The organism is Pseudomonas sp. B21-012, assembly GCF_024749305.1.
Classification (GTDB): Bacteria; Pseudomonadota; Gammaproteobacteria; order Pseudomonadales; family Pseudomonadaceae; genus Aquipseudomonas.
The window spans coordinates 1,950,848-2,873,593 of record NZ_CP087197.1 but is presented as its reverse complement, the minus strand read 5'-3'; the positions used below and the strand labels follow the sequence as shown (position 1 = coordinate 2,873,593).

Sequence of the window (922,746 nt, the reverse complement as noted above, 5' to 3'; positions counted from 1 at the left end):
GCGCTGGCGAGGGCGTACTAATACCTGTAAGAGGAAATCAGACTGCAAATATACAAGTTAAGTCAATTTTGTCACTACCCAAAATTGCAGGACGAACAGCGCCAGGACCTTTTTCTGGCTCCACCATTCTTAAGATTATTCAGCCTTGATAATTGCAATTATAAACATCCCGCTTCCTCATGGCGCTCTCCGCATACGTAGAGCCCTATCGGTCACGTCCTCTCGTCCGCGTCAGGCAGAAAAAGCTAAATGGCCATTGGATCAGGCAGATGACGGAGCACTATAAGTGCTACTGTAGTGGTCAACTAATCCCGGACACTGCGTTAAGTTTTTCCTCGGCCACAGCGGGCGCCAGCCCGCTGTTAAATTGATGTGGCCGTTGCCAATTGTAGTGCTGCATCAAAAACCGGCCGATATACTGATCACGGGAACGCGCCTTGGAATACGTCGCGTGCGTTACGCGCGAATGAAGAAAAATTGTAGAGAAACCAGAACTGAAGCTTTTCTTTGCTAAGTGAAGAAAATCATTCACGTTGAGGCAATCGTAACAAAAAAACACGACCTCGACTTCACGATCCTGGAGCTCTCAAGCTCTGCGCCCGACACGGCAGTAGGCTGCCTGACAGTGTTTGGTATGGAGACCATGATTCATCCAGATTTGGAACCAGGGCCGGTGTTGAAATTGACATCTGCTCCACTTCTAACCTAGCGCTCGAGTAGCGCCAGGCTCAGCCGTTCAGACTTCAGTGCACAGTGCTGGCTCGTTTGAGCACGGATCAATCCAGAATTGAGCTCATTGGGTGGAGACGAACGGGAAATATCTTCTTCGCTTGGTGATGAAGATAATGAATGCTTCCCCTCACCTACGTGTCCGCCTCCGCATAGCCGGCCTGCCATCGCTAGGCGCCCACCCCGCGATGTATTCGCCAGCCCCAAGGCGAACTCCTCGTCGCCATGACGGTCCGCCAGGTTCGTTTGCTGGGATTTTGCTACCGGGAGCATGGCTGTACACCCGTGAAAAAATATCTGCAATAAAATGTGCAGAAACCTGTCAGGACACGCCTGCGAAAAAGCTATGAAAGGCCTGCCCCCGTTGAGGTACAGCGGCTAGAAATCTGCGAGAAGAAATGTGCACACTGCAGAGCAAATCATGCAGCTAACAGCATCAACTGCAACTTGATCGATTTTCCGTTGTCCATCTTGCACTGCCTTGTTGATTGAGTTCTGCCGGGTCTGCTCTTTTTCACCCTCGGCCTCCTCGGAGCTTTTCGAGGTAACGCTGATAAAGGCTCAACTGATCGGTGTAGTCAATCCCGTTGGTATCTAGATGCTTCGTAAACGGCGCCCTGGTCTTGTTCTCGATAATGAAGAAAATACCCGGGCCACGCCTAACCAGATCTAGCCCCTTGTTGGTAGCACTGTCATGGCCCTACCCAATCACGTACTGCGTTTGCCAGCTCACAGCACGCAGGTCTTCCGCGGGTGCATTGGCGAACTTGTCCAGCTTGAACAAGCCGTGCGGTATCCGCCCCAACTCGCCTGCCAAGGTGGCCTGACGTAGCCATTCAGCGAAGGCCTCTGTGAGGTAATCGTCGAGCAGACTGCACTATTCGCGTTGACGGTAGCGGTATAGCTGAGAGAGGAAACTCATTGCCTGCAGTCGTCACCCCGCAACTCGACCAGTGCCTGCTCGAACACCAACCGATCCTCCTGCACAACCTGATCTCCCTTTTCAAGCGCCTCACTTTGCCCAGAATTCCACCCATCCATAGGCGCAAACACTTGCTCCACCACCAAAAAAATTTGCTGCTGATAAGGCTGACGCAAGTCATGCACAAACGTACTGGCACAGTCATCAATCGCTTTCGTACGCCGCTCCTGCGCGGCCTTCTCGGCGTTCTCGGCGTTCTCCGTGCTCACCGCACGGTAATGAACCAAGTAGCCGATACTGGATTAATGAAGTGGGCGCACCGAGCCGCCAAGCGCTCGCAGTTGGTACTCGGTGACAGCCTGGAAAAGCGACTCGGCCTCCAGCCGTAACCGCTCGATTTCCTTTTCAGGCCGACCGGCGTCCTGGGCTGCATGGTAGCGGCGCACCGCATCGATGGCCTGTTGAATCAGTGGCTCGCCAGCCTCGACAACTCCCTCCAGGGTCTTCTTCACGCTCTGTCGCTCGAGTCATTTGGTCAAAGCAGTATAGGTCAGCGGTCATTCGGGCTTTGCTGCAGGGCGGCCAGATCGATTAAGATTACCAATGCTCCGCTTCCGGCCAAAAGCGAACTTTCAATTCGCTCTAATTTCCGCCCTAAGGAACATGTCACGCACTGGATGGATACAGGGGCGGTAATTCCCGCCATCAGCAGTTAAGTACGCATTCAATGCAGCAACCCCATGCCGCGAGTACCGAGATAACCGGCTGATTAAAATGGCGGGTGCATTAAGGTTGAGCGGAGACGCCAACCGATTGAACTATCGTAGGTAGGATAGTCGCGTCCGGTTGAGCGTTTTTGATTTACGCGCATGAACTTGGATCAAAGATGTTCGATTATGTACCTGGTACAACAGGCCAATGTGCTGATCACCAATCCAAAAATAACCATGTTCTTGGCTGTAACCACTATCGCCTCTTTCGCTATAGCTCGCATTTCCTTTTCTTCGGGCATAGTGGGGTTAACGCCAACTAGAACCATGTTCTGAGATAGAATCAGAGCTCTGCTTAATATCCAAGAAACTACAACCCGCTCAAAGCGCTCAATGATGTTTAGCCCAAAGTAGCAAAATAATCCTAGCCCTATAGTTAATGACGCCAACGTAGCTTCGTATTCTAAGGGTTGGGCAGTGAGTACAGACTTTATTTTTAGCAATTTTTCTGACGTATCAATGTGGTATGCCACGAATAAAGGAAAAAGCAGCGAAAATGGCAATAAAATATATTTTTTCGCCTCTGCAGTTCTTTTTTTATCTTGAAGAGCATTTCCGATAGCAGCAAAAAAACCCAATGAAAGAAAGATTGCCGGAGCTGCAGGTGATAAGAAATCGGAAAAGAGGAACTGGAGCAATAGGAGAACAACAAACAAAATATTAACCACTTTATAAGCCACTCTCGACACACCTGAAAGCTTGGCGCGCTTGACTCTGGGCCAAATTTTTTCCAGAAATTTGTTGGCTTTTATCTGAAGCGAGTAATTTTTAAGGAATTTGTCGTTGTCAATGATCTTGGGCTGATTGTCCAATATTACGCTAATCAATTTTAGCTGGTATACCGCATAAGCGATAGCACCCACTAATGCCGTATAACCGGTAGCCATTACCCAAACAATTAATTCCATGCGCACGATTGCTACGCCTTTTAATGTCAGAAGTTCAATTGACCAGAGGTGTCTAATTGCCATTAGACGCTATGCTCAAAAAAAACACAATACAAACGGATCATTGATCGCCCGTTGATCTCCAGTAATACCGGTGCCAGCCTGTAGGCCTCCCAAACGGACTGAAAGCCTGTACGGACAACTCAAGAATCTACACCAAAAGCCTTGGCTAGGATCAGGTGCTGCGGCCATAAACGAAATTAATGGCTAGCGCATCACAGATCCGATCGCCGTTTGCCTTTTCAGGGCGAACGTAGTCTGTCGTCAATTTCAGCTTTGGGTCGATAGCGGTCGGTCGCGAATGACCTTTATCACCCCATAGTCGACCGTCAGCTACTAGGCCTTAGCCCCGTGCGGCCTGGGTTAGCGAGCAGCGTTCCTGGTTGAAGTCGCCGCCCCACAGCAGCTCGGTGGTGCCGGCGCTGCCGATCGGGGTGCGCAGGGTCACGCGGCTGCCGAACACTTCGCTGTTCTGCATCACCTGGTCGACATTGCGCCCGCGGGTGGCCACCGCCCGCGCATCAAACGGCGTGAAGCGGGTGAAGTAATCGCGGTAGTACAGCTGCGCATTGAGCGTGCCGCCGAGGATGTCGGTGTGGGCGTATTCAAGGTTGAGCAAGGTGTTCTTGATCTGGTTCTGCTCGTCCAGCGACAGCCCCGACAGCGGCCGGGCCGCTACCGTGCCTGGCGGCAGGCGGGCAACCGAAGGGTCGGAGGTGTAGTCGGAGTTCTGCTCGGCGTTGTAGTGGCTGGCCGACAGCTGAATGCGCTGCACATCGTCGATGCGCAAGCCCAGCTTGCCGCCGATGTTGTAGGTGTTGGAGTCAAACAGGTCGCCCTGGCTCGGCTCGGGTGCTATACGGTGGCCTTTGGCGTCATAGGAGGCGCCAATGTGCCGGGCGCCAAAATCCAGGGCGTAATCGACCTGGCCCTGAGCGCCCGACAGGTGATGCTGCAACTGCCCGCCGAGGCCGTCGCTGTCCAGTTGGCTCAGTGGCGATACAGCGCTGAGGGTGGTTTGCGCACGCGGCTCGCCACCGGCCGGGCGGGTGGTGATGGAGATGATCCCGCCGGTTGCCCCCGCGCCATAAATGGCGCTGCTGCCACGAATCACTTCGATGCGCTCGATCAGCGCCGGGTCGATGTTGGCCAGGTTACGTGAGGAATCGCGGTTGGTGTTCAGCGGTACGCCGTCGACCAGCACCAGCATCGTTCGCCCGCGCAGCGTCTGCCCGTAGTCGGTGATAGTGCGGCTGGAGTCCGCCATGCCGGGGATGCTTTTCGCCAGCAGGGTGGCCAGGCCATCAGAGCCCTGGCGCAACTGCTCCAGCTGTTCGCGCTCGATGACATTGACCTGCCGGGCTTGCGGCACCAGGTCGCTGTTCAGGCGCGACGAGCTGATCTCCAGGCTGGCCAGTTCCACTGCAGCCGAATCGCTGGCGGCCGCTTCTTTAACAGCCGAAGTGGCGGCCGGCAGCACCAGGTAGGTATGTTCGTCGCGCTCCTGGGCGGTCAGCCCGCTCTTGCCCAGCAGCCGCTGCAGCGCTTGCTGCAAGGTATAGCGCCCGCGCAGCGCAGGTGCACGCTTGCCGGCAGTGATGTCGCTGGCAAAGAGGATCTGCGCCGAGGATTGGCGGGCAACGGCGTTCAGGGATGTTTCTAGCGAGCTGGCGGGCACATCGAAATCGACCGGTGCCGATTGCGCCAGCGACCACTGGCTGAGCAGCAGGCTGCTGGCCAGCAAAGACAGGCGCACAGGCGCACGCAGGAAGGGCTGACTCACGTTTTTAGGCTCCACAAAGTAAGGTTGCAGAGAGATAGCCGTCAGCACCGGCGCGCAACCCTACCTCTGGCGCAGATTATTTTTTCGTGTCGCGGGATTTGATCAGCACCGCGCCATCGGCTGCGGTTGCAACGCTGACCGGCAGGATCGCCGGCAACAGCGCCAGCAGGCGCTCGACATGCTCGCTGTCGAACACCCCGGATACCGGCAAGCGGGCCGTGCCCGGATCGATCAGCCTGATTGGCTGGCGGTGATAGCGCTGCAGCGTGGCGATGACCTCGACCAGCGGCGTGCTGGCAAACACCAGGCGGTTGTCTTTCCAGGCCGTGACATCATCGGCGCTGACCCGTGTCACCTGGCCCGCGATGCCATCGCGCACGCGCAGTTGCTGGCCAGGTTCGAGCAACGTCACCGCCTCGGTGGCACGCCCGCGCACCGCGACCTTGCCTTCGGCCACGGTCACCTGCACGTCTTGCCCGTTGCGGTTGACGTTGAAGCGGGTGCCGACCACCCGCACCCCTGCGCCGCCGGCATCGACCAGAAACGGCCGGTAGACCCTCGGCGACACCTGGAACAGCGCCTGGCCCCGTTGCAGCTCGACCTGGCGGGTGCGCAGGTGCCAGCTGATGGTCAGCGCGCTGTCGCTGTCGAGCAGTACCTGGCTGCCGTCGGCCAGTTGCAGGGCCTGGCGCTGGCCGACCTGGCTGGCGATATGTTGAGTTTGATACGCAGGGTCCAGCCACAGCGCGCCCGCCGCCAGGGCCAGCACAACCAGCCCCAGGGTTTTGCCGGTGGCGCGCTTGCGCTTGGCGGGTGTTGGCGCCGGCAGCGGGAATCGCTGCTTGAGCTCTTCGCGAAAGCGCGCCAGGGCTTCGTCTTCTTCGCGGTAGTCCTGGGGCTTGCGGCTCATGGCAGCAGCTCCGTGGACAGGTGTTTGCGACACGCGTTCATGCCCAGGCGCAGGTGTTTTTCTACGGTTTTGAGCGAAATGCCCAGGCGTTCGGCCACTTGCGCTTGCGGCAGTTCGTGCAGTTTGTGCATGACGAACACCGCCTGGCAGCGCGCCGGCAAGCTGGCAATCGCATCGGTCAGCAGCGCCAGGGTGCGTTCCGCGTCAAGATGGCGCTCGAGGCTTGGGGCACCGCTGGCCACTTCAGGCAAGGCATCAACGCCGATTATCCAGCCCTGGCGGCGGCGCTCGCTACGGTAGCGGCTAACCGCAATGTCGTGGGCGATCTTGCGCAACAACGCCACCGGCGTGCGCACGTCCTGTTTTTCGTCCTTTTCCAGCAACTGCAGGCACAGGTCATGCACCACCTCACGGGCGAACACCCGCTCGCCAAAACGCCGGCGCACATGGTCGACCAGCTCGTCATAATGACGGACCAAGGTTGCCAGGAGTGTGGGTTTGCTGGGCTCGACCTGCACGATGACCTGCGCGAAGGGAATGCCAAGGGAGGCGTGGCCGCGCAGTATAAATGCGAATACTTTACATTTAAAGCAAATACCGCATTCACGCCTCCAGGCCCTTGACTAGCCCTCTACCCGCGAATGAGCGCTGAAGCAGGTCTCGATCAACTTCCACTGCCCGTCGATGCGCCGGTAGCGATCCTGGTAAATGCCACCCAGTTGCCGCGTGGCGCCGCTCTCGCCATCCAGGTTGAAGTAGTACAGGGCCCAGCGGCCCTGGGCCTGGTCGTCACCGGTCAGGTGTATTTCCGGGTTGGCGCCGTGATGCAGGTCGATCACCCGCGCGTTGCATGCCAGTTGCTGATAGAGCGCGACGAAACTGTCGCGATCGCGAAACGTCCCCACCGGGCCGTAGTCGATGAGGATCTCGCCTTCGGCAAAGCAGTCGCGGATGACCTCCACCTGCTTGAGGTCGCAGGCGTTGAAATAGCGGTGCTTGAGCTGGCGAATGGCGTCAAGCGCCTCCAGGCGGGCAATGCGGTGTTCCAGGCTCATTCGGCTGACCTCACAAGTGGGTGTGGCTTGAGTCTATCGAGCCGCAGGCGGGTGCTGATCGTCCGTTGGGACTAGCTGTGGCAAAGCGTTTGAACAGGGGCCAGCGCTAGTCTGTTCGGAGGATTCCGTGGTTTCGCGTTGCCCCCAGCATGGCTTTGGGTCGATTCCCCGCCCGTTCATTGACCAACTGCGAAGGACCTTGATCGCCATGGAAAAAGTCATCTACCTGCTCTGGCGCGACACCCAGACCCCGCGCGAAACCTTTGCCCGGCAACTGCGCTGCGAAGTTGCCGCGCAACTGCAGGCGCTGGGTGCGCAAAGGCTGCAACTCAACCTGGCCGACAGCGACGTCGACGCTGCGGCAGGCCTGCGCCAGGAGAACAACCGGCCGCTGCCGCACGCCTGCCTGTCGCTGTGGCTGGACAGCGCCAACGCCAGTGCCAGGCAGCCGTTCGACAGGCTCGTCACGGCGGCAACCGCGCGTATGGCGGCCTATCTGGTGTGTGAGTCGGAAGCCATTGGCAACACACGCTTTGCTTGCGCGCCGGGCGAGCGAACCTACGGTTTTGCGCAAGTCGCCCTGCTGACCCGCCCTCCTCGCCTGACCCCGCAGGCCTGGCTGGACATCTGGCGCAACCACCACACGGCAGTGGCCATCGACACCCAGGACAACTTTCAGTACGTGCAGAACCTGGTGGTGCAGGTGCTGACCCACGGCGCCCCGCCGATCGACGCCATCGTCGAAGAGTGCTTCCCGCCGGCGGCGATGACCGACCCTCAAGCCTTCTTCGACGCGGTCGGCGACGAGGCGAAGTTCCAGCGCAACCTGGCAATCATGATGGACAGCTGCGCGCGCTTTATCGATTTCGACAAGATCGACGTGCTGCCCACCAGTCAATATCGCCTCTAGGGCCGGTCAAACAGGTTGGCCGTGACCTTAAGCTGTGCAGGTATCGGTGAGGTCACGGTTTCAAACAGGCGCTGGTAGCCTGTGGCAACGATCAACCAGCGCCCGTCACGCTTGACGTAGTCATCCTGGTACAGCGCCGTGCCGTGCAGCATCCAGTCGCCCTCAAGGTCGATGGCGTGATCTTCCAGGTACCAGCTGCCACGCGCGGTGTCGGCCGAGAGCATTTCGATCTGCGGATGGTGCCCGTGGTGTTTGCACAGGAACGTCGGCCGGTCGAGTATCGCCTTGAGCCCTTCAATAAAGGCTGCCCGGCTGTCGAAGCTGTATTTGCCGCCGTCCAGGGCGGTGGTCAGGTCTTCGGCCAGGCACGCCTCCAGTGCCGTCCAGTCATGGCAATCAACCGCAAGAAAGTAACGGTACTTGAGCTGCTTGATGTGCTCGATCTCGACAAGGTCGTCCAAAGTAAGGGCCATCAGTGGTACTCCTGGGGGTGGGGAGGCATCGGCACAGGATAGGTCGATGCCCACTGACGTCATCGTCCGGCTAGACTACAGGGCTACACGTTTTCGGAAGCCACCATGCTGCAGATCTTTGAACGCCGCCTCGACCCCTTCCCGCCCGACGAAGTACCACCGCCACCGGTAGGCCTGTTGCGCTTTCTGTGGGCCTGCACCCGTGGTGCGCGCGGCTATGTGCTTGCGCTCGCGCTGCTCAGTGCCAGTGTGTCGATCTACGAAGCCTGGTTGTTCGCCTTTCTCGGCCAGGTGGTCGACCTGCTCTCGACCTGGCAGGCCGGTGGCGCCACCGACGGCGAGGAACGGCGCGTGCTGTGGGGCATCGGTATCGTGCTGTTGACCAGCATCGGCCTGGTGGCGCTGCGCACCATGGTCCAGCACCAGGTACTGGCGATCAACCTGCCGCTGCGCCTGCGCTGGGACTTCCACCGGCTGATGTTGCGCCAGAGCCTGTCGTTCTTTTCCGATGAGTTCTCCGGGCGGGTGACCACCAAGGTGATGCAGACCGCCCTCGCCGTGCGCGAAGTGCTGTTCACCCTGATCGAGATCATCCCCGGCATCGGCGTGTACTTCATCGCCATCATCGCCCTGGCCGGTGGCTTCGCCCTCAAGCTGATGCTGCCTTTTATTGCCTGGGTGGCGTTGTTCGGGCTGGCCATGCTGTACTTCGTGCCGCGCCTGGGCAAGGTCGGGCAGGAGCAGGCCCATGCCCGCTCTTCGATGACCGGGCGAATCTCCGACGCTTACACCAACATCACCACGGTCAAGCTGTTTTCCCACTCCAAGCGTGAAGCGCACTTCGCCCGCGCGGCGATGGAAGATTTCAAGCAGACCGGCTTTCGCCAGATGCGCCTGGTCAGCCAGTTCGAAATCGTCAACCAGGCGCTGGTGGTGGCCTTGATCATCGGCGCCGGCGGCTACGCCCTGTGGTTGTGGCACCAGGGTGACGTCGGCACCGGCGCGGTGGCGGCGATTACCGCCATGGCCCTGCGCATCAATGGCATGTCGCACTGGATCATGTGGCAAATGACCGCGCTGTTCGAGAACATCGGCACCGTGCAGGACGGCATGGCCACCCTCACCCGCGGCCCCAAGGTGCAGGATGCGCCGAACGCCGGCGTGCTGCAGACCCGCGGCGGCGCGGTGAATTTTGACAACGTCAGCTTCAACTACAACGGCGAGCGCCAGGTGCTCGACGGCCTCAACCTGAACATCCGCGCCGGTGAAAAGGTCGGCCTGGTGGGCCGCTCCGGCGCCGGCAAGTCGACGCTGATCAACCTGCTGTTGCGCTTCTACGACGTCGACAAGGGGGTGATTCGCATCGACGGCCAGAACATCGCCGAGGTCACCCAGGACAGCCTGCGCAGCGCCATCGGCATGGTCACCCAGGATACTTCCCTGCTGCACCGCTCCATCCGCGACAACATCGCCTATGGCCGCCCGGATGCCACTGATGCGCAAATCCGCGCGGCGGCCTACCACGCCCAGGCCGATGGCTTTATCAGCCAGCTGAGCGACAAGCAGGGCCATAGCGGCTACGACACCCTGGTCGGCGAGCGCGGTATCAAGCTCTCGGGCGGCCAGCGCCAACGCATTGCCATCGCCCGGGTGATGCTCAAGAACGCGCCGATCCTGCTGCTCGACGAAGCCACCAGCGCGCTGGACTCGGAAGTGGAAGTAGCAATCCAGGAAAGCCTTGGCGAAATGATGCAAGGCAAGACCGTCATCGCCATCGCCCACCGGCTCTCGACCATCGCGGCCATGGACCGGCTGATCGTCATGGATGAGGGCCGTATCATCGAGCAAGGTACCCACGCCGAACTGCTCGGGCGCAACGGCACCTATGCACGGCTGTGGCAGCACCAGAGTGGCGGCTTTCTGGGTGAGGACCAGGGGCTGGCGCTGGCCGAGGAACAGTAGCCGTTGCTAGTGCAGGACTGCATAGATCGACGAAACCACCTGGCGGGTGGCTTCCTCGATCGTGCCTTCATTGCGGCACAGCACCCAGCCGTTATCGGCAACCGCCTGCTCGAACGCCTCGGTACTCGCCACGTGCTCTTCGAGCCGGTGCATCACCGTGCTGTTCAGCCCGCGGTTGCGTGCCGCGGCCCTCGCCCACGACACTTCAGGGTCGGTGACCACCCCGACATGCAGGTCCGGCACCCGTACGTTGCGCTCCAGGTTCAACTGCAGAATCTCGGCAAACGGCACTAAACGGCGAAACGCCGCATCGGACGGGTACCAGCGATCGATGAGGATGATGCTGTCGGCGGGCTGTTTGCTCAGCACATGCGCGGATATCCAGGTGCGGCTATCGGCCAGACGCTTGCACACGGCCAGTTCCAGATCCCGGCAGGGATTACGCACCAACTGGTTGACCAGGGCCATGGTTGCACCGCGAAAGGGGTCGCTTTTTTTCTCGCACAGGCGGATCACCTTGTGCTTGTCGGCGCGCAAGGCTTTGGTCACGGCCTCCAGGAGCGTGGTCTTGCCGGTGCCCTTGGGCCCATCGAGGGAAACAAACAGCGGACGGTTCATGCTTCAAGCAACAATTGAGGGAGTGATGCGCACTCTACTGGTTTCTGCCGATCATTGGGCTTGCTCCCACAGTAAACAGCGACAAATCGCGACGCTGTAGGTGTTTTCTGTAAGACCGTTCTGAATCATACTTCCGCCGCCGTTGCGCTATTGTGCCGAGCCTTTTATGGCCCTAGGCTGCTGCCGTCGTTGGAAAATCCAATGACCGGATTTAGCAGTCCGAACATGCATCTAGAGTTCAACGGAAACCGCTATATGGCGGCTGTACGTGGGGCACCTTCGGGTGCGCCGGTTTTGCTCTAGGTGCCCGGTCTGCTAACCCGCGTACAGCTGCCACCCTTCGTTTAGCAGCGAAGCGTGGCCGCTCCACCGCACCTCGGAGCACGACATGAAAAAGCCAGTCCCCGATCCCCCCAGCCTCGACCTTTCCACCGCAACCACCGCCAGCACCCCGTTTGGCAGCAATCACATGTTCACTGTTCGCGCCGGCATTCCCGCCGAAGAAGCGCTGCTGCATGCCTGCCAGTTGCTGGAATGCGCCGAGGCCACGGTCAGCGACGCGCTCGACCACCTGACGCTCAACGACCACTCCCTGGTGTACGGCGCCGGCCAGCACATCGAGACGGCGCGGGCGCTGATTGACGCCGTGCTTGATGGTGGGGGCGTGAACCGGGTCTTTAGCCCCCGCTAGACGGTGGGATCAGGGGCGAGTGGAGCAAGGGCAGCTATTGGCTCAATACCCCAGGAGCCAATCATTGGCTATGATGCCTGCCCGTCAGACAACCGGAAGTCCGATCCTCATGCTCAAGCCCCTGGCCCTGCTGACTCTCGCTGGTGCGTGTGGCTACGCCAGTGCCGCATCCAGCGACCTTGCCGGCGTCTGGCAAGGCACTCTGGGCAAGGCGGCGATCAGCGCCTGTTTCAACGCCGCCCCCGAGCGCAACGGTAGCTACTACTACCAGCGCTTTCTCACGCCGATCCCGCTAGCCCAGGAAACCCCCGGCGAACCCTGGGCCGAACACGGCAATACGGGTTTCTGGCACCTGGACGCACCCCAGGGCGATCACCTGAGCGGAACCTGGCGCAAGGCCCCGGGCGCCACGCCGCTACCTCTGGCGCTGACACGCACCAGCGCCGAAGGCTGTGGTGGCGACGCCTTCAACCAGCCGATGGAGGCAGCCCCGCTGCCGGTCAAGGTCGAGAAGAAAACCTTCGGCGAGCACGCCTATCAAGTACGCACCCAAGGCGCCCAGGTCACCTTGAAGCTCAACGGCGACAGCCCGGCCATCCATAAAATCAATCAACACCTGGCCCGCCTGGCCGCAAGCCCCGAGGGCCAGAAAACGTTCTTCAGCGAGCGCCGCGAGTTCCTCGGCCGCAACGGCTCCGCCGCAACCAGCGAGATCAGCGTCGAACCCACCTATTGGTCATCGCAGTGGATCACCGTCAGGTTCTACCGCTGGAGCGCAGGCTATGGTCGCGGCGGCATCAGTTGGGGCCTGCACAGCTGGAACCTGCAAACCGGTGAAAGCGTCGACCCCTGGACCTGGATCGGTACGCGCTTTGCGTGGGACAGCCCCTACACCGGGCATGTCGAGCTGCCGAAAAAATTCGCCAGCTGGTTGCAGACCCAGGCCAGCGCAGACAGCGACTGCCCGGATGTCGCCAGCTACAGCAGCTACGACCTGAGTTTCGACACCCAGGGCCTGCGCCTGGCCAACCAGCCCAGCGGCGATGGCTGTGATGTCGACCTGAGCTTCACCTGGCAACAACTGCAGCCGCTGCTCTCGGCGCAGGGTCGGGCCGCGCTGCCGAGCTTGCAGGTGCCGTGACAGGTTCGCCAAACATAGACAACTCCCCGAGGTAGCCAGTCAATGGACCCGACCGACACCCAGGCCCTGCAGCAACTGCGCAGCGCCATCCCCATCGGCCTGCGCCATGCCCTGGCCTTGCTGGAGCGCTGCGCAGGCGACCCGCAGCAGGCCGCCGAGTGTTACAAGGCCGAGCTGCTGCAGGTGCTGGTGGACAAGTCCGGGCTGCCCGCCGATCAGGCCCGGGCGCACCTGCATGGCGCAGGCTATGAGCTGAGCCGCGCCTTGAGCGCCATCGAGCAAATGCGCTACAGCCTGACCGAGCGCATCTTGCGCCAGCATCATCACGACAAGGGCCGCGCCCTGGACCTGATTGCCCAGGCGCTGGAAACCGCCGAGCAACTGCCGCGCCCGTACTGGCTGGACTTCGCACGGCTGGAGCAATTGCCCCCGGCTACCCGCTGCTTCATGGTGCTGCACGAATGGCTGGCCTTCGAGGACTGGGAAGGCTTTGACTGTGCCCTGCACTTTCATCTGCCGCAGGCCGTCGCCCAGCTTCGGCACCTGCAGCGGGATGCGCTGGCCGTTACCCTGGAACAGGCCGAGCAACGCCAGCAACAACTGCGGGCAGCCCATGCCGGGGGCGAAAGCGCCGCAGAGCTTGCCGTTCGGGTCAACCAGGATGCGCTGTTCAACACCTGCCAGCAGCGCTTCAGTGAGCAGCGCGCGCACCTCGATGAGTGCCTGTACGCGTGGGTAGAGCGCCATATCGAGCAGTTCCCCGCCTGAAACGGGGTCGTCAGGCTGCAAAAGCCGGTAGACTGCCGCCCCCACCGAACACGGACCTCGGATCAACGCCGCCATGGAACTGCACTTCAGCATCACCGCCGCCCATCTTCACACCTGGATGGCCGAACGGCTCGAGCAGGAATTGCTCAAGCAGGATCAGCAGCAAGCGCGGGCCATGGCCACCTTTGCCCGTTGGCAAAGCCGCCTGGTCGGCCCGCTGATGTTCACCCTGTGCCTGGTCGGCGGCCTGCTGGCGATCTATTTCCCCGAACGACGCTTCACCCCGCAAAAGGTCATCACCCTGGGGCTGTTCGTGCTGCTGTTCATCCCGCTCTGGTGGCGTTTTTCCGGACGCTGGATCAAGCACCTGCAAGCACGCATCGCCGCCAACCACGCCAAGCCCCGGGCACCGTTGCGCGGGCTCAATCAGCGGCTGATCGAAGCCCGCTTGCGGGCGCCACTGAAATCGCTTGAAAGCACCTATTGCCTGCGCTTCGACGAGCAGGGCTTTAGCCTCGACAAAGCCGGTGCCGGCACCAGCAGCCTGGCCTGGGAGCAGATCGCGCAGGTGCTGGAAACGCCTTACTGCTACCTCGTGGCCAGCGCGCCGATGGTTAGCCAGGGCCAGTCCCTGGTGATTGTCAAAGACAGCGAGCTGATGCCGCCTGAGCAATACCAGCAAGGCTTGCGTGCGTTCCTCGGCCACTGCCCGGTGGCGCCCTCGACAATCGTTGAGGCCACCGGGCACACCGATCAGGGTACGGCCATCACTGATAGCGAGCCGGCCAGCAGGAACATCGGCACGAACGACAGCACCGTGGACACCGCCACGACGAACGCCATCAGCCGATGATCGCCACCATACTGGGTTGCCAGCACATATGAATTGCTCGCACAGGGCGCCACCGAGTACAGCAGCACCAGCGTGGCGACCAAGGGCGGCACGGGCCAGGCGCTGATCAGCGCATAGGCCAGCAGCGGGAACAGCCCCAGGCGGATGCTGGCGGTGAGCAAGCCGGTCTTGCACAAGCGGGCAAACTCGCCACTGGGTATCTGCAAGGCCGCCCCGACGCAGATCAGGCTCAACGGCAAGGCCGGTGCACCCAGTGCGCTCAGCGGCTGGGCAAGCGCTTGCGGCAGCAGCACGCCGCTCAGGTTGAGGGCAAGCCCCGCGCCACTGGCGAGGATCAGCGGGTTGAGGCAAACCTTCAGGACAATCCCCCACACCGAGCCGTCCCTGCTGCCGAACGCCAGCAATACCACGGTATTGGAAATCGCCACCATGTAGGCAACCACCACCGCTGCAACGCCGTAGTCCTCGGGCGTGAGCAACTGCGAGGCCACCGACAGGAAGATGAAACTGTTGAAGCGCACCGAGCCCTGCATGATCGAGGTGAAGGTTGCATGCACCACGCGCAGGTAGCGACAGCCCAGCAATACGCCCAAGGTAATCACCAGGGTGACCGCACCGAGGATCAGCACCGTCGATTTGGCCGTGCTGCCCATGGTGCCGGCGGTGGCGATGGTATGCACCAGGTACGCCGGAAAGAACAGCCAGTGGGTGAGCTTCTCGGCGCCCTTCCAGAAGCCGCTGTCCAGCCACTCGCCACGCCTGAGCACGACACCGATCAGGATCAATATGAATGACGGCGCAATGGCCGCCAGCGCTGTTGCTGCATGCATGATGCTCAGGTTTCCTTGCAATGATTGATAAAGCCCGGGGCGCTGGCATCGGCCAGCAGCCCGACCGCCACCAGCGCTTCGTTTGCCAGCGCCGGGGCAAAACGCACCCCCGAGCCGGAAGCACCGACCAACGCACAGGCGCCAGGCCCCCCGGGCAGGCACACGACCCTGGGTTCGCCATCGGCGCAGTAGCTGTCAAATGCCGCGCGCGCGCGCAGCGAACGGATGGGCAGGCCGGGCAGTTCTTGTTGGAGAATGCTCTGCGCTTCGCGCGCTTCGTCGGGCAAGGCGTCGACGCGACCGTCAGCGACAGCGCGCCAGTCGGCAGAGGTGATGCTTAACAGCCAGCCATCGCGGCGCTGGTTGGGCATCACAAAGGCCTTGCGCGCTGGCATGTAGATGACCCCTTGCGTTGGGTCCGGTAGCTGTGCAGCTTGCAGGTCGAACGCCACGATCTTCTTGATCAGGCTGCCCGGGATTGCCCCCAGCAACGCGTTGCTGCGGGCACCGCTGGCGAAGATCACGCGCCGCGCCGTCACCGCGCCGGCGCTGGTCTGCAGGCACCAGGCACGGCCATCGCCGTCCAGGCGCTCAACCCGGGCGGCAAGCCGGGTCAGGCGACCCTCGCCAGGTGCCAGGTAAGCGCTCACCAGGCCCGGGACATCGATGACAAAGGCATGCCCGGCCTGGAACAAGGCCGGCTTGGCCGAGGCGCCGCGGTACTGGTGCATGAGCGCTGCCAGGCGGCCTTCGAGTGGCTTGGCGTCGAACAACAGCGGCCTTTGCCCCTCGCTGGCGACAAAGCTGAACGCAACCTTGGCGACCCCCGGCCAGCGCTGGCTCAGTGCCTGGTAATGGGCGAAGGCCAGCTCCGAGCGCCGGCGCCGGCTGCCCGCGCCGCAAAACGGCGTCACCAGGCCCGCCGACAGCGCCGAGGCACTGGCGCGCTGGCCGTCATCGACCAGCATCAGTGACAAACCGGGCAAGCACTGGCGTACCCGGGCCACCAGGGTCGCGCCGACAATGCCAGCGCCGACCACCACCAGGTCAGCCTGCATGGACATTCCACCAAACGGTGCTGATGACCAGCGGTTGCACACCATCATTGTGAATCTGGTGCTGATGATGCGGCTCGAACAGCAGCACATCGCCCTGCTCGACCCGCAGCGTGCTGCCCTGGTATTCCAGCACCCCACCGCCGTTGGCGATCATCCAGCATTCGCGTACTGCGTGCTTGTCCGGGCGCGAGGTGCACTGGGGCGCCACGGTAAACAGCCCGCCCCTGAACGGCGTGACCCCTGCGCCCAGTCCGGCGAAGTCCGCCTGGCACAGCACCACGCCCGGTACATGCGACTCGGCGGGCAGTGGCTTGACCTTGGGATTGGCAGTGCCGTTCATGCTTTTACCTCCCGAATGGAGCGTGACAGTTGCTTGAGGATCGCCTCGCGATCCTGGTCCAGTGCCGGTGCGGCGCGACGCTGGCGTGGGTCAGGCGCGTCAGAAATCTTGATCGGCGAACCCACCAGGCGGTAGCGCCCCACTTGCGGGTCATCGACGTCGATGAGCATGTTGCGCTCGGCCACCTGCGGATGGGCGACGGCCTGGTCGACGCGGTTGATCGGGCCGGCGGGCAGCCCGGCCGCAGCGAAGTGCTCGGTCCAGGCGCTGACCGGTTTTGCCGCCAGGGCGGCATTGAGCGTCTGTGCCAGCAGTGCCTCGTTGTCCTTGCGTGCTTCGGCGCTCGAGAAGCGCGGATCGAGCAGCATGTCCGGGCGCTCAATGGCTTCGCACAGCACGGCAAACAGCTTGTCGTTGCCGGCCGCGATGATCAGCCCGCCATCGAGCGCCTGGTACACGCCAAACGGTGGGGCGATCGCCGGCCGGTAGCTGCCCACCGGCCCGGTCACCTCGCCAGTGGCGAAATAGCGCCCGATGAAGTATTCCATCAGGGCCAGCTGGCAATCGAACATGGCGATATCGACCTTCGCGCCATGCCCGCTGTGCTGGCGCTTGAGCAAGGCCATCAGCAGCCCGCAGGTAAGAAACAGGCCAGCGCTGATATCGCCGATCGACACCCCGACGCGCACCGGGGTGCGTCCTGGTTCACCGGTGACGCTCATGATCCCGCCCATGCCCTGGACGATCATGTCGTAGGCGCGCCGCTGGGATGACGAACCGGTGTGCCCGAACCCCGAGGCGGCGCCGTAGATCAGCCGCGGGTAGCGCGCATGCAGGGTATCCCAGCCATAACCGAGCTTTTCCATGGTGCCTGGGCGAAAGTTCTCGGTCAGCACATCGGCGTGCTCCAGCAGGTCTTCGAAGATCTGCCGGTCTTCGGCCTTCTTCAGGTCCAGGGCGATGCTTTGCTTGCCGCGATTGAGCGACGAGAAATAGGCAGACTTATTGCCAAACCACGGGCCATAGGCGCGGGCGTCGTCGCCCTTGCCCGGCTGCTCGACCTTGATGACCCGCGCCCCATGGTCGGCCAGCAGCATGGTACAGAACGGGCCCGCCAGTACCCGGGTCAGGTCGACGATGAGCAATCCTTCAAGGGCAGGTTTCATGAGCTGGCCTCCAGTTGGCCGTTGGCGACGGCTCGGGTTGCAGCGCGGCGTTGCTGCTTGAACGCCTGCACGCTGACCTCACCCGGCTGCCCTAGCCTGTGCCAGATCGACTGCGCCAGCGTCGGCAGCAACGGACAGGCCAGCACCGCCAGGCCCTTGAGCCACCAGTACCGACTGTTGTCGTCAGCCAGGCTGGCGAACAGCGCCTCCCAGCCGGCGATGCTGCGGCTCACCGCCTGCGGATCGAAGCTGGCGAAGGTCAGGGCCTGGGCCTGCTCGGCGTAGGCTGCATCGAATGCAGCCATCACCGGCGCATCGACCGCCGCAGCCTTGGCGGCACCGCCGAGTGCCGTGTTCACCCGCTCGATCAGGCCCGCGTAGCGGCCATTGAGGAACTGCTCGAAGTCTTGCCGGGTGAAATCCGTGCGCTGGTGAATCGGGCTGGTGCTGGCCAGGAAGTACCTTAAGGCATCGCAAGGTACCCGCCCTTCGCGGGCCATGTCCTCGACCCACACCGCCCAGCCGAGGCTGGTGGAAAACTTGCGCCCCTCCAGCGTGTAGAAGTGGTTGATGAGAAAGTGCTCGAACGGCTTGGAAAGGCCGTCGGCCATGGCCATCGCCTGGATGCTGACCAGGTGCGAAACACTGTTGTCGATGCCAAAACCATTGACCGTGATGACCGGCGAGTCGCGATCGAACGGGTTTTGCGCCAGGCCCGTCGCCCGGGCAAAGCAGTCGCCGACAAAACGCACCGCGCCAAACAGCAGGCCATGGCCAAACAGCGTCCGCGCCTGACCGTCCAGCTGATAGGGCAAGCCCCATCCGGCGTGGTTGGTGACCCGTACCCGGGCTGGCAGCCGGCTTAGATGGCGCCGGGCGATGTCGATGAATGGGTCTGGGGTCTGGGTGGCCTGCAACTGCGCGAGCAGCGCCTGCGGCTCGCGGATCTGGAAGAACAGGTTGTCCAGTGCCCGCGCGGGCACCTCTTCGCCCCAGCGTGCACGTGGCGCGCGCACCTGGTCCGGCTCGAAATGTGCGCCGCAGTCTTCACAGAAGAACCCGGAAATGGCCTGATCGCACTGCGGGCAGTGCCCGGTCAGAAAGCTGCCACTGACAAACGTCTGCCTGGCGGTGGACCACGGCATTTGCTCTTCGACGCAGCTCACCTGGCCCTGGGCGCTCAAGCGATCGACCAGGTCGACATGCGCGGCCAGGTATTGCTCGCGGTGCTCGGGGTCGAGCGGATCGACGAACAGGTCGACCTGGATGTTCATGTAGGCCAGGTCGTTGATGATCCCTGCGCAGCTTTCCTGGGCCAGCGACGCGGGATCGACGTCCGCCTGCTGGGCGCGCAGCGGAATGTAGGAGTCGAAGGGGTCGCTGGCGCAGACGATGCTGGCCCGGTGGCCTTCGCGGCGCAGGTGGCGCGCCAGTATGTCCAGGTTCAGGTACGGGCCGGCGACGTGGCCAAGGTGCAGCCGGCCGTTCGGCGCCGGCATCGCCGGTACCAGCAGGTATTGTTTTGCCGTGATCTCAGACATGCGACGCCTCCCGTTGCTGAGCAATGTCCACCTTGACTTCGCTGGCCAACTGCCCGAGCACCGCGTGGATATCGTCCTCCAAGGCGCACTGGGCAATCAGATAGGCAATTTCGTAGGCCTTGAAGCGCTCGGCGGGCAAGGCCATTTGCGCGCCCTCGCCGGCCACCACCTGAAGAAAGCGCATCTCGCTGCGTTTCCACAGGCGTTCGTAGCCTTCGACCCGGGTCACCTGGCCGGTGCGCGGCGGCATGATCACCCGTTGCCCGGCGCGGGTAGCGGCGCTGGCGATGCGATCCACGCAGCCGTCCGGGATCACCCCGCACGCCAGTTGCAGCACGGCCTGATACGGGGAGTAGCCCAGCAGGCTGTTGGGCAGCAGGTGCGAGTTGATGAACTCGCCGCCCAGGCGACCGCCGATCTCGAGGATCTTCGGCCCTTGGGCGGTGACCATCAGGTCGACATGAAAGCCGCACCAGTCAATGCCGGTGGCCGCGACCGCCGCGCGAACCATGGCGCAGATACGTTCCTGCAGCGCGCCGTCGAGCTGCGAAGGTGTGGTGTTTTCGTACTGGATCGGGATCGAGCGGTCGAATGTCTTGTCGATGATTGCGTTGATCACCACCCGGCCGTCGGCGACCAGCCCCGACACCGAGTGCTCGCTGCCGACCAGTTGTTCCTCAAGCAGCGCATGCTCGCCATACAGCGCGTACATCTCGCCTTTGTCCGCAGTGTTGTAGGCACGGAAGGCGCGGTACACCTGCAGCGCATCGCAGCCTTGGTCGAGCACAAAGATGCCGCGGCTGCCCGAGTTGCCGGCAGGCTTGAGCAAGGCTGGCAGGCCGACGCTTTGCAGGCCGTCAAGCAACGCCTGTTCGTCGCTGACCACGGCGTAACGGGGGTTGGCGTTGGCCACCGCGTCCAGGCAGCGGCGCGTGCGCGCCTTGTCACGCACATTGGCAGCGGCCTCGGCCGAGCTCCCCACCAGGCCCAGGCGCTGGCTCAGGCGGCTGGCCAGTTCGACCTCCAGGTCCTTCCAGGCAACGATGCCTGAGAGCGTGATGCGCTGCTCGTCGAGGTAGCCAAGAATCGCCTCCTGAGCGGCGTCATAGTCGCCCAGGCGAGTGGCGATCAGCCCTGCGCAACCCATGGACTTGAACACCTCTGGCGTGGGCGTGGCGACCAGCACTTTGAAGCCAAGCGCATGGCCCGCGGCGATTTCGGCGATCCTTTCGCCGGCCAGGGCACGGGTGTCGAGGTAGAGGATGTAAGGTGCTTCAGACATGATGTGGTCCTTCATTCAGTCAGTTGTTGGTCTTGCATCAGGAACGTCGGCGGCGCCGCTTCTGCGCCCCACTCGACCAGCCCCGGCGGCGTGCCGACGTCGTAGTGCGGCTTGCCGAGCACGGCATTGGCGATCTTGGCGCTGCGCCAGGCGGCCAGGCTCAGGTTCGGGTCGGCGATGCCGCGCAGGTGACGCGCGGCGTTCTGGAAGAACAGCCGTGGGTGGTCGGCCCGCGACCATTTCACCGAATAGTCTGCGCTGAGCTCGGGCAGGCCATTTTTCGTCGCCATCTCGAAACGCAGCGGCTGCAGCGCTGCCGGCATCTGAAACTCGGAACCGGTCGCCAGCAGCACCAGGTCGGCACCCAGGTTGCGCGTGCCGGTGGCATTGCCGATACGCAGCGCCAGCCCGTCGTCTACCGCGCGCAGCGACTCCAGGGTGGACCCGGGCAGCAGCCGGCAGAATTGATTGCGCCCCTCGATGTAGGTCACCTCGTAAAGGCGCCGGTAGATGCTCTCGAGCAAGGCCTGGACCACCCCGTCACTGGCCATGTGCTGCTGGGCGAGTGCGCCTTGCCGTTGCTCGGCGGGCAAGCCGAAAAAGTGATCGCTGTAGCCGGGGACAAACCACTCGTTGACAAAGGGCGAGTCGTCCATCGGCAAAAAGTTGCTGCGCCGGCTGACCCACACCAGCGACGCCGGTGCGCTGGCTTCTGGCAGGTTGAGCATCATCTGCATCAGTTCCGCCCCGCTCTGGCCGCCACCGATGACCACCACGCGCTTGCCGCTCACCTGCGGGGCCTTGACCACGAACTGTGAGGAATGCATCACCGCCGGCCCCAGGCAGGCTTGCGCACACTTGGGAATGAACGGCCGCTGGCCGGCACCGACCACCAGGTTGGCGGTCCTCGCCGTGCCCTTGGCGTGGTTGATCACCCACTCGTTGCCATCCCTGGACACCCGCAGCACCTCGCTGTCGAACGTCAGGTTGTGCAGCGACCGGCAGACCCAGACCATGTACTGCTCGAACTCCTTGCGGCGCACCGTGGGAAAGCGCGCGTTGAGGAACGAGTAGAACCGCTCGGTGTTCTTCAGGAACGCGATGAACGAATACGGGCTGCAAGGATCAGCCGGGGTTACCAGGTCCTTGAGAAAGCTGGTGGTCAGCGAAGAGTTCACATGCATCATGCCTTCGTGCCAGCGAAAGTCGGCACGGCGCTCGAAGAACATGCTCTTGAAGCCTTTGCAAGGCTCCAGCAACGCCGCCAGGCTCAGGTTGGCCGGGCCGATGCCCAGGCCGATGACGTCGAAGCGCTCGCCGTGACGCGACACGCCCTTGGCGCCTACCGACGGGATTTCATAGGTATTCATGGATAACACACTCCCTGCATGCTTCAGGAAACCGCAGCGCGCCCGGGCGGGCTCAGCGCTGGCGTGATTGCATCGGTTGCGAGCCCGTGGTGACACCGGCCTCGGTCGCCATCCTTGCCAACTGCCGCCCGCACTGCACGGCCGTGGCAATGCCGCTGCCGCAGTAACCACCGCCCCAGGACACCGGGCCGCTGGCCCCCAGGCGCGGCAGGCCGTTGTCGGTAAAGCCGAGGCTGCCCGACCACACCCTGGCCACCGGGATTGCCGCCAGTGACGGAAAATAGCCCGCCAGCCGCGCCTGCAAGGCGGCGACCACGGCCTGCGGGCTGGCATCCAGCGGTACCAGGCCCAGGCGACTGCCGAACAACAAGCGGCCGTGGTGCACGCGAAAGTAATCCTTGTCGGCGGTGGCGGTGCCATAGACGCGGGCACGCCGGGATATCAGCTGCAAATCCCGCGCGCCGAGCACCTGGCTTTCGCACAGGTGGGTCTGGAACATCGTCAGCGGTTGCAACGCAGCCTCTGTGCAGAGGCCCCAGGCTTCCTCGCTGGCGATCAGTACCCGCGCCGCGTTGACCCGCGCCGCAGGCAACTGCAGGTTGACCGAGTCTGCCTGCGGATCGAGCGCAAGCACCGGGCTTGAGTAGTCGATGCGCACGCCAAGGGCCTGGGCGTGATTGCGCATGGCAAGCAGCAGCCCGGCGGGATCAATCAAGGCAAAGTGCTCATTGAGCAGCCCCGCCACCACCCCTTGCGCAGCGGTTTGTGCACTGACCTGACGGGCGTCCAGCCAATGCACACCGCCGCCAAACAGCGTGCTCGCCTCGGCATGACGCTGCTTGAGCGTGCGCGCCGCATCATCATCCATTGCCAGGGTAATGTGCCCGGGCTGACGCCACTGGCAGTCGTATTCGAAGGTGTCGATCTGGCGCTTGAGTTCGCTGATCGGCTCCAGCACCGCGCGCAGGCGCTGCTGCGCATCGGCGCCTTGGGAGCCTTGCGCGTCGCGATTGGGCAAGGCCGGGGGCATGGCCGCCACCGAGCCGAAATTGAAGGCGCTGGCATTGCCCGCCCATTCGCCGCGTTCGAAGACGCGTACGCCAAAACCCCGGCCAGCCAGCTCGATTGCCGCACTCAAGCCACAGTAGCCGGCGCCGATGATGGCCATTTCGCAGGCCAGCGCCTTCATGCCTCACCCCGTACGAGCGCTTGCGTAGCTTGTTGTGCTCCTTGCTCGACGAACCGGCGGTATTGGGCCTCGAAGAAAAACTCCGACTGCCCCTGCGGCGGTTGCAGTTGATCGAGCCAGCAGGCGGTCTCGCTGTACCTGGCCAGGAACGGCTTGCCCAGCCAGCGGGTATCGCGCGCCTGAATGAACTTCAGCAGGAAATAGCGTTGCCCTTGCAGGTCGAGGGTTCCGCTGACCTCGACCTTGCCCGGCCCGGCGCTCATCGAGGGGCCCCGCGCGGTTTTCGCCAGGCCCGAGACGGATTCGATGGCCTCGTTGTAAATCGACAGGGCCCGCGCCAGGGGCACCTGGAAGTAGTCCTGCGGGCCGGTATCGCGCTCCACGAACATGTAGTAGGGCACGATGCCCAGGCGCACTTGCTGCTCCCAGTTGCGCTTCCAGGTGCTGGCACTGTCGTTGATGTGCCGGAGTACCGGCCCCTGGGCACGGATCACGATGCCCAGTTGCTGCAGGGCAGACACTGCTTGCTCGGCGACTGGCGTGGTCAGTTCCCGCCAATGGTTCAAATGGGCCATGAGCGCGACGTTCTTGCCGCTGTCCACCAGGCGGCGCAACAGCGCCATCAACTGCGGCGTATCGGTGTCGCTGACGAAACGGTACGGCCAGTAGCTCAGTGCCTTGGTGCCGATCCTGATGGTGGTGACATGGCTCAGCGCCGGTTGCAGAAACGGTTCCAGGTAGCGCGTCAGGTGCGCGGCCGTCATCACCATGGGGTCGCCGCCGGTGAACAGCACGTCGGTCACCTCAGGGTGGCGCGCCAGATAGCGGTGCAACTGTTCGCCATCGTTCGAAGCAAACTTCAGCGACTTGTCGCCAATGAACTGCGGCCAGCGAAAACAGAAAGTGCAGTAACTGTGACAGGTCTGACCGTGGCTGGGAAAGAACAGCACCGTTTGCGCGTACTTGTGCTGCACCCCTTGCAGCAGTTGCCCATCCAGGGAAGGCGCGTTCAACTGCTGGTGCGCCGGGTGCGGGTTCATGCCGTCGCGCACGCGCTGGATGAGCGCGTTAAGTTGCTGTTCACCGACCTCGTTGCGTACGCAATACGCCAGTTGTTCGAGGTCTTCGGCGTCAAGCATTTGCGCCTGGGGAAAGGTCAGGCGAAAGATCGGATCGTTTGGCACATCCGTCCAGTCGATCAGTTTGTTGACCACGTAATCGTTGACTTTGAACGGCAGTACACGTGCCACCAGGCTGATGGATTCCATCAGGTGGGGCGCATGCCTGACCAGTTGCGGGATCTGCCCGAGGCGCTGGTGGCTGAATACACGCATGGGCGGCGACGCCAACTGCGTTCGACGTGCACTAGTGCTCACGTTACAGGTGTTACTTGCTGAAACTTTCGTAATCAGGTTATCCATAACCACTTCCGACCTCAGATTATTAAATATTGTATTGAGTCAGTTTTCAGACGAAGGAAACCGCCACCGAAACTTCAGGGTCTCGGTGTTTCACACGTTGTTGTTCAGATGCACGCAAGGACGTTGATACGCGGCAGGCGCCGCAGTTCAATTACCTGTCAGGCGCAGCGTAGTGACGCTCAAGTTGATCAAACATCGTCTTGTTCACCAGGCGCTGGCGCTCGGCGAACGGCACCACCAGCGACGGATCTTCGTCCAGGCGGCCGTCGCGCAGCAGCGTAGCCAAGGCGCGTTGCATGCCCAGTGAGGCGCTCTGCAGGCCGGCATTGGCGTAGAGCACGATGCCGTAGCCGAGCGCTGCCAGCTCATCGCGGCTCAAGGTCGGGGTCTTGCCACCGATGACGATGTTGATCAGGTTCGGCGTGCTGAACAGCGCCGGCAGGCGCCTGATGTCCTCGAGGCTTTCGGTGGCCTCGATGAACAGGATATCGGCACCCGCCTGCACATAACGATGGGCGCGCTCGATGGCCGCCTCCATGCCTTCTACCGCGCAGGCATCGGTGCGGGCGATGATCAGCAGGTTCGGGTCCTGGCGGGCATCGACCGCCGCCTTGAGCTTGCCGACCATCTCGGCGCAACTGATCACTTCCTTGCCATTGAAATGCCCGCACTTCTTCGGCAGCACCTGGTCCTCGAACTGGATGGCATCTGCCCCGCTGCGCTCCAGCACCCGTACCGAGTGGCGCACGTTCAGGGCATTGCCGAAGCCGGTGTCGGCATCGACGATCAGCGCCAAGTCGGTGGTATCGCGAACCCGGGCGGCATGGGCAGCCATCTCGTCCAGCCCGACGAAACCAAGGTCCGGCAGGCCGAGCGCCATGTTGGTCACCCCTGCGCCGCTCAGGTACAAGGCCTGAAAACCGATATCGGCAGCGATCCGTGCGCTCAGGGCATTGAATACACCGGCGACCAGCAGCCCCTTGCGGGCTTCGACCTGGCGACGAAAAGCGGCTCTGCGCTGCAAGCTTGAAAGGCTCATGGAAACTCCTTATGGATTGAACTTGAACAGTTTCTTCGGGGTTTGGCACACCACGTCGTGGCGCTCGAGCGGGTCAGGTACCCAGTCGGCCAGCGCCGACTTCGCCGCGGCGTAATCGACCCATTGGCGGTGCTGGGTATGAGGCCAGTCACTGCCCCAGAGCAGCCGCTCACTGGTAAAGGCCTGCATCAAAAGCCGCGTGGCCCGTTGCCCAAAGGCCCGGCCGCCGGGGTCGGCAGCCGGCTGTGCACAGCGATAGGCAGCGGACAACTTGACCCACAGCCGGGCGCTGTCGCCCTGGCGCAGCAAATACTCAAAGCCTGGGTCGGCCTCGGCCTGGCGTGGGTCCGGGCGGCCAAAGTGGTCGACCACTACCTTGCAGCCGCTGGCCAGCAGTACGCTGAGCAGGCCAGGCAGGTCCTGGGCCTGGCACTGCACCTCGACATGCCAGTCCAGGGCCTTGATGCGTGCCAGAAAACCTTGCCACAGCAGGCTGCGCAGCGCCGGCAGGGGGACACCGATCAGGTTCAGCCGGACGCCGACCACACCCTGCAGCGCCAGCGCTTGCAACTGTGGCTCGTCGATATCCGGCGCGACCACCACCACGCCACGAAAGCGCGACGGATAGCGTTCAAGCGCCGCCAGCAGGAAGGTATTGTCGGTGCCAAGAAAACTCGGCTGTACCAGCACGCCATGGGAAATCCGGTTGGCGGCCAGGTGGCGGGCGTAATCATCCACGCTGGCGTTGTAGTCCGGCGTGTGCCGCCGCTCTGGAGCCAGGCGCAAGCCCTGGACGAAAACGTGAGCGTGGCTGTCTATCGCGCTGATCACCGCTGCGCCTTGTGCGCACCAACGATCGGCAAACCCTTCGGCGGTGTGTTCCTGGCTGATCGTCCTTTCGCCATCCTGGGTCATTGCGCTTCCTTGTTATTGCCTGCCAGTCTGCAAGGCTTTATTGGATCCGATCCTTGGTGCCATCCTATGAAAATCTTGGATTGATATCTATTATGTCAACGATCAATATTCATACCGTGGGCTTATGGAAAACCGTCACCTGCGTTACTTCCTGGCAATCGCCGACACCGGCAGCATCACCCGCGCCGCAGAACACCTGGGGATTGCCCAGCCGGCGTTGAGCCAGGCCCTGGTGCGGATGGAAAACGAGCTGGGGGTCAAGCTGTTCGAGCGGTCGCGGCGCGGCGCCGTACTGACCCCTGCGGCTACCGCGATCATCGATGACATCCGCGTCAGCCTGGCCAGGATTGACGCCGCCACCCAGCGTGCCCGCGCCATCGGCGCCAAGCGGGCCGGCCGGCTGATCATCGGCTTCGTCTCCACGGCATTGTTTGGCGCCCTGCCCCGGGCACTGGACCGCATGCAGGCAAACTACCCGGGTGTAGAAGTGGTGCTGCGCGAGATGAGCAACGCCGAGCAGGGCCTGGCCCTGCAACGGGGCGAAATCGATATCGGCCTGCTGCACACGCCGGTGTCGATCCAGGGCAACATGCGCGAGAAGCTCATCAGCCAGGACCCGCTGATTGCCGTGCTACCCAGTGGCTACGCGCTGGGCGAAGACGGCAAGGTGGGCATGGAGCAACTGGCCGCCACCGGGCTGGTATGGTTTCCCGAACAGCAGTTGCCGTTGATTCGCAATGCCATTGTCGGCACGTTTCGCCGCCTCGGGCACCCGATCGAGATTATCCAGGAGGCCAACCGCACCCTGACGGTCGTCGCCTACGTTGCCGCCGGCCGGGGGGTTTCGCTGTTGCCGGCAACGGTGCAGGCCCTGCAATTCGAAGGCATGAAGTACAGCGAGATCCGCGATGGCGCCGACTTGCCGCACTTCGAGCTCAGTGCCATCTGGCCTGCCCAGTCCAAGCCGACCATGGCCGACCGCTTCGCCGAGCTGTTGTTTGCCCGCTAAGCGCTGGCAGGTGAAACCAGGTTCCCCCCCTTCACTGCGCTTTACGAATCGTGGCCAGGGCTTTTTCCAGCAGTTTCATGTCCGGCGGATTCTTTTGCCCGCCTTTGGAGCCCAGCCAGCGCTGTACCGGATTGTTGCGGCCATGGGTAAGCAGCTTGCCCTCCCCGCTTATCTCGCTGGCCATGAGCGCGCGCTTGAACAGCTTGCCTTGCGCATCGGTTACCCGACAGGTCAGAAGCTGATGCTTTTCGAGAAAAACCAGCAACGCTGTCAGGCCGGCTTCGACACCCGCCCTGAGTTCAGGCTCATGGCTGTAAGCCTCAAGAATCTGATCGATATCCCATACTGCGTAGTCTTCGCTCATTCAGTCCCTCACCATCGCCTTGAGCAGCGCATCATTCAAATACGCCACGTTTAACCGCGTCCATGGGTTCACCCGGGCCTGCTCGGGCGAAAAGATATGCCCCGGGGCAATCATGAAGCCCTTGGGCAATAGCTGGCGGGTCAGCTCTTTGGCATCCTCGACCCCAGGAAACCGCGCCCACAGGTACAGGCTCTGCTCTGGCCGCACGAACACCTCGGCACCGATCTCGTCGAGCATCTGCAGGCCCGCCGTGGTGGCGGCTTTCAGGCGCTCCTGCAGGCGGATCAGGTGGCGCAGAAAATGCCCTTCGGTGAGGATCACGTCAACGGTGCGCTCGCACAGCTCCGAGCTGCTGGTGTGCAGGAGCATCTTCAGGTCACCCAGCTCGTCGATGACCTCCTTGCTGCCGGCAATGAAGCCGACCCGCAGCGCCGCCGACACCGACTTGGAGAAACTGCCGACGTACAGCGAGCGCTGCAACTGGTCGAGCGCCGAGACCTTGATCGCCGAGGCCGGTTTGAAATCGGCCAGGGCGTCGTCGTCCACCAGGATGAACTGATGTTCTGCGGCCAGTTGCACCAACCGATGGGCCTTGCTTGGGGAAATGTCCGAGCCGGTCGGGTTGTGGCCCACCGACTGAATGAAAAACAGCTTGGGCCTGTGCTCGCGCAGGTGCTGCTCCAGCACCTCGATGTCCGGGCCATCCGCTAAACGCGGCACCGCGAGCATCCGCGCACCTTGCAGTTGCAGCTTGCCGAATAGCGGGTAATAGCCCGGGTCTTCGACCAGCACGCTGTCGCCCGGGGCGACGAAGCGGCGGATGATCAGGTCCAGGGCATGGTTGGCGCCATGGGTGGTGACGATTTGCCGGGGGCTGGCGCTGATTGCATAGCTGGCGAGCTTCTGCACCAGGTGCTGGCGCAGGCTGGCGTTGCCCAGGCGGTTGCCATAGCGGAACAGCGTGGTCACCCCGGTGCGCATGATCTGCCGGGTGAACTTGTCCAGGCGCATGTCCATTAGCCACTCGACCGGCGGGAAGCCCTCGCCCAGCGGTGAGTGGCCGGGCTCGCGGACGAACTGCTGGCGCATCAGCCAGATGGTGTCCATCGCCCGCTCGTAGGGCATCGGTTCTTCGGCTTCGTGGCCGTTGGGTGCGCCTTGCTTGACGAAAAAGCCCTGCCCGTGGCGAGCCTCGACCAGCCCCTGGGCAGCCAGCGCTTCATAGGCGTTGATCACGGTGTTTTTCGAATGGCCGAACAGGCGCATGCACTCGCGCAGCGACGGCAGGCGCTCGCCGACCCGGTAGGTGCCATTGCCGATCTGCCCGGCCAGGGATGCCGCCAGTTGTTCTGCGAGTGTCAGCCGCGCCATCGTCAGGTGTCCTGAATGCCTTTTGTCCACTGAGGGTACAGCTTGGGTACTGTCTGTCCAAACTGTACCTTCTTTAGCACAACAGTTCGGACTAGGGTGGCGCCATCTCACAACAATAACTGCAAGAGAGCCCTCCCCATGAGCATCGACTCCCGCCTGCCCATGTTCCGCGCCATGTCGCCTGCCGAACGCTTGAGCCACTTGCAAGCAGTGCTCGAACTGCCCGAGCAGGACCTCGCCCTGCTTCGCGACGCCGGCGCCCTGCCGCTGGAAATCGCCGACGGCATGATCGAGAACGTCCTCGGCACCTTCGAATTGCCCTACGCCGTGGCCAGCAACTTCCAGATCAACGGCCGCGACGTCATCGTGCCGCTGGTGGTCGAAGAGCCTTCGGTGGTCGCCGCCGCCTCGTTCATGGCCAAGCTGGCCCGCGAGGCCGGCGGCTTCCAGACCTCCAGTTCGCTGCCGCTGATGCGTGCCCAGGTGCAGATCGTCGAGATCGACGACCCCTACAATGCCCGCCTGAGCCTGATGCGCCGCAAGGACGAAATCATCGAGCTGGCCAACCGCAAGGACCAGTTGCTCAACAGCCTCGGTGGCGGCTGCCGCGACATCGAAGTGCACACTTTCGCCCAGAGCCCGCGCGGGCCGATGCTGGTCGCCCACCTGATCGTCGACGTGCGCGACGCCATGGGCGCCAACACCGTCAACACCATGGCCGAGGCGGTGGCGCCGCTGCTGGAGGAAATCACCGGCGGCAAGGTGCGCCTGCGCATCCTTTCCAACCTCGCCGACCTGCGCCTGGCCAGGGCTCAGCTGCGCATCGCTCCCGAACACCTGGGCACGGGCGCCTACAGCGGTGAAGAGGTCATCGAGGGCATCCTCGATGCGTACAATTTTGCCGTGGTCGATCCCTACCGGGCCGCCACCCACAACAAGGGCATCATGAACGGCATCGACCCCTTGATCGTCGCCACCGGCAACGACTGGCGCGCAGTGGAAGCCGGCGCCCATGCCTATGCCTGCCGCAACGGCCACTACGGCTCGCTGACCACCTGGGAAAAAGACCGCCAGGGCCATCTGGTCGGGACTCTGGAGATGCCGATGCCGGTCGGCCTGGTCGGCGGCGCCACGAAGACCCACCCGCTGGCGCAACTGTCGCTGCGCATCCTCGGGGTGAAAACTGCCCAGGAACTGGCCGAAATCGCCGTCGCCGTGGGCCTGGCGCAAAACCTCGGGGCGCTGCGGGCACTGTCGACCGAAGGCATTCAGCGCGGGCACATGGCCTTGCACGCACGCAACATTGCCCTGGCGGCCGGGGCCCGCGGCGATGAGCTCAACTGGCTGGTCAAGCAGATGGTCGAGGCCCGCGATGTGCGCGCCGACAAGGCGGCAGAACTGCTCAAGCACAAGCGGGCGCAGTAATGGACGCGGTACGGCTGGTCGAAGTCGGCGCCAGGGATGGCCTGCAAAATGAAAAGCTGACGCTGTCGCCGCAGATTCGCGTGCAATTGCTCCAGCGCCTGGCCGACGCCGGGTTGCAAACCCTGGAAGCCGGGGCGTTTGTCTCGCCGCGCTGGGTGCCGCAGATGGCCGGGTCCGATGAGGTGTTCAAGGCGTTGCCTGTGCGCCCGGGGGTAACCTGGACGGCGCTTGTGCCCAACCTCAAAGGGCTGCAGGCGGCAATCGCCGCGGGTTGCCAGGAGGTCGCGGTGTTCGCCGCCGCCTCCGAGGCATTCTCGCAAAAAAACCTCAACTGCTCGATCGAACAAAGCCTGCGCCAGTACCAGCAGGTCATGGTCCGCGCCCGTGACGCCGGCATCCGCGTGCGCGGCTACGTGTCGTGCGTCATGGGTTGCCCGTTCACCGGTGCAGTAAAGCCTGAAGCCGTGGCTGCGGTCAGCGCTGCATTGTTTGGCATGGGCTGCTATGAAATCAGCCTTGGCGACACCCTCGGCACCGGTACGCCGGCGGCGACCCGGGCGCTGCTCGCGGCCTGTCGCCAGGTGGTGCCGGTCAGCGCGCTGGCCGGGCATTTCCACGATACTTACGGTATGGCCATCGCCAATATCCATGCGGCGCTGGAAGCCGATGTACGGGTGTTCGACAGTTCGGTCGCAGGCCTGGGTGGCTGCCCGTATTCGCCCGGCGCCACTGGCAATGTCGCCAGCGAAGAGCTGGTGTACCTGCTCGACGGCCTGGGCGTGAACCATGGCGTCGATCTTGGCGCCCTGATCGATGCCGGTGAGTTTATCAGTGCCGAACTCGGCCGGCCGACCGGCTCCAGGGTCGCCCGTGCCCTGCTCGCCCAACGCCGCCTGTGTGCAATGCAATAAGCGTTATCTCTTCACCTTCATAACAATAAAAGCCCGCAAGGGCAGTGGGAGAATCCCGATGAAAGCCGAACTGTTCGAAGTCTGGGGCGACACCGTCGACGGTCGTCACCTTATCTGTTCCATCGCCATTGGCGCCAGCGTCAGCCTCGGCGCGTTTTTCACCGCCCAGCACCTGCTGACCGACTGGGTGGAGTCGCTGCAAATGGCCCGCGCCTACGCCATGCTGGTCGGTATTGTCGGCTGCCTGGCCGGCGGCGCCATCAGCGCAGCGCTGTTCAAGCCCAAGCGCAACGTTGTCGAGCACCTGGCAGACCCGGCCTGGCGGGCGAAAATCCTTGTCGAGCTGCAAAACGAATTCGGCCCTCTCGGCAGCTTGAGCGACCTGCCTGCGGCGACGATTGCCGAACTGCGCGAGATGGACCTGTATGACCTGTTCGCCGACTACGAAAAAGGCCTGCGCTCACCCCCGGACAACCCTGACGTGACACCTGCCGTGGTGGTCCGCGCCGCCAGCGCCGCCGGAGGCCGGTCATGATTGCCCTGTTGATGGATCAGTTTCTGATCGCCCTGGGCATGGGGGTTCTTGGCGCGGTGATCTTTGCCGGTATCGGCCTGATCTCCGGCAGCGATGAAACCACCACCCTCGCGCCGCTGACGCTGTTGGTGGTACTGCTGGGTGTACCCGCCCCCGGCGTGCTGACCTTCTTTCTGGCCGGCGCCGTGGCCAAGCACATGACCCATGCGGTGCCGACCGCCTTGCTCGGCATCCCGGGCGACACCATGGCCACGCCATTGATGCGCGAAGCGAACTTTTTGCGCAACCTCGGGGTTCCGCACATTGCCCTGCGCAAGATGATTTCCGGCGCGGTGATTGCCGCCCTGATCGCCGTGCCCATGGCGGTGTTGTTCGCGGTAATGCTGGCGCCGTTCGGCGACATGATCAAGCATGCCGCGCCGTGGGTATTCCTGTTGGCGGCGGTGGCCATCGCCTGGTTCTCCAAAGGCCGCCTGGCAGCGGTGCTGACCCTGATCCCGTTCGTCATGGTGATTATCGGCCTGCAGACCCTGACCGCGCAGCATGGGGTCAAGCTCAGCGTCAGCTACTTCCTCGGCATTGCCATCGGCCCGTTGATCGCCGCGCTGTTCTCTCTGCTGGCGCCGGCCGAGCGCGCCAGCATGCGTCGCCAGCAACCGCGCACCTTCTCGTTGTCGCCTGACGTAAAAAGCTGGGGCAGTTTCTTTCCCAACCCACTGCGCGTGCTCGACAGCAAGCAAAGCCTGTGGACGGCCGTTACTGCGGTGGTCTCCAGCGCCACCTTCGTGTTCAGCCCGGTGGCCATGACCGTGATTCTCGGCGAGGCGGTCGGTTCGCGGGTCAAGCACGTCTACCATCGCCTGACCACAGTGATCACTGCGCGCAACGGCGTCACCGAGTCCACCTACATCGCCGAAGCGCTGATTCCGCTGATCGCTTTCGGCCTGCCGCTGAGCCCGGTCGCCGCCGGCCCGGCTGCGCCGCTGTTCAATGCACCACCGCGCTTTAGCGTCGATGCCGCCAGCGGCCAGGTCAACAACCTGCACTCGCTGCTCAGCACCTGGGAGTTTCTCGGCTACGGCATGCTGGCGGTGATCGTCGCCATCCTGATCGCCTACCCCTTCACCATGAACTACGCGCACCGGGCAGCCTCCTACGTGTCGCGCAAAATCAGCCATGAAGCGGTGATCGCGACCTTTGTCGGCCTGATCCTGGTGATCGGCATCTGGGAAGGCGGCCTGCTCGGTTTGCTGGTGATCGTCACCATTGGCCTGCTGGGCGGATTTCTCTCGCGCTTTCTGGGCTTCAACATCGGCGTGCAGTTCATGGGCTACTACACCGCCGTGCTCACCGTGCCCGCCCTGGTTGCCCTGATCGGCGCCTGACCCCCACTCCCTCCTGTAACCGCCATTTTTCGCAGCCTTTGCGCTGCGAGGGCTTGCTGCGCTCACTAGAAAGGAAATAACAATAATGAAGATCCTTGCACGCACCAAAACCGCCAACCTTGCGTCACTGTTGATCTGCTCGACAGCCTCGCTTGGCGCCTCGGCAGCCGGCCTGGTCGACGACACCACGGCGTCGCTGAACCTGCGCAACTTCTACCACAACCGCAACTTCGTAAACCCGGCCTACCCCCAGGGCAAGGCCGAGGAATGGACGCAAAGCTTCATCTTCGACCTGCGTTCGGGCTTCACCCAGGGTACGCTAGGCTTTGGCGTCGACCTGCTGGGGCTGTACTCGGTCAAGCTCGATGGCGGTCGCGGCACGGCCGGTACGCAACTGCTGCCAGTGCACGATGATGGCCGCCCGGCCGACGACTTTGGCCGCCTGGGGGTTGCGCTCAAGGCCCGCTATTCGAAGACGGAACTGAAAGTCGGTGAATGGGTTTCGCTGTTGCCGATCTTGCGCTCGGACGATGGCCGCTCGCTGCCACAGACCTTTCGCGGCGCCCAGCTGACTTCACGGGAAATCGACAACCTGACCCTTTATACCGGCCAGTTTCGCGGCAACAGCCCGCGCAACGACGCCAGCATGGAGCGCATGTTCATGACCGGCCGGCCCGACGCCACCTCGGACCGTTTCAACTTTGCCGGCGGCGAGTACCTGTTCAACGACAAGGCCACCCAGGTGGGCCTGTGGTATGCCCAGCTCGAGGACATCTACCAACAGCAGTACCTGAACCTGATCCACAGCCAGGCTGTGGGCAGCTGGAAGCTGGGCGCCAACCTTGGCCTGTTTCTGGGCGATGAAGACGGCGCGGCCAAGGCAGGCCAGCTGGACAACAAAACCGCAACGCTGATGCTGTCTGCGAAAACCGGCGCACACACCTTCTCCCTCGGCCTGCAACGGGTGTACGGCGAGACCGGCTGGATGCGGGTCAACGGCACCGCCGGCTACCCGCTGGCCAACGACACCTACAACTCAAGCTACGACAGCGCCCGCGAACGCTCCTGGCAGTTGCGTCACGACTATGACTTCGTTGCCCTCGGCGTGCCGGGCCTGACCCTGATGAACCGCTACCTGTCCGGTGCTCATGTGCACACCAGCGCCACCCGCAACGGCAAGGAATGGGGCCGCGAGACGGAGCTGGGCTACGTGTTCCAGAGCGGCCCGCTCAAGGACCTGTCGCTGCGCTGGCGCAATTCGACCCTGCGCCGGGATTTCAGCAGCTACGACATCGATGAGAACCGCCTGATCGTCAATTACCCGATCAAGTTTCTTTAATCCCTGGCGCCCTCAACAATCTGCCGCCGCTGCCGATAAACTGTGTGCCAGGCCGTATATTCGGCCTGGCATCTATTTTCAGGGGCAGACAGGATTCGATATGAACGAGATGGGTATGGCGTTGGCCAACAAGTATTGCCAGGGTTCCGGCCTGGAGATTGGCGCTGCCAGCCATAACGCTTTCTATTTGCCCGACTGCCTCAATCTGGGCCCTTGCGACGGTGAGTCGTTTCTCTACCCGCTGGATCTGAAAGACTTCAACCTCTACAAGAACGAACAGGCCAACTATCAAGTCCCGCCTGCCCGGATCGATGCGTTGGGCGATTTCACCGATATCCCCTTCGCCGATGAAACCTTCGACTACCTGATCAGCTCCCACGTCATCGAACACGTGCCCAACCTGTTTGCCGCCTATGTCGAGGCCGCGCGGGTGATCAAGGACGATGGCGTGTTCTTTTGCATCTTCCCGAAAAGGAACGCCGACCCCAATGACCGGGTACGCGCCCTGACCACCCTGGAGTCGATGATCGATGCGTTCGAAAAACGCGTCGACATGAGCGTGATGCCTGAATACAACTGGCGCGGGCACTACCATGTGTTCTCGCTACAGAGCATGCTGCGGGCGATCAACATGATCAACTCGGTAGGCCTGGGGCACTGGCTGATCGAAACCATCGAAGAGACCGATTCGAAAGTCGGCAATGGCCACACCGTGGTGTTGCGCAAGCAACCCGGGCTGTCGGCCTTGAGCGCCAGCGACGCCAGTCAGTTCAACCAGGAGTTCAACGCACGCTTTCAGGCCCAGGACCTGAACGGTGCACTGCACCTGGTGAAGGTCGCGCTGTCGTACGATTTCTTCAATGCCCAGAACCTGTACCTGGCCTTCGCCCTCAATTGCCAGCTGGACAATGCCCGCGAGGGCGTGGAGTTCCTGCGTCAGGCACTGATCCTTACCCCTGAGAACGAAGAGTTTCGCAAGCTGTTCGTCCAGGTCACCGGTGGGCCGTTCATCAACCCGGTGCAGTAACAGTCGCAGGGCGGCGTGATCAATCATCGCCCCCTGCACCCTGCCCCTTATTGCGTCACGCCCACCACCCGCTCAGGCGCGGCTTGTGCGTTGCCAATCGGCGCCTTGAGCAACAGGAAATACGCCAGCGCCGAACACAGCGCGACGATCGCACTGATCCCCCAGGTACTGCGGTGCCTGAACAGGTCGAGCCAGCCGGCAAAGTACGAAGCCTTGGGCTCTGCCGTTGCCTGTGGCGCCTGGTACTCACCTGGCAACGGCTTGCCTTGCACGGCTAGTTCGGCCAGGTACTGCGCCTTGCTCTTGAGAAGCCGGTAGGCGTGCCGCGCTCGTTGGCATCGAACCACTCCGACAGCGCCTTGGCCGCCGAGGGGAACATCGGCGCCTCGCCAATCCCCAGCAGCACGCGCAAGCCCATGAAGCCGGCAAAACTGTTGACCATGCCGAACGCCGATTGCGCCACCGACCAGGCCAGCAACAAGGCGCCAAGGGCGATCTTGCTGCCCAGGCGGTCGATGATCAGGCCCATGGGCAACTGGGCGAAGGCATAGGCGATGGAAAACGCCGAGAGCAGGATGCCCATCTGCGACGGGCTGATCATCATGTCCTTCTGGATCGAGGTGTTGGCGATCGACACCGCGCTACGGTCCAGGTAGTTGACGATGCCGATCAACAGCAGGAAGACAACGGTGATGCGTTGGTACTTCTTCAGCGCGCTCATCTCGGTTTTATCGCCGGGGCGATCCTTCAGGCCGTCACACACTCATCCCTGGAACGTCTTTCAATCAACTCTGCCGGGCGCTCACAGCGGCATCAAGCAGGCCGCGCCGGGCAAGGCTGTCGATCAGCGCGCGCACGCCGAAGTCCCACTGCGGCGCCAGGTCGCTGGTGGTCACCCGGTTGCACAGGCTGCCCAGCTGCCCGTTGCTGATGGTCACCACGTCGCCGGGTTTGTGGGTGAAGCCGTTGCCCGGCTGGTCGCGGTCCTGTTTGGGTGCGAACAGGGTGCCGAGAAACAGCACCAGGCCGTCAGGGTACTGGTGGTTTTCATTCAGGGTCTGCTGCACCAGGTCGAGCGGGTCGCGGCTGATCTGGCGCATCGAGCTGCGGCCCTGGAGCACAAAGCCGTCCAGGCCTTCGACCCGCAAGTCGACCTCGGCGCTGCGCACATCCTCAAGGCTGAAGGTCTCGTCGAACAGCCGCAGCAGCGGCCCCAGTGCGGTCGAGGCGTTGTTGTCCTTGGCCTTGGACAGCAGCAAGGCGCTGCGCCCTTCGAAGTCGCGCAGGTTGACGTCGTTGCCGAGGGTGGCGCCCTGCACCGTGCCGTTGCTCGACACCGCCAGCACCACTTCCGGCTCGGGGTTGTTCCAGCTCGACTTCGGGTGAATGCCGATATCGGCGCCATGGCCGACCGCCGACAACGGCTGGGCCTTGGTGAAGACCTCGGCGTCCGGGCCGATGCCCACTTCCAGGTACTGCGACCACAGCCCCTGCTCTACCAGGACCTTGCGCAAGGCTTCAGCCTGCGCCGAGCCCGGAACGATCTGCGACAGATCGGCGCCGATGCGGCTGGCTAGCGTCGCCCTGATCGCGTCGGCCTTGGCCGGATCGCCCTTGGCCTGCTCCTCGACCACCCGCTCCAGCAGGCTGGCGGCGAAGGTCACGCCGGCGGCCTTGACCGCCTGCAGGTCGATCGGCGCCAGCAGCCAGGGCAAGGCCGGATCGCGATGATTCGGGTCGCTGTTGGCCAGCAGCGCCGGCAACTCGATCAGCGCCTCGCCCAACGGCAGCGAACGCAGGTAGGCCACCGGCTCAGCTACTTCGAGCAAGGCCGAGACGGTCGCCACTTGGGCGCTGATATCGTGCACGGCGCCGGCTTTGACCAGCACCACGGCCGGGCCCTGCTGCGCCAGCCAGACGCGGCCGATCCAGGTACCGGTGTTGAATAGCGCAGCGTCTTTGCTCAGGTGTAGCGGTGTTTGGGTGTTCGCGTGCTCTGTCATGTCAGCGCTCTTGTTGTCGGTTAATGCGAAAGTGTCGGGCACTGCAGTTGTCCGGCGAGCAATAGTTGCTCCGTGATCAGTTCAGGGCCGCGTTGCTTGGCTTGCCATCGACCAGGCGCTGGATACCCAGCGGGTTGGCATCGCGTAGCGCTTCGGGGAGCAAGGCATCGGGCACGTTCTGGTAGCACACCGGGCGCAGAAAGCGATCGATCGCCAGGGTGCCGACCGAGGTGCCGCGGGCATCGGAGGTGGCCGGGTACGGGCCGCCATGGACCATCGCATCGCAGACCTCGACGCCGGTCGGGTAGCCATTGAGCAGCACCCGCCCGACCTTGACTTCGAGCACCTCGAACAGTTGGCCAAAGTTGGCCAGGTCGTCGCTGTCGGCCAGCAAGGTGGCGGTCAGCTGGCCATGCAGGGCGTTGACCGCGCGCAACAGCTGGGCCTGATCATTGACCTCGACCACCACCGTGCACGGGCCGAAGACTTCTTCCTGCAACAGCTCGTCCTGCTCCAGCAGCAGGCTGACATCGGCCTTGAACAGCTGCGGCTGCGCCTGGTTGCCGGATTGCGCCAGGCCGCTGAGTTTTTCTACCCCCGGGTGGGCCAGCAGCGCCTGGATACCCTTGCCGTAGCTTGCCAGGGTGCCGGCATTGAGCATGGTCTGCGGCGCCTGTTCGGCCATATGGCCGCGCAGCTGCTCGATAAAGGCACAGAAGGCCGGCGAGCGGATGCCCAGCACCAGGCCCGGGTTGGTGCAGAACTGGCCACAGCCCTGCACCACCGAGGCGCTCAAGTCCTTGGCCAGCTGCGCACTGCGGCTGGCCAGGGCCTGGGGCAAAACCAGCACCGGGTTGATGCTCGACATCTCGGCGAATACCGGGATCGGTTGCGCCCGCGCGGCGGCCATGTCGCACAGGGCGCGGCCGCCCTTGAGCGAGCCGGTAAAGCCCACGGCCTGGATGCCCGGGTGCTTGACCAGCGCCTCGCCGACACCGCCACCAAAGATCATGTTGAACACACCCGCCGGCATGGCCGTGCGCTCGGCAGCGCGCAGCAGCGCCTCGGCGACCCGCTCGGCCGTGGCCATGTGGCCGCTGTGGGCCTTGAACACCACCGGGCAACCGGCAGCCAGGGCGGCGGCGGTATCACCGCCGGCGGTGGAGAACGCCAGGGGGAAGTTGCTGGCACCGAACACCGCCACCGGGCCGACACCAATACGGTACTGGCGCAGGTCCGGGCGCGGCAATGGCGTGCGCGCTGGCAAGGCGCGGTCGATGCGCGCGCCATAAAAATCGCCCCGGCGCAGCACCTGGGCAAACAGGCGCATCTGGCCGCTGGTGCGTGCGCGCTCACCGACAATGCGCGCACTGGGCAGCGCGGTTTCCTGGCAGGTCACGGCGATAAAGTCCTCGCCCAGGCCGTCGAGCTCGTCGGCGATGGCCTCGAGAAACTGCGCCCGGCGCTCGGCCGAGAGTTTGCGATAGGCCGGGAACGCGGCGCTGGCCGCATCCACGGCATTGTCGACTTCGTCCAGGCTGGCCTGGTGAAAGGCGCCCGGCAGGCGCTCGCCGGTGTGGGCATCGACGCTGTAGACCAAGGTGTCGCCCAGGGCACTGCGCTGGCCGCCAATGAAGTTGTATCCGCTAAAGCTCATGTGCATGTCGCCTCATCAAGAAGGTTGCAGGGCTGTCAATCAGGTCACGGCACCGATCTGCCAGGGCACGAATTCGTTCTGCCCGTAGCCGTGCTGTTCACTCTTGCTGCGCTCACCGGAGGCGATGCGCAGCATCTGCTCGAAGATGTAGGCGCCGCGTTCTTCGATGCTGGTGCTGCCGTCGGCGATGCCGCCGCAGTTCACATCCATGTCTTCAAGCTGGTGCTCGAACACCCGGTTGTTGGTGGCCAGCTTGATCGACGGCGCCGGCGCGCAGCCGTAGGCCGAACCGCGGCCGGTGGTAAAGGCAATCAGGTTGGCGCCGCCGGCGACCTGGCCGGTGGCCGAAACCGGGTCGTAGCCCGGGGTGTCCATGAACACCAGGCCTTTGGCGCGCACCGCTTCGGCGTAGTGGTAGACGTCCACCAGGTTGCTGGAGCCGGCCTTGGCCACTGCACCGAGGGATTTCTCCAGGATGGTGGTCAGGCCGCCGGCCTTGTTGCCGGCCGAGGGGTTATTGTTCAGCGCGGCGTTCATGCGCTGGCAGTAGTCTTCCCACCAATGGATGCGGGCGATGAGTTTCTCACCCACTTCACGGCTGACCGCGCGGCGCGTGAGCAAGTGCTCGGCGCCGTAGATCTCCGGGGTTTCCGAGAGGATTGCGGTGCCGCCAGCTGCCACCAGACGGTCAACGGCATTACCCAGGGCCGGGTTGGCGGTGATCCCCGAGTAGCCGTCGGAGCCGCCGCATTGCAGGCCGACTACCAGATGGCGGGCGCTGACCGGCTCACGCTTGACCCGGTTGGCCTCGGCCAGCAGCGCCTCGACCTGCGCGATGCCGGCAGCGATGGTCTTCGAGGTACCGCCAATGCCCTGGATGGTAAAGGCGCGCAGCTGATCACCGGTTTGCAGCTGCTGGGTTTGCAGCAGGCTTTCGATCTGGTTGGTCTCGCAGCCCAGGCCGATGATCAGCACGGCGGCAAAGTTGGGGTGGATAGCGTAGCCGCCCAGGGTCCGGCGCAGCAGGCCCAGGGCTTCGCCGCTGGGGTCTACCGCGCAACCGGCGCCGTGGGTCAAAGCGACCACGCCGTCGATGTTCGGGTAGGCGGCGAGCGCCTCGGGGTGGATGTCGCGGCGAAAGTGGTCGGCCACGGCGCGGGCGACGGTGGCCGAGCAGTTCACCGACGTCAGAATGCCGATGTAGTTGCGGGTCGCGACCCGGCCGTCGGCACGCACGATGCCCTGGAACTGCGCCTCGCTGGCAGGCGTTGGCCTGGCATCGACGCCGAAGGCATAGTCGCGGGCAAAATCGCCCATCTCGACGTTGTGCACGTGCACATGCTCGCCGGCCTCGATCACTTGCGAGGCAAAACCGATGATCTGCCCGTAGCGGCGCAGCGGCTGGCCTTGCTCCACGCGCTCGGTGGCGACTTTATGCCCGGACGGGACCGCCTGGCGCACGGTGATGGCTTCGGCGTCCAGGTGCTGGCCTTCAACCAGGGCCTGGCGGGCAATCAGTACATTGTCCAGGGGGTTCAAGCGGATAACGGCAGGGTCGCCGCTGCGGGTGCTGGCAATCAGTTGCATGGGACCTCTCAGGGCGGATGCGGCCGGCTTCTTGTTATGGCGCCGCCCGTGCTGTGCCGGGCGAATCTGCGATAACTCTAAGGAGCCGGGCGCAACATTCCCAATGAGATGATCCGATCAAGCGATAACCCAGGGTTATCGCAAGCTGTCAGTCAGCCGTTTTTATCAATCGCCAGCACTGCCCTGCTCTGCCCGTCGCTGGCGGGCGAACGCCAGCAACAGCTCGACAAACGCCTGCGCCGAGGCGCTCAAGGGTTCGTCCTTGCGGGTGATCACCCCGTACTCCAGCGGCGCCAGTTGCAACGGCGACTGCAGCTCGCAGAACTGGCCACTGCTCAACTGCGCAGCGACCATCGAGCGCGGCAACATGGCGATCATCGGCCCGGACTCGAGCAAATGCAGGAACATCGGCATCGAGATGGTATCGACGCTGTCTGCCGGGGTGGCGATGCCGACCGCCCTGAAGGCCTGCTCCAGGCGCTCGCGCAGCGGTGTGCCGACCGGGTACAGCACCCACGGCCAGTCGCCCAGTGCCTGCAGCGAGGCACTGCCCGGCTGGTTGAGCGGGTGATCCTTGTTGACCACCAGGCTGAAGGGTTCCGGCTCCAGGGCCTGGAAGTCAAACAGTTGGCTGAAGCGCTCCTCGGTGAAGCGGCCGATCATCAGGTCGAGCTTGTTCTGCTCAAGCATGGCCAGCAGATGGTCGCTGGATTGCTCGACCACTTCGATCGACAGCAGCGGGCTGCGCGCCTTGATCGCGGCAATCGCCTGGGGCAGCACCAGGGGCGTTGCGGCAAAAATCCCGCCGACGCGAATAAAGCCATGGCCGCCCTTGCGCAGGCGGTTGACCTGGTCGACGAACTGCTGCGACTCGGCCAGCGCCCCTTGCGCATAACGCACCACGTACTCACCGAGTTCGGTGGGCGGCATGCTGCGCGGCAGGCGCTCGAACAGGGCAAAGCCGAACTGCTCTTCAAGGTCGCGCAGCATCTTGCTCAAGGCCGGCTGGCTGAGGTTCATGCGCGTGGCGGTGGCGTGCATGTTGCGCGTGCGCGCCAGGGTGTCGATCAGCACCAGGTGTTTGAAGCGGATCCAGTTGCAGAAACTGGCGTGGGTAATGTCTGAAGCCATCAACGAACTGCCTCTTGCCGATGAATACGCGGGGCTACTGCGCCCGCAGGTAGTGCAACAGGGTTTCCAGGGCCACCGAGCGCGGCCGCGAACGCAAGGTCAGCAGCCCCAGGTTGACCATCGAGATCGGCAGTTCCACCGGCAGGATGGCAACCATGGCGTAACGGGCATAATGCTCGGCGACGTCGTTGGGCACCACTGCAATCATGTCCGAGGCCTCAAGCATCGCCGTGGTGGCGAGGATCGAGGCGGTCTCGACGATGTCCAGCGACTGCACCATGCCGGCTGCCTGCAGAGCGTTCTCGACCCGCCGGCGCATGGGGCTGCCGATCGGGTGGAGGATCCAGGTCAGCTCGGCGAGGTCGGCCAGCGCAAGGCGTGCGGTGCTGGCCAGTGGATGCCCGGCACGGGCGACCACGCGCATCTGCTCGTCGCTGTCGAACAGTTCGATGTTCAGCTCGTGACTGTCGCTCTGATCCGGCAGGCGTCCGACCACCAGGTCGAAATCGCCGCGCAGCAGCGACGGCAGCAAGGTGTCGCTGGTACCGACCTCCAGCGAAATACGCACCTTGGGATGCTCGCGTTTGTAGGCCAGCACCGCCTGGGTCAGCAGCCCCGGCACCGGGCCCATGACACTACCGACCCGCACCAGGCCGCAGGCGCCGCGGGCCAGTTCAGCGATCTGCGCCTGGGCGTGCTCGAATTCGTGCAGGGCGCCCTGGGCGTAGCGGATCATCACCTCGCCATACAGGGTCGGCTGCATGCCCCGGGGCAAACGTTCGAACAGGCGCACGCCGAGGCGCTCTTCCAGTTGCTGCAGCAAAAGGCTGGCCGCAGGTTGCGTGGTGTGCATCGCCGCCGCGGCGCGGCGCAAATTGCCGAACTCGCCCAGGGCGTTGAGCAAGGTGATTTGCCGGCTGGAGATCTTCAGCGCCCCCAGGCTGGCAGGGGCCGGTAACGTGTGGTCGGGCTTAGGAGGCATATCAAATCCGGTATCCCTACTTAGGAATTGGCGATTATGCCTGTATCGCTCGACAACCTACAGTCAGGCCTCCCTGTGCCACCCCAGAACAAGAGCCCGCCATGAGCATACGCATTACCCACTTGAGTGTTCGCGACATCCGCTTTCCTACTTCGCTGTCGCTGGACGGCTCCGACGCGATGAACAGCGCCCCGGACTACTCGGCCTCCTATGTCGTGCTGCACACCGATGCCGACAGCCTCGAAGGCCATGGCCTGACCTTCACTATCGGGCGCGGCAACGAGATCTGCGCCGCCGCCGTGCAATCGCTGGCGCCGCTGATTGTCGGCCTGACCCTTGAAGACATCACCGCCGACATGGGCGGCTTCTGGCACCGCTTTACCGCAGGCGACAGCCAGTTGCGCTGGCTGGGCCCGGAAAAAGGCGTGATCCACCTGGCCACCGCCGCCATCGTCAATGCGGTCTGGGACCTGTGGGCCAAGCACGAAGGCAAGCCGGTGTGGAAGCTGCTCGCCGACATGAGCCCCGAACAGCTGGTGGGCTGCCTGGACTTCAGCTACGTCACCGACGTGCTCACCCCCGAAGAAGCCATCGCCCTGCTGCGCCGTCAGGTGCCAGGCAAGGCCGAGCGCGAGGCGCAGATGCTGCGCGAAGGCTACCCCGGCTACACCACCGCACCCGGCTGGCTCGGCTACAGCGAAGAGAAAATGCGCCAGCTGACCCGCGAGGCTATCGCTGACGGCTGGACCCACATCAAGCAGAAAATCGGCGCCAACCTTGAAGACGACATGCGCCGCGCCAGCATCCTGCGCGACGAAATGGGCTGGGAGCGCACGCTGATGATGGACGCCAACCAGGTCTGGAGCGTCGATGAGTCGGTGGCCAACATGCGCCGCCTGGCAGTCTTCGAGCCGCTGTGGATCGAAGAGCCAACCAGCCCCGACGATATTCTCGGCCACGCCGCGATCCGCCAGCGCATCGCGCCGATCGGCGTCGCCACCGGCGAGCACTGCCACAACCGGGTGATGTTCAAGCAGATGTTCCAGGCCGGCGCGCTGGATTTCTGCCAGCTCGATGCCGCACGCCTGGGTGGCCTCAACGAGGTGCTGATCGTGCTGCTGATGGCGGCCAAGTACGATGTGCCGGTGTGCCCCCATGGCGGCGGCGTCGGCCTGTGCGAATATGTGCAGAACATCGCCCTGTTCGACTACATCGCCGTCTCGGCCTCGTTGCACAACCGCGTGCTGGAGTACGTCGACCACCTGCACGAACACTTCATCGACCCGGTGGTGATCCGCCGCGGTCGCTACATGCCGCCGCAACGCCCTGGCTACAGCATCGAAATGCACGCGCAAACCCTGGAGCGCTACCAGTATCCCGATGGCGCCGTGTGGCTGGACATCAACCGTGGCTGACTGACCTGAGCCTGCGCGCCGCAACACGTGCGGCGCGCAGTACGCACATTTGAACGGGGAAAAAACAATGACAATCCTCACTAACGCGACAGCGGCCGCCGCGCCTGCCGTCGCCGACGACCAGCGCCTGAACCGTCTGCTGCTGCGCAAGCTGATGCCGCTGCTGATCGTGGTCTATGTAATGAGTTTTCTGGACCGCACCAACATTGCCCTGGCCAAGGCCAGCATGGGCATCGACCTGGGCCTTTCGGCCGCAGCCTATGGCCTGGGTGCCGGGCTGTTCTTCCTGACCTACGCGCTGGCCGAAGTGCCGAGCAACCTGATCATGCACCGGGTCGGCGCGCGTTTCTGGATCACCCGCATCATGATCACCTGGGGCCTGCTGTCGGCGGGCATGGCCTTCGTCCAGGGCGAAACCTCGTTCTACATCATGCGCCTGCTGCTGGGCGTGGCCGAGGCCGGGTTGTTCCCCGGGGTGATGCTCTACCTGACCTACTGGTTCGACCGCGAGCAACGGGCGCGGGCCACCGGCTATTTTCTGCTCGGGGTGTGCCTGGCGAATATTCTCAGCGGTCCGCTGGGCGGCGCCTTGCTCGAACTCGACGGCCTGCTGGGCTGGCATGGCTGGCAGTGGCTGTTCGTCATCGAAGGCCTGCCGGCGGTGGCCCTGGCCTATGTGGTGTGGAAGAAACTGCCGGACGGCCCGGCCTCCGCGCCCTGGCTGTCGGCGGCCGATGCCCGCGACATCGAGCAGCGCCTGAACGCCGAAAAAGCCTTGGCGCCGCAACAGAGCCGGCTCAGCCAGATGTTCGCCGACAAACAGATCTGGCTGGCGATCGCGGTGTACTTCGTGCACCAGATCACCATCTATACAGTGATCTTCTTCCTGCCGGGCATCATTGGCACCTACGCCGCCCTGACCCCGTTGCAGATCGGCCTGCTGACCTCGGTGCCGTGGATTGCCGCCGCCATCGGCGCCGCCACCCTGCCGCGCCTGGCCACCTCACCGGGGCGCTGCCGCACCCTGCTGTTCTTCGGTTTGCTGACCATGGCCGCCGGCTTGCTGCTGGCGTCGTTGTCGAACTCGTTCATCGGCCTGATCGGTTTCTCGCTGACCGCGCTGATGCTGTTCGTGGTGCAGTCGATCATCTTCGTCTTCCCCTCCAGCCGCCTCAGCGGCAATGCCCTGGCGGCGGGCCTGGCCTTCGTCACCACCTGCGGGTTGCTCGGCGGTTTTGTCGGGCCGTCGGTGATGGGCCTGATCGAACAGACCACCGGCAATACCCGCAACGGCCTGTGGCTGATCGCCGCGCTGCTGGTGCTGGCGGCGCTGATCAGCACGCGCTTGCGCCAGGGTCAGGAGCCCTAGCACAGCCCGAGGTGACTCCGTCCATCGCAAACCGGCCAGGCCTGTCCATTTTTTGACAAGGCTTGGCCTGCGGATTGCAGAGGCTGGCAATCACCGTCGGGCAGTGACGTAATACTGACGCGACGGCCAGCCCCCCAACGCTTATGGACGCCAGCAATCGCCTTGCTCGGTTACCGGAGAAGTCACGTGTCTACCCTCACTGAAATTGCAGCCAACCACGCCAGAATGATCAACGCCGTGGCCGCCGGCACGAGCGAACCGAGCGAGCGCCCGGCGCTGCTGGTGGTGGGCTTGCAGGCCCCCGCCGGCCTTGACGGGGTAGTCCCGGTACCGCTGGAGCTGATGCTTGCAGCCCAGGAACCCAGCCACTTCACTTGCCTGTCATAAAGGCTGGATAGTCGCTGTAGCCCAGCTCATCTCCGCCAAACAAGCGGCTGCCATCGAACTGCGCCATCGGCCAGCCGTTTGCTAGCCGCGCCGGCAAGTCCGGGTTGGCGACAAAGGGCCGGCCGAAGGCAATCAGGTCGACCAGCCCGGCCTCGAGCAAGGCCTGCGCACGATCCTCGTCGTAGCGCCCGGCAACGATGATGGCGCCGGCAAACACCTGGCGCAGCTCATGGCGGAACGGCTCGGGGATCTGCGGGGCATCGTCCCAGTCGGCTTCGGCCAGGTGCAGGTAGGCAATGCCTTGGGCGCCCAGGGCCTTGGCGGCCTGGAGGATGGTCGGGATGACGTCCGTGCAGTCCATGCCGCGGGCGGTGATGTAGGGCGCCAGGCGCACGCCGGTGCGCTGCGCACCGATTTCGTCGGCCACCGCCGCGGCCACTTCCAGCAGAAAGCGGATACGGTTTTCGCGGCTGCCGCCGTAGGCGTCATTGCGCAGGTTGGAGGTGGTGCGCAAGAACTGGTCGATCAGGTAACCGTTGCCCGCGTGAATCTCGACGCCATCAAAACCCGCCTCGCGGGCATGCCGGGCGGCAAGCCGATAATCCTCGATCACCGCTTGAATGTCTGCCTGGCTCAGGGCCCGTGGCGGGCTGACCTCGACCATGCGCCCGACGCCATCATCGCCCACCACCCACACCTGGGCATCGGCACGCAGCGCTGACGGCGCAACCGGCTGGCCATCGGCATGGAAGCTCGCATGGGACATGCGCCCGACATGCCACAGCTGCAGGAAAATCCGCCCGCCTTGGCCATGCACGGCGTCGGTCACCTGACGCCAGCCGGCTACTTGCCCGGCACTGTAGATGCCGGGGGTAAAGCTGTAACCCTTGCCCTGCGGGCTGATCTGCGTGGCTTCACTGATGATCAGGCCGGCACTGGCGCGCTGGGCGTAATAGGCCGCCATCATGGCGTTGGGCACATCACCGGGCTGGCTGCTGCGCGAGCGGGTCATCGGCGCCATGACGATACGGTTGGGCAACTGCAGTGGGCCCAGTTCAAAGGGTGTAAACAACGAAGCTGAAGTAGACATGCGTGTGGCTCTCCTGAAGTCAGACAGGTGCGTGGTCGCACTGCTGGTAGTCGTGGGTAATGCCGAGGTCGTCACGATCGAGCGGGCAGTCCAGTTCCAGGACCAGGCCGCCGGGCAGGCTGACAAACAGTTGGCAGATGCGTTGCTCCGGTACCAGCGCGACCTGGTAGGCCAGGCCACTGGCGCGGACGCGTTCGAGCACTGCCGACGCCGGCTGCCGGGTACGCAAGGCCAGATGGCTGAGCTCGGTGTGCGGCCCCTGGATCAGATGCACCAGGGCCTGGTCGCCCTGGTACAGCCATTGCCCGGGAAATGGAAACGCCGGCCTCGGCCCGGGCTCGACGCCCAGCAGGGTTTGCAGCGCGGCCTGAAGCTCGCCGTCGGCGGCGGTGGTGAAGGCCAGGTGATCGAACTGCAGGTCAAGGGTCATGCTGAGCACCTCTGTGTGGGGTGTCAGCATGATGTTTGATTGAAAGTCGCTGATAAACAGGGCTGGACTGCAATGACTTGTTAGCAATTTTTATAGATCAGTCGAAACCCGCCACTAGGTGCCGGCTGAGGCCAGGTGCAATTTGCGGCTGAGCGTCGCAGGCAGGCGTTCAAATGGTGAGGATATGCTCATAAAAATACTTAATCGCAATAATTCACCAATATTTTCAACTTTAAGGCGATCAGCAAAGGCTTCTTCACCCGTCACTGGCAAAATTAGCAATTATTTCTAGATGTAACAGCGCTAGAATTGGATCCCATCTGCGATTGGCATCGGTTGCTTGCGGGCAACCGGCGCTGCGCAAAACCGTAGGCACAGGAGAACGCCGCCATGATGTTGAAGGATCCTTCTACCAAGTACCGTCACTTCACCACCGTCGACCTGCCGGACCGCCAGTGGCCGAACCGGGTCCAGCAGGTCGCCCCGACCTGGTGCAGTGTGGACATGCGCGACGGTAACCAGGCGCTGATCGAACCGATGAACGCCGAGCGCAAGCGGCGCTTCTTCGACCTGCTGGTCAAGGTCGGCTTCAAGCAGATCGAGGTGGGTTTCCCGGCGGCCTCGCAAACCGACTTCGATTACGTGCGCGAGCTGGTCGAGAGCGGCGCGATCCCTGACGACGTCACCATCCAGGTGATGACCCAGGCCCGCAGCCACCTGATCGAGCGCACCTTCGAAGCCCTCAAGGGCGTGCCCCGGGCGATTGTCCACGTCTACAACGCCACCGCGCCGGTGTTTCGCGAGGTGGTGTTCGGGGTCGACCGCGCCGGCTGCATCGAGATCGCCACCCAGGCCACCCGCGAGATCAAGGCCCACATGCAGGCCAACCCGCACACCCAGTGGACCTACCAGTACTCGCCCGAGACCTTCTGCTTTACCGAGCTGGATTTCGCCCTGGAGATCTGCGAGGCGGTGACCGAGGTGTTCCAGCCCTCGCCAAGCAACAAGATGATCCTCAACCTGCCGACCACCGTCGAGGTCTCGACCGCCAACGTCTTCGCCGACCAGATCGAGTGGTTCTGCCGCCACTTGAGCTGCCGCGACAGCGTGGTCATCAGCGTGCACCCGCACAACGACCGCGGTACCGGCGTGTCGACCGCCGAGCAGGCCTGCCTGGCGGGCGCCGAGCGGGTCGAGGGCACCTTGTTCGGCAACGGTGAGCGCACCGGCAACGTCGATATCCTGACCCTGGCGATGAACCTCTACACCAGCGGTATCAGCCCGCAGCTGGACTTCTCGGACATCATCCACGTGCAGCGCGAAGTCGAGTTCTGCAACCAGTTGCCGACCCACCCGCGCCACCCGTATGCCGGCGAACTGGTGTTCACGGCGTTTTCCGGCTCGCACCAGGACGCCATCAAGAAAGGCTTCGCCCACCGGCGCAACAACCCCGAGGGCTACTGGCAGATCCCTTACCTGCCGATCGATCCGGCCGACATGGGCCGCAGCTACGAGGCAGTGATCCGGGTCAACAGCCAGTCCGGCAAAGGCGGTGTTGCCTATCTGCTCGAGCAACACGGCATCGTCTTGCCGCGACGCCTGCAGATGGAGTTCAGTGGCCTGGTGCAACAAGTGGCCGACGAGGCCGGCCAGGAGATCACCAGCGACATGATCCTGTCGTGCTTCACCGACAACTACCTTGAGCAAGGCAAGCCCTACACCCTGCAGCAACCTCGGCTTGCCAGCGAAGACAGCTGCACCTACCTCGATGCCCAGTTGGACATCGCCGGCGCGCGCCTGGCGCTCAGCGGCGAAGGCAACGGGCCGTTGGCGGCGCTGGTCAATGCCTTCGCCCAGCAGGGCCTGAACTTCGATATCGCCGACTATCACGAGCACGCCATTCGTGACGGTGCCCAGGCCGAAGCCATCGCCTATGTCGAAATCCGCGTCAACAGCCAGCTGCTGTTCGGCGTCGGCAAAGACAACAGCATCCTCCAGGCATCGCTCAAGGCCGTGGTCGGTGCCGTGTCGCGGGCCACCCGCCAGGGCTTGCTCAAACCCCTGCACGCCGCCAGCGTTTCTGCCTGAGGAGAAAGGCATGGAACCATTAGCGATGGACTATGAACATGGCGAGGTCGTGGGCAGCCACTGCCATGCCGAGGACCAGTTGATCTACGCCACCAGCGGGGTCATGCGCGTGTGCAGCGACGAAGGCAACTGGGTGATCCCCTGCGGGCACGCCCTCTGGGTGCCGGCAGGGGTCAGCCACGAGGTGCGCATGAGCGGCGAAGTGAGCATGCGCACCTTGTTGCTCAGCGCCCACGTCGACCGCTGTCAGGTGATCGTGGTCTCGGGGCTGCTGCGCGAGCTGATCCTGGCCTCATCACGCATGCAGGAGCAGCGCGACGAGTCGTTGGGCGAGCATGTGCGCGCGCTGATTCACCGCGAGCTGGAGGCGGCTGAACGCATCGAGGCGCATGTGCCGGTGCCGCAGCATCCACGCCTGCGGGCCTGGTGCGAGCGCTTTCTCGAAGACCCTGCGCAAGACCTCACCCTGGAGCAATGCGGCGCGCAGTTGAACATGAGTGCGCGCACCGTGGCGCGATTGTTCCAGCGCGAGGTGGGGATGTCCTACGGTGAATGGCGCACCCGCACGCGCATGATTCTCAGCCAGCAGCGCCTGGCCGGTGGCATGCCGATCCTGCACGTGGCGCTCGAACACGGCTACCAGAGTGCCAGCGCCTTTGCCGCGATGTTCAAGCGCATCCTCGGCTACACCCCACGCGACTGGCAGGTCAGCGCCCTGGAAGGCAGCGCCACGCGCAGCCACTGAGACCCGCAGCGAGGATGGCGGCCACGCCCTCCTCGCTGCCGGGCCAGGTTGTCCCGGTCACGGCCATGGTTGTCCCGCTCGCGGCAGAAGCGCTGCCCTCCCCTCGTTAATCTGGCATCACGACCCTAGATGTGACTTTCGTGATGCGTGCACTTCGATCCCCGCCGTTCCCCGCCCGGCTTCTCGCCGCCACCAGCCTCCTGGCTGTGCTCTGCGCTTGCACCAGCCAATCCGTAACGACCCCGGCGCCATTGGCACTGCAAGCCGATCCACTGGCCAGCCTGCCCGCCGGCGTCAGCCAGCAGGCCTTGCCCGAGCGCTGGTGGGAGCTGTACCAGGACCCGCAGCTCAACACCTGGGTCCAGCATGCCCTGGCGCATAACCAGGACCTGGCCCAGGCCGAGGCCAACGTGCAGGCCATGCTCGCCGGTATCGGCGAGTACGACGCCAGACGCTGGCCCTCGACCAGCGTCGAGTTCGGTGCCAGCTACGGCAAAAGTGCCGACGACCAGACCCTGGCCCAGGCCACCGACAGCCATGCGCCGTCGCAATGGGAATTCAACCCGGGCATCGAGCTGGCCTATCAGGTCGATGTCTGGGGCCAGGTGCGGGCTGCCATCGAGCGCGCCCGGGCCCAGGCCGACGCCTCCCGCGAGGCCATGGAGCTGGTGCGTTTGCAGGTGGTGACCCAGACCAGCCGCGCTTACATCGACCAGTGCGTTTACGGCGCGCGCCTGCAGGAAACCGAACAATCCCTGCAGACCCTGGAGCGCAGCGTGCAGCTCAGTGACCGCCAGCGCCAGGCCGGGATCGCCACCGAACTCGATGCGGTGCGCCTGCGCGGGCTGCGCGAGCAGGTCCGCGCGCAACTGCCGATGCTTGAAGCGCGGCGGCAAATGGCGCTGTTCGAACTCAGCATGCTCAGTGGCCAGCCGCCTGCGGCAATCAGCGCCGGTGCCGCCAGTTGCCGAAGCATCCCGACCCTGAAAGCAGCGTTGCCTGGCGGCGATGGCTGGCAACTGCTGGCCCGCCGCCCGGATGTGCGCAAGGCCGAGCGCGACCTGCGCGCCGCCGACCTTGAAGTCGACATCGTCAAGGCCGACCTGTACCCGAAGGTCAGCTTCGGCGCCTCGCTGACGTCCTCGGACCATCACCTGTCCAACCTCGGTGACAGCCAGGCGGTGATGTTCGCCGTCGGCCCGCTGATCAGCTGGGAGTTCCCCAACATCAAGGCCAACCGCGCCCGGGTCAGCAAGGCCCGGGCCCTGCAGCAAGCGCAGATCGCCCACTACCGCGGCGTGGCCCTGGGCGCGCTCAAGGATGTGCGCCAGGCCCTGGCCGGCTACGACGGCGAACGCCAGCGGGCGCAAGCCCTGGGTGCGGCCCTGGCGCACAGCCAGCGCGGCTTTGCCCTGGCCCAGGACAACTACCGCGCCGGCACCGTCGATGCCCTCGAGGTGCTCGACAGCGAGCGCGACCTGATCAGCGTCCGCGCTCGCCACGTCGAGGCCCAGGGACGCCTGGCGCGGGCACAAATCAATCTGTTCCGGGCCCTGGGCGGCAGCTGGCAAACGCCACCGGCCGCGGCCGCGACCCTGGTGCAGAGCGCACCTACCGACACTGGAATCCAACCATGAATATTGCCGTTGAAAAACCACCGCTGGCTGCCGATCAGCAGCAGCGCAAAGCCCCTTTGCCCACCCTCACCCGCCGGCGCCTGGCGCTGTACGCCACAGGCGGCCTGAGCGTGGTGGCGGTGCTGGTGTTCGGCGGCTACTGGTTTAGCACCGGGCGCTTTCTGGAGACCACCGATGACGCCTACGTGCGCGCCGACTGGGTGGCCTTGAGCCCGCGCGTGGCCGGCTATGTCGCCCAGGTTGAAGTCGATGACGACCAGGCGGTAAAAGCTGGCGACGTGCTGGTACGCCTGCAAAACCGCGACTACCAGGCCCGCCGCGACCAGGCCGAAGCCGGGGTGGCCGAGGCCCAGGCTGCGCTGACCGCCGCCCAGGCCAGCCAGCAGGTGGCAGTGGAGCGCATCAACCAGCAGCAGCAAGCCATCCTCCAGGCCGAATCGGCCGTGCACAGCGCCGAGGCCGAGCGGCGCCGCAGCGAACTGGACATGCAGCGCTACCAGGGCCTGGTGCGCGACAACGCCGCCACCGTGCAGCGCCTGGAATCGGCCAACGCCAATGCCATCCAGGCCCGCGCCGCCTTGCAGAGCGCCCAGGCCCGCCAGCGCGAGCAGCAGTCGCAACTGGCAATGGCCAAGGCCCAGGCGCTGCTGGCCGAGGCGCAGATCAAACAACGTTCGGCAGCCCTGGCCAGCGCCAAGGCCCGCCACGCCCTGGCCGACCAGGACACCCAGGACACGGTGATCCGCGCCCCTATCGATGGCGTGGTTGGCCAGCGCCGGGTGCGCGCCGGGCAATACGTGGTGCCCGGCCAGCCATTGCTGGCGGTGGTGCCGCTGCACCAGACCTACGTGGTTGCCAACTACAAAGAAACCCAGCTGGCCCACATGCACCAGGGGCAGCCGGTGGAAATCAGCATCGACAGTTTTTCCAGCCAGCACCTGCGCGGCCGGGTGGCCAGCTTCTCGCCGGCTTCGGGCAACGTCTTTGCCCTGCTGCCCTCGGACAACGCCACCGGCAACTTCACCAAGATCGTCCAGCGCTTTCCCGTGCGCATCCTGCTCGACCAGGCCGAGGGCGGCGTGCAGGTGCTGCCGGGGATGTCGGTGGTGACCACCGTCGACACCCGTGGGGAGCCTGCCGATGAGCAGTGAACAGCCGGTCTCGTTGCGGGCCTGGGTGGCGGTGATCGGCGGCTTGTTCGGCTGTTTCATGGCCGGCATGAACGTCCACGTCACCAGCGCTGCGCTGCCGGAAATCCGCGGTTCGCTGGGCGCCAGTTTCGAGGAAGGCTCGTGGATCTCCACCGCCTACCTGGTGGCGGAGATCGTCATGATTCCGCTCACGGCCTGGCTGGTCGAAGTGTTCTCCATGCGCCGGGTGATGTGGACCGGCTCGTTCATCTTCCTGCTGGCCTCGATCGCCTGCTCCTGGGCGCCCAACCTTGAGGCGATGATCATCATCCGGGTGATCCAGGGCGCCGCCGGCGCGGTGCTGATCCCGCTGTCGTTCCAGCTGATCATCACCGAACTGCCGGCCAGCAAGATGGCCATGGGCATGGCCCTGTTCAGCCTCGCCAACAGTGTTGCCCAGGCCGCGGGGCCGTCGATTGGCGGCTGGTTGACCGATGCCTATTCCTGGCGCTGGATTTTCTACCTGCAGCTGTTCCCCGGGGTAGCGCTATTGATTGCCATCGCCTGGTCGATCGAGGCCAAGCCGATGAAGCTTGAGTTACTGCGCCGCGGCGACTGGCTGGGGATCTTCGCCATGGTCGTGGGCCTGGGCGGCCTGCAGATCGTGCTCGAGGAAGGTGGGCGCCTGGACTGGTTCGGCTCGGGCTATATCCTCGGCATGTCGGTGGCCGCCGGCATCGCCCTGGTGGTGTTTGTGGTCACCCAGCTGTACGGCAGCCGCGCCTTCATCAACCTGCGCCTGCTCGGGCGCTACAACTTTGGCGTGGCCAGCGTGGCCATGTTCATCTTTGGCGGCGCCACCTTCGGCCTGGTGTTCCTGGTGCCCAACTACCTCTCGCAGTTGCAGGGTTTCAGCGCCCGCGATGTCGGCGTCAGCCTGATCGCCTATGGCCTGGTGCAATTGCTGCTGGCGCCGCTGATGCCGCGGTTGATGGCCTGGACCAGCGCCAAGTTCATGGTTGCCAGCGGCTTTCTGATCATGGCCCTGGGCTGCTGGCTGGGCGCCAGCCTCAACGTCGACAGCGCCGACAACGTGATCATCCCTTCCACCGTGGTTCGCGGCATCGGCCAGCCGTTCATCATGGTCGCGCTGTCGGTGCTGGCGGTGGCGGGCCTGGATAAGCGCGAAGCGGGCTCGGCATCGGCGGTGTTTTCCATGCTGCGCAACCTCGGTGGCGCCATCGGTACCGCCGGGCTGACGCAGATCGTCGCCACCCGCGAGCGCTACCACAGCGAGCGTATTCACGAACATGTCACAGTGTTTTCGCCAGGTTTGCAGGAGCGCCTCAACCAGGCGGTGCACACCTGGCTGCCGCAACAGCAGCAGATACTGGAGGGTCTGGCTGCAACCATACGCCGCGAGGCGTACCTGATGGCCTACAGCGATGCGTTTTATGTCGCCTGCCTGGCCCTGATTGGCTGCGCAGTAGCAGCGTTGGTGCTGCGCACCCAGCGGGCGGCCTGAAGTTTACATGTAATTAATAGTTATAACGGTATTAGCGAACAGGGAGTTCAGTGGTATGGCATGCACTAAATCTAATTAAATAGCGATAAAAAACGCTATTAACAGCCTCTTGCCGCTTGGCAACTTCAGTAATGAAGTTGCCTTTTTCGCGTGCCTACAAGTTATTAATCCGCCCCTAAATTTTATGTTTTCGAAGTCTTGATTTGTAACTTCTTATGTCTTAGCTTTCCGTTGCCTGGCGCCATAACGGTTCCGGCCACTGCATGACGCAAACGCGCCAACAGGCCAGTTTCTGGCCACCTGTGCGGCTGCCCTAAAAACGATAACGCTGTTTTATATCCCGACAAAAAACCTGATAACCGAGGAAAACATGCACAATCAAAAAGCCGTTCTTGAACACAACAAAACCGAACTTGGCAACCACCCGATCTTCGCTGAAATCGGTTCTTTGCAGGTATTGCGCACGTTCATGGAGACCCATGTTTTTGCGGTCTGGGACTTCATGTCGCTGACCAAGCGCCTGCAGCAGGAACTGACCTGCACCCGCCTGCCGTGGCTACCACCGCTGGACCCCGCCGCCGCCCACCTGATCAACGAAATCGTCCTCGGTGAAGAGTCCGACCAGAACCTGCAAGGCGGCCACTACAGCCACTTCGAACTGTACCTGCACGCCATGCGCGAGATTGGCGCGAGCACCGACCGTATCGAGCATTTTGTCCGTCTGCTGCGCAGCGGCGTCGAGCTTGACGAAGCCCTGCAGCACTGCCATGCCTCGCCGGCAGCGGTGCGGTTTGTCAGCAACACCCTCGACACCGCCATCAACGCCAAGCCTCATGAAGTTGCCGCAGCCTTTCTGCACGGGCGTGAAAGCGTGATCCCACGGATGTTCCAGACCATTCTCGATGACTGGGACATCGGTACCGACCAGGCCCCGACCTTCCGCTACTACCTGCAGCGCCATATCGACGTCGACTCCGACGACCATGGCCCGGCCGCCGAAAAACTGCTCGATCGCCTGGTCCAGGGCGACCCGCAGCGCCAGCAGGAAGTCTACGCCGCCGCCATTGCCGCAGTCGAAAGCCGCCGCGTGCTGTGGGACGAACTGCGCGCCGAAATGGCCGTGCAGATCGCCGAGTGTGTCGCATGAAGTTCGAAGTCATCGAGCACGACCAGGCCACCTGGCAAGCGGTCAGCAGCGAGCGCGGCATCACCCTCACGGTGTTCAAGGACACCCTCGATGCCAACACCCGTACCGGTATCCGCACACGCTTGGTGCGCTTTAACCCCGGCGGCGGCACGCGTGAAATCTATACCCATGATTATCACGAAGAAGTGTATCTGATCGAAGGTGATCAAACCGAACAGGCCGCGCCGGGGCGTGCACAAAAGACCTACGGGCAAGGCAGTTACTTCTTTCGCGCGGCGCACACGGAACATGGTCCGTTTCATTCGGAGCAGGGCTGCCTGTTATTTGAAGTTCATTACTATTGAACGGTGGGCAAGGTTAAATGAACGCACATGAGTATCAGTCTTTCGCCGACTCCTGGGAGCGGCGAGCGACCATTCGCACGCGTCCGCGGCGCACTGTGGAAGATGACGGCAAGTTGATTTACCCGACCAGCCGTCAACCCTTGGTGACCAGCGCCGTCTTTATGGAACAGTGCCCGCACTTGACAGACTTTGCCCTGGTGCAAAGTCTCTACAAGTTCATTAATGACGTGGTGATCTTCGAAACCGAGATTGTCGACAAAACCGCACGCAGCATTGCCAAGGACAGCTTTGCGATCCGCTTTCCGTTTGCCTGCCGCTACGACGCCATGACCGTGGTGGTGGATGAGGACTACCACGCCCTGGTGGCCATGGACTACCTGCAGCAGACCATCGAGCTGACCGGTATCGAGCCCATCGCCCTGCCGCGGGAAATCGAGCTCAGCCGCTCGATCCCCAAAGCCATGGAGATGGCCCCCGAACACCTGAAAGCGGCGGTCGAGCTGATTTGCGTGGCGGTTGCCGAGAACACCCTGACCAATGATGTCGCCGCCTTCGCCCGCGACGACACGGTCAAGGAATCGGTCAAGGGCCTGATGGCCGACCACCTGGCCGACGAAGGCCGGCATTCGAGCTTCTGGGCGCGGCTGACGCGCATCTACTGGAGTGCGGCGCCGGCTGAAGACCGGCAGATCCTCGCTTCGATCATGCCGGTGTTCCTCAGCCACTACCTGACCAACGACATCCAGAAAGCCTTCGACCTGGCGCTGATTGCCCACCTGGACACCAGTGAGCAGGTCAAGGCAGCGCTGCGCCTGGAAGTTGAAGCCATGGACTTCCCGATCACCCCGGGGCATCCCCTGGTGGGCAACATCATGCGGTTTTTCCGCGCCAGCGCAATGCTCGAAGATCCGGCCGTGCAGTCTTCCCTGGCCGCCTACCTGATCTGACATCAAAGGAATCAATGCCGATGAGACGTCTTGAAATTCTGCTGTGCGGGAGCAGCCGCGGGCTGGCCTGCCTGGCGGACGAGTTGCGGCGAATGGGCCATGGTGCCCATTTGCTCGACACGCCGGCCAGTTACGATCACTGGCAACTCCACGCCTCGGACCTGGTCATCGACGACGCGACCCTGGCGCCGTGGCCGGAAACGGGCAACACCTGGCAAGTCTCGTTGCAGGTCAGCGGCAGCGACCTCTGCGACCCGCTGCAAGACCTGCAACTGCACCTGCTGGGCCGCCAGGGCAGCCAGCCCTGGCAATGCCTGGAACGCCAGGATGTACCTGCAGAGGCCTCGGGCAACGGCGCCGACCTGGTGAACAGGGCCTTGCAGGAACTGGTCGAGGCGGCAGCGGCGCATGTCAGCGGCTACTCGCGCCATGACGACTACTTCAGCCAGTACCGCTTCCAGGCCCTGGGCCAGGTGCCAAGCGCCGGGCTGGGCGTGCTCGACACCCTGGCCTTCGCCCACCGTTGCAACCGCACGGCAGAACCGGCCATTAGCGAGGCGGCCAGCGTACCGTTCATCCAGCGCCTGGCCGCCAGCCTGCGCCAGCACCAAGACGCCCCGGCCTTGCTGGTCGAAGGCCGCAGCGTCAGCTATGGCGAGCTGCATGCCCTGAGCGTGGCGATCCAGGAGCGCCTGGTGCCGCTGCTGGGTGAAGACCGGCAGCAGCCGGTGGTGGCCATCGCCCTGGGCAAGGGCGTGGCCCTCTACGCCTCGATCCTCGCCGTGCTCGGCTGCGGCGCCCTGTACCTGCCGCTGGACCCCAGCCACCCTGCCGAACGCCGGGCGCTGATCGTCGAACATGCCCGGGCGCGGATCGTCATCCACGACGATAACCTGGCCATCCCTGCCGGCTGCATCGGCCTGGATGTCAGCCACCTGAGCGCCGTGCACCAGGGCGCCGATGGCCACCAGGGCATTGCCCTGGCCCAGCATCAGTCGCTGCTGCGCGGCACCTGGGAAGGTGCGCGGCCGTGCGTGGCGATCTACACCTCGGGCACCACCGGAACGCCCAAAGGCGTGCAGTTGACCGTTGCCAACCTCAGCCACTTCTGTGCCTGGTACGCCGAGCATGTCGAGGTCGGGCCCAAGACCCGCGCCTTGCAGTTCTCGACCATCAACTTCGATGCTTCGCTGCTGGACATCTTCCCGACCCTGCTCGAAGGCGGTTGCCTGGTGGTGCCCAACGAGGACCAGCGCCGCGACCCGCTGGCCCTGGCGCAACTGGTGGTCCAGGCCGAAGTCAGCCATGCCTTCTTGCCACCGGCGCTGCTGAGCATCCTGCCGCTGCACAGCCTGCGCGGCATGACCCACCTGATCACCGGCGGCGATGTGTGCGAGCCTCACGTGATCGACGCCCTGGCCGAGCACTGCCACCTGCACAACATCTACGGCCCCACCGAAACCACGGTGCTGGCCACCAGCCGGGTGATGCGCGCCGGCGACTCGAACCGCCTGCTCGGCCTGCCGATCGCCAATACCCGCCTGTACCTGCTCGACGAGCAAGGCCTGCCGGTGTCCGAAGGCCAGAGCGGCGAGATCTACATCGCCGGGCCCGGCGTCGGTGCCGGCTACCTGCACAACCCCGCCGCCAGCGCCGAGCGCTACCTGAACGGCAGCGGCGGCCTGCACGGCGAGCGCCTGTACCGCACCGGCGACCTGGCGCGCTGGGGCCGCGCCGGCGTGGAAATCATCGGCCGCCTGGACAATCAGGTGAAGATCCGCGGCTTTCGGGTCGAGCCCGAAGAGATCGAGCACGTGCTGCGCAGCAGCAACCTGTTCGGCCAGCAGGCCGTGGTGATCGATGAACAGCGGCGCATCCTGGCGTTCTTCGCCGAACCGCGCAACGGTGATGCGCACAGCGCCACCGAAGCCTTGAAGGCCCATGCCCAGCAGCACTTGCCGGACTACATGCGCCCTGCCCGCTGGCGCCTGCTCGAGACCCTGCCCGCGACCACCAACGGCAAGATCGATCGCAAGGCCCTGCGCCTGATGCCCGACGACAGCCGTCAGCGCCAGGTGCGCGCCCAGCCGCTGAGCGCGGCCACGCAAAGCCTGCTGGCGATCTGGGCCAAGCTGCTGGAAATCGACGCCGACGACATCGGCCTGGACGAGAGCTTCTTCAACCTCGGCGGCCATTCGATCCTGCTCTCGCGCATGCTCATGGACATTCGCGAGACCTTCGCCAAGGGCGTGTCGATCAACCGCTTCATCGAGCAGCCAACCCTGACCAACTTGGCGCGCCTGCTCGAGCAGGACGACGCCGGCGATGCGGTGGTCAGCGCCCGGGCCCTGGCCGACGCCAACCTCAGTGTCGACCTTCAGGTGCTGCCGCTCAGCCGCCAGGGTGACGTGCACAAGGTCATCGTCACCGGCGCCAATGGCTTTCTTGGTGTGCACCTGGTCGAGGCTCTGCTCGAACTGGGCTCCAGCGAAGTCGCCTGCCTGGTACGCGCATCCCCCGGGCAATCGGCGCAGCAGCGTTTTGCCCAGGCCCTGGTCGACAACCGCCTCGAACACCTGGACATGAGCCGTGTGCGGGTGCTGGCCGCCGACATCAGCCAGCCGCTGCTGGGCCTGAGCGCCGAAGAGTACGAACACCTGGACCGCGACTACGGCGCGCTGATCTACAACGCGGCCAACGTCAACCACGTGCTCGACTACGAGTCGCTGATCAAGGACAACGTGGCGCCGCTGCTTGAATGCCTGAAACTGTGCGAGGGGCGCAGCAAGAAGATCTTCAACTTCATCTCCACCCTGTCGGCCTCCAGCAGCATCGATGCCCAGGGCCGGGTGCTGGAAACCCCGCCCGCGGCGACGCCGCCGATCTACATCCGCAATGGCTACAACCTGTCCAAGTGGGTCGGCGAGCGGATTCTCTGGAACGCCTGCGAGCGTGGCGTGCGAGTCAATATCTATCGCCCCGGGAACATTGCCTTCAATACCCGCACCGGCGTCTGCCAACCGCACCAGAACCGCCTGATGCTGATGCTCAAGGGCTCGCTGCAACTGAAGGAAGTGCCGCAACTGTCGCTGAACTTCGACCTGATGCCGGTGGATTTCCTCGCGCGCTTCATCGGTTTTCATGCCAGCCGCCACACCATCAACCGCGCGGTGTTCAACCTGCACAACCCGACGCCGCTGAGCTGGGACAACTACGTCGAGGCGTTCCGCCACATGGGCCACGACTTCCAACTGGTGCCGGTCAGCCGCTGGCAGCAGCGGCTGTCGACCATCGGCAGCGACAACGCCCTGTTCGGTGTAGTCGGTTTCTACCTCAACGGTTTTGAGGAAGACATCGGCGACATCTCGATGATCGAGCACGGCAATGCCCGCCACGGCATCGACAACATGGGCGAGGAGTACCCCGCCAAAAGCCCGACCCTGCTGCGCCGGGGTTGTGAATTCCTCAAAGAAATCGACTTCATCTAACCCGTCAAAGGAGCTCGACATGTCACATCTGGAACCCGATACCCTGATCAAAAACCCTGTTGGCGAGCCCGTGGTTGCCACGGTGGCCGTCAATGCCGACGCCCGCAGCGTGTGGAACATCGTCGGCAACTTCGCCGGTTTTCCGGTGTTTATCCCGGCGCTGTCGCACATTGAAATGACCGGCAGCGGCGTGCGCTCGGTGCGCAAGAAGCTGTTCAAGGATGGCAACGTGGTGATGGAGCAACTCAATAGCCATGATGACCAGCAGATGGTCATGACCTGGTCGTTGATCTACACCTCGCTGAACATCGGCAACCTCTGGGCGCGCATGGAGGTCAAGGCCCAGGGCGCCAATCAGTCACTGGCCACCTGGACCATCATTGGCGAGCCGCAGACCGGCGGCGCGCAAGACCTGCCGGCGTTCCAGGCGTTCCTCCAGGGCTTTGCCGATGGTGCCATGAACAACGTCAAGCAGATGTTCGCTTAAGCCGCAGCGCAAGCCCGCTCCCACCGCCCGGTAGGCGCGGGCTTTGCCTCGCGGTTCACTACACAACGCACAAGCGCAGCCGGGCAAATGCCCGCCGATGTCCTACCCTCATAAGCTGGGAGATCAATAACCGAACCGGGCATAACCATGCGCAGTGCTTTGCAGATCATCGGCTTCATTGCCCTCACCCTGCTGCTGTCCAGCCCTCCCGGGCAGGCCGCACAACCCCCTGCGCCAGCACCCGCCAGTGCTGCCGCGCCTGTGGTCAAGGTCACCCAGCAAGACCTGCAAGCCCTGCAACTGCGCCTGGACAGCCTCAAGCAGCAGATTTCCCAGGCCAACAACTACAACCAGCTCGAAGGCCCGCAAGACCGCTTGCAGGCGCTGATCGTCGATATCGACCGGCTGAGCGCGGCGCTGTTGCCCGAACAGGCGCAGTTGCGCGCGCAACTGGAAGTGCTCGGCCCGGCGCCGGTCGAAGCCCTGGTGCCGGGCACCTCGGACATCGCCGCGCAACGCACGGCGCTTACCGAGCAAAAAAACAGCCTCGACACCACCCTCAAAGCCCTGGCGGCGCTCAAGGAAAACGCCAGCAACCTGCTGACGCAGATTTCCGCCATTCGCCGCACCATGCTCGAAAGCGAGCTGACCCTGAGCACCCACAGCTTGCTCAACCCGGCATTCTGGTCGCCGGTGCTCACCCCTTCGGCAGACGACCGCCAGCGCTTGCAGGCGTTCTTCGACGAGGTCAACGATACCGCCAACGCGGTCTGGCAGCCCGGCCAGCGCTTCGCCACCCTGCTGCTGGTGCTGCTTGCCCTACTGGCCTGGACCCTCGGCCGCCGGCTGCTGGAGCGCTGGCTGGCCTGGTTATGCATGAACCGCGTGCCTGAAGGCCGCCTGCGCCGCAGCTCGCTGGCTCTGGCCTCGGTAATGGCCACCCTGCTGGCCACCGGGGTAGCCCTGGAGCTGCTGTTTTACGCCTGCACCCACCACCTGCCGTTGCCGTCGATGCTGGCGACGTTTTCTGAAGAGTTCGAAAAGCTTGCCTATACCTGCGTGCTGATCACCGGCTTGAGCCGCGCACTGCTGTCGACCTCGCATCCGTCCTGGCGGCTGCCGGACATCGCCGACCCGGTGGCGCTGGCCTTGCAGCCCTTCGCCCGCTGGCTGGCCAGTACCTTGCTGGTACTGGTGGCCCTGGTGCAGATCTCCAACGCCGCCGGCATGAGCAGCCAGCTGGTGATCGCCGGGCGGGGAATCGCCGCGCTGGTGATCAGTGCCCTGATCATCGCCCTGCTGGTGCGCACCAGCCGCGCGCGCCGGGTCATGGCCGCCGCCGGCGATGCACCGGAAGCCGCCTCGACCATGGCCGGGCTGATCTACAGCATCGCCAGCATGGCCATGGTCATCTCGGTGATTGCCCTGCTGACCGGCTACGTGTCGCTGGCGCGCTTTGTGACCTACGAGGTGGTCTGGGTGTTCATCCTGCTGGCCGGCTTCTATGTGCTCATCCAGGTGTTCAAGGACGGCTGCGAATATGTCTTCTCACCGCGTCAGGCCAGCGGCAAGGCGCTCAAGGAACTGCTGGGCATCGGCGACCGGCGCCTGGACCAGATCGAGACCCTGGTCTCCGGCTTCGGCCGTGCCGCGCTGTTGCTGCTGGCGGTAATCACCCTGTTCGTTGGCGGCATCGGCACCACCCTGGGGCAGTTGATCAGCAACATCGTCGCGTTTCTGGGCGGCGCCGGCTTGCGCCAGTTCAACATCATCCCCGGGCACCTGTTCAATGCCGTGCTGGCCCTGGTGCTGGGCATCTACCTGATCCGCACGCTGCGCCGCTGGCTGGACAACGAGTTCCTGCCCAAGACCGACATGGACCCGGGCATGTGCGCCTCGCTCAGCACCCTGTTCGCCAACATCGGCTATGCCCTGGTGATCCTCCTGACCCTGTCGTCGCTAGGGGTGAAGTGGACCAACCTGGCCTGGATCGTCAGTGCGCTGTCGGTGGGTATCGGCTTCGGCCTGCAGGAAATCGTCAAGAACTTCGTCTCCGGGCTGATCCTGCTCACCGAGCGCCCGGTCAAGGTCGGCGACCTGATCAGCATCAGCGGGGTCGAGGGTGATATCCGCCGCATCAATGTGCGCGCCACCGAGATCCAGCTCAGCGACCGCTCGATCGTCATCGTGCCCAACTCGCAACTGATCTCGCAGAACCTGCGCAACGTCACCCTCGGTGGCAGCGCCCAGGGCGTGGCGAGCCTGGAGCTGGTGTTCCCGCTGGATATCGACCCCGAGCAGGTGCAAACCTTGCTTTACGATACCTACTGCGAGCACGAAACCATCCTCGACAAACCGGCGCCGTTCGTGCGCTTCAGCAAGCTCACGGCCGACGGCATCACCCTGACCGTGACCGGTTACGTCAGCAGCCCGCGGATTGTCGGCACCACCAAGAGCGACCTGCTGTTCGAGATCCTCAAGCGCCTGGGCGCGGCGGGTATCGAACTGGCCAAGCCGGCCGCGCCGGCAAGCTGAACATTGTGGGAGCAACTGCCTTGGAAGGCTTACAAGTGTTGGGGCGGCCAGGTTGTGTTTGAGTTGATCCATTTGATGATGAGGCGCTGCCGGCGCCTTCCGCCCTTACGGCGGGTCACTTTTGCTTGGCGGCAAAAGTAACCAAAAACGCCCTGTCCCTTCATCGGCCCTGCGCTGCGCTCCGGGTTCCCTCCTTCCACCCTTGCTCCCGTGGGGGCGCGCCGAAGGGCCGTCCCTGGCCCTGCGGCGCTCGCCGGCCATCCATGGCCGTCGCCCCACTACGCAAGGGTTCCACTCGGCCTTCTGCAAGGGACGATAGGTAGCGCCTGCGATTACGTACATCTAGAAGCAAAGCGCTTCTTTGCTTTAGCTTTTCGTGCATCGCCGGTCCATTCACCACCACTCGTAGCCCGCCACAAAAGCGTAAAAGTGAAGTGTGAGCAGCGTCGCCAATGGATCCGCTCACGCCTCTCAAGGCCTACGCCACCTGTGGGAACCGGCTTGCCGGCGATGAAACCTGCTAGCGCGCAAGCTGCAGCCTTGACTGCGAACGGTAGCCCAGCGGGCTGGTGCCCAGTTGCCGCTGAAAACTGCGGCGCATGCGTTCTTCGTTACCGAAGCCGGTGGTTTCGGCGATGCGCTTGATCGGTTCCTGGCTGGTTTCGAGCAAGCGGCAGGCAGCTTCAAGCCTCAGGGTTTCGACGGTTTGCGCCGGGGTGCCGCCCGTAGCCGCGGCATAGGCGCGGGCAAAGTGCCGGGGGCTCATGCCGAGTTTTTCGGCCAGGCGTTCAACCCGCAGGTCGCCATTAAGGTTTGCCGCGATCCAGGCATGCAGGCGCACCAGGCGCTGGTCACGGTCGCGGTGCAGCGCTTGGCTCTGCGCCTTGAGTGGCGCGCTGAGCTGGGCCTGCTCGGCCGAGCGTTGCAAAAACACTGTGAAGTAACGCGCCAGGGCCAATGCCGCCTGGGCACCCAGGTCCTGTTCGAGCAGGGCCAGGCCCAGGTCGATGCCGGCCGCGGCGCCGCCGCAGGTCCATAAGCGCTCATCATGCAGGTACAACGCCTGGTGTTCCACGCGCAGCGCCGGGTAGCTGTGTTGCAGAGCCTGGGCAAACTGCCAGTGGGTGACCACCCGGCGTCCGTCCAGCAGCCCGGCGGCGGCCAGGGCGAAGGCGCCGGTGCCGATCGAACACAGGCGCCGCGCCGTCGGCGCCCGGCGTTGCAGCCAGGCGATTGCCTGCTGGTCACGCTCAAGCTCGGCAACCCCCGGCCCACCGATGACGATCAGGGTGTCGATTGCAAGCGCGCTGTCGACCTCGGCCAACGAACGGGTCATCACGCCAATCCCGGAGATCGTCTCGATCTCGCCGCCCTGGGCCGACGCCAGTATCACCCGGTAAGGCGGGTTATCGGCCAGTTCGCCGCCGAGCACCCGCGACGCCGCGGCAAATACTTCAAGGGGCCCGGCGGCGTTGAGCAGCAGCGCGCCGGGAAATGCCAGTACCAGCACCGTCCGGGCGCTGTGCATGGCAGAAAAGGTGGGGTGTTTGGCATGGTGGCTGGCAGGTTGCGTCGACATACTCAAGGCACACGTGATTCGAGAGCCCAGACGATGCCGAGAAAGTCCTTCACTGCCAAGCACCTTGTGTTGCTGACCAGCCTGCTGGCCACCTTGCAGGTCTGGGCCGCGCCCGCGCCGGAACTTGAAGTCGGCGACCAGAGCGGCCTGACCCAGGCGCTGCTGGTGGCCGCCGGCCAAGACCAGGGGCTTGCCTACCGCCTCGACTGGCACCCGTTCGGCGCCGGCACCGCGCTGATGGAAGCGCTCAATGCCGCTGCCATCGACGTGGGTGTAGTCGGTAACGCGCCACCGGTGTTTGCCCAAGCCGGCGGCTTTGCGGTGCGCGTGGTCGCCGCGGCCGAAGGTGCACAGAACAACAACGCGCTGCTGGTGCAGGCGGACTCGCCGATTCGCCAGGCGGCCGACCTCAAGGGCAAGCGCATCGCCGTGGCCAAAGGCAGCAGCGGCCACTACCTGCTGCTGGCCACCCTCGCCCGCGCCGGGCTGCAGCTCAGTGACGTCAACGTGGTCTATGCAAGCCCGGTGGATGCGCAGAACGCCTTTGCCAGCGGCAAGCTCGATGCCTGGGCGGTGTGGTACCCCTTTGTCGGCCAGGCCACCGCGCGCGGTGCGCAAAAACTGCTGGACGGCAGCCAGTGGCCGGAAACCGGGCTGAACTTTACCGTGGCAAGCCTCGCCGCCCTCGACGATCCGCACAAAGCCGAGGCGCTGGGTGATTTCGTCCAGCGCCTGGCCCGCGCCCAGGCCTGGGCCACGGCCAACCCCGAAGCCTGGGCGCAACAATTGGCCAGGGTTACCCGCCTGCCCCTGGGGCTGGTGCGCGACATGCTTGCCCAGCAGCACTTGCAGTACGTGGCCCTGGACGCCCGGGTCATCGGCCTGCAGCAACGCCTGGCCGACAGCTTTGCCCAGGCCCGCGTGATTGCGCGCCCGCTCAAGGTCGCCGAGGCTTTCGACGACCGCTACAACCCCCTGCTGCCCTAACCCCCCTGCCCTTGTCGCCATGCCGCAAGCGCCGGCAGGGCGGCGTTCATCTGGAGAAATGTGATGCCCACCCTCGATAGCACCACCTTGCGCCGCCAGGCCACCGGCCTGCTCGCCGTCGACGCCGAGCGTTCGGCCGGCGGCTACACCCTGTTTGCCCCGCAAACCGCCGGCGGCAAGGTGTTTTTGATCGACCTGCACGGCGAAGAAGTGCACCGCTGGCAGTTGCCCCAGCGCCCCGGGCGCGACGCGGTGATCCTCGCCAACGGCAACCTTGGCTACAACGGCAATCACCCGGATTCGCCCGAGCTGTTCCCCGGCTGGTCGGTGTGGCACGGCGGCGCCTTCAGCGAGGTAACGCCCGAGGGCGAAGTGCTCTGGCAGCACACCGACCTCGGCCATCATCACGACGCCCAGTGGCTGGCCAACGGCAACCTGCTGTACACCACCGCCGAGCCGTTGCCGCTGGACATCGCCCGCCGCGTGCAAGGCGGCATCCCCGGCAGCGAAGCGCCTGGCGGGGTGATCTACGGTGATGTGGTCAAGGAAGTCGATCGCGCCGGCAACCTGCTCTGGCAATGGCGCAGCTGGGAACACCTGGCCCCGGAAGACTACCCTCTGCACGCCTGTTTCGAGCGCTATCACTGGCCGATGACCAACAGCGTGACGCCGGGGCGCGACGGCAAGGTCATCCTCAGCCTGCGCAGCGTATCCTCGGTAATCGCCGTCGACAAAGCCAGCGACCGCGTACTCTGGCGCCTGGGCCATGACCTGGTGGCGCAGCAGCATTGCCCCAGCGAGCTGGCGGACGGCCGTATCCTGGTGTTCGACAACGGCATCTCGCGCCCGCAGGTGTCGATGCCGCATTCGCGGGTGATCGAGATCGACCCCGTGCGCCAGCGCATCGAATGGCAATATGCCGATACCCCAGGCTACGCCTTCTTCACCCCGTTCATGGGCGGCGCCCAGCGTTTGCACAACGGCAACACGCTGATCACCGAGGCCAACTTCGGCCGCCTGTTCGAAGTCACCCGCGCCGGCGAGGTGGTCTGGGAATACATCAACCCGCACTTTGCCGCCTACCCGGACGCCGCCTCACAGGCTTACCTGCCGGGTGAAAACAATGCGATCTTCCGTGCGCACCGTTACCAGGCGCAGGATATCGCCTGGCTGCAACGCGACTAGCGTTTTAAATCCGCCAGCCGCCGGCGCCGATCACCGGGTCCTGGCAAGGTAACGGCACCTGGGCGATGCGCGCCTGGCACGCCTCATGGGTCTTGGCGCTGGGGCGCTGGATATCGTAGCCCTGCTGGCCCAGCGGGTAAGCGCCGACCACCAGAAAGTCCTCGCTGCTGTCGATGCAGCAGTGCCCGGTACCGGCCGGCAGCACCAGCACATCGCCGCGCTTGAGCCCCAGGAGCTGGCCCTGCGCACCGCCGAGCATCACCTGGGCGTGCCCGCTGGCAACGCCCAGGGCTTCGTGGGCGTCGGAGTGATAATGCTGGTAGGCAAAGATGCCCGCGCGCCACAAGGGTGGCCATTGATGGGCGCGGAACAAGGCTTCGAAGCCCGCCGCGGCGTCGCTCTGCGGCGCGAGCCGAAGATGATAGAGCAGCACCGGCAAGCGGCTGTTGGGGGTCGCGCCGTCATCCTCGAAATACAACAGCCGGCGATTGCCGAGCATGGTTTGCGGGTCGATCTCACTGAGGTGCGGGTTCATCACGGTTGTCCATCTGACCTGCGCTGCTGGCACCCTTAGCGCTGATTGTCGCGCTCGTGCTCGCGGGCGATGCGCTCTTCGCGCCGTCGGCGCCGGGCCAACGCCGCGCCCCAGGCCAGTACCCCGACCGAGGCGATCAGCATCGCCGCCAACAGCAAGTAGCCCCAGTGAACTTCCATCATGCTGCGACACCTGGGGCCCGAATCAAGCCCTCACTGATCGATACACCTGGGTCCGCGCGACTTCGACCGGTGAGCCAGTACCTGAAGCTCAAGTATAGTCAATGATGGTAATGAGTTTGATCAGCAACAGATGCAGCGGATAGAACCAGTAGCCCCAGCGCCCGACGCGCCATACCTGACGTTGCAGCTGCAGGCGCAACAGCCCGAGGCCGAGCGGGGCCGACAGCAGTGCGGCGCCCAGGGCCATGACTGAAATGGCCTGCAGCGGATGGGCGCGCAGCCAGAGGTTGCTCAGGTTGGCCGCCACCGCCAGGCCTGCAGGCAGCAGCCACGCTAGCGGGCCCAGGCGCAGGGCCAGCAGGAATGCCGCCGGCAGCAGCACCCCGGCCAGCCCGTACATCAACCCGTCGGCTGCCAGCGTCGCCACCACAGCTGTTGCCAGGGCAACCCACACACTGCTGCGCCGACCGTGATGGTGCAGGCCCCAGGCAATCAACAGGCCCAGCGCCAGGGTCGGCATGATGTTGAGCGTCGGCGACGGGCCGTTGAGCCAGCGATACGGCCACTGCGACAGCACGGCAAAAATCACCAGCCCTTGCAGGTAGCGCGCCGTGCCCGCGGTAAAGGCCTGCCCGGGTGGGGCGCGGGCCACGTTGGCGGCAATCGCCAGGCAAAACCAGGGGAACGCCAGGCGGCCGACGACAAACAGCCAGTGCTCGGCCGGCCAGATAAAACGCAGGTGATCGGCGATCATGCTGATGATCGCCAGCCACTTGAGCAGGTCCAGGCTGATGTGCCGCTGGGCGCCACGCTGCTCGCTCATGTCCGTCCCGCTCGGAAAAAAGGTTAGCGAACAATGCCACAGGCACCTGCAGTTTGTCGGCTGGACTGGAAAAAGGTTGTAAACATAAATTACTGTATATGCATACAGCAACAACGAGTAACCATGATGACCGACTACGAAGAAGACTTCGCCGCACCGGATTCACCGACCCTGGTGGAAATGTGGAAGCATCAGGTGGTGCTGATGACCAACGAAGCCGAGTACCTCAACAGCGAACTGCTCAAGGCCCGGCAGAACATTGCCAAGCTGGTGGCGATCAATGCCGAGCTTGCCGCGCAGTTGCGCGGGGTGCGCAGCAGTTAAACATGGCCCGGCTGATCCTCGCGCCGGCGCTGCTGACGCCCCAGCCACCAGCCGCTGCCTGCCCAGCCCAGGGCAATCCCCGCGCCGATGAGCATCGCCAGCTGCGGGTGGTCGCCCATCACATCCAGGCCGCGCTTGAGCCAGCCACTCACGGCATCGGCACCGCGATAAACCACGGTGTCGGTAAAGTTCTTGGCCTTGTACTTGTGCCCGGGCTCAACCACGGTGTAGAGCATTTCGCGTCCCGGCCGCACCAGCGCGTACTCGCCCACCCGGCGCACCACCATGACCAGCACGAACACGGCAAACAGCGGCGCCAGGGCCAGCCAGATGAACCCCAGCACCATCACCAGCGGCACCGCCACCAGCAACACCCCGACCCCGAGCTTGCGGGCGACATGCCCGGTGACAAACAGCTGGGTGAGGATCGCCAGGGCCTGCACGGCGCTGTCGATCAGGCCGAACACCTGGGTCTGTTCGGTACGGCTGGTGAAGTGCGCGGCCACCAGCCGCGCCTGCTCGAAATACAAGAAGGTGCTGACGCTGGCCAGCAGCACAACGAACAGCGCTATACCCAGCAGGTAGGGCGAACGCAACACCTCGCTGGCACCGGCAAAGGGGTTGCCGCCCAACGCCTGTGAACGCGGATGCTCGGTTTGCGCCGGCAGCGGGTACAGGTCGCGCCAGTGCTGCAGGTACATGGCCGCCACCACACTGGCGAGCAGGCACACCGTGGCCAGCAGCACCAGCCCGGCATGGCCGATCAGGCCCACCAGCAACGTCCCAAGCAATGGCCCGAGCAAGCCACCGCCGCTCGCCCCCGCCGCCAGCAGGCCGAACAGGCGCTTGGCCTGCTCGCTGGAGAACAGGTCGGCGAGCACGCTCCAGGCCAGGGAGATGGTCAACAGGTTGAACATCGACAACCAGATATAGAACGCCCGCGCGCCCCAGAGGTTATCGGGTTGCACGGCGAACAAGGCCGCAAACAGCAACAGGTTGCTGGCCATGAACGCGTAGGTCCAGGGCAGGATGCGCCGGCGCTGTACTTTCGAGGCCAGCCAGCCGAACAGCGGCAAGGCGATCAGGGTGACGACAAAGGTCCCGGTGAACAGCCACTGCAGGTTGTCCACGCCACCGGCCACGCCCATGGTTTCGCGCACCGGGCGCAGCATGAAGTAACCGGCGAACAGCAAAAAGAACAGCGCCAAACCGGCAACCACCGCCGGCGCCTCGCCAGGCCTGACGTTGAACACGCGGGTGCCCAGGCGTTTCATGGCTTCAGGCGAACTGCTTGATCAGGTCTTGTTGCTGCGCGCTGGTGAGCAGTGGCCCGCTACCGGCCTTGAGCTGGTCAAGCTGGCGGTCTGGGCGGCTGGTGGCCGGGATCACCGTGGTCACCGCCGGGTGGCTGATGGCGAACTTGAGAAACAACTGCGCCCAGCTACCGATCCCCGCCTCGGTCGCCCAGCCGGGCAGCGCCTGGCCCTTGACCTTGGCAAACAGCCGGCCATCGTCGAAGGCACGGTTGATCAACACCGCCACGCCTTTGTCCTGGGCCAGGGGCAGCACGGTGCGCGCAGCCTGGGGCGAATTGACCGAGTAGTGGATCTGGATGAAGTCCAGGGCTTCACTGCGCAGAATTTGCTCAAGCGCTTCCAGGCCACTGTCAATGTAGTGGGTCACGCCGACATAGCGGGTCAGGCCCTGGGCTTTGAGCTCGCGGGCATAGGGCAACTGGCGTTGCCAGTCGCGCAGGTTGTGAATTTGCAGCAGGTCGACCTTGTCGGTGCGCAGCTTTTGCAGGGTCCCGGCCCACTGCGATTCGGCGTCGACGCGGCTGTCGGCGGCGATCTTGGTGGCGATAAAGGTTTTGTCCCGCCAGCCGCCCTCCTCCAGCAACTGGCCAAGGATGGCGTCGGCGCCGCCGTAGTTGGGCGAGGTGTCGATAACCCGGCCGCCGCCATTGAAAAACACCTTGAGCACTTGCTTGAGCTGCTGGTACTCAGGCGAACCCGCCTCGACCTCGAAACTGCCAGACGTACCGGCACCGATCACTGGCAGCGCCTCACCCGTGGACGGGATCTTGCGGGTGAGCATTGCGCTGCTGGCCTGGGCCAAGGGCAAGCCAGTGAGGGCCAGCCCGGCGGCCAGGGTGGCACTGGCGGCAAGAAAGTGGCGACGGGTGGGCATGGCACACCTCCTGATAAAGCCTGCACTCAAGGGCTAAAAGCTTAGTGCGCGAGAGCGCTTTGCACCGCAGTATTCGTAACTGCATATGTAGTCGCTAGCTGCATTCAAGCCCGAGGGCCGTTGTACGCAGGCTCACGCCGGGGCCTTGAGCTCGATCCACACCGGCGCATGATCGCTGGCGTGCGCTTCGTTGCGCACCCAGGCATCGACCCCGGCGTTTTTCAGCTGCGTGGCCAGGGCCGGGTTGAGCAGCAGGTGATCGATACGCAGGCCGGCGTTTTTCTGCCAGTGCTGGCGAAAGTAGTCCCAGAAGGTGTAGACCCGCTCATCCGGGTACAGGTGGCGGATGGCATCGGTCCAGCCCTGGGCCAGCAGGCGCTGGTAGCAGTCGCGGCTCTCGGGCTGGAGCAAGGCGTCCTTGAGCCAGGAGCGGGTGTTGTAGATGTCGAAATCGGTGGGCACGACATTGAAGTCGCCGGCCAGCAACACCGGGTGATCGTTGCCGACCAGGGTCTTGGCATGGTCGATCAGCCGCTCGAACCAGGCCAGCTTGTAGGCGAACTTCGGCCCCGGTTGCGGGTTGCCGTTGGGCAGGTACAGGCAGGCGATATGAATGCCCTGTACGGCGGCCTCCAGGTAGCGGCTCTGGCTGTCGTCCTCAAGGCCCGGCAGGCCGCGGCGGATCTCCAGCGGCTGGGCCTCGCGGGCAAGAATCGCCACGCCATTCCACGAGGCCTGGCCGTGGTGCAGCGAGCCATAGCCAAGGGCCTCGAAATCGGCGGCCGGAAACGCAGCATCGGCGGCCTTGAGTTCCTGCAGGCAGACCACATCGGGCTGTTCGCGCTGCAGCCAGTCGAGCAGGCTGGGCAGCCGCGCGCGAATGCCGTTGATGTTGAAGGTGGCGATCTTCAAGGGGCTCTTCCTCTGGCTTGCCAGCGATGGGCTGCAGCGCAGCCCTCAAAGCCTCAGACCGCCACCGTCAGCATTTGATCAACGAGATTTTCGTCCCTTCGCTACGCACCCCGGCCTGCAAGCCCCAGGAGCCGGTGACCGAGTTGTACACCTCAGCCTAAGTGCAATGGACCAAGCGCTCTGTTCGCTAGCGTACAGACCCGCCACCGCCACCGCGGCACACTGCAGCTGTCAGCCTCAGCCCATACAAGGACATCATGGACAAGCCCTGGCCCCGTGCCCTGATGCTGCTCAAGCGCCTTTCATGGCGATCCGCACCGCGTACTTTCGGCTACGAGGCGCTGTTGCGCGCGGAGCTGCTGAGCGCCGAACAAATGGCCAGCCATGGCACCCTGCTCGCCCGCCAGCACCGGCTGGACCCGACGCCCCGTGCCGATGGCCTTTTAGCACGCCTGGCCGACAATGAACGGGTCCTGGCCAGCAGTTGTGCACGCTTCATCGACGCCCAGCCCAGCAGCCGGCGAGTGACCCCCGCCGCCGAATGGCTACTGGACAACTACTACCTGGTCGAAGCCCATATCCGCCTGGCCAAGACCCACTTGCCCAAAGGCTACAGCCGCCAGTTGCCGCGCCTGGGCAACGGCCCGTCGACCGGCTTGCCGAGGGTCTACGACATCGCCCTGGAAACCATCAGCCACGGCGATGGGCGGGTCGACGACGAAAGCCTGAGCCGCTTCGTCGAGGCCTACCAGAGCGTCACCGCGCTGACCCTGGGTGAGTTGTGGGCGATTGCGATCATGCTGCGCCTGGCCCTGATCGAGAACCTGCGGCGCATCGCTGCGCGGGTCATGGCCAGCTGGGCTGACCGCAACCTGGCCAATGACTGGGCCGACCGTCTCAGCGAAACCGCCGAGCGCGACGCCAAAAGCGTGGTGCTGGTGGTGGCCGACATGGCCCGCTCCGAACCGCCGATGACCGCCGCCTTCGTTGCCGAACTTACCCGCAGGCTGCAGGGCCAGAGCGCAACCCTGATCCAGCCGTTGACCTGGATCGAGCAACTGCTGGCCGAATCCGGCCTGACCATCGAGCGCCTGGTGCACCTGGATGCCCAGCAACAGGCCGCCGACCAGGTGTCGATCAGCAACAGCATTGCCAGCCTGCGGTTGCTCTCGACCAGCGACTGGCGGGCCTTCGTCGAGCGCCTGAGCCACGTCGAGCGCCAGCTGCGCAACGACCCCGCAGGCGCCTACGCGCACATGGACTTCGCCAGCCGCGATCACTACCGCCACGTCATCGAGCGCCTGGCGCGGCACTGCCCGCACAGCGAGGAACAGGTCGCGCAACAGGCCATCGCGCTCGCCCAGCAGCGCGGCCAACCGCCGCCGGCAGCGGATTTCGCCGGGCATGTCGGCTTCTACCTGATCGGCCCGGGCCTTGAGCAACTGGAGCGCCACCTGGGCGCCGGTGTGCCGCTGGCCCAACGCTGGCAACGGCTGTTGCACCGCGCGCCGCTGGCGTTTTTTTTAACCCCGGTAGCGCTGCTGTCACTGGGCTTTGCCTGGCCCTTTCTGCTCGACGGCCATCGGGCCGGTTGGCCCGGTTGGGGCCTGGCACTGCTGGCCGTGGCGCTGCTGCTGATGACCAGCCGCCTGGCCATCGGCCTGATCAACTGGCTGGTGACCCTCACTGTTGCGCCGTGCCAGCTACCGCGCCTGGACTACCGCGAAGGCCTGCCGGCCGAGGCCCGCACCCTGGTGGTGGTGCCGACGCTGATGGCCAGCAGTGCCGATGTCGAGGAACTGGTCGAAGGGCTTGAGGTGCGTTTTCTCGCCAACCGCGACGAGCAGCTGTACTTCGCCCTGCTCACCGACTTCATGGATAGCCCGGTCGAGGTGCAGGAGCAGGACGCCGGCCTGCTGACCGAGGCCAGCGAGCGCATTGGCGCCTTGAACCGCAAGTACCCGGCGTTGCTTGGCGAGCGGTTTTTGCTGTTGCACCGGCCGCGGCGCTGGAACCCCGCCGAACGCGCCTGGATGGGTTACGAGCGCAAGCGCGGCAAGCTGGCCGAGCTCAATGCGCTGCTGCGCGGGCACGGCGTTGAGCGCTTTGCGCTGATCGTCGGCGATATCGCGGCGTTGCCAGGAGTGCGCTATGTCATCACCCTGGACACCGACACTCAGTTGCCCCGCGATGCTGCCCGCCAGTTCATCGGCGCCATGCAGCACCCGCTCAATCAGCCGCACTTCGACGCCCAGGGGCGGATCCATCGCGGCTACGCCATATTGCAACCGCGGGTCGGCATCAGCCTGCCCAGCGCCGCCCGTTCGCGCTATGCGCGGCTGTTCGGCAGCGATGCCGGGGTCGACCCGTACACCCGCGCGGTGTCCGATGTGTATCAGGACCTGTTCCTGCATGGCTCGTTCATCGGCAAAGGCATTTACGCGGTCGATGCCTTCGAACAGGCACTGGACGGCCGCTTTGCCGAGAACCGCATCCTCAGCCATGACCTGATCGAAGGCTGTTACGCCCATTCCGGGCTACTCAGCGACGTGCAACTGTTCGAGGAATACCCGGCCCGCTTCAGCGCCGACGTCAAGCGCCGGCACCGCTGGATTCGCGGCGACTGGCAACTGCTGCCGTGGCTGCTGCCCTGGGCGCCGTGCTGTAGCGGCTTGCAAAGCAACCACCTCAGCGCCCTGGCGCGCTGGAAGCTGTTCGACAACCTGCGCCGCAGCCTGGAGCCGGCGGCGTTCCTCGGTGTGCTGCTGTGCGCCTGGTTGATTGCCCCGCAACCGGGGCTGTGGACCCTGGCCGTGGTCGCCCTGCTGCTGACTCAGCCGCTGCTGGACAGCTTGCTCGCGCTGCTGGGCAAAACCACCGACGTGCCGCTGGCCGAGCACCTGCTGGCGGTGCTGCACGGCGCCGCCCAGCACGGCATACGCGCCACTTTCAACCTGGCCTGGTTGCCGTTCGAGGCCCATTACAGCCTGGATGCGATTGCCCGCACGCTGTGGCGCATGCTGGTGAGCAAACGGCGCTTGTTGCAATGGAGCCCGTCGCGGGAGGTCGAGCGCACCAGCGTCAACAGCCTGGCGGGGCTGTATCGCACCCTGTGGGTCGCGCCGGCACTTACCCTGGCGCTGATCGCCGTGCTGGCGCCAACGCCGGGCCTGCTCGCCCTCGCCGCACCGTTTTTGCTGCTGTGGCTGGCTAGCCCGGCCCTGGCCTGGTGGGTCAGCCGCGCCGACAGCGGCGCCAGCCAGGCCATCTCGCCCCAGGGCGTGCAGTTTCTGCGCTTGCTGGCCCGGCGCAACTGGGCTTTTTTCAACCAGTACGTCAATGCCGAAGATCGCTGGCTGCCACCGGACAACATCCAGCAAGCGCCTTACGCCAACGTCGCCCACCGCACCTCGCCGACCAACATGGGCATGGCCCTGCTTGCCCACCTGGCCGCCCATGACTTCGGCTACCTGGGCAGCGCGCACCTGCTGCAGCGCCTGGCAGCGATGCTACAGAGCATGCACAGCCTGGAGCGTCACCAGCAGCACTTCTACAACTGGTACGACACCCGCAGCGGCTTGGCGCTGCACCCCCTGTATGTATCGACGGTGGACAGCGGCAACCTCGCCGGCCTGCTGCTGACCTTGCGCCCCGGCTTGCTGGCCCTGGGCGATGCGCCGCTGCTCGATGGGCGCCTGCGCCAGGGGCTGCTGGACAGCCTCGATGTGCTGCTGCAAGCCTACAAGGCGGCGGGCATTGCCGATGAGCAATGGCAGGTGCTGCGCGCCGAGCTCGAGATCAACCAAGCACCGCAGCAACTGCCGGCGCTGCTGCAACAGCTGCTCGACTGCCCGCTGTCGCCAGCCGAGCCCAGCGGCGATTGCGCCTTCTGGCGCGCTGCGCTGCAGGAGCACTGCCAGGACCTGCTCGATGAATTGCGCGCCTTCGCGCTGCCTGCTGGCGACGACCCGGCAGCGCAGCTACCGCTAAGCTGGCGGCAACTGGCGCAGCTCGACGCCCAGCGCTGGCCGGCAGCCGAGCGCGCGCGGGTTAATGCCGTGCGCAACCTCGCTCGCGAGCGTATCGCCAGCGCCGCGCACCTGGCCGAACAGGCTGGTGCCCTGGCCAACATGGATTTCCGCTTTCTCTACGATCTGCAGCGCGACCTTTTCGTGATCGGCTACAACGTCGACGAACAACGCCTGGACAGCGCCTTCTACGACCTGCTGGCCTCGGAAATGCGCCTGACCAACTTCGTCGTCATTGCCCAGGGCCAGGTGCCTCAGGACAGCTGGTTCGCCCTTGGCCGCCTGCTCACCAGCAATGCCGGTGAGCCGGTATTGTTGTCGTGGTCGGGGTCGATGTTCGAGTACTTGATGCCGATGCTGGTGATGCCCTCCTACCCGGGCACGCTGCTGGAGCAGTCCTGCCGTGCGGCGGTCAACCGGCAGATCGCCTACGGCAACCAGCTGGGCATCCCCTGGGGGGTTTCGGAGTCGGCCTACAACAGCCTCGACACTCACTTCAACTACCAGTACCGGGCCTTCGGCGTGCCCGGCCTGGGTCTGAAGCGCGGCTTGGGCGAAGACCGGGTGGTGGCGCCCTATGCCAGTGCCCTGGCGCTGCTGGTGGCGCCCGCAGCGGCCTGCGCCAACCTCCAGCGCCTGGCCGCACAGGGGGTTGCCGGGCGCTTCGGGCTTTATGAGGCGGTGGACTACAGCGAAGCACGGCTGCCGCCCGGGCAGGAGGCGGTGGTGATCAAGTCGTTCATGGCCCACCACCAGGGCATGAGCCTGCTTGCCCTGACCTCAGTGCTGCTCGATCGCCCGATGCAGCAGCGCTTCGAGTCCGCCCCGCAGTTCCAGGCCAGCGCTCTGCTGCTGCAGGAGCGCGTGCCGAAGACTGCCGCCGCCTACCTGCACGCCGCCCAGGCCCCGGTCAGCGAAGACGCCAGCGCAGGCGAGCAACAGTTGCGGGTGTTCACCGAGCCCAACCGGCGCTGCCCGGCCGTGCAACTGCTGTCCAACGGCCGTTACCATGTGATGGTCAACAACGCCGGCGCCGGTTACAGCCGTTGCAACGACCTGGCCGTGACCCGCTGGCACGAGGATATCGCCAGCGATAGCCTGGGCATCTTCTGCTACCTGCGCGATGTTGCCAGCGGTGCGTTCTGGTCCACGGCGCACCAGCCGACCCTGTACCGGCCACAAAGCCAGGAGGCGATCTTCAGTGACGCGCGGGCCGAATTTCGCCTGCGCGAACGCGACATCGATTGCCACACTGAAATCATCGTCTCGCCCGAGGACGATGTCGAACTGCGCCGCCTGCACCTGACCAACCATGGCCGCCAGCGCCGCCAACTGGAGCTGACCAGCTACGCCGAGGTGGTGCTGGCCCCGGCGATCAGCGATGCCCTGCACCCGGCGTTCAGCAAGCTGTTCGTGCAGACCGAGCTGCTGCGCCCGCTGCAGGCCATTGTCTGTAGCCGCCGGCCACGTTCGCAGCAAGAACCGGTGCCATGGCTGTGCCACCTGCTGGCCGCCCATGGTGTGGACATCGAAGCGCTCTCGTACGAAACCGACCGTGCCCGCTTCATCGGCCGTGGCCGCACGCTCAAGGCCCCGGCGGCGTTGCTGCCTGAGGTTGAGCGGTTGTCCGACAGCGCCGGGGCGGTGCTCGATCCGATCGTCGCCATTCGCTGCCGGATCAGCCTTGATCCCGGGCAGAGTGCGACCATCGACCTGGTCACCGGCATCGCCCCAAGCCGCGAAAGCTGCCTGCAGCAGATCCACAAGTACCGCGACCGGCACCTGGCAGACCGGGTCTTTGACCTGGCCTGGACCCACAGCCAGGTGCTGCTGCGCCAGCTCAACGCGTCCCTGGCCGATGCGCGGCTGTTCGAGCAGATGGCCGCCTCGGTGATCTATGCCAACCCGTCGCTGCGCAGCGAAAGCGCAGTGCTGACAAGCAATCGGCGTAACCAGTCCGGGCTCTGGGGCCAGGCGATTTCCGGCGACCTGCCGATCGTGCTGGTGCAGATCAGCGACCCGGCCAACATTGAACTTGTGCGCCAGATGGTCCAGGCCCATGCCTACTGGCGGCAGAAAGGCCTGAGCCTTGACCTGATGATCTGGAACGAAGACCAGGCCGGCTACCGCCAGCAACTGCAGGAGCTGATCATGGGCCTGGTGACCTCGGGCAGCGAAGCGGCGCTGCTCGACCGCCCGGGCGGGATCTTCGTGCGCCCGGCCCAGCAGTTGTCCAGCGAAGACCGCACGCTGATGCTCAGCGTCGCCCGCCTGGTGCTCAGCGACAGCCGTGGCAGCCTCGCCGAACAGGTACAGCAACGGCGCAGCGAGCACGCCTTGGCGCGCTTCGAAGCCAACCCCGGCAGCCTGGCGCAGGCGCCGGTACGGCCGGGGCCTAGCGTGCGGCCAGGGCTGCTGATGGAAAACCCCTACGGCGGTTTCAGCGCCGATGGCAGCGAGTACATCATCAATCACCGCCCGGGGCAGCCGACGCCGGCGCCCTGGGTCAACGTGCTGGCCAACCCGCAGTTCGGCTCGGTGATCAGCGAAAGCGGTGGCGCCTACACCTTTGGCGACAATGCCCATGAGTTTCGCCTGACGCCCTGGCACAACGACCCGGTCAGCGACCCCAGCGGCGAGGCCCTGTACCTGCGCGACGAAGACAGCGGCCGCTACTGGTCGCCAACCCCGCAGCCGTGCCCTGGCCAGGGCAGCTACCGCACCCGCCACGGCTTTGGCTACAGCGTCTTCGAGCATGACGAGGACGGCCTGCACAGCGAGCTGTGGGTGTTCGTCGCCCTCGATGCGCCGGTAAAGTTCTCGCGCCTGAAGCTGCGCAACACCTCGGGCCGGCCGCGCCGGTTGTCGGTAACCAGCTATGTGGAATGGGTGCTGGGCGACCTGCGCAGCAAGACGGCCATGCACGTGGTCAGCGAGGCCGATCCGTTCAGTGGCGCGCTGTTTGCGCGCAATGCCTACTCCATCGAGTTTTCCGCGCGGGTGGCGTTCCTCGACAGCGACCTGGCCGACCGCAGCCTCAGTTGCGACCGCCTGGAGTTCATTGGCCGCAACGGCAATCTTGGCGCACCGGCAGCCATGGGCCGGGCGCGGCTTTCCGGGCGCAGCGGCGGTGGCCTGGACCCTTGCGCAGCGCTGCAGGTGGCGCTGGAACTGGCCGACGGTGAAAGCCAGGAAGTGGTGTTCCGCCTCGGCGCCGAGCACGACGCCACCGCCGCCACCCGCCGGGTGCAGCAGTACCGTGGGCTGCGCGCGGCAGCGATCGAGCTGGAACGGGTGCGCGCGCACTGGCGCGAAGTACTCGGCGCCATCCGCATCGAAACCCCGGAGCCGGCCCTGAATGTACTGGTCAATGGCTGGTTGATGTACCAGGTGATTGCCTGCCGCTTCTGGGCGCGCAGTGGTTTTTACCAGTCCGGTGGCGCCTTCGGGTTCCGCGACCAGTTGCAGGACAGCATGGCGATGATCCACGCCGACCCGGGCGCGGCGCGCCAGCACCTGCTGCTGTGTGCCAGCCATCAGTACCACGAAGGCGACGTCCAGCATTGGTGGCACCCGCCGCTGCAGCGCGGCGTGCGCACCCGTTGCGCCGACGACATGCTCTGGCTGCCCCTGGCCACCAGCCGCTATGTGCAGGTGACCGGCGACCTCGGCGTGCTCGATGAACAGGTCGGCTATATCGAAGGCCGCGCGCTGAACCCTGGCGAGGAGTCCTACTACGACCTGCCGAACCGTTCGGCACTCACCGAGAACCTCTACCAGCATTGCCAGCGGGCGCTGCAACACGGCCTGCAGTGCGGCGTGCATGGCCTGCCGCTGATGGGCAGCGGCGACTGGAACGACGGCATGAACCGCGTCGGCGAACAGGGCCTGGGCGAAAGTGTGTGGCTGGGCTTTTTCGGCGTCGAGGTGCTGCAGCAGTTCGCCCGCACCGCCCAGCGCCAGGGTGACGGCCCGTTCGCCGAGGACTGCAACAGGCGCGCCGCCACCCTGCGCGGCAATCTCCAAGCCCATGGCTGGGACGGCGGTTGGTACCGCCGCGCCTATTTCGATGACGGCCAGGTGCTGGGTTCGGCGAGCAATGAAGAATGCCGCATCGACTCCATCGCCCAGAGCTGGGCAGTGCTCTCGGGCGCCGCCGCCCCTGAACGGGGCCGCCTGGCCATGGAGGCGCTGGACCGTTACCTGGTGCGCCGCGACATCGGTATCGTCAAGCTGCTTGATCCACCCTTTGACCAGGGCAGCCTGGACCCTGGCTACATCAAGGGCTACGTGCCCGGCGTGCGTGAGAACGGCGGCCAGTACAGCCATGCCGCCGTCTGGGCGAGCATGGCCTTTGCCCGCCTGGGCGACGGCGCCAGGGCCTGGGAACTGCTGCGCCTGATCAACCCGTTGCGCCAGGGCAGCGCCGAGCGTATCGACACCTACAAGGTCGAGCCGTACGTGATGGCCGCCGATGTCTATGGCGCGCCGCCCCATGCCGGGCGCGGCGGCTGGAGCTGGTACAGCGGCGCCGCCGGCTGGATGTACCGGCTGATCGTCGAGTCACTGCTGGGCTTGCAGCGCAGCGGCGAGACCTTGAGCCTGCAACCGCTGCTGCCGGCCGAATGGCCGGGCTACGTGCTGCACTATCGCTATGGCGCCAGCCGCTACCGCATCGAGGTGCACCATGCGGGCGCCGGCGCGTTGAGCCTGAGCCTGGATGGCCAGCCCCTGGCCGACGGCGTGGTCAGGCTCGTGGATGACGGTCAAACCCACCAGATCAGCGCGCATTGCCTGCCGGCCACTGCCAGCCTCCCCTAGCCTGCGCGGATAGGAGTACCCTGAGGCCAGACAGCTCTCGTCTGCCATCGGTGGCTCCGTATGCCCGCATCACCCAAGCCACAGGTCAGGCCACAGGACAATCACCTGCTGGCGGCCCTGCCGACAACCGCGCTGGAGCGCCTGCTGGTGCACCTGGAACTGATCGCCCTGCCGCTGGGCAAGGTGCTTTATGAGTCTGGCGATGCCTTGCGTCACGTCTACTTCCCGACCAACGCCATCGTCTCGCTGCTGTACGTGATGGAAAACGGCGCCTCGGCGGAGATCTCCGTGGTCGGTAACGAAGGCCTGATCGGCGTTGCCGTATTCATGGGCGGCGAAAGCACCCCGAGCCGCGCCATCGTGCAGAGTGCCGGCCACGCCTACCGCCTGCCCGGCCAGCGCCTGAAAGACGAATTCAATCGCCACGGCGAGCTGCTGGTGCTGATGCTGCGCTACACCCAGGCGCTGATCACGCAGATGGCGCAGACCGCAGTGTGCAATCGTCATCACTCGATTGACCAGCAACTGTGCCGCTGGCTGCTGTTGTCGCTGGATCGGCTCAAAGGCAACCAGCTGACCATGACCCAGGAGCTGATCGCCAACATGCTCGGGGTGCGCCGCGAAGGCGTCACCGATGCCGCCGGCAAGCTGCAGCGCCTGGGCGTGATCGAGTACAGCCGCGGGCATATCAAGGTCCTTGATCGGGCGCGCCTGGAGCAGTTGAGCTGCGAGTGCTATGCGGTGGTCAGAAAGGAAACCGAGCGCCTGCTGCCGTATCTACCGACCCGGCCGCAGGCGTGAACCCGGCGCGGAGTACATTTGTACTCCACTAGTGGAACGGGAAGATATAGTTCATCCACGCCGCCATGCGCAGGAGGATCTTGCGCATGGTGGCGATGTGCGGAAAGTGCTTGCTGTACAGCGCCGCCTGGCCATAGGCGCCGCCGGGCATCTGCGCGCTGTACTGGGCGTACGCCGGGTCGTCGATTTCTATGATGACCGGCACCCGCCCGGGTGGCGGCGAACCGGTGTAGCCGATCAGGGTGCCGGACGGCTGCACCTGGCCCTCGGCGATCACCGCGATGACGTTCTTGACCTTGCCATGAAAGACCTTGCCCGGAATGCCGTCGAAGGCTACTTCCGCCTCATCCCCGGGCACCAGGCGCAGCAGGCTGTTCTGGCGCATCCAGGCAGCAAAGTACTGGCCTTCCTGGGGAATGAACACCATCGATGGGCGCAGCGGCAAGGCGCTCGCGCGCATCCCGGTGCGCAGCGACACATGGGTGACATAACCCTTGCTCGGCGCCCGCACCACGGTGCTATCGAGTTCGAACTGGGCGTTGTCCAGTTGCGCCTGCAGGTCATCGACCTGGGCGATGGCCGCTTCCTGCTCGCGGCGGGTACCGAAGTTGCGCTTGATCAGTTCGTTGATGCGGTACAGGTCGCCCCGGGCCGCAACGATCTGCGCCTTGAGCGAGCGCACCCGGTACTCGAACGGCGCCGGATCGATACGAAACAGCACATCGCCCTTCTCCAGCGGCTGGTTGCCTTTGACCGGCACCTCGATCACCTGGCCGGTAACCGCCGGGATCACCGGCACCGAGACGAAGTAGGAACGCGCCACTTCCGAATACGGGTGGTTGTAGTTCATGGTGAAGATCAGCGCGCCGATCATCACGATGCCACCCAGCACCGCCGTGGGCACTGTCCACTTGTTCAGGGGGATGCGAAACAGCTTGAAGATCGCCACGCAAATGGCCGCGTAAGTGAGGATCAGCAGCAAGTCCATGCTCAGTGCCCTCCGTTGCCATCGTCGTGGCCGGGCGCAGGCTCGGCGGGCGCTACGCCTTCGAGGCGGGCGATGCGTTGCTGCAGCTCGGCGACCTGTTGTTCAAGGCGCACCACGTGGTTTTGCGGCGACTTGCCATCGCGAAAGCCCCAACCGCGATCTTCGCGGTAGAGCATTGCCCAGATCCACAGGAACGGCCACAGCGCGTGCAGGGTGAACAAGCTGACCCAGCCGGTGGCGTGGATCGCATCCTGGTGCGGGTGGTTGCGGTGTACGGCGATTTCATAGGGAATGTCGTGCAAGACGATGATCCCGTAGAACAGCACCAGGCCGACAAAAATCAAAATACCCAACGCGAAGTAATCAAGCATGTTCGCTTTCCACCGCAGCCAGGGGATCCGTGCCAGCAGTGTAGTTCACCTGTAGTGTTTTCAAGGCCGTGTTGACCGTTGGTCGCGCCAGCCGGCGTGGGCAGAGCACGCTGATCTAGGCTCAGTTCACGCTCGACAGGAGGCCGCTCCATGTCATTGGCTGAAGAACAGAAAATCGCCCGCAGAAGAGAAACGCTGCTGTTCCTGTTTTTGATCGTCTGCCTGTTCCCCTTGATGTCGGTCGCCATCGTTGGCGGCTACGGTTTTCTCGTCTGGTTTTTCCAGTTGCTGTATGGCCCACCCGGCCCTCCCAACGGCTAGCCGAGACTGCCGGAGCCCGCCCATGGACGACGTTCTGCACATTGCCAGCCTGGTGGTACATGCCCGCCCCGAACTGTTCGAGGCGGTAAAGGCGAACCTGCTGCTGCTCGACAACCTCGAACTGCATCAGCACAGCCCCGCCGGCAAGCTGGTGGTGGTGCTCGAAGCCCACCATGAACAGCAGATCCTGCAGCGCATCGAGCAGATCAACACCCTGCCCGGGGTGCTCAATGCCGCGCTGATTTACCACGAACTCCTCGCCCCAGAAGGAGACTCACCATGAGCATGACCCGCCGTGAATTTGCCAAGGCCCAGGCCGCCGCCATTGCCGCCGCCGCGGCGGGCCTGCCGATCTTCACCAGCGCCAGCAACCTGGTGACCGAAGCCGACCTGGTGACCCTGAACTGGAACAAGGCGCCCTGCCGCTTTTGCGGCACCGGTTGCAGCGTCATGGTGGCGACGCGCGACAATCGCGTGGTGGCCACCCACGGCGACGTCAAAGCCGAGGTCAATCGCGGCCTGAACTGCGTCAAAGGCTATTTTCTGTCGAAAATCATGTACGGCAATGACCGCCTGACCCAACCGCTGCTGCGCATGCGCAACGGTCAGTACCACAAGCAGGGCGAATTCCAGCCGATCAGCTGGGAAAAAGCCTTCGACATCATGGCCGAAAAGTACAAGCAAGCGCTGCACAACAAAGGCCCGGAATCGATCGGCATGTTTGGCTCCGGGCAATGGACGGTGTGGGAAGGCTACGCCGCCAACAAACTGATGAAGGCCGGCTTTCGCAGCAACAACATCGACCCCAATGCCCGCCACTGCATGGCTTCGGCGGTGATGGGCTTCATGCGCACCTTCGGCATGGATGAACCCATGGGCTGTTACGACGACATCGAGGCCACCGATGCCTTTGTGCTGTGGGGCTCGAACATGGCCGAAATGCACCCGATCCTCTGGAGCCGGGTCACCGACCGGCGCCTGAGCCAGCCGCAGGTCAAGGTCGCGGTGCTGTCGACCTTCGAACACCGCAGCTTCGACCTGGCCGACATTCCCATGGTGTTCAAGCCGCAAACCGACCTGCTGATCCTCAACTACATCGCCAACCACATCATCGAAAGCGGCGCGGTGAACAAGGACTTCATCAGCAAGCACACACGCTTCGCCCTCGGCGCCGACGACATCGGCTACGGCCTGCGCGCCGACGATCCACGCGAAGCCAAGGCCAGAAACGCCGACAAGGCCAACACCTGGAGCGACATCGATTTCGAGCAGTTCGCCGCCTTTGTGCGGCCCTACACCCTTGAGCGCGCAGCCACCGAATCGGGCGTGCCGCAAGAGCGCCTCAAGGCGCTGGCCGAGCTGTATGCCGACCCCAAGCGCAAGGTGGTGTCGTTCTGGACCATGGGCTTCAACCAGCACACCCGCGGGGTGTGGGCCAACAACCTGATCTACAACATCCACCTGCTCACCGGCAAGATCAGCGAGCCGGGCAACAGCCCCTTCTCGCTCACCGGCCAGCCCTCGGCCTGTGGCACCGCCCGCGAGGTCGGGACCTTCTCGCACCGCTTGCCGGCCGACTTGGTGGTGACCAACCCCAAGCACCGCGCCAGCGCCGAAAAAATCTGGAAGCTGCCCGCCGGCACTATCCAGGAGAAAGTCGGCTTTCATGCCGTGCAACAGAGCCGCATGCTCAAGGACGGGGTGCTCAACGTCTACTGGACCCAGGCCAGCAATAACATGCACGCCGGGCCCAATATCATGCAGGAAGTGCTGCCGGGCTGGCGCAAGCCGGACAATTTCGTGATTGTCTCGGACGTTTACCCCACGGTGTCGGCCCAGGCTGCCGACCTGATCCTGCCCAGCGCCATGTGGGTAGAAAAGGAAGGCGCCTATGGCAATGCCGAGCGCCGCACCCAGTTCTGGCATCAGTTGGTGACCGCCCCGGGCGAAGCACGTTCAGACCTGTGGCAACTGATGGAGTTTTCCAAGCGCTTCACCACCGACGAGGTCTGGCCTGCCGAGTTGCTGGCCAAGGCCCCCGAGTACAAAGGCAAGACCCTGTTCGAAGTGCTGTACAAAAATGGTCAGGTCGACCAGTTCCCGGTCGAGCAGCTGCAAGCCGGTTACCACAACGATGAAGCCAAGGCCTTTGGCTTCTACCCGCAAAAGGGCTTGTTCGAAGAGTACGCACAGTTCGGACGGGGCCATGGTCACGACCTGGCCGCGTTTGATCGCTACCACAGCGAGCGCGGCCTGCGCTGGCCGGTGGTCGACGGCCAGGAAACCCGCTGGCGCTACCGCGAAGGCCTCGACCCGTACGTGGAGAAAGGCAGTGAAGTGCAGTTTTACGGTTACCCGGACAAGAAGGCGATCATCTTCGCCCTGCCCTACGAGCCGCCGGCCGAAGCACCGGATGCCGACTACCCGTTCTGGCTGAGTACCGGCCGGGTGCTGGAGCATTGGCACACCGGGAGCATGACCCAGCGCGTTGAAGAATTGTACAAAGCAGTGCCCGATGCCCTGGTGTACATGCACCCTGACGATGCCAAGGCCCTGAATGCACGGCGCGGCAGCGAAGTGAAACTGATCAGCCGGCGCGGCGAGATTCGCGCGCGCATCGAAACCCGCGGGCGCAACAAGCCACCGCGCGGCCTGGTGTTCGTACCGTTTTTCGATGCCAACAAGCTGATCAACAAAGTCACCCTGGACGCCACCGACCCGATCTCCAAGCAAACCGATTACAAGAAATGCGCCATACGCATCGAGCTGATCAGCGCGGCCTGAGGAGAACCGTCATGCCCATTCGCAGCCTGCCCTTGCTGCTGTTCGCGGTCATCGGCCTGGTGGTCGCCGCCGAAGTCGACTACCCCCTCGATGCCCCCGGCCCCGATGGCCGGCGCCCGGGCGGCACGCTGACCCAGAGTTTGCCGGCGCCACCGCTGGCCAACGACGAGAACAAGGACCTCAAGCGCGAACGCAATTACCCCGACCAGCCGCCGACCATCCCCCACACGATTCGCGGCTATCAGGTCGACCTCAACGGCAACAAGTGCCTGTCCTGCCACAGCCGCGCCAACAGTGCGCGCAGCCAGGCGACCATGATCAGCATCACCCACTACATGGACCGCGACGGCCAGGCGTTGGCAGCGGTATCGCCACGGCGCTACTTCTGCACCCAGTGCCATGTGCCGCAAAAAGAGGTGCAGCCACTGGTGGGCAACAGCTTCGAAACCATCGACAAGCTGCTGCAAGACGACGCCAACGCCGCGCAAAAACCCTGAGGAGGCGCCATGCGAGCACTGTTCGGGCTACTCAAGCAATACTGGGGCATTCTCTGGCGGCCCAGTGTCTACTACAGCCTGGGCTTTCTGACCCTCGGCGGGTTCGTCGCCGGGATCATCTTCTGGGGCGGCTTCAACACCGCCCTGGAGGTGACCAACACCGAGAAGTTCTGCACCTCCTGCCATGAGATGCGCGACAACGTCTTTGTCGAACTCAAGGAGACCATTCACTACAGCAACCGCTCCGGGGTACGCGCCAGTTGCCCGGATTGCCATGTACCGCACGAATGGACACACAAGATCGCGCGCAAGATGCAGGCGTCCAAGGAAGTCTGGGGCAAGATTTTCGGCACCATCGACACCCGCGACAAATTCCTCGCGCACCGCCGTGAACTGGCCGAGCACGAATGGGCGCGGCTCAAGGCCAACGACTCGCGCGAATGTCGCAACTGCCACAACTTCGAGTTCATGGATTTCACCCGCCAGAGCAAGCGCGCCGCAGCCATGCACTCGACCTCGCTGGCCAGCGGGCAGGCGACCTGTATCGATTGCCACAAGGGCATCGCCCACAAACTGCCGGACATGCGCGGGGTGCCGGGTTGGTAGCCGCTGCCTCATCGCGGGTCAAGTCGGGTCGCCGCACCGCCGCTCTCACAGGTCCGGTGTGTAGGAGCGGCGGTGCGACGACTCGACTTGACCCGCGATGAGGCCGGTGCAGCCAGCTCCCGCAGTGGGTAAAAAATCCGCAGCCCCGCGCCAGCGCCGACTATATTGAGCTAGTCCCCGCCCGCAGCCAGAGCGCGCGCCATGCTGGATACCCATCAGTTGATCATCTGCGAACATTGCGACTGCGTGTACCAGAAAGTCAGCCTCGGCAAACATCAGAAGGCCCTGTGTCAGTGCTGTGGCGCGGTGCTGCAGCGCTATAACGGCCTGAGCGTGCAGCAACGCCTGGCCCTGAGCGTCACCGCGCTGATCCTCTGGGTGTTCGCCAATTTCTACCCGATCATGAGCATCAGCCTCAAAGGCCTGCACAACAGCGCCACCCTGTGGGACTCGGTGCGGGCCCTGGCCAATGGGCCGATCACCTTTATCGCCCTGGTGGCGGCGATTTCGATCATCATCGCCCCGGTGTTCCAGTTGCTGCTGTTGATCTGGGTGCTCGGCTTTGCCCTGGCCGGCGGCCGCGCCCCGGGCTTCAGCCTGTGCATGCGCTGGCTGGAAACCCTGCGCCCGTGGAGCATGCTCGAAGTCTGCCTGCTCGGCGCCATGGTCGCGGTGTTCAAGCTGGCCGGCATGCTCGATGTGCTGCCGGGCATCGGCCTGCTGGCACTGGCGGCCCTGAGCCTGTTGATTCTGCGCATCGCCGGGCGCGACATCCGCGAGCTCTGGGACCTGCTGCCATGAGCCGCCCACCGCGCGCCGCCGAGCTCAACCTGGTGCTCTGCCATGCCTGCGGCATGGCCTGCGACAACACTCATCAGCCGCACGAATGCGAACGCTGCGGCGCGCCGCTGCATGCGCACAAGCCCGATTCGCTGACCCGCACCTGGGCCTACCTGGTCGCCTCGCTGGTGCTCTATATCCCCGCCAACCTGCTGCCGGTGATGAACACCACGCTGTTCGGCAGCGGCGCCGACAGCACCATCATGAGCGGCGTCATGGAGTTCTGGGAGCACGGCGCCTGGGACATCGCCCTGATCATCTTCATCGCCAGCATCGCTGTACCGGCGACCAAATTCGTTGCCCTGGCCCTGCTGCTGATCACCGTGCAGCGCCGCAGCACCTGGGCGCAGACGCAACGGGCGCGCCTGTACCGCTTCGTCGAGCTGATCGGCTACTGGTCGATGCTCGATGTGCTGGTGGTCGCCCTGGTGGCGGCGCTGGTCAAGTTTCAGGCCCTGGGCGACATCGAACCGCGCCCGGGCATTCTGTTCTTCGGCATGGTGGTGGTGCTGACCATGCTTGCGGCAATGAGCTTCGACCCTAGACTGATCTGGCAGCACGACAAGGAGCAGGCCGATGACTGATACCCGCCAAGACAGCCCCCTACCCGGCCAGCCCGGGGTCAAGACCCGGCGCTTCAGCATCTCGCTGGTGTGGATCGTGCCGCTGGTGGCGGTGCTGGTGGGCTTGTCGCTGGTGGTCCATAACGTCATGCAGCAAGGCCCGACCATCGAGATCACCTTCAAGACCGGCCAGGGCCTGGAGGCCAACAAGACCGCGGTCAAGTACCGCAACGTGGTGATCGGCCAGGTCACCGCAGTGGAGTTGAGCAAGGACCAGAAGAGCGTCACCGCCACGGTCAAGCTGGTCAAGCAGGCCGACAATTTTACCCGCGAGGACTCCAAATTCTGGGTGGTGCGCGCGCGCATCGGCGCCGGCGGCGTGTCGGGCATCGACACCCTGCTGTCCGGCGACTTTATCGGCGCCGATTCCGGCGAATCTCACACCCGCGCCAAGGCCTTCGTCGGCCTCGAATCGCCGCCGCCGATCACCTACGGCGAGCCCGGCAAGCGCTTCTTCCTGCACGCCAGCGACCTCGGCTCGCTGGGGGTCGGTTCGCCGGTCTACTACCGCAAGATCCCGGTCGGCCAGGTGGTCGCCTATAACCTCGACGAGAACGGCAAAGGGGTGAGTATCGAGGTGTTCATCAACTCGCCCAACGATGCCTTCGTCACCGACAACACGCGCTTCTGGAACGCCAGCGGCGTCGATGTCGAGGTCGGCGCCAACGGCTTTGCCTTTCGTACCGAATCGCTGTCGTCGGTGATTGTCGGCGGCATTGCCTTTCGCGCCCCCGACTACAGCCCCGATGACCAGGTGGCCGCCGAAGACCGCCAGTTCGAACTGTTCGACGATCGCGCCCGGGCCCTGTCGCCGCCGCATGGCAAGGCGCAGTACCTGAGCCTGCGTTTCGACCAGGCGCTGCGCGGCCTCAAGGTCGGAGCGCCGGTGGAGTTCCTCGGCGTCGAGATCGGCTCGGTGGTGTCGGTCAACCTCGATTTCGACGTCGACAAGCGCACCTTCCCGGTCAATGTCGGCATCGTCATCTACCCGCAACGCCTGGGCCGCGCCCACACCAAGCTGCTCAAGGCGCTGAACCACGACCCCGACGACGAAAAAGCCGCCGCGCAGTTGCTCGGCACCTTCGTCGACAACGGCCTGCGTGCCCAGGCGCGCAGCGGCAACCTGCTCACCGGGCAGTTGTACATCGCCCTGGATTTCGACCCCAAGGCGCCAAAAGTGGTGTTCGACCCGAGCGCCCGGCCGATTACCATCCCCACCGTACCGGGTAGCCTGGAGCAACTGCAGGAGCAGTTCCAGGCCATGGTCGAGAAGCTCAACCGCCTGCCGATCGAGCGCATCGCCAACAACCTCGACGCCAACCTGGTGGAACTGCGCAAGGGCCTGCAGCAGTTCAACAGCCGTACCTTGCCGGGCGTCCAGGGCACCTTGCAGGAGGTCAGCAAGACCCTGCAGTCGGCCAACTCGACCCTGGCCGAGGATTCGCCGCAACGCGAGCAACTGACCCAGACCCTCGACGAGCTGGGGCGCATGTCGCGCTCGCTCCGGGAGCTGGCCGACTACCTGGGGCGCAACCCCGAGTCGCTGCTGCGCGGCCGGCCCAAAGATGCACCCGCTGACGCATTGAAACCTTCGTCGCGCAACTGACCGCAGGAGCACACCCATGGCGCATGCCTTCAAGATTGCCGTGTTGAGCCTGGCCTTGCTGCTGGCCGCTTGCCGCAGCGACCCGATCCACTACCACACGCTGATCCCGCAACAGCCGGCTGCGGCCAGCAGTGCCGATGTGCTGCTGGAACAGGTCAGCGTGCCGCCGCAAGTCGATCGCCCGCAGGTGGTGATTCGCCAGAGCAACAGCAGCCTGGCGATCCTTGAGACCGAATGGTGGGGCGCAAGCCTCGCCGACGAGCTGCGCAACGCCCTGGTCAACCAGTTCGCCAACAGCAGCGCCCAGCCACGCCTGGGCCTGCGCGTGGAAGTCCAGCGCTTTGACTCGGTGCCTGGGCAATACGCCCTGTTCGATGCCCGCTGGCGCCTTCGGGCCGGCAACGGCGGCGCGGCGCTCAACTGTCGCAGCGTGATCCAGACCCCGGCAGGCGCCAGCATCGACGCGCTGGTGCTGGCCCACCAGCAGAACCTCAAGCGCTTCACCGAACTGGTCAGCCAGGCGGCCAGCGGCGGCGCCAGTCGCTGCCCGGCGCTGCGCTAAAGCGCCGATTGCCGGCCCAAGGAGACGCCGATGGCCAACAACCGCCCCCTGCACCTGGGCACCGCCCGCGAACTGCTGGATGTGCTGATCCGCGCTGGCCTGATCGCGGTGCTGGTGATGTTCTGCTTCGAGATCTTCCGGCCGTTTTTGAGCCTGATGCTCTGGGCGGTGATCCTGGCGATCACCCTCTACCCGCTCAACCAGCGCCTGGGCAGCTGGCTGGGTGGCCGCCCTGGCTGGGCCGCCGGGGTGCTGGTGATTATCGGCCTGGCCTGCCTGATCGGGCCGCTGAGCCTGCTCGGCACCTCGGTGGCCGACACCGTGCAGCAAGGCATCCACGGCTTCGAGGACCAGCGCATCGAAATCCCGCCGCCACCGGACAACGTGCGTGACTGGCCGCTGATCGGCGCACCGCTGTACGGTATCTGGGCCCATGCCAGCAGCGACCTGAGCTGGGCGTTGTCGCAGGTGGCCCCGCACCTCAAGGGCGTGAGCAAGACCTTGCTGACGCAACTGGCCGGGATCGGCTCGGGCATCCTGGTGTTCGTGGTTGCCCTGGTGGTCGCCGGGGTGATCATGGCCAAGGGCGATAATGGTCAGCGCACCGCCGAGGCCATTGCCATGCGCATTTCCGGGCCACAGCGCGGCGAGCAACTGGCCGCGCTGTGCACCGCGACCATTCGCGCCGTGGCCCAGGGCGTGGTTGGCATCGCCTTCGTGCAGATGCTGCTGGTGGGCATCGGCCTGGTGGTCATGGGCGTGCCCGCGGCCGGGGTGCTGGCGCTACTGGTGTTGCTGCTGGGCATCACCCAGCTGCCGGTGCTGCTGGTGACCTTGCCGGTGGTGATCTACGTGTTTGCCCATGACGGAGTCAGTGCCAGCACGGTGATCTTCGCCATCTGGACCCTGCTCGCCGGGCTTTGCGACAACGTCCTCAAGCCGCTGCTGCTGGGCCGCGGGGTTGCCGTGCCGATGCCGGTTGTGCTGATTGGCGCGCTCGGCGGCATGTTGACCAACGGCATCATCGGCCTGTTCATCGGCCCGGTGGTGCTGGCCGTGGGTTACGAGCTGTTCATGAGCTGGGTGGCGCAGCCGTTGGCCGCCGACAGCCCGGCCGAAGAGCCCTGAGTTCAGGGCGCCCCGGGCGGCTGCGCCGGGGCGCTGTACCACTGCGCCGGGGGCACCGACTTGGGCTGTTGCGGGTCGCCCAGGTAATGCGGCGACATGATCTGCACGCCGTACTCGTTGAACACGTCCTGGATATGCCCGTGCAGTTCGCTGAGCAGCACCGCCCGCGGCCGGGGCTGGCTGGGAATGGCCTGGGCCACCAGGCGGTACTCGGGATAGAAGTCCGACAAGGCGGTCTGGAACACCTGCGGCAACGGTTGCGCGAGGATGCCATTGGTACGCCGCGCCGCCTCCAGCAGCATCGCCTCGACTTGTCGCCAGGGCGTGTCGTAGCCAATGGTCACGGTGGTGTCGACCACATAGCCCTCGCCCTCGACGATCCGCGAGTAGTTCTTGGTCACGCTGGCAGTGATCAACGAATTGGGCAGCGTCAGCACTTCACCCAGGCCAGTGCGGATGCGCGTGGTGAACATGCCAAGCTCGGTGACCGTGCCCTCGTACTCGCCGATGCGCACGAATTCGCCAGGACGCAAAGTGCGCGTGTAGGTCAGGATCAGCCCGGCAGCGGCCTGGCCGACGACGCTGGTGGCGCCCAGGGAAATCATCAGGCCGATCAATACCGACAAGCCCTTGAACGCGTCGGTACCCGCACCAGGCAAGTATGGGTAGGCCATGGCCAGGGCGAACAACCAGATCGCCAGGGCGGTCAGGCGTGTGGTCGGGGCCAGAGTCTCCTGGTTGAGCCAGCTCAGGGTCCCCGGCACCGCCAGGCGGCGCAGCAAGCGGCGGCTGAAAGCGACCGCGCCACGGGCAATGAAAAAAATCGCCAGGGCCACCACCAGCCCCGGCACCGCGCTGATCATGCCTTCGAGCAGATAGCGCAGCAGCTCGAGCAAGTATTCATTGAGGCGCTCGCCCCATGGCCGGGTGTAGGGAAAGCGCGACAGGACAAAACCCAGCCATTCATAACTGAGCAAGGCGATCAGCAACCAGCGCACGCTCTCCAGCACCCGGCGTATCAAGGTGTAGAAGAAATTCGCCTCGATCACCGGCGTCTGCCCCACGCTCAGGGTCCGCGCGTGACGGCGCATCAGCCGCGGCAGGCGCGCTTGCAGCTTGCCTCTGGTAAACGCGATAGCCCACAACAGCGCCAGGTACAGCGCGGTGGCCAGCGCTGCTGCCAGCCCCGCGCGTGCCAGCCGTTGCAGGTTACGCGCCTCGCGCTGCTCGCCCACGGCCTGGCGCAGGTTGGCTGCGGCCTGCTCGGCGGCCTCGCGCACCGTGCCCTGGCTCAGCGGGTCAATGTCGCGGCTGGAGACAATGAACGCACGTTTGTCGCCCAGCAGCACCAAATAGCTGGACTGCACCGGGTCGAGGCTGACCTGCGGGTCGGGGCTGTCGTCCAGGGTTTCGCCGATCACCGTGCGGGCGCGCTTGACCCGCAACTGCGGGGTTTCGCCCAGCACCGTCGCGCGAAACAGCATGATGCTGCGGTTGAACACCTTCAGCTCCACCGGCTCGGCGCTGGCCGACACTGCGCCTGGCTCCTGGGCCCAGGTCAGGGCGCCCAGCAGCAACCCGCCCATCAGCAGCCACGCCTTGAGTACCGCATTGCTCATGCCCTCACCCTCGCCCGCCCGGTCCTGTAGCGCAGCCTAGACCAGCGCGGACCGCTTGTCAGATAGCCCGCCCCGGAGCCTGCGGGCGCCCCGCTGCGATGGACTAGACTTCAAGCACCGGGGGGCTGGCAACACAACGCTACCGGAGGTACCCCATGAGCCAGTACCAACGCCTGTTCCTGATGGTCGGATCGGACCTGCGCCACACCCCGGCGCTGGAGCGCGCCGCTGCCCTGGCCCACGCCACCGGCGCCACCTTGCATATCTGCGCCTTTGTCGACGAAATCGATACCCTCGGGCTCATGAGCGGTGACGAACACCGCCTCGATACCCTGCTGCAGAACAACCGCCAGTGGCTGGCCGATGAAGCGACCTTGCTGCACGAAAACGGTATTCGCGTCAGTACCGAGGTGATCCTCGCCCGCGACGTACTGCAAGCGGCCCTGGCGCAAGTGGCCGAAATCACCCCCGACCTGCTGATCAAGGACGTACAGCACGAGCCGCTGCTCAAGCGCCTGGTGGTCGCGCCGCTGGACTGGCAACTGCTGCGCGAATGCCCGTGCCCGGTGCACCTGGTCAGCGAGGTGCACTGCCCGCTGCCGCGCATCGTGATTGCCGCCGTCGACCCGACCCACCCCGAACACCCCCACGACGATCTTAACGAAAGTGTTATCGACGCCGCCGCCGACCTGGCCCGCCAGTGCAACGCCGAGCTGCACCTGTTGCACGTATGCGACAGCGCCCACACTCACATGGCCGACTTCGGCGCCGGCACCGTGACCATGCCGGGCTTTGGCAGTGACGTGCGCAAGTCGATCCACAAGGCTTTCGAGCAGATGGCCGCGCGCCATGGGGTACCGGTTGAGCGCCAGCACTTTTTGTCGGCGCCGATCACCCGCAGCATCGCCGAGTTCATCGCCCACAGCCGCGCCGACGTGCTGGTGATGGGCAACCACCCGCGCAAACTGCTCGAGCGCCTGACCGGTAGCACCACCGAGCATGTGCTGGAACAGCGCTTGTGCAATGTGCTGGCGATCAGGGGAACAGCGTGAGATAGCCTCAGCCTAGGCGCAGCCAGTCGATAAAACGCGCAAACAGTTCGGACTGGGAGTTGATCTCAAGCTTAAGGTAGAGGTTCTTGCGGTGCATGCGCACGGTTTCTGGCGAAATGCCCATTTCGCCGGCGGTGGACTTCACCGAGTGGCCGCGCAGGATCATCTGCGCCACCTGCCGTTCACGCTCGGTCAGTTTGTTGCAGCCGAAGCTGTCGAAGGCGGCCTGGACGCTGCCCTGGCTGGCCGCTTCACTGCCGGGCTCAAGGCCATGCTGGGCAAAGCGGCGGATCAGTTCGCGGACCATCGGCTCGACCGCCTGCAACACGTGCAGTTGTTCGACGCTCAGGCTGCTGCCACCACAGCCCTGGAACAGGCTCAGGGATATTTTGCTGTGCGGGTCGATGTCGACGATGTAGTAGCTGTCTTCGCTGCAGCCGGTGCCCAGGTAGTAGGTCTTGTAGTAGTCGCTGTCGAAGAAGTGGTCCGGGGCGATGTCCTGCAGGTGGTAAAAACCCTGGGCCAGGCCTTTTTCTACCGCCAGGCAGAACGGGTCGAGCAGGTAGCCGGCGGTAAAGTAACGGTTGAGGATGGCGTCGCGATGACGCTCGGGGATGCCCTGCTGGTACAACAGTTGCGGTGGCTGGCCCTGGCGCTCGAGGCTGATCATCATCGACTCGACCGCCACCAGTTGGCTCAGGGCGGCGGCGAGGTTTGCCAGGGCGTCGGCCTCGCCGCTGCGGGCAATGGCATGCTGCAGCGCCGCATGCCATTGCTGCAGGGCTGAGAACGACAGGCAGATCGGGGTGTCGGCAGTGGCTCGGGTCATGCCCGGCAGTCTAACCCGCCGGGGGGCTGCGATGCAGCCCATCGCCGGCAAGGCCGGCTCCCGCAAGCGCTTGTCATGCACCCGCGTACAACCCTTCGCGGCGCAGTTCTTCAGCGGTTTCGATGATGCACTGGCGCAGGGTTTCAACGATCTCGTCGACCTGCGCGCGGGTGATGATCAGCGGCGGCGACATCACGTTCAGGTGCATGATCGGCCGCACCAGCAAGCCTTTGGCCTGGGCCCGGCGGTGGATGCGCTCGCCGATGTTCACTTCATCGGCAAACAGCGCCTTGCTGCGCTTGTCGGCGACGAACTCGACGCAGGCCATCAGCTTCATGCAGCGCACCTCGCCGACCAGCGGCAGCCCGGCCAGGCTCTGCAGACGCTGTTCCAGATAACCACCCACCTCATCGACATGGGCCAGAAGCTGCTCGCGCTCGATGATTTCGATGTTCTTCAGCGCCGCCGTGCAGCACACCGGATGGCCGCTGTAGGTAAAGCCATGGGTGAAGCAGCGGCCCTTGCCCGGCTCGGCGATGACCTTCCAGATGCGCGCCGAGAAGATGCACGCGCCCAGCGGCAGGTACGCCGAAGTCAGGCCCTTGGCGGTGGTGATGATGTCCGGCTGCACGCCGAACAGCGCCTCGCTGGCGAAGAATTTGCCCAGGCGGCCAAATGAGGTCACCACCTCGTCGGCCACGAAGAGGATGTCGTAGGTCTGGCACACCTGCCACATGCGTAGGAAGTAGTCCTTGGGCGGGATGATCACCCCGCCCGAGCCCATGATCGGCTCGGCAAAGAACGCCGCGACGTTGTCGGCGCCGAGCGAGAGGATCTTGTCTTCGAACTCGGCCACCAGAAAGTCGAGAAACTCTGCTTCGTCCATGTCATCCGGCGCCCGGTAGGGGTTGGGGTTGGAGACGTGATGGATCAGCTCGTTGGCATAGTCGAACTCGGGCACGCGGTCGGCGGCCTTGTTGCCGATCGACATGGTCAGGCAGGTCGAGCCGTGGTAGGCGTTGTAGCGGGCGATCACGTGCTTTTTATCCGGCTTGCCACGGCAGTTCTGGTAGTACTGGATCAGCCGGTAGGCGGTATCGACCGCAGTCGAGCCGCCAGTGGTGAGAAACACGTGATCGAGATCGCCCGGGGCCAGGCTGGCCAGTTTTGCGCAAAGCTCGATGGCGACGTTGTTGGCCATGTCCGAAAACGGGTTGGAATAGGCCAGCTGGCGTACCTGGTCGGCGATGGCCAGGGCCATCTCTTCGCGGCCCAGGCCGATGTTGGTGCACCACATGCCGCCGACAGCGTCGAGAAAGCGGTTGCCCTCGGTGTCGTAGATATAGGCGCCCTCGCCTTCGACGATGTTCAGCGCGCCTTGCTCGGCATGCTCGTCGAACACGTGGTATCCGTGCATGTAGTGGGCTTTGTCGGCGGCCACCAGGGCATCGTTGGCAGCATTTGTTGGCAAGGCTTGGTTTGGCGTGGCCATGGCAGTGTCCTTGGCGAAGGGAAATTGAAATGTCAGCTACCGGTCTTGACCGTGCTCCAGACCCGGGTGATGGCGCGCATGTCCTTGCCGCTCTGGGTTTTCTGCGCGAACAGGCGCTGGCGGGTGGCGGCGTCCGGGTAGATCGCCGGGTCGTCGCGAATCTCGGCCTGCACCCAGGGCGTGGCAGCGGCGTTGCTGTTGGCGTAGTGAATGTAGTTGCTGACCTTGGCGATGTTCTGCGGCTGCAGGAGGAATTCGATGAAACGGTGGGCGTTGGCCGGGTGCGGCGCGTCGCTGGGCAGGTAAAGGTTGTCGAACCAGATCAGCGAGCCCTCCTCCGGGATGAAGAACGACAGCTTGATGTTCTTCTTCGCCTCCTCGGCCCGCGCCTGGGCGGTGGCGTAGTCGCCGGACCAGGTCAATGCCAGGCAGGTATCACCGTTGGGCAGGCTGGTCAGGTAGTTGACCGAGTCGAATTTGTTGATGAACGGCCGCACGCCGAGCAGCAACTGCTGGGCCGCCTTGAGGTCATCGGCGCTGGCGCTGTTGGGGTCGCGCCCCAGGTACTTGAGGGCCAGCGGGATGACTTCGCTGGGTGCATCCATCAAGGTCACGCCGCAGTCGGCGAAGCGCGAGACGATCTTCGGGTCGAACAGCATGGCCAGCGAGCCGATGGGCGCATCGGGCATGCGTGCCTTGATCTTGTCGACGTTGTAGGTCACCCCCGAGCTGCCCCAGGTGTAGGGCGCCGAATACGCAAGGCCCGGGTCGTAGCCTTGCAGGGTGCTGAGCACCTGCGGGTCGAGGTTGTTCCAGCTGGGCAGCTGCTTTTTGTCCAGCGGCTGGAATACCCGGGCCTTGATCAGCGGCGGCACCAGGGAGGCGTTGAGCACCACCAGGTCGTAGCCCGAGCGCCCGGTCAGCAGTTTGGTCTGCACCGTTTCGTAGCCGTCGAAGGTGTCGTAGATGACCTTGATGCCGGTGGCGTGTTCAAAGTCGGCGAGGGTCGTTTCGCCGATGTAGTCCGTCCAGTTGTACAGCCTGAGTGTGTTGCCCGCCCCGTCGTCGGCGGCAAGGGCCGCCGCTGCCAGGGGCGCGAGCAACAGACTGGAAATCACCTTCAGTGTCTTTCGCATAGCCACTCCGTCGTGTCACCAGATCTGCTCGGTGTGAGCCGACGGAGTTACTATCGCGGGAGCCGGTGATGGCGACCATACCCCGAATGGGTAGGTGTCGTTTTTATCGCGGGGCAAGCCCGCGATGAGGCCCTCAAGCCAACGGATACAACGCCTCATCAAACTGCGCCAGGCGCGGAAACACCAGCGGCTGGTCATCGGGCAGATGCTCCAGGCGTTGCTGATAGCTGCGCAAAAAGTCCTTGCGCGCCTCGTCACTGATATACGGCACGTGCCAGGCCACGAACGGCTCCAGCACCTCGAAGCCGACGTAGGCCAGGGTGCCGCGCAGGATCGGTCGCAGCATGTCCTCCAGCGGCCCGTGAATCGCCCCTTCGCCGAACATGTGCTCGCGCCCGCCGAGGGTCACGGTGACCAGCGCCTTCTTGCCCGCCAGCCCGCCCTGGTCATAAAAGCGCTTGCCGCCGTAGCACACCCCGGACACCAGCACGCGGTCGATCCAGCCCTTGAGCATGGCCGGTGCCGAGAACCAGAAGATCGGGAAGTTCAGCACCACAAGGTCCGCCCACAGCAGCTTGTCGAGCTCCTGCTGGATGTCGGCGGCAATCGACTGACTTTTGACTCCCAGGCGCTGCTCCAGGGCATACACCAGGTAATCGGGGTTCTCGCGGCTGATGAAGTCAGCGGCGCTGGCCACCGGGTTCCAGTTCATCGCATACAGGTCGCTGACCTGCACCTGGTGACCCTGGGCGGTGAAGGTTGCAACGGCCTGGTCGCGCAGGGCGGCAGTGAAGGATTGCGGCTCGGGGTGAGCGTGAACGATCAGTACATTCATGAGGGGTCCTTAAACGGTTTGCACAGGGGAAATCAGCGCCCGCTTGGCCAGCAGGCGGTCGAGCCAGTCCGGGTCCATTTCCGGCTCGCTGGAGAACAGCAAGCCGGTGTAGTCGCGGTGCGGTGGGGTAAAGATCGCCTCGCGGCTGCCGTGATCGACCACCTGCCCGCGCTGCATCACGAGCACCTCGTCGGCGATGGCGCGCACGGTGGCGACGTCGTGGGTGATGAACAGATAAGCCACGCCCAGTTGCTGCTGGATGCGGGTGAGCAGCTTCAGAACGCCTTCGGCCACCAGTTGATCGAGGGCCGAGGTAACTTCGTCGCAGATGATCAACTGCGGCTCGGCCGCCAGCGCCCGAGCGATGCAGATGCGCTGCTTCTGCCCGCCGGACAACTCGCGGGGCTGGCGGTCCATGTAGCGCGCCGGATCGAGTTCGATCATCTCCAGCAGTTCGGCGACCCGCTGGCGCAGGGCCTGGCCTTTGAGGCCGAGGTAGAAGCTCAGCGGCCGGCCGATGATGTCGACGATGCGCTGGCGCGGGTTGAGGGCGGTGTCGGGGATCTGGTAGATCATCTGCACCCGGCGCAGTTGCTCCTTGCTGCGCTGGCGATAATCGGCCGGCAGCGCTTCACCGTCATACAACACCTGGCCTGAAGTCGGCGGCAACAGGCCGGTGATCAGCCGCGCGGTTGAGCTCTTGCCGCTGCCCGACTCACCGATCACCGCCAGGGTCTGGCCGCGATGGAGCGTGAGCGAGACCTCATGCAGCACCGGCTGGTGGCCATAACTGGCACTGGCCTTGCGCACCTCCAGCAGCGGCGTCGCCTGCGCCGGGTACGGCTTGGGTTCGGTACGAAAGCTGCGTACCGCCCACAGCGACTTGGTGTAATCCTGCTGCGGGGTGTCGAGCATGGTCCGGGTGTCGGCCTCTTCCACCAGCTTGCCGTGGCGCAGGACCATGATGCGGTCGGCCATCTGCGCCACCACCGCCAGGTCGTGGCTGATGTACAAGGCGGCGCTGTCGTAGGTTTTCAGCGCCTCGCGAATCGCCGCCAGCACTTCGATCTGGGTGGTGACGTCCAGCGCCGTGGTCGGTTCGTCGAAGATGATCAAGTCCGGGTGGCAGGCCATGGCCATGGCGGTCATGACCCGTTGCAACTGGCCGCCGGAGACCTGGTGGGGGTAACGCTGGCCGATCTGTTCGGGGTTGGGCAGGCGCAGCACGCGGTACAGCTCGACCGCTTCGGCTTGCGCCTTGGCACGGTCGATACCGCCGTTCTTCACCGCGGTCTCGACATGCTGGTCGATCAGCCGGTGTGCCGGGTTGAACGAGGCCGCCGCGCTTTGCGCAACATAGGCGATACGCAGGCCGCGCAACTTGCGCAGGGCTTCGGGCTTGGCGCCGACCAGCTCCCGGCCGTCGAAGCGCACCGAGCCACCGGTGATGCGGCAACCGTCGCGCACATAGCCCATGGCGGCCAGCCCCAGGGTCGACTTGCCCGCCCCCGATTCACCAATCAGACCCAGTACTTCGCCGCGTTGCAGGCTTAGGTCGATGCCCTTGATCAGTGGGTGCCAGGTGTCCTGGTAATGGCCTTCGATGCGCAGGTCGCGGATGTCCAGCAGCGGCTTGTCAGTTGAATGTACGCTCATGCTCAGCACTCCTTCAGGCCACTGGATTGATGCAGCACCCAGTCCACGACAAAGTTGACGCTGACGGTGATCAGCGCCACCGCCAGGGCCGGCAGCAACGGGCTGATATCGCCGAAAGTAATCAGCACGGCGTTGTCGCGGACCATGCTGCCCCAGTCGGCGGTTGGCGGCTGGATGCCCAGGCCCAGGAACGACAGCGCACTGATGAACAAAAACACAAAGCAAAAGCGCAGGCCGAACTCGGCAATCAGCGGCGCAGCGGCATTGGGCAGCACCTCGCGGCTGACCAGCCACCACAGCCCCTCGCCACGAAGCCGGGCGGCCTCGACGAAGTCCTGGACCACCACGGTCATCGCCACCGCCCGCGACAGGCGAAACACCTGGGTAGCATCGAGCAGCGCGATCACCAGCACCAACGAGGTGGCATTGGTGCCAACCACGCTGAGGATCAGCAAGGCGAAGATCAGCTGCGGGATGGCCATGAGGATATCCACCAGGCGCGACAGGCCCTGGTCGATCCAGCCGCCCCTGATCGCCGCCACCAGGCCGCAGAAACCGCCGACGGCAAAGGCCAGCAAGGTGGTCAGGAAGGCGATCCCCAGGGTGTTGCGCGCGCCATACACCAGGCGGCTGAACATGTCGCGGCCAAGGTTATCGGTGCCCAGCAGGAACTGCCCGCCCCAGGGTGCGAAGCCCTCGCCAACCACTTCGGTCTCGCCAAACGGCGCCAGCACCGGCGCGAACAACGCCACCAGAATGTAGGCAACAATCACCAACAGGCCGAACTGGGCGCTCAACGGCACCCGCAACAACGCTTTGATCAGGCTCATGGCTTACCCCTTCGGATGCATCAGGCGTGGGTTGCTGGCAATCGACAGCACGTCGGCCGTGGTATTGAGCAGAATGTAGGTGGCGGCGAAGATCAGGCTGCAGGCCTGCACCACCGGGATGTCGCGCTTGGACACCGAATCGACCAGCAACTGGCCGAGCCCCGGGTAGACGAACACCACCTCGACCACCACCACGCCAACCACCAGGTAGGCCAGGTTCAGCGCCACCACGTTGATGATCGGTGCCAGGGCATTGGGCAAGGCGTGGTGGAAGATGATCCGCGCCTGGCTGATGCCCTTGAGCCGGGCCATCTCGATATACGGGCTGGCCAGCAGGTTGATCAAGGCCGCGCGGGTCATGCGCATCATCTGTGCGATCACCACCAGGCTCAGGGTCAGCACCGGCAGCAGCGAACGCTCCAGCACCTCGGCGAAGGACGCACCCGGGGCCAGGTTGGAGATGCTCGGCAACCAGTTGAGCTTGACCGCGAACACCAGGATCAGGATGTAGGCGACGAAAAACTCCGGGAACGACACCGCACTCAGGGCGCTGGTGTTGAGCAGCCGGTCGAACCAGCTGTTGCGGTACAGCGCCGCGAGCATGCCCAGCAGCAAAGCCACCGGCACCGACACCAGCGCCGCCAGCAAGGCCAGGGTAAAGGTGTTGCCCAGGCGCGTGCCGATCAGCTCGGCAATCGGCCGCTGGTTGGCCAGCGACAGGCCAAGGTCACCGTGCAGCAGTTGCCAGGCCCAGTGGCCGAAGCGGGTCAGCGGCGGCAGGTCCAGGCCCAGTTGGGCGCGAAAGGCGGCGACGGTCTCGGGGGTTGCCGCCTGGCCGAGCATGGCTTGGGCGACGTCGCCCGGGAGCATACCAACGGCCAGGAAGATGATCACCGATACCGCCAACAGCGCCAGCAGGCCCAGGGCCAGGCGCTGGAGCAGCAGTTTGCAAAGACTATTCACCGTACAGCTCCTCGAACAGGCTCAACGAAAGAAGGTGCAAGCAACGTGTCGGGCTTACGCCTGCCACCAGCGCTCGATCAGCCGCAGGCCGTCGAGCTCGCCGTAAGGCGCGGTCAGCCCACCGTGGGCCACCCGTTTGGAGCGCGCGGCCACGGAGTTTGCGAACAGCGGCACGATCGCCCCGCCCTCGTCGCGGCACAGGGCCTGCATTTCGTTGTACATCTCCTGGCGCAGCGGCGCGTTCATCTCGCCGCGGGCGGCGTTGAGCAACTGGTTGAAGCGGGCGTTGTCCCAGTGCGTCTCGTTCCAGGCCGCGCCCTTGGCGTAGCCGATGCTGAACATGCGGTCGGCGGTCAGGCTGCTGTACCAGAACGAGGTGGTGAACGGCTGCTTCATCCACACATTGGAGAAAAAGCCGTCGGCAGGTTCGCGCACCACGTCGATGTCGATGCCAGCCTGGCGCGCCTGTTCCTTGAACAGCACCGAGGCGTCGACCGCGCCGGTGTAGGCGGCGTCGGAGGCCTGCAGGCGCACCTTGAGCGAATCGACCCCAGCCTGGCGCAGATAGAACCGCGCCTTGTCCGGGTCATAGCCGCGCTGCTCCAGGGCGCTATTGATAAAGCGGCTGCCGGGCTGGATCGGGTGGTCGTTGCCGATCTGGCCGTAGCCGTAGAGCACCGAGGCCAGCAGGGTTTCACGGTTGATCGCATGCTTGAGCGCCAGGCGGATGTTGTTGTCCTGGAACTGCTGGCTGTCGGTGAGCATCGGGAAGGTGTAATGCTGGGCGCCCTTGGTCTCTTCGATGACCAGGTTGGGATTACGCTTGAGCAGAGCGACGGTCTTCAGGTCGACCTTGTTGATCACATCGACTTGCCCTGTGACCAGGGCGTTGACCCGCGCCGCGCCATCGGCGATGGCCAGCAGTTCGGCGCTGGCGAAATGCGCGCGGCCGGCTTTCCAGTAATCCGGGCTGCGTTCAAGGTCCATGCGTACGCCGGGCTCGAAGCCCTTGAGGCGATAGCCGCCGGTGCCGACCCCGGCCTGCCAGTCGGCGGCGCCGTCCTTGGCCGGCATGATCACCAGATGATAGTCGGCCACCACGTAGGCGAAGTCGGCATTGCCCGAGTGCAGCTCGAACACCACGGTGTCGGTGCCCTGGGCGCTGACCTTGGCGACATCGCCGAGCACGGTCTTGGCCGCCGAGGTGGACTTGTCGCCCAGGTGGTGCTGGATCGAGGCGACCACGTCGCCGGCATCGAGGGTCTTGCCGTTATGGAAGGTCACGCCCTGGCGCAGGGTGAAGGTCCAGACACGCGCGTCGGGGGTGGACTCCCAGCGCTCGGCAAGCTCGGGAATCGCCGTGCCGTCGACGCTGATTTCGCTCAAGGTGTTGTAGACCGCAGAGAAACCGACAAAGGTGAAGGTGTCGCTCCATGAGCCCGGGTCGCGGGAGTCGGTGGTGCTGCCACCGGCCAGGCCCATGCGCAGTACGCCACCGGCTTTCGGGGCGGCCTCCTCGGCCCGGCCGTGCAGCGGCAAACCCAGGGAAAGCACCCCGGCCACGGCCGCCGCAGCGGCGCTGTACTTGAGAAAATCCCGACGCGGCAGGCCGCTGTCGTGCATCGCTTGAGTAATCTTGTTGTTGTTATCGCTCATGGCATTGCCCCTGTAGAACTGCAGAGAAAAGGATTCAGCCAACCTCGCACGCATCGATGCAAATATTTGTAATTGTCATCGTAACAAATACATTAAACTCAAAAACACGTCGCTGCCAATCCCCTTCCTCTGTAGGAGCGGGCTTGCCCCGCGATAGGTTTTTTTCAGTCACATCGATTCGCGGGGCAAGCCCGCTCCCACAGACAAGGGACTTCGCCAGATGAGCCAGTCGACCCGCCTGATCACCGCCTCGTACATCCTCTCGTTCGTGGCCGCCAATGCGCCGCAAAAGCTGCGCACCGAGACCATCGCCAAGTGGGTCAAGACCCACCCCACGCGGGTGCGCAGCCTGGTCTCGCTGATGGTCAAGGCCAATATCCTCAAGTCCTGGCGTGGCGCCCATGGCGGCCTGACCCTGGCCCGCCCGGCCAGCGAGATCACCCTGCGCGAGGTCTATGACGCGGTGCAGGAGAGCTCGCTGATCGCCGAGAAAATCGACAACCCGTTTTCCGGCATGGAAGATCATTGCAAAGTGTTCGAGGTGTTCACCCGCCTGTTCGCCATGCTCGAAGCCAACATGCGTCTGGACCTGGGGGCCATCACCGCCGACCAGTTGTTCGTCGCCTTCGACAAGCCGCAGGACAACATCGGGCAGGCCTGAGCCTGCCCGACACTTCAGAGCTGAATGGCCTTGGTCTCGACGAACTCGGCCAGGCCCTCCTCGCCCCATTCGCGGCCATTGCCCGAGGTCTTGTAGCCGCCGAACGGCGCCTGGTAGTTGAACGCCGCGCCATTGATAAAGCACTGCCCGGCGCGCAGTTGCCGGCCCAGGTGCAGGGCCCGCTCGCGGTCGGCCGCCCACACTGCGCTGGACAAACCAAAGGGCGAATCGTTGGCGATGGCCAGCGCTTGCGCCTCATCGGCATAGGGGATCAGGCACAGCACCGGGCCGAAGATCTCTTCCTGGGCGATACGCATGCGGTTGTCGACGTCAGCGAACAGCGTTGGCGCCACGTAGAAGCCACGCTCGAAACCCGGCGCTGTGTCGCCGCCACACAACAGCCGTGCGCCCTCCTCCTGGCCGATGCGGATGTAGTCGAGCACGGTGCGCCGCTGCGCTGCCGAACACATCGGGCCGAGGAAGCTGCCGGGGTCTTGCGGGTCGCCCATGACCAGGCTGCGGGTTTCATCCACGGCGATTGCCAGGGCCTCTTCATAACGGCTGGCCGGCAACAGCATGCGCGTCAGTGCGGTGCAGGTCTGCCCGGAATTGATCATTACGTCCTGCACGCCATAGCGCACCGCGGCTTCCAGGTCGGCGTCGGCGGTGATCAACAACGGCGACTTGCCGCCCAGTTCCAGGCACACGCGCTTGACCGACGGCGCCGCGGCCTGGGCCACGCGCACACCGGCGCCGGTAGAGCCGGTGAACGAGACCATGTCGACTTGCGGGTGGCGGGCCAGCGCCTCGCCGACCTTGGCGCCGGGGCCGCTGACCAGGTTGAAGACCCCGGCCGGCAAGCCGATGGCATCGATCATCTCGGCCAGCAAAAAGGCATGCAGCGGGGTTTCCTGGCTCGGCTTGAGCACCACCGTGCAACCGGCGGCCAGGGCCGGGGCGAGCTTGCCGATCAACTGGTGCAGCGGGTAGTTCCAGGGGTTGATGAAGGCGCACACACCGACGGCCTCGCGCACCACCAGCGAGTTGCCGACCTCGCGCACCTCATCCATCAGCCCGGCCAGTTCGATGTACTGCTCAAGGCCGACAATCGGCCCGTCGACCTGCACCGCCCGGCACCATTGCACCGGCATGCCCAGCTCGCGGGTGATCACGGCGGCCATCTCATCGGCGCGGGCCTTGAGCTGCTCGGCCAGGGCGCGGATGAAACCTGCGCGCACGCGGGACGGGGTTTGCGACCAACTGCCAAAGGCATGGCGCGCAGCTGCCACCGCGCGGTTGACGTCGTGCTCGTCGCCCAGCGGCACCCTGCCGGCCACGGCTTCGGTGGCCGGGTTGATCACCTCGGCCAGGCCCTGCCCCGACGGCAGTTGCCAGCTGCCATCGATGAACAGCCGCGAATAGTCAGCCATGGGCCTTGCCCTCCATCAGTTCGGCGGCGCAGCGGGCAATACGCTGGCAGGCCTCGCGCAGCGGTTCGGCGCCGAGCACCAGGCCCAGGCGGATATGCCCGGCGGCGCTGGGGCCGAAGGCTTCGCCGGCAAGTACCGAGACGCCATGGTGATCGAGCAGGCGATAGGAGAACGCCTGGGCGCTAAGGCCGGTCTGGCGGATATCGACCATCACGAACATGCCGCCATCAGGCTTGAGCGCACGCAGGCCCGGGCAATCGGCCAGGCACTCGCAGACCAGGTCGCGGCGCTGGCGGTACGCTTCGCGCATGGCCGCAAGCTCCGGCAATTGTTGCTCCAGGGCCACCACGGCGGCGTCCTGGATGAAGTCCGGCGAGCCGTAGAGCATGCACAGTGCGAGGTTTTCCAGGTGCGTGGCCAAAGCCTGCGAGCCGACCACCCAGCCCACCCGCCAGCCGGTCATGGCATGGGACTTGGACAGGCTGTTCAAGGTCGCGGTGCGCTCGGCCATGCCCGGCAGGCTGCCGGGGCTGATGTGCTCGCCGTCGTACAGCAGCTCGCTGTAGACCTCATCGGAAATCAGCCACAGGTCATGGGCAATGCACAACTCGGCCAGCGCCTCCCAGGTGCTGCGCGGCAGGCTGGCGCCGGAGGGGTTGTGCGGGCTGTTGAGGGCCAGGGCGCGGGTCTTGGGGGTGATGCGCGCGGCGACATCTTCAGCCTGGACCCGAAAGCCGTTCTCCGGGCGCACCGGCACCGGGATCACCGTGGCGCCACAGGCCCCGAACACCGCTTCGTAGGTGACATACATCGGCTCGGCGACAATCACCTCATCACCGGGGTTGAGCAGGCACTGGGCCACGCAGAACAGCGCGCATTGAGCGCCGGCCAGCACGGTTACCTGATCGGCGCCGGTCGGCTGGCCGCTGCGTTGCTGATGGCGGCGGGCAATGGCCTGACGCAGGGCCAGTTTGCCGCGCACGTCGGAGTAATGGGTGTGGCCGTTGCGCAGGCTGTCGATGGCAGCCTCAACGATCGGCGCCGGGGTGTCGAAATCCGGGTCGCCGACCGACAGCAGCAACACGTCCTGGCCTTTTTCCAGCAGCTCAAGGGCGCGGTAGTGAATCTCCCAGGCAGCGGCGCCGTCACCGGCGATACGTTGGGTCAGAGCGGAAAAACGCATGGCAGTCTCCCAAAAATACGGTTTAGGCTCAGCGCGCGCAGGCGTGCTTGAGCTCGATCAGGGTCACGCCATTGCGGGCAAAGCCGCTGCGCAGTTCCCGTTGCAGGTCATCCAGGCTGTGTGGCTGCGCCACGTTGCAGCCAAAGGCCCGGGCCAGGCCGATGAAGTCCGGGTTGCGCGGCAGCACGCCGATCGGCTCGATATCCAGGCCGAGCATGTCGTCGCGAATCTGCCCCAGGGCATCGTTGTTCCACAGCAGGACCACCAGTGGGCGCTCCAGTTCTTCGACCGCAGTGGCCAGTTCCTGGGCGGTGTAGAGGAACCCGCCATCACCGACCAGCACCAGGCCCGGGCGGTCAGCCGTGGCGAACATGGCGCCGATACCGGCAGGCAAGCCGTAACCGAGGGTGCCGTAGCCGGTGGGGTGCAGCCAGCTACGGGGCGCGCGGCTGGCATAGACATAGTTGCCGGTGTAGGCCAGCTGGGTCATGTCGGTGCTGATAAAGGCGTTGGCAGGAAGCTCGGCCGCGACACGGTCAAGGATCGCCTGGTGGATCGCCTGCAGCGGGCCGTGGCTGGCCTTGACCGCCTGGCGCAGGCTGGCGACCGCATCACTGGCGGCAGCGGCATCACGCGGTGCTGGCGGCAAACGTTCGAGCAACGCCGCGACGGTCTGCCGGGCATCGCCCTGCAAGGCCACGGCACAGGGGTAGAAGTCGTTGAACTTGCGCGGATCGATATCCACCCGCAGCAGCTCGCCATTGAGCTGCAACCGTTCGCGCCAGAAGTCGGTGTCGGCCATTTCGGTGCCGACCGCAAGGATCACATCGGCCTCGGCGATCAGTTGCCAGCCTGGCTCCACGCACAACGATGAGCCGGCATTGAGCGGCGCATCGGGTGGCAGCAGGCCTTTGCCGGCAACGCTGGTGAACAGCGGCGCGGCCAGGCGGGTGCTCAATCGTTGCAGCTCCTGGGCCGCGGCCAGGGCACCGCCACCGGCGATGATCATCGGCCGTTTGGCGCCGGCCAATTTACCTGCGGCCTGATCCAGCGCGCTGCTGGCCGGCACGCCCCGCCCCGGGCGGCGCACCACTTCATTGCTCCAGTCGCGGGCGACCGGTGCGGCCAGCACATCCAGCGGCACCGAAATATGCACCGGGCGCGGGCGTTCGCTGTCGAACACTGCGTAAGCTCGGGCGATCAGCTCGGGCAGGTCCTCGGCGCTCAGGGCCACCGCAGAAAACGCTGTGATCGGCGCGGTCATGGCGCGCTGGTCCTGGGTTTCGTGCAGGCAGCCCCAGCCTTTGCCCAGGCTCGCGGTATGGTTGACGCTGGAAATCACCAGCATCGGGATCGAGTCGGCATAGGCCTGGCCGATGGCGGTGGCGGCGTTGGTAACGCCGGGGCCGGTGATGACGAAACACACCCCCGGCTTGTCGCTGACTCGCGCATAACCGTCGGCCATGAAACCCGCGCCCTGCTCGTGGCGGGTCAGCACGTGGCGGATACCGCTGCCGGGCAGGCCGCGGTAGAGCTCCAGGGTGTGCACCCCGGGAATGCCGAACACGGTATCGACGCCGTAGTTGGCCAACAGACGCACCAGGGCCTGGCCACCGGTCAATGGGCTGTTGTGCATGTTCATCTCCTTACACCTGGCCGAGGCGAATCAACGCATCGACCGCGGTGGTGCCCTGGGCACCGACCATTAATGGGTTGACATCCAGTTCCAGCAATTGCGCAGCGTTTTCGCAGGCGTAGTCGGCCACCGCACGAATCGCCGCCACCAGCGCCTCGAGGTCCGCCGCTTCACGGCCACGAAAGCCCTGGAGCAAGGCGGCGCTGCGCAGGCCGAGCACGGCCTTGCGGATGGCGCCGTCGGTGGTCGGCAGCAGCAGGCTGGTGCTGTCCTTGAGCAACTCGACAAGGATGCCACCTGCGCCTATCACCAGCGCCAGGCCGAAGTCGTTCTCGCGCTTGATGCCGACGATCAGCTCGGCCAGCGGCGCGCTGGCCATGGGTTCGAGCAGCACCTGGTCGAACACTACACCCGGCGCATAGGCCGCGATCCGCGTACGCATCTGTTCCAGGGCCGCGCCCAGGGCCTGCGGGTCACGCAGGTTGAGAGCAACGGCACCGGCTTCGGTCTTGTGCGGCAGTTGCGCACTGACCGCTTTGAGCACCAAGGGATAGCCGACCGTTTCAGCATCCTTGAGGGCTTGCTCAGGGCTGCTCAACACGCCCTTGGGCACCGCCAGGCCGAACGCCTGCAAGGCTTGCTTGGACTGCCACTCGGTGAGCAGCTCGCCCTCGCCATGCAGCGGCTGTGGGCACAACGGCGCCAATGCCGACTCGCCCAGATCAAGCAGCGCCTGGCGCCTGGCCTGGTACGCGGCAATTCGCCCCCAGGCCGCCAGGCCATCCTCGACGCCCTGCAGCGCAGCAATGCCGTGGCCATGCAGGCGCTCGCGGGCAACGGCCGGCAACAGCTCGGGCAAGGCCGAGGTGACAAAACCGCTCTTGCCATGACGTTTGAGCGCCGCGCAGTACAGCTCCAGCAGCAGGTCGCACTCCTTGCGCTCGCCGGTGAACTCGGCCGGGTAGTCGAGCACCAGCATGGCGGCATCGGCCTCGGTGCGCAGGGCACTGTCGAGCATGCGTTCAAGCGCGCAGGCGTCGCCCCAGATCGCCGTGGTGAAGTCCAGCGGGTTGACCAGGTTGGCATAGCTTGGCAACACCTGGGCCAGCTCGCCGACCTGGCCGTCATCCAGTTTCGGCAGGCTCAGCGCGTTACGCTCGGCATAGTCGGCGATCAGCCCGGCGTCGCCCCCGGAGCAGGCCAGGGCAATCAGCCTGCCGCCCTTGGGCAGCTGGCCGCAGGCGGCGGCCTTGAGGGTTTCGACAAAGCTCACCGGGCCGCTGACGCGGATCACCCCGAGGCGCTCGAACAGGCTGTCATACAGCGCATCGGAGCCGGACAGCGAGCTGGTGTGGCTCAGCGCCAGTTGCGCGCCGATCTGCGACACCCCGGTTTTCAGGGCGATGATCGGGATGCCCTTTTCCAGTGCCTTGTGCGCGGCGCGGGCAAAGCCCGGCACGTTCTTCAAGCCTTCCAGGTGCAGGCCGATGGCGGTCACCCGCGGCTCATCGAGCAGCGCGTCCATCAGTTCGGCGATACCGATCTGCGCCTGGTTGCCCACCGAGGCCATGTAGGCCACCGGCAGCGAGCGGTCGCTCATCGACAGGTTGTAGGCAAAGTTGCCGCTCTGGGTCAGCACCGCCACGCCCTTCTCCACCGCCTTGCCGCCATGGGCCACCGGCCACAGCGCCGAGCTGTGCAGGTAGTCGAGCAGGCCATAGCAGTTGGGGCCCAGCAGCGCCATGTCACCGGCGGCCTTGAGCAGTTGCTGTTGCAGGGCCAGGCCTTCGGCGCCGGTTTCGGCAAAGCCCGAGGCGTAGCAAATCGCCCCGCCGGCGCCCTTGGCGGCCAGCTCGGCCACGCAGGTCAGGGTCAGTTCGCGGTTGGTGGCGATGAACACCGCATCCGGCGCACAGGGCAACTCGGCGACGCTGCGCACGCACGGCACGCCATCGAGGCTGTCGTGCTGCGGGTTGACCAGCCACATCTGCCCTGGGTAGCCGCCTTCGGCGCAGCGCTTGAAGGCCCGGGCCATGCTGCGCCCGCCGACGAAGGCCAGGTGGCGCGGAGCGAGCAGGCGTTTGAGGTTGTCTCGTAACATGAGCAGGCTCCTGGTCAGCGCAGCAGCGGGCGCAGCAGTTCACGGGAAATGATGTGCCGCTGGATCTCCGAGGTGCCCTCCCAGACCCGCTCGATGCGCGCATTGCGCCAGATCCGCTCGACCGGCCCTTCGTCCATCAGGCCCATGCCGCCATAGATCTGCACCGCCTCATCGGCGACCTTGCCGAGCACTTCACTGGCAAACAGCTTGGCCATGCCCGCCTCGCCGTCGGTCATCGTGCCCTGGTCCATCTTCCAGGCGGTGTGCAGGGTCAATAGCTCAGCGGCGCGGATTTGCGTGGCCATGTCGGCGAGCTTGAACGAAATGCCCTGGTAGGTGCCGATCGGCTGACCGAACTGCTTGCGGTCGGCCGCCCATTGCAGCGACACATCCAGGGCACGCTGGGCCTGGCCAACACAGTTGGCGGCAACCATCACCCGCCCGGCGGTGAGCCAGGCGTTGGCCACTTCCCAGCCCTTGCCGACCTCACCGAGCACCTTGCTGGCCGGCACCTTGCAGTCATCGAAGAACAGCTCGAAGGTGTGATAGCCGCGATTGCTCACGCATTTAGGCCCGCGGCGGATGGTCATGCCCGGGGTGCCGCGGTCGACCAGGAAGGCGGTCACCGCATTGCGCGTCTTGCCGTTGTGCTGGTAGGTGTCGGTGACGGCAAAGACAATGGCGAAATCGGCATGCCCGGCATGGCTGATAAAGTGCTTGCTGCCGTTGAGCACAAAGTTGTCGCCCTCGCGCACGGCGCGGGTCTTGATCGCATTGGCATCGGAGCCGGCGCCAGGCTCGGTGAGGGCAAAGCAGTCGGTCTTCTCGCCCTGGATGCACGGCAGCAGGTAATCGTTGATCTGTTCGTCCTTGCAAGCCATGAGGATCTTCGACGGCCGCGCGACAAACACGTGCAGGGCCCACGACACCTTCGACAGCTCGCGTTCGATCAGCGCCTGGGACAGGTAGTCGAGGCCGCCACCGCCGACTTCCTCGGGCATGTTGAAGGCATAGAAGCCGGCGGCGATGGCCTTGCCGCGAATCTGCGCGGCAAGCTCTGGCGAGACCTCGTCGGCGCGGTCGACGGCCTCTTCATGGGGCAGTAACTCCTTGGCGACAAAACTGCGTACCGCTTCCACCAACATTTGTTGTTCTTGGGTCAGTTGGAAATTCATGAGTCGATCCTGAAGAAGTGCTTGTAAGTGTTTATTTGCCAACGAAATTAGCAGTGCGCTTCTCGACGGCGGCGCGCAACGCTTCGGCGCCGTCTGCGCTGCGCCCGCACAGCAGCCCGGCGGCAAGCTCAGCCTGTAGCTGCTCGCCCAGGGTGCGCTGGGCGCCGTCGCGGATCAGCTGCTTGGTCTGGGCGAAGGCGAAGGTCGGGCCCTTGGCCAGGCGCCCGGCAAGGTCTGCGGTCACCGCCAGCAACTGCTCATCGGCGCACACCTCGCCGACCAGCCCGGCCGCCAGGGCCCGCTCGGCGCCCCACAGCTCATCGAGAAACAGCAGGCGCTTGGCCTGTTCGCTGCCGATCAGCCGTGGCAGGTGCCAGCTGGCGCCGGCATCCGGGCTGTAGGCCATGCTGGTGTAGCCAGCCTTGAACCGCGCCGAGGCCGCTGCTACGCGCAGGTCGCAGCACAGGGTCAGGTCCATGCCGGCGCCGACGGCGGTGCCGTTGATGGCGGCAATGGTTGGCTTGTCGAGGCTGTGCAGGCGCTGCATCAGGGCATGGGCGGTTTCGGTCCAGCCGTAGCTTTCCAGCGCGCCGCGGGATTCGGCCTCGGCCCATTCGGCAAGGTCGGCGCCGGCGCAGAAGCTGCGGCCCGTGCCGGTCAGCACCACCACACGCACGGCCGGGTCGGCGTTATGGGCGTCGAGCAAGGCATGCAGGTTTTTCAGGCTGGGGATGTCCAGCGCGTTGCGCTGATCCGGACGGTTGAGGGTGATCCAGGCAATGCCGGCTTCGACCTGGCTGAGCAGCGACGCAGGAGGGGTCATGGGTGGCCTCGAATTATTGTGGTTGGCGTTAGAGGTATGACGTGAGGCCATACTAAACGAGTGTTCAACAAGGAGACAATCGGTTGCACTACTTGCTGTAACAGGTGAAGTAACACAGCTATCTTTTTGTTTTTAAAAGATTTAAATATTTACATGAAGAAGTAATGTCCGCGCCTGTTACAACTTTGTACAACCTATCGCGGGGCAAGCCCGCTCCTACATTTACAGGTAGGAGCGGGCTTGCCCCGCGATGGGTTTACACCGACGGTGCCAACACCGCCTGGCGCTTGCGGTGGATGATGAAGTACGCCGCGTAACACACGGCGATGAAACCAAAACCCCAGTACAGCGACGGCCGCTGGGTTTCGTCCAGGGCCAGGAACACGAACAGCGAACTGCACAGGGTGATGCACAGCAGCGGCACCAGCGGGAACAGCGGCGCGCGGTACTTGAGGTCGGCCAGCTTGCCGCCATCGCGCAGGTACGCACGGCGGAATTTGTACTGGGCCAGGGCAATGACGATCCAGGTCACGGTGCCGGACATGCCGCTCACCGCCATCAGCACCATGAACAAGGTGTCGGCGGCAACGAAGCTGGTCATCAGCGACACCAGGGCAAAGCACAGGGTGATGCTCAGGGCCCGCAGCGGCACGCCGCGCTTGCTCAAGGGCGACAGGCTCTTGGGCGCCATGCCGGTCTTGGACATGGCCCAGAGGATGCGCGTCGAGGCATACAGGCCGGAGTTGCCCACCGACAGGATCGCGGTAAGGATGACGAAGTTCATCAGGTCGGCGGCGTAGGGAATGCCGACCATGTCGAAGACCTGCACGAACGGGCTCTCCATCAGCCCGGCCTGCTGCCACGGCACGATGGCCGAAAGCACGACGATGGCCAGCACGTAGAAGATCAGTACGCGGAACACCACGTTGCGCACCGCCCGCGGGATGCTCTTTTCTGGCTGGTCGGTTTCACCGGCGGCCACGCCCATGATTTCGCAGCCCTGGAAGGCATAGACCACGGTCATCATCACCGCGAACACCGCCGACAGGCCGTTGGGGAACATCGAGTCGCCAATCAGGTTGTTCATCATCGGCGCTGGCTCGCCGCTGGTCAGCGGGATCGCGCCGAAGATCACCAGCACGCCGACGATGATAAACCCGAGGATCGCCGCCACCTTGATCCCCGAGAACCAGTACTCGGCTTCGCCAAAGGCGCGGGTGGCCAGGGCATTGAGGCCGAACAGCACCACCACGAACAGCGCCGACCAGTACCAGATCGGCACCTCGGGGAACCAGCGCACCATCAGCATGCCGGCGGCGGTGAACTCAAGGCCCACGGTGGTGGCCCAGCTCATCCAGTACACCCAGCCGATCATGAAGCCGGTGGCCGGGCCGATGAACTTGGTCGCGTGGGTCTGGAACGAGCCGGACACCGGCATCTGCACCGACAGCTCGCCCAGGCAGACCATCACCAGGTACATCAGGAAACCCGCCACCAGGTAGGCAAGGATCGCGCCCATGGGCCCGCCCTGGTTGATGGTCACCCCCGAGCCCATGAACAGCCCGGTACCGATCACCCCGCCCAGCGACAGCATGAAGATGTGCCGGCTTTTCAGCGCGCGGGTCAGGTGGATGCCTTTACGGTCAGTAGAGTCAGTCATGTCGGCACCTCAACAGTGGTTGAAGCGCGGGAGGGACAGACGATGGTGCGGGGACGGCTGAGCTTTACGGCAGTTCATTATTATTATCTCCAATAAGCTTCGAAGACCGCGTGCAGCGGTTGCCGTCGATTATTGGAAAGCGATGTAAGCTGGCGTTGTACCTGAAGATCGAAGATGTAAAAAGTCGTAAGGTTTTTGTACGTCAGCTCTGGATCAACTGTTTGAGGGTCTGTGCGGCCAGGCGCAACTGCTCGGTCAAGGGTGCTTGCAGTGCATTCAGGGCCGCCTGGTGCTTGCCCAGTGCTGCTGTTTCCAGCTCGCGCAGTACCGTCGCCAGGCCGCTAAAACCCAGGGAGTCGCTGCTGCCGGCGAGGCGATGGGCCAGGTGTGCGACCTCGGTGCAGTCACCGGCCTTGAGCGCCTCGGCCAGCGCGCCTTGGTGCTGTTCGAGGGCATCGCGCAGCACCGTCAGCAAACCCTGGACTTTCTGTTCGCCGAGCAGGCTGCGATGGGTGTCGAGCAGCGCCCAGTCCATGCCCTGCCCGGCCGTCGCCGCCTCGACCACCACCCCCTGTTGCGCCAGCGCCTGGCGCAGGCTGTCGAGCTTCAGCGGCTTGGCGAGGATGCCCTGCATGCCCGCCGCAAGAAATCCGCGCACCAGCGCCGGTTGCACGCTGGCGGTCAGCGCCAGGATCCGGCACGCGCGGTTCGGCCCGGGAATGCGGCGGATCTGCCGGCACAGCTCGACGCCACTGATACCCGGCAGGTGCACATCGAGCAGGATCAGTTCGAAGCGCCGCTGGGCGCAGAGCTCCAGCGCCTGTTCACCGTCTTCGGCCATCCACAAGCGGTGGCCGTCACGCTGCAGCAGGCCGCGCACCACCTCGCGGTTGAGCTCGACGTCTTCGACCACAAGAATATCCAGGGCCTGCACCGCTGCCGCCGGCAGCAGCGCCGGGGCCTCGGCGGCCGCCGCTGGCAGCTGCAGCTCGAACCAGAAACAACTGCCCTGGCCCTCGACGCTTTCAAGGCCGATGCGCCCGCCGAGCAGCTCGACCAGGTGCTTGCAGATCGCCAGGCCCAGGCCGGTGCCGCCGTAACGCCGGGCCACGGCGTCGCTGGCCTGGACGAAGCGATCGAAAATCCGCCCCTGCACCGGCGCAGCGATGCCGATGCCGTTGTCGCGCACGCTGACCCGCAACTGTTGGCGGCCTTGCGCCTGGTCCAGCACCTGGACATCGACACTCACCTCGCCGGCCTCGGTGAACTTGATGGCGTTGGCCAGCAAGTTGCTAAGCACCTGACGCAAAAACTGCTCGGCGCCGTGCTGGCGAGGCGCCAACTGGCTATCGATGCGACAGCGCAGCACCGTATCGTTGTTCAGCGCTCGCGGCTCGAGCAGGGTCATGACCTCGTCGCATAATTGGCGCAAGGAGAAATCCACCGGCTCCGGGTGGCTTTCGCCCTCTTCCAGGCGGGCGAAATACAGCACTTCGTTAAGGATGGTCAGCAAACCTTCGCCGGCTTTGTACAGGGCATCCAGGCGCTTGCGGTCACGGGCGTCGAGGTGCGCTTCGCGCAGCAGTTCGGCCATGCCGAGGATGCCGTTGAGCGGGGTGCGCAGTTCATGGCTCATGGTTGCCAGGAAGCGCGACTTGGCCAGGTTCGCCGCCTCGGCCTCCTCCTTGGCATGCATCAGGCTGGCGGTGCGGCGCTCGACCATCTTCTGCAGTTCGTCGCGTTTGTCCTGCAGGGCCAGGCGGTCGATTTCACGGCGATCGATATCGCTGAGAATATTGCGCCGCATGTCGTCCAGGGCGTGGGCCACGGTATCGATTTCGTCTTCGCGGCTGGAACGGCGCTTGTCCAGGCGCAGCGGCTCCTGCAAATCGCCGGCGCCTATACGGCGGGCAAACTCGGCCATCACCTGCAGGTGGCGGGTGACCAGGCGGTAGAACAACCCCGACAGGGCCACGGCCAGGCCGCAGAGGAACACGCTCATCCACAACAGGCTGGTCAGCCCGGTGGCGAACAGGCGTCGGTGCACCGCGCCCAGGTCGATGCTGACTTCCAGCTCGCCCAGATGGCGTGGCGGCCCTGACGGCGGCTGGTAGTCGAGGGCGAAGCGCTCGATGCGCAGCGGCCCTTGCGGCATGGCCTCGCCCTGCAGCAAGTCGAAATCGGCGCTGCTCAGGCGTACCCGCGCCACATCGGAGAAGTCCACCAGGCCGCGCAATTGCACGTTCAGTTGCTCCTGGTTGAGGTCCCAGAGGCTGCGCTCAAGGCTTGCCAGGTAGCCGGCGCGAATCAGCGCCATGCGCGAATCGATGTCGCGCATTTCGCGGCGGTACTCGAAATACAACTGCACGGTGCTGGCCAGCACGGTAAAGCACAGGCTGAACAACAGGATGAACAGCAGCAGGCGCCGCAGCAGGCCACCGGGTTGCAGGCGCATCAACGGGCGTCCGCCGGCAGGTTGACCATGTCGCGGTAGGTGACTTCGCTTTGTTCCAGCCAGCGCAGGATCTCACCGTTGTCGGTCATGCGCTGCAACTGCTCATCGATTTGCGCCATGTGCTGGCTCAAGGGTGAATGACGCGACACCGCCACCCGCAGGTAGTCGACGCTCAGCGCGGTGGGCAAGGCCTGGATGTCCTGGGCGCCAGGCAGGTGCTCGACAAACAATTGGCCGGTACGCCGCTCCTGGATGACGAAATCGATGCGCCCGCGAATCAGCTTGCCGAAGTTCTGCTGGCTGTCGGAGACCCACTCGATGTTCTGGTGGCGGGCGACGAAGCGGTCGAAGTCAGGGCCGTAGCTTTCGCCGAACAACAGCCCGCCGCGGTAGCTGGCAAGGTCTTCAAGGCGCTCGAATTTCACCGGCCGCTGGCGGTTGAAAAACACCGCCACCTCTTCGCGCAGCACTGGCACCGTGGAAAAACGCATGCCCTGGTCGCGCTGGTCGCTGTTGTAGGCCAACACCACGTCGACCCGGCCTTCGGCGGCATCGAGCAGGCAGCGCTTCCAGTTGCCGAGCACGACGATCTCCACCTCATAGCCCAGGCGCGCGAACAACTGGCGTACCACGGTCGGCGCCAGGCCGCGCACCTGCTTGCCGTCACTCCAGGAGACCGGCGGGTACACCGGGTAGTCGCAATAGCGGATGCGCTCGGCGCCCTGGGCCTGGGCGCCGAGCACTAGCAGGGCGAGCCAGAACAGCCGCCACATGCGCTCAGGCCGCCACGCTGGCGGTAAACAGGTAACCGGCGCCGTGAATGGTGATGATCAGCTGCGGTTCGGCCGGGTCATCGTGCAGCTTGCGCCGCAAGCGGCCGACCAGCACATCGATGGAACGGTCGTTGGGCACCCATTCGCGGTTGCGGATCTGGTCCATCAACTGGTCGCGGCTCAGGGTATGGCCGCTGTTGCGCAGGAACACGCTGAGCAGCTGGAACTCGCCATGGGTCAGCAGGGTTTCGCCGCCCTGGGGGTCGATCAGGCGCCGGCGGTCGGTGTCCAGGGCCCAGTCGGCAAACTGCTTGAGCGGATGATTGGCGCCACTGGGCGGCTTGCCGGCCTGGGCATGGCGCACCCGGCGCACCAGGTTCTTGGCCCGCGACACCAGCTCGCGCGGGTTCAGCGGTTTGATCACGTAGTCGTCGGCGCCGCATTCCAGGCCAACGATGCGGTCGATGTCGTCGTTGCGGCCAGTGATGAGGATGATGCCGACTTCCGAGCGCACCCGCAGTTCGCGGGTCAGGGTCAGGCCATCCTTGCCCGGCAGACGGATGTCGAGCATGACCAGGTCGACGGCCTGCTCGCCAAGAAAATGCTCGGCCTGCTCCGCCGTGGCGGCGCAGTGCACGTCGTAGCCTTCCTGGGACAGGTAGGCGTGCAGCAAGTCGCGAATCAGCGGATCGTCATCGACGACCAGTACCCGAGGCGTCATTGCGTGTTGTCTCTTATAAAAATTGTTGTATGACTCACGACAGCAGCGTACCCATTACTGAACGACCGATCAACAGCCCTCGATCAGGGTGAAGCGCCGGCGCCCACCGGCTTGCAAACCATCGACCCAGGCCTCGCAGATCTGCACGCCCTGCTCGGGGGTGAAGGTCCCGGGGTTGAGCCCCGATTCCAGCCACAGGCCGTCAAGCAAGGCACTCAGGCTGATGGCCGCAAGGTCGGCGTTGAATGCCTGCCAGCCCTCCTCTGTGGCCAGGTCCGCCAGCAGCCGGCCCAGTTCGTTGCGGTACTCGCCGTAGGAATGATCGTGCACCTGGTTGATCGCCTCGGCGGTTTTCACCGCGCCCCAGAACGCCAGCCAGGCATCGAGCAGTTGCGGGTCGAGCAATTCGGCGCAGAATGAGGCGCGAAAGAACGCCGACAGCCGTTCGCGGGCATTGGGTGCGGCCTGGGCCATGGCTTCGCGGATCAGCCCCATGACCCGGCCGGTGACCGCCATGTAGGCCTCGGCGACCAGTTCGTCCTTGCCCGAATAGTGATGGCTGATCAACCCCACCGAGACGCCGGCCTCGGCGGAGATCTTGCGGATCGAGGCGCCCTGGAAGCCGTGGCGTTTCAGGCACACCAGGGTCGCTTCGACCAGGTTGGCCTTGCGCAACTCCGGGACCATACGGCTGTAACGGGCTTCCTGGCTCATTGGCGGTTCTCTTCGGGTGGGAGACTTTTCGCGGTGCGGCGACCCGACTTGCCCCGCGATGCTGTTGAACAACTGTACAACAACTGCTGATCAGTCGCGATAGCCCGGCGCCACCCGATCGAGCAGACGCAGCAACGCCGACCAGGCCAGTTGCATGCCGTCCGGATCGCTCAGCTCGCCTTCCTTCAGCGGCCGCGCCGGTTCGTTGAACTGGCGTTCGGTGTGGGCACAGACTTCTTCCGATGGCAGCAGCAGCTCGCCGGCCGCCATCGCCGTGAGCTGGATCTCGCAGGCTTTTTCCAGGTAGTACATGCGCAGGAACGCCTCGCTGACACTGCGCCCGACACTGAGCAAGCCATGGTTGCGCAAAATCAGCACCGCCTTGTCACCCAGGTCATCGACCAGGCGCGCTTGTTCGGCCATGTCCAGGGCGATGCCTTCGTAGTCGTGGTAGGCAACCTTGCCGTGGAATTCCATGGAAATCTGGTTGACCGCCAGCAACCCGCACTTGAGCGCCGCCAGCGTGCAGCCGGCCTTGGTGTGAGTGTGCAGCACGCACTGGGCGTCTTCGCGGGCACCGTGGATGGCACTGTGAATGACAAAACCGGCCGGGTTCACCGGGTACGGCGAAGCCTCCACCGCCCTGCCCGCAAGGTCGATCTTGACCAGGTTAGAGGCGCTGATTTCATCGAACATCAAACCATAGGGGTTGATCAGAAAATGATGCTCGGGGCCGGGAATGCGCACCGAGATATGGGTGAAGATCAGATCGGTCATGCGAAAGTGCGCGATCAATCGATAGCAGGCGGCCAGTTCCTGGCGCAGGCGGATTTCGGTCTCGGTCATTATTGTTGTCCTCAGGCGAAAAACTGGCCAGACAATAGGGCTGGACACCGTACGATGTCCAGCCACAGGGGTTAGCGACTGGCCCAGGCGTTGAAGCGCTCTTCCAGCTCATCGCCGTGATCGACCCAAAATTCGACGTTCATCGACAGTGCGCCCTCAAGGTTCTGCCTGGACGTCGGCACCCAGCTCGCCAGCTTCGGATCAAGCTCGGCGGCAGCCTGGGTGTTGGTCGGCCCGTAGGGGATTTGCTTGACGTAGCGCACCTGGGTGTCGGGCTGGTTGGCGAAGGCGATCAAGCGCTTGGCCTGGTCGACATGCCTGGAGCCCTTGATGATCGCCCAGTAGTCCATGCCGTACAGGCTGCCCGGCCACACCAGGGCCAGCGAGCTGCCCTCCTGGGCGGCGACGGCGACCCGACCGCTGTAGGTCGAGGTCATGACCACGTCGCCGGCGCTCAGCCACTGCGCCGGTTGCGCGCCGGCTTCCCACCACTGGATATAGGGCTTGAGCTCGCTGAGCTTGTTGAAGGCGCGGTCGACACCCTCGGGGGTGGCCAGGACCTTGTAGACGTCCTCGACCTTGACCCCGTCGGCCATCAGCGCGAACTCCAGGTTGTACACCGCACGCTTGCGCAGGCCGCGCTTGCCGGGGATTTTCTTGACGTCCCAGAAGTCCGCCCACGAGGCCGGCGCCTGGGCCAGCCTGTTGCGGTCGTAGGCAATCGCCACGCTCCACACCAGCACCGCCGAGCCGCACGCCTGGGCGGCGTCGGGTATCAGTTGCTCGGCACGCCCGAGCTGGGTCCAGTCGAGGCGCTCGTACATGCCCTCGTCGCAGCCGCGCATCAGGTCCGGGCCTTCGATCTGCACCAGGTCCCAGTCGACGTTGCCGGTATCGACCATGACCTTGATCCGGGCCATTTCGCCGTTGTATTCACTCTGGATCAACGTGCTGCCGTCCTGGGCACTGAAAGGCTTGAAGATCGCCGCATCCTGGGCTTTCTGGCCGGCGCCGCCATAGGCGACCACGACCATGTCCGGTGCTGCCTGGGCGCCGCCGACCGCAAAGGCAAGCAACCAGGGAGAGAGCTTGAGCAGGTTCGATTTCATCAATGCTTCCTCTTGCCGGTACCACGTGATGCGTGGCCCGTTTTCTTGTTGTTGTGAGGTGTGCCCCAGGACCCGGGGTGATTTGCAAACTAGTCAAAGGCCAGTAAAAAAACAAGTTGATTTTTTACTGGCGGTACACTTCTATAGAAAAATAACAACAACACCCCGCTGGAGCCTGACCCGCATGTCGACCTTCGCGCACCTGTTCGAACCGCTGCACATCCGTGGCAAACGCCTGAAGAACCGCATCATGTCCAGCGGCCACGACACCTCGATGCCCACCGACAACCTGGTCAACGAGCGCCTGATTGCCTACCACCAGGCCCGTGCCGCCGGCGGCGTCGGCCTGATCGTGCTGCAGGTGGCCGGGGTGCACGACAGTGCGCGCTACACCTCGCACGTGCTGATGGCCACCGACGATGCCTGCATCGACGGCTACCGCCAACTGGCCGAGACCTGCCATGCCCACGACACCGTGGTGCTGTCGCAGATCTTCCACCCCGGGCGGGAAATCATGGAGTCCAGCGACGGCTTGCTGGCCGTGGCCTACTCGGCCTCGGCGGTGCCCAACGAGCGTTTTCGGGTGATGCCACGGGCGCTGGACCAGGCCATGATCGACGAGATCGTTGCTGGCTATGCCGCTGCGGCCCGGCGCCTGCACCAGGCCGGCATCGATGGCGTCGAGGTGGTGGCCAGCCACGGCTACCTGCCGGCGCAGTTCATCAACCCACGGGTCAACCGCCGCAGCGATGGCTACAACGGTGAGTTGCAGCAACGCCTGCGCTTTGTCCGTGAAGTAATCGCCGCAGTGCGGGCGGCGACGGCAGACGACTTCATCATCGGCCTGCGCATCAGCGCCGATGAGCGCGACGCCGAGGGCCTGACCGAGGATGAATCGCTGGCGGCGGTGAAGCTGCTTCAAGCAGAACTGGACTACGTGCATATCGTCGCCGGCACCTCGGCCTCGCTCGGCGGCGCCGTGCACATCGTCCCGCCAATGGCTATCGAGGCGGCTTACCTGGCGCGCGAGGCCGGGACCTTCAAGGCGCAACTGAGCATTCCGCTGTTCGTCACCGGGCGCATCAACCAGCCCCAGGAAGCCGAACTGATCCTCGCCCGTGGCCAGGCCGATGTCTGCGGCATGACCCGCGCGCTGATCTGCGACCCGCAAATGCCCAACAAGACCCGCACTGAGCGCGTCGAAGATGTACGCGCCTGCATCGCCTGCAACCAGGCCTGCATCGGCCACTTTCACAAGGGCCTGCCGATCTCGTGCATCCAGCATCCGGAAACCGGGCGTGAGCAGCAGTTCGGCAGCTTGCAGCCGGCAGTTGTGCGCAAGCGCATCATGATCGCCGGTGGCGGCCCGGCCGGCATGAAGGCGGCGGCAGTGGCGGCAGCGCGCGGCCACGACGTCACCTTGTACGAAGCCAGCACACAGCTCGGCGGCCAGGTGCTGCTCGCGCAATTGCTGCCGCGCCGGGCCGAATTCGGCGGCGCCAGCACCAACCTGCAACGGGAGATGCAGCTGGCCGGGGTCAAGGTGGTGCGTAATACCCGGGTGGATCGCGCCCTCGTCGAACGCGAACAGCCCGACCTGGTGATCGTCGCCACCGGCGCCGAACCCTACTGGCCGGCCTTCGAGCGCGGTGGCGAACTGCAGGTGCTCGATGCCTGGCAGATCCTGCGCGGCGAGGCCCGGCCCGGGCGCTCGGTGCTGGTGGTCGACTGGCGCTGCGACTGGATCGGCCCGGGCATCGCCGAACGCCTGGTGCGTGAAGGCCACCAGGTGCAACTGGCGGTCAATGGCACCCACTGCGGCGAAAGCCTGCCGCTGTACGTGCGCGACCAGATGGCCGGCGAGCTGCACAAGCTGGGTATCCCGATCACCCCCTATGCGCGCCTGTACGGCTGCGACGACACCACCGTGTACCTGCAACACACCGCCAGCGGCGAGCCGATGATCTTCGAAGACATCGACACCCTGGTGCTGTGCCAGGGCCATCAGCCGGTCGATACCCTGGCCGCTGAACTGCACGGCCTGGTCGAAGTAAAACGCATCGGCGACTGCCTGGCCCCGCGCACGGTGGAAGAAGCCGTCTACGACGGTTTGAAAGTCGCCTGGAGCCTGTAAGCCTGTTTATACTCCGGGGCTTTGACAGTGCGGTTCGGAGCACGCCATGAGCAACAGCAGCAAGACGCCGCCCGCCGCCAGCCAGGAAGGCACCAGCACCGCGCATTTTCTCGGCACGCGCATCCGCGGCCTGCGCAAGCGCCGCGGCATGACCCTGGCCGAGCTTGCCGAGCAGAGCGAGCTGACCGCCGGCTACATCAGCCAGCTGGAGCGCAACCTCTCCTACCCGTCGATCCCGGCGCTGTTCAACATCGCCCGCAGCCTGGGCGTGACCATCCAGTGGTTTTTCGCCAGCGAAGCCAGTACTGCCCCGGAAGACAACGGCTACGTGGTGCGCAAGCACAGCCGCCTGAGCGTGCACTACGAAGACGGCATCGTCGACCAGTTGCTGACCCCGCAACCCAACCGCCAGCTGGAAATCCTCCACTCGCGCTTCCCGCCGGGCACCTACAGCCAGCAAAGCTACAGCCATGACGGCGAAGAAGCCGGCTACCTGCTGTCCGGCAGTTTCGAGCTGTGGGTTGGCGAGCGCTATTTTCAGCTCGGCGAAGGCGACAGCTTCAGTTTTTCCAGCCAGGAGCCGCACCGTTACGGCAACCCCGGCGAAGTGGATGCGGTGGTGATCTGGGTGATCACCCCGCCGACGTTCTGATACCTACAACAACACAGGCACGCCATGAACGAATTGATCACCCGCGAACTGCATCAGGGCCTGCTGACCCTGACCTTCAACCGCCCGGACAAGCTCAATGCGCTGAACAACGCCATGTACAGCCAGCTGGGCGAGCTATTGCTGGCGGCCCAGGAGGACGCCCAGGTCGAGGTCATCCTCCTGACCGGCGGCGCGCAGTGCTTCAGCGCCGGCAACGACCTCAAGGACTTTCTCGACAACCCGCCCGGCGACCTGGACAGCCCGGTGTTCCGCCTGATGCGCGTGGTGCTGGCACTGGACAAGCCGCTGATCGCAGCGGTTGCCGGCGCCGCCATCGGCATCGGCGCCACCTTGCTGCTGCACTGCGACCAGATACTGGTCAGCCGTTGCACTAAACTGCGCATGCCGTTCGTGCCGCTGGGGGTGTGCCCGGAGTTTGGCTCCAGCCTGCTATTGCCACGCCTGCTCGGCCATGCCCGGGCGGCGCGCTTGTTGCTGTGCAATGAACTGCTCACAGGCGAACAGGCCGTTGAATGGGGCCTGGCCAATGAGCTGCATGAAGATGGCGAACAGTGCCTGGCGGCGGCGCGCAAGCTGGCGGCACGGCTACAGGCCCTGCCCCAGGATGCACTGCGCATCAGCAAGCGCCTGCTCAAGGATGCCCACCGCCAGGAACTGGAAGCGACGGTTCAACGTGAAGGCCTGCTGTTTATCGAACGGCTGCAAACGCCTGAGGCGAAGGCGGCGTTGCGGGCGTTGGTCAAGGATTGACGCTGGCGGCCTCATCGCGGGTCAAGCCCGCTCCCACAGGTTCAACGCCACCGGCGTGGGAGCGGGCTTGCCCCGCGATCCAGGCAACGCCGAATCAGTCTTTGACCACCCTCAACTCAATCCCATCCAACAACGCATCCACCAGCGCCCTGGCCAGCTCCACCGACTGCTGGGCCGACCAGACAAACTCTCGTCCTTCCTCACTGCAGTGCTGCACCGCCTGGCCAATAGTGGCGCTGGCACATTTGAGGTACAGCAAGGCATGCACCAGCGCGTCTTCGGCGCTGACACCTGCACACACGCTGAATAGCGGCGGATGCTCCGGGCAACTTCTGACAGGGGTTTCAACGGTTTCAGCGAGGTGCAGGCTTGGGGGATCGGGGACGAGCTTTTTCATGGTCAACTCCTAACTTGTGGAGCCGCCACGCTTTCGTCGCCAAACAAAATGGGTGGCAGCTGTACGCGGGTTGGCGAACCGGTAAGTTAGGAACCCGGCAGGGCCAAAGCCCTCCCGCGCACAGCCACCATAGAGAGTCATGGTGATGTCTTAACTTGTCCGGGTCGCCAAACCCGGTCACCGAACATTCAGTGACCGAGCGAGCCTAGTGTGCAGACCTTCCCCGGGCAAGCTTGTGAGATCGACAGACTGCGTAGGATAGGTCCTAGGACCTGAAATTGGCTAGCGCTTTGCCGGCCTAATCGCTGGCAAGCCCGCTCCCACAGAGGCACCATCGATCCTGTGGGAGCGGCGGTGCGACGCCTCGACTTGACCCGCGATTGAGCACCGAACTTGAATCAACCCTTCAACTCATACCGCAACCGCGCATTCGCCCCAGCCGCCGACGCCACCCGCCTGAACCCCAGCCCCTCCACCAGGCGCTGGCACGCAACATTGGCCGGCGACGTGGTCAGCCACAACAGCGAGCCTTCGAGCAGTGGTAGCAGGGTTTCCAGCGCCTCGGTCATCAAGCCCTGCCGAGCATGGGCCTCGGCGATCCAGTAACCCAGGCCGACCTTGCCCTGGGCATCCGGGCGCACACCGAGGCAACCGATCAGCTCACCACTGGCCAGGAACAGGTAGTAGCGTTTTTCATCCTGGGGCGCCGCCCAGTTCTGCCGGGCCTGGAGCAGGCTTTGGCGAGCCTGCTCCAGGGTCCAGTCGTCACGGGCCCAGGGCAGAAACTCACGGTGAAAGTCGAAGTTGGCGTTGAGCACCGCCTGCAGTTGCGCAGCGAAGGTCAGTTCCGGGGCGTGGAGTTTCAGCTGTTTGCTGCGCAGGCGGCGGGGCAGGTCCATTGCGGGGTCCAGAGGTGGGTAAGGATTGACCAGTATTGCATAGTCAAAATCATTGCGAGCGCTTTGCGCTCGACACACTCACGGGGTAATCGCCACCTTCATCACCCCGTCCCGCTGATGGGCAAACAACTCATACGCCGCCTCAATGTCATCGAGCTTGAAGTGATGGGTCACCAGCGGCTTGAGGTCCACCTGGCCGCTGCCTACCACTTCCATCAGCCGGCGCATGCGCTCCTTGCCGCCGGGGCACAGGGTGCTGACGATGCGGTAGTCGCCAAGCCCTGCGGCAAAGGCGTCCAGCGGCAAGCGCAAGTCGCTGGAGTACACCCCAAGACTCGACAAGGTGCCACCGGGGCGCAGCACCCGCAACGCTGATTCGAAGGTCGATTGCGTGCCCAGCGCCTCGATGGCGACGTCAACCCCACGGCCATCGGTGAGCTGCATGATCTGCTGGACCACATCGCCCTGGTTGAAATCCACTACATGGGTTGCACCGAGCTTGTGCGCCACTCCAATCCGCGCCGCGACGGTATCGACGCCAATGATCGTGGTCGCGCCCTTGAGCCGCGCGCCGGCGACGGCACACAGGCCAATCGGGCCGAGGGCAAAGACCACGACCGTGTCGCCTATCTGCACCTCGCCACGCTCGGCGCCAGAAAACCCGGTAGACATGATGTCCGGGCACATCAGCACCTGCTCGTCGCTCAGGTGATCGGGAATGGCGCAGAGGTTGGCGGTGGCATCGGGCACCAGCAGGTACTCGGCCTGGCTGCCGTCGATGCTGTTGCCGAATTTCCAGCCGCCCGCCGCACGAAAGCCGTGGCGGGTATCCGGGCCGTCCTGGGCGCCGCAGCCGCACAGGCAGGCAAAGCTATGGCCGCTTGGGGTGATGGCGCCGGCGATCACCCGCTGGCCTTCGACAAAACCCTGCACCTGGGAGCCGAGCTTTTCGATCACCCCCACCGGCTCGTGGCCGATGGTCAAGCCCTTGGCCACCGGGTACTCACCGCGCAGGATGTGCACGTCGGTGCCGCACAAGGTTGTGGTGGTGATGCGGATCAGCGCATCCAGCGGGCCCACTTCGGGGATCGGCTTTTCGTCCAGCACGATGCGGTTCCTTTCAACGAAAATCGCAGCTTTCATCTTGGCCATGGCGGTGTCCTCGACGGGGCGGTAGTGATTGTCCACCCTGCGCCCGACAGGCCAGGGTACGCTTGACCGGGGTCAATGAACTGGCGGCCAGGCCAAGAGCTGCTAGCGTTGTTCAGGCGATCAATTCCCCGTCCCGTGCGGTCATTGCCAAGGATACGAACGTCGATGAAACCCACCTTGCGCTCCACCCTGCTCTGCTCTGCCCTTATCGTCCTTGCCGGTTGCTCCAGCAGCCAGGTCGACCCCAGCCAGTACTCCGGGTTTCTCAAGGACTATAGCCGCCTCAAGCCCGCCGAAAGCAGCTCCGGCAAGCCGGTGATGCGCTGGATCGACCCACAAGTGAAGGCCGCGCGCTTTACCCAGGTGTTTATCGAGCCCAGCCAGTTCTACCCCAAGCCCCAGCCTACCGCGGCGATTTCGCCGCAAATCCTCAGCCAGATCACCCAGTACTACAACACCGCGCTCAAGCGTGAACTGGGCGCCGAATTGCCTTTGGCCCAGGGCCCGGGCCCCGGCGTGCTGGTGGTGCGCCCGGCGATCACCGCGGTATCGACCAAGACCGAAGGCCTCAAGCCCTACGAAGTGATCCCCATCGCCCTGGTGGCGGCTGCGGTCAATACCGCCGCCGGCGGCCGCGACCAGGAAGTCGACATCGCCACCGAGGCGGCCTTCCTCGACGGCGGCAATAACAAGGTGATTGCCCAGGTGGTGCGCAAAGGCACCGGCGAGGCCCTGGAAAACGACACCTCCAAGCTGGCCCTGGAGAACGTCAAGCCGGTGCTGGACGGTTGGGCCAGTGACCTGCGCAAAAGCTTCGCCAAGCTCAAGAGCGAGTCGCGCTAGCTACTGACACTGGAGCGCACCGGGTTCACTGCGTTGATCCCGGTGTGCGCTGCAGGGCTTTTCGGCGTGCGAACTGATAGGGAAATCGACCATGTCCCAGCTCCTGGACCCCACCTCCAACGAAAGCAAGTACGCCAAGCTCGCCAGCACCGCGATCATCGGCGCGATCACCCCCACCAGCGTGCGCTTGTGGTTTCGCGTGTACCTGCCCGGCGAGTGGGTGCTGGTGGTCACTACTGCGCCGCTGAGCGGCGACCTGCAGCGCCTCGATGAGCTGCCGGTGGCCGATTTCCTGAAAAAGTACAAGATCAAGCCGGTGTTCACCCAGGCGCAAACCTTCAGCTTCGACAGCGACCTCACCGGTGTCTTTGCGGTGACTGGCCTGAAGGCGCAAAGCACCTACTACTACGCCCTGATCAGCAACATCAGCGACCGCGACATCATTCGCCGGCGTACCGAAATCGGTGGCGACAGCCCGAAAAGCCTGATTACCCCGGCGGCCAACCCGCAGACCCTGACCTTCGGCTTCTACAGCTGCCACGACCCGATCAGCGCCGACGGCAGTGCCGGCGCCTGGCCGCTGCTGCACCAGCAACTGGTCGACCAGCGCGCGCAATTCGTCATCGGCGGTGGCGATCAGATGTACGTCGACACCAACAAGAAAAACGGCTTCCTGGATATCTGGGAATGGCTCAAGGACAACAAGCAGGCGCTGCTGGCCCAGTTCAAGCAAGGCAGCAGCTACGACAAGGCCGGCATCGAGAAGTACCTGCTGAACATCTACCGCTGGTACTACCGGGTGTACTGGAACATCCCGACCCTTCGCGAGGTGTACGAGCAGTTCCCCCAGTACATGATCTGGGACGATCACGAAATCATGGACGGCTGGGGCTCGCTGACCAACAAGGAGCGGCAAAAGCGTATCTCGCTGTTGTTCGAAAGCTCCAGCAACGGCGCCACCAATCAAATGCTCGTCGACCTGATGTGGCGTGCCGCCTGCCGTGCCTACTACGAATATGAGCACAGCCACAACCCGGTTACCTCGATCAACCTCGACAAGCCCGACGACTGTCATTGGGACTACGCCTTCGAGCAAGGCGGCTCGGCCTTTTACGTGCTGGACATGCGCGGCCACCACGATGTCGAGGCCAAGGACCCGCACAAGATTCTTGGCAGCGCACAGATGAAGCGCTTCAAGGACTGGTTGAACAGTGCCGTGGTGCAAAGCGCCAAGGCGGTGTTCATCGTCTCGCCGGTGCCGGTCATGCACTGGAAGAACGTGGTCACCAACGGCGCCGATTTCGGCTCGCTGAAGGATGACTGCATGGATGAGTGGGACCACAAGAGCAACCAGGCCGAACGCAAGGTGCTGCTCGATCAGGTCTACGCGGCGCTGGGCAAGAGCGCCAGGCCGGTGGTGTTTCTCAGTGGCGACGTGCACTGCGCGGCGGTGTTTCGCCTGTTGCACAAGCAATACCCGGCGGCCAAGGTGTTCCAGGTCACCTCCAGTGCCATCTCGCGCGTACCAGCGCCAGGCATGCTCAAGCTGGCCATCAGCGGCGGCGGCGAGATGCCGGGCATTGCCAACATGGTCTGCGAGCGTTGGTACGCCATGGCCGGTTCGAAGAACTTCGCCATGCTCAGCGTGCGCCCGTCGCTGGACGGCCAGCAGACTGAAGTGCTGGTGGAACTGCATTGGCCCAGTGGCGAGGACGGCGAACTGACCAAGCGCCGGGTGTTGCTCAAGTAGCGCTACACTGACTGGGTGTCACCGTTGCCCATGAGGGCTGAGTCATGCGTCCGGTCACCAAGCAGCCACGCCATGCGAAATACTCGCCGCCGCAGAAGCTCTTGTTAGGCGGCACCGTGGCGGCCCTTTTTCAGAAAATCGCCGGCGTCACGTCTGCGACGCCAACCTACCAGATACCCCTGACTCTGGCCTTGCAAGTACTGTTGGACCACGTTACAGGCCTGCGTATCCGGCGCATTACGCCTGCCGAGCAAACCGTGCTGGCAAGTGGGCTGATGCAACGGATCAGTAAAATCTACAAAACGGCTGCATTGCCTCTGACTGACGAACTGGGCGCCTTCTGCTCTTATTGCGGTACTGCCTTGCCTGGCCTGATCGAAGTCGAACACGCCCTACCCAAGAGCCATTTCCCTTACTACGCCGTGGAGTGGAGGAATTTCCTTCTGGCCTGCAGCCCATGCAACACGTGCAAAGCCGATGACCCGGATCGAAAAACCGCAACAAGCTGGGCACAGGCTTTTTCCCCGACCGAACAACAATTGCATAACAGTATCCGCCAGCAACACTACATCTGGCCGGACCTGAACGCTGGCTGCTGGCAGGCATTGCCCAACCAACTGCAGTACCTGGACCCTAAAGTGCAGACATGGACTGTGTTGAATGCAGCAGAATCGGTCAGTGCGGGAATCAGGCTCACTGCTTATGACGTGATACAGCACAAGGTCCTGGCCAACCTCGATGCCAGTATCGGCGGCGGCCCCTTCGGCGACGTGGAGGTTGCCGTGGTTGTCAGTGACGCCAACGGCCGGGCGACAGAGATGATCGACTTGCTGGGCTTGAATGCCGACTCTTCCAGCGTCTTCGATCGACGGCTGATGAATCGCACCAGGGCCTGGTTCGATGCCTTGGAGGAGTGCCGATTGCTCAGCCGCGTCGACCCCGACCCCAAACACAACTGGCTGTGGCCGATCACTCTGCGACGCGCAGCAAGTTCCGGATTCTATTCAGTCTGGCTGACGGTCATGCAGGCGTTCGACAACTCGCACGGCACCCACTATGCAAAAGCTTTCGTCAATGACTCCGCCAGCAAGTTGTATTACCCCAGCACCAACATCAGCCAGCTCCCCTGCTGAGTGAGGCGCCATGAGACCCTTAGTACGCCCATTGCTGCCGAATCGGCTACGCCAGGCTCCCGCAGCACGACTGTTGTTGAGCGCTTTCGGCAACTTCTGTTCATTCTGCGAGCGCCCGCTGCTCGATGACGTTTGGGTGTGGAATGCCCGGACAGGCGCATGCGTTGAAGGGGACAACTGCAGTGCCCAGGACTGGGAGCACCTCTATCTGCTTGATCATAATTGCCACCAAGCGCAACAACAGGCCGATCAACAGGAGCTGCCGTTGCTGATGCTGCCGACCGAATCGCTCGTGTCTTACCCTCATGGCGCCAACTATCCGTTGAGCTACTCATTCCAGTCGATACAGAGGGTTTTGCTTGACGAAGACAACAGCGAGTATGAACGCGAGCCAATCGGCGCTGTGCTGATCTCAACAACCCACTACCGGGCCCAAGCCACCCTGCGTTACTTCGCGCTCAATACGTCATACATCAATGCAGATGCCAACGAGTTGAGGATCCCTGGCCTGGACTATCTGTCGTTGCTTGACCGGCGCCTGGATCAACGTACCGATGCCTGGAATTTTACCCAGGAAGCAGCCATGAGGATCAATGAAAGCCAGACGCAAGCGGTCAGAGAAGCTGGGCTCCAGCAGTTGCGGCTGCTTGTCGGCACAGTGGGCTTCTGGTCCACCTGCCGGACAGCCGCAGGAACCATCCTGCCCTATGAACAGTTGCAACAGGTGTTTGATCCGATCCCCTTGGGCCAGCTGGCCATTACCGTCCAGCCCCTGGAACACCACGCAGGCTTTCTCGGCAACGGCCCGCACCAGCCCTTCCCTGGTACAGCTCGGATCTAGGCAAAAAACGAGAACAGAATCGCCGACAGGGTAATCAGGCCAATCAGCACCACAAACACGTTCGAGGCCTTGCCCGAGTATTTGCGCAGCGCCGGCACCTTGTGGATGGCGTACATCGGCATCAGGAACAGCAAGCAGGCGATGATCGGCCCGCCGAGGTTCTCGATCATGCCGAGGATGCTCGGGTTGAGGGTCGCCACGGCCCAGCAGGTGATGACCATGAACAACGCGGTCATCTGTTCCAGGCGCTTGCTTGAGACCTGTTTGCCGCGGCTGCGCAGGCTTTTCACGATCATGCCCTGGAAGCCTTCGCTGGCACCGATGTAGTGGCCGAGGAACGACTTGGTGATTGCCACCAGCGCGATCAGCGGCGCGACAAAGGCGATCACCGGGGTCTGGAAGTGGTTGGCCAGGTACGACAGGATCGAGATGTTCTGCTGCTTGGCGGCGGCCAGGTCGGCCGGGCTCAGGGCCAGCACGCAGCTGAAGCAGAAGAACATTACCGTCAGCACCATCATCACATGGGCGCTGGCGAGGATCTTGCCGCTCCTGGCATCGGCCTGCTCGCCGTAGCGGTGCTTCTGGTCAACGGCAAAGGCGGAGATGATCGGCGAGTGGTTGAAGGAGAACACCATCACCGGGATGGCCAGCCACAAGGTTTTGAAGAACAGCTCCAGGGGCATGCCTGCGCTGGCCTGGGCGAAGAAGGCGCCGTTCCAGTTGGGGATCAGGCTCACCGCCAGCAGCAACAGCGCGGCCACGAACGGGTAGACCAGCAGGCTCATGACCTTGACGATAATGCCCTGGCCGCTGCGCACCACGATCATCAGCCCGCAAATCAGCAGCAAGGCCAGCAGCGCCCGCGGCGGCGGGGTCATGTGCAGCTGGTGCTCCATGAAATTGCCCAGGGTGTTGGTCAGGGCGACGCTGTACACCAGCAGGATCGGGAAGATGGCAAAGAAGTACAGCAAGGTGATGAGCTTGCCGGCGCCGACGCCGAAGTGCTCTTCGACCACTTCGGTGATGTCTTCGCTGGCGCCGCGCTTGCCCGAAAGCACGAAGCGGGTCAGGCCGCGGTGGGCGTAGAACGTCATCGGGAAGGCCAGTACCGCCAGGACCAGCAGCGGCCAGAAGCCCCCTACCCCGGCGTTGATCGGCAGGAACAGGGTACCGGCGCCGATGGCGGTGCCATACAGGCCCAGGACCCAGGTGGTGTCGTGACGGCTCCAGGCACGGCTTTGCGCAGGCGCGGCCGAATCCACACGAACGGTCGTGGTGCTATTTACATCAGTCATCGATATTGCCTTGTAGTTGTTTTTGTTGCTTATGAATAACTTTGGAACAGCGGTGCAGCTATCGCGGGTCAAGCCCGCTCCCACATGTAGGAGCGGGCTTGACCCGCGATGGGATCAACACTCGACGAAGGCGACCGCCAGGCCGCCGCGTGACGTCTCCTTGTAGTTGGCATGCATGTCGGCGCCGGTGTCGCGCATGGTGCGGATCACCCGGTCGAGGGAGATGAAGTGCTCGCCATCGCCACGCAAGGCCATCTGCACGGCGTTGATGGCCTTGACTGCAGCAATCGCGTTGCGCTCGATGCACGGCACCTGGACCAGGCCGCCGACCGGGTCGCAGGTCAGCCCGAGGTTGTGCTCAAGGGCGATTTCGGCGGCGTTTTCCACTTGCATGGGCGTTGCCCCCAGCACGTCGGCAAGGCCGGCCGCGGCCATCGCGCAGGCCGAACCGACCTCGCCCTGGCAGCCGACTTCGGCGCCGGAGATCGAGGCGTTCTTCTTGCACAGGATGCCCACCGCAGCGGCGCTGAGGAGGAAGTCGACGACGTCGTTGTCGCAGGCCTCGGGGTTGAATTTCATGTAGTAGTGCAGCACCGCCGGGATGATGCCGGCGGCGCCATTGGTCGGTGCGGTGACCATGCGCCCGCCGGCGGCGTTTTCTTCGTTGACCGCCAGGGCGAACAGGTTGACCCACTCCATGGCGCTCAGGGTCGAGCCGATGACGTTGGGCTTGCCCAGCTCCTGCAGGCTGCGGTGCAGCTTGGCGGCGCGGCGCTTGACCTTGAGCCCGCCCGGCAGTATGCCCTCGTTGCGCAGGCCGTTGTCGACGCACTCGCGCATCGCCGCCCAGAGTTTCAGCAGGCCGCTGCGCACCTGGGCTTCCTCGCGCCAGGCCAGCTCGTTGGCCATCATCACCTGGCTGACCCGCAGCTTGTGCTGCTTGCACAGCGCCAGCAACTGGGCGGCGCTGTCGAAGTCATAGGGCAGTTGCACCTGCTCGGCGCTGTTGCCGGCCGTGCCCACTTGCGCGGCCTCGACGATAAAACCGCCGCCGACCGAATAGTAGGTTTGCTGCAGCAACGAGCCCGATGCGCTGCTGGCCTCCAGGGTCATGGCGTTGGGGTGGTACGGCAGGCTTTCATCGAGCAGCAGCAAGTCGCTGGCGCAGTCGAATGCAATCGCCTGCGTGCCGTCGAGCATCAGTACCTGGCTTTGCTGCAGTTGCGCGATCAGCGGCTCGATGCTTTGCGGGTCGATCTGGTCCGGCCATTCGCCCATCAGCCCGAGCAGGCAGGCGCGGTCGGTGGCGTGGCCGACGCCGGTGGCCGACAACGAGCCGTACAGGCGCACCTCGACCCGGCTGACCTGCTCCAGCAGGCCTTGCTCACGCAGGGCCTGGGCAAAGGTTGCCGCCGCACGCATAGGGCCTACGGTGTGGGAGCTGGAGGGGCCGATGCCAATCTTGAAAAGGTCGAAAACACTGATAGCCATGCTAATGCCTGACCGAGGCAACAATCCATGTCACGCAACGGCACTGTTAAAAAATTGATGGGTGTCGCGAAGTTGCGCGATACTGCCCGGTCACTTGCGTGTTGACCAACGAAACTTTCTAAGCAAGCCTTTAGCAGAGCTAAACGATGAAGCGACAAATGAATGGCCAGATGTACGTCTGGCTGCATGTGTTTGCCTGTGCGGCGCGGCACCTGTCGTTCACCCGCTGCGCCGAAGAACTGCACATCACCCCCGGCGCAGTCAGCCAGCAGATCCGCCAACTGGAAGAGCGCCTGGGCTTTCGCCTGTTCCTGCGCCGCGCCCGCGGTGTGGAGCTGACCGCCGAAGGCCAGCGCCTGGCGCAGACCGTCGGCGAAGCCTATGGCAGCATCGATGCCGAGTTGCGCCGCCTGGACGCTGGCGAAATCCGCGGCACCCTGCGCCTGCGCTCGATCCCGTCGTTTCTGGCCAAGTGGCTGACCCCGCGCCTGCCGCGCCTGCAGCAACGCTACCCGGACATCCAGCTGCGCCTGGTGGCCGAAGACAGCAGCCAGGCCTTGCACGAAGGCGACTTCGACCTGGCCATCGACCTCAACGACGGCAGCTACCCGGGCATGCATTCCACACCGCTGCTCGACGAACAGATCTTCCCGGTCTGCGCCCCTTCCCTGCTGCGCGGCCGCCCGCCGCTGCACGGCCCGGCGGACCTGGCGCATTACCCGCTGCTGCACGACATCACCGCCTGGCGCGGCAGTTCGGAATACGCCGAATGGGAGTTCTACCTCGAGGGCATTGGCGCCAGCGGCCTGGACGTGCGCCGTGGGCACACCTTCAACCGCAACCACCTGACCATCGAGGCGGCGATTGCCGGCATCGGCGTGGCCATTGCCCGGCGTACCCTGCTCAATGACGAGCTGGAGCGCGGCGCGCTGATCGTGCCGTTCGGCCTGCCGATCGCCAACCACAAGCGTTATGTGTTGCTGTACCCGCCCGGTGGCCTGGCGCACCCGGGGGCGCGGGCGGTGCATGACTGGCTGGTGGAAGAAGCCGAAGGCTTTCGCGCGTTGCATGCCCAGGACGCCAGTGCGCTTGCCTTGCGCCGATAGTGCAGCGACGCAAGGCAAGGCCGTTCAGGCCGCTTAGCTTTCGCTGCTGCGGGTCAGTTCGAGGATGAGGCCGTGCTCGGCCGCAGTGCTGACTTCTTTCAACTGCTGCTCAGCGGTAAAGTAGCGCCCTTCCGACAGTGCCAGACGCTGCAGGTGCCCCTGCCCGTCCACGGGTGCATCGGGCAGGATCTGCTGCAGCGCACTGCGCACCTCGGGCGCCAGCGGCCCGTCGAACTCATGCCAGTCGTACAGGCAGCTCAACAGGTAGTCGGCGGCATCGCGCCATTGCTGTTCGAAGGTCGCAAAGCGCTGCCCGTGCAGTTTGCGCAAGTAGCGCTTCCAGCCATGTTGCAGCACCATCCATTGCTGCCTGGCCTCCACCTGGCTGCTCAGGCGCTGGACTTCACGCTCGACATTCTTGACCACACGCGCGTCAACACCGGCCCGGTGCGCATAGAGCATGCCGCTGGACGGCTCGGGGAAGTCGAGCCGGGTGGCCAGTTCCTGACGCAACTTCAGGCGAATTTCCACCGGGTCGGACTCATGCTCCAGGTCCTGGTCGGTAAGGTTATCCAGCGGGTCGAAGGCCGGCAACGGGCGGCTGCCGGCACGCATGGCATCGCGGCGCAGATCGCGGGCAAGGCCGATACGCTGGGCCAGGGAGTTGACCAACTCGCGGCGGTAGAGCTGCTTGTACAAGCCGACCACTGCCGCCGTGCGCTGCAGCGGGTCAAGCGCCTCCTGGCTTTGGCGATAGGCGAGAAACTCGACTTCCAGGGCACTGAAGCCGTCGGCCCCGGCGTCGCCACAGGTTGGTGGGTAAGCGTCGGCAACCGCCTGCAAATCACTGAACAGCTGGTCAGAACCTTGTGCGGCGCGCAGCAGCTCCCAGACCCTGGCGGACATGTTGTTGAAATCGAACCGGGCCTCGCTGGACTCCAGCGCCCGGTCGAGCACCAGCAACAGCGGGCGATGGGTGTCTTCATCGGGGAACAAGGTGTCCCACAGTTGCTGCTGTTCGGCGCTCGCCTCACGTAACCAGCCGGCGGCCAGGCCGCTGGCACGGCGACTGAACGGCATCCCCAGGCCGCGCAAGTGGGTGGCAGCGGCCTCGCTGAGCGGGTTCTGGTTGAGCAGCAGCCAGCGGCTGCGCTGGCCATCGGCACGCAACGCACCGCCGAAGGCCGTGGCCGCAAGGTCGGGAAGCTCGCTCAGCTCGTTGCTGCTCAGGTCCACCGTGCGCAGCGGATGCTCTGGCGGCTGCATCAGCTCCAGCAATCCTTCAGGCCAGTCTTCGAGCTGGCAGCCACGCAGGCTCAGGTGCTCAAGCATCCGCAGGCCGGCCAGCTGCGGCGCCCGGCCCAGGGGGTTGTCGGCCAGGTTGAGCTTGCGCAACCGCACAAGGCCGGCAAAGGCTGTGGCCCCGTCTTCGTCCAGCTGGATGTTATTGCGGGCAAGGTCCAGCTCCTGCAAGGGGATTGCCGCCAGGGCTTGCAACTGCTCGGCATCGAGGGTCGCGCCATTGGCCCGAAAGCCCAGCGTGGTCAGGCTATCGAGCTTGCCCAGGGCATTGATCGCTTCAACCGGCAGCGTGGCCATCTGGTTACCGGTGAGGCCCAGCCCACGCAAGGCCCGCAAGCTTTGCAGCGGGTCGAACATGCGCGCATTGACCGCGATCTGGTTGCCCTCGAGGCTGAGCAACCGCAGCTTGGTCCGGGTGCCAAGCGCAGCGGGTATCTCGGTCAGGCGGTTGTGGTCCAGGTTCAGTTCCCTGAGTTCGGTAAACGACGAAAGGAATTGCTCCGGCACTGCGCTCAGCTCCATCCGATGCAGGAACAAGCGGGTGACATGGCGAAAGCGCACATTGATCGCTGGCAATCCGCCAGGCCTCCAGGAGGACAGGTCCAGTTCATGTTTATGATCGCCACCCACACGGCGCCAGGCGGCTTTTAGCCGGTCACGAAGCATTTCCCGGTCCACCCGCTCGCCAGCGCTGGGTCGCTGCGCCACCCAGTTGTCGAGGGTTTGCCCGAGCTGGCGATATTCATCCTCCAGGCCCTGGATCGCAGCACCAAGGTCTTCATTGGCGAGTCTCAGCTGGTTCTTGATCTCGGAAATTTCATTGGCGCGCAACTCGGGGTACAAGGCACTCAAACGGCGATATTCGCTGGAACGCAAGGTCCCCACCGCGCCGCCCAGCGGGTAGCCACGGCGCCCGTCGGCCAGGCGCAACGGCGATTGCAACCAGGGCCGCGAGGGTTGCTGGCCGATCAGGGTCGAACAGCGGGCGCGATTGCCCAGGGCTTGCTGGGTCAGACGCTGGCGCAGTTGCGCGGGCTCGTAGATCTCTACCCCAAGCGACTGGCGCAGGGTGTCGGGCAGTGCGCGTAACAGCGCAGCAAAAAAGTCATCGCTCAGCCCCAGTTCATTACCGCGGGCATCGAAAACGCGATAGCCACCCTCGTACTTGAGTATCGAGCGCAGCTCTGCCTCGGTGTCACCGACGCTGGCCAGCACCGCGCTAGCCAGCGTCTGTTGGTGTAGCTCAAGGCGAATACCGCTGTTCCAGCCGGGCAAATCGGCGAGCAGTTGCAGCGCCAGGCGCTCGCTGTCCAGGGCCATTCGTGCAGGGAACACCAACCCTTCAAGGGCACGATTGAGGCGCAACTGGCGCTGATAGGCCCGGGCTTCTTCGGCCAAGCGTCCAGGTACGCGCGCTTGCTCGCCAATCAGTTGCCCACGCTCCTGGGCAGTGGCGTGCCGCACAATTTCCTCGGCAAGCGAATCAGGCAGCGAGGCGAAGTCACGCTGCAAGGTCTTGGCGCCCAGGCCGGGGGCGCTTTCGATACTGGCGTACAGACTGTCGAACACCGCGCTGCGCTTGCGCTCTGCCAGATCGGCCAATTGCTCGCGCAAGGCCGGCAAGCGTGCCTGCTCGGGCAAATGCTCACCCAGCAGCTCGCTGCGTTGCGCCTCACTCAAGGCCTGCAACAGCACCTGGGCGAGCTTGCCGCTGCGCACATCGGCGGCCAGTACCTTGAAGGCGTGACCCTGGGGCCAGCGTTCCAGGCCATAGGTCTGCGATTCACCCCACAGCTCCGGCCCCCTGAACACCTGCAATACCCGGTTGGCCGGCCATTTGGGCAACTCGACCAGCAACGCCAGCGGATAGGTCATGCCCGCCTCCAGCGCCGCGCCACTGCGGATATCGGCGACCATCCGGGTAATGCGCCGGTCCAGTTGCAGGCGCTGCAAGGTATCGGCCAGCAGCGGTGCAAGCGGCCCCTGCTCGACATGCATGTGGCGCAGCACGTCGTCGTCGACCCCGCTGATCTCGGCAGCCTGTGCCAGGCTGGCATCGTTCAGGCCCTCGGCCAGAACGCCGATGCGCCGCAGCAACTGGCCACGCTCCCAGTGCAGCGGCTGTTCACCCTGGAACTGCCAGGTGCCGTTACCGTAGTGCTTGAGTGGCGGCTCGAAGGCGTCGTTGTTGTCCGGGTGCCTGATTCGCCATTGTTGAAGGTCGGCATCATAGCGTTGCTGGTACAGCTTGCCATCCAGGCGGATGTACAACTGATCGTTCAGCGCGTACTGCCCCAGGGCATTGGGCGCCAGGCGCTCGGGTAGTTGCACCGGGCTTGCATAACCGCTCAGGTCGGGCTTCCACAGACGCACTTGGCCATTGGCCAATTCGACACGCTCCAGACCATCGACAAACAGCGACGGTTCGGCGGCGCTGCCGGCTACCCCCAGCCCTGCGATCAAACCCAGGTTGACCACCAGCGACTCGACCTGCGCCAGGGCTTCGGCGGTTTCCCCGGCTTCCCAGGCCTCGACGCCATGGAACACATTGCCCATCAGTTGCGCGCCGGTCACCGCCAGCATCAGCGGATTGAGCGCCGGGACTACAAACGCCGCAGCGTTGAGCACATTCAGGCCGATATCCAGCCAATGCTGCAAACGCGCCAGGCGCGCGGCGCGGTCTTCATCGGCGGTCGGCACCGCCAGTACCCGGGCATTGGCCTTGAGCCTGCGCACCTGCAGGCGCTGCAAGCGGCTCCACAGCTCGCCGTCGAGCGCATGTTCCTCGACCTGCAGGCGCGGATTGCGGATCGGTTGGCGGATCTTTTCCTCGCCCTCAAAGCGTTCGACGTACAGCGCCTGATTCAAGGCGCGCACAAATGCCGGGCGCTCGGCCTGGGGCACGCATTTGAGTATTGCCTGGCGGTAATCGTCAGCTTGCAGGCTGGTAGCCAGGTCGTGGGCAAAGGCGCTGATCGAGGAATACTCCTTGATCGGGTACAGCGGCGCGCCGGCGATCCAGGCCACACAGCGTTCAGTGACAGTGCTCGCCGCCGGATCCGGGCCGATCAACAGCGCTCCGTCCAGCACGCTGCCCAACACGCTGATCTGCCGACAGACCACGGCTTTGCCATCGAGCCGGGGCGCAGCGCCATTGGCCAGCAGCAACAACGCGGCCTGTACTGCGTCGGTGATTTCACCGTAGCTTCGCGCCCGCTGCACTTGCGCGACGAAGTCGGCCCGGGTCGCTGCTGTCATGCTGGCGGCCCTGACGGGGCCCTGCAGCACCTCGGCCAGGTGCTGCTGATACTGCCGACCCAGGTCGAGTTCGCGGCACAGGGCGACGAAACGCTCACAGCTCAGGCTCATGGTTTGACCTTGCGCGTCAGCCAGGTAGCTGAAAGGGCCCAGGTCTTCATTGGCGCTGAAATTCTGCAGCGCCGCCTCAAGCAGGCTGCTGCTGTGGGTCGCGCCCTTGGGCAAGGTACGCCCGCCAAGGGTTTCAAAACCGACCTGGTGCAGTTGCGCCTTGAGCACATCCACTTCCACCCCATGGGCCTCACGTAATGAACGGGCCAACAGTGGCGCACAGAACTGGCTGATACCCTTGAGCGCGGCAAGCTGCACTGCCAGCGCCTGGCGTGCAGCCCTCGAAGCCTTGAGCGCAGCCTGTAGCTGCGGCTCTATCGCCGACGGCAGTTGCTGGCTCTGCAGCAGGGTTTGAAAGTCCTTGGCCGCCAGATGGCTGACCCAGGCAGGAATCGCCGCGCCGATCAAGGTGCGGTGGAAAATCAACGCAGGGTTTGGCTTTGCAGGTGTCATTGGAAAAGTTCCTGACAGTGGGGGGCTGTCAGGAGAGCAGCACCGCCGTTGACGGCGGTGCTAGATAAATAGTGCCTTCACCCGCTCAATCAGCCTGGCCCACCGGCATCTGCGCATTCGGCAAGGCCGCCCCCGGGGTCACCACTTCGCTCAGGTCAATATGCTTGAACACCGGCTTGGCCCCCAGCCGCGCATTGAAGCGGGTATTGAAGCTGAACGGGTCGTCGCTCGGCACTACCAGCGAGCGCCCGTACACCGCGGCGATGCCGGCCGGGTCGTAGCCGAGCAGCTGCAGCAAGGTGGGAAAGATGTTGTAGTGGCTGGAACGGTCCTTGTTGGTTGCCAGTTGCGCCTGCCAGTCGAGGGTTTGCAGGCCCTGGCCCTGGATCACCACCAGCGGCACCAGGCCCTCCTCTTCCACCGGGTTGCTGTCGCAGTGGGTATTCAGCCCCGGGTTGCCGCGCTCGTGCAGGTCCTGGCCGTGGTCGGAGGTGTAGATGAGCACCGCCTGGCTGAGGTCGGCCTTGGCAAACAGGCGGTTGAAGAACTCGCCGACGTTCCACAGCAGGCTGTTCATGTACGAATTGCGGTACAGCACCCAGTCTTCGGGCTGGCCATTGAATCCGTCGCGTCGGCCGGTGTCGGTGATGTCGGTGTACTGCCCGCGTGGCAAGGCCGGGCGGTAGGCCATGAAGTCGTCGGGGTATTTGTCGTGCACCGGGAAATGCACGCCGACCTTGTTGATCACGATCAGTTGCGCTTTGCCGTCGGCCAGCAGCTCGGTGAGCTTGGCCACAGCGGCCATGTCACGGTCACGCACCGGGGTGCTGTCGAACTGGATGAACTGGTCGATGTCGCGTTTTTCTGCGGCGTTCATCAGGTTCTGCAGGTTGCCGCCGGTGCGCTGGGCGTCGATGTACACGGTGCCCAGGCCGGCAGCCTTGGCGTACTGCCAGATCGACGGCAGGGTCGAGTTGATGCGCAGGTAGTCGTCGCGGGTGCCGCCATAACGCAGGGTGACGTTGGTGTCGGAGCTGCAGTTGGCGATCGAGGCGGCGTAGCCATAATTGAAAATGCTCACCCCGGGCCGGGCCTGGTTGAGCTGGCTGCGCACGCCATGGGCGGTGTTCAGGTCCAGGTAATTGCCCGAGACGCTTTCGTCGATGATCAGCACGATGTCGCGGGCCAGGGCCGGGCCGCTGCGTGCCAGGGTCACCGGCTCACGGGGGCCGACGCTGTCGTGCAGCGACTCGTAGAGCATCAGGTTGGCATAGGCCAGCGGCGTGTACATGATCGGCAGGCCGCGCGCGCCTTCACCGGCGCGCACGAACAGAATCGCCGTGAGCAAGGCAATGCCCAGCAGCGGCGCCGCCCACGGCAGCGCCCCGGGCCCGGGCACAGGGTGGCGTGGCTTGAGCCCCAGGCCCAGCAGCAACAGCAGCGAACTGCCCAGTACCCGGAGGATCACGCTGTGGTACTGCTCGATGGCCTCGCCGATAAAACCACCGGAATACACCATTGAGATAAAACCGCTGTAGGTCAGGTAGTCGGCGGTAATGCGCGTATAGGCATCGAAGAACACCGCGCTGGCGCTGAACACCAGGGCAAAGCCCCAGCGCAGCCAGGCCTGGCGAATGTTGGCGCACAGCAGCAAGGCCAGCACCAGCAGCACCAGTACGCCGAGGTACAACAGCAACGCCGGGCTCAGGCCGATGGCCTGCAAGCGCTCCAGGTAATAGGGGTAATTGCTCAGCAGGTACAGCGCCAGCAGCAGTTCCTTGACGTATTTGAACATCTTCCCCTCACCCAATTTTGACCTTGCAAGCACCCGGACATTGACACGTTAGCAGTCGCCACCCAAAGCGCAAACCGGAACAACGTCAGTTTTTTGACCCAACTTGGCGGCGCCAATTCTGACAGTTCAAAAACGCGAAAGCGTTGCATTCGTGAAACATCCACATCCATAAACGCCTTGTTTATCGCGGGCTTCGACCGTTCATCGTTTTACGATGCGGCAATTGGCCAGTGCTCACCAATGCTAACCCCCGGATTTAGAACGGCTTGATAGCAAAAAGCCCAAATCACAGCGAGTGTAAATCCGACGAAACATGCCATTTGATTGACACGACTTCCCACGGGTGGGCTATACCGAAATCACACCACTGTTTCATCCTCATTACTCCATACGAGGCACGCCGACATGGACGTGAGCGTATTTGGCACCGGCTATGTCGGTCTTGTGCAAGCTGCGGCCCTCGCAGACGTAGGACACCGGGTTTTGTGCGTCGATGTCGATGCGCACAAGATCAGTCAACTGCGTCAGGGCGTACCGCCGATCAGCGAGCCGGGGCTTTCGGCCATGCTCGAAGAAAACATCAAGGAAGGCCGCCTGCTGTTCAGCACCCAGGCCAGTGATGCGGTCAGTCACGCCGAACTGATCTTCATCGCCGTCGGTACGCCGCCGGATGAAGACGGCTCGGCCGACCTCTCCCATGTCCTGGGGGTGACCCGGCAGATCGCCGGGCTGATGGAGGCCGATCGCACCCTGATCATCAAGTCCACCGTCCCGGTCGGCACCGCTGACAAGGTCGCCGCCCTGGCCGGCGAAGAACTGCAGCGCCTGGGCAAGGGCGCGCTCAAGGTGCGGGTGGTGTCCAACCCCGAATTCCTTAAAGAAGGCAGCGCCCTGGCCGACTGCATGCGTCCGGACCGGATCATCGTTGGCACCGCCGATGACCAGGCCCACGACCAGCTCGCCGAGCTCTACGCGCCCTTCTGCCGCAACCATGAAAAGCTCATGTTCATGGACAACCGCAGCGCCGAGCTGACCAAGTACGCGGCCAACGCCATGCTCGCCACGCGCATCAGTTTCATGAACGAGCTGGCCAACCTCACCGAGCACCTGGGCGCCGACATCGAAGCGGTGCGCAAAGGCATCGGCTCCGACCCGCGCATCGGCTACCACTTCATCTACCCCGGCTGCGGCTTTGGCGGCTCGTGCTTTCCCAAGGACCTGCGCGCCCTGCTGCACACCGCCGAACGCAGCGGCATGCCGCTGCGCCTGCTGCAAAGCGTCAGTGAAGTCAACGACAGCCAGCGTCAGATCCTCTTCGCCAAGCTCAAGCAGCGCTTTCCTGGCAGCCTGGCCGGCAAGTCGATTGCGGTCTGGGGCCTGGCCTTCAAACCCAACACCGACGACATGCGCGAAGCCCCCAGCCGCTACCTGATGGAAGCGCTGTGGGCCGAAGGCGCTACCGTGTGCGCCTTTGACCCTGAGGCGATGTCCGAATGCCGGCGCATCTACGGCTACCGCAAAGACCTGCAGCTGTGCGCCACCCGCGACGACACCCTGGAAGACGCCGACGCCCTGGTGATCTGCACCGAGTGGAAGAACTTTCGCGTGGTCGACTTCGCCCTGCTGGCGAAAAAACTGCGCAGCCGCCTGATCATTGACGGGCGCAACCTGTACAACCCCGACCAGGTCGCCACCTACGGCCTGAGCTACAGTGGCATCGGCCTGCGCCAGGTGCAGCCGGAGGTACCGGCGCCATGAAGATCCTGGTCACCGGCGCCGCCGGTTTCATTGGTGCCCATTGCAGCCTGCGGCTGTTGCGCGACGGCCACCAGGTGATCGGCCTGGACAACTTCAACGACTACTACGACCCGGCGCTCAAGCATGCGCGGGTGCGCTGGGTTGAAGCTGAGGCCAGAGCCTTTACCCTCTACCGCCTCGACCTCAACGATGCCGCCGGCATGGCCGAGCTGTTTGCCAGCGAGCAACCCGAGGTAGTGATTCACCTGGCGGCGCAAGCCGGGGTGCGCTACTCGCTGGAAAACCCGCGGGCCTACATCGACAGCAACCTCAGCGGCTTTCTGAACATTCTCGAAGGCTGCCGCCGCCATCCGGTGCAGCACCTGCTGTATGCCTCGTCGAGCTCGGTGTACGGCGCCAACCAGCACACCCCGTACCGGGTCGAGGATGCCGTCGACCATCCGCTGTCGCTGTACGCGGCGACCAAAAAAGCCAACGAGGCCATGGCCCACAGCTACAGCCACCTGTTCGGCATACCCGCCAGCGGCCTGCGCTTTTTTACCGTGTACGGCCCCTGGGGCCGCCCGGACATGTCGCCGATCCAGTTCGCCCGGGCGATTGCCGAAGGCCGGCCGATCCAGCTGTTCAACTACGGCCAGCACCAGCGCGACTTCACCTACATCGACGACATCGTCGAAAGCCTGGTACGCCTGATCCCGCTGGCGCCAACCGCCAATCCGGCCTGGGACCGCGAGCATCCGGACCCGGCCAGCAGCCACGCGCCGTGGCGCCTGTTCAACATCGGCGGCCAGCGCCCGGTGGAACTCACCGACTACGTGGCCTTGCTGGAAAAACACTTGCAACGCAGCGCCAGCATCGAGCTGCTGCCCTTGCAACCGGGTGATGTGCTGGCCACCTGTGCCGATGCCAGCGCCCTGGAACAGGTCACCGGCTTCACCCCCCAGGTTTCGCTGGATGAAGGGCTCGGGCGTTTTATTGCCTGGTTTCATCAGTACTACCCGCAACTTGACCGGGACGCGGTGCGGGTCAACGGGCAATTGCCCGCGCAGCAACGGAGAACGGTATGACAGGACAACCTAAAAGTGCGCAACTGCAGGCACTGTATCAAGACAAGCGCATGGACCCCGCGCACCGCCAGCGCATCGACGCGGCGATTCACATGCAAGGCCGAGGCTGGCTGACCGGCCGTGCCGGCGGGCGCCCCTGGACCCTGTCGCGCACCAACCGGGTGGTCGCCTGCTTTGGTGCCTTGTGCATTCTGGCGATCATTTCGCCACTGCTGCTGGGCCTGGCCGTGCTGGTCAAGCTCAGCAGCCCCGGCCCGGTGTTCTTCGTGCAAAAGCGCACCGGCTATCGCGGCCGCGCCTTCGGCATGTACAAGTTCCGCACCATGGTCGCCAACGCCGAGGCCTTGAAGGACTCGGTGCGCCACCTCAACAAGCACGGCGCCGATGCCATCGATTTCAAGATCGACAAAGACCCGCGCGTCACCCCGATCGGCCAATGGCTGCGGCGCAGCAGCCTGGACGAGTTGCCCAACCTGTTCAACGTGGTGCTCGGTGACATGCGCCTGGTCGGCCCGCGCCCCACCTCGTTCAACGCCTATCGCTACAAAGACAACCACCTCGCGCGCCTGAGCATCTACCCCGGCATGACCGGCTTGTGGCAGATCTCCGGACGCAGCGACATAGACTTCGACCAGCGAGTCGAACTGGACCTGAGCTACATCAACGAACAGAGCTTGATGCTGGATCTGAAGATCCTCTTCAAGACTCCCTTCAAAGTCTTCAGCGGCCACGGAGCAAGTTGAATGGACGGTTCTACTTCAAGAAGTCTGACGATCGCCACCCCGAGCGAAACCAACCTGACCTCCACGGTGCTCGATGAAGACCAGCGCATCCTGCTGCTGACCGCTGCCAACACCGGCAGCGGCACCAGTACCAGCGCCCTGGCCTTTGCCAGCCAGTTGGCATTGATGAGCGGCGGCCCGGTCTTGCTGGTCGACAGCAGCCCCAGCGGCAACAACCTCAGCCAGCAGTTGAGCCTGCACAAGTTGCGCGGTTTCAACGACCTGATGTTCGACCAGGACACCCCGCCGTTGATGCAGGACTGCATCGTGCGCCTGTCCGACCAGCCGTTCGACGTGCTGCCGGCCGGCACCTACAAGCGCGGCAAGGAGCGTCTGAACCCCGATCTGCTGCGGGTGCTGCTCAAGCACATGGGCGAGCACTACCGCTTCGTGGTGATCGACGGCGAGGCGGTGTACGCCAGCGCCGACAGCCTGATCATCGGCACCCTGGTCGATGGCGTGATTCTCGTCGTGTGCGCCGAGGAAACCCGCTGGGAGGTGGCCCAGGCCGCCGCCCAGCGCCTGACCCAGGCCGGCGCCAGGCTGATCGGCAGCGTCTTCAACCGACGCAAGTACTACATGCCCAAGTGGCTGTACAACAACCTTTAGGCCAGCAGACCAGGAGCCTCACATGAAATACACGACGTTCGCGCTGTGCCTGCTGACCCTGGCCGGCTGCGCCAATCAGGACACCCGGCAGATGCCGGTACAGATCATGACCGCCAATGCCGCCAACGCCCAGGACGCCGAACTGCCGCGCAGCGAACAGGTGCTGCGCCCGCAGGACGTGCTCGATGTGATCTTCCACATCAGCACCAGCGGCTCGGCGTCGTACCGTATCCAGTCCGGCGACACCGTCGGCCTGGCCTTCCCGGCAGCCAGCTCGCTCAACGGCAACCAGCTGGTGCTGCCCGACGGCACCATCGAACTGCCGCGGGCCAACACCTCGGTCAACGTTGCCGGGCAAACCCCGGACCAAGCCCGGCGCACCATCCAGCAGGCCTACCGCAACAAGCGTCTGTTCCAGCCCGGGCGCGACAACGTCACCGTGCAGGTGATCAGCCCGCTGACCAACGAGCAGAACCTCAAGAGCGCCCTCAACCACCCGGCCACCGGCATGAGCCGCGAAATCACCGTCGGCAGCGACGGCCAGGCGAGCTTCCCGGAAATCGGTTCGGTGCCGCTGCAGGGCATGACCGTCACCCAGCTGCAGACCTACCTGAACAAGCGCTACGCCGACCTGCCGGGGCGCATGACCGTGGACGTGATGCTCAAGTCCACCGCCGTCAACGAGATCTACGTACTGGGTGAAGTCGGCCAGCCCGGCGCCTACCCGATCCGCCGCCCGGTGTCGGTGCTTGAAGCCCTGACCCTGGCCCGTGGCCCGAACGTCAAGGCGCGGCTCGACTCGGTGGTGATCATGCGCCGCAACGGCAACCAGGTGCAGGCCGTGCCCTACAACGTCGACAAGGCCCTGGATGCCAGCGCCGCGCAAGTCGCCTACCTGCAGCCGGACGACATGCTCTACGTGCCCAAGACCAAGCTCGCCAGCGCCGGCGACCTGGCCCGGCAACTGGCTGACGTGGTGCTGTTCCAGGGGGTCGGCTTCAGCTTCGGTTATCGCGTTGACAACAAAGACAGCGACAACAACTAATTCCAGGCGGGTATCCGAGCATGAATACAAAAGAAAACTACCTGCATGAATTCTTCAGGATCTTCTTTGCCAACCGCCAGTTGGTCAAACGGGTGTTCCTGGTCTTCGCAGTGATCGCCTTGCTGTTGCCGCTGGTGCTCAAGCAGAGCTTCGACATTACCGCCGAAGTGATCGTGCAGTCGAAAAAACTGTCCCAGAGCGACACCAACACCACCCTCGCCCAGGAGACCGACAAGTTCATCCCGCCGTCGCTGGCCGACATGGAGACCGAGAGCAATATCCTGCGTTCGCCGACCCTGATCCGCGAAACCATCAGCCAGCTGCGCGCCGAGGGCAAGTACGAGATCCCGCCCAGCTTCATGCAGCGGGTGGTGTTCGGGCCGATCCGCAGCGGCATCATCAACCCGCTGCGCGAGTATGTGGTCAACCCGGTGCGCTCGCTGTTCGGCCTCGAGGTCGACCCGGTGCGCGACACCCAGCTCGACACCCTCACCGACGACGCCATCAAGGACCTCAAGGTCGAAACCCTGCCCGGCTCCAACGTGGTCTCGGTGACGTATAGCTTTCCCGACCCGAAACTGGGCACGCTGTTCGTCAGCCGCCTGCTCGACAACTACCTGCGCAACCGCCAGAACCTGCAGTCCAACGAGCTGCCCGAGCAGTTCTACGAGCAGAAGAAACTGCAGTACCAGGTGCGCATGGATGACCTCGAAGGCAAGCGCCTGGGCATGCTCGAAAGCATCGGCTCCTCGGACCCCAAAGAAGAGATCACCTTCCGCCTCAACGCCATCAACACCGAAGAACAGGCACTGAACCAGTACCGCGACCGCCTGCTGCAAAGCCAGCAGTGGCTGGACTACCTGAAAACCAGCCTGGCCGCGGCCAGCAACGCCAACATGCGCGATTTCGCCTTCCCCTACACCTTCACCACCACGGTCGACAACGTGGCCTTTGAAGACCGCGAAATCAAGCAGCTCGGTGAACAGCTGACCACCCTGGTGCTGACCTACGTCAGCGACCTGGCGGTGTTCCAGCCCGGCAGCGAGCAGATGCTGCTGCAACGCGAACAGATCGCCAAGACCCGCCAGCAGTTCTTGAAGATCGTCGCCAACCGCATCAAGGAGCGCGAGAAGGACCTGGCCGTGGTCCAGGACGTGATCGCCCAGAAGACCGCGCGCATCGCCGACTTCAAAGGCCGCGTGCACCAGTTGCAAGAAACCCAGAGCAAGGCGCGCCAGCTCGACACCGAGATCGACGCCCTGCACAAGGCCTACTTCACCTACACCCAGCGCTACGAAGAATCGCGCGGCGCCGACCTGCTCAACGGCCTGTCCAACGCGCGCATCCTCAGCGCCCCGTACGAGCCTGCGGAGCCGGCGTTTCCCAAGCCGCTGCTGATCGTGCCGTTCGGCATGCTCACCGGCCTGCTGCTGGCGATTGCCCTGGTGTACGTCAAAGAGTTCTTTGACCGGCGCTTCAAGCACCCGGCGCAAATCAGCCATCAACTGGACCTGCCGGTACTGCTGGTGATCAACGACCAGACCCCGGAAACCCCCAACCCTTACAAGGGCTGGTCGCTGCCGCGGCTGGTGCACTGGGTGCGCAATTGAACGCAGCCCTGAGTCCACAGCGCCCGATCCTGCACCTGCTCAGCAGTGGCGGCTTCTACGGCGCCGAGCGGATGCTGCTGGACCACTGCCAGGCCACCCCGGGGCAGCACCAGGTGCTGTTTCTCGGGGCCCCGGAGCAACTGGTGGCGCGTTTTCGCGCCGCCGGCGTGGCCTGCCAGACCTGCGACGGGGTCGGCGAGCTGCTGGCTGAACTGCGTCGGCGCCACGACCAGCAGCCGCTGATCAACAGCCACAACTTCAAGGGCCTGCTGTTCGGCTGGCTGGGCGCGCAGTTGTGGCGCCTGCCGATGGTCGCCACCCAGCACGGCTTTACCCCCAGCAGCCGCAAGCAGCGCCTGTATACCTGGATCAGCCTGCAGCTGTGCCGCACCGCCACCATCGAGCGGGTGGTTTGCGTGGCCGAGAGCATCAAGCGCATCCATCGCCAGGCCGGGGTCGCCGAGCACAAGCTGCAGGTGATCCCCAACGGCTTGCCCGAGGCCGACGCTCTGCCCGCACGCCACCCTGGCGCTGGCCGCTGGCTGGCCGGCTATGTTGGCCGCTTGAGCTGCGAGAAAGGCCCGGACCTGTTTCTCGATACGCTGATCCCGCTGTGCCAGCGCCACCCGCAGCTCGATGCGGTGATGCTCGGCGATGGCCCGGAGCAAGAGGCGCTGCAAGCGCGCATCGACGCCGCCGGCCTGACCCAGCGCATCCGCCTGCCCGGCTTTCAGGCCGACATGCGCCAGTGGATGGGGCGCCTGGATGCCCTGGTGATCAGCTCGCGCACCGAAGGCACGCCAATGATCCTGCTCGAAGCCATGCAGGATGGCGTGCCGGTGGTGGCCTTTGCGGTCGGCGGTATCCCCGATGTGATCGAGCACGGGCGCAGCGGCCTGCTGGCCCGGCCCCTGGCGGTGCAAGAGCTGGCCGCCCAGCTTGAGGCGCTGATGCTCGACCCGGCCCAGGCCGGCGAGCTGATCGCCCAGGCGCGGCGCACCCAACGCGAACGTTATCACCTGCCGACGCTGGCGCAACGCTGGGCCCGGGTTTACCTGGGCGCGGCCACGGAGACCTGCGCATGATCATTCCCCTGTCCCTGATCGGCCTGCTGGCCATCGCCTGCGTGGCATTGCTGGCCAGCCCCTACCCGTTTCTCGCCCCCGGCGCGGTAATCGGCCTGGCCGGCCTGCTGGCGCTGTACAAACGCCCGGCCTGGGGACTGCTGGCAATTATCACCCTGGTGCCGCTGGAAGGCCTGTTCAAGGACAGCGAGCTGACCGCCTCGAAAATGATCGGCGCGGCCCTGGCCCTGGTGCTGGTGCTGCAACTGGCGGTCAAGCAACTGCCCGCTGAGCGCCTGCGCAGCAGCATGTGGCGGCTGCTGCTGGGGTTTATGGCGCTGTACCTGCTGAGTTTCTGGGCCAGCGACAGCAGCGAGATGTCCCTTGGGCACTTTCGCGAGCTGGCGGTGGGCCTGCTGCTGTTCGGCATCACCCTGCTGGTTGGCCGCGACCTCGACCTGGCGATGATGTACCGGCTGGTGACCCTCAGCGTCAGCCTGACCTGCATCATGGCCATGGCCTCGGCCAAGTACCAGGACGAGGGCCGCGCCGCCGGCCTGCTGGAAGACCCCAACGTGTTCGCCATGCTCATCGCCATCGCCGTGCCCATGGCCTTGTGGCTGGTGTTCAACAGCCCGCGGCGGCTGCACAAACTGTTCTGGATCGCCTGCTGCATCCTGCTGCTGGCGGGCATGACCAAGACCAACTCGCGCTCGGGCCTGGTGGTGCTGCTGATCAGCCTGGGCATCGTGCTGGTGCACTACCGCACCCAGGTCGCCCACCTGCGCCCGCGGCACCTGGGCTTTGCCATGCTTGGCCTGGCGATTCTGCTGCCGACCATGGTGGCGCTGATGCCGGCCAGCTACGTGGCGCGCATCCAGTCGCTGGCGCTGCTCAAGTCCGGGGTCAATGCCTTCCAGGACGATTCCCTGGGCCGGCGCTCGTCGTACATCGTGGTCGGCAGCAAGATGATCCGCGAACACCCGGTGCTCGGCACCGGCCCCGGCACCTTCCCCCTGCACTACGCCACCACCGGCTACGCCAAGGCGTTTTCGGCCAACCGCAAGGTCGGCGACCTGTACCGCCGCGCGCACAACACCTACCTGGAGATCTTCAGCGAGGTCGGCATACCGGCCGGCATCCTCTTTGTCAGCATGGTCTTGCTGGCCCTGTACAACGTCTGGTACGCCCGGCGCCTGTGGCTGCGCCAGGGTGAGCAGGGCCAGGCCGACCTGCTCACCCACCTGTGCATGAGCATGCTCGCCATCAGCCTGTTCCTGATGTTCCTCAGCGCGCCCAACCACAAGTACCTGTGGATCATACTGGCGTTGTCCAGTGTGCTGCGGCTCCAGGCCGAACAGGCGCAACCGGCGCAGGTGAAGGCATGAAGGTCAGTGTCGTGGTGCCGATGTTCAACGAAGCCCGGCACATCGCCCGGACCCTGCAGTCGGCGTTGAACGCCGCCGCCGATGCCGGCCTTGACTGCGAGCTGGTGGTGGTCGACAACGGCTCCAGTGACGACGGCCCGCAGATCGCCCGCAGCCTCGGCGCCCAGGTGCTGAGCCTGCCCGGGCTGACCATCGGCGCCTTGCGCAACCGTGGCGTACAGGCCAGCAGCGGTGAGTGGCTGGCGTTTCTCGATGCCGACATCGAAGTGCCCGAGCACTGGTTGAGCCTGCTGCTCAAGCTGCATGGCGAAGGCCGTGGCGACGTCTTCGCGCTGGACTGCGACACCCCGCGCCAGGCGCCCTGGTTCGCCCGCGCCTGGCAACGCCGGACCCTGCGTGCAGGCTTGCCGGCACTGCACCCGATGCAGTGGCTGCCGACCCCCAACCTGCTGATGCAGCGCCACTGGTTCGATCAGGTGGGCGGCTTCAACGAAACCCTGCGCACCGGCGAAGACAAGGACTTTACCTGGCACCTGAACAAGGCCGGCGCGCGGCTTTTGGCCCTGCGCGAGCCGGTGGTGCTGCACTGGGGTTTTGAGGGCAGCTGGCGCGAGTGGCTGGGCAAGGAGCTGTGGCGCCAGGGCAGCAACCTGCAACTGCTGCGCAGCAACGGCCCGAGCCTGCGCCTGCTGCGCTTTCCGCTGCTGTCGCTGGGCGCCTGGCTGCTCGACTTCATGGCTTTGTCGGCGCTGCTCGACGGTTACCCGCACCTGGCGCTGTTGTTGCTGCTGGTCACCAGCTTGCCCGCGCTGGCCCTGAGCCTGCGCCAGAGCCTGAAACACCGCGACCTGCTGTTCGCCCTTCAGCTTTGGGGCCTGCACTGGATTCGCCTGCACCTGGCCGGCGCGGCCTTCGTGCTCAGCCTGTTCAACTGGAACGCAAGGAGGCCCGCCCGTGGCTGAGTTCATCTTTTGGTTGTGCTTGTTGCTACCGTTCTATGCCTGGCTGGGCTACCCGCTGCTGCTGACCCTGGTGGGGCCGCTGTTCCCCCGTCACCGCCCCGCGCCGCTGGCGCCGCAGCGGGTCAGCGTGGTGGTGGCCGCGCACAACGAAGCGCGCAATATCGACAACAAGCTGCGCAACCTGCTGGCCCAGGATTACCAGGCCCAGAGCCTGCAGATCGTGGTGGCCAGCGATGGCTCCACGGATAGCACCGTGGCCCTGGCGCGCAATTTCGACGACCCGCGCATCCAGGTCCTCGACCTGCCACGCATGGGCAAGAACAGCGTGCTCAACGTCGCCGTCACCCAGTGTACGGGCGACATCGTGGTGTTCACCGACGCCGATGTGCACTGGATCGACGGCACCCTCGGCGCCTTGCTGGCACCCTTTGCCGACCCTGAAGTGGGCGGCACGGTGGGCAAGATGATCATCCCCGAGGCCGGCAAGGGCCTGAGCCTGGGCGAAAGCCTGTACCGCCACTACGAAGCCTGGCTGCGCCGGGTGGAGAGCCGCACCGGTTGCACGGTGTCGGCCGATGGCGCCCTGCAGGCGCTGCGCCGCGAGCTGTACCAGCCGATTCCGGCGCGGGTCAACGACGACTTCTACATCAACACCTGCGCACCGGTGGCCGGCAAACGGGTGGTCTACGTTGACGAAGCCCAGGTGCTCGACCAGGGCGTGGACGAGGCCGACCGCCAGTTCAGCCGCCGCCAGCGCGTCACCGTCGGCGGCCTGATCAGCCTGGCCGCCCGCCGCGAACTGCTCAACCCGTTGCGCCACGGCCTGTACGCCATTGCCCTGATCAGCCACAAACTGATCCGCCGCCTGGCGCCGGTGCTGCTGTTGCCCCTGCTGCTGGCCAACCTGTGGTTGCTCGACGGCCACGGCTTTTACCAACTGACCCTGGCCGCGCAACTGCTCGGCTATGCCATCGCCATCGCCGGCCTGCTGGACGTGCGCCAGCGCCTGCCCAAACCGTTTCGCCTGGCGGCCTTCGTGCTGGTGACCCTGGCCGGCATGAGCGTCGGCCTGTGGCAGTTTTTACGCGGGCACAGCTACAACCAATGGAACCCCGACCAGACTCGATGAGCACCTGACATGCCGATAAAAACCAGTATCAAGCGTGCCAGCGGTTGGCTGTACCTCAACTCCCCCAAGGGCCGCAGCCAGTTGCGCGGCGCCGGGGTGATCCTCATGCTGCACCGGGTGCTGGCCGACGACGACAGTGCCGCCCTGCCGCACCGCAATGAACTGTGCGTCGGCCCCCAGGCCTTCGAACGCCTGCTGCGCTGGTTGCAACGCCACTTTGACTGCGTACACTTGATGGACCTGCTCAAGGCCCACGAACACCCGCGCAGCGGCAACCGGCCGAAAGTGGCCCTGACCTTCGACGACGGCTGGCGCGACAACGCCCTCAATGCCTTCCCGCTGCTGCAGCAATACCAGGTGCCGGCGAGCATCTTTTTGTCCACCGACTACATCGGCAGCCGCCAGCGCTTCTGGTGGGAAAGCCTCGGCGAAACCCTGTGGGGCACCCACGGCGAAATCTCCCGCCGGGCGCTGATCGAGCAACTGCGCAAGATCGGCCGGCCGCTGCCGGCCGCCTACTTCATGAACGAGCGCCCGCACGCGCGCAGCCAGGCCCTGGGCAAATACCTGCAAAGCCTGAAAAGCCTCAGCCCGATGGCCCTGCATCACCTCACCGACGCCTGCCCGGCTGAATCCCTGCCCCAGGCCCTGGACTGGAACCAGGTACGCCACCTGGAAAACTCCGGGTTGATCAGCTTCGGCCCCCACGGCGCCAGCCACGCGCTGCTGCCGGGCCTGGACGACCAGCGCCTGGAAGAAGAACTGAGCCGCAGCCACTACGCCCTGCAACAAGGCTGTAAACAGCCGCTGCCGGTGTACTGCTATCCCAACGGCGACCACGACGCGCGGGTGCGCGAGCGCCTGGCCGCGCACCGCTACCCCTTTGCCCTGAGCACCCGCGCCGGGATCTGCCAGGGCCATGACGACCCCCTGGCCCTGCCGCGCATCAGTGTCAGCCAGCGCAGCGCCAGCCGCCCTTCGCTGTTGGCCTGGCGCATCAGCCGCGGAGGCCGCCCATGAGCCGCAGCCACTACGTGCGCCACCTGCTGCTGAGCATGGGCACGCGCCTGGCGATGATCGCCCTGCGGCTGATGCGCAACGTGCTGCTGGCGCGCATTCTTGGCCCCAGCGAGCGCGGCCTGTTCGCCCTGCTCAGCACCCTGCCCGACCTGATCAGCGCCGCCACCAGCGGCGGGCTCAACACCGCCGTCGGTTACCAGGCGGCCAAGCAGCGCAACATGGGCCTGCTGCTCAGCCAGGTGCTGATCTACGGCTGCCTGGTGGCCGGCGCCTTGACCCTGGTCTGCGTGGCCCTGGCCCGGGAGTTCGGCACAGAACTGGAAGTGACCACCCAGCTGGGCCTGCTGGCCTGGCTGTTGCTGCTGGCGGTGCCGTTGACGGTGCTTAAAAGCGGCCTGCTGACCCTGCACAACGCCACCGGCGGCGTCGGCGCCTTCAACGCCCTGCGCCTGACCGAGTCGCTGGTGCCGCTGCTGCTGTTTGTCGGCCTGTTCTGGATGTGGCAGCACGCGGCCCTGGAAGCGGCGCTGATCAGCTGGCTGCTGGGCCTGAGCCTGGTGGTCATGCTCGGTTTGTACTGGCTCGGCCGGCAGCACTCGATCCGCCTGTGCTGGGACCGCAGCGGCCAGCGCGAGCTGCTCTCCTATAGCGCCAAGAGCCACCCGGACTTATTGTTCCAGCAGGTGATTCTGCGCTCCGACTACCTGTTCATCAGCGCCATGCTCGGCAGCGCCGCGCTGGGCCATTACGCCATGGCCAGCGCCGCCGCCGAACTGCTGCTGATCGTCCCTGAGGCGGTGACCACACCGCTGATGAAACGCCTGCTGCAGCAGGACGCCGGCATGGACAAGCTCACCCCGCTGGCCCTGCGTCTGACCGCCACGGTGATGCTCGGCGCCTGCCTGAGCATGGCGCTGATTGGCGAGTGGCTGATCGTCACCCTGTTCGGCGCCGAGTACCAACCGGCCTATCCGGCGCTGCTGGCTTTGCTGCCGGGGCTGTTCGGCCTGTGCTATGCGAGCATCCTGCGCCTCGACCTGCTGGGCAAGAACCGCCCCGGCACGGTATCGCTGATGATGGGCCTGGGCGCGGCGCTGAACCTGCTGCTCAACGTGCTGTTGATCCCCACCTATGGCATCGTCGGCGCTGCGGCGGCCTCATCCATCGCCTACCTGGCGGTGACCCTGGCGATGCTGCTGGTGTACTGCAAGCTCAGCGGCGTGCCGTTCTGGCAAACCCTGCTGGTACTGCCCAGCGACCTCGCGCCGCTTCGGCAGATGCTGCAACGGCGGCCGGCATGAAAGCCCTGGCCCTGGTGGTGAGCGGCGTGCTGGTGAGCGCCACGCTACAGGCTGCGCCCCTGCAATGGGGCGACTTGCGCGATGGCAGCCTGTACCTGCAAGTGAGCAAGGCCGACACCGTCACGGTCAGCTGGCAACCGGCCTGGCAGGCCGAAGCCAACCCCGAGCGTATCTTTTTGCTCGACGGCCAGGGCCACTTGCAGGCCGAGCGCGCGATCGAGGCCAATGAAAGCCGAGGCCGGGTGCAATGGCCGCTGGCGGCGAGCGCCAGCGACTACCAGGTGGAAATCCCCGGCTACAGCTTTCGCCGTTACCGCATCGAGCATGCCGACAGTACCCGGGCGCTGTTCGCCCCGGCCAAGGTGCACTTCAGCGCCGAAGTCGGGCCCAATGTCGAGCTGTACTTCAAAGTGCCCGCGGGCGAGAAAGCCACCCTGGCCGGCAAATATCATGGCGGCGTACGCAGCCTGCAGGTGCAGCGCCTGGGCGACAGCCAGCAACTGAGCCTGGCGCTCAAGCCCTACCCCGCCTATTGGCAGTTCGATCGCCTGGCGCTGCCGCAGTCGAGCAAAGAGCAGACCTTCCGCCTGCAACTGCAAGGCCGTGGCAAGGTGGCGTTCTGGCTCGACGGCAGCGCCAACCTGTTCGCCCAACAGCCCGGGCAACTACGCCCGCTACACAACAGCGACGGCAAGGTCGCGCTCAGCCTTGGCCACACCGTACTGGGCCGCACCCCGGACCTGGGCGTCAACCTGCCCTATGTGCTGCCGCCGCCATCGAGCTACGCCGTGCTCGATACCCTGCAACCGCAAGCAGCCGGCTACTACAGCTTCGCCGACCTGCTGGCACGCAAGCCCGGCTATGAAACTGCCTTTCGCAGCTTTTACCAGCAACGCTACAACATCAAACAGGACATCACCCTGCTGGCCGGCACCGGCCGCGAATCGGTACTGGCCGCCGACCGCATCCGCAACGACGGCCTCGACGACTGGCTGAACACCACCCGCACGCTGGGCGGCAACAGCCTGCACTACCTGGCCTTCGCCGACGAACCGAACCTCAACTACAGCGACTACCCCACCTTCAGCCGCTACTTCCAGGCCATGGCCGAGCGCGTACAACGCAGCCCCGGCGCCCGCGAAGCCGGGGTGCGCATCGCCATGCCGGCAAGCTCGCGACTGGTCAACGGCCCGCTGCACAGCGACAGCGAAAAGCGCATCGGCCTTGACTGGGCACAGCGCCTGCTCAAGGAGCACGGTGCGCAGATCGACGCCCTGGCCTGGCACGAATGGATGGTCCGCGACCTGCTGGCCACCCGCAGCTACCGCGACTCGGTGCGCCAGGCGGCCAGGCTGGTCGGCCTCGATGCCCGGGGCCGGCCGAACAAGGCGCTGCTGCTGGACCAGACCAACCTCTCCAGCGGCTCGAGCCTGAGCCCCTACGACCAGGAAACCCACTTCACCGCCCTGTGGTGGGCCTCGGTGGTGATCAACGCCTCCCAGGACGGCCTGCTCGACATGCTCAACTGGTTCCACGTCGCCGACGAGCCCGAATGGCCCAAGGGCATGGTCCGGGTGCTGGGCGAAAACCGTTTTGAACTAAAGCCCGTGGGCCTGGCCCAGCAGTTCATCCAGCAGCACTGGCTCGACCAGGTGCTGGCGCTGGACAACGACGCCTTCGAAGTCGACGCCCTGGCCATGGCCCGTGGCAAGCAGCGCAGCCTGTTGGGGGTGAACAAGGGCGAGCGCCTGCAACAGGTGACCCTGGCCACCGAACAACGCTGCGCCGCAGGCGCCCTGAGCTTTTTCGGCCCCGACAACAGCACACGCCGCGCGCAGTTTGTCTGCGAGCAAGGCCGTATCCATTTTCAATTGCCAGGGCAAACCTTGTTCGCCCTGACCTGGAGCGCGTCATGAGCGCGCACCTCACCTGCCAGAAACAGGAGGCACCATGAGTGCTTTGAGCAAGATCCAGGATCGCATCCAGCGCAAAGGACTGCGTAATACCATCAACGCTGGGGTCAAGCGCTACCTGTTCTACCATTGGGAATTGCTGTGGATGGAGCGCGACCTGGTCAGCCCCGTGCCGCCGCACAAACTCAAACCCTACCCGCCGCTGCGGGTCGAGCCGATCACCGTGCACAACGTACGGGCCTTCGCCAAACACTTTGGCGACCGCATCGAGACCATGCGCGAGCTGGCCGCCGAGGGCCACACCGGGCTGATGTTCCTCGATGACGCCGGTGACGTGGTGGCGTTCATCTGGGGCAGCCTGCGCCACTACCACGACCGCCACTTCTACGGCTGCTGGTTCCCGGTCGAGCCCGGGCAGTTCTTTGAATTTGGCGGCGAGCTGGCGCGCAAGTACTGGGGCACCGAGCTTTCGGTCGACCTGCAGCTGGAGCTGTGGAAAGCCATGGCCGCCCAGGGCTGCGACACCGTGGTGGACGTGTGCGAAAGCCACAACATCCCGGCGCTCAAGCTGCACCTGCGCATGGGCTATAAGGAACAAGGACGGGTTATGAATGTGTACTGCCTGTTCGGCCGCTGGAAGTTCTACCGCGAAACCCGCTACAGCGAATCGCGCCTGGAGCCCCTGCGCAAACCTGAAGCAAGCCCCGCCCCGGCCACGGTGACCTGAACCCATGAGCCTTGAACTGCAGTGGTATCCGTCGCTGGCGGCGGCGGACTTCCCCGCCGCCGACTACGAGCAACTGCGTCAGCAACTGGCCGACAGCACGCCGTTCAACCACCTGGGCTGGCTGCTGGCGGCCGAAGCGGCCCTGACGGCCGGGCAACAACTGCAGGTGCTGGTGGGCCGCGACCAGGGCCGGTTGTGCCTGTGCCTGCCGCTGGTACGCGGCACTGAGCGCTTTGGCCCATTGACCGCGCAGGTGGTGCGCCACCTGGGCTACCCGCTCAGTGACCGCATCGCCCTGCTCTGCGACCTGCCGGCCAAAGCGGCCGCGCAGGTGTTACGGGCGATCCGCAAGCAACTGCCCCATGCCCTGCTGCAACTGGACGAAGTGCCCGACGACGCGGCAACCCACAGCCTGCTCAGCCGCTGGGCAAGGCGCAGCTCTACCCATGAGCAGCGCCTGAACTGCCGGGTGCCGGTGCACCGCATCGTGCCCGAAGACCGTCAGGAAATCAGCGGCGACCCGCGCTACAAACTGCGCCGCGCGCGTAAGCGCATTGCCGCCTGCGGCGCCCAGGTACGCCGGGTTACTCCGGATGCAAACACCATCACGCCACTGCTCGATGCCATCAGCGCCGTCGAAGAGCTCAGCTGGAAAGGCGACGACGAGGTCGGCATCTTCTCTGGCCGCCTGCGCCGCCAATGGATGTACCAGGCTTTCACCGCCCTGGCGGCCCAGGGCCTGGTGCGCATGGTACTGCTGGAGCTCGATGGCCGCTGCATCAGCTACCGCCTGGGGGTGTTCGAGCGCGGCCGGGTGTACGACTACAACCTGGCCTTCGTGCCCGCCTATGCCGAGCTTGGCAGCGGCCGGGTGCTGCTCGAAGAATGGATTCACTGGGGCCTGGACGACGGCTGGGAGTGGGTCGACGCCTCGCGGGTGAGCCTGCACAACTCCAGCCACCAACTGCACGAACGCATGAGCGGCGCCGTTGAACACCAGCGGCAAAGCTTCTACAGCTGGCGCCCCAGCGGCCTGGCCCTGGGCCTGGCCTTGCGCCTGTGGCAACGCTTCAAGCCACAGTTGCAACGCCTGCGCCAAAAAACCTCGGCCACAGCCGCCGAGCCCGACTCGCCACAGGAGAACCCGGATGCCCTCACAGGTCATAGTCAACGCTGACGACTTCGGCCTCAGCGCCCACACCAACGCGGTCATCCTGCACGCCTTCCAGGCCGGGCTGATCAGCTCGGCCACGGCCATGGCCAATATGCCGGCCTTCAGCGCCGCCTGCAGCCTGGCGCAACTGCCGGCCTTGCGCGGGCGTATCGGCCTGCACTTCAACCTCACCTACGGCCGGCCGCTGAGCCAAGCCATTCGCCAGCAGCCACGCTTCTGCGCGCCCAACGGCGAATTCGACCTGCGCCTGAAACAACGCACCCTGCGCCTGAGCCGCGCCGAGCGCGAGGCAGTCGAGCAGGAACTGCAGGCGCAGTGGCAACACTGCCTGAACCAGGGCCTGATGCCCAGCCACCTGGACTCGCACCAGCATGTGCACAACATCTGGCCCATTGGCGTAATCGTCGCCCGCTTTGCGGCGCGCGAAGGCGTAGCGGTGAGGTTGGCGCGTAATCTTGGGCATAACATCGGGCCGCTGAAGCGGGTGTTCAAGACGTTGCTAAATAGGCGCTTGAAGCAGTTAGCGGGGGCGACGGCGGATTATGTGTGTACGCCGGCGGATTTACGCGCGGGGTTGGCGCCGGCGGATGGGTTGCTGGAGGTGGTGGCGCACCCGAGTGCGTTGGGGGGGCATGATTTTGGCGATGCGTATTTGGGAAGTGGGGAGTCGTTGAAGGCGTTGGTGGACTTGCGGTTGGGGGGGGTGCCTAGGGTGGGGTATGGGATCTTGAGTGAAATAAGTCAAGGAACCGTAACGCAATAAAATCCAGAAAATAAAACAGGGCTTCTCTCGAAGCCCCAAAAAAGAACAATTAACTACAGCTTGCAATTAATCTAAGGGGCATAACTTGGCACTGGCAACAGATTATAGACACTCAAAAAGCGCTCGTCATTACGACCGTAGCAGAAAGCCATAATATGATGCCCTGGCTGCCTTTCCCAGGCGTCCAATACAGCCAAAGGAGTTTGACTGTTCAATTCATGAATGGCGATCGCCCTCTTGTTTGGAAATGGATTATTCATTGATAGTTTTCTCAAGTCCTCCTTGAAAAAAGCAGCTTCATCCAATTTAGAGTTTCTAATCGCCGACGGCCTCCCCCCTAATGGTTTGTCCACCCAATTATTACCTGATCGCTCTCCATGGGCCCCAGAGTAAAAATGGACATCGCTGTGCGATCCACGACGTATTATCTGTTGCACCGGGTCCTGCAAATCACCACCATTGATTGTAGTATTAGCACCCCAAAAGTGCCGATCACCGTACCTTGGATCGATTATTGACTCTTGATACCATCGAAGAAACTGCTTGGGCTTCGGAACAACTGTTACGAGGGTGTTCTTATGGAGGTTGCCGAAATAAACTGCCCGCTCTGCTCCAGTTTCATTACGAACAGCACTGTGTATTGCTGCAGTTCTAGCCCCTCGTGTGGTCGCAAGCTTTGCTGCCGTTACTCCTGACACAGCACTAGCCATCCCAAACCCTAATCCAACATAAGCCAACGTCGATGACAAACCAGGGTCACTTTCTTCCAACAGGGCCGAAGCAATCTCGAACCCCGCCGCAACAATCGCGAGGCCGGTCGCAGCTACTGCCAATGCCATTGAAGCCCCCCCCCCCGAAAAAGGAGCCGTCAGTACCCCCAAGACTGCAGTAGCAATGCGAAATTCCTTAGTATACATGAAAGGTTGACTCTCCATGCGACTGTACTGCGCAACTGCCACATGGCCACTAGGATCATGATAGTTCACTGGGTCGCCACCACAGTATACATAGGTAGCTGCGCCTCCGGCACCGAATGGACTCCAACTGTCAGGGCTCTGGAAATGCTGAAGTATTGGGTGATACACCCGATAGCCGTTGCCTAGATAATAAATTCCTAATTCATGCAACGGTTCTCCTTTGAAGCCAAGCCAAGTTGTTGACTTGGGATCTACAGGCCGATAACCATAGGGCAGATAATGAAAATAGTTAACGACGTCATCTGCCGCATTGAAACTTGCAAACACACTACCTGCCGCATCACGCAACTCGAAAGTCGTCGCTTTCAAGCTTTCGCTTTTCTCTTCGGCACGACTAATAACCTGCTGTAAAAAACAACCGCCACTTTCATTGAGCAAAGTAATGCTGCGCTCGTATTTACCATAGTAGCGGCTACCCTTGGTATTTATTTGATGCAGCGCGTATATCTTATCTCCACGATAGTGATATGTTTCGGTGCGAGAACCAAGGGTAGTACCGCGATAGCGGCCCCGATCATCATAATTAAATGTATAAGGAGTGGGATCGTCAGCAAAAGTAACACCATAAGTATTAACCTGACCATTTTCATGATAAGTTATATGTCGCCCCATGGAATTGGTAGTCCGCCCCAATGTATCAACCGTTAGAGACTGACCGCTGTACTCAGTCAGTGCTCCCGGTTGCTTACTGGCGTAACTGAACGTCGAGTGCGTGTTCTCAGGGGCATGAGTACTTACTTGAGACGTTGAGTTACCGAGAGCATCATAGCTGAACGTTTGGGTAACTACTTTCTTACCGTTTTCATTTAAAGGAAATTTCCCGCCAGTCCGCCCCCAGTACCCAACTCTATTCTTCCCGTCGTATGTATAATTATCAGTGTAGCCGGCATCATCATCTATCTGGAGCGCACTCGACTTCAAGCGCCCGTCTCCAAAGTACGTGCGCACAAGTGTGTGCGCAGCCAACCCATCGCAACTAAATTTACGCGAAGTCTCATTACCACTTACATCATAGGTGTAATCCACAATCATAGCTTTACCGCTTGCCACATCCTGGATAACTTCCGTTGTTAGTTGGCCATTATCTGCATAGGTTAGCGTAGTGATACATGCGCTACTTGTCGATCCTGTTCGACGACCGAGGGCGTCATACTGGTAAGCTGTGACATTCCCCACCACATCAGTAAATTTAAGAATCTTCCCACAAAGACTAAATTCTGTCTTCGAAACACGACTTACGGACTCACCGGCCTTCACGAGCTGCGGGAAACTCTCAGTATAGGTTAACGTTTTACTATCGTAGTTACTGGAGCATCCATCCACCGCTGGAGGAGCACCAGCGCTACTTTCTTTGGCCCATCCGCTAGCGCCGTCATAACTGAATGTAGTGACCGCACCGCTAACAGTTCGAGTAGCGACACGACCTAGCACATCTATGGTCTGCTTGCCAAGGGAAGTCTCAGTACTGTCGGCTTTCACGCTGGAGGAAATCGCTACACTGGTTAGGCTTGCGTTGGAATAATTGTTAACTAATGTTACACCATCTAGAGTTTCCGCGGTTTGCCGACCAAACAGGTCATATGCATACGTGGTTGTCTTACGATCTTTAGGGGTAACGAAATCAATCTCCCCTGCATCATTATAGCTAAACTTTATACTGTCGAACTCGCTAGCTACTCCATCCGCCGTTACGACCTTATACCGCTTGGCTTCCTTCAACTGGCCGCTTTCCGAATAATTGCTTACTTGCTTAAGATATTCTTTGCCTGCCACTGCACCAAAAGTCTCGACCAGCGAGTGCTGAGTAAAATTATATTGCATCTCCGCAAAAAACTTCCCCATAGTAACTTTTTTTGATTTTGCTGAAACCTCAACAACTTGGACCTTTGTATCGATCACCTCCTCTGCAGCGTTTTTTAGCTCTATTGTAACAGTACAGGTCTTACCGTCTCCCGCATACGCCCAGCTAGTAATGTGAGTGCTCTGCTTTGCACCCGAACCATCGTAGTCATAGGTACTAACAGCGACAACCCTCCCTCGACTATCGTATTGGGTATAGGTGGCTTCTAGCCAATCATTTCCCTTAAGGCATATCCAAGTGTGTGTTTCCCGACCAAGTTTATCGGTGACCGTACGCTTTTTTCCATGTTCAGTGCTGCGTTCATATTGGTACCCCCCGTCTACGACGGTTACAGCATAGTCTGTATTGCGAACAAGCGATTCGCCACGGGACACCTTTTCTTTGGTCAAAACACCGCCTTCACCGTAACTCAGTGTGGTCGTTATCCCTTGACTATCGAGGCTTTCTTCCAGACGACCTCCGAACCCGACACGGGTCTGGCTAGAAGTACCACATGATTTCCCATCCACGCTTACAGTCGTTGTTGTCTTGACCTTACGCGCACTTGCATTCTCGATTTTATATTCAAACTTTGTTTCTGTTTCAGAGCCCGCAACAACATTACCCTTACCATCCAGAAAATGAGTAACAACCGAACTAACGCGACCACATTGAAAGGTATCCTTGGTATCTTTGTGGTAACCAATCTTCTCGACCTGCATGGAACCCTCTGCCATGCTCTTCAATTTAAAGCCCTGGCTGTATATTTTACTTTGCTTTAGAAGGCTATCCTTTAACTCATCAATTTTTCTCTGCAACTTTTTCTTTTCCTCTGCCCCGACCGTATTTTTCTGTGCTTCCAGGCTATCCAGCAGCGGTTTGGCCGCAAAGTTGGCAACAGCAAGTTGTTGGGCGGAGATGTCTACACGTTCGATATCTGGCTTAAGGACCGTGAGCTTTATCGCTGGCAGGACCGAATGTTGCCTGCCAAGGGCCTCGTGAGCAGGCGACTGCGCCGCCTCGTAACCATAGTATGTCACACGTTGTGGAACCTCTCCCCCCTCCTTGATAAGGTAGACATATTCCGACTCGACATGCGAAGTGCAATTGCTTACATCGCCCGGATAGTTGATATCCAGCGGCAGATTGAATGAACTTTTTGCATAATTATTCGCACTGACAGACATGTCGACAGCTGAGTCAATGCGCGTCCCCCAGGTCAACCCTGAACTGCCAAACGCGAGGAACCCCCAGCCAACCGGGTTGGCGTAATCTAGCGGCTTGAGCAATGCATTGAAGAAACCACTAGCATGGGTCGTTACTTTATCCTCTTTTACCCGATACTGGCGATAGTTATTGAAATAAGTCCACTCGGTTACTTCCTCACCCTTAATCAGCTTGATTATATTACCACGCGGATCGAGTTCATAAGTCACTTGTTCAACTGTGGCACCATCCACTTGCTGCCTGGAGGTCACCACCAGCACATGACGCTTATCATCAACCTGCATGCTCTGTTCGCTGGATATGCTCACACCGGCAACCATCCGTGTTTCCTTGGTTTGGCGGCCGTGCTCAAACGTCAATACTCTTTTTCCGACATTTAACCAACCCTGAGAGCAGCTGATGGTGACCTGATTAGGCGTATCATAATTATAGGTTTCGGTTAGCGCATCGATCCCACCGCCCGGTGCGATGGTATAGGTTGAAACTTTATCGCCCAAGTACGTCAGAGATTCCGTTTGCACGTGGCTCGGTGCGGCTGCGCCTGCTACGGTGGTGGAAACTTTCAGTTCCTTTAGCTGGTTACCATCGGTTCGAATGTCGTATCTGCGCCCACCCAGTAATCCTTTGCCTGCTGCGGTTATCGTGTGTGCAGTTGATGACGCGTTGGCAATGTCATAATTTACTTCTTCGCCCGAACCAGGAAACAATGATAGTTTATTCAAGCTTGTATCAGCATGTGTAAATTTAACCAACACCCCTGCGTCATCAGCAATGGATTCAATTAGTTTAAAATCGAACGATAGTTCACTTGACGACATGAGCCAAGAAAATTTCAGCTGCCGCCCACTAGGAGATATCAAGTGATCTAAGTACATGTTGACGATGCCACTAATATTCAAGTTATCGCTAAGTTCAATGCGATATACCTCAATCACTCCATTTTTTCTAACCACATCCAGCCTATTAAAAGCGGCATGCAGGGTATAGTCTTCCCCTTCGTAACTTTGCCCTTCGAGTATATCAACCGCTATCAGCCTACCGTCCGATAGCCGAAGCTTCTTGCTTAGCTTGATCGTGAATGCATCATTTATTAGCTCCCGCTCGCACGTATAGACGTCTAACGACTGAACCCTAACTTTAGCACCATCAACAACAAGCCCAAGATCAAACATCGGCCCAAGCCCATCATTCCCAACCAAGCGCGCAACAGGAATATTCCAGTTACTCTTGCCGGCACTAGGATCAATCGAGACATAACGTTCCCCGCTATAGCCAACATTCGCCAATGCTTCGGCAGCGGCAGGGATTTTATCTGCCGTATTACCCAGCACCGCACCATGCAGGTTAATCTGCGTAACGGCTTTATCTTTGCTTGTGATAAGTTGATAAATTTCGGCTGCGGTGGTTCTTTCTGTATCGACAATGATCGTATATTGCAGGGGGAAAGTTGCAGGGTCCTGTGCCGTCATCCCCACTTGAGCCTCTTTTCCCTCCGCAGAGACGGAGACGGTCCACACTTCAATTCCTTCTTTATCGGGCCGATGTTTACTACCGTCGTACAAGCCTGGCAGCAGGTAAATATCTTTTGCTGTAGCGTCGCCACTACGCAGCGCACCTCCACTTGCCCTGGCGTTACCTGATGAGGTGGACTGCACATCTTGCAAACGGAAAATCACATTTCCTGCACAGGAGTAACCGAAGGTCGAGTCCAGCGGATCGAACGATGCCAAGTCCTTGCCAACCCGCATGTTTGCAAAGCGGTCATCGTAGGCATTGAACACCATGTCCGGATTGGTTTGCAGCAAGTGCAACAACTGCTCATACTGGTGACGAGGGAGCTTCGACTGCAAGCGATCCAGCGTTTCAGGATTCTGCCAGAAGTATTCGCCCCACTCACTTTGCCCTTGCAGTTTTTTGTGAAGCAATTGGTCTTCCACCGGGTATCCATAATGGTCCTGGATAAACTGCGCGACGGCCAAATCGTCGCGTATGTAGGGGTCGCCATACATCTCGCCGCCCATGCCGGGAAACTCAGGAAAGTTTCCATTTTCAAGCATCTCAAATAGATAATCTGCTCGATCCAGAAAATCGGGATGCGCCAGTCGGTAGTTTTGACGATCATCACCGTGTACGACTTTATAATTATCTATGGTCCCACGAATCCATACAGCTGGTTCTCGCCATTCGGGCTCTACATACACCGACTCACCATTAGGGCGACTTACCGGCCAGTCATTAAGCAGCATCGGTGCACCGTTCAGGTAGACCTGGACATCGGGGTAACCTGCCAGCCCCTGAATCAGTTGATGCACTTCTTTGCCGCTATTGCGCTCGGTGTCCACCACGATCTTGTGATAAGTCCAGCCCACTTCCATTGGTGATGGCTGTACTCCCACCTGAGCGAGCTGGTGGTCGGGGCTGAGCAATACCCACCAGGTTTCGATACCGTCCAGCACCGGCAGCTCGGTGTACTCATCCGCCAGACCCGGTACCAACCAGATGCTATCCGCCCGCTGCTGGCCGCCTTGATCGGACAACTTGAATACTGCATCCCCTGCACTGCCAAAGCCTAGGGTCGAATCGGCCGCGTTCAATGCAGCGTAGTGCTGCCCCACCACCAGGTTGGCGAAGCGCTTATCAAATGCCTCCAGCACTCTACGTGGTTTGCGCCGGAAGTTCTCAAGACGGTTATTGAAAAGCGTATCGCTCAGGGGAGAACGAGGCCGCAGTTCGCTGTCTTTTTGTGGGTCAAAACGCGAAATAAGTCCCTGAGGACCGAACTGGGCATCTTTGTAGGTTTCAATCGAATATTCGGTCGCGAATGTCTCATTGAAGTAGGCGACCAACGCAGCATCATTACCCAATGGCGGTTCTGCCTGATCCGCTGGAACGGGCTCATTGAAGGTGGCGGGAAGCTCACCGCGCAGGTAGTCCCGCAAGAACAAGTCGAAGCGTCGAGTGAACTCCGGATAGACCAGGGGATGCCGCTGGCCTTGCATATCAGTGACTTGCTTATGGTCATGAACAGTGCCGCGGACCCAACTGAAGTTACTGGTCTGGGTGCCGGGGATGCTCGGGATCAGGCTATCGTCATCGGCAATGTCTTTGCCGCCGGCCGTCACGCCCAATACCGCTCCGGTGCCGCCGAAGATAGTCGCAAACGCACGCAGGAAGTTGTGCAGCGTCTTGCCCGTATTCCTGCGGGTGTCGACGATAAAGTGATAACGCACCTTGAACTCGCTGCCGGCCGCAAAGGTGGTACCGATCTCGACCCGTGACATGTCACTGGTGAAGGAGGCCAACCACACTTCAACGCCTTCAAGTACTGGCATGTAGGCACCGCGATAGAACACACCGGGCAACAGCCAGACATCATCGGCCTGGATATCCCGGTTGGCTTCTACAGGACGGAAAGCGACTGATGATCCGGAGCACGAGTGACCGAAGCTGGATTCGCGGGCATCAAACGCACAGTTGAAGGTACTGTTACGCATGTTTTCGAAGCGGTCGTCGTACGCTCTGATCACGGCCTGCGGGTTTTTCTTCAACACTGCCAGGCGCCTGGCCATCTCATCGGTATTGACCATCGGCTGCGGGTACGTTTGCTGGATTCGGTTGATATCGTTCTTCAAGTAGAAATCGAGGAGCGCGGCGCCGAACAGTGGCTCTGCTGCCTGGGCAGCGTCGAAGTCCTTGAGGTCACTGGCAAACGTATCATTGAAAAAGCTGACCATCGCTGCCGGAGAACTTAATGTCTCCAGTGGCTCGGGCGTTTCATGTTTACGGTACTGCAAGGCAAACTCATGACTCAACAGACGCTTCAGATAGTCTCCACTATGAAGGAAGTATGGATAGACCAGATCATAGTGAAACCCGTCATCGCCAATAACTTGTTTGTGATCAAACACTGTACCGCGGAGCCAAAGTGCAGAATTACTCATGACCGCTTCCTCACATTCGACACAACTTTATTGATAGTTACGAACTAGTTTGCAGCCACGCGCCTGGCTCTGGTTAACCAGACCCAGGGCTACCGGCAATTAAACAAGCAATGAACTTTGTTCTTTAAGCTTGAGATGCTGGAACCGTCTCAGCTTACCTTGACCCAGGGGCTTTCCGTGGTACCGCCAACACTAATCAGGCCACCTACAATATCCGACAGTGCGACGATCCCTGATAACGACTGGAATTGTCGGTCGCGCCCGGCCATCGCCCCGACGATATAGCCGTGCGCAGGATTCAGCCCGATGAATGCAATTGCACACTCGCTACCGGCTGGATCTTTGTAGTGAAAGTTTCCCGTCATTTGATATACGCGGCTGGCCGTTTCTACGGTTCCAAAAAAAGTACCGGCTTCGTCATCAATTGATTCAGATGGAATGATTAATGTTGCACCCGCGAGGTCATCACGATAACGTCCAGCCAACAGGCTGCTAGACGCTAGTTTAATACCTGTACCCTCTCCCTTGCGCGGGCCGGTATCAATAGGCGCTCCGGTATCAGGATCAATTTCGGGATCGGTTCCGGTTCCGGTTCCTGTATCGCTGTGTGCGGTGCAGCCCCCTTTGTAAGGTGGCTTCTCACAGTTGATAAACCACTTACCAAACCAGAACTCATTGTAAATGTGCCCGGACGCGGGGTCTTTGAACCATCCTTCAGGGGTCAACGGTTCAGTTGGCTTGGTTGGGTCCGTTGGTTTGGTTGGGTCGGTCGGGTCGGTGGGCTTGGGCAGCTCGGGTTGGCGGGGGCTGTCTGGAATTACGATCCATTGAAAGAAGGGCATTCGACTAACTCCTAAACCTGTTCGGGAATACAGCAGTTTTCATCGATGTCGCCAAAATAGATTGCCCTTCCTGTCGCCCCTTCGCTACTGACAAAAATGATAGTTTTATCATGCAACCAGATGTAAAGAGGGCCCGTCAGACGGCGCGAAGCAGGGCACTTTTCCACGTCAACGCTGTCGTTGATTGCTCGCCCGAGTAGGCTATAGTTGCGTCGACCACACCAAGCCCTTCCCCGCCTCGCTGCTGTACTGCACAGCTTCAGCAATGGTCGAACTGGCACAAGGCAAATACAGCAACGCATGCACCAGCGGGCGGATCGGGAACAGACTTTTTCATGGTCAACTCCGAGTGTATTTGGGACCGGAACACTCGGAGAACCCGGCAGAGCCGAAGCACTCCCACGCACAGCTGCCATAAAACAGACGGCCACCTCTGGCGACGACGCCAGCCAGCACTGGAAGTCTCGACCCTTCACTGGCCAGCGCAGTCAGCAATAACTACCACCCTCCCCCAATCCCCCCGTCGTCTCCTGTCGGCCTTCAACCCCACAGGACCATCCCCATGCCCCCGCTCGACCAACACTCACCACACCAACGCCTGATCCAGCAAAACCTCCCCACCTGGACCCGCCACACCCCCGCCGAGCACTGGCAACGCTTGCGCCAAACCCAGCAACCACCCCAGGGCCATGCCGGTTTCGAGGCCGACTGGTTTGCCAACGCCGCGCCCGATCTGCGCGAGGCGGTGCTCGCCGCCCAGGCCCGCAGCCGCGCTTCGGCAGCGGCGCTGGCGGGCAGGTTGCAGGGGCTGCAGAGCCTGAGCCAGTTTGCCGAGCCCCTGCTCGCCGCACAGTTGCAGGCGGACTTCGGCCTGCAACTTGAGGTGCGCAAGGCGCAATTGGTGGATTATGAAGAGGTGCTGTTTTCGCCCCGCCAGCCGCCCAGGGCGGTGGCCAAGGCGCCGATCAGCCTGTTGCAGGCGGCGCTGCATAATTTCTATGCCGGCCAGGGCTTTCTGTCGCCAAGTTTCTTGCGCAACGGCGCCCATGCCCGGCTGGCCATCACCCCACAGGCCTTCGCTGCGTCCTGCCGCGCCCTGGACCTCGGTGTGCAGTACCAGGCTCACTTGCTCGGGCAGTACCGGGCGCCCTTCGTTGCCCACCTGTGGATCAACGCCAGCCACGACCGCGTGCGCGCCGCCGTGCAGCTGGCACGCTTGCGCCTGGATATCCGTGGCACAAGCCAAGACCGCCTGCTGGCGCTGCTGGACGGTAACGCGCAATTGATGCCGGTGCAGCAGCTAAGCCTGTTTGCCGTGGCCCTGCGCGAGGTGCTGCTGTTCTACCCCGAGGGCCTGGGCGATGAACAACCGGTGGTGCTGTGGTTGCCGGGTGCTATGGCGGGTGAATTGAAGGAATACAGCTCGCTCGCCGCCTGTATCGCCGACTTGCAAACCCACCTGTGCCAGGCAAGCTTTCGCGGGTTCTTCGCACGCTTTGTGGCCAACGAGCAACAGGCGCATTTTTTCAGTGTGCTCCAGCGCAACCTCGATGCCGGCAACAGCAGCGCCGAGCAGGACTGGCCGCTGCACAGCGGCGCAGACCTGCACCTGGTCGGGCAAAAACTGGCCAACCCGCACTTTCACAATTTGTTCGAGCAGCACCTGCAGCAGGCCCTGGCCGATGCTCGGCAGTTGGCGGTGCCCTCTGCCGATGCCGATGCGGCGCGCCATGCGCAGGTCAAGGCGTTCTGGGAAAACACCACGCTGAATTTCTTGAATGTAGCGGCGTTTTTTGTTCCGGGCCTGGGCGAGGTAATGATGGCGGTGGTGGCCTATCAGTTGGCAAAGGAAGTGATTGAAGGGGTGGAGGACTGGCAGGTCGGCGATGTCGATGCCGCCCTCGGCCACTTGCAGTCGGTGGCGTTGAATGTGGCCTTTATCGGTGGCCTGGCCCTGGCCGGCAAAGCTGCCGCACAGCTGTCGCAGTTGGCCGAAGTGCGCCTGCCCGATGGCCGGCTGCGCTTATGGAAGCCGGACCTTGGCCGCTACCGCGTGGATATCGAGCTGCCCGCGCAAACCACGGCCAATGAGTTGGGCCAGTTCCAGGTGGGCAACAAGACCTACGTACGCATCGACGGCCAGTTGCACCAGCAGCGCTTCGATGCGGCGCTGGGCCGCTGGCGCCTGGTCCATCCCAGCGAGCCGAACGCCTATGAACCGGAGCTTAGCCACAATGGCCATGGCGCCTGGCGCTCAATCCATGAGCGGCCATTGACCTGGTCGAGGCAACAGCTGCTGCGCCGCCTCGGCCCGGTGACCGAGGGCCTGAGCGATGCCGAACTGGAGCAGGCCCTGCACATCAGCGGCGTTGACTACGGGCAACTGCGCCAGGCCCATGTGCGCAACCAGCCGCCAGCGCCCTTGCTGGCCGACACCCTGGCCCGGCTGCAGGCCGCGCGCCGGGCAGGTCTGGGCGCCGAGGGCCGGCAGCGCTTTGCGCAGCTGTACACACCGCCCTCACCCGCCCCGACCGCTGCCGAGCTGCCCCTGGCCCGCGCTCTTGAAGGGCTGTATTGGCCGCTGCTGGCAAGCACTGAGAGTGACCACCTGCTGCTCACCTGCCTGGCGCGCCTGCGCGGCTGGCCCGAAGGTTTTACCCTGGAGTTGCGCGGTGCCAGTGCCGACGGGCCGTTGCTCGCGCGGGTCGGTGCGCGGGCAGCGGCTGAGCGGCGGGTGTTGTTCAAGCGCGAGCATGGCTACCAGCTGGCCAGCGAGCCGGCAGCGGTGAGCGATGATCTGTTCGAAAGCGTCTTCAATGCGCTGCCGGCGAAGGCGCGCCAGGCCATGGAGCTGCCCGACAGCAACGCGCTCAGGCACAAGCTGCAGCAACTGACGCAGCAGCATCGCGACCAGCTCAGCCAATGGCTATGGGCTTACCCGCGCTTGGGCTGGGCCGAAGGTGGCGGCCTGCGCGGCGGCAGCGGTCGCGGCTACCCGCCGAGCCGGCATGCCCTGGCTTCACTGGTGGCGCGTTATCGCCAGCTGTACCCGGCGTTGAGCGATGCCCAGGCGCAGGCGGCGCTCGACAGCTGGGCCGGGGTCAATCTCGATGCCGCCGAACAGATCGGCCGCCTGGAGGCGCAGTTCAACCGCCTTGAGCACGACTTGTTGCGCTGGTCGCAAGGCAACGAAGCCCGCGAAACCCTGCGGGAAGAGCTGATCAGCGTCTGGCAGCAAGAGCGCTTTCGCCAATTGCCCGATGGCTCGCGGGTGTTCCAGCTGAACATGGACGAAACCGGGCTCAACACCGACGACCTGCGCAGTTTCCCGGCCATCCAGGCGTCGTTCGCCCATGTGCGTGAACTGTCGCTGGACGACAACCCGCTGGATGAACTGCCCACCGCCTTCAGCCGGCACTTTCCCAACCTGCGGCGTCTGTCGTTGAGCAGTACCCAGCTCGCCAGCGTGCCCACTGGCCTGGGTGCGCAATTGCAGGTGATGGACCTCTCCGACAGCGCACTGATCTGGACACCGGCCGACCAGCGGGCCTTGCAGCAATACCCCAACCTGGAGGAATTGCAGCTGTCGGCCAACCCCCTGGCCACGCCACCGGACCTCAGCGCCCTGACCCAGCTGCGCATGCTTGACTTGTCGCACACGCAAATCAGCGCGCTGCCACCCGGCCTGCCAGGCTTGCAACAGGCGCAGTTGATCGACCTCAGCGATAACCTGCTGCAGCGCCTGCCGGTCGGTTTCGTGCTGCCCGAGCCCATCGCGCGAGCCCTGCGCCTGGAGAACAACCCCTTCGACGCGGTGACCCTGGAGCGCATCGAGCAGTACTTTACGGCCCACCAGGTCGACCTGATGGTCTCCGATGTCAACTACGACGGCCTGCTGTTCACCGCCACCCCCGAGCAACGGGCGCTGTGGCAGCGCCTGCAGGTGCACGCCCCGCGCCCGTTCGTGCGCCACCTGCGCGGGTTGTATGGCCGCCTGGACTACCAGACCGCCCCCCACGCCACCTTGCGGCGCTGGTGGCGGGTACTAAGCTGGCTCGAACACGCCCCGGCCAATCAGACATTGATGGTGCCTGAGGTCGCCCGCAACCTGCTGGTTCTCGAGCCCCAGGCGCAAAGCGCCTTCGCCCTGTCGGCGCCGAGCACAGCCTTACAGGCCGAACGGCTGCTGCGCCAGGTGCTTGAGCGCGTGCGTTTGCAGGCGGTGCAGAGCGCCGCCGAACAAACCAGTACGGCGTTGATTCTGGGTGATGCCGCCGCAGCGGTGAACCGCGAGCCGATTCAGCAAGCGTTTTTCTATTGGTTCTTGCAACAACTGGGCGAGGACCCGACCCTGGTCATGGCGCCTACGCCCCTGGCTGGCGAGCCGCTGTCCAGCGAGTTGATCGAACCCTATCTGCAGCAACAACCGGGTGGCTGGCTGGAGCCGTTGCGCGAGCACATTGAACAGCTCAACCCGGGCACCGAGGCGGGCCTGAACGCGATTTTGCAGCGCTACCAGGGCACGCGACTTTTTGTCCAGGCCGATTGGGCCGCCCTGCTGCGCCAACGCTTTGGCGCAGATTTCGTCGAGTTGGAAAGCCAATATGCACGCACCCTGGAACTGGCCGAGGGGATGATTGAAGATCCGCAGTACCTGCAGGTGTATCGCCAAGACCTCGAGCAGCAGTTTTTGCAGCATCTCGATGCCCTGGTACGGCGCCTGACCCGCAATATCGAGGTCGAACCCCACGAAGAGTAATAACTACCACCCGCTGACAAGCGTGCGGGAGCTTGCTGACGGCTTCATGCCACAGGAGCCTCCCGCATGCCTTCCAACAACCCGCACCACGCCTTCCTCAGCCAGCAATTGCCCGGCTGGGCCTTGCATGCCAGCCAGGAAAACTGGCAGCACCTGCGCCAGAGCCTGCTTACAACAGGCGCCGACGCGCTACTCAGTCCCCAGGCAAGGCAGTATCAACTGCAGTTACGTCGCTCGCGCAATGCCCTGCACGCCTTGCTCAAGCCTTTGCAAGGCGTCATGGCCTTCACTCAGCCCCTGCTCACCGCACGCCTGAAAGATGCCTTTGGCCTGGAGGTAGATGTCAGCCGTTGCACCCTGACGCCCGTCAGCACGAACATTGGTGGCTTGCTGACGGGGCGGGACGTTACCGGATTGACTGCCAGCCTGCTGCAATACGCACTGCACAACTTCAGCGGTATTTACTTCGACCCACCCAGCGCCATTCGTGACGCCCAAGGCCAGCCCCTGGCGATCAGTGCCACGGCGTTTGCCGCCGAGTGTCGCAGGCTCGACCTCGGCCGGCGCTATCAGGATCATCTCGACGGGCTGCTGGTGTATGGCGACCAAGCCAGGCAGGTGCGCGACGCCTTCGAGCAGGTACACAAGGACCAACTGCGCCTTGACCTGCACCTTGCCCATGGACAAAAACGCCTGGGTGACAACGGCATGAGCGCCCTCAGCGACCTGCTCGCCGGCCGAACAACCGTGAAAATCGGTAGCCGGCCCGTGCGCTGCTGGTCGCTGAGCCTGTTCGGCATCGATCTGCACGATGCCTGGATGCTAGCCCCCGCCGAATCCGAGGCTGAACGTATCGCCCAGGTGTCGGAGCTACTGTCCACGCCGCTGGCGCTGTTCAACCCGCTGTCGATCTTTTCGCCGCGCCAGGGCGTGCTCGACCGCAACCGGCTGAAGTCTGTCGGCCCGGTGTTGCTGTACCTGCCGGGAACCACGCCCGCCGTGCAGCAGTATCCCTCGTTGCAGGCGCTGCACCATGATCTCAAGGGCAAGCTGTGCAAGGCGCAGTTTCGCGCGCTGTTCATGCGCTTCGTACCCCTTGAACAACGCGCGCACTTTGCCAGCGTGCTCAGGCACAACCTGGCTGCCAAGGCGGCGGCCGATGCCGACTGGCCGCTGCCCGGTTTTGCCAAGCTGCACCTCAAGCGCCAACTGATCGAAGGCGAACTGTTCAATTACCTACAAAGCGCCCAGCTGCGCCGCCTGCGCAACGAAGCCCGGACCCTGGCGGTGCCTACCGCCGATGTCGACGAACAGGCCCGCCAGGCGCTGCTGCAGGGCCTGGAAGACCTGGGGCTGAATTTTCTCAATCTGGCAGCGTTCTTTGTCCCGGGCCTGGGCCAGGTGATGATGGGGGTGTTTGCCGCGCAGTTGCTGTACAGCGCCTTCGAGGGCGTCGAAGCCTGGCACGAGGGCGATGTCGACACGGCGCTGGCACACCTGCAGTCCATCGCCCTGAATGTGGCGGTGGCCGGCGGCCTGGCGGTCGGTGCCGGGGTGGCCGGCAAGCTGTTCAACGCCACGCTGATGGACTCACTGGTCAGCGTTGAACGCGCCGATGGCAGCCCGCGCCTGTGGCAGCCGTCACTGGCCGGGTACCGCAGCGAGGTGCGCCTGGCCGACGGGCTCGAGGCCAATGCGTTGGGCCAGTATGTGATCGACGGCAAGCATTACATTCGCCTGCAGGGCGAGCTGTTCGAACAGCGTCTGGACGCAGGCACTGGGCAATGGCAAATCGTCCACCCGCACGACCCCGAGGCCTACCAGCCTGCCCTGCTGCATGACGGACAGGGCGCCTGGCGCCATGTGCACGAACGGCCGCTGCAATGGTCGCGGGCCACCCTGCTGCGCCGCCTCGGGCAGCGCGTCGAGGGCTACAGCGACCAGCACCTGAGCCAGGCGGCGTGGGTCAGCGGCGTTAGCGAAGACGCCCTGCGCAGCCTGCATATGCATCATCAACAGCCCCCTGAACTGTTTTTCGATAGTCTGCGGCGTTTGCACGCGGCAAGTGCCAGCAGTGCGCTCAGCGAACGCCTGGGGGATATCAGCTTTGCACAAGTGTTTGCCGATTACTACCAAGGCCCGGCAGATGGCCTCACGCCCCTGCAACTGGCCTTGCCACGTGCCATCGAAGGCCTGTACCAACCCTGGCTTGCCAACGATGACTGCGAGCGCCTGGTATTCGCCTGCCTCAAGCGCTTGCCAGGCTGGCCCGAGGCGCTGCGCCTGGAACTGCGCCGGGGCAACCTGGACGGCCCGCTGATTGCCCAGATCGGTGCCAGGCAGGCCGCCGAGCACCGGGTGCTGGTAAAAAGAGGCCACTCCTGGCGTGCTTATCGAGCCGGCGAGCCGCTGGCTATGCCTAGCGCCAATCGCTACAAGGCGATCCTCGATGCCCTGCCCGTCAGCGATCGCCAGGCCCTGGCGCTGCAAGCCGACGATGGCTACCAGCTCGGTAGCCGTATCCGTGACCTGAGCCAGGCCAACCGCGACACCCTTGGCCAATGGTTGTGGGCGTACGAGCCGGGCTGGTCGCAGGCTATCGGCTTGCGTGGCGGCGCGCCGACTGGCTATGAACCGACGCCGCCGACCTCATCACTGCTGGCACGTTATCGCGAGCTCTACCCGCGAAGCAGCGAGGTGCAGGCGCAGGCGGCGCTGGATGACTGGCGCGCCGCCAACGTCGACCCCACTGCCGCCGTGCAACAGCTTGAAACGCAGTTGCAGCGCCTGCGCAGCGACCTGCAGGGCTGGGCCGCTGCCAGCGAGCAGCGCCAGCAGGCGATCCCCGGCCTGCTCGATGCCTGGAGGCGAGTTCATTCGTTACGAACACTCAATGGCCAACCGATCTTCGCCCTGTACCTGGATGAACTGGGGCTGCTCGCGCAAGACCTGGACAGCTTCCCGCAGTTGCAACCCGGCACTTACACCCACATCCAGGAGCTGTCGCTCGACAGTAACGCGCTGGGCCACCTGCCCAGGCATTTCACCCGCCACTTTCCGTACCTGCGCAGCCTGTCGGCCCGCGAGTGCGAGCTGACCAGCGTTCCCGAAGGCCTTGGCGAGCAACTGGTGTCGCTCGACCTGGCGCAGAACCGGCTGAGCTGGATGGCCAGCGACCAGGCCAGGCTGGCAACCTACCCGGGCCTGCAGAACCTGTTTCTGGATGGCAACCCGATAACCACCGCACCCGAGCTGGGCGGGCATCGTCATTTGCGCCACCTGTCGCTGAACGGCTGCGGCCTGGTTGAACTGCCCGGCGGCCTGGACGAGCTGCGGGCCCCGGCTCTGATCGACCTGTCGGATAATCAACTGACGCACCTGCCAGAGAACTTTGACCCGCCGCGGGTGGTCGGCCACGCTCTGCAACTGGAACTCAACCCCTTCACGCCAATGACCCAGGCGCACATTGAGCGCTACTTCGCCGACTACCGGGTCGATTTGCTGGTGTCCCGTGACGCCTACAGCGACCTGCTCACCCAGGCGTCGGACGATCAGCTGCAACTGTGGGAGCGCCTGCAGGTGCCGGCACGCCTGGACTTCGTGCAGCGCCTGCGCGAGCTGTACGAAAGCTTCAGCTACCTGGTGGCGCCAGACACCACGCGCCGGCGCTTGTGGCGGGTACTTGAGGTCATCGAGGCGCAGCCGCAGGGTGATGAGTTGCTGGCCCAGCATGCCGGCGGCGCACGCATCCTGCAGTTGGAGGATACCGTCGACAGCTACCTGGCCCTGGCCGAGGACCACCCCCGGCAACGCGGCCAAAACCTGTTGCAGGTCATGCAGCGCCGTACCTGGCGCGAAGCCATCCAGGCGCATGTCGACCGCCAGATACCCTTGGCTGCCGAGCTGGGTGCACCGCGCTACCTGCGCGCCCAGGCCCTGTATCATTGGGCTTTGCGCCAACTGGCCTATGACCCGGCAATGATCTCCACGCACACGCCGCTACCCGCAGAAGCGCTGGTGACCGGCTCGATCGAGACGACCTTGCAACAGCTGCCCGCCGACTGGGTGGAGCAGTTGCACGGGCAGTTGCTGGCGCTCAGCCCCGACAGCGATGCCGGGCTCAATGCCATGCTGCGCCGCGACGAGCACCACCAGTACCTTAACCAGGACTGGGTGCATTACCTGCGCTTGAGCTATGCCGAGCGTTTTGAGGAACTGCGCGGCGAGCTGAGTCAACGCTTGCACGCCGCCCAGGAGGAGATCCCCAACCCCGACGAGCGCGAGCTGACCGAGCAACTGATACGCCGCAACCATGAAGCCGAGGAGCAACAGTTGCTGGGCGAATTGACCCAGAACGCTTATCGCGACTCGCTCAACGAAGAGTAGAGGCAAGACTGGCTGGCCGTGCGCGCGGCCAACCAGCTATCAAACTCGGCCACCGGCATCGGCCGGCCCATCCAGAAGCCCTGGCCCTGATCGCACCCGGCATTGCGCAAAAACGCATACTGCTCGGCGGTTTCGATGCCTTCGGCGGTAATCTTGAAGCCCAGGGCGTGGCCCAGGTCGATGATCGCCCGGGTAATGGCGGCGCCGTCGTCGTCTTCGGGCAGGTCCTTGATAAAGGCGCGGTCGATCTTCAGGTGGTCGATCGGCAGCATCTTCAGGTACGCCAGCGACGAATATCCGGTGCCGAAGTCGTCCACTGCGGTGGTCACGCCCAGTTCCTGCAACTGCGCCAGGACTGCGCAGGCGTGCTGCTGGCTTTCCATCAGCAGGCTTTCGGTGATCTCGACTTCCAGCAGGGTCGGCCCCAGGTCATAGCGTTTGAGGCTGCGCCTGAGGCTGGCGACATAGTCGCTGCGCTCGATCTGCAGGGCCGCGACGTTGATTGCCACCGGCCCCGGCAGGCGGTCGGCGGCTCGCCAGGCGGCGATCTGCGCGCAGGCAAGATCCAGCACTTTCTCGCCCAGGGGGATGATCAGCCCGGTGCGCTCGGCCAGCGGGATGAACTGCGCCGGCGACACCAGGCCGTGCTCGGGGTCACGCCAGCGCAGCAGCGCCTCGGCGCCTTCGACGCGGCCGCTGAACAGGTCGATCTTGGGCTGGTACCAGAGCTCGAATTCATTGTGCTTGAGCGCCCGGCGCAGGTTGTGCTCCAGGTCCAGGCGCTGCTGCAGGCGCTGGGTCATTTCCGGCTGGTACAGGCGGTAGGCATTACGCCCGCTCTCCTTGGCCGCGTACATCGCGGTGTCGGCGTGGCGCAGCAGGCGGTCGGCGCTCTGCCCATGTTCCGGGCACCAGGCCAGGCCGATGCTGCCGGTCACCAGCGCGGCGTTGCCCTTGAGGTCAAACGGCAATTGCAGGGTTTGCAGCAGGGCCTGGATACGCTCGATGCAACGGTCATCCGGCCCTTTGAGAACAAAGGCAAATTCGTCGCCACCCAGGCGGCACAGGCAATCCTCAGGCTCGATGATCTGCATGAAGCGCGCCGTGGCCTGCTGCAGCAACAGGTCGCCCATGGCGTGGCCGAGGCTGTCGTTGATCTGCTTGAAGCCGTCGATGTCGAGCACCAGCACGGCCAGGCGCTGGCCCTGGCTGATGGCGTCGAGCAACTGCTGCTGAAAGCGCAGGCGGTTGGGCAGCCCGGTAATGGCATCGAAATGCGCCAGGCGCTCCAGTTGCGCCTGGGACTGCTTGAGTTCCAGGTTGCGCAGGTTGATCAGGTGGTTGCTGCGGTTGAGCTGGGCGACGAACACGCTGAACAGCCCGGTGCAGGTCAGGGCAAACAAAAACAGCGGCGAGGCGAACAGGCTCATCGACGGCCAGCCGCCCAGGGGGCTGGCCGCCAGTTGCCAGAGCCCGCCGGGCACATCGACATTGACCGTCACCGGGTGCTGTTCGAACAACTGCGGGTCACCCCAGATCACCGCGCCCGCCGGGCCCTGGCCATCGGCGCCGCGCAGGGCCAGCTCGAAGCCCGGGTCCAGATCGAGCCCGGCGGTGCTGAGCAAGCGGTCGATATCGGCAACAATCGAGACATTGCCCCAGTACAGGTTGACGCCTTTGTGGCCCTTGAGGAACACCGGGCGCCGGTAGATCAGCCCGCGCCCGCCCTGCAGCAACTGCACGGGGCCGGCCAGCACCGGGCTGTAGTTGTCGCGGGCACGCTGCAGCAGCGGGTACTGGTCGGGCAGCCGACGGTAGTCCATGCCCAGCACGCCCTGATTGCCATTGAGCGGGTAGACATCGGCGATCACATCGTTGGGCGCCAGGGAAACATGGCGGATATGCGGCACCGAGGCGATGGCCTGGCGGGCCATGTCGTGAAAATGCTCGGGGCTGATTTCGCCATCGGCACTCAGCAGTTGGGCAATGCCTTCGGTCTCGCCGAACGCCGAGCGCAACTGCGCCTCGATGCTGGCGCGCACGCCCGACAGGCGCGCGCTGGCATTGGCGATCACCTCGGCTTCCTGACGCTGCACGTCCAGGCGCCCGAGCACCACCGACAGGCCGATGCCGATCAGGGCAAAACCTACGGGCAGCAGGCGATTGAGGGTGGTGCGCAGGTTCTTCGACAGGACCGGATTGTCATCAAGGGCGAGGATTCTTGTGCTCATAGGTCCGTAATTCGCATCGCATTACTGCTTTATCGGCGCCGGCGGCGCATTGTTTAGCCAGGCTGGCTTTTTTTAGCGCGCTGGCGTTATGCTCAAACTGAAACGTTTCACCCATTACCGAAAAAGAGGTGCTGCGCCCATGGACCGTCTGCTCGATTCGCTGTTTCCCACCGCCAACGAGATCCCTGAGGCGTACCGCCTGGGTGAGCCGCTGGTGCAACGCGAGTACCTGGTCAACGGCCAGTTGCAGCAATGGGACGGGCCGCTGGCCACGGTGCGCAGCCCGGTGTGGCTCAAGGAGGGCAATGAAGAACGCCAGGTGACCCTCGGCAACACGCCACTGCTGGACGCCGACACCGCCCTCACCGCCCTGGACGCCGCCGTGCAGGCCTACGACAAGGGCCGTGGTGCCTGGCCCAACATGCGCGTGGCCGAGCGTATCCAGCATGTCGAAACCTTCCTGGCCAAGATGCGCGAACAGCGCGCGGCGGTGGTCAAGCTGCTGATGTGGGAAATCGGCAAGAACCTCAAGGACTCGGAAAAAGAGTTCGACCGCACCTGCGACTACATCGTCGACACCATCGGCGCCCTCAAAGAGCTGGACCGCCGCTCCAGCCGCTTCGAACTGGAGCAGGACACCCTCGGGCAGATCCGCCGTGCGCCGCTGGGCGTGGCTTTGTGCATGGGCCCCTACAACTATCCGCTGAACGAGACCTTCACCACCCTGATCCCGGCGCTGATCATGGGCAACACCGTGGTGTTCAAGCCGGCCAAGTTCGGCGTACTGTTGATCCGTCCGCTGCTTGAGGCCTTCCGCGACAGTTTCCCGGCCGGGGTCATCAACGTTATCTACGGCCGTGGCCGCGAGACCGTCAGCGCGCTGATGGCCAGCGGCAAGATCGACGTGTTCGCCTTCATCGGCACCAACAAGGCCGCCAGCGACCTGAAAAAACTCCACCCGCGCCCGCATCGCCTGCGCGCAGCCCTGGGCCTGGATGCCAAGAACCCGGGCATCGTGCTGCCCGAGGTTGACCTGGACAACGCGGTGAACGAGGCGGTCACCGGCGCGCTGTCGTTCAACGGCCAGCGCTGCACGGCGCTGAAAATCCTCTTCGTCCATGAAGACGTGGTCGATGAATTCCTCGATAAATTCCAGCGCAAGCTGGCCGCGCTCAAGCCAGGCATGCCATGGGAGCCGGGCGTGGCCCTGACGCCGCTGCCCGAGGCCGGCAAGATCGATTACCTCAATGGCCTGGTGGCCGATGCCATCGACAAAGGCGCCAGGGTCATCAACGAAGGCGGTGGCGCCAGCCGTGGCTCGTTCTTCTACCCCGCCCTGCTATACCCGGTGAATGCGCAGATGCGCGTGTACCAGGAGGAGCAATTCGGCCCGGTGGTGCCGGTGGTGCCTTATCGCGACCTGCAGACGGTGATCGACTACGTGCTCGATTCCGATTTCGGCCAGCAACTGAGCATCTTTGGCACTCATTCGGCCGAGGTCGGCAGGCTGGTCGATACCTTCGCCAACCAGGTCGGGCGCATCAACCTCAACGCCCAGTGCCAGCGCGGCCCCGACACCTATCCGTTCAACGGGCGCAAGAACTCGGCCGAGGGCACCCTCTCGGTACACGACGCCCTGCGGGTGTTCTCGATCCGTACGCTGGTGGCGACCAAGTTCCAGGACAGCAACAAGCAGTTGATCAGCGACATCATCCGTAACCGCGAGTCGAGCTTCCTGACCACCGATTACATTTTCTGACTGCCGCTCGTCCAGCGCCGCGACTTTTGATTTGCCCAATCGCCGAAACTGTATAAATATACAGTTTCGCGCCATTCACCCTGCGGCGCCTTAAAGGAGGATCAATAAAATGGCAGTCAAACCAATCCCCGAAGGACAGCACAGCATTACCCCCTACCTGGGCATCAAGGATGCCGCCAAGGCCATCGAGTTCTACAAGAAGGCCTTCGGCGCGCTCGAGATGTTCCGCCTCGACGGCCCCGACGGGCGCGTCGGCCATGCCGAGCTGAAAATCGGCGATTCCTCGCTGATGCTTGGCGACCCGTGCGATCAGTCCGGCGGGCTGGTCAGCAGCCAGTCGCTCAATGGCACGGCCGTTGGCCTGCACCTGTATGTCGAGGACGCCGATGCCACCTATGCCCAGGCCCTCGCCGCCGGTGCCAGCCAGGTTAGCGAGGTCAAAGACCAGTTCTACGGCGACCGTAGCGGCACCCTGAAAGACCCGTTCGGCAACCTCTGGTTCGTCTCCACCCACAAGGAAGACCTGAGCGTGGAAGAGATCCGCGAGCGCGCCGCCAAGCTGTTTGGCGGCCAGTAGGGCCAGGTTCGGCTGGCGGGCATGTTCGCCAGCCGGGCTTTGCATTAAGGTGGCAGGCACAGGAAGGCAGGCCAGGATTGTCCATGCGAATCATCGAAAAGAACGCCGCGCTGGTGCGCACCCTCACCCCTGCTGAAGACGAGCTGTTGCGTGGGTTTGTCCAGGGCAACCTCGAAGGCCCGCGCTTGCTGCAGGCCAACCAGTTGCTGATCAAGGTGCGCGCTGCCGGCCATTGGCTGGCCTGTGATTGCCAGCCCAAGGCGATGCCGGTGCTCAACGTCAACCTCAACGGCAACACCGGCACCCTGTTCCTCAAGAACAACCCGGGCACCGCCGAGCACGCGCCAGACTGTGCGTTCATCAAGGACGAGCGTGAAAGCGCCAGCCGCGACAGCGACACTGATGCACCACCGGCCGCGTGGCTGGCGCCCGATGCGCCGCTGCGGCTGATTGGCGATTTCAAGCGCGCCAGTGAAGCCAGCAGCGAATCCGCAGGTAGTGGCGACAAACGCGAACAGCACCGATTGCTGTCGTTGCTGCTGACCCTGATCGAGGCCAGTGGCCTGAACGTCTACGCCACTCACCTGAAAAAAGACCTCACCGGGCAGTTTGCCGAGTTGCGCGGCGTGGCCAGCCGTTATCCGCTGATCGAGCGGGTGCCGGCCAGCAACTACCTGGAAACCCGCCTGGACATGAAGCACATGATGATGCTCAAGGCGCGCTTGCGCGAGTCTACGGCCTTTGGCAACCATCGCCGGCATGGCTTGCTGCTCGACTGCGTCAGCCAGATCAAGGCGCGCAAGGTGTTCAACGAGCGCAGCGAGGACGGCTTCGACTTCCAGGGCCATCACCTGCTCTGGGGTGGCAGCAAGACCCCGGGGCCGTTGCTGGCCCTGGCGATCTACTCGCCGGCCAGTGCCGGCAGTCATTTCTATGAGCTGATCCATGTCGCCAGTGTGCCGGTGCTTTCGCGCGGGCAGCTGTTTGCGGTGTACCGCGATGAAGAGCGCGAGCCGCTGAAAATGCTCATCTCGCTGATCGACTGGATGGCCAGCAAGGGCGTCAAGGTGATCATGCGCCGGCCGGTGCTCGGTGGCCAGGGCATGGACGCGCTGGTGCTCAGCTCCGACCAGGACCGGGTGCTGTCGGTGTCGCTGACCGAGCAGCCACTGGGGCCGGAGCCAGAGGGCGAGGCCTTCAAGCGCTATGCCGACTTCAAGAGCCTGGATACCTTCCGCAAGTACGTGGCAGGTTTTTTCATGCGCGGGCGCGAGTAGCGCCGTTGGTCGCGTGCGTCGCACCTTCCCTTCGCGGCTGGGCCTAACCTCTGGCACCTGCCCTGAAAAGGAGTTTGACCATGACCCGTAGCGCCCTCGCTGCCTTATTGTTTGCCGCATTGCTCGGCACCCAAGCGGTTGCCGCCGGCACCGGCCCGACCAACCCCAACCCGGACACCACCCCGACCACGCCGTTGCCGGGCATCAACACCGGCACCAACCCCACCGACACCCCACTGCCCAGCGGCACCGACCCGCGCACCCAGGGCAATGACGCCGGGCGCCAAGGTGGTAGCGAGACCGATGGCAGCCGGCGCGAGCCGAAGAAAGACGGCAGCGGCTCGGAGAATGGCGGCGACGCTGGGGGCAGTGCCGGTAGCTACTAGGGTTTGTACGAGAAGTTGCCGAGCGGCGATCAGGCAAGGCGAAAACAGGCGAGGAACGGCCGGGGTCGCGCACGACTTTACGAGTTGTAAATGAGCATTCCGAGCCTGTTTTCAACGCAGCATGATCGTCGCGCAGGCACTTTTCGTACAAAGCCTAGGGCTGACCTCCAATGTGGATCTGATTACGACCGCTGCGCGCTCGATCGCGGGTCAAGCCCGCTCCCACAGGTTTGGCATTATGTACGCCTACCACTGGCGCTTGTCCGGCCGGGTCAGGCCGAGCTTTTCGATCCGGTAGCGCAACATGTCCCGGCTCAGGCCCAGCAGCCGCGCCGATTTGGTGACGTTCCAGTCGGTGCGGTCGAGCATCTTGCGCACCATGTCGCGCTCCACTTCCGGCAAGCTCGCCGAGGCCATGGCCTCAGCATTGCCGAACGCTTCATGCACGGCAGGCGCCGGCATTTCCAGCGGCTCGTCGACCAGGCTCATGCACACGTTGAGCTGGTGCGGAGCGATCAGCTCCTGGGGCGCCAGCAATACCGTCTGTTCAAGCATGTTGCGCAACTCGCGCACGTTGCCCGGCCAGCTGTAGTTGAGCATCAGCTCCTCGGCCTCGTCGCAAAAGCGCAGGTTGGGCTTGCCATAGCGTTTGCCGTGCAGGGCAAGAAAATGCCGGGCCAGCAGCAGGATGTCTTCACCCCGGGCATACAGCCTGGGCACCTTGATCGAGATAATACGCAGGCGGAAGAACAGGTCACGGCGAAACTTGCCCTGCTGGACCATCTGCTCCAGGTTGCAGTTGGTGGCGCTGATGATGCGCAAGTCGACCTTGCGCTCCTTCACCGCGCCAATCCGGCGAATGGTGCGGTCTTCCAGTAGCTTGAGCAGCTTGGCCTGCAGCAGCAGGTCCATTTCGCCAATCTCGTCGAGGAACAAGGTGCCGCCGTCGGCCGCCTCGACCAAGCCCACCCGGCGATCCTTGGCATCGGTAAACGCGCCCTTCTCATGGCCGAACAGTTCAGCCTCCAGCAGGTTGGCCGGGATCGATGCGCAGTTGAACTCGATAAACGGCCCCTTGCTGCGCACTCCGTCAAAATGCAGGGCGCGGGCTACCAGTTCCTTGCCGGTACCGGTCTCGCCTTCTACCAGCACCGGCGGCAGGTCACCGCTGGCCATGCGCTGCTCGGCATCGAGCAACTGGCGGATGGTGTGCTTGAGGCCGAGCATGGCCGGTGATTCGCCTATCAGCGCCTGGCCACCTGATTTTTGCGCCTCGCGTTCCTGGTAGAACGACAGGGTACGCTCCATGCGCTCGGTGGCCAGGGCCTTCTCCAGCATCAGTTTGAGCTCGGCCAGCACCACCGGTTTGGTCAGGTAGTGGAAAGCGCCCTCCTTCATCGCCAGCACGGCGTCTTCGACGTTGCCGTAGCCGGTCATCATGATCACCTTGAGCTCCGGCGCGCGCTGGGCCAGGGCCTTGAGCAGCTCGTGGCCGTTCATGCCCGGCAGCGAGTTGTCGGTCAGCACCGCATCGGGCTGACAGCGCGGCAGCTGCTCCAGGGCCTCTTCGGCGCTGTGGCAAACCGTGACCTCGAAGCCTTTGCGCTCAAGGTAGGTCTGGATGTTCTCGGCGAGGATTTGATCGTCCTCAACCACCAGGATGCTCTGCTCCATGGTCCCCTCCCGCTGCAATATTGAAGATCAGGCACACGCGGGTTCCTTCCTCTTCGCGGCTGGCCAGGCTCACCGAGCCACCAAAACGTTCCATGATCCGCTTGACCAGTACCAGGCCGACCCCGAGGCCGCCCTGTTTGGTAGTAAAAAACGGCTTGAAGACCATCCGCTCCTGCTGCTGGGTCATGCCCTTGCCGGTGTCGCTCAAGGTCAGTTGCAGCTGTTTGCCGTCTTCCAGCGCCTGCACCACCACGCTCAGGCGCCCGCCCGTGGGCATGGCTTCAAGGGCATTGGCGAACAGACTGTTGAGAATCTGCGTCAGCAGCACCGGCTGGCTGATCACCCAGGCCGCCTCGGGCGTGTCGATCTGCACCTGGACCTTGTGCCGCTCCAGTTGCTGGGCAAAGGCATGGCGGGTGTCGTCGATCGCCGCCACCAGCTCGACCGCTTCGGCATCGTCGTTGACCGGGCGCAGCGACACCAGCAAGTCGCGCACCCAGCGCGACATGCGGTCGACCTGGCTGATGATGTCGCCAATGTTCTTCTGCGCCGGGGCACTGGCGATGTCCTGGGCAAGTTCGGCGCTGGAGCGGATATTGGCCAGCGGGTTGCGCAGGCTGTGGGCCACCGCCGAGGACATTTCACCAAGGGCGACGAAGGTTTCGCTGGCCACCAGCTGGGTTTGCTGGGTCTGCAGCATGCTCGCGGCGCGGCGCACGATCCAGAACAGGCCGAAGTAGATCAGCGCCCCGCCGACCAGGGTCGAGGCCCAGATCAGCACGTAGCCGCGCTGGATGCGCCGCACCAGGTCCTGGGGTTCCTTGTACACCTCGACCATCGACAGCACCTTTTGCCCGTCGCTGTCGAACATCGGGATGTAGTTCTCGATGAACAAGTACTGCGGCGCGCGCTGGAACTTTTGTTCATCGCGGTCTTCATTGGCCTTGTGGTAGCTGGCCGAGACCGGCACTTTCGAGGCGAACGATTCATCCAGGTCGTCGTCGCCGACGATTTTCTCCCCGATCAGCTGCGGGTTGGTCGACCAGACGATGGTCCGGTCCAGGGCATAGACGTTGGCCAGCAAGGTGTCGGGCAGGTGTTCGACATGGTCGAGAAACTCCACCCGGGTGGACTCGGCCAGGGTCGGGCTGACCCCCGGGTGGTGCTGGTCCAGGCGCGGGTCGAGCAGCTCGCCCATGGTGGTGCCCGGCGGAATGCGCGAATGGCGCACTTCGGCCTGGGCCATGGCCTGGATGAACTGGGCGGTGAGCATGGCATCGCGCTCGACGCTGTCGGTGACCACGAAGCGGGTCGAGACATAGCCCAGCCCGCCTGCCACCGAAGCGATGATCAACAGGCTGACCAACGAGAACCAGCGCAACAGGTTGAACTGGCGCAAGGGTCGGTCGGCTGCCTGGCTGTCGAGGCCCTCATCGGCCAGTTTTCCGTTGAGCATCTGCATCGGGTCTGGTCCTGCCGTGGATGCTTCTTTTCTTAGAACTTATAGCCCAGCGTGCACACAGGCGTGGCACATCAAAACTAATGGCCACGGCGCCAGTGATAGTATTTTGCCTTTATGGCTGTTGGCGTTCGGCCTCCTGCTCGAGAAAGGCTAGCAAGGCCTGGGCATCGGCCTCGTTCAGGCGCAGGTTGGGCATGGCCACGCCGTTGTATTGCCGGTACAGCGCCATGACCTGCGGGTCTTGCTCGGCGAGCATGCGATCCGGCTCGCGGATCCAGCGGCTCAGCCAGCGCTGCTCGCGGCGCCGGGTAACGCCGAGCAAGTCCGGGCCGACCGCGCGCAGGCCGGTAGCCTGGCCATCTTCCGGGCCGAGGCTGTGACAGGCGGCGCAACGGGTGCGAAACAGCTCTTCGCCGCTGCTCGGCGGGCGAATCTGCGGGGCATCGGCGTAGCTCTGCTCGCTGCTGGGTTGCTTCCAGTTCTGCAGGCTGTTGGCCAGTTGATCGGCGAGAATCCACGGGTTTTCGAAGGGTGAGGCCTTCATCCAGCGCCCGGTGGCCTGGTTGCCGACGATCAGGCTGAGGTTATGGTCGCGGCTGCGGCCGTTGTCGACGCCTTCGATAAACAGGCCCAGGCTGCGGCGCAAGGCATCGATCTGGCCTTTGTCGCCGGTCAGAAAGCGCCAGCCGGGCGCCACCTTGAACTTTGCCGCATAGGCCTTGAGCACCTCGGGGGTATCGCTGAGCGGGTCGATGCTGATCGAGTAGAAGAACACCTCGCGCCCGACCCGCTCGCCCAGCAGTTGCTGGACCTGGCGCAGGCGCGCGGTCTCCAGCGGGCAGGAATCGCCACAACCGGTGAAGATGAAGTTGATCACCACCACCTTGTCCTTGATCAGGTCGTCGAAAAAGCGCAGGTGCTCACCGTTGTGGTCGATCAGCTCGGTATTGGGGAAGTACTGCGCCCCCCAGGGCGTGGCCTCCTCGGCCAGCCCCGGCAGGCTGCTGCACAGCCAGCAGAGCAACAGGCAACGTGCGATAACGCCCATGGCAACCTCCCCCGGCTATTTGCCGACCTTGACCTGCGGGCCCTTGCCATCGCCGTTGCGCCAGGTCGGCAGCGCCGCCGAGTTGACGTACTTGACCCCGTCCCAGCTGGGCAAGGGCGTGGGCATCAACTGCAACTGGCCGGGGTGCTCGATGTCCCAGCGCAGCAGCATCGAGTTGTCCTCGTGCTGGGTGTTGTGGCAGTGCTCCATGTAGGTGCCGGCGAATTCGCGAAAATTGATCGCCACCTCGACGTTGTCCAGGCCGTCGGCTTCGCTGCCGATCCGGTAGACGTCCTTGCGCGCCCACTTTTCCCATTCCGGCGGCGCCTTGCCGCCGCGGCTGAGGATGATGCCCTCCTCGAAGTGCACGTGCACCGGGTGGCTCCAGCCGTTGCCACCGTTCTGGATCTTCCAGATTTCCAGGGTGCCGAAGCCGCTGGCGCCGGCGTCGGTGGGGCCAGTGGCCAGCTGAGGCGCGGCGTTGAGCCGGCGCGGGTCCATGTGATAGCCAAAGCCGCCGTCGGTCTTGACCGTCCACGGCGCCTGGTCGGTGCCATCGGAGCGGCCGAAGATGAAGGTGCGATGGCGGGCCTGGGCCAGGCGGGCGATGTCTGCCGGGTTGTCGCGGTGCAGCTTGAGCGGGATCATCACCTTGCCCTCGGCCTTGCCGGGTTTGGCCGGCTCGTAGGCGGCCGGGTCCATGGCCAGGTCCTGGCCGCTGTAGGGCTTGACGTTGAACTGCAGGATCTTGTTGACGGTGGGGTCGCCTTTATCCCATTGCGGGCCCTTGCTGGTCTGCTTGATCACCGCCTGATACTTCTCCGACAGCACGTCGGCCAGGGCAATGGCCTCTTTGGGGCCCTTGCCGGTGTCATGGGCCTGGAGGTTGAGCAGGAACAGCTTGTCGCCGGGCTTGATCCCGTTCTTGGCGAAGTTAACGACAATGTCGAAGCGCTCGGCGATGCCCTGGGTCGGCAGGATGGCGTTGTGGTCCTGTTTGTCGCCGTTGGCGTCCAGGTCCATGCTGCCGTCGAACGGCACCGCGTGCTCCATGATGTTGCCGTCGTTGGCAATCATGTGGAATGGCACCCGCGCATAAGAAAGCCCCGAACCCTTGGGCCCGGCGAACTCGCCGCCGCTGCCCTTGATTTCACGCACCAGCGCCAGTTTCAGGTAGCGCGACACCGAACCGTTGAGGATGCGCAGGCGGTAGCTGCGGGCGCGCACGTCGAGGTATGGCTTGTATTGCCAGTTGACCAGGATCTGGTCGCCGAGAAAGCCGTCGGTGTTGAACGGGTTGAACCACAGCTGGCCGTTCTGGCCCCAGGCCTTGTCGGCGATCAGCAGGTTGAGGTCATAGTCGCGATTGCCCCACGACAGCGCCGAGCCGCTGGGCAGGCGCAGGTTGACGCCATCGTCGAAGGCCTCGTTGCCGCGGTCCAGGGCGCTGTAGTAGTTCATCATCGCAGCGTTGCCCTTGTAGACGTTCTGCGCGGTGAAATCGAGCATGTGGTCATGAAACCAGTGGGTGCTCATGGTTTCGCGCCAGTCGCCGCGAATACGGATACTGCCGTTCTCGCAGGTTTTCAGCCCCGGGTTGGCGTCGTTGACCCACAGGGTTTCGCCCGGGGTGCAGGGGAACGCCGCGCGCGGGTCTTCGGCGCGGGTGTTGATGCTGTCGTAGCCGGCCAGCTGGATCGGCCAGCGGTAGTCGTAGTACTGGCCCGGGAAGAAGAACGCGTTGGCGTAGCCGTCGCTTTCGGCCGGGGCGTGGCCGTTGTGTTCATGGGTGCTGATGGTGTGCAGGCCAAAGCCGTGGTTGGCGGCGGGGTCGATCGGCAAGGCGTTGTAATGGCGCATCAGCAGCGGCTGGCCGTATCGCACCATCAACAGCTTGGCCGGCAAGGTGCCGTCGAAGGTCCATAGCGACTTGTGATCCTGCAGCGGCATGTTGGGGTGGAAGCGGGTATCGACGCCCTTGGTGGTGCCCAGGGTGTTGGCCTGGCCGGCGGTGTTGTAGTACAGGCCGCCGGGGCCGAACTCGCCGACGCTGTAGTGGTGCATCTGCATGGCGTCACGCAGGCCGCTGTTGATCCGCGCCCCGGCTTGCGCGGTTTTGTAGGCGGCCTGGGGGTAGAACTCGTTCCAGCGCTGGTGCGACCAGCCCTTTCCTGGTGGCCGGCCTTCGGCGGCAGAGCCGATGTGGCGGTTGAGGAACAGCTCGATCTGCTGCTGCCAGGGGTTGCGGTCGACAACGTTGGCAAACTGGCCGGGGAACGGAGTCAGGCCCGGCTGCTTGAGAAAGGCATCGAGCAACGGCCCGGACGGCGCACTGCGCGCGACGTTGAGCGGGTCTTGCTGCGGCGCCGGGCCGGTGCTGGGCGCCGGGAACACCAGTAGCCCGGCGGGGGTGGTCGGGTCGAGGCGGGTCGGGCCGAATTCTTCGAACAGCAGCAGTTGCTGGCTGAACGGCTGGGCGCCGAACATCGGGCTGGGGGCGCCGTTGGTGGGGTAGTTGAAGCTGGTTTGCAGGGCGGGCGGGCGCTCGTTCTCCTGGCGCGGGGTGGTGCGGTCGCCCTCACCCTCGGGCAGGTCGAAGGCGCCGAGGTTGGCCTCGGGCAGCGACAGCAGGTTGTTCAACGCTGCGGCGCTGTCGGCGGGTGGATCGCTAAAGGCCGAGGGGTCGCCAGGCTCTGGCGGCTCGACATCATCCAGGCGGCTGGCGTTGGCATCAGCCAGCAAGGCAATGGCCAGGGCGATGCTCAGGACAAGAGGCGTGGGGGTTGGGGTTTTCATCATCTTCACCCAGATTCAGGGACCGGTAATGTCGTTTTGCAATTACCTGGCCACATCTGTATCAGGATGTGTATTCGTTAATTATCAATAGGTTATGCCTACAACCTAATATTATTTACGAAGAGTGATGTTGGAAAACCACCCCCAGTTCTGGGTCTTTACCCTGCGGAAGCTAAAAAACAGTAATGTGTTTAAATTCATATAGTTATCAGTATTTATTAAAGTGCTTTATCCGTTACTTCCCCACCACCCTGAACGTCAGCAACACACACGTACCCTGCCCCTCCTCGCTACTGAGCTTCACCGTTCCGCCAAAGCGCTCCATGATCCGCCGCACCAGCACCAGGCCAACCCCCAGTCCGCCTTGCTTGGTGCTGAAGAACGGCTTGAAGGCCATGCGTTGCTGCTCCTCGGTCATGCCCTTGCCGCTGTCGCACAACTGCAGGGTCAGGCCCTGGCGCGTTTGCCGGCGCCGCTCGACACGCAGTTCACCGCCTTCGGGCATGGCCTCCAGGGCGTTGGCGACCAGGCTGTTGAAGATCTGCCCGAGCAGTACCGGCTGGCACAACACCAGGGCCTGGGGCAACTCGCCCATCTGCAGGCGCACGCCCTGGCGCAGCAGTTGCGGGGCAAAGCCTTGCAGGCTGTCCTGCAGCACCCGCAGCAGGTCTACCGGCTCCGGGGTATCGTTCAAGGGCCGCAGCGACTGCAACAGCTCGCGCACCCAGTGGGACATGCGGTCGACCTGGCTGATGATGTCGCCGATGTTCTTCTGCGCCGGCCCCTCTTCGATCTCCTGGGCCAGTTCGGCGCTGGAGCGAATGCTCGCCAGGGGGTTGCGCAGGCTGTGGGCCACCGCCGACGACATCTCGCCCAGGGCCACATAGGTTTCGTTGTTGATCAGGCACTTTTGCTGCACCGCCAACTGCCGGGCGGCGCGGCGCATGATGCCGTACAGGCCGATGTACACAAGCCCCGCGCCGATCGCCGTGGCCAGCCAGATCAGCAACAGGCCGCGTTCGATACGCAAAATCAGGTCGCGGGGCTCCTTGTAGATCTCGACCATGGCAGTGACGTTGCCGCCCTCGGCATCGAACAGCGGGATGTAGTTCTCGATGAACAACTGCTCGGGCGGGGTAATGAACTTCTGCTCGCTGCGCGCCTGGTCGACGTCGTGGTAGCTGGCCGAGACGCGCATCTTCTGGTCGAAGGCATGGTCAAGGTCGTCATCGGCGTCGATCATCTTGCCCACCAGCGCCGGGTTGCTCGACCAGATGACCATGCGGTCCGGGGCGTAGATATTGGCCAGCAACACGTCGGGCAGGTGGGCGATATGGTCGAGGAACTCGCCCCGGGCGCTGCGCCGGGCCTCGGGGTCGACATCCGGGAAGGCCTGGTCCAGGCGCGGGTCGAGCAATTCGCCCATGGTCCGCACGTTGGGGATCGACACGTGGCGCACTTCGGCCAGGGCGATGGCCTGGATGAACTGGGCGGTGAGCAAGGCGTCGCGCTCGACGCTTTCGTTGATCACGAAGCGGCTGGAGATCAAGCCCAGGCCCACGGCCACTGAAAGGATGATCGCCAGGCTGACGAAGGCGTACCAGCGCAGCAGGTTGAACGGCTTGCGCGCGGCGGCCGGGGCCGGGCTTGCGAGCTGCAGGGACGACGAATCGAGGCGTGGCTGGCTGCTCATCACTGACTCCCGAATGAACGCTCCTTAGGTTATAGCCCAGCCCGCGCAATTCCCCCGCCCGCTTGCCCCACTTGCCCCCAACCCTGGGGCCAGCGCCCCGAGTCGAGTGGCTCTGCCGACACCCTGTAACCGCACCCCAGGCCTTGTGCAGCAAGGCCTGCAGCGCCTTGAGAATAAATTGGTACGGATGTTGCCGATGCCTGTGCAGACGACCCAAGTCCATGGGCCCGATTGCAAGAGGGAAGACTCATGCACCGTCCAACGCCCCACCCACTGGCTCTGCTGATCCTGGCGAGCATTATCCAGGCACCGGCCCAGGCCGCCCTGTTCGAAGTAGACCCCGGCCCTTACCTGCCCGCTACCGGCGGCTTTGCTGCCTGGTACCAGGACACCCATGGCCGGGTGCTCGACCTGTGCCTGTCCAAGGCGGTCAGTTCGCGGGTGCCCGGTGCACCCGGGGCGCCGTCGTACATGTGCGTGCTCAACCCCGCCCCCGGGGTGTTCGATGACACCCGGCCGATCAGCTTCCCGAGCAACTACCCCGACGAAACCTTCTGGTTCACCGCCGATGCCGCCATCACCGACGCCGCCAGCGGCATCGACCTGACCTACGGCACCGCCATCGAGGCCGCCTTCGCTGCCGAAGACGTGGTCGACGGTGACCAGGTCAGCTTTGCCCGGGTGCGTATCCGCGTCGACGTGCCCACGCCAGGCACTTACATCGTCACCCACCCCTACGGCGTCGAAGTGTTCGATGTGCCGGCGGCCGGGCGGCGGGCAATCAACATGACCCGCGACATCGGCATCGGCTCGCCGAAAACCTACACCGGGGCGCTCAAGGGCGATGTCGGCCCGTTCCTGCGCGGTGCCGGTGGCCCCTACAGCGAAACCAACCCGGCCACCGGCGCCAGCGAACGCTTCATCGGCGACCCGAACCTGCAGGAAGCGGTGACCGGCAGCCCGTTCAACACCAACTTCGTGCGCATCGAGGGCCCCAACGGCCTGGATTTGCGTACCGAACTGTTCTCGGTCTCGGGCAAGCTCTCCACCGTCGCCCGCCCGACCCCGGTGATCGCCCAGCGCAGCACCTATTCGCGGCATAGCGAAAACGGCGACCTGCGTGCCCAGCAGGACCTGTTCGTACAAGCCCCGCCGCCACCGGCGACCGCCACCCTGGTCAGCCAGACCCCCAACCTCAACCTCAGCGAGGCCAACACCACTGGCGCCTGGTACGCCCAGTCGGTGCTCAACCCGTCGCTGCCGCTGAACCTGCAGGTGACCGCCGACAACAGCCTGGCGATCCCCTCCAGTACCCCGACCACCCTGACCCTGGCGCTGACCGACCTGGTGGTGATTGAGCGCGCCGAGTACAGCCTGGCCTCCGGGCAACTGACCCTGGTCGCCAGCACCAGCGACGAAACCAGCCCGCCCGTGCTCAGCGCCCGCACCGGCAACGGCGCCACGATCGGCACCCTGAGCGGCAATGGCGCGGTCAAGACCCTCACCACCGGCCTGTCGCCGATTCCGCCCGCCAAGGTCACGGTGACCAGCGCCAACGGCGGTAGCGACAGCGAAGAAGTGGTGCTCGTGCCATGAACACTCTTACGCCACGTCCCGTAGCAGGAGGCAGCATGAACAACTGGCCACGCCTGGCGCTCTGCGCAGCCGGGCTTTCCCTCTCGCTGGCCGGCACTGCCTGGGCCGGCCTCAAGGCGGTCGATCCCGGCCCCTACACCCTGGCCACCGGGCGTTACCCGATGTGGTACCAGGACCACGGCAACCTGTCGCTGGAGCTGTGCCAGTCGCGGGCGGCAAGCTCGCGGGTAGCGGTTTCGGTGCCGCCGGCCTACATGTGTACCTTGCTGCCGGAGCCCGGGGTGTACGACGACGCCCTGCCGCTGGTGTTCCCCGACAACTGGCCGCCGGAGATGTTCTGGTTTCTGGCCGAGACCGAAATCCCTGAAGTAGGCAACAGCGGTTACGAGCTGGAAGTCTATGTCGCCGGCATCGAGGCGGCGTTTGCCGCCGAAAACCCGGTGGACGGCGACCAGCAAAGCTTCGCCCGTATCCGTATCCGCGCCTCGGTGCCGCGCACCGGCACCTACGTGATCACCCACCCGTACGGGGTCGAGACGGTCAACGTCACCACCGCCGGGCGCCGCGCCATCAACATTACCCGCGACATCGGCATCGGCGCCCCGGGCAACTTCAGCGGCGTGCTCAACGGCGCGATCGGGCCGTTCCTGCGCGGCGTCGGCGGCCCCTACACCGAGATCAACCCGGACACCGGCGCCAGCGAAACCTACGTCGGCGACCCGAACATCACCGAAGCGGTCACCGGCAGCCCCAACAACACCAACTTCGTGCGCATCCAGGGCCCGGCCGGGACCATCCAGACCAACCTGTTCACGGTCTCCGGCAAGGTCCTCGACCCACGCAAGCAAACCCCTGCCGAACTGCAGCGGGCCAGCTACCGGCGCACCTCGGACGGCACCCGCGTCGAGGTGTTCGCCAAGGCGCCGAACAACGCCACGCTGTGCATGCGCGAGACCCTTGCGCTGGTGCCGGGCACCCCGCCCTCGCCCTGCCAGTTCAACCTGCTGGCCGACAACAATGGCCTGTTCTTCGCCCAGCACCTGAGCAGCGCCGCACCGCCGCCAGTCATCGTCGTCACCGCCAGCGACCCGACCGGCGCCACCCGCCCCACCGCGCTGTCGAGCAAGCTCAGCGACGTAGTCAAGGTCACCACCGCCCGCTATGACTGGGCCAACAAGCGCCTGCGCATCGAGGCCAGCTCCAGTGATGAAGTGCAGGTGCCCGACCTGGTCGCCCAGGGTTACGGGCGGTTGTCGAAGTCCGGCACCCTGCAGACCCTGACGGTCAACGAGCTGAGCCAGCCGCCTGCGATCGTGACGGTGAAATCCGCCGCCGGCGGCAGCGACAGCGAGCCGGTGGTGGTAATCGGCAATGCCCCGGTCGACGCCGCCAACCAGCCGCCAGTGGCCCAGGCCGACGTCGGCAGCACCCGCGTTGGCGTGCCGCTGAGCCTGAACTTGCTGGCCAACGACAGCGACCCTGACGAAAACGTGCCGCTGAGCATCAGCGACCTCACCCAGCCGGCCACCGGCCAGGGCACGGTGGTGCTCAACGGCACCACGGCCGTCACCTACACCCCACCGGCAGTAGTCAATGCGCCGCTGGTGGTCACCTTCACTTACCGTGCCCAGGACAGCAAAGGGCTGAAATCACCCGTCACTAACGTCACGGTCAATGTCGCCGCCAACCAGCCGCCGCTGGCTGTCAACGACACCGCCAGCACCCTCGGCGTGGCCTTGCCGATCAACGTGCTGGGCAACGACAGCGATCCGGATGGCAACGTACCACTGACGGTCGCCAGCGTTACCCAGCCGGCGCTGGGCCGCGGCACGGTCAGCACCGACGGCAACCAGGTCACCTACACCCCGCCGGCAGTGATCCTGGCCGCGTTCAGCACCACCTTCACCTACATCGCCCGCGACAGCGCAGGTGCCCTGTCGGCACCGGCCACGGTCACGGTGCAGGTGTCGCCACGGCCACCGGCAGAGAACTTCACCGTCACCGCCGCAACGGTCACGGCGCGGGCTGGCGGTCGCTTTACCTGGGACATCTCCGGCACCACCTCGGCGATCCTGCTCAACGCCGTCACCGTGCAGGTCAGCACCCCGACCGGCCTGGTCAGCCTGGGCACCACCCCGGTACCGCTGACCGGACGCTGGCGGCTGAGCGTCACCAACAGCGTCGCGCCGAGCACACCGGCACCGACGGCAACCGTCACCACCAGCCTGGGCACCGTGCGCACTGTGCCGGTCACCGTGCAGTAACCACAGGAGAACGACCATGGCGCGCCTGACCACCTTGCTGCTGTGCCTGAGCCTGAGCGCTCAGGGCGCCCTGGCCGACGACCTGATGGACAACGCTGACCTGGCCATGGGCAGCGACCTGGGCGAGCTGTCGATGCAGCCACTGGCGCCCTCAAGTGGCCAGCAGGCGTTGGTCGAGCAGAACGGCCAGAGCAACCGCGCAGCGATTGGCCAGGACGGCCAGGCGCTGCTCGGGCGCATCGTCCAGCAAGGTGGCGCGCAGGAGGCGTACATCCTGCAACAAGGCAACGACCTGATGGCCTCGATCAGCCAGCAGGGCTACGGCAACAGCGCCTCGATCAGCCAGAGCGGCAGCAACAACCGCGCGCAGATCGAGCAATACGGCAACAGCAACAGCGCCAGCATCGAGCAGGCCGGCAGCGGGCTTTCCAGCTCGGTGATCCAGGCCGGCAACGGTCAGCGCGTGCAGGTCAACCAATACCGTTAAACCTGGAGGCACCACCATGTTCAAGCTCGCTCCTTTAAGCGCCGCCATTGTCCTGGCCCTTGCCGGCCAGGCCATGGCTGACGACAGCCAGTCGACCCAGAGCCAGTTCGGCACCGAGAACATCGCCGAGGTCAAGCAGACCGCCGCGCCGCTCAGTACCACCACCCAGAACCAGCTGGGCCTGGGCAACAACCACGCCGCCAAGCAGGACGGCGGCAACAGCCAGATCCAGCAAAGCGGCGCCGGCGACTACAACGCCGGCTACGCCGAGCAGTTGTACGAGTTCGGCAGCCAGATCAACCAGCAAAACGCCGGGGCCCTGAACAACACCCACGCCAGCCAGTCGCTGGGGGTCGAGAACAGCGCCCAGCAGACCCAGCAAGGCACCGGCAACTTCTCGTTCATCTACCAGGACACCCAGGCCGGCAGCCAGGGCACCACCGTGCAATTCGGCGATAACAACCGCGCCTTTGTCGAGCAGCAGTACGGAGGCGGCGGCAACAACGCCCTGAGTATCCAGGCCGGTAGCGGCAACTACAGCGCCGCCGAGCACCTGAACTACAACAATGGCCAGATCGGCATCTACCAGGCCGGCGATGACAACTGGGCCTATGGCGATCAGCGCGAAGGCCAGGACGGCAGCGTCACCATCAGCCAGACCGGCAGCGCCAACTCCAGCGAAGTCTGGCAAGACACCCAACTGGGCAGCCAGGCCACGGTGACCCAGTACGGGCAAACCAACGAAAGCGTGCTCGACCAGAGCTTCGGCGAGGGCAACGTGGCCAGCATCACCCAGGCCGGCAGCCTCAACGCCAGCTATGCCGACCAGTTCGGATCGCAGCAGTCGACCACCACGGTGTTCCAGAACGGCCAGGGCAACGTCCACTACACCTACCAGAATGGCGACAACCACGTGCTCACGGTGAGCTCCACCGGCACCGGCAACAAGATCCTCGCCAGCAACTGGAAGGGCGACAAGTCCGGCGGCCAGTTCGGCAGCGCCCAGCGCGCCGAGGTCAACCAGAACGGCAGCGGCAACAGTGCCAACTTCACCCAGGACGGCAGCACCCAGCTCGCCCGCCTGAACCAGAACGGCAGCGGCAACAGCGCCGAACTTGCCCAGGTCGACAACAACAACGAGCTGTATTTTGAACAGAACGGCAGCGACAACCTGCTGATCGCCGACCAGCGCGGCACCGCCAACTACGCCACCGGCGTCAGCAGCGGCGCCGGCAACAGCGTCAAGGTCGAGCAATCGGGCAGCGGCAACCAGAGCTACACCTGGCAGCTGTACGGCGACAACAACCAGGCCAACATCAAGCAGACCGACGGCGTCAACGTCGCCTACGTGACCCAGGGCGGCTCGGCCAACCAGGCGATGGTCGACCAGAGCGGCGCAAACATGGCCGCGACCATCCAGCAGTTTGGTGCGGGTAACCAGGCGACGGTGTTGCAGCAGTAATTAATTCGGGGCCGCTTCGCGCCCCATCGCCGGCAATCTGATTCTCCCCCCCCCCTTGACCGTGACTCGCCGACAGGCTGGTCACGGTTCTTTTTTTGCCCTTATAATGCGAACAATTCGCAACTGCATCTTTCATGTTTCAGGATCTCCGGGTGTCCCCTACCTCCCCCGCTCCCCAGCAACAGCTCCATGGCCTCTATCGCGATCACCACGGCTGGCTGCAGGCCTGGCTGCGCAAGCGCCTGGGCGACCGTGAGCGTGCTGCCGACATCGCCCACGACACCTTCCTGCGCCTGCTGGTCAGCGGCCGTTTGCCCGGCCACGACGAGGGCCGCAGCTACCTGGTGCAACTGGCGCGCAACCTGGTCATCGACCAGTGGCGCCGGCAACGCATCGAGCAGGCGTACCTGGCCAGCATCGCCCACCTGGACGAACCGCAAACGCCGTCGCTGGAGACCCGCGCGATGATCCTGCAGACCCTGCAACAGATCGACCAGATGCTCGACAGCATGCCGGCCAAGGTGCGCAGCGCCTTTTTGCTGTCGCGCTTCGAAGGCCTGGGCTATGCCGAGATCGCCGAGCGCCTGGGGGTCACCGTAAGCTCGGTGCAAAAGTACATGATCCGCGCCATCCAGGCCTGCTACCAGGTGCTCTACAGCGAATGAGCGCGGTAAACGATGCACCGATCGACGCGGCGATTGTCGAGCAGGCCAGCCACTGGCTGATGCTGCACTGGGACGGCCCGCTGGATGCCGGGCAACGCCTGGCGTTTGCCGATTGGCAAGCGGCCGATGCCGAGCACCGGCGCGCCTGGCAGCGCCTGCAAACCCTGCAGCAGACCCTCGCCGCCGTGCCTGCGCAAACTGCCCGCAGCGTGCTCGAAGAGCGCCAGAGCCGGCGTTCGCTGCTGCGCCAGCTGTGCGTCGTGCTACTGCTGGGCGGCAGCGCTTACCTGGGGCAGCGCCACCTGCCGTGGCGCGAGGCGATGGCCGACCAGCGCAGCGCCCCCGGCGAAGTGCGCCGCCTGCAACTGGCCGATGGCAGCCAGCTGCTGCTCAACAGCCGCAGCAGCGTCAACATCCAGTTCAGCCCACAAGAGCGGCGCATCCACCTGCTCGAAGGCGAGCTGCTGCTGACCAGCGGCAAAGACCCAAGGCCGCTCAAGGTCCAGACCCTGGCTGGTGAAGTGCAGGCCCTCGGTACCCGCTTTGCCGTGCGCGAGCTGCAGGGTGGCAGCCGCGTCGAGCTGTTCGAAGGCGCCTTGATGATTCGCCCCGGGGCGGGCACCGAGCAGTTGCTCACGGCCGGCCATGGCCTGTGGTTCAACCGCCAGGGCTGCGGGCCACAGCATCCGGCCGACAGCAACAGCATTGCCTGGGAGCACGGCCGGCTGATTGCCGAGCGCCAGCCGCTGGGGCGTTTTCTCGAGGAACTGGGCCGCCATCGGCGCGGGGTCATCCGCTGCGAGCCGGCCATCGCCGAACTGCCAATCACCGGCGTATTTGCCCTCGCCGACAGCGAGCGCACCCTCACCGCCCTGCAAGACAGCCTGCCGATCCGGGTGCACTACCTGAGCCGCTACTGGGTGACCGTCACCGCGCGTTGACCGCCCGTGCTTGCACTTTCGCAAAAATAACTGCGCAAGCCGTTGTCGGTTTGCGCCGCTCGTTCGGGTTAGTCATCAAAGCTAACCAATACGCATTCTCAAAGGAGTCTTCGGGATGCCGAACCTGCCGCCCCCCTGCCCGTCCCCCCTGAGCTTGGCAATCCGCAGCGGATTGCTCGCCGGCCTGCTCGGCAGCGCCTGCTGCAGCCTGGCCATGCCCGCCCAGGCCGAAGCTGCCCGCCAGGAACAACGCTTGTACCAGATTCCCGCTGGCACCCTCGACCAGGCCCTGACCCAGTTCGCCGCCAGTGCCGGCCTGCTGCTGTCGGTGGATGCGCGCCTGACCGCCGGCAAGCCGTCGCTGGGCCTGCAGGGCCATTACGCGCCGGCCCAGGCCTTGAGCAAACTGCTGGCCGGTAGCGGCCTGAGCGCCTACTTCAGTGACGACGGCCGGGTGCTGATCGAAAAGGCCGCGCACGCCAGTGATGCCCTGGAGCTCGGCGCCACCCGGGTCAAGGGCCAGGCCGCGGACGACGGGCTCAAGGACTACGGCGTGCCGCGCTCGGTGGAAACCCGCAATCTGGAGCAACTGGAGCGTTTTCGCGGTCGCTCCAATGCCGACCTGCTCGCCGGCATCGCTGGCGTGCAGACCTCCGACGGGCGCAACGGCGGCGGCATCGAAGTCAACATCCGCGGCATCCAGGGCCAGGGCCGGGTGCCGGTCAAGGTCGATGGCAGCCAGCAGTCGCTGGATGTTTACCGCGGCTACGCCGGCACTGCACAGCGTGCCTACATCGACCCGGATCTGATCAGCAGCGTCACCGTCAACAAGGGCCCGAGCCTGGACGCCGGTGCTTCCGGCGCCATCGGCGGCTCGGTCGAGATGCAGACACTGACCGTCGATGACATCCTCAAGCCCGGCGAGACCACCGGCTGGCGCCTGCGCGGCTCGCTGGCGGACAACAGCAGCGCCGACGTCCCCAGCGACTATCGGGTGCGCCCACGCACCGAGCGCAATGACCTGCTGCACGCGCACGACTGGTCGCGCAGCCTGGCCTTCGCCCACAAGGACGAAGCCTTCGATGTGGTCGCCGCCTACGCCGAGCGACGTAACAACAACTACTTTGCCGGCAAGCACGGTTATTCGCGCTACGACACCTCGGTAATCAGTGGCGGCGCCCTGGTCGATGCCAACACCGTGGCACGCAACTACTGGCCCGGCGAAGAGGTGCTCAACTCCAGCACCCACAACAAATCCTTCATGCTCAAGGGCACCCTGTACCGCGACAACGGCCTGGAGCTGGGCCTGGGCTACCGCTACATGGATTCGAGCTTTGGCGAAATCATGCCCTCGCAGATTGGCCGCTCAGGCCCGTCGATGACCCAACCACTGGGCGACTTCAAAAAAGACATCGACCGCTACGACGAAGCCTTCTGGATGAGCGCCGCCCCCGAGTATTACCAGCAATGCTCGGCCATCGCGGCCCCGGTGCCGGACGGCGACAATATGTGGGACAGCACCGGCTGCTTTGTGCGCGAGACCCTCGACCCGGTCTACGACTACAGCGGCGCCAACCAGATGATCCAGTTCAAGCCCGGCAACATGAAGCTGCACACCCTCACCAGCGAGTTCAAATGGCGCCCCGAGGACGACAGCCTGGCCCGCTACATCGACCTCAACGGTCATGCCTGGGCAACCTTCGGGCGCAGCATCATGTACAACAACGTCGGCTTTACCGCGCCGCAACGCGGCCAGGGCTATCAGGACGAGCAAAGCGAGCACTACCGCCAATCGCTCAAGTCCGACCTGAGCAACCTCAAGGTCGGCACCGACATCAGCAACACCAGCCGCCTGGTGACCGGCAGCGGCGACTACGCCCTGACCTATGGCGCCTCGTACCAGTACGAAACCATCGACCCGAGCCGCAAGCCGTGGCAGGACGACCTGGAAAACAACCGCATCGAACGCAATGGCTATCGCCACGAATACAGCCTCAGCACCGCCCTGGAATACAAACCGGTCCCGCAGCTGACGTTCACCGCTGGCGGGCGCTACAGCGGTTACCGCATCTATGACCGCAACCGCCAGGCGCTGTATGCCGCGCCGGCCGGGGCCGGCCCCGACGAGCCGTGGTGGAACGCCGAATTTGCCGGCTTCGCCGACAATGCCGAACTGTCTGGCCACGGCTTCGCCCCGGCCTACAGCGTCAGCTATGCCTTTACCCCCAATGTCATGGCCTATGCCCTGTACAACCAGGGCATGCGCATGCCGTCGCTGTTCGAGACCACCCTGGGCAGCTGGTCGGCAGAACCCAACTACGACCTGCGCCCGGAGCGGATGAAAACCTTCGAGGTCGGCGCATCGTTCAAGGGCAGCAACCTGCTGCTGGACAACGACCAGGCCGGGTTCAAGCTGGCCTACTTTCACAACACCATCGATGACATGGTCACCCGCAACTATCGCTACAACCCCAAGGGCCGCCCCGGTTTCAACGGCGAGTTGAAGATCCGCAACGTCGACAGCTTCACCACCCAGGGCATCGAGCTGCAGAGCCACTACGACAGCGCCTGGTGGTTCGCCGACGCCTCATACGTCTACAACATCAAGGCCGAAACCTGCGACCGCGCCTTTGCCCAGGCCCTGCGCGACGGCGGCAAGAGCGAAACGCCGGACTGCACCACCGGCGGTTTCCAGGGTTCCTACACCAACACCCAGAACCCGCCGCGCTACAGCGTCAACCTGGTGCTGGGGGCCAAGGCCTTCGAGCAGAAACTGGCCAGTGGCATACGCATGCGCTACACCAGCGGGCCGATGTACGTGCTGGATAAAAGCTGGCACGTGGGCACCACCACCCCACAGCAGCACTACCTGGAAGCGCGCATCTATGATTTTTTCGCCGACTACCAGGTCAGCGATGAACTCAAGGTCAGTTTCAATGTTTACAACTTTACCGACCAGTACTACCTCGACCCCATGTCGCAAAGCATGATGCCAGCACCCGGCCGCACCTCAAGCCTGGCAGCATCCCTACAGTTCTAAAGGCCTTTTGCCATTAATCTGTCGGAATCGCCGTAGCAGGGTTTTACCGCCCTGCTTCGTTAATATTTTATTTTTCTCCTTAAGGGTTTACACGCGAATGGTAATTCTTATCATTCTCGACTTCCCGAACGGCCCGGCCCTTCCGTCCAGGCCGTTCACCCTTTGTTTCAGGAGAGATCTGACATGGTGTCGCGCTTCAACCTCAGCCGCTTGAGCATTGCCTTGCTGGCCACCCTGGGTTCCACGGCACTGGCCGCAGCGCCCCTGGAGCTGCAACCGGACGAAGTCCAGGTGCAGCCCACCGACCTGCCAGTGGACGGCAGCCGGCAGGCGATCGAGCTGGAGAACACCCGGGTGCTGGGCACCGCCGAAGAGGAGCTCAAGCAAGCGCCAGGCGTGTCGATCATCACCGCTGAAGACATCAAGAAGCGTCCGCCGGTCAACGATCTTTCCGACATCATCCGCCGCGAGCCGGGGGTCAACCTCACCGGCAACAGCAGCAGCGGCGCGCGTGGCAACAACCGCCAGATCGACCTGCGCGGCATGGGCCCGGAAAACACCCTGATCCTCATCGATGGCAAGCCGTCGACCTCGCGCAACGCCGTGCGCTACGGCTGGAGCGGCGACCGCGACACCCGCGGCGAAACCAACTGGGTGCCGGCCGAAGAAGTCGAACGCATCGAGATCCTCCGCGGCCCGGCTGCCGCACGCTACGGCTCGGGTGCCATGGGTGGTGTGGTCAACATCATCACCAAGCGCCCGACCCAGGACCTGCGCGGCTCGATGACCCTCTACACCATGCTCCCCGAGGACGACTCCGAAGGTACCGGCAAGCGGGTCAACTTCAGCCTCAGCGGGCCGCTCACCGACAGCCTGATCTTTCGCGTGTACGGCAACCTGAACAAGACCGACGCCGACGACATGAAGATCAACTCGGCGCACCAGGCCTATGAAGAATCGCTGATGGCCGGCCGCGAAGGTGTGCGCAACAAGGACATCAACGGCCTGCTGAGCTGGAAGATCGACCCGGCCAACACCGTCGACCTGGAGTCCAGCTACAGCCGCCAGGGCAACATCTTTGCCGGCGACACCATGCTCAACGCCGGCGGCGAGTTCGTCGAGAGCCAGGTGGGCAAGGAAACCAACGTCATGCAGCGCTCAAGCTTTGCCCTGACCCACCGTGGCGACTACGACTGGGGCACCTCCACCGCCTCGCTGTCCTACGACCTGACCCGCAACGAGCGTCTCAACGAAGGCCTGGCCGGCTGGGGCGAAGGCGCGCCATCGGGCGGTGCCGGGCGCTTCGAGTCGCGCCTGCGCAACACCCGCGCCACCGGCGAGGTCAACCTGCCGCTGAGCATGGGCCTGGAGCAGGTGCTGACACTGGGCGGCGAGTACCTCTACGAGTCGCTCAACGACCCAGGTTCGCTGCGCCCGCAAAGCTATGACCCGGGTGCCGAGCTGCCGGGCTTTGACCGCACCCAGACCAAATCCACCGCGCGCAGCTTTGCCCTGTACGCCGAGGACAATATCGAAGTCGGTGAAAACACCATCGTCACCCCCGGCCTGCGCCTGGACCACCACGAAGACTACGGCGACAACTGGAGCCCGAGCCTGAACGCCTCGCACCAGATCACCGAGGCTCTGAGCATCAAGGGCGGCATCGCCCGCGCCTACAAGACCCCGAACCTGTACCAGGCCAACCCCAACTACCTGCTGTACAGCCGTGGCGGCGGCTGCAACTCCGGCGAGCTCAACGAAGGCGGCTGCTACCTGCTGGGCAACGCCAACCTCGACCCGGAAACCAGCGTCAACAAGGAGCTGGGCCTGGCCTACGACAAGGGCACCTGGCGCACCAGCGCTACCTACTTCCGTAACGACTACAAGAACAAGATCGAGGCCGGCAACCAGACCTTGTTCCGCCTGCCCAACGGCCGGCGCATCCTGCGCTGGGAAAACACCGGCAAAGCCGTGGTGCAAGGGGTCGAGGGCAACCTGTTCGTCGAGCTGACTCCGGCGCTGGACTGGAACACCAATTTCACCTACATGATCGAGTCCAAGGACAAGAAAACCGACGAGCCACTGAGCATCATCCCCGAGTACACGGTCAACTCGACCCTGGACTGGAATGTCACCGACAAGCTGTCGTTCCAGCTCAACGGCACCTACTACGGCAAGCAGGAAGCGCCAACCTACAACGCCCGGGCCAATGAAACCCTGGACAAGAAGGTGCAGAAGGACGTCGATCCCTATGGCATTGTCGGCATCAGCAGCGGTTACGAGTTCACCAAGAACCTGAGCATGCGCGTGGGCGTCAACAACCTGTTCGACAAGCGCCTGTACCGCGAGGGCAACTCCGATGAAGCCGGGGCGCTGACCTATAACGAAGCAGGCCGGGCGTACTTCGCCTCGTTTACCACCTCGTTCTGAATCAGCGGGCAGCTTTGCAGCCATCGCCGGCAAGGCCGGCGATAGGCCGCGCAGCGGCCTTTATCTAACTGACGCGTAGGAATTTTCTACAATTCCTACCACAATTTTCAACGCCTCTATACTTCCCATACTCTTGCAACCTGATTCGACGTATCGTTGGCGGCTCGCCGGCTCCGGCCCGACTCGTCTTCCTGAATGATTCAGGAAACGGCCTACCCTCTTCGTCAAGGAGTTGTGCCAATGCCTTCGGTACTGATCGTCGATGATCACCCCACGATTCGCCTTGCGGTGCGCATGCTGCTCGAGCGTGAACGCTACGAAATCGTCGGTGAAACCGGTGACGGCGTGGCTGCCGTGCAGATGGCCCGCGAACTGCGCCCCGATGTGGTCATCCTGGATATCGGCCTGCCCGGGCTCGATGGCCTGAGCGTGATCAAGCGCCTGCACCTGCTGGAAAAAACCCCGAAAATCATGGTCCTCACCGGGCAACCGGCCAGTTTGTTCGCCCGTCGCTGCCTGGATGCCGGCAGCTCCGCCTTCGTGCACAAAGACGAGGACCTGGAAGCGCTGGTATTCGCCTTGAAAGCCATGGTCAAAGGCTACTCGACCTTCCCCGACATGTCGGCCAACCGTGGCCCGCTGGGTTCTGAAGAAGAACGCCTGGGCAGCCTGTCGCACCGCGAGATGGAAGTGCTGCGCATGCTCGCGGCCGGGCTGTCGAACAACGACATCGGCGAACGCATGCTGCTGAGCCCGAAAACCATCAGCACCTACAAAAGCCGGATCATGGAGAAACTTCAGGTAGGATCTTTCGTCGAGTTAATGGCTCTGGCCACTCGTAACCAGGTGATCTGAGCCCGTCATGAACATCCGCCCTGCTCTGCTGGCCCTGGTGCTGGGCTGCCTGCCGCTGTTGCTGCTCGACAGCAGCCTGGCCGATGAGCCCGGCGAGCCACGTACATTACTGGCGCGTTCGGTGGTCGGCGGCGAAGGCGTCGCCCTGTCAGCAGATGACCGGCGCTGGCTGAAGGAAAAAGCCGTGCTGCGCCTGGGAACCTCGAGCCCGGACTACCCGCCTTTCGATATCAATGTCAGCCAGAACGAATACGAAGGCCTGACCGCCGACTACGCCGGGCTGATCAGCGAGCTGCTGGGCATCGCTGTCGAGGTTCGCCGCTACAACAGCCGTCAACAGGCAATCACTGCCCTGCACACCGGGGCCATCGACCTGCTCGGCAGTTCCAATGGCTTTGAGGCTGCCGATGCGCAACTGGTGCTCAGCCAACCCTATGCCGACGACTTGCCAGTCATCGTCACGCCCCAGGGCAAGACCCGCGCCGTCGATGACGAGCTGGACGGGCTGCGTCTGGCGATGGTCGATCACTACCTGCCGGATGAAGAGGTCCAGCACCTGTTTCCCAAGGCCCACCTGCAGCTGTACTCCTCGACCATGGCCGGCTTGTCGGCGGTATCGCTGGGCCAGGCCGATGCCTTTCTCGGCGATGCCATCAGCAGTGACTACCTGATCGGCAAGAGCTTTCAGGAAAGTGTGCAGATCTCGCACTTCGTCAGGCACGAGCGCGAAACCTTCGCCTTTGCCCTGGCCCTGGGCAACGACCGATTGCTGCGCTTGCTCAACCAGTCGCTGGCCGTCACCAGTGAAACCGAGCGTCTGAACATCCTGCGCCGCTGGAGCAGTGGCAGCACCAGCATGCTGCTCAACCGCGGGGCCCTGCCGCTAAGTCGTCAGGAGCAAGCGTGGATCGAGCAGCACCCGGTGGCCAGGGTAGTATTCAACAAGTACTACGCGCCGTTGACCTTTTATGACGACCAACAGCAACTGCGCGGCATCAGCGCCGACGTGCTGGAACAAATCAGCTTGCGTACTGGCCTTAAGTTCGAGTTCATCGAAGCCGATCCTGGTGCCGCAACCATCGCCTTGCTTGAACAGGGAGATGCCGACATTGCCAGTACCTTGGTCCCCAGCAAACAGCGCGAGGCCCGCCTGCGCTTTACCCGGCCATACATGCTCAGCCCGCGGGTACTGGTCACTCGCGCCGAACCTGACGCCGTGCAAGGTATCGAACAACTGAACGGCAAGCGCCTGGCGATCATCCGCGACTATCCGTTGAAGCCGCTGTTACAGGCGAACTTCCCCGGAGTCCGCTTGATCGAGGTCGATAATCCCCTGTCACTGATGGAGCATGTCGCCCAGGGCCAGGCCGATGCCGCCATCAGTTCGCAGATCAACGCCGCCTACTTCATCAGCCGGCTGTTCAAGGATCGCCTGCGCATCGCTTCGCTGTTCGGCGATCAACCGGTGATCGGTGCCTTCTCCACCTCACGCTCGGCGCCCGAGCTGCATGGAATTCTCGACAAGGCGCTGCTGAGTATCGAGCCGGACGAGCTGGCGCAACTGACCAACCGCTGGCGCACCAACGCGCTGATCAGCGACAGCCCCTGGTACAACTACCGCTCGCTGATGCTGCAGATCGTTATCGTCGCCAGCCTGCTGATCGCCTGCGTGGTGTTCTGGAACCGCTACCTGCGCAACCTGATCCGCCAGCGCAGCGAAGCCCAGCAGGCATTGCAACATGAGCTGGGCTTCAGCAAACGCCTGCTCGAAGAGCTGCGCCTGGCCAAGGACCAGGCCGACGATGCCAGCCGCGCCAAAAGCACCTTCCTGGCGACCATGAGCCATGAAATCCGCACGCCGATGAACGCGGTGATCGGCTTGCTCGAGCTTGCGGTCAAGGACGCCGAACAGGGCCGCGCCGATCGTGCGTCGTTGCAGGTCGCCTTCGACTCGGCCAACGGCCTGCTGGCGCTGATCGGCGACATTCTCGACATCGCCCGCATCGAGTCCGGGCACATGCAACTGAACGCCGAAGCCACCGACCTGACCGCCCTGGTCGCCGCCACCGTGCGCGTGTTCGAGGGCAATGCGCGACTCAAGGGCCTGGCCTTGGTCACCGACCTGCAGGCCCTCGACGAAGGCCTCATGGTCGACCCGCTGCGGCTCAAGCAAGTGCTGTCGAACCTGCTGGGCAATGCCCTGAAGTTCACCGAGCAGGGCCAGGTGCAAGTCACCCTGCGCTACGGCCCGGCGCAACCCGGGCAACTGCGTCGGGTGCTGCTGAGCGTGCAAGACAGCGGCATCGGCATCAGCGCTGCAGACCAGGCGCGCTTGTTCCACAACTTTGCCCAGGTGGGCGAGCAACCCGCGCGCCAGGGCACCGGCCTGGGCCTGGTGATCAGCCGCACCCTGTGCGAGCTGATGGGCGGCCGCCTGAGCCTGAGCAGCAGCCCGGGCCGCGGCACCCGCGTCGATATCGAGTTGCAACTGGCGCTGGCGACGGTGGTGCACGCCCCGGTGGCGCCGATCGAGCAAGCGCCAGCCACGCAGGCCTTGAACATCCTGGTGGTGGACGACTACCCGGCCAACCTGATGCTGCTCGAGCGCCAGTTGAGCGTGCTCGGCCATCAGGTCAGCCAGGCCGGCGATGGCCAGGCGGCGCTGGGGTTGTGGCTGCAGGGGCAGTTCGAGGTGGTCATCACTGATTGCCACATGCCCGGCATGGACGGCCATCAACTGGCACGGCGTCTGCGCAATGAGGAGCAGCAACAGCAACGCCAGCCCTGCCTGATCCTCGGCCTGACCGCCAACGCCCAGGCCGAAGAGCGCGAGCGTTGCCTGGCCAGCGGCATGAACGATTGCCTGTTCAAGCCGATCGGCCTCAATGAACTGCGCCGTCACCTGACCGGCATCGACAGCCCGGCTGCGCCGGTAGTGGCAAGCGATAACCTTGAAGCACATGCCAGCGGCTTCGAGGTCGACAACCTCAGGTACCTGACCCTGGGCGACCCGCAACTGGTCGAACGCCTGCTACGGGAACTGGCCCAGAGCAACGGCGATGACCTCAAGGCCCTGCGCGCCCTCGGCCCGACGCCCAGCCGCGATGCCTTGCGCAGCCTGGCTCACCGGATCAAGGGCGGCGCCAAGATGCTCAAGGCCCGGGGCGTGGTGCAGCGCTGCGAAGCGCTTGAGCAAGCCTGTGTCGGCGACGCCGGTATCGAGCACCTCCAGGCCCTGGCCAGGGCCCTGGAACTGAGCCTGCAGACCCTCGAGACCGAGCTCAATCAGCGCGTCAGTGCAACTGCAAGGTCGAGTTGATCTGGCTGATCGCATCGACCACATGCTGCGAGCCCTGCTGGATTTCCAGAATCACCTCACCGGCTTCGTTGGCCAGCTCCACGCCAAGGCCCGTGCGGCTCAGGCTCGACTGCATGCTGGCCACGGCAGTCAACGACAGGTCGTGGTTCTGGCGCACCACTTCGACGATCTCCAGGGTCGCCTTGCTGGTGCGCGCCGCCAGGTTGCGAACCTCATCGGCGACCACCGCAAAACCGCGTCCGTGCTCGCCGGCGCGGGCCGCTTCGATGGCCGCGTTGAGGGCCAGCAGGTTGGTCTGGTCGGCGATGCTGCGGATGGTCTGGACGATCTGCCCGATCAGTTCCGACTGTTTGCTCACCGCATCGATACTGCGCGCGGCGGCGTTGAGGTCCTGGGAGATTTCCTCGATCACCTGTACGGTTTGCTGCACCACCTGCGAGCCTTTGCGCGCGCAGGCGTCGTTCTGCACCGAAGTGGCATGGGCCGACTCGGCGGCGGTCTGCTGGGTGCTGACCTGGCGGGTGATGTCGCTGGCGAACTTGACCACCTTGTACAGGCGCCCACGGGTGTCGAAGATCGGGTTGTAGGAGGCTTCGAGGTAAACCATCTGCCCGAGCTTGTTGACCCGCTCGAATCGGTGGGAATGGTACTCGCCACGGTTGAGCGAGGCCCAGAAGGCCTTGTAGGCCGCCGACTCGCTTTCGCTTTTGTGGCAGAACAGGCTGTGGTGCTTGCCCACCACCTCGTCGAGGCGGTAGTGCATGGTATTGAGGAAGTTCTGGTTGGCGTCGATGACCTTGCCATCCGGGGTGAACTCGATCATTGCCATCGAGCGGCTGATGGCGTTGATCAGGCTCTCGGTCTCGTGCTCGTGCTGCACCCGCTGGGTGATATCGGAAGCGACCTTGATGACGCTGGTGACCTGCTGCTGGGCGCCAAGCACCGGCATGTAGCTGGCTTCGAGCCAGACTTCGCGGCCGCGCTTGTCGATCCGGGCGAAGGTGCCGCTGCGTGGCTCGCCACGGTTCAGGTCACGCCACAGTTGGCGGTATTCCTCGCTTTTGCCGAAGGCTTCGTCGCAGAACAGGCGGTGATGCTTGCCACGGATCTCTTCGACGCCGTAGCCCATGGTCTTGCAGAAGTTTTCGTTGGCGTCGAGGATGACCCCGTCGGGGCTGAACTCGATCATCGCCATCGAGCGGCTGATTGCCGCCAACTTGGCAGTCATCTGGCCCAGGGCCTGGGTGCAACGCTCGATTTCAGCCAGATCGGACTTACGATGCAAATCAAACATTTTGTAACACTCCATGCTCGGGATTTGCTGAGCATAGATGGCGATTGGCACCGTGCAAGCACTCTGACATCACCTTGCAGCGCCCGCCGACTGGCGGTTTCAGCTGCTTTCGCGAACCATCAGTTCGAAGCCCAGATCCTGGCACTGCAACTGACTGCGCTTGCCATCAAGCAGGCCCAACAGCGCCTGCGCGGCGCAACGGCCAATGTCCGCGCGCGGGGTGCGGATCGAGGTCAGGCGCGGCACCATGTACGCCGAAGCCGGCAGGTCGTTGAAACCGACCATGGCCACCTGCTGCGGCACCTTGATGCCCTGGCGCAAGGCTTCAAGAATCGCCCCCTGGGCCAGGTCGTCGTTACAGAAGAAAATGCCATCGACATCGGCATGGCGCTGCAGCAGCTGGGCAAACAGCTCGCCGCCCAGGCCGATCGATGAAGGTTGCGCCGCCAGCAGCTCGCGGCCGTGGGCATCCAGGCCGGCTTCGGCCAGGGCCTGGCGAAAGCCTTCGGCGCGCTGCATCACCCGTGGGTCAAGTTGCGCGGCAATAAAGCCCGGGCGTTTGCAACCGCGCTCGAGCAGATGGCGCGCCGCCGCCCTGCCCGCTTCCTGTTGGGAAAACCCTACCGACATGGCCTGGCCTTCGCCGCCCAGCTCCATCATGTGCACGCACGGCACGCCGCTGGCGGCGAGCATCTGCTTGGCGGCGTCGCTGCGGTCAAAACCGGTGAGCAGGATGCCGCGCGGCTGATAAGCCAGGTAGTTGCGGATCAGGTTTTCTTCTTCGGCGATATCGTAGTGATAGTTGCCGATCAGCACTTCAAGACCGCGAGGGCGCATAACCTCGTGAATGGCTTCGAGGGTGTCGATGAACAGGTGGTTGGACAGCGACGGGATCAACACCACGATCGACTGGCTCTGCTTGGAGGCCAGTGCCCGCGCAGCCGGGTTGGCCACATAGCCGAGGCTGGCGGCGGCGACCTGGACCTTTTCCACCAGCTCAGGGGCAACCGTGCTGACCCCGCGCAGTGCCCGCGAAGCGGTGATCGGGGAAACCCCGGAAAGCCTGGCAACTTCCGCCAGGGTGGGACGACCGGTAGTACGAGAGCCAATGCGGGTCATGAGGGGTTTTATTTTCGACTTGCAAAGAATGGGGAACGGGCACTAAGGTAGCGCTGTCTCAGACCACAGGCAATGCAAAACTGCATGAGGCCAGGAATGAGCATCCAGACTGCTTTTACAAAATCAATAACATCTGGGTGGGAAGCGCCCGAGACGTTAGCCGTCTCGCTTCAAGATAGCGCTATCTTACCCTGCAGGAGGTACCGATGAACCCACCCCTCTCCGCGATTGTGGTCATGGGCGTCGCTGGCTGTGGCAAGAGCTACGTCGGTGCTGCCATTGCAGGCCTTAGCGGCGGTCGCCTGATCGAAGGCGACGACTTCCACCCCGCTGCCAATATCCAGAAAATGAGTGCCGGCATCCCCCTGGACGACGACGACCGTGCCGGTTGGCTGATTCGCCTGGGCGAGGAACTGCAAGCGTGCCTGAAGGCCGGCGAGCGTCCGATCCTCACCTGCTCGGCGCTGAAGAAGCGCTACCGCGATGCCCTGCGCCATGCCGTGCCGGACCTGGGCTTCGTGTTTCTCGATCTCACCCCCGCTGAAGCCAGCCGCCGCGTGCTCGCCCGCCCCGGCCACTTCATGCCCGCCAGCCTGATCGACAGCCAGTTCGCCGCCCTCGAACGGCCCAACAGCGAGCCGCTGACCCTGGCGCTGGACGCCACCCTGGCGGTAGACAAGCTGGCCATCGAGGTAGACCAGTGGCTAAAGCCCTGCGGTGAACCGCTGCTGGCGCGAACGGCCTGACCCTGGCTGTTTTTTCGGCTCACCCAAGATAGCGCTGTCTCGACCCGTAAACGCTGTAATAGTTCCGCCCACAACAATGACAATACGAGGCACTGAACCATGTTTGGTTTGGCAACTGATACCTACCTGCTGCTCGATGCGGTGGTCACCATCATCGGCCTGGTGCTGCTGATTACCCACTTCAAGGTCCACCCCTTTGTCGCCCTGACCCTGGCGGCCGGTTTTCTCGGCCTGACCTCGGGGATGCCGGTGGCCAAGGTGATGAAATCATTCCAGGACGGCTTCGGTGGCGTGCTGGGTTTTGTCGGCATCGTCCTGGCCCTGGGCACCATGCTCGGCAAGCTGATGGCCGACTCCGGCGGCGCCGACCAGATCGCCCAGACCCTGATCCGCGCCTTCGGCAAGCAGAAGGTGCACTGGGCGATGATGTTCGCCGCTTTCCTGGTGGGCATTCCGCTGTTCTTCGAGATCGGCTTCGTGCTGTTGATCCCGCTGGTGTTCATCGTCGCCCGGCGCTCCGGGGTGTCGTTGATCAAGATCGGCATTCCGCTGCTGGCCGGCTTGTCGGTGGTCCACGGCCTGGTGCCGCCGCACCCCGGGCCGCTGCTGGCGATCGGCATCTTCAATGCCGACATCGGCAAGACCATTTTCTACGGGCTGATCGTCGCCCTGCCCACGGCGATCATTGCCGGTCCCCTGTACGGCAACTTCATCTCCAAATACATCCCGGGCAACCCCAACAAGGAGCTGATGGAGCAGATCGCCCGCGAGTCCGACCAGCAGAACCTGCCCAGCTTCAGCATCACCCTGATCACCGTGCTGCTGCCAGTGTTCCTGATGCTGCTGAAAACCTTCGCCGACGTGGTGCTGCCGGCCGAGCACATCGTGCGCCAATGGATGGACCTGATCGGCCACCCGATCAGCGCCCTGCTTGCCGCCTTGCTGCTGGCGTTCTACACCTTTGGCGCGGCGCGCGGGTTTTCCCGCCAGCAGATCATGAAGCTGCTTGACCAGAGCCTGGCGCCCACGGCGGCGATCATCCTGATCGTCGGTGCCGGCGGTGGCTTCAAGCAGATGCTGGTGGACACCGGGGTCGGCAACGTGATTGGGCAGATGGCCGTGCAGGCACAGATTTCGCCAATCATGCTGGCCTGGCTGGTGGCGGCGGTGATTCGTATCGCCACCGGTTCCGCGACGGTGGCGACCATTACCGGCGCGGGCATCGTTGCGCCGGTGATCGGCATGATGCCGGGGGTCAACCGCGAGCTGCTGGTACTGGCGACCGGCGCCGGCTCGTTGATTTTGTCGCACGTCAACGATGCCGGCTTCTGGCTGGTGAAACAGTACTTCAACATGACCGTGGCCGAGACCTTCAAGACCTGGAGCATGATGGAGACCATCCTCTCGGTGGTCGGCATCATCTTTATCATGCTGTTGTCGCTGGTGGTTTGAGGGCCTCATCGCGGGGCAAGCCCGCTCCTACACTGTAGGAGCGGGCTTGCCCCGCGATGCTGTTAAAAGGCTGCTTTAAAGATCGCCTCGATCTCTGCCTGGCTGGCCACCCGCGGGTTGGTCAGACCGCAGGCATCCTTCAGGGCATTGGCCGCCAGGGTCGGAATATCCGCCTCCTTGGCCCCCAGTACCGCCAGCCCCGGCGGGATATCAATGGCCCGCGACAGCTGCTCGATCGCCGCCAGGGCGGCATCGCTGCCCTGCCCGGCATTCATGGCGCTGACATCCACGCCCATGGCCTTGGCCACATCGCGCAGGCGCGCAGCGCTGACGCTGGCGTTGAAGCGCTGCACATGGGGCAACAGCACCGCGTTGCACACGCCATGGGGCAAGTCATAAAAACCACCGAGCTGGTGGGCCATGGCATGCACGTAACCCAGCGAGGCGTTGTTGAACGCCATGCCGGCGAGGAACTGGGCGTAGGCCATGTTTTCCCGGGCCTTGAGGTCGCTGCCGTCGGCCACGGCCTGGCGCAGGTTGTCGCTGATCAGCTCGATGGCCTTGATCGCGCAGGCGTCGGTGATCGGCGTGGCGGCAGTGGAAACGTAGGCCTCGATGGCGTGGGTCAGGGCATCCATGCCGGTGGCCGCGGTCAGGCCCTTGGGCATGCCGACCATCAGTGCCGGGTCGTTGACCGACAGCAGCGGTGTGACGTTGCGGTCGACAATGGCCATTTTCACGTGGCGCGCTTCGTCGGTGATGATGCAGAAGCGGGTCATCTCACTGGCGGTGCCGGCGGTGGTGTTGATGGCAATCAGCGGCAGTTGCGGCTTGGCCGACTGGTCCACCCCTTCGTAATCACGGATATGCCCGCCGTTGGTGGCGCACAGGGCAATGCCCTTGGCGCAGTCATGGGGCGAGCCGCCGCCCAGGGAAATCACGCAGTCGCAGCGTTCACGCTGCAACAGCGCCAGGCCCTGCTCGACGTTGGCAATGCTCGGGTTGGGCTTGGCGCCATCGAAGATCGCCGAGTCGATGTCGCGCATCGCCAGCATTTCGGCAATGCGCTCGGCAATCCCGGCCTTGGCCAGGCCCGCGTCGGTGACGATCAGGGCCTTGCGCAGGCCGTATCCGGCAATGGCAGCCATCGCCTCTTCGAGGCAATCGATGCCCATGATGTTGACGGCGGGGATGAAAAACGTGCTGCTCATGGCGAAATCCTCATGCAATGTTCCTTTGCCATGAGGATCCGCCTGTCTGCCCTGCCCCGTGTTGATCTGAGTCAGCCGAGGAACAGCCGGTAGGCCGGGTTGTCGCTTTCGTCCCAGTAGCGGTAGCCCATGGCGTCCAGCGCTGCGGGCAGGCCGGGCTGTTCGTCCTGGGGCACTTCCAGGGCGGCAAACACCCGTGCTTCGGCGGCGCCGTGGTTGCGGTAGTGGAACAGGCTGATGTTCCAGCGCTTGCCCAGGCGCTCGAGAAAGCCCAGCAAGGCCCCCGGACGCTCGGGGAATTCAAAGCGCAGCACGCGCTCGTCCGCCCCAGGCCCGGCATGCCCGCCCACGGTGTGGCGCACATGGGCCTTGGCCAGTTCGTTGTCGGTCAGGTCGAGCACGCTGTAACCCTGTTCGCGCAGGCTGGCCAGCAACTGGTCGCGCGGGTCGGTCTGCGGATGGGTCTGCACGCCAACGAACAGTCGCGCCTCCTTGCCGGGGTAGTAGCGGTAGTTGAACTCGGTGATCTGGCGCTTGCCCAGGGCCTGGCAAAAGGCGCGGAAACTGCCCGGCTGCTCGGGGATGGTCACGGCGATGATCGCTTCGCGCTGCTCGCCCAGTTCGGCGCGCTCGGCAACATGGCGCAGGCGGTCGAAATTGACGTTGGCACCGGAGTCGATCGCCACCAGGGTCTGACCCTGGGCGCCTTCGCGGGCCACGTACTTCTTGATCCCGGCCACGGCCAAAGCGCCGGAAGGTTCGGTGATCGAGCGGGTGTCGTCGTAGATGTCCTTGATCGCCGCGCACAGCTCGTCGCTGCTGACGGTGATGACCTCATCGACATAGTGGCGGCACAACTCGAAGCAATGGGCGCCGATCTGCGCCACCGCCACGCCTTCGGCAAAGCTGCCGACCTGGGCCAGCACCACCCGCTCGCCGGCGGCCATGGCCGCTTGCAGGCAGTTCGAGTCCTGCGGCTCGACGCCGATCACCTTGACCTCGGGGCGCAGGTACTTGACGTAGGCGGCGATGCCGGCGATCAGGCCGCCGCCACCGACCGGAACGAAGATCGCATCCAGCGCGCCGGGTTGCTGACGGAGGATCTCCATGGCCACCGTACCCTGGCCGGCGATCACGTCGGGGTCGTCGAACGGCGGCACGAAGGTCGCGCCTTCGCTGTCAGCCAGTTTCAGTGCATGGGCCAGGGCGTGGGGGAAGCTTTCGCCGTGCAGCACCACCTGGCCACCGCGCGAACGCACGCCTTCGACCTTGAGCTCCGGGGTGGTGGTCGGCATCACGATAGTGGCGCGCATGCCCAGTTCGCGGGCGGCCAACGCCACGCCCTGGGCGTGGTTGCCGGCGGACGCGGTGATCACCCCGCGCTGGCGCTGGGCCGGGCTCAGGCGGCTGAGACGGGTGTAGGCGCCGCGGATCTTGAAGGAAAAGGTCGGCTGCAGGTCTTCGCGCTTGAGCAACACCTGGTTGCCAAGGCTGCGCGACAGCGCCGGCGCCGCTTGCAGGGGCGTTTCGATCGCCAGGTCGTACACCGGCGCCGCAAGAATGCGCCGCACGTAGTCAGACAGCAGGTTCAGCGGCGCGGCAGGTGTGCGGGGGCTAACGGCAAGGCTGGTCATCGGTGACTCCTGGTTTTTTTAAAGTGCCCAGGAGAGAGAGAAAGAACCCGCCTCCAGGGCGGGTTCGGTGCAAGTGCCAGCTAGCCCGCCAAAACGATAATGGCGGTAATAATGCTGTGCTGAGGCGACTGCAGGAATGTGTTCATGCCAGCGAAACTAGCGCAGCCGCCCAGGCAAAGTCAAGCAGGCTCGCGGGCAGAATCGGGCACATCGAACACCCGGTCGAAGGCCCACTGGAACACGAAGGCATAGACAAAGAAGAATGCGAACAGCGCAAGGTTGGTCAGCAGCGCCTGCCACAGGCTGATCTGCAGCCAGCCGGCGACCACCGGCAAGAGGATCAGCACCAGCCCGCCTTCAAAGCCCAGGGCGTGGAGGAAGCGTCGCCACAGGGTGCGCTGGCGCTGGGCCTGGCGGGCTTCCCAGTGCTCGAACGCCCAGTTGTAGAACATGTTCCAGGCCAGGGCCACCGCCGACAGAATCAGCGACAGCACCGTGGAGTGGGCCATGCCGGCATCGAAGGCCCAGGACAGCGCCGGCGCCACGCACAGCACGGCGATGGTTTCGTAGAGAATGGCCTGGACGACCTTGCGCGACTTGCCTTGCATATCTGCCACCCTGAACGTCAATGAAGCCCCACCCTAGCGGCGTTGAGGCGATGCTTCAATTGAGCTAAATTGAGCCTCCCTCAATTGGCTTGAGCACCGTGTTCGGCAAACTGCCCCTGACTGCCCTGCGCACCTTTGAATCGGCGGCCCGCCTGGGCGGCTTCAAGGCTGCCAGCGACGAACTGGCAGTCACGCCTGCGGCGGTTTCGCACCAGATCAAACGCCTGGAATCGCAGCTGGGCCTGCTGCTGTTCGAGCGCAGCCGCCAGGGTGTCAGGCTCAGCGACGCCGGCGAGCGCCTGTACCTGCAGGTGCACCAGGGCCTGGCCAACCTGCAGCAAAGTCTTGACGACCTGCAACCGCCCTGTGATCGCCAGCAACTGACCCTGACCACCACCGCGGCCTTCGCCAGTGCATGGCTGATCCCGCGGCTGGGCGATTTCCATCGCCGCCATGCCGACATCCAGGTGCGGGTGCTGACCGGCAACGAGATGGTCGACCTGCAGCGCGAGCACCGTTTCGACCTGGCCTTGCGTGCCGAATTCAATCCTGATCCGGCGTTGCAGCGGTTGCCATTGCTGGCCGAGCATTTCTCGGTATACACCCCGCCCGGTTGGCAGCCGCCGCCTGCCAATCTGCCGCTGTCGATGCTTGAAGTGCCGTGGACTTCGGTCAGTGGCGTAGTCATCGACTGGGCCCGCTGGTGCGCCCTGGCCGGGTGTGAAGACTGGCTGCAACGGGCGCGTTTTCATCACTATGACGATGAGCACCATGCCCTGCAGGCAGCCGCGGCCGGCTATGGGCTGGTGCTGGCCAGCAACGTGCTGGTGGCCGACAGTGTGCGCCAGGGTGTGCTGCAGCCGTGGCACCCTGAGGTGCGCTTGCCGGCCGCGCAGTACAGCGCCGTGTGGTTGCCGGGGCGCGAGCGCGAACCTGCGCTGCGGGCGTTTCTCGACTGGCTGGCAGTCTCGCTGGGGCCTTGAGCAATCGCTGAGCCGCCCATTGGACAACCCCGCCTTCTACTGCTTGTATCTAAACCTTACAAGAGCGGCAGAACGTACAACTTCTCAGAAAAGGACGGACGAGGAGCGGGACAATGGCGTACACAGTCATGATGGTGTTTGGCACACGCCCGGAAGCGATCAAAATGGCCCCGCTGGCCCAGGTGTTGCGCCAGTGGCCGGATATCGAGCTGAACATCTGCTCCACCGGCCAGCACCGGGAAATGCTCCAGCAAGTGCTGCACGATTTTGGCCTGAGCGTCGATGAAGACCTCAAGGTGATGACCCAGAACCAGACCCTCAACGGCCTGTCCCAGCAATTGCTCAAACAGCTCGACGACACCTACGCACGCATCCAGCCCGACATCGTCCTGGTGCACGGCGACACCACCACCAGTTTCATCGCCGCGCTGGCGGCGTTCAACCGGCAGATCCCCATCGGCCACGTCGAGGCAGGGCTGCGCACCGGCAACCTCAAGGCGCCGTGGCCCGAGGAAGCCAACCGGCGCCTGACCGGGGTGATCGCCGACCTGCATTTCCCGCCCACCACCAAGGCCCGCGACAACCTGCTGCGCGAAGGCGTGGTGCTCGAGCACATCGAAGTCACCGGCAACACCGTGATCGACGCGCTGCTGTGGATGCGCGAGCACCTGAACAAGAGCCAGTGGAAACCTGCGCCCGAGTCGCCGCTGGCGCAACTGCGCGACGACCAGCGCCTGGTACTGATTACCGGCCATCGCCGGGAAAACTTCGGCCAGGGTTTCGAACGCATCTGCCTGGCCCTGGCCGAACTTGCCTTGCGTTACCCGCACGTGCAGTTCGTCTACCCGGTGCACCTCAACCCGCAGGTGCAAAAAGCCGTGTACGCGCTGCTCTCGCATCAGCCGAACATCCTCCTGGTGGCGCCCCAGGACTATCAGCATTTCGTCTGGCTGATGGACCGCGCCTACCTGATCCTCACCGATTCGGGCGGCGTCCAGGAAGAAGCGCCGGCACTCGGCAAGCCCCTGCTGGTGCTGCGCAAGGTCACCGAGCGGCCGTCAGTGCTCGAAGGCGGCACGGTGATGCTGGTGGGCACCCAGACCGAACGCATCGTCAAGGAAACCAGCCGCCTGCTCGATGACAGCGAGGCCTACCAACGCATGAGCCGGGTGTTCAGCCCTTACGGCGACGGCCATGCCAGCGAACGCATCGCCGAACGCCTGAGCCGCTGGCTCGAGGAAAACGCCGCTGAGCGAGACGAGGCATGAGCCTGGCCTGGGTCGATTTCTTCACCTATGTATTGTTCGGCCTCAAGCTGCTGGCCATCGTCCTTGCCAGTTTGATGTTCCTGCTCGGCCTGGATGACCTGTTCATCGACATCGTCTATTGGGGCCGCAAGCTGATTCGCCGCTTTCGCATCTACGACAAGTACGAAAAGGCCGACGAGAAACGTCTGTTCGAGGTCGCGGAAAAGCCCCTGGCGATCATGGTCCCGGCCTGGAACGAGGTCGGCGTGGTCGGCGAGATGGCGCGCCTGGCGGCCTCGACCATCGACTACGAAAACTACCAGATCTTCGTCGGCACCTACCCCAACGACCCGCAGACCCAGGCCGACGTCGACGCCGTGTGCCTGCACTACCCCAACGTGCACAAGGTGGTGTGCGCGCGGCCCGGGCCGACCAGCAAGGCCGACTGCCTGAACAACATCATCGATGCGATCCTGCGCTTTGAGCAGGACGCGCGCATCGAGTTCGCCGGCTTCATCCTGCACGACGCCGAAGACGTGATCTCGCCCATGGAACTGCGGCTGTACAACTACCTGCTGCCGAACAAGGACATGATCCAGATCCCGGTCTACCCCTTCGCCCCCGAGTGGCGCGGTTTTACCGCCGGGCACTACGTCGACGAGTTCGCCGAGAACCACGGCAAGGACGTGATCGTGCGCGAAGCGCTGACCGGCCAGGTGCCCAGCGCCGGGGTCGGCACCTGCTTCAGCCGCAAGGCGATCAGCGCCCTGCTCGAAGACGGCGACGGCATTGCCTTCGACGTGCAGAGCCTGACCGAAGACTACGACATCGGCTTTCGCCTCAAGCAAAAGGGCATGAAGTGCATCTTCGCCCGCTACTCGATGAGCGACCCGCAACTGGCGCTCAAGCGCGACTGGCGCTGGGGCATGAGCCGAGAATTTGCCCAGGTCATCTGCGTGCGCGAGCACTTTCCGCGCGACTGGCAACATGCGATCCGGCAAAAGTCGCGGTGGATCGTCGGCATTGTCTTCCAGGGCACCAGCAACCTGGGCTGGAGCCGCACCGGCGCACTCAACTATTTTCTCTGGCGCGACCGCCGCGGCTTGTTCGCCTACCTGCTGAGCTTTCTGGTCAACCTGCTGTTCCTGGTGCTGATCGCCATGTGGCTGGTGACAATGCTGGCGCCCAACGCCTGGCGCTTCCAGTCGATCCTGAGCGACAGCCCGCTGCTGATGACCCTGCTCTGGCTCAACGGCCTGTTGCTGATCAACCGCCTGTTCCAGCGCGGCTTCTTCGTCACCCGTTACTACGGCATCTTCGAGGGGCTGCTGTCGGCGCCGCGGATGATGTGGAGCAACTTCGTCAACTTCTTCGCCAACCTGCGGGCGCTGCGCCAGGTCATGGAAATGGGCGACTCGCGCCGCGTGGCCTGGGACAAGACCACCCACGAGTTCCCCGCCCTCGGCACGCCGGCGCGTACACCGCTGGGCCAGCGCCTGGTGGCCAAGGGGCTGATCAGCGAGGAGCAGCTACAGGCAGCAATCACCAGCCCGGTGCGCCGGCGCCTGGGCCGCGAACTGCTGCTGCGCGGGCTGTTGACCAGCGAGCAACTGGTGCAAACTCTGGCCGAACAACTGGATTTACCCTGGGCGCCATTAAATCCATTCAAACTTGAGCGCAAATTGATTACCCTGCTGCCCCGCCGCCTGGCAGTGCACTACGGGGTGCTGCCGGTAGCGCAAGACGGCGATACATTGATCCTGGCCAGCGAAGGCCCGGTCAGCCAGGTGTCCCTCGGGGTCATCAGCCGCCAACTCAAGCGCCCGGTGCAATATCGCCTGGCGCCCCAGGGCCGGGTCACCCTCGGCCTGCGTTACCACTACCCCAGCCCCTGGCAGAAGGAGGAGACCCGGCACATGCTCGCGGTTCTCGAAAAGCATCAGGACGATGCCGCGTTGCTTGAGCGGGTCAGTCACCACCAAATCATGCTCGGCACCCTGTTGCAGGTGCGCGGCATGGTCCCCCCCACGTTGTTCAACCAGGCCTTGATCGATTTCAACCCGGAGCACATGTCCCTGGGCGAGCACCTGATTGCCCGCGGCATCATCAGCGAAGCGGTACTGCAAGACGCCCTCGCCGAGCAGCTCGAAGAACAGCAAGCCGCTTATGACCTGACCCGGGAGGTGGCATGAGTGTGCGCCCGCCGCTGACGCTGGCCAGTTTGTTGTTGTCGTTCTACACCGTGCACGGCCTGGCCGCGCCGCTTAGCGACTTCGAACGCTTTCGCAGCTACCCCTTCCTTGAACGCAGCTACCGCGAGGCCAAGGCCGACAACTGGAAAGAAGTCGAACGCCTGACCCGCCACCTGCTCGAGCGGGTACCCAACAACAGCGAAGCCCGCGCCTTGCTGATCCAGGCCCTGGCCCATCAGCGCCGCTACCGCGAAGCCGAGCAACTGGCCGAAGCCGCCAGCAGCAGCGACGCCGACGCCCTGCTGGAGCTGCGCCTGACCTGGATCGAGCAGGCCCCACCCGCCGCAAGCCGGGTCGAGGGCTGGATCGCCACCAGCAGCCTCAACCAGCGTATCCGCCTGTGGCAGGCCTACAGCCTGAGCCTGGCCAAGTTCGGTGGCGCGGCCAAGGCCCTGGAGTGGCTCAACCACCTGCCGGCCCATGGCGACGACAACATCCTGCGCCTGGCCCGGGCCAACTGGGCCGAGCAACTGCGCAACTGGAGCCAGACCATCGCCGCCCTGGCGCCGCTGGCCGAGCGCGGCGAGCTGCCGGCGCAAGACTGGCAGCGCCTGGCCAACGCCTACGTGCAACGCCTGGACGAGGCGCCACTGCAACAACTGCTCAAGCAGGCGCCCACCCCCGAGATCGCCCGCCAGACCCGCCTGGCCATGGCCAACCGGGCAATTGCCATGGGCCACACCGAGCTGGCCCAGCGCTGGCTGCAGTCGCTGCCCGAGCAAGACCTGCACGACCCGGCCAATCGCCGGCAGCTGTGGGAACTGGCGCGCCAGGGCGATGATGCCGCGCTGGTACGGCGGCTCAGCAACGAGCTGAACCGGCCATGCCTGGAAACCACCGAATGGCTGTCGCGCCACGACCGGCAGGCCGCCCGCGAGCAGCTCAAAGGCTGCCGCGCCGATGACAACCCCAAAGCCTGGCTGGTACTCAACCAGCGCCTGCAGGGCCCGGGTGGCGAGGCGCGTTCCGCACAGATGTGGGAGCGCCTGTACCGCCAGAGCGGCGACCTGCAGGCCCTCGAACAGGCGAGCTTCCTGCAGCTCAAGGAGGGCCGCAAGGAGCATGTGCGCCAACTGCTCGAACAGGCCTACGACCGCCGCCAGGGCCGCTTGCCACAACCCTTGCTGCAGCGCCTGGCCGGGCTTTACAGTGCCGACGATGCGCCGCTCGACAGCCGGCGAATGGCCGCCTTGATCCCGCGGGTCGATGCCGCCAACCGCGCCCTGCTGCTCGCCCGCCTGGCCGAGCGCGGGCAGTGCGACACGGTCCGCCAGGCGATCCCCGCCACACCCAGCGAAGTCGGCCAGTTGCGTGCCCTGGGCCGCTGCGCCATGCCCGAGCGCCCTGGCGAAGCGGTGGTCTATTACCAGGCCGCCGCAGACCTGGGCGATACCGGCAGCCGCCTGCCGCTGGCCTACGCCCTGGAAGCCGCCGGCGATTCCTACGCGGCGCAACCGATCTGGAAATCTCTGGCCGACAGCGAGTGGACCGCCAACGCCCGGCTTACCGCCGCGCGCAGTGCGCTGAACGCCGACAATCCTCACCTGGCATACACCTATTGGAAACAGGCAACGCCGGTAACGGCCGATGACTGGGCGCTGGGCGCGGCCATCGCCCAGCGCGACTACCAGGTCCACGACGCCATGGACTACCAGCGCCAGGCCCTCGCGCAGCAACCGCGCCCCGACCATTACTATGGCGCTGCGGTGACCGCCGCGCAGAACGGCGACCTGGCGCAGAGCACCGCCTGGCTTGCCGAGGCCGTGCGCCTGGCGCCAGAGCAGCCGCGCTACAGCGCCGACTACGGCATGCGCCTGGCGGGCTCGGAACAACAAGTAACCCGCGACCGCTCGATCCCCTACCTTGAGCGCGCCGCCAAGGCCTTCCCCGAGGATTACCGGATCGGCGAAACCCTGGCCTGGCGCTACGACGAAGTCGAGAACAGCGCGGCGGCCCGCAAAGAGCTGCGCCGGGTACTGGATGTCGAACACGACCTGGTCGATGGCGACGACCAGTTCGGCAGCCTGGACGCGCGCAAGTACCGTCAGCGCCGCGCCCACGAGGCGCTGTCGCGGCGCGACAGCTTCACCCTGGCCAGCACCTGGTCACCGGCCGGCGTCTCGACCAACGACAACTTTCGTGATGACCGCCAGGACCGCCGCGCCAGTTCGCAGAACGTGCAACTGGCGATGTGGGACCACGCCCTGGGCGAAGAGCCGAGCCGCAACGGCAGCACCTTCTCGGTCTATGGCCGGGTGCTGTTCGGCGGCAGCGGGCGCAACGACTATGCGCAGAGCATGGGCACCGGCGTCGGCCTGCGCTACAAGCCGTTGGGCACCAGCAACCTGAACCTGTACACCGAGCTATACCACCAGCGCCAGATCGACGACGCCCGTTACGGCGGCCTGAGCCTTGGCCAGTTGCTCAGCCCGAGCAAGGTCGGCGACAACTATGGCGACCTGCGCGGCCATGCCGAGTCGAGCAACGACCTGCTGCTGCGCGCCACCGCTTCGTACCTCGACCAGGGCAAATGGCGCAACGACTGGCGGGTCGACGAGGACGAGTGGGACGAGCGCTTCCTCTACCTCGATGCCGCCTGGTGGACCCGCGCCGGCGACCATCAATGGCTGTCGCGCTACCAGCGCGGGCACACCTGGAAGCTGCCCAGCGCCTCGCCACAAACCCTGATGCCCTATGGTTTTCTCGAGTTCTCAAGCCAGGACCCGAGCAACGACTGGCGCCAGGACCTACGCACCGGCCTGGGCCTGCGCTGGCAATGGTGGTTCGACGACGACCGCTACAACGCCTATCGCGGTTCGCTGAAAGTACGCGCCGAATACCAGCAGTCGCTGGGCGGCAATCTTTATGAACACGCCAACGGCGTGTTGCTGGGTGCGGAGTTGACCTTTTGATGCGCCGCTTGATCGCTGTGATGCTGTTCGTCCTGAGCCTGCAGGCAACTGCCGACGAGCGCCTGTTCTACCAACCGCTGAACCGCGACGCGCAGTTGAGCGAGGCGCAGTGGCGCGCGCTGTGGCAAGCCACTGCGGCCCAGGGCGGCAAGACCCTGATCGTGCAGTGGAGCGCCTATGGCGACAGCGACTTCGGCGGTGCCCGGGGCTGGCTGGCCAACAGCCTGCGCCTGGCCCACGAACAGGGCCTGCAACTGGTGCTGGGACTGTACATGGACGCCGCCTATTACCAGCGCATCGACGAACTCGATGGCGCCGGCCTGGCCGCCTATTGGCGCGCGCAACTGGGCAATTCCCTGGCCCAGCAGCGCAAGATCCGCCAGGACTGGCAGTTGCCGGTGGCCGGCTGGTACCTGCCGATGGAGCTGGACGACCTGCACTTTCACAGTGCCGACCGCCGCCAGGCGCTGTACACCCAGCTACAGGCCTTCAATCGCCGCCTGGATGCGCCGCTGCACATCAGCGCTTTCAGCGCCGCGCGCCTGAGCCCGCAAGTCAATGCCCGCTGGCTCGAGCAGCTGGCCAGCCTCAAGCTTCAGGTCTGGTGGCAGGACGGCGCCGGCACCGGGCGCCTGGCGCCGCTGGTGCGCCAGCACTACGAGGATGCCCTGCCCTGCAGCATCGGCATCGTCAACGAAGCCTTTCGCCAGACCAGCGCCGCCGGCCAGCCCTTCACTGCCGTGGCAGCGCCACCGCAGTTGCGCAGCGACTGTCATCCGCGGGCAGTGTTCTCGTTGCGCTACCGGCCCTGGACCCAGGGGGTACTGCCCTTGGCCGGGCACTGAAACCGTCTTCTTCGAGCATTCAGGGCTGCCATGTACAAGACCATCGAACAGCAAGTGCGCAGGAACGTCGCACCGCCGCAACTGCGCGAAGAATTCCGCCAGCACGACTTCGAAAGCCTGAAGTCGTTCAGCTTGCTGGTGTTCGTGCTGAGCCTGGGGATCTGGATTCTGTTCGACCTGATCGTCAGCTACCAGGGCCATCAGGGCCTGACCTGGCTGTCGGCGCTGTTCATCGCGGTGATGGGCATGCTCACCATCATCCTCGGCTTCGTCCGCAAGGCGGCGCATTTCGATGTGCTCAACCTGGTGTTCATCGCCGTGATCACCCTGGCGGTGCGCCTGGTGATCGACGGCCTGCCGCAAGCGCTGCGCCCGGCCTGGATGGTGCTCGGCGCCTCGAGTGTGCTGTACAGCGTGTCGGTGCTGCCGGTGCGGCGCTGGTCGTTCCTGGCGACGATGCTGGTGACCTGGGTCAACCTCAACCCGTTCCAGGTCCCGGACATGCACCTGTTCGAGCTGCGTGGCAGCATGTTCGTCTGCTATGCGGTGTTTCTCAACGGCCTGACCCTGTACAGCTACCTGAAGATGCGCCGGGCCAAGCTGTACAACTTCTACATGGCCAAGCTGCTGCTCGAGCAAGCCTACGTCGATGCCCTGACCGAGATCCCCAACCGCCGTTCGTTCATGGCCAAGGCCGAAAAACACCTGCAGCAGGACGCGGCCCCCACGCGCTACCTGGCGATGATCGACATCGACAACTTCAAGAAGGTCAACGACCAGTTCGGCCACGACATCGGCGACGTGGTGCTCAAGCGCATCGCCGCCAGCATCAAGGCCTCGATGAGCGAATTCGAGTACGCACGGCTGGGCGGTGAAGAGTTCGTGATCTACGTCTGGGGGCTCAACCAGGCCGACGCCGAACGGCGCATCGACGCCCTGTGTCGGCGGGTCCGTGACGAAGTCGCCGAGCATCCGGTGACCATCAGTATCGGCCTGGCGCAAATCCTCGCCGAAGACACCCTGAGCAACGCCCTGGTCAAGGCCGACCAGGCGTTGTACGAGGCCAAGCGCAGTGGCAAGGACCGCTACGTGCTGTGGCGCGAGCCTCTCGGATTGTAAGCCTTCAGCCCTTCGCGGCGGCCGCCAATGGCGCCGCGCCTTCGCCGAGATGCTCCCGCCACCCCTGCCGAGCCGCCTGGCAGCGAGTGCAAGCCTGCGGCCAACCGCGACCATCCTGCCGGTAAAGGCTGCAATCGTGCCGTCACAGCGGCTGTAGTAGTGCTCTGCCGGTCATCGCCAAGCCCCCTTGCGCTGCCTCTCAAAGCCCCCGTCCGCGTGCACTTGCAGATCATTTGCGCCGCTCTACGCTGCAATTTCGCGCAAACCCGGACAGAGGAACACTCGAATGGATTCGAAGATCACCAGCGAAACCGGCCACCCCTTGACCGCAGGCCAACTGTGCATGTGGTTCAACGCCCAGCTTGCCCCACCCCAGACCAACATGAACCTGGCGGAGTCCGTCGACATATTTGGCGCGGTGGACGTCGAGCGCTTCATGACCGCCCTGCGCCGAGTGGCTGATGAGGCCGAAGCGGTGCGGCTGAACTTCGTTGACAGCGCCGAAGGCCCGCGGCAACTGCTGGCCCCGCGATTCAGGGGGGAACTGCCGTTTCTCGACTTCAGCACGGCGGATGATCCACGGGCCAGTGCCGATGCCTGGATGCATGACGACATCCAGCGCCGCGTCGACCTGGGCTGCGACCCGCTGTGGATGTCGGCGCTGCTCAAGCTGGGCCCGGCACATTTTGTCTGGTACCAGCGCCCGCACCACATCATCCTCGACGGCTTTGGCGCCGGGTTGCTGGTGCGGCGCCTGGCCGACACCTACCAGGCCCTCGGCGAAGGCCAGCCGGTGTCCGCCGCCAGCGCCTTGCTGCCGATCAGCGAACTGGCCGAACAAGACAGCGAGTATCGCCAGTCGGAGCGCTTTCAGCGTGACCGCGAGTACTGGATGCAGCGCTTCGCCGACCTGCCGGCGCCGATGAGCCTGGCGCGCCAGCGCACCCTCAACCACGACGGCCTGCTGCGCCGCACCGCCCACCTGCCCGCGGCCAGGGTCGACGCCCTGCGCCAGCGCGCCAGCGAACTGGGCAGCACCTTGCCGCAGATCCTCACCGCCGCCACCGCCGCCTACCTCTATCGGGCCACCGGCAACCAGGACATGGTCATCGGTGTGCCGCTCAGCGCCCGGCGCAACGCACGCATGCGCCAGGTGCCGGGCATGGTCGCCAACGCCATGCCGATGCGCCTGAGCATGCGCCCGGACATGAACCTGGCCGAGCTGGTCCAGGAGGTATCGCGGCAAATGCGCCAGTTGCTGCGCCACCAGTCATACCGCTACGAGCACCTGCGCAACGACCTGGGCCTGCACGGGGCTCATCAGCAGCTGTTCACCACCCTGGTCAATATCGAGCCCTTCGACTACGCCATTGCCTTCGACGGCCACCCTACCCGCGCACGCAACCTGTCCAACGGCACCACCGACGATTTGGGCATCTTCTTCTATGAGCGCGGCCTGGGCCAGGACCTGCAGTTCGATTTCGACGCCAACCCCGGGCTTTACAGCGCCCAGGCACTGGCCGAACACCAGCAGCGCCTGCTCAAGGTGTTCGACGCGCTGATCGAACAGCCCCAACAGATGGTTGCCCGCATCGAACTGCTGAGCGACGAACAGCACCAGCAGTTGCACGCCTGGAACCGCACCGCGGTGGACTACTCGCCGTGGCAGCCGGTCAGCCAACTGATCGAACAGCAGGCCCGGCGCACACCCGATGCCTGCGCGCTGCTGTTCGCCAACCAGCAGCTCAGCTACGGGCGCCTGAACCAGCAGGCCAATCGCCTGGCCAATCGTCTGCAACAGCACGGCATCGGCGCCGACAGCCTGGTCGCCATCGCCATGCCGCGCTCGCTGGAACTGGTGATCGGCCTGCTGGCCATCCTCAAGGCCGGCGCCGCTTATGTGCCGCTGGACCTGGAGCTGCCGCGCGAGCGACTGCGCTTCATGATCGAGGACAGCGCAGTCCAGTTGTTGCTGACAGCGCAGGCGTACAGCGGCCTTGGCGCCAATCTTGCCCCTGAACTGATGCTCGATGACCTGCTGGACGATGAGCACGGCAACGACGATCCCCCCCTCAGCCACGTGCAAGGCAGCAACCTCGCCTACCTGATCTACACCTCCGGCTCCACCGGCCAGCCCAAGGGTGCCGGCAACAGCCATGAAGCCTTGTACAACCGGTTGATGTGGATGCAGGCGGCCTACCCGTTGACGAGCGCCGACACTGTGCTGCAGAAGACCCCTTGTGGCTTTGACGTGTCGGTCTGGGAGTTCTTCTGGCCGTTGATGAGCGGTGCCCGCCTGGCCATCGCCGAGCCCGGGGCCCACCGCGACCCGCAACAGTTGCTGGCGCTGATCGAGCGCTACCAGGTCACCACCCTGCACTTCGTGCCGTCGATGCTGCAGGTGTTTGTGCCCGAGCTCCAACCCGGCCAGGGCCAAAGCCTGCGGCACATCATCTGCAGCGGCGAAGCGCTGCCCGCCGAGCTGCAGCACCAGGTGCTGCAGGCGCTGCCCAACACCGCCCTGCACAACCTCTATGGCCCCACCGAAGCGGCCATCGATGTCAGCCACTGGACTTGTCGCGACGATGGTAGCCACAGCGTGCCGATCGGCCAACCGATCGCCAACCTGCAGGCCTATGTACTCGACAGCAGCCTGCACCAGCAGGCAATCGGCAGCCCTGGCGAGCTGTACCTGGGCGGCATCGGCCTGGCCCGGGGTTATCACCGCCGCCCGGGGCTGACCGCCGAGCGCTTTGTCGCCAACCCGTTCGGGCCGCCCGGCAGCCGCCTGTACCGTACCGGCGACCTGGCACTGTGGCGCGCCGACGGCCAGCTTGAATACCTCGGGCGGGTTGATCAGCAGGTCAAGCTGCGCGGCCTGCGCATCGAGCTCGGCGAGATCGAGCACCTGCTGGCCAGCCATCCGCAGATTGCCCGCTGTACGGTGCAGGTGCGCGAAGACTGCCCCGGCCAGCAACAACTGGTGGCCTACCTGGTGCTGGCCGGTGAACAGGCGCTGGACCTGGGCCAGCTTGGCTATTACCTGGGCGAGCGCCTGCCCGAGTACATGGTGCCCAAGGTATTTGTGGTGCTGGCGCAACTGCCGTGCACCGCCAATGGCAAGCTCGACCGCCGGGCGCTGCCGGTGCCGGCGCAGCACCTGCAGGCACAACGCCCCGCCGAGCCTGCGCAAGGCCCGCTCGAACAGGCCTTGGTGCAGATCTGGAGTGAACTGCTGCAGCGCCAGGGCATCGACCGCAACAGTCACTTCTTCGAACTGGGCGGCCATTCGATCCTGGCAGTGCAAGTCGCCGCACGCTTGCGCCAGCAACTGGGCATAGAAGTGATGCCCACCGATCTGTTCACCCGCCCGGTGCTGCACCAGTTTGCCGAGCAGCTCCAGCGCAGCGCGGACCTGGCCCGCCCTGGCGACCCGTTCACGGTGCTGCTGGAGCTGCGCAGCGAGGGCAGCCAGGCGCCGCTGTTCTGCCTGCCGCCGGGCGGCGGCCTGGGCTGGCCTTACGCGGCGCTCAGTGGTTACCTGCCCGACCGCCCGCTGTATGCCCTGCAGGCTCGCGGCCTGCGCAACCCGGGGCTGCGCCCGCAGAGCGTCGAAGCCTGCGCCAGCGACTACCTGGCGCAGATCCGCAAGGTCCAGCCGGTTGGCCCGTACCATTTGCTCGGCTGGTCATTCGGCTGCCATGTCGCCCACGCCGTGGCGACCTTGCTGCAGCGCGAGGGCGAGTCTGTGGCACTGCTGGCGCTGCTCGACGGCTACCCGCTGCAACCTCACAGCCAGGTCCCGCAACTGAGCGACCAACAGCTGCTGGCCCTACTGATCGGCACCCTGACCAACAGCCCGGCAGACTTCAGCCAGCCCTTGCAACCGATCGCCGAGCAGCGCCGTTACCTGGCCGAAGTGCTCAATCTGGAAGGCGCGATCGTCCAGGCCTTCTGCGATGAAGTGCGCCAGACCGTGCCGTTGATGGAGCGTTTCAAACCGCAGGTGTTTGCCGGCGAGGTGTTGTTCCTGCGCGCTACCGAAGGGCTGCGTGACGCCCTGTGGCAAGACCCCGAGCACTGGCGCGCCCACGTCGATGGCCGGTTGCAGGTCCACGATATTGCCTGCATGCACGAAAACATGCTGCGTGCCGACGCCGTGGCGCAGATCGCACCGCTGCTGGCCAGGGCCCTGCAGGCCAGCGAAACCGCCCGCCGTGCCCAGGAGGTGAACCCATGAACGGCCCATTCGACAACCCGCAAGGGCAATTCCAGGTGCTGCGCAATCACTTGCACCAGCACAGCCTGTGGCCCGCCTACCTGCCCTGCCCGCCCGGCTGGCAGGCGGTGTTCGGCCCGCAGCGCAAAGCGCTGTGCCTGGACTACGTCGAGCAGCACTGGCGCGACTTGCGCCCGCGCCGCTAGCCGCGCGGCAGCCTGATCTTGAACTGCGCACCGCCCAGCGCCGACTGCCCGACCGTCAGGGTGCCGCCTTGGCCTTCGATGGCCCGGCGGCTGATCGCCAGGCCCAGGCCGAAGCCGCCGGTGGTACGGTCGCGGCTGCGGTCCAGGCGGTAGAACGGCTGGAAGATCAGCTCGCGCTGGTCGTGGGGGATGCCGATGCCGTTGTCCTCCACGGTCAGCAGGCAATGGCCCTGGGGGTCGAGGCTCAGGCGCAGGAGGATCTGCCCGTCGCAGTAGCGCATAGCGTTGCGCACCAGGTTCTGCAAGGCACGGGCGGTCAGCCGTGGGTCGAGGATGAAGCGCGGCAGGTTGTCGTCGGCGCGCACCTGCCATTCGATGCCACGGCCATCGAGCTCTTCGGCAAAGCTGCCGAGGATGCTGTCGACCAGCTCCAGCAGCGACACCTCGACCCGTTCACGGGCCTGGTCGGCGTTCTGCAGGCGGCTGTAGGACAGCAGCTCGAGCACCAGTTCATCCAGCTCGCGCACATGCCCGACCAGCTCCAGCAGGCGCTTGCGGCAGTTGGGCGGGACTTCGTCAAACAGCAGCACCAGGCCAAAATCCAGGCGCGTCAGCGGCGTGCGCAGCTCATGGGACACGGCATTGAGCAGTTCGCGCTGCTGGGTCAGCAGGCGTTCGACGTCCTGGGCCATGGTGTCGAACACCTGGGCCAGTTCGCCGATGTTCGAGCGCGGCGGAATATGCGTGCGCTGCGACAGCTCGCCCTGGCCCAGGCGCCGGGCGGTTTCCTTGAGCCGTTCAAGGTCGCGCCAGTGCGGCCAGACCCAGAACAGCAGGCAGCCGAGCAAGGCGGCGCCGATCAGCACGGTCACCACCCAGGACAGCAGGCTGATGTCCAGAGGATCGGGCGGATTGCTCAGTTCCACCAGCCAGGTGTCGTCCAGTGGCGCCAGGGCGGTCTCGTAGTAGCCCCAGTCGCCCAGGCGCACCACGTTCAGGCCGGCCTTGAGGCGATCACGCTCCGCATAGCTGAGGCCAATCTGGTCCTGGCGGCGCAATTGGATTTCCAGCGGGGCGAAATCCGCCGCCAGTTCCTTGGCCTTGGCCGGCCACTCACTGCTCGGCAACTGTTCGAACTGCTTGACGATCAAGCGTTGCACGCCACGGGCCTGGTCAAGGTTGTAGGCAATGAAACGCTGGTGAAAGGCGCCAACGATGGCATCGGGAATCAAAAAGATCGCCCCGGCATAGGCGACGATGGTGATCAGGTACAGGCGGATAAGGATTTTCAGCATGAGCCGCTAGAACTCCCACTCGACCCGGCTGAACAGATACCCCTTGCCCCACACGGTCTTGATCTTGCGCGCCTCGCCCGCGCTGTCGTCGAACTTGCGCCGCAGCTTGGAAATCGCCACGTCCACCGAGCGGTCGGTGCCGTTGAACTCGATGCCGCGCAGTTGCTGGAGGATGCGGTCGCGGCTGAGCACCACCCCGGCATTGCGCGCCAGCACCACCAGCAGGTTGAACTCGCCGCTGGACAGCTCCACCGGCTGCTCGCGCCAGAACACATTGCGCTCGGCCAGGTCGATGCGCAGGCCGCCGACCACGATCAGGTCGCTCTCAAGGCGTGGCTCGTTGATGCTGCTGCGGCGCAGCAAGGTGCGTATCCGCGCCAGCAGCACCCGTGGCTCGCACGGTTTGGTCACGTAGTCGTCGGCGCCCATTTCCAGGCCCAGCACCTGGTCGTGGCTATCGTCGCGGGCGGTCAGCATGAGGATCGGCAGGGCCTGGGACTCGGCGCGCAACAGCCGGCACACCTGCAGGCCGTCGAGGCCCGGCAGCATCAGGTCGAGGATCACCAGGTCCGGTTTGTTGCGCCGCGCCTCGGCCAGCACGTGATCGCCACGGGCAATCACGCTGACGCTGAAGTCGTTGCGCTGCAAGTAGCTGGCGATCAGTTCGGACAAGGCGCAGTCGTCTTCGACCAGGAGAATATTGGGCATGGGCAGTTTGACAGGCTGGGAAAGTCAGGCAGGATATAAGAGCTCACGCGCTCGCAGGATAAAGCTTCACACTTTTTTACACATGGCCTACACAGCTTAACTGTTGCCCGTCGGTCGCCTGCCTTAGCATTGCCGGGTCATTTTCGGAAGATCCGCATGTCCAGTTCAAGTCCCGCCCGTCTGCGCGCCCTGGCGCCGCTGTTGTTGATCACTTTCGCCCTGAGCGCCTGCGACGACAAATCGCCTGCCGAAGAAAAGGCCCCGCCCAGCGCAGTGCGGGTCGAGACCGTGCAGGTGCAGCCGCTGGCAATCACCACCGAGCTCAATGGCCGCATCCTCGCCCCGCGCACTGCCGAAGTGCGCGCGCGGGTGGCCGGCGTGGTGCTCAAGCGCGTGTACCGCGAAGGCAGCGACGTCAAACAGGGCGATGTGCTGTTTCGCATCGACCCGGCGCCGTTCCAGGCCGACTTCGACAGTGCCCGCGCCGCCCTGGCCCGCGCCGAGGCCACGCGCTACCAGGCGCGCCTGCAGGATCAGCGTTACCGCGAACTGATCGCCATCAATGCCATCAGCCGCCAGCAGCACGACGATGCCCGCGCCGCCTTCCTGCAGGCCGATGCCGACGTCGCCGCGGCCAAGGCGGCGCTTGAGCGAGCCAGGCTCAACCTCGGTTACGCCACCGTCACCGCGCCGATTTCCGGACGCATCGGCCGCGCCCTGGTGACCGAAGGGGCATTGGTCGGGCAGAACGAAACCACACCGCTGGCGACCATCCAGCAGCTCGACCCGATCCATGCCGACGTCACCCAGTCGACCCGCGAACTCAATGCCCTGCGCCGCGCCCTGCGTGCCGGCGAACTGCAGCAGGTGGGCCAGGACCAGGCCAGCGCGACGCTGATCCAGGACGACGGCACGCCCTACCCGCTGCCGGGCAAACTGCTGTTCTCGGACATCAGCGTCGACCCGAGCACCGGCCAGATCACCCTGCGCAGCGAGTTCCCCAACCCCGACCTCGACCTGCTGCCGGGCAGCTTCATCCGCGTGCGCCTGGAGCAGGCGGTCAAGCAGCAAGGCATCAGCGTGCCGCAGCGGGCCATCCTGCGCGACAGCGCCGGCAAGCCGAAGGTCATGCTGGTCGATGGCGAACAGCGCGTCAGCGAACGCCCGGTGGTGCTGGGCAGTGTGCAGAACGACCGCTGGATCGTCAGCGAAGGCCTGGCCCCCGGTGACCGGGTGGTGGTCGAAGGCCTGCAGCACATCAGCCCCGGCGACCAGGTAGAGGTCGACAACGCGGGCAAGGACGCCCTCCCCATCGTTCAGTCCAACGGCCAGTGAGGGCCTGATTCATGCCGCAGTTTTTCATTGACCGCCCGGTGTTCGCCTGGGTGGTCGCCTTGTTCATCCTGCTTGCCGGCGCCCTGGCCATCCCGCAATTGCCGGTGGCCCAGTACCCCGACGTGGCGCCGCCGCAGGTGGAAATCTACGCCGTGTACCCGGGTGCCTCGGCGCAGACCATCGACGACAGCGTGGTCAGCCTGATCGAGGAAGAGCTCAACGGTGCCGACAACCTGCTCTATTTCAGCTCGCAAAGCAGCCTGGGCAGCGCCACCATCACCGCCACCTTCGAACCGGGCACCAACCCGGACCTGGCCCAGGTCGATGTGCAGAACCGCCTTAAAGTGGTCGAGTCGCGCTTGCCGCGCCCGGTCACCCAGCAAGGCCTGCAGGTCGAGAAAGTCTCCACCGGCTTCCTGCTGATGGTGACCCTCACGGCCATGGACGGCAGCCTTGACGAAGTCACCCTGAGCGATTTTCTCGCCCGCAACGTGATGAACGAGATCCGCCGCCTCAAGGGTGTCGGCAAGGCCCAGCTGTATGGTTCGGAGCGGGCCATGCGCATCTGGATCGACCCGGCCAGGCTGATCGGCTTCAACCTCACCCCCGATGACGTCAACGAGGCCATTGCCGCGCAGAACGCCCAGGTGGCGCCGGGCAGCATCGGCGACCTGCCGGGCACCGGCACCCAGGAAATCACTGCCAACGTGGTGATCAAGGGCCAGCTCAGCACCGTCCAGGAGTTCCAGGACATCGTCCTGCGCGCCAACCCCGATGGCTCGACCGTGACCATTGGCGATGTCGCCCGGGTCGAGATCGGCAGCCAGGAGTACCAGTACGGCACCCGCCTCAACGGCAAGCCGACCAGTGCCTTCAGCGTGCAGCTGTCGCCCGGCGCCAACGCCATGGAAACCGCGACCCTGGTGCAAGCCAAGCTCAGCGAGCTGTCGCGCTACCTGCCGCCGGGGGCCAAGTTCGACATCCCCTACGACACCTCGCCGTTCGTCAAGGTCTCGATCCAGCAGGTGATCACCACCCTGCTCGAAGCCATGGCCCTGGTGTTCGCGGTGATGTTCCTGTTCCTGCAGAACATCCGCTACACGCTGATCCCGACCCTGGTGGTACCGGTGGCGCTGATGGGCACCTTTGCGGTGATGCTGTCGCTGGGCTTCTCGGTCAACGTCCTGACCCTGTTCGGCATGGTATTGGCCATCGGTATCCTGGTGGACGACGCCATCGTCGTGGTCGAGAACGTCGAGCGGATCATGAGCGAGGAAGGCCTGGCGCCGCGCGAGGCGACCAAAAAGGCCATGAGCCAGATCAGCGGCGCCATCGTCGGCATCACCCTGGTACTGGTGGCGGTATTCCTGCCGATGGCCTTCATGAAAGGCTCGGTGGGGGTCATCTATCAGCAGTTCTCGGTGTCGATGGCAGTGTCGATCCTGTTCTCGGCGTTCCTCGCCCTGAGCCTGACCCCGGCCCTGTGCGCGACCTTGCTCAAGCCGATTGCCAAGGGTTCGCACCACGAAAAAACCGGCTTCTTCGGCTGGTTCAACCGCCGCTTCGAGAGCATGACCAACGGCTACCAGCGCTGGGTGATCCAGGCCCTCAAGCGCAGCGGTCGCTACCTGCTGGTCTACGCGGTGCTGGTGGCCGGGCTGGTGTACGGCTTCAGCCAGTTGCCCTCCTCGTTCCTGCCCACCGAAGACCAGGGCTACACCATCACCGACATCCAGCTGCCGCCGGGGGCCAGCCGCGCCCGCACCGAACAGGTGGCGGCGCAAATCGAGGCGCACAACGCCACCGAACCTGGCGTGGGCAACAGCACGCTGATTCTCGGTTTCAGCTTCTCTGGCAACGGCCAGAACGCGGCGCTGGCATTCACTACCCTCAAGGACTGGTCCGAACGCGGCAGCGACGACAGCGCGCAATCGATCGCCGACCGCGCCAACGCCGCCTTCAGCCAGCTCAAGGACGCCATCGCCTATTCGGTGCTGCCACCGCCGGTGGACGGCCTGGGCACTTCCAGCGGATTCGAGTTCCGCCTGCAGGACCGCGGTGGCCTCGGCCATGCCGGCCTGATGGCGGCGCGTGACCAGTTGCTCGCCGCCGCCGAGAAGAGCCCGGTGCTGGTCAACGTGCGCGAAAGCGCCCTGGCCGAAAGCCCGCAGGTGCAGCTGGAAGTCGACCGCAAGCAGGCCAACGCCCTGGGCGTATCGTTTGCCGATATCGGCAACGTGCTCAACACTGCGGTGGGTTCCAACTACGTCAACGACTTCCCCAACCAGGGGCGCATGCAGCGCGTGGTGGTGCAGGCCGAAGGCGACCAGCGCAGCCAGGTCGATGACCTGCTGAAAATTCACGTGCGCAACAGCAGCGGCAAGATGGTGCCCCTGTCGGCGTTCGTCCAGGCCAAGTGGATCACCGGCCCCGTGCAGCTGACCCGCTACAACGGCTACCCGGCGATTGCCGTGTCGGGCGAGCCGGCACCGGGCTACAGCTCCGGCGAGGCGATGAACGAGATCCAGCGCCTGGTCGACCAACTGCCCTTGGGCATGGGCCTGGAATGGACCGGGCTGTCGCTGCAGGAGCGCTTGTCCGGCTCCCAGGCGCCGATCCTCATGGCCTTGTCGCTGCTGGTGGTGTTCCTGTGCCTGGCGGCCTTGTACGAGAGCTGGTCGATCCCGACCTCGGTGCTGCTGGTGGTACCGCTGGGGGTGCTCGGCGCGGTGATTGCGGTGAGCCTGCGCGGCATGCCCAACGATGTGTTCTTCAAGGTCGGCCTGATCACCCTGATCGGCCTGTCGGCGAAGAACGCCATCCTCATCATCGAGTTCGCCAAGAGCCTGGTCGATGAAGGCCACGACCTGGTCGATGCCACCGTGCAGGCGGCGCGCCTGCGCCTGCGGCCGATCGTCATGACCTCGCTGGCATTCATCCTCGGCGTGGTGCCCCTGGCAATTGCCAGCGGCGCAAGCTCCGCCAGCCAGCAGGCGATCGGTACCGGGGTGATCGGCGGCATGCTCAGCGCCACCCTGGCGGTGGTGTTCGTGCCGGTGTTCTTTGTTGTGGTGATGCGCCTGACCGGCAAACGCCGGGCCAAGGCTCAAGCCCCTGCGCCAGAAGCCAGCGACAGCTGATCTGGACAGACCGCGGCGTGCATGGGAAGGTGAGCGGCTGATACTGCCAGGAACCCTGACCATGCCCGCCGCCCCGCCTCCCTGCTCCATCCTCATTCTTGCCGGTGGCCGTGGCCAGCGCATGGGCGGCCAGGACAAAGGCCTGCTCGACTGGCAGGGCCAGCCGCTGATCGCCCACATCCACGCCGTGGTGCGGCCGCTGACCGACGACCTGATCATCTCCTGCAACCGCAACCAGGACCGCTACCGGGCCTATGCCGATCAACTGGTCGGCGACGCCGAGGCGGACTTCCCCGGGCCGCTGGCCGGAGTACTGGCCGGGCTTGCAGTGGCGCGCCACGACTGGATACTGGTGCTGGCCTGCGATGCGCCACTGATTGACCAGGCACTGATCCTTGAGCTGATGAACCTGGCCAATGACCAGCAGCAACCGGCGATGATTCGCCAGGGTGGTTACTGGCAGCCGATGTTCAGCCTGATCCCCTGCGCCTTGCGCAGCGACTTGCAGCAAGCCTGGGACGCCGGCGACCGGGGGGTGCAGCGAACCTTGCGCCAGCATCCGCTGCGGGCGCTGGAGTGCGCCGAGGGAGACCCGCGCCTGAGCAATTTCAATACCCCGGATTTTTTGCGCGGCTGATCGCGGGGTAAACTCAGTAGTCCTGCCCCGCCACCACCGTCGCCTGTTTACCCGGCTGTACGACGCGCTGGAATGCCGCTTTTACTTGCGCAGGCGTCACCGTCTCAAGCTGCTCGCGCCAGGTCACCAGGGTGTCGTCCGGCAGCTGGTTCAAGGCGACCTGCGCCACGTGTTCAAGCAGACGCTGGCGGCTGGTACCGTCAAAATGGGCAAGCAAACGCGCCTTGGCCTCGTCCAGTTCCTCCGGGCTCGGGCCTTCGCTGACAAAGCGTGCCAACGCTTGATGAACCGCCTGCTCGGCCTGCTGCTGGTACCCGGCGCTCACTTCCACAGAGATCACAAACGCCCCGGCTTGCTGGCCCATGGCGAAATAGCTGGCCGACTGCCAACTGACATCACCGCCAAGCGCCTGGCCGATGGCCCGATTGAGCCGCGTCGGCCAGTGCTCGCCACCGAGAATGTCGCTGCCCAGCAGCAACGGGAAAAAGTCCGGGTCGCTACGCGGCACCGCCGGCTGGCCGATCTGTATCCAGATTGTGCCTTTCTGTGGCTCGATCTGCTGGTGGCTGGCCTGGCTCAGGGCCTGCACCTTGGGCAGCGCCGGCAATGCCGTGCACTGACCGCTCGGCAAGCGCCCCAGTACCGCGCTGGCCACGGCATCGGCCTGGGCCCGGTCAAGCTTGCCGACCAGGCTGACCGTGGCCCGGCACGGCAGCATCATTGCCGTGTAATGGCTGCGCAGATCTTCCATGCGGGTACGTTCGAGCATGGCCGGGGTCAGGGCATAGCCGAACGGCAGCGCGTATTCGTACAGGTCGATCTGCTTGTTGCGCTGCAGCCCCGGGCGCGTCAGCTCGCGGGCATAAGGGTGGTCGCCGTACAGCGCCTGGGCAAAGCGATGCCCTACCCCGGGAAAACGCTTGGTGGTTTCACCGTTGACCTGGCGAATGTAATAGGGCTTGGCGCGAAACCAGATACTGCCGGCAAAGGCCGGCTCGGCAATCTGCCGGCCGAGCAAGGCGCTGGCCTCGGCCTGGCGCTGGGGGTTGGTGTCGGTAATGGTCAGGATGTAGCTGAAACGGTCGGCATCGACCTGGGTATTGAGTTGGCTGTCCAGGCGCATCCAGTCCATGCGCAGCGCGTTGCCGTTCAGTTCCGGGGCGTCGCCCTGGGCGTGCACACCTTCCACCGCGAGGACCGCGCCAAGCACTGCCAGGCCCGGTTGGTCCTGTGGGTCGCGGCGGCTGCCGGCATCGAAGTCGACCTGGATCTGCAGGTCGCTGGCCTGGCTTTGCGCCAACAGGTAGACCCGCGCGCCACTGGGCTGGGTCCAGTGTTCAATGGCCAGGCTGTCGGCGGCCAAGGCCGGGGCGATTGCGCTCAATCCCAACGCGCAGGTGAAGAGTCGTTCCATCAGGGTCATAGCAATTTCTCAAAGGACCAGGGCGCGGACGCTACGCACTTGGCTCGCGCAGATCAAGCCCGGGCAACGGCTGACACTGGCGCCGGCAGGCTTTATGCTCAGCCCCCCGCTTTTGAGAATGAAACAGATGCCAGCCCTGAGTGCCCGCGAGGTTTGCCAGCAACTGCGTGACGCCGCCCTCGGCCTTCGACCGTTGCGCCGTGTCGGGGTTGAGATCGACATCGACGGCTGGCGCCTGCGCCTGGATTTCGACGGCAGCCACTTGCACCATTGCCTCGCGTGTCGCAGCAGCGATGGCCGTGAAGGCACGCTGGACAGCTGGCAATGGGGCACAGATCCGGTGAGCTTGCTCAGTACCTGGGAGCTGGCGCAGGTCGAGCGATTGCTGCGCCTACAAACAACAAATTCAACACAGTGTTGATATTTAAAATTTACGTTGATAGCCTACCTTCACCGTCCAACGCCCACGAAGGCTGCGATGAAGGTTTGCCCAGCAAAAAACCACGAACAGCAACTTATCCTCGGCGTACTGCACAGCACCCTGAAAATGCTCAGCCAGGTCGTCGGTAACCATACCGAGATTGTCCTGCACGACCTGCTTAACCCCGAGCGCTCGATCCTCGCCATCGCCAACGGCCATGTCACCGGGCGCCGCGTCGGTGATTCGCTGCTCGGCAGCCCGCGTCATGATCTGGGCTTTGCCGCGGTGCGCCGGGCCATGGACGATCGCAGCAGCTGCGAGCCGATCGTGGTCGACAACTACGCCACCCTCGCCCCTGACGGCCGTACCTTGCGCAGCGCTACCGTGGTCTATCGCGACAGCAGCGGGCAGCCGTTTGCCAGCCTGTGCGTGAATGCCGATCTGAGCGCCGTCGAAGCTGCGCACCAGTTGCTCGGCGGGCTGCTGGGCCTGGCCAGTGCGGCCGCGCCGGTGGCGGACGAGACCAGGGACCTGCAACAGCTGATGGCCGAGATCATTCACGACGCCTGCCCCGGCGGTGTGCTCGGCATGAAGACGGCGCAAAAGCGCGAAGCGGTGCGGCTGATGCAGGAACGCGGCCTGTTCCTGGTCAAGGGCGGCATCGAAAAGGCCGCTGCCTCGCTCGGGGTGACCCGCTACACCATCTACAACTACCTGGAGCAGCTCCGGGCAACAGACAACGGACAGCAATGACTCATGCAACTTGAAATGTTCCAGGTAGACGCGTTCTCAGCCACGGCGTTTGGCGGCAATCCGGCGGCGGTGTGCCCGCTTGAAGCCTGGCTGGCCGACGCGACGCTGCAGCAGATTGCTGCCGAAAACAACCTGTCGGAAACCGCGTTCGTGGTCGCCAATGGCGAGCTGTTCGAGCTGCGCTGGTTTACCCCGACGGTAGAAGTCGACCTGTGCGGCCACGCCACCCTGGCGGCGGCCTGGGTGCTGTTCGAGCAATTGGGCGAACAACGCGACACCCTGCGCTTTGCCACCCGCAGCGGCGAGTTGCGCGTTCGGCGTGACGGCGCTCGCCTGGCCATGGACTTCCCGGCCCGCCAGCCACAGGCGCTGGCCGTGCCCGAGGGTTTGTTGCAGGCCCTGGGGCTTGAGCGGATCGAGGCGCTGTATCGCACCGATGACTACCTGGTGGTGGTCGACGACCCGGCGCTGGTCGCAGCGCTTGCCCCCGACTTCGCCGCCCTGGCCGCCTTTGACGTGCGCGGCATCGCCGTCACCGCCCCGGGCCGCGAGGTTGACTTCGTCTCGCGCTGGTTCGGCCCGCGGGTAGGCGTCAATGAAGACCCGGTCACCGGCTCTGCCCATACTTCGCTGGCGCCCTACTGGGCCGCGCGCCTGGGCAAGCACAGCCTCAGCGCCGAGCAAGGCGGCCTGCGCAAAGGCCAGTTGCATTGCCAAGTGCTCGACAACGGCCGGGTGATCATCAGCGGCCAGGCGGCGCTGTACCTGCGCGGCACGATTTTTATCTGAGCAGGCTCAAGCACTGCCCGCCCAGGCCACAGGCGATCACCACCAGCCAGGGCGGCAGCTTGAAGGCCATCAGTGCGACCAGCGCCAGCAACACCAGGACAACATCCAGCGGCTGGCCAATGGCGCTGGTCCACAGCGGCTGATACAACGCCGCCAGCAACAGCCCCACCACCGCCGCATTGACGCCCAGCATCGCCGCCTGCAGGCGCGGGTGGCGGCGCAGGCGTTCCCAGAACGGCAACGCCGCGAACACCAGCAAAAACGCCGGGGTGAAGATCGCCAGCAGGCACAGCACCGCCCCCAGCCAGCCGGACTGCGGCCCGTGCATCGAGGCGCCAAGAAAGGCGGCAAAGGTGAACAAGGGGCCGGGCACTGCCTGGGCAGCGCCGTAACCTGCCACAAACGTCTCGTTGCCGACCCAGCCGGTGGGCACCACTTCAGCCTGCAGCAGTGGCAGCATCACGTGTCCGCCACCGAACACCAGCGCGCCGGTGCGGTAGAAGGCATCGATCATGCTCAAGGTCGGATCGGGCCAGAGCCCGGCCAGCAGCGGCAAACCGAGCAACAGGGCAAAGAACAGCAACCACCACCAGCCGCCAGCGCGCTGGCTGACCCCGATCGGCAAAGGCTCGTGGACAACGCTGCTGCCCGGTTTCAGCAGCATCAACCCCGCGCCAGCCGCTGCAACCATCACCGCCACCTGCGCCCCGGCACCGGGCAGCAACAGCACCAGGCCGGCAGATGCCAGCATCAGCACAATCCGCGGCGCATCCGCGCATAACGTGCGGGCCATGCCCCACACCGCCTGGGCGACAATCGCGACCGCCACCACCTTAAGGCCATGGAGGATGCCGGCCGGCACCGCCTCGGCATAACCGCCCAGCCCCAGGGCCAGCAGGGTCAGGGCCAGCGCCGAAGGCAGGGTGAATCCCAGCCAGGCCGCTAGCGCCCCGGCGTAACCTGCGCGCGACAGGCCCAGGGCGATGCCGACCTGGCTGCTGGCAGGGCCCGGCAGAAACTGGCAAAGCGTCACCAGGTCGGCATAGCTGCGCTCGCTCAGCCAGCGCCGACGGCTGACGAACTCCTGGCGAAAAAAGCCAAGGTGGGCGACGGGGCCACCGAACGACGTCAGGCCCAGGCGCAGGAAGATCAGGAAAACCTGCCATGGCGTGTGATCGTTGGCGTGGGGCATACAACGCTCGTTCTACCGGACTGCGCCCATCTTGCCAGCGATGGGCTTTGTGCAGCCAGAAAATTACCAGCGCTGCGCACTCGATCGCCGGCAAGGCCGACTCCCACAGGGTGTGCAGGTCACCAGTCGTAAGTCATTTCAAGCGACGCCACCCGCTCCTGCCCGTAGTAGCAGCCAAAGGAATAGTTGCAGTCCGAGACATACTCGCGGTCAAACAGGTTCTGCACGTTCAGGCTGGTCTGCAGCCCGCGCAGGCTTGGGTCGAGTTTGCCCAGGTCGTAGCGGATAGTGGTGTCGTAAACGACGAACGCCGGCACGTCGAAGGCGTTGGCCGAATCCCCCGGCTTGCGCCCGGTGTAGCGCGCGCCGGCACCGACGGTCAGGCCGTTGAGCGCAGCCTGGGTGAAGTGGTAGTCGGCCCACAGGGTAGCCGACACCGGCGCTTGCGCCTCGGAACGGTTGCCCTTATCGCCATAGTTGCTCTTGGTGTAGAACGAGTCGATGTAGGTGGCCGCCGCCAGCACGTCGAGGTTGTCGAGGCGGGTCTTGAGCTCGAGCTCGACACCGCGCGAGCGCACTTCGCCGTCCTGGCTTTCGTACTCAGGGTAGAGCTTGTCGCCGGTCTTGACGTTCTTCTGGGTCAGCTCGAACAGCGAGGCGGTGATCAGGGTCTTGTCCAGCGGCTGGTACTTGACGCCGATTTCATACTGCTCGCCCTCGGTCGGCTCAAAGGCCTTGGCGCCGCGCTGCGGGGCGCTGGTGCCGATGGTCGGCAGGAACGACTGCGAATAGCTGATGTAAGGCGCCAGGCCGAACTCGGTGACGTAGGTCAGCCCTACCCGGCCGGTGAATTTCTGGTCGTTCTGCTCGGTGATGGTCCGCGCCAGCAGGTCCTTGTTTTCGACCTTGGCCCAGTCCTGACGCCCGCCGACGGTAAGGATCCACTGGTCGAGCCTGATCTGGTCCTGCACATACAGGCCGGTCTGGCCGATGGTGTTGTCCCATTGGGTGGTCAGCTGCGGCACCACGTCGTCGGTGGGGTAGTTGCTCGGGTTGTACAGGTCGACCGGGGCCACGCCATAGGCATTGTAGCCGGTGTACTTGCGGTTGAAGCGGCGGTAGTCGAGGCCCACCAGGGTGGTGTGCTGCAGGCGGCCGGTGGCGAACCTGTACTCCAGGTTGTTATCGATGGTGTAGGCGGTGTTGTGCTGGCGCCAGTCGAGCTTGGTGCGGGTGGCGTGGGTCTGGTCGAGCACGCCGGTGTCGGCATCGCTGACGAAGCCGCGCAGGTAGAAGCCCTTGTAGCGGTCGCGGATGTCGATGTAGCGCGCGGTCTGGCGGTACTTCAAGTCGTCGCTGAAGGCATGGCTGAAGTCGTAGCCGAGCACGAACTGGTCGCGGCGGTAGTCGTTGTAATGGGAGTCGCCGAGAAACGCATCGCGGTCGATGCGCTGGCCATCGGGGCCGCGGTCGAGCGAGCCGATTTTCGGCAAGGCCTGGTAATCGGCCAGGCCGTCATCGCGCTGCAGCTGGGCATACAGGGTCAGCGCGGTGTCTTCGTTGGGCGCCCAGGTCAGGCTCGGCGCCAGCAGCATGCGCTGGCTGTTGGTGTGGTCGAGCTGGTCGTTGCCCTTTTTCGCCACGCCCACCAGGCGGTAGCTGAGGGTCCCGGCTTCATCCATCGGGCCGCTCAGATCAATCGCGCCATTGACCCGGCTGTAGCTGCCCAGGCCGAACTTGACCTGGTTGCGCTGTTCGCGGGTCGGGCGCTTGGAGACCATGTTGACGATACCGCCCGGCTGGTTCTGGCCATACAGCACCGACGACGGGCCCTTGAGCACTTCGATGCGTTCGAGGGTGTAGGGGTCGATCTGCGGCGCGCCGCCCAGGCTTCCGGCGTATGGCAGGTAGGCGCCGTCCAGGTACAGCGGGGTCGGGGCGAAGCCGCGGCTGGTGATCTCGTCGGCAATGTTGTTGCGGTCGGTAAAGCCGTTGACGCTCAGGCCCGGGGTGTAGCGCAGGGCCTGGGTGAGGTTGCGCGCGCCCTGGGTTTCGACCTGGGCGGCGGTGACCACGTTGACCGCCTGGGGGATTTCCAGGATCGGCGTGTCGGTCTTGGTGCCGGTGGCGCTGCGGGTGGCGACATAACCATCGACCGGCCCGTAGGCCGACTCGACCGCCTTGCCGTTGATGGCGGTGGCGTCCAGCTGCACGCTGGCGTCATCGCCCGCCCCTGGCAGCAGCGAGTAGCTACCGCTGTCCTGGCGCAGCAGTTGCAGGTTGCTGCCGGCCAGCAGTTGGCGCAAGCCGGCCTCGACGCTGTAGCGGCCATGCAAACCTGGCGATTGCAGGCCACGGGTATCGGCCGGCTGGAACGACACGGTGACCCCGGCGCTGGCGGCAAAGCGGGTCAGCGCCGACTCCAGGGAGCCGGCGGGAATGTCGAACTGGCTTTCGACGCGGGTCTCGGCCCAGGCCGGCGCAGCGGCCATCAGGCTGGCGCCGGCGCCTGCCAGGGCCGAGCCGAACAGCGCGGCCTGAATGGCACGGCGCAAAGGGGTGAGTGTGCGCAGGTTGCGCGTGGAGTGTGGATTACAAAGGGACATGCAGTTTCCTTTCGCCCGTTGGCAGTGGTGGTGGCGTCTGAGGCGCCTCTACCTACAAGTCGAATGAGAATCTGAATCAACACCCCCCTTGTGAAAATAATTTTCTGCTGCGTTTCAGGCCGCTTCGACCCTGACCCAGTAGCGGCTGAACTGGCGAATACGCACCGGCAAGGTGCTGCTCAGGTTGGCGAGAATAGGGTCGCTGTTGGCCAACTGGAAGGCCCCGGAAATTCTCAGGCCGGCCACCGCCGGGTGGCACCCCAGGTGCCCGGGGCGGTAGCGCTGCAATTCGTTGATAAAGTCGTCCAGGCGCCAGTCGTGCACCACCAGCAGGTCGCGCAGCCAGGCGTCGGCCTCGGGGTTGGCGGGCTGCAACGGGCTGATGCTGGCGCGCTCAAAGCTCAGTTGCTGGCCGGCCTCGACCCGCACGGGGGTGAGCAGATCAGCGCTGCAACGCACTTGCACGGCATGCTCCTGCACGCTCACCCGGGTGCGCCCGGCGTCGCGGCGAACGATAAAACGCGTGCCCAGCGCGCGAATGCTGCCTTCGCCGGTATGCACGATGAAGGGCCGGGCCAGGGCATCTTTTGCCGTTTCGATGAGGATCTCGCCGCTGAGCAGGCGCAGTTCGCGCAACTGCCCGCTGTAGTGGATATCCACCGCCGTAGCGGTGTTCAGGTGCAACTGGCTGCCCTCCTGCAGGCGCAGGCTGCGCCGCTCGCCGGTGCCGGTGCGCTGGTCGGCGATCAAGGCCGGCAACGGCGTGGTCTGCCAGGCCAGGGTCCCTGCCCCGCCCGCGGCCAGCAGCAGCGACAGCACCTTGAGCACTTCGCGGCGCTTGGCCTGGGCGCTGGCCAGCAGCGGCCGGGCAACGCCAGCACTGACCTGAGCAAAGGTGCCTTGTACCCGCTGCAAGCGCTCCCAGGCCTGGCGGTGGCGCGGATCACCGGCCAGCCACTGCTGGTGGGCAAGGCGGGTAGCCGGGTCTGGCGCTTCGCAGCGCAGTTCGACGAACCAGTGGGCAGCCGCTTCGAGGGTGGCGCGATCCAGGCGCTGGGCGCTCACCGCTCAGTCCTCGGCCAGCAGCAGGCAATGGGTCAGGGCGCGCACGGCGTGTTTCTTCACCGTGTTGACCGCGAGGTTCTGGCGCCGGGCGATTTCCACGTAGCTCAGGCCGTCGAGCTGGGCCATGAGAAAGATCTCGCGGGTCTTGCGCCCCAGACCGTCAAGCATGGCGTCGATTTCCATCAGCGTCTCGATCACCAGGGCGCGGGTTTCCGGCGAGATGTCGAGCAGCTCCGGGCGTGCGGCGAGGGTTTCGAGGTAGGCCTGCTCCAGTGCGCGGCGGCGGAACAGGTCGATCATCAGGCTGCGCGCGACGGTGCTCAGGTAGGCCCGTGGCTCACGCAGTTCCGGGGCCTTGCGCTGGGTCATGACGCGGATGAAGGTGTCCTGGGCGAGGTCCGCGGCATGCTCGCGGCAGCCCAGGCGCTTGCGCAGCCAGCCGCACAGCCACGGGTGATGCGCCTCATACAGCGTGTGAACAGCGAGTTGCAGCGAAGGGTCAGCGCTGGACATGGAGGCGGCCTGGGCAAAGTTATCTGGTAATGAATCTCATTCATTATAGTTAGATCCAAATTTGCCAGGCAAGCCGCAATGCAGTTGCCGCTCCACCCACCAGGACAGCGGCAGGGTCAGCAGCAGGAGTGCCGCCAGGCTGATCACCGCCGTGGTGATGCCGGCGCTATCACCAACAGCGCCAAACACCACCGGTGCCAGGGCGCCGCCGCCGATGGTGCCGGTGTAGAACAGGGCAAAGGCCTGGTCGCGCCTGCCCGCCCCCGCCAGCTCCGGCACCACGCCGTAGAGCACCGACGAGGTGCCATTGAGCACCAGGCCCAACAGCGGCAACAGCACCAGCATCGGCGTCAGCGGCAGGTACAGCATCGACACGATCAGCAGCGCAGTGAGCGACTCGGTGCACCACACGGTTTTCATCATGCCGATACGTGCGCCCAGGTAGCCGCACAGCAGCTTGCCGAAGGCGCCGCCGACGAACAGCAGCATCAGCGCCAGGCCGATACCGGCGGAGCCTACGCCCTTGGCTTGCAGCAGAAACGGCAGAAAGGTGAGAAAGCCCATGCGTACCGCACTGTCGAGGGTGCCGGTGAGCAGCAAGGCGGCCAGGCCGCTGCCGGAGTCGCTGCCAACAGCAGTCACTGCTTTGCCCACGCCCGGCGCCGCCGACGGCTGCGGCGCGATCAGCCACCAGAGCAGCGCAGCGGCCGCAAGGCCAAGGATGCCCAGCACGGTGACGCTGGTTTGCCAGCTGGTCACCACCAGCAACAGGCCGACTCCGGCGGGCACCAGCATCTTGCCGATATCACCGGCAAAGTTGTAGTGCGCCAGCGCCTCCTTGACCTCGCCGCCGGCCTCATGGCTATCGCTGACCAACGACGATGCCAGCGGGTGCTGGGTACTGGCACCGAGGCCGCCCAGCAACAAGGCGAACAGCAGCATACCCAGGCCCCCGGCCTGGCCAGCCACCAGGTAGGCCAGCCCGGCCAGGGCGGTGCCGCCGACCAGCAGACGCTCACGGCCCCAGCGTTTTGCCGCGCGGCTGGCCAGCAATTGCAGGCCAGCCATCATCCCGGCGTAGGCGCCACGCAGCAGGCCGACCTGGGCGAAGCTCAGGGCAAACTGCGCCTGCCACAGCGGCAGCAAGACGTAGATGACATCGGTGAGGCCGTCGTGCACGGCGTGGGCCATGCTGGCGGCAATCAGTGAACGACGGCGGGTGTTCATGCATAAAGGCTCGGGCGGGAAGACCAGAGCCTTTATAGATCACGGTTTTTGCGTATGACCAATACCGTTTTCAGACCGATCGATACCGGTTCAGTACACCGCCCCCACCGGATAGACAAAGGCATTGACGTCATAGAACGGCGTACGCTGGTAGAACCAGTGCAAGCGTGCGCTGGGGCTGGCGGCGAAGGCCTTGTCACCCTTGAGCTTGCTGTCGAACTCGGCCTTGAGCTCGGGGCTTTCGGCGAGCATCTTGCGCGCCATCGGCTCCATCACGTATTCCTCAGGTTCTTCCGCCGCCACCAGGGTCGCGTTGAAAAAGCCCCAGGCCCAGAACGAGTCGGGGCTTTCGGGGTACAGCAGGTTGACCGCCAGCACGCCCAGCGGCTGGTCGGTATCGATCACCACCGAGCCGGCCGGGAAGGTCTGCAAGCGCTCCAGCGGCTTGGCCACGCCACTGACCAGCAAGCGCCCTTCGTAGCCCGGGATCTGGTTGACCTGGGTGCGATCGGGCTCGAAGCCCCCCGCCACTTTTACCTGGTCCATGCGATACAGGGTGACGGCAATCGGCGTCGGCTTGTCGAGGGTGGTCATGTGGATGCCATGGGCCTTGAGCCGGGCAATCACCTCGCGCCACTGGCCCGGCACCACATACTGTTTAGGCCGTTTGACCACCAGGTCGGGCTCGGTGTTGCCCGTCACCGGCACGCTGAGTTTTTTCGGCGTGTTGCTCCAGACGAGGGTCCTGGCACCGGTGATCGGCGACTGCTCATAGCGGTAGTCACCGACAGTAAAGGCGGTGCTCTGGGCCTTGCCCGGTTTCCAGGTGAGGGTCACCTGCTCCTGGGCTTCGAGGCGTTCGCGGTCCTGGCGGATGGCTTCGCCAAGCGACGTGGCTTGGTCGCCGATCACCTGGAACATGCTCTTGAGCATCACGTAGTTGCCCAGCACCTGGGTTTGATACGGGTGCAAGGCGTGCTGCTCGATGAGGATCGACGGCACGTTGCGGATGTCGCCGTACTGGTTGGAAAAGCGCGCGTAGTCGGTGCGGTACGGGTAGTAACCCTGGGTCGGGTCCTGGTTGCTGTTGAGGCTGATGCATTCATGCACCACATGGCCGTCGGCCTCCAGCGCCTGGTACACCGGTGCGCGCATGACCTTGTCGATCCAGGCGCTGCTGGCCGGCGACCAGCCGTTGCCGTTGTGGCAATAGGAGCTGTCGTAGGGGTACATGGCGCCGTCGGTGGAATGGGTGTCGGCAAAAAAGCTCAGCTGGTAGGTGTTGAACACCCAGGCGACGTTGCGGATCTCGGCGCTGTCGAGCTTGGTGAAATCGCGGTTGAGGTTGTAGTTCAGGCCGTTGACCCGCCAGCCGGTTTCATCCGGACCGTTCTGGTTGATGCGCCCGTAGGCGCTGCGGCGCAGGTCGCCGTCGACATTGACGGTGGGAATGAAAAGGATGTTGACCTTCTCCAGTAACGCAGCCAGCGGTTTGTCGCCAGTGGTCATGTCGCGCAGGAGCATGAACATCGCGTCCTTGCCATTGGCTTCGCCGGGGTGAATCTGGGCTTCGACGAAAATCGTCGGCTTGCCCGACTCGTTGAGCCCGGCCGGCGACTTGTCGACCTCAAGGGAAGCGATGGCCATCAGCATCGGGTGGCCTTCGGCGCTTTTCTCCGGCAGGTCGTTGAGCACGATGCTGCCCCCGGAGGCGGCGGCCAGGCGGGTCATGTAGGCACGGGTTTCGTCGTAGTTGCTGGTCTGGCGAAATTCGCTCGCCTCGGCCTGGGTGATCAGCGGGTTGTCCGGCCTGGCCAGGTAACGGGTGCTGGCCAGGGTCTGGGCGAACATCGGTGGCAGGATGCGCTGCTTGGCAGCCGGGGAATACAGGCTATCGTCGATATACGACGGCGCGCTGGGCAACGCCGCCGGGGCTTGCACGGCAGCGCCCAGCAACAGCGCGACAACGAGGGGCTGCAAAAGCGGGTGTTTCATGATCGATCCCTGTCATGAGAGGCAGGTGCCCACCTTAAACCACAATGTGTAAGCAGACGAGAGCCAGGCCGGGTCACAGATACGTCTGTTCTTCCCCCGGGCTGCGCTGGAAATGGCGCTTGTACTCGCGGCTGAACTGCGAGGTGCTCTGGTAGCCCACCCGGTGCGCCGCCTGGGCCACCCCTGCGCCCTCGCCGATCAGCATCTGCTGGGCCTTGAGCAAGCGCAGGCGCTTGAGGTACTGCATCGGCGACAGCAAGGTGCTGCGCTTGAAGTGCTCGTGAAAGGTCGAGGCGCTCATGTTCGCGCACGCCGCCAGCGCTTCGACGCTCAGCGGTTCGGCATAGTGCTCGCGCAAGTAGCTGAGCGCCGCCGCGATGCGGGCAAAGTGGCCCTGCTGCTCGACCAGTGCCCGCAACACCCCGGCCTGCGGCCCGCGCAAGGCCACATACAGCACCTCCCGCACCCGCGCCTGGCCCATTACCTGGCAGTCCAGCGGGTCGAGCAGGCAGCGCAGCAAACGCTCGACGCTGTCGCGCATGGCCTCATCCAGCGCCGCCGAGGTCATCGACTCCGGGGTTTGCGCCGTGATCGCCCGGTCTGGCGCCAGGCCCATGCTCTGCACCAGCTCCCCGAGCACGCCGCGGTCGATGGCCACCGACACCCCCAGCAGCGGCTCCTGCTCGGTGGCGAAGGTCTCGCACATGAACGGCACCGACAGCGCCTGCACCAGGTAATGCCCGGCGCCGTATTCCAGGGTACGCGGCCCAAGGCGCGCCAGCTTGCTGCCCTGGGCGAGGATCATCAGGCTCGGTTCGTAAATCTGCGGGCTGCTGGCCACGTAGTGACTGGCCGACAGCACCTGCACCTGGGCAAGTGGCGTGTCGACAAAACCCGGGCGCAGCGCCAGGGAGCGGATCAGGGTACAGAGGGTGGCGTTGGCATCGGAGTGGCGAGTGAGCTGCATGAAAAACCGCACGGAGGATTGGACACTGACATGATCGCAGCTTCGCGGCCAGGCGCCAGCACCCGGCGACCAAGTACGGAGTTTTAGGCATGACTGGCGGAGGAATGGCGATAGGCGAGCCGACGCTGGATGCGCAGAATGCGCAGCCTTCACCGATCACCGTTTATTGAGGCCCTATGTACACAGCCATCGGTTACGCCGCCCAGTCCGCCACCACGCCCCTGGCGCCCATGACCTTCCAGCGCCGCAGCCCGCGCGCCGACGATGTGGCGATCGAGATCCTCTACTGTGGCGTGTGCCACTCCGACATCCACCAGGCCCGCAACGAGTGGGGCATCGCCGTGTATCCGCTGATGCCCGGCCACGAGATCGTCGGCAAGGTCACCGCCGTCGGCGCCAAGGTCAGCCGCTATCAGGTCGGTGACCTGGTGGGCGTGGGCTGCATGGTCGACTCCTGCCGCCACTGCGAAGCCTGCCAGGCGGACCTGGAGCAATACTGCCTGCAAGGCCCGACCATGACCTACGCCACCCCCGACCGGGTCGACGGCAGCAACACCATGGGCGGTTACTCCAGCAGCATCGTCGTCAGCGAGCACTTTGTCGTGCGCATTCCACAAGGCCTGGACTTGCCCAGCGCGGCGCCGATCCTCTGCGCCGGCATCACCACCTACTCACCGCTCAAGCATTACGGGGTCAAGCCCGGTGACCGCGTGGGCATTCTCGGCATGGGCGGCCTGGGCCATATGGGCATCAAATTCGCCAAGGCCATGGGCGCTGAAGTCACCCTCTTCACCCGCTCGCCGGCCAAGGCCGAAGAAGCCAGGCGCCAGGGGGCTGACCACGTGATCGTGTCCACCGATGAGGCGCAGATGCGCGCCGCGGCCGAGCGTTTCGATTTTCTTCTCGACACCATTCCGGTCCAGCACGACCTCAACCCCTACCTGCAGACCTTGAAGTTCGACGGCGTACACATTCTCGTCGGCCTGATCGAGCCGGTCGACCCGGCGCTGCACGCCGCCAACCTGGTAATGAAGCGCCGGGTGCTGGCCGGCTCGCTGATCGGCGGCATCGCCGAAACCCAGGAAGTGCTGGAGTTCTGCGCCGAGCACGGCATCAGCTGCGACATCGAGATGCTCGATATCGGTAACATCAACGAAGCCTTCAGCCGCATGATCGCCGGCGATGTGAAGTACCGCTTCGTCATCGACATGGCCACGCTCAAGGCCTGAGCCTGTCAGGCAAACACCTGGCTGTACTCGTGGACGCGGTGCAGGGAAATGCCCTTGGCCTGCTCCACCGCCAATGGGTGGCTGCTGGCGGCCAGGGTCACGCTGGGGCGCGAAGTCGGGCCGCTCAACTGCAACCGGCCTTCAAGCCCCAGGGTTTCTGCCAGGGTCGGAATACTGTTGGCCAGGCGCACGGCAAAAGGCGGCTCGGCGGCCTGGTGCTCATCGCGCCAGAGCTCACAGACGCGCTCGAAATCCGTCGGCTGCAGTTCGACCCAGATACCGATGCAGTAGCTGTCGTTGATTTGCGCCACGGCCAGCGGCAACAGCGCCCGCAAAAAAAACCGCTCGCCGGCAATCACGCACCAGTCGTTGCTTTCCCTGACCTTGCTCTGGCGTTCCTCGGCGGCAAGCGCGAACAGCGCATCCGGGCGCCGAAACGCAAGTTCGCCTAGTTCATCGCCGTGGTCGTTACCGCACTGACTGCACATCATCAAAGCTGCCTCCTGCACCGGACTGATTGGTTAAGGGGCGCGACTCTAGCAGGCTCGCCGGGCAAAGTTGAGCTGCGGCTGATTGCCCCACCGGGTCTGGCAGCCGTTGTACTGGTCTAGGGTTAAGGGTTCAGCCGTTGCACCCCACCTGAGCAGGACGTTCAGGTGCTGACTCAAAGGAGCCCCTCATGGACGAGATCCCCCTGCTGCGCAAATGCCTCGGCTTGCTCTATAGCCTGGTCTGTTACCTGTTCTCCATGCTGGTGCTGGCGTACTTCGTGGGCTTTATTGGCCCCCCGGAAGTTCCCAAGGACATCAACTCCGGCCCGCCGACCGCCTGGTACTTCGCGGTGCCGATCAATGTGCTGCTGATCAGCCTGTTCGCCCTGCAGCACAGCGGCATGGCGCGCAAGGGCTTCAAGCAGTTCTGGCTGCAATGGGTACCGGCGCCCATCGAGCGGGCCACCTATGTGCTATTCAGCAGCCTGGCGCTGAGCCTGCTGTTCGTGCTCTGGCAGCCGATTCCCCTGACCCTGTGGGATGTCCAGGCGCAACCGGCCCGCGGGCTGATCGAGGCGCTCTACTGGCTGGGCTGGATCATCGTGGTGCTGGCTACCTTCCTGCTCAGCCACTTCGAACTGTTCGGCCTCAAGCAGGCGTTCGACGCCTTTCGCCCACACCCCGGCAAAGCCAGCGCCTTCAAGACCCCCTGGCTGTACCGGCTGGTGCGCCACCCGTTGTACCTGGGCTTTGTCATGAGCTTCTGGGCGACGCCGCAGATGACGGTTGGCCACTTGCTGTTTGCCGGGGTGAGTACCTTGTACATCCTGATGGGCACACTGCTGGAGGAGAAGGACCTGGTGCAGTTGTTTGGCGAGCAGTATCGGCAGTATCAGCGCAAGGTCGGGATGTTGTTGCCTTTTGTCGGGCGCAGATAGATTGATCGCGGGGCAAGTCGAGGCGTCGCACCGCCGCTTGTGTCTTGAGGTTGGAATAGAATCAGAAGTGAGAGCGGTGAATGGCAAGCTGTACGCCGGTAGTGCTTAAAGCACGTGTGGGAGCAAAGCTGCCATTCACCTCTCCACTCTGGCCCGAGCCCGAACAGTTGATTGAGCGCCTCTCGAATCACAAGCGTGGGCCAAGCCAGAGCGCTCTCACAACTGAGTGTAAGAGGGTTCAGCCATGTTGTCTTCTGTTGGAATCGACACTGCCAAAGCCACGTTGGAAATCTGCATCAAACCTCAGAAAATCCGCTTCGAAGTAATCAATGAGCGCCCAGGCTTTGATGTGCTGATCGGGCGACTGAAGGACTTCAAGATCAGCAGAGTGTTGATTGAAGCGACCGGCGGCTACGAGAAAGACGTGCTGATTGCATTGCGCTCGGCCGGTTTCGAAACCATCTGCATCAACCCAGCCCGTGCCCGGAAATTCGCCGAGGCGATGGGTAAAAAAGCCAAAACCGATAAGATCGACGCCGAGGTCCTTGCGGACTTCGCTGCACACCTCAGCGCTCCTCAAGACCAACTAATCAGCCCGGAACGCGAAGAGCTGCGCGAGTTGGTGAAGCAGCGCGCCCAATTTGTGCAGAGCCGTGATGACTACAAACGGCGCCGCCTGCAATGCCGCTCGGCAATGGTGATGGCTCACTTTGATGAGCACATAGAGCAGCTGAAAGTGCTGATCAAACGCCTTGACGAAGAAATTGACCAGGCGATGGTGCAACTGGACGACACCAGGGCGCGTCAGTTGTTGGCGGTGAGCGGAATTGGTCGGGTAACCGCCGCAAATCTGCTCGCCTCACTGCCAGAGCTGGGGCAATTGGACCGCCGTCAGATCGCCGCGCTAGTGGGCGTAGCGCCTTACAACAACGATAGCGGTAGCCATCAAGGGCACCGCCAGATATGGGGTGGCCGGGCGCATGTAAGGCGAGTCCTGTACATGTCGAGCTGGATCATCATCCGTCACAACACGGAATTTAAAGCACGCTACGAAGCACTTCGGGAGCGTGGCAAGTGCGCCAAAGTCGCCCTCGTAGCCTGTATGCGGGTGCTGATCGTCAGGCTGAATGCAATGCTGCGGGACAATACCCCTTGGCGAGTGCAAACAGCCTGATCAAGACAGTTGCTCCCACAGGATTGCGCGGCCCCGCGATGCTTTTGGCTACACCGACACTTTCAACATCCCCCGCTCGACAATGAAATCAATCACCCGCTGCAACCCCTGCCCGGTCTTGAGGTTAGTGAAGGCCCAGGGTCGTTCCGGACGCATGCGCCAGGTGTCCTTTTCCATCACCTCCAGCGAAGCGCCGACATAAGGCGCCAGGTCGATCTTGTTGATCACCAGGAAATCCGACTTGGTGATCCCCGGCCCGCCCTTGCGCGGGATCTTCTCGCCTTCGGCAACATCGATCACGTACACAGTGAGGTCGGCCAGCTCTGGGCTGAAGGTGGCGCTGAGGTTGTCGCCGCCGCTCTCGACGAAGATCACTTCGAGGTTGCCGAACGTGCGCGCCAGCTCTTCCACCGCCGCCAGGTTCATCGAGGCATCTTCGCGGATCGCGGTGTGCGGGCAGCCGCCGGTTTCCACTCCGACGATGCGCTCGGGGGCCAGGGCGCCGGCCTCGGTGAGGATGCGCTGGTCTTCCTTGGTGTAGATGTCGTTGGTTACCACGGCGATTTCATAGTGGTCGCGCATGGCCTTGCACAGCGCTTCAAGCAGCGCGGTCTTGCCGGAACCGACCGGGCCGCCGACACCAACGCGCAGGGGTTGCTGATAACTTTGCATGGGGCTTTCCTCAGGAGCGGAACAATCGGGTGTATTGGGTTTCGTGGCGCGCCGAGGCAATCGCCAGCAACGGCAGGCCGCCGCCAAGCTGGTCATCGTCCAGGGCCAGGGCAGTTACCAGCGCAGCGGGCAAGGTTTCGCTCAGGTCACGCAACAGGGTCTGCGCTGCTTGCTGGCCGAACGGCACCAGCTTGACCCCGGCCATCACCGCGCCTTCGAGCCAGGCATAGCCGTGAGCCAGGGCCAGGTCAGCCAAGGGGATATCCCAGTGCACGCCCAGCCAGGCCATGCCGCCGAGTTGGCTGAGCTCAAGCGAACTGCGCCATTGGGGTGCCTGGCCCAGTTGCCAGCCGTCGAGCAAACGGGTCAGGGCCTTGCCGCGCTGGCGTTCTTCCAGGCGCAGTTCGGCGGTTTCGCGGTTGGCCAGCAAAAACCGGCTCCAGCGCGCGAAGGCTTCGGCGTCATCCGCCAGGCAAGCCTGGTACAAGCGCGCCAGCAGCGGCCAGTCGAGGTGGCACAGGGTGTCTTCGATCTGCTGGCGTTGCCAGGCGCGAAAACCATCGGCGCCCTGCACCCAGCCGGCCTCCACCGCCCACTCCAGGCCTTGCGAGTAGGTAAAGCCGCCTACCGGCAGGCTCGGGCTTGCCAGCTGCAACAGGCGCAGCAGCTTCAGCTTGCTGCTCATCAGCCGGCCAGCACCAGCGCGGCACCGGCCAGCAAGCCGCCACCGAAGACTTTCTGCAGGCCGGTGTGCCGACGCAGCAGGCAACCCCCGGCAAAGCCTGCCAGCAGCAACAGGCCACTGACCGTGACGAAACCTGCGCTGAACACCCAGAACGCACCCGGGCTGGCTTCAACGCCGTGGGCCCAGCCGTGGAACAGGGCAAACAGCGGCATGGCCAGGGCCAGCAGCACCTGGCGGCTGGGCAGCAGCAGCGCGGCAGCGGCCACCAGCAGCGAGCCGATGATCATCTGCTCCATGCCGATCACACCGCCGAACACATGGCCCATCAGCGCCCCGCCGAACATCGCCCCGAGGGTCAGCAACGGTAGCGCCAGGGTACGCCCGGTCAGCGCCGCGAGCACCCCGGTGCCAAGCAGCATGAGCAAGTGATCGAGGCCGGTCAGCGGGTGCAGCAAACCATCCTGCAGCGGATTGGCATCATGGCCGGGGTGGGCAAAGGCCGGAAGCGCAACCAGCAGCAACGCGAGGGTGACGAGTTTTTTCATGGGACAATCTCCTTATCGACAATCAGTGGTGAGCGACGCGAACGAACAGGTGGTCACTGTGGGCATGGCTGTGCGGGGCACTCTGGTAGGCCCCGGCTTCGGGCTCGAACGGTGCTTGCTCGACCGTTACGTCAAGGCCCAGGCCACGGACCATTTCATCCAGCACATGGTCGTGCTGATAGCGCAGCAGGCCGGCCTCGATCTGCAGCGGCACATGGCGGTTGCCCAGGTGATAGGCGGCGCGGGTCAGCAACAGTGGATCGGCGCAGCGCACGCTGGACACCTGCTCGGCCGCCGCCAGCACGCGAATCACCTCGCCGCCCTGCGCTTCGCCAAGCAGCTCGCCACCGCGCAGCAACTGCCCGCGTTCGAGCATCAGGCCGGCCTCGCGGCCATCGTCGAGGGTGACGCGCACGCGGCTCTTGATCCGCGTATCGACAGTGAGGGTGACGGTGCCGCTTACCGTGGCGGCGTCGCTCAGGCGACGGGTCAACAGGATCATCTTCGCTCCTTAAAACAGAAAATAACGCTGGGCCATCGGCAACACCGTGGCCGGTTCGCACACCAGCAGTTCACCGTCGGCGCGCACCTCGTAGGTTTGCGAGTCGACCTCGATCATCGGCAACAGGCCGTTATGGACCATGTCGCCCTTGCGCACTGTGCGACAGCCCCGGGCCTCGCCGATCAGGCTGTGCAGCCCCAGTTGCCGGTGCACGCCACGCGCAATCGCCGCCTGCGACAGGAAGGTCATGCGCGTGGCGTGGCGCGCGGCACCGAGGGCGCCGAACATCGGCCGGTAGTGCACCGGTTGCGGGGTCGGGATCGAGCCGTTGATATCACCCATCGGCGCCATGGCGATCATCCCGCCCTTGATCACCAGCGCAGGCTTGACGCCGAAGAACGCCGGCGCCCAGAGCACCAGGTCGGCGAGTTTGCCGGCCTCCACCGAACCCACTTCGTGGGCGATGCCATGGGTCAGCGCCGGGTTGATGGTGTACTTGGCGATGTAGCGCTTGACCCGGAAGTTGTCGCTGCGCGCGGTATCCGGCGCCAAGGGGCCACGGCGTAGTTTCATCTGGTGCGCCACCTGCCAGGTGCGCAGCACCACTTCGCCGACCCGGCCCATGGCCTGGGAGTCGGACGAAGTCATCGAGAACGCGCCCAGGTCATGGAGGATGTCTTCGGCGGCAATCGTCTCGCGGCGGATACGCGACTCGGCAAACGCCACGTCCTCGGCAATGCTCGGGTCCAGGTGATGGCAGACCATGAGCATGTCCAGGTGCTCGTCGACAGTGTTCTGGGTGTAGGGCAAGGTCGGGTTGGTCGAGGACGGCAGCACATTGGCAAAGGCCGCCGCGCGGATGATGTCCGGCGCATGGCCACCGCCGGCGCCTTCGGTGTGGAAGGTATGGATGGTGCGATCGCCAATCGCCGCCAGAGTGTCCTCGATACAGCCCGACTCGTTGAGGGTGTCGGTATGGATCGCCACCTGCACGTCGTGCTCTTCAGCCACGCCCAGGCAGCAGTCGATGGCTGCCGGGGTCGAACCCCAGTCTTCGTGCAGCTTGAGGCCCACGGCGCCGGCTTCGATCTGCTCGCGCAAGGCTTCGGGCCGCGAGGCGTTGCCTTTGCCCAGCAGGCCGATATTGATCGGCAACTGGTCGGCGGCCTGGAGCATGCGCGCCAGGTACCAGGGCCCGGAGGTGCAGGTGGTGGCATTGGTGCCGGTGGCAGGCCCGGTGCCGCCGCCAATGAAGGTGGTAATGCCCGAGGTCAGCGCCTCTTCGACCTGCTGCGGGCAGATGAAGTGGATGTGCGAGTCGATGCCGCCAGCGGTGACGATCTTGCCTTCGGCGGCGATGACTTCGGTGCCCGGCCCGACTGGCAAGGTCACTCCCGGTTGCACATCGGGGTTGCCAGCCTTGCCGACACCGACGATGCGCCCGTCCTTGATGCCGATGTCGGCCTTGACGATGCCCCAGTGGTCGATGATCAGCGCGTTGGTCAGCACCAGGTCCAGCGCCTGCGCGGCAAGCATCTGGCCCTGGCCCATGCCGTCGCGGATGACCTTGCCGCCGCCGAACTTGACCTCCTCGCCATAGATCGTGAAGTCCTTCTCGACCTCGACCCACAGCTCAGTGTCGGCCAGGCGTACGCGATCGCCCAACGTCGGGCCGAACATGTCGGCATAGGCCCTGCGCGATATGCGGCTCATGCCTGATTCTCCAGCTTGCCCATGACCTTGCCCTGAAAGCCGTAGACCTCGCGCTTGCCGCGGTACGGCACCAGCGGGACGGTCCGCGCCTGGCCCGGTTCGAAACGCACGGCGGTGCCAGCGGCGATGTCCAGGCGGTAACCTCGGGTCGGCTCGCGCTCGAACACCAGGGCGTTGTTGACCTCGAAAAAGTGATAGTGCGAGCCGACCTGCACCGGCCGGTCGCCGTGGTTGGCGACGGTGACGCTGATTGCCTCAAGGCCGGCATTGAGTTCGATGTCGCCGTCGGCAACCTGTATTTCTCCGGGAATCATCCTGCGCTCCTAGACGATCGGGTCATGGACGGTGACCAGCTTGGTGCCGTCGGGAAAGGTCGCTTCCACCTGCACATCGGCGATCATCTCGCTGACCCCGGCCATCACCTGGTCACGGCGCAGCACCTCGCGGCCGAGGTTCATCAGCTCGGCAACGGTGCGCCCGTCGCGGGCGCCTTCCATCACCGTGGCGCTGATCAAGGCCACCGCCTCCGGGTAGTTGAGCTGCAGGCCACGGGCCAGGCGCCGTTCGGCCAGCAGTGCGGCGGTGAACAGCAGCAGTTTGTCTTTCTCTCGCGGGGTCAGCTCCATGGCGTTCTCTCAGGTGGCCCAGATCCGCGGCGGGCATGGCGCCAGGCCGACCACGACGGGTCGCAAGGCGTGCCAGAGCCGCTGCAGGGTAAGTTGCAGGCGTTGGTTGTCGTGATCGAGCAGGCGTACCACCAGCAACGGGCCAAGCAGGGTCGCGCCGGCCGGGGCGCCCAGGTCTTCAAGCAAGGCGCGGCTCTGTTCAAGCAGTTCGCTGCTGGCCGGATAGGCGCAAAAGGTTGCTTGCAGCGGCAAGCCGGCGACTTTGTCGAGCTGCCCGCCGTCGATGCGCAGGCGCTCGTGCAGGCCCGGGTCGTCGGCCAGCTCGATGTGCAGGCGACTGTCGACGGCGCCGTGACTGAAGGTCTCGGCCATCACCGGGCGGCCCAGGCACAGGGTTTCCCAGGCCAGCAGGCGCGCGCCGGGCGCCAGGGTAAAGCGGTTTTCCAGACGCACGCGGGCGCCGGCAAAACAGATGTTGCCCTGGGGCAGCCATTCGAGCGTGCTGTTTTCGGCCAGGTAAAAATGCTGCTGGAGGATCGAGGTCGGGCCGCCGCTGCGGTAGAATTTGGTCGCCCCGGGCATGGTCAGCAGCGCATGGCTGCCGGGCTCCAGGTGCACATCGAGCAGCAGTTTGTCGCCGCCGACCACGCCACCCGGTGGGTGCAGCACGTAGACGTGGCACGGTGCGCCTTCGGGATAAAACGGCCGCTGCACCAAAAGAGGACCGAAATGGCGCCGCGCACCAATACAGGTCTTGCTCTCGCCCCGAACGAAACGCAGCCGCAGCTCGGCGCGCCAGCCGGCATCTACGGTGTCCAGGTCGGGGGTTGCGGGGAGCGACATGCCTCAGGTTCCAGTAAACGCTGCCCCAACTCGGCGACAGACGCATTTGCAAGAAACAACCTACGCGCTCAAGCGAATCCAGCGACTTGCAGGTTTGACCAATCGATCAGTAATCGATAGCTGAGGCAAAGCACATAGCGGGCCAAGATGGCGCGCTGGAGGGGTTTGTTTAAACAGCCGGCATGCACCGGTTTAGCGCTGTGTGCTTGCCGCGTGTTTAAACCCGGGCATCAGACCATGCCTACAACGGTGTGGTGCGATAGGGTGAAAACCCATGCCTGAGGTGCAGGAATGATCTGCAATCAACCAGATTGCTGCGCCATGACCCGATCAATACCCTCGACCACACTCACACTGTGCTCGAGGAGCCCGCCCCATGGTCATGCAAATCCGCCTTACGCAAACCGGCGCCCCCGCCGTCCTGCAGCTCGTACAAAGCACCGCGCAAGCCCCCGGCCCCGGCGAGGTCTGGCTTGAACAGGCGGCGATCGGCGTCAACCCGCTGGACGTCAGCCAGCGCAAGGGCGATGTGCCCATCGCCCTGCCCTGCGGGCTGGGCCTTGAGGGCGCCGGAACGGTAGCGGCAATCGGCGCCGGCGTCAGCGGCTTGGCTGTCGGCGAGCGCGTCGGCTACGCCACCGGCCCCTTGGGCGCCTATGCCAGCGCCCGGCTGTACCCCGCCGAGCGGCTGGTGAAACTGCCCGATGATCTTGGCCTGGAACAGGCCGCCGCCGTGCTGTTCAAGGGCATCACCGCCCATTACCTGCTGCACAGCACGTACCCGGTCGGGCCCGGCACGCGGCTGATGATCTACGGCGCCGCCGGGGCCCTGGGGCAATTGCTGGTGCCCTGGGCCAAGCACCTGGGCGCATTTGTGATTGGCGTGGTCTCCAAGCCGGAAAGTGTCGCCCGCGCCCGTGCCGCCGGCTGTGACCAGGTGCTGGTGTTCGACGCCGCGACCCTCGCTGCGCAGGTGCTGGATATCACTCAAGGGCGCAAACTCGACGTGGTCTACGACCCGATTGGCCGGCTGTCGTTCGAGGCCTCACTGGACAGCCTGCGCCCGCGCGGCTTGCTGGTGTCCTGCGGCATGGCCTCGGGAGCGCCGCCAGCCATCGAGCTGAGCACCCTCAATGCCAAGGGCTCGTTGTTCATCACCCGGCCGTCGCTGGCGGCGCACACGGCAAGCGCTGGCGAGTACCAGCAGCGCGCCGGGGAGGTGCTGGCAGCGCTGGCGGCAGGTATCATTCGCGCGCAGATCTGGCAGCGTTATGCCCTGGCCGACGCCGCACTGGCCCATGACGACCTGCAACAAGGACGCTCACAGGGCGCAATCATCCTCACGCCCTGACCTACCGAGGTAACCGCGATGGACCCGTTCGACAGTCGCCAGGCCGATGAGCTTGCCACCCTCCTGGCGCTGTTCGAGCACGGCTCGTTTGCCGCTGCCGGGCGCACGCTGCAGCGCCACCCGTCGGTGCTGTCCAAACGCCTGGGGGCCCTGGAACAGCGCTTGGGCATTCGCCTGGTCGAGCGCACCACCCGCCAGTTGCGCTTCACCGACGAAGGCGCACGCCTGGTCGAGCGCCTGCGCCAGGCCGCCAGCCTGATCAGCGAGGCCGAGCGCGAAGCCGCCGAAGGTGCGACCCAGGTGCGCGGGCGCCTGCGCATCGCCCTGCCCTCGTCCATGGGCCGGCTGTGGCTGAGCCCGATGCTTGCCGAGTTTGCCCTGGCGTTTCCCCAGGTGCAGCTTGAGACCGAATACGCCGAACGTTTTGTCGATATCGTCGCCGAAGGCTTCGATGCGGCGATCCGCATTGGCGAGCTGGCCGACAGCCGCCTGGTGGCGCGCAAGCTCTGTGAGCACCGGCGTATCCTCTGCGCAGCGCCAGCCTACCTGCAACAGCACGGTCAGCCGCAAACCCCGGCCGACCTCGCCGGGCATAACTGCCTGGGTTTTACCGGCCTGCGTTCGTACCCGGAGTGGCGCCTGGCCGGTCTGGGCCAGCAACACACGGTTAAAGTGCGCGGCTCGCTGCTCAGCAACGACAACGAAGCGCTGCTGGCCGCCGCCCGGGCCGGGGTTGGCATCCTTGCCGGCGGCGACTGGCTGATGCAGCACGACCTCGACAGCGGCCGCCTGCTGCGGGTGCTGCCCGACTGGCAGCTGGATGCCGACGCCGGCATTTACCTGGTACGCCCCGGCGCCCGCTACAACAGCGCCGCGACCCTCGCCTTCAAGCAGTGGATCGAGGCGCGCTTTGCCCACGGCGCGCCCTGGCGCAGCCGCTAGACCGCCGCCAGGCGTGGCGTATGGGCCAGCAGGCTCTGCGTGTAGCGGTCTGCCGGCCGGTCCAGCACCTGATCCACCGGGCCCTGCTCAACGATGCGCCCCTGCTGGATCACCACCACCCGATCGGCAATCGCCCGCACCACCCCCAGGTCGTGGGTGACGAACACCAGGGTCATGCCCTCGCCTTGCAGTTGCTTGAGCAACGCCAGAATCGCCGCCTGCACCGAAACATCCAGCGCCGAGGTCACTTCATCGCAGATCAGCACACTCGGCTCGCACACCAGCGCGCGGGCAATCGCCACCCGCTGGCGCTCGCCACCGGAGAGGTGATGGGGATACTTGTCGGCCACCGAAACCGGCAAGGCCACCCGCTGCAGCGCCGCCGCGATACGCGCCCGGCAGGCCTGGCCCTTGAGCTTGAAGAAGTGCTCCAGCGGCGCCTGCAGGCACTGGGCCACGGTCTGCCGGGGGTTCAATGCCCGGTACGGGTTCTGGAAAATGTACTGGATGCGATGACGACTGGCGCTGGGCCGCTGCCGGGCCAGCAGGCTCAGCGGCTGGCCGTCGAAACGCAGCTCACCGCTGGCGTTGTCGCCAAGGCCTGCCAGGGTGCGGGCCAGGCTGGTCTTGCCCGAGCCGGACTCACCGACCACCGCCAGGCATTCGCCTGCCTGTACCTCGAGGGCCAGGTCGAACAGCACCTGGCGGTCGTAGCTGAGGTTCAGATTACTGATCGCCAGCAACGGTGCCTGATCGGCGCGAATCGCCCGCACCTGCAGCGCCGCGATCGGTGCCGGTGTCTCAAGCTGCGGATGCAGGCAAGCGACCTGTTGCTGCGCCTCGAGGGTTTGCAAGCCCGGCTCGGCCTGTTCGCAGGCAGCCGTTCGCCGTGGGCAGCGCGGTGCAAACGCACAGCCATGGGCACGCTGGCCCGGCGCCGGGGCATGCCCGGGAATTGCTTGCAGCGAATGCTGGCGGGCAACGTCTGGAATCGCCGCCAGCAAGCCCAGGGTATAAGGGTGGCTGGGGCGGGCGAACAGCCGTTCGCGGCTGGCGACTTCGACGATGCGCCCGGCGTACATGACCATCACCCGGTCGACCAGGTCCTTGATCACCGCCAGGTCGTGGGACACGTACACTGCCGCCACGCCCTGCTCCTTGCACAGCCGGCGCAGGGTTTGCAGGATGTGCGCCTGGGTGCTGACGTCCAGCGCCGTGGTCGGCTCGTCGAGGACGATCAGCCGCGGGCGCAACACGAACGCCAGGGCGAGCATCACCCGCTGCTGCTGGCCGCCAGACAATTGATGAGGGAAGCGCCGCAAGAACTCGGCGTCGCCCGGCAGGCCGACATCGCTCAGGGTTTGCTGCAGGCGTTGTTGCTGCGCCTCCTTTGCCAGCTGCGGTTCATGGGCGTGCAGGGTTTCCAGCAACAAGCGGCCGATGCGCAGCGCCGGGTTGAGGGCTTGCGCCGGGTCCTGGGCGACGTAGCCGATCAGCCCGCCACGGGCCTGGCGCAGGGCTTCGCCGCGCAGCTCAAGGAGGCTGACGTCGGCGACCACGATCTGCCCGGTGGCAATCCGTGCACCGCGCCGGGCGTGGGCCAGCAAGGCGGTGGCCAGGGTGGTCTTGCCCGAGCCGGACTCACCGACCAGGCCGAGGATTTCACCGGGGGCCAGGCTGAAGTTGATATGGTCGATGATGTCGGCGCTTGTGTTGAGTTCAACCCGCAGTTTTTGCACCCGCAGGGCCGGCTTTTCGCGGGTCAAGCCCGCTCGTGCCACTGTGGGAGCGGGCTTGACCCGCGATGGCGCATAGGAATTCATCGGCGCTCTCCCGCGCTGTGCCGGGCAATGCCTTCGGCGAAGATGTTGGTGCCGTAGGCGAACACCCCGATCAGCAGCGCCGGGGCCAATACCGCCCAGGGCTGAACCAGCAGGCCAGCCTGGTTTTCATTGATCATCAGGCCCCAGTCGGCAGCCGGCGGCGCCACGCCGTACCCCAGGTAACTGAGGCCCGAGAGCATGCCGATGCCCCAGGTGAGCATGTTGCCAAAGTGCACCAGCAACGGCGTGAGCACGTTGGGCAGGATCTCGCGCACAAGGATGCGCGTGCGCGAAAAGCCCATCATCTGCGCCGCCTCGACGAACTCCTGGCTGGCCACCGCTACCGCGCTACCCCGGGCCAGGCGGATCACCCCGGGGGTAAAGGCAATGGCCACGGTGAGCACGATCAGCCACGGCGCGCGGCCGAGCATCGAGACGATCAACAGCACCAGGATCAGGTCGGGAAACGCCAGCCAGACATCCGCGAGCCAAGTGATCGCCTGATCCAGGCGCTGGCGCGACAGGCCGGCCAGCAGCCCCAGTACGGTGCCGACAATCAAGGCAATCGCCGCGGCTGCCAGCGACATCCACAAAATCGACAGGCCGCCGTTGAGCAACCGCGACAGCACGTCATGGCCGAGAAAATCGTGGCCCAGCGGCGCATCCGTTGCCGGCGCGCCGTACACCCCGCCGACCATGTCGGTGGGCGCATGGGGCGCCAGCCACGGCCCGAGCAGCGCCAGGAGGACAATGGCCAGGGTCACCAGGGCGCCGCGGCGAATCTGCGGCTCACGCCACCAGCGTGAATTGAACATGGGCTATTCCTCTCAAGGGGCTTTGGCTGCCGGGCGCCGCCACCAGCTCTGGATACCGCGGCGGTTGCGCTGGATCAGGGTGGCACGGCGGGCGGTGCGCAGTTTTGGGGTGAGCAGCACGGTGAGCAGGTCGGCCACCAGATTGATCAGCACCACCCCGAGGGTGATCACCAGCACCACGCCCTGCACCAGCGGCAGGTCGCGCATCTGGATCGCGCTGTTGAGCTGGGTGCCGATGCCCGGGTAGCTGAAGATCACCTCGGCGAGCAAGGCACCGCCGATCAGGGTGCGCAAGGTCAGGGCCACGCCCTGGATCGCCGGCACCAGGGCATTGGGCAAGGTGTGGCGCCAGACGATGCGCCATTCGGCGATGCCGCGCAGGCGCGCCGCGCTGACGTAGTCCGACTCCAGCGCTTCGATCATCGAGGCGCGGACCATGCGCGCCAGGTACGGCAGCGACGACAGGCTCAGGGCCAGGATCGGCAGCAACAGGTACTCAAGCTGCTGCCACAGGGCCTTGTCCGGATCGAGGATCGATACCGCCGGCAGCAGATTGACCCGGGGCATGGAGAACAGCAGCACCAGGCCGATGGCCAGCAAAAAACCCGGCGTGGCTTTGAGGAAGATCAGCGCCGACAGGCCAAAGCGGTCCAGGCGGCTGTCGCGGCGCAAAGCCAGGCTGACGCCGATGCTCAAGGCCAGCGGTACCACCAGCACCAGCACGCCGGCCAGCAGCGCCAGGGTATTGCCGAAGCGGCTGAAAATGATCGAGGCCACCGGCTGGCTGGAGTCCAGCGAGATGCCCAGGTCGCCGCGCAGCACCTGGCCAAGCCAGCTGCAATACTGCACCAGGATCGGCCGGTTCAGGCCCAGTTGCTCGCGCAGGGTCAGCACGCTTTGCAGCGGCGCCTCGGGGCCGAGGATGACCCGCGCCGGGTCCGACGGCAACGCCTGGGTGGCGATGAACACCACCAGGCTGATAACCCAGGCGGTAAGCAGGCCGTAGCCCAGGCGGCCGATGAACCAGGGCAGCCAGGCAGGCAGTCGGGAAGTTCGTGCGCACGGTTCAGGCATGGTTCAACCACAGGCTGTCAAAGCGCCAGGAGGCGAAGGTGGTCTGTTCGCCGTGCAGCCCGCCGACCTTGCTGGAGGCGGCATCGAGCACGTCGGTAAAGCCCCAGATCAGCAAGCCGCCGCGCTGGTGCTGGATGCTCTGGGCCTCGTGCACCAGTTGCTTGCGCCGCTCAAGGTCGGGCTGGCCGAGGGCCTGGGTGAACAGCTCGGAGAAACGCTCATCGCGAAAATTGCTGCGGTTGTAGATCGCCAGCGGCGCGTCGTTGTGCAGGCCGGTGGCCAGAAAGCCACGGGCGGGCGTGGAGCCTGGCGACATCAGCCACTGCTCTTTTTGCGGGCCGTTGAACACCGAACTGTCCACGGGTGTGACCTTGACCTGGACCCCGGCCTTCTTCGCCTGTTGAGCGAACACCAGCGCGGCGTTGACTTCGTTGGCGGTGGTGGTCAGCTCGACGCGCAGGTCGGTGGCACCGGCCTGGCGCAGCAGCGAGCGGGCCTGGTCGAGATCGTAGCCGCGCTGGGCGATGGCGTGGTTATAGGTCGGGTCTTGCGGCGAGTACAGGTCGTTGGCGATGCGCCCGAAACCATTGAGGCCACGGCCGGTCAGCTCCTGTCGATCGGCCAGCAGGCGAAAGGCCTGACGCACCCGTTCGTCCTGAAACGGCGCCTTGGCGGTGTTGAGGTTGAAGCCGCTGAACGAGGTGGTGGGCGATACCACCAGTTGCAAGCGTGGGTCGGCCTTGATCAGGGCGCTGTGCTCGGCCTGCACACCGCTGGCGACGTCGATCTGCCCGGCGCGCAGGGCGGCGACCCGCGACACCTGGTCCTTGAATTCGATGATCTCCAGCTCGTCGGCGTAGGGCTGGTTGGGTTTGTAGTAATTCTCGAAGCGGGTAAACAGCGCGCGTTGGCCTGGCACGAAGCTTTTCAGCCGGTATGGCCCCGCCCCCACCGGGTTGCTTAGCGGATCGTAATCGGTCGGCACGATAGCGCCGAAGGCAATCAGGGTTTCGTCCAGCGGGAAGAAGCTGCGACCCTGCTTGAAGCGGATCTCGATGGTACGCTCATCGAGCTTGCGCAAGGCCTGGCGGTCGATGGCTCCAACCAGCCCGGCAAACGGCGAGGCCAGTTTCGGGTCGGTCAGGCGCAGGATCGAAAACAGCATGTCGTCGGCAGTGATGCTCTTGCCATGGTGGAACTCCAGGCCCGGCTTGATGCGGATGGTCCAGGCGCTGGCATCGGCGTTGGGCTCGGCGAACTCGGCCAGGCCCAGGCGCGTACTGACGTCGTCGTTCCACTCCCAGAACTTGCTGTACAGCGCCCAGCCGCGAATGATCCCGCCGCCAGACGGCTTGTGGGCATCAAGATTGCCGGCCTGGTCGCCGTCGATGATGCCAACCCGCAAGCGCCCGCCACGCACCGGCTGGGTGGGCCGGCTGATGGCGCCGACCACCGCCGGCTCGCCGGCGCCGCAACCTGTGAGCAAACTGGAGCCGAGCAACAGGCCGCCACCGACGGCCAGGCTGTTGCCGAGAAACACCCGGCGGGAAAATTCGTTTGGCATGGGCAACTCCTTAAGCCGGTTCGGCAACCGTGCGCGCACTCAGGTGCGCAATGTCGAAACCGTGGTCCAGGTCGAGCAAGGGGAACAGCAGGTCGGCGACCCGGTGGGCTTCATCAATCAGCGGGAAGCCCGAGAGGATGAACGCCGAGGTGCCCTGGGCCTCGTACTCGCGAATCCGTTCGGCCACCTGCTCGGCGCTGCCGACCAGGTAGGTACCGGCCGCCGGGCCGAGAATGTTGAAGCCGAACAGGCTCGGGCCGGTCCAGACGTTGGGATAGATCTCAAGCTCCCGCGCGGTGGGCAGGCGGCCGTCGCGAATGCTCTGCACATTGCGCTGGATCTGCGGGTTGTCACTGCTGAAGGTCTCCAGGCTCTGCCCGGGCGGCAACTGGCGTTCGATGGCGGCGCGGGCGGTGGCCAGCGAAGTCTGCTGCAGCAGTTTTTCGGCGTGGGCCCAGGCCTCTTCCTCGGTTTCGCGCACGATGATCTGCAGGCGCGTGCCAAAGCTCAGTTCGCGGCCGATCTTCGCCGCCTCCGCCGCCACCCGGCGGAACTTGTCGCCGAGCTTCGGCGGGGTGTCGGCAAAACTCAAGTAAACGTCCAGCAGTTGCACCGAATGAGCCACGCCCGGGCCCGAGGTGCCGGCGCCCCACAGCGGCACGCTGGCGCGTTCTGGCGGGTGCCAGCCGCCCAGCGGGTGACGTGCCGCCGCAGCCGGGCGCGGCGCCAGCTTGACGTACTGACCGTCAAAGCCTGCGGTTTCGCCGGCATAAATACTCTGGAACGCGCGCCAGTATTCCAGGCTGAACTGGTAGCGCTCGTCGTGCGGGTAATGCACGCCGAGAGTGGCCAGGCCGGCGTCGCTGCCGTTGACCACGTTGAACAACAGGCGACCGTTGGAGAACTCGTCAAAAGTCAGCGCCCACTTGGCCAGCACCGCCGGCGACAGCTCGCCCGGATGCTGGGCCACCAGAAAACGCAGGCGCTCGGTGGCGTCGATCAGCGCGGCGGCCACTGCCAGGCTTTCGTTGGGGCTTGAACCCAGCAGCGAGCCGTAGTAACCCAGGCGATCGCTGGCCACCGCCAGTTGCTTGAGGTGGGCGAAATCGGTTTTCCAGCGCCCCTGGGCTTCCCACGGATAGGGGCCATCGGGGCTGGTCAGGTACCAGAGAATTTTCACTGCCATGGTCTTTCCTCAAGCGCGAATGCGGTCGGTGGCGGGAATCAGGCCCAGCTCGCTGGCCTTGTCGATCAGCCTGCTCATCTTCCATTGCTGGGTGAGCACGCCCGGGCCGAAGGGCCGCGAGCCGCCGATGGCTTCGGCCAGCAGTTGCAGTTGCGCGCCCTCCTCCAGCAGCACGATGAACTCGGCAGTGGCGCGCAGGCCCTGCTGGCCCCACACCGTGGCGCCACCGTTGGCTTCAAGGATGGCCGGGGTGAAAGGGTTCTCGGCCAGGCGTTCGAGGATGAAATCGACCTCGTCCTGGCGCCGGTCGATGTAGGTCGGCAGCTCGCGGGCTAGCTGGAAGCGCTGCACCGGCACGTAGTTGAACGGCAAGGTGCGCTGGGTCTGGGCCCAGGCGCCGAGGTACGGCGAGTGCACATGTGACACCGTGGTGATCTGCGCCTGCTCGCGGAACAGTTTGGCGTAACGGCCCAGGCCGCCCTTGCCCTGGCCATGCACCAGGTTGCCGGCCAGGTCGCTGACCGTGGCCTGCAGCGGTTTGCGGTACTCCCACGGCCCCGGGTAGTTGACCGACACCAGCAGCTCGCGCCCCGGTACCCGTTCGATAAAGCCGACGGTGCCGTTGGCGGTGATGGTGTTGGTTTCGCGGAACACGGTGAAGGCCTGCCCGGCCTCGTCGAGCACCTGCTCGATGAAGGTTTGCAGCTCGGCGTCGATCAGGTGCTCGGTGGTCAGTACGGTCATGGCAATGCTCCTTTAAGCGCGGGCGCGGCGTTCAGCCAGCAGTTGCTGGGCGGCTTGCAGTGGACGCGGGTCGACCCAGTCGGCCAGGGCAAAATCGGCTTCGAGAAAGCCGTGCAGGTTGAGGAAGGTTTTCTGGATGTCGAGGTACGCCAGGCGTTCGGCCGAAAGGTCCGGGGCCAGGGTGGTATGAAAGTCGCCGCGGTAGGCTTGATCGACGCCTTCGGCACCGGCGCGGGTTTCGTCCTGGAGGATGCGCAGCAGGCCGTCGCGGTTGTCGCGGGCCCAGTCGGCGGCGCGCAGGGTCTGGGCAAGAAAGCGCACCACCAGCTCGAAGTGATCGTCGAGCAGGCTCTGGTGCACGGTGATCGGCCGCGGCGTGCCGTTGTTGATGCGATAGCGTGGGTCTGTGATCTGGTCCAGGTCAATGCCAACCACCAGGCCCAGGCGCCGGGCGGCATCGGCGGCGGCAGCGCCCTTGACGTAGACCGCATCGACCTCGCCGCGTACCAGGTAATCCAGGCCCGACCACAGGCGTTGCAGGCCCTGCTGCGGGGTCGGTGCATCGTCCTGGGACTGCAGCGCCACCTCCACCAGCTGGACATCATCGAAGCTCAGCCCGGCCAGGCTCAGCGCGCCCTTGTAGCCGTGCAGGCTCATGGCCCGGGCGATGCTGCCGGGGCGGTTGGCGCCCCAGGCCGGCAGCGCCAGGCGCTTGCCCTTGAGGTCGGCGGCGCTGCGAATGCCCGAATCCGGGCGCACCAGGATGGTCTGCCATTCCTCGATCCAGGTCAGGCCGATCAGCCGGCTCGGTGCACCGGCGGCGCGGGCGGCCAATGCCGGCACGTTACCGCCCTCGCGAAACAGCCCGGGCAGTTGGTGATCGTAGTGGTGATGACCCAGTTGCCGGGCTTCCTGCAGGGTTTCTACCGGCAGGCCGTCGGCGGCGAATTCTTCGGTGAGCCAGCCCAGGGTGTAGGCGATGCCGGAAGCGGTCGGCACCGGGCAGCGGGTGAACCAGAGTTGCTCAAGCGTGGTTGCGCTGGGCAGTGGCAAGGTGGCGGCGATTGTCATGGGCATGCTCCATCAAGCGGATCGAATCGGCCAGGTGGCCTTTGCCTGAGCTATTGCAGCGCCCGTGCCAACTCGGCAAAGCCCTGATTTCATTGGGCTTTACCCCTTGCCGCAAGGCCCGACTGCTGATCTGCCAGCAGTCGGGCCGCAAGCCTGCTGCTGCCAGAGCAACAATCACCGGCTTACTGCTGCCCCAGCAACACCCGGCACCGGCAAAAACGCCGCGAGCCCTGCCCCACGGGGGTTTGCCGCCACTGGCACAGAACCTGCTCAAGGCCCTGGGTACCTGTTCATTCAAGGAAGCCCTATCGTGAGTACCCTGCCCCGTCGCCTGCACAGCCCCGCCCAGGCCATCGCCGCGGCCCATGAAATTGCCGAGCAAATCGCCGCCCTCGCTGCCGACCCGTTGCTCAACCGCGAACTGCCCCGGCGCCAGGCGCAGTTGCTGTCCGACAGCGGCATCACCGCCATCGGCGTACCGACAGCGCTCGGCGGCCTGGGCGCGTCGGTCGAGACCATCGTCGAGACCGTGCGGATCATCTCCCGCGCCGACGGCGGCGTCGGCCAGTTGCTGCAGATTCACAACGTGATGCTGCGCGGCGTGCTCAGCGGCTACCCGGATGCCGTGCGCGACCGGCTGATCGCCGATGTACTGGCCGGCAAGCGCCTGGGCAATGCCCTGGCCGAGGTCGGCGGCAAGAACAAGTTCGCCCTCAAGACCCGGGTCGAGCGCCGCGCCGATGGCAAGCTGATCCTCAACGGCAGCAAGTTCTACTCCACCGGCGCCTACCTGGCCGAGTGGATCTCGCTGACCGCCGCCAGCGATGATGGCGGCGCCGGCGTGCTGCTGCAGCGCGACACGCCCGGCCTGACCCTGGTCGATGACTGGGACGCCTTCGGCCAGAACAACTCGGTCAGCGGCACGGTAATCTTCGACAACATCGAGCTGGACGAGCGCTACGTGCTGCACCGCCAGGGCCCGATGAAGCGCACCGGCCTGACCTTCCCGCAGATCCTCCACGCCGCCATCGACACCGGTATCGCCGCCGGCGCCCTGCAGGCCGGCATCGACTACCTCAACCAGCACGCCCGGCCGTGGGTCGAGAGCGAGGTGGAACGGGCCAGCGACGAGCCGCACATCATTCGCCAGATCGGCGAGTACGCGGTGGCCCTGCGCGCCGCCGAATCACTGCTGCGCGACGCCGCGCGAACCTTCGACGCCCACGAGCAGGACCCGGACAACAAGGCCCTGCAAGACGAGCTGATCCTTTCGGTGGCCAGCGCCCGCGCCCATTCCGATGGCGCTGCGCTGAAGATCTCCAGCGACATCTTCTCGCTGCTCGGCGCCAGCTCATCCTTGAGCAAGTGGAACCTCGACCGCTTCTGGCGCAACGCCCGGGTGCACACCACCCACGACCCGATCCGCTGGCGCCTGCACCACGTCGGCAACTACTACCTCAACGGCATCGACCCCGGCGAATACACCGCCATCCTCACTGCCAAGCAAAAGGCCGGCGCCAGCCGCTGAGCACACACTTTCCTCCTGCCGCGAGTCCTTCATGAGCCCTCGACACCCGCTGCTGCGCAGCCTGGCGATCTACGGTGAAATGCCCTGGCGTTTCGCCCTGGTCGCCGGGCTGTTCGTTTCCATCAACCTTGGCCTGGTCTGGCAACAATGGCTGATCGGCCACGCCCTCAACGAGGTCAGCGCCGGCACGGCGGTGCAGCGCCTGGCCGATGGCAGCCTCGACGGTCAGCGCGCCTGGGGCTGGTTCTGGCTGATCCTCGGCGTGGCCCTGGGCCGCGCGCTGCTGCAGTACGCCGCCGCCATCGGCTCGCTGATCCTTGGCCAGGCGCTGCTCACGCGCCTGCGCGAGCGCCTGCTGGAGCAGGTGCTGCGCCTGCACCTGGGTTATCACTGGCAGCACGGCATGGGCGAGATGGTCACCCGCACCACCCGCGATGCCGACAAGGTCCGCGATGCACTGGTGAGCTTCTGGCGCCAGCTGGTCGAAACGCCACTGGTGATACTCGCCACCGTCGGCCTGCTGGCCTGGTACCACCCGTGGCTGGCGCTCGGGCCGCTGCTGCTGACGGTGATCGGCGTGTGGATATTCGTAGTGCAGACCGAGCGCCTGGTCAGCCTCGACCGCGCGGTCGGCGCCGCCTACGACCGGGTCAACCAGGACCTCGCCGAGGGCATTGGCGCGGTGCGGGTGATCAAGTCGTTCGGCCTGCAGGCCCAGCGCATCGACGGCTTCGAGCGTCAGGTCCTGCAGTTCAGCAGCCTGGCACGCCAGGCCCTGGCCTACGCCAGTTCGCGGATTCCACTGCCGCAGGCGGTGGTGGCGCTGGGGCATGTGTGGATACTGGTGGTGGGCGCGCAATTGGTCGCCGCCGGCCGGATCGGCATTGGCGAACTGGTGACGTCGCTGCTGATCGCCACCACCCTGGTGTTTCGCATTGAAGGCATCGGCCGGGTGATGCAGACCTTCGCCGACGCCCGCGCCTCGGCCGGGCGTATCTGGCAGTTGCTGGATGCGCCGGCGGCGATTGTCGGCGGCAGTCAGCGCCTGCCCGAGGGGCCGCTGGGGCTGAGGCTTGAAGACGTCAGCGTAGCCGCCCCTGGCGGTGGCCAGGCGATTCTGCATCACTGCTCGTTCGAACTGGCCCCCGGTGAAACCGTCGCCCTGGTCGGCGCCACCGGCACCGGCAAGAGCCTGCTGGCCAGCCTGTTGCCACGCCTGAGCGATGTTGCCCAGGGCCGTGTGCTGCTCGGCAACGCGCAGTCCGGTTGGCAGGACATTCGCGACCTGGAGCTGCGCGACCTGCGCAGGCGCGTGCATGTGCTGCCTCAGGAGAGTTTTCTGTTTGCCGACAGCCTGGCCGCCAACCTGCGCCTGAGTGCGCCCGACGCCAGCGACCCGCAACTGCTCCAGGCCCTGCACCAGGCCGCCGCCGACGATATCCTAGAACGCCTGCCCGCAGGCCTCGACAGCCCGCTCGGCGATCGCGGCGTAACCCTCTCGGGCGGCCAGCGCCAGCGCTTGTGCCTGGCCCGGGCCTTGCTCGCGGCGCCGGCCATTCTCTGCCTGGACGATGCCACCAGCGCCCTGGATGCGCTGAGCGAAGGCCGGGTGCTGGACAACCTGCGCCAGCAGGCAAGCGCCACCACCCTGCTGCTGATCGCCAGCAAAGTTTCCACCGTGCAACGCGCCGACCGCGTGCTGCTGCTCGACCACGGCGCCATCGCCGACAGCGGCACCCACGCGCAACTGCTGCAGCGCAACCCGACTTACCGTGACCTGCTGGGGATCGACCATGGCTAAGCCACTGCCGGGCAACGCCCTGAGCGATATCGAGATCGAAGAGCTGCTGGCAAAAAAAGCCCTCGACCGCAGCATGTTCCAGCGACTGCTGCCGTTGTTGCGGCCGGTGCGCAAACAAATCGCCTGGGTCATCGGCCTGGAGCTGCTGCTGGTGTTTACCGTGTTCCTGCGACCCTGGTTCGTTCGTGAACTGCTCGACCGCGGTCTGATCCACGACGGCAATCGCTGGCTGCTCGACCAGCCGCTGGTGCTGTGGCTGGGGCTGGGCCTGGCGGCCAGTTGGCTGGGGCGCTTTGTGCTGGCCGGGGTATCGCAGTATATCGCCGGCAGCGCGGCGATCCAGGTGCTCAACCAATTGCGGGTGCGGGTGTTTGCCCACGTCCAGGCCTTGAGCGTCGGTTACTTCGACCGCACCCGCGCCGGGCGTATCATTTCCCGCGCCGACCGCGATGTCGATGCCCTGGAGCCGCTGCTGATCCAGGGCCCGCCGGAACTGCTCGGCGCCCTGCTGCGCTGCAGCCTGGCGGCGGTGATGCTGTGGCTGATCGAGCCGCTGTTCTTCTTCAGCCTGATCGGCAGCGTGCCGCTGCTGCTGGCGGCGACCTGGGCGTTCAAGCGCATCGCCCAGCGCAACTGGGCCAAGGTCGCCGAACAGCGCAGCCGCTTCACCGCGCACCTGGTCGAGAGCGTCAGCGGCGTGCGCCTGCTACAGCAGACCGGCCAGCAGGCGCCGAACCTTAAGCGTTACACACAACTGCTGCACGACTTCAACGAAGCGCTGATCATCGGCAGCCTGCGCTCGGGCTGGTTCGCGCCCTTTACCGCGCTGCTCAGCGCCGCCGGCATGGCGGTGCTGGTGCTGGTCGGCGGCTACAGCCTGGCCAAGGGCACGGTCACGGTCGGCCAGGTCGGCGAAAGCCTGTTCTACGTGATGCTGTTCCTTGGGCCATTGCAAGAACTGACCGACCTGTTCGAACGCTATGCCACCGGTTCCGCCTCGGCCCAGCGGATCTTCCTGTTGCTCGACACCGCGCCGCAGATTGTCGACCCGGTGGCGCCGCTGGACTTGCCCGCGGCGCGCGGCGAGGTGCATTTTCAGCAGGTGCGCTTTGCCTATTTGCCGCAACCCACCCGGCCGGTGATCGACGGCCTCGACCTGCGCATCAATGCCGGTGAAGTGCTGGCGATTGTCGGCCCGTCCGGGCATGGCAAGAGCACCCTGGTGCAGTTGCTCACACGCTTCTACGAAGTTGATCACGGCGCGGTGACCCTCGATGGCGTCGATATTCGCCAGCTCAGCCAGCAACAGCTGCGCCGCCACGTTGGCGTGGTACTGCAGGACAACGTGCTGTTCAACGGCAGCATCCTCGACAACCTGCGCCTGGCCGCGCCGCATGCCGATGACGACACGCTGATTGACGCGGTGCGCGAGCTGGGGGCAGACGAGGTGCTGGAGCGCCTGGCGCATCGCTATGACACCCAGGTCGGGCCGCTGGGCAGCCACCTCAGCCAGGGCCAGCGCCAGCTGGTGTGCCTGGTGCGCGCCTACCTGGCGGACCCGGCGGTGCTGGTGCTCGACGAGGCCACCTCGGCGGTCGATGTGCACACCGAGCGGCGCATCCAGCGGGCGCTGCGGCGGCTGTGCGAGGGGCGCACGGCGATCATCATCGCCCACCGCCTGGCGACCATTCGCGATGCCGACCGCATCGTGCTGATTCGCGAGGGCAAGCTGGTCGAGCAAGGGCCGCATCAGCAGTTGCTGGCCAAGGGTGGCGATTATGCGGCGTTGTATCGGCGGTATCAGCAGGGTGCCGAGCTGCAAGCGTGTTGAGGCATTTCGCGGGTCAATGCAGGACCTGTGGGGCGGTGCGACGACTCGACTTGACCCGCGATGCTTTGTGCTGCAACCGCCGCAGCCACTGCTGACCGGTTGCTGACCTGGCAACACCCCTGCCGCCAACCCCCAATGATTACGGGCCCGCGCGGCGTGGCATGGGCGTTGCACCGCTGTCTCTACCTTCATCGAGGAACAGCCATGAGCACCGAATTCTTCTGGCGTCTGCCCCTGGGCACCGACGGCCCGCAACTGAGCACCGACAAGCACAACCGCGGCAGTTTCAGCCGCAGCCCCGGGCATATCGCTCCCGGCCTGTTGCAGGACGGCAGCGCCGATGGTTTCACCTACATCGACTACATCGCCCAGGTGGCCAAGGCCGCAGAACTTGCAGGCTTTGAAGGCGCGCTGCTGCCCACCGGCCCCGAGCCGTGGATCGCCGCCGCGGCCCTGGCCCGGGAAACCCGCCGCCTGCGCTTTCTGATCGCTTTCCAGGCCACCTGGACCCTGCCCGCCTACGCCGCGCAGCAGGCGGCAATCCTCCAGCACCTGAGCCACGGGCGCCTGGACTGGAACATCATCACCGGCGGCAACCCGGCCAGCCAGCGCGCCCAGGGCGACTTTCTCGACCACGACCAGCGCTACAAGCGTACCGGCGAGTTCCTCGACATCATCCAGGGTTTGTGGAGCAACGAGCGCTTCTCTTACGACGGCGACATCTACCGCCTGGAAAACGGCGCACTGCCGCCGCACCTGGGTAACGAACGCAAGCCGGGGGTGTACTTCTCCGGCTTCTCCGAGCCGGCGCTGGAAGTCGCCGCCCGCCACGCCGACGTGTACCTGAACTGGGCCGAGCCGGTTGAGCAGCTCAAGCCGCACATCGAGCGGGTACGCGAGCTTGCCGACAAGCAAGGGCGCACGGTGCGCTTCGGCCTGCGCGTCGACCTGTTCGCGCGTGAAACCGAAGAAGCCGCCTGGCGCGACCTGCGCCGCCAGTTCGACAAGCTCGAAGGCAAGCCCAGCGCCGTCTCCAAGGCCTTCACCAGCGCCAGCGACTCGGTGGGCGGCGCGCGGCAAACCGCCTATCACCAGAACATCCAGCGCTTCGACGACCTGATCATCGGCGCCAACCTCTGGGCCGGTTTTGCCAAGGCCAAGCCTGGGCCGACCGTGGGCCTGGTGGGCAGCCACGAGAACATCGCCGAACGCCTGGCCGAATACCGCGACGCCGGTTTCTCGACCTTTATCCTGGCCGGCAATCCGCACCTGGAAGAAGCCTTGCGCATCGGCCAGGAGGTGCTGCCGCTGGTGCGCCAGGCGCCGCTGGCCAGCCTGTCGCTGACCGCCAGCGCCTGACCGGAGCCCGATATGAGCACACCCCTCGATACCCTCTGGTACACCCGCTGCCCGGTGCCCACGGGCCTGGGCATTGCCGTTCAGCAAGGCTGGCTGCAGGACAGCCTGCACACGCTTGGCACCCAGGTGCAGTCAATTCGCGAGGCCGACGATGCTGCGGTGCGCGAGTCGCACTTCGATCACAGCCTGCGCCATTCGGTGCGTCATGGCGGCAGCATTCCAGCAATCTGGGCCCGCGCCCAGGGCCGCGAGACGCGCCTGATAGGGCTGTCCTGGGCCGATGAGGCGCAGTTGATCCTGACCCGCGCCGACAGCGCCATTCACAGCATCAGGCAACTGGCCGGCAAGCGCTTCGGCCTGCCCGACCGTGCCCACGCGCAAATCGACTTCACCCGTGCGCAAGCCCTGCGCGGGCTGGAGAACGCGCTGAAACTCGAGGGCTTGCAGGTCGGCGACCTGCAGCTGGTCAACTACCGCTACGACAGCGGTTTCAGTGACAGCCCGCTGCGCGTTGTTGCCGGCAGCAGCGTGGCCAGCAGTGACGAGGCGCGCAACCTGGAGCTGATCGGCCTGCTGCGCGGTGAAGTCGATGCGATCTTTCTCAAGGGCGCCAGCGCCGTGCAGCAGGCCCATGATTTCGGTCTGCGCACATTACTGGACATCGGCGCCCACCCCGATCCGCTGATGCGCAGCAACAACGGCACGCCGCGCACCCTGACGGTCGACCAGGCGCTGCTCGACCAGCACCTGCCGGTGGCCACCCAGGTGCTCGACAGCGTCCTGCGCGCCGAAGCCTGGGCCCATCAGCACCCAGAGCAGACCCGCCGCTACCTGGCGCTGGAAACCAACAGCAGCGAGTACTGGGTCAGCCGCGCCTACGGCGAAGACGCGCACCTGCGCTTGCGCACCGCCCTCGACGAACAGGCCATCGCCGCCCTGCAGGACTTCGTGACCTTCCTGCAGCGCTGGCGCTTTATCCGCACGGCGTTCGATGTACGCCAATGGATCGACCGCCGCCCCATGGACGGGCTGCATACCGCACTGGCCGGCTAACCGGCCACCTGACAAGGACTAGAACCGACAATGAGCACACCCCTCGATACCCTCTGGTACACCCACAGCCCGGTGCCCACCGGCCTTGGCATCGCCGTGCAAAGCGGGCGCCTGGCCGAAGCCTTTCAGCCGCTGGGCACCTCGATCCAGTCGCTGCGCGAATCGAGCGAGCGCGAAGTGCGCGAAGCCCATTACGACCATCACCTGCGCAACTCGGTGCGCCACGGCGGCAACATCCCGGCGATCTGGGCCTACGCCAGCGGCGTGCAGACCCGCGTGCTGGGCCTGAGCTGGGCCGATGAAGTGCAGTTGATCCTGACCACCGAAGACAGCGGCGTACGCACCGTGCGCGACCTCAAGAACCGCCGCTTCGGCCTGCCGAAATGGGCCAACGTGCAGATCGACTTCACCCGCGCCCAGGCCCTGCGCGGGCTGGAGAACGCGCTGAAGCTCGAAGGCCTGAACGTCGCCGATGTCGAGCTGGTCGACTACCCCTACGGCGGCACCCACAGCGATGAACAGGTCACTCATGTGCATGGCGCGGCGGTGACCCTCGGCGTCAACCGCGTCAGCCGCCGCAACAACGAGCTGATCGGCCTGCTGCGCGGCGATATCGACGCGATCTTTTTAAAGGGCGCCACGGCCCTGCAACTGGCCCACGAATTCGGCCTGCGGGTAGTGATCGACACCGGCTCCCACCCCGATCCGCTGATTCGCGCCAACAACGGCACGCCGCGGACCCTGACCGTGGACATCAACCTGCTGGAGCAGCACTTCGGTGCCTGCAAGCGCATCGTTGATGTGCTGCTGCGTACCGAGCAGTGGGCCTGGGCCAATGCCGATGAAACCCGGCGCTATCTTGCCCGCGAGCTGAACACCAGCGAGTACTGGGTGGCAGCGGCCTATGGCGAGGACGCCCACCGGCGACTGCGCACCACCCTCGATGGTCGCTCGATCGAGGCGTTGCAGGACTTCACCGATTTTCTCCATCGCTGGGACTTTATACCGAGGCGTTTCGATGTGCGTGAGTGGATTGATTTCAGTGTGCTGGAGGCAGTGATCGGCTCGACTTCGCGGGTCGCTACCTGATCGCGGGGCAAGTCGGGTCGCCGCGATTGCTGCCCCAGCAACAGGCATTCCACACCCCCCTGCTGAATAACTAGCAGCCACCGCTAAAAAACCCAATAAAATCCTTTAAATACAACAAGATACAAACATGGCACAAACCCTGCTCTATCCCCTTCAACTGCACATCCGGGGAGACCAGCAGCATGCACACACTTAACCCAATCGCCCAAGGCATCGGCCTGAGCATCCTGCTGGCCAGCCAGTCGGAGCTGCTCAGGGCCGAAGACAACACCAGCACTACACCGGCGCTGAAAACCGTTACGGTCACCGCCCAGCACCGCGAAGAAACCCTGCAGGAAGTGCCAGTGGCGGTCACTGCGGTGCAAGGCAGCAGCATCACCGCCGACGGCGTGCGCGCCATGGGCGATATCACCACCTTCATCCCCAACGCCTCGGCCAAGAACCCCGACGGCGATGGCCGCCCGCGCTGGTACATTCGCGGCCTGGGCACCGGCGACACCGGCGCCGCCACCGTCTACCCGGTGGGTATCTACGCCGACGACGTCTACCTCAATGCCCCGGTGGCCGGCGGCGGCCCGTTGTTCGACCTTGAGCGCATCGAGATCCTGCGCGGCCCGCAAGGCACCCTGTATGGCAAGAACACCACCGCAGGCGCGGTGAACATCATCTCCAAGAAGCCGGGCTTCGACACCGACGGCTTCGGCACCCTCGGCTTTGGCAGCAAGAACGAGCGAATCCTCAGTGGCGCCATCGGCGGCGCCCTGGTCGATGAGCGCCTGGCAGCAAGGGTGTCGCTGTACTCCGAAGAGCGCGATGGCTTCACCCACAACCTGAGCAACGACCAGACCTACGGCGACGTCAACAAGAAGGCCGTGCGTGTGCAGTTCCTGGCCAGGCTCAACCCTGACCTTCAAGCACTGTGGAAGGTCCACGGCCGCCAGTTCAAGGGCGATGGCAGCAGCGGTTCGCTGACGCTGGGGCGCTACTACAACGTCGGCTACCAGCGCCCGGAAGGCCGGCGCATCGAGCTGAACGTCGATGAAGATGCCAAGCTCGACCACAACGGCACCTCGCTGACCCTGAACTGGGACATCGGCGACTACAAGCTGACCTCGATCACCGCCTACGACTACATCCGCAACCAGCAACTCAGCGACGCCGACTACACCCCCTATGAAGTCAACGGCGCCGCCGACAGCGACAACCGTTACGACCAGTACTCCCAGGAATTTCGCCTGGCCTCGCCGCAACAGGAAACCCTGCGCTGGATGCTTGGCGCCCACTACTTCCACGAAACCCTCGACAGCAGCGCCTTGCGCACCGTCACCCCGGGGCCTACGCCCAACGGCACCGGCTCCAACCAGACCGGCGGCACGGTGGATTTTCGTGACCTGAGCTACACCCACAAAACCGACAGCTACGCGCTGTTCGGCAACCTCGCCTACGACCTGAGCGACAACCTGACCGTTACCGGTGGCCTGCGCTGGACCACCGAGAAAAAGGACATCGACCTGGACCTGGTGCAATTGACCCGCGCCACTGCCAACGGCCCGCTGATCCCGCTGACCGCCAGCGGCAGCAACGGCTCCCAGGAAGAGGCCAAGCGCTGGGATGCCTGGACCTACGACCTGACCCCCGAGTACCGCATCAACGACAACCTGCGGGTGTTCTTCCGTTATGCCCATGGTTTTCGGTCCGGCGGTTTCAACACCGGTCTATCCACCAGCCTTGCGCAGTTGACCACGGTCGATCCGGAAGAGCTGGATGCCTACGAGCTGGGCCTGAAGTCTGAATGGCTTGACCATCGCCTGACGGTCAATGCCAACCTGTTCTACTACGACTACCAGGACATCCAGGTCAACCTGCTGACGGTCAACAACGGCATCCTCACCACGGCGCTGACCAACGGCGCCAAGGGCAAGGTCAAGGGCGCCGAGCTTGAGCTCGAAGGCCAGCCGACCGACTACCTGCACCTGCGCGCGGCGCTGTCGTTCCTCGACACCGAGTACACCGACTTCAAGAACACCAACCCCACCACCGGCGCGGTGACCGCCGACTACAGCGGCAACAGCTTCGTGCGCTCGCCGCGTTACGTGGTGTCGCTGGGCGGCGACTACACCATCCCGCTGGAAGTCGGCGGCAAGCTGGTGGCCGGTGCCGATGTCAGCTTCCGTGACCGCGAGTACTTTCTGGCCGACCGCCAGAGCAGCGCCGACCAGCCGCTCAACCAGCCGCACTACACCCTGGCCAACAGCCGCCTGACCTGGTTCAGCCCGGATGAAAAGCTCAGCGTCACCGGTTTCGTCAATAACCTCACCGACCGCCGCTACCAGGTTCACGGCCGCCCCAACGGCACCGCCGGCCAGTACGTGATCACCTATGGCGACCCGCGCACCGTGGGTCTGAGTGTCACCAGCCGGTTCTGATCGCTGCATCCTTTCTGCCTTACAGGAGTCTGTTCCCATGTTCCGACCTACCCCCTTGGCTGGCGCCATCGCGCTGGTCATCGGCGGCTTCGGCGCGCCCGGCGTTTACGCCCAGGCGCCGGGCGCCAGCGACAGCAAGCTCGACACCGTGGTGGTGGTCGGCACCCGCCGCAGTGATGTCACCGCCCTGCAGAGCGCCGCCCCGGTGGATGTGCTCAGCGCCGAGCAGTTGCAGGAAACCGGCGCCCAGGATTTGTCCGGGGCACTCACCGCGCTGTCGCCTTCGTTCAGCTTCCCGCAGTCGCCGCAAGGCGCCTTTGCCGGCTCCATCGCCCAGGGCGCCTCGTTGCGCGGCCTGGCCTCCGACCAGGTCTTGGTGCTGGTCAACGGCAAGCGCCGCCACAGCAGCGCCAACGTCACCCGCCAGGGCCTGGCCAACGGTCGCGGCGCGGCGGCGGTGGACTTGAGCCTGATCCCGTTGAGCGCCATCTCGCGGGTGGAGGTCCTGCGTGACGGCGCCGCCGCCCAGTACGGCTCGGATGCCATCGCCGGGGTGATCAACATCGTGCTCAAAGAGAACGACGCCGGTGGCAACCTCGGCTATCGCTTCGGCGGCTACGCCAAGGGCGACGGCCTGCAGCGCAAGCTCAGCGGCTGGAAAGGCCTGGCGCTGCCCAACGATGGCTTTCTCAACCTGAGTTTCGATGCCGGCAGCCAGGACCCGGCCAGCGACACCCGCGCGGACAACCGGATCTTTTACCCAGGCTCGACCAACATCAACAGCGAGCGCGAACAGAACAACCGCTACCGCACCTGGAACTGGGGCTCGGGCAATGTCTCGGACCAGTACAACCTGGTGGCCAACAGCGAGCTGGGCATCGGCGACGGCCTGAGCGCCTACGGCTTTGCCACCTACGCGCACAAGAACACCGACGCCGAAGGCTTCTTCGACCCGCCGACCACCCTGCGCAACAACTACGCAAGCGTGGCCCTGCAGCGCTATCCGGACGGGCGCCTGCCGATCACCCGCTACAACCTCGAAGACTACGCCGTGACGGGTGGCCTGCGTTACGAAGACGAACACCTGGGCAAGTTCGACCTGGCGGCCAACTACGGCAACGACACGCTCAAGTCCACCGATCGCAATGCCATCAACCCCAGCTGGGGCAACGCCAGCCCGGATAAAATCTACACCGGCGAGCGCGAGAACGAGCAGACCAACCTGACCCTGGACTGGGTCCGCGACTTCCCCACCGACCTGCTGGCCAGGCCGCTGACCCTGTCGGCGGGCCTGGCCTGGCGCAAGGAGCACTACAGCCTGAGTGCCGGCGAAGCGGCCGGCTGGCAGAACGGGCCGCTGTTCAACACCCTCGACCCGCTCACTGGCCGGCGCATTCCCGGTTACTACGCCGGCATCACCCAGGTCGATGCCGCCTCGCTTGAGCGCAAGGTGCTCGGTGCCTATGTCGATGTCGAAGGGCAGATCACCGACAAGTTCCAGGCCGGGGTGGCGGTGCGTTCCGAGCACTATTCGGACTTTGGCGACACCACCAACGGCAAGCTGTCGCTGCGCTACGACTTCACCCCGCAGATTGCCGCGCGCGGCAGCATCAGCTCCGGCTACCGCGCGCCGTCGCTGGTGCAGAGCGGCCTTTCGTCGTTTAGTGTGCAGGTAGTCGAGCAGCCTTCGGGCAGCGGCAACTGGGTCGAGGTGCAGCAGCGCACCCTGCGCGCCGACAGCCCGGAAGCGGCCTTGCTGGGTGGCCGGGCGTTGAAGCCGGAGGAGTCCACCAACCTGTCGCTGGGGCTGGTCTGGCGGCCACTGAGCAATGCCTCAGTGACCCTCGACGCTTACCGCATCGATATCGACAACCGCATCACCCTCTCTGACCAGCTGCCGGGCAACGTGGTCGGGCCGATCTTTGCCGGCACGCCCTACGCCAACATCCAGAGCGCGGCGTTCTACACCAACATCGCCGACACCCGCACCGACGGCGTCGAGCTGGCCGGGCAGTACCAGTGGGACTTGCAGCAGTTTGGCCGGCTCAACCTCAACGCAGGCTTTGCCAAGACCCGCACGCGGATCACCGAGCTGCGCGATGTCGGCGGTATCAGCGGCGAGCAGATCGTCGGCCGCGCCACCCAGGGCCTGATCGAACACGGCACGCCGGAAGACAAACTGACCTTGAGCGCCAACTGGCTGTACGAGAACTGGGGCGTGACCCTGACCCAGCGCCGCTATGGCGAGTGGCAGAGCCTGAACAGCAGCAACCCGGACCTGGACCAGACCTTCAGCGCGCAGTGGATCACCGACCTGGACCTGAGCTACAGCTTCGACCAGGGGCTGAAATTATCGGTGGGCGCGATCAACCTGTTCGACAGCCATCCGGACAAGCTCGATGGGCCGCAGTTGTATGGGGTGCCGAAGTATTCGATTACCTCGCCCGAGGGGGCGCAGGGGGCGTTTTACTATGCGAGTGTCAGTTATGACTTTTGAGGCTTGAAAACCATCGCGGGTCAAGCCCGCTCCCACAAGAAGCGTGCTTGACCCGTGATCAGACTTTAGTAGTAAGCGTTTTCTTTCTGACTGTGGTCAGTCACATCACGCACACCCTTGAGCTCGGGAATGCGCTCGAGCAAGGTCCGCTCGATGCCTTCCTTCAAGGTCACGTCGGCCTGGCCGCAGCCCTGGCAACCACCACCGAACTGCAGCACGGCGATGCCGTCCTCGACCACTTCGATCAGGCTGACCTGGCCGCCGTGGCTGGCCAGCCCCGGGTTGATCTCGGTTTGCAGGTAGTAGTTGATGCGCTCGTTGACCGGGCTGTCTTCGTTGACCATCGGCACCTTGGCGTTCGGCGCCTTGATGGTCAGCTGGCCGCCCATGCGGTCGGTAGCGTAGTCGACCACGGCATCCTCAAGAAACGGAATGCTGACCGCGTCAAGGTAGGCAGTGAAGGTCTTCAGACCTACCGCCTCGTCTTCCGGCTTCTCCTCGCCCGGCTTGCAGTAGGCAATGCAGGTTTCTGCGTAGGTGGTGCCCGGTTGGGTAATGAAAATGCGAATGCCAATACCCGGGGTGTTCTGCTTTTCCAGCAGATCGGCCAGGTAATCATGCGCGGCGTCGGTAATAGTTATGGCGCTCATGGAAGTTCCTCACAGACTTGCCGGCAGTTTACGCCAACCTGGCCGCCGAACAAAGTCCTAGTAATTCTGTCAGGAAAGGGTTACCGCCACTGGCGTGCCGCGCCGGGCCTCGAACCAGGCGCTCATGCGCCGGTACAAACGCTTTTCCAGCAGCAGATAACTGGCCCACGACAGCCCGGCGATCAACGGTACGCACAGGGCAAATACCGCATACGGGCTGAGGTTCAGGCGCTGGCTTGCAAACCAGCCGGCATACAGCACCAGCACGTGGATCAGGTACACCGAGTACGAGCAATCGCCCAGCGCCTTGAGCAGGCGGTTGCCCTTGAAGTACGGCTCCAGGGCAATGCAGGCGAAAACAATCAACGCGCTCGGCACGCCCCAGTGCAGCAAGCGCATCGAGGCATCCAGGTGATAGATCGCCAGCCCCGCCGCCGCCAGGATCGCCAGCGGCAGCCACAGGCCCTGGGCGATCCAGCCGCGCCGGTAGAGCACGCCGATGCCGATACCGAGCAAAAATTCATAGACGATATTGTTACGGTAGAAGTGATTGAGCAGCCCGGCGCGGGTTAGCACCTCGCTGACCAGCAGCAATGCTAACGCCACCAGCAATAGCCGGTGTTGCTGGCGGACCACGAACACCAGCGAGAACAGCAGGTAGAAGAACATCTCGTAGTTCAGGGTCCAGCCGACATTGAGGGTCGGGTACTGGCCGTAACCGCCGGGATTCTCGGCCGGAATGAACAGCAACGACAAAAGAAAATGCTCAAGGTCGATGGCCTGGTGCGGCATCCACTGGCTGGCGGCGACCAGCAGCAAGGCCATCAGTGCGGTGTAGAACCAGTAGGCCGGCACGATGCGCAGCGCCCGGTTGAGCAGAAAGCGCCGGGCCGGCATGGCCTTGTCGCGGGTCGAGAGGTAGATCACCAGACCGCTGATCACAAAAAACACATCCACGCCCACGGCGCCGCGGTCAGTCAAGAACTGCCCAATCGGGCCACTGGCATGGAAGTCGAAGAAAATCTGCATGAAGTGATGGCAAACCACCACCCAGGCGGCAAGCGCCCTTAAAGCCTGAAGCGAATACAGCATCCGGTTACCTGCGTCTCAAGTCCCACTCAAGCCCCGGCCGGAACCGGGGCCGCATGAGAGCTCGGACCACAGGTTGCCGGGAAAGGTCAGGCGACCTTCCCGGCGGTCATGTTTACAGGTTCTCGTAGCGGTTCATGTCGAGCACCCCCGACTCCACCGCGTCGGTCTCCTTGATGTAGCTGTCAAGGTCGTGGAAGTACTGCCAGAACTGCGGATGGCTGCGGCGCACACCCCAGCGCATGACGATGCGCTCGAACCTGGCGGTGTCGTCGCGAGCCGCTTCCAGGTCTTCGACGAACTCCGGCACATCGCTGGCCGGAACGTTGAACATGAAGTTGGGGTAGCTGCTGAGCACGCCCGGCACCAGGGTCAGGGTGTCCAGGCCCGGCTGGTAGCGGTAGGCCTCGCCGAGCATGAAGGCGACGTTGCTGTGCGCGCGGTTGCGCAGCAGGCTGTAGACCTGGCGCTGGCCGCCCTGCCCTTCGATGCGCAGCATGGTCGCTTCAGGCAACTGATTGATCACCTTAAGGCCCGCCGCCGGGCGCGAGACCAGGCGGCTCAGCGACTGCTCGACATCACGGAACTCCTCGCTCATTTGCGGCCGCGAGCAATAGGCGCCCTGGCAGCGGTTGATCGGGTCGGGCGCGGCGTTGAGGCTGCCGGTGCGCTGGATCAGCTTGAGACCGAAGTCACGCTTGGGGTCGCGCTTGTCGAGTTTCAGTGCGCTCGGGGTGTCGGTGTCGATGTCCTCATAGTCCATCCACATCTTCACCTTGCCGCCGTTCTGGTACCAGTCGCTGAGGATCGCGCCACGGGCATCGGCCGGCATCAGGCGCAGGAAGTTGACCTCAGCGCCATTGCGGATCAGGTCGAAGTACAGCCGCGTCTGCGCCTGGTGCGAGACGTTGCCATAGACATCGAAGTTGACCGCCAACTGGTAGTAGGTGCGTTCGAACAGCGGGTAATCGAACAGCCAGATGGTTTTTGGCACGTCACCGATCAGGCCCTTGCTCACCGAGGCGCTGTCAAAGTGACGGAAGATGGTCAACAGCGCGTTGTCGTTGCCGGCCCAGAGGGTCGACCAGCTCGGCGGCGGCACTTCGGCATAGGCCTCGCGGCGCAGCTTTTCGTACTCGTTGCGCTTGTCGCGGTAGGCATGCCAGAGGGTCAGGATGCTGCCGACATCGTCGATCTGCCCGGGCATCGCCAGCAGCGGCGTGGCCTGGCCGCGGTACTCGGCATCGGTCAGGTAGCGGTCGTGGGCCGGCTCCTGGAACAGCGTCCAGAAGTTGTCGCGGATCACGTCGGTGGCAATCTGGCCTCGGCACACCGGGCCGCGGATGAAGGTGCGCACGAAGTACTCGGCGTTATCCAGCATGAACTGGTAACGGGCCACCGCCGGGATCGCTTCGAAGGTCTCGAACGGGTTGGCGCGGTGACGCGGGCCGTAGCCAGGCAGCGCATTGGCGTGCCAGTCGCCGCTGTAGAACAGCTGCTTGACGCGCTTGAGCTTCTGCGGGCCCATCGGGTAGGTGATGTGGGTTTTATGCACGATCACGCCCTGCACCGGCATCAGCCGGTAATAGAAGTCGGTGCCCGGCGGGTCGTTGGGCCGGCGCGTGGCGATCAGGTCGATCGGCTGGCCGCTTGGCGTGCGCGAACGTACCCACTGGAAGAAATGCCCCTGCTCGCCGCCAACAAAGTGGATGTGGGCAAGGAACAGGTGCTCGTACAGCCAGCGCCCGACCAGCGCTTCGGTCGAACCGGGGCGGTTGAGCAACGCTTCCCAGTCGGCAATTTGCGCGGCCTCCCTGGCGCTCGGCTGGATCGGCTCGTGCTCCACCGGCGCACCGGCCGCCAGCCAGCGCTGCAGGGTCTGGTACTGGGCATCGGTGAGGCCGGTAACTGCCAGCGGCATGCCCTCTTTCGGGTGCGCGCCGGCATAGGCGTCGAACTCCCCGGGCAATGGGCACATGTTGTTGCGGTTCAGGCCCAGGACAATCTCCTCGGGCAACTTGGCGTTGGGCGTCAGCGGGGTCTTGTGCCCAAGCTCGAGCATGCGCGCCATCAGCGCGGCCTGGCTGCCCTGGTTGTCGAGCACCGAGTAAAAGCCCTTGCGCTGCCAGCCTTCGGTGCTGGTGGCATCGTAGAACAAGCGCGTCGGCGCGACCGCCTTGCTGCGCTCGCCCTGGTACACCGGCACCTTGGAGGCACCGCGCGAGGCGCCCTCGGCACTGCCCAGGTTGAGCTGGCAGGCCGCGTCGTTGCAGGCGTGGCAGGCCACGCATTTCTCGGTGAAGATCGGTTGGATGTCCCGGGTATACGAAATAGCCGAGCTTGATTGAGGGGCTTGCCCCAACGCCACGCCGCTGATGAACAGAGCGAAAGCGCCGGCAAGAAAGCGATGCACCATGTGCCGAATGTCCTGGGTATTGATAGCTTCACGATTCTACCGGTGCTGGCGGCGTGCCAACATGAATGAAATTCATGTAAATCTTCAACACGTCTAAAAACCGCGCAGCTTTGTTATTATTCCGCAACTTTTGTTTTTGCCCGACCAGGTAGTCCTATGTCTGACCGCAGCGCTCGTTTCCAAGCACTTCAGCAAGCACTCAAAGAGCGCATCCTGATTCTCGATGGCGGCATGGGTACTATGATCCAAAGCTACCGCCTCGAGGAACACGACTATCGTGGCACGCGCTTCGCCGATTGGCCAAGCGATGTCAAAGGCAACAACGACCTGTTGCTGCTGTCGCGCCCCGACGTCATCGCCGCCATCGAGAAGGCCTACCTGGACGCCGGCGCCGACATTCTCGAAACCAACACCTTCAACGCCACGCAGATTTCCCAGGCCGACTACGGCATGGAGTCGCTGGCCTATGAGCTTAACCTCGAAGGCGCACGCATCGCCCGTCAGGTCGCCGATGCCAAGACCCTCGAAACCCCGGACAAACCGCGCTTCGTTGCCGGCGTGCTCGGCCCCACCAGCCGCACCTGCTCGATTTCCCCCGACGTCAACGACCCGGGCTATCGCAACGTCACTTTCGACCTGCTGGTAGAAAACTACCTTGAGGCGACCCGTGGCCTGATCGCAGGCGGCGCCGACCTGATCCTGATCGAGACCATCTTCGACACCCTCAACGCCAAGGCGGCGATCTTCGCCGTGCAGCAGGTGTTCGAGGAAGACCGCGTCCAATTGCCGATCATGATCTCCGGGACCATCACCGACGCTTCCGGCCGCACCCTGTCGGGGCAGACCACCGAAGCGTTCTGGAACTCGGTGCGCCATGCCAACCCGATCTCGGTGGGCCTGAACTGCGCCCTCGGTGCCAAGGACCTGCGCCCCTACCTCGAAGAGCTGTCGAGCAAAGCCGGCACCCATGTTTCGGCGCACCCCAACGCCGGCCTGCCGAACGCCTTCGGTGAGTACGACGAAACCCCGGCCGAAATGGCCGTGGTGGTCGAAGAGTTCGCCGCCAGCGGCTTCTTGAACATCATCGGCGGCTGCTGCGGTACCACCCCGGGGCATATCCAGGCGATTGCCGAAGCGGTCGCCAAGTACCCGCCACGGGCCATTCCGGACATCCCCAAGGCCTGCCGGCTGTCGGGCCTTGAGCCGTTCACCATCGACCGCAACTCGTTGTTCGTCAACGTCGGTGAGCGCACCAACATCACCGGTTCCGCCAAGTTCGCCCGCCTGATCCGCGAAGAGAACTACACCGAAGCGCTGGAAGTCGCCCTGCAGCAGGTCGAGGCCGGCGCCCAGGTGATCGACATCAACATGGACGAAGGGATGCTCGACTCCCAGGCGGCCATGGTCAAGTTCCTCAACCTGATCGCCGGTGAGCCGGACATTTCCCGCGTACCGATCATGATCGACTCCTCCAAGTGGGAAGTGATCGAAGCCGGCCTCAAGTGCATCCAGGGCAAGGGCATCGTCAACTCGATCTCGATGAAGGAAGGCGTCGAGGCCTTCAAGCATCACGCCAAGCTGTGCAAGCGCTACGGCGCCGCCGTGGTGGTGATGGCCTTCGACGAGGTCGGCCAGGCCGACACCGCCGCGCGCAAGCGCGAGATCTGCCAGCGCAGCTACGACATCCTGGTCAATGAAGTGGGCTTTCCGGCCGAAGACATCATCTTCGACCCGAACATCTTCGCCGTTGCCACCGGCATCGAGGAGCACAACAACTACGCCGTCGACTTCATCGAAGCCTGCGCCTATATCCGCGACCACCTGCCCTACGCCCTGAGCTCGGGCGGTGTTTCCAACGTGTCGTTCTCGTTCCGTGGCAACAACCCGGTGCGCGAGGCGATCCACTCGGTGTTCCTCTACCACGCGATCCAGAACGGCCTGACCATGGGTATCGTCAACGCCGGCCAGCTGGAGATCTACGACGAGATCCCGCCGGCGCTGCGCGAGCGGGTCGAGGACGTGGTGCTCAACCGCACCCCGGAAGGCACCGACGCCCTGCTGGCGATCGCCGACGACTACAAGGGCGGCGGCGCGGTCAAGGAAGTCGAGAACGAGGAATGGCGCTCGCTGCCGGTTGGCAAGCGCCTGGAACATGCGCTGGTCAAGGGCATCACCGCCTTTATCGTCGAAGACACCGAAGAGTGCCGCCAGCAGTGCGCGCGCCCGATCGAGGTGATCGAAGGCCCACTGATGAGCGGCATGAACGTGGTCGGCGACCTGTTCGGCGCCGGCAAGATGTTCCTGCCCCAGGTGGTCAAGTCGGCGCGGGTGATGAAGCAGGCGGTAGCGCACCTGATTCCCTTCATTGAACTGGAAAAAGGCGACAAGCCCGAAGCCAAGGGCAAGATCCTCATGGCCACGGTCAAGGGCGACGTGCACGACATCGGCAAGAACATCGTCGGCGTGGTGCTCGGTTGCAACGGCTATGACATCGTCGACCTCGGCGTCATGGTCCCGGCCGAGAAGATCCTGCAAACCGCCCGCGAGCAAAAATGCGACATCATCGGCCTGTCCGGTTTGATCACCCCGTCGCTGGACGAGATGGTCCATGTTGCCCGCGAAATGCAGCGCCAGGACTTCCACCTGCCGCTGATGATCGGCGGCGCGACCACCTCGAAGGCCCACACGGCGGTGAAGATCGAGCCCAAGTACAGCAACGACGCGGTGATCTACGTCACCGACGCCTCACGCGCGGTGGGCGTCGCCACCCAGTTGCTGTCCAAGGAACTCAAGCCAGGCTTCGTCGAGAAGACCCGCCTGGACTACATCGAAGTGCGCGAGCGTACCGCCAACCGCAGCGCCCGCACCGAGCGCCTGAGCTACGAGCAGTCGATCGCCGCCAAGCCCAAGTATGACTGGGCCGGTTACCAGCCGGTGGTGCCGAGCTTCACCGGCGTCAAGGTACTGGAGAACATCGACCTCAAGGTACTGGCCGAGTACATCGACTGGACGCCGTTCTTCATCTCCTGGGACCTGGCCGGCAAGTACCCGCGCATCCTCACCGACGAAGTGGTCGGCGAAGCCGCGACCGCGCTGTTCAAGGATGCCCAGGAAATGCTCGCCAAGCTGATCGACGAAAAGCTGATCAGCGCCCGCGCGGTGTTCGGCTTCTGGCCGGCCAACCAGGTCAACCATGACGACATCGAAGTCTATGGCGCCGATGGCCAGCCACTGGCGCACCTGCACCACCTCCGCCAGCAGACCATCAAGCCGGACAACAAGCCGAACTTCTCCCTGGCCGACTTCGTCGCGCCGAAGGACACCGGCATCACCGATTATGTCGGCGGTTTCATCACCACCGCCGGCATAGGCGCCGAGGAAGTGGCCAAGGCGTACCAGGACAAGGGCGACGACTACAACTCGATCATGGTCAAGGCCCTCGCCGACCGCCTGGCCGAGGCCTGCGCCGAATGGCTGCACGAACAGGTGCGCAAAGACTACTGGGGTTACGCCAAGGACGAGCACCTGGACAACGAGGCGCTGATCAAGGAGCAGTACTCGGGTATCCGCCCTGCCCCGGGCTACCCGGCCTGCCCGGACCACACCGAGAAGGAAACCCTGTTCCGCCTGCTCGACGGCACCGCCATCGGCGAAACCGGGCCCAGCGGCGTGTTCCTCACCGAGCACTTCGCCATGTTCCCGGCGGCGGCGGTCAGCGGCTGGTATTTCGCCCACCCGCAAGCGCAGTACTTTGCCGTCGGCAAGGTCGACAAGGACCAGGTGCAGAGCTACACCGCGCGCAAAGGCCAGGAGCTGAGCGTGAGCGAGCGCTGGTTGGCGCCTAACCTTGGCTATGACAACTGAAGCTGCAAGCTGCAAGCCACAAGCTGCAAGAGGGCGCATCAGCTTCTTGTAGCTTGTAGCTTGCAGCTACCGTCTACACTGAGGGGGATGCCTTTTAACCAGGAGCCCCTCATGGACGAACCCGCCCAAGGCAAACCCCCGACCTTCTGGCAGATGCTGCAAAGCATCCTGGCAGCGGCCTTCGGGGTGCAAAGCGGCAAGAACCGCGCCCGCGACTTCAACCACGGCAAGGCCAGCCACTTCATCGCGCTGGGCACCGTGTTCACCTTGCTGTTCATTCTGGTATTGATCGGGCTGGTGCAACTGGCCATGCACCTGACCGCCCGCTGAAAAGCAGTCCGCCCGCAGATGTCCATTCTGCGGGCGGTTCACTGTTACCCATCGGGTGATGTCACTGGTGGCTGACCCAGTACACGGCGGTCACTACCACGAGGATGATCAGACAGAGTATCGCCCAGGCATCGACACTGCTGTCAGGCTTACCCGCTTTGGTCGAATTTCCCATTGCATCGCCTCTTGTAGTGTTTATGGGAATGCATGTCACCCGTAGCAGTTAAGTTCAGCAATGGCCATTGCTCAAGCAGGGGTATTTCAATATTCGACCGGGGCGTTGAGAAACGGGTAGCGGTAATCCGGCGCATGGCCCTGAGCGCTGAAACGGTTGAAATCCAGGCCGTAGTCGGCTTGATCCTGCAGGTTCAGCCAGCGCCGGGCCCGTTGCGGGTCGATCATCTGCAGCACCGGCACCTGGTAATCGCGCCGGCCATCTCGGTCGATTGGCAGTTTCAGCGCATCATCGTGCAGTAACACCATGGCCCAGCCGCCGAGGGAAAAGTGCCCGCCCATGAGCACGCTCAGGCGCCCGTCGATGCGCGCCTGCAACGCCGCCGGCGAGCTGTTGACGGCGCTCAGCAGCACATCCTTGCCCGGCACGCGCCCAGCTTCCTCCAGCGCCTGCATGGCGCCAAAGGCCATTTCGTCGTTGGCCGACCACACCAGCTCGACCTTCGGGTAGCGCTGTAACAGCTGGCGGGCCTGTTCGTAGGCACGCTCGCGGCCCCAGCCGCCATACACCACCTGGCGCAGGCGCACCTCGGGGTGCTCGGCCAGGGCGCGGCGCATGCCCTGCTCGCGCAACTGCGAGGCCGGGGTGGTCTTGAGCCCGGAAAACGCCAGCAGTTCCAACGGCCGGGTCACCCCCGGGCGGGCACGCAGGGCAATCAGGGTTTTGAGCATCTGGTAGCCGGCCTGCTCGTCATTGCCCACCAGGGTGGCGAGCAAGGGCGGGTATTTGTCCGGGTGGCTGGCAATCAGCTCGACCTGATTCGGTGTCAGGCCGTTATTGACCAGGAACAGTTTTACCCCGCTGTCGCGGGACAGGCGGATGATCTCCGGAGCAATGTACTGCTCGTTCACCAGCACCAGGTAATCGGGGCGCTGGCGGCCTTCGAGCACTTCACGGGCCTGGGTCAGCGCCAGCTCCGGCCGGCGCTCGCTGTACTGGATACGCAACTGCAGGCCAAGATCGTCGGCGGCAGCCTGCATGAAACGCGAATAACTGACCCAGAAAGTCTCGTTGGAATAGCCCGGATTGAGAAACACCACTGAAGCCGCCTGCGCGCCGGCCACCAGTGGCAGGCTCAGGCAAAGGCTTTGGCACAAGGCCTTGAGCATGCGTTGACGCTCCCGCTATTCAAACCGGCAATTATAACCGCCCGTAGTGGCACATTGGACAAATGCCAGTCAGTCTCACTTAGTCCAAATGGTTCTTTTCATATGCAAAAACTTCACTTTTGCGCATAAACGCAAACTGCTATCTTTCCTCGGCTCCGCACCGGAGTGCGCGGCCGTGCGCGCGATTAGCTGCAAGCAGCTTGAGAACAGGACCCCTATGTACGTATACGACGAGTACGATCAGCGGATCATCGAGGACCGCGTCAAGCAGTTCCGGGATCAGACCAGCCGCTACCTGGCCGGTGAACTGAGCGAAGAAGAGTTCCGCCCCCTGCGCCTGCAAAATGGCCTCTATATCCAACGTTTTGCCCCGATGTTGCGGGTCGCCGTGCCTTATGGCCAGCTGACCTCGCGCCAGACACGGATGCTGGCGAAGATCGCGCGCGACTACGACAAGGGCTACGCCCACATCAGCACCCGGCAGAACGTGCAGTACAACTGGCCAGCCCTGGAAGACATCCCCGAGATTCTGGCCGAGCTTGCCACCGTGCAGATGCACGCGATCCAGACCAGCGGCAACTGCCTGCGCAACGTCACCACCGACCAGTTCGCCGGTGTCGCTGCCGATGAAGTGATCGACCCGCGCCCCTGGTGCGAGATCGTCCGCCAGTGGACCACCTTCCACCCAGAATTCGCCTACCTGCCGCGCAAGTTCAAGATCGCCATCAACGGCTCGAGCAGCGACCGCGCGGCCATCGAAGTGCACGATATCGGCCTGGAGCCTGTGTACAACGCAGCCGGCGAGCTGGGCTTTCGCGTACTGGTCGGTGGCGGCCTGGGCCGTACCCCGGTGGTCGGCGCCTTCATCAACGAGTTCCTGCCCTGGCAGGACCTGCTCAGTTACCTGGACGCGATCCTGCGGGTGTACAACCGCTACGGCCGTCGCGACAACAAGTACAAGGCGCGGATCAAGATCCTGGTCAAGGCGCTCACCCCTGAAGTGTTTGCCGAGAAGGTCGAGGCCGAAATGGCCCACCTGCGCGGCGGCAGCACCACCCTGACCGAAGCCGAAGTGCACCGCGTGGCCAAGCACTTCGTCGACCCGGACTACAAGGCGCTGGACAACCTCGACTTCAGCGAGCTCGAACAGCAGCACCCGGGCTTTGCCCGCTGGCGCACGCGCAACGTGCTGGCGCACAAGCGCCCTGGCTACGTCGCCGTGACCCTGTCGCTCAAGCCTACCGGCGTCGCCCCCGGCGACCTCACCGACAAGCAACTGGATGCGGTGGCCGACCTTGCCGAGCGCTACAGCTTCGGCCAGCTGCGCACCTCCCACGAGCAGAACATCATTCTTGCCGACGTCGAGCAGAGCCAGTTGCACGCCCTGTGGCTGGAACTGCGTGAAAACGGCTTTGCCACGCCGAACATCGGCCTGCTGACCGACATCATCTGCTGCCCGGGCGGTGACTTCTGCTCGCTGGCCAACGCCAAGTCGATCCCGATCGCCGAGTCCATCCAGCGCCGTTTCGACGACCTCGACTACCTGTTCGACATCGGTGAGCTGGACCTGAACATCTCCGGTTGCATGAACGCCTGCGGTCACCACCACGTCGGCCATATCGGCATCCTCGGGGTCGACAAGAAAGGCGAAGAGTTCTATCAGGTCTCCCTGGGGGGCAGCGCCAGCCGCGACGCCAGCCTGGGCAAGATCCTCGGCCCTTCCTTTGCCCAGGACGACATGCCGGATGTGATCGAGAAGCTGATCGACGTCTACGTTGAAAAACGCACCGAAGACGAGCGCTTCATCGACACCTACCAACGTATTGGCATCGACCCATTCAAGGAACGCGTCTATGCAGCGAATCATTAAGAACAACCAGATCGTCGACGAAACCTGGCACCTGCTGCCCAAGGATTTCAACATCGACGAGGTGACCAACTGCGACGACTACATCGTGCCGCTGCAGCTGTGGCGTGAACACGGCCATATGCTCAAGGCCCGCGACGGCGGCCTGGGCGTCTGGCTGGACGCTGACGAAGAAGCCGAAGAAATCGGCGAAGTCGCCAACCAGTTCCAGGTCATTGCCCTGAACTTCCCGGCCTTCACCGACGGGCGCAACTACTCCAACGCGCGCCTGCTGCGTGACCGCTACAAGTTCACTGGCGAGCTGCGCGCCATTGGCGACGTGCTGCGCGACCAGTTGTTCTACATGAAGCGTTGCGGCTTCGATGCCTTCGCCCTGCGTGCCGACAAGGACCCGGTCGAAGCGCTGAAGAGCCTGCAGGACTTCTCGGTGACCTACCAGGCCGCCACTGACGAACCGCAACCGCTGTTCCGTCGTCGCTGAATGTAAACAGGCGCCCGTGCCTGGCTTGGCACGGGCGCCAGGGTTACAGATGGGTAACCTGGTCCGGCACGCTGTTCCAGATATCCGTGGTCAGCGTCTCGATCAAGCGTTGCTCGTCCTCCTTGCGCCTGTTGCCAATGGTTTCCGAGCGTGAGCGGTAAGCCTGATCGCTCATCGACAGCTTGTCGGCGTCCAGCGCTTCCAGCCGGGCAAAGTAAGGCTTGTTGACCTCTTCGAAACGCGTTGCGTAACGCGCCCTGAGAAACTCGATCCAGAAGTCCCGCCCCGCAATACCCGCCTTCAAGGACTCCGGCGTCTCTCCCGCCAGCACCTCGGTAGCAGCGCTGTCCAGTTGCGCGGCGGTGACATTGGCTATGCGTTCGAACAGCATGCATTGCGGCTGCCCCGGCAGGTCCAGGCGTTCAGCCAGCCCGATGCGATACGCCAAACGCACTTCCACATCGTCAACCCGAAGCCGTGCCGCGCGCCGCTCAGCGATATCACCCAAGGCAATCCGCTCCACCGCATCCAGGCGGCTCAAGCCACGGGCCAGGTCGATCAGTGCGTACTCGGCGCCGACCACTGTCCCGGCGCGCTTGGCTTGCTCCACCAGCACCAGCACCTCCAACTGGCTGAACACCAGAATGATGCCATCGCCGCAGGTATCCACGTGATTGGCAAACTCGAACAACGCGGTACGCACATCCTCATAGTCGTTGGCGGCAGCGAGCATGTTCCATACCCGTGCGCGCAGCCCGGGGTAGTCGCGGCGAAAATCGGCGGTATTGCGCAAATCATTGAGCAGGCGGAAGAACTCGCCACTTTGCGGATTTTCAGCCAGCGCACTCCAATACCCATTGATCTTCGCCACCCTGGCCGCATCGGCGCCGGTCAGCCAGTGCGCTGCCGGTGATGCCGGCGCTTGCAGGTGCGGCCCGCGCACGTCCGGCACCAGCTGGAAACTCACGCCGGTACGCTGGCGGTAGGTTTCAAGCCGCGCAAGGCTGGGTGCGTCGACAGGATTGCCATGCAGACTGGTGATGCCGTTGGTCCTCAGCACCTGCGGCGTGTCCTGCAGTACCGCGTCGGGAATATGGCGAATCCGGTTGATACGCAAATCCAGCACAACCAGCCGCTCAAGCTCGAACACCCCGTCAGGCCAGGTGCTGATCTGGGTGCTTCGCAAAGACAGGTTGATCAACTGCGGCATTGTCCCGACAGCAGGTGGCTGGTTCAGCGGATTGTCATCCAGATACAACAGTTTCAGTTGCGTGAGCCGCCCCAGCACAACCTGGGTCGCCTCGGTCATCTCCAGGTTGTTATGGCGTACTTGTAGCCGGGTCAGGCCCTGCAGCTCGCCGATTGCCTCGTCCAACCCGGTCAGGCGGTTGCCGTTGAGATCGAGCCAGCGCAGCCTGCTGAAAGCCCGCAGAAAGCTTGCCGGCACTGATCGCAAGCCCATTGCCGAGAGAACCAGGTCGCCAATGTGACTGAAATCCGCCGTCAACGCTGGCAGCGCTCCCAGGCGCATATTGCCCAGATCCAGACGGTAGCCGATAAAGCGTCCGTCGCCGGCGTGGACACGGGCAGTTTCCCGGCGCCAGGCCTTTTTGATTTGTTCAACTACCCGAATCAGCGCCGGCGAGTTTGCCGGGGCTACCATCGCACCAAACCCTAAATCCTGCTCCTGGCCGGCCCATTGCTTCAACGTTTCACTCAACTGCCGGTACTCTTCTCGACGCTGCTCCAGCGCCTGGGCCTGCTCAACCTCGGTCGCGCCCAGATCCTGAAGCAAACGCTGCGCCTCTTCCGGCTCCAGAATCGGATACAGGCTGCGGACCTGGCTCAACAGGCTGTTGTCGAATCGATTGCCAACCGCGCCACGGCCACTGAGCGGATAGCCGGTACGTCCATCGGCCAAACGCAACGGCGAGCGCAACCAGGGACGTACCGGCTGCTGGCCGAGCAAGCGTGAAGCGCGAAGTCGGTCTGCCGAGGCCAACGCCGCCAGCGTCGCCTGCAAGCGATCCCGCTCGCCAATCTGCAGCCCCAGTGACTGGCGTTCACTGTCCGGCAGTGCCCGCAACAGCGCCCCGGCCATGTCGTCGTTGACGGTCAGTTGGTTGCCTTGCGCATCGAAGGCGCTGTAACGCTGGTCTTTGCGCAGCAGGGTCTTGAGTTCGCCGCTCGGCTCGCCAACCGACGCCAGTAGCTCGCCATCGAACGTTTCGGCACGCACTTGCAGGTGAACCCGGGCAGTCCAGCCCGGCAATTGATCAAGCAGCCGCAGCATCAGCAGGTCACTGTCCAGGCTGGCCAAACGCGGTTGGTAGATCCCCTCGAACGCACGGTTCAAGCGCACCTGGCGCTGGTACAGCCGGGCTTCCTCGGCCAGGCGCAGGGGGATGCGGGCAGACGCACCCTGCATCCGCTCAAGCTCAGCCGGGGTGACGTGACCGACCAGTTCTTCACAGGCTCGCAGCGGGAGCAAGGGAAAGCTTCGTTGCAGCAGTTGCACTTGTGCGTTCACCTGCTCGCCAGAGGTGGCATAAACGCTCCAGAATATCGCCGAGCGCCTCCATTCGGCACGCCCAGCCAACTTGTTACGCAAGATCTGCAGGCGCTCAGTCGGCTGCACATGGACACCGAGCATGCGGTTGATGGTTTGCTCGTCAACGCGCTGCAATATGGCTTCGGGCAACTGGTTGGCATAAAGCTCACTCACCAACACTTTGAAAGTGTTTGCATCAGGCCAGCGATCGAGGCCATAAACCCTCGAATCGCCCCATAACTCAGGGCCCTGGAACACCTCGATCGGCAGATTCAGCCAGTTGGGCAGTTCGGTGGCCAGTACCACGGCAAAGTCCCGGCCCACGCCGCCCGGCGAGCCGCTGCGCAGGTTGCCGATCCAGGTTTCGAGCTGGCGGTCCAGGCGTAAACGCTGCAAGGTATCGGCCAGCACCGGTGGCAGTGGTTGCTGCGTGGCATAGATGGCGCGCAGGACATCATCGCTGACCCCGCTGATATCGGCCGCCTGCAGCCGCTCGGCGTCGCTGAGCCCCTCAGCGGCATGCCCCAGTCGTTGCAACAACTGCAGGCGGCTCCAGCCCAGTGGCTGCTCGCCGATCACCCGCCAGTTGCCCTGGCCATTGTGTTCAAGCACAGGCCGGTATGCCGATGGGTCTGCCGGATGGAGGATGCTCCACTGCCCGGTTTCGTTTGTCGCCACGGCGAAAGTGCCGTCGCCCAGGCGGATGTAGCGCTCGCCCTCGACCAGGTAGTGACCGTTGCTGTCGGGCTCGATCCCTTGCAGGTCGATGTCCTGGGTGTAGTCGCCCAGCGCAGGCTGCCACAAGCGCAATTGACCATCGGGCAGCCTGACCTTGACCAGGCCATTGATCGCTTCGCTGGCCGCAACCGGCTCGAGGGCCCTGCCGGCAAGGCCCAGCCCGGCGATGAAGGCCACATTGAGGCCGACCGATTCAAGGTGCGTCCAGGCCTCGGCCAGCTCGCCAGCCTCCCAGGCGTGGGCACCTTCGACCACCTCGCCGATCAGTTGCGCCGCCGCCACGGCGGCCATCACCGCCCCGAGCGAGGGGACAAAAAACGCTGCGGCATTGAGCAGGTTGAAACCGATCGACTCCCAATAAGCCAGGCGCTCGCGCCAGGCCTGGTCATCGGCGTCGGCGCTGGGCACGGCCAGGGCCCGCGCCTCATCCTTGATCTTCTGCAGGTGACGGTCCTGCAGGTAGCCAAACAGTTCCTGGTCGATGAAGGTCTCGCGCACATGCAGGTTGGCGTCCGGGTTCGGCCGCCGCCAGTGCAGGCCGTCGCCATCATTGACCAGGTGATACAGCGCCTCCTCCAGCCGTTTCAATACATGCTGCTGCGATTGGTGGGCAACATAACCGCGCAACAGCGACTGGTACGCGGGTTTGCGCAGCAGGACCTTCAGATCGTCGCTGGCGGCCTTGACCGACGGGTACTCCTTGAGCGCCGCGCCCGGCGCCCCCGGCAGGTAGAGGATCACCGGCTCGACGCGATTGTCGTTGCGCTCAGGCCCGATCACCAGCACATCGGACAGCGGCGCTTCGAACATGCTCAGCTGGCTGCAACGCACGGGCTTGCCATTCCAGCGCGGCGCCCGCACGCCACTCAACAGATCGAGCAAGGCCTGACGTCCCCGCTCGCTGATCTGTTTTTTCATGAAGGCGACCTGCAGGTTCACCCTTAACTGATCCTTGTACAGCTCGATTGCCAGGCTACGACGCAGGGCGCTGCTGGCCGGTGTCTCGAACACTTCGCTCAGGTGCCGCTGGTATTGCCCGCCCAGGTCCAGGTCATGGCATACGCGGGCAAACGCCTGGGGTTCGATATCGAGCTTTTGCGTGTAGCGATAGCGAAAACGCGGGTAGCCCTGCTCGGTCCCCGGTATCAGTTCAAGAAAGAAAGCGTCCTTGGGCGCCAGCGCAGTGCCGGCTTCAAACTCGCTGCCGGCGGCAAAGTTCTGCAATGCCGCCTGCATCAGGCTCTGGCGGCGCGGGACAGTCCTGAGCATTGACCCCAGCAGCACCGATTCACGCTCGATGTGCACGAACTCATCGAAGTCGACATCAGGCTCGGCCCCGAGCTCGGCTTTGAGCCGGGCCTTGAGCAAGGGCTCGCAAAACGCGCCGATGCCTTTGAGGTCTTTCAGCTCACGGGCCAGGCGCTGGCCGGAGCGGCGGCTGCTCTGCTGGTAATCGACCAGTAGCGTTTGTTCCGCTGCGCTGGCAGTCGCAAACCAGTCTTGCTGCTCGCGGCCATGCTGCTGCGCCAGCAACTGCGCGCCCATGCGCTCGAAGTCTTCGGGCCTGGCATGGCGAAGCCAGGCCGGCAGGCGTTGCGAAATGAACGGGCCATGCGGGCCGGGAACGGATAGTGAAGCGGGGGTGGTCATGGCAAGTCTCCTGTTGGCTTGAATGCCTAGGAGACCTGCCGCAAGCACCGCCAGGGTGCTAATTAATGCTTGGGCCGGTTACCACAGCCGGCCACTGAGACGGCTCCAGAGCTTGACCGCCAGGTGCTCGAGCGAACCGCTGGCCGCCAGGCCCACACGCTCTTGCAGGCTTTTGCGCTCGGCAAAGTGCAGCTGATAGAGGTTGGCCTCGCGGGCGCGCTGGCTCAGGTACTCGTCGCTGGTCATCAACTGGTCGACCAGTTGCTTGTTCAGCGCGGCAACGCCGAGCCAGACCTCACCGGTGGCAACATCATCGATGTGCAACTGCGGGCGGTAGCGCGAGACGAAGTCCTTGAACAACTGGTGGGTGATGTCCAGGTCTTCCTGGAACTTCTCCCGGCCTTTTTCGGTGTTCTCGCCGAACACGGTCACGGTGCGTTTGTATTCACCGGCGGTGAACACTTCGAAGTCGACGTCGTGTTTTTTCAGCAGGCGGTTGACGTTGGGCAACTGCGCCACCACGCCGATCGAACCAAGGATGGCAAAGGGTGCGCTGACGATCTTGTCGCCGATGCAGGCCATCATGTAGCCACCACTGGCGGCGACCTTGTCGATGCACACGGTCAATGGCACGCCAGCCTGGCGAATACGCGCCAGTTGCGAGGCCGCCAGGCCATAGCTATGGACCATCCCACCGCCGCTTTCAAGGCGCAGCACCACCTCGTCCTGGGCCGTGGCCAGGCTCAGCACCGCGCTGATTTCATGGCGCAGGCTCTCGGTGGCCGAGGCCTTGATGTCGCCGTCAAAGTCGAGGACGAACACCCGGCTTTTTTCTTCGGGCTTTTTCTTCAGTTGTTTTTCGGCCTTGGCCTGCTGCTTGCGCAGGGCTTTTAACTGGGCCTTGTCCAGCAAGCTGCTTTCCAGGCGCTCACGCAAGTCCTTGTAGAACTCATTGAGCTTGTTGACCTGCAACTGCCCGCCGCCCTTGCGCCGGCCCTTGCCACGCAGACCGGCAATCGCCGAGAGGACAATCAGAATCGCGATCACCAGGGTCGCGGTCTTGGCGAGAAAGCTTGCGTACTCTGCAAGAAACTCCACAGTAACTCCTTAACATGCCTGCGCCCGTGCGGCGCGAACCGATAGTCAAGCATACCGAGGCCGCCCTGCCCCTGCCAGTGCAGGAAATCTTCGGCAATGCAGTTCAAACGCTCTTTTCAAACGCTTGTATGTTTTTTCGTTGACAGCCTGACAGCGGCAACCTAACCTCGGCTCATCCTTAGCGCAGGCGGACGACGTGGGCAGTATCTACCTGATTCGACATGGCCAGGCTTCATTTGGTGCAGACGACTACGACGTCCTCTCGCCCGTGGGCATGCGCCAGAGCGAGGCCCTGGGCGAGCACCTGGCGCAACTGGGCTTGCGCCTGGACCGCTGCCTGGCCGGCGACCTGCGCCGCCAGCAGGACACCGCGCGCCTGGCCATGGCTGTGATGCACAACGCCGGTTGCGAAGTGCCCACGCTGGAGACCGACAATGCCTTCAACGAATTCGATGCCGACGGCGTGATCCGCGGCCTGCTGCCTGGCCTGTTGCCGGACGAGCCCGAAGCCTTGCACGTGCTGCGCAACGGCACTCAGAACCGCAGCGAGTTCCAGCGCCTGTTCGCCTTGCTGGTGCAGCGCTGGCACGTCGGCGAACACGCCTGCGAAGGCGCCGAGAGCTGGCAGGGCTTTGTCCAGCGGGTCGATGGCGGCCTGCAGCGGGTGCTGCAACAGGCCGGCAACGGCGACAACATTGCCATTTTCACCTCGGGCGGCACCATTGCCGCCCTGCTCCACCTGGTAACCCGTATCACTGCCGGCCAGGCTTTCGAGCTGAACTGGCAGATCATCAACACCTCGCTCAGCCAACTGAAGTTTCGCGGCCGCGAGGTGGCCCTGGCTTCCTTCAACAGCCAGGCCCATGTGCAGCTGTTGAAGGCGCCGGAGCTCATCACCTACCGATGAACCCCGGCTCGTTGTGACCTCACCCGTCACGCAAATCACTTAATAAGGAACACACCATGAGCGATGTAGCAAAAGCCGTCGAAGCGATGAAAGCCAAGTTCAACCCAGACGCCGCCGCCGGCCTGGACCTGGTATTCGGTTTCAACATCACTGACGAAGACAAGCACTACGCCCTCATCGTCAAGGATGGCACCTGCGAAATCCAGGAAGGCGAAAACGCCGACGCCAACTGCACCCTGGTGCTGGACAGCGACACCCTCAAGGGTATCGTCAGCGGCGAAACCGACGGCATGCAGGCCTTCATGGGCGGCAAACTGCGCGTTGAAGGCGACATGATGCTGTCGATGAAACTGAGCGAGCTGTTCCCGGCCTGACCGGCTGGCAGCGAAAAAAAACCGAAGCCTGGGCTTCGGTTTTTTTTGCCGCAAATCGCTGTGTCAGGCCGGCGGCACCGGCGCGATGACTTCCTCGGTCAATGTCTCGGTCAGCGCTGCACGCTGCTGACTGACAAGAGACTCCAGTCTGCCACGCCATTGCGGCATGCGCTCAGAATCCTGGGCCACCGTCGCAACCGACGCTGGCTGGACCTCCATGGCCATGGCCAACAGGTTTCTTACCTCATCGTCCAGTGTCTCTGGCTGCTGGCTCCCTTGAGCCAAGGCATTGAGGTAGTCCCTGGCCATTCGCGCACGCTCATTGAGCAGCCCATGACGCGCCGGGAATACTGCACGCAGATAGCCGGCCCAGTAGCCTTCACTGCGAAGCCAACGATTCAGATCAGTGGCTTCGCTGCGCGACACCGCATCCAGCGCCGCTTGCAGATGGTTTTCAGTGATCCAATCGTGGGTGGTGCGGATCGTGCGCCCCAGCAATGGCAGGGTCATCGACAAACGCTGGACCAACCTGAAGTGGAAGTCCTCGAACACCTGGTACAGGTCAATCGCCCGCCCTGGCTGGCGCCACTCATGAAAATGCGTCTCGATGTGACGAAGCAAGGCGCGAGAGCGGCCGCGCAAACGCCCTTGGGCAATCAATACACTACGTGCGTCCCCCCTATTGTGGATCGCTCGTTGCGCCAGTGCGTACTCCAGCACCTGGTCAAGGATGTAAAAGTCATCACGCGCCTCATTGGTGTAGCGCACCACGGCCCTGCAAATCGCGTCGCGCAAGACCTGCTGTTCATACATCAGATCAAATAGCGACTGCACCTGTTGCAAGAATGCATCACGGCTGAGCCTGGCGGATTCGGTACGACCCATGCGCTCAAGCACATCGAAAAGCAGGCCCATGCCGAAGCTCTGGCTGAGGCGCACAATCTGCCAGCGGGCTCTTTGCAAAGCATCGCCACCTTCGAACAGGTTCATGAGCGGTTCACGCTGTGCCGACTCCACCGCCCGATGGGGATTACCGACAGCAGCCATTTCCGCCTCTACCCTCACGCGTTCAGTTTGGGGCAGGTACGACAGCGTCAGCCTTAATCCCGGTACACGTCCAGCCCCTTCCGGAACTTGGGTGAAGTGGTTCTCCAGCAGCGAAGCCAGGGTCAAAGCAGGCAAGGTTTCAAGGCCCTGCGGCCACTCGGTGATTCCGGTCTGGTCGAGGCGCAATCGCTGTAGCCCCGTCAGGTTGCCCAGATGAGGCGCCATCCCCAGGGGGTTGCCGGAGAGGTCAAGATGCTGCAAGCGGGTCAGTCCCTGCCACTGCTCTACGGTGTCGGCGTCGAGGGTGATGTGGTTGTCGATCAGCAATAGCCACTGCAGCTGCGTCAACTGCGCCAATGCCCCGGCTTCGAACAGGGCCTGGCTATCAAAGATGGACAATACCCTGAGGGTTTCGATGGCCGCCAGTGCCGCCAGATGCTCCGCGCTCCAGCGTATCGGGACAGGTGTGGCAAACTCGATGTACAAGGCTGTCAGACTCGTCGAGTGACGCAGCGGCGCCAACGCTTCGGGGCCCATGCCCGGACAGGCAAGGCGCAGATATTCCAGCACCGGCAACTGGCCGATGTCGGCAGGCAAGGATTGCAGCACGATCCCTTCGATCTGCAGGTCGCGCAGATTGGGGAATGCGCGCAGAAAACCTTCGGGAATACTGGTGATATCCAGGACACTGAGCACCAGAACCTCTACCCCTGCCAGCTCACCGTTCAATACTGGCAGGCTGTCGAGCGCCAGCCCGCTCAGGCGCAACTCAATGCCACCCGACGGTAGCCTGATGACCCGGTCCTCGACCGTGCGAAAGCGCCACGCAGCGCTGAGCAATTGGGCGACCCGCTGGCGTTGCTCGCGCCCCGACCAGTAACGCTGGTCATGCCCGTGCAGCACGATTTCGAAAGCACCGCCCTCCACCCAGTTGTCCAGCGAAACGCTAAATGCAATCGAAGCGCGCTCAAGCGCTGCCACCGCTTGTTCACTCTGTTGCGCGCTGCCGGTCAGGCGTTCGAGCCGCACAGCAATCTGTTCAGGCGTGTCATCGACGAACATGGCCTCCAGGCGCTGTTGCGGTGTACGCGAGCCGAACAACCGGTTGATCGCGCTACTGCCCGGGTACGCCCGACGCCCCGCCACCGCAGGCAAACTGGCGCTCAACCAGACAGGCGGCGCGGCGATCCCCAGCAGCCCGCGCGCACGGTCCGGCTGCTCGGTCGCCAAGTCACGCAGCCTGCGGCGCAACGCTTCGGCACTGGCCATGGAGGTTGGCAAGGCGTTTCTCGTGAGTGCCGGCAAGGCGGCGAACAGGCAGGCAAAAAAGCCATAGCTTGCGCTGGCGAAACTACCCAGGTTCAGGCCCCCTGCATCGTACAGTTCCCAGCGCTGCTCCATGCGCACCAGTACACGGCTGTTGGTTGCGCTGAGCTCTCCGATGCTCGATACCAGTGCCCCTGTGCGGGTCGATTCACGCAGCTCCAGGCGCAATCGCCCAGGCCAGCCGGGCAGATGCTCCAGCAAGTTCAACGCCAGTACCTGAGTATCATTGTTTTGTAGATAGCCAAGCTCGAAGTCGGTGAACGCCCGACTGAGCCGAACCCGGCGCGAGACTTCCACCACACGCTCGGTCAACGCCAGGGAGGGCTCTTGTCCGGCCTGCCAACGTGCCCGTTCGCGAACATCGACATCGCGCAAAACTTGCGCAGCAACGGCCCGGGTCAAGCCAGGGAACAGGCGCTGCAAGGTGGCCAGCGCCTGCTCGTCATCCACCGCGACATCCAACAGGGAAGGCGTAGGATTCTGGTAGAACTGGTCGAAAAGAGCCCGACGCACTCGTTCCAGACCGTTTGCCAGGTCCGCGCACACCGAGGCTCGCCGGGATGCACTGTCATCTTCGCGCTCATCTTCGTCGTCGCTCAGGTCGCGCCGGCGCCGTGGCGCGTCTTCCAGCACCTGGACCACCTTGTCGATCAAGCGATTATGCTGCAGGTCGGCCCGCGCCACTTTCAAGGGCTCTACCCCCTCTTGCGCGCTGCCGTGGACCTGCAGCGGTTCCCCCCAGAACTCGACGCTGTCATACAGCTCGATCGTTTTGCCCTGTGGCCAGTTCGGCAACTGCACCAGTATTTGCGCTACCTGCGCGTAGTCCTCAGCCAGCAGATTGCCTTTGCGGGCGCGATTGACCAAGCCCAGTACCTGGCGGTCAACGGCAAGGCGGATCAGGGTTTCATGCAGTACACCGGGTATCGGCTGGTCGTCACGGAAAACCTGCTGCAGTTCCTCGGTGGTCACGCCACTGATTTCGCCAAGCAAATGCAGCTCGGCGGCAGCAAAGCGCTCGACCAGATGCCCCAGGCGCCGCAGCAAGGTTGCCTTGCTCCAGCGCTGGGGCTGCTCCATCACATGGTGCCAGGCACCCTGGCCGTTATGCTCCAGCGCCGGACGAAACAGCGACGAATCCCTGGGGGAGACAATTCGCCACTTGTCCAGCGCGGTGTCTTTCTCGATCTGGTAGATATCGCTGTCGATCCGCACCCACTGTTTGCCGTCGACGTCATAGATGCCGTTGGAGCGGTTGGGCGCCAGTTGGTTCTTCCAGCGAACGTTGCGCGCATAGGGCAGCAGATCGGGATGCCACAGTTGCTCGCGGCCATCGTCCAGGCGCACGAGGACCAGGCCGGCCATGGCCGAGGGCACCGACAGCTCGTCCTCCTCTTCACCGTCTGCAATCGCAGCATTGAGCAGGATCGCCCGCAAGAACGCTTGACCGCTTTCCTGCACCCTTACACTCCAGTGATCGGCACCATGGAAGAAGTGCGTCAGCAGCTTTGCCGCCAACACGGCGATAAACGCAATGCCCAGGACCGGCATGAACAGCGTCGCCCCGCCCAGGACCGCCAAACTGGTGTTGTAGCCTTTGTCCAAGTCGCCTCGGGAGATGTCGTCAGTGTCCTGAGTGCTCACCACCAGCGCCGCCGATTCGTCGCGGATGAACTGGACGCATTCACTGTAGAGCACATCGAACAGCTCCCGGCGCACATCCACTTGCTGCCAATGCTGAGCGCGGTGCAGGCTGATCGGATCGACCAGCAGGTCAAGGAACGCTGGCCGCTCCTTGATCGTGACAAAACGCGCCAGGAACAGCCGAAACTCCCGGTCGGCCAGGCGGCCGATCAGGTCGCTCTTGAACGCTTCCAGCGAGGCATACTGTTTGAGCGGATGCAGCGGGTCTGCGGGGATGTGGACGATGCAGGGGACGGTCGCGGTGGCGTCGGTAACGGAGGGCGCAATGATCACAATCTGCGTCAATGCCACACCGAACAGAGCCAGACGGCTGCACTGGCTGGCGTTGAAAGGATTGGTCCGGGCCAGACCGACCTTCAGTGGCGAATCGACCCGCGCGTCAGCGGACTGCCTCAACAAGGCCAACACGGCGGCATAACCCTGTTCGTCGATGTCGCCCTTGATGCGTGCGATATTGGCTTCTACCTCCATGAGATCGCGCATCGCTGTCTTCTTCTTGTTGCGCAGCACCTCCTTGTCGCTTGCGTTGCTCAACACGCTTTCCAGGTGTGCCTGGTAGCGCTTGCCCAGGTCCAGCTCGCGGCACCCTGCGGCGAAATCGGCGGCGGAGATCGGCAACAGGTCAGGATAAGGCGGCGCACTGTCGGTTGCAGTCAGCACGCTGGTCTTGTCGCTTTTCAAGGCAGCCAGCTCATCACTGCTGAAGTTCTTCAACACCGCCTCGAACAGCGAAACACTGGAGATCTTGAAGCCAGCCGTACGCAGCACGAAACGAGCCTCAAGGATATCTGCAGACGCCTGGAAGCGTGTCTGCAGCCACTGTTCAAGCACTGGCTTGCAAAATTCATAGGCGCTTTGCAGGTTGGCAAATGCTTTGGCAGCTTCGTGGCGCGAAGCATGGCTGCGGGCCTGGCTGGCATGCAGGGCGTTACGCATGGGTCGCGAAGCGCCAGTCAACCATTGCGGCTGGCTGGTAGTGGCGCTGTCGGGCAGCATGGCGGCCAGTTCGGTGCGTTTGAGCTGCGCAATCCAGGAGGGGACGCGTGCCTGCATGAAGGCCACGTTGGGGTGAGAAGATGGCATGGTGTACGTCACTCTGGCGGTTGGGGAAACGCCAGTTGAATTCAACCCGCACGCTTCGGGGCGTTAGATATATGTAGCGCTTGCCGGTCACGGCGGCGCAGACACATCAGGCTCAGTGATCGCAGCGCAACACAGTGGTCTATAACAGCGGGACAACGCTTGTTAGGGGATGGGCAAGCCATTAGATTGCCAATGATCCTCCCCTCCGATCATAAGGGAAACGCATGACGCTCACCGACCAGTCCACCCAGGTCCGCCCCGGCGAAGAACTTGATGCCGCAGTGATCGACCCTTATCTGAAAGCGCATATCCAGGGCCTGGCCGGTGCGCCGACCATCAGCCAGTTCCCCGGTGGTGCCTCGAACCTGACCTACCTGGTGCAATACCCCGGGCGCGAGTTTGTGTTGCGTCGCCCGCCGTTTGGTCACAAGGCCAAATCCGCCCATGACATGGGCCGCGAGTTTCGCATCCTCAACCAGCTCAACAGCGGCTTCCCCTACTGCCCCAAGGCCTACGTGCATTGCACCGACGAGTCGCTGATCGGTGGCGAGTTTTATGTCATGGACCGGGTCAAGGGCATCATCCTGCGCTCGGACCTGCCGCCGGAGCTGGGCCTGGATGCCCAACGCACCGAGGCCCTGTGCAAGAGCTTCATCGAGCGCATGGTCGAGCTGCACCAGGTCGACTACAACGCCTGCGGCCTGGGCGACCTGGGCAAGCCCGAAGGCTACGTGCAACGCCAGATCGAGGGCTGGGCCAGCCGCTACGAAAAAGCCCTGACCGCCGATGCGCCACGCTGGGAAAAGGTCATCGCCTGGCTGCGCGAGAAAATGCCGGCCGATCACCCCAAGCCTGCCATCGTGCACAACGACTACCGCTTCGACAACGTCATCCTCGATGCCGACAACCCCATGCGCATCATCGGCGTGCTCGACTGGGAAATGACTACCCTGGGCGATCCGCTGATGGACCTGGGCAACACCCTGGCCTACTGGATTCAAGCCGACGATCCGGCACCGGTGCAACTGATGCGCCGCCAGCCAAGCAACGCCCCGGGCATGCTGAGCCGCCAGCAGTTTGTCGACTACTACGGCGAACGCGCCGGGATCAAAATCGACAACTACGACTTCTACTACACCTACGGCCTGTTCCGCCTGGCCGGCATCGTTCAGCAGATCTACTACCGGTTCTTCCACGGCCAGACCCAGGACAAGCGCTTCGCCCAGTTCATCCACATGAACACGCTGCTGGAGCACATGAGCCTGCAGGTCATCGGCAAGTCCCCACTCTGACGACTCCAACAAGGAAAAGACCATGTCCAAGACCCAACTGTTCGACCTCGACGGCAAAGTCGCCTTCGTCTCCGGCGCCAGCCGCGGTATCGGCGAGGCCATCGCCCATCTGCTGGCCCAGCAAGGCGCCCATGTGATCGTTTCGAGCCGTAAACTCGACGGCTGCCAGCAGGTCGCCGAGGCGATCATCGCCGCCGGCGGCAAGGCCACCGCGGTTGCCTGCCACATCGGCGAGATGGAGCAGATCAGCCAGGTCTTCGCCGGCATTCGCGAACAGTTCGGGCGCCTGGACATCCTGGTCAACAACGCCGCCACCAACCCGCAGTTCTGCAACGTGCTGGACACTGACCTTGGCGCCTTCCAGAAGACCGTCGACGTCAACATCCGCGGTTACTTCTTCATGTCGGTGGAAGCCGGCAAGCTGATGCGCGACAACGGTGGCGGTAGCATCATCAACGTCGCCTCGATCAACGGCGTTTCGCCGGGGATCTTCCAGGGCATCTACTCGGTGACCAAGGCGGCGGTGATCAACATGACCAAGGTCTTCGCCAAGGAATGCGCGCCGTTCGGTATCCGCTGCAACGCCCTGCTGCCAGGCCTGACCGATACCAAATTCGCCTCGGCGCTGGTCAAGAACGATGCGATCCTCAACACCGCGCTGCAACAGATCCCGCTCAAGCGCGTGGCCGACCCGAAAGAGATGGCCGGCGCGGTGCTGTACCTGGCCAGCGACGCGTCGAGCTACACCACTGGCGTGGCGTTGAATGTCGACGGCGGCTTTTTGTCCTGATGAAAGCATCGCGGGGCAGGCCCGCCCCTACAGTAGGAGCGGGCTAGCCCCGCGATGAGGCCCTGACAGACAGCCCCGATCTCCATTACCATATCGACCCTTCGGCGCAGCCCTTCTGCGCCCAGTCGATTAAGCCCACGCCATGCCTTTCGAACTCAGCGTAGACCCCACCACCCTGGCGATTCTTGCCGCCGTCGCTTTCGTTGCCGGTTTCATCGATGCCATTGCCGGCGGTGGCGGCCTGCTCACCACCCCGGCGCTGCTCACCGCCGGCATGCCACCGCACCTGGTGCTGGGCACCAATAAACTCAGCTCGACCTTCGGCTCGGCCACCGCCGGCTTCACCTACTACCGGCGCAAACTGTTCCACCCGGCGCAGTGGCGTCATGCCCTGGTCGGTACTTTTATCGGTGCCCTGATCGGTGCGGTGGTGGCCCACTACCTGCCGGCCGAATGGCTGAACAAGATGCTACCGGTGATCGTCTTTCTCTGTGGCGTGTACCTGCTGTTCGGCGGCACGCCCAAGGCGCCGCTGGATGCCGATGCGCCGGTGAAAAAGAAGTGGCAGATCCCCCAGGGCTTCACCCTGGGCTTCTACGACGGCGTGGCCGGCCCAGGCACCGGCGCGTTCTGGACCGTCAGCACGCTGCTGCTCTACCCCATCGACCTGGTCAAGGCCAGCGGCGTGGCGCGCAGCATGAACTTCGTCAGCAACGCCGCGGCCTTGTCGGTGTTTATCTTCTCCGGCCAGGTCGACTGGCTGGTGGGCCTGTCGATGGGCTCGGCGCTGATGGTCGGCGCGTTCTTCGGCGCGCGCACCGCCATCAGCGGCGGCAGCAAGTTCATCCGCCCGGTGTTCATCACCGTGGTGCTGGCACTGACCGTGCGCCTAGCGTGGCAGCACTGGTTCGGCCAGGCCTAGGCGGCGAGCCACGTACAGGTCGATCAGATAGCGCGCAATCGAACGCCCCGCCGGCAACGGCGGTAGCGCATCGACGCGAAACCACTGGGCGTCCTCGATCTCGTCCGGCTGCATGACGATCTCGCCGCCGGCGTACTCGGCATGAAAACCGAGCATCATCGAATGGGGGAACGGCCAGCACTGGCTGCCGACGTACTGAATGTTCTGCACCTCGATCGCGACCTCTTCGCGCACTTCGCGCACCAGGCAGTCTTCGGCCGATTCGCCAGGCTCGGCGAAGCCTGCCAGGGTGCTGTACACGCCGCTGACAAAGCGCGGTGAACGGGCCAGGAGGATTTCGTCGCCACGGCTGATCAGCACGATCATGCTCGGCGAGATGCGCGGGTAGCTGCGTAAATCACACGGCGCGCAGTACATCGCCCGCTCCCAGTGGATTTGCTCCATGGCCTGGCCGCAACTGCCACAGAAGCGGTGCTCGCGGGCCCAGGTGCCGATCTGCGCGGCATAGCCAAGAATCTTGTAGGTCTCGAAGTCGCCTTCGAGCATGAACTGACGCAAGCCGCGCCAGCTGCAGCCGGCTACCGCCTGCGGGCTGCGCAACTCCAGAAGGAACACCGGCTGGCCATCGAAATGGCCGATGCCGTGCTCGCAAAGCACGTCCAGCGCCTGGCGCTTGAGCCAGTCGCGCGGGAACAGCGCGCCGTTGTCATCGACCAGAAAACCCTCGCGGCTGCGGGCAACCGCCCAGCCGCCGGTGAGGTTTGTGTCCAGTACTGCGGTGGTCCAACGCGCTGACATGTGCCGGTTCCTTGCGGGGTTCGCCGCCGGGGGTCAGTCGGCGAACTCGGGTTTCTGTTTGCTCATGTGGGCGGCAACCGCCACCCGCAGATCGGTGGATTGCAGCATGGCGGCGTTCCAGGTGGCGATGTACTCCAGGCCATCGTCGATGCGGTGATCGCGCATGTAGCTGATCATGTGCTTGGTGCCGGCCACGGCAATGGGAGATTTTCCCGCAATTTCAGCGGCAATGGCAAAGACTCCGTCAAGCAGTGCCTCATGGCTGTCAAACACACGGTTGACCAGGCCGATGCGCTGGGCTTCGTCGGCGGCGACATTGCGCCCGGTGTAGGCCAGTTCGCGCATGATGCCGTCGCCGATGATCCGTGGCAGACGCTGCAGGGTGCCAACGTCGGCGGCCATGCCCATGTCGACTTCCTTGATCGAGAACTGCGCGTCGCTGCTGCAGTAACGCATGTCGCAGGCCGAGACCAGGTCGATGGCGCCGCCGATGCAGTAACCCTGGATCGCCGCCAGCACCGGCTTGCGGCAGTTGTCCACGGCATTGAACGAGGCCTGCATGCGCAGGATGGTGCGGCGCAGCAGGCGCGCATTGCGGCCGACGTCCTTGCCCAGTTCGTTGGCCACCGAGGCCAGCAGCATCAGGTCGATGCCGGAAGAAAAATGCTTGCCGGCACCGCTGATGACCACCGCGCGCACTTCGTCGGTTTCATCGATCCAGCGGAAGATCTCGACGATTTCGCTCCAGAACGCCGCGTTCATGGCGTTGTACTTTTCCGGGCGGTTGATCTGCACGTGGGCGATGCGGTTGTTCAGTTCGACCTTGAACGCTTGGTAGTCAGTCACGGTGCTCTCCTTGAAGGCGGCGAGGTTGATCGCAGGACTATAACAAGGTGCCCGTCGGCGCCAAGGCCGCGCTTGTGCCAAAACCGGGACTTTTACCTTGATCTCCGTTCGCACATGCGGCACTTTGCCCAGCTGTTGAATCATAAGGATACATTTTCATGTCCCGCTCCCTGGCCGGCGCCCTGGCCCACAATTTTCTTGGCCAGTCGCCGCGCTGGTACAAGGCTACCTTGTGCCTGTTCCTGCTGCTCAATCCCCTGCTGCTGTTCACCCTCGGCCCGGTGGTGGCCGGCTGGGTGCTGGTGATCGAATTCATCTTCACCCTCGGCATGGCGCTCAAGTGCTACCCGCTGATGCCCGGCGGCCTGCTGATGGTCGAAGCCCTGCTGCTGGGCATGACCACGCCGCAAGCGCTGTACGAAGAGCTGCAGCACAACTTTCCGGTGATCCTGCTGCTGATGTTCATGGTCGCCGGCATCTACTTCATGAAGGACCTGCTGCTGTTCGTGTTTTCGCGGATTCTTCTCGGCGTGCGCTCCAAGGCCCTGCTGGCCTTGCTGTTCTGTTTTCTCTCGGCCTTTCTTTCGGCGTTTCTCGATGCGCTGACGGTGACCGCGGTGATCATCAGCGCCGCGGTAGGTTTTTACTCGGTTTATCACCGCGTCGCTTCCGGCGCCAACCCACGGGAAGACTCGGACCTGGACAGCGACCAGCACGTCGCCCACCTGCACCGCGAAGACCTGCAGCAATTTCGCGCATTCTTACGCAGCCTGCTGATGCACGGCGCCGTCGGTACCGCCCTGGGCGGCGTGTGCACCCTGGTCGGCGAGCCGCAGAACCTGCTGATCGGCCACGAAATGGGCTGGCACTTTGCCGAGTTCTTCCTCAAGGTGGCGCCGGTGTCGCTGCCAGTACTGGCCGCCGGGCTGGTCACCTGCGTGCTGCTGGAGAAACTGCGCTGGTTCGGCTACGGCACCCTGCTGCCGGACAACGTGCGCCAGGTGCTGGCCGCCTATGCCGCCGAAGACGACGCCCAGCGCACCACCCAGCAACGTGCCGCACTGGTGGTGCAAGGCCTGGCGGCGCTGATCCTGATCATCGGCCTGGGCCTGCATGTGGCCGAAGTCGGCCTGATCGGCCTGCTGGTGATCGTGCTGATTACCGCCTTTACCGGCATCACCGACGAACACCGCCTGGGCCGCGCGTTCCAGGACGCCATGCCGTTCACCTCGTTGTTGGTGGTGTTCTTTGCCGTGGTTGCGGTGATCCACCAGCAGCAGCTGTTTACCCCGCTGATCCAGTGGGTACTGGCGCTGCCGGCCGATCAGCAGCCGGGCATGCTGTTTATCGCCAACGGCCTGTTGTCGGCGATCAGCGACAACGTGTTCGTCGCCACTATCTATATCACCGAGGTCAAGCAGGCGTTTGTCAACGGCGGCATGAGCCGCGAGCACTTCGAGACCCTGGCGGTGGCGATCAACACCGGCACCAACCTGCCGAGCGTGGCCACGCCCAACGGCCAGGCGGCATTCCTGTTCCTGCTGACCTCGGCGATTGCGCCGCTGATTCGCCTGTCGTATGGGCGCATGGTGTGGATGGCGCTGCCCTATACCGTGGTCATGGGCGGGCTGGGGTGGTGGGCGGTGACCTACTGGTTGTAACGCTGACTGCACGGGCCTGTGGGAGCAACTGTCTTAAGCAGCTTGCAAGTATTGGGGCAGCCAGGCTGTGTTTGAGCTGATCCATTTGATGATGAGGCGCTGCCGGCGCCTTCCGCCCTTACGGCGGGTCACTTTTGCTTGGCGGCAAAAGTAACCAAAAACGCCCTGTCCCTTCATCGGCCCTGCGCTGCGCTCCGGGTTCCCTCCTTCCACCCTTGCTCCCGTGAGGGCGCGCCGAAGGGCCGTCCCTGGCCCTGCGGCGCTCGCCGGCCATCCATGGCCGTCGCCCCACTACGCAAGGGTTCCACTCGGCCTTCTGCAAGGGACGATCGGTGGCGTCTGCAATTACGTACATCTAGAAGCAGAGCGCTTTTTTGCTTTCGCTTCTCGTGCATCGCCGGTCCATTCGCCGACAAGGCGCAAAGGTGAAGTGTGAGCAGCATCGCCAATGGATCAGCTCGCGCCTCTAAAGGCCTACGCTACCTGTGGGAGCGGCGGTGCGGCGATCCGACTTGACCCGCGATGCCTTTAACCACATTGCGCCCGGTCGCGCACCGGGCACTGGGCGCGGTGCAGGTTCAGCGCGGTGTTGATGATGCCGATATGGCTGAAAGCCTGGGGGAAATTGCCGAGCATGCGCCGGCCCAGCGGGTCGTACTGCTCGGCCAGCAGGCCGACGTCGTTGCACAGGGCCGCAAGACGTTCGAACAAGGTCCTGGCCTCCTCCTCCCGCCCCAGCAGCACATAGACATCCGCCAGCCAGAACGAACAGACCAGGAAGGTCCCCTCACCCGGCGTCAGCCCATCGCAACCGCTGTCGCTGTCATAGCGCAGCAACAGGCCATTGCGTAGCAGACGCTGCTCGATGCGCGCAAGGGTGGCGAGAAAGCGCGGATCATCCGCCGGCAGGAAGCCGGTCAGGGCAATCTGCAGCAGGCTGGCATCCATTTCGGTCGAACCATAAGCCTGGACGAAACAGCCCAGCTGCCCATCGAAGCCCTGTTCACACACCTGCCGGTGAATCCTGGCCGCCACCTGACGGTAATGCCCGGCGCGCGCCTGACCTTCTTCGGTGGTATCGCTCAAGCCGGCAGCGCGGTCGAAGGCCACCCAGGCCATGACTTTGGAATGGGTGAAGTGCTGCTGCCCGCCACGCACCTCCCAGATGCCCTCGTCCGGCTGCTGCCAGGTTTTTTCCAGGTACGGCATGATCAACCGGGCAATCGCCGCGCTGCGCGGGTGGCGCGGCAGGCCACCACGAATTGCCTGGCTCATGGCATCGGCGACCTCGCCATAAATATCCAGTTGGTGCTGCAACGCTGCGGCATTACCGATACGCACCGGTTGTGCACCTTCATAACCGGCCAGCCACGGCACTTCATACTCCGCCAGCCGCCGCTCGCCGGCCAGGCCGTACATGATCTGCATCTGCTCGGGGTTGCCGGCCACCGAGCGCAGCAGCCATTCGCGCCAGGCCTGGGCCTCTTCGAAGTAACCAAGGTTCATGAACGCCAGCAAGGTCATGGTCGCATCACGCAGCCAGCAATAGCGGTAGTCCCAGTTGCGCTCACCGCCCAGGCGCTCGGGCAACGAGGTGGTCACCGCCGCGACAATGCCGCCGGTGGGCGCGTAGGTCATGGCCTTGAGGGTAAGCAGTGAGCGCTTGACCAGCGCCGTCCAGGGGCCGACGTCCGGGCAGCGCGACGTAAACTGCTGCCACTGCTCCCGGGTCCGTTGCAAAGCTTGCTCGGCATCGAACGCTGCAGGCAATGGCAGGTGTGACGCCTGGTGGCTCAGGCTGAAGGCCAGGCGCTGGCCGGCCTTGACGGTAAAGCGGCTGCCGGTGTGGTGATCCAGGGCCTGGGTGGCGGCGCCGCTGCGTAGTATCAGCCGGTCGGGGCCAACCACCGCCGAGAGCACCAGCGGCTCGGCCTTTTCGACCCAAGGCACACTGTTGCCATAGTCAAAGCGCATCACCAGGTCCATCTCGAACGGCACTTCGCCTTCCAGGCCCTCGACAATGCGCAGCACGCTGTTGTGTTCAGCCAGGGGCATGCAGTCGATCAGGCGCGCGCGGCCGCTGGCGGTGGTGAAGGTGGTGTGCAGGATCAGGGTGCCGTCCAGGTATTCACGGCTGACCTGCACCAAAGGCTCGCTCGGCGCCAGGCGCCAGCGGCCGTTTTCTTCATTGCCGAGCAAGGCGGCAAACACCGCCGGGGAGTCGAACCTGGGCAGGCACAGCCAGTCCAGGGAGCCGTCGCGGCCTACCAGCGCGGCGCTGCGACAGTTACCCAGCAGGGCGTAGTCTTCGATCAAACCCGGCATTCATCCCCCTTGTGCGTGAACCCTCAACCAATCGGGTGCCAGACCCGCCGATCGCGGGTCAGCAGTTCGTCCGCCGCAGTCGGGCCGTTGTCACCGGCGGCATAGAGCTGCACCTCGCCGCCCTCCTGCCAGGCATCGAGGAACGGCTGCACCGCGCGCCAGCCATTCTCGATATTGTCGGCACGCTGGAACAAGGTCTGGTCACCGGTCAGGCAGTCGTAGATCAGCGTCTCGTAGCCGGTGGACGGCTGCATCTTGAAAAAGTCCTTGTAGGCAAAACCCAGCTCGACGTTCTCCATGGCCAGGGCCGGGCCCGGGCGCTTGGCTTGCAGGTCGAACCACATGCCTTCGTTGGGCTGGATCTGGATCTTCAGATAGTTGGGCTTGAGCCGCTCGACTTCGGTGTCGCGAAACTGGGCATAGGGCGCTGGCTTGAAGCAGATGGCAATCTCGGTGTCGCGTACGCTCATGCGCTTGCCGGTACGCAGGTAGAACGGCACGCCGACCCAGCGCCAATTGTCGATCATTACCTTGAGGGCGACGAAGGTTTCGGTGTTGCTGTCGGGCGCGACCCGAGGTTCTTCGCGGTAACCGGGGACCTTCTTGCGCCCGTGTTTGCCAGCGCTGTACTGGCCGCGTACCGAGTTTTTCAGGGCCATGTTCTTCGACCAGGGCCGGATCGCGCCGATGACCTTGGCCTTCTCGCTACGCACCGCATCGGCGCCAAAGGCCGCCGGCGGCTCCATGGCGACCATCGCCAGCAACTGGAACAGGTGGTTGGGGACCATGTCGCGCAAGGCGCCGGTACTGTCGTAGAAGGCGCCGCGGCTTTCGACACCGACGGTTTCGGCAGCGGTGATCTGCACGTGATCGATGTAGTGGTTGTTCCAGAACGCTTCGAACAGGCCGTTGGAAAAACGGCTGACGAGGATGTTCTGCACCGTCTCTTTGCCCAGGTAATGGTCGATGCGGTAGATCTGCTTTTCGCTCATGACCTTGAGCAGGCAGGCATTGAGCGCTTCGGCGCTGGCCAGGTCCGAGCCGAAGGGTTTTTCCACCACCACCCGGCGAAAGCCGGCGCTTTCGTCGAGCAGGCCAGCGGCGCCCAGGCGCTGCACCACTTCGCTGAAAAAGCGCGGTGAGGTGGCCAGGTAGAACACCGCGTTGGCGCTGGGGTTGCTGCGGATGCGTTCGGCGATGGCCTGGTAGGTGCCCTCGTCGAGAAAATCGCCGGTGAGGTAGCCGATGCGTTTGGCCAGGCGCGCCCAGAGTTTGTCATCCAGGCACTTGCTGGCGCCTTCGCTAGCCCTGTCGCGTTCGCGCATGAAGGCTTGCAGGCGCGCGGCGAATTCGTTGTCGGTGGCGGCGTTGTGGTCGACGCCAATAATGCGCAGCCCCTTGTCGAGCAGGCCATCACGGCTCAAGTTATACAAGGCCGGCATCAACAGGCGCTTGACCAGGTCGCCGTTGGCACCAAACAGGAACAGGTTGCAAGGCGGTGCCGCTTCGATCTGTGTTTTGCTCATTCGGCTTTCTTCTCGACGTGGCCACCAAAGCCAAAACGCATGGCCGACAGCATGCGGTCGGCGTAGGTGCCCTGCTGCTGGCGCGAACGGAAGCGGGCGAACAGCGCACTGGACAGCACCGGCACCGGCACCGCCTGTTCCACCGCCGCATCGATGGTCCAGCGCCCTTCGCCGCTGTCGGCCACCGAGCCGCTGTAGCCGCCCAGTTGCGGGTCGGCCACCAGGGCGTCGGCGGTAAGATCCAGCAGCCAGGAGGTGACCACACTGCCACGGCGCCACACTTCGGCGATTTCCGCCAGGTTCAGGTCAAAGCGCTGCTCGGCCGGCACGGCATCGCTGCCCTTGCTCTTGAGCAGGTCGAACCCTTCGGCATAGGCCTGCATCAGGCCGTATTCGATGCCGTTGTGGATCATCTTCACATAGTGCCCGGCACCTGCGGGCCCGGCATGAATGTAACCCTGCTCGGCACGCCCGGCCGGGCCCTGGCGGCCGCGGGTGCGGGGGATGTCGCCAACCCCGGGGGCGAGGGTGGCGAACAGCGGGTCGAGGCGGTCGACCACCGCCTGCTCGCCACCAATCATCATGCAGTAGCCGCGCTCCAGGCCCCAGACGCCGCCCGAGGTGCCGACATCGATATAGTGCAGGTTGCGCTTGCCCAGCTCGGCGGCGCGGCGCATGTCGTCCTTGTAGAAGGTATTGCCGCCGTCGATGATCACGTCGTCGGCGTCGAGCAGGTCAGCAAGCTGGGCGATGGTCTGCTCGGTCGGCTCACCGGCCGGCAGCATCACCCACACCGCCCGGGGTTTCTCCAGCTTGCCTACCAGCGCGCCAAGGTCATGGGCGCCGTTGGCGCCTTCCTTGACCAGGGTTTCCACTGCCTGACGATCGCGGTCATGCACCACCATGCGGTGCCCGCCACGCATCAAGCGCCGTGCAATATTGCCGCCCATGCGGCCCAGCCCCACGATTCCCAATTGCATGTGCGATGCTCCCCTGGAATGAAAAATAGCGCCTCAGGCCTTCAAGGTTAGTCCAGCCCTGGCGCGCTTGGTTCAGCGACGAACGGCAAGACAGCCAGAAACAAAAAAGTTCCCAAGGCCTGCAAAAGAATTCAGAATCGCCGCCGATCCAGCAGCTACGCTGTTAGAAAAACGAACCACCCTATGCGAGGTGTGCAATGGGAACCCTTCTGCCAAAAATGCCTGCCCAGACCCTCTACGTGACGGTACACCGCGACGAGCTGCGTCGCCTTAAAGAAGAGCGCGAGCAGTTGCAACAACAGGTCGCCCAACTCAGTCTGCTTCTGCAGCAAGCCCAGGACGGCCAGTTGCCAGCGCGCAGCTGAGCAACACAGTGACCTGCCGGGGAAACCCCGCCTCTGTCTTTGCCTGACGGCGCCTTTTTAGACTGCGCCGTCTGACGCACCAAGCGTCTTCACATCGCAAGGACTGCCATGAAGTCACTGACGCTGCTCGCGCCCCTGCTGGGGCTGTTGTCTTTACCCGCCTACGCCACCCCTGCCACTTGCGCCGCCACCAGCGAAGCACAGATCGTCGCCCAGTTCGAGCGCTGGAACCACAGCCTGCTCAGCGGTGATCCGCGCCAGGTTGCTGCGTTGTATGCCGATGACGCCATCTTGCTGCCTACCCTGTCGCAACGCCCGCGGCTGACCACTGCCGAGCGCATTCATTATTTCGAGTATTTCCTCGGCAAGCAGCCCAGCGGGCGCCTGGACAGCCAGCATGTCGAGCTTGGCTGCAACAACGCCTCGCTGTCCGGCCTGTACACCTTCACCTTCGCCAAGGGTGGAGAACGCGTGGCTGCGCGCTATACCTTCAATTACCGCTGGGATGGCCAGCAGTGGCTGATCAGCAGCCATCACTCCTCGCTGCTGCCACGCGGCTGAATCGCCACCGCAACCTGCAGCGAAATGACTGCAGGTTTTTCTCCGAGCAAAAGTGACCAGCGGGTCACATTCTTCACGAATTCTCTCCTACACTCGGTATTCGGCCAGACATCGCCCGGAAAACTCGACTGAAAATAGTCGAAACTTCTGCAATCGCGGTAGGTCAGGAACTAAGTAGGCCATCGATTCCGCTTCAACGGACGCGGCCCAGCCACCCCATATCGTCACCACGCCGTCGGCAGGACGCCGGCTTGCGTAGCGCTTGTGCGCTTGGCTGCGGGGCATGGAAGGCAAGGCAATACCACTCACAGAGAACAGTATCGGTAGACAAACAACAACGGGCGCCCACGCCCGCACAACATAGGGACGGAGAGAAGTATGATCAGTGCCGCTGTCGAACCTCATGTAGAGCAATTCACCCCGGATTCGCGTGAACCGCTTGCAGCGGATTTCACGCCGACAGCCAAGGCACTGGGTGCTGACCCCAGACATTCTTCACATAAACGCAAAGTGTTGTTCGTCACCTCGGAAATCGCCGACCTGGTCAAGACCGGCGGCCTGGGCGATGTCTCGGCGGCACTGCCACGGGCCATGCGTCACCTGCACGATGTGCGGGTGCTGATCCCCGGTTACCCGCAGGTACTGGAAAGCGACAACCCGATCCACCTGGTCGGCGAGCTGGGCGGCCACGCGGCCTTGCCGCCCTGCAAGATCGGGCGCATGGACCTGGCCGATGGCCTGGTCATCTATGTGTTGATCTGTCCCGAGCTGTACCAGCGCGAGGGCACGCCCTACGGTGCCAACAACGGTCGCGACTGGCCCGACAATCACATCCGCTTTGCCCGCCTGGGCCTGGCCGCGGCAGAAATCGCCGCTGGTGAAGGCATGGTCCACTGGAAGCCCGACCTGGTCCACGCCCACGACTGGCCGGCCGGCCTGGCCCCAGCCTACATGCACTGGCGCGGCCTGCAGACGCCGACCCTGTTCACCATCCACAACCTGGCCTACCAGGGCGTGGTCAGCCGTGCCTGCTGCCCGGAACTGGCGATCCCCGACCATGCCCTGCAGCAGGAAGGCATGGAGTTTTACGGCAAGCTGTCGTTCCTCAAGGCCGGCCTTGCCTACTCCAGCCACATCACCACGGTCAGCGCCACCTATGCCCGGGAAATCACTACGCCCTCGTTCGGTTGCGGGCTGGATGGCTTTCTCGCCAGCAAGGCCCAGCAAGGCCTGCTCAGCGGTATTCCCAACGGCATCGACGAGAGCTGGGACTCGGCCAGCGACCCGCACCTGGATCACCCCTTCAGCCTCAACGACTGGCACGGCAAGGCCGCCAACAGCCGCCAGGTGCGTGAGCTGTTCGGCCTGCAACCTTCGAACGGGCCACTGTTCGCAGTGGTTTCGCGCCTGGTCTACCAGAAAGGCCTGGACCTGACCCTGGGGGTGGCCGAATACATCGTCCGCCAGGGCGGCCAGATCGCGATCATCGGCCGTGGCGAACCGGAAGAAGAACAGGCCATGCGCGAACTTGCCCTGCGCCATCCCGGGCAGATCGGCGTGCGCATCGGCTTCAACGAAACCGATGCCCGGCGCATGTTCGCCGGCAGCGACTTCCTGCTCATGCCGTCGCGCTACGAGCCCTGCGGCCTGAGCCAGATGTACGCCCAGCGCTTTGGCTCGCTGCCGGTGGCGCGCAACACCGGGGGCCTGGCCGACACCATCGAGAATGGCGTCACCGGTTTTCTGTTCGATGAATCGACCGTCGACAGCTACCGCGAAGCGCTGGGCCGGGCGTTCTACGTGTACAGCAAGAAGAACCTGCTCAATGCCATGCGCTGCCTGGCCATGACCCAACCGTTCAACTGGTGCCAGGCCGTCGAGCCTTATGCCCGTCTTTATCAGGAGCTGGTCGAAAACGCCCGAGCAACCCCACGCTGAAGCGGAGATGGCAGGTATGCCCTTGAGGTCACAGGAACACGCGACCCACGGGGCCGTGATGCTGGACAGCAACAGCGCCCGGTTTGCCCTGTGGGCACCGGACGCACAGCAGGTGGAGGTTGAATTCGACGCCGGTGCGCGCCAGCCCTTGCAGGCCCAGGCCGACGGTTGGTTCGTCGGCCAGCTGCCGTGCAAGGCCGGTGACCGCTACCGCTACCGGATCGACGCCACGCTCACGGTGGCCGACCCGGCGTCGCGCTACCAACCCGACGGCGTGCACGGCCCCAGCCAGTTGCTGAACCCCGCAGCCTACCGCTGGCAGTACCCCGACTGGCGCGGGCGCCCCTGGCCTGAGGCGGTCATCTACGAGCTGCATGTCGGCCTGTGCGGCGGCTATGCCGGGGTGATCGAGCGCTTGCCGGCCCTGGCCGAGCTGGGCATTACCGCCATCGAGCTGATGCCGCTCGGGCAATTCCCCGGCGAGCGTAACTGGGGCTACGACGGCGTCCTGCCGTTCGCTCCACAGCACAGCTATGGCAGCCCCGAGCAACTGCGCGAACTGATCGACCAGGCCCACGGCCATGGCCTGATGGTGCTGATGGATGTGGTCTACAACCACTTCGGCCCGGACGGCAATTACCTCGGCCAGTACGCCAGTGGCTTTTTTCGCCAGGATCGCCAGACCCCGTGGGGCGCGGCAATTGATTTTCGCCGCCGCCAGGTGCGCGACTTTTTTATCGAGAACGCGCTGATGTGGCTGCAGGAGTACCGCGTCGACGGTCTGCGCCTGGACGCCGTGCACGCCATCGACGACCCGGATTTTCTTGCCGAACTGGCGCGCCGGGTGCGCAGCGAGATTACCCCGGGGCGTCAGGTATGGCTGACCCTTGAGAACGAACACAACCAGGCGCACCTGCTTGAACAGGGCTTCGATGCGCAGTGGAACGACGACGGTCACAACGCCCTGCACGTGCTGCTCACCGGCGAGCAGGAGGCGTACTACGCCGACTACAGCGAGTCGACCATCGAAAAACTCGCGCGCTGCCTGAGCCAGGGCTTCGTCTTCCAGGGCCAGCCCGACCGCAACGGCCGTCCCCGCGGCGAGCCCAGCGGGCATTTGCCCCCCACGGCCTTCGTGCTGTTCCTGCAGAACCACGACCAGATCGGCAACCGCGCGTTCGGCGAGCGCCTGAACCAACTGTGCCCGCCCCAGGCCTTGCGCGCAGCCACCACCCTGTTGCTGCTGGCGCCGATGATTCCGCTGCTGTTCATGGGCGATGAATGGGGCTGCGAGCAACCTTTTGTGTTTTTCACCGATCACCACGATGAACTGGCCGATGCCGTACGCGAAGGCCGGCGCGCCGAGTTTGCCGGTTTTGCCGACTTCGCCGATGCCGTCACCCGCTCGCGGATTCCCGACCCCAATGCCCTCGATACCTTCGACGCTTCGCGGCCGCGGCCAACACACTCAAGCCAACAGCCATGGTTGCAGTTGTACCGGCAATTACTGGCCCTGCGCGCCCGCCACATCGTCCCCAACCTGCCCGGCATCCATGCCCTCGGCGCCCGGGTGCTGGGGCCGCAGGCCTTGACGGTGCGCTGGCAGCTCGAACGCGGCGGCGAGCTGCGTATTGACCTCAACCTTGGCCCTACCGCGCAAGTGGCCGACCTGCCGGCCAACGCTGCACGCCTGTTCAGCTGTAGCGAAAGCTGCATCGGCAACACGCAATTGCCGCCCTACACCACCCTGGTCAGCCTGCTGCCGACCACTCCAGCGGAGCCTGCCCATGACTGACCCACGCTTGCAGCAACTGGCCGAACTGGCGGGCCTGGCGGTGGACTGGATCGACGCCAACGGCCGCGCCCAGCGGGTCAGTGACCCGGCGCTGCAGCGGGTGCTGGCCGGCCTTGGCCACCCGGCCGACAGCGTTGAGGCGATCGAAGCCAGTATCCAGGCCCTGCTGCGCGCCCACGATGCCCGCCACCTGCCGCCGCTGTTGACGGTTGACCACGGCCTCCCCCTGCAGCTGTCCGGCTATTTTCCGCCAGCGATGGACTGCCAGGTGCTGCTTGAAGATGGCAGCGAACAACCGTTGCAACTGGATGATCAGGCCAGGCTCCCCGCCGGCTTGCCGATCGGCTATCACCAGGTGCAGATCGACCGCCAGCAGTTCACCTTGGCCGTGGCGCCAGCCCGCTGCTACAGCATCGCCGATGCGCTGGGCACGCCGACGCCGCGTTGCTGGGGCCTGAGCGCCCAGTTGTACAGCCTGCGTCGCCCCGACGACGGCGGCTATGGTGATTGCCTGGCCCTCGAGGCGCTGGTGCGCAGCGCCGCCGAACGCGGCGCCGATGCCCTGGCGATCAGCCCGCTGCACGCCATGTTCGCCAGCGACAGCCAGCGCTACAGCCCGTACTCGCCCTCCAGCCGGGTGTTTCTCAACAGCCTGTATGCAAGCCCGGCGGCGCTGCTCGGGGACCGTGCGGTGCGCATGGCCATTGAAGCCTGCCAGTTGCACGGGCCGCTGGAGCAGCTTGAACAACTGCCGCTGATCGACTGGCCGCAGGCCGCATCGTTTCGCCAGCGTTTGCTGCGTGCGCTGTACCGCGACTTTATCGCCACCGAGCACCCGTTGTTCGCCGACTTCGACAGCTATCGCCAGCACGCCGGCCCCGCCCTGGAACGCCACTGCCGCTTCGAGGTACTGCTGGAGCACGCGCTCAAGCGCGACATCGGCCAGGACTGGCGCGACTGGCCCGCTGCCTGGCACGACCCGCACAGCCCCGAGGTGAGCGCCTTCGCCCGCCAGCACAGCGAGGAGGTGGCGTTTCACGCCTTCTGTCAGTGGTTGATCGAACGCAGCCTGCAACGTGCCCAGGATGCGGCGCGCAGCCATGGCATGGGCATCGGCCTGATCGCCGACCTGGCGGTGGGTGCCGACGGCGCCGGCAGCCAGGCCTGGAGCCGCCAGGACGAGCTGCTGGCCGGCCTCAATGTCGGCGCGCCGCCGGATATTCTCAACCGCGCCGGGCAGAACTGGGGCATCTGCGCCTTCTCGCCCGAAGGCCTGCGACGCAACGGCTACCGGGCGTTCATCGAGATGCTGCGGGCCAACTTTGCCCATGCCGGGGGCCTGCGCATCGACCATGTCATGGGTTTGCAACGGCTGTGGCTGATCCCCCAGGGTGCCACCCCGGCCGAAGGAGCCTACCTGCATTACCCGCTCGATGATCTGCTGCGCCTGCTCAGCCTTGAGTCAGTGCGCCACCAGGCCATCGTGCTGGGTGAAGACCTCGGCACCGTGCCCGAGGGGCTGCGCGAAAAGCTCGCCGCGCGGGCCATCCTCGGCATGCGCGTACTGCTGTTCGAGCAAGACCCGCCCGGCCATTTCAAGCCCATCCTCGACTGGCCCGACAACGCCTTGGCCACCACCAGCACCCATGACCTGCCGCCGCTGGCCGGCTGGCTGCAGGCCCGTGATATCGACTGGAACCAGCGCCTGAGCCTGATCGACGGCATCACCGAGCGGCACTGGCGCGACAGCCGCCAACACGAGCGCCAGGGCCTGCGGCGCACTCTTGAACAGAACTACGGCCAGGCCCTGGCCGAGAGCGACGCGCTGATCGATGCCAGCATCCGCTACCTTGGCCATACCCGCGCGCCGCTGGTGCTGGTACCGCTGGAAGATCTGCTGGGTGTCGATGAGCAACCCAACCTGCCCGGCACCATCGACAGCCACCCCAACTGGCGCCGGCGCTTTGCCCTGGCGGCCAGCGCGCTGCTTGACGACGCGGATGCGGCGCGGCGCCTGGAGCTGCTGGCGCAGGCCCGCGAACAAGCCTGGGAGCGTGACCGATGAAAGCCCTGACCGCGACCCTGCGCCTGCAGTTTCATGCCGACTTCGGCCTCGACCAGGCGGCGGCGCTGGTGCCCTACTTCGCCCGCTTAGGCATCAGCCACCTGTACGCCTCGCCGCTGCTGCGCGCGCGCCCCGGCTCGCGCCATGGCTACGATGTGGTCGACCCCGGGCAGGTCAGCCCGCATCTGGGCGGCGAAGCTGCGCTAGAGCGCCTGGTGGCAGCGCTGCGCCTGCACGGTATGGGCCTGATCCTCGACATGGTTTCCAACCATATGGCGGTCGGCAGCGACAACCCCTGGTGGCAGGACCTGCTGGCCTGGGGCCGGCGCAGCCGCTATGCCGAGTTCTTCGACATCCAGTGGCACTCGCCCGACCCGCTGCTTGAAGGTCAGTTGCTGCTGCCGTTTCTGGCCGGTGACTACGGCGCGATGCTGCAAGGCGGCGACATCCCGCTGCGCTTCGACGCTGCAACCGGCCAGTTGCATATCCAGCACCACGAGCACCGCTTTCCGATCTGCCCGGCCGACTATGGCCTGGTGCTCGCCGAAGGTGGCGCAGCCCTGCAGACACTGGCCAGCCGCTTCAATGCCTTGCGCAGCGCTGACGATGCGCCGGCGCAGGCCAGGCCGCTGCTGGCCGAACTGGCGGCGCTGGCCCGCCAACAGCCCCTGGACGATGTGCTCGGCGCCTTCGACAGCCGCAGCCCCGAAGGTTTCAAGCGCCTGCACGCGCTGCTAGAACGTCAGTCCTACCGCCTGGCCAGCTGGCGCACCGCTGGCGACGATATCAACTGGCGGCGCTTTTTCGACGTCAACGAGCTGGGCGGCCTGCGGGTCGAACGCGCGGCGGTGTTCGAGGCCACCCACAGCAAGGTCTTCGAGCTGATCGGCCGCGGCCTGGTCGACGGCCTGCGCATCGACCACATCGACGGCCTGGCCGATCCGCGAGGCTACTGCCGCAAGCTGCGCCGGCGGGTCGACGGGCTCTTGGCCCAGCGCCCACTGGAGGCAGCGCTGGAGCACTTTCCGATCTATGTCGAGAAGATCCTCGGCGCCGACGAGCAGCTGCACCGCGACTGGCAGGTCGACGGCAGCACCGGCTACGAGTTCATGAACCAGGTATCGCTGCTGCAGCATGATCCAGACGGCGAAGCAGAGTTGGCGGCGCTATGGAGCGCGCTAAGCGAACGCCCGGACTTCAGCGAGGAAGTGCGCCTGGCCCGCCAGCAAATCCTCAATGGCAGCCTGGCCGGCGATTTCGAGTCGGTGGCCCAGGCGCTGTTGCAAGTGGCCCGCGACGACCTGATGAGCCGCGACCTGACCTTGGGCGCCATTCGCCGGGCGTTGCAGGCGCTGATCGAGCACTACCCGGTGTACCGCACCTACATCAATGCCTGCGGGCGCCCGGCAGAAGATGAAGCGTACTTCCAGCAAGCCATGCGCGGTGCCCGCCAGTGCCTGAGCGAGGCTGACTGGCCGGTGCTCGACTACCTGCAGCGCTGGCTCGGTGGCGAACCCTGGCGGCGCTTGCCGCCCGGCCGGCCGCGCAAGCACCTGCGCCACGCCTGCGTGCGCTTTCAGCAACTGACCTCGCCCACCGCCGCCAAGGCCGTGGAAGACACGGCCTTCTACCGCTCGGCACTGTTGCTGTCGCGTAACGATGTAGGTTTTGATGCCGAACGTTTCAGCGCCCCGGTCGAGGACTTTCACCAACATTGCCTCACGCGCCTTGAGCAGTTCCCGGACAACCTGCTGGCCACCGCCACCCACGACCACAAGCGCGGCGAAGACAGCCGTGCGCTCCTGGCAGTGCTCAGCGAACGCAGCAGCTGGTTTGCCAGCCGGGTCGAACACTGGCGCGAGCTGGCCAGCCCCTTGCGCAGCACCCTGGCCGACGGCGAGGCGCCGGGTGCAGGCGATGAGCTGCTGCTGTACCAGACCCTGCTCGGCAGCTGGCCGCTGGACCTTGATGAGAACAATCCGCTGGCGCTTGAGGCCTATGCCGAGCGCCTGCGCCAATGGCAGCGCAAAGCCCTGCGTGAAGCCAAGTTGCGCAGCAGCTGGAGCGCCCCGAACGAGGCCTATGAACAGGCCTGCCTGGATTTCATCGACACCCTGCTGCTGGAGCGCGCCAGCCAGCAGTTGCGTCATTCCCTGGCCGAGGCGGCGCAGGCCATCGCCTGCCCAGGCGCCCTCAACGGCCTGGTGCAGTGCCTGCTGCGCATGACCGTGCCCGGGGTGCCCGATCTGTACCAGGGCAACGAGTTCTGGGATTTCAGCCTGGTCGACCCGGACAACCGCCGCGCGGTGGACTTTGCCGGTCGGCGCCAGGCCCTGGCGGATGGCACCACAACGGCGCAGTTGCTCCAGGACTGGCGCAGCGGCCGGGTCAAACAGGCGCTGATCAACCAGGTGCTGGAGTGGCGCCAGCAGTCCCCGCAGCTGTTCCTGCGCGGTCAGTACCTGCCGATCGAAGTGCGCGGCAGACACGCCGGGCGGGTCCTGGCGTTTGCCCGGGTGAGCGCCGAACAGCGCGCCGTGGTGGTGGTGCCGCGCCTGGCCTGCAGCTTGCTTGGCCAATCACCGCTACCGCTGATCCCGGCACAGAACTGGGACGATACCCGGCTGGTTTTGCCGTTTGCCTTGTCGCCTGGCAATTGCTCGGGACTTTTTGCCACAGGCGCAGTCACAGCCTCAAAGGAGCTGTGGCTGAGCACTGCACTCAAGGAGTTTCCGGTCAATCTGTTCGTTGAACATCGTTAAGTCCTCAGGAGCGTAGAGATGAGTGTCGAAGAAAAACGTATCCGTGAATTCGCCTATCAGATCTGGGAGTCGGAAGGTAAGCCCGAAGGCCAGGAAGAGCGGCACTGGGCGATGGCGCGCAAGCTTGCCGAAGCCGAAGCGCTGGCGCCCAAGGTAACGCCGCGCAAACCGGCCAAGGCGCCGCCGGCCAGTAGCGCCAAGGCCAAGCCGGCAAGCACTGCGCCAGCGCCGAAAAAGCCCAGGACGACCAAGAAGCCACCGACTGCATGAACCTGATCGCCGGGCAAGTCGAGGCGTCGCACCGCCGCTCCTGCACAGCCTGTGGGAGCGGCGGTGCGACGCCTCGACTTGCCCCGCGATAACCCCTGTGCCAACCCCCGGTCTGATCAAGGATTTCCATGAGCAAGCCAAAGCCTACCGCCGAAGTTCACCTCGAACCCTCGCGCATCCGCGAGGGCCTGCCCTTCCCGCTGGGCGCCAGCTGGGATGGCCTGGGGGTTAATTTTGCCCTGTTCTCGGCCAACGCCACCAAGGTTGAACTGTGCCTGTTCGATGCCAGCGGCGAGGTCGAGCTCGAACGCATCGAGCTACCGGAGTACACCGACGAGATCTTCCACGGCTACCTGCCCGATGCCCATCCCGGGCAGATCTACGGCTACCGCGTACACGGCCCGTACGATCCGCAAAACGGCCACCGTTTCAACCCCAACAAACTGCTCATCGACCCCTACGCCAAGCAACTGGTCGGCAGCCTGAAATGGTCCGAGGCGCTGTTCGGCTACACCATCGGCCACCCCGACGGCGACCTTAGCTTTGATGAGCGCGACAGTGCGCCGTTCGTGCCCAAGTGCAAGGTCATCGACCCGGCCTACACCTGGGGCCGCGACCAGCGCGTGGGCATTCCCTGGGAGCGCACCATCCTCTATGAGGCCCACGTGCGCGGTATCAGCATGCGCCACCCGGCGGTGCCAGAGGCCAATCGCGGCACCTTTGCCGGGCTGATGTGCGACGAACTGCTGGGGCATATCAAGCAGCTTGGGGTGAGCTCGATCGAGTTGCTGCCGATCCATGCCTTCGTCAACGACCAGCATCTGCTGCAAAAGGGCCTGAACAACTATTGGGGCTACAACAGCATCGCCTTTTTTGCCCCGCACCCGCGCTACCTGGCCAACGGCAAGATCGCCGAGTTCAAGGAGATGGTCGCGCACCTGCATGACGCCGGCCTGGAGGTGATTCTCGACGTGGTCTACAACCACACCGCCGAAGGCAACGAGCTGGGCCCGACCCTGTCGATGCGCGGCATCGACAATTCCTCCTACTACCGGCTGATGCCCGATGACAAGCGCTTCTATATCAACGATTCGGGCACCGGCAACACCCTCGACCTCAGCCACCCCTGTGTTTTGCAACTGGTCACCGACTCGTTGCGTTACTGGGCCGGCGAGATGCACGTCGACGGTTTTCGCTTCGACCTGGCGACCATTCTCGGCCGCTACCACGAGGGCTTCGACGAGCGTCACAGCTTTCTCGTTGCCTGCCGCCAGGACCCGCTGCTCAGCCAGGTCAAGCTGATTGCCGAGCCCTGGGACTGCGGCCCCGGTGGCTACCAGGTGGGCAATTTCGCCCCCGGCTGGGCAGAATGGAACGACCGTTTTCGCGATACCGTGCGGGCTTTCTGGAAAGGCGACGAAGGCCAGCTGGCCGACTTTGCCGCGCGCATGACCGCCTCCGGCGAGCTGTTCAACCGCCGCGGGCGCAGGCCCTACGCCTCGGTCAACTTCATCACCGCCCATGACGGCTTCACCCTGCGCGACCTGGTGTCGTACAACGACAAGCACAACGAGGACAACGACGAAGGCAACCAGGACGGCAGCAACAACAACCTGTCATGGAACCACGGCGTCGAAGGTCCCACCGACGACCCCGAGATCAAGGCCCTGCGCCTGCGCCAGATGCGCAATTTCTTCGCCACCCTGCTGCTGGCCCAGGGTACGCCGATGATCGTCGCCGGCGACGAGTTCAGCCGCACCCAGCACGGCAACAACAATGCCTACTGCCAGGACAGCGAGATCGGCTGGATCAACTGGGAGCTGGACGAGGATGGCGCGGCGCTGCTCAAGTTCGTCAAGCGCCTGACCAAGCTGCGCCTGGCCTACCCGGTGCTGCGCCGTTCGCGTTTTCTGGTCGGTGACTACAATGAGGCGATCGGGGTCAAGGACGTCACCTGGCTGGCGCCGGACGCCAGCGAGATGAGCGTCGAGCAATGGCAGGACGCCCACGGGCGCTGCCTGGGCATGCTGATGGATGGCCGCGCCCAGGTCAGCGGTATTCTGCGCCCCGGCGCCGATGCCACCTTGCTGCTGATCGTCAACGCCCACCACGATACCGTGGCCTTTACCTTGCCCGAGGTGCCGGAAGGCGAATACTGGAACTGCCTGATCGACACCGACCGGCCGCAACTGCGCAAAGGCGAGCATCATGACTTTGGCAGCGAGTTCCAGGTCAGTGGCCGCTCGTTGCTGTTGCTGGAGCTGTTCCGTGACGATGATGTCTGAAAACCAGGCGGCCGCGGTCAAGCGCCTGCGGGTGCTGACCGTCAATACCCACAAGGGCTTTACCGCCTTCAACCGGCGCTTCATCCTCCCCGAACTGCGTGAAGCGGTGCGCAGCACCCGCGCTGATATCGTCTTTCTCCAGGAGGTGCTCGGCTCCCACGACCGCCATGCCGCCCGTTACGCCGGCTGGCCGCAGACCTCGCAGTACGAGTTTCTCGCCGACAGCATGTGGAGCGATTTCGCCTACGGGCGCAATGCCGTGTACCCGGACGGCCATCACGGCAACGCGCTGTTGTCCAAGTACCCGATCATCGAACACCGCAACCTGGATGTCTCGATCACCGGCCCCGAGCGCCGCGGCCTGCTGCACTGCGTGCTGGATGTGCCCGGGCAGCGCGAGGTGCATGCCATTTGCGTGCACCTGTCACTGCTCGAAAGCCACCGGCAACAGCAGCTGCAACTGCTGCGCAAGCTGCTCGACTCACTGCCTGGCGATGCCCCGGTGATCATCGCCGGCGACTTCAACGACTGGAAACTGCGCGGCAACCGCACCCTCAACCTGCACCGCGACCTGCACGAAGCCTTCGAGCGTCATCACGGTCTGCTTGCCCGCACCTATCCGGCGCGCTTGCCGCTGCTGCGCCTGGACCGCATCTACCTGCGCAACGCCCACAGCCATGCCCCGCAAATTCTCGGCAACAAGCCCTGGAGCCACCTCTCCGATCACCTGCCATTGGCCGTGGAAGTGCAGCTTTAGCAATCATTCGGCATAGCCGCACCGCTGGAAAGAGCGGTTGCGGCTATAGGATGTAAATTTTTGTTTAATTTCAGCTAATTGCCACTACCAATAGCTTGACAACGGTTATTTCACGCTTTCTTGACGCCCGCCCCGTCCTCTCCTTAGCTACAAGTAATGCAGCAACTGCAGATTCCATTCCGAGCCTCTAGCGCGCGCTTTTCAGCGCGCGACAGGGACCGGTTTGCTGGTTTGGGTCGCCCTCTGGTTTTGCTTTACAGCCCGTGACATCAGGCCAGAACCCTGGCTTATAAAAACAGAGGAGAACCGCCATGAAAAAAACTCCGAATCCTGCGGGCTTTGAGTATGTTTTCTATGCGGTTTCCACGTCGCTGCTACTGGCAACCCCGTTGGAAACCCATGCATTGGGCCTGGAGGATAACGACCCGTTCAACAACCTGGTGCAGGCCCAACCTGTACTTTCGCTCAACCCGGTCAGCGCCAGCGGCCTGGGCCTGAGCACCCTCGGTGCGTTTTCCGAACGCCTGGCCGAACGCCATGCGCCAGCACCGAACGACAGCATCGCCAGCCAGTGGGCGCAGTTTTTCCCGACTGCGGTGCGCACCTCGAGCCCGGAGGCCGACAACCTCGCCACGCCGAACCAGAGCCTGCAGATCAGCCCGGACCTGTTTATTCGTGAAACCGCTGGCGGCAATACTCACCGCGCCGGTTTCTTTGTCGGCCACAGCAACCTGCAAAGCGGTTTCGACGGCCTGCGCAAACCCCAGGTCGCCAACAAAGAGAGCGTGCTCAACCTCGACGGGCAAAGCCTGGGTGTGTACTGGAGCATGACCCACGACCAGGGCTGGCACCTGGATGCGGTGGCCATGGGCACGCGCTTTGATATCAATGGCCGCAGCGAGAGCGGCCAGCGCCTGGATGGCAACGGCCACGCCCTGACCCTCTCGGTCGAGGGCGGCTACCCGATCAGCCTGGGCAACAACTGGACCCTGGAACCGCAAGCACAGTTGATCAACCAGCAGTACTTTCCCGGCAGTCAGACCCAGACCGACACCCAGCAAGCCTTTGACCAGCAGCCCAACTGGACCGGCCGGGTCGGTGCCAAATTGTCGGCGCGCTACAACGTGCGCGGCATGCCGATCGAGCCGTTCGTGCGCACCAACGTCTGGTACGACTTCTCCAATGCCGACACCGTGAGCCTGGACAAGGTCGACAAGATCAGCAGCGGGCGCAACTCCGCCACCGTCGAACTGGGCTTGGGCCTGGTGGCGCGGGTCACGCCGAAAGTGGCGCTGTTTGTCAGCGCCGACTACAGCAGCGATGTCGATGACAATGACCTCAACGGCCTGATCGGCAACCTCGGTGTCAGGGTGCGCTGGTGATGCGAGCGCTGGCCATCACTGCGGCCGCAGGATCAACACCCCCAGCGGCGGCAGGTTGAGCCGCAACGACAGCGGCTGGCCATGGCTGGGCTGGGCCTGGCTGGCCACCTCGCCAAGGTTGCCGTAGTTGGAGCCGGCATAGCCCTCGGCATCGCTGTTGAACACCTCGGCCCAGCGCTCGCCAAACGGCACGCCGATGCGATAGCCCTCGCGCGGCACCGGGGTGAAGTTGGCCACCACCAGCAACGGCTCGCCGTTCACGCTCCAGCGCAGCCAGGCATACACACTGTTGTGCGCGTCATCGCCGATCAACCATTGAAAGCCTTGCGGCACGCAGTCCTGTTCATGCAGCGCACGCTCGTCGCGGTACAAACGGTTGAGGTCGCTGACCAGCCGTTGCACACCCAGATGCTCGGGGTACTTGAGCAGGTACCAGTCCAGTTCGCTGTCGTGGTTCCACTCGCGCCACTGGCCAAACTCACAGCCCATGAACAACAGTTTTTTGCCCGGATGGGTCCACATGAAGGTCAGGTAGGCGCGCAGGTTGGCGAATTTCTGCCAGCGGTCGCCGGGCATCTTGTCGATCAGCGAATGTTTGCCGTGCACCACCTCGTCGTGGGAGATCGGCAGGATGAAATGCTCGGAGTAGGCATAGATCAGGCCAAAGCTCATTTCGTTGTGGTGATAGGTGCGGTGGATCGGGTCGTTCTGGATGTAATGCAGGGTGTCGTGCATCCAGCCCATGTTCCACTTGTAGGCAAAGCCCAAACCGCCCTGCTGGGTCGGCTGGCTGACCCCAGGCCAGGCCGTGGACTCTTCGGCAATCACCAGGGCGCCGGGGGCCTCCAGGGCCACCACGTCGTTGAGGTGACGCAAAAAGTCGATGGCTTCGAGGTTCTCGCGCCCGCCATGGCGGTTGGGCACCCACTCGCCGGCCTTGCGCGAATAGTCGCGGTAGAGCATCGAGGCCACGGCATCGACGCGCAGGCCGTCGATATGAAAATGCTTGAGCCAGTGCAGCGCCGAGGCCAGCATGAAGCCGTGCACTTCGGTGCGCCCAAGGTTGTAGATCAGCGTGTCCCAGTCCTGGTGGAAGCCCTCCAGCGGGTTGTCGTACTCGTACAGCGCGGTGCCGTCGAAGCGCGCCAGGCCGTGGGTGTCGGTGGGGAAATGCGCCGGCACCCAGTCGAGGATCACGCCGATCTGCGCCTGGTGGCAGGCGTCGATGAAGGCGGCAAAGTCTTCGGCACTGCCGTAGCGCGCGGTCGGCGCGAACATCGACAGTGGCTGGTAACCCCAGGAGCCGCCAAACGGATGCTCCATGATCGGCATCAGCTCGATATGGGTAAAGCCCAGCTGCTGGATATAGGGCACCAGGCGCTCGGCCAGCTCGCGCCAGTTGTAAAAGCGCGCCACTTCGCCATTGTCATCCAGCTCACATTGCCAGGAGCCGGCGTGCAATTCGTAGATCGACAGCGGCGCGCTGCTGGCCTGGCGTTCACCGCGCAGCTGCATCCAGTCCTGGTCTTGCCACTCATGGGCCAGGGGGCCGGCGACCCTTGAGGCGGTGCTCGGCGGCAACTCGGTGGCGCGGGCCAGCGGGTCGGCCTTGAGCGGCAGGATGCCGTCGCGCCCGAGCACTTCGTATTTGTACGCTTCGCCGGCCCGCAGGCGCGGCACAAACAGTTCCCAGACCCCGGACGGATGGCGCAGGCGCATGGGGTGACGGCGGCCGTCCCAGTTGTTGAAATCACCCACCACCGAGACCCGCCGGGCGTTCGGTGCCCACACCGAAAAGCGCACGCCATCGACGCCTTCGACATTCAGCGGTTGCGCGCTCATCGCCCCCGCAAGATCACGGTGGTTGCCCTCGGCAAACAGGTACAGGTCCATGTCGCCGAGCAACGGCCCAAAGCTGTAAGGGTCTTCGGTGATCTGCTCGCCGCCGGCCCAGTTGATCTGCAACAGGTACGGCTGCGATTCGCGCAGATGTGTGATGAACAACCCCGGTACCGGGCCCTGCTCCAGCTCTGCCAGCACGCGACTGTCGTCACGGGCCAGCACCCGTACGTTCAGAGCGTTGGGCAGGTAGGCGCGGACAAACTGGCCACCGGCACCATCCGGGTGCGGACCGAGCACCGCGAACGGGTCGGTATGTTCGGCTCTTACCAGGGCATCGATATCGCGCTGCCCCAGTCCTCCTTCCTCGCGCTTGCGTTGCGTCATTTACTGCTCTCCCCAGGTACTGATCAGACCATGCAGGCCATGCAAAGGCACGGCCAGCCAATGCGGACGGTTCTCGGCTTCGTAGAGGATTTCGTAGGCGACTTTCTCGAGACTGAACAACGCCAGCGCCGCCTGCTCGCCGTCAGCCTGCTGCCAGGCATGGGGCATGGCCGCGGTGGCCAGCCCATAGGCCTCGACAAAAGCATGCCGGGCCTGGTGCAGGTAACGGCGGGCGACGCGCTGACGCGCCTGACGGGCAGCCTCGCAAAGGTCGACAGCAGAAGCACTGCGCAGCACCATCGCTGCAGCATAGTCGAAGGAACGCAGTACGCCGCTGACATCCTTGTACGGGCTGTGCCTGGCCCGCCGCTCATCCAGCGGTCGCGCCGGTTCGCCTTCGAAATCGATCAGGTAGGCATCGCCCTGCACCACCAGCACCTGGCCCAGGTGCAAGTCGCCATGGACGCGCATCAACAGCCCGCCGACCGCCTGTTTGCTCAGTTCGGCTATGTGCTTGAGCAGGCTCTTGCGTTGCTGTTGCAGGTCGTCGACCAGGGCCTGGCTGGCGCTGTCGAGGCTGGCGCGATGTGCTTGCAGCAGGTCCAGGGCGCGGCTCAGCTGGGCGCTGATGTGCGTGTTCCAGGCCTGGCTGTCGCGGCTGCTGCTGGCCCGCGGCTGGAACGCCGGATCGGCGCTGGGCGCCGCCAGCAGCAGGTGCATCTCGCCCAGGCGCTGGCCGAGCAAGGCGGCAAAATCGGCAAGGTCCTGCAGGGCATCGGTGTGCACGTCCTGATCGTTGCTCGAAGGCTCCATCTCGTCGCGAATGGCCCGTTCGAGGTTGTTCTGGGTCCAGTCCCAGGCGTCGCCCTGGTTGCTCAGGTAGCCCTGGGCGATCATCAGCAGGTGCGGTTGCGCCTTAGCGTCGACGCGGCTGACCCAGGCCAGCAGCGGCGAGATATTGGCAAAGCCTGCGGCCGTCAGGTAGGCGCTCATCTCCAGCTCGGGGTGCACCCCGGGGTTGACCCGGCGGATCAGCTTGAGCACCAGGCTGCCACCGACCACCACCGAACTGTTGGACTGCTCGGCGCTCAGGTATCGCACTTGCGCGTCGTCGCCCAGGTTCAATGCCGCCAGTTGTTCTGTGGCGGTAAAACGCAGCTCGCCCTCGCTGCACGGCAAGCGCAAGCCGTCCTTGCAGCCGGCCAATACCGCGCGCACGAAGCTCTCAAGCACGAAGCCATCGGTGATCAGCCCCACCTGGCGGCCGCGGCGCACCCGCGCCAGGGCCAGTTGCTGCGGCGCCGGGCTGTTGATGTTTTCTTCGCCGATCAGGCCGAACGGCAGTTGATAGCGGCTGCTCTGGCCGCCGCCCTGCACGTCGATCTCGCTGAGCAGCACCGGGCTGGTGGCGTCGCCAAAACGCACGCCGTAGGCGATCTGCACCTGTTCGATGCGGCTTTCCTTGCCGGCAAACCAGCGGCGCTTGGGCAGGTACTGGGGCAGGATGCTGTCTTGCAGGGTGGCCCGCGACGGCGCTTCAAGCAGCTCCTCCATGCGCTTTTTCAGCACCAGGGTGGTGAACTCCGGCAGGCTCTGGGCCGGTTCCATGTGCCAGCTGGGCATCTGGTCCTTGTCAGCGAGCAGGAACCAGTAAAAGCCGTAAGGCGGCAAGGTCAGCAGAAACGGCAACTGGCCGATCGGCGGGAAGGCACTGCCGCCGAGCATCTCCACCGGCACCTTGTCGGCGTACTGCTGCAGCTCAAGCTCAGCCGCCTGTGCGGCGCGCGAGACGTTGGCCACGCAGAGGATGATCTCGGTCTTGCCGTCGCTGCCGGTGTACTCGCGGATGTAGGCGAGAATCCGCCGGTTGCTCGGCGTGAGCATATTCAGTGCGCCGCGGCCGAAGGCTTTTTGCTGCTTGCGCACCGCCAGCAGGCGGCGGTTCCAGTTCAATAGCGAATGCGGGTCGTGGGCCTGGGCCTCGACGTTGACCGACTGGAAACCGTACAGCGGGTCCATGATCGGCGGCAGCACCAGGCGCGCCGGGTCGGCGCGCGAAAACCCGCCATTGCGGTCGATCGACCACTGCATCGGCGTGCGCACGCCATCGCGGTCGCCCAGGTAGATGTTGTCGCCCATGCCGATTTCGTCGCCGTAGTACAGGGTCGGCGTGCCGGGCATCGACAGCAGCAGGCTGCACAAAAGCTCGACCCGGCGCCGGTCGCGCTGCAGCAATGGCGCCAGGCGCCGGCGAATGCCGAGGTTGATCCGCGCCCGGCGATCCTCGGCGTAGTAGTTCCACAAGTAGTCGCGCTCGCGGTCGGTGACCATCTCCAGGGTCAGCTCATCGTGGTTGCGCAAGAAGATCGCCCATTGGCAGTTGGCCGGGATCTCCGGGGTCTGACGCAGGATGTCGGTGATCGGAAAGCGGTCTTCCTGGGCCACGGCCATGTACATGCGCGGCATCAGCGGGAAGTGAAAAGCCATGTGGCATTCATCGCCCTGCCCTTCGCCAAAGTACAACTGGGTGTCTTCCGGCCACTGGTTGGCCTCGGCCAGGAGCATGCGGTCGGGGTAGTTGGCATCGATCTCGGCACGGATCTTTTTCAGCACCTGGTGGGTTTCAGGCAGGTTCTCGTTGTTGCTGCCGTCGCGCTCGATCAGGTAAGGGATGGCGTCCAGGCGCAGGCCGTCGACGCCCAGGTCGAGCCAGTAGCGCATGACCCCGAGCACCGCCTTGAGCACCTGCGGGTTGTCGAAATTGAGGTCCGGCTGGTGCGAGTAGAAGCGGTGCCAGAAGTATTGGCCGGCCACCGGGTCCCAGGTCCAGTTGGATTTCTCGGTGTCGAGGAAGATGATCCGCGTGCCGTCGTACTTCTGGTCGCTGTCGGACCACACGTAAAAGTCCCGGGCCTTGCTCCCCGGCTTGGCGCGCCGGGCTTTCTGGAACCACGGATGCTGGTCGGAGGTGTGGTTGATGACAAGTTCGGTTATCACCCGCAGGCCGCGCTTGTGCGCCTCGGCAATGAAGTGCTTGACGTCAGCCAGGGTGCCGTAGTCGGGGTGCACTGCCTTGTACTCGGCGATGTCGTAGCCATCATCGCGCCGTGGCGAAGGGTAGAACGGCAGCAGCCACAGGGTGTTGACCCCAAGCTCGGCGATGTAGTCGAGCTTGGCGATCAGGCCGGGGAAGTCACCGATGCCGTCGTTGTTGGAATCAAAGAAGGATTTGACGTGTACCTGGTAGATGATCGCGTCCTTGTACCACAACGGATCATCGATAAAGGCGGCTGGGCGGGCGCGCTTGGCCATGCTCGACTCCTTTCTAGTGGGCTTTTTCGATACGCCAGACAGCGAACGGCAGGTGCCAGGGCTCGATGCGCATCCATTGGGTCTTGCCATGCCAGGTCCAGCGATGGCCGCTCATCAGGTCTTCGCCGAAGGTGTCGGCATGGTCGTCCAGGCCCAGCTCCCACAACGGCAGCTCGAAGTGCGCCTCCTGGGCGTTGTGCGGGTCGAGGCTGACGGCGATGAGGATGAAGTTGTCGCGCTCGGCAGTGCGTTTGCCGAAGTACAGGATGTTGTCATTCCAGGCGTTATAGAAGGCCACGCCCAGGTGGGTGTGCAAGGCCGGATTCTGCCGGCGGATGCGGTTGAGCTGGGCGATTTCGGCGATGATGTTGCCTGGCTGGCTGAAGTCGCGCGGGCGGATCTGGTACTTCTCCGAATCCAGGTATTCCTCCTTGCCTGGCACCGGCGTCGCCTCGCACAGCTCGAACCCTGAGTACATGCCCCACAGGCCTGAGCCCATGGCCGCCAGCGCGGCGCGAATAAGGAAGCCGGCGCGCCCCGATTCATGCAGAAAGTACGGGTTGATGTCCGGGGTATTGACGAAGAAGTTCGGCCGGTAGCAGTAGCACCACGGCGGCTGGTTGAGCTCCTCGAAGTAGCTTTGCAGCTCGGCCTTGGTGTTGCGCCAGGTGAAGTAGCTGTAGCTCTGGGAGTAACCGACCTTGCCCAGGCGCGCCATCATCGCAGGCTTGGTGAAGGCCTCGGCGAGGAAGATAACGTCCGGGTACTGGCTGCGCACATTGGCGATCAGCCAATGCCAGAACGGCAAGGGCTTGGTGTGCGGGTTGTCGACGCGAAAGGTCTTGACCCCCTCCTTGACCCAGCCCACCACCACATCGCGCAGCGCCAGCCACAGGGCCGGTACCGAATCGGCGGCATAGAAGTCGACGTTGACGATGTCCTGGTACTTTTTCGGTGGGTTCTCGGCGTAGCGGATGCTGCCGTCCGGGCGCCAGGAGAACCAGCCCGGGTGCTCCTTGAGCCAGGGGTGGTCCTGGGAACACTGGATGGCAAAATCCAGGGCGATTTCCAGGCCATGCCCGGCGGCGGCGGCCACCAGCCGGCGAAAATCCTCGCGGCTGCCCAGTTGTGGGTGAATCGCCTCGTGCCCGCCCTCGGCGCCGCCAATCGCATAAGGGCTGCCGGGGTCACCGGGCTCGGCCTGCAAGGCATTGTTGCGGCCCTTGCGGTGGCGCACACCGATCGGGTGGATGGGCGGGAAGTACAGCACGTCAAAGCCCATGTCGCGGATCATCGGCAAGCGTTGGTGCACGTCATTGAAGGTACCGTGCCGCTCGGGGTCGTCGGTGACCGAGCGCGGAAACAGCTCGTACCAACTGGCGAACCGGGCCTGGATGCGTTCGACATCCAGCGGGTATTCAGGGCTGCGGCTGAGGTAGGTACGGTGCTCGGCCTCGGCCATCAGAACGGCGGTGTCCGGGTGCAGCAGCAAGGCCACCTGCTCGTCGACGGGCAAACCGGGCAGGTGCTGGTACAGGGCCTGCAGCTGGTCACGCAGGGGCCCGTTGCTGCGAGCGATATTGTGCTCGATCTGCAGCAGCCCTTCCTGCAGCTCCAGGGGCACCGCGACGCCTGCGTTGAATTTCTTCTCCAGGTCGTGGCAATAGGTGGCGAACGGGTCGATCCAGGCCTCGATGCTGAACAGGTGGCGGCCCTGCTCGCTGACGGTGAACTCGGCCTGCCACAGGTCATTGCCGGCAAACTGCATCGGCACACAGTGCCAGCGCCGGCTGTGGGCCTGGCGCCAGTTGAGCATCACCGCCAGGGCGTCATGACCGTCGGCGTAAACCTTGCTGCTGACCTGCACCGGCTCAGCGACCACCGCCTTGACCGCAAACAGCCCGCCATCAAGCACCGGCACGGTGTTCTCGATCACGATCCGCGGTTCGAGCAAGGCCTGGGACAGGCTCAGGGCCTGGTCCGGGTGGTCGCTAGCCGCAGTCATACGGTCGGTTTCGAAGGGCTCATCGCGGGTCATCGAACGTTGCTCCGTTATGAAGTGGCGGTAAAGGTTCAGAGCGGGGGCGCGGCCCGGGGTTCAAAAAAAATGAGCGATTGGCCGGGCCCGGGGTCGAAACCCTGAGCATGCCATCCACAACCCCGTTGCGAGGTCAGGCCATGAACATTCCCATCCCGGCTGAAACGCCCGATCCGAATATAGACGACCCGACACTGCCACCGCCGGTGCCAGAGCAGGACCCTGATGAGGTGCCGGTGCAACCGACGGTGCCGCCCACCGTGGGCGACCCGCCGAGTAACGAGCCGCCGGTGAAAGCGTAGACATCGCGGGGCAAGCCCGCTCCTACAATATCTAGGAGCGGGCTTGCCCCGCGAAAAATCAGCGTTTGATCAGCTCTTCAATGCTGATCTCGCGCATCCTGAACTTCTGCACCTTGCCGGTCACCGTCATCGGAAACTCATCGACAAAGCGGAAGTAGCGCGGGGCCTTGAAGTGGGCAATGCGGCTCTTGCACCACTGCTGCAGTTCGATCTCGCTGGCGCTGTGGCCGGGGTGAAACTTGATCCAGGCGACGATCTCTTCGCCATAACGCTCATCGGGTATGCCGATCACCTGCACATCCGCCACCGCCGGGTGGGTAAAGAAGAACTCTTCCAGCTCGCGCGGATAGATGTTCTCACCGCCGCGAATGATCATGTCCTTGTTGCGCCCGGCGATGCACACATAGCCGGCCTCGTTCATGCTCGCGAGGTCCCCGGTGCGCATCCAGCCGGCCGGATCGATGGCTTCGCTGGAGGCCGCCGGGTTGCCCCAGTAACCGAGCATCACGCTGTAACCGCGGGTGCACAGCTCGCCGATCTGCCCGCGCGGCACAATGCAGCCCTGCTCATCGATGATCTTGCTTTCCAGCTGCGGCTGGGTCCGCCCTACCGTGGTCACGCGAAGTTCAAGGTCGTCATCGGCGCCGGTCTGCAACGACACCGGGCTGGTTTCGGTCATGCCGTAGGCGATCTGCACCTCGCTCATGTGCATCTCGCCGATCACCCGGCGCATCACCTCGATCGGGCAGGTGGCGCCGGCCATGATCCCGGTGCGCAGGGTCGACAGGTCCATCTCGCTACGCTGCGGGTGATCGAGCATGGCGATGAACATGGTCGGCACGCCATACAGGGCGGTGGCCCTCTCCTCGATGACGCAGTTCAACGTCAGCAGCGGATCGAAGGCGTCGTTGGGGTAGATCATGGTGCTGCCATGGGTGACACAGCCGAGGTTGCCCATGACCATGCCGAAGCAGTGGTACAGCGGCACCGGGATCACCATGCGGTCGTGCTCGCTCAGGCCCAGGCTCTCGCCGACCATGTAGCCGTTGTTGAGGATGTTGTAGTGGCTGAGGGTCGCGCCCTTGGGGAAGCCGGTGGTGCCGGAGGTGTACTGGATGTTCACTGGTTGGTCGAACTGCAGGCTGTGCTGACGGGCCTGGAAGTCGGCCGGGTCGGTTTCGCTGGCCAGCCAGGCCAGGCGCTCCCAGGGCAGAAAGCCTGCTGGCGGCTGGGCATCAAGGCTGATCAACCCGCGCAGCTCCGGCAGGCGTTCGCTGCGTAGCTGCCCTGGCGCTTGCTGGGCGAGGTTGGGCAGCAGCTCGCCAAGCATGGCGTGGTAATCGGAAGTTTTGAAGGCACCGGCGCTGATCAGCCACTGGCAGCCCGACTGCTTGAGCACGTATTCAAGCTCGCTGGTGCGATACGCCGGGTTGATGTTGACCAGGATCACGCCGATCTTGGCGCTGGCGAACTGGGCAATGCACCACTGCGCGCAATTGGGCGCCCAGATGCCTAAGCGATCGCCGGTTTTCAGCCCCAGCGCCATCAGCGCGCGGGCATGCAGGTCGACGCTGGCGGCCAGCGTCTGCCAGGTGTAGCGCTGCTGCTGATGTCGCACCACCAGCGCCTCGCGCTGGGCAAAGCGGGCGACCGTCTGGTCGAATGCCTGGCCGATGGTCATGGCCAGCAACGGCTTGTCCTGACGGCCCTGGGTATAGCTCGGTTGATTCATGGCGGTCCCTTTTTGTGGTTGTTCTGGGAGCTGATTCAAGCGCGACTTACTCTGGCGCATATTTACGTTAACGTAAAGGTCATGGCGAGATTGACAGCTAACGATGGCAGGTTTACGTTAACGTAAAGGTTACTGACAAACAGGGTTTGTGTTGTGAGGCTATCGCGGGGCAAGCCCGCTCCCACCAAGAACTGTAGGAGCGGGCATAACCTGCGATGAGGCCAGCACAAGCACCCTTAATCCAAGAACAATCAACAATAGGTGCCCGCATGCGTTATCCGACCCTGAACTTCGCCCTGGGCGAAACCATCGACATGCTTCGCGACCAGGTGCAGTCCTTCGTCGCCGCAGAGCTGGCGCCGCGCGCCGCGCAGATCGACCAGGACAACCTGTTCCCCGCCGACATGTGGCGCAAGTTCGGTGACATGGGCCTGCTGGGCATCACCGTCAGTGAAGAATACGGCGGCGCCGGCCTGGGCTACCTGGCCCACGTGGTGGCCATGGAAGAAATCAGCCGCGGCTCGGCCTCGGTCGCCCTCTCCTACGGCGCCCATTCCAACCTCTGCGTCAACCAGATCAACCGCAACGGCAACGCCGAGCAGAAAGCCAAGTACCTGCCCAAGCTGATCAGTGGCGAGCACATCGGCGCCCTGGCCATGAGCGAGCCGAATGCCGGTTCCGACGTGGTATCGATGAAACTGCGCGCCGAACAGCGCGGCGACCACTTCGTCCTCAACGGCAGCAAGACCTGGATCACCAACGGCCCGGACGCCAACACCTACGTGATCTACGCCAAGACCGACCTCGACAAAGGCGCCCACGGCATCACCGCCTTTATTGTCGAACGCGACTGGAAAGGCTTCAGCCGCAGCAACAAGTTCGACAAGCTGGGCATGCGCGGCTCGAACACCTGCGAGCTGTTCTTCGACAACGTCGAAGTACCCAAAGAGAACATCCTCGGCGTGCTCAACGGCGGCGTCAAAGTACTGATGAGCGGCCTGGACTACGAGCGTGTGGTGCTCTCCGGCGGCCCGACCGGGATCATGCAGGCCTGCATGGACCTGGTGGTGCCCTACATCCATGACCGCAAGCAGTTCGGCCAGAGCATCGGCGAGTTCCAGCTGATCCAGGGCAAAATCGCCGACATGTACACCCAGCTCAACGCCAGCCGCGCCTACCTGTACGCCGTGGCCCAGGCCTGCGACCGCGCCGAAACCACGCGCAAGGACGCCGCCGGGGTCATCCTCTACACCGCCGAGCGCGCCACCCAGATGGCCCTTGAGGCGATCCAGATTCTGGGAGGCAACGGCTACATCAACGAATTCCCGGCCGGCCGCCTGCTGCGCGATGCCAAGCTCTACGAGATCGGCGCCGGCACCAGTGAGATCCGCCGGATGCTGATCGGCCGCGAACTCTTCCAAGAGACGCGCTGAAGCGCTTAGCAGCAAGCTACAAGCGGCAAGTCGATGCAGCCCGCGCAGTGCTGACGGCTCGCGACTGCCGCCATAACACAGATCAGTCTTGCAGCTTGAAGCTTGTCGCTTGATTCTGCGTGAGGAACCACAATGATCATCAAGTCTCACATCAATCCGAAGTCAGCAGAGTTCGCGCAGAGCTACGCCGCCATGGCGAACCAGGTCGACGCCTTGCGCAGCCTGATCGCCCAGGTGCACCAGGGCGGTGGGCCCAAGGCCCAGGAGCGGCACACCTCGCGGGGCAAACTGCTGCCACGCGAACGTATCGACCGCCTGCTCGACGCAGGTTCGCCGTTCCTTGAAATCGGCCAGCTGGCCGCCCATGAGGTGTACGGCGAAGACGTCCCGGCCGCAGGCGTGATCGCCGGCATTGGCCGGGTCGAAGGCGTCGAATGCATGATCGTCGCCAACGACGCCACGGTCAAAGGCGGCTCCTACTACCCGCTAACGGTGAAAAAACACCTGCGCGCCCAGGCCATCGCCCTGCAGAACCGCCTGCCGTGCCTGTACCTGGTGGACTCCGGTGGCGCCAACCTGCCGCGCCAGGATGAAGTGTTCCCTGACCGCGAGCACTTCGGGCGGATCTTCTTCAACCAGGCCAACATGAGCGCCCTCGGCATTCCCCAGATCGCCGTGGTCATGGGCTCGTGCACCGCCGGCGGGGCCTATGTGCCGGCCATGGCCGACGAAGCGATCATGGTCCGCCAGCAGGCGACGATCTTTCTTGCCGGCCCCCCGCTGGTCAAGGCTGCCACCGGCGAAGTGGTCAGCGCCGAAGACCTCGGCGGCGCCGACGTACACTGCAAAACCAGCGGCGTCGCCGACCACTATGCCGACAACGACGAACACGCCCTGGCCATCGCCCGGCGCTGCGTGGCCAACCTCAACTGGCACAAGCTCGGCGAGTTGCAGCAGCGCGCGCCGGTGGCGCCGCTGTACAGCAGTGAAGAGCTGTACGGCGTGGTGCCGGCCGATGCCAAGCAGCCGTTCGATGTGCGCGAGGTAATTGCGCGGCTGGTCGACGGCTCGGTATTCGATGAGTTCAAGGCGTTGTTCGGCACCACTCTGGTGTGCGGCTTTGCCCACCTGCACGGGTATCCGGTAGCGATCCTGGCCAACAACGGCATCCTCTTCGCAGAAGCTGCGCAAAAAGGCGCGCACTTCATCGAGCTGGCCTGCCAGCGCGGCATCCCGCTGCTGTTCTTGCAGAACATTACCGGCTTCATGGTCGGCCAGAAGTACGAGGCCGGTGGCATCGCCAAGCATGGCGCCAAGCTGGTCACCGCGGTGGCCTGCGCCCAGGTGCCGAAGTTCACCGTGATCATCGGCGGCAGCTTTGGCGCCGGCAACTACGGCATGTGCGGCCGCGCCTACGACCCGCGCTTCTTGTGGATGTGGCCAAACGCACGGATCGGCGTGATGGGCGCCGAACAGGCCGCCGGCGTGCTCGCCCAGGTCAAGCGCGAGCAGAGCGAGCGCAGCGGCCAGGCCTTCAGCGCCGAAGACGAAGCGCGTCTGAAGCAGCCGATCCTCGACCAGTACGAGCACCAGGGTCACCCTTACTACTCCAGCGCCCGGCTGTGGGACGACGGCGTCATCGACCCGGCGCAAACCCGCGAGATCCTTGGCCTGGCGTTGTCCGCGGCCCTCAACGCACCGATCGAACAGAGCCGTTTCGGCATTTTCCGGATGTGACCATGAGCGACTTCACTACCCTTGAACTGATCAAGGACCCCCGTGGTTTCGCCACCCTGTGGCTGAGCCGGGAAGACAAGAACAACGCCTTCAACGCGCAGATGATCCGCGAGCTGATCATCGCCATCGACCATATCGGCGCCGACAGCAGCCTGCGTTTCGTGCTGCTGCGCGGCCGTGGCCGGCACTTCAGCGCCGGTGCCGACCTGGCCTGGATGCAGCAGTCGGCGCAACTGGATTACAACACCAACCTTGACGACGCCCGCGAGCTGGCCGAGCTGATGTACAACCTGGCGCGGCTCAAGGTGCCGACCCTGGCGGTGGTGCAAGGCGCAGCCTTTGGTGGCGCCCTGGGCCTGATCAGCTGCTGCGACATGGCCATTGGCGCCAGTGACGCGCAGCTGTGCCTGTCGGAAGTGCGCATCGGTCTGGCGCCAGCGGTGATCAGCCCGTTCGTGGTCCAGGCCATGGGCGAGCGCGCCGCACGCCGCTACGCCCTCACCGCCGAACGCTTCAGCGGTGAGCGCGCCCGTGAGCTGGGCCTGCTGGCCGAAGCCTACCCGGCCGCCGAGCTGGAACAGCAGGTCGACAACTGGATCGACAACCTGCTGCTCAACAGCCCGCAGGCCATGCGTGCCAGCAAGGAGCTGCTGCGTGAAGTCGGCCCCGGCGAGCTGACCCCGGCCATCCGCCGCTACTGCGAAAACGCCATCGCCCGCATTCGCGTCAGCCCTGAAGGCCAGGAAGGCCTGCGCGCCTTCCTGGAAAAACGCAGCCCGGCCTGGCAGGGCCAACCGTCGCACAAGGAGCCGCGCCCATGAGCCGCACCCCGTTGACCACCCTGCTGGTCGCCAACCGCGGCGAGATCGCCTGCCGGGTGATGCGCACCGCCAAGGCCCTGGGCCTGACCACTGTGGCCGTGCACAGCGCCATCGACCGTGAAGCGCGGCACAGCCGCGAAGCTGACATTCGCGTCGACCTCGGCGGCGCCAAGGCCGCTGACAGCTACCTGGACATCGACAAGCTGCTGGCCGCGGCCAAAGCCAGCGGCGCCCAGGCGATCCACCCCGGCTACGGCTTTTTGTCCGAGAACACAGGCTTTGCCCGCGCCGTCGAGCAGGCCGGGCTGATTTTCCTCGGCCCACCGGCCAGCGCCATCGATGCCATGGGCAGCAAGTCGGCGGCCAAGGCCCTGATGGAACAGGCCGGCGTGCCGCTGGTGCCGGGTTATCACGGCGAAGCCCAGGACCTGGAAACCTTCCGCGCCGCCGCCGAGAAAATCGGCTACCCGGTGCTGCTCAAGGCTACCGCTGGCGGCGGCGGCAAAGGCATGAAGGTGGTCGAGCACGAAAGCCAGCTCGGCGAAGCCCTGGCCTCGGCCCAGCGTGAAGCGCAGTCGTCGTTCGGCGATGCGCGCATGCTGGTGGAAAAATACGTGCTCAAGCCGCGCCACGTAGAGATCCAGGTGTTCGCCGACCAGCACGGCAACTGCCTGTACCTCAACGAGCGCGACTGCTCGATCCAGCGCCGGCACCAGAAGGTCGTCGAAGAAGCCCCTGCCCCGGGCCTGAGCAGCGCCCAGCGCCAGGCCATGGGCGAAGCGGCGGTCAAGGCGGCCCAGGCCATCGGCTATGTCGGTGCCGGTACTGTGGAGTTTCTGCTCGATGCCCGCGGCGAGTTCTTCTTCATGGAGATGAACACCCGCCTACAGGTCGAACACCCGGTCACCGAAGCGATCACCGGCCTGGACCTGGTCGCCTGGCAGATCCGCGTCGCCTGTGGCGAGCCATTGCCAATCACCCAGGCGCAGGTGCCGCTCAACGGCCATGCCATCGAAGTGCGCCTGTATGCCGAAGACCCGGCCAATGACTTTCTCCCGGCCACCGGCCACCTGGCGCTGTACCGCGAGTCGGCGCCGGGCGAAGGCCGACGGGTGGACAGCGGCGTCAGCGAAGGCGACGACGTCTCGCCGTTCTATGACCCGATGCTCGGCAAACTGATCGCCTGGGGCGAAACCCGCGAGCAGGCGCGCTTGCGCTTGCTGGCGATGCTCGACGAGTTTGCCATCGGCGGGCTGAAAACCAATATCGCCTTTCTGCGGCGCATCCTCGCCCACCCGGCATTTGCCGAGGCCGAGCTGGATACCGGGTTCATCCCGCGTTATCAGGAACAATTGCTACCGGCAGCGCAAGCCTTGCCGGCGGCGTTCTGGCAGGCGGCGGCCGAAGCCTTCATCCAGAGCCAGCCGCTGCGACCGCGTGACGATGACCGTCACTCGCCGTGGGCCGCCAACAACGGCTTTCGTGCCGGCGTGCCGGCGCAGGTCAGCCTGCACCTGACCTGCAACGGTGAAGCTCGGGTCATCAACCTGACTCAGACGGATGCATCGAAGCTGACCCTGGACGGCGAGCAGCTACTGATCGACGAAGACGGCCTGCGCCGCCGGCACCTGGCAATCCGCCGTGGCCAGACCCTGTACCTGCAATGGGACGGCGAGCTGCACAGCGTCAACCGCTACGACCCGATTGCCGAGGCCGATGCCAGCCACAGCCATCAGGGCGGCCTTGGCGCGCCAATGAACGGCAGCATCGTACGGGTGCTGGTGGAGGTTGGCCAGGCGGTGGAAGCTGGCACGCAGCTGGTGGTGCTGGAAGCCATGAAGATGGAACACAGCATCCGCGCGCCCCATGCCGGGACAGTCAAGGCGCTGTTCTGCCAGGAAGGCGAGATGGTCAGTGAAGGGGCTGTGCTGGTGGAGCTGGACGAGGCTTGAGGGCCTCATCGCGGGGCAAGTCGGGTCGCCTGCCCCGCGATGAGATTCAGCTCAAAACTTGACCAATGCCTGCACCACCACCCCCAGCAACTCACACTGCTCGCTGCACAAGGCCTTGGGATAGGTCGGGTTGAGCGGGCGCAAGTAGCGCTGGCCGCCCTCCTCGCTCAACTGGCGAAAACTCGTTGCCGTGCTGCCTGGCGAACGCGCGATCACCAGTTTGCCGGGTTCGGCCGCAAGCCCGGTATCGACCAGGATCAGCATGCCCTCGGGCACGCTCAAGCCCAACGGCGCGGTCATCGCGTCGCCTTCGACCCTGAGCCAGAACGCCCGCCCCTGCGCTTTATAGTCGGTTGACTGCAACGGCGTGTCATCGGCCACCTCAACCGGGTCAAGATTGCCCCAGGCCAGAATCGGGTAGCGAAAATACAGTTCGTGCTGTAGGCCATCGGCGCCAGCCACAGTAGTCGGGTTGCCCGATACCGTGTAGGAACCGTTGCTTTCCGACACCTGATTGGGGAAAACCATCTGCAGCGGCGGCAGCCCCACTTCCACCAGAATCTGGTTGAGCACCCGCAGTTTCGGCTCGCGCTCCTCGCGCAGCCAATGGCCCACGGCGCCCTGGGTGACCCCGATGCGTTCGGCGAGATTTTCCTGCGTGACTTTCAGTTCACGCATCCTGGCTTTAACCAGGTCAGTCCATTTATCCATCGCTGGCACGATACGGACTGCCTTCTGGCGCTCAATACACATATTGTAGTATTTAAACAATAGTCATAACTACAGAGCGTATTAATATCTGCCAACACCTTTCATCGCTTACCCAAACAGCAGGCAGACGCATGAAACCGATATCCCCTGAAACGGACCTCAGCCTTGATTCCGAAGCATTAAGTAACAGTGATGCCGCCCGGCGCGCGCTGGATTACTACCTCAACCCGGCACCGGTGACCTTTGGCCCCGACGAGCCGCTGCTGGTCGCCCGTGAGGGCCTCAGCAGCGCCCAGGCCACCGCCCATGCCAGCAATATATTGCGCTGCGCTGCCGCCACCGCCTACGAATCGGCTGACGGCATGCAAGGCGTACCGCGCGACCTGGCGCTGGCGTCGATGCACATGATCAACATGGCCAGGGCCATGCTCGAGCGCACGGCAGCCAATCAGGAGCATTCCTGAGCCTGTTGCAGAACGTTACGTGGGAGTCGACCTAAGGCGGGTGCTGGTGTCCGCCGGTCAGGAGGGAGCGCACTGCGTAAAAGTTTTTACGCAATGACAGAAAATTCATTTGACTTGCAAATGATAACGATTATTATTGCTCACAACTGGTCGCGAGACTGGTTGGATAAACTGAAAGCCCTTAGGTCGGACTCTCAGATTATCTCCTCATCAGGCTAATCACGGTTTTTGACCCGGCTTTTTGCCGGGTCTTTTTTTGGTCTTCAGGCTAATGAAGATGGGTGTTGCTTGAATGGCCGCGATGATAGCAAATGAATGTCGCACAGTGAATGGTTGTAACAGCGCTTTACGGAATTAGCACTTGAGAATCAATCTCGTTACGAATAAGCTGTTGCAGCGTCAAGGAAGACGCCCCCACTCCACCGACCAGCAAGGAGCTTGTACATGACCCGTCTGTTGCTGCCCCTTGAACACAATCCCCTTTCCCACCATCTGGCGGACGATGCCCTGCTTCAGCGCCTGAAAAAGCTGCCGCGCCGCGTTCAGCAGGTATTCCTCCTCAGCCGCCTCGATCAACTGTCGTTCGCCAGCATTGCCGAGCGCCTCGACCTGCCGGCCATCACTGTCGAGCGCCACATGAACCAGGCGCTGCAGATTGCCCGCGAAGAGCGCGACGCCCTGGCGAGCATCGCCGGCCAGTGGTACGTACGCCTGCAAAGCCCGGACGTGACGGCCAGCGAACGCATCGATTTTCGCCGCTGGCTAGACAGCGCCCCGACACACCGCGAGGCGTTCCACGCCACCGAGCTGCGCTGGCGCTCGCTGCTGGCTCCGGCGCGCCAACTGGGCGAGGACGGCTGGTACCGGCAACCACGCGCCGCGCTGTCGCTGGGCGGTTGCTCGGTGGCCATCGGCCTGGGCCTGGCGGCATTGGCAGCGATCGGTTTCTGGTCCTGAGCCAGGCGTGTAGAGTAGTTGCCACAACAACTCTACATGGAGCCTGGTGATGACCGTGACGCTGTCCCCCCTGCACATCGACTGCGATTTCGATTCCGGCAACATCCTCGTCAAGGATGCCAGTGACCCTGCACGGGTGCGCCTGGAGATCCGCCCCGACACCCGCAGCGAGCACTTCCAGTGGTTCCACTTCAAGGCTGCGGGGCTGACCCCGGGCCAGACCCATGGTTTTGTCCTGGAAAACGCCGGTGCCTCGTCCTACCACGAGGCCTGGAGCGGTTACCAGGCCGTGGCCTCCTACGACCAGCAACAGTGGTTCCGGGTGCCCACCACTTTCGACCGCAAGGCCCTCGAATTCAGCCTCAAGGCCGAACAGCCCCAGGCCTGGTTTGCCTATTTCGAGCCCTACCCGCGCGCGCGCCACAATCAGTTGATTGAACGCGCCACCAGCCTGCCTGGCGTTGAACTGCTGGCCACCGGCCGCAGCGTCGAAGGCCGTGACATCCAGTTGCTGCGCGCCGGCGACGGCGCCGCAACCAAGCGCAAACTGTGGATCATCGCCCAGCAGCACCCGGGTGAGCACATGGCCGAGTGGTTCATGGAGGGGGTGATCGACCGCCTGCAAGACAATGACCCGACGATCCAGGCCTTGCTGCAGGAAGCCGACCTGTACCTGATCGCGAACATGAACCCCGACGGCGCCATCCACGGCCACCTGCGCACCAACGCCAAGGGCCAGGACCTGAACCGCGCCTGGCAGGATGCGAGCATCGACAAGAGCCCGGAGGTATTCTTCGCCCAGCAGCAGATGAAGCTGCACGGCGTCGACCTGTTCCTCGACGTGCACGGCGACGAAGAAATCCCCCACGTGTTCACCGCCGGCTGCGAAGGCAACCCCGGCTACAACGCGCGTATCGCTGCCCTGGAAACCACCTTCCGCGACAGGCTGTGCAAGCGCACCGTGGACTTCCAGCAGGTCCATGGCTACCCGCGCTCCGCCCCTGGCCAGGCCAATATGACCCTGGCCTGCAACAGCGTCGGCCAGGCCCATGACTGCCTGTCGCTGACCCTTGAGATGCCGTTCAAAGACCACGACGACGCGCCCAACGCCGAAACCGGCTGGAACGGCCAACGCAGCAAGGACCTGGCCAGCGCCGTGCTCGACGTGTTCGCGAAGATGGCCGCTACCCTGCGCTAAACCTGCTGGCGAGCAGGATCAACCGCCCTGGCAGGCAAAGCAAAGACCTGCCGGGGCCTTCGAACCCTAAATGGCGGCCACCAACGCCTCCTTTAGGGAACCTGCGCCATGACCACCCGCCTCCCCCATTTGCTCAAGGGCACCAGCCTCAGTCTGCTGCTGGCCCTGCCCCCGGCTCAGGCACTTGAGCTGTATGCCGATGACGACACCCACCTGAACGCCAACTTCCTCGCCGTGTACGGCCTGTTCAACAGCCGCAAGAATTACGACGGCACCCCAGGCGGCTCGACCTGGCGCGAAGGCTTTATCAAATATGGCTTGAGCGCCGACCAGCGCCTGGGCGAACTGGGCACGGTTTACGGCACCGCCAACCTGGTCAGCTCGGCGACCTGGGGCGACGGCGATGCTGCCGGCATCAGCGATGGCAGCGAACGCACGACTAAATTCGACGAAGCCTTCGCCGGCTGGCGCTCGGGCAAACTGATCCCGGCACTGGGCGAGGATGGCCTGGACCTGTCGTTCGGTCGCCAGGTCATCACCCTCGGCGATGGCTTCATCATCAACGACGACGGCCTGAACTTCGGCAAGGGCCCGGCCGACGGCGAGCTCAATCGCGGCGGCGCCTATTATCTGGCCGCCCGCCATGCTTTCGACAAGACCGCAGTACTGCGCCTGGGCGCCAAGGATGGCCTGCATGGCAGCCTGTTGTGGATGAAGTCGGACAACCGCGCCCAGGCCAACAGCGAACTGGCCGCCGGCACCCTGGCCTACAGCGCTGCCCCCGGCACCCTGGAACTGACTTACATTCGCGGCCTGAATGTCGATGATCGCTATGCCAGCGAGTTCCAGAAACAACGTGAAGGCATGGACATCTACAGCCTGCGCGGCGCCGGTGATGCCGGGGTCGAGAACGCGCATTTCGCCTTCGAATATGCCTGGCAAAACAAGCACGCAGGGCCGGAGAAAGCCTGGTACGCCGAAGCCGGCTACACCTTTGCCGAGGTGCCCTGGCGCCCGGACCTGACCTACCGCTACAGCCGCTATTCCGAAGGCTGGGACTCGATGTTCAACGGCATGAACCGCGGCTACGGCACCTGGTTCCAGGGCGAGGTCACGGGCAACTATTCAGGCCCGTTCAACAGCAACAACGACGTGCACTTTGTCGGCCTCAAGGCCACGCCTGTGGAGGCCCTGACCCTGGGCGTGCTGCTGTTCAACTACAAGACCCTGCACGAGCGCGGCACGCTGAACCTCGACGGCCGCGAGCTGGACCTGTACGCCGAATGGGCGGTCAGCGAGCACCTGATCATCAGCCCGCTGCTGGGCCTGTACCAGCCGCGCAAGAGCAGCGATGACGGCGGCAACCAGGTTGGCGGCAATGGCACCAACGTCTACAGCCAGTTGACCATTGCCGTGCCGTTTTAAGCGGTGCCGTGGGCCTTGTGCTTGAGCTTTTCGGTGTCGACCCGGACGAACACCGAGTCAGCGCTGACGGTCAGCACGTCGTCGGCCCAGACTTCGCAGATCACCCGGCTCTTGCGCCCCACTTCACCCTCGACCCGGGCCTTGAGCAGCAGCTCGACGCCCATCGGCGTGGGTTTCAGGTAGGTCAGGCTGAGCTGGCCGGTGACGCAGTCGATACGTGGCAGGCCGCCCGGCTCGCGGCCTTCGGCGCGGTAGTGGTAGGCCATGGCGGTCCAGTTCGAATGGCAGTCGACCAGCATCGCCAGCAAACCGCCATAGACCAGCCCCGGCCAGCCGAGGAAGGTGCTGTCGGGCGAGTGGCGGCACAGCAGGTGGATACCGTCGGCGTCCCAGTGGCTCTTCAGGTGCAGGCCGCTGGGGTGGGAACAGCCGCAGCCGTAGCAGACGCCTTCGGGGGCGGCCAGTTCCTGCAGGGATAAGGCTTGGGTACTCATAGGCTTCCTGATTGTCGGTTTTTTAAAGGGAAAGCAACGCCGATAGTAACGCCGGACAACGAAAAAGCCCATGAACCGGTCATGGGCTTTTGCCGTGCCAAGCGCCGCGCTAGAGGCCTTTGGCCGATACCGCCGGGCTGCTGGCCGGCTCGCTGGCCGGTGTTTTACGGCGGGTCAGCGAGATCAGCAGGATGGCCAGGGTCACCCCCGCGGTCATCAGGGTTTCATAGCGGTAGGCCGGGCTGATCAGCATGTAGCCGAGCACCAGGGTAATCAGGCCGATGACCAGCCAGGTCAGCCACGGGAACAGCCACATCTTGAACGCAAGCTCGGTGCCCTGGCGATCAGTGATGGCGCGCATGCGCAGTTGCGACACGGCGATCACCAGGTAGACCAACAAGGCGATGGCGCCAGTGGTCGAGAGCAAAAAGCCGAAGACCTTGCCGGGGAACACATAGTTGACCAGGCAACCGGCAAAGCCTGCGAAGGTCGAGAGAATCACCGCCACGGTCGGCACGCCATTGCCGGAGATACGCTTGGTCATCTTCAGCGCCTCGCCCCGCGAGCCCAGCGAGTAGAGCATGCGCGAGGCGGTATAAAGCCCCGAGTTCATGCAACTGGTCACCGCCACCAGCACCACCAGGTCGACCATCAGCTTGGCGCCCGGCACGTTGAGCACTTCCAGCACGCGCTGGAACGAGCCAACGGCCTTGAGGCCCGGGTCGTTCCAGGCCACCAGCGAAACGATGAAGAAGATCGAGACGATGTAGAAGATCGCGATGCGGTACACCACCAGGTTGGTGGCCCTGCGGATCTTGTCCTTGGGGTTGGACGTTTCGTCGGCGGCGATGGTGACGATCTCGGCGCCGAAGAACGAGAAAATGGTCACCAGCACACCGCCGAGCACCGCGCCAAAGCCGTTGGGCATGAAGCCGCCAGTGGCCCACAGTTGCTGCACGCCGGAGACTTCGGCCAGTGGCCAGAAGCCGAACACCGCCAGGGTGCAGACGCCAATAAAGGCAAGAATGGCAATGACCTTGATCAGCGCGAACCAGTACTCGAACTCGCCGAAGTTCTTCACGCTGATCAGGTTGGTGCCCGACAGCACGATCATGATCAGAAAGGCGAACAGCCACGACGGCACGCCGGGGAAGTAGGCATGCAGGATATCGGCACCGGCAATCGCCTCGACCGGAATGATCAGCACCCAGAACCACCAGTACAGCCAGCCGATGGTAAACCCTGCCCAGGGCCCGATGGCCTGGCTGGCGTAGGTGGAGAACGAGCCGCTGTTGGGGTTGGCGATAGCCATCTCCCCGAGCATACGCATCACCAATAGCACCAGCAGGCCGGTCATGGTGTAGGAGATCAGAATGGCCGGCCCGGCGGTGGCGATGGCCGTGGACGAGCCAATGAACAGCCCGGCGCCGATGATCCCGGCAATGGAGATCATCGACACCTGGCGCGAGGTCAGACCGTGTTGCAGCGAACGCTGTTTCTTTTGTTGTAGCGATGCCATGGGTAACCCTCTACTGCTTGTTCTTGTACGGTGGTGTTCTGATCGCGGGTCAAGCCCGCTCCCACAGAGATCACCTCCCCTGTGGGAGCGGGCTTGTCCCGCGATAGGGCCCGTCAGTCGAAGACAATCCCCTGCGCCAACGGCAGCTCGCGGGAATAGTTCACGGTATTGGTCTGCCGGCGCATGTAGGCCTTCCACGAATCCGAGCCCGACTCACGGCCGCCACCGGTTTCCTTCTCACCGCCAAACGCCCCGCCAATCTCCGCACCGCTGGTGCCGATGTTGACGTTGGCAATCCCGCAGTCACTGCCCGCGGCACTCTGGAAGCGTTCAGCTTCGCGCAAGTCGGTGGTGAAGATGCACGACGACAGGCCTTGCGGCACTTCGTTGTTCAGGCGCAGGGCTTCTTCGAATTCGTCGTAGGCCAGCACGTAGAGGATCGGTGCGAAGGTTTCATGACGAACCACGGCGCTCTGGCCAGGCATCTCGACGATCGCCGGGGCCACGTAGTAGGCGTTCGGGTACTGGCCCTGCAACTGGCGCTCGCCGCCAAACACCTGGCCGCCTTCATCGCGGGCCTGGGTCAGGGCATTGTGCATGGCGCTGTAGGACTGCTTGTCGATCAGCGGACCGACCAGGTTGTCTTTACGCGGGTCGCCGATACGAACCTTGGCATAGGCGGCTTTGACCCGGGCGACCACTTCGTCCTTGATCGAGCGATGGACGATCAGCCGGCGCAAGGTGGTGCAGCGCTGGCCAGCAGTACCGACGGCGCTGAAGAGGATGCCGCGCACGGCCAGATCCAGGTCGGCACTCGGTGCAAGAATCATCGCGTTGTTGCCACCGAGTTCGAGGATGCTGCGGCCGAAACGTGCAGCCACCCGCGGGCCGACTTCACGGCCCATGCGGGTGCTGCCGGTGGCGCTGACCAGCGGCACGCGCGGATCATCGACCAGCGCTTCGCCGGCCTCACGATCACCGATGATCAACTGGCTCAGGCCTTCTGGCGCATCACCAAAGGCTTTCAGGGCTTTTTCGAACAGCGCCTGGCAGGCCAGCGCGGTCAGCGGGGTTTTCTCCGACGGCTTCCAGACCACGGCGTTGCCGCACACCAATGCCAGGGTGGTGTTCCAGGCCCAGACCGCGACGGGGAAGTTGAAGGCGCTGATCACTCCAACCACGCCCAACGGGTGCCAGGTTTCACGCATATGGTGGCCCGGGCGCTCGGAGGCGATAGTCAGGCCATAGAGCTGACGCGACAGGCCGACGGCGAAGTCGCAGATGTCGATCATTTCCTGCACTTCGCCCAGGCCTTCCTGGGTGATCTTGCCGGCTTCGATCGACACCAGCTCGCCGAGCTCGGCCTTGTGCTTGCGCAGCACTTCGCCGAACAGCCGCACCAGTTCGCCACGCCGTGGCGCCGGCACATCACGCCAGCGCAAGAAGGCCCCATGGGCGGCGTCGATACGACGGGTTACCGCCGCTTTGTCTTCCAGGATAAGCGCTGCGATCTGGCTGCCGTCGATGGGCGTAAAAACAGCATGAGTGCCGCCGTTATATAAACTTTCAGGCACGCCCAAACGGGTAAGTAGTTCAGCAACCATCTTATTATTCTCCTACAGCGGATACGGGTTGAAATCGTTGATGCAGGTCAGTATTAATCTATAGGGCCGCTGCTCACAAACGACCTTTTAGAAGCACATGATTCCGTAACGGAATGACCTCATCTCTTTTTCGCCAGGTTGACCCCGCCCATGTCCAAACGCCTGATGCCCTCCACCACCGCCCTGCAGTGCTTCGAAGCCGCCGCCCGGCACCTGAGTTTTACCCGTGCAGCCCAAGAGCTGCACCTGACCCAGAGCGCGGTGAGCAAGCAGGTCGCGCAGCTTGAAGAGATGCTCTCGCACCCGCTGTTCCAGCGCATCCGCCGGCGCCTGCACCTGACCCCGGCCGGCGCCCTGTACCTGGCCGAGGTGAACAAGATCCTGGTGCAACTGGACATGTCCAGCCGCTACATCCTCAGTTATGGCGGTGAGACCGAAGTGCTGCGCATCGCCACCCAGCCGACCTTCGGCGAGCGTTGGCTGGTGCCCAACCTCAAGGGCTTCGGCGAGCGCCATCCGCGTATTCACCTGGACATCCGCAACGAACTGGAACCCTTCGACCTGGTTCAGGCCAAGGCCGACATCGCCTTCTTTTTCGGCCAGGGCACCTGGCCCGGGGCAACCTGCATCGAGCTGTTCAAGGAGCAGGTGGTGCCGGTGTGCGCCCCGGACCTGCTGGCCCGGCAGCACTTCGACAGTGCCGAATCACTCACCGAACACCGCCTGCTGCAGTGCACCTCGCGGCCCGAGGCCTGGCATGAGTGGTTTCTCGGCCAGGGCCTGCACAGCCAGAACAGCTACCACGGCCCACGCTTCGACACCTTCTACATGTGCATCCGCGCCGCCCAGGCCGGCTGCGGCATCGCCCTTGTCCCGCGTTATCTGGTGGCCGAGGAGCTGGCCGAAGGCAAATTGGCGATCCCCTGGAACCACCCGAAAACCAGCGAGGGCTCGCATTTTATCGCCCACGCCGAGCATGCCGCCGAGGTACCCAAGGTTCGCGCCTTTGTCGAGTGGATCGTTGAGCGCGTGGGCAGTGGCGGGCAAGTTCCGGAATTGAAGGAATGATTGCAATCCTTTATTTCGTTTGCACTGAATAACCGCGGCTCGCTTAGATAATAAGAAACTGCAGCGAGGCCGCGGGCAAATGAGTCACGAAACTATTAGCCAGTCTATTTCCGTAGTTCACCCTATTACACTGTCACACGGTAAAAACGCGGAAGTCTGGGACACCGACGGCAAACGCTATATTGATTTTGTTGGCGGTATTGGCGTGTTGAACCTGGGCCACTGCCACCCGCGAATTGTTGCCGCCATCCAGACGCAGGCCACGCGCCTGACCCACTACGCCTTCAACGCCGCCGGGCATGAGCCCTACATCGAGCTGATGCACCGGCTGGCGCAGTTCGTGCCAGTGTCTTACCCGCTCAGTGGCATGCTCACCAACAGCGGTGCGGAAGCTGCAGAAAACGCCCTGAAGATCGCTCGCGGTGCCACCGGCAAGACCGCGATCATCGCCTTTGACGGCGGCTTTCATGGCCGCACCCTGGCGACCCTCAACCTCAACGGCAAGGTCGCGCCCTACAAGCAACGCGTCGGCGTGCTGCCGGGGCCGGTGTATCACCTGCCCTTCCCCAGCCAGGACACCGGGGTGAGCACCGAGCAGGCGCTCGAGGCCATGCAGCGCCTGTTCAGCGTCGAGATCGACGTCAATGACGTGGCCGCCTTCATCTTTGAACCGGTGCAGGGCGAGGCCGGCTTCCTGGCCATGGAACCTGCGTTCGCCCAGGCCCTGCGCAGCTTCTGCGACCAGCACGGGATCCTGCTCATCATCGATGAAATCCAGTCGGGTTTTGGCCGCACCGGCCAGCGCTTCGCCTTCCCGCGCCTGGGCATCGAGCCGGACCTGCTGTTGCTGGCCAAGAGTATTGCCGGCGGCATGCCGCTGGGCGCGGTGGTCGGGCGCAAGGCGCTGGTCGACAACCTGCCCAAAGGCGGCCTGGGCGGTACCTACTCCGGCAACCCTATAGCCTGCGCCGCCGCGCTGGCCACCCTGGATGAAATGAGCGATGCCAACCTGGCAACCTGGGGCGAGCAGCAGGAAGCGGCGCTGCTCAGGCGCTTCGAACGCTGGCAGGCCAACAAACTTTCACCTTACCTGGGCCGCCTGACCGGCACCGGCGCGATGCGTGGCATCGAGCTGGTCAACGCCAATGGCAGTCCGGCCACGGCGCAGCTGGCACACCTGCTGGCAGCGGCCAGGAGCGCCGGCCTGCTGCTGATGCCCAGCGGCAAGGCGCGGCACATCATCCGCTTGCTGGCACCGCTGACCATCGAGCCTGAGGTGCTGGAAGAAGGCCTTGATATCCTCGAACGCTGCCTTGGCGAGCTGGCTTAACCCTGCAGCGGCCCGGGCCACTGCTCAACGCCCGCAAGGTAATGACGCGCCTTGAAGCCCCCGGCTTTCAGGGCCGTCACCGCATCGCGGGAAAACACGCACCAGGGCCCACGGCAATAGGCGACCACTTCCTGGCTGGCCGGCAGCTCACCCAGGCGCTGCTGCAATTCGCTGAATGGAATATTGATCGCCCCCGGCAAGTGCCCCTGGGCAAATTCCTCGGCCGGGCGCACATCGAGCAGGGTCACGCTGTGCTCCTGCAAACGCTCAAGCAGCTCTTCCCTGCTGATCCCTTCCAGCTGTTCAGGCGCACTCAGGCTATCGCTCATCAGCTCGCGGATCGCCGCACGGTTGAACGCGGCCAATTGCCCGAGCGCCGCCAGCACCTCGGTGATCGGCCCGGCGCTGAGCCGGTAGAGCACGCGCTTGCCATCACGGCGGGTCTGCACGAAGCCGGCGCGGCGCAAGTGCTGCAGGTGCTGGGAGGCGTTGGCCACCGACAGCTCGCACTGCTGGGCCAGTTGCTCGACGGCCCGCTCACCGCCCGCCATCTGTTCGAGCAGGTTCAGACGATGGGCGTGGCCAAGAGTCCGCGCCAGCTCGGCAATCTGCTGGTGTTGCTGGGTTTTCATATCAGTCATTGACAGCAAGGTAGCATTGGCCAATCATTCAATCAATCTATTGAATGTTATTAAAAGGAGTACGCCATGCTTGAAGGATTGACCCTTGCGATACTGATTGGCGTGACGGCCACCGCCATTGCCGATCTCTGGTCACTGTTCCAGCTGCGCGTGCTGGGCATGGCCGGGCCGAACTGGGGTTTGGTCGGTCGCTGGATCGGCCATATGCCGCGCGGGCAGTTCGCCCACCAGAGCATCGCCAAGGCGCCTGCACTGGCCAACGAGCGGCTGATTGGCTGGAGTGCGCATTACCTTATCGGGGTGATATTCGCCGCTTTGCTGCTCGCCCTCTGCGGGCTGGAGTGGGCGCAACAGCCACGGTTTGTGCCAGCATTTGTGCTTGGCCTGGCGACCGTGGCGGCGCCCTACCTGATCATGCAGCCCGGCATGGGCGCCGGTGTCTTTGCCTCGAAAACCCCCAAGCCGAATCTGGCGCGGGCACGCAGCCTGCTGGCCCATGGGGTGTTCGGCGTGGCCTTGTACCTGGCCGGGTTGCTCTGGGCCGGGCTGTTGTAGCCCAACTGATTACAGGCCCAGTTCTTCGGGCGTGAGCATGTCGCTCTCGAACGCAATCCAGCCGCCTTCCAGCTCGGCGTGGCCGTTGACGATCGGACCGTAGTAGGTCAGGCCGTTATCGAGGGTCACGCAGATGTGCGTCGCCTTGTCCGGAGCGGCCAGGGCACCGACAAAGTGGACCTTCTTCAGCGTCTCGGTAACGGCTTCAAGACCCACCCGAATTGCAACGTTTTCCACCGCTTCAACGTCTGCATGCAGGTCGTCGCTGACGGTTACGGTGGCTGTGTAGTTGTACATGGTCGAACTCCAACGACAATTCTATCGGCGTCTGCTGACGCTCACGGGCGCATAGGGTAATGGAGCGGCCCGGAAAAAGCCCGCGCCTATCGACGAGGCGACGCACGAAGGTACCCTCGGCCCGCCCCGGCTGGTATTGTGCCCCCCGGTAAAACCTGTCAGAGGAATGACATTGAGTGCTGAACAGAACCTGACCTCGGACATGTTCGAGGTCGACAAGCGCCTGGGGCTCAAGCCCGTGGTGGATTTCAACAACTACCTGCAAAAAGCCTTCGGCGACGGGCCTTGCACCTGTATCCGCTGCCGCACCAGCGGCGGTGACGAAACAGGCTACGAGTACCAGCACACCTTCGTGCTCGACGGCCAGACGCTCAACCGGCGCTTTGCCAACACCGCGGGCAGCGATGTGCTCAATGCACTGAAGAAGGCCTGGCTTTCGTACACCAAGGCCGATCTGCCGGCGCTGGGTGCGCTGGACCTGAGCGCAGTGAAAGGTTTTGTTGAACCGCAGCTGCACAAGCGCCTGCTGCCGTTGTTCCTGGCCAGCGGCCTGGTGCGTGAAATCGACGGGCAGTGGATGCTGCAGGTGCAAGCCGGCGATTGAGTGCTTGGGGCTGCTTGTGCAGCCCATCGCCGGCAAGGCCGACTCCCACAGGTAGCGTAGGCTTTTAGAGGCGCGAGCTGATCCATTGGCGATGCTGCTCACACCTCACCTTTGCTTCTAGATGTACGTAATTGCAGACGCCACCTATCGTCCCTTGCAGAAGGCCGAGTGGAACCCTTGCGTAGTGGGGCGACGGCCATGGATGGCCGGCGAGCGCCGTAGGGCCAGGGACGGCCCTTCGGCGCGCCCCCACGGGAGCAAGGGTGGAAGGAGGGAACCCGGAGCGCAGCGCAGGGCCGATGAAGGGACAGGGCGTTTTTGGTTACTTTTGCCGCCAAGCAAAAGTGACCCGCCGTAAGGGCGGAAGGCGCCGGCAGCGCCTCATCATCAAATGGATCAGCTCAAACACAGCCTGGCTGCCCCAATACTTGCAAGCTTCTTAAGACAGTTACTACCACACTTCCAGGCCTGTACAGCACCTGTGGGATCGGCGATGCGGCGACGGCCTGCCCCGCGATGCCCCCTCAGCCACCCACCGCCAGCGCAAACGGCCCCTGCGCCAGTTGCTCACGCAAGAACGCCACGCAACTGCGGACCTTCGCCGAGCTACCCGAACGCGCCGCCGTCACCGCCCAGACATCCGCCGGCTGGTGATAGGCCGGCAACACCCTGACCAGCGACCCCTCCTGCAAGCTGGCGGCCACGTCCCAGTACGAAGCCATGATGATGCCGTGCCCGCCCATCGCCCATTGGCGGACGATATCGCTGTGGTTGGCGGCCATGGGCCCGGTGACCTTGACGGTTTCCGGCCCGCCCGGGCCGACCAGTCGCCACACGCCAAAGCGGTCGTCGCGGCTGCGAAACAGCAGGCAATCGTGCTGGGCCAGTTCCGCCGGTACCCGCACCGGCCCGCGCCGCGCCAGGTAATCCGGCGATGCCGCCAGCACCCGCTTGTTCTCGGCGATGCGGTGAGCGATCAGGTGTTTTTCCTGCACCTCGCCGACGCGGATGTCGATATCGAAGTTCTCGCCAATCAGGTCGACCCGGCGGTCGAGCAGTTCCAGCCAGATATCCAGGGTCGGGTGACGCTTGCGCAACAGCGACAAGATCGGCGCGATGTGCTCGCGGCCCAGGCGCAGGCTGGTGCTGATACGCAGGGTGCCGCGCGGCTCGCTGTGGGCAGCGGACAACGACTCGAGCATCGACTCGACGTTCTCGAGAATCTTCTGCGCCCAGATGAACGCCGCCTCGCCGTCGCTGGTGATATTCACCCGCCGCGTGGTGCGGTTGAACAGCTTGACCCCCAGCAAGGTCTCGAGGGTGGCAATGCGCTTGCTGACATGCGCCGGCGACAGGCCGATCTCGGTGGCGGCGGCGATGAAGCTTGAGCGGCGCGCCACTTCGCAGAACAACTGCAGGTCGCGCAACAGCGGTTCATTATTCGCTAATAGCGCATTCTGATTCTTCATCTGGCCCAATTATCTCCTGGGAGTTTTTTATTAGCCTCTCACAAAACCGCTGCCGCGGTCCGCATAACAATAACGAGAGCGCCATGAACAAACTTCGCATTGCCGTTGCCGGTGCCGGCCTGATTGGCCGCAGGCATATCGAACTGATCAAGGCCAGCGCCGAGTGCGAACTGGCCGCCCTGATCGACCCGGCCCCGGCCGCCGCCGAGCTGGCAGCCAGCCACGGCGTTGCCCTCTACCCTTCACTTGAGCAACTGTTTGCCGAGCAGCGCCCGGACGGGGTGATCCTCGCTACGCCCAATCACCTGCATGTCGAAGGCGCCCTGGCCTGCGTCGACCACAGTGTTGCCGCGCTGATCGAAAAACCCGTGGCCCACACCCTGGAGGAAGGCAAGCGCCTGCTGGCGGTCGCCGAGCAAACGGGTGCGCGGCTGCTGGTCGGCCATCACCGTGCCCACAGCGCAATCCTCGCCAAGGCCCGCGAGGTAATCGCCGAAGGCTTGCTCGGCAAACTGGTGGCGGTGATGGGCAGCGCGCTGTTCTACAAGCCCGACGACTATTTCGACGCCGCGCCCTGGCGCCGGCAGCTCGGCGGCGGGCCGGTGCTGATCAACATGATCCACGAGATCGGCAACCTGCGTTCGCTGTGCGGCGAGATCGTCGCCGTGCAGGCCCAGGCTTCCAGCGCCACCCGTGGCTTTGCCGTGGAAGACAGCGTCGCCATCAGCCTGCGCTTTGCCAACGGCGCCCTCGGCACCTTCATGCTCTGCGACACCGCCGCCTGCGCCCGCAGCTGGGAGCAGACCGCGCGGGAGAACCCCGATTACCCCAGCTACGCCGACGAAGACTGCTACGTGATCTGCGGCACCCAGGGCACGCTGTCGATCCCGACCATGCGCCTGAAGTACTACGAGCAATCTGCCGAGCGCTCATGGTGGAAACCCTTCAGCACCGCCGTGGCGCCGCTGCAAAGCGCCGACCCGCTGGCCCGCCAGCTGGCGCACTTCTGCCAGGTGGTTCGTGGCGAACAAGCGCCGCTGGTGAGCGTGCGCGACGGCCTGCGCAACCTGCAGATCGTCGAAGCCATCAGCAGCGCCGCACGCAGCGGGCAGATCGTCGACACCGACAGCCTCTGAAGCCTTTTATCCAGTCCTACCGCTCCATAACAACAACAAACGGAGACAGACAGATGGCCAACCATCCCCAAGGGCTGCATGCAGCCCGGCAAACCAAGAAAGCCACGGCCAGCGGCTGGGTCGGCTCGGCGCTCGAGTACTACGACTTCTTCATTTATGCCCAGGCTGCGGCGCTGATTTTCCCGCAGATCTTCTTCCCTTCCAGCGACCCGAAACTGGCCATCGTCGCCTCCCTGGCCACCTACGGCGTCGGCTACCTGGCGCGCCCGGTCGGCGCCTTCGTGCTCGGCCACTGGGGCGATACCCGCGGGCGCAAGCATGTGTTGCTGCTGTGCATGCTGCTGATGGGCCTGGCCACCTTTGCCGTCGGCCTGCTGCCGACCTACAACCAGATCGGCTACTGGGCGCCAGTGCTATTGGTGGTGCTGCGCCTGGTCCAGGGCTTTGCCGTGGCCGGGGAAATCGCCGGTGCCAGCTCGATGATCCTCGAACATGCGCCGCCCGGTCGTCGTGGCTTTTACGCAAGCTTCACCCTGCAGGGCGTGCAGGCCGGCCAGGTGCTGGCGGCGGCAATCTTCCTGCCGCTGGCCTATTTCATGCCCGAAGAGGCCTTCAACAGCTGGGGCTGGCGCATCCCCTTCCTGCTCAGTGCCGCCGTGCTGCTGGCAGCATTCATCATCCGCCGCGAGGTCGAGGAGCCGGCGGCGTTCACCCAGAAAGTCGCCAAGGTGGTGCGCCAGCGCTCGCCCATCGGTGAAGCCTTCAAGCACAGCTGGCGCGGCATGCTGGTAGTACTCGGGGTGTCGCTGATGAACGTGATCCCGGTGGTGACCACCGTGTTCGGCGCCGCCTATGCGGTACAGCCGGCCTACGGCGTGGGTTTTGACAAGAGCGTGTACCTGTGGATCCCGGTGGTCGGCAACATCGTCGCGGTGCTGGTGATCCCCTTTGTCGGCAACCTCTCCGACCGCATCGGCCGCCGCCCGCTGATCATCGGCAGCGCCATCGGCTGCGGGTTGATGTCGTTCCTTTACCTCTATGCCATCAGCCTGCACAACCTGCCGCTGGCGTTTGCCGCCTCGCTGCTGATGTGGGGGATGATCTACCAGGGCTACAACGCCATCTTCCCAAGCTTCTTCCCCGAACAGTTCCAGACCCATTACCGGGTCTCGGCCATGGCCGTGGCGCAGAACATCGGCTACATGATCACCGCCTTGCTGCCGGCGCTGTTCGCCGCCGTGGCGCCGCCGGGCTCCGACAACGTGCCACTGCTGATCGGCGCCATCACCTGCCTGGTCACCGCGCTGTCGGCCATCGCCGCCTGGAGCGCCCCGGAAACCTACCGCACGCCCATCGACCAACTCGGCAAGGCCGACGCGGTGAGCCTGGACAAACCCACCTACGACGCCCTGCGCGCCAACGCCCTGACTGGAAGCCAGCCATGAATACCCTGCTCGTGCTCAACGGCCCCAACCTGAACATGCTCGGCCTGCGCCAACCCGAAGTCTACGGCCGCGAAACCCTGGCCGATGTCGAAAGCCTCTGCCAGCAGGCGGCCAGGCGCCTGGAGCTGAAGCTTGAGTTCCAGCAGACCAACCACGAAGGCCAACTGATCGACTGGATTCACCAGGCCCGTGGCCGGGTCGCCGGAGTCGTCATCAACCCCGGCGCCTGGACCCACACCTCGGTGGCAATTCACGACGCTTTGATTGCCGCCGAAGTGCCGGTGATCGAGGTGCATATCTCCAACGTCCACCGCCGCGAAGCCTTCCGCCACCACTCCTATGTATCGCTGGTGGCCAAGGCGGTGCTGGCCGGTTTCGGCACTCACGGCTACGTGCTGGCGATCGAACATTTTGCCCGCGAACTCAAGCACGCCAACGGAGGCGCCCAATGAAAACCATGGCCAACCCACAACAACGACTGCGCCTGGGCTTTGTCGGCGGCGGCCTGGAGTCGTCGATCGGTTCGACTCACCGCTACGCAGCGTCCCTGGACGGCCATTACCAGCTGGTCGCCGGGGTCTTCGCCCGCGACCCCGAGCGCAACCTGGCCGCGGCCCAGGCCTATGGCGTGGCGCCAGAGCGCGCCTATGCCGATTTTGAAGCCATGGCCAGGGCCGAAGCCGCCCGCGCAGACGGCATCCAGGTGGTGGCGATCATGGCGCCCAATGCCGTGCACGTACCGGCGAGCCTTGCGTTTCTCAAGCACGGTATCGATGTCATCTGCGACAAGCCGCTGGCGGCGAACCTTGCCCAGGCCAATGCCCTGCTCGATCAGGTTCGCCAAGGCCCTGCCCTGCACCTGCTGACCCACAACTACAGCGGCTACCCGTTGATTCGCGAAGCCCGCGAACTGATCGCCCAGGGTGCGATCGGCGAGGTGCGCCTGGTACAGGTCGAGCACGCCAGCGCCTTCGGCACCCACCCGCTGGAGCAGCAAGGGGTCAAGGCCCTGGCCTGGCGCACCGACCCCAGCCAGGCCGGCGCTTCGTCGGTACTGGCCGATGTCGGCGTGCATGCCCACCAACTGCTGCGCTTTGTAACAGGCCAGGAGGTCAGCCAGGTCTCGGCCGAGCTCAGCACCCTGGTGCCGGGCCGCGCCTCGGACGACAACGCCCACGTCAAACTGCGCCTGAGCGGCGGCGGCCGAGGCCTGCTATGGGCAAGCTTCGTCGCTGCCGGCCAGCGCCATGGCTTGCAGATCCGGATCTTTGGCTCGAGCGGCTCGCTGTACTGGCACCAGGAACAACCCGAGCGCCTCGAACTGCGCCACCAGGACCAGCCGCACCAGGTGCTGCGCCGGGGTGAAAGCTGGCTCAGCGATGCCGCCAGGCAAGCCACGCGAATCAAGGCCGGCCAGCCCGAAGGCCTGCTCGAAGCCTTCGCCAACATCTACAGCGACGCCGCCGAACTGATCAGGGCCCGCCGCGAACAGCGCGCCCCGGCGCCCTTGGCACGCCTGTGCCCGACCGCTGAAGACGGCCTGCGCGGCATGGCATTTATCGAGGCGTGTGTGCAGTCGGATCGCCAGGAGGGGCGCTGGATCGAAGTGCAGTAGTCTCCCAGCGTCAGAAAAGCAGTCCCAATTACACTCACAGAAGTTTCCCACATAACTTTGGGACTGCCGGGCCAAGACACGCTGCAGCATTTCCCCTTAAGGTCTGCGCCTTGTGACAAGGACGCTTCACTGCGAGCAGGCAAGCCTGCTTCAGCGACTTACTTAAGGAGGCTTGATGCTGACCCGGGAAATACTGGACGACATCGCACGCAGAAGTTACAGCGACCCGCTCGACCGCGAGCCGGTAGTTCATTGCACCCGTACCTTCACCGTATTACCGCTGCGCTATGCCGTGGTCGGCGGCAGCGCTTCACGACGCAAAGCATTGCCAGAGCTGCCCGACCACCTTCGCCACCCACACAACGCGGTAGACCTGAGCCAGGCCAGCTACGCCATCCGGCCACTGCGCGAAGGCTTTCTCTACCTCATGGAAAAACGTCGGAGCACGGGTCGCTATACTTTGCGCTTGCCTTGGCGCATTGCCGCCAATGGCTCCCTCACCGTGATGGATCCGGAGCAACCCTGGGCCCCTCCACCGCCAGCGTTCGATCCACAGGCCGTGCTGCGCGGCATCGTCTGGACGCTCACCATACATGAGCTCGACGACCTCCTGGAACTGCGCCTGTTCTACAGTCCCGACCCGTTGACAGCGGCCGCCCAGCAAGCCCTGCTGCGCCAGCGCAATGCCCCACTGGCCCTCGACATCGGCAGGTTCGTCGGGCCCTCCTGCACGATTCCCGAGCCCCATGTGCTGACCTACGGCCAGCTCGACCTGGTCGCCGATTTTGCCGCTGAACGCGACCCGGCACTGCGCAACCTGCTTGACGCACAGTTGTTCGCAACCGAACAGGTGGTCAGGTTTACCGCATCGCGCAGCCTGCTCATGCCCGCACCCGGTAAGCCCAGGCCACGCGGGGTGGCGATTGTGGTCGAAGATGCCATCGGCATTACCCAAACGCTCAATGCCTGGCGCAATGGCGCGCTGGAGCACCTCAAGGACTGGCTCGAACACAGCCAGCGTGACGCCGAAGGCAAACCCGGGCCCAGCAATGAGCGCAAAGTACTGGTGGCGCAAGCGTTTACCGAACTGCAAAAGAACTTCAGTGAGCGCAAGGTTGCCGCCCTGACAAAGCACCACAGTGACGCCATGCGCGAGCAGCTCCAGGGCGCTGACAATGCGCTGTTGCCCGGCATGGACCGTGACTGGTGGGAGGGTGTCAAGCAAGGCGCACTTGATTACCAGACCCGAACCAAGCGCAGTGAACTGGAGGCACGGGCGCAGCGCGGCGAGTTCAGCAAGCTGTTCGAGGAGCGCTACCTGCCGCGGGTCAACGTCGACGCCATGCGAGTGCAATTGGGCTGGTTCGAGACCGAAAGCCGCGAAGCCCAGCGCCTGGCGGACGCGCGCGCCGCTGATCACCTGGCCTGGCTGCAGCACCCACACTTGCTTGATGCCCTGGCCCACTACGATCAGGACGACCTCAACAGTGGGCTGTGCTTCGCTCACCAGACCGGCCTATGCGTAGTCGGCATGGAAGGCGTATCCGCCGGCGCTCAGCTACTGGGCCAGTGGTGGCGCGCCGAGACGATCGAGCCAGGCAATCTGGCCCTGCGTTCGTTTGTCTACAACCAGCGGAGTATCGAGCAAGTGCTCCAGCAAACCCGAATCCAGCTTTCCCGTTCGCCGGAAGGCGACGATTGGCAGCAACTGGAATCCGGACTCAAACTCAGCAAGGAACTGGCCGCCCAGTTCAGTCGGGTCGACGGCCACCTTGAACTGATCGCCCAGCATGGTCATATCAACAGCGCTGGAGCCCTGGCCTGGCTAGGACAACTGGGCCGCGAAACATTGCGCGCGGGGACGCCCAGCCACCTCGACAGAGCCTTGCACCGCCGCTTGAGCAGTTACCTGGTCGCCTCGCTTGGCGAGCAGGCGCTGAACCTGCGGATGGCCGAACATGCCGCTGCCGGCCACTCTCCATCACCCGGCCGAGTCGCCGCACCTATCACCCGGCGCCTAGATCAGGCCTATGTACGCAACCTCACCGAAGCCCACAGCAATGCCTTCTACCGATTGCGCATCAGCAGCGGCTTGTTGTTGCTCGAAGCCAGCCTGTTGCTGCTGCAAGGTCGTCGCCACGACAAGGACCAACGCTTCTGGAGCGAAGTCTCGGCCGCCGGCCTGACCAGCGCAGCGGCGGGCCTGGAACTGCTGGCCGTGGGCACCGAGCAGGCACTGGCGAGTGTCGGGCAAAACAGTGTGACTGCGCGTGGGGCGCAGATTAGTTTGGGGCGGTATCGATTGTGGGGAGCGGGGTTGGCGACGGTGGGTGGGTTGGTGAGTATTGGTCTGGATGTAGGCGATGCGATTGGAGCTCATAGCAAGAATTCAAATTCGCCTGTCAGGCATCACATTCTCCTTACTGCTTACTTTACCCGAGTAAACGCCACTCTTGCCCTATTGATCGGCCAAGGCGGCATGGCATTTGCTCAGGGGGGAGCATATTTTAGTTGGCTCGCGCTGAGGACACGAAACGTAAGCACCCAAGTAGCGCTTCGAGCTTTATCTGGGTGGTCCGCCGATTTGGCCGCCAGTAGGGCCGCCATGCTATTGCTTGGTCGCATGACTTGGGTAGGTGGCGTGGTTGTTATCTTTGCGACGTCAGCTCTTTTTATTCTCGATGGAAATGCACTAGAGAAATGGAGTGATCATTGCTGCTTCAGACTCAGTAATGATTTAAAAGGTTACAACAGCACCAAGGAGGAACTTAACGAATTTTTCAATGCCATTAGCGAGGTGCTTTGATGTACTTCTTCGAGTGGGGTTTTTGGCAAGTATGCGTGGAGGCAAAACGAAAAAAGGGGCATGAGACAAACAGACACAACCATCTGAAAAAAATAGATGTATATGAATCAGACGCGCACGACTCGCAAGCCGCAGCGCAAGAGAGTGTCAGCCAAACCCCGAAAGCCAGAGGCCCCGTTTATGTTTTCGATGATGTCGCACTAGAAATGCGCTGTGGCACCTCAGAGGCCAAACGTGGACTCGTGACCATACTCACACTCGCAGTGATGACAGTAGTGCTGATCGAGTTCTTGCTAGCAGGATCTTTAATAGTTTCAGCCATAGAAATTCTATTAACCAAGTCAAACGCCGTCTATGGGCACGACCTGCTACTTGCTATGTTTCTGGGTAGTTTGGCGTCAGCGGCTTCCTGGTTTTATCTGAAATACGGCTTGCGCTTCACCCGGCTAGAGATGTTCACCTCCCGCCATTTGCTGATCCGTTTCAACCACAAGACCCAGCAGGTTTACCTGCATCGCCCCAGTTATTGCGGCGGCATCATGACCCTACCGTGGAAAGGCGTCACCTCCTCCGGCGCTGGCGAACGCTATTCGATAGCCGGTGGTGTGGGTGTACCGCTGTTTCTCTACTGGTCGGCACGGGTGACCGACACCCTGCACCCAGTAAGTGTCTGGGTCGGCAAGGCCGGTAACAACCAGGCAGAACTGCGCGATGAGTGGGAGTTTATCCGCCGCTTCATGGATGAAGGTCCGCAGAGCCTGCCACGCCCGCGCATCACCTCACATTTCCCCTGGCCCTGGCAGGCTTTTACGCCGCAATTCGAAGGGTTGACCCAGTACTTTCGGCATGCGTCGCGGGGCATCAAAATCGGGCTGCTGCTGATCTGGCCAGCATTCGTGATTATCGGCATGGGCCACTGGGCAAGCCTGCTGCTGTGCTGGAAACCGCGCTGGCCAAAACTGATCCGCCAGGCCGGCCTGCCCGGCAAGCCGGTCCCGCCGCAAACCACCTTGGCCAGCTATCCGGCGCACATCCAGGAACGTCTGCGTGCCAATGCGCATCTGTGGGCGGTACGCCCGGGCAAGCGTCCGGAAAAGAAGCCGAAAACAGCCGCCCGAAAGCACACGTGAAACCTATGCCTGTAGCGTCGATGCGACTTGAAACAGCTCAGCCGTCACCCACTTGCACCTGCAACCACCCAATCATCACCCGCAAACGCAGCGGTAACCTCTCCCGCGGCGGATGCACCAGGTAGTAACCCTGCCCCGCCGTCTGGCTGAAGCCCCCCAGGGGCAGGATCAACGCGCCCTGGTCGAGCAAGGGTTGCACCAGGCGCTGGCGACCGATGGCCACGCCAGCATGGTGGCTGGCGGCAGCGCTGCACAGGTCGGAGCGGTCGAAGGTCAGGTGGCGGGCGGGCAGGTGCTGTTGTACGCCCTGCTCGCCGGCCCAGCGTTGCCACTCGGCGTCGAAGGCGGCGTGCTCCCAGGCCAGGGCATCGTGCAGCAAGGTGCACTGGGCCAGGCGCCCGGGGTGGTCGATCAGGCCGTGGCGCTCGGCATACTGCGGGCTGCACACCGGGGCGACGCGCTCATCCATCAACAACTGGCTGGCCAGCCCGGGAAACTCGCCATGGCCATACAACAAGGCCAGGTCCACCGGGCGGGTGCGAAAATCCACCGGCTCGTTGCCGGTGCGGATGTCCAGGCTGACCTGCCGATAGCGCTGCTGGAAATCCGCCAGGCGCGGCACCAGCCAGTGCTGGGCCAGCGACGGCCGCACATACAGGCTCAGGGCACCGCTGACTTCTTCAGTCGACGGTTGCAGGGCTTCTTGCAGTTGCGCTTCCAAGCCTTGCAGCACTTGATAGAGGCGCTCGCCTTCAGCGGTCAGGCGAATGCGCCGGGTCAGGCGTTCGAACAGGCGCAACGCCAGGGCTTGCTCCAGGCGGGCGATGCGATGGCTGACGGCGCTGGCAGTCAGGCACAGCTCTTGCGCTGCCTGGCTAAAACTCAGGTGCCGGGCAACCGCGACAAAGGTGTGCAGGTTAGCGAACTGGGCACCGCTCAAGCGGCTGCCAAGGCGATCGGGCAGGTTGAGCATGGTCAGTTACCGGCAAGTTCTGCGCGGCCCCTGGCCAGGTAGCGGTCCATCTCCTCGCGCGGCACCATGCTGCCGCCGGTGCCCCACACCAGGTGGGTGGCGCGGGCCATGCGCGCCTCACTCAAGCCCAGGCGCTGACGGTAGCCCTGCTGCTCCTGCAGCACAGTGCACATGCCCGCGAGCCCGGCCAGCGCCGACGGCTCGAGTTCGATGCCCTCACACGCCTGCATCTGCGCCAGCTGGCGGTACAGGGTGGCGTCGCTGACGGTGTAGTAGCCATCGACCAGGCGCTGCAACGAACGGCCGACAAAGCCCGAGGGCCGGCCCACCGCCAGGCCGTCGGCGGCGGTCTGGTTGTCGATGCCGAAGTCGTACACCGACACCGCGTCGTGCAGGCCGGTGTACACGCCTAGGAACATGCACGGCGAGTGGGTCGGTTCGGCGAACAGGCAATGCACCGCGTCGCCAAAGATCTGCTTGAGGCCGAAGGCCACGCCACCAGGCCCCCCGCCGACGCCGCAAGGCAGGTAGACGAACAGCGGGTGCTCGGCATCCACCACGATGCCCTGTTCCGCCAACTGGCGCTGCAGGCGCTCGGCGGCCACGGCGTAACCGAGGAACAGGTTCAGCGAATTTTCATCATCGACAAAGTGACAGTGCGCATCGCCCACGGCCTCCTTACGCCCCTGCTCCACCGCCACGCTGTAGTCGGCGCTGTACTCGCGCACCTCGACGCCGCAGGCGCGCAGGCGCTCCTTTTTCCACTGGCGAGCATCGGCAGACATATGCACGGTGGCCTTGAAACCCAGGCGCGCGCTGATGATGCCGATCGACAAGCCCAGGTTGCCGGTGGAGCCGACCGCCACGCTGTACTGGCCGAAGAACGCCCGGGCGGCATCGCTGTCGAGCCTGGCGTAGCTGTCGCCCGGTTGCAGCAGGCCGCCTTTGAGGGCCAGGTCTTCGGCATGCTTGAGCACTTCATAGATGCCGCCACGGGCCTTGATCGAACCGGAAATCGGCAGCAGGTTGTCGGCCTTGAGCCACAGCGCGCCGTTCACTGGCAGTTGCTGCTCGGCGCACAGCACCGCCTGCAACGCGTGCAGCGCCACCAACGGCGATTCAATGATGCCGGCGCTGGCCGAGGTTTCGGGGAACGCCGAGGCGATGAACGGGGCAAAGCGTTCGAGCCGCGCGCTGGCCTCACGGATATCCGCGGCGGTCAGCGCCACGTCACCCAGGGCTTCGGCGCACGGCGCCAGGGCCGGGTTGAACCAGCAGGTCGGGCGCAGCGCCACAAGACCTGCGATCAACGGATGACTTTGGCACCAGGCAGTAACGGATTTTTCCAGCGGCATCGGGCAGCTCCATGAGGCGAATGCAACGATTAAGCGACAGCCCCGGTCGCTTTACAACCGATGCCTGCTCAGCCCATGGATGAACCTGCTTCAGCCATGGCCCGCCGTGCAAGGCGCTGCACTTCTGCTACCTTGGGAGTACCCTCTTCTTGTGCATCACACACAGGTGACCCCTCATGGCGCGCACCACCCCTATCGAGCTGTACCGCAACATCGGTATCGTCGCCCATGTTGACGCCGGCAAGACCACCACCACCGAACGCATCCTGTTCTACACCGGGGTCAACCACAAGATGGGCGAGGTGCACGACGGCGCCGCGACCATGGACTGGATGGCCCAGGAGCAAGAGCGCGGCATCACCATCACTTCGGCGGCGACCACGGCGTTCTGGCAGGGCTCGACCAAGCAGTTCCCCGACAAGTACCGCTTCAACATCATCGACACCCCCGGCCACGTCGATTTCACCATCGAGGTCGAGCGCTCGCTGCGCGTGCTCGACGGCGCGGTGGTGGTGTTCAGCGGCGCCGACGGCGTCGAGCCGCAATCGGAAACAGTCTGGCGCCAGGCCAACAAGTACCATGTACCGCGCCTGGCCTACGTCAACAAAATGGACCGCCAGGGCGCGGACTTTCTGCGCGTGGTCAAGCAGATCGACCAGCGCCTGGGCCACCACCCGGTGCCGATCCAGCTGTCGATCGGCGCCGAGGAACATTTCGCCGGGCAGATCGACCTGGTGAAGATGAAGGCCATCTACTGGAACGACGACGACCAGGGCACCAGCTACCGTGAAGAAGAGATTCCCGCCGACATGCTCGCGCTTGCCAACGAATGGCGCGCGCACATGGTCGAGGCCGCCGCCGAGGCCAACGACGAGTTCATGGAGCTGTACCTCAACGGCCAGGAGCTGAGCAACGAGCAGATCAAGGCCGGCCTGCGCCAGCGCACCCTGGCCAACCAGATCGTCCCGGCGATCTGCGGCTCGTCGTTCAAGAACAAGGGCGTGCCGCTGATGCTCGACGCGGTCATCGACTACCTGCCGGCGCCCTCGGAAATCCCGGCGATCAACGGCACCGACCCGGACCACGAAGACAAGCACCTGGAACGCCATGCCGACGACAACGAACCGTTCTCGGCGCTGGCGTTCAAGATCGCCACCGACCCCTTCGTCGGCACCCTGACCTTCGCCCGGGTCTACTCCGGCGTGCTCAGCTCCGGCAATGCCGTGCTCAATTCGGTCAAGGGCAAGAAGGAGCGGATCGGGCGCATGGTGCAGATGCACGCCAACCAGCGCGCCGAGATCAAGGACGTGTGCGCCGGCGACATCGCCGCGCTGATCGGCATGAAGGACGTCACCACCGGCGACACCCTCTGTGACATCAACCAGCCGATCATCCTCGAGCGCATGGACTTCCCCGACCCGGTAATCTCGGTGGCGGTCGAGCCGAAAACCAAGGCCGACCAGGAGAAAATGGGCATCGCCCTGAGCAAGCTGGCCCAGGAAGACCCGTCGTTTCGCGTGCGTACCGACGAAGAGACGGCGCAGACGATCATCTCCGGCATGGGCGAGTTGCACCTGGACATCATCGTCGACCGCATGCGCCGCGAGTTCGGCGTCGAGGCCAATATCGGCAAGCCGCAGGTGGCCTACCGCGAGAAGATCCGCAACACCTGCGAGATCGAAGGCAAGTTCGTTCGCCAGTCCGGCGGTCGCGGCCAGTACGGCCACTGCTGGATCCGCTTCGCCCCGGGCGATGAAGGCAAAGAGGGCCTGGAGTTCGTCAACGAAGTGGTCGGCGGCGTGGTGCCGCGTGAATACATCCCGGCGATCCAGAAAGGTATCGAAGAACAAATGCAAAACGGCGTGCTCGCCGGTTATCCGCTGATCGGCCTCAAGGCTACGGTGTTCGACGGCTCGTACCACGACGTCGACTCCAATGAGATGGCCTTCAAGGTCGCCGCCTCCATGGCCACCAAGCAACTGGCGCAAAAAGGCGGCGCGGTGCTGCTGGAACCGGTGATGAAAGTCGAAGTGGTGACCCCCGAAGAATACCAGGGCGACATCATGGGTGACCTCAGCCGGCGCCGCGGGATGATCCAGGAAGGCGGCGAGACCCCGGCGGGCAAGGTAGTGCGCGCGCAAGTGCCGCTGGGCGAGATGTTCGGCTACTCCACACAGATGCGCTCGATGACCCAGGGCCGCGCCAGCTACACCATGGAGTTCACCAAGTACGCCGAGGCGCCGGCGAGCATCAGTGAGGCGATCATCAAGAAACAAGGCTGATACACCGACCGCTCGCACCCTGTGGCAGCCGGCCTTGCCGGCGATGGGGTGCGCAGCGGCCCCACCTCGAACAAAAGCCGATTGAACTCCCACCCCTGCCGCCCTATCCCAATGCTTAGGACCCGCCCAAAAGCCGCAGGACACCGCCATGGCCAAGCCGTTGCAGGAGTACGCGCGCAAGCGCAATTTCGACGCTACCCCGGAGCCCGCAGGCCATCAGCGCAGCGGCAAAAAAACCGCCCACGCCCTGCAGTACTGCATCCAGAAACACGACGCCAGCCACCTGCACTATGACTTTCGCCTGGAGCTGGACGGCACCCTGAAAAGCTGGGCCATCCCCAAGGGCCCGTCGCTGGACCCCAAGGTCCGGCGCCTGGCCGTGCACGTCGAAGACCACCCGCTGGACTACGCCAGTTTCGAAGGCACCATCCCCGAAGGTCATTACGGTGCCGGTGATGTGATCGTCTGGGACCGTGGGGTATGGATTCCCGAAGAAGATCCACACAAGGCCTATGCCAAGGGCAAGCTGCGCTTTCGCCTGCAGGGCGAGAAACTCTCGGGCATCTGGAACCTGTTTCGCACTCACCTGGCCGGCAAGAAGGAGCAGTGGCTGCTGATCAAGTCCGACGATGCCCAGGCGCGCCCGCAGGCCGACTACGACATTCTCGAAGCCGAGCCGGACAGCGTGGTCAGCGAACGCACGCTGCCCACGCGCACACCCAAGGCAGACGGCAACAGCGAACTCGGCGGCGCGAAAAAAGCTGCCCTGCCCGCCTCGCTCAAGCCGCAACTGGCCACCCTGGTAGAGACGCCGCCCGAAGGCGACTGGCGCTACGAAGTCAAGTTCGACGGCTACCGCATTCTCGCCCGCATCGAAGGTGACGAGGTGCGCCTGTTCACCCGCAACGGCCATGACTGGACCGCCAGGCTGCCCCGGCAAGCCAAGGCCCTGGCCAGGCTCGGCCTGCACTCGGCCTGGCTCGATGGCGAGATGGTGGTGGCCAATGAGCACGGCGTCGCGGATTTCCAGGCCCTGCAGAATGCCTTCGACCAGCAACGCGACGAGCAGATCCTCTATTACCTGTTCGATGTGCCCTACCTCAACGGCATGGACCTGCGCCAATGCCCGCTGGAGCAACGACGTGCGGCGTTGGCGAAGGTGCTGGAAAAGGCCGATGAAAAACGCCTGCGCTTTTCCGCCGACTTTGAGCAAAGCGTCGAGTCGTTGCTCGACAGCGCCTGCAAACTGCGGATGGAAGGCCTGATCGGCAAGCGCCTGGGCAGCAGCTACCTGAACCGGCGCAGCAGCGACTGGATCAAACTCAAGTGCAAGCAGCGCCAGGAGTTCGTCATCGTCGGCTTTACCGAGCCCAAGGGCTCGCGCGAGGCCTTCGGCGCGCTGTTGCTGGCCCTGCATGATGACAACGGCGAGCTGCGCTATGCCGGCAAGGTCGGCACCGGGTTCAACAGCGCGACCCTGGCCCATATTCACCAGCGCCTCAAACCCCTCGAAGTGGCCAGGCCGCAGTTTGCCAAGCCGCCCAGGGGCGCCGAGGCCAAAGGTGTGCACTGGCTCAAGCCAAGGCTACTGGCCGAGGTCGCCTATGCGCAGATGACCCGCGACGGCGTGGTCCGCCATTCGGTGTTCCATGGCCTGCGCGACGACAAACCGGCCAAGGCCATTGGCCTGGAGCAACCCGTGAAAACCCCGGCAAGCAAAACGTCCAACCTGCACCTGACCCACCCCGACCGCGTCATCGACGCCAGCACCGGCATCAGCAAGCGCCAGGTCGCCGAGTACTACGCCCAGGTCGCCGAGTGGATCCTGCCGCACCTCAAGCGCCGCCCGGTGGCGCTGGTGCGCGCACCCGATGGCCTGGCCGGCGAGCTGTTCTTCCAGAAGAACGCCGCGCAATTGAACATCCCGGGCCTTGAAAGCCACGCCAAGGCCGAAGCCGGCCAGGCGCTGATGATCATCGACCAGGCCCGGACCCTGCTCGGCGCCGTGCAGATGAACACCCTCGAGCTGCACACCTGGAACGCCACCGCCAAGGATTTCGACAGGCCCGACCGCTTGATCCTCGACCTCGACCCGGATCCGGCGCTGCCGTGGAAGGCCATGCTCGAAGCCACCCAGCTGACCCTTGCATTGCTCGATGAACTGGGCTTGCAAGCGTTCCTCAAGACCAGCGGCGGCAAGGGCATGCACATTGTCGTGCCGCTGACCCGGCGCGCCGGCTGGGACGAGGTCAAAGGCTTCAGCCAGGCCATGGTCCAGCACCTGGCCGGGCTGTTCCCCGAGCGTCTGTCGGCGGTGTCCGGGCCGAAGAACCGGGTCGGGCGGATCTTTATCGACTACCTGCGCAACGGTAAAGGTGCGACCACGGTTTGTGCCTATTCGATTCGCGCCCGCGAAGGGCTGCCGGTGTCGGTGCCAATTCGCCGTGAAGAGCTGACCGAGCTTAAAGGCGCGAACCAGTGGAACCTGCTCAACCTCGGCGAACGCCTGGCCGCAGGCGATGACCCTTGGGCCGGGTATGGCCAGGTACGCCAGTCGATCAGCAAGGAACTGCGCCGGCGCATGGGGGTTGAGTCATGAACCACCTGGAGCTGTTACAGACCTTCGCCCGTCGCCCGCAGGCGCTGACCCTCGACCGCCAGTTGCAACGCTGCCTGGAACAATGCCGGGAGACCGGTCTCGATCAACTGCCGCTGCCCGGCCATGGCCGCACCCTGCAGCGTTGGCAGGTACTGGCCGAGGTCGCCGGGGCTGATCTGGCCCTGGCCAAGCTGTTCGAGGGCCACACCGACGCCCTGGCGATCATCCATGAGTGCGGCGCCAGCCATCTGGACCCGGCGGGCAGTTGGGGGGTATGGGCAGCCGAGCCGCCGAATGCGCGGGTGCGTATCGTCCGTCGCACCGGCAACGACGTGCACCTGCAAGGCCGCAAGGCCTGGTGCTCCGGCGCCCTGCAGATCGACCGGGCGCTGCTCACCGCCTGGGACGAACAAGACCGTCCGCAACTGGTGGCGGTGGCCTTGAACCAACCGGCGCTGCGCATCTTCAATGACGGCTGGCAGGCGGTCGGCATGGCCATTACCGCCAGCGTCGATGTCGAGTTCAACGACTGCCCGGCGCACCTGGTCGGCAGCAGCGGCCAGTACCTGTCGCGACCGGGCTTCTGGCACGGTGGCGCTGGCATCGCCGCCTGCTGGTACGGCGCGGCGCAAACCCTGGGCGAGTTTTTGCTCGAACATTGCCGCAGCCATGAAGACGCCCACGCCCAGGCCCATCTGGGTGCAGTCGACGCTGCGCTTGCCGGTGCCCGGGCGGCCTTGCATGAAACCGCGGCGTGGATCGACGGCCACCCTGGCAGCGATGCCGAACTGAGCGTCCGGCGCCTGCGCGCGCAGGTCGAGAGCGCCGCGCTGTGTGTGCTCGATCACGTCGGCCGGGCCCTGGGCGCGACGCCGTTCTGTCGCGACAGCCAGTTTGCCCGGCTCAGCGCCGACCTGCCGGTGTTCCTGCGCCAGAGCCATGCCGAGCGCGACCTGGCCGAGCTGGGCCGGCAAGTGCGTGCAACCCCCGAGGGAGGCTGGCGGCTATGACCCTGCAACCACCGCAGAACCCGATCCAGGCGCCGGGCACACCGCTGGCGCACTGGCAAGCGTCGGCGATCCTGCAGTCGGTGCCGGCAATTACCCATGACCAGTTGGTGCCTGTTGGCAGGCGCCTGGTGGTGGTCGCCCCGCACCCGGACGACGAAGTGCTCGGCTGCGGCGGGGTGCTGGCTGGCATGCGTGGCCGTGAACACGAGTTGCTGCTGGTCTCGGTCAGCGACGGTGAGGCCAGTCACCCCGATTCGCGCCACTGGACCAGCGAACGCCTGCGCCAGCAACGCCCACGGGAAAGCGCCGATGCCCTGCGCCGCCTCGGGCTGGACCTGAGCCGCCTGAGCTGGCTGCGCCTGGGCCTGGCCGACAGCGCCGTGGCCAACCATGAACGCTGGCTGGCCGAACGCCTGGTGCAGCTACTGCGCGCCAGCGACCGGGTGCTGACCACCTGGCGCCTGGACGGCCACTGCGACCATGAAGCAGTAGGCCGCGCTTGCGCCCGCGCCTGCGACACTGTCGGTGCGCGCTTGATCGAAGTGCCGATCTGGGCCTGGCACTGGGCCCGCCCCAGCGACCCGCGGCTGCCCTGGCAGCGCGCCCACAAGCTGTTTCTCGACCGCGCGGTGCTGGCCCTCAAGCAACAGGCCATCGCCGCCCATACCAGCCAGTTGCAGGCCGACGAACAGACCCCGCCGGTGCTTGACCGCGAGGCCCTGGCCCGCCTGCAGCAACCTTTCGAACTGGTGTTCACATGAGCGTCTCGGCCAGCTACTTCGAGCACCTGTTCGCGCACAGCGACGACCCTTGGGCGTTTCGCACCCGCTGGTACGAAAAACGCAAGCGCGAGCTGCTGCTGGCCAGCCTGCCGCGTCAGTACTACGGCCGCGTATTCGAGCCGGCCTGCGCCAATGGCGAACTCAGCGCCGCCCTCGCCGAGCGCTGCGAAAGCCTTTTGTGCCAGGACCTCAACGCCACCGCCGTGCAACTGGCCGCTGAACGCCTGCGGCCATGGCCCAACGCCGAGGTCATGCAAGGCTGCCTGCCTGGCGACTGGCCGGCCGGCGAGTTCGAGCTGATCGTGCTCAGCGAGATCGGCTACTACCTGGACCCCGGCCAGTGGCTGGAAGTGCTGGAGCGCGCCACGGCCAGCCTGACCTCTGACGGCGCCCTGCTGCTGTGCCATTGGCTGCACCCGATCGACGGCTGCCCGCAGACCGGCCACCAGGTCCATGAACTGCTGGCCGAGCGCTTGCCGTTGTACCGCAGCCTGCGCCACGAAGAGGCCGACTTTGTTCTTGAATACTGGTGCGTCCAGCCTTATGCCATCGACCTTGACGAGCCCTGCCAATGATTGCCGTGATTGTCCCCGCGCATAACGAAGAACAACTGCTCGGCCGCTGCCTGCGCGCCCTTGGCCGTGCCGCCCGGGCGCTAACGGCGCGGGGCGAAGAGGTGCAGACGGTGGTGGTACTGGACGCCTGCAGCGATGCCAGCGAGGCCGTCGCCCGCGCCCATGGCGTGGAGCTGCTCAAGGTCCAGGCGCGCAATGTCGGCCAGGCGCGCCGCGCCGGTGCGGCGTTGATGCTCGAGCGTGGCGCACGCTGGCTGGCCTTCACCGATGCCGACAGCTGCGTCCCGGCCGACTGGCTGTTGTGCCAGTTGGCCTTTGCCGCCGATGCGGTGTGCGGCACCGTGCATGTCGAGACCTGGCAAGCCCACCAGGATGCGGCGCTGCGCGAACGCTACCTGGCCCATTACCAGGCCCGCGAAGGCCACCGGCACATACACGGCGCCAACCTCGGCATCTGCGCCCGCGCCTACGAAAAGGTCGGGGGGTTCCAGCCATTGCCGCTGCACGAGGATGTGCAACTGGTCAACGACCTGCAGCAAAGCGGCGCACATATCGTCTGGACCGCGCGCAACAGCGTGTCGACCAGCAGCCGCAAGGACTGCCGGGTGCGCGGCGGCTTCGGGGATTTTCTCAACAACCTGAACGGCCTGGCCTGAACAGAGAAACCTGTTAACCGTCCGCCGCACTTTTTCACAAATGCCCTCAAGTTAATCATCAGCGCGGTTCTTATGATCAGGCCTGCTTGATCAACCACGAGGGAGAACACCATGGATGTCAGTTGGCAGTATCTGAGTACCCCGGCCGCCGAGTACTTCAGCGAGGTACTGCAGACCACACCTGCCCAGGTCAAGAATGACATGAAGCAGATTTTCAAGCGCCTCACCGCACAGGCTGGCCCCGGCTGTGTCTTCAGTGTGGAAAAACAGCAGGCCTTTGTGCTCGAAGGCGCTACCGGCTATGCCGACATCGAGCAGCGCAGCCCTTTGACTGCCGACTCGGTGTTCAACCTTGCCTCGGTTTCCAAACAATTCACCGCCTTCGCCATTCACTTGCTGGCCCGCGAAGGCAAGTTGTCGCTGGATGACTCTATCCGCCGCTACGTACCTGAGCTGGGCAGTTACGCCGATCCGGTGACCTTGCGCCACCTGCTGCATCACAGCGGTGGCCTGCCCAGCTACGAGGATGCCGCCCAGGCTCAAGGCATCGCCGATACCCAGCCCCTGACCCAGGCCCAGGCACTCGCCTTGCTGGCAGCACAGAAACAGGCGGAGTTTGCCCCCGGCACAGAGTTTTCCTACAGCAACAGCGGGTACTTCATGCTCTCGCTGGTGGTCGAGCGCGTCAGCGGCAAGAGCATCCGGCGGTTTTCCCAGCAGGCGATCTTCACACCGTTGCAGATGACCCATACCCGGATTGTCGACCAGTACCCGCTTGATTTCGCTGTAGTGCGGGGTTATACGCGTGCGCTGTGGGGCCCGGTCAAACGGTATGAGAGCCCGTGGGAGGTGACCGGCGACGGCCAGGTGCATTCCAGCGTACGCGACCTGATGAAATGGGGAGCCAATCTGCACAGCGGCAAAGTGGGCGGCCCCGACCTGCTGGCGGTGATGTCCAGAAGTGGCCCGCGGGTGGCAAGGCACCATGAGGACTACGCCATGGGTTTGTCGCCGCGCCTGTACAAAGGCACGCGCCTGCTTGAACACTCCGGCGGCTGGGCCGGCTATGCGACGCAGTTCATGTACTTTCCGGATGCGCAGACCACCGTTGCGGTGTTGTGCAACGAAGAAAACATCGACGCCACTGAATACGCCACGAAAATCGCCGACGCGTTGGCCCTCGAAAAGTGGACCCATCCCCTCTAGGCAAGCCTGCACCTCAAGCCGGTGGCGTGAGAACCGCCTCGATGTGGTGCGCTTGGGCAAGGTGAGCCTTGATGAAGTCGATCCAGGCGCTGACCTTGCGCGGTACGTGGCGGCTGGACGGATATAGGGCATAGACGCTTTGCGGCGCAAAACCATAGCCGGGCAGCCCATCGAGCAACTGCCCGCTGGCCAGCTCATCGGCCACCAGCCAGTCCGGCAACAGCGCCACGCCTGCGCCCTGCACGGCAAAGGCACGCAGGATCGAGGCGTTGTCGGCGATCAGCAATGGCGTGCCCTGAGGGACATACTCCGAACTGCGCGCCTTGCTGTCGACCAGCGCCCAGCGGTTGTTCTGCTCGAAACGGCTGTGCACCAGTTGCGGCAGCTGAGCCAGGCGCGCGGGTGAGTTGATCAACTGCTCGCCGTGGGCAGCCAGCAGGCTGGGCGCCAGCACCAGGCGCACCTGGTAGCTCGCCAGGCATACGCCACGGTAATCGGAGTCGTGTGCCTGGCCCAGGCGGATGGCGACATCGAAGCGTTCGCGCACCAGGTCGACCTGAGCGGTGTGGGTTTCCAGACGCACGCTCAGCTCAGGGTGCAAACGGCAGAACGCTTGCAGTGCCGGGGCGAGCACCTTCAGCCCGTACTCGACCGTGGTGGTAATCCGCAGGCTGCCCTGCAAGCCGGCGTGCTCGGCGCGCACTTCATCGATGGCGATGCGGGCATCTTCGACCAACAGCAGGCAACGCTGGTAAAAGCGCTCGCCGGCATCGGTCAGGGCGATGCGCCGGGTGGTGCGGGTCAGCAGGGTGACGCCCAATTCAGCTTCCAGTTGCTTGATGCTGAAGCTGACCGCAGCGCGGGTTTGCTGCAAGCGCTCGGCGGCGCCGGTGAAGGAGCCTGCCTGCACCACGGCGCAAAACAGTTCGAAACGGTCGAGGCTGACCATGCGTGTGGGTTCGCCATTGTCAAAATAATTCGACCAATCTGCCGGGTTTACGCACCTTATTCAAGCGCCAACAAGCCACTAGACTGCGCCTTTCTCCAGCCCTTCGAAGCACTCATGCCCTATCGCACGAAAGTCACCCTGGTCTATCTGCTGGGTTTCACCCTCGACCTGCTCAACATGTTTGCCCTCAACGCCGCTTATCCGGCCCTGGGCCAGGAACTGCACGCCTCGGTGGCGCAACTGAGCTGGAGCAGCAACCTGTACATGCTCGGCCTGACCCTGGTGATCCCGCTGGGCACCTGGCTGGCCACGCGGCTGGGTGAACGGCAAACGCTAATGCTGTCGCTGGCGCTGTTCGGCCTGGGCTCGGCGCTGGCAGGCGGCGCCGGTTCGATCGACAGCCTGCTGGTCTGGCGCCTGCTGCAAGGCCTGGGTGGCGGCCTGCTGATTCCGGTGGGCCAGGCCATGGCTTATCGCCTGTATGCGCCCGAGCAGCGCCACCACCTGACCTCACTGGTGATGATGGTCGCCTTGCTGGTCCCGGCGTTGTCGCCGGCACTGGGCGGGGTGGTAGTCGATCAGGGCTCGTGGCGCTGGATCTTCTTCGCCATGCTGCCGCTGAGCCTGATCACCATTGCCCTGGTGCTGGCCTGGCTGCCGGCAAACCCGCCGTTGCCTGCGCCGCAGCCAATGCTGGAGTTGCGCCTGCTCGGCCAACCGCTGCTGCGCACGGCGATGCTTATCTACCTGTGCGTGCCAGGCGTGTTCATCGGCGCCAACCTGGTGGCCGCCCTGTACCTGCAGCAGCGCCTTGGGCTCAGCGCCACGGCCACCGGCGCCCTGATGCTGCCCTGGTCAGCGGGCGCCCTGGCGGCGATCGCCTGGGTGCGCTGGCGCTTCAACCTGAGCGGCCCCAAGCGCCTGCTGATTGCCGGGATGCTGATCCAGTGCGCCGCCCTGCTGTGGCTGGCCCTGCCCTCGGTTGCCGGGCACCAGGCCTGGCTGGCGCTGATCTTCGCCCTGTTCGGCATGGGCAGCAGCCTGTGCAGCAGCAGCGCGCAAAGCCTGGCGTTCCTGGCCATCGCGCCTGCGCAAATGGGCCAGGCCAGCGCCTTGTGGAACCTCAACCGCCAGCTGAGCTTCTGCCTCGGCGTCGCCGTGCTCGGCGCCGTGCTTAACCGGTTGCAGCCCGGTGACCAGGCGTTCCGGCACACCTTCATCCTCGCCGCGCTGCTGACCCTGATTCCGCTACCGATGGTGCTGAAACTGCCCGGGGCTCGCGGCCTGGGGCTTACTACCACTACTACTTGAGATGTGCCCATGACCCATCCCGCTTTCAAGGAAGTTCTCGACGCCCACGTAGCCATCGAACAATGGCTGTCCGGCGCAGCCCACGCCACAGAGCTGGACGCATTGATGGCGCGCTTCAGCGCGCAGTTCTCGATGATCAACCTGCCCGGCCAAATCGTCGATTATCAGGGCTTGCAGCAACTGTTCGCCCACGCCCACGGCCAGCGCGCCGGGCTGCAAATCAGCATCGATGAGCTGCAAGTGATTGGCGAAGGGCCGAGCCTTTGCGTGGTCAGTTATCGCGAATGGCAGGTCGATAACGCCGGCAATCGCTCGGTGCGCCGCTCGACCGCGGTGTTCGAGCGCCACGATGGCGCCCTGCGCTGGCGCCATCTGCATGAAACCACCGTGGCCGGCTGATCAGGCCTTCTTGCGCGGCTTGCTGCCGGCAGGCTTTTTCGCCGCTGGCGCGGCTTTCTTCGCCGCCGGTTTGCGCCCGCCCAGGCTGCGTTTGAGCAGCTCGGTAAGGTCGATGATATCGGCGCTTTTCTGCTCGCCTTCGCCTTCCAGCGGCTCGACCGTGGCGATCTTGCCCTGGCTGGCCTTCTCTTCAACCAGGCTGATGATGGTGTCCTTGAAGTCGTTGCGGTAGTCCTCGGGCGTCCAGTGCCCGCTCATGTCCTCGACCAGGCGCCTGGCCATTTGCAGCTCACGCTTGTCGATGCTCGAATCGCGCACGCTGGCGTCCAGTTCCAGGCTGTCGAGGCCACGCACTTCCTCAGGCCAGCGCAGAGTGATCATCACCATCGCGTCCTCCAGCGGGCGCAGCAGCGCCAGGTGCTGCTGGGTGTGCAGCACCACCTTGGCCAGGGCCACCTTGCCGGTGCTCTGCAAGGTTTCGCGCAGCAAGGCATAAACCTTGCCACCACGCCGGTCGGGGCTCAGGTAATACGGGGTGTCGAACTGCTGCAGGGGGATTTCGTCGCTGTCGACGAACGAGAAGATATCGATGGTCTGGGTCGCCTCGGGGCGGGCCTTGCGGATCTCCTCCTCGCTGATCACCACGTATTGGCCCTTCTGGTATTGCACGCCCTTGACGATGTGCTCGCGGGCGATCTCCTTGCCGGTGACTTTGTTCACCCGCTTGTAGCCCACCGGTTCCATGCTGCGCTCATCGAGCCAGTCGAAATCGACCCGGTCGCTGCTGATCGCAGTACTCAACGACACCGGGATATGCACCAGGCCGAAGCTGATGGCACCTTTCCAGATAGCTCTGGCCATGACGTTCTCCCAGGGGTATTTGAAGGGCCCTTTGTCAGTCTGACTGCGCCGGGCCGTGAAGGTTTGCTGCAGCTGCAGCCATCAGTGCCGGCATGGCGCAAATCCAGACCCGCCAGGTGGCCCTGGAAAAACCCGCTCGGCCGAGGTAAAGGCGTTTGCCCAGCAGATGATCAAGGATCACACTAAAGCCAATCAGCACCTGCTTGATCTGGCCAGGCAACATGGCTTCATGTGTCCCGGACGACGCTGCCCTGACCAGCAAGGCGCGCTAGATGATGCTGCAGGTGCAGGACACCGCAAGAACTGAAGGAGGGCCCTGGAATGAGAAAGGTCAGCCCGGCCAGCCCGACCAGCCTGCAGATCGACTTTGTCCAGGACACGCTGTTCGGCCCGGTGGCCCACAGCGCCGAATGTGAAGTGCAGCTGGCGCCATTGAACATCAATGGCCTGCCGGGCCTGCGCCTGCAGGTACGCGCGCCGGTACCGGCCAAGCTTGAGCGTTCACACAGCGTGGCGTTTGTCTGGGAGGGCCGCACTTATCGCGGGATCGTCCAGTATCACCGGCGCTGTGATGATGGCGGCTTGCAGTTGCAGCTGGAGCTGCAGTAACCCGGCTCCCACAACAGCGGTGTATACACCGGGCCTTGGGCTGGGTGGTTCAAATAAATGAAACCCCGACGCCGGCCAGACCTCCATAGAACAGGGAGAAGTGTTTCCCACCCTGCTTACCGGAGGTCACCATGAGTACCCATCTGGTTCAACTCTTCACCCACCCCGATGACGCCTGGATGGAAATCCGCCAGGAAGAAGAACTGCACCCGCGCCACTACCTGCCGCACCTGCTGCTGATGGCGCTGATTCCCGCCCTGTGCCTGTTCATTGGTACCACCAGTATTGGCTGGAGCCTGGCCGGCACCGAGCGGGTGCGCCTGAGTGTGGCCAGCGCCGCCGAGCTTGGGGTGCTGTTGTATGCCGCCTGCGTGGTCGGGGTGATGATCATGGGCGGGTTCATTCGCTGGATGTCGCGCACCTTCGATGCCCGCCCCAGCCTCAACCAGTGCATCGGTTTTGCCGCCTACACCGCCACGCCGTACTTTGTCGCCGGTGTCGCCGGGCTCTACCCCGGGCGCTGGCTGGCGTTGATCGTGCTGGGTGCGGCGTCGGCCTATGCGACGTTCCTGCTGTACGTTGGCCTGCCGACCTTCCTGCGCCTGCGCAAGGAAGACGGCCTGCTGTATTCGACCAGTGTCTGGGCGGTGGGGCTGCTGGTGCTGGTGACCATCCTGGTGTCGATGATCCTGTTCTGGTTCAACGTCCTCAGCCCTGAATACCTGCGCCCGGCCAGCCTTGGCTGACTGGACGCAGTCGGCGTGGTTCAGGCAAGCGCCTGGGGCTTGAACGGAATCTGGCTACGCCCCAGGCGCTGCTCTTCGCGCACTTGGGCCACCAGGGCGGCAAGTTCGTGGCAGGTAGTCAGGCTATGCACCTTGATGCCGGTGACGGTCAGGCAGTCGCCCAGGCTATCGCCCTGCCCCAGCTGGATGGTCAGGTGCTCGCCATCGGAGCACGACACCACACTGTGTTCAGGCAGCAATGCCTGTTCGATCATATGGCACAACTCAAGCGTGGAAACTCCAATCAGTGACATGCTGCGATCCTCGTGTCGGAGGGCCCGACTACTCAGTTACTACCCCGTCGGCCCTTAATGCCAATTGAAATCGCTGATGCCGCGCCGTTTCCCCCATGCAGGGCAGCAATGATCTTTCGGAAGAGCCACCCGTGGGTCGCCAAGTTCAAAGCATTCGCGGCTATCGCGGATGAACGGCGGCCCCGGACCGTTCGTCCCGCAGCGGCGAAATATTTCAAACTTTGCCTGCGCCGACCGCCTCCCAACCTGTGTAAGGCAAACGCCTTGCGAACATTCACAAGAGGAAGAGAATCATGGCTAGCAAAGACACTTCGAATCCCGGGAATTTCGCGAACGACCGGCAAAAAGCGTCTGAAGCCGGGAAAAAGGGTGGCCAGGCTTCCGGTGGCAATCAAAAGCCAAGTGACCAGAGCCGCAAGCCCGACATGGGCAAAGACCAGACCCGCAAACCAAGTGGTGGCGGCCGTAGCTAAAGGACGAAAGGCCGGCGCACGCCACGTGCGTCGGTCCCGAGGCACTGCCATGAGCCAACAGGTGATCCACTTTCATTGCCAGATCGATCAGGACACCACCGAGCGTTTTCGCGACCGCTGCCTGCAGGCCGTCGACGATGGCGCCACCTCCTTGCTGCTGTTTTTGTCGACCACCGGTGGCAGCACCAACTTCGGTTTCTCGCTGTACAGCTTTCTCAAGTCCTTGCCGGTGCCGTTGTGCGCAGTCAACGCCGGCAACATCGAATCGATGGGCATCATCATGTACCTGGCCGCTGGCGAGCGTGTCGCCGCGCCGCATTCGCGTTTTCTCATCCACCCCATGACCTGGCACTTCAGCCAGAGCGCGGTGGACCATTCGCGCCTGCGCGAATACCTGTCGAGCCTGAACAACGACCTGGAGCGCTACGTGCGCATTTTCGAGCTGGAGACTGCCCAGGCCGAGCGCAAACTGGACATCTTCCATTGCCTGTCGACCGAAGAAAAGGTCATCCCCGCCTACGATTCGCTGGCCTGCGGCATCGCCCATCGCCTGGAGCAGGTGGTGTTCGAAAAGGATGCCCGGCACCTGACCATCAGCGGCGCCCACTGACAGGCTGAAATCCGATGGAATTTTTCTACCGGCGCAGCACTCACTAGAGGCATTGAAGGGATTTTCTTGGTCACTGCTCTGTAAGGATCATTCCAGACCCATGAACAACGCAAAACTGTTCGTCATCGACTACCAGCTTCACGGCGATCACAAGTCCTTCATCATCCGCGCCGAGACGATGGACAACGCTGAAGCCTGGCACTGGGCAAGTTGCGACGCCGGTATCGGTCGCATAGGCCGGTACGGTCGCGAAAAAGTCAAAAAAGTCAGCAAGCCACTGGCCGAACGCTACGGCATTACCGATGTGACCTGGCGCCAGTCCAGCTGAGTCAGCTCAACGACGCCCACAGGTGCTGGGCGGCATAGGCGCGCCACGGGCTCCAGGCCGGTGCGCGCTGGGCCAGTTGCGCCTCGGGGCCTTCAAGCAGGCGCAGGGCCTTGACCAGCGCCACGTCGCCCAGCGGCAAGGCATCGGCCGCGCCCATCTGGCGCAAGGCCAGGTAGTGGGCGCTCCACGGGCCGATGCCGCGCAGCCGGCACAGGCGCTGGACCCAGGCCTTAAGGTCCGGGTCAGGGCGCAGCAGTTGCGGGTCTAGCAGCAGCGCCCGGGCCAGGGTCGAGAGGGTCGCGGCCCGCGAGCGCGGCACGCCCAGGACACTGAGGTCGACGTCAGCAACAGCCTCTGCGCGGGGGAACACATGGGTCAGGCCGGGTACACGCTGAAGCTGCGCGGCCAGCGGCTCGCCGTACCCCGCCACCAGGCGCCCGGCCAGGGTAATCGCCCCGGCGACGCTGATCTGCTGGCCCAGCACTGTACGCATGGCCTGCTCGAACCCATCCCAGCCCCGAGGCACGCGCAGGCCCGGGCGCAGTTCGATCAATTGCGCCATCAACGGGTCGCGGCGCAGCAGTGCTTCGATCTTCAGCGGCTCGGCATCCAGGTCGAATACTCGCCGGACCCTGGCCAGCAACCCCGGCAACGCACCGGCAGAGCTAGCGATCACAGTGACTTTCAGCCGGTGCCCACGCGCCTTCGCGACCTGGACGATGCCCTGGCCACGAGCGAGATCAAAACTGCGGGTATAGACCCCCGCTACGACCGTCTCTACCCCGCTAATCGCCCGCGCAGCAAGAAACCCCAGCAGCGACGGCCAGTGCAAGGGTGGCTGGTAAGCCAGCCAGAAACTGATGGCGCTGGCGGGCCGAATGCTGCGGCGATGGCCTGCCAGGCTGGAGGTAGAATTCATGCGCCGATCATCACCTGGGCAACGGCAACGACGCCAGGGATTTCGACGACTGTCAGACGACGTCGGCCGGGCCACGCCAGCGCCCGGCCGTCGATCATTGAACGGCGTTACTTGCCGTTGGTGAGGGTGTTGTAGCTGGTCATCAGGTTGCGGTAGTCGGGGATGTGGTTGGCGAACAAGGTGCCCAGGCCTTCGATATCGTTGCGCCAGTCGCGGTGCAGCTCGCAGGCCAGGCCGAACCAGGTCATCAGCTGGGCGCCGGCTTGCGACATGCGGTTCCAGGCCGAGTCGCGGGTCAGCTCGTTGAAGGTGCCCGAAGCATCGGTAACCACGAACACCTCAAAACCTTCTTCCAGGGCCGACAGCGCCGGGAAAGCCACGCACACCTCGGTCACCACACCGGCAATGATCAGCTGCTTCTTGCCGGTGGCCTTGACCGCCTTGACGAAGTCTTCGTTGTCCCAGGCGTTGATCTGCCCCGGGCGGGCAATGTACGGCGCCTCGGGGAACTGCGCCTTGAGCTCGGGCACCAGCGGGCCGTTGGGGCCGGTTTCGAAGCTGGTGGTGAGGATGGTTGGCAGCTTGAAGTACTTGGCCAGGTCGCCGACCGCCAGCACGTTGTTCTTGAAACGGTCCGGGTCGATGTCTCGCACCAGCGACAGCAGGCCGGTCTGGTGGTCGACCAGCAGGACGGCAGCGTTGTTCTTGTCCAGGCGGACGTAGGGCTTGGTCATGGTCTTACTCCTTGCGTTGAGACGCCGGTGCCAGGCACCGGACATGAGGGATCAGCGTTGCGAATCGAGCAGTTCGTTGTCGCGGGCGTTTTTAGCCCTGGGCGACCTTTGGGTTTAAGAGACTAGTTGTGGTGGCGCGGACCAGCCTGCCCGCTCATCTGGCCGAAGCGCCCGGCGCGAAAATCGTCAAAGGCCTCGGCGATTTCGGCATCGCTGTTCATCACGAACGGGCCGTAGCCAACGATCGGCTCATCCAGCGGCTCGCCACTGAGCAGCAACACCGACACATCGCTTTGCGCTTCAAGCAGCAGCTCGTCACCGGCGCGGTCAAACAGCACCAGTTGCGCGGCGCCAACCTGGCGCTCGCCGTTGACCAGCAACTGGCCGCGCAACACCACCAGCGCGGTGCTGCGCCCGGCGGCACTGGGCAGGCGCACGGGCGCGCCGGCCTTGAGCTGCAGGTCCCAGACATCCATGGCCGAGAAAGTCTGCGCCGGGCCCTGGTGGCCGCGAAACGCACCGGCAATCACCCGCAAGGTGCCGGCGCCGTTGCCCAGTGGCACCAGCGGGATGTCGCTGCTGAGCAGGGTCTGGTAACCGGCCGGCGCCGATTTGTCCCTGGCTGGCAGGTTGACCCACAGCTGGACCATTTCCAGGGTGCCGCCCTTGGCAGCGAACGCCGGCGAATGGAACTCTTCATGGAGAATGCCGCCGGCGGCGGTCATCCACTGCACATCGCCCGGGCCGATCAGGCCGCCGGCGCCAGTGGAGTCGCGGTGCTCCAGTTCGCCCTGGTAGACGATGGTCACGGTTTCGAAACCGCGATGGGGATGCTGGCCGACGCCGCGACGCGCCGTGGTCGGGGTGAAGTCGTGGGGGCCGGCATAGTCCAGCAGCAGGAACGGGCTGATGTGCTGGGCCAGGTTGTCGTAGGTAAACAGGCTACGGACCGGGAAGCCATCACCTACCCAGTGGGGGTTCGGGCTGCTGTAGACGCCTTGGATCTTTTTCATCAGATGCCTCCTCTCGTGCATGGCTATAACCATACGAGCGCAACGACATCGGCGGTAGATCGGTTAAACTGCCTTCAGCGTTCCATTTGGAGAACACTGGTGGAAGACCTCAACGACCTTTACTACTTTGCCCAGGTAGTCGATCACGGCGGCTTTGCCCCGGCCGGCCGCGCCCTGGACATGCCCAAGTCCAAGCTCAGCCGGCGCATTGCCGGGCTGGAAGAACGCCTGGGGGTGCGCCTGATCCAGCGCTCGACCCGGCATTTTTCGGTGACTGAAATCGGCCAGGCTTACTACCGCCACTGTGTGGCCATGCTGGTGGAGGCCGAAGGCGCCGCCGAGCTGATCGAGCGCAACCGCGCCGAGCCCCAGGGCATCGTGCGCCTGAGTTGCCCGACGGCGTTGCTGGATTTCTGGGTGGGGGCCATGCTCACCCGCTTCATGGTCCAGTGCCCGCTGGTGCAGCTGCATATCGAAAGCACCAACCGCCAGGTCGACCTGATCCAGGAAGGCATCGACATTGCCCTGCGCGTGCGCGTTCCGCCTTTGGAAAGCAGCGACCTGGTGATGAAGGTACTGGCGCGCAGCACCCAGTACCTGGTGGCGGCGCCCGCCTTGCTCGAACGCCTGCCCCCGCGCCCGGTGCCCGCCGACCTGAGCGCCCTGCCGAGCCTGCACTGGGGCTACCCGCAACGCGATTACCACTGGCACCTGCTCGGTCCCGACGGCGTCCGCGCCAGCCTGCGGCACAGCCCGCGACTGGTCACCGATGACCTGGTGGTACTGCGCCAGGCGGCGGTGGCGGGTGTCGGCGTGGTGCACTTGCCGCTGGTGGTGATCCGCGAAGAACTCGACGCCGGCCGCCTGGTGCAAGCCACGCCGAACTGGGCACCGGAGTGCGGCGTGGTGCACGCGGTGTTCGCCTCGCGGCGCGGCTTGCTGCCGTCGGTGCGCAGCCTGCTGGACTTTCTCGCGGCGGAGTTCGAGGCCAGTGATATCGCCTGAACCTGCGGCTTGATTACTGTTCCAGCAAAAACGCCGCGACCCGCTCGCTGCACGCCGCCGGATCTTCCTGCATGAAACAGTGCCCACCCGCCACCTGGCTGGCGCTGACCTGAGGATTGCCCAAGGCCCAGCGCTGCACCGACTGCGGCACGAAGGGATAGGTGGTTTGGCCATACAGCACCAGGCTCGGGGTGCTCACCTGGGCCAGCGACGCCCACATGCGCCGGGGGAAAGAGCTGAAGATTTCCACTTCACGGCTAGGGCGGCACTTGAGCACCACACCTTCGCCGCAATCGCCAATGGCGTGTTCGATATAGGACTGCAACGCCGGCTCGCTCCAGCCCTTGAAGATCCCCCGCCCTTCCAGCGATGCCCGCGCCGCCGTGCGGTCAGGCCAGTGGCTGCGACGGGTGGCAGCCTTGCGCGCCAGAGCATGGCGACGGTGCAGGCCGACCAGCGCCGCGGCACCCATGATGCCCATCATCGCTTGGGTGAACAGCACCGGGTCAAGCAACACCGCACGCTGGAACAACTGCGGCTGCTGCGCCAGCATCAGGCCGCTGAGCACCCCGCCAAAACTGTGGCCGACGGCAAAGCGCGGCACTTCGCCGTATTCGCCACGGCCGGCTTCAAAAGCCTCGATGGCAAGCTCGGCCGTGCGGTTCCAGCCGGCGAACGGGCCGCCATGGTCGCTGTCGCCATGGCCCTGGACATCGCACAGCCACAGGTCGAACTGCTCGGCCAGGCGCGCCAGCAACGGCTGGTAGGCCAGGCAACAAAAGCCGTTGCCGTGCAAGAAATGCAGCAGCGGCTTGCCACTGGCTGGGGAGCGCCAGCCGCGCAGGGTGAAGCCAGCACTTGTGTCATGGGACCAGGGAATCAACTGCATGTGCCAGCGCACTCACGTCAGGAAAAACCCGATTCTACAAACAGCAGGGGGTACAGGGATATCACCAGCAGCGCCGCCATCAGCAGATTGAACAACATCAGCCAGCGCGGGTTCTGCAACACCGTGCGCAAGGCGCTGCCGAACATCACCCAGACGCAGACACTGGGCAGGTTGACCAGGGCGAACACCGCGGCAATGACGATGACGTTGGTGACGTAGCCCTGGGCCGGGGTGTAGGTGGTGATCGCGCCCACGGCCATCACCCAGGCTTTCGGGTTGACCCACTGAAAGGCTGCCGCGCCCCAGAAGCCCAGGGGCTTGCGGCTCGACGAGTCGCTGACCGACAGCGGCCCGGAGGTAGCGATCTTGTAGGCCAGGTACAACAGGTAGGCGGCGCCCACGTAGCGCAGCACGGTGTAGATCGGCGGGTAGGCTTTGAACACCTCGCCCAGGCCAAAACCCACCGCCAATACCATGACCATGAAGCCGACACTGATGCCCAGCGCGTGAGGAATCGAACGGCGCACGCCGAAGTTCACCCCGGAGGCCAGCAACATGGTGTTGTTGGGCCCCGGGGTGATCGAGGAGACAAAGGCGAACAGCACGAAGGCAGTGATCAGGTCCAGTGAGCCGAGCATGGCAGGCATCCAGTATTTTTATTGGGCTGCCCTGACACTAACGGAGTCCTGATCCGCCTCGACCATACAGTTAGTGAAAATAATGCCGCTACACTTGACTGTCCTGCTCGGCCAGCGCTTCGACGACGAACTCCAGGCGGTCCTGGCCGAAGAACATCTGCTCGCCGACAAAGCAGCTTGGCGCACCGAACACGCCACGGCGCACCGCTTCCTCGGTAGCGTCCTTGAGTGCGGCCTTGACCTCGGGCTCGGCGCTCCAGGCCTGGTATTGCTCGGGGTCGAAGCCGGCCTCCTGCAGCACTGCCGCCAGCACCTGCGGGTCGGCAAGATTGCGCTGGCGCACCCACAGGGCCGTGAACATCGCGTTCAGGTAGGCCTCGAAACGCTCTGGCTGGTAGCGCTGCACGGCCACCGTGCCGCGCATCAGGCCCAGGGTGTTGATCGGGAAGCCCGGCGGCAAGGCCAGGGTCACGCCGTAGCGTTTGGCGTAGCGCTGAAAGTCAACGAACACATGCCGGGCCTTGGCTGGCACCATCGCCGGCGAGGCGTTGCCGGTGGCCTGGAATACCCCGCCCAGCAACATCGGCCGGTACACCAGTTGCGCATCGTGCTCGGCGCAGAGTTTCGGCAACTGGGTCCAGGCCAGGTAGCTGGCCGGGCTGCCCAGGTCAAAGAAGAATTCTACGGTTTTGCTCATCTGCAGCAGGTCCTTTTTTTGTTGTTGCGCAGGCTGTTGTCAAAGGCTTACCAGCGCTCCATCCACGGCCGCAGGTCAAGCTCGAAGGTCCAGGCGTCGCGCGGCTGGCTGTGCAGAAACCAGTAGCTGTCGGCGATATGTTGCGGGTCGAGAATGCCGTCCTGGTCCTTGAGTGCATAGCGCTCGGGGAAGCTGTCGCGGATGAACGCGGTATCGATGGCACCGTCCACCACCACATGGGCGACATGAATATTGCGCGGCCCAAGTTCGCGGGCCATGCTCTGGGCCAGGGCGCGAATGCCGTGCTTGGCGCCGGCAAACGCGGCAAACCCGGCAGCGCCGCGCAAGCCTGCAGTGGCACCGGTAAACAGGATAGTCCCACGCTCGCGGGTCACCATGCGCCGCGCCACCGCCTGGCCGCTGAGAAAGCCTGCGAAACAGGCCATTTCCCAGATCTTGAAGTACTTGCGCGCGGTCTCTTCGAGAATGCTGCAGGGCACGTTGGCGCCGATGTTGAAGACAAAGGCTTCGATCGGACCGACGCTGCTTTCGATCTCTTCGACCAGCGCCGCCACCTCTTCTTCCTTGCGCGCATCCGAGGCAAAACCGTAGGCCTCGCCACCGGCGGCGCGGATCTCGTCCACCAGCGGCTGCAGCTTGTCGGCGCTGCGCCGGGTCACGCAGGCGACATAACCCTCGCGGGCAAAACGCCGGGCAATCGCGCCGCCGGTTGCATCACCAGCCCCTACCACCAGTACCACCTTCTTGCCTTGGGTCATGTCTCGCCTCCATTGGTGAACGATCATTTAGTAAACGAACGCTATGCTATGATTCAGGCTTCGTCAAGCCAGCCCTGTGGAGCCTACCGGCGTGCGTTATTCCACCACTCACAAAGAACAAACCCGGCAGAAACTGCTGCAAAGCAGCGGCGCCCTGGCCAAGCGCGGCGGCTTTGCCGCCACTGGCGTGGCCGGGCTGATGAAGGCCATCGGCCTGACCGGCGGCGCCTTCTACAACCACTTCCCGTCCAAGGACGAGCTGTTCACCGAGGTGGTGCGCCGCGAGCTGTCGCACAGCCCCATCGCCCAGCAGCCGATGAACCGCGCGCGGCTCGAGCGCTGCCTGGAGCAGTACCTGAGCATGGCCCACCTGCACAATGTCGAAGGCGGCTGCGCGATCCCGACCCTGGGCGCGGAGATCGCCCGCGCCGAGCAACCGGTGCGCGCTGAAGCCGAACACTGGCTGTGCCAACTGCAGCACGCCTGGGCACAGACCCTCGAAGACCCGGCGCTGGCCTGGGCGCTGATCAGCCAGTGCGTGGGCGCGCTGGTGCTTGCGCGCATGCTCGCCAACGAGTCGATACAGGAGGAAGTGCTCAAGGCCTCTCGCGACTTTATTGCCGGGGCCCTGCATGAAGCGCCTTGAGTCGTTGCTGCTCAGCCTTGCCCTGAACGCCCCGCTCACCGCCCTCGCCGCCTGCCCGGCCGGCCAGTACGAAATCTGCCTGGGCAGTTGCATCTGCTCGCCCATCGACCCCGGCCAGGCCGGCACCGTGCTCGACGACCTCGGCCGGGTGGCCAGCAGTTCCCTGGCCCTGGCCTTGCAGCAGGCGCGCAACACCGCTGCGGCCGGCACGCTGCTGCCGATCCCCCTGCACATCCGCGCCCAGCTCGAATCCTATTATGACTTCCAGGTGCTCGACGCGGCGCGCTACAAGGTCGGCGACCAACAAGCCCTGGACAGCGCCAACGCCCTGCTGCAGAACCCCGACGTCAACGCCGTGACCCTGATCGACATCATCGTTTTTCGCAACCAGGCCGACGCCGAAAACAACGTCGCCCTCTGGGCCCACGAACTGCACCACGTGCAGCAGTACCAGCAATGGGGCGTGGAAGAGTTCGCCCGGCGCTACTCGCGCGACTTCGACGCCGTCGAAGCGCCGGCCTACGAGATCCAGGCAAAGGTCAGCAAGGCCCTGCGCGAGCGGGCCTCGGGCCAGGCGCGCTGATCAGGCCAGGGCGGCGTGCAAAGCGCACAACGCCGGTTTGATCATCGCCTGCAGGCGAGCCGTGGCAATGCCGTCGCGGGCCTGGATGGCAATACCGTGCAGCAAGGTGGCAAACAGGTCGCCCAGCGCCTGCGGGTCGGCCTCGGCCTTGAGCTCGCCACGGCCATGGGCCTGCTGCAGCAGGTCGATGATCGACTGGGTACGCTGGCGACGCAACTCGCTCATCCAGTCCAGTACGCCGCTGATATCCGGGCCGCCGCTGGCGGTCGATGACACCGCCAGGCATCCGCGCGGGCCGTCCGCTGCGGTGTAGGTGGCAATGGCCTCGAGGAGGATCTGCTCCACGGCCTGGCCCACCGCCAGCTCACGGTTGATGACCCGCTCGGCAAAGCCGCCCTGCTCGGCCAGGTACAGCGCCACCACCTCGCGAAACAGCTGCTCCTTGCTGCCGAAGGCGGCGTAGATGCGTGCCGAGGCAATGCCCAGGGCACTGACCAGCAAGGCCATTGACGTGCCTTCGTAACCGTATTGCCAGAAGGTCGCCAGGGCCTTGTGCAGGGCCTGGTCGCGATCGAATTCCCGGGGACGTCCGGCCATGGGTTGTGTGTCCATCAAATCAGATGGGGCGGATTCTACCCTGCAAGACAGTTGACGCAAGCGCGTTGTCGCCCTATTGTTTGTCGATCGACAAACAATAGGAAGTCATCATGCGTACCCTCAAAGGTCCTAGCCTGCACCTGGCCCAGTTCAGTGCCGAACAAGCCCCTTTCAACAGCCTGCCCGAGATCGCCCGCTGGGCTGCCGGCCATGGTTTCAAGGCCTTGCAGGTGCCGGCCTGGGACCGGCGTCTGTTCGACCTGGAACTGGCCGCACACAGCCAGACTTACTGTGATGAGCTGCGCGGCATGCTTGCCGAACACGGCCTTGAGGTCAGCGAACTGAGCACCCATCTGCTCGGCCAGTTGGTAGCGGTTCACCCGGCCTACGACGCCCTGTGCGACAACTTCGCCCCGCCCGCGCTGCACGGCAAACCCCAGGCGCGCACCGCCTGGGCGCTGGAACAACTGCAGCTGGCAATCAAGGCCTCGCAACGCCTGGGCCTGACCGACATGGGGACTTTCTCAGGCTCACTGGCCTGGCCTTACCTGTTCCCGTTTCCGCAGCGCCCGGCGGGCCTGATCGAGACGGCCTTCGAAGAGCTGGCGCAGCGCTGGCGGCCCATCCTCGATGCCTGCGAAGACCACGGCATCAACCTCTGCTATGAGATTCACCCCAGCGAAGACCTGCACGACGGCAGCAGCTTCGAGCGCTTCCTCGACCTGGTGGATAACCACCCGCGCTGCAACCTGCTGTTCGACCCCAGCCACTTCGTCCTGCAGCAACTGAACTACCTCGACTACCTGGACATTTACCACACGCGCATCCGCATGTTTCACGTCAAGGATGCCGAGTTCAACCCAACCGGTCGCCAGGGCATCTACGGCGGTTACTGCGACTGGACCGAGCGCGCCGGGCGCTTCCGATCCCTGGGCGACGGCCAGGTCGATTTCAAGGCGATCTTCTCCAAGCTTGCGCAATACGACTTCCCCGGCTGGGCCACCCTGGAATGGGAATGCTGCCTCAAGGACCAGGAAGACGGCGCCCGCGAAGGCGCGGCGTTCATCCGTGAGCACATCATCCAGGTCACCACTCGCACCTTCGACGACTTCGCCGGCGCGCCGGTCGACCCGCAACAGATCCGGACCCTGCTGGGCCTGGCTTGAATCCCCCTCTTTCACCTGGAGTGCAACCGATGTCCATCACCCCCGAAGCCGACTTTGAACACCGCTACCTGATCCTCGAACCCGGCCGCCGCCTGCATTGCGTGCAACTGGGCAGCGGCCAGCCGGTGCTGCTGATCCCCGGCTGGCCGCAGACCTGGTACGCCTGGCGGCATGTCATGCGCGCCCTGGCTCGCCAGGGTTACCAGGCGATTGCCGTCGACCTGCCGGGCACCGGGCTGTCCGACCCGGCCAGCGAAGGCCATGACACCGGCACCATCGCCGCCCTGCTGCACCGCGCCATGGGCCAGCTCGGCCATCAGCGCTACCGGCTGGCCGGGCATGATGTGGGCATGTGGGTCGGCTACGCGCTGGCCAGCGATTACCCCGAGGCGGTCAGCCAGCTGGTGCTCAGCGAAGCGGTGATCCCGGGCCTGGCCGAAGCGCCGCCGATCTTTGTCAGCGCCGAGCAGAACATCTTTATCTGGCACTTTCTCTTCAACCAGTTGCAGGATCTGCCCGAAGCCCTGATCACCGGCCGCGAGGACCGCTACCTGACCTTTATGTACGAGCGTTGGGCGCACCATGTCGACCGCGTGGCCGTCGACACTTACATCAGGGCCTACAGCAAGCCCGGCGGCTTGAGCGGCGGCCTGGCCTACTACCGTTCGATCAGCCAGACCATCGCCCAGAACCGCCAGCGCGCCGGCAAACGCCTGGGCATGCCAGTGCTGGCCATCGGCGCCGAGCATGCTACCGGCGAGGTGCCGTTGCAGACCTTGCAGGCCCATGCCGACAACCTGCGCGGCAGCGTCATCGCCGACTGTGGGCACTTTGTCATGGAAGAGGCGGACGAAGCGTTCAGCGCCCAACTGCTGGCGTTCTTCGAAGCGAACTAGACTTAAAGGTTGCCCCCGCAACACATTGGCCCGAGGTTGCCGGCCCGCCGGCAGCCCCGTTGACGTTGGACTTCTTGCAGGAGAACACGCAATGGACGAAGCCAGACTCAATGACTTCATGGGCAAGCTGGTCACCGACATGGGTGCCGCGGCCATGCTTGCCAACCTGATCCTCGGCGATGAACTCGGTTTGTACCGGGCCATGGCCGACAGCCAATTCATCTCCCCCGAACAACTGGCCGACAAGACCGGCTGCAATGCCCGCCTGCTGCGCGAATGGCTGAGCGCCCAGGCCGCGTCCGGCTATATGGAGCACAGCGACGGACACTTTCGCCTGCCCGAAGAACAGGCCATGGCCCTGGCCATCGAAGACTCGCCGGTGTATGTCGCCGGCGGCGCCTCGGTGATCGCCGCGCTGTTCCACGACAAGGACAAACTGGTCGCCGCCATGCGCGGCGATGGCGCCCTGGCCTGGGGTGATCACCATCCGTGCATGTTCAGCGGCACCGAACGTTTCTTCCGCCCCGGCTACCGCGCCCACCTGGTGGCCGAATGGCTGCCGAGCCTGAGCGGGGTGGTCGACAAACTGCAGGCCGGGGCCAAGGTCGCCGATATCGGCTGCGGCCACGGCGCCTCGACGGTGATCATGGCCCAGGCCTTCCCGGCCTCGCGCTTCAGCGGCTTTGACTACCACGGCCCATCGATCGCTATCGCCAGCCAACGCGCCGCCGAAGGCGGTGTGGCCGAGCGCACGCAGTTCGTCCAGGCCAGCGCCAAGAACTTCCCCGGCACCGATTACGACCTGATCTGCTATTTCGACTGCCTGCACGACATGGGCGACCCGGTCGGCGCCGCCCGGCATGCCTATGAGTCGCTCAAAGCCGATGGCACGGTGCTGCTGGTCGAGCCCTATGCCAACGACACCCTGGATGAAAACAGCACCCCGGTCGGGCGCTTGTTCTATGCCGCTTCGACCTTTATCTGCACGCCGAACTCGTTGTCGCAGGAAGTTGGCCTGGGGCTCGGCGCCCAGGCGGGCGAGGCGCGGCTGCGCGCGGTGTTCGAGGAAGCCGGGTTCAAGCACTTTCGCCGAGCGACCGAGACGCCGTTCAATTTGATCCTTGAGGCGCGCAAGTAAGCGCTGATACCTGGTCAGGCCAGCCTCCACCCAACCTGGGGGGCTGGCCTCATCGCCGGCAAGGTCGCGCTGGATTACCTGCGCCTGAAACACAACGACAGCAGCAACCTGCGCGACATCGCCGCGCCCATTGCCCTCAAAGAGCCCCGCATAGACCGCTGAGCATGCCAGCGGGCAGGTCTGGCGCCATGCATGAAGAGTTTCGTATACCATATCCATAAATAACTTCGGACGACGCCACCGTGACCGTACCCCGCCTCAACGCCCCGGACCTGGGCAACACGCCCTCGACTTCGGAAATCATCACCCGTCACCTGCGCGATGCGATCATTGCCGGGCACTTCGCCGAAGACGAACCAATCCGCCAGGACGATATCGCCCGCCAGTTCAACGTCAGCAAGATTCCGGTGCGTGAAGCGCTCAAGCGCCTGGAAGCCGAAGGCCTGGTGATGTTCCAGCGCAATCGCGGGGCGATGGTTACGCGCATGTCCGAACCAGAGCTGGCGCAGATGTTCGAAGTGCGCATGCTGCTCGAAGACAAGGCCCTGCGCCTGGCCATCCCGAACATGACCGAGGAAACCTTCGCCCGCGCCGAGCGCATCTGCCAGGAGTTCGTCGGCGAGAACGACGTCGGCCGCTGGGCCGAACTCAACTGGGAACTGCACGCCTGCCTGTATGAACCGGCGCAGCGGCCGTTCCTGGTCAACATGATCCGCTCGGTGAACGACAAGCTGGAGCGCTACCTGCGCATGCAGATGAGCCTCTCGGCAGGCAAGGAGCGCGCCGACCACGAACACCGCGACATCCTCGACGCCTGCCGGGCCAAGGATGTCGAGCTGGCAGTGAGGCTGCTCGACGAACACATCGCCGGCGTCTGCAAGACCCTGTTCGAGCACCTGCCGCCGAGCAAGTGACAGAAACCTGTGGGTTGCGCCACTGTGCCGATTTCGTCATCGGCGCGACATAAAGGCATCAAGCCTGCGCGCCGCATGACACGCCACTCTGTCCTTCACTTCCCTGAACGGACGCGGCCTCCATGAAACGCATTACCGTGATCGATTCCCACACCGGCGGCGAACCGACCCGCCTGGTCATCGACGGCTTCCCCGACCTTGGCAACGCCAGCATGGCCCAGCGCCGCCAACGCCTTGCCGAGGCACACGATCAATGGCGCACTGCCTGCATGCTGGAGCCGCGCGGCAGCGATGTGCTGGTCGGCGCGCTGCTGTGCGAGCCGGTGGACCCCAGCGCCTGCGCCGGGGTGATCTTCTTCAACAACACCGGCTACCTGGGCATGTGCGGCCACGGCACCATCGGCCTGGTGGTGTCGCTGGCGCACCTGGGCAGGATCGGCCCGGGCGTGCACCGCATCGAAACCCCGGTCGGCACCGTGCAGGCGACCCTGCACGAGGACCGCTCGGTCAGCGTGCGCAACGTGCCGGCCTACCGCTACCGCAAGGACCTGGCGCTGGAGGTGCCCGGCATCGGCAAGGTAGTGGGCGATGTGGCCTGGGGCGGTAACTGGTTCTTTTTGATCGCCGACCACGGCCTGGAGGTCGCCGGTGACAACATCGAGGCGCTGACGGCCTATACCTACGCCGTGCAACAGGCCCTGGAAGAGCAAGGCATTCGCGGTGAAGACGGCGGCCTGATTGACCATATCGAGCTGTTCGCCGACGACCCCGACGCCGACAGCCGCAACTTCGTGCTGTGCCCCGGCATAGCCTACGACCGCTCGCCCTGCGGCACCGGCACCAGCGCCAAGCTCGCCTGCCTGGCTGCCGACGGCAAACTGCAACCCGGGCAGACCTGGCGCCAGGCCAGCGTGATCGGCAGCACCTTCGAGGGCTCGTTCGAGGCCGACGGCCAACGCATCATCCCGACCATTCGCGGCCGCGCGCACATTAGCGCCGAAGCCACGCTGATCATCGAGGAGGACGACCCGTTCGCCTGGGGCATTCGCCCGTGAGCCGGGGTGCCGTGGCCGATGTCATCGTCATCGGCGCCGGAATCATCGGCGCCGCCTGCGCGCAGGCGCTGGCCGCGCGCGGGCTGCAAGTACTGGTACTCGATGCCGGGCTGCACGGCGCCACGGCCGCCGGCATGGGCCATTTGCTGGTGCTCGACGACAATCCCGCGGAGCTTGCGCTCAGCCAGTATTCGCTACAACGCTGGCGCGAACTGGCCCCGCAACTCCCCGAGGCCTGCGCCTATCGCAGCAACGGCACCCTGTGGCTGGCGGCCAACACCGAAGAAATGGCCGTGGCCGAACACAAATTCAACCTCCTGCAAGCACAGGGGGTGGCCTGCGAATTGGTCGCCGGGCACGCCCTGCGCCAGCGCGAACCGGCGCTGCGCGAGGGGCTCGAAGGCGGTCTGCTGATCAACGGCGACGGTATTCTCTATGCCCCGGCCACTGCCGGCTGGATGCTGCAAACAGCAGGGATCGAACAGCGTCGGGCGCGGGTCAGCGCAGTAGAGGGCAACCGTGTGCGCCTCGACAGCGGCCAGTGGCTGAGCGCCGAGGCCGTGGTGCTGGCTAACGGCATCCAGGCCACGCAGCTGTGCCCGGAGCTGCCGATCGAGCCGAAGAAAGGCCACCTGCTGATCACCGATCGCTACCCCGGCACCGTCACCCATACCCTGGTGGAGCTGGGCTACGTGACCAGCGCCCACAACGCCAGCGGGCCGTCGACTGCCTGCAATATCCAGCCACGGCCGACCGGCCAGCTGTTCATCGGCGCCTCGCGCCAGTTCGGCACCACTGACCCGGCCGTGGAAGGCTGGATGCTGGCGCGCATGCTCAAGCGCGCAACCGAGTACATGCCGGACCTGGCAAATCTGAACGGCATCCGCGCCTGGACCGGCTTTCGCGCCGCCAGCCCCGACGGCCTGCCGCTGGTGGGCCGCCATCCGCAGCAGGATGGCCTGTGGCTGGCGGTCGGTCATGAAGGGCTGGGCGTGACCACGGCGCCGGCGACCGCCGACCTCTTGAGCGCGCAGCTGTTTGACCAAACGCCGCCGCTGGCGGCCAGCCCTTACCTGCCAGATCGCTTTCTCGGAGCCCTCGCCCATGCCTGACCTGACCCTCGATGGCCGCCCGCTACGCGTGGCCGACGGCACCAGCGTTGCTGCTGCTCTGGCCCTGGGCGGCGATGGCTGCTCGCGCACTTCGGTCAGCGGCCAGCGCCGCGCCCCGCTGTGCGGCATGGGCATTTGCCAGGAGTGCCGGGTGACCATCGACGGCCGCCGGCGCCTGGCCTGCCAGGCCCTGTGCCGTGACGGCATGCAGGTGGAGACCCGCGCATGAACGAACACACCAACTTGCTGATCATTGGCGCCGGCCCCGCCGGGCTGGCTGCGGCACTGGCCGCCGCGCCGCGGGCCGCGCGCATCGTGCTGCTCGACGACAACCCGCTGCCGGGCGGGCAGATCTGGCGCGACGGGCCGCAGGCCAAGCTGCCCAAGCAGGCGCGCCGGCTGCGCGAGCAGGTGCTGGCCTGCGCCAATGTGCACTGGCACAGCGGCACGCGGGTGATCGCCAACGCCGGCCCCAACAGCCTGCTGGTGGAGAACACCGAACGCGGCTGGCAAATCCACTACGAGCGCTTGATCCTCTGTACCGGCGCCCGTGAACTGCTGCTGCCCTTCCCTGGCTGGACGCTGCCTGGGGTGACCGGTGCCGGTGGCTTGCAGGCGCTGATCAAGGGCGGGATGCCGGTACGCGACGAGCGTATCGTCATCGCCGGCAGCGGCCCCTTGCTGCTGGCCAGCGCCGCCACCGCCAAGGCCAATGGCGCGCGGGTACTGCGCATCGCCGAGCAGGCCTCGCTTGCGGCCGTCAGCGGCTTTGCCGCACAGTTGCCGCGCTGGCCGCACAAGCTGCTGCAATCGTTTAGCCTGTTCGACCGCCAGTACCGTAGCGCCAGCCATGTGCTGGCCGCGCTGGGCACCGACCGGCTCGAAGGCGTGCGCCTGCAGCAGCACGGCCAGGTGGTTGAAATTGCCTGCGATCGGCTGGCTTGCGGCTTCGGCCTGATCCCCAACATCCAGTTGGGCCAGGCCCTGGGCTGCGCCGTGGAGCAACAGGCGCTTGCCGTCGATGCCTGGCAGGCGACTTCGCAACCCGGCGTTTACGCGGCAGGCGAATGCACAGGTTTCGGTGGCAGCGAGCGCGCTCTGGTTGAAGGCGCTATTGCCGGTCTTAGCGCCACCGGCAATCGCCAGGCGGCGCAGCGGCTGTGGCGCCGCCGGGCGCGCTGGCACGCCTTTGCCCGCGCATTGAACACGGCCTTCGCCCTCGACCCCGCACTGAAGTCGCTGGCAACCGCCGACACCCTGGTGTGCCGCTGCGAAGACGTGCCCTATGCCGCCCTCGCCGGGCACAGCGACTGGCGCCAGGCCAAGCTGGCCAGCCGTTGCGGCATGGGCGCCTGCCAGGGCCGGGTGTGCGGTGCGGCCACCGCCCACCTGTTCGGCTGGCAGCCCTCGGCACCGCGCCCGCCATTCAGCCCGGCGCGCATCGACACCCTGCTGCACCTTGAGAGCGACACTTGAGGTAAACACCGGGGGCGCTCTATGATCCCGACGGTCGCCCCCGGAACGTCAGCGCCATGCACGCCACGCTCAACCACTTCGCGCCCTGCGACCTGCCGACCCTGCTCAGCAGCCTGCAGCCGATTGCACCGCTGCTCGACACCCTCAACGACGTGGTGTTCTTCATCAAGGATTGCGAGGCGCGCTACGCCTTCGTCAACCAGACCCTGGCCCGGCGCTGCGGGCGCAAGCACCGCGAAGACTTGCTTGGGCTTACCGCCGAGCATGTGTTCCCCGCCCGCTTCGGCCCGCTCTACACCGAGCAGGACCGCCGCGTGCTCAGCAGTGGCCGGGAACTGGCCGACCAGCTTGAGCTGCACCTTTACTTCGGCAACCAGCCGATCTGGTGCCTGACCCACAAACGGCCACTCAAGGACGCCGAGGGCACTATCGTCGGCCTCGCCGGCATTTCCCGCGACCTGCAACTGCCCCAGTCCAACCACCCGGCGTTCCACAAGCTCGCTGCCGTCGATGCACATATCCGCGCCCACTTCACCCGCCCCATCAGCCTTGCAGAGCTGACCGCCATCGCCGGGCTGTCGGTGGCGCAGCTGGAGCGCCACTGCAAGCGCATCTTCCAGCTCACGCCGCGACAGATGATTCACAAGGCGCGCCTCGAAGAAGCCTCGCGCCTGCTGCAGGAGCTCGACCTGCCGATCACCGAGATCGCCCTGCGCTGCGGTTACACCGATCACAGCGCCTTCAGCCGCCAGTTCCGCGCCCTCACCGGGCTCTCACCGAGCCAGTACCGCGACAGCCAGCGCTAAGTGTTCCTTTATCGGGCGCTGCGCACAGGCAGTGCTCCGATATGTAACACCTGCCCCGCTCCCCTGCTGCAGCACCCCAACTGCCCTTGTTTGCTTCGAGCGCCCTAGCCCACGGGCCGAAAGATTATTCCTACATCGGCGACAAAACAGGCACGGCCATTGCACTATAAAATATCGTATACGAAATTACCAATACGATATTTAACAGCACGCTCCCAACCCGAGGCCTCTATGAAAAACCGCACATTTGCCGTAGCCCTCAGCGCTGTTCTCAGTACCACCTTTATCGCCAACGCCCAGGCTGACAAGCTCGATGACATCATCGGCTCCGGCAAGCTGCGCTGCGCCGTGACCCTGGACTTCCCACCGATGGGTTTTCGCGATGAGGGCAATAAGCCCGCCGGCTTCGACGTCGACTACTGCAGCGACCTGGCCAAGGTGCTCGGGGTTGAGCCGGAAGTGGTCGAAACGCCCTTTCCCGACCGCATTCCGGCGCTGGTTTCGGGCCGTGCCGACGTGATCGTCGCGTCCACCTCCGACACCCTCGAACGGGCCAAGACCGTCGGCCTGACCGTGCCCTACTTTGCCTTCCAGATGGTCGTGCTGACCCGCGACAACACCGGCATCAACAGCTTCGACGACCTCAAGGGCAAGGCGCTGGGCAACACCAGCGGCACCTATGAAGCCATTGCCCTGGAAAAAGACGTAAAGAGTTGGGGCAGCGGCACCTTCCGGGCCTACCAGTCGCAGAACGATACCCTGCTGGCGGTCGCCCAGGGGCACATCGACGCCACCGTGGTCACCAACACCGTCGCCGCCGCCACCCTCAAGTCCGGCAAGTACAAGAACCTCAAGGTCGCCGGCAATGCCCCTTACGTGATCGATTACGTGTCGCTGGGCGCCAAGCGCAACGAGTATGGCCTGCTGCGCTACCTCGACCTGTTCGTCAACCAGCAGGTGCGCACCGGGCGCTACAAGGAGCTGTTCACCAAGTGGGTCGGCACCGAAATCGCCCCGACCGACCTGACCGTGCCACAGGTCTACTACTGAGGTGGGCAGCATGACCAGCACACCGATCCCCCAGGCCGGGCGCAGCCTGGTCGCGGGCGCGGCCCAGGGCCCCTTGCTGTTCGCCGATACCGGGTTGAGCTTCTGGGGCGGGGTCGACGCCGCCAGCGGCGAAGTCATCGACCGTCATCATCCACTGAGTGGCCAGTGCATCGCCGGGCGTGTGCTGGCGATCCCCAGCGGGCGCGGCTCGTGCACCGGCAGCAGCGTGATGATGGAACTGATCAGCAACGGCCACGCACCGGCGGCACTGGTGCTGGCCGAGGCCGACGAGATCCTGACCCTCGGCGTGCTGGTCGCGCAGACCCTGTTCCAGCGCTCCCTGCCGGTGCTGTGCATCGGCAAGCAGGCCTTCGCCAGTTTGCCCGGTGCAGGCTGGGCAAGGGTCGAAGGCGATTGCCTGAGCCTGTATCCCCAGGCCCCGGCCGATCACTGGCAGGCCGCGCCGTATGACCACAGCGCCGAGTCTTTCAACACCCGCCTGAAGCTGCAAGCCGAGGACCAGGCGCTGCTCGACGGCACGCACGGCAAGGCGGCGCAAATGGCCATGCAGATCGTTTTGCGCATGGCCGAGCTGCAAGGCGCCGAGCAGTTGCTGGACGTCACCCAGGCGCACATCGACGGCTGCATCTACACCGGCCCCGCCAGCCTCGGCTTTGCCGAACAGCTGGTGCGCTGGGGCGCAAAGGTGCGGGTGCCGACCACCCTCAATGCCATCTCGGTCGATCAGCGCCGCTGGCGCGAGCTGGGCATCGACCCGGCGCTGGGCGAGCCGGCCAGCGCCCTGGGCGATGCTTACATGGCCATGGGTGCGCAGATGAGCTTCACCTGCGCGCCGTACCTGCTCGACAGCGCGCCGAGCCAGGGCGAACAGATCGTCTGGGCCGAATCCAACGCCGTGGTCTACGCCAACAGCGTGCTCGGCGCGCGCACCCTCAAGTACCCCGACTACCTGGATATCTGCATCGCCCTGACCGGCCGCGCGCCGCGCATCGGCTGTCACCTGGACAGCCAGCGCAAGGCGCAGTTGTTGGTGCAGGTGCCGGCGCTGGCGGCACTGGACGACAGCTTCTACCCGCTGCTCGGCTACCATATCGGCGCCCTGGCCGGTTCGCGGATACCGCTGGTTTACGGGCTGTTACAGGCGCAGCCGAGCCTGGACGACCTCAAGGCCTTCGGCGCCGCCTTTGCCACCACCTCGGCGGCGCCGCTGTTTCATATCGCCGGGGTCACCCCCGAAGCGCTGGAGCCGGCGCAGGTCCTCGAACCGGGCGCCAGCCTGCCCACCGAGCGCATCCAACTGGCGGACCTGCTGCACAGCTGGCGCGCGCTCAACAGTGCCCGCGAGCCGCAGGTGGATGTGGTGTCGCTGGGCAACCCGCATTTTTCCTTCAGCGAGTTCGCCGCGCTTGCACAGCTGTGCCAGGGCCGGCACAAACACCCGGAGGTGGTCGTGGCCATCACCTGCGGTCGCACGGTGCTCGAACAGGCCCGCGCCGCCGGGCACATCGCCGAGCTTGAGCGCTTCGGCGTGACCCTGGTGACCGACACCTGCTGGTGCATGCTGGGTGAGCCGGTGATCCCGCCAACGGCGCGTACGCTGATGACCAACTCGGGCAAATATGCCCACTACGGGCCGGGCCTGGCCGGCCGCCCGGTGCATTTCGCCAGCCTCGCCGAGTGCGTCGCGTCGGCCTGCAGCGGCCAGGCCAGCGCTCGCTTGCCGGCCTGGTTGCAAGCGGCCCAGAGCCAGGAGGGCCGCGCGCATGTTTGACTTTGACTACACCTTCCAGTGGCGCTCGGCGTTGCGCGCGCTGCCCGACATGCTCGCCGGCGCCTGGGTGACCTTCGAGACCGCAGCCCTGTCGATGATCTTCGGGGTGCTGATCGCCCTGGCCCTGACCGTCATGCGCGAAGGCAAGCAACCGCTGCTGCGCGGTTTTGCCAACGGCTGGGTGTCGATTGCGCGCAACACGCCGTCGCTGTTCCAGATTTACATCCTGTACTTCGGCCTCGGCTCGCTGGGCCTGCACGTCAGCTCGTGGATCGCCCTGCTGGCGGGCATCACCTTCAACAACGCGGGGTACCTGGCGGAGAACTTTCGCGGCGGCCTCAAGGCCGTGCCGACTACGCAAGTGCGTGCGGCGCGTTCGCTGGGCATGAGCGCTTTCCAGACCTACCGGATGATCGTCATCCCGCAGCTGCTGCGGGTGGTGTTCTACCCGCTGACCAACCAGATGGTCTGGGCGGTGCTGATGACCTCGCTGGGGTTGATCGTCGGCCTGAACAACGACCTCACCGGCGTGACCCAGGACTACAACGTCAAGACCTTCCGCACCTTCGAATACTTCGCCCTGGCGGCGGCGCTGTACTACCTGATTGCCAAGGCGATCGTCGCGCTGGCCCGGCTGATGGCCTGGCGGCTGTTCCGTTACTGAGGAGCTCGGCATGTTTTCCACCGGTTTTACCTGGAACGACTTTGTGTTCCTGCTCGACGGGGCGCGCATCACCTTGCAGCTGACCTTCTGGGCGATTTTGCTGGGGACCTTTGCCGGCTTGCTGTTCGGCCTGGCCCGGGCTCTGTGGCCACGGCTGAGCCTGCCACTGGCGTGGGTGCTGGATGTGTTTCGCAGCGTGCCGCTGCTGATCCAGTTCGTGCTGTTCAACTCGTTCAAGAGCATCGTCGGCCTCGACATCAGCGCCTTCAGCGTCGGCTGCATCGTGCTCGGCGTCTACACCGCCGCGTACTTCACCGAGATCGTCCGCGGCGGCGTGCTGGCGGTGTCGCTGAGCGTGCGTCGGGCCAGCCGCTCACTGGGCATGAGCTACCTGCAGGACCTGCGCTGGATCGTCTTGCCAATGGCCACCCGGGTGGCGTTTCCCGGCTGGCTGAACCTGGTCCTGGGGGTGATGAAAGACACGGCGCTGGTGATGTGGATCGGCATCGTCGAATTGCTGCGCGCTTCGCAGACCATCGTTACGCGGATTCAGGAACCCCTGCTGGTGCTGTGCATCGCAGGCCTCATCTACTACGTCATGAGCCTGGTGGTTGCCCGCCTGGGCGCCCGTCTGGAAAGAAGGTGGCAGGAAAATGATTGAGATCGAGAACGTACACAAATCCTTCGGCGACCTGGAAGTGGTCAAGGGCGTAAGCCTGACCGTGAACAAGGGCGAAGTGGTATCGATCATCGGCGGCTCGGGCTCGGGCAAGTCGACCTTGCTGATGTGCATCAACGGCCTGGAGCCGATCCAGAAAGGCAACATCCGCGTCGACGGCGTCGAGGTCCACCACCGCGCCACCGACCTCAACCGCCTGCGCCAGAAGATCGGCATCGTCTTCCAGCAGTGGAACGCCTTCCCGCACCTGACCGTGCTGGAAAACGTCATGCTCGCGCCGCGCAAAGTGCTCGGCAAAGACAAGCACGACGCCGAGGCGCTGGCCGTCAAGCAGCTGACCCACGTCGGCCTGGGCGACAAGCTCAAGACCTTCCCCGGCAAGCTCTCGGGCGGCCAGCAGCAACGCATGGCGATTGCCCGGGCGCTGGCGATGTCGCCGGACTACATGCTGTTCGACGAGGCCACCTCGGCACTCGACCCGCAACTGGTCGGCGAGGTGCTCGACACCATGCGCATGCTCGCCGAGGACGGCATGACCATGGTGCTGGTGACCCACGAGATCCGTTTTGCCCGCGATGTGTCGGACCGCGTGGCGTTCTTCCGTAACGGCCTGGTGCACGAGATCGGCTCGCCCGACCAGGTGATCGGCAATCCGTTACAGCCGGAGACGGCGGCGTTCTTGAAGTCAGTGAAATAGAAGCATCGCCGGTCAAGCCCGCTCCCACACTACTATCCCTGTGGGAGCGGGCTTGCCCCGCGATGAGGCCCTCCCTAACAACACAAGGAGTCCTGCGAATGCGCTCATCGAAAATCATCCACATCGTCAACTGCCACGCCGAAGGTGAAGTCGGCGACGTCATCGTCGGCGGCGTCGCCCCGCCCCCCGGCGCCACGGTCTGGGAGCAGTCGCGCTGGATCGCCCGCGACCAGACCCTGCGCAACTTCGTCCTCAACGAGCCACGCGGCGGCGTGTTCCGCCACGTCAACCTGCTGGTGCCGCCCAAGGACCCGCGGGCGCAAATGGCCTGGATCATCATGGAGCCGGCCGACACTCCGCCGATGTCCGGCTCCAACTCGCTGTGCGTGTCGACCGTGCTGCTCGACAGCGGCATCCTGCCGATGACCGAGCCCGAGACGCGCCTGGTGCTCGAAGCCCCGGGCGGCCTGATCGAAGCGGTCGCCCAATGCCGGGACGGCAAGGTCGAACGGGTGGAAGTGAAGAACGTGCCGTCCTTTGCCGACCGCCTCGACGCCTGGATCGAGGTCGAAGGCCTGGGCTCGCTGCAGGTCGACACGGCCTACGGCGGCGACAGCTTCGTGATTGCCGATGCCCGGCAACTGGGCTTTGCCATCCGCCCGGACGAAGCCAAAGATATCGTCGAGGTCGGCCTGAAGATCACCCAGGCCGCCAACCAGCAACTGGGTTTCAGCCACCCGCTGAATCCGGACTGGGCGCACATTTCCTTCTGCCAGATCGCCGCGCCCATCGAGTATGAGGACGGCGTTGCCAGCGGCGCCAACGCGGTGGTGATCCGCCCCGGCAAGATCGATCGATCGCCCTGCGGCACCGGCTGTTCAGCGCGCATGGCGGTGTTGCAGGCCAAAGGCCTGATGAAAGTCGGCGAGCGGTTCATTGGCCGCTCGATCATCGGCTCGCGCTTCGACTGCCGCATCGAATCACTGACCGAAATCGCCGGCCGCCCGGCCATCTACCCGTGCATTTCCGGCCGCGCCTGGATCACCGGCACCCATCAATTGCTGCTCGACCCCAGCGACCCCTGGCCACAAGGCTACCGGTTGTCGGACACCTGGCCCGGCGCCTGAACGCTAAGTCGTTGATTTGCAAACACCCTTGAAAACCGACCGGTAAACGAAGTGAAAAAACACTGGTCCACCTCAAACACTTCAAATATCGTATACGAAATACAATAAACAACCGGAGAACACCATGAGCAAGTACGTAAACTGGAGCGGCGTCTTCCCTGCGGTCACCACTCAATTCAACGATGACTTCTCGATCAACCTGGAAAAGACCCACGAGGTGATTTCCAACGTGATCCGCGACGGCGTCTCGGGCCTGGTGGTGTGTGGCTCGGTGGGCGAGAACACCTCGCTGAGCGCCGAAGAGAAAATCGCCGTCACCGAAGTCGCCGTCGATGCCTCGCGCGGCCGGGTTCCGGTGATCTGCGGCGTGGCCGAGTTCACCAGCGTGCAGGCCGCCAAGGTGGCCAATGCGGTGCGCCAGGTCGGCGTCGACGGGGTGATGCTGATGCCGGCGCTGGTCTATGGCTCCAAGCCGTTCGAGACCGCCGAGCACTACCGTTACGTGGCCAAGCACACCGACGTGCCGCTGATGGTCTACAACAACCCGCCGATCTACAAAAACGACGTCACCCCGGACATCCTGATTTCCCTGGCCGACTGCGACAACGTGGTGTGCTTCAAGGACTCCTCCGGCGACACCCGTCGCTTCATCGACGTGCGCAATGAAGTGGGCGACCGCTTCGTGCTGTTCGCCGGCCTCGACGACGTGGTCCTGGAAAGCATCGCGGTCGGCGCCCAGGGCTGGGTCTCGGGCATGTCCAACGTGTTCCCCAAAGAGGGCGAGACGATCTTCCGCCTGGCCAAGGCCGGGCGCTTCGCCGAGGCCATGCCGATCTACGAATGGCTGATGCCGATCCTGCACCTGGATGCCCGCGCCGACCTTGTGCAGTGCATCAAGCTGTGCGAAGCCATCGCCGGTCGCGGCAGCGCCCTGACCCGTCCGCCACGCCTGGCCCTGCCGGAAAGTGATCGGGTCTATGTCGAGCAGATCATGGCCAAGGCCCTGGCCAACCGTCCGCAGCTGCCGGACGTCGGCCTCTGAGTGATTGCCGGGCCGGCTCCGCCCACGGAGACCGGCCTGCCTGTTTTGCGCCCATACAGGAAACGCCAGCATGTCCAGTCACCCCTCCAGCGCAACCAGCCCTTCGGGCTTGAAACGAGTCGTCGCCGCAGCCATGGCCGGCACCGTCGCCGAATGGTATGAATTCTTCCTTTACGGCACCGCCTCGGCACTGGTCTTCGGCCAGTTGTTCTTCCGCCAGACCGACAGCCCCGTCGACGGCATCATCGCCGCCTTCGCCCTGTACGCGGTAGGCTTTCTCGCCCGCCCCCTGGGCGGTTTGGTATTCGGTCACTACGGTGACAAATTCGGCCGCAAGCGCTTGCTGCAACTGAGCCTGGTGGTGGTCGGCATCACCACCTTCCTGATGGGTTGCCTGCCGGGCTTCGACACTATCGGCTATGCCGCGCCGGTGTTGCTGGTGCTGCTGCGGCTGATCCAGGGTTTTGCCTTCGGCGGCGAATGGGGTGGCGCGATTTTGCTGGTGTCCGAGCACTGCCCGGACAACCGTCGCGGCTTCTGGGCCAGTTGGCCGCAAGCCGGGGTGCCGGCCGGTAATCTGGTGGCGACGGTGGCCTTGCTGCTGTTGTCGAGCAACCTCTCGGAAGAACAGTTCCTGGCCTGGGGCTGGCGCGTGGCGTTCTGGTTCTCGGCGGTGGTGGTGCTGATCGGTTACTGGATCCGCACCAGCGTCGACGACGCACCAATCTTCAAAGAGGCCCAGGCGCGCCAGGCGCAGAAGGCCGAGCAGCAACTGGGCGTGGTCGAGGTGTTGCGCCATCACTGGCGCGCGGTGCTGGTAGGCATCGGCGCCCGCTTTGCCGAGAACATCCTCTACTACACCGTGGTGACCTTCTCGATCACCTACCTCAAGCTGGTAGTGCACAAGGACACCTCGCAGATCCTCTTGCTGATGTTCGGCGCGCACCTGCTGCATTTTTTCATGATCCCGCTGATGGGCTACCTGTCCGACCTGGTCGGGCGCAAGCCGGTGTACCTGACCGGCGCGGTGCTCACCGCCTTCTGGGGCTTCATCGGCTTCCCGCTGATGGACACCGGCAACAACTGGCTGATCATGGCCGCGATCACCCTGGGCCTGGCCATCGAGTCGATGACCTACGCGCCCTACTCGGCGCTGATGGCCGAGCTGTTCCCCACCCATGTGCGCTACACCGCGCTGTCGCTGTGCTACCAGGTGGCGCCGATTTTCGCCGGATCCCTGGCGCCGCTGATCGCCATCAGTTTGCTCAATGAGTTCCACAGCTCGACGCCGATTGCCTGGTACCTGGTTGGCGCTGCGCTGATCTCGATTGTCGCTGTTGGCCTGACCCGCGAGACCCGCGGCAAGTCGCTGCACCAGGTTGACGCCGAAGCGGCCGCGCGCATCGCCGCCGGGCAAGCGGCGCCAGTTCGCCCGGGCAGTTCGCTGGCCTGACCCCACCTTTTTTTCAGGAGTAATCCATGGCGGATATCATCGGCCACAACTACATTGGCGGCGCGCGCAGCGCCGCTGGCAGCCTCACCCTGCAGAGCCATGACGCAACCAGCGGCGAGGCCCTGCCCTATCAATTCCACCAGGCCACCGGCGCAGAAGTGCATGCCGCTGCCCAGGCGGCGGCCGAGGCCTACCCGGTGTTTCGCAGTTTGTCGCCGGAGCGACGGGCGCAGTTTCTTGAGGCCATTGCCGCGCAACTGGAGGCCCTGGGGGATGATTTCATCACCCTGGTGACCGGCGAAACCGCGCTGCCCGCCGCGCGGATCCTCGGCGAGCGCGGGCGCACTTGCGGGCAGATGCGCCTGTTCGCCCAGGTGCTGCGCCGCGGTGACTTTCTCGGCGCACGCATCGACCGCGCCCAGCCCGATCGCCAACCGCTGCCCCGCGCCGACCTGCGCCAGTACCGCCTGGGCGTCGGCCCGGTCGCGGTGTTTGGCGCCAGCAACTTCCCCCTGGCTTTCTCCACCGCCGGCGGCGACACCGCCGCGGCCCTGGCCGCCGGCTGCCCGGTGGTGTTCAAGGCCCACAGCGGCCACATGGCCACCGCTGAGCGGGTGGCCGATGCGATCATCCGCGCGGCCGAACAGACCGGCATGCCCAAGGGCGTGTTCAACATGATCTACGGCGCCGGCGTCGGCGAAGCGCTGGTCAAGCATCCGGCGATCCAGGCGGTGGGTTTTACCGGCTCGCTCAAGGGCGGCCGTGCGTTATGCGACATGGCGGCGGCACGGGCACAACCGATCCCGGTGTTCGCCGAAATGAGCAGCATCAACCCGGTGCTGGTACTGCCCCAGGCCCTGAACCTGCGCAGCGAGCAGATCGCCCGCGAACTAGCGGCCTCGGTGGTGCTCGGCTGCGGGCAGTTCTGTACCAATCCGGGGCTGGTGATCGGCCTGCGCTCGCCGGCATTCAGTGCATTGACCGAACAACTGGCCACGCAACTGGCCGCACAACCGGCACAGACCATGCTCAACGCCGGCACCCTCGCCAGTTACACCAAGGGCGTCGAGGCGCTGCACGCTCACCCTGGCGTCAGCCACCTGGCCGGGCAGCCGCAACAGGGCAAGCAGGCGCAGGCGCAGCTGTTCAAGGCCGATGTCAGCCTGTTGCTCGAAGGCGATGCGCTGTTGCAGGAAGAGGTGTTCGGGCCGGCCACCGTGCTGGTCGAAGTGAGCGACAGCACGCAGTTGCAGCAAGCATTGCACGGCCTGCACGGTCAGCTCACCGCTACCCTGATCGCCGAAGCTGAAGATCTGCAAAGCCACGCTGAACTGCTACCGCTGCTGGAGCAGAAGGTCGGCCGGGTACTGTTCAACGGCTACCCGACCGGCGTCGAAGTCTGTGAAGCAATGGTGCACGGCGGCCCCTACCCGGCCACCTCCGATGCCCGCGGGACGTCGGTGGGCAGCCTGGCCATCGAGCGCTTCCTGCGCCCGGTGTGCTACCAGAACTGCCCGGATGCGCTGCTACCGCCAGCGTTGCAGAACGCCAACCCGCTGGGCATCGCGCGCCTGGTCGACGGCCAGAGCAGCCGCACCGCCCTGTAAGGGCGGGTTTCAGGCCAGCAGCGCCCTGAGATCGTTGTACAGGGCCTGCGGGATTTCCACCCCTTCCACCAGGCTGCGCGCCCGTGCTGTATAGCGGCGCGCAGACGGCAGCCGCGCGCCCTGCCCCTCGATGCTCTCGAATACCACCTCGGCCCGGGCCAGGTGCTGATCGGCGGCGTCACCCAAAAACCTGCGCGGGTCCAGGGCAATCAGCAACTCACCATGATAAGGCGAGGATTTGCTGCCGTCGGCATGGGCCAGTGATTCGGCACTGGTCAGGTCGCCGATCAACGGCCCGGCGATCAGTTCGACCATCGCCGCCAGCGCCGAGCCCTTGTGCCCGCCGAAGGTGAGCATGGCGCCACGGTCCAGCACCACGTTGGGGTCGGTGCTGGGCTGGCCGTGCTCATCCACGCCCCAGCCTTCGGGAATCGCCTTGCCGGCACGCCGATGCAGCTCGATGTCGCCACGGGCGATGGCGCTGGTAGCGAAGTCAAAGACATACGGATGCGTGCCCGCCCTCGGCCAGCCGAAGGCAATGGGGTTGGTGCCGAACACCGGCCGATGGCCACCGGCAGGCGCCACCCAGGCATGGCTGGGGGTGAATGCCAGGGCCACCAGGCCGGCCTCGGCCAGCTGCTCGATCTCGACCCACAAGGCCGAAAAGTGCACACAGCGGTTGATCGCCAGGGCGGCGATGCCGTTGCGTTGGGCCTTGGCTTGCAACAACGGCAAGCCGGCCTGGAATGCCAGCTGAGAGAAGCCGCCGCCGGCATCCACGCGCACGATCGACGGCGCTTGGTCGATGACTTCGGGGCGGGCATCGGCAACCACTTTGCCGGCCTTGAGCGAGCCGACGCAGCCCAGCACCCGGTACAGGCCATGGGAGGCGCAGCCATCGCGCTCGCCGGCGACGATGGTATCGCTCACCGCCCGGGCATGGTCGGCGTCAAAGCCGTTGTGCAAAAGGATCGAAAAGGCCAGCGAATGGGCTTCGGACAGGGTCAGGCGGATCATGGTCATCTCCTTGGGCTGACTGTCCAGCCTGCCTCAAGCCCGCTGCGCCGACTTGATCGCTTTAGCCCCCGGTGATGACGATCTCGGCATAGCGGGGAAGGCTGCAAGGGCCGCCAGTGCCCGCTGGATGTACTGCTGATACCGCTCAGGGTCGCTGACCTCGACATGGGCAATCCAGCAGGCCTTCATTGCATGCTCCCGCCCCAGGTAGATGTGTATTACGCCATACCCTATAGCTTACTCCTCAGCCTCGGGAAAGTTGCGGCAGCTTTTGCGCTCGGCCAGTTCCTGGTCGGTAGGTCGCTGCTCGACGAACACGGCGCGGCCATCCTTGTAGATTTCCAGATACCCCCATTCCAGATCCTGCTCCCGCTGACCAGGCTTGGGCGGATTGCGCCACCAGGGCTCGCGACTGATCAATTGCATGGCAATGGCTCCCGCTGAAACACACTACTTCACTATAGACACTGGACCGCGAGCGCTCTGGCTCGGCCATCGGCGCCCGCACACCGATGCCGGGTGATAGCCGGTAGCTTGCAGACTCTTGTCACAGCGCCGCTGGAATGGCCGGTGTTCCCGACACCGGGCTGGCGCATTGAAACCATCGCGGGGCAAGCCCGCTCCTACCTGGTCTGTAGGAGCGGGCTCGCCCCGCGATAAGGCCGGTCAGGCTGGCGCCGAGGTGCGAATCAGGTGATCGAAGGCCGCCAACGAAGCCTTGGCGCCCTCGCCCACGGCAATCACGATCTGCTTGTATGGCACGGTGGTCACGTCACCGGCGGCGAACACGCCCGGCAGGTTGGTCTGGCCACGGGCATCGACGATGATCTCGCCGCGCGGGGTCAGCTCGACCGTGCCTTTGAGCCAGTCGGTGTTGGGCAGCAGGCCGATCTGCACGAAGATCCCTTCCAGCGCCAGGTCATGCAGCTCATCGCTGTTGCGGTCCTTGTAGCGCAGGCCGTTGACCTTCTCGCCATCACCGAGCACCTCGGTGGTCAGCGCACTGGTGATCACCTTGACGTTCGGCAAGCTGTGCAGCTTGCGCTGCAGCACGGCGTCGGCACGCAACTGGCTGTCGAACTCGATCAGGGTCACCTGGGCGACGATACCGGCAAGGTCAATGGCCGCTTCCACACCCGAGTTGCCGCCACCGATCACCGCCACGCGCTTGCCCTTGAACAGCGGGCCATCGCAGTGCGGGCAGTAGGCAACGCCGCGGCTGCGGTATTGCTGCTCGCCGGGTACGTTCATTTCGCGCCAGCGTGCACCGGTGGCGAGGATCACAGTCTTGGCCTTGAGCGAGGCACCACTGGCCAGGCGCACTTCGTGCAGGCCGCTGTCGGTGGCCGGAATCAAGGCTTCACCGCGCTGCAGGTTGATGATATCGACGTCGTACTGCTTGACGTGTTCTTCAAGGGCCATGGCCAGCTTCGGCCCTTCGGTTTCCTGCACCGAGATGAAGTTCTCGATGGCCATGGTGTCGAGTACCTGGCCGCCGAAACGCTCGGCGGCAACGCCGGTGCGAATGCCTTTGCGCGCAGCATAGATCGCCGCTGCGGCGCCCGCCGGGCCGCCACCGACCACCAGCACGTCAAAGGCATCCTTGGCGTTGATCTTCTCGGCCTGACGCTCGCCGGCGCTGGTGTCGAGCTTGGCGAGGATTTCTTCCAGGCCCATGCGGCCCTGGCCGAACACTTCGCCGTTGAGGTAGACGCTGGGCACGGCCATGACCTTGCGGCGCTCGACTTCGGCCTGGAACAGCGCACCGTCGATGGCGACGTGGCGAATGTTGGGGTTGAGCACCGCCATCAGGTTCAGCGCCTGGACCACGTCCGGGCAGTTCTGGCACGACAGCGAGAAGTAGGTTTCAAAGTTGAACTCACCCTTGAGCGCGCTGATCTGCTCGATCACCTCCAGGCTGGCCTTGGACGGATGACCGCCGACCTGCAGCAGGGCGAGCACCAGCGAGGTGAACTCGTGGCCCATGGGGATGCCGGCAAAGCGCAGGCTGATGTCAGCGCCAGGGCGATTGAGCGAGAACGACGGGCGACGGGCGTCGCTGCCATCTTCACGCAGGGTAATCAGGTTCGACAGGCCGGCGATTTCCACCAGCAGGTCGCGCAATTCGCGGGACTTCGCGCCGTCATCGAGGGAAGCAACGATCTCGATCGGCTGAGTGACCCGTTCCAGGTAGGCTTTCAACTGAGTTTTAAGCGTGGCGTCCAACATACGGGCGATTCCTTTTTCAAACGGTAGAAATAACAACGCCCGGGCGAAAGCGCCCGGGCGTTTTGCGGGGCGGTGACAACGTCAGGTGCGGTAGACCATCGCCCTCGGCTGGCTCACGGTCTTAGATCTTGCCGACCAGGTCCAGCGATGGCGCCAGGGTCGCTTGGCCTTCTTTCCACTTGGCCGGGCAGACTTCGCCTGGGTGGGCGGCAACGTACTGGGCAGCCTTGACCTTGCGCAGCAGCTCGCTGGCGTCACGGCCGACACCACCGTCGTTGAGTTCGACGATCTTGATCTGGCCTTCTGGGTTGATCACGAAGGTGCCACGGTCAGCGATGCCGGCTTCTTCGATCAGCACGTCGAAGTTGCGCGAGATGACGTGGGTCGGGTCACCGATCAGTGGGTACTGGATCTTGCCGATGGTGTCCGAAGTGTCGTGCCAGGCTTTGTGGGTGAAGTGGGTATCGGTGGACACGCCGTAGATTTCCACGCCCAGGTCTTTGAACTGCGCGTAGTTGTCGGCCAGGTCGCCCAGCTCGGTCGGGCAGACGAAGGTGAAGTCGGCCGGGTAGAAGAACACCACCGACCATTTGCCTTTCAGATCGGCATCCGAGACTTCGACAAACTTGCCCTGGTGGTAAGCGGTAGCTTTGAACGGTTTAACCTGGCTGTTGATGATAGGCATGAGTGACGCTCCTTCAGGGGGTTGAAAAAACTGATGGGAGAATCGTAGCCAATGCATTGGATTAATGCTCATTGGCAAAGCTCATGTTGTTGATTGGTTTTGGCTATAAGGCGGGGCTATTAATAGAGGGTTTGAAGCTATCGCGGGGCAAGCCCGCTCCTACCGCCCAGTAGGAGCGGGCTTGCCCCGCGATTGGAGTACGCCGTTTAACGCGATGGCGTACGCAAGGTGACGAACTCTTCCGCCGCCGTAGGATGCACGCCAATGGTCTCGTCGAACTGCTGCTTGGTCGCCCCGGCCTTGAGGGCAATGCCCAGGCCCTGGATGATTTCGCCGGCGTCCGGGCCGACCATATGGCAACCCAGCACGCGGTCGGTGTCGGCATCGACCACCAGCTTCATCAGGGTCTTTTCCTGCACCTCGGTGAGGGTAAGCTTCATCGGCCGGAAGCGGCTTTCGAAGATCTGCACCTTGTGGCCTTGCTCCAGCGCCTGTTCTTCAGTCAGGCCAACGGTACCGATCGGTGGCTGGCTGAACACGGCGGTAGGGATGTTCTGGTAATCCACCGGGCGGTACTGCTCGGGCTTGAACAGGCGCCGGGCCACAGCCATGCCTTCGGCCAGGGCCACCGGGGTCAGTTGCACACGGCCGATCACATCGCCAATCGCCAGGATCGACGGCGCGGTGGTCTGGTACAGGTCGTCGACGCGGATAAAACCACGCGGGTCGAGTTCGACGCCGGTGTTTTCCAGGCCCAGGTTGTCGAGCATCGGTCGCCGGCCAGTGGCATAGAATACGCAGTCGGCCACCAGTTCGCGACCATCCTTGAGGGTAGCCTTGAGGCTGCCGTCGTCCTGGCGCTCGATACGCTGGATATCGCTGTTGAACTGCAGGTCCATGCCGCGTTTTTCCAGCTCGTCCTTGAGGTGCTCGCGTACACTGCCATCAAAGCCGCGCAGGAACAGGTCGCCGCGGTACAGCAGCGAGGTTTTTGCCCCCAGGCCCTGGAAGATTCCGGCAAATTCCACGGCGATGTAACCGCCGCCAACCACCAGCACGCGTTTGGGCAGGTCTTTGAGGTAGAACGCCTCGTTGGAGCTGATCGCCAGCTCCTTGCCCGGAATATCCGGGACCTGCGGCCAGCCGCCGGTGGCAATGAGGATGTGCTCGGCGCTGTAGCGCTGGCCGTCGACTTCCACCTCATGGGCGCCCGTCAGTTTGGCGTGGCCTTCCAGCAAGGTCACGCCGCTGTTGACCAGCAGGTTGCGGTAGATACCGTTGAGCCGCTCGATTTCGCGGTTCTTGTTGGCGATCAACTGGCCCCAGTCGAACTGGGCATCTTCCAGCGACCAGCCAAAGCCTGCGGCCTGCTCGAAGTCATCGGCAAAATGCGCGCCGTAGACCAGCAGCTTTTTCGGCACGCAGCCAACGTTGACGCAGGTACCACCCAGGTAGCGGCTTTCGGCAACCGCCACTTTTGCACCGAAGCCTGCGGCAAAGCGCGCAGCGCGCACACCGCCAGACCCGGCACCAATCACGAACAGATCAAAATCGTAGGTCATCTCGAGGGTCTCAAGCTGCAAGTATCAAGCTACAAGCTACAAGAAGAAGCAGCCATGCGCGATCCACTTGCAGCTTGAAGCTTGCCGCTTGAAGCTTTAGTAAGCCTTGCCAGTCTTGTAGAAGTTCTCGAAGCAGAAGTTAGTCGCTTCGATGTAGCCTTCGGCGCCACCGCAGTCGAAACGCTTGCCCTTGAACTTGTAGGCAATAACGCAGCCATCTTGGGCCTGCTTCATCAGGGCGTCGGTGATCTGGATTTCACCGCCTTTGCCCGGCTCGGTTTCTTCGATCAGTTTGAAGATGTCCGGGGTCATGATGTAGCGGCCGATGATCGCCAGGTTCGACGGAGCATCTTCAGGCTTTGGCTTCTCGACCATGTTGCGCACGCGGTACAGGTCGTCACCGATCAGGTCGCCGGCGATCACACCGTATTTGCTGGTTTCCTGCGGGTCGACTTCCATGATGGCAACGATGGTGCAGCGGTACTGTTTGTACAGCTTGACCATCTGCTTGAGCACGCTGTCGCCTTCGAGGTTGACGCACAGGTCGTCCGCCAATACCACGGCGAACGGCTCGTCGCCGATCAGCGGGCGGCCGGTGAGGATCGCGTGGCCCAGGCCTTTCATTTCGGTCTGGCGGGTGTAGGAGAACGAACACTCGTCGAGCAGACGACGGATGCCGACCAGGTATTTTTCCTTGTCGGTGCCCTTGATCTGGTTTTCCAGCTCATAGCTGATGTCGAAGTGGTCTTCCAGGGCGCGCTTGCCACGACCGGTGACGATGGCAATTTCGTTCAATCCAGCTTCCAGCGCTTCTTCAACGCCGTACTGGATCAGTGGCTTGTTCACCACCGGCAGCATTTCCTTGGGCATGGCTTTGGTAGCGGGCAGGAAGCGAGTGCCGTAACCGGCTGCCGGGAACAAGCATTTCTTGATCATATACGTCCTTAACAAGGGCTTTGCGTACGAAATTCGGCGCAGTCTAATCAGGCGGCGGTCACCTTACAATGCCCCACCACGCTGGCCGATGCCATCATAGATGAAATCCCGGGGGGGATAGTTCCCCGGGAGCATAAATAATGCGCCGGTAGCTGACCACCGGCAGTTAAACAGCCGATGCCTACATGCCCTGACCGACCAGCACCCCGTCGACCTTCTGGCCATAGAGGTTGACGCCGTCATTGGCGTGAAACTTCAGCCGGGTCTTCTCGATCGAGCCGTCGACCAGGCGCGGGTCCTGCGGCCGTTCGTGGCGGTTGATGTAAGCGGCCACGTCCCAGGCCTGCTGGTCGCTCAGGCTGCCGGGCTTGCCCAAGGGCATATTGTGCTTGATGAAGGAGGCGGCGGTATTGATCCGGTGCATGCCGGCGCCCCAGTTGTAGGAGTCCTTGCCCCACAATGGTGGCATCACGTAGTTGCCGGCTACCTTCTGCCCTTCGCCATTGGCGCCGTGGCAAATGGAGCACTGGGCCTGGTACACCTGTTCACCGCGTTTGAAGTCGTAACCTTGCGCCGATTGCGCCACCTCCGGGTAGCCGCGGCCAGCACTCTCGACGCCAATCGGCGCCTTGCTCGCCAGCCAGTAGGCATAGACCGACAAGGCTGTCATCTGCGGGCTGTCGGCCGCCGGTGGCTTGCCGTTCATGCTGAACTGAAAGCAGCCCTGGATGCGCTCGGCGAAGGTGTTGACCTTGTCGTTTTTCTTGCGATAGGCCGGGTACATGGGATATGCGCCCCACAGCGGCGCCGAGTTGCCCAGGCGGCCCTGGTCGAGGTGACAGTTGCTGCAGTTAAGGCCGTTGCCGACGTTGTCAGGCATCAGCCGGCGTGTGTCGACAAACAAGGCGTAGCCATCGCGGACCATCTTGCCGTAGGCGTTGTCGGGCAGTTCGCTTTCTGCCGGCGGGGTAAAGCCAGGCGCGGCAGCTGGCGGGGTCTTGAGTTGCGACTGGTCTTCCATGGCAATCGGCGCAGCATGGACACTGCCAAAGGCCAGGGTCAGGGCAGCGAGAATCATCGGCTTCATGGTTTGACCTCCGGGCTGACAGGGTTGGCGAAGTAGTTGGCCACGGCCTTTATTTCGTCATCGGTCATGGCCTTGGCCACACCGACCATCAACTGGTTGGGGTCGTTGCTGCGGCTGCCGTCGCGCCAGGCGTTGAGCTGGGCAACCAGATAGGTGGCCGGTTGATGGGCCAGTGGCGGAAAATGCTCACCAACACCGGCGCCACCAGGGCCGTGGCACTGCACACAGCCGGGGATCTTGCGGTTCCAGTCGCCGTACAGCGCCAGTTTCTGCACCGGGTCGGCAGCCATTTGCTGGCGATGAAGGTCGCTGGCAGGCTCGCTGGGCATGGCCGCCAGGGTTGTGGTCACCGCCTGGATTTCCTCGGCGCTGAGGGCCTTGGCCAGCGGCTCCATGATCGGGTGCTTGCGGCTGCCGTTCTGAAAGTCATGCAGCTGCTTGCTCAGGTACGCCGCAGGCAAGCCGGCCAGGCGCGGGAAGCCGGCAGGCGCAATGCCCTTGGCGTCGGCGCCATGGCAACCGAGGCAGGCCATGGCGGCCGGGTTCTGGCCACCTTGGGTGAAGATTTTCTGGCCGTCGACGGCGTGTGCGGCAGGCAATGAAAACAGCAGCAGGCTGCTGATCAGGATGCGATCCAGTGGGATCATCACGGACTCCATTTTCTTGTTATAAGCTTAGGCTTAATAAGTATAAGCCTATGAATAGTAGGCCTATACGCCGCAAGCTACAACGCAGAAAGATGGCTAGATGCCAGCTGAATCGATTAGCCGAAAAAGGATTTAGCCCGAGATGCAGCGCGTCGCTGCCGTCTTCACATCACCCAGGCGCAGCGGGAAGTTGTTCAGGCGCTCATACAGCTTGATGCTGCTGCCGCTACCGCGCTTGTCGATATCCACCAGCGCCGCCGGGCCGCCGCCGACCTTTTGCGGCACCACCAGGCGCAGACCGTCGTGGCGTTCTTCCACGGTCAGTTGCCCGCGCGACTCGGTCAATTGCTGCTGCACGCAGTCCGCGTATTCCTGGGGTTTCTTGCCAGAAATCACATTGAGGGTTTCCGGGCTGTGCTCCAGCTCCGACACACTCACACAGCCACCCAGCGTTACTGCCAACGCTGCTACGACCCACTTCATCAAGCACACCTCCACCACGGAAAAAGAATATGACCTCGCGCAGACCATTTTGCTCCCTTGATTGGCAGTTTTATCCTGGGCCTGGCACGAAGGCCGACAGTGTAACCGACATCATGGTATCGTTTTGATTTGCTGACAGATCCAATGCGGAGTGCAACATGAAATTCGTACACCAGCGCGAGCACCTCAACGAGGATGACATCGTGGTCATTCATTGCTCCCAGCGCTGCAATATCCGCCTGATGAACGACGCCAACTTCCGCAGCTTCAAGAACGGCGGCCGTCACACCTACCACGGCGGCGCCTTCGTCGACTTCCCGGCGAAGATCACCGTGCCCAGCACCGGCTTCTGGAACATCACCATCGACACCGTCGGCCCGCGCGCCCTGTCGGCCGTGACCAAGCCAACCTTTACCCATACCATCAAGTTCATTCGCCGTTCGTCGTCGAAGCTGAGATAAGCCCATGAGCCAGACCACCAAGTTCGTGATCAAGTACAAGATCGATGGCGAGCAACGTTTCGACTTCGCCCAGATGACCAGCGATGCGCCCGAGCACGTGCAGGCAGCGCTGCAACAATTGCACGGCGAAGACGCCAAGAAAATCACTGATATCAAGGTGAGCAAAGCGCTGTAACACCCTCTTCAGCACAAGGAACCCCAGGCATGCGCCAATGGCCGGACACCCGTCTCCTCGATCTGCTCGGCATCGAGCTGCCGATCCTTCAGGCGCCAATGGCCGGCTCCACCGGTTCAGCCATGGCCATTGCCGTAAGCAACGCCGGCGGCCTGGGTTCGCTACCCTGTGCCACCTTGAGCCTGGATCAGATCCGCGCCGAGCTACAGGCCTTCAGCGAGGCCAGCAACGGCCCGCTCAACCTCAACTTCTTCTGCCACCAGCCGCCGCAGCCGGACCCTGCCCGCGATGCGGCCTGGAAGCAGGCGCTCAAGCCGTATTACCTGGAGCTGGGCGCCGACTTCGATGCGCCCACACCGGTGTCCAACCGCGCGCCCTTCGACGACGCCAGCTGCCAGCTGGTCGAGCACTACAAGCCGGCCGTGGTCAGCTTCCACTTCGGCCTGCCCGAAGCCAGTTTGCTCAAGCGGGTCAAGGCCACGGGCGCCAAGGTGCTGTCCAGTGCCACCACCGTGGATGAAGCGCTGTGGCTGGAAGATTACGGCTGCGACGCGATCATCGCCATGGGCTATGAAGCCGGTGGTCATCGCGGGATGTTCCTCAGCAGCGACCTCGGTACCCAGGTCGGTACCCTGGCGCTGGTGCCGCAGATTGTCGATGCTGTGAAGGTGCCGGTGATTGCCGCAGGCGGCATTGGCGACCACCGCGGCATCGTCGCCGCCCTGGCCCTGGGGGCTTCGGCGGTGCAACTGGGCACCGCTTACCTGTTCTGCCCCGAGGCCAAGGTCTCGGCGGCCCATCGCCAGGCGCTGCACAGCGCCAAGGAAAGCGACACGGCGCTGACCAACCTGTTCACCGGGCGCCCGGCACGCGGTATCAACACGCGCATCATGCGCGAGCTGGGGCCGATGAGCGAGCTGGCACCGCGCTTTCCCCTGGCCGGCGGTGCGCTGATGCCGCTACGGGCCATCAGCGAGCCAAAGGGCAACAGCGATTTCAGCAACCTCTGGGCAGGCCAGGCGCTGCGTCTGGGGCAGGCCCTGGCGGCCGGTGAACTGACCCGCAGACTGGCACAAAACGCCCTCGCCCAGCTCAAACGCTGAAGCAGTACTTCCCGTTGGTCGGGTATTCGCTATATATTCACCTATATAACGATTACCCCCTCAGCCTGTGGAGCTGTTTTTCATGAGTAAGTGCGCACCTCGTTTTGCCCTGGCCGCCCTGGCCACCTTCATGACCTTCAACAGCGCCTGGGCCGATGAGGTACAGGTAGCCGTCGCCGCCAACTTCACCGCGCCGATCCAGGCGATTGCCAAGGACTTCGAGAAGGACACCGGCCACAAGCTGGTGGCCGCCTACGGCGCCACCGGCCAGTTCTACGCGCAGATCAAGAACGGCGCACCGTTCGAAGTGTTCCTTGCCGCCGACGACAGCACCCCGGAAAAGCTCGAGAACGAAGGCGACACCGTCAAGGGCTCACGCTTCACCTACGCCATTGGCACCCTGGCACTGTGGTCGGCCAAGGACGGCTATGTCGATGGCAAGGGTGATGTGCTGAAAAAGAATGAGTTCAAGCACCTGTCGATCGCCAACCCGAAAGCTGCGCCCTATGGCCTGGCCGCTACCCAGGTACTGAACAAGCTGCAGCTGACCGAGGCCACCAAGGGCAAGATCGTCGAAGGCCAGAACATTACCCAGGCGTACCAGTTCGTCTCCACCGGCAATGCCGAACTGGGCTTTGTCGCCCTGTCGCAGATCTACAAGGACGGCAAGGTCAGCAGCGGCTCGGCCTGGATCGTGCCGTCCAACCTGCACGAGCCGATCAAACAGGACGCGGTGATTCTCAACAAAGGCAAGGACAACGCCGCGGCCAAAGCCCTGGTTGAATACCTCAAGGGCCCGAAAGCCGCAGCCGTGATCAAATCCTACGGTTACGAAATCTGATGCCACTGGATGCCAGCGACCTCGGCGCCATCTGGCTGACCTTCAAACTGGCCAGCCTGACCACGCTGATTCTGTTGCTGATTGGTACCCCCATCGCCTGGTGGCTGGCGCGCACGCGCTCATGGCTGCGCGGGCCGGTGGGCGCGGTGGTGGCCCTGCCCCTGGTGCTGCCACCGACGGTGATCGGCTTTTACCTGTTGCTGGCATTGGGCCCCAACGGCTGGATTGGCCAGACCACCCAGGCGTTGGGGCTGGGCACCGTGGTGTTCAGCTTCAGCGGCCTGGTGATCGGTTCGGTAGTCTATTCCATGCCCTTCGTCGTACAGCCGCTGCAAAACGCCTTCAGCGCCATCGGCGAACGCCCGCTGGAGGTGGCCGCGACCCTGCGCGCCAGCCCCTGGGACACCTTCGTCCATGTGGTACTGCCCCTGGCCCGGCCAGGCTTTATTACTGCCAGCATCCTCGGCTTCGCCCATACCGTCGGCGAGTTCGGCGTGGTGCTGATGATCGGCGGCAATATTCCCGACAAGACCCGCGTAGTTTCGGTACAGATCTTCGACCACGTCGAAGCCATGGAATACCTGCAGGCCCACTGGCTGGCCGGGGCCATGCTGGTATTCTCTTTCCTCGTGCTGCTGGCGCTGTACTCCAGCCGCCGGGGCAAATCGGCCTGGAGCTGAGCATGGCGGCGATGATTCACGCCCGATTGAAACTGGACCGCGCCGACTTCAGCCTGGATGTCGACCTGCAACTGCCCGGGCGCGGCATCAGTGCGCTGTTCGGCCATTCAGGCTCCGGCAAGACCACCTGCCTGCGCTGCCTGGCCGGGCTGGAACGGCCCCCCGAAGCCTACATCGAGGTCAATGGCGAGATCTGGCAGGACTCGCGCCGCGAACATTTCATTGCCCCGCACCAGCGCCCGATCGGTTACGTGTTCCAGGAGGCCAGCCTGTTCGCGCACCTGTCGGTGCGCGCCAACCTGACCTTCGGCTACAAGCGCATCCCCACCCAGCAGCGCAAGGTCAGCCTCGAGCAGGCCTGCGAACTGCTCGGCATCGAGCACCTGCTACAGCGCAAGCCAGCCACCCTGTCCGGCGGCGAAGCCCAGCGCGTGGGCATTGCCCGGGCGCTGCTGAGCAGCCCGCAACTGCTGTTGATGGACGAGCCGCTGGCAGCCCTCGACGGCCCGCGCAAGCGCGAGATCCTGCCCTACCTCGAGCGCCTGCACAGTGAGCTGGAGATTCCGCTGGTCTACGTCAGCCACGCCCAGGATGAAGTGGCACGGCTGGCCGATCACCTGGTGCTGCTTGAGCAGGGCAAGGTCCAGGCCAGCGGGCCGATTGCCGCCACCCTCGCGCGCCTCGACCTGCCGCTGGCCCAGGGCGACGACGCCGGGGTGATCATCGAAGGCCAGGTCAGCGCCTACAGCAGCGACTATCAGTTGCTCAGCCTGCAACTGCCACACAGCCACCTGCAATTGCGCGTGGCCCACGAACCGCTGGCCGTGGGCATGCCGCTGCGCTTGAAGGTGCAGGCGCGGGACGTCAGCCTGAGCCTTGGCGCCGACCAGCAGTCGAGCATCCTCAATCGCCTGCCGGTGACCGTCAGCGGCCATCGCCCGGCCGACAACAGTGCCCACGTGCTGGTCAGCCTGGACGCCGCCGGCACCACCTTGCTGGCGCGCATCACCCGCTACTCCGCCGACCAGCTGCAGCTGCACGCCGGCCAGTCGCTGTGGGCACAGATAAAGTCGGTGGCACTGTTGGGTTGAGCTTGCGGTCCATAGTACAAACCCCGCAACCGGACCTGCGCCATGCCCGACACCGCCCTGCCCGCCGCCTTGCATTATGTCGATGACAGCCAGCCAGGCCTGCGGCGCAAAAGCCTGCGCGGCAAGTTCGCCTACTTCGATGGGCAAGGCGGGCGGGTCAAAGATCCGGCCACCCTCGCGCGAATCAAGGCCTTGGTGATCCCCCCGGCCTACACCGATGTGTGGATCTGCGCCGACCCGCAAGGCCACCTGCAGGCTACCGGCCGTGATGCCCGCGGGCGCAAGCAGTACCGCTACCATGCCGACTGGCGCAGTTACCGCGACAGCCACAAGTACGCACGCATGCTGGACTTTGCCAGCCTGCTGCCCAAGCTGCGCCGGCAACTGGACAGCCACCTGGCGCGGCCGGGGCTTGATCGGCAAAAGGTCATGGCCCTGGTGGTGAGCCTGCTCGACAGCACCTTGATCCGCATCGGCAACCGCCAGTACGCCCGCGACAACAAGTCTTACGGGCTGACCACCCTGCGCACCCGTCACGTCAAGGTCGACGGCAGCGCCATCCGCTTTCAGTTTCGCGGCAAGAGCGGTATCGAGCATCAGGTGACGGTGAAGAACCGGCGCCTGGCCAACCTGATCAAACGCTGCATGGACCTGCCCGGCCAGGACCTGTTCCAGTACCAGGATGACCAGGGCCAGCGCCACAGCGTCGGTTCAGCCGACGTCAACGCCTACCTGCAGGAGCTGACCGGCAGCGACTTCACCGCCAAGGATTACCGCACCTGGGCCGGCAGCGCCCTGGCCCTGAGCCTGTTGCGCCAGCTTGAATGGCAACCGGAGCAGGAGGCCAAACGTCAGATCGTCGAGACCGTCAGGCAGGTCGCCAGCCGCCTGGGCAACACCCCAGCGGTGTGCCGGCGCTGCTACATCCACCCGGCGCTGTTCGAGCATTTCACCCTCGGCGAGCTGGCCAAGCTGCCACGGGCGCGCACGCGCAAGGGGCTGGAGGCCGAGGAAGTGGCCCTGGCGCTGTTTCTGCAAAACCTGGCGGCCCCTTGAAAAGCCATTCAGCGAAACCCACCTTGGGTATCATGCAGAGAAATTTCCCATATTCCTTCAACCCCCCTATGCTTGCGGGTACGGGCAGCACTCGCTGCTTCGGAGTGCTCATCCAGCCAATCGGCACCTGCGACTAAAGACTCACTACAGAATCTGTGTTCGGGGGAATTAATATCCGCCGAAAGCGTCTTTAATGAAGGGAAAGAGGGATGCACCCCTGTGTGATCCCGGCTTCTGCGGGCCGCGCCCGCAAGGCAACTTACGTTACCAAGGAGATATACATGCTGATACTCACCCGCAAGGTTGGCGAAAGCATCGTCATCAACGATGACATCAAAGTCACCATTCTGGGCGTCAAAGGGATGCAAGTGAGGATCGGCATCGATGCACCGAAAGATGTTCAGGTGCACCGCGAAGAGATTTTCAAACGCATTCAGGCCGGTAGCCCGGCACCGGAAAAAGGAGGCGACGAGCACTAAGCAGCCCCCAACCGACTCAAGCCGCACGGATGCGCTTGATCCTGACACTGGCAACCCGCCCGGTTGCAGTCACAGGCCTCAAGGCGCCTCGGGCGTATCGACCAGTTCCTTCACTTTGGCAATCAGTTGCTCGATGTCGAAGGGTTTGTCGAACACGGCGGCGAACAGCCCGGGATTGTCCCGCCCCTTGTGAGCCTGCGCCCCGCTCATCAGTATGATCGGCAAGCCTTGCAAGAGTGGCTCTGCACGAATACTGACGGCCAACGCCTCGCCATCCATCACCGGCATCATGTAATCGGTGATCACCAACTCCACCCGCTTGCCTTTCAATACGTCCAGGGCCTTCTGCCCATTGCCGGCCAGCTCCACGTCGAAACCTTCGTCTTCCAGGGCCCAGCCGAGGATATTGGCGATCAGGTACTCGTCGTCGACGACCAGAATGGTGCTCATGCCGTTGCCACCCCCGGCCTCATGATCCAGGCACCTGCGAAGGCGTGCCGGACATCACCCCCGTGGCCTGGGTAAAGGCTTTTTGCAGGTCAATGCCATGGTCGCTGATGATCAGCTCCAGCAGGGCCGGGTCGTAATAGCTGTCGCGCACCTTGAGGATCGACAGCAAGCGCTTGAGCTCCGAGTCCATCTCGACAAAGCGCATCAACAGCAGGTTGTCGACAATGCTCGAAAGGTCCGGTGCTGGCGCGTTGATTTCCGAGCCGAAGATATCGCGCATCTCCCAAGTGGCCAGGACGCTGACGTCACGGGCCCGCAGCTCGCCGGTCAGGGCGCGGAAGAACTCATTCAGGCGCGTCGGGTTGCTGGCCAGGCGGGTGAACGCGCCGAGGCTGTCGATCAGCACGCGCTTGATGCTGTGCTGCTCGACCAGGCGCAACAAACGCATGCCGACATCATCAAGCACACCTTCGGTGGTCGGTTGCCAGGCAATGTGCAAGGCCCCGGCGCGCTCCATGGCGGCGAAGTCGTAGCCCAGGGCGCCGGCCTTGAGACGCAGGCGCTGCGGGGTTTCATAAAAGCCGAAATGCAGGCCGGGTTCTGCCGCTGTTGCCGCACCGAGAAAGCTCACGCCCAGTGAAGTCTTGCCGATGCCCGAGGGGCCCATCACCAGGGTCACCGAGGCGGCCGGCAGGCCGCCGCCGAGCAGGCGGTCGAACACCGGCACGCCGCTGGGAATGCGCATCAGTTCGCCCATGCCGTGCCCGCTGGGGTGGCTGTACAGTGACTCCAGGCGCGGGTAAACCTGCAGGCCGTGTTCGGTGATTTCGCATTCGTGAATACCCGACAATGCGCCACTGCCGCGGGTCTTGCGCAGCTGGATCCGGCGCACCGAGCGGCTGCCCAGCAGCTCGTCACCCAGCTCGATGACGCCATCGACCATGGTGTGTTCGGGGCTGCCGTCCTCCAGCCGCGAGCTGGTCAAGAACAGCACGGTGCAACCGGCGAAGGCGGCATGACCATGCAGCTCGGCGATGAATTTCTTGGTGTCCAGCGGCGTTTCCGCGCGCGAGCGGGCATTGAGCAGGCCGTCGACGATCAGCAGGCTGGCCTGGTGGCGGCTGATTTCGCCGCGCAGCAGTTTTACCACTTCATCCAGGCCCTCTTGCTCGAGGGTGTCGAAGGCGCTGACGAACTGCAGCTGCGCGCCAATTTTGCCGGGGTCGAAAAAGCTCAAGGTCGACAGATACTGGAACAAACGCTCGTGGGATTCGCTCAGTAGCGTCGCCACCAGCACGCGCCCACCCTGGCTGACGTGATTGAAGGCCAGCTGGTTGGCGAGGATGGTCTTGCCCGAGCCAGGCCGGCCCTGGACGATATAGGAAGCACCGACCACCAGCCCACCCTTGAGCAGATCGTCGAGACCGGGAATGCCGGTGGCCAGGCGTTTGAGTTGTTCCACGATGCTATGCACCTCCGCGTTCAGGGTCGGGGTTGGCGGTGTAGACCGGCAGGTAGACACTCATGCAGGTGCCCTTGCCCGCTTCACTGCTGACGCTGACCGTGCCGTTGCTCTGCTTGGCAAAACCATAGACCTGGCTCAGGCCCAGGCCGGTGCCCTTGCCAAAACTCTTGGTGGTGAAAAAAGGCTCGAAGATGCGCGGTAGTATCTTGCTGTCGATACCCCGGCCGGTGTCGCTGACACTGATGCAGACAAAGCGCCCGAGCAAGCCGTCGGGGCGCCCCTGCAGCTCGCAGTTGCGCGCCTGCATGGTGATCGTCCCCTCGCCGTCGATGGCATCGCGGGCATTGAAGATCAGGTTGAGCAAGACCATCTGCAACTGCCCGGCGTCGACTTCGACATCCCACAGTTCATCGGCCAGCAGCACCTGCAACTCCACCGAGACAGGCAAGGTCTGGCCAAGCAGCAGGCGTGTCGATTCGACCAGATCCGGTACCTTGATGCGGCCGAACTTCAGCGCCTTGTGACGGGCGAAACTGAGCAACTGCTGGGTCATCTGGCTGCCACGCTCGCCAGCGTCAAGGATGTGTTCGAGCAAGCGCCGGGTGCGCTGCGGGTCGCGGCTGTTGAGGGCCAGGCGCGCCGAGCCGATGATGATGGTCAAAAGGTTGTTGAAGTCGTGGGCCATGCCCCCGGTCAGCTGGCCGAGGGCTTCGAGCTTTTGCGACTGGAACAGCTGGGCACGGACCTCATCGAGTTGCAGCGCCGCGTCACGGCGGTCGGTGATGTCGCGGGTGATCTTCGCCAGCCCGACCACCTCGCCGTCCGGCGACTTGATCACATCCAGCGCCACCAGCGCCCAGAACAGCGTGCCATCCTTGCGCTGGCGCCAGCCTTCATCCTGGGCGCCACCGGTGCTCAAAGCCCGTTCAAGCAGCCGGGCCGGCTTGCCGTCAGCACAGTCCTCGGGGGTGAAGAACATCGAGAAATGCTTGCCGATGACTTCTTCGGCGCGATAGCCCTTGATCCGCTGGGCGCCTGCGTTCCAGGACACCACATGGCCTTCGAGGTCGAGCATGTAGATAGCGTAGTCAACCACGGTTTGCACCAGTTGCTCGAAGCGACTGGCGTGCATCACATGAAGTTCGGAGTCGGATGAGACCATGGCTGCCCCACGAAGCCGTAGATGGCTTGTCTGGATATGACAGCATACGCTGCAAGCGATTCCCTGCGCTGGTCTAAAACTTAGTCGGATTCTTGCGCCACTGCCAACCGCCGACGCGGCAACGCCAGCTGGCCCAGGTAGGCACAGGTCGCCAGTACACCGATACCGGCGGTTAGCGCCAGCCAGCGCTGGCTGGCATCAAGGCTGCTGTCGGCGCTGGTCATCAGCAGCAAGACCCCCGCCCCCAGCAGGCTCAGGAACAAAAACGCGGCAGCCAGCCAGACCTTGGCGAACAGCACGCGCCAGTACCATTTGACGCGCGGTTTGCCGGTGACGGTTTCAGCTGCGGCGTGCTTGGCCACGTTCCCTTGCCTCTATTGGATCCAACATGAAACCCACAGTGGCGCAATGACAGCAAGGAGTCAATTGCTCTATAGTCGCCCCGCACTTAAGACCTGCCACCTACCTCGAGGGAACGACGCGTGGCCGCAGACTTACGAATGAAAGCCATACACGACGATTTGCAAGCGACCGCAGCCGATCTTGAGCGGGTCTCACGCGACCTGCGCGGGCATGTGTTGTACCTGCAGCATTCCGTCCACCAGGCCGATGCCGTTGAAGTGCTGGGCAGGATTGCCGGCCTGAAGACTTCGGTGGATGACTTGCGTGGCGTCGCCGATAGCATCCACTACTGATCGCGCAGGCTGCGCGGCGTCTGCCCGAGGGTGCGGCGGAACATGCTGGAAAACGCCGCCGGGCTGTCGTAGCCAAGGTCCAGGGCAATTCGCGTGATCGCTTCGCCCTGGGCCAGCCGCGCCAGGGCCAGCAGCACACAGGCACGCTGGCGCCACTGGCTGAAGCTCATCCCGGTTTCGGCGCGAAACCAGCGCCCGAAAGTGCGCAGGCTGACATGCAGTTCACCCGCCCAATGCGCGGGTGACTGGTGCACATCAGGCGTGCGCAAAAAAGCCTGGCAACGCATGAGCAGCGCCGGGTCACGCGGCAGCGGTATGTGGAACGGCAGGCTGGCCGCGGCCCTCAGCTCATGCAGCAGCAGGTTGACCAGCGCCCCGTCCCTGCCCTGCTGGTCGTACTCCAGGTCCATCTCCACCGCCGCCAGCAACAACTGGCGCATCAGCGCTGAAACCTCCAGCACCTGGCACTCGCCCGTCAACATCAGCGCATCGGCTTCGATGTACAGGCTGCGGGTACTGACGCCGAGCATCAGCACCTCATGCTCCACCCCCGGGGCAATCCACACCGCCCGTTGCGGCGGCACGACCCAGTCGCCGGCCGACGTGCGCACCTGCATCACTCCGGTGGCACCATAGAGCAGTTGCGCGCGACGATGGCGATGGCGCGCCAGCAGGAAGCCGTCGGGATAATCTGTACCAATGGCAACCACGGCGCGGGGCGTAGCATCGAGCAGATTGATCGAGACATTGTACATGGGGCAAGTCCGTGGCCGATTGGCGATCATTATTGACCGTTTTGCTCAAGCCGGCCAAATCACTGCTGGTTAACCTGTCGCTCCTGACCCGCAAAAGGACGACCTTCCATGCTTCTTGTACTCCTGGCCCTGTTCGGTTGCCTGAGCGGCATCACCACGGTGCTGTTCGGCTTTGGCGGCGGCTTCGTCGTCGTGCCGCTGTTGTATCACCTGCTGCGCATGAACCCGGCCACCACCGGCTCGGCCATGCAGATTGCCGTGGCTACCTCCACCTGCGTGATGATTGTCAGCGCCGCACTGGCCACCCTCAAGCATTGGCGTACTGGCAACCTCAACCGTGAATTCCTGTGGCCATTGGCAGCGTACATCGCCCTCGGCGCGGTGTTCGGCGCCGCCCTGGTGGGCGCCCTGGCCAGTGAATGGCTGCGCTGGGCGTTCATCCTCTACCTGGCATTTACCCTGCTCGACTGCCTGCTGCGCGAAGGCTTTGTCCACGGCCAGGCTTCAGCGCGCCCGCTCGGGCCCGTGAGAACCGCCACTTGCGGTGTGCTGATCGGCGGCATTGCCAGCGTGCTGGGGGTGGGCGGCAGCGTCATGAGCGTGCCGTTGCTGCGCCGCCGCGGGCTGGGCATGACCCAGGCCACCGCCATGGCCAGCCCGCTGACCTTGCCGGTAGCGCTGGCGGCGACGGCGACTTACCTGATCACCGCCAGTAGCGATTTCGGAGCGCGGTTTGTCGGTTATGTCGATCTGTCGGCGTTTGCCCTGCTGGCCTTCGGCGCCTGGCTCGGCACCCGGCTGGCGGCGCGCTGGATCGGCAGAATCGATGATCGCAAGCATGCGCAGGTCTATCTCGGGCTACTCGCCCTGGTGCTGTTGAGCATGCTCTGGAGTTAGCCTGGGGCGCCGTCCAGAGCCTTGCACGCGGTTGACTCGAATATAACGATGGGTTATAAAGCTCGCTTGATTGAGGGATCAAATGCATTTCCCTCGAGCCAGTGCGAGTGTGGTGGAATTGGTATACACAGCAGACTTAAAATCTGCCGGCGTGAGCCTTGCGGGTTCGAGTCCCGCCACTCGCACCATCTTCTGAAAAGGCGCCTTAGGGCGCCTTTTTGCTGCCTGAGATTTACCCAGGGCTGCCCTTATGCCTTTTTTGTGCAAGCCGGGCCGCAAAACCTTCCGGCAACTGCTAAGGTAAAATTGCCCAACAACAAAGGAAGGCCGCCATGCGCTACACCCTCTTCGACAACCAGCGCGACGTTATCATCCTGCTGGCGCGGATTCTGCTGATGATCCTCTTCGTCATGTCCGGCTGGAGCAAGCTCACCGGCTTCGAGGGCACGGTCGGCTACCTGGCATCGCTCGGCGCGCCAGCGCCTACAGTGGCAGCCGCGGTGGCGGTGATCATGGAGTTCTTCGTCGCCATCATCCTCATCCTCGGTTTCTACACCCGCCCGCTGGCCTTCCTGTTTGCCCTGTTCGTGATCGGCACGGCACTGATCGGCCATCCGTTCTGGACCATGGTCGAGCCGGCCAAAGCAGCCAACACCGTGCAGTTCTTCAAGAACATGAGCATTGTCGGTGGCTTGCTGTTGCTATCGGTCACCGGCGCCGGACGCTTCTCGCTGGACGGCCGCTAAACACGCCCTGCTTCCAGGTGCCGGCGGCTGCGCTGGTGCCTAGAGGTCGTCAAGGGTGTCGACGCCCTCGTCCCAGAATCCTTCGTCATCGCCTGCACGATCGCGGGCATCCTCGTCGTCGTCATCCTGCGGATCGAACAGCGGATTAACCTCGTCCTGCGGCCCGTACTCGTCCTCGGCAAACTCATGGTCAAGCAGGTGATCATGTTCGGGCTCGTGAATGTCCAGATCGTCGTCGTTCATCTCGGGGTCCTGTAGCATCGGGAACGTGGGGGCGCCTGTATAAGCCGAGCTCGCCACAGCGTCAATATCAGCCCGTGCTGACAACCCGTGCTGAAAAGGGAAGCGTATTGCCAAGGAGCGACAGTGAAGTACCTGCTGATAGTCATCGCCAGCTATGGCGCAACATTCTTCGTGGTCGGCTCGGTCATCGAGGCCCGGCTGCATGACCTGGCCGAAAACCTGCGCTACCGCGAACGGGCCCCTACCAAGGCGCAGTACCTGCGCGAGGTGCGCGCCAGCGTGCAACGTTCGAAATTTGAGGCCAGTGCCTGGCTGGGCACCTTGCTGGCCCTGCTGCTGTCGCTGGCGGCCTGGTGGTTGAGCTGAGCGTCGGCGCCGCAAGCGTGCCCGGCGATTGCGTCTATCCTCCAGCGATAGGCCCCTCACGGAGCAACGCGCCATGTGCGGCAGGCTTTCTCAATACCGTGGCATTCACGACTTCGTCGACGCCCTGAGCATGCCAGGCGCCCTGGTCAACAACGTCGGCGATCAGGCACTGGGTCACTACAATGTGGCGCCGAGCACCCGCGTGGCGCTGTTGCACCTGCAGGCCGGTACCCTCCAGGCCGACTTGTTGCCCTGGGGCTGGCGCCCGCACTGGGCCAGGGACCGCGCAGCGCCGATCAATGCGCGCGTGGAGAAAGTCGCCCACGGCGCGTTCTTTCGCGCCATCTGGCCACAGCGGGCCATCGTGCCGATCGACAACTGGTTCGAATGGGTTGACCAAGGCGCAGCGAAAAAACAGCCTTACTTGATTCGCCGCAGCGATGGCCGCCCTGCCCTGTGCGCGGCCATCGGCCAGTTCAGTGGCGAGCATGCGGGGTTCGTGATCCTCACCGCAGACAGTGAAGGTGGCCTGCTCGACGTGCATGACCGCCGGCCGATCGTGCTGGCGCCGGCTGTCGCCCGGCAATGGCTGGACCCGGCCACCGCAGGCGAGCACGCCGAGCAGATGGCCTTGAACCTGGGCGAGCCGGCGGCGCGGTTCGAGTGGTACCCGGTCAGCGCGGCGGTCGGCAATGTGCGCAATCAGGGCGCCGAATTGATCGATCGCAACCCGGCGTAAGCATTCTTGGAAGGCAGTTCGTGAAGCTCGATGACCTCGGCGGCAATCGCCCGACAGCGTTTTACCCCCCAGACCATGGCCCGGGTCAGCGTAACTTCGTCGAGTCGGTCGTGATACTCCTCGACGACCGGTAAGCCGGCACTGGTGTAAACCCCGAGAAACAACTGCGTACAACCACTGCGCGAAAGCCGCGCCTTGACATCAAGGGTAATTCCGGACTCCAGCGATTCTTCATGCTCCTGGCTGTGCAGTTGGCAGTCTGCCCAAGCCCAGTAGTGCGCGCCTCTGTACCTCATTATTATTTTCCTTGGTGAGTCGGCAGCACACGAAAGATATATAAAAAAAGTATGAAACAGAAGAACTCAATTGGCTGTTAAACAGGGTGCAATAGCGCCAGTGGCTATAAAGCATCCGGCGCAAGCTTCACGTCAGCGAGACATACCAGGCGCCAAAAGCAAGCAGCCCTACCGCCTGCAAAATCAACAGCGTACCGGCCCCTGCAGGCTTGCCGGCGAGATACCAGTAAGTGCCGACCAGCGCCAGGCACAGGCCGTTGGTGACGCCCAGGGTAAACACTGCCAGCGCACTACTAAGGCCGGGGAACTGGCCGCCGGGGTTGGCCAGCAAGAACACGAAAATAGCGCCGCCAATTAGCGCGACAACAATCGCCGCCCCGGCAAAAAAGCGCTGTGGCAAGAAAGGGTCGTCCATGATCAGTCCGTGGTTGAGATAAGCCGAACATCATACCCGTTGGCGAAACAGCGGTTAATGAGCAGTTGGGCAATCCGGTTGAATCCCTGGCGCCAGGCCGAGTCACTACTAACGCAAGGCCCCTTTTCAACCATCCGCTTTGCCGAGGATCCACCATGAATGCCATCGACCTGCTTAAAGCTGACCACAAGACCGTCAAGGCCCTTTTAACGCAACTGAGTGAGTCCACCGAGCGCGGGATTAAAAAACGTTCGCAACTGCTGGCCAAACTGGAGATGGAAGTAGCCGTGCATACCCGGCTTGAAGAGGAGATCCTCTACCCTGCCTACAAGAAAGCCGGGGCCAAGGAACAGGTGATCATGTACCACGAGGCCAAGGAAGAACACCGCACCGTCGACTCGTTGGTGCTGCCCGACCTGAAAGTCACCGACCCGGGTACGCCCGAGTTTTCCGGGCGGGTGAAAGTGCTCAAAGAGTTGCTCGAGCACCACATCGAGGAAGAAGAAACCGAGATGTTCCCGCAAGCCAAGAAGCTGCTTGGCAAGGACGTGCTCGAGGCCATGGGCGAGCAGATGGAAATGATGAAAGCCCAATACCGCAAGGACATGGCCAAGCAGGCGGCGTGAGGTTTATGTTGGTGGGTTAGTCACCAGCCTGCAGTGATCAGTCGTGGGCTAACGGTGCTGGCCGCTCACTCAAACCATCGATCAAGCACCAGCCATTGCGGCCTTTATCCTTGGCCTGGTATAGCGCCGAGTCGGCGGCGCCCATCAGGGTGTCGGCCGCTACCGGTTCCTTGACCGGGTAACCCAGGGCAATCCCGGCACTTGCCGTGACCCGCCCCGCCGGGCTTTGCACATGCTCGATCGCCAGCGAGCGGATGGCCTCGAGAATGTCTTCGACAATCCTGCTGGCCCCGGCAGCATCGGTGTTGGGCAGCAGCAGGGTGAACTCCTCGCCGCCATAGCGCACGGCCAGATCACCCGGTCGCTTGAGGCTGCTTTGTATTGCCGCGCCCACCGCACGCAGGCAATCGTCACCGGCAGGATGGCCATAGTTGTCGTTGAAGCGCTTGAAGTAATCCAGGTCCATCATTACCAACGCCAACGGGTAGCGTTGGCGCTTGGCGCGGCGAATTTCTTCTGCCAGGGCCGTATCAAGGCGGCGTCGATTACCCAGCCCCGTGAGGCTGTCGCTCAAGGCCAGGTCGCGGACTGTTTGATGCGCACGGCGCAGCGCGGCCTCCATCACCATGCGCTCGCGCAATTGGCGCAGCACCAACGCGCCAAAGCCGCCCAACCCGACCAGCAGCAACAGCAGCACGACGGCGGTCTTGATCAGGTCCTCTCGCCAAGGGTCAATGATCGATGCCCTCGACAGCCCGGCCTCCACCACCAGCGGGTAGGCGTCCAGGGCCTTGTAGGCATACAGGCGTTGAGTGCCATCGACTACGGCCGTGGTTTCGACGACGCCTTCGGGGGCCTGCGGCAGGTAGTCCTGGAAGATCTCGCTATCGGCCAGGCTGCCGCCGATTACCCGCTCGACAAACGGCCGGCGAACCAGGATGGTGCCGTCGCGCTTGGCCAGTACCAAGGCGCCACGGTCATCGATCTTGAACGCGCCATAGAACTCGACGAAATAATCAACCCTGACAGTCCCCAGCAGCACGCCGAAGAACGAGCCGTCGGGGTTGTTCAGGCGTCTGGAAATAGGAATGATCAGATCACCGGTCGAGCGGCTTTTGACCACCGCGCCGATGTAGACGCCGCGGTCGGTATGGGTGCGGTGATAGTCGAAATAATCGCGATCGGCGTTATTGGCATTGGTCGGTGTATCGCTCTTGTCGGTGACGATCCAGCGCCCGTCCGCGCCATACACGAACAACCCGTGCAACTGTGGCATCAACAAGGCTTGCTGCTTGAGCAGCCGGTGCAGCCGCGGGATGTTCATTCGGGTAAAACCGTCACCTTCAAGCCGCTCACCGAGCATCGCAGTAACCACATCGACCTGGCGGATCGCGTCTTCGGCATGCTGGGCGGTGGCGCTGGCAAGGTTGGTGACCGAATCATGGGCGCTGGCGAAAGCGTGCCGGTAGTCGCGCCAGATCCGCCAGCCCTCGATGGCGACGAACAGCAGCACGACCACCAGCATGAAGCTCAGGATCAAACGGAACAGCGGCGCTGAACGCCCTTCACGTGCGAGAACGACTCGGCGGCTTCTTGCCCGTTCAGGTCATCGGATGGGTGCATACAGGTCCCTGCTCCATGAAACTCCCACCCCAGTGATAAACCACCTCCAGACCGACTGTTAATGCTTGCCGTTTAACATAGACCACCCAGGCCCGCGCACCTAGCGCCGCTGTGCAAAAAAGCGAATGAACATTCGAGGAAATCGGCCGCTTGCATGACCGTGGTGACCCGGCACTGCGGCACTAGCCGCAGAATGCCCCGTAGATCCGCTGCTGCTCGTTGACTTCAAGGTTCAGGCGGTCGGGAACGTAGCTCAGGTCGCGCCCAGGCGTCGACAACACGCGCACCGAACTCACCCCCGAAAGCACCTTGGCGACCAGCAGTACCTCCTTGCCCACTTCCTGACCAAAGAGGATCTGCAGCGGCTCTGACGAGCACTCCTGAAGGTCGCTGGTATAGGCACTGGAATCGTCGTTGAGGGTATCGGCGAGCTCGACTACAACGACGCGAAACACCAGCCAGCCGACCAGCACCAGGGCGAGCCCGAGGATAAGGGTGGGGAGTGCGTCAAGCACGCTGCGTGCTGCACTGTTGTCCATAAAAGAGCGCCTTGAAAGTCAGCTCAGACCGATCAGGCGAGCGCGAGTTCCCTGACCGCAATTCAAGCGCGAATGCGTTTGAAATACACCAGTTCCGGATCGTGCTCGTCGAGGTTCTCGATGACACCGCTGGGCACGAAGCCGGCCTTGAGAATGAGCCGGCGCGAAGCCAGGTTGGATTGATTGGTCGAGACAAACAGCTTTGCCGTAGTACAGGTGGCTTCGGCGGCGGCCAGGAGTCGGGAGGCGACCCCCTGGCGTTGATGACCTGGCGCCACGACAACCAGGCTGACAAAGCCGTGGTCGAAGAAGTGATAGGTAAGTACCACGTAGCCGATCACCGCGCCCGCGCGCAACGCCACCCAACACTGCTGCTTGCCGACGGACTCTTCAAGGAAGCACTGGCGCTCAGGGTGGCTGCTGGCGTAGGCATCGAACGCGAGCATTGCGCACACATCTTCAAACGTAGCCGGGCGAATCAACGGCGTATCCTGCATTGTGTCCATGGGGCCTCCTGCCTGATGTTTGCGCTGCTCAGCGTTGGCCCAGCAATGCCGCGTTGGCCTGGCGCACCATCGCCACCCATTCCCCCGGGCTGACCCGGCCGGACTGTTCGAGCTGCTGCGCGGCCATCAACGCCCGGTCGTATTCAGCTTCCTGCAACCTACCTTCCCCCAGGAAGCGGGCTCGCCATTCCACAATCGCCGCCATCCCTTTGTTCGTCTCCATCCCCGCCCCCAAGTGCACTGTAAACAGGTGTGCGACCGGGTCGCCACCTGAGCGGCGGCGAGATTACAGGAGAACAGTAGGCTTGAGAATGCTTCGTAATACCGTTTGTCGTCAAAATGGCAGACGCGACGCCTACAGTTGGGCCCCGCCATTCCTCGGGCCGGGCCACTGCCATAGGGTCAATAGCTGGTGATTATTGCTTCGCTGGCGGACAGTCCGCTTGCAGAAAAACCATCGAATATGTGAAATGCCTGTCGAACGTAAAAGGGGCGGTACCCGGCGCTGTCCATTCGGCGTAGTTGCCCGTCATGGTGGTAGCACTGTCCAGGTTACCCATTGCCATGCTCGCGACATTGCCAATGTGAGAGATCGGAATACCGCCGTACCAGCGCACCTGTTTTTCATTCTGGAACCAGCCGCCATTCCAGTTCGGCTGACTGGTGGAGTACCAGGTGTGATCAGATTTGAGACAGACCGTCTGGACCGTCGCAGCAGCCCCACCTGGACTGGTGAACGTCGACACTCGCCAGAGGCCAGCAGGCGAGCTATCCGCGTGTGCCGCGCCAACAGAGCCTGTGGCAAGGCCGAACAACAGTGCAAAACGAGTAAAACTTCCCTTCATGATGTTTCTCCATGGAAATATGCGCTAGCGGGTTGAGCTGCAAACATTTGTGCGTACCTTTACGTCGTCGTGAAACAGCGCCAAGGCCTCAACCCGAGCAATCTATTCAGTATTTGATAAGTGCGAGCATTGCGATGTTGCGTGGGCGCGTGACACCCGAGTAGCCACGGTCCAGCCCCACCCCAGGCAACGGGAAGTTGTTGATCGCATCGGCACCGCCAATGGTGACGGTTGCGTAGTCGTTGACCTCGTAGGGGTCGACGCCCATTGCCACTTGCGAAGCCGCACCGGTTTTCAGTGAGGTGCAGGCACTCCAGACGCCATTGGCCTTGTTGTACTCGGTGGTGTCGTAGGTCTGCAGGGTGCCCTTCTGGCGCGAGCCGAACACGCGACCGGCGTCCACCCCTCTGCCGCCGTCAAAGCCACGGATGAACTCGCCACGCAAGTCGGGCAGCGTGAAGGTAGAGGTACCGTCGCCTTCGCCGTAAGTCGTGCCGATTGCGGCAAAGAGCGCCGCATAGGTGCAACGCGATACCGCTGCGCCATCGGCCTTGAGCCAACCGGCAGGAACGGCATTGGCCGCAGAATATTTCACATCACCCGGCGCAGCCCCCGAAGCGATGGAGATCTGCCCCAGGGTTACCGCGTGATGGCTACGGGTTGCGTTGGCGACCTGTTGCGCGCCGCCGTCACAGCTGAGCAATACCCAGCACAACGCGCCGCCGTTGAGCAAAGGACCAATGTGCGAAACCAGCGTGACGTTGCCGCCAGCAACGATCTCGTCACCCTGCAACAGGTGCCCGCCCAGGCCGTAGATCGGTGCTGCCGCCAGCCCGTCAGGGGCATAGGTGGCATCGGCAGGGTTGGTCATGCTGGCGCGAAAATACTGGACCACACCGTTGGTGGTGGGCAACGCGGCAAAAGGAAGAGAATTTGCAGCGGTGTAGATAATTGTCATCTGACATTCCTTGTTAGCTGACATGGAAAATGAGTACGCATCGGCCGTGGTTCGCCCCACCCGGGGCACGTTCGGCTGCGTGATAATACTGTATATCCATACAGCATTATTGACAAGAAAATTTTTCATCATGCGTGCCGAGCCTGGGCACGCTTACGCGGTTCTCACTGTTGTCCCAGGGAGAAAATGACACTCGCGTTACGCCTGGCTGGCGCCTCTACGCTGGCGGAATATTTCCAACAACCAATTGACCGACGGTCAGTCGATTAACTATGGTCTGCTTTCCCCGTCTATTTCCCGACGGTTCTGGAGACCTCAAGCATGCATCGCTACAAGCGCCCCGCCGTGCTCGCCGCCGCTTACCTGGGCACTTTTCTCGCCTCGCTGGACATCAGCATCGTCAACCTCGCCCTGCCCTCGCTGCAAAACGCCCTGGCCACTGATCTTGGCGGCTTGCAATGGGTGGTCAGCATCTACGCCGTCGCGCTCTCTGCGTTCATGCTGTCGGCAGGCCCAGTGGCAGACCGTTTCGGCCACAAACGCGCCTGGCTGACAGGTGTTGCACTGTTTACTGCAGGCTCCGCGCTGTGTGCCCTGGCCGAGGCGCTGCCGATGTTGCTGTTCGGGCGGGCAGTCCAAGGTATCGCTGGCGCCTTGCTGATTCCCGGAGCCATGCCGCTGATCACCCATGCCTTCCCCGAGCCCAGGGCCCGCGCCCACGCCATCGGTGGCTGGTCGGCCTTCAGTGCCCTGGCCCTGGTGCTCGGCCCTTTGCTTGGCGGTGTACTGCTGCAGCACTTCGGCTGGCAAAGCATCTTCCTGATCAACCTGCCGCTGGGCGGCCTGGCCCTGTTACTCGGCGCCTGGGGCATCAGCGAGCGAGCCCACCCGCAACAGGCCGCACTCGACCCCTGGGGCCAGTTGCTCAGCGTGTGCTGCCTGGGCGCGTTGAGCTACGGCCTGATCCGCGCCGGCGAATCGGGTTTTGCCGCACCGGCACCGAGCATTGCCATAGGCCTGGCGCTGATCGCGCTGCTGGCCTTGATCGCCGTGGAAAAGCGCGTAGCGCGGCCGTTGGTTCCCCTGGACCTGTTTCGTGACCGACGCTTTGCCGTCAGCAACCTGGCGTCATGGGTGCTGGGCTTTTCCAGCTACAGCAGCCTGTTTTTCTTTTCACTGTTCCTGCAACAGGCGCAAGCCCTGAGCGCCACCGAAAGCGGTTTGCGGATGATGCCGACGTTCATCGCCAGCGGTGCGTTATCGTTGATGTTCGGTCGGTTGCAACGGCATTTCGCCCTGGAACACTTGCTGGCCTGGGGTTACGGGCTGATCGGCATGGCGATGACCGCCATGGCGCTACTCAGCGCCAACACGCCCTATTGGCCATTGTTACTGTGCTTTGTGACCCTCGGCCTGGGCATGGGCCTGGCCGTACCCGCCACCGGCCTGGTAGTGATGAACGCGGTTCCCGCCAGCCGCACCGGTATTGCTTCGGCAACCATGAACGCCCTGCGCCAGACGGGCATGAGCCTGGGCATCGCCCTGCTTGGCAGCCTGATGAGCTTGCGCGCCAGTGCCGAACTGACGCGTTTGCTGACGGTTGCAGGCGTCGACGATGCTGCGACCCTGGCGCAACAAGCGGTTGCCGAGCACCCATTGAGCAGCGCCACGCCTATGTTCGCCCAGGCCTACGCCACGGCGATGGCCGCAGGCTTCAACCTGGCAATGCTGGCTGCCGGGCTGTGCAGCCTGGGTTGCGCAATGTTGTTGCACCGGCAATTGCAGGTGCCCAGCACATTGACGGCTAACGACAGCGCACAGGGTTAGGCGTCGTTGATTACACCGAGCATGGCCAGGCAGGCATCGGCGACCGGTTTGGCGAACGCCGTGCAGTCGTCGAGACGCTCGACGATGGCGTCGTCGCTGACCCCATGCACCGCGGCGTAGATCATCAAGGCGCTGATGCGCGGCTGCGGCAAGGCCCAGGCACCGGCGGCGCGCCCGCCTTCGAGAATGCCCTGCAACTGGTCGAGAATGTCGTTCCTGGCCTTGTTACTGCGGTCATGATGGTGATGGTTGGTGTAGACGATATCGTGTATCGCGAAGGTTTTCAGGTAAGTAGCGATATTGGCATGCACCCAGGCGCGCAGGCGGCCGATCCAGTCATCAGCGGCGCACTGCTCCACCGCCTGTTCGAGTTGCTCGAGAAAGGCCTGGGTGTAGCGCTCGCCGAGGGCTACCAGCATGTCCTGCTTGGATGGGAAATAATGATAGAAAGTGCCCTTGGCCACCTGTGCCTGCTCGACGATGTCACTGATGGTCGTAGCTTCCACGCCTTTGGCCAGAAACAAACGTTGCGCCGCCGCCATCAATTCCTCCAGACGCACCTCGGCCGGCTTGGTTCTCGGCTCATTGGCCGCTTTGCTAGGGGGCGCTGTGCGTAGGCGTCGCTGATTCATCAGAGGTTCCGGCAGACAAGAAAGACCCCGTAGTTTATGCGAATGCTGATGGCGCTGGCCAATAGGGCCAAAATGAGAATCGTCTGATTTCGATTCGCAGGTGGCGTAGGTAATTTGAACTTTCCATTCTGGTCAGTACGAATTAGCAATGAACTTACATAATTCGGAATTAACGCGAAGCAAGCAAGCAAGCAAGCAAGCAAGCAAGCAAGCAAGCAAGCAAGCAAGCAAGCAAGCAAGCAAGCAAGCAAGCAAGCAAGCAAGCAAGCAAGCAAGCAAGCAAGCAAGCAAGCAAGCAAGCAAGCAAGCAAGCAAGCAAGCAAGCAAGCAAGCAAGCAAGCAAGCAAGCAAGCAAGCAAGCAAGCAAGCAAGCAAGCAAGCAAGCAAGCAAGCAAGCAAGCAAGCAAGCAAGCAATTATAAGTTAGGTGCCGCCTGCTTTGCAAGTATTATATCCGTTCTTTCTGGGTGCGCGCTTACTTCGCAACCTGCAACTAGCGACTACTCGCTAGTTGCTCAATACCTCACCACGCTAAAATCCGAAAACCCCAATTACCATTGGGCGTTCATCGAGAGGCCAGATCAATAATGGCCTTCACTTCCTCGACACCCTTATCTTTCATTAACGTCATCCTGCTGTGGCTCGCCGTCGGCAGCAGCGCTGAGGCCATGATAAAAATCGATGGCACACGACTTATTTATACAGGCCAACACCGCGAAGCCACCCTCCGCGTCACTAACGTATCGTCGCAAACCGTCGCACTTCAAGCCTGGGTCAGTTCATCCGAAGAAAACAGCAGCGATGTCCCCTTTGCCTTGGCCCACCCTCTGATCAAACTGAATCCGCAACAAGTAGACGTACTGCGAATACTCTACAGCGGCGAAGGCTTACCGGAAGATAGAGAATCACTGTTCTGGCTAAACGTCATGGAAATCCCCCTTAAGCCCGACAGGCAAAACAGCGTTCAAATGGCAGTCCGCCAACAGTTGAAGCTGTTTTTTCGACCGCCAGGGTTGCAAGGCACATCCTCCTCATGTATCGCCGGTTTGAGCTGGAAGGTAAAGAATGTTGACTCGATCGAAGTCACCAACACCTGCGCCTTTCACCTGTCGCTGGTGGATTTGCGGATAGAAAGCAGCGACCGCAGCACCGCGCTCGACGAATACACCTTATTAAAGCCAGGCGAAACACATCTCCTGCGCAGCACTGTCGCCGCCATCCCTGCCGATGCAAAAATAATTTTCACTGAAATCAATGATATTGGGCTGCGCCACGTGCATGAGGCAAACATCCAATGAGTACGTCCTTCAGTTACTTGCGAACCCTCAAAATGATGCCCTTGAAAACGTTTGCTTTGATAATGCTGCTGGCCGCATCCGCCAGCCCGGCTACCAGTTTTGCCCTCACCTGTGTAGAAGAGGGTACACACTCTGCTGTCATCAGCGAGTCGCTGGGCACTGCACTGGCTGTTCCCGCAGACGCTCCGGACGGCACGATAATTTGGGAATCGTCGTTATACTCAATAAACGTTAAATGTGCAGATGACTACAATTACGGTGCAGAGACTATCTACTTTCATATGAATCCCGCCAGCGTCAGTATCGGCGACGGTATACGGGCCGGCATCAGATACAATAAAACTGCCATAACCTCAAGCAGCGGAAAGGTCAGCACAGGCTTCTCTTCTCATACGGGCTGCAATTGGGTCAACTGCACAGGATGGGACAATGCCAAGTTCACCCTTACCTTCAGCATTTTTATTGAAAAATACGGCGCCACCCCCTCTTCCGGGCAAGCGGGTTCACGGCCGGACTATAGAGTGTTTCAACTGGATGGCACCGGCGGCCAAAACATCAAACCCAACAGCAACCTCAATTATGTCGTCACCGGCATCAACAACATTCGCTTTATTCCCTGCTCACCGGAGCTGACAATAACGCCAAGCACCGTCAATTTCCGCAGAGCGCTCTCTGGCACCGCAACTGTCGGAAACGTCGCTAGTAGCGCTAACTTCAGCCTGGGACTATCACGCGCCTGCGACACACCCTACACAGTAAACGCTCGATTCGCTTCCACTCCAGGCGGAGGGTCCGTCATCAACAATCTGTTGGTGCCGGCGAGCAACAGCTCCGTAGGTATCTCCCTCGCTCGCGTTGATAACAACGAGAAAATCCCGTTCGACACCTGGTTCAAATTGGCAGACCTGACCGGTCGTGAGCTGAGCAAAAATGACTTCAAAGCAGACCTGATCTGGCGCGAGCCTGCTAAACCCGGGGTGTTCGAAGCCTCTGTGATCGTCGACCTGTTCTATAAGTAAGCTAGCAGGCCGCTGACGGGGATTGTCAGGCGCCGATCCCAGCCTGTGCGGATTAGCAGCTAAGCTTTTCGCGATTGAGCTTCGAGTTCCTGACTACCCGTCGTTAAGTGCCAAGAGCGCAAGGTCACCCGCCATGAATGAACAGAGGCACAGCTTCTCCCTGCAATGGATGGTGGCGCTGGCCATCATGCTGGGCCTGCTGCTGCTGGGCACAGGGCTCGCCTGGCAGGGTTATCGGGCAATCCAGAAGGCGCTGGTGGCAGCCGCAGGCGATTCCGCCCTGCAGCTTGGCAAGACCATCGACGAACGGGCGCGGCGCCTGCTCGATCCGGCGCAAAGCAGCATCCGGCTGCTGGCGTTCAACCCTGGCGCAGGCACTCTGGCCGAGCGCCTGGAGCAGGTCCCGCAACTGATCGAGAGCCTGAACGCCAACAAGATGCTCAGCGCCGCCTACATCGGCTATTCCAGCGGCGAATTTCTCCTCGTCCGCCGGCTACGCGACCCGCAGCTCATGCAGCACTTCGGCGCACCGGCCGGCAGCCGCTTCCTGGTGCAGAGCATCAGCAAGGGCGACGACGGCGCGCTGCAAGGCGAATGGCGCTTCTACGACCGGCAACTGACCCTGCTGCAAACACAAGCCCAGCCGGACTATCACTACGACCCCCGCCCGCGCCCCTGGTTCGTCGAGGCCTTCAGGCAATCCAGCACCGTGCTGACCCGCCCCTACGTGTTCTTCACCACCCGCGAGGTCGGCATCACCCTGGCCCAGCGCAGCGTCGATGGCGCCGCAGTGATCGGCATGGATGTCTCGGTCGATGACCTGGCCAGCGAGAGCCGCGACCTGCGCATGACCGCCGGCACCGAGACGGTGGTTATCGACCAGCAGGGCAACGTGGTGGCGTACCCGGACCTGCAGCGGGTGATCGTGCAAGATGGTGAAGCGGTGCGCCTGTCACACGTAGCCGAGCTGGGGGTGCCCAGCCTCGAGCACCTTTATGCCAGCCCGCCCCTGGGCCCTGCGCCGCAACCGTTCCAGGTACAGGGCAAGACCTGGTACGGCATGCGCATACCGCTGACGACCCTGGCCGGGCAAGACCTGCAGGTGCTGATCGCGGTACCTGGCAACGAACTGCTTGCCGACGCGCGCAAGGTGCTCTGGGAGCAGGTGCTGTGGACGGCGGTGCTGATGGTCGTGCTGCTGTTCCTGGGGGGCGTGCTTGGCCAGCGCATTGGCCACTCGCTGCGGCTGCTGGCCGAGCAAGTACGGGGCCTGGCCGGTTTTGATTTCAGCCGCGAGGTGGGGGTGCAATCGCGGGTGTCCGAGGTGCGGGAATTGAGTCAGGTGCTGAGCCAGATGTCCGCAACCATCCTCAACTTCCAGGCCATCACCCTCACCCTCAGCCGCGAAACCCAGCTGGAGCGCATGCTCGACGGCGTGCTCAGCCATCTGGTGGACGCCGCCAGGGCAAGCGCTGGCGCGGTGTACCTGTTCGACGCCGAGCGTGGCCTGCTGCGCCTGGCTGCCGCTTGCCGAGGCAGCGGTTACCCTGCGCAACTTGCGGTCGACGAAAACCAGCATGAGGATCTGCCAAGCACTGTGACACGCGCCCTGAAGCTGGGCCGACGCAGCCATGCGGTGGTGCTCCGGGACCGCAGCCAGGCGCTGCTCGGCATTTTGCTGTTGCAACTGCAAGATGAGCCGGCGGGCGATGAGGTCGGCCAACCGTTCCGGCGTTTTGTCGAGGAATTGTCCGGCGCGGCCGCCGTGGCCATCGAAACCCGCCAGTTGGTCGAGGCCCAGCAACAGTTGCTGGATGCGATGATCAAGCTGCTGGCCGATGCCATCGACGCCAAGAGCCCTTACACCGGCGGCCATTGCGAACGGGTCCCGCAACTGGCGCAAATGCTGCTCGACCAGGTTGCGCTGGCTGACAGCGGCCCCTACGCCGAGTTCAGCATGACCGAGGCCGAGCGCTATGAGTTTCGCGTCGCCGCCTGGCTTCACGATTGCGGCAAGATCACCAGCCCCGAGCATGTGGTCGACAAGGCGACCAAGCTGGAGGCCCTGTACAACCGAATCCACGAGGTACGCATGCGCTTCGAGGTGCTCTGGCGCGATGCCGAGCTTGCCTACTGGCAAGGGCTGGCCAACGGTGAGCCGCAGCAGCGGCTGCAAGCAACCCTGGCGCACTGCCAGGCGCAATTACAGGAAGACTTCGCCTTCGTCGCCAGGGCCAATGCCGGTGGCGAGTTCATGGAAGAAGCCGACATCGAGCGACTGCAGCAAATTGGCCAGCGCCGCTGGTGGCGGCATTTCGACAACCGCCTGGGCATTTCCCGCGAGGAAGATGAACGCTTCAAGGATGTGCCGCCGGCGCAACTGCCGGTGGACGAGCCGCTACTGGCCGACCGTCCCGAGCACCGGGTGCCCTGGGGCGCGCGCAAGCCGCCGGTGCTCAAGGACGACCCGCGCAACCATTGGGGCTTCGACATGCGCCTGCCGGCCAACGCCAGCAACTTGGGCGAGTTGTACAACCTGTCGATCCGGCGTGGCACGCTGAACGAAGAGGAGCGATTCAAGATCAACGAGCACATCGTGCAGACCATCGTCATGCTCAACGCCCTGCCGTTCCCGCGCCACCTAAAGCGCGTGCCGGTCATCGCCGGCAACCACCACGAGAAAATGGACGGCAGTGGTTATCCGCGCCGGCTGGGCAAGGATCAGTTGGGCATTGCCGAGCGGGTGATGGCGATCGCCGACATCTTCGAAGCGCTCACCGCCGCAGACCGGCCGTACAAGACGCCCAAGAGCCTGTCCGAGTCGGTGAAGATCCTGGTGTTCATGGCCCGCGACAAGCACATCGATGGCGACCTGTTGCGGCTGTTCCTCAGCAGCGGGGTCTATCGCCAGTATGCCGAGCGGTTCTTGCAGCCCGAGCAGATCGACAAGGTGGATGTCGAGCACTGGCTGCGGCAGATATAGCGGCGAACAACGCTGCACGCCAGGCGCTGAACAGTCGCTAGGTCGATTTCAAGTACCGATAAAGTGTCTGACGGCTGATATCAAAATCACGCGCCAATTTGGATTTACTTTCTCCTGCACCGGCGCGGTCAATTAAACTTATAACCTGATTGTCAGACAGTTTCTTCTTGCGACCACTGTAAGATCCACGATTTTTGGCAGCGGCAATACCGGCTGCCTGTTTTTCCCTGGCCACAACGCGTTCAAACTCTGCAAGTGCCTCCATTACCGAAATAATAGGCCGTACAACCTCCAGATCGTCATGCCGGAACACCAGGCTTTCGTTCAAAAACTCCAGCGTTACCTGCTTTTCAACCAACTGTCGAATCAGCGTGCACAGCTGCTCTGTACTGGAGCTGAGCGATGCCATGCTGTCCACTACCACAGTATCCCCGCCCTGTATGTAGCGAAACAGCTTTTCAAGGCCTGCACGATTGGCGGCATTGTCCGTAGGTTCATCGCAAAACACGGCGTCAAATACATCATGGCTGGTTTCTTTCTCTACGCGGCCCTCGGCGTCTTGTAGAGAGAGCCGAAGATATTTGATGCGGTGCAATCTCATGGTGCCTCCTTGGCATTAGCTGTACGCCGTACTCAAAACTTATACAAACTGTAACTAAATCATCAAATCCTTACACAAACGCCTGTCACACTTAGCCCACCCAAAATACACAGTTGCAAAGACTTAAACTTACCTTATCATTTTGAAGCTTGAAATGATCCTAACAAGTTTTTGCCACACCGTCGATTTCGCAGTTCTTGAATGAGCCGCGTCCATTCACGCGGCAAGTGCGAATGCGCCTGTTTTACCGTGCACACGCAATTCCCCGACGTAAACAGAGGATACAGGGATGAACGCCTTGGAAAACACCGTCGAAACTGACCAGTCAATTACCGACCAGGAAAAAATTGAACATGTAACCCGGCGCATTACCGAGCATGGTAATTACCTGCGCAAGCGTTATCCGATCTTGCAGTATCAAAGTGCCTTGGGCGCGGGTGTCATGGTATTTTCCCTGGTGGGAATGGTGGTTACCGGCGGGCTCTACCTGAAGGGTTTTATCCCGGCATGGACGTGTATTTTAATCAACGCGCTGTTGACGTCGTTCATACACGAAATTGAACATGATCTGATTCATCGCCTTTATTTCAGAAAGCAGCCGCTGGCCCATAACGCCATGATGTTCATGTGCTGGCTGGCCCGGCCAGGAATGCCCAGCCCGTGGCTAAGGCGCAGCCTGCATTTTCATCATCACAAGGAGTCCGGCACGGATTCGGATGTCGAAGCATGGATCACCACCAGTGGCAACCCGTGGGGCGTATTGCGGCTGTTGAAACTGATGGATGGATTTATATTTGGATTTTTAAATGCGATCTTCGCGCCGGGATGGCGGCAAAAGGTAAGGTTGTTAGGCAAAATCATTCGCCTCAATACACCGTTCGGGCTTTTGTACTGGGGCTGCTGGTACGTATTTCTCGGCTATCACCTGTATGGGTGGCTGGGGTCAATCATCGGCGCCGAAGTTCACCGCTCTGCGGCAACCCTGGCACTGATGGATGTCGTTAATAGCGTCGTGGTTATCCTTATCGCACCGAACCTGATACGGCAGTTTTGCCTGTTCTTTATAAGTTCAAACATGCACTATTATGGCGATGTCGCTCCGCGCAATGCGCTGCAACAAACCCAGGTAATGAACCCGTGGTGGCTGTGGCCGTTTCAGTTGTTCTGCTTCAACTTCGGCAGCACCCACAGCATTCACCATTTCGTGGTAAGAGACCCATTTTATCTTCGCCAGATGACCGCACCGTATGCGCATAAAGTCATGGCCGAGGCGGGTGTGCGCTTCAATGACTTCGGCACTTACAAACGAGCCAACCGTTTTTCCATGAACCACGCTCAAACTCGCTCGCGGGGTTGATGGCGGCGGCCGACGCTGCGCCATCAATGTTTTGGCCCTCGGTAATGGTGTTCAGCTACAAGGAGTGTGAAATATGAAAGCGCAAGGGATATGTGCGAGTCAGTTCGACGCGGTCAGGCAGGCCTTCGAGGACATGTTTGATGATCCGCAGGAGCGCGGGGCCGGGCTCTGCGTGCAGATTGACGGAGAGATGGTCGTCGACCTGTGGGCCGGCGTGGCGGACCAGGAAGGCACCAGGCCCTGGACCCGCGACACGCTGGCCAACACCTTCTGCGTGGTGAAACCCTATGTCGCGGTAGCGGTATTGATGCTGGTTGAACAGGGCAAGCTGGAGCTCGATGCGCCGGTTGCCCGTTACTGGCCTGAGTTCGCCCAGAATGGCAAGGCAAAGGTCACATTGCGCCAGGTGATGAGCCACACCGCAGGCCTGCCGGCGCTACGCGCCCCCGACCATAACGCCATGATGTATGACTGGGAGCATATGGTCCGGGTTCTGGCCGCCGAGCCGCTTTGGTGGGAAGCGGGAACCGACCTGGGCTACGGCACCACCACCTTTGGCTGGATTCTCGGCGAGTTGATTCGGCGGGTGGACGGACGAGACCCCTGCGACTTTATCCACGCAGAGATTCTGCAGCCCCATGGCCTGGACGTTCACCTTGGCGTCGACGAAAAACACTTTCACCGTATCGCCCGTTTCGACAGCGCCAGGGGGCGGGTCGGTGACCCTTACTCGCAAGGCTTGCGCGCCGTGCTGAAAAACCAGCCAACGCACATCGCGACCTTCGCCTTCACCAACCCCGGCATGGTGCCTAAACGCACCAGCGACCCGCGCTGGTGGGCCTATCGGCAACCGGGTGTGTGCGGGCATGGCACCGCGCACGGCCTGGCCGGTTTCTACAGCGCACTATTGGCAGGCAATGTCATCGGGCGCGAACTGCTCAATGAGTTCAGGCGAGAACACAGTCATGGCATGGATCGGGTCTGGATGCGGCCAATGCGTTACGGACTGGGCTGCATGCTTGAGCAGCAACGCGACCCGACGGCCTCCCACGCCATGGGCCCGCAGACTTTTGGCCATATCGGGCTTGGCGGCCCGATAAGTTTCGCCGATCCCGAACGGCAAGTGAGCTTTGGTTTTGTCACCACCACCTCGGGCAGTCATACGATGATCGATCCGCGCCCTAGCCGGCTGTCATCGCTGGTCTATGCGGCGCTTTGATTCAGGGGTGCCTGGGGGTAGGATGGCCGCCCTGACAAGGAGATCAAGATTGCAGCCATCCGAAAAACAATGCCCCTTCTGCGCCGAAACCATCAAGGCGCAAGCGCGACGCTGCAGGCATTGCCATGCCGACCTGAGCAAGAAAACCATAGGCGTCTTTGCCAAGACAGGCATTACGGTTGTTGTTCTTGGCATTGTTTTGCTTGGGTTCGGCGCATTTGTCGCAAGCTCACCTGAAAGCAAGGAACAGTCCGAAGCGCAAGCTGCAATTGACCTCTGCCGCGAACGCGAAGCGTCCTACACGGGGCCTGCCAATGGGCGCAGCATAATCAGCGCTGCCTGCCAGAAGATCGAGGATGAACTGCGGGGTAAATTCGGGCACGCACCGTAAGCCACTGCATTGCCCTTTAGAAGAGCTGGAGCGAGACGGCATTATCGGCTCGCTTGTGCCATGACACTCCTGGCAGAGGCCGGGGCCGTCAAGCGCTCTTGCGGCGCTGGACACGCCGGTGCACAGCAAAAGCGATGTTCGGCAACATCATGATTGTGAACATGCCCCAAAACCCGACCTTGCCGGCGCCATGTAGGTAGCCACCCAGCGCGATGAAAGCCACTGTAAGCAAGAATTGAAGCGATACGAATTTCTCTAGACCTCTCATCCTGACTCCTTTTCTGCGCGCAAAGAAAAACCCCGCAGACGTTAATCTGCGGGGCTTTCAATAATGGAGGCCGAGGTCGGAATCGAACCGGCGTAGACGGATTTGCAATCCGGAGCATAACCACTTTGCTACTCGGCCTCAAATGCCCGAGACCCTGAAACTGCGATCTCAAACATGTACAACTCTTTAAGGAAACAACTTGCTAAAACTGCTATCTCCTTGAAAACGCTAGGCTTTTTTCGTGCCTCGTTTTCGATGGACGCAATTATGTACTCATTCCCCTGCTCTGGCAACCCCTTGAATTCAAAAAGTTTTATTTTTTTGTGCGAGGGGGCCGCGGCACCCTGCAGGGCGGGCTTTGCGCGCAAGTAACAGGGTGACAGCACAGACGCCAAAGCGCGTTACTATACAGACTCTGCACCCCGCCCGCTGCCTGAATCGCCGCTTATGATGCAAACCGAACTGGACCTGTTCAACCCCGCCAGCCCCGCCGAGCCGCAATGGATCGGCAAGCAGGCGGTCGTGTTGCCCGGCTTCGCCCTGGCCTGGGTTGAGACCGTGCTGCCTGAGTTGCGGCGGATCATCGCTCAGGCGCCCTTTCGCAACATGGTCACCCCTGGTGGCCTGAACATGGCGGTGGGCTTGACCAACTGTGGGCCGCTGGGCTGGGTCAGTGATCGCCGCGGTTATCGCTACAGCCCGCTCGACCCTCTCAGCCAGCAACCCTGGCCGGCGTTGCCAGGCGCATTGAGAGAGCTGGCAGCCCTTGCCGCTGCGGCCGCGGGCTTTGCCGATTTTCAGCCTGATGCCTGCCTGGTCAACTGCTACCAGCCGGGCAACCGCCTGAGCCTGCACCAGGACCGCGATGAACGCGATTACAGCCAGCCGATTGTTTCGGTGTCGCTGGGTTTGCCGGCGGTGTTCCAGTTCGGCGGCCACAGCCGCAGCGAAGCCACGCAGCGCATCGGCCTGCGCCATGGCGATGTGATGGTCTGGGGCGGCGCAGACCGCCTGCGCTTTCATGGCGTGCTGCCGCTCAAACCGGGCAGCCATCCGCTGCTGGGCAGCCGGCGGATCAACCTGACCTTGCGCAAGGCGGGCTAAGTAGATAGAGGTCGCGGGAAGCCCGCTCTCACCTTGACCGTAACGGGCTCGGCGCTCCATGCTCTAGCGCCTTCTCCCCGACTTTCAAGGAACGATTGCATGAAGCTGGAAACCCTGGCCATCCACGCGGGCTTTAGCCCCGACCCGAGCACCAAGGCCGTCGCGGTACCGATCTACCAGACCACCTCGTTCGCTTTCGACGACACCCAGCACGGTGCCGACCTGTTTGACCTGAAAGTCGCCGGCAACATTTATAGCCGGATCATGAACCCCACCAACGACGTGCTCGAGCAGCGCATGGCGGCGCTGGAAGGTGGCGTCGGTGCGCTGGCCGTGGCCTCGGGCATGGCCGCGATCACCTATGCGATCCAGACCGTGGCCGAAGCCGGTGACAACATCGTCTCGGTGGCCAAGCTCTACGGCGGCACCTACAACCTGCTGGCCCATACCCTGCCGCGCTTCGGCATCCAGACCCGTTTTGCCGCCCACGACGACATCGCCGCCCTCGAAGCGCTGATCGACAGCCGCACCAAGGCAGTGTTCTGCGAGTCGATCGGCAACCCGGCCGGCAATATCGTCGACCTCCAGGCCCTGGCCGATGCCGCCCACCGCCATGGCGTACCGCTGATCGTCGACAACACCGTGGCCACGCCGATCCTCTGCCGGCCGTTCGAGCACGGCGCCGATATCGTCGTCCACTCGCTGACCAAGTACATCGGCGGCCACGGCACCAGCATCGGCGGCATCGTCATCGACTCGGGCAAGTTCCCCTGGGCCGACAACAAAGAGCGCTTCGCCCTGCTCAACACCCCCGACCCGTCCTACCACGGCGTGACCTACACCGAAGCCTTTGGCCCTGCGGCCTTTATCGGCCGCTGCCGGGTGGTGCCGCTGCGCAACACCGGCGCGGCGCTGTCGCCATTCAACGCTTTCCTCATTCTGCAAGGCCTGGAAACCCTGGCCCTGCGCATGGAGCGGCACACCGAGAACGCGCTCAAGGTCGCCCACTATCTGCAAGGCCATGAGCAGGTCGCCTGGGTGAAGTACGCCGGTCTGCCTGATCACCCTGAACATGGACTGGCCCAACGCTACACTGAAGGCAAGCCGGCTTCGATCCTGTCGTTCGGGATCAAGGGCGGCCAGGAGGCCGGTGCGCGCTTTATCGATGCGCTGCAGCTGGTGGTGCGCCTGGTCAATATCGGCGATGCCAAATCCCTGGCCTGCCACCCGGCCTCCACCACCCATCGCCAGCTCAACGATGAAGAACTCGAACGCGCCGGCGTGCCGCGGGACATGGTGCGCCTGTCGATCGGCATCGAACACAGCGATGACATCATTGCCGACCTGAGCCAGGCGCTGGAGGCCAGCCGCGGCTGATGCTGTCCGACCACATCAGCGCGGCCTGACTGCGCAGGATCGCTTGAGGCTAGCGGGCGCAGCGGTGACTCAAGCGATCACCACCTGCGCCGCACTCAGGTTATCTGCCGACACCCCGACCAGGGTCACGCTATCGCTACCGAAGCTCAGCACCGCATCACTGCCCACCTGGCTCAGGTGCTGGCGAATGTCCGGTTGCGCCGTGCCACCCTCGACGCCGATGAACACCAGTCGGTCATCGGCGTCGAAGCCCTGTACCTGATCCTGGCCGAAGTGGCCGCTGAACAGGAAGGTGTCGCTGCCACCGCCCGATACCAGCACGTCGTTGCCGGCGCCACCGACCAACACGTCGTTGCCACGGCCACCTTGCAGATGGTCGTTGCCGTCCAGGCCAAACAGCCATTGGCCTTGCGCGCCCGCCTTGAGGCTGTCATTGCCTGGCGTACCGTTCTGGCTGGCGGCGTAGGCGTGAACCTTGCCGCTGCTCAGCAGCCCCGCCGGGTCGATCTGGTGGCTGACTTGCTTGCTGAAGAACAGCAGGCTCGATTCCTTGCTGACCAGGGTTTCGACCTGCTTGACCAGGCTGATGCCGCCGCTGCTGTCACGCAGGTACAGGGTGCCGTTGCCATCACGGGCGACATCAAATTTGTCCAGCGCCTGGCCGAGCTTCAAGGTGTCGTGGCCGGCGCCGCCGTCGATCAGGTTGTAGCCGCCATCGTCACGGAAAGTGTCGTTGCCGGCGCGCCCTTCCAGGTAATCATTGCCGCGCCCGCCATGAATCAGGTCGCCGGCGTCGGAGCCGATGATAAAGGTGCTGCCCTTGTGCGCTTCGGCGTTGCGGTTCAGGTCCTCGACCCAGGTCGAGCCACGGCGAACGTCGGACAGGTTGCTGACGACAATGGTCGAGTCCTTGGCCGTCCATTCATAGAATGCCGAGTCCAGCACCCGCCCCAGGCCGTCGCCGTAGGCGCTCGGCAAGTGCGAGAGCCAGGTGGCGATGTTGCCGATCGAGTACGGCAGCAGGTTCCAGGCATCGGAGGCATAGTGGTCGTTGAAGTTGACGATGTTGTCGGTGCTCGAAGGCTTGGCCGCATCATGCACACCGAAGGTTGCCCAGTCGGCTTTCGAGCCATTGAGCGCGCGGAACACCGGGTCGTTCTCGTAGCCGATGTTCAGCACCTTGCTGCTGTCGCTGGCCTGGGTGGGTGAGGCAAAGGCAACGTAGCGGGCGTCCTGATAGAAGCCGCCCCAGGTGTCGTTGCTAAGCTCGGCCAGGCTGTTGACACCAAGGCCACCGAGGCTGTGGCCACTGACGGTGATGTCGCTGCCGCTCAGGCCGTTGGCCTGGGCGAACCGGGCGACATCATCGAACAGCCGGCTGAAGGCATTGGCGGCGTAGTTCTTGGCAAAGTCAGCCGGGCCAAAGGCCGCCATCAGGTCGTGGATGGCATCGCTGATGGTGTCGCCAATCAGGTTTTCCCGCGGCCCGCTGGTGCCGCGAAAGGCGATGCCCAGGCCGCTTAACTGGCCGGCGGCGTCGTACTTGCCAAGTATCTCGACCTGGGCACTGGTGTAGCCGCGGGTTTCACCATGGAAGGTGCCACGAAAATCCGTAGTGCCCTGGTAACCCAGCTGGCTGGCGCTGATCGGCGTCCAGCCGGCGGCCTTGACCGCAGCCAGGGCCTGGGCTTCGGCGTCGGGGTTCCAGGGGATGCCAGGGATCGCGCCCTGGCTGTCGGTGCCGCCGATCAGGGCCTTGATCAAGGTGGCCGGTAAACCGAGGCCAAAACCGTGCTGCTGGTAGCCAACGGCAAAGCCGTTGTCGATGCCGTGGTAGGCATATAGAGTCAGCGCCATGGCGTCGCTGTAGAGGGCTTTGGAAGCGGCGCTGTCGAGGTGGCGGTAATCGAAAACAGGCATGGCTATACATCCTTGTGCAGGTGGCAGGTAACCCTGGCGACATCGTCCGTTGACACACCCGTGGGCAAACCCAAACGCTGCCACAGGGGCAATTGGCCCGTCCATGGCAACATCGATGGCAAGCTGGCCAAAAGCGCGGGGGATTCTTCGTCAGCACCGGCAACATCAAGCTGTATATCCATACAGATAAAACTTGCCACGCCCCTCAATCCTGCGCATCCTATGGCCTTCACCCACCATAGATCGAACGGCATGCGCCTGTTTCTCTGCGAAAAGCCTTCCCAGGCCAAAGACATCGCCAAGGTTCTCGGCGCCAACCGCCGTGGCGACGGCTGCTGGGTCGGCACCGAGGTTACCGTCACCTGGTGCATCGGCCACTTGCTCGAGACCGCTCCACCCGACAGCTACGACGCGCGTTACAAGCGCTGGGTACTGGCCGACCTGCCGATCGTGCCCGAAAAGTGGAAGATGCTGGTCAAGCCCAAGACCGCCAGCCAGTTCAAGGCGGTCAAGCGCCTGCTCGGCGAGGCCCGCGAGCTGGTGATCGCCACCGACGCCGACCGCGAAGGCGAGATGATCGCCCGCGAGCTGGTCGAGCATTGCCGCTACCGCGGGCCGATCAACCGCCTGTGGCTGTCGGCACTGGACGACGCCTCCATCCGCAAGGCCCTGGCGGCGCTCAAGCCCGGTAGCGAAACCTTCAGCCTCTACCATTCGGCCCTGGGCCGCTCGCGGGCCGACTGGCTGATCGGCATGAACATGAGCCGGCTGTTCACCCTGCTCGGTCGCCAGTCCGGCTATCAGGGCGTACTGCCTGTGGGTCGGGTGCAAACGCCGACCTTGCGCCTGGTGGTCGACCGCGACCGCACCATCGCCGACTTCGTGCCGGTGGCCTACTGGGCCATCGACGTGCAGCTGCAAAGCGCCGGCGAGCCATTCACTGCGCAGTGGCGCGCCGCCGAAGATGCCTGTGACGACCAGGGCCGCTGCCTGAACCAGGCCCTGGCCCGGCAGGCCGCCGCCGCCATCGGCGCGGCCAGCAGTGCGCGGGTGGTCAAAGTGGCCACCGAGCGCGTGCGCGAAGCAGCACCGCTGCCCTTCGACCTGGGTACCTTGCAGGAGCTGTGCTCGAAGAAGTTCGGCTTCGGCGCCCAGGAAACCCTCGACATCGCCCAGGCCCTGTACGAGACCCACAAGCTGATCACCTACCCGCGCAGCGACTGCGGCTACCTGCCGTTAAGCCAGCACAGCGAGGCGCCGGCCATTCTCGCCGCCTTGCAGCGCGCCGACGCGAGCCTTGCGCCGCTGCAGCCGCACCTGCAGGCCCAGCGCCGTTCACGGGCCTGGAACGATGCCAAGGTCAGTGCCCACCACGGCATCATCCCCACCGCCGCCGCCAGCGACCCGTCGCGCCTGCCGGGCAAACACAAGGCGGTCTATACCCTGATCCGCGCCCGCTACCTGGCGCAGTTTTTGCCCAACCACGAATACGACCGTACCCAGGCCGAGTTCGATTGCGCAGGCCAGGCGTTGCGCGCGGTGGGCAAGCAGATTGTCGAGCCGGGCTGGCGCCGCGCCCTGCCCGAGGCCCTGACCCCGGCCAAAGGCCGTGAGGCGCCGGTGGCCCAGGTACTGCCGCTACTGCGCGAAGGCCAGGACTGCACGGTGGCCGCGGTCACCCTCAAGGACCTCTGGACCCAGCCGCCCAAGCCGTTCACCGAGGGCGACCTGATCAAGGCCATGAAGAACGTCGCCAAGCTGGTGGACGACCCGCGCCTCAAGCAAAAGCTCAAGGACACCACCGGCATCGGCACCGAGGCCACCCGTGCCGGAATCATCCAGGGCCTGCTCGATCGCGGTTACCTGGTCAAGAACGGCAAGGCCCTGAGCGCTACCCCGGCAGCCTTCAGCCTGATCGATGCGGTGCCGCGGGCAATTGCCGACCCAGGCACCACGGCGATCTGGGAGCAGGCGCTGGACATGGTGCAAAGCGGCGAAATGAGCCTTGAAGAGTTCGTCGCCAAGCAATCAGCGTGGATGAGCAAGCAGGTGGAGCGTTGTGCCGGCCTGCGCCTGACCATCAGCGGCCCGGCGACCCCGGCCGGGCGCGGTGGCACGCCGTGGAAGAAAAAGCGCAAGAGCAGCGCTGCGGCAGGCAAGCGAACGCGCAAGCCAAAGGCAAAAGCGCAGTGAGATTGCTGGCCTTGCCGGCGAAGAGGCCCTCACGGTCACCCCCCCTACCCCTGCTTGACCGCCTGCAAGGTATAACTCAACGGCAAGCGCCAGCGATCCTTGTCCAGCGACCACTCGCCGCCTTCGTCCTTGCTCATCTGCCCTGGCAGCGCCTCCCAGGGAATGCTGTCATGTTCTTCCAGTGCGGTAATCTGCAGCCCATGCTTGAGCAAGGCGCTGATGATCTCGCCCAGGCCATGGTTCCATTCGTGGGTTACCGTCTGCTCCAGCACCCCGTCGGTCTCGACATAGGTCTCGCCACTGTCCCACACCGTCGGCGCCTCGCGCTCGAAGTACGGGTACTCGATGACCAGCTTGTCCTGATGGTCCTCGTTCACCGCCAGCAGCATCGGATGGCCCTCGCGCAGAAACAGTCGGCCACCAGGCTTGAGCAACGCCGCCACGGTACGCGCCCAGCGCTCGATGCTCGGCAGCCAGATCAACGCGCCGATACCGGTGTATACCAGGTCGAAGGCCGCGGCTGGCAGCACCTGGTCGGCGGCATAGACATCCGCCTCGACATAGTCGATCCGCGCTGCACAACGCTGCGCCAGGGCCCGCGCCTGGGCCAAGGACTGTGCAGAAAAGTCCAGCCCGCTGACCTCGGCGCCCAAGCGCGACAACGACAAGGTGTCGGTACCGATATGGCATTGCAGGTGCACCGCGCGCTGGCCGCGAATATCGCCCAGGCGCGGCAGGTCGAAACGCACCACTTCGGACAGGTGCGCGGGGTCGGCGACGAATGTTTCCACTTCGTAGTCGCCGGAGGCGGCATGCAGCGGCGCACGCTCATCCCAGTTGCGACGGTTGAGTTCGATCGGGTCGGTCATCTTGGCGCTCCTTTGCAGCCGCAACCTTAGCGGCGTACCCAAGGCCTGGGCAAGTGCTGTATAAACCGCCCACACCCTCCTCAATCAAGGATGCATTGATGAAACTCGGATACACCATCGTCTACGTCCCCGATGTCGCCGCCTCGCTGGCTTTCTTCGAGCAGGCCTTCGGCTTGAGCCGGCGCTTTCTCCATGAGTCCGGCGACTATGGCGAACTGGACACCGGCGCCACCACCCTCGCCTTCGCCTCATTGGCCCTGGGCAATAGTCACTTTGCCGGCGGCGTGCTGGCGGCCAGCGAATCGACAAAGCCATTGGGTATGGAGATTGCCCTGGTTACCGACGACGTTGCCAGCGCCCATGCCCGCGCCGTGGCGGCGGGCGCGGTGGCGCTGAAGGCCCCCGAAGCCAAGCCCTGGGGGCAAACCCTGTCGTATGTACGCTGCCCCGATGGCACCCTGGTGGAGCTGTGCACGCCGGTTGGCATCTGATCGCAGGCGTTACAGCGCCAGGCTCAGGCTGACCATCAAATTGCGCGGCTCCCCCGGCATGTTCCACGCCGCGTTGTAGCCGCGCTCGTAGTACTTGCGATCGAACAGGTTGTTCAGGTTCAGGCCCACCGTGGCCTGTTCGCTGACTTTGTAATGGGCCAGCAGGTCGACCGTGCTGTAGCTGGGTAAACGAAAGCTGCTGCCGGCCTGGCCGGAACGCTCGCCGACGTAGTTGGCTGCAGCGCCAATGTCCGAGCCAAGCAATGGTCCGCTCTGAAACTCATACACCGCCATCAGGCTGCCGCTATGTTGCGGGATGCCCAGCAAGTCGCTGCCCTTGGGCAAGGCGGCATCGCCCTTGGTCACTTCGGCATCGATATAGGCATAGGCGCCGATCACCCGCAGCGCTTCGCTCAACTGACCGCTGAACTGCAGGTCGAGCCCCTGGCTGCGCGCCTTGCCGGCGGCGATGCTGTCGCCGAAGGCATCGGTGGTGATGACGTTTTCCTTGTCGATCTGGAACAGCGCGACAGTCGCCCCCAGGCGGCTGTCGAACAGGTCCAGCTTGAGCCCGGTTTCATAGCCCAGGCCCTTTTCCGGTTTGTAGATCTGGCCCTGGGTGCCGATGCTGTTGGGCTTGAACGAGGTCGAGGCATTGGCGAACACCCCGACTTCAGGTGTGAGCTGGTACAGCAGTCCCACCCGCGGGGTGGCGACGTCCTTTTCCTGAGTGTTGCTGACGCGCGTTGAGCGGTTCTGCGCGGTTTGTTCGATATGCTCCAGGCGTACGCCCACCAGAGCGCGCAAGCGCTCGGTAAAGGCGATCTGGTCCTGCAGGTTGAGCGCGTAGCTCTCGGTGCGCTCGAAAAAATCATTAGGGTTGATCAGCGCCGGTTTCGCCTGGCCATACACCGGGTTGTAGATGTCCAGGCCATAGCCGAGCGAAGTGGCGCTTTGCGGGTACTTCTGGCTGTTGCGGTAGTTCTCGTACTCAAGGCCCAGCAGGCTCTGGTGCTCCCAGCCGGCGAACTGGAACTGGCCGTGCAGTTCGGCCTGGGTGATGTTGTCGTTCCACTCGAAATCGCGCTCGCGGTAGAAGCGGCTGATGCTGGTGCCGACCACTCGCGACGGTTCCGAGCTGTTGCCCTTGAGCCGGCCCTGGGTGTAGTGGTTGGCCAGGCGCAGCTTCCAACTGTCGTTGAGGTGGTGCTCCAGGGTCAGGTCGAGGGTCTGGTTGTCATTGCGGATGCGCCCGTCGTTGGGCTCGCCGAGAAAGGTCGAACGGCTGACCGAGCCCAGTTCGTTGTTGACCGCCGGGATGCCGCGGTCGAACACCGACTCGGTACGCGAGAACTCGGTGTCGATCGACAGCAGGGTCTCGGGGCTCAACTGCCAGCTCAGCGACGGGCTGACGATTCGCCGCTCACTGCCAACGTAATCGCGAAAGCTGCCGTTGTCCTCCACCGCCATATTGACCCGCGACAACACCCGGCCGTCTTCGCTGAGCGGCGTGTTGACGTCCAGGCTGCTGCGGTAACGGTCCCAACTGCCGGCGCTGGCCTTGAACCGAGTGAAGGCTTCGGCTTGCGGACGCTTGGTGACGATGTTCACCAGCCCGCCGGGGTCGCCGCGCCCGTACAGACTGGCGGCCGGGCCCTTGAGCACTTCGATGCGCTCGATGTTGGAGGTGTCGGGGGCGCTGTAGCTGCCGCGGTTGACGGCAAAGCCGTTCTTGTACAGCTCACCGGTGGTGAAGCCACGCACGCTGTAGTTGAGGAAGGTCAGGCCGCCGAAGTTGTTCTGCCGGCTGACCCCGCCGGCAAAATCCAGGGCGCGGTCGATGCGCGTGCTGTTGAGGTCCTCGAGCACCTGGCTGGGCACCACGGCGATACTTTGCGGGGTGTCGCGGATGTCAGTGTCGGTCTTGGTCGCGGTGCCCGACCGAGTTGCACGATAGCCCTGCACCGGGCCGCTCGCGCTTTCTTCATAGTGGCGTTCGTTGACGTTGAGGGCGTCGAGCAACACGGTATCGGCAGCGGCAGCTGGCAAAGCGAGCAGCGAGGCGGACAGGCCGAGGGATAACCTTCCTACGGGGTAGTTCATGAGGGCTCCTTAAAATTATGTAATAACATAACAATTTAAGAAGAAAGATAAAAGCAGCACAGCGCAAGCCCCTGTAGGAGCGGGCTTGCCCCGCGATCACCCCTCAACAGCTGCGGATCACCGCCTGCAACACGGTCTTGAAGGACGCGATCTGCTCTTCGCTGAATTGCCCGAACACTTTGTCCTGCTGCTCGCGGGCGATGCTCCACAGGCCTTCGGTCTGGTCGATACCGGCAATGGTCAGGCGCACATGCCCGGCCGCTTCGCTGTCGCACACCAGGCCCTTGCGCTTGAGGTTGGCCACTGCCTCGTCGATTTCCCGCGCCGGCATCGCCACTTCGCGCTGCAGGTCGGCAAGGTTCAGCCCGGCGTCGTTCTCCAGCACCATAAGCATCCGTGCCTCGCTGGTTCGCAGACCGCTGGACAATTGCCGTGGCTGATAGCTGCCCTGGTAGGCGCGCAGGGCCTGGGTCATCAGGTAGTACAGGTTATGGCTCAGGCGCCCCTGGAAGTGGCTGCTCGGCGGCTGACCTTCTTCGCGGCGGGTCATGCGCGTGTGTGGCAGCACCATGGAATAGGCGCCCTGGTGATAGAGCAACGGCGAACGGCCGCAGTCATCGAAGGCCACCACCTTGCCGAGCATGATCCAGTGATCGCCACCGTCGAGTAGCTGCTGGGTTTCGCACTGAAAGCACGCCGAGCAATCGGCGAGGATCGGCGCCCCGCCCTCGCCTGCCTGGTAGCTGATACCGGCAAAACGGTCATCCTTGGGCTTGGCGAAGTTATTGGACAGGTCGATCTGGTCGGCGGCGAGGATGTTCACGGCAAAATGGCTGGCCGCCTCGAACACCGCCAGGCTGCTCGAGCGTTTGTCCAGGCTCCAGAGAATCAGCGGCGGGTCGAGGGATACCGAGTTGAAGCTGTTGGCAGTGACGCCGACCAGGTTGCCCTGGGGATCGGCGGCGGTGACCACGGTGACGCCGGTGGCGAAGTTGCCCAGGGCACGGCGAAAGGCGCGGCTGTCGAAGGCCGATGCGGTTGCGGTAGACATGCAAGACTCCCCGGCTGCCGTGCGCGGCAGCCGTCATTGTTGTTATTGGCGAGGCCTATCAGACCATGCTTGGATCAGGTTCCAGGCCCATCAGCTCGCGGCCGAGAATCTGCGCGCAAACGTCGTAGTCGGTGTAGGCATGGGCGCCGGTCATGTGCGCATCGCGCCACAGCCGCTGCATTTCGTTGCTGTCGAACCAGGCAGTGCCGCCAGCGGCTTCGAACAGACGATCGACCGCCTGGATGCACATTTTCACCGCGTAGCCCTGGTTGGTGCGCCAGAACGCCAGGGTCTCGCGCGTCGGGTACTGGTGACGTTCGCTGTGCTCGGCGTGTTCCTGCCAGGTTTTTTCCAGAAATGCGCGAGCGGCGGCAACCTGATGGGTGGACTCGGCCAGGCGCATCAGCGCGGGTGTGGCGGCGCCGACATTGACCCCGGTATAGGCACGCACACGGTTCTTGGTCTTTTCGCGGAAGGCTTCGAGCATGCGCTCGGCAATACCGAGGCTGACGGTCGAGAAGCCGCTGGCGAAATATGGCCGGTACGGCGAGTAGAACACCTTGCTGTCCGGATACAGGCCAAAGCCTGCCGACTTGCCTTCCATCATGTCCTTGGCTTTCTGGATGCGGTGCTCGGGGACGAACACCTTGTCGATCACCAGGGTCTTGGTGCCGCTACCCCTCATGCCGGCGGCGAACCAGTCGTCGCGAATCTCGTAGTCGCTGCGCGGCAGCACGGCAAAGCAGTAGTCCTGGGTGCCTTGGGCATTGGCCCGACGGCAGCCGACAATCGCCCACTCGGCATGGTCGCTGCCGCTGCTCCAGCCCATCTCGCCGCTGAACAGCAAGCCGCCCTCGACCTCCTCGACCTTGCCGAACGGGGCGATACTGCTGCTGGCGGTGGCGTCGGGGTTGTCGCCCCAGATCTCCTCCTGCAGCTTGGCCGGGAACATCGCCAACTGATGGCTGTGGGTGCACAGCAGGCTCATGGCCCAGGCGGTGCTGGCGCAAGCGCCGGCAAGCAAGGCGATGCAGTCGGCAAATTGCGGCAGGGAGATTTCCAGGCCGCCGTAGGGCTTGGGCAAAAAGGCACGGTGCAGGCCGATGCTTTTCAGCAGGGCGATGTTTTCGGCCGGGACTTTGCGGTCCTGCTCGGCACGGGCGGCGTTGGCGGCGATGGCAGGCAAAATCGAACGAAGGTCTTCGAGCAGCGGGTTTGGCTTTTTCATGAGGGGCCCTGCTTATTATTGGATGTCCGCCAGGGCCTGCGAAGTGGCAGGTGGCGGCGGATGCAGGGGCCAGTATGGGAGGCTTGGCTCAGGGGGAAAATGCAACTTCCATAGGCAAGATTGTACTTTTCATAGGATGTTAAAAGCATCGCGGGGCAAGCCCGCTCCCACAGCGAACACCCTCAATTCTGTGGGAACGGGCTTGACCCGCGATAAATTCACCCCGCCACGACGTTCTGCAAATTGCGCCAAAGCTCAGCCACATGCTCACGCTCGGTCGGCAACGCCCCCACCGACACCCGCACCATCCAGCGGCCATGCAAGGTCGCCGGAGTGACGTAGGCTACCCCCGAGGCATTGAGCTGATCCGCCCAGCGCCGGGTATGTGCATCCAGCGCCTCACCCTGCAGGCCCTCACCTCGATGGCGAATGCACAAGGTCTGCAGCTGTACCGGCGCCAGCAACTCCCAGCCCTCGGCCCCGCGCACCTGCTCGGCCAGCCACTGGGCGTTGTCCAGGTCGCGGCGCAAGCGCTGTTGCAGGTTCTCGATGCCCTCGCTGCGCAGCATGAACCACAGCTTCAGGGCACGGAACCGCCGCCCCAGCGGGATACCCCAGTCGCGCAGGTTCTTGACCTTGCTGTCGACCGCCGACTGCAGGTAGCTGGGGTTGGTGCTCATGACCCGGATCAGGTGCTGCGGATCACGCACGAAGTACAGCGAGCAATCGAAAGCCACACCGAGCCATTTGTGCGCATTGACCACAATCGAGTCGGCCTGCTCGATGCCGTCCCACATCCAGCGGCATTCCGGCAGGATCATCGCCGAACCCGCCATGGCCGAGTCCACGTGCAGCCACAAGCCATGCTCACGGGCGATCTGCCCGATCGGCTGCAGCGGGTCGAGGGCGGTGGTTGCCGTGGTGCCGGTGGTCGCCACCACCGCGCAGGGTTGCAGGCCGTCGGCCAGGTCCTGTTCGATGGCCGCAGCCAGGGCCTGCGGGCGCATGGCGAAGTTGTCGTCGGTGTCGATGTAACGGATGTTGTCCTTGCCAAAGCCTGCCAGCAGCGCGGCCTTGTCCACCGAGCTGTGGGCCTGGGCGCTGGTGTAGATCATCAGCGGCTTGCCCTGCCCCTGCAGGCCGCCCTTGGCCAGGGCGTAGTCGCTGCTGCGCTCGCGGGCGCTGATCAAGGCGACCAGGGTACTGGTGGACGCGGTGTCCTGGATCACCCCGCTCCACTGCGCCGACAAACCGACCATCTGCCGCAGCCAGTCCACGGTGGTTTCTTCCAGTTCGCTCAGGGCCGGGCTCGATTGCCACGACAGGCCAAGCACGCCAAGGCCGGTGCTGAGAAAATCACCGAGTACCGACGACAAGGTGCCGTTGGAGGGGAAGTAGCCGAAAAAGTCCGGGTGCTGCCAGTGCGACAGGCCGGGCATCACCAACTGGTCTACGTCCTTGAGAATGTTCTCGAACGGCTCGCCCTGAACCGGCGCCGAGCTGGGCAAGGCCGCCTTGAGGTAACCGGGCTCGACCTGGGCCATCACCGGCAACTCACCCACACCCTGGCGGTAGTCGGCGATCAGGTCGATCAGTTGGTGGCCATGTTTGCGAAATTCTTCCGGGCTCATGCAGCGGCTCCTGTTGTTGGCGGTAAGTGGGCCTGAGTCTAGGCCCTGGCTGACCTGCAAAAAACGCCGCCCGGCGCATAGCTGCTATGGCGAATGCGCATGGCCGCCGTGCACGCCGAACTGCGACTGCTGCCACTGTTCGAACACCAGGTTGCGCAGCCAGCGGTGCTCGGCCGAGCCGTGCAGGCGCTGGTGCCAGACCACCCAGTAACGCTGGCTGTGCTCGACAAACGCCAGCGGTCGCCAGGTCAGTGGATGCAGGCGGCTGAGCTGGCGGGCAATGTGCTCGGGCACGGTGACCAGCGCCTGACTGCTGCCGACCACCTGCACCGCCGCCGAATAGAACGGCACCTGCAAGCTGATGCGCCGGCTCAGGCCCTGCTCGCGCAGGTGGCGGTCGATAAAGCTGTCCTTGTCGCCACCGCCGGAAATGCGCACATGGTTCCAGGCGCGGTAGTCGTCCTGGCCCAGTTCGGTTTTGCTCGCCAGCGGGTGCTCGCGGTGCATCAGGCACACCGCGCGGTCTTCACCGAGCATGCGCCCGTGCAGGTTGGCCGGGGCGTCGTCGAACAGCGTGGTGGCCAGGTCGACTTCGCCGCTGGCGAGCAATTGGTACTGCCCCGGTTGCCAGGTGCGGTACTCGATCGACACCCCCGGTGCTTCGCGTTCCAGGGTGCTGACCAGCAGCGGCAGCATGTGCTCGGCGATGTAGTCCGAGGCCGCCAGGCAAAAGCGCCGCTCGCAGCGCTTGGGCTCGAAGGCCTGCGGTTGGCGCAAGGCCTCGAGCTCGGCCAGCACCTGGCCCAGCGGCAGCAGCAGGCTTTCGCCGCGTTCACTCAAGACATAGCCGCGGCCCTGGCGCACCAGCAGCGGGTCGTCAAAGGCTTCGCGCATATGTGCCAGCTGGCGGCTGAGCACCGACTGGCTGCTGCCCAGGCGCTCGGCGGCATGGCTGAGGTTCTTCAGCTGCAGCATGCTCTGCAACGCGCGCAGGTGGGCGATGCTCAGGGAGGCGAAAATCGGGTTCAAGGGGCGCTCCTGCACAGGCGGATGCCGCAGCCTAAGGCCAAACCTTGCAGATTACAAAGCGCCTGGCAGGCCGGTGCATGGCCGGCGGCAGGCTCAGTCAAGCCACTGCCGGGGCGCTGCGCTAGGGTCGGGGCTTTGCTTTCCCTTGAGGTTCGTCCCATGAGCAACATCAGCCTTTTGCCCCAGGTGCGCGTTTTTTTGCAACGCGAGCACAGCAGCTTTATCGACGGTCGCCAGCAGCCACAGGCCGATGCCCGCTACCTGGAGGTGATCGACCCGGCCAGTGACCAGGTCATCAGCCGCGTGGCCGAAGCCACCGCGCAGACCATCGACGATGCCGTCGCCTCCTCGCGCCGTGGCTTTGCGCAATGGTCACAAACCGCCCCCGCCGTGCGTGCCAGCGTGCTGCTCAAGCTTGCCGACCTGATCGAGCAACACCGCGAAGAACTGGCACAGCTGGAGACTTGCCAGTCGGGCAAGCTGATCACCCTTTCGCGCAATTTCGAGGTCGATCAGGCCGCGCATTTCTTGCGCTACTACGCCGGCTGGGCGACCAAGCTCAGCGGCCAGACCCTCACCCCGTCGCTGCCCTCGTTCAACGGCGAGCGCTACACCGCCTTTACCCTGCGCGAGCCAGTCGGCGTGGTGGTGGGCATCGTGCCGTGGAATTTCTCGACCATGATCGCCTTGTGGAAGCTCGGTTCGGCACTGGTGACCGGTTGCAGCATCATCATCAAGCCCAGCGAATTCACCCCGCTGACCATCCTGCGCATTGCCGAACTTGCCATCGACGCCGGCCTGCCCGCAGGCGCACTGAACGTGGTGACCGGCGCCGGCTTGGCCGGCAAGGCGCTGATCGAGCACCCGGGTACCGACAAGGTCTCGTTCACCGGCTCCGTGCCCACTGGCCTGGCCGTCGGCCAGAGCGCCATGGCCGCCAACCTGACCCGCGCCACCCTGGAGCTGGGCGGCAAGAATGCGGCCGGGTTCCTGCGCGACGTACCAGTGCACACGGCGGTGGACGGCATCATCGAAGCGGGCTTTTTGCACGCCGGGCAGATCTGCGCGGCAGCCGAGCGCTTTTATCTGCATCGCTCGCAGATCGAGGCGGTGACCGGGGCCTTGAGCGAGCGCCTGGCACAGCTGAAGATCGGCTCACCGCTGGATGAAACCAGCGAATTCGGCCCGGTCAGCAACAAGCAGCACCAGGCCAGGCTCGGCGCGCTGTTTGCCAAGGCGCGCAGCGAGGGCAGCCAGATCATCCATGGCGGGCGCCTGCTCGAAGGCCCGGGCTGTTACGTCGAGCCGACGGTGATCCTGGCCGGCTCGGTCAACGACAGCCTGCTCAACGAGGAGACCTTCGGGCCGGTGGCGACCTTCTTGCCGTATGACGATGAAGAGCAACTGATCGCGCTGATGAACGCCAGCCCCTATGGCCTCAGCGCCAGCCTGTGGACCAACGACTTGAGCAAGGCCTTGCGCCTGGTGCCGCAGGTGCAGGCCGGTACGGTGTGGGTGAACATGCATACCCTGCTCGACCCGGCCGTGCCGTTTGGCGGGGTAAAGGCTTCAGGCATAGGCCGTGAATTTGGCGGGGCGTTTATCGAGGATTACACCGAGCTGAAGTCGGTGATGATTCGCTACTGACACTGCCCGCGATGGGCTGCACCGCAGCCCATTACTTCTGAATTCCATGAAGTAATTTTTTGATACCAACGATTCCCCTCACCCACCGTCTGTCGGACCATCGGCCAGTTACCCCATAAAAACAACACGAGGTACTGCCGTGGACAACGCCAACAAGGCGGGGGCTGCACGCCCGCGCATCGAGGTTCGCTCAATCGACTATGTGCCGCGCAGCGAGCGCCACGGCAAGGTCTGGCACCAGGCGCCGTTCTGGTTCACCGGCAACTTCGTGCTCACCACCATGGTCACCGGTTTCACCGGCCCGGCCCTGGGCCTGGGGGCGCTGTACTCGATCCTGGCGATCGTGCTCGGGGTGTGCTTTGGCACCTTCTTCATGGCCTTTCACGCCAACCAGGGCCCACGCATGGGCTTGCCGCAGATGATCCAGTCGCGCGCCCAATTCGGCCTCAAGGGCGCCATCGTGCCGTTTGCCGCCGTGGTCTTCGTCTACATCGGTTTCAACGTCTTCAACGTGATCCTCGCCACCGATGCGATCAACACCGTGCTGCCCGGCCAACGCACGCCCTGGTACCTGGGCCTGATCGTCATCGCCGTGCTGCTGGCGGTGGTCGGCCACGACTTGCTACACACGGTGCAGCGCTGGCTGACCTACGTGATGATCCTGGTGTTCGGCGTGCTCACCGTCAGCGCCCTGCTGACCCTGCAGGCCGACGCCGCCCTGCAGGATCCGCAGTTCTCGTGGGGCGCATTCCTGGTGCAACTGTCGGCGGCCGCCGGTTACCAGATTAGCTATTCGGTGTACGTCTCCGACTACTCGCGCTACCTGCCCCACGACACGCCGACGGCGAAAGTGGTGTTCTGGACCTACCTCGGCGCGGCCGGCTCGGCCCTGTGGCTGATGTCCCTCGGTGCCTTTCTCGCCTCGGCCTTGCCAGCGCCTGACGCCATCGCCAGTGTGCGCGAAGTGGGCAACCAGTTCCTGCCGGGCCTGGGCACCTTCACTGTGCTGATCTCGGTACCGGCGCTGGTGGGCATCATGGCGGTCAACTGCTACGGCGCCATGCTCACCAGCATCAGCGCCATCGACTGCTTCAAGCAGGTCACGCCGTCGCTGAAGATCCGCGTGGCCGGCATCAGCGTGATTGCCACCATCGTCTTTATCGTCGCCCTGGCCATCCCCGAGAGCTACCTGGGCAGCTTCAACACCTTCGTGCTGCTGATGCTGTACTTCCTGGTGCCGTGGACCGCGGTCAACCTGGTGGACTTTTACTGCGTGCGCAAGGGCCACTACGTGATCAGCGAAATCTTCAACCCCGACGGCATCTACGGTGCCTGGGGCAAGCCCGGGCTGATCGCCTACGGCCTGGGTTTGCTGGCGATGGTGCCGTTCATGGCCTTGAGCTTTTACACCGGCCCCGCAGCCGCCGCGCTGGGTGGTGCCGACATTGCTTTTGTCATTGGTCTGCTGGTCACCGGCAGTCTCTACGCCCTGCTCTGCCGCTCGCTCGACCTGCCTGGCGAACAACGCCTGGCGGCAGCCAGCGAGCGCCAGCTTGAGGAAACCCTCGCATGAGTCCAACCCTGATCCAGGTCGCCTGCTGCCAACTGGCGCCGCAGGTCGGCGAACTTAAATACAACCGCGAGCGCGCCCTGCAGGCGATCCGCAGCGCCGCCGGACAAGGCGCCCAGGTGGTGGTGCTACCGGAGCTGGTGCAAAGCGGCTATGTGTTCGCCGACCGCAACGAAGCCCTGAGCCTGGCCGAAACCCCCAACGGCGAAACCCTGCGCCAGTGGGCAGCGCTGGCGGCGGAGCTGGACATCGTCATCGTCGGCGGCTTTTGCGAGCGCACCGAGCGCGACGAGTTGTACAACAGCGCCGCCCTGGTCGATGCCGACGGCGTGCGCGCGGTGTACCGCAAGGCGCATTTGTGGAACGACGAAAAGCGCATCTTCAGCGCCGGTGGGCAACCGCCGCCGGTGATCGATACGCGCTTCGGACGCATTGCGGTGATGATCTGCTACGACCTGGAATTTCCCGAGTGGGTGCGCTTGCCGGCGCTGGCCGGGGCCGAACTGCTGTGCGCGCCGGTGAACTGGCCGGACGGCCCGCGACCGCTCGGCGAGCGGCCCGCGGAAGTGGTACGGGTGCAGGCCAATGCTTCGGTCAACCGCTTGTACATCGCCGCCTGTGACCGCAACGGCCATGAGCGCGAAGTGGATTGGGTCGGTGGCTCGGTGATTGTCGATGCCAACGGCTACCCGCTGGCCGGGCCGCTGCATGAAGCGCCGGCCGGCACGCAAATCATCCACGCCCGCCTCGACCTGAGCGAGGCGCGAGACAAGCGCATCAGTGCCTTGAACGATGTGCACCGGGATCGCCAGCCGGTGTTGTACGACTGATTTTTCGGGCGGCTGTGCAGCCACGCCCCAAACCCGTGCAAAGCCACTAGAATAGGCCACCGCAAACACCAGGCTGCCCCATGGATATCGAGCTCGCCCGCACCTTTCTGGAAATCGTCCGCACCGGCAGCCTGGTGTCCGCCGCCGAGCGCCTGCACGTCACCCAGACAGCCATCACCGCGCGGGTGCAAAAGCTCGAACAGCAACTCGCCTGCCAGCTGTTCATTCGCAGCCGCAGCGGCGCCAGCCTCACCGCCGACGGCGAGGCCTTCGTGGTGTATGCCAATCAGCTGGTGCAAACCTGGGAGGCCGCGCGCCGCGACCTGCCGTTGCCCGAAGGCTGCCACCAGGTGTTGCACATCGGCGGCGAAGTCAGCCTCGGCAACCCCATGGTGCTTGGCTGGGTCAGCGCCCTGCACCGGGAAATGCCCGGCCACGCCATTCGCAGCGAAGTCAGCGATGGCGAGTCGTTGCTGCACAAAGTGGAAATGGGCGTGCTTGATGCCGTGCTGGTCTACCAGCCCACCTACGGCCCCGGCCTGCAGGTGGAGCAACTGATGGAAGAAAAGCTCATCCGCATCCGCCGCAAGGACAAACCCGAGCCCTACGTGTACATCGACTGGGGCCAGGCCTTTCGCCGCCGTCACGACGCCGCCCTGCCCGAATGCGCGCGCCCGGCGCTGAGCTTCAACCTCGGGCCGCTGGCGCTGCAGTACATCCTTGAACACGGCGGCAGCGGCTACTTCCGTACCCGCGTGGTGCAGGCCTACCTGGACAGCGGCGTATTCGAACGCGTGCCGCAAGCACCGGAGTTCACCTACCCCACCTACCTGGTGTATGCCCGCGAGCGCGACAGCGAGGCGCTGCAGCAGGCGTTCAGGGTGCTGCGCGAAGTGGTCGCCGGTGAGAGCGACTGGTCACAGCGCTGGGATCCGGTGATCTGAATCAGCGGTATCTGTCCGACACATCTGACAGACGCCGTAGGACCTCTCTTGATTGCAGCTCATCCCTTGAGGCGTGAGCTAGCACCTGCCTAGATTTCCCGGGGCTGCCCGCATGGCATCCCGTCATCTGCCGGTCTAGTCAAGAGAGCCCCCATGCCCCGCCAAAGCGACCTGCGCTTCACCTTCGAGCCCCTGCAGGGCGACGCCTTCGAGGTGGTCGAGTTCCACCTCGAGGAAGGCCTGTCCCAGCCCTTTCGCCTGAGCCTGGAGCTGGCCAGCCACGACCCGGCCGTCGACTTCAACCGCGTGCTCGACCTGGCCGCGCTGTTCACCCTGTGGCGGGGCGACACCCCGGTGCGCTACGTGCACGGCCTGGTCAGCCTGTTCAGCCAGGGCGACACCGGCTTTCGCCGCACCCGCTACCGCGCCGTGCTCGAACCCAGCCTGGCGCGCGCCGGCCTGCGCTCGAACTGGCGCATGTTCCAGGGCCAGAGCGTGCCCGAGATCATCCTCGCGGTGCTCGAGGCCCAGCGCCTGAGCGAGGTCAAAACCTACCTGTGCTTCGACCATCCGCCGCGCGAGTACTGCGTCCAGGCCGGCGAAAGCGACCTCGACTTCATCGCCCGCCTGGCCGCCGAAGAAGGCCTGCTGTACAGCTTCGAGCACCGTGCCGACGGCCATACCCTGTGGCTCACCGACCGCGTCGGCGGCCTGGGCACCATCGGCACCCACGAGCACTGCCCGGTGCTCTACCAGCCGCTGGCCGGCGGCGACAGCGCCGAGCCGGCCCTGCAGCGCTTTCACTACACCGAACAGGTGCGCAGCGCGCGCCAGGTGCAGCGCGACTACACCTTCACCCACCCCTACTACAACCTGCAGCACAACGCCGTCGGCGCCAGCGACCTCGACCACCAGCACAGCGACTACGAACGCTACGACTACCCCGGCCGCTACAAGCGCGACGCCAGCGGCAAGCCCTTCACCAAAACCCGCCTGACCGCGTTGCGCAGCGACGCCCGCCTGGCCCACATGGAAGGCGATGACGCGCGTCTGCAGCCGGTCCTGGCCTTCGACCTCAACGACCACCCGCGCGAAGACTTCAACGACCGCTGGCGCACCATCGCCATCGAGCACCACGGCACGCAGCACAGCAGCCTGCTCGAAGAGGCCTTCGGCAGCGACAGCGGCACCGCCTACCGGCTCAGCGCCAGCGCCATCCGCTGGGACGACGACTGGAAAGCGCCGCTACGGCCCAAGCCGCGCATCGACGGCCCGCAGATCGCCAGCGTGGTCGGCCCGCCGGGCGAAGAGATCTACTGTGACGAATGGGGCCGGGTCAAAGTCAGCTTCCCCTGGGACCGCGACAGCCACCAGGACGACCACAGCTCCTGCTGGATCCGCGTCGCCCAGGGCTGGGCCGGCGCCACCTGGGGCGCCATGGCCATCCCGCGGGTCGGCCAGGAACTGATCATCAGCTACCTGGACGGCGACCCCGACCAGCCCATCGCCACCGGCCGCGCCTACCGCGAAACCAACCTGCCGCCGTATCAACTGCCCAAGCACAAAACGCGCATGACCATCAAAAGCCGCAGCCACAAGGGCCAGGGCTTCAACGAGCTGCGCTTTGAGGATGAGCTGGGGCAGGAAGAGGTGTTCATCCATGCCCAGAAGGACAAGAACGTTCATATCAAACACAACAATGGGGTGTTTGTTGGCAATGATCGCAGTGAGAAGGTCGAGCGCGATGAGCAGATCGAGATCGGCCACGACCGCAGCGAACGGGTCGGTAACGATGAGCGGGTTGAGGTTGGGCAGGATCAGCATTTGCAGGTGGGGCGTGATCGCTTTCAGACCATTGGCCGCAACCACTCGCTCAACATCGGTGGCGATCGTATCGAGGAGGTAGCCAACAATCGATTAGAGAAGATTGCCGCTGACTATCACTCCGAAGTTGGAGGCAACGCCCAACATTCGGTGAGAAACGCCTATCAGCTGTCTGCCCGCCACAGTATCGAGCAAAAGACTACCCGCTTCGAAGTTGCCGCAGGCGAGCGAATCGAGCTCAAGGCCGCTGGCGGGAGTATCACCATCGATTCCAGGGGCATCACCCTCGACGGATTGACCATCCATTTCAAGGGAACGGTGACCAGCGATGCAAACGGATCGGGTAATTCGTTTACCCATGCACCTCCCTCTCCCGCTCCACTCGGCAACTTCTTGGGCCGCTACACGCTGGTGAAGAACGATCAACGCGCCTTCTCAGGTTACCGGTACCGCATCAGCACTGGCGCGAGCGTACTCGCCGAAGGCTTGACCCGCACTTCAGGCGAAACCGATTGGGTGACAACCGAGAACATCCAAGCCGTGCAGGTCCATAAGGCCGTCATGCGTGAAGACCAACGGATCACCGAGGACTGGCAGTCAAAAGTGGCTGCGATCGACTGGCAAGCTGCTGAGTACAGTGCCGATGAATTGTTTCCGGACGCATTGATTGACTATTACATGGGAGTAGATGACTGATGCCAGCCCCCGCCGCTATTGCGCGTGTAATCGAGGCCGCCTATCGCGCCTACAGGGCGCATCAGGTTTCTGAGGCAGTAAAGAGCGCAGCAGATCTGGCCGAATTCGCGCACGAGATTACTGAACGCAGAAACAAGATCAAGCAAGTTCTTCAAACCACCATAGAGAAGATGGCGCAGGAAGTTGACACTAAGAGTTCAACCTTTGCTCAAGTCGACCACGGTGGCAATAGCACCGTCTCCAGAAGAGGCAATGAAAATATAACGTTCAAGGAGTTCATTGAGCGCAAGGTTCCCTTTCGCCCTGCCATTAGCCAGGTGTGTACCACTGCGTTGCAAATCCCCATCAAAACACCTCGACGGATTCGCAAGAAGATGGGTGATGAATTGGTCAACAGCACACTCGAGATCGCACTCAAGCAACTCACTGCCTCATTGTTTTTCGAAGCCATTGACGAAGCGCTGGACTGGCACAGCCCACTCAAGGCTGAACCCAATTACAACCGTGCTAGCAGCAAAGCTCTGCTAGGTGAACCACCGACACGGCCCAAGCGCTTTGGCAAGGTGACGTCATTCTGGCCGCGACCTCGGGGAAGCCTTGCACCGGACTTGGTGGTAGTCGAGTACCGACAAGAACCCTTTGAAATCGAAAACGTTTTTGCGGCAGTCGAAATCAAGTTCCCCAGGGATTGGGCCAAGGCGATACAGATAAAGGAATACGTCGACCTCATGACGCCAAAATCCGGGGTGAATCGAGAGAAGATCGGCAAAGAAAAAGTAGCACTGCTGCGGGTTCCGGAAGATTGCACTGGCTTCGAAGCGGAAGAAAAGAAAAAAACTGTACAGAAAGGCAAAGGTGGAAGGAGCTAGCCATGAGCACTACGCACGAACTATTTGATGACGAAGAGCGCCGCGACTTTATTGATTTACTCAAGGAGTGGCCAAATTCATATTGGGGGACAGATGAGGCTCGGCACAGTATCAGCCCATTTATAACCTTCTATTTCTTACCCAAAGAAGAAGAAAACAAAGAAATTTCAGCACTGTTAGTTGATATTCACGAGGAGTTTGAACAGCTGGCCGGGTACCCCTATAGCATCTTCATGCACGGCGCCGCTGCACGCCCTCGTCGCTATGATGCATTGCACCGCCCTGACCTTAGAAAACTGGCCAGCAAGACTGAGCCGTACGAATACTTTGTCTTCGAGTTCACCGATGAAGAAAACCATGCCTCTTCACCGACGACGGCCGGCTACTTTTGGCGCAGCAAGTTCAAAGCGGCCGACTGGAAAACAGCCTATTCATCGATTGTCTTTTACTACCGCTGGCAATGGTGGCTGGACAACCGCGAGGCGTGGCGCACATTTGTGCTCAAGACCATCGACCGGCTCAAAGCCGACCAGGTCTATAGCGGCTTTGCCATGGCCAACCCGCTGGAGTTCGGCACACGTGCCGCCGTCACCACCTGGGAGCGCGCCTTGACACCTGCGTTCTACGGCTTGGATATCGATTACCCGTACGGGATGGACAACGAGTTACTCGACGGCATTCGCCCACCCACGTGGGCCTTTTTGCTCGCCGACCCCTGGCGCGAGAAACTTGACCTGACGCGTGAGCAAGTGCACAACGCCCTGGCGCATCCGCGCATCAGTATCACCGAATTGCAATGCGGCCTATGGATCGAACTGGGCGAACAACCGGAGCTCTATCCCGCCGAGTATGGCGTGCCTGAGTTGCCAATGCTGTTGAACAAATTGTTAAAGCCCATTCGCTACGACGACTTGGGCTTATTGGGATTTGGTCAATGGGACGGCGATCCCAACGAGCGCTTCACCGACGCGGACGGCCGTCGCTGGATGGGCCGCTTTGATGCCGACAGCGACTGGCCTACACCCTTCATGCGCGTTGGCGCGCTGCCGACGAAGACGTGCACTCTACCCCCTGCACCGGCATGCGCCGTCGCCGGTATGCCATGCCTCCAAGCCGGGGTTTGGCGCATGGTCGGCCAGGCGGACAGCCGCCGAGTGTTTGAACAGGGGGACATCCTGCCCCACTTGAGCAATGAGTCGGATGACGGCTTTGTTATCTGGCAGCGCGACCCCGACCAGACCCCGCCGGAACCGGCTCGTTACGCCAACAGCCATGAGCCAGCTCCTCGCGCAGGGCGCTGGGAACTTGAGAGCGACCCGTGCGTGTCATGCGAACTGCGCGTGAATGATCTGCTCCCGCTTCATGCAGATCAGATTGTGCGCTGGCGCTGGCTTGGCTTCGGGCTTCGTGTACTCAGTGGGTCACTGTGTCCATATCCTGGAACATGGGTATGTGAGTACAAAACTGGCAGCAAGCGCTTTTTCGAATACGAGGCCCCTATGCCGACCATCGACGGCGAAAAAGTCGTCTGGTTTTGGTTGACCATATCGCCCCTGTGAGACTTGCTACTTGGTGGTCATTGACTGCAACAACCACTCGCTACAGCCCAAGCAGAACGTATAAGCCGCGACCAAAACGCCATAGAGAGCACTTTCCAATGTACATATTTGAATGGGTCCTGTTCGACGGGCGCAAAAAAGTAAACCACAACACATTAACAAAAAATACCAGCAACCAAAAAACCAATCCCAAAACCTTGCTACCGATTCGAGTTACCCAGCGGGTATCCAGTACCATTTCGGACAATCTATCCTTTTACTCTTATAACCCCACATACATAGACGCACGCACTCCCAACGATGAAAAACGTGGACTGATAACTTTAATTCCAGGCGGCGGCGGCGCATTGCTACTTTGCATGTTAATGTCATCACTTTATTACATTGGAGGCTATTACATATCTGCCTTCTCAGAAGCTGACGAACAATTGAACTCACTTGACTATGCGTTCATGTGGGTAATACCAGCAATTCCTGCAACAACCCTGTATTTTTACATTAAACATGTTGCCCCTTACCTCCGACTCGAACTTTTTACCGCTCGTAGACTGATCGTCCGCTTCAACCGCATCACCCGCAAGGTCTACCTGCTCCGTCCCAAGCACCTGGGCGGTATCGTCGCGCTGGACTGGGACGCGGCCGAGGTCTGCATCGACCCGAACATGTCCGAGCTGGAAGGCACCGGCGGCTTTGTCATGTTGGGCTGGGACAAGGAAACCCGGTCCGTACGGGACGCCGACGGCAATTTGAAGGATGACTTCGAAATCACCCTTGTGGGTAGACCTACCCGCAATGCCTCGGAGTTATTGGCGTTCTGGGAATATATCCGTCGTTATATGGAAGAAGGCCCTAAAGCCGCGCCCAAGCCGGCAAAGCTGATTGGCAAGTTTCCCTGGCCATGGCGTTCGTTCATGGCCGTCTGGCGCCTGGACAGCCGTTTCATAAAAACCCCTGCGCTGTGGGTGTTCGTGCTCGTTTACAGCTTGCTGTTGCCACTGATCGTGATCCACGCCTTCGGCCATTGGATTTCCCTGTTGCTGTGCTATGAGCCGAAGTTCCCCAAGTCCATCGAAAAGGCAGGCATCGAATGAGCCTTGCAAGCGTGGACTTGCGGGCTGCGTTGCCAGCCGCCCTTCCCCATCTATTACCGGTGCACTTCCCAACCCTTGTTCAACGAAAACAACGAGAAGCAACGCGCTAAGTTCCAGCTGCGCTATGACCAGCAGTTGGCAACCTTCCAGCAAACCATCGACGGTGCCGGCCGAGCCTACGCCGGGGCCTGCCGCACGCCGGCCTTTTTATGCTGCAAACAGCACGATTACGACGGTGCCTGGCGCCCAAGGTGAAATGGCCTGAAGACATGGACCTTGAGTCAAGGTCGGCACCTTGAATTTAACTATTTCCCAGTCTCCAAACCTAAACCGATGCCGTTAACTGAGAAAAGCAAATCAGGTGCGAGCAGACCCATTTTCCTGTTTATTGGAATCCATTTATGGCCTTCATCTCTCCTTTACTCGATAAGCCGGCCCCAGGCTGGAAGTACGATTTAACGACCCCAGACCTTCCCCCGACCACACAACCACATCCATCAGCATCTTCAACCCCTCCCAACTACGTAGGTGACGTCTACCTTGAACTGGCATGTGCAAAATTGAGAGTGCAAGGCATTGGTATCTGGTTATCGGTCTTTCTGTTCTTTTGTTCCATACTTGCGATTTCTATTCTGTCTGCCTATATCTCAATGACAGATAGCGCGCCCTCACTTATTATCAGCATAGCCTTTACCATTACCTTCATCACAAGCGTATGGGGAGGCATCTACTGTTGGAGAATGGACGTAGAAGCCCCTCGCGACCAACCCATTCGCTTCAACCGCCTGCGCCGCAAAGTCTACGTCTACCACTTCTTTCATGACGGACGCCGACCGTTCAGCCGCAGCGCCTGGGGGATACGGGTTGAAGCTTACAACTGGGACGATTTGCGCGCTGAGGCCTGTAGCGTGTACGGCCCCATGGGCACTGGCGGCTTCATCGAAACAGTCACCCTCGCCGTGGTCAGCCCCGGCACCAACAAGGTCATCGATCGCTTTCATTTCGCCCACGGCATCCAGCAGGGTGAAATGTACTGGGCCCTGGCTCAGTTGTTCATGCAGCAGGGACCGCAGGCGCTCCCTGCCTTCACTCGCCCACCCCGGGACTGGAACAACGAAAAGGTCACCTTCAATCTCGCTCGCCGCCTCGCGCCCAAGGTGAAATGGCCTGAAGACATGGACCTGGAATCGAGGACAGCGCCTTGAAGCCAACGGCAGGCCCCCACTGATAAGCGACGCACTATCCGGTCGCGCGGTCCTTGCCGAGCAACCCCACCTCACTCAACAACTGCCGCTTGAGCCCGGCAATCAGATCGGTCTGGGTAATCACCCCCACCAGCGCTTCGCCGTCCATTACCGGCAAGCAATGCAGGCCCTGCTCGCTGAGCAACGGAATCAGCGCCACCGCCGGCTCGTAACTGCGCACGGTAATCACCGGCCGGCTCATGATCTGTTCCAGCAGCACCTTGGGCCGGCGCCCGAGCAATGCGCGCCAGCTGAACCGCCCCTGGGCCATGGCCGGGCCGATCAGGTCGGTGAGGCTGACTATCCCCACCAGGCGCCGGGCGTCATCGAGTACCGGCAAGGTGTGCAGATGGTGGCTCGACAGCAACTGCCAGGCCTGTTGCAAGGTGGTTTGCGGGGTCGCCAGTTGCACGTCCCGGGACATCACCGAGGCGGCGGTAATGCCGCCCAGGCTGCGTTTGAGCGCGTGTTGCTCGGTGGCCATGATGATGCGTTCGAGTTCGTCGCGGGTGACGTCGACGAACTCGCCGAGCTCTTCCAGCGCCTGGTCGAGGTCTTCACCACTGACGCCGACCCGTTCACCTGGCAGCACGTCGGCAGTGTGGTGCAGGTCTTTGCGCGCTGCGGCGGTCTTCGGGTAGCGCACGCCGGTCAGGCGGTTGTAGATCACCGCCACGGCCACCAGCACCAGGGCATTGAGCATGATCGGTTCGAACACCTGGTCGCCCATCGCCGCCAGCGACGAGTCGGCCAGCACCACGCTCACCGCCACGCCGCCACCCGGCGGGTGCAGGCAGCGCAGCAGGCACATGAGCAAAATCGCCACGCCCAGGGCCAACGCCGCGACCCACAGGGCCGAACCAAAGCAGTGATGCAGCACCAGGCCCACCGCGGTGGCGCTGGCATAGCTGCCAATAAACGGCCAGGGCTGCGCCAGCGCCCCGGAGTGCACGGCAAACAGTAGCACCGCCGAGGCCGCCAGCGGCCCGAGCAGGTGCAGCGCCACTGTCGGGCCAAAGGCCAGGCTGCAGGCCAGGCCTGCGAGAAACAGACCGAGCAGTGCGCCAACGCCTGCGCGTAGCCATTCTTTTGGGGGGATGTTCAGAGGGGCCGGCAGCAGCCGGTTGAAGCCGTTGTTCAGAGCGCGCAGAGACATGGGTAGATCGGGCACCTGGGCAGTAAAAAAAGCCCGGCCAAATTGACTGGGCTGAGTATTGCGAGGGGGCAATACCAATGGGCTCCGTCCGTGGAGATGGAATTTTTGGGTGTTGCGTGGGCGGGGATTTTGCCGGGGTTGGGCTGGCGGGTGGTAATTCAAAAAACTGAGGGGTGAGTGCAGTTTTTTTGAGGGATGGCACGAGTCGGCGGCAAGGCCGCCGACTTCGCCAGGCAATCAATGCATGAACAGGGCGATCAGGATGATCACCGGAATCGGTACACCCAGCATGAACAACAGTAGTGAACGCATGGTAGTTCTCCTCGGTTCAACGGACTTGGGCACTGACGTAGTCATCGACCAGCACCACGGCATCGCGACGACGGCCGCCGTAAGTGGCGGCGAGGCTGGCGAAGAACGCCCCGCACAGCAAGGCAATGAACATCCACAATGCCGACAGCGCAGCCGCCTTGCTGGCGGCATCAGCCGCTTCACGGGCAGCCTTTTTGGCGTCGTCCACTGCCTGGCGCGCCTGGGCGAAGACCTGGTCGACACGCTGCTCGGCCTGGGCCGGCGCAAGGTTGGTGCGCTGGCTGACCAGTTGCGCCAGGTACTGGCGGTCTTCGCCGCTCAGTTGCCCGCCGTTGCTCAACGCGCGCGCCATGATCCGGGTCACCGCTACTTGTGCAGCATCTTCGTTGACCGCCACCGTGCCATCGCCACGGAACAGGGTATCGACGAAATAACCATAGGGGTCGCTACCCTGGGAACCGCTGGCAGCCGTCGCTGCCGCAGTAACGCCACCTGCAGCACCGGCGGCGACCTGAGCCCCCGCCTGCACGCCGCCAGCGACGATACTGCTGACCGAACCGACCACCAGCGTTGCCGTGACCAGCGTGGCAACGGCCCAGGCCAGAAAGCCGTGGGCGGTATCGCGAAAGTACACCTCATCGCCATGCACGCTCGCCCATTTGACCCGCAGACGGCCCGCCAGGTACCCCCCCAGGCCAGAGGCGATGATCTGCGTCAGCGCCAGCCAGACAATCGTCGAGATACCCAGGCCCTTGGCGCTCATGCCGTCGCCAACCCACGGCGAAACTGCCGAGAAGCCCAGCCCGATACCGAGCAAAACCAGTATCAACGACAACGCCGCGGCGCCCGCCGCGCCGGCAAATATAGCCGCCCATGACACGCCGGAGCGGCTTTGCGCTTCGACGATGGAGGTGGAGTGGGTTTCTGATGTTGTAATCATTGTTGTAGAGCTCCCGTGAGGAACATCGAATGTTCACTACAACGGGTGCACGCCCTGTGCCAAACCGGTTGAAAGGGCAATGGCTATAAATTCAATAGGTTGCAGCACGTTGCGAACATGCCCATCATGCAAAGTGCATGATCAGGCCAGCGCCAGCGGGTGTTCTGCACACCAGGGCAATCGCCAGGGGCCGGTCTTGTCCGCAATTTTTCGACCCAGAGCCCGCGATGACTAATGAAGCGTTGATAATCGATTTGTTTGAAGCCGCTGACGCCTTGGCCAATGGCGACAACAGGGCAATGCAGCGCCTGCTTGCACCGATCAAGAACCGCGAATCCTATGACGGCACTCCTGTTCTGTTCTATGTGGCTGAAAACATTCAGGCGCTGGAATTTCTTGCGGCCAATGGCGTTGATTTTCTGCAAAAAAACAGCCTTGGCGGCAATAACCTGCTGCACCGGGTGTCATTGGACAGTGATGACCCTGTGTTCGAATGGGTGCTGGCCTGGTACAGCAGCAACAACAGTGTCGATGCAGCGAGCGACGATGGCTTCACCGTACTCTCGACGCTGCTCAAGTTCGGTCGGGCGGACCGCGCCAAGCGCTTGATCGAGTGTGGTGCAAGCCTTTCATCGGTCGCCAACAACGGCCTCACCCCGGCCCGGCAAACGGTCATTTGCATGGAGCAAGAGCACGATGCGCTTGAGGGTCTGGCGCTACTCCTGTCCCACGGATTGACCCTCGGCACTGCAGAGTTGGAGCACATGGCGCACATGGCGCGCGCTATCAACCGGCACCGGCTTGCCAAGTGGATTGAAGACGATCTGATTCCCTCTGCGCCGGCTAATTAGTGCCTGAAAGGCTGCAAGATCCCTACCGGTATGCTTTCACTGCCTCGACAAAACCTGCACAATCGCCGGCTTTTTTTCCGACAAGGCAGTCCCTCATGCAACGGATCGTAATTCTGGGCAACGCCGGCAGCGGCAAGTCCACCCTCGCCCGCGCCCTGGGCAAGCAACTGGGCCTGGCGGTGGTGCACCTGGACAGGTTGTTCTGGGAGCCCGGCTGGGTCGAGCCGGATGCCGAGCAGTTCCGCTCGCGCGTGCGCGAGGCAGTGTCGCAGGACGCCTGGGTGTGTGAAGGCAACTATGCGCGGCGCACCTTCGACCTGCGCCTGCCGCAGGCTGACCTGGTGATCTGGCTGGATACGCCGCGCCTGACCTGCTTGATGCGGGTGATCAAGCGCAGCGTACTGAACCGCCCGCGCCCTGACCTCGCCGACGGCTGCAGCGAAAAGCTGGACCGGGCGTTTCTGACCTTCCTGAAATTCGTCTGGACCTTCGATCGCGGTTATCGCCCGGGGATTGAAAGGGTACGTGAAGCCATCGGGCCGCAGGTACCGGTGGTGCATTTGTGCGGTAGCCGGCAAATTGCGGCGTTTGTCGAAGGCTTCAATCACGTTCCAGCCTGATCTCCTATGCTCATGGTTCGCCCACACCTCAGAGGAGCAGCGAACATGGCATTCGTGACCACTAACGATGGCGTTGAGATCTTCTACAAAGACTGGGGCCCGCGTGACGCCGAGGTGATTTTCTTTCACCACGGCTGGCCGCTCTGCAGCGACGACTGGGATACGCAGATGTTGTTCTTCCTGGCCCAGGGTTATCGGGTCGTCGCCCACGACCGCCGTGGCCATGGGCGCTCCAGCCAGGTCTGGGATGGCCACGACATGGACCATTACGCCGATGACGTGGCGGCGCTGGTCAAGCACCTGGGTGTTCAAAAGGCCGTGCATGTCGGGCATTCGACCGGCGGTGGCGAAGTCATCCATTACATCGCCCGCCATGGCCAGGAGCGGGTGGCCAAGGCCGCCCTTCTCGCCGCGGTTGCGCCGCTGATGGTACAGACCGCCAGCAACCCCGGCGGCCTGCCAAAATCAGTATTCGACGACCTGCAGGCGCAACTGGCGGCCAACCGCGCCCAGTTCTACCACGACATCCCTTCCGGGCCGTTTTACGGCTACAACCGTCCGGGCGCTAAGCCGTTGCAAGGGGTGATCCTCAACTGGTGGCGCCAGGGCATGATGGGCAGCGCCAAGGCCCACTACGACGGTATCGTCGCCTTCTCGCAGACCGATTTCACCGAGGACCTGAAGAAGGTCACGGTACCGGTGCTGGTGATGCACGGCGATGATGACCAGATCGTGCCCTACGACAACTCCGGGCCGCTGTCGGCGAAACTGCTCGGCAACGGCACGCTGAAAACCTACAAGGGGTTCCCTCACGGCATGCCTACCACCCATGCCGACATCATCAATGCCGATCTGCTGGCCTTTATCCGCAGTTGATCGCGGCTCAATGCCGTTCTATCAGCTCTGGCAGAAGCGTATCCGGTTGCCAAACGGGTCGTAGACTTCCAGCACTTTACCCCAGCCCTGCTCGACGATATCCGGGCGTCCATAGCCATAACGCTTGGCCTGCAGTTCGTCGCGCAGTTGCTCGATGTTGTGCGTGGGCACGAAGATCGTCGCCCCCGGGCTGGCATCGCCATGATGTTCGGACAGGTGCAGTTGCAGGCCGTCACGGCTGATGCCCAGGTACAGCGGCAGGTCAGCTTCGAAACGGTGCTCGAACTCAACGCTGAAACCGAGGAAATCCAGGTAGAACTCGCGGGCCTTGGCTTCGTCAAAGCTGCGCAGGATGGGAATGGGCTTGTCGAAGCGGATTGCCGTCTGCTTGGCTTGCTCGGTTGAAATCATCGTTTTTCTCCTGAAGCCGAGGCCGTGTGGGCGCGAGCGGCGGGCAGCATTAGCCTGGGGGCGATAGTACACAGATGATCGAAGCGCTGTCGATTTCGCCGGCGCCGGTTCGACTAGTGTCAGGCAGTTCCGCCTGCAGCCCCATCAGGAGCCACTCATGCGCAAACTCATCGTTGCCGCCTTCACCAGCCTCGACGGCGTAATCCAGGCCCCGGGCGGGCCGCAAGAAGACACCAGCGGCGGTTTTGGCTACGGCGGCTGGGTCGTGCCGTTTGCCGACCAGGCCTTCGGCGAGGCCATGCAGACGCTGTTCTCGCAGCCGTTCGAACTGCTGTTGGGGCGGCGCACCTACGACATTTTTGCCGGCTATTGGCCGCACCAGACCGACTCTGCGGATCAGTTCATCGCCGACCTGTTCAACCGTGTGCCCAAGCATGTCGCCACCCACCACCCCGAGACCCTCGACTGGCACAACAGCCATGCCCTGGTGGGTGAGCTAGCCGGGGCTATTCGTACCCTCAAACAGCAGGACGGCGCCACCTTGTTGACCCAGGGCAGCGGCGAGCTGGTGCGTCAATTGCTGACGGCGGGCCTGGTGGATGAACTGCGGCTGTTGATTCACCCGATCATCCTCGGCCGTGGCAAGCGCCTGTTCGATGACCAGGCGCAAGCAGCGTCCTTTACTTTGGCCGATTCGAGCAGCACGCCAGGTGGAGTGCTGATTACCCGTTATGTGCTTGACGGGGAGGTGCGCACCGGCTCATTTGCCTAGACTGCAGCTGTGCATGCTGGCCTTGCCAGCGCTGGTAATGTTGAATGGAGAGCGCAATGCCTGCCCCCGAAAACGAGCTGTTGCAAAGCTGGCAAGACAACGCCCAAGCGTGGATTGAAGCCGTTCGCAGCGGCGCCATCGAAAGCCGCCAGCAAGTCACCGACCAGGCGATTCTGCTGGCGGTGCTCGGCCGCCAGCCCGAACGCGTGCTCGACCTGGGCTGTGGCGAAGGCTGGCTGTTGCGCGCACTGGCCAAGCGCGGCATCGACGCGGTGGGGGTGGACGGCGATCCGACCCTGGTCGAGGCGGCGCGGGCAGCGGGGACGGCCCAGGTGTATCTGGCCAGCTATGAAGCGCTGGCAGACGCACAGGTTGATATCGGCCGCGACTACTCGCTGGTCTGCGCCAACTTCGCCCTGTTGCACCAGGACATCATCCCCCTGCTCGGCGCCATGAACGCCCTGCTCGCCGCTGGCGGCGCCCTGGTGATCCAGACCCTGCACCCGTGGGCGGCCGCGGCCGGCAACTATCAGGACGGTTGGCGGCAAGAAACCTTTGCCAGCTTTGCCGGCCAGTGGCAGCCCATGCCCTGGTACCTGCGCACTTTGTCCAGCTGGTTCACTGCACTGGACATGGCGGGTTTCAAGCTGGTCGCCGTGCAGGAGCCGCAGCATCCGCAAAGCCCGCTGCCGCAATCATTGTTGTTGATAGCCGAGCCTAAAGATTGAAGCGCATCCCACCCACCTAATAAGGAACCACACACCATGAGCGAAGAGACAAAAGTAAAAGGGCCCGCGTCGTACTTCCCCTCCATCGAGAAGAAATACGGCCAGCCCGTCAGCCACTGGCTGGAGCTGATCGGCACGGTCAGCGGCAAGAAGCACATGGAGATCGTCAGCTGGCTCAAGGCCGAGCATGGCTTGGGCCATGGCCATGCCAATGCACTGGTGGCGTATTTTTTGGCGAGCGCTAAAAACAGCTGAGGATAGAACCCGCCCCATGCTGGTCATCGAACAGTTGCACAAGTCGTTCAGCACTGCCCAAGGCCTGCTGCCGGTATTGCAGGGCGTCGACTTGCGCCTGGGCCAGGGCAGCAGCCTGGCATTGATGGGTGAGTCCGGCAGCGGCAAAAGCACCTTGCTGCACCTGGTCGCCGGTCTCGATCGCGCCGATAGTGGGCGCATCCTGATCGATGGCCAGGCGCTGGACGCCCGTTCGGAATCAGCCCAGGCGCGCTGGCGCCGGCAAGGTATCGGCCTGGTGTTCCAGCAGTACAACCTGATCAGCAGCCTCGATGTGGCGGCCAATCTTGCCTTTCAGGCCAGGCTGGCGGCGCGGTTTGACCGCCAATGGCTGGACTACCTGGCTGCCCGCCTGGGTCTGGCCAGCCTGTTGCAGCGCTACCCCGAGCAACTCTCCGGCGGCCAGCAGCAGCGGGTCGCCATCGGTCGGGCGCTGGCCGCTCGCCCGGCGCTGGTGCTGGCTGATGAGCCCACCGGTAGCCTCGACGAGCGCAGCAGCGATGAAGTGCTGGCGTTGATGCTGCAACTGGTCGCCGAAGCTGCCAGCAGCCTGCTGATGGTGACCCACAGCCCGCGCCTGGCAGCGCGCCTTGAGCAGCGCTGCGTGCTGCACGCCGGGCGTGTGCAGGTCGAGGCGCACTGATGGGCCCGCTGCTGATTGCCCTGCAGGCGCTGCTGAGCCACTGGCGGCGCCACCGTTTGCAGTTCTTCAGCATCTTTACCGGGTTGTGGCTGGCCACTGCGCTATGGACCGGGGTGCAGGCGCTCAACAGCCAGGCGCGGGCCGACTACGCCCGCGCCAGCGCAGTGCTGACCGGGCCCACCCAGGCGCAGCTGATAGCCGGCAACAGTGAGCGTTTCGAGCAAGCGCTGTACCTGCAACTGCGCAGGCTCGGCTGGCAGGTGTCGCCGCTGCTCGAAGGTCGCTTGCGCTTTGCCGGGGAACAAGCGCTGACGGTACGGCTGATCGGTATCGAGCCGCTGAGCCTGCCCACGACAATGACAGTCGCCGGCACGCCGTTGCAAGGCTTCGATGTGCAGGCATTCATTGGCGAGCCCGGGCAAGCCTGGATCGGCCCCGATACCCTGCGGCAACTGCCTCTGAATGCCAGCGGGCAAGCAACCACCAGCGACGGCCAGGTACTGCCGCCGTTTGTTGTGCAGCCGCAGTTGGCACCAGGGGTGATCGTGGTGGATATCAGCCATGCGCAAACCTTGCTGCAAGCGCCCGGGCAGCTGTCGCGACTGCTTTTGAATGATAACGCCAGGCCCTTGCCCGCAGACATCGCCGCGCGCCTGACCCTGCAAGCGCCCAGCGACGACGGCGACCTGCAGCGCCTGACCGACAGCTTTCACCTCAACCTCACGGCGCTGGGCCTGCTGGCGTTCGTCGTCGGCCTGTTCATCGCCCACGCCGCCATCGGCCTGGCCCTGGAGCAGCGCCGCGGGCTGATTCGCAACCTGCGTGCCTGTGGCATCAGCCTGAACACCCTGTTGCTCGGCCTGAGCCTGGAACTGGGAGTTTTCGCCGTACTCGGCGGCCTGGCCGGGGCCGCCAGCGGCTATGGGCTGGCCGCGCTGTTGCTGCCCGATATCGCCGCCAGTTTGCGCGGCCTGTACGGCGCCCAGGTGGCCGGGCAACTGAGCCTGCCAGCCGGGTGGTGGCTGGCGGGCATCGCCGTGAGCGTGCTCGGTGCCTTGCTGGCCGGAGCCGGCAGCGTGTTGCGCGCCGCCCGTTTGCCGCTGCTGGCCCTGGCCCAGCCGCAGGCCTGGCGCATGGCCCAGGGGCCGTGGCTGCGCCGTCAGGCAGCAGTCGCCGGGCTGTTGCTGGTGGTCGCGCTCGCTTGCTGGCAATGGGGCAACAGCTTGGCCAGTGCCTTGATCCTGCTGGCAGCGCTGTTGCTGGCGGCGGCCTTGTTGCTGCCCGCCCTGCTCGACGGCGCGCTGGCCTGGCTGGCACGCGGGTGTCGCGGGGCGCTGGCCGAGTGGTTTGTCGCCGACAGCCGTCAGCAGCTTCCGGCATTGAGCCTGGCGCTGATGGCGCTGCTGCTGGCACTGGCCGCCAGCGTCGGCGTCGGCAGCATGACCGAGGGCTTTCGCAAGACCTTCAGCGGCTGGCTCGACCAGCGCCTCTCTGCCGACTTGTACCTCACACCGCAGGACACGACTCAGGCCCTGCAACTCACTGACTGGCTCGCCGAGCAACCGGCAATCACCACGTTGCTGCCCAGTTGGCGTGCCGAAATACGCGTGCAGCAGTGGCCGGTGCAGGTCCAGGGCATCATCGATCACCCCGCCTACCCCGCGCGCTGGCCATTGCTGGAGCAAAGCCCGCAGGCCTGGGCGCAACTGGCCAGCGGCAATGCGCTGATGCTCAGCGAGCAACTGGCCCGGCGCCTGGGCGTGCAGCTGGGCGACAACCTGCAATTAGCCAATCAAGCCATGGCTGTGGTGGGCATCTATGCCGACTATGGCAACCCCAAGGGCCACCTGCTGGTCAATGCCGACTGGCTGCGTGGGCACCTGCCGCAGGCGACGCTGAGCACCATCAGCCTCAATCTTGCGCCCGAGCGCATCGACACGTTCAAAGACAAATTGCAACAACACTTCGCCCTGGACGACAGCCGCGTGGTCGAGCAAGCCAGCTTGAAACGCTGGTCCACTGAAATCTTCAGCCGCACTTTCGCCGCCACCACCGCCCTCAATAGCCTGACCCTGGGGGTGGCGGGCATCGCCCTGTTCATCAGCTTGCTGACCTTGAGCCAGAGCCGCCTGGGCCAGTTGGCGCCGCTGTGGGCCCTGGGTGTGCGGCGCACGCAACTGGTAGGGTTGTCGCTGGGGCAAACCCTGATGCTGAGCAGCCTGACGGTGCTGCTGGCGATCCCTCTCGGGCTGTTGCTGGCCTGGTGCCTGGTGGCGGTGGTGAATGTTCAGGCTTTCGGCTGGCGCCTGCCGCTGCATGTGTTTGCCGCGCAACTGCTACAGCTGGCGCTGCTGGGCCTGTTGACCAGCCTGCTGGCCAGCGCCTGGCCTTTGTGGCAACTGGCGCGGAGCCAGCCCAGCGAACTGTTGAGGCAGTTTGCCGATGAAACCTGACCTTTGCCTGATGATCGGCCTGTTGCTGCTGGGCGGCTGCGACCAACCCACACCTGCTGCCAAAGGCTTTGCCGGGTTGGGCCAGGACGCTGCGGCCTTCACCCCGGTAACCCGCGATCATCCGCTGCTGTTCCCCCTCGATCACGGGCCCCACACCGGCTTTCGCATCGAATGGTGGTACGTCACCGCCAACCTCAAGGACGCTCAGGGCCACGACTGGGGCGCGCAGTGGACGCTGTTCCGCTCGGCCCTGCGCCCAGGCACTGAAACCACCGACTGGAACAGCCCCAACCTGTGGATGGGCCACGCCGCGCTCACCGGCCCCGGCGGCCATCAATACGCCGAAACCCTGGCGCGCGGCGGCATCGGCCAGGCGGGTGTTACCACCCAGCCGTTTCGCGCCTGGATCAACGATTGGTCGCTACAAGGCAGCAACGACATCGGGCGCCTGCGAATGAGCGCCAATGGCAAGGGTTTCAGCTACACCCTCAAGCTGATCAGCAACGGCCCGCTGGTGCTGCACGGCGCTCGGGGCTACAGCGAAAAATCCGGCAAGGGCCAGGCCTCGTACTATTACAGCCAGCCGTTCTACCAGGTCAGCGGCGAGGTCGAACGCAACGGCCAGCGCGTGGCGGTGACCGGCAACGCCTGGCTCGACCGCGAATGGAGCAGCCAACCCCTGGCGGCTGGGCAGTCGGGCTGGGACTGGTTCTCCCTGCACCTGGACAGCGGCGCCAAACTGATGCTGTTTCGCGTGCGCGAAGCCCAGGGCACGCCCTACCGCGCAGGCACCTGGATCAGCGCCGAGGGTGGCGCGCAGGCATTGCAGGGTGAGCAGATCCAGCTGCAGGAACTGGCCTGGAGCAAGCAGGACAACGGCCACAAGCTGCCAACCCGCTGGCGTGTGCAAGTGCCGGCGCACGGGGTGGATGTGCAGGTCGATGCACTGGAGTCCAAAGCGTGGATGTCGACGCGCTTTCCGTACTGGGAGGGGCCGGTGCGCTTTAATGGCAGTGTGAGCGGCAAGGGCTATCTGGAGATGACCGGGTACTGATGCTGCAGGTGCGGGCTCGCACCAATCCTGTGGGAGCGGGCCTGACCCGCGATCGAGCGCGAAGCGGTCGTAATTCGGCCAGCACCTGAAGTGCTGGCTGTACCGGTCTCATCGTACGCCCGCCAATCCGAATCCACTTTCACTGTGGGACGTTTCCGATTCCGTCCAGCGGTGCGCTAGATCGAGAGCGGCGGTGCTAGGTTCCGGCCATCATTGCCCAAGGAACCTGCGCATGACAAGGATGCCACCCTCAACACCTTCCCCAGTTCACTCGATAATGTCTTCCTCAGAATTGCTGCAGCCCAGCGTCTACGTCGTACCGCGCAGCGTGACGGGCAGTCAGGTAGTGGCTTTGGGAAGCATGATTGGCAACACATCTGGTGATCTTGCTGAAGAACTATTCTACAACTGGACAGGCTTATGAGTATTGACCCTCGTTCTTGGCCTCTGGGATTACAGATGGTGCTGATCCTTGGCCCGTGGATCATCATGCTGACTGGGGTCTTGATAAGCGCGTGCATCGCAAATGGCCGAGATTTTGCGAGGTCGCTTTCAGCGCTGCAAAGCAGTACCTGGCTTGAGCAGCAGATTCGCGTTTGGGGGACTTCAAGCCTGGTGTCACGTTGGGTACTGGTCGGAATGATAAGTGGCTTGCTGGCCTCCCCCCACAAACCTATTCGCCGAGGCCAGCTCGATGCAGCGCAAGTGCAAAACTTTCCCTGGCAGCTCAAGCGTCGCGTGCTTGTTTCCGGCAGGCTGATCTTTATTGGGTTCGTGTTAATGATCATAAGTCTCGGGTTGTACAAAATCTGCGAACCCTAGCCCGCGAGGGCCGCTAACACACATGAGGAGCCCCACCATGGACCCACTCACCGGCGGTTGCCTGTGCGCCAACGTGCGTTTTGCAGCCTCGGGACGCCCCTACCGGGTCGGCCTGTGTCACTGCCTGGACTGTCGCAAGCACCACGGCGCGCTGTTTCACGCTTCGGCGATTTTCCCCGCAGAGGCAGTCAGCATCGAAGGCGAAACCCGTGACTACGCCGGGCGCTATTTTTGCCCACGTTGCGGCTCGTCGGTGTTCGCCCGCTCAGGCGATGAAGTCGAGATCAACCTCGGCGCGCTGGATGCCCCCAACCTGTTCACGCCCACCTACGAAAGCTGGACCACCCGCCGCGAATCCTGGCTGCCACCCTTCCCGCTCAGCCACCACTACGAAAAAGATCGCGATCCGTCGGGGCGCTTCGAGGACTAGAGAGCCAGCTGTCGCTGCATCCCCTGCGACATCAGGCTGGACCCTTCGCGCAGTGGCTGCGGGGCGCCGACCGGCTGAAAGCCATGGGCCTGGTACAAGCGCATCGCCGGGCTGTCGGCGAGGGTCACGCCCAGGCCCACCCGGCGCACTGCCACGCTGGCAGCCCAGTCCAGTGCGGCCTTGAGCAAGGCACTGCCGGCGCCCAGGCCACGCGCGGCCGGGTCGACCCACATCTGGTAGATATCGGCCACACCCGGCTCGGCCGCGGACAATTTGCACCAGACCATCCCGCACAGGGCGTCGCCGTTAACGGCGAAAAACGCCCGGTCGTTGCCGCTGGCATGGGCCGCCGCTATCCGCGTGGCCCAGTTTTCATCGCTGCGTTGCGACTCGGCGGCGAAGGTGCTGCCAAAGGCATCTGGCGAATCCTGCAATGCCTGCAGGCGCAGATCGCGGTAAGTGGGCCATTCATGGGGTAAAACGGGGCGGACGGCGATCACAAGGCTTCCTTGGCTGATTGATCCTGAACAGCTGCCAGACTACCACCAAGATGCGATCATGGCGCCCTTTATCGATACCGCAGGATCGACCACGATGTTTTCAGCAAGATGGACCTGGCTGGCCCTTGGCCTGTTACCCGCCCTGACCCAGGCCGCCACCCCGGAGCCAGTGCCACTGACCCGGGTATTCCAGGACTGGCGGCTGGCCTGCGACAACACCCGCCGCTGCACCGCCGTATCGGGCAGCACCGACAACCCCGGGATGGGCCTGTACATCGCTCGCGAAGCCGGCGCCAAGGGCAGCACCCGGGTCAGTGTGATCGGCTACGACGACGTCGGCCTGCGCTATGAGTTTCACCTCGACGGCCGCCCCACCGAGCCCTGGCAGTACGGCTCCAACGACCGTGAGTACTATTACCTTGAGGGCGACGCCGCCGTCGAAAAACTGCGCGAGCTGCGCAACAGCGACACCCTGAGTTCCAACAGCAACTTTGGCGAGCGCCGGGTATCGCTGCAGGGCTTGAGCGCCGCCCTGTTGCTGATGGATTCGGTGCAAGGGCGCATCGGCCACCCCAGCGCCTTCGTGCGCCCGGGCTACCAGGCGGACAGCCGCGTGCCGCCGGCCCCGGCGATTCCCAAACTGCCGCGTTTTACCCTGGCCCCGGCCTTGAGCGACGCCGAGCAACAGGCCATCGGCGACTACCTGATTGCCCTGACCAAGGACGAACTGAGCGCCGCGCCCCATCAGAACTGGCAGGCCCAGGCCGAGGTCTACCCCCTGGACCCGGCCCACGCCCTGGTGCGCCTGCGTTACGGCTGCGCCGAGGACGGCTGCAACCACAGCCTCTACCGCGTCTCGCGCACCGCGCCGTACCAGGCGACACCGCTGGAACTCAAGGCGGCGCCCGAGACTCACTTCTCCCCTGACTTGTATGGGCAGATCAACTTCAACCCGGTCAGCGGCCAGTTGAAGATTTTCCGCGAGATGGGCAAGGACTGCGGTGATAGCTCGACCTGGCAATACGACGGTGCGGCCATGCAGCTCAAGGACCGGCGGACCATGTGGCGCTGCGACAGCATTAACGAGGAGTACTGGCCGGTGACCTGGCGGGCCAAGGGCTGACTCAGGCGCCGAGGTCGTCCCAGTACGGCGGCGTGCCGATGGCGTCGAGAAAGTAGTCCCACACCCGCCGCACCTTCTGCGAGCGCAGGCGGTTTTGCGCTGACAACAAGTGGATCTGGCTCGGCGTCGCCTCCACGGCGCCTTGCCAGTCGGGCAGCAGTTGCACCAGGGCCTTGCTGGTAAAGCTGTGTTTGCTGAACAGCCAGGTCGGAAAAAACACGATGCCGCGCCCGGCCAGGGCCGCTTCCACCAGCACCTGGGCATTGTTGCTGCGCAGCGGCCCGTGCACCTCGACCACCTCGACGCTGTCGCTACCCGACGGACGCAAGTACCAGCGCTGCGCGCCGCCGGTGCCTTTGTAGACCAGGCAGCTATGCTGGCGCAGGTCCTGCGCGCAGGTCGGCTGGCCATGTTTTTCAAGGTAGCTGGGGCTGGCACACAGGACATAACGCTGGGTGCAGATCTGCCGGCCGATCAGCCCCGAATCCTGCAGATGGCCGACGCGAAAGGTGATGTCGGCGCCCTCCTGCACCGGGTCGATGTAGGCATCGGTGGCGGTCAGTTCCACGGTCAGTTCCGGGTATTGCTCATGCAAGCCATTGAGCAGGCGCACGAGATGCAGATGGGCAAAAGCCACCGGCGCGTTGATCCGCACCAGGCCGCGAATGTCGCCGTGCTTGCCGCTGATCGACTCGTCGGCAGCATCCAGCAGCTCCAGCACTTCGCGAATCTGCAGGTAATAGCGCTCACCGGCTTCGGTCAGCTTCACCGCGCGGGTGTTGCGGTACAGCAACTGCTGCCCGACCTCGCGCTCCAGCGCCGCGATAAAACGCGACACCGACGAGGCCGGCACCTGAAAATGCCGGGCGGTGGCAGAGAAACTGCCGGTCACCGCGACCATGGCGAAGAAGCGGTGGGCCTTAAGGTGCATGGGCGGCTCCTGAACGGGAAATCCGTCCAGTATAGGTGCTCATATTGCTGTTACAGCAATAGTGTTTTGCCTTTAGCCTTGATTGTGGCTGTTTTCGCAAGCCCCTAGCATGGCGCCATTCCACCCAGAGGCCCCACGCATGAAAGACCTGTTTGCCCCCTATGACCTCGGCCCACTGCAGCTGAGCAACCGTTTCGTCATGGCGCCGATGACCCGTTCACGCGCCCCGCAAGACATCGCCACCGAACAGATCGCCCTGCATTACACCCAGCGCGGCACCGCCGGCCTGATCGTTTCCGAAGGCACGCCGATCTCCCGCGAAGGCCAGGGCTACCTGTTCAATCCGGGCATTTTCAGCGAGCAGCAGATCCACGGCTGGAAGCTGGTGACCGACTCGGTGCACAGCGTCGGCGGCAAGATCTTCGCCCAGCTGTGGCATGTTGGCCGCGTCTCGCACACCTCGATCCAGCGCGATGGCCTGGCCCCGGTCAGCGCCACCGGCAAGGTCGCCCAAGGTGCGATTGCCTTCGGCTACACCGACAGCGGCGAGCCGGGTTTTGTCCCGACCTCGACGCCGCGCCCGCTGAACACCGAAGAAGTCGGCCGGGTCGTCGAAGACTTCGCCCAGGCCGCGGCCAACGCCATTGCCGCAGGCTTTGACGGCGTCGAAATCCACGGCGCCAACGGCTACCTGATCGAGCAGTTCCTCAACCCGCTGGTCAACGACCGCAGCGACCGTTACGCCGCCGACACCCTGGAAAACCGCCTGCGCTTTGTCTTTGAAGTGGTCGATGCTGTGGTCAACCGCATCGGCGCCGACAAGGTTGGCATCCGTATCTCGCCTTACGGCCAGCTGTTCGACATGCCGATCTACGCGCAAATCGACGAGACCTACTCGGCCCTCTGCGCCGGCATGGGCGCGCGCGGTATCGCCTATGTGCATGTGATGGACCAGACCCACTTCTTCCTCGCCAGCGCAGGCGCCGTGGCCCAGGAACAGGCTCTGCGCGCGCTGCTGGCCGACTGCAAGGCGCAACTGCGCCAGACTGCGCTGATCCTGGCCGGCGACATGACCCTGGAGCGTGCCCAGGACCTGGTTGACGCCGGCCTGATCGACCTGGCAGGTTTTGGCCAGCCGTTCATCGCCAACCCCGATCTGGTCGCCCGGCTGAAAAACGGCTGGCCGTTGACCACCCCGGACCGCGACACCTACTACGGCGGCGGCGCCAAGGGCTACCTGGACTACGCCCCGTACGCACCGGCCTGAAGCGCGAGCAGGCCTGCCGTGGCCAGGCGTGGCATTATTTGCGCATACCGCTGTCCCCTTTTGTTCGCTCGCTTGTCATCAAGGGCATGTGAATCGAAAAGAGAGCGCAACAATGCCCACACTGACACGCCACCGAACGCGCCTGGCGTCTTCGTTTTCGTCCCCTACCCTGTGCCTGGTGCTGGGCCTGGCGTCGTTGGCGCCGCCAGCGGCGCTGGCCGACGGAGCCAGCCGCAGCTACCAGGTACCGGCTGGCGAACTGGGCACTGCGCTGACCCGCTTTGCCGCCCAGGCCGGGGTCAGCCTGTCGGTCGACCCGGGCCTGGTCAATGGCCGGCGCAGCGCCGGCTTGAGCGGCAGCTTCAGCGTCGATGAAGGCTTTGCCCGGCTGCTGCAGGGCTCGGGCCTGCAACTGCAGCCGGTGACAGCGGGCGCCTACACCCTGGTGCCTACACCGCAAAGCGGCGACGCCGTGGAGATCGCCCCGACCAGCATCCTCGGCGCCCACAGCGGCGGCGATGACGACGGCCAGCGCTATGCCGGCGGCCAGGTTGCGCGCCGGGGCTCGCAAGGCCTGCTGGGCTCGCGGGACTTCATGGAAACGCCGTTCAGCATGACCACCTACACCAGCGAGGCGATCAAGGGCCAGCAGGCGCGCACCCTTGGCGACCTGATCGCCAGCGACCCGTCGGTGCGCGCCACCAACCCCGCCGGCGGGCGCTTCGAGCAATTCACCATTCGCGGCTTCAGCCTGTTCAATAGCGATGTTGCCTACAACGGCCTGTACGGCATCCTGCCGACTTACTCCATCGACATGGAAATGGCCGACCGCGTCGACATCATCAAGGGCCCGAGCCAGCTGATCAACGGCATCTCGCCGCGCGGCAGCGTCGGCGGCGGCATCAACGTGGTGCCCAAGCGCGCCAGCGACACGCCGATCACCGAATTCACCGGCAACTACGCGTCCGACAGCCAGGTGGGCGGTGCCGTCGACATCGGCCGGCGCTTTGGCGAGGACGGCAAGTTCGGCCTGCGCTTGAATGGCGTCAAGCAAGCCGGCGACACCGAGTGGGACCAGCAGAGCGTCGACCGCGAAATGGCCGTGCTCGGCCTGGACTTTCGCGGCGAGCGCCTGCGCCTGTCGAGCGATATCGGCCATACCGAGCGCAACACCGATGCGCCCCAGGAGCGAGTCATCGTTGGCGCCAACGCCAAGGTGCCGGACGCCGGCGACGTGCGCCGCAACTACGCCCAGGCCTGGAGCAAGGCGCGGACCAACGACACCTTCGGCACAGTCAACGCCGAGTTCGACCTCAATGACTCGCTGATGGCCTACGGCGCCGTCGGCGCGCGCAAGAGCAACCACGACTTCCTCCGCCACAACGTACCGGTGTCCAACGATGCCGGCGACTTCAGCGTCCAGCCGCGCGACTTCACCCGCGACGAGAACGTGCGCACCGCCACCGCCGGCCTGCGCAGCTGGTTCGCAACCGGCCCGGTGAGCCACGAGTTCAACCTGGCGGCCAACTACTTCTACATGGACTTCGAGAACGGCGGCGGGCGCTATGCCGCCGGCCCCAGCAACCTTTACAACCCGCGCCCGACCCCGACGCCCGGCACCCGGCTGCGCTCGGACCCCAAGGTCTATACCGAGAACCGCTTCAGCGGCGTGGCGTTGTCCGACACCCTGGGCTTTTTTGACCAGCGCCTGTTGCTGACCCTCGGTGCGCGCTGGCAGCGGGTCCAGGTCGATGACTGGAGCGATGGCATCAAGGGCGACACCGCCTACGACGAAGAGAAGCTCTCGCCCTCGGGCGGCATCCTGTTCAAGCTCAGCGACCAGCTGTCGCTGTATGCCAACTACATGGAAGGCCTGAGCCAGGGCAAGATCGCCCCGTCGACCTCGATCAACGAAGACCAGATCTTCGCGCCGTTCATTAGCCGCCAGGTAGAAGTCGGCGCCAAGTACGACCTGGGCAACTTCGCCCTGACCGCCAGCGCCTTTCGCATCAAGCAGCCGGCCTACGAGACCAACGCCACTACCCGGGTGTTCGGGCCCAACGGCAAGCGTGAGAACAAGGGTATTGAACTCAACGTGTTCGGCGAACCGCTCAAGGGCTTTCGCCTGCTCGGAGGGGTGATGTACATCGACAGCGAACTGACCGACACCGTCGGCGCCAGCTTCGACGGTAACCGCGCCCCGGCAACGCCGGAGTACAACCTCAGCCTGGGCGCCGAGTATGACGTGCCTGCCCTCGCCGGCCTGACCCTGACGGCCCGGGGCATCCACTCAAGCTCGCAGTACCTGGACCAGGCCAACAGCAAGCAGATCGACGGCTGGGAGCGTTACGACCTGGGGGCGCGCTATGCCTTCAAGGTCGATGACAAGGCCATCACCCTGCGCGCCAGTGTCGAGAATGTGCTGGATGAGCGCTACTGGGCTTCGGCGGGCGCCTCGGATGACAGCGAGGCCGGGCTGACGTTGTCGACCCCGCGCACCTACCTGGTGTCAGCGACCCTGGGGTTCTGAGGGCAACGCTGTTGCTGCAACAGGATCTGTGCGGGAGCTGGCAAGCCAGCTCCGGCAATTCAACCCCTGACCGCCGCCTCAATCGCCGCGATATCAATCTTGCGCATGCCCATCATCGCATCGAAGGCGCGCTTGGCGGCGGCACGGTCAGTGCTGGTAATTGCCTCGACCAGCACCCGTGGCGAAATCTGCCACGACAGCCCCCACTTGTCCTTGCACCAGCCACAGGCGCTTTCCTGGCCGCCATTGCCGACAATGGCGTCCCACAGGCGATCGGTTTCGGCCTGATCCTCGGTCGCCACCTGAAACGAAAACGCCTCGCTGTGGGTGAACATCGGCCCGCCGTTAAGCCCCACGCAGGGGATGCCCAGCACGGTAAACTCGACGGTCAGCACATCGCCCTCTTTACCCGAGGGAAAGTCGCCCGGCGCCCGGTGCACGGCACCGACCTCGCTGTCGGGGAAGGTCTTGGCATAAAAGGTCGCAGCCTCCAGCGCGGTGCCGTCGTACCAGAGGCAGATGGTATTTTTAGGGCTCATCCTGGTTCTCCACGGTTGGTGAATGGCAGGTTGAGTCTAGTCAGGAAGACCGCGAACCTACGTGAGGTTTTTTGCAACATGAGCCGAATCAGCATTGCCTGTGCCTTACCCTCCAAGGACCTTGAAATCGCCGTGTTTCTGCATCAACGCTTGAAGATGTCGATCAGCGGTGCCCGCCAACTGTTGGCTAGCGGCGCCCAGGGCTTTTTCTACAGCGCAGACCTATACGGCAACGATCATGTCCAGTGCGACCAGGACATCCGCGACATCCTGGCCTTCTTTGGGCAAAAGCAACTCTCCCTGCTGTTGGTTGAAACCGCCGAGGGCCAGGCGCCGCAGGCGCTGGATGCAGACGACCTGGAGCATTGCTCAATCGCCGAGGAGCCCCTGCTCAACGCACTGGATGCCTGCCGGGGGCTGTACCGTTAACACGCTTTCACCCCGATTAACTGCCGTCTCCCACCTTGCGTTCAATCTCGGCAATCTTGCGGCTAAGTTCTTCGGCGGCCTCAGCCTGGGTTCGGTGATTGGCCGGAGTGATCGGCCGGTTGGCAAGGTCTTCATCTTCAGCAGGCTTGTCCGTCTCGTTGGCGGGCGCCTCGCGCTCGTTGCTGGTCATTGCAGTTACCTCCCGTGTCATACCCGTTGGATAGCAAGGCGGCCTCGGAGTTCTAATCGGCAACGGCTTGAAGTTGGCCCGGCTTCTGCGATGATGCCCGGCCAGGACGGACGTTCGCTTACCCTGCAGGATTGAAACACCATGGTTGACCCAAGATGGAACTGGCTGTGCTTGATGCTCCTGCCGGCCCTGGCCCTGGCTGCGCCGGAACCGGAGCCGGTGCTCAAGCAGTTCAAGCAATGGGTCGTGGGCTGCGACAACACCCTGCGCTGTACCGCCGTGTCGAGCAGCGTCGATCAAGGCGTGGGCCTTGAGCTGGTGCGCGAAGCCGGGGCCCAGGGGACTACCACCCTGACCCTGTTCAGCGACGCCGGAGTCGAGCTCGGCGCCCGGCTGCTGCTCGACGGCGGCCCGCTGCCAGCGGGGTTTCGGCCAGGCTCGCAGGGGCAGATGCGTTATCACGCCAAAGGTGACGTCGCGTTGCGCTTGTTGCGCCAACTGCGCAACGGCCAGACCCTGACCCTGGACACCAGCAACGGCCAGCACCCGGTATCGCTGCAGGGCCTGAGTGCCTCCTTGCTGTTCATCGACTCGGTGCAAGGACGCATCGATCACCCCAGCGCCTTTGTAAACCCCGGCACACGCCCCGACAGCCAGCTGCCGCCAGCACCGCCGACGCCCACCCTCGCCCCCTTCACTCCGGCGCCAGGGGTGAGCGATGCCGAGCAGAAGGCCATCGCCGACGCCGTCATTGCCATCACCCGCCATGAATGGAGCGAACCCGAGTACGACAACTGGCAAGCCGAAGCCGAGGTCTCGCCGCTGGACGCGACCCATGTGCTGGTAGGCCTGCGCTACGGCTGTGGGAGCCAGGGCTGCATGTACAGCTATTACCGCGCCTTGCGCAGCGCGCCCTATCAACCCACCTCGCTGCACATCGAGGTCCCCAGGCATGATGTGCTGGGCGGCGAGATGTATGGCTTTTTCAAGTTCGACCCGGCCCGCGGCGAGCTCAACCAGTTGCAGCCGGGCGGGCGCTACTGCGGCGCCAATGCAACCTGGCGCTATGACGGCGCGGTGATGCAGCTCAAGGCATTCAGCCGCATGAGCTGGTGCGACAGCGTCGATACTGCCCATTGGCCGCAGATCTGGCGTACCCGAGGCTAGCGCCAGGCATACAGCTTGGCGCAGGCATTCGCTACACTGCGCGCTTTGCCTCAAGAGCCTATGCGCATGGATGCCCTCGCCCGTTTTGCCCTCAAACCGCTTGCTGCGAGCCTGGCTGTGCTCACCCTGGCCGCTTGCAGCCACTTTCAAGCCGATCCGCCAGGTGCCGGCCAGTTGCCCGAGTACCAGAGTCCGGCCCCCGACTGGCGCGTGCTGAACCTGGACGAGGATCAGGACTGGCTGCTGATCGACCGTAACAGCCTGCAGCATGAGGGCGACATTACCTACGCCTGGACCGGCATCCAGCGCCACCGCTATCCGATGCAATACGGCCACGCGGTGATGGCCCTGCACAGCCGCGAGCGCCTGGCGTTCTATTGCCAGCGCCAACTCATCAGCCGGCAAAGCCAGGTGTTCCTCGACAACGACAATCGCGTAGACCGCACCAGGCTTCAGTGGCAGCCCTTCAGCGCGTTCTACCGGCAGGCCCCTTTGTACTATCAGCAGTTGTTCGACGCCGCCTGCCAAGCACCGGCCGAGCTTGCCAAGCTTGCCCCGCTCAAAGCCCGTACACCGTTGCCGCCGCCGTTTTTGCCGCCCAGGGCCAGGCCTGAAGTGCTTGCGGCCATCGCCGCCCTCGACCTGCCGACACCACGCCTGAGCCTGCACCGGCTGGATTATCGCTACGACGCCAACCTCAACGACGGCGACAATGCCGTCAACAGGCCGCGCCAGGTATTCCTCAGCACCGACAGCCGCTCCGGCCAAGTGTTGCTACAGGCTGTGGACCCGACCATAGCGCAGCAGCTGCAACTGAGCTTTCGCGGCCTGTTCGATCTGGCCGCACGCGGCATCGACATCATGACCGGGCAGGAGCAGGACGCCAGCGACAGCTTGACCGCGCTGTCATTCAGCGGCGACTGGCAAACCCTGCCCGCCCATGCGCAGCTGAGCTACACCAGCAGCCACACCGGGCAAACTGCGAGCATTACCCGCACCACCCATTGTCAGGTCGGCAAGGCGCAAGCGGCCAGCGCCCTGCACCCGGCCCTGCAAGGCAGCGCCAAGCCGTTGACCTGCACCTGGCAGAGCCCGCGCGGCAACCGTTGGCGCGAAGGCTACAGCTACCTGGTCGACTACGGCGTGTTCGTCCGCACCCGCGAAGACAACCCGCTGGGCAGCTGGCGCTGGAAAATCGAGTCGCTGCAGTGAGTCAATGCAGGACGGTGGCGAAGCTTGCGTCCATGCGCTCGCGGTCGTAGTCCAGCAGCCACGGCTGGTGCTGGCGGTACAACAGCGCGAGCACGTCGTGGTTGGGGCCCACCACATCCATACCCCGATCGTCATAGGGCAAGGCCATCAACCGCTGGTTGAGGTTGAACAGGTAGACACCGCAGCAAGGGCTCGGGCGTATGGTCCCCGGATTATCGGCCAATGCGCACCAGAGCACCGGTTGCAGCAACGACAGTGGCGCCTCAAAGGCGAGGTGCAGCCAGTACTCGGGCTGGTGCTCTTCGAACCAGTCGTCCGGGTCCAGCCGCTGGCTCCACAGTGAGCGCCGGGCGGGGATTTGAATACCGGCGGCACGCAAGTCGCGCAACACATCGCGGTGGGCAAAACCGTTACCGTTGGAGTGCGCGCGCAGGCACACCACCATCGATTGCTCACCGGCAAACAGGTCGCGGCACACCGTGGTTGCCTTGCTGACTGCCAGCAGGAAGCGTTCGATGTCGCTGCCGCCTTCGGCCAGCTCGAAGCGCAGGCCTTGCGGGTAGTTATAGAAAAGCGGCCGGGCAAAGGCCAGGCCGCTGAAAATGTGCTGGATTTGCAGTTGTAAATTCACGTTACCTTCCTGGCTGTCGGCCCCGCACAGCTGGGGCCAGAGTCCATTGCGGCCAGCACCCTGAAGGTGCTGGCCGCGGTGTTTCACTCAATGCGGCGCGCGGGGGATGGTCTTGAGCAGGTCTTCAGGGCTGATATGCCCGACCACCTGCTGCACGCTGCCCGGTTGCGGCAGGCCAAGGATGTGGCCTTTCATCTTGCCGATGACGTGCATCTCGCACGGCTTGCAGTCGAACTTCAGGGTCAGTACTTCATCGCCGTGAATCAGCTGCATCGGCGCCACCTTGGTGCGCACGCCGGTAACGCCCTTGGCCTGCTTGGGGCACAGGTTGAAGGAGAAACGCAGGCAGTGCTTGGTGATCATCACCGGCACTTCGCCCGCCTCTTCGTGGGCCTCGTAGGCGGCGTCGATCAGCTTGACCCCGTGACGGTGATAGAAGTCGCGGGCCTTCTGGTTGTAGACGTTGGCCAAAAACGACAGGTGCGACTCCGGGTACACCGGCGGCGGGTTGGTCTCGGCCTTGCGACCACCGCGCGGGTGGGCCTGGATGCGCGCGGCGGTCAGCGCTTCGATGACCTCGCGGCGCAGGGCCTTGAACTGCGAGTTGGGGATAAAGAACGCCTGCGGCGCATCGAGCTGAACGTCGGTGGCGTGGTACTCGGTGGTGCCCAGCTGGCCGAGCAGGTCGCGCAGTTGCTCCAGCGCCTGCTCCGGCTTGTTGGCCAGGCCGAACGGGCCGTCCAGGGCGACGCTGGCACTGATGCCCTCCTCGCTGGTGGCGGTCAGGGCCAGGCGCTGTTCGTCAAGCTTGGCCACCCAGGCCAGGCCGATACGGCGCTCGGCCGAGGTCTTTTGCAATGCCTGCTGCCAGTTGTGGTCGAGGTTGCGGCTCAGCGGGTGGTTGGGCCGCAGCTGGTACATGCCCTTGGGCATCTCGTTGGGCTCGACGCGGTAGCGGTAGCGTTTTTCGCCGTCTTCATCGAACTCGCCTTTCGGCTCGGCGATGTTGGCGCGAAAGCCCACCACTTCGCGCTTGACCAGCACGTTGAGGCCGTCGCCGTTGGACAGCGGCTCGTGGGTGACCACCTGCAGGTCGCGCTTGCCGACTTTCTCGACCACACCCACCGGCAGGCCGGTGAAGGTCGGCGAGTCGAAGGCGCCGATGTCGATCTTGCGCTCGCTGACGAAGTAGTCGGTGCTGCCGCGGTGGAAGGTTTTGTCCGGGTCGGGCAGGAAGAAGTGCGCGGTACGGCCGCTGGAGGCGCGGGCCAGGTCCGGGCGGTCTTCGAGCACGGCGTCCAGGCGCTGGCGGTAGTAGGCGGTGATGTTCTTCACATAGCCCATGTCCTTGTAGCGCCCTTCGATCTTGAACGAGCGCACGCCGGCCTCGACCAGGGCGCGGATGTTGGCGCTCTGGTTGTTGTCCTTCATCGACAGCAGGTGCTTCTCGTAGGCGATCACCCCGCCCTTTTCGTCCTTGAGGGTGTACGGCAGGCGGCAGGCCTGGGAGCAGTCGCCACGGTTGGCGCTGCGCCCGGTCTGGGCGTGGGAGATGTTGCACTGGCCGGAGAAGGCCACGCACAGCGCACCGTGGATGAAGAACTCGATCGCCGCGTCGGTCTCGTCGGCGATGGCGCGGATTTCCTGCAGGTTCAGCTCGCGGGCCAGCACCAGCTGGGAGAAGCCGGCCTGGTCGAGGAACTTGGCCCGGGCCAGGGTGCGGATGTCGGTCTGGGTACTGGCGTGCAGCTCGATCGGCGGGATGTCCAGCTCCATCACCCCCAGGTCCTGGACGATCAGCGCATCGACGCCGGCATCGTACAGTTCGTGGATCAGCTTGCGCGCCGGCTCCAGCTCGTTGTCGTGGAGGATGGTGTTGATGGTGGTGAACACCCGCGCGTGGTAGCGGCGGGCAAATTCCACCAGCTGGGCGATATCACTGACCTCGTTGCAGGCATTGTGGCGCGCGCCGAAGCTCGGGCCGCCGAGGTACACGGCATCGGCGCCATGCAGAATGGCCTCGCGGGCGATGGCGACATCGCGGGCGGGGCTGAGCAATTCCAGGTGATGCTTGGGCAGGGACATGTTTTTTTAGTCAGGCTGTCACGGTCGAGGCGCGCATTGTAGCGGCGAAACGCCCGATCGGCACCCGTAGCCTGCCCGGTGGTGCGCCCGATCGCGGGTCAAGTCGAGGCGTCGCACCGCCGCTCCCACAGGTTCGGCGTTGCGATGAGGCCAGCCCAGCCACCGCAACAACTCAGGCCTTGGCCGCCATCGCAGTCACTTCCACACGCATGCCTTCCACCGCCAGCGACGCCACGCCCACTGCGGCACGCACCGGCCAGGGCTTGGCGAAGAAGCGCTGGTAGACCTCGTTGAACGCCGCCCGCTCGGCCATGTCGGTGAGGTAGATGGTCAGGTGCAACACCCGGTCCATGGAGCTGCCAGCACGCTCCAGAGCGACTTTCAGCGCTTGCAGGGTACATTCGCTCTGGGCGGTGATGTCGCCCAGCTCCAGGCTGCCGTCGGCACGCGTGGGGATCTGGGTCGAAACCAGGATGCCGCCGAAACCGGCGACGTCGGAAGAGATCGACTCGGCGTCCGGGTCGGGGATGAAGCTGATGTCTTGGTTAGCCATGGGTATCTCGTGTCTGGGGAATAAAAAAGGGCGGTTACCCGCCCCTTCTGCTTACTTGCCGCCGGCCAGCGCTGGCGTGCGCGGTGGCACCAGGCGCCTGGAGCCGGTCGACTCGAAGGCAGCCGCCAGGCGCAGCAATGACGAATCGTCGTAGGCGCGACCGGCAAAGGTCAAGCCCACCGGCATGCCGATATCGGCCATCACGCCCATCGGCACGGTCACCGTCGGCACGCCCAGGTGACGGATCGCCAGGTTGCCGTTGGCCACCCACACGCCGTTGCTCCAGGCAATGTCGGCCGACGCCGGGTCGACATCGGCATTGGCCGGGCCGACGTCAGCGACGGTCGGGAAGATCACTACGTCGAGCTTGAGCGCATCCATCCAGTCTTCGAGGTCGATGCGCCGGGTCTGTTCCAGGCCGCGCAGGCCGTCCGGCACGGTGCTGATCTGGTCCCACGGGGTGATGCCGCGCTCGGCCATGCGCACGTATTCGTCCATGCCCGCGGCCAGGTCGCCTTCGCGGTTGGGCAGCGTGCCCGGATCATGCGGGAAAATCTTCGGCCCGTCGACGTCGACCAGGCGGTTGAGCTTGGGGTCGCCGTTGGCCTGGAGGAAATCATCGAAGGCCCAGGCGGTCAGGTCCCACAGTTCGTGGTGAAGGAACTCCTTGGACACCAGGCCGCGGTTGAACACGGTCGGCGCGCCCGGGCGGTCGCCCTCGCAGTTGGACACCAGCGGGAAGTCGACTTCGATCACTTCGCCACCGGCCGCTTCCAGGGCTTTGCGCGCCTGCTCCCAGAGGGCGATCACCGATGGCCGGGTGTTAATCCGCTGGCCGGTCGGGCCACCGATGCCCGGGGCTTCGCTGGTGCCGGCTTCAGGGTCGGCATTGATGTACATGCGCGGCACGCCGAAACGCTTGCCCTTGAGCGCTGCGGCATCGGCTGCAAGCTCGTGGTAGGAGGCCGGGCGCAGCGAATCGACGCTGGGGATTGGCACCCAGGGCTGCAGGCGCCACAGATCGCCGCGTTTGTCCGGGTCTTGGGCGACGACGATGTCGAGCACTTCGAGCAGGTCGGCCATGGTCCGGGCAAAGGGCACCACCACGTCCATGGTCGGCGTCAGCGGCCAGTTGCCACGCACCGAGATCACCCCACGCGAGGGCGTGTAGGCGCACAGGCCGTTGTTCGAGGCCGGGCCGCGGCCACTGGACCAGGTTTCTTCGGCCAGGCCGAAGGCGGCGAAGCTGGCCGCCGTGGCAGTACCGGCGCCGTTGGACGAGCCGGAGGCAAACGGTGCGGTCAGGTAGTCGGCGTTGTACGGGCTTTCGGCGCGGCCATAAACGCCGCGCTGCATGCCGCCGTTGGCCATCGGCGGCATATTGGTCTTGCCCAGGCAGATGGCGCCGGCAGCGCGCAGGCGCTCGATGGTGAAGGCGTCGCGATAGGCCACCAGGTCAGCGAAGGCCGGGCTGCCGGAGGCGGCGGTCAGGCCCTTGACCAGGTAGCTGTCCTTGGCGGTATACGGGATGCCGTCGAGCGGGCCGAGGGTCTGGCCCTGGGCGCGGCGTTCGTCAGAAGCCTGCGCTTCGTTCAGCGCTTCGGGGTTGCGCACCACTACAGCATTGAGCTTGGTGGCAGTGTCCGCGCCATCGTAGGCGTCGATCCGCGCCAGGTAGGCCTTGACCAGCTCCACCGCGGTGGTCTGGCCGGACTCGAGCGCAGCGCGCAGTTGGGCAATGGAAACCTCTGTGACTTCGATCATGCTGCTACCGCCGAGGGTTGATGGCTGACTGGGTTAAGGCTTGCACCACACGGGGTCTGGAGCACGGGGATTTCACGGCTTTGAAGATGGGTTCGCATAGTTGTTCTCATTGCACGGCATGACGCTGCAGGGTCTGGACGAATTACCTGAGCGGCCTATTTAGCACCAAAATTGCCCACAGCGGAACGGGGAGCCAGCGGGCAGCGGTGCATTCAGCCGCGTGCGAAGGTGCAAAATCGGCCGCCAGGCCTGGGCGAAGCGCAGATATTCAGCTTTACCCCTCCCACCACCACGAGCATCATGCGCACTTCGCGTTCACGGAGGATTTCGCACATGTTCAGGGCACTTTTCGACACGCTGTTCAAGCGCACGCCTACCGAGGAAGGCTTTGCCCGTACCTTCATCAAGGCCGCGCGCGCCGGCGGTTATGCCGAGCCACTGGACTATCAGGCCGACGACTTTCGCCTGCGCTACGGCGGTAGCAGCTACTTCAACCTGCACAACGCCTACCGCGACTACCTGAACGCCGACAAGGCGCGTAAAGCCCAGGTGCTCGACAGCTACCTGCGCGGCCTGATCGACAGCCGCAACAGCAGCGCGGTGCAGCCCCTGGAGCAGGTTAGGCCGCTGTTGCGGCCGGTGATCCGCAACCTGGCCATGCTCGAAGAGATCCGCCTGCATCAGGTCCGTCATCAAGGCTGGGACTCGCCCTGCCCCATGGCCTGGCAGCCGTTCTGCGAAGACTGCGTGACCTTGCTGGCCATCGACTACCCCGACACCACCTCGACCCAGACCGCCGGCCCGCCACCGGACTGGGGCATCAGCCTGGAGCAGGCGCTGGCGATTGCCCTGGACAACCTGCGCGACGCCAGCCCCGATGCCTTCGAGGCGATCCTCCCCGGTTTGTACCAGGGCGCCTGGAAGGACGGCTATGACACCAGCCGCGTGCTGCTGCCCGACGTGCTGCAGCGCTTGGCGCTCAAGGGCCAGCCGGTGTTCATGATGCCCAGCCGCGATGTGCTGATGGTCACCGGCGACAAGGACGCCGACAATCTGCGGCAGATGGTCGAGCTGAGCTTCCACGCGCTGGAGCACGGGCGCGCGCAGTCGAGCCAGATCTATACCTATCACGACCGCCGCATCGTGCCCTTCCAGGTGCAGGACGCGCACCTGCAAGCGCGCCTGGGCGACCTGCAGCGGCTGCTGCGCCACGGCATCTATAGCACGCAAAAAGAGTTTCTCGACAAGATCCACGAAGCCCATCCCGAGGACATCTTCGTCGCCACCCACAGGCTTTACAGCGACGCCGAAAACGGCAATAGCAGCTTTTCGATCGCGGCCTGGACCGAGGGCGTGTTCACCTCGTTGCCGCAAACCGACCGGGTGATCCTGGTCCAGCCCCAGGCAGACGGCTCGGCCCAGACCCAGGTGGTGGCCTGGCACGAAGTTGAAACACTGCTGGGCGGGCTGCTGAGCAAAGACGGCGAGCTCTACCCGCCACGCTTTCGCACCCTCGGTTTTCCCAGCGCCGAGCAGTTGCAGCAACTGACGCCCATGGGATGAGGCCCAACTTGAAGCAACGGGGCTGGATTTACACTGCACAAAGCCTCATCCTCCCCGCCTTTTGCCCGCGCCTGAGCGGCCAAGGAGATCCCCATGCACGACCTGCCACTGGCTGCCGCCGACTTCGCGTTCCTCGACGCCACTTTGCAGCAGTACGGCGATGACCACTCGGTGCTCAACGCCTCGGAGCTCGACGGCTACTTCACTGCGCTGGTGTCGAGCCCGGTGCAGGTGGACATCAGCGAGTGGTTCCCGGCGATCTGGGGCGGGCAGATGCCAGAATGGCAAAACGCTGCTGACTGCCAGCGCTTCGTCGAGCTGTGTGCCCGTCACCTGAACAGCCTGGCCACCCAGTTGGTTGAAGCGCCGCAGGCATTTGCCCCGCGCCTTGAGCAGACCGAACACCAGGGCCAGCCGCTGCCATTGGCGGAAGAATGGTGCTTTGGTTATTTGCGCGGTATCGCCATTGCCAACTGGCCGGTGCTGCCTGAAGCGCAAATGCAGGCCTTGCAGGTGATTACCGGCTGGGCCGAGCAGGATGAATTCGAGCTGCCGGCGAACCTGGACGTAGCCTTGCATCGTCAGCGGGTGGTGGCGATTGCCCCGGCGGCGCGGGCGCTGCATGACTACTGGCTGGCGCAGCGCTGATTGGCTCTTTGGTACCTGCATTAACACCGCTGCGCGCTCGATCGCGGGTCAGTTCCGCTGCCTGTGGGAGCGGAACTGACCCGCGATGAGGCTTACTTGAGATCGAACCGGTCCAGGTTCATCACTTTCGTCCAGGCCGCGACGAAGTCCTTGATGAATTGCTCCTTGGCGTCGCGACTGGCATAGAACTCCGCCAGCGCCCGCAGTTGCGAGTTGGAACCAAACACCAGGTCGACCCGGGTGCCGGTCCATTTCACCGCGCCGGTCTTGCGGTCACGCCCTTCGAACGTTTCGTTGGCCGCCGACACCGGCTTCCACTCCACGCCCATGTCCAGCAGGTTGACGAAAAAGTCGTTGCTCAGCGTACCCGGCTGCTGAGTGAAGACGCCGTGTTTGCTTTGCCCGGCATTGACCCCCAGCACCCGCAGGCCGCCCACCAGCACGGTCATTTCCGGCGCGCTCAAGGTCAGCAGTTGCGCTTTGTCGATCAGCAAGGCCTCGGCCGGCACCCGGTAGCTGTTCTTCAGGTAGTTGCGAAAACCATCGGCATTGGGCTCAAGAAAACCGAACGACTCGACGTCGGTCTGCTCCTGCGAGGCATCCATGCGCCCCGGGGCAAACGCCACGCGGATGTCGACCCCGGCGTTTTTGGCCGCCTGCTCGACCGCGGCGCTGCCTGCCAGCACGATCAGGTCGGCCAGGGAGATTTTCTTGCCACCGGCCTGGGCACTGTTGAAGTCGTTCTGGATGCCTTCCAGCACGCTCAGCACCTTGGCCAGCTGCTCAGGCTGGTTGGCCTGCCAGAACTTCTGCGGCGCCAGGCGCAGGCGCCCGCCATTGGCCCCGCCGCGCTTGTCGGAGCCGCGGAAGGTCGAGGCCGCCGCCCAGGCCGTGGACACCCGTTCGGCCACCGACAGCCCCGAAGCCAACAGCGTGGCCTTCAGTGCGGTCACGTCGCTGTCATCGACCAGGGCATGGTCGAGCGCCGGGATCGGGTCTTGCCAGAGCAGCTCTTCGCTGGGCAGTTCCGGGCCCAGGTAACGCGACAGCGGGCCCATGTCGCGGTGGATCAGCTTGTACCAGGCACGGGCAAAGGCATCGCTCAATTGCTCGGGATTGGCCAGAAAGCGCCGCGAGATCGGCTCGTAGATCGGGTCGAAGCGCAGCGACAGGTCGGTGGTGAGCATGGTCGGGTTGCGCCGTTTGTTCGGGTCGTGGGCGTCGGGGATGATCCCTGCGCCAGCGCCGTTTTTTGGCGTCCACTGGTTGGCCCCGGCCGGGCTCTTGGTCAGTTCCCACTCGAAGCCGAAGAGGTTTTCCAGGTAGTTGTTGCTCCAGCGCGTTGGCGTCGTGGTCCAGGTCACTTCCAGGCCGCTGGTGATGGTGTCGGCGCCTTTGCCCGTGCCAAAGCTGTTGCGCCAGCCCAGGCCCTGTTCTTCAAGACCGGCGGCTTCCGGTTCCGGGCCGACGTTATCGGCAGGGCCGGCGCCGTGGGTTTTACCGAAGGCATGGCCGCCGGCGATCAGGGCCACGGTTTCTTCATCGTTCATGGCCATGCGTGCAAAGGTTTCGCGGATGTCCTTGGCGGCGGCGACCGGGTCGGGGTTGCCTTCCGGGCCTTCCGGGTTGACGTAGATCAGGCCCATTTGCACCGCGGCCAGGGGGTTTTCCAGGTTGCGGCCCTGGTCGGTGCGGCTTTCTTCGTTGCCGTGCTGCTCGGGCTCGGCCACCAGGGTGCCCTCACCAGGCTCCTGCATCGGCTGCGGGCCCTTGCCGTAGCGGGTATCGCCACCCAGCCACTTGTTTTCCGAGCCCCAGTAGACGTCTTCATCCGGCTCCCAGACATCCGCGCGGCCGCCAGAAAAACCAAAAGTCTTGAAGCCCATGGATTCCAGCGCGACGTTGCCGGTGAGCACGATCAGGTCGGCCCAGGAGATGCTCCGGCCGTACTTCTGCTTGATCGGCCACAGCAGGCGCCGGGCCTTGTCCAGGCTGACGTTGTCAGGCCAGCTGTTGAGCGGCGCGAAGCGTTGTTGTCCGGAGCCTGCGCCGCCACGGCCATCACCAGTGCGGTAGGTGCCGGCGCTGTGCCAGGCCATGCGGATGAACAGCGGCCCGTAATGACCGAAATCCGCTGGCCACCAGTCCTGGGAATCGGTCATCAGCGCATGCAGGTCTTGTTTCAGGGCTTGAAAGTCCAGGCTCTTGAAGGCCTCGGCATAGTTGAAGCCATCGCCTTGGGGATCGGACTGCGGCGAGTGCTGGTGGAGGATCTTCAGGTTCAGTTGGTTCGGCCACCAGTCGCGGTTCGTCGTACCACCGCCAGCGGCATGACTGAACGGGCATTTCGATTCAGTAGACATGGGTGAGCTACCTTTGTATCCAGCGTTTTAGTTATCTCCACATCAGGTCCGGCCGGCACCCGCCAGCGCATCATCAAGGCTAGTCCCGGCCCCGGCAGTCAGCAAATAGACGCAGTATTGCCCGCCGATAGCCATAATCTCTTATACCAACCCCAGGGAAGGAGCAGATCGTAGCGATAGCCGCCTCACCTGAGGTCATGACCATGAACAGCCGTCCGCGTCGCACCGCCTACCACGAAGCCGGCCATGCCCTGGCCTTCTGGTGGAACGGCCTGGCGATCAAGCGGGTAACCGTGCGCACCCGGGCCGAGGCGCTGATCGGGCCGATGGTGGATTTGCGCGGCAACCTGCAGGCGGTCAAGGGCCTGGTCGAGGCGGACTACCTGGTACCGCTGCCCGCCTTCGAGCCGCCAGGCATCGCCGAATACCTGCCGTCGATGATCGAGCTGATCGAGCGCGACTTGCTCAATTGCTTCGCCGGCCCCGTGGCCGAGGCTGTCTACCGGCGCTGCCCGGATGAGCGTTTTCTCAGCACCAGCGGCGCCGGCGACCTGCGCCGCGCCCGCGAACTGATCGCCTTGCTGCCGGCACGGCGGATGCGCGATGCCGAAGCCGCGGCCCTGACCCGCTGCCACAGCCTGGTGCGCCACTACTGGCCAATGCTGCGGGTGCTTGCCGAGCGGTTGCGCACACAGGGAGCGCTGGATGGCGACACGCTGATCGAGCTGCTTTGCCAGTTGACGGGCGAGACCCCGCAACGGCTCGGCAATCCGCTGGCAGGCCTGGACAGGCGGTTGCAACAACGGTCGGTGTGAGCTTCAGCCCACCGACGGTACCTTGGCCGGCTCAGTGCAAGGCCCGGGTCACGAGGAAGTTCACCAGCTCCGGCTCGTCGTCCAGTTCGATCGAGCGTACCGGCCGCGGCAGCTTGTCGAGCACCGCGCGCCAGAAGGCATGGGCGGTTTCGTCCTGGTCGTAGTAACGCACCAGCCACTGGTTCTGCCCGCTCGCCAGCACCTGGCTGGCCAGGGCACTGGCGATGCCCTTGCGCCGGTAGCGCTTGAGGATGAACAGGTCGGCCAGCTCCAGGGCATCGAGGCCTGGCAGTTCGCTGCGTTCAATCAGCAGGAAGCCGGCGATGTAGCCGTCGACCAGGATCAGGTTGGCGCTCCACTGCGGCTCTTGCCAGTAGCGTTGCAGGTGCTCGTCGTGCACATAGAAGCGGCCATCGACCTCGACGTCTTCCTGTTCCCAGTCCGACGACTCGTAGGCGTAAAACTGGTAGAGGTTGCGGAACAGCTCGAGCTGCTCGGGGCCGGTTTGCAGGAGCTCGACAGTGAGGTCGCTCATGACTGGACCTCATACAGCGGAAGAATCGACGGCATTGGTATCTCGATAAGTGAACGAACAGCGCGTTTTGCGGGCGCTATTGTTTACAAAAGCGGGGGCCAATGCCATCGCTAAAACATGTCACCCGGCAGCTAGCGCGGCGACCGCGTCGATTTCGATCAACATGCCGTCGAGCGCCAGGCGCGGCACCGGGATCAGCGTGCAGGTCGGGGTCATGTTGCTGCCCCAGGCCCGCTGGGCCTCGCTGCCCCAGATTCGCAGCCTGGCCTCGTCGTGGTCGACGATCAGCAGGGTCAGCTTGAACACATCGGCCAGGCTTGCGCCTCTGGATGCCAGGGCGATCTGCAGATTGCCCAGGGCCTGGCGTGCCTGCTCGGCAAAGTCATTCGACAAGCGGCCTTCAAGGTCTTCACCACCCTGCCCGGCGATGTACAGCAGCCGGGCATTGGCGGCGACTTCAGCGACATGGGAGTAGGCATTGGCGCTGGGATCGTAGAGGCCTTCGGGGTTGGACAGGTGGAAAGCTGCGGTCATGGTGCTGCTCCGAATGATGGGAGCGGCGAGTATCAAACCTCGACTTAAGTAGAGGTCAAGCCTGATGTTGCCAGCGCTGCACAGGGGGCAATGATGACCGGCGTGTTAATCTGACCCCTCGCACGGATTCGACCAGAGAGCAGACATGCCAATCGACCTACCTGACACCCTACGCCCACTGTTCATTGCCGCCGGATGGCCGGCCAACAACCCGCTACCGGCCAGCGTGCCGGCGAACCATCCGGCGGCCACGCTGCTGCTGAGCCTCAACGGCCTGTGCGTCGGCCACTGCGGCGCCGGTGAAGAATGCGCTGCCGGCGACATTGAGTTCAGGGCCAAGCCCGCCCTGCACGACGACAAAGTCATCGTGAGGATGCAACACAAGCTCAACACCACCCTGGTGTGCATCGGCGATGTCCACCACGGCCATGGCGCGCTGTTTGTCGACAGCCAGGGCGCCTGCTACCTCATGAGCCAGGTTCACGATGCCTTCTGGCTGCTGGGCAGCACCTTCGTCGTTGCTGCAGAAAGCCTGCTGCTGGGCCGTCAGCCACAAGCGCAACTGCTGTGAAATTCAGGCGCAAATAAGGCAAATTGCTGGCCCCCTGCTAGCCGCTTCGTTGGCAAACTCGCTTTCTTTTCAGCAAGTTAGGTAGGTGCTATGCGGGCTTATGGATTAACCCTGGCAGCGTTTTTTCTGCTCGCCCTCCCGCTCGGTGCCCAGGCCAAGGCCTTGGGCAACAATGACCGCTACATGTGCAGTTGGGGTTCGCAGATTGCCGCCGGCGCGCAGCAGTCGAAGCTGTCAGGGGTGACCCTGTACGCCGCGCGCAAGCGCCTGCAGGTGCGTAAGTTCAACAAGCCGTGGATGCGCATGACCGCCATGGGCATCACCGAACAGACCTACAACAGCCAGTCACGCCTAAAGCCCGCGGCCATCAAGCAGACCTACTACGAGCAATGCGTCAGCCATGCGCTGGCGCGGCGCTGAACACCCCGGCCGACTCAAGGGTTTCAATCAGCCGCTCGGGCCACACTGTGTCGGTGGTTTGCCGCAGTTCCTCGGCCGACCACCAGCGATGATCGGCCATCACCTCGACCTCCGAAGCCGTCCAGCCCTGGCGGCACAGCTGCTGGTTTTGCGCCTGGATCAGGTAGTACTGCTCGACCGAGGTGACCCACTCGCCGCTGGGTAGTTGCATGGTAAAGCGCCGCTCGCTCAAGTGCGCGCCCACCGCGTCGACCTTGATGCCGGTTTCTTCGCGCAGCTCGCGAATGGCAGCCTGTTCAAAGGTTTCGCCCTCCTCCACGCCGCCTCCCGGCGTTGCCCAGTAATCGTCACCGGCCAGCGCGCCGTTGCGATGGACGAAGCGAAACAGCAACACGCTGCGGGACGGGCTGATGACTAACAGCCGGGCTGATTTACGTTCACGCATCGTGGTGTTCCTGTCCTTGGTTTATGATCGCGGGCGAAATTCTACCGGGCTCCAGGGATGAACAACGACAAATCTGCGCCGACAACCAGCGACTTTCACGGCAGTTGCCTGTGCGGCGCCGTCAGTTACCGCATCAACACCCCGCTGAAAGCCGTCAGCCACTGCCATTGCAGCCAGTGCCGCAAAGCCCATGGCGCAGCCTTCGCCACGTACGCCAGCGTGCCGGCTGCGGCCCTGAGCTGCAGCGATCCGCAGGGCATGTTGCAGGTGTTCAAGTCATCACCCACCGTCAGCCGCAGCTTTTGTTCAGGCTGCGGCGCGAGCCTGTTCTGGGCCAATGCCAGTGGCGACTTTCCGGACTGGGTCAGCGTTGCGCTGGGCACCCTGGATACGCCGTTCGAGCCGGCCCGGCAAAAACATGTGCATGTACAGTCCAAGGCCTGCTGGCTGGTGATTGGCGATACCTGGCCGCAACACCAATAAACTGAAATAACTTCAACGCAAGGACGCCCCATGTATCGCTTGATTTACGCCGGCTTCGGCGTGCTGCTGGCGCTAGCCACCCCGGCCCAGGCAAGCGGCCTGTGCCCCGGCGCCAACACCGAAGTGCAGATGCTTGAATGCATGCAGCGCTCGCTGAAAAAATCCGATCGGCAATTGAATCAGCTCTACCAGGAGCTGGTTACACGCTTCAAGGACGAGGGCGCGTCACCCGGGCGCCCGACCCAGGACGTGGCGCTGAAAAAAGCCCAGCGCACCTGGATTGCCTTTCGTGATGCCAGCTGTGAACTGGAGACGTATGAGTCGGTTGGCGGCAGCGGCTACGCCACCATCCATACCCATTGCCTGTTGAAGCAGACGCAAGCCAGAGTCCAGTATCTGAAGCGGATTTCCGGGATGCCCTGATGGGTCATGGATGGCTGCCTGCAGCCCCACATAACCTGCATGGCCTCACACCTGGTACTCAAGCCGATCCGCCTCCACCGGCGTCGGCACTTCCCAGCGAAAGTACATGCGCTCGATATCCTTGTTGCGCAGCGAGGTGTCGCGACGGGCGTTGCGGCGCATCAGCTCGCGCTCGCTCTGTTCCAGGTACACCAGGCGCACGTCGGCGTCGTAACTGTAGAGCAGGTCGAGGGTCTTCTTGCGCATTTGCTGCGACAGGTGCGTGCTGTTCCACACGAAGGGCTCACGGCGCCGTAGCAAGGTCTTGGCCTTGTCGATCGCGTACTGCGCCACCGGGCCTTTGTCACCATGGCTCAGGCCCAGCTCCTGGCGCGCATCGTCGAACGACACCACGGCCAGATCCGCTGCATGCTGGTTGACCCAGGTGTCCTTGCCGCTGGCCGGCAGCCCCGCCAGCATGATCACCTGCGAGCCCTGCACCTCGCGGTACAGGCTGTACTGCGGCAGCACCGAGGCACCGCGAAAGTAGCAGCGCCGGGTGTAATCGTCGGCAAAGGCCTTGGGCTGATCCAGGCAGCCTTCGTCTTCGGCCAGCAGGCGAAATACTTCGATGTCGTCGAGCAGCCCCTGCTTGCCGGCAAAGCCGCGGCCCTGCATATCGGCGCTGGCCACGGCGCAGAGCATCCACACCGGCAACTCCCACGACAGGCGATGGAGGATCTGCTCGGCCGAACGCCCGCTCTTGTCCCCGGCCAGGGCAAAGAACGGCAACTGGTGCACGCTGATGATCCGGCAGATGCTTTCGCGCAGCTCAAACGGTACCGCGGCCTGCCACAACAGGATGCGCGCATCTACCGCACCGCGACGCGAATGCCCGGGCTGGCCGATCTTGCCGGTGACTTCATCGATCACCGTGCACGACGGCTTGGCGATGTCGTGCAGCACTGCGGCGTAAAACAGCACGAATTGCTGTTCTGGGGTGGCGCGTTGGTAGGCAAGGTCGGCGAGCAAGGCATCGACCACCATCATGGTGTGGGTCCAGACGTCGCCTTCCTGGTGGTAGACCGGGTCTTGCGGGGTTGCCGCCAAGGCGCGCAGAGACGGGATCGCCTCGAGCAGTGCCGGGTAGTCGACCGCGCGACCGGGGCCGGGCATCAGCGCTCGCAATGTGTTCATGTCCATATCATTCAACTCCTTGTTCGGCGGCCTGCAGGCTGGCCCAGGTGACCTGGGGCTCGGGCGCATACAGGTCGACACCGGCGGCCAGCAGGTTGGGGATGTAGGGCTGGCGCAGGTGGTGCTCATCGGCTTCGAGGATGGCCTGGACAAAGTCGTGGCGCACCCATTTGATCCGCCCGGTGGTGTGCTCGGCGGTTTCGATTTTCAGGTACAGGCCCTCCATCAGGTCGGAACGGTCGCCCTGGTTCCAGGCCTTGGAAAAATCCAGTTGCTGACGGTCGATGACCTCGGCAAACGCGTTTTTCCAGCGTCGCGACTTGGCTTGTGAGTGGCCGACCAGGGCGAGCAGGTCCTTCAGCCGAGGCGGTGCAATGCCTTCGAACAGCACCGGTACCGACAGCACCGGGCCGCCAGCAAGCAACTGCTGGCGCCGTGCGGTGGAGAGGAACACCTGCGCCTCGCGGTCCCAGATATCGAACTCGAAGAACAGGTGCGGGAGCTGGTCGTAGAACACGCTGTGGCGCTTGCTCATCACCTCGCCGAACAGCACGTAGCGGTCTTCCAGGTGCTCGAGCAGCCAGTGTTCATGGCAGGCCGCCCATTGCTTGAACTGGTTGAACTGGCGCTCGCGGCTCCCGCCGGCCAGGTAATGGCCACGGGACTGCAGCAACAGCTCGCCGGCGGCAGAAAAACTGATCGCAGCATTGGCGCCGTCGAGCTTTTCCTCGACCACCAGGTACTGGCCCTTCAGTTCGCTGTAAGGCAGTTGGTCATGGTCGCTATCGCCCGATTGCAGGCGAGAACTTTGCAGGTGTGGGGTGCGCGGGTACTTGAACAGGTCGAGCTGCGCGAGCTCGCGGATATCGAGTGTCATGGGTCTTCTCCAAAAGGGCGAAAACCGACGACAGCGGGCAGGTGAAAGTGCGTGCGCAGGCAGGCACCAACAGGCTTAAACGTCCGTCGTCGGCATCAGGCGTGTTGGTTGGCGTGGGGCACTGGCTTCACCTAAATAATGAGGGGTGGTGGATCTGAGGGTGCGGATTGGAAACGAGATGGGGGTGGGCTGTCAAGCGCTGTGTTGTCTGGGACGGCCTCATCGCGGGTCAAGCCCGCTCCCACAGGTCCGGTGCATGCAGATCCACTGTGGGAGCGGGCTGGACCCGCGATGCTCAGGCCGACTGGCGCTGCGCGTTTTTCAGCGCACCGCCCTTCGCGCTTTTACGCTCATGCCCCTGGCGCAAACGCAGCGCCGCCAACGCCGCCACCACCAGCACCACGGCGATGAACTTCAGGCCGTTCACGGCATTGCCGGTGCTCTGCTCGATCATGCCCATCAGCGACGGGCCGAAGAACCCGCCCAGCAGCCCGCAGGAGTTGACGAACCCCAAGCCGCCCGCCAGCGCCGCGCCTTTCAGGCGCGAGGCCGGGTACAGGAAGATGATCGACTGCACGACAAAGAACATCACTGCCGAGAGGCAGAAGCCCAGCAGGCTGATCACCGGCCCCGCCTGGGAGGCGATGGCCAGGCCCAGGGCCATGGTCAGCAAACCGCTGACCAGGATCCGTCGCGCCCGCTGCGCCGTGCTGGCAAACCGCGGCAGGACGATCGCCCCGGCCGCTGCCGCCAGCCACGGCAAGGAGGTGAGAAAGCCGATCTGCAGCACGCTCAGGTCGCCGTACTTGCCGATAATCCCCGGCAGGAAAAAGATCACCGTGTAGATGGTGATCTGGTGGCAGAAATAGACAAAGATCGCCAACAGGATCTGCGGCGTCAGGCACTGCTTGAGCGAGTGCCCGCTGTGGCCGGCGCCCTCCTCGGCCTCGCTGGCCAGTTGGCGTTCGATCTGCTCGGCTTCAGCGCTACTCAGCCACGGCGCCTTGCTCGGCCGGTCGGGCAGCTTCTTCCACACCACGTAGGCGAAGAACACCGCCGGCAAGCCTTCGAGCATGAACATCCACTGCCAGCCATGCCAGCCCATCAGGCCGTCCATCTGCATCAACGCCGCGCCCAACGGCCCGCCGATGATGTTGGCAAAACACACCCCGAGCAGGAAGTAGCCGGTAGCGCGGGCGCGCTGTTCGCGGCCGAACCAGTAGGTCAGGTAGAGCATCACCCCGGGGAACAAGCCGGCCTCGGCGATGCCCAGCAACAGGCGCAGCACGTAGAACGAAGTCTCGCCCTGGACGAAGGCCATGGCGGCGGAAATCAAGCCCCAGGTCACCATGATCCGGGCAATCCAGAAGCGTGCGCCGACCCTGTGCATGATCAGGTTGCTGGGCACTTCCGACAGCGCATAGGTAAGGAAAAACAACCCGGCGCCCAATCCGTAGGCAGCCGCGGAAATGCCCAGGTCAACATCCAGTTGATGCTTGGCCAGGGCGATGTTGGTGCGGTCGAGAAAGCTCAGCACATAGGCGGCGATCAGCAACGGCATGAGTTTGACGAACAGCAACCGGTTGAGGGTTGCAGGATCACGGGGCACAGTCAGTTCTTCGGGCGATCTTGTAATTGTCATGGCACGAATCTCTAGTGTGACGACAGCGATGGGAACATCCCCGGCCAGGCTCGGCCGGGGCATGCAGGCAAGCTAGAAATCGACTGCGTAGCGGCCTTTGAGGCTGAGCATTTCCCGCGCCTCGTCGGGGCTGGCGACACGCCCGCCGAGGGCTTCGATCACCGTGCGGATGCGCTTGACCTGGTCGGCATTGGACGCCGCCAGCTTGCCCGGGCCGTCCCACAGCGAGTCCTCAAGGCCCACGCGCACGTTGCTGCCCATGGCCAGGCCCATGGTGCCCAGGGGGATCTGGTTGCGCCCGGCGCCGAGGATCGACCACTCATAGTTGTCGCCAAACAGGCGGTCGGCGGTGCGGCGCATGTGCGCCAGGTCTTCGGGGTGGCCACCGATGCCGCCGCGCAGGCCGAACACCGACTGGATGAACAACGGCGCCTTGAGCAGCCCACGCTGGAGGAAATGCGCGGCGGTGTACAGGTGACCGATGTCGTAGCACTCAATTTCGAAGCGTGTGCGGTTCTCGGCGCAAGCGTTGAGGATGTAGGTGATGTCGCGGAAAGTGTTGCGAAAGATGCGGTCATCACTCTCTTCCAGGTACGGCCGCTCCCAGTCGTGCTTGAACTCGGTGAAGCGCTCGAGCATTTCGTACAGGCCGAAATTCATCGAGCCCATGTTCAGCGAGGCCAGCTCCGGCTTGAGCTGGGCCACCGGCTGCAGGCGCTCTTCAACGCCCATGGTCGGCGCACCGCCGGTGGTGATGTTGATCACCACATCGCTCTGCGCCTTGATCTGCGGCAGGAACTGGCGAAACAGCTCGACGTCCTGGCTGGGCTTGCCGTCGAACGGATCACGGGCGTGCAGGTGAACGATTGAAGCACCCGCCTCGGCGGCACCGATGGCGGCGTCGGCGATTTGCTGCGGGGTGATCGGCAGGTGCGGCGACATCGACGGCGTATGGATGGCACCGGTGACGGCGCAGGTGATGATGACCGGGCGTTTCTTGGACATGCGTGTTCTCCGTTTTTATTCTTGGCGAGAAAGCAGTGCGGTAAAAGCGCAGGTACAGCTCAAAGGTATTCGACGTTGCCATCGACGCTGATGGCTTGCCCGGTGATGTTGCGGGCGGCTGGCGAGCAGAGGAACAAGGCGGTGGCGGCGACGTCTTCGGCAGTGACCATGCGCTTGAGGGAAATCTTCTTCAGGTACTCCTCGCGCATCAGCGCCTCGGATACCCCCACTTGCGCGGCACGGGCGCGAATCACCCCGTCCATGCGCGGCCCTTCGACGATGCCGGGCAGCAAGGCATTGACGCGGATATCGCTGTCGCCAAGCTCCGAAGCCAGGGATTTCATCAGGCCGACGATGGCCCATTTGGTTGCCGCATACGGCGTACGCCAGGCGTAACCGAGGCGCCCGGCCACCGAGGCGATGTGCAGCAGGTGGGCGTTGGGCGAGTCCTTGAGCAGCGGCACCGCGTGGTGGGCGAAGCGGTATTGCGCGGTCAGGTTGATGTCGATGGTGCGCTGCCAGTCGTCGTCGCTGATGGCGTCGATACCGGCGGTAGGCCCGGCAATGCCGGCGTTGTTGACCAGCACATCGAGGCCGCCGAACTGCTCGCGCTGAACCTTGAACAGCGCCTCTATCTGCGCCCCGTCGCCGACGTCGGCGCGGGTGGCGACGCTGCCTGGGTAGCGGTCGCGAAACGCCGCCAGGGCCGCCTCGCTGACATCACAGACATGCACCCTGGCCCCGGCTTCGATATAGGCCGCCGCCAGCACTTCACCGATACCGGCGGCGCCGCCGGAAATCAACACCCGCAGGCCCGGATACGGCGTCAGACGCTTGAGAACGCTCATGCTTTTTTCACTCCAGAAACAGACCGCGCGCGGTCGTTGTTGACCAGCAGGCGCGCCAGGGAGTCGGCGGCCTGCATGATGTCGTCGGTCACCGCCGCCCGCGCCGCCGCCGCATCGCGGTCGGCCAGGGCGGCGACGATGCGGTCGTGGGCTTGCATCGAGCGCTGCAGGTGGGCTTTGTCCGGGGCGACCAGGGCAAAGCACGGGCCCATGTGCAGCCAGAAATTCTCCACCGCGGCGACGGTCAGTTCAGCCTGGGCCACGGCATAAATGCGCCTGTGAAAGGCAAAGTTGCCCCACAGGTAAGCCGGCACGTCGACCTTGTCGGCGGCGGCCTGCATCTGCACGCAGAGCTCGGTGATTTCAGCCAGGTCGGCATCGCCCAGATGGGCCACGGCCTTCTCGGCCAGCAAGCCTTCGAGGGCCACCCGCGCATCGCGGATTTCGCGCAGGCGTTCAGTCGTCATCACCCGTACCCGCAGGCGCGAGGTTTCAGTGACTTCAAAGGCATTTTCGGCGCTCAGGCGCTGCAGTGCTTCACGTACCGGCATGGGGCTGGAACCCAGCGCTTCGGCCAGGCCACGGATGGTCAGCTTCTGCCCGGGCTGAAAACGCCCGCTCATCAGCGCTTCGCGGATCTGCCGGTAGACCTGGTCTTGCAGGGTATCGCGGGACACCTGGCGCAGGGCCGGCAACAGGACGGGACGGTCGGTCATGGAAAAAAGCCTGTGTTGTCGTTCTTGTGATACGAATATGTGATCACAAATCAAATATGTCAAATGATATTCGACGACAACCCCGTGCTCAACGCGGCACAGCGCGCTCCATGACGATGATCCGCTCCTCCCCCTCCATCACCTCGCGGACCTTGGCGTAGCCGAGCCGGGCATAAAACCCCTCTGCAGTGATTGATGACGGCACCCGCAGCACCATCTGCCCCGCTTGCCGGGCCAGGTTTTCAAGCGCCTGCATCAGCGCGCGACCCACGCCGGTGCCCTGCACCCCTGGCGCCACAAACACGCTGCGCAGCACATTGCCTTGCAGGCTGGCAGTGGCAACCAACTGCTGGTCGAGCAGCGCCACCAGCACCTGGCGCTGCTCAAGCAAGGCCAGTATTCGCTCTGCAGTAAAGCTCTGCTCGACCTGGGCGATCAGCGCCGCCGAATAATCGGCGGCGTTGGTCTGCTGCAAGGACTGGATGATCACCTTGCTGATGGCGCTGGCGTCGGCGGGCGTGGCGGGGCGAATGTGCAGGGGCATCGGCTCGTTCCGTGAGTCAGGGTCGGGACGCCAGTGTGCCGTGTGTCAAAGCCGGCTAACAGCCTTGAGCCTCTGTTGAAGTGCTGCGAACCTTGCCAGGCAACGCCAGGGCGATCAGCACACCCAATAGCGCAATCCCGCCGCTGACCAGTACTGCACGCTGCAAACCCAGCGCGTAACCTTGCTGCCAGGCTGCGCCGCTCAAGCCGTCGAGCCCCTGGTTGGCCAACCCCACCAGCAGCGCCAGGCCCAACGCCCCGCCAATCTGCTGGACGGTAGACGCCATCCCTGACGCCACGCCTTGCTCGGCCGCCGCAACCCCCTGCCCGGCGCACACCCACATGGCCGTCCAGGTCATGCCCTGGCCGATGCTGAGCAAGGCAATCGGCGCCAGCAGGCGGGCAAAAGCGCCATCCCCGGGCAACATCCAGCCGAGCCAGAGGATACCCAGGCCGCCGGCCAGCAAGCCGATAATCAAGGTGCTGCGCAAACCCAGGCGGGCCAGCGCCCGTTCGGCAATGCCGATGCCCAGGGTGCACACCAGGGTCGCCGGCAAAAACGCCAGGCCGCTGGCAAGCACGCTGTAGCCGTAGACCTGCTGGAAGTACAAGGCCAGGAAGTAGTACTGCACGCTGAAGCTGGCCATGAACACTGCGGTCAGGCCCATGGCCGCGCGAAGGCCCGGGGTGCGCAGCAGGCGCAGCGGCATCAACGGGTCGCGGCTGCGGGTTTCGATCACCACAAACACCGCCAGGCAGATGAGTGCGGCCGCCAGCACGGTCCAGAACAGCGGCCGTTGCCAGCCCCAGCTCGGCCCTTCGATCAGCGCCAGCACCAGCAGGCTGCCGCCGAGGGTGATGGTCAGGGCACCGGCCAGATCAAACGAGCGCCCCTGGGCCCGTGGCGGGTCGATCGGAATCCAGTAGCCGGCGGCCCAGGCGCAAGCCCCCGCCAGCGGCACGTTGACCAGAAATACCGCCTGCCAGCCCAGCCACTGGGTGAGGATGCCGCCGAGCAAGGCGCCGAGGGCCAGGCCCGCGGCCGAAGCGGCGCTCCAGATCGCCAGGGCGCGAGTGCGCGGCGCACCTTCGGCGTACTGGCTGTTGATCAGCGCCAGGGTCGCGGGGAACAGCAAGGCACCCGCCAACCCCTGCAGCGCCCGCGCCAGCACCAGGATCTCGGCCTGATAGGTCAGACCGCCGGCCAGCGAGGCGATGGCGAACAAGCCCTGGCCAAGCCGATACAGGCGCCTGCGGCCGAGCAGGTCGGCGGCGCGTCCGCCAAGCAGCAGGCAGCCGCCAAAGGCCACGCCGAAGGCGCTGATGATCCATTGCAACTGGCGCGGGCCGATGGCCAGGTGCTCGCCAATGGTCGGCAAGGCGACGAAAACGATGGTGTAGTCCAGGGCAATGATCAGTTGGGCGCACGCCAGCAACAGCAGCATCAATGCAGGGTGGCGCGGGGTGGGAGTCGACATGCGGGGCATCCTTGGCAAGAAGGCGCCAGTGTCTTTCATGCGCCAGGCATGATAAATACGCTGCCAGTTCTTTCAGTAATGACTTTAATCATGGATCTGAACACCGTTGCCCTGCTGCTCAAGGTCGCCGAGCTGCGCAGTTTTACCGCCGCAGCCGCCAGCACCGGCTTGACCCAGTCAGGCTTGTCGCGGGCAATCCGCCGTCTGGAAGAGCAACTGGGGGTCAAGCTGCTGCACCGCAACACCCGCAGCGTCAGCCTGAGCGCCGACGGCCTGCTACTGCGCGAGCGTTGCGCCCCCTTGCTGGCCGGCTTCGAGGAAGCCGAGCAGTTGCTGCTCGACCGCCGCTGCGAACCCAGCGGCACCCTGCGCCTGAGCCTGCCCTCGGCCTTTGGCCGGATCGTCATCCTGCCGCTGCTGGGCGAACTGACCCAACGCCATCCCCAACTGGTGGTGGATGCGACCATGACCGATCGCCTGGTCGACCTCGCCGAAGAAGGCTTCGACGCCGCGGTGCGCATCGGCCCGCTCAGCGATGTGCGCCTGGTGGCCCGGCCGCTGGCGCCGATGCACTGGGTGACCGTCGCCTCCCCCGCCTACCTGGCCCGCCACGGCATGCCGCAGACCCTCGAAGACCTGGCCCGGCACAACTGCCTGGTGGTGCATAACCCCTACCTCGGGCGCCGCGTCGACTGGCAGTTCGTCCAGGACGGCAAGCGGGTCGACGTGCAGGTCAGCGGGCAGCTGCTGTTCGATGTCGGCGACCCGCTGATCGATGCCGCGCTGCAGGGTTTCGGCATTGTCCAGGTGATGGATTTCGTCGCCCGCCAGGCCTTGGCCGACGGGCGTCTGGTGCCGGTGCTGGAGCCGTTTTCCGGGCGCTGGCGTGAACTGGCATTGGTCTACCCGCCGTCGCGCCAGCACTCGCCGCGCCTGAAGGTGTTCAGCGACCTGCTGCAGGAGTGCTGGCCGCGCGCCTGGAGCTGACGATTGCCTTTTGCCGGGCGCCGGGCCTATAGTCGCAGCCGGCGTCAACCACGCCACCCGTCCGCGGAAAGGGCTGCGCCCAGGCTGTACACCCCACATTTTTGTCTACGACTCCCGGCCTGACAGCGGACAAGGCTCGCACAAGGAGTTCGTATGCCTGCTCGACTGTCGTCGCCGTCCCATGACGGGCGCATCAATCTTGAACAACAACGCAAACGCGCCAAGGAGCTGTTGCAGCGCCTGCGCAGCGGTACCGCGCCCGAGCAACTGGCGCTACTCGGCCCTGCCTCACCGCGCCTGGCCGATGCCCAGTGGCTGATTGCCCGCGACCTGGGCTTTGCCAGCTGGCCCAAGCTCAAGGCGCATGTCGAGGCCATCGAGTTTGCCGCCCGCCACCCGCAATTTACTGCCGATGACGAAGCCGCCACCCAGCATTGGCGCTGCGGCAACGACATCAGCCACAGCCTGCGCCTGGCCGGCTTTACCGGCGCCTTTCAGATGCTCAGCGACCCGCTGGTGATGGGCCCGGTGCGTGACGTGCCGACAGCGCCTTACCGCGCCCTGCGCAGCGACTACATCAGCCAGGCCTATGGCCTGGAGCTCGCCGAAGTACAGCGCAAGATGGACACCGAATACGCCGACCTGGCCCGCCTCGACGGCTGCCCCAGCGCGGTGCTCTGGTGCGAGGCGGATGCCTATGACCAGCTGTTCTTGATCCGCGTGCTGGCCGGCTTGGCCAAGCCGCCGCAGCGCCTGGAGCTGATCGAGATTGACAGAATGCCCGGGGTCGAGCGGTTTATCGGAATCGGCCAATTAGCCCCGGACGTATTGGCCTGGTTGTGGCCGCAGCGCCGGGCAGTGGATGGGCCCATGCTGCAACTGGCGCGCGAGGCCTGGGCAGCGTATTGCGCCCCCTCGCCACTGGCCTGGGCACAGTTGGCCCATCGCCAGGACCTGGCCCTGCCCTTGCTCGCCCCGGCGCTGCTACGCCAGTTGCAGGAACTGCCGGGCGTGGACGACGGCCTGTCGCTGAGCGAACGCCTGGCGCTGCAGATCATCAACGAGTTCGGCGAGGTGCCGTTCGGCCGGGTGTTTGCCGAACTGATGGGCAAGCGCGAGCCACTGCCTTACCTGGGCGACATGATGTTCCATGCCCTGCTGCGCCCGCTGATCGATTCGCCGACGCCGCTGCTCATCCAGGCGCAGGCCGAGCTGGACTGGCCGCGCCGGCCCCTGAGCCTCACCCCGCTGGGCGAGCAGGTGCTGGCGGGCCAGGCCAACTGGCTTGAGCAGCAGGCCCCCGAGCGCTGGGTCGGTGGTGTGCGCCTGCTGCCCGGGCAAGGGCATTGGGCGCTGGGCAGCGACCTGTGGCCGGTGTGGCGCGGGTAAAACCCCTGAAGATTACTCTGCCGGCAGCAGTGCCGGCTTCTTCGCCTCTTTGAGCAAAAACACCACGAACTTCGCCGGTTTGTCCTGGCTGGCGTTGCGCCCGACGCTGTGGATGTCGGCCGGGCCTTCATAGAAGCTCTGCCCGGGAGTCAAGGTGACCTCCTTGCCGCCCTTCACCCCCATGATCACCGAACCTTCAAGCACATAGATAAAACCATGGGCATCGTGACGGTGCACCGGGTCGGCGCCGCCCGGCGGGTACTGCACTTGCAGGATCAACACTTCCTTGCCCGGGTAGTCGGGCAATGCCTGGGTCATCACCGGGGTGACGCTGGGCGGTGGCGGTGTATCGGCCTGGGCCACGCCCACTATCGGTACCAGCACGAGCAAGAATGGAAGGCGCATGTCACTCTCCAGTTCAACGGCATCAGCGTTGCACGGCGGTGGTTTTCAACCAGGTCTGAAAGTGCAGCGAGCCAAGGATCGCACCTTCATCCGGGGTCAGTGAACGGTCGTCGATCGGCGCCCCGAAATAGGTGGCCTCGGGGTCGGCTATCACCTCGCGGGCATCTTGATTGTGCTGCAGGTAGCTGCGCACGAAATCAGCCAGCGGCAGGCGATCAGGGCCGGCGATTTCGAGAGTGCGGTTGGCCGGCGCCTGCTCGGCAAGGTTGGCCAGGGCCAGGGCCACGTCGGATGAGGCCACTGGCTGCAGCGCGGCGTTGGTCAGGCGCACGCGGTTGCCGTCGGCACCGGAATAAGCGATGGCGCCCATGAACTCGAAAAATTGCGTAGCGCGCAGGATGGTATAGGGCCTGCCTGAGGCCTTGATCAGCTCTTCCTGGGCCAGCTTGGCGCGAAAGTAGCCACTGTCCTGCATGCGCTCGGTGCCCACCACCGAGAGGGCGATGTGGTGACGCACCTCGGCCTTGTGTTCGGCGGCCAGCAGGTTGCGCCCGGAGCTCTGGAAAAACGCCAGCACGGCAGCGTCGTCAAAGGACGGCGAGTTGGCCACATCGACCACTACATCGGTGCCCTGCAGCGCTTGCTCCAGGCCTTCGCCGGTGAGGGTATCGACGCCAGTCTTGGGCGAGGCGGCGAGCACCTTGTGGCCGTTGGCCCGCAGGTTGTTGCACAACTGGGTGCCGATCAGGCCGGTACCACCGATCACGACGATTTTCATGGCTGCTGCTCCGCGGGAGGGTCGCAACCCCGTATTTTACGCCGGGTAGCGGTAGGCCGCGCGCCAGCAGACGAGCGTGATCCTGGCTGATCCGGTAAAGTATGCGCCGCTCGAGAGATGGATCCCGGGCCAATTGTCATGGAGTTATGCAGTGAAAAACCTGAGCAAAGTTGTCGCCTGCGGCCTGTTCGTCCTGGCCCTGGCAGGTTGCACCGGCACCCCGATGAAAACCCAGCACTACAACGCCGACCAGTACACCGTGATCGGCCACAGCGAAGCCAGCGCCACCGGTCTGCTGGTACTGGGCGTCATTCCAGTGCGTCAGAACAGCCGCTTCGTGCGCGCCCAGAATGCCGCGATCAAGGCCAAGGGCGGCGACGCGATGATCAACACCCAGGTCCAGGAAAACTGGTTCTGGGCCTGGGTACTGACCGGCTACACCACCCGTGTCTCGGGTGATGTGGTCAAGCTGCACAACGTTCAATAGGCCCCGCAGCCACCGGTGTAGGAGCGTGCCTGAACCACGACCGCTTCGCGCTCGATCGCGGGGCAAGCCCGCTCCCACAGGATTGGCGCAAGACCCGGCACCGCTGCGCCCAGTTCCGGGTGGCGCGCTCAGATAGCGTATGATCGCCTCTCCTCCCGCAAAGACCCTTACCGCCATGCCACTGAGCAAACGCGAACAGGCGCAGCTTGACCGCCGTCTGGTCGCCACCCTGACCGAAGCCTGCGAGACCGCCAAGGCCGAAATCGTCGGTTTTGCCTGGCTCACCCACCTGGTCGATTACACACGCTTCCCTTCCAGTTTGCAGGTGATCTGGGTTTTCGAAACCCGGGCTGCCAAGGAACACGCCCTGGCCAGCGGACAAGGTGAGCGGATGATCGAGCTGACGGCCTTGGCTTTGCAAGAAGCCGACGTCGAATTGCATCCGCTCGCACCTCACGTGCAGTTCGACATCGAACAGCGCGGCTGACACATGGCCAAGGACATCGAAAATCCCTGCATCGCCGTGTGCCAGTTGAGCGGCGACCTGTGCCTGAGCTGCGGCCGCAGCAAGGACGACATCCGCAAATGGAAGCGCATGAAACGCCCGGAAAAAATGGCTGCCGTGCAGCGCGCCAAGCAGCGGATGAAAAGCCTGAAAAAAGCCAAGGGCTAGCGTTTCAGCCAGCCGCATCCTGAATCAGGAAATCAATAAAGGCCCGCACCCGCAGCGGCACATGCCGGGCGTGGGGGTAGAGCGAAATGAACGGCCGAGCGTCGGTGCGACGCCTCGACTTGACCCGCGATGGCGTCAACACGATTTGACCTCTTGCAACAACCCCTGCACCACCGCCAACATCCCCTGCTGCGCCATCGCCAATTGCCGGTCGGCACTGCTCCCCTGAGCAACAATCACCTGCGCCCGGGCAAAGCTGCGATCACCGTCAACCCCCTGCAGCGCATCGGCAAACACCGCTTGCGCCCGCGCCAGCCACTGCCCGGCGCTGCCCTGCCCTTCATCCTCCAGGCAAATGAACTGCCCATGGCGGCCATGGCGCATGGCCCGCCAGTAGTTCTCCCGGGCAAGCCAGTGGGCTTCGCGGCTCAGGTGCACGGTGGTACGTGGTTGCGCCAGATAATGCTCGACCATGCAGCGAAACAACCCGGCTATGCACAGCGCATCTTCAAGGTTCGGGCAAGCATCAGCGATGCGCAGCTCCACCGTCGGAAAGCGCCGCGACGGGCGGATCGCCCACCAGCCGTCATCACCCTCGCGCAACGAACCGGTGCGTCGCAACAAGGCCAGGTAGCGCTGGTATCCCTGCCAGTCGCTCAAGCGTTCCGGCAGGCCCATGTGCGGCCATTCCCCGCAGGCTACCTGGCGATAGCTCATGTAGCCGGTCACCTGGCCTTCCCAGAACGGCGATGAAGTACTGAGCAGCAATAGCAGCGGCAACCAGGGTAGCAACTGGTTGATCAGCTGGATGCGGTCGTGCCCGGGCGGCACCCCGACGTGCACATGCAGGCCGCACAACAGGCTGCGCCGGGCCACCTGCTGGTAGTCGGCGAACAACTGGCGAAAGTGTTCGTCGTCAGCAGGCTGCTGCTTGCGCCAGCCGCCCAGGGGATGACTGCCGGCGCTCAACAGGCCGATGCCTTCCTCGGCCAGTACCTGTGCCAGTTGCATGCGACTGCCGGCGAGAAACTCCCGGGCCTGGGCCAGGCTGCTGAACACTGGCGATGCCACCTCGATCTGGCCCTTGAACATCTCCTGGGCAAAGTGTGCGCCAAGCACCTGGCGGCACAGGTCGATCTGCGCCGCCGACGGCGCGGCGAGCATGTGCCCGCTGGCCAGCTCGACCAGCAGGTATTCTTCCTCGATGCCAAAGCCGCAGGGGCTGTTCATCGGCGGGTGACGCTCAAGGCCACTGCGCCGATGCGTTCGACCTGCTGGTAACCGGGCTCGAGCAGTTGTTCGCCGAACACGTCGGGGTCCAGTTCATGGTAGTGCCAGGCCCAGTCGGCGGACGCCAAAGGCGCTTGCAAAGCTGCCAGGAACGGGTCGCGACCCTCAACCATGGCCACCCCGGTGTACAGCAGCAAGGTGCCGCCCGGCGCCAGGCGTGGCAGTGCTTGTTCAACGATCCGCAACGACAGCCCGGCGCCCAGGGCGCCGCCACCATGCCGGTAGGCGCGCTCACTGGCGTCGAGCATGTACGGTGGGTTGGCGACAATCAGGTCGAAGCTGCCGCTGATGCCCTGGAGCACATCGCTGTGCTCGACCGAGACGTTGGCCAGCTCCGCCAGGGCGACGTTGATAGCGGTCAGGCGCAGGGCCTGCGGGTTGATGTCCACGGCGCTGACCTGTGCATGCCGGCGGGCGCGGGCGATCAGCACCGCGCCGACCCCGGCACCGCAACCGATATCCACGGCGTGGTTGATGCTGGCGAAACTCTGCTGCAGGTGGGCTTCGATCAACTGGGCAAAGCGATAGCTGTCCGGGCCGAAAAACACCGCGTCCGTGCTGTCGGTGGGAAAACCGGAATGAACGAAGAGCAAATCATGCAGGCTCGACCAGCGTACCCGGCTGCGCAGCAGCTGTTCATGCTCGTCGAGGATCTGCGCCCGTTGCAGCTGCGCCAGCTCGTCCGCTGACAGCAGCGCGGGCGCAAAGGGCCGGTTCCAGCCGAAAATATCGCGCAGGGTATGAGACTGTTCTGCACCCTCACGCTGGTTATTGCGCCACTGGGTCAAGGGCGTGACGCTGGTAAAGCGATAGCCATCGGCCAGCAGCCGCCGCCCCAGTTGCAGCAAGGCCTGATCGGCCTGGCGTTGCGCCTCGGTCAATTGCATGGTCAGCCTCCGTTACTGATTGAGCCCAGTCATCTGTGCGTATTTGCGCGTCGCCGCCAGGCCCTGGGGCAAGGCGTGGCGAGCACCCGCCATTTCGCCGAGCAGGTAGGCAATCCGCGCCTGCGGCGGCAGGTCATGGAGCTCGCGCTCAAGCGCGCTCACCAGCGCCTCGTCGTGCATCGACACCTCGGCCTTGGCCGGCCCGTGACGAGGGCGGCGCGGCTGCCAGCTGAGCGCGATCCAGTCATGCAGCAGCTGTTTTTCATAGGGGCTGAAGACGCCGAACATCGCTGCTGCCGGGCCGTCGATCAGTTGCCAGAAACGGCTGTCGGCCGGGTCCTGGCCGCGTTTGATCCAGCCCTTTTCCTGCAGGGCGGCGAGAAACCCCGCAATGCTGCCGGGCTCGGCCAGCCACTGGTTGACCGTGCGTCCTTCGATACGGCAGTAATCGGAATGCATGTGCTGGCCAAAACTGCGCTTGCGCTCGAAGGCGACCAGCAGCTCGGCTTCGAGGTCAAACTCGGCAATGATCGTCGCTGAGCCCGGGCCCAGGTCGTTGAGCCGATAGCCTCGCGCCACCCGCCGATAGAACTCGCTGGCACCCTGCGCCGGCCACAGTTGCATCAGTGCCTGCACCGCCTTGCAGGCGTGGCCGCTGCTGGCGTTGTCGATGGTCACGTGCAGGCGAAAGTACTGCGGGTCGATGCCCAGTTCGTCCAGCTCGTAAGCGCTGATCAGCAAATGCAGGGGCAGTTGCTCATAGCCCAGGTTGTAGCCGATCACTTCGGGCAGGAACGCCTCGGTGTTGAAGCCCAGCGCCAGTTGCAGCGCACCTTGCAGGTAGCGGTCGTCGCCCAGCGGCAGCGGCTCATGGCAGCCCAGTTCGCTGAGCAGGCGCCGGTAGATCAGCACATGGTTGCAGGCCGGGTCGCCATCACCGAGCTCTTCCAGGTAGATGCGGATCAGCCCGTGGTAGCGCGGGTCGGCCCAGTGCCTGAGCATGCCGAACAGCCAGGCACCATCCACCGCCTTGGTCGGGACGACGTGCTGGAGAAAATACAGCGCATGGGCGCGGTTGCTGAAGTAACGCCGGGCAGCGCCGGCTTTGCGCTCGGCCAGGTACTGGGCGTATTGCCCGGCCACGGCAGCAGCGCGCTCGGCGGTCCATTGGCCGAGTTCGACGGGGTTGGCCGGCAGTTCATCAGGCAAGGCCTCAGCCTGTTGCAATTGCTCGCCGAGCCAGGCGGCGCTGTCGCTCAGCTCGCCCTGCAACAGAGCGTGATAACGCGCTGCATGGCCTGCTCGGCTATCGATGACATGCGGGTCAAGCACGGGTGCGGCGGTCATCACGGTCATGGCGGCAGCCTTCGGCAGTCGGGCGAGAAGTGCCCTCTATGCAAGGGAGCGGTGCGCCGCAACTGAAGTTCAGATCATCTGCGCGGCGAAGGGACGGATGGCAGGCCGGCGCGGTAGAATCGCGCCATTGCCGTTTTTGCCTGGAGTCACCCCTGCCGATGCCCGCCCTCCACCACTTCGTCGCGCCGCCCGCCGAGCCGATCAAAAGCCAGATCCTGCAGATGGTGGTCGACTACCTGACCGACATCAGCAGCGTCGCCCTGGCGCCGAGCAACCCGCTGTACAGCCTGTACCAGTACGGCATCGGCTTCGAAGTGCACCTGTACCTGCAGGCCATGGACGGCTCGCGCGGCATCCCGGTCGAACTGATCGTGGCCCTGGACCTCGACGACCCGGAGCAGGTGGTGGGCTTTTTGCTGTACCTGCCGCTCAAGGATGACCCGCAGGCCTGTTCTGTGGCCTACCTGGCCGTACACGCCAGCCACCGCCGCCAGGGGATTGCCCGCGCCATGCTGGCACAGATGACCGCGCGCTACCCGCAGGCCGAGCTCGGCTGCGTCGCCAGCAAGGTGCCGGTGTTCGAGGCCCTGGGCTTTCAGGTCACCGGCGCGCGCGGCCCACAGGTGTTGATGAACACCCACGCCGAGCCCAGCGCCGGCATGGCGGCGGTGCTCGACGTAGCACCGATCTACCGCACCCTGGAGGTGCAGCAGATCCATAGCTACCTGCTCAAGCAACACGGCAAGCGGGCGATGGTCGATGCCGAGAAACAGCGCGACCGCCACCTCGACCAGCTCAGCCGCAAAGCCCGGGCCCTGGCCCTCGAGCGCCTGGGTCAAGGGCCGTGGCTGGAGGGCGGGCGCGGGCTGCGGCTGGTCTAGTTTTTCACCGCCTGGCTCATCAGCACCTGCAGCACCAAGGCGGTGCCCTGCTCCACCTCGCCCTGGCGGCAGGCGATGCCCAGGTGCCGCCACAGGCCCGGGCGCAACGGGCGCATGCAGATCCGCGGGTCATGCTCCGGCGCTGCCGATTCATGGGGCAGCAAGGTCGCGCCATAGCCCGCCGCCACCAGGCTTTTTACCGCGTCGTTGTAGTTGAGCTGGATTCGCGCTGGCGGCTGCAGGCCGGCGCTGGCAAACCATTCGCTGGTCACCCGCGACAGCTGGGTGCTGCTGTCGTTGAGAATCAGCGCCCGGCTGGCCAGCCACGCCGGGCTGATCCGCGCCGGCGGCAACCAGCTGGCGGGAATGAACGCCATGATCGGATCGCGCCGCCACGGGCGAATCTGCAGGCCCTTGATCGCTGCTTGCGGCAGCGCCACCAGGCCGATGTCGAGGCTGCCGTCGTGCAGGCGCGCCAGCGACTCGCTGGAGGTCAGCACCTGCACCTGCACATCGATGCCAGGGTGCTGCACGCCGAGGATATCCAGCGCCTGCGGCAGCAAATGGGCGATGGCACCGGTGGAAGCGCCCAGGCGCACCCGCCCGGCCAGGCCCTGGACCTGGCGCTGCACATCATCGAGCGCCTGTTCGGCATCGGCCAGCAGGCGCCGGGCGCGTTCGAGCAGGGTTTCACCGATGGCCGTGGGGCGGATCTGCCCGCGCTTGCGCGACAGCAGCGGCGCACCAATGCGCGCCTCGAGGTCGGCAACGTGCAGGCTGACCGTCGGCGGCGCCAGGTTGAGCGCCCGCGCCGCCTGGGCAAAGGAGCCGAGGTCGGCGATCACCACCAGGGTACGCAGCCGGTCGAGGCTGATCTCGCGCATGGGCTTATCGTTCAGAAAAAATGAAGTTGAGCATCATGATATTCAAATTTTCTTTCGTCCAGCCGCAGGTGAAGATGGCTGCACATTTGTCACCTATGTACGAGAGCCCCCATGCACCAGCCCCTGGTTTTTATCGACGGCGACCAAGGCACCACCGGCCTGCAGATCCACGCCCGCCTCAACGCTCGCAGCGACCTGCGCCTGCTGACCCTGCCGGCGGGCGAGCGCAAGAACCTGCACCTGCGCGCCGAAGCCATCAACAGCGCCGACGTGGCGATCCTGTGCCTGCCCGACGACGCCGCCCGTGAAGCGGTGGCGGCCATCGTCAACCCGCAGGTGCGGGTGATCGACGCCAGCTCCGCGCACCGCACCACCCCGGGTTGGGTGTATGGCTTGCCGGAGCTGGACGAAGAGCAGGCCGAGCGCATTGCCCAGGCCAAGCGGGTCAGCAACCCGGGCTGCTACCCGACCGGCGCCATCGCCTTGTTGCGGCCATTGATTGGCGCAGGCCTGGTGCCAGCGGACTATCCGCTGACGGTGAACGCGGTATCGGGCTATTCCGGTGGCGGCCGGGCGGCGGTCGAACGTCATGAAGGGCCCGATGCACACACAGCCCAGGGCGTGCTGGTGTATGGCCTGCACCTGGACCACAAGCATGTGCCGGAGATCCAGCAGCATGCCGGTTTGTCGCAGCGGCCGGTGTTTGTGCCCAGCTATGGCAGCTACCGCCAGGGCATCGTCCTGACCATCGCCCTGCAGACCCGGTTGCTGCCGGCGGGCGTGAGCGCCGCGCGGTTGCAGGCGTGCCTGGCCGAGCATTACCACGGCGCCCGGTATGTACAGGTGGCGCCGCTGCAGTTGGGCGCCTCGGCAGTACAACTGGACCCGCAAGCAGTCAATGACAGCAACGACCTGCGCCTGGCGGTGTTTGCCAATGAAGAGCACGGCCAGGTATTGCTGACGGCAGTGTTCGACAACCTCGGCAAAGGTGCGTCGGGGGCAGCGGTGCAGAACCTGGAGCTGATGCTGGCGGCGATGGGTTGAGGGCCCAATCGCGGCGACCCGACTTGCCCCGCGATAGCTTCACACCACCCGCAACACCTGCAACGGCACCCACCCCGATTCGCTCCCCTTGTTGCACCACACCCAGCCGTTCAACTGCCGCCCACCCACCAGGCAATCGCCCACGTCCACATTCAGTTCCCGGGCGCAATAATCCTCCAGGGCGACACCCTGATCATCGCCCAGCCGCTCGATCACCTGCCCCGGCACCCAGCCGGCCTGCTGCCCGGGTGTACTGCACAAGTACCACTCATCCCAGCCTTCCTCGCCGTCATAGCGCTCGCCGATGTGCAGTGTCGCGCCCCTGGCAAAAGTGATGGGCTCGGGGTACTCACTGCGGTGCGCTTCAATCACCATGAACATCACCAGATTTCACCTCCATTTGAAAAACCACGGCACTGGCGCCATGCTCGGCGGTCTGCCACTTACGCGGATCGCTCAGCAGGGAAGAATATCGTCATGTGTGCAAAACCAGTAGTCAGTGCCAACCCCGCCGGTTGTGTGCGGGTGCGCGGCGCCCGTGAGCACAACCTGAAGAATGTCGACGTCGACATTCCCCGCGATGCGCTGGTGGTGTTCACCGGGGTGTCGGGCTCGGGCAAGTCGTCGCTGGCGTTCTCCACCTTGTATGCCGAAGCCCAGCGCCGCTATTTCGAATCGGTGGCGCCCTACGCGCGGCGCTTGATCGATCAGGTCGGGGTGCCGGCAGTGGATTCCATCGAAGGCCTGCCGCCGGCGGTGGCCCTGCAGCAGCAACGCGGCACGCCCAGCGCGCGCTCGTCGGTCGGCAGCGTCACCACCCTGTCGAGCCTGATCCGTATGCTCTACTCGCGCGCCGGCAGCTACCCGGCCGAGCAGCCGATGCTGTTCGCCGAAGACTTCTCGGCCAATACCCCGCAAGGCGCCTGCGCCGAATGCCATGGCCTGGGCCGGGTGTTCGATGTCAGCGAGGCGTCGATGGTGCCCGACCCGTCGCTGAGCATCCGCGAACGGGCGGTGGCGTCCTGGCCCATGGCCTGGCAGGGGCAGAACCTGCGCGACATCCTCGTGACCCTCGGCTATGACGTCGACATCCCCTGGCGCGACCTGCCCCAGGCGCAACGCGACTGGATCCTCTTCACCGAAGAAACCCCGACCGTGCCGGTGTACGCCGGCCTGACCCCGGCGCAAACCCGCCAGGCGCTCAAGCGCAAACTCGAACCCAGCTACCAGGGCACCTTCAGCGGTGCCCGGCGCTATGTGCTGCACACCTTCACCCATTCGCAAAGCGCGCTGATGCGCAAGCGCGTGTCCGCCTTCATGCGCGCCAGCCCCTGCCCGGCCTGCGCCGGCAAGCGTCTGAAAGCCGAGGCGCTGACGGTGACCTTTGCCGGCAAGGACATTACTGAGCTGTCGCGCCTGCCACTGCTTGACCTGGCCGAACTGCTCAAGACCGTCGCCAATACCGATTACCTCAAGCAGCCTGAAGAAGCCGGCGCTGTGCTGAGCCACGCGCAAACCCGCCAGGCCCGCGAGCAACGCGCCGCCCGCGGCGACAACCCCCATGAAGGCGGTGCGGATGTGCGCCACACGCCCAACCTGTCGGTGGAAAAACGCCTGGCCGCGCAGCGCATCGCCGCCGAGTTGCTGGAGCGCATCAGCACCCTGATCGACCTGGGCCTGGGTTACCTGGACCTGGAACGCAGCACACCGACCTTGTCGTCGGGCGAGCTGCAACGCCTGCGCCTGGCCACCCAGCTCAACTCGCAGCTGTTCGGGGTGATCTACGTGCTCGACGAGCCCTCGGCCGGGCTGCATCCGGCCGATAGCGAAGCGCTGTTCACGGCCTTGCAGCGGCTCAAGCAGGCGGGCAACTCGGTGTATGTGGTCGAGCATGACCTGGACACCATGCGCCGCGCCGACTGGCTGGTGGACGTCGGCCCGGACGCCGGCGAGCACGGCGGCCAGGTGCTGTACAGCGGCCCGCCGGCAGGCCTGGCCAAGGTCGATGCCTCGCGCACCCGCACTTACCTGTTCAACGAAAATCCCCCCCAGGTTCGCCCGCCGCGCACGCCCCAGGCATGGCTGCAACTTGAAGGCGTCACCCGCAACAACCTCGAGCAACTGGCGGTGGCCTTCCCGCTCGGCTGCTTCAGCGCGGTCACCGGGATTTCCGGCTCAGGCAAATCGAGCCTGGTCAGCCAGGCGCTGCTCGACCTGCTCGGCGAGCACCTGGGCCAGGCCCGCAGCCAGGAGGACGTCGCAGAACAGAGCCTGGAAGACCAACCCGAACAAACCAGCGACGGCTGGATCAGCGCCGGCCTTGAGCATATCCGCCGCCTGGTGCCGGTGGACCAGAAGCCCATCGGCCGCACGCCGCGCTCGAACCTGGCGACCTACACCGGCCTGTTCGATCACGTGCGCAAGCTGTTTGCGGCAACCCCCGATGCGCAGGCGCAAGGTTTCGATGCCGGGCAGTTCTCGTTCAACGTCGCCAAGGGCCGCTGCGAGACCTGCGAAGGCGAAGGCTTTGTCAGCGTCGAGCTATTGTTCATGCCCAGTGTCTATGCGCCCTGCCCGACCTGCCATGGCGACCGCTACAACCCCCAGACCCTGGCCATCACCTGGCAAGACTTGAACATCGCCCAGGTACTGCAACTGACCGTCGACCAGGCCAGCCAGCGCTTTGCCCAGCAGCCCGCGATCAGCCGCGCCCTGGGGGTGCTGCAGGACATCGGCCTGGGTTATTTGCGCCTGGGCCAGCCGGCCACCGAGCTGTCGGGCGGCGAAGCCCAGCGCATCAAGCTGGCCACCGAGCTGCAACGCCTGGCCCGCGGCGCCACCCTCTACGTGCTGGACGAACCCACCACCGGCCTGCACCCGCAGGACATCGACCGCTTGCTGGTGCAACTGCAGCGCCTGGTCGAGGCCGGGCACACGGTGATCGTGGTCGAGCACGACATGCGCGTGGTGGCACAGAGCGACTGGGTGATCGATATCGGCCCCGGGGCCGGTAGCGCCGGCGGCAAGGTGGTGGTCAGCGGGCCGCCAGCGCAGGTGGCGGCGTGCAAGGACAGCCACACGGCGGGATTCCTCGCCAGGGCGCTGGCTTGCGATCGGCAAATTACGTAGCATCCTGCGCTTTTTGCCCCGGCAGCACCCCGCTGCCGGGCCGCTCTTCAGGTAGGTCATGAGAACAACCCCGCTACGCGCCGATGTCCTGGCAGGACTCACCACAGCCTTCGCCCTGGTGCCCGAGTGCATCGCCTTCGCCCTGGTGGCGCACCTCAACCCGTTGATGGGCCTGTATGGCGCCTTCATCATCTGCACCCTGACCGCCCTGCTCGGCGGGCGCCCGGGGATGATTTCCGGCGCGGCCGGGTCCATGGCCGTGGTCATCGTCGCCCTGGTGGTCACCCACGGCGTGCAGTACCTGCTGGCGACGGTGCTGCTCGGCGGGCTGATCATGATCGCCTTCGGCCTGCTGCGCCTGGGCAAACTGGTGCGCATGGTGCCGTATTCGGTGATGCTCGGCTTCGTCAACGGCCTGGCGATCATCATTGCCCTGGCCCAGCTTGAGCACTTCAAGGCCGATGGCGCCTGGCTCAGCGGTGCACCGCTGTACCTGATGCTGGGGCTGGTGGCGCTGACCATGGCGATTGTCTACCTGTTGCCGCGCCTGACCCGCAGCGTGCCGCCGGCGTTGATCGCCATTCTCGGCGTCGGTGCCGGCGTCTACCTGCTCGACCTGCCGACCCGCACCCTCGGCGATCTTGCCCACATCGCCGGCGGCCTGCCGGCCTGGCGCTGGCCGCAGGTGCCGTGGAACCTCGAGACTCTGCAGGTCATCGCCCCTTATGCGCTGCTCATGGCCCTGGTCGGCCTGCTGGAAACCCTGCTGACCCTGAACCTCACCGATGAAATCACCGAGACCCGCGGCCACCCCGACCGCGAATGCGTAGCCCTGGGCGTGGCCAACATGACCAGCGGGCTGTTCGGCGGCATGGGCGGTTGCGCGATGATCGGCCAGACCGCCATCAACCTGAGTTCCGGCGGCCGAGGGCGGCTGTCGGGGGTGGTCGCCGGGGTGATGATCCTGATGTTCGTGCTGTTCCTCTCGCCGCTGATCGAGCGCATTCCGCTGGCAGCGCTGGTCGGGGTGATGTTCGTGGTGGCCCAGCAGACCTTTTCGTGGGCGTCGTTGCGGGTGCTGCACAAGGTGCCGGTCAACGATGTGCTGGCGATCATCGCCGTGACCCTGGTCACGGTGTTTACCGACCTTGCCACTGCGGTGCTGTGCGGCATCGTCATCGCCGCGCTCAATTTTGCCTGGCAACAGGCCCGTGAGCTGTATGCCGACAGCCACGACGAAAGCGACGGCAGCAAGCTGTACAAGGTCCACGGCACGCTGTTCTTCGCCTCGACCACGCCGTTCCTCAACCAGTTCGACCCGGCCAATGACCCGGCCCAGGTGACCCTCGACTGCCGTCACCTGAACGTTGTCGACTACTCGGCGATCGCCGCGCTCAAGACCCTGCGCGAGCGCTATAGCAACAACGGCAAGCACCTGCGCGTGGTGCACCTGTCCGAACGCTGCAAGCAATTGCTCAAGCGCGCCGGGCTTGAGCACTAGGGCGGTTTACGGCGCGCCGAACATCGCTGTCCAGTAGATCCCGGCGTCGCTTTTGGGGTCGACCGCGTAAGCTGCGCCCAGCTCGCTGAACTGCGGGTTCATCAGGTTGGCGCAGTGGCCCGGGCTGGCCAGCCAGCCATCGACCACCTTGCGCGGGGTGTCCTGGCCGGCGGCGATGTTCTCGCCGACCTTCTGGCCGGCATACCCGGCAAGCTCGGCGCGATCCCCCGGAGTGCGACCGTCGCGGTCCTTGTGATCGAAGAAGTTGTTGTTGGCCATGGCCCGCGTGTGGCTTTCGGCGGCGCCGGCCAGGGTAGTGTTCCAGGCCAGCGCCGTGGTCGCATCGAACGCTTGGCCGCCGCACTGGCGGGCCTGGCTACGCGCGGTGTTGATCATCTCCAGGACCTTCTGCCCTTCGGCCTGCCAGTCGCCCAGGCGCCCGGCCAGCAGCGGCCGCGCCAGCACGATGCGCCAGTCGCGGCCCTCGCGGCTGACGCCGACATCAACGAACTGCGGGTCGAGTACCACCTGGCAGAAGCTTTCGCGCACCGCCTGCATCGCCGCCTGCGGATCGCGCGGCCCGGACAGGCTGATGGCCTGGACGTTGACCATCGGGTAGCTGTTTTGCGCCAAAGCCTCGCGCAGGTCGCCCATGCTGTTGGCCGGCAGCATCAGGCGCGGGTCGCTGGCCAGCGGCGGCAGCTCCATCGACCCCTGGCCTGCGCAACGCTGGGCCTGGCTGCGGTAGGCGTTGATCGACTCGATCAGCTGCGACTCGTCGCTGGCCTGGGCGGTCACGCTAAACGCCAGGCCCAGCGACAACAACGCCAGCGGTGCAACAGGTGAAGTGACGCGCATGGAAATCTCCCTTGAACGGACTGCGTAGATGATGCCCGAAGTTGCCCGTCGTCTGACAGCGGGAATGTTTTGAGCGCGGCGCGGTCGACCCTGTAACGGGAAGTTCTACTCCCAGGCCAATCAAAGGTTCGAGCATGCGCCTGCTAACACTTGCAACTTGCCTGGTACTGACGTTTTCCAGCGCCCTGACATTGGCGGCCGACTCCAAGGCCCAGGTGGCCGAAGAAAAAGCACAGGTGCTGGAACAAAAAGCTGCCAGCAACCCCGATGCCCCACCCGCGCCCAAATCCCAAGCCATCACCAAGACCGAAGTCCAGGCCGTCGACCCGGCTGGTGCAGCCGCGCTGGATGATGCCATCACCTGCCTGGCGCGCAGCATCTACTGGGAGTCCAAGGGCGGCGAATCAGCCGACATGGAGGCGGTGGCCAATGTGGTGATGAACCGGGTTGGCCACGCGGGCTTTCCCGATTCGGTCTGCGGCGTGGTCAAGCAGGGCTCGGAGACCGGCGCCTGCCAGTTCTCCTGGTGGTGCGATGGCCGCTCGGACGCTGTTCAGGAAGAGGTGCGCTACACCCTGGCCAAGGAAATCGCACGCAAGGCGCTTAACAAACAACTGCCGGATCGCACCGGTGGCGCCCTGTACTTTCACGACCGCCATGTGCGCCCCGACTGGTCGAAGACCTTTGCCCGAACAGCCGAGACCAGCGAGTTTCTGTTCTACAAGCCGCGCAACGGCGAGTCGCACTAGCTCAATAGAAGTCGTAGTAGATCGTCCACTCGCCGCTGTCGCGGTGCTTGAAGAACATCAGGCTGCCGCTGTCGATCACGTTGAGGTTGATCTTGGCATCGGATGAGACCTGGAAGACGAACTCAAAGCCGTCGCCCGGGTCCACGCCCGCCTGACAGAACGACGGATAGCCGCCAATCTTGTGCTCGTAGGCGTGGGTGATGACCTCGTAGTAGCACTCGATATCCCCTGCCTGTTCGAGCTTGACGATCTCGGTGACCCATTCATCCGGCACACCGCCGCCGTCCCACAGCGGATAGTCCTCGGCGAGTTTTTCAGCGCGCAGCGGGAAGGCCTTGAGAAAGGAGTTGGCGACCGGCAGGTCCTTGCGCACCAGCTCGTCGTCGGCGCGGTATTCGCGGATCAGCCAGTTGTTGCCCATGGGCTCGAATTCATCCGGGAACGGGTAACCGACGAACAGGGTGAGAACGCGGATGTCCTTGAGCAGCGGGCTGCTGAACGGCAGGCTGGGCAGGTGGAACTGGGCCACGGGCAACAGGGGCTCGCCAGCGGCGTTGGTCGGTACGCCTTCGTCGGGGCCGTAGAGGAACACCCGGCCGAGCCAGCTTTCTTCATCGCTGTCGGTCGGGCGAAAGCCGCCGGCAAAAAAGCGCGTGGCGGGTTTGGCCAGGCGTTGTTTGATTTCTTGAATGTCCATATTTCTCGTCCGCTTAATAAGGCCCTATCGCGGGTCAAGCCCGCTCCTACAGGGGGGGTGAGCAGCCTGTGGGAGCGGGCTTGTCCCGCGATGTATTTTAACTGCGCACAACCATCGCCTTGATGGTCTCGAACAACTCCTGCTGCGCCTGCTCCGCCGTAATCTCACCGTTCGCCGCAGAATGAGACAACGCCTCCGCCGCGCCGATCATCGCCCGCAATCCGGCCACGGCAATCGCGCCGCTGGCACTGAACGGCGCCAGCAGCGCCCGGCATTTTTCCATGAACACTGCCTCGTACTCGCGCTTGATCTGTTCAAGCTCTGGCGAGCTGGCCAGCGCAGCAATCACTCCGGGTATCTCCCGGCCCTGGGTCAACACGCAGTCGACGTAGCAATTGGCAAGCACTGCAGCGCTGCTCTCAAGCGTCGGCTCGCACGCGGCCAGGGCGGCGTCCATCACCGCAGTCTGGCGCTCGTCATAACACTGGTACAACGCCGCCAGCAAGCCTGAGCGGGTACCAAAATGGTCATACACCACCGGCTTTGTAACCCCGGCCAATTCCGCCAGTCGGCCCAGGGTCAGCGCCTCGGTACCCTCTTCGCGGACCAGGCGCCAAGCCACCTCCAGCAGTTGTTGCTGACGGTCTTCGCGCGACAGACGCCGACGAGGTTGCGGATCGCTTGACATACTTACCTACCAAAAGTAACTTACCAAAGGTAACTTGTGCTCAGCTTACAAGTTTCACCCTTTCCCCGCAATCCGCAGGAGCCCTTGCCATGCACGCGCTTGTTGTTGTCGCTCATCATGACCCGCAGTCACTCACCCACAGCCTGGCCGCCAAGGTGGTCGAAGGCTTGGCACAAAACGGCCATAGCGCCGAGCTCGCCGACCTGTTCGCCGAAGGTTTCAACCCGGTGTTCGCCGCCGCTGACCACGCGGTTCATCACCGCACCGCAGCACCTGGCGCCGATGTGCTGGCCGAGCAGGCGCGCATCGACCGCAGCGATGCGCTGGTGCTGGTGTTTCCGGTGTATTGGTGGTCGATGCCGGCGCTGCTCAAAGGCTGGATCGACCGGGTATTCAGCAATGGCTGGGCGTTCGATTTCAGCACCGAGGCGCCGATGGTAAAAATGCTGGGCCGCTTGAACGTGCACCTGGTGGGCATTGGCGGCGCCGATGCCGCAACCTTCAGCAAGCATGGCTACGGGCAGGCGATGAAGACCCAGATCGATCACGGCATCTTCGATTATTGCGGCGCCCGCGTGGTGAGCTCGACCCTGCTGCTGGAATCGGAAAGCGCCGACCCCGGCGCCCACCTGCAGCGCATGTTCGAGCACGGCCGCAGATTGTTCGCCGAGGTCGCCGAGCCCGCCTGAAGCGCCTTACTTGCTGTCGCGGCGCTCGTTGATCCACCTCACTACCTGGGTGGAAAACTCCGCCGGCGCCTTGCGCCCCAGGCGCCGCGACAGGTCGAGGATAGTCTGCTGGGCCAGGGCTTCTTCCATGCGTTTTTGCGCGGTGAGCATCACCGCGTGAATGGCGCAGGTGCCATCGATGGCCCAGGCCGGCGGCGCGCCGTCGAACAGCGTGCAGCGGTCACGCACGTCGCGACAATCAAAGATCGCCTTGTGCCCGTCGATGGCCGTGACGATATCCAGCACGGTGATTTCATCCGCCGGCCGGGCCAGCCGGAAACCACCCCGCACACCCTCGGTGGCCACCACCAGCCTGGCCTTGGCCAGCTTGGTAAAGACCTTGGCCAGGTATTCATGGGGCACCCCTTGCAGCTCGGCCAGGTCACGCACACTGGCTTCACGGCTTTCGCCCAGGTCGTCGACCAGAAACAGCAGGCAGTGCAAGCCGTACTCGACGCCGGCGCTATACAGGGACATGACCATCTCCGACTTGATTTGTCGCCAATACTAGCAGTTCATCCTGACCACCAGCAAATCCAAGACTTAACGCATAGGCATTAAGAAAATGCTTGCACCATTTAACTACGACCAATACAGTCGTAGTTATCCGGTGCGGGCAACAACACCCTGCGTCCGGCAAACAACAGCCCTTTTTTCTCGGAGCAGAACATGAAACAGCACATCCTGATCATCGGCGCCGGCTTCGGCGGTATGTGGAGCGCCCTCAGCGCCAGCCGCCTGCTGGACCAGCACGGGCGCAACGATGTCACTGTCAGCGTGCTCGCACCGCAAGCCGAACTGCGCATCCGCCCGCGCTTCTACGAAACCGCTGTGCAGCAGTTGAAAGCGCCGCTGGCCGAGCTGTTTGCCGCGGTGGGGGTGAACTTCATCCAGGGCGCGGTGGACCAGATCGATGTGGCCGAAAAGCGCGTCGGCTACCGCGACGGCCAGGGCCGTCCGCAGGTGCTGGGCTACGATCGGCTGGTCATGGCCAGCGGCAGCGGCGTGTTCCGCCCAGCGCTGGCCGGGCTTGAGCAGTACGCCTTCGACGTCGACCAGATCGAATCGGCCAGCCGCCTGGAGCAGCACATCGAAGCCCTGGCCCAGCGGCCTGCGTCAAAGGCGCGCAATACCGTGGTAGTGGCCGGCGGCGGCTTCACCGGCATCGAGACCGCCACCGAAATGCCCGCCCGCCTGCGTGCGGTGCTCGGCGAAGATGCCCAGGTGCAGGTGATCATCGTCGATCGCGGCAACAAGATCGGCGCCGCCCTCGGCGAAGGCATCAGCCCGGCAATCATCGAAGCCTGCACGGCGCTGGGGGTGGAGTGGCGCCTGAATGCCTCGGTGGCTGGCGTCGATGCCGATGGCGTGACCCTCGCCGATGGCCAGCGCATCGAGGCCGCCACCGTGGTCTGGACCGTCGGCGTGCGCGCCAGCGCCCTCACCGCACAAGTCCCGGGGCAACGCGATGGCCATGGCCGCCTGCATGTCGATGACAACCTCAAGGTCATTGGCCAAGAGCATGTATTCGCCACCGGTGACGTCGCCTACGCCGCCACCGACGACCTGGGCAACCACGCCTTGATGACCTGCCAGCACGCCATCGCCCTGGGCCGCCACTCGGGCAACAACGTCGCCGCCGACCTGCTTGGCGTCGAGCCGACGCCGTACCGCCAGCCCAAGTACGTCACCTGCCTGGACCTGGGGGCCTGGGGCGCGGTGTACACCGAGGGTTGGGAGCGTGAGGTGAAGCTGATCAAGGACGAAGCCAAAGCCCTCAAGCAGCAGATCAACTCGGTGTGGATCTACCCGCCCGCGGCCGATCGGGCGGTTGCCCTGGCGGCGGCCGATCCGCTGATTCCGGTTGTGGCCTGAACGGCTCAGGCGTGTGACAGCAACGGGAACATCAGCCGGGCGTCTTCGATGAATTGGCCGGCCTGGCCGAGCACGAACAGACTGTCATCCGACACCAGCGGCTGCGCCTCGAAGCCGCTGCTATCCAGCGGCGCAAACCCCAGCACCACCCGGGTGGTCTGGGGTGTGCTCAGTTCTGCAATCAGTGCCTGCAGGTCGAGCGCACGCCTTGCGAACACCTCATAGAGCGTCATCACCCCGTCGACGATTTCCATCACCACATAGGCCTGCAGCGCTGGCGAGTAGTGAACGCAGTCTTTGAAAAACGACGTGCAATAGAACATCGTCTGGTCAGGGTTGCTGCGCATCGCCAGGCGTGCAACGGGCACGGCACTGTCAACCGCGCTGATGAAGCGCTGGCGCTCGAGCAGGTCGTCCATGTCGACCCGGTGGAAGCTGCAAGGCCTGTCCGCTGGGGTTAGCGCCGCGCTATATTCATGTTCGAGCACCCGCGCAAAACCGAATTTCGGGTAGTAGTCCAGCACCGTGTCGTTGGCAAACAGGTAGATCAGTTCGCACTGGCCCTGCCATCTGTCCAGCACCCGTTCCAGCAACACGCGGCTCAGGCCCTGGCCGCGATACTCCGGTGCGACCATCACCGTGCCCAACTGGATGCCACGCCTGGGTTCGCCGAGCACATCAAAATGCATCAGGTTGACCGAGATGTTGGCCACGATGCGCCCGTCATGGGCCAACGCCCACGGCTGGTAGCCTTCGCCCCAATAGCCGTCCTGGTACCACTGTTCGAAATCAAATTCGAAGCTCTGGTGGGTCAAGGCGTTGAAGCTGGCGCGCAGCCGGGTATCGTCCTTGAAGTTTTCCAGCAGGCTGAACTGCTGGCCTGCGATCGACAGGTCCATGCGCATTTCTCTTGGTTTTTGTCTGGCCGCTACCCTATTACTGCGGCCAGGAACAATCTGTAGGTAAATTGTAAAGCGGGCCGGACGCGGGTGATTGCACCTTGCCTCTCCGCACAGGTAAGATTGAGAACGATTCACACTCACATCTTCGGGAACGCCAACCGGTGCCAACCTCTTCCACCCGCAAGCTGGGCTTTTTTTTCAGCGACCATCACCGGTGGCTCCTGCAGCATATCCATAAGCGCCTGCGCAACCGCGCCGACGCCGAAGACACCGCCGCCGAGACCTTCTGCCAGATGCTCGCCGCCCAGGTCGACCCGGCCAGCATCCAGCAGCCGCGCGCCTACCTGTCGACCATCGCCCGCCGGCTGATCTTCGACCGCCATCGTCGGCGCCAGCTGGAGCTGGCCTACCTGGAACGCTTGTCGGCGCTGCCCGAGCCCCTGGCGCCCTCCCCCGAAGAGCAACTGCTGCTGATCGAGGCGCTGGTGAGCATCGACCAGGTGCTCGACGGCCTGCCGATGATCGTCAAGGCCACCTTCCTCTACAGCCAGCTCGACGGCATGAGCTACGTCGATATCGCGCGCAAGCTCGACATCTCCGAGCGCACGGTCAGCCGCTACATGAAGCAAGCCCTGAGCCAGTGCTACCTCAGCGAGCTGGCGCCATGAGCCAGCGCCGCCTCGAGCCCAGCGCCGAAGCCGCTATCGACTGGATGGTGCGCCTGAGTTCGGGCAACACCGACGCCCAGGTGCACAGCGAGTTCAGCCAGTGGCTGGGCAGCGACCCGGCCCACGCCCAGGCTTGGGCGCGCTTGCAGGAGCGTCTGGGTGGCGCCTGCCAGACGGTGCGCAACTTCGAGCGGCGTGCCCCAGGCCAGGCCGGTGAGGCGCGCCAATTGCTGCTGCAAACCAACGGCTCGCGGCGCGAGCTGCTGCGTGCCTTCGTCGGTATCGGTGTGCTCGGCGGCGGCCTGTGGCTGGGCGCGCGCAGTGAGGTCGGCCAAGAGCTGCTGGCCGATTTGCGCACCGCCAAGGGCGAGCGCCGCGACTTTACCCTGGCCGATGGCAGCCGCCTGAGCCTGAATGCCGGCAGCGCCGTCGACCTGCAGTTTGATGGCCAGCAGCGCTTGGTGATACTGCGCCGTGGCGAGCTGATCATCCAGGTCGCCGCCGACCCGCTGCGCCCCTTGCGGGTGCGCAGCGCTCAGGGCGAAATGCGCGCGCTGGGCACGCGCTTTCTGGTCAGCCAGCAAGCCCAGGCCACGCGCCTGGTGGTGCTTGAGCACTCAGTGCGCGCGCGGCTGTTCAACGGCAGCGAGCTGGACGTGCAGGAAGGCCAGGCCGCGCTGCTCGGCGGCGAACGCATCGAAGCCCTGGGCAACGGCGAGCGCCAGCGCGCCGACTGGCTCAGTGGGCGCCTGAACGTGCTGGATGACTCCCTCGAGTCGGTGGTCGAGGCGCTGCGCCCTTACTACCGTGGCTTTGTCCGGGTCGAACCCGAGGTGCGCGGGCTGCGCGTGCAAGGGGTGTTCCCGCTGGACGAACCGCAACGGGCCTTCGCCGCACTGGCTGAAACCCTGCCGCTCAAGGTCGATCACTACAGCCCGTGGCTGACGTTGATTGGGGCGAAAACCCCGGCGCAAAAATAATTTATGCAAATCACTCGTATTTGTGTCCGGTTTTCATTTCTCATTGAACCTATCTCCTGACACGCCAACATAATCAGGAGAATTCCGTGCTCAACCCTTGGTCCCACGCCCTTCCTGTCGCCGTGGCCCTGGCCACGCTGGCCAGCGCCGCCCAGGCCCAGGAACAGGCCCTGAGCTTCAACCTGCCCGCCGCCGCCCTGGCCAGCACCGTCAATGCCATCGCCAGCCAGAGCGGGCGCATCGTGTCCCTGGACCCGGCGCTGGTACAAGGCAAGCAGGCACCGGCGATCGTCGGCCGGATGAGCGCCGTGCAGGCCATGCAAAAGGCCCTGGCCGGCAGCGGCCTGCAGTTGCTGGTCACCGAACAGGGCAACTTCAGCGTGCTGCCGAGCATCGACGCCGGCAACGCCCTGGAGCTGGGTGCGACCAATATCAACGGTATCGGCAGCGGTCTGGACCCAGCCACCACCGAGGGCACCGGCTCCTATGCGGCGCGGGCCACGACCATTGGCAAGGGCAGCCATACCCTGCGGGAAATCCCTCAGTCGGTCACGGTCATGACCCGCCAGCAGATGGACGACCAGAACATCGTCGACCTCAAGGACGCGGTCAACCAGACCACCGGCCTGGTCGGCCTGCAAGGCGTGGGCCCGGGCCTGATCATTACCTCGCGCGGTTTTCAGATCGACGACTGGCAATACGACGGCGTGGCGATCCCGCGCAACAACTATTCGCTGGGCAACTGGGCGACCCAGGACCTGATCTTCTTCGACCGCATGGAAGTGCTGCGCGGCTCCTCCGGCCTGCTGCAAGGCACCGGCAGCCCGGGCGGCGCCGTCAACCTGGTGCGCAAGCGCGGCCAGGCTGCGCCCACCGTGACCGTCACCGGCAAGGCCGGCAGCTGGGACCACTACGGCCTGCAACTGGACGCCGGCGGCCCGTTGAACGATGCCGGCACCGTGCGCGGGCGCTTCGTTGCCGACGAGGACCAGAGCGATTCGTTCGTCGACTACGAATGGAGCAAGACCCACTCGCTGTACGGCGCGCTGGACTTTGACCTGAACGAGGCCACCACCCTGGGCCTGGCGATCAGCCAGTCCAATGCCGAGTCGCGGCCGATGCTGCGCGGCCTGCCGCGCTATGTCGATGGCAGCGGTCTGGATGTATCGCGCTCGACCTTCACCGGCTCGCGCTGGAACCACCTGGAGATCGACGTCACCACCCTGTACGCCGACCTCGAGCACCGCTTCAACGACGACTGGAAATTCCACGTTGGCGCCATTCGCATGAGCGAGACCAACAAGTCGACCCACCAGCGGGTACAAAGCACCGGCGACGGCATCAACCTTGACGGCAGCGGCCTCACCTATGCCGACTGGATCACCGATTTCGACTCCACCAAGGTCGGTGTCGACATGAACCTGGTGGGCAAGTTCGACGCCTTCAACTTCGAGCAGGAACTGACCCTGGGCGGCAACTACTCGAAACTGACCACCGATGACCGCTTTGCCCGCGCCTTCAATCCCACCAGCGACAGCATCTTCGGTATCGACCATCATCGCCCGGAAATCAGCACCGAAAGCCTGCTGGCACAACGCACCGGGCGGGGCCTGACCGGCGCCTACGACATTCGCCAGAAAGGCCTGTATGGCGCCTGGCGGGTCAAGCTGGCAGAGCCGTTGACCCTGGTACTCGGTTCGCGGGTCAGCTGGTTCGACTACCGCTATGATTCGAGCGACTACTTTGGCGGCACCGGTGTCGTCTCTGTCAACCCGACCAGCACCATGACCGAAAGCGGCGAGGTTACCCCGTACGCCGGCATCATCTACGACCTCAGCCGCGAATGGTCGCTGTATGCCAGCTACACCGATGTCTTCGTACCCCAGACCGAACGTGCAGTCGGCGGCGCGGCGCTCAAGCCGATCATTGGCAGCAACTATGAAATGGGCATCAAGGGCGAACTGCTCGATGGCCGCGTCAACACCTCGCTGGCAGTGTTCCGCTACGACCAGGAAAACCGCGCGATCACCGACGTTGCCTCAGGCTTTGCCTGCGATGACTGGTATTGCTCCACCGCCGCCGGCAAGGTGCGCAGCCAGGGTATCGAAGCCGAAGTCAGCGGCGAAGTGCTCAGCGGCCTGCAGCTGTTTGCCGGCTACACCTACAACACCACCACCTACCTCGACGACCCGGACAACAAGGGCAAGGTGTTCAGCACCTGGACGCCCAAGCACATGTTGCGCATGTGGGGTAACTACCAGCTGCCGGGTGACTGGAGCAAGGCCAGCGCCGGTCTGGGCTTTACCGCGCAAACCCATACCCTGGGCTACGAGCACACCTACGACGTGCCCGGCTACGCCGTGTGGAACGCGCGTCTGGCGTACCAGCTGACGCCGGAAGTGGGCCTGGCGCTGAACGCCAACAACCTGTTCGACAAGCACTACTACATCGCTGCCTACAACCAGCTCAACGGCAACAACAACTTCGGCGACCCGCGCAACTTCACCTTCAGCGTGAAGTACACGCCGCAGTTCTAGGTTGTCAGTGCTGGCCCTATCGCGGGTCAAGCCCGCTCCTACAGGTTTGAGGTGATCTGTGTGGGAGCGGGCATCAATCAGGCAACAGCGCTACAACGGCCACTGCGCCAGCGGCCAGTACTGCCCCTTGCGCGATTCGAACAAGCTGAAGTGCCGCGCGCGCAGGATAAATTCTGCCGGCACCAGCGCTTCGGGCTCACTGCCACGGTAGTCGCGGGCCAGTGTCAGGTGCGGGCGGTAGTCCCGTGGGTCCTCGGTAAAACCCAGCGCCAGCATCGCCTGCTGCAGGGCATAGGCCAGCTGGCGCAACGCCGCCGGCGTCTGACTGGGCACCAGCACCAGCGCCTTGGTCGGGCGCCACACCTGCAATCGGTCGAGCACCACTGTCAGGGATTCGCCCGCCACCTTCACGCCCGCTGCGCCGGCCAGAATCGCCGGTAACTGCGCAGTGCCCGCCGCACCGACGAACATCAACGTCAGGTGAAAGTTCGCCGACGGCACCGGTCGTGCGCTTTTCAGTTCCAGCTCGCTGCGCCAACGGGCAATCGCCCGGCGCTGTTGCGGTGCGCAGTCGAGGGCAAAAAACAGCCGCTTGAACGGTTCACCGGTATCGCCATTGCCTGGGTCCATACCTCGTCATCCTGTGCGTTTTGGGACTGTTGAGACTCTACCGCCAGTTACGCCATGGCGGCGAGGACTGGAATTCTCACGAACTTATCTGCGCTAGCCACCCGCTGAATCGTTCACGCAAACACTTGCGCCTAGCACTATGGTCGGACACATAACCGGTAACAATTACTACAAACCGTGATCACGATTGTTTATGCTGGCCGGCTTATGCCATGGCGCATCGCCACATCGACAAGTATCCGCCCATGAAAATCTTCTTCGTTTTACTGTTTGTTTTCTCGATTGCCTACGTTCATTTCAGAGGCAAAGTCAGGCACAAAGTCACCCGCCAGCTGGGTGATCACTCAAGCTTCCTGGCCCCGGTCAACGTCTTTCTGTACCTGTTCTCCAAGCTGCCGGCCAAACCGTACCTGCCGGTCGAGTCGTTCCCCGAGCTCAAGCCGTTGCAGGACAACTGGCAGGAAATTCGCGCCGAAGCCCAGCAACTGCTGCACGTCGGCGAAATCAAGAGTTCGCAGAACTACGACGACGTCGGCTTCAACTCGTTCTTCAAAAGCGGCTGGAAGCGCTTCTACCTGAAGTGGTACGGCGAGAGCCACCCGTCGGCAATGAAGCTGTGCCCGCGCACCACCGAGCTGCTGCAGGGCATCGGCACGGTCAAGGCGGCGATGTTCGCCACCCTGCCGCCGGGCTCCAAGCTGGTGCGCCACCGCGACCCCTATGCCGGTTCGTACCGCTACCACCTGGGCCTGGATACGCCCAATGACGACGGCTGCTACATCTGTGTCGATGGCCAGAACTACGCCTGGCGCGATGGTGAAGGGGTGATTTTCGACGAGACCTACATCCACTACGCCTCGAACCAGACCGAGCACAACCGCATCATCCTCTTCTGCGACGTCGAGCGCCCGCTCAAGTACCGCTGGGCCACGGCGTTCAACCGCTGGTTCAGCAAGAACGTGATGGCAGCCGCGGCGGCGCCGAACGATGCCGGCGACAAAACCGGCGGCATCAACCGCCTGTTCACCCGCATCTACAAAATCCGCGAACGTGGCAAGGCCCTGAAAAAACGCAACCGCACCCGCTACTACCTGGAAAAATGGGCAGTGGTGGCGGCCTTGGTGCTGGTGTTCATCTACATCTGATTCAGACCGCTGTCGCTGGCAAGCCAGCTCCTTGTAGGAGCGGGCTTGCCCCGCGATGCCCCCCTCCCAAAGTCCTGCCTTTCCCCGACCATCGACCAACGGCGCCCCGCCGGCAAAAAAACTAGCTTCACTGTTCTAGTTGCCAACCACACCAAGGTGAAGACAATGAGCATGATGGACTGGGATGCCTACCGTAAGCAGTTGATGGCCGGCATCGGCGATCTCAAGCAACTCTCTCCCGACACGGTCAACGGCTACATGACCGCCAGCGGCGCCGGGGCCAAGACCAACCACCTGGATGCCAAGACCCGCGAGCTGATCTCGCTGGCCGTGGCGGTCACTACCCGCTGCGACGGCTGCATCGCCGTGCATTCGGCCCAGGCGGTCAAGCACGGCGCGAGCCGCGAGGAAATCGCCGAAGCCCTGGGCGTGGCCGTGGCCATGAACGCCGGGGCGGCGCTGGTGTACTCGGCGCGGGCACTGGATGCCGTGGGCAAGGCCGGGCAGTAAGGCCAACCCTGAGTGCGCGGCCTGCGCCGCGCCTCACCCACTTCCTGGCGTTTTCGCATAAGCTAGCGGGCGAACCGTTTCCAGGACACCCCATGATCCACATCCGCCCCATGACCGCCGCTGACTTCGAGCTCTTCTGGCCGACCTTCCAGGCCATTGTCAGCGCCCGCGAAACCTATGCCTTCGACCCGGCGATGAGCCAGGAGCAAGCCCGCCAGCTGTGGCTCGACGCACCGTTGCAGACCCTGGTGGCCGAAGAAGATGGCGTGCTGCTCGGATCCTATTACCTCAAGGCCAATGCCGCGGGCCCCGGCAACCATGTCAGCAATTGCGGCTACATGGTCTGCGACGCAGCCCGTGGCCGCGGCGTGGCGCGCTTGATGTGCGAACACTCGCAGCGCCTGGCGCGGCAACTGGGTTTCCTGGCCATGCAGTTCAACTCGGTGGTGTCCAGCAACGAGGTGGCGGTGGCCTTGTGGCAGAAGCTCGGCTTTGCCATCGTCGGGCGCTTGCCCAACGCCTACCGGCATGCGCGCCTGGGGCTGGTGGACAGCCTGGTGATGTACAAGTGGCTTGAGGAGCCGAAGCAGCCAATGCTGATCGGGCGCAAGAATATCGAGGCGGTGGTGTCGCGCAAGCGCGGGCGTTGAATCGATAGTGGCGAAACTCTGGCGAACTGATCTGCTCATTTGCCCAAGCCGTTGACTGCAAAGGTTTTCGGTGTTCAGATGCGCGCCAGTTTCAGGTGTCCTGCGCCGCCGTGCGCAGGGTGAAACGGGAAGCCGGTGCGTCATGCAAATGACTAGTCCGGCGCTGCCCCCGCAACGGTAAGCGAGCGAAGCCTTCGAAACACCACTGTGCCTTGGCATGGGAAGGTGAAGGCCTTCATGACCCTCGCAAGCCCGGAGACCGGCCTGAAGCTTCTGTTTGGCAACCCCGCGGTGGGCGGGCGCAGGCCGGTTGGCGTCCGCCTGCGCGTGCGCCATGCCTCCATGCGTTGTTCCCTCCGGGATTCATTCTTCCTGTTGACTGTGGAACGACATGTCCCGTACTTCCAAGCTTCACACCCTGGCGGCCAATGCCCTGGCCCCCTGCCTGGCCTTCTCTGCGCCAGCTTTCGCCGATGACCCCAGCCCCTCTGCGCTGGCCCTGCCCTCGACGGCCATCACCAGCAGCAGCGACAACGAATCCGTCAGCCTGGCCACCCCGCTGCCCGCCGGCTCGCGCCTGAACCTCAGCGCCATGGACACCCCGGCCAGCACCAGCAGCCTGGGCAGCGAGGCCATCGACGGGCGCAACAACCTCACCGTGCAGGATGCCGTAACGCGCTCGCCGGGCATCACCTCGGTGGCCACCCCGGGCAACGGCAACACGGCGCTGTCGGCCCGCGGCTTCAGTGGCCACGGTTCGGTGATGACCCTGTTCGACGGCGCGCGGATGTACACCGGCGCCGGCACCCAGAGCTTTCCGGTCGACCCGTGGATGATCGAGCGCATCGACGTGATCCGCGGCCCGGCCTCGGTGCTGTACGGCGAAGGCGCCACGGGTGCGGTGATCAACGTGATCCCGAAAAAGCCCTTTGCCGGCGAGATCCGCAACCACCTGCGCCTGGGCTACGGCTCTTACGACCGCCAGCAACTGGGCCTGGACAGCGGCGGTTCGCTGAGCGAGCGGCTGAGCTACCGGGTGACCCTCAACCGCCAGCAAAGCAACGGCTGGATCGACCGTGGCGACTCGAAGAACCTGGCCATGAGCGCCGCCCTGCGCTTCGACGCCAGCGACGACCTGAGCTTCACCCTGGCCCACGAGCGCGGCGACGCCGACCCGATGAACTACTTCGGCACGCCGCTGATCGACGGCCACTACCGCGACAGCCTGAGTAAGAAGAACTACAACCTCAAGGATTCGGCCCAGCACTACCACGACGAGTGGACGCGATTTAACACCGACTGGAGCATCAGCGACTCGATCAGCGCCAGCAACCAGCTCTACTACCTCAAAAGCCGCCGGCACTGGCGCAACGCCGAGGACTACAGCTGGAACAGCGGCGTCGGCCAGCTTGAGCGCGGCAGCTACCTGGAGATCAAGCACGACCAGGAACAGCTCGGCGATCGCCAGAGCTTCACCTTCGACCACTCGCTGTTTGGCCTGGCCAGCAAGACCGTGGTCGGCGCCGAGTACAACCGCATTCGTTTCGGCATCGACAGCAACTCGCCGTACAACGACATCGGCGGCGATTTCATCGACCCGTGGCAGCCGGCGCCGGGCTACTTCCACAGCGCCAGCCCGACCCGCGCGCAAACCGACAGCACCACCCGCACCTTCGCCCTGTTCGCCGAGAACCGCACCCAGTTGTCGGAGCGCTGGTCGCTGGTCACCGGCATTCGTCGCGACCAGAACCACATTGACCGCAACAACCTGGTCAACGACACCCGCAGCGACCGCAGCCTCAATGGCGGTAACTGGCGCGCCGGCCTGGTGTTCGCGGTGAATGAGCAACTGAGCCTGTACGGCCAGTACTCCACCAGCGAGGATGGCGTCAGCGACCTGGTGACCCTGAGCCCGACCCAGCAGCAGTTCGACCTGACCGAAGCCAAGCAGACCGAGTTCGGCCTCAAGCAGCTGTTCTGGGATGGCCGAGGCGAGTGGACCCTGGCGGCTTATCACATCGTCAAGAAGAAGCTGTTGGTCGACAACCCCGACACCCACCAGAAAGAACAGGCCGGCCAGCAGACCTCCAATGGCCTGGAAGCGACCCTGGAACTGGCCCTGGCCAACCAGTGGCATGTTTCGGCCAACGCCTCGGTGGTACGCGCCAAATACGACGACTTCGACCAGGTAGTGAGCGGCCAGAGCGTTTCCCGCGCCGGCAACCGCCCAAGCAACGTGCCACGGCGCACCGCCAACCTGTGGGTCAGCAAGGGCTTTGGCGACGACGTCGATGCCGGCCTGGGCCTGCGTTATGTCGATGAGCGCTATGCCAACACCGCCAACTCCCAGAGCGTGCCGGGCTTTACCGTGGTCGATGCCAACCTGGGCTGGCAGGTACTGCCGGATGTGCGCCTGGGCTTGCAGTTGAATAACCTGCTGGACCGGCGTTATGCGGCCACCGCGCATAGCGGCGAGCAGTGGTTGATGGGGCAGCCGCGGTCGTATTTTGCGACGCTGGATTACACGTTCTGAGGTGAGGCCATCGCGGGTCAAGCCCGCTCCTACACAGGCTGTGGGAGCGGGCTTGCACCGCTAATCCGGCAAGCTATAACGCTCGGCAAAGTACTGGCGAAAAAACTCCACCGCCACCCGCACCTTGGCCGAGCTGGCCAAGGGCGAGGTGTACACCGCCCAGATGTCCGCCGGCTGGTGATACTCCGCCAGCACCTGCACCAGGCGCCCGTCGGCCAGGCTGTCGTGCACATCCCACCACGAGCGCAGCAAAATCCCGCGGCCATCCAGGCACCACTGGTGCGCCACTTCGCCGTGATTGCTTGACAGGCTGCCGGTCACCCGCACGCTCTGCTCGCCATTGGGCCCTTGCAGCTGCCAGACACCAAACGGGTGGTCGCGCTCCTTGATCACCAGGCAATCATGGCTGGCCAGCTCAGCCAGCACCCCGGGCGTGCCGCGCCGGGCCAGGTAGGCCGGCGAGGCACACAGCACCCGGCGGTTCCGGGCCAGCGGCTTGGCAATCAGGTTGGGAGCGATGGCGTTGCCGACGCGGATGTCCAGGTCGACGCCCTCTTCGATCAGGTCCACCAGGCGGTCATGCACGTCCAGGCGTACATCCAGGCGCGGGTAGCGCTCGGCCAGTTCCGACAGCGCCGGGGCGACGAAACGCCGGCCCAGGCCCAGGCTGCTGGCAATCCGCAACTGGCCCACCGGCTCGCGGTGCTGGGCGCTGATGTCGTCGCCCATGCGCTGCACCGCATCGAAAATCTGCTGCGCCCACTGGTACACCCGCTCGCCCTCCTCGCTCACTGTCACCCGCCGGGTGGTGCGGTGCAGCAGGCGCACTTCAAGGGTTTGCTCAAGCACGCGGATGCGCTTGCTGATGAACGCGGCCGACATGCCGAGCTCTTCGGCCACCGCCGCGAAGCTGGCGCGCTTGGCCACCTGAAGGAAGATATTGAGGTCGTCGAGGCTGGGAAGATTATTCACGATGCGTACACTAAGAATCCATGAATCACGAGATTATCTCTGAATCATGCCCTTATAGCATGAGCCGCACCTGTTCCCTAGACAACGAGTGCGCCCCTCATGAGCAAGACTTTCAGAATCGCCGCAATTCCCGGTGACGGCATCGGCAACGAAGTCCTCCCCGAAGGCATCCGCGTGGTCGAAGCCGCCGCGCGCAAGCATGGCCTGGACATCAGCTTCGAGTTCTTCGAATGGGCCAGCTGCGACTACTACCTGGCCCACGGCAAGATGATGCCGGACGACTGGTTCGAGCAGCTCAAGGATTTCGACGCCCTGTATTTCGGTGCAGTGGGCTGGCCCGACAAAGTCCCGGACCACATCTCGCTGTGGGGCTCGCTGCTGAAGTTTCGCCGCGACTTCGACCAGTACGTGAACATCCGCCCGGTGCGCCTGTTCCCTGGCGTGCCCTGCCCGCTGGCTGGCCGTGAGCCGGGCGATATCGATTTCGTGGTGATCCGCGAGAACACCGAAGGCGAATACTCGTCCCTGGGCGGGCGCATGTTCGAAGGCACCGCCAACGAGTTCGTGCTGCAGGAGTCGGTGTTCACCCGCCGTGGTGTCGACCGCATCCTCAAGTACGCCTTCGAGGTGGCGCAAACCCGCGAGCGCAAGCACGTGACCTCGGCGACCAAATCCAACGGCATGGCCGTGAGCATGCCCTACTGGGACGAGCGCACCGCAGCCATGGCTGCCAATTATCCGGACATCACCTGGGACAAGCAGCACATTGATATCCTCTGCGCCCGCTTCGTGCTGCAGCCGGATCGCTTCGATGTGGTGGTGGCCTCGAACCTGTTCGGCGACATCCTCTCCGACCTCGGCCCGGCCTGCGCCGGCACCATCGGCATCGCGCCATCGGCCAACCTCAACCCCGAGCGCAAATTCCCGTCGCTGTTCGAGCCGGTGCACGGTTCGGCCCCGGACATCTACGGCAAGAACATCGCCAACCCGATCGCGATGATCTGGTCGGGCGCGCTGATGCTCGAGTTCCTTGGCAACGACGGCGCCGACCCGCGCTACCGCGCCGCCCACGACGACATCCTCAAGGCCATCGAGCAGGTCATTGCCGCCGGCGACACCACCCGCGACATGGGCGGGCAGAAGTCGACCCAGCAAGTCGGCGAAGCCATCAGCGCGCTGATCGAAGGTTGAGGACCAGGGGCCGATTGTCAGAATTGTCTGACAAAACGGCCCCTTGGCTCTTGCGGGTGAAGCGGATTATCTGCAGAATCTGTTAACCGAAAGATTCACGTTAACCATTAGTTAACATAGAAGCAGGGAGTGCTGCCGCAACACCCCGGAGTGCCTGCCGGGTATAGCTAAGAACGCCAACGTCCAGGAGACGATGATGTCGCACAAAAATAAAAAGATAGATGTGTTCCTGATTACCGTGAGTTTGATTGCCGTGCTGCTCACTGTCATCGGCCTTGCAGCCTTCCCGGGCGAAGCCGAGCACGCGGCCAACCAGTTGTTCGAACTGTCGACCCGGACCTTCGGCACCAGTGTTCAGGTGCTGGTGTTCGGCAGCTCGCTGGCGGTGCTCTACCTGGCCTTCAGCAAGTACGGCAACATCCGCCTGGGCAGTGGCAAACCCGAGTACGCCACCGCCACCTGGGTGTTCATGTTCATCTGCGCCGGCATGGGTTCCTCGACCCTGTACTGGGGCGTGATGGAATGGGCCTACTACTACCAGACCCCGGGCCTGAACATCGCCGCCGCTACCCCCAAGGCGCTCGAGTACAGCATCAGCTACTCGTTCTTCCACTGGGGCGTCAGCGCCTGGTCGATCTATGCCCTGGCCTCGCTGGCCATGGCCTATCACTTTCATGTACGCAAGAAGAGCGGCCTGAACCTGGCCTCGATCGTTGAAGCGGTGACCGGCTTCAAGGCCACCGGCCCGGTCGGGCGCAGCGTCGACCTGATCTTTTTGCTGACCATGATGGGCGCGCTGACCGTGTCGCTGGCGCTCACCGCCTCGACCCTGACCCGCGGCCTGCATGACCTGGCTGGCACCCCGGACACCTTCACCGTGCAACTGCTGGTGATCGGTGCGGTGGCGGTGATGTTCTCGCTCAGCTCCTACATCGGCATCGATGGCGGCCTGCAGCGCCTGAGCAAGATGGTCTGTATCGGCGCCCTGGTGTTTGCCCTGGTGGTGCTGCTGGTCGGCCCGACCCAGTTCACCATCAACAACACCGCCAACTCGATTGGCCTGATGATCCAGAACTACGTGCACATGAGCCTGTTCACCGACCCGGCCGGCGATGGTGCCTTTACCCGCAACTGGACGGTGTTCTACTGGCTCTGGTGGGTGTCCTACGCGCCAGGCGTGGCCATGTTCGTGACCCGCGTATCGCGCGGCCGGCAAATCAAGGAAGTGGTCATGGCCCTGCTGCTCGGTGGCAGCTTCGGTTGCTGGTTCTTCTTCGGTGCGCTGGAAAGCTACAGCATGCACCAGTTCATCACCGGCGCCGTCGACGTGCCGAAGATGCTCAGCGAACAAGGCGGCGAATCGGCGGTGACCCATCTGCTGCTGGCCTTGCCGTGGGGCCAGGTGTTCCTGGGCGTGTACCTGTTCATCATGGCGATCTTCTGCGCCTCGCACATGGACGCCGCCGCCTATGCCGTGGCCGCCACCAGCACCCGCAACCTGCGCGAAGGCGACGACCCGACGCCGACCCACCGCCTGTTCTGGTGCGTGGTGTTGACCCTGGTGCCGCTGGCCATGCTGTTCGCCAAGGCCTCGTTGTCGACCATGAAGACCGCCGTGGTGCTCACCGCCATCCCGTTCATGGTGATCCTGCTGGTGAAGATCTACGGCTTCTTCAAATGGATGATCGAAGACTACGGCCAGGTCCCGGCCTACCGCATCGAGGAAGAAGCGGCGCGCATGGCCGGTGAAGAACCGGCGCAAAAAGCCCCGCGCAGCGCCGCCGCAGTGCACTGATCACACACCTGTGGGAGCGGGCTTGCCCCGCGATAGCGATCTGAGCCATTGCAGGCCTGATCGCGGGGCAAGCCCGCTCCTACAACGCAGTAAATTTTTTTGCCTGACTTGTTAACTGATAGATACGCGTTAACCAATAACTAAAAACCGTGCTTGTGAGACCCCGATCATGAATGACTTCAAACGCCTGCCCGCCGATTTCTGCGCCAACGCCGAAGAGGCGTTCACCATCCCAGCGAGCTTCTACACCCAGGCCGCGGTGTTCGAGCACGAGAAAGAAAACATCTTCGCCCGCAGCTGGATCTGCGTCGGCCACCGCAGTGAAGTGGCCGAGAACAACGCCTACATCACCCGTGAAGTGATCGGCGAAAGCATCATCGTCGTGCGCGGTCGCGACAGCATCCTGCGCGCCTTCTACAACGTCTGCCCGCACCGTGGCCACCAGTTGCTCAGCGGCAGCGGCAAGGCCAAGAACGTCATCACCTGCCCGTACCACGCCTGGACCTTCAAGCTCGACGGCGACCTGGCCCACGCCCGCAACTGCGACAACGTGGTCAACTTCGACAAAGAGAACTCGACCCTGGTGCAGCTGCGCGTCGAAGAATACGCAGGCTTCATCTTCATCAACATGGACATGCAAGCAGGCTCGGTCGAAGACCAGCTGCCCGGCCTGCAAGCGCGCATGCGTGAAGCCTGCGGCGTGATCGACGACCTGCACCTGGCCGCGCGCTTTGTCAGCGACACCCCGGCCAACTGGAAGTCGATCGTCGACAACTACCTCGAGTGCTACCACTGCGCCCCGGCCCACCCGGGCTTCTCCGACTCGGTCGACGTCGGCCAGTACAGCCACAGCATGCATGGCAACTGGACCCTGCAGTACGGCCTGGCGAAACCTTCGGAGCAGTCGTTCAAGTTCGACGAAAGCGTCAAGGACCCCTCCTTCGCAGGTTTCTGGGCCTGGCCGTGCACCATGTTCAACGTGCCGCCGGGAGCCAACTTCATGACCGTGATCTACGAGTTCCCGGTCGATGCCGAAACCACCCTGCAGCACTACGACATCTATTTCCTCAACAAGGACATCAGCGAAGAGCAGCAAAAGCTCATCGACTGGTACCGCGAAGTGTTCCGCCCCGAAGACCTGCGCCTGGTCGAGAGCGTGCAGAAAGGCCTCAAGTCGCGCGGCTACCGTGGCCAGGGCCGGATCATGGCCGACCGCGAGCGCAGCGGCATGAGCGAGCACGGCATTGCTCACTTCCACAACCTGATCGCCGTCGCCCACCTCAACGACTGATACCGCCCGCCGCAGGCCTGACCGCCTGCGGCGCGCTTCGGAGTGCCTTGCGTGAAACTCAATGACAACAAGCTGTTCCGCCAGCAGGCCTACATTGCCGGGCGCTGGTGCGACGCCGATGACCGGCGCAGCCTGCCAGTAACCGACCCGGCCAGCGGCGAGCTGCTCGGCAGCGTGCCGCTGATGGCCGGCAACGAAGCGGTGCGCGCCATCGAAGCCGCCGAAGCGGCCCTGGCCGACTGGCGCGGGCGCACCGCCAAGGAACGCGCCCAGGTGCTGCGCCGCTGGTTCGAACTGCTGCTCGAACACGAACAGGACCTGGCCCGGCTGATGACCTTCGAACAGGGCAAGCCGCTGCACGAAGCCCTGGGTGAAATCCGCTACGCCGCCTCCTTCGTCGAATGGTTCGCCGAAGAAGGCAAGCGCGTCTATGGCGACGTGATCCCCAGCCCGTCCAACGACAAACGCCTGCTGGTGATCAAGCAAGGCATCGGCGTGTGCACCGCCATCACCCCGTGGAACTTCCCGGCGGCAATGATCACCCGCAAGGTCGCTCCGGCCCTGGCCGCTGGCTGCACCATGGTGGTCAAGCCGGCCAACGAAACACCGTTCTGCGCCCTGGCCCTGGCCGAGCTTGCCGAACGCGCCGGGGTACCGGCCGGGGTGTTCAGCGTGGTCACCGGCGACGCCCCGGCGATTGGCGCGCAGTTCACCGGCCACCCAAGCGTGCGCAAGCTGAGCTTTACCGGCTCGACGCCAATTGGCCGCCTGCTGATGGGCCAGTGCGCCGAGACCATCAAGAAAGTCAGCCTGGAACTGGGCGGCAACGCGCCGTTCATTGTCTTCGCCGATGCCGACATCGACGCGGCGGTCGAAGGCGCCATCGTCGCCAAGTACCGCAACGCCGGGCAGACCTGCGTGTGCGTCAACCGCTTCTACGTGCACGACAGCGTGTATGAGCAATTTACCCAGCGCTTCGTCGAACGCGTACGGGCCCTGGAAGTCGGCCATGGCAGCGCCGCCGGCAGCCAGATCGGCCCGCTGATCAGCGACAAGGCGGTGGCCAAGGTGCGCAGCCTGATCGACGACGCGCTCGGCAAAGGCGCCGAGCTGGTGCTCGGCGGCAAGGCCCATGCCCTGGGCGGCAACTTCTTCGAACCCACCGTGCTGGCCAACATTGGCCCGGGCATGGAGCTGCTCGAAGAAGAAATCTTCGGCCCGGTGGCGGCGCTGGTGCGCTTTAGCAGCGACGAGCAGGTCATTGCCCTGGCCAACGCCACCCAGTACGGCCTCGCCGCCTACTTCTACAGCCGCGATATCGCCCGGGTGTTCAAGGTTGCCGAGCAGCTGGAGTACGGCATGGTCGGGGTCAACACCGGGCTGATCTCCAACGAGGTCGCGCCATTCGGTGGCATCAAGCAATCGGGCCTGGGCCGTGAAGGCTCCAAGTACGGCATCGAGGATTATCTGGAAATCAAATACCTGTGCCTGGCGGTCTGAGCACAGGTTCCGACACGCGGCAGGGCCTGCCGCGTGCTGTTGCAGTCGAGGTGAAACATGGCCAACAAGTATGAAATGTTCAGCGTGCAGGTAACCGAAGTCGAACAGGCAACGCCGCTGATCAAGCGCTTCACCCTGGCCCGCGAAGACGGCGCGCCGATGCCCGCCTTCACCGGCGGCAGCCACGTTATCGTGCAGATGCAGGGCGCCGATGGCAGCCAGTTCAGCAACGCCTATTCGCTGATGAGCGACCCGCGCGACACCCGCAGCTACCAGATCGGCGTGCGCCTTGAAGAGCAGTCCAAGGGCGGTTCGGCGTTCATGCACCAGCAGGTGCAGGTTGGCAGCCGCCTGACCATCTCCTCGCCGAACAACCTGTTCGCCCTCGACCCCAGCGCCGGGCGCCATGTGCTGATTGCCGGCGGCATCGGCATCACGCCGTTCCTGGCCCAGTTGCACGAGCTGGAAGGTGGCGCCACTGATTACGAGCTGCACTACGCCTTCCGCGCCCCGGAGCACGGTGCCTTCCAGCAGCAGCTGGAAAGCGGCCCGCATGCCGGCAACACCCGTTTCTACATCGACAGCCTCGAGCGCAAGCTCGACCTCGCCGCGCTGTGCGCCGGCCTGGCGGACGATGCCCACCTGTATGTGTGCGGGCCCAAGCCGCTGATCGATGCGGTGATCGCCACCGCCGCCAAGGCCGGCATCGGCGAGCAGCGCGTGCACTGGGAGCAGTTCGCCGCCGCCCCGGTCACCGGCGCCGCCTTCACCGTGGTGCTGGCCCGTTCCGGCACCGAGCTGCAGGTCGAGGAAGGCATGACCATCCTCCAGGCCATCGAGAAGTCCAAGGCCGCCAAGGTCGAATGCCTGTGCCGCGAAGGCGTGTGCGGCACCTGCGAGACGGCGATCCTTGAGGGCGAGGCCGAGCACTTTGACCAATACCTGAGCGATGACGAAAAAGCCGCGCAGCAGAGCATGATGCTCTGTGTCTCGCGGGCCCGCTCGGCGCGCTTGGTGTTGGATCTGTAGGCATCAAGCTCCAAGCTTCAAGCCTCAAGCTGCAAGACAGGTACGCTCAGGCTCCTCTTGCAGCTTGCAGCTTGAAGCTTGAAGCTTGAAGCTTGAAGCTTGAAGCTGCCCCACAGGTATACTGGCAGGCTCTTGGCCCCCGATCAGGACACCCTGCCGATGATGGAAAACAGTTTCGCCTTTCGCCTCAAGGAACTGCTCGAGCATCACAAACTGACGTTGCAAGCCGTCGGCACGGCCCTGGGGATCTCGCGCACGGCGGTACACAAATGGACCCGCGGCGGCGAAATCGACTACGACAACCTGCGCAAGCTGGCCGATTTTCTCAAGGTCAACTGGATCTGGCTGCGCTACGGCGAAGAAGCCCTGCAGAACATCCAGCAGCCGCAGGTGGTCGAGCTGCCGATGACCGACCTGCGCCGGCGCTACACCGCCCAGATCATGGAAAGCGAAACGCGCATGAAGCTGGCCCAGGAAGGTGCGCGCATCGTCACCTGGGAATGGAACCTGATCAGCGACGAAGTTACCTACTCGCCCAACGTCGAGCAGGTCTATGGCTGGCCGGTGCATCGCAACGAAGACTTCTGGGCCCACCTGCCGGCCGAAGACGTCGAGCACATGCAGGCCATGTACGCCCAGGCGGTGGCCGACGGCAGTGGCTGCGAATGCGATTTTCGCATCACCCGCCCCGACGGCGAGGTGCGCTGGATTGCTTCCCGGGCCACGGTGCTGCGCGACAGTGCCGGGCGTTCGGTGAAGATGGTCGGCATCAGCATGGACAACACCGAGCGCAAGGTCGCCGAAGAAGAACTGCGCAACAGTGAAGAGCGCTTCCGGGCGATCTTCGAACTGGCCTGGGGCGCCCTCGCCTACATCGACCCCGACGGCAGCTGGCAGCGGGTCAACAACAGCCTCTGCGAGCTGCTCGGCTACCGCGCCGAAGAACTCTACGGCATGACCTTCCAGCAGATCACCCACCCCGATGACCTGGCCGCCAACCTGCAGTTGCTGCAGGCCATGCTCGCGGGCCAGAGCGAGCGCTACGAGGTGGAAAAACGCGTGCGCCGCAAGAACGGCGAGTACCTCTGGGTGCGCGCGCGCACCTCGCTGCAGCGCCGCCGGGACGGTGCGCCGGAGCACCTGATCAGCGTGTTCGAGGACATCAGCGCCGAGCGCTGCGAGCACGAGCGCCTGCAGGCGCATATCGCCGGGCTCGAAGCACGGCTGACAGAAAAACCCTAAGCCCACTCATCGCTTATCGGGAGCGCCAAGGATGCTGCCAGGTTCCACCTCCACTTCTGCCCGGGTCGCGCGCCTGCGCGGCAGGGTCGGCTTGTATTTTGTCGCCGCGCTGTCGGTGCTGGCCGGCATGACCGACGCCATCGGCTTCATGGCCACCGGCGATTTCGTCTCGTTCATGAGCGGCAACACCACGCGCCTGGCGGTATCGCTGGGTGCAGGTGAGCTGGCGCCGATCCTGCGCATTGGCGCGGTGCTGCTGGCCTTTGTCGTCGGCAATGCCCTGGGCGTGGTGATCGCGCGCCTGAGCGGCCGCCGCCCGTGCCCGCTGCTGCTGATCATCGCCGCGCTGCTGGGGTTGGCGGCGTTGCTGCCGAGCACCCTGCAACTGCCGGCACTGGTCTCGGCCGTCACCGCCATGGGCATGATCAACGCGGTGGTTGAAGAGGTGAACGGCCTGCCGATCGGCCTCACCTATGTCACCGGCGCGCTCTCGCGCTTTGGCCGGGGCCTGGGCCGGGCGCTGCTGGGCGAGCGCCGGCAAGGCTGGCGGGTGCAGTTGATTCCGTGGACCGGGATGTTCGTCGGCGCCGTGCTCGGGGTGCTGCTGGAGCAGGCCTTCGATCTGGCCGCACTGCTGTTCAGCGCCCTGCTGGCCGCCGCGCTGGGCGTGATCTCGCTGAAGATCCCGCGGCGCTGGCAGCTCAGGTACATGCCGCGCTAGGCCGCTTTACAGGCAGGTGGCCAGGGCCGCCATGCGCCGCAGGGCGACGTTGTCGTTGTGCTTGGCGTAGTAACTGACCGCAGTGCTGGCGCCCTGGGCCTTGATGTCGGCAAACGACTCCGCCTCACGGGTGTAGACGGTGAAGCCGCCTTGCTTGCCAGGCTCGAGGTAGCCGCTGGCATCGACCCCGAAGACGTCCTCGTCCTGCCAGCCGAACTGGATGCACTGGGCAACCACATCCGCCGCCTTGGTCGAGGTGAAGGCCTTGGTCGGCGCCTGGCCGCGCGCCGCCTCCATGGCCGAAGACGCACACCCGGCCAACAACGCTGCAGCGACCATCGCCATTACTACCCGCATGACTCATCCTCGTCAGAAAAAAGACGTGACTGTAGCATTGCCCGGGCGTCAAAGAGACAACCCGCGTGCATAAAGCCGCGGTTTCATCTGCCAAGGAAGCGCACCATCAGAACCCTCGCCTGCCTGCTGCTCAGCAGCACCCTCGCCCTCTCTGCCTGCGGCTCGATCATGGGCCGGGGCTCGGGCTACTACTCTGAGCGCCCCTCCGATGGCGCCTTCATGGGCAGCCGCTCGAATGTGGCGATGCTGTTCGCCCCGACCTACCTGCAGTACTGCTGGCCAACCCTGGTCTGCCCGGCGGCCTTTATCGTCTCGCTGCCGGTGGACGTGACCCTGGACGTGGTGCTGCTGCCCTACGACATCGCCCGGCGCTGAGGCCGGGCAACCTCACAGGGTGGCGACAATAAAGGTGCGCTTGAACGGGAACAGCGTGCGGCCGTCGTCCTCCTGCGGGTAGTGCGCGTGCAACAGCTTCAGGTACTTGTCGAGAAAGGCCTGGCGTTCGACCTCGTCCAGGGCAGTGAGCACCGGGCGCAGGGCCGAGACCTTGACCCAGTCGAAGATCGGCGAATTGCCCTCGACCACCTGCAGGTGCTCGGTCTCCCAGATGTCCAGCTCGCGGGTCAGCGGCGCCAGCAAGCGGTAGTAGCTGTCCAGCGTCAGCACATTGCGCGCGGCCATGAACTTGCGCAGTTCCAGGGTCCCTAACGGCCGGCCACTGGGCCCGGGCTCGCTGAGGGCGCGCAGCATCAACTGGTACCAGGGCGCATCGCGCCAGTTGGGCATGTGCGCCGCCAGGCAGCCGCCCGCCTGCAACTGCCCGAGCAGGCGCGGCAACAGGCTTTCGTGGTCTTCGATAAAGTGCAGCACGGCGGCAGCGAACAGCAGGTTGGCCGGTTTTTGCGCCTGCCACTGGCTGACATCGACATGCAGCCAGTTGACGCTGATCGGCAGTGCCAGCGCCTCCTGGAGCATCTCGACCGAACTGTCGACGCCGAACAGCTCGGCCCGTGGCCAGCGCTCGGCGAGCAGGCGCGTGGCGATACCGGTACCGCAGCCCAGGTCATAGATGCATTCGGGTGAGTCCAGGTGCAGGTGGTCGAGCAATTCCAGCACCGGGCGTTCGCGCAGGCGGGCAAACTGCAGGTAGCTTTTGGGGTCCCAGGCGCTGTTGGCGCCGGGTGCGGTGGTGCGTTTACGCGGTTCGAGCATGACGGTGGTCCTCTAGCTCCGTGCGATCAATCCTGTCGTCCAATGACATTCAATACTCTGAGTACCAGGGCAAGCCCTCGACGGGTGTGCGGGTCTCGTAGCAGCAACAGCAGGCCATACAGGCTGGGGGTGGGTTGGTTGCGGGTTTGCGCCGAGGCCATGCGCAAGGCATTGCCCAGGTTCCAGCTCAGGGCCGTGGCCTCCTCGAACAGCCCCGAGAGTTTCTCGACCATGGCCGCATCGAGCAGGTCGACAAGGTCGGCGCTCAGTGACAGCAGGTCGACGACGTTGTCCAGGCGGCCACTGTCGAGCAGCGGCTGGAGTTTGCGCAGCAGGGCGTCCAGGCCCGGGTTGGCGCTCACTACGGCGGGTGAATCGATAGCATCCATGACACTCGGCTCCTCCCGTTATCGGGTCAAAGCATTCCACGGGCTACGGCCCAGTACAGGCCGCGGTTGAATCCATTGCGCAGCAGGCTGCCAAGCTTGGTCGGCGGCGTCGGCAGCACGTCGTGAAGGTAGTCGTAGCACAGCGGCATGCCCATCCCCAGGCCCATCTGCGCCGCAGCCTGGACCTTGCCGTCGTACACCGCGCAGGTGCTGCCCAGGCGGATTTCGCCGGCGATGTTGTTGGCGATTATCGGTGCCTGGTTATGGCGGCGCCACCGGCCTTGCTGATCGGCAGGTCGACGCTGTCGCCGATCACATAGACGTGCTCCAGGCCATAGACCTGCAGGGTTTCGTGGTTGGTCGGCAGCCAGCCTTCATTGTTCGGCGCGCGCGAGGCGCCGCTGTGCAACACGGCATCCACCGCGCGGATTGGCGGCGTGGCCATGAGAATGTCAAACGGCTGCGCGTCGCCCTCTTCGGAGTAGGCAATGCGCTGTTCGGGGTCGACCTTGCTGAGGGTGAAGCCGCGCTGGAAGCGGATGTTCTTCTGCTCGAAAATGCCCGGCAGGATCTCGCCGGTGGGCCGCTGCAAGAACAGGCAATTGCGCAGCAGCTGCGCGGTGCTCGGGTAGGTGTAGATGATCTCGACCTTGTCGCGCACCCCGCGCTGGCGCAGGTAGTCGTCGAGCATCAGGGTGGTTTCCACCGGAGCGATGCCGCATTGGTGCGGCACGTTGGGGGTTTGCGGAAACGACACGGTGATGAAAATCCGCCCCTTCTCGATGCTCGCCAGGCGCCGCGCCAGTTGCCGCGCCGGCTCGTACTGGTAGAAGTGGTCACCGGCCTCCTGCAGGCCCTCGATACGCTCCGGGGCGGGCACGCAGCCGGTGGCGATCACCAGAAAGTCATAGCCGTAGCGCTTGCCTGAGCGGGTGTGCAGGGTCTGCCCGGCGAAATCGAAGTGGGTGACTTCCTGCACCTGGAAGTCGATTTCCGGGCGCAGCAACGAGCGCTGCGGGCGCTTGAGCTCGTTTTCGAAGAACTGGTTGAAGGCCACGTACATGAACGCGGGCTTGTAGTAGTGATGAGCGGAATTGGACAGCAGGGTCACGCGCACCTGCTCGCTGAGCACTTCCGGGTAGAGCTTGCTTACCAGTTGATTGGCCAGCATCGTACCGCCGACGCCGCCACCCACAATGACAATATGCCTGGCCATTGAGTCGCATCCGTGCTGTGGATCCAATCCACATGGTTAAAGCACCGGCGACAATAAGCAAATACTCCTTGGCTATAAGTGTTAATCCATTGGTGCAAGAATTGTGAGCGCATCAGGGGGTTGCTGCCAATCCAGGCCGTGCGTTAAAGCGCCAGGAATGCGACCATCGCCCCACCTCGCAAGGATCAGCGCCATCACCATGCACGTCTCCCGCACCACCCTGATCATCCGCCGCATCGGCGCCTGGCTGCTCGATACCCTGCTCGCCCTTGGCGCCTGGTTTGTGCTGGCCGTGCTCGGCTATGGCCGTGGCGAAGACGGCATGCTGCTGATGCAGCTGCTGTACTTCCCGGTATTTGAATACCTGATGCGCGGGCGAACCCCGGGCAAGCTGCTGCTGGGGCTGATGGTGATCAACCGCACCGGCCAGCCGCCGAACCTGTTGCAGGCGCTGGTGCGCGGCATCACCCGGCCGTTCGAGGCCGCCTTTGGCCTGATCGTCATCTGGCTGTGCGCCGAGTCGCGCCATTGCCAGCGGCCCGGCGACTGGCTGGCGCGCACCTATGTGATCGACAGCCGCGACCTCAGGGTGCTGCGCCAGCAGGCAGGCACCGGCTAACTTACAAAGCCTCGTCGGCGTCCTCGTCTTCTTCGACTTCACGCTTGTTGGCCATGCCGTTCATCAGCCCTATCACCCCCGCCACGTACAGCCCGGCCAGGCACATGATCACCGAGGGCTCGACGCCGAAGATCATCTGCGAGATACCCGCTATCGCCAACACCAGCAGGCCGCCGAAGACGTTGGTGTCGATGTTGTGGTGATTGAGCAAAAACGTACCCAGCAACGCCAGGGCCACCAGGCTGAAGCAGATGGCGATGTAGGAGTAGGCCTTGAAATCCCAGATCAGAAAGACATTGATCGTCGAGGTGTAGTTGATGATGTAGCCGATCAGCGTGATGCAGCCAATGAAACCGAGGGCCACGGCGGTGCCCTTCCAGTTGCTGGTGTTGTGGTCCAAAACGTTCTTCCTTGAATGAGCAAAAATCGGCGGCCACTCTACCACCGATCCGCGGCAATGCCCCGCACGCTGCAGCACATCAACGAACTGGCGCTGATTTTCTGCCAGACTTGCAGCCTTCAGGTATCAGGATGACTGCATGAACCACGATCTGCTCTGGGTACTCGGCCTGCTGTTCAGCGCCGTGGCCCTGTTCATCGCCAACCGGCCACGCATGGACGTGGTCGCCCTGCTGGTGATCGTCGCCCTGCCGCTGCTGGGCATCATCAGCGTGCAGGAAGCCCTGGCCGGTTTCAGCGACCCCAACGTGGTGCTGATCGCCGCCCTGTTCGTGATCGGCGAAGGCCTGGTGCGTACCGGCATCGCCTACCGCATCGGCGAGTGGATGGCCGACCGCGCCGGCAACAGCGAAGCGCGGCTGATTGTCTTGCTGATGGTCTGCGTCGCCGGCCTGGGCTCGGTGATGAGCTCCACCGGGGTGGTGGCGATCTTCATTCCGGTGGTGTTGAGCATTGCCGCGCGCATGCAGGTCTCGCCCAGCCGGCTGATGATGCCGCTGGCCTTCGCCGGCTTGATCAGCGGCATGCTCAGCCTGGTGGCAACCCCGCCCAACGTGGTGGTGCACAGTGAACTGGTGCGCCATGGCGAAAGCGGTTTCAGCTTCTTCAGCTTTACCCCGTTCGGCCTGGTGGTGCTGTTGCTGGGGGTTGGCTACATGCTCCTGACCCGCCACTGGCTGGGCGGTGAAGTGCGCAAGGACGGCAGCGCGCAAACCCGCCGCACCCTGCTCGACCTGATCATCGACTACAAGCTCGCCGGCCGCGAACGGCGCCTGCGCGTGCGCCCCGGTTCGCCCTTGATCGGCCACAGCCTGAGCGAACTGAAACTGCGCACCGAACACGGCGCCAGCGTGGTCGGCATCGAGCGCCAGCACAAGTTCACCACCCGCGTGCTCAGCCCCGATTCGAGCACCACGGTGCACGAAGGCGACGTGTTGCTGCTCGACCTGTTCGCGCCCAAGGACGACCTGCGCCGCCTGTGCCAGAGCATGCAGCTGGAACCGCTGCACTTCAAGGCCGCCTACTTCATCGACCAGTCCCAGGAAGTGGGCATGGCCGAAGTGGCGGTGCCGCCCGGCTCGCAATTGATCGGCAAGAGCCTGCTGGAGCTGACCTTCCGCAGCCGCTGGGGCCTCAACGTGGTGGGCCTGCGCCGCGACCAGAACGCCATCGAAGATCAACTGGTGGAAGAAAAACTCAAGCTCGGCGATACCCTGCTGGTGATCGGCACCTGGAAAGCCATTCGCCAGTTGCAGACCCAGCCGCGGGACTTCCTGGTACTGAGCCTGCCAGCGGAAATCGACAACGTCGCCCCGGCCGGCAACCGCGCGCCCTATGCGCTGATCAGCCTGGCGGTGATGGTCGGGCTGATGGTCAGCGGCGTGGTGCCCAACGTGATTGCCGCGCTGATCGGCTGCCTGCTGATGGGCGCCGGGCGTTGCATCGACATGAACAGCGCCTACCGCGCCATCCACTGGCAGAGCCTGGTGCTGATCGTCGGCATGCTGCCGTTCGCCCTGGCCCTGCAGAAAACCGGCGGCATCGCCCTGGCCGTGCACGGCCTGGTGCAGATGCTCGGCAGCGCCGGGCCCTATGTGATCCTCGCCAGCCTGTTCGCCATCACCGCGATCATCGGCCTGTTCATCTCCAACACCGCCACCGCAGTGCTGATGGCGCCGGTGGCGGTGACCACCGCCGAGCAACTGGGCGCCTCGCCCTACCCCTTTGCGATGATCGTCGCCCTGGCCGCCTCGGCGGCGTTCATGACCCCGGTATCGTCGCCGGTCAACACCCTGGTGCTCGGCCCCGGCCAGTATCGCTTCGGCGATTTCGTCAAGGTCGGGGTGCCGTTCACCCTGCTGGTGATGGTGGTCAGCGTGATCATGGTGCCTTGGCTGTTTGCCCTGTGACGGCGCCGCGCTTCTGCGCCTGGAGGGTTTCGGCGGCCTGGCGCCAGTCCCGCGCCCAGCCATCAAGGACCACCTTGAGGTTGTCGGCGGTCATCACCTGATCGTCGTTCTCCAGCGGCAGGCCGGTGCCCTTGCGCACCACCTCGGCAACCACCGCGCGGCTGCCGCCGTCGAGGAACGCTGCTTCGGTGGCGATCACGCTGTCCAGATCGCGAATACCGACGGCGCTGCTGACCCCGGCGGCCACCAGGGTCACTGGCAGGTATTCATAGAAATGCAGCGCCTGGGTATGGGCGCCCACCGAGGTGATCGCCGGGCGCACGATCAAGGTGTGCGGGCCGGGCTGCTCGACCAGGTTGAGGACCTTGCCCAGTTCGCGCTTGAGCGCCGCATCGTAGTAACGGGTTACCGCCTGCAGGGTGCTCGCCGGGATCTGCGGGCTGGTCTTGGGCATCGGGTAGAACTGGCTCGGGGCAATGTACACCTGGCTGTAGCGCTCCATGCGCAGCTTGGGGCTGACCCAGCGCAGCACGGCGTCGCCGGAAGCGGTCTTGTGTTCGCTCAACTGGTCGTAGTTGCGCAAAAAGCCCGAGTACTCCTTGGGGCTGACCTTGTTCTGGCTGCAACCGGCCAGCAGCAGCGAGGCGCTCAACAGCGGTACGATCAATTGCTTGCGCATGCTCAGCCTCCGAAGCCGTCATTGGCCGGGCGCGGCGTGCTGGTCGAGCGGTCCACGTGCAGCTCGCCGTGGCTCATGATCCAGTGCACCAGTTCGCCCACGGGGATCTTGTAGCTGTACTCCATCCACTGGTTGCTGGTCGGGCTGTAGCGCTCGAAATAATGGCTGAGGAGCATGTGCCTGCCGTCGCTGGACAAACCCAGGCGCGAGTCCTGGTAGCTGAGCAGCGCGTTGCGCCAGAGCTCCTGGGTGCGCAGGTCGAGGGTCAGCGACTGGTTGCTGTCAAAGTCTTGGGTCGGGTGGGTGGCCGGCATGGAAAACTCTCTTGAGTGAACTGGCCACAGCCTGCCCCAGGGCTTTTGCTGGCTGATGTCCGCTTTGTGTCGGCCTTGCAGGAATGTTACGAGATTGAAATAAATGACCGGCAGCGCAGAATGGTTTTAGATACGCACTTTTCACGGCCCGTGGACCACAACGTGAGCAGACTGCTGATCGTCGATGACGACCTGGAAATTTGTGCCCTGCTGAAGAAGTTCTTTGTCCGCCACGGCTATGACGTCGACCTGGCCGGCAACGGCGAGGCCATGTGGGCGGCGATCGAGCAGCAGCGCCCGGACATCATCATCCTCGACCTGATGCTGCCCGGCGAAGGCGGCCTGAGCCTGTGCCAGAAACTGCGGGCCAACACCGGCATCCCGATCATCATGCTTACCGCCATGGACGAGCTCAGTGACCGCATCGTCGGCCTGGAGCTGGGCGCCGACGACTACCTGGGCAAGCCCTTCGACGCCCGCGAACTGCTCGCCCGCCTGCGCGCCGTGCAGCGCCGGGCCGGTGAGCAACTGCGCCCGACAACCGAGGAAAGCCGCCCGCTGATTCATTTCGACCACTGGCAGCTGGACGTCACCCGCCGTGAACTGCGCACCCCCGACGGGGTGATGGTGCCGCTGTCGGCCGGAGAGTTCGACCTGTTGCTGGTATTCCTCGAACACCCGCAGCGCATCCTCACCCGCGAGCAACTGATCGACCTCGCCCGTGGTCAGGGACACGAGGCGTTCGACCGCAGCATCGACGTGCAGGTCAGCCGCCTGCGGCGCAAGATCGAACCCGACAGCAAGCGCCCGGAGCTGATCCGCACCGTGCGCAATGGCGGTTACCTGTTCAGCGCCAAGGTCAGCCGCTCGTGATCCGCCTCGACCTGCGCCGCGACAGCATTAGCCGGCGCATCGCCCTGACCATCATCGCGGCGATGCTGACCTCGGTGGCGCTCAATGTGCTGTTCGTGCAAATGGCCGGGGTCTGGGCACGCCCGCCGTTGACCCAGACCGGCCTGCTGGAACAGATCGCCGTCACCACCCGCACCCTCGAAGCGGCGCCACCGGAACTGCGCGCGACCCTGGCCAAGGCCGCCAGCAACCCGCTGCTCGAGGTGCAGTGGAGCCGCCAGCGCGCCGACCTGCAACTGCCCGGGCCGGGCGCGCGGATTACCCTCGAAGAAACCCCGCCGCTGCAGCGCCTGCTGGCCGACAGCCCACGCCAGCTTGAGGGATTCCAGCCCAGCGACTGGCCGGCGGACAGCGCCGACGCCCATTACAAACTGGTCATGCAGATCAGCGACGGCAGCTGGCTGGCCTTCACCCCGCCATATCGCAGCTGGGGCCTGAGCTCGGCCATGCGCTTTACCATCATCGGCGTGCTGGCCCTGGTTGCCGCGCTGCTGGTGGCCTGGGTCGGCACCCGCCAGCTGGCCGGCCCGCTGCAGCGCTTCGCCCGGGCGGCGCGGCGCTTTGGCAGTGATTTTCGCGCACCGCCCATCCGCCTCGAAGGCCCGCACGAATGGCGCCAGGCGATCACCGCCTTCAACACCATGCAGGCGCAGATCCAGCACTTCGTCGCCGAGCGTACGCAGATGCTCGCCGCCATCTCCCACGACTTGCGCGCGCCCTTGACGCGCATGCGCCTGCGCGGCGAGTTCATCGACGACCCCGAGCAACAGCGCAAGCTGTTCCGTGACGTTGATGAGATGCAGAGCATGATCAATGCCGCGCTGGGGTTTTTCCGCGACGAAACCCGGCTGGAAGAAACCACCCCGTTCGACCTGGCCGAACTGCTGCAAACCCTGATCGACGACTACCGCGACCAGCAGATCGGCATCGCTTTCGAAGGCCCGGCCAACCTGGTGTTCCATGGCCGGCCACTGGGTTTGAAGCGCGCCGTGACCAACCTGGTGGAAAATGCTCTGAAGTACGCCCGCGAGCCCGAAGTGCAGTTGAGCCGCGGCGCCCAGGCCATCATCATCGAAATCCGCGACCGTGGCCCGGGCATTGCCGACGCCTCGCTGGAACAGGTGTTCATGCCGTTCTTTCGCCTGGAGTCCTCGCGCAACCGTGATACCGGTGGGGTTGGCCTGGGGCTGTCGTCGGCGCGCTCGGCAGTGCGTGAACAAGGCGGCGAACTGCTCCTGAGCAACCGCCAGGGCGGTGGCCTGGTGGCGCGCATCGAGTTGCCACGATGAACAAATTGCGCCTGCCTCGGCTGCAATGGCGTCACCTGGCTCTTGCTCTGTACCTGCTGAGCCTGGTGCTCCCGGCGGTGCACAGCGAGGAGCACAACTGGCTGCGCGAGGAGTACAGCCACACCATCAATTCCGGCTTCATTGCTTGCATCCTGGGCTTGCCGGCGATGCTGTTCGGCTACTTCGCCTGGCTGGCGAACCCCTTGTTCCTGGCGGCCTACCGCACCCGTAGCGACAGGCGCCGGTTGATCTATGCCCTGCTGGCGTTGCTGGCCGGGTTGTCGCTGCAGTGGCAACGGGTGAGCCTGTATGACGAGGACGGTCAGTTCACCGTTACCGGGTACACCTATGGGTATTACGTCTGGTTGCTGTCCTTTGTATGGTTGGGTGTTTGCGGCGCCAGGCGAGCAGGCGCCAGGTGATGTGCTAACAGCCTGATCAAGACAGTTGCTCCCACAATAGATCTGCATGCACCGGGCCTGTAGGAGCGGGCCTTGCCCCGCGATCGAGCGCGAAGCGGTCGCAATCCAGGCGCTAGCTGATGTGCTGACTGCACCGGCCTCATCGCGGGTCAAGTCGAGGCGTCGCACCGCCGCTCCCACAATAGATCTGCATACACCGGACCTGTAGGACGCTGGCAAAGCCCCACAGTGGAGCTGTGTCCGCGGGACCAGTGGCTGCCAAGACAGAGGCAGGTTGCCCGTCTCAGCGTTGCAGCGACTCCAAGGTCAAGCCAGCCAGGTAGGCCACCTTCGGGTCAGCATCATTGAGGCATTCCTGCAGCGCGATCAGGGCCGCTTTCAGCTTGCGCTTGCCCAGTCGACGGTTGTCGAGCACACAGGCGGCATGGCGACGAATGGCGACATGCTCGCCCCCCAGGCCGCGCAGCGCTTCGTCGATATCGCTGCTGCTGATGGTGCAGTAGCTGGAGCCCGGCTTGATCACCTCCTCGGCGTCCGCTGCGCACTGCGGGTAACGCTGCAGCAGGGTTTCCAGCGGCCGGTAGTCAAGTACCGGCGCCTGCGCGCCCTGATCCCGAAAGGCCCGAAGATTGGCGCAGCAACCCGCCACCGCCAAGCTCGCCAGCGCTGCGTCATCAGCCTGCGCCAGCAACCAGTCGAAATCACCCAGGTAACCCAGCGCGTTGGCGCTCCACCTGCGCGTGCTCGGCTCTGTGCCGTTGACCACTTGCAAGCGCAGCGCCGCGATTGCCGCCGGGTCGGCGACCCCGGCAAGCCCCAGGAGCATCGCCGCCCGCCAGCGCTCCGGGCCCTTGTGCAGCATCTGCAGCAGCGCCGCCGTGGCACTGGCACCCCGGGCAATCAGCCAGCGGCAGGCCTCTTCAGCGTCAATCGGCATAGGACGGACAAGGCAGCGCAGGTAATAACTCACCTGCTCTTGCTCTGCCAGCGCGGCTACCCGGCGACGCTCCTGGCCAGTGGCGTCCTGCTCGGGGAAGTGCAGCAGAAACTGGCGCGGCGTCAGGCTTTTGGCCGCAAGCTGCGGCCCGCCGCATTCATCATGGAAGAACACGATGAAGTCCTTGGCCAGCCGTGGGTCTTTAGCGTAAATGCGGTTAAGCGCCTTGGCAGCGCGCGCCACGGTCTGCACAAACCGCTGCTCGGCCGCCGTCCAGGCATCCGGCCCGGCGCGATTGGCGTAGGCTTGCATCGGCGCTTCGAGGGCACTCAGGGTGGGGTTGGCGTAATCGTCCAGCATCCAGTCCCAGCGCCAGTCCGCCGGGTTCCACTGCACGCCCCAGAAGCCCTCCTGCTTGCGCCGCGGATGATCCTCCTCCAGCGCCGCCAGGCTGTTGGCGGCAAACGACGGCAGGTCGATGACCCGTTCCTCTTCGCGGTAGCTGGCATGAAAGGCGGCGCCATACAGCGGCCCGACACCTTCAGCGAGCAGCGCCTCCAGGGTGGCCCGGGCCGACTCGACCAGGCTGTTCTCCAGGGCTTTCCAGTCCATGGCTCAGCGCACCACTTGCCGCGGGCGTTGCGGGCGCAAAAAATAGCCCATGAAGAACGCGATCATCACCAGCATCGCGCCCAGGTCGGTATTGCCGCCAGGCCCGACAAACTGGAACAGCCCGGTACCCATGACAATCCCGGAGGTAACACAGAGGACAAACCACACAGCTTTCTTGAGAAACTTCACGATCGATCGACATCCCTGCCAGAAAAAACAAAAGCCCGACCGAGGTCAGGCTTGAAGGCGGCCAACTTGGCCCAGACGCGAGCGCCTGTCAACTACGGGGTTGCTAACCGCCATCGGTATCAATGTCGGCATCCTTGCGCGGTTTGTCTTCGGGCCTGGACTTGAAGTCCGGGCTGAAGTCGTTGTCCCGGGCGGCCTGGTCGGGTCGGGGCTGGTTAGGCGCCTTGGCCGGACCGGTGGGGTCGACCTGCGGATCATCGAGGTCCGGCGAGTCCGGGTCGAAGCCCAAGTCATCCGCTTTGCTGGCGTGTTCAGACGAATTTGCGCCGCTGTCGCTGTGCTTGTTCATGAAGTCCTCCTGATCGCGCCTCCAGAAGCCAGAGGCGTGTTATTGGGAGGCCGGCGCGGGAGAATCGTGCGATTGGATCTGATCAGTGGGCTGCATCAGCACGGATATAGAGGGCAAGACGGGCAACGCGAAAAAATCATAGACCCGGCCCCGCCTTAACGACGGCTTAACCGCCGCGGATTTATCCTCCAATTCCTCCCTTCAGAACGTTTGGCCCACCTCGGTGGGCCTTTTTTGTTGCGGCAAATTACAACGCTCATGGGGAAACAAAATCCCGAAAACACAGTCTGAGTTTGTACCTTCCCTACCGCCCTGCGGATCAAGGACCCTCAGTGCTGAAACAGCTGACGCAAATCGCCGTGATCACCAGCGTACTGGCCGCCTCCGGCTGCTATTACCACGATTACGACCGCGACGATTACCGCCGTGGCGACCGTGACCATCGCTACTCCCGCGACTGGGACGACCGCGACGATCACGACCATCGCAACTACAAGCGCTACCGCGATGACGACCGCTACCGCAACTACGACCATGACCGGCGTCGCGACCGTGACGACGATGATGACGACTGAGCTGCCTGCTGTTCCCCTAACCCCCGTAATTCCTGAGGCTAACAACATGCGTATCTCATTACCTGCATTGACGCTGGGTATCCTGCTCTCCCAGGGCGCCATGGCTGCCGGCGACGGCACCGCCGCCATTGGTGGTGGCCTGGGCGGGGCGTTGGGTAACGTGGTCGGCCAGCAGATCGGCGGCAGCACCGGCGCAGCCATTGGCGCCGGCGTCGGTGGCGCCGCCGGTAGCGCGGTCGGCGCACGCAAGGGCAACCGCACGGAAGCTGCGATTGGCGGCGGCCTGGGTTCGGCTGGTGGCTCGGTGATCGGCAACCAGGTGGGCGGGCGTACCGGCTCGACCATCGGTGCCGGCCTCGGTGGCGCGGCCGGCGGCGCCCTGGGCAACAACATCGCCGACGATAACCGTCACGATTCCAGCGGGCATAAACACAAGCACAAGCGTAAGCACAAACACCGCTGAGTAAGAAAGGCCCGCACAATGCGGGCCTTTTTCATAAGTGGACCAGGCCATTCACTCCAACATCGCCCGAGGCCAGCCCAGAATCTGCTTCTGCCGCGGCTTGGCGTAGGTGCGCACCTTCGAGGTACTCAGCTTCAGGCGCACCAGCGCCACCGCCGCCGTCACCCCATCGACCACCGGCACCCCGGTACGCGCCTGGATCCGCTCCTCCAGCCCGACCATGCCGCCACAACCCAGGCAAATCACCTCGGCCTTGTCGACATTAACCGCCTCCTCGGCTTCGCGCACCACCGACTCGATGGCCCGCTGCGGATCTTCTTCAAGCTCCAGCACCGCCAGGCCACTGGCGCGCACCGAGGCGCAGCGGCTGTCCAGCCCGGCCAGCTTCAGGCGGTCTTCGATCAGCGGCACGGTGCGGTCCAGGGTGGTGACCACCGAATAGCGATGGCCGAGCAGCATCGCCACGCTGGCCGCCGCCTCGGTGATGTCCACCACCGGTACATTGAGCAGCTCCTGCAGGCCTTCGCGGCCATGTTCGCCGTAACCGGCCTGGATCACCGCATCGAACGGCTGGTCGTAGCTGAGCACCCGCTCCATCACGGCCACCGCCGCCAGGTAACTTTCAAAATTACCCTCCACCGATTCGGCGCCAAAGCGCGGGGTCAGGCCGACGATCTCGGTGCCCGGCGAGGCCACGCTACGCGCCTGGCGGGCGATGGCGTCGGTGATCGACTGCGTGGTGTTGACGTTTACGACCAAAATTCTCATTGCGGTATTCCTTGTGCAGAACTCAGTGCTGGGCGCTGTCGACGGCAAAGTGCTCGCCGGAGCAGTCCACGTAATGTTTGTTGCGATCAGAGATCAGGTAGTACACGCCGCCGGCAATGGCGGCGCCGAAGAACCAGGAGAACGGCGTCAGGGCGCTGAAGGCCGGTACCAGCGACAGCACCACGGCGGCAATGGCCGAGGGCACCAGGGCGGCGACTGCCTTGTAGTTGACCCCGCGGGTGTAGTGATAGGTGCCGCTGGCCGCTTCGCTGTAGAGGTCGGGCACGTGCACCTGGGCTTTGCGGATCAGCCAGTAGTCGACCATGATGATCCCGTACAGCGGCCCCAGCAGCGCGCCCAGGCCGGAAAGGAAGTAGACGATCACCAGTGGGCTGTTGTAGAGGTTCCAGGGCAGGATCAGCACCGCCAGGGTCGCGCTGATCAAGCCTGCGCGGCGAAAGTTCAGGCGGCTTGGCGCCAGGCTCGAGAGCACGAAGGCCGGGGCGACGAAGTTGGCCATGATGTTCACCGCCACGGTGACGATCAGGAACGCCAGGCAACCGAGCACCAGGAATACCTTGTCGGGGATCGCCGCGACGATCTGGGTCGGGCTGTCAATCACCCGGCCATCGATGCTGAACTGCGCTCCGGCCAGCACAAAGCTGATCACCGCGAACACCAGGATGTTCACCGGCAGGCCCCAGAAGTTGCCGACGCGAATGGTCTTGCGGCACGGCGCGGAACGGGCGAAGTCGCAAAAGTTGAGGATCAGCGTGCCGTAAATCGCCAGCCACAACGCGCCACCGGCAAACACCTGGGTCCACATCGTCCAGCCGGTCAGCGGCTCGCCGACCGACCAGGCCAGGTTGCCATCGACCCGCAGGTACATCCACACCGCCAGGATCAGCACGGTGGAAAGAATCACCGGCCCGGCGAAGGATTCGTACTTGCGCACCATCTCCATGCCGAAGGTGAGGATCACCAGCTGCACCAGCCAGATGGCGATAAAACTCGCCCAGCCAAGGCTCGACAGGCCGAGGATCGCGTCCTGATCGAAGCGTGCGAGGTCCGGCGACACCGCCACCAGCAGCACCCGCAGCACCACCGAGGCCAGGTAGGTCTGGATGCCGAACCAGGCGATGGCGATCACCGCGCGGATGATCGCCGGCAACTGCGCGCCATAAATGCCGAAACTCATACGGCTGATCACCGGGAACGGCACCCCGGTTTTCTGCCCCATGTAGCCCGAAAGGTTCATAAAGAAGTACACCAGCACGGCGCCGATGCTCAGCGCCGCAAGCATCTGCCAACCGGACAACCCGAGGGCAAACAGGCCCATGGCGAAGGAATAGTTGGCGATGTTGTGCACATCGTTGGTCCACAAGGCAAAGATGCTGTAGCCGCCCCAGCGCCGGCCTTCGGCCTTGGTTGGCGCGAGGTCGGCATTGTGCAGCCTGGGGCTCAGCGCCCCCGGCTCGAGCGGCGCGGCCTGCGGCGGCAGGTAGGCGGTTTGCAGCGGGTTGGATGTATCCAGTTGCATGTTCCCCGGGCTCCTTCTGCAGCCCCTGAGTCAGGGTGTTGCAGCGAATTATTGTTGGATTTGAAGAGTGGGACCGCAGTGTTGGCGCTGCCCTGCGCCTATGCATACAAAGATTGCATACAATTTTTGTCTAACGATTTTCGACGAACAATATGTGTGCCAGATGGGTGGCGAAGTGGCTGAACGTGCATCCTGTAAACACATTTAAATTATTGATTTTTAGAGAATTAATTTTTCACCTGAGCACTCGAAAAGCGAATAAACCTGATCAAGTGGTCAATCGCCTACAGCGTTACGGTGAGAAAACCAGTAACGCTACGGCTAGTTTTTGTATCCATAAATTTGCTACTCAAGTACACACTTGTGTATTCAGGAACTGTCGCGGGCCAAGCCCGCTCCTACAGCTCGATGCGATTTCTGTAGGCGCGGGCTTGACCCGCGATGAGGTCATCAGTGGTGCACAGCAGCCCTCATTTACGGCATGCTTATAAGGTCAAGGCATATCGGAGCTGGTAATGACGGAAAAACACCCCGCATCGACGGTAGAGCGCGTCTACCAAGGGGTTCACGAGGCCATCAGAAAACGCACCCTGCGCCCCGGCATGAAGCTGGGCGAGTCGTCGTTGGCCGAGCTGTTCAAGGTCAGCCGCACCTCGGTGCGCGCCGCCCTCAAGCAACTGGAAGCCGACGGTCTGGTGTCCACCGAGCTGAACAAGGGCGCCTGGGTCTCGCTGCCCAGCGACGATGACATCCGCTCGGTGTTCGAAACCCGCCGGCTGATCGAAATCGGTATCGTCACCGAGCTGTGCCGCCGCGCCGATCCCGCCATCCTCGCCCCGCTGCACCAGCATGTGGCCGCCGAAGAAGCCGCCGCCGACGCCGGCGACCATGGCCGCTACGTCCACCTGCTGGGCGAATTCCACCTGCGCCTGGCCGAGGTGCTCGACAACCCGGTACTGCTCGACTGGTTCCGCAAGCTGATCGAGCGCGGCTCGCTGTACGCCTCAACCCTGGATGACGAGCGCCACGAAGCCTGTCGCGGCAACGAGCACCTGCGCCTGCTGGGCTTTATCGAAGCCGGTGACCAGGCCGCCGCCATCGAGCTGGTGTGCACCCACCTGCGCGGCATCGAAGAGGCGATTCTCAAAGCCACGCAAACGCTCAAGGCCGACTATCACCCGCTCAAGCACCTGCTGGGCTGAGCCCGCCTCAGGCCCGGGGTTCGCATTCAGAAAACCACTGCAACCGATTCCAATATTTAATTTGTGGATAGGTGCGGTCTTTCTATAGGGTGTGAATCAGTAGCAGGCAAAGGGCTGGAAAATGATCGATCGAGTATTCGTCAACGCTGTTGCTGCCGATGGCAGCCCGCTCAACCTTGCGGTTGCCGACGGGCGCATTGTCAGCCTGGGCAGCGAACGTGCGCCCAGCGCAGGTGCCGAGGTCGTCGACCTGGCCGGCCACCTGGTGCTGCCCGGCCTGATCGACGGCCACATTCACCTGGACAAGAGTTTTGTCGGCGATCGCTGGCACCCGCATCAAGCGGTGGGCAGCCTGCGTGAACGCCTGGCCATCGAAAAACGCGAACTGGCCGCTGCCCCACCGATGCTCGAACGTGCCGAGGCGCTGATCCGCCAGGCAGTAGCGTTCGGTACCGTGGCCATGCGCAGCCATGTCGACGTCGATGCCACCACCGGCCTGCGCAACCTGCAGGCGGTGCTGGAGGCGCGGGAGAAATGGCGCGGCATCGTCGATATCGAGCTGGTGGCCTTCCCGCAAGCCGGGGTGATGTCCTGCCCTGGCACTGCGCAGGTGCTGGAAGCGGCAATTCGTGAAGGCGCCGACGTGATCGGCGGCATCGACCCGACCACCCTCGACGGCGACGCCGACGGTCAGCTCGATGTGGTCTTCGGCATTGCCGAGCGCCATGCGGTGAAGATCGACATCCACCTGCACGAGCCCGGCCTGCAAGGCATCGAACAACTGCAACGGATCGCCGCCCGCACCCGCGCCGCTGGCCTCAATGGCCGCGTTGCGGTCAGCCACGCCTATGCCCTGGGCCAGGTCGACGACGACCTCGTGGCGCGTACCGCCACCACCCTCGCCGAGGCCGGGGTAGCGATCATGACCAACGCTCCGGGCGATCATGGCTTCCCGCCGATCTTGCGCCTGCGCGCCGCCGGGGTGAACGTGTTCGCCGGCAACGACAATATCCGCGATGCCTGGTGGCCCTACGGCAACGCCGACATGCTCCAGCGCGCCATGCTGATCGGCTACCGCTCGGGCTTCTACAGTGATGAAGATTTGAACGTGGCACTGGCCATGGCCACTACGGCCGGTGCGGCAGTGCTGGGCAAAAGCGACTACGGTCTGAAGGTCGGCAGTGAAGCGACCTTTATCGTGCTCAAGGCTGACAACGGCGCCGCTGCGGTTGCCGCCGCACCGACCGAGCGCCGCCTGGTGCGCCGCGGCCAGTTGGTGCCGGCAGCGCCGGCCCTGCAGTTCGAGGTCCGCGCCCGCTAACAAACAGGTTTCTGCCGGCTTGCGCCGCAGAGAAAGACAATCGCCCACGGGCGATGCAACACAAAACCCCAGAACAACAACGACAGAAGGTGTTCCATGTCGAAGTCCAATTACTACGCTCCCCACGGCGGCCATCCGGCGCAGACCGAACTGCTGACCGACCGTGCCATGTTCACCGAGGCCTATGCGGTCATCCCCAAAGGCGTGATGCGTGACATCGTCACCAGCCACCTGCCGTTCTGGGACAAGATGCGCATGTGGGTCATCGCCCGCCCGCTGACCGGCTTCTCCGAGACCTTCTCGCAGTACATCGTCGAAGTGGCGCCAGAAGGCGGCAGCGAGCGTCCTGAGCTGGACAAGAACGCCGAAGCGGTATTGTTCGTGGTCGAAGGCGAAATCGACATCACCCTGCAGGGCAAGCCGTACACCCTCAAGGAAGGCGGCTACGCCTTCATTCCACCGGCCGCCGAGTGGAGCCTGCGCAACAACAGTGGCAAGAACGTCACCTTCCACTGGATCCGCAAGCACTACCAGGTGGTTGAAGGCCTGGCCCTGCCGGAAGCGTTCGTCACCAACGAAAAAGACATCGCGCCGATCCCGATGCCGGGTACCGACGGCGCCTGGGTCACCACCCGCTTCGTCGACATGGCCGACATGCGTCACGACATGCACGTCAACATCGTCACCTTCCAGCCAGGCGGCGTGATTCCGTTCGCCGAGACCCACGTCATGGAGCACGGCCTGTACGTGCTCGAAGGCAAGGCCGTTTACCGCCTGAACCAGGACTGGGTCGAGGTCGAGGCCGGTGACTTCATGTGGCTGCGCGCCTTCTGCCCGCAGGCTTGCTACTCCGGCGGCCCGGGCCCGTTCCGCTACCTGCTGTACAAGGATGTAAACCGTCACATGAACCTGGTGCTCAATCCGCAGCGCTAAGTTTCACGCTTGCATTGAAAATCCCGCAGGCCTCACGGCCTGCGGGATTTTTTGTTTCAGCGCCTGGCTCAATCAGCTGGCCGGCTTCCACGCGCCCTGCTCTGCCGCCTCGCGGAATTTGGCCCGGTTGGCCGGGGTGTCGGCCGGTTCCGACTCGCCGAAAATAGCCTTGAGCCAATGGCCGTCGGTGGGGTTGGGGAAGATGATGTACTGGCCGCCAAACTTGCTGCGGCTGGCGTCCACCAGCTGCGCACGCTGCTCGACCTTGTCGACGTAGAAGCTGCGCTCGAAGTCGTTGAGGTTGTCACCGAGCATCAGCAGCACGTTGTACTGCTCGGCGATCTTGTGCTGGGCCGGCTCCTTGTTCGAGCTTTCACGCAGGATGGTCACGTGGGCTTCGTCGGCATACGGCACCTTGAGCGCGCGCAGGTTGTTGAGCGCGTACTCGTAGGTCTTGTCGCCCTGGTCGCGGCTGGAGACGTAGAAGATCTCCACGCCGCGCGACTTGGCATACTCAAGAAACTCCAGCGCCCCCGGGGTCAGGGTCGGGCCATTGGCGGCGACCCAGCGGTCCCACACCGCGTCATCGAAGAACTCCTTGTCCTGGCCGATCAGAAAGCCCCAGTAGGTGTTGCTGCTGAGGATGGTGTCGTCGATATCGCTGATGATCGCAGGCTTCTTGTCGCCCGGCTTCTGCTGGGCCAGGGCCTGGTCCAGGCGCGCCTTGGCGACGTTGAAACCCTGGTAGTACAGGGCGCGGAACTCGGCCGCGGTCTGGCGCCAGGCCACTGCATCGACCAGCAGGTTGGAGCGTACGGTGGTTTCGGGGGTGGTGGCTTGCGCGTGAACCAGAGGGGTGGCCAGCAACAGCAAGGCCAGAGAGATCGCGTTCTTGAGCTGAGGCATTCGGGGCGTTCCTTGTGATCTCCCGCTCTTGGGCGGCGGGAGTCGGCTACTCATACCGCACGCAGGCAGGCGCCACAATCGCCGCGACGCGCAGGCGCAACAATGTGGCGCACCCGCGCATCTTGGCCGGTTTCAGGCCGCCACCACAGGCTCAACCCTGGGGGCTGAACAGCACCCGCTTGAAGGCTTCGGCGGCCAGGTGCACTTGCACCGACCAGTCGTCTGCGGCGTCGCTGCCAGCGTCATCGGAAATGTACTTAAGGCACAGGAAGGGAATGTCTTCGTTGCGGGCGATCAGCGCCAGCACGTAGGCCTCCATGTCGACGATATCGTACGGGGCAGCGCCGTGACTGATTTCGAAGCTGTCACCGCTGCCGCAAATGCCCAGCGGCAAGCCCGCAACGCGCTGGCCATGCTCAAGCAGCACCGGGATGTCGGAGAGCGGCGTCTCGTAGCGGGCAAAACCCAGCGGCGTGACGTCCATGTCACGCTGCACGAAGCCTGTGCAGCACACCAGCGCGCCCTTGCCATGGCCGGCGCTGCCGGCCGAACCGAGGTTGACGATCAGTTTGGGCTTGCGTTGCTGGATGGCCTTGGTCAGGGCAATGGCGGCGTTGACCTTGCCGATGCCGGTGAACAGCGTGTTCATCTCGGTAAACAGCTCGCCGGCCTCTGCCTCGAGGGCGAAGACGAACAGGGTGTCGGCCAGGGAAATATCGGGAAATTGCTGGGTCAGCATCATGGAGCGAAGATTCCGAATGGGCTGCAGATCGGCCATCAGCATAGCCCAAGCCGCAGTTCAAGGCAGCCGGATGCTGACAATGCAACACCGGCTCGGCTAGCATGCCGCTGAAAACCGGCGCTGGCCGGTTGGCCACACGGCCATGAGCGGAGAGCGATACCCTTGCTGCTGAGCATCCCGACCCTGTTGCTGGTGGCCATTTTCATCTTTGCCTTGATGGGCCTGCTGACCCTGCACGCCTGGAGCCGCGGCGTGCGCGAGCGAACCCTCGGCTACCTGGGCAGCATGCTGTTGCTCGCCGCTGGCGGTACGGCGCTGATCAGCCTGCGCGGTAACGCCCCGGACTTCATCGCCCTGGTGCTGGGCAACATGGTGCTGCTGCTCAGCGCCGCGTTGAACTGGGCCAGCATGCGCGCGTTCAGCGGACGCCCGGCGCACCTGCCGGGGATTTTCGCTGGCGCCCTGTTCTGGTTTACCTGGTCGCTGACGCCAGGCTTTACCGATGACCTGGGCCTGCGCGTGACGGTCTATTCCATGCTCACTGCCTGCTACGGCTGCCTGGCGGTGCTTGAGCTGTGGCGCGACCGCAAGCGCCTGGAAGTCGCCTACCTGCCAACCCTGCTCCTGCTGCTGGGCCACAGCGGCTTCTACTGCGTGCGCAGCTTCGCCGACCATGGCGTATCGCTGGAACAGGCGATCGCCAGCGACGGCCACGGCACCGGGTTTTTCTCGTTCATGCTGTTCGAGTCGATGCTCTACGCCATCGGCATCGCCTACGTGACCCTGGCCATGGTCCGCGAACGCACCGAGCTCAAGTTCAAGGCTGCCGCCTACACCGACCCGCTGACCGACATCGGCAACCGCCGCGCCTTCATGTCGCGCGGCGCCGAACTGCTGGCCGACTGCGCCCGGCGTGGCGAGCCGGTGAGCTTGCTGCTGTGCGACCTCGATCATTTCAAGCGCCTCAATGATGTCTACGGCCACCAGACCGGCGACCAGGCGCTGATCGCCTTCAGCCAGGTGACCCGCCTGAGCGTGCGCGAGGAAGATGTCTTCGCCCGTATCGGCGGCGAAGAGTTCGCCTGCCTGCTGGCCAACACCGACGAGCACTCGGCGCTGCGCGTGGCCCGGCGCATCTGCAGCAGCTTTTATGAATTGCCGCTGCTTGAGCCCGGGCTGCTCAGCGTCAGCATCGGCATCGTCGGCGCCAGCCGCCCGGGCGAGCACGACCTGTCGCGCCTGCTGTCGATGGCCGACAACGCCCTGTACGCGGCCAAGCGCCAGGGCCGCAACCGCGTCCAGCTGTACCGCCCTGCCGCGCAGCCTGCCGATACGCTGTGAGCGCGGCGAAACCGCCCTACTCGCTGGCCAGGGTGCGCGCCAGTTCCGCGGCCAGTTCCTTGACCATGGCATCGGCGGTCGGCCGATGAATGATCGCCACTTCCATGGCATCGATCGACGGCAAGCCGTGTTCCGAAGTCAGCTTTAAATGCTCGGCGGTAACCGCCCGCAGCGGCAGCAGGCTGATGCCCATGCCGTTGGCCACCGCCGCCTGCAGGCCGCTGAGGCTGGAGCTGGTGAAACTGATGCGCCAACGGCGGCCCATGCGCTCGATGGCGCCGATCATGTCGTCGCGGTACAGGCCGCGCGGCGGAAAGGTCACCAGCGGCACCGGGTCCTGGTCGAAGGCCGGGTTCTTGGCGCTGTCGATCCATTGCAGCTTCTCGGGCCAGCAGGCCACCGCCTCACGGCTGTTGCGCCGCTGCTTGAGCAAAATCAGGTCGAGCTCGCCGTTGTCATAGCTGGCGCTGAGGTCGCGGCACAGGCCGCTGGTGACCTCCAGCTTGACCTGTGGATGCTTGCGGTTGAAGGTCGAGAGCAGATGGGTGGTGCGCCCGGCGGCAAAGTCTTCCGGCACGCCCAGGCGCACGGTCACCGCCACCGTGGCGCCCGACATCGCCTCAAGCATCTCGTCGTTGTAGGCGAGCATCTGCCGGGCGTAACCGAGTAGCGTCTGCCCGGCGTCGGTGGCCAGCACGTCGCGGTTGCCGCGCTCGAGCAGCTTGTGCCCGACCATCTCCTCCAGCCGCCTGACCTTCTGGCTGACTGTCGACTGGGTTGAATGCAGGCGCGCCGCCGCCGTGGTGAAGCTGCCGCAGTCGCTGACCATCACCACCGCGCGCAACAGGTCAAGATCAAACAGCGGCCTATTCGATTTTTCACTGACAGACATGCTTTTATTTAACTTCTAAATAAGGAGCCCGACTTTTAACATGGCCCGACCCCGCGAGCAATCGCCCACCAGGAGGTACTGCCATGCTCCTTGAGCGCCTGTCCACCCACCTTGCAATGGTGTTTGCCATGCTCACATCGCTGACTGCCAGTGCCGACGGCGGCACCCTCGAAAACCAACTGCGCAGCGCCGCCGAAAACGGCCAGGCCGCCCAGGTACGCAGCCTGCTCGACCAGGGCGCCGCGCTTGAAGCCCGCGACAAAATGGGCCGCACGCCGCTGCTGCTGGCCACCCACAACAACCAGATCGACGCCGCCAAAGTGCTGATCGACGCCGGCGCCGACGTCAACGCCAAGGACTCGATCGAAGACAGCCCCTACCTGTATGCCGGCGCCCGTGGCCACAACGACATTCTCAAACTGACCCTGGCCCACGGCGCCGACCTGAAAAGCACCAACCGCTACGGCGGCACCGCACTGATACCGGCAGCCGAACGCGGCCACGTCGAAACAGTGCGCCTGCTGATCGCCGCAGGCGTTGCCGTCGACCACGTCAACAAACTGCACTGGACCGCCCTGCTCGAAGCCATCATCCTCGGCGACGGCGGCCAGCGCCACGTCGAGATCGTGCGTGAGCTGATCAAGGCCGGGGCGGATGTCAACTTGGCTGATGGCAAGGGGGTGACGCCGCTGCACCATGCGCGGCAGCGGGGTTACAAAGAGATGCAGGCGCTGCTGGAACAGGCGGGTGCGAAAAGCTGAGCGCGATAGATAGTTACCCCAGCCCTGCTCCTACCCCTGATTAGGCTGCGAAACTCCAGAGCGAGGAGTTTCACCATGAGCCAATCAGCGCCTCCCCCGACAACGTCTACTAGCCCCCCCACAAGCTGGGACCTGCTGTACATCAGCCAACGGCTACAACAGCGTCCGACACTGTCGGACGTTGCCAACAGCCTGGTCCACGCACTCATCCCCGACGCCACGAGGACAGCGGTGGACCCGGCGCCGTTCTATCTCGCACAGCCCTGCGGGCGTTCTACCCCGCTTGCGGATCTGATAATCCAGCGCTACCTGCTCAATATGGCTATTGAGCTTCCAGTGGATAGCGTGGTGACTCAGATCTCCAATGGCACAGAGCCGGGGGCGACCTTGATCAGCCAAGCGGACCTCAGCGAAATCCTTGATATCGGTGGCCCGCGATTGCCAAGGATCTTTGAGTCACAACTGCTCGACTTCTGGAACGCTCAGGATGAGCACGCACTGAACTTGCTGCAGCGAATTTCACTGTTTGTGGCGGGCGACATGCAGGCAGAGGCAAGCAAACTGCCTGGCGGCCAACCGCAATGGCTGCAACTGCCGGCCAGCATTGTGTTCTTCAAGCCAAGCCTGAGCGACGGTGCGCAGCAAGGCATCGCCATCAGGCACACCGACCGCTCAGCCAACGCGATGCTGTATACCCTCAACAGCGGGCTAGTTGTTTATCCCAGTGCCGATGCGCTTGAAGCTCATTTGAGCGATCAACTCAGCGGTCCCAGCCCGGGATTTCGTCCTGAGCAGAATGTTTTCGAGGCGTTCGTCACGGGGTTGCTGGAGCAACAACTGCAGGGGTTATCGACCATTGTGCCTGGCGACTTCAAAACCTCGACCGCACTGGCTCAGCACGTCGACCAGCTGATCAACCTCAACGAACTGTTCTGCCGGCTTCGTCCACCGTCACTATCGGCCTCGGCTCATTCGAGCGATCCACTGCCGGCCTGGATGCACCAGGCCAGTACTGCCGACCGGCAACTGATCGCCCGGCAACTCGCCGCGCTGGCAGCGCTTGAGCAATCAAGCCAGGCCATCGCCCTGCCCAGCCTGGCGCGTTACACCGCGAAAGTACTCGATGCGCAGATGAAGCGCGACCACCCAGGGCAGGGACTACCGCCCGCAGCTGATTTCATCGTGCAGGTCATCGACTATACGCCACCGTTCTTTGACCCTTTGCACCTGACGCCGGGCAGCTCTTCTCATCCGCAAACGCCGCGCTCGCTGATTGAGGTAGCGGCCCTTAACACCCAGGCGCTGCCGCTGGAGCGCTCGCAGATCAGCCTGCACTCGGGTAAAGCGTTGCCGACCTGGGCAACCACTGCCTACTTTCGCCAGTTGATCAGCCGTGTTGATGTGGGCGAGACCTACCCGGCACTGCTGCAGCGCACATTGCTGGACGACGCGCCGCAGGCTGCCCTGCAACAAGCACTGTTTGTTGAACGCTTGCGCATCCTGCTGCCGATTCTGCTGATCACTCCCAGGCCAGAAGGCAAAGGCGCACTCAGCGAACCTGCACGTCGCTGCGTGCACGCCGCCTTCGCCCCAGGCAACGACCCGCTCAGCGACAACATCCAGTTCGCTCACCTGGCCTTGCAACTGAGCCACAACGCAAGCCCGGCCGTGCCAGCGCAAGGTCTGTTCACTATTGAACCGGCAGGCTCGGCACCCAGCCTATTGGTGTTGTACGCCCCCCAATGCACCCCGCAACTGATGGAGTTCAGTTCGCGCGCGGCGCTGCTATCGCGCCTGAAACAACCTGGGCCATTGCATGATGCTGTGCTCGGCGCCCTGCCTGAAGGGCAGGTCCGTACCGCGCTGCGCCGGGGTGACAACTGGAGCCCTGCGCTGGACAGCAACTACCTTGGCGGCGAGCTTGGCTTGAGGCATGAGTCGATCCTGTTGGCCCAGGCCCCCATCACCAGCCATGCACTGGGTCTTGTCTACCAGGCCAACGCGCGGTCGCTCATCGAACAGGCCCGCCAGGCCACAACCTCCAATGCCGAGCAGCACTGGTTAAGTGCAGAACAGACCCTCGGTATGCTGCTGTCGGTATTGCTGCCTATGCTTGAGGGACCGCTCGCTGATATCGCCTGGATTGCCCAGTTCTATGCCAGTGTCTATGCACTGCATACAGCGGCGCAGAACCAAGACTCCCAAGCGCAAAAGAGCGCACTGGTGCAAGTGCTGATACAGCTATCGCTTATGCTCATTCATGAGAGCGTGCGCACAGGCAAGGTTGGTTCCAGGCAAGCCCAGCCGGCAAGAGAACTGGGCAATGCCATCCGCAAACGCCGCTCGCTCCTGAACTTGCCCCAACAACCCACCGCCACCTTGCTGGATTTCAGCGGATGGAGTTCCCCTGCCCTTTCCCGGCAAAACCTCGAACGGTTGCGTGCTCTGGCCATTGCACCGATCGACCCTCTGGATGGCGCGTTGAGCGATCAAAATGAACAAGGCTTGTTCATTCATCAGGGGCAACGCTGCGTGCGCCTGCCCCAAGGGTGGTTTCGCATCGAACAAGGCGCGGATGAGGCCTGGAGAATCATTGATCCACACACCTCTGCACCTGGCCCACACATCGCCCGTGGCAGCGCAGGCACTTGGCAACTCGACCTGCGTTTGCACCTGCGCGGCGGCGCGCCGGTTTCCAATGCGGCGCTTAAACGACTGCATACCCAGTTACGCCAAGCCCGCCTGCTGCTCGCGCAGGAAGCGCACGAGATCGCGGCAGGCGAGCACTTTCGCGGGCTGCCGATAGAAGTCGAGGAACAGCTGGAAAGCAAAGCCCAAGCCCGACGAGTCTGCGCCACCGCCCTGGAAAAGCAGATTGCCAACTCACCTGATCAAAGCACCTTGCAAACCATCAGCCAGCTGCGCTCAAGTGCTGGACGCTTGCAGCGTGCGGGGCGACGCCTGCGTATCGAACGCCTGAAAACCTTACCCCCTACTGCCACCGGGATAGACTTTCTGCAGGAGCAAAACGAGATTGTCATCACCCGCCTGGGTGAGCGCACCGATGTATCGGGCGGCAAGGGCACGGACTTTCTTCAGGAGTTCTCGGTACAGGATCGCCGAGGCAAACCCCTGGCCTATGCGCACTTCCACTACAGCTCTGCCAGCAGCGCCGAGTCCAACTACCAGGCCGCTCACCTCAAAAAGCCCGAGCAGCGCTTCATGGGTTTGAGTGGGCAAAAGGTTCAGGCAAGCCGAGGAATGCCGGTAACCGCCATCTACCGTGATCGCATCAGCCCGCTACTGGCGCGCAAACTGTTTTTCAAAGACTGACGTTGCAGTGCTTAGCTGCTTTCCAACAGACGATCGAGCAACCACAACCCCGCCGGCCCCGGCGGGGTCAGCTTCGACCAGGCCACATCCACTGCAATCGGCCGCGGCCAGCCACGCAACTTGAGCTCGGTGAGCTGGCCATGGCCGTACTGGCGGACCAGGCCGTGGGGCAACTCGGCCCAGCCAAAGCCCTCCTCGGTCATCTCCAGCAGCATCAGGTAATCCGGCGCCGACCACACCCGCCCCTGGGGTTTGTTGACATTGTCGGTGTAGGTATTCAAATACAACTGCCGATGCCCGGCCAGGTGCGCCTGGGTCGGCTGCGCAAGCTGCGCCAAGGGGTGGCTGCTGGCGACGAAAATGCCCATCTGCGCCTGCGCCGCCAGCCGCGTCGCGGCCACATCCGCCGGGTAGCCGGGTTGCGCCGCGAGCATGCCCAGATGTGCGCGGCCGCTCTGCAGCAGGTTCAGCACGTCGCCCGCCTCGGCGATCATGCATTCCAGCTCGATGTCCTGATAGCGCTGCTCGAACAGCTGCATCACCCGGTTGTCCGGGTTGAGCTGATGCATATCGGAAAACACAATGGTCAGCCGCGGCTCGACCTTATCCGCCAGGCGAATGCTCAACTGGTCGAGGCGCTCGCTGGCGGCGAGGATCTCCTGCACATGGCCAAGCACCTTGCGCCCGGCTTCGGTGAGCAGCGGTTGCCGGGCCTGGCGGTCGAACAGGGTAACGCCCAGGTCGGCTTCGAGGTTGGCGATGGCGGCGCTGACGGTGGACTGGCTTTTGCGCAGCTTGCGCGCGGCGGCGGAGAACGAGCCGAGGGCGGCGGCTTCGACGAAGGCTTGCAGGGCTTCTGGGGAATAGCGCATTGGGGTATCGGTTTTTTCGATGCTGGTAGCCGCAGTGTAGCGGCAAAAGCGATCTCAATGCCGCGCAGCCGCCGTTAACTTAGGGTAAACAGGTCGCCTTCCACACTGCGGTCACCGTGTTTACGACGCTGCGCTGCGGCGTCGTAGACGATCAGCAAAAGCTCGCTCTGCTTCTCAGCCGACTGGAACAAACACATACCCTCTGCATGATCGTCGCCGTTGCCGAACGGTACCTCCAGCACCCTCTGCAATTGATCGGCAAACACCACCTGCTCTTCATCGGCCGCAAAGCCGCCGCGCCAACGGAACACCGTGACCGGGCCATCCAGGTCCATGGACGGCCCTGCCAGAATCAGCAGCTCGTCGCCGCTGCTGCACAGGTCGCGCACCCCCAGGCCGTTGAGCGCAAAGAAGTGCTTGCGATAGCGGCGCCCGTCCGGGCCGATCTTCTTCAGCACCAGGGTGTCGGTGGAGTCGCCATCGGCTTCAGGCTCGATCTCCAGCAGCACGCTCCAGCCGCGCAGCACCGGCCCCCGCAGCCCCAACAGCAGGCGCGAGCCGATGACGGCCAAGCCCTCGATATCGAAACCGTTGTCTTTGCCCGGAATGCGCAAAAAGTCGCGTAGCTGATCGTCCCTGGCAATTTCCGCCGTGAGGTCGTTGCCGAGCGCATTGCCATGCAACTGCGCCGCCGTACGCCCATCGCCATCCAGCTTGTCGGCAAGCACGTAACTGTCGTTCTGCTGCACCACCGGGAGGCGCGCCAACAGAAAGCGATTGCCATCCGCCTCTACCGTCGACAGGCGCTTGATGTTCTTCTGCGCAGATTTGTCGGCCTGCGCCTTCTTGCGTTTGAGGCTATGGGAGCCGACGACCCAGAGATAACCCGCGTCAGCGGCATAGGCCAGGCCCTCGATATCGATCTCGGCATCTGCATCGGGTATGGGCAGGCGCAGATACTTCATCAGCGGGAAGGAGTGGTGCTCATCGCACGTCACCGCCCCACCGGGTACTGCGGGCTGGATGGTCAGGCGTTCGAGGCTGGTGGTTTCGTCGTTGGCCAGCCACAGCGTGTTGCCGATCTGCAGGGCAACCGAAAGGCCATCGCGCAATGAGGCAGATGCTGGATTAAAGCGCAGCATCAGGGTGTTGGCTGGCTTGTTCATGGGGGCTCGCCTGGGTTGATGCGAAGGTGTGTGAAGGCTAGTGGCTGTTGGGTAGGAATCAAGGTTGTTGGCAGGGGGGCTGACTCTGCGGCACTTCTTTTGGTTGTGGCGGCTGGGCGTGGGGCGCCGTCATGCGTGCAGGGTTTCTTGATCGCTGGCCTGGGAGCTGGCGGATAGCCGCTGCTCTCTTGGTTAGAGTGGCCGAGAAGCCACCTATCGTGAAGGGCTGTAATCGACCCAAAGCTGCCGGTGGCGAAAGGAAGCAATCGGCCAAAAGCGGTCAAAAACAATCATCCAACAATGTCGTCCCGGTCAACAGCTTCGGAGTGCTTAGCTACGCTCTAGGGCGTATATGCCATGACCAGCGTTGAAGTCGTAGCGTATCCGTTGAACAGCGGATGCGTGCGCCGCGATCGCTGTATGGCGCGTTTTTATTCAATCTGTGTCTAACATTCTCCTATTGACCGCCCTACCATCGGCCGCTCCGTCCAGGTGCATACGATGAAAGATATTCCCGGCAACATCGATTTTTCAGGCTTGACGGCCCGTCGGCTAGGGCCAAATGACCGTGAGATCATTTGTGTGCACCGTGAAACGATGTTCCTTGAGGCGGGAGGAGACCCATCGGAGTTGCGGGTGATGACTGAGCACTTCCGGCCCTGGTTGCACCAGCGCCTATTCGATGGCCGCTACTACGGTTTTGCGCTGATGGACACGGGGCAGCCTGTGGCGGCGATAGGTCTGATGACTATCGACTGGCCACCTCATCCGTCCCATCCGGCCTTAGACCAGCGCGGCTATGTGCTAAATGTTTTCGTCGAACCTGCTTACCGGCGCCGGGGCCTGGCTTCAACCCTGATGAAGTTGGCTGAAGCCGAATTCGCGCAACGCGGAATGAGTTTTGCCGTGCTACACGCGACCAAGGCCGGCAAGCCGGTGTATGAAGGACTGGGCTGGGCGAATACATCTGAGATGGCAAAAACCGTTTCGTGATTTGACTGCCTATCTAGGAGCCTGGTCGCCGATTCTAGCTGTTGATGAAAGGCTGCTTGGGGTCGAAAGCAGCCGATCACGACTAATCGCTGACGCCCCAAAGCGGCCGGTGGCGAACTGCAGAAATTGTAAAGGGCCAAATGCCCTCATTCAGAATCCCAGCTTGAATCCCCACCCCAACCCCGTTACCCTCCCCCAGTCGCTGCAAATTCAGCGACTCGGGCTTGGCGGTCCGGAACGAAGGCGCAAAGCGCCCCACAATCACCCTCGCAGGCGCTTTTTTTGTGCCCGCGATGATGCTTTATGACGGGCTGCGCATGGACTTCTTCGGAAGTGCCGGGTCCCTTCGTACCGGTCCGCCAACCTTGCGTAGTCCGTCACCCTTCCCTGCTTGGCGGCAGGCGGTGGCGGATCCTTCCTACGAAGGAGCACCACCATGACCAAACCCGTCCCCGATCCACCCCTCAGCACCCAAACCAGCACCACCTTCGGCTCCTGCAATGGCAGCCACGATCCGCTGTTCGCTGTGCGTGCCGGTGTCTCGTCCGAAGACGCGCTGATCCACACCTCCACCCTGCTCAAAGCGCCTACCAGACCAACGCCCACGCCTGTGAGCGGATCGATGCCAAGGTGCGCGGGTTGCTCTGGGCCGCCGATGCGGCCCGCTTATCCCGTGCAGTAGCGTTGCCTTCCCTACTCCTTTGACCCAAATCAAGCCGCCGGGCCTGGTTCGCGAGACGATGGCTGCAAGCAAGGAATGGATCGACACCGGCCTCGGCCATCGATCCCTGTGCGCGGCATTGCATAAGGAGCCCCCCATGAGCCCGCTGAACCACGTTCTGGTCGCCACCGACCTGTCTTCTTCCGCCCGCAACGCGGCAGAGCGCGCTGCACTGCTGTGCAAGGCGCAGCCTGCGGCGCTGGACCTGCTGTATGTGGCCAACCCTGCACCCTACGAGCGTTTGAAGCAGGTGCTGGTGCCCGATGAAGATTTACTGAACCGGGTGCTGGAAACCGCCGGCGAAAATGTTCACGCCCTGGCCACGATGCTGTTCGAGCGCTATGAGATCAGCGCGGGCGTGCAGGTGGCGCCCGGCTCGGTGGTGACTGAAATTACCCAGGTGGTGCAGGACAAACGCAGCAACCTGCTGGTGTGTGGGGCCAAGGGCCAGAGCCTGGCCCGGCGCCTGCTGGGCTCGACCGTGCAGCGCATGCTCAACCGCATGCTCTGCCCGATGCTGGTGGTCAAGCAGGCACCGCGCGACGCTTACCGCAGCGTGCTGGTGCCGGTGGATTTTTCACCCTCGTCGCTGCGCGCCATCGAACTTGCGAAAAAGCTGGCACCGCAGGCCGAGATCATTCTGTTGCATGTGTACGAAGCGCCCTTTGAAGGCAGCATGCGCTTTGCCCACATCGACCAGGACACCCTCACCCACTACCGCAACGTCATCAAGAAAGATGCCGTGGAGCAACTGGCGGCCTTGAGCGAAGCTGCAGGGGTCGGCGATGCCCGGCAGGTCGTGGTGCACGGCGACCCGGCCTGGCGGATTGTCGAGAAAGAGCAGGAGCTGGACTGCGATCTGATCGTGATCGGCAAGCAGGGCGACAGCGCGCTGGAAGAGCTGTTGATCGGCAGCGTTACCAAGCATGTGCTGAATGAATCGCAGTGTGATGTGCTGGTGTCGTTGTAGGTTGTAGGCCGGCATGCACCGACCCTGTGGGAGTCGGTCGCGATCCAGCCACATCTGATGTGCTGACTGCGCCGGCCTCATCGCGGGTCAAGCCCGCTCCCACAATGTGCACCTGCATTCAACGGACCGGTGAGAGCCGGACTTGCCGGCGATCGGGCGCTCAGCGGTCGCAATTCAGCCACAACTGATGTGCTGACTGCACCGGCCTCATCGCGGGTCAAGTCGAGGCGTCGCACCGTCGCTCCCACAACCCTCGCCACCCGCTTGCTGCTCATGCCTTCGATAGCCCGTCAGCGACACTCCGGTTTGGCGCTTGAAGTAGCGGCACAGGTAGGACGCGTCAGCAAAGTTGAGCCTGTCTGCGATCTGCCCGATCGCAAGGTCGCTGTATGAAAGCAGCGCCTTGATCTCCAGGGTCACTTGCCGGTCGATCAGGCCTTTGGGGCTGTCGTTGAAAAACGCCCTGGTGAGTTGTGACAGGTAGAACGGCGTGATGCTGAGCGCGTCGGCATAGAACTTCACGTCGCGGTGGCGCAGGCAGTTTTTGCCGATCAGTTCCCAGAAGCGCCAACTGAGCATCTCCTTGCGGCTGAATTCCCTGCGGCCTTTTTCCAGGCTGGGCAGTTGTTCGGCAATCTTCAAAAAGAAGGTCTGCAGCTGGTTGCGCAGCATGATGTGCCGGTAGCCGGGACAGCTGCGGGCAATATCGCGCATGTGCATCAGCCAGCCGTCCAGCAGCGGCCGCTCTGCCCTGGCCGGTATGCAGTGGGGATGGTCATGCAGAAACACGAACAAGGGGTTGGGCAACGGGTAGGCAACTTCCGACGCAAAGGCTTTGGGCATCAGGCAGTAAAACACCTTGAAGCCGCGTGAACGACGCGTGAGCAAGGCAATAGTATCCTCGGCCAGCACCAGCACATCGCCACGGCGAACTGCATGCTCCTTGAAGTTGAGAGTGAAGCAGGCACGTCCCGACAGGCACACCAGCAGCACCATGTAGGCATGCCCGAAAGCAAGCGGTACCCCTACCCCTTCGGCCAACGTGGTGTCACCCAGGCGGAGCAAGTCGTCAGGTGCATAAAGTTTGGGAATGTGCTGCATAGCGTTCAAGGCGACCCCATTCAAGACTGCTGAGCCTATCATCACCAAACCTGTTAATTGCGAAAAGTACCGAAAATGCCAAGGTACTGCTGTTTGCCGATCAGCCGCTTGCCACTACCGTGTCTTACCTGAATCAAGCCAATCCGAGAACCGCACATGAGACTGGAAACACCACGGCTGCTGCTGCGCCCCTGGCACGCCGACGATGCCGCCGACTTGTACGAATACGCCAGCGACGAGCGCGTCGGCCCCATCGCCGGCTGGCCCCCGCACACCAGTGTCGAGCACAGCGCCGAGATCATTCGCAGCGTGTTCAGTCACCCCGAGGTGTATGCGCTGCAACTCAAGGACAACCAGCGGGCGGTGGGTTGCGTCGGCATTCTCATCGGCGCCAACAGCAACTTCGAGATCAGTGAGCAGGAAGGCGAAATCGCCTACTGGATCGGGGTGCCGTACTGGGGCCAGGGCCTGGTTCCGGAGGCGGTGCGCGAAGTGATGCGCCACGGCTTCGAAACCCTCAAGCTCAAGGCATTGTGGTGCGGCTACTTTGCCAACAACAGCCAGTCGTACACCGCTCAGTCGAAATGCGGCTTTCGCCATCACCACACCGAAGAGAACAAATACAACCCGTTCCTGCAGGACTATCGGACCGAACACATCAGCTGCATCACTTACCCGCAGTGGTTGCAACAGCACCAACCGGCAGGCCGCTGAAAACCGCGGCGCTTCCCTGCGGCCGCTGTCTCTCTTACAATCGCGACAAATTCCTATTCGCATTGGTTGTCGTTGAGAGAGCGGGATGTCCACACCAGGCTGTGATACAGAGCGCCATGAGCACCTGCAGACGCTTTACCAGGATTACAACGGCTGGCTGCGTGGCTGGTTGCGCAAGCGTCTGAACAACTCGGCCGATGCGGCGGACCTGGCCCAGGACACCTTCGTGCGCGTCCTGCTGGCGCGCACATCCGGCACCTTGCTCGAGCCTCGGCGCTACCTGGCGACCATTGCCCGTGGCCTGGTGATTGACCTCTACCGGCGCCGCAGCCTCGAACAAGCCTACCTTGAAGCCCTGGCGCTGCGCCCCGAGGTGCACGCGCCATCGGCCGAGGCGCGCGCGTTGATCTTCGACAGCCTGATGGCCATCGACCGCATGCTCGACGGGCTCGGTGCGCGCACCCGGCAGATCTTCCTTGCCGTGCAACTGGACGGGCTCACCTACGAGAAAACCGCCGAACGGCTCGGGGTCTCGGTGACGACGGTGCGCAAACATCTGGCCAGTGCGCTGATGCACTGCCTGCTGCTGGATGAAGCATGAAGCGCATTCTTGCCCAGGCGGTGGACTGGTATGTGCGCCTGCACGAGAGCACCGTCAGCGAAGCGACCCGCAGCCAATGGCAGGCCTGGCTGGCCGCCGACCCGCAACACGCCGCGGCCTGGAAGCGTATCGAACAGCTGCAGCAACGCCTGACCCAGGCGCCGAGCGCCCTCGCCTCCAGCACCCTCGAACGGGCCCGCCACGGGCGACGGGCGACGCTGAAAACCTTCGCCCTGTTGCTCGGCGCCGGTGCGCTCGGCTGGCAGGGTTACCAGGCTTCGCCCTGGCGCGCGGACTACGCCACGCGGGTGGGGCAACGGCGTAGCCTGAGCCTCGCCGACGGCAGCCGGCTGGTGCTCGACACCGATACCCGGGTCGATGTGCGCTTCGATCAGCAGCAACGGTTGATCATCCTGCGCCAGGGCGAAATCCTCGTCGAAACCGCCAAGGACGCCCGCCCCCTGAGCGTGCAGAGTGACCAAGGCCGCATCCTCGCCCTGGGCACGCGCTTTACCGTGCGCCAAGGTGATGGCGTCACCCGGGTGAGCGTCGAGGCGCATGCCGTCGAGGTGCGTCCACGCCTGGCAACCGCGCAAGCCATGCGCGTTGATGCCGGGCACACATTGAGCTTCGCCGCCGACCGTGTTGGCCCCGTGCAGCGCGCGCCGGCACAGGCCTCGGCCTGGACCCGCGGCCTGCTGGTAGCGATCGACTGGCGGCTGCAGGACCTGCTCGCCGAGCTCTCGCGCTATCGCCATGGCTACCTGGGCTGCGCCGCCGATGTGGCCGATTTGCGCCTTTCCGGCACCTTTTTGCTGGATGACAGCGAGGCGGTGCTGGCCAACCTTGAGGCCTCCCTGCCAGTGCAACTGCGCCGGGTAACGCGCTACTGGGTGCGGGTGGAAAGCCGCACGGCCTGAGGGTGAAAAATATTTTCAACCTTTGGGTAACAGATTTTCATTCCTGTTTCGGCTCTTCCTGCACGTGCGCATCAGACGCAGCCCCTGCCAACCCGAACAGGAACCTTTGCATGTCCTTCCAACCGTCTTTTCTCGGCCGCAGCATCCACCGCGCGGCGCTTGCCCTGGGCTTGTCCGGCTCGCTGCTGGCGCTGACGCCGGCCTGGGCCAAAGCGCAGGCCTACGACATCCCCGCCGGCAGCCTGTCGCTGGCGCTGAGCCAGTTCGCCGCAGCCAACGGTGTGATGATCACCTTCAGCTCCGAAGACACGGCCGGGCTGTCATCGCCGGGCTTGCAGGGCGATTTTGAACTGGACCAAGGCTTTGCCAGGCTGCTGCAAGGCAGTGGCTTGCGCGTGGTGCAGGCCGGCGACAAGCGCTACGTGCTGGCCAAGGCTGACAGCAGCGCCGCCGTGGAACTCGGCGCCACCAGCATCAACGCCGCCGGCCTGGGCGCCACCACTGAAGGCAGCGGCTCGTACACCACCGGCATCACCAGTACCGCCACCAAACTGCCGCTGTCGCTACGTGAAACACCGCAATCGATCAGCGTGGTCACCCGTCAACGCATGGACGATCAGGGCCTCAACGATCTCACCGAGGTACTCAAGCAAACCCCCGGCCTGTCGGTGCAGAGCCTGGGCAGCGAACGCTTCAACATCTACGCGCGTGGCTACAGCGTCGACAATTACCAGTTCGACGGCATTCCCACCACACTCGACATTGTCAGCCAGGTCTCGGCGCAAAGCCTTGCCGACATGGCGATCTACGACCGCGTCGAAGTGCTGCGTGGCGCCACCGGCCTGATGACCGGTGCCGGCGACCCATCGGCGACCATCAACATGGTGCGCAAGCGCCCCACCGCCGACTTCAAGGGCCACTTCACGGCAGGCCTGGGCTCGTGGGACAAGTACCGCACCGAGCTCGACCTGTCCGGCCCGCTGACCCCGACCGGCAACCTGCGCGGGCGCATGGTCGCGGCCTATCAGCAGAACAACAGCTACGTCGACCACTACTCCCAGGAAAAGCAGATTTTCTACGGCATCCTTGAAGCGGACCTGAGCGACAGCACCCTGCTCACGGTCGGCGCCGACTACCAGAAGAACAACCCGCAAGGTTCGTCCTCGGTGGCCTTCCCGCTGTTCTACAGCAACGGCCAGCAAACCGATTTTTCGCGCTCGACCAACAGCGCCGCGCGCTGGAGCAGCAACCCCCAGGATGTCCTCAACACCTTCGCCAGCCTCGAACACAAGCTGGGTTATGACTGGAGCCTGAAGGTGGCCGTCAACCAGATGTACATCAACCGCGATGACTACAAGCTGGCCACCGCCAGTTGGGGCTTCCCCGACATCAACACCGGCGCCGGGGTGCGCCTGTACGGTGGCGCCGGCAGCACCTGGCAGAAGCAAACCGGCGTCGATGTTCAGGCCCAGGGGCCTTTCCAGTTGTTCGGCCGCCAGCATGAGCTGATCGTCGGCTACAACTTCTCCCGCTACGAAAACCGCCACTCGCCCCTGCGCGGCACCGCCATCGAAGGTACCTCGGTCAATTTCTACGACTGGGACAACTACACCAAACAGCCGAACACCAGCAACGGCAAGCTGTATGACGGCGACACCAGCATCTACCAGAACGGCAGCTATATCGCCACGCGCCTGCGCCCGACCGACGCGCTGTCGATCATCCTTGGCGCCCGCGCCAGCGACTACAAGTACAACTACGACATGGAATACGTGCTGACCCCCAACAGCAACCGCAACACCCAGTACCGCGAGAGCGGCGTGGTCACGCCCTACGCCGGTGTGGTCTACGACCTCAACGATATTCATTCGGTGTATGCCAGCTACACCAGCATCTACAAGCCACAAAGCGTGCGCGACGCCAGTGGGGCGACCCTCGAACCGCGCGAAGGCGACAACTATGAAATCGGCCTGAAGAGCGAGTTCTTCGGGGGTCGCCTGAACACCAGCATCGCGGCGTATGAAATCAAGCAGGACAACCTGGCGGTGATCGACCCCGGCCAGGTCATCCCCGGCACCACCTCGGCGGCCTACAAGGCCGTCAGCGGCGCCACCACCCGCGGCTTCGAGATCGAAGCCAACGGCGAGCTGCTGCCGGACTGGAACCTTGCCGCCAGCTACAACCACAGCATCACCGAAGACGCCGACGACCAGCGCATCAACACTGAAGCGCCGGCCAACATGCTCAAGCTGTGGAGCACCTACCGCCTGCCCGGCGACTTCAACCGCCTGACCGTCGGTGGCGGCGCCAACTGGCAGAGTGGCACCCACATCACCGTGACCCCGAGCACCGCGATGGGCACGGTCAAGGCCAAGCAACAGCAGTTCACCGTGGTCAACCTGATGGCCCGCTACCAACTGAGCGAGCAGCTTAGCGCCACCCTCAACGTCAACAACCTGTTCGACAAGAAGTACATCAGCGCCCTGGACACCACCTTCTTCAGCGGCTACTACGGTGAACCGCGTAATGTGATGCTCTCTACCAAGTACAGCTTCTGAAATCGAGGTGCTTACAACGCCATTCGGTACTCGATAACCCCAGGCTTTTCGGCAATCCAGTCATAGAGCCGTTGGGCGGTGTGATTGGACTCCTGGGTGTGCCAGTACAGCCGGTCGCAGTGGTGCTCCCGCGCCTGCCCCTGCACGTACTCGATCAGCTGCTTGCCGAGCAGCTGGCCGCGCACGCTGGGGCAGACGTACAGGTCTTCGAGGTAGCAGAAGTCATTGCGGCCCCAGGTCGAGCGGTGGAAGACGAAATGCACGAAGCCGTGGACCTGCTCGCCGTCAGCGGCCACTGCGCAATGCACGGGTTCGCGGCTGTCGAAGAAGCGCGCCCAGGTGGTCTGGGTGGTCGGCATGCCGATGTCGACCTTGTAGAACGCCTGATACTGGGCCCAGTGCGCGCACCATTGCTTGAAGTCGTTTTGCGTGACGGGGCGAATCGATACAACGGGATGTGCTGCGGTCATGGTCAATCCTTAGTGACGGTAGAAACTGCAGCGATTTATAGCGCGACAATGGCTGGGTTAAACCATCCAGTTTCTGCTTGCCAAGCAGACCACTTGCCACCAAGAAGTGCTGCCAAGCCTGCTTTGAGCCTGTGGGAGCGGGCTAGACCCGCGATCGAGCGCGAAGCGCTCGCCATCCGGGCGCCGGCTGATGTACCGGCTGGCTGCACACGGTTGCGGCGGTTGCCATCCGGGCCTATGTTCCATGCGAGGCTTTACCTGCGCTGCGAGGTGACCCCATGGCGAACGACTCCCGCCCGGCCGTGCTCGAACTGATCGGCAATACGCCGCTGGTGCGTGTCAGCCGCTTCGATACCGGCCTGTGCACGCTGTTTCTCAAGCTCGAATCACAGAACCCCGGCGGCTCGATCAAAGACCGCATCGGCCTGGCGATGATCGACGCCGCCGAGCGCGATGGCCGCCTGCGCCCCGGCGGCACCATCGTCGAGGCCACCGCCGGCAACACCGGCCTGGGCCTGGCCCTGGTCGGCCGCGCCAAGGGCTACCGGGTGGTGCTGGTGGTGCCCGACAAGATGTCTACCGAGAAGGTCCTGCACCTCAAGGCCATGGGCGCCGAGGTGCACATCACCCGCTCCGACGTCGGCAAGGGCCATCCCGATTACTACCAGGATGTCGCTGCGCGGCTGGCGCAGGAAATTCCCGATGCGTTCTTCGCCGACCAGTTCAACAACCCGGCCAACCCGCTGGCTCATGAGTGCAGCACCGCGCCGGAGATCTGGGCGCAAACCCAGCATGATGTCGATGCCATCGTCGTCGGTGTTGGCTCGGCCGGCACCCTGACCGGGCTGACCCGCTTCTTTCGCCGCCTGCAGCCGAGCCTGGCGATGATACTGGCCGACCCGGTCGGTTCGGTGGTCGCTGAATACAGCCGCAGCGCCACCCTCGGCACTCCCGGCTCCTGGGCGGTCGAGGGCATCGGCGAGGACTTCATCCCGTCGATTGCCGACCTTTCCAGCGTGCGCCAGGCCTACTCCATCAGCGATGAAGAAAGCTTCGATCACGCCCGCCAACTGCTGCGCGCCGAAGGCATTCTCGGCGGCTCGTCGACCGGCACCTTGCTGGCGGCGGCGCTGCGCTACTGCCGCGAGCAAACCGAACCGAAGCGGGTGGTCAGTTTTGTTTGCGACACCGGCACCCGCTACCTGTCCAAGGTCTACAACGACCAGTGGATGACCGACCAGGGCCTGCTGGCGCGCAAGCGCTATGGCGACTTGCGCGACCTGATCGCGCGGCGTTTCGAGGATGGCCGGGTGATCAGCGTCGGCCCCGACGACACCCTGCTCACCGCCTTCCAGCGCATGCGCCTGGCCGATGTGTCGCAACTGCCGGTGCTGGTCAACGGCCAGAAGCTGGTCGGGGTGATCGATGAGTCCGACATCCTGCTCGGCGTGCACCAGGACGCTTCGCACTTTCACTTGAGCGTGGCCAGCGCGATGACCGCCAAGCTCAAGCTGGAAACCCTGGCCCCCAGCGCCAGCCTGGCGCAGCTGCAGGCCGAGCTCGACCGTGGGCTGGTGGCGATCATTGAAGACGCTGCCGGCTTTTACGGCGTGATTACCCGTGTCGATTTGCTCAATCACCTACGCAGGTCCTTACCATGAGCCAGCACGATGAAAGCGGCGCGCCACGCGCCTTCGCCACCCGCGTGATCCATGCCGGGCAGGCACCAGACCCGTCCACCGGGGCATTGATGCCGCCGATCTACGCCAACTCCACCTACTTGCAGCAAAGCCCCGGGGTGCACAAGGGCCTCGACTACGGCCGCTCGCACAACCCCACGCGCTGGGCCCTGGAACGCTGCGTGGCGGACCTTGAGGGCGGCACCCAGGCGTTCGCCTTCGCCTCCGGGCTGGCGGCGATCGCCAACGTGCTCGAGCTGCTCGATGCCGGCGCCCACGTGGTCTCGGGCAATGACCTGTACGGCGGTACCTTCCGCCTGTTCGAGCGGGTGCGCCGGCGCAGCGCCGGGCACCGCTTCAGCTTCGTCAACCTGGCCGACCTTTCGGCATTCGAAGCGGCGCTTGAGGCCGACACGCGGATGGTCTGGGTCGAGACCCCGAGCAACCCCTTGCTGCGCCTGACCGACCTTGCCGCGGTCGCGCGTATCTGCCGCCAGCGCGGCATCATCTGCGTGGCCGACAACACCTTCGCCAGCCCGTGGGTGCAGCGCCCGCTGGAGCTGGGCTTCGATATCGTCCTGCACTCGACCACCAAGTACCTCAACGGCCACTCCGACGTGATCGGCGGCATCGCCGTGGTCGGTAACAACCCGCAGCTGGCCGAGCGCCTGGGCTTTTTGCAGAACTCGGTGGGCGCCATTGCCGGGCCGTTCGACGCCTTCCTCACCCTGCGCGGGGTGAAGACCCTGGCGCTGCGCATGGAGCGCCACTGCAGCAATGCCCTGGAGCTTGCGCAATGGCTGGAGCGTCAGCCGCAGGTGGCGCGGGTCTACTACCCGGGCCTGGCCTCGCACCCGCAGCACGCGCTGGCGCGCCAGCAAATGCGTGGCTTTGGCGGGATGATCTCCCTTGACCTGAACAGCGACCTGGCGGGCGCCAGGCGCTTTCTTGAAGCGGTGCAGATCTTCGCCCTGGCCGAGAGCCTGGGCGGGGTCGAAAGCCTGATCGAACACCCGGCGATCATGACCCACGCCAGCATTCCGGCAGAGAACCGCGCGCAACTGGGCATCGGTGATGCCCTGGTGCGCTTGTCGGTGGGGGTCGAGGATGTCGACGACTTGCGCGCTGACCTGGCCCAGGCGCTGGCGCAGGTTTGAGCGGTCGGGGTGCTGGTGGCTGGGTGAGCGGGCTTAGTTCACCATCACCTCGTCCAGTGCCTGCTCGAGGGTGCTCACCGTGCGCTCGATATTGTGCAGCTTTTCGAGCCCGAACAGGCCGATGCGGAAGGTCTGGAAGTCGGCCGGCTCGTCGCATTGCAGCGGCACGCCGGCGGCGATCTGCAGGCCCTGGACGGCAAATTTCTTGCCGTTCTTGATATCGCCATCATCGGTGTAGCTCACCACCACGCCAGGGGCCTGAAAGCCGGCGGCGGCCACGCTTTTGATGCCTTTGCCGGTCAACATTGCGCGCACCCGATCGCCCAGAGCCTGTTGCTCGCCGCGCAGCTTGTCGAACCCGTAGGCTTGCATCTCTTTCATCACCTCGTTGAATCGCGCGAGGGAATCGCTGGGCATGGTCGCATGGTAGGCATGTCCGCCCTGCTCATAAGCCTGCATGATCTGCAGCCACTTTTTCAGGTCGCAGGCAAAGCTGCTGCTTTGCGTCTGCTCGATGCGCTCGAGGGCCAAAGCGCTGAACATCACCAGGGCGCAGCAAGGGGAAGCGCTCCAGCCTTTTTGCGGTGCGCTGATCAGCAGGTCGACTGCGCATTTGTGCATATCCACCCAAATCGTGCCTGAGGCGATGCAGTCCAGCACGAACAGGCCACCCACCGCATGCACGGCATCACCAACGGCTCGCAGGTAATCATCGGGCAGGATAATCCCTGAGGAGGTTTCAACGTGAGGGGCGAAGACAACCTGTGGCTTGTGCGTCGCAATGGCTGCCAGCACTTCGTCCAGAGGGGGTGGCGCGTAGGCCGCCTGGCGACCCGCGTCGAGCGGCCGGGCTTTGAGCACCGTGGTGGCCACCGGGATATTGCCCATCTCAAGGATCTGGCTCCAGCGAAAACTGAACCAGCCGTTGCGTATCACCAGGCATTGCTGGGCGCTGGCAAACTGTCGCGCAACCGCTTCCATGCCGAACGTGCCGCTGCCCGGTACCACCGCAACAGCCTGGGCGTTGTAGACCTGTTTAAGGGTCGTGGAAATGTTGTTCATCACGCCTTGAAATGACTGCGACATGTGGTTGAGCGAGCGGTCGGTGTAGACCACCGAGTACTCGACCAGCCCCTCAGGATCAATACTGGGATATAGCTTTGACATGGAGTGACTCCTTTGGCAGAGATATCAGTGGTATTACTCGGGAATGCCGGTCAACGTATGCACTACCCGCATTGCACAAGGCGGTCGAGCCCCTTGCGGGTCGATCTGTTCGCATTTCTTCAGCAGCGGATAGGCATCGGCAAACTTCATGGCCGCCACTTGTTCAGCGTGCTGCTGCGAAACAAAGCAGTGCTCGAACCGGAAGGCGGCATACACCTCGGGCAGCAGTGCCGGGTAATCGTAAACCTCGTCGACGATACTCTTTAGCATCTTGGACATCTGCCCGTCGGCCGCGGGAGAAATCCTGGTGAGTAAATCATCCTTGGCGACGCCCGCTTGCCTGGCCGCAATGACTTCCTTCGACGCACCGATGGATGCCTGCATTCCCTGCGGAAACGGACAATCAGACGCCGCCAATGCCGAGGCCGACGCCATGCAACTCAGTAAAGTGAAAACAGCAGCCATCCTTGTCATGGAACTTCCTTATGTGTAGCAAGCATTGTTGAAATAAGCTGCGGATTCTAACCGATACCAGATGATGCGCTCCATTGACCTGGTCCGCTGCGGGGTTTGGCTATGTATATCGACGGTCGAAGTCAGGCTGTCGCTACCGCCACGCCGTGGCGCGCAGGCATGGTGAATCGCAGACGGAGGTCAATTACATGAAAATTTCGAAGGCATGTCTGGAGCCTGTTATTCACGCACTGGAGGCGAGCCTGCTTGAACGCAAGACACGCCTTGATCGCGACATGCTGACCCGCCTGCTGGCTCAGGACTTTGTCGAGTTTGGCGCGGAGGGTATCGCCTGGAACCGGTCACAAACCATCGACGCATTGCTGGTGCAGGATTTTGTCCAGCGTCAGATCACCGATTTTCAGATTCGTATCCTCTCCGAAAAGGTGGTGCTGGCCACCTATCGGTGCACGGTCGATAGCCCGAACGGCACCCGTGATTCTTTGAGAAGCTCCATCTGGCGTCGGCTGGGAGACGATTGGCAGATGGCATTCCACCAGGGTACGACAAGGGCAGCAGAAATTTGATCAGCTATTGGTGCCATGCTTGGGTGAGTGGCCGCTTTGGGCAGAAATCGGCCAGAAGCGTACTGATTCGCAGCAGGCCAGTCTCCTGCATTGAGGTTCGCAGGTACCTACCTTTTCAGGGGCAATTCAATCGCCTCGCTTAACGCGCCATTGGCGCCGAAAGCGGCAAGCCCATTGCTACTCTCGAAAGGCTCCCGGAGGGCGGTCGAACCAGCGCTTGAAGGCACGGTGGAAAGTGCTGGTATCCCTGAACCCCAGCCGCTCGCTGACCGTCGCCACGGGCAGCCCCTGGCGAATCAGCTCCGCAGACAACTCGCGACGTACCTCCGCCACCAGCGCGCTGAAACTGGTGCCCTCTTCCTTCAAGCGTCGGTATAGCGTGGTGCGACTGACGTGCAACGCCTGGCAGGTTGGCTCGATGCTCATGCCTTCTGGCAGGCTTGCGAGAATCAAGCGACGCACCGTGCCGGCAAGCGTATCTGCGTCTTGCAGCTGCGCGAGTGTCGCCCTTGCACGAGACTCCAGCATCTGTCGCAGGTAGTCGCTGGCGCCAAGAATGGGATGCTGCAGGAAGTCTCGCGGCAGGTGGAGGCTGTTTCTCTCGCTGTCGAAGCGCAGCTCGCTGCCGAACAGCTCGACATAGTGCGCATGGTAGGCCGGGGATGGGAAAGCGAACTCGCAGGCCAGAGGCCGCAGCTCTACGCCGGTCATCTCCCGGCTCCAGCGCAGCACTGCACTCATGCTGCGTTCGATGGCGGCCTGCGGGTAGGTTTTGCCGGGGGCGAAGGTGATCTCCAGCACCAGAGCATCTGCCGTTTCACTGTACTGCCAGCTCTCCGAAGGGTTCATCAGCGCGATATGCCGCTGGAACACTTCCAGCACCTCGCTCACCCGACTGCATTGGCGCAACCAACTAGCCAGCACGCCATGCGTGGCGGGGTTGAAGGTCTGCCCGATCAGCAGGCCGATATGCGGCAATTGCGTGTTGTTCGCGGCGAACTGCCACAGCGCCAGTAACTGGGTCTCGTCGACACGCTGCTCCTGGATCGGCGATGCCGCAGCCCCCTGGTCGAGAAGTTTGGCACCCTCCACACCGGCCTCCCGCAACTGGGTTGCAGTGACCACGCCGAGATTCAGCAACTGGTCGTGCAGATCCAGCACTGCGACGGCCGATACGGTGGTACTTCTGACCATCGGACTTGCTCTTGGTAGTTGCTTGGGTAACGACTCTAACGCACGGTGCAGAGCGGCGGCCAGCCGTCGGCCATGCAAGTGCAGGTTGCAACCAAAAGCCATACAAGTTGAACCGCAGAGCCATGGCCAGCCGTCATCGGACTGCCTAGCATCGACGACACGACCATGGCACAGGAAGACCTGCTATGCCCGAGCACAGAATCGAATCGTTAAGCGCCTTGCGCGCACTGATTCCGCCACCACCGGCGATTATGCACAAACGCCTGCAGCGCAAGTTGGATGAGCACTGCCTGCTGATGATCCGCCAAGCGACGGTTTGCGCCGTCGGCTTCGCCGACCCGCGGTTAGATATCGAGTACCTCGATTTGCGCCACCATCCAGTGTTACGGGCCGAGGGCCAGGACATCTTGCTGCCCTGGCCGGCAGACAAAGCGATCTCACAGCAGCCGATAGAGGAAATGGCCTGCAGTCTGTATTTCATCCTGCCCGGCGTGGGGTTCAGCCTGCGCGCCAATGGCCGGGGCTCTCTGCGGGCCGGAAAGCTGTTGGAGTTTCGCGCCGAGGCGCTGTTCCTGCACTGTTCGCGAGCCAAGGTACGCGCCGATTTCTGGCGGGCCAGAGAGTACACCACGCCCTTTTTAGCTGACACAGGGCAGGCCTTGTCCGAGCCAGCGCAGGCCTTTATCGCCGCCTCGCCGTACCTGCTGATGCTTACGCAGCGCCAGGCCGACGCCACCGAGATGTCGCCACGAGGTGACCCGGCTGGTTTCGTACAGGTACTGGATCGCCACACTCTGCTGGTACCGGAACGCCCTGGCAACAAGGTTGCCTGCAGCCTGAGCAATATTCTCGTCGATGGCGCCTTGCGCCTGTCCTTCCTTCAGCCCGGCGCCGACACGGTTTTATCCGTGGCCGGGCGCGCCTGGTTGAACAACGACTCGAACTTGCTCGCCCCACTGGCAATCAACGGCAAGCCACCTAGGGTCGCTACCGTCGTGAACGTCGAGCGCTATCGCTTCCAGCACTGCCCAGCACTGCTGGCGGCGGGCTTGTGGGATCGCGCAACACACCTGGACGAAAGGCAGATTCCAGCCTTTTCCAAGATGCTGTCCGAGCACATGAACGGTACGGGCCTGTTGGGCAAGGCCACCAGCCTGGTGGTCGATGCGGTGGTCAAGCATGACCTGCGCCATCTCTACTGAGGTGACGGGGTAGGCGACGGCTTAAATGCCCTTCTGTACCTTGCCCAGCCGGATGCTTATTGCTGTCCGTCAGCATCCGAATTCACTGCGCTTTCTAGCGAGGTTCTGCTCTAGCCGATCATGTAAGCATGCGACTGGCTGGTATTGGCCGGTTTAGGTCATCCACGAACGGGCCGCAAAGGGTCGAAAGCAGCCATCCACAACCGGCAGCTAACGACCCTTAGCTGCCCTTCACCACTGACAGCTAACGGCAAAAAGCCGCCCCTGACGAAGCACAGCGATCCGTTGCGACTGAGCGTGACTTTCTTCCAAGCGGCTGCTACAGCCGCTTGAAAATCGGTTTATTGACCGGTGCTCACGATCGTGGGCGGCAAGGCGGCCTTCATCGCAAGACCAGGCCGTTGAAGTGGCAGCCGATGTGATACACACAAAGCCCTCTGAAACCTCCGGCTCGCAACTAATTCTCGTAGCGTAGGGTGATGGCAAAGTTGCGGGGTTCGCCGTAATAGTTTCCGGTGTCTTGACTAAAAATCGCGGTGTAGTACTTCTCGTCGAAAACATTGTTGAGGTTCAATTGAACGCTCAGGTTCTGGTCGATTCGCAAGTTGGCGTTCAGGTCCACAAGGTTGTAGGCACTCTGCGAAATCTCGTTCAGGTACAGCTTGCTCTGATGGTAGACGCTGGTCCCCACTCGCCATTGATCCAACTTCCCTGGCAGCTGATAGGTGGTGGCGGCCTTGAACAGTCGCTGTGGCGAATTTTCTGTGCCATAAGCGTCACCCTTTTTGGTACCGGCGATGTATTTTGGATGACTGTAGGTGTAGCCCATCAAGGCATTCCAGCCGGGCATCAACTCGCCTGAAACCTCTGCCTCGAACCCGCGGTTTCGCACTTTCGCACCCTCGGTGTAGCACCGCGAATCACGCGTTGGCCCGCAGACACGTCCAGCATCGGGAACGACCTGCGCAAGGCCTGACTGATCTACCTGGAAGAGCGCCAGGGCGGTATTCAACCTGCCATCGAACAGCTCGTTTTTCGTGCCGACTTCGTAGTTACTGCCCGTCGTGGGTTCCAGCAATGTGTTGTCGACGCTGTAGTTGCCCTGCATCTTATAGATCTCGGTATAGCTGGCGTACACCGAGGTGTTGTCATTGACGTCGTAGACGATGCCGCCGTAAGGGATGACCTTGCGATTTTCCTTGAAGCGGTCCGTCTCCCAGGGGCCTTGGGTGTCGTAGTCGACCCAGCTCAAACGGCTGCCGAGAATGACGTGCAGATCATCGAGCGGATTGAGGCGGGTGGCGGCATATATGCCCTTGTCCTTACGCACATGTCGGCTGGGCGTCAGGCTGCCGACTATGTGCGGTTCAGGGAACTGCGAGGTGTCGAAGTCCAGAATGTCGACGATAGGGTTCACGCTTGATGAGCCTGTCACGTACTGCAGCCTGTCGCGCCTCATGTTGGTCCCTATCACCACCTCATGCTTGCCCCCCAGCAGGGTGAATGCGCCGTTGAGCGCCGCGTCGAGATTGATCTGTTCGTCATCGTAACGAGCGCTGTTCGGCCAGTACTGCATCGTCGAATCGGAGTCTTTGCTGTGATACCCAACCTGAGCGAGAAAATCTGCATTGGACCAGATCAGATTGGTGGCGACGGTGAGGTTCCAGTCCTCATTGAAGCTGTGCTTGATATCGGCAAAAACGTTGCGGTTGATCTTGTCCAGGTGGGCCCACTTACCGGCGAACGACTTCGAACGCGAGAAGTTGTAAGAACTGCCATCCAGGTGGGTGGGCAAACCACCCCAGTCGTAGCCGCCGTTATTGTCCTGCTGGAAAGATGCCCCCACCGCGATCGTGGTCGAGTCACTCAAGTCGGCTTCGCCAATGGCGTAGAACAGCTGATTGTCCTTGTCAGCGTAGTCCTGGTAGCTATTTCGACTGTTGTACATCAGGACCGTACGGCCACGCAGGGTGCCCTCTGCGTTCAGGGGGCCGCCAACATCGAGTTGCGTGCGGTAGTTGTCCCACGAGCCAGCACCGAGCTCCGCCTTGAGTTGGTATTCACGCGTCGGTCGCTTGCGCACCATATTTATCGCCGCAGACGGATTACCTGCCCCTTGCATCAGGCCTGTCGCACCTCGGACAATTTCCACCCGGTCATACATGGCCATGTTGTTCACTGACATGACGTCCATCGAGAAACTTTCCGTGACGCTGCTCGGCAGGCCATCGAACTGCAGGTCGTCGACCTGGAACCCTCGCGAGTAGTAAAGCGCACGCTCTGTGCCGAACCCTTTAACCGTGCTGATGCCTGTCGCTGCCCTTGCAACGTCTTCCAACGACTGCATGTTCTGGTCATCCATCTGTTGCCGAGTGACCACACTGATGGACTGAGGCGTTTCACGCGGCGAAAGCCCCAACCTTGTCGCCGTGTTGGTAAGGCCAGTGGTGTAGGCGCCGGTCCCCTCAGTTGTCGAAGCCAGCCTGAGTGCATTCACATCGGTAGCGCCCAGCTCCAGCACTGCCGAATCAGTCGATAGCTTGCGCAAGGTCAGCGTCTTGTCATTGACGAACTCATAACCGAAACCACTGCCGCTGAGCAGATGATCGAGCGCCTCATTGACCTTGTAGGGCCCGCTCAACCCAGCGCTGTTCATTCCACTTACCTCGTCGGAATTGAAAATGATGCGCAGGCCGGCTTGATCGGCGAATCGGGTTAGTGCGCTGTCCAGTGGCTGGGCAGCGATATTGAAGAGCTGAGTGACAGCGAAGGCTTCGGAGCCCCTGGCATGAGCATCGACCGGTGCCAGCAGTCCGAGCAAGGCAGCCAGTGCCATTGCCTGGCGCAACGAATGCGCACGGGTACGTAAGGAGACATGAAACATGAAAGCAACCTTTCCCTAGAGTTGGCTGCGCGACTTTAATGTGAATGATTCGCGCTTCGTATCTACGACGAAACGACGTGGAGGACCTTGCCAAAGAATTTTCATTTTTTTGCAAGGTGCTCTCCGGGAAGGGATGCTGGCCCTGTATCAGCGCTTGGGCCGCACCAGCGTGAGTAACGGCAACCGAGTGATGCGAAGTGGCTGCGTCTGCTCAAGCGCATTAAGCGCATTAAGCGCAGCGTGTGGATCATCCACTTCGAATGTGCCGCTGATACGCCGTGCCGCCAGCGTTTCATCCGTCAGGTAGAGGACGCCTGGGATGTACCGGTCGAGTTCGGCGAGCACCTCACCCAGCGGCCGCGCATTGAAAATCAATTTGCCTCGCTGCCAGGTGGCGACATCCTGCACATCGACTTCCACCGCCATCTGCGGCGCCAGACCCTGGCGATAGGCCGTGGATTGCCCTGCGGGCAGACGCAGGGTCTCCCCGCCCGAACTGAGCTGGACTATCCCTTCGCTCACCTGGACGGTGACTTTGTCGCCGCGCTGATCCACATCGAAACGTGTGCCGATTGCCTGCACATCACCTTGAGCGGCGTGAACGATAAAAGGCCGCGATGAATCCTTGGCAACTTCGAAGAGTGCTTCCCCTTGATACAGCGTGATGCCACGTTGGTTATGGCTGTAATTCACCGACAGCACGGTGTCACCATTCATCCACAGCCGACTGCCGTCTTCAAGGCGCAATTCCCGTCGCTCGCCAGGGTCTGTCACATGATCGGCATACAGCGCTGACCAGGGGCGTTGCAGCGCTGCACTGAACACCACTAATGCAACACAAGCTGCCATGCCGGCTGCCCATAAGGCGCGTACAGGTTTACGACGCTTCTCGGGGGGCGGAGCAACGAATTGTCGGGCTTTTTGTGTGAGCGGGAACGCGCCCCACAATGCCTCGGCCCTGCTTGCGGCGTGAGCATGGAACGCAGAGCGCTGGCACCAGTTGTCATAGGCCAGGTGATCGGCTGTAGTAGCCCGACCTGAGTGCAGATGCACCAGCATCTCGATGGCCTGGTCTTCCAGATCGGAAGGATCAACACTGTCGGTCATGGGTTCTTCAAGCTTGGAAGTGTGAAGAGGCGTCAGAGTCTGGGGGGGCACGTTCGTATAAGGCAAGCGGTTCATCTCCACTGCGTCCGGCTCAGCGAGTCGCGACAATGACGTACAGCTTGAACAATGTACTTCCCCACGGTGCTTTCGGAAACGCCGAGTCTTATGGCGATCTGCGCATGGGTCAGCCCCTCGAGACGGTTGAGCAGTAGCGCCAACCTTGCGTTGGTTGGCAACTTGTCCATGGCGCTATCGAGCTGTGCCAAAGCCTCATCCGTGATCAGAGCAGTCTCTGGTGAAGGGCGTGGATCGCATACCTCCAGGGCCTGTGATTCATCGGCATGCAAGGCATTGAGTCGCCCCTCCCGACGCATACGATCAATGGCCAGGTTGCCAGCAATACGGAACAGAAACGCGCGAGGCTCCTGTATCGGTTCGCCCGCCGGCAGGTTAACCAAACGCAGATAGGTATCCTGAGCCACATCGGCAGCTTGCTCAACGTTACCCAACCGCCGAGCCAGGAACGCCAACAGTTCTGCGTAGTGCTCATGGAAGTTGGTTAGCAGATCAGAGGTGCCAATGCGTGACATGCTCAGCCCTATTTCGGTGAACCGGCCCCGCCGGAGAGCGGCGAATACTACATTAACTGAGAAGCATTATTAAATGGATTAAGAGCAGCGGCCCCGTTTTGCAGCGGAGTTCCGCGCAGACACGTCGGTGATTAAAGCCGACAGTCAAACCCAGCCTTAAGGCAATGGCGTCAATTTGATATCATGGCTGTCAGTCGAAGCAAGGAACTGCTCCATGATCTCACGCGCAAAAAAAATCCTCTGCCTGCCTGGCATTCTGCTGCTGGCGGCAGTTTCCTCCCAGGCTGTCGCTGGGCACTTCGTCATTGACATGCAAACCGATGAAGGCCGCAAGCTGGCGAAAACCATCGGCACCGATAAGTACCGCTACGCCTTGTTCAACGAGTTCAGCAAGGACGCGCCGTACAGTGCGATTGCGCTGAGCAACTCGGAGGGTTTCAAGGACGGCGTTGTCGTTTACAACGCCGTCATCAATGCCACGGAACAGGGCGCAAAAATGATCTTCACGCAGTTTGTCGACTGCGGGAAGCTGCAGACCAATGAGGGCTTTATTGAAGTCAACGATCAGCCGATCAAGGTGCTGCATGAGTGCCGCGAGGAAAAACCAGGCACCAAGGTGTCGATCTTCCTGCCGGTCTCCGATGCCGCGCAGCACTATATCTACAACGCCTTCGCCAAGGATGTCCCGGTGAAGGTCAGGATGGATAAACACCCCGTGGTGTTTCCAACCGACGGTTTCCTTGAGGCCTGGAGCGTAAGAAACAAGAAGGCGCTTTGAACTCAAGCCCTGCTCACTGTTGCTCAAACTCATAGCCCAAACTGTGCCCATGGCTGACCCACTCCACCACGCCCCGGCGGTTGAGCTTCAAGTCGTCCTTGCCACTGCCCTCGCGCACCGGTGAATGCTCGCCATAGGCGTGAACATTCACCTGTTCATACAAGGCGCCGTACTTGACCAGGTAATAGGCGATCATCGCGGCACGCGCCTGGGCCAGGACGAAGTTCTGCTCGGGCGAGCCGATGTCATCGGTATGGCCCTCGACAAACACTTCGGCCTCGGGATGGCTCACCAGATAGTTGGCCACATAGGCAAGCCTGGCCTGATAAGGCGGCTCGATCGCCGAGCTGTCGGTGTCGAAATACACCACCAGGCCACCGGCCACATCGGGCTCATCCGACAGCGCTTGCAGGACGCGCTGGTTGTTGGCATCGGCCTCGGCCGCCGAGACGAACAGCGAGTGTTCGCTGGTGCTTGCAGGGTTGCTGCAGCCTGTCGCCGTCAATACCAACAGCACGGGCAGGAAGCAGCGCAGATAACGGTTCATAGGCCCCTCTTCTCGTCTACAGGATCGCAACTAGCCCGCGCACAACAGGCACACGCCCAGCCATTGGTACACCTTGAGCAACAGGTAGTCCCAGGCCCGGCTGAACCAGCCGCCCTCTTCCACGCTTTCCATCACCACCAGCGGCTTGCTGGCGACGTGTTTTGAGCCCACCTGGAAGTTGACCACCCCCACCACCTGCCCCGCCTGCAACGGCGCGTGAAGTTCGGCGGTGTCGACGATGGCGCTGGCCTGCACCTCGGACGAGTGCCCGTAGGGCACGCTGATGGTCGCTTGCGCGCCGGCATTGAGCTTGACGTTGCGGGTCTGGCCAAACCACACCCGCTTGCTCATGAACACTTCGTCGGCCTGGATCGGCGTCACCGTCTCGAATGCGCGAAAGCCCCACTTGAGCAGTTTTTCCGACTCCTGAAAGCGCAGCCGATCGGACTTGGCGCCCATCACCACGGCAATCAGGCGGCGCCCGTCACGTTGCGCCGAGGTGACCAGGCTGTAGCCGCCTGCGCTGGAGTTGCCTGTCTTCAGGCCATCGACATCCAGGCTGGTACTCCACAACAGGCGGTTGCGGTTGTATTGCTGAACGTTGTTGAAGGCGAAGGCCCTTTGTTTGTACAAGGCGTACTCCGCCGGCAACTCGGCAATCAGCGCACGGCTGAGTATCGCCATGTCGCGGGCACTGCTGTATTGCCCTTCGGCGGCCAGGCCATGGACGGTCTTGAACTGGGTATTGGTCAGGCCAAGTTTGCCGGCCTGTTCATTCATCAGGTCGATAAAGGCGTTTTCGCTGCCGGCAATGTAAGTGGCCAGGGCAATACAGGCGTCATTGCCAGACTGCACCACAACCCCGGTATTGAGGTCTTGTACCGAGACCCGGTCGCCGGGTTTGAGAAACATCAACGAAGAGCCCTGCAAGTGCGGATTGCCTGCGGCCCAGGCATCGTGCTCGATGGTCACCCGGTCACTGGCGCTGAGTGCGCCGGACTGCAGAGCCTCGCCGATCACATAACTGCTCATGATCTTCACCAGGCTGGCAGGGTCGATGCGCGCATCGGCATTGCCCTGGGCCAGGACTTCGCCACTTTCATAGTCCATCAACATCCACGATTCGGCGGCGACGCCCGGTGCCGCAACAAGGTCTGCAGCACTTACCGTAAAAGACCCACTGGCCACTAACCACGGTGCAAGTAATACACACAACAACCCCTTAACTACTGCTGAACCTTTCATACGCTCCCAAACTCGACTGCCCAACTCATCAGCCACTGCAAATACGCTGATGAAGTATTTGTTCGCGGATTGTGCGTACGCCTATACTATAAATCAATCAACTATCAAGATATCTGATATGCATAGCATTGATATCGACTCTGTCGACTTGAACTTACTGCGAGTGTTTGTCGCCCTGATCGAAGAAGGCGGTGCCAGCCGCGCGGCGCTGCGCCTGGGGGTCACCCAGCCTGCGGTCAGTGCGGCCCTTGCGCGGCTGCGGGAAATTTACGCCGACCCGTTGTTCGAACGTACCGGCCGTGGCCTGCGCCCGACCCTGCGCGCCAACGAGCTGGCGCCGCTGATTGGCGAGGCCCTCAATCGCTGCCGGCAAGCCTTTGCGTTGTCGGTCGCCGGCAAAGACATCAAGGGCCGGACCATCACCATCGGCCTCTCCGACGACAGCGAAATCGCCCTGGGGCAAAGCCTGGTGGCGCTGATCGATGAACAACTGCACGGCCTGCGCATTCTGTTCCGCCAGACCCACAGCGGCCTGGTGCAGGACATGCTCATGCATCATCAGATCGATATCGCCGTGTCTGCCGGCGGGCTGTCGTCGCCGCTGATTGCCCGCCACCGCCTGGGCCGCGGCAACTACCTGTGCATCGCCGACGCTGACAACAGCATCCCCAGCAGCGCCGAAGACTACGCCCAGCGGCCGCACCTGCTGGTGTCGTCGGGCGGTTTCGTCGGCATCGTCGACGAGGGGCTGAATGCGGCCGGCTACAAGCGCAGCATCCGCGCCTCGACCTCGCACTTTGCCGCAGTGCCGTTTCTGCTGGTGGGCTCGAAGCTGATCACCACGGTGCCCACCCACGCCGCCCGGGCCATGGAACGGGTCAGCACCCTGCAGACCTTTCCCTGCCCGGTGCCGCTGCCCTCCTACGACCTGGAAATCGGCACGCGGGTGGGCAGCAAGCACGACAGCACGCTGCAAACGGTCAAGTCGCTGATCATTCAACTGGTGGACAACACCTTCTGCCTGTCCTGAGGCCGGGCATCGAGCGCCAGTTGCACGCACGCGCGGGCCAGTACCGTGGTCGGGTCGACCACCGCCACCCGGTGCCGGCCCAGGCCCATGGCCGGCGTCGGGCTGAGCACCAGCGGCAGCTCAGTGCAGCCCAGAATCAACACCCCGGCACCCAGCTCGCACAGGTGCTCGGCGACCACCAGCAACTGCTCCTTGCAGATGCCCTCGGTAAACCCGGCCTTGATCCCGCGCGCACCGTAAATCGCCTCCATCACCAGCGCCTGGTACTCGTGCCCCGGGGTGAGCAACTGCAAGCCGGCCGCCCGCGCAGCCTCATGATAGACAGCGCTTTGCAACGTGCCCGAGGTGGCCAGCAAGCCCACTGGCGTGCTCGATCCGTACTGCTCGACGATGCAGGCAATGGTCTCGTCGAGCATGTTGACGATCGGCACCTCAAGGTGCGGCTGGATACGCGCTACGAACGCATGAGCGGTGTTGCACGGGATGGCGATGGCATCGGCACCGGCGTCCGCCAGGCGCTGGCAGGTGGCGTAGAGGGCAATGGTCGGATCGGTTTCAGCCCTGAGCAGGTTCGCGGTGCGGTCGGGAATCTGCGGGTTGTGCTCGACCACCATTTTGATGTGGTCCTGATCCTTGCCGGCGGGCGTGTTGGCCACGACCTTATCCATGAAGTCCACCGTTGCCGCCGGCCCCACGCCGCCGACGACGCCGAGCTTGAACGGCGCCTCGGCGCGCCGGTAGTGCTCGCTGGCGGCGAAGTCGGCATAGATCGCATTGCTGTCGAGCATGGCAATGCCGCTACGCTGCAAGGCCGCGCAGACCAGGGCCAGCTCGGTCATGCCCGGTACGATGACGGCCGCACCCTGCGCCTGCAGCGCGCCAGCCAGGCGCTGCACCGCCTCGAGCGGCGCGCCGTCGAGCCCGCCGTGCTTGATGCCAGCCTCGCCGTACACCGCCGCCATCAAGGCTGCCTGCTCGGCCGCCGGCGGGTAGCTGAGGCGGTAGTCGCCGCCCAGGTAGCGCTCGAACAGCCCGGACCCGCGAACCACATCCGAGGCCAGCATGCCGAGCACCGTCCCCGGCGCATACCGGCCGGCAATGTGCTGCTTGAGCGCCGCCATCATGTCGAGAATACGCAGGCTCAGTTGCTCCTGGATCTCGCCAAGGAAGGTATGGCTGGCGAAGCACGGCAGCATCACCGTCTCGATACCGCGGGCCTCGAACGCCTTGCACAGTTCATAGACATAGAACTTGCGCGAGGCGATGCTGGCCCCGGCGTAAAGGGGCAACGCGGCGTCGCTGAAAGCCTGCTGCTCCAGCAGCAGGTGGCAGTTGAACTGCTCGGCCAGCACCTGGCGCGAGCGGGTCAGCTTGTAGAACAGGTCTGCCCCGGCCAGCGCCCCCAAGCCGCCGATCACGCCGATTTTGCGTACCGCGACAGCTTCATCCGATTGCACTTTTGTCTTCATTGCCTTGACCTGTTGGTGGCTTGCGTCGGGTTCACAGTGATTCGCAGACTTCACCCTGCACCGCCAGCGTTGGGCTCTCTTTGATAAGCCGGGCCGGCAGCGCCAGGATCAGCGCGCCAGCGCCGACCACCAGCAAGCCGGCGAACAGGTACAGGCCGATATCCAGGCTGCCGGTGCTGGCCTTGACCAGCCCCAGCACCGTTGGGCTGGTGAAGCCGCCGAACAGCGCCAGGGAGTTGATCAGGGCAATGCCGCCGGCAGCCGATTCACTGCCCAGGTAACGGGTGGGGATGGTCCAGAACAACGGCATCGAGGCATACAAGCCGACCGCCGCCACGCTCAGGGTCACCAGGCCCAGCACCAGGTTGCCCGGCACCAGGGTGCAGGCGATCAACGCGCAGGCGGCCACCAGCATGCAGCTTGCCAGGTGCCAGCGGCGCTCGCCGACGGCATCGGAATGCCTGCCGATGACGATCATGCCCACGGCGCTGGCGATGTAGGGCAGCGCCGTCAGCAGGCCAATATGGAAAGGGTCGTCGACGCCGTAGCTTTTGATCATCCCCGGCAGCCAGAAACCGAGAATGTAGAGCCCGGCCATTACCGAGAAATACACCAGCGCCAGGGCATAGATGCGCGGGTCGCGCACCACCGCACCGAGTGCGTGGCTTGTGCTGCCGGTGGGCGTGCCAACCTCTGCGGCGATGCGCTGGCGCTCTTCGCGGCTCAGCCACGTTGCCTGCTCGGGCCGGTCGATCAGCAGGAAGCCAGCCAGAATACCGAGGATGACCGCCGGCGCCCCTTCGAGCAGGAACATCCACTGCCAGCCGTGCAAATCATGCACGCCTTCCATGGCGCGAATGATCCAGCCTGACAGCGGCCCGCCGAGAATGCCGGCGATGGCAATGGCCGACATGAACACGGCGATCACGCTGCCGCGCATGCGCACCGGAAACCAGTAGGTCAGGTAAAGGATGATGCCCGGGAAGAACCCGGCTTCGAACACCCCGAGGAAAAACCGCGCCAGGTAGAACTGCAAAGGCGTCTGCACGAACATCATGCACGACGACACCAGCCCCCAGGAAATCATGATGCGCATGATGGTCTTGCGCGCACCGATGCGGGTCAGCAGCAGGTTGCTGGGCACTTCAAACAGCACATAACCGAGGAAAAACACCCCGGCGCCGAGCCCGTAGACCGCATCGCTGAAGTTCAGGTCCTGCTGCATGCGCAACGCGGCGAAACCGATATTGACCCGGTCCAGGTAGGAAACGATGTAACTGACAAACAGCAGCGGCAATATCTTCCAGGCGATCTTGCGGTACAGCAGGTGCGAACCAGTATTCATTTCTGACAAGCCTCTAGTATTTTTGTTATTGGTGCAGGGCAACGCAAAGCGCAGAAACTTCAAAGCAACGATCAACCGCAGAGCGTGTCGGAATCGACAGGCACCTGGCCTCAGGACGAAGCCAGGTGTGCAGCAACATCAGGGCAACCGGCGCACGCGCGCCCTGCCCACTTCGGGTTATTGCTGGAACTTCACCGAGCTTTTCGCCCGTTCATCAACCAGCAAGGTGAAGACATCCGGGCGCGAATAGTGGCCGACCACATCAAAGTCGTACCGCGCCTTGACCAGCTCGGCCGAATCGATCTGCGCCACCAGCAAACCGGGGCCGTGCTTCAATGGCCCGGCAATCACCTCGCCCATGGGGCCGATGATCACGCTGTTGCCCTGCATCAGCGGACGGTCGTCATCCCAGTGCGGCAGGCTGGTGCCCAGGTCGCGTGGCGACGGCTGGTACTGGCAGGCGCTGACCAGAAAACAGCGCCCTTCGTGGGCGATATGGCGCATGGAGATTTGCCAGTTGTCGCGCTCGTCCACCGTCGGCGCGCACCACACCTCGATGCCTTTGGCGTACATCGCCGTGCGCAGCAGCGGCATGTGGTTTTCCCAGCAGATTGCCGCGCCGATCTTGCCCACCGGGGTATCGATCACCGGCAGGGTCGAGCCGTCGCCCTGGCCCCAGATCAGCCGTTCGCTGCCGGTCGGCATGAGTTTGCGGTGGTTGGCCACCAGGCCCTGCTCCGGCGAGAAGAACAGCGCCGAACAGAACAACGAGCTGCCACTGCGCTCGATGACACCGACCACCAGGTGCGCGCCGGTACGTTGCGCCAGGGCTTCGAGTTCGGCGGTTTCGGCGCCCGGCACATCGATGGCATTGGCAAAATAGCGCTCAAAGGCCTGGCGGCCTTCCGGCAGGCGATAGCCCATGTAGGTGCCGAAGATTTCGCCTTTCGGATAGCCGCCCAACAGGGCTTCGGGCATGACCACCAACTGGGCGCCAGCGGCCTTTATTTCAGCCTCGTAGGCAAGAATTGCCTCCAGGGTTGGTTGTTTGCCGTCGGGGTGCGAACCCAGTTGCAGTGCTGCCACAGTAGAGAGGGTCATGGGTCGTTATTCTTGGGTGATGGATGGTGTGTGCATGCTCCTCCGGCGCGTGATATCGAGCAATCCGCCAAAACTTAAATCTGATATCAACCGCACTGATATCGATACTTGAGCCAGGCAACCCAATCATTCCATCGCTTTTTACGATGGAATCTATTTTTCAAATAAGCAAAAAACCGATGAAAATTGCCTCACCGAAACACACCTTCAGGTGACGTCATGAAACTGCAAGCCACCCACAAATCCTTTGCTGAACGCATCGTCCACGCCGTCGGCTTCGAACTGATCGCCGTGCTGATCTGCGCACCGGTCGGCGCCTGGCTGCTGAACCGCTCGATGCTGGAAATGGGCGCGCTGGCGGTGATGCTGTCGACCGTGGCGATGATCTGGAACATGCTCTACAACGCGGCGTTCGACCGTCTCTGGCCGGTCAGCCGGGTCGCGCGTACGGTCAAGATCCGTGCCCTTCACGCCGGCGGCTTTGAAACTGGCTTTGTGCTGATCGGCGTGCCGATCGCAGCGCTGATGCTCGACGTGTCGCTGGTGCAGGCGTTCTTGCTGGAGATCGGTTTCTTCGCCTTCATGCTGCCCTACACCATGGCCTACAACTGGGCCTACGACCTGCTGCGCCAGCGCCTGCTGAGCGCACCGGCAAGCGTAGTGCGGGTGCAATAATCGCGTGAGTAACGCCGGGCCCCTCTTTAGCATCGAGCTAAATAGTGGCATTCTGCACCCCATGGATATCTACGCGATTCGCAAGCACAACCTGCTGCAGTTGCTCGGCACCCAGCGCAAGGCCAGCTGTGCCGAGCGCTGGGGCATGAGCCCGGCGCACCTGAGCCAGATCCTGTCGCTGCGCACAGAAAAAAACCTCGGCGATGAAGTGGCCCGGCGCATCGAGCAGGCCGAGCGCCTGCCTGCCGGCTGGATGGATGTGCTACAGGGCGAGGCTGGTGTACCGGCCAGCGGCGAGTTCGTCAGCATCGCCCACTTCGACATCCGCGGTTCGATGGGCAACGGCAACACGCCACCGGCCCATGTCGAAGTAATCCGCGACCTGACCGTGCACCTGAACTGGCTGCGTGGCCAGGGCATCAGTTTTTCTGCCGCGCACAACCTGGCAATCATCAGCGGCGATGGCGACAGCATGGCCGGCACCTTCAACGACGGCGACCCGCTGCTGGTCGACCGTGGCATTCACGAGGTGCGCAGCGATGCCATCTACGTGTTCAGCCTCGACGGCGACTTGTTCGTCAAACGCCTGCAACGCCTGACCGATGGCGCCTTGCGGATGATTGCCGACAATCCGCTGTACCCGCCGGTATTGATCGAAGGCGCGGCGCTGGAAAAACTGCACATTCATGGCCGGGTGCTACTAGTTTGGAACGCGCGAAGAGTATGATGGCAAAACAACCGACCGCCCTGGTCGGTTAATGGACACTAGACAACAGCAGTAGGATGTAGCGATTCCAGCAACGGATTGCTCGACCGAATCCGTGTGACTGAGATCGAATCATGAGCGGTAATCTGTGGGTGTGGGAAGAAGAAGAGCTGCTGGCAATGCGCAGGGCATTTGCTGCACTCAAGGCCGGGCAACCCCAGGCAGAGCGGGTGTCGCAGCGGCGCATGGCCGCCGAGATGGGCGTCAGCGTCACCACCCTGAATGCCTATATGACCGGCAAGCGGGCGCTGGACGTCAAGTTCGCGCTGATGTTCGAACGCCTCACCGGTATCTCCACGCGCAGCTACAGCCCGCGCCTGGCTGACGAGATCGCAAGCCACCGGCACCATCACAAACCTGCGGTCTAGAGCCTGCGCGCCATTGAACGCTGAGCCTCGCTTGGCCTCGTGAAATTTATCTGGTAGTTTTTCATGAAAAAATACCAATAAAAATTCATGAGGTCCGTCGTGTTCAAGCAATCCGCCCAGCATGTCGCCAGCTATTACGCCCAGACCTACCCCACCGCCATCCCTCTGCGCCCTACCCTGCAGGAACGCCTGGACACCGAGGTGCTGATCATTGGCGCCGGCTTCAGCGGCCTGCACACCGCCCTGCGCCTGGCGCTGGCCGGCAAGCGGGTGACCCTGGTGGAAGCCAGCCGGGTGGCCTGGGCGGCGTCCGGGCGCAATGGCGGGCAGGCGTTGCTGGGGTGGTCGTGCGACATGGCGCCGCTGGAAAAGGCCCTTGGCCAGGAACGCGCACGGCGCCTGTGGGACAGCATGCGCTGGGCCGCCAGCGAGCTGCGTGAATTGCCCGAGCGCCACGGTTTTGCCGTCGATTACCAGCGTGGCAGCCTGTGGGCGGCGGTGCTACCGCGACGGGTGGCCATGCTCCACGAGGCCAGGCACGAAGCCGAAACTAAATGGGGCTATGACCCGTTGCGGGTGATCGAGCGCGACGAATTGCCCGAATGGATCGGCAGCCCGCGCTACCAGGCCGCGCTGTACGATGCCGAAGGCGCCCACCTCAACCCGCTGAAACTGGCCCAGGGCCTGGCCAGCGCCATCGAAGCGGCCGGCGGGCGGATCTTCGAGCAAAGCCGGGTGCTCAGCTACCGCGATACCCCGGCAGGCTTTGTCGCCCGCACTGAAAAAGGCGAAATCCGCAGCGACGTGCTGGTGCTGGCCTGCAACGCCTACATCGACCAGCTTGACCGACCACTGTCGCAGCGCCTGCTGCCGGTGGGCTCCTATCAGGTGGCCACCGCGCCCCTGGACCCGGCCCTGGCCCGTTCGCTGCTGCCGCGCAACAGCTGCGTGATCGACAACCAGTTCGTCCCCGACTACTTCCGCCTGACCCCGGACCAGCGCCTGCTGTTCGGCGGCGGTTGCACCTACCTGGGCGGCATTCCCAAGGACGTTGCCGCCGCCACCCGCCCGGTGCTGGAACGGGCCTTCCCGCAGCTACAGGGCGTGGCGATCGACTACGCCTGGGGCGGGCATATCGATTGCAGCCTGCGCCGCACCCCGGACATCGGCCGTCAGGGCCAGCGCTACTGGCTGCAGGGCTTCTCCGGGCATGGCGTGCTGCCGACCCTGGCCGGCGCCCGCGCGGTGAGTGATGCGATCCTTGGCAACCACGATTTGCTGGCGTTGTACCAGGCCATCGACAACGGCCGTTTCCCCGGTGGCGACCTGCTCGCCGCGCCGCTGGAAGCTGCCGGCAAAGCCTGGTACCGCCTGCGCGACACTATTTGAGAGAGCCCCTTTATGGACATGCAGGAAGAAATCGAAAGCCTGGCGATCCTCATCCGCGACCTGCGCAAGCACCGCAACCTGACCCTCGGCGAGCTGGCCGAACGCATCGACCGTTCGGTGGGCTTTTTGTCTCAGGTCGAGCGCGGCCTGTCGCGCCCGACCGTGGCCGACCTCACCGCCATCAGCGAAACCCTGTGCGTGCCGACTACCTACTTCTACAACCTGAGCAAGCCGCGGCAAGTCGACTGGGTCACCCGCCCCGGCGAACGGCGCACCCTGTATTACGCCGCCGGGGTCACCGACGTGCTGGTCTCGCCCAAGCTCAACGGCGGTTTCTCGATGCTCGAAAGCCACCTGGCGCCCGGCGCCAGCAGCGGTGACGGGCACCTGGACGACAGCTCCGAGCAAGGCGGGTTTGTCCTCGAAGGCGAGTTGAGCCTGTGGCTCGATGACGCCCCGGAGCCGGTCACCCTGCAGGCCAACGACAGCTTCCAGTTGCCGGCGCACAGCCAGTTCCGCTACGCCAACCTGACCGAACACAGTACCCGGGTGCTCTGGGTATTCCGTTGAAACCAAGCGCAGGATCGCACGTGATGACAACAATAAAAGACTGCCCTGATCTGCTTAGTGAAGTACGCGCATTTCGCGCCGAGCATCCTCAGGTGCGTTATGTCGACCTGATCAGCCTGGACATCCCCGGGCACTTTTATGGCAAGCGCTACCCGATCGACATGCTCGAAAAAGTCGCCGCCGGCAGCGCCCTGAAACTGCCGCAGAACTGCGTGCTGCTCGGTGTTCAGGGCGGCCTGCACCCGATCGGCGACTACTGCTTCAACGACGGCGACCCGGACGCGCCACGGCGGCTGATCCCCGGCACCCTCAAGCCGGTGCGCTGGGAGAACCAGCCGCTGGGGCAGATGCTGATCAGCTCTGACGGCACCGCCGCGCCCATTGAGTTCGAGCCCCGAGAAGTGCTAGCGCGGGTGCTGCAACGCCTGGAACGGCGCGGCATTCGCCCGGTGGTGGCCTTTGAGCTTGAGTTCTACCTGTTCGACCGCGCGCTCAAAGACGGCCTGCCGCAGTTCCCCCGCGACCCGTTCAGCGGCGATGCCGATGACCAGCCGAACATGCACATCGAGCGCCTGTCGCGCTATTCCGACGTGCTGCGGGACATGGTCGAGGCCGCCAACGAGCAAGGCGTGGACGCCAACGTCATTACCGCAGAACTGGGCCCTGGGCAGTTCGAGATCAACTTCGGCCACTGCGACGACGGCCTGCGCGCCGCCGACTGGGCCGCCCTGTTCGCCCGCAGCACCCGTGGCGTGGCGCTCAAGCACGGCATGCGCGCCAGCTTCATGAGCAAGCCCTACCTCGACGCGCCGGGCAGCGGCATGCACGTGCATGTCAGCCTTTACGACCAGCAGGGCAACAACCTGCTGGCTGCCGACAACCAGCGCCCGCTGCGCCATGCCGTGGCTGGCTGCCTGGAACTGCTGCCGCAGTGCATGCCGATCTTTGCCGCCAACCACAACGCGATGCGCCGCTACGGCGCCATGGTCAACGCTGCGAGCCGCGCCAGCTGGGGCTTTGAAGACCGCGACGCGTGCATTCGCATCCCCGAATCGGACCCTCGCAACCTGCGCATCGAACACCGTCTGGCCGGCGCCGACGCCAACCCATACCTGGTGCTGGCAGCGATTTTAAGTGGCATGGAACACGGTTTGGAGGCCGGCAAAGAGCCGATTGCGCCGCTCAACGAAGACCGCAGCAGCGGCATCGACTTTCCCAAGGACATGCTCGCGGCGGTGGCGGCCATGCGTCATCACCCGGTGGTCAATGAGCGGTTGGGCAGTGAGTTCGTCATGGTCTATTGCGAGAACAAGAGGCAGGACCACCTGGCGTTCATGCATGAAGTAAATGCGCGGGAGTATCGCTGGTTTCTCTAGACTGCGCCGGCCTCATCGCGGGTCTCGACTTGATCCGCGATAGGGCTCGAAGCCGAGCGCAGTTTAGCTATTGACGAAATTTTAGCTTGCAGCTAATTATTAGCTCAAGCCCACATCCATTTCAGAGAGGGCCCACACCGAAAACCGAAGGAGAAACCCATGAGCGTCAACATTGAACGCCTAACAATCACCACCCCGGAGCCCAAGTCCACCAGCGACCCCACCGCCCTGGAGCTGACCGGCGCCCAGGCCCTGGCGCAACTGCCAAAAATCATCGCCAGGCTCGACGACGGCTCGGTCCGCTTCACCGCCCCAACCAAGGGCGCGTCGAGCAAAAGCACCCACCGCACCCGCTGCGAATGGAAAGAGCCGACCTACTGGTCGCTCGCCAGCGCCAGCAAACACCACAACCACCAGAGCATGACCCTGAGCAAGGTCAACGCGGCGCAAAAGGTGGTGATCTCGCAACTGCACGTCAAAGACGACGACAGCCCGGCGGTCAAGGTGTTCTGGAACAAGGGCAAGCTCACCTATGGCTTTCGCCGAAGCTACAACCAGAGCGCCCCGGCCAGCGTCACCCTGCTGGCCAATGTGCCGCTGGGCACCGCGTTCGAGATCATTCTCGATGTCACCGCCAAGGGCGTGGTGACCCTCGCTGCCACCTGCAAGGGCAGCACCGCCAGCAGCGGACCATTGCAGATGGATGCCAGCTGGAACAGCCGCACCTTCAACTTCCACGGCGGCGTCTACAACCAGGTTGATTACAGTGACAGCACGCCGGCCAGCGACGGCTCGGCCTGCATCATCAGCGCGCTGGCGCTGGGTCACCATTAAGCCCTGAGCCCTCTGCCAGGCACTGCTCAAGCCACTGGCAAAAGCTCACAGTCAAGGCCTCCCCTTCACTGTTACGGTGCACCAGCCACGCCCACTTGGGCCCGCGCACGGTCTGCTCGGTCAGCGCCACCAGGTTGCCTTGCGCACGCGCCTGCCCGGCCAGCAAGCCACTCACCAGGGCAATGCCCAAGCCCTGGCTGGCAGCGTCAAGCAACTGCCCGGGGTCGGAAAAATTCAGGCCCTGCAGCTTCTGCCCCACTTCATCGCCGCCCTGGGTGTGCCAGTAGCTCCAGTCCATTTCCCGCTCGCCATGCAGGGTGGTCCGCTGCGCCACGTCGAGCTCCAGCAGGCGCGGGTGACAGGCCGGGTACAGCCGATCCTGAAGCAGCACGCGAAAGCTGCAATCGGCCTGGGCGCTGATGTCGTCACGCACGGCAATGTCGATGGTCTGGGTGGTCATGTCGGGGATTTCATCGCTAGTGAACAGCCACAGGTCCACCTCCGGGTGCAGCCGATGAAAGTCGCCCAGGTGCGGCACCAGCCAGTGCCGGGCGAATGCCGGCGTGGTGTTGACCACCAGTTGGTTGGGCTTGCGGTACTGCTCCAGGCGACGGATGCCAACGGTCAGTTGCTGCAGCATCACCTGGGTGGTGCTGAGCAGGTCGTGGCCGGCATCGGTAAGCGACACGCTGCGCCCTTCGCGAAAGAACAGCGGTTGCTCCAGGTAGTTTTCCAGGCTGCGGATCTGCTGGCTGATCGCCGATTGGGTCAGGTGCAGCTCTTCGGCAGCCTTGTGAAAACTGCCCAGGCGCGCCGCCGCTTCAAAACCGCGCAGCGTGTTCAGAGGTGGCCAGTGTTTCAGCATGATTGATAAGCCCAGCTAATCATATATCGGCAAAATCCATCGTTTGTTCAGGTGCAGACCCCAGTTATAGCATGGACACCCCGGCAACCTTGCTGAAAACAATTACTTAACTGAAGGGTATTGCAATGCACAACGACAGCGCCAACAACAACGGCTGGTTCATGCCCGCCGAATGGGCTCGCCACGCTGCCACCTGGATGGTCTGGCCGCACAACCAGGCCCTGTGGGAGTCGACCTGGGGCGTCACCCTGGCGGCTGTGCAGGTGGATTTCGCCCGGGTCGCCAACGCCATCGCCCGCTTCGAGCCGGTGAAAATGGTCGTCGACCCCAGCGCCGTCAGCCAGGCCCGGGCGCTGTGCGGGGCCAACATCGAGCTGATCGAAATCGCCGTCAACGACAGCTGGTGCCGCGACTCCGGCCCAAGCTTCATCTGCCACCCGCAGCAAGGCCTGGCCGGGGTCAGCTGGCGCTTCAACGCCTGGGGCGGCAAGTCGGCCCACGACCTCGATGAAGGCCTGGCCCGGCGCGTGCTCAATGGCCTGGGCCTGCCGTGCTTCGGCAGTTTTCTGGCCAACGAAGGCGGCGCCATTCATGTCGATGGCGACGGCACGCTGATCACCACCGAATCGGTCCTGCTCAACCCCAACCGCAACCCGGGCCTGGGCAAGCAAGACATGGAAGAAATCTTCGTCCGCCTGCTGGGGGTGAACAAGGTCATCTGGCTGCCGGGCGACCCGGACTACGTCACTGGCGACATGACCGATGGCCACGTCGACGGCGTTTGCGCGTTTGCCCGGCCGGGCGTGCTGCTGGTCGATGCCACCGAAGATCAAACCTCGGTCTACGCCCAGGTGGCGAAGGAGAACCGCCGCGCCCTGGAACTGGCGACCGACGCCCGTGGCCGCAGTTTCGAGCTGATCGACCTGTACGAAGCTTCCGCTGCGGTCGACACCGATGCCGAAGTGTTCTGCGCCTCCTACACCAACTTCTACCTGTGCAACGACGCGGTGATCATGCCCGCCTACGGCATCGACGCCGACCAGCAGGCCGCCACCACCCTGCAGCAGGCCTTCCCCGGCCGCAGCGTGGTACCGGTGCAAATCAACCAGCTGGCCCATGGCGGTGGCGGCGTGCATTGCATCACCCAGCAGCAACCGGCCTGGCCCCTGAAAGGAGCCAAGCCATGAGCGCGCTGAGCGTCGCCAGCCTGCAGCTGGCCTGCAGCTGGAACCTTGAAGACAACCTCGATAACGCCGAGCGGCTGGTGCGCGAGGCGGCGGCGGCCGGGGCCAGGCTGATCCTGCTGCCGGAGCTGTTCGCCACGCCCTACTTCTGCATCGAGCAATGCCACGAGCACCTGGCCCTGGCGCAACCTTATGAAAACAGCCCGCTGTTGCAGCGCTTTGCCGCCCTGGCGGCGGAACTGAACGTGGTATTGCCGCTGAGCTGGTTCGAGCAGGCCGGCAATGCCTACTTCAATTCGCTGACCGTCGCCGATGCCGACGGGCGCTTGCTCGGCGTCTACCGCAAGACCCACATCCCCAACGCCATCGGCTACCAGGAAAAGGAATACTTCAGCCCCGGCGATACCGGTTTCAAGGTCTGGGACACCGCCGTCGGGCGCCTGGGCGTGGGCATCTGCTGGGACCAGTGGTTCCCCGAGACCGCCCGCTGCCTGGCCTTGCAAGGTGCAGAAATCCTCTTGTTCCCCACCGCCATCGGCTCCGAGCCCGGCGCTGCGGCGCTGGATTCGCGCGACCATTGGCAACTGACCCAGCGCGGCCACGCCGCCGCCAACATCCTCCCGGTGATCACCGCCAACCGCACCGGCGTTGAAGTGGCGCGCAGCGATGCCGAGCTGCACATGCGTTTTTATGGATCGTCGTTCATCACCGACCACAAGGGCCGCCTGCTGGCCGAAGCCGATCGCGACAGCCCTTGCATGCTGCTGGCCGAGCTGGACCTGGCGCACATGCGCGAAGAGCGCCTGACCTGGGGCATCTACCGCGACCGCCGGCCGGAAATGTACGCCACCCTGTTGAGCCTGGACGGCCGTCACCCACACAGCACCTGGAGGCATGGCGCATGAACAGCCTGAAAACCCTGATCGCCCTTTCCCTGGCCCTGGGCTGCAGCCTGGCCAACGCCGAAGACAAAGTGCTGCGCCTGTACAACTGGGCCGATTACTTTGCCGAAGACACCCTCAAGGATTTCACCGCCCAGACCGGCATCAAGGTCATTTATGACGTCATGGACAGCAGCGAAACCCTCGAGGCCAAGCTGCTCTCGGGCAACAGCGGCTACGACCTGATTTTCCCCGGCGACACCGTGGCCGAACGCCTGGCCCGCGCCGGCGCCCTGCAAAAGCTCGACCCGGCCAAGCTCGAACACCTGGCAGACATCGAGCCCGGCCTGCAGCGCCTGCACCAGCGCTACCCCAACTCGCGCGAGAGCACCGTGCCCTACACCTGGGGCAGCATCGGCCTGACCTACAACCGCGCGGCCATCGAGCAGCGCATCGCCAATGCCCCGGTCAACAGCCTCGACCTGCTGTTCAAGCCAGAAAACGCCGCGCTGCTGGCCGACTGCGGCATCTCGATGATCGACTCGCCCGACGAAGTGCTGGCGGTGGTGCTGCACTACCTGGGCAAGGACCCGCGCAGCGGCAAGGCCGATGATTTGCTCGCCGCCCGGCAGATGCTCGGGGCGATCAAGCCGTACATCCGCAAGTTCCAGTCGCAGCCGGTGACCCAGCTGGTCAATGGCGACACCTGCATTTCCCTCGGTTACAGCGGCGACATGATCCAGGCCCAGCGCACCGCCGATGCCGCCGGTAAAAAGGTCGAGTTCCGCTACCACATCCCGGTGGAAGGCACGACCATCTGGATGGACAGCATGGCCATTCCCGCCGATGCCGCCCACCCGGAATACGCCTACGCTTTTATCAACTTCGTCATGCAGCCGCAGCAGATGGCCGCCATCAGTTCGTTCACCGGCTACCCCACCTCCAGCGCCAAGGCACGGCCGCTGGTCGAGCCGCAGATGCGTGACAACCCGGACATCTACGTCAGCGACGAAACCTACGCGCGGCTGATCCCGGGCAAGGACATTACCCAGAAAGACATGCGCGCGCGCATGCGTACCTGGACCACCCTCAAGACTTCCTCGGCCCATTGAGCCGTCACTACGAGAGCCACACCGATGACACCCCGTCGTACCTTTCTCAAGCATCTGTCAGTCGCCGCCGGCATTGCCGGCCTGGGCCTGGGCCCGTTGCGCCTGGCCATGGCCGCTGACCAGCGCTGGTTCATGCCCGAAGAAGACCAGGCCCAGCGGCGGATCTTCCTGGCGTTTGCCGCCGCCGAAAATGTCTGGGAAGACCAGGCGGACGCGGTCAACAGCTGCATCGCACAACTGGCCCGGACCATCGCCCGCTACCAGCCGGTCAGCGTACTCTGCCGCCCCGAAGACCTGGCCGATGCGCGCGAGCAATGTGGCAGCGACAACATCGAGTTCCTGCCCATGGCGCTGGACGACATCTGGATCCGCGATTACGGCGGCTGCTTCGTCATCGACGACGACGGCAATAGCGCGCTAATGGACTTCAACTTCAACGGCTGGGGCAACAAGCAACGCCACCGCAACGACAGCCGCGTGGCGGCAACGCTGAGCGAAACCCTGAACGTGCCCTACCTGCAAAGCGAGCTGACCGGCGAAGGCGGCGGCATCGAAGTGGACGGCCACGGCACGGCGATCATCACCGAAAGCTGCTGGGTCAATGCCAACCGCAACCCCGACTGGAGCCGCAGCGATGTCGAGGCCGAGCTTAAAGCCAACCTTGGCCTGCGCAAGATCATCTGGCTGCCGGGCATCAAGGGTCAGGACATTACCGATGCCCACGTCGACTTCTACGCGCGCTTCGTCGAGCCGGGGGTGGTGATCGCCAACCTCGACAACGACCCGGACTCTTACGATTACCGGGTCACCCGCAAGCACCTGGAAATCCTCAAGCAGGCCACCGACGCCGACGGCCGCCGCTTGACCGTGCACCTGCTGCCGCCACCGGGCAAATTGCGCAGCAACCGCTTTACCCGCGACAACCCGGAGTTTGCCGCCGGTTACATCAACTACCTGCCGATCAATGGCGCGGTGATTGCCCCGCAGTTTGGCGACCCGAAAGCTGACCAGTACTGCAAGCAGTTGCTGGCCAAGTTGTACCCGGGGCGGACCATCGAGCAGGTCAACATCGACCCGATCGCTGCGGGCGGCGGCGGCATACATTGCATCAGCAAGAACATGCCCGACACCCGGCAGTAATCCCGCCAGTCGCCCTGCTCGCTTGACGGCGTGCAGCGGCAGGCCAATAATAGATCGATCAGTCAGTCTATTAATAAGCCACACATGAGAACCGTAGACCCGGACAAAGTCGCCGCCAAACGCAAGCAGATCCTCGATGCGGCTATCGAATGCTTCGCGCGCAATGGCTTTCACTCCACCTCGACCGCGCAAATCTGCGCCGCTGCGGGCATGAGCCCGGGCAACCTGTTCCACTATTTCCCCAGCAAGAACGCGATCATCGAGGCCATTGCCCAGGACGACCAGCATGGCATGGCCGAGCTGATCGCCCACTACGCCAAGGCCAAGGACAGCCTCGCTGCAATCGAGAACATCGCCATCGCCATGATGGAGTTGTGCAGCGACCCCAGCTACGCCCGAATCAGCCTCGAAGTCGCCGCTGAAGCCTTGCGCAACCCTGAAGTCGGTGCCCTGCTTGCGGTCAATGACGCCAAGGTCAAGGCCGATCTGCAGGCCTTGCTCCAGCGTGGCATCGAAGCCGGGCAGATCGACCCGACGCTGGATACCTCGATGGCCGCGACCTGGCTGATCGCCCTGACCGAAGGCGGCATCGGCCGCGTCGTGCTCGAGCCCGGCTTCAAGGCCAAAGCCCATAAACCGGTGCTGCGCACGATCATCCGCAGGTTCCTGCAGATTCAGCCATAGGCCGCCCGATATCAGCCTGTTGCGCTCGCTGTGCCTCCCCTTTGCTGTGCCTACTCGAGATTGATCGCGATGGTATCTGTGCTGCGAGACAAACCCCGTCTGTGGATCACCGGCCTGCTGTTACTGCTGGTGGCAGGCTGGGTGCTGGTGATGCCTGCCAGCGAACAAGCGGACATCACCCCTGCGCCCGTGCCCCTGCTCAAGGTCAGCAGCGTGCTGGCCGAACCCGGCACCGTGAGCCAGACCCTCCTTGTCACCGGTAGCCTGGTAGCCCGCGACGAGGTGTCCATCGGGACCGCACTGCAAGACACGCGCATCGCCAGGGTATTGGTCGAGGAAGGTGACACGGTGGCGGCCGGGCAACTGCTGGCGCAACTGGAAACCGACACCCTCGACGCCCAAGTGCGCCAGGCCGAGGCCACCCTCAATCGCAACGCAGCCCTGATCAAGCAGCAGCAAGCGCTCGACATCGAGGCACAGGCCAGCCTTGCGCGAATCAATGAGCTGGGCAGTATCGGTGCGGTCAGCGCCCAGCAACTCGACCAACAGCGCGCCCAGGCCCACGCCAGCGCCGCCGCGTTGGCTGCCGCCCGGGCCGAGCACCAACAGGCCATCGCCCAACTGACTGACGCCCGCACTCGCCGCGACAAGGCCATCATCCTCGCCCCGGTCAACGGCATCATCTCCGAACGTCACGCCCGGCTGGGCGCCATGGCCGGTAGCGAGCCGCTGTTCAAACTGATCCGTGACGGCCAACTCGAGCTCGATGGCGAACTGGCGCAAAGTGCGTTGCAAGCAATTCGGGTCGGTACTGCGGTCCAGGTGCAGGTCGCGGGCATGGCCCAGAGCGTAGCCGGCACGGTGCGTTTGCTGGCGCCCAAGGTGGATGCCGGCACCCGCCTGGGGCGCGTGCGCATCAGCCTCGCGGCAACGGCCGATGCGCGCGCTGGCAGTTTCGCCAGTAGCAGGATCGAAACCGGCACTACCGCCGCGGCGGTGGTCATTCCGCTACGGGCGGTGACCTTTGCCGAGGATGGCGGCGCCACCGTCATGGTCCTTGATGCCCACGGCCAGGCGAGCGTGCGTAGCGTGGTCCTTGGCCAGCGCAACAGCCTGCGGGTGCAGGTCAGCAGCGGCCTTGGCGCCGGTGAGCGGGTGGTGGCAAGCGCCTCGGCCTTCGTGCGCAACGGCGACGTGGTCAGCCTGGCACAGGAGCTGGAGCAATGAACCTGGCGGTGTCGTCCTGGGCCATTCGGCGGCCCATCCCGACCCTGGTATTGTTCCTGGTGCTGGCCGTGGCAGGCTGGATCTCCTTTGCCGACCTGCCGATCAACGCCAACCCACGGGTCGACTTTCCGGTGATCACCGTCGCCGTGGTCCAGGTCGGTGCCGCGCCGAGCGAACTCGAACATGCGGTCACCCAGCGGGTCGAGCGCGCGGTGTCCGGCCTGGCCGGTATCCGTCACATCACCTCGACGATCGCCGATGCCATCTCGGTCACCACCGTGGAGTTCCAGCTCGGTGTCGACCCCGACCGCGCCGCCAACGACATCCGCGATGCCATCGGGCAAATTCGCGCGGACTTGCCGCAGACTATCGAAGAGCCGCTGGTCACGCGCATTGATGTCGAGGGCGGGGCGATCCTCAACTACGCCGTCAAATCCAGTGCGCGCAATGCCGTGGACCTGTCCTGGTTTGTCGATGATGTACTCGGCCGGGAACTGCTTGGCGTGCCCGGGGTGCAAAAAGTGCAGCGCCTGGGCGGCCTGGAGCGTGAGGTCAAGGTCGAACTCAAGCCCGAGCGCCTTGAGGCGCTGGGTATCTCGGCCGACCAGGTCAACACCCAGCTGCTGCACAGCAACAGCAACGTGCCCGGCGGGCGGGCGATTCTCGCCGACAGCGAGCAATCCATACGCACACTGGGCAGCGCCCTGACCGTGCAAGCCCTGGGCGACACGCCAATCGCCCTGCCGGACGGACGCTGGGCGCGGTTGAACGAGCTGGCAAGCGTGGTCGATGGCGCCGGTGAAATGCGCTCGCTGGCGCGCCTGAATGGCGAGCAGGTGGTCGGTTTTGCCGTGTTTCGTGCCAAGGGCTCCAGCGATACCCGGGTGGCCGCAGGAGTAGAGGCTGCGCTCCAGCGCCTGCAGCAACATCACCCGGACATCGAAGTCCAGCAGGTCGCCTCGATGGTCGACTACACGCTGGCCAGCTACAACGCCGCAATCATGACCCTGATCGAAGGCGCGCTGCTGACGGTGCTGGTGGTACTGCTGTTCCTGCGCAACTGGCGTGCGACCCTGGTGGCGGCCATCGCCCTGCCCTTGTCGATCCTGCCGACTTTCGCCGCCATGGCCTGGTTCGGCTATAGCCTCAACAGCATCACCTTGCTGGCCCTGACCCTGGTTATCGGCATCCTGGTCGACGATGCGATTGTCGAAATCGAGAACATCGAGCGGCACCTGGACCAGGGCAAGCGCCCCTACCAGGCCGCCATTGACGCCTCAGATGCTATCGGCTTCGCCGTGGTGGCAATTACCGCGACCATCGTTGCGGTGTTCCTGCCGGTGAGCTTTATCGGCGGCTTTGTCGGCCAGTATTTCACCCCCTTTGGCATCACCGTGTCGGCAGCGGTGTTGAGCTCACTGCTGGTGGCACGGCTGCTGACGCCGCTGATGGCTGCCTACTTGCTCAAGCCCAAATCGACTGAGCATCAGTTGCAGGCAACGCAAGCACCCTCTGGCTTGCTCGCGCGCTATCTGCGCCTGCTTGAGTGGGCACTGGCGCATCGGCGCAAGAGCCTGGTGATCGCGGCGGTTTTCCTGCTGGCTTCCTTTGCCCTGGTACCGCTGCTGCCTTCGGGCTTCATGCCGGTCAGCGATACCAGCCTGAGCCGCATCGATGTCTCCCTGCCACCCGGCACGCCCCTGGCGCAGACCGACCGGACCCTGCAACAGATGGCCGCGAAACTGCGCCAGCAGCCGCAGGTGATGTTCGTCTTCAGCACCGCCGGCGGCGAAGATGCCTCCGGCGCCACCGATGTCGCCAGCGGCCAGTTGCTGGTGCGCCTGGTGCCACCCGAGCAACGCGAGATGAGTCAGAAGGTATTCGAGCACGCGCTACGACCGGTCCTCGGTGAGTTCGCCGATGTGCGCTTTGCCTTTCGCAGCGACAGCGCGGCGCGAGACATCTCGGTGATTCTCGTCGGTGCCGACGCCCGGCAACTGTCCCAGGCCGCTTACGCGCTGCAAAGCGATATGCGCATGATCAAGGGACTGGCCAATGTCCAGGTCAACGAACCCTTGCCGCGTCCGGAGCTGTTGATCCGCCCGCGCCTGGATGAGGCCGCCCGCTCTGGCGTCAGTGCCCAGGCCATCGGCAGCGTGGCGCGAATTGCCACTTTGGGCGATATCAATGCCAATTCAGCGCGCTTCAACTTCCACGACCGGCAAGTACCGATTCGCGTGCAACTGGCCGAGGGACAGCAAGGCGACCTCGACACCCTGCGCAACCTGCGAGTGGCCAGCGACAACGGCGGCACGCTGGCGCTGCACAGTGTCGCCGACATCGACTACGGCAGTGGCCCGACCAGGATCGAACGCTTCGACCGGCTGCGGCGCATCTCGGTGGACGCCGACCTCGCCGGCATAAGCCTCGGCTCGGCGCTGGAAGCGATCCAGGCCACCCCCGCCTTGCAGCACCTGCCCCTTGGCGTGCGCGAGGTGGAGTATGGCGACGCCGAGTACATGAATGAAATGTTCGAGAAGTTCGCCACGGCCATGACCTTCGGCATCCTCATGGTGTTTGCCGTACTGGTCCTGCTGTTTCGTGACTTCCTGCAGCCGCTGACCATCCTCGTCTCGCTGCCCCTGGCGGTCGGCGGGGCCATCGGCGGCCTGCTGTTGTATGGCGCCGCCATCGACCTGCCGGTGGTTATCGGTTTGCTGATGCTGATGGGCATCGACACCAAGAATTCGATTCTGCTGGTCGAGTTCATCATCGAAAAGCGCCGCGCCGGCATGCCTCGGCACCTGGCACTGATGCAGTCGGGCGCCGAACGCGCCAGGCCAATTGTCATGACCACCCTTGCCATGGTCGCCGGTATGCTCCCGGCAGTCCTCAGCAGCGGCGCCGATGCCGGTTTTCGCGCGCCCATGGCAATTGCCGTGATCGGCGGGCTGGTGACTTCAACCTTGCTCAGCCTGGTCTTCGTACCGGTGATGTTCAGCTATATGGACGACCTGAACAACTGGCTGGCCCCGCGCCTGGCAAAACTCACTTCCGTGACTGCGCAAGACCGGGCGGCGGCACAACAGCAACTGGCAGAGGCACATAATGATCAGACAGTTTAAGCGCTCTTCGCCGCGCGGGCATTTCTCCTTTATTCGCACACCCTCGGGTTAATAGCGGTATTTGTCCCCTGCGGCCCCAATAAGCATATCTAGCCGCTATTTAATTTTGATGAAACCCGTAACAGCCAGGGCAAACGTTATTGCCTGTCATCGGCTATTGAGCCGTTGGGTACTGCTGTTCTCCAAGTTGCTCTTCGGGCTTCGCCGGATGTTCTACAAAAACTGCAAAGCCATTGAATAAATATGCCACTAACAGAGTTTTACATCCTGCTCACGGATACTAACAACAAAGCCCCGTACCCTGATCAGACTTAAATTTACGGGAACACTGTAACCCCCATGAAGACGACAAGGACCTACACTGCGTTGACCGGCCTCTGCCTGGTGAGCGCCTCAGCGAACTTATTGGCGCAAGAGTGGCAGTTCACCCTGCAAGGCGGCGCCGCCAATGCCCCCCGCTACAGTGGCAGCAGTGAGCGCTCTACGGCACCGGTGCTCGGCTTCGAGATCGAAAGCCCTTATGGTTTGTTCCTGCGGGACAAAGGCCTGGGCTGGAAACACGAAGGGGACGACGCCAGTTTCAGCACCTACATCGGCACCAGCGACGAGCGCAAGGACCGCAAGAAAGGCTATCGCGGCTCCGACCGCCTGCGTGGCATGGGTTCGATCAAATCCCGCGCGCTGCTGGGCATGGAAGGTTCCTACACCTGGGGGCCGGTCACCTTCGGTGCAACGTTCGAGCATGCGCTGAAAAAAGACAGCAACAAAGACACCGGCTCCGCCTACCAGACCCTCGAACTGAGCGTCGGCACCACCTTGTACGAAGGCGATTTCGGCAGCCTGAGCGGCAACGTCAATGCGCTGTTTGGTGACGCCGACTACGTCCGTACCTGGTATGGCGTCAGCGCGCAACAAGCGGCCAACAGCCGCTTTGCCGCGCACAAGACCCACGGTGGCCTGGTCAGCCAGGGCGTCAACCTGACCTGGAGCCTGCCGCTGAGCGACAACACCCGCCTGCATACCCTGCTGGATGTACAGAACCTCTCCGGGCATGTGAGCGACAGCCCGATTGTCGAGCGGCGGGTACAAACCTCGATCGCCAGCGTGCTTGAGTACAGCTTCTAGAACGCTGGCTTTTACGCCCGGGCAGCAGTGGCCGCGCGGTTTGACAAGCGCGCGCGCCAAGCCCGAACATGAGCCCCTCGAGCACACCAGGAGGTTCATCGCATGAGCAACGCACCCTATGTCCCGCCTCGGGTCTGGCAGCACGACGCGCCGTCGGGCGGCGAGTTCGCCAACATCAACCGCCCGGTGGCCGGCCCGACCCACGACAAGGCCCTGCCGCTGGGCAAGCAGCCGCTGCAACTGTACTCCCTGGCCACGCCCAATGGCGTCAAGGTCACCATCCTCCTCGAAGAGCTGCTGGCCCTCGGGCATGCCGGCGCCGAGTACGACGCCTGGCTGATTCGCATCAGCGAAGGCGAGCAGTTCTCCAGCGGCTTCGTCGAGATCAACCCCAACTCGAAGATCCCCGCCCTGCTCGACCGCAGCGTGCAACCGCCGGTGCGGGTGTTCGAGTCGGGTTCGATCCTGCTCTACCTTGCAGAAAAATTCGCCGAGTTCCTGCCCCGCGACCCGGCGGGTCGAACCGAAACCCTCAACTGGCTGTTCTGGCAGATGGGCGCAGCGCCCTACCTGGGCGGCGGCTTCGGCCACTTCTATGCCTACGCGCCAGAAAAATTCGAATACCCGATCAACCGCTTCAGCATGGAAACCAAGCGCCAACTGGATGTGCTCGACCAGCGCCTGGCGCAAAGCCAATACCTGGCCGGCGACAGCTACACCATCGCCGATATCGCCGTCTGGTCCTGGTACGGCCAACTGGCGCTGGGCAGGCTGTATTCGGCGGGCGAGTTCCTCAGCGTGCAGGACTACACCCACGTGCAACGCTGGGCGCAAGCCATTGCCGAGCGCCCGGCGGTCGTCCGCGGCTTGCGGGTCAACCGCACCTGGGGCGATGAAGCCAGCCAGGTGCCCGAGCGGCATTCGGCGCAGGACCTGGACTGAGGCAACAGTATTCGACGTCAAACGCGAGTACTGTGCGACAAACACTGGCAGGGACAGCCATTGTGCTCCACTGTCAGGTCAAGCAAACGACCCTGAAGCGAGATAACTGAAGAACATGAAGTTCACCACACGCACCGCAATCATCACCCTTGGCGCCTCTGCTCTCCTGGCGGGCTGCAACAACGAACCTGAGTATAAGGTCACCGGCACCAACGCCAACGAAATAAGCCAGTACAACCAGCAGCGCGAAAGCGCCGCCGCTTACCTGACCAAAGTTCAGGCTTATGTCGCTGAGATCAAGGCCATGGAAGCGCTTCCGGTTGGCCCTGCCCTGCCTGCGCAACACCAGAAGATGCAAGCACTTAAAGTCGAAGGCGACGGAGTTGGTTCAATTGTTTCTCCGCTTTCTCACTGCCGAGCAAGCGGCTACGCAGCCTCGGAATACTGGCAAACCGTAGCAGGCATGATCACGACTCAGCCCCCTTCCGCTGCCCTTGAAAGATTTGCCAGCGAGGTCCAGCAATGCCAGCAGCAACTGCAAAACCCACCCAAGGCCATCACCTACATTGAAGGGCCTGCCGATAAGCAACCAGCTTACCCGGGCTGCCTGGAAATCTTGGCACTGGGTGAGAAAGACGGCGATACCCGGACATGGAGCTGCCCTACCGAATCCATGCCTTCGACATGAGCCTTTAACGCCCACAGGCGGCGCTCAGACCTCAAACAAGCGCCGTCCACTACAAGAATCAAGGGCTAATCAAATCCAGGATGGAGCACTACAAATCACTGTTACAGGCGCTGTTCTTCTTCGCGCTGACCTTCGGCCTTGGCTATCTGTCGATACGCCGCATGCGCAAGCTGCGCGAGGCCGTCGACAGCGAATTCGAAGCGGCGCTGCGCCGCCTGCACATCGATCACCACGAAGTGCTGCTCGACCGCACCCAGCGCCAGTATCACCCGGAGATGACCCAGGTGCACCGGATACTGCGCGATGACCAAGGCCAGCACTACCTGTACGTGCACATCAGCGGCTCGCCCGGGGTCCTCCAGCCACTGAGCCGCGAGCGGGCGCTGCTGGCCCTGGGCAACAAAGCCTAGGGCATCAACCTGGCGACGCTCGGCACCGGGATGTAACACGGCTGGAAGCTGGGCTGGCAGTAATAGGCCATGGTCAGCGGCGCCGGCAGCGGGCGGGTCAGCAAGGCGCTGTAGACAGCGCCAAAGGCGCAGACGGTCAAGGCAAGGCAAATTGTTCTTGTTGTTTTCATGGCCATTCCACCACAGGTGAGGAAAAGACGTTGTGCGCTCAAGACTAAAAACTGCTGCGACAACCTGCTTCGTCCAAACGGACTAGGCCGCCGCCATTCAGCCCAGCGCCCGGCGCAGGTCGGCCGCGGCCCCGGCCAGGGCCAGGGCGGCGCGCTCGACAAACGCGCTCATGCTGATAAAGCCATGCACCATGCCCTGGCAACGCTCCAGGCGGGTGGCCACACCTGCTTGTTGCAAACGTTGGGCAAAGGCTTCGCCTTCGTCGCGCAATGGGTCGTACTCGGCGGTGATCAGGGTGGTGGCGGGTAATCCCTCCAGTGACTCGGCGAGCAGCGGCGAGGCCAGTGGCTCCTCGACCTGCTCGGGCTGTTGCAGGTAGCTGCGCCAGAACCAGGCCATCATCGCCCGCGACAACAGATACCCTTCGCCATACACCTGGTACGACGGGGTGTCGCAGCGGCCATCGGTGACCGGGTAGAACAGGCACTGGTAGCGAATCTGCGGGCCCTGGCGCTCTGCGGCCAGGCGGCTGACGGCGATCGCCAGGTTGGCCCCGGCGCTGTCGCCGGCCACGGCCAGGCGGCTGCCGTCGACGCCCAGGCTGGCGGCATGTTCGACCAGCCAGCAGGTGGCGGCATAGCAATCGAGCGGCGCCGCCGGAAAGCGCGCCTCCGGTGCCAGCCGGTAGGCGACCGACACCACCACCGCGCCAGTGGCGCTGGCCAGTGCCCGGCACAGATGGTCATGGGTATCGAGGGTGCCGATGACAAAGCCGCCGCCGTGGAAGAACACCAGCAGCGCCAGGTTGTCTTGCGCCAGCGGCCGGTACAGGCGGGCATCCAGCTCGCCAGCGGCGCCCGCCACGCGCAGGTCGCGCACTTCGGCCATCTGCGCGCCAGGGATCGGCGGCAACAGGTGGTCGGCATATTGCCGATACTGCACGGCATCGAGCCGGTGGTAGTCGGGCTCCCCCTGGGCGCTGAACTGTTCGAGCACGGCGGCGATCTGTTTATCGAGCGGCATGGGCGTCTCCTTCGGCGATCATCTGGAACTGCGGGTTGGTTTCTTCAAGGATGCTGCGCAGGCGCAGCTCCAGGGCGGGCTTGAAGTCTTTGTGCGGGAAGATCCAGAAGCGCCGCTCGGCCAGCGCGGCGAATACCTGGGCGGCCAGCTCGCGGGGCGTCATGCCCTGGCGAATGTGCTCGTCGAGCACGGCGCTGAAAGTGGCGTCGGCCTGCTCGCGGGCCTGGTTGGAGGCCATGATGTCACTGGCCACCGGCCCCGGGCAGAGCACCGCCACCGAGACCTGCGCGCCGAGCATGTCCAGCTCGTATTTGAGGGTTTCGGATAACGCCACCACCGCTTGCTTGGTGACGTTGTAGGGCGCCATCAACGGGCTGCTGAGCAAGCCGGCGAGCGACGCGGTGTTGATCACCTGGGCCGGGTGGCCCTGCTCGAGCATCAGCGGCACAAAGCTGCGGATGCCATTGATCACCCCTTGCAGGTTGATGGCGAGCATGCGCTGCCACTGCTCGTGGCTGATCTGCCAGCTGTAGCCGGTCTGCATCACCCCGGCATTGTTGAACAGCAGGTCGACCCGCTGAAAATGCGCCAGGGCGACATCGCGCAGGCGCTCGACCTGGGCCACATCGCTGACGTCGGTCAGCTGGGCAATGGCCTGCACGCCCTGGCCTTGCAGTTGCGCGCTCAGCGCCTGCAAACCCGGGCCATCGACATCGGCCAGTATCAGCTGCATGCCCAGCCCTGCCGCATGCTCGGCCAGGCCCCGGCCGATCCCGCTGGCGGCGCCGGTAATCACCGCTACCCGCCCCTGCTCGTTGCTCATTGCGTTCTCCTGCTGCTGGCTTGATTGCGCCAGTAGAGCCGTCAGCCCACGGCCGGCCATCGTCCGTTCAGACGATGCCTGCTGGTACAGGGGCGGCAGAATCACTCGCACAGCACACCCCGTGATACCCCGGAGAACAATAAGATGAGCACCCTGCACCGCATTGAAGCCAAGCTGCTGGAAGACCGTTACGCCCGTGGTTGGCACTGCCTGGGCCTGGCCGCGCACTACCGCGACGGCAAGGCCCACCGCCTGGACGTGTTTGGCACCCGCCTGGTGGCGTTCCAGGGTGAAGACGGCCAGCTGAACATTCTCGACGGCTTTTGCCCGCACATGGGCGCCGACCTGAGCACCGGCTGCATCGAAGGCAACTCGATCCGCTGCCCGTTCCACAGCTGGCGCTGGGGCGCCGATGGCGTGTGCGACGACATTCCCTACGCCAAGCGCATTCCGCCGCGGGCCAAGGTCAAGCGCTGGCCGATCATGGAAGAAAACCAGCTGCTGTTCGTCTGGAACGACCCGCAAGGCAACCCGCCGATCGCCGAGCAGGCGATCCCGCGCATCGACGCCTGCTTCAGTGACCAGTGGGCTGCCTGGGAAGTGGCCGAACTGCAGATCGACACCAACTGCCGCGAGCTGATCGACAACGTCGCCGACATGGCCCACTTCGGCACCGTGCACGGCGCGCCGGTGGCCGAGTTCAGCAACGTCTTCGCAGGCCACCTGGCCACCCAGATCATGCGTGCGCGCAGCGAGCGGCTGTCTGGCGACAGCGAGCTGAGCACGGTGGCCACCTACTTCGGCCCGGCCTACCAGATCACCGAAATGACCGGGGCAATGAACGGCCAGCCGATCCATTCGATCCTGCTCAACTGCCATGTGCCGATCGACCTCAACAGCTTCACCCTGCGCTACGGCGTGCTGGTGAAAAAGATCCCCGGCCTGAGCGAGGAGCAGAACCAGGCCATGGCCAAGGCCTACGTGCAGCAGGCCCAGGCGGCTTTCTACGAAGACGTGGCGATCTGGCACAGCAAGACCCGGGTCGACAATCCGCTGCTGTGCGACGGCGACGGCCCGGTTTACCAGCTGCGACGCTGGTATGAGCAGTTCTATACCGACGTCGACCTGCTGCCTGCCGAAACCGCCGACAGCAAGCGTTTCGTGGTGCTTGACGGCGAGCGCGCCTGAGCCTTGCCGAGCGCGTTGGACAGGCGTGCGCTACGCCTGTCCGGATGCGTGTACGGAGCGTTGCGTGCACGCGTTAACGCCGACTATTCTCTGCCATCGCCAACGCTAATAATAAAAAATGGTAGTTCCCTATGCAGCCGTGCCTCACCCTCGAGTCATTCAGCGACTTGCTCGGTCACCTCTATCAAGGGCCGATGGAGAACATTCCCTGGGTCACCTTCCTCAACCAGCTCAACCTGCAGCTACAGAGCAAATACGTCACCTTCATCCTGCGCCCGCCCAGCGCCCACGTTGACGGCCTGATGGTCAACACCACCGGTACTTCGAGCGAAACCACCGCCTCGTACAACAAGCACTTCTTTGCCCTCGACCCGTTCGTCGACCTGCCCAACCGCGAAGTGGTGACCCTCGCCAGCTACGTCTCCAACGACGAGCTGCTGCAATCGGAGTTCTACAAGAACTTCCTTGAGCCGGTGGACGTGTTCCATATCCTCGGGGCCGACATCAATACCGGCGACGGCGCCCAGTGCCGCATCCGCATCAGCCGCGGGCGCGATGAGCAGGCCTTCGGCGACCAGGAAAAAACCCTGCTGGCGCGCTTCATCCCGCACCTGGAGCGCTCGATCAAACTGCACATGCAGCTCAACCGCATCGAGACCGAACGCAACCTTTACGCCGGCGCCGTCGACCAGCTGGCGGTGGGCACCATCATCCTCGACGAAACCGGCAAGGTGCTGCAGACCAACCAGGTTGCCGAGCGGCTGATCCAGGAAAAGGACGGCATCAAGCTGGTCAATGACGGCCTGCAGGTTGGCACCGCGCGCGACACCCAGGAGTTCCGCCGCCTGGTCAAGCAATCGCTGCTGTCGCAAAAAAGCAGCAACCCCTCGGTGGTCGAGGCCATGCGCGTGCAACGCCCGTCCGGGCGCGCCGACCTTGGCATCATCGTGCGCTCGGTGCCGCTGTCGACCTGGAGCGAAGGCAAGCAATGCCCGACCGTGGTGATCTTCATCAGCGACCCCGAGCAGCAATCCTCGGCGCCGCAGGAGATCGTCCGGGCGCTGTTCGATTTCACCCCGGCCGAAACCCAGTTGGCGATGCTGCTGGCCAACGGCCTGACCCTGGACGAAGCCTCGGAGGAACTGGGCATCAGCCGCAACACTTCGCGGGCGCACCTGCGTTCGACCTTTTCCAAGACCGGCGTGACCCGCCAGACCATGCTCGTGCGCTTGATCTTGCGCAGCGTGGCGACCCTCGGCTGAAGCACCCGCCCTCGTCCGCTTGGACGATGGCGGGTTGCCGGGCACAGCGCACAGTGCAGGTATCCACCCGCCGCCAGGGGCCTGCACATGCGCAACTGTCCGACCATCCTCAAGACCGAACTGCTGGCCCAAAGCAGCCATTTCCAGATCGAAGCCCTGCACCTGCAGTTCAGCAACGGCCAGCGGCGCATCTACGAACGCTTGCGCGGCACCGGCTACCGCTCGGTGATGCTGGTGGCGATGCCCGACCCCGAGCACGTGCTGCTGGTGCGCGAGTACGCGGTGGGCGTAGAGGGCACCATCCTCGGCCTGCCCAAGGGCGGTGCCGAGGCGCATGAAAGCTACCTGCAGGCGGCCCAGCGTGAGCTGTGCGAAGAAGTCGGCCTGAGGGCGGCGCGGCTGACCGAGCTGGGCGAACTGACCTTGGCGCCCGGGCATTTGTGTCATCGTTATCGGGTGGTGCTGGCCCAGGACCTGAGCCCCTGTGCTCTGCAAGGTGACGAGCCGGAGCCGCTGGAATGCATCAAGGTGCCGCTGGCGCAGATCCCGGCACGGGTGGCCAGTGGCGAGTTGCATGAGGCCCGGGCCATTGCCGCGTTGTTCATGGCCATGGGAGCGCTGGCTCAACCGCGATGAGGCCGCTGCACTCGATCGCGGGTCAAGCCCGCTCCCACAGAATTGTGCGGGACCTGTGGGAGCGGGCTTGTTCTGGTCAAGTTTTACCGGACACCGATTACGGTGATCAAGCTGCCAACTGCTCCATTGCTATTGGCGACAGGTAGTTGTTGTAGCTATGGAGCCTGATTTGGTTGTAGCGCAAGAAGAAGCTGGTCATGTCCTGTCTGGCTTCTTCGATCGTTGCATAGCCCTTGGCGGGCACCCATTCTGATTTGAGCGTGCCAAATAAGCGCTCCGTTGGTGCGTTATCCCAGCATTGGCCTCTGCGGCTCATGCTTTGGGTTATGCCATGCTCAAGCAGTTCGGATTGGAAGCGTTGGCTGGTGTATTGGCAGCCTTGATCCGAATGAAACACCAAGCCCGCATGTTTGCCTCGTACTCCCACCGCCATTCCCAAGGCCTTGCTGACCAGGTGGGCATCATTGATCAGAGAAAATGACCAGCCAATGACCCGCCGGGCGAACAGGTCAATGACCACGGCCAAGTGATACCAGCGCTTCCCAATCATCAGGCTGGTTACGTCACCGCACCACACCTGATTGATTGCTGTGGGCTGGAAGTTGCGTTCAAGGACATTCTTGGCCACAAATGCTTCTACACCTCTGGAGCGATATTGGTGGCGACGGCGCTGTCTGCTGGTCAGGTTCGCTTCTGCCATAAGTCTTCCAGCTAGATACCTTCCAACCTTTAGCTGCTGGGCCTTCAAATACTGAGAAATCATTCTCGCACCAGCACTTTCCCTGCTTTCAGCATGCAATTGCACGACCTTTGCCCTGAGCGCATCACGCTCGGTATTGGGTACCGAGCGGCGATCGAGCCAGTCATAAAACGCACTGCGGGAAACGCCCAGAGCGCTGCAAAGCTGGCTGGTCGGATACGAGCCTGACTCTCTCAGCTCCTCGATCAGGAAAAACGATCGGGATCCGACATCAAGAGAGCGGTAGCTTTTTTTAGGATTTCGGCCTCGGTCTCTAAACGTTTGATCTTGGCGCGTAACTGCTGGAGCTCCCGCTGCTCATCGCTGATTGACTTGGTACCTGGCACTGGTTGCCCTTTCTGACGCTCTTTACGAACCTGGTCTACCCAGCGGCGCAGAGCTGTGGGGCCGACGTCCATTGATGCGCAGACGTCGGGAACCGAGCAGTTGTCGTCAAGGACCATGCTTGCAGCACGTTGCTTGAACTCGCGGGTATAAGTCTTTCGTTCCTGCATAGAACCTCCTGGTTGGGCGAATCATATCGCCCTTAAGAGGTGTCCGGGATCATTAGGCCAGTTCAGCTTGACCCGCGATGAGGACTGCACCTCAGGTCGGCATCACCCCTCGCGCCCGCGACATTGTCAGGGCCAGGTCTTCGATCATGTCTTCCTGACCGCCCACCGTACCGCGCCGCCCCAGCTCCACCAGCAGGTCGCGGGCAGCAATGCCGTACTTGAGCTCGGCACGCTTGGCAAACAGCAGGAACGAGCTGTACACCCCGGCATAGCCCAGGGTCAGGGCATCGCGGTCGAGGCGGATCGGTTGGTCCATCATCGGCACCACCAGGTCCTCGGCGACGTCCATGATCCGGTACAGGTCCACGCCGCTGCTCACGCCCATGCGCTCCAGCACGGCGACGAACACTTCCAGCGGCGTGTTGCCCGCCCCCGCCCCCAACCCGGCCACCGAGCCATCGATGCGCACGGCGCCAGCCTCGATGGCCGCCAGCGAGTTGGCAATCGCCATGCCCAGGTTGTGATGGCCATGAAAACCGACTTCGGTGCCGGCGCTTAAACCTGCCCGCAATACGCCAATCTTCTCGCTGACTTCAGTCGGCAGCATGTAGCCCGCCGAATCGGTGCAGTAGATGCAGTTGGCGCCGTAGCTTTCCATCAGCCGCGCCTGTTCCAGCAGCTTTTGCGCGCTGACCCTGTGCGCCATCATCAGAAAGCCGACGGTATCCAGGCCCATCTTCGCCGCCATGCCGATGTGCTGGCCGGAGACGTCCGCCTCGGTGCAGTGGGTCGCCACGCGGATGGTCGAGACGCCATGCTCATGGGCCATTTTCAGGTGATCGAGGGTGCCGATCCCCGGCAGCAGCAAGGCCGATACCTTGGCCTGCTTGAGGGTGGGAATTACCGCAGCGAAGTATTCCTCATCGCTGTGGGCGGCAAAGCCGTAGTTCAGCGACGCGCCACCCAGGCCATCGCCATGGGTGATTTCAATCAGCGGCACGCCGGCGGCATCCAGGCCGCTGGCCACCGCGATCATCTGTTCCAGGCTGATCTGGTGACGCTTGGCGTGCATCCCGTCGCGCAGGCTCATGTCGTGCAGACAGACGCTTTTACCTTGCAGATTCATGGCAGTTCTCCACTCAACGGACGGGCAGTTGCAGGGTGCCCTTGTGGGCTTCTTCGGCAAACATCTCGGCGGTGCGCAAACCGGCAGCGGTCATGATGTCGAGGTTGCCGGCAGACTTGGGCAGGAAGTCGCCGAGGCCTTCGACCTCGATGAAGATCGACACCTTGCGGCCATCGAAAATCGGCCCATTGATCAGGGTGTAGCCGGGCACGTAGCGCTGCACCTCCTTGACCATGCTCAACACCGAGGCGCGAATGGCCTCGCGGTCGGGCTCTTCGTCGGTCAGGCAGTGGATGGTGTCGCGCATCATCAGCGGCGGTTCGGCAGGGTTGATGACGATGATCGCCTTGCCGCGCCGGGCACCGCCGATCTGCTCGACGGCACCGGCAGTGGTGCGGGTGAATTCGTCGATGTTCTGCCGGGTACCCGGGCCCACCGAGCCGGACGACACCGTGGCGACGATCTCGCCATAGGCCACCGACTGGATGCGCGACACCGCCGCGACCATGGGGATGGTCGCCTGGCCGCCGCAGGTGACCATGTTGACGTTCATCGCCAGGCTCGCCGCGTGCTGCTTGAGGTTGACCGGCGGCACGCAGAACGGGCCGATGGCCGCCGGCGTGAGGTCGACCATGATCACCCCCAACTCGTTGAGCCTGCGGCTGTTGTGCGCATGCACATAGGCCGAGGTGGCATCGAAGGCGATGCGGATATCGTCGTCGAGCACATGCGGCAATAATCCGTCCAGGCCTTCGGCGGTGGTCTTCACCCCCAGCTCGCGAGCGCGCTTGAGGCCTTCGGACTGCGGATCGACGCCGACCATCCACACCGGTTCGATCCACTCGGAGCGGCACATTTTCATCAGCAAGTCGGTGCCGATGTTGCCCGGCCCGATAATCGCCGCTTTCAGTTTTTTGCTCATTCGCTTGAACCTCGCACGTCACGCACAGAACGACACCCGGGCGCTGCCCAGGCCGTCGATGGTCAGGGCAAACTGGTCGCCGGCCCGTGCAGGCTCCAGCGGCACCAGCGAGCCGGAAAGGATGATTTCCCCGGCCTTGAACGGGATGCCGAAGGCGCCCAGGGTATTGGCCAGCCAGGCCACCGCGGTCAGCGGGTTGCCTTGCACCGCCGAGCCGAGGCCTTGGCTGATCAGCTCGCCGTTCTTGAACACCTGCATGCGCAGGTTCGGCAGGTCGAGCCGGCGCGGATCGACCTGGCTGTCGCCGAGCACGAACACCCCGCAGGAAGCGTTGTCGGCGACGGTGTCCTGGATGCGGATGCGCCAGTCCTGGATGCGCGAATCGACAATCTCGAAACACGGCATCACGTACTCGGTGGCGGCCAGCACATCGGCCTCGGTGACGCCGGGGCCGACCAGGTCATGCTTGAGCTTGAAGGCGATCTCGCCTTCGGCGCGCGGCTGGATCAGGCGGTTGGCACCGAGGGAAATCTGCGCGCCATCGGCAAAGGCCATCTGCTCGGTGATAAAACCGAAATCCGGCTGGTGCACATTAAGCATGCGCTGCACCGCCGCCGAGGTGACGCCGATCTTCTTGCCGACGATGCGGTCACCCGCCGCCACCCGCCGCTCGATGCTGTAGAGCGAGATATGGTAGGCATCCTCGATGCTGATGGTCTCCCAGCGCTCGCTCAAGGGCGCCAGGGTGCTGGCGCTGCACAGGGCCTGGTACAGCTCTTCGCCATACTGGCGACGCAATTGCTCGCTCATGCCCGTGCCTCCCCAAGAAACACCAGGCATTCACGGTTGAACAGCTCGCGGTGCTCTACCATCACCCAGTGTCCGCATTCGCTGAGCAGCACAAAGCGGATCCGCCTGCAGGCTGCAAGCAGAGTCTGCGCCCCGGAGGCTGGGCAGAACTTGTCGTTGATCCCCCAAAAGCCAAGGATCGGGCACTGCAGTTCAGGCAAGCGTGAGGTCAGGTTCGGCACCTGCATGCTGGTCAGCACGCAGGCCGGTTGCTGGCCCACCACCGCCACGCGCTCGGCCACGGTTTCGTCGCTGATCAGCGCCGGGTCGAACAACTGCAGGCTGAGCAGGTGGCGCATGCCGGCGGCATCGTTGAGCTCGCCGTTGGCAAAGGCGGCGCCCATCTTCTGGATGCCTTCCATTTGCAGGTAGTACTGCTCCTTGTCCATCAGCCCGCCAGGGGCCATGAGCACCAGGCGGCTGACCCGCCCAGGCTGGTCCAGCGCCAGCTTGATGGCAATGGCGCCACCCAGGGAATTGCCGACCAGCACGCAGCGCTGGATATCCAGGGCATCGAGCAGGCCGCTGAGGGCGCTGACGAAAAAGTCCAGGCTGTAGACCATTTGCGGCTTGCTCGAAGCGCCGTAGCCGGGCAAGTCGGGGACGATCACCCGGTAGCCGGCCGCGGCGAATGCCGGGTAGTTCTGTTTGAAGTTGCTGTGCCCGCTGGCACCCGGGCCGCTGCCGTGGATGAACACCACCGCCTCGCCCGTGCCAACGTCCTGGTAATGCAGCTGCAGACCATCGGCCAGCGTTACCACGTGCCCTTGCGCGGATGCGCCCATGAGGTGTCCTCCCGGCTTGTTGTTGTACCGGGATTATTCAGAGCGGCCAGGGCGCCAACATCGTCCGTCAGGACTACTAGTCCCTTCGGACGTTGGCCCCTGCCCGTGCGCTGCCTAGCATCGAGCTCATTACTGTGGCGAACACGAGGCAGGCATGCACGACCCTATGGATTTTCGCGGCAAGGTGGTACTGGTGACCGGTGGTGGCAAGGGTGTGGGCCGCGGCATCAGCCGGCGCTTTCTTGAATGCGGCGCCGAGGTGGTGATCTGCGGGCGCCAGGCGCCTGCGACACTGCCGGCCAGCGGCGGGCGCGAGGCGCTGTTCCTGGCCTGCGATGTGCGTGACATCGAGCAGGCCCAGCAGATGATGACGGCTATAGTCGAGCGTTTCGGGCGCCTCGATGTACTGGTCAACAACGCCGGCGGCGCGCCCTATGCCGAAGCCGCCAGCGCCTCGCCGCGCTTCAGCGAATCGATCATCCGCCTCAACCTGCTGGCGCCGCTGAACCTCAGCCAGCTGGCCAACCGCATCATGCAGGCCCAGGCCGAGGGCGGCAGCATCATCAACATCTGCAGCGTCAGCGCCACCCGCCCTTCCCCCGGCACCGCCGCCTACGGCGCGGCCAAGGCCGGCTTGCTCAACCTGAGCCGCTCGCTGGCGGTGGAGTGGGCACCCAAGGTGCGGGTCAACGCTGTCACCGCCGGGCTGATCCTCACCGAGCAGGCGGCCCTGCACTATGGCGATGAAAGCGACCTCGCCGAGGTGGCCGCGACCATCCCCCTGCAACGCCTGGCCAGCCCCGAAGACATTGGCGACAGTTGCCTGTACCTGGCCTCATCGCTGGCCCGTTATGTCAGTGGCGCCGACATTGCCGTGCATGGCGGTGGCGAGCGCCCGGCGTTCCTCGACGCGGCAAAATCGCCGTAAGCGCTGCCCCTGCGCAAGGCCACACCCTGGCGGGTGTGAGCCTTGCTTGCGCGCTATTGCGGCTCGCGCACGCTGAGGTTGACCTCGCTCCAGTAGGCTTGCATGGTCTGGATCCTGCCGTGTTCATCAAAACGGTTCATGCTCAAGCCACCTCGAACAATGCAGCGGCACCCATGCCGCCGCCAATACACATGCTCACCACCACGTAACGCACGCCGCGGCGCTTGCCCTCGATCAAGGCGTGACCAACCATGCGCGCCCCCGACATGCCGAACGGGTGACCGATGGCAATCGCCCCGCCATTGACGTTCAGACGCTGGTTGTCGATGCCTAAGGTATCGCGGCAGTACAGGACCTGGCTGGCGAAGGCTTCGTTGAGTTCCCACAGGCCGATGTCCTCGACTTTCAGGCCGTGGCGCTTGAGCAGTTTGGCAATCGCGTAGACCGGGCCGATGCCCATCTCGTCGGCATTGCAACCGGCCACCGCCAGGCCGCGATAGATGCCCAGCGGCGCCAGGCCGCGCTGCTCGGCCAGCTTGGCGTTCATCAATACCGAGGCCGAAGCGCCGTCAGACAACTGCGAGGCGTTACCGGCGGTAATGAAGCGCCCGGCCTCGGTCCACTGCCCGCCCTGCCACACCGGCTCCAGTGCAGCGAGGCTGGCCAGGCTGGTGTCGGCGCGATTGCATTCGTCGTGCAGCAAGGTCACGGTCTCGTAACGGGTCTCGCCGCTGGCCTTGTCGATGATCGCCTTGCGCGTGCTCAGCGGCGTCAGCTCCAGTTCGAACAGGCCCGCGGCTTGCGCCTGGGCAGTGCGCAACTGGCTTTGCAGGGCATAGGCATCCTGCTCGTGGCGCGTCACGCCATAGCGCTGGGCGACGATCTCGCCGGTTTCGATCATCGGGATATAGGCCTGCGGGTCGCGCTCAAGCACGGCGCCGGACTGGTTGCGGTAGAGGTTCTTGTGCTTGTTCTGCACCAGCGAGATCGACTCCAGGCCGCCGGCGACGGCGATGTCGATTTCGTTGCAGATAATGCCCTTGGCCGCCAGGGCAATGCTCATCAGGCCCGAGGCGCATTGGCGCTCCACGGCCATCCCGGCTACCGACGGCGGCAGGCCGCCGGCAATCGCACACAAGCGCCCGAGGTTGTAGGCCTGGGTGCCCTGCTGGGCGGCGGCGCCGATGATCACATCGTCGACCTGCCCGGCCTCGATCCCCGCGCGCCGCACGGCCTCGCGCACCACATGGCCGCCGAGGGCCGGCGCTTCGGTGTCGTTGAAGGCACCGCGAAAGGCCTTGCCGATCGGCGTGCGCGCGGTTGAAACAATAACGGCTTCATTCATGTTCACATGCTCCGATGCCTGGACTCAGGCGGGGTAATAACGGCTGATGGTGTCGACCACACAACCCGGGCGCTGCTGGCCCTCGATCTCGACGCTGACGCGGATCAGCGCCTGCACGCCGCCTTTGACCTGCTCGGCGCTGATCAGCTGGGCGTTGCCGCGCACCCGCGAACCCACCGGCACCACGCTGGGAAACCGCACGCGCTCGCAGCCGTAGTTGACGCCCATGGCGATGCCGCGCACCTCGACGATCTGCGGCAGGAACAGGTTGACCAGCGCCAGGCTCAGGTAACCGTGGGCGATGCAGGCCCCAAACGGGCCGCTGGCGGCGCGCTGCGGGTCGACATGAATCCACTGGTGATCGCCACTGGCCTCGGCGAACAGGTCGATGCGCGCCTGGTCAATGAGCAGCCAGTCGCTGACCCCCAGTACTTCACCGACGGCGTCTTGCAGCGCGTGCGGGGTGTCGAATAGACGCGTCATGCTCAGGCCCTCTGGCTGGAAACCGACAGCACTTCGCCGGTCATGTACGAGCTGTAGTCGCTGGCCAGGAACATCATCACGTTGGCCACCTCCCAGACTTCGGCGGCGCGGCCGAAGGCTTCGTTGGCCGCCAGTTGCTCGAGCACTGCCTGGGGCGCCGAGCGGGCGAGAAAATCATGCAGGGCAATGCTCGGGCTGACCGCATTGATGCGAATGCCGTGACTGGCCGCCTCGACCGCCGCGCAACGGGTCAGGGCCATGACCCCGGCCTTGGCTGCGGCGTAGTGCGACTGCTCCTTCTGGGCCCGCCAGCCAAGCACCGAGGCGTTGTTGACGATCACCCCGGCGCGCCGGGCCATCATCTTGGGCAGCATGGCGCGAGTCATACGCATGGTGCCGGTGAGGGTAACGTCGAGGACCCGCTGCCATTCTTCGTCGGGCATTTCCACCAGCGCCCGCGAACCACCGAGGCCGGCGTTGTTGATCAGCACATCGACGCCGTGCAGGTCGCGCTCGGCGCAGCCCACCAGGTGCTGCACCTGGGCTTCGTCGGTGACGTTGCAGAGCACGCCGAAGACTTCGGCAAGCCCGGTGGCCTGGCGAATCTTTGCCACGGCTTCAAACAGCCGGCCTTGGTGGATATCACTGATCATCAGGGCCCGGCAGCCCTCTTCGGCGGCGCGCAAGGCAGCGGAAAAACCGATCCCGGAACCTGCCGCCGCAGTGATCAGCACGGACTTGCCGCGCAACAGGCCGTGGCCCGCTACATAGTTGGGGGTGGACATCGACTAACTCCTTGGGTCAGGGACGCAGGCGCGGTTCTTTGGGCATGCCCAGGGCGCGCTCGGCGATGATGTTGCGCTGGATCTCGTTGCTGCCGCCGTACAGGGTGTCGGCGCGGCTGAACAGGTACAGCGATTGCAATCGGGTCAGCTGATAGGGCGCGGCCTCGAGCAGTTCGGCGTCGGGGCCGAGCACGTCCATGGCCAGCTTGCCGAGGTTGGCGTGCCAGCTGGACCAGAACAGCTTGTAGATGGTCGCCTCCTTGCGCAGCGCGCCGTCCTGGGCGCCGGAAAGCATGCGCAGCGAGTTGAAGCGCATGATCCGCAAGCCGCACCAGGCTTCGGCCAGGCGCTGGCGCAGCAGCGGGTCGCGGGCTGCGCCGTTGGCCTTGGCGATGGCGATGATCTCGTTCAGTTCATTGGCAAACTGCATCTGCTGGCCGAGGGTCGAAACCCCGCGCTCAAAACCGAGCAAGGCCATGGCGATTTTCCAGCCGTCGCCCGGCGACCCGATGAGGTTGGCGGCGTCGGTGCGCGCGTTGTCGAAGAACACTTCGTTGAATTCCGAAGTGCCGGTCATCTGCTCGATCGGCCGCACGCTGATGCCGGCCTGGGCCATCGGCACCAGCAGGAACGACAGGCCGCGATGGCCGACGCTGCCAGGCTCGGTACGGGCGATCACGAAGCACCAGTCCGACTCGTGGGCCAGCGAAGTCCAGACCTTCTGGCCGTTGATCACCCAGCTGCCGCCCTCAAGGCTGGCGCGGGTCTTGACGTTGGCAAGGTCAGAGCCTGCACCCGGTTCCGAGTAGCCCTGGCACCAGAACTGCGTGCCGCTGACGATAGCGGGCAGCAGGCGGCGCTTTTGCTCGTCGTTGCCGAAGGCGGCGATGGTCGGCCCGGCCAGGCCTTCGCCGATATGGCCCATGCGCCCGGGGCCGCCAGCACGGGCGTATTCTTCGTGGAAGATCACCTGCTGGCTGATCGACAGGCCCCGGCCACCATGCTCCGGCGCCCAGCCGACGCAAGTCCAGCGGCCCTCGGCCAGCTTGCGCTCCCAGGCTTTGCGCTGCTGCGGGAACATGTGCTCATCACCCGGGCCGCCGCGAAAACGCAGGGGCTCGAACTCGCCGCAGAGGTTGGCGGCCAGCCAGCCGGCGACCTCCTGGCGAAACTGCTCGTCCTGTTCACTGAAACTGAGCTTCATGGCTGTTCTCCGATGATCAGCGTGGCGATCTGCTGCAGATGCCAGGCCGGCGCACCGAGGTAGCTCTCGCTGGCGCGGGCACGTTTGAAATACAGGTGCGGGTCGTATTCCCAGGTAAAGCCGACGCCGCCATGCAGCTGGATCGACTCCGCCGCACAGTGAAAATAGCTGTGCGAGCACTGCGCCTTGGCCAGGGCGGCGGCCAGCGGCAGCTCGGCGGCCACCTGCGGGTCGCCGTCAGGGTCGAGCACTTCCTGGGCGACACAGGCGGCGTAGTAGCTGGCCGAGCGCGCGCATTCGACCTGCAGCATCATGTCGGCGGCGCGGTGCTTGAGCGCCTGGAAGCTGGCGATCGGGCGGCCGAACTGCTGGCGCTCCTGCATGTAGGCAACGCTCAGGTCGAGCACCTGCTGGGCGCCGCCGACCTGCTCGGCGGCAAGCCCGATGCAGGCCAGTTGCAGCACCTTGTGCAAGGTCGGCCAGGCGTTGCCGACCTCGCCCAGCAGCGCCTCGGGGCCCAGGTACACGCGGTTGAACTCAAGGCGCGCCAGGCGTCGGGTCTGGTCCATGGTCGGCAGCCACTGGCGCTCGATACCGTCACGGTCGGCCTCGACGGCGAACAGGCTGATGCCAGATTCACCGCTGCTGCCGGGCGTGCGCGCGGCGACGATCAACAGCCCGGCGCTGTCGCCATCGATCACCTGGCCGAACAGGCCATCGACGACAAAGCCCTGGCCTTCGGCGCTGGCGCTGGCCTGGATATCCTCCGCGGCCCAGCCGCTGCCGCGGGTGAAGGCCAGGGTGGCGGTAAGACGGCCCTCGGCGATAGGCGCAAGCCAGGTGCTTTTCTGCGCCCGGTTGCCGGCCAGCAGCAAAGCGGGTGTGGCCAGGCAGGCGGTGGCGAAAAACGGCGAACAGAACAGCCGCCGGCCCATCTGTTCAAGCAGGATGTTCAGCTCGACAAAGCCCAGGCCCAGGCCGCCGTAGGCTTCGGGGATGTGGATCGCCGGCCAGTACATCTCGGTGCACAGGCGTTGCCAGAGTGCCGGGTCATAGCCTTTGTCGCTGGCCATGGCCGCGCGCACGGCGGCGCAATGGGAGACATCGGCGAGAAAGCCCTCGGCCGAAGTACGGATCATTTCCTGCTCGTCGCTGAATGCAAATTCCATCGCGGCGCCTTTTACTCGTCTGGCGGAAGTACCGGCGAGTGTGGCCAGATGTGCGGGCGACAGAATCGTTTGCCTCGCCTAGTCCGGATGGCCGATGCGCCTGGGGTGCGGCCGATCGCGGGTCAAGTCGGGTCGCCGTACCGCCGCTCCCACTGGATTGGCAGTGCCTTCAAGACGGGTAACGCAAAAAAGCCGCGCCACCCTCACGGATGGCGCGGCCCGCCTAAGCGGCGCACAACCTCAATCAACTGCCATAGACTTTCTGCGCCGGCAGCGCCTCGGCCAGCAGTTGCTGCACTGCCGCACCCACCTCAGCCAGCGCCCAGCGGCCCTGGTTGTCCACCTGGGGCCCGCGCCGCCAGCCGTCGGCAATCGACAACTTGCCGCCCTCGACTTCGAACATCTGCCCGGTCACCGCCTGGGACGCCGCCGACCCCAACCACACCACCAGCGGCGCGACGTTCTCCGGAGCAAAGTAGTCAAAGCCCTGCTCCGGGCGCTTCATCACCTCGGCAAACACCGCTTCGGTCATGCCGGTACGCGCCGCCGGGGCCAGGGCGTTGGCGGTGATGCCGTAGCGCGCAAGCTCCGCCGCCTGCACCAGGGTCAGCGAAGCAATCCCGCCCTTGGCCGCGGCATAGTTGGCCTGACCAATCGAGCCCTGCAAACCGGCGCCGGAGCTGGTGTTGATGATCCGCGCAGTGAGCCTGGCGCCGCCCTTGGCCTGCTCGCGCCAATAGCGCACGGCATGGCTGGCCAGGCAGAAGTGACCCTTGAGGTGCACGGCCATCACCGCATCCCAGTCGGCCTCGGTGAGGCTGGCGAACATGCGGTCGCGGCAGATGCCGGCGTTGTTGACCAGCACATCCAGGCCGCCAAAAGTCTCGATGGCCTGGCGCACGATCAGCCCGGCGTCGTCATAGCAGGTGATGTCGTCGCTGTTGGCCACGGCCACGCCGCCTGCCGCCTGGATCTGTTCGACCACGGCCTGGGCCGCATCGCGGTTGATGTCGTTGACCAGCACTTTCGCGCCTTCGCTGGCAAAGGCCTGGGCATAGGCGCGGCCGAGCCCGCCACCGGCGCCGGTGATGATCACTACGCGGTTCTCGCAGCTGTGCATTGTCGCTCTCCCCTGTGTGGTTGCGGGCGCTTAAAGGCGCTCGATAATGGTCACGTTGGCCTGGCCGCCGCCTTCGCACATGGTCTGCAGGCCATAGCGCCCGCCACTGCGCTCCAGCTCATGGAGCAGGCTGCACATCAGCCGCGTGCCGGTGGCGCCCAGCGGGTGGCCGAGGGCGATGGCGCCGCCGTTGACATTGGTCTGCGCATGGGGGTAGCCGGTCTCCTTGAGCCAGGCCATGGCCACCGAAGCAAAGGCTTCGTTGATTTCCACCCGGTCGATGTCAGCCAGGGTCATGCCGGCACGCTTGAGCGCATGGGCAGTGGCCGGGATCGGTGCGGTGAGCATCCATACCGGGTCGTCGCCACGCACGCTGAGGTGATGGATGCGCGCCCGCGGCGTCAAACCGTAGCGTTTCAAGGCCGCCTCGGAAACGATCAGCAGAGCACTGGCGGCGTCGCAGGTCTGGCTCGACACCGCCGCCGTGACCCGCTCGCAGCCAAACAGGTATTCCAGCTCGGCCATTTTCGCCAGGCTGGTGTGGCGCGGGGTTTCGTCGTGCTCGACCCCTGCCAGCGGCACGATCTCGCGCTCGAAGTACCCCTGCTCGATGGCATGCAGGGCCCGCCGATGGGACTCCAGCGCATAGGCTTCCAGCTCGGCGCGGCTCAGCCGCCAGTGTTCGGCAATCATCTGCGCCGCGCGAAACTGGGTCGGCGGCTGCGCGCCGTAACGCCGTACCCAGCCTGTCGAGCCGCTGAACGGGTCACTAAAGCCAAGGGGTTCGGCGGCGGTCATGGCCGAGGAAATCGGGATCTGGGTCATGGTCTGCACGCCACCGGCGATCACCACATCCTGGGTGCCGCTCATCACCGCCTGCGCGGCAAAGTGCACGGCCTGCTGGGACGAGCCGCACTGGCGGTCGATGGTGGTGCCGGGCACCACTTGCGAAAGGCCCGCCGCCAGCCAGCTGGTACGGGCGATGTCGCCGGCCAGCGGGCCGATGGTGTCGACGCAGCCGAAGATCACGTCGTCGTAGTCGTCTTCGGGAATGCCGTTGCGCTCGACCAGCGCGCGCAGCACATGGGCGCCCAGGTCGGCGGCGTGGATCTGGCTCAGGCCGCCCTTGCGCCGCCCGGTGGGGGTGCGCAGGGCGTCGACGATATAGGCTTCAGGCATGCTCTACCTCAACAATAAGCAGGATCAGAAGGTGCTGCCGGCGCCAATCGCCAGGCCGCTTTCGAACAGCGCCGTACGCACCCGCGCCTTGTGCAGGCCGCGGTCGCCCCAGCATTTGTCCAGGGCCCAGGCGCGCTTCATGAACAACTGCAGGTCGACCTCCCAGGTGTAACCCATGGCGCCATGCACCTGAATGGCGTTCTTCGCCGCCAGCGCCGCTGCTTCGGCGCAGGCAAGCTTGGCGTGCGACACTTGCACGGCCTGGCCCGGCAGGTTGTGGGCGACGGCATGGGCGGCGCGGTACAGCGGGCCCTTGGCGAACTCGATGTGCACCGCGACGTTGGCCATCAGGTGCTTGACCGCCTGGAACGAGCCCACCGGCTTGCCGAACTGCTTGCGCTCGAAGCTGTAGTCCACCGCCAGGTCGACCATGCGCTTGGCCAGCCCCAGCAGTTGCGCAGCATTGCCCAGGGCGCCGCGGTTGAAGGCATCAGCCCACAGCTGCCGCCCTTGCTCAGCGCTGGCAACACAAGTAGACGCACTCGGTGTCCACTGCACCTGGAACAACTGGCGGCTGGGGTCGACCGACACATTGCGGGTCAGGCTGACTGCGCTGCGCTCCACGGCATGCACCTCGTCGCCATGGGCCAGCAACAGCAGCCCGGCCACATGCGCATCGCTGACCAGCGGGTTGCCCGGCTCGGCCACCGCCAGGCGCGCCTGGCCCTCGGCAACCTGCGCCAGCCAATGCTGGCGGCGCGGCGCGTCGACACCCGCGAGCAGCGGCACGCCCACCAGCATGGTCTCGACCAGCGGTTCGGGCAGCCCGGCGTAACCGCACTCCTGGGCCAGGAGGATGAAATCCAGCTCGTTCATGCCCATGCCACCGCAGGTTTGCGGCACGGTGATGGCGCTCAGGCCCAGGTCTACCAGTTGCCCCCACAGCGCATCGCAGCGCCCGCTGTCGCTTTGGCACAGTTCACGCAGGCGTTCCGGGGGCACTTCGTTGAGCAAAAAACTGCGCACGTTGTCCTGGAACAGCAATTGATCGCTGCTGAAACTAAAGTCCATGGTCTGCTCCTCAGGCGCGGGGCATGCCGAGCATGCGCTCGGCGATGATGTTGCGCTGGATCTCGTTGGTGCCGGCATAGATCGGCCCGGCCTGGGCAAACAGGAAGCCGTCCAGCCACTGGCCGACATCGCCGGCGGCTGGTGCCTCGGGCAGCAGTTCGGCGCGCAGGCCAAGGATGCTCAGGGCAGTTTCGTGCATGCGCTGGTCGAGCTCCGACCAGAAGATCTTGTTGGTCGAGGATTCCGGGCCGATCTTGCCGCCCTTGCCCAGTTTCGAGGCGCTCATGTAGGTCGCCAGGGTGTAGGCCTCGGCGTCCAGCCAGGCGCGCATCACCGCCTCGGCAATCGCCGGGTCGCGGTCGGCAGCTTCACGGTTGTCCAGGTACAACTGCACCAGGCGCCGGGCGGTTTCCTGGAAGCGCGCGGGCGAGCGCAGCATCAATCCGCGCTCGAAACCTGCGGTGGACATCGCCACGTGCCAGCCCATGCCCTCGCCGCCCAGGGCGTTCTCTACCGGCACCTTGACGTCGTCGAAAAAGATCTCGGCAAAGCCCGGCAAGCCATTGAGCTGTGCAATTGGCCGTACGCTGATGCCGGGGCTGTCGAGCGGCAACAGGATGAAGGTCAGGCCGTGGTGGCGCTGGGAATCGGGGTCGGTGCGAAAGATGCCGAACAGCCAGTCGGCCCAGACCGCGCGGGTCGACCAGGTTTTCTGGCCGTTGATCACATAGTGGTCGCCAACCCGCTCGGCGCGGGAGCGGATCGCCGCCATGTCGGAACCTGCGCCCGGCTCCGACCAGCCCTGGGCCCAGATGTCCTGGCCGGTGGCCATGCGCGGCAGAAAGCGCGCTTTCTGCGCTTCGCTGCCGTATTCCATCAGGGTCGGGCCGAGCAGAAAGATGCCGTTCTGGTTGACCCGTGCCGGCGCCCCGGCGCGGTAGTACTCTTCTTCGAAAATCAGCCATTCGATCAGGTCGCAACCGCGCCCGCCGAGTTCGGTCGGCCAGGTGACCATGCCCCAGCGGCCCTCATTGAGGCGGGCCTCCCAGGCCCGGTGCTGGGCAAAGCCGAGTTCGGTGTCGAACGATTGCAGCGCTTTCGCCGGTACGTTGGCCGCGAGCCAGGCCCGGGCCTCGGCACGCAAGGCCTGTTGCGCCGGTGTGTAAGTCAGGTCCATCGCAGTACCTTCAGCCGTTGAAGTGGGCATCGCGTTTCTCGACGAACGAGTCACGCGCTTCCTGGGAATCCTGGGTGCGGTAGGCTTCGAGGGTGAAGCCCTGCTCCCAGCGGTATTTGTCTTCGAGATTGCCGTCCTCGATGCCGTTGAGCGCCTCCTTGGCCAGGGCGATCATCGCCGGGCTCTTGGCGGCAATGCTGCGGGCGATCTGTAGCGCGGTGTCGCGCAACGCCTCACGCTTGACCACCCGCTCGACGGCGCCCAGGCGGTAGGCTTCGGCGGCATCGATCATCTCGCCGGTGAAGTACATGTGACGGACCTTCTGCACCGGGAACAGGCGCTGCAGGTGGGCACCGCCGCCCATGGCACCGCGGTCCACCTCGGGCACGCCAAAGCGTGCGCAGTCGGCGGCGACGACGATGTCGGCGGCGCCGCAGATACCGATGCCGCCACCAAGGACAAAGCCGTGCACGGCAACGATCACCGGTTTCGGGTTGCGGTGGATGGCCTTGAAGCTGTCGTAGTTGCCCTTGTTGACCGCGACGATCAGGTTGCCGTCGGCGGCCAGTTCCTTGATATCTACCCCGGCGCAAAAACCACGGCCTTCGGCGCGGATGACGATCACCCGCACCTGCGCATCGCTGCCCAGCGCTTCAATGGCGCTGGCGATTGCCGCCCAGCCCCGGCAGTCGAAAGCATTCACCGGTGGCCGGTCGAAGACCAGCTCGGCAATGCCGTTGTCGATACTGACGCTAAATGTGCTCATGCCCTTCCCCTTCATGAAATACGGCGGCTCAGTTCGCCCAGGCGCGCTTGCGCGTCACCGACGATCTGCGCGATCAGTTCGGCGCAGCTGGGCAGGCTGTGAATGCTCGCTGCCACTTGCCCGGCCGGCAGTACGCCCTCGGCGGGCAGGCCGTCGACCATGGCCTTCTGGATCACCATCGGCGCGTTGGCGGCCATCAGTGCCTGCGCCGCGCTCAGCTCGCCGCTGCCGCGCATCTTCAGCGCGCTGGCGAGCAACTGCGCCAGGCTGGTGCCGCTGTGGCGGCGGTAGGCCAGGCCACTTTTGAGCGCCAGCAACCAGCGCTTGAGGCCGCCGCTGGCTTCCAGCGCATCGAGCAGTTCGTTGCGGATCATTCGTTGCGGCATGCCGTCGATGGCGCGGCTGACGATTACCGCCGCCGGGTCGTTGACTGCCAGGTAGCGGGCCAGGGTTGCGCTCGGCACCGGGCTTTCGGCGCTCATCAAAAAGCGTGTACCCATGGCGATGCCGGCGGCGCCATAGGCCAGGGCGGCGACCAGGCCCTGACCGTCCTTGAAGCCGCCAGCGGCGACCACCGGCACCTTGAGCACCTCGACCACCTGGCCGAGCAACAGCGAAGTCGGCACCGCGCCGGTATGGCCGCCGCCCTCGCCGCCCTGGATGGTCACCGCGTCGGCGCCCATTTCCACCGCCTTTTGCGCATGCTTGAGGGCGCCAACGGTGGGAATGCAGACCACGCCGGCATCTTTCAGCCGGGCGATCATCTGCTTGCCCGGCGATCGGCTGTAGCTGACCGCCTTGACCTTGTGCCGAAGCACCAGCTCGACGATGTCGGCGGCATTGGCCTGGTACATGTGAAAATTGACCCCGAACGGCTGGTCGCTAAGGCGCCGGGTCTCGACGATCGCCGCTTCCATGCGTGCCGGCTCGATGGTCGCGCCGGCAAGAAAACCGAAGCCGCCGGCGTTACCGGTGGCCGCCACCAGGCGCGGCTCGGCAACCCAGCCCATGGCGGTCTGGATGATCGGGTAGCGACAGCCCAACAGTTCGGTGAGCGGCGTTTGCAGGCAGACCGTCATGCTTACGCCCCCTCCGGCTTGCGCTGTGCACTGGCCATGGCGCGGGCGTCGTAACCGCCCAGGCGGTCGCCGGACACCAGCTCGTTGTGGGCGTGAGCGAAGTGATGCAGGCCGAAGACCATGTCCATGGTCGCGCGCTTGCCCATCAAATCCTCGGCGTTGTTCACCGCCTGCTTGCTCAGTTGCAGGCCCAGGCGCGGCATTTGCGCGATGCGCTCGGCGATGGCCAGGGTTTCCGGCTCCAGGGCCTCGCGCGCCACCACCCGATTGACCATGCCCATCTGGTAGGCCCGCGGCGCCGGCATCGGCGTGCCCATGAACAGGAACTCCTTGGCGATCCGCGGGTTGAGCTCATGCACGTGGGCAAAATATTCGACCCCGGGGATGCCCATGCGCACCACCGGATCAGTGAAGTAGGCATCCTCGCTGGCGACGATCAGGTCGCAGACCCAGGCCAGCATCAGGCCGCCGGCAATGCACGCGCCCTGGACCATGGCGATGGTCGGCTTGGGCATCTCGCGCCAGCGCCGGCACATCCCCAGGTACACCTCCTGCTCGCGGGCATAGAGAAACTCGCCGCCCGGTTTGTCGACGTGGTCGTACCACAGGCTGACGCGCTCGAAGCTCTGGTTGACGTCGCGCTCCGGGGTGCCGATGTCGTGACCGGCGGAAAAATGCCGGCCGGCCCCGCACAGCACGATGACCTTGACCGCGTCGTCGGCGCAGGCCCGGCGAAACGCCGCGTCCAGCGCGTAGGTCATGCGCGAGTTCTGCGCATTGTGGTATTGCGGGCGGTTCATGGTGACCATGGCCACCGCGCCACGGACCTCGTACAGCACCACCTCGGCCTGGTTGTTATTGTTCTGTTCGCTCATCGATTGCTACTCCGGCAAGGCGTATTGCCCGGGCCTGGCTCAACGCAGGTTGCGCTGGCCGGCGGGGTTGTCTTTCAACTGGCTGGCCCGCAGGTTGTGCGGGTCGAGGCGCCTGATCAGCTGCAACTGCGCCTCGCTGGGCGCGGCAGTAACCGGGCAATCGGCGTCCACCTGCAAGGCGAAGCCGGTGTTGTCCTGCACCTCATCGACACTCACCCCCGGGTGCAGCGAGCGGATCCGTACCTGGTGCTGCGGGCCGTGGAAATCGAGGACGCACAGGTCAGTGACGATCAGGCGGATATCCACCTCATCCAGCGCCCAGCCTCGGGCCAGGCGCGCCGGGTTGTAGCCGATCGAGGAGACCATATCGACCTCGCCTTCAACGAATACCCGGCGGTTGTGGCTGGGCACGAAGAACGAGTTGGCATGGCTGATCGAGTTGCCCGGCAGGCCGCGCACCCCGAGCATCTGCGCCTTGGGCCGGGCGTAGTCGCCGATGCACGAGAGGTTGGCCTGGCCGAAGCGGTCGATCTGGATCGGGCCGACCAGGGCATGGCGCTTGCCGCCCCAGACGTTGTCGAAAATCCGTGCAAAACCCATCCAGCTGTCGCGCTTGGGTTGATAGCCGTTGCGTGCGCCGAGGGGCACAGGTTCCGCGACCATGTAGGCTTCGGAATCGGTCATCAGCAACTGCGGGTTGCTGGTCAGCATGCTCAGGGAGGCGGCCAGGCGCGGGATCACCCCGATGCCGGTGGCCAGGACTTCACCGTCGTCGCGCCAGGCCTCGGAGGCGGCGCAGATCATCAGTTCGGCGAGGCTGTACGTCGTAGCTGGCGTGGTCATAGAAAACTCGCTTAGAAAACCGGCAGGGGAAGCTGGCGGATGGCGCCCAGGCCACCGACCTGTTCCAGGTACTGCTCGTGGGAGCAGGCGACAAATTGCTCGACATAGGCCTGCCAGCCCTCCTCGGCCTGGGCCGAGGCGGTGTAGGCCTTCAAATGCGGCACATCGAAACCGTACAGCGGCGCGCATGACGAGGGGTGCGCACCGCCCGGCACATGGGCCACGGCGGTGGTCAGGTTGCGCTCCCAAAACACCTGGTGCGCGCGCTCCGGCGCACTGTGGAAGTAGTCGCTGTCGACCAGCTGATCGCAAGTCACGTAGCTGTGGCGGGCGGCGCGCACGAACAGGTCGTCCATGTAGTGGTCGGGGCCGCTGATCTGGCAGACCCCGCGGGCATCGGCACGGTCGACGTGGATCAGCGCGGCGTCGAGGTCAAGCGCCGGCATCGCCACCCAGTCTTTGCCGTCGGCATAGGGCGAGGCCACCAGCTTGATCTGCGGGTTGTGGCGCAGCACATCGGTGCCCAGGCCGACCGCCGTGGGAATGAACGGCACGCCCATGGCCGCCGCGCGCAGGCCGAGCAGGAGCATGCCTTCGTCGATCTCCATGACCTCGATGGCGGCGTCCTGGCGGGCCTTGCGAAAGTACGGCTCGAGCGGAATGAAATCGAGCGAGACGAAGGCGAATACCAGCTTCTTCACCTTGCCCGCGGCGCAAAGCATGCCGACATCGGCACCGCCGTAGGCGACCACGGTCAGGTCCTTGAGGTCGGAACGCAGAATCTCGCGGATCAGCGCCATGGGCTTGCGCCGCGGGCCCCAGCCACCGATGCCGAGGGTCATGCCGTCGCGCAGCTGGCCGACCATCTGCGCCGTGGTCATTTGTTTGTCCATCATCGTTGTCCTCATGGGCGGCCGACACTGAAGTCGTGGCCCCAGTGGCTGACCACCGTGCTTTCGAAGGGGGTGTGCCGGTTCCAGTCGACCACCAGGCCGTCACAGCCGTACTCCAGGTCGAAGCCTGAAGGGGTTTTCATGTAGAACGAGACCATCTGGTCGTTGGTGTGCTGGCCAAGGGTGGCCGAGAGCTTGACGCCGTGGGCGTGCATGCGGTCCAGGGCGCGGCCGACCTCGTCGAGGCCGTCGACCTCGACCATCATGTGCACGCAGCCATGGGGCACCGGGCATTCGAAGATCGCCAGGGAGTGGTGACGGCCATTGTTGCAGTGCAGAAAATGAATGCGCTTTTCCGGCTCGGCCGGGTCAGGGGTGAAGCGCACTTTCATCAGGTCCGAAAGGCCAAAGCCCATGATCCGCTGATAAAAATCGCGGCAGCGCTCAAAGGTTGGCGCCGGCAGCACCACGTGGCCCATGCCCAGCTCATGGGTGACAAAGCCCTTGACTGCCACCGGCGAGACAAACCGGGCGAAATCCTGGCGCGGGCCCCAGAACAGCTCGTGGCGGTTGCCGTCCGGGTCGCAGAACTGCGCCACCGCCTGGACCTTGCGCAGCTCGGCCTGGGCGGCATTGCCGCGCTCGACGGCGATATCGGCCTGCTGCAGCTCGGCGATTGCCTGCTCGAAGGCGGCCTCGCCGGCCAGCTCCCAGCCACAGGCGCCGAAGCCGTCCTGATCACTGTGCAGCACCAGGAGGCGGTACGGGCGATCGTCCATTTTCAGGTACAGCCGGGCGCTGTCAGCGCCCTCGCCGGCCACCATCATGCCCAGCACCTGGGTTGCGTAATGACGCCATTGCGCCAAGTCGGTGGACAGCAGGGTGACGTAACCCAGGCCGCGGATATCCATGCTTGTTGTCCTCGCGTTGATCGACGTGTTGAGCGCTATTCAAGCCCGCTGCACAAGGCCGGGCATCGTCTGTTGGGACTAGCGCTATCGGGTGAATTTCGCGGGTCTGTGGGAAAGGGCTTGACCCGCGATGCTTTCACCTCACTGCTTGCGAAAATGCGGAATCACCTTCTCGCCGATGTTGCGCAGGGTCTCCAGCTGCGCCCATTGCGGCACCGTGCCCATCTGGCAGATGAACAGGATCTCGTCGGCGCCGGCATCGATCAGGCGCTGCACGTAACCGATGCAGTCCTCGACCGTGCCGTAGGCATGGTTGGGGTTCATCATCGCCATGGTCGGGTCGGAGAAGTCGACGCTGACTTCCTCGGAGGCAAAGCGCGACTTGATCACTGCCTGGCCGTTGCCGTCGACGTAGGTGTCGTCTTTCCACTTTTGCGGGTCTGGCCGCTCGCCGCCGCCGTACCAGTAGCCGAGCGACTCCATGAAGTAGCGCTGGCCACGGATGCCGATGCGCCGCGCCAGTTCGTTGTCGTCGAGGACGATGGCCGGGCACAGCGCGGCGATGTGGCGGTTGGGGCGAAAGCCGACCTGCTGCTTGGCGTCACGGTTGTCCCAGGCCTGGTGGTACACCTCGACCTTCTTGGCGATTTCCTCCGGGCCGCCGAAACCCAGCACCAGCGCGCCCATGCCACGCCCGCCGGCGTTCTTCAGCGATTCGGTGTTGGTGCAGGCCAGGTACATCGGCGGGTGCGGGTCCTGGTACGGCTTGGGGTGGATCGGCCGCTTGGGGATCTGCACGAAGTCGCCGTGGTGCTCGATCTCGTCCTGGACGAAGATTTTCGGGATCAAGTACATGGCTTCATCGATCTGCGGCTGCAGGGTCGCCAGGTCGTAGCCGAAGGTACCGGCCTCCTGCTGGGTACCGCCCTTGCCCACGCCGAAATGCACCCGGCCCTTGGACAGCAGGTCGAGGGTAGCGATGCGCTCGGCGACCTTGACCGGGTGGTTCATCGCCGGCGGCAGGCACACCACGCCATGGCCGATGCCGATGCGCTCGGTCTTGCCGGCGACAAAGGCGAGCATGGTTTCTGGCGCCGACATGTGCGAGTAATTGCTCAGGGCGGTGTGCTCCACGCACCAGAAGGTGTCGAAACCGAGCTGGTCGGCCAGTACTGCCTGCTCGACGGTGTCATCGAAGATCTTGCGGTCGCCTTCGCGGCTGGAGTCCACCGTCTGTGCTTCGTAAATCAATGAGAATTTCATGCTTGATCCTTGTTCTTGTTAACGGCTCGGTCGGCGCCAGGGACCCGCGCCTTGCCACCATGCTCGGGGATCGCCGCGCCGCTCGAATCCCGCAAACGGACTAGCCGGTTTCTGTGATCTGGCGCTTCAGAGGAAGAAGTCGCTGCTGTCCTGGCCCATGCTCACGCCGCCCAGGTTCCAGGCGTACTTGGCCGGGTTGTTGGCAACGTGGGCGCGGCCGGTATGAATGTCGCGAAAGGCGCGGTTGATGGCGTGGCTGCGAAAGATCGTCGAGGCGCCGCTGTTGAACATCAGCTCGGCCACCGCCTTGGCGCACTTGTCGGCGACCAGCGCCGAGTCGTAGCGCATCTTCACCCGCGTCTGCATGGCCAGGGCGTCGCCGGCCTCGGCGGCCTTGAGCATGAAATCGAAGTTGCGCAGCAGCACCGTGCGGCACTCGTCGACGCAGACCATGGCATTGGCCAGGGCGGTTTGCGCCGCCGGGTCCTGGAGCATCTTGCGCCCGTCATTGACCCCGACCCGGCTGCGGTTGTGCTCGACGAACAGATCGATCGCGCCCTGCAGGGCGCCAATGGCCGACGACGACACCGCGCGCACGAAGATCTGCCCGAACGGCAGGCGGAACAGCGGCGCGCTGTTGACCGCGTTGCCCGGGCTGTACTGCATGAAACCGTCGGCAGCGCGGTGGGTGCGGTACTCCGGGACGAAGGCATCGCTCACCTGGATGTCGTGGGAGCCGGTCGCCTCCAGGCCCATGACATTCCAGTTGTCGATGATCTGGTAGTCGCTGCGCGGCACCAGGAAGGTCCGGTAGTCCGGCGCCCCGCCCGCCTCTTGCGGCGGCACCAGGGCGCCAAGGAAGGCCCACTGGCAATGCTTGCTGCCCGACGAAAAGCCCCAGCGGCCGCTGAGCTTGAAGCCGCCCTCGACCCGCTCGACCTTGCCCACCGGCATATAGGACGACGAAATCAGCACGCTGGAATCCTGGCCCCAGACATCCTCGGCGGCGCGGTCGTCGAACAGCGCCAGTTGCCAGTTGTGGATGGCCACCACCCCCAGCACCCAGGCCGAGGACATGCAGCCTTCGGCGAGGGTCATCTGCACCTCGAAAAAGTCCCGCGGCTGCAGCTCGTAGCCTTGCCAGCGCGCCGGCTGAAGGATGCGGAAAAACCCGGCGTCGTGGAAATCGCGCAGGGTTTCTTCCGGTAGCTGGCCACGTTGCGCGGCATGGGCGGCACGTTCACGCAGGATCGGCACCAGCTCGCGGGCGCGCTGGGCCAGACGCTGGCGTATCAGGTCGTGATTGAGCATGTTGTTGTTCTCCTCTGATCACCCCGTCCGCCGGGGCGCGCGTGCAGCAGAGGCGCAACCGGCCTCTGCCCCGGCATTCAAGCAAGGCGCCCGACGGCCAACATCCCTCAAACGGACCATGCCGCGACGGCGTGGCTCGACTTGGGTTTGTACGAAAAGTCGCCGAGCGGCGATCAGGCAAGGCGAAAACAGGCGAGGAACGGCCGGGGTCGCGCACGACTTTACGAGTTGTAAATGAGCATTCCGAGCCTGTTTTCAACGAAGCATGATCGTCGCGCAGGCACTTTCCGTACAAACCCTAGTCCCCTCGGACGATGTTGGGCCTTGCACCGATTGCAAGAATTCATCGCACTCCAAGCCAACCAGAGGCCGTGCGATGAACAACAACAATCTCAAAGCCGACATGCTCCAGGCCATGCGCCGCCTGGCCAAGTCCGTGACCATCATCAGTACCAGCAACGGCACCCAGCGCTTCGCCATGGCCGCCACTGCGGTCGACTCGCTGAGCACCGAGCCGCCGTCGCTGCTGATCTGCGTCAACACCAGCGCCTCACCGCATGCCGCCCTGGCGGACGGCGCCGACTTCTGCGTGAACATCCTCGGCGTCGAGCAACAAGACCTGGCGCACCTGTGCAGCGGCGCGATCAAGGGCGAGGCGCGCTTCGAGCGCGGCGACTGGCAGACCAGCGAAGAAGGCATTCCGTTTCTGGCCGACGCGCAGTCATCGATTCTTTGCCGCCAGGACGGGCGCATGACCTATGGCACCCACACCATTTTCATTGGCCGCATCCTGCGCATCCGCACCAGCGCCAGCATCACCCCGCTGGTGTACCTGGACGGCAGCTACACCACCACCGCAGCGCCTGCGCGCATGATCGCGGCAGCGGGCTGAGGCCGGGCCATGAACAGCCTGAGCGCATTGGCGCCGCTGCGGGTGGAGCATGCGGGAGAGCTGCACTGGCACGCCGCGGCCGAGCTGCTGGTGGTCGGCTTTGGCGGCGCCGGGGTCTGCGCCGCCATCGAGGCCGCCAGCAGCGGCCTCAGTGTGCTGGCCCTGGACCGCTTCGCCGGTGGCGGCGCCACGGCGCTCAGCGGTGGCGTGGTCTATGCCGGTGGCGGCACGCCCTACCAGCAGCGCGCCGGCTACCCGGACAACAGCGAGGCGATGTTCAACTATTTGCGCCAGGAAGTCGGCGAGGCGGTATCGGCCGACACCCTGCGCGACTTCTGCGAGCGCAGTGTCGAGCAACTGGCCTGGCTGGAGCGCCACGGCGTGGCCTTCGAAGCCAGCGTGCCGCCACAGAAAACCTCCTACCCCAGCGACCGTTACTACCTCTACTACTCGGGCAACGAAGCGGTGCCGGCCTACGCCGCGCAAGCCACACCCGCCCCTCGCGGGCACCGCGCCAAAGGCCCGGGCATGTCCGGTGCCAGCCTGTTTGCGCCGCTGCGCGCCAGCGCCCTGAAGCTCGGCGTGCGCCTGCGCAGCCAGTGTGAAGTGCGCCAGCTGGTGGTCGACAACCACGACCGGGTGCTCGGTGTGGTGGCCTGGCAACTGCCTGCCGATAGCCGCGCCGCCCGCCGCCATGCACGCCTGGCGCGCTGGGTCAGCGTCCTGCAGATGTACGCCCCGGCGCTGGCCGAGGTGCTGCGCAAGCGCCTGCGACAGATCGAGCAGCGCCATGCCGTGCGCACCCTGATTCGCGCCGAAAAAGGCCTGCTGCTCAGCTGTGGCGGTTTTATTTTCAACCGCGAGCTGGTGGCCCGGCACGCGCCGCAGTACCTGGCCGGCCTGCCGCTGGGTAGCAGCGCCTGCGATGGCAGCGGCTTGCTCCTGGGCCAGAGCGCAGGCGCCAGCCTGGCGCGGATGGACAAGATCAGCGCCTGGCGCTTTATCAACCCGCCGCTGGCCTGGGCCCGCGGCATGATCGTCAACGGCCTGGGCCTGCGCTACTGCAATGAAGAGGTGTACGGCGCCACCCTCGGCCACGCCATGGTTGAAGAACAGCGCGGCAAGGCCATCCTGATTCTCAACCGCGCCCTGGTGCGCCAGGCGCTCAAGCAGGTCGGCCCGGGCAAGGTGTGGAACTTCCAGCGTTTGCCGGTGCTGCTCAACCTGCTGTTCAACGCCAAACGCGGCAACAGCCTGGAACAGCTGGCCGAACGCTGCGCCTTGCCCGCCGGCAACCTGCGCCAGAGCGTGGCGCAGTACAGCAGCGCGGCCCGAGGCGAAATCGCCGACCCGCTGGGCAAGTCGGCGGCGATGCTCTGCCCGCTGGACAGCGGCCCCTGGTATGCCCTCGACCTGTCCTATGACAGCCGCCTGTTCCCCTGCCCGGCCCTGACCCTGGGCGGCCTGCGCGTCGACGAGCGCAGCGGCGCGGTGCTCGACCGGCACGGCGCGCCGATCGCCGGGCTGTACAGCGCCGGGCGCAATGCCGTGGGCGTGGCCTCCAACCTGTATGTCTCCGGCCTGTCCCTGGCCGACTGCATTTACTCCGGGCGGCGCGCTGCGGCGCATATCGCCGCGCACGCCGCCCGCAACCCCGCACCATCAGGAGAACAACCATGCAACGTGTAGAAGGCAAAGTCTGCATCGTCACCGGCGCCGCCAGCGGTATCGGCCGCGAGGACGCCCTGCTGCTGGCCAGCCAGGGCGCCCGGGTGGTGCTTACCGACCTCAATGAACAGGCCGGTCGCGAAGTTGCCGCGCAGATTGGCAGCAAGGCGCTGTTCATCCGCCACGACATCGCCAGCGAAAGCGACTGGCAGCAGGTGGTCAAGACCACCCTGGAGCACTTCGGGCGCCTCGATGTGCTGGTCAACAACGCCGCCATCCTGGTGGCCGGCACCATCGAGGACACCTCGCTGGAAACCTGGCAGAGGGTCCAGAAGATCAACGGCGACGGTTACTTTCTCGGCTGCAAATATGCCATTGAAGCCATGAAGGACAGTGGCGGCGGCTCGATCGTCAACATGTCCTCGGTGGCCGCCCTGGGCGCCATGCCGATGTTCTGCGCCTATTCGGCCTCCAAGGGCGCGGTGGCGGCGATGACCCGCTCCATCGCCCTGCACTGCAAGCAGCAGGGGTATCGCATCCGCTGCAACAGCGTGCACCCGGACGGCGTCAACACGCCGATGACCCAGGCCCTGGCCGGTGGCCAGCCGATCGACCAGGCGCTGCTCGACCAGGACCCGATGAACCGCATGTGCGCGCCGCGCGATATCGCCAACGTGGTGCTGTTTCTGGCCAGCGACGAATCGAACTTCGTCAACGGCGCCGAACTGCGGGTGGACAACGCGCAATTGATCAGCGGCATTTGAGGCGACGATGAACATGGGCATGCAAGCGCTTGGGCAGGACTCGCTGGTGTCGGCCAGCGGCAGCTATCGGCTGCAGGTTTGCGCGGTGATCGACGAAACCGCCGATGCGCGCTCGCTGGTCCTGGAGGTGCCGGCGCAACTGCGCGAGCGCTTTCGCTACAAGCCGGGGCAGTTCCTGAGCTTTCGCGTGCCCTGTGCCGGCAAACTGCTCACCCGCTGCTACTCCATGGCCAGCTCGCCGCTGTGCGATGCCCGGCCCAAGGTGACCATCAAGCGGGTTGCCGACGGGCGGGTGTCGAACTGGATGAACCAGCAGGTGCAGGTCGGTGACTGGCTCGAAGTGCTGCCACCGGCCGGGCACTTCTGCCTGGATGAACGCCTGGCCAATGACCCTTCACGGCCACTGGTGCTGTTTGCCGGTGGCTCGGGTATCACCCCGGTGATGTCGATCCTCAAGTCGGTGCTGCACAGCGGCGCTCGATCCATCAGGCTGGTGTATGCCAACCGCGACGAAGCCTCGGTGATCTTTCGCGACGAGCTGCGCCAGTTGAGCCAGGATCACCCGCAGCGCCTGCAGGTGATCCACCTGCTCGATTCACTGCAGGGCTTTTTGCGCGACGCCCAGGTCCAGCAACTGGTCGGCGAAATGCGCGGCGGCGACTACTTCATCTGTGGCCCGGGGCCGTTCATGGACACCGTCGAGCGCAGCCTGCTGGCCCTGGGCGAAGCTGCCACGTGCATCCATGTCGAGCGCTTCGTCTCGCCGCCCGACCCGGATCAACTCGCCGCGCAAGAGGCCGTTGCCCGCGCCGTCAGCAGCGACTCGGCCTGTGAGCTGCTGCTGGTCGAGCTCGACGGCGAGCAACACGAAATCCGTTGCCAGCCCGGCGATACCCTGTTGCAAAGCTGCCGGGCGGCGGGCCTGGACGTGCCGTCTTCGTGCGAAGAAGGCTTTTGCGGGGCCTGCATGTGTACGGTGCTCGAGGGTGAAACGCATCTTTCGCGCAACGATGTGCTCAGCGCCCGCGAGCTGGAGGAAGGCTGGACCCTGGCCTGCCAGAGCCGGCCACTGGGCGCGCGGGTGCGCTTGCGCTTCCCCGGCTGAGGGCCGGTGCCCGCTAGTCTCATCGGACGATCACTGCGGCCCCGACTGCGGTTAGACTCGGCGCCAGCAGCCCCACAACAATAAGACAGAGGTTCAGTTATGGCTCGTTTGCACAACAAGGTCGCCGTGGTTACCGGCGGCGCATCGGGTATCGGCCTGGCGTGCGTGCGCCGCTTCATTGCCGAGGGCGCCGAGGTCGTCGGCCTGGACATTGGCGAGACGCCGGCGGACTTCCCCGGCCTGTTCATGAGCCTGGATGTGCGCGATGAAACCCGCGTGCAGCAGGTGATGAGCGAAGTCATCAGCCGCTTCGGGCGTATCGATGTGCTGGTCAATGCCGCCGGCGTCGCCGACCAGGGCAGCGTGACCCAGACCAGCACCGCCAACTGGCAGCGGGTGCTGGACATCAACCTCACCGGCAGCATGCTCACCAGCAAGCACGTGCTGGCGCAGATGGAGGCCCAGCGCAGCGGCTCGATCATCAACATCGGTTCGATCTTCGGCCTGCAGGGCTGCGACGGCAACGTTGCCTATAACGTCTCCAAGGGCGGCATCAACCAGCTGACCCGCTCGATGGCCATCGACTACGGCTACGCCAACATCCGCGTCAACGGCCTGTGCCCGGGCCTGATCGAAACGCCGATGACCAGCATGGTCCGCGAACAGCAGGCATTCCACGCCTTCTTCGCTTCGCAGCACATGCTCAACCGTTCCGGGCAGCCGGACGAAGTGGCCAACGTCGCGCTGTTTCTTGCCTCTGACGAAGCGTCGTTCGTCAGCGGCCAGATGATTGCCGTGGACGGCGGTTTCTCCGCTGGCCGCCGCTTCGCCCCGCCTAGCGCCTGACCCGCGGTGCCGGGCAGCCTGCCCGGCGCTTTCCCTGCTCATTCATCCTCAGCCTGAGGAGGCATCATGCTGCCTGTCGAAAACGCTCAGACCATCGCCCAACTGTTCGCCCGCGCCGCCCGGGACTACGGCGACAGCCCGGCCATCGAAGACGGCGGGCAGCGCATCAGCTACCGCCAGCTCGAGCTGTTGCGCCAGCAGGCCGCCCGCGCCCTGCTCGCCCTGGACGTGCAAGTGGCCGACCGGGTGGCAGTGTGGGCGCCCAACCTGTGGGAATGGATCGTTGCCGCCGGCGCCCTGCAGAGCATCGGCGCCACCCTGGTGCCGTTGAACACACGGATGAAAGGCAGCGAGGCCGGGCACATCCTGCGCGAGAGCGGCACCTGCGTGCTGTTTTGCATCAGCCGCTTTCTGGATAACGACTACCCGGCCATGCTCGCCGACCAAACCCTGCCGGCCCTGCGCCAGGTGATCAGCCTGCGCCCGGCAGAGCCGCGCCACGGCGGCCTGGCCTGGGAGGCGTTCATGGCCCTCGCCGAGCAAGTGCCGCAGGCGCTGTTGCAGGCCCGCGAGCAGCAGGTCGGGCCGCAGACCCTGTCCGACCTGTTGTTTACCTCCGGCACCTCCGGCAAGCCCAAGGGCGTGATGACCGCCCACGGCCAGAATCTGCAGGTGGTGCGCGACTGGAGCGAGATCGTCGGCCTGCGCCGGGGCGATCGCTACCTGATCGTCAACCCGTTCTTCCATTCCTTTGGCTACAAGGCCGGCTGGCTGGCAGCGCTGATGCGCGGCTGTACCATCATCCCGCAGCAGGTGTTCGAGGTGCAGGCGCTGCTCGACTGCGTGCAGCGCCAGCGCATCAACATCCTGCCCGGGCCGCCGACCCTGTATCAGTCGCTGCTGGCCCACCCGCAACGCCAGAACTACGACCTAAGCTCCTTGCGCGTCGCCGTCACTGGCGCCGCCGCGATCCCGGTGGAGATGATCGGGCGCATGCGCGAGGAGCTGGGCTTTGCCACCATCGTCACCGCCTACGGCCTGACCGAAGCCTGCGGCTTTGCCAGCATCTGCCGCCCCGACGACAGCGCCGAGCGGGTCGCCAGCACCAGCGGCCGGGCCATGCCAGGGGTTCAGATCCGCTGCGTCAACAGCAGCGGCGCCAGGGTGCCGGCCAACGTGCCTGGCGAGGTGTTGATCCGCGGCTACAACCTGATGCACGGCTACCTCAACGACCCGCAGGCAAGCCTCGAAGCGGTGGATGCCGACGGCTGGCTGCACACCGGTGACATTGGCGTGCTGGATGAACAGGGTTACCTGCGCATCACCGACCGGCTCAAGGACATGTTCATCACCGGTGGCTTCAACGTCTACCCGGCGGAGATCGAACAGACCTTGCTGCAGTACCCCGGGGTGGCCCAGGCGGCGGTGATTGGGATTGCCGATGAACGCTTGGGGGAAGTGGCCATGGCCTTCTTGCTGGCGGTGCCTGGACAGGTGATCGACGTGGCGCAGTTCAATACCTGGTGCCGCGAGCAGATGGCCAACTACAAAGTGCCGCGGCGGGTGCAAGTGGTCGAGGCCTTGCCGCTCAATGCCACGGGCAAGGTGGCCAAGCAGGTATTGCGCGGCTGGGTGTGAGGGCTGCTATGCAGCCCATCGCCGGCAAGGCCGGCGATTGAGCCAGAAGGGGTCGTAATCCAGACACCACCTGATGCGTTGCCAGTCCCACAGGGCGATGAATCCGATTTTACTGTGGGACGCTTCCGAATCCGTTCGACGGTGCGCCAAGGCGTGAATGCCAGTGCTAGGTTCCGGGCCTCTTTGCCCAAGGAACCTGCGCATGACAAGGACGCCCTCTTCCGTTTTATCCCCTGCTCCGGCGATAACCGCCACCAGTTCCACCTTGCAGCCAGGCTTCTACATCGTGCCGCGCGGCATGTCAGGCACCCAGGATCGTTGGCTGGCGCTGCAGGTGTTGGAATGGGAGGAGAATGGGTGGGGGATGTGATTTTTGGACTAACAAGGCCATGAGCGGGTTCTGGTATTCATGGTGGGCTATCGCTTTCATGATTTCTCCGTTCACGCTTGCGTTCATCGGTTTAGCGATGAGTATCCAGATCACCTGCGGCCGTGACTTCAATGTCATGCTCTCGGCACTACCAAACAGCTGGCGGCTTCAAAATCGAACCACCAATTTTGGCAACGCCAGCTTGAGGTCACGTTGGCATCTGGTAAACACAGTCAGCGGCGCCATGCTTTATCCCGGGTTCTGCATCCGCAAAGGGCTGTTCGATCCAGGTGAACTGCAAGAATTCCCGGCCCCTCTCAAGCGTAAGATGATCATCTCTTCCTGGTTGTCTATTGTTGGCTTTGCATGGCTGATGATAGGCGCAGGATTGCTAAAGCTCAGCAATGGATAAAGGGATGAGGGGCTTGCCGGCAATCAAGCACGCAGCGGACGTAGTTCCGGCAATATTGATTTGCGGGCTGGACTGGCCTCATCGCGGGTCAAGCCCCCCGCAGGGGTTGTAATCCGCCGCTCAGATCACCCGCGCCGGATGTTGCTGGCGCGGGTCGCCGAGCAAGCCGCGATGGGAAGGCGGCTGGCGCCCGCCCGCTTCGCTGATGCCATACCCAGCGGCTATCTCGGCAGTGATCAGGGTTTGCCCGGAATAGCGCATCAACTGCGGGTCATTGAGCAGCGCATGAATCACCCGCCCATTGAACTGCGGGGTCTCGGCATCGGCAAGAAACGCCTTGTACTGCTCGCCATGCTGCTCGCCGGCAATCCGCGTGCGCTCGGTCAGTTGCGGGCCTAACCATAGCGACACGGCGGCGACGCCCTGGCCTTCGAAATCGATGGCCATGTCGGCGGCCAGCTTGTCGCAGCCGGCCTTCTGCGCGCCATAAGCCGGCCCATGCATGTAGCAGCCAGCGCCAAACGATGAGGTGAAACACACCAGCCCCTGGCGGCTGCGCAGCAACAGCGGCGCGCCATGGTAGCTGGCGACATAGGCTGAACGCAGGCCGACGTCGAGGATGCCCGCCAGCGCCAGCGGTTTGCTCCAGAACGGCCCCGGCTCGATCAACTGGTCATGGATGAACGCCGCGTTGTTGACCAGCAGATCCAGGTGCCCGCATTCGCGCTCCACCCGGGCGAACAGCGCCTGCACCTGGGCATCGTCGGCGTGATCGCAGGTCACCGCGATGCCTTGCCCGCCCACCGCGCTGATGGCCTCGGCGGTGGCCTGCAGGTCGCCGTCCAGGGCATGCCCGTACAAATGTGAACCGCCCTGCCCGCGGGCCCGGCCGGTAACGTAAACGGTCATGCCGGCCGCGCCGAGGGCCAGGGCGATACCCTGGCCGACACCGCGGCTGGCGCCGGTGACCACGGCAACCTGCCTGTGTTGTGTACTCATGGGGTGCATCCTCAAGAAACCAGCGCCGCCTGGGCCTGGTGATTACTGGCTAACGCGCCGATATGGTTGGCGGCCAGGTAGCCGAAGGTCATGGCCGGGCCGAGGGTCGACCCCGCCCCCGGATAGGTACGGCCCATCATCGATGCGGCGCTGTTGCCAATGGCATACAGGCCGAGGATCGGTTGGCCGTCCTCGTGCAGCACCCGCGCATGCACATCGGTGAGCAAGCCGCCCTTGGTGCCGATATCGCCGGCATCGACCCGCACCGCATAGAACGGTGCCTGCAGCAACGGCGCCAGGCACGGGTTGGGCTGCACACCGGGGTCGCCGTAATAGCGGTCGAACAACGACTCGCCCTTGGCAAATTCCTCGTCGCGACCCAGGCTGGCCATGGCATTGAAGCGCTGCACGGTACGCGCCAGGCCTGCGGCATCGACCCCGATGCTGGTCGCCAGGGCTTCAAGACTGTTGGCCTTGTGGAAGTAGTCGCGCAGGTGCCGGGGCAACTGCCAGTCGCGCTGGGCATAGCCCGGCAACAGCGCGCCACATGGGTATTTACGCCGGAAGCTGGCGTCGAAGACCATCCAGCACGGCACGCTGCTGGCGCCTTCGCGGTTGTTGGCGTACATGGCGTAGACGATGTCGGTGTACGGCGCCGCTTCGTTGACGAAGCGCTGGCCCGCGGCATTGACCAGCACGCAGCCGGGCAAGGTGCGTTCGACAAACAGCGCGCGCTGCTTCTCTTCGCCCTGCACATGGGTGGTCGGCGCCCACCAGCTGTGTTCCATCAGCGCGGTGCGCGCGCCCACGGCCTGGCCGGCGCGAATGCCGTCGCCGGTGTTGTGCGGCGGCGTCGCGCTCCAGCGCGCTTGCGAGGGCTGCGGGTGATACTGTTCGCGCATCGCCTGGTTACGCTCGAAGCCGCCGGCGGCGATGATCACCCCGTGACGCGCCTTGATCCTCAACAGCTTGCCGTCACGGCGCACCTGGGCGCCGCCGATGCGTCCGTCGACGATCAGCAGTTGCTCCAGCGCGCAGTCGAGCCACAGCGGCACCTCACGGTCGAGCAACGAGCAGCGCAAGGCGCCGACCAGGGCGTTGCCCAGGGTCAGGAAGCGATCACGCTTCGACAGCTTGCGGCCCGTGCGGTCGCGCCAGTAGCGCCACATCACCCGCAAGGTCAGGCGCAGCCAACCCTTGCCGCGACACAGCAGCACCTGGGCTTCTTTCATGGTCATGGCCATGCGACCCATCATCAGCGTGCCCGGTGACGGCGCGCGCATCTTCAGGAACTCGTCGCCCAGTTGCGCCGCGTCGAACGGCAAGGGGTCCATAGAGCGGTAGCCAGGCTTGCCGCCCGGTACTTCGGGGTAGTAGTCGGCATAGTGCGGCTGCGCCTCGAAGCGCACCCGCGAGTGTTGTTCGAGGTATTCGAGCATGCGCCGGCCCTGCTCGACGTAGGTTTCGATACGCCCGTCGTCGATCTCGCCCTGGGTGACGGCCTTGAGGTAGGCGACGGCCTCCTCGGCCGAGTCGTGCCCGCCCAGGGCGCTGATGCGCGGGTTGTTGGGGATCCACACACCACCGCCGGACACCGCCGAGGTACCGCCGTATTCGCTACTTTTTTCGATCACCAGGGCCTTGAGCCCCAGGTCATGGGCGCGCAGGGCGGCGGTCATGCCGCCGGCCCCCGAACCGATCACCAGCACGTCGCAACAGTGGTCCCAGTCGATCCCGGCTTCGTTCATGTGCTCACCTTGTAAAGGGCAATGGACAACAGGCCGCGCCGGCGGTCGGCCGGGGGCATTGGTCATTGATTGTTCGATGCCCGGCACGGGCCAACATCGTCCGATGGGACTAGCGCCAGCGTCCGGCGCACGTGGCGGCATCGCTTAGTCCGCTTGGACGATGTTGCGCCGCCAAGGGGATTCCATAGTCGCCTCCAGCTTCACCTCCCACCTTGAATACAGCGGTCGGGCAGGTCTGACCGCGGCATGAGGACGACATGATAAAAACAACAATCGCCCCACCTTCACTCAATACCTGCGTGCGCCTGGGGATGCTGATGCTGGCCGGCGGCCTGGGCACCCCGGCCAGCGCCCTGACCTTTCAGGCCAACGATGACCTGAGCATCGACTGGGACACCACCCTCACCTACAGCCTGGCCTGGCGTACCGAGGGCCGCGACCACAAGCTGGTGGCCAACGCCGACGGCAACGATGGCGACAACGCCTTCGACCGCGGCAGCCTGATCAACAACCGCGTTGGCTTTCTCACCGAAGCCAACCTCAAGTGGCAGGACAACTACGGCCTGTTCGTGCGCGCTGCCGGCTTCTACGACAACGTCTACGACCAGGGCAACGACAACAACAGCGGTGCCTCCAACTGCCTGGCCAGCGGCAACTGCCGGCGCGCCGACCGCTTCTCCCAGGACACCATCGACCAGCACCGCGACGACCTGCGCCTGCTCGACGCCTATGCCTACGGCAGCTGGGACGTTAGCGGCCACAACCTCAACCTGCGGGTCGGCGATCAGGTGGTGAGCTGGGGTGAAAGCCTGTTCTACCCGGGCATCTCTGCGGCCCAGAGCCCGGTCGATGCGACCAAGGCCACCACCCCCGGGGTCGAGGTCAAGGAAGTGCTGCTGCCGGTCGGCCAGGTGTTCGGCCAGTTCAGCCTGACCGAGGCCCTGGAGCTGCAAGCCTACTACCAGTACAAGTGGGAGAAGACCGACCTGTTCGGGGTCGGCAGCTATTTTTCCAGCACCGACCTGATCGACCGCGGCGGTTTCAGCGACGCCTCAGGCTTCGTAACCCGCCTCAAGGACGACGAGCCCAGTGACAGCGGCCAGTACGGCGTGGCCCTGCGCTACACCGCCGAGTCGCTGAACAACACCGAGTTCGGCCTCTACTACTCGCGCTACCACGACAAGAACCCGTCGCTGGACTTCCAGACCGACCTGGGCCACTACCGCGTGCGCTACTTCGACAACATCGACCAGTACGGCGCAAGCTTCGGTACCGTGCTCGGCGACACCAGCATCGCCGGTGAGGTCAGCTACCGCGACGGCGCGCCGGTGATGGTCGACAACGGTTTCTCAAGCCCGGTGCGGGCGCAGACCCTGCAGGCCCAGGTGTCGATGATCCACGTGGTCGGCCCGACCGCCTTTGCCGACAACACCACCCTGGTCGGCGAGCTGGTCTACAACACCGTGCTCGACAACGACGCCTCGCCCCCGCTGACCCTGGCCCCCGGCCTGACCCTGCCGGGCACCGACAGCCTGGTGCTGGACCGCGACGCCTGGGGCTACACGGTACAGGCGACCTTCGACTACAACGACGTGTTCAGCGGCTGGGACATGTCGGTACCGGTCACCTACAGCAGCGCCGCCCAGCACGACAGCGCCCTGACCGGCTCGATCAATGCCGGGCAAGGCGATGAGCGCGCAAGCATCGGCACCACCTGGCGCTACCTCGGCAACTTCACCGTCGAAGCGCTCTACAACGCCTACCTGGGTAACGCCAACAACTCGCCCCTGGCCGACCGCGACAACGTCGCCCTCAACTTCAAGTACCGCTTCTGAAGCCCCTGATGGAGGAGCACCGCATGTCTACTCTCACGCATCCCTGGTTGCGCACCACCCTGGCGGCCGCCCTGCTCGGCGCAAGCCTGGCCCACGCCAATGTCAGCAATAACGATGCCGCGCGCCTGGGCCAGGACCTGACCCCGGTCGGCGCCGAGCGCGCCGGCAACGCCGATGGCAGTATTCCGGCCTGGACCGGCAAATGGCGCGGGCTGCCGCCGCATCTGAAATTCGCCGGCCCAGGCACGCCCTACCCCGACCCATACGCCGACGAAAAACCGCTGTTCACCATCACCGCGCAGAACGTCGAGCAATACGCCGCCAACCTCACCGACGGCCAGAAGGCGCTGTTCAAGCGCTACCCCAACTCGTTCAAGATCCCGGTCTACCCCAGCCATCGGGACTTCAGGGTCGACCAGGCCAGCGAAGATGCGCTCAAGCGCAACGCACTGAACGCCACGCTCAGCGCCGACGGCAACGATGCCCTCAACGCCTTCGGCGCCTCGCCGTTCCCGATCCCGAAGAACGGCAACGAGCTGATCCTCAACCACAACATGCAGGCACGGGCGGTCACCGAAGAGGCCAATTACCAGCAGGTGGTGGTGTATGCCGACAACAACAAGGCCCTGGAGAAGGTCAACTACAAGATCTACTCGCTGTGGTCCGACCCCAAGCAGAGCGCGCAAAGCGTCAACGGCGTGTTCACCGACTTTTTGCTCACCACCCTTGAGCCGGTGCGCAAGAAAGGCGAGATCATCGTCGGCCACGAATTCATCAACGCCGCCGCCCAGCCGCGCCAGGCCTGGCAATACACCCCGGGCCAGCGCCGGGTACGCCGGGCGCCGACCGTGGGCTACGATTCGCCCACCGGTGCCGGCGGCTTTCGCGTCTACGATGAAGACCGCCTGTTCAACGGTGCCACCGACCGCTACGACTGGAGCATCGTCGGCAAAAAAGAAATCTACATCCCCTACAACAACTACAAGATCGACAGCCCCGAGGTGAACACCGCGCAGATCCTCTCTACCAGCGGCCATATCAACCCGGAGCTGATGCGCTATGAAAAACACCGGGTGTGGGTGCTGCAGGCAAGCCTCAAGCCATCTGCCCGGCACATCTATGCCAAGCGCCTGATCTACATCGATGAAGACAGCTGGGCGGCTACCCTGGCCGACAACTTCGACGCCCGTGGCCAGCTGTGGCGCACCAACATGCAGACCTCGGTGTATGCCTATGAGATCCAGCGCTTCCACGCGCGCCTGGGCATTTATCACGACCTGATCGCCGGCTCCTACCTGGTCGATCGCCTGCTCGATGAGCAAAAGCCGGCCAAGCTCAACGCCAGCAACTTTGCCGCCGACGAGTTCACCCCCGGCAACCTGCGCAAGCTCGGTACCCGCTGAGCCCCAGGCACGCCGCCCTGCTCCCGAGCGCTACGCTCGGGAGCAGGCGTTTTCGCTGCTGGCGAAGTACAATGGCCGCCGTACTGCCCGCGCATCCCCGCGCGCGGCCCCGCCTTTGAACGATCAATGGATGATCCTGGTGAAACCCCTCAAGAACCGTTTTCTCGCCATCGCCATGCAGGTGGAGCTCAACCTCAGCATCTGGACCGGCGGCCTCTACATGATCTGGGTGCTGTTCGACCGTGATGCGACGCGATACTTCGAGACCTACGCAGTGTTTGCCATCGTCAGCCTCTGCCTGTTCTTCTTCACCGCGCTGTTCGTGCGCTGCCCGGAATGCAACACCTCCATGCACCACCTGTACAAGCCGGGTGAAGGGCTGTTGATGCACCGCGGCTTCCTGCCTCACGAGGTCTTCACCCAGAAGCTGATCGAGTGCCCCAAGTGCAACCAGGTGGTGAAGTTTCGCGATTAGCGCAGGCTGATAACGATTTTGCGCGCAAGCATGCCCACCAACATACCGGCGAGGGTCAGCAGCACATCGGCGCTGAACTTTGCCGAGTAGTCAGGCGCATAAATACGGTCATGGCTGTAGAAAGTCGGGCCGGTGTTGAACAGCGCGTGGTAGCCATTGGGAAAGAACGCCACCGCGCACAGCACCACGATCAAGCCCAGGGTCCAGGCGCCGGTGCCGTCGTAGGACTGGCTACGAAACCAGAGCAGAATCCAGGTGAGCACGGCGGCCAGCAGCGGCGTCCAGAACTGCGAAGTGAGGGCGTTGTAGAATTCCAGGGTGAAGTACATGGGCTTGCTGAGTCCTTTCGGTGATGCCAGTGAAGATGGTTGGATGACCCGCGTTGAAACGCGGCGGCATGCTATCACGCCGGGCACCGCGCCGGCGCTTCTGCTGGGCTTCAGCCCTGCGGCGCGATATCGGCCTTTTGCAGTCGGTCCAGCCCTACCCCGTAGTAGAACGAAAACGGCCGCCCGGCCTGATACGCGTAGTCGCCACACATCTCGCGCAGGCCCTGGCGCCCGGCGTCGGCCATGTCGAAGGGCTGGTAGGGGTGCTCGCCGAGTGATCCGAACTCAATCGTCAGCCAGGTCGCGCGAAACTTGCCGTAGGACATCTGGCTTCCCATGCTGACCTTCAGCCCTCCCGCCTCGAGGCGCTCGCGCAGGTCACGGTCGTCAAAGTACAGGCTGGCAGGCACGCGCAGGGTCAACTTGTCGTGGGTGAGAATGTCCATGCCGCCCTGCAGTTGCGCGCTATCGGCCTTGAAGCCGGTAATGACGAATGGCAAGGCGCTCTGCACGAAACTGTCGAGCTGGCAGCTCACCTCGGCCTTGACCGTGCTGCTACCGGCAAAGGCATGGCGCCGCTCGCTGTCGCTGATGCGGGTATCGAGGCTCGTTTCGTAGGGCAAGTCGAACCACAGCGGTATGACCTTACGCCCCATCGCGACGACGTTGGCAGGTGCCGGGCCGATTTCCCTCCCCGCGGCGTTCAGGCGCTTGGCCTGACTGTAGTCCAGCTGCAATTGCACGCTGGAGACCACCGCCTTGCGCGCCTGCAGGATGCTATCGAGCTGGCCGGCCAGGGCCTGGCGTTGCGCGGCGCTCAGGGCAGGCTCAGGGCCGCGCAGCACAAGGGTGTCACTGTGCTGGGGATCGAGTTCGATCTGCAGCCGTTGCGTATCGATGTGCTGGGTGGCCAACAGCTGCTCGACGGCCTGGCGGTAAACCTCGTGCACTTGCCCGGCGTCACCGCGAGGATGGGCACCGCCCTGGAACTGCAACTGCGCCAGCACCACCCTGGGCTCCTTGAACAAGGCCACAGCGAGCAGTGCACACAACCCGATACCCGCACCCACCATCAGCTTCCCTGCCGCACTTCGACTCATTACAAGCCTGCTCCTTGACCAAGACATCCACAGTACACCTGCGGGCGCGGATGATAACCGCCATTAGCGCTTATTGCTTGTGCGGCAAACGCCATTGTTACTGTTTCACCAATAAAGCTTCTCAGCCCCGGGCGTTTATCCGCAAACACCCTCGGCCTAAACTGAAATCAGTTTCCAGGCCAAGCCCCTGCCCCGCTTCCCAGCTGACCAGCGCTGCCTATCAGGCGTTGATGCTGCCAACTTAATTCCCCCTGAGCCTTGCGCACTGCGTGCGTGCAATGCCTATGACTAACGGAACGTATAAACAATGACGGATGACCCTCGAACGCAAACCCGGAAGTTTGCCACGACCGCGAGCGTGCTGTTTTCCCTGCTGGTTCTAGTGATATCGCTGGCGTTGCTATATGGCGGCCTCAAACTGGTGATACTGGGAGGATCAACTTATTACTTGATCGCCGGCCTTGCCTACTTACTGCTGGCGGCACTGTTTTTCTGGCGCAAACGCAGCGGCATTACCCTTTCCGTGGTTATCGCCCTTGCAACCTGTGCCTGGGCATTTTACGAAGTGGGCCAGTTTAGTTACTGGCAACTGCTGCCGCGCCTGGTGGTTCCGGCGATTATCCTGACCCTGAGCCTGTGGGTCGGTGCTGCGTTCCCAGGTACTGCAACGAACACCCGGCGCCTGGCCAACGGCAGCGGTTTTGTCGTGTTTGCGGCGCTGATCGCAACCTTCGTTGCTGCGTTCTATCCGCACGGTGCGATCTCCAACCCGGTCGCCACTGCCGGCGCTCCCGCACCTCTCGCGCCCGCCTCTGCGCCTGAAAACTGGGAATTCTTTGGCCGCAGTGCATCCGGCACGCGCTTTGCGCCGTTCAGCCAGATCACTGCGGAAAACGTCAAGGACCTGCAAGTGGCGTGGATCTACCGCACCGGCCGCAGGACCACCGGCAATGGCGCCGGTGTCGACGAAAACACCCCGCTGCAGATCGGCAACGTGCTGTATTCGTGCACCCCGGAAAACCTGATCACCGCCCTCGACGGCGACAGCGGCAAGCCGATCTGGAAATTCGACCCGCACGCCAGCAGTGCCGAGCACGTCACCTGCCGCGGCGTGGGCTATTACGACATCGACAAGGACGACAGCCTGAGCACTGAGGTCAAAGCCTCCTACAACGATCAGCAACAATGCCGTCAGCGCATTCTGGTGTCGTCTGTCGATGCGCGCTTGTTTGCCCTCGATGCGCACACCGGCAGCCTGTGCCCGAACTTTGGCGACAACGGCTTCGTCGACCTGAAAAAAGGCATGGGCCCGACCGAGAACAGCAAGCGCTATCACCCGACCTCCCTGCCGGTGGTCATGGGCCACCTCACTGTGGTCGGCGGCTGGGTCCGCGACATCGTCGGCAAAGAACCTTCCGGCGCGGTGCGGGCCTTTGACGTACTCACCGGTGCGCTGGTGTGGGCCTGGGATATCGGCGCGCCTGAGGATGCGGATACCACCGCCGCCGATCACGCCTTCACGCTGGAAACCCCTAACGTCTGGACCGTTCCGACTTTCGACAAGGAACTGAACCTGGTCTACCTGCCAACCGGCAACGGCCCGCCCGACTATTGGGGTGGCGACCGCAACCAGGCCAAGGAAGAGTATGGCTCGGCCGTGGTTGCCGTCGATGCCTCGACCGGCAAAGCGAAATGGGTTTACCAGACCGTTCACCACGACGTGTGGGACTACGACCTGCCATCGCAGCCGGTGCTGTACGACATCAAGAATGCCCAGGGCGAAAAAACCCCGGTGCTGATCCAGACCAGTAAAACCGGCAACATCTTCGTACTGGACCGCCGCACCGGCCAGCCGGTTACCGAAGTGCAGGAGCGCCCGGTGCCGACTGCACCGGCTGCAGAAGGCGAACACCTGGCGCCCACCCAACCGCACTCGGTGGGCATGCCGGTGATTGGTGCCGAGCCACTGACTGAAAAGTCCATGTGGGGCGTGAGCACCTTCGACCAGCTGTACTGCCGCATCATGTTCAAGGACTCCGTCTACGTCGGCCCCTTCACCCCGCCAACCGAAAAACCCTACATCGAATGGCCGGGCTTGCTGGGCGGCATGAACTGGGGTGGCATTTCCATCGACGAAAACACCGGCATGATGTTCGTCAACGACATGCGCGTGCCGCTGCGCATGGCCCTGGTTACCAAGGAAAACACCAAGAAGTTTAAAGTCTCGACCGACGAGGTGCCTGGCTTCATGGGCACCATTCGCCCGCAAGTTGCCGGCATCTATGGCGGGGTGAAAATCGACATCCTGCAGTCGCCCCTGGGCGTACCGTGCAACAGCCCGCCGTTTGGCAGCATGAGCGCCATCGACCTGAATACCCAGAAACTGGTCTGGCAAGTGCCGCTGGGCACTGTCCAGGACACCGGCCCACTGGGAATCAAAACCCACCTGCCGATCCCGCTGGGCATGCCGACCCTTGGCGGCCCGACCTCAACGGCGTCCGGCCTGGTGTTCTTTGCCGGCACCCAGGATTACTACCTGCGCGCGCTCGATTCGGCCACCGGTAAAGAAGTGTGGAAAGCCCGCCTGCCGGTCGGTGCTGTAGCAGCGCCGTTGATCTACCAGTCGCCGGCTACCGGCCGGCAATATGTGGTGATCTCGGCGGGCGGCATGAGCCATTCGCCGGATGTGGGCGACTACATCATTGCTTATGCGTTGCCGGAGGGAACGGGGAAGCAATAAGTTGCTTAGCGCCACGTAAAAATAATCCCCGGTATTCGGGGATTGTTTTTTTGAGGGGTTCATTTGAGCGGCTGATTGAACCGCCCCGCTGCAGATCACGCAAACTCCCAATCCCGCTCCAGATACTCAACCTCGGCAGGTAACAGCTCACGCAACAGCGCCAGGCACTGTTCGAACATCGCTATGTCGGGCAGGCGCAGTTCGAAGCCGATGGACAGGTTACTGATATGCGGGACCAGGATCCGGCGCTTGCGGTCGATGGTCAGGTAGCGATATTGCTCCCACCCGGGGCCATGTTCATGTTTCGCACAGGCTTCGGGCGAAGGCGGCACCATCTCGCGAGTGAACAGGATATAAGCGATAAACAGCGGCGTCAGCAACAACCACCAGGTGCCGGTTGCGACCGCCAGCCAGAGCATCAGCAGCGCCTCGATTACCACAACCACGACGATGGTGATCCTGGCGGCGCGATCGGAGCGCACGTACTTGCTGATGGTTATGCCGTCGCGGGTGAGCTGGAATGAGAGATGGGTTCTGACCGTTAATAACAGCAGCATCAGGACGTACATCACCGCGCATAGCCCGTAGACCCACTTGTCGGCGCCCAGCCAACTGAACATACCGGCCGCCCCAAGCACTGCGATGGTCATCGCCAGGATGCCATTGCGCAGGTCCCTGGGCGCAATCAGGCGCGTCTTGATCGACCAGTTCATCAATGCATCGGGCGGGTTTGCTGCAGCGCATTCGGCGGGGTCGGTCGGTTGCGGGCTTTGCACGGATATCCTTATCTTCGAAAACAACGCTGTCGCAAGTCACTCAAGCCCGTCGACGTCTCGAATAGAATTCGATCGCAACCAGTACGATGCCGGGTATTAGCAAGCCCAGACCGGTGTAAGCAAATGCAGGTTGCCCGGATAACCCCACGGCAATGAAGCCCGAGCCCATGGCAATCAGTGGCGCGCCGGCCAGGATGAAAGGCTTTTTGCTTGGGTTGGTCATGTCAAACCTCCTTGTTTTGTGGCTGCATGGCAGTCAGCCATGATGCACCATCTTAAACCAGATTACCGTTATGCTGCGCAACAGGACAATCAACACTCACGTTGAAAAGACAGGTCGTCAATGAAGCACATCAAGCTGATTCGCCACGGCGAAAGCGCTGCCAACGCAGGCCAAGCCAGTCGCGATCATGCGAGCATTGCCCTTACTCAAAAGGGAATCGAACAAGCGCAGCGGGTGGCCCATTCGTTCACCCAGGCGCCGCAATTAATTGTTGCCTCGCCATTCTTTCGAGCCCAGTCAACCGCCAGGGCGACGGCCACCGCCTTCCCTGCCGTGCCGTTCGAAACCTGGGCTGTGCAAGAGTTCACCTACCTAGAACCTGCGCGCTGTGCCGACACGACAGTGGCCCAACGTCGCAACTGGGTTGAAGCGTACTGGGCCAGATCAGACCCGGCATTCAGGGATGGTGCCGGAGCAGAGTCGTTTTTGGACTTCGTAGCTCGGGCGAAGGCATTCCTGGAACAACTTGCCGCGCATCCTGCCCAGGACATTGCAGTGTTTTCCCATGGGCAGTTCATCAATGCTGTTGCCTGGTTACTTGAGTACACGCCAGAGACACTGGATGGCCGGGCAATGACACAATGGCGGGCGTATGAAATTGCCAACCACGTGCCCAATTGTTATGGCTACGCGTTGTGCTGGAATTCGGACGATGCGAAGTTTCAGGCACAGGTCTGTGCATCGACCCAAACCAAGTTGCAGTGTTTTTATACCTGACCATTCCCCAGGCTACCCAGAAAAGGATTTCGCAAATGCCATTTTCACCGAATGAACGAGCTGCATTGCTCACCCTCAAGGGCGTCGGCCCAACCGTCATTACCCGGCTCGAACAGATGGGGATTGAATCGCTGGCAGAACTGGGCAATGCGGATGTCAATGACATACTGGCTCAGGCCTCGGCGGCACTGGGCTCGACCTGCTGGAAGAACAGCCCGCAAGCGCGAGCAGCGATTACTGCTGCTGTTGAGCTTGCGAAAGGGGCTGCTAGTTTCAAGCCCGCCGGCTAGATTGGTTGGCCTGCGCGAGTGCAAACCCGCGCATCAAACATTGCGGAAAAGGCAAAGCATGGACCTGCAATTCAAGCGACTCAGTGAAATCAGCAGCGCCGACATCATCGAGCTCAACAACAACTCGCGGGTCTTGCGCCACATGCCTTTGGGCCGCCCCGACTTTGACGAAGCCAAATGCGCAGCGTGGGTCGCCGAGAAAGAGTCGCAGTGGCAGGTTAATGGCTATGGCCCGTGGGCTTTCTTGGTGAATCAGAAGTTTGCCGGCTGGGGTGGTCTGCAGTTAACCGAGGGTGATGCGGACCTGGCGCTGGTTTTACATCCAGATTACTGGGGCCATGGCAGAGCGATTTTTGCTGAAATCCTTTGGCGAGCCTTTCAGGAGATGGGGCTGGAATCGGTTACCGTTTTGCTTGCGCCTAGCAGAACGCGGGTCAAGGGGATGCTTCGGTTAGGGTTTCAGCCGGATGGGGAAGTTTGTTTGGATGGCGTGCGCTTTGTTCGCTATCGGCTTCTCGCCAACGCTTACGCTTGAACAGGACTACGGTAACGGTGGACTTGTAGTGGTCAACTAATCCCGGACACTGCGTTAAGTTTTTCCTCGGCCACAGCGGGCGCCAGCCCGCTGTTAAATTGATGTGGCCGTTGCCAGTTGTAGCGCTGCATCAAAAACCGGCCGATATCCTGCTGTGCTAACGAAGCGCTCATGTAGCCCACGGTCGGTATCCATTCCGTTTTCAAGCTGCGAAACAACCGTTCCATCGGTGCATTGTCGTGGCAGTTTCCACGTCGACTCATGCTCTGTTTGAAGCGATAGCGCCACAGTCGCTGACGGAAGCCTCGGCTGCCGTACTGGCTTCCTTGGTCGCTGTGAAACAGAACGTTCTGAGGCCGACCACGCTGCTCATAGGCCATATCCAAAGCCTTGATAACCAGGTCAGCGTCAGGCTTCGATGAAAACGCCCAGCCCACCACGCGACGGGCGAACAGATCGATCACAGCCGCCAAATAGTGCCAGCGACCTTGAGCCCAGACATACGTGATGTCACCGCACCAGACCTCATTCGGCGCCGACACGGTGAACTCTCGATCCAACACGTTCGGGATATCCGGCCGCTCCACCGTCGCCTTTTTATAGGCATGTGAGCCAGGTTGCTTGCTGATCAATTTCATTTCGTTCATCAGCTTGCGCACCTTGAATCGCCCAATCTCTATGCCGTCTGCGCGCATCATGAGCATGATGCTTCGGCTGCCCGCCGCGCTGCGGCTTTGAGTGAACAGCTCGTTCACTCGGCTGCGTAAAACCAATCGCTCAACGTCCGGAGATCGGCGCTTGCGGCAGTGCGCGTAATAGCAAGATCGGGTGACTTCAAATACCGAGCACAACAGATCAACAGGCTCTTCAGAACGAAGTTGATCAATTAACGCGAACGCTCGTGCTCCTCGGCCATCAAGAGCGCGGTGGCCTTTTTTAAGATCGATTTTTACCGTTCCAGCCGATTGATTCGAGCTTCCAGCTCTTGGATTTTTTGCTGTTCGGGCGTCAGCGCTTTACTGGTCGGAGTTACACCATTTCGCTCTTCCTGAAGCTGGTTAACCCATCGACGCAGGGCCGACTCCACCAGCCCAAGTGAACGGGCGGCATCGATATGGCTGTAGCCTTGGTCGAGCACCAGGCTGGCAGCTTCGCGCTTGAATTCTGGGGTAAAGGTACGACGTTGCTTGGTCATCAGACACCTCTCTATGGCGAGCATTCTCGCCTAAATGGGTGTCCGGAATCATTAGACCACTACACTTCAGCCCCCGAAAGCCGTCGCACGACATAAGATCCAGGGGCCAAATCAGCATTGGTGGGAGGTTTCCATGATCTTGGCAATTGGGCGGACGGAGATCCGTTTGTGTAGCCGATCTGAAGACCCCCAGCGCGCCGGTCATCTCGCATCTCCATGAGGCAGAAGACGTTCGAATGCAGTGTTGAGCGAGAACAACTTCCAGGTCTGAGCCCGTGTAGAAGTCGCGAGCCGCGCCCTAGACGCAGCAGACTTGCTCTGAGCTGTAGGCGGGTACGGCTGGCAAGTAAGCGTAAGCGTTGCTCAACTTCATAGCCGAAATTTGGAGGGAGAGGCTCGTTGGCATTATTTTGCTACGATGGGCATGCTCTAGACGGGCGGTTAGCAACCGTTGCTAGTCCGCTAATGTCGGACCGCCCCCTCTGAGCAAAACCCACATTGGCTGAACGAGTAATGACCCAGGATGAGTAGCTTCAAAGGTAAACGACTACCAGTAATCTCGGATTCCGCAATGTTTGAAAAATTCGCTCTGGATCTCTGGGGGGCTCAGCTCCCGGGCTCAAATTCGACTTTGTACGGCAGGAATGGACAGGGGCAAAATGGTGTAGATGTCATTGTGCGCAGCGGTGACCGCTTGATCGGCTTACAGTGCAAGGCAGTAGGAAAGCTTGATCAAATAACTATAGCAGCCGAGGTCGACCGAGCTAAAAGGTTCACGCCTTCGATCAGTGATCTGGTGGTCGTTACCACCGCGCCCCACGATGCGAAGCTCGTGAGCCACGCTGAAACTCTTACAAGGCAGCACAAGCAGTCGAACTTGTTTTCAGTTTCCTACCATGGCTGGGACGATCTGTTGCGAATCCTTGAAGATCATCAATGGGTCGCTCACAAGCATTTCTCCGAGTTCTTCAGTACGACCGAAAAAGGCATACCTCCGCCTCCTGCTCTCCGCCTGCCGCTGGACCGCCAGTTGAAGATCATGCTCTCTGATGAAGAACTCGCCCTATTTTGTTCCGAGGCGAGCTGGGAGCTGAAGAACAATCCCAGCGCTAATTTCGCTGTTGACCATGTCGACGAGCAGCGTGCCATTGCGATGGTCGCGGAAATCGAGGCCGTGGAGGCTCTGGATACCGAGGCACGTAAGACACGGTCTGAGCTTCGGGAATATTTAGCCCGCCTATCCCCAAAGATACGAAGAGCGGAAGTCGCAGCCCGCCTTCTCCTTACTGACGAAGTACTTCGCTCGCCCTGGCTCATCGGCGGCTGTTGGCCTGAAACTGCTGCCACAATGAGGCGACTTATGCCTCAGGTCATTGCTGGATCGATTTCGCGACCGGACCGACTACCTCTCAAAATAGGGGTCCCGGCCCATCCTAAACTCGTCGGTTACATCGATATCGATGTCGAAGATCGACCTGCTTTCGAGGATCAGTGCAAAACTTATAACCCGTATTACTACATCGGTGGCGTTCACGACCTAGGATCCGCCCTTGGCTTGAAGTACGCATTACCTGCGGGCATTGCAGCACTCGTAGGCTACTCGGCATTCCATGGTGTAGCGATTGAAGAACTGCAGCGTGATAATACGAGCAATATCTATTTTTGGGGGCTGTACGCTGCGTGAATTGGCGGAGTCGCGGTGTTTCTTGCAAGCGCTATCGATGCTTCGTTTGTCCATAGTTGGAGCTTAGCACCGGCGATACAGCTCGAATGCGTTTTGAATATGGGGGCAGCTTTCGACCTAGAGCAGCCTTTCGCAAATGGCAGCAATCGGCCATAAGCTACCCTTCAGGACTTTCAACTATCGGTTATAATCGGTAACTCTTCCAATGAAGCCAAAAATTCACCAGAAAATGAGCACAGAGCCAAACTTCCTAAAAGGGTGCTGACGAAACAAGGTCGGGGCACGTCAGGAAGGCACTCCTGTTAACGTACTAATACTTCTTGCTAAACCAGCCGCGCGGTATCGCCCGAAGAGATAAATGTTAGATCCATGATCCCATCCACGCATAAAGGACTATGAGTATGAAGTCACTCCCTTTTCACGGAATTATCTTGCTAGAAAAGTCTGAAAAGATTAAGCATATTGATGGTACAGTTCACGTTGCATTGTGTGCGATGGCGACGGAAGCTTTTCTTGAAGATTTGAAATCCTATTATCAAGCAATTTCTCAGCTTCGTCCGTACACGCCGAAACGTTCGCTTTTAAATTTTAATCCGGAGCCAAGATACTATGGTGGTGGAGCTATGGTCGACGGCCGGATGGAGTGTTGCCAGTTGAGCGAGCGCCATCTGGAGAGCTTGATAGATAGTAATGAAAAGGAGCGAGTGCGACTAACCGACAAATACGAAACGGTAATAAAACATTTGAATCCTGACTGGAAAAAAGGCGAAGATGAGTCGTTCAAGAACTTTAAGCGACTGGTCGGACTCAGAAACGATCTAATTCACATAAAGTCAGATGAAATTTCATTGAATGAAAACAATTGTGCTTCCGATCATCCTAAAGTACTCAAAGAACTGCTGAGACTTGGTGTTATCACCGATGAGAGAACCCCTATTTCGTGGATTTTTATGCTGGATAATGAGAGTTTAGTGGGGTGGGCAAGAAGGGCGGCGATTGAAATTATGCAGGAGATACTGGAGATAATTCCTGATGCTCCTATCTCGAACAGTTTTAAAGCTAAGTACGGCTCTGCTCTGAAGACGTTCAAATTTAAATAAAATCAGATTTTAAAGGGTGCAAAGCAATAGTTGGAAGGCTTTGCTCAATGGGCAAGCCATATCCTCTTAACTGCAAGAGGCCGTATTTGTTGCACCTTCCTAATCTGTTAGTCTGCTCCCGTCGGCGTAACGCGGAGTAAGGCGGAGTAAGGCGGAGTAATGAACTGGCCTAATGATCCCGGACACCTCTTAAGGGCGATATGATTCGCCCAACCAGGAGGTTCCATGCAAGAACGAAAGACTTATACCCGCGAGTTCAAGCAACGTGCTGCAAGCATGGTTCTTGACGACAACTGCTCGGTTCCCGAGGTCTGCGCATCAATGGACGTCGGCCCCACAGCTCTGCGCCGCTGGGTAGACCAGGTTCGTAAAGAGCGTCAGAAAGGGCAACCAGTGCCAGGTACCAAGTCAATCAGCGATGAGCAGCGGGAGCTCCAGCAGTTACGCGCCAAGATCAAACGTTTAGAGACCGAGGCCGAAATCCTAAAAAAAGCTACCGCTCTCTTGATGTCGGATCCCGATCGTTTTTCCTGATCGAGGAGCTGAGAGAGTCAGGCTCGTATCCGACCAGCCAGCTTTGCAGCGCTCTGGGCGTTTCCCGCAGTGCGTTTTATGACTGGCTCGATCGCCGCTCGGTACCCAATACCGAGCGTGATGCGCTCAGGGCAAAGGTCGTGCAATTGCATGCTGAAAGCAGGGAAAGTGCTGGTGCGAGAATGATTTCTCAGTATTTGAAGGCCCAGCAGCTAAAGGTTGGAAGGTATCTAGCTGGAAGACTTATGGCAGAAGCGAACCTGACCAGCAGACAGCGCCGTCGCCACCAATATCGCTCCAGAGGTGTAGAAGCATTTGTGGCCAAGAATGTCCTTGAACGCAACTTCCAGCCCACAGCAATCAATCAGGTGTGGTGCGGTGACGTAACCAGCCTGATGATTGGGAAGCGCTGGTATCACTTGGCCGTGGTCATTGACCTGTTCGCCCGGCGGGTCATTGGCTGGTCATTTTCTCTGATCAATGATGCCCACCTGGTCAGCAAGGCCTTGGGAATGGCGGTGGGAGTACGAGGCAAACATGCGGGCTTGGTGTTTCATTCGGATCAAGGCTGCCAATACACCAGCCAACGCTTCCAATCCGAACTGCTTGAGCATGGCATAACCCAAAGCATGAGCCGCAGAGGCCAATGCTGGGATAACGCACCAACGGAGCGCTTATTTGGCACGCTCAAATCAGAATGGGTGCCCGCCAAGGGCTATGCAACGATCGAAGAAGCCAGACAGGACATGACCAGCTTCTTCTTGCGCTACAACCAAATCAGGCTCCATAGCTACAACAACTACCTGTCGCCAATAGCAATGGAGCAGTTGGCAGCTTGATCACCGTAATCGGTGTCCGGTAAAACTTGACCAGAACATAAGGCCCCCGAGAAGGCCCTTCGGAGCTTTTTTGTCACCCGTGAATCGGATAAGAGATTTCTAGCTCCATCGAGACTCCTGATCGTCTGCTTCTGGCCAAGAGCGGACGACCGGACCTAGGGCAGTGGCGCAGAAGCGTTCGATGGACACTATGCTGCCGAAACGGTAGTGTATCAATACAAGTGCTCGAAATGGGCACTCGAACTAATAATTTTTACAAGGTGCACTTTGAAACATTACAAAAATAGATTGATATGCTTTCTAGATGTCCTTGGCTATTCCGCCATGATTGAGAAATTTGGAATTGAAGAGATCTACACTAAGTACTCTCAATTTGTGGACACAGCAAAAAACAAAGTATTCTTCGGAGTGCCCGACGACTATGAAGGTCCAGGCAGTAACTTCGAAATATCAGAAATTGTTTCTGATTCAATACTTCTAGTATCCCATGACATCGAAAATGTTGCATCCGTTAACAATTTCATAGGGGCAATTCATTTCTTCTTGGAATTGGGCGTGGCCAGCGGGTTCATGTTTCGCGGGTGCGTTAGTCAAGGCGAAATCATATTCGACGAGAAAAGAAGTATATTCCTAAGTAAAGAATTTAACGATTTGGCGAAATTTGAGCCTAAAATCAATGCTCCAGTATGTGTCATCTTTGATGAAGCTAAATCCACAGTTATTTCTTCATTGTTCGGGAGCGAAGTTGAAAGATGCGGAATAGTTCCTTTAAGGTCCTTACCACTGATTAAATGGTCGATTCCATTGAAAAATGAACCAACTAAAGACCTCTGGTGTATTAACTATACGTTTTTCTGCGACAAAACAAACATAGACGCCTCTATTGAATATCTGGCAGGGGATATCGCAAAGCAAAATAACTTTATTGATTACCTAAAATATCTTGACAGCTTCCCCGAGGAAAGATTGATATATGGCGGCAAGAGTTGCGACAGCAACTATGTAAAATTAATGAAAAGCAGGAGTGGAATGCGAGTTGCTTTTGCAAGTGTTAGCAATGAGATTGTCCAGCCACCGATTCAATGGGGTTTTCCTAGTGTATTTATTGAGCCCCCTCAAGAAATAATGATGCATGTGGACCCCGGCTCCGGCCAAATTAACTTCACCGCAAAAGGTCGATGGCGCTAAATAAGCTTGCTCCAAGCAAGGGGCGAATATTTTTTGACTCTGAGCCGTCTTCAGTGAACGTCAGCTTGTGGCCGTATGCAGGCCCTCGCGAGGGTCTGCAATGGGTCGGCAGCGGTCAGTCGCGACTGGCAGCTATCGACCCATTGCAGCCACTCGGAGCTACCATGGAAATCAGCGTCTCCCTGGAGAGGTAGTACATGGCGAACTGGGCAAGGCTCGGGGAGCCGACTTTCCACTGGGTGTAGTATATGGATAAAATCCAACCTGTCACACAGCGCAAACATAAACAAACCAAAATCCGGATATATAAAGGAGTATGTATGGCCCAGTATTTTGATGACATCCAAATCTCGGACAAGGGGATGATCAAACTGATTAGAAGTAGCGGGAAGGATTACATATTTCCAGCAAGCAATATAACTCAAGTTAAACGCGAAAAGCCTAAAGATCATCCAGACTCATGGATCCCCGCTGCGCGAGGCTTGGCCGAGCTTTTTGGGTCGGATGCATTTAAAGAAACCAGACCTGATACAGTATGCATTATAACGAAAGACGACTATCTGTATGTGAAGGTCCCCTATACGGACAGTCTGTATCGCCGCATTGATGAGGCGCATACTTATTCTGTAAATGTGGCTAAGAATAAATACGGCACTTTTAGGTGAGCTAGCGTCGCTGCTTAGTGATTTCTATGACAAGCCCACCTCGCCTGGGCTTGTCGGCTTCAGTTTTTACGGATGCGGCGAGACTCAAGACTGAGGCGAATGCTAGGTTCTGTACGAAAAAAGATGTCGCAAACACCGTATGGAACAAGCCAGCGAGACCATAGCGGCATAGCTTTTCGCGAGCTTGTCGAAGCGCGTCACGATCCGTCGGTTCTCTTTCAGCCAGCCAAACATGCGCTCGATGATGTTGCGTTGTCGGTACTTGGGCCGATCAAACAGTCTTGGTAAGCCAGGCTTGGGTTTGCGTTTCATCGAACGCAGCGGGATGACGGGTTGCATTCGATATTGGTCGCAGTAACGGCGGAGCGCTTCGGCGTCGTAGCCCTTGTCGGCAAGCAGCCATTTACAGCGCTTACGCGGGCGGCCACGTTGGCTCGATGGAATGCTGACCTCGTCCAACAGGGGTTGGGCATAGCTGATGTCACTGGCTTGACCGCCAGAGAGGAGGAAGCGCAACGGTGTCCCGTTGGCGTCGCAGAGCATGTGGATTTTGGTTGTCAGGCCACCGCGACTGCGGCCTAGAGCGTGATCGGCAGGCTCGTCAGGCCCCCTTTTTTCCCGGCGCCAGAAGAGGCTCGGGTTGCACGTACTGCGGTTGAGTCGATCATCCAGGTTTGCACATCGATCAGGCCTTGCTCATTCAATCTCAGGTGCAAACGTTTGAGCATCTGATCAAATGCCCCCTGGTTTCGCCAGCCCCGAAACCGTTGATACACCGTTGACCACGGGCCGAAGCGTTCCGGCATATCTCGCCACGCTGCGCCTGAGCAGAGCACCCAGAGCACGCCATTGAGCATCAGGCGGTCACTCAGGCGGGGCCGCCCCCGGCCATGGGTTTCGGTGAAGAGATCAGCGACCACAGCCCAAGCCTCATCCGAGAGTTCGTAACGCTTTGCCATCACAGGATTCCTTTCCGTAGATGGCTGGAAACTCTACAAAACTTCAGCTTCCGAGGGACGTCGATTGGGTTTCTCGGGATTTCGTACAGAACCTAGTTTGCTGGAGCATAATGCCACTAGCATCAGCCAGTGATCGCCGTTATCCTGATTTCCATAATTTTCGCGCCACGGGCCGGATGAATTCGCCCCGCTCTAGCAGGGATGCATAATGGAACTCAGGTTAGTATTCGCCGCAGCAATTTTCCTGGGCTCCTACCTTCCGCTCAGCATTATCCTGTTGGTCCAGGACTTGAAGGTCGAGCTCTTCAGTAAGCCTTTTTGCTCAACGCTTTGGCAGATGTCGTCGGAGTGCGAACTCCCTTTCAACAATTCTGGCCTTTCGATTGGATTTGCTCTCTGCTGCCTAGTTTGCTTTCTAGTCACAGCCTTTGTGATCTGGTGTAAGCAAGAACCTCAGAGCATTACTATCATTGAGTCAAAACAAATTCCAACCGACCTCATCAACTACGTAGTGCCCTACATCGTCTCATTCATGAGTCTTGAATACTCACAATTGACCAAAGTGTTGGGCTTTGCGCTATTCATGACCTGGATCTTTTGGCTATCCTACAAAACCGGTCAAGTCGTCCTCAATCCAATTCTGATTATCCTGGGCTGGAAGCTGTACGAGATCAAATACACCTACCAGAACAGCCCAACTGAGCGCGTAGATAAAGCCTTGGCCAAAACTGAGTTCAAGCCCGCCGCCAACGCCACCATCGACGTCGAATTCATTCAAGAAGTCATAGTAAAAAGGGATTAGCCATGGCAGTGCTGCAGGATCTACACGATTTTGATCTCGAACAAGCAACAGTCAATTTCTGGATATTCAAGCGATACACAAAAGGCACGCCACCAGAGCCCAAATACACGGGCAAATGGGTAAGCCTGGATAACGAGCTCAAACTGGCATTGAAGTCGACGGCAGCAGCCTTCAAAGCGGCGCTCACCGAAACGCTTGAATACGGGTTGCTCGCTGAAAACAATCAATCGAGTGCGCTCACAATTCCGCAGGACGAAACCCATGCAGCCAAGTTCGTCGCAGAGTCGCATGACCAGACTCCAGCCAAGCGAATCTCCAAAATGGAAGAGCTGGCCAACGCCGAATTCTACGTGGTGAAATTCTCCAGCGTTCAGGGCAATCTGTACTGCGTGCGCAAGACGGATTCCACATGGAAGACCAAGAAGCGAGCTGGTGCCATTCACACCTTTTTCAAATCCAAAACGCTGAAACTTGATGAAGCGCCCAGCTTTCACATCGCGAAGGACTTCGACATGGCGGTGCTGGAAGACACCATATTCATCAAACACAAACCCAGCTTTGAATCGATATTGAGCCACAAGGCCGCCCACCAGGATGACTTTACTCAGCTCCTAGCACAGGCTGATTTCCAAGCGCTTTTCACCACTACCGACGCAGTGAGCGCCTACGTTGGGACAAATGCCATGCAGCTTCGCAGAGCGTCAGCCATCAAGATGAAGGGCCATTATCTCGACGCAAGATTCATGGGTAATCTGCGACGGGAGTACGCTAATTTTGGCCTAAACATCCCCTTCCAAGTTGACGGAAAAATCGCGCCTACGCCAGAAAGCTGCCCTGATATTTTCAAAGCACTACTGGATCACCGACTGAAATCTCACTTTTCTGAAAAGATCTATGACGTTCAGAACACCGCTGAAACAGGGATGTGAGTGTTGATGAGGGAGGGCCACATGTTCTCCTTTTGATAATTACCCTATGGCCGGACGGTAAAACTTCTCAAGCCTCGGCCCCAAAGTCCTCCTGACGTAGATCAGTTCACTTTCAGAGGAGCAGGCAAGCAGTTGCACAATCCGGAGTCGCCCCGCTCATGATGACAATGGGGACTACATACGAGGTCGCGGGAGGAATGGGTTCGTGGCGCAGCCCAAGCTCAGTCCGGTAATACCTCCAAGCAGCCTGATCTCGATCACAGCGGCCGTAAAAAGTGAGCCACCCTCGGTTTTCCAGACTCCACCAAGGCCTGCTATTGGCTGTGGATTCAACCGGTGGATGCAACACATTGGCTGAACCTGTCCGCCGGTGTTTCGTACTTTACACACCCGACTCCGTACTTTACACACCACCATAAATTACCCAACCGACAACCGGACAAGCCTGCCGGACAGCGTCCGTGAACAGGCGATTGCTGATCTTTCTGAAGCCCTGTCCCTCCAGTTATCTCAATGGTGGACAACCATGATGTGGAGAATTTGGTCGTCCTACTAAGATGACGACACTCCTACGAGCCTTCCGATTAAGACGGCAATCTGTGGCACCCTAATGGATGCCCGGTTGCGGTAAGCTTCGCGCCATACAAGGGTGGTGAGAAGTAAAATGGCAGACAAGGATTTGGTTCGACCAAGCCGCGATGGGGATCAGTTCCACTATCACTGGGCAGCAAGGCAGTGTCTGGCCTTGTTGCCGGGTTCAAGCGACCTAAAAGCAGTCACCGTCGAAGGCCCGTCGGCTGATGAAGGTGATGGGGAGATTGAGCAAGGCATCGACCTCATCGACGTTGGGCTCTATTATGGCTCAGAAACGCTAATGAAAGCCCGATGTGTTCGCTACATACAGCTCAAGCACTCAACGCGGCAGGTTGTGGAACCGTGGCAGGCTGGCGGGCTGAGCAAGACTCTGCGTGGGTTCACCAAACGGTATAAAAAACTTCTCGAGCAATTTTCCGTTGCTGAAATGAAGCAAAAATTTCGCTTCGAGTTCACCACCAACCGGCCCATCGATCCTAGGCTGAAAGAAGCACTCCAAGACCTGGCCAAAGGCACCAGGGCGCGCCATTCCTCCATTGAAAAGACGCTGCTGGGGTATTCAGAGCTTTCCGGCACGCAGAACAGCGACTTCTTCAGTTTATTTTCATTTGATGGGGAAGAACCGAGCCTGTGGACGCAGCGAAATCTGTTGTCCCAAGATGTCGCCAGATATCTTGCGGACGCCGATTACGATGCTCCAGTTCTGTTGAAGGAGCTTGTCACGCGCAAGGCTGGCAGCGAATTTACAAAAGACCCTGCAATCCGGCGACATGATGTTCTTCGAGCTCTAAAAGTGAGCGAGCTGGTACTCCTACCGGCACCCTGCCAAATTGTTCGTCCGGAGAATGTCTTCGCGCGAGAGCAGGAAGACGAGATTCTTGAGGCCATCCTGCATTCCGCACACCCAGTAATCGTTCATGCAGATGGCGGCGTAGGAAAGTCGATTCTGGCTCAGCGGCTGGCTACTTCAATGCCTAATGGCTCGGAGTCGGTGTTGTACGACTGCTTCGGCGATGGGCTATACCGCAATGCGCTGCACTATAGACATCGTCAACGTGATGCCTTGGTGCAGATTTCGAACGAGCTTGCGGCGCGAGGACTTTGCCATCCGCTAATTCCCTCCCCCCTTGCTGACTCCAAGCAATTCATGCAGGCATTTTGTAGCCGACTTACCCAGGCGATCGGAATATTGCGAGCTGAAAAAGCAGACGCAAGTCTTTGCCTGATCATAGACGCTGCTGACAACGCGGAGATGGCAGCCGAGGAGCTCAACGATCAGGCCTTTGTCAAAGATCTAATACGAACGCCGATGCCCGATGGAGTACGCCTGGTTTTTACCTGCAGGACTCATCGACGACATCGCCTGAACGCTCCCCTGGATAGCACACAGGTAGAGCTAAAGCCTTTCAATGAGGTTGAAACTGCACAGCATCTACGAACTCGCTATCTTGAGGCTACAGATGCCGAAGTTGCCGAATTCGCATTTTTGAGCAGCTCAAATCCGCGAGTTCAGGCTCTGGCACTTGAGCGGCGGTTACCCATTCTGGAGATGCTCAAGCAGTTGGGACCAGAGCCTACATCCGTGGAGCGTGCGATCGGGGAATTGCTGCAATGTGCGGTCGATAAACTGAAAGATCAGGCCGGAGTTGAATCCGATCAAATCGACTTCATTTGCCAGGGCTTGGCAGTCCTGCGCCCTCTCGTGCCGGTAAGAGTCCTCGCAAGGATTTCCGGCACTTCGGAAAGCGCCGTGCGATCGTTCGCGCTTGACCTTGGCAGACCACTTTTCGTGAAAGGCGAAAGCCTCCATTTTCTCGACGAACCTGCAGAAACTTGGTTTCACGAAACATTCAAACCGGATGCAGACGGTTTGAACCAGTTCCTAAATCGCCTGCGTCCGCTTGCCAGTGAAAGCTCCTACGTCGCATCGACGCTTCCCCAGATCCTCCTGGCAGCAGGACGGATGGATGAGCTAATCGATCTTGCGCTTTCCGGAGAAGGGTTGCCCGAAGCAAAACCCCTCGAACGTCGTGATGTCGAGCTGCAGCGCTTGACGTTCGCTCTCAAGGCCTGCCTTGAACAGGGACGCTACCTGCCTGCAGCGAAACTGGCGCTAAAGGCTGCGGGAGAAAACGCAGGAGAGGCACGGCAGACAAAGCTGATTCAAGAAAACACAGATATCGCTGCGCGTTTAATGCCACCAGATCGAGTCAACGAGCTCGTTTCACGACGAATCTTCGAGTCCACTTGGATGGGGTCGCACCATGCCTATGATGCGTGCCTGTTATCAGGAATCAAGGAGTTCACTGCCGAAGCCTCGAGCCGGCTGCGGATGGCGATGGACTGGTTATATGCGTGGGCAAGAAGCGTCTCTGATGACGGTCCACGCGAACATGTTACAAACGCCGATAGAGCCGAAATTACATTAGCGACGCTTCGACTCCAAGGCCCCGAAGCCGCTGCGCGATTTTTGAGACGCTGGAAGTTCCGGCACCTCGCGATGATGAGCGGCAAGTCCATTGCTCAGAGACTGATAGATCTGGGCGAGTACGCAGATCTTGAGGCCTTGGCGCATGCTGCAGGAAATGATGTCTGGCTTCTTCTCGGCCTTGCCAGTGAAGTAGCACATGCCGGCGTAAACTTTCCTGCCCAGCCGCTGGCACGGCTCATCCGTCTCCTGGCCGATCGACGTGTGAAATTGCCAGAATCCAAGGGCTGGGACGAGCAATGGGAGGTGCTGCATGCGGTGCAAGCGGCGCTTTCACTTGCAATGCGAACCCTTCCGATTGATCGTGAAACTTGGGTAGCGATTATTCAGCGCTATCTACCCCAGTCGCCTCCTAATCTACTATCCGAATCATACGGATCTGAACGTGCTCCGATGATCCGTGCTTATGCGCTCGAAGCTGAGCTGCGCGGGATTGAGCTAACTCTGATCGAGTTAGCCCCTACCGAGGTGCGCCAACAGCTAACTAAAAATAAGTCTTACGGACAAAGCCGTGAAACAGAGGTATTCAAGCGTGACGTTGGCGGACTGCTTCCATGGATAACACTTTCAGTGAAAATCAGCTGTGGTCGATGTCCTTCTGATCTGGGAGCACACATTGCCGCCGCGATTCAAGCCATCACAAATGCAGAATCCCGCGACTATCAACGCCACTCGACGATTCGTCAAGCCGCTGCTATTGAATGGATTCGAATCTTGCGCGACTCACCGGCCGTGAGTTCGCAACACCACTCGGCGTTACAGGACTGGATCAATAACCGAGAACTGCCGCTGTGGCCAGAAACCCTGACGACCTTATGCCGTCTTGCTGCTCGAACCCAAGCGCTGACTCACCTCTCATTCGATTTTGCCTTCGCCGCCTATGAAGCTCTGGAGCAACTGCGTGACGACGCGGAAACACGAACAAATGCATACGTGCGTCTGGCTCGTGCCATTCTGCCGTTAAGCCCATCGGAGGCGAATGCCTACTTCAACCGAGCCGTCGAAATCGCAAGTCGAATCGGTGATGAGAATTTATCTCGCTGGACGGCAATGCTCTTTCTGGCCCAGGCAGCTTCATCCACGGAATCAAAGCCTGAGGCAGCCTATCGCTTATCCCGGGTAGCCGAGTTGACATACGAGTTTGTCGCTCGCGATAAGCACTTTGACTGGAATGGGACTGTAGAGGCGCTCGCCGAACTATGTTCCTCATCAGCACTTGCAATTTTGAGCCGCTGGAGGGATCGTCGATTTGGCGATGAGGATCGATTGCTTCCGGTAGCCATCAATCACCTTGTGAGCCGAGGCCATCTTCCAACCATCACTCCAGTAGCGCTCGCAGGGATCGATGCTCACTGGGGTAGAGTGAAAGACCTACAGACCACGCTTGATGACCCGAAGTCGGCATTCGATGCCCGCACGGTTACGCAAATTGCCTACCGGTACCTTCGCACACAGTCTCATATGCCAGACGCTTGGCAGGCATTAATCAAGATTGGTCGCGATGTTGATCTCGAATTACCGGATGCTCAGCGTTTGTGGGAGGACAGCCGGGCCGCATCTGCAGCTCATCGCACAGAAAAGGCTGCGGCTGAGACCCCGCAATACGAATCCATCGTCAGAAGGACACCAGATTGGTTACACTTTTTCGACGGGACTGACATGGCGGATTCTTCAGCATTGAGGACTGCGTACGCCGATCTCAAAACATACGACACGCCGTACCAGTTCGACGAATTTTTTCGTGAGGGGATTCGTCATGTCGGGCTCGCGGGGATGCCCGGATTCATCCAGGCGGTCACGGCCTGGGTCGATTTCGGCGTATTTGAATTACGCTATTTGCTCGATGCAATTCCAGATACAGCGTTACGGATGGTGTCTTCAAAAATAGCTTTGCGTGAAGCTGTGCGCTGCGTATGTAAGCGTGAGCCTGAGTGTGCGGGTCGCCACGGATGGGGAAGCTTACTGCCGTTTGAGAAGATAGTCGCGTCAGGGATAATCACCGATCAAGATATCGCGCAGGCCACCGTAGAAGGCTTTGCGATGCATGCTGACAAGTTAGGCGCTGGTGGACTATTTCAGCTGATTGAGCCGGTAGCTTCATTTCTAAACGCCATTGAGGCGAGTGAAGCTTTGAATTACGGACTCGATTTGCTTGAGGACGCCTTGCGCCCAGAAGATGGTGATGGGCCTTGGTCTGAAAAACTATGTACGCCCGCAAACTGTGTCGATGCGCTTGCGGGTTATATCTGGGCAGGGCTGGGGTCGCCAGTTGCAGCTACGCGGTGGGAGTTTGCGCATGTCGTGCGAGCATGTTCTGAACTGTCGTGGCTCGAGCTGATGGATGCACTTGAGCGCTGCGCACTAGCAAGGACAGCCTCATCCTTCGTTGATCAGGGATTGGAGTTCTACGAATGGCATGCTCGGCAGTGGATGCTGATCGGCTTGGTCCGGGGCGGGCGTGAGAATGTCCAAAGCCTCATCCCATTTCTCCCCTTCCTCCATACTTGCTTGAACGAAGAGCATGTACTTTTGCGTGCATTCTCTGCACAGGCACTGCGTCTGGCACAGGATGCGGGCTTGATCACAAAGGTTGTCGACCCCGATCTCGACTCTGTTAATACGCCCCACCTTCCGCCAAAGATTTACAGCGGCTGGGATGAGCTCGATGCGGATGACGACAACCTGACTAACACCACTGTTGGAAATGACGAGCGCTACTATTTCGGTGTCGACATAGGCCCGCACTGGCTCGCGCCTCTCGGCAAAGCGTTTGGGGTTAGTGAGAGCGCGATGGAAGTCCGTGCCCGCCAGGTCATCCACGACCGGTTCGGAGACCCTACAGGTTGGTCAAGAGATGATGCGCGCTACACCAGAAAGGTTTTTGTAGAGCGTGAAACCATGCACTCTCACGGCAGCATGCCTCAAACGGACGACCTTTGCGCATATCATGCGTATCACGCAATGATGATCATCGCATCTACTCTTTTGGAGCAGCGAGCCATTCGGCACGAAAGTGACAATACAAAAAATCAATTTGACCAGTGGCTGAGTGAGCATTTGCTCACCCGCCCGGATGGTGGCTGGCTTGCTGATCGCAGAGACCCGCCGCTTGTATTGCGACCGCCAACGAAGGAGCGTTATTCCGATAATGATTGGTGCTGGCGAGTAACCCGTGATTATCTCGACCAGCACTCGCTCACCGACGACGGTCTGCATGTATTTTGGGGATATTGGAGCACTGGGGACCAGGACAATAGAGAGATGGTATCCATCCGAAGCGCGCTAGTGTCTCGAACCGGCGCCCATGCATTGATTGCAGCCCTTCAAACCGCGCCGCAACTCGATACATTTTCTCTGCCGTCTACCAATCACTATGAGCTGCAAACGATCGGCGATTTTTCCCTGAAAGGTTGGATCGCACACGACGGATACTCCCTAGGCTTGGACGAATACGATCCGTGGGCTGCCGAGATTGGTTATCCTGCAGTTTCGCCCGGTGCCGCAGCAATTGAAGATCTTGGGCTTCATGTATCAGAGGATGGGCGGTGGTGGAGCTCCGAATCCGGCGGGCAATTGCGTAGTGAGTCCTGGGCTCAGGCTGTAGGATATGGACGCGAGGCAGATCGTGTAAAAGGCACGCGCCTGAGTGGTAATCCGGCATTCGTCCAGTCGTTGCTCGAAAGGTATCCATTGGATTGCTTGGTGTTCAGCGTTTCGGTTAGACGAGTCCCCCCTCGTAACCGCCAAAAAGGCGAAGAGTTTGAACCCTATCCAGCCCCCTATGTGCGTTACTACCTAATGGACCGCGATGCAATCAAGCACCCACTCTAAAGCAGTACTGGAACTCGGCAAGCGCTTGGTCGCGAAGCTTGGGCTTGCCGACGACCTCCTTGGCCAATGGATGGCGCATGACATCTCGGCCCGTATCGACGCGATCGAGAGTAATCCCGTGCAAGCTACCTCAGCGATGCGCGACGAATGTGCAAAAGCCATCCTTACTCTCTGGGGGCACCGGAATACGTTACCCGCCCACTTGAGGCCGTTCCAGGAAATTGAGCCAATCACCAGAACACTGGCGGCGCTGGATGTCGAACGCGGGGATGACTATCGCTATTTTCGGCCTAATTTGAGAGAGGCAGCGCTGGATGCCATTGATGAGCCTACCCGTCACTGGCTGGAGCTCGCTTTCAGCCTCGATTACTCCGCGCGAGTGCTCATCCAACATGCACTGCGGACCGCAGGTGCAGCGGCAGCGCCCCAAGCGCAGTCATGGGTGGAGGCTGCACTGAAGGCGGGTGTAGAAGCAGAACCTGATCGACAGACCATCGATTTTTTGCTGGAGCGCTTGTACTCCGACGATGCTGACCGCGAAGAAAAAACGGAAATAGCCAGAAAGAAAAGCCTAAGCGACAAAATCGCCAAACTCGAAAAATTTTCCATGCTGGCCAGCACCGTAGCTACCGAGCTTCGTGAGCAGCTTGACACCGGCCTCGATCCTCAAGACGAGCTATGAATCACTATAGTCGCTGGCGCTGCATGAAAATTCGCGTTCACATTGTCCGATGTGGGTCGAGAGCAGTCGTTCGGGACTGACCGCTTTTGGCCGATAACTGCCCTTCGCAAATCTCAGCTTTGGGTCGCTTTCTGCCGGTCAGGGACACCCAGTGTGCGACCTGGCCGAGCTCAAACAGCTGCGCAAAGCCTTCGATGATGCCCCGATGGAGCTGATTACACCTCAAGTACTTGCCCAGTATCGAGATAGACGGACAGGCAAGGTTAGGGCGAATCGAGAGATCGCCCTTCTCTCTCACATTTTCAACATGGCAAGGGAGTGGGGCATTACTGACCGCCCAAACCCAGCGACCGGTATCCGCAAGAACAAGGAGACTCCTCGGGACTTCTATGCAGGACCGGCGATCTGGGATGCGGTGTACAAACACGCCACTTCCGAGCTGCGCGATGCAATGGACTTGGGCTATCTGACCGGTCAACGCCCAGCTGATGTACTGGCCACCCGGGCGACAGACGTGGTTGATGGTTTTCTGCAATTCGCCCAGGGCAAAACGACAAAAAAACTGAGGATACGTCTTGAGTCGGAAACAGAGACCAGCCAGCTGGGGATACTGGTTGAGCGCCTTCTGAGCCAACGCAAGGCGCGAGGGGTTCGCAACCCGTACCTAATCGTGACAGAGGACGGCCGCAACGTGACGCCAGCGATGCTACGCCTTCGCTTTGATGATGCTAGATTCAAGGCGGCCGCCAAAGCGATGGAAGACCTTGATAGCGTCCTGGCCGTCAGCATTCGTCAATTCCAGTTTCGCGATATCCGCCCCAAAGCAGCGAGCGAAATTGAAGACCTGGCGCACGCGAGTAGGCTACTAGGGCACACCGATAAGCGGATCACGCAGACCGTTTACCGCCGCGTCGGGGAGATCGTGAAACCAACCCGATTAAACATCTTTTACGAAGGAGTTGCGGAACACCATCGAAAAGTTGCGGAACACTTGGCCTTTTCAGCGTCAAGTTTTCCAGCCTCCAAAAACGCAAAAAGCCCTGAATAATCAGGGCTTTGAAGATGGCGGAAGCGTAGAGATTCGAACTCTAGGATAGTTGCCCATCGACGGTTTTCAAGACCGTTGCCTTAAACCACTCGGCCACGCTTCCTCGTATTGCGGGCGCCATAATACCGAAATGAAACAAGCTGTCAAACTCTCTATGTGGCTGCTTTGCGCGGCTCTGTTATGATCTTTGCATCTGAACGTTTCAAACCCACAGGAGTGTCGCCATGCGCGAACAGGATTACGCCGTCAATCACGGCCAGCAGGTCGAGCAGCAGGAGGTCAGCCGCGTCCTGCGTAACACATACGGGTTGCTGGCTATCACCCTCGCCTTCAGTGGCGTCATGGCCTATGTGGCGCAGCAGATGCGCGTCGGCTACCCGAACATTTTCGTGGTGCTGATCGGCTTCTATGGCCTGTTCTTCCTCACCAACAAGCTGCGTGATTCGGTCTGGGGCCTGGTGTCTACCTTCGCTCTCACCGGTTTCATGGGCTTTTTGCTCGGCCCTATCCTCAACCGTTACCTGGGCATGGCCGGTGGCGCCGAGGTGGTCAGCTCGGCATTTGCCATGACCGCTCTGGTGTTCGGTGGTCTGTCGGCCTATGTGCTGATCTCCCGCAAGGACATGAGCTTCCTCAGCGGCTTTATCACTGCAGGCTTCTTCGTGCTGCTGGGCGCCGTGGTTGCCAGCTTCTTCTTCCAGATCAGCGGCCTGCAGTTGGCGATCAGCGCCGGTTTCGTGCTGTTCTCGTCGGTATGCATCCTGTTCCAGACCAGCGCGATCATCCACGGTGGCGAGCGTAACTACATCATGGCGACCATCAGCCTGTATGTATCGATCTACAACCTGTTCGTCAGCCTGCTGCAGCTGTTCGGCCTGATGGGTCGCGATGACTGACTGGTTGTTGGTGTGATGTTTTAAGAGAAAGCCCGCTTCGGCGGGCTTTTTTGTGGCCGGGGTTTGCCAAGGCTTTGCCTTGCATCGCTGGCAAAGCCAGCTCCCGCACTACCGTAAACGAGTGCGGCCCCGTAGAATGCGCTCCTTTTTTCTTCCGGGGCAGCACTCCCATGAGTTCAATCGAGCAAGGACCCGGCGCACCCGCGCAGGCCAATGAACTGGTCCTCGGCCTTGAAGACCGGCCGCGGCCGCTGATTGCGATGCTGGCGGCGTTGCAGCATCTGCTGGCGATCATTGTGCCGATCGTCACCCCCGGCCTGCTGATCTGCCAGGCGCTGGGGGTTTCGGCCCGTGATACCAACCTGATTGTGTCGATGTCGCTGGTGATCTCGGGGATCGCTACCTTCGTGCAGTGCCGCCGCTTTGGGCCGTTCGGCGCCGGGCTGTTGATTGTGCAGGGCACCAGTTTCAACTTTGTCGGGCCGTTGATCGCCGGTGGCGCGTTGATGGTCAAGCAAGGCACGCCGGTCGAAGGCGTGATGGCGGCGATTTTTGGTGTGGTGATTGCCGGTTCGTTCGTGGAGATGGGCATTTCGCGCATCCTGCCGTTCGTCAAACGCCTGATCACTCCGCTGGTGACCGGGATCGTCGTGCTGATGATCGGCCTGACCCTGATCAAGGTCGGCCTGATCAGCATGGGCGGCGGCTTTGCGGCGATGAGCAACGGTACCTTTGCCAATGGCGAGAACCTGCTGCTGTCGGGTGTGGTGCTGGCGATCATCGTCATTCTCAACCGTATTCCGGTGGTGTGGATGCGCAGCTGCGCCATCGTCATCGCCCTGGCCGTGGGTTATGCCCTGGCCGGCTACCTGGGCCGCCTGAATTTCACCGGTATGCACGAAGCCGCGCTGTTCCAGGTGCCGGTACCGCTGCATTTCGGTTTGGGCTTCTCTTGGGCGCTGTTTATTCCGATGCTGGTGATTTACCTGGTGACGTCGCTGGAAGCCATTGGTGATGTGACCGCGACCAGCAAGGTCTCGCGCCAGCCGGTGGAAGGCCCGCTGTGGATGCAGCGGATCAAGGGCGGGGTGCTGGTCAACGGCGCCAACTCGCTGCTGGCCGGGGTGTTCAATACCTTCCCGAGCTCGATCTTTGCCCAGAATAATGGCGTGATTCAGCTGACCGGCATTGCCAGCCGTCATATTGGTGTGTGGATTGCGGCGATGCTGGTGATTCTTGGCCTGTTCCCGAGCGTGGCCGGGGTGATCCAGGCGGTGCCGGAGCCGGTGCTCGGGGGTGCGGCGATGGTGATGTTCGGCGCGGTGGCGGCTTCGGGGATCAATATCCTTGCCAGCATCAGCCTGGATCGTCGCGCGCTGCTGATCATTGCCGTGTCGCTGGCGCTGGGCCTGGGCGTGGCGCAGGTGCCGGAGTTCCTCGCGCACATGCCGTCGGCGCTGCGCAATGTGCTGGAGTCGGGGGTGGCCACCGGGGGGATTTGCGCCCTGGTGCTGAACTGGTTCTTGCCGGAGCATAAAGACAAGGCCTGAGATTGAGGTTGCCGCCCATCGTGGGTCAAGCCCGCTCCAACAGGAGCGGGCTTTTTGCTTTATCATTCCCGCAGATTTGCTGAAAGAGCCTTCCATGAAGTTCGCCATTGCGGTTTTTTCTCCGGCCCATGCGCCCTCCTCGCGCCGCGCCCTGCGTTTTGCCCAAGCGGCAGTTGCTGGCGGGCATGAGATTGTCCGGTTGTTTTTCTATCAGGACGGTGTGCACAGCGCCTCGGGTAATGTCGTTGCGCCCCAGGATGAACTGGACCTTGCCGCCGAATGGCGCGCGTTCGTCAGCGCCCAGCAGCTCGATGCCGTGGTGTGTATCGCCGCCGCCCTGCGCCGTGGCGTGCTCAACGCCGAGGAAGCCCAGCGCTACCAGCGCCCGGCGGTCAACCTGCCGGCGCCGTGGGAGTTGTCGGGGCTGGGCCAGTTGCATGAAGCGGCGCAAGGCGCCGATCGGCTGATGTGCTTTGGAGGCGATTGAAATGGCTAAGTCCTTGCTGATTATCAGCCGCCACGCACCCTGGGCCGGGCCGTCCGCCCGCGAGGCGCTGGATATCGCCCTGGCCGGCGGTGCCTTCGATTTGCCGCTGGGCATGCTGTTTCTCGATGATGGCGTGTTCCAGCTCGCCCCCGGCCAGCAACCGGCCCAGCTGCAGCAGAAGAACCTGGCGGCCAACCTGCAGGCCCTGCCGATGTTTGGCGTCGAGGAACTGTTTGCCGCCGCTAGCTGCCTGCAAGAGCGCGGCCTTGCGGCCGACACCCTGAGCCTGCCAGTGCAGGTGCTGGATGACGCCGCGCTTGCGGCGTTGATCGACCGTTTCGACCAGGTGGTGACCCTCTGATGAGCACCTTGCACGTGATTTCCCACTCGCCATTTGGCGATAACCGCCTGAGCAGCTGCCTGCGCCTGCTCGGCAGCGCCGACGGCCTGTTGCTGTGCGGTGATGCGGTGTATGCCCTGCAGCCCGGCAGCGCGCCGCTGCGCAGCCTGCAGGCCAGCCAGCTGGACGGGCGCCTGTTCGCCCTGGACGAAGACCTGCAAGCCCGCGCCATAGCCCTCAGCGAGCTGGCCAAGGCCATCGACTACCCGGCCTTCGTCGAGCTGTCGCTGCACTATGACAAGGTCAACTGCTGGCTATGAGTACCCTGACTGTCGGCGAGCGCAACATCGCCCTGGATAAAGACGGCTACCTGCTCGAACTGGGTGATTGGTCCGAGGAGGTCGCCAGCGCCCTCGCCGCCCATGAACAGCTTGAGCTGACCGCCGAACACTGGGAAGTGCTGAACCTGTTGCGTGACTTCTATCGGGAGTTCGAACTGTCGCCGGCCACCCGCCCGCTGATCAAGTACACCGCGCTCAAGCTGGGCGCGGACAAAGGCAACAGCCTGCACCTGAACCGCCTGTTCAAGGGCACCCCCGCCAAACTCGCCGCGAAACTTGCGGGCCTGCCGAAGCCGACCAATTGCATATGACCGAACACAGCCCGTTGATCACCGAAACCCCGGCCGAACACCCGTTTGCCCAGTTCGTGCGCATTCTTGGCAAGGGTAAGCGCGGCGCCCGTGGCCTGAGCCGCGAGGAAGCCCGCGAGGCCATGGGCATGCTGCTCGATGGCAAGGTCGAGGAAACCCAGCTCGGCGCCTTCCTGATGCTGCTGCGCCACAAGGAAGAGAGCCCCGACGAGCTGGCCGGCTTCACCGAGGCCCTGCGCCAGCGTTTGCAGGCACCGCCAATTCAGGTTGATCTCGACTGGCCAAGCTACGCCGGCAAAAAACGCCACCTGCCCTGGTACCTGCTGGCTGCCAAGTGCCTGGCGGCCAATGGCGTGCGCATCCTCCTGCACGGCGGCGGCGCCCACACCGCCGGGCGGCTGTACACCGAGCAAGTGCTGGCGCTGCTGCAGATTCCGCTGTGCCGGGACTGGAATGCAGTGCCTGAAGCGCTGGACAGCCACAAGCTTGCGTTCATCCCGCTGCAAGACTGGGCCCCGCGCCTGCAACGGATGATCGACCTGCGCAACACCCTGGGCCTGCGTTCACCGATTCACTCCCTGGCCCGGGTGCTCAATCCGCTCAATGCCCGCTGCGGCCTGCAGAGCATCTTCCACCCCGGCTACCAGGCAGTGCACCGCGAAGCCAGCCGCTTGCTCGGCGATACGGCAATCGTGGTCAAGGGCGATGGCGGCGAGATCGAGATCAACCCGGACACCAGTAGCCACCTGTACGGCACCGCCAATGGCATCGACTGGGATGAAGAATGGCCGGCCATGGCCGCCCAGCGCCATGTCAAACCGGCGAGCCTGGAGCCCGAGCAGTTGCTGGCCGTGTGGCGCGGTGATGAGCAGAACAGCTATGGCGAACTGGCCGTGGTGGCGACCATGGCCCTGGCCTTGCGCGGCCTGGGTCATTGCCGCGAGGAAGCCTTCGCCCAGGCCCAACGCTATTGGGACCAACGCAACTGATCGACTGAGCCGATCAAACAGGCCCGGACTTTGCGCTATTCGTTCGAACCCAGCTCCGTACACTGGGTTCTATATCAGAACGAATCGCCAAGGAGCTCAGCATGGGCCTGTTGATCGACGGACGCTGGCACGACCAGTGGTATGAAAGCAGCAAAGACGGCGCCTTCCAGCGCGAAAGCGCGCAGCGGCGCAACGCCCTGCCCGCCGCCGAAGCCGGCCGTTATCACCTGTACGTGTCGCTGGCCTGCCCGTGGGCCCACCGCACCCTGATCTTTCGCAAGCTCAAGGGCCTTGAGAGCCTGATCGATGTATCGGTGGTCAGTTGGTTGATGGCCGAGCATGGCTGGACTTTTGACCAGAACAAGGGCTCGACCGGCGACAAGCTTGAGCACCTGGATTTCCTGCACCAGCGCTACACCCGCGACGACCCACACTACAGCGGCCGGGTCACGGTGCCGGTGCTGTGGGACAAACACGAGCAGCGCATCGTCAACAACGAATCGGCAGAGATCATCCGCATCTTCAACTCGGCGTTCGACGAGCTGACCGGCAATCGCCTGGACCTGTATCCCGAACCCTTGCGCGAGCGGATCGACGCACTCAACGAGCGGATCTACCCGGCGATCAACAATGGCGTGTACCGGGCGGGCTTTGCCACGTCGCAGGCGGCCTACGAGCAGGCCTTTGACGAGGTGTTTGCCGAGCTGGATCATCTGGAGCGGCTGCTGGGCACCCAGCGCTATCTGGCCGGGGAATACCTGACCGAGGCCGACTGGCGGCTGTTCACCACGCTGATCCGCTTTGACGCGGTGTACCACGGGCACTTCAAGTGCAACCTGCGGCGCATTGCCGATTACCCGAACCTGTCGAACTGGCTACGGGAGCTGTACCAGTGGCCGGGGATCGCCGAGACGGTGAATTTCGAGCATATCCAGAAGCATTACTACATGAGCCACAAGACCATCAATCCGAACGGGATTGTGCCCAAGGGGCCGTTGCAGGATTTTGAGCTGGGGCATGACCGGGAGCGGCTGGTGGGGCGAGGGATTTGGCGCAAGGCTGGGGAATAGGGGTGGATTCATCGCGGGTCAAGCCCGCTCCCACAGGTTTTGTGGGAGCGGGCTTGACCCGCGATGATTTCAAGGCTGGGCGCCTTCGAACCAGGCCAGCTTCTCGCGAAGCTGTACGACTTCGCCGACGATCACCAGGGTCGGTGCATGCACTTCATGCTCGGCCACAAGCTTGGGCAAGTCGGCCAGGGTGCCGGTGAACACCCGCTGGTTCGGCGTGGTGCCCTGCTGCACCAGGGCCGCCGGGGTATCGGCCGCACGCCCGTGACGAATCAACTCGGCACAGATGGTCGGCAGGCCCACCAGGCCCATGTAGAACACCAGGGTCTGCGCCGGTGCCACCAGGTCGTGCCAGGGCAGGTCGCTGGTACCGTCCTTGAGGTGACCGGTGACGAAACGCACCGACTGCGCATAGTCGCGGTGGGTCAGCGGGATGCCGGCATAGGCCGAGCAACCGCTGGCCGCGGTAATCCCCGGCACCACCTGGAACGGAATACCCTGGGCCGCCAGCTCTTCGATCTCTTCGCCGCCACGGCCGAAGATGAACGGATCGCCGCCCTTCAGACGCAGCACACGCTTGCCCTGACGCGCCAGGTCGACCAATTGCTGGTTGATCTGCGCTTGCGGCACGGCGTGGTCGGCGCGGCGCTTGCCGACGTAGATGCGCTCGGCATCACGACGGCACAGTTCGATGATCGCCGGGGCGACCAGGCGATCGTAGAGCACCACGTCGGCTTGCTGCATCAGGCGCAAGGCGCGGAAGGTCAGCAGGTCCGGGTCACCGGGGCCAGCGCCGACCAGGTACACCTCGCCCGGCGCCTGGTAAGTGGCACCGTCGATCTTGGCTTGCAGCAGGCGTTCGGCTTCAGCGCCCTGCCCGGCCAGTTGCCGCTCGGCGATCGGGCCCTGGAAGACATCTTCCCAAAAACCGCGACGCTGATTGACGTCCGGGTACAGCGCCTTGACCTTGTGCCGAAAGCGCGCGCCAAGGCCGGCCAGCTCGCCATAGGCGGCGGGAATCCAGGTTTCCAGCTTGGCCCGGATCAGCCGCGCCAGCACCGGCGCATCGCCGCCGCTGGACACCGCCACCACCAATGGCGAACGGTCGACAATAGCCGGGAAGATCACCGAACACAGCGCCGGCGCATCGACCACGTTGACCGGCACGCAGCGCTGGTGCGCATCAGCCGAGACCTGGGCGTTGAGCGCCTGGTCGTCGGTGGCGGCAATGATCAGCTGGCAGCCGTCGAGGTCGCCAGGCTGGTAACCACGGCTGAGGATTTCACCACCGCTGTGCCGGGCAAGCTCGGCCAGTTGCGCTTCGATCTCGGGCGCCACGACCCGCAGCACCGCCCCGGCGTCGGCCAGCAGACGCGATTTGCGCAGGGCAATCTCGCCTGCGCCGACGATCAGCACACGGCTGCCGCGCAGTTTGTGGAACAGCGGCAGGAATTCCATTTAACCGATGACCTCCAGGCCACCCATGTACGGCTTGAGCACTTCTGGCACGCGGATCGAACCGTCGGCCTGCTGGTAGTTTTCCAGCACCGCCACCAGGGTCCGGCCAACTGCCAGGCCCGAACCGTTGAGGGTGTGCACCAGTTCCGGCTTGCCGGTTTCCGGGTTGCGCCAGCGCGCCTGCATGCGCCGGGCCTGGAAATCGCCACAGTTGGAGCACGAGGAGATTTCGCGGTACTTGTCCTGGCTTGGCACCCAGACTTCCAGGTCGTAGGTTTTCACCGCGCTGAAGCCCATGTCGCCAGTGCACAGCGCCAGAACCCGGTATGGCAGCTCCAGGGCCTGCAGCACGCGCTCGGCGTTGGCGGTCAGGCCTTCGAGGGCTTCCATGGATTTGCCCGGCTCGACGATCTGTACCATTTCGACCTTGTCGAACTGGTGCTGGCGGATCATGCCGCGGGTGTCGCGGCCCGAAGCACCGGCTTCGCTACGGAAGCACGGGGTATGGGCGACGAACTTGATCGGCAGTTGCTTGGCGTCGAGGATCTCGCCGGCCACGATGTTGGTCAGCGACACTTCGGCAGTCGGGATCAGGTAGAAGTCGGCTTCGCCGTCGCGGCTGATCTTGAACAGGTCTTCCTCGAACTTGGGCAGCTGGCCGGTGCCTTGCAGCGCCGGAGCCTGGACCAGGTACGGGGTGTAGGCTTCTTCGTAGCCGTGCTCGCTGGTGTGCAGGTTGATCATGAACTGCGCCAGGGCGCGGTGCAGGCGCGCGATCGGGCCGCGCAGCAGGGCAAAACGGGCGCCCGACAGCTTGGCCGCGGTTTCGAAGTCCAGGCCGCCGGTCAGCTCGCCGAGCGCCACGTGGTCCTTGATCTCGAAGTCGAAGGCGCGCGGGGTGCCCCAACGACGCACTTCGACGTTGTGGTCTTCATCGGCGCCGACCGGCACGCTGTCATCCGGCAGGTTGGGAATGCCCAGCAGGATGCCATCCAGTTCGGCCTGGATGCCGTCCAGCTCGACCTTGCCGCTGGCAAGTTCACCCGCCATGCGCTCGACGTCCGCCATCAGCGGGGCGATGTCTTCGCCCTTGGCCTTGGCCTGGCCGATGGATTTGGAACGGGCGTTACGCTCGGCTTGCAGTTGTTCGGTACGGGTCTGCACCACCTTGCGGCGTTCTTCCAGGGCCTCGATGCGCGCGACATCCAGGCTGAAGCCACGGGAGGCCAGGCGGTCCGCCACTTCCTGAAGTTGGCCGCGTAACAGTTTGGAATCGAGCATATCGTTCTCTCGTTGGTTCAGAATTTGGTCAAAGACAGGCCGGCCCAGGTAGCGAGCAGCCCGCCCAATACGCTGGCTCCGGCATACCCGAAGGCCAGCGGCGCCTGCCCGCTTTCGAGCAGGCGCACGGTGTCCAGTGAAAAGGATGAAAAGGTTGTCAGACCGCCGAGAAAGCCGACGATCAGGCCCGCGCGCAGCTCGACCGGCACCAGCGGGCGATGCAAAAACAGCCCGTAGAGCAAGCCGATCAGCAGGCAGCCGAGCAGATTGACCGCCAGCGTACCGAGATAGAAGTGGCGTGGCCAGTGTGCGTTGACCCAATTGGCCGTGGCAAAGCGCAGCAAGGTACCGGCGATGCCGCCGGCGCTGACCGCGGCGATCAGCGCAATCATGGTTTTCTCCGCTGCCGCGGGCTGTTGCGGTCGAGTTCGGCCAGGTGCCTGAGCTTCTCGCCGATCTTCAGTTCCAGGCCGCGCGGCACCGGTTGGTAATAGTGGCGCGGCGCGAGGTTGTCGGGGAAGTAGTCCTCACCGGCAGCGTAGGCATCCGGCTCGTCGTGGGCGTAGCGATATTCATCGCCATAGCCCAGTTGCTTCATCAGTTTTGTGGGCGCGTTGCGCAGGTGCAGCGGCACTTCCAGCGAGCCGTGCTCGCCGGCTTCGCGCAGGGCGGTCTTGAAGCCCATGTACACCGCGTTGCTCTTCGGTGCGCAGGCAAGGTAGGTAATGGCCTGGGCCACCGCCAGCTCGCCTTCGGGGCTGCCCAGGCGCTCCTGCACGTCCCAGGCCGCCAGGCACAGGCTCAGGGCGCGGGGGTCGGCGTTGCCGATGTCTTCGCTGGCCATGCGCACCACGCGGCGGGCGATGTACAGCGGGTCGCAGCCGCCATCGAGCATGCGCGCGAACCAGTACAGGGCGCCGTCGGGGTTGGAGCCGCGCACTGATTTGTGCAGCGCCGAGATCTGGTCATAGAAGGCTTCGCCGCCCTTGTCGAAACGCCGGCGGCTGTCGCCGAGCAGGCTCTGCAGCAGCTCGACGCCGATTTCGCTGCCGTCTTCGGCCAGGTCCGAGGCGTTTTCAAGAAAGTTGAGCATGCGCCGGCCATCGCCATCGGCGGCGGCCATGAGCATCTGGAAGGCTTCGTCGCCGACCCGCAACTGGCGCTTGCCCAGGCCGCGCTCTTCAGTCAGGGCGCGGTTGACCAGCTTGCGCAGCGCCGCTTCATCGAGGCTTTTGAGCACATACACCCGCGCCCGCGACAGCAGCGCGTTGTTGAGCTCGAACGAGGGGTTCTCGGTGGTGGCGCCGATGAAGATCAGCGTGCCGTCTTCCACATAGGGCAGAAAGGCATCTTGCTGGGACTTGTTGAAGCGGTGCACTTCGTCGACGAACAGAATCGTCCGGCGCCCGTACTGCCCCGCCTGCTGCTTGGCGATGTCCACCGCGTGGCGGATTTCCTTGACCCCGGCCAACACCGCCGAAACGGTCTCGAAGTGGGCGTCGCAGAACTGCGCCAGCAGCCGCGCCAGGGTAGTCTTGCCGACCCCGGGCGGGCCCCAGAAGATCATCGAGTGCAGCGCGCCCGCTTCCAGTGCCTCGCGCAGCGGCTTGCCGCGGGCCAGCAGGTGCTCCTGGCCAACGTACTCGTCCAGGTTGGCCGGGCGCAGGCGCGCGGCCAGGGGCTGGGCTACGGGGTCGCTACGAAACAGGTCCATGGACGGCGCTACTACCTCTTACTCGGAGATGACATCCGCACCCTTGGGGATGTCGAACTTGAACTTGCTCGCCGGGATCGCTTCGTTGGCTTTAACCCCGGTGAACAGAATGTTAGTACGCTGGCCGACACTGTCGATCAGTTGCATATCATTGACCAGGCCTTTGCGGAACGATAACCGCAGGGAGTCAAACAGGGTGTCTTTGGTTTTCGGCTTGAGGGTGAAATCCATTACGTCGCCCTGCTCTTTGGAGGTGATATCGAAGCTCTGGCTGATCTTCGACACATCACCGGACAGCAGCAGTGCCGGGGTCTCGGTCAGGCGCTGGTCGAGTTTCTTGATAGTCGCTTGCTCCAGGTCCGGGTCCCACAGGGTAACGGTCTTGCCATCCGAAACCACCACCTGCTCCTGCGGCGCATCGGTATGCCAGTAGAACAAGCCAGGACGCTGAACCGACATTTGCCCCGCCGTTTCCTGCAGACTGGTGCCACTGGCATCCAGGGTCAGTTGGGAGAACCGGGCCTCGATGGTTCTGGACTTTTCCAGCAACTGGGTCAGGCGCGCGACATCCTGCTCACCGGCAATTGCCGAAGCGCTGGACAGGGCCATAGCGGAAACCAACAGCATGCGAATCAGGCGCATGGAAATCCTCGTTGCAGTATGAAGGGGCCGACGGCCGTCACTGGCCGCCAGCAGGTTGGATCATCAGTCGCGGGACGGCCCGGGGGCAATCACTTCGCGCGAACCGTTGGTGTTCATAGCGGTGACCACACCGGCCATTTCCATCGCCTCGATCATCCGCGCGGCGCGGTTGTAGCCGATCTTCAGCTTGCGCTGTACGGCGGAGATGGAGGCCCGGCGGCTTTCCAGCACGAACTGCACGGCTTCATCGTACAGCGCGTCGGTTTCGGCATCGTCGCCGTCACCACCGCCACTGCCGCCGTCGAAGCCGCTGCCGGCCTCTTCGACGCCGCTGAGGATGTCGTCGTTGTAGTCCGGGGCGCCTCGCAGCTTCCAGGCCTCGACCACGCGATGGACCTCGTCATCGGAGACGAAGGCGCCATGCACACGAATCGGCAGGCTGGTGCCCGGCGGCATGTAGAGCATGTCACCGTGGCCAAGCAACTGCTCGGCGCCGCCCTGATCGATGATGGTCCGCGAGTCGATCTTGCTCGATACCTGGAAGGCCATCCGCGTCGGGATGTTGGCCTTGATCAGGCCGGTAATCACGTCCACCGATGGCCGCTGGGTGGCGAGAATCAGGTGGATACCGGCGGCACGGGCCTTCTGGGCGATACGCGCGATCAGCTCTTCAACCTTCTTGCCGACGATCATCATCATGTCGGCAAACTCGTCGACCACCACAACGATGGTCGGCAGGGTTTTCAGCAGCGGCGGCACGTCGTCCATGCTTTCGCGCTTGAACATCGGGTCGTAGATCGGCTCGCCGGCCTCTTCGGCATCCTTGACCTTGCGGTTGAAGCCGGCCAGGTTACGCACGCCCATGGCCGCCATCAGCTTGTAGCGCCGTTCCATCTCGGCGACGCTCCAGCGCAGGGCGTTGGCGGCGTCCTTCATGTCGGTGACCACCGGGCAGAGCAGGTGCGGAATGCCTTCGTAGATCGACAGCTCGAGCATTTTCGGGTCGATCATGATCAGTTTGGCGTCTTCCGGGCCCGACTTGAACAGGATCGACAGGATCATGGCGTTGACGCCCACCGACTTACCGGAACCGGTGGTACCGGCCACCAGCAGGTGCGGCATCTTCGCAAGGTCGGTGATCACCGGCTTGCCGCCGATGTCATGGCCCAGGGCCATGGTCACCGGCGACTTGGCTTCGTCGTATTGCGGCGACGACAGCACCTCGGAGAAGCGCACGATCTGCCGGTCTTCGTTGGGAATCTCGATACCGACGGTGGTCTTGCCGGGGATCACCTCAACCACGCGCACGCTGGTCACGGCCAGGGAACGGGCCAGGTCCTTGGCCAGGTTGGCGATGCGGCTGACCTTGACGCCAGCGGCCGGCTGGATTTCGTACCGGGTAATCACCGGGCCCGGGTGGATCGAGTCTACCGAGACTTCGACACCGAATTCCTTGAGCTTGATTTCCAGCAGGTGGCCAACCCCGGCCAGGGACTCTGGCGAATAGTTGACCTGCTTCTTCTCGGCAGGATCGAGGATCGAGATCGGTGGCAAGGTGCCTTCGATGGCGCTGTCGACGAACAGCGGCGCCTGTTTTTCTTTCTGCACGCGCTTGCTCGGCTCCGGCGCCTTGGCCGGGGCCGGCATGATCACCGGCGCTGGCTGCTGCACGCGCTCGGCCACATGTTTGCTCAGGGCCTGGTCGCGCTCGATGATGCGCTCCTTGGCCTTGGCCTGTTCGCGGCGGTCAGGGGCTACCGGGGCGACCACATCATGAACCTGGTCGTCGACCTCACGCAGCTGCGCCACCAGGCGCTTGCGCTCGTTGCGCGCCTCCCACCAGCGGTTGGCGGCGCCCTGGAACAGCTCGAACAGGTCGAGGGTGATCTTGCCGGTGATGTCCATGACCTTGAACCACGACAGGTCGGTGAACACGGTCAGGCCGAACAGAAACAGGGCGATGAACATCAGCGTGCTGCCCTGCACGTTCAGGGCGTTCTTGGCCAGGTCGCCAAGGCTTTCGCCCAGCGCGCCACCGGCCGATGCCGGCAGGCTGGCGGCGGAATGGAAATGGATATGCGCCAGCGCCGCACCCGAAAGCACCAGGAACACCAGGCCGATCAGGCGCCAGGAGAACAGCCAGCCGCTCCACTGCCATGGCTGGTGGCGTTCGCGGAAGATCTGCCAGGTCTTGATCGCCAGCAGCAAGGGGAAGATGTAGGCGAAATAGCCCAGGACCATGAACAGGATGTCGGCGAAGTAGGCACCGGCACGGCCGGCGGCGTTCTGCACCTGCTCGACGTTGCTGGTGTGGCTGAAGCCCGGGTCGGCCTGGTCGTAGGTCAGCAAGGCCATCCACAGGTACAGGCACAGCGCGCCCACGGCGATCAGCGCACCTTCCTTGAGCCGATAGTGCAGCTGCTGGCGCCAGAGCGGCACGGGCAAGGGACTGGGTGTTGCGGTGGATTTCTTCAAAACGCGTCTATTCCTGCGCTCATTGCGCGTCCAACAGTGATTGACCCAACAGAACAGTCAACAAACCACTACTTTTAACATTACTGCCCGCCTACCGCCATGGCGGCACGCCAGAACACGCGTAAACGGGGGCCAATTTCCTATACAGCAATTTGAGCACGCATTTTCTTTTGTGACAAAGGCTTATGCGGTGTTTTTGTGCAAGTGTGACAACAAACGCCCAAGCAAGTTGCCAGACGGCACCACCGCTGCAGGAGCAGGCTTGTCCCGCGAGGCTTTTTCAGGCCATGCTGGGCGCCCTCCCCTCCTCCACCATTGGACCACGATGCTGACCTGGCTGAGCCGCGACACCCTGACCTTCCCGCCGCTGGACAAAGCCCTGCGCGACCCTAACGGCCTGCTCGCCGCCGGCGGAGACCTCAGCGCCGAGCGCCTGGTGCAGGCCTATCGCCATGGTTGCTTCCCCTGGTACCAGGACGGCCAGCCGATCCTCTGGTGGTCGCCCGACCCGCGCACCGTGCTGTTCCCCGACGAGCTGCACGTGTCGCGCTCGCTGCGCAAGCTCATCCGCCAGGGCCACTACCAGGTCAGCTTCGACCAGGACTTTGCCGCGGTAATCGACGCCTGCGCCGCACCGCGCGCCTACGCCGACGGCACCTGGATCACCGACAGCATGCAGGCGGCCTACCTGCAGTTGCATCGGCAGGGCTTTGCCCATTCGGTCGAGGTGCGCCGCGATGGCGAGCTGGTGGGCGGCCTGTACGGCCTGGCCATGGGCCGGCTGTTTTTCGGCGAATCGATGTTCAGCCGCGCCGACAACGCCTCCAAAGTCGGCTTCGTGGCGCTGGTCGAGCACCTGCAACAGGCAGGATTCGTCCTGATCGACTGTCAGATGCCTACCGACCACCTGCACAGCCTCGGCGCCCGCGCCATCGCCCGGGCCACGTTTGCCGACTACCTGCAGCGCTATCTCGACCAGCCCAACAGCGCCAGCTGGGTTTGCTAGGCGAGTTTTTCCAGCTGGCTTACACTTAAAACAAAAGCACCTCCCGAGGGGTTGATCATGACAGAGCTGGCGCGGTTGAAGTTTTATGCCACTCAACCCCATTCCTGCAGCTACCTGCCAGACGAGCAAGCCACCACGCTGTTCCTCGACCCGAGCCAGCCGATGGATGTCAACGTCTACGCAGACCTGTCGGAAATGGGCTTCCGGCGCAGCGGCGACCACCTGTATCGCCCGCACTGCCAGAACTGCAACGCCTGCGTGCCGGCGCGGATCCCGGCTGCGCGCTTTTTGCCCAACCGCCAGCAAAAACGCATCCTCAAGCGCAACGCCGACATCACCGTGACGCCCGCCCGTCCGGCGTTCAAGGAGGAATACTTCGAGCTGTACCGGCGCTACATCGAGCAGCGCCACGCCGATGGCGACATGTACCCGCCAAGCCGCGACCAGTTTTCCACCTTCCTGGTCCGCGATCTGCCGTTTTCACGCTTTTACGAGTTTCGCCTGGACGGCCGCCTGCTGGCCGTGGCGGTCACCGACCTGCTGCCCAACGGCCTGTCGGCGGTATACACCTTCTACGAGCCGGACGAAGAGCGGCGCAGCCTGGGGCGCTTTGCCATCCTCTGGCAGATCACCGAAGCCCTGCGCCTGGGCCTGGACGCGGTCTACCTCGGTTACTGGATCAAAAACTGCAAAAAGATGAACTACAAGACCCAGTACCGCCCCATCGAGCTGCTGATCAATCAACGTTGGGTGACGCTGAACTGAAATCATTGGCTTGAAGGCCATTTTTCGGGCACAATGCACGCCACTTTTTTTGCCTGGCGCAGCTGTGCACCGGGCCATTAACTGGACACCGAGGGCTTTACTGCATGTCGAAAGAAGACAGCTTCGAAATGGAAGGCACTGTCGTCGACACCCTGCCCAACACCATGTTCCGTGTGGAGTTGGAAAATGGGCACGTCGTTACCGCGCACATCTCCGGAAAGATGCGCAAGAACTACATTCGTATTCTGACCGGTGACAAGGTCCGCGTCGAACTGACGCCTTACGACCTGAGCAAGGGGCGCATCACCTACCGCGCCCGCTAAGCGACACCAACAAAAACGCCCGGCTAAATGCCGGGCGTTTTTGTTGGCCTTTGAAAAGCATCGCGGGGCAAGCCCGCGATCAGCCGTTACGCCATCTCAGCCGTGGTCTCGAAGTCGAACACCAGTTCGCCATCACGGATGTCGATGTGCACCACACCGCCATGCTCGGCCAGTTCGCCAAACAGGATCTCTTCGGCCAGCGGCCGTTTGATCTTGTCCTGGATCAGCCGCGCCATTGGCCGCGCGCCCATCTGCGCATCGTAGCCACCGGCCGCCAGCCAGCCGCGCGCCGCATCGCTCACCTCGAGCAACACGCGCTTGTCTTCCAGTTGCGCCTGCAGCTCGATGAGGAACTTGTCCACCACGCTCTTGATCGTCTCATGGCTGAGGCGGCCAAACTGGATGATGGTGTCCAGGCGGTTGCGGAACTCCGGCGTGAAGCTCTTCTTGATCACTTCCATGGCGTCGGATGAGTGATCTTGATGAGTGAAGCCGATCGAAGCTCGCGCAGCGGTTTCAGCACCGGCGTTGGTGGTCATGATGACGATGACGTTACGGAAGTCCGCCTTGCGCCCGTTGTTGTCGGTCAGGGTACCGTGGTCCATCACCTGCAGCAGCAGGTTGAAGACTTCCGGGTGGGCCTTCTCGATCTCATCGAGCAGCAGCACGCAGTGCGGCTGCTTGGTGATGGCTTCGGTGAGCAGCCCGCCCTGGTCGAAACCGACGTAGCCCGGAGGCGCACCGATCAGACGCGAGACGGTATGACGCTCCATGTACTCAGACATGTCAAAGCGTACCAGCTCGACACCCAGGGCCTTGGCCAACTGGCGCGCCGCTTCGGTTTTACCTACACCGGTAGGGCCGGCAAACAGGAACGAACCGACCGGCTTGTCTGGCGCCTTGAGACCGGCGCGTGACAGCTTGATGGCGGTGGCCAGCGAATCGATCGCCGCATCCTGGCCAAACACGGTCAGCTTGAGGTCGCGCTCCAGGTTACGCAGCAGCTCCTTGTCGGAACTGGTGACGTGCTTTGGCGGAATCCGCGCGATTTTGGCGACGATGTCTTCGACTTGCGGCACGTCGATACGCTTGACGCGCATCTCCACCGGCTGCAGGCGCTGGTAGGCGCCGGCCTCGTCGATCACATCGATGGCCTTGTCGGGCATGTGCCGGTCATTGATGTAGCGCGCTGCAAGCTCGGCAGCGGCGCGCAGGGCCTCATCGCTGTACTCGATGTTGTGGTGGCTCTCGAACCGCCCCTTGAGCCCACGCAGGATGCCCACGGTGTCTTCCACCGATGGCTCGCTGACATCAACCTTCTGGAAGCGCCGCGCCAGGGCCCGGTCTTTTTCGAAGATGCCGCGAAATTCCTGGAAGGTGGTCGAGCCGATGCAACGGATATCACCCGAAGACAGCAGCGGCTTGAGCAGGTTGGAGGCGTCCATTACCCCACCGGAGGCCGCACCGGCACCGATGATGGTGTGGATCTCGTCGATGAACAGGATCGCCTGCGGGCGTTTACGCAGTTCATTGAGCAGCGCCTTGAAGCGCTTCTCGAAGTCGCCACGGTACTTGGTCCCGGCCAGCAAGGCGCCCAGGTCCAGGGAGTAGACCACGCTTTGTGCCAGCAGGTCCGGCACCTGGCCGTCGACGATGCGCTTGGCCAGGCCTTCGGCGATGGCGGTTTTACCGACACCGGCCTCGCCAACCAGCAGCGGGTTGTTCTTGCGCCGACGGGCGAGGATCTGCGCGACGCGCTCGACTTCAAGCTCACGGCCGACCAGCGGGTCGATGCGCCCTTGGCGGGCCTGTTCGTTGAGGTTGCTGGCATAGGCATCCAGGGGATTGCCCGACGATGAAGTTTCGCCGCCGTCCTCGTCCTGCATTTCTTGTTCGCCCTCGGAGTGTTCACCATGGCCCGGCACCTTGGAGATGCCGTGGGCGATGTAGTTGACCACGTCGATACGGGCCACGCTCTGCTGTTTAAGCAGGAACACGGCCTGGCTTTCCTGTTCGCTGAAAATTGCCACCAACACGTTGGCGCCGGTGACTTCACGCTTGCCCGAGCTCTGGACATGGAAGACTGCGCGCTGCAATACACGCTGGAAGCCCAGGGTTGGCTGGGTCTCGCGGTCCTCGTCGTGCACGGGGATCAACGGCGTGGTGGAGTCAATGAACTCCTGCAGGTCGTGTTTGAGTTTGTCGAGGTTTGCGCCGCAGGCGCGCAGAACGGTCGCGGCGGCCTCATTATCCAATAGTGCCAGCAGCAGGTGCTCGACGGTCATGAACTCATGACGTTTCGAGCGTGCCTCCTTGAAGGCCAGATTGAGGGTGACTTCGAGCTCGCGGTTTAACATAGCTTCACCTCATACCCAAGTGGCCGGCGATTAACCGTCCTTCTCGATTTCACAGAGTAGCGGATGCTGGCTTTCCCTTGCGTATTGGTTGACCTGCATGGCCTTGGTCTCGGCGATGTCACGGGTAAACAATCCGCACACTGCCCGTCCTTCTGTGTGGACGGCCAGCATGACCTTGGTCGCCAGCTCGCGATTCAGGTTAAAAAACACCTCGAGCACTTCGACGACGAAATCCATCGGTGTGTAGTCATCGTTAAACAAAACCACCTTGTACATGGGTGGCGCCTGCAGGGCCGGTTTGGCCTCCTGTACCGCCAGGCCAGAACCATCGTCCTCATGCGATTGCGGGCGATCCTGATTGAATGTTAGTCGAATCTGGCTATGTGCATGCATGGAAAGAATTTCATCATTTCGACAGGTTGGTTTATGGGTTGACCGCACAGGCGACGCGGGACAGCCGTCACCTCACCTTGACTATCGGCAAAACGGTGTTACAACCAATAAGAACCCACCGTGGTCGATAAAGATCCGCGCAGTCAACCAGAATTTTCGCAGGTTCATATGCGGATGGAGTGGATGATACTCCAGTGATGGAGTCCTTTGCAGAGGGATATGAGGATGGCAAGCGGTAAAGTCAAGTGGTTCAACAACGCCAAGGGCTATGGCTTCATCAATGAAGACGGGAAAATAGAGGATCTGTTTGCACACTACTCGGCTATCCAGATGGAAGGTTATAAAACCCTGAAAGCCGGGCAACCCGTCAACTTCGATATCATCCAGGGCCCCAAAGGCTTGCATGCGGTCAATATCGAGAGTGCGACCGCACCAACCACAGCCTCCCCCACCCCCAGCCCGCAAACAACTGAAGCCTGAGCCGGCGATCAGACAAAAGAAAACCGGCCAGCCCGCAAGGACTGGCCGGTTTTCTTGTGCCGCTTACATGTGCTTGATCAAGGCCTCACCGAAACCGGAGCTGCTGACCAGGGTTGCGCCGTCCATCAGGCGCTCGAAGTCGTAGGTCACGGTCTTGGCGGCAATGGCGCCGTTGGTACCCTTGATGATCAGGTCGGCCGCCTCGGTCCAGCCCAGGTGGCGCAGCATCATCTCGGCCGAGAGAATCACCGAACCGGGGTTGACCTGGTCCTTGCCGGCGTATTTCGGCGCGGTGCCGTGGGTAGCCTCGAACATCGCCACGGTGTCGGACAGGTTGGCGCCCGGAGCGATACCGATGCCGCCGACTTCCGCCGCCAGGGCGTCGGACAGGTAGTCACCGTTGAGGTTGAGGGTGGCGATCACGTCGTATTCGGCCGGGCGCAGCAGGATCTGCTGGAGCATGGCGTCGGCGATGGCGTCCTTGACGATGACTTCACGGCCGGTTTTCGGGTTTTTGAACTTCATCCACGGGCCGCCATCGAGCAGCTCGGCGCCGAATTCGTTCTTGGCCACTTCGTAGCCCCAGTCCTTGAAGGCACCTTCGGTGAACTTCATGATGTTGCCCTTGTGCACAATGGTCAGCGACTTGCGGTCGTTGTCCACCACGTATTGCAGGGCCTTGCGCACCAGGCGCTGGGTGCCTTCTTTAGAGACCGGCTTGATGCCGATGCCGCAATCCTGGTCGAAACGGATCTTGGTGACGCCCATTTCTTCTTTGAGGAACTTGATGACCTTGGTCGCCTCGGGCGAACCGGCCTTCCATTCGATACCGGCATAGATGTCTTCGGAGTTCTCGCGAAAGATCACCATGTCGACGTCACCCGGCTTTTTCACCGGGCTGGGCACGCCCTGGAACCACACCACCGGGCGCAGGCAGACATACAGGTCCAGTTGCTGGCGCAGGGCCACGTTGAGGGAGCGGATACCGCCACCGACCGGGGTGGTCAGCGGGCCCTTGATGGAGACGACGTAGTCCTTGACCGCATCGAGGGTTTCCTGGGGCAGCCAGGTGTCCTGGTCGTATACCTGGGTGGCTTTTTCACCAGCGTAGACTTCCATCCAGGAAATCTTGCGCTTGCCCCCATAGGCTTTCTCTACAGCAGCATCAACCACTTTGATCATGACGGGGCTTACATCTACGCCAATGCCGTCGCCTTCGATGAACGGGATGATCGGATTATCAGGAACATTGAGAGAATGGTCCGCATTGACGGTGATTTTGTCGCCGACTGCCGGAACCTTGATTTTCTGGTATCCCATGCTGCACTCCGTTTTTTTTGGTGTGGTTCGTCATCTGGATCCCCTGAGCGTACCCCAGTTGAACGGCAACGGGAACCTCGTGCGCAAATGCCCTGCGATGGGGCAGCAACGCCTACATCTTTGGTCTAAAAAAGCCCCTGCGACGGGTTGATCTTGATCAATACGACCAAGGCTTTGGTATACTCGCCCGGTGACCAAAGGGTCACTGGGGGCGAACCGTCTGAAACGAGACCTGCGGCCCCGACAAGACTGGGCTGTTACCGCAGTTCAGCCGTTTGACACTCGACTGATGCAATCCACCATCACCGCCCAGAATCTTCGACCTTCTGCTCATGGATGTGTCTGAGCGAAGCGCCTACCCTGCGCACCTCGAGATTCTGCGCACGCTCAGCAAAACAGAGAGTTAACCCGAATATGCCCACCCGATCCAAGATCATCTACACCTTCACCGACGAAGCCCCCGCCCTCGCCACCTATTCACTGCTCCCCGTCATCGAAGCCTTCACCGCTTCTGCCGACATCGCCGTAGAAACCCGGGACATCTCTCTGGCCGGCCGCATCCTTTCTGCCTTCCCTGAACAGCTCGGCGCCGACAAGCAAGTGGCCGACCACCTGGCAGAACTGGGCCAACTGGCAACCACGCCAGAAGCCAACATCATCAAGCTGCCGAACATCAGCGCCTCGGTTCCGCAACTGAAGGCCGCGATCAAGGAACTGCAAGCCAAGGGCTTCAACATTCCTGATTACCCTGAAGCCGCCGCCAGCGATGCCGAGAAAGAAGCCAAGGCGCGCTACGACCGCATCAAAGGCAGTGCCGTCAACCCGGTCCTGCGTGAAGGCAACTCCGACCGCCGCGCACCGCTGTCGGTCAAGAACTACGCACGCAAGCACCCACACAAGATGGGCGCCTGGGCAGCCGACTCCAAGTCCCATGTGGCGCACATGAGCCAGGGCGACTTCTACGGCAGCGAGAAAGCCGCGCTGATCGAAGCCGATGACAGCCTGCGCATCGAACTGCTGGACAAGAATGGCAACACCACCGTTCTGAAAGAAAAAACCGCGGTCAAGGCCGGCGAAATCGTCGACTGCGCGGTCATGAGCACCAAGGCGCTGCGTAAATTCATCGCCGCCGAGATCGAAGACGCCAAAGCCAAGGGCGTCCTGCTGTCGGTCCACCTGAAAGCGACCATGATGAAGGTCTCCGACCCGATCATGTTCGGCCAGATCGTTGCCGAGTACTACCAGGACGCGCTGAACAAGCACGCCGACGTACTGGCGCAGATCGGCTTCAACCTGAACAACGGTATCGGCGACCTGTACGCCCGTATCAAGGCCCTGCCAGCCGAGCAACAGGCGCAGATCGAAGCTGACGTCAAAGCCGTCTACGACGTTCGCCCGGCCCTGGCCATGGTCAACTCCGACAAGGGCATCACCAACCTGCACGTGCCGAGCGACGTTATCGTCGACGCCTCGATGCCGGCGATGATCCGTGACTCGGGCAAGATGTGGAACACCGAAGGCCAGCTGCAAGACACCAAGGCGGTGATTCCGGACCGTTGCTACGCCACCATCTACCAGGCCGTTATCGAAGACTGCAAGCAACACGGCGCCTTCGATCCGACCACCATGGGCAGCGTGCCGAACGTTGGCCTGATGGCGCAGAAAGCCGAAGAGTACGGCTCCCACGACAAGACCTTCCAGGCCAAGGCCGACGGCGTGATCCGCGTGGTTGACGGCAAGGGCAACCTGCTGCTGTCCCAGGACGTCGAAGCCGGCGACATCTTCCGCATGTGCCAGACCAAAGACGCACCGATCCAGGACTGGGTCAAACTGGCCGTCAACCGTGCCCGCGCCAGCAACACCCCGGCGCTGTTCTGGCTCGACCCGCAGCGTGCCCACGACGGCGTGCTGATCGAGAAGGTCCAGCAGTACCTGAAAGACCACGACACCGCTGGCCTGGACATCCGCGTCCTGTCGCCTGTCGAGGCGATGAAGGTTTCCCTGCAGCGCATCCGCGCTGGCCAGGACACCATCTCGGTCACCGGCAACGTGCTGCGCGACTACCTGACCGACCTGTTCCCGATCATGGAGCTGGGCACCAGCGCCAAGATGCTGTCGATCGTACCGCTGATGAACAACGGCGGCCTGTTCGAAACCGGCGCCGGCGGTTCGGCTCCCAAGCACGTACAGCAACTGGTTGAAGAAAACTTCCTGCGCTGGGATTCGCTGGGTGAGTTCCTGGCCCTGGCCGCCTCCCTGGAGCACCTGGGCAACGCCTACGCCAACCCGAAAGCCAAGGTACTGGCGGCGACCCTGGACCAGGCCACCGGCCAGTTCCTGGACACCAACAAGTCCCCGGCGCGCAAGGTTGGTGGTATCGACAACCGCGGCAGCCACTTCTACCTGACCCTGTACTGGGCCCAGGCCCTGGCCGCCCAGAGCGACGACGCCGCCCTGCAAGCGCGCTTCGCCCCACTGGCAAAAGCCTTGGCCGAGAACGAAGCGACCATCGTCGCCGAGCTCAACGCCGTTCAGGGCAAGCCGGCTGACATCGGTGGTTACTACTACCCGGATGCCGAGCTGACCAGCAAGGTGATGCGCCCGAGCCAGACCTTCAACAGCGCGATCGCCGCGCTGTAAGCTTGAAGGAATGAAAAAACCCCGGCCACGCACCGGGGTTTTTTAGCTTTAAGTATCAAGCTACAAGCTACAAGAAAGAGCCTTGCGCGCTCGGCTTTTACTTGTAGCTTGCAGCTTGAAACTTCCAACTTAGGGAGAGAATCGACCGTGCGCCCCCACATCACCGTCGCCACCATTATCGAAGACCAGGGCCGCTTCCTCATGGTCGAGGAATTCAAGGCCGGCAAGCACGTCTTCAACCAACCCGCCGGCCACCTGGAGGCCAACGAGAGCCTGCTCGACGCCGCCCGCCGCGAAACCCTCGAAGAAACCGCGTGGGAGGTCGAGCTGACCGGCGTGGTCGGTATCTATCTGTACACCGCCCCCAGCAACGGCGTGACCTACCAGCGCATCTGCTTCGCCGCCCGGGCGCTCAAGCACCACCCCGAGCGGGCCCTGGACAGCGACATCGTGCGCGCCGTGTGGCTGAGCCGCGAGGAGCTGCTGGCCGACCCCGAGCGCTGGCGCAGCGAACTGGTGCCCCGTTGCATCGACGATTACCTGGCCGGCCCGCTGCACAGCCTGGCGTTGATTCGCGACTGACAGCAACGATGCCTTGAAGGCCGCAGCCTGATAGAATCGTTGTCTTTTTCCAGATACACAGCCGGTACCTATGACCAGTCCAGCACTTTACGAACCCGAAAAGACACGCGTTATCGTCGGCATGTCCGGCGGCGTGGACTCTTCCGTCTCCGCCCTCCTGCTGATGGAGCAGGGCTACCAGGTGGAAGGCCTGTTCATGAAGAACTGGGAAGAGGACGACGGCACCGAATACTGCACCGCCCGCGAAGACCTGGCCGACGCCCAGGCCGTGTGCGACCGCATCGGCATCAAGCTGCATACCGCCAACTTCGCCGCCGAATACTGGGATAACGTCTTCGAGCACTTCCTGGCCGAATACAAGGCCGGACGCACGCCAAACCCGGACATCCTCTGCAACCGCGAAATCAAGTTCAAGGCCTTCCTCGACTACGCGCTGATGCTCGGTGCCGACCTGATCGCCACCGGTCACTACGTGCGCCGCCGCGACACCGATGGCCGTACCGAACTGCTCAAGGGCCTGGACCCGAACAAGGACCAGAGCTACTTCCTGCACGCCGTCGGCGGCAAGGAAATCGCCCGCACGCTGTTCCCGGTCGGCGAGCTGGAAAAACCCGAAGTGCGTGCCATCGCCGAGAAACACGGCCTGGCCACGGCCAAGAAGAAAGACTCCACCGGCATCTGCTTTATCGGCGAGCGGCGCTTCAGCGACTTCCTCAAGCAGTACCTGCCCGCGCAGCCGGGCGAGATCCAGACCACCGACGGCGAAGTCATCGGTCGTCACCATGGCCTGATGTACCACACCATTGGCCAGCGCCAGGGCCTGGGCATCGGCGGCCTGAAAGACGCCGGCGACGAGCCGTGGTACGTGCTGGAAAAAGACCTGACCCGCAACGTGCTGGTGGTCGGCCAGGGCAACGAACACCCATGGCTGTTCTCCCGCGCCCTGCTCGCTTCAGAAATTTTCTGGGTCAACCCGATTGACCTTTCCAGCCCACGGCGCCTGACCGCCAAGGTGCGCTACCGCCAGAGCGACCAGCACTGCACCCTGGAGCAAACCCCGGGCGGCTACCGCGCGGTGTTCGACGAGCCGCAGCGGGCCGTGACCCCAGGCCAGTCGGTGGTGTTCTATGACGGCGAAATCTGCCTCGGCGGCGGCGTGATCGAAACCGCCGAGCCGTGGAGCGCGCGCGCATGAATGCCATGCAAGAGCAGTTGATCGCCCTGGGCGGCGTGTTCCAGGCTGCGGTGCTGGTCGACCGTATCGCCCGCACCGGCCAGGCCAGCGAGGCCAACCTTGGCTGCATGCTCGGCAGCCTGCTGGTACGCGACCCCAAGGACACCCTGGAGGTGTTCGGCGGTGACGACCTGAACCTGCGCGACGGCTACCGCGCCCTGGCCAGCGCCCTGGAGCGCGACCCCGGCAGCCTGCAGCGCGAACCGCTGCGCTATGCCCTGTCGATGCTGGGCCTTGAGCGCCAGCTGGCCAAGCGCGGCGACATGCTTGACGTGATTGGCAACCGCCTGCCGCAAATCCAGTCCCAGGCCGAGCATTTCGGCCTGGTGCATGAAAATGTCATCGCTTCCAGCGGCGCCCTGTACCAGGACACCCTGAGCACCCTGCGCCAGCGCATCCAGGTGCACGGCGACATGCGCCACCTGCAGCAGCCCAGCAACGCCTCGAAGATTCGCGCCCTGCTGCTTGCCGGCATCCGCGCCGCGCGCCTGTGGCGGCAGCTCGGCGGGCATCGCTGGCAGCTGGTGATCAGCCGGCGCAAACTGCTCAAAGAGCTGTATCCGATGTTGCGTGGCTGATAAAGCCATCGCGGGTCAAGCCCGCTCCCACAGAGGCTTCCTTCAACCTGTGGGAGCGGGCTTGACCCGCGAAAAAGCCAAAGAATTACCGGCAGACCATTTGTCAGCCACCCGACCCGGGCGCGTTTTTCATGTATGATATGCGCCCTTTTCAAAGCCTGACTGTCCGAGAACACCCCATGCAGCTTTCCTCGCTCACTGCGGTTTCCCCTGTTGACGGCCGCTACGCCGGCAAAACCCAGGCCCTGCGCCCTATTTTCAGCGAATACGGCCTGATCCGTTTCCGCGCCCTGGTCGAGGTTCGCTGGCTCCAGCGCCTGGCCGCCCACCCGCAAATCGCCGAGGTTCCGGCTTTTTCCGCCGAAGCCAACGCCCTGCTCAACGGCCTGGCCGATGAGTTCGCCCTCGAGCACGCCGAGCGCGTCAAAGAGATCGAGCGCACCACCAACCACGACGTCAAGGCCATCGAGTACCTGCTCAAGGAGCAGGCTGCCAAGCTGCCGGAGCTGGCCAAGGTCAGTGAATTCATCCACTTCGCCTGCACCAGCGAGGACATCAACAACCTGTCCCACGCCCTGATGCTGCGCGAAGGCCGCGACAGCGTGCTGCTGCCGCTGATGCGCCAGATCGCCCAGGCCATCCGCGAGCTGGCCCACCGCTTCGCCGACGTGCCGATGCTGTCGCGCACCCACGGCCAACCGGCTTCGCCGACCACCCTGGGCAAAGAGCTGGCCAACGTCGTCTACCGTCTGGAGCGCCAGATCGCTCAGGTTGCCGCCGTGCCGCTGCTGGGCAAAATCAACGGCGCCGTGGGCAACTACAACGCCCACCTGTCGGCCTACCCGCAAATCGACTGGGAAGCCAACGCCCGCGCTTTCATCGAAGACGAGCTGGGCCTGGTGTTCAACCCCTACACCACGCAGATCGAGCCGCACGACTACATCGCCGAGCTGTTCGACGCGATCGCCCGCTTCAACACCATCCTGATCGACTTCGACCGCGACGTCTGGGGCTATATCTCCCTGGGCTACTTCAAGCAGCGCACCATCGCTGGCGAAATCGGCTCCTCGACCATGCCGCACAAGGTCAACCCGATCGACTTCGAAAACTCCGAAGGCAACCTGGGTATCGCCAACGCCCTGTTCCAGCACCTGGCCAGCAAGCTGCCGGTGTCGCGCTGGCAGCGTGACCTGACCGACTCCACCGTGCTGCGCAACCTGGGCGTCGGTTTCGCCCACAGCGTGATCGCCTACGAGGCCAGCCTCAAAGGCATCAGCAAGCTGGAAATCAACCAAGCGCGTATCGCCGAAGACCTCGACGCCTGCTGGGAAGTGCTCGCCGAGCCGATCCAGACCGTCATGCGCCGCTACAACATCGAGAACCCCTACGAGAAGCTCAAGGAGCTGACCCGTGGCAAAGGCATCAGCCCCGAAGCGCTGCTGACCTTCATCGATGGCCTGGACATGCCAGCAGAGGCTCGCAGCGAGCTGAAGAAGCTGACGCCAGCCTCCTACATCGGTAATGCCGCGGCTCAAGCCAAACGCGTCTGATCTGCGCCCTGCGCGTAAACGCCCGGCTCAGCCGGGCGTTTTTATTACCGAAAGAAAATTACTTTTTTTCAATAGGTTACACATGAATCCTGATACTCCTCTGCAGCTTCTGGGCGGCCTCACTGCCCGCGAATTCATGCGCGACTACTGGCAGAAGAAACCCCTGCTGGTGCGCCAGGCCTTCCCGGACTTCGAAAGCCCGATCGATGCCGACGAACTGGCCGGCCTGGCCCTGGAAGAAGAAGTCGAATCGCGCCTGGTCATCGAGCATGGCGAGCGCCCTTGGGAGCTGCGCCGCGGCCCGTTCGAAGAAGACGCCTTCAGCACCCTGCCCGAGCGCGACTGGACCCTGCTGGTGCAAGCGGTCGATCAGTTCGTGCCGGAAGTCGGCGAGCTGCTCGAGCACTTTCGCTTCCTGCCAAGCTGGCGCATCGACGATGTGATGATCAGCTACGCCGCGCCCGGCGGCAGCGTCGGCCCGCACTTCGACAACTACGACGTGTTCCTGCTGCAAGGCCAGGGCAAGCGCAACTGGAAGATCGGCCAGATGTGCGACAGCGACAGCCCGCTGCTGGAGCACGCCGACCTGCGCATCCTGGCTGAATTCGAACAGAGCGAGGAGTGGTCCCTGGAGCCCGGCGACATGCTCTACCTGCCGCCGCGCCTGGCCCACTACGGCATTGCCGAAGATGACTGCCTGACCTACTCGGTGGGCTTCCGCGCCCCGGGCGCCGCTGAAGTGCTGACCCACTTCACCGACTTCCTCAGCCAGTTCCTGCCTGACGAAGAGCGCTACACCGACGCCGATGCCGAGCCGGTCAGCGACCCGCACCAGATCCAGCACGATGCCCTCGACCGCCTGAAGAAGCTGCTCACCGAACACATGGGTGACGAGCGCCTGCTGCTGACCTGGTTCGGCCAGTTCATGACCGAGCCGCGTTATCCGGAGCTGGTCAGCGGCGAGCCGCTGGACGAAGCCGACCTGATCGAGAGCCTGGCCGAAGGCGCGATCCTGATCCGCAACCCGAGCGCGCGCCTGGCCTGGTCGGAAGTCGATGACAACCTGCTGCTGTTCGCCAGCGGCCAGAGCCGCCTGCTGCCGGGCGAGCTGCGCGAGCTGCTGAAGCTGATCTGCGCCGCCGACGCGTTGCACATTGAAAACCTTGAGCAGTGGCTTGAAAACGATCAAGGCATTACCTTGATCTGCGAACTGGTCAAACAAGGAAGCCTGGGGTTCGCCAATGAATAAGATTCGCGTCCGTCTCGCCGACTGGCAAAAAGACAACGCTGACATCCGCCGTATTCGTGAAGCCGTGTTCATCGCCGAACAGAACGTGCCGCCGGAGCTGGAGTGGGATGCCGACGACAACACCGCCGTGCATTTCCTCGCCATGGAAGGTGACTACGCCATCGGCACCGCGCGCCTGCTGCCTGACGGCCAGATCGGCCGGGTTTCGGTGCTCAAGGACTGGCGCGGGCTGAAGGTCGGTGACGCGCTGATGCAGGCGGTCATCGTCGAAGCACAGAACCGCGACCTCAAACAGCAGATGCTCAGCGCCCAGGTGCATGCCACGCCGTTCTACGAGCGCCTTGGCTTCAAGGTGGTCAGCGAAGAGTTCCTCGAGGCGGGCATTCCGCACGTGGACATGGTGCGCGAGTCGCGCGAGCTGGCCTAAAAGCATCGCGGGTCAAGCCCGCTCCCACAGTGGGAGCGGGCTTGACCCGCGATGAGGGCGGCAAAACCCCAACAAATTTGCCATCATGTCCGTTCCACCCGCGGAGATCATGGACATGCCGCTACGCCCCCTTCTCGCCTCCCTGCTTCTGTCGCTCAGCCTGAGTGCGCTGGCCGCCACCGAAGTCCTGCCGCTGAGTCACCGCACCAGCGCTGAAATCCTCCCCACCGCGCAAGCCTTCATTGGCAAGGACGGCAGCGTCAGCGCCTTTGAAAACAAACTGATCGTCAACGCCGAACCCGAACGCATCGACGACCTGCGCACCCTGCTGCAGCAACTGGATACCGCGCCGCGCAGGCTCTTGATCAGTGTCGACAACAACGACAGCAACTTCCAGGACAACCGCGGCAATGCCCGGGTCATCCGCTACGGCACCGCCAACCGCGAAGGCGGCCTGCAACAGGTGCAAGCCAGCGAAGGCAGCCCGGCGCTGATCCAGGTCGGCCAGAGCATCCCGATCACCAGCACCAGTACCGATGGCTACGGCCGGGTGCAGAGCGACACCGAATACCGCAACGTCACCCAGGGCTTCTACGTCACCGCCAGCGTTACTGGCGACACCGTGCACCTGAACATCAGTACCAACAATGACCGGATGAGCCAGGAACGTCCTGATGTAGTGAAGGTGCAAAGTACCGACACAAAAGTCAGTGGCAAGCTCGGTGAGTGGATCACCTTGGCCGGGGTCAACCAGCAGAGTCAGTCCGAACGCAGTGCTTCAACGCTCAGTTACAGCACCCAGCGCGGTGAAAACATGACATTGCGGGTAAAAGTCGACGCTTTGGACTGAACCCAGACAAATCAAGGCCTCGACCAAAGGCCTCGAAACTGACTGAGGAGTCGCATTAGACGAAAGATGTAGTGGTGATAAAAAACCACTACAAAACATTTGACGACCCCGAACCGCCGAGGCATGATGGCCCCGCTCCCGCTAATCAGAGGCCCTGGCAAGGGCTTTCGAGCCGCGCTCTAACCTACCCACCTGAGCCGACTCGTGTCTGTACCGCCCACAAGGCAGTTTGACGAGATTGCGACTGGAACGAAGTTGTCCCGAGGGACGGAAGCGCATCAAAAGGTACCCGGCAGCACTGTTCACTGCAGTTCGGCAACCACGAGCCACCCTGCAGCGAAAACCTCGCCCACCTGCTCACTTCCCCCTTCGAGCCCCATCGTTCGACCGTCGCATATTTCGCCCATACTGACCTTTGCCAGGCTTCTGATCTGCGCAGTAGAGAGCGAGAATTTTTACCCAAGACCGATGCGACGAGGTTTATTTCCATGGCACTGACACGCGAACAGCAAATTGCAGCCCTCGAAAAAGACTGGGCCGAGAACCCGCGCTGGAAAGGCGTGACCCGTACCTACACCGCCGCTGATGTCGTTCGTCTGCGTGGCTCGATCCAGCCTGAGCACACCCTGGCCCGTCTGGGTGCCGAGAAGCTGTGGAAGCTGGTCACCCAGGGCGCACACCCGTCCTTCCGTCCAGAAAAAGATTTCGTCAACTGCATGGGCGCCCTGACCGGCGGCCAGGCTGTACAACAGGTCAAAGCCGGTATCCAGGCCATCTACCTGTCCGGCTGGCAAGTGGCTGCCGACAACAACTCGGCCGAATCCATGTACCCGGACCAGTCGCTGTACCCGGTGGACTCGGTGCCAACCGTGGTCAAGCGCATCAACAACTCGTTCCGTCGCGCTGACCAGATCCAGTGGAAAGCCGGCAAGAACCCGGGCGACGAAGGCTACATCGACTACTTCGCGCCGATCGTGGCTGACGCCGAAGCCGGTTTCGGTGGCGTACTGAACGCCTACGAGCTGATGAAGAACATGATCGAAGCAGGCGCCGCCGGCGTGCACTTCGAAGACCAGCTGGCCTCGGTGAAAAAATGCGGCCACATGGGCGGCAAGGTACTGGTTCCTACCCAGGAAGCCGTACAGAAGCTGAGCGCTGCCCGTCTGGCGGCCGACGTTGCCGGCGTACCGACCATCATCCTGGCCCGTACCGACGCCAACGCCGCTGACCTCTTGACCAGCGACTGCGACCCGTACGACCAGCCGTTCGTGGTTGGCGAGCGCACCCAGGAAGGCTTCTACAAGGTTCGCGCCGGCCTCGATCAAGCCATCGCCCGCGGCCTGGCCTACGCGCCATACGCCGACCTGATCTGGTGTGAAACCGCCAAGCCGGACCTGGACGAAGCCCGCCGCTTCGCCGAAGCGATCAAGAAGGAATACCCGGACCAGATCCTGTCGTACAACTGCTCGCCTTCCTTCAACTGGAAGAAGAACCTGGACGACGCCACCATCGCCAAGTTCCAGCGCGAACTGTCGGCCATGGGCTACAAGCACCAGTTCATCACCCTGGCCGGTATCCACAACATGTGGCACGGCATGTTCAACCTGGCGCACGACTACGCCCGCAACGACATGACCGCCTACGTCAAGCTGCAAGAGCAAGAGTTCGCTGACGCCTCGAAAGGCTACACCTTCGTCGCCCACCAGCAGGAAGTCGGCACCGGCTACTTCGACGACATGACCACCGTGATCCAGGGTGGCAAGTCTTCGGTAACCGCACTGACCGGTTCGACTGAAGAAGAGCAGTTCCACTGATCGCTGATCGGTTGCTGACATTCGGGTAATACGCAAGACCCGGGGCCTGTGATGGGGCCCCGGGTTTTGTTTTTTGTGGGAGCGGGCTTGCCCCGCGATAGCGATGTTGCTGATTGACCGCTATCGCGGGTCAAGCCCGCTCCTCCAGGCTATGCTAGGTGCACAACAACACCAAGGATCGGCCATGTCCCGCCCTGTCACCCTGCTCTGCCTGGCCCTGCTGGGCGCAGCCTTCTATATATATGCACTGGCCAGCGCCAATGCACTGCTGGGGCTGGCGGTCAAGCCGATCCCGGTGCTGGCGCTGATCTACTGGCTTAGCACCGCAGAGCCAACCCCCTACCGGCGCTGGATCATCATTGGCCTGGGCTTTTCCTTGCTCGGCGACATCCTCCTGGCCGTACCGGGCGACCTGTTTGTGTTTGGCCTGGCGGCCTTTCTCTGCGCGCACCTGGCCTACCTGCGCGGCTACCTGGGTGAGAACCGCCAGCTGGCGCCCGCGGCCCTGCTCGGTTCGGCGATTGTCGGCGCGTTACTGCTAGGGCTGCTGATCAGCTCCGGCCTGGGTGAACTGCTGATTCCAGTCACCGTGTACGCCCTGGCCATCAGCGCCATGCTCTGGCGCGCCCTGGCCTGTGGCGGCCTGGCAGCGCTGGGCGCGGTGTCTTTCGTGTTTTCCGACAGTCTGATCGGCATCGACCGCTTCGTCAGCCCGTTCGGCGCCGCCCAGTACCTGATCATCATTGCCTACTGGCTGGGGCAATGGGCGATTGCCGCCTCGGCCTACACCAGGCAATCGGCAAAAGCCTTGACCCAGAGCGCGGCGGGGCAAGAAAAAACAGGTTAAAACACAGGGTGTGGAAACTTGCGGGTGACGACCATGTTGCACAACTTTGTAGTTGACTCGAACAGTAGGACTAATCGCACCGCTTCAAATGATATTAATTATCATTACGAAGTTGCTGGTTCATTACGTTTTACAAGAAACATAATTAACAGAACCCGGGGCAATGCCCGGCCTGCGTGGCCTGCAGCCTGTTACGAAAGATTTTTGTTCTTAATCTTACGAATAAATTTGCTGCAGAAATTTTACTTGCACCGGGTTTACCCATAAAATCAGCGCGATAGATTCCGCTGCGACATATCGTCACTGCTCTACTTCTTTTCAAGCCGCAGAGACTGGTCTCTGTATAAGGATTTTCAGCATGCCCGATTCGACAGGACTCATCGCCCACAACTGGGGCTTTGCCATTTTCCTTTTGGGTGTCGTAGGCCTGTGTGCCTTCATGCTCGGTCTGTCCGCCCTGCTCGGCAGCAAGGCCTGGGGCCGCAGCAAGAACGAACCCTTCGAGTCCGGCATGCTGCCCACTGGCGGCGCCCGCTTGCGCCTGTCAGCCAAATTCTATCTGGTCGCGATGCTGTTCGTGATCTTCGATATCGAAGCCCTCTTTCTCTTTGCATGGTCTGTGTCCGTCCGCGAAAGCGGCTGGACCGGATTCGTCGAAGCACTCGTTTTCATAGCAATTCTGTTGGCAGGTCTTGTCTACCTATGGCGCGTCGGGGCACTTGATTGGGCTCCCGAAGGTCGTCGCAAGCGGCAAGCGAAGCTGAAACAATGAGGCTTTGGCAATGCAATACAATCTCACCAGAATCGACCCGGATGCTCCCAACGAGCAATATCCAATCGGAGAGCGGGAAACCGTCTCCGATTCGCTGCTAGAGGACCAGGTCCACAAGAACATCTTCATGGGCAAACTTGAAGATGTGCTCAGTGGCGCGGTCAACTGGGGGCGTAAGAACTCCCTGTGGCCGTACAACTTCGGCCTCTCCTGCTGCTACGTGGAAATGACCACGGCCTTCACGGCGCCCCACGACATCGCCCGCTTCGGCGCCGAAGTCATCCGGGCATCGCCGCGTCAGGCCGACTTCATGGTCATCGCCGGCACCTGCTTCATCAAGATGGCGCCGATCATCCAGCGCCTGTACGAGCAGATGCTCGAACCCAAGTGGGTCATCTCCATGGGTTCGTGCGCCAACTCCGGTGGCATGTACGACATTTACTCGGTCGTTCAGGGGGTCGACAAGTTCCTCCCCGTGGATGTCTACGTGCCTGGCTGCCCGCCTCGCCCTGAAGCCTTCCTGCAAGGCCTGATGCTGTTGCAGGAGTCGATTGGCCAGGAGCGTCGTCCTCTTTCCTGGGTTGTCGGTGATCAAGGCATTTACCGTGCCGAGATGCCGTCGCAGAAAGAGCAACGCCGTGAACAGCGCATCCAGGTCACCAACCTGCGCAGCCCCGACGAAGTCTGATCCAGCGACCTGTTGCCTGCGCATGCGCGACAGGCAGCCTGGCTTCATTCTCTACGTTGACCGAAAGCGACCGAGACCATGACAGCGGACACCGCTATTTATATCCCGCCTTACAAGGCTGACGACCAGGATGTGGTCGTCGAACTGAACAACAAATTCGGCCCCGAAGCGTTCGTCGCCCAGGAAACCCGCACCGGCATGCCGGTGCTTTGGGTTACCCGCGAAAAACTCAAGGACGTGCTGAGTTTCCTGCGCCACGTCGCCAAGCCGTACAGCATGCTCTACGACCTGCACGGCGTCGACGAGCGCCTGCGCACCCAGCGCCGCGGCCTGCCGGGCGCCGACTTCAGTGTGTTCTACCACCTGCTGTCGGTGGAGCGGAACAGCGACGTGATGATCAAGGTGGCCTTGAGCGAAGGTGACCTCAACCTGCCGACCGTCACCGGTATCTGGCCCAACGCCAACTGGTACGAGCGTGAAGTCTGGGACATGTTCGGCATCGACTTTGCCGGCCACCCGCACCTGACCCGGATCATGATGCCGCCGACCTGGGAAGGTCACCCGCTGCGCAAGGACTACCCTGCGCGCGCCACCGAGTTCGATCCGTACAGCCTGACCCTGGCCAAGCAGCAGCTCGAGGAAGAAGCCGCGCGCTTCAATCCTGAGGCCTGGGGCATGAAGCGTTCCGGCGCCAACGAGGACTACATGTTCCTCAACCTCGGCCCGAACCACCCTTCGGCCCACGGTGCCTTCCGTATCGTCCTGCAGCTGGACGGCGAAGAGATCGTCGACTGCGTCCCGGACATCGGCTACCACCACCGTGGCGCCGAGAAGATGGCCGAGCGCCAGTCCTGGCACAGCTTCATCCCCTACACCGACCGTATCGACTACCTCGGCGGGGTGATGAACAACCTGCCGTACGTGCTGGCGGTAGAGAAGCTGGCCGGTATCCAGGTGCCGCAGAAGGTCGACGTGATCCGCATCATGCTCGCCGAGTTCTTCCGCATCACCAGCCACCTGCTGTTCCTGGGTACCTACATCCAGGACGTCGGCGCCATGACCCCGGTGTTCTTCACCTTCACCGACCGTCAGCGCGCCTACACCGTGATCGAAGCCATCACCGGCTTCCGTCTGCACCCGGCCTGGTACCGCATCGGCGGCGTTGCCCACGACCTGCCGCGCGGCTGGGAAAAACTGGTGAAAGACTTCGTCGACTGGCTGCCCAAGCGCCTCGACGAATACACCAAGGCCGCCCTGCAGAACAGCATCCTCAAGGGCCGGACCATCGGCGTTGCCCAGTACAACACCAAAGAGGCCCTGGAATGGGGCGTCACCGGTGCCGGCCTGCGTTCCACCGGTCTTGACTTCGACCTGCGCAAGGCCCGCCCTTACTCCGGCTACGAGAACTTCGAGTTCGAAGTGCCGCTGGCCCACAACGGCGATGCCTACGATCGCTGCATGGTCCGTGTCGAGGAGATGCGCCAGAGTATCCGCATCATCGACCAGTGCCTGCGCAACATGCCGGAAGGCCCGTACAAGGCGGATCACCCGCTGACCACGCCGCCGCCGAAAGAGCGCACCCTGCAGCACATCGAAACCCTGATCACTCACTTCCTGCAGGTTTCGTGGGGCCCGGTGATGCCGGCCAACGAGTCCTTCCAGATGATCGAGGCGACCAAGGGCATCAACAGTTACTACCTGACGAGCGACGGCGGCACCATGAGCTACCGCACCCGGATCCGTACCCCGAGCTACCCGCACCTGCAGCAGATCCCTTCGGTGATCCGCGGCAGCATGGTCGCGGACCTCATTGCGTACCTGGGCAGTATCGACTTCGTTATGGCTGACGTGGACCGCTAAGCATGAACAGCACGCTTATCCAAACCGACCGTTTCGCCCTGAGCGAAACCGAGCGCTCGGCCATCGAGCACGAGATGCATCACTACGAGGACCCGCGCGCGGCGTCCATCGAAGCCCTGAAGATCGTCCAGAAGGAACGCGGCTGGGTGCCGGACGGCGCCATCTACGCCATCGGCGAAGTGCTCGGCATTCCTGCCAGCGACGTCGAAGGCGTGGCCACTTTCTATAGCCAGATCTTCCGTCAACCGGTTGGCCGGCACATCATCCGCGTCTGCGACAGCATGGTCTGCTACATCGGCGGTCACGAGTCGGTGGTCAGCCAGATCCAGAGCGAGCTGGGCATTGGCCTCGGCCAGACCACCGCAGACGGGCGTTTCACCCTGCTGCCGGTATGCTGCCTGGGTAACTGCGACAAGGCCCCGGCGCTGATGATCGACGACGACACCTTTGGCGACGTGCAGCCTGCTGGCGTCTCCAAACTGCTGGAGGGTTACGTATGACCATCACTTCCTTCGGCCCGGCCAACCGCATTGCGCGTTCGGCTGAAACCCATCCGCTGACCTGGCGCCTGCGTGACGACGGCGAGCCGCTGTGGCTCGACGAGTACCAGGCCAAGGACGGCTACGCCGCCGCCCGCAAGGCCCTGGCGCAAATGTCCCAGGACGATATCGTCCAGACCGTAAAAGATTCCGGCCTCAAGGGCCGTGGCGGTGCGGGCTTCCCCACCGGCGTCAAATGGGGCCTGATGCCCAAAGACGAATCCATGAACATCCGCTACCTGCTGTGCAACGCGGACGAAATGGAGCCCAACACCTGGAAAGACCGCATGCTGATGGAGCAACAGCCCCATCTGCTGATCGAAGGCATGCTGATCAGCGCCCGCGCGCTGAAGGCCTACCGCGGCTACATCTTCCTGCGTGGCGAATACACCACCGCAGCGCGCAACCTCACCCGTGCGGTCGAGGAAGCCAAGGCTGCCGGCCTTTTGGGCAAGAACATCCTTGGCAGCGGCTTCGACTTCGAGCTGTTCGTCCACACCGGTGCCGGGCGCTACATCTGCGGTGAAGAAACCGCTCTGATCAACTCCCTCGAAGGCCGCCGCGCCAACCCGCGCTCCAAGCCGCCCTTCCCTGCCGCCGTTGGCGTGTGGGGCAAGCCGACCTGCGTGAACAACGTCGAGACTCTGTGCAACGTGCCGGCCATCGTCGGCAACGGCATCGACTGGTACAAGTCGCTGGCCCGCGAAGGCAGCGAAGACCACGGCACCAAGCTGATGGGCTTCTCCGGCAAGGTCAAGAACCCGGGCCTGTGGGAGCTGCCGTTCGGCGTCCCGGCCCGCGAGCTGTTCGAAGACTACGCCGGCGGCATGCGCGATGGCTTCAAGCTCAAGTGCTGGCAGCCAGGCGGGGCCGGTACCGGTTTCCTGCTGCCCGAGCACCTGGACGCGCAAATGTACGCCGGTGGCATCGCCAAGGTCGGCACCCGCATGGGTACCGGCCTGGCCATGGCCGTGGACGACAGCGTCAACATGGTCTCGCTGCTGCGCAACATGGAAGAGTTCTTCGCCCGTGAATCCTGTGGCTTCTGCACCCCGTGCCGCGACGGCCTGCCGTGGAGCGTCAAGCTCCTGCGCGCCCTCGAGAAAGGCCAGGGCCAGCAGGGCGACATCGAGACCCTGCTGGGTCTGGTCGGTTTCCTCGGCCCAGGCAAGACCTTCTGTGCCCACGCACCGGGCGCCGTTGAGCCGCTGGGTAGCGCGATCAAGTACTTCCGCCCTGAGTTCGAGGCTGGCATTGCCGCCCAGGCACCGGCTGCTGCCGCTGCCGGCCTGCGCCCGGACCTGGCGAAGCCGATCGTCGTCGGCGCATAACGAATAACAACGCGGGCGGTCCGTGCCGCCCGCTGCCTGCCCAGCTCGCCCGGGGACACCTGTCGCGGGCTGCAGGCACACAGATTTCCATTAGCCACGCCCGCAGACGCGGGCCAACGAAGAACTTTGAACCATGGCCACTATCCACGTAGACGGCAAAGAGCTCGAAGTCAACGGCGCAGACAACCTGTTACAGGCGTGTCTGTCGCTCGGCCTCGACATCCCCTATTTCTGCTGGCACCCGGCGCTCGGTAGCGTCGGTGCCTGCCGCCAGTGCGCGGTCAAGCAGTACACCGACGAGAACGACACCCGTGGTCGCATCGTCATGTCCTGCATGACCCCTGCCACCGATGGCAGCTGGATTTCCATCGAAGACGAAGAAGCCAAGGTATTCCGTGCCAGCGTCGTCGAATGGCTGATGACCAACCACCCGCACGACTGCCCGGTCTGTGAGGAAGGCGGTCACTGCCACCTGCAAGACATGACGGTAATGACCGGCCACAACGAGCGCCGCTACCGTTTCACCAAGCGTACCCACCAGAACCAGGAGCTCGGCCCGTTCATCGCCCACGAGATGAACCGCTGCATCGCCTGCTACCGTTGCGTGCGTTACTACAAGGACTACGCCGGCGGTACCGACCTGGGCGTATTCGGTGCCCACGACAACGTCTACTTCGGTCGCGTTGAAGATGGCACCCTCGAGAGCGAGTTCTCCGGCAACCTCACCGAGGTCTGCCCGACCGGTGTGTTCACCGACAAGACCCACTCCGAGCGCTACAACCGCAAATGGGACATGCAGTTCGCCCCGAGCATCTGCCATGGTTGCTCCAGCGGTTGCAACATCAGCCCGGGTGAACGCTACGGCGAACTGCGCCGGATCGAAAACCGCTTCAACGGTTCGGTCAACCAGTACTTCCTCTGCGACCGTGGCCGTTTCGGCTATGGCTACGTCAACCGTGAAGACCGTCCACGTCAGCCACTGCTGGCCGACGGCACCAAGCTGAGCCTGGATGCCGCCCTGGACAAGGCCGCGGACATGCTGCGCGGGCGCAATATCGTCGGTATCGGTTCGCCGCGTGCCAGCCTTGAAAGCAACTACGGCCTGCGTGAGCTGGTCGGCGCCGAGCACTTCTACTCGGGTATGGAAGCCGCTGAGCTGGCCCGCGTACGCCTGGCCCTGCAAGTGCTCAACGACAGCCCGCTGCCAGTGCCGACCCTGCGCGACATGGAAGACCATGACGCGGTGTTCGTCCTCGGCGAAGACCTGACCCAGACCGCTGCCCGCGTGGCCCTGGCCCTGCGCCAGTCGGTCAAGGGCAAGGCCGAAGCCATGGCCGATGCCATGCGCGTTCAGCCGTGGCTAGATGCTGCGGTGAAGAACATCGGCCAGCACGCCATGTACCCGCTGTTTATCGCAAGCCTGGCCGAAACCAAGCTTGATGACGTCGCCGAAGAGTGCGTGCACGCAGCGCCGGACGACCTCGCCCGCATCGGTTTCGCCGTGGCTCACGCCATCGACCCGAGCGCGCCAGCCGTTGACGGCCTGGACGCCGAAGCCCTGGCCCTGGCCAAGCGCATCGCCGACGCCCTGGTGGCCGCCAACCGTCCGCTGGTGGTTGCCGGTACCTCGCTGGCCTCCAACGCCCTGATCGAAGCCGCGGCCAACATCGCCAAGGCCCTGAAGCTGCGCGAGAAGAACGGTTCGCTGAGCCTGGTGGTGCCCGAGGCCAACAGCCTGGGCCTGGCCATGCTCGGTGGCGAGTCGATCGATGCCGCGCTGGATGCGGTGATCGAAGGCAAGGCCGACGCCATTGTCGTGCTCGAAAACGACCTGTACAGCCGCGTTGCCGCGGCCAAGGTCGACGCTGCCCTGGCCGCCGCCAAGGTGGTCATCGTTGCCGATCACCAGAAGACCGCCACCACCGACCGCGCCCACCTGGTGCTGCCGGCGGCGACCTTCGCCGAAGGCGACGGCACCCTGGTCAGCCTGGAAGGCCGCGCCCAGCGCTTCTTCCAGGTGTTCGACCCAACCTACCTGGACAGCAGCATCCTGGTTCACGAAGGCTGGCGCTGGATGCACGCCCTGCGTGCCACCCTGCTCAACAAGCCGGTCGACTGGACCCAGCTGGACCACGTCACCAGCGCCTGCGCCGCGGTCGCGCCGCAACTGTCCGGGATCGTCAACGCCGCACCGTCCGCGTCGTTCCGCATCAAGGGCATGAAGCTTGCGCGTGAGCCGCTGCGCTACTCCGGCCGTACCGCCATGCGCGCCAACATCAGCGTGCACGAGCCGCGTACCCCGCAAGACAAGGACACCGCGTTCGCCTTCTCCATGGAAGGTTACTCGGGTTCGGCCGAACCGCGCTCGCAAGTGCCGTTCGCCTGGTCGCCGGGCTGGAACTCGCCGCAAGCCTGGAACAAGTTCCAGGACGAGGTCGGTGGTCACCTGCGCGCAGGCGACCCGGGCACCCGCCTGATCGAAACCCAGGGCGACAAGCTCAACTGGTTCGCCAGCGTTCCGGCAGCTTTCGCTCCGGCCCGTGGCACCTGGCAAGCGGTGCCGTTCTACCACCTGTTCGGCAGCGAAGAGAACTCCTCGCGCGCAGCCCCGGTGCAAGAGCGCATCCCAGAAGCCTACGTGGCCCTGGCCAAGTCCGAAGCCGACCGCCTGGGTGTCAACGACGGCGCCCTGCTCAGCCTCAACGTCGCCGGCGTTGCCCTGCGTCTGCCGCTGCGCATCAATGAAGAACTGGGCGCAGGCCTGGTTGCCCTGCCGAAAGGCCTGGCCGGCATTCCGCCAGCCATCTTCGGTGCATCCGTCGAAGGCCTGCAGGAGGCAGCACAATGACCTGGTTCACCCCTGAAGTGATCGATGTGATCATCACCGTCATCAAGGCCATCGTGGTCTTGCTGGCCGTGGTGGTCTGCGGTGCGCTGCTCAGCTTCGTCGAGCGGCGCCTGCTGGGCTGGTGGCAGGACCGCTACGGTCCGAACCGCGTCGGCCCGTTCGGCATGTTCCAGATCGCTGCCGACATGCTCAAGATGTTCTTCAAGGAAGACTGGAACCCGCCCTTCGTCGACAAGGTGATCTTCACCCTGGCGCCGGTGGTGGCCATGAGCGCCTTGCTGATCGCCTTCGCGATCATCCCGATCACCCCGACCTGGGGTGTCGCGGACCTGAACATCGGCCTGCTGTTCTTCTTCGCCATGGCCGGCCTTTCGGTATACGCGGTACTGTTCGCCGGCTGGTCGTCGAACAACAAGTACGCCCTGCTCGGCAGCCTGCGGGCCTCGGCCCAGACCGTGTCGTACGAAGTGTTCATGGGCCTGGCGCTGATGGGCATCGTTGCCCAGGTCGGCTCGTTCAACATGCGCGATATCGTTGACTACCAGGCCCAGAACCTGTGGTTCATCATTCCGCAGTTCTTCGGCTTCTGCACCTTCTTCATCGCTGGCGTCGCCGTGACTCACCGTCACCCGTTCGACCAGCCGGAAGCGGAACAGGAACTGGCCGACGGTTACCACATTGAATATGCCGGCATGAAATGGGGCATGTTCTTCGTCGGTGAGTACATCGGCATCATCCTGATCTCGGCGCTGCTGGTAACCCTGTTCTTCGGTGGCTGGCACGGCCCGTTCGGCATCCTGCCGCAGCTGTCGTTCGTCTGGTTCGCCCTGAAGACCGCGTTCTTCATCATGCTGTTCATCCTGCTGCGCGCCTCTATTCCGCGCCCGCGCTATGACCAGGTGATGGACTTCAGCTGGAAGTTCTGCCTGCCGCTGACCCTGATCAATTTGCTGGTGACCGCTGCGCTCGTGTTGCTCAACACGCCAGCTGTTGCGGCCCAGTGAGGATTTGACCCATGTTCAAATATATTGGCGACATCGTTAAGGGCACTGGCACCCAGCTGCGCAGCCTGGTGATGGTGTTCTCTCACGGTTTTCGCAAACGTGACACCCTGCAGTACCCCGAAGAGCCGGTCTACCTGCCGCCACGCTACCGTGGCCGCATCGTCCTGACCCGCGACCCGGATGGCGAAGAGCGCTGTGTAGCGTGCAACCTGTGTGCCGTGGCTTGCCCGGTCGGTTGCATCTCGCTGCAGAAAGCCGAAACAGAAGACGGTCGTTGGTACCCGGAGTTCTTCCGCATCAACTTCTCCCGTTGCATTTTCTGCGGCCTCTGCGAGGAAGCCTGCCCGACCACCGCGATCCAGCTCACCCCGGATTTCGAGATGGCCGAGTTCAAACGTCAGGACCTGGTGTACGAGAAAGAAGATCTGCTGATCTCCGGCCCCGGCAAGAACCCTGACTACAACTTCTACCGTGTTGCAGGTATGGCTGTTGCCGGCAAGCCGAAAGGCGCCGCGCAGAACGAAGCCGAGCCGATCAACGTGAAGAGCTTGCTCCCTTAAGGAAGAAAGATGGAATTCGCTTTCTATTTCGCATCCGGTGTCGCTGTGGTGTCCACCCTTCGGGTGATCACCAACACCAACCCCGTGCACGCCCTGCTCTACCTGATCATTTCGCTGATCTCCGTGGCGATGACCTTCTTCGCCCTCGGCGCTCCGTTCGCCGGTGTCCTGGAAGTGATCGCCTACGCTGGCGCCATCATGGTGCTGTTCGTCTTCGTGGTGATGATGCTCAACCTCGGGCCGGCTTCGGTCGCCCAGGAACGCGGCTGGCTCAAGCCGGGCATCTGGCTCGGCCCGGTGGTGCTTGGCGCACTGCTGCTGGTCGAGCTGCTGTACGTGCTGTTCGCCAGCGAAAGCGGCGCCGGCATCGGCCACACCACGGTTGACGCCAAGGCCGTCGGCATCAGCCTGTTCGGCCCTTACCTGCTGGTGGTGGAACTGGCCTCGATGCTGCTGCTCGCCGCAGCGGTGACGGCTTTCCACCTCGGCCGCAACGAGGCGAAGGAGTAATCACATGCCAGCAATTCCTCTCGAACATGGCCTGGCCGTCGCCGGCATCCTGTTCTGCCTCGGCCTTGTCGGCCTGATGGTACGCCGCAATATTCTTTTCGTGTTGATGAGCCTGGAAATCATGATGAACGCCTCGGCACTGGCCTTCATCGTCGCCGGCAGCCGCTGGGCGCAACCGGATGGACAGATCATGTTCATCCTGGTGATCAGCCTGGCAGCGGCCGAGGCCAGTATCGGCCTGGCGATCCTGTTGCAGCTGTATCGCCGCTTCCACACTCTCGATATCGATGCTGCCAGTGAGATGCGCGGATGAACCTTCTCTTTCTGACGTTCGTATTCCCCCTGATCGGCTTCCTGCTGCTGTCGTTCTCGCGCGGCCGCTGGTCCGAGAACCTGTCGGCACTGGTTGGCGTCGGTTCGGTGGGCCTCTCGGCCATCGTCGCCGCCTACGTGATCTGGCAATTTAATGTCGCCCCGCCTGCAGGCGGCGCGTACAGCCAGCTGCTGTGGCAGTGGATGTCGGTGGACGGCTTTGCGCCGAACTTCACCCTGTACCTGGACGGCCTGTCGGTGACCATGCTTGGCGTGGTGGTCGGCGTCGGCTTCCTGATCCACCTGTTCGCCTCCTGGTACATGCGCGGTGAAGCCGGTTACTCGCGCTTCTTCGCCTACACCAACCTGTTCATTGCCAGCATGCTGTTCCTGATCCTGGGCGACAACCTGCTGTTCATCTACTTCGGTTGGGAAGGCGTGGGCCTGTGTTCGTACCTGTTGATCGGTTTCTACTACAGCAACCGCAACAACGGTAACGCCGCACTCAAAGCCTTCATCGTCACCCGAATCGGCGACGTGTTCATGGCCATCGGCCTGTTCATCCTGTTCCAGCAACTGGGCACCCTGAACGTTCAGGAACTGCTGGTGCTGGCCCCGCAGAAATTCCAGGCGGGTGATTTCTGGATGGTCCTGGCAACCCTGATGCTGCTCGGTGGCGCGGTCGGTAAATCGGCCCAGCTGCCGCTGCAGACCTGGCTTGCCGACGCGATGGCCGGCCCTACCCCGGTTTCGGCACTGATCCACGCGGCAACCATGGTGACCGCGGGCGTTTACCTGATTGCCCGTACCCACGGCCTGTTCGCCCTGGCCCCTGACGTGCTGCACCTGGTCGGTGTGGTCGGCGGCGTGACCCTGGTGCTGGCCGGCTTTGCCGCCCTGGTGCAGACCGACATCAAGCGCATCCTCGCCTACTCGACCATGAGCCAGATCGGCTACATGTTCCTGGCCCTGGGCGTGGGTGCCTGGGAAGGCGCGATCTTCCACCTGATGACCCACGCCTTCTTCAAGGCCCTGCTGTTCCTTGCTTCCGGTGCGGTGATCGTTGCCTGCCACCACGAGCAGAACATCTTCAAGATGGGCGGCCTGTGGAAGAAACTGCCACTGGCCTACGCCAGCTTCATCGTCGGTGGTGCCGCCCTGGCTGCCCTGCCGCTGCTGACCGCCGGCTTCTACTCGAAAGACGAGATCCTCTGGGAAGCCTTCGCCAGCGGCAACAACGGTCTGCTGTACGCCGGCCTGGTCGGTGCCTTCATGACCTCGCTGTACACCTTCCGCCTGATCTTCATCGCCTTCCACGGCGAAGCCAAGACCGAAGCTCACGCCGGCCACGGGATTTCCCACTGGCTGCCGCTGGGCGTGCTGATCGTGCTGTCGACCTTCGTCGGTGCCTGGATTCATCCACCCCTGGCGGGCGTACTGCCGCAGAGCGTCGGCCATGCCGGCGGCGAAGCCAAGCACAGCCTGGAAATCGCCTCGGGTGCCATCGCCATCGCCGGTATCCTGCTGGCGGCGATGCTGTTCCTGGGCAAGCGACGCCTGGTTACCGCGATTGCCAACAGTGGCATCGGTCGTGTGCTGTCGGCCTGGTGGTTCGCCGCCTGGGGCTTCGACTGGATCTACGACAAGCTGTTCGTCAAACCTTACCTGCTGATCAGCCACATCCTGCGCAAGGATCCGGTTGACCGCAGCATTGGCCTGATTCCGCGTATGGCGAAGGGCGGTCATGCCGCCATGAGCAAAACCGAAACCGGTCAGCTGCGCTGGTACACCGCTTCGATCGCCGTAGGTGCCGTGCTTGTGCTCGGTGCCGTTGTTATGGCTGCGGTCTGATATGAACCTTGCGACTTTGCGAAAGGAATTGAGCCCGTCATGATTTTGCCTTGGCTGATCCTGATCCCCTTCATCGGCGGCCTGCTGTGCTGGCTGGGTGAGCGCTTCGGCGCCACCCTGCCGCGCTGGATTGCGCTGCTGACCATGTCCCTGCTGCTTGGTATCGGCCTCTGGCTGTGGGCCAACGGGGACTACACCCTGGCCCCTGCACCGGGCGCCGCGCCCGAGTGGACGTTCGAATTCAAAGTGCTGTGGATCGAGCGCTTCGGCATCAGCCTGCACCTGGCCCTCGATGGCCTGTCGCTGCTGATGATCCTGCTCACCGGCCTGCTCGGTGTGCTCTCGGTACTGTGCTCGTGGAAAGAGATCACTCGCCACGTCGGCTTCTTCCACCTCAACCTGATGTGGATCCTGGGCGGCGTGGTCGGTGTGTTCCTGGCCCTGGACCTGTTCCTGTTCTTCTTCTTCTGGGAAATGATGCTGGTGCCGATGTATTTCCTCATCGCGCTCTGGGGTCACAGCTCCTCGGATGGCAAGAAGACCCGGATCTACGCCGCCACCAAGTTCTTCATCTTCACCCAGGCCAGCGGCCTGATCATGCTGGTGGCGATCCTTGGTCTGGTACTGGTCAACTACAGCAACACCGGTGTGATCACCTTCGATTACACCCAGTTGCTCAAGGCCGACCTGCCGGCGGGCACCGAGTACCTGCTGATGCTCGGCTTCTTCATCGCCTTCGCGGTCAAGCTGCCGGTTGTGCCGTTCCACTCCTGGCTGCCTGACGCTCACGCCCAGGCACCGACCGCAGGTTCCGTCGACCTCGCCGGTATCTTGCTGAAGACTGCGGCCTACGGCCTGCTGCGTTTCGCCCTGCCGTTGTTCCCGAACGCTTCGGCCGAGTTTGCGCCGATCGCCATGACCCTGGGTCTGATCGGGATTTTCTACGGTGCTTTCCTGGCCTTCGCACAGACCGACATCAAGCGTCTGATCGCCTTCTCCAGCGTTTCGCACATGGGCTTCGTGCTGATCGGGATCTACTCCGGCAGCCAGCAGGCCCTGCAAGGCGCGGTGATCCAGATGCTGGCTCACGGCCTGTCGGCAGCGGCACTGTTTATTCTCAGCGGCCAGCTGTACGAGCGCCTGCATACCCGTGACATGCGTCAGATGGGCGGCCTGTGGCACCGCATCGCCTACCTGCCGGCCATCAGCCTGTTCTTCGCCGCCGCCTCCCTGGGCTTGCCAGGCACCGGTAACTTCGTTGGCGAATTCCTGATCCTGATCGGCAGCTTCGTCGCTTCGCCGTGGGTCACCGTGATCGCTACTTCCGGCCTGGTGTTCGGTTCGGTGTATTCGCTGATCATGATTCACCGCGCCTACTTCGGCCCGGCCAAATCCGATGAAGTCCTGGCTGGCATGGACACCCGCGAACTGATCATGGTGCTGGGCCTGGCTGGCCTGCTGATCCTGCTGGGCGTCTACCCGCAGCCGTTCCTGGACACTTCTGCCGCCACCATGAGTGGTGTACAGCAGTGGCTGGGTTCCGCTTTCACTCAACTCGCTTCGGCCCGGTAAGAGCGCTATGGACCTGACGATTCAACACTTTATCGCGCTTGCGCCGCTGCTGATCACCACCATCACCACGGTCGTGGTGATGCTGGCGATCGCCTGGCGGCGCAACCACTCGCAAACCTTCCTGCTGTCGACCGTGGGCCTGAACCTGGCCCTGCTGTCGATCATCCCGGCGCTGAAGGTTGCGCCCCTGGCAGTCACCCCGCTGCTGACCATCGACAACTTCGCCTGCCTGTACATGGCGCTGATCCTGGTTGCCACCCTGGCTTGCGTCACCCTCGCCCACGCCTACCTGGGTGATGGCGGCAAAGGCTACCCGGGCAACCGCGAAGAGCTGTACCTGCTGATCCTGATGTCCGCCCTGGGCGGTCTGGTACTGGTCAGCGCGCAGCACCTGGCTGGCTTGTTCATCGGCCTTGAGCTGCTCTCGGTACCGGTCTATGGCCTGGTCGCCTATGCCTTCTTCAACAAGCGTTCACTGGAAGCCGGCATCAAGTACATGGTGCTCTCGGCCGCAGGTTCCGCCTTCCTGCTGTTCGGCATGGCGCTGCTGTATGCCGACGCTGGCAGCCTGAGCTTCGACGGCATCGGCAAGGCCCTGGCAACCACCAGCATGCCAAGCATGATCGCCCAGCTGGGCCTGGGCATGATGCTGGTCGGCCTGGCCTTCAAACTGTCGCTGGTGCCGTTCCACCTGTGGACCCCGGACGTCTACGAAGGTGCTCCGGCACCGGTCGCCGCCTTCCTGGCCACCGCCAGCAAAGTAGCGGTGTTCGCCGTCGTCGTACGCCTGTTCATGATCTCCCCTGCGGCCAGCAGCGGCGTATTGACCACCGTGCTGTCGGTGATCGCCGTGGCCTCGATCCTGATCGGTAACCTGCTGGCGCTGACCCAGAGCAACCTCAAGCGCCTGCTCGGTTACTCCTCGATCGCCCACTTCGGTTACCTGCTGATCGCCCTGGTGGCGAGCAAGGGCCTGGCGGTCGAAGCCATCGGCGTGTACCTGGTCACCTACGTGATCACCAGCCTCGGTGCCTTCGGCGTCATCACCCTGATGTCCTCGCCATACAACGGCCGTGACGCCGACGCCCTGTACGAGTACCGCGGCCTGTTCTGGCGCCGTCCGTACCTGACCGCGGTGCTGACCGTGATGATGCTGTCGCTGGCCGGTATCCCGCTGACCGCAGGCTTCATCGGCAAGTTCTACATCATCGCTACCGGCGTCGAGTCGCAGCTGTGGTGGCTGGTCGGTGCCCTGGTGATCGGTAGTGCCATCGGTGTGTTCTACTACCTGCGCGTGATGGTCACCCTGTACCTGATCGAGCCAAACCTGCGTCGTCACGACGCCCCGCTGAACTGGGAACAGCGCACCGGCGGCGTGATGCTGCTGGCCATCGCCATCCTCGCCTTCGTCCTGGGCGTGTACCCGCAGCCGTTGCTGGACATGGTCCAGCATGCAGGCCTGCAACTGATCGGTTGATCGATCAGGCACTGACAAACACCCCGCTTCGGCGGGGTGTTTTGTTTTCAGGCCGAAACCCTCATCGCGGAGCAAGTCGGGTCGCCGCACCGCCGCTCCCACTGGATGGGCTGCCCTGTAGATATCAGTGACTGTGCTTCGTCTGATAGTTGCGACGTCAGATACCCGCTCTCAGTCCTGGAACCCCATCGATGCACCCCACCCTACCCCGCTCCTCCCTCGCCTTGCTGATCTCCTGTGCCGCGTCGGTGCAGGCCAGCGATAGCATCGAACTCGGCCAGGTGCTGATCCAGGAACAGGAGCAGAGCGAGCTGCAAGATGCTCGCGAACGCCTGCAGCAGGTGCCTGGCGCCAGCAACCTGATCGACATGCAACGGGTGGAGCAAGGCCGGGTCGCCAGCAACCAGGATGTGCTCGCCTACCAGCCCGGGGTTTTCGCCCAGTCGGCTGGCAACGACGGCATCAAGCTGTCGATCCGGGGTTCGGGTATCAACCGCGCCCCCGGCGCTCACGGCTCGGGTGTGTACACGATGTTCGACGGCCTGCCGCTGACCGGCCCGGGTGGCACGCCCTATGAACTGTTCGAACCACTGTGGCTGAGCCGCGCCGAAGTGCTGCGCGGTGCCAACGGCTTCGACCGCGGCGCGTTGGCGCTGGGCGGCGCTATCGACTACATCACCCACACCGGCCGCGACGCCGCACCGCTGCAACTGCGCTACGAGCTCGGCAGTCGCGGCTACGCCAAGCGTCAAATCAGCTCCGGCCAGGTCCTGGGCGACCTGGACTACTACGTGGCGCTGACCGATTCCGAATACGACGGCTACCAGCGGCACACCAGCGGCAGCAGCAAGGGCATCGCCGCCAATGTCGGCTACCGCTTCAATCCGAACCTGGAAACCCGCTTCTACCTGCGTTATCGAGAGACCGAGAATGACCTGGCCGGGCGCTTGACCCAGGAGCAGATCAAGCATGATCCGCGCGGGGCCAACTCTACTTATTTGCGTCGCGATGCCAGCCGGCCACAGCCAGGCAGCACCTGGCTGGCGAACAAAACCACCTTCTACCTGGACGACGATTCGCGCCTGGAAGCAGGCGTCGTTTATCACGATTACCCGATGGACCTTCTCGAAGGCCCCAACCGTCTCAAAGTCGCCTACTCCGATGTCAGCGGAACCTTGAACTACTTCCGCCGAGACACCTTGTTTGAACATGAGAGCAAGACCACCGTGGGTTGGCGAACCACCAAGCACCTGCCCAACAGCGGCGCTTCAGAGTTCGTCCGTGTGCCAGAGCCCTCTAATGGCAATAAAGCCGTGGGCACCCGCACCCGCGATTTCAGCTACCAAGGTTCCGACACTGTCCTGCATGTCGGCAACGAACTGGAACTGATCCCCGACCTGTGGCTGACCAGTGGCCTGGCGGCGATCTATACCCGCCGCGAGAGCGCGGTGACCTACCCCGACAATGGCGGCAAGGTCAGCCAGAGCGACTGGGACTACGCCCCGCGCCTGGGCCTGCGCTACGACATCAACCCGCAGTTGCAGGTATTCGGTAACCTGAGCCGTTCGGTGGAGCCGCCGCACCCGTGGTCGCTGATCTGGAGCTCTCCGGCAGTCAATGGTAAGCAAATCCAGCCAATCGAAATGCAGAACCAGACCGCAACCACCCTGGAGCTGGGTGCCCGCGGCGAGTCGACCATTGGCCGCTGGGATCTGGCCTGGTACTACTCCAACGTCCGCCATGAATTGCTCGCGGTGGAAATCGTCCCAGGCCTGCCCGCTGCCGAATTCAACGCCAGCCCGACCGTGCACCAGGGCATCGAGGCCGGCCTTGACAGCCTGCTGTGGCAGCGTGCCGGGGTCGGCACGTTGAGCCTGCGCCAGGCCTACACCTTCAGCGACTTCCACTACCGCGACGACGACAGCTTCGGCGACAACCGCCTGCCGGGCATCCCCATGCACTACTACCAGGCCGAACTGCGCTTCGACCTGCCCAGCGGCCTGTTTGCAGGGATCAACACGCAGATGGCCTCCAAGGTCCAGGTCGACTACGCCAACAGCTACCCGACCGACGCCTATGCCATTCTCGGCGCCACCCTGGGCTACAACTCGCCGAAACAGGACTGGCAAGCCTGGCTCGACCTGCGCAACCTGACCAACAAACGCTATGCCGCCACCGTCACCCCCGGCTACAACGACAACGGTACCGACATTGCCCGCTCGACCCCGGGCGAAGGCTTCGGGGTCTATACCGGGGTGTCCTACAGCTTCCGTTAACTGGGCAATTGCACCTGCGGTTTGGTCGAGACGAAGATCGCCCAGCTGGACATGAACAGCGCGGCGATCAGCGGGCCGATGACAAAACCGTTGAGGCCGAACACTGCCAGGCCACTAAGGGTCGAGACCAGGATCAGGTAATCGGGCATCTTGGTGTCCTTGCCCACCAGGATCGGGCGCAGCACGTTGTCCACCAGGCCGATGACGAACACGCCGAAGGCGGCCAGCACCGCGCCTTGCCAGAAGGCGCCGGTGGCGACGAAGTACACCGCCACCGGCGCCCAGACGATCCCCGCGCCAACTGCCGGCAGCAACGACAGAAAGGCCATCAGCACGCCCCAGACCAAGGCGCTGGGGATGTCGAGAATCCAGAAGATGATCCCGCCCAGGGCGCCCTGGGTCACCGCCACCAGCAGGTTGCCCTTGACCGTGGCGCGTACCACGCGGTTGAACTTCAGTTGCAGACGGCGCTTTTGCTGTTCGGCCAGCGGCACCGCGGTGCGGATCTTGCGCACCAGCTCGGCGCCGTCACGCAGGAAGAAATACAGCAGGTAAAGCATGATGCCGAAGCTCACCAGAAAATCGAAAGTCCCCTGGCCGAAGCTGAAAGCCTGAGTGGCGAAGAACTGGCTGCCTTGCATGGCGCCCTTGGTGATTTTATCGCGCAGGCCGGCCAGGTCGCCCATGCCCATGCGCTCGAGGAAGTTCTGCACAAAGGCCGGGAGGATGTTCTTGAAGCGCTCGATGTAGCCGGCCAGGTCCAGCTCGCCGCTTTCGATGTTCTTGTACAGCGCCGCGCCCTCCTGCACCAGCAGGGTACTGATGATGATCACCGGTAAAATTGCAATCACCAGGCAGATGAACAAGGTCAGCCCGGCCGCCAGGTTGCGCCGCCAGCCCAGGCGCGCCAGCAGGCGGCGCTGCAGCGGCGCGAAGACGATACCGAGGATCACCGCCCAGAACACCGCGCCATAGAACGGCAGGAGAATCCAGATGAAAGCGATGGTCACCAGCACCAGCAGTGCCAGTAACGCCTTGTGTTGCATGACGGTTTCGTTCATGTGCGCTCCTTGTGCGTTCTATTCATTAGTGCGCCGGGCATTGCCAAAAGTGCCGTTGATGCAGATCAATAAACACTAGCTGCAGCCGGCGTAGCATCCGCGCCTTTTGCCGCGACCCGATCATGACCCTTCTCGCCAAACCCGAACTGCTCGCCCCCGCCGGCTCACTGAAGAACATGCGCTATGCCTTCGCCTACGGCGCCGATGCCGTGTATGCCGGGCAGCCGCGCTACAGCCTGCGTGTGCGCAACAACGAATTCGACCACGCCAACCTTGCCTTGGGCATCAAGGAAGCCCAGGCCCAGGGCAAGCGCTTCTACGTGGTGGTCAACATTGCCCCGCACAACGCCAAGCTCAAGACCTTCCTCAAGGACCTGGCGCCAGTGATCGAAATGGCCCCGGATGCACTGATCATGTCCGACCCGGGGCTGATCATGCTGGTGCGCCAGCACTTCCCGCAGATGCCGATTCACCTCTCGGTGCAGGCCAACACGGTGAACTGGGCCAGCGTCGAGTTCTGGCGCAGCCAGGGTCTGACCCGGGTAATCCTGTCGCGCGAGCTGTCGCTGGAAGAGATCGAGGAGATTCGCCAGCAGGTGCCGCAGATGGAACTGGAAGTGTTCGTCCACGGCGCGCTGTGCATGGCCTACTCCGGTCGCTGCCTGCTGTCGGGTTATCTGAACCGCCGCGATGCCAACCAGGGCAGTTGCACCAACGCCTGCCGCTGGCAATACACAGCCACCGCGGCCAGCGAGAATGTCACCGGTGAAATCGTTCGCGAAGTGGAGCCGACCCTGGGCCTCGGCGCGCCGACCGAGCAGGTGTTCGTGCTGCAGGAAAGCAACCGCCCGGGCGAAGACATGCCGGCGTTCGAAGACGAGCACGGCACCTACATCATGAACGCCAAGGACCTGCGCGCGGTGCAACATGTCGAGCGGCTGACGCGCATGGGCGTGCATTCGCTGAAGATCGAGGGCCGGACCAAGTCGCACTTCTACTGCGCTCGCACCGCCCAGGTGTATCGCCAGGCCATCGATGACGCGGCAGCCGGACGTGAGTTCGATCGCAACCTGATGCTCAACCTCGAATCACTGGCCCAGCGCGGCTATACCGAGGGCTTCCTGCGCCGGCACGTGCATGACGAGTATCAGAATTACCAGCGCGGCAACTCGGTGTCCGAGCGCCAGCAGTTTGTCGGCGAACTGAGCGGCGAGCGGGTCAATGGCCTGGCTGAAGTGCGGGTGAAGAACCGTTTTGCCGTGGGTGATCACCTGGAACTGATGACACCCAAGGGCAACTACCACTTCGACTTGCATCAGTTGCGCAATCGCCAGGGTGACGAAATCGAGGTAGCACCGGGGGATGGACACACGGTGTATTTGCCGATCCCCGAGCAGGTAGACCTGGCCTTCGGTTTGCTGCTCAGGGATCTGGTTGACTGAATCAAGGCGCGGACGTGGCCACCGTCGCGCTTTCAACCTCGCGAATCACTTGCAAGCGGTACTGCGGATCGGCCTTGATCTGCGCCTCGGTGAACGGAATCACCTGCCACTGCTTGGCCGAGAACGCGCGGGTCTGGTCGCTGGCATGGGCCGAACCCGCTTCGCTGGACTCGGAGAACGCCAGCATCCCCAGCGCATGCGGGCCCTGGTCATCGAAGGTCACCAGTTGCAGGTAGCTGGTACCGCTGACTACCAGGCGCTTGTCGGCGGCGACCGGTACGCTCTGGATTGCGTTGTACACGCCCAGGCTTGCCGGCCCACCGTGGATCGGCGTGCCGTCGGCAGCCTGCTGGATCTGGCCCCAGCGCGCGTCCTCGGCGAAACCGGCCTTGCTCACCTGCGCAACTGAAGCCAGGGCTGCCTCACGCAAGGCGCTGGCCACCTCGGCGCGATCAACGGCCAGCCCGCGCGGCGTGTGTTGCGGATCGGCGGCGTCGAAACCAACACGCCAGATGTCCTTGCGCCCCTGCAAGGCCTGCAAGATATTCTGGAAATGCACCAGGCCAAGGCCACTGTCGAGGTTGGCGCGCAGGTCCCAGGCCTTGAGGCTGGTACACAGCGCGCCGAGCTTGGCATCTGCCGCTTGCGCGGTGCACCAGTTGAGCAGGTCGGGCATGACCAGCTCGGCGACATACACCTGGTTGTCCATGACCATCTGCTGCAGGTCCGCCGGGCTGATCTTGCCCTTCTCGCTCAGGCTCGCCAGGCGCTGCAGGGCAAAGCGGCTGCGCGGGCCCAAGGGTTGGTCTTCGCGACTGACCAGCGGCGAATAGCCCTGCAACGGTGTGGCCGGGTTGACCATCCAGGCCGAGTCGTTGGAATGCTGGACGAAGTCCTTGCGGCTCAGGCTCGGCAGCAGTTGCGCGGGGAAGATGCCTGCCTGGGCGGCCCGCGGGTCGACCTTCCAGTTGCAGGCACTGCGCGAACCGTCGAGCACGATCATCTCCTGCCCGGCGGCCGGGTCGCTGCAGCTGGCCAGCAGGTCGGCGTCGACATAGGGCACTACCGACTGATTCAAGTACAGCGCCTGACCCTTGGCGTCCACCGCCAGGGTATTGACCCAGGGAATGCCCTGCAGGCGCTGCACCGAAGCTTGCAGGCTTTTCAGGCTGTCGGCGCGGTTCATCGCATCCCACTGCGCCAGCACCCGGGTGTTTTCGAGGTTGGCATCACGCAGGCTGAAGGCGTACTGCTTGTTCCAGTCCAGACGCCCCGGCCATTGCACGATCGGGCCGAATACCGAGCTGTAGACCTCACGGGTCAGCGGCTTGAGCTGGCCGTCCGCGCCCTTGACCGTCACGTTCAGGCGCTGCTGGGTCAAGGCCTGCGACTTGCCGTCGAGCAGGTAGCGGGTCGGGTCCTTGGGGTCGAGCTCCAGCCGGTACAGGGTGAAGTGCTTGGAGGTGTCGACCGTGTGGGTCCAGGCCAGGTGCTGGTTGAAGCCGATGTTGATCAGCGGCAAGCCCGGCAGGGCCGCGCCCATGGCATCCAGTTTGCCCGGCAGGGTCAGCTGCATCTGATAAAAGCGCATGCCGCCGGCCCAGGGAAAGTGCGGGTTGGCCAGGAGCATGCCGCGACCGTTGAAGGAGCGCTCGGCACCGATGGCCACGGCATTGCTGCCGCGCTCGACAGCAAACTGCTCCTGGCGCAACTGGGCGATGCGCAGGTCGGGGCGCAACTGGGCGACGACATTCGGCGGTGTGGCCCCGGCCAGTGCTTCGGCGAACTGGCCAACACCGCCTTCGACCAGCAAGCGGCGAGTCAGCTTGACCAGGTCGAGGGTGGTGATCGGCCGTAGCCATTCGGCCTGCAGGCACTGCACGCCCTGCCCCTGGGCCTTGAACTCGGCCAGCGCGCGGTTGTAGCCCTTGGCATAGCCTTCGAGCCGTGCACGCATGGCCGGCGGTTGTGCCTGCCAGAAGCCGAACACCGCCGTTGGCGTATTCAGCCAATTGAAGAACAGGTCGCTGGGCAGGTTTTCGCGCTGCTCGAAGGTGCGCTGTTCTGGCCCGAAGTAACGCGAACGCTCGCCATTGACGGTGACCACCTCGTTAGCCAGCAGGCACAGGTTGTCTTGTGCATAGGCATAGCCGATACCGTACCCCAAGCCCTGTTCGTCCCTGGCCAGGATGTGCGGCACGCCGTAACTGCTGCGGCGGATTTCAGCGCTGGCATCACCCGGCGCCACGCGCGCCTGGACGGACAGGCTCAGGCCGGCAAGCAGCCCGGCCATACAAAGGGTCGCTAAGGGAAAGGGCTTGATCACGCGCACTCCAGCTCAATCAGGGGAAAGGTCGTCCTGACTGAACGAAATACGCCAAATAAATTTACCGGTTTGCGCCGCTCAATACGTCTTTAGAGGGTGAGGCTGAAGATTTTTTTCATCAGGTACTGCAGTTTTGCCGCGCTCATTCGTCTTATAGGTGTAGGCAAACACTTTTGCTTACCTGGACAGGCCAAGAAATGGAGCATTCACATGTACAACCAGCCACAGCCAGCGCTAACCGCTGGCCCTGGACGCACAAAGAGCCAACCGGTGACTGCAAGAACCGAAGCCGGCGAGCACGAGCGCCCTGGCAATGAACACATCCGCGAGCTGCTCAAGGCCTTTGGCCTGCGCACCAGCCTGATCCGCCTGAAGGTCATCGATGCCCTGCACATGGCCGATCGCGATGGCCGCAGTATCGGCGTGCGCGGGGTCCACAGCCAGCTCGAACAGCTGGATATTCCGCTGTCGTTCCTCAGCGTTCGCGAAGTGCTCAAGCGTTTGTGCGCCGAAGGCGTGATCAGCCTGGGCAACGACAAGTGCTACAGCCTCAACCCCCAGGCCCGCGCGGTACTGGAGCAAGCCACCTGCCGTTGAGCGACCGGCCGGCGCGCAGCCGGCCGCGCTTACCGCCTCAGGGCTTGACCTTGCGGCGCATGATGCCGTTGACCACCACCACAACCACCGCCACGGCAATGGCGATGTACTGGAACACTTGCTCGCTGATGGTGCCCTGCTTTTGCAGGTAGGACAGTCCGAGCATGATCCCCAGCACCAGCAGGGAGATCAGGATGGAGTATTTCAGGCGTTGACCTTGAGTCATGGGTAGTTCCTTGCGACATCGGCGAAAAGCCCCGAAGCGGGCCGAGCGCATGATACAACGTCACCCACAGACAGCGGACTATTTCCCGCTTCTGCCCGCCCCGCAGCATTGCCAACATGGCTTCCCGGACGACTGCCCAGACCAACGCAAGGATTACCATGTCGATGCGAACCCTGCTGCTCAGCCTGGCGCTGCTCGGCCCCCTCAATGCCCATGCCCTGCCCACCGAATCCCAACCTCAGGCTTTGCTGCTGGAGCTGGCTGCACAATTGGCGCACAGCGCCGGCAGTAGCCAGTGGCAACAACTCTGGCAACGCAGCCGACAGGCCGGGCATCTGCACAGCAACCCGCACACCGAGCATTTCGATGTGCCCCAGGCACAAATTCCGGCACTGGTAGCCAGCACCCTGGCCAGCGCCGATCAGGCACGACCGTTGAAGCAGACGCAGGTGCGCTATCGCCGCGACTTTCACCCCAGGGTCATCGGCAAGGCTGGCACGCAGGCGTTGACCGCCCTGTGCGTGTGGGTCGACTGGCGCAGTTTCCCCGAACAGGGCGTCAGCCATCCAACTCCCTATCTGGGCCAGGTCAGCCTGTTGCTGGCGCGCCCTTGCGAGTAAGCATGGGTGGCTCAACCTGGGAAGGTCACCATCGCCCTGGCAACCGGTAATCAAGGCGTTGCGCTTACGTCGCAATTCATTTCCCACCCATCGGCATGGTTCGTCCTACAGAAAGCGTACATAAAGCCCTCCCTTGCCGCCCCACTTGCTGCCTAGCCCGCCTTCCGCCCAGTAGCCGAGAATCCAGCTCAAGCCACGACAGACAGATGCGATTTGTCGCATTGACGCTGCCTGCAATGGCCCTAGCTGCCTGGCACGGATCATCAAGGTGCCGAACTATCGCCTACAAGGAAGTCACCATGGAACTGAGCGACCTGAAACGTATCGATATCGAACAACTGCCCCACTCGCTGCAGATGCTGATCGAATGCCTGGGCATCGAGAATGCCTACAACCTGACCTGCGCCTTTGGCGGGCGCCCCAAGTACATCCCCAAGCACCGCGAACGCACCGCACTGGCGGAAATTCTCCCGGCGCCGGCGCTGGATGCGCTGATCAAGCGCTTCGCCGGCATGGCCCTGGAGATCCCCAAGGTTGACCATTTTCTGCGCCAGCTGCGCAACCAGCAAATCCAGCAGGAAAGCGCCGACGGTCTGTCACGTAGCATGCTCGCCAACAAGTACGGATTGAGCCTGCGCCAGATCGGCAATATCCGTCGCCAGGAATCCTGCCCGCGCTAAACGTCATCGACTTGAGCCGATAACTCCGGCATTCAAGGCAACCCCGCACAATGATGTGCAGTCAAGACAAGGAAATCTCTGATGGCAACAATCGACAATGGCCTGATCGGCTCGGTAATGAACGCCTTGCCACTGGATCGGATGATCTCGGGACCTCTGCAGGCGATGATCCAGGCACAGATTTCGGCAAGCAAGTCGTACGCCGACTTTCTTATGGGCGTGTGCATCCAGAATGGCAAAGCCGTCGCCATTCAATTCGACTACGACGAAACCATCACCGATGAACAAGGGGTGTACAAGGGAACTGTCTCGAAGAAGATGCAGATCCCGCTGCTGGCAGCGGTCACTCACCCCAACATCGTCATCGAAGAAGGCAACATCGAATTCGAACTGACCATCAGCCAGCAAGCCGAAAGCACCGAAGAGAGCGGCAAAGAGGCAAGTTTCGGCGCGTCGCTGGGCTGGGGCAAATTCAGGCTCAATGTCAAAGGCCAGGTCAGCCACAGATCCACTCAAACTCGCAAAACCGATACCCGTGCACGTTACGCCTTCAACACCAAGGTACGCCGCCAGGACCCACCCGAGGCGTTGATGCGGGTCATCGACTTTCTCACCGACGCTGCGACCAAGCCTGTGGTCATGGCCGATGCCACCGCGCAAAACCTCGATGCGATGCCGGTTTCGGCACTGCCGATGCCTGACGAACAGGAAAGCCGCAAAGAAACAGCTATCTGATCGTGCAGCATAAATAAAAACCCAGGCCTCTCATGCTCGAGAGGCCTGCTGACGAGCACAAGGAGTGGGAACGATTGGACCAAACCTCGGCAGTGAACGCCCCCATTACCGCCAGCGACCTCTGTGATATTACCCGCGGCCTGCAGGAAGCCGCTGCGGCCACCAACCACCTGATTGCCCAGCAGTACATCAAGCTGTTCGACCAGTTTTTCGACTACGACGCCGAGGCGCTGGGCGCGCCGATGAAAGCCAAGATGGTCGAAGTGGCAATGGATGACCAGCACACCATGCAGATCCCGCTGATCGCGCTGGTGTCGCCGCGCGGGCTGGCACTGGAGCGCATGCAGGTCGACCTGTCGGTACGGATTCAAAACACCGAGACCACCGATGCCAGTGAAAACCTGCAGCGCGAACGCTTCTATGTGACGGTCGGCAGCCAGGGCAAACGCAACGGCGATGCCGCACGCGACCCCGATGAAGTACAGATCCGCATGCAGTTCCAGGCCTGTGAGCCACCGGAAGCGTTGAACCGGCTGATCGAGGAGTACACCAGCCTGATCACTCCGCAGCGGGTGTCCACGCCGGCCCAACCCACGGTCGACAGCAACGAGTTCATCGCAGCGGCGACCGTGCGCTGAGCATTGGCGCCTCTAGAAATCACGTTTGTAGAAGATATCCAGAGAGCTGGCCAGGCCACTGGCCGCCTCCAGGTAAACCTTCTTACTGAGCTTGTAGCGCAAGGCGATGGTGTTGGCCGGCTCGAACACACCCACCCCGTAACGCAGGCTCAAGCGCTCGGTCAGGTTACCGCTGGCGACCACCGCCGTGTTGTTGCCGCTGCCCTGGGTGTCGAGCTGGAAGTCATCGATGCCCAGGCTCGAGGCCAGGCTGCCGGTGATCCCGGCACTGCCCGCCAGGCCCAGGCCGAGCGCCGCTTCGGCGAGCATGTTGTTATCTTCGCCGGTAGTGCCCAGCGGCCGGCCGAGCACCAGGTAGGACAAGGCCTGCTCCTGGCTCATGGCCGGCTCCGAAAACACCTGGGTGGTGGGCTGCTCGGCGCTGCCGCTCAAGCGGATGCCGGCAATCACGTCATCGGTCTTGCGAATTGCCTCGATGTCCAGGTACGGCTGATCGATAGGGCCGGCAAACAGCAAGCGCGCACGGCGGATGGTCAGGCGCTGGCCATAGGCACGGTAGCGACCATCGGCCAGGCTCAGTTCGCCGCGGGTATCGAGGTTGTCGCCGATATGCACGTGTCCGAGCAGGTTGGCGGTAAGGCCAAAGCCACTGAACGAGAGCTTGTCCTGGCCCACCTGCACGTCGATATCCATGGCCATGGCCATCGGCGCTTTGCCCTCCTCGGTCTGGTGACCGAGGATCACCGTGTCATCGGAGACCTTGACCGTCGACGGCGGCAGTTCACGCACGGTGATCTTGCCCTTGGGCACCAGCACCTTGCCAGTCACCGCAAGCTTGTCGTCAATCAGGCTGATTTTCAGGTCCGGGGCCACTTCGAGGGCCGCATAGGGTTCGACGTTGACCGGCAGGCGCTGACCCTGCAGCGCCAGGTTTACAGCCAGGGCCTGGCCCCAGCCGATCTGCCCGTTCAGGCTGCCCTGGCCGCTTTCGCCGCTTTTCCAGCTGCCGTTGAGCTGGACCTGTTCGCCGGCGATCAACGCTTGCAGTTGCAGGTCCTGAAGGCTGATCGGCAGCTCGGCACCGCTGATTTCGCCATGTACAAGGTTCAGGCTGCCATTGACCTGAGGCGCCAGCAAAGTGCCAGACAGGCGCCCGCTGCCATTGAGCTGGCCATTCAAACGCTCGACCATCGGCGCAAACGGACGGCCGATGGCCAGGTCCAGGCCGCTGAGGCGGAAGTCACCGCTCAACGGTTTGTTCTTTGCCAACGGGTCAAGCCGGGTATTGACCGCCAGCTCGCCGAGCTTGTCACCGTGAAAGTCCAGGCGGGTATCGATGCGCCGCGGGCCCAGGGTGCTTTGCAGGCGCAGGGTCTGGTAGGGGAAGTCCAGCCATTGGTCCTTTTCACGCACGCGCAAGGTGCCGCCGCTGGCATCGATGAGGATGGTGCCCTTGGGCCCGCTGGCCGGCACTTCGAGGTTGATGTCGGCATTGAGCAGACCCTGCCAGGCAAAATCCTTGGGCAACCACTGCGCCAGGCTCTGCAGCGGGAACTGCTTGAGGTGATAGCGCAGGCGTGGCTCGGGCGCCAGGCGCTGGTCTTCGCCGCACAGGCTGGCCTGGCCGGAACGCCAGCAATGGGCGCCGAAATCCACCTGGCCGCTGGCCAGGCGCTGCAGTTTTGCCGGAGCCTGCAGGCGCCAGTCCTGGCCACCGGCCTGGATTTCGCCGCTTGCCAGGCGCCCGCGCCAGTTGCCCTTGTCCAGTTGCCCATCCAGGCCCAGGTCAAGCTTGAGCTGCGGCCCGTCCAGGGCCAGTTGCAGCTTTTGCTGACGAACATCACCGCTGCCCTTGGCCGTGAGCATCCCCAGGCTGGTATCGCCCAGGCGAATACTGCCGGCCTCAAGGTCGATGAGTGCACGTTGGGCGTTGTCCAGACGTGCATCCAGGCTCAGGCGCTGCACGCGATTGTCAGCCTGGGCCAGTTGCTGGCCCTGCAGAACGAAGCTGCCTTGGGGGGCCTGCAAGGTACCGGCAACCTCCAGGCGGCCCTTGACCTGGCCTTGCAGCTGCGGCCAGAGCTGGCCCAGGCGTGGCAGGTTGATATCGATCTGACCGGCCAGACGCTGTTGCAGGCTGCCGCTGCCATTGATGTGGTTGTCGCCCAGGCGGATGTCCAGGGTGCCCAGGGTCCATTGCTGCCCTGCCCCTTGCGCCAGCGCTTTGAGCACAGCGGGCTGGCCACGCAGTCGACCCTTGAGGTCAAGCTCGGCATCCAGACGCAACTCGCCGTTTTTCATCTCGCCCTTGCTGCGCAAGGGGCCAGCCAGGGTGCCGGGCAACTCGGCCAGCCAGTACGCCGGGTTCAGCGCCGACAGCTCCAGCGCGGCATCCCAGGCCACGCCATCGGCAAACTGCACGCCGACACTACCGGTGGCCTTGCCTTGGCCCGCGCTCAACTGAAGCTGCGCCAGGCTGACTTGCTTGAGGTCGCCCTTGAACGGGCTACTGAGGCTGAAGGTGCCTGCCGGGCCGTCCAGGTCGCCGTTGAATTCGCCCTGGTAGTTGCCATCGCGGTATTGCACCTGGCCGGTGAAGCGGCGCAAGGAAACTTCCGGTGCCGGGTCCATGGGATACAGGCGCAGCCAGGGAAAATCCAGCCAGTCGATGCTGGCGTCTGCGCTCAGGCCTTGCTGCCAGTCGGCCTTGGCCTTGAGCTTGAGCGCCTGCTCGGCGCTGGCACTGAGGTCCAGGGCGCTGACTTCTGCACCCTTGGCATCAACCCGGCCTTGCAGCTTGAGCGCCACCGGGCCCTGTTCGGCAGGCAGGCTGGCTGAACCGAGCAGTTGATAGCCGTTTTGCAGGTTGCCCTTGGCGCTCAGTTGCAACTGGTTCAGTTGCAAGGTGTCGGGCAACGCGGCCGAAGGTTTGAACGCCTCGCTGCTGATCTGCAGTTGCGCTGGCAGATTCTGCGCCAGTGCCTGCAGCTCGCCGCTCAGGCGCGCTTGCAGATAACCGCTGCTGTCAGCCGTGAGCTTGAGGGTTTTCTGCAGGTCGCCGTCGACCTGCAACGCCAGTTGCCAGGGTTGCCCGTCGACACTGGGCAACTGCAGTTGCCCCTGGGCCTGCAACGGCCAATCGGCTTCGGGCTTGAGCAGGCCCTGCAGGTTCAGCTTCAGATCATCGCGCTGCAGTTGCAGGCTGTCGATCTGCAGCCCGCCGGTGGTCCAGTGCGCGGCCAGTTGCAACTGGCTGAGCTGTTCGTTGCCATCCAGGCGTAGCTGGCCGATGCGCACACTGCCAAGCTCAATGGCCAGCGGCAGCTTGAGTTGCGGCAGTTGCAACGGCCCGCTGTCGGGCTTCGGCTCGCCAGGGGCGAAGGCCAGGTTGACCTGATCGGCTTGCAGCTGCTCGATGCACAGGGTCATGCGCAGCAGGCAGGCCGGCGACCAGGCCAATGCCGGCGCGACCAGCTCGACGCGATCGCCGCCTTGTTCCCACAGCAAGCGCTCGGCCTGCCACTGCCCGGCCAGGCGGCCCTGAAAGTTATCCAGTTGCAGCCCCGGCACCAGCCCCAGTGCCCAGCGGCTGCCGGCCTGAGTACCGAGCACCAGGCCGACACCCAGCACCAGCAACAGCAGCAAGGCCAGCAGGCCAAGAACGATGAATTTGATAACCCGACTCACAGTTCCGGCCCCATGGAGAAGTGCAAACGCAAACCGCCGTCGTCGTCCAGCGCGCGGGCCAGATCCAGACGCAGCGGCCCGACCGGAGACACCCAGCGCACACCGATACCGACACCGGTCTTGAGGCTGGGAAGCTCCAGATTGTTGAATGAGTTGCCCTGGTCGACGAAGGTCGCCACCCGCCATTTCTCGGCAACCGAATACTGGTACTCGGCGCTGGCGGCCACCAGGTAACGGCCGCCGATGCGATCGCCATCGGAGTTCTTAGGCGACAGGGTCTGATAATCGTAGCCCCGCACGCTCTGGTCACCACCTGCGAAGAAGCGCAGCGACGGCGGAACGGAATTCTTGTAGCTGTTGGTGGCGCTACCGCCGAACTGCACACGGCCGAGGAAGCGATGGTTCTGGCCGAGGGTGGTCAGGCCCTTTAGCAACACATTGGCGTGCAGCAGGTTGGTGTCGGACACCAGCCCCTCCTTGGCTGCCTGTACATCGAACTGCAAGCGGTACCCGTTATGCGGGTCGATACGGTTGTCACTGCGCAGGTAGGAATAGCTGATGCCGGGCATCAGCAGGTTGCTCAGGCCCGAGTCGTCACCGAGTTTGTACTCTTCGCGCTGGTACTTGAGCGAAATGACCCGCTGCCAGCCGCTGGGCAGTTTGCTGTGCCATTCCGGGCCGACCGTGAGCAGCTTGCTCACGGTGTCGGTGCCGGCGATTTCTTCATTCTGGTAGCCGCCGGCAAAACGCAGTTTGTCGGTCAGCGGCGGGTCGAGCGGAATGTCGTACCACAGGCCGACGTTCTGCCGCGGCGCCGACAGCTCGGTCTCCCAGCCATAACTATGGCCTTGCGGGTTGACCCAGTGGCGGGTCCAGTTGGCCTTGCCGCGCGGCCCGACGTCGGTCGAAAAACCCAGGCCCAGGCCCATGGTCCGTGGCTTGCGGGTGTCGAGTTGGACAGCCACCGGGATGCTCTGCTCGACCGCGGCAGTGGGCGCGGCATCGACCCGTACGCCTTCGAAGTAGCCGCTCGATTGCAGGGCGTTGTTGAGCTCGGCGATCAGCTCGGAATCGTAGGGGGTGTCGGCCTTGAACGGCACCATGCGTTGCAGCAGGTCTTCATCGAGCGGTGTATCGCCGGCGAAGCTGACCTTGCCCAGGCGGTAGCGCGGGCCGCTGGCGTAGATCAGCTCGATGTCGGCGACACCGGCCTGGGGATCGACCGCCAGGCGCTGGCGAACGAAATGGCCGCTGAAAAAGCCATAGCGCGAGGCCTGGTTCTGGATCAGGCGCTTGGCGTCTTCGTAATGGCCATGGTTGAGCACCGCGCCTGAGCGCAGCGCCTTGCTGTCGGGAATGCGAAAGGCCTTGAGCTCGCTGGCCGGGCCGTCGATACGGATGGTCACATCACGCAAGTGCACCGGCTCGCCGGGATCGATGCTCAATACCAGTTGCGGGCCCTTGTCGGCCTTGGCCGCTGGCTTGACCTCGCTGTCGATCTGCGCCTGGTAATAGCCCAAGGCCTGGGAGGCCTTGCGCGCCTGCTCGACTGCGCCGCGGCTGAAGCGCAGCAGCGCCTCTTCATCGCGTTTACCAAGGCTGCCGATATAGCCTTCGACATTGGCCTTGAGTTCGTTATTGGCAGGTTTGACCCGGACCACCAGCTCGCTTTGCGCATACGCGCCGATGCTGGCAACCCATAGAATCAAACCGCAGGTGAATCGTCCTGAATACGTCATAGGCGCGGATGCTACCAGAGCTTGGCGGCAGCATGGAGCCCGAGGTTTTCCTCGCCGTTGCGCAATTCAGGCCGAAGCCTGTTGCGAAGACTGCGGATTGGGGTGAAAGAACACGTGTTCGTGGACCGGTCCTACAGCGATCTCGCCAATTTCCTGATAGCCCTGTCGATGATAGAACGCCAGGTAGTGCTCGTTGCCGGTGTCCAGCACCACCCCCTCGGAATGCTCATCCACGGCACACCAATCGTGCACAGCCTGTAACAATTGTTCGCCGTAGTGCTTGCCCTGAAACTGCGGATGGATCCCCAACAGTGGCAACACATGCACCGCATCACTGGGCAGACAGGCCATCAGTGCGGCCTGGTAGTCCAAATAACGGCGGGTGCAGCGAAAGCCGGTGCTGAGCACCATGCGCATGCGCCAGGCCCAGCTTTCGGTGATGCCCAGGCGTCGCTGCGGCGGGGCGATCAGGGCAATGCCGACCAGCCGGTCTTCGACCAGCAGGCCGATGGCGGGCAGGTCCTGGAGAAAATGCTGGTTGACCAACTCGCGCACCGTGGCGCGTATGCGCTGGTCGAACCCCGGACGCCGGGCCTCGAACAGAAAGGCAAAGGTCGGTTCGTGGCGATAGGCGTGATACAGCAGGGAGCGCGCCTCGCGGCTGTAGCCGCCATCGAGCAGACGGACTTCAGCCGGTGCGGCAGTCGATTCGGGCATGCTGGCAAACCTCCGGAAATGGGCATTCATTGCCTTTGAGGTGTTCGCGGTGCCAACGTTCACCTCGTGGCACAGGTTAGCAACCTATCGAGTGGCTCGCCACGCTGGCCGGCGCCGCCGATGTCGGCTAGCATCCTGGGTTTTACCAGGATTGTGCTGCCCATGAAGATCGTCTCGTTCAACATCAATGGCCTGCGCGCCCGGCCCCACCAGTTGGCGGCGTTGATCGAAAAGCACCAGCCCGACGTCATCGGCCTGCAGGAAACCAAGGTCAGCGACGAGCAGTTCCCGCTCGCCGACGTCCAGGCCCTGGGTTATCACGTGCACTTTCATGGCCAGAAGGGCCACTACGGCGTCGCCCTGCTCTCGCGCCAGGCGCCACTGAGCCTGCACAAGGGCTTCAGCAGCGATGAAGAAGACGCCCAACGGCGCTTCATCTGGGGCACCTTTGCCGATGCCGATGGCACGCCGATCACCATCATGAACGGCTACTTCCCCCAGGGCGAAAGCCGCGACCACCCGACCAAGTTCCCGGCCAAGCAGCGTTTCTACAGCGATCTGCAGGCACTGCTGGAAACCCGGTTCCAGAACGACCAGCCGTTGCTGGTAATGGGTGATGTAAACATTTCGCCAGAAGACTGCGACATCGGCATCGGCGCCGACAACGCCAAGCGCTGGCTGAAGACCGGTAAATGCAGCTTCCTGCCGGAAGAGCGCGAGTGGATGGCGCGCCTGAAAAACTGGGGCCTGGTCGACAGCTTCCGCCACCTGCACCCGGAAGTCGCCGACCGTTTCAGCTGGTTCGACTACCGCAGCCGCGGCTTTGAAGACGAGCCCAAGCGCGGCCTGCGCATCGACCTGATCATGGCCTCCCAGGCGCTGCTGCCGCGGATCAAGGACGCCGGCGTCGACTATGACTTGCGCGGCATGGAAAAGCCTTCGGACCATGCGCCGATCTGGCTTGAATTGAACTGATAAACGCTCCCACAGGCTTTGTAGGAGCGGGCTTGCCCCGCGATGCGATCTGGCAGACAGCATGCTATCGCGGGGCAAGCCCGCTCCTGCCACAGCCTGTCATCCCCCGGTCACATGGCTGTCTTAATCTCCCGGCACACCCTTTGCCCATGAGTGCCAGACGGCATGTTGCGCCACCTCTCCCTGCTTGTGCTTTGCCTGCTCCCGCTGATTGGCGCCGCTGACCCGCAGGCGCAATTGCGTATTCAGGGTTCCAACACCATCGGCGCCGCGCTGGCACCGGCGCTGGTCTCAGGTTTGCTCGCGCAGCAAGGCGCCAGCGCCATCAGCATCGTCAGCAGCGACGCCGCCAACGAGCTTCAGGTCCGTGCCCTGGACAGCAACGGCCAGGCCTTGCGCATCGACGTCGCCGCCCACGGTTCCAGTACTGGCTTCACTGCACTCAAATCCGGCCAAGCGGAGCTGGCGGCTTCCTCACGTCCGATCAAGCCAGCCGAACTGAACGAGCTGCAAGCGCTGGGCGACCTTAATAGTGCCGCCGCCGAGCAGATCATTGCCCTGGACGGCGTCGCGGTGATCGTCCACCCCGACAACCCGCTGCCGCAATTGACCACCACCCAGCTGGCGCAGATCTTCTGCGGGCAGATCGACCGCTGGGAGCAACTGGGCATCGGCAGCGGCCCGATCAACCTGTACGCCCGCGATGACCGCTCCGGCACCTTCGAGACCTTCAAAGCGCTGGTCCTCGACCCGGCACGGCAAGCCCTGGCCGACCGCACCAAACGTTTCGAATCGGCGGAGCAACTGGCCAGCCAGGTGCTCGGCGATCGCCAGGCCATCGGCTTCAGCAGCCTGGCCACGGTGCACGGCGCCAAGGTCGTGGCGATTGCCGACGGTGAGTCCCAGGCCATGCTGCCGACAGCGGCGCTGGTGGCCAGCGAAGACTATCCGCTGTCGCGCCGGTTGTTCTTTTACTTGCCCCCCGACCAGGCCAACCCCCTGGCCCGCGCCTTGGTCGAGTTCGCCCAAAGCCCCCAGGGCCAGGCCATCGTCACCGGCAGCGGCTTCGTCGGCCAGCAGGTGCAGAGCATCAAGGTTCAGCCCCGTACCGACATGCCGCGCCGCTACCTGGGCCTTGCCAATGATGCCCGGCGCCTGTCGGTCAACTTCCGCTTCCAGGAGGGTAACGCCAGCCTCGACAACAAGGCCCTGCGCGACGTGCAGCGGGTAGTCCAGTACCTGCAGGCGCAGCACAAGCTGAGTAACAGGGTGGTGCTGGTGGGCTTTGGTGATGCCAAGGATGACCCGCAGCGCGCCGCCCTGCTCTCGCGGCTGCGGGCCATGGCAGTGCGCCGGGAACTGGCTCGTAGTGGTGTCGAGTTGCGCGAAATAATCGGCCTGGGTGACGAACTGCCAGTGGCGGCGAACACCGCCGAACAAGGGCGGATCCGCAATCGGCGGGTCGAGGTGTGGGTCTACTGAGCCACTGCCTGCCAGGCGGGGCAATCAATTGTTACAGCCTCGATTGGGCGCCCTGGTTCTCCGGGTCTAGGCTTGTCCCTAGTGACGCCGGGCCCCTCTGACGGCTGCCAAGCCGCCATGTCGGAGTCACTGTTGCTCAGCAACGTCGACATTAAGGAGGGGCTCATGGCAGCTCTACAGGTATTTCTCGACAACGACTTCCTCGGCACCAGCCTGTGGTTCTGGCTGGCCTTTCTCGGCATCGTCCTGACCCTGCTGGTACTGGACCTGGGCGTGCTGCACCGCAAGCTGCACGAAATCGAAATGCGCGAGAGCCTGCTGCTGTATGGCGGCTATTTCAGCGTCGGGGTGCTGTTCGGCGTGTGGGTGTGGTTCGAGCTGGGCGCGCAGAAGGCCCTGGAGTTCTACACCGGCTTTCTCATCGAGCAGTCGTTGTCGATGGACAACGTGTTCGTCATGGCGATGATCTTCAGCTTCTTCGCCATCCCTCGCCGCTATCAGCACCGGGTGCTGTTCTGGGGGATTCTCGGCGTGGTGGTGCTGCGGGCGATCATGATCGGCCTGGGCAGTGCGCTGGTGCAGGAGTTCGAGTGGATCCTCTACGTGTTCGGCGCCTTCTTGCTGTTCACCGGGGTAAAGATGCTGTTCTCCAGCGAAGATTCCCACCCGGACCTGGCCAACAACCCGGTGCTGAAGTTCGTCCGGCGTCATATGCGGGTAACCGACGAGATCCACGGCCCGCGCTTTTTCGTGCACATCACCCCGCCCGGGCAGAGCAAGGCACTGCGCTATGCCACGCCGTTGTTCCTGGCCCTGGTGCTGATCGAGCTGGCCGACCTGGTGTTCGCCGTCGACAGCGTGCCGGCGATCTTTGCCATCACCCAGGACCCGTTCATTGTCTACACCTCGAACATCTTCGCGATTCTCGGGTTAAGGGCGCTGTACTTTGCCCTGGCGGCGCTGATGCACCGCTTCATCTACCTCAAGTACGCGCTGGCGCTGGTGCTGGTGTTCATTGGCGGCAAGATCTTCTACCACGGCCTGATTGGTGCAGTGCCGCCGATGCTGTCACTGGCGGTGACCATTGCCCTGCTCAGCGGTGGCGTGCTGGTTTCGCTGTTCTCGACCCGTGCACAGGGCAAGCCCGCCGCCGACAAGGAGGCGGACTTGCACGGCAAGCATCAATGACTGCTACGGAGCATTTCCTTGGGCACGTACTTGCCGATCTCGTACTTGCCGATCGCCGCGCGGTGCACTTCGTCCGGGCCGTCGGCCAGGCGCAGGGTGCGCTGCATGGCGTACATGTAGGCCAGCGGGAAGTCGCCCGAGACACCGGCGCCGCCGTGGATCTGGATCGCCCGGTCGATAACCTTCAGCGCCACGTTCGGCGCCACCACCTTGATCTGGGCGATTTCGCTGCGGGCGACCTTGTTACCGACGGTGTCCATCATGTAGGCAGCCTTGAGGGTCAGCAGCCGGGCCATGTCGATTTCCATCCGCGAATCGGCAATCTTGTCAACGTTGCCTCCCAGGCGCGCCAGAGGCCGGCCGAAGGCGGTACGTTCCACCGAGCGCTTGCACATCAGCTCAAGGGCCCGCTCGGCCATGCCGATCGAACGCATGCAGTGGTGGATGCGCCCCGGGCCCAGGCGCCCCTGGGCGATCTCGAAACCGCGGCCCTCGCCGAGCAGCACGTTCTCGTAAGGCACGCGCACGTTCTCGAACAGCACTTCGGCGTGGCCATGGGGCGCGTCGTCGTAGCCGAACACCGGCAGCGGCCGGACGATCTTTACCCCGGGGGTATCGGTAGGCACGAGGATCATCGAGTGCTGCTGGTGCCGCGGGCCTTCCGGGTTGCTCAGGCCCATGAAGATCATGATCTTGCAGCGCGGGTCGCAGGCGCCGGAGGTCCACCACTTGCGGCCGTTGATCACCCACCCGTCACCGTCACGCACGGCGCGGGCGGCCATGTTGGTGGCGTCGGACGAGGCCACGTCCGGCTCGGTCATGGCGAATGCCGAGCGGATGTCGCCGCGCAGCAGCGGTTCGAGCCACTGGCGCTTCTGCTCTTCGTTGGCGTAGCGCACCAGCACTTCCATGTTGCCGGTGTCCGGCGCCGAGCAGTTGAACGGCTCGGGGCCGAGCAACGAGCGGCCCATGATCTCGGCCAGGGGGGCATATTCGAGGTTGGTCAGGCCCGCGCCCAGCTCCGACTCCGGCAAAAACAGGTTCCACAAACCCTCGGCCTTGGCCTTGGCCTTGAGCGCTTCCATGATCGCGGTCGGCTGCCAGCGATCGCCTTCGGCAACCTGGCGCTCGAACACCGCTTCGGCGGGATAGACATAGGCATCCATGAACGCCGTGACACGTTCACGCAGCGCCTGGACCTTGGGTGAATAGGCGAAATCCATGGGCAGTACCTTCAGTGGAAAGGGATCTGTTATCGATCCTAGATCAGCCGGTAAAATCCACCTAGTCTATTCTCGGCGTGTATAAACATTCATAACCGATATATGATCCACGGATAACACCAACAAGAGCAGCGCCCATGAACCTGAGCAAGGTCGACCTGAATCTGTTCATCGTCTTCGATGCCATCTACACCGAAGCCAACCTGACCCGGGCCGGGCAGATCGTCGGCATTACCCAGCCGGCGGTGTCCAACGCCCTGGCGCGCCTGCGCGAAACCTTCAACGACCCGCTGTTCGTGCGCACCGCCCAGGGCATGGTGCCCACGCCCATGGCGCAGAACATCATCGGCCCGGTGCGCAATGCCCTGTCGCTGCTGCGCGTGTCGGTGCAAGAGAGCCGCATCTTCAACCCGCTGCAGGCCAGCAAGACCTTTCGTATCAGCATGACCGACCTCACCGAGGCGGTGATCCTGCCGCTGCTGTTCCAGCGCCTGCGACGCCTGGCGCCGGCGGTGGTGATCGAAAGCTTCTTGTGCAAGCGCCGGGAAACCACCAAGGAACTGGCCGCCGGGCGCCTGGACTTTGCCGTCGATGCGCCGCTCAACACCGACCCGCAAGTGCGCCACGTCAAGCTGATGCAAGACCGCTATGTGTGCGCCATGCGCCAGGGCCACCCGCTGTTCAAGGACAAGCTCAGCCTCGACGACTACTTGGGCATGACCCACATCCATATCTCCAGCCGCCGCAACGGCCTGGGCTATGTCGACCTGGCCCTGGGCAAGATGGGCGTGCAGCGCAAGATCGCCCTGCGCTCCCAGCATTACCTGATGGCCTCGCAAGTACTGCAGCAGACCGACATGGTCATGACCGTGCCGGAGCGCTTCGCCCGCCGCCACCAGCTCAACCATGTCAGCCTGCCGGTGGACGTGCCGCCGCTGGAAACCCACCTGTACTGGCACGAAAGCACCGACCAGGACCCGGCCAACCGCTGGATGCGCGAACAGATCATCGAGCTGTGTCAGGGCGTGGTGGCGCAGGATGAGCGGGCGGCCATGGCTAAGGTGTAGGGAGCTATGGCGGGGCAGGCCCCAGCAATCCTTGCTTGACGTATACGTCAACCTGCAATTAGCTTAGCTCCATGCCCTTTTCCCGAGCCAAGCAATGAGCAGCCAGACCTACAGCATCTCCGACCTGTCCCGCGAGCTGGACATCACCACCCGGGCCATTCGCTTCTATGAAGAACAGGGCCTGCTCAGCCCGGAGCGTCGCGGCCTGGAGCGGGTCTATTCGGCTCGCGACAAGGTCAGCCTGAAGCTGATCCTGCGCGGCAAGCGCATTGGTTTTTCCCTGGCCGAGTGCCGTGAGCTGATCGAGCTGTATGACCCGTCCAGCGGCAACCTCAAGCAATTGCACAGCATGCTGGCGAAGATCGCCGAACGCCGCGCCCAGCTTGAACAGCAACTGCTTGACATCCAGCAGATGCAACTGGAGCTGGACACTGCCGAAGAGCGCTGCGAGCAAGCCCTGGCCGCGACCTTGAACAACCAGAAAAACAGCCATTGAGCCCTGAGGAACCCTGCCCATGTCATTGCCTGAAAAAGTCCGCCTGGTCGAAGTCGGCCCGCGCGACGGCCTGCAAAACGAAGCCCAGCCCATCAGCGTGGCCGACAAGGTTCGCCTGGTCGATGACCTGAGTGCGGCAGGCCTTTCTTATATAGAAGTGGGCAGCTTCGTTTCCCCCAAGTGGGTACCGCAGATGGCCGGCTCCGCCGAGGTGTTTGCCAATATCCAGCAGCGCAACGGGGTGACCTACGCCGCGCTGGCGCCGAACCTGCGCGGTTTCGAAGATGCCCTGGCGGCCGGGGTCAAGGAAGTGGCCGTCTTTGCCGCCGCCTCCGAGGCGTTCTCCCAGCGCAACATCAACTGCTCGATCAGCGACAGCCTGCAGCGCTTCGTGCCGATCATCGAAGCGGCGCGTCAGCACGGGGTGCGGGTGCGCGGTTATGTCTCGTGCGTGCTGGGTTGCCCCTATGAAGGCACGGTCAGCGCCGAGCAGGTGGCCCCGGTGGCCCGCGAGCTGTTCGACATGGGCTGCTATGAAGTGTCGCTGGGCGACACCATCGGCACCGGCACCCCCGGGGCAACCCGGCGCCTGTTCGAAGTGGTCGGCGCCCAGGTGCCACGGGCGCAACTGGCCGGACACTTTCATGACACCTACGGCCAGGCCCTGGCCAACGTCTATGCCAGCCTGCTTGAAGGCATCAGTGTGTTCGACAGCTCTGTTGCGGGCCTCGGCGGCTGCCCCTATGCCAAGGGCGCCAGCGGTAACGTTGCCAGCGAAGACGTGCTGTACATGCTCCAGGGCCTCGGTATCGACACCGGTATCGACCTGCAGCGCTTGATTGCCGCGGGCTTGCGTATCAGTGAAGTGCTGGGCCGCGCCAGCGGCTCGCGGGTGGCTCGCGCCCGTCAGGCACAGTAATCACAAGCGGTAACAGGCTGATCTGCGTGCGGGTGTTACCGCCCCCGCACTTTTCAGGGAAATTCCGGGTAACACGGAAACAAATCGACAGAATTTCCCGAGGAGATTTTTCCGCTAAACCTTCAAGCCATTGATTTTATTGGGTTTTAAAAAGTTGGCACGGCACCTGCTATATCTCAGGTACAAGAACAATAAAAAGTGCGACACACCCAATAAAAATAAGACGAAACGACTCTGACATAACAAGAACAACACGACAGAGGCGCAGCTAACAGATTTTTTTGGAGAGGATGTGCTTTCCAGGGGCTTGCCCCGCAACCGGACACAGAACAATAAAACTACCCCAAGGTAGCGCAGGTCACGGTTGGATCAGCAATGATGAAGGTAGATCAGCGCTCAAAAAAATACGTTTGCTCTTGATCCCGGATGGGGATCGCCAAAGATACAGAGGCAACGGTCGCCAAAAACAACAACAGGCCGCCCTCCAATAACAAAAAAAGAGCACGCAACAATCTTTGAGGGGAGCCTAGGCTCCCCTCAGTGCTTCCTGCCCTCCTCGTTTTCGTCCTCGTCGTCCTTCTCGAAGCGATTGACCACCAGCGGCATCACCCCCAATACCAGCAACGCCAGCACCGTGCTGACCACCGCCGTGGCCTCCCGGCCCATGCCCGCCGCCACACCGATCGCCGCGGTCATCCACAAGCCCGCAGCCGTGGTCAGGCCCTTGACGTGCCCGGCATCCTGGTCGTGGCCCTTGAGAATGGTGCCGGCACCCAAAAAGCCGATACCGGCGACGATGCCCTGCACCACCCGGCTCAGCGCTGCATCGTCGGCCCCGGCCATGCGCGGCACCAGCACGAACAGCGCCGCGCCGAGGGCCACCAGCATATGGGTGCGCACCCCGGCGGCCTTGCCCTTGAGTTCGCGCTCAAAACCGAGAATGGCGCCCAGCAGCGCCGCCATGACCAGGCGCACGGTCACCTGGGTAAGCTGCTTGGCATCGGTGATGTCGGCAAATTCCGCCACCAGGGTGATCCAGACTTGATGCCACCAGGCGTCCATGGGCTGTGTCCATGCAGTAGGGATTAATCGATGGACAACGCCACTGGCGGCAAGTGCGCTGCCGACCGCTGATCGGTTGCTGCCAGCATCCCCTGCACCCGTGCGGTCCCACACATAGGACCCGAGTAAAGAGGACACAGCCATGCCTATTGAAATCGACACCACTAACCAGCGCTGCACCCTGATCAGCGATGACATGCACATCCAGGGCGAGGCCACGCAGGTGCGAATCGTCACCGACGAGGCCTTGCGCATGTCGGTTGCCGAGCTCGAAGGCAAGCGCGTGCCAATCACCGAACAGGAAGCCGATGCCCTCACTGTAGCGGGTGCGGTGGATGGTCGCAGGCACCTCAAGGAGACCGAGCAAGGCTCGATAATCTGAGGCCTGCGGAGTTTCCAGGGTAAATCTGATACGGTTTTTATCCAGATACCTGAGCCTGTTATGCAAACAGATGGGGCGCCATAGTGCTCTGGCCTGATCGAGGCCTGATGAGCGACGAACCATGAGCGATAGAATCCCCGTCCAGATCGTTGAAATTGCTGAGCCTTCCACCTTCAAGAAGAAGCCTGCCAGCAGTGACCGACAGATCCACACCCGTAGTTTCACCGGCTTGTTTCGTAACCTGCGCCTGGCTGGCGCGGGTTTTCTGTTTTTGCTGTTCTTTGGCACCGTCTGGCTGAACTGGGGCGGTCGTCAGGCCGTGCTTTGGGACCTGGCCGACAGCAAGTTCCATATCTTCGGCGCCACCTTCTGGCCGCAGGACTTCATCCTGCTCTCGGCGTTGTTGATCATCTGCGCCTTCGGCCTGTTTGCCATCACCGTGCTCGCCGGCCGGGTCTGGTGCGGTTACACCTGCCCGCAAAGTTCCTGGACCTGGATTTTCATGTGGTGCGAGAAGGTCACCGAAGGTGAGCGCAACCAGCGCATCAAGCTCGATGCCGCGCCCTGGAGCCTGAACAAACTGGCCCGGCGTTCGGCCAAGCACACCCTGTGGCTGGCCATCAGCCTGCTGACCGGGCTGACCTTCGTCGGCTACTTCACGCCGATCCGGCCGCTGGCCGAAGAACTGTTCACCCTGCAACTGGGCGGTGTCAGTCTGTTCTGGATTCTGTTCTTCACCGGCGCCACCTACATCAACGCCGGCTGGCTGCGTGAAGCGGTGTGCATGCACATGTGCCCGTACGCCCGGTTCCAGAGCGTGATGTTCGACAAGGACACCCTGACCGTCGCCTACGACCCGGCCCGTGGTGAATCCCGCGGCCCGCGCAAGAAGGAAGTCGACCACAAGGCCAAGGGCCTGGGCGACTGCATCGACTGCCATATGTGCGTGCAGGTGTGCCCGACCGGCATCGACATCCGCGACGGCCTGCAGATGGAGTGCATCGGCTGCGCCGCCTGTATCGACGCCTGTGACTCGATCATGGACAAAATGGGCTACGCCCGCGGCCTGGTCGGCTACAAGTCCGAACACACCCTGCAAGGCGGCACCACTAACTGGCTGCGCCCGCGCCTGCTCGGCTACGTCACCGCCCTGGTGGTGATGATCGGCGCCCTGGTGATCGCCCTGCAGCAGCGGCCGATGGTGTCGATGGACGTGATCAAGGACCGTGGCCTGTTCCGTGAGAACAACGCCGGGCAGATCGAGAACATCTACACCCTCAAGGTCATCAACAAGACCCAGCAATCCCAGCACTACCGCCTGCGCCTGCTCGATGCCGAAGGCTTCGAACTGCACGGCAGGACCGAATTCAGCCTGGCGGCCGGGGAAATGAGCGACTTGCCGGTGTCGGTGGCGATGTTGGCCGATCGCCCGCAAAGCAGCTCCCAGGAGATCAGCTTCGAACTGATCGATACGGACGAACCCGGTGTGCGCAGCGTCGCCCACAGCCGTTTTGTTGCGCCTTTGAACCGCTGATCCCATACACTGCCCGAGCATCCGAAACCTTTCGAGCCATGATGAAACGCTACGAGAAATTCGCCGACGACATTGCCGAACTGATCCGCTCCGGGGTCCTCGGCCCCGGCCAGCGCGTGCCGTCGGTGCGTTATGCCAGCCAGACCCACGGCGTCAGCCCGTCCACGGTGTTCCAGGCCTACTACCTGCTGGAGCGCCGCGGGCTGATCCGCGCCCGGCCGCGCTCGGGGTACTTCGTCAACGCCCACGCGCCGCGCCAGTTCAGCGAGCCGCAGATCATCGAGCAAGCCAGCGAGTCCACCGAGGTGGATGTCAGCGAGCTGGTGTTCTCGATCCTCGACTCGATCAAGGACCCGCAAACCGTGGCCTTCGGCTCGGCTTTTCCCAGCCCTCATCTGTTCCCGCTGCCGCGCCTGGCCCGCTCCATGGCCAGCGCCAGCCGCGAGATGGACCCGCGCATGGTGGTCACCGACCTGTCGCCGGGCAACCCGCAGCTACGCCGGCAAATTGCCCTGCGCTACATGGTCGGCGGCCTGATGCTGCCCATGGAGGAGCTGCTGATCACCAACGGCGCGCTGGAGGCCCTGAACCTGTGCCTGCAGGCGGTGACCGAGCCCGGCGACCTGGTGGCCATCGAGGCGCCGGCGTTCTATGCCTGCCTGCAGATCCTCGAGCGGCTCAAGCTCAAGGCGGTGGAAATCCCCGTGCACCCGCGCGAAGGCATCGACCTCGGGGTGCTGGCGCAAACCCTGGCCAAGCACCCGGTCAAGGCCGTGTGGTGCATGACCAACTTCCAGAACCCGGTCGGCGCGAGCATGCCGGAAGAGAAGAAGCAGCAGCTTGTGGAGCTCTTGCGCGAACATCAAGTGCCGCTGATCGAGGACGACGTCTATGCCGAGCTGTATTACGCCCAGCAAGCGCCGAAACCGGCCAAGGCCTTCGACACCGACGGCCTGGTGATGCACTGCGGCTCGTTCGCCAAGAGCCTGGCCCCCGGCTACCGCATCGGCTGGGTGGCGGCCGGGCGTTACGCGCAGAAGATCGAACGGCTGAAACTGATGACCTCGCTGTGCGCCTCGATGCCGGCCCAGGCGGCGATTGCCGACTACCTACAGCACGGCGGCTACGACCGGCACCTGCGCCGGCTGCGCTATGCCCTGGAAGAGCAACAGGCGGCGATGCTCGCGGCCATTGCCCGCTATTTCCCGGCGCAGACCCGGGTCAGCCATCCGGCCGGTGGCTACTTCCTGTGGCTGGAGCTGCCTGAACAGATGGACTCGCTCAAGCTGTTCCAGATGGCGTTGGCGCAAGGCATCAGCATCGCCCCCGGGCCGATCTTTTCGCCGACCCGGCGCTTTCGCAACTGCATCCGCCTCAACTACGGCAGCCCCTGGACCGAGCAGTCGGAAAAGGCCATGGAAACCCTGGGCAAGATCGTCCGCTCGTTCTGATCGGCGGTTGTACTTCGAGCGCGCTTGCGGCACCCTGCGCGCTCGAATTTCCCAGGGATGGATGGCATGCACAAGCGACAGCACTTTCTTACGCCGCAGCGTTACGAGCGCTTCCTCGAACACGACGAAGAGAGCCGTGCATTCCTGCGCGACAATCGCCTGCAAGCCGACTCCGACGAGCAAGAGGCAGTGTTCAGCGGCAAGAGCCTCAAGGGCCTGGCGCTGGACAAACTGCTGATCAGCTATACCGCCGGCGTTGACATCGACGCCCTGCCCGCCTTGCTCGAAGCGCTGGTCGCCGAGTACGAGCAACTGCAACGCAAGATGGCCGTGTACACCGAGCAAGCCAACGTCGCTCCGCTGAATCTGGGCGATAGCGAAGAGCACCACGAATGCATGCAGGTCATCAGCCTGTGCATTCTGCTCGGTCGCCAGGACCTGCTCGAACGCTTCGTCACGCTGATGGACAACGGCGGCTATGCCGAAGAAGACACCCTCTATGAAGACCTGCTGAGCCGGGTCCTGCCCGACCGCTACGACGTCGATGCGTGGTACCAGGACTACGCCACGCCGTTGGTGCAAACCATCTATGCCAGCAGCCCCGAGCAAGCGGCCAGCCGCCTGCAGGGCTACTGCGAGCAGTGGTACGAGCACTTTGAGCACGCCAGCTGGTACGACACCCATGGCGACGATATCAGCGGCTACGTCGGCTACTGGTCATTCGAGGCCGCAGCAGTGGCCCTGCTCTACGGCATCGATACCCGCGAACTGCTGCACGTGATCTTCCCCCATGAGCTGCTCGCGCACGCGCGCAGCCTGCCCGCCTACCAGGGCATCCGCTGGGAGTGCCTGGGCGGCGCTGAAGACGAACAGGAGGAGGACGAAGAAGAGCTGATCGACGAAGACGACAGCGACGAAGACTTCGCCTACGACATCAAGGCCGCCGGCGTCACCTTGTCCGACGCCATCGATGCCGGCAGCATCCCGCACCTGGCCCAGGCCCTGAGTGCCTACGACACCGTCGAAGCGATCCTGGCCCTGGACCTGGCGGCCGACCAGCAGGAAGAAGACGAGGCCTTCTTCGACCTCGCCCTGGCCTTGCTTGGCTGGGTCCCAGGCCCTGGCCACGGGCTCAAACGGGTATTGCGTCTGGTCAATCGCGACCCGCAAAAGCATGCCGAGCAGCTTTATGACCTGCTGCGCCACGTACTGCTCAACTGCAAACTGAAGACCAGCCCGGATGCCCTGCTCGAAGAGAGCCTGGACGCCGAGTTGCTACGCAGCGAGCTTGCGCAAATCATCGCTGCCGTCAGCGCCAGTGCGACCTTCCTGGCCCTCGACGCGCAGCGCCAGGCCCTGGTGCTGAGCGACCTGGAACAGGCTGGCGAACACCTTGACGACCTGATCGAACGCATCGACGAACGCCTGATGCCCTGGCTTGCCGTGCAGCGCAACAGCTCGGCCCAAGCCTCGGGCAGCAGCACCCGCGTGCCGGCGCAAACCAGCAAACCGCAGTCGCGGCGCGTCGACAACCTGCGTGAGCACGGAACGCTCAATACCCACCCAGCGGCCAGTGATGGCGGCAAACTCAGCCGCGAGCAGATCAACCCGCAAGCCACCAGCAACTGGCTGGAGCTGAGCCTGGACGACGGCAAGCTCGGCGGTGTACCCGGCGCGGCCTACAAGGTGATCTTCGCCGACGGCAGCATTGCCGAAGGCTTTTTGAACAACCTCGGCCATACTCGCCTGGAGGGCGTACCTTTCGGCCCGGCCAAGGTGTATTACGGTGAAGACCCGCGCCCCTACCCGCGCCAGCCGATCAAGGCCCTGGCCAGCAGCGCGGCGCTGATCGACCGCGACCTGCGCAGCCTGGGCTTCATCCCGGCGAAACTCGACCGCGACGACCTGTACGCCGAAACCACCGGGCGCATTGCCCCCTACTGCGAACTCAACGCCCTCTGGTGGGAATGGGCCAGCGCGCGCTATCACGGCCACTGAAGCGCTTGACCTGGGGCCGCGCAGTTGTTGAGTGCTGCGCGGGACGCTACATTTGCCACTATCCCCAGGCCGGAACACGCGCATGCCGTCGAGCGAACTGCAGTCCCTGCGCCAGCAACTTGAACAGTTGCAGCAGCAGAACAACCTGCTCACAGCCCAGCTCGCCGAGCGCAGCCGCGCCGGGCCTGCACCTGACCAGCAGGCCCTGGCCGATACCCAGCAGCGTTATCGCTTTCTGTTCGAGGCCATGGACGAAGGCTTTTGCATCATCGAATTCTTCGACGGCCCCCACGGCCCGCTCAGCGACTACGTTCATGTCGAAGCCAACGCTGCCTACGCCAAGCATGCCGGTATCGACAATGTGGTCGGGCAAACTCTGCGCCAACTGGTCCCCGATGAGGCGAATGGCTGGCTTGCCCGCTACGGTGTGGTGCTGCGCAGCGGCACGCCGATCCGCTTCGAGCAGGAGCTGGTAGCCACCGGCCGCCACCTGGACATCTGCGCCTTTCGCCTGGAGCCGGCCAGCCGCAAGCAGGTCGCCGTACTGTTCCAGGATGTCACCGCGCGCAAACGTGCCGAATCCGAACTCAAGCGCCTCAACCAGGCGCTTGAACAGCGGGTGGCCCAGGCGCTGGCAGAGCGCAAGATTCTCACCGATGTGGTCGAGGCGACCCTGGCGCAAATCCAGGTGGTCGATCTGCACATGCGCTGGCTGGCTATCAACCGCGCCGCGCGTGACGAATTCCAGCGAATTTTCGAGCAAGTACCCAGCGTCGGCGACAGCCTGCCGACGCTCATGGCCAGCCGTGGCGAAGACTGCGCCCGGGGCCTGCAACTATGGAATCGGGCACTCAAGGGTGAGGCATTCGTCGAGGTTGCCGAGTTTGGCGAGGGCGAGCAGCATCGCCACTACGAACTGCGGTTCAGCCCGCTGCATGACAGCAACGGGCAACTGATCGGCGCTTACCTGTTCGCCTACGACATCAGCGAGCGGATCGGCGAGCAAAAACGCCTGCGCAAGACTGAAGAAGCCCTGCGCCAGGCGCAGAAAATGGAAGCGGTCGGCCAGCTCACCGGCGGCATCGCCCATGACTTCAACAACCTGCTGACCGGCATCAGCGGCTCGCTAGAGCTGTCGCGCAACCTGCTCGGGCGCGGGCGCCATGAACAGATCGCCCCCTACCTGCGCACCGCCCAGGATGTGTGCAACCGCGCCGCATCCCTGGTTCACCGGCTGCTGGCCTTTTCCCGGCGCCAGACCCTGGAACCGCGCACCATCGACGTCAATCGCCTGGTCGGCGGCATGCTTGAGCTGATCCGCCGCAGCGTCGGCCCGCACATCGACATCGAGGTGTTTACCTCCAGCGCATCCTGCCGAGCCAACATCGACGCCTCGCAACTGGAAAACGCCCTGCTCAACCTGTGCATCAACGCCCGCGACGCCATGCCGGGCGGGGGCAGGATCAGCATCGAAACCCGTCATCTGCCAGCCGATGAGCAAGTCGCCGCGCACCTGGACCTCAAGCCCGGTGGCTACCTGGCCTTAAGCGTCAGCGATAACGGCAGCGGCATGTCACCGCAGGTGCTGGCGCGCGCCTTCGATCCGTTCTTCACCACCAAGCCGGTGGGCCAGGGGACGGGCCTGGGGCTGTCGATGGTCTATGGTTTCGTCCGTCAGTCCGGTGGCCAGGTGCGGGTGTATTCGGAACCTGGCCAGGGCACCAGCGTGCACCTGTACCTGCCGCGCCTGGACAGCGCCAGCCTGCCGCTTAGCGAAGCGAAACCAACGGCCCGCCCGCAACGTGAACTGCGCGACATGACGGTGATGCTGGTCGATGACGAAGCAACCATTCGCATGCTGGTCGGCGAAGTGCTCGAGGAACTGGGCTGCGCCAGAATAGAATTCGCCGACGGCCACAGCGCCCTGGCGGCACTGCAAAATGGTGCGAGCGTCGACCTGTTGATCAGCGATGTCGGCCTGCCCGGCGGCATGAACGGCCAGCAACTGGTGGCCGCCGCCCGCCAATTGCGGCCCGGATTGAAGGTGCTGTTCATCACCGGCTACGCCGAGCAGGCGGTGCTCGGCAGCGGCGTGTTCGAGCCCACTACCCGGGTGCTGACCAAGCCGTTCAGCCTCGACACCCTGGCCCAGCGTATCGAGGAAATGATCGGCTGATCAGCGCCCGCCGCCCAGGTCCAGAAAGCTGCCGGTGGAATACGAGGCCTGGTCTGACAGCAGCCAGAGGATCGCCTCGGCGACTTCCTCGGCCTGCCCGCCGCGGCCCATGGGGATGCCCGGCGCAAGCTTGCTGACCCGCTGCGGGTCGCCGCTGAGGGCGTGGAAGTCGGTGAAGATGTAGCCCGGGCGTACGGCATTGACCCGCACCCCTTCGCCGGCCACTTCCTTGGCCAGGCCGACGGTGAAGGTATCCAGCGCGCCCTTGGAGGCGGCATAGTCGACGTATTCGTTAGGCGAGCCCAGCCGCGCGGCCACCGACGAGACGTTGACGATGCTGCCGCCCTGCCCGCCATGGCGGGTCGACATGCGCTGCAGCGCGTGCTTGGCGCACAGCATCGGCCCGACCACGTTGGTCTTCATCAGCTTGAGCAGGCGAAACTCCGACACCTCTTCGACCCGGCTCTGGTGGCCGATGGTGCCGGCGTTGTTGACCAGCGCAGTGACCGGGCCCAGCTCGGCATCGACGCGCTGGAACAGCTGGACGATCTCGTCCTCGACACTGACGTCGGCCTTCACCGCAATGGCCTCGGCGCCCAGTTCACGGACCTCGGCCAGCACCCGCTGGGCGGCTTCGTCGTCACGCAGGTAATTGATGCAGATACGGTAACCGGCGCGCGCGGCCAGGCGTGCGGTGGCAGCGCCAATGCCGCGGCTGGCGCCGGTGATCACGATAACCTTGTCCATGGATACTCCTTGCCCCCAATGGCGTTGACCCCTCAAGGCTAACGCAGTCAGGGGCCGGGCACAAAGCCGCTTCAGGCAGCCGGTGGCGGTACCGGTGCCTTGGGTTCGGCCTTGCGCAGCGGGTACAGGTGCTGGCGCACGATACCTTCAGGCAGGTCCTTGCCGAACACGCCGTATCGCGCCGGCCATTCCTTGGGCGGCAGCTTGAAGGTGCCGAACAGCATGTCCACCAGCGGCGTATGGATCGCGTAGTTCTTGTAGATGTAATCCTTGTGCCGGGCATGATGCCAGTGGTGATAGCGCGGCAGCACCAGCAGGTAGTTGAGCCAGCCGCCGTCGATACGCACGTTGGCATGGGCCAGCACCGCCTGCACACCGACCAGGATCACGTAGGCGTTCATCGCCTGGGGCGAAAAGCCCAGCAGGATCAGCGGCGCCAACACCCCGGTGCGGGTCAGAAGGATCTCGCAGAAATGAATGCGCGAACCGGCCAGCCAGTCCATGTGCGTGCTCGAATGATGCACGGCATGAAAGCGCCACATCCACGGCACCACGTGATACAAGCGGTGCAGCCAGTACTGGCCGAGGTCGGCGACGAACACCGCGAGCAAGAACTGCACCACGATCGGCAGGCTTTGCACCTTGGCCTGCAAGGTATCGGACAGCACCCAGCCGGCCAGCCAGCTGGACGAGGCGGTGACAAAGATGAGGATGAACTGCACCAGCATATGGCTGACGAAGAAGTAGCTGAGGTCGGTGCGCCAGTGCGGGCGCAGGATGTTTTGCTGCGGGTCCTTGGCGTAGAGTTTTTCCAGCGGGATGAAGATCACCGCCGATACCAGCAGAGCGAGCACAAACCAGTCCAGGCCCAGCGAGTATGGGGTCTGGCCGATGGTTTCGGTCTGGATGTTGGTGCCGCCGAGAAACATCGCCAGGCCTGCCGCACTGATGCCGGTAAAGCCCAGGCGCTTGCGCTTGTTGAGGAGAATGTTCAGGGTGCCCAGGGCGAAGGCCAGGATCAGCCCGATCAGCAGCGCGGTACGGGCAAAGTGCACGCTGTAGACCTTGCGAAACTCGGCAAAGGTCAGCCACTGCGGAAACAGGAAGCACAGCACCGCCAGCAGGCTGAGCAGCCCCAGGGCGGCCGAGAGGTAACCGCTGATACGCCCCTGGCCGAGCTTGAACGGGTCGTGGCCGTGGCGTTTGAAATAGGCCTTGATTGCCTGCATGAATCGCTGATCCTTCATAGTGGTGGGCTCCGTGCGGCGCGGAGTATACCGACCTGCGGCCACAAGTGAACGCGTACCTGCCTGGCCAGCTGACAAATCTGTAATGCGCTGCTCAGTTTGCTGACAGTCAGCACTGGCTAAGGTCGTGCCATCCCCGCCCCTGGAATGGCAGCCATGCTTCGACACTCGACCCGCCGCACCTTCGTCAAGGGCTTCGCCGCCGGCAGCGCCCTGGCCGGCCTCGGCCTCTGGCGCCTGCCGGCGTTTGCCGCGCCCGGCGTGTTTGCCAACGAGCTGAGCGGCGAGCACTTCGAGCTGTTCATCGGCCAGACCCCGGTCAACGTTACCGGCCGCCCGCGCACGGCGCTGACCATCAACAACAGCCTGCCCGGCCCGACCCTGCGCTGGCGGGAGGGCGACAGTGTGACCCTGCGGGTGCGCAACCGCCTGAACGAGCCGACCTCGCTGCACTGGCACGGGATCATCCTCCCGGCCAACATGGATGGTGTGCCGGGCCTGAGCTTTGCCGGCATCGAGCCCGGTGGCGAGTACCTTTACCGCTTCACCCTGCAGCAGAGCGGCACCTACTGGTACCACAGCCATTGCGGCCTGCAGGAACAAGCCGGGGTCTACGGCGCGATCGTCATCGAACCCAGGCAGCCCGAAGCCCATCGCTACCAGCGCGACTACGTGCTGCTGCTCAGCGACTGGAGCGACCAGTCCCCCGAGTCGCTGATGGCGACCCTGAAAAAGCAGTCCGACGCCTTCAACTACCACAAGCGCACCGTTGGCGACTTCATCGACGATGTCGCCAGCAATGGCTGGCAGCAAACCGTGGCCGAACGCAAGGCCTGGGCGGCCATGCGCATGAGCCCCACCGACCTTGCCGACATCAGCGCCGCTACCTACACCTACCTGCTCAACGGCCAGCCGCCGGATGGCAACTTCACCTGCCTGTTCCAGCCCGGCGACACTGTGCGCCTGCGTCTGATCAACGGCTCGGCGATGAGCTATTTCGACTTTCGCATTCCGGGCCTGAAGCTGACGGTGATCGCCGCCGATGGCCAGCCGGTGCAGCCGGTCGAGGTCGATGAACTGCGCATCGCCGTGGCCGAAACCTATGACGTGCTGGTGCGGGTCGGCGACCTGCCCGCCTATACCCTGTACGCGCAGAGCATGGACCGCAGCGGCTACGCCCGCGGTACCCTGGCGCGCAGCAACGGGCTGAGCGCCGAGGTGCCAGAGCCGGACCCACGCCCCATCCTGACCATGGCCGATATGGGCCACGGCGCCATGGCCGGGATGGGCGCCATGGACCACAGCCAGATGGCCGGCATGGACCATTCGAAAATGACCGGCATGCAGCAACACCCGGCCAGCGAAAGCGGCAACCCGCTGGTGGACATGCAGACCATGAACCCCAGGCCCAACCTCGCCGACCCAGGGATTGGCCTGCGCAACAACGGCCGCCGGGTGCTGACCTACGCCGACCTGAAAAGCACCTTCGCCGACCCCGATGGCCGCGAGCCGTCCCGGGAAATCGAACTGCACCTGACCGGACACATGGAGCGCTTCGCCTGGTCGTTCAACGGCATCAAGTTCTCCGACGCCGAGCCGCTGCGCCTGACCTACGGCGAGCGCCTGCGCATCACCCTGGTCAACGACACGATGATGGCCCACCCGATCCACCTGCATGGCCTGTGGAGTGACCTGGAAGACGAACACGGGAGCTTCCAGGTGCGCAAGCACACCCTCGACATCCCGCCCGGCAGCCGCCGTAGCTACCGGGTCAGCGCCGACGCCCTGGGCCGCTGGGCCTATCACTGCCACCTGCTCTACCACATGGAGATGGGCATGTTCCGCGAGGTACGCGTCGATGAATAAGCCCATTTTTCGGCCGCTGTTCGGCGGCTTCGCCCTGCTCGCCCTGCTGGCCAGTGAAGAGGCCCGTGCCGAGGCCATGGATCACGCCGCCATGGGCCACGGTGCCATGAACCATCAAGGCATGAACCACAGCATGGCGCCGGGCACTCCACGCACGCCACTGCGTCCGATCACCGACGCCGACCGCCAGGCGGCCTTCCCGCCCCTGCCCGGTCATCAGGTCCACGACCAGCAGACCAACTGGGCCGTGACGGTCGAGCAGCTGGAGTACCAGAACTTCGACAACAGCAGCGCCCTGAAGTGGGACGCCAATGCCTGGATCGGCGGCGATGTCGACCGCCTGTGGCTGCGCAGCGAGGGCGAACGCGAACAGGGCGTGACCCACAAGGCCGAACTGCAGGCGCTCTGGGGCCATGCCATCAGCCCCTGGTGGGAGCTGGTCGGTGGCCTGCGCCAGGACTTCAAGCCGGCCACTGGCCAGACCTGGGCCGCCTTCGGCATCCAGGGTACGCCGCTGTACGGGCTGGAGCTGCAAGCCACCCTGTATGCCGGCGAACATCAGCAAACCGCGCTGCGCCTGGAGAGCAGTTACGCTATCCTGCTGAGCAATCGCTGGATCCTCGAACCGTCGCTGGAGGCCAATTTCTATGGCCGCAACGACGCCACCCGGGACCAGGGCAGTGGCCTTGCCGACAGCGAGATCGGCCTGCGCCTGCGCTACGAAATCACCCGTGGCGTTGCCCCGTACCTGGGCATCAGCGTCAACCGGGCCTACGGCAACAACGCCGAGCAAATCCGTGATGAGCACGGCGACATCGGCCAGACCCGCCTAGTCGCTGGAGTTCGCCTGCGTTTCTAGAAGTGGAGAAGTACATGCTGAGCAAGAAAATCGTCGCCTTCGGCCTGCTGGCCCTGAGCACCCTGGCCCAGGCCGGGCCGACCATCGATGTCTACCGTGACCCCAACTGCGGCTGCTGCAAGGACTGGATCAAGCACCTGCACGACAACGGCTACACGGTCAACGACCATGTCGAGCCGAACATGAGCGCGCTCAAGCAGCGCCTGGGCGTCGAGCCGCGCCTGGCCTCGTGCCATACCGGGGTGATCGACGGCAAGTTCGTCGAAGGCCATGTGCCGGCCGAGCAGATCAAGCTGCTGAGCAAGCGTCCCGACCTCAAGGGCCTGGCCGTACCGGGCATGCCCATGGGCTCGCCGGGCATGGAAATGGGCGACCACAAGGACGCCTACCAGGTCATCGGCCTGACCCTTGAGGGCAAGGACGAAGTGGTCGCCAACTACTGATCCGGCCTTGATGCTCAGCTATTGGGCGCTGTTTCTCAGCGCCTTCGGCGCAGCCACCTTGCTGCCGCTGCAATCGGAAGCGGTGCTGGTCGGCCTGCTGCTGCGCGAACCTGAGGCGCTGGTCAGCCTGTTGCTGATCGCCACCGCCGGCAACGTGCTCGGTTCGATCGTCAACTGGCTGCTGGGCCGCGGCATCGAGCACCTGCGCGACAAGCGCTGGTTCCCGTTCAAGCCCGAGCAACTGGCAAAGGCCCAGCAACGCTACCAGCGCTATGGCCAGTGGTCGCTGCTGCTGAGCTGGATGCCGGTGATCGGCGACCCGTTGACGCTGATTGCCGGGATCATGCGCGAGCCGTTCTGGCGCTTTTTAGTGCTGGTCACCCTCGCCAAAGCCGGCCGCTACCTGGTGCTGGCGCTGCTGACGCTGGGCTGGATGCAGCACTAGCGCCCCCAGATCTGCGCCTCGGTCCAGCCCAGTTCGGCAAAGTCCTGGGCGCGCAGGTGCGCTTCATCCTCACAAAAGAATTCATCCAGTTGCGGTGGGCGCACCGCGGTGTCGCTGAGCATCGCGTGCACCTGGCCACGGTGGTGGATCTGGTGCTCGAACAGGTGCGAGAGCAGGCGCAGGCGTTGTTCGCGCTGCACCCAGTTGGGGCGCACGATGTTCACATAGCGCTGCAACTGGTCGTCACGTAACTGGCTGCAGTAAGCGATCAGGCGGTGATCGGCCTGCAACTGTTCGGCGTGCAGTTCCAGGCAGGTGGCAAAAGGCTCCTCGGGCTGGAAAAAACGCTCGCTGTCCGGGTCGGGCGCTTCGCCGCGCTGCTCACACTCAAGGGCCTGCAGGTAGAACCAGTCGACGGTGAGGATGTGGTTGAGGGTCGCCTTGATCGACGGGAAAAAGCTCGCCCGCGGGGCGACGAACTCATCCTGGCTCAGTTGCCTGCAGGCCTTGTACACCCGGTGGTTGGCCCAGCCGTTCTGGTAGGCCATGGTCAGCAGGTGGTGCGAAAGAGGCTCGGCCATGATCGATTCCTCAGCAGAAGCGTTGCAGTTGCATCTCCCGCAAGCGGCTGAGCGTACGCCGGAACGGGAACTCCAGATACCCTTCAGTGTAGAGCGCTTCCAGGGCGACCTCGGCTTCCAGGTACAGGGCGATCCGCCGGTCGTAGCATTCATCGACCAGGGCGATGAAGCGCCGCACGCTGTCGTCATGCACCGACAGTTGCGGCAGCTCGCGGTCGCCGGCGACCACCCGCCGGGCGCCGTCCTCGGTGCCGCGGGCAATCTTCGCCGGGCGCTGGCGGGCGCCGAGCGCCGGTACCTCGCCGAGCAGAATGGCCTGGAAGCTGTCGCACAGGGCCATGAAATCCATGGCGGCGAAGGGTTGCTCACACAGGTCGGCGTAGCGGCACCAGAGCACCGTCTCACAGCGTTGCACCACGCTGAGCTGGCGTGAGCCGATCAGCAAGGGTTGATCAGTCGCCGCTTGCTCGCCGCGCAGTTGCTCGAAGACCTGCGCCAGGGCTGCGGGCTGGCCTATCTCGGTAATCCAGTAACGCTGTATCAGCGCGCCCGGATGCAGGCGATGGTCTTGCTCACCCGCCACCGCCACCACCTGCATATGCTGCTCGATGGCGGCAATCGCCGGCAGGAAGCGCTCGCGGTTGAAACCGTCGCTGTAGAGCTGCCCGGGCGGCTGGTTGGAGGTGGCCACGATCACCACCCCGGCCTCGAACAGCACCTGGAACAACCCGCCGAGAATGATCGCATCGCCGATGTCGTTGACGAACAACTCGTCAAAGCACAGCACGCGGATTTCTTCGGCCAGGGACAAGGCCAGGGCCTGCAAGGGCTCGGCGGTGCCATTGAGCTGGAACAGGCGCTGATGCACCCAGCGCATGAAGTGATGAAAATGCTGGCGCCGGGCCGGAACCTGCAGGCAGGCGTGGAACTGGTCCATGAGCCAGGTCTTGCCGCGCCCAACCGGCCCCCAGAGGTACACGCCCTGCGGGGTTTCGCCGCGTTGCAGGGCCTCGAAGCAGGTTTGCAGGGCGGTGGCGGCCTGCAACTGGGCCGGATCGCTGACAAACCCCTGGCTGGCAATGGCCTGCTGGTAGCGGGTCAGCGGGGACTGTTCGGTGAAGCAGGACATGCGCGGCGTCCGTCGCAAAAGGGGGCATTCTGCGGCGGGGGGCATCGCGGGGCAAGTGCTACCACCATTGGTAGGAGCGGGCTTGCCCCGCGATGAGGCCAGTACAGTCAGCACATCGGATGTTGTCTGAGATACCACCGCTGCGCGCTTGATCGCGGGGCAAGGCCCGCTCCCACAAGGTCTCTACAGATCCAGCCCGACTTTGAGCAGCGCGCCATCCGTCTCATCGGTAAGCAGGTACAGATACCCGTCCGGCCCTACCCGCACGTCGCGAATCCGCGCCTTGAGCTCGCCGAGCAGGCGCTCTTCATGCACCACCTTGTCGCCCTTGAGCTCCAGGCGAATCAGTTCCTGCGCCGCCAGGGCGCCGATGAACAGGCTGTGATCCCAGGGTTTGAAGCGCGGGTTGTCGTAGAACGCCATGCCGCTGATGGCCGGGGACTTCTCCCAGACATGGTGCGGGTCGAGCATGCCCTCGACATGCTCGCCCTTGGCCTCCGGGATCGGCATCAGCGAATAGTTGATGCCGTGGGTAGCGATCGGCCAGCCATAGTTCTTGCCGGGTTTGGGGATATTGATCTCATCGCCACCACGGGGCCCATGCTCGTTGGTCCACAGCTCGCCGGTCCAGGGGTTGAGCGCCGCGCCCTGCTGGTTGCGGTGGCCAAACGACCAGATTTCCGGGCGCACGTTGGCCTGGCCGACGAACGGGTTGTCCTTGGGCACCGTGCCATCCGGGAGGATGCGCACCACCTTGCCCTGCAGCTTGTCGAGGTCCTGGGCGGTCGGGCGCTGGTTGTTCTCGCCCAGGGCGATGAACAGGTAGCCGTCGCGGTCGAACACCAGGCGCGAGCCAAAATGGTTGCCGCTGGAGAGCTTGGGCTGCTGGCGGAAGATCACATTGAAGTCTTCAAGCTTGGCGCTGTCGGCCGACAAGCGCCCGCGGCCCACCGCGGTACCGGCCGTGCCGCCCTCCCCACCACCTTCGGCATACGACAGGTAGACCATCCGGTCCTGCTTGAAGGTCGGTGACAACACCACGTCGAGCAAACCGCCCTGGCCCTTGGCCCAGACTTCGGGGACGCCGCCCAGCGGCGGCCCGACCTTGCCTTCGGGGCTGACAATGCGCAGGTTGCCGGCGCGCTCGGTCACCAGGATGCCCTGGCCGTCCAGCAAGAACGCCAGGGCCCAGGGATTGCGCAGGCCTTCGGCGAGGGTGCTGACCTTGACGCTGCCCTCCTCGCTCTTGAAGTCGCGCTCGGGCGCGGCATGGGCCAGCAGCGGCAGCAGCGCCGCGGTCATCAGGGTGGGTAGCCAGGTGCGTGGGGACATCAGCGATTCCTTCCAGGGAGGGCCTGTTATTCAGGGTGCGGGCGCGCGCGGCGGCCGGCTGGGTTCCAGGCGCGGGGTGGTCTGTTCGCGGCGGATGTTTTCGCCATTGCCGATACCACGGTTCTCGAGGGTCGGCGGGCGCGGGTTGGGCTGGGTCGACGGGCCGCGCACCGGCGGCGTGGCCGGCACGCTGCCCTGGCGGCTGTTGGGGTTGGCGCGCATGATCGGGCTGTTGTAGGGGTTATTGTTGCTGGCCGCCAGCTGCAACGGCGCGGCAACAGGCGCCGCCTGCAGCGGCGAGCTCAAGAGCAGGGCCATGGCCAGGCCCGTCAGTGATCGGTTCACGGTATTCACCTCCGGCAACACACGGCGCCGAAAACCAGCGCGCCCAAGCGTTGGATAGCCTAAGGCGCGACAGGTTCGCCGGGAAACCTCGATTTGCCCCGCAGGTGATTCATTTTGTTACCGGATCAGCCATCGACCTTATGCTTCGCGGCGTACAGGCAAAGCATTTCCATGGCCAGGGTGGCCCCGGCCAGGGCGGTGATATCGGCATGGTCATAGGCCGGCGCGACTTCCACCAGGTCCATGCCCACCAGGTTGATGCCGCGCAGCCCACCGAGGATTTCCAGCGCCTGCACCGTGGTCAGGCCGCCACACACCGGGGTGCCGGTGCCGGGAGCATAGGCCGGGTCCAGGCAGTCGATGTCGAAAGTCAGGTACACCGGTTGCTCGCCAACCCGCTGGCGAATCGCTTCGATGATTGCCTGGGTACCACGTTGATGCACCTGGCGGGCATCGAGCACGGCAAAGCCCTGGGTATCGTCATTGGTGGTGCGCAGGCCGATCTGCACCGAGCGCGCCGGGTCTACCAGGCCTTCGCGGGCCGCGTGCCAGAACATGGTGCCGTGATCGACACGCTGGCCCTCCTCGTCCGGCCAGGTGTCGCTATGGGCATCAAAATGAATCAGCGCCAGCGGACCGTGTTTGCGTGCATGGGCCTTGAGCAGCGGGTAGCTGATGAAGTGGTCGCCGCCCAGGGTGAGCATGGCGCAGCCGGCTTCGAGAATCTGCTCGGCATGGGCCTGGATGCTCTCGGGCACGGTGTGCGGGCTGCCGTAGTCGAAGTTGCAGTCGCCGTAGTCGATTACCGCCAGGTGCTCGAAGGGGTCGAACTCCCACGGCCAGTGCCGGGCCCAGGCCTGCTGCACCGAGGCGGCACGAATCGCCCGCGGGCCGAAGCGCGCACCCGGGCGGTTACTGGTGGCGGTGTCGAACGGCACGCCGCTGACCACCACATCGACGCCGCGCAAATCGCGGCTGTAGCGCCGGCGCGAGAAGCTGGTGATACCGGCAAAGGTGTTTTCGGCGATGGTGCCGTAGAGGCTTTCGCGGGTAATGGCCTGGTCGTTGTCGGGGGCGAGGTCCATGGTCGGGCTCCTGGTTTGTTGTTATTGGCGGCTACGGAAGGTGGTCCACAGGCGGGTGCGCTGGCGCATGTCGGCGAGGCTCATGCTGCGGTCGGCAAACAGCCGCGCGCGTATTTCGGCCGAGGGGTAGATGTCCGGGTCGCCGCGCACCGCTTCATCCACCAGAGGCGTGGCGGCCTGGTTGGCATTGGCGAAGAACAGCGTGTTGGTCAGTGGCGCCACCGAGTCCGGGCGCAACATGAAGGCGATGAAGGCGCGGGCTGCTTCTGGGTGCGGCGCGTCCTTGGGCATGACCAGGTTGTCCTGCCATATCAGCGTGCCTTCGCGGGGGATGCGGTAGATCACCTGGTACGGCTTGCCGGCCTTGTGCGCCTGGTCGGCGGCCATGGCTGCATCACCGTTGTAGGTCAGCGCCAGGCACACGCTGCCGTTGGCCAGGTCGTTGATCTGCCGGCCGTTGGCGACGTAGCTGATCGACGGCTGCAGTTGCTTGAGCAGCGCCTGGGCGGCCGCCAGGTCGTCCTTGTCACGGCTGTAGGGATCCTTGCCAAGGTAATGCAGGGCGACGCCGATGACCTCCTGGGGCGAGTCGGACATGGCAATCCCGCAATCCTTGAGCTTGCTGGCGTACTCGGGCTTGAACAACAGGTCGAGGCTGTCCAGCGGCACATCACCCAGGCGTTGGCGCACCGCCTCAAGGTTCATGCCCAGGCCGAGGGTGCCCCAGGTGTAGGGCACGGCGTACTGGTTGCCAGGGTCGACCTCGGCCAGCTTGGCCAGCAGGTCCGGATCGAGGTTGGCGTAGCCGGGCATGGCCTGGGCCTGCAGCGGCTGCAAGGCGCCGGCAGCCAGGGCGCGGGCCAAAAGGCTCGAAGATGGCACCACCACGTCATAGCCACTACCGCCGGTGAGCAACTTGGTTTCCAGCACTTCGGTGGTGTCGAAGGTGTCGTAGCGCACCTTGTAGCCGGTTTCCTGCTCGAAACGTTGCAAGGTTTCTGGGGCGACGTAGTCGGCCCAACTGTACAGGTTGAGGACTTTTTCCTCGGCCTGCACCGGCAAGGCCAGGGCCAGGGACAACAACCACAGGGATGTACGCATGTCGGGCACCTTTGTCAGTGGATGCCGCCAGCATGCCTGCCGGGTTACATTACTAAAATGGCAAGTCAGTTAACCTGACATTCATCAGGAGCAATGTTTGATGCTGGGACAACTGCACGACCTCGACCTGCACCTGCTGCGGCTGTTCGTCACTGTAGTCGAGGCCGGCGGCTTCAGCGCCGCCCAGGGTGTGCTGGGTTTGAGCCAGCCGAGCATCAGCCAGCAGATGGCGCGCCTGGAAACCCGCCTGGGCTATCGCCTGTGCCGCCGCGGCAAGGGCGGCTTTGGCCTGACCGCAAAGGGTGAAGTGCTGCTCAAGGCCACCCGCGAACTGCTGGTGCAGATCGAGGCGTTTCGGCATCAGGCCAACGGCGTCGCCGGGCGCTTGCTCGGCGAGGTGCGCATCGGCATTTCCGAGGCCCAGGAAAGTACCGTGACCTTGCGCCTGGCGCGGGCCATCGAGCGTTTTCGCCAGCGTGACGAGGCGGTGCGCCTGGAGTTGGTCAGCGCCATGCCAGCCGACCTTGAGCGCCAGCTATTGCAGCAGCGTCTGGACCTGGCCATCGGCTATTTTTCCGGCAAGCAGGCAGCGTTCGATTACACGCCGTTGTTCGAAGAAAACCAGCGCCTGTACTGCGCCAGCCATCATCCGCTGGCCGGGCAAACCGAGGTCAGCCTGGCGGCCTTGCAACAGGCCGACCAGGTCGAACACCCCTATCGCTTCCAGAGCCGCCAGGAACCCTTTGACGGCACCAGCGGCGCGGCCCGTTCCGAGCAGGTCGAAGGCGCGCTGGCCTTCATCCTCTCCGGCCGGCACATCGGCTACCTGCCCTGCCACTACGCCGAGCCCTGGGTCGCGCGCGGCCTGTTGCAGGTTCTGGACCCGGCGCTGGATTTCGCCGTGCCGTTTGTGCTGGTGCGCCACCGCGCCCAGGTGGCCAGTGATGCCGAACAGGCCTTCGCAGCCGACCTGCTGGCCGCCTTCGCCTGACTCAGTAGGCCAGCGACCAGGTCAGGGTGTAGGTGCGGCCACGGCCTTGGTAGTCATAGAGATAGGCCGGGCCATAGGTCGGCGAATAGAACAGCGTCGCGCGCTGGCCCCAGACGGTGCTGTACTGCTTGTCGAGCAGGTTCTGGATACCGGCGCTGAAGGTGCCGAAACCGGTGTCCTGGCTACCCAGCAGGTCGAAGGTGGTGTAGCCGCTGATCTTGTGATCGGCATCGTCCTTGAGGGTGAAGGCGTGGTTGGCCTGCAAACGGGCGCTGCGGCCATCGCCCTTCCAGCCGACGAAAGCGGTGGACTTGGACAGCGACGCATAGCGGGCATCGCGCTTGATCCAGTCGCCATCCTTGTCTTGCTCTTGCGAGCGCACCAGGTGCAGGGTGCTACCAGCTTCCCAGCCGCTTTCGAAGTGACGGGTCAGCGCGCCTTCAAAGCCGAAATCGCGGCTTTTCTGCTCTTCGACATTGATGGTCAAAGTGGCCATGTCGGTGGTGATGATCTTATCCGACCAGATGTAGTACACCGCCGCCTGGGCGTCCCAGTCGAGGTCGGCGTAGCGCCAGCCCAGCTCCACCTGGCGGCTCTTGATCCCGGCCAGCGGGTTGTCCTCGACGCTCAGGCCCGGCTTGCCGTAGTACTTGGCCGGGTCCGGCAGGTCGAAGCCTTCGCCGTAGTTGCTCCAGAGCTGGTGACCGTTCTTGAAGTCGTAGATGGCGCCGAAGTTGAACAGGTTGACCTGATAATCGTTGTTGCCGCCGGGCACGTTCTTGAAGTCGCCGACATCGACGTCCATCTGCTGGCGCCGGGCGCCACCGGAAAAGGCCAGGTTATCGGTGGCCTTCCAGTCCAGCTGGGCGTAGGCCGAGATGCCGTCGACCCGGTAGCTGGGGTAGCGTGCTGCCTTGCTCGCTTCATCCAGGTCCAGGCCACCGCTTTCGGACGACGTCAGGGCATTGAAGGTGGTCTGGTCGGCGTTGAAACGCTCGCGGTCCAGGTCCACACCGTAGGTCAGCTTGAGGCTGTCCCACTGCTTGGCGAACAGCGCCTTGAGGCTGCTGACCTCGAAGTTCTGCTGCGAGGCGGCAAAGTACACGCCTTTGGAGCCCGCCGGTTTGCCGGTGTTGTAGTACGGGAACGGGTAGAAGTTGTCGTCTTCCTTGCGGTACGAGGCCTGCAGGTAGAAGTCCTGGCCGAGCACATCGCTGTGGTGGTAGTTGGCGTTGAGCAGCAGGCGCTTGGTGCGCGGCTCAAGATCGGTGGAGTAGCCGCCGCGCAGTTCGGCGTCTTCCAGATCCGACGGGGCGTTGTAGTTCAGGTTGGGAAAGTAGATACCGGTGCTGCCGTGGTTGCCCGAGTCGTAGTACTGGGCCAGCAGGTCGAGGCTCTGCTCGTCGTTGAACTTCAGGCCCAGGCTGCCAAGCACGTCGATGGTGCGGTTGTACTGCAGGTCGGTCTGGGTGTTGTCGATGAAGATCTGCTCGCCGGCGCCGTCGTAGAAGGCTTCGTTCTGCTCGGCAGACACACCCAGGCGCGCATTGATGCGCTCGTTGCCGCCGCTGATCGACTGGGCGATGCGGGTCGACAGGTCGTCGCTGTTGTTGAAGCCGCTGCTGGCACCCAGCTGGGTTTCAAAGCGCGCCGGGCCTGCTTCGCCCTTCTTGGTGACGATATTGATGATGCCGCCGGTGGCGCCGCCGCCGTAGATGGCACTGGCGCCGGAGAGCACTTCGACGCGCTCGACGTTGAACGGCGAGATGCTGTCAAACTGGCGCGACAAACCCCGCGAGCTGTTCTGGCTGACGCCGTCGATCATCACCAGGACGTTGCGCCCGCGCATGTTCTGCCCGTAGTTGGTACGCCCTTCCGGTGCCAGGTCCAGACCCGGCACCAGCTTGCCGATAGCTTCCTTGAGGCTGACGCCGCTGTCGATCTGCTCACGCAGTTGCTGCTGGTCGACCACCCAGACAGTACCGGGGATTTCGCTGATCGAAGTGCTGGTACGCGAGGCGACGCTGACTTCGATGGGCTTGAGGCTGACGCTTTGCGCCGCCGCGCTCTTGCGCAGGATCACCGTGTTCTGCGCGCTGAACTGCCAGCTCATGCCGCTGCCTGCCAGCAGGCTCTGCAAGGCCTGGGCAATGCTGTAACGGCCCTGGAGCGCCGGGCTTTGCCGGCCCGCCACATCCTGGCTGGTGAACAACAGGTGCAGGCCGGCCTGGTCGGCGAAGGCGGTCAGTGCCTGGTCGAGGTTCTGCGCAGGCAAGTCCAGGGATACTTCACGCTCCTGCTGGGTGCTGGCGGCTTTTACCGGGTCGGCGGCGTGCACCTGCAGAGTGCCGAGCAACGCGGCGACGGCGGTCGAAGCCAGCAGGACGTGTTTGAAATAACCGGTGGAACGGGCGATTGGCTTGAGCGGACCCTTCACTGTTTTCTTCCAGGCAAATGGTTGTAAATGAGAATGGATTGCTGATCAGTCTCACTACGACGATTGGGCGAAGAAGAACTTGCAGTGGGAATTCGAAAATATTTTTTCAGTACTGCGGGTCAGTACACCACAGCCAGCCACGGCAAGTAGGTAACCTTCAGCGCATAGCGCTGTTCAAGGGTGCGCAACAAGCCTTCAGGGTCGTTCAGGTCAAACACCCCGCTGACCTGCAGCGCCGCCAGTTGCTGATCCGACAGCACAATGCGCCCGTGCTGATAGCGTTCAAGCTCGGCCAGCACTTCGCGCAGCGGCTTGCCGTTGAAGATCAGCTTGCCGCGCTGCCAGGCGGTTTGCGCGCGGGCGTCGGGTGAGGTTTCCAGCACCTGCCCGCCTACCTGCGCCTGGCCCTGGGCAACCACCACGCGATTGCGCACGCCATCACGGCGCACGCTGAACACCGCAGCGCTGCCCTGCACCGGCTCGGCGCCAGCATCGACCACGAACGGCCGCGGGTCGGCGGCCGGCTCGAACAAGGCCTCGCCGGCCTTGAGCAACACGCGGCGCTCACCGCTGCTGAATTCCACCGACAGCGCACTGCCACTGTTGAGGGTGACCTGCGAGCCATCGGCGAGGGTGATGCGCTGCTGCTGGCCCACCCCGGTGTGGTAGTCGGCAAGCAGGGCCGGCGCCTGCTGCACGCCGCCGTAGCCAATCAGCGCCAACACCAGCGAGGCGGCCACGGCCGAGCCCCAGCGCCGCCAACGTGGCGCCGGCGCGGCTACTTCTGCCGCCGCCCGGGTCTGCCCCAGGTCAGCCCACAGTGCCTCGGCTTCACCCGCAGCCTCGGCATGCGCCGGGCTCAGCGCGCACCAGCGCTGGTAGCGTTGGCGGTCAGCGGCGCTGGCGTTGCCCGAATGCAGCAGCACCTGCCAGTCGAGGGCATCATCGGACAAATCGCTGATCGGTTGCGGCGCAGGCATGGCGTAGGCGTCAGTCATGGTTGTGTTTGAGCCAGTCGCGACAATGGCGCAGGGCCTGGCCGATGTATTTTGCCACCATGCTCTCGGAAACGCCCAGCCGTTGTGCAATCTGCGCCTGGGTCAGGCCTTCGACGCGGTTGAGCAGCAAGGCCTGACGGGCGTTGGCCGACAGTTGCAGCAAGGCTTCATCGAGCAGCTCCAGGCGCTCACTGGCGAGCAACGCCGCTTCCGGTGCCGGCGCCGGGCATGGCACCTGACGCACCGCTTCGCTGTCGTCGAGGCTGCTGCTCATGCGTTGTTCGCGGCGCAAGGTATCGATGGCCAGGTTGCCGGCCACGCGAAAGATGAAGCTGCGTGCATGCAGCACCGGCAGGTCCTGCTGCTCGATCTTCACCAGTTTCAGGTAGGTTTCCTGGGCGACGTCGGCGGCCCGCTGGCGGTCGCTCATGCGCCGGGTCAGGAACTGCAGGAGGTCATCGTAATGTTCCTGGAAGCTTGCAAGCAGCCCGGACACGGGAGACGTCAACATGGAAAATGTGGGTGCCAGTAAGAGGAATTATCGGACGTTAATGAGAAACAGTATCTTTCAAAACCTGCTGGACTTTCAACGTCAAACTCCGCTCCACCTGGTTAGTCCGCCAACTGATAGCGATAGAGCAGATTCGGCTCGCTGACGATCAGCAACTGCCGCTGCGGCCCCAGTGTCACCCCTTCGGCTTGCGGCACACTATGGTCGAGGCCATTGAAGCCACCTTCCAGGTCCATGAAGCTTATCGGCGCATAGCCGCTATCGACTTCAGCCAGCAAGCGCGATTGATCACTGAGCACCAGCAGGTGCCGAGTGTGCAGGTCATAGTGCATGGCCGATATATCGTCCATGCGCAGGCGCTGCACGCCAAGCGCCGAAACCGCAGCCTGGTAGCTGACTGAAGCCTCCGGCTGCACCACGCCAGCCACCTCGAACAGACGCACCGGGCGTTGCTCGCGTGAAGCGAACAGCACCTGGCTGCTCGGGTCGAACGCCATGCCTTCCAGGCCACGGTTGTTGTCGGCCCGATCGGCAATACTCAGGGTGGCCAGTTCACTGCGCACAATCGGCCTGTCCAGCTGCGCGATCGGGACCGTCACTACGCTCTGGCGCCGCTCTTCACCGATCAACAGATGCCCCTTACCGTCATAGGCCAGCGCCTCTGGATCTTCAAACTCGTGCAGTTCATGGCGCGCTTTGAGCGCGAAGTCCTCGGTGTACTCGTAGAGTTGCGCCGGGCTGTTGATCACTACGAAGTAGCTGCGTCGCTCAGCGACGTAGACGATATCCGAGGCATTGGCTTCGATACCGGGCAACTGCAACCGCTGGGCAAACCGATAATCCGGCAGCCAGATACTGCGCTGGCGAACCTGAACCGGGGTAATACGTTCTTGCCACAACTGGCCCAGGGCGTCATCAGCTTCGAACAACGCCAGTACCGTCATGACCAAAGCGATCAGGCTCGCCACCCAGATCAATAGGTAACGTCGAAATGTCAGCCAGTGAAATGCTAATACAGCGGTGAAACGGCTCATGAATGGGGATTTCCGGTAGCGAGGAATGAAAGCGACTCAGGCAAAGGTTGGCAGCGCAGCAGCAGGCTGGCGTTGGCCTGGGCCAGTTCGGTGCAGTCCAGCGCAGCGGGCAGCGCTGAATCCAGATCGCGCAAGCGTCGGGCCAGGTAAAACACACTGCCGGTCGGCAGTTGGCTCAGCGCATCGATCCGGCGGACCTTGCCGGCGCTATAGAACTCAGCTGAATACGAGCGGCGCCCCAGGTAGAACAGCGGCCCCGGCTGGCCGACATTTGCACGCTGCCAGGCCAGCACCAGATCACGCTGGTTCTGTGGACGCTGTTCCAGGCTGCCCTCAAGCACCAGCAGCAGGGCAAGCACCGGCAAAATCAAGGCAAAGCCGCCGACGAATGCTCGGCGAGACAAGCGCCAGCGAGTCAGGCCCTCAGCCAGCAGCAAGGCCCAGGCCGGCAGGGCTGGTAATACATAGGTCCAGAGAATGTTGCCGGCCAGGCTGAAAAACACAGGCGTAGCCAATGCCCAACACCACAGAAATCCTTGCAACGCCCTGCCCTGGCCCGCGCTGCGCCGCCAAAACAGCAGCGGTAACAGCAGGCTCCAGGGAAACAAGGCACCCAGCAGATACAACCAGATGGTTCCCATCGGTTTGGCGTGGGCATTACCGTAAAGGTCACCGCTCCACTCGCTGATGACGTAGCGCTTCCAGTGCTCCCCCAGCAGAAAATAATCGAGAAAGCCCGGGCTTTTCAGCTCCGCCAGGACATACCAGGGTATGGCCACGAGCGACATCAACAGCAAACCACTGAACCACGGCAGTCGCCACAGTTGCCGCCACTGCTGCTGGTAGGCGACCCAGGCCAGCGCCGGCAAAGCGAATAGCACCAGCACCAGCGGCCCCTTGGCCAGTAAGCCCAACCCCAGCCCGATAAAGCCAAGTCGTGCGGCACTACGCTCGCCATGAACGATGCCGTACCAGAACCCCAGATACGCCAACAGCAGCCCCAGGCTCAACGCTGGATCGGTCAGCACCACGCCACTGGCAATCAGCCCGAGGGTACAACTGGAATAGATGATCGCCGCCAGCAGCCCCACCGCCAGGCTGCGCTCGCGACGGCCCAGATGGATGATCAGCAGGCAACTGACCAGGTGCATCAACCAGGCCGGCAAACGCAAGGCAAACTCATTGATGCCCAGCCAGTGCATGCTCAATGCCTGGGTCCAGAACGACAGCGGCGGCTTGCCCCAGAAGGGTACGCCGTAGTCGAACATCGGCGTGATCCAGTCATTGAGCTCAAGCATCTTGCGCGCCATCTCGCCATAACGTGCTTCGGACGTATCCATCAATGGATACACGCCCAGACCGGCCAGGCGCAACGAGAGGATCAAGCCCAGCACCGTCCACAGTACCGAGACCCGCAGCGCCCCGTTCATGCCTGCCTCCGGTGCTTGAAGGGGCGCGACACTGGCGGTTTTGCCGTTGCCTGAGTATCGCCCTGCAGCAGGTAATGCGGACGCCGCTTGACCTCGAACAAGGTCGCACCGAGGTACTCGCCCACCATGGCCACACCAAGACAGAGAAAGCCGCCCACCCCCAATAGCAGATGCACCGGGGAGAAACTGCCAGCGATCAGTGCAGCCAGCATCCAGCCCAGGCACATCAGCAAAATCACCAGGCTGACGACGCTGTACCAGCGCAGCGGCTTGCGCGAAAACGCCAACGCCCCTTCGAGCGCCAGGTTCAACAACGCAGGATAGTCCCACTTGCTAGTGCCGGCGGCTCGGGCCACACGCTCATACGGCAGTTCAATGGTACGAAATCCGACCCAGCCGACCAGGCCCTTGAACAGCCCTACACGCTCGTTCATCGCCCGCAAGGCGGCCAGTGGCGCCGGGCCGATCAGACGAAAATCGCTGACTTCAGCCGGTAGCTGGCCGCGCCCGACCAGATGACGCATGATCCGGTAATACATCCCCGCCGTGAACTTCTTCACCCACGAATCACCGTCACGCCGCGAACGCTGCATGTTGACTACGTCATAACCCTGCAGCCAGTGCTCGACCATCAGCGCGATCAGCTCCGGCGGATCCTGCAGGTCGGCGTCGATGAACACCACAGCCTGGCCGCGGGCATGGTCCAGGCCCGCGCGCAAGGCGGCCTCCTTGCCGAAGTTGCGGCTCAGGTGCAGACAGCGCACACCAGGCTGTTGCTCAAACGTTCGCAACAGTACGAGGGAGCCGTCACTGCTGCCATCGTTGATGTACAGCAATTCGCAAGACACCGGCAGGCGCTTGATCAGATCGTCAATGCGTTGATGAAAAGCTTGCAAAACCTGTTCTTCCTGATAACAGGGAACAATGATGCTCAGGTGCGGCTCAACGCCCAAAGGTGGCTGGGGCAAGGTCAGCATGGTGGTAAGTCCAATGACGGTGAATGAAAAACCCAAGTACGGCCAGACTGGCCGTGGTCAGCGCCTGGGCAAGCAGTGGGTGGATTGCCAGGCAATCGAGCAACAGCCACATCGCCAGGGCATTGAGGCCGTTGTGCAGCAAGGCAACGCAGACAAAGCGCAGCGGTTGCAGGGCTTTACCGTCGCGATGGGTAAAGCAGTACCGGCGGTTGAGCCAAAAACTCAACAACGCGCCCAGGCAAGCGCCGCAGACACTGCCCCACCAAGGCTGATCAAGGCTCAGGCCGAGGAAGAACAGCAGTTGGTGGACCAGGGTCGCGACAGTGCCGACGCCCAAGTAGCGAGTCAGGCTGCGAAACAAGGCTGATTGGTAGCGAATGCAAGTGTTCATGGCCGCCATGCTAGGGAGGCGAAGGTGAACTCCATGTCACCGCAGATCACATCTGTGTCACGCCCGCTTCGCTAGGTTGCGTGCTCCGCTTTCAGAGGAGAATGCGATGAAGCGATCCAGCACTGTCCTGTGCCTTGGCATGTTTTCGTTGATCAGCGCCTGCCAGGCCCGCCCAATGAGCCACACGCCAGCGACCCTGGGTTTCGAGGACGCCCTGAATCTGGCTATCAGCGCCCGGCAAGCCTGTGCTCATCAAGGCTTTGCCGTGGCTGTCAGCGTGGTCGACCGCCAGGCCCAGCCGCTGGTGTTGCTGGTGTCCGACGACGCCTTTGCCCACTCCCGTCAGACCAGCGAACGCAAGGCGCGCACCGCCGCCTCGCGGCGAGCGTCAACGTCCACCATCGCTAACGCCAACGACCACGAACAGAGCCTGAGCCTGGCCTTCCACGCCATCGGTCTGACCACCTTGAGTGGCGGCGTGCCAGTGTTGCTCGATAACCAGGTGATCGGCGCAGTTGGCATAGCCGGGGCGCCGGGGCAGAATGCCCTGGGCCAGGACTTCGACAGCCTTTGTGCCGAAGCCGGCATCAAGGCAATTGGGGCACAATGGACGGTCAACACGGAAACCGGACAATGATCGAGATACTTCTGGTCGAAGACGACCGCAGCCTGGCCGGTTCGTTGGCCGACTACCTGAGCGAAGTCGGCTTTGACATCGATTTTGCCTTCAATGGCCAAACCTGCCTGGAGCGCACCCTGCAGCAGCGCTATGACGCCATCGTCATGGACGTGACCATGCCCGGGCTCGATGGTCTGCGCGCCTGCAAGGCATTGCGCAAGCGCCAGGACCAGACGCCAATCCTGTTTCTTACTGCACGCGATACCCTGGCCGACAAGCTCGACGGCTATGAGGCCGGCGCCGATGACTACCTGATCAAACCGTTCGAGCCCCAGGAGCTGGTGTGCCGCCTGCATGCGCTGCTGCGTCGCGGCAAACTGCCTTCCCACGCCGAACAGCTACAGTGCGGCGAGCTGCTGATCGACCTCAAGCGTCAGATGGTTTACCGCCAAGGTATCGCCATCGAGCTACAGGAAGTGCCGATCCGCCTGCTTTCCCTGCTGGCCGAAGCTGCGCCTGACGCCGTCAGTCGCAAGAAACTGGAAAATGCCCTGTGGCCTGACGAGTTGCCCGAGAGTGACCCGCTACGCAGCCATATCTATCGCCTGCGCCAGGCCCTGGACCGGCCATTCGAGCGTGAGCTGGTCAAGACCGTTCACGGAAAAGGTTATCGCCTTGCTATTCCCGACTAGATCGTTCTTCGCCCGCGCGCTCTATACCCTGCTGCCCTTTACGGTGATCGTCGCCGTGCTTTACAGCCTGCTGGTCTGGACTTCGATCACAGTCACAGAAGACCATATCGTCAACAGTTACCTGGATCGTGAGGTGGCGCGCTTTCAGCAAAACCATGCAAGCGCCCCGGACCAAGCCCAGTTGCCCGCCACCAGCTACCTGCACAGTTACTGGGGCAACGACAAAAGCCTGCCGGATGCCTATCGCGAACTGCCGGTGGGGCGCCATGAACTGGACGATGAACGTACCCACGTACAGGTCATCTACCTGCCAATGGCCGGACAGAACCTCTACATCGAACTGGACGAGTCGCAGCTCAGCTCCCTGGATCGACATGCCAACCTGTTGTTCAGCATCCTTTGGGGAGTGGCTGGGCTGGTGATCATTGCCGGCGCGCTGTTGGCGGTCATCGGTGCCCGCCACCTCGCCGCACCGGTCACGCAATTGGCCGATGCCGTAAGTCGGGGTTGGCAGCCGGACACTCAACTGCCCGGACATGAACGCCACGATGAAGTCGGCACCCTCAGCCGCGCGCTGTCGCAGTTGGTTGAACGCCTGCACTGTGCGCTTGAGCGTGAACGCGCCTTTACCCGCCACACCAGCCACGAACTGCGCACGCCACTGGCAGTGATGCGCAACAGCCTGGCGGTCTTGCGCCTGACCGGCTGCAGCGAAGAAAAACGCGCGCGCAACCTGGCCCGCCTTGAACAGGCCAGTGGCGAGATGGAAACCATGGTGCAGCTGTTCCTCTATCTGGGCCGCGAAGATGAACGCATGCCAGTACAGGCCGTGGCCTTGCGAGCGTTGCTGGAAGCGTGCGAGCACAAATACGCCGGGTTGATCGCCAGCAAGCACCAAGCCGTCGTCATGCACGTCGACCCGCGCCTGTGCATCGAAGCGCCCCCCAGTGTCTTGCAAGTGCTGGTCAACAACCTGATTGGCAATGCCCTGCAGCATGGCGCCCGCTACCTGTACATCGAAGCCGAGGCCAGTCACCTGCAGTTGGTCAACGGCCTGGGTGACGAACACACTGCGTTGTCGGGTTTCGGCTATGGCCTGGATATTGTGCAACGCCTTTGCGCCTATTGCGGCTGGCGCCTGAGCACCCGGCGTGAAGCCGATCGCTTTATTGCTCGGGTGGACTTTCACCGCGCCTGATCAGCAGCGAGTGCCCTGACCGGCCAAAGCCTGTCTATGATGGGCTCGAACTGTTCACCTCAAGGACTGCCCGAATGAGCCATACCTTGCGCCTGTGTATAGCTTTAATGCTGACCTTCACCCTGAACGCCTGCGCCCTGTTGCAGCCCCGCGACCCGGTGAACATCAGCGTGATCGGCATCGAGCCCCTGCCCGGCCAGGACCTGGAACTGCGCATGGCGGTGAAGATCCGTGTGCAGAACCCCAACGAAACCGCAATCGACTACAACGGCATCGCCCTCAACCTTGAGGTCAATGGCCAGCCGCTGGCGGCCGGTGTCAGCGATCGCAGTGGCAGCATCGGGCGTTTCAGCGAGCAGGTACTGGTAGTGCCGGTGAGCATCACCGCGTTCTCGGTGCTGCGCCAGGCCGTGGGCCTGAGCCAGGTGCGCAGCCTCGATGGCCTGCCGTACACGGTGCGCGGCAAACTGGCCGGTGGCGCCTTCGGGACCCGGCGCTTCAGTGACAGCGGCCGGCTCAACCTGCCACAGCCAGCCAAAGCCACCTGGTGATGGCGTGATGGGCCCGGGGCTTACTTGGCCGCGGCCATCAACTTGTTGACTTCACTGCGGACCATGTTGGCGTACTCGGGCGGCGACATGCCGTCCAGCTCTGCCCGCACCCATTCGGCCCACTTGCCCTTGCGCCGCGGCTTTTCGGCGATGATTCGCGCCGCATCGGCCTTGGCCTTGCCCAGGTTGGTCTGCCAGAGCTCGAACAGGCGTGCTTTCTCGTCCTCGATCTGCGCCCGTTCGGCGAAGCTCTTGTTGGCCAGATTGAAACTCATGAGGGGTGTCCTGCCGCTGGAAAATAGGCGCTATCTTACACTGTAGCCGCCGATGCCCGGCAAACCGCTGCAACTTTCAGCGCCCGCCGGCATCCACTGTTCAATGCCCATCAACTGACGAGGAAGCACCCATGGCCAGGAAAACCACCGTGCAAAGCGATGCCGAGCAAATCAAGGACCAGGCGTTCAGTGAGCTGCAGGCGTTGATCGAGGAGTCGGAAAAGCTGCTCAGCGAAAGCGCCGCGCTGGTTGGCGAAGAAGCCGAAACCCTGCGCGCCCAGGTCGGACTGAAACTGAAACAGGCCCGCGACGCGGTCACTGGCGTGCGCAGCAAAGCCCAGCCAGTGGTAGAGGCCACCCAGGACTACATCGGCGGCCATCCGTGGCAGACGGTGGCGATTTCGGCAGGCTTTGGCCTGGTGGTCGGTTTGCTGCTGGGGCGCAGGCCATAAACGCATCGCAGGTCCTGCTCGCGCCTGTAAGAGCAGGCAGGACCTGCGATGAACTCAACGCAAACTCAACGGCTGCACCAGCCCACAGGCAATCGCCATGCCCACCAGCGCCGGCAAATGCTCGGCCTGCATGCGCTTCATGACCCGCGAGCGATAGAGGTCGACGGTCTTCACGCTGACCTGCAACTGCTCGGCAATTTCCCGATTGGTAAAACCCCGCACCAACGGCAGGAATACATCGCGCTCACGGGGCGTGAGGCTGTCGATGCGCGCCTGCACCGCTTCCAGCGGCCCGGCATGACGCGCCTGGCCGAGGGCGGCCTGAACGCTGTCGAGCAGTAGCTGGTCGTTGTAGGGTTTCTCGATGAAATCGCAGGCCCCGGCCTTGAAGGCGCGCACCACGATCGGCACATCGGCATGGCCGCTGACGAAGATTACCGGCAAATCGATGCCGCGGGCGCGCAGCGCTTCCTGCACGCTCAAACCGCCCATGCCCGGCATGCGCACATCCAGTAGCACGCACGCCGGCCGATGGCTGTCGCAAGCGTCAAGAAAGGCCTGGCCACTGGTGAACGGCAGCGCCTGCAAGCCCACCGACTCGAGCAACCACAGGGTCGAATCGAGCATGCCCTGGTCATCGTCGACCACATACACCCGCGGTTCCTGCATATCACTCCCCACTGCTGGCCACCGGCGCCAGCCGGCAGCACAAGATCAATCCGCCCGCCTCACCAGGCTGGGCCTGCAAGGTGCCACCAAAGCCTTCGATGATACTGCGGCTCATGCTCAAGCCCAGCCCCAGGCCATCCGCCTTGCTGGTGTTGAACGGCGTGAAGATACCGTCCAGGCGCTCGGCCGCCACCCCCGGGCCCTGGTCGCTGACGCGGATCGCCAGCCAACCGGCCTCAAGCTTGGCGCTGAGCAGGATACCCGAGGCCCGGCCGTTGTGCTGCTCGCGGTTGGCGTCGATGGCGTTGCGCAACAGGTTGAGCAGCACCTGTTCGAGCAGCACCCGGTCGGCGTACACCGCGGGCAGCCCGGCGACCACGCGCTGCTCGATGCTCACCTGGTCACGGCTGGCCTCCCAGTCGCACAGGCGCACCGCCTCGGCCACGACATCGGCAATCGCCAGGGCTTGCAAGCGCCGCGGTTCCTTGCGCAGGAAGGCACGCAAGCGCTTGATCACCTCGGCGGCATGGGTCGCCTGTTCGTTGATGCGCTGCAAGCCCTGGGCGACCCGTTGCGCCGCCTGCGGGTCGCGCTCAACGGCTTGCAGGTAGCGCAGGCTGGCGCTGGCGTAATTGACCACCGCCGCCAGCGGCTGGTTGATTTCATGGGCGATCCCCGAGGCCAGTTCACCGAGGGTGATCAACCGGGCGCTGTGGGCCAGTTCGTCCTGATGGCGGCGCTGCTGGTTTTCGCGCAGTTCCCGCTCGGTCATGTCGCGGGCCACCAGCGAGTAGTAGCGCTCGCCACCGGCAGCGCGATGGGCCAGCAGCACCAGCGATACCGGGAACGCCGCGCCGCCCTGATGCGGCACCAGCCGCGCCTCGGCCTGCCACACGCCCTGCTGCTCGGCGCGCTGCCAGCCTTCGCTGCGCAGGCGTTGCTGCAGCGCTGGGTCGAGCAAGGCCTGCAAGCCGGGCAGCGGCTCGACCTCCTGCAGCCCCAGGGCCCGGCGCGCCGAACGGTTGAGGTAGCTGAGGCGGCCGTCGCGGTCGCTGAACAGCACCAGGTCAGTGTTGGCTTCGACCACTTCGGCCAGGCGCCGGCGGTTTTCCTGGGCCTCGATGCGCACGCTGATGTCGCGCGAGACGCTGACAATTTCTACCACCGCGCCAGTGTAGGTTTCGCGGATGGCGCGGCTGGCGATCTCGAACCACAGGTAACGGCCATCACGGTGGCGCACCCGCCAGGTCATGGTCTGGTAGCCGTCCTGCTCCAGCGCCTGGGACGCCTGCAACAGCGCTTGCCGGCGATCCTGCGGGTGAAACAGCGACTGCACCGGCACCCCGCGCAGCTCCTCTGGCCAGTAGCCCAACAGGCGGAAGGCGGCAGGCGAAGCATCGATAAAGCGGCCATCGGGCGTGTGCCGGGAAATCAGGTCGGTGGTGTTCTCGGTGATCAACCGGTACAGGCGCCGGGCCTGGCTGGCGTCGCGCTCGCCCTGGCGCTCCGGGGTGGCGTCACGGCAACGCGCCAGCACTTGCTGGCCGGCGTCATCGGGGATGAAGGTCCAGAGCAGAATCTGCCCGGCCACCTGCGCCTCGACCTCGCTGATCGCCCGCCCCTGCTCCAGGCAGGCGCGTACCAGCGCCCGGTAGTTGCTCGGTAGCCAGCGCTCGACGTCACGCTCGGGGCCCATCAAGGCCTGCAAGGCTGGATTGCTTGTCAGCAGACGAGCCTCGGCATCCAGCAACAGGCTCGGTTGCGGGTCCTTGGCCAGCAGCAGGGAGAACGAAGTATCCAAAAACGGTGCCTCTGGGTTTTTATAGTATTTATACCATATTGCTATAGTCTATCTTCCAGCTACCATAGCCATTCGCGTAAAACTTGCGACAGCGGAAGGGCCTGCCCTTCACGACACCTGAACAGAGCTAACAATCAGCCATCGGGGGTTTCAGTTCGCCAATGGGCGGCTGCCTCCTGCACAGGACGACCTCATGTCGATTTTCTCCCAGGGCCTGGCGCCCGCCCCTGTCAATCATGTTGCCTTGAGCCCCTTGAGTTTCATCGAGCGTACCGCCGCCGTCTATGGCCAGTACCCGGCAGTGATTCATGGCGCGATCCGCCGTAACTGGCAGCAGACCTATGAACGCTCGCGCCGCCTGGCCAGCGCCCTGGCCGGGCGCGGTATCGGCCAGGGCGATACGGTGGCGGTGATGTTGCCGAACATTCCGGCCATGCTTGAAGCGCACTTTGGCGTGCCGATGATCGGCGCCGTGCTCAACGCCCTCAACGTGCGCCTGGATGCCGAAGCGATTGCCTTCATGCTCGAGCACGGCGAAGCCAAGGTGCTGATCACTGACCGCGAATTTCACAAGGTCATCGAAGCGGCCCTGGCGCTGATGAAATACCCGCCGCTGGTGATCGATGTCGATGACCCGGAATACGGCGAAGGCCAGGCGGTCAGCGACCTCGACTACGAGGCGTTTCTGGCTGAAGGCGACCCCGAGTTCGCCTGGCACTGGCCCGAGGACGAATGGCAGGCGATCTCGCTGAACTACACCTCCGGTACCACCGGCAATCCCAAGGGCGTGGTCTACCACCACCGAGGCGCCTACCTCAATGCCCTGGGCAACCAGATGACCTGGGCCATGGGCAACCATCCGGTGTACCTGTGGACGTTGCCGATGTTCCACTGCAACGGCTGGTGCTACCCTTGGACCGTCACCGCCCTGGCCGGCACTCATGTGTTCCTGCGCCGGGTCGACCCGCAGAAGATTCTTACCCTGATCCGCGAGCACCAGGTCAGCCACCTGTGCGGCGCGCCGATCGTGCTCAATGCGCTGATCAACATGCCCGAGTCGGCCAAGGCAGCGATCGATCACCCGGTCAATGCCATGGTTGCCGGTGCGGCGCCGCCGGCCAAGGTCATTGGTGCGGTGGAAGAAATGGGCATCAAAGTCACCCACGTCTATGGCCTGACCGAAGTCTATGGCCCGGTGACCGTCTGCGCCTGGCACGCCGAGTGGGATGAGCAACCGCTGGCTGAACGGGCGCGGATCAAATCGCGCCAGGGCGTGCGTTACCCGACCCTCGAAGGCCTGATGGTCGCCGACCCGCAAACCCTGGAGCCGGTGCAACGCGACGGCAACACCCTGGGCGAGATCTTCATGCGCGGCAACACGGTGATGAAGGGTTACCTGAAAAACCCCGAAGCCACCAGCGAGGCCTTCCGGGGTGGCTGGTTCCACACCGGCGACCTGGCCGTTTGGCATGCCGACGGCTATGTCGAGATCAAGGACCGGCTCAAGGACATCATCATTTCCGGTGGCGAGAACATCTCTACCATTGAAGTCGAAGACACCCTGTACAAACACCCGGCAGTCCTCGAAGCCGCCGTGGTCGCCCGCCCGGATGAAAAGTGGGGTGAAACCCCTTGCGCCTACATCACCCTCAAGGCCGGCTGCGAGGCCACCCGCGAAGCCGAGATCATCGCCTTTTGCCGCGAGCACCTGGCCGGCTTCAAGCTACCGAAAACCGTGGTATTCAGCGAGTTGCCGAAGACCTCCACCGGCAAGATCCAGAAGTACCTGTTGCGCGACTGGGCCAAGGCGCTCTGACCCCCTTTGACAGCGAGAACTGCCATGCCTGAGTTCAATGCTCCCCTGCGCGACATGCGCTTTGTCCTTCATGAAGTGTTCCATGGCCCGGCGCTGTGGGCGCGCCTGCCGACCCTGGCCGAGCGGGTCGATGCCGACACCGCCGATGCCATCCTCGAAGAGGCGGCAAAAATCACCAGCCAGCTGATTGCCCCGCTCAACCGCAGCGGCGATGAACAGGGCGTGGCCTTCGAGGCCGGTGGCGTGCGCACCCCGGACGGCTTTCGCCAGGCCTGGCAAACCTACCGCGACGGTGGCTGGGTGGGCCTGGCCGGTAATCCTGAGTTTGGCGGCCTGGGCATGCCGAAGATGCTCGCGGTGCAGTTCGAAGAAATGCTCTATGCCGCCAACTGCAGCTTCAGCCTGTACTCGGCCCTGAGCGCCGGCTGCTGCCTGGCGATCGACGCCCACGCCAGTGAAGCACTCAAGGCCAGTTACCTGCCGGCGCTGTACAGCGGCCAATGGGCCGGTACCATGTGCCTGACCGAGCCCCATGCCGGCACCGATCTGGGGATCATTCGCAGCAAGGCCGAGCCCCAGGCCGATGGCAGCTACAAGGTCAGTGGCACCAAGATTTTCATTACCGGTGGCGACCAGGACCTGACCGAGAACATCATCCACCTGGTGCTGGCCAAGCTGCCGGATGCGCCGGCCGGGCCCAAGGGCATCTCGCTGTTCCTGGTGCCCAAGCGCCTGGTCAATGCCGACGGCAGCCTGGGCGCCAGCAACTCCGTCAGCTGCGGCTCGCTCGAGCACAAAATGGGCATCAAGGCCTCGGCCACCTGCGTGATGAACTTCGACGGCGCCAGCGGCTACCTGATCGGTGAGCCGAATCGCGGCCTGGCGGCGATGTTCACGATGATGAACTACGAGCGCCTGTCGATCGGCCTCCAGGGCATTGGCTGCGCCGAGGCCTCGTACCAGAACGCCGCCCGCTACGCCTGTGAGCGTCTGCAAAGCCGCGCGGCCACGGGTGCCCAGAACAAGCAGCAGATTGCCGACCCGATCATCGTCCACCCGGATGTGCGGCGCATGTTGCTGACCATGCGCGCCCTCACCGAAGGCGGGCGCGCCTTCGCCACCTATGTCGGCCAGCAACTGGATATCGCCAAGTACGCCGAAGACGCCGATGAACGCAACGCGGCGCAACGCCAGGTGGCCTTGCTGACGCCGGTGGCCAAGGCCTTTTTCACCGACAACGGCCTGGAAAGCTGCGTGCTCGGCCAGCAGGTGTTCGGCGGCCACGGCTACATTCGCGAATGGGGCCAGGAGCAGCTGGTGCGCGATGTACGCATCGCGCAGATCTACGAAGGCACCAACGGTATCCAGGCCCTGGACCTGCTCGGACGCAAGGTGGTGGCCGATGGCGGCCAGGCGCTGGCGGCCTTTGCCGCGCAGATTCGCCAGTTCAGCGAAACTGAGCCGCCGTTCCGCCAGCCGCTGCTCAAGGCCCTGGGCGAGCTCGAAGACCTCAGCCAGTGGCTGTGCGAGCAAGCGCGCCACGACCCGAATGCCATCGGCGCGGCCTCTGTGGAGTACCTGCAGCTGTTCGGCTACGTTGCCTATGCCTACATGTGGTCACGCATGGCTGCGGTCGCCCGCGATGCGCTAGTGCAGGACCCGGGGTTCTACGGCGCCAAACTGGCCAGCGCGGCGTTCTTTTTCGAACGCCTGCTGCCACGCACCCTGTCGTTGCACGCGAGCGTTCGTGCCGGTAGCGCGTCGTTGTTCGAGCTGGATGCCGCGCAGTTCTGAAAACAACCTGCGCCGCTGCTCGGTGGCGCAGGCCTACCTTTCGTCTGTGATTTTGTAGGTAATCATTGTCAGATCCGCGGTTTTACGGGGTTTTGACGGTAAAAAATCTTACAACTGATAGTCATTCGCCATTATCTCGGTTCTCGCCCGCCTACCCTGCAAGGTAGAATGGACAAAACCGGGAGTTTCAATGAACCACACCAGTCTCAGCGACGCCGAACACGATGCCATCACCGATGCCGCCGCACAGTGGTGCCTGCGCCTGCAAGCTGAAGACTGTACCGCCGCCGAGCGACGCGCGTTCGAGCAATGGCTGAAAGCCCACCCGCTGCACCTGCAGGAATACCAGGCGATGGTCGAGATCTGGCAAACCGCCGATCACTTGCCACGCAGTTTCCCGGACAACGTCGTAGCGCTGCCTCGACCGCAGCGCAGCCAATGGCAACGGTTGGCCAGCGCCGCAGCCATCGCCCTGGTCGCCCTGCCAGCCGGCGCCTGGATCGGTTGGGAACAAGGCTGGCTGCCCAATAGCTACCAGTCCCTGGAGACCGGCGAGCGGGTCAATCGCGTGGTGCTCAGTGATGGCAGCGAAGTCGAACTCAACCTCAATACCGAACTGCGCTTCACCAACTACAAGGATGAGCGCCGGGTAACCCTGGTCAGGGGCGAGGCGTTCTTCAAGGTCCGTCACGACAGCCAGCACCCGTTCGTGGTGCACGCGGCCAATGGCTGGACGCGGGTCACCGGCACCCAGTTCAACGTGTGGAAGTACGATGACCAGGTCAAAGTCACGCTGGTCGAAGGCTCGGTGCTGGTCAGCAGTGACGGCAACGCCAGCGACAGCAGCTATCGCCTTGGCCCGGGCATGCAGGCCAGCTACAAGACCGGCGACTATGAGCCACGTCTGGACCAGACCGCCAACCAGGACAACAGCCTGGCCTGGCGTACGGGCAAGCTGATCCTCGACAACCAGAGCCTGGCCCAGGCCCTGCCGATGATCAACCGCTACCTGGAAAAACCGCTGCTGCTGGCCGATACCGGTACCGGCAGCATCCGCATCAGCGGCATCTACAACACCAGCGAGATCAAGCGCCTGGTCAGCACCCTGCCCAAGGTGCTGCCGGTGTACCTGACCCAGAACAAGAACGGCAACATGGTGCTCAACCGCATCTCGCCGCCGCCCGCCAAAGGCTGAGCCTTGCGCTCAGCCCTCGCCCTGCCCTAGAGCATCATCGCCGCCAGCCAACCGAATGCCAGCAACGGCAGGTTGTAGTGGATGAACGTCGGTACAACCGTGTCCCAGATATGATGATGCTGGCCGTCGACGTTCAGGCCCGAGGTCGGCCCCAGGGTCGAGTCCGAGGCAGGTGATCCGGCATCGCCCAGGGCACCGGCGGTACCGACGATGCACACCGTGGCCACAGGATCAAAGCCCAGCTGCACGCACAGCGGCACGAAGATCGCTGCCAGGATCGGCACGGTGGAGAACGACGAGCCGATGCCCATGGTCACCAGCAGGCCCACCAGCAGCATCAGCAGTGCGCCGACGCCCTTGCTGTGGTTGATCCAGGACGCCGAAGTCTCGACCAGGGTCTTGACCTCACCGGTGGCCTTCATCACCTCGGCAAAGCCCGAAGCGGCGATCATGATGAAGCCGATCATGGCCATCATCTTCATGCCTTCGGTAAACAGGTCGTCGGTGTCTTTCCAGCGCACGATGCCCGACACCGAGAAAATCAGAAAACCGGCCATGGCGCCGATGATCATCGAATCCAGCCACAGCTGGATGATGAACGCCGCCGCAATGGCAACGCCCGCCACCAGCAGGGTCAGCGGGTTGTAGCTGACCGCCACCTGCTCGACCTGCTCGATTTTCTCCAGGTTGTACACGCGCTTTTTGCGGTAGCTGATGAACACCGCCACCAGCAAGCCGAAGAGCATGCCCGCCGCCGGGATGGCCATGGCATGGGTAACGTTTACGCCGCTGACATCCACACCGCTGCGGCTGACGTTGGCCAGGAGGATTTCATTGAGGAAGATATTGCCGAAACCCACTGGCAGGAACATATACGGGGTGATCAGGCCGAAGGTCATCACACAGGCCACCAGGCGCCGGTCGATCTGCAGCTTGGTCAGCACGTACAGCAGCGGCGGCACCAGCAACGGAATGAAGGCAATGTGGATGGGCAGGATGTTCTGCGAGGAAATCGCCACCACCAGCAGCAGGCCGATCAGTAACCACTTGACCTTGCCGCCTTCGCCATGGCCTTGGCGATCGACCATGGCCAGGGCGCGGTCGGCCAGGGCGTGGGCCATGCCCGACTTGGCGATGGCCACGGCGAAGGCGCCGAGCAAGGCGTACGACAACGCCACCGTGGCACCGCCACCCAGCCCGCCATTGAACGCCTTGAGCGTGCCTTCGATGCCCAGGCCACCCACCAGGCCACCGGCCAGGGCGCCGATGATCAGGGCAATCACCACATGCACGCGGGACAGGCTCAATATCAGCATGATGCCGACCGCGGCAATTACTGCATTCATTCTGTAACCTCTAGAAACCAGACAAAAAGCGACCGATCCGGCGACAGACTGCCCGCGAGCAGTGGCCGAACGACAGGTATTTTTATGGGAGGGCGCACACTTTGAAGCAGCCCCCCGCACTTGTCAAAAAAAGGCCTTGGCGACCTGCGACAACGTGTCGCTTGAATAGACGAAAACGACGCATTTCAATTGAACGTTTGAATAAAGAAAACGGCATCGCGGCCGACATAGTCGGCAGCCTCAATCTTTCAGGATCAAAGGACTTCGCCATGTCGTTCAGACAACTTTCCATTCAGTGGAAGATCACCCTGCTGGCCGGCCTGTGCCTGGCCGGCATCGTCACCCTGCTGGTGGGACTCTCGCTGTATCGCATGGAGCACAGCACGCAACTGGTCAAGGCCAGCAGCATGCAGATGCTCACCGAAGCAGCCCAGGGGCGCATTGAATCCCAGGGCGAAGTCCAGGCGCTGAACATCCGTCGCCAGTTCATGGACGCCTACCAGTACGGCGCCGGCTTCTCGCGTCAGGTGCTGTTTTTGCGCGAGCAGGCCGAAAAACGCTTCCTCGATGCCTTCGACCTGCGCGAAGACATGACCCGCCAGGTACGCGCCGCCCTGCAGGCCAACCCCGACCTGCTCGGCCTGTCGCTGGTGTTCGAGCCCAACGCGCTGGACAACAAGGACGCGCTGTTCGTCGACCAGAAAGAACTGGGCAGCAACGAGAAAGGCCGCTTCGCCCTGTACTGGTCGCAACCGACCCCGGGCCAGCTGACCTCCATGGCGCTGCCCGAGCGCGACATGAACGACACCAGCATCGGCCCCAGCGGCGAGCCGGCCAACACCTGGTCGGTGTGCCCGCGCACCACCGGCAAGGTCTGTGTGATCGAGCCCTATTTCTATGAGATCAACGGCCAGCAGGTGCTGATGACCAGCATCGTGTTCCCGCTGAAGGCGGCCGACAAGGTCATCGCCACCCTGTCCATCGACATCAACCTCAACAGCCTGCAGGCCATGAGCCAACAGGCCAGCCGCAATCTGTACCAGGGCCAGACCCAGGTCGGCATCCTCAGCCCCGTGGGCCTGCTGGCCGGTTACAGCCCGGATGCCAGCAAGCTGGCCCAACGCCTTGACCAGGTCGACACAGAAAAAGGTGCCGAACTGATCCGCCTGCTCGGCGACAGCACGCCGCTGCACAGCATCCACCACAACCAGCGCCTGAAAGTGCTGGCTTCGTTTGCGCCAATTCCTGGCGGCAAGTCCTGGGGCGTGCTGCTCGACGTGCCGGAAAGCGCCCTGACCGGCCCGGCCGAAGCCCTCAAGCAAGAGCTCGACCAGCGCAACACCAGCGGCACCCTGATGGAGCTGGGCCTGGGCCTGCTGGCGGCCATCATCGGCCTGCTGTTGATCTGGCTGATGGCGCGCACCGTGACCCGGCCGATTCTCGGCGTGGCGGCGATGCTCAAGGACATCGCCAGCGGCGAAGGCGACCTGACCCGGCGCCTGACCTACGACAAGCGCGACGAGCTGGGCGAACTGGCCGGCTGGTTCAACCGTTTCCTCGACAAGCTGCAACCGACCATTGCCGAGGTCAAGCGCTCGGTCCAGGCTGCCCGCGATACCGCCGACCAGTCTTCGGCCATCGCCACCCAGACCAGCGCCGGCATGGAGCAGCAGTATCGCCAGGTCGACCAGGTGGCCACCGCTTCCCATGAGATGAGCGCCACCGCCCAGGACGTCGCCCGCAGCGCAGCGCAAGCCGCCCAGGCCGCCCGCGACGCCGACCAGGCCACCCGCCAGGGCCTGGCGGTGATCGACCGTACCACCAGCAGCATCGACACCCTGGCTGCCGACATGAGCACCGCCATGAGTCAGGTCGAGGGCCTGGCCGAGAACAGCGAGAAGATCGGTTCGGTGCTGGAAGTAATCCGCTCGATTGCCGAGCAGACCAACCTGCTGGCCCTCAACGCCGCCATCGAGGCCGCGCGTGCCGGTGAGGCCGGCCGTGGTTTTGCCGTGGTTGCCGACGAGGTGCGCAACCTGGCGCGCCGCACCCAGGAATCGGTAGAAGAAACCCGCCAGGTCATCGAACAGCTGCAAGCCGGTACCCGCGACGTGGTCGGCGCCATGGACAGCAGCCATCGCCAGGCCCAGGGCAGCGTCGAGCAGGTCGGCCAGGCAGTCACCGCCCTGCAGCAGATCGGCAATGCGGTCACGGTGATCAGCGACATGAACCTGCAGATCGCCAGCGCCGCCGAAGAACAGAGCGCGGTGGCCGAAGAAATCAACAGCAACGTGGCGACCATCCGTGATGTCACCGAATCGCTGTCGGAACAGGCCAACGAATCGGCGCGGGTCAGCCAGTCGCTCAACAGCCTGGCCAACCAGCAGCAGGGGCTGATGGATCAGTTCCGGGTGTAGAAACTTCACGGGGCAAGCCTGCTCCTATTCATCTGTAGGAGCAGGCTTGCCCCGCGATCGGTCTACTACACTTGCCGGACTCCCTACCCTGCGAGCGAGGCACAATGAAGCCGATCACCACCTTGCTGGCCAGCGCCTTCCTGTCGCTGGGCCTGGTCACCTTAAGCGACGCCGCCGATAAATCCACGCCCATTCGCTTTGGCGACATCACCTGGGAAAGCGGCAGCCTCACCACCGAAATCCTGCGGCTGATTGTCGAAAAAGGCTACGGCTACCCCACCGATACCCTGCCCGGCAGCACCGTGAGCATGGAAGTGGCGCTGGCGCGCAACGACATCCAGGTCATCGGTGAGGAATGGGCCGGCCGCAGCCCGGCCTGGATCGAGGCCGAGCAGGCCGGCCAGGTGTTCAGCATCGGCGATACGGTGAAGAACGCCGATGAGGGCTGGTATGTGCCGGCCTACGTGATCAAGGATCTGGCGCCAAAGCTGCGCTCGGTGGCCGACCTCAAACAGTACAAGGCCGTGTTCAAGGACCCCGAATCCCCCGACAAGGGCCGCTTCCTCAACAGCCCCAGCGGCTGGACCTCCGAGACCGTCAACAGCCAGAAGCTCAAGGCCTACGGGCTGGACCAGGACTACGTGAACTTTCGCAGTGGCTCGGGCGCGGCGCTCGATGCTGAAATCACCTCGGCAATCCGCCGCGGCAAGCCTGTGTTGTTCTACTACTGGAGCCCTACCCCGCTGATGGGCCGCTACGATCTGGTGCGCCTGGAAGAACCCGCTTTCGATGCCCAAGCCTGGAAGACCCTGACCGATGCCAGCAACCCCAACCCGCAAGGCACGCGCTCGTTGCCGGCAAAATTGTCCATCGGTGTTTCGGCGCCATTCAAAACCGATTATCCCGAACTGGTCGAGTTCTTCGCCAAGGTCGACCTGCCCATCGATACCCTGAACAAGACCCTGGCGCAGATGAGCGAAAAGCGCGAATCGCCCAAGGATGCCGCGCTCAGGTTCATGCGCGATAACCCTGGTATCTGGAAAGCCTGGCTGCCCACCGAAGTTGCCAGCAAGGTCGAGGCCAGCCTGTGAGTGGAGGCTTTCCCGAAGCGCTGCACTTCTCCTTTGCCGATGCCGTTAACCGTTTTGTCGATTGGTTGGTGCTGGCTTACGGCGACCAGCTGCGCAACGTTTCCGATGGTTTGCTGCAGGTGCTGGTTGGCCTCGAGAACCTGCTGCGCCTGGCGCCTTGGTGGCTGTTGCTGGTGATTGTCGCGCTGATGACCTGGCACGCCAGCCGCAGCATCACCCGCGCCCTGGTGCTCAGCGGCCTGTTGTTTCTGATCGGCGTGGTCGGCCTGTGGGACAAGCTCCTGCAGACCTGCGCACTGGTGCTGGTGAGCACCGGCCTGTGCGTATTGATCGGCGTCCCGCTCGGCATCCTCCTGGCCAGCCGACCGTTGGCGCGCAAGCTGCTGATGCCGGTGCTCGATGTCATGCAAACGCTGCCCAGCTTCGTCTACCTGATCCCGGTGCTGATGCTGTTCGGCCTGGGCAAGGTACCGGCGATCTTCGCCACCTTGATCTACGCCCTGCCGCCGTTGATCCGCCTGACCGAACTGGGCCTGAGCCAGATCGACCCGAGCCTGACCCAGGCGGCCCACGGCCTGGGCGCCAGTCGCTGGCAGCGGCTGCGGCGGGTGCAACTGCCGCTGGCGCTGCCGAGCATCATGGCCGGGCTCAACCAGTCGGTGATGATGGCGCTGTCGATGGTGGTGGTCGCCTCGATGATTGGCGCGCGCGGCTTGGGCGAGGATGTGCTGGCAGGGATCCAGACGCTCAATGTCGGCAAGGGTGTGGAGGCCGGGTTGGCGATTGTGGCGCTGGCGATGGTGATCGACCGGATCAGTCAGGCGTACGGGCAACCGCGGCGCGGTTAAAATTTGCGGGCCTCATCGTGCGGCGATCCGACTTGCCCCGCGATGCTATCTGACTCTGCGCGGCAGCTCGATGCTGACCCGCAAGCCACCGAGCGGGCTCTCAAGCAGACGTATCTGCCCTCCCCAGGCTTCGACGATATCGCGCACGATGCCCAGGCCCAGGCCATGGCCATCGACCTGCTCGTCAAGCCGGGTACCGCGCTCAAGCACTTGTTCACGAGCCGCCTGCGGAATGCCGGGGCCGTCATCATCGATCCACAGGCAATAGCGTTGCGGCTGTTCTTCGATGCTCAACTGCACCTCGCTGTCGGCCCATTTGCAGGCGTTGTCCAGCAGGTTGCCCAGCAGTTCGAGCAGGTCTTCGCGGTCCCAGGGCAGGAGCAAACCGGGCGGCACCTGCTTGCTCAACTCCAGGCCTTCGCCATGGATCATGCCCAGGGTCGACAGCAGCCCGGGCAGCTCGGCATCGCAATCAAACTGCGCGCCCGGCAACGCATCGCCAGCCAGCCGCGCGCGATTGAGCTCACGGCTCAGGCGCTGCTGGATCTGCTCGAGCTGGTCGCGCAACTGGGCACGGACTTGCGGCAGGTCCTTGAGGCGTTCGCTGGAGGCCAGGCTGAGCAGCACCGCCAACGGTGTCTTCAGCGCATGCCCGAGGTTGCCCAGGGCATTGCGTGAACGACGCAGGCTGTCTTCGGTGTGGGCCAGCAAGTGGTTGATCTGTGCGACCAGGGGCTCAAGCTCGGTAGGCACCTGGGTATCGAGCTGCGAACGCTGGCCTTGCTGCAGCTGGGCGATCTGTTCGCGGGCGCGCTCCAGCGGCCGCAACGAGCGGGTCACGGTGATGCGTTGCAGTACCAGGATCAATAACAGCGCGACCAGGCCCAGCCCCAGGCCGATCTGCTGCATGCGCCTGAAGCCATCGCGCACCGGGGTGTAGTCCTGGGCCACGCTGATGGAAATCGCCTGGCCCAGGCGCCGGTAATCGGCCCGCAGCACCAGCAGTTGCTGGCCTTCCGGCCCCAGCTCCAGGCCAGCGTGCAGCCCCGGGGTTTGCGGCGCCGGCATGTCCATGTCCCACAACGAACGCGAGCGCCAGTTGCCGCCGTCAAAATCGATGCGAAAGTAATAGCCGGAAAACGGCCGCTTATAGGCCGAGGAAATTCGCCGCTCATCCAGTTCAAGGCCGGTCTGCCCGCGTACCAGGGCCACCAGCAGGTTTTCGCTCTCCTTGCGCAGACCGGTCTCCAGGTAGCGCTGCAGGCCAGCCTCGAACAGCCACAGGCTGATCTGCGCCAGGGCCAGCCCGACCAGCACCAGTACCGCAATCAGGCCAAGGCTCAGGCGTGCCTGAATCGACTTCACTCGCAGCTCCCGGCATAGCGATAACCCTGGCCACGGCGGGTTTCGATCACGCTACGGCCGAGCTTGCGGCGCAGGTGATTGACGTGCACTTCGAGAACGTTGGAATCGCGCTCGGTTTCACCGTCGTAAAGGTGTTCGGCGAGGTGGCTTTTCGACAGGATCTGTTGCGGGTGCAACATGAAGTAGCGCAACAGGCGAAACTCGGCAGCGGTGAGCTGGATGTCGACGCCGGCGCGGGTCACGCACTGGCGGCCTTCGTCCAGTTGCAGGCCGGCGGCTTCAAGGGTCGGCTGGTTGGCCAGGCCGCGGGCACGACGTAGCAGCGACTGGATGCGCAGCTGCAGCTCTTCTGGATGAAAGGGCTTGCTCAGGTAATCATCGGCACCGGCCTTGAGCCCCTCGATACGCTCGGCCCACGAGCCGCGCGCGGTGAGGATCAGCACCGGTGTCACCAGCCCCGATGCCCGCCACTGGGCCAGTACCTCAAGCCCCGGCAAGCCAGGCAAGCCGAGGTCGAGAATAATCAGGTCATAGGGTTCGCTGCTGCCCTGGTAGACCGCATCCCTGCCGTCGGCCAGCCAGTCGAGCGCATAGCCCTGGCGTTGCAGGCTCTGGGTCAGTTCATCCGCCAGCGGCACGTTGTCCTCGACCAGTAACAGGCGCATCAGTCATCTTCCTCGTCTTTGAGCAGCACTCCATTGGTAGCGTCGAGCTTGATCTCGCGTACCACGCCTTCAGGGGTCAGCAATTCGACCTCGTACTCATACCTGTCGTGTTTCTCTTCCAGCTCCGCTTCCAGCAGTTTCGCCCCGGGGTAACGCCCCAGGGCGGACTGCAGCAGTTGCTCAAGCGGCAGGATCACGCCCTGCTGACGCAATTGCAGGGCTTCATCCTGATCGAGGTCGCGGGCCGAAGCCAGCGAGCAGAGGGCCAACAGCGCGATGAGAAGTGTCTGTGCTGTTCGCGATCGAACGGTCATTAGTTATCCCGGGCATCCTTGAGGATTTCACCGGTCTTGGCATCCATGTCGACATCCCACTCGACATTCTGAGCGTCACGCAGTTCGACCTTGTAGATGTAGCGGCCGTACTCGTCTTCCAGCTCGGAATCGGTGACGGTTGCGCCTGGGTGCTTGGCTACTGCGGCGGCCTTGAGTTCGTCCAGAGACTTGATGGTCTTGGCGTTGACCAGTTTTACGACCTCGTCAGGCTGTACATCTTTAGCCATTGCAACGTTGGCGCTCAGGGCAAGGGCAGCAGTGGCGAACAGGGCAGTCAAAGTTTTCATGGTGTCTCTCCGTTGAGATCAAAAATGTTTCTACGGGGCCTAGAGTACCCAACCGAACTTAATTGAAGCTGAAAACAACTGGCGACATGATAGCGCAGCCCTGCCCCACTTCCGGAGCGCTGTTCTTTATAATTAGCGGCTCAAGACAGCGAGGCCCGTATGAGTGCAATCCATATCAAGTCCCCGGCGCTGACGCTCAAGGCCGGCAATCGCGCGTTGCAGCGCATCCGCGAGCGTGGATTACAGGCTGCCGATGTGGGTGTGCTGCCGGGTGCAGCTGGAGGGCCCAAGGCCCTCGGCATACAAGGCCTGGACCTGGCGTTGTTCGGCCATTGGTTGCCCAGCGCACCCCGTGAGCGGGCGTTGATCGGCGCATCCATCGGCTCCTGGCGCTTTGCCAGCGCCTGCTTGCCCAACCCCGCCCAGGCCCTGCAGCGCCTGGGCCAGCTGTACACCGAGCAGGACTTTGCCAAGGGCGTGACCCAGGCCGAAGTCAGCCGCAGCTGCGAGCGCATGCTCGATGAACTGCTCGAAAACCGCGACGCACAGATACTCGCAAGCCCGGGCTACCGCCTGAACATCATGGTGGTCAAAAGCCATGGCCTGCTTGCTGACGATCACCGCGCGCGCCTGGGCATGGGCCTGTCATCGGTCATCGCTGACAACCTGATTGGCCGTGCACGCCTGTCGCGGCACTTCGAGCGAATCATCTTGCACGACGCCCGCAGCGCTCCGCCATTGCAGCCACTGACGGACTTCCCCTCGCGCTGCCTGCCACTGGATGTTGCCAATTTGCGCCATGGCCTGCTGGCCTCGGGGTCGATCCCGATGGTCATGCAAGGCGTACGCGATATTCCGGGTGTCGGTCAGGGGACCTATCGAGATGGTGGCTTGCTGGACTATCACCTTGATCTGCCTTTTGCCGGCGATGACCTGGTGCTCTATCCGCACTTCACCGACAAGGTCATCCCCGGCTGGTTCGACAAGGCCCTGCCGTGGCGCCGTGGGGATACCCAGCGCTTGCGCAATGTGCTGCTGCTTGCGCCTTCGCCGCAGTACCTGGCCAGCCTGCCCTACGGCAAGCTGCCGGATCGTAGCGACTTCAAGCGCTTCATGGGCGATGCGGGCAGCCGTCAGCGTTATTGGCACAAGGCAATGGCTGAAAGCCAGCGCCTGGGCGACGAGCTGCTCGAACTGATAGAAACCGGCAAGCTGCACACGCATCTGCAACCACTGAAGTAACCATGCTGGTAAACTGGCCGCCAGCATTGGTTTACAGAGTCAAGATATCGTGGAAATTTTCAAAGAGTTTACGTTCGAATCGGCCCACCGCCTGCCTCACGTGCCTGAAGGGCACAAGTGTGGTCGCCTGCATGGCCATTCGTTCAAGGTTGCCCTGCACCTGACCGGCCCGCTCGATCCACATACCGGCTGGATCCGCGACTTCTCCGAGATCAAGGCGATCTTCAAGCCGCTGTACGAACAACTGGACCATAACTACCTGAACGACATTCCAGGCCTGGAGAATCCGACCAGCGAAGTGATCGCCAAGTGGATCTGGGACCAGGTCAAGCCGCTGCTGCCAGAGCTGTCCAAGGTGCGCATTCACGAGACCTGCACCAGTGGTTGCGAGTACTACGGCGACTGAGTCGGCGAAGGAAGCGAACAAACCACCCTGCGGGGTGGTTTTTTTGGGCCGGCATTTTATCCAGCCGGGCGCTGAAAAGACAAAACCCCTACCTGCATATGCAGATAGGGGTTTCGGAATTTAATCTTGACGATGACCTACTCTCACATGGGGAAACCCCACACTACCATCGGCGATGCATCGTTTCACTGCTGAGTTCGGGATGGGATCAGGTGGTTCCAATGCTCTATGGTCGTCAAGAAATTCTGTTGCCAGAAGGTCTTGTTAGACACTCCAGCGAATCGGGTATGTGATGTTTGTGAGTTACAAATTCTCGGCTGTGCAGTCTTCACAACACCGCAATCTGGCTTTCGCTCAAATTGCTTGGGTGTTATATGGTCAAGCCTCACGGGCAATTAGTATTGGTTAGCTCAACGCCTCACAGCGCTTACACACCCAACCTATCAACGTCGTAGTCTTCGACGGCCCTTCAGGGAGCTCAAGGCTCCAGTGAGATCTCATCTTGAGGCAAGTTTCCCGCTTAGATGCTTTCAGCGGTTATCTCTTCCGAACATAGCTACCCGGCAATGCCACTGGCGTGACAACCGGAACACCAGAGGTTCGTCCACTCCGGTCCTCTCGTACTAGGAGCAGCCCCTCTCAAATCTCAAACGTCCACGGCAGATAGGGACCGAACTGTCTCACGACGTTCTAAACCCAGCTCGCGTACCACTTTAAATGGCGAACAGCCATACCCTTGGGACCGGCTTCAGCCCCAGGATGTGATGAGCCGACATCGAGGTGCCAAACACCGCCGTCGATATGAACTCTTGGGCGGTATCAGCCTGTTATCCCCGGAGTACCTTTTATCCGTTGAGCGATGGCCCTTCCATACAGAACCACCGGATCACTAAGACCTACTTTCGTACCTGCTCGACGTGTCTGTCTCGCAGTCAAGCGCGCTTTTGCCTTTATACTCTACGACCGATTTCCGACCGGTCTGAGCGCACCTTCGTACTCCTCCGTTACTCTTTAGGAGGAGACCGCCCCAGTCAAACTACCCACCATACACTGTCCTCGATCCGGATAACGGACCTGAGTTAGAACCTCAAAGTTGCCAGGGTGGTATTTCAAGGATGGCTCCACGCGAACTGGCGTCCACGCTTCAAAGCCTCCCACCTATCCTACACAAGCAAATTCAAAGTCCAGTGCAAAGCTATAGTAAAGGTTCACGGGGTCTTTCCGTCTAGCCGCGGATACACTGCATCTTCACAGCGATTTCAATTTCACTGAGTCTCGGGTGGAGACAGCGCCGCCATCGTTACGCCATTCGTGCAGGTCGGAACTTACCCGACAAGGAATTTCGCTACCTTAGGACCGTTATAGTTACGGCCGCCGTTTACCGGGGCTTCGATCAAGAGCTTCGCGTTAGCTAACCCCATCAATTAACCTTCCGGCACCGGGCAGGCGTCACACCCTATACGTCCACTTTCGTGTTTGCAGAGTGCTGTGTTTTTAATAAACAGTCGCAGCGGCCTGGTATCTTCGACCGGCATGGGCTTACGGAGCAAGTCCTTCACCCTCACCGGCGCACCTTCTCCCGAAGTTACGGTGCCATTTTGCCTAGTTCCTTCACCCGAGTTCTCTCAAGCGCCTTGGTATTCTCTACCCAACCACCTGTGTCGGTTTGGGGTACGGTTCCTGGTTATCTGAAGCTTAGAAGCTTTTCTTGGAAGCATGGCATCAACCACTTCGTCGCCTAATGGCAACTCGTCATCAGCTCTCGGCCTTAAGATCCCGGATTTACCTAAGATCTCAGCCTACCACCTTAAACTTGGACAACCAACGCCAAGCTGGCCTAGCCTTCTCCGTCCCTCCATCGCAATAACCAGAAGTACAGGAATATTAACCTGTTTTCCATCGACTACGCTTTTCAGCCTCGCCTTAGGGACCGACTAACCCTGCGTCGATTAACGTTGCGCAGGAAACCTTGGTCTTTCGGCGTGGGAGTTTTTCACTCCCATTGTCGTTACTCATGTCAGCATTCGCACTTCTGATACCTCCAGCAAGCTTCTCAACTCACCTTCACAGGCTTACAGAACGCTCCTCTACCGCATCACCTAAGTGATACCCGTAGCTTCGGTGTATGGTTTGAGCCCCGTTACATCTTCCGCGCAGGCCGACTCGACTAGTGAGCTATTACGCTTTCTTTAAAGGGTGGCTGCTTCTAAGCCAACCTCCTAGCTGTCTAAGCCTTCCCACATCGTTTCCCACTTAACCATAACTTTGGGACCTTAGCTGACGGTCTGGGTTGTTTCCCTTTTCACGACGGACGTTAGCACCCGCCGTGTGTCTCCCATGCTCGGCACTTGTAGGTATTCGGAGTTTGCATCGGTTTGGTAAGTCGGGATGACCCCCTAGCCGAAACAGTGCTCTACCCCCTACAGTGATACATGAGGCGCTACCTAAATAGCTTTCGAGGAGAACCAGCTATCTCCGAGCTTGATTAGCCTTTCACTCCGATCCACAGGTCATCCGCTAACTTTTCAACGGTAGTCGGTTCGGTCCTCCAGTCAGTGTTACCTAACCTTCAACCTGCCCATGGATAGATCGCCCGGTTTCGGGTCTATACCCAGCGACTAAACGCCCTATTAAGACTCGCTTTCGCTACGCCTCCCCTATTCGGTTAAGCTCGCCACTGAATATAAGTCGCTGACCCATTATACAAAAGGTACGCAGTCACCTAACAAAGTAGGCTCCCACTGCTTGTACGCATACGGTTTCAGGATCTATTTCACTCCCCTCTCCGGGGTTCTTTTCGCCTTTCCCTCACGGTACTGGTTCACTATCGGTCAGTCAGTAGTATTTAGCCTTGGAGGATGGTCCCCCCATATTCAGACAAAGTTTCTCGTGCTCCGTCCTACTCGATTTCATGACTAAGAGATTTTCGCGTACAGGGCTATCACCCACTATGGCCGCACTTTCCAGAGCGTTCCGCTAATCTCAAAGCCACTTAAGGGCTAGTCCCCGTTCGCTCGCCACTACTAAGGGAATCTCGGTTGATTTCTTTTCCTCAGGGTACTTAGATGTTTCAGTTCCCCTGGTTCGCCTCTTGCACCTATGTATTCAGTACAAGATACTCAGCTTATGCTGAGTGGGTTCCCCCATTCAGAGATCTCCGGATCAAAGTCTGTTTGCCGACTCCCCGAAGCTTATCGCAGGCTACCACGTCTTTCATCGCCTCTGACTGCCAAGGCATCCACCGTATGCGCTTCTTCACTTGACCATATAACCCCAAGCAATCTGGTTATACTGTGAAGACAACATTCGCCGAAAACTTGTAATTACTCACAAATTTTACCTTAGCCTGAACACACACCAGTGAAAGTGCTGTCCAGTCTATCTTTCTATCACACACCCAAATTTTTAAAGAACGATTCTGAAAAAGTTCAGAAATCAATATTCGACGCGAATATTCATTTCTAAGCTTTGACACGGTAGCAAGGGGTGGTGGAGCCAAGCGGGATCGAACCGCTGACCTCCTGCGTGCAAGGCAGGCGCTCTCCCAGCTGAGCTATGGCCCCAACAAGAAACTGGTGGGTCTGGGCAGATTCGAACTGCCGACCTCACCCTTATCAGGGGTGCGCTCTAACCAACTGAGCTACAGACCCAGTTAAGAGCTGTTACCGATATCGTCTTCTTCAATGAATCAAGCAATTCGTGTGGGAGCTCATAAGACAGCTGATGTCTGTCGATTAAGGAGGTGATCCAGCCGCAGGTTCCCCTACGGCTACCTTGTTACGACTTCACCCCAGTCATGAATCACACCGTGGTAACCGTCCTCCCGAAGGTTAGACTAGCTACTTCTGGTGCAACCCACTCCCATGGTGTGACGGGCGGTGTGTACAAGGCCCGGGAACGTATTCACCGCGACATTCTGATTCGCGATTACTAGCGATTCCGACTTCACGCAGTCGAGTTGCAGACTGCGATCCGGACTACGATCGGTTTTGTGAGATTAGCTCCACCTCGCGGCTTGGCAACCCTCTGTACCGACCATTGTAGCACGTGTGTAGCCCAGGCCGTAAGGGCCATGATGACTTGACGTCATCCCCACCTTCCTCCGGTTTGTCACCGGCAGTCTCCTTAGAGTGCCCACCATAACGTGCTGGTAACTAAGGACAAGGGTTGCGCTCGTTACGGGACTTAACCCAACATCTCACGACACGAGCTGACGACAGCCATGCAGCACCTGTGTCAGAGTTCCCGAAGGCACCAATCCATCTCTGGAAAGTTCTCTGCATGTCAAGGCCTGGTAAGGTTCTTCGCGTTGCTTCGAATTAAACCACATGCTCCACCGCTTGTGCGGGCCCCCGTCAATTCATTTGAGTTTTAACCTTGCGGCCGTACTCCCCAGGCGGTCAACTTAATGCGTTAGCTGCGCCACTAAAATCTCAAGGATTCCAACGGCTAGTTGACATCGTTTACGGCGTGGACTACCAGGGTATCTAATCCTGTTTGCTCCCCACGCTTTCGCACCTCAGTGTCAGTATGAGCCCAGGTGGTCGCCTTCGCCACTGGTGTTCCTTCCTATATCTACGCATTTCACCGCTACACAGGAAATTCCACCACCCTCTGCCCTACTCTAGCTCGCCAGTTTTGGATGCAGTTCCCAGGTTGAGCCCGGGGATTTCACATCCAACTTAACGAACCACCTACGCGCGCTTTACGCCCAGTAATTCCGATTAACGCTTGCACCCTCTGTATTACCGCGGCTGCTGGCACAGAGTTAGCCGGTGCTTATTCTGTCGGTAACGTCAAAATACTCACGTATTAGGTAAGTACCCTTCCTCCCAACTTAAAGTGCTTTACAATCCGAAGACCTTCTTCACACACGCGGCATGGCTGGATCAGGCTTTCGCCCATTGTCCAATATTCCCCACTGCTGCCTCCCGTAGGAGTCTGGACCGTGTCTCAGTTCCAGTGTGACTGATCATCCTCTCAGACCAGTTACGGATCGTCGCCTTGGTGAGCCATTACCTCACCAACTAGCTAATCCGACCTAGGCTCATCTGATAGCGCAAGGCCCGAAGGTCCCCTGCTTTCTCCCGTAGGACGTATGCGGTATTAGCGTTCCTTTCGAAACGTTGTCCCCCACTACCAGGCAGATTCCTAGGTATTACTCACCCGTCCGCCGCTGAATCGAAGAGCAAGCTCTTCTCATCCGCTCGACTTGCATGTGTTAGGCCTGCCGCCAGCGTTCAATCTGAGCCATGATCAAACTCTTCAGTTCAATACTGCTTGGGTTTTGAGAAAACCCTAAACTTGGCTCAGCAATCTCAAATGACTTACTTTCAAATCTTTCGATTTTCGTGTAGCCACTTGTGATGCTGATAATCTTTTTGACTATCAGTCTGAGCTCACAAGCACCCACACGAATTGCTTGATTCAGTTGTTAAAGAGCGGTTGGTTAAGAGCTTCTCGTCTCAACCGAGGCGCGCATTCTACGCTTTCCTCAGAGCCTGTCAAGCGTTTATTTTGAAGTTTTTCGTTTCACTTCAAACACTTGACTCGCTGCGATCTCTCGTAGCGGGAGGCGAATTCTACAGCGTTTCAAACCGCTGTCAACCGCCTTTTTCACCGCTGCCGATCTTTCGACCGAAGCACCTCCGGATGACCCTGGAACCGCTAACTCTTTGAAACTCAAGGAGTTTTCAGTTCCGACTGCGCCGGAAGTGGGGCGAATTATAGAGAGATTAAATCGGACGTCAAGGGTTAATTCAGAAAACCCCGAACAAAAGAATAATGAGCAGTATATTGCTCATTTTTGGGCCTTTGCGCATCATAGTCTGCCCGCGCTAGTACCTATATAAGGAATGCCCTCCCGCAATGAATAGCCAACCCCGCAGCCTGGCCGCCACTCTCTTCCCTATTGGCTTGCTGCTGATCGCCATGGCCTCGATCCAGTCCGGGGCCTCGCTGGCCAAGAGCATGTTCCCGGTAGTGGGCGCACAAGGCACCACCACCCTGCGCCTGATCTTTGCCAGCATCATCATGCTGTTGCTGCTGCGCCCCTGGCGCGCCAGGCTCAGTGCCAGCACCCTGCGCACCGTGATCATCTACGGTATGGCCCTGGGCGGGATGAATTTCCTCTTCTATATGTCGCTGCGCACCGTGCCACTGGGCATTGCCGTCGCCTTGGAGTTTACCGGCCCGCTAGCCGTCGCCCTCTACGCGTCGCGACGGGTCGTGGATTTTCTCTGGATCGGCCTGGCGGTAATTGGTTTGCTGCTGTTGATTCCGATCGGCCAGACCAGCGCCGGCATCGACCTGGTTGGCGCAGGCTACGCACTGGGCGCCGGCGTGTGCTGGGCGCTGTACATTCTATATGGGCAAAAGGCCGGTGCCGAGAACGGCATCCAGACCGCCGCCCTGGGCGTGATGATTGCCGCGCTGTTCGTCGCCCCCATCGGCATAGCCCATGCCGGTAGCGCGCTGCTCACCCCATCACTGCTGCCTATCGCCCTGGGCGTTGCGATACTCTCCACAGCCCTGCCCTACAGCCTGGAAATGGTCGCCCTGACACGCATGCCCGCCCGGACCTTCGGCACCTTGATGAGTATCGAACCCGCGTTCGGCGCACTATCAGGCTTGCTGTTCCTGGGCGAAGTGCTGACCGTAGCGCAATGGCTGGCTATTGCCGCAATCATTACCGCCTCAGTTGGCGCCACCCTGTCACTGCGCAAGGAACGCCCGGCGCTGGTTGCCGCTGACTGATTTGAGAAATATTTGCATTTAAATAGACGCTGGTCATTGTGCCGGACTTCCACCATCTTTAAGCTGTCATATAACGTCAACCTTAAAGATATCTAATTGACAAGACAGGGACGCGAAGAGGCATCAGGGACGAAGCACGGGAAATTAGACACGGGCAGTAGACCCGGTACGCATTAAGGACAGGAATGAAACGAATTTTGCTCATCCTAGCCATTTTGGCCATCGCGGGGTGTGCGGCGACGGCGAGCACCGAAGTCAAACGAGGCAAGAAAGGCCTGCACATCAACTGCTCTGGCCTGTCTTCATCTTGGGACAAATGCTACGCCAAGGCCGAAGCCTCCTGCGGCAGCAAAGGCTATAAAGTCATTGCCCGTTCAGGTGACGGCGATGCCGAGCCCGGTGACTATCCTTTTGGCCTCAACCCTGCTGGCTACACCAGCCGCAGCATGATCGTCATCTGCAAGTAAGCTGATCAAAAAACAAGGGCAGCCCACAGGCCGCCCTTGCTGTCACTGCCGTTTAAATATCAGATCGATTCCGTACGAACCTGCAACCAACGCAACGCAGGCCCCTCCAACAATGGCGAAAGGCGCTTGCGCACCTCTGCGTGATAGCCATTGAGCCAGTCACGCTCCTCATTACTCAATCGCTGCGTCAGCAGGCAGCGGGTATCGATCGGGCACAGCGTCAGGGTTTCAAACTCGAGAAAGTCGCCAAACGCGCTTTTGCCCACCTCACGGTTGAACACCAGGTTCTCGATACGCACGCCCCACTCGCCGGGACGATAGGTACCGGGCTCGATCGAGGTGATCATTCCCGCCTGCATGGCGGTCTGTGGCGCGGCGGCGGCCTGATAGGCAATCACCTGCGGCCCTTCATGCACATTCATGAAGTAGCCGACACCATGCCCTGTGCCATGACCGTAGTCGACCTGCTCCGCCCAGATGGGCGCACGGGCTATGGCATCGAGCAGTGGCGACAGGATGCCGCGAGGGAAACGCGCGCGGGACAAAGCAATGACACCTTTGAGTACCCGGGTGCAGTCCTGTTTTTGTTCAACAGTGGGGTTGCCTATCGGCACCATCCGGGTGATGTCGGTAGTCCCGCCCAGGTACTGTCCGCCGGAATCGATCAGCAACAGACCATCGCCTTCAATGCGCGCGTGGGATTCGTCGGTTGCCCGGTAATGCGGCATGGCACCATTGGCATTGAAGGCGGCGATGGTCGAGAAGCTCAGCGAGACGAACCCCGGGCGACGTGCACGCGAAGCACTGAGCTGTTCATCCACGCTTAGCTCGGTGATCGGCTCGCCGCGCCCCTGGGCCGCCTCGAACCAGGCGAAGAATTCGCACAGCGCCGCGCCATCTTGCTCCATGGCCTTGCGGATATGTGCAAGGTCGGCTGCGCTTTTCTGCGACTTGGCCAGCGTGGTCGGGTTCAACCCTTCTACCAGGCGAACGCCATTGGCGGCATTGGCCAACAGGCCACTGGTAACTCGGGCCGGGTCGATCAGCAGGCTGGCGCCAGCGGGAATCGCGGCCAGTGCCGAGGCAACCTCGGCATAGTCGCGCAAACTGATGCCGTCGACTTCCAGCACATGACGCAAATGTTCGTCGACCTTGTTCAGGGCGACGAACAGGGTGGCCTGACCTTGGCTGATCAGGGCAAAGGAGACGAACACTGGATTGTAGGAAACGTCACTGCCGCGCAGGTTGAACAGCCAGGCGATGTCGTCCAGAGTGGCGATGAAGTGCCAGTCGGCGCCACGCTCGCCCATGGCCTGACGCAGGTTGGCCAGCTTTTCGGCACGACTGACCGTGGCTTCGGGCGGCAGGTGCTGGTACACCGGGTTTTCCGGCAGCGCCGGGCGGTCAGCCCAGATTTGCCCGAGCAGATCCCTATCACTTAACAAACGCACGTTGCGCGCCTTGAGCCGCTCGCCCAGCTGGCGTGCAGATGCCAGGGCCATGACCGCGCCGTCGACCGCAACCACGCCGCCTTCAGGTGCCTGCTCGGCCAGCCAGTCCAGCGGACCGGGCTTGCCTGGCAGCAACTTCACCAGTTCGATGGTAGTGCCCGCCAGTTCCTTTTCTGCCTGTTCCCAATAGCGGCTGTCCGCCCACAGGCCGGCGAAGTCGGCGCTGACGATCAAGGTGCCGACCGAGCCATGGAACCCGGACAACCATTGCCTGGCCTGCCAATAACCGGGCAGGTATTCGGAAAGGTGCGGGTCGGCCGAAGGCACCAACAGGGCATCGACGCCTTCGCGCTGCATCACTTCACGAATACGTTCCAGGCGCGTATTCACCGCTTCCTGCGTTGAAGACTGAATGTTCATGCTGACTCCTGCTACCACGGCATCCATTGTTATAGGCACTGATAATGGAACAGGCTTCAGCCCTGGGCAACCGCCCAGAAGGGTTGTGATTGTAACGAGGCCTTGATCGCGCGGATTGCCTGGTCGATGTCTTCTGCCCGGGTGTAGCGGCCCAGGCTCAGGCGAAGGGTCTGGCGCGCGGCCTGCGGCTCGAGCCCCAGCGCAAGAAGCACGTGGGACGCTGCATTGCTCGCCGAATTGCAGGCTGAGGTCGAAGAAAATGCCAAGGTCTGGGCCAACGTCGAAAAATCGGGAACGTCACCGCCGAAGGTAAGACTCAGGGTATGCGCGATGCGTTGCCCGGCACTGCCGTTGAGCTTCACCCCGGGCACGCTCAGCAACTGATCGAGCAAGCGCTGCTGCAGATGAGCGATGCGCCGGGTTTCGTCTTCAAGCAGCGCCTGGGCCACGGCAAACGCCTCGCCCATGCCGACGATCTGGTGCGTTGCCAGCGTCCCGGAGCGCAGCCCGCCTTCGTGCCCGCCGCCGTGGATCTGCGCTTGCAGCAAGGGCCTGGCGCGCTCTCCTACATACAAGGCGCCAATGCCTTTGGGCCCATAGACCTTGTGCGCGGAAAAGGACATCAAGTCGACCGGCCAGCGGGCCAGGTCGATCGACAGCTTGCCCGCCCCTTGCGCCGCGTCCACATGCAGCAAGGCGCCATGCTGGCGTACAACCTCGGCCAGCGCCGGGATATCGTTGACGGTCCCCAGTTCGTTGTTCACCAGCATCAGTGAAACCAGGAAGGTATCTTCGCGCAGGGCTGCGCGCAGCGCTTCGGTTGTGATCAGGCCCTGGGCGTCGGGCGCGAGCAAGGTCAGCTCGAATCCGTTTTGCTCAAGCTGGCGAACGGTATCGAGCACCGCCTTGTGTTCGATCTGGCTGGTAATGATGTGACCACCCGGGCGCCACTGGGCGAGGCCTTTGAGCGCCAGGTTGTTCGATTCGGTCGCCCCCGAGGTCCAGACGATCTGCCCGGCCTGTGCCCCCACCAGCCCGGCAACCTGGGCACGGGCATTCTCCACGGCCGTGCGCGCGTTCTGCCCGTAGCAATGGGAGCTGGAGGCCGGATTGCCAAAATTGCCCGAGGCGCCCAGACAGCTGACCATGGCCTGGATGACTCGCTCGTCGACCGGTGTCGTGGCGGCGTAGTCGAAATACAGCGGAAGATCGTTCATGACAGCAGGCTCTCTGGTTGTCGTCGCCATGCAAAGCAGACGTTGCCTAAATCCGTGTAGGGAAAGTGCAACGCCATAGTGCACCAGCCACCAATAGAACTATAAATTATCAATTTTCATATTTATATAACCTAAAAACCATCCTTCAGTCACTCACCCTGAACTTCTGCCACTCATAGACTTCACATTCAGTACAGCCCGGCAAGGGAGGATCTGCCCATGCTCCGATCGACAGACCGCAAGCAAGGCGTGGTGCTGCTGGATACCCGTCAAAGTACACCCGAACACGAACACAGTGTGCACCTCAAGCTCGCCGAACGGCTCGCGCAGTTGTTCCACACCGAGGTGGTCAGCCCTGCCCAGCCGCCGACGGCAAACCAGAACTTCTACTACCTGCCCACTGAAACCCTGATCGGTGCCGAACGCTATCGGGCAATGGGCATTGGCGCACCGACCGATCTGTTTGGCGGCCTGGTCAGCCAGCCGTTTATGGCCACCAAGGCGATTTCCCACCCGATTGCGGCCGATGCGCGTTTTCCGCTGGGCTGGAGCAATGATTTCGCCCGGCTGGCCCAGGATGCGCTGCTTCGTGGCTACAGCGTCTTTAGCCTCGACGATGCCCTGCGCGCCGCACAATTGCTGTTGCGCGAGGGGCCCCTGCGCCTCAAGCCGGTACGCGCCACCGCAGGCCGCGGGCAATCCGTGATCGACAACATGAAAGGCCTGGAGCAGGCACTGGGCGCCATGGATGAACAGGAAATAGCCCTCTGGGGCCTGACCCTGGAGGAGAACCTCAGCCAGGTGCAGACCTTCAGCGTCGGCCAGGCCCTGGTCGCCGGCATCCTCTGCAGCTACTACGGCACCCAACAGTTGACCCGCGACCATCAGGGCGAGGAGATCTACGGCGGGTCGGACCTGGTGCTGGTGCGCGGTGACTACGACGACCTGCTGCAACTGCAACTGGAAGATCACCTGCGCCTGGCCATTACCCAGGCCAGGAGCTACGAACAGGCCGCGCTGCAGAGCTTCCCTGGGTTTATTGCCTCACGGCGCAACTATGACGTGGCACGCGGCCTTAACAGCCAGGGCAAGCTGCGCAGCGGCGTGCTCGAACAATCCTGGCGCATCGGTGGTGCCAGCAGTGCCGAGGTACTGGCGCTGCAGGCGTTTGCCGCTGACCCGGCGCTGATGCGCGTGCGCGCCTCCACCCATGAAGCCTTCGACGCGCCTGAGCTGCCCGCCGATGCGACGATTTTCTATCAGGGGGACGACAGTGAACTCGGACGAGTCTGCAAATACGCACGGATCCGCGACTATGACCATCCATAGCGAAGCGATCGAGATTCCGGTCGATGGCGAGAGCATCGCCGGAACCATCGTCAGCCCCAGTGCCAAGGTGCCCGCCATCCTCTTTGTGCACGGCTGGGGTGGCAGCCAGCAACGCGACCTGGCCAGGGCCAAGCAGATCACCGGCCTTGGCTGCGTGTGCATGACCTTCGACCTGCGTGGCCACGAGAAGACCGAAAGCCAGCGCCTGAGTGTTACCCGCGAGCAGAACCTCGCTGACCTGGTTGGCGCCTACGATCGGCTGGTCAGTCATCCGGCAGTCGACAGCAGCGCCATCGCCCTGATCGGCAGCAGCTACGGCGGCTACCTGGCGACCTTGCTTACAGCCTTGCGCCCGGTCAAATGGCTGGCATTGCGGGTGCCGGCGCTGTACTGGGATGAGGAATGGAAGCTGCCCAAACAAGCCCTCGACCGCCAGCGTCTGAGCGACTACCGTCAGCGCCCGCTCGCGCCGGCAGACAACCGTGCACTGGGCGCCTGCGCAGAGTTTGCCGGCGATGTGCTGCTGGTGGAGTCGGAACAGGACGACTTCGTGCCACACAGCACCTTGATGAGTTACCGCTCAGCCTTCGTCAGTGCCCATTCGCTGACCCACCGGATCGTCGACGGCGCCGACCACGCGCTGTCCAGCGACCGCAGCCAGAAGGCCTACAGCTCTATTCTCAGTGCCTGGATCAGCGAAATGGTCATTGGCGCGCGACTTGACCGCTACCCGCATCATTCACCCTGGTACTCCTGAGTCCATAGGCAGTTGGCAGTGCAGCCCGTGCTCGGCTGTACGCGCCAGGCTGCTGAGGGTCTGGAAGGCATTGAAGTTCACGCTTCTGGCCTGGTGCTGGCGAATCAGTTGCAGGAACGGCTCCTGCTCGAAACTGCTGACAGCAGCCTCCCAGGCAGTACGTGACCGCCACTGCAGGTATTGCAATACCCGGCTGCCATCATCGCTGGCCTGGATACTGGCAGCGACCAGGCCGTTGTGCTGCACGGCAAGGTACTCGCTGCGCAGCACCAGCGCCTGGGCCAGCGCGTGTTGACGATCCGGCGCCACCTCGAACTCGATCATCTGGGTAAAACACAGGCTGTTGTCTGAAACCAGCATGAAGCTACTCCCTCTGCCTTTGCACTTGCGGTGCGATGGCAGGCAGGGTAAAACCTCGAGTTAACTAGAGGTCAAGAGAAATCCTGTCATGCCCGATACCGCCCAGAGCGCCCTCAGCGTCGGCCAACTGTCGGCGCGCAGCGGCGTGGCCGTGACCGCCCTGCATTTCTACGAAAGCAAAGGCCTGATCTACAGCACCCGCAGCGCCGGCAACCAGCGCCGCTACCCGCGCGAAACCCTGCGCCGGGTGGCGGTAATCAAGATGGCGCAACGCCTGGGTATTCCCTTGGCCACCATTCATGCCGCGTTGCAAACGCTGCCGGTGGGCCGTGCACCGAGCGTGAAGGACTGGCAACGGCTATCGGAGCAATGGCGCCAGGACCTGACCCGGCGCATCGACAAGCTGATGGTGCTGCGCGACCAGCTCGACGGCTGCATCGGCTGCGGCTGCATGTCGCTGCAAAGCTGCCCGCTGCGCAACTGTGACGACCAGCTCGGCGAACAGGGCCCCGGGCCGCAACTGCTGGAGCCTGGCGCCGAACACGACGACTAACGGCCCGTGCCGGCCAGAAGCTGCGCCAGCGCCTTGGCCTGCAAGGCCACGTCGGTCACCGATGTGCTCTCCCACCACAACCCGCGCAGCGGCGGGCCCATGGCAAACAGCTGCGAACTGTAGCGGCCCTCGCCATCCTGCACCGCGCCCTGGGCGTTTGCGGCGATGCCCAGGGCCAGCGGCCCCGGCTGGATCAGCCGGCGTTGCAGCAAATTCTGCGGCAAGGGCCGGGCCACCCGGCGCCAGTCGTACTCAATACCGGTGGAATTGATCAGGGCGTCGGCGCTGATCCGCTCGACCTGCGTTTGCCCGCGAAAGCGCAGCTTGACCACCGGCAGGCGGTCGGCGCCGGTTTCGACCCCTTGCAACGACGCCGCATGAATCCGCAATCGCCCTGCTTCGATCAACTGCGCCAGCAATGCCGCTCCCGGCGGTGGCGATCGATGATGATGGCTCTCCCACCAAGGCCGCACATGGCGCACGAACTGGCGCTTGTGACGCTCGCTGGCCTGGCTCCAGAGCCTGCCGATATGCACGCGCACGGTGTCCAAGGGCGCCTGCCAGTCGATGCCCTGCTGCTGGGCCAAGCGGCACTGATTGCGCAAGGCCCGCAGCAGTTGCAATGGACTGCGCAGTGACAGGTCCGCAGCGAGAAAATCTTCCCATGCCGGCGGTTGACGACGTACATGAGGTAGCAGGCCGTGGCGGGAAAATACCTCGATCGGGCCGCGATGGCCGGCTGCCTGCAGCGACACCACGGCGTCGACCATGGTCAACCCGGAACCGATAATGACCACCCGGCCGTCCGGGTTGATCGACCGCATGGCCTGGATATCCCAGGGGTCCACACAGGCGCTGTTGAAAGCATTGTCGCCGCGTTGGGGAGTACGCGCGGCGGCAAACATGCCGGTGGCCAGGACGGCCCGGCTGGCGCGCAAGGTCCGACCGTCGGCCAGGCTTACGCTGAGCCCCAGTTCATCCACCGCCAGGTCCAGCGCCTCGGCCTGAACATGCTCAAGCCACGAGCCCTGCTGCGCACCCACCGCCTGCGCCTCGGCCAGGCGCTGACGGACATACACGCCAAACAGCCCGCGAGGCGCAAACAGCTCTGTCACCGGTACCCCTTGCGCGGCCGACTCTGGCCAGCCTCCGGCAGCAATGTGCTGGCCCAGCCACTGGCTCAGGTCATCGGCGTTGTCCGGGTCGACACTCATGCGCGCGGCATTGCCGTTGAGGGTGTGCCCCAGGTGCGTGGCGCTGTAGGCTTCGCCGCGCCCCAGTTCATCGCGTGGCTCGACGACCAGTACACGGCGCTGGCCGGCTTGGCGCAACAGCTGCGCGGCCAGCAGGGCTGCGCTCAGGCCGCCGCCGATGATCAGCACATCGGCCGGCGGACTCTCGGCTTGTTCAGGGGCGCTCATGGCGTTCTCCGTCTTGGTTGCAACGGATAATAGGCAACAAAACGCCAAGTGCGCAGCCCGGCCTGTACCAAAGTAGGATCAAGCCACCACAGCGGTGAGTCGGCGCCGGTAGTCGCTGGGGGCAAGGCCGGTGACCTTGAAGAACACTTTGCGAAACGCGCCCGGGTCCTGATAGCCGACACCCCAGGCGATCTGGTCGATTGAGCGGTTGGTGAACTCAAGCATGCGGCAAGCCCGCCCGACCCTGACCTGCTGGCAGTACTCGGTGGGCTTAAGGCCCGTGGCGCTGCGAAAGCGGCGCAGGAAAGTACGCTGCTCAAGGCCGGCACACGCGGCCATGGCCGCCAGCGACACCTCACGCGCACCACTGCCCTGCAACCAGTGCTGGACCTTGAGCACCGCCTCATCGCCGTGGTCCAGCCGAGGGCTGAAGACGCTGCCGGGGTGCTGCCCGCCGCTGACCCGTTCGACCGCCAGGAACCGCGCAGTCTCCGCCGCCAGGGTTTCGCCCAGGAAACGCTCGACCAGTTTCAGGCCCAGATCGGTCCAGGCCATCAACCCGGCCGAGGTGATGATGTCGCCGTCATCGAGCAGCGGCAGGTTGGCTTCGACCTGCACCTGCGCAAAGCGCTCGGCCAGTGATTGCGCGAAATTCCAGTGGGTGGTCGCCGGGCGCCCGTCCAGCAGGCCGCTGGCGGCGATGAAGAACACCCCGACGCAAACCGACACCAGCAACGCGCCGTCCGCATGCCATTGACGCAGGCTGGCACAGTAGCGATCGAGCAGTTCGGGCGAGGGCGCCTGGGTCAGGCTCGGCGGGATGATCATGGCCCGCAGCGGGTGCAGGCTGCCTGGGTGCGTGTCGAAGGTTACCTGCAGTTGCTGATCAGGCCCCTCGCTCCAATGGCTGACGCGCAATGCGGGCCGCTCCAGCGCCCCCAACTCCAGGCGCAGGCGGTTGGCCACGGCAAACAGATCGGTCAGGCCATGCACGGCGGCCAGTTGCGCGCCGGGATAAACCAGCACGCCAATTTCCAGAGTGTCCTGCGCCGCTGCCATTGTCAGTTTTTCCCGCCAATTTGTCGTTCGCGCCAATCCGCAAGCGCATCGTCCAAGCCTATAACTATCAACACGCCACAACCACTCCCCAACACGAGGCTTTTGACATGAGCAAGCAGGCACTGATCGTCATCGATATCCAGAACGATTACTTCCCCGGCGGCAAATGGACTCTGGATGGTGCCGATGCGGCAGCCGACAACGCCGCCAGCATCCTTGAGGCCGCCCGCGCCCGCGGCGACCTGGTGGTGCATGTACGCCACGAGTTCGAGTCCGAAGACGCGCCGTTCTTCACCCCGGGCTCGCAAGGTGCGCAGATTCACCCCAAGGCCGCCAGCCGCGCAGACGAGCCGGTGCTGCTCAAGCACAAGGTCAATTCGTTCCTGGGTACCGGGCTCAAGCAGTTGCTGGATGAGCAGAACGTCAGCGAGGTCACGGTGATCGGCAGCATGAGCCACATGTGCATCGATGCCGTCAGCCGCGCGGCGGCCGACTACGGCTATGGCGTCACCGTGGTTCACGATGCCTGCGCGACCCGCGCCCTGGAGTTCAACGGCATCAATGTGCCGGCGGCGCAGGTGCATGCAGCCTTTATGGCATCGCTGGCCTTCGCCTACGCCCAGGTGATTTCCACCGAACACTACCTGACCGACACCAAGCGCTGAGTGCCGTGACCCGCCGCGTGCTCAGATCACCACATTGCGCACGAAGCGGGTCGCCACCTCGCCGTCATTGCGATAGGCATAGCGGCGATTGCTGGCAAAGGTGAAGAACTCGCCAGCATTGAGCCGCTGTTGCTGCCCTTCGACCTCCAGGGTCAGGCAGCCTTCGAACACAAACAACTGCTCGCTCCAGCCATCGGCATCGGGCTCGCAGGGGTAGACCTCACCGGGTTCCAGGCGCCACTCCCAGAGTTCGACCTCCCGGGTGGCGGCGGAGCTTGCCAGCAGCACGGCCTTGCTGCCGGGATGCACACCGGCCCAGGCCAGTTCGTTGATGCGGCTCGGGTCGCGGCTATCCGGCGCCTTGATCAAGTCACTGAAGGCAACTTGCAGGGCTTCGGCGATCAGATCGAGGGTGGTCAGGCTGACATTCTTTTCGCCGGCCTCGATGGCCACCAGCATGCGCCGGCTGACCCCGGACTTTTGCGCCAGGGCACTCTGGCTCAACTGGGCAGCATGGCGCAGGCGACGAATGTTCTGGCTGACATGCTGAAGCACCGAGGCGCGTTGAGGGGAATCTTTGTGCACTATATTGCTCATCAATAGGGGTTGCGCAGTATACTGCCCACTTTCGCCGCAATTGTGCGTCGACCCTCTTCCGTGTGCAAGGCCATGACCCCAACGAACCCCGCTGAACGCCCTTCCGTTTCCTTCCGGCTGAGCAAGGCCGAACTGGTGCTGGTGTTTATCACTATGCTCTGGGGCGGCACCTTTTTGCTGGTGCATAACGTGATGACGGTTAGCGGGCCGATGTTCTTCGTGGGTTTGCGCTTTGCCGCCGCGGCCTTGTTCGTCGGTCTGGTGACGGCCCGCTCGCTGCCGGGCCTGACCGCTACCGAACTCAAGGCCGGGGTGTTGATCGGTGTATCGATCATGCTTGGCTACGGCCTGCAGACCGTTGGCCTGCAAACCATCAGCAGCAGCCAGTCGGCATTCATCACCGCCCTTTACGTACCCTTCGTGCCCTTGCTGCAATGGCTGGTGCTGGGCCGCCGCCCGGGCCTGATGCCAAGCCTGGGGATTGGCCTGGCGTTTGCCGGCCTGATGCTGCTGGCAGGCCCCGGTGGTGGTTCGCTGCAGTTCAGTCCTGGGGAAATCGCCACCCTGGTCAGCGCCGTAGCCATTGCCGCAGAAATCATCCTGATCAGCCGCTACGCCGGCCAGGTGGATGTTCGCCGGGTAACCGTCGTGCAACTGGCCACCGCCTCGGTGCTGTCGTTCATGATGGTGGTACCGACCCAGGAGCGCCTGCCGGACTTCTCCTGGCTGTTGCTGCTCAGCGCCGTGGGCCTGGGGGCGATGAGCGCGGTGATCCAGGTGGCGATGAACTGGGCACAGAAATCGGTCTCGCCAACCCGTGCCACGCTGATTTATGCCGGTGAACCGGTGTGGGCCGGCATCGTCGGGCGCATTGCCGGCGAGCGCCTGCCAGGCGTGGCCCTGCTTGGCGGTTTGCTGATCGTCGTCGCCGTGGTGGTCAGCGAGCTGAAGTTTCGCCGCCGTAACCAAGAGCAGACGACTCTCGAGGCCCACGCCGAAGAACGCGAACCGGGCCTGTGATCGACAAATGCAGGCTATCCTTTGAAAAAAACTGTTATAAAAAAAAGGATTGATACAGCGCTCTTGTAGGATTCTGCGACAGCTTGCGGGTTGGTGATCGACCAGTCGCCACGTATGATCCCTTACAAACTCCTGCAGATTAGAAATCTATGTCCTTGATAGTGCTACTGCTTCTGCCGTTCGTCGGCAGCTGCCTGGCGGCTGTCTTGCCGCACAACGCACGCAACAGCGAATCGCTGCTGGCCGGACTGGTCGCCCTGGTGGGCACTGTCCAGGTCGCTTTGATGTACCCGCAGATCGCCCATGGCGGCGTGATCCGTGAAGAATTCCTGTGGCTGCCGAGCCTGGGCCTGAACCTGGTCCTGCGCATGGACGGCTTCGCCTGGCTGTTCTCCTTGCTGGTGCTGGGCATCGGTACCCTGGTGTCGCTGTACGCGCGCTACTACATGTCGCCGCAAGACCCGGTGCCGCGCTTCTTTGCCTTTTTCCTGGCGTTCATGGGTGCCATGCTCGGCCTGGTGATTTCCGGCAACCTGATCCAGATTGTATTCTTCTGGGAACTGACCAGCCTGTTCTCGTTCCTGTTGATCGGCTACTGGCACCATCGCGCCGACGCCCGCCGCGGTGCCTACATGGCCCTGATGGTCACCGGCGCGGGTGGCCTATGCCTGCTGGCGGGGGTACTGCTGCTCGGCCATGTGGTCGGCAGCTACGACCTGGACAAGGTCCTCGCTGCCGGTGAGCAGATTCGCAACCATGCCCTGTATCCCGTCCTGTTACCCCTGATCCTGCTCGGCGCGTTGAGCAAAAGCGCGCAATTCCCCTTCCACTTCTGGCTGCCCCATGCCATGGCGGCGCCCACCCCGGTCTCGGCCTACCTGCACTCGGCGACCATGGTCAAGGCCGGGGTATTCCTGCTGGCGCGGCTGTGGCCGGCGCTCTCCGGCACCGAGGAATGGTTCTGGATCGTCAGCGGCGCCGGCGCCGCCACCCTGGTGCTCGGCGCCTTTGCGGCGATGTTCCAGAACGACCTCAAGGGCCTGCTGGCCTATTCGACCATCAGCCACCTGGGCCTGATCACCCTGCTGCTGGGCCTGAACAGCCCGCTGGCAGCGGTCGCCGCGGTGTTTCACATCCTCAACCATGCCACCTTCAAGGCCTCGCTGTTCATGGCCGCAGGGATCATCGACCACGAAAGCGGCACCCGCGACATCCGCCGCCTCAGCGGTCTGTTCCGGCTCATTCCGTTCACCGCGACCCTGGCCATGGTCGCCAGCGCTGCGATGGCCGGGGTGCCGTTGATGAACGGCTTCCTGTCCAAAGAGATGTTCTTCGCCGAAACCGTATTCATCAGCTCCACCGCCTGGGTCGAAGCGGCCTTGCCGGTCATCGCCACCCTCGCCGGTACCTTCAGCGTTGCCTATGCCTTGCGCTTTACCGTCGACGTGTTCTTCGGCCCGCCGGCCACCGACCTGCCGCACACGCCCCACGAGCCGCCGCGCTGGATGCGCGCGCCGGTCGAATTGCTGGTGATGACCTGCCTGGTGGTCGGTATCTTCCCGGCGCAATCGGTCGGCCCGCTGCTGGCCGCTGCCGCTTTGCCGGTGGTGGGCGGCACCCTGCCCGAGTACAGCCTGGCGATCTGGCACGGCTGGAACGCGCCGCTGATCATGAGCCTGATCGCCATGAGCGGCGGCATCATCCTTTACCTGCTGCTGCGCAACCAGCTCAAGCTCGGGCGCTTCCCGTCGCCGCCGCTGATCGAGCGCTTCAACGGCAAGCGCCTGTTCGAACACGGCCAGGTGCTGATCATGCGCACCGCCCGGCGTTTCGAACGGGTATTCACCACCCGGCGCCTGCAAAAGCAGCTGTTCATGCTGGTGCTGATCGCCCTGCTGGCCGGCCTGCTGCCGATGCTGCACAGCGGCCTGAGCTGGGGTGACCGGCCGAAGATCCCGGGCTCGGGTGTGTTCGTCATGCTCTGGCTGATCGCCATTGCCTGCGCCCTGGGCGCTGCCTGGCAGGCCAAGTACCACCGGCTGGCGGCGCTGACCATGGTCAGTGTCTGCGGCCTGATGACCTGTATTACCTTCGTCTGGTTCTCGGCCCCGGACCTGGCCCTGACCCAACTGGTGGTCGAGGTGGTCACCACGGTGCTGATCCTGCTCGGCCTGCGCTGGCTGCCACGGCGGATCGAAGGCGTCTCGCCGCTGCCGGGCACCCAGGAGCGCGCGCGCCTGCGCCGCCTGCGCGACCTGCTGCTGGCGGTCGGCGTCGGTGGCGGCATGGCGCTGCTGTCCTATGCCATGCTGACCCGCCCGACCCCCAACGACATCTCCTCGTTCTACCTGAGCCGGGCCTTGCCCGAAGGTGGCGGCAGCAACGTGGTCAACGTCATGCTGGTGGACTTCCGCGGCTTCGATACCCTCGGCGAGATCACCGTGCTGGTGGCCGTGGCCCTGGCGGTGTTCGCCCTGCTGCGACGCTTCCGCCCGCCCAAGGAGAGCATGCAGTTGCCGGCGCAGCAGCGCCTGCTGGCCCCGGACGTGGTCACCGACCTGGTCAACCCGCGCCACGCGGCCGACACCGCGCTGGGTTTCATGATGGTGCCGGCGGCGCTGGTGCGCCTGCTGCTGCCAATCGCCCTGGTGGTGTCGATGTACCTGTTCATGCGCGGCCACAACCAGCCAGGCGGCGGTTTCGTCGCCGGCCTGGTAATGTCGGTGGCGTTCATCCTCCAGTACATGGTGGCCGGCACCCAGTGGGTCGAAGCGCAGATGAGCCTGCGACCGCTGCGCTGGATGGGCACCGGGCTGCTCTGCGCGACCCTCACCGGGGTTGGCGCGATGCTGCTCGGCTACCCGTTCCTGACCACCCACACCGCGCACCTGCATTTGCCATTGCTGGGTGACACCCACCTGGCCAGTGCGCTGTTCTTCGATATCGGCGTGTTCACCGTGGTGGTCGGTTCGACCCTGCTGATCCTCACCGCGCTGGCTCACCAGTCGGTGCGTGGTCATCGCCCGGGCAGCCAACAGAAACCCACTCAAGCAGGAGCCGCCTGATGGAAGAAGTCATTGCAATCGCCATTGGCGTGCTCGCCGCCTCCGGGGTCTGGCTGATCCTGCGGCCACGGACCTTCCAGGTGGTAATGGGCCTGTGCCTGCTGTCGTACGGGGTCAACCTGTTCATCTTCAGCATGGGCAGCCTGTTCATCGGCAAGGAGCCGATCATCAAGGACGGCGTGCCCCAGGATCTGCTCAACTACACCGACCCGCTGCCCCAGGCCCTGGTGCTCACCGCGATCGTCATCAGCTTCGCCATGACCGCACTGTTCCTGGTGGTGTTGCTGGCTTCGCGCGGCCTGACCGGGACCGACCATGTCGATGGCCGGGAGCCTAACGAATGAGTGCGATGAACCAACTGATCGTCGCACCCATCCTGCTGCCGTTGCTGACCGCAGCGCTGATGCTGCTGCTCGGGGAAAAACGCCGACCGCTCAAGGCGCGCATCAACCTGATCTCCAGCCTGCTCGGCCTGGGTATCGCCATTACCCTGTTGCTATGGGTGCAAGGTCAGGGCCAGGCCAGCTCGATTGGCGTCTACTTGCCCGGCAACTGGCCGGCGCCGTTCGGCATCGTGCTGGTGGTCGACCGTCTATCGGCCCTGATGCTGGTACTCACCGGCATCGTCGGGGTCAGCGCCCTGGTGTTCGCCATGGCCCGCTGGGACCGCGCCGGCGCCAGCTTCCACGCGCTGTTCCAGATCCAGCTGATGGGCCTGTATGGCGCCTTCCTGACCGCCGACCTGTTCAACCTGTTCGTGTTCTTTGAAGTGTTGCTGGCGGCCTCCTACGGCCTGATGCTGCATGGTTCGGGGCGCGCGCGGGTCAAGGCCGGCCTGCACTACATCGCCATCAACCTGCTGGCCTCGTCACTGTTTTTGATCGGTGCGGCGATGCTCTACGGCGTCACCGGCACCCTGAACATGGCCGACCTGGCCCTGAAAATCCCGCTGGTACCGGAGGCCGATCGCGGCCTGCTACACGCCGGCGCGGCGATCCTGGCCACGGCGTTCCTGGCCAAGGCCGGGATCTGGCCACTGAACTTCTGGCTGGTGCCGGCCTATTCGTCGGCCAGCGCACCGGTGGCCGCGCTGTTCGCGATCATGACCAAGGTCGGCTTCTATACCGTACTGCGCCTGTGGACCTTGCTGTTTTCCGGACAGGCCGGTGCTTCGGCGTTCTTTGGTGGCGACTGGCTGATCTACGGCGGCCTCGCCACCCTGGGCTGCGCGGCGGTGTCGATACTGGCCGCGCAGCGCCTGGAGCGCATGGCCAGCCTGAGCATCCTGGTCTCGGCCGGCACCTTGCTGGCGGCCATCGGCTTCGGCCAGGCAACCCTGACCGCCGCCGCGCTGTTCTACCTGGTCAGCTCGACCCTGGCGCTGTGTGCGCTGTTTTTGCTGGCTGAGCTGATCGAGCGCTCGCGCTCGGCCAACGAAATTCCTCTGGACGATGAAGGCGACGGCCTGCCCTCGCCCGTCGAGTCGCTGCACCCACCCAAAGGCATCAACCTCGATGACGAACAGAAAGCGGTGATCGGCCAGGTGATCCCCTGGACCATGGCCTTCCTCGGCTTGAGCTTTATCGCCTGCGCCCTGCTGATCATCGGCATGCCGCCGCTGTCGGGCTTTATCGGCAAGCTCAGCCTGATCAGCGCACTGTTCAACCCGCAAGGGCTGGGTGTGGCGCCGCAGCAGCCGTTGAGTGTCGCCGGCTGGATATTGGTGGCGTTGCTGGTGCTCTCCGGCATGGCTTCGCTGATCGCCATGACCCGCGTCGGCATCCAGCGCTTCTGGACCCCGCAGGAGCGCCCTTCGCCGCTGCTACGCCGCTTTGAGTGCATCCCCATCGTGGTGCTGCTGGGCTTGTGCGTGCTGCTCAGCCTGCGCGCCGAGCCGTTGCTGCGTTATACCCAGGACACCGCCGCCAGCCTGCAGGACCCCGAGCAATACGTCAGCGCCGTGCTCGGCACCCGACCGATTCCGGGGCCGACCAGCCTGGCCGCCAGCACCGAGGTGCAGCCATGAAGCGCCTGTTCCCTGCCCCGCTGCTGTCGCTGTCGCTGTGCCTGCTGTGGCTGCTGCTGAACCTCTCGGTAAGCCCGGGCAACCTGCTGCTGGGCGCCCTGCTCGGCGTTGTTGCGCCACTGCTGATGGCGCCGCTGCGCCCGCTGCAGGTACGCATTCGCCGCCCGGGCACCATCGTGCGCCTGATCCTGCGGGTCGGCGTCGATGTGCTGGTGTCCAACCTGCAGGTCGCCCGCGGCGTGTGGTCGGCCAAGCGCCGTCCGCCGCGCTCGCGCTTCGTGCACATTCCCCTGGAACTGCGTGACGCCCACGGCCTGGCCGCTTTGTCGATGATCACCACGGTGGTCCCAGGGACCATCTGGTCGGAGCTGGCACTGGATCGCAGCGTGCTTTTGCTGCATGTGTTCGATCTGGAGGACGAGGCGCAGTTCATCGAGCACTTCAAGCACACCTATGAACGCCCGCTGATGGAGATCTTCGAATGACTGGCCTGCTTGCCAATGCCATTCTCGCCAGCCTGTTCATCTTCGCCCTGGCCATGGCCCTGACCCTGTGGCGGCTGTTTCGCGGCCCTTCGGCGCAGGACCGGGTCCTGGCACTGGACTACCTGTATATCCTGGCCATGCTGATGATGCTGGTGCTGGGTATCCGCTACGCCAGCGACACCTATTTCGAAGGGGCACTGCTGATCGCGCTGTTCGGCTTTGTCGGCTCCTTCGCCCTGGCTAAATTCCTTCTGCGTGGCGAGGTGATCGAATGATCAATGCCAATGAATTGCCGTTGTGGGTCGAGGTGCTGGTGGCCGTGTTGCTGCTGCTCAGCAGCCTGTTCGCCCTGAGCGGTGCGGTCGGCCTGATTCGCCTGAAGGACTTCTTCCAGCGCATGCACCCGCCAGCACTGGCCTCGACCCTGGGCGCCTGGTGCGTGGCCCTGGCCTCGATCCTGTACTTCTCGATGCTCAAGGAGTCACCGGTGCTGCATGCCTGGCTGATTCCGGTCCTGCTGTCGATCACCGTGCCGGTCACCACCCTGCTGCTGGCGCGCGCTGCATTGTTTCGCAAGCGCATGGCCGGGCATGATGTACCTGAAGAAGTCAGCAGTGGCCGCGACCGCGGCAACTGAACTCAGCCGCTGAGCTGCTGCAGCTCGCGGCGGACCATGGCGGCGTACTCGGGCGGGCTCAACTGGTAGAGCTGAGTGGCGACCCAGGCAAACCAGGCGCCTTGCAACTGCGGGCGCTGCGACAGCCACTGTTCGGCCAGGGCACGGGCCTGGGCCTGGTGCCGGGCATGAAAGTCGGCGCGGCTGGTGCGCTCGGCGGATGCGCTCACTCGCTGGCCTTGAAAGTGGTCAGCTCACCCTTCTGCCATTTGGCAACCTTGCGGGTCACGGCCTTGAGGGTCTTGCTCAAGCCTTCCTGCAACTGCTCGTGGGCGGCGAACACCAACACCACGCCCTGGCCTTCCTTGAAGACAATACCTTCGCCTTCAGGCACCGAGACAAAGGCATAGTCACCCAGGCCATACACCGTCAGTTTGATTTCGCGAAAACGGATTTCCAGCTTGCCACCTTCGCGGCTGGGCAACACTGCGGCGCGAAAATGATCGCCAACCTTGAGCTCCAGACGCTGCTTGTCATCCACCACCAATGCGGTTTCAGTATCGATCTCGGCCATGTACAGACCTTCCGCGTTTTGTTCGGTGACGTAAACAAAACGCGATTGAAACTGTTTGACCAGTTTCGCCCTGAGGTCGCCCAGAACAAACAGGGCATGTGTATCAAGATTGCTGACTGCCAAAGAAGAATTCCTCAAAAACCGATTACACGCCGCTCCCCCCGCAGGCCGTGAGGCAGCCGCAAGGCAACGGTACTTCAATTCGAAGTCTGAAAGACTAGTGGATTTGTGCATGAAAAGTCTGTGCAGACTGGCAAAGCAACCCGCAGGAATATTTACCCATTACTGCAAGCTTTAGTCAGTTTGCAGATTTTCAGCAGATTTCCTTAAACGGAGACGCTTTTTCTGACAGCACTACCGCAACAAAAGTGCGATAGATGAGAGCAAGCCCTTTAGCAGGACGGGCTCCTGGAAATCATCCACAGAACACAGGGAAGCGAATATGCACGAAAACACCGAATTCCGTCGAGAGCCTAAAGGCGTTTCCTACAGAGAATATGCTGTTCACTCACACAACAGCACCCCACGCTTCGTGGTAGTACCGGCCGGCATCGGCTTCTTTCACATCACCGAACAGGCCACCGGACGCGTCAGGGGCTTTCGCCGCGAGCATACCGAAGCCTGTGCCCTGGCCCGTCACCTGGAAAACTGACCGGCGCCTGGCTCAACCGGCCTGACGCGCAACGGCGGGCCGGTCAGCCCCATGCAACTGCTCCAGCCAGGCCGCCTGGCATTCCTGAGCTTCATTACGGCTGGCGAAGGCCGTACCTCGTCGTTCACCGTTGACCAGCACTACCCAGCACGCCCGCTTGCCCAGCGCCTGTAGCGACGCAGGCACGCCGCTGCCAATCATCACTGCAACATCGACTTGGCTATTCATCATTCCCTCCGGAATTTATTAGCAACCTAACGATGTGCGTATGATAAGACCTGGGCGCTCAGGGAAAAAGCTATCCCCGGCATAGCTGTTTTACATTGCAGGTAACAAAACCGCTCAACCCTGCTGCGGCCGGTAGCCCAGACGCAAGCCTCCCCAATGCCTGCCCTGCACCAGGATCGGTACCGACAGGTCGTGCATCAGTTCACCGGTATCGCGGGTATAGGTTTGCAACAACACCGGCTGTTGATGGCTGCCGCAGCGAATGCCGGTACGGTCGTCGAACTTGCGCTTGCTGCGATTGTGCGCGGTATCCAGGGCCGGGTCGCCGGTCAACGGCTGATTGAAGGCAGTGTTGTGGGTGGGCACGTAGCCCTGCTGGGTACAGGCGATAGCAAACACCAGGCCCTCATGCAGCTTGAGCAACGGCTCCTGGATTGCCGGCAGGACCTGGTCGGTATAGTGATCAAAGCGGGTGCGAAAACGGGCCGGCGACGTGCCGGGGATTTGCTGGTAGTGGCGGTCGAACAAGTCCTCGAGACTGATGCGCCCTTGGGCAATATCGCTCTCGAACTGTTCGCCAATTCGCTGCGCGCCTTGGCGGGCGAGGTCGTAAACACGCTGGTGATAGTCATCCAGGCCCACTTCGGCAAGACGCTCGCTGATGCTTTCAGCCTGCCCTTCCAGTTGCACTGCGGCCTGGGCCAGGCGCTGGGTTTGCTGGTCGCTGACCTGCAGGTCGCTGCGCATGCGCTCCACGGCCTCGAACAGGCTGTCCAGTTGCAGGCGGTTGGTCTCGGTGCCCTCGGCGATCTCGCCGATCTGCTGCTCGACCCCGGCAGCCAGCCCGGCAATGCTGTCCAGTTGCTCGCCGGTGTGTTCGACCTGGTCGACCCCGCTGTGCAGGTCATCGGACAGTTCGCGAATCTGCTCGACCACCTGCGCCGTACGCTGCTGGATATCGGCGACCATCTGCCCGACCTCTTCGGTAGCGCTGGCGGTGCGCCCGGCCAGGCCGCGGACCTCGTCGGCGACCACGGCAAAGCCACGCCCATGGTCACCCGCCCGGGCGGCTTCGATGGCAGCGTTGAGGGCCAGCAGGTTGGTCTGGCTGGCGATGGTCTGGATGACCAGGGTTACCCGGGCAATGTCCTCGCTGCGCTGGTGCAGCGCCTCGATCAGTTCACGGCTGGCGGTAGCCCGCTCGCTCAGGTGATGCATGCGCTGGATCGACTCGGCCAGCACCGTGCGTCCGGCGGCGCTGCTTTCATGAGCACTGCGGGCAGCGACCAGGGCCTGTTGGCTCAACTGCGAGGTGGCCTTCTCGGTGCCGATCATCACTTCGGCGCTGCTGACGATCTGCGCAGCGGCATCCAGTTGCGATTGCAGCTTGCCGGCCAACTGTTGCACCGAGAACGCCACTCCGGCCGCCGACAGTGCATTGTCGCTGGTGGTTCGGGCCAGGTCGCGGGTCAGCTCGGCCAGCGGCTCGCGGGTTTGCTGCACGACAATCGTCGCCTTGCGCAAGCGCGGTAGCCACAGCGCCAGCAAGGCCAGCGGCAGGCCGATATAGAACGAAAGCCCGGCAAACGCCATAGCTGCCAGCAACCCTGCCAGCACCAGGCTTTGCAAAACCGTATCTGACCACGGCGCAACGGCGAACGGCGCAGCTTGCCCTTCAACCACGGCGCCAGGCAGAGATCCTTCTCGCATCATGTTTTGGCTCCATCGCAGCACGTCTTGTTGTGCGGCCATTAAACGCCACTATTAGGCCATTAGCCATGCTTCCTTGGGTGTAAGACCGGTGCCCTTGATACAGGGCAAGAAAAGCAAAACCCCCGAAGATCGCTCTGCGGGGGTTTGCGGTGACACCTGCGCGGGTCAGGCCTGGCGCTGGTGCTTGTCGATCTGCTCGTGACGCTCTTGAGCTTCGATGCAGTACTTGGTGGTCGGGCTGATCAGCAGGCGCTTGAGGCCGATCGGCTCGCCGCTGTCGTCGCACCAGCCGAAGCTCTCGTCAGCAATACGGCCCAGGGCCATTTCCAGCTGCGGCAGCAGGCGCTGGTCACGGTCGATGGTATTGACCAACCAATGGCGCTCTTCTTCGACCGAGGCGGCATCGGCAGGATCGGCAGGCGTGTCCAGGCTTTCGATGGTTACACGGCTTTGCTCGATGCGCTCATGGATTTCGACCTTCATCTGCTGCAGCAGCGAGGTGAAGAAAGCCAGTTGCTCAGCGTTCATGTAGTCATCGGCCGGCATGGCCAGCAACTTTTCCTTTGTCATTGATTTCTCTATAAAAAATACGTGCATTAAGGCGAATCGGGTGCTCCTGGCGAACAGCTCGCCAGCAGCGGAATTCTTCAAGCACCATCCGGCACTCAATTTACAGGGGGCGGCAGTCTAAGGCCGAGATTCACACTGGGCAACAGAAATGACGGTGCAAATGACTGAAAAGGCCCTGCAGGCCCTCCCCCGGCGCTGGTTTATAACAAAAAAACCGCGGCGCAGGCGCTTTCCCGGGGACAAACGGTCATTCTCCGACAAAAACCTTGTAACAAAGATCCCCTCAACCGAGCAACTGGCTCAACACCGCGCGCAACTTGCCAGGCTTCACCGGCTTGTTCAGCAAGGGTGCGCCCAGGCGCTGCATGGCTCGGCGGCTCTGGTCGCTGCGGTCAGCGGTGATCATCACGGCAAAGATGCTGCAGGCGAAATGGCGACGCAAATCGCGCACCACCTCGCAACCGGTTACGCCGTGGTCCAGATGGAAATCTGCCAGGATCAGCTCCGGCGCCCGGCCGTCGAGCACCACCAGGGCGCTGGCATAGTCGCTGGCGGTAAGCACCTCGCAGCCCCATTGCTGCAGCAGCGCGGCCATGCTTTGCTGGATGCTCAGCTCATTGTCCAGAACCAAAAGCCGGCGCCCTGGCAACGGGTCGCCAACACTGGGCAGCACCAGCGTCGATGGCGGCAACTCACTGGGCTGCTCACTCGACAATGGCACATCGATGCTGAACACCGAGCCGCGTCCCGGCCATGAGCGGACCTGCACCGGGTAATCAAGAATGCGCGCGATCCGCTCGACAATCGCCAGCCCCAGCCCGACGCCTTTGCGATCAGCGGCGCGGCCAACATCCAGCTGGTTGAATTCAAGAAAGATCGACTGCAATCGATCGGCGGCAATGCCACGGCCGCTGTCCCAGACTTCCAGACGCAGGTACTCGCCCCGGCGCCGCGCGCCGAGCAGAATGCTTCCGTGCTCGGTGTAGCGGCAGGCATTGCTGAGGAAGTTGCGCAGGATCCGTGTGAGCAGGCGCAGGTCGGTGCGTACCGCCAGGCGCGCGCTGCGCAGGCGCAGGCTGAGCCCAGCCGCTTCGGCCACGGGCTGGAACTCCGAGGCCAGCGGCGCCAGCACTTCATCCAGGCGGTACAGGTCGAGGTCGGGCTTGATCGCCGCCTGGTCCAGCCGCGAGATATCCAGCAGGTCGGTGAGCAGGTCCTCCGCGCCTTCCAGGGCCTGGTGGGCACGCTCGACCAGTTGCTGTTCACTCTTCGCTAGCGATCGCTCGCGCAAGGTCGAGATCAGCAGCCGGGCGGCATTGAGCGGTTGCAGTAGGTCGTGGCTGGCCGCCGCCAGGTACTTGTCCTTGCTGCGATTGGCCGCCTGAGCGGCGTCGCGCGCCTCGATCAGCTCATTGGTGCGCTCGGCGACCCGCTGCTCGAGCTGGTCGTTAAGTTGCTGCAGGCGCGCCTGGGCCTGCTTGCGTTCGGTGATGTCGGCGACAAAGCCTTCGACCACGCCCTCTTCGTCGGGGCGCAGCAGCAGGTTCATCAGCACGTCGATATGGCTGCCATCTCGCCGGCGTAGCTGGGTCTCATAGCCGATCAGCGCCTGCTCGCGCTGCAGTACCTGGGCGATGGCCAGCAGTTCATCCTGGCCGCCGGCGAACAGATGGCTGGCCAGGTCGTTGCGCGACAGCACCAGGGCCTGGGCGTCGACATACCCGAGCATGCGCGCCAGCGCCGGGTTGGCGGCGCGCATGCCATCTTCGAGGCTGGCCTGGAAGATACCGTGCACGGCGTGCTCGAACAGCCACTTATAGCGATTGCGCTCGGCTTCCAGCTCTTCCAGGCGCACCGCCAGTTCCGGGTAATGACTCTTGCGTACGGTGTGGTTGCTCAGCCCCAGCAGCCCGGCCAGGGCATCGCCCACCGGTTCAGAGGGCCTCGCCATACACCACCTCGACGTCGCGCTGGCTGGAGCTGCGCGGGTTGGTGAGGATGCACGGGTCATCCATGGCGTGCTGGGACAGGAATGGAATATCACTGAGGCCAACGCCATGCAGGCCGAGGGTTTCATGAAAGCCCACGGCGCGCTTGAGGGCGATCAGGTGCTCGACCAGACGCTGGCTGATCTGCTTGTGGCTCAGGCCCCGGCAATCGATGCCCAGGGTTTGCGCAATCACCTTGAACCGCTCTGGCGCGGCGCTGTAGTTGAACGCCACCACATGCTCGACCAGCACCGCATTGCACAGCCCATGGGGCAAGTCGAGAAAGCCACCCAGGCTGTGGGACATGGCATGCACGGCGCCGAGAATCGCGTTAGAGAACGCCAGCCCCGCCTGCATGCTGCCGAGCATGATCTTCTCGCGCAGGGCGATGTCGTCGGGGTTGGCGATCATCTGCACCAGGTTGCCGTCGATCAGGCGCATGGCCTCCAGCGCATGGGGGTCGGTCAGCGGCCCGTGGCCGGTCGAGACGAACGCCTCGATGGCATGCACCAGGGCATCGATGCCGGTACAGGCGGAGAGGAACGGGTCCATGCTCAGGGTGGTCTCAGGATCGATCAACGACACATCCGGCACCACCGCCTTGCTGACGATGGAAAACTTCATGCGTTCCTGCTGGTTGGAGATGATCACGAACTGGGAAACGTCGGCGGAGGTACCGGCGGTGGTCGGGATCAGGATCAGCGGCGGGCTTGGCACGCGAATGGTGTCGACCCCTTCGAACTCGAGAATGTGCCGGCCATGTGCAACCACGATGCCGATGCCCTTGGCGCAATCCATCGGGCTGCCGCCACCGACGGCGACGATCACGTCGCACTGTTCGCTGCGGTAGCGCTCGGCGCCGGCCATTACCTCTTCAACCCGCGGGTTGGGGGATACCTCGGTGTACAGGCAGTAATCGATGCCCAGGCCCTGCAGGCTGGCTTCGATATCGCCTACCCAGCCGGCGGCGATCACGCCGGGGTCACTGACCAGCAGAACCTTGCGCGCGCCGAAGGTCTTGGCGTAGTTGGCGACATGATGCCGGCAACCGGCGCCGAAGATGATTTCCGGGGAGACGAACTTGCGCAACTGGCTCAGCTTCGGGCTCATGGGACGCCTCTGTTCTTGTTGTAATAGCGCCAGCCTAAAGCATCCCGCATCGATTGCAATCAGACCATCGGCGGGCAGAAACAGGAGCGCCGACCGCTGCAAGCAGCGACCGGCGCAAGAGGGATCAGCGATTGGCGAAGTACATGGTCACTTCAAAACCGATACGCAGATCAGTGAACGCAGGCTTTTTCCACATAGGTCCATCCTCTTCTGGCACCACAGGATTGCGGTGCACCTATTAATACACCGTTGCCGGTGCGGGTCGAATGCTACTTTGGAAGCGTTTCTTTCAGCCTATCCGGGCCCTCAGAAGAACCCCAGCGGGTTGACGTCGTAACTGACCAGCAGGTTTTTGGTCTGCTGGTAGTGATCGAGCATCATCTTGTGGGTCTCGCGGCCGACCCCGGATTTCTTGTAGCCACCGAACGCGGCGTGGGCCGGGTACAGGTGGTAGCAGTTGGTCCACACACGCCCGGCCTTGATGCCCCGGCCCATGCGGTAGGCGCGGTTGATGTCGCGGGTCCAGACCCCGGCGCCCAGGCCGAACTCGGTGTCGTTGGCAATTGCCAATGCCTCGGCTTCGTCCTTGAAGGTGGTCACGCCGACCACCGGGCCGAAGATTTCTTCCTGGAACACGCGCATCTGGTTGTGGCCTTTAAGCAAGGTCGGCTGGATGTAATAGCCGCTGGCAAGGTCGCCACCCAGGCGCTCACAGTCACCGCCGGTCAGCACCTGGGCGCCCTCTTCGCGGGCGATCTGCAGGTAGGAGAGAATCTTGTCGTATTGCTGCTCGGATGCCTGGGCGCCGACCATGGTCTCGGTGTCCAGCGGGTTGCCGCGCTTGATCTGGCTGATCTTTTTCAGGACCTGGGCCATGAACGGCTCGTAGATCGACTCCTGGATCAACGCCCGCGATGGACAGGTGCACACTTCGCCCTGGTTGAAGAACGCCAGCACCAGGCCTTCGGCGGCTTTCTCGATGAAGGCCGGCTCGGCCTGCATGATGTCTTCGAAGAAGATGTTCGGCGACTTGCCACCCAGCTCGACGGTCGACGGAATGATGTTCTCGGCAGCGCACTTCATGATGTGCGAACCGACCGGGGTGGAGCCGGTGAAAGCAATCTTGGCGATACGCTTGCTGGTGGCCAGGGCTTCACCGGCTTCACGGCCAAAGCCATGGACAATGTTGAGCACGCCCGCCGGCAGCAGGTCACCGACCAGTTCGGCGAACACGGTAATCGACAGCGGCGTTTGCTCGGCCGGCTTGAGCACCACGCAGTTGCCGGCAGCCAGGGCCGGGGCGAGTTTCCAGGCGGCCATCAGCAGCGGGAAGTTCCATGGAATGATCTGCCCGACGACCCCGAGCGGCTCATGAAAATGGTAGGCCGCGGTGTGCTCGTTGATCTCGGCGGCACTGCCTTCCTGGGCGCGGATGCAGCCGGCGAAGTAACGGAAGTGGTCGGCGGCCAGTGGCACGTCGGCATTCAGGGTTTCGCGGATGGCCTTGCCGTTGTCCCAGGTTTCACTCAGGGCCAGCACTTCGAGGTGCTGCTCGATGCGATCGGCGATTTTCAACAGAATGCGCGAACGTTCCTGCACCGAGGTGCGGCTCCAGGCAGCGGCGGCGCCATGGGCGGCGTCCAGCGCCAGGTCGATGTCGGCCGCGCCCGAGCGCGGGAACTCTGCAATCGTCTGGCCATTGACCGGCGAACCGTTGCTGAAGTACTGGCCGGTCAGCGGCGCGACGAATTCGCCGCCGATGTAGTTACCGTAAACGGCCTTGAAGCTGATCAGGGCATCAGCGGTGCCAGGGGCTGCGTAGATCATCGGGACCTCATGTGCGGTGCGGGCCTGTCGGCATGACAGGCAGCTGGCTCGATGGTAAGCAGGCGCACGGCAGGCGCGAATCGGCCCTTGGCAGGTACCGTCTCGTCAATTGGTAGTAACGCCTGGGTGCTACCCGAATACCGCCCACTCATGCGTGTGCGCACGTCATATGGAGCCTCCCTTTTTTTGGAAGCCTCGCCAGATGACCGCCTCGTCCCCCCATCAGTCCATCGCCGAACAGGCCACCTTGAGCTGCGCGGTAGCCAAGCGTTTCGTCAAGCGCCCCGCCCTGCTCGAAGTCGCCGGGCAGCTCCTGCTTGAGCATTGGGACCAGCGGGGGCTGTCACTGCAGCACAACCCGCTGACGCTTTATCTGATCAGCCAGCACGGCGCGCAGGTGCATATCCGCCAGTTGCCGCAAGTGCTGATCGAGCGCTATTGCCTGGGCGGTACCTTGAACCTGGACAGCAACGAAGATTGTCTGAGCCGGTATCCTCAACAAGGCCACGACGCACTGCTCGATGTTGACCTGCACGCCCTTGAGCTGCTGATCAACGAGTGTGGCCCGTTGATCCTTGAAGCCTTCCTGCAGGCGCTGGTCGAGTTCTGGAGCCAGAGTGACGAGCGCGGTGAAACACCCTGGGGCTGGTATGCCGGCTATCTGCAAAGGCTGATGAAAGACGCTATCGAGATAGCCCTGAGCAGCGGCACGCTGAGCGCCGACCAAGCGGCGACAGCCGGTATCGTTACAGCGTTTCCAACTGCGCAACAACGCAGCAGCTACGCCAACCTGCAGGACTACAGCGTCCAGCAAGTGACAGTGGACCTGACCTCGGCCCAGGTCATTGATGCCGACCTGTCCAGCGCTTTACTGATCGAGGATTTCCCCGACCCGCCAAAGCCTCAAGTGACGGTCCTGTTTACCCTGGTAGGTGCGCTGGCGCCCTTCGAGTCAACCCAGGGCTTGCTCGACATGCTCGCCAGAAGCTGGCCACGTTCGCTGCTTAGCGCAGCGCCACCCACGCAATTCACCCCGACAAGCACCTCGGCGTTCGAAGTTCAGGCAGGCGGATTTCTCAAGCAACAATTGCGTTTGATTGAAATCATCGCCCTGGCTTCAAGAACCCATGAGCAAGCGCAGGCACTCAATGCCACCCTTGATCGCTCCACCTCGATGCTGGACCTGTGTACGGCCGAGGAACTGGAACGCCAGAGCAAGATCGCGCTCCTGTTACCGGCCTGGCTGCTCGACAGTGAACTGGCTATTCGCTACAGCACCTTGTTGATTAATCAGGCCCAAGCCAACAAAGAGGCCGGCGGCAAAACCTGGCGTGATGAAATCGATACCGCCGAAATATTCGCCTGCAAGGCACTGGACGCGAGGATCGCGCAGGATCACCCCGGCGCAGGCTTTAACGCCGAGAACGTGTTGATCAGCAATCGTCAGGTCATCGCCAGCGCCATCCCCGGGCAGGGCAGCCTGATCACCGATGGCGCCATCAAGGTCGTCAGCTTCTCCCTTGCACAGCTGGCCATCGACAACCTCGGCGTGCTGGCAGCAGGCACCGTGCGCGTGCACCTGGTCAACGGTGCCCAACTGCCGGAGTGGATGAACGAGCACTATGTTCGATCCCTGGTACGTGAACTGGATATGGGTGCGATGTATCCGCAGACCTTGCAACACCAGCTTCTGGATGAACCTGCGCAGTTTCAAACCAGGCAAACGCTGTTCTGCACACAGCTAAAAACCCAGCTACCGCTGCTGGCGCTGGAGCTGCATCTGCGTGACAAGCGTCTGAGCCTGGCCGCGTGCCAGGCGGTGGATGCGCTGTTTGGCCTGGCAGAGCCGGGCATTTGGGTGCTGCGCCCCATGGCCCTGTTGCGCTCAACCGGTGCTACGGGCGATACATTGCTCAATGCCTGGCTGATCGAAACGAGTGACGTCAGGCAGGGCCCCTGCGTGCTTTATCGGCCATTGCATAGCGAACCGTTGCTGGAGTTTCACGACCGGATTGCTCTGTTCGATGCCTTCGCCAGCAGCGGCCCATTGCAGGATGACCTGCTCGAGCGCCTGCCCGAACATACGCGCCCGGTCTATGCCAATGGCGGCCTGCGTGAACCGCATATCCACCGCTTTGTTCCCGGCGCCGAGTTCGAACGGCTGCAGACACCGGCACCTGCCCGTCTGGATATGGCCCTGGCCAAAGGCGCAGTACACCAGCTGATCTACCAGGCCAGCGCCCGGGAGCTGGTCGAACGGGCCAGGCGCCACTCGACCAGCAGCGCACAGTCGCGCTGGGACGCCTGGAAGCAACTGGGATGGTTGATGTTCAACACCTTACTGCCCTTGTTCGAGGGTGGCGTCGCCAAGGTTGCCTGGATGATCCAGGTCATCGACAGTGCCAAGCGCCTGCTCGAGAGCGATGAAAAGGCCAGCCCCGGCAAACATCGCCAAGCGTTCGCCGACTTGCTGGTCAACATCGCCATGGTCCTTTTCGTGCACGCCACCCGCCGCCTGGGCATCAAACCCGAGACGCCGGCGCACCCTGGCGATGGGCCAAAGCCGGTCAGAGTCCCCAGCACCCAGGTACTGCCGGCGCCACAGGCCGAACTGAACTTCAGTTGGGCACGTCCCGACCACCAGCTGACGACGCAACAAAAACACCAGCTTGAGCGCCTGGCCAGCCCGCTGGCACCCTCCATGCTCGGTAGCCCCATTGCCAACGGCGCACTGCAGGGCCTTTACCTGCACAACGAGCAACTGTACTTCGCCCAGGGTACTCACGCCTACCCCGTGCAATACGATGCCGGCGTCAAGCAGCCTCGCATCGTTAGCGGACCATGGCTGAGAAGAGACGAAGCCCGGCGCTGGACGCTCGATCTGCGTTTGCGCCTGCGCGGTGGCCAGCCGCTGCGCAATCGCCTCACGTCTGCCGACCTGCAGCAGGCGATCGACACCCTGGATGAGACATTACGCACCCAGCAAAGCGCCGCCCTGGCCAGCCAACAGCGGCTGCACAATTTTGCCCGGCAGATCAGCGACGACACTGACCCGCGCATCCTGCAAGGCTACCTGGACAAGATGGAAGCGCTGTCACAGGACTTTGAACAACACCTGCGGACACTGCACGAGCGCAATGAAAAGCGCCCGCTCAATCAATACAAAACCCTGCGGGCAAAAGCCCTGTTTGAACGGGCGCGTTGCGAACTGTCCGTGATTGCGACCCTGGGCAAACTGTACAAACCGTTGCGCCAGCGCTTTGTCCAGACGGTGAAAGACGCCGAAGGCGCCTTGCCTGATGCAGGTACGCACGAACATTCATTGCAAACCAGCCTGCTCGACCAGGTTGATCCCTTGATCGGCAAGTTGATCGACCATCACCAAACCCTTACCGCCACCCGCGAGCATCTGCACAAGCTGTCCAGCATTCGCCAACCCACAATCCAGGTGATGGAACTGAGCCTCGACGAACCAGCCATCCGCCCCGCATCGCGGCTGTATTGGTACACCCTGCGCAGCGAAGTGCTGAGTAATCGCTTGCGGCTGGTGGAGACAGACGAAGACTCCAGCGAAAGTGATTACTGGCTCGAACACAGTTGGCGCAATATCGAGCAGGGCATGCTGCAACGCATGAACTTGCTGGCATTGAGCCGCGAGGAGATAGAAGTTCATGCCCGGGTGCTGGACAACATCCAGCGCCACTTCGATACCGCGCTGCGCCAGCTGGGTAACCTGAAGAGTTTGCTGCCCGGGCAGCAAGCCGCCAATAGCCTGGTGTCCAGGCTCGAAACCGACATGGCACTGATGCTCAAGGAAACCCGCGCCGACCTTGCCGAATACCCGCAGCCACTGCTTGAGCGCAGCAGCCTACGTCAATTGCACCGGCAAGTGCCGGGGCTGATCGAAACCCGCGATGAAGGCGTGCTGCTGGGGCAACAGCGGCGCAACAGTGAAGGTATCGTCGACATTCACAACCCGCAGGATGACAGCGTCCGCGCGTCCTACCGAGAAGACCCGCAGACAGGTAGCTGGGAGCCATTGGCTGTCGAACAAGCGCTACTGCCACAGGTCGCAGACGCCGAGCTGAGCGCTCTGCTGAGGGAAGGCATGCGCCTTGCGGCACTCGCCAGGCAAGACATCCAGCGCCTCAAGCGCCAGGGTAAAAGCACCTACCTGCCGGTCGAGATCGAGGAGATCGCCGAACGCCGACAACGGTCACTGCTCGCTCAGCGTCAAGCCATCGAACGTGCCCTGACCCAAAGCAACCAGACCGATCAGGCCGCCGACAACACCGATGCTGCCTTGCAGATCAAGTTGCTGGATGACGTCGCCAATGAACTGTTGCAGACCGGCGCGCAACTGAGGACAGAGGCGGCCCTGGCGCAAGCGCCGAGCATGCGCGAACTGGAGTACCTGCTGGGCAAGGGCCAGGTGAAACTCAAGCGCCTGGTCAGGCGCAAGCCGCTGGCCAGCACCCGGGACTGGGCTCAGGATTACCTGGATGAATACGTGGTGCTGCACGCCAACAAACCCTTGTGGTATGCGCACTTTCACTACGCGGCCGAAAACACCGCAATCGACGACTTCAAGGCTGCACACCTGAAGCTTGCCAGTCAGCGCTATGACCGCGGGCAGTTCGTCGAAAGCAACAAGCTGGTGCACCGCGGGCCGATAAGCCTGGCGGCGGCCCGGCAATGGTTCTTCAAGGAGTGATGCAGTAAAAAACGGGCGCTGGCAACAGCGCCCGATCAATCTCAGCGATCCTTGAACTGCGCCTCACGCTTGGCGATGAACGCCGCCATGCCTTCCTTCTGGTCTTCGGTGGCGAAGGCTGCATGGAATACCCGGCGCTCGAAGCGCACGCCCTCGGCCAGGTTGACCTCGAACGCGCGGTTAACGCTTTCCTTGACCATCATGGTCATCGGGATCGACTTGCTGGCGATCGTCGCCGCCACCTTCAGCGCTTCTTCCAGCAGCTCGGCTTGCGGCACCACACGCGCCACCAGTCCGGCACGCTCGGCTTCCTCGGCGCCCATCAGACGCCCGCTCAGGCACAGTTCCATGGCCTTGGCCTTGCCCACGGCGCGGGTCAGGCGCTGGGTACCGCCCATGCCCGGCAGCACACCGAGATTGATTTCCGGCTGGCCGAACTTGGCGTTGTCGGCGGCGAGGATGAAGTCGCACATCATCGCCAGCTCGCAGCCGCCGCCCAGGGCAAAACCCGACACCGCGGCAATGATCGGCTTGCGCCGGTTGGCAATGCGGTCTGCGTCGCTGAACAGGTCATCGACGTAGATCTGCGGGTAGCGCAGGTCGGCCATTTCCTTAATGTCGGCGCCAGCGGCGAAGGCCTTGGCGGAGCCTGTCAGCACCACGCAACCGATGTTCGGGTCGGCTTCGAGCTGGTCCAGGGCCTGGTTGATCTCGCCGACGATCTGCGCGTTCAGGGCATTGAGCGCCTGTGGGCGGTTGAGGGTGATCAGGCCGACCTTACCGTGGATGTCCAACAGAATGGTTTCAAATGACATGCAAGCTGCTCCCTTCAAAGATTTCGCGCAATGACCATGCGCTGAATATCGCTGGTGCCTTCGTAGATCTGGCAGACCCGCACATCGCGGTAGATGCGCTCCAGCGGAAAGTCGCTCAGATAGCCATAACCGCCAAGGGTCTGCAAGGCATCCGAACAGACCTTTTCGGCCATTTCCGAGGCGAAAAGCTTGGCCATCGACGCTTCGACCAGCGCCGGACGCCCGGCATCGCGCAGCGCCGCGGCATGCAGCACCATCTGCCGGGCCACGGCAACGCGGGTGGCCATGTCAGCCAGGCGAAAAGCCACGGCCTGGTGCTCGATCAATGGCTTGCCGAAGCTTTCGCGCTCGCGCGCATAGTCACGTGCTACCTCGAAGGCGGCGCGGGCCATGCCCACCGACTGCGAGGCAATGCCGATACGCCCGCCTTCAAGGTTGGCCAGGGCGATCTTGTAGCCTTCGCCCTCCTCGCCAAGGCGGTTGGCCACCGGCACGCGCAGATTTTCAAAGACGATCTGGCAGGTGTCGGAGGCGTGCTGGCCGAGTTTGTCCTCGACCCGTGCCACCTGGTAACCCGGCGAGTCGGTGGGCACGATGAAGGCACTGATGCCGCGCTTGCCGGCCTCGGGGTCGGTTACCGCAAACACTATCACCACCCCGGCGTTCTGCCCGGAGGTGATGAACTGCTTGCAGCCGTTGAGCACGTAGTGATCGCCATCGCGGCGGGCGCGGGTCTTCAGGCTGCTGGCATCGGAGCCGGCTTGCGGCTCGGTCAGGGCGAAGGCGCCAAGCATGGCGCCGCTGGCCAGCGGGGTGAGGAACTGCTGCTTCTGCTGCTCGCTGCCGAACTTGAGAATCGGCACGCAACCCACCGAGTTGTGCACACTCATGATCGTCGAGCAGGCGCCGTCGCCCGCGGCAATTTCTTCCAGGGCCATGGCGTAGGCGACATAGCCGGTATCGCTGCCGCCCCACTGCTCCGGCACCAGCATGCCGAACAGGCCCAGTTCGGCCATCTCCTGGATGGCTTCTTTGGGGAAGCGGTGTTCGCGGTCCCACTGCTCGGCAAACGGGCGCAGGCGCTCCTGGGCGAACTGACGCACCGCGTCGCTGATTTGCTGTTGTTCGTCATTAATTAGCATGGTGCACCTCAGTACAGACACTCGACGGCCATGGCCGTGGCTTCACCGCCGCCGATGCAGATGGCGGCAATGCCGCGATGCAGGCCTTTCTGGCGCAGGGCTGCGAGCAAGGTAACCAGGATGCGCGCGCCGGAAGCGCCGATCGGGTGGCCCAGGGCGCAGGCGCCGCCATGCACGTTGACCTTGTCGTGGGGCAGGTCCAGGTGCTTCATCGCCGCCAGGGTGACCACGGCAAAGGCTTCGTTGATTTCGAACAGATCGACCTCGGCCAGGTTCCAGCCGGTGCGTTTGATCAGTTTGTCGATAGCGCCGATCGGGGCGCTGGGGAACAGCGCCGGGGTGTCGGCGAACGCCGCGTGGCCATGGATCACCGCCAACGGCTTCAGGCCTTGCTTCTCGGCCTGGGAGCGGCGCATCAGCACCAGCGCCGCCGCGCCGTCGGAGATGGAACTTGAGTTGGCCGCGGTCACCGTGCCGCCTTCGCGAAAGGCCGGCTTGAGCTGCGGGATCTTGTCCAGACGGGCCTTGGGCGGCTGCTCGTCGTCGCTGATCAGGCGCTGGGTCTTGCCCTCGGTGACTTCGACCGGGACGATCTCGCTGGCGAAGCTGCCGTCCTTGATCGCTTGCTGGGCACGGGTCAGCGAGGCGATGGCGAAATCGTCCTGCTGCTGGCGGGTAAAGCCATTGCTTTCGGCGCAGTCCTCGGCAAAGGTGCCCATCAGCCGGCCCTTGTCGTAGGCGTCTTCCAGACCGTCGAAGAACATGTGGTCGATGATCTTGCCATGGCCCATGCGATAACCGCTACGGGCTTTGTCCAGCAGGTAAGGGGCGTTGGACATGCTCTCCATGCCGCCGGCCACCACCACCTCGGCGCTGCCGGCCAGCAGCAGGTCGTGGGCCATGATTGCCGCCTGCATGCCCGAGCCGCACATCTTGTTGAGGGTGGTGCAGGTGGTGCCCTTGTTCAGGCCGGCGCCCAACGCCGCCTGGCGCGCCGGGGCCTGGCCCAGGCCTGCGGGCAGCACGCAGCCGAACAGCACTTGTTCGACGCTGTCGGGGGCAACACCTGCGCGCTCGACGGCGGCGCGAATGGCGGCAGCGCCCAGTTGCGGTGCGGTGAGGCTTTTCAGCTCGCCCTGCAGGCCGCCCATGGGCGTGCGCACGGCGCTGACGATTACGATCGGATCATTGGCGAGGGTCATGTTTGAGTGCTCCTGAAATTACTTGGCGGCCATGCGCAAGGCGCCGTCGAGACGGATCACCTCACCGTTGAGCATGCTGTTTTCAATGATGTGGCGGGCCAGCGCGGCGTACTCCTGCGGGCGCCCCAGGCGTGGCGGGAACGGCACGCCGGCAGCCAGCGAGTCGCGCACTTCCTGGGTCATGCCGGCCATCATCGGGGTTTCGAAAATGCCCGGGGCGATGGTCATCACGCGGATGCCGAAGCGCGCCAGCTCACGGGCCGCCGGCAAGGTCAGGCTGGCAATTGCGCCCTTGGAGGCGGCATAGGCGGCCTGGCCGATCTGGCCGTCATAGGCGGCAATCGAGGCGGTGTTGATGATCACCCCGCGTTCACCGTCAGCGCTCGCCTCGCCTTCGGCCATGGCCGCAGCGGCCAGGCGCAGCAGGTTGAAGCTGCCGATCAGGTTGACGTTGATCACCCGGCTGAAGCTTTCCAGGCCATGCGGGCCGTTCTTGCCCAGGACCTTCTCGGCGCCGACGATACCGGCGCAGTTGATCAGCCCGTGGATTTTGCCGAAGGCGGCAACCGCCGCATCGATCGCAGCCTGGGCGGCGGCTTCCTGGCTGATGTCGGCCACCGCGAAGTGCGCCTTGGCGCCCAGCTCGCGGGCTTTGGCGGCGACCGCTTCGGCATTGAGGTCGACCAGCATGACCTGGGCACCGGCCTCGATGAGCATCTGCGCGGTGGCAGCGCCCAGCCCGGAAGCGGCGCCGCTGACGATGAAGTTGTTATTGGCAATCTGCATGATGTTGGTTCCTCAGGCGCTGGCGGTCGACGCCAGCGCGGCCTGTTGTTTGGCTATTTCCTGATTGCGCAGGATGAAACGTTGCAGCTTGCCGCTCGGTGTCTTGGGCAGCTCGCTGACAAATTCGATTTCCCGTGGGTAGGCGTGGGCATACAGGCGCTGACGCACGTGCTGCTTGAGGGCCTCGGCCAGTTCTTCGCTCGGCTCTTGGCCTTTGGCCAGCACCACGAACGCCTTGATCAGCTCGGTCCGCTCCGGGTCCGGCTTGCCCACCACCGCGGCTTCGATCACCGCCGGGTGTTCGATCAGCGCGCTCTCGACATCGAACGGGCCGACCCGGTAGCCGGAGGTGGTGATCACGTCATCGCTGCGGCCGACAAAGCTGATGCTGCCGTCGTCGTTGAGCTCGACGGTGTCGCCGCTCAAGTAGTACTTGCCGACGAACGCCTTGGTCGGCAAACCCTGGTAGCCGGCAAACCAGCACAGCGGCGACTGCTCGCGGTCGACAGCGAGAATGCCCGGCTGCCCGGCCGGCAGTTCGTTGTGTTGTTCATCGAGCACGACGATGCGGTGACCGGGGATGGCGAAGCCGGCAGAGCCCAGGTGCACCGGGTGCTGCAGGCCATGGTGGTTGCACAGGACCATGCCCAGTTCGGTCTGCCCGTAATGGTCGTGAATGGTCACCCCCAGCTCGTCGGCAAACCAGCGGATCACCTGCGGGTTAAGTGGCTCGCCGGCGCTGCTGAGCACCCGCAGGCGGCCCTTGATCGGCGCGCTGAACTCGCTACCAGCGGCGATCAGCAGGCGGTAGGCCGTCGGCGAGCCGGCCAGGTTGCTGATGGCGTACTTGTTGATGACCCGGCAGGTGCTCTCGACGCTGAACGGCCCATCGAAAAACGTGGTGGCATGGCCCAGGGCAAGCGGACCGGTCACGGCGTAATAAAGCCCGTAGGCCCAGCCCGGATCGGCGAGGTTCCAGAAGCTGTCTTCAGGGCGCAGGTCGATGGCATCGCGCATGTAGCCCTGGAAGGCGACGATGGCCCGCAGCGGCACTTCCAGCGGCTTGGCCGGGCCGGTGGTGCCGGAGGTGAACATCAGCAGGAACGGTGCCTCGGCCCCCAGCAGCACCGGCTCGCAGTGATCACTGGCCAGCGCCAGTGCGCTGTGAAAGTCGATATCGCCGGAGCCTGGCGCAGCGCCCACGCAGATGACCGTCGGGCAGCCATGCACGTCGTCGAGCTTGCTGCGATTATGCGGTTCAGTGACGACTGCCTTGGCTGTGGACTGCTCCAGCCGGTGCTCGATGGCCTTGGGCCCGAATGCGGTAAACAGCGGCTGGTACACCGCCCCCAGGCGCCAGGTGGCCAGTACCGTGATCAGCAGCTCGGCCGTACGCGGCATCAACCCGGCAACCCGGTCGCCGACGCCCACACCCTGGGCCCTGAGCACATTGGCCAGGCGCGCGGCAGAATGTTGCAGTTGCTCGAAGCTGTAGCGTGCGCTGCTGCCGTCGCGGCCTTCCCAGTTCAGGGCAATACGATTGCCGCCGACATGCCGGTCGCAGCACTCGACGCAGGCATTGACTGCCTCAAGGTTGCCTTGCAGGGCAGCCGCAGCGGTGTGCAGGTAGTCGAACCCTTGCGCTGCGGCGCGGTAATCACGCATCGCCAGACTCCTCGTTTGTTATTGTTGGAATAAAACGATTGGTCTGAAGATAGTCGCGCCAGAGCTGGCGCGGGACAATGGCCAAAGCTGTCAAAGTGGATGACTGGTTTGGCCGCTGGCCCTGACGCGACTACTAACTCTCGGCTTTTGTGACAAGCAAGGGCTTGGTCAGCGCCACAATCAAGGCCTGTACCTTCTCGGCGCGCTCGACCGCCAGCACATCCACTGCTGCCTCGTCGCCCCCTGCCATGTCGGTCAGTTCCTGCAGCCGATCGACGAAGGGCTCTTCAACCTCCGCGAACGATTGCGGATAAGTGTCACGCAGGTAATTGACCCAGAAATCCCGGGAAGCGATGAAGTCCAGCAGTTCATCTCCGGCTTCAGCTGTGCGTACTGTCCTGGCCGCGTCGTCGAGTTGACGCGAGGTTACCCCCGCCACCCCGCCAAACTGCATGTAACGTGGCTGGCCGGGCAGGTCCAGGGTCTCGGCCAGACCAACCCGATAGGCCAGGCTGACCTCCACCTCGTCGACGCCCAGGCCGCTGGCCTGACGCGCATGGATATCCTCCCGGGCAACCTGCTCGACACGCTCAAGGCGAAACAAGCGCCTGGCCACCCCAAGCAAGCGGCTGGCCTGGTTTTCCGAGCCAGGCTGCTGCTCGGCTTGCCACAAGAAGTAACCCACTTCGAGGTTACTGAAGCAATCCGAAACGCTGTCGACGCAGGTCCTTGGTGCCGAGGCCAGCTTGAACAGGGTCGAACGCAGCGTCTGGCTGTCCACCGCCTCTTCGACAAGGGCCCAGACCCGCCGGCTCAGGTCCTCGCGGTTCATCCGGTAGTCCGCAGTGCCGCTCAGCTCGCCGAGCAGACGCAGAAAACCTGCGCTGCCCTCTGCCCGTGCGAGATCATCCCATTGCCCCGCACGCACTTCGTACACCCGCTCATCCAGGGTGGCCAGCCAAAGCGCACGAGCATCGACCGGCAGCTCGTGCTCATCCTCTTCTGGCAACTGCATGCCATCGAGCTCGGCCAGGCGTTGCCAGGTCGCCTGCGCCAAGGGATTGCCCTGCAAGTAGATGGCGTCACGGATCACCCCAGGGGTATGGAAAAAGCGCTCGGGCAAGGTGGCGATCAGATTGTTGCGCAAGTCGGCCTGCTCCAGGAACGGTCGGCTGAGCAACCCGCGCGGCAAGGCTTGCAGGCCGGTGTTGCGCAAGCTCAGTTCGCGCAAACGGTGCAAGGGCCGCAGGTTGAGGTTGCGCCTCAGCGGGTTGTTGTCCAGCACCAGCATGCGCAGTTGGCTCAACCGGGCCAGTGCATCGACATCCATGGCCTGCAGGGCGATGTGGTTATGTTCCAGCCTGAGGGTGCGCAACGCCGACATGTGCTCAAGACCGGACGGCAACTGGTCAAAAAAGTTGTTGCTCAGGTTCAGCCAGCGAGTGTTCGAAAACGCCCGGAAAAACGACGCAGGCAGCCTGCGCATACGCATGCCGACCATGACCACATCGACCACATGAGCAAAGCTGATCTCGCCCGGCAGATTGGGAAAGGTCGGGATATGCCGGCCAACAATGCTCAGGCGATAACCCTGGAGAATCCCGTTCGCGTCAATGATCGGCTCGCTTTGACGACGCCAGCAGTGGCGCAGCGCTTCGGCCACGCGATTGCGTGGCGACAACAGCACCGTAGCGCTACCACTTGCTTGCGCAGGCGCTGCGGCCTCCCAGGTGCTCAGCGTCTGATCGAGCAACTGATACTCCTGCTCGAGCCGCTGCAACGCCAGCAGCACTGAAGAGCCACTTTCGCGCAGACGGGCAACAAAGGCTTCGCGCTGCTCGACATCAAGGCCGGGAAACAAGGCACACAAGCGGTTGCTGATGCTTTGCGCCATCGCCTGCGCAGCCCCTCGTCCACTCAGCAGATACCCTACGCGGCCATCTGCCAGGCGATGTCCCGGGTTGAACCAGCGCCGGACCGGCGCCAGGCCCAGAACCCCTTCCAGTTCGCTGGCAGCGACCGGCAGCTGGGCAATCAGGTCCGCGCGCATTTGCCCAAGCGCATGCGGCCCCTGCCATCCCAGGCCTTCACGCTGGGCATCATTCATCGAAGCGGCAATCACCTGTAGCAACTCCCCGCTCAGCTCGACGTCCTCAGCGCCATCTGGCTGATCGCCGTAGAGCTGGTAAACGCCTTGCTGGTGGACGATGACCCTGTGCAGCCCAGGGCTGTCTTCGGGCTTCAGCCGGTCGAGCAAACGGCTGTAGGGAAAGCGGTCATGCAACGCCAGGTTCACCTCTTGCGGCCACCCCGGCAAACGCCGGAGTGCATAGAACACCAGGTGAGCGCTGTCCAGCGAACCGCCGTAGCCAAGGTATAGACCTTCACGGGCGCGAGTCAGCTGCGCCACCCGAGCCAGCATCCGCGCTTGTTCCGCCAGCCCCAGGGGTACGCGCGCCTCGGCTGCCAGCAGTGCGCGCGCTTCATCGCTGGCCTGTGCAAGCAAGGCCAGGCCATAGGCATCGGGTAAGGTGGGGAAGTCCCGCTGGAGCGTTGCCAGCAGCGGGTCGTCAGGCAAGTACCGTGTAGAAAGCGACACACCGTGCTGGTGCTGGGCGAAGCGCTCAAGGGTGTCGCGCAGGCCTATCGGCATCCGGCGGTTTTCCACCAGCAACCCGCGCAGTTCATCTTCATCGATAGCCGCCACCTGCAACAGCGCACTCACCTCGCTCACGCTCATCAGCCCGGCAGCGGGCCACAGGCGTTCGAGCAGATGCGACTGGCCCTGCCAGGCCAGCGGCCACTCATCACGCAAGCGCCAGGCGCGTTCGCCATTGAACTCGACGACCGGCCCATACGCGTCGGCACGTTGCTGATGAACCAGGCGCCACGGACCTTGCTGCGGGACCTGACGAACTTCGTAGACTTCGCCGCGTAGCGACAGGTAACTGCGCCCGTCGGCCAGGTGCAGGCCGCTATCGGTCAAGCGCGAGCCGGCGGGAATGCGCCCCAGCTGGTAAGGGCGCAGATCCCGGCGCCATAAGCGCGGCTGATTGCTTTCGAGGGTGACCGGCAACAGTGACTGGACAAAATCGCTGCGCTTGAACGCTCTGCCGACACTATGGATACCCGCCCCCAGCGCTACCGTCACCGCCACAGTCTGGGCAACACCGAGCAGATGCTCGAGTGCTTCGCCGCGATGCCCGCGCAGCCAGTCTTCGGCCCCTTCGAACACCTCGCTCAAGGTCTGCAGTGCAAGATGCCCGAGCAACAACCCACCCACAGCGGGAACGAACAGGCCGACCAGGTTGAGTGCCGTCCAACCGGCCGCAGCCAGATCAGAACGCCACGCTCGGGTCGCCGCACTGTCGACATCGGCGGTCGGCACCGCCAGTACCCGGGCATCGGCTTTGATCCGTGCCAGCTGCAATTGACAGAGACCGGTGAACAGATCACCACGCAGGGGCGTGCCCGCCAGGTCCAGGTCAACGCTTGAATCGGTGAGTCTGGTTGCCAGCAGCAGGGCAAAACCGGCACGTTGCTGCAAACCGATCAGCGCACTGAAGTAGGCGCGATACGACTCGGACCCCTTGAGCGACTCCGCCAGTGCCACGTTGAAGGCAAACCAGGAGCGGTAACTGCGCAAAGGCTGCTGCCGGTCGGTCGGAAAATACACCAACAACCCGCGAATCAGGCTGGCCTCGGTCCAGCGCAGTGCCCCTTGCGGCGGGTCGCCGCGCACTTCGAAAACCACCGCACCGCTGACCTGGCAGTTCAGCGCAATCAGTTGATAAATACGTACTTCCAACCCGCCATGGCTGACCTGGGATGCGCCCGAGACGACTTGCTCGAGCATCTGGTAGGCCAGCGCATCGATCTGCCCGCGCAAATGAGCGAGGCGTGCAGCCACTTGCAGGGCCAGGCGCTTTTCCTCGGCCAGGTCCTGCTCAGCCGGCGCGAAGACATCCTCCAGATGCTGCTGGAAACGCCTGCCCACATCCAGCTCACGGCAGACGCTGGCCACTTTCTCGGGCGTATCGACCAGCACTGTCTCGAGCTCGCCCGCAGTGACGATCGCTGTCCCGGCATAGTAGCTGCTGGCGGCTGTCTGGCGAGCGCCAAAGCCTTGCAGCAGGCGCTGCATCAAGGGCTGGGTGAGCAGAATCGTATCATCACTAGGCAGCCCGATACCCTGGCTAGGCTTGAAGTCGCGCAGTACTTCACGCCACTGGTCGCTATCGAGCTTGCCCTGGTAGTTGAGCTTGTCGTGCAGTGCGTCTGCCAGCAACGGCTTGGCAAAAGCATCAATGGCCTGGAGTTCATCCAGGGTTGCGTGGACGGCTAGCTGGCTTTGCCGAAGCCTTGCGAAATCGTCGCGCAAATCATTGATCTGCTCGACGGAGGCGGTTCTGAGCCAGTCAGGCAGGATTTGACCGATGAATTCATCGGTCACCCCGGGCTGGGTGATCGCAGGCGGTGTGGCTGGGGATTGGGCGGCAGGATTAGGCACGTTCAAGGTCCTGGGGGAATGGCAATCCTCCAGCCTAGAAACGCTTAACCATCACTGGCAGCGAGAGGCGTTTCACCCTGGCCGATCAATGCCCGATAGTGGCCCGGATTGCAGCCATACCACTTGCGAAAGGCCTTGTAGAACGAGCTGCTGTCAGCAAACCCCAGGCGCTCGGCGATTTCGGCAAAGCTTATCTGCTCCTGGGCCAGCCAGGCGATTGCCAGCTCCTTGCGCACGCTGTCCTTGAGGCCCTGGTAGGTGGCGCCCTCCTCGGCCAGGCGTCGACGCAGGGTCGAGGCCGATATGCACAGTTGCTGGGCCTGGCCCTCGGTTTCCGGCCAATCACTGGCGGGAAGCTGGCGCAGCGTTTCCTTGATCCGTCGCGCCAGGCTCGCCGGATCGCGGTACTTGACCAGAATATTGGCCGGCGCCTCGGCCAGAAAGCGCTGCAACTCTTCAGGCGTGCGCTTGAGCGGCAGGTCCAGGCAATCGGCGGCAAAGATCATCCGCGTGCGTGGCCGGTCAAACTGCAGGTTCTCCGAGAACATCACCCGGTAATCGTCGCAAAACGGCGGCTCGGCACAACGCAGCTCAATGGCCAGGATCGGGATGCGCCGCCCGGCCAGCCAGCAGGCGACGCCATGCACAATCATCCAGAAGGTGAAGTAGGTGAAGGCCCGGCGCGGCTCATCCCGGGGCTCGCCGATGACGATCTCCGCCAGGCTTTGCTGGCGCACCAGCGCCGGCTGCAGGTGCTCGAGCATCAGCCCGAGAAACGCCAGGGCGCTTTCAAGCCCGGCGCCCAACGTGGGCTGGGCCATGGACGAGCGGCACACAAAGGCCAGGCTGCCCGTGCGCAGGCCACGCGGGTCCATGCAGAAGAACTCATCGTGGCAACGACGAGCCAGCAGCCGCCAGAGCTGCGCGTAGGCCCCGGCGGGCACCCGCGCATCGGCCTGCTGCAACTGTTCGGGGTCGATCCCCACACGACTGAGCAGGGCCTGGCTCGCGGCGCCGGGGGCGCAGCTTTGCAGCAGCGCCTCGCGCACCAGTTGCATGGAGATGGTGTCTTTCTCCGCCATCAGCAGTCGTTCGCCTTGCCTGTAGTGTTTGCCCGCCATCTTAGGGGCCCGCCGGGAAAAAACCAGCCCCGCCTCATACCGCTGCCGCCAGGCTGAGAAACGCCTGGATCAGGCGCAGTTCGCGGCGTCGCTCCAGGCAGCCGATCATGTGCTGGTTGATCAGCCCCGCTGCGCCGATGGGTCGCGCCACCACCCGCGGGTCATGGCTGATCTCCACCGACGAAACGATACCGATGCCCAGCTCGGCCGCCACCGCTTCAGTCACCGCCTCGCGGCTGTCGAGCTCCAGCAGCACGCGCGGCTGCACCTGGGCATCGCGGCAGGCCTGATCGAAGGTGCGGCGGGTAATCGAGGTCGGTTCGCGCAGTACCATGATCTGCCGGTCCAGCTCGCCAAGGGGCAATTCCTCGGTGCTGGCGGCCCAGGCATGCCCGGCCGGCAGCAAGGCGCAGATCCGTGAATCGCCCAGGCTTTGCAGGTGCAGGCCCTTGCGCGACTCGACCTCGGTCATCACCGCGACATCGGCATGCTCGCTGAGCAGCGCCGCCAGGGTTTCCTGGGCGTTGCCCAGACGCAGGTTGACGGTGATCCCCGGATACCGCGCGCGCAGCTGCGCGAGCATCGGCATGACCCGGTGCGGGCCGTCGGCGGCCACTTCCAGGCGCCCGGTGAGCAACTGGCGGTTGGCCTCGAGCATCGCCTGGGCTTCTTCGGCAAGGCCAAACATCGCGCGGGTGATCGCCGCCAGGCGAATGCCCTCCTCGGTCAGCTCGACACGTCGCGCCGTGCGGCGCAGCAAGGTGATCTGGTAGTGCTCCTCAAGCGCCTTGACATGCCCGGTCACCGCCGGCTGGCTGATGAACAGACGGGCGGCGGCGCGGGTAAAACTGCCCTCACGGGCCACGGCATCGAAGGCGCGGAGCTGGAACAGGTTCATATCTATCGGCCTGACTTATGGCTGGCATAACAACAAACAATTTGATTGATAACGCACGGAATTGCAACGTAGGCCCCGTAGATTCAGCCCACCGCTTGCGAGGACTACCGGAATGAGTAACGCCCCTATCCTGCTGACCCCTGGCCCCCTGACCACCTCGGCCCGTACCCGCCAAGCGATGATGGTCGACTGGGGCTCATGGGACCGCGACTTCAACCAGCTCACCGCCAGCCTCTGCGAGCAACTGCTGGCCATCGTCAACGGTGCCGACAGCCACCATTGCGTGCCCCTGCAAGGCAGCGGCACCTTTGCTGTGGAAGCGGCCATCGGCACCCTGGTGCCCCGCGGCGGCAAGGTCCTGGTACTGATCAACGGCGCCTACGGCCAGCGCCTGGCAAAGATCTGCAAGGTGCTGGGCCGCGCCTGCAGCACCTTCGAAACCGCCGAAGACCAGCCGACCACTGCCGCTGACGTCGACCGTCTGCTGAGCGCCGACAGCAGCATTACCCACGTGGCACTGATTCACTGCGAAACCAGCACCGGTATTCTCAACCCGCTGGCAGAGATTGCCGCGGTTATCGCCGGCCACGGCAAACGCCTGATCATCGATGCCATGAGCTCGTTCGGCGCCTTGCCGATCGATGCCCGCCAGGTGCCATTCGATGCCCTCATCGCCGCCTCCGGTAAATGCCTGGAAGGCGTGCCTGGCATGGGCTTCGTCTTTGCCAACAAACAGTCGCTGGCCGCCGCCGAAGGCAACTCGCCGTCGCTGGCCATGGACCTGCATGACCAGCACGTCTACATGGCCAAGACCGGCCAGTGGCGCTTCACCCCGCCAACTCATGTGGTAGCGGCGCTGCACGAGGCCTTGCTGCAGTACAACGAACAAGGCGGCCTGCCCGCCCGCCACCAGCGCTATGCCAGCAACTGCAAGACCCTGCTCGACGGCATGGCCGCCATTGGCTTGCGCAGCTTCCTGCCCGCCGAGATTCAGGCGCCGATCATCGTCACCTTCCATGCCCCGAACGATCCGCGCTACCAGTTCAAGGACTTCTACGAGCGGGTCAAGGCCAAGGGTTTCATCCTCTACCCGGGCAAGTTGACCCAGGTCGAAACCTTCCGCGTCGGCTGCATCGGCTGCGTCGGCCCGGACGGCATGCAGGCCGCGGTCGATGCCGTGGCTCAGGTGCTGCGGGAAATGGAAGTGCTGGACATCTGATACCCCGAAGCCTTTTTACCCGATCAGCGCAACCACCCGCTCAAGGAACCCTGAACATGAACTACAACAACCCGACGCAACTGCAAGCCGCGATCCTCGACTGGGCCGGCACCGTGGTCGATTTTGGCTCCTTTGCCCCAACCCAGATCTTTGTCGAGGCCTTCGCCGAGTTCGACGTCGAAGTGTCTATCGAGGAAGCCCGCGGGCCGATGGGCATGGGCAAGTGGGACCATATCCGCACCCTGTGTGACCAGCCGCTGATCGCCGAGCGCTACCGCAAGGTGTTCGGCCGCACGCCGACCGACGCGGACGTCACCGCCATCTATGAGCGCTTCATGCCACTGCAGATCGAGAAGATCGCCGTGCACTCGGCGCTGATCCCCGGCGCCCTCGACACCCTCACCGGGCTGCGCCAAGACGGTCTGAAGATCGGCTCGTGCTCGGGCTATCCGAAAGTGGTAATGGACAAGGTGGTGGCACTGGCCGCGCAGAACGGCTACATCGCCGATCATGTGGTGGCCACCGACGAAACCCCGAATGGCCGCCCCTGGCCGGCCCAGGCCCTGGCCAACGTGATTGCCCTGGGCATCGATGATGTCGCTGCCTGCGTCAAGGTCGACGACACCGTGCCAGGCATCCTCGAAGGCCGGCGCGCCGGCATGTGGACGGTAGCGCTGGTGTGCTCGGGCAACGCCCTGGGCCTGACCTACGAAGGCTACCGCGCCCTGGCCTCGGACACCCTCGACAGCGAGCGCAAGCGCATTCATGCGTTGTTCGCAGGCTCGCGCCCGCACTACCTGATCGACACCATCAACGAACTGCCAGAGGTGATCGCTGATATCAACAAGCGCCTGGCTCGTGGGGAAATGCCGCAGGCCGTGTAAGCACGTTGCACAGCTGATTGACCCAGCAATCTAAACAGGCAGGACAAGTTACCCAACTTGACCTGCCTGTTTGCTCATGCCGCCCCGGGCAAGTGACAAAAGGTGTTAGATATAGTCATTATTGCCGCAAAATCACGATCTTTTCACCGACTTTCCCAACCAACATTCAAACTTTTTCCCTTGAGCTTTCCACCGTACGCTCAGTGCCTACACCTCAAGGAAGAAGGTTTTAATTCATGTCTGTTGACCTCAGTTTTCCCACGCAACCAACCGATCTCGAGCCAATCAAGAACAAGTTACCAACTTGGCTGATCAACGCGCCTGCCAACACGCATGCGGCTCTACGCAATATCGACGTACAGTCATTGCCCTGGCTCAGCAGCGCGCAGGAAACCGATGCACAAACCCTGGAACAACTGCAAAAGGTCTATGTCCGCCATCGGCGCAATGAGCAACGAATCCAGCAGGTTCTTGCCGCACTTCCGGCCATCGAGTCCTATGCCGAACCCTTGTTGAAAGCCAAGCTGCAGGAGCGATTCGGCCTGGATGTGGATGTGCGCAACAGTTATCTGTTCCATGCCCGGCGCGTGGTCATCGACGGCTCTTTCCTGACGTTGTCGCAGGATCCAGCGGTCAAGGCTGGTGTCGCGATCAAAGCCGCCACCCAGTCGCTGCTGGCCTGTGCCCTGCAGAACTTCGAAGCCTGGGAAGCCTCGCCGGGCGCCATGACTGACGATCGCGGGCGGACATCGATCGCCTCGCGCATCTACTACTCCGACCCGGCACTCAACCGGCCCGGGCGCTACCCCGACGAGTCGCCGCTGAATATCGTTCCCGAGCAGTTTGCTGCCCTGTGCCGCGAACTTGACCTGGGCGGTACCTACCAACAGTTGATACACCGCGTACTCAACCCGGAGTCCGCTGCAGGTGACGCTGCCGACGCCGCCAGCGCCAATGTGCGCGCCGACTTCAAACAGCTCGAGCAATCGACGTTCCTCCTGCATACGCACATTGCGCGGTTGAAAAAAACCATCAGCCCGCAGATGCATGGCGTATTGCTGGATATCGCTCGAAACAAACCGGCAACACTGGACGGTGTAACGATAACCCGTAACTTTCTCACACTCTGGGATGTCGAACTCAGCGCCATCGTTGTCTTCGGAAAAGACCGTAGTGCCAGCCAGCACAGCGAAAAGGTCGTGGTCTACATTCCCGATGACCCCTACGACCCGCTCAGAGAGTACCCCTCGCTTGCGCACTTTTTCGCGTCCCTGCGTGACAGCTTTCTGAAGCCGGACTACCAGCAGTTCTTTGCCCGATTTGTACCTGCACGCCAGCGCGCGCGGTTGTTTGCTCGCCTGCACCAGGCTTTCTATCCCAAGGTCTGGAACAGTGCCGCGGGCTACTACGAAGAAAAACTCGACCGTAATGCCTCACTGCACCTGCGCGAAGGTACCTTTTTCGGCAACCTGCTCAACGCGCTGTACCAGCAAAAAATCACCCAGCTCAAGGACGATGCCCTGTTTCACGGCGTGCCCACGGCCGCCGAGGACCACAAGTCGCTGCAAGACAAGCTGCTGTACTTTGTCCAGACTACGCTCAACGTGCTCAATATCGCTGCGTTCGTGGTGCCGGTGCTCGGCGAGGTGATGCTGGCCGTCACCGCCGTACAACTGTGCAACGAAGTCTATGAAGGCATCGAGAGCCTGGCCAGGGGCGAGAGCCAGCAAGCCTGGGGCTACCTGATGGATGTGGTCGAAAACCTGGCGATGATCGCCGCCCTGGGAGGCCTCTCGGCGGCAGGGGGTGGCGCTGCGGTACAAGCCCCTGAGCTGGTCAGGCAGATGCAGAGCGTGAAACTGGCCGATGGCAGTACGCGCCTGTGGAAACCCGACCTGCAGCCATTCGCCCATAACCTCAGGCTCCCCGCTGACCTAAAGCCCAATGCCTCCGGGCTCTACGACTACCAGGGCCGACAATGGCTGGTACTCGAAGGCCGCACCTACGCGGTCAAGCCGCCCGCTGCCAGCGCGCCCTACCGGCTGGAACATCCGTGGCGCATGGGCGCCTACGAGCCGCCTTTGCGCCACAACCAGGCAGGCGCCTGGCTGCAGGTTACCGACCAGCCGCTTGAGTGGGAAGGCATCCGTCTGTTCCGACGGCTTGGACATGCCGGCGCCGAGTTCTCCGACGAAGTCGCCAGCACCATCATGCGCGTCAGCGAAACCCATCAAGCCGAAATACGTCACGCACTTTCACAGGGTCAGCGTCCGCCGGCCCTGTTAACTGACACGCTGCAACGCTTTGGCTTACAGCGCGACCTTGACCGATTCACCGAGCAACTGGAAGCTGCAGACCCGCGCGCCGAACCGGCCTTGCAACTGCAACTGGTGGCGCAGGCTCGCGGATGGCCGATGGGACGAGCGCTGACTGTGCTGGATGAGCAAGGCAAGGTTCTCGCCCAGTACCACAGCCAGAGCGCCAATCCGCTGTCGCGCCCCGTGCAGGTCCAGCTCGGCGGCTCTGACGTGCTCGAAGCCCTGCTGGGCCAGTTGAGCAAGACAGAGCAGGAAGGACTCCTGCAACACAGCCTGGGCTCAGGCGAAGCCAACCTCAGCGTGGTGAAACGCCAGTTGCAGCAGCAACTGGCCAGCCAGGCAAAGGCTGAAAAAACCGCACTGTTCAACCAACGCTACCAGGCGCTACAAAAAACCAACGCCGGCCCCGTGTTGCAGGTCCAGAAAACCTTCAGCGGCCTGCCCACGGTGGTGGTCGAGGAGCTGCTGCGCCACGCCAGCCCGGCAGAACTTGAACAATTGCGTGTCAATACGCGCATTCCCGTACGAATTGGCGAAGAAGCCCGTGCCTACCAGCATAAGCTGCGTCTGAATCGTGCGTATGAAGGGCTGTATCTGGACGCTGGCAGCAGTCCCGACAGCGAGCGTCTGGTGCTGCATACCCTGGGTAATCTGCACGGCTGGTCCACCGACGTGCGCCTGGAGGTCCGCGAGGGTTCAACCCAGGGGGCGCTGCTCGACAGCATCGGCAGTAGCGAAGCGCCCATTCGCAAGGTCCTGGTCAGCGATGGCACCACCTACCGCACTTACGATGCCGACGGGCGTCAGCTGCATGGCCGTGACAACCTCTATGCCGCAGTCCTGCACGCGCTGCCGGACGCCCAACGCAGCGCCCTGGGCTTTGCCGACGTCAGCCAGCACGCAGCACTCAAACAGGCCGTACAGTCGCAACCGCTACTGGCCCGGTACAGTTTGAGAGCCGCGCTGAAGATGCAGGCGCTCAAGCCCGGCGCCCGCTCCCCGATGCGCCTGGCCGATGGCAGGCTTGGTTTCCCGTTGAGCGGACGCGGCAGGCTGGCGGGCTTCATCCTCGAAGAGACGCTGCTGGACAAGATCCGTCTGCTTGAATTCGAGCACGCCTTTCCCGAGCAGATCCTGCAGATGTTCTACGACGCGCAGTGGAGCCGTGCGGACATCGACCAGCGCCTGGATCAGTTACTTGTCGAGCAGCAAGCCCTGCGCACTCACCTGACCGGATGGACCGAGGCGACCGTTTCACTGCCGCCATTGAGCACGGCGCGCATGAACAGCCGCACACGCATCGCCGAAGCGTTATGGAGCCACTGGCGTAACAACAGTCTGCCGGAACTGGGACAAGCCTATACCCCGCTACAACTGGCGGACGTCTACCTGGTCGACTTCCCGACGCAGTTGCCCGATTTCATCCAGCAGCGCGTGCAGGGCCTGGAATTGTGGAACGTGAACCATGACGAAACGCCGGTCAATCCGTTCATCAACCTGGACAACGAGCGTATCGGCCTGGGCCGGTTCTTCGAGCGCTTTCCCCAGGTGAGGTCTTTGGCCTATGGCCAGAGTATTGGCCAACCCAGCTATCCCTTCATCGGCCAGACGGTGCTGGAGCATTACCCACAACTGCGCGAACTGAGCCTGATCGATACCCGGCTGTACATCGGCCAGGCCGAAATCAACCTCTACCGGGGTTTCAGCCAGCTTCAACGCCTGGACCTGAGCGGAAACACCCTCAACATTCTCGGCAACATCGACCTCAGCGGCTTGAACCTGCAGTATCTGGGCCTGAGACGGACCCACCTTGACCGCTGGCCACAGTGGCTCGACAGCGCGGCGCTCACTGGAATTGCCGAAGTCTCCCTGGCCGACAACCAGATCACCACGGTACCCGCCGCCGTGCTGGAAAACCCCATCGGTAGCGGGCATCACACCCGGGTTTCGTTACAGAACAACGAGCTTTCGCGGGACACCCTGATCCGCATGCGCCTGAGTGAAGGTGAAGGCAGGCGTTTCAGCTTTGAACTGACCATTGCAGAGAATCTTCGCGCCATCCTGGATGTGATGACCCAGGAACGTGCGGAACTGGATGAAGCTTTTATGCAGTGGGCCGAAGCGTCCCACTCAGGCGCACCGCTAGGCGATGAACAGATTGCCTCCAGGCGCCGCCTGGGCCGCCTGGTGCACGACTTATGGAGCCACGAACCAACACATGGCCACGTTGGTACCTTGCGTCTCGAGGCAATTGCCTTGAACGACTTCCCCAGACGATTGCCGGCGTTTTTCTATCATCGCCTGCGCAGGCTGCAGCTTCTGCGCGTGGGGACCCATGCCAGTGAATTGCACCAGTTTCTCAGTGACTTTCCTTACCTGGACAGTTTGCACATCGAAGGGCATGACACCCCGCTGGGCAGCTTGAATGCGGCGGTGCCGCAATTGCGGATGCTGGAACACCTGAGCCTGATCGACCTGGGCTTGAACATCGATCAGTCGGCGCTGGCAACGCTGCAACTCATGCCAGGGCTGACTGAACTGCAACTTGACGCAAATATTATCGGCGAGATTAGCGATGCTTCTGCATTACGTAACATCGAGCAGTTGAGCCTCAATAATGTCGGCCTGCAAGCCTGGCCGCAATGGCTGGACACGCTGCTGCCGGGACCGATGCAACGCTTGTCGCTGGTTGCCAACCAGTTACGCGAATTGCCCGAGCGCATTCTCGCCAACCCACGCACTGAAGAACATCACACTGAAATTTCCCTGACCGGCAACCCGCTGAGCCACGAGAGCATGCGTCGCGCGCACTTGTCCGAAGGTTCCGATCGCGCCTACGACTTCTATATGGACTTGCCGCCCGATATCCGTGCCCTGGAGCGTGAGCGGCACTATTCAAGCGATTCTTCCCCCTCTTCCGCTGAAGAGGCCGAATCCGGTGCGGATGTCTGGCTAAGCGGTGCCGAAGACCGCAGTGCGACACGCCGAGGTATCTGGCAACAGATCGAAGACGGCGCAGACGCCAGCGACCTGCTGGGGGTCATCAGCCATCTGCAGCACAGCGCCGACTATCGCGATGCCAGCAGCCGCAGCGGCCTTACTGAGCGGGTTTGGGGCGTACTTGAAGTAGCCGCCAACGACACAGAACTGCGCCTGATTCTCAACGGCATGGGTGCCGAACCCCTGCAGCAGATCAGGCAGCGCGACACTTGCCCCGATGGCATACGCCTGGCGTTCAACCAGATGGAAATTCAGGTGTTCATTCGTCAATCGCTGCAGGGCGTTGCCGCCGAACAGCGGGGCAGTTCCCTGTACGCCCTCACCCGCCGTCTGTACCGGCTGGAGGCGCTGGACAACGCTGCCCGCGAACAGGCCGGTAGCCGCGACGAAGCCGAAGTGCGCCTGGCCTATCGCCTGCAATGGGCCCGTGAGCTGGACCTGCCGGTGCCGCCGAGCAACATGCTGTACCGAACGGCCGCCAACATTCGCCCCGGGGAACTGGATGCTGCGTTGAGCCAGGTGCGCCTGGGCGAAGGCGGCCAGGCCTTTCTCGACTTCGCCAGGGGGCGGGACTTCTGGGTGGATTACCTGCGCGAGAGCCACGCCGATCGTTTCATGGCGCTCAAGTCTGCCTACGAGGCCGAGGTACTGGAGCTGTACGACCTCTATCCGGATGACAACCCCGACCAGATTGCCGCACGCATCACCGCGCTGGAGCAACAGTTCAAGCGCAACGAAAGCAACCTGATCGAGGCGCTGACCAACCGGGCAGGGCAACAGCAACGTTGAACCTGCCTTTGCACCGGCCAGCCTTGAGTAAGGTGGCCGGTGCAATGCCTCAGTTCTGGTGGCGCGCGACCCACACGGCGAACTTGTCGATAAAGGTCTGCAGGAACGGCCGGGTCTTCTCCGACAGCTTGCCGTTGTCGTCAAACAGCGTTCCCGCCCCACCGATGTACGCTTCAGGCTGCTGCATGCACGGCACATCAAGGAACACCAGCGACTGGCGCAGGTGATGGTTGGCACCAAAGCCGCCCACCGCCCCCGGCGACACACTGATCACCGCCCCGGGCTTGCCACTCCAGGCGCTCTGGCCATAGGGCCGCGAGCCCACATCGATGGCATTCTTCAACACTCCCGGCACCGAGCGGTTGTACTCGGGGGTGACAAACAGCAGCGCATCACTGCCGCGAATCTGCTCACGAAACGTTTTGTAGGCCTGCGGCGGATTGACGTCGATATCCTCGTTGTACAAGGCCAGCTCGCCAATTTCGACGATGTGCAGCTTGAGGCTGGATGGCGCAAGCTCGGCCAGCGCACGGGCGACTTTGCGGTTGAGGGATTCCTTGCGCAAGCTGCCGACGACGACGGCGACTGAATACACCTGGCTCATGGCAAATTCCTGATGTGATGAACAGAGGGAGTTGTAGGTATAGATGATCTGCTGTAGCCCTGAAGTTTTTTTCCATACGGGCAAAACTTACCAGGCAAAACAGTGGTCTATGCCTGACAGATACTTATTTCTTCAGAGGTTGTACGGTAAATGACAGCAGTACTGGTCGGACAGTTTCATGCACGGGACGCCGAGGGCCGCATCTATCCCGTTCATGAGTTCCAGGAAGCCACCCTGCAGGCCGACGGAAGCGCCGCATCCCTGCCCATTACCACCTACAGGCTGGCAATCGGTGACCGGGTCAACCACCTGGGTGAAGACCGCTTTGAGCTGGTCCAGAGTGGCGTGGAAATCATCCGCATTCCTTGAGCCTGCTCAGGCCTTGATGCAATCGACGGTATAGACTCGTCCCTGCGCTGTGGTTTCATGCTGCAACCCATGGACATCGGCGACAAAACCGGGAAAGCCGCTGTCGAAGGCAGCAGCAAAGGCCAGGTAGTCGATGATCGAACGCGTAGCCTCGGTAAAACGCTCCCCCGGCATGATCAACGGAATGCCCGGTGGATAGGGCACCAGCATCACCGCAGCGATACGCCCGAGCAACTGCTCGATCGGTACCGCCTCGACCTCCCCGCGCACCATCCGGTCATAGGCATCGGCAGGTTTCATCACCACTTCCGGCAAACGCGTGAACAGGCGCTTGAGTTGCTTGGCCGTAGCATTGCTGCGGTAGCAGGCGTGCAACTGGTCACACAGGTCGCGCAGGCCCAGGCCCTGGTAACGCACTGGATCGAGCTGGGCAACGCAGGGCAGGCATTCGAGCAGGCGGGTGTTGGCATCGTAGTTGCGCTTGAACTCAAGCAACTCGGTCAGCAGCGTGCTCCATTTACCCTTGGTGATGCCCATCGAGAACAACACCAGGAAGGTGTAGAGCCCGGTCTTTTCCACCACCAGACCGCGCTCCCAAAGAAACTTGCTGACCACCGCCGCCGGAATGCCATGCTCGCTCAAGGCGCCGCCGGCACTGAGCCCGGGCATCACCAGGGTGACCTTGATCGGGTCAAGCAGCACGTAGTCGTCACTGACATCAGCGAAACCGTGCCAGTCGGCCTGGGGCTGCAGCAGCCAGTCTTCGGTGGCGAGCCGCCGTGCACCGTCCGCCAGCGGCGGTTGCCAGATACTGAACCACCAGTCATCGGCGGCCATGTGCTCGCGCAGGTTTGCCATAGCCCGGCGAAAGCTCAGCGCCTCATCGAACATTTCCTGCAGCAAGGAGCGCCCGGCCGGGCCTTCCATCATCGCCGACGAGACATCCAGCGAGGCGAGGATGCTGTACTGCGGCGAGGTGGAAATATGCATCATGAAGGCTTCGTTGAAGCGGTCGCGGTCCAACTGGCGGGCGCCGCCGTCCTGCACATGGATCATCGACGCCTGGCTGAAGGCAGCCAGCAGCTTGTGGGTCGAATGGGTGCTGAACACCAGCGGGCTGTCGGCACTGCGCGAAGTGCCCATAGCGTAACGCCCGCGGAAGAACTCGTGAAACGCCGCGTAGGCATACCAGGCCTCATCAAAATGCAACACCTCGACGCTGTTGCCCAGCACCTGCTTGATCAGTTCGGCGTTGTAGCACAAGCCGTCATAGGTAGAGTTGGTCACCACCGCCAGCTTGACCCTGGGCGGACGGCCACGGGCCAGGGGGTTGGCGCTGATCTTGGCGGCAATCGAGGCCTGGCTGAATTCGCTCAGCGGGATCGGCCCGATGATCCCCAGCTCGTTGCGCTCCGGGCACAGGTACAAAGGGATGGCCCCGGTCATGATGATCGCGTGGACCACCGACTTGTGGCAGTTGCGGTCGACCAGCACCAGGTCATCTCGACCGACCATCGAGTGCCAGACAATCTTGTTGGCGGTGGAAGTGCCATTGATCACGAAGAAGGTATGGTCGGCACCGAAATTCTTTGCCGCCCGCGCCTCGGCGGCCGCCAGCGGCCCGGTGTGATCGAGCAGCGAGCCCAGCTCAGGGACCGACACCGACAGGTCCGAACGCAGGGTGTTCTCGCCGAAAAACTGATGAAAGGCCTGGCCGACCGGGCTTTTGCGATAGGCCACGCCACCGCCATGGCCGGGGGTGTGCCATGAGTAGTTCGATTGCGCGGTGTGCTGCACCAGCGCCTTGAAAAAGGGCGGCAGCAAGCCATCCAGATAACTGTGCGCGGCCCGCGCCACCTGGCGGGCGAGAAACGGTACGGTGTCTTCGAACAGGTAGAGAATGCCGCGCAGCTGGTTCAGCTCGCTCATGACATCGGCAGGGGCATTCTCCAGGGTCACCTGCTCGCCCAGGGCGAAGATCGGCAGGTGCGGTGCACGCACCCGGGCCAGGCGAATCAGTTCGACCATGTTCTGTAAAAGGTGAGTGTTTTCCCCAGCGCCTTCGGCGGCAATCAGCATGCACGCCAGGCCGTGATGGGTGGCGGCGACCAGGCGGCCTTCGGCGTAATCGACGGCCGGCAGGATAGTGAAGCCGTCCTGGGCCAGCTCTTGGGCAATTGCGCGAACACGCTCGCCCGCGACCGTATCGGCCTTGATATCGCGATGCACGATGAGGACGGGAAACTTGAGGTCCTTGTACATGGGCGGGCGCTTCCTCCGGGTAACAGCTTTGTCACCTCAGGGTAGAAGGTCGCCGGCGCCCCTGCGCGGCAAATTGCCTCAGTGTGCTTCGGACAGTTGCTGCCACAGCGCCGGGCCACCGGCAGACTTGGCAATGGCTTCCAGGCGCGCCATGTGCAGTTCAAGCTCCTGCTCGCTGGCGCGAATGATCCGCCCCGGCTGGCGGCTGGCAGGCAGCCGGCGGATCTCGCTGCCGCGATTGTCGTCGCCCTCTTCATCACCATCGGCACCGTGGCCGGCCAGCGACAGGCTGGTCTGGCCACCGGTCATGCTCAGGTAGACGTCAGCCAGCAGCTCGGAGTCGAGCAGTGCGCCGTGCAGCTCACGGCCGGAGTTGTCGACGCCATAGCGTTTGCACAACGCATCGAGGCTGTTGCGCTGCCCCGGATGGCGCGAGCGGGCCATCATCAAGGTGTCGAGGATGGTGCAGTGCTGGGAGATGTCGGCGCGATCGTGCTGGCCGAGCAAGGCGAATTCGTTGTTGATGAAGCCAACGTCGAACGCCGCGTTGTGGATGATCAGCTGGGCGCCCTGGATGAACTCGAAAAATTCATCGGCGACTTCAGCAAAGCGCGGCTTATCGAGCAGGAAGGAGTCGGTGATGCCGTGGACGCCAATGGCGCCCTCATCACTTTCGCGGTCCGGCTGCAGGTAGACGTGGAAATGGCGCCCGGTCAGGCGCCGGCCCATCAGCTCGACACAACCGATCTCGATGACCCGGTGGCCGTCGGTCACCGGCATACCGGTGGTTTCGGTGTCGAGGACGACCGACCTGTTGTTCTGAATCTCCACGCCGATGGTCTCCTGCCGCGTACAGTCTGGTGAAAAGCCGGCCATTCTACCTCAGCTCAAGGGCGAGTGGCGGCCGGTGTAGTCAACGCAGACCACGGACCTCGTCAACACCGCGGTTAGCCAGTTGATCGGCACGCTCGTTGCCATGATGGCCAATATGCCCGCGGACCCATTTCCAGGTCACTTTGTGCCGGCCCACCTGTTCATCGAGCAACTGCCAGAGGTCAGCGTTCTTTACCGGCTCTTTGGCGGCGGTTTTCCAGCCGCGTTTTTTCCAGTTGACCATCCACTCGGTGATGCCTTTCATCACGTACTGGGAGTCGGTGACCAGCAGCACTTCGCACTCGCGCTTGAGCGCTTCCAGGCCCTTGATCGCCGCCATCAGTTCCATACGGTTGTTGGTGGTCTCGCGTTCGCCGCCCCACAGCTCCTTTTCGACGCCCTTGCACACCATCAGCACACCCCAGCCGCCCGGGCCGGGGTTGCCCTTGCAGGCACCATCGGTGAAGATTTCGACGCTATCGCTCATTTACAGCCTTTTCATCAATGATTTGGCCCCGCGCCCTTGGGGCCCGGAACTCAGGGTTCGGAATGGCGCCGGTTGACCTTGGCCATCGGCAGCGGCAGCAGCTTGCCCATCGGCTCGCGGCGCTCCAGGCGCAGGGGCCGCAGGCCGACCACCATCTTGCGCGCCACCAGCAGGTAGACACCGCCACCGGCACTCTGCCAGCCTCCGGCGATCCGCTCCCAGCCGGCCAGGCGCTGTTGCCAGGCGGGGGATGCGAGCGGCGGACGATAGCACCCGAAGCGGCGTTTCTCCAGCGCGAAACCCAGCAGGTTGAGCCAGTCGCCCACCCGCGACGGGGAAATGCAGCGCGCCTTGCGCAAGGCATCATGGGCGAACACCCGGCGCACGCCCCAACTGCTCCAGGGGTTGATGCCGACGATCAGCAAGTGACCACCCGGGCGTACACTGCTGGCGGCCTCGCGCAGCAGGCCATGGGGCGACAGGCTGAAGTCCAGGCCATGCTGCAGCACCACGACGTCGGCGGCATGTTCGCTCAGTGGCCAGGCCTGTTCTTCACAGACGATTTCGACCCCGGGCAGCGGCGCGCCGAGGCGCACGTTACGCTGCACCTGCGGGGCCTTGGGCGGTGCTTCGGCGCAGGGGCCGTAATGCACCAGGTAACCGCCGAAGTAACGCCCCAGCTCCTCTTCGAGCAGGCGTTGCTCTTCTTTGAGCATCAATTGCCCCAACGGGCCGGCGAACCAGTCGCGGGCCAGGCTGATCAGCTCCAGCCACTGCGGATCGGCCTGGGCGAAGGCTTGATCGGTCATTGCAGTCTCCCTTGAAGGTTCTCGACAGCGCGCATAGCTACTAAGATGCACCCATGTCCACCGTTTGGCGAATCGCACCATGATACAGATCGATGCCCTGCCCGCTTTCAACGATAACTACATCTGGTTGTTGCAAGATGCTGCCAACCAGCGTTGCGCGGTGGTCGATCCGGGCGATGCCGCGCCGGTTCTGGCCTGGCTTGAGCGCCATCCCGGCTGGCAACTGAGCGACATCCTCATTACCCATCACCACCACGATCATGTCGGTGGCGTCGAGCAGCTCAAGTCGCACACCGGCGCGACCGTCTACGGCCCGGCCCACGAGCGCATCCCTGGCCGTGACCAGGCCCTGGAGGACAACGCCAGCGTGCGCGTTCTGGGTCTGGATTTCCAGGTTATCGCGGTGCCTGGACACACCCTGGGACACATTGCCTATTATTGCCCGCAAACAACCACCCCGGTGCTGTTCTGCGGCGACACCCTGTTCGCCGCCGGTTGCGGGCGCCTGTTCGAGGGCACGCCGGAGCAGATGCACCACTCCCTGCAGCGCCTGGCCGCGCTGCCCGCCGCCACCCTGGTGTATTGCACCCACGAATACACCCTGAGCAACCTGCGCTTCGCCCAGGCGGTGGAGCCTGAAAACCCGCACATTGCCCAACGCTTCGCCGACGTTACCCAGCTTAGGGCACAAGATCGCATCACGTTGCCATCAACCCTGGCCCTGGAAAAGCTCACCAACCCCTTTCTGCGGACCACCGAAACATCCGTTAAAGAAAAACTAGACGAACGGATTGACCACTTAAACCCTACGCCAAGTGCTGTTTTTGCTGGGTTGCGTGCTTGGAAAGATACGTTCTAAACAGCCGCTGCTGGTGACGGAAAGTTCTGAAAGGTTGACCGTTGGGGGGCCGCTTTCTAGAATCCCCCGACATTTTTGCCCGGAACTTCGTCCCAGCCAATGTCGTCCACTAGCCGCAGAACCTTCAATTCCGTCGCCCTGACGCGCCTGGCCCAAGCCAGTGCGCTGGCCCTGGCCGCCACCCTCGTGGGCTGCCAGAGCACCCGTCAAGTCGACGAATCCGACAGCGTTCGCGCGCACAACTACCAGGCCCGGGCCAAGCAGAAGCCGTTGGTCGTACCGGTCAAGCCGGTCGTCGAGCAGGCCCCCCAGGACGTCTGGGAGCGCATGCGCCAGGGCTTCGTGCTGCAGGACGGGGTTGCGGTCAACCCGCGCATCGAACAGCAACGCCTGTGGTTCGCCAGTAATCCTTCGTTCCTCGAAACCGCCGGCGACCGTGGCAGCCTGTACATCCACTACATCGTCGAACGCCTCGAAGAGCGCAACATGCCGCTGGAGCTGGCGCTGCTGCCGGCAATCGAGAGCGCCTACAACCCCATGGCCTACTCCCGGGCCCATGCGGTGGGGCTGTGGCAGTTCATTCCGTCCACCGGGCGTTACTTCAACCTGCGCCAGACCCGCTTCTACGATGGCCGTCGCGATATCACCGCCTCGACCAACGCCGCGCTGGACTACCTGACCCGCCTGCACGACATGTTCAACGGCGACTGGCTGCTGGCCCTGGCCGCCTACAACGCCGGTGAAGGCACGGTCAGCCGCGCCATCGAGCGCAACGAGAAGCTCGGCCTGCCAACCGACTACTGGAACCTGCCGCTGCCGCAGGAAACCCGCGACTACGTGCCCAAGCTGCTGGCCCTGTCGCAGGTGGTGATGACGCCGCAAGCCTATGGCGTCAACCTCAACCCGATTGCCAACGAGCCCTACTTCGAAGCCGTGGCGATCAAGGACCGCCTCGACCTGTCACGGGTCGCAGCCCTGGCCGAGATCGACGAAGACGAACTGTTCCAGCTCAACCCGGCCTTCAAGAAGCGCATGACCGTCGACGGCCCGCAGCAACTGCTGGTGCCGACCGCCAAGGCGCAACTGCTGACCGCTTCGCTGTCGAACATGAAGCCTGAAGAGCTGCTGACCCTGCAGCCGAAAAAGGCCGTGTTCGAAGCTGCCATGGCCGAAGCGGCGCCGCGCACCACCACAACCCGTAACAGCCGTTACCGGGTCAAGCGTGGCGACAACCTGGCCAGCATCGCCAAGGCCAACAAGGTCAGCGTCAAGGACTTGCAGCGCTGGAACAAGCTTTCCGGCAAGAACCTCAAGGCCGGCCAGACCCTGGTGATGCAGAACGCCCAGCCGGTTGGCGCCAAGAACCAGAAGAAATCCACCCAGTACAAGGTGCGCAAAGGCGACTCGCTGTACCTGGTGGCCAAGCGCTTCAACGTCGAGATGCAGCATCTCAAGCGCTGGAACCCACGCAGCGGCCACGCCCTCAAGCCAGGCCAGACCCTGACCGTCTACCTCAACCATTGAGGTCCGTGCTCCGGTCACTGACCGGAGCCACCTGCCCCGCCCCACGCGGCACTCTTTTTCCAGTCGATACAAGCTGTTACTGTAGCTGGAATAAAGCCCAAGCCGCCTGGATCGGATCTCGACTTGATACGTCCCCTCCTGTTGCTGTCACTCAGCCTGGCCTTGAGCTTTCCCGCGGGCGCAACAATCAGCGAAAGCCACGGTTACGCCCAGTTCGGCACGCTCAAGTATCCAGCCAAATTCACCCACTTCGACTGGGTCAATCCGCAAGCGCCCAAGGGCGGCACCTTGCGCGCCATGGCATTTGGCACCTTCGACACCCTCAACCCCTACACCTTCAAGGGCTCAAGCCCGGTCACCACGCCGAACTTCTTGCAGTACGGGGTGAGCGAGCTGAACGAAACCCTGATGGTCGGCACCGGCCAGTACGACCCCTCCGGTGATGAGCCCACTTCAAGCTATGGCCTGATCGCAGGCTCGGTCGAGTACAGCGAAGACCGCAGCTGGGTGGTGTTCAACCTGCGCCCCGAAGCGCGCTTTCACGATGGCAAGCCGATTACCGCCAGCGACGTGGCGTTCTCCTATCGCACCCTGCTCAAGGAAGGCCATCCGATCTACCGGACCAACCTGCAGGAAGTCAAACGCGTCGATATCCTCAACCCGCGACGCATCCGCTTTGTCTTCAAGCGCGCCGGCAACCCGCTGCTGATCCTGCGCCTGGGCGAGATGCCGGTGCTGCCGGCGCACTACTGGAAAGGCCGCGACTTCAAGGCCACCACCTTCGAGCCGCCTTTGGGCAGTGGCCCCTACCGCATCACCCAGGTGCAGCCCGGGCGACGCCTGGTGTTCGAGCGGGTGAAGAACTACTGGGGCAAGGACCTGGCGGTGAACCGCGGCAAGTACAACGTCGACCGCGTCGAGTACGAGTTCTATCGCGACAGCGCAGTGGCCTTCGAAGCCTTCAAGGCCGGTGAGTTCGACATCTACATCGAGCACCAGGCGAAGAACTGGGCCAACGGCTACAACTTCCCGGCGGTGCGCCGCGGCGATGTGATCAAGGCACAGATCCCGCACAAGATTCCAACCCAGACCCAGGGCCTGTTCATGAACAGTCGCCGGGCGACCTTCAGCGATGCGCGGGTTCGCCAGGCACTGGGGCTGATGCTCGACTTCGAGTGGACCAACCGCGCCCTGTTCAGCAGCGCCTACCAGCGCGCCACCAGTTACTACCCCAACAGCGAATTCGCCGCCAGCGGCCTGCCGGTGGGCAAGGAGTGGTTGCTGCTGGCGCCCTACCGCAAACAACTGCCGGCAGCGCTGTTCACCGAGCCCTATTCGGTGAGCCACACCGACGGCCGAGGGATCAACCGCCAGACCTTGCGCCAGGCCCTCGAGCTGCTCGGCCAGGCCGGCTGGAAGCTCAATGGCCAACGCCTGCTCAACAGCGCCGGGCAACCCTTGAAGCTGGAACTGTTGCTGGTCAATCCGAACCTTGAACGGATCCTGCAACCTTATGTCGAAAATCTCGCCAGCATTGGCATCGAAGCACGCTTGCGCACGGTAGACCGGGCCCAGTACAAACAACGCCTGGACCAGTTCGACTTCGACATGATTCTGATGACCCTGAACCAGACCCTGAGCCCGGGCCTTGAACAATGGCTGTACTTTCACTCTAGCCAGGCCTCGACCAAGGGCAGCAAGAACTATGCTGGCGTGAAAGACCCGGTGGTCGATCACCTGCTCGACACCCTGCTGGCCGCCCAGAGCCGTGAAGACCAAGTGGCCGCCGCCCGCGCCCTGGACCGGGTGCTGCTGTGGCAGTACTACATGATTCCCAACTGGTATCTCGACAACCACCGCCTGGCCTACCGCAATCGCTTTGCCTTTGTGGCCACGCCGCCCTATACCCTGGGGCTCAACAGCTGGTGGATCAAGCCTTCGGAGAAAGCCCAATGATGCCAATGTCCCGCCTGCGCCTGAAGGCCTGCGCACTGCTGCTGGCCTGCCTCGGTGGCCAGGCACTGGCTGCACCGCAACACGCCCTGACCCTTTACGATGAAGCGCCGAAATACCCGGCAGGCTTCAAGCACTTCGACTACGTCAACCCCGACGCGCCCAAGGGCGGCACCTTCCGCCAGGCCGGCTTCGGCGGCTTCGACAGCCTCAACCCGTTCATCAACAAGGGTGTTTCCGCCGACGACATCGGCCTGATCTACGACACTCTGATGACCCAAAGCCTGGATGAGCCCTTCACCGAGTACGGCCTGGTCGCCGGCAAGATCGAGAAAGCTCCGGACAACAGCTGGGTACGCTTCTACCTGCGCCCCGAAGCACGTTTTCATGACGGCCAGCCGATGCAGGCTGAAGACGTGGTGTTCACCTTCAACACCCTGATCAAGCACGGCGCACCGCTGTACCGCGGTTACTACGCCGACGTCGCCGAAGTGATCGCCGAAGATCCGCAGCGGGTATTGTTCAAGTTCAAGCACAGCAACAACCGCGAGCTGCCGCTGATCCTCGGCCAGTTGCCGGTATTGCCCAAGCACTTCTGGGAAAACCGTGAGTTCACCAAGGGCAACCTCGAAGTTCCCCTGGGCAGCGGCCCGTACAAGGTCGCCGAGGTCAAGCCGGGGCGTTCGATTCGCTACGAGCGGGTCAAGGACTACTGGGGCAAGGACCTGGCGGTCAATCGCGGCTTTTACAACTTCGACGAGATGACCACCGACTATTACCGCGACAGCGCCGTCACCCTCGAAGCGCTCAAGGCCGGCCAGTTCGACTACCGCCTGGAAACCGCCGCCAAGAGCTGGGCCACCGCCTACGACGTGCCAGCCGTACGGCAGAAACGCCTGATCCTCGAAGAGCTGCCCAACGGTAACCCGACCGGCATGCAGGGCTTCGTCTACAACATCCGCCGCCCGCTGTTCCAGGATGTGCGGGTACGTGAAGCGCTGAGCCTGTTGCTGGACTTCGAATGGACCAACAAGCAGCTGTTCAACGGCGCCTACACCCGCACCCGCAGCTACTTCGAGAACTCCGACATGGCCGCCACCGGCCTGCCCGACGCCGCCGAACTGAAAATTCTCGAACCGCTGCGCGGCAAGATCCCCGACCAGGTGTTCACCCAGCCCTTCGCCAACCCGGTCACCGATGGCAGCGGCATGATCCGCGAACAGCAGCGCAAAGCCTACAAGCTGCTGCAGGACGCCGGCTGGCGCATCGTCGACGACAAGATGGTCGACGCCCAGGGCAAGCCAGTGTCGATCGAGTTTCTCCTGGCCCAGACCGAGTTCGAACGCATCCTGCTGCCGTTCAAGCGCAACCTCGCCGACCTGGGCATCGACCTGGTGATTCGCCGGGTCGATGTTTCGCAGTACATAAACCGCCTGCGCTCACGGGACTTCGACATGATCGTCGGCGGCTACCCGCAGTCCAACTCGCCGGGCAACGAGCAACGCGAGTTCTGGCAGAGCGCCGCCGCCGACAACCCCGGCAGCCGCAATTTCATCGGCCTGAAGGACCCGGCCATCGACACCCTGGTCGAGCAGTTGATCAACGCCGATTCGCGACAAAGCCTGATCGAGCATTCGCGCGCCCTCGACCGGGTGCTGCAATGGGGCTTCTACGTGATCCCCAACTGGCACATCAAGACCTGGCGCGTGGCCTACTGGAACCACATCGGCCACCCCAAGGTGTCGCCCAAATACGACATCGGCATCAACACCTGGTGGATCAAGCCGGATGTCGAGCCGGTGGTACCGCTGAACCCGGCGCCCGAGGCGCAAGCGGCCGAAGGGGCGAAATAGCATGCTGGCCTATATCTTTCGCCGTTTGCTGCTGATCATCCCGACCCTGCTGGGCATCCTGATCATCAACTTCATCATCATCCAGGCCGCCCCAGGCGGCCCGGTCGAGCAGATGATCGCCAAGCTTGAAGGCTTCGAGGGCGCCACCAGCCGGATTGCCGGAGGGGGTGCCGAAGTCTCGGTGGCCGGCTCCAACTACCGCGGCGCCCAGGGCCTGGACCCTGCCCTGATCAAGGAAATCGAGCAGATGTACGGCTTCGACAAATCGGCGCCGGAACGCTTGTGGATCATGATCAAGAACTACGCCCACCTGGACTTTGGCGACAGCTTCTTCCGTGATGCCAAGGTCATCGACCTGATCGTCGAGAAGATGCCGGTGTCGATCTCCCTGGGGCTGTGGAGCACGCTGATCATGTACCTGGTGTCGATCCCCCTGGGCATCGCCAAGGCCACCCGCCACGGCAGCCACTTCGACGTCTGGACCAGCTCGGCGATCATCATCGGCTACGCCATTCCGGCGTTCCTGTTCGCCATCCTGCTGATCGTACTTTTTGCTGGCGGCAGCTACCTGGACTGGTTCCCGCTGCGCGGCCTGACTTCGAACAATTTCGACGAGCTGAGCACCGCCGGCAAGCTGCTCGATTACTTCTGGCACCTGGTGCTGCCGGTCACCGCCCTGGTGATCGGCAACTTCGCGACCATGACCCTGCTGACCAAGAACAGCTTCCTCGACGAGATCAACAAGCAGTACGTGGTCACCGCCAAGGCCAAGGGCCTGAGCCCTAACCGCGTGCTCTACGGCCATGTGTTTCGCAACGCCATGCTGCTGGTGATCGCCGGTTTCCCGTCGGCGTTCATCGGTATCTTCTTCACCGGCTCCCTGCTGATCGAGGTGATCTTCTCCCTCGATGGCCTGGGCCTGATGAGTTTCGAGGCGGCGATCAACCGCGACTACCCGGTGGTCTTCGGCACCCTGTTCATCTTCACCCTGCTCGGGCTGGTGGTGAAGCTGATTGGCGACCTGACCTACACCCTGGTCGACCCACGTATCGACTTCGACAGCCGGGAGCACTGAGATGAACCTGTCACCTCTGAATCGCCGGCGCTTCGAGCGCTTCAAGGCCAACCGCCGCGGCTGGTGGTCGCTGTGGCTGTTCCTGATCCTGTTCGGCCTGAGCCTGGGCGCCGAGCTGATCGCCAATGACAAGCCACTGGCCGTGCGCTACGACGGCCAATGGTATTTCCCGGCGCTCAAGCGCTACCCGGAAACCACCTTCGGCGGCGAGTTCCCGCTGGAAGCCAACTACAAGAGCCCGTACATCCGCGAACTGCTCGCCGCCAAGGACAGCTTCGTGCTGTGGGCGCCGATCCCGTTCAGCTACCAGAGCATCAACTACGACCTCAAGGTCCCGGCCCCCGCCCCGCCGTCGGCGCAGAACTGGCTGGGCACCGACGACCAGGGCCGCGACGTGCTGGCGCGGGTCATCTATGGTTTCCGTATCTCGGTGCTGTTTGCCCTGACCCTGACCATCCTCAGCTCGATCATCGGCGTGATCGCCGGTGCCCTGCAGGGTTTTTACGGCGGCTGGGTGGACCTGGCCGGGCAACGCTTCCTGGAAATCTGGTCGGGGCTGCCGGTGCTGTACCTGCTGATCATCCTCGCAAGCTTCGTGCAACCGAATTTCTGGTGGCTGCTGGGGATCATGCTGCTGTTCTCGTGGATGAGCCTGGTGGATGTGGTGCGCGCCGAGTTCCTGCGCGGGCGCAACCTTGAGTACGTGCGCGCGGCACGGGCGCTGGGCATGCAGAACGGCGCGATCATGTACCGGCATATCCTGCCCAACGCGATGATTTCGACCATGACCTTCATGCCGTTCATTCTCACCGGCGCCATCGGCACCCTGACCGCCCTGGACTTCCTCGGCTTCGGCCTGCCGCCCGGCGCGCCGTCGCTGGGCGAACTGGTGGCCCAGGGCAAGTCCAATCTGCAAGCGCCCTGGCTGGGCATGAGCGCCTTCGCGGTGCTGGCCTTGATGCTCAGCCTGCTGGTGTTCATCGGCGAGTCCGCCCGCGATGCCTTCGACCCGAGGAAATGAGATGAGCAAGCAAACCTTGATCGAAGTCCGTGACCTGGCCGTCGAGTTCGTCACCGGCGATCAAACCCAGCGGGTGGTCGAAGGTGTCAGCTTCGACATCCGCCGCGGCGAAACCCTGGCCCTGGTCGGTGAAAGCGGTTCGGGCAAGTCGGTGACGGCGCACTCGATCCTGCGCCTGCTGCCCTACCCGCTGGCCCGCCACCCGAGCGGCAGCATCCTGTTCGAAGGGCAAGACCTGCTGACCCTCGACGAGAAAAAGATGCGGCGCATACGCGGCAACCGCGTGGCGATGATCTTCCAGGAGCCGATGACCTCGCTCAACCCGCTGCACAACATCGAAAAGCAGATCAACGAGATCCTCCTGCTGCACAAGGGCCTGCGCGGCAAGGCGGCCACTGAGCGCACCCTGGAGCTGCTGGCGATGGTCGGCATACCCGAGCCGCACAAACGCCTCAAAGCGCTGCCACACGAGCTCTCAGGCGGCCAGAGGCAGCGTGTGATGATTGCCATGGCCCTGGCCAACGAGCCTGACCTGCTGATCGCCGACGAACCGACCACGGCGCTGGACGTCACCGTGCAGTTGAAGATCCTCGAGTTGCTCAAGTCCCTGCAGGCACGCCTGGGCATGGCGCTGCTGCTGATCAGCCACGACCTCAACCTGGTCAAGCGCATTGCCCACCGGGTCTGCGTGATGCAAAAGGGCCAGATCGTCGAGCAAGCCGACTGTGAAGAACTGTTCCGCCACCCCAAGCATCCCTACACGCAGATGCTCCTCGGTGCCGAGCCCAGCGGCGGCCCGGCCGGCAACCCGCCCGGCGCGCCGATGCTGCAGGTCGAGAACCTGCGCGTGTGGTTCCCGATCAAGAAGGGTCTGTTGCGACGCACCGTCGATTACGTCAAGGCGGTGGACGGCATCAACTTCGACCTGCCCCAGGGCCAGACCCTGGGCATTGTCGGCGAAAGCGGTTCGGGCAAGTCGACCCTGGGGCTGGCGATCCTGCGCCTGCTGGGCAGCCAGGGCAGCATCCGCTTTCAGGGCACGAGCCTTGAGCACCTGACCCAGCAGCAGGTACGCCCGCTGCGCCGGCAGATGCAGGTGGTTTTCCAGGACCCGTTCGGCAGCCTCAGCCCGCGCATGTGCGTCAGCGACATCGTCGGTGAAGGCCTGCGCATCCACCGCATGGGCAGCGCCGCCGAGCAGGAGCAGGCAATCATTGCCGCCCTGCAGGAGGTCGGCCTTGATCCGCAGGCGCGGCACCGTTACCCGCACGAGTTCTCTGGCGGCCAACGCCAGCGCATCGCCATTGCCCGGGCACTGGTGCTCAAACCGGCACTTATCCTGCTCGATGAGCCGACCTCGGCCCTGGACCGCACCGTGCAGCGCCAGGTGGTCGAGCTGTTGCGCTCATTGCAGAGCAAGTACAACCTCACCTACCTGTTTATCAGCCACGACCTGGCGGTGGTCAAGGCGCTCAGCCACCAGTTGATGGTGGTCAAGCAAGGCCAGGTGGTGGAGCAAGGGGTGGCGGCGGATATCTTTGCCGACCCGCAGCATGCGTATACCCGGCAGTTGCTGGAGGCGGCGTTTCTGGCGCCAGCTGCCGTTCAGTAGCCTCTTCGCGGGGCAAGCCCGCTCCTACAAACCGGTGGGAGCGGCGGTGCGGCGACCCGACTTGCCCCGCGATGAAAACAGAACAGGCCGCATAAGCGGCCTGTTCTGTTTCAAGCATCCAGCACTCAGTAGCGAGTGATATCCGCTTTGGCTTCCAGCTGCTTGCGGTATGCCGCGAAGTCCTGCTGGCCGGCGCGCGAAGCGAGGAAGCGGCGGTAGCTCGCTTTCTCTTCTTCAGTGGCCGCTGTGCCTTCGTTGACGCCGTTCAGACGCAGTACCACCAGGCTACCATCGTTAAGGGTGACGCTGGCGTACACCGGCTTGTCCTTGGCTTCAGGCTTGCTCATACGGAACAGCGCCTGCAGCTCGACCGGGTCGATACCGTCCTGGCTACGCGATACCGCCTCCTGAACCTTCCAGGCCTGACCGTCCTGGCTGGCCGCCAAGGCAATCTTGCCATCGCGCAGACCGGCGATCAGGGCATCGGCCTTGGTCTTCAGGGCAGCAGTCGCCTGCTCTTTGGCCAGGTGCTTGCGGATGCTCTCGGAGACCACTTCAAGGCCCAGTTGCTCAGGCTTGCGGTGTTCCTTGACGCGCAGCACCACGATGGTTTCCGGATCCAGCTCGATCGCCGTGCTGTTGGAGCCTTCTTCCAGCACTTCAGTGCTGAATGCCGCCTGGATCACCGCGCGGTTGGCAGTGATGCCTTCGCCGCCTTCACGACCGAACGCTGGCGAGGTATGCACCTTCAGGCCCAGTTCCTGCGCCGGCTGGGCGAGGTCGGAGGCTTCGAAGGCCGAGTCTTCCAGCTGCTTGGTCACTTCGACAAAGCGCTGTTCGACCTGCTGGGTTTTCAGCTCACGGGTCAGCTTGTCTTTCAGGCTGTCGAAGCTTGGCACTTCAGGCGCCTGCACATCGAGCAGCTTGATCAGGTGGAAACCGTATTCGGTACGCACCGGGCCCGAGACCTGGTCCTTGTTCAGCGCATACAGTGCGTCTTCGAAGGCCGGATCATAAACGCCCTGGCCGGCATAACCGAGGTCACCGCCATTGCTGGCCGAGCCCGGGTCCTGGGAGAACTCCTTGGCCAGAGTGGCAAAGTCTTCGCCCTTGGCCAGGCGCGCCTGGATTTCTTCGATCTTGGCCTTGGCCTGCCCCTCGTTCACCTTGTCATTGATTTCAACAAGAATGTGCGCGGCATGCCGCTGCTCGGCCAGGTTGGCGATTTCTTTCTCGTACAGCGCCTTGAGCTCGTCCTGGTTGACTTCAACCTGGTCGAAGAACGCGGATTTCTTCAGCTCGATGTAGTCGATGACGACCTGGTCGGGGCTCATGAACTCCTTGGCGTGTTCGTCGTAGTGCGCCTTGATCTGCTCGTCGGTAACCTTGACCGCGGCCGGATCGGCCTTGAAGGTCAGCGAAGCGAAATCGCGGGTCTGTTTTTCCAGACGGGCAAAAGCGTCGACCTGGTCGTCGGTAACAAAACCGCTGCCGGCAAGGCCGGTGCGCAGTTGGCCGATGAGCATTTCCTGAGCCAGCATTTCGCGGAACTGCAGACGGCCGTAGCCCATCTGGCGAATGACCTGATCGAAACGCTCGGGGCTGAACTTGCCGTCCACCTGGAACTCAGGGGTTTGCAGGATCAGTTGGTCGAGGGCAGCTTCGGAGAAAGCGAACTTGGCGTCTTCGGCGCCTTGAAGCAGCAACTTGCGATCGATCAAGCCCTTGAGCGCGGCTTCACGCAGCATTTGCTCGTTGAGCATGGCCGGATCGAAATCCTTGCCCAGCTGTTGCATCAGCTGTCGACGTTGCATGTCGACGGCCTGGCTCAGCTCGTTCTGGCTGATCTTGTCGCCATTGACCTTGGCAGCGTCCTGGCTGTGGGTGGTGGCCTGGAAGATGGCATCGAAGCCGGTCAGTGCCATCAAGGCTACGATGACACCGATGATGGTCTTGGCAATCCAACCTTGTGAATTGTCCCTGATATTCTGCAGCATGCGTCCCCCAGAAACGGTTGTACTGAATGAACCAACCGTGGAGCGTGGGTAGAGTCCTGATAGAAGAAAGGCGCATCCGAGGATGCGCCTTCTCGTAACTGGCCGAGCGCCGGGAACCTGGTATCAGGCCTCCCGGCGCTCGGCAGCCGGACCAGGCGTGAGCCCGGCTCGGTTAGGCGTGAGCCTGAAGGAAGCGACTTAGTTGACGGCTTCTTTCAGAGCCTTGCCAGCCTTGAAGCCAGGCTTCTTGGCGGCAGGGATTTCCAGAGTCTTGCCGGTTTGCGGGTTGCGGCCGGTGCGAGCTGGACGGTCGGTGACCGAGAAGGTACCGAAACCTACCAGTACCACGGAGTCACCTGCCTTCAGGGCGCCGGTGACGGATTCGATTACTGCGTCCAGCGCTTTGCCAGCGGCAGCTTTCGAAATATCAGCAGATGCGGCGATAGCGTCAATCAGTTCCGACTTGTTCACTCTAAGTCCCCTTATATCTCTATTGAGTTTGTTTCTAAGTATGTAATGAAAAGCTAAACGAGCGCTGGGTGGCCTGTTGACACTTAAGTGCCGCTTTATAACAAGGGCCTGAAAATACTGTCAAGAAAGCCCCCCAGCCAAATACGTACTAATGTGTGCTGATTCTTTCCTTGGAATCGCTGTCGCGCTTTTCATCCTTGGCGACAATCTCCGGAGCCACATCGGGCAAGGGCTCCGGGGCGTATTGCAGCGCAATTTGGAGGACTTCGTCAATCCATTTGACCGGTTTAATCTGCAGATCCTGCTTAATATTCTCAGGAATTTCCTTCAGATCACGCACATTCTCTTCCGGAATGATCACCGTCTTGATTCCACCCCGGTGAGCGGCCAGCAGTTTTTCCTTCAAACCACCGATTGCCAGCACCTGACCACGCAAGGTGATCTCGCCGGTCATGGCCACATCGGCACGCACCGGGATCTGGGTCAGGGCCGAAACCAGGGCGGTGCACATGCCGATACCGGCACTTGGACCATCCTTGGGCGTGGCGCCTTCGGGCATGTGGATGTGGGTATCGCGCTTCTCGTGGAAGTCGGCAGGAATCCCCAGGCTGCGGGCCCGGCTGCGCACCACGGTTTGCGCGGCAGTGATGGACTCGACCATGACGTCACCGAGCGAGCCGGTCTTGATCAGCTGACCCTTGCCCGGAATCACTGCAGCTTCAATGGTCAGCAGTTCGCCGCCCACCTGGGTCCAGGCAAGGCCGGTGACCTGGCCAACCTGATCCTGCTGCTCGGCCAGGCCGTAGCGGTACTTGCGCACGCCCAGGTAGTGCTCGAGCTGCTCGCCAGTAACCTTCACCGCCACCTGCTTGAGGCCGGCGTGCTCCTTGACCACCTTGCGGCAGATTTTCGCGATCTGGCGCTCCAGGCCCCGCACGCCGGCTTCGCGGGTGTAGTAGCGGATGATGTCGCGGATCGCCGAGACGTCGATCTCCAGCTCGCCCTTTTTCAGGCCGTTGGCCTTGATCTGCTTGGGCGACAGGTACTTGACCGCGATGTTGATCTTCTCGTCCTCGGTGTAACCCGGCAGGCGGATGACTTCCATCCGGTCCAGCAAGGCTGGCGGGATGTTCATCGAGTTCGAGGTGCAGAGGAACATCACGTCCGAGAGGTCGTAGTCGACCTCCAGGTAGTGATCGTTGAAGTTATGGTTCTGCTCGGGGTCGAGCACTTCCAGCAACGCCGAAGCCGGATCGCCGCGCATGTCGCTGCCCATCTTGTCGATTTCGTCGAGCAGGAACAGCGGGTTGCGTACGCCAACCTTGGTCATTTTCTGAATCAGACGACCGGGCATCGAACCGATATAGGTACGGCGGTGACCGCGAATCTCGGCCTCGTCGCGCACACCACCGAGGGCCATGCGTACGAACTTGCGGTTGGTGGCACTGGCGATCGACTCGGCCAGCGAGGTTTTACCCACGCCAGGCGGCCCGACCAGGCACAGTACCGGACCACGGATCTTTTTTACCCGTTTTTGCACTGCGAGGTACTCAAGGATACGCTCCTTGACCTCCTCCAGGCCGTAATGGTCGGCGTCGAGAATTTCCTCGGCCTTGGCCAGGTCCAGACGCACCTTGCTCTGCGCCTTCCACGGCACCTGCACCAGCCAGTCGAGGTACGAGCGCACCACGGTGGCTTCGGCCGACATCGGCGACATCTGCTTGAGCTTGTTCAGCTCGGCCTGGGCCTTGGCGTAGGCGTCCTTCGGCAGGCCGGCAGCGTCGAGACGCTTTTTCAGCTCCTCGACTTCGTTGTGACCTTCTTCGCTGTCGCCGAGCTCTTTCTGAATGGCCTTCATCTGCTCATTCAGGTAGTACTCGCGCTGGCTGCGCTCCATCTGTTTCTTGACCCGGCCACGGATACGCTTTTCGACCTGCAGCAGGTCGATTTCGGCATCCAGCAGCGCCAGCACGTGTTCGACACGAGCCGACAGGTCGAGGATCTCGAGGATTTCCTGCTTCTGCTCGATCTTCAGCGCCATGTGCGCTGCCATGGTGTCGACCAGGCGCCCGGGCTCATCGATGCTGTTGAGCGACGACAGGACTTCAGCCGGGACTTTCTTGCCCAGCTGAACATATTGTTCAAATTGTGACAGCAAGCTGCGGACGAAGACTTCAGACTCGCGCTCGGCAGCCTGGGATTCGTCGATCAGCGAAACTTCGGCACGAATGTGGCCGTCGACTTCGTTGAAACGCTCGACCGCACCGCGCTGTTCGCCTTCGACCAGCACCTTGACGGTGCCATCGGGCAGTTTCAGCAGTTGCAGGACGGTGGCAATGGTACCGACGCGGTACAGGGCGTCTTCGCCTGGATCGTCGTCAGCGGGGTTCTTCTGGGCCAGCAGGAGAATCTGCTTCTCGCCCGTCATCGCGGCCTCAAGGGCCTCGATGGACTTCTCGCGCCCCACGAACAGTGGGATGACCATGTGCGGATAGACGACGACATCGCGCAATGGCAAGAGAGGCAAGTCGAGGGTGGTCTTCATGATTTCGCCTCTACAGCGGCCTTATGGCCGGAAACCGATGGATTTTGAGCGTGGAGTTAATGTGGGGGCAGGCCCGCAAAAAAACAAGCTCTGCGACAGGAAAAGCAAAGGGGCCCGAAGGCCCCTTGCTTGAATCGAGCCGCGTGGCGACTCAGACGTCGGGTGCAGCCTTGGCTTGCGGCTCGCTGTTCTCGTAGATCAACAGCGGCTGCGAAGAGCCATCGATGACGCTCTCGTCGATCACCACCTTGCTGACATCCTTCTGCGAAGGAATCTCGTACATGGTGTCGAGCAGGATGCCTTCGAGGATCGAACGCAGGCCACGGGCCCCGGTCTTGCGCTCCAGGGCCTTGCGGGCCACGGATTTGAGCGCATCACTGCGGAACTCCAGGTCCACGCCTTCCATTTCGAACAGCTTGGCATACTGCTTGGTCAGGGCGTTCTTCGGCTCGGTCAGAATCTGCATCAAGGCAGCTTCGTCGAGCTCGTCGAGGGTCGCCAGAACCGGCAGACGACCGACGAACTCCGGGATCAGACCGAACTTGACCAGATCGTCAGGCTCGACTTCACGCAGCGACTCGCCAACCTTCTTGCCTTCCTGCTTGCTGCGTACTTCGGCACCAAAGCCGATGCCGCCGCGGGTGGAACGCGCCTGGATGACCTTTTCGAGGCCCGAGAACGCACCGCCACAGATAAACAGGATGTTACGCGTATCGACCTGCAGGAATTCCTGCTGCGGGTGCTTGCGGCCACCTTGCGGCGGTACAGAAGCGACCGTGCCTTCGATCAGCTTGAGCAGCGCCTGCTGCACGCCCTCGCCCGAAACGTCGCGGGTGATGGACGGGTTGTCCGACTTGCGCGAGATCTTGTCGATTTCGTCGATGTAGACAATGCCCATCTGGGCCTTTTCCACGTCGTAGTCGCACTTCTGCAGCAGTTTTTGAATGATGTTCTCGACGTCCTCACCCACGTAACCGGCTTCGGTCAGGGTGGTGGCATCGGCGATGGTGAACGGTACATTCAACAGACGCGCGAGGGTTTCGGCGAGCAGGGTCTTACCCGAGCCCGTCGGACCGATCAGCAGGATGTTACTCTTGCCGAGCTCGACGTCGTCGTTCTTCTTGTCACGTTGATTCAGGCGCTTGTAGTGGTTGTACACCGCTACCGCCAGTACCTTTTTCGCACGCTCCTGACCAATGACGTACTGGTCCAGGATGGTGCTGATTTCTTTCGGCGAAGGCAGTTTATGCGCGCTGCTCTCGGCCTGGGCTTCCTGCACCTCCTCACGGATGATGTCGTTGCACAGGTCGACGCACTCGTCGCAGATAAATACCGAGGGGCCGGCAATCAACTTGCGCACTTCGTGCTGGCTTTTGCCGCAGAAGGAGCAATAGAGCAATTTGCCGTTGTCCTCGCCGTTACGGGTGTCAGTCATTCGATCGATCCAATCCGGTAGGCTTGCAACACAAGATGAAGGCAATTGCGGGCTTTTTCAAGTCCGCAGGTAGGCGCAATGCGCGCCCGCCTGCTCTGGCACCCGGATTCAGGAGGCCAGTTGCCGCTTGTCGTAGACCGAGTCGATCAGGCCGTATTCGGCTGCGCGCTCGGCGCTCATGAAATTGTCGCGCTCAGTATCGCGCTTGATGGTCTCCAGGTCCTGACCTGTGTGGTAGGCCAGCAGCTCGTTCAGACGCGACTTGATGGAGAGGATTTCCTTGGCGTGGATCTCGATATCCGTGGCCTGGCCCTGGAAACCGCCCAGTGGCTGGTGAATCATCACCCGCGAGTTCGGCAGGCAGTGACGCTTGCCCTTGGCACCTGCGGCCAGCAGGAAGGCGCCCATGCTGCAGGCCTGGCCGATGCAGATGGTCGAGACGTCCGGCTTGATGAACTGCATGGTGTCGTAGATCGACATGCCGGCAGTCACCGAACCGCCCGGCGAGTTGATGTAGAGATGGATATCCTTGTCCGGGTTTTCCGCTTCAAGGAACAGCATCTGCGCCGCTACCAGGTTGGCCATGTAGTCCTCTACCGGGCCGACCAGGAAGATCACCCGCTCCTTGAGAAGGCGCGAGTAGATGTCATAGGCGCGTTCGCCACGAGCGGATTGCTCGATAACCATCGGGACCAGGCCGCCTGCGGCCTGGATGTCAGAGCTCTGCTGATAATAAGAATTGCGGGACATGTCCTGCACTCACTCCCAAATAGTCATGTCTTGAATACGCACAAGCCAGCTCGAAGGCTGGCTTGTGGTGTTTTCCTACGAAGCTGGCGTATTACTCAGCGGCGGCAGGTGCCTGGGCTGGTTTTACGGCTTCTTCGTACGAGACCGATTTGTCGGTCACAGTCGCTTTCTGCAGAACAGTATCCACAACTTGTTCTTCCAGCACAACCGAACGGACTTCGTTCAGTTGCTGGTCGTTCTTGTAGTACCAAGCGACGACCTGCTCAGGCTCCTGGTAAGCCGAAGCCATTTCCTGGATCATTTCGCGAACGCGGTCTTCGTCCGGCTTCAGTTCGTTCTGCTTGACCACTTCGGCGACGATCAGGCCCAGCACGACGCGGCGCTTGGCTTGCTCTTCGAACAGCTCGGCCGGCAGTTGCTCAGGCTTGATGTTGCCACCGAACTGCTGAACGGCTTGAACGCGCAGGCGGTTCACTTCGTTTTCCAGCAGGGCTTTCGGGACTTCGATCGGGTTGGCAGCCAGCAGGCCGTCCATTACCTGGTTCTTGACCTTGGTCTTGATCGCCTGACGCAGTTCACGCTCCATGTTCTTGCGAACTTCGGTGCGGAAACCTTCCAGGGTTGCTTCCTTGATACCGAACTGGGCGAAGAACTCTTCGGTCAGCTCAGGCAGCTTTGGCTCGGCAACGCTGTTGACGGTAACGGTGAACTCGGCCGCTTTGCCAGCCAGGTCCAGGTTCTGATAGTCCTCGGGGAAGGTCAGGTTCAGAACGCGCTCTTCACCGGCCTTGGCGCCGACCAGGCCTTCTTCGAAGCCCGGGATCATGCGACCGGAACCCAGTACCAGCTGGGTGCCCTTGGCCGAACCGCCAGCGAACACTTCACCGTCGACCTTGCCGACGAAATCGATGTTCAGCTGGTCTTCGTTCTGGGCAGCGCGGTCAGCGGCTTCGAAACGCACGTTCTGCTTGCGCAGCACTTCGAGCATGTTGTCCAGGTCGGCGTCAGCCACTTCGGCGCTCAGGCGCTCAACGGCGATCGAGTCGAAACCGGCAACGGTGAACTCAGGGAATACTTCGAAAATGGCGACGTATTCGAGATCTTTGCCCTTTTCGAACGATTTTGGCTCGACGGCAGGGGCGCCAGCCGGGTTCAGCTTCTGCTCGACCACGGCTTCGTAGAAGGAAGCCTGGACCAGGTCGCCGAAGGCTTCCTGACGGGCGGCGTCTTCGTAGCGCTGACGGATCACGCTCATCGGCACTTTGCCAGGACGGAAGCCTGGGACCTTGGCGCGACGGGCAGTCTGTTGCAGACGCTTGTTGACTTCGGTCTCGACGCGCTCGGCCGGAACGGCGATGGTCATGCGGCGCTCGAGAGCAGAAGTATTTTCAACAGAAACTTGCATGGATATTCCTCGTTGCACAGACGTTAGCCGGCGATACCCGACTCCAGAATCAAGGGCAAGCATTCTAGTGGCTCAAAGACCAGAAGTCACCCCGTTCAGGACGACGGGAAAGTACGCCGGTCCATTTAATTCAAAGACCCTGGCAAAAACCTTGCCCAAGGCCGCTCAACACACGCAGCCCCTGGCCTGGACGTCACTGCTGAAGCCATGATGATCCAGCCCCTGGGCTGCATAAAATCTTGTCAAAACACTACAAATCCGAGTTGCAGCGTTACGAATCCTGTTCGATTTCGTTGAACTCGCAATACTCTTCCCACGCCATCCCCAGCGCCTCGGCAACCTCGCGATGCACCTCAAGGCGCAGGGCCGCAAGCTCCTCGTCGGACTCGGCAATCAGTTGCAAGGTCAGCTCCCAGGGTTCGACCCCCTGCTCCTGCGCGGCATCCTCGAAGGCCCAGAGGACCTGCTGAGCCTGCTCGTGCTCGCTGAGCCCGGCAATTTCCTCACGCATCTGCGGGTTGGCGTCCAGATAGCGCTGCAAGGCTACAGCCTGACGTTCCGGTGAAATCATGGTGTTTTTCCTTTTCGCAACCGGACCCCCGACTGCTGTTTCAACCGGCTGAAATTTATCAGCTTTTCGTCGATTGTCACCAGGCCGTCAAAACATGCATGAATAATCCACCCCGATTGTCGGAAATTTCATGAACAATGGGGGGTGGGCCGTTGTCTAGGAATGGCTTGCCCACTAAGCTAGCAACGTGCCACATCGTTAATACGATTCATTATCGCTTGGCACCTCCTGCAAAATCACAGCGCCAATGCAAGGAAGTACCCGTGCTGATCAAACTCATCTCTGGCTGTTGCCTGGCACTTTGCTGTTCCCTCGTCAGCGCTACAGTGCTGCAAACCTCCTTCGATCAAGACGCCCGCTACTCGATCGTGAGCGTGTCGGGTGATCCTTCCCAGCGCACTGTAATCACCCAGCGTGTCGGCATCAGCGGGACCAGCTACAGTGCCCGCCAGTTCGATTGCAGCGCACGCACAGTACGCTTCATGGGCTCGGGAGCTTCGCTGGAGGACCTTCAGGACGCCGAGGCCGACAACGAGCTCACTCCGATCTTCAAAGGCTCACTGTCCAGAGCCATCAGCCAGGTAGTCTGCGACGAAAGCGTGCAAGCAGGCACTGCGGCAGCTGGGCCGCCCGGCAAATCCGCTCACGGCCAGCCGGTGACCAGCATTTCTCAATAACAATAATTATCAATTGATAATCATTCTCGCTATAATGGGCGTCCGTTCCGCTTTACGCCGGCCACGCACCCGATGGACACCCGCCCCGCTACACCTGGACTGAATACGTGCCTGAGCACCCTGTACAACGACCATCACAATTGGCTGCACCGATGGCTACGCAATCGTATCGGCTGCCCGGAACATGCCGCCGACATTGCCCACGATACCTTCCTGAGCATCCTCGGCTCCAAAGACCTGTTCAGGATCCGCGAACCCCGCTCGTTTCTCTCGACTGTGGCGCGGCGACTGATGGCCAATGTCTATCGCCGCCGCCTGGTCGAGCAGGCGTACCTGGAAACACTGGCCAGCCTGCCTGAAGCAGTTGAACCGTCACCCGAAGTCCGGGTGCTGGCACTTGAAGCCCTGACCCTGCTCGATCGCATGCTAGACGCCCTGCCGGCCAAGGTCCGCGAAGCCTTCTTACTGTCGCACCTGCAGGGCCTGAAGATCGCCGAAATCGCCGAACGCCTGCAGGTCAGCAGCCGCTCGGTAAAGCTGTACCTGGTGCGGGCCAACCAGCATTGCTTTTTTGCTGACCTGCCATGACCCCCTCCCCCTTTAACCCGCGTACTACTCGCGAAGCCGCACAGTGGCTCACCGAAACCATGGAAGGCGCACTCAGCCCCGAGCAGCAGCGGGCGCTTGAGCAGTGGCGCGCCGCCCATCCGGACAACGAACGTGCCTGGCTGCACATCGAGGCCCTGCGTCGACGCATGGCCGGGCTGGAGCCACATGCCGGCTACCAGAGCCTTTCCCGGGGCAGCCAGGGCCGCAGTCGCCGGCAAGCGCTCAAGGCACTGGCGATGCTCGGCCTGTTCGGCTGCGCCGGGCAACTGGCCTATCGCAACGTCTGGCAGTCGGGCCCGGAACTGACCTACCGCAATGGCGCCAGCGCCCCACAGCACATCGAGCTGGAAGACGGCAGCCAATTGACCCTCGACGCAAGTACCGAAATCGCCGTGCTGTTCGACAGC

Annotated in this window: 792 protein-coding genes, 5 tRNA genes, 3 rRNA genes, 12 pseudogenes and 1 riboswitch (2 of these 813 only partly in view); of the genes and pseudogenes, 451 read left to right on the top strand and 361 right to left on the bottom strand. The window is 63.5% G+C overall.

Going from position 1 to position 922,746, the window contains the following annotated elements; all coding sequences use genetic code 11:
• Positions 1–149, top strand: the 3' portion of a protein-coding gene (locus LOY37_RS13020; RefSeq protein WP_258717109.1) for a hypothetical protein. The gene continues 718 nt to the left of window position 1, outside the view; 149 of the gene's 867 nt are visible here — the last part of the coding sequence; its start codon lies beyond the left edge, outside the window; its stop codon occupies positions 147–149.
• A 1,498-nt stretch (positions 150–1,647) separates the two neighbouring features.
• Here LOY37_RS13020 and LOY37_RS13015 read toward each other — a convergent pair.
• From LOY37_RS13015 to LOY37_RS12985, 7 genes and pseudogenes are all read right to left on the bottom strand, one after another.
• Entirely contained in the window at positions 1,648–1,938 is a 291-nt protein-coding gene (locus LOY37_RS13015) for a hypothetical protein (RefSeq protein WP_258717108.1), read from the bottom strand.
• 15 nt (positions 1,939–1,953) lie between these two features.
• Entirely contained in the window at positions 1,954–2,163 is a 210-nt protein-coding gene (locus tag LOY37_RS13010; RefSeq protein ID WP_258717107.1) for a hypothetical protein, read from the bottom strand.
• Positions 2,164–2,531: 368 nt separating this feature from the next.
• Positions 2,532–3,335, bottom strand: coding sequence for a hypothetical protein (locus tag LOY37_RS13005; RefSeq protein ID WP_258717106.1), 804 nt, complete (start codon positions 3,333–3,335; stop codon positions 2,532–2,534).
• Positions 3,336–3,732: 397 nt separating this feature from the next.
• Positions 3,733–5,151, bottom strand: a pseudogene (locus LOY37_RS13000) (TonB-dependent receptor plug domain-containing protein); the annotation flags it as partial.
• Positions 5,152–5,227: 76 nt separating this feature from the next.
• A complete protein-coding gene (locus tag LOY37_RS12995) occupies positions 5,228–6,061 on the bottom strand; it encodes a FecR family protein (protein WP_258717105.1) in 834 nt (277 codons plus the stop codon).
• Positions 6,058–6,579, bottom strand: coding sequence for an RNA polymerase sigma factor (locus tag LOY37_RS12990; RefSeq protein WP_258717104.1), 522 nt, complete (start codon positions 6,577–6,579; stop codon positions 6,058–6,060). The genes LOY37_RS12995 and LOY37_RS12990 overlap by 4 nt, the downstream gene beginning before the upstream one ends.
• A gap of 105 nt (positions 6,580–6,684) precedes the next feature.
• Positions 6,685–7,116 carry a nuclear transport factor 2 family protein gene (locus LOY37_RS12985; RefSeq protein ID WP_195884004.1) on the bottom strand — a complete coding sequence of 144 codons (432 nt, stop codon included), beginning with the start codon at positions 7,114–7,116 and terminating at the stop codon, positions 6,685–6,687.
• 208 nt (positions 7,117–7,324) lie between these two features.
• On the opposite strand from LOY37_RS12985, the gene LOY37_RS12980 reads away from it, so the two are divergent.
• Positions 7,325–8,026: an EthD domain-containing protein gene (locus LOY37_RS12980; RefSeq protein ID WP_258717103.1), complete on the top strand. Its 702-nt coding sequence runs from the start codon at positions 7,325–7,327 to the stop codon at positions 8,024–8,026.
• Here the strand turns inward: LOY37_RS12980 and LOY37_RS12975 are convergent.
• Complete coding sequence (locus LOY37_RS12975) at positions 8,023–8,499, bottom strand: nuclear transport factor 2 family protein (protein ID WP_258610628.1); 477 nt, start codon at positions 8,497–8,499, stop codon at positions 8,023–8,025. The two genes, LOY37_RS12980 and LOY37_RS12975, sit on opposite strands and share 4 nt — an antisense overlap.
• A gap of 105 nt (positions 8,500–8,604) precedes the next feature.
• Here LOY37_RS12975 and LOY37_RS12970 point away from each other — a divergent pair, with 105 nt between their 5' ends.
• Complete coding sequence (locus LOY37_RS12970; RefSeq protein WP_258717102.1) at positions 8,605–10,461, top strand: ABC transporter ATP-binding protein; 1,857 nt, start codon at positions 8,605–8,607, stop codon at positions 10,459–10,461.
• A 6-nt stretch (positions 10,462–10,467) separates the two neighbouring features.
• On the opposite strand, the gene LOY37_RS12965 is transcribed toward LOY37_RS12970, so the two are convergent.
• On the bottom strand, positions 10,468–11,079 hold the full coding sequence (locus tag LOY37_RS12965; protein ID WP_258717101.1) for a dTMP kinase: 612 nt from the start codon (positions 11,077–11,079) through the stop codon (positions 10,468–10,470).
• Between the two features lie 388 nt (positions 11,080–11,467).
• Between LOY37_RS12965 and LOY37_RS12960 the strand changes: the two genes are divergently transcribed.
• From LOY37_RS12960 to LOY37_RS12945, 4 genes are all read left to right on the top strand, one after another.
• Positions 11,468–11,770: a DUF6124 family protein gene (locus tag LOY37_RS12960; protein WP_052676534.1), complete on the top strand. Its 303-nt coding sequence runs from the start codon at positions 11,468–11,470 to the stop codon at positions 11,768–11,770.
• Positions 11,771–11,879: 109 nt separating this feature from the next.
• Positions 11,880–12,911, top strand: a complete 1,032-nt coding sequence (locus tag LOY37_RS12955) for a hypothetical protein (RefSeq protein ID WP_258717100.1) — start codon at positions 11,880–11,882, stop codon at positions 12,909–12,911.
• Between the two features lie 42 nt (positions 12,912–12,953).
• Positions 12,954–13,679, top strand: a complete 726-nt coding sequence (locus LOY37_RS12950; protein ID WP_258717099.1) for a hypothetical protein — start codon at positions 12,954–12,956, stop codon at positions 13,677–13,679.
• 73 nt (positions 13,680–13,752) lie between these two features.
• Positions 13,753–14,532, top strand: a complete 780-nt coding sequence (locus LOY37_RS12945) for a YcxB family protein (protein WP_258717098.1) — start codon at positions 13,753–13,755, stop codon at positions 14,530–14,532.
• On the opposite strand, the gene LOY37_RS12940 is transcribed toward LOY37_RS12945, so the two are convergent.
• The 11 genes from LOY37_RS12940 to LOY37_RS12890 all read right to left on the bottom strand — a co-directional run bounded on the left by LOY37_RS12940 (position 14,433) and on the right by LOY37_RS12890 (position 26,683).
• A complete protein-coding gene (locus tag LOY37_RS12940) occupies positions 14,433–15,362 on the bottom strand; it encodes an AEC family transporter (RefSeq protein ID WP_045198935.1) in 930 nt (309 codons plus the stop codon). The two genes, LOY37_RS12945 and LOY37_RS12940, sit on opposite strands and share 100 nt — an antisense overlap.
• Positions 15,363–15,367: 5 nt before the next feature.
• Positions 15,368–16,420, bottom strand: a complete 1,053-nt coding sequence (locus tag LOY37_RS12935; RefSeq protein WP_195883996.1) for an FAD-binding oxidoreductase — start codon at positions 16,418–16,420, stop codon at positions 15,368–15,370.
• Positions 16,410–16,760, bottom strand: coding sequence for a cupin domain-containing protein (locus LOY37_RS12930; protein WP_258717097.1), 351 nt, complete (start codon positions 16,758–16,760; stop codon positions 16,410–16,412). The genes LOY37_RS12935 and LOY37_RS12930 overlap by 11 nt, the downstream gene beginning before the upstream one ends.
• Entirely contained in the window at positions 16,757–17,926 is a 1,170-nt protein-coding gene (locus LOY37_RS12925; RefSeq protein WP_258717096.1) for a CaiB/BaiF CoA-transferase family protein, read from the bottom strand. Before LOY37_RS12925 ends, LOY37_RS12930 begins: the two co-directional genes overlap by 4 nt.
• Positions 17,923–19,467, bottom strand: coding sequence for a methionine--tRNA ligase (locus LOY37_RS12920; RefSeq protein ID WP_258717095.1), 1,545 nt, complete (start codon positions 19,465–19,467; stop codon positions 17,923–17,925). The genes LOY37_RS12925 and LOY37_RS12920 overlap by 4 nt, the downstream gene beginning before the upstream one ends.
• On the bottom strand, positions 19,460–20,749 hold the full coding sequence (locus LOY37_RS12915; protein ID WP_258717094.1) for an acetyl-CoA carboxylase biotin carboxylase subunit family protein: 1,290 nt from the start codon (positions 20,747–20,749) through the stop codon (positions 19,460–19,462). Before LOY37_RS12915 ends, LOY37_RS12920 begins: the two co-directional genes overlap by 8 nt.
• An 11-nt stretch (positions 20,750–20,760) precedes the next feature.
• Positions 20,761–22,119: a lysine N(6)-hydroxylase/L-ornithine N(5)-oxygenase family protein gene (locus LOY37_RS12910; RefSeq protein ID WP_258717093.1), complete on the bottom strand. Its 1,359-nt coding sequence runs from the start codon at positions 22,117–22,119 to the stop codon at positions 20,761–20,763.
• Between the two features lie 52 nt (positions 22,120–22,171).
• Complete coding sequence (locus LOY37_RS12905) at positions 22,172–23,308, bottom strand: FAD-binding oxidoreductase (RefSeq protein ID WP_258717092.1); 1,137 nt, start codon at positions 23,306–23,308, stop codon at positions 22,172–22,174.
• Positions 23,305–24,642 (bottom strand): KamA family radical SAM protein, encoded by a 1,338-nt coding sequence (locus LOY37_RS12900; RefSeq protein WP_258717091.1) that lies wholly within the window; start codon positions 24,640–24,642, stop codon positions 23,305–23,307. Before LOY37_RS12900 ends, LOY37_RS12905 begins: the two co-directional genes overlap by 4 nt.
• A 238-nt stretch (positions 24,643–24,880) precedes the next feature.
• Positions 24,881–25,768 carry an oxaloacetate decarboxylase gene (locus LOY37_RS12895; RefSeq protein ID WP_258717090.1) on the bottom strand — a complete coding sequence of 296 codons (888 nt, stop codon included), beginning with the start codon at positions 25,766–25,768 and terminating at the stop codon, positions 24,881–24,883.
• Positions 25,769–25,777: 9 nt separating this feature from the next.
• Positions 25,778–26,683, bottom strand: a complete 906-nt coding sequence (locus tag LOY37_RS12890) for an amidohydrolase (protein ID WP_258717089.1) — start codon at positions 26,681–26,683, stop codon at positions 25,778–25,780.
• Positions 26,684–26,807: 124 nt separating this feature from the next.
• On the opposite strand from LOY37_RS12890, the gene LOY37_RS12885 reads away from it, so the two are divergent.
• Positions 26,808–27,692 (top strand): LysR family transcriptional regulator, encoded by an 885-nt coding sequence (locus tag LOY37_RS12885; protein ID WP_045198920.1) that lies wholly within the window; start codon positions 26,808–26,810, stop codon positions 27,690–27,692.
• Positions 27,693–27,723: 31 nt separating this feature from the next.
• Here LOY37_RS12885 and LOY37_RS12880 read toward each other — a convergent pair whose 3' ends face one another.
• Positions 27,724–28,056 carry a hypothetical protein gene (locus LOY37_RS12880; RefSeq protein ID WP_045198918.1) on the bottom strand — a complete coding sequence of 111 codons (333 nt, stop codon included), beginning with the start codon at positions 28,054–28,056 and terminating at the stop codon, positions 27,724–27,726.
• Positions 28,057–29,427 carry a PLP-dependent aminotransferase family protein gene (locus LOY37_RS12875; RefSeq protein ID WP_093383083.1) on the bottom strand — a complete coding sequence of 457 codons (1,371 nt, stop codon included), beginning with the start codon at positions 29,425–29,427 and terminating at the stop codon, positions 28,057–28,059.
• A 138-nt stretch (positions 29,428–29,565) separates the two neighbouring features.
• On the opposite strand from LOY37_RS12875, the gene LOY37_RS12870 reads away from it, so the two are divergent.
• The 6 genes from LOY37_RS12870 (at position 29,566) to LOY37_RS12845 (ending at position 36,049) form a co-directional block, all read left to right on the top strand.
• Positions 29,566–30,852, top strand: coding sequence for a hydroxymethylglutaryl-CoA reductase, degradative (locus LOY37_RS12870; RefSeq protein WP_258717088.1), 1,287 nt, complete (start codon positions 29,566–29,568; stop codon positions 30,850–30,852).
• Positions 30,852–31,763, top strand: a complete 912-nt coding sequence (locus tag LOY37_RS12865; RefSeq protein ID WP_093383089.1) for a hydroxymethylglutaryl-CoA lyase — start codon at positions 30,852–30,854, stop codon at positions 31,761–31,763. The genes LOY37_RS12870 and LOY37_RS12865 overlap by 1 nt, the downstream gene beginning before the upstream one ends.
• Before the next feature lie 58 nt (positions 31,764–31,821).
• On the top strand, positions 31,822–32,298 hold the full coding sequence (locus tag LOY37_RS12860) for a hypothetical protein (protein ID WP_258717087.1): 477 nt from the start codon (positions 31,822–31,824) through the stop codon (positions 32,296–32,298).
• Positions 32,295–33,683, top strand: coding sequence for a tripartite tricarboxylate transporter permease (locus LOY37_RS12855; protein ID WP_258717086.1), 1,389 nt, complete (start codon positions 32,295–32,297; stop codon positions 33,681–33,683). Before LOY37_RS12860 ends, LOY37_RS12855 begins: the two co-directional genes overlap by 4 nt.
• A gap of 85 nt (positions 33,684–33,768) precedes the next feature.
• On the top strand, positions 33,769–35,022 hold the full coding sequence (locus tag LOY37_RS12850) for an OprD family porin (protein WP_258717085.1): 1,254 nt from the start codon (positions 33,769–33,771) through the stop codon (positions 35,020–35,022).
• A gap of 100 nt (positions 35,023–35,122) precedes the next feature.
• The gene (locus tag LOY37_RS12845; protein ID WP_258717084.1) at positions 35,123–36,049 is read left to right on the top strand and encodes a class I SAM-dependent methyltransferase; all 927 of its coding nucleotides are present in this window, start codon (positions 35,123–35,125) and stop codon (positions 36,047–36,049) included.
• Positions 36,050–36,207: 158 nt separating this feature from the next.
• Here the strand turns inward: LOY37_RS12845 and LOY37_RS12840 are convergent.
• The 6 genes and pseudogenes from LOY37_RS12840 to LOY37_RS12815 all read right to left on the bottom strand — a co-directional run.
• Positions 36,208–36,770, bottom strand: a pseudogene (locus tag LOY37_RS12840) (MFS transporter); the annotation flags it as partial.
• A gap of 64 nt (positions 36,771–36,834) precedes the next feature.
• On the bottom strand, positions 36,835–38,052 hold the full coding sequence (locus LOY37_RS12835; protein WP_258717083.1) for a fumarylacetoacetate hydrolase family protein: 1,218 nt from the start codon (positions 38,050–38,052) through the stop codon (positions 36,835–36,837).
• A gap of 76 nt (positions 38,053–38,128) precedes the next feature.
• Complete coding sequence (locus LOY37_RS12830; protein ID WP_408980714.1) at positions 38,129–39,709, bottom strand: aldehyde dehydrogenase (NADP(+)); 1,581 nt, start codon at positions 39,707–39,709, stop codon at positions 38,129–38,131.
• A gap of 39 nt (positions 39,710–39,748) precedes the next feature.
• Entirely contained in the window at positions 39,749–41,296 is a 1,548-nt protein-coding gene (locus LOY37_RS12825) for a UxaA family hydrolase (protein WP_258717081.1), read from the bottom strand.
• Between the two features lie 165 nt (positions 41,297–41,461).
• On the bottom strand, positions 41,462–42,427 hold the full coding sequence (locus LOY37_RS12820) for a LysR family transcriptional regulator (RefSeq protein ID WP_258717080.1): 966 nt from the start codon (positions 42,425–42,427) through the stop codon (positions 41,462–41,464).
• Positions 42,428–42,461: 34 nt separating this feature from the next.
• Positions 42,462–43,409, bottom strand: coding sequence for a LysR family transcriptional regulator (locus LOY37_RS12815; protein WP_258717079.1), 948 nt, complete (start codon positions 43,407–43,409; stop codon positions 42,462–42,464).
• 101 nt (positions 43,410–43,510) lie between these two features.
• Here LOY37_RS12815 and LOY37_RS12810 point away from each other — a divergent pair, with 101 nt between their 5' ends.
• The 3 genes from LOY37_RS12810 to LOY37_RS12800 all read left to right on the top strand — a co-directional run bounded on the left by LOY37_RS12810 (position 43,511) and on the right by LOY37_RS12800 (position 46,580).
• Positions 43,511–44,824 (top strand): L-fuconate dehydratase, encoded by a 1,314-nt coding sequence (locus LOY37_RS12810; RefSeq protein WP_258717078.1) that lies wholly within the window; start codon positions 43,511–43,513, stop codon positions 44,822–44,824.
• 67 nt (positions 44,825–44,891) lie between these two features.
• Positions 44,892–46,193: an MFS transporter gene (locus LOY37_RS12805; protein ID WP_045198899.1), complete on the top strand. Its 1,302-nt coding sequence runs from the start codon at positions 44,892–44,894 to the stop codon at positions 46,191–46,193.
• A gap of 186 nt (positions 46,194–46,379) precedes the next feature.
• Entirely contained in the window at positions 46,380–46,580 is a 201-nt protein-coding gene (locus LOY37_RS12800; RefSeq protein WP_143013286.1) for a hypothetical protein, read from the top strand.
• Here the strand turns inward: LOY37_RS12800 and LOY37_RS12795 are convergent.
• A complete protein-coding gene (locus LOY37_RS12795) occupies positions 46,564–47,670 on the bottom strand; it encodes an alkene reductase (protein ID WP_258717077.1) in 1,107 nt (368 codons plus the stop codon). The genes LOY37_RS12800 and LOY37_RS12795 overlap by 17 nt on opposite strands.
• Positions 47,671–47,689: 19 nt before the next feature.
• Positions 47,690–48,100, bottom strand: a complete 411-nt coding sequence (locus LOY37_RS12790; RefSeq protein ID WP_045198895.1) for a hypothetical protein — start codon at positions 48,098–48,100, stop codon at positions 47,690–47,692.
• Between the two features lie 390 nt (positions 48,101–48,490).
• On the opposite strand from LOY37_RS12790, the gene leuA reads away from it, so the two are divergent.
• From leuA to LOY37_RS12735, 11 genes are all read left to right on the top strand, one after another.
• Entirely contained in the window at positions 48,491–50,188 is a 1,698-nt protein-coding gene (gene leuA / locus LOY37_RS12785) for a 2-isopropylmalate synthase (RefSeq protein ID WP_045198894.1), read from the top strand.
• A gap of 10 nt (positions 50,189–50,198) precedes the next feature.
• On the top strand, positions 50,199–50,933 hold the full coding sequence (locus LOY37_RS12780) for a helix-turn-helix transcriptional regulator (protein ID WP_045198892.1): 735 nt from the start codon (positions 50,199–50,201) through the stop codon (positions 50,931–50,933).
• A gap of 143 nt (positions 50,934–51,076) precedes the next feature.
• Entirely contained in the window at positions 51,077–52,570 is a 1,494-nt protein-coding gene (locus LOY37_RS12775) for an efflux transporter outer membrane subunit (RefSeq protein WP_258717076.1), read from the top strand.
• Positions 52,567–53,721 carry an HlyD family secretion protein gene (locus LOY37_RS12770; RefSeq protein ID WP_258717075.1) on the top strand — a complete coding sequence of 385 codons (1,155 nt, stop codon included), beginning with the start codon at positions 52,567–52,569 and terminating at the stop codon, positions 53,719–53,721. Before LOY37_RS12775 ends, LOY37_RS12770 begins: the two co-directional genes overlap by 4 nt.
• The gene (locus LOY37_RS12765; protein WP_045198886.1) at positions 53,711–55,225 is read left to right on the top strand and encodes a DHA2 family efflux MFS transporter permease subunit; all 1,515 of its coding nucleotides are present in this window, start codon (positions 53,711–53,713) and stop codon (positions 55,223–55,225) included. The genes LOY37_RS12770 and LOY37_RS12765 overlap by 11 nt, the downstream gene beginning before the upstream one ends.
• 370 nt (positions 55,226–55,595) lie before the next feature.
• Positions 55,596–56,372, top strand: a complete 777-nt coding sequence (locus LOY37_RS12760) for a DUF3050 domain-containing protein (RefSeq protein WP_258717074.1) — start codon at positions 55,596–55,598, stop codon at positions 56,370–56,372.
• Entirely contained in the window at positions 56,369–56,716 is a 348-nt protein-coding gene (locus LOY37_RS12755; RefSeq protein WP_045198882.1) for a DUF4437 domain-containing protein, read from the top strand. The genes LOY37_RS12760 and LOY37_RS12755 overlap by 4 nt, the downstream gene beginning before the upstream one ends.
• Before the next feature lie 17 nt (positions 56,717–56,733).
• Entirely contained in the window at positions 56,734–57,663 is a 930-nt protein-coding gene (locus tag LOY37_RS12750; protein ID WP_045198880.1) for a diiron oxygenase, read from the top strand.
• Positions 57,664–57,683: 20 nt separating this feature from the next.
• On the top strand, positions 57,684–61,151 hold the full coding sequence (locus LOY37_RS12745; RefSeq protein WP_258717073.1) for an amino acid adenylation domain-containing protein: 3,468 nt from the start codon (positions 57,684–57,686) through the stop codon (positions 61,149–61,151).
• 19 nt (positions 61,152–61,170) lie between these two features.
• On the top strand, positions 61,171–61,638 hold the full coding sequence (locus LOY37_RS12740; RefSeq protein ID WP_093383132.1) for an SRPBCC family protein: 468 nt from the start codon (positions 61,171–61,173) through the stop codon (positions 61,636–61,638).
• A 147-nt stretch (positions 61,639–61,785) separates the two neighbouring features.
• Positions 61,786–64,173, top strand: coding sequence for a DUF3772 domain-containing protein (locus LOY37_RS12735; protein ID WP_258717072.1), 2,388 nt, complete (start codon positions 61,786–61,788; stop codon positions 64,171–64,173).
• Positions 64,174–64,693: 520 nt separating this feature from the next.
• Here LOY37_RS12735 and LOY37_RS12730 read toward each other — a convergent pair.
• Entirely contained in the window at positions 64,694–65,752 is a 1,059-nt protein-coding gene (locus LOY37_RS12730) for a GlxA family transcriptional regulator (protein ID WP_052676530.1), read from the bottom strand.
• 33 nt (positions 65,753–65,785) lie between these two features.
• Between LOY37_RS12730 and LOY37_RS12725 the strand changes: the two genes are divergently transcribed.
• Both LOY37_RS12725 and LOY37_RS12720 read left to right on the top strand, forming a co-directional pair.
• Positions 65,786–66,739: an ABC transporter substrate-binding protein gene (locus LOY37_RS12725; RefSeq protein ID WP_258717071.1), complete on the top strand. Its 954-nt coding sequence runs from the start codon at positions 65,786–65,788 to the stop codon at positions 66,737–66,739.
• Positions 66,740–66,802: 63 nt separating this feature from the next.
• Positions 66,803–67,924: an aryl-sulfate sulfotransferase gene (locus LOY37_RS12720; RefSeq protein ID WP_213601345.1), complete on the top strand. Its 1,122-nt coding sequence runs from the start codon at positions 66,803–66,805 to the stop codon at positions 67,922–67,924.
• Between the two features lie 4 nt (positions 67,925–67,928).
• Here LOY37_RS12720 and LOY37_RS12715 read toward each other — a convergent pair whose 3' ends face one another.
• The 3 genes from LOY37_RS12715 to LOY37_RS12705 all read right to left on the bottom strand — a co-directional run bounded on the left by LOY37_RS12715 (position 67,929) and on the right by LOY37_RS12705 (position 69,464).
• A complete protein-coding gene (locus LOY37_RS12715) occupies positions 67,929–68,459 on the bottom strand; it encodes a cupin domain-containing protein (protein ID WP_258717070.1) in 531 nt (176 codons plus the stop codon).
• Positions 68,460–68,494: 35 nt separating this feature from the next.
• Complete coding sequence (locus LOY37_RS12710; RefSeq protein ID WP_156160215.1) at positions 68,495–68,641, bottom strand: hypothetical protein; 147 nt, start codon at positions 68,639–68,641, stop codon at positions 68,495–68,497.
• An 88-nt stretch (positions 68,642–68,729) separates the two neighbouring features.
• Positions 68,730–69,464, bottom strand: coding sequence for a conjugal transfer protein TraX (locus LOY37_RS12705; RefSeq protein WP_258610589.1), 735 nt, complete (start codon positions 69,462–69,464; stop codon positions 68,730–68,732).
• A 126-nt stretch (positions 69,465–69,590) separates the two neighbouring features.
• Between LOY37_RS12705 and LOY37_RS12700 the strand changes: the two genes are divergently transcribed.
• Positions 69,591–69,788, top strand: a complete 198-nt coding sequence (locus tag LOY37_RS12700) for a hypothetical protein (RefSeq protein WP_143013287.1) — start codon at positions 69,591–69,593, stop codon at positions 69,786–69,788.
• Here the strand turns inward: LOY37_RS12700 and LOY37_RS12695 are convergent.
• From LOY37_RS12695 to xth, 3 genes are all read right to left on the bottom strand, one after another.
• On the bottom strand, positions 69,785–71,062 hold the full coding sequence (locus LOY37_RS12695) for an NTP/NDP exchange transporter (protein WP_093383149.1): 1,278 nt from the start codon (positions 71,060–71,062) through the stop codon (positions 69,785–69,787). The genes LOY37_RS12700 and LOY37_RS12695 overlap by 4 nt on opposite strands.
• Positions 71,063–71,066: 4 nt before the next feature.
• The gene (locus LOY37_RS12690) at positions 71,067–71,978 is read right to left on the bottom strand and encodes an aldo/keto reductase (RefSeq protein WP_258717069.1); all 912 of its coding nucleotides are present in this window, start codon (positions 71,976–71,978) and stop codon (positions 71,067–71,069) included.
• A gap of 132 nt (positions 71,979–72,110) precedes the next feature.
• Complete coding sequence (gene xth / locus LOY37_RS12685) at positions 72,111–72,890, bottom strand: exodeoxyribonuclease III (RefSeq protein WP_258717068.1); 780 nt, start codon at positions 72,888–72,890, stop codon at positions 72,111–72,113.
• 257 nt (positions 72,891–73,147) lie between these two features.
• Here xth and LOY37_RS12680 point away from each other — a divergent pair, with 257 nt between their 5' ends.
• Complete coding sequence (locus LOY37_RS12680; RefSeq protein ID WP_258717067.1) at positions 73,148–81,739, top strand: GH36-type glycosyl hydrolase domain-containing protein; 8,592 nt, start codon at positions 73,148–73,150, stop codon at positions 81,737–81,739.
• A gap of 60 nt (positions 81,740–81,799) precedes the next feature.
• Positions 81,800–82,540, top strand: a complete 741-nt coding sequence (locus LOY37_RS12675) for a Crp/Fnr family transcriptional regulator (protein WP_093383161.1) — start codon at positions 81,800–81,802, stop codon at positions 82,538–82,540.
• A 28-nt stretch (positions 82,541–82,568) separates the two neighbouring features.
• Here LOY37_RS12675 and LOY37_RS12670 read toward each other — a convergent pair whose 3' ends face one another.
• Both LOY37_RS12670 and LOY37_RS12665 read right to left on the bottom strand, forming a co-directional pair.
• The gene (locus LOY37_RS12670) at positions 82,569–83,528 is read right to left on the bottom strand and encodes an HlyD family secretion protein (RefSeq protein WP_045198850.1); all 960 of its coding nucleotides are present in this window, start codon (positions 83,526–83,528) and stop codon (positions 82,569–82,571) included.
• Positions 83,529–83,530: 2 nt separating this feature from the next.
• On the bottom strand, positions 83,531–83,899 hold the full coding sequence (locus LOY37_RS12665; RefSeq protein WP_045198848.1) for a DUF3302 domain-containing protein: 369 nt from the start codon (positions 83,897–83,899) through the stop codon (positions 83,531–83,533).
• Between the two features lie 150 nt (positions 83,900–84,049).
• Between LOY37_RS12665 and napE the strand changes: the two genes are divergently transcribed.
• From napE to LOY37_RS12615, 10 genes are all read left to right on the top strand, one after another.
• Positions 84,050–84,220 carry a periplasmic nitrate reductase, NapE protein gene (napE, locus tag LOY37_RS12660; protein ID WP_093383168.1) on the top strand — a complete coding sequence of 57 codons (171 nt, stop codon included), beginning with the start codon at positions 84,050–84,052 and terminating at the stop codon, positions 84,218–84,220.
• A 22-nt stretch (positions 84,221–84,242) separates the two neighbouring features.
• A complete protein-coding gene (locus tag LOY37_RS12655; protein WP_258717066.1) occupies positions 84,243–84,503 on the top strand; it encodes a chaperone NapD in 261 nt (86 codons plus the stop codon).
• Positions 84,500–87,004: a nitrate reductase catalytic subunit NapA gene (gene napA, locus LOY37_RS12650; protein ID WP_045198842.1), complete on the top strand. Its 2,505-nt coding sequence runs from the start codon at positions 84,500–84,502 to the stop codon at positions 87,002–87,004. The genes LOY37_RS12655 and napA overlap by 4 nt, the downstream gene beginning before the upstream one ends.
• A gap of 11 nt (positions 87,005–87,015) precedes the next feature.
• Positions 87,016–87,501, top strand: a complete 486-nt coding sequence (locus LOY37_RS12645) for a nitrate reductase cytochrome c-type subunit (RefSeq protein ID WP_093383174.1) — start codon at positions 87,016–87,018, stop codon at positions 87,499–87,501.
• Between the two features lie 9 nt (positions 87,502–87,510).
• Positions 87,511–88,107 carry a cytochrome c3 family protein gene (locus LOY37_RS12640; RefSeq protein ID WP_045198838.1) on the top strand — a complete coding sequence of 199 codons (597 nt, stop codon included), beginning with the start codon at positions 87,511–87,513 and terminating at the stop codon, positions 88,105–88,107.
• Between the two features lie 201 nt (positions 88,108–88,308).
• Positions 88,309–88,908, top strand: a complete 600-nt coding sequence (locus tag LOY37_RS12635) for a paraquat-inducible protein A (protein ID WP_045198836.1) — start codon at positions 88,309–88,311, stop codon at positions 88,906–88,908.
• A complete protein-coding gene (locus tag LOY37_RS12630; RefSeq protein WP_045198835.1) occupies positions 88,905–89,531 on the top strand; it encodes a paraquat-inducible protein A in 627 nt (208 codons plus the stop codon). Before LOY37_RS12635 ends, LOY37_RS12630 begins: the two co-directional genes overlap by 4 nt.
• A complete protein-coding gene (locus LOY37_RS12625; protein ID WP_258717065.1) occupies positions 89,524–91,176 on the top strand; it encodes an intermembrane transport protein PqiB in 1,653 nt (550 codons plus the stop codon). Before LOY37_RS12630 ends, LOY37_RS12625 begins: the two co-directional genes overlap by 8 nt.
• Before the next feature lie 16 nt (positions 91,177–91,192).
• On the top strand, positions 91,193–91,738 hold the full coding sequence (locus LOY37_RS12620; protein ID WP_258717064.1) for a PqiC family protein: 546 nt from the start codon (positions 91,193–91,195) through the stop codon (positions 91,736–91,738).
• A 30-nt stretch (positions 91,739–91,768) separates the two neighbouring features.
• The gene (locus LOY37_RS12615) at positions 91,769–92,866 is read left to right on the top strand and encodes an AI-2E family transporter (RefSeq protein ID WP_093383186.1); all 1,098 of its coding nucleotides are present in this window, start codon (positions 91,769–91,771) and stop codon (positions 92,864–92,866) included.
• A 2-nt stretch (positions 92,867–92,868) separates the two neighbouring features.
• Here LOY37_RS12615 and LOY37_RS12610 read toward each other — a convergent pair whose 3' ends face one another.
• Positions 92,869–94,485 carry a mechanosensitive ion channel family protein gene (locus LOY37_RS12610; protein WP_258717063.1) on the bottom strand — a complete coding sequence of 539 codons (1,617 nt, stop codon included), beginning with the start codon at positions 94,483–94,485 and terminating at the stop codon, positions 92,869–92,871.
• Between the two features lie 155 nt (positions 94,486–94,640).
• Between LOY37_RS12610 and LOY37_RS12605 the strand changes: the two genes are divergently transcribed.
• A complete protein-coding gene (locus LOY37_RS12605; RefSeq protein WP_258717062.1) occupies positions 94,641–95,537 on the top strand; it encodes a universal stress protein in 897 nt (298 codons plus the stop codon).
• Positions 95,538–95,544: 7 nt separating this feature from the next.
• Here LOY37_RS12605 and LOY37_RS12600 read toward each other — a convergent pair whose 3' ends face one another.
• The 8 genes from LOY37_RS12600 to LOY37_RS12565 form a co-directional block, all read right to left on the bottom strand.
• Positions 95,545–96,366 (bottom strand): helix-turn-helix transcriptional regulator, encoded by an 822-nt coding sequence (locus LOY37_RS12600; protein ID WP_258717061.1) that lies wholly within the window; start codon positions 96,364–96,366, stop codon positions 95,545–95,547.
• A 73-nt stretch (positions 96,367–96,439) separates the two neighbouring features.
• On the bottom strand, positions 96,440–97,858 hold the full coding sequence (locus tag LOY37_RS12595; RefSeq protein WP_093383194.1) for an aminotransferase: 1,419 nt from the start codon (positions 97,856–97,858) through the stop codon (positions 96,440–96,442).
• A 32-nt stretch (positions 97,859–97,890) separates the two neighbouring features.
• Positions 97,891–98,994, bottom strand: coding sequence for a polyamine ABC transporter substrate-binding protein (locus LOY37_RS12590; RefSeq protein WP_258717060.1), 1,104 nt, complete (start codon positions 98,992–98,994; stop codon positions 97,891–97,893).
• A gap of 133 nt (positions 98,995–99,127) precedes the next feature.
• Positions 99,128–99,829 carry an NAD(P)H-dependent oxidoreductase gene (locus LOY37_RS12585; protein WP_258717059.1) on the bottom strand — a complete coding sequence of 234 codons (702 nt, stop codon included), beginning with the start codon at positions 99,827–99,829 and terminating at the stop codon, positions 99,128–99,130.
• A gap of 9 nt (positions 99,830–99,838) precedes the next feature.
• Complete coding sequence (locus tag LOY37_RS12580) at positions 99,839–101,485, bottom strand: ABC transporter ATP-binding protein (RefSeq protein ID WP_093383201.1); 1,647 nt, start codon at positions 101,483–101,485, stop codon at positions 99,839–99,841.
• A gap of 2 nt (positions 101,486–101,487) precedes the next feature.
• Complete coding sequence (locus LOY37_RS12575) at positions 101,488–102,315, bottom strand: ABC transporter permease (protein WP_258717058.1); 828 nt, start codon at positions 102,313–102,315, stop codon at positions 101,488–101,490.
• 3 nt (positions 102,316–102,318) lie between these two features.
• Positions 102,319–103,278 (bottom strand): ABC transporter permease, encoded by a 960-nt coding sequence (locus LOY37_RS12570; RefSeq protein WP_093383207.1) that lies wholly within the window; start codon positions 103,276–103,278, stop codon positions 102,319–102,321.
• A 54-nt stretch (positions 103,279–103,332) separates the two neighbouring features.
• A complete protein-coding gene (locus LOY37_RS12565) occupies positions 103,333–104,934 on the bottom strand; it encodes an ABC transporter substrate-binding protein (RefSeq protein ID WP_258717057.1) in 1,602 nt (533 codons plus the stop codon).
• 220 nt (positions 104,935–105,154) lie between these two features.
• On the opposite strand from LOY37_RS12565, the gene LOY37_RS12560 reads away from it, so the two are divergent.
• The gene (locus tag LOY37_RS12560; RefSeq protein WP_093383213.1) at positions 105,155–105,595 is read left to right on the top strand and encodes an Rrf2 family transcriptional regulator; all 441 of its coding nucleotides are present in this window, start codon (positions 105,155–105,157) and stop codon (positions 105,593–105,595) included.
• Between the two features lie 14 nt (positions 105,596–105,609).
• On the opposite strand, the gene LOY37_RS12555 is transcribed toward LOY37_RS12560, so the two are convergent.
• The 13 genes from LOY37_RS12555 to LOY37_RS12495 all read right to left on the bottom strand — a co-directional run bounded on the left by LOY37_RS12555 (position 105,610) and on the right by LOY37_RS12495 (position 122,221).
• Positions 105,610–107,025, bottom strand: a complete 1,416-nt coding sequence (locus LOY37_RS12555) for an aldehyde dehydrogenase family protein (protein WP_258717056.1) — start codon at positions 107,023–107,025, stop codon at positions 105,610–105,612.
• The gene (locus tag LOY37_RS12550; RefSeq protein ID WP_258717055.1) at positions 107,018–108,208 is read right to left on the bottom strand and encodes a pyridoxal phosphate-dependent aminotransferase; all 1,191 of its coding nucleotides are present in this window, start codon (positions 108,206–108,208) and stop codon (positions 107,018–107,020) included. Before LOY37_RS12550 ends, LOY37_RS12555 begins: the two co-directional genes overlap by 8 nt.
• A gap of 28 nt (positions 108,209–108,236) precedes the next feature.
• On the bottom strand, positions 108,237–109,844 hold the full coding sequence (locus LOY37_RS12545; protein WP_258717054.1) for a 5-guanidino-2-oxopentanoate decarboxylase: 1,608 nt from the start codon (positions 109,842–109,844) through the stop codon (positions 108,237–108,239).
• Positions 109,845–109,854: 10 nt separating this feature from the next.
• Positions 109,855–111,945 carry an acetate--CoA ligase family protein gene (locus LOY37_RS12540; RefSeq protein WP_258717053.1) on the bottom strand — a complete coding sequence of 697 codons (2,091 nt, stop codon included), beginning with the start codon at positions 111,943–111,945 and terminating at the stop codon, positions 109,855–109,857.
• Between the two features lie 14 nt (positions 111,946–111,959).
• The gene (locus LOY37_RS12535) at positions 111,960–113,120 is read right to left on the bottom strand and encodes an acyl-CoA dehydrogenase family protein (RefSeq protein ID WP_045198812.1); all 1,161 of its coding nucleotides are present in this window, start codon (positions 113,118–113,120) and stop codon (positions 111,960–111,962) included.
• Positions 113,121–113,151: 31 nt separating this feature from the next.
• Positions 113,152–113,943 (bottom strand): enoyl-CoA hydratase/isomerase family protein, encoded by a 792-nt coding sequence (locus tag LOY37_RS12530; RefSeq protein ID WP_093383231.1) that lies wholly within the window; start codon positions 113,941–113,943, stop codon positions 113,152–113,154.
• 256 nt (positions 113,944–114,199) lie between these two features.
• The gene (locus LOY37_RS12525; RefSeq protein ID WP_045198808.1) at positions 114,200–115,603 is read right to left on the bottom strand and encodes an amino acid permease; all 1,404 of its coding nucleotides are present in this window, start codon (positions 115,601–115,603) and stop codon (positions 114,200–114,202) included.
• 202 nt (positions 115,604–115,805) lie between these two features.
• On the bottom strand, positions 115,806–118,061 hold the full coding sequence (locus LOY37_RS12520) for an ATP-binding protein (protein WP_258717052.1): 2,256 nt from the start codon (positions 118,059–118,061) through the stop codon (positions 115,806–115,808).
• Positions 118,058–118,831 (bottom strand): ABC transporter substrate-binding protein, encoded by a 774-nt coding sequence (locus LOY37_RS12515; RefSeq protein ID WP_258717051.1) that lies wholly within the window; start codon positions 118,829–118,831, stop codon positions 118,058–118,060. The genes LOY37_RS12520 and LOY37_RS12515 overlap by 4 nt, the downstream gene beginning before the upstream one ends.
• A gap of 4 nt (positions 118,832–118,835) precedes the next feature.
• A complete protein-coding gene (locus tag LOY37_RS12510; RefSeq protein ID WP_045198803.1) occupies positions 118,836–119,552 on the bottom strand; it encodes a response regulator in 717 nt (238 codons plus the stop codon).
• Positions 119,553–119,621: 69 nt separating this feature from the next.
• Positions 119,622–120,266, bottom strand: a complete 645-nt coding sequence (locus LOY37_RS12505; RefSeq protein WP_093383240.1) for a TetR family transcriptional regulator C-terminal domain-containing protein — start codon at positions 120,264–120,266, stop codon at positions 119,622–119,624.
• A gap of 90 nt (positions 120,267–120,356) precedes the next feature.
• On the bottom strand, positions 120,357–121,112 hold the full coding sequence (locus LOY37_RS12500) for a class II aldolase/adducin family protein (RefSeq protein ID WP_258717050.1): 756 nt from the start codon (positions 121,110–121,112) through the stop codon (positions 120,357–120,359).
• 71 nt (positions 121,113–121,183) lie between these two features.
• Positions 121,184–122,221, bottom strand: coding sequence for an ABC transporter substrate-binding protein (locus LOY37_RS12495; RefSeq protein WP_258717049.1), 1,038 nt, complete (start codon positions 122,219–122,221; stop codon positions 121,184–121,186).
• A gap of 184 nt (positions 122,222–122,405) precedes the next feature.
• On the opposite strand from LOY37_RS12495, the gene LOY37_RS12490 reads away from it, so the two are divergent.
• From LOY37_RS12490 to LOY37_RS12480, 3 genes are read left to right on the top strand one after another with little or no spacing between them, the layout of a single operon-like run.
• Entirely contained in the window at positions 122,406–124,355 is a 1,950-nt protein-coding gene (locus tag LOY37_RS12490) for an FAD-dependent oxidoreductase (protein ID WP_258717048.1), read from the top strand.
• Positions 124,356–124,401: 46 nt separating this feature from the next.
• Complete coding sequence (locus LOY37_RS12485) at positions 124,402–125,007, top strand: helix-turn-helix domain-containing protein (RefSeq protein ID WP_045198793.1); 606 nt, start codon at positions 124,402–124,404, stop codon at positions 125,005–125,007.
• Positions 125,008–125,031: 24 nt separating this feature from the next.
• Positions 125,032–125,778, top strand: coding sequence for an enoyl-CoA hydratase-related protein (locus tag LOY37_RS12480; protein WP_258717047.1), 747 nt, complete (start codon positions 125,032–125,034; stop codon positions 125,776–125,778).
• Positions 125,779–125,872: 94 nt separating this feature from the next.
• Here LOY37_RS12480 and LOY37_RS12475 read toward each other — a convergent pair whose 3' ends face one another.
• The 3 genes from LOY37_RS12475 to LOY37_RS12465 form a co-directional block, all read right to left on the bottom strand.
• Positions 125,873–126,175 carry a DUF3077 domain-containing protein gene (locus LOY37_RS12475; RefSeq protein ID WP_258717046.1) on the bottom strand — a complete coding sequence of 101 codons (303 nt, stop codon included), beginning with the start codon at positions 126,173–126,175 and terminating at the stop codon, positions 125,873–125,875.
• A 398-nt stretch (positions 126,176–126,573) separates the two neighbouring features.
• Positions 126,574–127,074 (bottom strand): GNAT family N-acetyltransferase, encoded by a 501-nt coding sequence (locus LOY37_RS12470; RefSeq protein ID WP_258717045.1) that lies wholly within the window; start codon positions 127,072–127,074, stop codon positions 126,574–126,576.
• Positions 127,075–127,152: 78 nt separating this feature from the next.
• Positions 127,153–128,226 carry an NAD(P)-dependent alcohol dehydrogenase gene (locus LOY37_RS12465; RefSeq protein WP_258717044.1) on the bottom strand — a complete coding sequence of 358 codons (1,074 nt, stop codon included), beginning with the start codon at positions 128,224–128,226 and terminating at the stop codon, positions 127,153–127,155.
• A 165-nt stretch (positions 128,227–128,391) separates the two neighbouring features.
• Between LOY37_RS12465 and LOY37_RS12460 the strand changes: the two genes are divergently transcribed.
• The 4 genes from LOY37_RS12460 to LOY37_RS12445 all read left to right on the top strand — a co-directional run bounded on the left by LOY37_RS12460 (position 128,392) and on the right by LOY37_RS12445 (position 132,793).
• Positions 128,392–129,069, top strand: coding sequence for a DUF3313 domain-containing protein (locus LOY37_RS12460; RefSeq protein ID WP_093383260.1), 678 nt, complete (start codon positions 128,392–128,394; stop codon positions 129,067–129,069).
• A gap of 91 nt (positions 129,070–129,160) precedes the next feature.
• Positions 129,161–130,819, top strand: a complete 1,659-nt coding sequence (locus tag LOY37_RS12455) for an alkaline phosphatase D family protein (protein WP_258717043.1) — start codon at positions 129,161–129,163, stop codon at positions 130,817–130,819.
• Between the two features lie 44 nt (positions 130,820–130,863).
• The gene (locus LOY37_RS12450; RefSeq protein WP_258717042.1) at positions 130,864–131,952 is read left to right on the top strand and encodes an HNH endonuclease; all 1,089 of its coding nucleotides are present in this window, start codon (positions 130,864–130,866) and stop codon (positions 131,950–131,952) included.
• Between the two features lie 76 nt (positions 131,953–132,028).
• Positions 132,029–132,793 carry a hypothetical protein gene (locus LOY37_RS12445; RefSeq protein WP_258610561.1) on the top strand — a complete coding sequence of 255 codons (765 nt, stop codon included), beginning with the start codon at positions 132,029–132,031 and terminating at the stop codon, positions 132,791–132,793.
• Here the strand turns inward: LOY37_RS12445 and LOY37_RS12440 are convergent.
• Positions 132,790–134,088, bottom strand: a complete 1,299-nt coding sequence (locus LOY37_RS12440; RefSeq protein ID WP_258610560.1) for a serine/threonine transporter — start codon at positions 134,086–134,088, stop codon at positions 132,790–132,792. The two genes, LOY37_RS12445 and LOY37_RS12440, sit on opposite strands and share 4 nt — an antisense overlap.
• A 114-nt stretch (positions 134,089–134,202) precedes the next feature.
• Entirely contained in the window at positions 134,203–135,579 is a 1,377-nt protein-coding gene (locus LOY37_RS12435) for an L-serine ammonia-lyase (protein ID WP_258717041.1), read from the bottom strand.
• Between the two features lie 146 nt (positions 135,580–135,725).
• Between LOY37_RS12435 and LOY37_RS12430 the strand changes: the two genes are divergently transcribed.
• Positions 135,726–136,685 carry a LysR substrate-binding domain-containing protein gene (locus tag LOY37_RS12430; RefSeq protein WP_258717040.1) on the top strand — a complete coding sequence of 320 codons (960 nt, stop codon included), beginning with the start codon at positions 135,726–135,728 and terminating at the stop codon, positions 136,683–136,685.
• A gap of 33 nt (positions 136,686–136,718) precedes the next feature.
• Here LOY37_RS12430 and LOY37_RS12425 read toward each other — a convergent pair whose 3' ends face one another.
• Both LOY37_RS12425 and LOY37_RS12420 read right to left on the bottom strand, forming a co-directional pair.
• A complete protein-coding gene (locus LOY37_RS12425) occupies positions 136,719–141,809 on the bottom strand; it encodes a dermonecrotic toxin domain-containing protein (protein WP_258717039.1) in 5,091 nt (1,696 codons plus the stop codon).
• Between the two features lie 85 nt (positions 141,810–141,894).
• Positions 141,895–143,604, bottom strand: a complete 1,710-nt coding sequence (locus LOY37_RS12420; protein ID WP_258717038.1) for a sulfatase-like hydrolase/transferase — start codon at positions 143,602–143,604, stop codon at positions 141,895–141,897.
• Between the two features lie 405 nt (positions 143,605–144,009).
• Between LOY37_RS12420 and LOY37_RS12415 the strand changes: the two genes are divergently transcribed.
• Genes LOY37_RS12415 through LOY37_RS12340 form a run of 16 tightly spaced genes read left to right on the top strand, consistent with a single transcriptional unit; the run spans position 144,010 to position 161,916 of the window.
• Positions 144,010–145,362 (top strand): UDP-glucose/GDP-mannose dehydrogenase family protein, encoded by a 1,353-nt coding sequence (locus LOY37_RS12415; protein WP_045198776.1) that lies wholly within the window; start codon positions 144,010–144,012, stop codon positions 145,360–145,362.
• Positions 145,359–146,429, top strand: a complete 1,071-nt coding sequence (locus LOY37_RS12410; RefSeq protein ID WP_258717037.1) for an NAD-dependent epimerase — start codon at positions 145,359–145,361, stop codon at positions 146,427–146,429. The genes LOY37_RS12415 and LOY37_RS12410 overlap by 4 nt, the downstream gene beginning before the upstream one ends.
• Entirely contained in the window at positions 146,426–147,172 is a 747-nt protein-coding gene (locus tag LOY37_RS12405) for a sugar transferase (protein WP_258717036.1), read from the top strand. Before LOY37_RS12410 ends, LOY37_RS12405 begins: the two co-directional genes overlap by 4 nt.
• The gene (locus LOY37_RS12400) at positions 147,173–147,820 is read left to right on the top strand and encodes a CpsD/CapB family tyrosine-protein kinase (RefSeq protein ID WP_045198772.1); all 648 of its coding nucleotides are present in this window, start codon (positions 147,173–147,175) and stop codon (positions 147,818–147,820) included.
• Positions 147,821–147,842: 22 nt separating this feature from the next.
• A complete protein-coding gene (locus tag LOY37_RS12395; protein ID WP_045198770.1) occupies positions 147,843–148,865 on the top strand; it encodes a polysaccharide biosynthesis/export family protein in 1,023 nt (340 codons plus the stop codon).
• Positions 148,866–148,885: 20 nt separating this feature from the next.
• Positions 148,886–150,475 (top strand): LPS biosynthesis protein, encoded by a 1,590-nt coding sequence (locus LOY37_RS12390; RefSeq protein WP_045198768.1) that lies wholly within the window; start codon positions 148,886–148,888, stop codon positions 150,473–150,475.
• Positions 150,472–151,560: a glycosyltransferase family 4 protein gene (locus LOY37_RS12385; RefSeq protein ID WP_258717035.1), complete on the top strand. Its 1,089-nt coding sequence runs from the start codon at positions 150,472–150,474 to the stop codon at positions 151,558–151,560. Before LOY37_RS12390 ends, LOY37_RS12385 begins: the two co-directional genes overlap by 4 nt.
• On the top strand, positions 151,557–152,927 hold the full coding sequence (locus LOY37_RS12380; protein ID WP_258717034.1) for an O-antigen ligase: 1,371 nt from the start codon (positions 151,557–151,559) through the stop codon (positions 152,925–152,927). The genes LOY37_RS12385 and LOY37_RS12380 overlap by 4 nt, the downstream gene beginning before the upstream one ends.
• Complete coding sequence (locus tag LOY37_RS12375; RefSeq protein WP_093383294.1) at positions 152,924–153,889, top strand: glycosyltransferase family 2 protein; 966 nt, start codon at positions 152,924–152,926, stop codon at positions 153,887–153,889. The genes LOY37_RS12380 and LOY37_RS12375 overlap by 4 nt, the downstream gene beginning before the upstream one ends.
• Positions 153,882–155,018, top strand: a complete 1,137-nt coding sequence (locus LOY37_RS12370) for a glycosyltransferase family 2 protein (protein ID WP_258717033.1) — start codon at positions 153,882–153,884, stop codon at positions 155,016–155,018. The genes LOY37_RS12375 and LOY37_RS12370 overlap by 8 nt, the downstream gene beginning before the upstream one ends.
• 9 nt (positions 155,019–155,027) lie before the next feature.
• On the top strand, positions 155,028–156,038 hold the full coding sequence (locus LOY37_RS12365; protein ID WP_093383300.1) for a polysaccharide deacetylase family protein: 1,011 nt from the start codon (positions 155,028–155,030) through the stop codon (positions 156,036–156,038).
• Positions 156,035–157,339 (top strand): oligosaccharide flippase family protein, encoded by a 1,305-nt coding sequence (locus LOY37_RS12360; RefSeq protein WP_258717032.1) that lies wholly within the window; start codon positions 156,035–156,037, stop codon positions 157,337–157,339. Before LOY37_RS12365 ends, LOY37_RS12360 begins: the two co-directional genes overlap by 4 nt.
• Complete coding sequence (locus LOY37_RS12355) at positions 157,336–159,255, top strand: hypothetical protein (protein ID WP_258717031.1); 1,920 nt, start codon at positions 157,336–157,338, stop codon at positions 159,253–159,255. The genes LOY37_RS12360 and LOY37_RS12355 overlap by 4 nt, the downstream gene beginning before the upstream one ends.
• A gap of 34 nt (positions 159,256–159,289) precedes the next feature.
• A complete protein-coding gene (locus LOY37_RS12350; RefSeq protein WP_258610551.1) occupies positions 159,290–159,979 on the top strand; it encodes an N-acetyltransferase in 690 nt (229 codons plus the stop codon).
• Between the two features lie 4 nt (positions 159,980–159,983).
• Complete coding sequence (locus tag LOY37_RS12345; RefSeq protein ID WP_258717030.1) at positions 159,984–161,156, top strand: GNAT family N-acetyltransferase; 1,173 nt, start codon at positions 159,984–159,986, stop codon at positions 161,154–161,156.
• Entirely contained in the window at positions 161,128–161,916 is a 789-nt protein-coding gene (locus LOY37_RS12340; protein ID WP_258717029.1) for a carbohydrate deacetylase, read from the top strand. Before LOY37_RS12345 ends, LOY37_RS12340 begins: the two co-directional genes overlap by 29 nt.
• A 71-nt stretch (positions 161,917–161,987) precedes the next feature.
• On the opposite strand, the gene LOY37_RS12335 is transcribed toward LOY37_RS12340, so the two are convergent.
• Entirely contained in the window at positions 161,988–169,901 is a 7,914-nt protein-coding gene (locus tag LOY37_RS12335; RefSeq protein ID WP_258717028.1) for an RHS repeat-associated core domain-containing protein, read from the bottom strand.
• A 149-nt stretch (positions 169,902–170,050) separates the two neighbouring features.
• The gene (locus tag LOY37_RS12330; RefSeq protein ID WP_258717027.1) at positions 170,051–170,743 is read right to left on the bottom strand and encodes a hypothetical protein; all 693 of its coding nucleotides are present in this window, start codon (positions 170,741–170,743) and stop codon (positions 170,051–170,053) included.
• A 562-nt stretch (positions 170,744–171,305) separates the two neighbouring features.
• Between LOY37_RS12330 and LOY37_RS12325 the strand changes: the two genes are divergently transcribed.
• Together LOY37_RS12325 and LOY37_RS12320 are read left to right on the top strand one after the other, a co-directional pair.
• Entirely contained in the window at positions 171,306–175,502 is a 4,197-nt protein-coding gene (locus tag LOY37_RS12325) for a leucine-rich repeat domain-containing protein (protein ID WP_258717026.1), read from the top strand.
• Positions 175,503–175,568: 66 nt separating this feature from the next.
• Complete coding sequence (locus tag LOY37_RS12320; RefSeq protein WP_258717025.1) at positions 175,569–179,888, top strand: dermonecrotic toxin domain-containing protein; 4,320 nt, start codon at positions 175,569–175,571, stop codon at positions 179,886–179,888.
• Here LOY37_RS12320 and LOY37_RS12315 read toward each other — a convergent pair.
• Positions 179,861–182,119 (bottom strand): bifunctional diguanylate cyclase/phosphodiesterase, encoded by a 2,259-nt coding sequence (locus LOY37_RS12315; RefSeq protein ID WP_258717024.1) that lies wholly within the window; start codon positions 182,117–182,119, stop codon positions 179,861–179,863. The genes LOY37_RS12320 and LOY37_RS12315 overlap by 28 nt on opposite strands.
• 139 nt (positions 182,120–182,258) lie before the next feature.
• On the opposite strand from LOY37_RS12315, the gene LOY37_RS12310 reads away from it, so the two are divergent.
• The 4 genes from LOY37_RS12310 to LOY37_RS12295 all read left to right on the top strand — a co-directional run bounded on the left by LOY37_RS12310 (position 182,259) and on the right by LOY37_RS12295 (position 186,118).
• Positions 182,259–183,878 (top strand): NADP-dependent glyceraldehyde-3-phosphate dehydrogenase, encoded by a 1,620-nt coding sequence (locus LOY37_RS12310; RefSeq protein WP_258717023.1) that lies wholly within the window; start codon positions 182,259–182,261, stop codon positions 183,876–183,878.
• Positions 183,879–183,987: 109 nt separating this feature from the next.
• Positions 183,988–184,455, top strand: a complete 468-nt coding sequence (locus LOY37_RS12305; RefSeq protein WP_258717022.1) for a VOC family protein — start codon at positions 183,988–183,990, stop codon at positions 184,453–184,455.
• Positions 184,456–184,538: 83 nt separating this feature from the next.
• Positions 184,539–185,732 (top strand): hypothetical protein, encoded by a 1,194-nt coding sequence (locus LOY37_RS12300; protein ID WP_258717021.1) that lies wholly within the window; start codon positions 184,539–184,541, stop codon positions 185,730–185,732.
• A gap of 80 nt (positions 185,733–185,812) precedes the next feature.
• Positions 185,813–186,118, top strand: coding sequence for a hypothetical protein (locus tag LOY37_RS12295; RefSeq protein ID WP_045198739.1), 306 nt, complete (start codon positions 185,813–185,815; stop codon positions 186,116–186,118).
• Between the two features lie 246 nt (positions 186,119–186,364).
• Here the strand turns inward: LOY37_RS12295 and LOY37_RS12290 are convergent, their stop codons facing one another.
• From LOY37_RS12290 to LOY37_RS12270, 5 genes are all read right to left on the bottom strand, one after another.
• Positions 186,365–187,792 carry a sigma-54 dependent transcriptional regulator gene (locus tag LOY37_RS12290; RefSeq protein ID WP_258717020.1) on the bottom strand — a complete coding sequence of 476 codons (1,428 nt, stop codon included), beginning with the start codon at positions 187,790–187,792 and terminating at the stop codon, positions 186,365–186,367.
• A complete protein-coding gene (locus tag LOY37_RS12285; protein ID WP_258717019.1) occupies positions 187,767–189,254 on the bottom strand; it encodes a HAMP domain-containing sensor histidine kinase in 1,488 nt (495 codons plus the stop codon). Before LOY37_RS12285 ends, LOY37_RS12290 begins: the two co-directional genes overlap by 26 nt.
• A gap of 112 nt (positions 189,255–189,366) precedes the next feature.
• A complete protein-coding gene (locus LOY37_RS12280) occupies positions 189,367–190,302 on the bottom strand; it encodes an SCO family protein (protein ID WP_093383339.1) in 936 nt (311 codons plus the stop codon).
• 15 nt (positions 190,303–190,317) lie between these two features.
• Positions 190,318–193,098: a multicopper oxidase domain-containing protein gene (locus LOY37_RS12275; protein ID WP_258717018.1), complete on the bottom strand. Its 2,781-nt coding sequence runs from the start codon at positions 193,096–193,098 to the stop codon at positions 190,318–190,320.
• Between the two features lie 235 nt (positions 193,099–193,333).
• Positions 193,334–194,791, bottom strand: coding sequence for a HAMP domain-containing sensor histidine kinase (locus LOY37_RS12270; protein WP_258717017.1), 1,458 nt, complete (start codon positions 194,789–194,791; stop codon positions 193,334–193,336).
• 249 nt (positions 194,792–195,040) lie between these two features.
• Between LOY37_RS12270 and LOY37_RS12265 the strand changes: the two genes are divergently transcribed.
• The 10 genes from LOY37_RS12265 (at position 195,041) to LOY37_RS12220 (ending at position 211,850) form a co-directional block, all read left to right on the top strand.
• Complete coding sequence (locus tag LOY37_RS12265; protein ID WP_258717016.1) at positions 195,041–196,387, top strand: hypothetical protein; 1,347 nt, start codon at positions 195,041–195,043, stop codon at positions 196,385–196,387.
• Between the two features lie 35 nt (positions 196,388–196,422).
• Entirely contained in the window at positions 196,423–198,651 is a 2,229-nt protein-coding gene (locus LOY37_RS12260; RefSeq protein WP_258717015.1) for a cadherin-like domain-containing protein, read from the top strand.
• Between the two features lie 16 nt (positions 198,652–198,667).
• On the top strand, positions 198,668–199,138 hold the full coding sequence (locus tag LOY37_RS12255; protein WP_045198721.1) for a curlin: 471 nt from the start codon (positions 198,668–198,670) through the stop codon (positions 199,136–199,138).
• Positions 199,139–199,154: 16 nt separating this feature from the next.
• On the top strand, positions 199,155–200,600 hold the full coding sequence (locus LOY37_RS12250; RefSeq protein ID WP_258717014.1) for a curlin: 1,446 nt from the start codon (positions 199,155–199,157) through the stop codon (positions 200,598–200,600).
• A gap of 152 nt (positions 200,601–200,752) precedes the next feature.
• Positions 200,753–201,265, top strand: a complete 513-nt coding sequence (locus LOY37_RS12245) for a sigma-70 family RNA polymerase sigma factor (protein WP_249744355.1) — start codon at positions 200,753–200,755, stop codon at positions 201,263–201,265.
• The gene (locus LOY37_RS12240) at positions 201,262–202,206 is read left to right on the top strand and encodes a FecR domain-containing protein (protein WP_258717013.1); all 945 of its coding nucleotides are present in this window, start codon (positions 201,262–201,264) and stop codon (positions 202,204–202,206) included. The genes LOY37_RS12245 and LOY37_RS12240 overlap by 4 nt, the downstream gene beginning before the upstream one ends.
• A gap of 115 nt (positions 202,207–202,321) precedes the next feature.
• Complete coding sequence (locus tag LOY37_RS12235) at positions 202,322–205,246, top strand: TonB-dependent receptor (protein WP_258717012.1); 2,925 nt, start codon at positions 202,322–202,324, stop codon at positions 205,244–205,246.
• 183 nt (positions 205,247–205,429) lie between these two features.
• Entirely contained in the window at positions 205,430–207,676 is a 2,247-nt protein-coding gene (locus LOY37_RS12230) for a TonB-dependent siderophore receptor (protein ID WP_258717011.1), read from the top strand.
• A 240-nt stretch (positions 207,677–207,916) separates the two neighbouring features.
• Complete coding sequence (locus tag LOY37_RS12225) at positions 207,917–208,531, top strand: response regulator transcription factor (RefSeq protein WP_258717010.1); 615 nt, start codon at positions 207,917–207,919, stop codon at positions 208,529–208,531.
• A gap of 7 nt (positions 208,532–208,538) precedes the next feature.
• Complete coding sequence (locus LOY37_RS12220; RefSeq protein ID WP_258717009.1) at positions 208,539–211,850, top strand: transporter substrate-binding domain-containing protein; 3,312 nt, start codon at positions 208,539–208,541, stop codon at positions 211,848–211,850.
• Here LOY37_RS12220 and LOY37_RS27570 read toward each other — a convergent pair.
• The 3 genes and pseudogenes from LOY37_RS27570 to LOY37_RS12210 form a co-directional block, all read right to left on the bottom strand.
• A pseudogene (locus tag LOY37_RS27570) lies at positions 211,825–212,256 on the bottom strand (methyl-accepting chemotaxis protein); the annotation flags it as partial. The gene LOY37_RS12220 and the pseudogene LOY37_RS27570 overlap by 26 nt on opposite strands.
• A 105-nt stretch (positions 212,257–212,361) precedes the next feature.
• A pseudogene (locus LOY37_RS27565) lies at positions 212,362–213,045 on the bottom strand (PAS domain-containing protein); the annotation flags it as partial.
• Positions 213,046–213,243: 198 nt separating this feature from the next.
• Entirely contained in the window at positions 213,244–214,263 is a 1,020-nt protein-coding gene (locus tag LOY37_RS12210) for a LacI family DNA-binding transcriptional regulator (RefSeq protein ID WP_258717007.1), read from the bottom strand.
• 206 nt (positions 214,264–214,469) lie between these two features.
• Between LOY37_RS12210 and LOY37_RS12205 the strand changes: the two genes are divergently transcribed.
• Positions 214,470–215,009, top strand: a complete 540-nt coding sequence (locus LOY37_RS12205) for a gluconokinase (RefSeq protein ID WP_093383393.1) — start codon at positions 214,470–214,472, stop codon at positions 215,007–215,009.
• 99 nt (positions 215,010–215,108) lie between these two features.
• A complete protein-coding gene (locus LOY37_RS12200; RefSeq protein WP_045198708.1) occupies positions 215,109–216,461 on the top strand; it encodes a GntP family permease in 1,353 nt (450 codons plus the stop codon).
• A gap of 62 nt (positions 216,462–216,523) precedes the next feature.
• Here the strand turns inward: LOY37_RS12200 and yiaY are convergent, their stop codons facing one another.
• The 3 genes from yiaY to LOY37_RS12185 form a co-directional block, all read right to left on the bottom strand.
• A complete protein-coding gene (gene yiaY, locus LOY37_RS12195) occupies positions 216,524–217,672 on the bottom strand; it encodes an L-threonine dehydrogenase (protein WP_258610534.1) in 1,149 nt (382 codons plus the stop codon).
• 71 nt (positions 217,673–217,743) lie between these two features.
• Entirely contained in the window at positions 217,744–219,306 is a 1,563-nt protein-coding gene (gene ilvA, locus LOY37_RS12190; protein ID WP_195883898.1) for a threonine ammonia-lyase, biosynthetic, read from the bottom strand.
• A gap of 179 nt (positions 219,307–219,485) precedes the next feature.
• Entirely contained in the window at positions 219,486–219,914 is a 429-nt protein-coding gene (locus LOY37_RS12185) for a PACE efflux transporter (protein ID WP_045198705.1), read from the bottom strand.
• 98 nt (positions 219,915–220,012) lie between these two features.
• Here LOY37_RS12185 and LOY37_RS12180 point away from each other — a divergent pair, with 98 nt between their 5' ends.
• The 8 genes from LOY37_RS12180 to LOY37_RS12145 all read left to right on the top strand — a co-directional run bounded on the left by LOY37_RS12180 (position 220,013) and on the right by LOY37_RS12145 (position 233,697).
• A complete protein-coding gene (locus tag LOY37_RS12180; RefSeq protein ID WP_258717006.1) occupies positions 220,013–220,897 on the top strand; it encodes a LysR substrate-binding domain-containing protein in 885 nt (294 codons plus the stop codon).
• 113 nt (positions 220,898–221,010) lie between these two features.
• A complete protein-coding gene (gene wecB / locus LOY37_RS12175; RefSeq protein WP_093383410.1) occupies positions 221,011–222,165 on the top strand; it encodes a non-hydrolyzing UDP-N-acetylglucosamine 2-epimerase in 1,155 nt (384 codons plus the stop codon).
• The gene (gene nrfB / locus LOY37_RS12170; protein WP_258717005.1) at positions 222,162–224,336 is read left to right on the top strand and encodes a cyclic di-3',5'-guanylate-activated glycosyltransferase NrfB; all 2,175 of its coding nucleotides are present in this window, start codon (positions 222,162–222,164) and stop codon (positions 224,334–224,336) included. The genes wecB and nrfB overlap by 4 nt, the downstream gene beginning before the upstream one ends.
• The gene (locus LOY37_RS12165) at positions 224,333–227,308 is read left to right on the top strand and encodes an NfrA family protein (RefSeq protein ID WP_258717004.1); all 2,976 of its coding nucleotides are present in this window, start codon (positions 224,333–224,335) and stop codon (positions 227,306–227,308) included. The genes nrfB and LOY37_RS12165 overlap by 4 nt, the downstream gene beginning before the upstream one ends.
• A complete protein-coding gene (locus LOY37_RS12160) occupies positions 227,308–228,153 on the top strand; it encodes a DUF4434 family protein (RefSeq protein WP_045198696.1) in 846 nt (281 codons plus the stop codon). The genes LOY37_RS12165 and LOY37_RS12160 overlap by 1 nt, the downstream gene beginning before the upstream one ends.
• A 30-nt stretch (positions 228,154–228,183) precedes the next feature.
• Positions 228,184–229,272, top strand: coding sequence for a diguanylate cyclase (locus tag LOY37_RS12155; protein ID WP_258717003.1), 1,089 nt, complete (start codon positions 228,184–228,186; stop codon positions 229,270–229,272).
• 286 nt (positions 229,273–229,558) lie between these two features.
• A complete protein-coding gene (locus tag LOY37_RS12150) occupies positions 229,559–233,512 on the top strand; it encodes an amino acid adenylation domain-containing protein (RefSeq protein ID WP_258717002.1) in 3,954 nt (1,317 codons plus the stop codon).
• Positions 233,509–233,697 carry an MbtH family protein gene (locus LOY37_RS12145; RefSeq protein ID WP_258717001.1) on the top strand — a complete coding sequence of 63 codons (189 nt, stop codon included), beginning with the start codon at positions 233,509–233,511 and terminating at the stop codon, positions 233,695–233,697. The genes LOY37_RS12150 and LOY37_RS12145 overlap by 4 nt, the downstream gene beginning before the upstream one ends.
• Here LOY37_RS12145 and LOY37_RS12140 read toward each other — a convergent pair.
• Complete coding sequence (locus LOY37_RS12140; protein WP_258717000.1) at positions 233,694–234,992, bottom strand: ATP-binding protein; 1,299 nt, start codon at positions 234,990–234,992, stop codon at positions 233,694–233,696. The two genes, LOY37_RS12145 and LOY37_RS12140, sit on opposite strands and share 4 nt — an antisense overlap.
• A 6-nt stretch (positions 234,993–234,998) precedes the next feature.
• On the bottom strand, positions 234,999–235,700 hold the full coding sequence (locus LOY37_RS12135) for a response regulator transcription factor (protein WP_045198685.1): 702 nt from the start codon (positions 235,698–235,700) through the stop codon (positions 234,999–235,001).
• Between the two features lie 156 nt (positions 235,701–235,856).
• Between LOY37_RS12135 and LOY37_RS12130 the strand changes: the two genes are divergently transcribed.
• From LOY37_RS12130 to mobA, 3 genes are all read left to right on the top strand, one after another.
• Positions 235,857–237,035, top strand: a complete 1,179-nt coding sequence (locus LOY37_RS12130; protein WP_093383439.1) for an efflux RND transporter periplasmic adaptor subunit — start codon at positions 235,857–235,859, stop codon at positions 237,033–237,035.
• A gap of 11 nt (positions 237,036–237,046) precedes the next feature.
• Complete coding sequence (locus LOY37_RS12125) at positions 237,047–240,175, top strand: efflux RND transporter permease subunit (RefSeq protein WP_093383444.1); 3,129 nt, start codon at positions 237,047–237,049, stop codon at positions 240,173–240,175.
• A gap of 61 nt (positions 240,176–240,236) precedes the next feature.
• Complete coding sequence (gene mobA / locus LOY37_RS12120; protein ID WP_093383449.1) at positions 240,237–240,812, top strand: molybdenum cofactor guanylyltransferase MobA; 576 nt, start codon at positions 240,237–240,239, stop codon at positions 240,810–240,812.
• 13 nt (positions 240,813–240,825) lie between these two features.
• Here the strand turns inward: mobA and LOY37_RS12115 are convergent, their stop codons facing one another.
• Positions 240,826–242,226, bottom strand: coding sequence for a pitrilysin family protein (locus LOY37_RS12115; protein ID WP_258716999.1), 1,401 nt, complete (start codon positions 242,224–242,226; stop codon positions 240,826–240,828).
• A 136-nt stretch (positions 242,227–242,362) separates the two neighbouring features.
• Here LOY37_RS12115 and LOY37_RS12110 point away from each other — a divergent pair, with 136 nt between their 5' ends.
• From LOY37_RS12110 to LOY37_RS12100, 3 genes are read left to right on the top strand one after another with little or no spacing between them, the layout of a single operon-like run.
• Entirely contained in the window at positions 242,363–242,656 is a 294-nt protein-coding gene (locus tag LOY37_RS12110) for a hypothetical protein (protein ID WP_258716998.1), read from the top strand.
• Positions 242,657–242,713: 57 nt separating this feature from the next.
• Positions 242,714–243,409 (top strand): transcriptional regulator, encoded by a 696-nt coding sequence (locus LOY37_RS12105; RefSeq protein ID WP_213601468.1) that lies wholly within the window; start codon positions 242,714–242,716, stop codon positions 243,407–243,409.
• Between the two features lie 3 nt (positions 243,410–243,412).
• Positions 243,413–244,198, top strand: a complete 786-nt coding sequence (locus tag LOY37_RS12100; protein WP_258716997.1) for a PhzF family phenazine biosynthesis protein — start codon at positions 243,413–243,415, stop codon at positions 244,196–244,198.
• Here LOY37_RS12100 and chrA read toward each other — a convergent pair.
• From chrA to LOY37_RS12065, 7 genes are all read right to left on the bottom strand, one after another.
• Positions 244,191–245,390 (bottom strand): chromate efflux transporter, encoded by a 1,200-nt coding sequence (gene chrA, locus LOY37_RS12095; protein ID WP_258716996.1) that lies wholly within the window; start codon positions 245,388–245,390, stop codon positions 244,191–244,193. The two genes, LOY37_RS12100 and chrA, sit on opposite strands and share 8 nt — an antisense overlap.
• Before the next feature lie 119 nt (positions 245,391–245,509).
• Positions 245,510–247,996 carry a TonB-dependent siderophore receptor gene (locus LOY37_RS12090; protein ID WP_258716995.1) on the bottom strand — a complete coding sequence of 829 codons (2,487 nt, stop codon included), beginning with the start codon at positions 247,994–247,996 and terminating at the stop codon, positions 245,510–245,512.
• A 114-nt stretch (positions 247,997–248,110) separates the two neighbouring features.
• A complete protein-coding gene (locus tag LOY37_RS12085; protein ID WP_258716994.1) occupies positions 248,111–249,061 on the bottom strand; it encodes a FecR domain-containing protein in 951 nt (316 codons plus the stop codon).
• Between the two features lie 3 nt (positions 249,062–249,064).
• Positions 249,065–249,574, bottom strand: coding sequence for a sigma-70 family RNA polymerase sigma factor (locus LOY37_RS12080; RefSeq protein ID WP_045198658.1), 510 nt, complete (start codon positions 249,572–249,574; stop codon positions 249,065–249,067).
• Positions 249,575–249,610: 36 nt separating this feature from the next.
• On the bottom strand, positions 249,611–250,801 hold the full coding sequence (locus LOY37_RS12075) for an MFS transporter (protein ID WP_258716993.1): 1,191 nt from the start codon (positions 250,799–250,801) through the stop codon (positions 249,611–249,613).
• A 90-nt stretch (positions 250,802–250,891) separates the two neighbouring features.
• Complete coding sequence (locus LOY37_RS12070) at positions 250,892–252,796, bottom strand: M14 family metallopeptidase (RefSeq protein ID WP_045198655.1); 1,905 nt, start codon at positions 252,794–252,796, stop codon at positions 250,892–250,894.
• Between the two features lie 73 nt (positions 252,797–252,869).
• On the bottom strand, positions 252,870–253,763 hold the full coding sequence (locus tag LOY37_RS12065; protein ID WP_258716992.1) for an AraC family transcriptional regulator: 894 nt from the start codon (positions 253,761–253,763) through the stop codon (positions 252,870–252,872).
• Between the two features lie 176 nt (positions 253,764–253,939).
• Here LOY37_RS12065 and LOY37_RS12060 point away from each other — a divergent pair, with 176 nt between their 5' ends.
• Positions 253,940–254,992 (top strand): NAD(P)-dependent alcohol dehydrogenase, encoded by a 1,053-nt coding sequence (locus LOY37_RS12060; RefSeq protein WP_045198652.1) that lies wholly within the window; start codon positions 253,940–253,942, stop codon positions 254,990–254,992.
• Positions 254,993–254,997: 5 nt separating this feature from the next.
• On the opposite strand, the gene LOY37_RS12055 is transcribed toward LOY37_RS12060, so the two are convergent.
• Positions 254,998–255,483 (bottom strand): DUF2199 domain-containing protein, encoded by a 486-nt coding sequence (locus LOY37_RS12055; protein WP_258716991.1) that lies wholly within the window; start codon positions 255,481–255,483, stop codon positions 254,998–255,000.
• A gap of 188 nt (positions 255,484–255,671) precedes the next feature.
• Between LOY37_RS12055 and mddA the strand changes: the two genes are divergently transcribed.
• Together mddA and LOY37_RS12045 are read left to right on the top strand one after the other, a co-directional pair.
• A complete protein-coding gene (gene mddA, locus LOY37_RS12050) occupies positions 255,672–256,421 on the top strand; it encodes a methanethiol S-methyltransferase (RefSeq protein WP_258716990.1) in 750 nt (249 codons plus the stop codon).
• Between the two features lie 244 nt (positions 256,422–256,665).
• Complete coding sequence (locus LOY37_RS12045) at positions 256,666–257,595, top strand: transposase (RefSeq protein ID WP_258715096.1); 930 nt, start codon at positions 256,666–256,668, stop codon at positions 257,593–257,595.
• A 48-nt stretch (positions 257,596–257,643) separates the two neighbouring features.
• Here LOY37_RS12045 and ureG read toward each other — a convergent pair whose 3' ends face one another.
• From ureG to LOY37_RS12005, 8 genes are read right to left on the bottom strand one after another with little or no spacing between them, the layout of a single operon-like run.
• Complete coding sequence (gene ureG, locus LOY37_RS12040; protein WP_123566010.1) at positions 257,644–258,267, bottom strand: urease accessory protein UreG; 624 nt, start codon at positions 258,265–258,267, stop codon at positions 257,644–257,646.
• Between the two features lie 10 nt (positions 258,268–258,277).
• On the bottom strand, positions 258,278–258,952 hold the full coding sequence (locus LOY37_RS12035) for an urease accessory protein UreF (RefSeq protein WP_258716989.1): 675 nt from the start codon (positions 258,950–258,952) through the stop codon (positions 258,278–258,280).
• Complete coding sequence (locus LOY37_RS12030) at positions 258,952–259,497, bottom strand: HupE/UreJ family protein (protein ID WP_093383515.1); 546 nt, start codon at positions 259,495–259,497, stop codon at positions 258,952–258,954. The genes LOY37_RS12035 and LOY37_RS12030 overlap by 1 nt, the downstream gene beginning before the upstream one ends.
• Before the next feature lie 22 nt (positions 259,498–259,519).
• Positions 259,520–259,999, bottom strand: coding sequence for an urease accessory protein UreE (gene ureE, locus LOY37_RS12025; protein ID WP_258716988.1), 480 nt, complete (start codon positions 259,997–259,999; stop codon positions 259,520–259,522).
• Between the two features lie 9 nt (positions 260,000–260,008).
• Positions 260,009–261,712: an urease subunit alpha gene (gene ureC / locus LOY37_RS12020; protein WP_258716987.1), complete on the bottom strand. Its 1,704-nt coding sequence runs from the start codon at positions 261,710–261,712 to the stop codon at positions 260,009–260,011.
• Positions 261,709–262,026, bottom strand: coding sequence for an urease subunit beta (locus LOY37_RS12015; RefSeq protein ID WP_258610510.1), 318 nt, complete (start codon positions 262,024–262,026; stop codon positions 261,709–261,711). Before LOY37_RS12015 ends, ureC begins: the two co-directional genes overlap by 4 nt.
• 9 nt (positions 262,027–262,035) lie before the next feature.
• A complete protein-coding gene (locus LOY37_RS12010; RefSeq protein WP_093383521.1) occupies positions 262,036–262,338 on the bottom strand; it encodes an urease subunit gamma in 303 nt (100 codons plus the stop codon).
• 9 nt (positions 262,339–262,347) lie between these two features.
• A complete protein-coding gene (locus LOY37_RS12005) occupies positions 262,348–263,181 on the bottom strand; it encodes an urease accessory protein UreD (protein WP_258716986.1) in 834 nt (277 codons plus the stop codon).
• Between the two features lie 376 nt (positions 263,182–263,557).
• Between LOY37_RS12005 and LOY37_RS12000 the strand changes: the two genes are divergently transcribed.
• Together LOY37_RS12000 and LOY37_RS11995 are read left to right on the top strand one after the other, a co-directional pair.
• Complete coding sequence (locus LOY37_RS12000; RefSeq protein ID WP_045198624.1) at positions 263,558–264,532, top strand: quinone oxidoreductase; 975 nt, start codon at positions 263,558–263,560, stop codon at positions 264,530–264,532.
• A gap of 18 nt (positions 264,533–264,550) precedes the next feature.
• A complete protein-coding gene (locus tag LOY37_RS11995; protein WP_258716985.1) occupies positions 264,551–265,474 on the top strand; it encodes a LysR family transcriptional regulator in 924 nt (307 codons plus the stop codon).
• Here LOY37_RS11995 and LOY37_RS11990 read toward each other — a convergent pair.
• From LOY37_RS11990 to LOY37_RS11960, 7 genes are read right to left on the bottom strand one after another with little or no spacing between them, the layout of a single operon-like run.
• A complete protein-coding gene (locus tag LOY37_RS11990) occupies positions 265,471–267,297 on the bottom strand; it encodes an ABC transporter ATP-binding protein (protein ID WP_258716984.1) in 1,827 nt (608 codons plus the stop codon). The two genes, LOY37_RS11995 and LOY37_RS11990, sit on opposite strands and share 4 nt — an antisense overlap.
• A complete protein-coding gene (locus LOY37_RS11985) occupies positions 267,294–268,112 on the bottom strand; it encodes an ABC transporter permease (RefSeq protein WP_258716983.1) in 819 nt (272 codons plus the stop codon). The genes LOY37_RS11990 and LOY37_RS11985 overlap by 4 nt, the downstream gene beginning before the upstream one ends.
• A 12-nt stretch (positions 268,113–268,124) precedes the next feature.
• Complete coding sequence (locus LOY37_RS11980) at positions 268,125–269,186, bottom strand: ABC transporter permease (protein WP_258716982.1); 1,062 nt, start codon at positions 269,184–269,186, stop codon at positions 268,125–268,127.
• On the bottom strand, positions 269,179–270,750 hold the full coding sequence (locus LOY37_RS11975; protein WP_258716981.1) for an ABC transporter substrate-binding protein: 1,572 nt from the start codon (positions 270,748–270,750) through the stop codon (positions 269,179–269,181). The genes LOY37_RS11980 and LOY37_RS11975 overlap by 8 nt, the downstream gene beginning before the upstream one ends.
• Before the next feature lie 10 nt (positions 270,751–270,760).
• Entirely contained in the window at positions 270,761–271,936 is a 1,176-nt protein-coding gene (locus tag LOY37_RS11970) for an LLM class flavin-dependent oxidoreductase (protein ID WP_258716980.1), read from the bottom strand.
• Between the two features lie 9 nt (positions 271,937–271,945).
• On the bottom strand, positions 271,946–272,680 hold the full coding sequence (locus tag LOY37_RS11965; RefSeq protein WP_045198608.1) for a class II aldolase/adducin family protein: 735 nt from the start codon (positions 272,678–272,680) through the stop codon (positions 271,946–271,948).
• A 12-nt stretch (positions 272,681–272,692) separates the two neighbouring features.
• Positions 272,693–273,751, bottom strand: coding sequence for an ABC transporter substrate-binding protein (locus LOY37_RS11960; RefSeq protein WP_258716979.1), 1,059 nt, complete (start codon positions 273,749–273,751; stop codon positions 272,693–272,695).
• A 310-nt stretch (positions 273,752–274,061) separates the two neighbouring features.
• Here LOY37_RS11960 and LOY37_RS11955 point away from each other — a divergent pair, with 310 nt between their 5' ends.
• The 8 genes from LOY37_RS11955 to LOY37_RS11920 all read left to right on the top strand — a co-directional run bounded on the left by LOY37_RS11955 (position 274,062) and on the right by LOY37_RS11920 (position 287,335).
• Positions 274,062–275,279, top strand: coding sequence for an acyl-CoA dehydrogenase family protein (locus LOY37_RS11955; RefSeq protein WP_258716978.1), 1,218 nt, complete (start codon positions 274,062–274,064; stop codon positions 275,277–275,279).
• 31 nt (positions 275,280–275,310) lie between these two features.
• Entirely contained in the window at positions 275,311–277,080 is a 1,770-nt protein-coding gene (locus LOY37_RS11950; RefSeq protein ID WP_258716977.1) for an ABC transporter ATP-binding protein, read from the top strand.
• On the top strand, positions 277,073–278,911 hold the full coding sequence (locus LOY37_RS11945; RefSeq protein WP_258716976.1) for an ABC transporter ATP-binding protein: 1,839 nt from the start codon (positions 277,073–277,075) through the stop codon (positions 278,909–278,911). Before LOY37_RS11950 ends, LOY37_RS11945 begins: the two co-directional genes overlap by 8 nt.
• Before the next feature lie 204 nt (positions 278,912–279,115).
• Positions 279,116–280,270 (top strand): LLM class flavin-dependent oxidoreductase, encoded by a 1,155-nt coding sequence (locus tag LOY37_RS11940; RefSeq protein ID WP_258716975.1) that lies wholly within the window; start codon positions 279,116–279,118, stop codon positions 280,268–280,270.
• 12 nt (positions 280,271–280,282) lie between these two features.
• Complete coding sequence (locus LOY37_RS11935; protein WP_258716974.1) at positions 280,283–281,323, top strand: ABC transporter substrate-binding protein; 1,041 nt, start codon at positions 280,283–280,285, stop codon at positions 281,321–281,323.
• 30 nt (positions 281,324–281,353) lie between these two features.
• The gene (locus tag LOY37_RS11930; protein ID WP_045198597.1) at positions 281,354–282,412 is read left to right on the top strand and encodes an ABC transporter substrate-binding protein; all 1,059 of its coding nucleotides are present in this window, start codon (positions 281,354–281,356) and stop codon (positions 282,410–282,412) included.
• 182 nt (positions 282,413–282,594) lie between these two features.
• A complete protein-coding gene (locus tag LOY37_RS11925; protein ID WP_258716973.1) occupies positions 282,595–284,838 on the top strand; it encodes a TonB-dependent receptor in 2,244 nt (747 codons plus the stop codon).
• Between the two features lie 37 nt (positions 284,839–284,875).
• Positions 284,876–287,335, top strand: a complete 2,460-nt coding sequence (locus LOY37_RS11920; RefSeq protein ID WP_258716972.1) for a TonB-dependent siderophore receptor — start codon at positions 284,876–284,878, stop codon at positions 287,333–287,335.
• Positions 287,336–287,400: 65 nt separating this feature from the next.
• Here the strand turns inward: LOY37_RS11920 and nfuA are convergent, their stop codons facing one another.
• The 3 genes from nfuA to LOY37_RS11905 all read right to left on the bottom strand — a co-directional run bounded on the left by nfuA (position 287,401) and on the right by LOY37_RS11905 (position 291,490).
• Complete coding sequence (nfuA, locus tag LOY37_RS11915; protein WP_045198594.1) at positions 287,401–287,985, bottom strand: Fe-S biogenesis protein NfuA; 585 nt, start codon at positions 287,983–287,985, stop codon at positions 287,401–287,403.
• A gap of 69 nt (positions 287,986–288,054) precedes the next feature.
• A complete protein-coding gene (locus tag LOY37_RS11910; RefSeq protein ID WP_258716971.1) occupies positions 288,055–289,077 on the bottom strand; it encodes an acyltransferase in 1,023 nt (340 codons plus the stop codon).
• A 112-nt stretch (positions 289,078–289,189) separates the two neighbouring features.
• A complete protein-coding gene (locus tag LOY37_RS11905; RefSeq protein ID WP_093383624.1) occupies positions 289,190–291,490 on the bottom strand; it encodes a fatty acid cis/trans isomerase in 2,301 nt (766 codons plus the stop codon).
• Between the two features lie 156 nt (positions 291,491–291,646).
• Between LOY37_RS11905 and metH the strand changes: the two genes are divergently transcribed.
• The gene (gene metH / locus LOY37_RS11900; RefSeq protein WP_258716970.1) at positions 291,647–295,354 is read left to right on the top strand and encodes a methionine synthase; all 3,708 of its coding nucleotides are present in this window, start codon (positions 291,647–291,649) and stop codon (positions 295,352–295,354) included.
• Between the two features lie 111 nt (positions 295,355–295,465).
• Positions 295,466–295,684, top strand: a complete 219-nt coding sequence (locus tag LOY37_RS11895; RefSeq protein WP_010223692.1) for a DUF2970 domain-containing protein — start codon at positions 295,466–295,468, stop codon at positions 295,682–295,684.
• 261 nt (positions 295,685–295,945) lie between these two features.
• Here the strand turns inward: LOY37_RS11895 and LOY37_RS11890 are convergent, their stop codons facing one another.
• Entirely contained in the window at positions 295,946–297,028 is a 1,083-nt protein-coding gene (locus LOY37_RS11890; RefSeq protein WP_045198586.1) for an ABC transporter substrate-binding protein, read from the bottom strand.
• Positions 297,029–297,245: 217 nt separating this feature from the next.
• On the opposite strand from LOY37_RS11890, the gene LOY37_RS11885 reads away from it, so the two are divergent.
• Together LOY37_RS11885 and LOY37_RS11880 are read left to right on the top strand one after the other, a co-directional pair.
• Positions 297,246–298,898, top strand: coding sequence for a nitrite/sulfite reductase (locus tag LOY37_RS11885; protein ID WP_258716969.1), 1,653 nt, complete (start codon positions 297,246–297,248; stop codon positions 298,896–298,898).
• Complete coding sequence (locus LOY37_RS11880) at positions 298,882–299,376, top strand: DUF934 domain-containing protein (RefSeq protein ID WP_045198582.1); 495 nt, start codon at positions 298,882–298,884, stop codon at positions 299,374–299,376. Before LOY37_RS11885 ends, LOY37_RS11880 begins: the two co-directional genes overlap by 17 nt.
• A 43-nt stretch (positions 299,377–299,419) precedes the next feature.
• Here LOY37_RS11880 and LOY37_RS11875 read toward each other — a convergent pair whose 3' ends face one another.
• A complete protein-coding gene (locus LOY37_RS11875; protein WP_258716968.1) occupies positions 299,420–304,315 on the bottom strand; it encodes an NEL-type E3 ubiquitin ligase domain-containing protein in 4,896 nt (1,631 codons plus the stop codon).
• A 78-nt stretch (positions 304,316–304,393) separates the two neighbouring features.
• Entirely contained in the window at positions 304,394–305,413 is a 1,020-nt protein-coding gene (sohB, locus tag LOY37_RS11870; protein WP_045198575.1) for a protease SohB, read from the bottom strand.
• A gap of 196 nt (positions 305,414–305,609) precedes the next feature.
• Between sohB and LOY37_RS11865 the strand changes: the two genes are divergently transcribed.
• Positions 305,610–306,320: a histidine phosphatase family protein gene (locus LOY37_RS11865; protein ID WP_258716967.1), complete on the top strand. Its 711-nt coding sequence runs from the start codon at positions 305,610–305,612 to the stop codon at positions 306,318–306,320.
• A 56-nt stretch (positions 306,321–306,376) separates the two neighbouring features.
• Complete coding sequence (locus tag LOY37_RS11860) at positions 306,377–306,694, top strand: SCP2 sterol-binding domain-containing protein (protein ID WP_258716966.1); 318 nt, start codon at positions 306,377–306,379, stop codon at positions 306,692–306,694.
• 63 nt (positions 306,695–306,757) lie between these two features.
• Here LOY37_RS11860 and LOY37_RS11855 read toward each other — a convergent pair whose 3' ends face one another.
• A complete protein-coding gene (locus LOY37_RS11855; RefSeq protein WP_258716965.1) occupies positions 306,758–311,854 on the bottom strand; it encodes a dermonecrotic toxin domain-containing protein in 5,097 nt (1,698 codons plus the stop codon).
• Between the two features lie 224 nt (positions 311,855–312,078).
• Between LOY37_RS11855 and LOY37_RS11850 the strand changes: the two genes are divergently transcribed.
• From LOY37_RS11850 to LOY37_RS11840, 3 genes are all read left to right on the top strand, one after another.
• Positions 312,079–313,146: a phosphotransferase family protein gene (locus LOY37_RS11850; protein WP_258716964.1), complete on the top strand. Its 1,068-nt coding sequence runs from the start codon at positions 312,079–312,081 to the stop codon at positions 313,144–313,146.
• A 22-nt stretch (positions 313,147–313,168) separates the two neighbouring features.
• On the top strand, positions 313,169–313,936 hold the full coding sequence (locus tag LOY37_RS11845) for an SDR family oxidoreductase (RefSeq protein WP_258610488.1): 768 nt from the start codon (positions 313,169–313,171) through the stop codon (positions 313,934–313,936).
• 142 nt (positions 313,937–314,078) lie between these two features.
• Complete coding sequence (locus LOY37_RS11840) at positions 314,079–314,858, top strand: TSUP family transporter (protein WP_045198562.1); 780 nt, start codon at positions 314,079–314,081, stop codon at positions 314,856–314,858.
• Here LOY37_RS11840 and nudC read toward each other — a convergent pair.
• Both nudC and LOY37_RS11830 read right to left on the bottom strand, forming a co-directional pair.
• Complete coding sequence (nudC, locus tag LOY37_RS11835; RefSeq protein ID WP_045198560.1) at positions 314,826–315,656, bottom strand: NAD(+) diphosphatase; 831 nt, start codon at positions 315,654–315,656, stop codon at positions 314,826–314,828. The genes LOY37_RS11840 and nudC overlap by 33 nt on opposite strands.
• Positions 315,657–315,689: 33 nt before the next feature.
• Complete coding sequence (locus LOY37_RS11830; protein WP_045198558.1) at positions 315,690–316,502, bottom strand: crotonase/enoyl-CoA hydratase family protein; 813 nt, start codon at positions 316,500–316,502, stop codon at positions 315,690–315,692.
• A gap of 158 nt (positions 316,503–316,660) precedes the next feature.
• Between LOY37_RS11830 and nhaB the strand changes: the two genes are divergently transcribed.
• Positions 316,661–318,163 carry a sodium/proton antiporter NhaB gene (gene nhaB, locus LOY37_RS11825; protein ID WP_093383671.1) on the top strand — a complete coding sequence of 501 codons (1,503 nt, stop codon included), beginning with the start codon at positions 316,661–316,663 and terminating at the stop codon, positions 318,161–318,163.
• A 528-nt stretch (positions 318,164–318,691) separates the two neighbouring features.
• Here nhaB and LOY37_RS11820 read toward each other — a convergent pair.
• The 3 genes from LOY37_RS11820 to gnd are packed head-to-tail and all read right to left on the bottom strand — an operon-like array spanning position 318,692 to position 322,994.
• Positions 318,692–320,488 carry a glycoside hydrolase family 15 protein gene (locus LOY37_RS11820; RefSeq protein ID WP_258716963.1) on the bottom strand — a complete coding sequence of 599 codons (1,797 nt, stop codon included), beginning with the start codon at positions 320,486–320,488 and terminating at the stop codon, positions 318,692–318,694.
• A gap of 23 nt (positions 320,489–320,511) precedes the next feature.
• A complete protein-coding gene (gene zwf, locus LOY37_RS11815) occupies positions 320,512–322,014 on the bottom strand; it encodes a glucose-6-phosphate dehydrogenase (protein ID WP_258716962.1) in 1,503 nt (500 codons plus the stop codon).
• The gene (gnd, locus tag LOY37_RS11810; protein ID WP_123565969.1) at positions 322,011–322,994 is read right to left on the bottom strand and encodes a phosphogluconate dehydrogenase (NAD(+)-dependent, decarboxylating); all 984 of its coding nucleotides are present in this window, start codon (positions 322,992–322,994) and stop codon (positions 322,011–322,013) included. The genes zwf and gnd overlap by 4 nt, the downstream gene beginning before the upstream one ends.
• Before the next feature lie 197 nt (positions 322,995–323,191).
• On the opposite strand from gnd, the gene LOY37_RS11805 reads away from it, so the two are divergent.
• From LOY37_RS11805 to LOY37_RS11760, 10 genes are all read left to right on the top strand, one after another.
• Entirely contained in the window at positions 323,192–323,359 is a 168-nt protein-coding gene (locus LOY37_RS11805; RefSeq protein ID WP_176794265.1) for a DUF6026 family protein, read from the top strand.
• Positions 323,360–323,467: 108 nt separating this feature from the next.
• Positions 323,468–323,920 (top strand): DUF4440 domain-containing protein, encoded by a 453-nt coding sequence (locus tag LOY37_RS11800; protein WP_258716961.1) that lies wholly within the window; start codon positions 323,468–323,470, stop codon positions 323,918–323,920.
• A gap of 378 nt (positions 323,921–324,298) precedes the next feature.
• Entirely contained in the window at positions 324,299–325,858 is a 1,560-nt protein-coding gene (gene glgA, locus LOY37_RS11795; protein ID WP_045198548.1) for a glycogen synthase GlgA, read from the top strand.
• 16 nt (positions 325,859–325,874) lie between these two features.
• Positions 325,875–327,653, top strand: coding sequence for a malto-oligosyltrehalose trehalohydrolase (gene treZ, locus LOY37_RS11790; protein ID WP_258716960.1), 1,779 nt, complete (start codon positions 325,875–325,877; stop codon positions 327,651–327,653).
• On the top strand, positions 327,646–329,718 hold the full coding sequence (gene malQ, locus LOY37_RS11785) for a 4-alpha-glucanotransferase (protein ID WP_258716959.1): 2,073 nt from the start codon (positions 327,646–327,648) through the stop codon (positions 329,716–329,718). The genes treZ and malQ overlap by 8 nt, the downstream gene beginning before the upstream one ends.
• The gene (locus LOY37_RS11780) at positions 329,715–332,480 is read left to right on the top strand and encodes a malto-oligosyltrehalose synthase (protein ID WP_258716958.1); all 2,766 of its coding nucleotides are present in this window, start codon (positions 329,715–329,717) and stop codon (positions 332,478–332,480) included. The genes malQ and LOY37_RS11780 overlap by 4 nt, the downstream gene beginning before the upstream one ends.
• An 18-nt stretch (positions 332,481–332,498) precedes the next feature.
• Positions 332,499–332,750, top strand: coding sequence for a DUF2934 domain-containing protein (locus LOY37_RS11775; RefSeq protein WP_213601521.1), 252 nt, complete (start codon positions 332,499–332,501; stop codon positions 332,748–332,750).
• A gap of 128 nt (positions 332,751–332,878) precedes the next feature.
• Positions 332,879–335,035, top strand: coding sequence for a glycogen debranching protein GlgX (gene glgX, locus LOY37_RS11770; RefSeq protein WP_258716957.1), 2,157 nt, complete (start codon positions 332,879–332,881; stop codon positions 335,033–335,035).
• A complete protein-coding gene (locus tag LOY37_RS11765) occupies positions 335,025–335,792 on the top strand; it encodes an endonuclease/exonuclease/phosphatase family protein (RefSeq protein WP_093383713.1) in 768 nt (255 codons plus the stop codon). Before glgX ends, LOY37_RS11765 begins: the two co-directional genes overlap by 11 nt.
• 311 nt (positions 335,793–336,103) lie before the next feature.
• Positions 336,104–337,174, top strand: coding sequence for an autotransporter outer membrane beta-barrel domain-containing protein (locus LOY37_RS11760; RefSeq protein ID WP_258716956.1), 1,071 nt, complete (start codon positions 336,104–336,106; stop codon positions 337,172–337,174).
• A 15-nt stretch (positions 337,175–337,189) separates the two neighbouring features.
• Here LOY37_RS11760 and glgB read toward each other — a convergent pair whose 3' ends face one another.
• Genes glgB through LOY37_RS11745 form a run of 3 tightly spaced genes read right to left on the bottom strand, consistent with a single transcriptional unit; the run spans position 337,190 to position 344,750 of the window.
• Entirely contained in the window at positions 337,190–339,400 is a 2,211-nt protein-coding gene (glgB, locus tag LOY37_RS11755; protein WP_258716955.1) for a 1,4-alpha-glucan branching protein GlgB, read from the bottom strand.
• A complete protein-coding gene (treS, locus tag LOY37_RS11750; RefSeq protein WP_258716954.1) occupies positions 339,401–342,712 on the bottom strand; it encodes a maltose alpha-D-glucosyltransferase in 3,312 nt (1,103 codons plus the stop codon).
• Positions 342,713–342,725: 13 nt separating this feature from the next.
• Positions 342,726–344,750: an alpha-1,4-glucan--maltose-1-phosphate maltosyltransferase gene (locus LOY37_RS11745; protein ID WP_258716953.1), complete on the bottom strand. Its 2,025-nt coding sequence runs from the start codon at positions 344,748–344,750 to the stop codon at positions 342,726–342,728.
• A gap of 140 nt (positions 344,751–344,890) precedes the next feature.
• On the opposite strand from LOY37_RS11745, the gene LOY37_RS11740 reads away from it, so the two are divergent.
• The gene (locus LOY37_RS11740) at positions 344,891–345,052 is read left to right on the top strand and encodes a hypothetical protein (protein ID WP_177329165.1); all 162 of its coding nucleotides are present in this window, start codon (positions 344,891–344,893) and stop codon (positions 345,050–345,052) included.
• 58 nt (positions 345,053–345,110) lie between these two features.
• Here LOY37_RS11740 and LOY37_RS11735 read toward each other — a convergent pair whose 3' ends face one another.
• Positions 345,111–346,784 (bottom strand): AMP-binding protein, encoded by a 1,674-nt coding sequence (locus LOY37_RS11735; protein WP_258716952.1) that lies wholly within the window; start codon positions 346,782–346,784, stop codon positions 345,111–345,113.
• Positions 346,785–347,053: 269 nt separating this feature from the next.
• Between LOY37_RS11735 and LOY37_RS11730 the strand changes: the two genes are divergently transcribed.
• From LOY37_RS11730 to LOY37_RS11715, 4 genes are all read left to right on the top strand, one after another.
• Entirely contained in the window at positions 347,054–348,217 is a 1,164-nt protein-coding gene (locus tag LOY37_RS11730; RefSeq protein ID WP_045198521.1) for an isovaleryl-CoA dehydrogenase, read from the top strand.
• A gap of 132 nt (positions 348,218–348,349) precedes the next feature.
• Positions 348,350–349,954, top strand: coding sequence for a carboxyl transferase domain-containing protein (locus tag LOY37_RS11725; RefSeq protein ID WP_045198519.1), 1,605 nt, complete (start codon positions 348,350–348,352; stop codon positions 349,952–349,954).
• A gap of 2 nt (positions 349,955–349,956) precedes the next feature.
• Positions 349,957–350,775: a gamma-carboxygeranoyl-CoA hydratase gene (locus LOY37_RS11720; protein WP_045198517.1), complete on the top strand. Its 819-nt coding sequence runs from the start codon at positions 349,957–349,959 to the stop codon at positions 350,773–350,775.
• Positions 350,772–352,727 carry an acetyl/propionyl/methylcrotonyl-CoA carboxylase subunit alpha gene (locus LOY37_RS11715; RefSeq protein ID WP_258716951.1) on the top strand — a complete coding sequence of 652 codons (1,956 nt, stop codon included), beginning with the start codon at positions 350,772–350,774 and terminating at the stop codon, positions 352,725–352,727. Before LOY37_RS11720 ends, LOY37_RS11715 begins: the two co-directional genes overlap by 4 nt.
• A 51-nt stretch (positions 352,728–352,778) precedes the next feature.
• On the opposite strand, the gene LOY37_RS11710 is transcribed toward LOY37_RS11715, so the two are convergent.
• Positions 352,779–353,438: a LexA family transcriptional regulator gene (locus LOY37_RS11710; RefSeq protein WP_045198513.1), complete on the bottom strand. Its 660-nt coding sequence runs from the start codon at positions 353,436–353,438 to the stop codon at positions 352,779–352,781.
• 131 nt (positions 353,439–353,569) lie between these two features.
• On the opposite strand from LOY37_RS11710, the gene LOY37_RS11705 reads away from it, so the two are divergent.
• The 4 genes from LOY37_RS11705 (at position 353,570) to LOY37_RS11690 (ending at position 357,482) form a co-directional block, all read left to right on the top strand.
• The gene (locus LOY37_RS11705) at positions 353,570–353,902 is read left to right on the top strand and encodes a DUF6124 family protein (protein WP_045198511.1); all 333 of its coding nucleotides are present in this window, start codon (positions 353,570–353,572) and stop codon (positions 353,900–353,902) included.
• Between the two features lie 444 nt (positions 353,903–354,346).
• A complete protein-coding gene (locus LOY37_RS11700) occupies positions 354,347–354,859 on the top strand; it encodes a DUF4880 domain-containing protein (RefSeq protein ID WP_258716950.1) in 513 nt (170 codons plus the stop codon).
• A gap of 49 nt (positions 354,860–354,908) precedes the next feature.
• Entirely contained in the window at positions 354,909–356,057 is a 1,149-nt protein-coding gene (locus LOY37_RS11695) for a M14-type cytosolic carboxypeptidase (protein WP_258716949.1), read from the top strand.
• A gap of 108 nt (positions 356,058–356,165) precedes the next feature.
• Positions 356,166–357,482 carry an alginate export family protein gene (locus tag LOY37_RS11690; RefSeq protein ID WP_258716948.1) on the top strand — a complete coding sequence of 439 codons (1,317 nt, stop codon included), beginning with the start codon at positions 356,166–356,168 and terminating at the stop codon, positions 357,480–357,482.
• Here LOY37_RS11690 and LOY37_RS11685 read toward each other — a convergent pair.
• The 3 genes from LOY37_RS11685 to LOY37_RS11675 all read right to left on the bottom strand — a co-directional run bounded on the left by LOY37_RS11685 (position 357,479) and on the right by LOY37_RS11675 (position 361,099).
• Positions 357,479–357,976 carry a PaaI family thioesterase gene (locus LOY37_RS11685; RefSeq protein WP_258716947.1) on the bottom strand — a complete coding sequence of 166 codons (498 nt, stop codon included), beginning with the start codon at positions 357,974–357,976 and terminating at the stop codon, positions 357,479–357,481. The two genes, LOY37_RS11690 and LOY37_RS11685, sit on opposite strands and share 4 nt — an antisense overlap.
• 109 nt (positions 357,977–358,085) lie before the next feature.
• Positions 358,086–359,495: an amino acid permease gene (locus tag LOY37_RS11680; RefSeq protein ID WP_258716946.1), complete on the bottom strand. Its 1,410-nt coding sequence runs from the start codon at positions 359,493–359,495 to the stop codon at positions 358,086–358,088.
• A 113-nt stretch (positions 359,496–359,608) separates the two neighbouring features.
• Positions 359,609–361,099, bottom strand: a complete 1,491-nt coding sequence (locus tag LOY37_RS11675; protein WP_258716945.1) for an aldehyde dehydrogenase family protein — start codon at positions 361,097–361,099, stop codon at positions 359,609–359,611.
• Positions 361,100–361,249: 150 nt separating this feature from the next.
• Between LOY37_RS11675 and LOY37_RS11670 the strand changes: the two genes are divergently transcribed.
• Both LOY37_RS11670 and LOY37_RS11665 read left to right on the top strand, forming a co-directional pair.
• The gene (locus LOY37_RS11670) at positions 361,250–362,167 is read left to right on the top strand and encodes a LysR substrate-binding domain-containing protein (protein WP_045196844.1); all 918 of its coding nucleotides are present in this window, start codon (positions 361,250–361,252) and stop codon (positions 362,165–362,167) included.
• Between the two features lie 79 nt (positions 362,168–362,246).
• Entirely contained in the window at positions 362,247–363,497 is a 1,251-nt protein-coding gene (locus LOY37_RS11665; RefSeq protein WP_213601542.1) for an aspartate aminotransferase family protein, read from the top strand.
• On the opposite strand, the gene LOY37_RS11660 is transcribed toward LOY37_RS11665, so the two are convergent.
• Positions 363,494–364,129, bottom strand: coding sequence for a metalloregulator ArsR/SmtB family transcription factor (locus LOY37_RS11660; protein ID WP_258716944.1), 636 nt, complete (start codon positions 364,127–364,129; stop codon positions 363,494–363,496). The two genes, LOY37_RS11665 and LOY37_RS11660, sit on opposite strands and share 4 nt — an antisense overlap.
• A 75-nt stretch (positions 364,130–364,204) precedes the next feature.
• Here LOY37_RS11660 and LOY37_RS11655 point away from each other — a divergent pair, with 75 nt between their 5' ends.
• Positions 364,205–364,693 (top strand): DUF2938 domain-containing protein, encoded by a 489-nt coding sequence (locus tag LOY37_RS11655; protein WP_258716943.1) that lies wholly within the window; start codon positions 364,205–364,207, stop codon positions 364,691–364,693.
• Between the two features lie 9 nt (positions 364,694–364,702).
• On the opposite strand, the gene LOY37_RS11650 is transcribed toward LOY37_RS11655, so the two are convergent.
• Positions 364,703–364,990, bottom strand: coding sequence for a hypothetical protein (locus LOY37_RS11650; protein WP_258716942.1), 288 nt, complete (start codon positions 364,988–364,990; stop codon positions 364,703–364,705).
• Positions 364,991–365,162: 172 nt separating this feature from the next.
• Here LOY37_RS11650 and LOY37_RS11645 point away from each other — a divergent pair, with 172 nt between their 5' ends.
• Positions 365,163–365,594: a hypothetical protein gene (locus LOY37_RS11645; RefSeq protein WP_045196835.1), complete on the top strand. Its 432-nt coding sequence runs from the start codon at positions 365,163–365,165 to the stop codon at positions 365,592–365,594.
• Positions 365,595–366,118: 524 nt separating this feature from the next.
• On the opposite strand, the gene LOY37_RS11640 is transcribed toward LOY37_RS11645, so the two are convergent.
• Complete coding sequence (locus LOY37_RS11640) at positions 366,119–367,063, bottom strand: LysR family transcriptional regulator (RefSeq protein WP_258716941.1); 945 nt, start codon at positions 367,061–367,063, stop codon at positions 366,119–366,121.
• 83 nt (positions 367,064–367,146) lie between these two features.
• Here LOY37_RS11640 and LOY37_RS11635 point away from each other — a divergent pair, with 83 nt between their 5' ends.
• From LOY37_RS11635 to LOY37_RS11610, 6 genes are all read left to right on the top strand, one after another.
• A complete protein-coding gene (locus LOY37_RS11635; protein WP_258716940.1) occupies positions 367,147–368,199 on the top strand; it encodes a Gfo/Idh/MocA family protein in 1,053 nt (350 codons plus the stop codon).
• 53 nt (positions 368,200–368,252) lie between these two features.
• Complete coding sequence (locus LOY37_RS11630; protein ID WP_258716939.1) at positions 368,253–369,644, top strand: MFS transporter; 1,392 nt, start codon at positions 368,253–368,255, stop codon at positions 369,642–369,644.
• Positions 369,641–370,096: a type II 3-dehydroquinate dehydratase gene (aroQ, locus tag LOY37_RS11625; RefSeq protein ID WP_258716938.1), complete on the top strand. Its 456-nt coding sequence runs from the start codon at positions 369,641–369,643 to the stop codon at positions 370,094–370,096. The genes LOY37_RS11630 and aroQ overlap by 4 nt, the downstream gene beginning before the upstream one ends.
• Positions 370,093–371,259 carry a Gfo/Idh/MocA family protein gene (locus LOY37_RS11620; RefSeq protein ID WP_258716937.1) on the top strand — a complete coding sequence of 389 codons (1,167 nt, stop codon included), beginning with the start codon at positions 370,093–370,095 and terminating at the stop codon, positions 371,257–371,259. The genes aroQ and LOY37_RS11620 overlap by 4 nt, the downstream gene beginning before the upstream one ends.
• A 175-nt stretch (positions 371,260–371,434) precedes the next feature.
• A complete protein-coding gene (locus LOY37_RS11615; RefSeq protein ID WP_258716936.1) occupies positions 371,435–374,065 on the top strand; it encodes a T6SS effector BTH_I2691 family protein in 2,631 nt (876 codons plus the stop codon).
• Positions 374,065–375,195 carry a DUF6708 domain-containing protein gene (locus LOY37_RS11610; protein WP_258716935.1) on the top strand — a complete coding sequence of 377 codons (1,131 nt, stop codon included), beginning with the start codon at positions 374,065–374,067 and terminating at the stop codon, positions 375,193–375,195. Before LOY37_RS11615 ends, LOY37_RS11610 begins: the two co-directional genes overlap by 1 nt.
• A 37-nt stretch (positions 375,196–375,232) precedes the next feature.
• On the opposite strand, the gene dsdC is transcribed toward LOY37_RS11610, so the two are convergent.
• Both dsdC and LOY37_RS11600 read right to left on the bottom strand, forming a co-directional pair.
• Complete coding sequence (gene dsdC, locus LOY37_RS11605; protein WP_258716934.1) at positions 375,233–376,168, bottom strand: DNA-binding transcriptional regulator DsdC; 936 nt, start codon at positions 376,166–376,168, stop codon at positions 375,233–375,235.
• 2 nt (positions 376,169–376,170) lie between these two features.
• A complete protein-coding gene (locus LOY37_RS11600; RefSeq protein WP_258716933.1) occupies positions 376,171–377,523 on the bottom strand; it encodes a D-serine ammonia-lyase in 1,353 nt (450 codons plus the stop codon).
• 176 nt (positions 377,524–377,699) lie between these two features.
• On the opposite strand from LOY37_RS11600, the gene fusA reads away from it, so the two are divergent.
• From fusA to LOY37_RS11565, 7 genes are all read left to right on the top strand, one after another.
• Positions 377,700–379,805 carry an elongation factor G gene (fusA, locus tag LOY37_RS11595; RefSeq protein WP_258716932.1) on the top strand — a complete coding sequence of 702 codons (2,106 nt, stop codon included), beginning with the start codon at positions 377,700–377,702 and terminating at the stop codon, positions 379,803–379,805.
• Between the two features lie 148 nt (positions 379,806–379,953).
• A complete protein-coding gene (gene ligD / locus LOY37_RS11590; RefSeq protein ID WP_258716931.1) occupies positions 379,954–382,404 on the top strand; it encodes a DNA ligase D in 2,451 nt (816 codons plus the stop codon).
• Positions 382,401–383,414, top strand: coding sequence for an acyl-CoA dehydrogenase (locus LOY37_RS11585; protein WP_258716930.1), 1,014 nt, complete (start codon positions 382,401–382,403; stop codon positions 383,412–383,414). Before ligD ends, LOY37_RS11585 begins: the two co-directional genes overlap by 4 nt.
• Positions 383,411–384,175, top strand: a complete 765-nt coding sequence (locus LOY37_RS11580) for a PIG-L deacetylase family protein (RefSeq protein ID WP_093383806.1) — start codon at positions 383,411–383,413, stop codon at positions 384,173–384,175. Before LOY37_RS11585 ends, LOY37_RS11580 begins: the two co-directional genes overlap by 4 nt.
• Entirely contained in the window at positions 384,172–384,771 is a 600-nt protein-coding gene (locus tag LOY37_RS11575; protein WP_258716929.1) for a bifunctional 2-polyprenyl-6-hydroxyphenol methylase/3-demethylubiquinol 3-O-methyltransferase UbiG, read from the top strand. Before LOY37_RS11580 ends, LOY37_RS11575 begins: the two co-directional genes overlap by 4 nt.
• Complete coding sequence (locus LOY37_RS11570; protein ID WP_258716928.1) at positions 384,768–385,427, top strand: glycosyltransferase family 2 protein; 660 nt, start codon at positions 384,768–384,770, stop codon at positions 385,425–385,427. Before LOY37_RS11575 ends, LOY37_RS11570 begins: the two co-directional genes overlap by 4 nt.
• Before the next feature lie 111 nt (positions 385,428–385,538).
• A complete protein-coding gene (locus LOY37_RS11565) occupies positions 385,539–386,633 on the top strand; it encodes a serine hydrolase (protein WP_258716927.1) in 1,095 nt (364 codons plus the stop codon).
• 13 nt (positions 386,634–386,646) lie between these two features.
• Here LOY37_RS11565 and LOY37_RS11560 read toward each other — a convergent pair whose 3' ends face one another.
• Positions 386,647–387,582 carry a LysR family transcriptional regulator gene (locus LOY37_RS11560; protein WP_258716926.1) on the bottom strand — a complete coding sequence of 312 codons (936 nt, stop codon included), beginning with the start codon at positions 387,580–387,582 and terminating at the stop codon, positions 386,647–386,649.
• 114 nt (positions 387,583–387,696) lie between these two features.
• Here LOY37_RS11560 and LOY37_RS11555 point away from each other — a divergent pair, with 114 nt between their 5' ends.
• Positions 387,697–388,893 (top strand): MFS transporter, encoded by a 1,197-nt coding sequence (locus LOY37_RS11555; protein ID WP_258716925.1) that lies wholly within the window; start codon positions 387,697–387,699, stop codon positions 388,891–388,893.
• Between the two features lie 9 nt (positions 388,894–388,902).
• Complete coding sequence (locus LOY37_RS11550) at positions 388,903–389,292, top strand: nuclear transport factor 2 family protein (RefSeq protein ID WP_230090846.1); 390 nt, start codon at positions 388,903–388,905, stop codon at positions 389,290–389,292.
• Here the strand turns inward: LOY37_RS11550 and LOY37_RS11545 are convergent, their stop codons facing one another.
• Positions 389,293–390,153 carry a Ku protein gene (locus tag LOY37_RS11545; RefSeq protein ID WP_258716924.1) on the bottom strand — a complete coding sequence of 287 codons (861 nt, stop codon included), beginning with the start codon at positions 390,151–390,153 and terminating at the stop codon, positions 389,293–389,295.
• Positions 390,154–390,319: 166 nt separating this feature from the next.
• Here LOY37_RS11545 and LOY37_RS27560 point away from each other — a divergent pair, with 166 nt between their 5' ends.
• From LOY37_RS27560 to LOY37_RS11535, 3 genes are all read left to right on the top strand, one after another.
• A complete protein-coding gene (locus tag LOY37_RS27560; RefSeq protein WP_408980713.1) occupies positions 390,320–390,460 on the top strand; it encodes a hypothetical protein in 141 nt (46 codons plus the stop codon).
• Between the two features lie 14 nt (positions 390,461–390,474).
• The gene (locus LOY37_RS11540; protein ID WP_045196801.1) at positions 390,475–390,762 is read left to right on the top strand and encodes a hypothetical protein; all 288 of its coding nucleotides are present in this window, start codon (positions 390,475–390,477) and stop codon (positions 390,760–390,762) included.
• 131 nt (positions 390,763–390,893) lie between these two features.
• Positions 390,894–391,508 carry a Yip1 family protein gene (locus LOY37_RS11535; protein ID WP_045196799.1) on the top strand — a complete coding sequence of 205 codons (615 nt, stop codon included), beginning with the start codon at positions 390,894–390,896 and terminating at the stop codon, positions 391,506–391,508.
• Positions 391,509–391,528: 20 nt separating this feature from the next.
• On the opposite strand, the gene LOY37_RS11530 is transcribed toward LOY37_RS11535, so the two are convergent.
• Positions 391,529–391,801 (bottom strand): DUF1652 domain-containing protein, encoded by a 273-nt coding sequence (locus LOY37_RS11530; RefSeq protein WP_258610448.1) that lies wholly within the window; start codon positions 391,799–391,801, stop codon positions 391,529–391,531.
• 293 nt (positions 391,802–392,094) lie between these two features.
• Here LOY37_RS11530 and LOY37_RS11525 point away from each other — a divergent pair, with 293 nt between their 5' ends.
• The 3 genes from LOY37_RS11525 (at position 392,095) to LOY37_RS11515 (ending at position 393,212) form a co-directional block, all read left to right on the top strand.
• Positions 392,095–392,274 carry a general stress protein gene (locus tag LOY37_RS11525; protein WP_082075430.1) on the top strand — a complete coding sequence of 60 codons (180 nt, stop codon included), beginning with the start codon at positions 392,095–392,097 and terminating at the stop codon, positions 392,272–392,274.
• A gap of 49 nt (positions 392,275–392,323) precedes the next feature.
• A complete protein-coding gene (locus LOY37_RS11520) occupies positions 392,324–392,884 on the top strand; it encodes an ATP-dependent Clp protease proteolytic subunit (RefSeq protein WP_045196795.1) in 561 nt (186 codons plus the stop codon).
• A gap of 100 nt (positions 392,885–392,984) precedes the next feature.
• Entirely contained in the window at positions 392,985–393,212 is a 228-nt protein-coding gene (locus LOY37_RS11515) for a DUF6555 family protein (protein ID WP_093383833.1), read from the top strand.
• Between the two features lies 1 nt (position 393,213).
• Here LOY37_RS11515 and LOY37_RS11510 read toward each other — a convergent pair whose 3' ends face one another.
• From LOY37_RS11510 to LOY37_RS11500, 3 genes are all read right to left on the bottom strand, one after another.
• Positions 393,214–394,131, bottom strand: a complete 918-nt coding sequence (locus LOY37_RS11510; protein WP_258716923.1) for a DNA-3-methyladenine glycosylase — start codon at positions 394,129–394,131, stop codon at positions 393,214–393,216.
• 107 nt (positions 394,132–394,238) lie between these two features.
• Positions 394,239–394,865 carry an isochorismate family cysteine hydrolase YcaC gene (gene ycaC / locus LOY37_RS11505; RefSeq protein WP_093383839.1) on the bottom strand — a complete coding sequence of 209 codons (627 nt, stop codon included), beginning with the start codon at positions 394,863–394,865 and terminating at the stop codon, positions 394,239–394,241.
• A 122-nt stretch (positions 394,866–394,987) separates the two neighbouring features.
• On the bottom strand, positions 394,988–395,878 hold the full coding sequence (locus LOY37_RS11500) for a pirin family protein (RefSeq protein ID WP_045196785.1): 891 nt from the start codon (positions 395,876–395,878) through the stop codon (positions 394,988–394,990).
• A gap of 96 nt (positions 395,879–395,974) precedes the next feature.
• On the opposite strand from LOY37_RS11500, the gene LOY37_RS11495 reads away from it, so the two are divergent.
• A complete protein-coding gene (locus LOY37_RS11495; RefSeq protein ID WP_258717188.1) occupies positions 395,975–396,883 on the top strand; it encodes a LysR family transcriptional regulator in 909 nt (302 codons plus the stop codon).
• A gap of 13 nt (positions 396,884–396,896) precedes the next feature.
• Here LOY37_RS11495 and LOY37_RS11490 read toward each other — a convergent pair whose 3' ends face one another.
• From LOY37_RS11490 to LOY37_RS11475, 4 genes are all read right to left on the bottom strand, one after another.
• Positions 396,897–397,772 (bottom strand): alpha/beta fold hydrolase, encoded by an 876-nt coding sequence (locus tag LOY37_RS11490; protein ID WP_258716922.1) that lies wholly within the window; start codon positions 397,770–397,772, stop codon positions 396,897–396,899.
• A gap of 17 nt (positions 397,773–397,789) precedes the next feature.
• Positions 397,790–398,419 carry a LysE family translocator gene (locus tag LOY37_RS11485; RefSeq protein WP_176794269.1) on the bottom strand — a complete coding sequence of 210 codons (630 nt, stop codon included), beginning with the start codon at positions 398,417–398,419 and terminating at the stop codon, positions 397,790–397,792.
• A gap of 79 nt (positions 398,420–398,498) precedes the next feature.
• Positions 398,499–399,107 carry a 2-hydroxychromene-2-carboxylate isomerase gene (locus LOY37_RS11480; protein ID WP_213601567.1) on the bottom strand — a complete coding sequence of 203 codons (609 nt, stop codon included), beginning with the start codon at positions 399,105–399,107 and terminating at the stop codon, positions 398,499–398,501.
• 47 nt (positions 399,108–399,154) lie between these two features.
• Entirely contained in the window at positions 399,155–399,886 is a 732-nt protein-coding gene (locus LOY37_RS11475) for an SDR family oxidoreductase (RefSeq protein WP_045196777.1), read from the bottom strand.
• Positions 399,887–399,977: 91 nt separating this feature from the next.
• Here LOY37_RS11475 and LOY37_RS11470 point away from each other — a divergent pair, with 91 nt between their 5' ends.
• Positions 399,978–400,532: a TetR/AcrR family transcriptional regulator gene (locus LOY37_RS11470; RefSeq protein WP_258716921.1), complete on the top strand. Its 555-nt coding sequence runs from the start codon at positions 399,978–399,980 to the stop codon at positions 400,530–400,532.
• Positions 400,519–401,115 carry a DUF4157 domain-containing protein gene (locus LOY37_RS11465; RefSeq protein ID WP_258610441.1) on the top strand — a complete coding sequence of 199 codons (597 nt, stop codon included), beginning with the start codon at positions 400,519–400,521 and terminating at the stop codon, positions 401,113–401,115. The genes LOY37_RS11470 and LOY37_RS11465 overlap by 14 nt, the downstream gene beginning before the upstream one ends.
• Here the strand turns inward: LOY37_RS11465 and LOY37_RS11460 are convergent, their stop codons facing one another.
• Positions 401,116–401,712: a TetR/AcrR family transcriptional regulator gene (locus LOY37_RS11460; RefSeq protein ID WP_045196771.1), complete on the bottom strand. Its 597-nt coding sequence runs from the start codon at positions 401,710–401,712 to the stop codon at positions 401,116–401,118. It lies immediately after the preceding gene.
• 110 nt (positions 401,713–401,822) lie between these two features.
• On the opposite strand from LOY37_RS11460, the gene LOY37_RS11455 reads away from it, so the two are divergent.
• The 18 genes from LOY37_RS11455 to LOY37_RS11370 all read left to right on the top strand — a co-directional run bounded on the left by LOY37_RS11455 (position 401,823) and on the right by LOY37_RS11370 (position 420,386).
• Positions 401,823–402,878: a sugar phosphate isomerase/epimerase gene (locus LOY37_RS11455; RefSeq protein WP_258716920.1), complete on the top strand. Its 1,056-nt coding sequence runs from the start codon at positions 401,823–401,825 to the stop codon at positions 402,876–402,878.
• 29 nt (positions 402,879–402,907) lie between these two features.
• Entirely contained in the window at positions 402,908–403,774 is an 867-nt protein-coding gene (locus LOY37_RS11450; protein WP_045196767.1) for an alpha/beta fold hydrolase, read from the top strand.
• 91 nt (positions 403,775–403,865) lie between these two features.
• Positions 403,866–404,912, top strand: a complete 1,047-nt coding sequence (locus LOY37_RS11445; protein ID WP_258716919.1) for a class I SAM-dependent methyltransferase — start codon at positions 403,866–403,868, stop codon at positions 404,910–404,912.
• Positions 404,913–405,154: 242 nt separating this feature from the next.
• Positions 405,155–405,826, top strand: coding sequence for a GntR family transcriptional regulator (locus LOY37_RS11440; RefSeq protein ID WP_045196763.1), 672 nt, complete (start codon positions 405,155–405,157; stop codon positions 405,824–405,826).
• 122 nt (positions 405,827–405,948) lie between these two features.
• Positions 405,949–406,881 (top strand): 4-hydroxyproline epimerase, encoded by a 933-nt coding sequence (locus LOY37_RS11435; RefSeq protein WP_258716918.1) that lies wholly within the window; start codon positions 405,949–405,951, stop codon positions 406,879–406,881.
• Positions 406,878–407,993: an FAD-binding oxidoreductase gene (locus LOY37_RS11430; protein WP_093383877.1), complete on the top strand. Its 1,116-nt coding sequence runs from the start codon at positions 406,878–406,880 to the stop codon at positions 407,991–407,993. The genes LOY37_RS11435 and LOY37_RS11430 overlap by 4 nt, the downstream gene beginning before the upstream one ends.
• Complete coding sequence (locus tag LOY37_RS11425; RefSeq protein ID WP_258716917.1) at positions 407,986–408,222, top strand: (2Fe-2S)-binding protein; 237 nt, start codon at positions 407,986–407,988, stop codon at positions 408,220–408,222. The genes LOY37_RS11430 and LOY37_RS11425 overlap by 8 nt, the downstream gene beginning before the upstream one ends.
• A complete protein-coding gene (locus LOY37_RS11420) occupies positions 408,219–409,469 on the top strand; it encodes an FAD/NAD(P)-binding oxidoreductase (RefSeq protein WP_258716916.1) in 1,251 nt (416 codons plus the stop codon). Before LOY37_RS11425 ends, LOY37_RS11420 begins: the two co-directional genes overlap by 4 nt.
• Before the next feature lie 56 nt (positions 409,470–409,525).
• Positions 409,526–410,275 carry an AraC family transcriptional regulator gene (locus LOY37_RS11415; RefSeq protein WP_093383887.1) on the top strand — a complete coding sequence of 250 codons (750 nt, stop codon included), beginning with the start codon at positions 409,526–409,528 and terminating at the stop codon, positions 410,273–410,275.
• Positions 410,276–410,506: 231 nt separating this feature from the next.
• The gene (locus LOY37_RS11410) at positions 410,507–411,325 is read left to right on the top strand and encodes a transporter substrate-binding domain-containing protein (RefSeq protein WP_045196753.1); all 819 of its coding nucleotides are present in this window, start codon (positions 410,507–410,509) and stop codon (positions 411,323–411,325) included.
• Between the two features lie 10 nt (positions 411,326–411,335).
• Positions 411,336–413,117, top strand: a complete 1,782-nt coding sequence (locus LOY37_RS11405) for an aconitase family protein (protein ID WP_258716915.1) — start codon at positions 411,336–411,338, stop codon at positions 413,115–413,117.
• Positions 413,110–413,781, top strand: coding sequence for an amino acid ABC transporter permease (locus tag LOY37_RS11400; RefSeq protein WP_258716914.1), 672 nt, complete (start codon positions 413,110–413,112; stop codon positions 413,779–413,781). Before LOY37_RS11405 ends, LOY37_RS11400 begins: the two co-directional genes overlap by 8 nt.
• 10 nt (positions 413,782–413,791) lie before the next feature.
• Complete coding sequence (locus tag LOY37_RS11395; protein WP_045196748.1) at positions 413,792–414,442, top strand: amino acid ABC transporter permease; 651 nt, start codon at positions 413,792–413,794, stop codon at positions 414,440–414,442.
• Positions 414,435–415,157 carry an amino acid ABC transporter ATP-binding protein gene (locus tag LOY37_RS11390; protein ID WP_038995715.1) on the top strand — a complete coding sequence of 241 codons (723 nt, stop codon included), beginning with the start codon at positions 414,435–414,437 and terminating at the stop codon, positions 415,155–415,157. The genes LOY37_RS11395 and LOY37_RS11390 overlap by 8 nt, the downstream gene beginning before the upstream one ends.
• A 98-nt stretch (positions 415,158–415,255) precedes the next feature.
• Complete coding sequence (locus tag LOY37_RS11385) at positions 415,256–416,284, top strand: trans-3-hydroxy-L-proline dehydratase (RefSeq protein WP_258716913.1); 1,029 nt, start codon at positions 415,256–415,258, stop codon at positions 416,282–416,284.
• A gap of 124 nt (positions 416,285–416,408) precedes the next feature.
• Positions 416,409–417,326 carry a dihydrodipicolinate synthase family protein gene (locus LOY37_RS11380; protein WP_045196743.1) on the top strand — a complete coding sequence of 306 codons (918 nt, stop codon included), beginning with the start codon at positions 416,409–416,411 and terminating at the stop codon, positions 417,324–417,326.
• 70 nt (positions 417,327–417,396) lie between these two features.
• On the top strand, positions 417,397–418,779 hold the full coding sequence (abaF, locus tag LOY37_RS11375) for a fosfomycin efflux MFS transporter AbaF (RefSeq protein WP_258597496.1): 1,383 nt from the start codon (positions 417,397–417,399) through the stop codon (positions 418,777–418,779).
• A gap of 26 nt (positions 418,780–418,805) precedes the next feature.
• Positions 418,806–420,386 carry an aldehyde dehydrogenase (NADP(+)) gene (locus LOY37_RS11370; protein ID WP_258716912.1) on the top strand — a complete coding sequence of 527 codons (1,581 nt, stop codon included), beginning with the start codon at positions 418,806–418,808 and terminating at the stop codon, positions 420,384–420,386.
• Between the two features lie 9 nt (positions 420,387–420,395).
• On the opposite strand, the gene LOY37_RS11365 is transcribed toward LOY37_RS11370, so the two are convergent.
• The 10 genes and pseudogenes from LOY37_RS11365 to LOY37_RS11320 form a co-directional block, all read right to left on the bottom strand.
• Positions 420,396–421,403 (bottom strand): Ldh family oxidoreductase, encoded by a 1,008-nt coding sequence (locus tag LOY37_RS11365; RefSeq protein WP_093383915.1) that lies wholly within the window; start codon positions 421,401–421,403, stop codon positions 420,396–420,398.
• 96 nt (positions 421,404–421,499) lie between these two features.
• Positions 421,500–421,592 (bottom strand): annotated as a pseudogene (locus tag LOY37_RS11360) (DUF1330 domain-containing protein); the annotation flags it as partial.
• 48 nt (positions 421,593–421,640) lie between these two features.
• On the bottom strand, positions 421,641–421,829 hold the full coding sequence (locus tag LOY37_RS11355) for a hypothetical protein (protein ID WP_045196737.1): 189 nt from the start codon (positions 421,827–421,829) through the stop codon (positions 421,641–421,643).
• A gap of 240 nt (positions 421,830–422,069) precedes the next feature.
• A complete protein-coding gene (ahpF, locus tag LOY37_RS11350) occupies positions 422,070–423,632 on the bottom strand; it encodes an alkyl hydroperoxide reductase subunit F (protein ID WP_258716911.1) in 1,563 nt (520 codons plus the stop codon).
• A gap of 121 nt (positions 423,633–423,753) precedes the next feature.
• Complete coding sequence (gene ahpC / locus LOY37_RS11345; protein WP_258716910.1) at positions 423,754–424,317, bottom strand: alkyl hydroperoxide reductase subunit C; 564 nt, start codon at positions 424,315–424,317, stop codon at positions 423,754–423,756.
• A 206-nt stretch (positions 424,318–424,523) separates the two neighbouring features.
• Positions 424,524–425,879, bottom strand: a complete 1,356-nt coding sequence (gene gorA / locus LOY37_RS11340; protein WP_258716909.1) for a glutathione-disulfide reductase — start codon at positions 425,877–425,879, stop codon at positions 424,524–424,526.
• Between the two features lie 96 nt (positions 425,880–425,975).
• Positions 425,976–426,815 (bottom strand): UTP--glucose-1-phosphate uridylyltransferase GalU, encoded by an 840-nt coding sequence (gene galU / locus LOY37_RS11335; protein ID WP_045196734.1) that lies wholly within the window; start codon positions 426,813–426,815, stop codon positions 425,976–425,978.
• 181 nt (positions 426,816–426,996) lie between these two features.
• Positions 426,997–427,902: a c-type cytochrome gene (locus LOY37_RS11330; RefSeq protein WP_093383938.1), complete on the bottom strand. Its 906-nt coding sequence runs from the start codon at positions 427,900–427,902 to the stop codon at positions 426,997–426,999.
• Complete coding sequence (locus LOY37_RS11325) at positions 427,899–428,549, bottom strand: cytochrome c (RefSeq protein ID WP_258610430.1); 651 nt, start codon at positions 428,547–428,549, stop codon at positions 427,899–427,901. Before LOY37_RS11325 ends, LOY37_RS11330 begins: the two co-directional genes overlap by 4 nt.
• A 132-nt stretch (positions 428,550–428,681) precedes the next feature.
• Positions 428,682–429,032 (bottom strand): hypothetical protein, encoded by a 351-nt coding sequence (locus tag LOY37_RS11320; protein WP_093383941.1) that lies wholly within the window; start codon positions 429,030–429,032, stop codon positions 428,682–428,684.
• Between the two features lie 158 nt (positions 429,033–429,190).
• Between LOY37_RS11320 and LOY37_RS11315 the strand changes: the two genes are divergently transcribed.
• The 8 genes from LOY37_RS11315 to csrA all read left to right on the top strand — a co-directional run bounded on the left by LOY37_RS11315 (position 429,191) and on the right by csrA (position 434,918).
• Entirely contained in the window at positions 429,191–429,493 is a 303-nt protein-coding gene (locus tag LOY37_RS11315; RefSeq protein WP_038995738.1) for a DUF1883 domain-containing protein, read from the top strand.
• Between the two features lie 4 nt (positions 429,494–429,497).
• Positions 429,498–429,668 carry a hypothetical protein gene (locus tag LOY37_RS11310; RefSeq protein WP_258610429.1) on the top strand — a complete coding sequence of 57 codons (171 nt, stop codon included), beginning with the start codon at positions 429,498–429,500 and terminating at the stop codon, positions 429,666–429,668.
• Between the two features lie 29 nt (positions 429,669–429,697).
• A complete protein-coding gene (locus LOY37_RS11305; protein ID WP_258716908.1) occupies positions 429,698–430,771 on the top strand; it encodes a nitronate monooxygenase family protein in 1,074 nt (357 codons plus the stop codon).
• A gap of 82 nt (positions 430,772–430,853) precedes the next feature.
• Complete coding sequence (modA, locus tag LOY37_RS11300) at positions 430,854–431,612, top strand: molybdate ABC transporter substrate-binding protein (RefSeq protein WP_258716907.1); 759 nt, start codon at positions 430,854–430,856, stop codon at positions 431,610–431,612.
• Positions 431,612–432,292: a molybdate ABC transporter permease subunit gene (gene modB / locus LOY37_RS11295; protein ID WP_045196720.1), complete on the top strand. Its 681-nt coding sequence runs from the start codon at positions 431,612–431,614 to the stop codon at positions 432,290–432,292. Before modA ends, modB begins: the two co-directional genes overlap by 1 nt.
• Positions 432,293–432,294: 2 nt before the next feature.
• On the top strand, positions 432,295–433,383 hold the full coding sequence (modC, locus tag LOY37_RS11290) for a molybdenum ABC transporter ATP-binding protein (RefSeq protein ID WP_258716906.1): 1,089 nt from the start codon (positions 432,295–432,297) through the stop codon (positions 433,381–433,383).
• Between the two features lie 42 nt (positions 433,384–433,425).
• Positions 433,426–434,439 (top strand): DNA topoisomerase IB, encoded by a 1,014-nt coding sequence (locus LOY37_RS11285; RefSeq protein WP_195883789.1) that lies wholly within the window; start codon positions 433,426–433,428, stop codon positions 434,437–434,439.
• A gap of 281 nt (positions 434,440–434,720) precedes the next feature.
• Positions 434,721–434,918: a carbon storage regulator CsrA gene (csrA, locus tag LOY37_RS11280; RefSeq protein ID WP_010223936.1), complete on the top strand. Its 198-nt coding sequence runs from the start codon at positions 434,721–434,723 to the stop codon at positions 434,916–434,918.
• Positions 434,919–434,996: 78 nt separating this feature from the next.
• On the opposite strand, the gene LOY37_RS11275 is transcribed toward csrA, so the two are convergent.
• The 4 genes from LOY37_RS11275 to LOY37_RS11260 all read right to left on the bottom strand — a co-directional run bounded on the left by LOY37_RS11275 (position 434,997) and on the right by LOY37_RS11260 (position 438,357).
• Positions 434,997–435,368, bottom strand: a complete 372-nt coding sequence (locus LOY37_RS11275) for a response regulator (protein ID WP_045196714.1) — start codon at positions 435,366–435,368, stop codon at positions 434,997–434,999.
• A gap of 19 nt (positions 435,369–435,387) precedes the next feature.
• Positions 435,388–436,833: an ATPase domain-containing protein gene (locus LOY37_RS11270; RefSeq protein WP_213604439.1), complete on the bottom strand. Its 1,446-nt coding sequence runs from the start codon at positions 436,831–436,833 to the stop codon at positions 435,388–435,390.
• A gap of 1 nt (position 436,834) precedes the next feature.
• Positions 436,835–437,995 (bottom strand): nitrogen regulation protein NR(II), encoded by a 1,161-nt coding sequence (locus LOY37_RS11265; RefSeq protein ID WP_045196712.1) that lies wholly within the window; start codon positions 437,993–437,995, stop codon positions 436,835–436,837.
• A gap of 80 nt (positions 437,996–438,075) precedes the next feature.
• The gene (locus tag LOY37_RS11260) at positions 438,076–438,357 is read right to left on the bottom strand and encodes a hypothetical protein (protein WP_258716905.1); all 282 of its coding nucleotides are present in this window, start codon (positions 438,355–438,357) and stop codon (positions 438,076–438,078) included.
• A 138-nt stretch (positions 438,358–438,495) separates the two neighbouring features.
• Between LOY37_RS11260 and LOY37_RS11255 the strand changes: the two genes are divergently transcribed.
• Positions 438,496–438,690 carry a hypothetical protein gene (locus LOY37_RS11255; RefSeq protein ID WP_045196707.1) on the top strand — a complete coding sequence of 65 codons (195 nt, stop codon included), beginning with the start codon at positions 438,496–438,498 and terminating at the stop codon, positions 438,688–438,690.
• Here LOY37_RS11255 and LOY37_RS11250 read toward each other — a convergent pair.
• On the bottom strand, positions 438,684–439,445 hold the full coding sequence (locus LOY37_RS11250; RefSeq protein ID WP_093383966.1) for a helix-turn-helix transcriptional regulator: 762 nt from the start codon (positions 439,443–439,445) through the stop codon (positions 438,684–438,686). The two genes, LOY37_RS11255 and LOY37_RS11250, sit on opposite strands and share 7 nt — an antisense overlap.
• 108 nt (positions 439,446–439,553) lie before the next feature.
• On the opposite strand from LOY37_RS11250, the gene LOY37_RS11245 reads away from it, so the two are divergent.
• The 3 genes from LOY37_RS11245 (at position 439,554) to LOY37_RS11235 (ending at position 441,088) form a co-directional block, all read left to right on the top strand.
• Positions 439,554–440,342 (top strand): sulfite exporter TauE/SafE family protein, encoded by a 789-nt coding sequence (locus LOY37_RS11245; protein ID WP_258716904.1) that lies wholly within the window; start codon positions 439,554–439,556, stop codon positions 440,340–440,342.
• 103 nt (positions 440,343–440,445) lie between these two features.
• Positions 440,446–440,530: transfer RNA gene (locus tag LOY37_RS11240), tRNA-Leu, on the top strand.
• 144 nt (positions 440,531–440,674) lie between these two features.
• Positions 440,675–441,088 carry a DoxX family protein gene (locus tag LOY37_RS11235; RefSeq protein WP_045196701.1) on the top strand — a complete coding sequence of 138 codons (414 nt, stop codon included), beginning with the start codon at positions 440,675–440,677 and terminating at the stop codon, positions 441,086–441,088.
• 39 nt (positions 441,089–441,127) lie between these two features.
• Here the strand turns inward: LOY37_RS11235 and LOY37_RS11230 are convergent, their stop codons facing one another.
• Positions 441,128–441,331, bottom strand: a complete 204-nt coding sequence (locus LOY37_RS11230) for a hypothetical protein (protein ID WP_258716903.1) — start codon at positions 441,329–441,331, stop codon at positions 441,128–441,130.
• A gap of 123 nt (positions 441,332–441,454) precedes the next feature.
• On the opposite strand from LOY37_RS11230, the gene LOY37_RS11225 reads away from it, so the two are divergent.
• Positions 441,455–441,697: a hypothetical protein gene (locus LOY37_RS11225; RefSeq protein ID WP_093383979.1), complete on the top strand. Its 243-nt coding sequence runs from the start codon at positions 441,455–441,457 to the stop codon at positions 441,695–441,697.
• Positions 441,698–441,770: 73 nt separating this feature from the next.
• Positions 441,771–442,436 (top strand): SOS response-associated peptidase family protein, encoded by a 666-nt coding sequence (locus LOY37_RS11220; RefSeq protein ID WP_258716902.1) that lies wholly within the window; start codon positions 441,771–441,773, stop codon positions 442,434–442,436.
• On the opposite strand, the gene LOY37_RS11215 is transcribed toward LOY37_RS11220, so the two are convergent.
• Both LOY37_RS11215 and LOY37_RS11210 read right to left on the bottom strand, forming a co-directional pair.
• Positions 442,400–442,732, bottom strand: a complete 333-nt coding sequence (locus LOY37_RS11215; RefSeq protein WP_258716901.1) for a hypothetical protein — start codon at positions 442,730–442,732, stop codon at positions 442,400–442,402. The two genes, LOY37_RS11220 and LOY37_RS11215, sit on opposite strands and share 37 nt — an antisense overlap.
• A gap of 127 nt (positions 442,733–442,859) precedes the next feature.
• A complete protein-coding gene (locus LOY37_RS11210) occupies positions 442,860–443,147 on the bottom strand; it encodes a hypothetical protein (RefSeq protein WP_093383989.1) in 288 nt (95 codons plus the stop codon).
• Positions 443,148–443,302: 155 nt separating this feature from the next.
• On the opposite strand from LOY37_RS11210, the gene LOY37_RS11205 reads away from it, so the two are divergent.
• Positions 443,303–443,773, top strand: coding sequence for a hemerythrin domain-containing protein (locus LOY37_RS11205; RefSeq protein WP_258610420.1), 471 nt, complete (start codon positions 443,303–443,305; stop codon positions 443,771–443,773).
• Positions 443,774–443,810: 37 nt separating this feature from the next.
• Here LOY37_RS11205 and LOY37_RS11200 read toward each other — a convergent pair whose 3' ends face one another.
• From LOY37_RS11200 to LOY37_RS11175, 6 genes are all read right to left on the bottom strand, one after another.
• Complete coding sequence (locus LOY37_RS11200; protein ID WP_258716900.1) at positions 443,811–445,298, bottom strand: sensor domain-containing diguanylate cyclase; 1,488 nt, start codon at positions 445,296–445,298, stop codon at positions 443,811–443,813.
• A gap of 280 nt (positions 445,299–445,578) precedes the next feature.
• The gene (locus tag LOY37_RS11195; RefSeq protein ID WP_093383999.1) at positions 445,579–445,935 is read right to left on the bottom strand and encodes an I78 family peptidase inhibitor; all 357 of its coding nucleotides are present in this window, start codon (positions 445,933–445,935) and stop codon (positions 445,579–445,581) included.
• A gap of 62 nt (positions 445,936–445,997) precedes the next feature.
• A complete protein-coding gene (locus tag LOY37_RS11190) occupies positions 445,998–446,441 on the bottom strand; it encodes a GNAT family N-acetyltransferase (protein WP_258716899.1) in 444 nt (147 codons plus the stop codon).
• A gap of 28 nt (positions 446,442–446,469) precedes the next feature.
• Complete coding sequence (locus LOY37_RS11185) at positions 446,470–446,598, bottom strand: hypothetical protein (protein ID WP_309475549.1); 129 nt, start codon at positions 446,596–446,598, stop codon at positions 446,470–446,472.
• Positions 446,599–446,857: 259 nt separating this feature from the next.
• On the bottom strand, positions 446,858–447,286 hold the full coding sequence (locus LOY37_RS11180; protein ID WP_045196679.1) for a hypothetical protein: 429 nt from the start codon (positions 447,284–447,286) through the stop codon (positions 446,858–446,860).
• 106 nt (positions 447,287–447,392) lie between these two features.
• Entirely contained in the window at positions 447,393–448,244 is an 852-nt protein-coding gene (locus LOY37_RS11175) for a phage tail protein (RefSeq protein ID WP_052676511.1), read from the bottom strand.
• 321 nt (positions 448,245–448,565) lie between these two features.
• Here LOY37_RS11175 and LOY37_RS11170 point away from each other — a divergent pair, with 321 nt between their 5' ends.
• Entirely contained in the window at positions 448,566–450,071 is a 1,506-nt protein-coding gene (locus LOY37_RS11170; RefSeq protein ID WP_258716898.1) for an MFS transporter, read from the top strand.
• Here the strand turns inward: LOY37_RS11170 and LOY37_RS11165 are convergent.
• Positions 450,068–450,703, bottom strand: coding sequence for a TetR/AcrR family transcriptional regulator (locus LOY37_RS11165; RefSeq protein ID WP_258716897.1), 636 nt, complete (start codon positions 450,701–450,703; stop codon positions 450,068–450,070). The two genes, LOY37_RS11170 and LOY37_RS11165, sit on opposite strands and share 4 nt — an antisense overlap.
• Positions 450,704–450,851: 148 nt before the next feature.
• Here LOY37_RS11165 and LOY37_RS11160 point away from each other — a divergent pair, with 148 nt between their 5' ends.
• The 4 genes from LOY37_RS11160 (at position 450,852) to LOY37_RS11145 (ending at position 456,002) form a co-directional block, all read left to right on the top strand.
• Positions 450,852–451,124, top strand: a complete 273-nt coding sequence (locus LOY37_RS11160) for a hypothetical protein (protein WP_258716896.1) — start codon at positions 450,852–450,854, stop codon at positions 451,122–451,124.
• 165 nt (positions 451,125–451,289) lie between these two features.
• The gene (locus LOY37_RS11155; protein ID WP_258716895.1) at positions 451,290–452,000 is read left to right on the top strand and encodes a molecular chaperone; all 711 of its coding nucleotides are present in this window, start codon (positions 451,290–451,292) and stop codon (positions 451,998–452,000) included.
• Positions 451,997–453,019, top strand: coding sequence for a M23 family metallopeptidase (locus tag LOY37_RS11150; RefSeq protein ID WP_258716894.1), 1,023 nt, complete (start codon positions 451,997–451,999; stop codon positions 453,017–453,019). The genes LOY37_RS11155 and LOY37_RS11150 overlap by 4 nt, the downstream gene beginning before the upstream one ends.
• Positions 453,020–453,152: 133 nt before the next feature.
• The gene (locus tag LOY37_RS11145) at positions 453,153–456,002 is read left to right on the top strand and encodes an HD domain-containing phosphohydrolase (protein ID WP_258716893.1); all 2,850 of its coding nucleotides are present in this window, start codon (positions 453,153–453,155) and stop codon (positions 456,000–456,002) included.
• A gap of 37 nt (positions 456,003–456,039) precedes the next feature.
• Here the strand turns inward: LOY37_RS11145 and LOY37_RS11140 are convergent, their stop codons facing one another.
• Complete coding sequence (locus LOY37_RS11140; protein WP_258716892.1) at positions 456,040–456,603, bottom strand: recombinase family protein; 564 nt, start codon at positions 456,601–456,603, stop codon at positions 456,040–456,042.
• A gap of 289 nt (positions 456,604–456,892) precedes the next feature.
• On the opposite strand from LOY37_RS11140, the gene LOY37_RS11135 reads away from it, so the two are divergent.
• The 3 genes from LOY37_RS11135 to LOY37_RS11125 all read left to right on the top strand — a co-directional run bounded on the left by LOY37_RS11135 (position 456,893) and on the right by LOY37_RS11125 (position 459,570).
• Positions 456,893–457,960: a fatty acid desaturase gene (locus tag LOY37_RS11135; protein WP_258716891.1), complete on the top strand. Its 1,068-nt coding sequence runs from the start codon at positions 456,893–456,895 to the stop codon at positions 457,958–457,960.
• 73 nt (positions 457,961–458,033) lie between these two features.
• Positions 458,034–459,179, top strand: coding sequence for a serine hydrolase domain-containing protein (locus tag LOY37_RS11130; protein ID WP_258716890.1), 1,146 nt, complete (start codon positions 458,034–458,036; stop codon positions 459,177–459,179).
• 49 nt (positions 459,180–459,228) lie between these two features.
• Positions 459,229–459,570: a hypothetical protein gene (locus LOY37_RS11125; protein WP_213601616.1), complete on the top strand. Its 342-nt coding sequence runs from the start codon at positions 459,229–459,231 to the stop codon at positions 459,568–459,570.
• A gap of 332 nt (positions 459,571–459,902) precedes the next feature.
• Here LOY37_RS11125 and LOY37_RS11120 read toward each other — a convergent pair.
• Positions 459,903–459,976 (bottom strand) — tRNA-Cys (locus LOY37_RS11120).
• A 309-nt stretch (positions 459,977–460,285) separates the two neighbouring features.
• On the opposite strand from LOY37_RS11120, the gene alkB reads away from it, so the two are divergent.
• Positions 460,286–460,942, top strand: a complete 657-nt coding sequence (gene alkB / locus LOY37_RS11115; protein ID WP_258716889.1) for a DNA oxidative demethylase AlkB — start codon at positions 460,286–460,288, stop codon at positions 460,940–460,942.
• Between the two features lie 99 nt (positions 460,943–461,041).
• A complete protein-coding gene (locus LOY37_RS11110) occupies positions 461,042–462,319 on the top strand; it encodes a bifunctional O-acetylhomoserine aminocarboxypropyltransferase/cysteine synthase (RefSeq protein WP_045196659.1) in 1,278 nt (425 codons plus the stop codon).
• A 69-nt stretch (positions 462,320–462,388) separates the two neighbouring features.
• Here LOY37_RS11110 and LOY37_RS11105 read toward each other — a convergent pair whose 3' ends face one another.
• On the bottom strand, positions 462,389–464,239 hold the full coding sequence (locus LOY37_RS11105) for a polyurethanase (protein ID WP_258716888.1): 1,851 nt from the start codon (positions 464,237–464,239) through the stop codon (positions 462,389–462,391).
• 252 nt (positions 464,240–464,491) lie between these two features.
• Between LOY37_RS11105 and LOY37_RS11100 the strand changes: the two genes are divergently transcribed.
• Positions 464,492–466,432 (top strand): DNA topoisomerase III, encoded by a 1,941-nt coding sequence (locus LOY37_RS11100; protein WP_258716887.1) that lies wholly within the window; start codon positions 464,492–464,494, stop codon positions 466,430–466,432.
• A gap of 44 nt (positions 466,433–466,476) precedes the next feature.
• Here LOY37_RS11100 and LOY37_RS11095 read toward each other — a convergent pair whose 3' ends face one another.
• Positions 466,477–467,301 (bottom strand): bifunctional 2-polyprenyl-6-hydroxyphenol methylase/3-demethylubiquinol 3-O-methyltransferase UbiG, encoded by an 825-nt coding sequence (locus LOY37_RS11095; protein WP_258597471.1) that lies wholly within the window; start codon positions 467,299–467,301, stop codon positions 466,477–466,479.
• A gap of 98 nt (positions 467,302–467,399) precedes the next feature.
• Here LOY37_RS11095 and LOY37_RS11090 point away from each other — a divergent pair, with 98 nt between their 5' ends.
• Complete coding sequence (locus tag LOY37_RS11090; protein ID WP_045196649.1) at positions 467,400–467,792, top strand: VOC family protein; 393 nt, start codon at positions 467,400–467,402, stop codon at positions 467,790–467,792.
• A 9-nt stretch (positions 467,793–467,801) separates the two neighbouring features.
• On the opposite strand, the gene LOY37_RS11085 is transcribed toward LOY37_RS11090, so the two are convergent.
• From LOY37_RS11085 to LOY37_RS11065, 5 genes are all read right to left on the bottom strand, one after another.
• Positions 467,802–469,895, bottom strand: coding sequence for a TonB-dependent siderophore receptor (locus tag LOY37_RS11085; protein WP_258716886.1), 2,094 nt, complete (start codon positions 469,893–469,895; stop codon positions 467,802–467,804).
• A 103-nt stretch (positions 469,896–469,998) separates the two neighbouring features.
• Entirely contained in the window at positions 469,999–470,946 is a 948-nt protein-coding gene (locus tag LOY37_RS11080; protein WP_258610404.1) for a p-hydroxyphenylacetate 3-hydroxylase reductase component, read from the bottom strand.
• 58 nt (positions 470,947–471,004) lie between these two features.
• Positions 471,005–472,174, bottom strand: a complete 1,170-nt coding sequence (locus LOY37_RS11075) for a p-hydroxyphenylacetate 3-hydroxylase oxygenase component (protein ID WP_258716885.1) — start codon at positions 472,172–472,174, stop codon at positions 471,005–471,007.
• Positions 472,175–472,392: 218 nt separating this feature from the next.
• Positions 472,393–473,805: a DOPA decarboxylase gene (locus LOY37_RS11070; RefSeq protein ID WP_258716884.1), complete on the bottom strand. Its 1,413-nt coding sequence runs from the start codon at positions 473,803–473,805 to the stop codon at positions 472,393–472,395.
• Positions 473,806–473,889: 84 nt separating this feature from the next.
• Positions 473,890–474,834, bottom strand: coding sequence for a LysR family transcriptional regulator (locus LOY37_RS11065; RefSeq protein ID WP_258716883.1), 945 nt, complete (start codon positions 474,832–474,834; stop codon positions 473,890–473,892).
• A 159-nt stretch (positions 474,835–474,993) separates the two neighbouring features.
• Here LOY37_RS11065 and LOY37_RS11060 point away from each other — a divergent pair, with 159 nt between their 5' ends.
• The 10 genes from LOY37_RS11060 to LOY37_RS27395 all read left to right on the top strand — a co-directional run bounded on the left by LOY37_RS11060 (position 474,994) and on the right by LOY37_RS27395 (position 487,069).
• Positions 474,994–476,481 carry an aldehyde dehydrogenase family protein gene (locus LOY37_RS11060; protein WP_258716882.1) on the top strand — a complete coding sequence of 496 codons (1,488 nt, stop codon included), beginning with the start codon at positions 474,994–474,996 and terminating at the stop codon, positions 476,479–476,481.
• Positions 476,482–476,620: 139 nt separating this feature from the next.
• Entirely contained in the window at positions 476,621–478,054 is a 1,434-nt protein-coding gene (locus tag LOY37_RS11055) for a cytosine permease (protein WP_213601628.1), read from the top strand.
• Positions 478,051–478,881 (top strand): nitrilase family protein, encoded by an 831-nt coding sequence (locus LOY37_RS11050; protein WP_258610400.1) that lies wholly within the window; start codon positions 478,051–478,053, stop codon positions 478,879–478,881. The genes LOY37_RS11055 and LOY37_RS11050 overlap by 4 nt, the downstream gene beginning before the upstream one ends.
• 80 nt (positions 478,882–478,961) lie before the next feature.
• On the top strand, positions 478,962–479,825 hold the full coding sequence (locus tag LOY37_RS11045; RefSeq protein ID WP_045196624.1) for a LysR family transcriptional regulator: 864 nt from the start codon (positions 478,962–478,964) through the stop codon (positions 479,823–479,825).
• Positions 479,826–479,978: 153 nt separating this feature from the next.
• Positions 479,979–482,345, top strand: coding sequence for a type VI secretion system Vgr family protein (locus LOY37_RS11040; protein ID WP_258716881.1), 2,367 nt, complete (start codon positions 479,979–479,981; stop codon positions 482,343–482,345).
• Entirely contained in the window at positions 482,345–483,214 is an 870-nt protein-coding gene (locus LOY37_RS11035) for a VRR-NUC domain-containing protein (protein WP_258716880.1), read from the top strand. Before LOY37_RS11040 ends, LOY37_RS11035 begins: the two co-directional genes overlap by 1 nt.
• A gap of 2 nt (positions 483,215–483,216) precedes the next feature.
• Positions 483,217–484,773, top strand: a complete 1,557-nt coding sequence (locus LOY37_RS11030) for a type VI immunity family protein (RefSeq protein WP_093381822.1) — start codon at positions 483,217–483,219, stop codon at positions 484,771–484,773.
• A gap of 98 nt (positions 484,774–484,871) precedes the next feature.
• Positions 484,872–485,864 (top strand): DUF6708 domain-containing protein, encoded by a 993-nt coding sequence (locus tag LOY37_RS11025; protein WP_258716879.1) that lies wholly within the window; start codon positions 484,872–484,874, stop codon positions 485,862–485,864.
• Positions 485,865–485,939: 75 nt separating this feature from the next.
• Positions 485,940–486,119 carry a hypothetical protein gene (locus LOY37_RS11020; RefSeq protein ID WP_258716878.1) on the top strand — a complete coding sequence of 60 codons (180 nt, stop codon included), beginning with the start codon at positions 485,940–485,942 and terminating at the stop codon, positions 486,117–486,119.
• Between the two features lie 146 nt (positions 486,120–486,265).
• On the top strand, positions 486,266–487,069 hold the full coding sequence (locus LOY37_RS27395; RefSeq protein ID WP_309475548.1) for a DUF6708 domain-containing protein: 804 nt from the start codon (positions 486,266–486,268) through the stop codon (positions 487,067–487,069).
• Between the two features lie 34 nt (positions 487,070–487,103).
• Here the strand turns inward: LOY37_RS27395 and LOY37_RS11010 are convergent.
• Together LOY37_RS11010 and LOY37_RS11005 are read right to left on the bottom strand one after the other, a co-directional pair.
• Positions 487,104–488,307, bottom strand: a pseudogene (locus LOY37_RS11010) (HPP family protein).
• Between the two features lie 285 nt (positions 488,308–488,592).
• The gene (locus LOY37_RS11005; RefSeq protein ID WP_045201328.1) at positions 488,593–489,516 is read right to left on the bottom strand and encodes a hypothetical protein; all 924 of its coding nucleotides are present in this window, start codon (positions 489,514–489,516) and stop codon (positions 488,593–488,595) included.
• A 227-nt stretch (positions 489,517–489,743) separates the two neighbouring features.
• Here LOY37_RS11005 and LOY37_RS11000 point away from each other — a divergent pair, with 227 nt between their 5' ends.
• The 3 genes from LOY37_RS11000 to LOY37_RS10990 all read left to right on the top strand — a co-directional run bounded on the left by LOY37_RS11000 (position 489,744) and on the right by LOY37_RS10990 (position 491,863).
• Positions 489,744–490,367: a hypothetical protein gene (locus LOY37_RS11000; RefSeq protein WP_258716876.1), complete on the top strand. Its 624-nt coding sequence runs from the start codon at positions 489,744–489,746 to the stop codon at positions 490,365–490,367.
• A 95-nt stretch (positions 490,368–490,462) separates the two neighbouring features.
• On the top strand, positions 490,463–490,987 hold the full coding sequence (locus LOY37_RS10995) for an AAA family ATPase (RefSeq protein ID WP_093384146.1): 525 nt from the start codon (positions 490,463–490,465) through the stop codon (positions 490,985–490,987).
• Positions 490,988–491,032: 45 nt separating this feature from the next.
• Positions 491,033–491,863: an alpha/beta fold hydrolase gene (locus LOY37_RS10990; protein WP_258716875.1), complete on the top strand. Its 831-nt coding sequence runs from the start codon at positions 491,033–491,035 to the stop codon at positions 491,861–491,863.
• A 21-nt stretch (positions 491,864–491,884) separates the two neighbouring features.
• On the opposite strand, the pseudogene LOY37_RS10985 reads toward LOY37_RS10990, so the two are convergent.
• A pseudogene (locus LOY37_RS10985) lies at positions 491,885–492,244 on the bottom strand (glyoxalase superfamily protein); the annotation flags it as partial.
• A gap of 187 nt (positions 492,245–492,431) precedes the next feature.
• Here LOY37_RS10985 and LOY37_RS10980 point away from each other — a divergent pair.
• The 8 genes from LOY37_RS10980 (at position 492,432) to LOY37_RS10945 (ending at position 499,470) form a co-directional block, all read left to right on the top strand.
• Entirely contained in the window at positions 492,432–493,046 is a 615-nt protein-coding gene (locus tag LOY37_RS10980; protein ID WP_093384152.1) for a dihydrofolate reductase family protein, read from the top strand.
• A 56-nt stretch (positions 493,047–493,102) separates the two neighbouring features.
• On the top strand, positions 493,103–493,774 hold the full coding sequence (locus tag LOY37_RS10975) for a bifunctional 2-polyprenyl-6-hydroxyphenol methylase/3-demethylubiquinol 3-O-methyltransferase UbiG (protein ID WP_093384155.1): 672 nt from the start codon (positions 493,103–493,105) through the stop codon (positions 493,772–493,774).
• 36 nt (positions 493,775–493,810) lie between these two features.
• Positions 493,811–494,029 carry a DUF4287 domain-containing protein gene (locus tag LOY37_RS10970; protein ID WP_258716874.1) on the top strand — a complete coding sequence of 73 codons (219 nt, stop codon included), beginning with the start codon at positions 493,811–493,813 and terminating at the stop codon, positions 494,027–494,029.
• A gap of 16 nt (positions 494,030–494,045) precedes the next feature.
• Positions 494,046–494,711, top strand: a complete 666-nt coding sequence (locus LOY37_RS10965; protein WP_258716873.1) for an ABC transporter ATP-binding protein — start codon at positions 494,046–494,048, stop codon at positions 494,709–494,711.
• The gene (locus LOY37_RS10960) at positions 494,711–497,164 is read left to right on the top strand and encodes an ABC transporter permease (protein ID WP_258716872.1); all 2,454 of its coding nucleotides are present in this window, start codon (positions 494,711–494,713) and stop codon (positions 497,162–497,164) included. Before LOY37_RS10965 ends, LOY37_RS10960 begins: the two co-directional genes overlap by 1 nt.
• Positions 497,154–498,218: a lipocalin-like domain-containing protein gene (locus LOY37_RS10955; RefSeq protein ID WP_258716871.1), complete on the top strand. Its 1,065-nt coding sequence runs from the start codon at positions 497,154–497,156 to the stop codon at positions 498,216–498,218. Before LOY37_RS10960 ends, LOY37_RS10955 begins: the two co-directional genes overlap by 11 nt.
• Before the next feature lie 420 nt (positions 498,219–498,638).
• Positions 498,639–499,040 carry a hypothetical protein gene (locus LOY37_RS10950; RefSeq protein ID WP_258716870.1) on the top strand — a complete coding sequence of 134 codons (402 nt, stop codon included), beginning with the start codon at positions 498,639–498,641 and terminating at the stop codon, positions 499,038–499,040.
• Between the two features lie 37 nt (positions 499,041–499,077).
• A complete protein-coding gene (locus LOY37_RS10945) occupies positions 499,078–499,470 on the top strand; it encodes a GFA family protein (RefSeq protein ID WP_093384178.1) in 393 nt (130 codons plus the stop codon).
• On the opposite strand, the gene LOY37_RS10940 is transcribed toward LOY37_RS10945, so the two are convergent.
• Entirely contained in the window at positions 499,467–499,970 is a 504-nt protein-coding gene (locus LOY37_RS10940; RefSeq protein WP_093384183.1) for a GNAT family N-acetyltransferase, read from the bottom strand. The genes LOY37_RS10945 and LOY37_RS10940 overlap by 4 nt on opposite strands.
• Before the next feature lie 94 nt (positions 499,971–500,064).
• Between LOY37_RS10940 and LOY37_RS10935 the strand changes: the two genes are divergently transcribed.
• Positions 500,065–501,093 carry a DUF1176 domain-containing protein gene (locus LOY37_RS10935; RefSeq protein WP_258716869.1) on the top strand — a complete coding sequence of 343 codons (1,029 nt, stop codon included), beginning with the start codon at positions 500,065–500,067 and terminating at the stop codon, positions 501,091–501,093.
• A 1-nt stretch (position 501,094) separates the two neighbouring features.
• Here LOY37_RS10935 and LOY37_RS10930 read toward each other — a convergent pair whose 3' ends face one another.
• Positions 501,095–502,024, bottom strand: a complete 930-nt coding sequence (locus tag LOY37_RS10930) for a LysR family transcriptional regulator (RefSeq protein WP_258716868.1) — start codon at positions 502,022–502,024, stop codon at positions 501,095–501,097.
• Positions 502,025–502,163: 139 nt separating this feature from the next.
• Here LOY37_RS10930 and LOY37_RS10925 point away from each other — a divergent pair, with 139 nt between their 5' ends.
• Positions 502,164–503,291, top strand: a complete 1,128-nt coding sequence (locus LOY37_RS10925; protein WP_213601644.1) for an alkene reductase — start codon at positions 502,164–502,166, stop codon at positions 503,289–503,291.
• A 112-nt stretch (positions 503,292–503,403) separates the two neighbouring features.
• Positions 503,404–505,821: a TonB-dependent receptor gene (locus LOY37_RS10920; protein WP_258716867.1), complete on the top strand. Its 2,418-nt coding sequence runs from the start codon at positions 503,404–503,406 to the stop codon at positions 505,819–505,821.
• Positions 505,822–505,880: 59 nt separating this feature from the next.
• On the opposite strand, the gene LOY37_RS10915 is transcribed toward LOY37_RS10920, so the two are convergent.
• Positions 505,881–506,360 carry a VOC family protein gene (locus tag LOY37_RS10915; RefSeq protein WP_258716866.1) on the bottom strand — a complete coding sequence of 160 codons (480 nt, stop codon included), beginning with the start codon at positions 506,358–506,360 and terminating at the stop codon, positions 505,881–505,883.
• A gap of 78 nt (positions 506,361–506,438) precedes the next feature.
• On the opposite strand from LOY37_RS10915, the gene LOY37_RS10910 reads away from it, so the two are divergent.
• A complete protein-coding gene (locus LOY37_RS10910; protein ID WP_258716865.1) occupies positions 506,439–506,789 on the top strand; it encodes a hypothetical protein in 351 nt (116 codons plus the stop codon).
• A 16-nt stretch (positions 506,790–506,805) separates the two neighbouring features.
• On the opposite strand, the gene LOY37_RS10905 is transcribed toward LOY37_RS10910, so the two are convergent.
• Positions 506,806–506,979, bottom strand: coding sequence for a hypothetical protein (locus tag LOY37_RS10905; RefSeq protein ID WP_258716864.1), 174 nt, complete (start codon positions 506,977–506,979; stop codon positions 506,806–506,808).
• A 141-nt stretch (positions 506,980–507,120) separates the two neighbouring features.
• Here LOY37_RS10905 and LOY37_RS10900 point away from each other — a divergent pair, with 141 nt between their 5' ends.
• Positions 507,121–508,146, top strand: a complete 1,026-nt coding sequence (locus tag LOY37_RS10900; protein ID WP_093384220.1) for a DUF1176 domain-containing protein — start codon at positions 507,121–507,123, stop codon at positions 508,144–508,146.
• A gap of 66 nt (positions 508,147–508,212) precedes the next feature.
• The gene (locus LOY37_RS10895; RefSeq protein ID WP_258716863.1) at positions 508,213–509,358 is read left to right on the top strand and encodes a hypothetical protein; all 1,146 of its coding nucleotides are present in this window, start codon (positions 508,213–508,215) and stop codon (positions 509,356–509,358) included.
• 1 nt (position 509,359) lies between these two features.
• Here LOY37_RS10895 and LOY37_RS10890 read toward each other — a convergent pair whose 3' ends face one another.
• From LOY37_RS10890 to LOY37_RS10875, 4 genes are all read right to left on the bottom strand, one after another.
• A complete protein-coding gene (locus LOY37_RS10890; protein ID WP_258716862.1) occupies positions 509,360–509,989 on the bottom strand; it encodes a DUF3885 domain-containing protein in 630 nt (209 codons plus the stop codon).
• An 87-nt stretch (positions 509,990–510,076) separates the two neighbouring features.
• On the bottom strand, positions 510,077–512,074 hold the full coding sequence (locus LOY37_RS10885) for a U32 family peptidase (RefSeq protein ID WP_258716861.1): 1,998 nt from the start codon (positions 512,072–512,074) through the stop codon (positions 510,077–510,079).
• Positions 512,075–512,246: 172 nt separating this feature from the next.
• Positions 512,247–512,627 carry a RidA family protein gene (locus tag LOY37_RS10880; protein WP_123567614.1) on the bottom strand — a complete coding sequence of 127 codons (381 nt, stop codon included), beginning with the start codon at positions 512,625–512,627 and terminating at the stop codon, positions 512,247–512,249.
• Positions 512,628–512,678: 51 nt separating this feature from the next.
• Complete coding sequence (locus LOY37_RS10875) at positions 512,679–514,391, bottom strand: amidase (RefSeq protein WP_258716860.1); 1,713 nt, start codon at positions 514,389–514,391, stop codon at positions 512,679–512,681.
• 333 nt (positions 514,392–514,724) lie between these two features.
• Between LOY37_RS10875 and LOY37_RS10870 the strand changes: the two genes are divergently transcribed.
• Positions 514,725–515,954, top strand: a complete 1,230-nt coding sequence (locus LOY37_RS10870) for a hypothetical protein (RefSeq protein WP_258716859.1) — start codon at positions 514,725–514,727, stop codon at positions 515,952–515,954.
• 93 nt (positions 515,955–516,047) lie between these two features.
• Positions 516,048–516,602 carry a UPF0149 family protein gene (locus tag LOY37_RS10865; protein WP_093384250.1) on the top strand — a complete coding sequence of 185 codons (555 nt, stop codon included), beginning with the start codon at positions 516,048–516,050 and terminating at the stop codon, positions 516,600–516,602.
• A gap of 92 nt (positions 516,603–516,694) precedes the next feature.
• Here LOY37_RS10865 and katG read toward each other — a convergent pair whose 3' ends face one another.
• Positions 516,695–518,965, bottom strand: coding sequence for a catalase/peroxidase HPI (gene katG, locus LOY37_RS10860; protein WP_258716858.1), 2,271 nt, complete (start codon positions 518,963–518,965; stop codon positions 516,695–516,697).
• Positions 518,966–519,168: 203 nt separating this feature from the next.
• Between katG and LOY37_RS10855 the strand changes: the two genes are divergently transcribed.
• Positions 519,169–519,780 (top strand): hypothetical protein, encoded by a 612-nt coding sequence (locus LOY37_RS10855; RefSeq protein WP_258716857.1) that lies wholly within the window; start codon positions 519,169–519,171, stop codon positions 519,778–519,780.
• A 31-nt stretch (positions 519,781–519,811) separates the two neighbouring features.
• On the opposite strand, the gene LOY37_RS10850 is transcribed toward LOY37_RS10855, so the two are convergent.
• Both LOY37_RS10850 and LOY37_RS10845 read right to left on the bottom strand, forming a co-directional pair.
• Positions 519,812–520,315 (bottom strand): GNAT family N-acetyltransferase, encoded by a 504-nt coding sequence (locus LOY37_RS10850; RefSeq protein WP_258716856.1) that lies wholly within the window; start codon positions 520,313–520,315, stop codon positions 519,812–519,814.
• Positions 520,316–520,435: 120 nt separating this feature from the next.
• Entirely contained in the window at positions 520,436–520,849 is a 414-nt protein-coding gene (locus LOY37_RS10845) for a RidA family protein (protein WP_258716855.1), read from the bottom strand.
• Between the two features lie 145 nt (positions 520,850–520,994).
• Between LOY37_RS10845 and LOY37_RS10840 the strand changes: the two genes are divergently transcribed.
• Together LOY37_RS10840 and LOY37_RS10835 are read left to right on the top strand one after the other, a co-directional pair.
• Positions 520,995–521,420: an SUKH-3 domain-containing protein gene (locus LOY37_RS10840; protein ID WP_045201295.1), complete on the top strand. Its 426-nt coding sequence runs from the start codon at positions 520,995–520,997 to the stop codon at positions 521,418–521,420.
• A 90-nt stretch (positions 521,421–521,510) separates the two neighbouring features.
• Entirely contained in the window at positions 521,511–521,840 is a 330-nt protein-coding gene (locus LOY37_RS10835) for a hypothetical protein (RefSeq protein WP_093384271.1), read from the top strand.
• Here the strand turns inward: LOY37_RS10835 and LOY37_RS10830 are convergent.
• Positions 521,815–522,285, bottom strand: a complete 471-nt coding sequence (locus LOY37_RS10830) for an NUDIX hydrolase (RefSeq protein ID WP_258716854.1) — start codon at positions 522,283–522,285, stop codon at positions 521,815–521,817. The genes LOY37_RS10835 and LOY37_RS10830 overlap by 26 nt on opposite strands.
• Before the next feature lie 57 nt (positions 522,286–522,342).
• Here LOY37_RS10830 and LOY37_RS10825 point away from each other — a divergent pair, with 57 nt between their 5' ends.
• Together LOY37_RS10825 and LOY37_RS10820 are read left to right on the top strand one after the other, a co-directional pair.
• Positions 522,343–522,768, top strand: coding sequence for a GFA family protein (locus LOY37_RS10825; RefSeq protein WP_258716853.1), 426 nt, complete (start codon positions 522,343–522,345; stop codon positions 522,766–522,768).
• 30 nt (positions 522,769–522,798) lie between these two features.
• The gene (locus tag LOY37_RS10820; RefSeq protein WP_258716852.1) at positions 522,799–523,191 is read left to right on the top strand and encodes a lysozyme inhibitor LprI family protein; all 393 of its coding nucleotides are present in this window, start codon (positions 522,799–522,801) and stop codon (positions 523,189–523,191) included.
• Positions 523,192–523,236: 45 nt separating this feature from the next.
• Here LOY37_RS10820 and LOY37_RS10815 read toward each other — a convergent pair whose 3' ends face one another.
• The 8 genes from LOY37_RS10815 to LOY37_RS10780 form a co-directional block, all read right to left on the bottom strand.
• Positions 523,237–524,373 carry an AAA family ATPase gene (locus LOY37_RS10815; protein WP_258716851.1) on the bottom strand — a complete coding sequence of 379 codons (1,137 nt, stop codon included), beginning with the start codon at positions 524,371–524,373 and terminating at the stop codon, positions 523,237–523,239.
• 1 nt (position 524,374) lies between these two features.
• Entirely contained in the window at positions 524,375–525,244 is an 870-nt protein-coding gene (locus LOY37_RS10810; protein WP_258716850.1) for an RNA ligase family protein, read from the bottom strand.
• Positions 525,245–525,539: 295 nt separating this feature from the next.
• Positions 525,540–526,886, bottom strand: a complete 1,347-nt coding sequence (locus LOY37_RS10805; RefSeq protein WP_258716849.1) for an MFS transporter — start codon at positions 526,884–526,886, stop codon at positions 525,540–525,542.
• A 72-nt stretch (positions 526,887–526,958) separates the two neighbouring features.
• Complete coding sequence (locus LOY37_RS10800) at positions 526,959–527,891, bottom strand: 3-keto-5-aminohexanoate cleavage protein (protein ID WP_258716848.1); 933 nt, start codon at positions 527,889–527,891, stop codon at positions 526,959–526,961.
• Between the two features lie 59 nt (positions 527,892–527,950).
• Positions 527,951–528,739, bottom strand: coding sequence for an SDR family oxidoreductase (locus LOY37_RS10795; RefSeq protein ID WP_258716847.1), 789 nt, complete (start codon positions 528,737–528,739; stop codon positions 527,951–527,953).
• Positions 528,736–529,455 (bottom strand): GntR family transcriptional regulator, encoded by a 720-nt coding sequence (locus tag LOY37_RS10790; RefSeq protein WP_045201285.1) that lies wholly within the window; start codon positions 529,453–529,455, stop codon positions 528,736–528,738. The genes LOY37_RS10795 and LOY37_RS10790 overlap by 4 nt, the downstream gene beginning before the upstream one ends.
• Before the next feature lie 88 nt (positions 529,456–529,543).
• Entirely contained in the window at positions 529,544–529,999 is a 456-nt protein-coding gene (locus LOY37_RS10785; protein WP_258716846.1) for a GNAT family N-acetyltransferase, read from the bottom strand.
• 55 nt (positions 530,000–530,054) lie between these two features.
• Positions 530,055–531,443, bottom strand: coding sequence for an MFS transporter (locus tag LOY37_RS10780; protein ID WP_408980726.1), 1,389 nt, complete (start codon positions 531,441–531,443; stop codon positions 530,055–530,057).
• A 123-nt stretch (positions 531,444–531,566) separates the two neighbouring features.
• On the opposite strand from LOY37_RS10780, the gene LOY37_RS10775 reads away from it, so the two are divergent.
• Positions 531,567–532,463, top strand: a complete 897-nt coding sequence (locus tag LOY37_RS10775) for a LysR family transcriptional regulator (RefSeq protein ID WP_045201281.1) — start codon at positions 531,567–531,569, stop codon at positions 532,461–532,463.
• Positions 532,464–532,616: 153 nt separating this feature from the next.
• Complete coding sequence (locus tag LOY37_RS10770; protein ID WP_258716845.1) at positions 532,617–533,852, top strand: DUF1835 domain-containing protein; 1,236 nt, start codon at positions 532,617–532,619, stop codon at positions 533,850–533,852.
• A gap of 12 nt (positions 533,853–533,864) precedes the next feature.
• Here the strand turns inward: LOY37_RS10770 and LOY37_RS10765 are convergent, their stop codons facing one another.
• Entirely contained in the window at positions 533,865–534,257 is a 393-nt protein-coding gene (locus tag LOY37_RS10765) for a cupin domain-containing protein (protein ID WP_258716844.1), read from the bottom strand.
• Between the two features lie 22 nt (positions 534,258–534,279).
• A complete protein-coding gene (locus LOY37_RS10760) occupies positions 534,280–535,035 on the bottom strand; it encodes an SDR family oxidoreductase (RefSeq protein ID WP_258716843.1) in 756 nt (251 codons plus the stop codon).
• Positions 535,036–535,186: 151 nt separating this feature from the next.
• Here LOY37_RS10760 and LOY37_RS10755 point away from each other — a divergent pair, with 151 nt between their 5' ends.
• The 3 genes from LOY37_RS10755 to LOY37_RS10745 all read left to right on the top strand — a co-directional run bounded on the left by LOY37_RS10755 (position 535,187) and on the right by LOY37_RS10745 (position 536,195).
• Positions 535,187–535,522 carry a hypothetical protein gene (locus LOY37_RS10755; protein WP_038994655.1) on the top strand — a complete coding sequence of 112 codons (336 nt, stop codon included), beginning with the start codon at positions 535,187–535,189 and terminating at the stop codon, positions 535,520–535,522.
• A 175-nt stretch (positions 535,523–535,697) separates the two neighbouring features.
• Positions 535,698–536,009: a hypothetical protein gene (locus LOY37_RS10750; protein ID WP_093384338.1), complete on the top strand. Its 312-nt coding sequence runs from the start codon at positions 535,698–535,700 to the stop codon at positions 536,007–536,009.
• A 3-nt stretch (positions 536,010–536,012) separates the two neighbouring features.
• Positions 536,013–536,195 carry a DUF1289 domain-containing protein gene (locus LOY37_RS10745; protein WP_045201277.1) on the top strand — a complete coding sequence of 61 codons (183 nt, stop codon included), beginning with the start codon at positions 536,013–536,015 and terminating at the stop codon, positions 536,193–536,195.
• A gap of 135 nt (positions 536,196–536,330) precedes the next feature.
• On the opposite strand, the gene LOY37_RS10735 is transcribed toward LOY37_RS10745, so the two are convergent.
• Genes LOY37_RS10735 through LOY37_RS10725 form a run of 3 tightly spaced genes read right to left on the bottom strand, consistent with a single transcriptional unit; the run spans position 536,331 to position 539,728 of the window.
• Complete coding sequence (locus tag LOY37_RS10735; RefSeq protein ID WP_258716842.1) at positions 536,331–537,425, bottom strand: carboxylate-amine ligase; 1,095 nt, start codon at positions 537,423–537,425, stop codon at positions 536,331–536,333.
• The gene (locus LOY37_RS10730) at positions 537,422–538,372 is read right to left on the bottom strand and encodes a class I SAM-dependent methyltransferase (RefSeq protein WP_258610363.1); all 951 of its coding nucleotides are present in this window, start codon (positions 538,370–538,372) and stop codon (positions 537,422–537,424) included. Before LOY37_RS10730 ends, LOY37_RS10735 begins: the two co-directional genes overlap by 4 nt.
• A 12-nt stretch (positions 538,373–538,384) precedes the next feature.
• Positions 538,385–539,728 carry an iron-containing redox enzyme family protein gene (locus LOY37_RS10725; protein WP_408980712.1) on the bottom strand — a complete coding sequence of 448 codons (1,344 nt, stop codon included), beginning with the start codon at positions 539,726–539,728 and terminating at the stop codon, positions 538,385–538,387.
• A 158-nt stretch (positions 539,729–539,886) separates the two neighbouring features.
• Here LOY37_RS10725 and LOY37_RS10720 point away from each other — a divergent pair, with 158 nt between their 5' ends.
• Positions 539,887–540,609: a GNAT family N-acetyltransferase gene (locus LOY37_RS10720; RefSeq protein WP_258716841.1), complete on the top strand. Its 723-nt coding sequence runs from the start codon at positions 539,887–539,889 to the stop codon at positions 540,607–540,609.
• Here LOY37_RS10720 and LOY37_RS10715 read toward each other — a convergent pair.
• A complete protein-coding gene (locus LOY37_RS10715; RefSeq protein ID WP_258716840.1) occupies positions 540,606–541,493 on the bottom strand; it encodes a LysR family transcriptional regulator in 888 nt (295 codons plus the stop codon). The genes LOY37_RS10720 and LOY37_RS10715 overlap by 4 nt on opposite strands.
• 111 nt (positions 541,494–541,604) lie before the next feature.
• Here LOY37_RS10715 and argC point away from each other — a divergent pair, with 111 nt between their 5' ends.
• A complete protein-coding gene (argC, locus tag LOY37_RS10710; protein WP_123567580.1) occupies positions 541,605–542,537 on the top strand; it encodes an N-acetyl-gamma-glutamyl-phosphate reductase in 933 nt (310 codons plus the stop codon).
• Between the two features lie 39 nt (positions 542,538–542,576).
• Here argC and LOY37_RS10705 read toward each other — a convergent pair whose 3' ends face one another.
• Positions 542,577–542,918, bottom strand: coding sequence for an SH3 domain-containing protein (locus LOY37_RS10705; RefSeq protein WP_230090842.1), 342 nt, complete (start codon positions 542,916–542,918; stop codon positions 542,577–542,579).
• A 96-nt stretch (positions 542,919–543,014) separates the two neighbouring features.
• On the opposite strand from LOY37_RS10705, the gene LOY37_RS10700 reads away from it, so the two are divergent.
• Both LOY37_RS10700 and LOY37_RS10695 read left to right on the top strand, forming a co-directional pair.
• Positions 543,015–545,666 carry an excinuclease ABC subunit UvrA gene (locus LOY37_RS10700; RefSeq protein WP_258716839.1) on the top strand — a complete coding sequence of 884 codons (2,652 nt, stop codon included), beginning with the start codon at positions 543,015–543,017 and terminating at the stop codon, positions 545,664–545,666.
• A gap of 58 nt (positions 545,667–545,724) precedes the next feature.
• Positions 545,725–547,167: a SulP family inorganic anion transporter gene (locus tag LOY37_RS10695; protein ID WP_258716838.1), complete on the top strand. Its 1,443-nt coding sequence runs from the start codon at positions 545,725–545,727 to the stop codon at positions 547,165–547,167.
• A gap of 6 nt (positions 547,168–547,173) precedes the next feature.
• On the opposite strand, the gene LOY37_RS10690 is transcribed toward LOY37_RS10695, so the two are convergent.
• Complete coding sequence (locus LOY37_RS10690) at positions 547,174–548,025, bottom strand: CAP domain-containing protein (RefSeq protein ID WP_258716837.1); 852 nt, start codon at positions 548,023–548,025, stop codon at positions 547,174–547,176.
• A 134-nt stretch (positions 548,026–548,159) separates the two neighbouring features.
• Here LOY37_RS10690 and LOY37_RS10685 point away from each other — a divergent pair, with 134 nt between their 5' ends.
• The gene (locus LOY37_RS10685) at positions 548,160–548,774 is read left to right on the top strand and encodes a cell wall hydrolase (RefSeq protein ID WP_258716836.1); all 615 of its coding nucleotides are present in this window, start codon (positions 548,160–548,162) and stop codon (positions 548,772–548,774) included.
• Between the two features lies 1 nt (position 548,775).
• On the opposite strand, the gene LOY37_RS10680 is transcribed toward LOY37_RS10685, so the two are convergent.
• Together LOY37_RS10680 and LOY37_RS10675 are read right to left on the bottom strand one after the other, a co-directional pair.
• Positions 548,776–549,471 carry a DUF1963 domain-containing protein gene (locus LOY37_RS10680; RefSeq protein WP_258716835.1) on the bottom strand — a complete coding sequence of 232 codons (696 nt, stop codon included), beginning with the start codon at positions 549,469–549,471 and terminating at the stop codon, positions 548,776–548,778.
• A 97-nt stretch (positions 549,472–549,568) separates the two neighbouring features.
• Entirely contained in the window at positions 549,569–550,159 is a 591-nt protein-coding gene (locus LOY37_RS10675; protein ID WP_258716834.1) for a TetR/AcrR family transcriptional regulator, read from the bottom strand.
• An 89-nt stretch (positions 550,160–550,248) separates the two neighbouring features.
• On the opposite strand from LOY37_RS10675, the gene LOY37_RS10670 reads away from it, so the two are divergent.
• Positions 550,249–550,848 (top strand): NAD(P)H-dependent oxidoreductase, encoded by a 600-nt coding sequence (locus LOY37_RS10670; protein WP_258716833.1) that lies wholly within the window; start codon positions 550,249–550,251, stop codon positions 550,846–550,848.
• A 6-nt stretch (positions 550,849–550,854) separates the two neighbouring features.
• Here LOY37_RS10670 and LOY37_RS10665 read toward each other — a convergent pair whose 3' ends face one another.
• Positions 550,855–551,364, bottom strand: coding sequence for an Rrf2 family transcriptional regulator (locus tag LOY37_RS10665; RefSeq protein ID WP_258716832.1), 510 nt, complete (start codon positions 551,362–551,364; stop codon positions 550,855–550,857).
• A gap of 192 nt (positions 551,365–551,556) precedes the next feature.
• Here LOY37_RS10665 and LOY37_RS10660 point away from each other — a divergent pair, with 192 nt between their 5' ends.
• Entirely contained in the window at positions 551,557–552,762 is a 1,206-nt protein-coding gene (locus LOY37_RS10660) for an NAD(P)/FAD-dependent oxidoreductase (protein ID WP_258716831.1), read from the top strand.
• A gap of 5 nt (positions 552,763–552,767) precedes the next feature.
• On the opposite strand, the gene LOY37_RS10655 is transcribed toward LOY37_RS10660, so the two are convergent.
• Positions 552,768–553,661, bottom strand: a complete 894-nt coding sequence (locus LOY37_RS10655) for a GNAT family N-acetyltransferase (protein WP_258716830.1) — start codon at positions 553,659–553,661, stop codon at positions 552,768–552,770.
• A gap of 164 nt (positions 553,662–553,825) precedes the next feature.
• On the opposite strand from LOY37_RS10655, the gene LOY37_RS10650 reads away from it, so the two are divergent.
• From LOY37_RS10650 to LOY37_RS10640, 3 genes are all read left to right on the top strand, one after another.
• On the top strand, positions 553,826–554,332 hold the full coding sequence (locus LOY37_RS10650; RefSeq protein ID WP_045201262.1) for a sigma-70 family RNA polymerase sigma factor: 507 nt from the start codon (positions 553,826–553,828) through the stop codon (positions 554,330–554,332).
• Positions 554,329–555,312 carry a FecR domain-containing protein gene (locus LOY37_RS10645; protein ID WP_093384414.1) on the top strand — a complete coding sequence of 328 codons (984 nt, stop codon included), beginning with the start codon at positions 554,329–554,331 and terminating at the stop codon, positions 555,310–555,312. The genes LOY37_RS10650 and LOY37_RS10645 overlap by 4 nt, the downstream gene beginning before the upstream one ends.
• 86 nt (positions 555,313–555,398) lie before the next feature.
• Positions 555,399–557,849 carry a TonB-dependent receptor gene (locus LOY37_RS10640; protein ID WP_093384417.1) on the top strand — a complete coding sequence of 817 codons (2,451 nt, stop codon included), beginning with the start codon at positions 555,399–555,401 and terminating at the stop codon, positions 557,847–557,849.
• Between the two features lie 90 nt (positions 557,850–557,939).
• Here LOY37_RS10640 and thpR read toward each other — a convergent pair whose 3' ends face one another.
• The gene (thpR, locus tag LOY37_RS10635; RefSeq protein ID WP_258716829.1) at positions 557,940–558,479 is read right to left on the bottom strand and encodes an RNA 2',3'-cyclic phosphodiesterase; all 540 of its coding nucleotides are present in this window, start codon (positions 558,477–558,479) and stop codon (positions 557,940–557,942) included.
• A gap of 245 nt (positions 558,480–558,724) precedes the next feature.
• Between thpR and lpxO the strand changes: the two genes are divergently transcribed.
• The 4 genes from lpxO (at position 558,725) to LOY37_RS10615 (ending at position 563,317) form a co-directional block, all read left to right on the top strand.
• Positions 558,725–559,624 carry a lipid A hydroxylase LpxO gene (gene lpxO / locus LOY37_RS10630; RefSeq protein WP_045201333.1) on the top strand — a complete coding sequence of 300 codons (900 nt, stop codon included), beginning with the start codon at positions 558,725–558,727 and terminating at the stop codon, positions 559,622–559,624.
• Positions 559,625–559,789: 165 nt separating this feature from the next.
• Positions 559,790–560,134 carry a carboxymuconolactone decarboxylase family protein gene (locus tag LOY37_RS10625; RefSeq protein WP_045201258.1) on the top strand — a complete coding sequence of 115 codons (345 nt, stop codon included), beginning with the start codon at positions 559,790–559,792 and terminating at the stop codon, positions 560,132–560,134.
• A gap of 92 nt (positions 560,135–560,226) precedes the next feature.
• Entirely contained in the window at positions 560,227–560,784 is a 558-nt protein-coding gene (locus LOY37_RS10620) for a GNAT family N-acetyltransferase (RefSeq protein ID WP_258716828.1), read from the top strand.
• Positions 560,785–560,860: 76 nt separating this feature from the next.
• Positions 560,861–561,067: riboswitch (cobalamin riboswitch) on the top strand.
• A 108-nt stretch (positions 561,068–561,175) separates the two neighbouring features.
• Positions 561,176–563,317, top strand: coding sequence for a TonB-dependent siderophore receptor (locus tag LOY37_RS10615; RefSeq protein ID WP_258716827.1), 2,142 nt, complete (start codon positions 561,176–561,178; stop codon positions 563,315–563,317).
• A 60-nt stretch (positions 563,318–563,377) separates the two neighbouring features.
• Here LOY37_RS10615 and LOY37_RS10610 read toward each other — a convergent pair whose 3' ends face one another.
• Positions 563,378–564,289 (bottom strand): LysR substrate-binding domain-containing protein, encoded by a 912-nt coding sequence (locus LOY37_RS10610; protein ID WP_258716826.1) that lies wholly within the window; start codon positions 564,287–564,289, stop codon positions 563,378–563,380.
• Positions 564,290–564,388: 99 nt separating this feature from the next.
• Between LOY37_RS10610 and LOY37_RS10605 the strand changes: the two genes are divergently transcribed.
• The 7 genes from LOY37_RS10605 to LOY37_RS10575 all read left to right on the top strand — a co-directional run bounded on the left by LOY37_RS10605 (position 564,389) and on the right by LOY37_RS10575 (position 573,058).
• The gene (locus LOY37_RS10605) at positions 564,389–565,480 is read left to right on the top strand and encodes a tartrate dehydrogenase (protein ID WP_123567564.1); all 1,092 of its coding nucleotides are present in this window, start codon (positions 564,389–564,391) and stop codon (positions 565,478–565,480) included.
• 196 nt (positions 565,481–565,676) lie between these two features.
• The gene (locus LOY37_RS10600; RefSeq protein WP_052676557.1) at positions 565,677–567,275 is read left to right on the top strand and encodes a BCCT family transporter; all 1,599 of its coding nucleotides are present in this window, start codon (positions 565,677–565,679) and stop codon (positions 567,273–567,275) included.
• Between the two features lie 169 nt (positions 567,276–567,444).
• A complete protein-coding gene (locus tag LOY37_RS10595; protein WP_045201252.1) occupies positions 567,445–568,566 on the top strand; it encodes an aromatic ring-hydroxylating dioxygenase subunit alpha in 1,122 nt (373 codons plus the stop codon).
• Between the two features lie 51 nt (positions 568,567–568,617).
• On the top strand, positions 568,618–570,066 hold the full coding sequence (locus LOY37_RS10590) for an NAD-dependent succinate-semialdehyde dehydrogenase (RefSeq protein ID WP_258716825.1): 1,449 nt from the start codon (positions 568,618–568,620) through the stop codon (positions 570,064–570,066).
• A gap of 57 nt (positions 570,067–570,123) precedes the next feature.
• Positions 570,124–571,095: a PDR/VanB family oxidoreductase gene (locus LOY37_RS10585; protein ID WP_093384445.1), complete on the top strand. Its 972-nt coding sequence runs from the start codon at positions 570,124–570,126 to the stop codon at positions 571,093–571,095.
• 159 nt (positions 571,096–571,254) lie between these two features.
• On the top strand, positions 571,255–572,337 hold the full coding sequence (locus LOY37_RS10580) for a helix-turn-helix transcriptional regulator (protein WP_093384448.1): 1,083 nt from the start codon (positions 571,255–571,257) through the stop codon (positions 572,335–572,337).
• A gap of 31 nt (positions 572,338–572,368) precedes the next feature.
• Positions 572,369–573,058, top strand: coding sequence for a YoaK family protein (locus LOY37_RS10575; protein ID WP_093384453.1), 690 nt, complete (start codon positions 572,369–572,371; stop codon positions 573,056–573,058).
• 6 nt (positions 573,059–573,064) lie between these two features.
• Here the strand turns inward: LOY37_RS10575 and LOY37_RS10570 are convergent, their stop codons facing one another.
• Positions 573,065–573,415 (bottom strand): DUF2322 family protein, encoded by a 351-nt coding sequence (locus tag LOY37_RS10570; protein WP_045201247.1) that lies wholly within the window; start codon positions 573,413–573,415, stop codon positions 573,065–573,067.
• Between the two features lie 219 nt (positions 573,416–573,634).
• Here LOY37_RS10570 and LOY37_RS10565 point away from each other — a divergent pair, with 219 nt between their 5' ends.
• Positions 573,635–573,790, top strand: a complete 156-nt coding sequence (locus LOY37_RS10565; RefSeq protein ID WP_176794274.1) for a YceK/YidQ family lipoprotein — start codon at positions 573,635–573,637, stop codon at positions 573,788–573,790.
• Positions 573,791–573,802: 12 nt separating this feature from the next.
• Here the strand turns inward: LOY37_RS10565 and LOY37_RS10560 are convergent, their stop codons facing one another.
• From LOY37_RS10560 to LOY37_RS10550, 3 genes and pseudogenes are all read right to left on the bottom strand, one after another.
• Positions 573,803–574,627, bottom strand: coding sequence for a methyltransferase domain-containing protein (locus tag LOY37_RS10560; RefSeq protein WP_213601731.1), 825 nt, complete (start codon positions 574,625–574,627; stop codon positions 573,803–573,805).
• Positions 574,628–574,653: 26 nt separating this feature from the next.
• Positions 574,654–575,016, bottom strand: coding sequence for a DUF1641 domain-containing protein (locus tag LOY37_RS10555; RefSeq protein ID WP_195883694.1), 363 nt, complete (start codon positions 575,014–575,016; stop codon positions 574,654–574,656).
• A gap of 26 nt (positions 575,017–575,042) precedes the next feature.
• Positions 575,043–576,232, bottom strand: a pseudogene (locus tag LOY37_RS10550) (FAD/NAD(P)-binding oxidoreductase).
• Between the two features lie 199 nt (positions 576,233–576,431).
• On the opposite strand from LOY37_RS10550, the gene LOY37_RS10545 reads away from it, so the two are divergent.
• Positions 576,432–576,851 carry an RDD family protein gene (locus LOY37_RS10545; protein ID WP_258716824.1) on the top strand — a complete coding sequence of 140 codons (420 nt, stop codon included), beginning with the start codon at positions 576,432–576,434 and terminating at the stop codon, positions 576,849–576,851.
• A 1-nt stretch (position 576,852) separates the two neighbouring features.
• Here the strand turns inward: LOY37_RS10545 and LOY37_RS10540 are convergent, their stop codons facing one another.
• Positions 576,853–577,251, bottom strand: coding sequence for a hypothetical protein (locus LOY37_RS10540; RefSeq protein ID WP_045201241.1), 399 nt, complete (start codon positions 577,249–577,251; stop codon positions 576,853–576,855).
• Between the two features lie 139 nt (positions 577,252–577,390).
• On the opposite strand from LOY37_RS10540, the gene LOY37_RS10535 reads away from it, so the two are divergent.
• Entirely contained in the window at positions 577,391–579,220 is a 1,830-nt protein-coding gene (locus tag LOY37_RS10535; RefSeq protein ID WP_195883690.1) for an SLC13 family permease, read from the top strand.
• Here the strand turns inward: LOY37_RS10535 and LOY37_RS10530 are convergent.
• Entirely contained in the window at positions 579,192–579,899 is a 708-nt protein-coding gene (locus LOY37_RS10530; protein ID WP_093384474.1) for a DUF3313 domain-containing protein, read from the bottom strand. The two genes, LOY37_RS10535 and LOY37_RS10530, sit on opposite strands and share 29 nt — an antisense overlap.
• A gap of 2 nt (positions 579,900–579,901) precedes the next feature.
• Positions 579,902–580,213: a hypothetical protein gene (locus LOY37_RS10525; RefSeq protein WP_093384477.1), complete on the bottom strand. Its 312-nt coding sequence runs from the start codon at positions 580,211–580,213 to the stop codon at positions 579,902–579,904.
• A gap of 120 nt (positions 580,214–580,333) precedes the next feature.
• Here LOY37_RS10525 and LOY37_RS10520 point away from each other — a divergent pair, with 120 nt between their 5' ends.
• Genes LOY37_RS10520 through LOY37_RS10510 form a run of 3 tightly spaced genes read left to right on the top strand, consistent with a single transcriptional unit; the run spans position 580,334 to position 582,836 of the window.
• On the top strand, positions 580,334–581,086 hold the full coding sequence (locus tag LOY37_RS10520) for a response regulator (RefSeq protein ID WP_093384480.1): 753 nt from the start codon (positions 580,334–580,336) through the stop codon (positions 581,084–581,086).
• Positions 581,083–582,414 carry a cell wall metabolism sensor histidine kinase WalK gene (locus LOY37_RS10515; protein WP_258716823.1) on the top strand — a complete coding sequence of 444 codons (1,332 nt, stop codon included), beginning with the start codon at positions 581,083–581,085 and terminating at the stop codon, positions 582,412–582,414. Before LOY37_RS10520 ends, LOY37_RS10515 begins: the two co-directional genes overlap by 4 nt.
• On the top strand, positions 582,411–582,836 hold the full coding sequence (locus LOY37_RS10510) for a hypothetical protein (protein ID WP_258716822.1): 426 nt from the start codon (positions 582,411–582,413) through the stop codon (positions 582,834–582,836). Before LOY37_RS10515 ends, LOY37_RS10510 begins: the two co-directional genes overlap by 4 nt.
• 283 nt (positions 582,837–583,119) lie before the next feature.
• On the opposite strand, the gene LOY37_RS10505 is transcribed toward LOY37_RS10510, so the two are convergent.
• The 3 genes from LOY37_RS10505 to LOY37_RS10495 all read right to left on the bottom strand — a co-directional run bounded on the left by LOY37_RS10505 (position 583,120) and on the right by LOY37_RS10495 (position 584,923).
• Positions 583,120–584,385: a DUF4303 domain-containing protein gene (locus LOY37_RS10505; RefSeq protein ID WP_258716821.1), complete on the bottom strand. Its 1,266-nt coding sequence runs from the start codon at positions 584,383–584,385 to the stop codon at positions 583,120–583,122.
• A gap of 3 nt (positions 584,386–584,388) precedes the next feature.
• Positions 584,389–584,574 carry a hypothetical protein gene (locus tag LOY37_RS10500; RefSeq protein ID WP_143013292.1) on the bottom strand — a complete coding sequence of 62 codons (186 nt, stop codon included), beginning with the start codon at positions 584,572–584,574 and terminating at the stop codon, positions 584,389–584,391.
• A gap of 103 nt (positions 584,575–584,677) precedes the next feature.
• Complete coding sequence (locus LOY37_RS10495; protein WP_258716820.1) at positions 584,678–584,923, bottom strand: DUF6021 family protein; 246 nt, start codon at positions 584,921–584,923, stop codon at positions 584,678–584,680.
• A gap of 332 nt (positions 584,924–585,255) precedes the next feature.
• On the opposite strand from LOY37_RS10495, the gene LOY37_RS10490 reads away from it, so the two are divergent.
• Positions 585,256–585,498, top strand: a complete 243-nt coding sequence (locus LOY37_RS10490; RefSeq protein ID WP_052676555.1) for a hypothetical protein — start codon at positions 585,256–585,258, stop codon at positions 585,496–585,498.
• 46 nt (positions 585,499–585,544) lie between these two features.
• Positions 585,545–585,961: a glycine zipper domain-containing protein gene (locus tag LOY37_RS10485; protein WP_093384495.1), complete on the top strand. Its 417-nt coding sequence runs from the start codon at positions 585,545–585,547 to the stop codon at positions 585,959–585,961.
• Positions 585,962–586,012: 51 nt separating this feature from the next.
• Here the strand turns inward: LOY37_RS10485 and LOY37_RS10480 are convergent, their stop codons facing one another.
• A complete protein-coding gene (locus LOY37_RS10480) occupies positions 586,013–586,729 on the bottom strand; it encodes an aspartate/glutamate racemase family protein (protein WP_258716819.1) in 717 nt (238 codons plus the stop codon).
• A gap of 22 nt (positions 586,730–586,751) precedes the next feature.
• A complete protein-coding gene (locus LOY37_RS10475) occupies positions 586,752–588,269 on the bottom strand; it encodes an NCS1 family nucleobase:cation symporter-1 (RefSeq protein ID WP_045201230.1) in 1,518 nt (505 codons plus the stop codon).
• Between the two features lie 515 nt (positions 588,270–588,784).
• Between LOY37_RS10475 and LOY37_RS10470 the strand changes: the two genes are divergently transcribed.
• From LOY37_RS10470 to LOY37_RS10460, 3 genes are all read left to right on the top strand, one after another.
• Positions 588,785–589,471 (top strand): GntR family transcriptional regulator, encoded by a 687-nt coding sequence (locus LOY37_RS10470; RefSeq protein ID WP_045201229.1) that lies wholly within the window; start codon positions 588,785–588,787, stop codon positions 589,469–589,471.
• A 121-nt stretch (positions 589,472–589,592) separates the two neighbouring features.
• Positions 589,593–590,792 carry an amidohydrolase family protein gene (locus LOY37_RS10465; protein WP_045201228.1) on the top strand — a complete coding sequence of 400 codons (1,200 nt, stop codon included), beginning with the start codon at positions 589,593–589,595 and terminating at the stop codon, positions 590,790–590,792.
• A 96-nt stretch (positions 590,793–590,888) separates the two neighbouring features.
• Entirely contained in the window at positions 590,889–591,725 is an 837-nt protein-coding gene (locus LOY37_RS10460) for a bifunctional allantoicase/(S)-ureidoglycine aminohydrolase (RefSeq protein ID WP_045201227.1), read from the top strand.
• Positions 591,726–591,797: 72 nt separating this feature from the next.
• Here the strand turns inward: LOY37_RS10460 and LOY37_RS10455 are convergent, their stop codons facing one another.
• Positions 591,798–592,631 carry a 5'-nucleotidase, lipoprotein e(P4) family gene (locus LOY37_RS10455; protein WP_258716818.1) on the bottom strand — a complete coding sequence of 278 codons (834 nt, stop codon included), beginning with the start codon at positions 592,629–592,631 and terminating at the stop codon, positions 591,798–591,800.
• 151 nt (positions 592,632–592,782) lie between these two features.
• Positions 592,783–593,373 (bottom strand): nucleosidase, encoded by a 591-nt coding sequence (locus tag LOY37_RS10450; RefSeq protein ID WP_195883679.1) that lies wholly within the window; start codon positions 593,371–593,373, stop codon positions 592,783–592,785.
• A gap of 162 nt (positions 593,374–593,535) precedes the next feature.
• On the opposite strand from LOY37_RS10450, the gene LOY37_RS10445 reads away from it, so the two are divergent.
• Positions 593,536–594,714, top strand: coding sequence for a diguanylate cyclase (locus LOY37_RS10445; protein WP_045201225.1), 1,179 nt, complete (start codon positions 593,536–593,538; stop codon positions 594,712–594,714).
• 16 nt (positions 594,715–594,730) lie between these two features.
• Here the strand turns inward: LOY37_RS10445 and LOY37_RS10440 are convergent, their stop codons facing one another.
• Positions 594,731–595,606: a LysR substrate-binding domain-containing protein gene (locus LOY37_RS10440; RefSeq protein ID WP_045201224.1), complete on the bottom strand. Its 876-nt coding sequence runs from the start codon at positions 595,604–595,606 to the stop codon at positions 594,731–594,733.
• Positions 595,607–595,734: 128 nt separating this feature from the next.
• Between LOY37_RS10440 and LOY37_RS10435 the strand changes: the two genes are divergently transcribed.
• A complete protein-coding gene (locus LOY37_RS10435) occupies positions 595,735–596,367 on the top strand; it encodes an ankyrin repeat domain-containing protein (protein ID WP_408980725.1) in 633 nt (210 codons plus the stop codon).
• Positions 596,368–596,715: 348 nt separating this feature from the next.
• On the top strand, positions 596,716–599,700 hold the full coding sequence (locus LOY37_RS10430) for a hypothetical protein (RefSeq protein WP_258716816.1): 2,985 nt from the start codon (positions 596,716–596,718) through the stop codon (positions 599,698–599,700).
• Positions 599,701–599,711: 11 nt separating this feature from the next.
• Here LOY37_RS10430 and LOY37_RS10425 read toward each other — a convergent pair whose 3' ends face one another.
• A complete protein-coding gene (locus LOY37_RS10425; protein ID WP_258716815.1) occupies positions 599,712–600,572 on the bottom strand; it encodes a LysR family transcriptional regulator in 861 nt (286 codons plus the stop codon).
• Between the two features lie 74 nt (positions 600,573–600,646).
• Complete coding sequence (locus LOY37_RS10420) at positions 600,647–601,738, bottom strand: DUF3616 domain-containing protein (protein WP_258716814.1); 1,092 nt, start codon at positions 601,736–601,738, stop codon at positions 600,647–600,649.
• 501 nt (positions 601,739–602,239) lie between these two features.
• Here LOY37_RS10420 and LOY37_RS10415 point away from each other — a divergent pair.
• From LOY37_RS10415 to LOY37_RS10410, 3 genes are all read left to right on the top strand, one after another.
• Positions 602,240–602,731, top strand: a complete 492-nt coding sequence (locus LOY37_RS10415) for a GNAT family N-acetyltransferase (protein WP_045201218.1) — start codon at positions 602,240–602,242, stop codon at positions 602,729–602,731.
• Positions 602,732–603,167: 436 nt separating this feature from the next.
• Complete coding sequence (locus tag LOY37_RS27555) at positions 603,168–603,413, top strand: DUF3077 domain-containing protein (protein WP_408980711.1); 246 nt, start codon at positions 603,168–603,170, stop codon at positions 603,411–603,413.
• 136 nt (positions 603,414–603,549) lie between these two features.
• Entirely contained in the window at positions 603,550–604,422 is an 873-nt protein-coding gene (locus LOY37_RS10410) for a universal stress protein (RefSeq protein ID WP_258716813.1), read from the top strand.
• A gap of 207 nt (positions 604,423–604,629) precedes the next feature.
• On the opposite strand, the gene LOY37_RS10405 is transcribed toward LOY37_RS10410, so the two are convergent.
• Positions 604,630–605,523, bottom strand: coding sequence for an AraC family transcriptional regulator (locus tag LOY37_RS10405; protein ID WP_258716812.1), 894 nt, complete (start codon positions 605,521–605,523; stop codon positions 604,630–604,632).
• 156 nt (positions 605,524–605,679) lie between these two features.
• On the opposite strand from LOY37_RS10405, the gene LOY37_RS10400 reads away from it, so the two are divergent.
• From LOY37_RS10400 to LOY37_RS10385, 4 genes are all read left to right on the top strand, one after another.
• Positions 605,680–606,237, top strand: coding sequence for a GNAT family N-acetyltransferase (locus tag LOY37_RS10400; protein ID WP_258716811.1), 558 nt, complete (start codon positions 605,680–605,682; stop codon positions 606,235–606,237).
• Positions 606,238–606,322: 85 nt separating this feature from the next.
• Entirely contained in the window at positions 606,323–606,838 is a 516-nt protein-coding gene (locus tag LOY37_RS10395) for a sigma-70 family RNA polymerase sigma factor (RefSeq protein ID WP_045201214.1), read from the top strand.
• Positions 606,835–607,758 (top strand): FecR domain-containing protein, encoded by a 924-nt coding sequence (locus tag LOY37_RS10390; protein ID WP_258716810.1) that lies wholly within the window; start codon positions 606,835–606,837, stop codon positions 607,756–607,758. The genes LOY37_RS10395 and LOY37_RS10390 overlap by 4 nt, the downstream gene beginning before the upstream one ends.
• A 110-nt stretch (positions 607,759–607,868) precedes the next feature.
• Positions 607,869–610,316, top strand: coding sequence for a TonB-dependent receptor (locus tag LOY37_RS10385; RefSeq protein ID WP_258716809.1), 2,448 nt, complete (start codon positions 607,869–607,871; stop codon positions 610,314–610,316).
• An 11-nt stretch (positions 610,317–610,327) separates the two neighbouring features.
• On the opposite strand, the gene LOY37_RS10380 is transcribed toward LOY37_RS10385, so the two are convergent.
• Positions 610,328–610,786 (bottom strand): GNAT family N-acetyltransferase, encoded by a 459-nt coding sequence (locus tag LOY37_RS10380; RefSeq protein WP_258610321.1) that lies wholly within the window; start codon positions 610,784–610,786, stop codon positions 610,328–610,330.
• Between the two features lie 278 nt (positions 610,787–611,064).
• On the opposite strand from LOY37_RS10380, the gene LOY37_RS10375 reads away from it, so the two are divergent.
• Positions 611,065–612,447, top strand: a complete 1,383-nt coding sequence (locus LOY37_RS10375; RefSeq protein WP_258716808.1) for a cystathionine beta-synthase — start codon at positions 611,065–611,067, stop codon at positions 612,445–612,447.
• The gene (locus tag LOY37_RS10370; protein ID WP_258716807.1) at positions 612,444–613,622 is read left to right on the top strand and encodes a PLP-dependent aspartate aminotransferase family protein; all 1,179 of its coding nucleotides are present in this window, start codon (positions 612,444–612,446) and stop codon (positions 613,620–613,622) included. The genes LOY37_RS10375 and LOY37_RS10370 overlap by 4 nt, the downstream gene beginning before the upstream one ends.
• Before the next feature lie 33 nt (positions 613,623–613,655).
• On the opposite strand, the gene LOY37_RS10365 is transcribed toward LOY37_RS10370, so the two are convergent.
• Together LOY37_RS10365 and LOY37_RS10360 are read right to left on the bottom strand one after the other, a co-directional pair.
• Complete coding sequence (locus LOY37_RS10365; RefSeq protein WP_258716806.1) at positions 613,656–614,789, bottom strand: aminotransferase class V-fold PLP-dependent enzyme; 1,134 nt, start codon at positions 614,787–614,789, stop codon at positions 613,656–613,658.
• A 33-nt stretch (positions 614,790–614,822) separates the two neighbouring features.
• On the bottom strand, positions 614,823–615,263 hold the full coding sequence (locus LOY37_RS10360; protein WP_093384562.1) for a hypothetical protein: 441 nt from the start codon (positions 615,261–615,263) through the stop codon (positions 614,823–614,825).
• A 188-nt stretch (positions 615,264–615,451) separates the two neighbouring features.
• Between LOY37_RS10360 and LOY37_RS10355 the strand changes: the two genes are divergently transcribed.
• Positions 615,452–615,829 (top strand): DUF4440 domain-containing protein, encoded by a 378-nt coding sequence (locus LOY37_RS10355; protein ID WP_258716805.1) that lies wholly within the window; start codon positions 615,452–615,454, stop codon positions 615,827–615,829.
• A 177-nt stretch (positions 615,830–616,006) separates the two neighbouring features.
• Here the strand turns inward: LOY37_RS10355 and LOY37_RS10350 are convergent, their stop codons facing one another.
• Positions 616,007–617,023, bottom strand: a complete 1,017-nt coding sequence (locus tag LOY37_RS10350) for an AraC family transcriptional regulator (RefSeq protein WP_258716804.1) — start codon at positions 617,021–617,023, stop codon at positions 616,007–616,009.
• A gap of 218 nt (positions 617,024–617,241) precedes the next feature.
• On the opposite strand from LOY37_RS10350, the gene LOY37_RS10345 reads away from it, so the two are divergent.
• Positions 617,242–618,225: a hypothetical protein gene (locus LOY37_RS10345; protein WP_258716803.1), complete on the top strand. Its 984-nt coding sequence runs from the start codon at positions 617,242–617,244 to the stop codon at positions 618,223–618,225.
• A 457-nt stretch (positions 618,226–618,682) separates the two neighbouring features.
• Here the strand turns inward: LOY37_RS10345 and LOY37_RS10340 are convergent, their stop codons facing one another.
• From LOY37_RS10340 to LOY37_RS10330, 3 genes are all read right to left on the bottom strand, one after another.
• On the bottom strand, positions 618,683–621,109 hold the full coding sequence (locus tag LOY37_RS10340) for a TonB-dependent receptor (RefSeq protein WP_258716802.1): 2,427 nt from the start codon (positions 621,107–621,109) through the stop codon (positions 618,683–618,685).
• Positions 621,110–621,256: 147 nt separating this feature from the next.
• Positions 621,257–622,216: a FecR family protein gene (locus LOY37_RS10335; RefSeq protein WP_258716801.1), complete on the bottom strand. Its 960-nt coding sequence runs from the start codon at positions 622,214–622,216 to the stop codon at positions 621,257–621,259.
• A 71-nt stretch (positions 622,217–622,287) separates the two neighbouring features.
• Positions 622,288–622,806, bottom strand: coding sequence for a sigma-70 family RNA polymerase sigma factor (locus LOY37_RS10330; RefSeq protein WP_258716800.1), 519 nt, complete (start codon positions 622,804–622,806; stop codon positions 622,288–622,290).
• A 214-nt stretch (positions 622,807–623,020) separates the two neighbouring features.
• On the opposite strand from LOY37_RS10330, the gene LOY37_RS10325 reads away from it, so the two are divergent.
• Positions 623,021–623,584 (top strand): hypothetical protein, encoded by a 564-nt coding sequence (locus LOY37_RS10325; RefSeq protein ID WP_045201534.1) that lies wholly within the window; start codon positions 623,021–623,023, stop codon positions 623,582–623,584.
• A gap of 13 nt (positions 623,585–623,597) precedes the next feature.
• Here the strand turns inward: LOY37_RS10325 and LOY37_RS10320 are convergent, their stop codons facing one another.
• On the bottom strand, positions 623,598–624,131 hold the full coding sequence (locus tag LOY37_RS10320; RefSeq protein ID WP_258716799.1) for an OmpA family protein: 534 nt from the start codon (positions 624,129–624,131) through the stop codon (positions 623,598–623,600).
• Positions 624,132–624,161: 30 nt separating this feature from the next.
• The gene (locus LOY37_RS10315) at positions 624,162–625,376 is read right to left on the bottom strand and encodes a serine hydrolase (protein WP_408980708.1); all 1,215 of its coding nucleotides are present in this window, start codon (positions 625,374–625,376) and stop codon (positions 624,162–624,164) included.
• 118 nt (positions 625,377–625,494) lie between these two features.
• On the opposite strand from LOY37_RS10315, the gene LOY37_RS10310 reads away from it, so the two are divergent.
• Positions 625,495–626,406, top strand: coding sequence for a LysR family transcriptional regulator (locus LOY37_RS10310; RefSeq protein WP_045201538.1), 912 nt, complete (start codon positions 625,495–625,497; stop codon positions 626,404–626,406).
• Here LOY37_RS10310 and LOY37_RS10305 read toward each other — a convergent pair.
• The 3 genes from LOY37_RS10305 to LOY37_RS10295 form a co-directional block, all read right to left on the bottom strand.
• A complete protein-coding gene (locus LOY37_RS10305; protein WP_258716797.1) occupies positions 626,373–627,875 on the bottom strand; it encodes an aspartate/glutamate racemase family protein in 1,503 nt (500 codons plus the stop codon). The genes LOY37_RS10310 and LOY37_RS10305 overlap by 34 nt on opposite strands.
• A 31-nt stretch (positions 627,876–627,906) precedes the next feature.
• Complete coding sequence (locus tag LOY37_RS10300; RefSeq protein ID WP_258716796.1) at positions 627,907–629,220, bottom strand: MFS transporter; 1,314 nt, start codon at positions 629,218–629,220, stop codon at positions 627,907–627,909.
• A gap of 177 nt (positions 629,221–629,397) precedes the next feature.
• Positions 629,398–630,321: a carbon-nitrogen hydrolase family protein gene (locus LOY37_RS10295; protein ID WP_258716795.1), complete on the bottom strand. Its 924-nt coding sequence runs from the start codon at positions 630,319–630,321 to the stop codon at positions 629,398–629,400.
• 219 nt (positions 630,322–630,540) lie between these two features.
• Here LOY37_RS10295 and LOY37_RS10290 point away from each other — a divergent pair, with 219 nt between their 5' ends.
• The 7 genes from LOY37_RS10290 to LOY37_RS10260 all read left to right on the top strand — a co-directional run bounded on the left by LOY37_RS10290 (position 630,541) and on the right by LOY37_RS10260 (position 636,299).
• Positions 630,541–630,996 (top strand): multidrug/biocide efflux PACE transporter, encoded by a 456-nt coding sequence (locus LOY37_RS10290; RefSeq protein WP_258716794.1) that lies wholly within the window; start codon positions 630,541–630,543, stop codon positions 630,994–630,996.
• A 61-nt stretch (positions 630,997–631,057) separates the two neighbouring features.
• A complete protein-coding gene (locus LOY37_RS10285) occupies positions 631,058–631,723 on the top strand; it encodes a S24 family peptidase (protein WP_258716793.1) in 666 nt (221 codons plus the stop codon).
• Between the two features lie 113 nt (positions 631,724–631,836).
• Positions 631,837–632,130: a helix-turn-helix transcriptional regulator gene (locus tag LOY37_RS10280; protein WP_258716792.1), complete on the top strand. Its 294-nt coding sequence runs from the start codon at positions 631,837–631,839 to the stop codon at positions 632,128–632,130.
• A 99-nt stretch (positions 632,131–632,229) separates the two neighbouring features.
• The gene (locus tag LOY37_RS10275) at positions 632,230–633,519 is read left to right on the top strand and encodes an FAD-binding oxidoreductase (RefSeq protein WP_258716791.1); all 1,290 of its coding nucleotides are present in this window, start codon (positions 632,230–632,232) and stop codon (positions 633,517–633,519) included.
• Between the two features lie 12 nt (positions 633,520–633,531).
• The gene (locus LOY37_RS10270) at positions 633,532–634,089 is read left to right on the top strand and encodes a helix-turn-helix domain-containing protein (protein ID WP_045201551.1); all 558 of its coding nucleotides are present in this window, start codon (positions 633,532–633,534) and stop codon (positions 634,087–634,089) included.
• A 23-nt stretch (positions 634,090–634,112) separates the two neighbouring features.
• On the top strand, positions 634,113–635,465 hold the full coding sequence (locus LOY37_RS10265; protein ID WP_258716790.1) for a glutamine synthetase family protein: 1,353 nt from the start codon (positions 634,113–634,115) through the stop codon (positions 635,463–635,465).
• Positions 635,466–635,624: 159 nt separating this feature from the next.
• On the top strand, positions 635,625–636,299 hold the full coding sequence (locus LOY37_RS10260) for a polysaccharide lyase family 7 protein (RefSeq protein WP_258716789.1): 675 nt from the start codon (positions 635,625–635,627) through the stop codon (positions 636,297–636,299).
• On the opposite strand, the gene LOY37_RS10255 is transcribed toward LOY37_RS10260, so the two are convergent.
• The gene (locus LOY37_RS10255) at positions 636,271–637,164 is read right to left on the bottom strand and encodes a LysR substrate-binding domain-containing protein (protein ID WP_258716788.1); all 894 of its coding nucleotides are present in this window, start codon (positions 637,162–637,164) and stop codon (positions 636,271–636,273) included. The two genes, LOY37_RS10260 and LOY37_RS10255, sit on opposite strands and share 29 nt — an antisense overlap.
• Before the next feature lie 125 nt (positions 637,165–637,289).
• On the opposite strand from LOY37_RS10255, the gene LOY37_RS10250 reads away from it, so the two are divergent.
• The 11 genes from LOY37_RS10250 to LOY37_RS10200 all read left to right on the top strand — a co-directional run bounded on the left by LOY37_RS10250 (position 637,290) and on the right by LOY37_RS10200 (position 649,682).
• Positions 637,290–638,351: an agmatine/peptidylarginine deiminase gene (locus tag LOY37_RS10250; protein WP_258716787.1), complete on the top strand. Its 1,062-nt coding sequence runs from the start codon at positions 637,290–637,292 to the stop codon at positions 638,349–638,351.
• A complete protein-coding gene (aguB, locus tag LOY37_RS10245; RefSeq protein WP_213601802.1) occupies positions 638,348–639,253 on the top strand; it encodes an N-carbamoylputrescine amidase in 906 nt (301 codons plus the stop codon). Before LOY37_RS10250 ends, aguB begins: the two co-directional genes overlap by 4 nt.
• Positions 639,250–640,341, top strand: coding sequence for an extracellular solute-binding protein (locus LOY37_RS10240; RefSeq protein ID WP_195883637.1), 1,092 nt, complete (start codon positions 639,250–639,252; stop codon positions 640,339–640,341). The genes aguB and LOY37_RS10240 overlap by 4 nt, the downstream gene beginning before the upstream one ends.
• Before the next feature lie 24 nt (positions 640,342–640,365).
• Positions 640,366–641,481, top strand: coding sequence for an agmatine/peptidylarginine deiminase (locus LOY37_RS10235; RefSeq protein ID WP_093384678.1), 1,116 nt, complete (start codon positions 640,366–640,368; stop codon positions 641,479–641,481).
• A gap of 84 nt (positions 641,482–641,565) precedes the next feature.
• Positions 641,566–642,165 carry a TetR/AcrR family transcriptional regulator gene (locus LOY37_RS10230; RefSeq protein WP_258716786.1) on the top strand — a complete coding sequence of 200 codons (600 nt, stop codon included), beginning with the start codon at positions 641,566–641,568 and terminating at the stop codon, positions 642,163–642,165.
• A 78-nt stretch (positions 642,166–642,243) separates the two neighbouring features.
• The gene (locus LOY37_RS10225) at positions 642,244–643,392 is read left to right on the top strand and encodes an efflux RND transporter periplasmic adaptor subunit (protein ID WP_258716785.1); all 1,149 of its coding nucleotides are present in this window, start codon (positions 642,244–642,246) and stop codon (positions 643,390–643,392) included.
• Complete coding sequence (locus LOY37_RS10220) at positions 643,389–646,517, top strand: efflux RND transporter permease subunit (protein ID WP_258716784.1); 3,129 nt, start codon at positions 643,389–643,391, stop codon at positions 646,515–646,517. The genes LOY37_RS10225 and LOY37_RS10220 overlap by 4 nt, the downstream gene beginning before the upstream one ends.
• A 339-nt stretch (positions 646,518–646,856) precedes the next feature.
• Positions 646,857–647,642: a MipA/OmpV family protein gene (locus LOY37_RS10215; RefSeq protein ID WP_258716783.1), complete on the top strand. Its 786-nt coding sequence runs from the start codon at positions 646,857–646,859 to the stop codon at positions 647,640–647,642.
• Positions 647,643–647,744: 102 nt separating this feature from the next.
• On the top strand, positions 647,745–648,584 hold the full coding sequence (gene yghU / locus LOY37_RS10210) for a glutathione-dependent disulfide-bond oxidoreductase (protein WP_258716782.1): 840 nt from the start codon (positions 647,745–647,747) through the stop codon (positions 648,582–648,584).
• A 115-nt stretch (positions 648,585–648,699) separates the two neighbouring features.
• Positions 648,700–649,272, top strand: a complete 573-nt coding sequence (locus tag LOY37_RS10205; protein ID WP_093384705.1) for a hypothetical protein — start codon at positions 648,700–648,702, stop codon at positions 649,270–649,272.
• Positions 649,273–649,352: 80 nt separating this feature from the next.
• Complete coding sequence (locus LOY37_RS10200; protein ID WP_045201571.1) at positions 649,353–649,682, top strand: hypothetical protein; 330 nt, start codon at positions 649,353–649,355, stop codon at positions 649,680–649,682.
• Here LOY37_RS10200 and LOY37_RS10195 read toward each other — a convergent pair.
• The 3 genes from LOY37_RS10195 to LOY37_RS10185 form a co-directional block, all read right to left on the bottom strand.
• On the bottom strand, positions 649,679–649,852 hold the full coding sequence (locus LOY37_RS10195; RefSeq protein ID WP_258716781.1) for a hypothetical protein: 174 nt from the start codon (positions 649,850–649,852) through the stop codon (positions 649,679–649,681). The genes LOY37_RS10200 and LOY37_RS10195 overlap by 4 nt on opposite strands.
• A gap of 97 nt (positions 649,853–649,949) precedes the next feature.
• The gene (locus tag LOY37_RS10190) at positions 649,950–650,876 is read right to left on the bottom strand and encodes an alpha/beta hydrolase (RefSeq protein WP_258716780.1); all 927 of its coding nucleotides are present in this window, start codon (positions 650,874–650,876) and stop codon (positions 649,950–649,952) included.
• Complete coding sequence (locus tag LOY37_RS10185; RefSeq protein WP_258610286.1) at positions 650,863–651,699, bottom strand: SDR family NAD(P)-dependent oxidoreductase; 837 nt, start codon at positions 651,697–651,699, stop codon at positions 650,863–650,865. The genes LOY37_RS10190 and LOY37_RS10185 overlap by 14 nt, the downstream gene beginning before the upstream one ends.
• A 144-nt stretch (positions 651,700–651,843) precedes the next feature.
• On the opposite strand from LOY37_RS10185, the gene LOY37_RS10180 reads away from it, so the two are divergent.
• The 3 genes from LOY37_RS10180 (at position 651,844) to nudE (ending at position 654,785) form a co-directional block, all read left to right on the top strand.
• Positions 651,844–652,887 (top strand): Rieske 2Fe-2S domain-containing protein, encoded by a 1,044-nt coding sequence (locus tag LOY37_RS10180; RefSeq protein WP_258716779.1) that lies wholly within the window; start codon positions 651,844–651,846, stop codon positions 652,885–652,887.
• Between the two features lie 131 nt (positions 652,888–653,018).
• Positions 653,019–654,149, top strand: a complete 1,131-nt coding sequence (locus tag LOY37_RS10175; protein ID WP_258716778.1) for a helix-turn-helix transcriptional regulator — start codon at positions 653,019–653,021, stop codon at positions 654,147–654,149.
• Positions 654,150–654,236: 87 nt separating this feature from the next.
• Positions 654,237–654,785: an ADP compounds hydrolase NudE gene (gene nudE, locus LOY37_RS10170; RefSeq protein ID WP_258610283.1), complete on the top strand. Its 549-nt coding sequence runs from the start codon at positions 654,237–654,239 to the stop codon at positions 654,783–654,785.
• 106 nt (positions 654,786–654,891) lie between these two features.
• Here the strand turns inward: nudE and LOY37_RS10165 are convergent, their stop codons facing one another.
• From LOY37_RS10165 to LOY37_RS10140, 6 genes are all read right to left on the bottom strand, one after another.
• A complete protein-coding gene (locus tag LOY37_RS10165; RefSeq protein ID WP_258717184.1) occupies positions 654,892–655,722 on the bottom strand; it encodes an IS3 family transposase in 831 nt (276 codons plus the stop codon).
• Between the two features lie 8 nt (positions 655,723–655,730).
• Positions 655,731–656,039: a transposase gene (locus tag LOY37_RS10160; RefSeq protein WP_258715601.1), complete on the bottom strand. Its 309-nt coding sequence runs from the start codon at positions 656,037–656,039 to the stop codon at positions 655,731–655,733.
• A 91-nt stretch (positions 656,040–656,130) separates the two neighbouring features.
• Positions 656,131–657,165, bottom strand: coding sequence for a 4-hydroxy-2-oxovalerate aldolase (gene dmpG / locus LOY37_RS10155; RefSeq protein WP_258716777.1), 1,035 nt, complete (start codon positions 657,163–657,165; stop codon positions 656,131–656,133).
• 13 nt (positions 657,166–657,178) lie between these two features.
• The gene (locus LOY37_RS10150) at positions 657,179–658,087 is read right to left on the bottom strand and encodes an acetaldehyde dehydrogenase (acetylating) (protein ID WP_258716776.1); all 909 of its coding nucleotides are present in this window, start codon (positions 658,085–658,087) and stop codon (positions 657,179–657,181) included.
• A gap of 18 nt (positions 658,088–658,105) precedes the next feature.
• Entirely contained in the window at positions 658,106–658,897 is a 792-nt protein-coding gene (locus LOY37_RS10145; protein ID WP_045201588.1) for a fumarylacetoacetate hydrolase family protein, read from the bottom strand.
• Positions 658,894–659,721, bottom strand: coding sequence for an alpha/beta fold hydrolase (locus tag LOY37_RS10140; RefSeq protein WP_258716775.1), 828 nt, complete (start codon positions 659,719–659,721; stop codon positions 658,894–658,896). The genes LOY37_RS10145 and LOY37_RS10140 overlap by 4 nt, the downstream gene beginning before the upstream one ends.
• A 154-nt stretch (positions 659,722–659,875) precedes the next feature.
• Between LOY37_RS10140 and LOY37_RS10135 the strand changes: the two genes are divergently transcribed.
• Positions 659,876–660,649: an SDR family oxidoreductase gene (locus LOY37_RS10135; protein ID WP_045201592.1), complete on the top strand. Its 774-nt coding sequence runs from the start codon at positions 659,876–659,878 to the stop codon at positions 660,647–660,649.
• Between the two features lie 142 nt (positions 660,650–660,791).
• On the opposite strand, the gene LOY37_RS10130 is transcribed toward LOY37_RS10135, so the two are convergent.
• From LOY37_RS10130 to LOY37_RS10050, 17 genes are all read right to left on the bottom strand, one after another.
• Positions 660,792–661,994: an acetyl-CoA C-acyltransferase gene (locus LOY37_RS10130; RefSeq protein WP_258716774.1), complete on the bottom strand. Its 1,203-nt coding sequence runs from the start codon at positions 661,992–661,994 to the stop codon at positions 660,792–660,794.
• A gap of 24 nt (positions 661,995–662,018) precedes the next feature.
• Positions 662,019–662,477, bottom strand: coding sequence for a MaoC family dehydratase (locus LOY37_RS10125; protein WP_258610277.1), 459 nt, complete (start codon positions 662,475–662,477; stop codon positions 662,019–662,021).
• Positions 662,478–662,479: 2 nt separating this feature from the next.
• Positions 662,480–663,262, bottom strand: coding sequence for an SDR family oxidoreductase (locus LOY37_RS10120; RefSeq protein ID WP_258716773.1), 783 nt, complete (start codon positions 663,260–663,262; stop codon positions 662,480–662,482).
• Between the two features lie 16 nt (positions 663,263–663,278).
• The gene (locus LOY37_RS10115) at positions 663,279–664,466 is read right to left on the bottom strand and encodes an acyl-CoA dehydrogenase family protein (protein ID WP_093384760.1); all 1,188 of its coding nucleotides are present in this window, start codon (positions 664,464–664,466) and stop codon (positions 663,279–663,281) included.
• Positions 664,463–665,635 (bottom strand): acyl-CoA dehydrogenase family protein, encoded by a 1,173-nt coding sequence (locus LOY37_RS10110; RefSeq protein ID WP_258716772.1) that lies wholly within the window; start codon positions 665,633–665,635, stop codon positions 664,463–664,465. The genes LOY37_RS10115 and LOY37_RS10110 overlap by 4 nt, the downstream gene beginning before the upstream one ends.
• 244 nt (positions 665,636–665,879) lie before the next feature.
• Positions 665,880–666,755, bottom strand: a complete 876-nt coding sequence (locus tag LOY37_RS10105) for an SDR family oxidoreductase (protein WP_258716771.1) — start codon at positions 666,753–666,755, stop codon at positions 665,880–665,882.
• 30 nt (positions 666,756–666,785) lie between these two features.
• The gene (locus LOY37_RS10100) at positions 666,786–667,934 is read right to left on the bottom strand and encodes an acetyl-CoA C-acetyltransferase (protein WP_258597277.1); all 1,149 of its coding nucleotides are present in this window, start codon (positions 667,932–667,934) and stop codon (positions 666,786–666,788) included.
• A 24-nt stretch (positions 667,935–667,958) separates the two neighbouring features.
• Positions 667,959–669,005 (bottom strand): acyl-CoA dehydrogenase family protein, encoded by a 1,047-nt coding sequence (locus LOY37_RS10095; protein WP_258716770.1) that lies wholly within the window; start codon positions 669,003–669,005, stop codon positions 667,959–667,961.
• A 10-nt stretch (positions 669,006–669,015) separates the two neighbouring features.
• Entirely contained in the window at positions 669,016–670,182 is a 1,167-nt protein-coding gene (locus tag LOY37_RS10090; protein ID WP_258716769.1) for an acyl-CoA dehydrogenase family protein, read from the bottom strand.
• A 10-nt stretch (positions 670,183–670,192) separates the two neighbouring features.
• Positions 670,193–670,948, bottom strand: coding sequence for an enoyl-CoA hydratase family protein (locus LOY37_RS10085; RefSeq protein WP_258716768.1), 756 nt, complete (start codon positions 670,946–670,948; stop codon positions 670,193–670,195).
• An 11-nt stretch (positions 670,949–670,959) separates the two neighbouring features.
• Entirely contained in the window at positions 670,960–672,027 is a 1,068-nt protein-coding gene (locus tag LOY37_RS10080; RefSeq protein ID WP_258716767.1) for a nitronate monooxygenase family protein, read from the bottom strand.
• A gap of 2 nt (positions 672,028–672,029) precedes the next feature.
• Positions 672,030–672,902: an enoyl-CoA hydratase gene (locus LOY37_RS10075; RefSeq protein ID WP_195883619.1), complete on the bottom strand. Its 873-nt coding sequence runs from the start codon at positions 672,900–672,902 to the stop codon at positions 672,030–672,032.
• 39 nt (positions 672,903–672,941) lie between these two features.
• The gene (locus LOY37_RS10070; RefSeq protein WP_093384790.1) at positions 672,942–673,745 is read right to left on the bottom strand and encodes a CoA-transferase subunit beta; all 804 of its coding nucleotides are present in this window, start codon (positions 673,743–673,745) and stop codon (positions 672,942–672,944) included.
• Between the two features lie 11 nt (positions 673,746–673,756).
• Complete coding sequence (locus LOY37_RS10065) at positions 673,757–674,638, bottom strand: CoA transferase subunit A (protein WP_093387603.1); 882 nt, start codon at positions 674,636–674,638, stop codon at positions 673,757–673,759.
• A gap of 11 nt (positions 674,639–674,649) precedes the next feature.
• The gene (locus LOY37_RS10060; RefSeq protein WP_258716766.1) at positions 674,650–675,549 is read right to left on the bottom strand and encodes a VOC family protein; all 900 of its coding nucleotides are present in this window, start codon (positions 675,547–675,549) and stop codon (positions 674,650–674,652) included.
• 141 nt (positions 675,550–675,690) lie between these two features.
• On the bottom strand, positions 675,691–676,812 hold the full coding sequence (locus tag LOY37_RS10055; protein WP_045201622.1) for an LLM class flavin-dependent oxidoreductase: 1,122 nt from the start codon (positions 676,810–676,812) through the stop codon (positions 675,691–675,693).
• 126 nt (positions 676,813–676,938) lie between these two features.
• A complete protein-coding gene (locus LOY37_RS10050; protein WP_045201624.1) occupies positions 676,939–678,123 on the bottom strand; it encodes a flavin-dependent monooxygenase in 1,185 nt (394 codons plus the stop codon).
• Between the two features lie 376 nt (positions 678,124–678,499).
• Between LOY37_RS10050 and LOY37_RS10045 the strand changes: the two genes are divergently transcribed.
• The 7 genes from LOY37_RS10045 (at position 678,500) to LOY37_RS10015 (ending at position 685,818) form a co-directional block, all read left to right on the top strand.
• Positions 678,500–679,015 (top strand): flavin reductase family protein, encoded by a 516-nt coding sequence (locus tag LOY37_RS10045; protein ID WP_195883615.1) that lies wholly within the window; start codon positions 678,500–678,502, stop codon positions 679,013–679,015.
• Between the two features lie 9 nt (positions 679,016–679,024).
• Positions 679,025–680,704 carry an FAD-binding protein gene (locus tag LOY37_RS10040; protein WP_258716765.1) on the top strand — a complete coding sequence of 560 codons (1,680 nt, stop codon included), beginning with the start codon at positions 679,025–679,027 and terminating at the stop codon, positions 680,702–680,704.
• Positions 680,692–681,447, top strand: a complete 756-nt coding sequence (locus tag LOY37_RS10035) for a glucose 1-dehydrogenase (protein ID WP_258716764.1) — start codon at positions 680,692–680,694, stop codon at positions 681,445–681,447. The genes LOY37_RS10040 and LOY37_RS10035 overlap by 13 nt, the downstream gene beginning before the upstream one ends.
• Positions 681,448–681,460: 13 nt before the next feature.
• Complete coding sequence (locus LOY37_RS10030; RefSeq protein WP_258716763.1) at positions 681,461–682,552, top strand: ferredoxin--NADP reductase; 1,092 nt, start codon at positions 681,461–681,463, stop codon at positions 682,550–682,552.
• Positions 682,553–682,651: 99 nt separating this feature from the next.
• The gene (locus LOY37_RS10025; RefSeq protein WP_258716762.1) at positions 682,652–683,398 is read left to right on the top strand and encodes an SDR family NAD(P)-dependent oxidoreductase; all 747 of its coding nucleotides are present in this window, start codon (positions 682,652–682,654) and stop codon (positions 683,396–683,398) included.
• A 66-nt stretch (positions 683,399–683,464) separates the two neighbouring features.
• Positions 683,465–685,036 (top strand): FadD3 family acyl-CoA ligase, encoded by a 1,572-nt coding sequence (locus tag LOY37_RS10020; protein WP_258716761.1) that lies wholly within the window; start codon positions 683,465–683,467, stop codon positions 685,034–685,036.
• A 389-nt stretch (positions 685,037–685,425) separates the two neighbouring features.
• Positions 685,426–685,818 (top strand): hypothetical protein, encoded by a 393-nt coding sequence (locus LOY37_RS10015; protein WP_258716760.1) that lies wholly within the window; start codon positions 685,426–685,428, stop codon positions 685,816–685,818.
• Between the two features lie 120 nt (positions 685,819–685,938).
• On the opposite strand, the gene LOY37_RS10010 is transcribed toward LOY37_RS10015, so the two are convergent.
• Both LOY37_RS10010 and LOY37_RS10005 read right to left on the bottom strand, forming a co-directional pair.
• Positions 685,939–686,817: an SDR family NAD(P)-dependent oxidoreductase gene (locus tag LOY37_RS10010; RefSeq protein WP_195883611.1), complete on the bottom strand. Its 879-nt coding sequence runs from the start codon at positions 686,815–686,817 to the stop codon at positions 685,939–685,941.
• A gap of 11 nt (positions 686,818–686,828) precedes the next feature.
• The gene (locus LOY37_RS10005) at positions 686,829–688,565 is read right to left on the bottom strand and encodes an FAD-dependent oxidoreductase (protein ID WP_258716759.1); all 1,737 of its coding nucleotides are present in this window, start codon (positions 688,563–688,565) and stop codon (positions 686,829–686,831) included.
• Positions 688,566–688,822: 257 nt separating this feature from the next.
• Here LOY37_RS10005 and LOY37_RS10000 point away from each other — a divergent pair, with 257 nt between their 5' ends.
• The 3 genes from LOY37_RS10000 (at position 688,823) to LOY37_RS09990 (ending at position 692,278) form a co-directional block, all read left to right on the top strand.
• Positions 688,823–690,400, top strand: a complete 1,578-nt coding sequence (locus LOY37_RS10000) for a DUF1302 domain-containing protein (RefSeq protein WP_258716758.1) — start codon at positions 688,823–688,825, stop codon at positions 690,398–690,400.
• Positions 690,401–690,423: 23 nt separating this feature from the next.
• The gene (locus LOY37_RS09995; protein WP_213601841.1) at positions 690,424–691,803 is read left to right on the top strand and encodes a DUF1329 domain-containing protein; all 1,380 of its coding nucleotides are present in this window, start codon (positions 690,424–690,426) and stop codon (positions 691,801–691,803) included.
• A gap of 139 nt (positions 691,804–691,942) precedes the next feature.
• The gene (locus LOY37_RS09990; protein ID WP_143013296.1) at positions 691,943–692,278 is read left to right on the top strand and encodes a hypothetical protein; all 336 of its coding nucleotides are present in this window, start codon (positions 691,943–691,945) and stop codon (positions 692,276–692,278) included.
• Here the strand turns inward: LOY37_RS09990 and LOY37_RS09985 are convergent.
• Positions 692,275–692,607, bottom strand: a complete 333-nt coding sequence (locus LOY37_RS09985; RefSeq protein WP_123567500.1) for a hypothetical protein — start codon at positions 692,605–692,607, stop codon at positions 692,275–692,277. The genes LOY37_RS09990 and LOY37_RS09985 overlap by 4 nt on opposite strands.
• Positions 692,608–692,717: 110 nt before the next feature.
• Positions 692,718–693,707 (bottom strand): hypothetical protein, encoded by a 990-nt coding sequence (locus LOY37_RS09980; protein WP_258716757.1) that lies wholly within the window; start codon positions 693,705–693,707, stop codon positions 692,718–692,720.
• A gap of 307 nt (positions 693,708–694,014) precedes the next feature.
• Between LOY37_RS09980 and LOY37_RS09975 the strand changes: the two genes are divergently transcribed.
• The gene (locus LOY37_RS09975) at positions 694,015–696,447 is read left to right on the top strand and encodes a membrane-bound PQQ-dependent dehydrogenase, glucose/quinate/shikimate family (RefSeq protein ID WP_258716756.1); all 2,433 of its coding nucleotides are present in this window, start codon (positions 694,015–694,017) and stop codon (positions 696,445–696,447) included.
• Between the two features lie 95 nt (positions 696,448–696,542).
• Here LOY37_RS09975 and LOY37_RS09970 read toward each other — a convergent pair whose 3' ends face one another.
• Together LOY37_RS09970 and LOY37_RS09965 are read right to left on the bottom strand one after the other, a co-directional pair.
• Entirely contained in the window at positions 696,543–697,223 is a 681-nt protein-coding gene (locus tag LOY37_RS09970) for a hypothetical protein (RefSeq protein ID WP_258716755.1), read from the bottom strand.
• Positions 697,224–697,263: 40 nt separating this feature from the next.
• Entirely contained in the window at positions 697,264–697,446 is a 183-nt protein-coding gene (locus tag LOY37_RS09965) for a hypothetical protein (RefSeq protein WP_213601849.1), read from the bottom strand.
• A 120-nt stretch (positions 697,447–697,566) separates the two neighbouring features.
• Here LOY37_RS09965 and LOY37_RS09960 point away from each other — a divergent pair, with 120 nt between their 5' ends.
• From LOY37_RS09960 to LOY37_RS09950, 3 genes are read left to right on the top strand one after another with little or no spacing between them, the layout of a single operon-like run.
• Positions 697,567–698,223, top strand: coding sequence for a histidine phosphatase family protein (locus LOY37_RS09960; RefSeq protein WP_258716754.1), 657 nt, complete (start codon positions 697,567–697,569; stop codon positions 698,221–698,223).
• A gap of 35 nt (positions 698,224–698,258) precedes the next feature.
• On the top strand, positions 698,259–698,513 hold the full coding sequence (locus LOY37_RS09955) for a helix-hairpin-helix domain-containing protein (RefSeq protein WP_258716753.1): 255 nt from the start codon (positions 698,259–698,261) through the stop codon (positions 698,511–698,513).
• A gap of 58 nt (positions 698,514–698,571) precedes the next feature.
• Positions 698,572–699,048 carry a GNAT family N-acetyltransferase gene (locus LOY37_RS09950; protein ID WP_258716752.1) on the top strand — a complete coding sequence of 159 codons (477 nt, stop codon included), beginning with the start codon at positions 698,572–698,574 and terminating at the stop codon, positions 699,046–699,048.
• A 32-nt stretch (positions 699,049–699,080) separates the two neighbouring features.
• Here the strand turns inward: LOY37_RS09950 and LOY37_RS09945 are convergent.
• Positions 699,081–700,243 (bottom strand): annotated as a pseudogene (locus LOY37_RS09945) (IS3 family transposase).
• Positions 700,244–700,814: 571 nt separating this feature from the next.
• Here LOY37_RS09945 and LOY37_RS09940 point away from each other — a divergent pair.
• The 6 genes from LOY37_RS09940 to LOY37_RS09915 all read left to right on the top strand — a co-directional run bounded on the left by LOY37_RS09940 (position 700,815) and on the right by LOY37_RS09915 (position 706,253).
• On the top strand, positions 700,815–701,927 hold the full coding sequence (locus LOY37_RS09940; RefSeq protein WP_258716751.1) for a hypothetical protein: 1,113 nt from the start codon (positions 700,815–700,817) through the stop codon (positions 701,925–701,927).
• Positions 701,928–702,328: 401 nt separating this feature from the next.
• Positions 702,329–703,027: a hypothetical protein gene (locus tag LOY37_RS09935; protein ID WP_258716750.1), complete on the top strand. Its 699-nt coding sequence runs from the start codon at positions 702,329–702,331 to the stop codon at positions 703,025–703,027.
• Positions 703,028–703,252: 225 nt separating this feature from the next.
• Complete coding sequence (locus tag LOY37_RS09930; RefSeq protein ID WP_258715417.1) at positions 703,253–703,561, top strand: transposase; 309 nt, start codon at positions 703,253–703,255, stop codon at positions 703,559–703,561.
• Positions 703,558–704,400, top strand: a complete 843-nt coding sequence (locus LOY37_RS09925) for an IS3 family transposase (RefSeq protein WP_309475551.1) — start codon at positions 703,558–703,560, stop codon at positions 704,398–704,400. The genes LOY37_RS09930 and LOY37_RS09925 overlap by 4 nt, the downstream gene beginning before the upstream one ends.
• Positions 704,401–704,724: 324 nt before the next feature.
• Positions 704,725–705,588, top strand: coding sequence for a hypothetical protein (locus tag LOY37_RS09920; protein WP_258716749.1), 864 nt, complete (start codon positions 704,725–704,727; stop codon positions 705,586–705,588).
• Between the two features lie 320 nt (positions 705,589–705,908).
• A complete protein-coding gene (locus LOY37_RS09915; RefSeq protein WP_258716748.1) occupies positions 705,909–706,253 on the top strand; it encodes a hypothetical protein in 345 nt (114 codons plus the stop codon).
• 102 nt (positions 706,254–706,355) lie between these two features.
• Here the strand turns inward: LOY37_RS09915 and LOY37_RS09910 are convergent.
• A protein-coding gene (locus LOY37_RS09910; RefSeq protein WP_258609500.1) for an IS5 family transposase occupies positions 706,356–707,212 on the bottom strand; the annotation gives its coding sequence in 2 pieces (ribosomal slippage) (positions 706,356–706,864 and positions 706,864–707,212; 858 coding nt in all).
• Positions 707,213–707,420: 208 nt separating this feature from the next.
• Here LOY37_RS09910 and LOY37_RS09905 point away from each other — a divergent pair.
• The 5 genes and pseudogenes from LOY37_RS09905 to LOY37_RS09885 all read left to right on the top strand — a co-directional run.
• On the top strand, positions 707,421–708,014 hold the full coding sequence (locus tag LOY37_RS09905) for a hypothetical protein (protein ID WP_258716747.1): 594 nt from the start codon (positions 707,421–707,423) through the stop codon (positions 708,012–708,014).
• 2 nt (positions 708,015–708,016) lie between these two features.
• Entirely contained in the window at positions 708,017–708,943 is a 927-nt protein-coding gene (locus LOY37_RS09900) for a DUF4868 domain-containing protein (protein WP_258716746.1), read from the top strand.
• Positions 708,944–709,607: 664 nt separating this feature from the next.
• A complete protein-coding gene (locus LOY37_RS09895; RefSeq protein ID WP_258716745.1) occupies positions 709,608–715,856 on the top strand; it encodes an NACHT domain-containing protein in 6,249 nt (2,082 codons plus the stop codon).
• Positions 715,834–716,538: a hypothetical protein gene (locus LOY37_RS09890; RefSeq protein WP_258716744.1), complete on the top strand. Its 705-nt coding sequence runs from the start codon at positions 715,834–715,836 to the stop codon at positions 716,536–716,538. The genes LOY37_RS09895 and LOY37_RS09890 overlap by 23 nt, the downstream gene beginning before the upstream one ends.
• A 157-nt stretch (positions 716,539–716,695) precedes the next feature.
• Positions 716,696–717,475, top strand: a pseudogene (locus LOY37_RS09885) (integrase); the annotation flags it as partial.
• 126 nt (positions 717,476–717,601) lie between these two features.
• Here LOY37_RS09885 and LOY37_RS09880 read toward each other — a convergent pair.
• Positions 717,602–717,689, bottom strand: a tRNA-Ser gene (locus LOY37_RS09880).
• A 121-nt stretch (positions 717,690–717,810) separates the two neighbouring features.
• Between LOY37_RS09880 and LOY37_RS09875 the strand changes: the two genes are divergently transcribed.
• From LOY37_RS09875 to LOY37_RS09840, 8 genes are all read left to right on the top strand, one after another.
• A complete protein-coding gene (locus tag LOY37_RS09875) occupies positions 717,811–718,482 on the top strand; it encodes a Bax inhibitor-1/YccA family protein (RefSeq protein ID WP_045201416.1) in 672 nt (223 codons plus the stop codon).
• Between the two features lie 170 nt (positions 718,483–718,652).
• Entirely contained in the window at positions 718,653–720,032 is a 1,380-nt protein-coding gene (locus tag LOY37_RS09870) for a nucleobase:cation symporter-2 family protein (RefSeq protein ID WP_045201415.1), read from the top strand.
• A gap of 94 nt (positions 720,033–720,126) precedes the next feature.
• The gene (gene tusD, locus LOY37_RS09865) at positions 720,127–720,519 is read left to right on the top strand and encodes a sulfurtransferase complex subunit TusD (RefSeq protein ID WP_045201414.1); all 393 of its coding nucleotides are present in this window, start codon (positions 720,127–720,129) and stop codon (positions 720,517–720,519) included.
• A gap of 1 nt (position 720,520) precedes the next feature.
• Positions 720,521–720,880, top strand: coding sequence for a sulfurtransferase complex subunit TusC (gene tusC / locus LOY37_RS09860; RefSeq protein WP_258716743.1), 360 nt, complete (start codon positions 720,521–720,523; stop codon positions 720,878–720,880).
• Positions 720,880–721,179: a sulfurtransferase complex subunit TusB gene (tusB, locus tag LOY37_RS09855; protein WP_258716742.1), complete on the top strand. Its 300-nt coding sequence runs from the start codon at positions 720,880–720,882 to the stop codon at positions 721,177–721,179. The genes tusC and tusB overlap by 1 nt, the downstream gene beginning before the upstream one ends.
• The gene (locus tag LOY37_RS09850) at positions 721,176–721,511 is read left to right on the top strand and encodes a TusE/DsrC/DsvC family sulfur relay protein (protein WP_258716741.1); all 336 of its coding nucleotides are present in this window, start codon (positions 721,176–721,178) and stop codon (positions 721,509–721,511) included. Before tusB ends, LOY37_RS09850 begins: the two co-directional genes overlap by 4 nt.
• The gene (locus tag LOY37_RS09845; RefSeq protein WP_258716740.1) at positions 721,508–722,500 is read left to right on the top strand and encodes a glycosyl transferase family protein; all 993 of its coding nucleotides are present in this window, start codon (positions 721,508–721,510) and stop codon (positions 722,498–722,500) included. The genes LOY37_RS09850 and LOY37_RS09845 overlap by 4 nt, the downstream gene beginning before the upstream one ends.
• A 101-nt stretch (positions 722,501–722,601) precedes the next feature.
• Positions 722,602–723,570: a glutathione S-transferase family protein gene (locus tag LOY37_RS09840; RefSeq protein ID WP_258716739.1), complete on the top strand. Its 969-nt coding sequence runs from the start codon at positions 722,602–722,604 to the stop codon at positions 723,568–723,570.
• Positions 723,571–723,639: 69 nt separating this feature from the next.
• Here LOY37_RS09840 and cysG read toward each other — a convergent pair whose 3' ends face one another.
• The 6 genes from cysG to ftsK form a co-directional block, all read right to left on the bottom strand.
• Positions 723,640–725,028 carry a siroheme synthase CysG gene (gene cysG / locus LOY37_RS09835; protein WP_258716738.1) on the bottom strand — a complete coding sequence of 463 codons (1,389 nt, stop codon included), beginning with the start codon at positions 725,026–725,028 and terminating at the stop codon, positions 723,640–723,642.
• Positions 725,029–726,309, bottom strand: a complete 1,281-nt coding sequence (serS, locus tag LOY37_RS09830) for a serine--tRNA ligase (protein ID WP_045201407.1) — start codon at positions 726,307–726,309, stop codon at positions 725,029–725,031. It abuts the gene before it with no gap.
• Between the two features lie 17 nt (positions 726,310–726,326).
• Complete coding sequence (gene crcB / locus LOY37_RS09825) at positions 726,327–726,701, bottom strand: fluoride efflux transporter CrcB (protein ID WP_045201406.1); 375 nt, start codon at positions 726,699–726,701, stop codon at positions 726,327–726,329.
• On the bottom strand, positions 726,698–728,023 hold the full coding sequence (locus tag LOY37_RS09820; RefSeq protein WP_258716737.1) for a replication-associated recombination protein A: 1,326 nt from the start codon (positions 728,021–728,023) through the stop codon (positions 726,698–726,700). Before LOY37_RS09820 ends, crcB begins: the two co-directional genes overlap by 4 nt.
• Positions 728,024–728,041: 18 nt before the next feature.
• Positions 728,042–728,665, bottom strand: coding sequence for an outer membrane lipoprotein chaperone LolA (gene lolA / locus LOY37_RS09815; protein ID WP_258716736.1), 624 nt, complete (start codon positions 728,663–728,665; stop codon positions 728,042–728,044).
• Positions 728,666–728,728: 63 nt separating this feature from the next.
• Positions 728,729–731,140, bottom strand: coding sequence for a DNA translocase FtsK (gene ftsK, locus LOY37_RS09810; protein WP_045201403.1), 2,412 nt, complete (start codon positions 731,138–731,140; stop codon positions 728,729–728,731).
• Between the two features lie 325 nt (positions 731,141–731,465).
• Here ftsK and aat point away from each other — a divergent pair, with 325 nt between their 5' ends.
• From aat to infA, 3 genes are all read left to right on the top strand, one after another.
• Positions 731,466–732,146, top strand: coding sequence for a leucyl/phenylalanyl-tRNA--protein transferase (gene aat / locus LOY37_RS09805; protein ID WP_258716735.1), 681 nt, complete (start codon positions 731,466–731,468; stop codon positions 732,144–732,146).
• A 57-nt stretch (positions 732,147–732,203) separates the two neighbouring features.
• Positions 732,204–732,911, top strand: a complete 708-nt coding sequence (locus tag LOY37_RS09800; protein WP_045201401.1) for an arginyltransferase — start codon at positions 732,204–732,206, stop codon at positions 732,909–732,911.
• 104 nt (positions 732,912–733,015) lie between these two features.
• Positions 733,016–733,234 (top strand): translation initiation factor IF-1, encoded by a 219-nt coding sequence (gene infA, locus LOY37_RS09795; RefSeq protein WP_002553999.1) that lies wholly within the window; start codon positions 733,016–733,018, stop codon positions 733,232–733,234.
• Between the two features lie 86 nt (positions 733,235–733,320).
• Here infA and clpA read toward each other — a convergent pair whose 3' ends face one another.
• Positions 733,321–735,591 (bottom strand): ATP-dependent Clp protease ATP-binding subunit ClpA, encoded by a 2,271-nt coding sequence (gene clpA, locus LOY37_RS09790; RefSeq protein WP_045201400.1) that lies wholly within the window; start codon positions 735,589–735,591, stop codon positions 733,321–733,323.
• 30 nt (positions 735,592–735,621) lie between these two features.
• Positions 735,622–735,984 carry an ATP-dependent Clp protease adapter ClpS gene (clpS, locus tag LOY37_RS09785; protein ID WP_009400967.1) on the bottom strand — a complete coding sequence of 121 codons (363 nt, stop codon included), beginning with the start codon at positions 735,982–735,984 and terminating at the stop codon, positions 735,622–735,624.
• A 225-nt stretch (positions 735,985–736,209) separates the two neighbouring features.
• Between clpS and cspD the strand changes: the two genes are divergently transcribed.
• Positions 736,210–736,464: a cold shock domain-containing protein CspD gene (gene cspD, locus LOY37_RS09780; RefSeq protein WP_258716734.1), complete on the top strand. Its 255-nt coding sequence runs from the start codon at positions 736,210–736,212 to the stop codon at positions 736,462–736,464.
• Positions 736,465–736,527: 63 nt separating this feature from the next.
• Here cspD and icd read toward each other — a convergent pair whose 3' ends face one another.
• On the bottom strand, positions 736,528–737,784 hold the full coding sequence (gene icd / locus LOY37_RS09775; RefSeq protein ID WP_045201398.1) for an NADP-dependent isocitrate dehydrogenase: 1,257 nt from the start codon (positions 737,782–737,784) through the stop codon (positions 736,528–736,530).
• A 414-nt stretch (positions 737,785–738,198) separates the two neighbouring features.
• Between icd and LOY37_RS09770 the strand changes: the two genes are divergently transcribed.
• The 24 genes from LOY37_RS09770 to LOY37_RS09655 all read left to right on the top strand — a co-directional run bounded on the left by LOY37_RS09770 (position 738,199) and on the right by LOY37_RS09655 (position 767,155).
• Positions 738,199–740,424, top strand: coding sequence for an NADP-dependent isocitrate dehydrogenase (locus LOY37_RS09770; RefSeq protein ID WP_045201397.1), 2,226 nt, complete (start codon positions 738,199–738,201; stop codon positions 740,422–740,424).
• 147 nt (positions 740,425–740,571) lie between these two features.
• On the top strand, positions 740,572–741,006 hold the full coding sequence (locus tag LOY37_RS09765; protein ID WP_082075505.1) for an NUDIX hydrolase: 435 nt from the start codon (positions 740,572–740,574) through the stop codon (positions 741,004–741,006).
• A gap of 70 nt (positions 741,007–741,076) precedes the next feature.
• Complete coding sequence (gene mnmA / locus LOY37_RS09760; protein WP_045201396.1) at positions 741,077–742,201, top strand: tRNA 2-thiouridine(34) synthase MnmA; 1,125 nt, start codon at positions 741,077–741,079, stop codon at positions 742,199–742,201.
• Positions 742,198–742,818 carry a high frequency lysogenization protein HflD gene (gene hflD / locus LOY37_RS09755; RefSeq protein WP_045201395.1) on the top strand — a complete coding sequence of 207 codons (621 nt, stop codon included), beginning with the start codon at positions 742,198–742,200 and terminating at the stop codon, positions 742,816–742,818. The genes mnmA and hflD overlap by 4 nt, the downstream gene beginning before the upstream one ends.
• Before the next feature lie 179 nt (positions 742,819–742,997).
• The gene (gene purB / locus LOY37_RS09750) at positions 742,998–744,368 is read left to right on the top strand and encodes an adenylosuccinate lyase (protein ID WP_010226761.1); all 1,371 of its coding nucleotides are present in this window, start codon (positions 742,998–743,000) and stop codon (positions 744,366–744,368) included.
• Positions 744,369–744,450: 82 nt separating this feature from the next.
• Positions 744,451–745,617, top strand: a complete 1,167-nt coding sequence (locus LOY37_RS09745; RefSeq protein WP_045201394.1) for a cupin domain-containing protein — start codon at positions 744,451–744,453, stop codon at positions 745,615–745,617.
• The gene (locus LOY37_RS09740; RefSeq protein ID WP_038996039.1) at positions 745,610–746,044 is read left to right on the top strand and encodes a GNAT family N-acetyltransferase; all 435 of its coding nucleotides are present in this window, start codon (positions 745,610–745,612) and stop codon (positions 746,042–746,044) included. Before LOY37_RS09745 ends, LOY37_RS09740 begins: the two co-directional genes overlap by 8 nt.
• An 85-nt stretch (positions 746,045–746,129) precedes the next feature.
• Positions 746,130–746,894: a secretin N-terminal domain-containing protein gene (locus LOY37_RS09735; RefSeq protein ID WP_258716733.1), complete on the top strand. Its 765-nt coding sequence runs from the start codon at positions 746,130–746,132 to the stop codon at positions 746,892–746,894.
• A 488-nt stretch (positions 746,895–747,382) separates the two neighbouring features.
• A complete protein-coding gene (aceA, locus tag LOY37_RS09730; protein ID WP_038996041.1) occupies positions 747,383–748,708 on the top strand; it encodes an isocitrate lyase in 1,326 nt (441 codons plus the stop codon).
• 184 nt (positions 748,709–748,892) lie between these two features.
• Positions 748,893–749,555, top strand: a complete 663-nt coding sequence (locus LOY37_RS09725; protein WP_258716732.1) for a lysoplasmalogenase — start codon at positions 748,893–748,895, stop codon at positions 749,553–749,555.
• A 358-nt stretch (positions 749,556–749,913) separates the two neighbouring features.
• Positions 749,914–750,327: an NADH-quinone oxidoreductase subunit A gene (locus LOY37_RS09720; protein WP_010220397.1), complete on the top strand. Its 414-nt coding sequence runs from the start codon at positions 749,914–749,916 to the stop codon at positions 750,325–750,327.
• Between the two features lie 10 nt (positions 750,328–750,337).
• On the top strand, positions 750,338–751,015 hold the full coding sequence (locus LOY37_RS09715) for an NADH-quinone oxidoreductase subunit B (protein WP_010220398.1): 678 nt from the start codon (positions 750,338–750,340) through the stop codon (positions 751,013–751,015).
• A gap of 78 nt (positions 751,016–751,093) precedes the next feature.
• Complete coding sequence (gene nuoC / locus LOY37_RS09710; RefSeq protein WP_195883506.1) at positions 751,094–752,875, top strand: NADH-quinone oxidoreductase subunit C/D; 1,782 nt, start codon at positions 751,094–751,096, stop codon at positions 752,873–752,875.
• Positions 752,876–752,877: 2 nt separating this feature from the next.
• Positions 752,878–753,375: an NADH-quinone oxidoreductase subunit NuoE gene (nuoE, locus tag LOY37_RS09705; RefSeq protein ID WP_012313767.1), complete on the top strand. Its 498-nt coding sequence runs from the start codon at positions 752,878–752,880 to the stop codon at positions 753,373–753,375.
• Positions 753,372–754,745, top strand: coding sequence for an NADH-quinone oxidoreductase subunit NuoF (nuoF, locus tag LOY37_RS09700; protein WP_045201391.1), 1,374 nt, complete (start codon positions 753,372–753,374; stop codon positions 754,743–754,745). The genes nuoE and nuoF overlap by 4 nt, the downstream gene beginning before the upstream one ends.
• Before the next feature lie 133 nt (positions 754,746–754,878).
• Complete coding sequence (gene nuoG / locus LOY37_RS09695) at positions 754,879–757,593, top strand: NADH-quinone oxidoreductase subunit NuoG (protein WP_258716731.1); 2,715 nt, start codon at positions 754,879–754,881, stop codon at positions 757,591–757,593.
• Complete coding sequence (nuoH, locus tag LOY37_RS09690; protein ID WP_038996049.1) at positions 757,590–758,597, top strand: NADH-quinone oxidoreductase subunit NuoH; 1,008 nt, start codon at positions 757,590–757,592, stop codon at positions 758,595–758,597. Before nuoG ends, nuoH begins: the two co-directional genes overlap by 4 nt.
• 11 nt (positions 758,598–758,608) lie before the next feature.
• The gene (gene nuoI / locus LOY37_RS09685) at positions 758,609–759,157 is read left to right on the top strand and encodes an NADH-quinone oxidoreductase subunit NuoI (protein WP_009400993.1); all 549 of its coding nucleotides are present in this window, start codon (positions 758,609–758,611) and stop codon (positions 759,155–759,157) included.
• A gap of 9 nt (positions 759,158–759,166) precedes the next feature.
• On the top strand, positions 759,167–759,667 hold the full coding sequence (nuoJ, locus tag LOY37_RS09680; protein ID WP_038996050.1) for an NADH-quinone oxidoreductase subunit J: 501 nt from the start codon (positions 759,167–759,169) through the stop codon (positions 759,665–759,667).
• 4 nt (positions 759,668–759,671) lie between these two features.
• Positions 759,672–759,980, top strand: a complete 309-nt coding sequence (nuoK, locus tag LOY37_RS09675; protein WP_028944232.1) for an NADH-quinone oxidoreductase subunit NuoK — start codon at positions 759,672–759,674, stop codon at positions 759,978–759,980.
• A complete protein-coding gene (gene nuoL, locus LOY37_RS09670) occupies positions 759,977–761,830 on the top strand; it encodes an NADH-quinone oxidoreductase subunit L (RefSeq protein ID WP_038996051.1) in 1,854 nt (617 codons plus the stop codon). The genes nuoK and nuoL overlap by 4 nt, the downstream gene beginning before the upstream one ends.
• 39 nt (positions 761,831–761,869) lie before the next feature.
• Complete coding sequence (gene nuoM, locus LOY37_RS09665) at positions 761,870–763,402, top strand: NADH-quinone oxidoreductase subunit M (protein WP_258716730.1); 1,533 nt, start codon at positions 761,870–761,872, stop codon at positions 763,400–763,402.
• Between the two features lie 7 nt (positions 763,403–763,409).
• Positions 763,410–764,879 (top strand): NADH-quinone oxidoreductase subunit NuoN, encoded by a 1,470-nt coding sequence (nuoN, locus tag LOY37_RS09660; protein WP_258716729.1) that lies wholly within the window; start codon positions 763,410–763,412, stop codon positions 764,877–764,879.
• A 191-nt stretch (positions 764,880–765,070) separates the two neighbouring features.
• Entirely contained in the window at positions 765,071–767,155 is a 2,085-nt protein-coding gene (locus tag LOY37_RS09655) for a TonB-dependent receptor domain-containing protein (RefSeq protein WP_258716728.1), read from the top strand.
• On the opposite strand, the gene LOY37_RS09650 is transcribed toward LOY37_RS09655, so the two are convergent.
• Positions 767,152–768,216, bottom strand: coding sequence for an AI-2E family transporter (locus tag LOY37_RS09650; protein WP_258716727.1), 1,065 nt, complete (start codon positions 768,214–768,216; stop codon positions 767,152–767,154). The two genes, LOY37_RS09655 and LOY37_RS09650, sit on opposite strands and share 4 nt — an antisense overlap.
• A gap of 122 nt (positions 768,217–768,338) precedes the next feature.
• Here LOY37_RS09650 and yegQ point away from each other — a divergent pair, with 122 nt between their 5' ends.
• On the top strand, positions 768,339–769,658 hold the full coding sequence (yegQ, locus tag LOY37_RS09645) for a tRNA 5-hydroxyuridine modification protein YegQ (RefSeq protein WP_258716726.1): 1,320 nt from the start codon (positions 768,339–768,341) through the stop codon (positions 769,656–769,658).
• 1 nt (position 769,659) lies between these two features.
• On the opposite strand, the gene LOY37_RS09640 is transcribed toward yegQ, so the two are convergent.
• Positions 769,660–771,951: an acylase gene (locus tag LOY37_RS09640; RefSeq protein ID WP_258716725.1), complete on the bottom strand. Its 2,292-nt coding sequence runs from the start codon at positions 771,949–771,951 to the stop codon at positions 769,660–769,662.
• A 243-nt stretch (positions 771,952–772,194) separates the two neighbouring features.
• Between LOY37_RS09640 and LOY37_RS09635 the strand changes: the two genes are divergently transcribed.
• Positions 772,195–772,581 (top strand): fe2+ zn2+ uptake regulation protein, encoded by a 387-nt coding sequence (locus LOY37_RS09635; RefSeq protein ID WP_045201383.1) that lies wholly within the window; start codon positions 772,195–772,197, stop codon positions 772,579–772,581.
• A 37-nt stretch (positions 772,582–772,618) separates the two neighbouring features.
• Here LOY37_RS09635 and LOY37_RS09630 read toward each other — a convergent pair whose 3' ends face one another.
• Complete coding sequence (locus LOY37_RS09630) at positions 772,619–772,807, bottom strand: hypothetical protein (RefSeq protein ID WP_093384931.1); 189 nt, start codon at positions 772,805–772,807, stop codon at positions 772,619–772,621.
• 158 nt (positions 772,808–772,965) lie between these two features.
• On the opposite strand from LOY37_RS09630, the gene LOY37_RS09625 reads away from it, so the two are divergent.
• From LOY37_RS09625 to LOY37_RS09610, 4 genes are all read left to right on the top strand, one after another.
• Positions 772,966–773,427, top strand: a complete 462-nt coding sequence (locus LOY37_RS09625) for a hypothetical protein (RefSeq protein WP_230090834.1) — start codon at positions 772,966–772,968, stop codon at positions 773,425–773,427.
• 299 nt (positions 773,428–773,726) lie between these two features.
• Complete coding sequence (locus LOY37_RS09620) at positions 773,727–774,107, top strand: Mor transcription activator family protein (protein WP_258716724.1); 381 nt, start codon at positions 773,727–773,729, stop codon at positions 774,105–774,107.
• 81 nt (positions 774,108–774,188) lie between these two features.
• Positions 774,189–774,842, top strand: coding sequence for a DUF2589 domain-containing protein (locus LOY37_RS09615; protein WP_258716723.1), 654 nt, complete (start codon positions 774,189–774,191; stop codon positions 774,840–774,842).
• A gap of 104 nt (positions 774,843–774,946) precedes the next feature.
• Positions 774,947–775,480, top strand: coding sequence for a DUF2589 domain-containing protein (locus LOY37_RS09610; protein ID WP_258717183.1), 534 nt, complete (start codon positions 774,947–774,949; stop codon positions 775,478–775,480).
• A gap of 12 nt (positions 775,481–775,492) precedes the next feature.
• Here LOY37_RS09610 and LOY37_RS09605 read toward each other — a convergent pair whose 3' ends face one another.
• The 3 genes from LOY37_RS09605 to LOY37_RS09595 form a co-directional block, all read right to left on the bottom strand.
• The gene (locus LOY37_RS09605) at positions 775,493–779,167 is read right to left on the bottom strand and encodes a translocation/assembly module TamB domain-containing protein (RefSeq protein ID WP_258716722.1); all 3,675 of its coding nucleotides are present in this window, start codon (positions 779,165–779,167) and stop codon (positions 775,493–775,495) included.
• Positions 779,164–780,906: an autotransporter assembly complex family protein gene (locus LOY37_RS09600; protein ID WP_045201379.1), complete on the bottom strand. Its 1,743-nt coding sequence runs from the start codon at positions 780,904–780,906 to the stop codon at positions 779,164–779,166. Before LOY37_RS09600 ends, LOY37_RS09605 begins: the two co-directional genes overlap by 4 nt.
• Positions 780,907–780,972: 66 nt before the next feature.
• Positions 780,973–781,623, bottom strand: a complete 651-nt coding sequence (locus LOY37_RS09595) for an N-acetyltransferase (protein WP_093384937.1) — start codon at positions 781,621–781,623, stop codon at positions 780,973–780,975.
• A gap of 162 nt (positions 781,624–781,785) precedes the next feature.
• Between LOY37_RS09595 and xthA the strand changes: the two genes are divergently transcribed.
• The 3 genes from xthA to LOY37_RS09580 all read left to right on the top strand — a co-directional run bounded on the left by xthA (position 781,786) and on the right by LOY37_RS09580 (position 785,268).
• On the top strand, positions 781,786–782,598 hold the full coding sequence (gene xthA / locus LOY37_RS09590) for an exodeoxyribonuclease III (RefSeq protein WP_258717182.1): 813 nt from the start codon (positions 781,786–781,788) through the stop codon (positions 782,596–782,598).
• Positions 782,599–782,763: 165 nt separating this feature from the next.
• Positions 782,764–784,080, top strand: a complete 1,317-nt coding sequence (locus LOY37_RS09585; protein ID WP_258716721.1) for a phosphate ABC transporter substrate-binding/OmpA family protein — start codon at positions 782,764–782,766, stop codon at positions 784,078–784,080.
• Positions 784,081–784,245: 165 nt separating this feature from the next.
• Positions 784,246–785,268: a TerC family protein gene (locus tag LOY37_RS09580; protein WP_045201375.1), complete on the top strand. Its 1,023-nt coding sequence runs from the start codon at positions 784,246–784,248 to the stop codon at positions 785,266–785,268.
• Here the strand turns inward: LOY37_RS09580 and LOY37_RS09575 are convergent.
• Positions 785,262–786,491: an acyl-CoA dehydrogenase gene (locus LOY37_RS09575; RefSeq protein WP_258716720.1), complete on the bottom strand. Its 1,230-nt coding sequence runs from the start codon at positions 786,489–786,491 to the stop codon at positions 785,262–785,264. The genes LOY37_RS09580 and LOY37_RS09575 overlap by 7 nt on opposite strands.
• 137 nt (positions 786,492–786,628) lie before the next feature.
• On the opposite strand from LOY37_RS09575, the gene LOY37_RS09570 reads away from it, so the two are divergent.
• From LOY37_RS09570 to LOY37_RS09560, 3 genes are all read left to right on the top strand, one after another.
• A complete protein-coding gene (locus tag LOY37_RS09570; protein WP_258716719.1) occupies positions 786,629–787,558 on the top strand; it encodes a LysR family transcriptional regulator in 930 nt (309 codons plus the stop codon).
• 94 nt (positions 787,559–787,652) lie between these two features.
• Positions 787,653–788,054 (top strand): MerR family DNA-binding transcriptional regulator, encoded by a 402-nt coding sequence (locus LOY37_RS09565; protein ID WP_010226535.1) that lies wholly within the window; start codon positions 787,653–787,655, stop codon positions 788,052–788,054.
• A gap of 19 nt (positions 788,055–788,073) precedes the next feature.
• Positions 788,074–788,973 carry a hydroxymethylglutaryl-CoA lyase gene (locus LOY37_RS09560; protein WP_258610232.1) on the top strand — a complete coding sequence of 300 codons (900 nt, stop codon included), beginning with the start codon at positions 788,074–788,076 and terminating at the stop codon, positions 788,971–788,973.
• Between the two features lie 537 nt (positions 788,974–789,510).
• Here the strand turns inward: LOY37_RS09560 and LOY37_RS09555 are convergent.
• Positions 789,511–790,035 (bottom strand): MgtC/SapB family protein, encoded by a 525-nt coding sequence (locus tag LOY37_RS09555; RefSeq protein ID WP_045201371.1) that lies wholly within the window; start codon positions 790,033–790,035, stop codon positions 789,511–789,513.
• 142 nt (positions 790,036–790,177) lie between these two features.
• Here LOY37_RS09555 and LOY37_RS09550 point away from each other — a divergent pair, with 142 nt between their 5' ends.
• The 5 genes from LOY37_RS09550 (at position 790,178) to LOY37_RS09530 (ending at position 797,576) form a co-directional block, all read left to right on the top strand.
• Positions 790,178–790,417 (top strand): DUF3203 family protein, encoded by a 240-nt coding sequence (locus LOY37_RS09550; protein WP_045201370.1) that lies wholly within the window; start codon positions 790,178–790,180, stop codon positions 790,415–790,417.
• Positions 790,418–790,538: 121 nt separating this feature from the next.
• Positions 790,539–791,951: a cytochrome c oxidase accessory protein CcoG gene (gene ccoG / locus LOY37_RS09545; protein WP_195883498.1), complete on the top strand. Its 1,413-nt coding sequence runs from the start codon at positions 790,539–790,541 to the stop codon at positions 791,949–791,951.
• Positions 791,952–791,992: 41 nt separating this feature from the next.
• Positions 791,993–793,402: a GntR family transcriptional regulator MpaR gene (gene mapR / locus LOY37_RS09540; protein WP_045201498.1), complete on the top strand. Its 1,410-nt coding sequence runs from the start codon at positions 791,993–791,995 to the stop codon at positions 793,400–793,402.
• 66 nt (positions 793,403–793,468) lie between these two features.
• On the top strand, positions 793,469–795,400 hold the full coding sequence (locus LOY37_RS09535) for a PoNe immunity protein domain-containing protein (protein ID WP_258716718.1): 1,932 nt from the start codon (positions 793,469–793,471) through the stop codon (positions 795,398–795,400).
• Positions 795,401–795,482: 82 nt separating this feature from the next.
• On the top strand, positions 795,483–797,576 hold the full coding sequence (locus LOY37_RS09530) for a PAS domain-containing sensor histidine kinase (protein WP_258716717.1): 2,094 nt from the start codon (positions 795,483–795,485) through the stop codon (positions 797,574–797,576).
• Here the strand turns inward: LOY37_RS09530 and LOY37_RS09525 are convergent, their stop codons facing one another.
• Entirely contained in the window at positions 797,577–798,323 is a 747-nt protein-coding gene (locus LOY37_RS09525) for an SDR family oxidoreductase (protein WP_045201367.1), read from the bottom strand. It abuts the gene before it with no gap.
• A 71-nt stretch (positions 798,324–798,394) separates the two neighbouring features.
• Positions 798,395–799,570 carry a sterol desaturase family protein gene (locus LOY37_RS09520; RefSeq protein WP_256326750.1) on the bottom strand — a complete coding sequence of 392 codons (1,176 nt, stop codon included), beginning with the start codon at positions 799,568–799,570 and terminating at the stop codon, positions 798,395–798,397.
• 156 nt (positions 799,571–799,726) lie between these two features.
• On the opposite strand from LOY37_RS09520, the gene LOY37_RS09515 reads away from it, so the two are divergent.
• From LOY37_RS09515 to LOY37_RS09500, 4 genes are read left to right on the top strand one after another with little or no spacing between them, the layout of a single operon-like run.
• The gene (locus LOY37_RS09515) at positions 799,727–801,436 is read left to right on the top strand and encodes a copper resistance system multicopper oxidase (protein ID WP_258716716.1); all 1,710 of its coding nucleotides are present in this window, start codon (positions 799,727–799,729) and stop codon (positions 801,434–801,436) included.
• On the top strand, positions 801,429–802,295 hold the full coding sequence (locus LOY37_RS09510) for a copper resistance protein B (protein WP_258716715.1): 867 nt from the start codon (positions 801,429–801,431) through the stop codon (positions 802,293–802,295). The genes LOY37_RS09515 and LOY37_RS09510 overlap by 8 nt, the downstream gene beginning before the upstream one ends.
• A 14-nt stretch (positions 802,296–802,309) precedes the next feature.
• Positions 802,310–802,738: a DUF411 domain-containing protein gene (locus LOY37_RS09505; RefSeq protein ID WP_045201363.1), complete on the top strand. Its 429-nt coding sequence runs from the start codon at positions 802,310–802,312 to the stop codon at positions 802,736–802,738.
• Positions 802,739–802,748: 10 nt separating this feature from the next.
• Positions 802,749–803,183 (top strand): YqaA family protein, encoded by a 435-nt coding sequence (locus tag LOY37_RS09500; protein WP_258610225.1) that lies wholly within the window; start codon positions 802,749–802,751, stop codon positions 803,181–803,183.
• Here LOY37_RS09500 and LOY37_RS09495 read toward each other — a convergent pair.
• The 6 genes from LOY37_RS09495 to LOY37_RS09470 form a co-directional block, all read right to left on the bottom strand.
• The gene (locus tag LOY37_RS09495; protein WP_258716714.1) at positions 803,180–803,764 is read right to left on the bottom strand and encodes a DinB family protein; all 585 of its coding nucleotides are present in this window, start codon (positions 803,762–803,764) and stop codon (positions 803,180–803,182) included. The genes LOY37_RS09500 and LOY37_RS09495 overlap by 4 nt on opposite strands.
• A 10-nt stretch (positions 803,765–803,774) precedes the next feature.
• Positions 803,775–804,893 (bottom strand): cell division protein ZapE, encoded by a 1,119-nt coding sequence (zapE, locus tag LOY37_RS09490; protein WP_258716713.1) that lies wholly within the window; start codon positions 804,891–804,893, stop codon positions 803,775–803,777.
• A gap of 183 nt (positions 804,894–805,076) precedes the next feature.
• Positions 805,077–806,225: a PQQ-dependent sugar dehydrogenase gene (locus LOY37_RS09485; RefSeq protein WP_258716712.1), complete on the bottom strand. Its 1,149-nt coding sequence runs from the start codon at positions 806,223–806,225 to the stop codon at positions 805,077–805,079.
• Between the two features lie 30 nt (positions 806,226–806,255).
• Positions 806,256–806,543, bottom strand: a complete 288-nt coding sequence (locus tag LOY37_RS09480) for a hypothetical protein (RefSeq protein WP_371128683.1) — start codon at positions 806,541–806,543, stop codon at positions 806,256–806,258.
• Between the two features lie 152 nt (positions 806,544–806,695).
• The gene (gene speB / locus LOY37_RS09475) at positions 806,696–807,655 is read right to left on the bottom strand and encodes an agmatinase (RefSeq protein ID WP_195883489.1); all 960 of its coding nucleotides are present in this window, start codon (positions 807,653–807,655) and stop codon (positions 806,696–806,698) included.
• A gap of 21 nt (positions 807,656–807,676) precedes the next feature.
• Entirely contained in the window at positions 807,677–808,756 is a 1,080-nt protein-coding gene (locus tag LOY37_RS09470; protein ID WP_213601916.1) for an extracellular solute-binding protein, read from the bottom strand.
• Between the two features lie 100 nt (positions 808,757–808,856).
• On the opposite strand from LOY37_RS09470, the gene LOY37_RS09465 reads away from it, so the two are divergent.
• Entirely contained in the window at positions 808,857–809,747 is an 891-nt protein-coding gene (locus tag LOY37_RS09465) for a LysR family transcriptional regulator (RefSeq protein WP_258716711.1), read from the top strand.
• A gap of 1 nt (position 809,748) precedes the next feature.
• Here the strand turns inward: LOY37_RS09465 and LOY37_RS09460 are convergent, their stop codons facing one another.
• The 7 genes and pseudogenes from LOY37_RS09460 to LOY37_RS09430 all read right to left on the bottom strand — a co-directional run bounded on the left by LOY37_RS09460 (position 809,749) and on the right by LOY37_RS09430 (position 817,525).
• A complete protein-coding gene (locus LOY37_RS09460; protein ID WP_258716710.1) occupies positions 809,749–812,184 on the bottom strand; it encodes a TonB-dependent receptor in 2,436 nt (811 codons plus the stop codon).
• A gap of 119 nt (positions 812,185–812,303) precedes the next feature.
• Positions 812,304–813,182 carry a FecR domain-containing protein gene (locus LOY37_RS09455; RefSeq protein WP_258716709.1) on the bottom strand — a complete coding sequence of 293 codons (879 nt, stop codon included), beginning with the start codon at positions 813,180–813,182 and terminating at the stop codon, positions 812,304–812,306.
• Between the two features lie 4 nt (positions 813,183–813,186).
• Positions 813,187–813,693, bottom strand: a pseudogene (locus LOY37_RS09450) (RNA polymerase sigma factor); the annotation flags it as partial.
• Between the two features lie 101 nt (positions 813,694–813,794).
• A complete protein-coding gene (locus tag LOY37_RS09445; protein ID WP_258716708.1) occupies positions 813,795–814,727 on the bottom strand; it encodes an SdiA-regulated domain-containing protein in 933 nt (310 codons plus the stop codon).
• Positions 814,724–816,157, bottom strand: coding sequence for a glycosyltransferase family 39 protein (locus LOY37_RS09440; protein WP_258716707.1), 1,434 nt, complete (start codon positions 816,155–816,157; stop codon positions 814,724–814,726). The genes LOY37_RS09445 and LOY37_RS09440 overlap by 4 nt, the downstream gene beginning before the upstream one ends.
• Positions 816,154–817,134: a glycosyltransferase family 2 protein gene (locus LOY37_RS09435; RefSeq protein WP_258716706.1), complete on the bottom strand. Its 981-nt coding sequence runs from the start codon at positions 817,132–817,134 to the stop codon at positions 816,154–816,156. Before LOY37_RS09435 ends, LOY37_RS09440 begins: the two co-directional genes overlap by 4 nt.
• The gene (locus tag LOY37_RS09430; RefSeq protein WP_258716705.1) at positions 817,100–817,525 is read right to left on the bottom strand and encodes a GtrA family protein; all 426 of its coding nucleotides are present in this window, start codon (positions 817,523–817,525) and stop codon (positions 817,100–817,102) included. Before LOY37_RS09430 ends, LOY37_RS09435 begins: the two co-directional genes overlap by 35 nt.
• Positions 817,526–817,631: 106 nt before the next feature.
• Between LOY37_RS09430 and LOY37_RS09425 the strand changes: the two genes are divergently transcribed.
• The 4 genes from LOY37_RS09425 (at position 817,632) to LOY37_RS09410 (ending at position 820,585) form a co-directional block, all read left to right on the top strand.
• Positions 817,632–818,162, top strand: a complete 531-nt coding sequence (locus tag LOY37_RS09425; protein WP_093385019.1) for a heme-binding protein — start codon at positions 817,632–817,634, stop codon at positions 818,160–818,162.
• The gene (locus LOY37_RS09420) at positions 818,159–818,836 is read left to right on the top strand and encodes a response regulator transcription factor (RefSeq protein WP_258716704.1); all 678 of its coding nucleotides are present in this window, start codon (positions 818,159–818,161) and stop codon (positions 818,834–818,836) included. The genes LOY37_RS09425 and LOY37_RS09420 overlap by 4 nt, the downstream gene beginning before the upstream one ends.
• Complete coding sequence (locus LOY37_RS09415; RefSeq protein ID WP_258716703.1) at positions 818,820–820,034, top strand: HAMP domain-containing sensor histidine kinase; 1,215 nt, start codon at positions 818,820–818,822, stop codon at positions 820,032–820,034. The genes LOY37_RS09420 and LOY37_RS09415 overlap by 17 nt, the downstream gene beginning before the upstream one ends.
• Positions 820,035–820,108: 74 nt before the next feature.
• Positions 820,109–820,585 carry an LEA type 2 family protein gene (locus LOY37_RS09410; protein ID WP_093385027.1) on the top strand — a complete coding sequence of 159 codons (477 nt, stop codon included), beginning with the start codon at positions 820,109–820,111 and terminating at the stop codon, positions 820,583–820,585.
• 20 nt (positions 820,586–820,605) lie between these two features.
• Here LOY37_RS09410 and LOY37_RS09405 read toward each other — a convergent pair whose 3' ends face one another.
• On the bottom strand, positions 820,606–820,860 hold the full coding sequence (locus LOY37_RS09405) for a hypothetical protein (RefSeq protein ID WP_045201352.1): 255 nt from the start codon (positions 820,858–820,860) through the stop codon (positions 820,606–820,608).
• A 131-nt stretch (positions 820,861–820,991) separates the two neighbouring features.
• Here LOY37_RS09405 and LOY37_RS09400 point away from each other — a divergent pair, with 131 nt between their 5' ends.
• A complete protein-coding gene (locus LOY37_RS09400; RefSeq protein ID WP_045201351.1) occupies positions 820,992–821,312 on the top strand; it encodes a YqjD family protein in 321 nt (106 codons plus the stop codon).
• A gap of 54 nt (positions 821,313–821,366) precedes the next feature.
• Here LOY37_RS09400 and LOY37_RS09395 read toward each other — a convergent pair whose 3' ends face one another.
• Together LOY37_RS09395 and LOY37_RS09390 are read right to left on the bottom strand one after the other, a co-directional pair.
• Positions 821,367–821,981: a response regulator transcription factor gene (locus LOY37_RS09395; RefSeq protein ID WP_093385032.1), complete on the bottom strand. Its 615-nt coding sequence runs from the start codon at positions 821,979–821,981 to the stop codon at positions 821,367–821,369.
• 1 nt (position 821,982) lies between these two features.
• Positions 821,983–823,782, bottom strand: coding sequence for a PAS domain S-box protein (locus LOY37_RS09390; protein ID WP_309475547.1), 1,800 nt, complete (start codon positions 823,780–823,782; stop codon positions 821,983–821,985).
• 193 nt (positions 823,783–823,975) lie between these two features.
• Here LOY37_RS09390 and LOY37_RS09385 point away from each other — a divergent pair, with 193 nt between their 5' ends.
• From LOY37_RS09385 to LOY37_RS09375, 3 genes are all read left to right on the top strand, one after another.
• Positions 823,976–825,598 (top strand): acyl-CoA synthetase, encoded by a 1,623-nt coding sequence (locus tag LOY37_RS09385; protein ID WP_045201348.1) that lies wholly within the window; start codon positions 823,976–823,978, stop codon positions 825,596–825,598.
• Positions 825,599–825,622: 24 nt separating this feature from the next.
• Positions 825,623–827,392, top strand: coding sequence for an acyl-CoA dehydrogenase C-terminal domain-containing protein (locus tag LOY37_RS09380; RefSeq protein ID WP_258716702.1), 1,770 nt, complete (start codon positions 825,623–825,625; stop codon positions 827,390–827,392).
• Positions 827,393–827,582: 190 nt separating this feature from the next.
• Positions 827,583–828,587, top strand: coding sequence for a FecR family protein (locus tag LOY37_RS09375; protein WP_258716701.1), 1,005 nt, complete (start codon positions 827,583–827,585; stop codon positions 828,585–828,587).
• A gap of 26 nt (positions 828,588–828,613) precedes the next feature.
• Here LOY37_RS09375 and LOY37_RS09370 read toward each other — a convergent pair whose 3' ends face one another.
• Entirely contained in the window at positions 828,614–829,933 is a 1,320-nt protein-coding gene (locus LOY37_RS09370) for a Na+/H+ antiporter family protein (RefSeq protein WP_045201345.1), read from the bottom strand.
• Between the two features lie 269 nt (positions 829,934–830,202).
• On the opposite strand from LOY37_RS09370, the pseudogene LOY37_RS27550 reads away from it, so the two are divergent.
• From LOY37_RS27550 to LOY37_RS09355, 4 genes and pseudogenes are all read left to right on the top strand, one after another.
• A pseudogene (locus tag LOY37_RS27550) lies at positions 830,203–831,492 on the top strand (HAMP domain-containing protein); the annotation flags it as partial.
• Between the two features lie 102 nt (positions 831,493–831,594).
• Positions 831,595–832,350 (top strand): methyl-accepting chemotaxis protein, encoded by a 756-nt coding sequence (locus LOY37_RS27545; protein ID WP_371128684.1) that lies wholly within the window; start codon positions 831,595–831,597, stop codon positions 832,348–832,350.
• Between the two features lie 104 nt (positions 832,351–832,454).
• The gene (locus LOY37_RS09360) at positions 832,455–833,441 is read left to right on the top strand and encodes an ABC transporter substrate-binding protein (protein ID WP_258716699.1); all 987 of its coding nucleotides are present in this window, start codon (positions 832,455–832,457) and stop codon (positions 833,439–833,441) included.
• A complete protein-coding gene (locus LOY37_RS09355; protein ID WP_258716698.1) occupies positions 833,438–834,289 on the top strand; it encodes a proline/glycine betaine ABC transporter permease in 852 nt (283 codons plus the stop codon). The genes LOY37_RS09360 and LOY37_RS09355 overlap by 4 nt, the downstream gene beginning before the upstream one ends.
• 45 nt (positions 834,290–834,334) lie before the next feature.
• Here the strand turns inward: LOY37_RS09355 and LOY37_RS09350 are convergent, their stop codons facing one another.
• The 4 genes from LOY37_RS09350 to LOY37_RS09335 are packed head-to-tail and all read right to left on the bottom strand — an operon-like array spanning position 834,335 to position 836,941.
• Positions 834,335–835,654: a sensor histidine kinase gene (locus LOY37_RS09350; protein ID WP_258716697.1), complete on the bottom strand. Its 1,320-nt coding sequence runs from the start codon at positions 835,652–835,654 to the stop codon at positions 834,335–834,337.
• Positions 835,651–836,319 (bottom strand): response regulator transcription factor, encoded by a 669-nt coding sequence (locus LOY37_RS09345; protein WP_045201340.1) that lies wholly within the window; start codon positions 836,317–836,319, stop codon positions 835,651–835,653. Before LOY37_RS09345 ends, LOY37_RS09350 begins: the two co-directional genes overlap by 4 nt.
• On the bottom strand, positions 836,319–836,633 hold the full coding sequence (locus LOY37_RS09340) for a PepSY domain-containing protein (protein ID WP_258716696.1): 315 nt from the start codon (positions 836,631–836,633) through the stop codon (positions 836,319–836,321). The genes LOY37_RS09345 and LOY37_RS09340 overlap by 1 nt, the downstream gene beginning before the upstream one ends.
• Positions 836,633–836,941, bottom strand: coding sequence for a PepSY domain-containing protein (locus LOY37_RS09335; RefSeq protein WP_093385069.1), 309 nt, complete (start codon positions 836,939–836,941; stop codon positions 836,633–836,635). The genes LOY37_RS09340 and LOY37_RS09335 overlap by 1 nt, the downstream gene beginning before the upstream one ends.
• 159 nt (positions 836,942–837,100) lie before the next feature.
• On the opposite strand from LOY37_RS09335, the gene LOY37_RS09330 reads away from it, so the two are divergent.
• Together LOY37_RS09330 and queD are read left to right on the top strand one after the other, a co-directional pair.
• Positions 837,101–838,183 carry a patatin-like phospholipase family protein gene (locus LOY37_RS09330; RefSeq protein ID WP_258716695.1) on the top strand — a complete coding sequence of 361 codons (1,083 nt, stop codon included), beginning with the start codon at positions 837,101–837,103 and terminating at the stop codon, positions 838,181–838,183.
• Between the two features lie 49 nt (positions 838,184–838,232).
• Entirely contained in the window at positions 838,233–838,589 is a 357-nt protein-coding gene (queD, locus tag LOY37_RS09325) for a 6-carboxytetrahydropterin synthase QueD (protein WP_010226613.1), read from the top strand.
• A gap of 124 nt (positions 838,590–838,713) precedes the next feature.
• Here the strand turns inward: queD and rrf are convergent.
• The 5 genes from rrf to LOY37_RS09300 all read right to left on the bottom strand — a co-directional run bounded on the left by rrf (position 838,714) and on the right by LOY37_RS09300 (position 843,861).
• Positions 838,714–838,829: ribosomal RNA gene (gene rrf / locus LOY37_RS09320) — 5S ribosomal RNA — on the bottom strand.
• 134 nt (positions 838,830–838,963) lie between these two features.
• Positions 838,964–841,854, bottom strand: a 23S ribosomal RNA gene (locus tag LOY37_RS09315).
• Positions 841,855–842,076: 222 nt separating this feature from the next.
• Positions 842,077–842,152: transfer RNA gene (locus LOY37_RS09310), tRNA-Ala, on the bottom strand.
• A gap of 10 nt (positions 842,153–842,162) precedes the next feature.
• Positions 842,163–842,239 (bottom strand) — tRNA-Ile (locus LOY37_RS09305).
• Between the two features lie 85 nt (positions 842,240–842,324).
• Positions 842,325–843,861 (bottom strand): 16S ribosomal RNA (locus LOY37_RS09300).
• Together the 16S, 23S and 5S rRNA genes with 2 tRNA genes alongside form the textbook arrangement of a ribosomal RNA operon.
• A gap of 596 nt (positions 843,862–844,457) precedes the next feature.
• Between LOY37_RS09300 and rhtA the strand changes: the two genes are divergently transcribed.
• A complete protein-coding gene (gene rhtA, locus LOY37_RS09295) occupies positions 844,458–845,345 on the top strand; it encodes a threonine/homoserine exporter RhtA (RefSeq protein WP_045202035.1) in 888 nt (295 codons plus the stop codon).
• 185 nt (positions 845,346–845,530) lie between these two features.
• Complete coding sequence (locus LOY37_RS09290) at positions 845,531–845,812, top strand: hypothetical protein (RefSeq protein WP_045202036.1); 282 nt, start codon at positions 845,531–845,533, stop codon at positions 845,810–845,812.
• A gap of 59 nt (positions 845,813–845,871) precedes the next feature.
• Here the strand turns inward: LOY37_RS09290 and LOY37_RS09285 are convergent, their stop codons facing one another.
• Both LOY37_RS09285 and LOY37_RS09280 read right to left on the bottom strand, forming a co-directional pair.
• Positions 845,872–847,683, bottom strand: a complete 1,812-nt coding sequence (locus LOY37_RS09285; RefSeq protein WP_258716694.1) for an aminopeptidase P family protein — start codon at positions 847,681–847,683, stop codon at positions 845,872–845,874.
• 56 nt (positions 847,684–847,739) lie between these two features.
• Positions 847,740–848,900, bottom strand: coding sequence for a cysteine desulfurase family protein (locus LOY37_RS09280; RefSeq protein WP_258716693.1), 1,161 nt, complete (start codon positions 848,898–848,900; stop codon positions 847,740–847,742).
• A 219-nt stretch (positions 848,901–849,119) separates the two neighbouring features.
• Here LOY37_RS09280 and LOY37_RS09275 point away from each other — a divergent pair, with 219 nt between their 5' ends.
• Both LOY37_RS09275 and LOY37_RS09270 read left to right on the top strand, forming a co-directional pair.
• Entirely contained in the window at positions 849,120–850,229 is a 1,110-nt protein-coding gene (locus LOY37_RS09275; RefSeq protein ID WP_258716692.1) for a DUF3182 family protein, read from the top strand.
• Positions 850,216–850,986 (top strand): S9 family peptidase, encoded by a 771-nt coding sequence (locus tag LOY37_RS09270; protein ID WP_045202044.1) that lies wholly within the window; start codon positions 850,216–850,218, stop codon positions 850,984–850,986. The genes LOY37_RS09275 and LOY37_RS09270 overlap by 14 nt, the downstream gene beginning before the upstream one ends.
• On the opposite strand, the gene LOY37_RS09265 is transcribed toward LOY37_RS09270, so the two are convergent.
• Positions 850,969–851,346: an antibiotic biosynthesis monooxygenase gene (locus LOY37_RS09265; RefSeq protein WP_093385094.1), complete on the bottom strand. Its 378-nt coding sequence runs from the start codon at positions 851,344–851,346 to the stop codon at positions 850,969–850,971. The two genes, LOY37_RS09270 and LOY37_RS09265, sit on opposite strands and share 18 nt — an antisense overlap.
• 88 nt (positions 851,347–851,434) lie before the next feature.
• On the opposite strand from LOY37_RS09265, the gene soxR reads away from it, so the two are divergent.
• Positions 851,435–851,899 (top strand): redox-sensitive transcriptional activator SoxR, encoded by a 465-nt coding sequence (soxR, locus tag LOY37_RS09260; RefSeq protein ID WP_093385099.1) that lies wholly within the window; start codon positions 851,435–851,437, stop codon positions 851,897–851,899.
• Here soxR and LOY37_RS09255 read toward each other — a convergent pair.
• A complete protein-coding gene (locus LOY37_RS09255; protein ID WP_258716691.1) occupies positions 851,896–853,320 on the bottom strand; it encodes an FAD/NAD(P)-binding protein in 1,425 nt (474 codons plus the stop codon). The genes soxR and LOY37_RS09255 overlap by 4 nt on opposite strands.
• Positions 853,321–853,398: 78 nt before the next feature.
• Complete coding sequence (locus LOY37_RS09250; RefSeq protein ID WP_093385108.1) at positions 853,399–854,379, bottom strand: GlxA family transcriptional regulator; 981 nt, start codon at positions 854,377–854,379, stop codon at positions 853,399–853,401.
• Between the two features lie 107 nt (positions 854,380–854,486).
• On the opposite strand from LOY37_RS09250, the gene LOY37_RS09245 reads away from it, so the two are divergent.
• The gene (locus LOY37_RS09245; protein ID WP_258716690.1) at positions 854,487–855,044 is read left to right on the top strand and encodes a cysteine hydrolase family protein; all 558 of its coding nucleotides are present in this window, start codon (positions 854,487–854,489) and stop codon (positions 855,042–855,044) included.
• A 21-nt stretch (positions 855,045–855,065) separates the two neighbouring features.
• On the opposite strand, the gene LOY37_RS09240 is transcribed toward LOY37_RS09245, so the two are convergent.
• Positions 855,066–855,629 carry a helix-turn-helix domain-containing protein gene (locus tag LOY37_RS09240; RefSeq protein ID WP_258716689.1) on the bottom strand — a complete coding sequence of 188 codons (564 nt, stop codon included), beginning with the start codon at positions 855,627–855,629 and terminating at the stop codon, positions 855,066–855,068.
• A gap of 84 nt (positions 855,630–855,713) precedes the next feature.
• Between LOY37_RS09240 and LOY37_RS09235 the strand changes: the two genes are divergently transcribed.
• The 7 genes from LOY37_RS09235 (at position 855,714) to LOY37_RS09205 (ending at position 862,874) form a co-directional block, all read left to right on the top strand.
• A complete protein-coding gene (locus LOY37_RS09235) occupies positions 855,714–856,661 on the top strand; it encodes a DMT family transporter (RefSeq protein ID WP_258716688.1) in 948 nt (315 codons plus the stop codon).
• 149 nt (positions 856,662–856,810) lie between these two features.
• Complete coding sequence (locus LOY37_RS09230; RefSeq protein ID WP_213601946.1) at positions 856,811–859,726, top strand: monovalent cation/H+ antiporter subunit A; 2,916 nt, start codon at positions 856,811–856,813, stop codon at positions 859,724–859,726.
• Positions 859,726–860,070 carry a Na+/H+ antiporter subunit C gene (locus LOY37_RS09225; RefSeq protein WP_010224297.1) on the top strand — a complete coding sequence of 115 codons (345 nt, stop codon included), beginning with the start codon at positions 859,726–859,728 and terminating at the stop codon, positions 860,068–860,070. The genes LOY37_RS09230 and LOY37_RS09225 overlap by 1 nt, the downstream gene beginning before the upstream one ends.
• A complete protein-coding gene (locus tag LOY37_RS09220) occupies positions 860,067–861,752 on the top strand; it encodes a monovalent cation/H+ antiporter subunit D (RefSeq protein ID WP_258716687.1) in 1,686 nt (561 codons plus the stop codon). Before LOY37_RS09225 ends, LOY37_RS09220 begins: the two co-directional genes overlap by 4 nt.
• Entirely contained in the window at positions 861,749–862,237 is a 489-nt protein-coding gene (locus tag LOY37_RS09215) for a Na+/H+ antiporter subunit E (RefSeq protein WP_258716686.1), read from the top strand. The genes LOY37_RS09220 and LOY37_RS09215 overlap by 4 nt, the downstream gene beginning before the upstream one ends.
• Positions 862,234–862,512: a K+/H+ antiporter subunit F gene (locus LOY37_RS09210; RefSeq protein WP_038996132.1), complete on the top strand. Its 279-nt coding sequence runs from the start codon at positions 862,234–862,236 to the stop codon at positions 862,510–862,512. Before LOY37_RS09215 ends, LOY37_RS09210 begins: the two co-directional genes overlap by 4 nt.
• Positions 862,509–862,874, top strand: a complete 366-nt coding sequence (locus LOY37_RS09205; protein ID WP_045202065.1) for a Na+/H+ antiporter subunit G — start codon at positions 862,509–862,511, stop codon at positions 862,872–862,874. Before LOY37_RS09210 ends, LOY37_RS09205 begins: the two co-directional genes overlap by 4 nt.
• A gap of 2 nt (positions 862,875–862,876) precedes the next feature.
• Here LOY37_RS09205 and LOY37_RS09200 read toward each other — a convergent pair whose 3' ends face one another.
• Together LOY37_RS09200 and LOY37_RS09195 are read right to left on the bottom strand one after the other, a co-directional pair.
• Entirely contained in the window at positions 862,877–863,083 is a 207-nt protein-coding gene (locus LOY37_RS09200; RefSeq protein ID WP_045202068.1) for a hypothetical protein, read from the bottom strand.
• The gene (locus tag LOY37_RS09195) at positions 863,080–863,550 is read right to left on the bottom strand and encodes a hypothetical protein (RefSeq protein WP_045202070.1); all 471 of its coding nucleotides are present in this window, start codon (positions 863,548–863,550) and stop codon (positions 863,080–863,082) included. The genes LOY37_RS09200 and LOY37_RS09195 overlap by 4 nt, the downstream gene beginning before the upstream one ends.
• Before the next feature lie 319 nt (positions 863,551–863,869).
• Between LOY37_RS09195 and LOY37_RS09190 the strand changes: the two genes are divergently transcribed.
• The gene (locus LOY37_RS09190; protein WP_045202071.1) at positions 863,870–864,079 is read left to right on the top strand and encodes a hypothetical protein; all 210 of its coding nucleotides are present in this window, start codon (positions 863,870–863,872) and stop codon (positions 864,077–864,079) included.
• A 12-nt stretch (positions 864,080–864,091) separates the two neighbouring features.
• On the opposite strand, the gene LOY37_RS09185 is transcribed toward LOY37_RS09190, so the two are convergent.
• The 7 genes from LOY37_RS09185 to LOY37_RS09155 all read right to left on the bottom strand — a co-directional run bounded on the left by LOY37_RS09185 (position 864,092) and on the right by LOY37_RS09155 (position 871,515).
• Positions 864,092–864,307 carry a hypothetical protein gene (locus LOY37_RS09185; protein WP_258716685.1) on the bottom strand — a complete coding sequence of 72 codons (216 nt, stop codon included), beginning with the start codon at positions 864,305–864,307 and terminating at the stop codon, positions 864,092–864,094.
• A 114-nt stretch (positions 864,308–864,421) separates the two neighbouring features.
• Positions 864,422–865,642, bottom strand: a complete 1,221-nt coding sequence (locus LOY37_RS09180) for a methyl-accepting chemotaxis protein (RefSeq protein WP_408980724.1) — start codon at positions 865,640–865,642, stop codon at positions 864,422–864,424.
• A gap of 543 nt (positions 865,643–866,185) precedes the next feature.
• Positions 866,186–866,590, bottom strand: coding sequence for a TraR/DksA C4-type zinc finger protein (locus LOY37_RS09175; protein ID WP_045202077.1), 405 nt, complete (start codon positions 866,588–866,590; stop codon positions 866,186–866,188).
• Positions 866,591–866,873: 283 nt separating this feature from the next.
• Complete coding sequence (locus tag LOY37_RS09170; protein WP_258716683.1) at positions 866,874–868,541, bottom strand: hybrid sensor histidine kinase/response regulator; 1,668 nt, start codon at positions 868,539–868,541, stop codon at positions 866,874–866,876.
• Positions 868,525–869,688, bottom strand: a complete 1,164-nt coding sequence (gene ercA / locus LOY37_RS09165) for an alcohol dehydrogenase-like regulatory protein ErcA (protein WP_045202081.1) — start codon at positions 869,686–869,688, stop codon at positions 868,525–868,527. Before ercA ends, LOY37_RS09170 begins: the two co-directional genes overlap by 17 nt.
• Before the next feature lie 124 nt (positions 869,689–869,812).
• Positions 869,813–869,884, bottom strand: a complete 72-nt coding sequence (gene pqqA, locus LOY37_RS09160; protein ID WP_009394664.1) for a pyrroloquinoline quinone precursor peptide PqqA — start codon at positions 869,882–869,884, stop codon at positions 869,813–869,815.
• Positions 869,885–869,994: 110 nt separating this feature from the next.
• Complete coding sequence (locus LOY37_RS09155) at positions 869,995–871,515, bottom strand: aldehyde dehydrogenase family protein (protein ID WP_258716682.1); 1,521 nt, start codon at positions 871,513–871,515, stop codon at positions 869,995–869,997.
• A 202-nt stretch (positions 871,516–871,717) separates the two neighbouring features.
• Between LOY37_RS09155 and LOY37_RS09150 the strand changes: the two genes are divergently transcribed.
• Positions 871,718–876,229 (top strand): hypothetical protein, encoded by a 4,512-nt coding sequence (locus LOY37_RS09150; protein WP_258716681.1) that lies wholly within the window; start codon positions 871,718–871,720, stop codon positions 876,227–876,229.
• 41 nt (positions 876,230–876,270) lie between these two features.
• Here LOY37_RS09150 and LOY37_RS09145 read toward each other — a convergent pair whose 3' ends face one another.
• The 8 genes from LOY37_RS09145 to LOY37_RS09110 form a co-directional block, all read right to left on the bottom strand.
• Positions 876,271–877,044 carry an enoyl-CoA hydratase gene (locus LOY37_RS09145; protein ID WP_010224326.1) on the bottom strand — a complete coding sequence of 258 codons (774 nt, stop codon included), beginning with the start codon at positions 877,042–877,044 and terminating at the stop codon, positions 876,271–876,273.
• A 14-nt stretch (positions 877,045–877,058) separates the two neighbouring features.
• Positions 877,059–878,186 carry an acyl-CoA dehydrogenase gene (locus tag LOY37_RS09140; RefSeq protein ID WP_045202085.1) on the bottom strand — a complete coding sequence of 376 codons (1,128 nt, stop codon included), beginning with the start codon at positions 878,184–878,186 and terminating at the stop codon, positions 877,059–877,061.
• An 8-nt stretch (positions 878,187–878,194) separates the two neighbouring features.
• Complete coding sequence (locus LOY37_RS09135) at positions 878,195–879,388, bottom strand: acetyl-CoA C-acyltransferase (RefSeq protein ID WP_093385163.1); 1,194 nt, start codon at positions 879,386–879,388, stop codon at positions 878,195–878,197.
• 18 nt (positions 879,389–879,406) lie between these two features.
• The gene (locus LOY37_RS09130; RefSeq protein WP_258716680.1) at positions 879,407–880,174 is read right to left on the bottom strand and encodes an SDR family NAD(P)-dependent oxidoreductase; all 768 of its coding nucleotides are present in this window, start codon (positions 880,172–880,174) and stop codon (positions 879,407–879,409) included.
• A gap of 12 nt (positions 880,175–880,186) precedes the next feature.
• Entirely contained in the window at positions 880,187–881,839 is a 1,653-nt protein-coding gene (locus tag LOY37_RS09125; RefSeq protein WP_258716679.1) for an AMP-binding protein, read from the bottom strand.
• A 133-nt stretch (positions 881,840–881,972) separates the two neighbouring features.
• The gene (locus LOY37_RS09120) at positions 881,973–886,349 is read right to left on the bottom strand and encodes an NEL-type E3 ubiquitin ligase domain-containing protein (protein WP_258716678.1); all 4,377 of its coding nucleotides are present in this window, start codon (positions 886,347–886,349) and stop codon (positions 881,973–881,975) included.
• A gap of 44 nt (positions 886,350–886,393) precedes the next feature.
• Positions 886,394–887,431, bottom strand: coding sequence for an AraC family transcriptional regulator (locus LOY37_RS09115; RefSeq protein WP_258716677.1), 1,038 nt, complete (start codon positions 887,429–887,431; stop codon positions 886,394–886,396).
• 73 nt (positions 887,432–887,504) lie between these two features.
• The gene (locus tag LOY37_RS09110; RefSeq protein WP_258716676.1) at positions 887,505–888,368 is read right to left on the bottom strand and encodes a LysR substrate-binding domain-containing protein; all 864 of its coding nucleotides are present in this window, start codon (positions 888,366–888,368) and stop codon (positions 887,505–887,507) included.
• A gap of 112 nt (positions 888,369–888,480) precedes the next feature.
• Here LOY37_RS09110 and LOY37_RS09105 point away from each other — a divergent pair, with 112 nt between their 5' ends.
• The 3 genes from LOY37_RS09105 (at position 888,481) to LOY37_RS09095 (ending at position 896,578) form a co-directional block, all read left to right on the top strand.
• Entirely contained in the window at positions 888,481–889,587 is a 1,107-nt protein-coding gene (locus LOY37_RS09105) for a 2-aminoethylphosphonate--pyruvate transaminase (RefSeq protein ID WP_258716675.1), read from the top strand.
• 56 nt (positions 889,588–889,643) lie between these two features.
• Positions 889,644–890,471: a phosphonoacetaldehyde hydrolase gene (gene phnX / locus LOY37_RS09100; protein WP_258610193.1), complete on the top strand. Its 828-nt coding sequence runs from the start codon at positions 889,644–889,646 to the stop codon at positions 890,469–890,471.
• A 236-nt stretch (positions 890,472–890,707) separates the two neighbouring features.
• Entirely contained in the window at positions 890,708–896,578 is a 5,871-nt protein-coding gene (locus tag LOY37_RS09095) for an NEL-type E3 ubiquitin ligase domain-containing protein (RefSeq protein WP_258716674.1), read from the top strand.
• Positions 896,579–896,627: 49 nt separating this feature from the next.
• Here the strand turns inward: LOY37_RS09095 and LOY37_RS09090 are convergent, their stop codons facing one another.
• Entirely contained in the window at positions 896,628–897,182 is a 555-nt protein-coding gene (locus LOY37_RS09090) for an NADPH-dependent FMN reductase (protein WP_093385206.1), read from the bottom strand.
• Positions 897,183–897,332: 150 nt separating this feature from the next.
• Here LOY37_RS09090 and LOY37_RS09085 point away from each other — a divergent pair, with 150 nt between their 5' ends.
• Positions 897,333–897,551 carry a hypothetical protein gene (locus LOY37_RS09085; protein WP_258610191.1) on the top strand — a complete coding sequence of 73 codons (219 nt, stop codon included), beginning with the start codon at positions 897,333–897,335 and terminating at the stop codon, positions 897,549–897,551.
• A gap of 6 nt (positions 897,552–897,557) precedes the next feature.
• Here LOY37_RS09085 and LOY37_RS09080 read toward each other — a convergent pair whose 3' ends face one another.
• The 4 genes from LOY37_RS09080 to LOY37_RS09065 form a co-directional block, all read right to left on the bottom strand.
• Complete coding sequence (locus tag LOY37_RS09080; RefSeq protein WP_258716673.1) at positions 897,558–899,813, bottom strand: Orn/Lys/Arg decarboxylase N-terminal domain-containing protein; 2,256 nt, start codon at positions 899,811–899,813, stop codon at positions 897,558–897,560.
• A 78-nt stretch (positions 899,814–899,891) separates the two neighbouring features.
• Positions 899,892–900,689, bottom strand: coding sequence for a DNA polymerase III subunit epsilon (gene dnaQ, locus LOY37_RS09075; protein ID WP_258716672.1), 798 nt, complete (start codon positions 900,687–900,689; stop codon positions 899,892–899,894).
• A 37-nt stretch (positions 900,690–900,726) separates the two neighbouring features.
• Complete coding sequence (rnhA, locus tag LOY37_RS09070; RefSeq protein WP_045202106.1) at positions 900,727–901,173, bottom strand: ribonuclease HI; 447 nt, start codon at positions 901,171–901,173, stop codon at positions 900,727–900,729.
• A gap of 50 nt (positions 901,174–901,223) precedes the next feature.
• Positions 901,224–901,982: a class I SAM-dependent methyltransferase gene (locus LOY37_RS09065; RefSeq protein WP_115087894.1), complete on the bottom strand. Its 759-nt coding sequence runs from the start codon at positions 901,980–901,982 to the stop codon at positions 901,224–901,226.
• Between the two features lie 79 nt (positions 901,983–902,061).
• Here LOY37_RS09065 and gloB point away from each other — a divergent pair, with 79 nt between their 5' ends.
• From gloB to LOY37_RS09030, 7 genes are all read left to right on the top strand, one after another.
• Positions 902,062–902,841, top strand: coding sequence for a hydroxyacylglutathione hydrolase (gene gloB / locus LOY37_RS09060; RefSeq protein WP_045202110.1), 780 nt, complete (start codon positions 902,062–902,064; stop codon positions 902,839–902,841).
• Between the two features lie 99 nt (positions 902,842–902,940).
• Positions 902,941–904,365: a LysM peptidoglycan-binding domain-containing protein gene (locus LOY37_RS09055; RefSeq protein ID WP_195883455.1), complete on the top strand. Its 1,425-nt coding sequence runs from the start codon at positions 902,941–902,943 to the stop codon at positions 904,363–904,365.
• Positions 904,366–904,491: 126 nt separating this feature from the next.
• On the top strand, positions 904,492–906,321 hold the full coding sequence (locus LOY37_RS09050; RefSeq protein WP_195885971.1) for an extracellular solute-binding protein: 1,830 nt from the start codon (positions 904,492–904,494) through the stop codon (positions 906,319–906,321).
• A complete protein-coding gene (locus LOY37_RS09045) occupies positions 906,318–908,171 on the top strand; it encodes an extracellular solute-binding protein (RefSeq protein ID WP_093385230.1) in 1,854 nt (617 codons plus the stop codon). Before LOY37_RS09050 ends, LOY37_RS09045 begins: the two co-directional genes overlap by 4 nt.
• Position 908,172: 1 nt before the next feature.
• Entirely contained in the window at positions 908,173–909,246 is a 1,074-nt protein-coding gene (locus LOY37_RS09040) for a microcin C ABC transporter permease YejB (protein WP_045202116.1), read from the top strand.
• 1 nt (position 909,247) lies between these two features.
• A complete protein-coding gene (locus tag LOY37_RS09035) occupies positions 909,248–910,267 on the top strand; it encodes an ABC transporter permease (protein WP_045202118.1) in 1,020 nt (339 codons plus the stop codon).
• A gap of 1 nt (position 910,268) precedes the next feature.
• Positions 910,269–911,879: an ABC transporter ATP-binding protein gene (locus LOY37_RS09030; RefSeq protein ID WP_258716671.1), complete on the top strand. Its 1,611-nt coding sequence runs from the start codon at positions 910,269–910,271 to the stop codon at positions 911,877–911,879.
• Positions 911,880–912,004: 125 nt separating this feature from the next.
• Here LOY37_RS09030 and LOY37_RS09025 read toward each other — a convergent pair whose 3' ends face one another.
• The 7 genes from LOY37_RS09025 to LOY37_RS08995 all read right to left on the bottom strand — a co-directional run bounded on the left by LOY37_RS09025 (position 912,005) and on the right by LOY37_RS08995 (position 921,053).
• On the bottom strand, positions 912,005–913,876 hold the full coding sequence (locus tag LOY37_RS09025) for a SurA N-terminal domain-containing protein (protein WP_045202122.1): 1,872 nt from the start codon (positions 913,874–913,876) through the stop codon (positions 912,005–912,007).
• A gap of 198 nt (positions 913,877–914,074) precedes the next feature.
• Complete coding sequence (locus tag LOY37_RS09020) at positions 914,075–914,347, bottom strand: HU family DNA-binding protein (protein ID WP_045202124.1); 273 nt, start codon at positions 914,345–914,347, stop codon at positions 914,075–914,077.
• A gap of 148 nt (positions 914,348–914,495) precedes the next feature.
• Positions 914,496–916,892: an endopeptidase La gene (gene lon / locus LOY37_RS09015; protein ID WP_045202125.1), complete on the bottom strand. Its 2,397-nt coding sequence runs from the start codon at positions 916,890–916,892 to the stop codon at positions 914,496–914,498.
• Positions 916,893–917,043: 151 nt separating this feature from the next.
• Complete coding sequence (gene clpX, locus LOY37_RS09010; protein WP_010224368.1) at positions 917,044–918,327, bottom strand: ATP-dependent Clp protease ATP-binding subunit ClpX; 1,284 nt, start codon at positions 918,325–918,327, stop codon at positions 917,044–917,046.
• 108 nt (positions 918,328–918,435) lie between these two features.
• Complete coding sequence (gene clpP / locus LOY37_RS09005) at positions 918,436–919,077, bottom strand: ATP-dependent Clp endopeptidase proteolytic subunit ClpP (protein WP_010224369.1); 642 nt, start codon at positions 919,075–919,077, stop codon at positions 918,436–918,438.
• 91 nt (positions 919,078–919,168) lie between these two features.
• Entirely contained in the window at positions 919,169–920,482 is a 1,314-nt protein-coding gene (gene tig / locus LOY37_RS09000; protein ID WP_045202127.1) for a trigger factor, read from the bottom strand.
• A 271-nt stretch (positions 920,483–920,753) separates the two neighbouring features.
• Positions 920,754–921,053 carry a DUF6388 family protein gene (locus tag LOY37_RS08995; RefSeq protein ID WP_195883451.1) on the bottom strand — a complete coding sequence of 100 codons (300 nt, stop codon included), beginning with the start codon at positions 921,051–921,053 and terminating at the stop codon, positions 920,754–920,756.
• Between the two features lie 263 nt (positions 921,054–921,316).
• On the opposite strand from LOY37_RS08995, the gene LOY37_RS08990 reads away from it, so the two are divergent.
• The 3 genes from LOY37_RS08990 to LOY37_RS08980 form a co-directional block, all read left to right on the top strand.
• The gene (locus LOY37_RS08990; protein WP_052676584.1) at positions 921,317–921,730 is read left to right on the top strand and encodes a hypothetical protein; all 414 of its coding nucleotides are present in this window, start codon (positions 921,317–921,319) and stop codon (positions 921,728–921,730) included.
• A gap of 72 nt (positions 921,731–921,802) precedes the next feature.
• Positions 921,803–922,318, top strand: coding sequence for a sigma-70 family RNA polymerase sigma factor (locus LOY37_RS08985; protein ID WP_258610185.1), 516 nt, complete (start codon positions 921,803–921,805; stop codon positions 922,316–922,318).
• A protein-coding gene (locus LOY37_RS08980) for a FecR domain-containing protein (protein ID WP_258716670.1) crosses the window boundary here: on the top strand, positions 922,315–922,746 show its beginning. Its footprint extends 528 nt past the window's final position; 432 of the gene's 960 nt are visible here — the first part of the coding sequence; the start codon lies at positions 922,315–922,317; its stop codon lies off the right edge, out of view. Before LOY37_RS08985 ends, LOY37_RS08980 begins: the two co-directional genes overlap by 4 nt.

Bases quoted from the DNA above. Each gene is read 5' to 3' on its own strand.
- LOY37_RS12995 (WP_258717105.1), bottom strand. From the start codon at position 6,061: ATGAGCCGCAAGCCCCAGGACTACCGCGAAGAAGACGAAGCCCTGGCG.
- LOY37_RS12985 (WP_195884004.1), bottom strand. From the start codon at position 7,116: ATGAGCCTGGAACACCGCATTGCCCGCCTGGAGGCGCTTGACGCCATT.
- LOY37_RS12980 (WP_258717103.1), top strand. From the start codon at position 7,325: ATGGAAAAAGTCATCTACCTGCTCTGGCGCGACACCCAGACCCCGCGC.
- LOY37_RS12975 (WP_258610628.1), bottom strand. From the start codon at position 8,499: ATGGCCCTTACTTTGGACGACCTTGTCGAGATCGAGCACATCAAGCAG.
- LOY37_RS12970 (WP_258717102.1), top strand. From the start codon at position 8,605: ATGCTGCAGATCTTTGAACGCCGCCTCGACCCCTTCCCGCCCGACGAA.
- LOY37_RS12965 (WP_258717101.1), bottom strand. From the start codon at position 11,079: ATGAACCGTCCGCTGTTTGTTTCCCTCGATGGGCCCAAGGGCACCGGC.
- LOY37_RS12960 (WP_052676534.1), top strand. From the start codon at position 11,468: ATGAAAAAGCCAGTCCCCGATCCCCCCAGCCTCGACCTTTCCACCGCA.
- LOY37_RS12955 (WP_258717100.1), top strand. From the start codon at position 11,880: ATGCTCAAGCCCCTGGCCCTGCTGACTCTCGCTGGTGCGTGTGGCTAC.
- LOY37_RS12950 (WP_258717099.1), top strand. From the start codon at position 12,954: ATGGACCCGACCGACACCCAGGCCCTGCAGCAACTGCGCAGCGCCATC.
- LOY37_RS12945 (WP_258717098.1), top strand. From the start codon at position 13,753: ATGGAACTGCACTTCAGCATCACCGCCGCCCATCTTCACACCTGGATG.
- LOY37_RS12940 (WP_045198935.1), bottom strand. From the start codon at position 15,362: ATGCATGCAGCAACAGCGCTGGCGGCCATTGCGCCGTCATTCATATTG.
- LOY37_RS12935 (WP_195883996.1), bottom strand. From the start codon at position 16,420: ATGCAGGCTGACCTGGTGGTGGTCGGCGCTGGCATTGTCGGCGCGACC.
- LOY37_RS12930 (WP_258717097.1), bottom strand. From the start codon at position 16,760: ATGAACGGCACTGCCAATCCCAAGGTCAAGCCACTGCCCGCCGAGTCG.
- LOY37_RS12925 (WP_258717096.1), bottom strand. From the start codon at position 17,926: ATGAAACCTGCCCTTGAAGGATTGCTCATCGTCGACCTGACCCGGGTA.
- LOY37_RS12920 (WP_258717095.1), bottom strand. From the start codon at position 19,467: ATGTCTGAGATCACGGCAAAACAATACCTGCTGGTACCGGCGATGCCG.
- LOY37_RS12915 (WP_258717094.1), bottom strand. From the start codon at position 20,749: ATGTCTGAAGCACCTTACATCCTCTACCTCGACACCCGTGCCCTGGCC.
- LOY37_RS12910 (WP_258717093.1), bottom strand. From the start codon at position 22,119: ATGAATACCTATGAAATCCCGTCGGTAGGCGCCAAGGGCGTGTCGCGT.
- LOY37_RS12905 (WP_258717092.1), bottom strand. From the start codon at position 23,308: ATGAAGGCGCTGGCCTGCGAAATGGCCATCATCGGCGCCGGCTACTGT.
- LOY37_RS12900 (WP_258717091.1), bottom strand. From the start codon at position 24,642: ATGCGTGTATTCAGCCACCAGCGCCTCGGGCAGATCCCGCAACTGGTC.
- LOY37_RS12895 (WP_258717090.1), bottom strand. From the start codon at position 25,768: ATGAGCCTTTCAAGCTTGCAGCGCAGAGCCGCTTTTCGTCGCCAGGTC.
- LOY37_RS12890 (WP_258717089.1), bottom strand. From the start codon at position 26,683: ATGACCCAGGATGGCGAAAGGACGATCAGCCAGGAACACACCGCCGAA.
- LOY37_RS12885 (WP_045198920.1), top strand. From the start codon at position 26,808: ATGGAAAACCGTCACCTGCGTTACTTCCTGGCAATCGCCGACACCGGC.
- LOY37_RS12880 (WP_045198918.1), bottom strand. From the start codon at position 28,056: ATGAGCGAAGACTACGCAGTATGGGATATCGATCAGATTCTTGAGGCT.
- LOY37_RS12875 (WP_093383083.1), bottom strand. From the start codon at position 29,427: ATGGCGCGGCTGACACTCGCAGAACAACTGGCGGCATCCCTGGCCGGG.
- LOY37_RS12870 (WP_258717088.1), top strand. From the start codon at position 29,566: ATGAGCATCGACTCCCGCCTGCCCATGTTCCGCGCCATGTCGCCTGCC.
- LOY37_RS12865 (WP_093383089.1), top strand. From the start codon at position 30,852: ATGGACGCGGTACGGCTGGTCGAAGTCGGCGCCAGGGATGGCCTGCAA.
- LOY37_RS12860 (WP_258717087.1), top strand. From the start codon at position 31,822: ATGAAAGCCGAACTGTTCGAAGTCTGGGGCGACACCGTCGACGGTCGT.
- LOY37_RS12855 (WP_258717086.1), top strand. From the start codon at position 32,295: ATGATTGCCCTGTTGATGGATCAGTTTCTGATCGCCCTGGGCATGGGG.
- LOY37_RS12850 (WP_258717085.1), top strand. From the start codon at position 33,769: ATGAAGATCCTTGCACGCACCAAAACCGCCAACCTTGCGTCACTGTTG.
- LOY37_RS12845 (WP_258717084.1), top strand. From the start codon at position 35,123: ATGAACGAGATGGGTATGGCGTTGGCCAACAAGTATTGCCAGGGTTCC.
- LOY37_RS12835 (WP_258717083.1), bottom strand. From the start codon at position 38,052: ATGACAGAGCACGCGAACACCCAAACACCGCTACACCTGAGCAAAGAC.
- LOY37_RS12830 (WP_408980714.1), bottom strand. From the start codon at position 39,709: ATGAGCTTTAGCGGATACAACTTCATTGGCGGCCAGCGCAGTGCCCTG.
- LOY37_RS12825 (WP_258717081.1), bottom strand. From the start codon at position 41,296: ATGCAACTGATTGCCAGCACCCGCAGCGGCGACCCTGCCGTTATCCGC.
- LOY37_RS12820 (WP_258717080.1), bottom strand. From the start codon at position 42,427: ATGGCTTCAGACATTACCCACGCCAGTTTCTGCAACTGGATCCGCTTC.
- LOY37_RS12815 (WP_258717079.1), bottom strand. From the start codon at position 43,409: ATGCCTCCTAAGCCCGACCACACGTTACCGGCCCCTGCCAGCCTGGGG.
- LOY37_RS12810 (WP_258717078.1), top strand. From the start codon at position 43,511: ATGAGCATACGCATTACCCACTTGAGTGTTCGCGACATCCGCTTTCCT.
- LOY37_RS12805 (WP_045198899.1), top strand. From the start codon at position 44,892: ATGACAATCCTCACTAACGCGACAGCGGCCGCCGCGCCTGCCGTCGCC.
- LOY37_RS12795 (WP_258717077.1), bottom strand. From the start codon at position 47,670: ATGTCTACTTCAGCTTCGTTGTTTACACCCTTTGAACTGGGCCCACTG.
- LOY37_RS12790 (WP_045198895.1), bottom strand. From the start codon at position 48,100: ATGACCCTTGACCTGCAGTTCGATCACCTGGCCTTCACCACCGCCGCC.
- leuA (WP_045198894.1), top strand. From the start codon at position 48,491: ATGATGTTGAAGGATCCTTCTACCAAGTACCGTCACTTCACCACCGTC.
- LOY37_RS12780 (WP_045198892.1), top strand. From the start codon at position 50,199: ATGGAACCATTAGCGATGGACTATGAACATGGCGAGGTCGTGGGCAGC.
- LOY37_RS12775 (WP_258717076.1), top strand. From the start codon at position 51,077: ATGCGTGCACTTCGATCCCCGCCGTTCCCCGCCCGGCTTCTCGCCGCC.
- LOY37_RS12770 (WP_258717075.1), top strand. From the start codon at position 52,567: ATGAATATTGCCGTTGAAAAACCACCGCTGGCTGCCGATCAGCAGCAG.
- LOY37_RS12765 (WP_045198886.1), top strand. From the start codon at position 53,711: ATGAGCAGTGAACAGCCGGTCTCGTTGCGGGCCTGGGTGGCGGTGATC.
- LOY37_RS12760 (WP_258717074.1), top strand. From the start codon at position 55,596: ATGCACAATCAAAAAGCCGTTCTTGAACACAACAAAACCGAACTTGGC.
- LOY37_RS12755 (WP_045198882.1), top strand. From the start codon at position 56,369: ATGAAGTTCGAAGTCATCGAGCACGACCAGGCCACCTGGCAAGCGGTC.
- LOY37_RS12750 (WP_045198880.1), top strand. From the start codon at position 56,734: ATGAACGCACATGAGTATCAGTCTTTCGCCGACTCCTGGGAGCGGCGA.
- LOY37_RS12745 (WP_258717073.1), top strand. From the start codon at position 57,684: ATGAGACGTCTTGAAATTCTGCTGTGCGGGAGCAGCCGCGGGCTGGCC.
- LOY37_RS12740 (WP_093383132.1), top strand. From the start codon at position 61,171: ATGTCACATCTGGAACCCGATACCCTGATCAAAAACCCTGTTGGCGAG.
- LOY37_RS12735 (WP_258717072.1), top strand. From the start codon at position 61,786: ATGCGCAGTGCTTTGCAGATCATCGGCTTCATTGCCCTCACCCTGCTG.
- LOY37_RS12730 (WP_052676530.1), bottom strand. From the start codon at position 65,752: ATGTCGACGCAACCTGCCAGCCACCATGCCAAACACCCCACCTTTTCT.
- LOY37_RS12725 (WP_258717071.1), top strand. From the start codon at position 65,786: ATGCCGAGAAAGTCCTTCACTGCCAAGCACCTTGTGTTGCTGACCAGC.
- LOY37_RS12720 (WP_213601345.1), top strand. From the start codon at position 66,803: ATGCCCACCCTCGATAGCACCACCTTGCGCCGCCAGGCCACCGGCCTG.
- LOY37_RS12715 (WP_258717070.1), bottom strand. From the start codon at position 68,459: ATGAACCCGCACCTCAGTGAGATCGACCCGCAAACCATGCTCGGCAAT.
- LOY37_RS12710 (WP_156160215.1), bottom strand. From the start codon at position 68,641: ATGATGGAAGTTCACTGGGGCTACTTGCTGTTGGCGGCGATGCTGATC.
- LOY37_RS12705 (WP_258610589.1), bottom strand. From the start codon at position 69,464: ATGAGCGAGCAGCGTGGCGCCCAGCGGCACATCAGCCTGGACCTGCTC.
- LOY37_RS12700 (WP_143013287.1), top strand. From the start codon at position 69,591: ATGACCGACTACGAAGAAGACTTCGCCGCACCGGATTCACCGACCCTG.
- LOY37_RS12695 (WP_093383149.1), bottom strand. From the start codon at position 71,062: ATGAAACGCCTGGGCACCCGCGTGTTCAACGTCAGGCCTGGCGAGGCG.
- LOY37_RS12690 (WP_258717069.1), bottom strand. From the start codon at position 71,978: ATGCCCACCCGTCGCCACTTTCTTGCCGCCAGTGCCACCCTGGCCGCC.
- LOY37_RS12680 (WP_258717067.1), top strand. From the start codon at position 73,148: ATGGACAAGCCCTGGCCCCGTGCCCTGATGCTGCTCAAGCGCCTTTCA.
- LOY37_RS12675 (WP_093383161.1), top strand. From the start codon at position 81,800: ATGCCCGCATCACCCAAGCCACAGGTCAGGCCACAGGACAATCACCTG.
- LOY37_RS12670 (WP_045198850.1), bottom strand. From the start codon at position 83,528: ATGGACTTGCTGCTGATCCTCACTTACGCGGCCATTTGCGTGGCGATC.
- LOY37_RS12665 (WP_045198848.1), bottom strand. From the start codon at position 83,899: ATGCTTGATTACTTCGCGTTGGGTATTTTGATTTTTGTCGGCCTGGTG.
- napE (WP_093383168.1), top strand. From the start codon at position 84,050: ATGTCATTGGCTGAAGAACAGAAAATCGCCCGCAGAAGAGAAACGCTG.
- LOY37_RS12655 (WP_258717066.1), top strand. From the start codon at position 84,243: ATGGACGACGTTCTGCACATTGCCAGCCTGGTGGTACATGCCCGCCCC.
- napA (WP_045198842.1), top strand. From the start codon at position 84,500: ATGAGCATGACCCGCCGTGAATTTGCCAAGGCCCAGGCCGCCGCCATT.
- LOY37_RS12645 (WP_093383174.1), top strand. From the start codon at position 87,016: ATGCCCATTCGCAGCCTGCCCTTGCTGCTGTTCGCGGTCATCGGCCTG.
- LOY37_RS12640 (WP_045198838.1), top strand. From the start codon at position 87,511: ATGCGAGCACTGTTCGGGCTACTCAAGCAATACTGGGGCATTCTCTGG.
- LOY37_RS12635 (WP_045198836.1), top strand. From the start codon at position 88,309: ATGCTGGATACCCATCAGTTGATCATCTGCGAACATTGCGACTGCGTG.
- LOY37_RS12630 (WP_045198835.1), top strand. From the start codon at position 88,905: ATGAGCCGCCCACCGCGCGCCGCCGAGCTCAACCTGGTGCTCTGCCAT.
- LOY37_RS12625 (WP_258717065.1), top strand. From the start codon at position 89,524: ATGACTGATACCCGCCAAGACAGCCCCCTACCCGGCCAGCCCGGGGTC.
- LOY37_RS12620 (WP_258717064.1), top strand. From the start codon at position 91,193: ATGGCGCATGCCTTCAAGATTGCCGTGTTGAGCCTGGCCTTGCTGCTG.
- LOY37_RS12615 (WP_093383186.1), top strand. From the start codon at position 91,769: ATGGCCAACAACCGCCCCCTGCACCTGGGCACCGCCCGCGAACTGCTG.
- LOY37_RS12610 (WP_258717063.1), bottom strand. From the start codon at position 94,485: ATGAGCAATGCGGTACTCAAGGCGTGGCTGCTGATGGGCGGGTTGCTG.
- LOY37_RS12605 (WP_258717062.1), top strand. From the start codon at position 94,641: ATGAGCCAGTACCAACGCCTGTTCCTGATGGTCGGATCGGACCTGCGC.
- LOY37_RS12600 (WP_258717061.1), bottom strand. From the start codon at position 96,366: ATGACCCGAGCCACTGCCGACACCCCGATCTGCCTGTCGTTCTCAGCC.
- LOY37_RS12595 (WP_093383194.1), bottom strand. From the start codon at position 97,858: ATGGCCACGCCAAACCAAGCCTTGCCAACAAATGCTGCCAACGATGCC.
- LOY37_RS12590 (WP_258717060.1), bottom strand. From the start codon at position 98,994: ATGCGAAAGACACTGAAGGTGATTTCCAGTCTGTTGCTCGCGCCCCTG.
- LOY37_RS12585 (WP_258717059.1), bottom strand. From the start codon at position 99,829: ATGAATGTACTGATCGTTCACGCTCACCCCGAGCCGCAATCCTTCACT.
- LOY37_RS12580 (WP_093383201.1), bottom strand. From the start codon at position 101,485: ATGAGCGTACATTCAACTGACAAGCCGCTGCTGGACATCCGCGACCTG.
- LOY37_RS12575 (WP_258717058.1), bottom strand. From the start codon at position 102,315: ATGAGCCTGATCAAAGCGTTGTTGCGGGTGCCGTTGAGCGCCCAGTTC.
- LOY37_RS12565 (WP_258717057.1), bottom strand. From the start codon at position 104,934: ATGAGCGATAACAACAACAAGATTACTCAAGCGATGCACGACAGCGGC.
- LOY37_RS12560 (WP_093383213.1), top strand. From the start codon at position 105,155: ATGAGCCAGTCGACCCGCCTGATCACCGCCTCGTACATCCTCTCGTTC.
- LOY37_RS12555 (WP_258717056.1), bottom strand. From the start codon at position 107,025: ATGGCTGACTATTCGCGGCTGTTCATCGATGGCAGCTGGCAACTGCCG.
- LOY37_RS12550 (WP_258717055.1), bottom strand. From the start codon at position 108,208: ATGCGTTTTTCCGCTCTGACCCAACGTATCGCCGGTGACGGCGCCGCT.
- LOY37_RS12545 (WP_258717054.1), bottom strand. From the start codon at position 109,844: ATGCACAACAGCCCATTGACCGGTGGCCAGGCCCTGGTGCGTCTGTTG.
- LOY37_RS12540 (WP_258717053.1), bottom strand. From the start codon at position 111,945: ATGTTACGAGACAACCTCAAACGCCTGCTCGCTCCGCGCCACCTGGCC.
- LOY37_RS12535 (WP_045198812.1), bottom strand. From the start codon at position 113,120: ATGAATTTCCAACTGACCCAAGAACAACAAATGTTGGTGGAAGCGGTA.
- LOY37_RS12530 (WP_093383231.1), bottom strand. From the start codon at position 113,943: ATGACCCCTCCTGCGTCGCTGCTCAGCCAGGTCGAAGCCGGCATTGCC.
- LOY37_RS12525 (WP_045198808.1), bottom strand. From the start codon at position 115,603: ATGACTGACTCTACTGACCGTAAAGGCATCCACCTGACCCGCGCGCTG.
- LOY37_RS12515 (WP_258717051.1), bottom strand. From the start codon at position 118,831: ATGTGGCGGCTGTTCTGGCTCGCCCTGCTAGTGCTCGGCGCCCAGGCC.
- LOY37_RS12510 (WP_045198803.1), bottom strand. From the start codon at position 119,552: ATGACGCCTCGGGTACTGGTCGTCGATGACGATCCGCTGATTCGCGAC.
- LOY37_RS12505 (WP_093383240.1), bottom strand. From the start codon at position 120,266: ATGAGCCAGGAAGCCCGTTACAGCCGTATGGTCCCGGAGTTGCGCAAG.
- LOY37_RS12500 (WP_258717050.1), bottom strand. From the start codon at position 121,112: ATGACCGAGACCGAAATCCGCCTGCGCCAGGAACTGGCCGCCTGCTAT.
- LOY37_RS12495 (WP_258717049.1), bottom strand. From the start codon at position 122,221: ATGAAATCGAACCTGCTCAAGCTCTCTCCCTGGTTGCTTGCCTTTGCG.
- LOY37_RS12490 (WP_258717048.1), top strand. From the start codon at position 122,406: ATGTCGACCTTCGCGCACCTGTTCGAACCGCTGCACATCCGTGGCAAA.
- LOY37_RS12485 (WP_045198793.1), top strand. From the start codon at position 124,402: ATGAGCAACAGCAGCAAGACGCCGCCCGCCGCCAGCCAGGAAGGCACC.
- LOY37_RS12480 (WP_258717047.1), top strand. From the start codon at position 125,032: ATGAACGAATTGATCACCCGCGAACTGCATCAGGGCCTGCTGACCCTG.
- LOY37_RS12475 (WP_258717046.1), bottom strand. From the start codon at position 126,175: ATGAAAAAGCTCGTCCCCGATCCCCCAAGCCTGCACCTCGCTGAAACC.
- LOY37_RS12470 (WP_258717045.1), bottom strand. From the start codon at position 127,074: ATGGACCTGCCCCGCCGCCTGCGCAGCAAACAGCTGAAACTCCACGCC.
- LOY37_RS12465 (WP_258717044.1), bottom strand. From the start codon at position 128,226: ATGGCCAAGATGAAAGCTGCGATTTTCGTTGAAAGGAACCGCATCGTG.
- LOY37_RS12460 (WP_093383260.1), top strand. From the start codon at position 128,392: ATGAAACCCACCTTGCGCTCCACCCTGCTCTGCTCTGCCCTTATCGTC.
- LOY37_RS12455 (WP_258717043.1), top strand. From the start codon at position 129,161: ATGTCCCAGCTCCTGGACCCCACCTCCAACGAAAGCAAGTACGCCAAG.
- LOY37_RS12450 (WP_258717042.1), top strand. From the start codon at position 130,864: ATGCGTCCGGTCACCAAGCAGCCACGCCATGCGAAATACTCGCCGCCG.
- LOY37_RS12440 (WP_258610560.1), bottom strand. From the start codon at position 134,088: ATGACTGATGTAAATAGCACCACGACCGTTCGTGTGGATTCGGCCGCG.
- LOY37_RS12435 (WP_258717041.1), bottom strand. From the start codon at position 135,579: ATGGCTATCAGTGTTTTCGACCTTTTCAAGATTGGCATCGGCCCCTCC.
- LOY37_RS12430 (WP_258717040.1), top strand. From the start codon at position 135,726: ATGAAGCGACAAATGAATGGCCAGATGTACGTCTGGCTGCATGTGTTT.
- LOY37_RS12425 (WP_258717039.1), bottom strand. From the start codon at position 141,809: ATGACACCTGCAAAGCCAAACCCTGCGTTGATTTTCCACCGCACCTTG.
- LOY37_RS12420 (WP_258717038.1), bottom strand. From the start codon at position 143,604: ATGTTCAAATACGTCAAGGAACTGCTGCTGGCGCTGTACCTGCTGAGC.
- LOY37_RS12415 (WP_045198776.1), top strand. From the start codon at position 144,010: ATGGACGTGAGCGTATTTGGCACCGGCTATGTCGGTCTTGTGCAAGCT.
- LOY37_RS12410 (WP_258717037.1), top strand. From the start codon at position 145,359: ATGAAGATCCTGGTCACCGGCGCCGCCGGTTTCATTGGTGCCCATTGC.
- LOY37_RS12405 (WP_258717036.1), top strand. From the start codon at position 146,426: ATGACAGGACAACCTAAAAGTGCGCAACTGCAGGCACTGTATCAAGAC.
- LOY37_RS12400 (WP_045198772.1), top strand. From the start codon at position 147,173: ATGGACGGTTCTACTTCAAGAAGTCTGACGATCGCCACCCCGAGCGAA.
- LOY37_RS12395 (WP_045198770.1), top strand. From the start codon at position 147,843: ATGAAATACACGACGTTCGCGCTGTGCCTGCTGACCCTGGCCGGCTGC.
- LOY37_RS12390 (WP_045198768.1), top strand. From the start codon at position 148,886: ATGAATACAAAAGAAAACTACCTGCATGAATTCTTCAGGATCTTCTTT.
- LOY37_RS12380 (WP_258717034.1), top strand. From the start codon at position 151,557: ATGATCATTCCCCTGTCCCTGATCGGCCTGCTGGCCATCGCCTGCGTG.
- LOY37_RS12375 (WP_093383294.1), top strand. From the start codon at position 152,924: ATGAAGGTCAGTGTCGTGGTGCCGATGTTCAACGAAGCCCGGCACATC.
- LOY37_RS12365 (WP_093383300.1), top strand. From the start codon at position 155,028: ATGCCGATAAAAACCAGTATCAAGCGTGCCAGCGGTTGGCTGTACCTC.
- LOY37_RS12360 (WP_258717032.1), top strand. From the start codon at position 156,035: ATGAGCCGCAGCCACTACGTGCGCCACCTGCTGCTGAGCATGGGCACG.
- LOY37_RS12355 (WP_258717031.1), top strand. From the start codon at position 157,336: ATGAAAGCCCTGGCCCTGGTGGTGAGCGGCGTGCTGGTGAGCGCCACG.
- LOY37_RS12350 (WP_258610551.1), top strand. From the start codon at position 159,290: ATGAGTGCTTTGAGCAAGATCCAGGATCGCATCCAGCGCAAAGGACTG.
- LOY37_RS12345 (WP_258717030.1), top strand. From the start codon at position 159,984: ATGAGCCTTGAACTGCAGTGGTATCCGTCGCTGGCGGCGGCGGACTTC.
- LOY37_RS12340 (WP_258717029.1), top strand. From the start codon at position 161,128: ATGCCCTCACAGGTCATAGTCAACGCTGACGACTTCGGCCTCAGCGCC.
- LOY37_RS12335 (WP_258717028.1), bottom strand. From the start codon at position 169,901: ATGAGTAATTCTGCACTTTGGCTCCGCGGTACAGTGTTTGATCACAAA.
- LOY37_RS12330 (WP_258717027.1), bottom strand. From the start codon at position 170,743: ATGCCCTTCTTTCAATGGATCGTAATTCCAGACAGCCCCCGCCAACCC.
- LOY37_RS12325 (WP_258717026.1), top strand. From the start codon at position 171,306: ATGCCCCCGCTCGACCAACACTCACCACACCAACGCCTGATCCAGCAA.
- LOY37_RS12320 (WP_258717025.1), top strand. From the start codon at position 175,569: ATGCCTTCCAACAACCCGCACCACGCCTTCCTCAGCCAGCAATTGCCC.
- LOY37_RS12315 (WP_258717024.1), bottom strand. From the start codon at position 182,119: ATGAGCACAAGAATCCTCGCCCTTGATGACAATCCGGTCCTGTCGAAG.
- LOY37_RS12310 (WP_258717023.1), top strand. From the start codon at position 182,259: ATGGACCGTCTGCTCGATTCGCTGTTTCCCACCGCCAACGAGATCCCT.
- LOY37_RS12305 (WP_258717022.1), top strand. From the start codon at position 183,988: ATGGCAGTCAAACCAATCCCCGAAGGACAGCACAGCATTACCCCCTAC.
- LOY37_RS12300 (WP_258717021.1), top strand. From the start codon at position 184,539: ATGCGAATCATCGAAAAGAACGCCGCGCTGGTGCGCACCCTCACCCCT.
- LOY37_RS12295 (WP_045198739.1), top strand. From the start codon at position 185,813: ATGACCCGTAGCGCCCTCGCTGCCTTATTGTTTGCCGCATTGCTCGGC.
- LOY37_RS12290 (WP_258717020.1), bottom strand. From the start codon at position 187,792: ATGGAGCAGAGCATCCTGGTGGTTGAGGACGATCAAATCCTCGCCGAG.
- LOY37_RS12285 (WP_258717019.1), bottom strand. From the start codon at position 189,254: ATGCAGATGCTCAACGGAAAACTGGCCGATGAGGGCCTCGACAGCCAG.
- LOY37_RS12280 (WP_093383339.1), bottom strand. From the start codon at position 190,302: ATGGGCGTTATCGCACGTTGCCTGTTGCTCTGCTGGCTGTGCAGCAGC.
- LOY37_RS12275 (WP_258717018.1), bottom strand. From the start codon at position 193,098: ATGAAAACCCCAACCCCCACGCCTCTTGTCCTGAGCATCGCCCTGGCC.
- LOY37_RS12270 (WP_258717017.1), bottom strand. From the start codon at position 194,791: ATGAGCAGCCAGCCACGCCTCGATTCGTCGTCCCTGCAGCTCGCAAGC.
- LOY37_RS12265 (WP_258717016.1), top strand. From the start codon at position 195,041: ATGCACCGTCCAACGCCCCACCCACTGGCTCTGCTGATCCTGGCGAGC.
- LOY37_RS12260 (WP_258717015.1), top strand. From the start codon at position 196,423: ATGAACAACTGGCCACGCCTGGCGCTCTGCGCAGCCGGGCTTTCCCTC.
- LOY37_RS12255 (WP_045198721.1), top strand. From the start codon at position 198,668: ATGGCGCGCCTGACCACCTTGCTGCTGTGCCTGAGCCTGAGCGCTCAG.
- LOY37_RS12250 (WP_258717014.1), top strand. From the start codon at position 199,155: ATGTTCAAGCTCGCTCCTTTAAGCGCCGCCATTGTCCTGGCCCTTGCC.
- LOY37_RS12240 (WP_258717013.1), top strand. From the start codon at position 201,262: ATGAGCGCGGTAAACGATGCACCGATCGACGCGGCGATTGTCGAGCAG.
- LOY37_RS12235 (WP_258717012.1), top strand. From the start codon at position 202,322: ATGCCGAACCTGCCGCCCCCCTGCCCGTCCCCCCTGAGCTTGGCAATC.
- LOY37_RS12230 (WP_258717011.1), top strand. From the start codon at position 205,430: ATGGTGTCGCGCTTCAACCTCAGCCGCTTGAGCATTGCCTTGCTGGCC.
- LOY37_RS12225 (WP_258717010.1), top strand. From the start codon at position 207,917: ATGCCTTCGGTACTGATCGTCGATGATCACCCCACGATTCGCCTTGCG.
- LOY37_RS12220 (WP_258717009.1), top strand. From the start codon at position 208,539: ATGAACATCCGCCCTGCTCTGCTGGCCCTGGTGCTGGGCTGCCTGCCG.
- LOY37_RS12210 (WP_258717007.1), bottom strand. From the start codon at position 214,263: ATGACCCGCATTGGCTCTCGTACTACCGGTCGTCCCACCCTGGCGGAA.
- LOY37_RS12205 (WP_093383393.1), top strand. From the start codon at position 214,470: ATGAACCCACCCCTCTCCGCGATTGTGGTCATGGGCGTCGCTGGCTGT.
- LOY37_RS12200 (WP_045198708.1), top strand. From the start codon at position 215,109: ATGTTTGGTTTGGCAACTGATACCTACCTGCTGCTCGATGCGGTGGTC.
- yiaY (WP_258610534.1), bottom strand. From the start codon at position 217,672: ATGAGCAGCACGTTTTTCATCCCCGCCGTCAACATCATGGGCATCGAT.
- ilvA (WP_195883898.1), bottom strand. From the start codon at position 219,306: ATGACCAGCCTTGCCGTTAGCCCCCGCACACCTGCCGCGCCGCTGAAC.
- LOY37_RS12185 (WP_045198705.1), bottom strand. From the start codon at position 219,914: ATGCAAGGCAAGTCGCGCAAGGTCGTCCAGGCCATTCTCTACGAAACC.
- wecB (WP_093383410.1), top strand. From the start codon at position 221,011: ATGGCGTACACAGTCATGATGGTGTTTGGCACACGCCCGGAAGCGATC.
- nrfB (WP_258717005.1), top strand. From the start codon at position 222,162: ATGAGCCTGGCCTGGGTCGATTTCTTCACCTATGTATTGTTCGGCCTC.
- LOY37_RS12165 (WP_258717004.1), top strand. From the start codon at position 224,333: ATGAGTGTGCGCCCGCCGCTGACGCTGGCCAGTTTGTTGTTGTCGTTC.
- LOY37_RS12160 (WP_045198696.1), top strand. From the start codon at position 227,308: ATGCGCCGCTTGATCGCTGTGATGCTGTTCGTCCTGAGCCTGCAGGCA.
- LOY37_RS12155 (WP_258717003.1), top strand. From the start codon at position 228,184: ATGTACAAGACCATCGAACAGCAAGTGCGCAGGAACGTCGCACCGCCG.
- LOY37_RS12150 (WP_258717002.1), top strand. From the start codon at position 229,559: ATGGATTCGAAGATCACCAGCGAAACCGGCCACCCCTTGACCGCAGGC.
- LOY37_RS12145 (WP_258717001.1), top strand. From the start codon at position 233,509: ATGAACGGCCCATTCGACAACCCGCAAGGGCAATTCCAGGTGCTGCGC.
- LOY37_RS12140 (WP_258717000.1), bottom strand. From the start codon at position 234,992: ATGCTGAAAATCCTTATCCGCCTGTACCTGATCACCATCGTCGCCTAT.
- LOY37_RS12135 (WP_045198685.1), bottom strand. From the start codon at position 235,700: ATGCCCAATATTCTCCTGGTCGAAGACGACTGCGCCTTGTCCGAACTG.
- LOY37_RS12130 (WP_093383439.1), top strand. From the start codon at position 235,857: ATGTCCAGTTCAAGTCCCGCCCGTCTGCGCGCCCTGGCGCCGCTGTTG.
- LOY37_RS12125 (WP_093383444.1), top strand. From the start codon at position 237,047: ATGCCGCAGTTTTTCATTGACCGCCCGGTGTTCGCCTGGGTGGTCGCC.
- mobA (WP_093383449.1), top strand. From the start codon at position 240,237: ATGCCCGCCGCCCCGCCTCCCTGCTCCATCCTCATTCTTGCCGGTGGC.
- LOY37_RS12115 (WP_258716999.1), bottom strand. From the start codon at position 242,226: ATGGAACGACTCTTCACCTGCGCGTTGGGATTGAGCGCAATCGCCCCG.
- LOY37_RS12110 (WP_258716998.1), top strand. From the start codon at position 242,363: ATGCCAGCCCTGAGTGCCCGCGAGGTTTGCCAGCAACTGCGTGACGCC.
- LOY37_RS12105 (WP_213601468.1), top strand. From the start codon at position 242,714: ATGAAGGTTTGCCCAGCAAAAAACCACGAACAGCAACTTATCCTCGGC.
- LOY37_RS12100 (WP_258716997.1), top strand. From the start codon at position 243,413: ATGCAACTTGAAATGTTCCAGGTAGACGCGTTCTCAGCCACGGCGTTT.
- chrA (WP_258716996.1), bottom strand. From the start codon at position 245,390: ATGCCCCACGCCAACGATCACACGCCATGGCAGGTTTTCCTGATCTTC.
- LOY37_RS12090 (WP_258716995.1), bottom strand. From the start codon at position 247,996: ATGTCCCTTTGTAATCCACACTCCACGCGCAACCTGCGCACACTCACC.
- LOY37_RS12080 (WP_045198658.1), bottom strand. From the start codon at position 249,574: ATGTCCAGCGCTGACCCTTCGCTGCAACTCGCTGTTCACACGCTGTAT.
- LOY37_RS12075 (WP_258716993.1), bottom strand. From the start codon at position 250,801: ATGAACACCCGCCGTCGTTCACTGATTGCCGCCAGCATGGCCCACGCC.
- LOY37_RS12070 (WP_045198655.1), bottom strand. From the start codon at position 252,796: ATGAAACACCCGCTTTTGCAGCCCCTCGTTGTCGCGCTGTTGCTGGGC.
- LOY37_RS12065 (WP_258716992.1), bottom strand. From the start codon at position 253,763: ATGCAGCTCACTCGCCACTCCGATGCCAACGCCACCCTCTGTACCCTG.
- LOY37_RS12060 (WP_045198652.1), top strand. From the start codon at position 253,940: ATGTACACAGCCATCGGTTACGCCGCCCAGTCCGCCACCACGCCCCTG.
- LOY37_RS12055 (WP_258716991.1), bottom strand. From the start codon at position 255,483: ATGATGTGCAGTCAGTGCGGTAACGACCACGGCGATGAACTAGGCGAA.
- mddA (WP_258716990.1), top strand. From the start codon at position 255,672: ATGGACGAGATCCCCCTGCTGCGCAAATGCCTCGGCTTGCTCTATAGC.
- LOY37_RS12045 (WP_258715096.1), top strand. From the start codon at position 256,666: ATGTTGTCTTCTGTTGGAATCGACACTGCCAAAGCCACGTTGGAAATC.
- ureG (WP_123566010.1), bottom strand. From the start codon at position 258,267: ATGCAAAGTTATCAGCAACCCCTGCGCGTTGGTGTCGGCGGCCCGGTC.
- LOY37_RS12035 (WP_258716989.1), bottom strand. From the start codon at position 258,952: ATGAGCAGCAAGCTGAAGCTGCTGCGCCTGTTGCAGCTGGCAAGCCCG.
- LOY37_RS12030 (WP_093383515.1), bottom strand. From the start codon at position 259,497: ATGAAAAAACTCGTCACCCTCGCGTTGCTGCTGGTTGCGCTTCCGGCC.
- ureE (WP_258716988.1), bottom strand. From the start codon at position 259,999: ATGATCCTGTTGACCCGTCGCCTGAGCGACGCCGCCACGGTAAGCGGC.
- ureC (WP_258716987.1), bottom strand. From the start codon at position 261,712: ATGAGCCGCATATCGCGCAGGGCCTATGCCGACATGTTCGGCCCGACG.
- LOY37_RS12015 (WP_258610510.1), bottom strand. From the start codon at position 262,026: ATGATTCCCGGAGAAATACAGGTTGCCGACGGCGACATCGAACTCAAT.
- LOY37_RS12010 (WP_093383521.1), bottom strand. From the start codon at position 262,338: ATGGAGCTGACCCCGCGAGAGAAAGACAAACTGCTGCTGTTCACCGCC.
- LOY37_RS12005 (WP_258716986.1), bottom strand. From the start codon at position 263,181: ATGTCGCTCCCCGCAACCCCCGACCTGGACACCGTAGATGCCGGCTGG.
- LOY37_RS12000 (WP_045198624.1), top strand. From the start codon at position 263,558: ATGGTCATGCAAATCCGCCTTACGCAAACCGGCGCCCCCGCCGTCCTG.
- LOY37_RS11995 (WP_258716985.1), top strand. From the start codon at position 264,551: ATGGACCCGTTCGACAGTCGCCAGGCCGATGAGCTTGCCACCCTCCTG.
- LOY37_RS11990 (WP_258716984.1), bottom strand. From the start codon at position 267,297: ATGAATTCCTATGCGCCATCGCGGGTCAAGCCCGCTCCCACAGTGGCA.
- LOY37_RS11985 (WP_258716983.1), bottom strand. From the start codon at position 268,112: ATGTTCAATTCACGCTGGTGGCGTGAGCCGCAGATTCGCCGCGGCGCC.
- LOY37_RS11980 (WP_258716982.1), bottom strand. From the start codon at position 269,186: ATGCCTGAACCGTGCGCACGAACTTCCCGACTGCCTGCCTGGCTGCCC.
- LOY37_RS11975 (WP_258716981.1), bottom strand. From the start codon at position 270,750: ATGCCAAACGAATTTTCCCGCCGGGTGTTTCTCGGCAACAGCCTGGCC.
- LOY37_RS11970 (WP_258716980.1), bottom strand. From the start codon at position 271,936: ATGGCAGTGAAAATTCTCTGGTACCTGACCAGCCCCGATGGCCCCTAT.
- LOY37_RS11965 (WP_045198608.1), bottom strand. From the start codon at position 272,680: ATGACCGTACTGACCACCGAGCACCTGATCGACGCCGAGCTGCAAACC.
- LOY37_RS11960 (WP_258716979.1), bottom strand. From the start codon at position 273,751: ATGACAATCGCCGCCACCTTGCCACTGCCCAGCGCAACCACGCTTGAG.
- LOY37_RS11950 (WP_258716977.1), top strand. From the start codon at position 275,311: ATGAGCCCTCGACACCCGCTGCTGCGCAGCCTGGCGATCTACGGTGAA.
- LOY37_RS11945 (WP_258716976.1), top strand. From the start codon at position 277,073: ATGGCTAAGCCACTGCCGGGCAACGCCCTGAGCGATATCGAGATCGAA.
- LOY37_RS11940 (WP_258716975.1), top strand. From the start codon at position 279,116: ATGAGCACCGAATTCTTCTGGCGTCTGCCCCTGGGCACCGACGGCCCG.
- LOY37_RS11935 (WP_258716974.1), top strand. From the start codon at position 280,283: ATGAGCACACCCCTCGATACCCTCTGGTACACCCGCTGCCCGGTGCCC.
- LOY37_RS11930 (WP_045198597.1), top strand. From the start codon at position 281,354: ATGAGCACACCCCTCGATACCCTCTGGTACACCCACAGCCCGGTGCCC.
- LOY37_RS11925 (WP_258716973.1), top strand. From the start codon at position 282,595: ATGCACACACTTAACCCAATCGCCCAAGGCATCGGCCTGAGCATCCTG.
- LOY37_RS11920 (WP_258716972.1), top strand. From the start codon at position 284,876: ATGTTCCGACCTACCCCCTTGGCTGGCGCCATCGCGCTGGTCATCGGC.
- nfuA (WP_045198594.1), bottom strand. From the start codon at position 287,985: ATGAGCGCCATAACTATTACCGACGCCGCGCATGATTACCTGGCCGAT.
- LOY37_RS11910 (WP_258716971.1), bottom strand. From the start codon at position 289,077: ATGCTGTATTCGCTTCAGGCTTTAAGGGCGCTTGCCGCCTGGGTGGTG.
- LOY37_RS11905 (WP_093383624.1), bottom strand. From the start codon at position 291,490: ATGGTGCATCGCTTTCTTGCCGGCGCTTTCGCTCTGTTCATCAGCGGC.
- metH (WP_258716970.1), top strand. From the start codon at position 291,647: ATGTCTGACCGCAGCGCTCGTTTCCAAGCACTTCAGCAAGCACTCAAA.
- LOY37_RS11895 (WP_010223692.1), top strand. From the start codon at position 295,466: ATGGACGAACCCGCCCAAGGCAAACCCCCGACCTTCTGGCAGATGCTG.
- LOY37_RS11890 (WP_045198586.1), bottom strand. From the start codon at position 297,028: ATGCTCAAGGCCTTGTGCCAAAGCCTTTGCCTGAGCCTGCCACTGGTG.
- LOY37_RS11885 (WP_258716969.1), top strand. From the start codon at position 297,246: ATGTACGTATACGACGAGTACGATCAGCGGATCATCGAGGACCGCGTC.
- LOY37_RS11880 (WP_045198582.1), top strand. From the start codon at position 298,882: ATGCAGCGAATCATTAAGAACAACCAGATCGTCGACGAAACCTGGCAC.
- LOY37_RS11875 (WP_258716968.1), bottom strand. From the start codon at position 304,315: ATGACCACCCCCGCTTCACTATCCGTTCCCGGCCCGCATGGCCCGTTC.
- LOY37_RS11860 (WP_258716966.1), top strand. From the start codon at position 306,377: ATGAGCGATGTAGCAAAAGCCGTCGAAGCGATGAAAGCCAAGTTCAAC.
- LOY37_RS11855 (WP_258716965.1), bottom strand. From the start codon at position 311,854: ATGCCATCTTCTCACCCCAACGTGGCCTTCATGCAGGCACGCGTCCCC.
- LOY37_RS11850 (WP_258716964.1), top strand. From the start codon at position 312,079: ATGACGCTCACCGACCAGTCCACCCAGGTCCGCCCCGGCGAAGAACTT.
- LOY37_RS11845 (WP_258610488.1), top strand. From the start codon at position 313,169: ATGTCCAAGACCCAACTGTTCGACCTCGACGGCAAAGTCGCCTTCGTC.
- LOY37_RS11840 (WP_045198562.1), top strand. From the start codon at position 314,079: ATGCCTTTCGAACTCAGCGTAGACCCCACCACCCTGGCGATTCTTGCC.
- nudC (WP_045198560.1), bottom strand. From the start codon at position 315,656: ATGTCAGCGCGTTGGACCACCGCAGTACTGGACACAAACCTCACCGGC.
- nhaB (WP_093383671.1), top strand. From the start codon at position 316,661: ATGTCCCGCTCCCTGGCCGGCGCCCTGGCCCACAATTTTCTTGGCCAG.
- LOY37_RS11820 (WP_258716963.1), bottom strand. From the start codon at position 320,488: ATGCCGGGTTTGATCGAAGACTACGCCCTGCTGGGTAACTGTCGCAGC.
- zwf (WP_258716962.1), bottom strand. From the start codon at position 322,014: ATGAGCAAAACACAGATCGAAGCGGCACCGCCTTGCAACCTGTTCCTG.
- gnd (WP_123565969.1), bottom strand. From the start codon at position 322,994: ATGCAATTGGGAATCGTGGGGCTGGGCCGCATGGGCGGCAATATTGCA.
- LOY37_RS11805 (WP_176794265.1), top strand. From the start codon at position 323,192: ATGGGAACCCTTCTGCCAAAAATGCCTGCCCAGACCCTCTACGTGACG.
- LOY37_RS11800 (WP_258716961.1), top strand. From the start codon at position 323,468: ATGAAGTCACTGACGCTGCTCGCGCCCCTGCTGGGGCTGTTGTCTTTA.
- glgA (WP_045198548.1), top strand. From the start codon at position 324,299: ATGATCAGTGCCGCTGTCGAACCTCATGTAGAGCAATTCACCCCGGAT.
- treZ (WP_258716960.1), top strand. From the start codon at position 325,875: ATGCCCTTGAGGTCACAGGAACACGCGACCCACGGGGCCGTGATGCTG.
- malQ (WP_258716959.1), top strand. From the start codon at position 327,646: ATGACTGACCCACGCTTGCAGCAACTGGCCGAACTGGCGGGCCTGGCG.
- LOY37_RS11780 (WP_258716958.1), top strand. From the start codon at position 329,715: ATGAAAGCCCTGACCGCGACCCTGCGCCTGCAGTTTCATGCCGACTTC.
- LOY37_RS11775 (WP_213601521.1), top strand. From the start codon at position 332,499: ATGAGTGTCGAAGAAAAACGTATCCGTGAATTCGCCTATCAGATCTGG.
- glgX (WP_258716957.1), top strand. From the start codon at position 332,879: ATGAGCAAGCCAAAGCCTACCGCCGAAGTTCACCTCGAACCCTCGCGC.
- LOY37_RS11765 (WP_093383713.1), top strand. From the start codon at position 335,025: ATGATGTCTGAAAACCAGGCGGCCGCGGTCAAGCGCCTGCGGGTGCTG.
- LOY37_RS11760 (WP_258716956.1), top strand. From the start codon at position 336,104: ATGAAAAAAACTCCGAATCCTGCGGGCTTTGAGTATGTTTTCTATGCG.
- glgB (WP_258716955.1), bottom strand. From the start codon at position 339,400: ATGACGCAACGCAAGCGCGAGGAAGGAGGACTGGGGCAGCGCGATATC.
- treS (WP_258716954.1), bottom strand. From the start codon at position 342,712: ATGGCCAAGCGCGCCCGCCCAGCCGCCTTTATCGATGATCCGTTGTGG.
- LOY37_RS11745 (WP_258716953.1), bottom strand. From the start codon at position 344,750: ATGACCCGCGATGAGCCCTTCGAAACCGACCGTATGACTGCGGCTAGC.
- LOY37_RS11740 (WP_177329165.1), top strand. From the start codon at position 344,891: ATGAACATTCCCATCCCGGCTGAAACGCCCGATCCGAATATAGACGAC.
- LOY37_RS11735 (WP_258716952.1), bottom strand. From the start codon at position 346,784: ATGAATCAACCGAGCTATACCCAGGGCCGTCAGGACAAGCCGTTGCTG.
- LOY37_RS11730 (WP_045198521.1), top strand. From the start codon at position 347,054: ATGCGTTATCCGACCCTGAACTTCGCCCTGGGCGAAACCATCGACATG.
- LOY37_RS11725 (WP_045198519.1), top strand. From the start codon at position 348,350: ATGATCATCAAGTCTCACATCAATCCGAAGTCAGCAGAGTTCGCGCAG.
- LOY37_RS11720 (WP_045198517.1), top strand. From the start codon at position 349,957: ATGAGCGACTTCACTACCCTTGAACTGATCAAGGACCCCCGTGGTTTC.
- LOY37_RS11715 (WP_258716951.1), top strand. From the start codon at position 350,772: ATGAGCCGCACCCCGTTGACCACCCTGCTGGTCGCCAACCGCGGCGAG.
- LOY37_RS11710 (WP_045198513.1), bottom strand. From the start codon at position 353,438: ATGGATAAATGGACTGACCTGGTTAAAGCCAGGATGCGTGAACTGAAA.
- LOY37_RS11705 (WP_045198511.1), top strand. From the start codon at position 353,570: ATGAAACCGATATCCCCTGAAACGGACCTCAGCCTTGATTCCGAAGCA.
- LOY37_RS11700 (WP_258716950.1), top strand. From the start codon at position 354,347: ATGACCCGTCTGTTGCTGCCCCTTGAACACAATCCCCTTTCCCACCAT.
- LOY37_RS11695 (WP_258716949.1), top strand. From the start codon at position 354,909: ATGACCGTGACGCTGTCCCCCCTGCACATCGACTGCGATTTCGATTCC.
- LOY37_RS11690 (WP_258716948.1), top strand. From the start codon at position 356,166: ATGACCACCCGCCTCCCCCATTTGCTCAAGGGCACCAGCCTCAGTCTG.
- LOY37_RS11685 (WP_258716947.1), bottom strand. From the start codon at position 357,976: ATGAGTACCCAAGCCTTATCCCTGCAGGAACTGGCCGCCCCCGAAGGC.
- LOY37_RS11680 (WP_258716946.1), bottom strand. From the start codon at position 359,495: ATGGCATCGCTACAACAAAAGAAACAGCGTTCGCTGCAACACGGTCTG.
- LOY37_RS11675 (WP_258716945.1), bottom strand. From the start codon at position 361,099: ATGGTTGCTGAACTACTTACCCGTTTGGGCGTGCCTGAAAGTTTATAT.
- LOY37_RS11670 (WP_045196844.1), top strand. From the start codon at position 361,250: ATGTCCAAACGCCTGATGCCCTCCACCACCGCCCTGCAGTGCTTCGAA.
- LOY37_RS11665 (WP_213601542.1), top strand. From the start codon at position 362,247: ATGAGTCACGAAACTATTAGCCAGTCTATTTCCGTAGTTCACCCTATT.
- LOY37_RS11660 (WP_258716944.1), bottom strand. From the start codon at position 364,129: ATGAAAACCCAGCAACACCAGCAGATTGCCGAGCTGGCGCGGACTCTT.
- LOY37_RS11655 (WP_258716943.1), top strand. From the start codon at position 364,205: ATGCTTGAAGGATTGACCCTTGCGATACTGATTGGCGTGACGGCCACC.
- LOY37_RS11650 (WP_258716942.1), bottom strand. From the start codon at position 364,990: ATGTACAACTACACAGCCACCGTAACCGTCAGCGACGACCTGCATGCA.
- LOY37_RS11640 (WP_258716941.1), bottom strand. From the start codon at position 367,063: ATGAAGAATCAGAATGCGCTATTAGCGAATAATGAACCGCTGTTGCGC.
- LOY37_RS11635 (WP_258716940.1), top strand. From the start codon at position 367,147: ATGAACAAACTTCGCATTGCCGTTGCCGGTGCCGGCCTGATTGGCCGC.
- LOY37_RS11630 (WP_258716939.1), top strand. From the start codon at position 368,253: ATGGCCAACCATCCCCAAGGGCTGCATGCAGCCCGGCAAACCAAGAAA.
- aroQ (WP_258716938.1), top strand. From the start codon at position 369,641: ATGAATACCCTGCTCGTGCTCAACGGCCCCAACCTGAACATGCTCGGC.
- LOY37_RS11620 (WP_258716937.1), top strand. From the start codon at position 370,093: ATGAAAACCATGGCCAACCCACAACAACGACTGCGCCTGGGCTTTGTC.
- LOY37_RS11615 (WP_258716936.1), top strand. From the start codon at position 371,435: ATGCTGACCCGGGAAATACTGGACGACATCGCACGCAGAAGTTACAGC.
- LOY37_RS11610 (WP_258716935.1), top strand. From the start codon at position 374,065: ATGTACTTCTTCGAGTGGGGTTTTTGGCAAGTATGCGTGGAGGCAAAA.
- dsdC (WP_258716934.1), bottom strand. From the start codon at position 376,168: ATGCTCAACCTGCCCGATCGCCTTGGCAGCCGCTTGAGCGGTGCCCAG.
- LOY37_RS11600 (WP_258716933.1), bottom strand. From the start codon at position 377,523: ATGCCGCTGGAAAAATCCGTTACTGCCTGGTGCCAAAGTCATCCGTTG.
- fusA (WP_258716932.1), top strand. From the start codon at position 377,700: ATGGCGCGCACCACCCCTATCGAGCTGTACCGCAACATCGGTATCGTC.
- ligD (WP_258716931.1), top strand. From the start codon at position 379,954: ATGGCCAAGCCGTTGCAGGAGTACGCGCGCAAGCGCAATTTCGACGCT.
- LOY37_RS11585 (WP_258716930.1), top strand. From the start codon at position 382,401: ATGAACCACCTGGAGCTGTTACAGACCTTCGCCCGTCGCCCGCAGGCG.
- LOY37_RS11580 (WP_093383806.1), top strand. From the start codon at position 383,411: ATGACCCTGCAACCACCGCAGAACCCGATCCAGGCGCCGGGCACACCG.
- LOY37_RS11575 (WP_258716929.1), top strand. From the start codon at position 384,172: ATGAGCGTCTCGGCCAGCTACTTCGAGCACCTGTTCGCGCACAGCGAC.
- LOY37_RS11570 (WP_258716928.1), top strand. From the start codon at position 384,768: ATGATTGCCGTGATTGTCCCCGCGCATAACGAAGAACAACTGCTCGGC.
- LOY37_RS11565 (WP_258716927.1), top strand. From the start codon at position 385,539: ATGGATGTCAGTTGGCAGTATCTGAGTACCCCGGCCGCCGAGTACTTC.
- LOY37_RS11560 (WP_258716926.1), bottom strand. From the start codon at position 387,582: ATGGTCAGCCTCGACCGTTTCGAACTGTTTTGCGCCGTGGTGCAGGCA.
- LOY37_RS11555 (WP_258716925.1), top strand. From the start codon at position 387,697: ATGCCCTATCGCACGAAAGTCACCCTGGTCTATCTGCTGGGTTTCACC.
- LOY37_RS11550 (WP_230090846.1), top strand. From the start codon at position 388,903: ATGACCCATCCCGCTTTCAAGGAAGTTCTCGACGCCCACGTAGCCATC.
- LOY37_RS11545 (WP_258716924.1), bottom strand. From the start codon at position 390,153: ATGGCCAGAGCTATCTGGAAAGGTGCCATCAGCTTCGGCCTGGTGCAT.
- LOY37_RS27560 (WP_408980713.1), top strand. From the start codon at position 390,320: ATGATCAAGGATCACACTAAAGCCAATCAGCACCTGCTTGATCTGGCC.
- LOY37_RS11540 (WP_045196801.1), top strand. From the start codon at position 390,475: ATGAGAAAGGTCAGCCCGGCCAGCCCGACCAGCCTGCAGATCGACTTT.
- LOY37_RS11535 (WP_045196799.1), top strand. From the start codon at position 390,894: ATGAGTACCCATCTGGTTCAACTCTTCACCCACCCCGATGACGCCTGG.
- LOY37_RS11530 (WP_258610448.1), bottom strand. From the start codon at position 391,801: ATGTCACTGATTGGAGTTTCCACGCTTGAGTTGTGCCATATGATCGAA.
- LOY37_RS11525 (WP_082075430.1), top strand. From the start codon at position 392,095: ATGGCTAGCAAAGACACTTCGAATCCCGGGAATTTCGCGAACGACCGG.
- LOY37_RS11520 (WP_045196795.1), top strand. From the start codon at position 392,324: ATGAGCCAACAGGTGATCCACTTTCATTGCCAGATCGATCAGGACACC.
- LOY37_RS11515 (WP_093383833.1), top strand. From the start codon at position 392,985: ATGAACAACGCAAAACTGTTCGTCATCGACTACCAGCTTCACGGCGAT.
- LOY37_RS11510 (WP_258716923.1), bottom strand. From the start codon at position 394,131: ATGAATTCTACCTCCAGCCTGGCAGGCCATCGCCGCAGCATTCGGCCC.
- ycaC (WP_093383839.1), bottom strand. From the start codon at position 394,865: ATGACCAAGCCCTACGTCCGCCTGGACAAGAACAACGCTGCCGTCCTG.
- LOY37_RS11500 (WP_045196785.1), bottom strand. From the start codon at position 395,878: ATGAAAAAGATCCAAGGCGTCTACAGCAGCCCGAACCCCCACTGGGTA.
- LOY37_RS11490 (WP_258716922.1), bottom strand. From the start codon at position 397,772: ATGCAGTTGATTCCCTGGTCCCATGACACAAGTGCTGGCTTCACCCTG.
- LOY37_RS11485 (WP_176794269.1), bottom strand. From the start codon at position 398,419: ATGCCTGCCATGCTCGGCTCACTGGACCTGATCACTGCCTTCGTGCTG.
- LOY37_RS11480 (WP_213601567.1), bottom strand. From the start codon at position 399,107: ATGAGCAAAACCGTAGAATTCTTCTTTGACCTGGGCAGCCCGGCCAGC.
- LOY37_RS11475 (WP_045196777.1), bottom strand. From the start codon at position 399,886: ATGACCCAAGGCAAGAAGGTGGTACTGGTGGTAGGGGCTGGTGATGCA.
- LOY37_RS11465 (WP_258610441.1), top strand. From the start codon at position 400,519: ATGAAGCGCCTTGAGTCGTTGCTGCTCAGCCTTGCCCTGAACGCCCCG.
- LOY37_RS11460 (WP_045196771.1), bottom strand. From the start codon at position 401,712: ATGGCCGGACGTCCCCGGGAATTCGATCGCGACCAGGCCCTGCACAAG.
- LOY37_RS11455 (WP_258716920.1), top strand. From the start codon at position 401,823: ATGCGTACCCTCAAAGGTCCTAGCCTGCACCTGGCCCAGTTCAGTGCC.
- LOY37_RS11450 (WP_045196767.1), top strand. From the start codon at position 402,908: ATGTCCATCACCCCCGAAGCCGACTTTGAACACCGCTACCTGATCCTC.
- LOY37_RS11445 (WP_258716919.1), top strand. From the start codon at position 403,866: ATGGACGAAGCCAGACTCAATGACTTCATGGGCAAGCTGGTCACCGAC.
- LOY37_RS11435 (WP_258716918.1), top strand. From the start codon at position 405,949: ATGAAACGCATTACCGTGATCGATTCCCACACCGGCGGCGAACCGACC.
- LOY37_RS11425 (WP_258716917.1), top strand. From the start codon at position 407,986: ATGCCTGACCTGACCCTCGATGGCCGCCCGCTACGCGTGGCCGACGGC.
- LOY37_RS11420 (WP_258716916.1), top strand. From the start codon at position 408,219: ATGAACGAACACACCAACTTGCTGATCATTGGCGCCGGCCCCGCCGGG.
- LOY37_RS11415 (WP_093383887.1), top strand. From the start codon at position 409,526: ATGCACGCCACGCTCAACCACTTCGCGCCCTGCGACCTGCCGACCCTG.
- LOY37_RS11410 (WP_045196753.1), top strand. From the start codon at position 410,507: ATGAAAAACCGCACATTTGCCGTAGCCCTCAGCGCTGTTCTCAGTACC.
- LOY37_RS11405 (WP_258716915.1), top strand. From the start codon at position 411,336: ATGACCAGCACACCGATCCCCCAGGCCGGGCGCAGCCTGGTCGCGGGC.
- LOY37_RS11400 (WP_258716914.1), top strand. From the start codon at position 413,110: ATGTTTGACTTTGACTACACCTTCCAGTGGCGCTCGGCGTTGCGCGCG.
- LOY37_RS11395 (WP_045196748.1), top strand. From the start codon at position 413,792: ATGTTTTCCACCGGTTTTACCTGGAACGACTTTGTGTTCCTGCTCGAC.
- LOY37_RS11390 (WP_038995715.1), top strand. From the start codon at position 414,435: ATGATTGAGATCGAGAACGTACACAAATCCTTCGGCGACCTGGAAGTG.
- LOY37_RS11385 (WP_258716913.1), top strand. From the start codon at position 415,256: ATGCGCTCATCGAAAATCATCCACATCGTCAACTGCCACGCCGAAGGT.
- LOY37_RS11380 (WP_045196743.1), top strand. From the start codon at position 416,409: ATGAGCAAGTACGTAAACTGGAGCGGCGTCTTCCCTGCGGTCACCACT.
- abaF (WP_258597496.1), top strand. From the start codon at position 417,397: ATGTCCAGTCACCCCTCCAGCGCAACCAGCCCTTCGGGCTTGAAACGA.
- LOY37_RS11370 (WP_258716912.1), top strand. From the start codon at position 418,806: ATGGCGGATATCATCGGCCACAACTACATTGGCGGCGCGCGCAGCGCC.
- LOY37_RS11365 (WP_093383915.1), bottom strand. From the start codon at position 421,403: ATGATCCGCCTGACCCTGTCCGAAGCCCATTCGCTGGCCTTTTCGATC.
- LOY37_RS11355 (WP_045196737.1), bottom strand. From the start codon at position 421,829: ATGCAATTGATCAGTCGCGAGCCCTGGTGGCGCAATCCGCCCAAGCCT.
- ahpF (WP_258716911.1), bottom strand. From the start codon at position 423,632: ATGTTGGACGCCACGCTTAAAACTCAGTTGAAAGCCTACCTGGAACGG.
- ahpC (WP_258716910.1), bottom strand. From the start codon at position 424,317: ATGCCTATCATCAACAGCCAGGTTAAACCGTTCAAAGCTACCGCTTAC.
- gorA (WP_258716909.1), bottom strand. From the start codon at position 425,879: ATGACCTACGATTTTGATCTGTTCGTGATTGGTGCCGGGTCTGGCGGT.
- galU (WP_045196734.1), bottom strand. From the start codon at position 426,815: ATGATCAAGAAATGCTTGTTCCCGGCAGCCGGTTACGGCACTCGCTTC.
- LOY37_RS11330 (WP_093383938.1), bottom strand. From the start codon at position 427,902: ATGAAGCCGATGATTCTCGCTGCCCTGACCCTGGCCTTTGGCAGTGTC.
- LOY37_RS11325 (WP_258610430.1), bottom strand. From the start codon at position 428,549: ATGATCCCACTGGATCGCATCCTGATCAGCAGCCTGCTGCTGTTTTCA.
- LOY37_RS11320 (WP_093383941.1), bottom strand. From the start codon at position 429,032: ATGAAGTGGGTCGTAGCAGCGTTGGCAGTAACGCTGGGTGGCTGTGTG.
- LOY37_RS11315 (WP_038995738.1), top strand. From the start codon at position 429,191: ATGAAATTCGTACACCAGCGCGAGCACCTCAACGAGGATGACATCGTG.
- LOY37_RS11310 (WP_258610429.1), top strand. From the start codon at position 429,498: ATGAGCCAGACCACCAAGTTCGTGATCAAGTACAAGATCGATGGCGAG.
- LOY37_RS11305 (WP_258716908.1), top strand. From the start codon at position 429,698: ATGCGCCAATGGCCGGACACCCGTCTCCTCGATCTGCTCGGCATCGAG.
- modA (WP_258716907.1), top strand. From the start codon at position 430,854: ATGAGTAAGTGCGCACCTCGTTTTGCCCTGGCCGCCCTGGCCACCTTC.
- modB (WP_045196720.1), top strand. From the start codon at position 431,612: ATGCCACTGGATGCCAGCGACCTCGGCGCCATCTGGCTGACCTTCAAA.
- modC (WP_258716906.1), top strand. From the start codon at position 432,295: ATGGCGGCGATGATTCACGCCCGATTGAAACTGGACCGCGCCGACTTC.
- LOY37_RS11285 (WP_195883789.1), top strand. From the start codon at position 433,426: ATGCCCGACACCGCCCTGCCCGCCGCCTTGCATTATGTCGATGACAGC.
- csrA (WP_010223936.1), top strand. From the start codon at position 434,721: ATGCTGATACTCACCCGCAAGGTTGGCGAAAGCATCGTCATCAACGAT.
- LOY37_RS11275 (WP_045196714.1), bottom strand. From the start codon at position 435,368: ATGAGCACCATTCTGGTCGTCGACGACGAGTACCTGATCGCCAATATC.
- LOY37_RS11265 (WP_045196712.1), bottom strand. From the start codon at position 437,995: ATGGTCTCATCCGACTCCGAACTTCATGTGATGCACGCCAGTCGCTTC.
- LOY37_RS11255 (WP_045196707.1), top strand. From the start codon at position 438,496: ATGAAAGCCATACACGACGATTTGCAAGCGACCGCAGCCGATCTTGAG.
- LOY37_RS11250 (WP_093383966.1), bottom strand. From the start codon at position 439,445: ATGTACAATGTCTCGATCAATCTGCTCGATGCTACGCCCCGCGCCGTG.
- LOY37_RS11245 (WP_258716904.1), top strand. From the start codon at position 439,554: ATGCTTCTTGTACTCCTGGCCCTGTTCGGTTGCCTGAGCGGCATCACC.
- LOY37_RS11235 (WP_045196701.1), top strand. From the start codon at position 440,675: ATGCGCTACACCCTCTTCGACAACCAGCGCGACGTTATCATCCTGCTG.
- LOY37_RS11230 (WP_258716903.1), bottom strand. From the start codon at position 441,331: ATGAACGACGACGATCTGGACATTCACGAGCCCGAACATGATCACCTG.
- LOY37_RS11220 (WP_258716902.1), top strand. From the start codon at position 441,771: ATGTGCGGCAGGCTTTCTCAATACCGTGGCATTCACGACTTCGTCGAC.
- LOY37_RS11215 (WP_258716901.1), bottom strand. From the start codon at position 442,732: ATGAGGTACAGAGGCGCGCACTACTGGGCTTGGGCAGACTGCCAACTG.
- LOY37_RS11210 (WP_093383989.1), bottom strand. From the start codon at position 443,147: ATGGACGACCCTTTCTTGCCACAGCGCTTTTTTGCCGGGGCGGCGATT.
- LOY37_RS11205 (WP_258610420.1), top strand. From the start codon at position 443,303: ATGAATGCCATCGACCTGCTTAAAGCTGACCACAAGACCGTCAAGGCC.
- LOY37_RS11200 (WP_258716900.1), bottom strand. From the start codon at position 445,298: ATGCTGGTGGTCGTGCTGCTGTTCGTCGCCATCGAGGGCTGGCGGATC.
- LOY37_RS11195 (WP_093383999.1), bottom strand. From the start codon at position 445,935: ATGGACAACAGTGCAGCACGCAGCGTGCTTGACGCACTCCCCACCCTT.
- LOY37_RS11190 (WP_258716899.1), bottom strand. From the start codon at position 446,441: ATGGACACAATGCAGGATACGCCGTTGATTCGCCCGGCTACGTTTGAA.
- LOY37_RS11180 (WP_045196679.1), bottom strand. From the start codon at position 447,286: ATGAAGGGAAGTTTTACTCGTTTTGCACTGTTGTTCGGCCTTGCCACA.
- LOY37_RS11175 (WP_052676511.1), bottom strand. From the start codon at position 448,244: ATGACAATTATCTACACCGCTGCAAATTCTCTTCCTTTTGCCGCGTTG.
- LOY37_RS11170 (WP_258716898.1), top strand. From the start codon at position 448,566: ATGCATCGCTACAAGCGCCCCGCCGTGCTCGCCGCCGCTTACCTGGGC.
- LOY37_RS11165 (WP_258716897.1), bottom strand. From the start codon at position 450,703: ATGAATCAGCGACGCCTACGCACAGCGCCCCCTAGCAAAGCGGCCAAT.
- LOY37_RS11160 (WP_258716896.1), top strand. From the start codon at position 450,852: ATGAACTTACATAATTCGGAATTAACGCGAAGCAAGCAAGCAAGCAAG.
- LOY37_RS11155 (WP_258716895.1), top strand. From the start codon at position 451,290: ATGGCCTTCACTTCCTCGACACCCTTATCTTTCATTAACGTCATCCTG.
- LOY37_RS11150 (WP_258716894.1), top strand. From the start codon at position 451,997: ATGAGTACGTCCTTCAGTTACTTGCGAACCCTCAAAATGATGCCCTTG.
- LOY37_RS11145 (WP_258716893.1), top strand. From the start codon at position 453,153: ATGAATGAACAGAGGCACAGCTTCTCCCTGCAATGGATGGTGGCGCTG.
- LOY37_RS11140 (WP_258716892.1), bottom strand. From the start codon at position 456,603: ATGAGATTGCACCGCATCAAATATCTTCGGCTCTCTCTACAAGACGCC.
- LOY37_RS11135 (WP_258716891.1), top strand. From the start codon at position 456,893: ATGAACGCCTTGGAAAACACCGTCGAAACTGACCAGTCAATTACCGAC.
- LOY37_RS11130 (WP_258716890.1), top strand. From the start codon at position 458,034: ATGAAAGCGCAAGGGATATGTGCGAGTCAGTTCGACGCGGTCAGGCAG.
- alkB (WP_258716889.1), top strand. From the start codon at position 460,286: ATGATGCAAACCGAACTGGACCTGTTCAACCCCGCCAGCCCCGCCGAG.
- LOY37_RS11110 (WP_045196659.1), top strand. From the start codon at position 461,042: ATGAAGCTGGAAACCCTGGCCATCCACGCGGGCTTTAGCCCCGACCCG.
- LOY37_RS11105 (WP_258716888.1), bottom strand. From the start codon at position 464,239: ATGCCTGTTTTCGATTACCGCCACCTCGACAGCGCCGCTTCCAAAGCC.
- LOY37_RS11100 (WP_258716887.1), top strand. From the start codon at position 464,492: ATGCGCCTGTTTCTCTGCGAAAAGCCTTCCCAGGCCAAAGACATCGCC.
- LOY37_RS11095 (WP_258597471.1), bottom strand. From the start codon at position 467,301: ATGACCGACCCGATCGAACTCAACCGTCGCAACTGGGATGAGCGTGCG.
- LOY37_RS11090 (WP_045196649.1), top strand. From the start codon at position 467,400: ATGAAACTCGGATACACCATCGTCTACGTCCCCGATGTCGCCGCCTCG.
- LOY37_RS11085 (WP_258716886.1), bottom strand. From the start codon at position 469,895: ATGAACTACCCCGTAGGAAGGTTATCCCTCGGCCTGTCCGCCTCGCTG.
- LOY37_RS11080 (WP_258610404.1), bottom strand. From the start codon at position 470,946: ATGTCTACCGCAACCGCATCGGCCTTCGACAGCCGCGCCTTTCGCCGT.
- LOY37_RS11075 (WP_258716885.1), bottom strand. From the start codon at position 472,174: ATGAAAAAGCCAAACCCGCTGCTCGAAGACCTTCGTTCGATTTTGCCT.
- LOY37_RS11070 (WP_258716884.1), bottom strand. From the start codon at position 473,805: ATGAGCCCGGAAGAATTTCGCAAACATGGCCACCAACTGATCGACCTG.
- LOY37_RS11060 (WP_258716882.1), top strand. From the start codon at position 474,994: ATGAGCAACATCAGCCTTTTGCCCCAGGTGCGCGTTTTTTTGCAACGC.
- LOY37_RS11050 (WP_258610400.1), top strand. From the start codon at position 478,051: ATGAGTCCAACCCTGATCCAGGTCGCCTGCTGCCAACTGGCGCCGCAG.
- LOY37_RS11045 (WP_045196624.1), top strand. From the start codon at position 478,962: ATGGATATCGAGCTCGCCCGCACCTTTCTGGAAATCGTCCGCACCGGC.
- LOY37_RS11040 (WP_258716881.1), top strand. From the start codon at position 479,979: ATGCCCCGCCAAAGCGACCTGCGCTTCACCTTCGAGCCCCTGCAGGGC.
- LOY37_RS11035 (WP_258716880.1), top strand. From the start codon at position 482,345: ATGCCAGCCCCCGCCGCTATTGCGCGTGTAATCGAGGCCGCCTATCGC.
- LOY37_RS11030 (WP_093381822.1), top strand. From the start codon at position 483,217: ATGAGCACTACGCACGAACTATTTGATGACGAAGAGCGCCGCGACTTT.
- LOY37_RS11025 (WP_258716879.1), top strand. From the start codon at position 484,872: ATGTACATATTTGAATGGGTCCTGTTCGACGGGCGCAAAAAAGTAAAC.
- LOY37_RS27395 (WP_309475548.1), top strand. From the start codon at position 486,266: ATGGCCTTCATCTCTCCTTTACTCGATAAGCCGGCCCCAGGCTGGAAG.
- LOY37_RS11005 (WP_045201328.1), bottom strand. From the start codon at position 489,516: ATGATTACAACATCAGAAACCCACTCCACCTCCATCGTCGAAGCGCAA.
- LOY37_RS11000 (WP_258716876.1), top strand. From the start codon at position 489,744: ATGACTAATGAAGCGTTGATAATCGATTTGTTTGAAGCCGCTGACGCC.
- LOY37_RS10995 (WP_093384146.1), top strand. From the start codon at position 490,463: ATGCAACGGATCGTAATTCTGGGCAACGCCGGCAGCGGCAAGTCCACC.
- LOY37_RS10990 (WP_258716875.1), top strand. From the start codon at position 491,033: ATGGCATTCGTGACCACTAACGATGGCGTTGAGATCTTCTACAAAGAC.
- LOY37_RS10980 (WP_093384152.1), top strand. From the start codon at position 492,432: ATGCGCAAACTCATCGTTGCCGCCTTCACCAGCCTCGACGGCGTAATC.
- LOY37_RS10975 (WP_093384155.1), top strand. From the start codon at position 493,103: ATGCCTGCCCCCGAAAACGAGCTGTTGCAAAGCTGGCAAGACAACGCC.
- LOY37_RS10970 (WP_258716874.1), top strand. From the start codon at position 493,811: ATGAGCGAAGAGACAAAAGTAAAAGGGCCCGCGTCGTACTTCCCCTCC.
- LOY37_RS10965 (WP_258716873.1), top strand. From the start codon at position 494,046: ATGCTGGTCATCGAACAGTTGCACAAGTCGTTCAGCACTGCCCAAGGC.
- LOY37_RS10960 (WP_258716872.1), top strand. From the start codon at position 494,711: ATGGGCCCGCTGCTGATTGCCCTGCAGGCGCTGCTGAGCCACTGGCGG.
- LOY37_RS10955 (WP_258716871.1), top strand. From the start codon at position 497,154: ATGAAACCTGACCTTTGCCTGATGATCGGCCTGTTGCTGCTGGGCGGC.
- LOY37_RS10950 (WP_258716870.1), top strand. From the start codon at position 498,639: ATGAGTATTGACCCTCGTTCTTGGCCTCTGGGATTACAGATGGTGCTG.
- LOY37_RS10945 (WP_093384178.1), top strand. From the start codon at position 499,078: ATGGACCCACTCACCGGCGGTTGCCTGTGCGCCAACGTGCGTTTTGCA.
- LOY37_RS10935 (WP_258716869.1), top strand. From the start codon at position 500,065: ATGTTTTCAGCAAGATGGACCTGGCTGGCCCTTGGCCTGTTACCCGCC.
- LOY37_RS10930 (WP_258716868.1), bottom strand. From the start codon at position 502,024: ATGCACCTTAAGGCCCACCGCTTCTTCGCCATGGTCGCGGTGACCGGC.
- LOY37_RS10925 (WP_213601644.1), top strand. From the start codon at position 502,164: ATGAAAGACCTGTTTGCCCCCTATGACCTCGGCCCACTGCAGCTGAGC.
- LOY37_RS10920 (WP_258716867.1), top strand. From the start codon at position 503,404: ATGCCCACACTGACACGCCACCGAACGCGCCTGGCGTCTTCGTTTTCG.
- LOY37_RS10915 (WP_258716866.1), bottom strand. From the start codon at position 506,360: ATGAGCCCTAAAAATACCATCTGCCTCTGGTACGACGGCACCGCGCTG.
- LOY37_RS10910 (WP_258716865.1), top strand. From the start codon at position 506,439: ATGAGCCGAATCAGCATTGCCTGTGCCTTACCCTCCAAGGACCTTGAA.
- LOY37_RS10905 (WP_258716864.1), bottom strand. From the start codon at position 506,979: ATGACCAGCAACGAGCGCGAGGCGCCCGCCAACGAGACGGACAAGCCT.
- LOY37_RS10900 (WP_093384220.1), top strand. From the start codon at position 507,121: ATGGTTGACCCAAGATGGAACTGGCTGTGCTTGATGCTCCTGCCGGCC.
- LOY37_RS10895 (WP_258716863.1), top strand. From the start codon at position 508,213: ATGGATGCCCTCGCCCGTTTTGCCCTCAAACCGCTTGCTGCGAGCCTG.
- LOY37_RS10885 (WP_258716861.1), bottom strand. From the start codon at position 512,074: ATGTCCCTGCCCAAGCATCACCTGGAATTGCTCAGCCCCGCCCGCGAT.
- LOY37_RS10880 (WP_123567614.1), bottom strand. From the start codon at position 512,627: ATGGCTAACCAAGACATCAGCTTCATCCCCGACCCGGACGCCGAGTCG.
- LOY37_RS10875 (WP_258716860.1), bottom strand. From the start codon at position 514,391: ATGATCGAAGTCACAGAGGTTTCCATTGCCCAACTGCGCGCTGCGCTC.
- LOY37_RS10870 (WP_258716859.1), top strand. From the start codon at position 514,725: ATGTTCAGGGCACTTTTCGACACGCTGTTCAAGCGCACGCCTACCGAG.
- LOY37_RS10865 (WP_093384250.1), top strand. From the start codon at position 516,048: ATGCACGACCTGCCACTGGCTGCCGCCGACTTCGCGTTCCTCGACGCC.
- katG (WP_258716858.1), bottom strand. From the start codon at position 518,965: ATGTCTACTGAATCGAAATGCCCGTTCAGTCATGCCGCTGGCGGTGGT.
- LOY37_RS10855 (WP_258716857.1), top strand. From the start codon at position 519,169: ATGAACAGCCGTCCGCGTCGCACCGCCTACCACGAAGCCGGCCATGCC.
- LOY37_RS10850 (WP_258716856.1), bottom strand. From the start codon at position 520,315: ATGAGCGACCTCACTGTCGAGCTCCTGCAAACCGGCCCCGAGCAGCTC.
- LOY37_RS10845 (WP_258716855.1), bottom strand. From the start codon at position 520,849: ATGACCGCAGCTTTCCACCTGTCCAACCCCGAAGGCCTCTACGATCCC.
- LOY37_RS10840 (WP_045201295.1), top strand. From the start codon at position 520,995: ATGCCAATCGACCTACCTGACACCCTACGCCCACTGTTCATTGCCGCC.
- LOY37_RS10835 (WP_093384271.1), top strand. From the start codon at position 521,511: ATGCGGGCTTATGGATTAACCCTGGCAGCGTTTTTTCTGCTCGCCCTC.
- LOY37_RS10830 (WP_258716854.1), bottom strand. From the start codon at position 522,285: ATGCGTGAACGTAAATCAGCCCGGCTGTTAGTCATCAGCCCGTCCCGC.
- LOY37_RS10825 (WP_258716853.1), top strand. From the start codon at position 522,343: ATGAACAACGACAAATCTGCGCCGACAACCAGCGACTTTCACGGCAGT.
- LOY37_RS10820 (WP_258716852.1), top strand. From the start codon at position 522,799: ATGTATCGCTTGATTTACGCCGGCTTCGGCGTGCTGCTGGCGCTAGCC.
- LOY37_RS10815 (WP_258716851.1), bottom strand. From the start codon at position 524,373: ATGGACATGAACACATTGCGAGCGCTGATGCCCGGCCCCGGTCGCGCG.
- LOY37_RS10810 (WP_258716850.1), bottom strand. From the start codon at position 525,244: ATGACACTCGATATCCGCGAGCTCGCGCAGCTCGACCTGTTCAAGTAC.
- LOY37_RS10805 (WP_258716849.1), bottom strand. From the start codon at position 526,886: ATGACAATTACAAGATCGCCCGAAGAACTGACTGTGCCCCGTGATCCT.
- LOY37_RS10800 (WP_258716848.1), bottom strand. From the start codon at position 527,891: ATGTCCAAGAAACGCCCGGTCATCATCACCTGCGCCGTCACCGGTGCC.
- LOY37_RS10795 (WP_258716847.1), bottom strand. From the start codon at position 528,739: ATGAGCGTTCTCAAGCGTCTGACGCCGTATCCGGGCCTGCGGGTGTTG.
- LOY37_RS10790 (WP_045201285.1), bottom strand. From the start codon at position 529,455: ATGACCGACCGTCCCGTCCTGTTGCCGGCCCTGCGCCAGGTGTCCCGC.
- LOY37_RS10785 (WP_258716846.1), bottom strand. From the start codon at position 529,999: ATGCCCCTGCACATTCGCCCCGCCACGCCCGCCGACGCCAGCGCCATC.
- LOY37_RS10780 (WP_408980726.1), bottom strand. From the start codon at position 531,443: ATGCTGCTGTTGCTGGCGTGCGCCCAACTGATCATTGCCCTGGACTAC.
- LOY37_RS10775 (WP_045201281.1), top strand. From the start codon at position 531,567: ATGGATCTGAACACCGTTGCCCTGCTGCTCAAGGTCGCCGAGCTGCGC.
- LOY37_RS10770 (WP_258716845.1), top strand. From the start codon at position 532,617: ATGCCTGCTCGACTGTCGTCGCCGTCCCATGACGGGCGCATCAATCTT.
- LOY37_RS10765 (WP_258716844.1), bottom strand. From the start codon at position 534,257: ATGCGCCTTCCATTCTTGCTCGTGCTGGTACCGATAGTGGGCGTGGCC.
- LOY37_RS10760 (WP_258716843.1), bottom strand. From the start codon at position 535,035: ATGAAAATCGTCGTGATCGGTGGTACCGGCCTGATCGGCACCCAGTTG.
- LOY37_RS10750 (WP_093384338.1), top strand. From the start codon at position 535,698: ATGCCACTGAGCAAACGCGAACAGGCGCAGCTTGACCGCCGTCTGGTC.
- LOY37_RS10745 (WP_045201277.1), top strand. From the start codon at position 536,013: ATGGCCAAGGACATCGAAAATCCCTGCATCGCCGTGTGCCAGTTGAGC.
- LOY37_RS10735 (WP_258716842.1), bottom strand. From the start codon at position 537,425: ATGAACAGCCCCTGCGGCTTTGGCATCGAGGAAGAATACCTGCTGGTC.
- LOY37_RS10730 (WP_258610363.1), bottom strand. From the start codon at position 538,372: ATGCAATTGACCGAGGCGCAACGCCAGGCCGATCAGGCCTTGCTGCAA.
- LOY37_RS10725 (WP_408980712.1), bottom strand. From the start codon at position 539,728: ATGACCGTGATGACCGCCGCACCCGTGCTTGACCCGCATGTCATCGAT.
- LOY37_RS10720 (WP_258716841.1), top strand. From the start codon at position 539,887: ATGCCCGCCCTCCACCACTTCGTCGCGCCGCCCGCCGAGCCGATCAAA.
- LOY37_RS10715 (WP_258716840.1), bottom strand. From the start codon at position 541,493: ATGCGCGAGATCAGCCTCGACCGGCTGCGTACCCTGGTGGTGATCGCC.
- argC (WP_123567580.1), top strand. From the start codon at position 541,605: ATGCACCAGCCCCTGGTTTTTATCGACGGCGACCAAGGCACCACCGGC.
- LOY37_RS10705 (WP_230090842.1), bottom strand. From the start codon at position 542,918: ATGTTCATGGTGATTGAAGCGCACCGCAGTGAGTACCCCGAGCCCATC.
- LOY37_RS10700 (WP_258716839.1), top strand. From the start codon at position 543,015: ATGTGTGCAAAACCAGTAGTCAGTGCCAACCCCGCCGGTTGTGTGCGG.
- LOY37_RS10695 (WP_258716838.1), top strand. From the start codon at position 545,725: ATGAGAACAACCCCGCTACGCGCCGATGTCCTGGCAGGACTCACCACA.
- LOY37_RS10690 (WP_258716837.1), bottom strand. From the start codon at position 548,025: ATGCGCGTCACTTCACCTGTTGCACCGCTGGCGTTGTTGTCGCTGGGC.
- LOY37_RS10685 (WP_258716836.1), top strand. From the start codon at position 548,160: ATGCGCCTGCTAACACTTGCAACTTGCCTGGTACTGACGTTTTCCAGC.
- LOY37_RS10680 (WP_258716835.1), bottom strand. From the start codon at position 549,471: ATGGACATTCAAGAAATCAAACAACGCCTGGCCAAACCCGCCACGCGC.
- LOY37_RS10675 (WP_258716834.1), bottom strand. From the start codon at position 550,159: ATGTCAAGCGATCCGCAACCTCGTCGGCGTCTGTCGCGCGAAGACCGT.
- LOY37_RS10670 (WP_258716833.1), top strand. From the start codon at position 550,249: ATGCACGCGCTTGTTGTTGTCGCTCATCATGACCCGCAGTCACTCACC.
- LOY37_RS10665 (WP_258716832.1), bottom strand. From the start codon at position 551,364: ATGTCCCTGTATAGCGCCGGCGTCGAGTACGGCTTGCACTGCCTGCTG.
- LOY37_RS10660 (WP_258716831.1), top strand. From the start codon at position 551,557: ATGAAACAGCACATCCTGATCATCGGCGCCGGCTTCGGCGGTATGTGG.
- LOY37_RS10655 (WP_258716830.1), bottom strand. From the start codon at position 553,661: ATGGACCTGTCGATCGCAGGCCAGCAGTTCAGCCTGCTGGAAAACTTC.
- LOY37_RS10645 (WP_093384414.1), top strand. From the start codon at position 554,329: ATGAGCCAGCGCCGCCTCGAGCCCAGCGCCGAAGCCGCTATCGACTGG.
- thpR (WP_258716829.1), bottom strand. From the start codon at position 558,479: ATGGACCCAGGCAATGGCGATACCGGTGAACCGTTCAAGCGGCTGTTT.
- lpxO (WP_045201333.1), top strand. From the start codon at position 558,725: ATGAAAATCTTCTTCGTTTTACTGTTTGTTTTCTCGATTGCCTACGTT.
- LOY37_RS10625 (WP_045201258.1), top strand. From the start codon at position 559,790: ATGAGCATGATGGACTGGGATGCCTACCGTAAGCAGTTGATGGCCGGC.
- LOY37_RS10620 (WP_258716828.1), top strand. From the start codon at position 560,227: ATGATCCACATCCGCCCCATGACCGCCGCTGACTTCGAGCTCTTCTGG.
- LOY37_RS10615 (WP_258716827.1), top strand. From the start codon at position 561,176: ATGTCCCGTACTTCCAAGCTTCACACCCTGGCGGCCAATGCCCTGGCC.
- LOY37_RS10605 (WP_123567564.1), top strand. From the start codon at position 564,389: ATGAGCAAGACTTTCAGAATCGCCGCAATTCCCGGTGACGGCATCGGC.
- LOY37_RS10600 (WP_052676557.1), top strand. From the start codon at position 565,677: ATGTCGCACAAAAATAAAAAGATAGATGTGTTCCTGATTACCGTGAGT.
- LOY37_RS10595 (WP_045201252.1), top strand. From the start codon at position 567,445: ATGAATGACTTCAAACGCCTGCCCGCCGATTTCTGCGCCAACGCCGAA.
- LOY37_RS10585 (WP_093384445.1), top strand. From the start codon at position 570,124: ATGGCCAACAAGTATGAAATGTTCAGCGTGCAGGTAACCGAAGTCGAA.
- LOY37_RS10580 (WP_093384448.1), top strand. From the start codon at position 571,255: ATGATGGAAAACAGTTTCGCCTTTCGCCTCAAGGAACTGCTCGAGCAT.
- LOY37_RS10575 (WP_093384453.1), top strand. From the start codon at position 572,369: ATGCTGCCAGGTTCCACCTCCACTTCTGCCCGGGTCGCGCGCCTGCGC.
- LOY37_RS10570 (WP_045201247.1), bottom strand. From the start codon at position 573,415: ATGCGGGTAGTAATGGCGATGGTCGCTGCAGCGTTGTTGGCCGGGTGT.
- LOY37_RS10565 (WP_176794274.1), top strand. From the start codon at position 573,635: ATGGGCAGCCGCTCGAATGTGGCGATGCTGTTCGCCCCGACCTACCTG.
- LOY37_RS10560 (WP_213601731.1), bottom strand. From the start codon at position 574,627: ATGCTCGAACCGCGTAAACGCACCACCGCACCCGGCGCCAACAGCGCC.
- LOY37_RS10555 (WP_195883694.1), bottom strand. From the start codon at position 575,016: ATGGATGCTATCGATTCACCCGCCGTAGTGAGCGCCAACCCGGGCCTG.
- LOY37_RS10545 (WP_258716824.1), top strand. From the start codon at position 576,432: ATGCACGTCTCCCGCACCACCCTGATCATCCGCCGCATCGGCGCCTGG.
- LOY37_RS10535 (WP_195883690.1), top strand. From the start codon at position 577,391: ATGAACCACGATCTGCTCTGGGTACTCGGCCTGCTGTTCAGCGCCGTG.
- LOY37_RS10530 (WP_093384474.1), bottom strand. From the start codon at position 579,899: ATGCGCAAGCAATTGATCGTACCGCTGTTGAGCGCCTCGCTGCTGCTG.
- LOY37_RS10525 (WP_093384477.1), bottom strand. From the start codon at position 580,213: ATGCCGGCCACCCACCCGACCCAAGACTTTGACAGCAACCAGTCGCTG.
- LOY37_RS10520 (WP_093384480.1), top strand. From the start codon at position 580,334: ATGGTTTTAGATACGCACTTTTCACGGCCCGTGGACCACAACGTGAGC.
- LOY37_RS10510 (WP_258716822.1), top strand. From the start codon at position 582,411: ATGAACAAATTGCGCCTGCCTCGGCTGCAATGGCGTCACCTGGCTCTT.
- LOY37_RS10505 (WP_258716821.1), bottom strand. From the start codon at position 584,385: ATGGACTGGAAAGCCCTGGAGAACAGCCTGGTCGAGTCGGCCCGGGCC.
- LOY37_RS10495 (WP_258716820.1), bottom strand. From the start codon at position 584,923: ATGAACAAGCACAGCGACAGCGGCGCAAATTCGTCTGAACACGCCAGC.
- LOY37_RS10485 (WP_093384495.1), top strand. From the start codon at position 585,545: ATGCGTATCTCATTACCTGCATTGACGCTGGGTATCCTGCTCTCCCAG.
- LOY37_RS10480 (WP_258716819.1), bottom strand. From the start codon at position 586,729: ATGAGAATTTTGGTCGTAAACGTCAACACCACGCAGTCGATCACCGAC.
- LOY37_RS10475 (WP_045201230.1), bottom strand. From the start codon at position 588,269: ATGCAACTGGATACATCCAACCCGCTGCAAACCGCCTACCTGCCGCCG.
- LOY37_RS10470 (WP_045201229.1), top strand. From the start codon at position 588,785: ATGACGGAAAAACACCCCGCATCGACGGTAGAGCGCGTCTACCAAGGG.
- LOY37_RS10465 (WP_045201228.1), top strand. From the start codon at position 589,593: ATGATCGATCGAGTATTCGTCAACGCTGTTGCTGCCGATGGCAGCCCG.
- LOY37_RS10460 (WP_045201227.1), top strand. From the start codon at position 590,889: ATGTCGAAGTCCAATTACTACGCTCCCCACGGCGGCCATCCGGCGCAG.
- LOY37_RS10455 (WP_258716818.1), bottom strand. From the start codon at position 592,631: ATGCCTCAGCTCAAGAACGCGATCTCTCTGGCCTTGCTGTTGCTGGCC.
- LOY37_RS10450 (WP_195883679.1), bottom strand. From the start codon at position 593,373: ATGATGCTGACCCAGCAATTTCCCGATATTTCCCTGGCCGACACCCTG.
- LOY37_RS10440 (WP_045201224.1), bottom strand. From the start codon at position 595,606: ATGTCTGTCAGTGAAAAATCGAATAGGCCGCTGTTTGATCTTGACCTG.
- LOY37_RS10435 (WP_408980725.1), top strand. From the start codon at position 595,735: ATGCTCACATCGCTGACTGCCAGTGCCGACGGCGGCACCCTCGAAAAC.
- LOY37_RS10425 (WP_258716815.1), bottom strand. From the start codon at position 600,572: ATGCGCTATTCCCCAGAAGCCCTGCAAGCCTTCGTCGAAGCCGCCGCC.
- LOY37_RS10420 (WP_258716814.1), bottom strand. From the start codon at position 601,738: ATGAACAAGCCAGCCAACACCCTGATGCTGCGCTTTAATCCAGCATCT.
- LOY37_RS10415 (WP_045201218.1), top strand. From the start codon at position 602,240: ATGAAAGATATTCCCGGCAACATCGATTTTTCAGGCTTGACGGCCCGT.
- LOY37_RS27555 (WP_408980711.1), top strand. From the start codon at position 603,168: ATGACCAAACCCGTCCCCGATCCACCCCTCAGCACCCAAACCAGCACC.
- LOY37_RS10410 (WP_258716813.1), top strand. From the start codon at position 603,550: ATGAGCCCGCTGAACCACGTTCTGGTCGCCACCGACCTGTCTTCTTCC.
- LOY37_RS10405 (WP_258716812.1), bottom strand. From the start codon at position 605,523: ATGCAGCACATTCCCAAACTTTATGCACCTGACGACTTGCTCCGCCTG.
- LOY37_RS10400 (WP_258716811.1), top strand. From the start codon at position 605,680: ATGAGACTGGAAACACCACGGCTGCTGCTGCGCCCCTGGCACGCCGAC.
- LOY37_RS10395 (WP_045201214.1), top strand. From the start codon at position 606,323: ATGTCCACACCAGGCTGTGATACAGAGCGCCATGAGCACCTGCAGACG.
- LOY37_RS10390 (WP_258716810.1), top strand. From the start codon at position 606,835: ATGAAGCGCATTCTTGCCCAGGCGGTGGACTGGTATGTGCGCCTGCAC.
- LOY37_RS10385 (WP_258716809.1), top strand. From the start codon at position 607,869: ATGTCCTTCCAACCGTCTTTTCTCGGCCGCAGCATCCACCGCGCGGCG.
- LOY37_RS10380 (WP_258610321.1), bottom strand. From the start codon at position 610,786: ATGACCGCAGCACATCCCGTTGTATCGATTCGCCCCGTCACGCAAAAC.
- LOY37_RS10375 (WP_258716808.1), top strand. From the start codon at position 611,065: ATGGCGAACGACTCCCGCCCGGCCGTGCTCGAACTGATCGGCAATACG.
- LOY37_RS10370 (WP_258716807.1), top strand. From the start codon at position 612,444: ATGAGCCAGCACGATGAAAGCGGCGCGCCACGCGCCTTCGCCACCCGC.
- LOY37_RS10365 (WP_258716806.1), bottom strand. From the start codon at position 614,789: ATGTCAAAGCTATATCCCAGTATTGATCCTGAGGGGCTGGTCGAGTAC.
- LOY37_RS10360 (WP_093384562.1), bottom strand. From the start codon at position 615,263: ATGACAAGGATGGCTGCTGTTTTCACTTTACTGAGTTGCATGGCGTCG.
- LOY37_RS10355 (WP_258716805.1), top strand. From the start codon at position 615,452: ATGAAAATTTCGAAGGCATGTCTGGAGCCTGTTATTCACGCACTGGAG.
- LOY37_RS10350 (WP_258716804.1), bottom strand. From the start codon at position 617,023: ATGGTCAGAAGTACCACCGTATCGGCCGTCGCAGTGCTGGATCTGCAC.
- LOY37_RS10340 (WP_258716802.1), bottom strand. From the start codon at position 621,109: ATGTTTCATGTCTCCTTACGTACCCGTGCGCATTCGTTGCGCCAGGCA.
- LOY37_RS10335 (WP_258716801.1), bottom strand. From the start codon at position 622,216: ATGACCGACAGTGTTGATCCTTCCGATCTGGAAGACCAGGCCATCGAG.
- LOY37_RS10330 (WP_258716800.1), bottom strand. From the start codon at position 622,806: ATGTCACGCATTGGCACCTCTGATCTGCTAACCAACTTCCATGAGCAC.
- LOY37_RS10325 (WP_045201534.1), top strand. From the start codon at position 623,021: ATGATCTCACGCGCAAAAAAAATCCTCTGCCTGCCTGGCATTCTGCTG.
- LOY37_RS10320 (WP_258716799.1), bottom strand. From the start codon at position 624,131: ATGAACCGTTATCTGCGCTGCTTCCTGCCCGTGCTGTTGGTATTGACG.
- LOY37_RS10315 (WP_408980708.1), bottom strand. From the start codon at position 625,376: ATGAAAGGTTCAGCAGTAGTTAAGGGGTTGTTGTGTGTATTACTTGCA.
- LOY37_RS10310 (WP_045201538.1), top strand. From the start codon at position 625,495: ATGCATAGCATTGATATCGACTCTGTCGACTTGAACTTACTGCGAGTG.
- LOY37_RS10305 (WP_258716797.1), bottom strand. From the start codon at position 627,875: ATGAAGACAAAAGTGCAATCGGATGAAGCTGTCGCGGTACGCAAAATC.
- LOY37_RS10300 (WP_258716796.1), bottom strand. From the start codon at position 629,220: ATGAATACTGGTTCGCACCTGCTGTACCGCAAGATCGCCTGGAAGATA.
- LOY37_RS10295 (WP_258716795.1), bottom strand. From the start codon at position 630,321: ATGACCCTCTCTACTGTGGCAGCACTGCAACTGGGTTCGCACCCCGAC.
- LOY37_RS10290 (WP_258716794.1), top strand. From the start codon at position 630,541: ATGAAACTGCAAGCCACCCACAAATCCTTTGCTGAACGCATCGTCCAC.
- LOY37_RS10285 (WP_258716793.1), top strand. From the start codon at position 631,058: ATGGATATCTACGCGATTCGCAAGCACAACCTGCTGCAGTTGCTCGGC.
- LOY37_RS10280 (WP_258716792.1), top strand. From the start codon at position 631,837: ATGAGCGGTAATCTGTGGGTGTGGGAAGAAGAAGAGCTGCTGGCAATG.
- LOY37_RS10270 (WP_045201551.1), top strand. From the start codon at position 633,532: ATGGACATGCAGGAAGAAATCGAAAGCCTGGCGATCCTCATCCGCGAC.
- LOY37_RS10265 (WP_258716790.1), top strand. From the start codon at position 634,113: ATGACAACAATAAAAGACTGCCCTGATCTGCTTAGTGAAGTACGCGCA.
- LOY37_RS10260 (WP_258716789.1), top strand. From the start codon at position 635,625: ATGAGCGTCAACATTGAACGCCTAACAATCACCACCCCGGAGCCCAAG.
- LOY37_RS10255 (WP_258716788.1), bottom strand. From the start codon at position 637,164: ATGCTGAAACACTGGCCACCTCTGAACACGCTGCGCGGTTTTGAAGCG.
- LOY37_RS10250 (WP_258716787.1), top strand. From the start codon at position 637,290: ATGCACAACGACAGCGCCAACAACAACGGCTGGTTCATGCCCGCCGAA.
- aguB (WP_213601802.1), top strand. From the start codon at position 638,348: ATGAGCGCGCTGAGCGTCGCCAGCCTGCAGCTGGCCTGCAGCTGGAAC.
- LOY37_RS10240 (WP_195883637.1), top strand. From the start codon at position 639,250: ATGAACAGCCTGAAAACCCTGATCGCCCTTTCCCTGGCCCTGGGCTGC.
- LOY37_RS10235 (WP_093384678.1), top strand. From the start codon at position 640,366: ATGACACCCCGTCGTACCTTTCTCAAGCATCTGTCAGTCGCCGCCGGC.
- LOY37_RS10230 (WP_258716786.1), top strand. From the start codon at position 641,566: ATGAGAACCGTAGACCCGGACAAAGTCGCCGCCAAACGCAAGCAGATC.
- LOY37_RS10220 (WP_258716784.1), top strand. From the start codon at position 643,389: ATGAACCTGGCGGTGTCGTCCTGGGCCATTCGGCGGCCCATCCCGACC.
- LOY37_RS10215 (WP_258716783.1), top strand. From the start codon at position 646,857: ATGAAGACGACAAGGACCTACACTGCGTTGACCGGCCTCTGCCTGGTG.
- yghU (WP_258716782.1), top strand. From the start codon at position 647,745: ATGAGCAACGCACCCTATGTCCCGCCTCGGGTCTGGCAGCACGACGCG.
- LOY37_RS10205 (WP_093384705.1), top strand. From the start codon at position 648,700: ATGAAGTTCACCACACGCACCGCAATCATCACCCTTGGCGCCTCTGCT.
- LOY37_RS10200 (WP_045201571.1), top strand. From the start codon at position 649,353: ATGGAGCACTACAAATCACTGTTACAGGCGCTGTTCTTCTTCGCGCTG.
- LOY37_RS10195 (WP_258716781.1), bottom strand. From the start codon at position 649,852: ATGAAAACAACAAGAACAATTTGCCTTGCCTTGACCGTCTGCGCCTTT.
- LOY37_RS10190 (WP_258716780.1), bottom strand. From the start codon at position 650,876: ATGCCGCTCGATAAACAGATCGCCGCCGTGCTCGAACAGTTCAGCGCC.
- LOY37_RS10185 (WP_258610286.1), bottom strand. From the start codon at position 651,699: ATGAGCAACGAGCAGGGGCGGGTAGCGGTGATTACCGGCGCCGCCAGC.
- LOY37_RS10180 (WP_258716779.1), top strand. From the start codon at position 651,844: ATGAGCACCCTGCACCGCATTGAAGCCAAGCTGCTGGAAGACCGTTAC.
- LOY37_RS10175 (WP_258716778.1), top strand. From the start codon at position 653,019: ATGCAGCCGTGCCTCACCCTCGAGTCATTCAGCGACTTGCTCGGTCAC.
- nudE (WP_258610283.1), top strand. From the start codon at position 654,237: ATGCGCAACTGTCCGACCATCCTCAAGACCGAACTGCTGGCCCAAAGC.
- LOY37_RS10160 (WP_258715601.1), bottom strand. From the start codon at position 656,039: ATGCAGGAACGAAAGACTTATACCCGCGAGTTCAAGCAACGTGCTGCA.
- dmpG (WP_258716777.1), bottom strand. From the start codon at position 657,165: ATGAATCTGCAAGGTAAAAGCGTCTGTCTGCACGACATGAGCCTGCGC.
- LOY37_RS10150 (WP_258716776.1), bottom strand. From the start codon at position 658,087: ATGAGCAAAAAACTGAAAGCGGCGATTATCGGGCCGGGCAACATCGGC.
- LOY37_RS10145 (WP_045201588.1), bottom strand. From the start codon at position 658,897: ATGAGCGAGCAATTGCGTCGCCAGTATGGCGAAGAGCTGTACCAGGCC.
- LOY37_RS10140 (WP_258716775.1), bottom strand. From the start codon at position 659,721: ATGGGCGCATCCGCGCAAGGGCACGTGGTAACGCTGGCCGATGGTCTG.
- LOY37_RS10135 (WP_045201592.1), top strand. From the start codon at position 659,876: ATGCACGACCCTATGGATTTTCGCGGCAAGGTGGTACTGGTGACCGGT.
- LOY37_RS10130 (WP_258716774.1), bottom strand. From the start codon at position 661,994: ATGAATGAAGCCGTTATTGTTTCAACCGCGCGCACGCCGATCGGCAAG.
- LOY37_RS10125 (WP_258610277.1), bottom strand. From the start codon at position 662,477: ATGACGCGTCTATTCGACACCCCGCACGCGCTGCAAGACGCCGTCGGT.
- LOY37_RS10120 (WP_258716773.1), bottom strand. From the start codon at position 663,262: ATGTCCACCCCCAACTATGTAGCGGGCCACGGCCTGTTGCGCGGCAAG.
- LOY37_RS10115 (WP_093384760.1), bottom strand. From the start codon at position 664,466: ATGAAGCTCAGTTTCAGTGAACAGGACGAGCAGTTTCGCCAGGAGGTC.
- LOY37_RS10110 (WP_258716772.1), bottom strand. From the start codon at position 665,635: ATGGAATTTGCATTCAGCGACGAGCAGGAAATGATCCGTACTTCGGCC.
- LOY37_RS10105 (WP_258716771.1), bottom strand. From the start codon at position 666,755: ATGCACAGCTGCGAGAACCGCGTAGTGATCATCACCGGCGCCGGTGGC.
- LOY37_RS10100 (WP_258597277.1), bottom strand. From the start codon at position 667,934: ATGCCTGAAGCCTATATCGTCGACGCCCTGCGCACCCCCACCGGGCGG.
- LOY37_RS10095 (WP_258716770.1), bottom strand. From the start codon at position 669,005: ATGGACTTTAGTTTCAGCAGCGATCAATTGCTGTTCCAGGACAACGTG.
- LOY37_RS10090 (WP_258716769.1), bottom strand. From the start codon at position 670,182: ATGGACCTGACTTACACACCGGCGCAACAGGCCTTGCGTGCCGAGGCC.
- LOY37_RS10085 (WP_258716768.1), bottom strand. From the start codon at position 670,948: ATGAGCACATTTAGCGTCAGTATCGACAACGGCATTGCCGAGCTGGTC.
- LOY37_RS10080 (WP_258716767.1), bottom strand. From the start codon at position 672,027: ATGACGGTCTGCCTGCAAACGCCGCTCACCGAACTGTTGGGCTGTCGC.
- LOY37_RS10075 (WP_195883619.1), bottom strand. From the start codon at position 672,902: ATGAGCGAACAGAACAATAACAACCAGGCCGAGGTGGTGCTGTACGAG.
- LOY37_RS10070 (WP_093384790.1), bottom strand. From the start codon at position 673,745: ATGACCACGCCAGCTACGACGTACAGCCTCGCCGAACTGATGATCTGC.
- LOY37_RS10065 (WP_093387603.1), bottom strand. From the start codon at position 674,638: ATGGACAAACAAATGACCACGGCGCAGATGGTCGGCCAGCTGCGCGAC.
- LOY37_RS10060 (WP_258716766.1), bottom strand. From the start codon at position 675,549: ATGGATATCCGCGGCCTGGGTTACGTCACCCTGCTGTCCACCGACTTG.
- LOY37_RS10055 (WP_045201622.1), bottom strand. From the start codon at position 676,812: ATGAAATTCTCATTGATTTACGAAGCACAGACGGTGGACTCCAGCCGC.
- LOY37_RS10050 (WP_045201624.1), bottom strand. From the start codon at position 678,123: ATGCTCAATCACGACCTGATACGCCAGCGTCTGGCCCAGCGCGCCCGC.
- LOY37_RS10045 (WP_195883615.1), top strand. From the start codon at position 678,500: ATGAACAACAACAATCTCAAAGCCGACATGCTCCAGGCCATGCGCCGC.
- LOY37_RS10040 (WP_258716765.1), top strand. From the start codon at position 679,025: ATGAACAGCCTGAGCGCATTGGCGCCGCTGCGGGTGGAGCATGCGGGA.
- LOY37_RS10035 (WP_258716764.1), top strand. From the start codon at position 680,692: ATGCAACGTGTAGAAGGCAAAGTCTGCATCGTCACCGGCGCCGCCAGC.
- LOY37_RS10030 (WP_258716763.1), top strand. From the start codon at position 681,461: ATGGGCATGCAAGCGCTTGGGCAGGACTCGCTGGTGTCGGCCAGCGGC.
- LOY37_RS10025 (WP_258716762.1), top strand. From the start codon at position 682,652: ATGGCTCGTTTGCACAACAAGGTCGCCGTGGTTACCGGCGGCGCATCG.
- LOY37_RS10020 (WP_258716761.1), top strand. From the start codon at position 683,465: ATGCTGCCTGTCGAAAACGCTCAGACCATCGCCCAACTGTTCGCCCGC.
- LOY37_RS10015 (WP_258716760.1), top strand. From the start codon at position 685,426: ATGAGCGGGTTCTGGTATTCATGGTGGGCTATCGCTTTCATGATTTCT.
- LOY37_RS10010 (WP_195883611.1), bottom strand. From the start codon at position 686,817: ATGAGTACACAACACAGGCAGGTTGCCGTGGTCACCGGCGCCAGCCGC.
- LOY37_RS10005 (WP_258716759.1), bottom strand. From the start codon at position 688,565: ATGAACGAAGCCGGGATCGACTGGGACCACTGTTGCGACGTGCTGGTG.
- LOY37_RS10000 (WP_258716758.1), top strand. From the start codon at position 688,823: ATGATAAAAACAACAATCGCCCCACCTTCACTCAATACCTGCGTGCGC.
- LOY37_RS09995 (WP_213601841.1), top strand. From the start codon at position 690,424: ATGTCTACTCTCACGCATCCCTGGTTGCGCACCACCCTGGCGGCCGCC.
- LOY37_RS09985 (WP_123567500.1), bottom strand. From the start codon at position 692,607: ATGTACTTCACCCTGGAATTCTACAACGCCCTCACTTCGCAGTTCTGG.
- LOY37_RS09980 (WP_258716757.1), bottom strand. From the start codon at position 693,707: ATGAGTCGAAGTGCGGCAGGGAAGCTGATGGTGGGTGCGGGTATCGGG.
- LOY37_RS09975 (WP_258716756.1), top strand. From the start codon at position 694,015: ATGACGGATGACCCTCGAACGCAAACCCGGAAGTTTGCCACGACCGCG.
- LOY37_RS09965 (WP_213601849.1), bottom strand. From the start codon at position 697,446: ATGACCAACCCAAGCAAAAAGCCTTTCATCCTGGCCGGCGCGCCACTG.
- LOY37_RS09960 (WP_258716754.1), top strand. From the start codon at position 697,567: ATGAAGCACATCAAGCTGATTCGCCACGGCGAAAGCGCTGCCAACGCA.
- LOY37_RS09955 (WP_258716753.1), top strand. From the start codon at position 698,259: ATGCCATTTTCACCGAATGAACGAGCTGCATTGCTCACCCTCAAGGGC.
- LOY37_RS09950 (WP_258716752.1), top strand. From the start codon at position 698,572: ATGGACCTGCAATTCAAGCGACTCAGTGAAATCAGCAGCGCCGACATC.
- LOY37_RS09940 (WP_258716751.1), top strand. From the start codon at position 700,815: ATGTTTGAAAAATTCGCTCTGGATCTCTGGGGGGCTCAGCTCCCGGGC.
- LOY37_RS09935 (WP_258716750.1), top strand. From the start codon at position 702,329: ATGAAGTCACTCCCTTTTCACGGAATTATCTTGCTAGAAAAGTCTGAA.
- LOY37_RS09930 (WP_258715417.1), top strand. From the start codon at position 703,253: ATGCAAGAACGAAAGACTTATACCCGCGAGTTCAAGCAACGTGCTGCA.
- LOY37_RS09920 (WP_258716749.1), top strand. From the start codon at position 704,725: ATGATTGAGAAATTTGGAATTGAAGAGATCTACACTAAGTACTCTCAA.
- LOY37_RS09915 (WP_258716748.1), top strand. From the start codon at position 705,909: ATGGCCCAGTATTTTGATGACATCCAAATCTCGGACAAGGGGATGATC.
- LOY37_RS09905 (WP_258716747.1), top strand. From the start codon at position 707,421: ATGGAACTCAGGTTAGTATTCGCCGCAGCAATTTTCCTGGGCTCCTAC.
- LOY37_RS09900 (WP_258716746.1), top strand. From the start codon at position 708,017: ATGGCAGTGCTGCAGGATCTACACGATTTTGATCTCGAACAAGCAACA.
- LOY37_RS09895 (WP_258716745.1), top strand. From the start codon at position 709,608: ATGGCAGACAAGGATTTGGTTCGACCAAGCCGCGATGGGGATCAGTTC.
- LOY37_RS09890 (WP_258716744.1), top strand. From the start codon at position 715,834: ATGCAATCAAGCACCCACTCTAAAGCAGTACTGGAACTCGGCAAGCGC.
- LOY37_RS09875 (WP_045201416.1), top strand. From the start codon at position 717,811: ATGCGCGAACAGGATTACGCCGTCAATCACGGCCAGCAGGTCGAGCAG.
- LOY37_RS09870 (WP_045201415.1), top strand. From the start codon at position 718,653: ATGAGTTCAATCGAGCAAGGACCCGGCGCACCCGCGCAGGCCAATGAA.
- tusD (WP_045201414.1), top strand. From the start codon at position 720,127: ATGAAGTTCGCCATTGCGGTTTTTTCTCCGGCCCATGCGCCCTCCTCG.
- tusC (WP_258716743.1), top strand. From the start codon at position 720,521: ATGGCTAAGTCCTTGCTGATTATCAGCCGCCACGCACCCTGGGCCGGG.
- tusB (WP_258716742.1), top strand. From the start codon at position 720,880: ATGAGCACCTTGCACGTGATTTCCCACTCGCCATTTGGCGATAACCGC.
- LOY37_RS09850 (WP_258716741.1), top strand. From the start codon at position 721,176: ATGAGTACCCTGACTGTCGGCGAGCGCAACATCGCCCTGGATAAAGAC.
- LOY37_RS09845 (WP_258716740.1), top strand. From the start codon at position 721,508: ATGACCGAACACAGCCCGTTGATCACCGAAACCCCGGCCGAACACCCG.
- LOY37_RS09840 (WP_258716739.1), top strand. From the start codon at position 722,602: ATGGGCCTGTTGATCGACGGACGCTGGCACGACCAGTGGTATGAAAGC.
- cysG (WP_258716738.1), bottom strand. From the start codon at position 725,028: ATGGAATTCCTGCCGCTGTTCCACAAACTGCGCGGCAGCCGTGTGCTG.
- serS (WP_045201407.1), bottom strand. From the start codon at position 726,309: ATGCTCGATTCCAAACTGTTACGCGGCCAACTTCAGGAAGTGGCGGAC.
- crcB (WP_045201406.1), bottom strand. From the start codon at position 726,701: ATGATTGCGCTGATCGCCGCGGTCAGCGCCGGCGGCATCGCCGGTACC.
- LOY37_RS09820 (WP_258716737.1), bottom strand. From the start codon at position 728,023: ATGGACCTGTTTCGTAGCGACCCCGTAGCCCAGCCCCTGGCCGCGCGC.
- lolA (WP_258716736.1), bottom strand. From the start codon at position 728,665: ATGCGCCTGATTCGCATGCTGTTGGTTTCCGCTATGGCCCTGTCCAGC.
- aat (WP_258716735.1), top strand. From the start codon at position 731,466: ATGCTGACCTGGCTGAGCCGCGACACCCTGACCTTCCCGCCGCTGGAC.
- LOY37_RS09800 (WP_045201401.1), top strand. From the start codon at position 732,204: ATGACAGAGCTGGCGCGGTTGAAGTTTTATGCCACTCAACCCCATTCC.
- infA (WP_002553999.1), top strand. From the start codon at position 733,016: ATGTCGAAAGAAGACAGCTTCGAAATGGAAGGCACTGTCGTCGACACC.
- clpA (WP_045201400.1), bottom strand. From the start codon at position 735,591: ATGTTAAACCGCGAGCTCGAAGTCACCCTCAATCTGGCCTTCAAGGAG.
- clpS (WP_009400967.1), bottom strand. From the start codon at position 735,984: ATGCATGCACATAGCCAGATTCGACTAACATTCAATCAGGATCGCCCG.
- cspD (WP_258716734.1), top strand. From the start codon at position 736,210: ATGGCAAGCGGTAAAGTCAAGTGGTTCAACAACGCCAAGGGCTATGGC.
- icd (WP_045201398.1), bottom strand. From the start codon at position 737,784: ATGGGATACCAGAAAATCAAGGTTCCGGCAGTCGGCGACAAAATCACC.
- LOY37_RS09770 (WP_045201397.1), top strand. From the start codon at position 738,199: ATGCCCACCCGATCCAAGATCATCTACACCTTCACCGACGAAGCCCCC.
- mnmA (WP_045201396.1), top strand. From the start codon at position 741,077: ATGACCAGTCCAGCACTTTACGAACCCGAAAAGACACGCGTTATCGTC.
- hflD (WP_045201395.1), top strand. From the start codon at position 742,198: ATGAATGCCATGCAAGAGCAGTTGATCGCCCTGGGCGGCGTGTTCCAG.
- purB (WP_010226761.1), top strand. From the start codon at position 742,998: ATGCAGCTTTCCTCGCTCACTGCGGTTTCCCCTGTTGACGGCCGCTAC.
- LOY37_RS09745 (WP_045201394.1), top strand. From the start codon at position 744,451: ATGAATCCTGATACTCCTCTGCAGCTTCTGGGCGGCCTCACTGCCCGC.
- LOY37_RS09740 (WP_038996039.1), top strand. From the start codon at position 745,610: ATGAATAAGATTCGCGTCCGTCTCGCCGACTGGCAAAAAGACAACGCT.
- LOY37_RS09735 (WP_258716733.1), top strand. From the start codon at position 746,130: ATGTCCGTTCCACCCGCGGAGATCATGGACATGCCGCTACGCCCCCTT.
- aceA (WP_038996041.1), top strand. From the start codon at position 747,383: ATGGCACTGACACGCGAACAGCAAATTGCAGCCCTCGAAAAAGACTGG.
- LOY37_RS09725 (WP_258716732.1), top strand. From the start codon at position 748,893: ATGTCCCGCCCTGTCACCCTGCTCTGCCTGGCCCTGCTGGGCGCAGCC.
- LOY37_RS09720 (WP_010220397.1), top strand. From the start codon at position 749,914: ATGCCCGATTCGACAGGACTCATCGCCCACAACTGGGGCTTTGCCATT.
- LOY37_RS09715 (WP_010220398.1), top strand. From the start codon at position 750,338: ATGCAATACAATCTCACCAGAATCGACCCGGATGCTCCCAACGAGCAA.
- nuoC (WP_195883506.1), top strand. From the start codon at position 751,094: ATGACAGCGGACACCGCTATTTATATCCCGCCTTACAAGGCTGACGAC.
- nuoE (WP_012313767.1), top strand. From the start codon at position 752,878: ATGAACAGCACGCTTATCCAAACCGACCGTTTCGCCCTGAGCGAAACC.
- nuoF (WP_045201391.1), top strand. From the start codon at position 753,372: ATGACCATCACTTCCTTCGGCCCGGCCAACCGCATTGCGCGTTCGGCT.
- nuoG (WP_258716731.1), top strand. From the start codon at position 754,879: ATGGCCACTATCCACGTAGACGGCAAAGAGCTCGAAGTCAACGGCGCA.
- nuoH (WP_038996049.1), top strand. From the start codon at position 757,590: ATGACCTGGTTCACCCCTGAAGTGATCGATGTGATCATCACCGTCATC.
- nuoI (WP_009400993.1), top strand. From the start codon at position 758,609: ATGTTCAAATATATTGGCGACATCGTTAAGGGCACTGGCACCCAGCTG.
- nuoJ (WP_038996050.1), top strand. From the start codon at position 759,167: ATGGAATTCGCTTTCTATTTCGCATCCGGTGTCGCTGTGGTGTCCACC.
- nuoK (WP_028944232.1), top strand. From the start codon at position 759,672: ATGCCAGCAATTCCTCTCGAACATGGCCTGGCCGTCGCCGGCATCCTG.
- nuoL (WP_038996051.1), top strand. From the start codon at position 759,977: ATGAACCTTCTCTTTCTGACGTTCGTATTCCCCCTGATCGGCTTCCTG.
- nuoM (WP_258716730.1), top strand. From the start codon at position 761,870: ATGATTTTGCCTTGGCTGATCCTGATCCCCTTCATCGGCGGCCTGCTG.
- nuoN (WP_258716729.1), top strand. From the start codon at position 763,410: ATGGACCTGACGATTCAACACTTTATCGCGCTTGCGCCGCTGCTGATC.
- LOY37_RS09655 (WP_258716728.1), top strand. From the start codon at position 765,071: ATGCACCCCACCCTACCCCGCTCCTCCCTCGCCTTGCTGATCTCCTGT.
- LOY37_RS09650 (WP_258716727.1), bottom strand. From the start codon at position 768,216: ATGAACGAAACCGTCATGCAACACAAGGCGTTACTGGCACTGCTGGTG.
- yegQ (WP_258716726.1), top strand. From the start codon at position 768,339: ATGACCCTTCTCGCCAAACCCGAACTGCTCGCCCCCGCCGGCTCACTG.
- LOY37_RS09640 (WP_258716725.1), bottom strand. From the start codon at position 771,951: ATGGCCGGGCTGCTTGCCGGCCTGAGCCTGTCCGTCCAGGCGCGCGTG.
- LOY37_RS09635 (WP_045201383.1), top strand. From the start codon at position 772,195: ATGTACAACCAGCCACAGCCAGCGCTAACCGCTGGCCCTGGACGCACA.
- LOY37_RS09630 (WP_093384931.1), bottom strand. From the start codon at position 772,807: ATGACTCAAGGTCAACGCCTGAAATACTCCATCCTGATCTCCCTGCTG.
- LOY37_RS09625 (WP_230090834.1), top strand. From the start codon at position 772,966: ATGTCGATGCGAACCCTGCTGCTCAGCCTGGCGCTGCTCGGCCCCCTC.
- LOY37_RS09620 (WP_258716724.1), top strand. From the start codon at position 773,727: ATGGAACTGAGCGACCTGAAACGTATCGATATCGAACAACTGCCCCAC.
- LOY37_RS09615 (WP_258716723.1), top strand. From the start codon at position 774,189: ATGGCAACAATCGACAATGGCCTGATCGGCTCGGTAATGAACGCCTTG.
- LOY37_RS09600 (WP_045201379.1), bottom strand. From the start codon at position 780,906: ATGACGTATTCAGGACGATTCACCTGCGGTTTGATTCTATGGGTTGCC.
- LOY37_RS09595 (WP_093384937.1), bottom strand. From the start codon at position 781,623: ATGCCCGAATCGACTGCCGCACCGGCTGAAGTCCGTCTGCTCGATGGC.
- xthA (WP_258717182.1), top strand. From the start codon at position 781,786: ATGAAGATCGTCTCGTTCAACATCAATGGCCTGCGCGCCCGGCCCCAC.
- LOY37_RS09585 (WP_258716721.1), top strand. From the start codon at position 782,764: ATGTTGCGCCACCTCTCCCTGCTTGTGCTTTGCCTGCTCCCGCTGATT.
- LOY37_RS09580 (WP_045201375.1), top strand. From the start codon at position 784,246: ATGGCAGCTCTACAGGTATTTCTCGACAACGACTTCCTCGGCACCAGC.
- LOY37_RS09575 (WP_258716720.1), bottom strand. From the start codon at position 786,491: ATGGATTTCGCCTATTCACCCAAGGTCCAGGCGCTGCGTGAACGTGTC.
- LOY37_RS09570 (WP_258716719.1), top strand. From the start codon at position 786,629: ATGAACCTGAGCAAGGTCGACCTGAATCTGTTCATCGTCTTCGATGCC.
- LOY37_RS09565 (WP_010226535.1), top strand. From the start codon at position 787,653: ATGAGCAGCCAGACCTACAGCATCTCCGACCTGTCCCGCGAGCTGGAC.
- LOY37_RS09560 (WP_258610232.1), top strand. From the start codon at position 788,074: ATGTCATTGCCTGAAAAAGTCCGCCTGGTCGAAGTCGGCCCGCGCGAC.
- LOY37_RS09555 (WP_045201371.1), bottom strand. From the start codon at position 790,035: ATGGACGCCTGGTGGCATCAAGTCTGGATCACCCTGGTGGCGGAATTT.
- LOY37_RS09550 (WP_045201370.1), top strand. From the start codon at position 790,178: ATGCCTATTGAAATCGACACCACTAACCAGCGCTGCACCCTGATCAGC.
- ccoG (WP_195883498.1), top strand. From the start codon at position 790,539: ATGAGCGATAGAATCCCCGTCCAGATCGTTGAAATTGCTGAGCCTTCC.
- mapR (WP_045201498.1), top strand. From the start codon at position 791,993: ATGAAACGCTACGAGAAATTCGCCGACGACATTGCCGAACTGATCCGC.
- LOY37_RS09535 (WP_258716718.1), top strand. From the start codon at position 793,469: ATGCACAAGCGACAGCACTTTCTTACGCCGCAGCGTTACGAGCGCTTC.
- LOY37_RS09530 (WP_258716717.1), top strand. From the start codon at position 795,483: ATGCCGTCGAGCGAACTGCAGTCCCTGCGCCAGCAACTTGAACAGTTG.
- LOY37_RS09525 (WP_045201367.1), bottom strand. From the start codon at position 798,323: ATGGACAAGGTTATCGTGATCACCGGCGCCAGCCGCGGCATTGGCGCT.
- LOY37_RS09520 (WP_256326750.1), bottom strand. From the start codon at position 799,570: ATGAAGGATCAGCGATTCATGCAGGCAATCAAGGCCTATTTCAAACGC.
- LOY37_RS09515 (WP_258716716.1), top strand. From the start codon at position 799,727: ATGCTTCGACACTCGACCCGCCGCACCTTCGTCAAGGGCTTCGCCGCC.
- LOY37_RS09510 (WP_258716715.1), top strand. From the start codon at position 801,429: ATGAATAAGCCCATTTTTCGGCCGCTGTTCGGCGGCTTCGCCCTGCTC.
- LOY37_RS09505 (WP_045201363.1), top strand. From the start codon at position 802,310: ATGCTGAGCAAGAAAATCGTCGCCTTCGGCCTGCTGGCCCTGAGCACC.
- LOY37_RS09500 (WP_258610225.1), top strand. From the start codon at position 802,749: ATGCTCAGCTATTGGGCGCTGTTTCTCAGCGCCTTCGGCGCAGCCACC.
- LOY37_RS09495 (WP_258716714.1), bottom strand. From the start codon at position 803,764: ATGGCCGAGCCTCTTTCGCACCACCTGCTGACCATGGCCTACCAGAAC.
- zapE (WP_258716713.1), bottom strand. From the start codon at position 804,893: ATGTCCTGCTTCACCGAACAGTCCCCGCTGACCCGCTACCAGCAGGCC.
- LOY37_RS09485 (WP_258716712.1), bottom strand. From the start codon at position 806,225: ATGTCCCCACGCACCTGGCTACCCACCCTGATGACCGCGGCGCTGCTG.
- LOY37_RS09480 (WP_371128683.1), bottom strand. From the start codon at position 806,543: ATGGCCCTGCTCTTGAGCTCGCCGCTGCAGGCGGCGCCTGTTGCCGCG.
- speB (WP_195883489.1), bottom strand. From the start codon at position 807,655: ATGGACCTCGCCCCCGACAACGACCAGGCCATTACCCGCGAAAGCCTC.
- LOY37_RS09470 (WP_213601916.1), bottom strand. From the start codon at position 808,756: ATGCGTACATCCCTGTGGTTGTTGTCCCTGGCCCTGGCCTTGCCGGTG.
- LOY37_RS09465 (WP_258716711.1), top strand. From the start codon at position 808,857: ATGCTGGGACAACTGCACGACCTCGACCTGCACCTGCTGCGGCTGTTC.
- LOY37_RS09455 (WP_258716709.1), bottom strand. From the start codon at position 813,182: ATGACTGACGCCTACGCCATGCCTGCGCCGCAACCGATCAGCGATTTG.
- LOY37_RS09445 (WP_258716708.1), bottom strand. From the start codon at position 814,727: ATGAGCCGTTTCACCGCTGTATTAGCATTTCACTGGCTGACATTTCGA.
- LOY37_RS09440 (WP_258716707.1), bottom strand. From the start codon at position 816,157: ATGAACGGGGCGCTGCGGGTCTCGGTACTGTGGACGGTGCTGGGCTTG.
- LOY37_RS09435 (WP_258716706.1), bottom strand. From the start codon at position 817,134: ATGCTGACCTTGCCCCAGCCACCTTTGGGCGTTGAGCCGCACCTGAGC.
- LOY37_RS09430 (WP_258716705.1), bottom strand. From the start codon at position 817,525: ATGAACACTTGCATTCGCTACCAATCAGCCTTGTTTCGCAGCCTGACT.
- LOY37_RS09425 (WP_093385019.1), top strand. From the start codon at position 817,632: ATGAAGCGATCCAGCACTGTCCTGTGCCTTGGCATGTTTTCGTTGATC.
- LOY37_RS09420 (WP_258716704.1), top strand. From the start codon at position 818,159: ATGATCGAGATACTTCTGGTCGAAGACGACCGCAGCCTGGCCGGTTCG.
- LOY37_RS09410 (WP_093385027.1), top strand. From the start codon at position 820,109: ATGAGCCATACCTTGCGCCTGTGTATAGCTTTAATGCTGACCTTCACC.
- LOY37_RS09405 (WP_045201352.1), bottom strand. From the start codon at position 820,860: ATGAGTTTCAATCTGGCCAACAAGAGCTTCGCCGAACGGGCGCAGATC.
- LOY37_RS09400 (WP_045201351.1), top strand. From the start codon at position 820,992: ATGGCCAGGAAAACCACCGTGCAAAGCGATGCCGAGCAAATCAAGGAC.
- LOY37_RS09395 (WP_093385032.1), bottom strand. From the start codon at position 821,981: ATGCAGGAACCGCGGGTGTATGTGGTCGACGATGACCAGGGCATGCTC.
- LOY37_RS09385 (WP_045201348.1), top strand. From the start codon at position 823,976: ATGTCGATTTTCTCCCAGGGCCTGGCGCCCGCCCCTGTCAATCATGTT.
- LOY37_RS09380 (WP_258716702.1), top strand. From the start codon at position 825,623: ATGCCTGAGTTCAATGCTCCCCTGCGCGACATGCGCTTTGTCCTTCAT.
- LOY37_RS09375 (WP_258716701.1), top strand. From the start codon at position 827,583: ATGAACCACACCAGTCTCAGCGACGCCGAACACGATGCCATCACCGAT.
- LOY37_RS09370 (WP_045201345.1), bottom strand. From the start codon at position 829,933: ATGAATGCAGTAATTGCCGCGGTCGGCATCATGCTGATATTGAGCCTG.
- LOY37_RS27545 (WP_371128684.1), top strand. From the start codon at position 831,595: ATGGAGCAGCAGTATCGCCAGGTCGACCAGGTGGCCACCGCTTCCCAT.
- LOY37_RS09360 (WP_258716699.1), top strand. From the start codon at position 832,455: ATGAAGCCGATCACCACCTTGCTGGCCAGCGCCTTCCTGTCGCTGGGC.
- LOY37_RS09345 (WP_045201340.1), bottom strand. From the start codon at position 836,319: ATGCGCCTGTTACTGGTCGAGGACAACGTGCCGCTGGCGGATGAACTG.
- LOY37_RS09340 (WP_258716696.1), bottom strand. From the start codon at position 836,633: ATGACCGTTCGATCGCGAACAGCACAGACACTTCTCATCGCGCTGTTG.
- LOY37_RS09335 (WP_093385069.1), bottom strand. From the start codon at position 836,941: ATGAAAACTTTGACTGCCCTGTTCGCCACTGCTGCCCTTGCCCTGAGC.
- LOY37_RS09330 (WP_258716695.1), top strand. From the start codon at position 837,101: ATGAGTGCAATCCATATCAAGTCCCCGGCGCTGACGCTCAAGGCCGGC.
- rhtA (WP_045202035.1), top strand. From the start codon at position 844,458: ATGAATAGCCAACCCCGCAGCCTGGCCGCCACTCTCTTCCCTATTGGC.
- LOY37_RS09290 (WP_045202036.1), top strand. From the start codon at position 845,531: ATGAAACGAATTTTGCTCATCCTAGCCATTTTGGCCATCGCGGGGTGT.
- LOY37_RS09285 (WP_258716694.1), bottom strand. From the start codon at position 847,683: ATGAACATTCAGTCTTCAACGCAGGAAGCGGTGAATACGCGCCTGGAA.
- LOY37_RS09280 (WP_258716693.1), bottom strand. From the start codon at position 848,900: ATGAACGATCTTCCGCTGTATTTCGACTACGCCGCCACGACACCGGTC.
- LOY37_RS09275 (WP_258716692.1), top strand. From the start codon at position 849,120: ATGCTCCGATCGACAGACCGCAAGCAAGGCGTGGTGCTGCTGGATACC.
- LOY37_RS09270 (WP_045202044.1), top strand. From the start codon at position 850,216: ATGACCATCCATAGCGAAGCGATCGAGATTCCGGTCGATGGCGAGAGC.
- LOY37_RS09265 (WP_093385094.1), bottom strand. From the start codon at position 851,346: ATGCTGGTTTCAGACAACAGCCTGTGTTTTACCCAGATGATCGAGTTC.
- soxR (WP_093385099.1), top strand. From the start codon at position 851,435: ATGCCCGATACCGCCCAGAGCGCCCTCAGCGTCGGCCAACTGTCGGCG.
- LOY37_RS09255 (WP_258716691.1), bottom strand. From the start codon at position 853,320: ATGAGCGCCCCTGAACAAGCCGAGAGTCCGCCGGCCGATGTGCTGATC.
- LOY37_RS09250 (WP_093385108.1), bottom strand. From the start codon at position 854,379: ATGGCAGCGGCGCAGGACACTCTGGAAATTGGCGTGCTGGTTTATCCC.
- LOY37_RS09245 (WP_258716690.1), top strand. From the start codon at position 854,487: ATGAGCAAGCAGGCACTGATCGTCATCGATATCCAGAACGATTACTTC.
- LOY37_RS09235 (WP_258716688.1), top strand. From the start codon at position 855,714: ATGACCCCAACGAACCCCGCTGAACGCCCTTCCGTTTCCTTCCGGCTG.
- LOY37_RS09230 (WP_213601946.1), top strand. From the start codon at position 856,811: ATGTCCTTGATAGTGCTACTGCTTCTGCCGTTCGTCGGCAGCTGCCTG.
- LOY37_RS09225 (WP_010224297.1), top strand. From the start codon at position 859,726: ATGGAAGAAGTCATTGCAATCGCCATTGGCGTGCTCGCCGCCTCCGGG.
- LOY37_RS09220 (WP_258716687.1), top strand. From the start codon at position 860,067: ATGAGTGCGATGAACCAACTGATCGTCGCACCCATCCTGCTGCCGTTG.
- LOY37_RS09215 (WP_258716686.1), top strand. From the start codon at position 861,749: ATGAAGCGCCTGTTCCCTGCCCCGCTGCTGTCGCTGTCGCTGTGCCTG.
- LOY37_RS09210 (WP_038996132.1), top strand. From the start codon at position 862,234: ATGACTGGCCTGCTTGCCAATGCCATTCTCGCCAGCCTGTTCATCTTC.
- LOY37_RS09205 (WP_045202065.1), top strand. From the start codon at position 862,509: ATGATCAATGCCAATGAATTGCCGTTGTGGGTCGAGGTGCTGGTGGCC.
- LOY37_RS09190 (WP_045202071.1), top strand. From the start codon at position 863,870: ATGCACGAAAACACCGAATTCCGTCGAGAGCCTAAAGGCGTTTCCTAC.
- LOY37_RS09185 (WP_258716685.1), bottom strand. From the start codon at position 864,307: ATGAATAGCCAAGTCGATGTTGCAGTGATGATTGGCAGCGGCGTGCCT.
- LOY37_RS09180 (WP_408980724.1), bottom strand. From the start codon at position 865,642: ATGATCGGCACCGAGAAGGCCACCTCGCAGTTGAGCCAACAGGCCCTG.
- LOY37_RS09175 (WP_045202077.1), bottom strand. From the start codon at position 866,590: ATGACAAAGGAAAAGTTGCTGGCCATGCCGGCCGATGACTACATGAAC.
- LOY37_RS09170 (WP_258716683.1), bottom strand. From the start codon at position 868,541: ATGGCGAGGCCCTCTGAACCGGTGGGCGATGCCCTGGCCGGGCTGCTG.
- ercA (WP_045202081.1), bottom strand. From the start codon at position 869,688: ATGAGCCCGAAGCTGAGCCAGTTGCGCAAGTTCGTCTCCCCGGAAATC.
- LOY37_RS09155 (WP_258716682.1), bottom strand. From the start codon at position 871,515: ATGATCTACGCAGCCCCTGGCACCGCTGATGCCCTGATCAGCTTCAAG.
- LOY37_RS09150 (WP_258716681.1), top strand. From the start codon at position 871,718: ATGACCGCCTCGTCCCCCCATCAGTCCATCGCCGAACAGGCCACCTTG.
- LOY37_RS09145 (WP_010224326.1), bottom strand. From the start codon at position 877,044: ATGTCATTTGAAACCATTCTGTTGGACATCCACGGTAAGGTCGGCCTG.
- LOY37_RS09140 (WP_045202085.1), bottom strand. From the start codon at position 878,186: ATGCTAATTAATGACGAACAACAGCAAATCAGCGACGCGGTGCGTCAG.
- LOY37_RS09135 (WP_093385163.1), bottom strand. From the start codon at position 879,388: ATGACCCTCGCCAATGATCCGATCGTAATCGTCAGCGCCGTGCGCACG.
- LOY37_RS09130 (WP_258716680.1), bottom strand. From the start codon at position 880,174: ATGCAGATTGCCAATAACAACTTCATCGTCAGCGGCGCCGCTTCCGGG.
- LOY37_RS09125 (WP_258716679.1), bottom strand. From the start codon at position 881,839: ATGCGTGATTACCGCGCCGCAGCGCAAGGGTTCGACTACCTGCACACC.
- LOY37_RS09115 (WP_258716677.1), bottom strand. From the start codon at position 887,431: ATGGCGGAGAAAGACACCATCTCCATGCAACTGGTGCGCGAGGCGCTG.
- LOY37_RS09110 (WP_258716676.1), bottom strand. From the start codon at position 888,368: ATGAACCTGTTCCAGCTCCGCGCCTTCGATGCCGTGGCCCGTGAGGGC.
- LOY37_RS09105 (WP_258716675.1), top strand. From the start codon at position 888,481: ATGAGTAACGCCCCTATCCTGCTGACCCCTGGCCCCCTGACCACCTCG.
- phnX (WP_258610193.1), top strand. From the start codon at position 889,644: ATGAACTACAACAACCCGACGCAACTGCAAGCCGCGATCCTCGACTGG.
- LOY37_RS09095 (WP_258716674.1), top strand. From the start codon at position 890,708: ATGTCTGTTGACCTCAGTTTTCCCACGCAACCAACCGATCTCGAGCCA.
- LOY37_RS09090 (WP_093385206.1), bottom strand. From the start codon at position 897,182: ATGAGCCAGGTGTATTCAGTCGCCGTCGTCGTCGGCAGCTTGCGCAAG.
- LOY37_RS09085 (WP_258610191.1), top strand. From the start codon at position 897,333: ATGACAGCAGTACTGGTCGGACAGTTTCATGCACGGGACGCCGAGGGC.
- LOY37_RS09080 (WP_258716673.1), bottom strand. From the start codon at position 899,813: ATGTACAAGGACCTCAAGTTTCCCGTCCTCATCGTGCATCGCGATATC.
- dnaQ (WP_258716672.1), bottom strand. From the start codon at position 900,689: ATGGCCGGCTTTTCACCAGACTGTACGCGGCAGGAGACCATCGGCGTG.
- rnhA (WP_045202106.1), bottom strand. From the start codon at position 901,173: ATGAGCGATAGCGTCGAAATCTTCACCGATGGTGCCTGCAAGGGCAAC.
- LOY37_RS09065 (WP_115087894.1), bottom strand. From the start codon at position 901,982: ATGACCGATCAAGCCTTCGCCCAGGCCGATCCGCAGTGGCTGGAGCTG.
- gloB (WP_045202110.1), top strand. From the start codon at position 902,062: ATGATACAGATCGATGCCCTGCCCGCTTTCAACGATAACTACATCTGG.
- LOY37_RS09055 (WP_195883455.1), top strand. From the start codon at position 902,941: ATGTCGTCCACTAGCCGCAGAACCTTCAATTCCGTCGCCCTGACGCGC.
- LOY37_RS09045 (WP_093385230.1), top strand. From the start codon at position 906,318: ATGATGCCAATGTCCCGCCTGCGCCTGAAGGCCTGCGCACTGCTGCTG.
- LOY37_RS09040 (WP_045202116.1), top strand. From the start codon at position 908,173: ATGCTGGCCTATATCTTTCGCCGTTTGCTGCTGATCATCCCGACCCTG.
- LOY37_RS09035 (WP_045202118.1), top strand. From the start codon at position 909,248: ATGAACCTGTCACCTCTGAATCGCCGGCGCTTCGAGCGCTTCAAGGCC.
- LOY37_RS09030 (WP_258716671.1), top strand. From the start codon at position 910,269: ATGAGCAAGCAAACCTTGATCGAAGTCCGTGACCTGGCCGTCGAGTTC.
- LOY37_RS09025 (WP_045202122.1), bottom strand. From the start codon at position 913,876: ATGCTGCAGAATATCAGGGACAATTCACAAGGTTGGATTGCCAAGACC.
- lon (WP_045202125.1), bottom strand. From the start codon at position 916,892: ATGAAGACCACCCTCGACTTGCCTCTCTTGCCATTGCGCGATGTCGTC.
- clpX (WP_010224368.1), bottom strand. From the start codon at position 918,327: ATGACTGACACCCGTAACGGCGAGGACAACGGCAAATTGCTCTATTGC.
- clpP (WP_010224369.1), bottom strand. From the start codon at position 919,077: ATGTCCCGCAATTCTTATTATCAGCAGAGCTCTGACATCCAGGCCGCA.
- tig (WP_045202127.1), bottom strand. From the start codon at position 920,482: ATGCAAGTTTCTGTTGAAAATACTTCTGCTCTCGAGCGCCGCATGACC.
- LOY37_RS08995 (WP_195883451.1), bottom strand. From the start codon at position 921,053: ATGATTTCACCGGAACGTCAGGCTGTAGCCTTGCAGCGCTATCTGGAC.
- LOY37_RS08985 (WP_258610185.1), top strand. From the start codon at position 921,803: ATGGACACCCGCCCCGCTACACCTGGACTGAATACGTGCCTGAGCACC.